Origin of the sequence: Pseudomonas sp. OE 28.3, from assembly GCF_014268205.2 — a bacterium.
GTDB lineage: Bacteria > Pseudomonadota > Gammaproteobacteria > Pseudomonadales > Pseudomonadaceae > Aquipseudomonas > Aquipseudomonas edaphica.
In genome coordinates, this window is sequence record NZ_CP077082.1 from 744406 (window position 1) to 1667151 (window position 922746).

General features: G+C 59.9%; 825 protein-coding genes, 11 tRNA genes, 3 rRNA genes, 1 other RNA gene, 4 pseudogenes and 2 riboswitches (1 of these 846 only partly in view). Of the genes and pseudogenes, 465 read left to right on the top strand and 379 right to left on the bottom strand.

Going from position 1 to position 922746, the window contains the following annotated elements; genetic code table 11:
- The first annotated feature begins 148 nt into the window (after positions 1-148).
- From glnE to HU759_RS03260, 8 genes are all read left to right on the top strand, one after another.
- Entirely contained in the window at positions 149-3088 is a 2940-nt protein-coding gene (glnE, locus tag HU759_RS03225) for a bifunctional [glutamate--ammonia ligase]-adenylyl-L-tyrosine phosphorylase/[glutamate--ammonia-ligase] adenylyltransferase (RefSeq protein WP_186617929.1), read from the top strand.
- Positions 3089-3317: 229 nt separating this feature from the next.
- Positions 3318-4352, top strand: coding sequence for a lipopolysaccharide heptosyltransferase II (gene waaF, locus HU759_RS03230; protein ID WP_017138516.1), 1035 nt, complete (start codon positions 3318-3320; stop codon positions 4350-4352).
- A 1-nt stretch (position 4353) separates the two neighbouring features.
- Entirely contained in the window at positions 4354-5415 is a 1062-nt protein-coding gene (gene waaC / locus HU759_RS03235; protein WP_170039089.1) for a lipopolysaccharide heptosyltransferase I, read from the top strand.
- Positions 5415-6539, top strand: a complete 1125-nt coding sequence (locus HU759_RS03240) for a glycosyltransferase family 4 protein (RefSeq protein ID WP_186617928.1) — start codon at positions 5415-5417, stop codon at positions 6537-6539. Before waaC ends, HU759_RS03240 begins: the two co-directional genes overlap by 1 nt.
- Positions 6536-7342, top strand: a complete 807-nt coding sequence (gene rfaP, locus HU759_RS03245; RefSeq protein ID WP_017138513.1) for a lipopolysaccharide core heptose(I) kinase RfaP — start codon at positions 6536-6538, stop codon at positions 7340-7342. The genes HU759_RS03240 and rfaP overlap by 4 nt, the downstream gene beginning before the upstream one ends.
- The gene (locus HU759_RS03250) at positions 7342-8076 is read left to right on the top strand and encodes a lipopolysaccharide kinase InaA family protein (RefSeq protein ID WP_186617927.1); all 735 of its coding nucleotides are present in this window, start codon (positions 7342-7344) and stop codon (positions 8074-8076) included. Before rfaP ends, HU759_RS03250 begins: the two co-directional genes overlap by 1 nt.
- Entirely contained in the window at positions 8073-8825 is a 753-nt protein-coding gene (locus HU759_RS03255) for a lipopolysaccharide kinase InaA family protein (protein WP_017138511.1), read from the top strand. Before HU759_RS03250 ends, HU759_RS03255 begins: the two co-directional genes overlap by 4 nt.
- Complete coding sequence (locus HU759_RS03260; RefSeq protein WP_017138510.1) at positions 8825-10267, top strand: lipopolysaccharide kinase InaA family protein; 1443 nt, start codon at positions 8825-8827, stop codon at positions 10265-10267. The genes HU759_RS03255 and HU759_RS03260 overlap by 1 nt, the downstream gene beginning before the upstream one ends.
- A 131-nt stretch (positions 10268-10398) precedes the next feature.
- On the opposite strand, the gene HU759_RS03265 is transcribed toward HU759_RS03260, so the two are convergent.
- Positions 10399-12477, bottom strand: coding sequence for a TonB-dependent receptor (locus HU759_RS03265; RefSeq protein ID WP_138450278.1), 2079 nt, complete (start codon positions 12475-12477; stop codon positions 10399-10401).
- A gap of 183 nt (positions 12478-12660) precedes the next feature.
- Between HU759_RS03265 and HU759_RS03270 the strand changes: the two genes are divergently transcribed.
- From HU759_RS03270 to HU759_RS03305, 8 genes are all read left to right on the top strand, one after another.
- Positions 12661-12996: a YceK/YidQ family lipoprotein gene (locus tag HU759_RS03270; RefSeq protein ID WP_099548079.1), complete on the top strand. Its 336-nt coding sequence runs from the start codon at positions 12661-12663 to the stop codon at positions 12994-12996.
- 133 nt (positions 12997-13129) lie between these two features.
- Positions 13130-14887: a carbamoyltransferase gene (locus HU759_RS03275; protein WP_017138507.1), complete on the top strand. Its 1758-nt coding sequence runs from the start codon at positions 13130-13132 to the stop codon at positions 14885-14887.
- Positions 14871-16001, top strand: a complete 1131-nt coding sequence (locus tag HU759_RS03280; protein ID WP_138453089.1) for a glycosyltransferase — start codon at positions 14871-14873, stop codon at positions 15999-16001. Before HU759_RS03275 ends, HU759_RS03280 begins: the two co-directional genes overlap by 17 nt.
- Positions 16001-16897 carry an antimicrobial resistance protein Mig-14 gene (locus HU759_RS03285; RefSeq protein WP_186617926.1) on the top strand — a complete coding sequence of 299 codons (897 nt, stop codon included), beginning with the start codon at positions 16001-16003 and terminating at the stop codon, positions 16895-16897. Before HU759_RS03280 ends, HU759_RS03285 begins: the two co-directional genes overlap by 1 nt.
- Positions 16894-18309 carry a PIG-L family deacetylase gene (locus HU759_RS03290; protein WP_017138504.1) on the top strand — a complete coding sequence of 472 codons (1416 nt, stop codon included), beginning with the start codon at positions 16894-16896 and terminating at the stop codon, positions 18307-18309. The genes HU759_RS03285 and HU759_RS03290 overlap by 4 nt, the downstream gene beginning before the upstream one ends.
- Positions 18310-18367: 58 nt before the next feature.
- The gene (locus HU759_RS03295; RefSeq protein ID WP_099548081.1) at positions 18368-19252 is read left to right on the top strand and encodes a DUF6625 family protein; all 885 of its coding nucleotides are present in this window, start codon (positions 18368-18370) and stop codon (positions 19250-19252) included.
- On the top strand, positions 19249-20403 hold the full coding sequence (locus HU759_RS03300) for a glycosyltransferase family 4 protein (protein WP_017138502.1): 1155 nt from the start codon (positions 19249-19251) through the stop codon (positions 20401-20403). The genes HU759_RS03295 and HU759_RS03300 overlap by 4 nt, the downstream gene beginning before the upstream one ends.
- Positions 20400-21284 carry a glycosyltransferase gene (locus HU759_RS03305; protein WP_186617925.1) on the top strand — a complete coding sequence of 295 codons (885 nt, stop codon included), beginning with the start codon at positions 20400-20402 and terminating at the stop codon, positions 21282-21284. Before HU759_RS03300 ends, HU759_RS03305 begins: the two co-directional genes overlap by 4 nt.
- Positions 21285-21839: 555 nt before the next feature.
- Here the strand turns inward: HU759_RS03305 and HU759_RS03310 are convergent.
- On the bottom strand, positions 21840-23702 hold the full coding sequence (locus HU759_RS03310; RefSeq protein ID WP_186617924.1) for a bifunctional O-antigen ligase/aminoglycoside phosphotransferase family protein: 1863 nt from the start codon (positions 23700-23702) through the stop codon (positions 21840-21842).
- A 159-nt stretch (positions 23703-23861) separates the two neighbouring features.
- Here HU759_RS03310 and msbA point away from each other — a divergent pair, with 159 nt between their 5' ends.
- The 3 genes from msbA to HU759_RS03325 all read left to right on the top strand — a co-directional run bounded on the left by msbA (position 23862) and on the right by HU759_RS03325 (position 28265).
- Positions 23862-25667 (top strand): lipid A export permease/ATP-binding protein MsbA, encoded by a 1806-nt coding sequence (gene msbA, locus HU759_RS03315; RefSeq protein WP_017138499.1) that lies wholly within the window; start codon positions 23862-23864, stop codon positions 25665-25667.
- A 245-nt stretch (positions 25668-25912) separates the two neighbouring features.
- Positions 25913-27337: a bifunctional D-glycero-beta-D-manno-heptose-7-phosphate kinase/D-glycero-beta-D-manno-heptose 1-phosphate adenylyltransferase HldE gene (hldE, locus tag HU759_RS03320; protein ID WP_017138498.1), complete on the top strand. Its 1425-nt coding sequence runs from the start codon at positions 25913-25915 to the stop codon at positions 27335-27337.
- Positions 27330-28265 carry an NAD-dependent epimerase/dehydratase family protein gene (locus HU759_RS03325; protein WP_017138497.1) on the top strand — a complete coding sequence of 312 codons (936 nt, stop codon included), beginning with the start codon at positions 27330-27332 and terminating at the stop codon, positions 28263-28265. Before hldE ends, HU759_RS03325 begins: the two co-directional genes overlap by 8 nt.
- A 141-nt stretch (positions 28266-28406) precedes the next feature.
- Here HU759_RS03325 and HU759_RS03330 read toward each other — a convergent pair whose 3' ends face one another.
- From HU759_RS03330 to HU759_RS03345, 4 genes are read right to left on the bottom strand one after another with little or no spacing between them, the layout of a single operon-like run.
- On the bottom strand, positions 28407-29366 hold the full coding sequence (locus tag HU759_RS03330) for a hypothetical protein (RefSeq protein ID WP_017138496.1): 960 nt from the start codon (positions 29364-29366) through the stop codon (positions 28407-28409).
- Positions 29367-29407: 41 nt separating this feature from the next.
- Positions 29408-30220, bottom strand: coding sequence for an aldo/keto reductase (locus HU759_RS03335; RefSeq protein WP_138450526.1), 813 nt, complete (start codon positions 30218-30220; stop codon positions 29408-29410).
- Complete coding sequence (locus HU759_RS03340) at positions 30217-31392, bottom strand: FAD-dependent oxidoreductase (protein WP_138450524.1); 1176 nt, start codon at positions 31390-31392, stop codon at positions 30217-30219. The genes HU759_RS03335 and HU759_RS03340 overlap by 4 nt, the downstream gene beginning before the upstream one ends.
- Before the next feature lie 55 nt (positions 31393-31447).
- Positions 31448-31783: a multidrug efflux SMR transporter gene (locus tag HU759_RS03345; protein ID WP_017138493.1), complete on the bottom strand. Its 336-nt coding sequence runs from the start codon at positions 31781-31783 to the stop codon at positions 31448-31450.
- A gap of 103 nt (positions 31784-31886) precedes the next feature.
- On the opposite strand from HU759_RS03345, the gene HU759_RS03350 reads away from it, so the two are divergent.
- Both HU759_RS03350 and waaA read left to right on the top strand, forming a co-directional pair.
- Positions 31887-32777: a LysR family transcriptional regulator gene (locus tag HU759_RS03350; RefSeq protein ID WP_186617923.1), complete on the top strand. Its 891-nt coding sequence runs from the start codon at positions 31887-31889 to the stop codon at positions 32775-32777.
- 23 nt (positions 32778-32800) lie between these two features.
- A complete protein-coding gene (gene waaA / locus HU759_RS03355) occupies positions 32801-34078 on the top strand; it encodes a lipid IV(A) 3-deoxy-D-manno-octulosonic acid transferase (RefSeq protein ID WP_186617921.1) in 1278 nt (425 codons plus the stop codon).
- A gap of 136 nt (positions 34079-34214) precedes the next feature.
- Here the strand turns inward: waaA and HU759_RS03360 are convergent, their stop codons facing one another.
- Complete coding sequence (locus HU759_RS03360; protein ID WP_026013800.1) at positions 34215-35654, bottom strand: TolC family outer membrane protein; 1440 nt, start codon at positions 35652-35654, stop codon at positions 34215-34217.
- A gap of 196 nt (positions 35655-35850) precedes the next feature.
- Positions 35851-35956: riboswitch (TPP riboswitch) on the top strand.
- A gap of 147 nt (positions 35957-36103) precedes the next feature.
- Here HU759_RS03360 and thiC point away from each other — a divergent pair.
- Together thiC and cytX are read left to right on the top strand one after the other, a co-directional pair.
- Entirely contained in the window at positions 36104-38008 is a 1905-nt protein-coding gene (thiC, locus tag HU759_RS03365) for a phosphomethylpyrimidine synthase ThiC (protein WP_138453474.1), read from the top strand.
- Positions 38009-38144: 136 nt separating this feature from the next.
- Complete coding sequence (cytX, locus tag HU759_RS03370; protein ID WP_186617919.1) at positions 38145-39434, top strand: putative hydroxymethylpyrimidine transporter CytX; 1290 nt, start codon at positions 38145-38147, stop codon at positions 39432-39434.
- Here the strand turns inward: cytX and HU759_RS03375 are convergent.
- A complete protein-coding gene (locus tag HU759_RS03375; protein WP_186617917.1) occupies positions 39403-40149 on the bottom strand; it encodes an RsiV family protein in 747 nt (248 codons plus the stop codon). The genes cytX and HU759_RS03375 overlap by 32 nt on opposite strands.
- A 194-nt stretch (positions 40150-40343) precedes the next feature.
- On the opposite strand from HU759_RS03375, the gene HU759_RS03380 reads away from it, so the two are divergent.
- The 9 genes from HU759_RS03380 (at position 40344) to HU759_RS03420 (ending at position 49712) form a co-directional block, all read left to right on the top strand.
- Complete coding sequence (locus HU759_RS03380) at positions 40344-40961, top strand: NUDIX domain-containing protein (protein WP_017138486.1); 618 nt, start codon at positions 40344-40346, stop codon at positions 40959-40961.
- Positions 40952-41401, top strand: a complete 450-nt coding sequence (locus tag HU759_RS03385; RefSeq protein WP_186617915.1) for a DUF1249 domain-containing protein — start codon at positions 40952-40954, stop codon at positions 41399-41401. Before HU759_RS03380 ends, HU759_RS03385 begins: the two co-directional genes overlap by 10 nt.
- A gap of 86 nt (positions 41402-41487) precedes the next feature.
- Positions 41488-42303: a 3',5'-cyclic-AMP phosphodiesterase gene (gene cpdA, locus HU759_RS03390; protein WP_186617913.1), complete on the top strand. Its 816-nt coding sequence runs from the start codon at positions 41488-41490 to the stop codon at positions 42301-42303.
- 179 nt (positions 42304-42482) lie between these two features.
- Positions 42483-43091 carry a YqiA/YcfP family alpha/beta fold hydrolase gene (locus tag HU759_RS03395; RefSeq protein ID WP_099548086.1) on the top strand — a complete coding sequence of 203 codons (609 nt, stop codon included), beginning with the start codon at positions 42483-42485 and terminating at the stop codon, positions 43089-43091.
- Between the two features lie 44 nt (positions 43092-43135).
- A complete protein-coding gene (gene parE, locus HU759_RS03400) occupies positions 43136-45040 on the top strand; it encodes a DNA topoisomerase IV subunit B (protein ID WP_099548087.1) in 1905 nt (634 codons plus the stop codon).
- The gene (locus HU759_RS03405; protein WP_170039105.1) at positions 45040-46035 is read left to right on the top strand and encodes an esterase-like activity of phytase family protein; all 996 of its coding nucleotides are present in this window, start codon (positions 45040-45042) and stop codon (positions 46033-46035) included. Before parE ends, HU759_RS03405 begins: the two co-directional genes overlap by 1 nt.
- Positions 46032-46553: a TIGR02281 family clan AA aspartic protease gene (locus tag HU759_RS03410; protein WP_017138480.1), complete on the top strand. Its 522-nt coding sequence runs from the start codon at positions 46032-46034 to the stop codon at positions 46551-46553. Before HU759_RS03405 ends, HU759_RS03410 begins: the two co-directional genes overlap by 4 nt.
- Before the next feature lie 10 nt (positions 46554-46563).
- Positions 46564-48828 carry a DNA topoisomerase IV subunit A gene (gene parC, locus HU759_RS03415; protein ID WP_017138479.1) on the top strand — a complete coding sequence of 755 codons (2265 nt, stop codon included), beginning with the start codon at positions 46564-46566 and terminating at the stop codon, positions 48826-48828.
- A 176-nt stretch (positions 48829-49004) separates the two neighbouring features.
- The gene (locus HU759_RS03420; protein WP_170039107.1) at positions 49005-49712 is read left to right on the top strand and encodes a PqiC family protein; all 708 of its coding nucleotides are present in this window, start codon (positions 49005-49007) and stop codon (positions 49710-49712) included.
- 172 nt (positions 49713-49884) lie between these two features.
- Here HU759_RS03420 and HU759_RS03425 read toward each other — a convergent pair whose 3' ends face one another.
- Entirely contained in the window at positions 49885-51417 is a 1533-nt protein-coding gene (locus HU759_RS03425; RefSeq protein ID WP_186617912.1) for an AhpA/YtjB family protein, read from the bottom strand.
- A gap of 133 nt (positions 51418-51550) precedes the next feature.
- Here HU759_RS03425 and serB point away from each other — a divergent pair, with 133 nt between their 5' ends.
- Complete coding sequence (gene serB, locus HU759_RS03430; RefSeq protein ID WP_017138476.1) at positions 51551-52765, top strand: phosphoserine phosphatase SerB; 1215 nt, start codon at positions 51551-51553, stop codon at positions 52763-52765.
- A gap of 141 nt (positions 52766-52906) precedes the next feature.
- Here serB and asd read toward each other — a convergent pair whose 3' ends face one another.
- Genes asd through HU759_RS03445 form a run of 3 tightly spaced genes read right to left on the bottom strand, consistent with a single transcriptional unit; the run spans position 52907 to position 56191 of the window.
- Positions 52907-53767 carry an archaetidylserine decarboxylase gene (asd, locus tag HU759_RS03435; protein WP_186617910.1) on the bottom strand — a complete coding sequence of 287 codons (861 nt, stop codon included), beginning with the start codon at positions 53765-53767 and terminating at the stop codon, positions 52907-52909.
- A gap of 15 nt (positions 53768-53782) precedes the next feature.
- Positions 53783-54598: a thiosulfate sulfurtransferase gene (rhdA, locus tag HU759_RS03440; RefSeq protein WP_138453340.1), complete on the bottom strand. Its 816-nt coding sequence runs from the start codon at positions 54596-54598 to the stop codon at positions 53783-53785.
- A gap of 57 nt (positions 54599-54655) precedes the next feature.
- Entirely contained in the window at positions 54656-56191 is a 1536-nt protein-coding gene (locus HU759_RS03445; protein WP_186617908.1) for an HDOD domain-containing protein, read from the bottom strand.
- A 166-nt stretch (positions 56192-56357) separates the two neighbouring features.
- Between HU759_RS03445 and motA the strand changes: the two genes are divergently transcribed.
- Together motA and motB are read left to right on the top strand one after the other, a co-directional pair.
- Positions 56358-57209 (top strand): flagellar motor stator protein MotA, encoded by an 852-nt coding sequence (motA, locus tag HU759_RS03450; protein WP_017138472.1) that lies wholly within the window; start codon positions 56358-56360, stop codon positions 57207-57209.
- Between the two features lie 3 nt (positions 57210-57212).
- Complete coding sequence (gene motB / locus HU759_RS03455; protein ID WP_017138471.1) at positions 57213-58238, top strand: flagellar motor protein MotB; 1026 nt, start codon at positions 57213-57215, stop codon at positions 58236-58238.
- Positions 58239-58693: 455 nt separating this feature from the next.
- On the opposite strand, the gene rsgA is transcribed toward motB, so the two are convergent.
- On the bottom strand, positions 58694-59725 hold the full coding sequence (gene rsgA, locus HU759_RS03460; RefSeq protein WP_003171340.1) for a small ribosomal subunit biogenesis GTPase RsgA: 1032 nt from the start codon (positions 59723-59725) through the stop codon (positions 58694-58696).
- Between the two features lie 107 nt (positions 59726-59832).
- On the opposite strand from rsgA, the gene orn reads away from it, so the two are divergent.
- Together orn and HU759_RS03470 are read left to right on the top strand one after the other, a co-directional pair.
- On the top strand, positions 59833-60375 hold the full coding sequence (gene orn, locus HU759_RS03465; RefSeq protein ID WP_056860533.1) for an oligoribonuclease: 543 nt from the start codon (positions 59833-59835) through the stop codon (positions 60373-60375).
- Between the two features lie 415 nt (positions 60376-60790).
- Positions 60791-61408 (top strand): trimeric intracellular cation channel family protein, encoded by a 618-nt coding sequence (locus HU759_RS03470; protein ID WP_170039141.1) that lies wholly within the window; start codon positions 60791-60793, stop codon positions 61406-61408.
- On the opposite strand, the gene queG is transcribed toward HU759_RS03470, so the two are convergent.
- On the bottom strand, positions 61405-62469 hold the full coding sequence (queG, locus tag HU759_RS03475) for a tRNA epoxyqueuosine(34) reductase QueG (protein ID WP_017138468.1): 1065 nt from the start codon (positions 62467-62469) through the stop codon (positions 61405-61407). The genes HU759_RS03470 and queG overlap by 4 nt on opposite strands.
- Positions 62470-62532: 63 nt before the next feature.
- Here queG and HU759_RS03480 point away from each other — a divergent pair, with 63 nt between their 5' ends.
- From HU759_RS03480 to HU759_RS03535, 12 genes are all read left to right on the top strand, one after another.
- Positions 62533-63393, top strand: coding sequence for an NAD(P)H-hydrate dehydratase (locus HU759_RS03480; protein WP_186617906.1), 861 nt, complete (start codon positions 62533-62535; stop codon positions 63391-63393).
- A complete protein-coding gene (gene tsaE, locus HU759_RS03485) occupies positions 63381-63851 on the top strand; it encodes a tRNA (adenosine(37)-N6)-threonylcarbamoyltransferase complex ATPase subunit type 1 TsaE (RefSeq protein WP_017138466.1) in 471 nt (156 codons plus the stop codon). The genes HU759_RS03480 and tsaE overlap by 13 nt, the downstream gene beginning before the upstream one ends.
- Positions 63852-63868: 17 nt before the next feature.
- Positions 63869-65290, top strand: a complete 1422-nt coding sequence (locus HU759_RS03490) for an N-acetylmuramoyl-L-alanine amidase (RefSeq protein WP_017138465.1) — start codon at positions 63869-63871, stop codon at positions 65288-65290.
- A 14-nt stretch (positions 65291-65304) separates the two neighbouring features.
- Positions 65305-67203 (top strand): DNA mismatch repair endonuclease MutL, encoded by a 1899-nt coding sequence (gene mutL, locus HU759_RS03495; RefSeq protein ID WP_170039143.1) that lies wholly within the window; start codon positions 65305-65307, stop codon positions 67201-67203.
- Positions 67203-68174 carry a tRNA (adenosine(37)-N6)-dimethylallyltransferase MiaA gene (miaA, locus tag HU759_RS03500; protein ID WP_169986533.1) on the top strand — a complete coding sequence of 324 codons (972 nt, stop codon included), beginning with the start codon at positions 67203-67205 and terminating at the stop codon, positions 68172-68174. Before mutL ends, miaA begins: the two co-directional genes overlap by 1 nt.
- Before the next feature lie 93 nt (positions 68175-68267).
- Positions 68268-68528 carry an RNA chaperone Hfq gene (gene hfq, locus HU759_RS03505; protein WP_003188059.1) on the top strand — a complete coding sequence of 87 codons (261 nt, stop codon included), beginning with the start codon at positions 68268-68270 and terminating at the stop codon, positions 68526-68528.
- Between the two features lie 12 nt (positions 68529-68540).
- The gene (hflX, locus tag HU759_RS03510) at positions 68541-69842 is read left to right on the top strand and encodes a ribosome rescue GTPase HflX (RefSeq protein ID WP_017138462.1); all 1302 of its coding nucleotides are present in this window, start codon (positions 68541-68543) and stop codon (positions 69840-69842) included.
- A gap of 96 nt (positions 69843-69938) precedes the next feature.
- Positions 69939-71117, top strand: coding sequence for an FtsH protease activity modulator HflK (gene hflK / locus HU759_RS03515; RefSeq protein ID WP_017138461.1), 1179 nt, complete (start codon positions 69939-69941; stop codon positions 71115-71117).
- Positions 71117-71983, top strand: a complete 867-nt coding sequence (gene hflC / locus HU759_RS03520; RefSeq protein WP_017138460.1) for a protease modulator HflC — start codon at positions 71117-71119, stop codon at positions 71981-71983. The genes hflK and hflC overlap by 1 nt, the downstream gene beginning before the upstream one ends.
- Before the next feature lie 292 nt (positions 71984-72275).
- Positions 72276-73463, top strand: coding sequence for an ATP phosphoribosyltransferase regulatory subunit (locus HU759_RS03525; protein WP_017138459.1), 1188 nt, complete (start codon positions 72276-72278; stop codon positions 73461-73463).
- Between the two features lie 54 nt (positions 73464-73517).
- Entirely contained in the window at positions 73518-74807 is a 1290-nt protein-coding gene (locus HU759_RS03530; RefSeq protein ID WP_017138458.1) for an adenylosuccinate synthase, read from the top strand.
- Positions 74808-74946: 139 nt separating this feature from the next.
- Complete coding sequence (locus HU759_RS03535; RefSeq protein WP_099548095.1) at positions 74947-76881, top strand: methyl-accepting chemotaxis protein; 1935 nt, start codon at positions 74947-74949, stop codon at positions 76879-76881.
- Positions 76882-76989: 108 nt separating this feature from the next.
- Here HU759_RS03535 and HU759_RS03540 read toward each other — a convergent pair whose 3' ends face one another.
- The 4 genes from HU759_RS03540 to HU759_RS03555 all read right to left on the bottom strand — a co-directional run bounded on the left by HU759_RS03540 (position 76990) and on the right by HU759_RS03555 (position 80039).
- Positions 76990-78543 carry an iron ABC transporter permease gene (locus HU759_RS03540; protein ID WP_170039131.1) on the bottom strand — a complete coding sequence of 518 codons (1554 nt, stop codon included), beginning with the start codon at positions 78541-78543 and terminating at the stop codon, positions 76990-76992.
- Positions 78543-79568, bottom strand: coding sequence for an extracellular solute-binding protein (locus HU759_RS03545; protein ID WP_138449479.1), 1026 nt, complete (start codon positions 79566-79568; stop codon positions 78543-78545). Before HU759_RS03545 ends, HU759_RS03540 begins: the two co-directional genes overlap by 1 nt.
- Positions 79569-79712: 144 nt before the next feature.
- Positions 79713-79799, bottom strand: a tRNA-Leu gene (locus HU759_RS03550).
- Between the two features lie 153 nt (positions 79800-79952).
- Positions 79953-80039 (bottom strand) — tRNA-Leu (locus HU759_RS03555).
- A gap of 224 nt (positions 80040-80263) precedes the next feature.
- On the opposite strand from HU759_RS03555, the gene rnr reads away from it, so the two are divergent.
- From rnr to HU759_RS03620, 13 genes are all read left to right on the top strand, one after another.
- Complete coding sequence (rnr, locus tag HU759_RS03560) at positions 80264-82900, top strand: ribonuclease R (protein WP_017138454.1); 2637 nt, start codon at positions 80264-80266, stop codon at positions 82898-82900.
- Complete coding sequence (gene rlmB / locus HU759_RS03565; RefSeq protein WP_017138453.1) at positions 82897-83652, top strand: 23S rRNA (guanosine(2251)-2'-O)-methyltransferase RlmB; 756 nt, start codon at positions 82897-82899, stop codon at positions 83650-83652. The genes rnr and rlmB overlap by 4 nt, the downstream gene beginning before the upstream one ends.
- A gap of 327 nt (positions 83653-83979) precedes the next feature.
- On the top strand, positions 83980-84402 hold the full coding sequence (rpsF, locus tag HU759_RS03570) for a 30S ribosomal protein S6 (protein WP_003217491.1): 423 nt from the start codon (positions 83980-83982) through the stop codon (positions 84400-84402).
- Between the two features lie 28 nt (positions 84403-84430).
- On the top strand, positions 84431-84661 hold the full coding sequence (gene rpsR / locus HU759_RS03575; RefSeq protein ID WP_002551829.1) for a 30S ribosomal protein S18: 231 nt from the start codon (positions 84431-84433) through the stop codon (positions 84659-84661).
- A 36-nt stretch (positions 84662-84697) separates the two neighbouring features.
- Positions 84698-85591 (top strand): hypothetical protein, encoded by an 894-nt coding sequence (locus HU759_RS03580; RefSeq protein ID WP_099548099.1) that lies wholly within the window; start codon positions 84698-84700, stop codon positions 85589-85591.
- Positions 85592-85609: 18 nt separating this feature from the next.
- The gene (rplI, locus tag HU759_RS03585; RefSeq protein ID WP_003171376.1) at positions 85610-86056 is read left to right on the top strand and encodes a 50S ribosomal protein L9; all 447 of its coding nucleotides are present in this window, start codon (positions 85610-85612) and stop codon (positions 86054-86056) included.
- A 110-nt stretch (positions 86057-86166) separates the two neighbouring features.
- Entirely contained in the window at positions 86167-87564 is a 1398-nt protein-coding gene (dnaB, locus tag HU759_RS03590) for a replicative DNA helicase (protein WP_017138451.1), read from the top strand.
- Between the two features lie 426 nt (positions 87565-87990).
- Entirely contained in the window at positions 87991-90294 is a 2304-nt protein-coding gene (locus HU759_RS03595) for a YgiQ family radical SAM protein (RefSeq protein WP_017138450.1), read from the top strand.
- 161 nt (positions 90295-90455) lie between these two features.
- Positions 90456-91388, top strand: a complete 933-nt coding sequence (locus tag HU759_RS03600) for an NAD synthetase (RefSeq protein WP_099548100.1) — start codon at positions 90456-90458, stop codon at positions 91386-91388.
- The gene (locus tag HU759_RS03605) at positions 91385-91834 is read left to right on the top strand and encodes a hypothetical protein (protein WP_170040298.1); all 450 of its coding nucleotides are present in this window, start codon (positions 91385-91387) and stop codon (positions 91832-91834) included. Before HU759_RS03600 ends, HU759_RS03605 begins: the two co-directional genes overlap by 4 nt.
- Positions 91835-92021: 187 nt before the next feature.
- Complete coding sequence (locus HU759_RS03610) at positions 92022-95312, top strand: transglutaminase family protein (RefSeq protein WP_186617991.1); 3291 nt, start codon at positions 92022-92024, stop codon at positions 95310-95312.
- A 159-nt stretch (positions 95313-95471) separates the two neighbouring features.
- Entirely contained in the window at positions 95472-97958 is a 2487-nt protein-coding gene (locus tag HU759_RS03615) for a circularly permuted type 2 ATP-grasp protein (RefSeq protein WP_017138446.1), read from the top strand.
- Positions 97958-98848: a transglutaminase family protein gene (locus tag HU759_RS03620; RefSeq protein ID WP_170040302.1), complete on the top strand. Its 891-nt coding sequence runs from the start codon at positions 97958-97960 to the stop codon at positions 98846-98848. Before HU759_RS03615 ends, HU759_RS03620 begins: the two co-directional genes overlap by 1 nt.
- Before the next feature lie 46 nt (positions 98849-98894).
- On the opposite strand, the gene HU759_RS03625 is transcribed toward HU759_RS03620, so the two are convergent.
- Positions 98895-99077: a hypothetical protein gene (locus HU759_RS03625; protein WP_017138444.1), complete on the bottom strand. Its 183-nt coding sequence runs from the start codon at positions 99075-99077 to the stop codon at positions 98895-98897.
- Between the two features lie 333 nt (positions 99078-99410).
- Here HU759_RS03625 and azu point away from each other — a divergent pair, with 333 nt between their 5' ends.
- Positions 99411-99857: an azurin gene (gene azu / locus HU759_RS03630; RefSeq protein WP_017138443.1), complete on the top strand. Its 447-nt coding sequence runs from the start codon at positions 99411-99413 to the stop codon at positions 99855-99857.
- Between the two features lie 124 nt (positions 99858-99981).
- Here the strand turns inward: azu and nadE are convergent, their stop codons facing one another.
- The 3 genes from nadE to HU759_RS03645 all read right to left on the bottom strand — a co-directional run bounded on the left by nadE (position 99982) and on the right by HU759_RS03645 (position 103129).
- On the bottom strand, positions 99982-100809 hold the full coding sequence (gene nadE / locus HU759_RS03635; RefSeq protein WP_065930662.1) for an ammonia-dependent NAD(+) synthetase: 828 nt from the start codon (positions 100807-100809) through the stop codon (positions 99982-99984).
- 3 nt (positions 100810-100812) lie between these two features.
- Positions 100813-102027, bottom strand: coding sequence for a nicotinate phosphoribosyltransferase (pncB, locus tag HU759_RS03640; protein WP_017138441.1), 1215 nt, complete (start codon positions 102025-102027; stop codon positions 100813-100815).
- A 214-nt stretch (positions 102028-102241) separates the two neighbouring features.
- Positions 102242-103129, bottom strand: coding sequence for a LysR family transcriptional regulator (locus tag HU759_RS03645; protein ID WP_017138440.1), 888 nt, complete (start codon positions 103127-103129; stop codon positions 102242-102244).
- 153 nt (positions 103130-103282) lie between these two features.
- On the opposite strand from HU759_RS03645, the gene HU759_RS03650 reads away from it, so the two are divergent.
- The 9 genes from HU759_RS03650 to HU759_RS03690 all read left to right on the top strand — a co-directional run bounded on the left by HU759_RS03650 (position 103283) and on the right by HU759_RS03690 (position 114440).
- Positions 103283-104773 carry an aldehyde dehydrogenase family protein gene (locus HU759_RS03650; RefSeq protein WP_017138439.1) on the top strand — a complete coding sequence of 497 codons (1491 nt, stop codon included), beginning with the start codon at positions 103283-103285 and terminating at the stop codon, positions 104771-104773.
- Positions 104774-104927: 154 nt separating this feature from the next.
- Positions 104928-106211 carry an FAD-binding oxidoreductase gene (locus HU759_RS03655; RefSeq protein ID WP_138453889.1) on the top strand — a complete coding sequence of 428 codons (1284 nt, stop codon included), beginning with the start codon at positions 104928-104930 and terminating at the stop codon, positions 106209-106211.
- 374 nt (positions 106212-106585) lie between these two features.
- Positions 106586-107722 carry a branched-chain amino acid ABC transporter substrate-binding protein gene (locus HU759_RS03660; RefSeq protein ID WP_099548106.1) on the top strand — a complete coding sequence of 379 codons (1137 nt, stop codon included), beginning with the start codon at positions 106586-106588 and terminating at the stop codon, positions 107720-107722.
- A gap of 249 nt (positions 107723-107971) precedes the next feature.
- Positions 107972-108886: a branched-chain amino acid ABC transporter permease gene (locus HU759_RS03665; protein ID WP_017136076.1), complete on the top strand. Its 915-nt coding sequence runs from the start codon at positions 107972-107974 to the stop codon at positions 108884-108886.
- A gap of 2 nt (positions 108887-108888) precedes the next feature.
- Positions 108889-110166 (top strand): high-affinity branched-chain amino acid ABC transporter permease LivM, encoded by a 1278-nt coding sequence (livM, locus tag HU759_RS03670; RefSeq protein ID WP_017136077.1) that lies wholly within the window; start codon positions 108889-108891, stop codon positions 110164-110166.
- Positions 110163-111038, top strand: a complete 876-nt coding sequence (locus HU759_RS03675) for an ATP-binding cassette domain-containing protein (protein WP_017136078.1) — start codon at positions 110163-110165, stop codon at positions 111036-111038. Before livM ends, HU759_RS03675 begins: the two co-directional genes overlap by 4 nt.
- A complete protein-coding gene (locus HU759_RS03680; RefSeq protein WP_186617993.1) occupies positions 111035-111751 on the top strand; it encodes an ABC transporter ATP-binding protein in 717 nt (238 codons plus the stop codon). The genes HU759_RS03675 and HU759_RS03680 overlap by 4 nt, the downstream gene beginning before the upstream one ends.
- Positions 111752-112572: 821 nt before the next feature.
- On the top strand, positions 112573-113337 hold the full coding sequence (locus tag HU759_RS03685; RefSeq protein ID WP_058422443.1) for an SDR family oxidoreductase: 765 nt from the start codon (positions 112573-112575) through the stop codon (positions 113335-113337).
- Between the two features lie 197 nt (positions 113338-113534).
- Positions 113535-114440 carry a cation diffusion facilitator family transporter gene (locus HU759_RS03690; RefSeq protein WP_138817088.1) on the top strand — a complete coding sequence of 302 codons (906 nt, stop codon included), beginning with the start codon at positions 113535-113537 and terminating at the stop codon, positions 114438-114440.
- Positions 114441-114542: 102 nt separating this feature from the next.
- Here HU759_RS03690 and HU759_RS03695 read toward each other — a convergent pair whose 3' ends face one another.
- The 5 genes from HU759_RS03695 to ureE all read right to left on the bottom strand — a co-directional run bounded on the left by HU759_RS03695 (position 114543) and on the right by ureE (position 118215).
- Positions 114543-115652 (bottom strand): AGE family epimerase/isomerase, encoded by a 1110-nt coding sequence (locus HU759_RS03695; RefSeq protein ID WP_017136798.1) that lies wholly within the window; start codon positions 115650-115652, stop codon positions 114543-114545.
- A 171-nt stretch (positions 115653-115823) separates the two neighbouring features.
- The gene (locus HU759_RS03700) at positions 115824-116396 is read right to left on the bottom strand and encodes a HupE/UreJ family protein (RefSeq protein ID WP_017136797.1); all 573 of its coding nucleotides are present in this window, start codon (positions 116394-116396) and stop codon (positions 115824-115826) included.
- A 23-nt stretch (positions 116397-116419) separates the two neighbouring features.
- Positions 116420-117034 carry an urease accessory protein UreG gene (ureG, locus tag HU759_RS03705; protein WP_017136796.1) on the bottom strand — a complete coding sequence of 205 codons (615 nt, stop codon included), beginning with the start codon at positions 117032-117034 and terminating at the stop codon, positions 116420-116422.
- Between the two features lie 9 nt (positions 117035-117043).
- Positions 117044-117718, bottom strand: coding sequence for an urease accessory protein UreF (locus HU759_RS03710; RefSeq protein ID WP_186617994.1), 675 nt, complete (start codon positions 117716-117718; stop codon positions 117044-117046).
- Complete coding sequence (gene ureE / locus HU759_RS03715) at positions 117715-118215, bottom strand: urease accessory protein UreE (protein ID WP_017136794.1); 501 nt, start codon at positions 118213-118215, stop codon at positions 117715-117717. Before ureE ends, HU759_RS03710 begins: the two co-directional genes overlap by 4 nt.
- 339 nt (positions 118216-118554) lie before the next feature.
- Between ureE and HU759_RS03720 the strand changes: the two genes are divergently transcribed.
- Complete coding sequence (locus HU759_RS03720) at positions 118555-119043, top strand: C40 family peptidase (RefSeq protein WP_017136793.1); 489 nt, start codon at positions 118555-118557, stop codon at positions 119041-119043.
- A gap of 6 nt (positions 119044-119049) precedes the next feature.
- Here the strand turns inward: HU759_RS03720 and HU759_RS03725 are convergent, their stop codons facing one another.
- Together HU759_RS03725 and HU759_RS03730 are read right to left on the bottom strand one after the other, a co-directional pair.
- Entirely contained in the window at positions 119050-119682 is a 633-nt protein-coding gene (locus HU759_RS03725) for a TetR family transcriptional regulator (RefSeq protein WP_186618034.1), read from the bottom strand.
- Positions 119683-119846: 164 nt separating this feature from the next.
- Entirely contained in the window at positions 119847-120257 is a 411-nt protein-coding gene (locus HU759_RS03730) for a hypothetical protein (RefSeq protein WP_099548110.1), read from the bottom strand.
- Between the two features lie 346 nt (positions 120258-120603).
- Here HU759_RS03730 and HU759_RS03735 point away from each other — a divergent pair, with 346 nt between their 5' ends.
- Positions 120604-122670 carry an AsmA family protein gene (locus tag HU759_RS03735; protein ID WP_170040316.1) on the top strand — a complete coding sequence of 689 codons (2067 nt, stop codon included), beginning with the start codon at positions 120604-120606 and terminating at the stop codon, positions 122668-122670.
- A gap of 203 nt (positions 122671-122873) precedes the next feature.
- On the opposite strand, the gene HU759_RS03740 is transcribed toward HU759_RS03735, so the two are convergent.
- Positions 122874-123404: a ferritin-like domain-containing protein gene (locus HU759_RS03740; protein ID WP_017136789.1), complete on the bottom strand. Its 531-nt coding sequence runs from the start codon at positions 123402-123404 to the stop codon at positions 122874-122876.
- A 201-nt stretch (positions 123405-123605) separates the two neighbouring features.
- Between HU759_RS03740 and HU759_RS03745 the strand changes: the two genes are divergently transcribed.
- A complete protein-coding gene (locus HU759_RS03745; protein WP_170040318.1) occupies positions 123606-124496 on the top strand; it encodes a triacylglycerol lipase in 891 nt (296 codons plus the stop codon).
- 113 nt (positions 124497-124609) lie between these two features.
- Here HU759_RS03745 and HU759_RS03750 read toward each other — a convergent pair whose 3' ends face one another.
- Positions 124610-125497, bottom strand: a complete 888-nt coding sequence (locus HU759_RS03750; protein WP_138449247.1) for a DMT family transporter — start codon at positions 125495-125497, stop codon at positions 124610-124612.
- Between the two features lie 98 nt (positions 125498-125595).
- Between HU759_RS03750 and HU759_RS03755 the strand changes: the two genes are divergently transcribed.
- The 3 genes from HU759_RS03755 (at position 125596) to HU759_RS03765 (ending at position 128007) form a co-directional block, all read left to right on the top strand.
- Positions 125596-126384 carry a helix-turn-helix transcriptional regulator gene (locus tag HU759_RS03755; RefSeq protein WP_017136786.1) on the top strand — a complete coding sequence of 263 codons (789 nt, stop codon included), beginning with the start codon at positions 125596-125598 and terminating at the stop codon, positions 126382-126384.
- A 72-nt stretch (positions 126385-126456) separates the two neighbouring features.
- Entirely contained in the window at positions 126457-126759 is a 303-nt protein-coding gene (locus HU759_RS03760) for a PsiF family protein (RefSeq protein WP_017136785.1), read from the top strand.
- Positions 126760-126993: 234 nt separating this feature from the next.
- Positions 126994-128007 carry an AI-2E family transporter gene (locus tag HU759_RS03765; protein WP_138449249.1) on the top strand — a complete coding sequence of 338 codons (1014 nt, stop codon included), beginning with the start codon at positions 126994-126996 and terminating at the stop codon, positions 128005-128007.
- 123 nt (positions 128008-128130) lie between these two features.
- On the opposite strand, the gene HU759_RS03770 is transcribed toward HU759_RS03765, so the two are convergent.
- A complete protein-coding gene (locus HU759_RS03770) occupies positions 128131-129405 on the bottom strand; it encodes an Hsp70 family protein (RefSeq protein WP_017136783.1) in 1275 nt (424 codons plus the stop codon).
- Between the two features lie 238 nt (positions 129406-129643).
- On the opposite strand from HU759_RS03770, the gene HU759_RS03775 reads away from it, so the two are divergent.
- Both HU759_RS03775 and HU759_RS03780 read left to right on the top strand, forming a co-directional pair.
- Positions 129644-130582 carry a DnaJ C-terminal domain-containing protein gene (locus HU759_RS03775; protein ID WP_170040320.1) on the top strand — a complete coding sequence of 313 codons (939 nt, stop codon included), beginning with the start codon at positions 129644-129646 and terminating at the stop codon, positions 130580-130582.
- A gap of 103 nt (positions 130583-130685) precedes the next feature.
- Positions 130686-136700 carry a DUF6543 domain-containing protein gene (locus HU759_RS03780; RefSeq protein WP_186617996.1) on the top strand — a complete coding sequence of 2005 codons (6015 nt, stop codon included), beginning with the start codon at positions 130686-130688 and terminating at the stop codon, positions 136698-136700.
- On the opposite strand, the gene ureC is transcribed toward HU759_RS03780, so the two are convergent.
- The 11 genes from ureC to urtA all read right to left on the bottom strand — a co-directional run bounded on the left by ureC (position 136697) and on the right by urtA (position 146838).
- Positions 136697-138397: an urease subunit alpha gene (gene ureC, locus HU759_RS03785; protein WP_169986499.1), complete on the bottom strand. Its 1701-nt coding sequence runs from the start codon at positions 138395-138397 to the stop codon at positions 136697-136699. The two genes, HU759_RS03780 and ureC, sit on opposite strands and share 4 nt — an antisense overlap.
- Positions 138398-138510: 113 nt before the next feature.
- Complete coding sequence (locus tag HU759_RS03790) at positions 138511-138816, bottom strand: urease subunit beta (protein WP_099548117.1); 306 nt, start codon at positions 138814-138816, stop codon at positions 138511-138513.
- A complete protein-coding gene (locus tag HU759_RS03795) occupies positions 138813-139346 on the bottom strand; it encodes a GNAT family N-acetyltransferase (RefSeq protein ID WP_099548118.1) in 534 nt (177 codons plus the stop codon). Before HU759_RS03795 ends, HU759_RS03790 begins: the two co-directional genes overlap by 4 nt.
- Before the next feature lie 5 nt (positions 139347-139351).
- The gene (locus HU759_RS03800) at positions 139352-139864 is read right to left on the bottom strand and encodes a GNAT family N-acetyltransferase (protein ID WP_017136778.1); all 513 of its coding nucleotides are present in this window, start codon (positions 139862-139864) and stop codon (positions 139352-139354) included.
- Between the two features lie 9 nt (positions 139865-139873).
- Positions 139874-140176 carry an urease subunit gamma gene (gene ureA, locus HU759_RS03805; protein ID WP_017136777.1) on the bottom strand — a complete coding sequence of 101 codons (303 nt, stop codon included), beginning with the start codon at positions 140174-140176 and terminating at the stop codon, positions 139874-139876.
- A 159-nt stretch (positions 140177-140335) separates the two neighbouring features.
- Positions 140336-141175 (bottom strand): urease accessory protein UreD, encoded by an 840-nt coding sequence (locus HU759_RS03810; protein WP_186617998.1) that lies wholly within the window; start codon positions 141173-141175, stop codon positions 140336-140338.
- Positions 141176-141205: 30 nt separating this feature from the next.
- Positions 141206-141904, bottom strand: coding sequence for an urea ABC transporter ATP-binding subunit UrtE (gene urtE / locus HU759_RS03815; protein WP_065930636.1), 699 nt, complete (start codon positions 141902-141904; stop codon positions 141206-141208).
- A 128-nt stretch (positions 141905-142032) separates the two neighbouring features.
- On the bottom strand, positions 142033-142866 hold the full coding sequence (gene urtD, locus HU759_RS03820) for an urea ABC transporter ATP-binding protein UrtD (RefSeq protein WP_170040326.1): 834 nt from the start codon (positions 142864-142866) through the stop codon (positions 142033-142035).
- Complete coding sequence (gene urtC, locus HU759_RS03825; protein WP_138450633.1) at positions 142863-143930, bottom strand: urea ABC transporter permease subunit UrtC; 1068 nt, start codon at positions 143928-143930, stop codon at positions 142863-142865. The genes urtD and urtC overlap by 4 nt, the downstream gene beginning before the upstream one ends.
- Positions 143930-145432, bottom strand: coding sequence for an urea ABC transporter permease subunit UrtB (gene urtB / locus HU759_RS03830; protein ID WP_099548121.1), 1503 nt, complete (start codon positions 145430-145432; stop codon positions 143930-143932). The genes urtC and urtB overlap by 1 nt, the downstream gene beginning before the upstream one ends.
- A gap of 140 nt (positions 145433-145572) precedes the next feature.
- Positions 145573-146838, bottom strand: coding sequence for an urea ABC transporter substrate-binding protein (gene urtA / locus HU759_RS03835; RefSeq protein WP_017136771.1), 1266 nt, complete (start codon positions 146836-146838; stop codon positions 145573-145575).
- 299 nt (positions 146839-147137) lie between these two features.
- Between urtA and HU759_RS03840 the strand changes: the two genes are divergently transcribed.
- The gene (locus HU759_RS03840) at positions 147138-153029 is read left to right on the top strand and encodes a DUF4329 domain-containing protein (RefSeq protein ID WP_186618001.1); all 5892 of its coding nucleotides are present in this window, start codon (positions 147138-147140) and stop codon (positions 153027-153029) included.
- 2 nt (positions 153030-153031) lie between these two features.
- On the opposite strand, the gene HU759_RS03845 is transcribed toward HU759_RS03840, so the two are convergent.
- The 9 genes from HU759_RS03845 to HU759_RS03885 all read right to left on the bottom strand — a co-directional run bounded on the left by HU759_RS03845 (position 153032) and on the right by HU759_RS03885 (position 163356).
- A complete protein-coding gene (locus HU759_RS03845) occupies positions 153032-154042 on the bottom strand; it encodes an iron ABC transporter permease (RefSeq protein WP_017136769.1) in 1011 nt (336 codons plus the stop codon).
- Positions 154039-154986 carry an ABC transporter substrate-binding protein gene (locus tag HU759_RS03850; RefSeq protein WP_017136768.1) on the bottom strand — a complete coding sequence of 316 codons (948 nt, stop codon included), beginning with the start codon at positions 154984-154986 and terminating at the stop codon, positions 154039-154041. The genes HU759_RS03845 and HU759_RS03850 overlap by 4 nt, the downstream gene beginning before the upstream one ends.
- On the bottom strand, positions 154983-155771 hold the full coding sequence (locus HU759_RS03855; protein WP_099548123.1) for an ABC transporter ATP-binding protein: 789 nt from the start codon (positions 155769-155771) through the stop codon (positions 154983-154985). Before HU759_RS03855 ends, HU759_RS03850 begins: the two co-directional genes overlap by 4 nt.
- A gap of 325 nt (positions 155772-156096) precedes the next feature.
- Positions 156097-158205: a TonB-dependent receptor gene (locus HU759_RS03860; RefSeq protein ID WP_186618003.1), complete on the bottom strand. Its 2109-nt coding sequence runs from the start codon at positions 158203-158205 to the stop codon at positions 156097-156099.
- Positions 158206-158357: 152 nt separating this feature from the next.
- On the bottom strand, positions 158358-159740 hold the full coding sequence (locus HU759_RS03865) for a PepSY domain-containing protein (protein WP_186618005.1): 1383 nt from the start codon (positions 159738-159740) through the stop codon (positions 158358-158360).
- 116 nt (positions 159741-159856) lie between these two features.
- A complete protein-coding gene (locus HU759_RS03870; protein WP_186618007.1) occupies positions 159857-161917 on the bottom strand; it encodes a TonB-dependent copper receptor in 2061 nt (686 codons plus the stop codon).
- A 93-nt stretch (positions 161918-162010) separates the two neighbouring features.
- Positions 162011-162421, bottom strand: coding sequence for a DUF2946 domain-containing protein (locus HU759_RS03875; protein WP_176991766.1), 411 nt, complete (start codon positions 162419-162421; stop codon positions 162011-162013).
- A 10-nt stretch (positions 162422-162431) separates the two neighbouring features.
- On the bottom strand, positions 162432-162914 hold the full coding sequence (locus HU759_RS03880; protein ID WP_186618009.1) for a copper chaperone PCu(A)C: 483 nt from the start codon (positions 162912-162914) through the stop codon (positions 162432-162434).
- Between the two features lie 46 nt (positions 162915-162960).
- A complete protein-coding gene (locus tag HU759_RS03885) occupies positions 162961-163356 on the bottom strand; it encodes a DUF2946 domain-containing protein (protein ID WP_186618011.1) in 396 nt (131 codons plus the stop codon).
- Positions 163357-164022: 666 nt separating this feature from the next.
- Here HU759_RS03885 and HU759_RS03890 point away from each other — a divergent pair.
- Entirely contained in the window at positions 164023-164274 is a 252-nt protein-coding gene (locus tag HU759_RS03890; RefSeq protein ID WP_122528293.1) for a DUF6124 family protein, read from the top strand.
- A 55-nt stretch (positions 164275-164329) separates the two neighbouring features.
- Here the strand turns inward: HU759_RS03890 and HU759_RS03895 are convergent, their stop codons facing one another.
- From HU759_RS03895 to cbiE, 4 genes are all read right to left on the bottom strand, one after another.
- A complete protein-coding gene (locus HU759_RS03895; protein WP_186618013.1) occupies positions 164330-164818 on the bottom strand; it encodes a PIN domain-containing protein in 489 nt (162 codons plus the stop codon).
- Positions 164815-165093 carry a hypothetical protein gene (locus tag HU759_RS03900; RefSeq protein WP_186618015.1) on the bottom strand — a complete coding sequence of 93 codons (279 nt, stop codon included), beginning with the start codon at positions 165091-165093 and terminating at the stop codon, positions 164815-164817. The genes HU759_RS03895 and HU759_RS03900 overlap by 4 nt, the downstream gene beginning before the upstream one ends.
- A gap of 126 nt (positions 165094-165219) precedes the next feature.
- Entirely contained in the window at positions 165220-165945 is a 726-nt protein-coding gene (locus HU759_RS03905; protein ID WP_186618017.1) for a cobalt-precorrin-6A reductase, read from the bottom strand.
- Positions 165942-167147, bottom strand: a complete 1206-nt coding sequence (gene cbiE, locus HU759_RS03910) for a precorrin-6y C5,15-methyltransferase (decarboxylating) subunit CbiE (protein ID WP_186618019.1) — start codon at positions 167145-167147, stop codon at positions 165942-165944. The genes HU759_RS03905 and cbiE overlap by 4 nt, the downstream gene beginning before the upstream one ends.
- Positions 167148-167185: 38 nt before the next feature.
- Between cbiE and cobG the strand changes: the two genes are divergently transcribed.
- The 5 genes from cobG (at position 167186) to HU759_RS03935 (ending at position 172534) form a co-directional block, all read left to right on the top strand.
- Entirely contained in the window at positions 167186-168532 is a 1347-nt protein-coding gene (gene cobG / locus HU759_RS03915) for a precorrin-3B synthase (protein ID WP_186618021.1), read from the top strand.
- The gene (locus tag HU759_RS03920) at positions 168525-169151 is read left to right on the top strand and encodes a precorrin-8X methylmutase (protein WP_017136756.1); all 627 of its coding nucleotides are present in this window, start codon (positions 168525-168527) and stop codon (positions 169149-169151) included. The genes cobG and HU759_RS03920 overlap by 8 nt, the downstream gene beginning before the upstream one ends.
- Positions 169151-169882, top strand: a complete 732-nt coding sequence (locus tag HU759_RS03925; protein ID WP_017136755.1) for a precorrin-2 C(20)-methyltransferase — start codon at positions 169151-169153, stop codon at positions 169880-169882. The genes HU759_RS03920 and HU759_RS03925 overlap by 1 nt, the downstream gene beginning before the upstream one ends.
- Positions 169882-171519 (top strand): precorrin-3B C(17)-methyltransferase, encoded by a 1638-nt coding sequence (gene cobJ, locus HU759_RS03930; protein WP_186618023.1) that lies wholly within the window; start codon positions 169882-169884, stop codon positions 171517-171519. Before HU759_RS03925 ends, cobJ begins: the two co-directional genes overlap by 1 nt.
- Before the next feature lie 238 nt (positions 171520-171757).
- Positions 171758-172534, top strand: coding sequence for a hypothetical protein (locus tag HU759_RS03935; RefSeq protein WP_017136753.1), 777 nt, complete (start codon positions 171758-171760; stop codon positions 172532-172534).
- Here the strand turns inward: HU759_RS03935 and HU759_RS03940 are convergent.
- The 13 genes from HU759_RS03940 to HU759_RS04000 form a co-directional block, all read right to left on the bottom strand.
- Positions 172531-173127, bottom strand: a complete 597-nt coding sequence (locus HU759_RS03940; RefSeq protein ID WP_017136752.1) for a MarC family protein — start codon at positions 173125-173127, stop codon at positions 172531-172533. The genes HU759_RS03935 and HU759_RS03940 overlap by 4 nt on opposite strands.
- Positions 173128-173290: 163 nt before the next feature.
- Positions 173291-176062, bottom strand: a complete 2772-nt coding sequence (locus HU759_RS03945; RefSeq protein ID WP_170040352.1) for a hybrid sensor histidine kinase/response regulator — start codon at positions 176060-176062, stop codon at positions 173291-173293.
- A 130-nt stretch (positions 176063-176192) separates the two neighbouring features.
- Entirely contained in the window at positions 176193-177485 is a 1293-nt protein-coding gene (gene purD, locus HU759_RS03950; protein ID WP_186618026.1) for a phosphoribosylamine--glycine ligase, read from the bottom strand.
- A gap of 125 nt (positions 177486-177610) precedes the next feature.
- A complete protein-coding gene (purH, locus tag HU759_RS03955; protein WP_017136749.1) occupies positions 177611-179218 on the bottom strand; it encodes a bifunctional phosphoribosylaminoimidazolecarboxamide formyltransferase/IMP cyclohydrolase in 1608 nt (535 codons plus the stop codon).
- A gap of 81 nt (positions 179219-179299) precedes the next feature.
- The gene (fis, locus tag HU759_RS03960; protein WP_003221275.1) at positions 179300-179620 is read right to left on the bottom strand and encodes a DNA-binding transcriptional regulator Fis; all 321 of its coding nucleotides are present in this window, start codon (positions 179618-179620) and stop codon (positions 179300-179302) included.
- On the bottom strand, positions 179617-180630 hold the full coding sequence (gene dusB, locus HU759_RS03965) for a tRNA dihydrouridine synthase DusB (RefSeq protein WP_099548135.1): 1014 nt from the start codon (positions 180628-180630) through the stop codon (positions 179617-179619). Before dusB ends, fis begins: the two co-directional genes overlap by 4 nt.
- 185 nt (positions 180631-180815) lie before the next feature.
- Positions 180816-182030, bottom strand: coding sequence for a DUF3426 domain-containing protein (locus HU759_RS03970; protein ID WP_186618027.1), 1215 nt, complete (start codon positions 182028-182030; stop codon positions 180816-180818).
- A gap of 30 nt (positions 182031-182060) precedes the next feature.
- Positions 182061-182939 (bottom strand): 50S ribosomal protein L11 methyltransferase, encoded by an 879-nt coding sequence (gene prmA / locus HU759_RS03975; RefSeq protein WP_186618028.1) that lies wholly within the window; start codon positions 182937-182939, stop codon positions 182061-182063.
- Between the two features lie 214 nt (positions 182940-183153).
- The gene (gene accC, locus HU759_RS03980; protein WP_017136745.1) at positions 183154-184515 is read right to left on the bottom strand and encodes an acetyl-CoA carboxylase biotin carboxylase subunit; all 1362 of its coding nucleotides are present in this window, start codon (positions 184513-184515) and stop codon (positions 183154-183156) included.
- Positions 184516-184532: 17 nt separating this feature from the next.
- Complete coding sequence (accB, locus tag HU759_RS03985) at positions 184533-184994, bottom strand: acetyl-CoA carboxylase biotin carboxyl carrier protein (RefSeq protein WP_017136744.1); 462 nt, start codon at positions 184992-184994, stop codon at positions 184533-184535.
- A 24-nt stretch (positions 184995-185018) separates the two neighbouring features.
- Positions 185019-185474, bottom strand: coding sequence for a type II 3-dehydroquinate dehydratase (gene aroQ, locus HU759_RS03990; protein WP_017136743.1), 456 nt, complete (start codon positions 185472-185474; stop codon positions 185019-185021).
- 272 nt (positions 185475-185746) lie between these two features.
- Positions 185747-187708, bottom strand: a complete 1962-nt coding sequence (locus tag HU759_RS03995; RefSeq protein ID WP_186618029.1) for a methyl-accepting chemotaxis protein — start codon at positions 187706-187708, stop codon at positions 185747-185749.
- 53 nt (positions 187709-187761) lie between these two features.
- Positions 187762-189432, bottom strand: coding sequence for a PleD family two-component system response regulator (locus tag HU759_RS04000; RefSeq protein ID WP_017136741.1), 1671 nt, complete (start codon positions 189430-189432; stop codon positions 187762-187764).
- A 299-nt stretch (positions 189433-189731) separates the two neighbouring features.
- Between HU759_RS04000 and HU759_RS04005 the strand changes: the two genes are divergently transcribed.
- The 5 genes from HU759_RS04005 (at position 189732) to HU759_RS04025 (ending at position 195069) form a co-directional block, all read left to right on the top strand.
- Positions 189732-190799, top strand: a complete 1068-nt coding sequence (locus tag HU759_RS04005; RefSeq protein WP_017136740.1) for a DUF2333 family protein — start codon at positions 189732-189734, stop codon at positions 190797-190799.
- A 2-nt stretch (positions 190800-190801) separates the two neighbouring features.
- Positions 190802-191338 (top strand): NUDIX hydrolase, encoded by a 537-nt coding sequence (locus tag HU759_RS04010; RefSeq protein ID WP_170040358.1) that lies wholly within the window; start codon positions 190802-190804, stop codon positions 191336-191338.
- A 194-nt stretch (positions 191339-191532) separates the two neighbouring features.
- The gene (locus HU759_RS04015) at positions 191533-191904 is read left to right on the top strand and encodes a translation initiation factor Sui1 (protein WP_012722004.1); all 372 of its coding nucleotides are present in this window, start codon (positions 191533-191535) and stop codon (positions 191902-191904) included.
- Between the two features lie 212 nt (positions 191905-192116).
- Positions 192117-194030: an arginine decarboxylase gene (gene speA / locus HU759_RS04020; RefSeq protein ID WP_017136738.1), complete on the top strand. Its 1914-nt coding sequence runs from the start codon at positions 192117-192119 to the stop codon at positions 194028-194030.
- 175 nt (positions 194031-194205) lie between these two features.
- Positions 194206-195069 (top strand): alpha/beta hydrolase, encoded by an 864-nt coding sequence (locus HU759_RS04025; RefSeq protein WP_170040360.1) that lies wholly within the window; start codon positions 194206-194208, stop codon positions 195067-195069.
- Between the two features lie 8 nt (positions 195070-195077).
- Here the strand turns inward: HU759_RS04025 and HU759_RS04030 are convergent, their stop codons facing one another.
- From HU759_RS04030 to HU759_RS04045, 4 genes are all read right to left on the bottom strand, one after another.
- A complete protein-coding gene (locus HU759_RS04030; protein WP_177033385.1) occupies positions 195078-195506 on the bottom strand; it encodes a hypothetical protein in 429 nt (142 codons plus the stop codon).
- A 130-nt stretch (positions 195507-195636) separates the two neighbouring features.
- Positions 195637-197169 (bottom strand): M91 family zinc metallopeptidase, encoded by a 1533-nt coding sequence (locus HU759_RS04035; RefSeq protein ID WP_186618030.1) that lies wholly within the window; start codon positions 197167-197169, stop codon positions 195637-195639.
- 124 nt (positions 197170-197293) lie between these two features.
- On the bottom strand, positions 197294-198643 hold the full coding sequence (locus HU759_RS04040; protein ID WP_017136734.1) for an MATE family efflux transporter: 1350 nt from the start codon (positions 198641-198643) through the stop codon (positions 197294-197296).
- A 3-nt stretch (positions 198644-198646) separates the two neighbouring features.
- Complete coding sequence (locus tag HU759_RS04045) at positions 198647-198940, bottom strand: hypothetical protein (protein ID WP_186618031.1); 294 nt, start codon at positions 198938-198940, stop codon at positions 198647-198649.
- A 154-nt stretch (positions 198941-199094) separates the two neighbouring features.
- Between HU759_RS04045 and HU759_RS04050 the strand changes: the two genes are divergently transcribed.
- The 5 genes from HU759_RS04050 to HU759_RS04070 all read left to right on the top strand — a co-directional run bounded on the left by HU759_RS04050 (position 199095) and on the right by HU759_RS04070 (position 203770).
- Positions 199095-199403: a MazG-like family protein gene (locus HU759_RS04050; RefSeq protein WP_017136732.1), complete on the top strand. Its 309-nt coding sequence runs from the start codon at positions 199095-199097 to the stop codon at positions 199401-199403.
- Positions 199396-200145, top strand: a complete 750-nt coding sequence (locus HU759_RS04055; protein ID WP_017136731.1) for a methyltransferase domain-containing protein — start codon at positions 199396-199398, stop codon at positions 200143-200145. Before HU759_RS04050 ends, HU759_RS04055 begins: the two co-directional genes overlap by 8 nt.
- A 24-nt stretch (positions 200146-200169) precedes the next feature.
- Positions 200170-200772, top strand: coding sequence for a DUF4136 domain-containing protein (locus tag HU759_RS04060; protein WP_017136730.1), 603 nt, complete (start codon positions 200170-200172; stop codon positions 200770-200772).
- 45 nt (positions 200773-200817) lie between these two features.
- A complete protein-coding gene (locus HU759_RS04065; RefSeq protein ID WP_099548144.1) occupies positions 200818-201375 on the top strand; it encodes a DUF4136 domain-containing protein in 558 nt (185 codons plus the stop codon).
- Positions 201376-201793: 418 nt separating this feature from the next.
- A complete protein-coding gene (locus HU759_RS04070) occupies positions 201794-203770 on the top strand; it encodes a pilus assembly protein TadG-related protein (protein WP_099548145.1) in 1977 nt (658 codons plus the stop codon).
- Here HU759_RS04070 and HU759_RS04075 read toward each other — a convergent pair.
- Complete coding sequence (locus tag HU759_RS04075) at positions 203767-206496, bottom strand: PAS domain-containing sensor histidine kinase (protein ID WP_099548146.1); 2730 nt, start codon at positions 206494-206496, stop codon at positions 203767-203769. The two genes, HU759_RS04070 and HU759_RS04075, sit on opposite strands and share 4 nt — an antisense overlap.
- A complete protein-coding gene (locus tag HU759_RS04080; RefSeq protein ID WP_017136727.1) occupies positions 206493-206933 on the bottom strand; it encodes a TadE family protein in 441 nt (146 codons plus the stop codon). Before HU759_RS04080 ends, HU759_RS04075 begins: the two co-directional genes overlap by 4 nt.
- Before the next feature lie 72 nt (positions 206934-207005).
- Here HU759_RS04080 and HU759_RS04085 point away from each other — a divergent pair, with 72 nt between their 5' ends.
- Both HU759_RS04085 and HU759_RS04090 read left to right on the top strand, forming a co-directional pair.
- Positions 207006-207479, top strand: a complete 474-nt coding sequence (locus tag HU759_RS04085) for a prepilin peptidase (RefSeq protein WP_017136726.1) — start codon at positions 207006-207008, stop codon at positions 207477-207479.
- Positions 207480-207605: 126 nt separating this feature from the next.
- Entirely contained in the window at positions 207606-208388 is a 783-nt protein-coding gene (locus HU759_RS04090; protein ID WP_017136725.1) for a response regulator transcription factor, read from the top strand.
- 188 nt (positions 208389-208576) lie between these two features.
- On the opposite strand, the gene HU759_RS04095 is transcribed toward HU759_RS04090, so the two are convergent.
- Genes HU759_RS04095 through cpaB form a run of 8 tightly spaced genes read right to left on the bottom strand, consistent with a single transcriptional unit; the run spans position 208577 to position 215989 of the window.
- The gene (locus HU759_RS04095) at positions 208577-208846 is read right to left on the bottom strand and encodes a DUF3613 domain-containing protein (RefSeq protein WP_017136724.1); all 270 of its coding nucleotides are present in this window, start codon (positions 208844-208846) and stop codon (positions 208577-208579) included.
- 2 nt (positions 208847-208848) lie between these two features.
- Positions 208849-209571 (bottom strand): tetratricopeptide repeat protein, encoded by a 723-nt coding sequence (locus HU759_RS04100; RefSeq protein ID WP_017136723.1) that lies wholly within the window; start codon positions 209569-209571, stop codon positions 208849-208851.
- 10 nt (positions 209572-209581) lie between these two features.
- Entirely contained in the window at positions 209582-210475 is an 894-nt protein-coding gene (locus HU759_RS04105; protein WP_186618032.1) for a type II secretion system F family protein, read from the bottom strand.
- A gap of 1 nt (position 210476) precedes the next feature.
- Positions 210477-211358 (bottom strand): type II secretion system F family protein, encoded by an 882-nt coding sequence (locus HU759_RS04110; protein ID WP_026013678.1) that lies wholly within the window; start codon positions 211356-211358, stop codon positions 210477-210479.
- 19 nt (positions 211359-211377) lie between these two features.
- The gene (locus tag HU759_RS04115; RefSeq protein WP_017136720.1) at positions 211378-212640 is read right to left on the bottom strand and encodes a CpaF family protein; all 1263 of its coding nucleotides are present in this window, start codon (positions 212638-212640) and stop codon (positions 211378-211380) included.
- Complete coding sequence (locus HU759_RS04120; protein WP_099548150.1) at positions 212637-213830, bottom strand: pilus assembly protein; 1194 nt, start codon at positions 213828-213830, stop codon at positions 212637-212639. Before HU759_RS04120 ends, HU759_RS04115 begins: the two co-directional genes overlap by 4 nt.
- Positions 213827-215047: a type II and III secretion system protein family protein gene (locus tag HU759_RS04125; protein WP_099548151.1), complete on the bottom strand. Its 1221-nt coding sequence runs from the start codon at positions 215045-215047 to the stop codon at positions 213827-213829. Before HU759_RS04125 ends, HU759_RS04120 begins: the two co-directional genes overlap by 4 nt.
- A gap of 15 nt (positions 215048-215062) precedes the next feature.
- Complete coding sequence (cpaB, locus tag HU759_RS04130) at positions 215063-215989, bottom strand: Flp pilus assembly protein CpaB (protein ID WP_099488030.1); 927 nt, start codon at positions 215987-215989, stop codon at positions 215063-215065.
- A gap of 331 nt (positions 215990-216320) precedes the next feature.
- Between cpaB and HU759_RS04135 the strand changes: the two genes are divergently transcribed.
- Complete coding sequence (locus HU759_RS04135; RefSeq protein ID WP_017136716.1) at positions 216321-216515, top strand: Flp family type IVb pilin; 195 nt, start codon at positions 216321-216323, stop codon at positions 216513-216515.
- A gap of 60 nt (positions 216516-216575) precedes the next feature.
- Positions 216576-216983, top strand: a complete 408-nt coding sequence (locus HU759_RS04140) for a response regulator (protein WP_017136715.1) — start codon at positions 216576-216578, stop codon at positions 216981-216983.
- Positions 216984-217929: 946 nt separating this feature from the next.
- Here the strand turns inward: HU759_RS04140 and HU759_RS04145 are convergent.
- The 4 genes from HU759_RS04145 to HU759_RS04165 form a co-directional block, all read right to left on the bottom strand.
- Positions 217930-219612 carry a ShlB/FhaC/HecB family hemolysin secretion/activation protein gene (locus HU759_RS04145; RefSeq protein ID WP_170040927.1) on the bottom strand — a complete coding sequence of 561 codons (1683 nt, stop codon included), beginning with the start codon at positions 219610-219612 and terminating at the stop codon, positions 217930-217932.
- A 183-nt stretch (positions 219613-219795) separates the two neighbouring features.
- The gene (locus HU759_RS04150; RefSeq protein WP_225933024.1) at positions 219796-221583 is read right to left on the bottom strand and encodes a collagen-like triple helix repeat-containing protein; all 1788 of its coding nucleotides are present in this window, start codon (positions 221581-221583) and stop codon (positions 219796-219798) included.
- A 302-nt stretch (positions 221584-221885) separates the two neighbouring features.
- Positions 221886-222734, bottom strand: coding sequence for a MaoC/PaaZ C-terminal domain-containing protein (locus tag HU759_RS04160; protein WP_186618416.1), 849 nt, complete (start codon positions 222732-222734; stop codon positions 221886-221888).
- A gap of 2 nt (positions 222735-222736) precedes the next feature.
- Positions 222737-224080 carry a 3-oxoacyl-ACP reductase gene (locus HU759_RS04165; RefSeq protein WP_186618417.1) on the bottom strand — a complete coding sequence of 448 codons (1344 nt, stop codon included), beginning with the start codon at positions 224078-224080 and terminating at the stop codon, positions 222737-222739.
- 114 nt (positions 224081-224194) lie between these two features.
- Between HU759_RS04165 and HU759_RS04170 the strand changes: the two genes are divergently transcribed.
- Positions 224195-225472, top strand: coding sequence for an acetyl-CoA C-acetyltransferase (locus HU759_RS04170; RefSeq protein ID WP_170040929.1), 1278 nt, complete (start codon positions 224195-224197; stop codon positions 225470-225472).
- 134 nt (positions 225473-225606) lie between these two features.
- Positions 225607-226503, top strand: a complete 897-nt coding sequence (locus HU759_RS04175) for a PA4780 family RIO1-like protein kinase (RefSeq protein WP_017134705.1) — start codon at positions 225607-225609, stop codon at positions 226501-226503.
- Between the two features lie 247 nt (positions 226504-226750).
- Here the strand turns inward: HU759_RS04175 and cueR are convergent, their stop codons facing one another.
- From cueR to HU759_RS04190, 3 genes are all read right to left on the bottom strand, one after another.
- The gene (gene cueR, locus HU759_RS04180) at positions 226751-227152 is read right to left on the bottom strand and encodes a Cu(I)-responsive transcriptional regulator (RefSeq protein WP_138451223.1); all 402 of its coding nucleotides are present in this window, start codon (positions 227150-227152) and stop codon (positions 226751-226753) included.
- A complete protein-coding gene (locus HU759_RS04185; RefSeq protein WP_170040930.1) occupies positions 227149-229365 on the bottom strand; it encodes a heavy metal translocating P-type ATPase in 2217 nt (738 codons plus the stop codon). The genes cueR and HU759_RS04185 overlap by 4 nt, the downstream gene beginning before the upstream one ends.
- 65 nt (positions 229366-229430) lie before the next feature.
- A complete protein-coding gene (locus HU759_RS04190) occupies positions 229431-229811 on the bottom strand; it encodes a hypothetical protein (protein ID WP_017134708.1) in 381 nt (126 codons plus the stop codon).
- A gap of 147 nt (positions 229812-229958) precedes the next feature.
- Here HU759_RS04190 and HU759_RS04195 point away from each other — a divergent pair, with 147 nt between their 5' ends.
- Positions 229959-230156, top strand: coding sequence for a cation transporter (locus tag HU759_RS04195; protein ID WP_017134709.1), 198 nt, complete (start codon positions 229959-229961; stop codon positions 230154-230156).
- Positions 230157-230243: 87 nt separating this feature from the next.
- Positions 230244-231437, top strand: a complete 1194-nt coding sequence (locus HU759_RS04200) for a multidrug effflux MFS transporter (protein ID WP_017134710.1) — start codon at positions 230244-230246, stop codon at positions 231435-231437.
- An 8-nt stretch (positions 231438-231445) separates the two neighbouring features.
- On the opposite strand, the gene HU759_RS04205 is transcribed toward HU759_RS04200, so the two are convergent.
- The 3 genes from HU759_RS04205 to HU759_RS04215 all read right to left on the bottom strand — a co-directional run bounded on the left by HU759_RS04205 (position 231446) and on the right by HU759_RS04215 (position 233239).
- Positions 231446-231628 (bottom strand): hypothetical protein, encoded by a 183-nt coding sequence (locus HU759_RS04205; RefSeq protein WP_017134711.1) that lies wholly within the window; start codon positions 231626-231628, stop codon positions 231446-231448.
- A gap of 145 nt (positions 231629-231773) precedes the next feature.
- Positions 231774-232787: a zinc-binding alcohol dehydrogenase family protein gene (locus HU759_RS04210; protein ID WP_017134712.1), complete on the bottom strand. Its 1014-nt coding sequence runs from the start codon at positions 232785-232787 to the stop codon at positions 231774-231776.
- Positions 232788-232945: 158 nt separating this feature from the next.
- Entirely contained in the window at positions 232946-233239 is a 294-nt protein-coding gene (locus HU759_RS04215; RefSeq protein WP_017134713.1) for a putative quinol monooxygenase, read from the bottom strand.
- A gap of 118 nt (positions 233240-233357) precedes the next feature.
- On the opposite strand from HU759_RS04215, the gene HU759_RS04220 reads away from it, so the two are divergent.
- The 3 genes from HU759_RS04220 (at position 233358) to HU759_RS04230 (ending at position 236587) form a co-directional block, all read left to right on the top strand.
- Positions 233358-234272 (top strand): LysR family transcriptional regulator, encoded by a 915-nt coding sequence (locus HU759_RS04220; protein ID WP_170040931.1) that lies wholly within the window; start codon positions 233358-233360, stop codon positions 234270-234272.
- Between the two features lie 148 nt (positions 234273-234420).
- A complete protein-coding gene (locus HU759_RS04225) occupies positions 234421-235107 on the top strand; it encodes a helix-turn-helix transcriptional regulator (RefSeq protein WP_099550554.1) in 687 nt (228 codons plus the stop codon).
- Between the two features lie 103 nt (positions 235108-235210).
- Positions 235211-236587, top strand: a complete 1377-nt coding sequence (locus HU759_RS04230) for an MFS transporter (protein ID WP_026013501.1) — start codon at positions 235211-235213, stop codon at positions 236585-236587.
- A 60-nt stretch (positions 236588-236647) separates the two neighbouring features.
- Here HU759_RS04230 and HU759_RS04235 read toward each other — a convergent pair whose 3' ends face one another.
- Positions 236648-237601: an adenosine deaminase gene (locus HU759_RS04235; RefSeq protein ID WP_017134717.1), complete on the bottom strand. Its 954-nt coding sequence runs from the start codon at positions 237599-237601 to the stop codon at positions 236648-236650.
- A 194-nt stretch (positions 237602-237795) separates the two neighbouring features.
- Here HU759_RS04235 and HU759_RS04240 point away from each other — a divergent pair, with 194 nt between their 5' ends.
- Positions 237796-238887 carry a calcium:proton antiporter gene (locus HU759_RS04240; protein ID WP_056860419.1) on the top strand — a complete coding sequence of 364 codons (1092 nt, stop codon included), beginning with the start codon at positions 237796-237798 and terminating at the stop codon, positions 238885-238887.
- 296 nt (positions 238888-239183) lie between these two features.
- Here HU759_RS04240 and HU759_RS04245 read toward each other — a convergent pair whose 3' ends face one another.
- From HU759_RS04245 to HU759_RS04255, 3 genes are all read right to left on the bottom strand, one after another.
- Positions 239184-240542: an 8-oxoguanine deaminase gene (locus tag HU759_RS04245; protein WP_170040932.1), complete on the bottom strand. Its 1359-nt coding sequence runs from the start codon at positions 240540-240542 to the stop codon at positions 239184-239186.
- Positions 240543-240729: 187 nt separating this feature from the next.
- On the bottom strand, positions 240730-241416 hold the full coding sequence (locus tag HU759_RS04250; protein WP_017134720.1) for an SDR family oxidoreductase: 687 nt from the start codon (positions 241414-241416) through the stop codon (positions 240730-240732).
- A 25-nt stretch (positions 241417-241441) separates the two neighbouring features.
- Complete coding sequence (locus HU759_RS04255; RefSeq protein ID WP_099550558.1) at positions 241442-241792, bottom strand: MerR family transcriptional regulator; 351 nt, start codon at positions 241790-241792, stop codon at positions 241442-241444.
- Between the two features lie 83 nt (positions 241793-241875).
- Between HU759_RS04255 and HU759_RS04260 the strand changes: the two genes are divergently transcribed.
- On the top strand, positions 241876-242292 hold the full coding sequence (locus tag HU759_RS04260; protein ID WP_099550559.1) for a hypothetical protein: 417 nt from the start codon (positions 241876-241878) through the stop codon (positions 242290-242292).
- Positions 242293-242358: 66 nt separating this feature from the next.
- Here the strand turns inward: HU759_RS04260 and HU759_RS04265 are convergent, their stop codons facing one another.
- From HU759_RS04265 to HU759_RS04280, 4 genes are all read right to left on the bottom strand, one after another.
- Positions 242359-242940: a YigZ family protein gene (locus HU759_RS04265; protein WP_065930576.1), complete on the bottom strand. Its 582-nt coding sequence runs from the start codon at positions 242938-242940 to the stop codon at positions 242359-242361.
- A gap of 12 nt (positions 242941-242952) precedes the next feature.
- Positions 242953-243612, bottom strand: a complete 660-nt coding sequence (locus HU759_RS04270) for a TetR/AcrR family transcriptional regulator (RefSeq protein WP_017134724.1) — start codon at positions 243610-243612, stop codon at positions 242953-242955.
- A gap of 87 nt (positions 243613-243699) precedes the next feature.
- Entirely contained in the window at positions 243700-245094 is a 1395-nt protein-coding gene (locus HU759_RS04275; RefSeq protein WP_170040933.1) for a nucleobase:cation symporter-2 family protein, read from the bottom strand.
- Positions 245095-245182: 88 nt separating this feature from the next.
- Entirely contained in the window at positions 245183-246103 is a 921-nt protein-coding gene (locus HU759_RS04280; protein WP_017134726.1) for a LysR family transcriptional regulator, read from the bottom strand.
- Between the two features lie 125 nt (positions 246104-246228).
- Here HU759_RS04280 and HU759_RS04285 point away from each other — a divergent pair, with 125 nt between their 5' ends.
- From HU759_RS04285 to HU759_RS04330, 10 genes are all read left to right on the top strand, one after another.
- Positions 246229-247578: an aspartate aminotransferase family protein gene (locus HU759_RS04285; RefSeq protein WP_017134727.1), complete on the top strand. Its 1350-nt coding sequence runs from the start codon at positions 246229-246231 to the stop codon at positions 247576-247578.
- A 39-nt stretch (positions 247579-247617) separates the two neighbouring features.
- Positions 247618-249111 (top strand): CoA-acylating methylmalonate-semialdehyde dehydrogenase, encoded by a 1494-nt coding sequence (locus HU759_RS04290; protein ID WP_017134728.1) that lies wholly within the window; start codon positions 247618-247620, stop codon positions 249109-249111.
- Positions 249112-249683: 572 nt separating this feature from the next.
- A 16S ribosomal RNA gene (locus HU759_RS04295) occupies positions 249684-251220 on the top strand.
- An 82-nt stretch (positions 251221-251302) separates the two neighbouring features.
- Positions 251303-251379, top strand: a tRNA-Ile gene (locus HU759_RS04300).
- Positions 251380-251409: 30 nt separating this feature from the next.
- Positions 251410-251485: transfer RNA gene (locus HU759_RS04305), tRNA-Ala, on the top strand.
- Positions 251486-251732: 247 nt separating this feature from the next.
- Positions 251733-254624, top strand: a 23S ribosomal RNA gene (locus tag HU759_RS04310).
- A 172-nt stretch (positions 254625-254796) separates the two neighbouring features.
- Positions 254797-254912: ribosomal RNA gene (gene rrf / locus HU759_RS04315) — 5S ribosomal RNA — on the top strand.
- Together the 16S, 23S and 5S rRNA genes with 2 tRNA genes alongside form the textbook arrangement of a ribosomal RNA operon.
- A 160-nt stretch (positions 254913-255072) precedes the next feature.
- The gene (locus HU759_RS04320; protein ID WP_065929716.1) at positions 255073-255732 is read left to right on the top strand and encodes a paraquat-inducible protein A; all 660 of its coding nucleotides are present in this window, start codon (positions 255073-255075) and stop codon (positions 255730-255732) included.
- Positions 255719-256342 carry a paraquat-inducible protein A gene (locus HU759_RS04325; protein WP_017134539.1) on the top strand — a complete coding sequence of 208 codons (624 nt, stop codon included), beginning with the start codon at positions 255719-255721 and terminating at the stop codon, positions 256340-256342. Before HU759_RS04320 ends, HU759_RS04325 begins: the two co-directional genes overlap by 14 nt.
- Positions 256335-258638, top strand: coding sequence for an MlaD family protein (locus HU759_RS04330; RefSeq protein WP_186618434.1), 2304 nt, complete (start codon positions 256335-256337; stop codon positions 258636-258638). Before HU759_RS04325 ends, HU759_RS04330 begins: the two co-directional genes overlap by 8 nt.
- A 170-nt stretch (positions 258639-258808) precedes the next feature.
- Here HU759_RS04330 and mksF read toward each other — a convergent pair whose 3' ends face one another.
- From mksF to mksB, 3 genes are read right to left on the bottom strand one after another with little or no spacing between them, the layout of a single operon-like run.
- The gene (gene mksF, locus HU759_RS04335; RefSeq protein ID WP_017134537.1) at positions 258809-261649 is read right to left on the bottom strand and encodes an Mks condensin complex protein MksF; all 2841 of its coding nucleotides are present in this window, start codon (positions 261647-261649) and stop codon (positions 258809-258811) included.
- Complete coding sequence (gene mksE, locus HU759_RS04340) at positions 261646-262353, bottom strand: Mks condensin complex protein MksE (RefSeq protein ID WP_017134536.1); 708 nt, start codon at positions 262351-262353, stop codon at positions 261646-261648. Before mksE ends, mksF begins: the two co-directional genes overlap by 4 nt.
- Entirely contained in the window at positions 262343-263620 is a 1278-nt protein-coding gene (mksB, locus tag HU759_RS04345) for an Mks condensin complex protein MksB (RefSeq protein ID WP_017134535.1), read from the bottom strand. Before mksB ends, mksE begins: the two co-directional genes overlap by 11 nt.
- A 187-nt stretch (positions 263621-263807) precedes the next feature.
- Here mksB and HU759_RS04350 point away from each other — a divergent pair, with 187 nt between their 5' ends.
- A complete protein-coding gene (locus tag HU759_RS04350) occupies positions 263808-264551 on the top strand; it encodes a hypothetical protein (protein WP_026013484.1) in 744 nt (247 codons plus the stop codon).
- Positions 264544-264996, top strand: a complete 453-nt coding sequence (rimI, locus tag HU759_RS04355; RefSeq protein ID WP_005784514.1) for a ribosomal protein S18-alanine N-acetyltransferase — start codon at positions 264544-264546, stop codon at positions 264994-264996. The genes HU759_RS04350 and rimI overlap by 8 nt, the downstream gene beginning before the upstream one ends.
- Positions 264997-265145: 149 nt before the next feature.
- Here the strand turns inward: rimI and HU759_RS04360 are convergent, their stop codons facing one another.
- On the bottom strand, positions 265146-265550 hold the full coding sequence (locus tag HU759_RS04360) for a serine kinase/phosphatase (protein ID WP_186618436.1): 405 nt from the start codon (positions 265548-265550) through the stop codon (positions 265146-265148).
- A gap of 139 nt (positions 265551-265689) precedes the next feature.
- On the opposite strand from HU759_RS04360, the gene can reads away from it, so the two are divergent.
- Complete coding sequence (gene can, locus HU759_RS04365; RefSeq protein ID WP_099549196.1) at positions 265690-266334, top strand: carbonate dehydratase; 645 nt, start codon at positions 265690-265692, stop codon at positions 266332-266334.
- On the opposite strand, the gene HU759_RS04370 is transcribed toward can, so the two are convergent.
- The 4 genes from HU759_RS04370 to HU759_RS04385 form a co-directional block, all read right to left on the bottom strand.
- Positions 266331-266855 carry an SET domain-containing protein-lysine N-methyltransferase gene (locus HU759_RS04370; RefSeq protein ID WP_017134531.1) on the bottom strand — a complete coding sequence of 175 codons (525 nt, stop codon included), beginning with the start codon at positions 266853-266855 and terminating at the stop codon, positions 266331-266333. The genes can and HU759_RS04370 overlap by 4 nt on opposite strands.
- Before the next feature lie 146 nt (positions 266856-267001).
- The gene (locus HU759_RS04375; protein WP_099549198.1) at positions 267002-268171 is read right to left on the bottom strand and encodes a hypothetical protein; all 1170 of its coding nucleotides are present in this window, start codon (positions 268169-268171) and stop codon (positions 267002-267004) included.
- A 122-nt stretch (positions 268172-268293) separates the two neighbouring features.
- Entirely contained in the window at positions 268294-269994 is a 1701-nt protein-coding gene (acpA, locus tag HU759_RS04380; RefSeq protein ID WP_170036115.1) for an acid phosphatase, read from the bottom strand.
- Positions 269995-270095: 101 nt separating this feature from the next.
- On the bottom strand, positions 270096-270416 hold the full coding sequence (locus HU759_RS04385) for a hypothetical protein (RefSeq protein ID WP_017134528.1): 321 nt from the start codon (positions 270414-270416) through the stop codon (positions 270096-270098).
- A gap of 231 nt (positions 270417-270647) precedes the next feature.
- Between HU759_RS04385 and HU759_RS04390 the strand changes: the two genes are divergently transcribed.
- Positions 270648-270938, top strand: coding sequence for a nucleotidyltransferase (locus HU759_RS04390; RefSeq protein ID WP_017134527.1), 291 nt, complete (start codon positions 270648-270650; stop codon positions 270936-270938).
- Complete coding sequence (locus HU759_RS04395) at positions 270935-271279, top strand: DUF86 domain-containing protein (RefSeq protein WP_138453168.1); 345 nt, start codon at positions 270935-270937, stop codon at positions 271277-271279. Before HU759_RS04390 ends, HU759_RS04395 begins: the two co-directional genes overlap by 4 nt.
- Before the next feature lie 33 nt (positions 271280-271312).
- Here HU759_RS04395 and HU759_RS04400 read toward each other — a convergent pair whose 3' ends face one another.
- A complete protein-coding gene (locus HU759_RS04400) occupies positions 271313-272731 on the bottom strand; it encodes a TIGR00366 family protein (protein ID WP_099549200.1) in 1419 nt (472 codons plus the stop codon).
- Between the two features lie 186 nt (positions 272732-272917).
- On the opposite strand from HU759_RS04400, the gene HU759_RS04405 reads away from it, so the two are divergent.
- On the top strand, positions 272918-274207 hold the full coding sequence (locus HU759_RS04405) for an MFS transporter (RefSeq protein ID WP_170036117.1): 1290 nt from the start codon (positions 272918-272920) through the stop codon (positions 274205-274207).
- A 3-nt stretch (positions 274208-274210) separates the two neighbouring features.
- Here HU759_RS04405 and HU759_RS04410 read toward each other — a convergent pair whose 3' ends face one another.
- The gene (locus HU759_RS04410; RefSeq protein ID WP_056859179.1) at positions 274211-275581 is read right to left on the bottom strand and encodes a gluconate:H+ symporter; all 1371 of its coding nucleotides are present in this window, start codon (positions 275579-275581) and stop codon (positions 274211-274213) included.
- Positions 275582-275797: 216 nt separating this feature from the next.
- Here HU759_RS04410 and HU759_RS04415 point away from each other — a divergent pair, with 216 nt between their 5' ends.
- The 4 genes from HU759_RS04415 to HU759_RS04430 all read left to right on the top strand — a co-directional run bounded on the left by HU759_RS04415 (position 275798) and on the right by HU759_RS04430 (position 282313).
- A complete protein-coding gene (locus HU759_RS04415) occupies positions 275798-276703 on the top strand; it encodes a cation diffusion facilitator family transporter (RefSeq protein ID WP_017134522.1) in 906 nt (301 codons plus the stop codon).
- Between the two features lie 111 nt (positions 276704-276814).
- On the top strand, positions 276815-278035 hold the full coding sequence (locus tag HU759_RS04420) for a TolC family protein (RefSeq protein WP_177033739.1): 1221 nt from the start codon (positions 276815-276817) through the stop codon (positions 278033-278035).
- Positions 278036-278053: 18 nt separating this feature from the next.
- The gene (locus tag HU759_RS04425; protein WP_186618438.1) at positions 278054-279160 is read left to right on the top strand and encodes an efflux RND transporter periplasmic adaptor subunit; all 1107 of its coding nucleotides are present in this window, start codon (positions 278054-278056) and stop codon (positions 279158-279160) included.
- 18 nt (positions 279161-279178) lie between these two features.
- A complete protein-coding gene (locus tag HU759_RS04430; RefSeq protein ID WP_017134519.1) occupies positions 279179-282313 on the top strand; it encodes a CusA/CzcA family heavy metal efflux RND transporter in 3135 nt (1044 codons plus the stop codon).
- Positions 282314-283722: 1409 nt separating this feature from the next.
- Here HU759_RS04430 and HU759_RS04435 read toward each other — a convergent pair.
- The 3 genes from HU759_RS04435 to HU759_RS04445 all read right to left on the bottom strand — a co-directional run bounded on the left by HU759_RS04435 (position 283723) and on the right by HU759_RS04445 (position 287450).
- Positions 283723-285117, bottom strand: coding sequence for a heavy metal sensor histidine kinase (locus HU759_RS04435; protein WP_170036127.1), 1395 nt, complete (start codon positions 285115-285117; stop codon positions 283723-283725).
- The gene (locus HU759_RS04440) at positions 285114-285788 is read right to left on the bottom strand and encodes a heavy metal response regulator transcription factor (protein WP_017137677.1); all 675 of its coding nucleotides are present in this window, start codon (positions 285786-285788) and stop codon (positions 285114-285116) included. The genes HU759_RS04435 and HU759_RS04440 overlap by 4 nt, the downstream gene beginning before the upstream one ends.
- Positions 285789-286130: 342 nt before the next feature.
- Positions 286131-287450, bottom strand: a complete 1320-nt coding sequence (locus HU759_RS04445; protein ID WP_170036129.1) for an OprD family porin — start codon at positions 287448-287450, stop codon at positions 286131-286133.
- A 226-nt stretch (positions 287451-287676) separates the two neighbouring features.
- Between HU759_RS04445 and HU759_RS04450 the strand changes: the two genes are divergently transcribed.
- The 3 genes from HU759_RS04450 (at position 287677) to HU759_RS04460 (ending at position 290068) form a co-directional block, all read left to right on the top strand.
- Entirely contained in the window at positions 287677-288009 is a 333-nt protein-coding gene (locus tag HU759_RS04450) for a DUF2790 domain-containing protein (RefSeq protein ID WP_170036131.1), read from the top strand.
- A 106-nt stretch (positions 288010-288115) separates the two neighbouring features.
- Positions 288116-289432, top strand: coding sequence for a PAS domain-containing methyl-accepting chemotaxis protein (locus HU759_RS04455; RefSeq protein WP_170036133.1), 1317 nt, complete (start codon positions 288116-288118; stop codon positions 289430-289432).
- 60 nt (positions 289433-289492) lie between these two features.
- Entirely contained in the window at positions 289493-290068 is a 576-nt protein-coding gene (locus HU759_RS04460) for a flavin reductase family protein (RefSeq protein WP_017137673.1), read from the top strand.
- Between the two features lie 172 nt (positions 290069-290240).
- Here the strand turns inward: HU759_RS04460 and HU759_RS04465 are convergent, their stop codons facing one another.
- Entirely contained in the window at positions 290241-291050 is an 810-nt protein-coding gene (locus HU759_RS04465) for an AraC family transcriptional regulator (RefSeq protein ID WP_017137672.1), read from the bottom strand.
- Positions 291051-291186: 136 nt separating this feature from the next.
- Here HU759_RS04465 and HU759_RS04470 point away from each other — a divergent pair, with 136 nt between their 5' ends.
- Complete coding sequence (locus HU759_RS04470; protein ID WP_170036135.1) at positions 291187-291825, top strand: LysE family transporter; 639 nt, start codon at positions 291187-291189, stop codon at positions 291823-291825.
- A 44-nt stretch (positions 291826-291869) separates the two neighbouring features.
- Positions 291870-292964 (top strand): D-alanine--D-alanine ligase, encoded by a 1095-nt coding sequence (gene ddlA / locus HU759_RS04475; RefSeq protein WP_017137670.1) that lies wholly within the window; start codon positions 291870-291872, stop codon positions 292962-292964.
- A 179-nt stretch (positions 292965-293143) separates the two neighbouring features.
- Here ddlA and pgeF (HU759_RS04480) read toward each other — a convergent pair whose 3' ends face one another.
- From pgeF (HU759_RS04480) to HU759_RS29960, 13 genes and pseudogenes are all read right to left on the bottom strand, one after another.
- Positions 293144-293866, bottom strand: a complete 723-nt coding sequence (gene pgeF / locus HU759_RS04480; RefSeq protein ID WP_170036137.1) for a peptidoglycan editing factor PgeF — start codon at positions 293864-293866, stop codon at positions 293144-293146.
- A gap of 25 nt (positions 293867-293891) precedes the next feature.
- Positions 293892-295721: a gamma-glutamyltransferase gene (gene ggt, locus HU759_RS04485; protein WP_170036139.1), complete on the bottom strand. Its 1830-nt coding sequence runs from the start codon at positions 295719-295721 to the stop codon at positions 293892-293894.
- A 35-nt stretch (positions 295722-295756) separates the two neighbouring features.
- The gene (locus tag HU759_RS04490; RefSeq protein ID WP_170036141.1) at positions 295757-296536 is read right to left on the bottom strand and encodes a PhzF family phenazine biosynthesis protein; all 780 of its coding nucleotides are present in this window, start codon (positions 296534-296536) and stop codon (positions 295757-295759) included.
- Between the two features lie 96 nt (positions 296537-296632).
- Positions 296633-297466: an EamA family transporter gene (locus HU759_RS04495; protein ID WP_170036143.1), complete on the bottom strand. Its 834-nt coding sequence runs from the start codon at positions 297464-297466 to the stop codon at positions 296633-296635.
- 285 nt (positions 297467-297751) lie between these two features.
- Positions 297752-298597 (bottom strand): annotated as a pseudogene (locus HU759_RS04500) (IS66 family transposase); the annotation flags it as partial.
- 522 nt (positions 298598-299119) lie between these two features.
- Positions 299120-300115 (bottom strand): nucleotidyltransferase domain-containing protein, encoded by a 996-nt coding sequence (locus HU759_RS04505; protein WP_170036145.1) that lies wholly within the window; start codon positions 300113-300115, stop codon positions 299120-299122.
- Positions 300105-300743, bottom strand: coding sequence for a deoxynucleoside kinase (locus HU759_RS04510; protein WP_170036147.1), 639 nt, complete (start codon positions 300741-300743; stop codon positions 300105-300107). The genes HU759_RS04505 and HU759_RS04510 overlap by 11 nt, the downstream gene beginning before the upstream one ends.
- Before the next feature lie 2 nt (positions 300744-300745).
- Entirely contained in the window at positions 300746-301573 is an 828-nt protein-coding gene (locus HU759_RS04515; RefSeq protein ID WP_170036149.1) for a hypothetical protein, read from the bottom strand.
- A complete protein-coding gene (locus tag HU759_RS04520) occupies positions 301570-302919 on the bottom strand; it encodes an NUDIX hydrolase (RefSeq protein ID WP_170036151.1) in 1350 nt (449 codons plus the stop codon). The genes HU759_RS04515 and HU759_RS04520 overlap by 4 nt, the downstream gene beginning before the upstream one ends.
- Before the next feature lie 1387 nt (positions 302920-304306).
- Entirely contained in the window at positions 304307-305431 is a 1125-nt protein-coding gene (locus tag HU759_RS04525) for a radical SAM protein (protein ID WP_170036153.1), read from the bottom strand.
- A 478-nt stretch (positions 305432-305909) separates the two neighbouring features.
- Entirely contained in the window at positions 305910-306683 is a 774-nt protein-coding gene (locus HU759_RS04530; protein ID WP_170036157.1) for a Fic family protein, read from the bottom strand.
- Entirely contained in the window at positions 306684-307730 is a 1047-nt protein-coding gene (locus HU759_RS04535; RefSeq protein ID WP_186618442.1) for a hypothetical protein, read from the bottom strand.
- Positions 307731-307780: 50 nt separating this feature from the next.
- Positions 307781-307915, bottom strand: a complete 135-nt coding sequence (locus HU759_RS29960; protein ID WP_262378146.1) for a hypothetical protein — start codon at positions 307913-307915, stop codon at positions 307781-307783.
- Between the two features lie 284 nt (positions 307916-308199).
- Here HU759_RS29960 and HU759_RS04540 point away from each other — a divergent pair, with 284 nt between their 5' ends.
- From HU759_RS04540 to HU759_RS29795, 7 genes are all read left to right on the top strand, one after another.
- A complete protein-coding gene (locus tag HU759_RS04540; protein ID WP_170036161.1) occupies positions 308200-309486 on the top strand; it encodes an HlyD family efflux transporter periplasmic adaptor subunit in 1287 nt (428 codons plus the stop codon).
- Positions 309487-309505: 19 nt separating this feature from the next.
- On the top strand, positions 309506-311572 hold the full coding sequence (locus tag HU759_RS04545; protein ID WP_170036163.1) for a peptidase domain-containing ABC transporter: 2067 nt from the start codon (positions 309506-309508) through the stop codon (positions 311570-311572).
- Between the two features lie 965 nt (positions 311573-312537).
- On the top strand, positions 312538-312915 hold the full coding sequence (locus tag HU759_RS04550) for a LasR-specific antiactivator QslA (protein WP_225933025.1): 378 nt from the start codon (positions 312538-312540) through the stop codon (positions 312913-312915).
- Between the two features lie 1062 nt (positions 312916-313977).
- Entirely contained in the window at positions 313978-315384 is a 1407-nt protein-coding gene (locus HU759_RS04555) for a YfjI family protein (protein ID WP_170036165.1), read from the top strand.
- Positions 315371-315724, top strand: a complete 354-nt coding sequence (locus tag HU759_RS04560; RefSeq protein WP_170036167.1) for a hypothetical protein — start codon at positions 315371-315373, stop codon at positions 315722-315724. The genes HU759_RS04555 and HU759_RS04560 overlap by 14 nt, the downstream gene beginning before the upstream one ends.
- Positions 315708-316688 (top strand): integrase domain-containing protein, encoded by a 981-nt coding sequence (locus HU759_RS04565; RefSeq protein WP_170036169.1) that lies wholly within the window; start codon positions 315708-315710, stop codon positions 316686-316688. Before HU759_RS04560 ends, HU759_RS04565 begins: the two co-directional genes overlap by 17 nt.
- Entirely contained in the window at positions 316685-316951 is a 267-nt protein-coding gene (locus HU759_RS29795) for a hypothetical protein (protein WP_225933026.1), read from the top strand. Before HU759_RS04565 ends, HU759_RS29795 begins: the two co-directional genes overlap by 4 nt.
- Positions 316952-317083: 132 nt before the next feature.
- On the opposite strand, the gene HU759_RS04570 is transcribed toward HU759_RS29795, so the two are convergent.
- From HU759_RS04570 to HU759_RS04580, 3 genes are all read right to left on the bottom strand, one after another.
- Positions 317084-318307, bottom strand: a complete 1224-nt coding sequence (locus HU759_RS04570) for a tyrosine-type recombinase/integrase (protein ID WP_170036171.1) — start codon at positions 318305-318307, stop codon at positions 317084-317086.
- Positions 318308-318472: 165 nt separating this feature from the next.
- A tRNA-Met gene (locus tag HU759_RS04575) sits at positions 318473-318549 on the bottom strand.
- A gap of 334 nt (positions 318550-318883) precedes the next feature.
- Positions 318884-319435, bottom strand: a complete 552-nt coding sequence (locus HU759_RS04580) for an RNA polymerase sigma factor (RefSeq protein WP_017137665.1) — start codon at positions 319433-319435, stop codon at positions 318884-318886.
- A gap of 263 nt (positions 319436-319698) precedes the next feature.
- Here HU759_RS04580 and HU759_RS04585 point away from each other — a divergent pair, with 263 nt between their 5' ends.
- The 11 genes from HU759_RS04585 to sctU are packed head-to-tail and all read left to right on the top strand — an operon-like array spanning position 319699 to position 329878.
- The gene (locus HU759_RS04585; protein WP_026013748.1) at positions 319699-320796 is read left to right on the top strand and encodes a TyeA family type III secretion system gatekeeper subunit; all 1098 of its coding nucleotides are present in this window, start codon (positions 319699-319701) and stop codon (positions 320794-320796) included.
- A complete protein-coding gene (sctV, locus tag HU759_RS04590) occupies positions 320793-322886 on the top strand; it encodes a type III secretion system export apparatus subunit SctV (protein WP_099549211.1) in 2094 nt (697 codons plus the stop codon). The genes HU759_RS04585 and sctV overlap by 4 nt, the downstream gene beginning before the upstream one ends.
- A gap of 37 nt (positions 322887-322923) precedes the next feature.
- Positions 322924-323835 carry an FHA domain-containing protein gene (locus tag HU759_RS04595; protein ID WP_186618178.1) on the top strand — a complete coding sequence of 304 codons (912 nt, stop codon included), beginning with the start codon at positions 322924-322926 and terminating at the stop codon, positions 323833-323835.
- The gene (locus HU759_RS04600) at positions 323832-325187 is read left to right on the top strand and encodes a FliI/YscN family ATPase (RefSeq protein WP_017137661.1); all 1356 of its coding nucleotides are present in this window, start codon (positions 323832-323834) and stop codon (positions 325185-325187) included. Before HU759_RS04595 ends, HU759_RS04600 begins: the two co-directional genes overlap by 4 nt.
- Complete coding sequence (locus HU759_RS04605) at positions 325174-325602, top strand: YscO family type III secretion system apparatus protein (protein WP_177033730.1); 429 nt, start codon at positions 325174-325176, stop codon at positions 325600-325602. Before HU759_RS04600 ends, HU759_RS04605 begins: the two co-directional genes overlap by 14 nt.
- On the top strand, positions 325599-326054 hold the full coding sequence (locus HU759_RS04610) for a type III secretion system HrpP C-terminal domain-containing protein (RefSeq protein ID WP_017137659.1): 456 nt from the start codon (positions 325599-325601) through the stop codon (positions 326052-326054). The genes HU759_RS04605 and HU759_RS04610 overlap by 4 nt, the downstream gene beginning before the upstream one ends.
- The gene (locus HU759_RS04615) at positions 326054-327064 is read left to right on the top strand and encodes a FliM/FliN family flagellar motor switch protein (protein ID WP_186618179.1); all 1011 of its coding nucleotides are present in this window, start codon (positions 326054-326056) and stop codon (positions 327062-327064) included. Before HU759_RS04610 ends, HU759_RS04615 begins: the two co-directional genes overlap by 1 nt.
- Positions 327061-327714, top strand: coding sequence for a type III secretion system export apparatus subunit SctR (gene sctR, locus HU759_RS04620; protein WP_017137657.1), 654 nt, complete (start codon positions 327061-327063; stop codon positions 327712-327714). The genes HU759_RS04615 and sctR overlap by 4 nt, the downstream gene beginning before the upstream one ends.
- A 7-nt stretch (positions 327715-327721) precedes the next feature.
- The gene (sctS, locus tag HU759_RS04625; RefSeq protein WP_099549214.1) at positions 327722-327985 is read left to right on the top strand and encodes a type III secretion system export apparatus subunit SctS; all 264 of its coding nucleotides are present in this window, start codon (positions 327722-327724) and stop codon (positions 327983-327985) included.
- 10 nt (positions 327986-327995) lie between these two features.
- Positions 327996-328784 (top strand): type III secretion system export apparatus subunit SctT, encoded by a 789-nt coding sequence (sctT, locus tag HU759_RS04630; protein WP_017137656.1) that lies wholly within the window; start codon positions 327996-327998, stop codon positions 328782-328784.
- A complete protein-coding gene (gene sctU, locus HU759_RS04635) occupies positions 328781-329878 on the top strand; it encodes a type III secretion system export apparatus subunit SctU (RefSeq protein ID WP_017137655.1) in 1098 nt (365 codons plus the stop codon). The genes sctT and sctU overlap by 4 nt, the downstream gene beginning before the upstream one ends.
- On the opposite strand, the gene HU759_RS04640 is transcribed toward sctU, so the two are convergent.
- The 19 genes from HU759_RS04640 to HU759_RS04730 all read right to left on the bottom strand — a co-directional run bounded on the left by HU759_RS04640 (position 329879) and on the right by HU759_RS04730 (position 344207).
- Entirely contained in the window at positions 329879-330250 is a 372-nt protein-coding gene (locus HU759_RS04640; protein WP_017137654.1) for a hypothetical protein, read from the bottom strand.
- The gene (hrpT, locus tag HU759_RS04645; RefSeq protein WP_017137653.1) at positions 330247-330450 is read right to left on the bottom strand and encodes an HrpT family type III secretion system protein; all 204 of its coding nucleotides are present in this window, start codon (positions 330448-330450) and stop codon (positions 330247-330249) included. The genes HU759_RS04640 and hrpT overlap by 4 nt, the downstream gene beginning before the upstream one ends.
- Entirely contained in the window at positions 330447-332588 is a 2142-nt protein-coding gene (gene sctC, locus HU759_RS04650; protein WP_099549217.1) for a type III secretion system outer membrane ring subunit SctC, read from the bottom strand. Before sctC ends, hrpT begins: the two co-directional genes overlap by 4 nt.
- 14 nt (positions 332589-332602) lie before the next feature.
- Complete coding sequence (locus HU759_RS04655; RefSeq protein WP_186618158.1) at positions 332603-333013, bottom strand: type III secretion protein; 411 nt, start codon at positions 333011-333013, stop codon at positions 332603-332605.
- Positions 333003-333236: a hypothetical protein gene (locus HU759_RS04660; RefSeq protein WP_099549219.1), complete on the bottom strand. Its 234-nt coding sequence runs from the start codon at positions 333234-333236 to the stop codon at positions 333003-333005. Before HU759_RS04660 ends, HU759_RS04655 begins: the two co-directional genes overlap by 11 nt.
- A 105-nt stretch (positions 333237-333341) precedes the next feature.
- On the bottom strand, positions 333342-333935 hold the full coding sequence (sctL, locus tag HU759_RS04665; protein ID WP_017137650.1) for a type III secretion system stator protein SctL: 594 nt from the start codon (positions 333933-333935) through the stop codon (positions 333342-333344).
- Positions 333913-334500, bottom strand: coding sequence for a type III secretion protein (locus HU759_RS04670; RefSeq protein WP_178131759.1), 588 nt, complete (start codon positions 334498-334500; stop codon positions 333913-333915). The genes sctL and HU759_RS04670 overlap by 23 nt, the downstream gene beginning before the upstream one ends.
- Positions 334490-335269 (bottom strand): type III secretion inner membrane ring lipoprotein SctJ, encoded by a 780-nt coding sequence (gene sctJ, locus HU759_RS04675; protein ID WP_017137647.1) that lies wholly within the window; start codon positions 335267-335269, stop codon positions 334490-334492. The genes HU759_RS04670 and sctJ overlap by 11 nt, the downstream gene beginning before the upstream one ends.
- Before the next feature lie 7 nt (positions 335270-335276).
- Positions 335277-335642 carry a hypothetical protein gene (locus HU759_RS04680; protein ID WP_099549220.1) on the bottom strand — a complete coding sequence of 122 codons (366 nt, stop codon included), beginning with the start codon at positions 335640-335642 and terminating at the stop codon, positions 335277-335279.
- A gap of 66 nt (positions 335643-335708) precedes the next feature.
- The gene (locus HU759_RS04685) at positions 335709-335921 is read right to left on the bottom strand and encodes a hypothetical protein (RefSeq protein WP_143521844.1); all 213 of its coding nucleotides are present in this window, start codon (positions 335919-335921) and stop codon (positions 335709-335711) included.
- A gap of 111 nt (positions 335922-336032) precedes the next feature.
- Positions 336033-336977: a sigma 54-interacting transcriptional regulator gene (locus HU759_RS04690; RefSeq protein ID WP_017137644.1), complete on the bottom strand. Its 945-nt coding sequence runs from the start codon at positions 336975-336977 to the stop codon at positions 336033-336035.
- A 316-nt stretch (positions 336978-337293) separates the two neighbouring features.
- Positions 337294-338394: a redox-regulated ATPase YchF gene (gene ychF, locus HU759_RS04695; protein WP_017137643.1), complete on the bottom strand. Its 1101-nt coding sequence runs from the start codon at positions 338392-338394 to the stop codon at positions 337294-337296.
- A gap of 21 nt (positions 338395-338415) precedes the next feature.
- Positions 338416-339000, bottom strand: a complete 585-nt coding sequence (gene pth, locus HU759_RS04700; RefSeq protein WP_010213318.1) for an aminoacyl-tRNA hydrolase — start codon at positions 338998-339000, stop codon at positions 338416-338418.
- 168 nt (positions 339001-339168) lie between these two features.
- Positions 339169-339768 (bottom strand): 50S ribosomal protein L25/general stress protein Ctc, encoded by a 600-nt coding sequence (locus tag HU759_RS04705; protein ID WP_017137642.1) that lies wholly within the window; start codon positions 339766-339768, stop codon positions 339169-339171.
- A gap of 139 nt (positions 339769-339907) precedes the next feature.
- The gene (locus tag HU759_RS04710) at positions 339908-340849 is read right to left on the bottom strand and encodes a ribose-phosphate pyrophosphokinase (RefSeq protein WP_003208392.1); all 942 of its coding nucleotides are present in this window, start codon (positions 340847-340849) and stop codon (positions 339908-339910) included.
- 46 nt (positions 340850-340895) lie between these two features.
- A tRNA-Gln gene (locus tag HU759_RS04715) sits at positions 340896-340970 on the bottom strand.
- A gap of 37 nt (positions 340971-341007) precedes the next feature.
- Entirely contained in the window at positions 341008-341811 is an 804-nt protein-coding gene (gene ispE, locus HU759_RS04720) for a 4-(cytidine 5'-diphospho)-2-C-methyl-D-erythritol kinase (protein WP_189660901.1), read from the bottom strand.
- Between the two features lie 49 nt (positions 341812-341860).
- On the bottom strand, positions 341861-342478 hold the full coding sequence (lolB, locus tag HU759_RS04725; RefSeq protein WP_017137640.1) for a lipoprotein insertase outer membrane protein LolB: 618 nt from the start codon (positions 342476-342478) through the stop codon (positions 341861-341863).
- Between the two features lie 4 nt (positions 342479-342482).
- Positions 342483-344207, bottom strand: a complete 1725-nt coding sequence (locus HU759_RS04730; protein WP_017137639.1) for a tetratricopeptide repeat protein — start codon at positions 344205-344207, stop codon at positions 342483-342485.
- Positions 344208-344389: 182 nt separating this feature from the next.
- On the opposite strand from HU759_RS04730, the gene hemA reads away from it, so the two are divergent.
- The 6 genes from hemA (at position 344390) to HU759_RS04760 (ending at position 349754) form a co-directional block, all read left to right on the top strand.
- Positions 344390-345679 carry a glutamyl-tRNA reductase gene (hemA, locus tag HU759_RS04735; RefSeq protein ID WP_186618162.1) on the top strand — a complete coding sequence of 430 codons (1290 nt, stop codon included), beginning with the start codon at positions 344390-344392 and terminating at the stop codon, positions 345677-345679.
- Positions 345676-346758, top strand: a complete 1083-nt coding sequence (gene prfA, locus HU759_RS04740; protein WP_099549221.1) for a peptide chain release factor 1 — start codon at positions 345676-345678, stop codon at positions 346756-346758. Before hemA ends, prfA begins: the two co-directional genes overlap by 4 nt.
- Positions 346759-347589, top strand: coding sequence for a peptide chain release factor N(5)-glutamine methyltransferase (gene prmC / locus HU759_RS04745; RefSeq protein WP_170036181.1), 831 nt, complete (start codon positions 346759-346761; stop codon positions 347587-347589).
- Positions 347583-348338, top strand: a complete 756-nt coding sequence (locus tag HU759_RS04750; protein ID WP_099549223.1) for a molybdopterin-synthase adenylyltransferase MoeB — start codon at positions 347583-347585, stop codon at positions 348336-348338. The genes prmC and HU759_RS04750 overlap by 7 nt, the downstream gene beginning before the upstream one ends.
- Positions 348331-349125: a glutamate racemase gene (gene murI / locus HU759_RS04755; protein WP_138454102.1), complete on the top strand. Its 795-nt coding sequence runs from the start codon at positions 348331-348333 to the stop codon at positions 349123-349125. Before HU759_RS04750 ends, murI begins: the two co-directional genes overlap by 8 nt.
- 110 nt (positions 349126-349235) lie before the next feature.
- Positions 349236-349754: an acyloxyacyl hydrolase gene (locus tag HU759_RS04760; protein WP_186618164.1), complete on the top strand. Its 519-nt coding sequence runs from the start codon at positions 349236-349238 to the stop codon at positions 349752-349754.
- A gap of 132 nt (positions 349755-349886) precedes the next feature.
- Here HU759_RS04760 and HU759_RS04765 read toward each other — a convergent pair whose 3' ends face one another.
- From HU759_RS04765 to HU759_RS04820, 12 genes are all read right to left on the bottom strand, one after another.
- Positions 349887-350192, bottom strand: coding sequence for a YkgJ family cysteine cluster protein (locus tag HU759_RS04765; RefSeq protein ID WP_017137632.1), 306 nt, complete (start codon positions 350190-350192; stop codon positions 349887-349889).
- Positions 350193-350246: 54 nt separating this feature from the next.
- Positions 350247-350738, bottom strand: coding sequence for a DUF2878 domain-containing protein (locus tag HU759_RS04770; RefSeq protein WP_099549225.1), 492 nt, complete (start codon positions 350736-350738; stop codon positions 350247-350249).
- Positions 350731-352002 carry a cyclopropane-fatty-acyl-phospholipid synthase family protein gene (locus HU759_RS04775; RefSeq protein WP_099549226.1) on the bottom strand — a complete coding sequence of 424 codons (1272 nt, stop codon included), beginning with the start codon at positions 352000-352002 and terminating at the stop codon, positions 350731-350733. The genes HU759_RS04770 and HU759_RS04775 overlap by 8 nt, the downstream gene beginning before the upstream one ends.
- Positions 351989-352798 carry a DUF1365 domain-containing protein gene (locus HU759_RS04780; protein WP_186618165.1) on the bottom strand — a complete coding sequence of 270 codons (810 nt, stop codon included), beginning with the start codon at positions 352796-352798 and terminating at the stop codon, positions 351989-351991. Before HU759_RS04780 ends, HU759_RS04775 begins: the two co-directional genes overlap by 14 nt.
- On the bottom strand, positions 352795-354042 hold the full coding sequence (locus tag HU759_RS04785) for an FAD-dependent oxidoreductase (protein ID WP_186618166.1): 1248 nt from the start codon (positions 354040-354042) through the stop codon (positions 352795-352797). Before HU759_RS04785 ends, HU759_RS04780 begins: the two co-directional genes overlap by 4 nt.
- The gene (locus tag HU759_RS04790; RefSeq protein WP_017137627.1) at positions 354039-354821 is read right to left on the bottom strand and encodes an SDR family NAD(P)-dependent oxidoreductase; all 783 of its coding nucleotides are present in this window, start codon (positions 354819-354821) and stop codon (positions 354039-354041) included. The genes HU759_RS04785 and HU759_RS04790 overlap by 4 nt, the downstream gene beginning before the upstream one ends.
- Complete coding sequence (locus tag HU759_RS04795; protein WP_186618167.1) at positions 354818-355240, bottom strand: nuclear transport factor 2 family protein; 423 nt, start codon at positions 355238-355240, stop codon at positions 354818-354820. Before HU759_RS04795 ends, HU759_RS04790 begins: the two co-directional genes overlap by 4 nt.
- Entirely contained in the window at positions 355233-356675 is a 1443-nt protein-coding gene (gene phrB / locus HU759_RS04800) for a deoxyribodipyrimidine photo-lyase (protein ID WP_186618168.1), read from the bottom strand. Before phrB ends, HU759_RS04795 begins: the two co-directional genes overlap by 8 nt.
- A complete protein-coding gene (locus tag HU759_RS04805) occupies positions 356676-357605 on the bottom strand; it encodes a MerR family transcriptional regulator (RefSeq protein WP_186618169.1) in 930 nt (309 codons plus the stop codon). It abuts the gene before it with no gap.
- A 3-nt stretch (positions 357606-357608) separates the two neighbouring features.
- A complete protein-coding gene (locus tag HU759_RS04810; RefSeq protein WP_186618170.1) occupies positions 357609-358568 on the bottom strand; it encodes a DUF523 and DUF1722 domain-containing protein in 960 nt (319 codons plus the stop codon).
- 113 nt (positions 358569-358681) lie between these two features.
- Positions 358682-358897 (bottom strand): TIGR02450 family Trp-rich protein, encoded by a 216-nt coding sequence (locus tag HU759_RS04815; protein ID WP_017137622.1) that lies wholly within the window; start codon positions 358895-358897, stop codon positions 358682-358684.
- Positions 358894-359880, bottom strand: coding sequence for an FAD-dependent oxidoreductase (locus HU759_RS04820; protein WP_186618171.1), 987 nt, complete (start codon positions 359878-359880; stop codon positions 358894-358896). The genes HU759_RS04815 and HU759_RS04820 overlap by 4 nt, the downstream gene beginning before the upstream one ends.
- Before the next feature lie 238 nt (positions 359881-360118).
- Here HU759_RS04820 and HU759_RS04825 point away from each other — a divergent pair, with 238 nt between their 5' ends.
- A complete protein-coding gene (locus HU759_RS04825; RefSeq protein ID WP_169986827.1) occupies positions 360119-361018 on the top strand; it encodes a TIGR01777 family oxidoreductase in 900 nt (299 codons plus the stop codon).
- A 14-nt stretch (positions 361019-361032) separates the two neighbouring features.
- A complete protein-coding gene (gene hemH / locus HU759_RS04830) occupies positions 361033-362058 on the top strand; it encodes a ferrochelatase (protein WP_186618172.1) in 1026 nt (341 codons plus the stop codon).
- A 133-nt stretch (positions 362059-362191) separates the two neighbouring features.
- Here the strand turns inward: hemH and HU759_RS04835 are convergent, their stop codons facing one another.
- The 3 genes from HU759_RS04835 to algW form a co-directional block, all read right to left on the bottom strand.
- Entirely contained in the window at positions 362192-362911 is a 720-nt protein-coding gene (locus HU759_RS04835) for a DUF4198 domain-containing protein (protein WP_017137618.1), read from the bottom strand.
- A gap of 11 nt (positions 362912-362922) precedes the next feature.
- Positions 362923-365022 (bottom strand): TonB-dependent siderophore receptor, encoded by a 2100-nt coding sequence (locus tag HU759_RS04840; RefSeq protein WP_186618173.1) that lies wholly within the window; start codon positions 365020-365022, stop codon positions 362923-362925.
- 108 nt (positions 365023-365130) lie between these two features.
- Positions 365131-366285, bottom strand: a complete 1155-nt coding sequence (algW, locus tag HU759_RS04845) for a Do family serine endopeptidase AlgW (RefSeq protein WP_017137616.1) — start codon at positions 366283-366285, stop codon at positions 365131-365133.
- Positions 366286-366387: 102 nt separating this feature from the next.
- Between algW and HU759_RS04850 the strand changes: the two genes are divergently transcribed.
- The 3 genes from HU759_RS04850 (at position 366388) to cysN (ending at position 370216) form a co-directional block, all read left to right on the top strand.
- Positions 366388-367146, top strand: a complete 759-nt coding sequence (locus tag HU759_RS04850; protein WP_169986831.1) for a Nif3-like dinuclear metal center hexameric protein — start codon at positions 366388-366390, stop codon at positions 367144-367146.
- Positions 367147-367386: 240 nt separating this feature from the next.
- A complete protein-coding gene (gene cysD / locus HU759_RS04855; RefSeq protein WP_017137614.1) occupies positions 367387-368304 on the top strand; it encodes a sulfate adenylyltransferase subunit CysD in 918 nt (305 codons plus the stop codon).
- A gap of 13 nt (positions 368305-368317) precedes the next feature.
- Positions 368318-370216, top strand: a complete 1899-nt coding sequence (gene cysN, locus HU759_RS04860; RefSeq protein WP_017137613.1) for a sulfate adenylyltransferase subunit CysN — start codon at positions 368318-368320, stop codon at positions 370214-370216.
- Between the two features lie 189 nt (positions 370217-370405).
- Here the strand turns inward: cysN and HU759_RS04865 are convergent, their stop codons facing one another.
- From HU759_RS04865 to HU759_RS04875, 3 genes are all read right to left on the bottom strand, one after another.
- The gene (locus tag HU759_RS04865; protein WP_170036198.1) at positions 370406-371305 is read right to left on the bottom strand and encodes an acyltransferase; all 900 of its coding nucleotides are present in this window, start codon (positions 371303-371305) and stop codon (positions 370406-370408) included.
- Positions 371306-373405 carry a phosphate acetyltransferase gene (gene pta / locus HU759_RS04870; RefSeq protein ID WP_056859109.1) on the bottom strand — a complete coding sequence of 700 codons (2100 nt, stop codon included), beginning with the start codon at positions 373403-373405 and terminating at the stop codon, positions 371306-371308.
- Between the two features lie 79 nt (positions 373406-373484).
- Positions 373485-373793: a DUF3565 domain-containing protein gene (locus HU759_RS04875; RefSeq protein ID WP_225933027.1), complete on the bottom strand. Its 309-nt coding sequence runs from the start codon at positions 373791-373793 to the stop codon at positions 373485-373487.
- Between HU759_RS04875 and HU759_RS04880 the strand changes: the two genes are divergently transcribed.
- The gene (locus tag HU759_RS04880; protein WP_003188398.1) at positions 373774-374259 is read left to right on the top strand and encodes a peptidylprolyl isomerase; all 486 of its coding nucleotides are present in this window, start codon (positions 373774-373776) and stop codon (positions 374257-374259) included. The two genes, HU759_RS04875 and HU759_RS04880, sit on opposite strands and share 20 nt — an antisense overlap.
- Positions 374260-374533: 274 nt before the next feature.
- Here HU759_RS04880 and rpsT (HU759_RS04885) read toward each other — a convergent pair.
- A pseudogene (gene rpsT / locus HU759_RS04885) lies at positions 374534-374653 on the bottom strand (30S ribosomal protein S20); the annotation flags it as partial.
- A 203-nt stretch (positions 374654-374856) separates the two neighbouring features.
- On the bottom strand, positions 374857-375135 hold the full coding sequence (gene rpsT, locus HU759_RS04890; protein WP_003171647.1) for a 30S ribosomal protein S20: 279 nt from the start codon (positions 375133-375135) through the stop codon (positions 374857-374859).
- Between the two features lie 253 nt (positions 375136-375388).
- Between rpsT (HU759_RS04890) and murJ the strand changes: the two genes are divergently transcribed.
- The 6 genes from murJ to ispH all read left to right on the top strand — a co-directional run bounded on the left by murJ (position 375389) and on the right by ispH (position 382912).
- Entirely contained in the window at positions 375389-376927 is a 1539-nt protein-coding gene (murJ, locus tag HU759_RS04895) for a murein biosynthesis integral membrane protein MurJ (protein ID WP_056859107.1), read from the top strand.
- Positions 376928-377046: 119 nt separating this feature from the next.
- Positions 377047-377985, top strand: coding sequence for a bifunctional riboflavin kinase/FAD synthetase (ribF, locus tag HU759_RS04900; RefSeq protein ID WP_016971190.1), 939 nt, complete (start codon positions 377047-377049; stop codon positions 377983-377985).
- A gap of 14 nt (positions 377986-377999) precedes the next feature.
- Positions 378000-380831: an isoleucine--tRNA ligase gene (ileS, locus tag HU759_RS04905; RefSeq protein WP_170036202.1), complete on the top strand. Its 2832-nt coding sequence runs from the start codon at positions 378000-378002 to the stop codon at positions 380829-380831.
- A complete protein-coding gene (lspA, locus tag HU759_RS04910; RefSeq protein WP_017137607.1) occupies positions 380824-381336 on the top strand; it encodes a signal peptidase II in 513 nt (170 codons plus the stop codon). The genes ileS and lspA overlap by 8 nt, the downstream gene beginning before the upstream one ends.
- Positions 381337-381343: 7 nt before the next feature.
- Positions 381344-381781, top strand: a complete 438-nt coding sequence (gene fkpB, locus HU759_RS04915; RefSeq protein ID WP_010213263.1) for an FKBP-type peptidyl-prolyl cis-trans isomerase — start codon at positions 381344-381346, stop codon at positions 381779-381781.
- Positions 381782-381964: 183 nt separating this feature from the next.
- Entirely contained in the window at positions 381965-382912 is a 948-nt protein-coding gene (gene ispH, locus HU759_RS04920) for a 4-hydroxy-3-methylbut-2-enyl diphosphate reductase (RefSeq protein WP_017137605.1), read from the top strand.
- On the opposite strand, the gene HU759_RS04925 is transcribed toward ispH, so the two are convergent.
- Positions 382866-383441 carry a GspH/FimT family protein gene (locus HU759_RS04925; RefSeq protein WP_186618174.1) on the bottom strand — a complete coding sequence of 192 codons (576 nt, stop codon included), beginning with the start codon at positions 383439-383441 and terminating at the stop codon, positions 382866-382868. The two genes, ispH and HU759_RS04925, sit on opposite strands and share 47 nt — an antisense overlap.
- Positions 383442-383644: 203 nt before the next feature.
- On the opposite strand from HU759_RS04925, the gene pilV reads away from it, so the two are divergent.
- The 5 genes from pilV to thiO all read left to right on the top strand — a co-directional run bounded on the left by pilV (position 383645) and on the right by thiO (position 386953).
- Positions 383645-384130, top strand: a complete 486-nt coding sequence (gene pilV, locus HU759_RS04930) for a type IV pilus modification protein PilV (RefSeq protein WP_170036204.1) — start codon at positions 383645-383647, stop codon at positions 384128-384130.
- Entirely contained in the window at positions 384127-384834 is a 708-nt protein-coding gene (locus HU759_RS04935; RefSeq protein WP_170036206.1) for a prepilin-type N-terminal cleavage/methylation domain-containing protein, read from the top strand. The genes pilV and HU759_RS04935 overlap by 4 nt, the downstream gene beginning before the upstream one ends.
- A 6-nt stretch (positions 384835-384840) precedes the next feature.
- Positions 384841-385365 (top strand): PilX N-terminal domain-containing pilus assembly protein, encoded by a 525-nt coding sequence (locus HU759_RS04940; protein WP_170036208.1) that lies wholly within the window; start codon positions 384841-384843, stop codon positions 385363-385365.
- Positions 385366-385379: 14 nt separating this feature from the next.
- Entirely contained in the window at positions 385380-385781 is a 402-nt protein-coding gene (locus HU759_RS04945) for a type IV pilin protein (protein WP_017137600.1), read from the top strand.
- Between the two features lie 62 nt (positions 385782-385843).
- Positions 385844-386953 (top strand): glycine oxidase ThiO, encoded by a 1110-nt coding sequence (thiO, locus tag HU759_RS04950; RefSeq protein ID WP_169986840.1) that lies wholly within the window; start codon positions 385844-385846, stop codon positions 386951-386953.
- On the opposite strand, the gene HU759_RS04955 is transcribed toward thiO, so the two are convergent.
- Together HU759_RS04955 and HU759_RS04960 are read right to left on the bottom strand one after the other, a co-directional pair.
- Positions 386940-387173, bottom strand: a complete 234-nt coding sequence (locus tag HU759_RS04955) for a PP0621 family protein (RefSeq protein ID WP_170036212.1) — start codon at positions 387171-387173, stop codon at positions 386940-386942. The genes thiO and HU759_RS04955 overlap by 14 nt on opposite strands.
- A 126-nt stretch (positions 387174-387299) precedes the next feature.
- Positions 387300-388325, bottom strand: a complete 1026-nt coding sequence (locus HU759_RS04960; RefSeq protein WP_017137597.1) for an outer membrane protein assembly factor BamD — start codon at positions 388323-388325, stop codon at positions 387300-387302.
- Positions 388326-388474: 149 nt separating this feature from the next.
- Here HU759_RS04960 and rluD point away from each other — a divergent pair, with 149 nt between their 5' ends.
- The 7 genes from rluD (at position 388475) to HU759_RS04995 (ending at position 393591) form a co-directional block, all read left to right on the top strand.
- Positions 388475-389437: a 23S rRNA pseudouridine(1911/1915/1917) synthase RluD gene (gene rluD / locus HU759_RS04965; protein ID WP_017137596.1), complete on the top strand. Its 963-nt coding sequence runs from the start codon at positions 388475-388477 to the stop codon at positions 389435-389437.
- The gene (pgeF, locus tag HU759_RS04970) at positions 389434-390159 is read left to right on the top strand and encodes a peptidoglycan editing factor PgeF (protein ID WP_169986842.1); all 726 of its coding nucleotides are present in this window, start codon (positions 389434-389436) and stop codon (positions 390157-390159) included. Before rluD ends, pgeF (HU759_RS04970) begins: the two co-directional genes overlap by 4 nt.
- 149 nt (positions 390160-390308) lie before the next feature.
- Positions 390309-392873: an ATP-dependent chaperone ClpB gene (gene clpB, locus HU759_RS04975; RefSeq protein ID WP_017137594.1), complete on the top strand. Its 2565-nt coding sequence runs from the start codon at positions 390309-390311 to the stop codon at positions 392871-392873.
- A 303-nt stretch (positions 392874-393176) separates the two neighbouring features.
- Positions 393177-393252, top strand: a tRNA-Asn gene (locus HU759_RS04980).
- A gap of 10 nt (positions 393253-393262) precedes the next feature.
- Positions 393263-393339: transfer RNA gene (locus HU759_RS04985), tRNA-Pro, on the top strand.
- A 5-nt stretch (positions 393340-393344) separates the two neighbouring features.
- A tRNA-Lys gene (locus HU759_RS04990) sits at positions 393345-393420 on the top strand.
- Positions 393421-393514: 94 nt separating this feature from the next.
- Positions 393515-393591: transfer RNA gene (locus tag HU759_RS04995), tRNA-Pro, on the top strand.
- A gap of 191 nt (positions 393592-393782) precedes the next feature.
- On the opposite strand, the gene HU759_RS05000 is transcribed toward HU759_RS04995, so the two are convergent.
- The 3 genes from HU759_RS05000 to HU759_RS05010 all read right to left on the bottom strand — a co-directional run bounded on the left by HU759_RS05000 (position 393783) and on the right by HU759_RS05010 (position 396034).
- On the bottom strand, positions 393783-395081 hold the full coding sequence (locus HU759_RS05000) for an NAD(P)/FAD-dependent oxidoreductase (RefSeq protein ID WP_170036214.1): 1299 nt from the start codon (positions 395079-395081) through the stop codon (positions 393783-393785).
- A 60-nt stretch (positions 395082-395141) separates the two neighbouring features.
- Positions 395142-395315 carry a DUF3094 family protein gene (locus tag HU759_RS05005; protein ID WP_017134503.1) on the bottom strand — a complete coding sequence of 58 codons (174 nt, stop codon included), beginning with the start codon at positions 395313-395315 and terminating at the stop codon, positions 395142-395144.
- Between the two features lie 89 nt (positions 395316-395404).
- Positions 395405-396034, bottom strand: coding sequence for a DUF1780 domain-containing protein (locus tag HU759_RS05010; RefSeq protein ID WP_017134504.1), 630 nt, complete (start codon positions 396032-396034; stop codon positions 395405-395407).
- A gap of 129 nt (positions 396035-396163) precedes the next feature.
- Between HU759_RS05010 and HU759_RS05015 the strand changes: the two genes are divergently transcribed.
- Both HU759_RS05015 and HU759_RS05020 read left to right on the top strand, forming a co-directional pair.
- The gene (locus HU759_RS05015; RefSeq protein ID WP_099550506.1) at positions 396164-396853 is read left to right on the top strand and encodes an energy-coupling factor ABC transporter permease; all 690 of its coding nucleotides are present in this window, start codon (positions 396164-396166) and stop codon (positions 396851-396853) included.
- 74 nt (positions 396854-396927) lie between these two features.
- Positions 396928-397143: a hypothetical protein gene (locus tag HU759_RS05020; protein ID WP_003171680.1), complete on the top strand. Its 216-nt coding sequence runs from the start codon at positions 396928-396930 to the stop codon at positions 397141-397143.
- Here HU759_RS05020 and yacG read toward each other — a convergent pair.
- The 4 genes from yacG to HU759_RS05040 are packed head-to-tail and all read right to left on the bottom strand — an operon-like array spanning position 397140 to position 400028.
- Positions 397140-397340 (bottom strand): DNA gyrase inhibitor YacG, encoded by a 201-nt coding sequence (gene yacG, locus HU759_RS05025; protein WP_017134507.1) that lies wholly within the window; start codon positions 397338-397340, stop codon positions 397140-397142. The genes HU759_RS05020 and yacG overlap by 4 nt on opposite strands.
- Positions 397337-397960 (bottom strand): dephospho-CoA kinase, encoded by a 624-nt coding sequence (coaE, locus tag HU759_RS05030; RefSeq protein WP_017134508.1) that lies wholly within the window; start codon positions 397958-397960, stop codon positions 397337-397339. Before coaE ends, yacG begins: the two co-directional genes overlap by 4 nt.
- A complete protein-coding gene (locus HU759_RS05035; RefSeq protein ID WP_275942351.1) occupies positions 397957-398823 on the bottom strand; it encodes an A24 family peptidase in 867 nt (288 codons plus the stop codon). Before HU759_RS05035 ends, coaE begins: the two co-directional genes overlap by 4 nt.
- The gene (locus tag HU759_RS05040; protein ID WP_169986846.1) at positions 398820-400028 is read right to left on the bottom strand and encodes a type II secretion system F family protein; all 1209 of its coding nucleotides are present in this window, start codon (positions 400026-400028) and stop codon (positions 398820-398822) included. The genes HU759_RS05035 and HU759_RS05040 overlap by 4 nt, the downstream gene beginning before the upstream one ends.
- 202 nt (positions 400029-400230) lie before the next feature.
- On the opposite strand from HU759_RS05040, the gene HU759_RS05045 reads away from it, so the two are divergent.
- The 3 genes from HU759_RS05045 (at position 400231) to HU759_RS05055 (ending at position 401253) form a co-directional block, all read left to right on the top strand.
- The gene (locus HU759_RS05045) at positions 400231-400644 is read left to right on the top strand and encodes a pilin (RefSeq protein WP_017134511.1); all 414 of its coding nucleotides are present in this window, start codon (positions 400231-400233) and stop codon (positions 400642-400644) included.
- Positions 400645-400708: 64 nt separating this feature from the next.
- Positions 400709-400781, top strand: a tRNA-Thr gene (locus HU759_RS05050).
- 166 nt (positions 400782-400947) lie between these two features.
- Positions 400948-401253, top strand: coding sequence for a DUF6388 family protein (locus HU759_RS05055; RefSeq protein ID WP_017134512.1), 306 nt, complete (start codon positions 400948-400950; stop codon positions 401251-401253).
- Positions 401254-401307: 54 nt separating this feature from the next.
- Here the strand turns inward: HU759_RS05055 and nadC are convergent, their stop codons facing one another.
- On the bottom strand, positions 401308-402156 hold the full coding sequence (nadC, locus tag HU759_RS05060) for a carboxylating nicotinate-nucleotide diphosphorylase (protein WP_186618175.1): 849 nt from the start codon (positions 402154-402156) through the stop codon (positions 401308-401310).
- Between the two features lie 244 nt (positions 402157-402400).
- Here nadC and HU759_RS05065 point away from each other — a divergent pair, with 244 nt between their 5' ends.
- From HU759_RS05065 to HU759_RS05085, 5 genes are all read left to right on the top strand, one after another.
- Positions 402401-404557, top strand: a complete 2157-nt coding sequence (locus tag HU759_RS05065) for a DUF1631 domain-containing protein (protein ID WP_186618176.1) — start codon at positions 402401-402403, stop codon at positions 404555-404557.
- A gap of 61 nt (positions 404558-404618) precedes the next feature.
- Entirely contained in the window at positions 404619-405182 is a 564-nt protein-coding gene (ampD, locus tag HU759_RS05070) for a 1,6-anhydro-N-acetylmuramyl-L-alanine amidase AmpD (protein ID WP_099550501.1), read from the top strand.
- Complete coding sequence (gene ampE, locus HU759_RS05075) at positions 405179-406015, top strand: regulatory signaling modulator protein AmpE (protein ID WP_099550500.1); 837 nt, start codon at positions 405179-405181, stop codon at positions 406013-406015. The genes ampD and ampE overlap by 4 nt, the downstream gene beginning before the upstream one ends.
- A 462-nt stretch (positions 406016-406477) precedes the next feature.
- Positions 406478-408508, top strand: coding sequence for a methyl-accepting chemotaxis protein (locus HU759_RS05080; protein ID WP_186616750.1), 2031 nt, complete (start codon positions 406478-406480; stop codon positions 408506-408508).
- Positions 408509-408634: 126 nt separating this feature from the next.
- Positions 408635-409063, top strand: a complete 429-nt coding sequence (locus HU759_RS05085) for a hypothetical protein (protein WP_017138307.1) — start codon at positions 408635-408637, stop codon at positions 409061-409063.
- Here HU759_RS05085 and HU759_RS05090 read toward each other — a convergent pair.
- Positions 409010-409786 (bottom strand): TatD family hydrolase, encoded by a 777-nt coding sequence (locus HU759_RS05090; RefSeq protein WP_017138306.1) that lies wholly within the window; start codon positions 409784-409786, stop codon positions 409010-409012. The genes HU759_RS05085 and HU759_RS05090 overlap by 54 nt on opposite strands.
- A 2-nt stretch (positions 409787-409788) precedes the next feature.
- On the bottom strand, positions 409789-410784 hold the full coding sequence (gene cra / locus HU759_RS05095) for a catabolite repressor/activator (RefSeq protein ID WP_017138305.1): 996 nt from the start codon (positions 410782-410784) through the stop codon (positions 409789-409791).
- Positions 410785-411078: 294 nt separating this feature from the next.
- On the opposite strand from cra, the gene ptsP reads away from it, so the two are divergent.
- The 4 genes from ptsP to HU759_RS05115 all read left to right on the top strand — a co-directional run bounded on the left by ptsP (position 411079) and on the right by HU759_RS05115 (position 418342).
- Positions 411079-413937: a phosphoenolpyruvate--protein phosphotransferase gene (ptsP, locus tag HU759_RS05100; RefSeq protein ID WP_186616751.1), complete on the top strand. Its 2859-nt coding sequence runs from the start codon at positions 411079-411081 to the stop codon at positions 413935-413937.
- The gene (gene pfkB, locus HU759_RS05105) at positions 413938-414879 is read left to right on the top strand and encodes a 1-phosphofructokinase (RefSeq protein WP_186616752.1); all 942 of its coding nucleotides are present in this window, start codon (positions 413938-413940) and stop codon (positions 414877-414879) included. It begins immediately after the preceding gene.
- Between the two features lie 11 nt (positions 414880-414890).
- The gene (locus tag HU759_RS05110; RefSeq protein WP_170036235.1) at positions 414891-416609 is read left to right on the top strand and encodes a PTS fructose-like transporter subunit IIB; all 1719 of its coding nucleotides are present in this window, start codon (positions 414891-414893) and stop codon (positions 416607-416609) included.
- Positions 416610-416800: 191 nt separating this feature from the next.
- Positions 416801-418342, top strand: a complete 1542-nt coding sequence (locus tag HU759_RS05115; protein ID WP_170036237.1) for an alkaline phosphatase D family protein — start codon at positions 416801-416803, stop codon at positions 418340-418342.
- Between the two features lie 131 nt (positions 418343-418473).
- Here the strand turns inward: HU759_RS05115 and HU759_RS05120 are convergent, their stop codons facing one another.
- Together HU759_RS05120 and HU759_RS05125 are read right to left on the bottom strand one after the other, a co-directional pair.
- A complete protein-coding gene (locus HU759_RS05120) occupies positions 418474-420999 on the bottom strand; it encodes a sulfite reductase flavoprotein subunit alpha (RefSeq protein WP_170036239.1) in 2526 nt (841 codons plus the stop codon).
- 136 nt (positions 421000-421135) lie between these two features.
- A complete protein-coding gene (locus HU759_RS05125; RefSeq protein ID WP_170036241.1) occupies positions 421136-423421 on the bottom strand; it encodes a TonB-dependent siderophore receptor in 2286 nt (761 codons plus the stop codon).
- Between the two features lie 206 nt (positions 423422-423627).
- On the opposite strand from HU759_RS05125, the gene HU759_RS05130 reads away from it, so the two are divergent.
- From HU759_RS05130 to HU759_RS05145, 4 genes are all read left to right on the top strand, one after another.
- Positions 423628-424308 carry a Fe2+-dependent dioxygenase gene (locus HU759_RS05130; RefSeq protein ID WP_170036244.1) on the top strand — a complete coding sequence of 227 codons (681 nt, stop codon included), beginning with the start codon at positions 423628-423630 and terminating at the stop codon, positions 424306-424308.
- A gap of 2 nt (positions 424309-424310) precedes the next feature.
- Entirely contained in the window at positions 424311-425096 is a 786-nt protein-coding gene (locus tag HU759_RS05135) for a tetratricopeptide repeat protein (RefSeq protein ID WP_170036246.1), read from the top strand.
- A 65-nt stretch (positions 425097-425161) separates the two neighbouring features.
- Entirely contained in the window at positions 425162-425428 is a 267-nt protein-coding gene (locus tag HU759_RS05140) for a ribbon-helix-helix domain-containing protein (RefSeq protein WP_017138296.1), read from the top strand.
- Positions 425428-425703, top strand: a complete 276-nt coding sequence (locus HU759_RS05145; protein ID WP_080593787.1) for a type II toxin-antitoxin system RelE/ParE family toxin — start codon at positions 425428-425430, stop codon at positions 425701-425703. The genes HU759_RS05140 and HU759_RS05145 overlap by 1 nt, the downstream gene beginning before the upstream one ends.
- Before the next feature lie 58 nt (positions 425704-425761).
- Here the strand turns inward: HU759_RS05145 and HU759_RS05150 are convergent, their stop codons facing one another.
- The 5 genes from HU759_RS05150 to HU759_RS05170 form a co-directional block, all read right to left on the bottom strand.
- The gene (locus HU759_RS05150; protein WP_017138295.1) at positions 425762-426925 is read right to left on the bottom strand and encodes a type III PLP-dependent enzyme; all 1164 of its coding nucleotides are present in this window, start codon (positions 426923-426925) and stop codon (positions 425762-425764) included.
- 494 nt (positions 426926-427419) lie between these two features.
- A complete protein-coding gene (locus tag HU759_RS05155; protein WP_017138294.1) occupies positions 427420-428577 on the bottom strand; it encodes an ABC transporter ATP-binding protein in 1158 nt (385 codons plus the stop codon).
- Complete coding sequence (locus HU759_RS05160) at positions 428574-429227, bottom strand: ABC transporter permease (protein WP_017138293.1); 654 nt, start codon at positions 429225-429227, stop codon at positions 428574-428576. Before HU759_RS05160 ends, HU759_RS05155 begins: the two co-directional genes overlap by 4 nt.
- Before the next feature lie 11 nt (positions 429228-429238).
- Positions 429239-430135 carry a glycine betaine ABC transporter substrate-binding protein gene (locus HU759_RS05165; RefSeq protein WP_017138292.1) on the bottom strand — a complete coding sequence of 299 codons (897 nt, stop codon included), beginning with the start codon at positions 430133-430135 and terminating at the stop codon, positions 429239-429241.
- Positions 430136-430155: 20 nt separating this feature from the next.
- Positions 430156-430872, bottom strand: coding sequence for an ABC transporter permease (locus HU759_RS05170; protein ID WP_017138291.1), 717 nt, complete (start codon positions 430870-430872; stop codon positions 430156-430158).
- A 332-nt stretch (positions 430873-431204) separates the two neighbouring features.
- Here HU759_RS05170 and HU759_RS05175 point away from each other — a divergent pair, with 332 nt between their 5' ends.
- Positions 431205-432788, top strand: coding sequence for a peptide chain release factor 3 (locus HU759_RS05175; RefSeq protein WP_017138290.1), 1584 nt, complete (start codon positions 431205-431207; stop codon positions 432786-432788).
- Between the two features lie 470 nt (positions 432789-433258).
- Complete coding sequence (locus HU759_RS05180; RefSeq protein ID WP_170036248.1) at positions 433259-433522, top strand: hypothetical protein; 264 nt, start codon at positions 433259-433261, stop codon at positions 433520-433522.
- A gap of 215 nt (positions 433523-433737) precedes the next feature.
- Here HU759_RS05180 and HU759_RS05185 read toward each other — a convergent pair whose 3' ends face one another.
- The 11 genes from HU759_RS05185 to HU759_RS05235 form a co-directional block, all read right to left on the bottom strand.
- Complete coding sequence (locus tag HU759_RS05185) at positions 433738-434709, bottom strand: peptide ABC transporter ATP-binding protein (RefSeq protein WP_017138288.1); 972 nt, start codon at positions 434707-434709, stop codon at positions 433738-433740.
- Positions 434709-435677 carry an ABC transporter ATP-binding protein gene (locus tag HU759_RS05190; protein WP_017138287.1) on the bottom strand — a complete coding sequence of 323 codons (969 nt, stop codon included), beginning with the start codon at positions 435675-435677 and terminating at the stop codon, positions 434709-434711. Before HU759_RS05190 ends, HU759_RS05185 begins: the two co-directional genes overlap by 1 nt.
- A 10-nt stretch (positions 435678-435687) precedes the next feature.
- Positions 435688-436599: an ABC transporter permease subunit gene (locus HU759_RS05195; RefSeq protein ID WP_017138286.1), complete on the bottom strand. Its 912-nt coding sequence runs from the start codon at positions 436597-436599 to the stop codon at positions 435688-435690.
- A gap of 10 nt (positions 436600-436609) precedes the next feature.
- Complete coding sequence (locus tag HU759_RS05200) at positions 436610-437620, bottom strand: ABC transporter permease subunit (protein ID WP_026013789.1); 1011 nt, start codon at positions 437618-437620, stop codon at positions 436610-436612.
- Positions 437621-437697: 77 nt separating this feature from the next.
- Positions 437698-439296 (bottom strand): ABC transporter substrate-binding protein, encoded by a 1599-nt coding sequence (locus HU759_RS05205; RefSeq protein ID WP_138449133.1) that lies wholly within the window; start codon positions 439294-439296, stop codon positions 437698-437700.
- An 80-nt stretch (positions 439297-439376) separates the two neighbouring features.
- A complete protein-coding gene (locus tag HU759_RS05210) occupies positions 439377-440771 on the bottom strand; it encodes an OprD family porin (protein WP_170036249.1) in 1395 nt (464 codons plus the stop codon).
- Positions 440772-440941: 170 nt separating this feature from the next.
- Positions 440942-442546: an ABC transporter substrate-binding protein gene (locus tag HU759_RS05215; protein WP_017138282.1), complete on the bottom strand. Its 1605-nt coding sequence runs from the start codon at positions 442544-442546 to the stop codon at positions 440942-440944.
- A 304-nt stretch (positions 442547-442850) separates the two neighbouring features.
- Entirely contained in the window at positions 442851-444479 is a 1629-nt protein-coding gene (locus HU759_RS05220) for an ABC transporter substrate-binding protein (protein WP_017138281.1), read from the bottom strand.
- Positions 444480-444737: 258 nt separating this feature from the next.
- Positions 444738-446339, bottom strand: a complete 1602-nt coding sequence (locus HU759_RS05225) for an ABC transporter substrate-binding protein (RefSeq protein ID WP_170036251.1) — start codon at positions 446337-446339, stop codon at positions 444738-444740.
- 142 nt (positions 446340-446481) lie between these two features.
- Positions 446482-448626, bottom strand: coding sequence for a hypothetical protein (locus HU759_RS05230; RefSeq protein WP_186616753.1), 2145 nt, complete (start codon positions 448624-448626; stop codon positions 446482-446484).
- A 765-nt stretch (positions 448627-449391) separates the two neighbouring features.
- Positions 449392-450105, bottom strand: coding sequence for an SIMPL domain-containing protein (locus HU759_RS05235; protein ID WP_017138278.1), 714 nt, complete (start codon positions 450103-450105; stop codon positions 449392-449394).
- 205 nt (positions 450106-450310) lie between these two features.
- Between HU759_RS05235 and HU759_RS05240 the strand changes: the two genes are divergently transcribed.
- From HU759_RS05240 to HU759_RS05250, 3 genes are all read left to right on the top strand, one after another.
- Complete coding sequence (locus HU759_RS05240; RefSeq protein ID WP_017138277.1) at positions 450311-451573, top strand: ATP-binding protein; 1263 nt, start codon at positions 450311-450313, stop codon at positions 451571-451573.
- Positions 451566-452126 (top strand): response regulator transcription factor, encoded by a 561-nt coding sequence (locus tag HU759_RS05245; RefSeq protein WP_003171731.1) that lies wholly within the window; start codon positions 451566-451568, stop codon positions 452124-452126. Before HU759_RS05240 ends, HU759_RS05245 begins: the two co-directional genes overlap by 8 nt.
- A gap of 99 nt (positions 452127-452225) precedes the next feature.
- Positions 452226-453950 carry an ABC transporter ATP-binding protein/permease gene (locus tag HU759_RS05250; RefSeq protein WP_177033683.1) on the top strand — a complete coding sequence of 575 codons (1725 nt, stop codon included), beginning with the start codon at positions 452226-452228 and terminating at the stop codon, positions 453948-453950.
- A 193-nt stretch (positions 453951-454143) separates the two neighbouring features.
- Here HU759_RS05250 and HU759_RS05255 read toward each other — a convergent pair whose 3' ends face one another.
- The gene (locus HU759_RS05255; protein ID WP_017138275.1) at positions 454144-454581 is read right to left on the bottom strand and encodes a DUF1043 family protein; all 438 of its coding nucleotides are present in this window, start codon (positions 454579-454581) and stop codon (positions 454144-454146) included.
- A 147-nt stretch (positions 454582-454728) separates the two neighbouring features.
- Between HU759_RS05255 and HU759_RS05260 the strand changes: the two genes are divergently transcribed.
- The 3 genes from HU759_RS05260 to zapE all read left to right on the top strand — a co-directional run bounded on the left by HU759_RS05260 (position 454729) and on the right by zapE (position 457915).
- Complete coding sequence (locus HU759_RS05260) at positions 454729-455358, top strand: alpha/beta fold hydrolase (RefSeq protein WP_099548364.1); 630 nt, start codon at positions 454729-454731, stop codon at positions 455356-455358.
- 24 nt (positions 455359-455382) lie between these two features.
- Positions 455383-456741 (top strand): tryptophan--tRNA ligase, encoded by a 1359-nt coding sequence (locus HU759_RS05265; RefSeq protein WP_186616754.1) that lies wholly within the window; start codon positions 455383-455385, stop codon positions 456739-456741.
- 79 nt (positions 456742-456820) lie between these two features.
- A complete protein-coding gene (gene zapE / locus HU759_RS05270) occupies positions 456821-457915 on the top strand; it encodes a cell division protein ZapE (RefSeq protein WP_176991556.1) in 1095 nt (364 codons plus the stop codon).
- Between the two features lie 538 nt (positions 457916-458453).
- Here zapE and HU759_RS05275 read toward each other — a convergent pair.
- Positions 458454-459374: a GlxA family transcriptional regulator gene (locus tag HU759_RS05275; protein ID WP_169986983.1), complete on the bottom strand. Its 921-nt coding sequence runs from the start codon at positions 459372-459374 to the stop codon at positions 458454-458456.
- A gap of 220 nt (positions 459375-459594) precedes the next feature.
- Between HU759_RS05275 and HU759_RS05280 the strand changes: the two genes are divergently transcribed.
- Positions 459595-460731: an acyl-CoA dehydrogenase family protein gene (locus HU759_RS05280; RefSeq protein WP_186616755.1), complete on the top strand. Its 1137-nt coding sequence runs from the start codon at positions 459595-459597 to the stop codon at positions 460729-460731.
- A 134-nt stretch (positions 460732-460865) separates the two neighbouring features.
- On the opposite strand, the gene HU759_RS05285 is transcribed toward HU759_RS05280, so the two are convergent.
- Positions 460866-461906: an NADP(H)-dependent aldo-keto reductase gene (locus tag HU759_RS05285; RefSeq protein WP_122720921.1), complete on the bottom strand. Its 1041-nt coding sequence runs from the start codon at positions 461904-461906 to the stop codon at positions 460866-460868.
- Between the two features lie 248 nt (positions 461907-462154).
- On the opposite strand from HU759_RS05285, the gene rplM reads away from it, so the two are divergent.
- The 10 genes and pseudogenes from rplM to HU759_RS05335 form a co-directional block, all read left to right on the top strand.
- The gene (gene rplM / locus HU759_RS05290; RefSeq protein WP_003171742.1) at positions 462155-462583 is read left to right on the top strand and encodes a 50S ribosomal protein L13; all 429 of its coding nucleotides are present in this window, start codon (positions 462155-462157) and stop codon (positions 462581-462583) included.
- A gap of 14 nt (positions 462584-462597) precedes the next feature.
- Positions 462598-462990: a 30S ribosomal protein S9 gene (rpsI, locus tag HU759_RS05295; RefSeq protein ID WP_003216038.1), complete on the top strand. Its 393-nt coding sequence runs from the start codon at positions 462598-462600 to the stop codon at positions 462988-462990.
- A gap of 265 nt (positions 462991-463255) precedes the next feature.
- On the top strand, positions 463256-463852 hold the full coding sequence (gene petA / locus HU759_RS05300) for a ubiquinol-cytochrome c reductase iron-sulfur subunit (protein ID WP_003216040.1): 597 nt from the start codon (positions 463256-463258) through the stop codon (positions 463850-463852).
- Complete coding sequence (locus tag HU759_RS05305) at positions 463852-465063, top strand: cytochrome bc complex cytochrome b subunit (protein ID WP_017138268.1); 1212 nt, start codon at positions 463852-463854, stop codon at positions 465061-465063. The genes petA and HU759_RS05305 overlap by 1 nt, the downstream gene beginning before the upstream one ends.
- On the top strand, positions 465063-465842 hold the full coding sequence (locus HU759_RS05310; RefSeq protein WP_017138267.1) for a cytochrome c1: 780 nt from the start codon (positions 465063-465065) through the stop codon (positions 465840-465842). The genes HU759_RS05305 and HU759_RS05310 overlap by 1 nt, the downstream gene beginning before the upstream one ends.
- 149 nt (positions 465843-465991) lie before the next feature.
- A complete protein-coding gene (locus HU759_RS05315) occupies positions 465992-466609 on the top strand; it encodes a glutathione S-transferase N-terminal domain-containing protein (RefSeq protein ID WP_017138266.1) in 618 nt (205 codons plus the stop codon).
- A gap of 17 nt (positions 466610-466626) precedes the next feature.
- Positions 466627-467046 carry a ClpXP protease specificity-enhancing factor gene (locus HU759_RS05320; protein WP_017138265.1) on the top strand — a complete coding sequence of 140 codons (420 nt, stop codon included), beginning with the start codon at positions 466627-466629 and terminating at the stop codon, positions 467044-467046.
- Between the two features lie 158 nt (positions 467047-467204).
- The gene (locus tag HU759_RS05325) at positions 467205-467954 is read left to right on the top strand and encodes a FadR/GntR family transcriptional regulator (protein WP_177033675.1); all 750 of its coding nucleotides are present in this window, start codon (positions 467205-467207) and stop codon (positions 467952-467954) included.
- 277 nt (positions 467955-468231) lie between these two features.
- Positions 468232-468336, top strand: a pseudogene (locus HU759_RS05330) (GntR family transcriptional regulator); the annotation flags it as partial.
- Between the two features lie 277 nt (positions 468337-468613).
- A pseudogene (locus HU759_RS05335) lies at positions 468614-468718 on the top strand (GntR family transcriptional regulator); the annotation flags it as partial.
- A gap of 293 nt (positions 468719-469011) precedes the next feature.
- Here HU759_RS05335 and HU759_RS05340 read toward each other — a convergent pair.
- Entirely contained in the window at positions 469012-470166 is a 1155-nt protein-coding gene (locus HU759_RS05340; protein WP_170036263.1) for a phospholipase, read from the bottom strand.
- A gap of 236 nt (positions 470167-470402) precedes the next feature.
- On the opposite strand from HU759_RS05340, the gene kdgD reads away from it, so the two are divergent.
- The 5 genes from kdgD to HU759_RS05365 all read left to right on the top strand — a co-directional run bounded on the left by kdgD (position 470403) and on the right by HU759_RS05365 (position 477045).
- Complete coding sequence (gene kdgD, locus HU759_RS05345) at positions 470403-471314, top strand: 5-dehydro-4-deoxyglucarate dehydratase (RefSeq protein WP_017138261.1); 912 nt, start codon at positions 470403-470405, stop codon at positions 471312-471314.
- A gap of 54 nt (positions 471315-471368) precedes the next feature.
- Positions 471369-472814 (top strand): aldehyde dehydrogenase family protein, encoded by a 1446-nt coding sequence (locus HU759_RS05350; RefSeq protein ID WP_017138260.1) that lies wholly within the window; start codon positions 471369-471371, stop codon positions 472812-472814.
- A gap of 173 nt (positions 472815-472987) precedes the next feature.
- Entirely contained in the window at positions 472988-474352 is a 1365-nt protein-coding gene (locus tag HU759_RS05355) for an MFS transporter (RefSeq protein WP_099548377.1), read from the top strand.
- 11 nt (positions 474353-474363) lie between these two features.
- The gene (garD, locus tag HU759_RS05360) at positions 474364-475917 is read left to right on the top strand and encodes a galactarate dehydratase (protein ID WP_170036265.1); all 1554 of its coding nucleotides are present in this window, start codon (positions 474364-474366) and stop codon (positions 475915-475917) included.
- 186 nt (positions 475918-476103) lie between these two features.
- Positions 476104-477045 carry an AEC family transporter gene (locus HU759_RS05365; RefSeq protein ID WP_170036267.1) on the top strand — a complete coding sequence of 314 codons (942 nt, stop codon included), beginning with the start codon at positions 476104-476106 and terminating at the stop codon, positions 477043-477045.
- 112 nt (positions 477046-477157) lie between these two features.
- On the opposite strand, the gene HU759_RS05370 is transcribed toward HU759_RS05365, so the two are convergent.
- From HU759_RS05370 to gatC, 6 genes are all read right to left on the bottom strand, one after another.
- On the bottom strand, positions 477158-477538 hold the full coding sequence (locus HU759_RS05370; protein WP_017138256.1) for a carboxymuconolactone decarboxylase family protein: 381 nt from the start codon (positions 477536-477538) through the stop codon (positions 477158-477160).
- A complete protein-coding gene (locus HU759_RS05375; RefSeq protein ID WP_032865800.1) occupies positions 477535-478581 on the bottom strand; it encodes a calcium/sodium antiporter in 1047 nt (348 codons plus the stop codon). The genes HU759_RS05370 and HU759_RS05375 overlap by 4 nt, the downstream gene beginning before the upstream one ends.
- Before the next feature lie 56 nt (positions 478582-478637).
- Entirely contained in the window at positions 478638-479009 is a 372-nt protein-coding gene (locus tag HU759_RS05380) for a septal ring lytic transglycosylase RlpA family protein (RefSeq protein ID WP_026013786.1), read from the bottom strand.
- Positions 479010-479140: 131 nt separating this feature from the next.
- Positions 479141-480586 carry an Asp-tRNA(Asn)/Glu-tRNA(Gln) amidotransferase subunit GatB gene (gene gatB / locus HU759_RS05385; protein WP_099548380.1) on the bottom strand — a complete coding sequence of 482 codons (1446 nt, stop codon included), beginning with the start codon at positions 480584-480586 and terminating at the stop codon, positions 479141-479143.
- Positions 480587-480596: 10 nt separating this feature from the next.
- Positions 480597-482048 (bottom strand): Asp-tRNA(Asn)/Glu-tRNA(Gln) amidotransferase subunit GatA, encoded by a 1452-nt coding sequence (gene gatA / locus HU759_RS05390; protein ID WP_065911562.1) that lies wholly within the window; start codon positions 482046-482048, stop codon positions 480597-480599.
- Between the two features lie 16 nt (positions 482049-482064).
- Complete coding sequence (gene gatC / locus HU759_RS05395) at positions 482065-482352, bottom strand: Asp-tRNA(Asn)/Glu-tRNA(Gln) amidotransferase subunit GatC (RefSeq protein WP_003188556.1); 288 nt, start codon at positions 482350-482352, stop codon at positions 482065-482067.
- 210 nt (positions 482353-482562) lie between these two features.
- Between gatC and mreB the strand changes: the two genes are divergently transcribed.
- The 8 genes from mreB (at position 482563) to tldD (ending at position 493764) form a co-directional block, all read left to right on the top strand.
- On the top strand, positions 482563-483600 hold the full coding sequence (mreB, locus tag HU759_RS05400; protein WP_002555108.1) for a rod shape-determining protein MreB: 1038 nt from the start codon (positions 482563-482565) through the stop codon (positions 483598-483600).
- A gap of 138 nt (positions 483601-483738) precedes the next feature.
- The gene (mreC, locus tag HU759_RS05405; RefSeq protein WP_080593785.1) at positions 483739-484851 is read left to right on the top strand and encodes a rod shape-determining protein MreC; all 1113 of its coding nucleotides are present in this window, start codon (positions 483739-483741) and stop codon (positions 484849-484851) included.
- Positions 484851-485339, top strand: coding sequence for a rod shape-determining protein MreD (mreD, locus tag HU759_RS05410; RefSeq protein ID WP_017138250.1), 489 nt, complete (start codon positions 484851-484853; stop codon positions 485337-485339). The genes mreC and mreD overlap by 1 nt, the downstream gene beginning before the upstream one ends.
- A gap of 51 nt (positions 485340-485390) precedes the next feature.
- Positions 485391-485987: a Maf family protein gene (locus tag HU759_RS05415; RefSeq protein WP_017138249.1), complete on the top strand. Its 597-nt coding sequence runs from the start codon at positions 485391-485393 to the stop codon at positions 485985-485987.
- A gap of 71 nt (positions 485988-486058) precedes the next feature.
- A complete protein-coding gene (rng, locus tag HU759_RS05420; RefSeq protein ID WP_010213134.1) occupies positions 486059-487516 on the top strand; it encodes a ribonuclease G in 1458 nt (485 codons plus the stop codon).
- A 76-nt stretch (positions 487517-487592) separates the two neighbouring features.
- Positions 487593-491408 (top strand): YhdP family protein, encoded by a 3816-nt coding sequence (locus tag HU759_RS05425; protein WP_186616756.1) that lies wholly within the window; start codon positions 487593-487595, stop codon positions 491406-491408.
- A 48-nt stretch (positions 491409-491456) separates the two neighbouring features.
- A complete protein-coding gene (locus HU759_RS05430) occupies positions 491457-492305 on the top strand; it encodes a carbon-nitrogen hydrolase family protein (RefSeq protein ID WP_017138248.1) in 849 nt (282 codons plus the stop codon).
- A 16-nt stretch (positions 492306-492321) separates the two neighbouring features.
- On the top strand, positions 492322-493764 hold the full coding sequence (tldD, locus tag HU759_RS05435; RefSeq protein WP_017138247.1) for a metalloprotease TldD: 1443 nt from the start codon (positions 492322-492324) through the stop codon (positions 493762-493764).
- 45 nt (positions 493765-493809) lie between these two features.
- On the opposite strand, the gene yjgA is transcribed toward tldD, so the two are convergent.
- Entirely contained in the window at positions 493810-494331 is a 522-nt protein-coding gene (gene yjgA, locus HU759_RS05440) for a ribosome biogenesis factor YjgA (RefSeq protein WP_017138246.1), read from the bottom strand.
- 108 nt (positions 494332-494439) lie between these two features.
- On the opposite strand from yjgA, the gene pmbA reads away from it, so the two are divergent.
- From pmbA to HU759_RS05470, 6 genes are all read left to right on the top strand, one after another.
- Positions 494440-495786 carry a metalloprotease PmbA gene (pmbA, locus tag HU759_RS05445; protein ID WP_138449094.1) on the top strand — a complete coding sequence of 449 codons (1347 nt, stop codon included), beginning with the start codon at positions 494440-494442 and terminating at the stop codon, positions 495784-495786.
- Positions 495787-495920: 134 nt separating this feature from the next.
- Positions 495921-496316: a FagA protein gene (locus HU759_RS05450; RefSeq protein ID WP_138449097.1), complete on the top strand. Its 396-nt coding sequence runs from the start codon at positions 495921-495923 to the stop codon at positions 496314-496316.
- Positions 496309-497685, top strand: a complete 1377-nt coding sequence (locus HU759_RS05455; protein ID WP_170036271.1) for a class II fumarate hydratase — start codon at positions 496309-496311, stop codon at positions 497683-497685. Before HU759_RS05450 ends, HU759_RS05455 begins: the two co-directional genes overlap by 8 nt.
- Before the next feature lie 27 nt (positions 497686-497712).
- Positions 497713-498141, top strand: a complete 429-nt coding sequence (locus tag HU759_RS05460) for a hypothetical protein (RefSeq protein ID WP_017138243.1) — start codon at positions 497713-497715, stop codon at positions 498139-498141.
- 1 nt (position 498142) lies between these two features.
- Positions 498143-498754 carry a superoxide dismutase gene (locus tag HU759_RS05465; protein WP_017138242.1) on the top strand — a complete coding sequence of 204 codons (612 nt, stop codon included), beginning with the start codon at positions 498143-498145 and terminating at the stop codon, positions 498752-498754.
- A 32-nt stretch (positions 498755-498786) separates the two neighbouring features.
- Positions 498787-499680: a ZIP family metal transporter gene (locus tag HU759_RS05470; protein WP_170036273.1), complete on the top strand. Its 894-nt coding sequence runs from the start codon at positions 498787-498789 to the stop codon at positions 499678-499680.
- A gap of 37 nt (positions 499681-499717) precedes the next feature.
- Here the strand turns inward: HU759_RS05470 and HU759_RS05475 are convergent, their stop codons facing one another.
- From HU759_RS05475 to HU759_RS05520, 10 genes are all read right to left on the bottom strand, one after another.
- The gene (locus tag HU759_RS05475) at positions 499718-499990 is read right to left on the bottom strand and encodes an HPr family phosphocarrier protein (protein WP_017138240.1); all 273 of its coding nucleotides are present in this window, start codon (positions 499988-499990) and stop codon (positions 499718-499720) included.
- A gap of 16 nt (positions 499991-500006) precedes the next feature.
- Positions 500007-500864, bottom strand: a complete 858-nt coding sequence (gene rapZ, locus HU759_RS05480; protein ID WP_017138239.1) for an RNase adapter RapZ — start codon at positions 500862-500864, stop codon at positions 500007-500009.
- Between the two features lie 2 nt (positions 500865-500866).
- Positions 500867-501331 (bottom strand): PTS IIA-like nitrogen regulatory protein PtsN, encoded by a 465-nt coding sequence (gene ptsN, locus HU759_RS05485; RefSeq protein WP_017138238.1) that lies wholly within the window; start codon positions 501329-501331, stop codon positions 500867-500869.
- A gap of 12 nt (positions 501332-501343) precedes the next feature.
- Positions 501344-501649 (bottom strand): ribosome-associated translation inhibitor RaiA, encoded by a 306-nt coding sequence (gene raiA / locus HU759_RS05490; RefSeq protein WP_017138237.1) that lies wholly within the window; start codon positions 501647-501649, stop codon positions 501344-501346.
- A 75-nt stretch (positions 501650-501724) separates the two neighbouring features.
- Positions 501725-503218, bottom strand: coding sequence for an RNA polymerase factor sigma-54 (locus HU759_RS05495; protein ID WP_017138236.1), 1494 nt, complete (start codon positions 503216-503218; stop codon positions 501725-501727).
- 184 nt (positions 503219-503402) lie between these two features.
- Positions 503403-504128, bottom strand: coding sequence for an LPS export ABC transporter ATP-binding protein (lptB, locus tag HU759_RS05500; protein WP_016974288.1), 726 nt, complete (start codon positions 504126-504128; stop codon positions 503403-503405).
- Positions 504128-504700 (bottom strand): lipopolysaccharide transport periplasmic protein LptA, encoded by a 573-nt coding sequence (gene lptA / locus HU759_RS05505; RefSeq protein ID WP_017138235.1) that lies wholly within the window; start codon positions 504698-504700, stop codon positions 504128-504130. Before lptA ends, lptB begins: the two co-directional genes overlap by 1 nt.
- On the bottom strand, positions 504687-505259 hold the full coding sequence (gene lptC, locus HU759_RS05510; protein WP_017138234.1) for an LPS export ABC transporter periplasmic protein LptC: 573 nt from the start codon (positions 505257-505259) through the stop codon (positions 504687-504689). Before lptC ends, lptA begins: the two co-directional genes overlap by 14 nt.
- Before the next feature lie 8 nt (positions 505260-505267).
- On the bottom strand, positions 505268-505792 hold the full coding sequence (locus tag HU759_RS05515) for an HAD family hydrolase (protein ID WP_017138233.1): 525 nt from the start codon (positions 505790-505792) through the stop codon (positions 505268-505270).
- Positions 505793-506767 (bottom strand): KpsF/GutQ family sugar-phosphate isomerase, encoded by a 975-nt coding sequence (locus HU759_RS05520; RefSeq protein WP_017138232.1) that lies wholly within the window; start codon positions 506765-506767, stop codon positions 505793-505795. It lies immediately after the preceding gene.
- Positions 506768-507054: 287 nt separating this feature from the next.
- Here HU759_RS05520 and HU759_RS05525 point away from each other — a divergent pair, with 287 nt between their 5' ends.
- The 10 genes from HU759_RS05525 to hisC all read left to right on the top strand — a co-directional run bounded on the left by HU759_RS05525 (position 507055) and on the right by hisC (position 515113).
- Positions 507055-507864, top strand: a complete 810-nt coding sequence (locus HU759_RS05525) for an ATP-binding cassette domain-containing protein (RefSeq protein ID WP_005784851.1) — start codon at positions 507055-507057, stop codon at positions 507862-507864.
- Entirely contained in the window at positions 507864-508661 is a 798-nt protein-coding gene (mlaE, locus tag HU759_RS05530) for a lipid asymmetry maintenance ABC transporter permease subunit MlaE (RefSeq protein WP_017138231.1), read from the top strand. Before HU759_RS05525 ends, mlaE begins: the two co-directional genes overlap by 1 nt.
- Complete coding sequence (gene mlaD, locus HU759_RS05535) at positions 508661-509128, top strand: outer membrane lipid asymmetry maintenance protein MlaD (RefSeq protein ID WP_010170575.1); 468 nt, start codon at positions 508661-508663, stop codon at positions 509126-509128. The genes mlaE and mlaD overlap by 1 nt, the downstream gene beginning before the upstream one ends.
- A gap of 11 nt (positions 509129-509139) precedes the next feature.
- Complete coding sequence (locus HU759_RS05540) at positions 509140-509793, top strand: ABC transporter substrate-binding protein (protein WP_017138230.1); 654 nt, start codon at positions 509140-509142, stop codon at positions 509791-509793.
- On the top strand, positions 509790-510095 hold the full coding sequence (locus tag HU759_RS05545; protein ID WP_138453435.1) for an STAS domain-containing protein: 306 nt from the start codon (positions 509790-509792) through the stop codon (positions 510093-510095). Before HU759_RS05540 ends, HU759_RS05545 begins: the two co-directional genes overlap by 4 nt.
- A 114-nt stretch (positions 510096-510209) precedes the next feature.
- Positions 510210-510449, top strand: coding sequence for a BolA family protein (locus HU759_RS05550; RefSeq protein WP_017138228.1), 240 nt, complete (start codon positions 510210-510212; stop codon positions 510447-510449).
- Between the two features lie 23 nt (positions 510450-510472).
- Positions 510473-511738, top strand: a complete 1266-nt coding sequence (gene murA, locus HU759_RS05555) for a UDP-N-acetylglucosamine 1-carboxyvinyltransferase (RefSeq protein ID WP_017138227.1) — start codon at positions 510473-510475, stop codon at positions 511736-511738.
- A 236-nt stretch (positions 511739-511974) separates the two neighbouring features.
- Positions 511975-512610 (top strand): ATP phosphoribosyltransferase, encoded by a 636-nt coding sequence (hisG, locus tag HU759_RS05560; protein WP_003188599.1) that lies wholly within the window; start codon positions 511975-511977, stop codon positions 512608-512610.
- Between the two features lie 127 nt (positions 512611-512737).
- Positions 512738-514057 carry a histidinol dehydrogenase gene (gene hisD / locus HU759_RS05565; protein WP_017138226.1) on the top strand — a complete coding sequence of 440 codons (1320 nt, stop codon included), beginning with the start codon at positions 512738-512740 and terminating at the stop codon, positions 514055-514057.
- A 3-nt stretch (positions 514058-514060) separates the two neighbouring features.
- Positions 514061-515113 carry a histidinol-phosphate transaminase gene (gene hisC, locus HU759_RS05570; RefSeq protein WP_170036275.1) on the top strand — a complete coding sequence of 351 codons (1053 nt, stop codon included), beginning with the start codon at positions 514061-514063 and terminating at the stop codon, positions 515111-515113.
- 67 nt (positions 515114-515180) lie between these two features.
- Here the strand turns inward: hisC and HU759_RS05575 are convergent, their stop codons facing one another.
- A complete protein-coding gene (locus HU759_RS05575; RefSeq protein ID WP_017138224.1) occupies positions 515181-516455 on the bottom strand; it encodes a uracil-xanthine permease family protein in 1275 nt (424 codons plus the stop codon).
- Positions 516456-516457: 2 nt separating this feature from the next.
- Positions 516458-517096, bottom strand: coding sequence for a uracil phosphoribosyltransferase (gene upp / locus HU759_RS05580; RefSeq protein ID WP_017138223.1), 639 nt, complete (start codon positions 517094-517096; stop codon positions 516458-516460).
- A 164-nt stretch (positions 517097-517260) separates the two neighbouring features.
- On the opposite strand from upp, the gene HU759_RS05585 reads away from it, so the two are divergent.
- The 4 genes from HU759_RS05585 to HU759_RS05600 all read left to right on the top strand — a co-directional run bounded on the left by HU759_RS05585 (position 517261) and on the right by HU759_RS05600 (position 519288).
- Complete coding sequence (locus tag HU759_RS05585) at positions 517261-517818, top strand: hypoxanthine-guanine phosphoribosyltransferase (RefSeq protein WP_003216150.1); 558 nt, start codon at positions 517261-517263, stop codon at positions 517816-517818.
- A 3-nt stretch (positions 517819-517821) separates the two neighbouring features.
- Positions 517822-518289: a WbuC family cupin fold metalloprotein gene (locus tag HU759_RS05590; RefSeq protein WP_170036277.1), complete on the top strand. Its 468-nt coding sequence runs from the start codon at positions 517822-517824 to the stop codon at positions 518287-518289.
- Between the two features lie 35 nt (positions 518290-518324).
- Positions 518325-518810, top strand: coding sequence for a hypothetical protein (locus tag HU759_RS05595; RefSeq protein WP_017138221.1), 486 nt, complete (start codon positions 518325-518327; stop codon positions 518808-518810).
- A gap of 190 nt (positions 518811-519000) precedes the next feature.
- Positions 519001-519288 carry a PA4642 family protein gene (locus tag HU759_RS05600; RefSeq protein ID WP_017138220.1) on the top strand — a complete coding sequence of 96 codons (288 nt, stop codon included), beginning with the start codon at positions 519001-519003 and terminating at the stop codon, positions 519286-519288.
- A 92-nt stretch (positions 519289-519380) separates the two neighbouring features.
- Here HU759_RS05600 and mqo read toward each other — a convergent pair whose 3' ends face one another.
- On the bottom strand, positions 519381-520889 hold the full coding sequence (gene mqo, locus HU759_RS05605; RefSeq protein ID WP_138451634.1) for a malate dehydrogenase (quinone): 1509 nt from the start codon (positions 520887-520889) through the stop codon (positions 519381-519383).
- A gap of 723 nt (positions 520890-521612) precedes the next feature.
- Positions 521613-521846 (bottom strand): hypothetical protein, encoded by a 234-nt coding sequence (locus HU759_RS05610; protein WP_017138218.1) that lies wholly within the window; start codon positions 521844-521846, stop codon positions 521613-521615.
- Positions 521847-522028: 182 nt separating this feature from the next.
- On the opposite strand from HU759_RS05610, the gene HU759_RS05615 reads away from it, so the two are divergent.
- Positions 522029-522613, top strand: a complete 585-nt coding sequence (locus HU759_RS05615; protein WP_017138217.1) for a YajG family lipoprotein — start codon at positions 522029-522031, stop codon at positions 522611-522613.
- A 72-nt stretch (positions 522614-522685) separates the two neighbouring features.
- Here HU759_RS05615 and HU759_RS05620 read toward each other — a convergent pair whose 3' ends face one another.
- Entirely contained in the window at positions 522686-522895 is a 210-nt protein-coding gene (locus HU759_RS05620) for a hypothetical protein (RefSeq protein ID WP_056859008.1), read from the bottom strand.
- Between the two features lie 183 nt (positions 522896-523078).
- Between HU759_RS05620 and HU759_RS05625 the strand changes: the two genes are divergently transcribed.
- Complete coding sequence (locus HU759_RS05625) at positions 523079-523336, top strand: hypothetical protein (RefSeq protein ID WP_017138215.1); 258 nt, start codon at positions 523079-523081, stop codon at positions 523334-523336.
- A gap of 120 nt (positions 523337-523456) precedes the next feature.
- Here HU759_RS05625 and HU759_RS05630 read toward each other — a convergent pair whose 3' ends face one another.
- The gene (locus HU759_RS05630) at positions 523457-524620 is read right to left on the bottom strand and encodes a 1-acyl-sn-glycerol-3-phosphate acyltransferase (protein WP_026013785.1); all 1164 of its coding nucleotides are present in this window, start codon (positions 524618-524620) and stop codon (positions 523457-523459) included.
- 131 nt (positions 524621-524751) lie between these two features.
- Here HU759_RS05630 and HU759_RS05635 point away from each other — a divergent pair, with 131 nt between their 5' ends.
- From HU759_RS05635 to HU759_RS05645, 3 genes are read left to right on the top strand one after another with little or no spacing between them, the layout of a single operon-like run.
- Positions 524752-524931, top strand: a complete 180-nt coding sequence (locus HU759_RS05635) for a CPXCG motif-containing cysteine-rich protein (protein ID WP_017138213.1) — start codon at positions 524752-524754, stop codon at positions 524929-524931.
- A 12-nt stretch (positions 524932-524943) separates the two neighbouring features.
- Complete coding sequence (locus tag HU759_RS05640) at positions 524944-525204, top strand: DUF2007 domain-containing protein (RefSeq protein ID WP_017138212.1); 261 nt, start codon at positions 524944-524946, stop codon at positions 525202-525204.
- A 37-nt stretch (positions 525205-525241) separates the two neighbouring features.
- A complete protein-coding gene (locus HU759_RS05645; RefSeq protein ID WP_056859005.1) occupies positions 525242-525862 on the top strand; it encodes an SOS response-associated peptidase in 621 nt (206 codons plus the stop codon).
- Positions 525863-525976: 114 nt separating this feature from the next.
- Here the strand turns inward: HU759_RS05645 and HU759_RS05650 are convergent, their stop codons facing one another.
- A complete protein-coding gene (locus HU759_RS05650; RefSeq protein WP_186616757.1) occupies positions 525977-528115 on the bottom strand; it encodes a methyl-accepting chemotaxis protein in 2139 nt (712 codons plus the stop codon).
- A 226-nt stretch (positions 528116-528341) separates the two neighbouring features.
- Here HU759_RS05650 and HU759_RS05655 point away from each other — a divergent pair, with 226 nt between their 5' ends.
- Positions 528342-529160 (top strand): M48 family metallopeptidase, encoded by an 819-nt coding sequence (locus HU759_RS05655; protein ID WP_017138210.1) that lies wholly within the window; start codon positions 528342-528344, stop codon positions 529158-529160.
- Positions 529161-529277: 117 nt separating this feature from the next.
- Here the strand turns inward: HU759_RS05655 and HU759_RS05660 are convergent, their stop codons facing one another.
- The 3 genes from HU759_RS05660 to HU759_RS05670 form a co-directional block, all read right to left on the bottom strand.
- Positions 529278-529862 (bottom strand): TMEM165/GDT1 family protein, encoded by a 585-nt coding sequence (locus HU759_RS05660; protein ID WP_016974259.1) that lies wholly within the window; start codon positions 529860-529862, stop codon positions 529278-529280.
- An 89-nt stretch (positions 529863-529951) separates the two neighbouring features.
- Positions 529952-530071: riboswitch (yybP-ykoY riboswitch) on the bottom strand.
- 51 nt (positions 530072-530122) lie between these two features.
- Positions 530123-531121, bottom strand: a complete 999-nt coding sequence (locus tag HU759_RS05665; RefSeq protein ID WP_186616758.1) for a class I SAM-dependent methyltransferase — start codon at positions 531119-531121, stop codon at positions 530123-530125.
- Positions 531122-531151: 30 nt separating this feature from the next.
- Complete coding sequence (locus HU759_RS05670; RefSeq protein WP_138449571.1) at positions 531152-532114, bottom strand: 2-hydroxyacid dehydrogenase; 963 nt, start codon at positions 532112-532114, stop codon at positions 531152-531154.
- Between the two features lie 87 nt (positions 532115-532201).
- On the opposite strand from HU759_RS05670, the gene HU759_RS05675 reads away from it, so the two are divergent.
- The 5 genes from HU759_RS05675 (at position 532202) to HU759_RS05695 (ending at position 541293) form a co-directional block, all read left to right on the top strand.
- A complete protein-coding gene (locus HU759_RS05675) occupies positions 532202-532834 on the top strand; it encodes a LysE family transporter (protein WP_056859000.1) in 633 nt (210 codons plus the stop codon).
- A 258-nt stretch (positions 532835-533092) separates the two neighbouring features.
- Positions 533093-534775: a fatty acid--CoA ligase gene (locus HU759_RS05680; protein WP_017138206.1), complete on the top strand. Its 1683-nt coding sequence runs from the start codon at positions 533093-533095 to the stop codon at positions 534773-534775.
- A gap of 333 nt (positions 534776-535108) precedes the next feature.
- Positions 535109-536968, top strand: coding sequence for a DUF1302 domain-containing protein (locus tag HU759_RS05685; protein WP_017138205.1), 1860 nt, complete (start codon positions 535109-535111; stop codon positions 536966-536968).
- A gap of 43 nt (positions 536969-537011) precedes the next feature.
- Positions 537012-538376, top strand: a complete 1365-nt coding sequence (locus HU759_RS05690; RefSeq protein WP_017138204.1) for a DUF1329 domain-containing protein — start codon at positions 537012-537014, stop codon at positions 538374-538376.
- A 187-nt stretch (positions 538377-538563) separates the two neighbouring features.
- Positions 538564-541293 carry a LuxR C-terminal-related transcriptional regulator gene (locus tag HU759_RS05695; RefSeq protein ID WP_176991348.1) on the top strand — a complete coding sequence of 910 codons (2730 nt, stop codon included), beginning with the start codon at positions 538564-538566 and terminating at the stop codon, positions 541291-541293.
- A gap of 153 nt (positions 541294-541446) precedes the next feature.
- Here the strand turns inward: HU759_RS05695 and HU759_RS05700 are convergent, their stop codons facing one another.
- The 4 genes from HU759_RS05700 to HU759_RS05715 are packed head-to-tail and all read right to left on the bottom strand — an operon-like array spanning position 541447 to position 544883.
- Positions 541447-542007 (bottom strand): PqiC family protein, encoded by a 561-nt coding sequence (locus HU759_RS05700; protein WP_170036283.1) that lies wholly within the window; start codon positions 542005-542007, stop codon positions 541447-541449.
- Positions 542008-542021: 14 nt separating this feature from the next.
- Positions 542022-543671 carry an MlaD family protein gene (locus HU759_RS05705; protein WP_017138201.1) on the bottom strand — a complete coding sequence of 550 codons (1650 nt, stop codon included), beginning with the start codon at positions 543669-543671 and terminating at the stop codon, positions 542022-542024.
- Positions 543652-544296, bottom strand: a complete 645-nt coding sequence (locus HU759_RS05710; protein ID WP_017138200.1) for a paraquat-inducible protein A — start codon at positions 544294-544296, stop codon at positions 543652-543654. The genes HU759_RS05705 and HU759_RS05710 overlap by 20 nt, the downstream gene beginning before the upstream one ends.
- Positions 544293-544883, bottom strand: coding sequence for a paraquat-inducible protein A (locus HU759_RS05715; protein WP_017138199.1), 591 nt, complete (start codon positions 544881-544883; stop codon positions 544293-544295). Before HU759_RS05715 ends, HU759_RS05710 begins: the two co-directional genes overlap by 4 nt.
- 136 nt (positions 544884-545019) lie before the next feature.
- On the opposite strand from HU759_RS05715, the gene HU759_RS05720 reads away from it, so the two are divergent.
- Both HU759_RS05720 and HU759_RS05725 read left to right on the top strand, forming a co-directional pair.
- Positions 545020-545682, top strand: coding sequence for an MBL fold metallo-hydrolase (locus HU759_RS05720; protein ID WP_186616759.1), 663 nt, complete (start codon positions 545020-545022; stop codon positions 545680-545682).
- Between the two features lie 225 nt (positions 545683-545907).
- Positions 545908-546687 (top strand): OmpA family protein, encoded by a 780-nt coding sequence (locus tag HU759_RS05725; protein ID WP_017138197.1) that lies wholly within the window; start codon positions 545908-545910, stop codon positions 546685-546687.
- 68 nt (positions 546688-546755) lie between these two features.
- Here HU759_RS05725 and HU759_RS05730 read toward each other — a convergent pair whose 3' ends face one another.
- The 4 genes from HU759_RS05730 to HU759_RS05745 all read right to left on the bottom strand — a co-directional run bounded on the left by HU759_RS05730 (position 546756) and on the right by HU759_RS05745 (position 550202).
- Complete coding sequence (locus HU759_RS05730; protein ID WP_017138196.1) at positions 546756-547337, bottom strand: BON domain-containing protein; 582 nt, start codon at positions 547335-547337, stop codon at positions 546756-546758.
- Entirely contained in the window at positions 547334-547927 is a 594-nt protein-coding gene (locus tag HU759_RS05735; RefSeq protein ID WP_007904374.1) for a phosphoheptose isomerase, read from the bottom strand. Before HU759_RS05735 ends, HU759_RS05730 begins: the two co-directional genes overlap by 4 nt.
- Positions 547928-548019: 92 nt before the next feature.
- Complete coding sequence (locus HU759_RS05740; RefSeq protein ID WP_017138195.1) at positions 548020-548391, bottom strand: YraN family protein; 372 nt, start codon at positions 548389-548391, stop codon at positions 548020-548022.
- A complete protein-coding gene (locus HU759_RS05745) occupies positions 548391-550202 on the bottom strand; it encodes a penicillin-binding protein activator (RefSeq protein WP_017138194.1) in 1812 nt (603 codons plus the stop codon). The genes HU759_RS05740 and HU759_RS05745 overlap by 1 nt, the downstream gene beginning before the upstream one ends.
- A 165-nt stretch (positions 550203-550367) precedes the next feature.
- Between HU759_RS05745 and rsmI the strand changes: the two genes are divergently transcribed.
- From rsmI to lpxC, 18 genes are all read left to right on the top strand, one after another.
- Positions 550368-551273 (top strand): 16S rRNA (cytidine(1402)-2'-O)-methyltransferase, encoded by a 906-nt coding sequence (gene rsmI, locus HU759_RS05750; protein ID WP_017138193.1) that lies wholly within the window; start codon positions 550368-550370, stop codon positions 551271-551273.
- A gap of 96 nt (positions 551274-551369) precedes the next feature.
- Positions 551370-551723, top strand: an RNA gene (rnpB, locus tag HU759_RS05755) — RNase P RNA component class A.
- A gap of 355 nt (positions 551724-552078) precedes the next feature.
- Positions 552079-552534: a division/cell wall cluster transcriptional repressor MraZ gene (mraZ, locus tag HU759_RS05760; protein ID WP_003171868.1), complete on the top strand. Its 456-nt coding sequence runs from the start codon at positions 552079-552081 to the stop codon at positions 552532-552534.
- 2 nt (positions 552535-552536) lie between these two features.
- Positions 552537-553478, top strand: a complete 942-nt coding sequence (gene rsmH / locus HU759_RS05765) for a 16S rRNA (cytosine(1402)-N(4))-methyltransferase RsmH (RefSeq protein WP_085985981.1) — start codon at positions 552537-552539, stop codon at positions 553476-553478.
- Positions 553475-553768 carry a cell division protein FtsL gene (ftsL, locus tag HU759_RS05770; protein ID WP_003216203.1) on the top strand — a complete coding sequence of 98 codons (294 nt, stop codon included), beginning with the start codon at positions 553475-553477 and terminating at the stop codon, positions 553766-553768. Before rsmH ends, ftsL begins: the two co-directional genes overlap by 4 nt.
- Positions 553768-555510: a penicillin-binding protein 2 gene (locus HU759_RS05775; protein ID WP_169986985.1), complete on the top strand. Its 1743-nt coding sequence runs from the start codon at positions 553768-553770 to the stop codon at positions 555508-555510. Before ftsL ends, HU759_RS05775 begins: the two co-directional genes overlap by 1 nt.
- Positions 555510-556973, top strand: coding sequence for a UDP-N-acetylmuramoyl-L-alanyl-D-glutamate--2,6-diaminopimelate ligase (locus tag HU759_RS05780; RefSeq protein WP_017138190.1), 1464 nt, complete (start codon positions 555510-555512; stop codon positions 556971-556973). The genes HU759_RS05775 and HU759_RS05780 overlap by 1 nt, the downstream gene beginning before the upstream one ends.
- A complete protein-coding gene (gene murF, locus HU759_RS05785; RefSeq protein ID WP_186616760.1) occupies positions 556966-558336 on the top strand; it encodes a UDP-N-acetylmuramoyl-tripeptide--D-alanyl-D-alanine ligase in 1371 nt (456 codons plus the stop codon). Before HU759_RS05780 ends, murF begins: the two co-directional genes overlap by 8 nt.
- On the top strand, positions 558336-559418 hold the full coding sequence (gene mraY, locus HU759_RS05790; protein ID WP_017138188.1) for a phospho-N-acetylmuramoyl-pentapeptide-transferase: 1083 nt from the start codon (positions 558336-558338) through the stop codon (positions 559416-559418). The genes murF and mraY overlap by 1 nt, the downstream gene beginning before the upstream one ends.
- 6 nt (positions 559419-559424) lie before the next feature.
- On the top strand, positions 559425-560771 hold the full coding sequence (gene murD, locus HU759_RS05795) for a UDP-N-acetylmuramoyl-L-alanine--D-glutamate ligase (RefSeq protein ID WP_017138187.1): 1347 nt from the start codon (positions 559425-559427) through the stop codon (positions 560769-560771).
- A complete protein-coding gene (ftsW, locus tag HU759_RS05800; RefSeq protein ID WP_020372698.1) occupies positions 560768-561985 on the top strand; it encodes a putative lipid II flippase FtsW in 1218 nt (405 codons plus the stop codon). Before murD ends, ftsW begins: the two co-directional genes overlap by 4 nt.
- Complete coding sequence (murG, locus tag HU759_RS05805; protein ID WP_017138185.1) at positions 561975-563045, top strand: undecaprenyldiphospho-muramoylpentapeptide beta-N-acetylglucosaminyltransferase; 1071 nt, start codon at positions 561975-561977, stop codon at positions 563043-563045. The genes ftsW and murG overlap by 11 nt, the downstream gene beginning before the upstream one ends.
- Entirely contained in the window at positions 563038-564483 is a 1446-nt protein-coding gene (gene murC, locus HU759_RS05810) for a UDP-N-acetylmuramate--L-alanine ligase (protein ID WP_017138184.1), read from the top strand. Before murG ends, murC begins: the two co-directional genes overlap by 8 nt.
- The gene (locus HU759_RS05815; RefSeq protein ID WP_017138183.1) at positions 564480-565436 is read left to right on the top strand and encodes a D-alanine--D-alanine ligase; all 957 of its coding nucleotides are present in this window, start codon (positions 564480-564482) and stop codon (positions 565434-565436) included. The genes murC and HU759_RS05815 overlap by 4 nt, the downstream gene beginning before the upstream one ends.
- 4 nt (positions 565437-565440) lie before the next feature.
- On the top strand, positions 565441-566310 hold the full coding sequence (locus tag HU759_RS05820; protein WP_017138182.1) for a cell division protein FtsQ/DivIB: 870 nt from the start codon (positions 565441-565443) through the stop codon (positions 566308-566310).
- Positions 566311-566325: 15 nt separating this feature from the next.
- Positions 566326-567591, top strand: coding sequence for a cell division protein FtsA (ftsA, locus tag HU759_RS05825; protein WP_017138181.1), 1266 nt, complete (start codon positions 566326-566328; stop codon positions 567589-567591).
- 66 nt (positions 567592-567657) lie between these two features.
- Positions 567658-568863, top strand: a complete 1206-nt coding sequence (gene ftsZ / locus HU759_RS05830) for a cell division protein FtsZ (protein WP_017138180.1) — start codon at positions 567658-567660, stop codon at positions 568861-568863.
- Between the two features lie 112 nt (positions 568864-568975).
- Entirely contained in the window at positions 568976-569887 is a 912-nt protein-coding gene (gene lpxC, locus HU759_RS05835; protein ID WP_003171886.1) for a UDP-3-O-acyl-N-acetylglucosamine deacetylase, read from the top strand.
- Positions 569888-570056: 169 nt separating this feature from the next.
- On the opposite strand, the gene HU759_RS05840 is transcribed toward lpxC, so the two are convergent.
- From HU759_RS05840 to HU759_RS05865, 6 genes are all read right to left on the bottom strand, one after another.
- Entirely contained in the window at positions 570057-571547 is a 1491-nt protein-coding gene (locus HU759_RS05840; protein WP_026013783.1) for a diguanylate cyclase, read from the bottom strand.
- Between the two features lie 187 nt (positions 571548-571734).
- Positions 571735-573057: an OprD family porin gene (locus HU759_RS05845; protein WP_186616761.1), complete on the bottom strand. Its 1323-nt coding sequence runs from the start codon at positions 573055-573057 to the stop codon at positions 571735-571737.
- Positions 573058-573406: 349 nt separating this feature from the next.
- Entirely contained in the window at positions 573407-574771 is a 1365-nt protein-coding gene (locus HU759_RS05850; RefSeq protein ID WP_186616762.1) for a heavy metal sensor histidine kinase, read from the bottom strand.
- Positions 574761-575438, bottom strand: coding sequence for a heavy metal response regulator transcription factor (locus HU759_RS05855; RefSeq protein WP_017138176.1), 678 nt, complete (start codon positions 575436-575438; stop codon positions 574761-574763). The genes HU759_RS05850 and HU759_RS05855 overlap by 11 nt, the downstream gene beginning before the upstream one ends.
- A 10-nt stretch (positions 575439-575448) precedes the next feature.
- Positions 575449-578544, bottom strand: coding sequence for a multidrug efflux RND transporter permease subunit (locus tag HU759_RS05860; RefSeq protein ID WP_186616763.1), 3096 nt, complete (start codon positions 578542-578544; stop codon positions 575449-575451).
- On the bottom strand, positions 578541-579707 hold the full coding sequence (locus tag HU759_RS05865; RefSeq protein ID WP_017138174.1) for an efflux RND transporter periplasmic adaptor subunit: 1167 nt from the start codon (positions 579705-579707) through the stop codon (positions 578541-578543). The genes HU759_RS05860 and HU759_RS05865 overlap by 4 nt, the downstream gene beginning before the upstream one ends.
- 215 nt (positions 579708-579922) lie before the next feature.
- Here HU759_RS05865 and HU759_RS05870 point away from each other — a divergent pair, with 215 nt between their 5' ends.
- The gene (locus HU759_RS05870) at positions 579923-580156 is read left to right on the top strand and encodes a hypothetical protein (RefSeq protein ID WP_017138173.1); all 234 of its coding nucleotides are present in this window, start codon (positions 579923-579925) and stop codon (positions 580154-580156) included.
- A gap of 167 nt (positions 580157-580323) precedes the next feature.
- Positions 580324-581106, top strand: coding sequence for a transporter substrate-binding domain-containing protein (locus HU759_RS05875; protein WP_026013782.1), 783 nt, complete (start codon positions 580324-580326; stop codon positions 581104-581106).
- Between the two features lie 185 nt (positions 581107-581291).
- Here HU759_RS05875 and HU759_RS05880 read toward each other — a convergent pair whose 3' ends face one another.
- The 5 genes from HU759_RS05880 to HU759_RS05900 form a co-directional block, all read right to left on the bottom strand.
- Positions 581292-582035, bottom strand: coding sequence for a YkgJ family cysteine cluster protein (locus tag HU759_RS05880; RefSeq protein WP_017138171.1), 744 nt, complete (start codon positions 582033-582035; stop codon positions 581292-581294).
- 108 nt (positions 582036-582143) lie between these two features.
- Positions 582144-582626, bottom strand: coding sequence for a GNAT family N-acetyltransferase (locus tag HU759_RS05885; RefSeq protein WP_017138170.1), 483 nt, complete (start codon positions 582624-582626; stop codon positions 582144-582146).
- Positions 582627-582629: 3 nt separating this feature from the next.
- A complete protein-coding gene (locus HU759_RS05890; protein ID WP_017138169.1) occupies positions 582630-583532 on the bottom strand; it encodes a chemotaxis protein in 903 nt (300 codons plus the stop codon).
- A gap of 208 nt (positions 583533-583740) precedes the next feature.
- Positions 583741-584715: a D-glycerate dehydrogenase gene (locus HU759_RS05895; RefSeq protein WP_186616764.1), complete on the bottom strand. Its 975-nt coding sequence runs from the start codon at positions 584713-584715 to the stop codon at positions 583741-583743.
- A 142-nt stretch (positions 584716-584857) separates the two neighbouring features.
- Entirely contained in the window at positions 584858-585826 is a 969-nt protein-coding gene (locus tag HU759_RS05900; RefSeq protein ID WP_017138167.1) for a LysR family transcriptional regulator, read from the bottom strand.
- A gap of 182 nt (positions 585827-586008) precedes the next feature.
- On the opposite strand from HU759_RS05900, the gene HU759_RS05905 reads away from it, so the two are divergent.
- The 4 genes from HU759_RS05905 to HU759_RS05920 are packed head-to-tail and all read left to right on the top strand — an operon-like array spanning position 586009 to position 590769.
- Positions 586009-587520, top strand: coding sequence for an efflux transporter outer membrane subunit (locus tag HU759_RS05905; RefSeq protein WP_186616765.1), 1512 nt, complete (start codon positions 586009-586011; stop codon positions 587518-587520).
- A 10-nt stretch (positions 587521-587530) separates the two neighbouring features.
- The gene (locus tag HU759_RS05910; RefSeq protein WP_017138165.1) at positions 587531-589708 is read left to right on the top strand and encodes an FUSC family protein; all 2178 of its coding nucleotides are present in this window, start codon (positions 587531-587533) and stop codon (positions 589706-589708) included.
- A complete protein-coding gene (locus HU759_RS05915) occupies positions 589698-589898 on the top strand; it encodes a DUF1656 domain-containing protein (protein ID WP_017138164.1) in 201 nt (66 codons plus the stop codon). The genes HU759_RS05910 and HU759_RS05915 overlap by 11 nt, the downstream gene beginning before the upstream one ends.
- Before the next feature lie 10 nt (positions 589899-589908).
- Positions 589909-590769, top strand: a complete 861-nt coding sequence (locus HU759_RS05920; protein ID WP_017138163.1) for an HlyD family secretion protein — start codon at positions 589909-589911, stop codon at positions 590767-590769.
- A gap of 103 nt (positions 590770-590872) precedes the next feature.
- On the opposite strand, the gene HU759_RS05925 is transcribed toward HU759_RS05920, so the two are convergent.
- Positions 590873-591274 carry a nuclear transport factor 2 family protein gene (locus HU759_RS05925; protein WP_017138162.1) on the bottom strand — a complete coding sequence of 134 codons (402 nt, stop codon included), beginning with the start codon at positions 591272-591274 and terminating at the stop codon, positions 590873-590875.
- Complete coding sequence (locus tag HU759_RS05930) at positions 591267-592460, bottom strand: MFS transporter (protein WP_017138161.1); 1194 nt, start codon at positions 592458-592460, stop codon at positions 591267-591269. The genes HU759_RS05925 and HU759_RS05930 overlap by 8 nt, the downstream gene beginning before the upstream one ends.
- 111 nt (positions 592461-592571) lie before the next feature.
- On the opposite strand from HU759_RS05930, the gene HU759_RS05935 reads away from it, so the two are divergent.
- On the top strand, positions 592572-593429 hold the full coding sequence (locus HU759_RS05935; RefSeq protein WP_186616766.1) for a LysR family transcriptional regulator: 858 nt from the start codon (positions 592572-592574) through the stop codon (positions 593427-593429).
- On the opposite strand, the gene HU759_RS05940 is transcribed toward HU759_RS05935, so the two are convergent.
- Positions 593426-594238: an SDR family oxidoreductase gene (locus tag HU759_RS05940; protein ID WP_017138159.1), complete on the bottom strand. Its 813-nt coding sequence runs from the start codon at positions 594236-594238 to the stop codon at positions 593426-593428. The two genes, HU759_RS05935 and HU759_RS05940, sit on opposite strands and share 4 nt — an antisense overlap.
- 14 nt (positions 594239-594252) lie before the next feature.
- Positions 594253-594717: a multidrug transporter gene (locus tag HU759_RS05945; RefSeq protein ID WP_069786112.1), complete on the bottom strand. Its 465-nt coding sequence runs from the start codon at positions 594715-594717 to the stop codon at positions 594253-594255.
- A 219-nt stretch (positions 594718-594936) separates the two neighbouring features.
- On the opposite strand from HU759_RS05945, the gene HU759_RS05950 reads away from it, so the two are divergent.
- On the top strand, positions 594937-598452 hold the full coding sequence (locus tag HU759_RS05950; protein WP_225933029.1) for a hypothetical protein: 3516 nt from the start codon (positions 594937-594939) through the stop codon (positions 598450-598452).
- Between the two features lie 85 nt (positions 598453-598537).
- Here the strand turns inward: HU759_RS05950 and HU759_RS05955 are convergent, their stop codons facing one another.
- From HU759_RS05955 to yaaA, 14 genes are all read right to left on the bottom strand, one after another.
- A complete protein-coding gene (locus tag HU759_RS05955; protein WP_017138156.1) occupies positions 598538-598813 on the bottom strand; it encodes a DUF3077 domain-containing protein in 276 nt (91 codons plus the stop codon).
- Positions 598814-599131: 318 nt separating this feature from the next.
- Positions 599132-600583 (bottom strand): mannose-1-phosphate guanylyltransferase/mannose-6-phosphate isomerase, encoded by a 1452-nt coding sequence (locus tag HU759_RS05960; protein ID WP_017138155.1) that lies wholly within the window; start codon positions 600581-600583, stop codon positions 599132-599134.
- 187 nt (positions 600584-600770) lie between these two features.
- Entirely contained in the window at positions 600771-601427 is a 657-nt protein-coding gene (locus HU759_RS05965) for an alginate O-acetyltransferase AlgF (RefSeq protein ID WP_056858954.1), read from the bottom strand.
- 16 nt (positions 601428-601443) lie between these two features.
- Positions 601444-602616 (bottom strand): alginate O-acetyltransferase, encoded by a 1173-nt coding sequence (locus HU759_RS05970; RefSeq protein ID WP_017135221.1) that lies wholly within the window; start codon positions 602614-602616, stop codon positions 601444-601446.
- A gap of 11 nt (positions 602617-602627) precedes the next feature.
- Positions 602628-604160, bottom strand: a complete 1533-nt coding sequence (locus tag HU759_RS05975) for an MBOAT family protein (RefSeq protein WP_170036295.1) — start codon at positions 604158-604160, stop codon at positions 602628-602630.
- 101 nt (positions 604161-604261) lie between these two features.
- Positions 604262-605371 (bottom strand): mannuronate-specific alginate lyase, encoded by a 1110-nt coding sequence (locus tag HU759_RS05980; protein ID WP_017135219.1) that lies wholly within the window; start codon positions 605369-605371, stop codon positions 604262-604264.
- A gap of 8 nt (positions 605372-605379) precedes the next feature.
- Positions 605380-606828: an alginate O-acetyltransferase gene (locus tag HU759_RS05985; RefSeq protein WP_170036520.1), complete on the bottom strand. Its 1449-nt coding sequence runs from the start codon at positions 606826-606828 to the stop codon at positions 605380-605382.
- Between the two features lie 11 nt (positions 606829-606839).
- On the bottom strand, positions 606840-608408 hold the full coding sequence (gene algG, locus HU759_RS05990) for a mannuronan 5-epimerase AlgG (protein ID WP_017135217.1): 1569 nt from the start codon (positions 608406-608408) through the stop codon (positions 606840-606842).
- Positions 608408-609895, bottom strand: coding sequence for an alginate export family protein (locus HU759_RS05995; protein ID WP_017135216.1), 1488 nt, complete (start codon positions 609893-609895; stop codon positions 608408-608410). Before HU759_RS05995 ends, algG begins: the two co-directional genes overlap by 1 nt.
- A complete protein-coding gene (algK, locus tag HU759_RS06000; protein ID WP_225933030.1) occupies positions 609892-611415 on the bottom strand; it encodes an alginate biosynthesis TPR repeat lipoprotein AlgK in 1524 nt (507 codons plus the stop codon). Before algK ends, HU759_RS05995 begins: the two co-directional genes overlap by 4 nt.
- 9 nt (positions 611416-611424) lie before the next feature.
- Positions 611425-612591 carry an alginate biosynthesis protein Alg44 gene (locus tag HU759_RS06005; protein ID WP_017135214.1) on the bottom strand — a complete coding sequence of 389 codons (1167 nt, stop codon included), beginning with the start codon at positions 612589-612591 and terminating at the stop codon, positions 611425-611427.
- Between the two features lie 36 nt (positions 612592-612627).
- On the bottom strand, positions 612628-614109 hold the full coding sequence (alg8, locus tag HU759_RS06010; RefSeq protein WP_032865428.1) for a mannuronan synthase: 1482 nt from the start codon (positions 614107-614109) through the stop codon (positions 612628-612630).
- 83 nt (positions 614110-614192) lie between these two features.
- On the bottom strand, positions 614193-615509 hold the full coding sequence (locus HU759_RS06015; protein WP_099548423.1) for a nucleotide sugar dehydrogenase: 1317 nt from the start codon (positions 615507-615509) through the stop codon (positions 614193-614195).
- 878 nt (positions 615510-616387) lie between these two features.
- Positions 616388-617167: a peroxide stress protein YaaA gene (gene yaaA / locus HU759_RS06020; RefSeq protein ID WP_099548424.1), complete on the bottom strand. Its 780-nt coding sequence runs from the start codon at positions 617165-617167 to the stop codon at positions 616388-616390.
- Positions 617168-617287: 120 nt separating this feature from the next.
- On the opposite strand from yaaA, the gene HU759_RS06025 reads away from it, so the two are divergent.
- The 6 genes from HU759_RS06025 (at position 617288) to moaE (ending at position 625562) form a co-directional block, all read left to right on the top strand.
- Positions 617288-618412 (top strand): polysaccharide deacetylase family protein, encoded by a 1125-nt coding sequence (locus HU759_RS06025; protein ID WP_186616767.1) that lies wholly within the window; start codon positions 617288-617290, stop codon positions 618410-618412.
- 339 nt (positions 618413-618751) lie between these two features.
- Positions 618752-620146 (top strand): PhoH family protein, encoded by a 1395-nt coding sequence (locus HU759_RS06030; RefSeq protein ID WP_012722339.1) that lies wholly within the window; start codon positions 618752-618754, stop codon positions 620144-620146.
- A 309-nt stretch (positions 620147-620455) separates the two neighbouring features.
- Positions 620456-624190, top strand: a complete 3735-nt coding sequence (locus HU759_RS06035; protein WP_186616768.1) for an autotransporter serine protease — start codon at positions 620456-620458, stop codon at positions 624188-624190.
- Positions 624191-624397: 207 nt separating this feature from the next.
- Positions 624398-624871 (top strand): cyclic pyranopterin monophosphate synthase MoaC, encoded by a 474-nt coding sequence (gene moaC / locus HU759_RS06040; RefSeq protein WP_056858942.1) that lies wholly within the window; start codon positions 624398-624400, stop codon positions 624869-624871.
- Positions 624868-625110, top strand: a complete 243-nt coding sequence (gene moaD / locus HU759_RS06045) for a molybdopterin converting factor subunit 1 (protein ID WP_017135206.1) — start codon at positions 624868-624870, stop codon at positions 625108-625110. The genes moaC and moaD overlap by 4 nt, the downstream gene beginning before the upstream one ends.
- Positions 625111-625112: 2 nt before the next feature.
- Complete coding sequence (moaE, locus tag HU759_RS06050) at positions 625113-625562, top strand: molybdopterin synthase catalytic subunit MoaE (RefSeq protein ID WP_186616769.1); 450 nt, start codon at positions 625113-625115, stop codon at positions 625560-625562.
- Positions 625563-625733: 171 nt separating this feature from the next.
- Here the strand turns inward: moaE and rhlB are convergent, their stop codons facing one another.
- Positions 625734-627203, bottom strand: a complete 1470-nt coding sequence (rhlB, locus tag HU759_RS06055; RefSeq protein ID WP_026013543.1) for an ATP-dependent RNA helicase RhlB — start codon at positions 627201-627203, stop codon at positions 625734-625736.
- 96 nt (positions 627204-627299) lie between these two features.
- Entirely contained in the window at positions 627300-627956 is a 657-nt protein-coding gene (locus HU759_RS06060; RefSeq protein ID WP_186616770.1) for an alpha/beta hydrolase, read from the bottom strand.
- A 345-nt stretch (positions 627957-628301) separates the two neighbouring features.
- On the opposite strand from HU759_RS06060, the gene HU759_RS06065 reads away from it, so the two are divergent.
- The 4 genes from HU759_RS06065 to HU759_RS06080 all read left to right on the top strand — a co-directional run bounded on the left by HU759_RS06065 (position 628302) and on the right by HU759_RS06080 (position 632471).
- Positions 628302-629333, top strand: a complete 1032-nt coding sequence (locus HU759_RS06065) for an amino acid ABC transporter substrate-binding protein (RefSeq protein ID WP_056858938.1) — start codon at positions 628302-628304, stop codon at positions 629331-629333.
- Between the two features lie 72 nt (positions 629334-629405).
- Complete coding sequence (locus tag HU759_RS06070; RefSeq protein WP_017135201.1) at positions 629406-630587, top strand: amino acid ABC transporter permease; 1182 nt, start codon at positions 629406-629408, stop codon at positions 630585-630587.
- A 10-nt stretch (positions 630588-630597) separates the two neighbouring features.
- Positions 630598-631695, top strand: a complete 1098-nt coding sequence (locus HU759_RS06075) for an amino acid ABC transporter permease (protein ID WP_017135200.1) — start codon at positions 630598-630600, stop codon at positions 631693-631695.
- Between the two features lie 11 nt (positions 631696-631706).
- The gene (locus HU759_RS06080; RefSeq protein ID WP_003171943.1) at positions 631707-632471 is read left to right on the top strand and encodes an amino acid ABC transporter ATP-binding protein; all 765 of its coding nucleotides are present in this window, start codon (positions 631707-631709) and stop codon (positions 632469-632471) included.
- A 219-nt stretch (positions 632472-632690) separates the two neighbouring features.
- On the opposite strand, the gene HU759_RS06085 is transcribed toward HU759_RS06080, so the two are convergent.
- On the bottom strand, positions 632691-633179 hold the full coding sequence (locus HU759_RS06085) for a type II toxin-antitoxin system MqsA family antitoxin (protein WP_186616771.1): 489 nt from the start codon (positions 633177-633179) through the stop codon (positions 632691-632693).
- Complete coding sequence (locus HU759_RS06090) at positions 633176-633487, bottom strand: type II toxin-antitoxin system MqsR family toxin (RefSeq protein ID WP_138449597.1); 312 nt, start codon at positions 633485-633487, stop codon at positions 633176-633178. Before HU759_RS06090 ends, HU759_RS06085 begins: the two co-directional genes overlap by 4 nt.
- A gap of 159 nt (positions 633488-633646) precedes the next feature.
- Between HU759_RS06090 and HU759_RS06095 the strand changes: the two genes are divergently transcribed.
- Entirely contained in the window at positions 633647-634306 is a 660-nt protein-coding gene (locus tag HU759_RS06095) for a FadR/GntR family transcriptional regulator (protein ID WP_017135197.1), read from the top strand.
- Entirely contained in the window at positions 634296-635561 is a 1266-nt protein-coding gene (locus tag HU759_RS06100; protein WP_186616772.1) for a CynX/NimT family MFS transporter, read from the top strand. The genes HU759_RS06095 and HU759_RS06100 overlap by 11 nt, the downstream gene beginning before the upstream one ends.
- On the opposite strand, the gene HU759_RS06105 is transcribed toward HU759_RS06100, so the two are convergent.
- The 11 genes from HU759_RS06105 to HU759_RS06155 all read right to left on the bottom strand — a co-directional run bounded on the left by HU759_RS06105 (position 635558) and on the right by HU759_RS06155 (position 645257).
- Positions 635558-636202 (bottom strand): DUF1120 domain-containing protein, encoded by a 645-nt coding sequence (locus tag HU759_RS06105; protein ID WP_186616824.1) that lies wholly within the window; start codon positions 636200-636202, stop codon positions 635558-635560. The genes HU759_RS06100 and HU759_RS06105 overlap by 4 nt on opposite strands.
- Positions 636203-636238: 36 nt before the next feature.
- On the bottom strand, positions 636239-637378 hold the full coding sequence (locus tag HU759_RS06110) for a DUF1120 domain-containing protein (protein ID WP_225933031.1): 1140 nt from the start codon (positions 637376-637378) through the stop codon (positions 636239-636241).
- Positions 637379-637389: 11 nt separating this feature from the next.
- Positions 637390-639843, bottom strand: a complete 2454-nt coding sequence (locus HU759_RS06115) for a fimbria/pilus outer membrane usher protein (protein WP_225933032.1) — start codon at positions 639841-639843, stop codon at positions 637390-637392.
- 128 nt (positions 639844-639971) lie between these two features.
- Positions 639972-640676 (bottom strand): fimbria/pilus chaperone family protein, encoded by a 705-nt coding sequence (locus tag HU759_RS06120; RefSeq protein WP_099548442.1) that lies wholly within the window; start codon positions 640674-640676, stop codon positions 639972-639974.
- Between the two features lie 33 nt (positions 640677-640709).
- Positions 640710-641396: a DUF1120 domain-containing protein gene (locus HU759_RS06125; protein ID WP_017135191.1), complete on the bottom strand. Its 687-nt coding sequence runs from the start codon at positions 641394-641396 to the stop codon at positions 640710-640712.
- Between the two features lie 3 nt (positions 641397-641399).
- Positions 641400-642017, bottom strand: a complete 618-nt coding sequence (locus tag HU759_RS06130) for a DUF1120 domain-containing protein (protein WP_017135190.1) — start codon at positions 642015-642017, stop codon at positions 641400-641402.
- Positions 642018-642028: 11 nt separating this feature from the next.
- Positions 642029-642649: a DUF1120 domain-containing protein gene (locus HU759_RS06135; protein WP_017135189.1), complete on the bottom strand. Its 621-nt coding sequence runs from the start codon at positions 642647-642649 to the stop codon at positions 642029-642031.
- A 33-nt stretch (positions 642650-642682) separates the two neighbouring features.
- Entirely contained in the window at positions 642683-643321 is a 639-nt protein-coding gene (locus HU759_RS06140) for a DUF1120 domain-containing protein (RefSeq protein ID WP_186616773.1), read from the bottom strand.
- A gap of 28 nt (positions 643322-643349) precedes the next feature.
- A complete protein-coding gene (locus tag HU759_RS06145; RefSeq protein WP_225933033.1) occupies positions 643350-643994 on the bottom strand; it encodes a DUF1120 domain-containing protein in 645 nt (214 codons plus the stop codon).
- A complete protein-coding gene (locus tag HU759_RS06150) occupies positions 643995-644618 on the bottom strand; it encodes a DUF1120 domain-containing protein (RefSeq protein WP_186616827.1) in 624 nt (207 codons plus the stop codon).
- Between the two features lie 15 nt (positions 644619-644633).
- Positions 644634-645257, bottom strand: coding sequence for a DUF1120 domain-containing protein (locus HU759_RS06155; RefSeq protein WP_186616774.1), 624 nt, complete (start codon positions 645255-645257; stop codon positions 644634-644636).
- 394 nt (positions 645258-645651) lie between these two features.
- Between HU759_RS06155 and HU759_RS06160 the strand changes: the two genes are divergently transcribed.
- From HU759_RS06160 to dacB, 7 genes are all read left to right on the top strand, one after another.
- Entirely contained in the window at positions 645652-646470 is an 819-nt protein-coding gene (locus HU759_RS06160) for a response regulator (protein ID WP_017135184.1), read from the top strand.
- A gap of 199 nt (positions 646471-646669) precedes the next feature.
- Positions 646670-647305, top strand: coding sequence for a response regulator transcription factor (locus HU759_RS06165; protein ID WP_017135183.1), 636 nt, complete (start codon positions 646670-646672; stop codon positions 647303-647305).
- Positions 647306-647395: 90 nt separating this feature from the next.
- Positions 647396-647866 carry a nuclear transport factor 2 family protein gene (locus tag HU759_RS06170; protein ID WP_010212931.1) on the top strand — a complete coding sequence of 157 codons (471 nt, stop codon included), beginning with the start codon at positions 647396-647398 and terminating at the stop codon, positions 647864-647866.
- 37 nt (positions 647867-647903) lie between these two features.
- Entirely contained in the window at positions 647904-648179 is a 276-nt protein-coding gene (locus HU759_RS06175) for a GIY-YIG nuclease family protein (RefSeq protein WP_017135182.1), read from the top strand.
- A gap of 75 nt (positions 648180-648254) precedes the next feature.
- Positions 648255-649190 (top strand): glutathione S-transferase family protein, encoded by a 936-nt coding sequence (locus tag HU759_RS06180; protein ID WP_017135181.1) that lies wholly within the window; start codon positions 648255-648257, stop codon positions 649188-649190.
- Between the two features lie 109 nt (positions 649191-649299).
- Entirely contained in the window at positions 649300-651714 is a 2415-nt protein-coding gene (locus tag HU759_RS06185; protein WP_176991334.1) for a TonB-dependent receptor, read from the top strand.
- A gap of 155 nt (positions 651715-651869) precedes the next feature.
- On the top strand, positions 651870-653327 hold the full coding sequence (gene dacB, locus HU759_RS06190) for a D-alanyl-D-alanine carboxypeptidase/D-alanyl-D-alanine-endopeptidase (RefSeq protein ID WP_186616775.1): 1458 nt from the start codon (positions 651870-651872) through the stop codon (positions 653325-653327).
- A gap of 1 nt (position 653328) precedes the next feature.
- Here dacB and HU759_RS06195 read toward each other — a convergent pair whose 3' ends face one another.
- On the bottom strand, positions 653329-654108 hold the full coding sequence (locus HU759_RS06195) for an IclR family transcriptional regulator (protein WP_017135179.1): 780 nt from the start codon (positions 654106-654108) through the stop codon (positions 653329-653331).
- 120 nt (positions 654109-654228) lie between these two features.
- Here HU759_RS06195 and hmgA point away from each other — a divergent pair, with 120 nt between their 5' ends.
- The 4 genes from hmgA (at position 654229) to HU759_RS06215 (ending at position 658958) form a co-directional block, all read left to right on the top strand.
- Positions 654229-655512, top strand: coding sequence for a homogentisate 1,2-dioxygenase (gene hmgA, locus HU759_RS06200; protein WP_017135178.1), 1284 nt, complete (start codon positions 654229-654231; stop codon positions 655510-655512).
- A gap of 3 nt (positions 655513-655515) precedes the next feature.
- Positions 655516-656802 carry a fumarylacetoacetase gene (gene fahA, locus HU759_RS06205; RefSeq protein ID WP_138451815.1) on the top strand — a complete coding sequence of 429 codons (1287 nt, stop codon included), beginning with the start codon at positions 655516-655518 and terminating at the stop codon, positions 656800-656802.
- Positions 656803-656814: 12 nt separating this feature from the next.
- Positions 656815-657450 (top strand): maleylacetoacetate isomerase, encoded by a 636-nt coding sequence (gene maiA, locus HU759_RS06210; RefSeq protein WP_186616776.1) that lies wholly within the window; start codon positions 656815-656817, stop codon positions 657448-657450.
- A gap of 137 nt (positions 657451-657587) precedes the next feature.
- On the top strand, positions 657588-658958 hold the full coding sequence (locus HU759_RS06215) for an aromatic acid/H+ symport family MFS transporter (RefSeq protein WP_017135175.1): 1371 nt from the start codon (positions 657588-657590) through the stop codon (positions 658956-658958).
- 196 nt (positions 658959-659154) lie between these two features.
- Here the strand turns inward: HU759_RS06215 and HU759_RS06220 are convergent, their stop codons facing one another.
- Positions 659155-659958, bottom strand: coding sequence for a transglutaminase family protein (locus HU759_RS06220; RefSeq protein ID WP_186616777.1), 804 nt, complete (start codon positions 659956-659958; stop codon positions 659155-659157).
- Positions 659959-660145: 187 nt separating this feature from the next.
- Here HU759_RS06220 and HU759_RS06225 point away from each other — a divergent pair, with 187 nt between their 5' ends.
- Positions 660146-661165: a Glu/Leu/Phe/Val dehydrogenase dimerization domain-containing protein gene (locus HU759_RS06225; RefSeq protein ID WP_017135173.1), complete on the top strand. Its 1020-nt coding sequence runs from the start codon at positions 660146-660148 to the stop codon at positions 661163-661165.
- A 55-nt stretch (positions 661166-661220) separates the two neighbouring features.
- On the opposite strand, the gene HU759_RS06230 is transcribed toward HU759_RS06225, so the two are convergent.
- On the bottom strand, positions 661221-661481 hold the full coding sequence (locus HU759_RS06230; RefSeq protein ID WP_003188807.1) for a YebG family protein: 261 nt from the start codon (positions 661479-661481) through the stop codon (positions 661221-661223).
- A 248-nt stretch (positions 661482-661729) separates the two neighbouring features.
- On the opposite strand from HU759_RS06230, the gene HU759_RS06235 reads away from it, so the two are divergent.
- Positions 661730-662218, top strand: a complete 489-nt coding sequence (locus tag HU759_RS06235; RefSeq protein ID WP_017135172.1) for a phosphate-starvation-inducible PsiE family protein — start codon at positions 661730-661732, stop codon at positions 662216-662218.
- Here HU759_RS06235 and HU759_RS06240 read toward each other — a convergent pair.
- The 3 genes from HU759_RS06240 to HU759_RS06250 all read right to left on the bottom strand — a co-directional run bounded on the left by HU759_RS06240 (position 662215) and on the right by HU759_RS06250 (position 665562).
- On the bottom strand, positions 662215-662532 hold the full coding sequence (locus HU759_RS06240) for a DUF3509 domain-containing protein (protein WP_099548463.1): 318 nt from the start codon (positions 662530-662532) through the stop codon (positions 662215-662217). The two genes, HU759_RS06235 and HU759_RS06240, sit on opposite strands and share 4 nt — an antisense overlap.
- Positions 662533-662818: 286 nt before the next feature.
- A complete protein-coding gene (locus HU759_RS06245) occupies positions 662819-664123 on the bottom strand; it encodes a serine/threonine transporter (RefSeq protein ID WP_017135170.1) in 1305 nt (434 codons plus the stop codon).
- 62 nt (positions 664124-664185) lie between these two features.
- Positions 664186-665562 (bottom strand): L-serine ammonia-lyase, encoded by a 1377-nt coding sequence (locus tag HU759_RS06250; protein ID WP_186616778.1) that lies wholly within the window; start codon positions 665560-665562, stop codon positions 664186-664188.
- Positions 665563-665699: 137 nt separating this feature from the next.
- Between HU759_RS06250 and HU759_RS06255 the strand changes: the two genes are divergently transcribed.
- Positions 665700-666647 (top strand): LysR substrate-binding domain-containing protein, encoded by a 948-nt coding sequence (locus HU759_RS06255; protein ID WP_017135169.1) that lies wholly within the window; start codon positions 665700-665702, stop codon positions 666645-666647.
- A 212-nt stretch (positions 666648-666859) separates the two neighbouring features.
- Positions 666860-667270: an HPF/RaiA family ribosome-associated protein gene (locus tag HU759_RS06260; protein WP_017135168.1), complete on the top strand. Its 411-nt coding sequence runs from the start codon at positions 666860-666862 to the stop codon at positions 667268-667270.
- Positions 667271-667328: 58 nt separating this feature from the next.
- On the opposite strand, the gene HU759_RS06265 is transcribed toward HU759_RS06260, so the two are convergent.
- Positions 667329-668840 (bottom strand): MFS transporter, encoded by a 1512-nt coding sequence (locus tag HU759_RS06265; protein WP_186616779.1) that lies wholly within the window; start codon positions 668838-668840, stop codon positions 667329-667331.
- A gap of 105 nt (positions 668841-668945) precedes the next feature.
- On the opposite strand from HU759_RS06265, the gene HU759_RS06270 reads away from it, so the two are divergent.
- Positions 668946-669818: a LysR family transcriptional regulator gene (locus HU759_RS06270; protein ID WP_017135165.1), complete on the top strand. Its 873-nt coding sequence runs from the start codon at positions 668946-668948 to the stop codon at positions 669816-669818.
- 324 nt (positions 669819-670142) lie between these two features.
- Here the strand turns inward: HU759_RS06270 and fecA are convergent, their stop codons facing one another.
- The 3 genes from fecA to HU759_RS06285 form a co-directional block, all read right to left on the bottom strand.
- Entirely contained in the window at positions 670143-672479 is a 2337-nt protein-coding gene (gene fecA / locus HU759_RS06275) for a TonB-dependent Fe(3+) dicitrate receptor FecA (RefSeq protein ID WP_170036326.1), read from the bottom strand.
- Positions 672480-672572: 93 nt separating this feature from the next.
- Positions 672573-673514, bottom strand: coding sequence for a FecR domain-containing protein (locus tag HU759_RS06280; protein WP_099548470.1), 942 nt, complete (start codon positions 673512-673514; stop codon positions 672573-672575).
- Positions 673511-673999 (bottom strand): sigma-70 family RNA polymerase sigma factor, encoded by a 489-nt coding sequence (locus tag HU759_RS06285; protein WP_099548693.1) that lies wholly within the window; start codon positions 673997-673999, stop codon positions 673511-673513. The genes HU759_RS06280 and HU759_RS06285 overlap by 4 nt, the downstream gene beginning before the upstream one ends.
- Positions 674000-674170: 171 nt before the next feature.
- Between HU759_RS06285 and HU759_RS06290 the strand changes: the two genes are divergently transcribed.
- The 6 genes from HU759_RS06290 (at position 674171) to HU759_RS06315 (ending at position 680441) form a co-directional block, all read left to right on the top strand.
- Positions 674171-674473 carry a DUF3649 domain-containing protein gene (locus HU759_RS06290; RefSeq protein ID WP_026013535.1) on the top strand — a complete coding sequence of 101 codons (303 nt, stop codon included), beginning with the start codon at positions 674171-674173 and terminating at the stop codon, positions 674471-674473.
- A complete protein-coding gene (locus HU759_RS06295) occupies positions 674470-676038 on the top strand; it encodes a PepSY-associated TM helix domain-containing protein (protein WP_186616780.1) in 1569 nt (522 codons plus the stop codon). Before HU759_RS06290 ends, HU759_RS06295 begins: the two co-directional genes overlap by 4 nt.
- Positions 676039-676365 carry a DUF3325 domain-containing protein gene (locus HU759_RS06300; RefSeq protein ID WP_017135159.1) on the top strand — a complete coding sequence of 109 codons (327 nt, stop codon included), beginning with the start codon at positions 676039-676041 and terminating at the stop codon, positions 676363-676365.
- 7 nt (positions 676366-676372) lie between these two features.
- Positions 676373-676951, top strand: coding sequence for an RNA polymerase sigma factor (locus tag HU759_RS06305; protein WP_017135158.1), 579 nt, complete (start codon positions 676373-676375; stop codon positions 676949-676951).
- On the top strand, positions 676948-677925 hold the full coding sequence (locus tag HU759_RS06310; protein ID WP_186616781.1) for a FecR family protein: 978 nt from the start codon (positions 676948-676950) through the stop codon (positions 677923-677925). The genes HU759_RS06305 and HU759_RS06310 overlap by 4 nt, the downstream gene beginning before the upstream one ends.
- A gap of 275 nt (positions 677926-678200) precedes the next feature.
- Positions 678201-680441, top strand: a complete 2241-nt coding sequence (locus HU759_RS06315; RefSeq protein ID WP_186616782.1) for a TonB-dependent receptor — start codon at positions 678201-678203, stop codon at positions 680439-680441.
- 195 nt (positions 680442-680636) lie between these two features.
- On the opposite strand, the gene HU759_RS06320 is transcribed toward HU759_RS06315, so the two are convergent.
- Positions 680637-680987: a glutaredoxin family protein gene (locus tag HU759_RS06320; RefSeq protein WP_186616783.1), complete on the bottom strand. Its 351-nt coding sequence runs from the start codon at positions 680985-680987 to the stop codon at positions 680637-680639.
- Positions 680987-681991, bottom strand: coding sequence for a nucleoid-associated protein YejK (gene yejK / locus HU759_RS06325; RefSeq protein WP_003171997.1), 1005 nt, complete (start codon positions 681989-681991; stop codon positions 680987-680989). The genes HU759_RS06320 and yejK overlap by 1 nt, the downstream gene beginning before the upstream one ends.
- A gap of 397 nt (positions 681992-682388) precedes the next feature.
- Between yejK and HU759_RS06330 the strand changes: the two genes are divergently transcribed.
- Complete coding sequence (locus HU759_RS06330; protein WP_003188840.1) at positions 682389-682670, top strand: HU family DNA-binding protein; 282 nt, start codon at positions 682389-682391, stop codon at positions 682668-682670.
- A gap of 111 nt (positions 682671-682781) precedes the next feature.
- Here HU759_RS06330 and rlmF read toward each other — a convergent pair whose 3' ends face one another.
- The 5 genes from rlmF to HU759_RS06355 all read right to left on the bottom strand — a co-directional run bounded on the left by rlmF (position 682782) and on the right by HU759_RS06355 (position 689428).
- Positions 682782-683801 carry a 23S rRNA (adenine(1618)-N(6))-methyltransferase RlmF gene (gene rlmF / locus HU759_RS06335; protein ID WP_069551850.1) on the bottom strand — a complete coding sequence of 340 codons (1020 nt, stop codon included), beginning with the start codon at positions 683799-683801 and terminating at the stop codon, positions 682782-682784.
- Positions 683802-684004: 203 nt separating this feature from the next.
- Positions 684005-686851 carry a valine--tRNA ligase gene (locus HU759_RS06340; RefSeq protein WP_017135153.1) on the bottom strand — a complete coding sequence of 949 codons (2847 nt, stop codon included), beginning with the start codon at positions 686849-686851 and terminating at the stop codon, positions 684005-684007.
- 212 nt (positions 686852-687063) lie between these two features.
- The gene (locus HU759_RS06345) at positions 687064-687450 is read right to left on the bottom strand and encodes a hypothetical protein (protein WP_017136289.1); all 387 of its coding nucleotides are present in this window, start codon (positions 687448-687450) and stop codon (positions 687064-687066) included.
- 7 nt (positions 687451-687457) lie between these two features.
- Complete coding sequence (locus HU759_RS06350) at positions 687458-687886, bottom strand: DNA polymerase III subunit chi (RefSeq protein ID WP_017136290.1); 429 nt, start codon at positions 687884-687886, stop codon at positions 687458-687460.
- Between the two features lie 51 nt (positions 687887-687937).
- Positions 687938-689428 carry a leucyl aminopeptidase gene (locus HU759_RS06355; RefSeq protein WP_017136291.1) on the bottom strand — a complete coding sequence of 497 codons (1491 nt, stop codon included), beginning with the start codon at positions 689426-689428 and terminating at the stop codon, positions 687938-687940.
- A gap of 284 nt (positions 689429-689712) precedes the next feature.
- Here HU759_RS06355 and lptF point away from each other — a divergent pair, with 284 nt between their 5' ends.
- The 10 genes from lptF to tadA all read left to right on the top strand — a co-directional run bounded on the left by lptF (position 689713) and on the right by tadA (position 700271).
- Positions 689713-690831, top strand: a complete 1119-nt coding sequence (gene lptF, locus HU759_RS06360) for an LPS export ABC transporter permease LptF (RefSeq protein ID WP_017136292.1) — start codon at positions 689713-689715, stop codon at positions 690829-690831.
- Positions 690824-691903 carry an LPS export ABC transporter permease LptG gene (lptG, locus tag HU759_RS06365; protein WP_017136293.1) on the top strand — a complete coding sequence of 360 codons (1080 nt, stop codon included), beginning with the start codon at positions 690824-690826 and terminating at the stop codon, positions 691901-691903. The genes lptF and lptG overlap by 8 nt, the downstream gene beginning before the upstream one ends.
- Before the next feature lie 151 nt (positions 691904-692054).
- Complete coding sequence (gene lepA / locus HU759_RS06370; RefSeq protein ID WP_003210439.1) at positions 692055-693854, top strand: translation elongation factor 4; 1800 nt, start codon at positions 692055-692057, stop codon at positions 693852-693854.
- Positions 693855-693859: 5 nt separating this feature from the next.
- The gene (lepB, locus tag HU759_RS06375) at positions 693860-694714 is read left to right on the top strand and encodes a signal peptidase I (RefSeq protein ID WP_017136294.1); all 855 of its coding nucleotides are present in this window, start codon (positions 693860-693862) and stop codon (positions 694712-694714) included.
- 152 nt (positions 694715-694866) lie between these two features.
- Positions 694867-695556, top strand: coding sequence for a ribonuclease III (gene rnc / locus HU759_RS06380; RefSeq protein WP_017136295.1), 690 nt, complete (start codon positions 694867-694869; stop codon positions 695554-695556).
- On the top strand, positions 695549-696451 hold the full coding sequence (gene era / locus HU759_RS06385) for a GTPase Era (protein ID WP_186616784.1): 903 nt from the start codon (positions 695549-695551) through the stop codon (positions 696449-696451). The genes rnc and era overlap by 8 nt, the downstream gene beginning before the upstream one ends.
- A gap of 194 nt (positions 696452-696645) precedes the next feature.
- Entirely contained in the window at positions 696646-697335 is a 690-nt protein-coding gene (gene recO, locus HU759_RS06390) for a DNA repair protein RecO (protein WP_017136296.1), read from the top strand.
- 51 nt (positions 697336-697386) lie between these two features.
- Positions 697387-698130: a pyridoxine 5'-phosphate synthase gene (pdxJ, locus tag HU759_RS06395; protein ID WP_017136297.1), complete on the top strand. Its 744-nt coding sequence runs from the start codon at positions 697387-697389 to the stop codon at positions 698128-698130.
- 267 nt (positions 698131-698397) lie between these two features.
- Positions 698398-699774 carry a multicopper oxidase family protein gene (locus HU759_RS06400; protein ID WP_170036334.1) on the top strand — a complete coding sequence of 459 codons (1377 nt, stop codon included), beginning with the start codon at positions 698398-698400 and terminating at the stop codon, positions 699772-699774.
- Positions 699774-700271: a tRNA adenosine(34) deaminase TadA gene (gene tadA, locus HU759_RS06405; protein WP_177032809.1), complete on the top strand. Its 498-nt coding sequence runs from the start codon at positions 699774-699776 to the stop codon at positions 700269-700271. The genes HU759_RS06400 and tadA overlap by 1 nt, the downstream gene beginning before the upstream one ends.
- 140 nt (positions 700272-700411) lie before the next feature.
- On the opposite strand, the gene cmoB is transcribed toward tadA, so the two are convergent.
- The 6 genes from cmoB to HU759_RS06435 form a co-directional block, all read right to left on the bottom strand.
- Positions 700412-701368: a tRNA 5-methoxyuridine(34)/uridine 5-oxyacetic acid(34) synthase CmoB gene (gene cmoB / locus HU759_RS06410; RefSeq protein WP_099548484.1), complete on the bottom strand. Its 957-nt coding sequence runs from the start codon at positions 701366-701368 to the stop codon at positions 700412-700414.
- A complete protein-coding gene (gene cmoA / locus HU759_RS06415; protein ID WP_017136302.1) occupies positions 701365-702108 on the bottom strand; it encodes a carboxy-S-adenosyl-L-methionine synthase CmoA in 744 nt (247 codons plus the stop codon). The genes cmoB and cmoA overlap by 4 nt, the downstream gene beginning before the upstream one ends.
- 36 nt (positions 702109-702144) lie before the next feature.
- Positions 702145-702801, bottom strand: a complete 657-nt coding sequence (locus HU759_RS06420; protein WP_099548485.1) for a lysoplasmalogenase — start codon at positions 702799-702801, stop codon at positions 702145-702147.
- A 1-nt stretch (position 702802) separates the two neighbouring features.
- Complete coding sequence (locus HU759_RS06425) at positions 702803-703192, bottom strand: protease inhibitor I42 family protein (RefSeq protein WP_017136304.1); 390 nt, start codon at positions 703190-703192, stop codon at positions 702803-702805.
- A gap of 128 nt (positions 703193-703320) precedes the next feature.
- Entirely contained in the window at positions 703321-705744 is a 2424-nt protein-coding gene (gene lon, locus HU759_RS06430) for an endopeptidase La (protein ID WP_017136305.1), read from the bottom strand.
- Between the two features lie 222 nt (positions 705745-705966).
- Complete coding sequence (locus tag HU759_RS06435; protein ID WP_017136306.1) at positions 705967-706956, bottom strand: GntR family transcriptional regulator; 990 nt, start codon at positions 706954-706956, stop codon at positions 705967-705969.
- 335 nt (positions 706957-707291) lie between these two features.
- Here HU759_RS06435 and HU759_RS06440 point away from each other — a divergent pair, with 335 nt between their 5' ends.
- The 9 genes from HU759_RS06440 (at position 707292) to HU759_RS06480 (ending at position 717570) form a co-directional block, all read left to right on the top strand.
- Positions 707292-708623, top strand: coding sequence for an amidase (locus tag HU759_RS06440; RefSeq protein ID WP_170036342.1), 1332 nt, complete (start codon positions 707292-707294; stop codon positions 708621-708623).
- Between the two features lie 11 nt (positions 708624-708634).
- Entirely contained in the window at positions 708635-709513 is an 879-nt protein-coding gene (locus HU759_RS06445) for a polysaccharide deacetylase (protein WP_003234086.1), read from the top strand.
- Positions 709514-709591: 78 nt separating this feature from the next.
- On the top strand, positions 709592-710932 hold the full coding sequence (locus tag HU759_RS06450; protein ID WP_065912690.1) for an MFS transporter: 1341 nt from the start codon (positions 709592-709594) through the stop codon (positions 710930-710932).
- Between the two features lie 10 nt (positions 710933-710942).
- Positions 710943-711704, top strand: coding sequence for an SDR family NAD(P)-dependent oxidoreductase (locus tag HU759_RS06455; protein WP_176991327.1), 762 nt, complete (start codon positions 710943-710945; stop codon positions 711702-711704).
- Between the two features lie 77 nt (positions 711705-711781).
- Positions 711782-712531 (top strand): SDR family NAD(P)-dependent oxidoreductase, encoded by a 750-nt coding sequence (locus HU759_RS06460; RefSeq protein ID WP_170036344.1) that lies wholly within the window; start codon positions 711782-711784, stop codon positions 712529-712531.
- 13 nt (positions 712532-712544) lie between these two features.
- Positions 712545-712841: a hypothetical protein gene (locus tag HU759_RS06465; RefSeq protein ID WP_186616785.1), complete on the top strand. Its 297-nt coding sequence runs from the start codon at positions 712545-712547 to the stop codon at positions 712839-712841.
- Positions 712838-713812, top strand: a complete 975-nt coding sequence (locus tag HU759_RS06470) for a GTP-binding protein (protein WP_186616786.1) — start codon at positions 712838-712840, stop codon at positions 713810-713812. Before HU759_RS06465 ends, HU759_RS06470 begins: the two co-directional genes overlap by 4 nt.
- Positions 713809-714984 (top strand): PotD/PotF family extracellular solute-binding protein, encoded by a 1176-nt coding sequence (locus tag HU759_RS06475; protein ID WP_099548491.1) that lies wholly within the window; start codon positions 713809-713811, stop codon positions 714982-714984. The genes HU759_RS06470 and HU759_RS06475 overlap by 4 nt, the downstream gene beginning before the upstream one ends.
- A 249-nt stretch (positions 714985-715233) precedes the next feature.
- Positions 715234-717570, top strand: coding sequence for a GGDEF domain-containing protein (locus HU759_RS06480; protein ID WP_099548492.1), 2337 nt, complete (start codon positions 715234-715236; stop codon positions 717568-717570).
- Positions 717571-717733: 163 nt separating this feature from the next.
- Here HU759_RS06480 and HU759_RS06485 read toward each other — a convergent pair whose 3' ends face one another.
- Complete coding sequence (locus HU759_RS06485; RefSeq protein ID WP_186616787.1) at positions 717734-720151, bottom strand: glucose/quinate/shikimate family membrane-bound PQQ-dependent dehydrogenase; 2418 nt, start codon at positions 720149-720151, stop codon at positions 717734-717736.
- A 615-nt stretch (positions 720152-720766) separates the two neighbouring features.
- Entirely contained in the window at positions 720767-722785 is a 2019-nt protein-coding gene (locus HU759_RS06490) for a TonB-dependent receptor (RefSeq protein ID WP_099548494.1), read from the bottom strand.
- Positions 722786-722989: 204 nt separating this feature from the next.
- Here HU759_RS06490 and HU759_RS06495 point away from each other — a divergent pair, with 204 nt between their 5' ends.
- Positions 722990-723223, top strand: coding sequence for a VF530 family protein (locus HU759_RS06495; protein ID WP_010212838.1), 234 nt, complete (start codon positions 722990-722992; stop codon positions 723221-723223).
- 4 nt (positions 723224-723227) lie between these two features.
- Positions 723228-723854, top strand: a complete 627-nt coding sequence (locus HU759_RS06500) for a Pr6Pr family membrane protein (protein ID WP_170036352.1) — start codon at positions 723228-723230, stop codon at positions 723852-723854.
- A gap of 105 nt (positions 723855-723959) precedes the next feature.
- Here HU759_RS06500 and HU759_RS06505 read toward each other — a convergent pair whose 3' ends face one another.
- Together HU759_RS06505 and HU759_RS06510 are read right to left on the bottom strand one after the other, a co-directional pair.
- Entirely contained in the window at positions 723960-724727 is a 768-nt protein-coding gene (locus tag HU759_RS06505) for a siderophore-interacting protein (RefSeq protein ID WP_169985302.1), read from the bottom strand.
- The gene (locus HU759_RS06510; protein WP_017136320.1) at positions 724724-725233 is read right to left on the bottom strand and encodes a PadR family transcriptional regulator; all 510 of its coding nucleotides are present in this window, start codon (positions 725231-725233) and stop codon (positions 724724-724726) included. Before HU759_RS06510 ends, HU759_RS06505 begins: the two co-directional genes overlap by 4 nt.
- 483 nt (positions 725234-725716) lie before the next feature.
- On the opposite strand from HU759_RS06510, the gene HU759_RS06515 reads away from it, so the two are divergent.
- The 5 genes from HU759_RS06515 to HU759_RS06535 all read left to right on the top strand — a co-directional run bounded on the left by HU759_RS06515 (position 725717) and on the right by HU759_RS06535 (position 731425).
- Positions 725717-726217, top strand: a complete 501-nt coding sequence (locus HU759_RS06515; protein WP_170036354.1) for a CS1 type fimbrial major subunit — start codon at positions 725717-725719, stop codon at positions 726215-726217.
- Between the two features lie 114 nt (positions 726218-726331).
- Positions 726332-728854, top strand: a complete 2523-nt coding sequence (locus tag HU759_RS06520) for a CS1-pili formation C-terminal domain-containing protein (protein WP_138451895.1) — start codon at positions 726332-726334, stop codon at positions 728852-728854.
- 19 nt (positions 728855-728873) lie between these two features.
- Positions 728874-730118: a hypothetical protein gene (locus HU759_RS06525; protein WP_186616788.1), complete on the top strand. Its 1245-nt coding sequence runs from the start codon at positions 728874-728876 to the stop codon at positions 730116-730118.
- A 60-nt stretch (positions 730119-730178) separates the two neighbouring features.
- Positions 730179-730937, top strand: a complete 759-nt coding sequence (locus tag HU759_RS06530; RefSeq protein WP_138451899.1) for a molecular chaperone — start codon at positions 730179-730181, stop codon at positions 730935-730937.
- 5 nt (positions 730938-730942) lie between these two features.
- Positions 730943-731425 carry a CS1 type fimbrial major subunit gene (locus HU759_RS06535; protein WP_186616789.1) on the top strand — a complete coding sequence of 161 codons (483 nt, stop codon included), beginning with the start codon at positions 730943-730945 and terminating at the stop codon, positions 731423-731425.
- A gap of 233 nt (positions 731426-731658) precedes the next feature.
- On the opposite strand, the gene HU759_RS06540 is transcribed toward HU759_RS06535, so the two are convergent.
- A complete protein-coding gene (locus HU759_RS06540; RefSeq protein ID WP_186616790.1) occupies positions 731659-734754 on the bottom strand; it encodes a transglycosylase domain-containing protein in 3096 nt (1031 codons plus the stop codon).
- 380 nt (positions 734755-735134) lie between these two features.
- Between HU759_RS06540 and HU759_RS06545 the strand changes: the two genes are divergently transcribed.
- A complete protein-coding gene (locus tag HU759_RS06545) occupies positions 735135-736547 on the top strand; it encodes an amino acid permease (protein ID WP_099548500.1) in 1413 nt (470 codons plus the stop codon).
- Positions 736548-736593: 46 nt separating this feature from the next.
- Here the strand turns inward: HU759_RS06545 and HU759_RS06550 are convergent, their stop codons facing one another.
- From HU759_RS06550 to HU759_RS06565, 4 genes are all read right to left on the bottom strand, one after another.
- The gene (locus HU759_RS06550) at positions 736594-737718 is read right to left on the bottom strand and encodes an OpgC domain-containing protein (RefSeq protein ID WP_186616791.1); all 1125 of its coding nucleotides are present in this window, start codon (positions 737716-737718) and stop codon (positions 736594-736596) included.
- Between the two features lie 132 nt (positions 737719-737850).
- Positions 737851-738147, bottom strand: a complete 297-nt coding sequence (locus HU759_RS06555; protein ID WP_099548502.1) for a cupin domain-containing protein — start codon at positions 738145-738147, stop codon at positions 737851-737853.
- A gap of 65 nt (positions 738148-738212) precedes the next feature.
- Positions 738213-739832, bottom strand: coding sequence for an FMN-binding glutamate synthase family protein (locus HU759_RS06560; protein ID WP_169985314.1), 1620 nt, complete (start codon positions 739830-739832; stop codon positions 738213-738215).
- A gap of 29 nt (positions 739833-739861) precedes the next feature.
- The gene (locus tag HU759_RS06565; protein WP_170036366.1) at positions 739862-740626 is read right to left on the bottom strand and encodes a LuxR C-terminal-related transcriptional regulator; all 765 of its coding nucleotides are present in this window, start codon (positions 740624-740626) and stop codon (positions 739862-739864) included.
- Positions 740627-740719: 93 nt separating this feature from the next.
- Here HU759_RS06565 and HU759_RS06570 point away from each other — a divergent pair, with 93 nt between their 5' ends.
- The 3 genes from HU759_RS06570 (at position 740720) to HU759_RS06580 (ending at position 743429) form a co-directional block, all read left to right on the top strand.
- The gene (locus HU759_RS06570) at positions 740720-741541 is read left to right on the top strand and encodes a carbon-nitrogen hydrolase family protein (protein ID WP_170036368.1); all 822 of its coding nucleotides are present in this window, start codon (positions 740720-740722) and stop codon (positions 741539-741541) included.
- A 189-nt stretch (positions 741542-741730) separates the two neighbouring features.
- Positions 741731-743056, top strand: coding sequence for an APC family permease (locus HU759_RS06575; protein WP_186616792.1), 1326 nt, complete (start codon positions 741731-741733; stop codon positions 743054-743056).
- Between the two features lie 100 nt (positions 743057-743156).
- A complete protein-coding gene (locus HU759_RS06580; protein ID WP_017135901.1) occupies positions 743157-743429 on the top strand; it encodes a type B 50S ribosomal protein L31 in 273 nt (90 codons plus the stop codon).
- A gap of 20 nt (positions 743430-743449) precedes the next feature.
- Here the strand turns inward: HU759_RS06580 and HU759_RS06585 are convergent, their stop codons facing one another.
- The 4 genes from HU759_RS06585 to HU759_RS06600 are packed head-to-tail and all read right to left on the bottom strand — an operon-like array spanning position 743450 to position 749507.
- Positions 743450-744829, bottom strand: a complete 1380-nt coding sequence (locus tag HU759_RS06585; RefSeq protein ID WP_138452482.1) for an ATP-binding protein — start codon at positions 744827-744829, stop codon at positions 743450-743452.
- The gene (locus HU759_RS06590) at positions 744826-746652 is read right to left on the bottom strand and encodes a DAHL domain-containing protein (protein ID WP_225933034.1); all 1827 of its coding nucleotides are present in this window, start codon (positions 746650-746652) and stop codon (positions 744826-744828) included. Before HU759_RS06590 ends, HU759_RS06585 begins: the two co-directional genes overlap by 4 nt.
- Complete coding sequence (locus HU759_RS06595) at positions 746649-747611, bottom strand: cytochrome c peroxidase (protein WP_099548508.1); 963 nt, start codon at positions 747609-747611, stop codon at positions 746649-746651. The genes HU759_RS06590 and HU759_RS06595 overlap by 4 nt, the downstream gene beginning before the upstream one ends.
- A gap of 21 nt (positions 747612-747632) precedes the next feature.
- Positions 747633-749507, bottom strand: coding sequence for a GGDEF and EAL domain-containing protein (locus HU759_RS06600; RefSeq protein ID WP_186616793.1), 1875 nt, complete (start codon positions 749505-749507; stop codon positions 747633-747635).
- Between the two features lie 227 nt (positions 749508-749734).
- Between HU759_RS06600 and HU759_RS06605 the strand changes: the two genes are divergently transcribed.
- From HU759_RS06605 to HU759_RS06615, 3 genes are read left to right on the top strand one after another with little or no spacing between them, the layout of a single operon-like run.
- The gene (locus HU759_RS06605) at positions 749735-751048 is read left to right on the top strand and encodes an HD domain-containing phosphohydrolase (RefSeq protein WP_017135906.1); all 1314 of its coding nucleotides are present in this window, start codon (positions 749735-749737) and stop codon (positions 751046-751048) included.
- Positions 751045-751458, top strand: coding sequence for an NUDIX domain-containing protein (locus tag HU759_RS06610; RefSeq protein ID WP_017135907.1), 414 nt, complete (start codon positions 751045-751047; stop codon positions 751456-751458). The genes HU759_RS06605 and HU759_RS06610 overlap by 4 nt, the downstream gene beginning before the upstream one ends.
- A complete protein-coding gene (locus HU759_RS06615) occupies positions 751452-751958 on the top strand; it encodes a GNAT family N-acetyltransferase (protein ID WP_186616794.1) in 507 nt (168 codons plus the stop codon). Before HU759_RS06610 ends, HU759_RS06615 begins: the two co-directional genes overlap by 7 nt.
- 177 nt (positions 751959-752135) lie before the next feature.
- On the opposite strand, the gene metR is transcribed toward HU759_RS06615, so the two are convergent.
- Positions 752136-753053, bottom strand: coding sequence for a transcriptional regulator MetR (metR, locus tag HU759_RS06620; protein ID WP_017137016.1), 918 nt, complete (start codon positions 753051-753053; stop codon positions 752136-752138).
- A 182-nt stretch (positions 753054-753235) separates the two neighbouring features.
- Between metR and HU759_RS06625 the strand changes: the two genes are divergently transcribed.
- Positions 753236-754255: an alpha/beta hydrolase gene (locus HU759_RS06625; protein WP_186616795.1), complete on the top strand. Its 1020-nt coding sequence runs from the start codon at positions 753236-753238 to the stop codon at positions 754253-754255.
- Positions 754256-754312: 57 nt separating this feature from the next.
- On the top strand, positions 754313-754966 hold the full coding sequence (locus HU759_RS06630; protein ID WP_017137018.1) for a DsbA family oxidoreductase: 654 nt from the start codon (positions 754313-754315) through the stop codon (positions 754964-754966).
- Between the two features lie 89 nt (positions 754967-755055).
- Here HU759_RS06630 and HU759_RS06635 read toward each other — a convergent pair whose 3' ends face one another.
- Positions 755056-755826 (bottom strand): MipA/OmpV family protein, encoded by a 771-nt coding sequence (locus HU759_RS06635; RefSeq protein WP_026013708.1) that lies wholly within the window; start codon positions 755824-755826, stop codon positions 755056-755058.
- Between the two features lie 225 nt (positions 755827-756051).
- Between HU759_RS06635 and HU759_RS06640 the strand changes: the two genes are divergently transcribed.
- From HU759_RS06640 to HU759_RS06665, 6 genes are read left to right on the top strand one after another with little or no spacing between them, the layout of a single operon-like run.
- A complete protein-coding gene (locus HU759_RS06640; RefSeq protein ID WP_017137020.1) occupies positions 756052-756762 on the top strand; it encodes an MtnX-like HAD-IB family phosphatase in 711 nt (236 codons plus the stop codon).
- Positions 756755-758149, top strand: coding sequence for an aminotransferase class III-fold pyridoxal phosphate-dependent enzyme (locus HU759_RS06645; RefSeq protein ID WP_017137021.1), 1395 nt, complete (start codon positions 756755-756757; stop codon positions 758147-758149). The genes HU759_RS06640 and HU759_RS06645 overlap by 8 nt, the downstream gene beginning before the upstream one ends.
- Positions 758146-759021, top strand: a complete 876-nt coding sequence (locus HU759_RS06650) for an alpha/beta fold hydrolase (RefSeq protein ID WP_017137022.1) — start codon at positions 758146-758148, stop codon at positions 759019-759021. The genes HU759_RS06645 and HU759_RS06650 overlap by 4 nt, the downstream gene beginning before the upstream one ends.
- A gap of 9 nt (positions 759022-759030) precedes the next feature.
- Positions 759031-760155 (top strand): GNAT family N-acetyltransferase, encoded by a 1125-nt coding sequence (locus HU759_RS06655; protein WP_099548512.1) that lies wholly within the window; start codon positions 759031-759033, stop codon positions 760153-760155.
- Positions 760155-761933 carry a HAMP domain-containing sensor histidine kinase gene (locus HU759_RS06660; protein ID WP_017137024.1) on the top strand — a complete coding sequence of 593 codons (1779 nt, stop codon included), beginning with the start codon at positions 760155-760157 and terminating at the stop codon, positions 761931-761933. Before HU759_RS06655 ends, HU759_RS06660 begins: the two co-directional genes overlap by 1 nt.
- Positions 761923-763320 (top strand): sigma-54 dependent transcriptional regulator, encoded by a 1398-nt coding sequence (locus HU759_RS06665; protein ID WP_017137025.1) that lies wholly within the window; start codon positions 761923-761925, stop codon positions 763318-763320. Before HU759_RS06660 ends, HU759_RS06665 begins: the two co-directional genes overlap by 11 nt.
- A gap of 132 nt (positions 763321-763452) precedes the next feature.
- On the opposite strand, the gene HU759_RS06670 is transcribed toward HU759_RS06665, so the two are convergent.
- From HU759_RS06670 to HU759_RS06720, 11 genes are all read right to left on the bottom strand, one after another.
- Positions 763453-763791: a GlpM family protein gene (locus HU759_RS06670; protein ID WP_017137026.1), complete on the bottom strand. Its 339-nt coding sequence runs from the start codon at positions 763789-763791 to the stop codon at positions 763453-763455.
- Positions 763791-765128: a sigma-54 dependent transcriptional regulator gene (locus HU759_RS06675; protein ID WP_017137027.1), complete on the bottom strand. Its 1338-nt coding sequence runs from the start codon at positions 765126-765128 to the stop codon at positions 763791-763793. Before HU759_RS06675 ends, HU759_RS06670 begins: the two co-directional genes overlap by 1 nt.
- Positions 765128-767029, bottom strand: a complete 1902-nt coding sequence (locus HU759_RS06680) for a sensor histidine kinase (RefSeq protein WP_169985332.1) — start codon at positions 767027-767029, stop codon at positions 765128-765130. Before HU759_RS06680 ends, HU759_RS06675 begins: the two co-directional genes overlap by 1 nt.
- Before the next feature lie 209 nt (positions 767030-767238).
- Positions 767239-767973, bottom strand: a complete 735-nt coding sequence (locus tag HU759_RS06685) for an amino acid ABC transporter ATP-binding protein (RefSeq protein ID WP_017137029.1) — start codon at positions 767971-767973, stop codon at positions 767239-767241.
- Positions 767970-768641, bottom strand: a complete 672-nt coding sequence (locus HU759_RS06690; RefSeq protein WP_017137030.1) for an ABC transporter permease subunit — start codon at positions 768639-768641, stop codon at positions 767970-767972. The genes HU759_RS06685 and HU759_RS06690 overlap by 4 nt, the downstream gene beginning before the upstream one ends.
- Positions 768641-769387 carry an amino acid ABC transporter permease gene (locus HU759_RS06695; RefSeq protein ID WP_099548514.1) on the bottom strand — a complete coding sequence of 249 codons (747 nt, stop codon included), beginning with the start codon at positions 769385-769387 and terminating at the stop codon, positions 768641-768643. The genes HU759_RS06690 and HU759_RS06695 overlap by 1 nt, the downstream gene beginning before the upstream one ends.
- Positions 769388-769581: 194 nt before the next feature.
- Positions 769582-770508, bottom strand: coding sequence for a glutamate/aspartate ABC transporter substrate-binding protein (locus tag HU759_RS06700; protein ID WP_058421600.1), 927 nt, complete (start codon positions 770506-770508; stop codon positions 769582-769584).
- 487 nt (positions 770509-770995) lie between these two features.
- Complete coding sequence (gene glpD, locus HU759_RS06705; RefSeq protein ID WP_186616796.1) at positions 770996-772534, bottom strand: glycerol-3-phosphate dehydrogenase; 1539 nt, start codon at positions 772532-772534, stop codon at positions 770996-770998.
- A gap of 286 nt (positions 772535-772820) precedes the next feature.
- A complete protein-coding gene (locus tag HU759_RS06710) occupies positions 772821-773576 on the bottom strand; it encodes a DeoR/GlpR family transcriptional regulator (protein ID WP_010212755.1) in 756 nt (251 codons plus the stop codon).
- Between the two features lie 95 nt (positions 773577-773671).
- Entirely contained in the window at positions 773672-775177 is a 1506-nt protein-coding gene (gene glpK, locus HU759_RS06715) for a glycerol kinase GlpK (protein ID WP_017137034.1), read from the bottom strand.
- A 77-nt stretch (positions 775178-775254) separates the two neighbouring features.
- Entirely contained in the window at positions 775255-776112 is an 858-nt protein-coding gene (locus HU759_RS06720; RefSeq protein WP_169985840.1) for an MIP/aquaporin family protein, read from the bottom strand.
- Positions 776113-776437: 325 nt separating this feature from the next.
- Here HU759_RS06720 and ybaK point away from each other — a divergent pair, with 325 nt between their 5' ends.
- A complete protein-coding gene (ybaK, locus tag HU759_RS06725; RefSeq protein WP_017137036.1) occupies positions 776438-776908 on the top strand; it encodes a Cys-tRNA(Pro) deacylase in 471 nt (156 codons plus the stop codon).
- Positions 776909-777050: 142 nt separating this feature from the next.
- Here ybaK and HU759_RS06730 read toward each other — a convergent pair whose 3' ends face one another.
- A complete protein-coding gene (locus HU759_RS06730) occupies positions 777051-778160 on the bottom strand; it encodes an ABC transporter ATP-binding protein (protein WP_176991310.1) in 1110 nt (369 codons plus the stop codon).
- Positions 778157-779077 (bottom strand): ornithine carbamoyltransferase, encoded by a 921-nt coding sequence (gene argF, locus HU759_RS06735; RefSeq protein WP_069786197.1) that lies wholly within the window; start codon positions 779075-779077, stop codon positions 778157-778159. Before argF ends, HU759_RS06730 begins: the two co-directional genes overlap by 4 nt.
- 422 nt (positions 779078-779499) lie before the next feature.
- On the opposite strand from argF, the gene HU759_RS06740 reads away from it, so the two are divergent.
- Entirely contained in the window at positions 779500-781608 is a 2109-nt protein-coding gene (locus HU759_RS06740) for a molybdopterin oxidoreductase family protein (RefSeq protein ID WP_186616797.1), read from the top strand.
- 84 nt (positions 781609-781692) lie between these two features.
- Positions 781693-782031 (top strand): Grx4 family monothiol glutaredoxin, encoded by a 339-nt coding sequence (gene grxD, locus HU759_RS06745; RefSeq protein WP_058421605.1) that lies wholly within the window; start codon positions 781693-781695, stop codon positions 782029-782031.
- Positions 782032-782163: 132 nt separating this feature from the next.
- Here grxD and bfr read toward each other — a convergent pair whose 3' ends face one another.
- Both bfr and HU759_RS06755 read right to left on the bottom strand, forming a co-directional pair.
- A complete protein-coding gene (bfr, locus tag HU759_RS06750; protein WP_017137040.1) occupies positions 782164-782634 on the bottom strand; it encodes a bacterioferritin in 471 nt (156 codons plus the stop codon).
- Between the two features lie 201 nt (positions 782635-782835).
- Positions 782836-783054 carry a bacterioferritin-associated ferredoxin gene (locus tag HU759_RS06755; RefSeq protein WP_010564137.1) on the bottom strand — a complete coding sequence of 73 codons (219 nt, stop codon included), beginning with the start codon at positions 783052-783054 and terminating at the stop codon, positions 782836-782838.
- Between the two features lie 243 nt (positions 783055-783297).
- Here HU759_RS06755 and HU759_RS06760 point away from each other — a divergent pair, with 243 nt between their 5' ends.
- A complete protein-coding gene (locus HU759_RS06760) occupies positions 783298-783900 on the top strand; it encodes a peroxiredoxin (RefSeq protein ID WP_003172097.1) in 603 nt (200 codons plus the stop codon).
- 216 nt (positions 783901-784116) lie between these two features.
- On the opposite strand, the gene rnt is transcribed toward HU759_RS06760, so the two are convergent.
- Together rnt and pyrC are read right to left on the bottom strand one after the other, a co-directional pair.
- Positions 784117-784788, bottom strand: a complete 672-nt coding sequence (rnt, locus tag HU759_RS06765) for a ribonuclease T (RefSeq protein WP_017137041.1) — start codon at positions 784786-784788, stop codon at positions 784117-784119.
- On the bottom strand, positions 784785-785831 hold the full coding sequence (gene pyrC, locus HU759_RS06770) for a dihydroorotase (protein WP_017137042.1): 1047 nt from the start codon (positions 785829-785831) through the stop codon (positions 784785-784787). Before pyrC ends, rnt begins: the two co-directional genes overlap by 4 nt.
- A gap of 156 nt (positions 785832-785987) precedes the next feature.
- On the opposite strand from pyrC, the gene HU759_RS06775 reads away from it, so the two are divergent.
- The 3 genes from HU759_RS06775 (at position 785988) to HU759_RS06785 (ending at position 789511) form a co-directional block, all read left to right on the top strand.
- Positions 785988-786896 carry an OmpA family protein gene (locus HU759_RS06775; RefSeq protein ID WP_099548518.1) on the top strand — a complete coding sequence of 303 codons (909 nt, stop codon included), beginning with the start codon at positions 785988-785990 and terminating at the stop codon, positions 786894-786896.
- A 129-nt stretch (positions 786897-787025) separates the two neighbouring features.
- Positions 787026-788243 carry an argininosuccinate synthase gene (locus HU759_RS06780; protein WP_003208700.1) on the top strand — a complete coding sequence of 406 codons (1218 nt, stop codon included), beginning with the start codon at positions 787026-787028 and terminating at the stop codon, positions 788241-788243.
- 635 nt (positions 788244-788878) lie between these two features.
- A complete protein-coding gene (locus HU759_RS06785; protein WP_017137044.1) occupies positions 788879-789511 on the top strand; it encodes a response regulator transcription factor in 633 nt (210 codons plus the stop codon).
- Between the two features lie 85 nt (positions 789512-789596).
- Here the strand turns inward: HU759_RS06785 and HU759_RS06790 are convergent, their stop codons facing one another.
- From HU759_RS06790 to metG, 4 genes are all read right to left on the bottom strand, one after another.
- Positions 789597-789779, bottom strand: a complete 183-nt coding sequence (locus tag HU759_RS06790; protein WP_017137045.1) for a hypothetical protein — start codon at positions 789777-789779, stop codon at positions 789597-789599.
- Between the two features lie 107 nt (positions 789780-789886).
- Entirely contained in the window at positions 789887-790525 is a 639-nt protein-coding gene (gene nth / locus HU759_RS06795) for an endonuclease III (RefSeq protein WP_017137046.1), read from the bottom strand.
- A gap of 69 nt (positions 790526-790594) precedes the next feature.
- Entirely contained in the window at positions 790595-791563 is a 969-nt protein-coding gene (gene rsxB, locus HU759_RS06800; RefSeq protein ID WP_186616798.1) for an electron transport complex subunit RsxB, read from the bottom strand.
- A 244-nt stretch (positions 791564-791807) separates the two neighbouring features.
- Positions 791808-793859, bottom strand: coding sequence for a methionine--tRNA ligase (metG, locus tag HU759_RS06805; protein WP_017137048.1), 2052 nt, complete (start codon positions 793857-793859; stop codon positions 791808-791810).
- A 172-nt stretch (positions 793860-794031) separates the two neighbouring features.
- On the opposite strand from metG, the gene apbC reads away from it, so the two are divergent.
- Positions 794032-795126 (top strand): iron-sulfur cluster carrier protein ApbC, encoded by a 1095-nt coding sequence (gene apbC, locus HU759_RS06810; RefSeq protein ID WP_017137049.1) that lies wholly within the window; start codon positions 794032-794034, stop codon positions 795124-795126.
- Positions 795127-795623: 497 nt separating this feature from the next.
- Here apbC and fdxA read toward each other — a convergent pair whose 3' ends face one another.
- Complete coding sequence (fdxA, locus tag HU759_RS06815; protein ID WP_003208688.1) at positions 795624-795947, bottom strand: ferredoxin FdxA; 324 nt, start codon at positions 795945-795947, stop codon at positions 795624-795626.
- A gap of 142 nt (positions 795948-796089) precedes the next feature.
- Entirely contained in the window at positions 796090-798681 is a 2592-nt protein-coding gene (gene mutS / locus HU759_RS06820) for a DNA mismatch repair protein MutS (RefSeq protein ID WP_099548520.1), read from the bottom strand.
- Between the two features lie 599 nt (positions 798682-799280).
- Here mutS and HU759_RS06825 point away from each other — a divergent pair.
- The gene (locus HU759_RS06825) at positions 799281-799451 is read left to right on the top strand and encodes a hypothetical protein (protein WP_177032534.1); all 171 of its coding nucleotides are present in this window, start codon (positions 799281-799283) and stop codon (positions 799449-799451) included.
- A gap of 185 nt (positions 799452-799636) precedes the next feature.
- Here the strand turns inward: HU759_RS06825 and HU759_RS06830 are convergent, their stop codons facing one another.
- The 3 genes from HU759_RS06830 to HU759_RS06840 form a co-directional block, all read right to left on the bottom strand.
- Positions 799637-799918, bottom strand: a complete 282-nt coding sequence (locus HU759_RS06830) for a DUF3077 domain-containing protein (protein ID WP_053254658.1) — start codon at positions 799916-799918, stop codon at positions 799637-799639.
- A gap of 966 nt (positions 799919-800884) precedes the next feature.
- A complete protein-coding gene (locus HU759_RS06835; protein ID WP_186616799.1) occupies positions 800885-802132 on the bottom strand; it encodes a hypothetical protein in 1248 nt (415 codons plus the stop codon).
- Positions 802133-802557: 425 nt separating this feature from the next.
- Positions 802558-803208 carry an SMI1/KNR4 family protein gene (locus tag HU759_RS06840; protein ID WP_177032763.1) on the bottom strand — a complete coding sequence of 217 codons (651 nt, stop codon included), beginning with the start codon at positions 803206-803208 and terminating at the stop codon, positions 802558-802560.
- 287 nt (positions 803209-803495) lie between these two features.
- Here HU759_RS06840 and HU759_RS06845 point away from each other — a divergent pair, with 287 nt between their 5' ends.
- The 28 genes from HU759_RS06845 (at position 803496) to recX (ending at position 822776) form a co-directional block, all read left to right on the top strand.
- Positions 803496-804239, top strand: a complete 744-nt coding sequence (locus tag HU759_RS06845) for an XRE family transcriptional regulator (RefSeq protein ID WP_169985843.1) — start codon at positions 803496-803498, stop codon at positions 804237-804239.
- Positions 804240-804388: 149 nt separating this feature from the next.
- Positions 804389-804547 (top strand): hypothetical protein, encoded by a 159-nt coding sequence (locus HU759_RS06850; protein WP_017137056.1) that lies wholly within the window; start codon positions 804389-804391, stop codon positions 804545-804547.
- 285 nt (positions 804548-804832) lie between these two features.
- Complete coding sequence (locus HU759_RS06855; protein WP_138451265.1) at positions 804833-805171, top strand: phage holin family protein; 339 nt, start codon at positions 804833-804835, stop codon at positions 805169-805171.
- A 23-nt stretch (positions 805172-805194) separates the two neighbouring features.
- Complete coding sequence (locus tag HU759_RS06860) at positions 805195-805710, top strand: hypothetical protein (protein ID WP_186616800.1); 516 nt, start codon at positions 805195-805197, stop codon at positions 805708-805710.
- A 3-nt stretch (positions 805711-805713) separates the two neighbouring features.
- Entirely contained in the window at positions 805714-806325 is a 612-nt protein-coding gene (locus tag HU759_RS06865) for a phage baseplate assembly protein V (RefSeq protein WP_017137059.1), read from the top strand.
- Positions 806326-806334: 9 nt separating this feature from the next.
- On the top strand, positions 806335-806667 hold the full coding sequence (locus tag HU759_RS06870; RefSeq protein ID WP_017137060.1) for a phage baseplate protein: 333 nt from the start codon (positions 806335-806337) through the stop codon (positions 806665-806667).
- Entirely contained in the window at positions 806664-807659 is a 996-nt protein-coding gene (locus HU759_RS06875; protein ID WP_170036401.1) for a baseplate J/gp47 family protein, read from the top strand. Before HU759_RS06870 ends, HU759_RS06875 begins: the two co-directional genes overlap by 4 nt.
- Complete coding sequence (locus HU759_RS06880) at positions 807656-808285, top strand: phage tail protein I (RefSeq protein WP_169985340.1); 630 nt, start codon at positions 807656-807658, stop codon at positions 808283-808285. The genes HU759_RS06875 and HU759_RS06880 overlap by 4 nt, the downstream gene beginning before the upstream one ends.
- Positions 808286-810226: a phage tail protein gene (locus tag HU759_RS29800; protein WP_225933035.1), complete on the top strand. Its 1941-nt coding sequence runs from the start codon at positions 808286-808288 to the stop codon at positions 810224-810226. It abuts the gene before it with no gap.
- A gap of 180 nt (positions 810227-810406) precedes the next feature.
- Positions 810407-810664: a phage tail assembly chaperone gene (locus HU759_RS30030; protein ID WP_346274606.1), complete on the top strand. Its 258-nt coding sequence runs from the start codon at positions 810407-810409 to the stop codon at positions 810662-810664.
- 79 nt (positions 810665-810743) lie between these two features.
- Positions 810744-810935 carry a hypothetical protein gene (locus tag HU759_RS06895; RefSeq protein WP_146233153.1) on the top strand — a complete coding sequence of 64 codons (192 nt, stop codon included), beginning with the start codon at positions 810744-810746 and terminating at the stop codon, positions 810933-810935.
- A gap of 2 nt (positions 810936-810937) precedes the next feature.
- Positions 810938-812104 (top strand): phage tail protein, encoded by a 1167-nt coding sequence (locus tag HU759_RS06900; RefSeq protein ID WP_170036405.1) that lies wholly within the window; start codon positions 810938-810940, stop codon positions 812102-812104.
- Positions 812104-812610, top strand: coding sequence for a phage major tail tube protein (locus HU759_RS06905; RefSeq protein ID WP_099548528.1), 507 nt, complete (start codon positions 812104-812106; stop codon positions 812608-812610). The genes HU759_RS06900 and HU759_RS06905 overlap by 1 nt, the downstream gene beginning before the upstream one ends.
- Before the next feature lie 153 nt (positions 812611-812763).
- A complete protein-coding gene (locus HU759_RS06910) occupies positions 812764-813336 on the top strand; it encodes a phage tail assembly protein (protein WP_170036407.1) in 573 nt (190 codons plus the stop codon).
- Between the two features lie 127 nt (positions 813337-813463).
- Positions 813464-815299, top strand: coding sequence for a phage tail tape measure protein (locus HU759_RS06915; RefSeq protein WP_170036409.1), 1836 nt, complete (start codon positions 813464-813466; stop codon positions 815297-815299).
- Positions 815299-815682, top strand: a complete 384-nt coding sequence (locus HU759_RS06920) for a phage tail protein (protein WP_017137070.1) — start codon at positions 815299-815301, stop codon at positions 815680-815682. Before HU759_RS06915 ends, HU759_RS06920 begins: the two co-directional genes overlap by 1 nt.
- Entirely contained in the window at positions 815675-815887 is a 213-nt protein-coding gene (locus HU759_RS06925; protein ID WP_017137071.1) for a tail protein X, read from the top strand. Before HU759_RS06920 ends, HU759_RS06925 begins: the two co-directional genes overlap by 8 nt.
- A gap of 9 nt (positions 815888-815896) precedes the next feature.
- Positions 815897-816907, top strand: coding sequence for a contractile injection system protein, VgrG/Pvc8 family (locus HU759_RS06930; protein ID WP_186616801.1), 1011 nt, complete (start codon positions 815897-815899; stop codon positions 816905-816907).
- A gap of 47 nt (positions 816908-816954) precedes the next feature.
- Complete coding sequence (locus HU759_RS06935; RefSeq protein WP_138451102.1) at positions 816955-817113, top strand: Com family DNA-binding transcriptional regulator; 159 nt, start codon at positions 816955-816957, stop codon at positions 817111-817113.
- A gap of 38 nt (positions 817114-817151) precedes the next feature.
- On the top strand, positions 817152-818114 hold the full coding sequence (locus tag HU759_RS06940) for a hypothetical protein (RefSeq protein WP_170036413.1): 963 nt from the start codon (positions 817152-817154) through the stop codon (positions 818112-818114).
- A 157-nt stretch (positions 818115-818271) separates the two neighbouring features.
- The gene (locus HU759_RS06945) at positions 818272-818448 is read left to right on the top strand and encodes a hypothetical protein (protein ID WP_186616802.1); all 177 of its coding nucleotides are present in this window, start codon (positions 818272-818274) and stop codon (positions 818446-818448) included.
- 128 nt (positions 818449-818576) lie between these two features.
- Positions 818577-818774, top strand: a complete 198-nt coding sequence (locus HU759_RS06950; protein ID WP_056857599.1) for a hypothetical protein — start codon at positions 818577-818579, stop codon at positions 818772-818774.
- A 77-nt stretch (positions 818775-818851) separates the two neighbouring features.
- Positions 818852-819043: a Com family DNA-binding transcriptional regulator gene (locus HU759_RS06955; RefSeq protein ID WP_186616803.1), complete on the top strand. Its 192-nt coding sequence runs from the start codon at positions 818852-818854 to the stop codon at positions 819041-819043.
- A gap of 132 nt (positions 819044-819175) precedes the next feature.
- A complete protein-coding gene (locus HU759_RS06960; RefSeq protein ID WP_170036530.1) occupies positions 819176-819937 on the top strand; it encodes an N-acetylmuramoyl-L-alanine amidase in 762 nt (253 codons plus the stop codon).
- Between the two features lie 54 nt (positions 819938-819991).
- Complete coding sequence (locus HU759_RS06965) at positions 819992-820549, top strand: glycoside hydrolase family 19 protein (RefSeq protein ID WP_138451097.1); 558 nt, start codon at positions 819992-819994, stop codon at positions 820547-820549.
- Between the two features lie 108 nt (positions 820550-820657).
- On the top strand, positions 820658-821158 hold the full coding sequence (locus tag HU759_RS06970; protein WP_138451094.1) for a CinA family protein: 501 nt from the start codon (positions 820658-820660) through the stop codon (positions 821156-821158).
- A gap of 83 nt (positions 821159-821241) precedes the next feature.
- Positions 821242-822300, top strand: a complete 1059-nt coding sequence (gene recA, locus HU759_RS06975) for a recombinase RecA (RefSeq protein WP_048720087.1) — start codon at positions 821242-821244, stop codon at positions 822298-822300.
- 8 nt (positions 822301-822308) lie between these two features.
- The gene (gene recX / locus HU759_RS06980) at positions 822309-822776 is read left to right on the top strand and encodes a recombination regulator RecX (RefSeq protein WP_034118389.1); all 468 of its coding nucleotides are present in this window, start codon (positions 822309-822311) and stop codon (positions 822774-822776) included.
- A 204-nt stretch (positions 822777-822980) separates the two neighbouring features.
- On the opposite strand, the gene HU759_RS06985 is transcribed toward recX, so the two are convergent.
- The gene (locus tag HU759_RS06985; protein ID WP_170036421.1) at positions 822981-824093 is read right to left on the bottom strand and encodes a TIGR00730 family Rossman fold protein; all 1113 of its coding nucleotides are present in this window, start codon (positions 824091-824093) and stop codon (positions 822981-822983) included.
- Between the two features lie 378 nt (positions 824094-824471).
- A complete protein-coding gene (locus HU759_RS06990; RefSeq protein WP_017137078.1) occupies positions 824472-824912 on the bottom strand; it encodes a PA3611 family quorum-sensing-regulated virulence factor in 441 nt (146 codons plus the stop codon).
- 179 nt (positions 824913-825091) lie between these two features.
- Here HU759_RS06990 and HU759_RS06995 point away from each other — a divergent pair, with 179 nt between their 5' ends.
- The 3 genes from HU759_RS06995 (at position 825092) to HU759_RS07005 (ending at position 827152) form a co-directional block, all read left to right on the top strand.
- Entirely contained in the window at positions 825092-825811 is a 720-nt protein-coding gene (locus HU759_RS06995) for a tRNA-uridine aminocarboxypropyltransferase (RefSeq protein ID WP_099548534.1), read from the top strand.
- 252 nt (positions 825812-826063) lie between these two features.
- On the top strand, positions 826064-826714 hold the full coding sequence (erdR, locus tag HU759_RS07000; protein WP_017137080.1) for a response regulator transcription factor ErdR: 651 nt from the start codon (positions 826064-826066) through the stop codon (positions 826712-826714).
- 75 nt (positions 826715-826789) lie between these two features.
- The gene (locus tag HU759_RS07005; protein ID WP_017137081.1) at positions 826790-827152 is read left to right on the top strand and encodes a diacylglycerol kinase; all 363 of its coding nucleotides are present in this window, start codon (positions 826790-826792) and stop codon (positions 827150-827152) included.
- A gap of 3 nt (positions 827153-827155) precedes the next feature.
- On the opposite strand, the gene HU759_RS07010 is transcribed toward HU759_RS07005, so the two are convergent.
- Positions 827156-828082 carry a LysR family transcriptional regulator gene (locus HU759_RS07010; RefSeq protein ID WP_026013711.1) on the bottom strand — a complete coding sequence of 309 codons (927 nt, stop codon included), beginning with the start codon at positions 828080-828082 and terminating at the stop codon, positions 827156-827158.
- A 124-nt stretch (positions 828083-828206) separates the two neighbouring features.
- Here HU759_RS07010 and fpr point away from each other — a divergent pair, with 124 nt between their 5' ends.
- Positions 828207-828986: a ferredoxin-NADP reductase gene (gene fpr, locus HU759_RS07015; protein WP_003189055.1), complete on the top strand. Its 780-nt coding sequence runs from the start codon at positions 828207-828209 to the stop codon at positions 828984-828986.
- Between the two features lie 148 nt (positions 828987-829134).
- On the opposite strand, the gene tsaA is transcribed toward fpr, so the two are convergent.
- The 5 genes from tsaA to rimO all read right to left on the bottom strand — a co-directional run bounded on the left by tsaA (position 829135) and on the right by rimO (position 833251).
- Complete coding sequence (gene tsaA, locus HU759_RS07020) at positions 829135-829830, bottom strand: tRNA (N6-threonylcarbamoyladenosine(37)-N6)-methyltransferase TrmO (protein ID WP_099548535.1); 696 nt, start codon at positions 829828-829830, stop codon at positions 829135-829137.
- Between the two features lie 3 nt (positions 829831-829833).
- Positions 829834-830295: a DUF1456 family protein gene (locus HU759_RS07025; protein ID WP_003189058.1), complete on the bottom strand. Its 462-nt coding sequence runs from the start codon at positions 830293-830295 to the stop codon at positions 829834-829836.
- 69 nt (positions 830296-830364) lie between these two features.
- Positions 830365-831075 carry an rRNA pseudouridine synthase gene (locus tag HU759_RS07030; protein ID WP_058421638.1) on the bottom strand — a complete coding sequence of 237 codons (711 nt, stop codon included), beginning with the start codon at positions 831073-831075 and terminating at the stop codon, positions 830365-830367.
- A 221-nt stretch (positions 831076-831296) separates the two neighbouring features.
- Positions 831297-831764: a GNAT family N-acetyltransferase gene (locus HU759_RS07035; RefSeq protein WP_017137085.1), complete on the bottom strand. Its 468-nt coding sequence runs from the start codon at positions 831762-831764 to the stop codon at positions 831297-831299.
- A 158-nt stretch (positions 831765-831922) separates the two neighbouring features.
- Entirely contained in the window at positions 831923-833251 is a 1329-nt protein-coding gene (gene rimO, locus HU759_RS07040; RefSeq protein WP_169985845.1) for a 30S ribosomal protein S12 methylthiotransferase RimO, read from the bottom strand.
- A gap of 301 nt (positions 833252-833552) precedes the next feature.
- Between rimO and HU759_RS07045 the strand changes: the two genes are divergently transcribed.
- From HU759_RS07045 to HU759_RS07055, 3 genes are all read left to right on the top strand, one after another.
- Positions 833553-835454 (top strand): potassium transporter Kup, encoded by a 1902-nt coding sequence (locus tag HU759_RS07045; RefSeq protein ID WP_099548536.1) that lies wholly within the window; start codon positions 833553-833555, stop codon positions 835452-835454.
- A 127-nt stretch (positions 835455-835581) separates the two neighbouring features.
- Positions 835582-836688, top strand: a complete 1107-nt coding sequence (locus HU759_RS07050; protein ID WP_170036423.1) for an NADH:flavin oxidoreductase/NADH oxidase — start codon at positions 835582-835584, stop codon at positions 836686-836688.
- 336 nt (positions 836689-837024) lie between these two features.
- Entirely contained in the window at positions 837025-837210 is a 186-nt protein-coding gene (locus HU759_RS07055) for a hypothetical protein (RefSeq protein WP_017137090.1), read from the top strand.
- Positions 837211-837364: 154 nt separating this feature from the next.
- Here the strand turns inward: HU759_RS07055 and HU759_RS07060 are convergent, their stop codons facing one another.
- Positions 837365-838990, bottom strand: a complete 1626-nt coding sequence (locus tag HU759_RS07060; protein ID WP_099548537.1) for a glucan biosynthesis protein D — start codon at positions 838988-838990, stop codon at positions 837365-837367.
- Between the two features lie 304 nt (positions 838991-839294).
- On the opposite strand from HU759_RS07060, the gene HU759_RS07065 reads away from it, so the two are divergent.
- From HU759_RS07065 to HU759_RS07140, 16 genes are all read left to right on the top strand, one after another.
- Positions 839295-840005: a tellurite resistance TerB family protein gene (locus HU759_RS07065; protein ID WP_170036425.1), complete on the top strand. Its 711-nt coding sequence runs from the start codon at positions 839295-839297 to the stop codon at positions 840003-840005.
- 171 nt (positions 840006-840176) lie between these two features.
- Positions 840177-841799 carry a methyl-accepting chemotaxis protein gene (locus tag HU759_RS07070; RefSeq protein ID WP_186616804.1) on the top strand — a complete coding sequence of 541 codons (1623 nt, stop codon included), beginning with the start codon at positions 840177-840179 and terminating at the stop codon, positions 841797-841799.
- A complete protein-coding gene (locus HU759_RS07075) occupies positions 841799-842311 on the top strand; it encodes a chemotaxis protein CheW (protein ID WP_017137094.1) in 513 nt (170 codons plus the stop codon). The genes HU759_RS07070 and HU759_RS07075 overlap by 1 nt, the downstream gene beginning before the upstream one ends.
- Entirely contained in the window at positions 842308-843561 is a 1254-nt protein-coding gene (locus HU759_RS07080) for a protein-glutamate O-methyltransferase CheR (RefSeq protein WP_186616805.1), read from the top strand. The genes HU759_RS07075 and HU759_RS07080 overlap by 4 nt, the downstream gene beginning before the upstream one ends.
- Complete coding sequence (locus tag HU759_RS07085) at positions 843558-844259, top strand: chemotaxis protein CheW (protein ID WP_170036430.1); 702 nt, start codon at positions 843558-843560, stop codon at positions 844257-844259. Before HU759_RS07080 ends, HU759_RS07085 begins: the two co-directional genes overlap by 4 nt.
- A complete protein-coding gene (locus HU759_RS07090) occupies positions 844256-846538 on the top strand; it encodes a hybrid sensor histidine kinase/response regulator (RefSeq protein WP_170036432.1) in 2283 nt (760 codons plus the stop codon). Before HU759_RS07085 ends, HU759_RS07090 begins: the two co-directional genes overlap by 4 nt.
- Positions 846535-847545 (top strand): chemotaxis response regulator protein-glutamate methylesterase, encoded by a 1011-nt coding sequence (locus HU759_RS07095; protein ID WP_017137098.1) that lies wholly within the window; start codon positions 846535-846537, stop codon positions 847543-847545. The genes HU759_RS07090 and HU759_RS07095 overlap by 4 nt, the downstream gene beginning before the upstream one ends.
- Positions 847546-847597: 52 nt before the next feature.
- Complete coding sequence (locus HU759_RS07100) at positions 847598-848599, top strand: PleD family two-component system response regulator (protein ID WP_017137099.1); 1002 nt, start codon at positions 847598-847600, stop codon at positions 848597-848599.
- Positions 848600-848832: 233 nt separating this feature from the next.
- A protein-coding gene (gene prfB / locus HU759_RS07105) for a peptide chain release factor 2 (protein WP_096236834.1) occupies positions 848833-849928 on the top strand; the annotation gives its coding sequence in 2 pieces (ribosomal slippage) (positions 848833-848904 and positions 848906-849928; 1095 coding nt in all).
- A gap of 71 nt (positions 849929-849999) precedes the next feature.
- The gene (lysS, locus tag HU759_RS07110; RefSeq protein ID WP_017137101.1) at positions 850000-851502 is read left to right on the top strand and encodes a lysine--tRNA ligase; all 1503 of its coding nucleotides are present in this window, start codon (positions 850000-850002) and stop codon (positions 851500-851502) included.
- Positions 851503-851664: 162 nt separating this feature from the next.
- Positions 851665-852381 (top strand): TetR family transcriptional regulator, encoded by a 717-nt coding sequence (locus tag HU759_RS07115; RefSeq protein WP_138453145.1) that lies wholly within the window; start codon positions 851665-851667, stop codon positions 852379-852381.
- 57 nt (positions 852382-852438) lie between these two features.
- A complete protein-coding gene (locus HU759_RS07120) occupies positions 852439-852999 on the top strand; it encodes a hypothetical protein (RefSeq protein WP_138453144.1) in 561 nt (186 codons plus the stop codon).
- A 21-nt stretch (positions 853000-853020) separates the two neighbouring features.
- The gene (locus HU759_RS07125) at positions 853021-854298 is read left to right on the top strand and encodes a flavohemoglobin expression-modulating QEGLA motif protein (protein WP_017137104.1); all 1278 of its coding nucleotides are present in this window, start codon (positions 853021-853023) and stop codon (positions 854296-854298) included.
- A 174-nt stretch (positions 854299-854472) separates the two neighbouring features.
- The gene (locus HU759_RS07130) at positions 854473-855378 is read left to right on the top strand and encodes an alpha/beta hydrolase (RefSeq protein ID WP_138451331.1); all 906 of its coding nucleotides are present in this window, start codon (positions 854473-854475) and stop codon (positions 855376-855378) included.
- Positions 855375-855701 (top strand): hypothetical protein, encoded by a 327-nt coding sequence (locus HU759_RS07135; RefSeq protein ID WP_017137106.1) that lies wholly within the window; start codon positions 855375-855377, stop codon positions 855699-855701. The genes HU759_RS07130 and HU759_RS07135 overlap by 4 nt, the downstream gene beginning before the upstream one ends.
- Before the next feature lie 118 nt (positions 855702-855819).
- The gene (locus tag HU759_RS07140; RefSeq protein ID WP_157786501.1) at positions 855820-855993 is read left to right on the top strand and encodes a hypothetical protein; all 174 of its coding nucleotides are present in this window, start codon (positions 855820-855822) and stop codon (positions 855991-855993) included.
- 50 nt (positions 855994-856043) lie between these two features.
- Here HU759_RS07140 and HU759_RS07145 read toward each other — a convergent pair whose 3' ends face one another.
- From HU759_RS07145 to HU759_RS07155, 3 genes are all read right to left on the bottom strand, one after another.
- Positions 856044-856829, bottom strand: coding sequence for an OmpA family protein (locus tag HU759_RS07145; RefSeq protein ID WP_017137108.1), 786 nt, complete (start codon positions 856827-856829; stop codon positions 856044-856046).
- Positions 856830-856884: 55 nt separating this feature from the next.
- Positions 856885-857310: a DUF4398 domain-containing protein gene (locus HU759_RS07150; protein ID WP_017137109.1), complete on the bottom strand. Its 426-nt coding sequence runs from the start codon at positions 857308-857310 to the stop codon at positions 856885-856887.
- 281 nt (positions 857311-857591) lie between these two features.
- Positions 857592-857936 carry a pilin assembly protein gene (locus HU759_RS07155; protein ID WP_099548541.1) on the bottom strand — a complete coding sequence of 115 codons (345 nt, stop codon included), beginning with the start codon at positions 857934-857936 and terminating at the stop codon, positions 857592-857594.
- Positions 857937-858120: 184 nt separating this feature from the next.
- On the opposite strand from HU759_RS07155, the gene ppc reads away from it, so the two are divergent.
- The 6 genes from ppc to HU759_RS07185 all read left to right on the top strand — a co-directional run bounded on the left by ppc (position 858121) and on the right by HU759_RS07185 (position 864631).
- Positions 858121-860748, top strand: coding sequence for a phosphoenolpyruvate carboxylase (gene ppc / locus HU759_RS07160; RefSeq protein ID WP_176991290.1), 2628 nt, complete (start codon positions 858121-858123; stop codon positions 860746-860748).
- 280 nt (positions 860749-861028) lie between these two features.
- The gene (gene adk / locus HU759_RS07165) at positions 861029-861676 is read left to right on the top strand and encodes an adenylate kinase (protein WP_186616806.1); all 648 of its coding nucleotides are present in this window, start codon (positions 861029-861031) and stop codon (positions 861674-861676) included.
- Between the two features lie 90 nt (positions 861677-861766).
- A complete protein-coding gene (tsaB, locus tag HU759_RS07170; RefSeq protein WP_186616807.1) occupies positions 861767-862453 on the top strand; it encodes a tRNA (adenosine(37)-N6)-threonylcarbamoyltransferase complex dimerization subunit type 1 TsaB in 687 nt (228 codons plus the stop codon).
- Positions 862454-862613: 160 nt separating this feature from the next.
- The gene (locus tag HU759_RS07175) at positions 862614-862916 is read left to right on the top strand and encodes a hypothetical protein (RefSeq protein WP_017137114.1); all 303 of its coding nucleotides are present in this window, start codon (positions 862614-862616) and stop codon (positions 862914-862916) included.
- Positions 862916-863776, top strand: a complete 861-nt coding sequence (locus HU759_RS07180; protein WP_099548543.1) for a DUF72 domain-containing protein — start codon at positions 862916-862918, stop codon at positions 863774-863776. The genes HU759_RS07175 and HU759_RS07180 overlap by 1 nt, the downstream gene beginning before the upstream one ends.
- A gap of 27 nt (positions 863777-863803) precedes the next feature.
- A complete protein-coding gene (locus HU759_RS07185; RefSeq protein WP_170036439.1) occupies positions 863804-864631 on the top strand; it encodes an isocitrate lyase/phosphoenolpyruvate mutase family protein in 828 nt (275 codons plus the stop codon).
- A 1-nt stretch (position 864632) separates the two neighbouring features.
- Here the strand turns inward: HU759_RS07185 and HU759_RS07190 are convergent, their stop codons facing one another.
- A complete protein-coding gene (locus tag HU759_RS07190) occupies positions 864633-865253 on the bottom strand; it encodes an energy transducer TonB (RefSeq protein WP_138451325.1) in 621 nt (206 codons plus the stop codon).
- 96 nt (positions 865254-865349) lie between these two features.
- On the opposite strand from HU759_RS07190, the gene HU759_RS07195 reads away from it, so the two are divergent.
- The gene (locus HU759_RS07195; RefSeq protein WP_017137118.1) at positions 865350-866132 is read left to right on the top strand and encodes a class I SAM-dependent methyltransferase; all 783 of its coding nucleotides are present in this window, start codon (positions 865350-865352) and stop codon (positions 866130-866132) included.
- 122 nt (positions 866133-866254) lie between these two features.
- Here HU759_RS07195 and HU759_RS07200 read toward each other — a convergent pair whose 3' ends face one another.
- Entirely contained in the window at positions 866255-866890 is a 636-nt protein-coding gene (locus tag HU759_RS07200; RefSeq protein WP_017137119.1) for a TetR/AcrR family transcriptional regulator, read from the bottom strand.
- A 93-nt stretch (positions 866891-866983) separates the two neighbouring features.
- On the opposite strand from HU759_RS07200, the gene HU759_RS07205 reads away from it, so the two are divergent.
- Entirely contained in the window at positions 866984-868084 is a 1101-nt protein-coding gene (locus HU759_RS07205; protein ID WP_169985364.1) for an efflux RND transporter periplasmic adaptor subunit, read from the top strand.
- Positions 868085-868090: 6 nt separating this feature from the next.
- Positions 868091-871156: an efflux RND transporter permease subunit gene (locus HU759_RS07210; RefSeq protein ID WP_138453031.1), complete on the top strand. Its 3066-nt coding sequence runs from the start codon at positions 868091-868093 to the stop codon at positions 871154-871156.
- Positions 871157-871261: 105 nt separating this feature from the next.
- Here HU759_RS07210 and HU759_RS07215 read toward each other — a convergent pair whose 3' ends face one another.
- Positions 871262-871852 (bottom strand): Lrp/AsnC family transcriptional regulator, encoded by a 591-nt coding sequence (locus HU759_RS07215; protein WP_225933036.1) that lies wholly within the window; start codon positions 871850-871852, stop codon positions 871262-871264.
- Between the two features lie 194 nt (positions 871853-872046).
- Between HU759_RS07215 and HU759_RS07220 the strand changes: the two genes are divergently transcribed.
- Positions 872047-872661 (top strand): LysE family translocator, encoded by a 615-nt coding sequence (locus tag HU759_RS07220; protein WP_186616808.1) that lies wholly within the window; start codon positions 872047-872049, stop codon positions 872659-872661.
- 513 nt (positions 872662-873174) lie between these two features.
- Here the strand turns inward: HU759_RS07220 and HU759_RS07225 are convergent.
- From HU759_RS07225 to plsB, 3 genes are read right to left on the bottom strand one after another with little or no spacing between them, the layout of a single operon-like run.
- Positions 873175-873864, bottom strand: a complete 690-nt coding sequence (locus tag HU759_RS07225; protein ID WP_017137124.1) for a DUF4197 domain-containing protein — start codon at positions 873862-873864, stop codon at positions 873175-873177.
- Positions 873865-873902: 38 nt separating this feature from the next.
- The gene (locus HU759_RS07230) at positions 873903-874304 is read right to left on the bottom strand and encodes a YbaY family lipoprotein (protein ID WP_017137125.1); all 402 of its coding nucleotides are present in this window, start codon (positions 874302-874304) and stop codon (positions 873903-873905) included.
- 51 nt (positions 874305-874355) lie between these two features.
- Positions 874356-876860, bottom strand: a complete 2505-nt coding sequence (gene plsB, locus HU759_RS07235) for a glycerol-3-phosphate 1-O-acyltransferase PlsB (RefSeq protein ID WP_186616809.1) — start codon at positions 876858-876860, stop codon at positions 874356-874358.
- A gap of 182 nt (positions 876861-877042) precedes the next feature.
- On the opposite strand from plsB, the gene HU759_RS07240 reads away from it, so the two are divergent.
- A complete protein-coding gene (locus HU759_RS07240) occupies positions 877043-877252 on the top strand; it encodes a cold-shock protein (RefSeq protein ID WP_003219353.1) in 210 nt (69 codons plus the stop codon).
- Positions 877253-877389: 137 nt separating this feature from the next.
- On the opposite strand, the gene HU759_RS07245 is transcribed toward HU759_RS07240, so the two are convergent.
- The 4 genes from HU759_RS07245 to HU759_RS07260 all read right to left on the bottom strand — a co-directional run bounded on the left by HU759_RS07245 (position 877390) and on the right by HU759_RS07260 (position 882556).
- Entirely contained in the window at positions 877390-877767 is a 378-nt protein-coding gene (locus HU759_RS07245; RefSeq protein WP_170036447.1) for a hypothetical protein, read from the bottom strand.
- Between the two features lie 54 nt (positions 877768-877821).
- Positions 877822-878631 (bottom strand): putative RNA methyltransferase, encoded by an 810-nt coding sequence (locus HU759_RS07250; RefSeq protein WP_170036449.1) that lies wholly within the window; start codon positions 878629-878631, stop codon positions 877822-877824.
- Positions 878631-879782: a succinyl-diaminopimelate desuccinylase gene (gene dapE, locus HU759_RS07255; protein ID WP_017137129.1), complete on the bottom strand. Its 1152-nt coding sequence runs from the start codon at positions 879780-879782 to the stop codon at positions 878631-878633. Before dapE ends, HU759_RS07250 begins: the two co-directional genes overlap by 1 nt.
- 182 nt (positions 879783-879964) lie before the next feature.
- Positions 879965-882556 carry a glycosyltransferase gene (locus HU759_RS07260; RefSeq protein ID WP_099548548.1) on the bottom strand — a complete coding sequence of 864 codons (2592 nt, stop codon included), beginning with the start codon at positions 882554-882556 and terminating at the stop codon, positions 879965-879967.
- A 211-nt stretch (positions 882557-882767) separates the two neighbouring features.
- Here HU759_RS07260 and tcdA point away from each other — a divergent pair, with 211 nt between their 5' ends.
- Positions 882768-883589, top strand: a complete 822-nt coding sequence (gene tcdA, locus HU759_RS07265) for a tRNA cyclic N6-threonylcarbamoyladenosine(37) synthase TcdA (RefSeq protein ID WP_026013713.1) — start codon at positions 882768-882770, stop codon at positions 883587-883589.
- 123 nt (positions 883590-883712) lie between these two features.
- On the opposite strand, the gene HU759_RS07270 is transcribed toward tcdA, so the two are convergent.
- The 4 genes from HU759_RS07270 to HU759_RS07285 form a co-directional block, all read right to left on the bottom strand.
- The gene (locus HU759_RS07270) at positions 883713-884126 is read right to left on the bottom strand and encodes a SufE family protein (RefSeq protein ID WP_017137132.1); all 414 of its coding nucleotides are present in this window, start codon (positions 884124-884126) and stop codon (positions 883713-883715) included.
- The gene (locus HU759_RS07275; protein ID WP_186616810.1) at positions 884123-885328 is read right to left on the bottom strand and encodes a cysteine desulfurase; all 1206 of its coding nucleotides are present in this window, start codon (positions 885326-885328) and stop codon (positions 884123-884125) included. Before HU759_RS07275 ends, HU759_RS07270 begins: the two co-directional genes overlap by 4 nt.
- Positions 885329-885391: 63 nt before the next feature.
- A complete protein-coding gene (dapD, locus tag HU759_RS07280) occupies positions 885392-886426 on the bottom strand; it encodes a 2,3,4,5-tetrahydropyridine-2,6-dicarboxylate N-succinyltransferase (RefSeq protein WP_017137134.1) in 1035 nt (344 codons plus the stop codon).
- Positions 886427-886457: 31 nt separating this feature from the next.
- Positions 886458-886766: an arsenate reductase gene (locus HU759_RS07285; RefSeq protein ID WP_231982825.1), complete on the bottom strand. Its 309-nt coding sequence runs from the start codon at positions 886764-886766 to the stop codon at positions 886458-886460.
- Positions 886767-887044: 278 nt separating this feature from the next.
- Here HU759_RS07285 and HU759_RS07290 point away from each other — a divergent pair, with 278 nt between their 5' ends.
- Positions 887045-888688, top strand: a complete 1644-nt coding sequence (locus HU759_RS07290) for a Na+/H+ antiporter (protein WP_186616811.1) — start codon at positions 887045-887047, stop codon at positions 888686-888688.
- A 19-nt stretch (positions 888689-888707) separates the two neighbouring features.
- Here the strand turns inward: HU759_RS07290 and HU759_RS07295 are convergent, their stop codons facing one another.
- The 4 genes from HU759_RS07295 to map all read right to left on the bottom strand — a co-directional run bounded on the left by HU759_RS07295 (position 888708) and on the right by map (position 894478).
- Positions 888708-889418 carry a M12 family metallopeptidase gene (locus HU759_RS07295; RefSeq protein WP_099548552.1) on the bottom strand — a complete coding sequence of 237 codons (711 nt, stop codon included), beginning with the start codon at positions 889416-889418 and terminating at the stop codon, positions 888708-888710.
- A 165-nt stretch (positions 889419-889583) separates the two neighbouring features.
- The gene (dapC, locus tag HU759_RS07300) at positions 889584-890780 is read right to left on the bottom strand and encodes a succinyldiaminopimelate transaminase (protein ID WP_169985376.1); all 1197 of its coding nucleotides are present in this window, start codon (positions 890778-890780) and stop codon (positions 889584-889586) included.
- 146 nt (positions 890781-890926) lie between these two features.
- On the bottom strand, positions 890927-893629 hold the full coding sequence (locus HU759_RS07305; protein WP_017137139.1) for a [protein-PII] uridylyltransferase: 2703 nt from the start codon (positions 893627-893629) through the stop codon (positions 890927-890929).
- A 66-nt stretch (positions 893630-893695) separates the two neighbouring features.
- Positions 893696-894478 carry a type I methionyl aminopeptidase gene (gene map, locus HU759_RS07310; RefSeq protein ID WP_017137140.1) on the bottom strand — a complete coding sequence of 261 codons (783 nt, stop codon included), beginning with the start codon at positions 894476-894478 and terminating at the stop codon, positions 893696-893698.
- A gap of 387 nt (positions 894479-894865) precedes the next feature.
- Between map and rpsB the strand changes: the two genes are divergently transcribed.
- The 23 genes from rpsB to ispD all read left to right on the top strand — a co-directional run bounded on the left by rpsB (position 894866) and on the right by ispD (position 921053).
- Positions 894866-895603 carry a 30S ribosomal protein S2 gene (rpsB, locus tag HU759_RS07315; protein ID WP_003189158.1) on the top strand — a complete coding sequence of 246 codons (738 nt, stop codon included), beginning with the start codon at positions 894866-894868 and terminating at the stop codon, positions 895601-895603.
- A gap of 191 nt (positions 895604-895794) precedes the next feature.
- Complete coding sequence (gene tsf, locus HU759_RS07320; protein ID WP_177032712.1) at positions 895795-896658, top strand: translation elongation factor Ts; 864 nt, start codon at positions 895795-895797, stop codon at positions 896656-896658.
- Positions 896659-896869: 211 nt separating this feature from the next.
- On the top strand, positions 896870-897613 hold the full coding sequence (pyrH, locus tag HU759_RS07325; RefSeq protein ID WP_003172271.1) for a UMP kinase: 744 nt from the start codon (positions 896870-896872) through the stop codon (positions 897611-897613).
- Positions 897610-898167, top strand: coding sequence for a ribosome recycling factor (gene frr, locus HU759_RS07330; RefSeq protein ID WP_017137142.1), 558 nt, complete (start codon positions 897610-897612; stop codon positions 898165-898167). Before pyrH ends, frr begins: the two co-directional genes overlap by 4 nt.
- A gap of 17 nt (positions 898168-898184) precedes the next feature.
- A complete protein-coding gene (gene uppS / locus HU759_RS07335; protein WP_017137143.1) occupies positions 898185-898940 on the top strand; it encodes a polyprenyl diphosphate synthase in 756 nt (251 codons plus the stop codon).
- Complete coding sequence (locus HU759_RS07340) at positions 898941-899750, top strand: phosphatidate cytidylyltransferase (RefSeq protein ID WP_170036455.1); 810 nt, start codon at positions 898941-898943, stop codon at positions 899748-899750.
- Positions 899747-900937, top strand: a complete 1191-nt coding sequence (gene ispC / locus HU759_RS07345) for a 1-deoxy-D-xylulose-5-phosphate reductoisomerase (RefSeq protein WP_170036457.1) — start codon at positions 899747-899749, stop codon at positions 900935-900937. Before HU759_RS07340 ends, ispC begins: the two co-directional genes overlap by 4 nt.
- A gap of 53 nt (positions 900938-900990) precedes the next feature.
- A complete protein-coding gene (gene rseP / locus HU759_RS07350) occupies positions 900991-902343 on the top strand; it encodes a sigma E protease regulator RseP (protein ID WP_170036460.1) in 1353 nt (450 codons plus the stop codon).
- 74 nt (positions 902344-902417) lie between these two features.
- On the top strand, positions 902418-904808 hold the full coding sequence (gene bamA / locus HU759_RS07355) for an outer membrane protein assembly factor BamA (protein WP_017137147.1): 2391 nt from the start codon (positions 902418-902420) through the stop codon (positions 904806-904808).
- Positions 904809-904853: 45 nt separating this feature from the next.
- On the top strand, positions 904854-905357 hold the full coding sequence (locus HU759_RS07360; protein WP_003189173.1) for an OmpH family outer membrane protein: 504 nt from the start codon (positions 904854-904856) through the stop codon (positions 905355-905357).
- Positions 905358-905360: 3 nt separating this feature from the next.
- Positions 905361-906416, top strand: coding sequence for a UDP-3-O-(3-hydroxymyristoyl)glucosamine N-acyltransferase (gene lpxD / locus HU759_RS07365; protein WP_099548556.1), 1056 nt, complete (start codon positions 905361-905363; stop codon positions 906414-906416).
- Between the two features lie 111 nt (positions 906417-906527).
- Positions 906528-906968, top strand: coding sequence for a 3-hydroxyacyl-ACP dehydratase FabZ (gene fabZ, locus HU759_RS07370; protein WP_003172281.1), 441 nt, complete (start codon positions 906528-906530; stop codon positions 906966-906968).
- Complete coding sequence (lpxA, locus tag HU759_RS07375; RefSeq protein ID WP_017137149.1) at positions 906965-907741, top strand: acyl-ACP--UDP-N-acetylglucosamine O-acyltransferase; 777 nt, start codon at positions 906965-906967, stop codon at positions 907739-907741. Before fabZ ends, lpxA begins: the two co-directional genes overlap by 4 nt.
- A 2-nt stretch (positions 907742-907743) precedes the next feature.
- Entirely contained in the window at positions 907744-908883 is a 1140-nt protein-coding gene (lpxB, locus tag HU759_RS07380) for a lipid-A-disaccharide synthase (RefSeq protein ID WP_099548557.1), read from the top strand.
- Positions 908880-909512, top strand: coding sequence for a ribonuclease HII (rnhB, locus tag HU759_RS07385; protein ID WP_017137151.1), 633 nt, complete (start codon positions 908880-908882; stop codon positions 909510-909512). Before lpxB ends, rnhB begins: the two co-directional genes overlap by 4 nt.
- Before the next feature lie 77 nt (positions 909513-909589).
- A complete protein-coding gene (gene dnaE / locus HU759_RS07390; protein WP_017137152.1) occupies positions 909590-913111 on the top strand; it encodes a DNA polymerase III subunit alpha in 3522 nt (1173 codons plus the stop codon).
- Positions 913112-913240: 129 nt separating this feature from the next.
- Complete coding sequence (locus tag HU759_RS07395; RefSeq protein WP_017137153.1) at positions 913241-914188, top strand: acetyl-CoA carboxylase carboxyltransferase subunit alpha; 948 nt, start codon at positions 913241-913243, stop codon at positions 914186-914188.
- A 189-nt stretch (positions 914189-914377) separates the two neighbouring features.
- The gene (tilS, locus tag HU759_RS07400) at positions 914378-915697 is read left to right on the top strand and encodes a tRNA lysidine(34) synthetase TilS (RefSeq protein WP_170036462.1); all 1320 of its coding nucleotides are present in this window, start codon (positions 914378-914380) and stop codon (positions 915695-915697) included.
- 273 nt (positions 915698-915970) lie between these two features.
- Positions 915971-917602: a CTP synthase gene (locus tag HU759_RS07405; RefSeq protein WP_078741105.1), complete on the top strand. Its 1632-nt coding sequence runs from the start codon at positions 915971-915973 to the stop codon at positions 917600-917602.
- Positions 917603-917607: 5 nt separating this feature from the next.
- Positions 917608-918453 (top strand): 3-deoxy-8-phosphooctulonate synthase, encoded by an 846-nt coding sequence (gene kdsA / locus HU759_RS07410; RefSeq protein WP_010212442.1) that lies wholly within the window; start codon positions 917608-917610, stop codon positions 918451-918453.
- Positions 918454-918610: 157 nt separating this feature from the next.
- A complete protein-coding gene (gene eno / locus HU759_RS07415; protein WP_017137156.1) occupies positions 918611-919900 on the top strand; it encodes a phosphopyruvate hydratase in 1290 nt (429 codons plus the stop codon).
- A gap of 170 nt (positions 919901-920070) precedes the next feature.
- Complete coding sequence (gene ftsB, locus HU759_RS07420; protein ID WP_017137157.1) at positions 920071-920349, top strand: cell division protein FtsB; 279 nt, start codon at positions 920071-920073, stop codon at positions 920347-920349.
- Complete coding sequence (gene ispD / locus HU759_RS07425) at positions 920346-921053, top strand: 2-C-methyl-D-erythritol 4-phosphate cytidylyltransferase (protein ID WP_170036464.1); 708 nt, start codon at positions 920346-920348, stop codon at positions 921051-921053. Before ftsB ends, ispD begins: the two co-directional genes overlap by 4 nt.
- Positions 921054-921165: 112 nt before the next feature.
- On the opposite strand, the gene HU759_RS07430 is transcribed toward ispD, so the two are convergent.
- Positions 921166-922062, bottom strand: a complete 897-nt coding sequence (locus HU759_RS07430) for a LysR substrate-binding domain-containing protein (RefSeq protein WP_017137159.1) — start codon at positions 922060-922062, stop codon at positions 921166-921168.
- Positions 922063-922171: 109 nt separating this feature from the next.
- Between HU759_RS07430 and HU759_RS07435 the strand changes: the two genes are divergently transcribed.
- Positions 922172-922746 carry the 5' portion of an S-(hydroxymethyl)glutathione dehydrogenase/class III alcohol dehydrogenase gene (locus HU759_RS07435; RefSeq protein ID WP_017137160.1) on the top strand. It continues 538 nt past the right edge of the window, so only the first 575 of its 1113 coding nucleotides appear in the window; it begins with the start codon at positions 922172-922174; its stop codon lies off the right edge, out of view.

Genomic DNA, 922746 nt, shown 5'->3' on the forward strand with positions numbered 1-922746 from the left:
TGCGAACAAGAAAAGGTGAAAGTTTGATGCTGGCTGCCAAGATGAAATTAATTTCAGCTATTTCTAACCTTTGTTCGACAGTCCTTCACCAAGCGTGGTTCTTGCCTTCACAACCACATGCCTTTCGCGCGCCGATCAAGGATAGACCATGAGCCTTCCAACGCTGGCCGAACTGCCGGCCATTCTCTTGCCTTTTGCCCAGCGGGCCGAGCAGTCATTTCGTGACGCAGTGGCCGCGCTGGACGCCGATCATGGACTTTCTGCGTGGACGCCGCAACGGTGGGCCGACTTTGCCCGGGTGTGCGCCGCCAGTGATTTCGTCATTGAACAGAGTGTTCGTGACCCTTTGATGTTGCTTGAACTGGTGGCCTGGGGCGAGCTGGACCGCGGCTTTGCGCCCGGTGAGCTGTGCAGTCAGATCGCCGGTGCCGTGCAACAGGCCGAAACAGAAGATGAGTTGGGCCGGGTGCTGCGCCGCCAACGCACGCGTCAGCAAGTGCGCATTATCTGGCGCGACCTGACCCGACAGGCGGACCTGGTGCAAACCTGTCGCGACCTTTCCGACATGGCCGACGCCAGCATCGACCAGGCTTACCAGTGGCTGTACCAGCGCCACTGCGTACAGTTCGGCACGCCCACTGGCCGGCGCAGCGGCGAAGCCCAGCACATGGTCATCCTCGGCATGGGCAAGCTCGGCGCGGTGGAGTTGAACCTGTCATCGGACATCGACCTGATCTTCGCTTACCCCGAAGGCGGCGAGACGGTGGGCGTGAAGCGCGCGCTGGACAACCAGGAGTTTTTCATTCGACTTGGTCAAAAACTGATCAAGGCGCTCGACCCCATGACGGTCGATGGTTTTGTGTTCCGTGTCGACATGCGCCTGCGGCCCTATGGTTCAGCCGGTGCGTTGGTGCTCAGCTTCAATGCGCTGGAGCAGTACTACCAGGATCAGGGCCGCGACTGGGAACGCTACGCCATGATCAAGGCGCGCGTGGTGGCCGGCGACCAGGTGGCCGGCGCGCAATTGCTGGATATGCTGCGCCCGTTCGTTTACCGCCGTTACCTGGATTTTTCTGCGATTGAAGCATTGCGCACCATGAAACAGCTGATCCAGCAGGAAGTGCGGCGCAAGGGCATGGCCGAGAATATCAAGCTGGGCTCGGGCGGCATCCGCGAGGTGGAGTTTATCGCCCAGGCGTTCCAGTTGATCCACGGTGGTCGCGACCTGAGCCTGCAACAGCGGCCGTTGCTCATGGTGCTCGGCACGCTGGAAGGCCAGGGCTACTTGCCGCCTGCAGTGATCGCCGAACTGCGCAATGGCTATGAATTCCTGCGCTATACCGAGCACGCGATCCAGGCGATTGCCGACCGTCAGACGCAAATGCTGCCGGACAGCCCCGAAGATCAGGCGCGCATTGCCTTTATGCTGGGCTTTGTCGACTGGGCCGCGTTCCATGAGCGCCTGATGTATTGGCGTGGCCGGGTGGACTGGCACTTCCGTCAGGTGATTGCTGATCCTGACGAAGAAGAAGGCGAAGAAAGCGAGCTGGTGGTGGGCGGGGAGTGGTTACCGTTGTGGGAAGAGACCCAGGACGAAGACGCCGCTTGTCGCCAACTGGCCGAGGGTGGTTTTACTGACGCGTCCAAAGCCCTCAAAGCCCTGGCTGGCCTGCGTGGCAGCCCGCAGTTGCGCGCCATGCAGCGCCTCGGTCGCGAGCGGCTCGACGCCTTTATCCCGCGCCTGCTGGCCCAGGCCGTCGAGCACGCCAACCCGGATCTGGTGCTCGAGCGCGTGCTGCCGCTGGTGGAGGCTGTGGCGCGACGTTCTGCTTACCTGGTGCTGCTGACCGAAAACCCCGACGCCCTGCGCCGCTTGTTGACGCTGTGCGCCGCCAGCCCGTGGATTGCCGAGCAAATCACGCGCTTCCCGCTGCTGCTCGATGAGTTGCTCAACGAAGGCCGCCTGTTCAAGCCACCTTTGGCGCCGGAGCTCGCCGCTGAGCTGCGTGAGCGCCTCACACGCATCCCCGAAGATGACCTTGAACAACAGATGGAGGCCTTGCGTCACTTCAAACTGGCCCACCGCCTGCGTGTAGCCGCTTCGGAAATCGCCGGCAGCCTGCCGTTGATGAAGGTCAGCGACTATTTGACCTGGCTCGCCGAAGCTATCCTCGAACAAGTGCTGGCCCTGGCCTGGCGCCAGACGGTCGCCCGTCATGGCTCACCGCAGCGCGTGGACGGCAGCCTGTGCGACCCGGGGTTCATCATTGTGGGTTACGGGAAAGTCGGCGGCATCGAGCTGGGGCATGGCTCGGACCTTGACCTGGTGTTCATCCACGACGGTGATCCCCAGGCCGAGACCGATGGCGCCAAACCCATCGACGGCGCGCAGTTCTTTACGCGTCTGGGCCAGCGGATCATTCACCTGCTCACCACCCAGACCAACTCCGGCCAATTGTATGAAGTGGACATGCGCCTGCGACCTTCCGGCGCCTCCGGTTTGCTGGTCAGCTCGTTGGGGGCGTTTGAGCGCTACCAGGAAAATGAAGCCTGGACTTGGGAACATCAGGCCCTGATCCGCGCGCGGGTACTGGTGGGCAGTCAGGATGTGGGCCATGCGTTCGAGCAGGTACGCGCTAACGTACTGGGGCGTGAACGTGACTTGGCGAAGCTGCGCCAGGAGGTCAGCGAGATGCGCGCCAAGATGCGCGATAACCTGGGCACCAAGGCGACGGCTGCCGGGACGGGGGCGAACGCCTTCGAGCCGACGACCGTGTTCGACCTCAAGCAAGACGCCGGTGGTATCGTCGATATTGAATTTATGGTGCAATACGCGGCTTTGGCGTGGTCTGCGCAACATCCATCGTTGCTGCGCTATACCGACAATATCCGCATTCTGGAAGGCCTGGAGCAGGTCGGGCTGATGCCTGCTGCCGATGCCCATCTGCTGCGGGAGGTGTATAAGGCCTACCGTTCCGCCGCGCACCGCCAGGCCTTGCAAAACGAGGCCGGCACGGTAGCCGGGGATCAGTTCGCCGACGAACGGCGCCAGGTGAAGCGAATCTGGAATGAACTGGGGTTAAGCTGAAACTCGATTAAATGTGGGATGCCAATCTAATGTGGACACACAGCTTTGTGTGGGAGCCGGGCTTGCCCGCGATGCAGACGCCTCGGTTTATCAGTGATACCGAGTTGATGCCTTCGCAGGCAAGCCAGCTCCCACATAAGCCAGCTCTGACACAAAGTGGCTACCGTGACCTACAGTAAATAACGATGCGGGGAGGCATAAGCCTCCCCGCATCGTTTGTGGAAACTACATGAATATTCTGATCGTTGGGCCTAGTTGGGTCGGTGACATGGTGATGGCGCAGACACTGTTCCAGTGCCTCAAGCAACGTCATCCCGACTGCCAAATCGACGTGCTCGCCCCTGAGTGGAGCCGGCCGATCCTCGAGCGCATGCCCGAAGTGCGCACGGCCTTGAGCTTCCCGCTCGGCCATGGCGCCCTTGAATTGGCGACGCGCCGACGCATCGGTAAATCCATGGTCGGCCAGTACGACCAGGCGATTTTGCTGCCCAACTCGCTCAAGTCGGCGTTGGTGCCGTACTTTGCCGGCATCCCCAAGCGTACCGGCTGGCGCGGCGAGTTTCGCTACGTGTTGCTTAATGACGTGCGCACCCTCGACAAGGCGCGCTACCCGCTGATGATCGAACGTTTCATGGCGCTGGCCTACGAGCCCGGCGCCGAGTTGCCCACGCCGTACCCGCGCCCGAGCCTGCAGATCGATCCGGTGAGCCGTGACGCGGCGCTGGCCAAGTTCGGCCTGGCGCTTGACCGTCCAGTGCTGGCGCTGTGCCCCGGCGCCGAGTTTGGCGAGTCCAAGCGCTGGCCGTCGGAGCATTACGCCAAAGTCGCCGAGATGAAGATTCGCGAAGGCTGGCAGGTGTGGCTGTTTGGTTCGAAGAAGGATCACCCGGTCGGCGAAGACATTCGCCAGCGCCTGATCCCCGGCCTGCGTGAAGAAGCGGTGAACCTCAGTGGCGACACGTCGCTGGCCGAGGCTATCGATTTACTCTCCTGCGCCGATTCGGTGGTGTCCAACGACTCCGGCCTGATGCACGTGGCGGCCGCGCTGAACCGCCCCTTGGTGGCGGTGTATGGCTCGACGTCGCCCGGTTTCACCCCGCCTTTGGCCGACAAGGTTGAGGTGGTGCGCCTGGGCCTGGATTGCAGCCCGTGTTTTGAGCGTACCTGCCGTTTTGGCCATTACAACTGCATGCGTCAGTTGTTGCCGCAGCCGGTGAATGAAGCCTTGCAGCGGTTGCAGGGTTCCGCGGTCGAGGTTCGCTAGTTTGCGCGTATTGGTAGTCAAGACCTCATCCCTGGGCGATGTGATCCACGCCTTGCCGGCACTGACCGACGCGGCGCGGGCGATCCCTGGCATCCGCTTTGACTGGGTGGTGGAAGAAGGCTTTGCCGAGATTCCCACCTGGCATCCAGCCGTGGACAAAGTGATCCCGGTGGCGATTCGTCGCTGGCGCAAGAACATCTGGCAAACCATCAAGAGCGGCGAATGGCGGCGCTTCAAGCAGAGCGTGCAGTCGACCAAATACGATTTGGTGATCGATGCCCAGGGGCTGCTCAAAAGCGCCTGGCTGACGCGCTATGTACGCGCGCCGGTGGCCGGTTTTGATAAGAATTCTGCCCGTGAACCGATGGCTGCGCGTTTCTACTCGCGCCGGCTGGCCGTGGCCCGTGGGCAGCATGCAGTAGAACGCTTGCGCCAGCTGTTCGCCGTGGCGTTGGGTTATGACTTGCCCAAAGGCCTGGGCGATTACGGCCTGAGCGTCGACAAGTTGCTCGGCCTGCCGCCGAAAAAACCCTTTGTACTGCTGCTGCATGGCACCACCTGGGACACCAAGCACTGGCCCGAAGCCTACTGGCGTGAGCTGGCCGAACGCATGGGCCGCCTGGGTGTGGACGTGAAATTGCCATGGGGCAATGCCGCCGAAAAGGCCCGCGCCGAGCGTCTGGCCCAAGGCCTGCAAAACGCCGAAGTGCTGCCCAAACTCAACCTGGCCGGCGTCGCCCGTGTGCTCGCCGGTGCCCGCGCCTGTGTGGCGGTGGACACGGGCCTGGGCCACTTGGCCGCCGCGCTGGACGTGCCGACCATCTCCCTGTTCGGCCCCACCAACCCGGGCCTGACCGGCGCCTACGGCAAAGGCCAGATTCACTTGGCCAGCGACTTCCCATGCGCACCGTGTCTGCAAAAAACCTGTACTTATCAACCGACGGCCGACGACCTGCGTCGGTTCGACATCAAGCGCGAGTCACCCCTGTGCTTCACGCGCTTGAACCCTGAGCGTGTGGCAAACCGACTGAGCACGTTGTTATTGGCTGAGGAGCTGCACTGATGCAACTGGCTTTTGTTTTGTACAAATATTTCCCCTTCGGTGGCCTGCAGCGCGACTTCATGCGCATCGCCCTGGAGTGCCAGCAGCGCGGCCATACGATTCGGGTCTACACGCTGATCTGGGAAGGCGAGATTCCGCCCGGCTTTGAAGTGCTGGTGGCGCCGGTCAAGGCGTTCTTCAACCATCGGCGCAACGAGAAACTGTTGGCCTGGATGGAAGCTGACCTGGCCAAGCGCCCGGTGGACCGTTTGATCGGCTTCAACAAAATGCCCGGCCTGGACGTTTACTATGCCGCCGACGGCTGCTTTGAAGACAAGGCGCAAAACCTGCGCCACTCGCTGTACAAGAGCTTTGGCCGTTACAAGCACTTTGCCGAGTACGAACGTGCGGTGTTCGCCAAAGACGCCAAGACCGAAGTGTTGATGATCTCCGAAGTGCAGCAACCGCTGTTCATCAAGCATTACGACACGCCGCTGGAGCGCTTCCACCTGCTGCCGCCGGGCATTGCCCAGGACCGCCGCGCGCCGCCAAATGCGGCCGAAATCCGCGAAGGTTTCCGCAAGGAGTTCAACCTGCGCGACGACGAGTTGCTGCTGGTACAAATCGGTTCCGGCTTCAAGACCAAGGGCGTCGACCGCAGCCTCAAGGCCGTGGCCGCGCTACCGACCGAGCTTAAAAAACGTACGCGCCTGTTTGTAATCGGCCAGGACGACCCCAAAGTATTCCAGTTGCAGAGCGCCACGTTGGGGCTGGGCGATAACGTGCAGTTCCTCAAGGGCCGCAGCGATATCCCGCGTTTCCTGCTGGGCGCCGACCTGTTGATTCACCCGGCGTACAACGAAAATACCGGTACCGTGTTGCTCGAAGCCCTGGTGGCCGGGTTGCCGGTGCTGGTCTCGGCGGTGTGTGGGTATGCCCACTACATTGGCGAAGCCGACAGCGGGCTGGTGCTGGATGAGCCGTTTGAACAAGCGCAGCTCAACCAGTACCTCACGCAGATGCTTACCGACACTGCACAGCGCGCGGCCTGGGGCCGCAATGGTTTGGCCTTCGCCGAGACGGCCGACCTCTACAGCATGCCGCAGCACGCGGCAGATGTGATTCTGGCGGAGCCGAAACGATGAAGTTGATTCTTGCCGAACCGTTCAAGACCTTATGGGCCGGGCGTGACGCCTTTGCCGAAGTCGAGAAACTGCAAGGCCAGGTATTTCGTGAACTGGCGGCGCGTCGCACCTTGCGTACCGAGGTGGAGGGCCGCCCGTATTTCGTGAAAATCCACCGTGGCATCGGTTGGGGCGAGATCTTCAAGAACCTGATCACCGCCAAGCTGCCGGTGCTGGGTGCCGGCCTGGAATGGTCGGCCATCCACCGCTTGCAGGAGCTGGGTGTGCCGACCATGACCGGCGTGGCCTTCGGTGAAAAAGGCAGCAACCCGGCCGACCAGCACTCGTTCATCATCACCGAAGAACTGGCCCCGACCATCAGCCTGGAAGACCTGACCGTCAACTGGGTGGCCGAGCCGCCGGCACCGGCATTGCGCCATGCGCTCACCGCTGAACTGGCGCGCATGGTCGGCGACATGCACCGTGGCGGCGTCAATCACCGCGACTGCTACCTGTGCCACTTCCTGCTGGATACGTCCCGGCCGATCGATGCGCGCACCATCAAGCTTTCAGTGATCGACCTGCACCGTGCCCAATTGCGTGCCCATCTGCCGCTGCGCTGGCGCGACAAGGACTTGTCCGCGCTGTACTACTCGGCGCTGGACATCGGCCTGACTCAGCGCGACAAGTTGCGCTTCCTCAAAGGCTACTTCCGCCAGCCGCTGCGCCAGATCCTGGCCGAGCAGTCGGCGTCCCTGAGCTTGTTGCAGCGCAAGGCCGACAAGCTGTATGCGCGCAAGCAACGCCTGGGGGATGCGATCTGATGGCGGGTTGGAACCTGGAACCTGCTTACGCCGCCCTGGCGGATGACTTTGGTAGCCTGGAGGCGGTGTTTGCCTTGCAGGGTGAGCGACTGACGCGCGACCCCTTGTCGGAAGTGATTCGGGTGGAGCGTGGCGGGGTCAATTACTACGTCAAACGCTACGTAGGCGCCGGCAAAGGCCTGCGCCGTTACCTGGGAAAACCTCGGGTAAAGTCCGAATGGCAGAACCTCAAGCGCTTCGCCAAGTGGGGGATTCCCACCGCCGACGTGGTGGCCTGGGGCCTTGAGCGCAAGGGTTTGGCCTATGCGCGCGGGGCGATGATTACCCGCGAGCTGCCCAAGACCGAAGACCTGTCGGTGCTGGCCGATCGTAACGATCCGTGCTTGAAAGACCCCCAGTGGGTCAACGTGATCAGCCGTCAGCTCGCCGAATACACGCGCACGATGCACGAACACCGCTTTACCCATAACGACTTGAAGTGGCGCAACCTGCTGGTTGACGATAACCGTACGCTGTACCTGATCGATTGCCCCAACGGCGATTTCTGGCGCGGTTTCTGGCTCAAGTACCGTATTACCAAGGACCTGGCCTGCCTGGATAAAGTCGCCAAGTATCACTTGTCGGCCACCCAGCGCCTGCGTTTCTACCTGCAATACCGCCAACGTAAGCACCTGACGGCTTCGGACAAACAGCGAATCCGTCACGTGGTGAAGTTTTTCGAGGGGCGCGAATGACTGATTTCCTGGCGGCCGATGATCGCGCATTGCTTGCGCGCCACGGCCTGGCTGACTTCGATGCGCTGTGGGCCAGGCAACTGGACGCGGTGGATGAACCCAATACCAGCGACGGCGGCTGGAGCAGCGTGTTTCGCCTGGAGCTTGATGGCCAGGGTTACTACCTCAAGCGCCAGAGCAACTACCTGACGCGCACGCTCAGCAAGCCGTTTGGCGAGCCGACGTTTGCCCGCGAGTTCCGTAATATCAGCCGCTACCGGAAGCTGGGCATTCCGGCGTTGCAGGCGGCGTTTTTCGGTGAGCGCAAGGTTGAAGGCGAGCGCCGCGCGATGTTGCTGACCCGAGCCCTGGATGGCTGGAATGACCTGGATTCACTGCTCGAACAATGGCCGCAGCTGAGTGACGACCAGCACCGTGCGATCTTGCTGGCCTGTGGTCAGCTGGCGCGCCACCTGCACAGCGTAGGGCAAGTGCATGGCTGTTTTTACCCCAAGCATATTTTCCTGCAACCGCTCGGAGACGGTTATGCCGCGCAGTTGATCGACCTGGAGAAAACCCGCCCGCTGCTGTTCGGCCGGCGTGATCGGATCAAGGACCTGGAGCCGTTGCTGCGCCGCGCGCCGCAGTGGTCGGATGCGCAAGTGCGGCAACTGCTGGCGGCGTATCTGGACCAGCCTGAAGACAGTGCGCTGGTGGGCGCCTGGTTCGAGCGCCTGACGGCCCGGCGCAGCCACAAGGAGAAGCGCTGATGCGCTTGTCCGAACTGAAAAAAGCCGGCCGCACGCCTGAGCTGCCGCTGACCCTCGAGTTGGCCGACGCCGCAGGCACCGGCCAGCTGCAACTGCTTAACCTGTTGCGCGTGTTGCCGGGCGAACGCTATGTGGGCGCCGCCGTCTGGCGCGGCCGTCCGGTGTTGGCCAAATTGCTGGTGGGCAGCAAGGCGGCGCGGCATTTTCAGCGTGAACTCAGCGGCGTGCGCCTGCTGGCCGAGCAGGGCCTGACCACGCCACAGTTGCTGGCCGATGGCTTGCAGGAAGGCGAGGGCGGCTGGCTGCTGTTTGAGTTTATCGAAGGCGCCGAAAGCCTTGCCGATGCCTGGCAGGCGGTCGAAGGGTTGCCGCCTTTGGCGGACGAGCAAACGGCTGTGCTCGCAGAGGCGTTGGGCGCAATTGCGCAGATGCACGCCAAAGGCCTGTGGCAAGAAGACCTGCACCTGGACAACCTGCTGCGCCAGGACGGCAAGCTGTACCTGATTGATGGCGCCGGGATTCGTGTTGAAGCGGCGGGCAAGCCGTTGTCGCGCAACCGGGTGCTGGAAAACCTTGGGGTGTTCTTCGCCCAGTTGCCGAAAAACCTCGAGCCGTTCACCGAAGAGTTGCTGGTGTACTACCTGCTGGGCAACGGCGAGCACGCCTTGCCGCTGGAAGCCCTGGAAAAACAGGTGCGTAAGGTCAGCGCCTGGCGCTTGAAAGACTTTTTGAACAAGGTCGGCCGTGAATGCACGCTGTTCAGCGTGGTGCGTGGCGCCTTTGCCTTGCGTGCGATTCGTCGTGAGGAAGAGGCGGCAATGCTGCCGGTGCTGGAGCAGGCCGACGCGCTGCTCGACCAAGGCCATTTGTACAAAACCGGTGGTGCGGCCACCGTCGCCAAGGTCGAAGCGGGCGGGCGGCCACTGGTGATCAAGCGCTATAACATCAAGGGGTTTGCCCATTGGCTCAAGCGCTTCTGGCGCCCCAGCCGGGCCTGGCATTCGTGGCGCGAGGGCAACCGCCTGGCGTTCCTTGGCATCGCCACGCCCAAGCCGCTGGCGGTGTTGGAAAAACGCTTTTTGTGGCTGCGCAGCCGGGCTTACCTGGTGACTGAATACCTGCCGGGGCCGGACATCATCGAGCGTTTTGCGCCGTATGTTGAGAAAGGCGATGCGCCCGAGAATGAACTGCTGGCCCTGGACCACTTGTTCGCCGAGCTGATCCGCGAGCGCATCAGCCATGGTGATTTCAAGGGCCATAACCTGTTCTGGGCCGAGGATCGCTGGGCGTTGATCGACCTGGACGCCATGTGTCAGCACAGCTCGGTCGCAAGCTTCGCGCCGGCGTTCGCCAAGGACCGCGCGCGGTTTATGCGTAACTGGCCTGAGAGCAGTGCGCTGTACCAGCTTATAGATCAGCGTTTGCCCAAACAGGTGCAATGATCGTTCCCACGCTCAGCGTGGGAATGCCGCCCCGGACGCTCTGCGTCCCGCTCCTCAAGCCCCGTGCAAGGTGACGCGGCGCGTCACGGGATGCATTCCCACGCGGAGCGTGGGAACGATCAGTCCGATACTCAGAACTGGTATTCAGCCCCGGCCCCCGCATACCACGACCTTCCCGGCGCCGCCTCGTAGTAACGGAAGTTGCCGTCCCCAACAATTACCGAACCGACATACTGGCGATCCAGCAAGTTATCCAGGCGCACCGTCTGGTGAAAGGTCCAGTGCTCCACCTTTTGTTCGAAGCGCGCCCGCCAGTTGAACACGCTGTAGCCCGGCGCGGCGCGTTGCTGGTTGGTGTCTTCGACGTAGACCTTGCTGCGGTACATGCCTTCGAGGGCGGTGCTGACCCAGTCGCGGGGTTTCCAGTTCAGCTCGGCGAAGAGCGTGGTTTGCGGTACGCCGGGCAGGTAGTTGCCTTTGTCCACAGGCTTGCCGCCGCCCATGAAATCGCTGTCATAGGTGGCTTGCAGGCGGGTATAGGCGAGGTTGGTGCTCCATTGTTCCGAGAGCTGGCTTTCGATGCCCAGTTCGAAGCCTCGGCGCAAGGTGCGGCCGGCGTTCTGGTAGGTAGTGCGGCCGTCCTTGGATGACAGCACCACCAGTTCGTCGTCAGTGGTGATTTGAAACAGGGCCGCGTTGACACGCGTGTCCTGGCCTATCTTTGCCTTCAAGCCGACTTCAAATTGTTTGCTGACTGACGGCTTCAAGGCGAAGTTGAAGCCATTTGAAGTGGTCGAATACGCCGACTCGGCCTGGGTCGGGGTTTCGAAGCCTTTGCCCGCGCTCACATAGCCATGCAGGTCCGGCGTGAAGGCGTACATCACGCTGACCGAAGGCGTGTTCTTCTGGTAGGTCTTGCTGCCACTGTCATTGCCGTCGCTTGTGAAGTGGTCGTCCACCTCCATTTTCATGCTGCTGTGGCGCAGGCCGGCTTGCAGGGTCCAGTCGCCCAGCAGCCAGTTGGCTTGCACGAACGGGTCGATGCTGGTGGCGGTGTCGAGTTCGTCACGGCCCAGGGCGCCTTTGACACCGTGCACGCCGTCCAGGGTGTTGGAATAACCTTGGCGGTCATCCTGGCTGCGGTCGTAATCGAGGCCGGTGATCAGGGTCAGCTCGCCGGGGGCGCTGGTGATCGGTTGCAGCCAATGCACCGAGCCGCCGTAGAATTTACGGTCGAAGTCCACCACGCCGCCGCGCTTGTCAGAGGCGGTGCCGCCTGGAATCGACAGGTACTGAATCACGCTCCTGCGGCCGGTGTACGCATTCACCTGCAGCGTGGCATCGCCGATGTAGCGTTCGTAATTCAGGCCCAGCTGCTGATGATCGATGCTTTTTCGCGTGTTGTACTGCAATGCAGCCGGCGCTACCGAGCGCGGATCGGCCTTGTAGGCTGCCCAGCTTTGCCCAAGCGGATCCTGTGTGCCGTTTTGCTCCAGGCTGCTATAGATCAGCGCCAACTTGCTGTCTTCGTCCGGCTGGAAGTTGAGCTTGGCGAAGGTCTGGTCACGACGGGCGCTGCTGTGGTCGCGGTAGCCATCGGTGTCCATGCGTGAAGCGTCGAGCACAAAACCTGCGCCGTTCGCCGCGCCTTCGGCGGTGAGGTGGTTTTTGCTCATGCCGTCGCTGCCCACCAGGGTTTCGGCGCCGATGCGCGGCGGGCCTTCGCCGTCGCGGGAAAACATCTGGATCACGCCGCCGGCATTGCTGCCATACAAGGTGGCGGCCGGGCCGCGCAGCACTTCAATGCGCTCGGCGGTGTCGAGGTTGAAGGTGGCCGCCTGGCCCTGGCCGTCCGGAGTGCTGGCCGGGATGCCGTCGGCGATCAACTTGAGGCCGCGTACGCCAAACGCCGAGCGCGCGCCGAAGCCGCGCGAGGAGATCTGCAGGTCCTGGGCATAGTTCTGGCGGTTTTGTACCACCAGGCCCGGTACGCGCGACAGCGCCTCGGAGGCGTTGATGCCGAGTTGGCCGTCGCTGATTTGCGCGTGGCTGATGCTGTCCACCGAGTACGGCAGGTCGAAAGTCGGGCTGGCGCTGCGCGAGCCGGTGACCACGCTGGGGTCGAGGACCAAAGTGGCATCGTCGGCCAGGACGGTGCTGCTCAAGCCGAGCAGCAGCAGGGCAAGGGGAACGGGTGGGGGTGTATTCATCGGGAAGCCGGATCAGTGGCGCGACGCAAGGGATAGACGTCGGCGCAAGAAAAGCGCGAGTTTAACGGCTCCCTCCTGCTTTTGCCGAAGAAGAAGACTCCTACGCCGTTTTGAGCTTCGAGTTATCTGTCAGTCGCCGGCCATAATGGTAGGTTCTCGCCTTTCCAACGATTAGAGGCAACCATGAAAGGCAAAAAAGCGAGCCTGTGGGTCTTGATAGGCGGGTTTCTGGTTCTGGGCGGCTGCGGCACCGTGACCACGGCGTTCCGTGAGGATGGCGACACGGTTCGAACGCTCAAGGCGAAAAAAACCTATTGTCAGTCTGTTCCGCGTATCTACAGCGGGGTGGTCTATGACCTCTGCGTACTGCATGGGCCGCCGAATTCCGCAAGCGGGATCGCGTTGAACGACGTGCCATGGGCTTTTATCGATGTGCCTCTCTCCGCTGTTCTGGATACGCTCATCTTGCCCTACACGATCTACCAGCAAAATGTCGATGGCAGCATTGAGCTTCGCTAGTCCCTCGCAGCTAACAGCTTCCTGGCTCTTTTACGCTATAATCCCGCCCTTTAGCTGTTTCTCGCTCAGGCGGGAGGCACACTTTTTTCAGGCGCAACCCGCCTGCATGCAGACTAAAAGAGGCTAGACCCCAGTGGCATTGACGATTCTTGGCCTGTCCGGCGCCCTTAGCCATGATCCTTCCGCAGCGCTGTATATCGACGGCAAGCTGATCGCGGCCGCCGAAGAAGAGCGCTTCGTACGCGACAAACATGCAAAGAACCGCATGCCCTACGAATCGGCGAAGTTCTGCCTGGAACAAGCCGGCATCAAGCCTTCCGACGTTGACGTGGTGGCGATCCCGTTCGCCCCGATCAGCCTGTTCGGCGAGGCGCGCTGGCACTACGCCAAGCGTTACTGGTACGCCCCGGACCGCGCCCTTGACGCGATCCTGATGGGCAACCGTCGCTACAAGCGCTATCGCAACAAGATCGTCTGGTGCCTGGAGCAGTTGGGCTTCGATCCGAAGAAAATCAAGATCGAACCGGTTGAACACCACCTGGCCCACGCTTCCAGCGCCTACCACTGCTCGGGTTTCCAGGAAAAAACCGCGATCCTGGGCATCGACGGTAAAGGTGAGTACGCCACCACGTTCTTTGGCTATGGCGAAAACGGCAAGATCCACAAGATCAAGGAATTCTACGACCCGGACTCCCTGGGCGGCCTGTATGGCGCGATCACCGAGTTCCTCGGTTTCGAGATGCTTGACGGCGAGTTCAAGGTCATGGGCATGGCGCCGTATGGCGACGCCAGCAAATACGATTTCTCGCGCCTGGCCTCATTTGAAAACGGCGAGTTGGTGATCAACACTGACTACGCCAACGTCATCGGCCTGCGTCGTTATAAAGAGAAGGGCAAGGGTTTCTACTTCTCGCCAAAACTGATCGAGTGGCTGGGTCCAAAGCGCGAAGGCGACATCGCCGACGAGCCGTACATCCACTACGCAGCCAGCATGCAGGCGCTGTTCGAGAAGCTGGCCTTGCAGATGATCGACCACTACCTGGGCGACATCCTCAAGGACACCGGCAAGCTGGCGTTCGCCGGTGGTTGCGCGCTGAACGTCAAGTTGAACCAGAAGATCATTGCCCGCGATGACGTTAAAGAGCTGTTCGTGCAGCCGGCGTCCGGCGATGCCGGCACCGCGGTTGGCGCGGCGGCCTATGTGTCCCACGCCCGTGGCGTGCCGGTGGAGAAGATGGAACACGTCTATCTCGGCCCGTCCTACAGCAATGAAGACGTGATTGCCGCGTGCGCCAAACACGAAAGCAAGCCGGTGTGGCGCAAGATCGAAAACATGCCCAAGCGCATCGCCAAGATCATGGTCGACGGCAACCCGGTGGCCTGGTTCCAGGGCCGCATGGAGTTCGGCCCGCGTGCGTTGGGCGGTCGTTCGATCATCGGTTGCCCAAGCGCGACCGGCGTGGCCGACCGCATCAACCACCAGATCAAGTTCCGCGAGCGCTGGAGGCCTTTCTGCCCGTCGATGCTCGACACCGTGGCCCCACAGATGATCAAGGTCGATCACCCGGCGCCGTTCATGACCTTCACCTTTGAAGTGTCCGAAGAGTGGAAAACCCGCGTACCGGAAGTGGTCCATGAAGATGGCACCTCCCGCGCCCAGGTGCTCAAGCGCGAATACAACCCGCGTTACTACGACATGATGAAAGAGCTGGAAGTATTGACCGGCAACGGCGTGTCGCTGAACACCTCGCTCAACCGCCGTGGCGAAGCGATGATCTGCTCGCCAACCGACGCGCTGAACATGTTCTTCGGCTCCGACCTGCAGTACCTGATCATGGAAGACATCCTGGTCGTCAAAGACGGCGTGGACCCTTATGACTCGGTCGGCTGAGCGCCACGTCCTGCAGTTCTGCCACGGCTATGACGGGCCGTTTCTGGACTGCGCGCGGCAGTACGCCAGCCTCTTCGCAGGCACAGGCTACAAGGTGACCACGGTGTTTCTCACCGGGGTCGCCGACCCCGATGTGGCCGCCGGTTGCGCCTCTGATGAAGTGCTGTTCATGGAGTTCAGCTCCAAGGCCATTCGTGGCCTCAAGCTGGGCGCCATCCGTGAATTGCGCAAAATCGCCGCGTCGCGCAACTTCAGTTTCTGTATTGCCCACCGCTTCAAGCCGATCTACATCGCCTTGCTCGGTACGCGCCTGCCAGTGATCGGCGTACATCACGCTTTTGGTGATTATCAGCGCAGCAGCCGCAAGCTGTTTGCCTCGATTTTCAGCAAGCGCCTGAGCCTGCTCGGTGTATCTGACGCGGTGCGTGATGATATGCGCCGCTGCCTGCCGGCCTGGCCGGCGGCACGTATCCAGACCTTGTATAACCGCATCGATGTCCAGGCCATGCAAGCGTTGCAGGTGTCGGCCGATGAGGCGCGCGATGCCTTGGGGCTGTCGCCGGATGAGTGGGTGGTCGGCAACGTCGGCCGCCTGCACCCGGACAAGGACCAAGCCACCTTGCTCAAAGGCTTTGCCTTGGCCTTGCCGCATTTGCCGGCGCAGAGCCGGTTGGCGATCCTCGGCACCGGCCGCCTGGAGCAAGACCTTAAGTCTCTGGCGCGCGAACTGGGCATTGCCGAGCAGGTGCTGTTCCTCGGCCAGGTGCCGGATGCGCGCCGGTATTTCCGTGCATTCGACGTCTTTGCCCTGAGCTCCGACCATGAGCCGTTCGGCATGGTGCTGCTGGAGGCCATGGCCGCTGGCGTGCCGCTGCTCGCCACGTCTTGCGGCGGCGCCAAGGAAGTGGTTGAAGGCGTGGGCATCCTGTTTCCGTTCGGCGATGCCGAGCACTTGGGGCAGGGCCTTCGGCACTTGGCCGCGATGGGTCGTCAGCAGCACCAGCAGTGCGCCGAGATGATGCTTGAGCGCCTGCACCAACGGTTTTCGGATCAGGCCGTGCGCGATACCTTCTGGCAGTTGCCTGCTGTCACCGAACTGACCGCGAGGGCTTGATGCTCAATCGATTCCAAGGCTTTCGCGAGCGCGGTTGGTCGGTCGTTGACGCGCCGACCTACAGCGACGCCTGGCAGCGTTTTGGCGGCAGTGTCGCCACCCATCCGCAGGTGGTCGAGCGTCTGGCCGGGCTGGCCGAAATTCCGGTGCGCTATTTGGCCTGGGAGCAAAGCGGCGAGCTTAAAGCGTGTATTGCGACCTGGGGGCGCGACCTGGCGTTGTCCAAAGACGTGCTCAAGCGCAATGGCAAAAAAGGCTTGTTCGACCTCGGCAACGCCGAGTTGATCCTGCCCGCCGCTGCCGATGCCCAGGCGCCGCTGCGCCATCGCGCGCGTTACCTGTCGGCCCTGAATGAAGGCCGCTTTGCCGGCATCAAACTCCAGGCCGAACAGTTGGCCATGGCGCGCACGCCTGAAGAACTGTCAAAAAAGTTTCGCTATAACCAGCGCCGTGAATTGCGCCTGCTGGAAGAGGCGGGCGGTGTGGTGCGGCCGGTGCAGGACTTCTCCAGCGCCGAGCTGGCGGCGATCTACTGCGACCTGTTCCAGCGCCGCTGGGGCTTCGCGGCCACCGGTGCCGCGCATATGACGCAGGTGATCGAGCTGTTGCGTGAGTGGCTGATCGGTTCGGTGATTTTCCTCAACGATGCGCCGATTGCTGTGCAATTGGTGTATCGCGTTGAAGCGCCGCAGTGGGTCAGCGTCGAATACATCAATGGCGGCGTAGACCCCGAAACCCGCGCGTTCAGCCCCGGCAGCGTGCTGAGCTTCCTCAATACGCAAAGTGCCTGGGAACAGGCGCGGGAAGTCGGCAAGCCGTTGCGCTTTTCGTTCGGCCGTGCGGACCGCGAGTACAAGGACCGTTGGTGCAACCCCGTGCCGGTGTTCACCGTATGAGTACTTCGACCAGCCGCAAGCAGGCGTTGCTCAAGCGCCATCGCCGCAATAAGCGCATCGGGCTGCTGGTCAGCCTGCTGGTGCTGATTGCGGTGGGTGTGCTGGTGGCCTGGTGGTTGCCGCTGCTGTTGGCGGTGCTGGCCTGGGTGGCCCATGAAGCCTGGTTTGCCGACCATCTGTTTTACTCGCCCAAGGACGACTATCAGTATCAATTTGCCGCCGATACCGAACAGCCCAAGGTGACGTTGGACAAGGGCCGGCTGGTGCTGGGCCAGACGCTGGAGCTGGCGGGCGATGAGACCTTGATCCTCGCACTGCGGCTCAAGAGCAACCTGCTGGGGCGGTTTATCGATCCCTATGTTGCGTTGCCGGGCGGCGACCGCCAAGTGTTCGAACGCGGCGTCAACGGCCTGCGCTACCTCAATCTCACGGGTCAGGCGCAAGCCTTGCTGGCTGGGCAGTTGCTGTTGCGTGGCCGGTTTTGCCGGGTACAGGGTGAGCCTGTGCTGTCGGTGTTCCGCCAGCCGGATGTGCGTCAGCAGCGGGTGATGGTGATTGCGCCGCATGCCGACGATGCCGAACTGGCCGCCTTTGGCCTGTACAGCCAGGCAGCACAGCCCTGGATCGTGACACTGACCGCCGGGGAGATCGAAGCCGAGCATTATCAGCACATGGGCCTGGGCAAGCCTGAAGCGGCGCGCCTCAAGGGCCGGCTGCGGGCCTGGGACAGTATCGCCGTGCCGCGCTGGGCGGGCGTGGCACAAGAGCACTGCGTTCAGCTCGGGTATTTTTGCCTGCAGTTGGCGGCGATGAAGGCCGAGCCTGCGCGTGCCATTGCGTCGCGGGAAGCCGAGTTGAGCGATATCCGCCTGTTTCGCCAGTTCAACCCGTTCCCGCTGCCCGCCGACGCCGATGGCCAGCCGACCTGGAACAACCTGCTGGCGGACCTGCGTGCCGTGCTGTTGATGGCACGTCCTGAGGTCATTGTGCTGCCGCATCCGGTGATCGATCCGCACCCTGACCATATCTGCGCTCAGCAAGCTGTATTGGAAGCCTTGCAGGGCCTGGAATGGCAGCCGACGACCTTGCTCGGTTACGCCAACCATCTGCATGACAACGACCGCTGGCCGATGGGGGATTCGGGCAATAGTGTCGCTTTGCCGCCATGCTTCGACTCCACTTACATTTTGCAACCATATTGCATGCCAGTATCGGAGGAGCGGCAGTGTGAAAAGGCCATGTCGCTGGGCATGATGCATGACTTGCAACCGCAGATGCCGTTCAAACGGCGGGTGCGGCGAGTCATACAGCGTCTGCTGGCGGGGAGGGCCGTCTCACCGTGGGGTGAGAACGAGTTTTTCCGCAAGGCCATTCGGCGTCATGAACTCTTTTGGTTCATCAAGCACAAGTAACGTTAAGCAACGTGGTGGCGCGCAGCGCGCCTCAGTACCAAATGACAGTGAGTCCCCCTTGAGCAATTCGTGCCCCCGCATCCTTTTCATTATTCCTTACTTTGGCCGCTGGCCATTCTGGATGCCGTTTTTTCTCGAAAGCTGCCGCCAAAACGCGGACGTCGACTGGTTGCTGTTCAGCGACTGCCCGATGCCGGCCAATGTGCCGGACAATGTCCGCATCGAAAGCATCACCTTTGCCGATTACTGCGCGCTGGTTTCCCAGCGGCTGTACATCAATTTTGCACCCCTGGCGCCGTACAAGCTGTGCGACATCAAGCCGGCGTTGGGGCATATCCACGCTGACCGCCTCACCGGTTACGATTTCTGGGCGTTTGGCGATCTGGACCTGATCTACGGCAACCTGCGCGAGTATTTCACCGCAGAGCGGTTGGCCAGCCATGACTTGTTTTCAACCCATGAACGACGAGTCGCCGGCCATTTGTGCCTGATGCGTAACACGCCCAGGAAGCGGCATGCGTTCATGCACATCAAGGATTGGGAAGCGCGTTTTACCGATCAGGCGCATCATGCGCTGGATGAAGGCGCATTCAGTCGAATTTTCCTGTGGCGCAAGAACTTCCCGAAGCCGTTGTTTGAGCTGGTCGGCAAGTTCAACCCATGGCGTCGGCGCAGTGAGTTTACCGAGGCGTTCAGTACGCCCGGTGGTGTGATCAAATGGCACGACGGCAGTGATCGCTTCCCGCATCAGTGGTTCTGGAACAAGGGCCGCCTGACTAACGACAGGGATGGTGAGCGGGAATTTCCGTATTTCCATTTTGTCTGCTGGAAGCGTAATCAGTGGCCGTTGCTACCGGAGCCTGACGCCGAATACGTCGAGACGCTGGCGGCTGAAACAACCTGGGTCGTTGATGCCACAGGTTTCCATCGAGGAGAGTTATGAGTCGGCGTTTCAAGGTCCTGCAACTGCAGCCTGACTACAATGTTAAATCCCATGACTTTGCCGACCTGGCCGAGCAGATCGTCAAGGCATTGCCCGCCGAGCGTTATGAGGTCACCGCCGCGTTCCTGCGTGGCAAGCCGGCGCCTGGGGAACCGGTCAGCCGGGCTGCCAAGTCGGTCTACTTCGAGTTTTCCGACAAGTCACTCAAAGGCTTGCGACTGCGCGCCATGTGGCAGTTGTATAAGTTCTGCCGCCGCGAACAGTTCGACGTGGTGGTGTGCAACCGCTTCAAGCCGGTCAACATGATGTTGCAGCTCAACCGTTGGTTGAAGATCCCGTTGTGCATCGGCATCTCCCACGGTTTTGGCGAGTATGACCGTCTCTACCGCCGCAAGCAGGCGCAGCGCTGGATCGACGCGCACTGGCGCTTTGTCGGCGTGTCACCGGCGGTCAAGCAGTACCTGCTCGATTGCCAGTGCGGGTTTACCGACCAGAATACCTACGCCATTACCAACGCCATCGACATCGAGCAGGCCGAAGGCTTGCAGCATTCACGCACTCACGCGCGCGAGTTGCTGGGCATCGACCCTTCGGTGCGCTTGATCGGCGCCTTGGGCCGGCTGGTGCCGGTCAAGGGCCACACCTATTTGTTGCAGGCGTTTGCGGCGCTGAAAGATAAATACCCCACCGCGCAACTGGCCATCATTGGCGCCGGGCGCGAAGAGGCCAACCTGGCCGCGCAAATCCAGAACCTTGGCCTGGATGGACGCGTGCACCTGTTGGGCTTCAAGGAAAATGCCCTGCAATACGTGCGTGCCTTTGACATCTGGGCAATGCCTTCGCTCGCAGAAGGCCTGGGCCTGGCACTGCTGGAAGGCATGAGCGGTCGCCTGCCGGTGATTGCCTCCAGCGTACCGGCCATGCTGCCGTTGATCGAAGGCGCCGGTGGCCTGGCGGTTGAGCCGGCCAATGTGCCCCAGCTGACCGAGGCGCTGGACACTTACCTGGCGCTGTCCGACGAGGCACTCGCACAAAAAGGCGAGCAGGCCTACCAGTACCTTCAGGCGCAACACGACATTGAGGTATTCCGTCAGGAATACCTGGAGCTGATTGATTCAGGGTTGGCTCAAGCACGCGGGAAGAATGTATGAGCCAGAGTCAGCCTTTGGTCACGGTGATCATTGCGTCGTATAACCATGCGCCCTACATTGAGGAAAGTATCCTCAGTGTGTTGAACCAGACCTATCCCAACATCGAACTGCTGGTGGTGGACGATGGCTCGACAGACGACAGTGTCGAGCGCATCCGTCGCCTGCAGGAGCAACACAGGTTCGACTTTCGTGTGCAGCAGAACCAGGGGCTGACCAACACCCTCAATGGTGCGATTGCCCGGTCTCAGGGGCCGCTGATCGTGCCGTTCGGTTCGGACGACATCATGATGCCCGAGCGCATTGCGACCCAGGTGGCCTATATGGATGGCAAGCCTGAGGTGGGGATCTGTGCGGGCAATATCGAGCTGATCGACTCCCAGGGCGAGCTGTTCCCGGAGAAGCGCCAGCGCCGTGACGTACCGTTTCGACGCCTGGATTTCGACGATATGTTCCTGGAGCGCAAACCTTACCCGCCAGCGCCTACGCTGATGATCCGGCGTGAAGCGCTGGAAAAGGTCGGTGGGTTTGACCCGCAGATTCGTCTGGAAGATTTGCTGATCGAACTGAAGATTACCCACGCCGGGTACTTTATTGATGGCTTGAACGTGGTGATGGCGCGCTACCGCAAGCACGCGACCAATTCGTACAAGAATCATCGATTCATGATCGATAACATCCTGCGCACCTACGCGTTGTTCAGTGATCACCCGCTGTACAACGAGGTGCGTTACAAGTTCCTCAGCTCCATGTTCCTCAAAACCTCCAACCGCAACCGTGCGTTGGCGCGAGAGCTGCTGGCGCAGATCCCGTTTCTGGCCTGGAACAAGAAGACGTGGCGCGGCTTGGGCCGCCTGTATTTTTCCCCGCTGGAAAAAGACTGATACCAAGATCAGAGCAGCACACCTTCACTGGGTGTGCCGCAATCTAAATGTGGGAGCTGGCTTGCCTGCGATGGGGGGTTGTTGGTGTACATATCCGTTGCTGCGGTAACGGCTTCAATTGGTTCCGCTCTTACAGCGGGTCACTTTTGTAAAGACCGGAATGCCGGCCCAGACAAAAGTAACCAAAAAGTCTTCGCCCCAACACTCGGTGCCTCGCTATGGCTCGGCATGCCCGCAATCCGCCAGTGATTTGGGGGGTCGCCGCGATGGGCCATCCTTGGCCCAGCGCGGCTAAACCGGCATCCCTGCCGGTTTACCCCCCAAATCACTGTCGAATTGCGGCCATCGTGTTTGACGGGGCGATTTCAGATCAAGATCACGATCAAAAGCGCAGATCAAAAGACCGCTGACTTCGTCATCGAAAAGGATGTAAGGGCCAGAGCAACAGCAGAGCCATACTCGGTCAAAGGTGGGAGCTGGCTTGCCTGCGATAGCATCACCTCGGTGCATCAGAAGTACCGAGGTGTCTGCATCGCAGGCAAGCCAGCTCCCACATCAGGCCGCCGGGCGGGCGAGTGTCAGTACCTGCTCGCGGATTTTCTGCGTGGCGTGCGGCGAAGCCACCGAGGCATAGCCCTTGGCCAATTGCTCGAAGTGAGCTTCGAACAACCAATTGCGATCCTGCGAATAGCGTTGCATATGCTTGAGGTTGCGCTGGCGCAGCGTGTTGCGCAGCGCTGACGGATAGACGCGCATATCCGCCACGTCGATCAGGCCGAACTCTCCGTCTTCCAACAGCAGCACATTACCCAGGTGCAGGGAGCGGAAGTAGACACCGCGTTCGTGCAGTTGGGCCATAAACCGCCCAAACCGTTCGATCAGCGATTCGCGCAGGCTGCTGTCCAGGCTTTGCAAGGCCTGGCGCAACGTCAGGCCCGGCAGTGGCTGGTAACGCACGGCGGTGCTGCCGTCGCGCAGGCTGTACAGGTCGAGGATCGGCGGTGCTGTAATGCCCAGTGCCTGGAGCTGTTCGCTGTTGCAGGCAAACCGTTCCGAGTACGGGTTGAATGTGCCCGAGGTGTACCAGCGTCGAGCCCTGAACAGCTTGAGGAAGCTGCCATTGCCCAGGCGCAGGACTTTAGGCCCCAGGCCATCTTCCTCGACGATATGCGCGCCTTCGCACAGGGCTTTGAACACCTGTGGCTTGGGCGTGCTCACCGCAATGCGCAGTAGGCTATGGCGACGCTTGGCGATGCTCAGGCCGGCGATCAGTGCGAGGGGGATCCACAGCAGGAACCAGTGCTCCTTGGGTCGCGACAGGATGCCACCGCCTTCGGTAAGCCCCGCGCCGATGCCGTAGGCCAGCAGCGAGGAAGTCAGGATAAACAGCGGCTGCGCGCGCTCCTTGAGCCCTGCGTACATCCCGCGGCCAAGCATGAAGATCCACGGGATAAAGCCGATGATGCCGACGTAATAAAGCACGCCCAAGGCAAAGCTGTGGGGCTCGCGCAGTGGTTCAAAATCGTAGTTGGCAGGTTTCACATACAGTTCGGAGTCGTAGCTGTGGCCAAGCCATGGATGATCGGCGATGCGGTCGAGGATGATTTGCCAGATTTCGAAGCGGAATGAGCTGCCGCGCTCGGTGATCTGTTGCGGGTAAAACAGCAGCAAGCCGGCGGCCGCCAGCACCAGGGCGGCAACCATCAGCGCCGAGCGCCGATTGCGGCTGAGCAGGCCCATCCATAGGACTGCTATCACCAGTGCAACCAATGGCGTCCTGGAACCGGTGGCTAGAATTGCCAGGGTCATGACCGCCAGGGCGGGTGCGCTGAGCCACAGTACCCGTAGCCGTTTGGTGGTGACGCAGAGGTACAGCCAATACACGCAGAAAAAGCCGAACAGGTGGGAACTGAGCAGCGGGTTGTCCAAGGCGCCAAGGCCGCCAATCATGCGCATGCTCGGCTCGAAGCCTTTGACGAATGCCACCAGGTTTAACAGCGTCACCACCAGCGCAATCACGGCGGCGCTGAAGAAGATCGGCTTGAACAGGTCATTGCGGTAATGCAGCAGCAGCCCGCAGCCGGCAAACAACATGAACGTCTGCAACGGGATCTTGAACAGGTTGGAGTCGCCGGTGGGTTCCGGGCTCCAGAGCACCGTGATCATTGCCCATGCGCAAAATGCTGTGAAGGCAAGCACCAGCGGCTCGCGTAGTAACTCTTTGAGTTCACGTGGGCGCAGGCACAGCAGGAGCAAGGCCGGCAGGGCAAAGAAAATATAGAAGCCGCGGTGCATGACATTGCGATTGTTGACGAAAAACAGCGAACTCAGAAGCAACAATAAGCCAATGGGCAAAATCCAGAGGACCAGGAAGTCGAAAACGCGATTTGTGCCATAGGTAAGGCGCTTGGAGTGCATACAGTAAAGCCGTTCCAGAATAGAGAAAGCCGACCATGTTAAGACAGTGGCTATATAATGTCGCCCGTTGGATCCAGCCGGGCCGCGGGTCACGCCGGGTGCAAGTACAACAGAGAAGCTGTGCTAAAGTCAGCCTCCTTTTTCAAAACGCCGCGTGATATGACCGACTCCAGTCCGAGCGCAAGCCCTTCGAGCTTGAAAATATACTTCCGCCTGCTCATGTACGTTAAGCCTTACGCCGGCTTGTTCGCGTTGAGTATTGTCGGATTTCTGATTTTCGCGTCGACCCAGCCTATGCTGGGGTACATCCTCAAGTACTTTGTCGACGGCCTATCCAATCCTGACGCCGTGCTGTTCCCCAGCGTCCCATTCCTGCGTGACATGAAATTGTTGCAAGCCGTGCCGTTGCTGATCATTTTGATCGCCGCCTGGCAGGGCCTGGGTTCGTTCCTGGGCAACTACTTGCTGGCCAAGGTTTCCCTGGGCCTGGTTCACGACTTGCGTGTGCAGCTGTTCAACAACCTGCTGACGCTGCCCAACCGTTATTTCGACAACCACAACTCCGGGCACCTGATTTCGCGCATCACCTTCAACGTGACCATGGTTACGGGGGCGGCCACCGATGCCATCAAGGTGGTGATTCGCGAAGGCATGACGGTAATCTTCCTGTTTGCCTCGCTGCTGTTCATGAACTGGCGCCTGACGCTGGTGATGATCGCCATCCTGCCGTTGATTGCAGTGATGGTCAGCACGGCCAGCAAGAAATTCCGCAAGCAGAGCAAGAAGATCCAGGTGGCCATGGGCGATGTGACCCACGTGGCTTCGGAAACCATCCAGGGCTATCGCGTGGTGCGCAGCTTCGGCGGTGAAGTCTACGAAGAGAAACGCTTCTTCAAGGCCAGCCAGGGCAACACCGACAAGCAACTGCGCATGACCCGCACCGGGGCCATCTACACCCCGTTGCTGCAGTTGGTGATCTATACCGCCATGGCGGTGCTGATGTTCCTGGTGCTCTACCTTCGCGGTGATGCGTCGGCCGGTGACATGGTGGCTTACATCACGTTGGCCGGGCTGTTGCCCAAGCCGATCCGCCAGCTGTCGGAAGTCAGCTCGACCATCCAGAAAGGCGTGGCCGGTGCTGAAAGCATTTTCGAACAGTTGGACGAAGAACAGGAAGTCGATCGCGGCAGCGTCGAGCGCGACAAGGTCAGTGGCCGCCTGGAAGTGCGCAACCTGAACTTCACCTACCCAGGCACCGAGCGCCATGTGCTCAAGGACATCACCTTCACCGCAGAGCCCGGGCAGATGATCGCCCTGGTCGGCCGTTCCGGCAGCGGCAAGTCCACACTGGCCAGCCTGATCCCGCGTTTCTACCACCACGAAAGCGGCGAAATCCTGCTCGACGGCGTAGAGGTCGAAGACTACAAGCTGCTTAACCTGCGCAAGCATATTGCCCAGGTGACCCAGCATGTCACGCTGTTCAGCGACACCGTGACCAACAACATCGCCTACGGCGACCTGGCCGGCGCGCCACGGGCCGACGTTGAAGCGGCGGCGGCGGATGCTTACGCCAAGGATTTCATCGACCAGTTGCCGAAAGGCTTCGATACCCAGGTGGGCGAGAACGGCGTGCTGCTGTCCGGCGGCCAACGCCAGCGCCTGGCCATTGCCCGGGCCCTGCTGAAGAACGCGCCACTGCTGATTCTCGACGAGGCCACCTCGGCGCTCGACACCGAATCCGAGCGCCACATTCAGGCGGCCCTGGACAAGGTCATGCAGGGTCGCACGACCCTGGTAATTGCCCACCGCCTGTCCACCATCGAGAAGGCCGACCTGATCCTGGTGATGGACGACGGTCGGATCGTCGAGCGCGGCAGCCACGCCGAGCTGCTGGCCCAGAACGGCTACTACGCCCGCCTGCATGCCATGGGCCTGGATGCCCCGGTGCCGGCCGACATCACCTAAACCTTGTGGGAGCGGGCTCTTGTGGCGAGGGAGCTTGCTCCCGCTGGGCGACGTAGTCGCCCCAGAACAACACTGTGTTTCTCTGTTAAAACGCGGTGCCGCATTCAGGAGTGCTTCGCACTCCAGCGGGAGCAAGCTCCCTCGCCACAAAGGTTCCCCGGGATCTTCTGTGCACACCCTCCACAAGCCTCCCATAACCCTGTGCTAATATCGCGCCCCTGTTCATTTTGTATGTGGGTTGCTCCATGAAGTTGTCCATGCCGCGATTCGATCAAGCCCCTGTCTTGGTGGTCGGCGATGTCATGCTCGACCGTTACTGGCATGGCGGTACCTCACGGATTTCCCCTGAGGCACCGGTACCGGTAGTCAAGGTCGAGCAAATCGAAGACCGTCCAGGTGGCGCTGCCAACGTTGCCCTCAATATTGCCGCCCTCGGCGCCCCGGCCTCCCTGGTGGGTGTGACCGGCGACGACGAAGCCGCCGACAGCCTGGCCAACAGCCTGCGCGGTGCCGGTGTGCGCGCGCTGTTCCAGCGCATTGCCCATCAGCCGACCATCGTCAAGCTGCGGGTCATGAGCCGTCACCAGCAATTGCTGCGTATCGATTTCGAAGAACCCTTCGCCACCGACGCCCTGGCCCTCAGCGGCCAGGTCGACGCGCTGCTCGAAGGTATCAAGGTGCTGGTGTTGTCCGACTACGGCAAAGGCGCCTTGAAAAACCACCAGATGCTGATCCAGGCCGCCAAGGCCCGCGGCATTCCGGTATTGGCCGATCCCAAGGGCAAGGACTTTTCGATTTATCGGGGCGCCAGCCTGATCACGCCAAACCTCAGTGAGTTCGAAGCCATTGTCGGCGGTTGCGCCGATGAGCATGAGCTGGTGACCAAAGGCGCGGCGCTGATGGCCGACCTCGACCTGGGCGCCTTGCTGGTCACCCGTGGCGAGCACGGCATGACCCTGCTGCGCCCGGACCACCCGGCGATGCACCTGCCGGCCCGTGCCCGTGAAGTGTTCGACGTCACCGGTGCCGGTGACACCGTCATCTCCACCCTGGCCGCCTCGATTGCGGCGGGTGAAGAACTGCCCCACGCCGTGGCCCTGGCCAACCTGGCGGCGGGTATTGTGGTGGGCAAACTGGGTACCGCGGCTATCAGCGCACCCGAGCTGCGCCGGGCGATCCAGCGTTCCGAAGGCTCGGAGCGCGGCGTGCTGGGTATCGAGCAATTGCTGCTGGCCATTGACGACGCCCGTGCCCACAAAGAAAGCATCGTGTTCACCAACGGCTGCTTCGACATCCTGCATGCTGGCCACGTGACTTATCTGGAACAGGCGCGCGCCCAAGGCGACCGCCTGATCGTCGCGGTCAACGACGATGCCTCCGTCAGCCGCTTGAAGGGGCCTGGCCGTCCGATCAACAGTGTTGACCGGCGTATGGCCGTATTGGCAGGTCTCGGCGCAGTCGACTGGGTGATCAGCTTCTCTGAAGGCACCCCGGAAAACCTGCTGGCCCAGGTCAAGCCGGACGTGTTGGTCAAGGGTGGCGACTACTCCGTCGATCAAGTCGTAGGCGCCGATATCGTCAGCGCTTACGGTGGTACGGTCAAAGTGCTGGGGTTGGTTGAAAACAGCTCGACCACGGCCATTGTCGAGAAGATCCGCAACAATGAGTAATGCTGAAAAGTGGGTGTTGATCACCGGAGGTGCCGGCTTTATCGGCTCGCACCTGGTCGATGCGCTACTTGCCAAAGGCTATGCCGTGCGGGTGCTGGATGACTTGTCCACCGGCAAACGCAGCAATTTGCCGCTGGATAATCCGCGCGTACAACTGATTGAAGGCAATGTCGCCAATGCCGAGTTGGTGGCGCAAGCCGCCGTCGGCGCCACCGCCGTCGTGCACCTGGCTGCTGTGGCTTCAGTGCAGGCCTCGGTGGATGATCCGGTGAGCACGCACCAGAGCAATTTCGTCGGCACCCTGAATGTCTGCGAAGCCATGCGCAAGGCTGGCGTGAAACGCGTGGTGTTTGCCTCCAGCGCGGCGGTGTATGGCAACAACGGCGAGGGTGCTTCGATTGACGAAGACACCACCAAGGCGCCGCTGACGCCTTACGCGTCGGACAAGTTGGCGGGCGAGCACTACTTTGATTTCTATCGCCGCCAGCATGGCCTGGAACCGGTGATTTTCCGTTTCTTCAACATTTTCGGGCCACGCCAGGACCCGTCATCGCCGTATTCCGGCGTGATCAGTATCTTCAGCGAGCGTGTGCAGCAGGGTGTGCCGATCAGCGTGTTTGGCGACGGCGAGCAAACCCGGGATTTCATGTACGTGGAAGACCTGGTGGATGTGCTGGTCCAGGCCATCGAAGCGCCCGAAGCGCCACTGGGTGCGATCAACGTGGGATGGAACCGCACGACCACGCTCAAGCAGGTGCTTCAGGCGTTGGAAGAGGTGGTGGGGCAGTTGCCGGTGATCACTTACGGGCCGGCGCGCTCGGGTGATATCCGCCATTCGCGGGCGAATAACCAGCGCCTGTTGGCGAGCTTTACGCTGCCGGAGCCGACGCCGCTGAAGGTCGGCCTGGAGCGCTTGCTTAACGGCTGACCTCGGTCATCTGTGGGAGCTGGCTTGTGTGGGAGCTGGCTTGCCTGCGATGGCATCAACTGGGTTTGCCTGATGTACCGAGTTGCCTGCATCGCAGGCAAGCCAGCTCCCACACAAGCCAGCTCCCACATTGGATTTGCGTCAGCCTTTGGCCTTTTTCTTCGGCACGATCTTGCGCAGCACCCGTTGCGCCAATCGCTTCAACTTCGACTCCTTCTCAGGCTCCGCCAGGCCTTGTTGGCGCAGCCAATCCTTCCAGCGAATGCGCTCATCGCGCACCAGCCAGCCTTCCTGCTGAGCGAAGCTTTCCGCCAGGTACAAGCCGCGTGTGCTGGCCGGGTATAGCTGGTCTTTCTTGACGGTGTACAACTCTGCCAGCGGCTGGCCGTCCTTCAACGGCATCAGGTACAGGTCGGGCCGCTGACGGTCCAGGCGTGCCACCAACTGGTCGCCTTCGAGGCGCTCATCCACATGGAACAGGCTCAAGGACTTGGCTTCCTTGGGGACTTCAAGGCGCAAGTCATAAATCAATTGCAGCGACGCCGTCGGCAGATGCACATACGCCCGTGGGCGCTCGATCAGTTGCATGGTGGCGCAGCGCACCGGGCGAGCGGCGCCGGACAGCGGGCTCAAGCGAAACGGCAGGGCTTCACGGTAATGCAGCGCGGCGGAGTAGGGCGCGGGCAGCCAGGTGTCATTGAAGCGCCCGCCCAGCCAGCCTTCGGGCGTCTCCAGCAGGCATTCTTCGGCAATTTCCTGGATAGCGGTGTGCAGTGGCAGGTTCAGTTCGTGGGCGGGTACGTAGCCGGAGATCAGCTTGAGCACCACGTCGCCACGGTCCTGGCGGCGCTGGCGCACCAGTACCCAGTAATCCTTGTTCTGCCAATGCAGGGTCAGGCGCACCGACACGCCGAGGTTGGCCAGTTCCAGGGCGAAACGTTCAGGGTTTGCCACCTCCACCGGCTTGCGCCGTTGCAGGGTCTGGGCGAAGTTGAGCGGCATGCCCACGCTCTGGTAACTCAGGCCTTCGGGGGTGGCTTCGACGTGCAGCGGCAGTGTCTTGAAGTTACTGGGGTTTTTTCTAATCAGCGTTCGCGGCATGTCGGCTCCTTCTTGCGACGGGGTCGGCCGCGTGGGCGGCATCAGAGTTGACGAATGACCTGGGCAGCGGTCGCCACGTTGTGGGCCAGGTGCAGCGGATTAATGGTCCCGACAATAGCACTGGCGACGCCCGTTTGCGCAAACAACAGCATGAAACTGGCATGAATTGGATCCATTCCTGGCTCAAGGCACACGTGGCCGCTGGCCAGAGCTTTTTTCACCAGGATGCCTTTGCCGTGGGCGGCGGCGTAATCGATCACGGCTTTCTCGGCCTGTTCATTCAGATTGTAGGTGACCATCGCGCAATCACCTTGTTCCAGAGCCTTCACGCCACCTTCGACGGTTTTGCCGGAGAAGCCGAAACCACGGATCTTGCCCTCTTTTTTCAGCTGCGCCAGGGTCTCGTACACCTCGCAATCATTGAGGATATGCAGGTCATTGCCGTCAGAATGCACCAGCACCAGATCGATGAAATCCGTTTCAAGTCGTTTCAAGCTGCGCTCAATGGACATGCGCGTATGCGCGGCACTGAAATCGTGATGGGACACGCCGTCGGCAAACTCTTCGCCGACCTTGCTGACAATCACCCAGTCGTTGCGCTGGCCGCGTAGCAGTGGCCCCAGGCGCTCCTCACTGCGCCCGTAAGCCGGCGCGGTGTCGATCAGGTTGATGCCCAATTGCTGGGCCTGGCGCAATAACATCCGTGCTTCGTCGTCATTGGGAATCTGGAAGCCGTTGGGGTATTTCACCCCTTGATCACGGCCCAGCTTGACGGTGCCCAGGCCCAGCGGCGAGACCAGCAGGCCGGTGCTGCCCAGTGGTCGATGCAGGTCGTGCAGGGTTGGCAGGCTCATGGCAACAGTTGCTCCCAGGCAGGTTGGCCGAGGGTCGGTTTTGGCAGCTCGGGCAGCGCGTCGCTGGCGCTTGGACGAATGCCGTCGCGTTCCAGGGCGTTGAGTACACGATCGGCGAAGTCCGGCGCCAGCGCCAGTTTGGTCGGCCAGCCCACCAGCAAGCGGCCTTGTTCGGCGAGGAAGGCATTGTCGGGGCGGCTCAGGCCCGATTGCAGCGGCTCGGCACGCTCGACACGCAGGGTGGCCCATTGGGTCTGGCTCATGTCGATCCACGGCAGTAACTGCGCCAGCTCTTTTTGCGCAGTGGCGATCTGTTCTTGTGGTGTGCGGGCCACGCCATCCGCCTCGGCGATATCGCCGCCCATGTACCACACCCAGTTGCCGTCGGCAGCCGGGTGAGTGGTGATGGTAAGGCGCGGCTTGGTGCCGCCGCCCAGGCAGTGCGCATACAGCGGCTTCAGGCCCGGGCCTTTGGCGATGATCATATGCAATGGGCGGGTTTGCATGGCGGGCTGGCTGAGGCCCAGGGCCGTCAGTAACTCAGCGGTGCCGCCACCGGCACTCAGCACGATGCGCTGGGCGCGGATCTCGCGGCCATCGACCTTCAGGCCCACCAAGGTATCGCCTTCAAGCAGCGGTTCGATGTGTTGTCCGGCGAGCAAGCCGTCGCCGGCCAATTGCGCCAGGCGTTCGATCAGGCTGGGCACATCGATGACCAGTTCGGCCAGGCGATAGACTTTGCCCTTGAAGCGACGGTCCTGCAGGGCTGGCGGCAATTCGTCGCCCTTGACCTGATCGACGCGGCCACGCACGGCTTTACTGGCAAAGAAGCTGGTGAGGTTGCCGGCGATCGTGCCGGGCGACCACAGGTAATGGGCTTCGGAGAGCAAGCGCACGCCGGTCAGGTCCAGCTCGCCGTTACCCGCCAGGGCTTCGCGCCAGCGGCGCGGCATGTCGGCAATGGCTTCGGACGCGCCGGTGAGCGCGCCATGCAGGGCGTATTTCGCGCCGCCGTGAATGATTCCTTGGGACTTCACGCTTTGCCCGCCGCCCAAGGTGGCGCTTTCCACCACTACCGTGGAAAACCCCTGGCGGCGCAGGCGTGCGTTAAGCCAGAGGCCGGCAACCCCGGCGCCGACAATCAGAACGTCGGTGGAAATAACGGATGGCATCGGCGACCTCAGTGTTCAAGACAAGAGGCGCAGTATACAGGCTGTTACGTGGCGGTCAGTGCCCGGCGGTTTTCGAGAACAGCTGAATCACCACCACACCCAGCACAATCAGGCCCATGCCCAGCATTGCCGGTACATCCAGCTTCTGCCCGTAGATAAACAGCGCGGCGATACTGACCATTACAATGCCCAGTCCGGCCCAGACCGCATAGGCGATACCCACCGGCACCGTGCGCACCACCAGCGTGAGCATCCAGAAGGCCACGCCATACCCCACAATCATCAGCAACAGCGGAATCGGCGTGCTCAAGCCCTTGACGGCTTTCATGGAAACGGTCGCGATCACTTCCGAGCAAATGGCAATGGCCAGGTAAACGTAGGCAACATTCATGGGGGAATCCTCGGTGTGATACGTGCTTGATTAGGTCCGCATTTTAACCCTTCGCGAGATGAGATAAAGTCATTACCTATCCGATTTAAAGATGGGTTGAGACATGAGTGTGCAATGGAACCTGGAACAGATGCGCCTGTTTGTCAGCGTCGCCGAGCAGCGCTCGTTTTCGGCGGTGGCGCGTGGGCAGCGCAAGGCGCAATCGGCGGTGAGTAACGCAATTGCCCTGCTGGAAGCGGACCTTGGGCTTAGCCTGTTCGAGCGCAGCAGCGGCCGTCAGCCCCGCCTGACTGAAGCCGGCAGTGTGTTGCTGGAAGAAGCGCGTGAGGTGCTGCGCCAATGTGAACGGCTCAATGGTCGGGCGTTGTCGCTGACCCGTGGTGAAGAAGCCTGCCTGCGCCTGGCCCAGGACGAAGCCATGTTATTTCAGCCGGTGCTCGACAGCCTTGAAGCGTTGGCCCGGCAATACCCGCTGCTGGAAGTACAACTGTCCAGCGCCGCGCAAGGCGATGTGGCGCGCAAGCTGGTGGAGCGCAAGGCCGACCTGGGTTTGCTGTTCTATCACGACCAGATCCCCGAAGCGCTTGAGCGGCGGGTGGTGGGCAGCGTGGAAATGGTCACGGTGTGCGGCGTGAATCATCCGCTGGCCCAGGACAAATACGTGACTTGCCAGCGCCTGGCGCAGTTCCGGCAACTGCTGATGTCGACCCAGACCAGCGTGTACCCCGGCAGTGAAGCCGCGAGCCCCCTGGTGTGGCGTGCCGACAGCTTCTACGTATTGGCCGAATGGTTGATGAGTGGCCTGGGCTGGGCTTGGCTGCCTCGGCACATCGTGCAGTACCCGGCCTATCAACGGCAGATGGTCGAGCTGGACAGCGAATGGACGCCGCCGGCGCTGGTGGTGGAGCTGGTCTGGCGCCGCGACGAGCACCTGGGCCCGGCCGCACGCTTCCTGACCGAGCGATTTGCCGAGTGCTTGCAGGCGATCGACTGAAAAAGCCGATAAACTCCGCCGCCATGAATAGAACTCTCTACAGCTGTCTGTTTTACCTGGCGCTGCCGTTGGTGGCTTTACGTCTGTGGCTGCGCGCGCGCAAGGCGCCGGCGTATGCAAAACGTATCGGCGAGCGGTTTTCCTATGGCCTGCCGGTGATGCAGCCGGGCGGGATCTGGGTGCATGCGGTGTCGGTGGGCGAAAGTATCGCGGCCGCGCCGATGATTCGCGGGTTGATGGAGCGCCACCCGACGCTGCCGATCACCATCACTTGCATGACGCCCACCGGTTCGGAGCGTATCCAGGCGCTGTTCGCCAATGAACCGCGCATTCAGCACTGCTACTTGCCCTATGACTTGCCTTGCGCCGCCAAGCGCTTTCTTGATCGTGTGCAGCCCAGGCTCGCCGTGATCATGGAAACCGAGCTGTGGCCCAACCACATCCACGCCTGCGCTCAGCGTGGTATTCCGGTAGCGCTGGCCAATGCGCGGCTGTCGGCACGCTCGGCCAAAGGTTATGCACGCTTTGCCAAGCTGACCGCGCCGATGCTGGCCGAGATGAGCCTGTTTGCGGTGCAGACAAAAACCGAAGCCCAGCGTTTTTTGAGCCTGGGCGCACGACCACAAACCGTTGAAGTCACCGGCTCGATCAAGTTCGACCTGACCATCGATCCGCAACTGCCGGTGCGTGCCGCCGCCTTGCGCGAGCAATGGGGCGCCACCGAGCGCCCGGTGTGGATCGCCGCCAGCACCCACGAAGGCGAGGATGAAGTGGTGCTGGCCGCCCATCGCCAACTGCTCGAAAGTTACCCCAACGCGCTGCTGATTCTGGTGCCGCGTCATCAGGAGCGCTTCGGGCCGATGTTCGAGTTGTGCGAGCAACAAGGCTTTGCCACGGTGCGCCGCTCCAGCACTGAACCGGTGACGGCGCAGACCTCCGTGCTGCTCGGTGACACCATGGGCGAGCTGCTATTCCTTTACGCCCTGGCCGACAGCGCCTTCGTCGGCGGTAGCCTGGTGCCTACCGGCGGCCACAACCCGCTGGAACCGGCTGCGCTGGCCAAGCCTGTGATCATGGGGCCACACCTGTTCAACTTCCTCGAAATCAGCGCGATGATGCGTGAGGCCGGGGCGTTGCGTGAGGTGGATGATGCGCAAGGCTTGGCAGAAGCCGTGCGGCAGTTGTTCGAACTGCCGCAGGATGCGCGCAAGATGGCAGAGGCGGGATTGAAGGTGATGCAGGCCAACCAGGGTGCGCTGAAACGCTTACTGGATGGTTTGGACAAACTGCTCAATCACTGAACCAACGCGGACCAAAATGTGGGAGCTGGCTTGCCTGCGATAGCATCAACTGGGCATGTCTGATGTACCGAGTTGCCTGCATCGCAGGCAAGCCAGCTCCCACACAAGCCAGCTCCCACATTGGTTTGTGGTGTGTTTAGTAGCCCGGGCGGGCTTTGAGCTGCTCGGCGGCGGCCTTGGCCAGATCCGGCGGCAGGAAATCCTTGTCCGGGTTGTAGTCAGCCTTGAGGTAACGCGTCAGGTCCTGCAAATCCCCAGGGCTGAGCGTGCCCGCCGCCTGCTTCAAGCGCAGGTTGTCGAGGATGTAGTCGTAGCGGCTGTTGTTGTAGTTGCGCACCGACGAGTACAGCTGGCGTTGTGAATCCAGCACATCGACGATATTGCGCGTACCCACTTGATAGCCGATTTCCGTGGCTTCCACCGCGCTCTGGTTGGAGATGATCGACTGGCGGCGCGCCTGCACCTGTTCCACATCGGTGTTCACCGCGCGGTGCAGATTACGGGTGTTTTCCACCACCTGGCGGCGCAGGCCTTCGCGTTGCTGTTCCGTCTGGTCGAGGCGTGAATAGGATTCGCGCACTTGCGAGCTGGTCAAACCGCCGCTGTAGATCGGGATATTCAGGCGCAGGCCGATGGTGCGCTGAGACACATCACCACCGTACGGCACGGGCAATTGGTTCGGGTTGCTGAAACCCAGCGCGTCGTTGTCGCCTTTTTCGTATTGCGCCACGGCGTCGAGGGTTGGCAGGTGGCCGGCCTTGCGCTGGCGCAGGGTTTCTTCGGCAGCGGTCACGGCGTAGTTGCTGGCCAGCAAGTTCAGGTTTTGGCGGCCGGCGGTTTCGACCCAGGATTTGGCGTCATTCGGCGCCGGTGGCAGCACCGGCAGCGTGTGCACAATGCCCTGGATCGCGTTGTATTGGCGGTTGGTCAGCGTGATCAGCGCCTCAAAGGCGTCGTCCACCTGGCGTTGGGCGACGATGCGGTTGGCGCGGGCGGTGTCGTAGCTGGCCTGGGATTGCAGCACGTCGGTCTTGTCCGACAGGCCTACATCAAAGCGTTCGTTGGACTGGTCGAGCTGGCGCTTGAAGGCGTTTTCTTCGGCCTTGGTCGACGCCAGGTTGTCCTGGGCGCGCAGCACGGCGAAGTAGCTTTCGGCGCTTTGCAGGATCAGGTTCTGTTCAGTCGCCGAGAGTTGCAGCGAAGCTTGTTCGTTGACGGCTTCGGCGGCTTGCAGCTGGAACCAGCGATCAGCGCGGAACAGCGGCTGGCTCAAGGTTGCACGCCAGGAGTGCGCGTCACGGTTGACGGTGGCTGCCGGTTGGTCGATCTGGGTGCGCACGTTATTGCTGTCGGCGCCGGCCGACAGGTTCGGCAGCAAACCGGCGCGAGCCTGGGGCACCACTTCTTTTTGCGCGCCATATTGAGCGCGGGCGGCGGCCAGGTCGGCGTTGTTGTTCACCGCTTCCTGGTAGACGCTGACCAAGTCGGTTTTGGCGGACAAGGGCGCTTCAGCTGCCCAGACCATTCCATTGGTCGCACAAGACACGGCAAGAGCCAGTGAGAGTTTGCGCAGCATGAGGCGATCCCTAGTGTGAATATTACGACTGTAATTAAGCGCCCAAGGCTAAGGCTGGCCATTCCTGGCGTCAAGCATTGTGACGACGCCCGAGTGTAGTGGCGCTGACCCCGCGCAACAATCCCGCAATCACGCCATTCATCACGCTGAATACACCGCTATTGGCAATTTGCCCACACCATGGTCTAGACTGGCCGCGTTCTTGTCGGGGTGCCTTGTTGGAAGGCTGAGATCGGTAAATACCGGATCCCGTTGAACCTGATCAGGTTAACGCCTGCGTAGGGAACAAGATTTCTCGTCACCCGGCGAGTCCTCTTGTGCTTCGTCCGGGATGTTGTTCGACAATCGAACAGCCCTCGTGCCTTGCACAGCACTGGTTTCAGTGCGTCCATCCGTCACAGGTTCGCTCCGACAAAAATCCACCGCCTGGATAAGTTGGAGAGCCCGTGATGAGCACTGAATTAAAAAGCCAAAAATTAAAAAATACCGTGCACCTGAGTGAATCGGCCAAAGTCGACTCCGGCTCCGTGCAGCCGTTTACCCGCTCGCAAAAAATCTACGTGCAAGGCACTCGCCCGGACATTCGTGTGCCTATGCGTGAAATCAGCCTGGACGTGACGCCCACCGATTTCGGCGGTGAAATCAACGCACCGGTGGTGGTGTACGACACCTCCGGCCCGTACACCGACCCCAACGTCATCATTGACGTGCGCAAAGGCCTGGGTGATGTGCGTTCGCCGTGGATCGAAGTGCGTGGCGACACCGAGCGCCTGTCCGGCCTGAGTTCGCACTTTGGCCAACAGCGCCTCAGCGATGCTGAGCTCACCGCACTGCGCTTTGCCCACGTGAAGAACCCGCGCCGCGCCAAGGCAGGTGCCAACGTCACGCAGATGCACTACGCGCGCAAAGGCATCATTACCGCCGAGATGGAATACGTCGCCATCCGCGAAAACATGAAGCTTGAAGAAGCCCGTGCCAGTGGCCTGCTCGACCAGCAGCACGCCGGTCACAGCTTCGGCGCCAGCGTGCCGAAAATCATCACGCCTGAGTTTGTGCGCGAAGAAATCGCCCGTGGCCGCGCGATTATCCCGGCCAACATCAACCACACCGAACTGGAGCCAATGATCATCGGCCGTAACTTCCTGGTGAAGATCAACGGCAATATCGGCAACAGTGCGTTGGGTTCGTCCATTGAAGAAGAAGTGGCGAAATTGACCTGGGGCATTCGCTGGGGTTCGGACACGGTGATGGACCTGTCCACTGGCAAGCACATCCACGAAACCCGCGAGTGGATCATCCGCAACTCGCCGGTGCCGATTGGCACCGTTCCGATCTATCAAGCCTTGGAAAAAGTCGGCGGCGCCGCTGAAGACCTGACGTGGGAGCTGTTCCGCGACACCCTGATCGAACAGGCCGAGCAGGGCGTCGACTACTTCACCATCCACGCAGGCGTGCTGCTGCGCTATGTGCCGCTGACTGCCAAACGCGTGACCGGCATCGTGTCCCGTGGCGGTTCGATCATGGCCAAGTGGTGCCTGGCGCACCACAAAGAGAACTTTACCTACACGCATTTCGACGAAATCTGCGAAATCATGAAGGCCTATGACGTCAGCTTCTCCCTTGGCGACGGCTTGCGCCCAGGCTCGATTGCCGACGCCAACGATGCTGCGCAATTCGGCGAACTGGAAACCCTCGGCGAGCTGACCAAAATCGCCTGGAAGCACGACGTGCAAACCATGATCGAAGGCCCGGGCCACGTGCCGATGCAGTTGATCAAGGAGAACATGGACAAGCAGCTCGAATGCTGCGACGAGGCGCCGTTCTACACCCTCGGCCCGCTGACCACCGACATCGCACCGGGCTACGACCACATCACCTCGGGTATCGGTGCGGCGATGATCGGCTGGTTCGGTTGCGCCATGCTCTGCTATGTCACGCCCAAGGAACACTTGGGTTTGCCGAACAAGGATGACGTGAAGACCGGGATCATCACCTACAAGATCGCCGCGCACGCTGCGGACTTGGCCAAGGGGCATCCGGGCGCGCAGATTCGTGACAACGCCTTGAGCAAGGCGCGCTTCGAGTTCCGCTGGGAAGACCAGTTCAACCTCGGCCTGGACCCTGACACCGCGCGTTCGTATCACGATGAAACCTTGCCGAAGGACTCGGCCAAGGTCGCGCACTTCTGTTCGATGTGCGGGCCGAAATTCTGCTCGATGAAAATTACCCAGGAAGTACGCGAGTACGCCGCCAACCAGCGCATTGAAGCGGTGGACGTGGACGTGGCCAAGGGCTTGGCCGAGCAGGCGGAACGGTTCAAGCAGGAAGGCAGTCAGCTGTACAAGAAGGTCTGACATCCACGATCGTTCCCACGCTCAGCGTGGGAATGCATCCCGTGACGCTCTGCGTCACAAAGGCGGACGCAGAGCGTCCTTAGCGGCATTCCCACGCAGAGCGTGGGAACGATCATGTCCCTCAGAGATAACACCCTTGAGCATTCAACCGAGTACTTACTCTCCTGAAATCGCGGTGCCGGCTGACAAACGCGTGTTCGGCGCCCGCGACCTGTTCTCCCTGTGGTTCTCCCTTGGCATCGGCCTGATGGTCCTGCAAACCGGCGCCTTGCTCGCGCCGGGCCTGGGCTTGTCCGGCTCGTTGCTGGCGATTTTTCTCGGCACGCTGGTCGGTGTGTTGCTGCTGGCCGCCGTCGGTGTGATCGGCAGCGACACCGGCCTGTCCGCCATGGCCGCGCTCAAGCTCAGCCTCGGCGCCAAGGGCGCGAGCCTGCCGGCACTGCTGAACCTTTTACAACTGGTCGGCTGGGGCTCGTTCGAGATCATCGTGATGCGCGACGCCGCCAGCTTGCTGGGCACTCGCGCGTTCAGCGAGGGCAGCCTGCTCGCCAGCCCATTGCTGTGGACCCTGTTTTTCGGTGGCTTGGCGACGTTGCTGGCGGTCAGCGGGCCGCTGACATTCGTGCGCCAGATCCTGCGTAAATGGGGCATCTGGCTGCTGCTCGCCGCCTGCCTGTGGCTGACCTGGAACCTGTTCGCCAAGGCTGACCTCACGGCGTTGTGGGCCAAGTCCGGTGACGGCTCGATGCCGTTTGCGGTGGGCTTTGATATTGCCATCGCCATGCCGCTGTCGTGGTTGCCACTGATCGCCGACTACTCACGCTTCGGCCAGCGCGCCAAAAGCGTGTTCGGCGGTACGGCGTTGGGCTTCTTTATCGGTAACTTCTGGCTGATGAGCCTGGGCGTGGCCTATACCCTGGCATTTGCGCCCAGTGGTGAAGTGAATGCGCTGTTGCTGGCGCTGGCCGGTGCTGGCTTGGGCATTCCGTTGCTGCTGATCCTGTTGGACGAGTCGGAAAACGCCTTTGCCGATATTCACTCGGCGGCAGTGTCCAGCGGGATTCTGTTGCGCTTGAAGGTCGAGCACCTGGCCTTGGCCATCGGTGTGATCTGCACCTTGATCGCCTGCCTGGCGCCGCTGGCGCAGTATCAGAACTTCCTGCTGCTGATCGGCTCGGTGTTTGCGCCGCTGTTTGGCGTGGTGCTGGTGGATCACTTTATCCTGCGCCGGCGTGGCCAGGGCACGGTTGCCAACCTGCATTGGCCGGCGCTGGTGGCCTGGCTGGGTGGCATCGCCACCTATCACGTGCTGGCCAACCTGTATCCGAATATCGGTGCAACCCTGCCGGCACTGGTGCTGGCAGGGCTGTTACAGCTGATCCTTGGGCGTGCGGTCAGTGGCGCGCAGGCATCAGCTCAGGCTTGAGCACGCCGGTGAGGCGCGCGTAGGGGATGGTCATTTCGATCAGCCCCAATGCGTAAGGGGCGATGGTGCTCACGTTGTACTTGAGCACCACACCGGCGCTGGTCAGGGCCACGTTCGGGGTTTTCTGGAACGGCCAGCTCTTCACGAACTCCGGGTCGCGGTCCATCTGCGAATTGATCAGCCAGCTGTTGTGGGCGACTTTCGCGGTGTTCCAGAACGCCTGTTCCTGGCCCGGCAGCAACATGTCGGCCAGGCTCAGTTCTTTGTGCAGCAGGCGTGAATAGTTGATGAAACCGCGGCCGGGCTCGCCGTGGGCGGTGCCGGTATCCAGATAACTGGACACTTCAACGATCACCAGTCCGTCATGCTGCTCACGTACCTTGGCTTGCAAGTACATGCTGTTGCGGTTGGGCGACTCACGCAGGAACTTGTCGCGGTAGGCATTCAGGGTCGGCGGCACGCTGGCGCCGGGCGTGGTGCGGGTCATTTGCAGCAGGCGTTGCTCAACAATGCTGTCCAACTGCGGCTCGCTGGGGAAGTGCACGGTGTCGATGTTCACCAGTGGGCATTCCGGGCTGTTGCAGCCGGGTTTGATTTGTTCGGAAGTGTCCGGCTTGGTGTCCAGGGGCTTGAGGTAGCTGGGCTGGAACAGGCTCTGGCAAGCGCCCAGAGTCAAGGCAATACAGGCCACGGAGGCGATTTTTAAAAGCGACATGTGCGTCCTTCGGAAATCGATGGAAAGCGAAAAAGAGTAGCGCTTCGACTGCGAACAAAGCCGTCAGTTCGCCACTAAGCTGATTAGAGTGAGTGTGACGTCCGCCGTCTATCCCGGCAACCGGAAAGGGGCTGCATCAAGGGCCATGGGCGCGTTAGGATGGCGCGAATTGCACCTGCGTAACGAGGAAGGATATGACGGACATTGCCAAATCGACGCCGAACACCATCGAGATCGTTCAGCGCGACAATGCCTATAAGGGCTTTTACCAGCTTGATCGCGTGCAACTGCGCCACGAGAAGTTCGATGGCGGCATGAGCCGGGTGATCAATCGTGAAGTCTTTGTGCGTCATGACGCGGTGTGCGTGCTGCCCTACGACCCGCAGCGCGATGAAGTGGTGTTGATCGAGCAGTTCCGTATCGGCGCCATGGGCCGTACCGGCAACCCGTGGCTGGTGGAAATGGTCGCGGGGCTGATTGATAAGGACGAACAACCGGAGGAGGTTGCACACCGCGAAGCCGAGGAGGAAGCTGGCCTTACGTTCTCTGCGCTGTGGCCGATCACCAAATATTTCCCGTCGCCCGGTGGCAGTACCGAATTCGTGCACTTGTACCTCGGTCGTTGCGACAGCTCAGGTGCAGGTGGCGTCCATGGACTGGAAGAAGAAGCAGAAGATATCCGCGTCACCCCCTGGGCCTTTGAAGATGCCCTGCAAGCGGTGCGTGACGGCAAAATTTCCAACGCAGCCAGCATTATCGCCCTGCAATGGCTTGCGCTTAATCGCGCGGAAGTGAGGGGGTTATGGCAGTAAAGGCACGGGAACGATACCGGGTTGACCTGATCGGGCTGCAAGCCGCCTGCGAGGCCAATTATGCGCGGCTGATGCGCCTGCTCCCCGACATGCGTCACGCCCCCGAGGCGCGGCGTATTGCCGTGACCCATGGCGACCAGATGCTGGGCGTGCTGACCCTTGAGGTCATCGTCAACTGCCCGTACACCACCACCCTGCGGGTGCGCCAGGAGCACAGCCTGCCCTGGCTGTCGGTGCCGCAGCTGGAGGTTCAGGTGTATCACGATGCGCGCATGGCCGAAGTCATCAGCGCAGAACACGCGCGACGCTTTCGCAGCATCTATCCTTATCCGAATGTGTTCATGCACCAGCCCGATGAGAAAGCACAACTCAATGTGTTCCTCGGCGAATGGTTGAGTCACTGCCTGGCCCTGGGCCATGAATTCGAAGTCGTGCGCTAGATGTGAACTGCGTCTTTCCTCTTTGTGTCCTGCCCCAGCATAATCGCGCTACCTATCCATTCCTGTGATTGCCTTGGGAGAGCGCCTTGCCGAGCGTATCCGCTGTGAACCCTGATGCGTCGGTGCTGCTGGTGCAGTTGTCCGACAGCCACCTGTTTGCCGAGGCCGACGGTTCGCTGCTGGGCATGAACACCCGCGACAGCCTGCAGCGGGTGATTGGTTTGGTGCGCGAGCAACAGCCGCAGATCGATTTGGTGCTGGCCACGGGAGACTTGTCCCAGGACGGCACGCTTGAGTCTTACCAGCTATTTCGCGACCTGACTCGGCAGATCGACGCGCCGGCGCGCTGGATTCCTGGCAACCACGACGAGCCGCAGATCATGGCCCACGCGGCGGTGCACAGCGATTTGCTCGAGCCGGTGGTCGATATCGGCAATTGGCGCGTCACCCTGCTGGATTCGGCGGTTCCGGGCTCGGTCCCCGGTTATTTGCAGGATTCGCAATTGCAATTGCTCGCCCAAGCCCTGAGTGAGGCGCCAAACCGTCATCATCTGGTGTGTTTTCACCATCATCCGGTGTCCATCGGTTGTGCGTGGATGGAGCCCATCGGCCTGCGCAACCCTGAAGCCCTGTTTGCCGTACTCGACCGTTTCCCACAGGTGAAGGCGGTGCTGTGGGGCCATGTGCACCAGGAAATCGACCGCGAGCGCAACGACCTGCGCCTGCTGGCGTCGCCGTCCACCTGTATCCAGTTCGCGCCGGGCAGCGAGGACTTCAAGGTCAGCGAGCAGGCGCCGGGGTATCGCTGGCTGCGATTGCATGCCGACGGACGGTTGGAGACGGGCGTGGAGCGGGTAAAAGGATTCGAATTTACCGTCGATTACGGCAGCAACGGCTACTAATACGTTGCAAACACTTATCAACATGTGGGAGCTGGCTTGCCTGCGATAGCGGTGTGCCAGTTAATCAATAGCTAACTGATCCGCCGCCATCGCAGGCAAGCCAGCTCCCACATTCGATCCGCTTCTGCCTGTATTCCCTGTAAACTGCGCCTCTTTGGCTGATGCACGGAGAGCCCGGCATGTCCGCGTCGATTCTATATATCCACGGTTTCAACAGCGCGCCTGCGTCCAACAAGGCCACCCAGTTGAGCACCGTGATGGACAGCCTCGGTTTGAGCGACCAATTGCGTGTGCCGGCCCTGCATCACCACCCGCGTCAGGCGATTCCTCAATTGGAAGAGGCCATTGCGGAACTGGGGCGGCCGCTGCTGGTGGGAAGCTCACTCGGCGGCTACTATGCAACCCATCTTGCCGAACGCCATGGCCTCAAGGCGCTGCTGGTGAACCCGGCGGTCAGCCCGCATCGGATGTTTGACGGTTACCTGGGCACCCAGAAGAACCTCTACACCGATGAAACCTGGGAGCTGACCCACGACCACGTCACGGCCCTGGCCGAACTGGAAGTGCCGGCGCCCCAGGATGCCGCGCGTTATCAAGTGTGGTTGCAGACCGGGGATGAAACCCTGGATTATCGCCTCGCCCAGCAGTATTACCGGGCCTGTGCCTTGCGCATCCAGGCCGGTGGCGACCATGGTTACCAGGGGTTCGCCCAGCAATTGCCGGCCATGTTGAGTTTTGCCGGCATTGGCGCAGATCAGTATCAATCCTTCGACTTTGCAGCACTGTAAAGTCCAGGGGCACTTTTTAATCGAACGACTCACGACGAGACCCCATGGCCACTCCCAGCGCTAGCTCTTATAACGCCGACGCCATCGAAGTCCTCTCGGGCCTCGACCCGGTGCGCAAACGCCCCGGCATGTACACCGACACCAGTCGGCCGAACCACCTTGCCCAGGAAGTCATCGACAACAGCGTCGACGAAGCCTTGGCCGGGCATGCCAAGTCGGTACAAGTCATCCTCCACGCCGACCATTCCCTGGAAGTGTCCGACGATGGTCGCGGCATGCCGGTGGACATTCACCCGGAAGAGGGTGTGTCGGGCGTCGAGCTGATCCTTACCAAGCTCCATGCGGGCGGCAAGTTTTCCAACAAGAACTACCAGTTCTCCGGTGGCTTGCACGGTGTGGGTATTTCCGTGGTCAACGCCCTGTCGACCCTGGTGCGGGTCAAGGTCAAGCGCGACGGCAACGAGTATCAGATGACCTTTGCCGATGGCTACAAAGCCACCGACCTGGAGGTCGTCGGTACCGTTGGCAAGCGCAACACCGGCACCAGCGTGTACTTCGCGCCGGACCCGAAATACTTCGATTCGCCAAAATTCTCCATCAGCCGCCTCAAGCATGTACTCAAGGCCAAGGCGGTATTGTGCCCGGGCCTGCTGGTCAGCTTTGAAGACAAAGGCACCGGCGAAAAGGTCGAATGGCACTACGAAGATGGCCTGCGCTCCTACCTGGAAGACTCGGTCAGCGACTTTGAACGCCTGCCTAACGAGCCGTTCTGCGGCAGCCTGGCGGGGAATAAGGAAGCCGTCGACTGGGCGCTGCTGTGGTTGCCCGAAGGTGGCGACAGCGTGCAGGAAAGCTACGTCAACCTGATCCCCACCGCCCAGGGCGGCACCCACGTCAACGGTTTGCGCCAGGGTTTGCTGGACGCCATGCGCGAGTTCTGCGAATACCGCAGCCTGTTGCCGCGCGGTGTGAAGCTGGCGCCGGAAGACGTGTGGGAGCGTATCGCGTTCGTGCTGTCGATGAAGATGCAGGAGCCGCAGTTCTCCGGCCAGACCAAAGAGCGTTTGTCGTCCCGCGAGGCGGCGGCGTTTGTCTCCGGTGTGGTCAAGGACGCGTTCAGCCTATGGCTCAACGAGCACCCGGAACTGGGCCTGGCCCTGGCGGAGCTGGCGATCAACAACGCCGGTCGTCGCCTGAAGGCCAGCAAGAAAGTCGAGCGCAAGCGCATCACCCAAGGCCCGGCACTCCCAGGCAAATTGGCCGATTGCGCCGGGCAAGACCCGATGCGCTCCGAGCTGTTCCTGGTCGAAGGTGACTCCGCCGGCGGTTCCGCCAAGCAAGCGCGAGACAAGGAATTCCAGGCGATCCTGCCGTTGCGCGGCAAGATCCTCAACACCTGGGAAGTCGACGGCAGCGAAGTCCTGGCCAGCCAGGAAGTGCACAACATCGCCGTTGCGATTGGTGTAGACCCGGGCGCGGCGGACATGAGCCAGCTGCGCTACGGCAAGATCTGCATCCTTGCCGACGCCGACTCCGACGGTTTGCACATCGCCACCTTGCTGTGTGCGCTGTTTGTGCAGCACTTCCGCCCGTTGGTGGATGCCGGCCACGTCTACGTCGCCATGCCGCCGTTGTACCGTATCGACCTGGGCAAAGAGATTTTCTACGCCCTGGACGAAGCTGAGCGCGATGGCATCCTCGACCGCCTGGTGGCCGAGAAGAAACGCGGCAAGCCACAGGTCACGCGATTTAAAGGCCTGGGTGAGATGAACCCGCCGCAGCTGCGCGAAACCACCATGGACCCGAACACTCGCCGCCTGGTGCAGTTGACCCTGGAAGACTTCGCCGGCACGTCGGAAATGATGGACATGCTGCTGGCGAAGAAGCGTGCGCCGGACCGCAAAGCCTGGCTGGAGTCCAAGGGTAACCTGGCCGAGGTACTGGGCTGATGCGCACAGGCTTCGCCCTGGCGATCCTGATGTTGAGCGGGTTGGCGGCCACCCAAGCGGTGGCCGCGCCCGTGGCTGAGCTTAAATTAGTCTCCGAACACCCGGTGGACGGCATGCGCGGTGGCAACCTGTCGGGCCTGGCGCTGTGTGGCCAGGACCTGTGGACGGTTTCCGACCGCGATGACGACCAGATTTACCGCCTCGATATCAGCGCGCCGACCTGGAAGGCCGAAACCGTGAAGATCGAGGTGCCACCGGTGCCCGAGTCCGGCCTGCCTTGGGGTTTGCGTTCGCGCACCAAGGCTGCGTCGTTCATTCGTGGCGGCGACCTGGATTTTGAAGGCATCACCTGTGACGCCGCCGGCAACCGCTACATTGTCAGTGAAGCCCATGCGGCGGTGCTGCAAGTGCCGGTGAACGGTGCGCCGCAATGGTTGAAGATTGCTCCGGGCATGGTCCGCGAAGCGCGGGCCAGTGGGATGTTGCTGCACTTCAATGCCTTGTTCGAAGGTTTGGCGATCAACCCCGAAGGCAATCAGATCTGGCTGGCCGCCGAGCGAGAGCGACGAGGGTTGATCTCGATCAAGCGTGGCCAGAGCGTGTGGGATTGCGATGGGCCCTGTGTGTTGCTGAGCGAGGCCGGCCAGGAAGTGCAACCGGCACAGTTCACCAACGCCAAGGCGGTGTCCAAGGACTTTGCCGACCTGGCGCTGTTCAACGGCAAGCTGTTTACCCTGGAGCGCAATGCGTTCCAGATTTGCCGGCGCGATGCGGTCACGGCCAAAGTCGAGCTGTGCTGGTCGTTTGCCGACGAAACCCTGACACCGAACCGGCGTTATGCCCAGCCTTATGGCTTGGCCGAAGCCCTGGTGGTGGATGCCGAAGGTGTGTGGTTGGGTATCGACAATAATTTTGGCCCGCGTGCCGACGGTGAAAAACGCCCGGTGGTCTATCGTTTTGCCGCGCCGGCCGGTGGCTGGGGCGCCCAACCATGACGGCAGCGCCGCCCGGCAAACGTGCCGGACGTGTACTGATGTTCGTGGCATGGGGCGCCGGGCTGTTTTTGGCCACGCGTTTTTTTGGGCAGTGGGAAGCGCGTCAGGAAAACCCCAATGCGGTGGTGACCTCAGAGCAGCATGAGGGTTACATCGAAGTAAAATTGCTGGGCAACGGCCAAGGGCATTTTGTCGCCAGCGGCCAGATCAACGGATCGCCGGTGGAGTTTATGCTCGACACCGGCGCGACCGATGTGGCGGTGCCGGCCGAATTGGCCGACCGCCTCGGGCTCAAGCGCGGCCTGCCCGTGACCTTGAGCACCGCCAATGGGCGTAGCCAGGGCTACCGCACCAGCCTTGATCGCCTGAAGCTGGGCGATATTGTCCTGCAGGACGTCCGCGCGCTGGTAGCGCCGGGCTTGGGCGGTGAGCAGGTACTGTTGGGCATGAGTGCATTGAAACAACTTGAATTTACCCAGCGCAGCGGCACCATGCTGCTGCGCCAGACCAAACAATGATGAGGCCCGCATGAGTGACATCCTCGCAGACAGCTTAGATGGCGTAGAACGCCGATCGCTGGCTGACTTCACCGAAAATGCCTACCTCAACTACTCCATGTACGTGATCATGGACCGTGCCTTGCCGCATATCGGCGACGGCCTTAAGCCCGTACAGCGGCGCATTATCTACGCCATGAGTGAGTTGGGCCTGGACGCAGATTCCAAGCACAAGAAATCGGCGCGTACCGTCGGTGACGTGCTCGGTAAGTTCCACCCCCACGGCGACTCGGCCTGCTACGAAGCCATGGTGCTGATGGCCCAGCCGTTCAGCTACCGCTACACCTTGGTGGACGGCCAGGGTAACTGGGGTGCGCCGGATGATCCCAAGTCCTTCGCCGCCATGCGGTACACCGAGGCGCGTCTGTCGCGTTACTCGGAAGTGCTGCTGAGCGAGTTGGGCCAGGGCACCGCGAACTGGGGGCCTAACTTCGACGGCACCCTGGACGAACCGCTGGTGTTGCCGGCGCGTTTGCCGAATATCCTGCTCAATGGCACCACCGGCATCGCGGTCGGCATGGCCACTGATGTGCCGCCGCACAACCTGCGCGAAGTCGCGACTGCCTGCGTGCGTTTGCTTGATGAGCCAAAAGCTACGGTCGAGCAGCTCTGCGAGCATATTCAAGGCCCGGATTACCCGACCGAAGCGGAAATCATCACGCCGCGTGCCGACCTGCTGAAGATGTACGAGACCGGCAAGGGCTCGGTGCGCATGCGCGCGGTTTACCACATTGAAGACGGCGACATTATTGTCACCGCACTGCCGCACCAGGTGTCCGGTGCCAAGGTGCTGGAGCAGATTGCCGCGCTGATGCAGGCCAAACCGTCGAAATTGCCGCAAGTGGCTGACTTGCGTGACGAGTCCGACCACGAAAACCCCTGCCGCATCGTGATCATCCCGACCAACAGCCGGGTCGACCACGAAGTGCTGATGCAGCATCTGTTCGCCAGCACCGACCTTGAGTCCAGCTACCGGGTCAACGTCAACATCATCGGCCTGGACGGCAAGCCACAGCTGAAAAACCTGCGCAACCTGCTGGTGGAATGGCTGGAGTTCCGCGTACAGACCGTGCGCCGCCGCCTGCAATTTCGTCTCGACAAGGTTGAGCGCCGCCTGCACCTGTTGGATGGTTTGCTGATCGCTTACCTCAACCTGGATGAAGTGATCCACATCATCCGCACCGCCGAGCACCCGAAAGCCGAGCTGATCGCGCGTTTCGAACTGAGCGAGATCCAGGCCGACTACATCCTCGACACCCGCTTGCGTCAGTTGGCGCGGCTCGAAGAGATGAAGTTGCGCGACGAGCAAGACGCGCTGCTCAAGGAGCAAGCCAAGCTGCAAGCCCTGTTGGGTAGCGAAACCAAGCTCAAGAAGCTGGTGCGCAGCGAACTGATCAAAGACGCCGAAACCTATGGCGATGATCGCCGCTCGCCAATCGTCGAGCGCGCAGAAGCGAAGGCCCTGACAGAAACCGAACTGTTGCCTAACGAGAAAATTACCGTCGTTCTGTCGGAAAAGGGTTGGGTTCGTTCCGCCAAAGGGCATGATATTGACGCCACCGGCCTCTCGTACAAGGCTGGCGATGGTTTCAAGACCGCTGCGGCCGGGCGTTCCAACCAGTTTGCGGTGTTTATCGACTCCACCGGGCGCAGCTATTCGGTGCCCGCGCACACCTTGCCATCGGCACGTGGGCAGGGCGAGCCGCTGACCGGGCGCCTGACGCCGCCACCGGGGGCGAATTTCGAGTGCGTGCTGCTGCCGGACGACGATTCACTGTATGTGATCGCCTCCGACGCGGGTTACGGTTTTGTGGTCAAGGGTGAAGACCTGCAGGCCAAGAACAAGGCGGGCAAAGCGTTGTTGAGCTTGCCGAACAACGCCAAGGTGATCCTGCCGCGTACCGTGGAAGACCGCGAGAGCAATTGGCTGGCATCGGTGACCACCGAAGGGCGTTTGCTGGTGTTCAAGATCAGCGATTTGCCGCAGTTGGGTAAAGGCAAGGGCAACAAGATTATCGGGATTCCCGGGGAGCGCGTGGCCAGTCGCGAAGAGTACGTGACCGACATCGCCGTGATCCCGGAAGGCTCTACCCTGGTGCTCCAGGCTGGCAAGCGCACGCTGTCACTGCGCCCCGACGACCTTGAACACTACAAGGGTGAGCGTGGCCGACGGGGTAATAAACTGCCGCGTGGCTTCCAGCGCGTGGATGCTTTGCTGGTGGAAACGCCTGTTTAAGGCGGATTAGAGGGCTCGATCTACGATTTAACGCGTAGATCGGCGCTTTCGCGCTGGAGTCAGGGCGCATATTCACGGATGATATGGCCTTTCCAGCGCCGGCGTGGCCGAGCGTGTTTAGGTTATTTTTAGTATTACATTGTGGTTCGCCTTGTGGCAGCCACCTGGATGGGATGATGACTGCTCCACGCCTTCCTTTATTTTTGATGCTCGCTGGCCTTTTGGGGCTGGCGGGTTGCAGCACACACCAACCGGTGTCGCTGTACCAGCTGGACAGCGGAAGTCCGGCTCAGCCTGCGCAAACCGCAGGCATGGCCGTTTTGCTTGGCCCGGTCGTTGTTGCTGATTACCTGCAACGCGAAACCCTGCTTCAACGTCAGAACGACGGCAGCCTGCAAGGTTCCACCGATGGTCGTTGGGCGGGTAGTTTGTCGTCCGATATCAACCAGCTGATGTTGCGTCAGGTGGCTGGCCATCTCGACAGTCAGCGTGTGGTGCTTGCGCCTGGGCCGGCGGGTTTTACCCCGGACGTGCAGGTATTGCTAACCATCACGCGGCTTGACTCGGGTGCTTCGCAGCCGGCGATTCTTGACGCCCAATGGCGCTTGATCGACCGCCGTGGCCAGGTGCGCGATAACCGCATCGTGCACCTGCAGGAAGAACATACCGGCACCACCGCGTCCCAGGTCCAGGCCCAGGGCGTGTTGTTGCAGCATCTGGCGCAACAGTTGTCGGTGGCGCTCAAGCCATTGGCCAACCAGCCGCCAGTGGCCGAGGCGCCGCGCAAGCAAGCGCCGTCCCAGGCCAAACCGTCAGCTCCGCAGAAGCCTAAGATGCCGATGGCCACGCCGATTCGCACGGATATGGAAGTGTTCAGGTTCTGATCTGAATCGCGCCCAAACAAAAGGCCCGCTTACTCAGCGGGCCTTTTTGTTGTTGATCGTTCCCACGCTCCGCGTGGGAATGCCTCTTGGGACGCTCCGCGTCCCGTTGCGCAGCAGTGACGCAGAGCGTCACGGAATGCATTCCCACGCGGAGCGTGGGAACGATCAGCCATCAGGGCTTTGTACGGGTCTCATGCATGCGCGCCAGCTGGCGTTCCAGCATCGACGGGTACGGCTCCATCAGCCGCTCCACACAGCTTGCGCCTTCAGGGCTGGCAATCGGGCGGATACGTGCGCGCTGGCGGATCAGCGCATCTTCACTGATCTTGCGCTCCACCAGCAGCAGGTTGCGGCTGTGTTGGGACAAGGCCAGCGCATCCTGGGCGATCTCGGTAAGCAGCAGGTCGATCTGGCTCATGCCGAACAGATCGTCTCCGACGGTCAGGCCAAGTTGCAGCTGCAAGGTAATGCCGCTGTCGGCCACTTCAATCTGCAAGGCATGGCCGAGGGCGCGCAGCAGCTCGCCGCAGCAGATGGCATTGGTCAGGTAGTCTTCGCCGCTGTCTTCGCTGTGGAACAGCATCAACGTGCTGCCGTCGTTCAGGGTGTGCAGCTCGCTCTGATAGAGCGACGCAGCCTGGTCGAGGCAGTCGCGGTAGCGCTCCAGCAATTCGGTGAGGCGCGCACGGGGCAGGCGACGCAGTTGGTCCTGGGCACCCAGTTGCACAGCCAGTACGGCGCTGTGCTGCGGCTCGGTATTTTTTACCGGCGCAGGTTGCGAGGCCACAACGGGTGCGGCGGCCGAGGTGTCGCGCAGGTCGGCGAACGGGTCTTCATCGTCCAGTTCGTCCTCTTCGGCCTTGATCACCTGGCGTGGCGCAGGCTTGAGGGCGGCCACCGGCGCGCTTTCGTCAAAGCCTGGGTCACGCAGGTTGTGCACTTCAAACTCGGGCTCGTCGTCGTAGTCGGTGTCGTCGTACTCAGGCTCGGGTTCAACCTCAGGCACCACCGGCTCGGGAGCGAAGCTGGCGTGAAGCTGGCGGGCGAGGTCGCCGATTTCGTCCTGGCGGTCGGTGGCCGGGGTGTGTTCGTCGATATCGCGCAGCCAGATGCGCAGTTGCATCAGCGGCGTGGAGATATGCCGACCCAGGCGCAAGCTCAGGGCCAGGGCCAGTGCCAGCAGGATCGCGCTGAGGATGCCCATGCTTTGCAGGCTGATGGTCATCGGCTGCTGGAATTGCTGCATGTCGAGGCTGATGCGCAGTTGCCCGGCCTTCACATCCTGAAACGTAATATTGCTCGAATACAGACCTTCGGCTTCACCCAGCAGGCCGTTTTTCGGGCGCTGCCCGGCTTCGGCCATGATCCGGTTGTCCACGCTGTAGATGGCGGCGTGGGCCACCAGCGGGTTCTTGGTCAGGTTATTGAGCAGCACGTTGAGGCTGAGGATGTCGTTGGACACCAGCAACTCAGTCGCCGAAGTGGCGGTCTGGGTCGTCAGGCTCTCGCCCAGGGCGTCGGCTTGCTCGTGCATGGCCTGCTTGAACTGCAAACCCATCACGCAGGCGTAGATCACCAAGGCCAGAGCGACCAGGATCACGTTATGGCTGGCGATGCGTAATGCGATCGGTACACGGCGGTGGCGCAGTGCCCGGAAGATCAGCAGGAAGAAGTTATCGGTTTTTACTGGCGTGGGCCGGTTCACTTGCGCTCGGCTCTTGGTCCGTGAAGTTGACGCGCAGTATAGCGACAGGCCTAGAACCGGCAAAGCGCTCGCTGTGCCCGATGGTCACTGAAAGTGGGTAGAATGCGGTTTTTTTCCAGCCTGGGGGTGCGCTTTGCGCGAAATTGTCCTGATAAACATCACCGGCGAAGACCGCCCGGGTCTCACCGCAGCCATTACCGGTGTTCTGGCCCAGGGTGGTGTGAACATTCTCGACATCGGCCAAGCGGTGATCCACGACACGCTGTCGTTCGGCATCCTGGTGGAAATCCCCAGCACCGAGCAGGCCTCGTCGGTGCTCAAAGACATCCTGTTTACGGCGTATAAGCTTGATCAGCAGGTGCGTTTCACCCCGGTTTCCGAAGCCGATTACCAGCATTGGGTCGAAGGCCAGGGTAAAAAGCGCCACATCGTGACCCTGCTGACCCGCAAAGTAACCGCCGAACAATTGCAGCGGGTCAGCTCGATCACCGCTCAATATGGTTTGAATATCGACCACATCGACCGTCTGTCGGGTCGTATGCCATTGGACACGCCGGCGGACAAAGGCAAGGGCTGCATCGAGTTCTCCGTGCGCGGCGAGCCGGCCGACCCGCAAGCCCTGCGCGCCGAGTTCCTCAGCGTGGCCCAGGAACTGAATGTCGACATCGCCTTCCAGGAAGATTCGCTGTTCCGCCGTAACCGCCGCCTGGCGGTGTTCGATATGGATTCCACGCTGATCGAAGCCGAAGTCATCGACGAGCTGGCCAAGGCCGCCGGTGTGGGCGAGCAGGTGTCCGAAATCACCGAGCGCGCCATGGCCGGTGAGCTGGATTTTCGCGCCAGCTTCAAGGAGCGCCTGGCACTGCTCAAGGGCTTGGACGTAAGCGTGTTGGATTCGATCGGTGCTTCGCTGCGCCTGACCGAAGGCGCCGAAACCTTGTTTGCCGAACTCAAGCGCCTGGGCTACAAGACTGCAATTCTCTCGGGCGGTTTCACCTACTTCGCCAAGCAATTGCAGGCCAAGCTGGGCATTGACTATGTATTTGCCAACGAGCTGGAAGTGGTGGATGGCAAAGTGACCGGCGTGGCGGTCGAGCCGATTGTCGACGCACAGCGCAAGGCGGACTTGCTGAAGGAATTGGCCCACAAGGAAGGTTTGCGTCTGGAGCAGACCATTGCGGTCGGCGACGGCGCCAATGACTTGCCGATGCTGGCGATTGCCGGGTTGGGTGTGGCGTTCCGTGCCAAGCCGCTGGTCAAGCAATCGGCCAAGCAGGCGATTTCGACGCTGGGGCTGGATGGTGTGTTGTATCTGTTGGGCTTTCGCGATCGCGACGGGCAGCTGTAACCCGATCTAACTGCAAGATTGCAGTAACTGTGGGAGCCGGGCTTGCCCGCGATAGCGGTAGTTCAGTCATTGAAGTATTGACTGATACGCCGCTATCGCGGGCAAGCCCGGCTCCCACATTTGATTTGCATCAGCTTCAAATCAGGCTTTCGGCAGTGCGATACCCTGGCCCATCTGCACCGGCGTACCCGCCACCAACCCCTCTGCCCACTTCACCTGATCCGGCCCGAACAGCACGATGGCGGTCGAACCCAGCTTGAAGCGGCCCAGTTCAGCACCTTTCTCCAAGTGAATCGGCGCGCGTGCGGCTTCGTCGTAGCGGAAGGTTTTCAGCTCGCGTTTCGGCGGCGTGACCAGCCCGGCCCATACGGTTTCAATCGACGCCACAATCATCGCGCCCACCAACACCACAGCCATCGGGCCGCGTTCGGTGTCGAACAGGCAGACAACACGCTCGTTGCGCGCAAACAGTTCCGGCACGTTTTCGGCGGTGGTCTGGTTGACCGAGAAAATCCGGCCCGGCACGTAGACCATCTCACGCAGCGTACCGGCCAAAGGCATGTGTACGCGGTGGTAATCCTTCGGTGACAGGTAAATAGTGGCGAAATCACCGCCCATGAACGGTGCAGCCAACGCCGCATCACCACCGAGCAATTCCAGCACGCTAAAGCTATGGCCTTTGGCCTGGAACACACGACCGTGTTCAATCGGGCCAAGCTGGCTGACCGCGCCGTCGGCTGGGCTCAGCACCGCGCCTGGAGTTTCATCCAGCGGGCGGGCGCCGTCTTTCAGGGCGCGGGTAAAGAAGGCATTGAAGTGCTCGTAGGCGGTGAGGTCTTCGACCAGCGCCTGGGACATGTCCACTTGATAGCGCTTGGCGAACCACGCCGTGAAGGCATTCTTGAACCAGCGCACGCGGCACTCGGCAATGCAGCCGGCCAGGCGCGACAGCAAGTGGTGCGGCAGCAAGTACTGGCTGAGGATAAACAACTGCTTTTTCATAACTGTCCTTAAACCTTAAATCTCGACGGGGGTGTCGGGGTGGTTGCCCCATTCGCCCCAGGAACCGGCATAACCTTTGACTCGCGGATAACCGAGCGCCTTGGCCACCAGGTAGGTGAAGCCAGAGCGGTGGTGAGTCTGGCAGTGGGTGATGATTTCTTTGTCGCGGGTCAGCCCGAGGTCTTCGAGGATCTGCGGCATGTCGCGGCGGATACGCAGGTTGCGCGCCTTGTCCATGCCGGCAGTCCATTCGAAGTTGACGGCGCCGGGGATGTGACCACCCTTGGCGGCGAGCACTTTCTCGCCGGAATATTCCAGCGGGCCGCGTGCGTCCCAGATGCCCAGGTCGGCGGCGCCGAGACGGCTTTGCAGGTATTCGCGGGTGGCGGTGGGGCCGTCGTGCAGCGTAAGGCTGACCGGGCCGCCAACCGGGGCGGGCACTTCGGTGGATACCGGGTGTTTTTCGTCCAGCCAGGCCAGCAGGCCGCCATCCAGGTAGTGGTACTTCTGGTGGCCGATCACGTCGAGCATCCAGATAAACCGCCCGGCCCAGCCGCCACCTTCGTCGTCATAGACGACGTAAGTGGCGTCCGGGGTGTGGCCCAGTTCGCCGAACAGCTTTTCCAGGTCGGCCTTGTGCGGCAGCAAGCCGGGTGCTGGCGGCTGGCCCAGTTGGGTGCGCTTGGGGTCAACGAAATGCGCGCCGGGGATATGCCCTTCGGCGTAGCGGGCGGCACTGGTGAGGTCCACCAGAATCAAGTGTTCGGCATCCAGGCGACCAAGCAGGTCGCTGGACTCGATCACCAGCGGCAAGCCAGAGAAGTCAGGCATGTGAGGTCTCCTGGGCACAAATGTTGGTGATAAAAGAGGGCGATTGTAGCGCAAGCATCAGGCGCTGCGGTTGGTAAAGCTGTGCAGCGCTTTCTCGATGCATTGAGCGGTTTTGCCAAAAGCCTGCACGGTGGTTTCCGAGAACGGCCCGCCGCCCTGGTCGGCGACCATCAGCATCACCACGCGGCCATTGCAGCTCAGAGATCGTAGCAACAGGTGTTCACCGGTAAACCAGCGGCGCAGGATCGGCGGCAGCAGCGCAGAAAATTGCGCGTGATTGTCTGGCGTGAGGCGCACCTGGGCGGACTTTTCCAGCAAGCGTTGCAGCAGTGTGCTGTTGACGACGTCGAGGCTCAGGTTGGCAGCGTCCTTGGGCAAGCCATCGGCCTGATGCACACGCAAGGTACTCAGGGCGCGGTCGGCCATAAAGAGCAGCACCCGCTGCATGCCACTGGCGACCAAGGCTTCCTTGGCGCAGGTGGTCAAGTGCATGGCGTTGGCAAAGCGGCTCGGTTCGACCAGCAACTCGGTGCAGCGCTTGCGCCACACGGCCAGTGCTTCGGCAGTGGGCGGCGGTGCGGGCAGCAGGCCGCGATGGACCTTCTGCACATGCCACGGCCAGATCAGCGACAGCGCCGGGTGCCAGAGGTCCGGCATCAAGGTGGTGCGCGCGCTGGTGACCGCTTGTTGGTGAACCTGCTGCTGCACGTCACACAGCGGCGCTTGCAGGTACAGCGCGGTAAGGTATTGCCAGCGCTCGGTGTGCGGGCAGGTCCAGGATTCCTGGGCCGACATCGCCAGGCCGTTGGCCAGCAGCATGGTGTTGGCGGGTTGGTTCAACCAGCGCCGCAGGTTGGGTTCGGCATCGAGCAGTTGCTGCTGGCGCAGCGCGTCATCTTCGCGGGCGATGTGCAGCGCCTTGACCAGCAAGCGCTGCTCGGTCAGCAGCAGGTTGTAGCCCTGGGACACCCAGATCGGCAGGTGCCAGGCTTCGGTCAGGCCAAGGCACAAGTCGAGCAGGCGTACACCGAACAGTTCCTGCTCGACCTTGTGCGCCGACTGGCCTTTGTGGATGACCCGCAGTTCCCATTCTTCCAGGAGTTTTGGGTAGGCCACGGCCAGCGGCCACAGCGGCGACAGAAACAGCAGGCTGCCCCAATGGATGTCTTGCCACAGCCGCGCCAGGCGGCTGGCGAACAAACCGTTGGCTTGCTGTGAGGCGTGCTGGCTTATCAGCAGCAGTTGGCGCAAAGCCACCGGGATGTCTTTTTCCGGCACCGAGGGCAGGCGCGCGAGCAATTCTTCGGCGCGTTTGAGACCCAGGCGGTTCAGCGCCACTTCGAGGTTTTCCGCCGGCCCCGACAGGCTGCCGTGCGCCTGGCTGTTGGCCTCGCGCATCACACTGAGCACCAGTGCCGGGCTGTTTTGCATCAGATCGGCAATATCTCGCAATGAACTGCGGCTGTCGCGGATGGCCTTGCACACGCGTTCGTGACTAGCCTGAGGAACAGGCAGCAGCACATCGTCCAGGCGCTTGATCCAAGCGGCGAGGGTGGTGGGTTTTGTATTTGGAACTGTCGTTTCGTTTGCCATGATTGGGGCGCGATCATCACTTGCGTTCTACACGCCCGGAACGGGCCGAATTGGCTTTTCGCCTTAACGGGCTATAGTCTGGCGCAGTTTTGCCGATAAGTAGAACAAGAGTTTTCTGCAGCACCCACTATGTCCATGAACCCGACGGCGCAAGTACCAATCTCCTATGGCTAAAATTATCGGCATCATCGTCGTCATCGCAAGTGTGCTCGGTGGGTACGTCCTGTCCCACGGTAAAATTGCCGCGCTGATCCAGCCCTTCGAAGTGCTGATCATCGGCGGCGCCGCGTTTGGTGCTTTCCTGCAGGCCAACCCCGGCTACATGACCATGCACGTGATCAAAAAGTCGCTGGGCATGTTCAGCTCACGCTTCTCTCACACGTTCTATCTTGAAGTGCTGGGGCTGATCTACGAGATCCTCAACAAGAGCCGCCGCGAAGGCATGATGGCCATCGAAGGCGACATCGAAGACGCTGCCGCCAGCCCGATTTTCGCCAAGTACCCGGCCGTGCTCAAAGATGAGCGCATGACCGCCTACATCTGTGACTACCTGCGCATCATGTCCTCCGGCAACATGGCCCCGCACGAGCTCGAAGGGCTGTTCGACATGGAGCTGTTCAGCCTGAAGGAAGAGCTGGAACATCCTTCCCACGCCGTGACCGGCGTCGCCGACGGCATGCCCGGTTTTGGTATCGTTGCGGCGGTACTCGGCATTGTGGTGACCATGGCATCCCTGGGTGAGGGCGACCAGAAGGCTATCGGCATGCACGTGGGCGCGGCCCTCGTCGGTACCTTCTTCGGTATCCTCGCGGCCTACGGTTTCTTCGGCCCACTGGCCACGTCCCTGGCCCACGATGCCAAGGAAGAAGTGAATTTGTACGAAGCGATCAAGGCCTGCCTGGTGGCTTCGGCGTCCGGCATGCCGCCATCGCTGGCGGTGGAGTTCGGGCGCAAGGTGCTGTACCCGAAACATCGCCCAAGTTTTGCCGAGCTGGAACAAGCGGTTCGCGGTCGCTAAGTCATGGAAAACAACCAGCCGATAATCATCAAGCGCGTCAAGCGCTTCGCTGCGGGGCACCATGGCGGCGCCTGGAAAATCGCCTTCGCCGACTTTGCCACGGCGATGATGGCGTTCTTCCTGGTGCTGTGGCTGATGTCGACCGCCACGCCCGAGCAGAAGATCGCCATTGCCGGTTACTTCAAAGACCCGATTGGTTTTTCGGAAAGCGGCACGCCCTTCGTGATCGACCTGGGCGGCTCACCGCAACTGGCGCCTGAGCGCACCATCAACCCCGAGGTCAAGACCGAGTCGCCGCAGGAAAACATCCCGATCGAGCGCGACACCGTCGAGAGCATGGCCGAGCAGGTCGAGAAAGAGCGCCTGGAGTTGTTGCTGCAGGAACTGCAGACCAAGGTCGAAGAAAACCCGCAGCTGCTGAAGTTCAAGGATCAGATTTCCTTCGAGATCACCCCCGAAGGCTTGCGCATCCAGATCACCGATGCGGCCAATCGGCCGATGTTCGACTCCGGCAGTGCGCGCTTGAAGCCGTACTTCGAAGATATCCTGCTGGCCATGGCCGACACCATCAAGGCGGTGCCGAACAAGATCAGCATCAGCGGTCATACCGACGCCAAGCCCTATGCGGGCCAAGGCGACTTCGGCAACTGGGAGCTTTCGGCCAACCGCGCCAATGCCGCCCGTCGTGCGCTGGTGGCGGGCAGCTATCCCGACCCGCAAGTGGCGCGCGTGGTGGGGTTTGCGTCCTCGCAGTTGTTTGACCCTAAAGACCCGTTCAACCCGATCAACCGCCGTATCGATATCGTGGTGCTGACTAAAAAAGCCCAGCGTGCGATTGAAGGTGATCAGCCGCCACCTGCGGCGCCGACCCAGGGCGAAGGCGCTCCGGGTGAAGTGCCGGCAGATCCGAATGCTATTCCGCCAGGGCAGGAGCCGCTGCCGGCCCATGAGCTGCGGCAGAAGCTGAACCTGTTTGATGACGGCGGGGTGAAAGACCCTACGGCGCCTGCGCCAACGCCGGGTTCGTAAGCGGTCTTTGTTGGTTGTAAATGAAAACGCCCCGACTATGTCGGGGCGTTTTCATTTGTGTTCAGAGAGGAAGGTAGGCTTTGACGCCGCTGATGACACCTCGCATGTCCTCCACGCACAGGCGCGGCACGAAGTACTCCCGGCCCTTGGAGCGAGTCTTTCTGTGCAGTTGTTAATGCCCCACAAAAAGCAAAGCCGCCCGAAGGCGGCTTCATTCGACGCGCAGTGGAGCTTGCTTCGCCCCTTCTGCGCCGCTGGATCAACCCCGAAAAGGATCCAGACTCCTGCCAGCTTTCGCTGGTGACGGAGCAATTATGCGCATCGAGAAATCCGAATACAAGCTGGCTTGTGCGTATGAGCCACCCAGTTGGTCCGGATTCTTGATGCCTGCTCCTATTAAATCAATGGACTAGGGGCTTCAGTACACTGGTTTATGTGTATCAAGAAGTGGATCGTTAGTAGCTGCTCTCCGGCAAGCTCGCAATAATCGACCGATAGCTGTTCATTCGCTGCTGCTGCACGCGCCCATCTTCCAGGGCCTTGAGCAACGCACAGCCCGGCTCGCGGTCGTGTTTGCAGTCGCGGAAGCGGCAGGTGCCGATCAGGTCGTTGAACTCGATGAAGCCCGCTTCCACATCGCTGCGGCTGACGTGGCCGAGGCCGAATTCACGGATGCCTGGGGAGTCGATCAACTCACCGCCGCCGGGGAAGTGGAACAACCGCGCGGTGGTGGTGGTGTGGGTACCCTGGCCGGACAGTTCCGACAGCGGGCCGACACGGGTGTCGACTTCCGGCAGCAGGCTGTTGACCAGCGATGACTTGCCCACGCCAGACTGGCCGACGAACACACTGATGCGCCCGTCCAACTGCTGTTGCAGTTGTTCCATGCCATTGCCGTGATGCGCCGACACTTCCAGCACCGGGTAACCCAGGGTGCGGTAGACCGCCAGCAACGCATTGAGCGCCGGGGCGTTCTGTTCGTCGATCAGGTCGAATTTGTTCAGCAGCAGCAGCGGGCGAATGCCGGCGTGCTCGGCTGCGACCAGGTAGCGGTCGATCAAATTGGCATGCGGCTCGGGCAGCGGTGCGAACACGATCACGATCATGTCGACGTTGGCCGCCACCGGCTTGAGCTGGCCACGGCTGTCGGGGCGGCGCAGTTCGGTGGTGCGCGGCAACTGGGCGACGATCACGCCGATGCCCTGGTTGCCGGCACGCCACACGACCTTGTCGCCGGTGACCAGCGCAGGCAGGTTGGCGCGCAAGTGGCAGCGCGACACCGAACCTGCGAGTTCGCCTTCGAGCGCCTCGACTTCGACCTGCACGCCGAAGTGCGCGATCACCAGGCCCGTTTGTTCAGGGCCCAGGTCGCCGCCCTCGAGCGCTTCCACGGCGGAGGATTCACGTTTGGCGGCGCGAGCGGCGCGTTCGCCTTGAATCTTTTCGATGCGCCAGTTTTGGCGGCGATTGAGCTGGCGTTTGGCCATTGGTGTTCCGTGTCGATAATGCAAAGGTTGGGTAAAACGGTCGCGAGTCTAGCACGCCCCCGCCTGCTAAACTGCGCAGCTAAGCCAAGGGCCAAGAGAATCAAGCCATGCAAAACCCACAGAACCTGATTTGGATCGATCTGGAAATGACCGGTCTGAACCCCGACACCGACGTCATCATCGAGATGGCGACCATTGTCACCGACAGCAACCTCAACACCTTGGCCGAAGGTCCGGTGATCGCTATCCACCACAGCGACGCCGTACTGGCCACCATGGACGAGTGGAACACCCGCACCCACGGCAACTCCGGCCTGACCCAGCGCGTGCGCGACAGCCGCATCAGCATGCGCGACGCCGAAGCTGAAACCATCGCTTTCCTGGAGAAGTGGGTGCCCAAGGGCAAGTCGCCGATCTGCGGCAACAGCATCTGCCAGGATCGTCGCTTCCTTTATACGCACATGAAGGGGCTGGAAAGCTACTTCCACTATCGCAACCTGGACGTGTCCACGCTCAAAGAGCTGGCGGCGCGCTGGGCGCCGGAGGTCAAGGACAGCTTCCATAAGGGCAGCACGCATTTGGCGCTGGATGACATTCGCGAGTCGATCGCCGAGCTGCAGCATTACCGCAAGCATTTCATCAAGGCTTGAATCTGTGGCGCCTGCTCTGGCCCCATTGCAGCATTGGTGTCTACGCAGCCGGTTGAAACAAAGTCTGTGGTAAGTGGGCTGTTGTGGCGAGCAGGCTTGCCCTGCGTTGGGCTGCGAAGCAGCCCCAAATCCAGACGCTGAGTTCTTTCAGGAAAATTGCAGTGTCTTTACTGGGGCCGCTTCGCAGGACAACGCAGGGCAAGCCTGCTCGCCACAGGGAAATCTGGATGCCTTCAAGTTGTGTAGATACCAGGCCCCATCGCAGGCAAGCCAGCTCCCACTCTTTGACTTGTGAACACATTCAAATGTGGGAGCTGGCTTGCCTGCGATGCTGTCGACACGGTCTTTCGCCATGCGCCCCCTTTTGGTGCCATCACCCAATGATTAGAATGCGCGCCTATTCGCAAGGATCGCCATCATGCTGTTGATGCTCTACCTCGTCGCCATCACCGCCGAAGCCATGACCGGCGCGCTGTCTGCCGGGCGCCGTGGCATGGACTGGTTTGGCGTGGTGCTGATCGCCTGCGTCACCGCGCTGGGCGGCGGTTCGGTGCGCGATGTACTGTTGGGGCATTACCCGCTGACGTGGGTCAAACACCCGGAATACCTGGTGCTGACCTCGATCGCCGCGCTGGTGACGATCTTTATTGCACCGCTGATGCGCCGTCTGCGCTCGCTGTTCCTGGCGCTGGACGCCTTGGGCCTGGTGGCGTTTACCCTGATCGGCTGCATGACTGCTTTGGAAATGGGTCACGGCATGCTGGTGGCTTCAGTCAGCGGCGTGATCACGGGCGTATTCGGCGGCATCCTGCGCGATATCTTCTGTAACGACATCCCGCTGATCTTTCGCCGTGAGCTGTACGCCAGCGTGTCGTTTCTCGCCGCCTGGTTCTACATGCTGTGCCTGTATCTGCAACTGCCCAGCGAGCAGGCGATTCTGCTGACTTTGTTCAGCGGCTTTTTATTGCGGCTGCTGGCGATACGTTTTCACTGGGAAATGCCCAAGTTCGTCTACAACGACGACGTGCACTAGCGCGTAGCGTGCTGGTTCAGCGCCCATTCCACATGTTCGCGCACCAGTTCGGACGGATAATCGCGACGTGCTTTCAAGGCTTCGAGTACCGGAATGCTTGACGGCGCGTTGCCCAGGCCCACTGCCAGGTTGCGCAGCCAGCGCTCATACCCGGCACGACGCAGGGGCGAGCCTTCTGTGTTGCTGAGGAATTTATCCTCGTCCCACATAAACAATTCGGCCAGTTCTGCGTTATCCAGATTGTGCCGTGGCTTGAAATCGCTTTCGGCCGTGGATCGGGCGAAACGATTCCACGGGCAAACGATCTGACAGTCATCGCAGCCGAACACTCGATTGCCGATCAGTGGGCGCAGGTCCTCGGGGATCGCACTCTTGAGCTCGATGGTCAGGTAGGAAATGCAGCGCCGCGCGTCGAGCACATAAGGGCCGACGAAGGCATTGGTGGGGCAGATATCCAGGCATGCGGTGCAGCGGCCGCAATGCTCGGTGACGTGAGGCGCGTCCACGGGCAACGGCAAATCGACAAACAGTTCGCTTAAAAAGAAATAGCTGCCGGCCTTGCGATTGAGTACCAGGGTGTTTTTGCCGATCCAGCCGAGGCCAGCTTGTTCGGCAATGGCTTTTTCCAAAACGGGCGCGCTGTCGACAAAGGCGCGAAAGCCGAACGGGCCGATCTGTGCCTGGATACGGTCGGCCAGTTGTTGCACGCGCTTGCGGATCAGCTTGTGGTAATCGCGGCCCAAGGCGTAACGGGAGATGTAGGCTTTTTCTGGCTTGGCCAGCAACTGCGCCATTTGCGTGTCGCCTGGCAGATAATCCATGCGCAGCGAAACTACACGCAGCGTGCCCGGCACCAGTTCATCGGGGTGCGAGCGTTTGCTGCCATGGGCGCCCATGTATTCCATCTCGCCGTGGTAGCCCGCGTCGAGCCAGCGTTGCAGGTGCTGCTCATGCTCGGCCAGGTCCAGGCCGCTGATGCCGACTTGTTGAAAGCCCAGCTCGCGGCCCCAGTCTTTGATCGATTGGGCGAGGGCGGGCAGATCGGAAGTAATTGCAGGCATGAGACACGGGAAACCACAGGTTAGATGCGTATAATTCTGCCAGACATCGGAGCTTGAAGACGCATGCCGCAGACAAAACACACAATTACCGACGTACAGCCGCTGTTGCACGGCCATTTGCCGCAACTGGCTGCACGTTCCCCGGACGCCCATAAAGGCCAGTTCGGTCACCTGCTGGTCATCGGCGGCGACCATGGCTTTGGCGGTGCCGGGCTGCTCAGCGCCGAAAGCGCCTTGCGCAGTGGCGCAGGCATGGTTTCGTTGGCGACTCGCCCGGAACACGTGCCAGCCGCACTCACACGCTTGCCGGAGGTGATGACCGTCGGCGTCAGTTCGGCCAATCAGTTGATGGGGCTGCTGGAAAAAATCTCGGTGATTGTTATCGGCCCCGGCCTGGGCGCAGCGTCCTGGGGCAAAAGCCTGTTGTCGGTTGCCGCCAACGCCCAGCAGCCGCAAGTTTGGGATGCTGACGCCTTGAACCAGTTGGCCGCAGGCGGTGTAAGCCTGCCGGCCAGCAGCGTGATCACGCCGCATCCCGGCGAGGCGGCGCGGTTGATGGGCATCACGACAGCCGCGGTTCAGGCCGATCGCCTTAACGTGGCGCGCGCGTTAAGCCAGAAATTCAATGCAGTGGCTATCCTCAAGGGTGCTGGCAGTTTGATTGCCAGCCCGGACGGCCGTGTTTCGCGCTGTGACCAAGGTCACCCGGCGATGGCGACGGCCGGTTTGGGTGATGTGCTGAGCGGCTTGGTGGGTGCATTGCTGGCCCAGGGCATGCCCGCCTATGAGGCAAGTTGCCTGGCTGTGTGGTTGCACGCCACGGCGGGGGATCGCCAAGGCACTTATGGTCGCGGCCTGGCCGCCAGCGACCTGATACCTGCCATTCGTCAATTGCTGGAGGAGCAGTCGCCGTGCCTGAAGTAAGCCTTTTTCTGGCTGATGAAGACGCCATGGTTGCGTTGGGTCAGCGTATTGCACAGGTTACGGCCGGCGCAGGACTGATATTCCTTGAAGGGGACCTGGGCGCGGGCAAAACCACGCTGTCGCGAGGGATAATTCGTGGGTTGGGCCACACGGGCGCGGTAAAAAGCCCGACGTTCACCTTGGTCGAACCCTACGAGATCGGTGCAGTTCGCGCCTTCCATTTCGACCTGTATCGGCTGGTCGACCCTGAAGAACTGGAGTACATGGGTATCCGTGATTACTTCGATGAAGACGCACTGTGCTTGATCGAGTGGCCAGATAAAGGCACAGGCTTTTTGCCAAAGCCGGACCTGACCATTACCATTACGCCGCATGAGCATGGACGTCAGCTGAAGTTGTTGCCCCAGAGTGCGCGCGGCCAGTCTTGGTGCGCGGCCCTGGCATTGGAATTCAAATAAAATTGGTGGGGTTAGGTATGCGCTTTCGCGCGATGGTTGCTGTCGTAGGGGTGTTGCTTGCGGCAATGACTTTCAATGCTCTGGCTGCTTCACAGGTGAAAAGTGTTCGCCTGTGGCGAGCGCCGGATAACACGCGACTGGTGTTCGACCTGTCTGGCCCGGTCCAGCACAGCGTCTTTACCCTGACGGCGCCCGATCGCCTGGTGATCGACATCAACGGCGCCACCCTCGGCGCGCCGCTGAAAGTCTCAACCGCCAATACCCCGATCACCGCGATGCGCTCGGCCCAGCGCACGCCGACGGACCTGCGTGTGGTCATCGACCTGAAAAAGGCCGTGACCCCGAAAAGCTTTGTGCTGGCGCCTAATGCCCAATACGGCAATCGGTTGGTGGTCGACCTGTTCGACAACGCCGCCGACGCTGCACCGCCGCCTGCGCCAACCCCAAGCGTTGCGACTGTTCCGGCCGTGCCGGTCAACCCGTCGCAGCCGCAGGTCAAGTTGCCGCCGCCACCACCTGCGCCTGCGGGCAAGCGCGACATTATTGTGGTGATCGACGCCGGCCACGGCGGGGAAGACCCGGGCGCCTCCGGCTCGCGCGGCCAGCATGAAAAAGATGTGGTACTGGCCATCGCCCGTGAACTGCAGCGCCAGGTTAATGGCATGAAAGGCTATCGCGCCGAGCTGACCCGTACCGGCGACTACTTCATCCCGCTGCGTGGCCGTACCGAAATCGCCCGCAAGAAGGGTGCAGACCTGTTTGTGTCGATCCATGCCGACGCCGCGCCATCAACCGCTGCCTTCGGTGCCTCGGTATTTGCCTTGTCGGATCGTGGCGCCACGTCCGAGACCGCACGCTGGCTGGCCGACAGTGAAAACCGTTCCGACCTGATCGGCGGGGCCGGCAACGTGTCCCTCGACGACAAGGACAAAATGCTCGCCGGTGTACTGCTCGACCTGTCGATGACCGCTTCGCTGACGTCCAGCTTGAACGTCGGCCAAAAAGTCCTCAGCAATATTGGCCGCGTGACGTCCCTGCACAAACAGCGCGTGGAGCAGGCTGGGTTTATGGTGTTGAAGTCGCCGGATATCCCGTCGATCCTGGTGGAAACCGGGTTTATCTCCAACTCCAACGAAGCCTCGAAGCTGGCCAGCGCCAATCACCAGCAGGCGCTGGCGCGTTCGATCAGCGCGGGTATTCGCCAGTTCTTCCAGCAGAACCCGCCGCCGGGTACCTACATTGCCTGGCTGCGTGATTCCGGCAAAATCGCCCAAGGCCCGCGTGACCATCGCGTGCAACCCGGCGACACGCTGGCCATGCTGGCCGTGCGTTTCCAGGTATCTGCCGCGACCTTGCGCAGCGCCAACAACCTGAAGACCGATGAATTGAAAGTCGGTCAGGTGTTGACCATCCCTGGCACTGAATTGGCGGCGCAGTAATGAGCGACTCCTTATTGAACAGTGGCTCGCGCATTGAACTGCTCAGCCCGCGCCTCGCCAACCAGATTGCTGCGGGTGAGGTGGTTGAGCGCCCGGCGTCGGTGATCAAGGAATTGCTGGAAAACAGTATCGACTCCGGTGCCAAGCGCATTGATGTCGATGTGGAGCAGGGCGGCGTCAAGCTGCTGCGGGTTCGCGACGACGGCAGCGGGATTTCCTCGGATGACCTGCCGCTGGCCCTGGCTCGTCACGCCACCAGCAAGATTCGCGACCTTGAAGACCTTGAGCGGGTAATGAGCCTGGGTTTTCGCGGTGAGGCATTGGCCTCTATCAGCTCCGTAGCACGCCTGACCCTGACTTCGCGCACCCGCAGCGCCGAGCAAGCCTGGCAGGTGGAAACCGAAGGCCGTGACATGGCGCCTCGTGTGCAGCCGGCCGCGCACCCGGTGGGGACGTCGGTTGAAGTTCGCGACCTGTTTTTCAACACGCCCGCGCGACGCAAGTTCCTCAAGGCTGAAAAAACCGAATTCGATCACCTGCAAGAAGTCATCAAGCGCCTGGCGTTGGCGCGTTTTGATGTGGCGTTCCATTTACGCCACAACGGCAAAACCATCCTCAGCCTGCACGAAGCCCATGACGACGCCGCGCGCGCTCGGCGGGTCTCGGCGATCTGCGGCGCAGGCTTCCTTGAGCAGGCGCTGCCGATTGAAATCGAGCGCAATGGCTTGCGCCTGTGGGGCTGGGTCGGTTTGCCGACCTTCTCCCGCAGCCAGGCGGATTTGCAGTATTTCTTTGTGAATGGCCGTGCGGTACGCGACAAACTGGTGGCCCACGCGGTGCGCCAGGCGTATCGCGATGTGCTGTTCAACGGGCGGCACCCGACGTTTGTGCTGTTCTTTGAAGTCGACCCGTCGGTGGTCGACGTCAACGTGCACCCGACCAAGCACGAAGTGCGCTTCCGTGACGGGCGCATGGTGCATGACTTCCTCTACGGCACGTTGCACCGCGCCTTGGGCGATGTGCGCCCGGATGATCAGTTGTCAGCGCCGATTGTGACGGCGGCGGTAAGGCCGAGCGGTCCGGAGGCTGGCGAGTTCGGGCCTCAGGGCGAAATGAGCCTGGCGGCCAACCTGCTGCAATCGCCGCAGCCGCAGCCTTCCTACACCGCGCCAGGGTCCGGTGCGGGCGCGGGTTATCAGTACCAATACACGCCACGCCCGCAGTCGACTGTGCCGGTAGCCGAGGCCCAGGCGGCCTATCGCGAATTTTTTGCACCGCTGCCGGGGGCCGAGCCGGGCGCTGTGGCATTGCCTGAGGGCGGCGGTGATATTCCGCCTTTGGGTTATGCGCTGGCGCAGCTCAAGGGCATTTATATCCTGTCCGAAAACGCCCACGGCCTGGTACTGGTGGACATGCATGCCGCCCACGAACGGATCATGTACGAGCGCTTGAAGATCGCCATGGCCAGTGAAGGTCTGAGCGGCCAGCCGTTGTTGGTGCCGGAATCCCTGGCGGTGAGCCAGCGTGAAGCCGATTGCGCCGAGGAGCACCACGGCGTGTTCCAGAAGCTGGGCTTCGAACTGCAACGCCTGGGTCCGGAAACCCTGGCTATTCGCCAGATTCCCGCCTTGCTCAAGCAAGCCGAAGCCAACCGCCTGGTCGCCGACGTGCTGGCCGACCTGATGGAATACGGCACCAGCGATCGCATCCAGGCACATATCAACGAACTGCTCGGTACCATGGCCTGCCACGGTGCAATCCGCGCCAACCGCCGCCTGGCGTTGCCGGAAATGAACGGTTTGCTGCGCGACATGGAAAACACCGAGCGCAGCGGGCAATGCAACCATGGCCGACCGACCTGGACCCAAATGGGCCTGGACGACTTGGACAAACTGTTCTTGCGCGGCCGTTGATGAGTGCCTTGCCCCCCGCCATCTTCCTGATGGGCCCTACGGCCGCCGGCAAGACCGACCTGGCCATCGAGCTGACCAAAGTGCTGCCTTGCGAGCTGATCAGCGTCGACTCTGCCCTGGTTTACCGGGACATGGACATCGGCACGGCCAAGCCTTCAAAAGAACTGTTGGCACAGTATCCGCACCGGTTGATTGACATCATCGACCCGGCCGAGAGCTATTCCGCCGCCGATTTCCGTGCCGATGCCCTGGCCGCCATGGCCGAGATCACCGCGCGGGGCAATATTCCGCTGCTGGTGGGCGGTACGATGCTCTATTACAAGGCTTTGCAGGAAGGCTTGGCGGATATGCCTGCGGCCGACGCCCAGGTGCGTGGCGAAATTGAAGAAGAGGCTGCACGCCTTGGCTGGCAAGCCCTGCACGACCAGTTGGCGGCAGTCGACCCGGTTTCCGCTGCGCGCATTCACCCCAATGACCCCCAGCGCCTCAGTCGCGCCCTGGAAGTCTGGCGGGTGAGCGGCCAGACCATGACTGAACACAGGCTGAAACAAACTGCGCAAAGTGCTGATGCAGGCGCATCTGGACGGTCACAATTGCCCTATACTGTGGCGAATCTGGCCATTGCTCCGGCAAATCGCCAGGTGTTGCATGAACGAATTGCACAAAGATTCACAATTATGTTGGAACAGGGGTTTGTGGACGAGGTCGTAGCACTGCGTTCCAGAGGTGACCTGCATGCCGGGTTGCCTTCGATACGTGCTGTAGGCTACCGCCAAGTCTGGGAACACCTGGATGGCAAGCTGACGTCAGCCGAAATGCAGGAGCGCGGCATCATTGCCACGCGCCAATTGGCGAAGCGCCAGTTCACCTGGCTGCGCAGCTGGAGCGAGTTGCACTGGTTGGACAGCCTGGACAGCGACAATCTGTCACGCGCCTTGAAATACTTGGGATCGGTCTCCATATTGAGCTGAGTCCTTGCAATTGCCGTCTATCCTTGGGGGTGTGACGGCCATAAGCTATCTATTTTCCGAATTTTATTATTGATCCTTAAAGGAGTGCGGCACATGTCAAAAGGGCATTCGCTACAAGACCCTTACTTGAATACTTTACGTAAAGAGAAAGTTGGGGTTTCCATCTACCTGGTTAACGGTATCAAGCTGCAAGGCACGATCGAGTCGTTCGACCAGTTCGTGATCCTGCTGAAAAACACCGTCAGCCAGATGGTTTACAAGCACGCTATCTCGACAGTCGTTCCAGTTCGTCCAATCCGTCTGCCTAGCGCAGCAGGTGATGAACAGGGTGACGCTGAGCCAGGTAACGCCTGATAGGAGTCTCCTTTGTTCTTTGAGCGCCACGGTGGTGGTGAGCGAGTAATCCTCGTTCACTTGGATGGACAGGACCCTGAGGCGCGCGAAGATCCGCAGGAGTTTCAGGAGTTGGCAAATTCGGCCGGCGCCGAGACCGTTGCGTTTTTTAACGTACCGCGTCATCGGCCAACCGCCAAATACCTGATAGGCAGCGGCAAGGTCGAGGAGCTGCGCGACCTGGTTCACGCCGAAGAAGCCGATCTGGTGATCTTCAATCACACCCTCACGCCCAGTCAGGAACGTAACCTCGAACGTGTTTTCGAGTGTCGCGTGATCGACCGCACCGGTCTGATTCTCGATATTTTCGCCCAGCGCGCCCGTACCCATGAAGGCAAGCTCCAGGTAGAACTGGCCCAGCTTGACCACATGAGCACCCGGTTGGTACGCGGCTGGACTCACCTTGAACGCCAGGGTGGTGGCATCGGCATGCGCGGCCCGGGTGAAACCCAGCTGGAAACCGACCGCCGTCTGCTGCGGGTGCGCCTGCGCCAGATCAAGGGCCGCCTGGAAAAAGTACGCAGCCAGCGCGAACAATCACGCCGTGGCCGCTCGCGTGCGGATATCCCTACCGTGTCCCTGGTGGGCTATACCAACGCCGGCAAATCCACGCTGTTCAACAACGTGACGAAATCGGACGTTTACGCGGCCGACCAACTGTTCGCCACCCTTGACCCGACCTTGCGCCGTTTGGATATCGACGACCTGGGGCCGATTGTCCTGGCCGACACAGTAGGTTTCATTCGTCATTTGCCCCACAAGCTGGTCGAGGCATTTCGGTCTACGCTCGAAGAGTCGAGCAATTCCGACCTGCTGTTGCACGTGATCGATGCGGCCGAACCGGATCGCATGTTGCAGATCGAGCAAGTGATGGTGGTGCTGGGGGAGATTGGTGCACAAGACTTGCCGATCCTCGAGGTCTATAACAAACTCGATTTGCTTGAGGGCGTTGAGCCGCAAATCCAGCGCGATGAAGACGGCAAGCCCCAGCGGGTATGGCTGTCGGCGCGCGATGGCAGTGGTCTGGAGTTGCTTGAACAAGCGATTGCCGAACTGCTGGGCAGCGATTTGTTTGTCGGCACCTTGCGCTTGCCGCAACGTTTTGCTCGACTGCGTGCACAGTTTTTCGAACTGGGCGCCGTACAGAAAGAAGAATACGACGAAGAAGGTGTCAGCTTGCTGGCCGTTCGATTGCCGCGCTCGGAGCTGAATCGGCTGGTCAGCCGTGAAGGTGTGGTACCGACAGAGTTCATCGAACAACACACTTTGCAATAAAAGCCTCCGAAAGCGGTTGTGCCGCAGTAGCAGGCATTCTGTAGCATTGGTCGGCGCGCCGTGGGTGCGTCTTTGCTTTATCAGATGGAGAGCGCTATGGCTTGGAATGAGCCGGGTGGCAACTCGAATAATCAGGATCCTTGGGGTGGTAAACGCCGCAATAATGGCGACCGCAAGGGGCCACCAGATCTCGACGAGGCCTTCCGAAAGCTGCAGGAAAGCCTGAATGGGTTGTTCGGTGGTGGAAAAAAACGTGGTGGTGGTGACGACGGCGGTCGCACAAGCAAGGGCGGCGGCTATGGCCTGCTGGGCCTCGGGCTTGTCGTGCTCGCAGCCGTGTGGCTGTACAGCGCCGTGTACGTGGTGGACGAGCAGGAGCAGGCTGTTGTGCTGCGCTTCGGCAAGTACTACGAGACTGTCGGGCCAGGCCTGAACATCTATTTCCCGCCGATCGACAAGAAGTACATGGAGAACGTCACGCGTGAGCGTGCCTACACCAAGCAGGGCCAGATGCTGACCGAAGACGAGAACATCGTCGAAGTGCCACTGACCGTGCAGTACAAGATCAGCAACCTGCAGGACTTCGTGCTGAACGTTGATCAGCCGGAAATCAGCCTGCAACACGCAACCGAAAGTGCCCTGCGCCATGTGGTGGGTTCCACCGCCATGGACCAGGTGCTGACCGAAGGTCGTGAATTGATGGCCAGCGAGATCAAGGAGCGCCTGCAGCGGTTCCTCGATACCTACCGCACCGGCATCACCGTCACTCAGGTGAACGTACAGAGCGCAGCTGCACCGCGCGAAGTGCAGGAAGCCTTTGATGACGTGATCCGCGCCCGTGAAGACGAGCAGCGTTCGCGCAACCAGGCTGAAACCTACGCCAACGGTGTCGTACCGGAAGCCCGTGGTCAGGCCCAGCGTATCCTTGAAGATGCCAACGGTTACCGCGACGAAGTGGTCTCCCGCGCCAAGGGTGAGGCGGATCGCTTCACCAAACTGGTTGCCGAGTACCGCAAGGCTCCGGAAGTCACGCGTGAGCGTCTGTACCTGGACACCATGCAGGAAGTTTTCAGCAACACCAGCAAGGTTCTCGTGACCGGCAGCAAAGGTGGGCAGAACAACCTGCTGTACCTGCCGCTGGACAAGATGATCGAAGGTGGTCGTAGCGGCACCAGCGCACCGTCCAGCAGCTCGAATGCCGCTGCCAACGAAGCGAGCGCCCGTGCGGCCGCTGACTTGCTGCAACAGCAAACACGTACCAGGGAGAGTCGTTGATGAGCAATAAATCGCTGACCGCCCTGATTGTGGGCGTCGTCGTGGTCATCGCTGCCTGGAACTGCTTCTACATCGTGTCTCAGACCGAGCGCGCGGTGTTGCTGCAATTCGGTCGTGTGGTGCAGGCGGATGTCCAGCCGGGCCTGCATGTGAAAGTCCCCTACGTGAACCAGGTGCGCAAGTTCGACGGCCGCCTGATGACCCTGGATGCACCGACACAACGCTTCCTCACCCTGGAAAAGAAAGCCGTGATGGTTGACGCCTACGCCAAGTGGCGCGTCAAGGATGCCGAGCGCTTCTACACCGCGACCTCCGGCCTCAAGCAGATTGCCGACGAGCGTTTGTCGCGCCGTCTGGAATCGGGCCTGCGTGACCAGTTTGGTAAACGCACCCTGCACGAGGTGGTATCCGGTGAACGTGATGCGCTGATGGCTGACATCACCCGTTCGCTGAACACGATGGCAGAAAAAGAGTTGGGCATTGAAGTGGTTGATGTCCGGGTCAAGGCTATCGACCTGCCGAAGGAAGTGAACCGCAGCGTGTTCGAGCGTATGAGCACCGAGCGTGAGCGTGAAGCCCGTGAGCATCGCGCCAAAGGTAACGAGTTGGCTGAAGGTATCCGTGCGGATGCCGACCGTCAGCGCCGTGTACTGCTGGCAGAGGCTTATCGCGAGTCTGAAGAGGCTCGTGGTGACGGCGACGCTCAAGCTGCGGCGATCTACGCCAAGGCTTACGGCCAGGACCAGGAGTTCTACGCGTTCTACCGTAGCCTGCGTGCCTACCGTGAAAGCTTCGCGAACAAAACCGACGTCATGGTGCTGGACCCAAGCAGCGACTTCTTCCGCTACCTGGAAAAGTCCAAGTAACCAAGCCTGTGACCTTAGGGCGCACTCCGTCGGGCGGCTAAAATGCCTGGCGGGGTGATCCTTTCAGAAAACGGGTGTATGATGCGGCAGCCGGGAAATTCCCGGCTTTTTTGCGTCTGCATGTTTGATTCGGCAGGCGCCACAGGTTTTTCGAGGAAAGTGCCCGACGAGGCCGCTGGCAGGCCGTTCGTCACGTCGCTCTTGCGCGTGGATTATGCAAAGCGTGGGTATTTTCTGCTTCACTCAAGGCTCGGCCGAGGGCTGGCCGCCCGGATCATAGGGGAATGGCGTAATGGCAACGGTAGACCGCTGGCTGCTGCCAGATGGCATCGAAGAAGTACTGCCACCAGAAGCTGCGCGCATTGAAGTAGCGCGTCGCCAGGTGTTGGATCTGTTCCAGAGCTGGGGTTACGAGTTTGTCGTGACCCCCCATATCGAGTACCTGGAATCCCTGCTGACCGGCGCGGGCCAGGACCTGGATCTGCGCACCTTCAAGGTCATCGACCCGCAATCGGGCCGGCAAATGGGTTTCCGTGCCGACATCACGCCGCAGGTGGCGCGCATCGATGCGCACACCCTGCGCCGCGAAGGCCCGAGCCGCCTGTGCTACGCAGGCAGCGTGCTGCATGCTCAGCCGCGTGCATTGTCGTCTTCGCGCAGCCCGATCCAGTTGGGCGCCGAGTTGTACGGTGATGCCAGCCCGAGCAGCGACGTTGAAGTGATCAGCCTGATGCTGGCCATGCTGCAACTGGCCGATGTGCCGGATGTACACATGGACCTGGGCCACGTTGGTATCTACCGTGGTCTGGCCCGTGCGGCTGGTTTGTCCGGTGAAGTGGAGCAACAGTTGTTCGATGCCTTGCAGCGCAAGGCGATCGATGAAGTCATCGCCCTGACTGCAGGCGTGCCTGCGGACCTGGCCGACATGCTGCGCGCACTGGTGAACCTGTGCGGTGGCCGTGAAGTGCTGGTGGCTGCCCGTGAGCGCCTGGCCAATGCGCCGGCGCCGGTATTGGCTGCACTGGATGATGTGTTTGCGATTGCCGAGCAGTTGTCGGCGCGCTTCCCCGAGTTGCCGCTGTATTTCGACCTGGGTGAGTTGCGCGGCTATCACTACCACACCGGTGTGGTGTTTGCCGTTTTTGTGCCGGGTGTTGGCCAGGCCATCGCCCAGGGCGGTCGTTATGACGATATCGGCGCTGACTTCGGTCGCGCACGTCCGGCGACTGGCTTTTCTACCGATTTGAAAACCCTGGTGACCCTGGGGCGTGCTGAGGTCGAGCTGCCGTCTGGTGGCATCTGGATGCCCGACAGTACGGACGCAGCACTCTGGCAGCAGGTTTGCCAGTTGCGCAGTGAGGGTCAGCGTGTTGTCCAGGCTTTGCCTGGGCAGCCATTGGCCGCCGCCCGTGAAGCGGACTGCGACCGGCAATTGATTCTGCAGAACGGGCTTTGGCAAGTATCGCCACTGGCTTCTTGAGTTTTCCTGCCGGCCATCGCCGGCACCAAGTTTGCGCGAATGAGGACAAGTGTTATGGGTAAGAATGTCGTAGTCCTGGGCACCCAATGGGGTGATGAGGGCAAAGGCAAGATCGTTGATCTGCTGACCGAACATGCTGCCGCCGTAGTGCGCTACCAAGGTGGCCACAACGCTGGCCACACCCTGGTCATCGATGGCGAAAAAACCGTTTTGCACCTGATCCCGTCGGGCGTGCTGCGCGAAGGCGTGCAGTGCCTGATCGGCAACGGTGTTGTGGTTGCACCTGACGCCCTGCTGCGTGAGATCACCAAGCTGGAAGAGAAAGGCGTACCGGTGCGCGAGCGCCTGCGTATCAGCCCGTCCTGCCCGCTGATCCTGTCCTTCCACGTTGCGCTGGACCAGGCCCGTGAAAAGGCGCGTGGCGAGCTGAAGATCGGCACCACCGGTCGCGGCATTGGCCCGGCTTACGAAGACAAGGTTGCACGTCGTGGCCTGCGTGTGGGCGACCTGCTCAACATGCCGCGCTTTGAAGACAAGCTGCGTGAACTGGTGGATTACCACAACTTCATGCTGGTGGGTTACTACAAAGAGCCGGCCATCGAGTTCGAAAAGACTCTGGCTGAGTGCAAGGAATACGCTGAGCTGCTCAAGCCGCTGATGCTGGACGTGACCGCCGAGCTGCACGACCTGCGTCGCGCCGGCAAAGACATCATGTTCGAAGGCGCCCAGGGTTCGTTGCTGGACATCGATCACGGCACCTATCCGTACGTGACCAGCTCCAACACCACCGCGGGTGGCGTTGCGACCGGTTCGGGCGTTGGCCCGATGTTCCTGGACTACATCCTGGGCATCACCAAGGCTTACACCACGCGCGTGGGTTCGGGCCCGTTTCCGACTGAGCTGTTCGACGCAGTCGGCGCGCACCTGGCCAAGCAAGGTCACGAGTTCGGTGCTACCACTGGCCGCGCCCGTCGTTGCGGCTGGTTCGACGCCGTTATCCTGCGCCGCGCTATCGATGTGAACAGCATCTCGGGCATCTGCCTGACCAAGCTGGACGTTCTCGACGGCCTGGAAACCATCAACATCTGCATCGGCTACAAAGATGCCGAAGGCAAGGATGTTGCACCGACCGACGCTGACAGCTACGTAGGCCTGCAGCCTGTGTACGAAGAAGTGCCGGGCTGGACCGAATCGACCGTGGGCGCCAAAACCCTGGAAGAACTGCCGGCCAATGCTCGTGCCTACATCAAGCGTGTTGAAGAGCTGATCGGCGCGCCGATCGACATTATTTCGACAGGCCCGGACCGCAACGAGACCATCGTTCTGCGTCACCCGTTCGCTTAATAAGCTGTTGATGTAAAAAGCAAAGGGCTCCTTCGGGAGCCCTTTTTTGTGGCTGGCTGGCAATCGGCACGACCCTTGCTACGGTTCTTTCTTTCGCGGTGCTATCAAATTAATGGCACCCGTGGTGGAGGGATTTACCGTGTCTGCCGTTCTCTCATTGTTACAAAGCCGGCTGTTGCGGCCGGTGTTCGTTACCCTAGGTATCGCTCTTTTGGTGCAAGTGCTGGTGGCCGTTGCCCTGACGCGAAGCACCGTGACGGCGTTGGAAGCGGATTTAAGCAGCCGCCTGGGTGCCGACAGCCAGAAACTGTCTGGCGAGCTGGCGCAAGCCGGCAAGGAAGTCACCTCGAGCCTGGACAGCTTGTCTTCGAGCACGCGCCAGCGCCTGACCGCAGGGCTTTCCACGCGCCTGCAAGAGGAGCAGAAGCAACTGCGTGCGACCCTGGAAAAAGACCTGCAGGACTCGGCCAATGACATGGCCCAACTGCTGGCGTCGGTGGCGCCCCGCGCCATGTGGGACAGCGACGTGCCGACATTGTCGGAGTTCGCCCGGCGCGCCCAGCGTAATCCCAACGTGTTGTTCGTGGTGTATGACGACGCCGCTGGCGAGCACCTGACCCGTTACCTCAATCGCGAAAACCCGATCAACCAGGCACTGCTCGACAAGGGCAAGGGCGACCGAGCCTTGGATAAGGTCCTGGATGCGGCTAAAAACGACCCTTCGGTGTTCTACGTCGAGGCGTCCATCAGCCCCAACGGCACGGAGATCGGCAAAGTCCGCATGGGCGTCTCGACCAAAGCCGTAGAGGCCGACCTGGCGGCGCTGGACAAGCGTTTTGCCGCACTGATCGCGAGCAGTGATCAGTTGGTCGGTGACAGCCTCAAAGGCGCCGCCGCCGACAGCGCAGCGGCCATGGGCGCGCGCCTGCAATCGGCGCAAGCCACTGCCACCCAGATGACCGCCAACACCAGCGGCGCCGTACAGGACGCTGCGGGAGCGTTGCGCTGGCGCATCGGCCTGGGGCTCGCCATTGTCGGGTTTGGCGTATTACTGCTGATCGCCATCGTGCTGGGGCGCCGTGTGGTCAATCGGCTGAAGTTGTTGATTGCCGCTATGGACGACCTGGCGGCGGGCGAGGGCGACCTCACCAAGCGTGTGCAGATCAATAGCAAGGACGAAATCGGCGACATGGCCTCGGCGGTCAATCGCTTTGTGGATAAGTTGCAGCCAATCGTGCGTGAGGCCGGCGATGTGGCACAGCGCACCGGCGTCGAAATCGGCGCCATGACCTTGCGCAATGCCGGGGCTGACAAGGCGGCCGGTTTGCAGCGCGACGAAGTTGCCGAAAGCTTGCGCGCTCTGTCGCAAATGGCCGATGAGGCCCAGGCCGAAAGCCATGCAATGCAGGCAGCGTTGCAGCAGGTGGTGGGTATTCGCCAGGCCACGGACGAAAACTCACGGACCTCGGCTGAGGTCGGCAGCCTGATCGAAGCGCTGGCGGGGCAAGTGCAGGCCGGTTCCCAGGTGATCGAGCGGTTGGCGCAGCAAAGCGAGCAGATCGAAGTGGTGTTGACGGTGATTCACGGGATTGCCGAGCAGACCAACCTGCTGGCCCTGAATGCGGCGATTGAAGCGGCGCGTGCCGGTGAGACCGGGCGAGGTTTTGCGGTGGTGGCGGACGAAGTGCGGGCGCTGGCGAGTAAAACCCAAAGCTCCACTGGGGATATCCAGGCGCATATCGTGGCGTTGCAGCAGGGCGCACGGGAAGCGGTGGAAACCATCGGCAAGGCCGGGCGCCAGGCGAATGAAGGGTTGTTGGTGCTGCGCGACAGTGTGCGCTTGCAACAGTCGGTGCAGGCTTCGGTGGAGCAAGTGCATGCGGCGATTGGCCTGGCGACGCGTGCGGCCGAGCACCAGGCCCAGGGCGCGCATGCGGTGCGTGGCCGGGTCGAGGTGATCCACGCCCAGGCCGAGCGGGCCGCGCAGGCGGTGGTGGAGACGACGGCCAGTGGCAAGGTGCTGGATGGGTTGGCAGCGCAGTTGAAGGCGAGTTTGGGGCAGTTTCGGGCTTAGCGTCGTCTGCGCCGGCCTCATCGCAGGCAAGCCAGCTCCCACATTTGACCGAGTTCCAGCGTTGGAATGCAATCGAATGTGGGAGCTGGCTTGCCTGCGATAGCGGTCTCAGCGGCTCAAATACATCCGCGTCGTCAGCAGATACACCGGCAACCCCGACACCAGAATCAACAGCGCCGCATACGGCGCCGCCGCCGCAAACTCAACATTCGAGGTATGCGCCCACACGGCAGTCGCCAGGGTATTCAGCCCCGTTGGGCTGAGGAGCAAAGTCGCCGTCAGCTCCTTCATCGCATCCAGAAACACCAACGCGAACGCCGCCCCCAAGGCCGGGAAAATAATCGGCAAGGTCACCCGGCAAAACGCGCTGAACGACGAGGAGCCCAGCGTGCGTGCCGCCTCTTCCAATTGCGGCGCAGCTTTGTTCAGTGCGGTTCGAATCGGCGCCTGAGCGAGCGGCAAAAACAACAGCGCATAAGCAATCAGCAGCAGCGCCGAGGTCTGATACAGCGCCGGCACATAGTGCAGGGCGAAATACACCAGTGTCAGCGCAATCACCAACCCTGGCAGGGCATGCAGCAGATAAGGCAGGCGCTCAGCCCAAATCGCCAACTGGCCTTTGTAGCGCACCACCAGCAGCCCCACCGGTACAGCTAATACCAGGCAAAGTGCAGCGCCGCCCAACGACAGTGCCAGAGAGGACAGCAGCGCCTCACCAATTTCGGCCACCGGGAATGCCGCCGATGAGCCCACTGCCAGCCAGTAAGCGAGCATCCCCAGCGGAATGCCGCTGCCAATGATGGCCAGCGCCAGGCAGTACAGCTGGCCCACGGTCGACCATTTGCCCAGCTTGACCTGTTCAGCATGCCGCGCCGCGCCCTGGCCGATGCGCACATGCCGGCCTTTGCCGCGCACCCGCAGCTCCAGCCACAGCAGCGTCAGGCACATCACCAGCAGCACCGCCGAGAGCATCGCGGCATTGGCGTTGCTGAATTCCAGTTCGAACTGTTGGTAGATCGCGGTGGTAAAGGTTTGCAGGCCGATGATCGACAGCGCGCCGAATTCCACCAGCATATGCAGCGCGATCAGCAGGGCTCCGGCCAGCAGCGAGGGCCAGAGCAACGGCAGTGTAATTCGGAAAAAAACGCCCCAGCGATTCAGTCCCAGCGTGCGGGCCGACTCTTCAAGGGATGGATCAAGATTGCGCAATGTCGCCGCCACCGGCAGAAACACCAGTGGGTACTTGGACAGGGTCATCACCAGTATTGCCCCGCCAAGCCCTTCGAAGTTGGCGCTCAGCGAGACCCAGGTAAAGCTGCTGACAAAGGCCGGTACCGCAAACGGCAGGCACAGGATTACTCCCCAGATGCGTCGCCCCGGCAGGTTGCTGCGCTCCAGTAGCCACGCCAGTGACAGGCCGATCACGCCGCAAGCCACCGTCACCCCAACCATCAAAGCCAAGGTGTTGCGCAACAGCCCGAACACATACGGCCGCCACAGCAGGTGCACCGCCTCCGCCCAGCCGGCCTGCCAGGCCTTGGTCCCGACATATACCAGCGGCAGCAGGCTCAGGCCAACCAGAAACAGCACGGGTAACAACAGCCAGATCGGCGGGCGTTTGCGCCGGGGGGTGAATACCCCGGCGGGTAGCGATGGGTTCATCAGTTCAAGCCAACGTCACGTTCCAGGTCCAGGGCTTCTTCGGCGTTGCCAAGGTCTGCCGGGGTGACTTTCGGCGGTTGCAGCTCGCTGAACGGCTTGAGGCCGCGATTGGATTGCATGCCCTTGCGCAGCGGGTATTCGGCCGAGGTATTGGTGATGACGCGCTGGCCTTCTTCACTGGCCATGAATGCCAGGAGTTGCTGGGCTTCTTTGGGGTGCTTGCTGGATTTGAGCGCCGCCGCCGAGGACACGGTGATCAGGCCGCCCACATCGCCATCGGTGAAGTAATGCAGCTGAGAATCCAGGTTGGTTTTTTCTTTCTTCAGGGCGAACCAGTAGTAGTTGTTCACCAGCACGGTGGCCACTTCGCCGTTTTCCACGGCCTTGAGCGCGACCATATTGTTGCTGTACACCTTGCCGAAGGCGCGCAGGCCGGTCAGCCATTCTTCAGCAGCTTCGCGACCGTGCAGCTTGATAATCGCCACGGCCTGCTCCTGAAATGCGCCACTGGTGGGCACGAAGCCGACTTTGCCTTGCCACTCGGGGCCAGCGAAATCGAGTACCGATTTGGGCAGGTCTTTTTCGGCGATCAGTTTGGGGTTAAAGGCCACGACGCGGGTACGAGCGGTCACGCCCATCCAGTCACCGTTGCTGCCGACGTAATCCTTGGGCAATACGTCCAGCGTGCTCGCATCAATCTTGGCCAGCAGGCCTTGCTCGCCGAGTTTGTTCAGCGGCGGCGATTCTTCTGTGTAGATCACATCGGCAGGGGAGCGCTCGCCTTCTTCCACGACCTGGCTGGCGAGCTGGTTGCTGCTGCCTTTGCGCACGTTGACGTGAATGCCGGTCTTGGCTTCGAAGGCCTTGGCGAGTTCATCGCCGACTTCTTTGTGCTGGCCGTTGTACAGGGTCAGGGACACCTTGTCGGCGGAGTAGGCGGTGGGCGAGAGCAGCGTCAAGCCAAGCAGGGTGAGGGTCAGGCCACGCAGAAGGGATGTCTTGAGACGGTTATCGCGGATCATCATCCGAAGTGTTCCTCGCTTGTATGCAACAAATCATTGCAAGGATAAACGATAAAACTTCTCAAGTGCGGATGAGGGGAGAATCCTTGGGGAAGTTTTCAAACCCCGGAAACGAAAAAACCCGCTTTCGCGGGTTTGATCTGAATTTGGTGCCCAGGAGAAGACTCGAACTTCCACGACCTTGCGATCACCAGCACCTGAAGCTGGCGTGTCTACCAATTTCACCACCTGGGCATTATCAACAACGCTTGCGCTGTTGATGGAGCGAACTATACGGAGCGCTTTTTAATCTGTAAACCCCTGATATCAAAAATATAATTCAATATTCTTGTTAAAAATCAGAGGCCTGAAACGAAAAAACCCGCTTTCGCGGGTTTAATCTGAATTTGGTGCCCAGGAGAAGACTCGAACTTCCACGACCTTGCGATCACCAGCACCTGAAGCTGGCGTGTCTACCAATTTCACCACCTGGGCAGCATCAACAACGTTGCCGTCGTCGATGGCGCGCACTATACGGAGGCGATTTTGAGCTGTAAAGCCCTGCGATGAAAAAAGCCCGGAAAATTTCGCCAATGGTCATTCAAGGCGCTTTCCGAGGGCTGCAAAGGCCTTTTAAACGCTTGTTGACACCTGAAATTTCCCGTTTCAATACGCGTATGCCAAACTAACCCGCATATAGACAAGGTGAAAACTCTCTAATGGCCGATTGGCAGTCCCTCGATCCCGAGGCCGCTCGTGAAGCGGAAAAATATGAAAACCCTATTCCTAGCCGCGAACTGATCCTGGCGCATCTCGCCGATCGTGGTTCGCCTGCTAGCCGCGAGCAGTTGGTTGAAGAGTTCGGTCTGACCACCGAAGACCAGCTCGAAGCCCTGCGCCGCCGTTTGCGTGCCATGGAGCGCGATGCTCAACTGATCTACACCCGTCGTGGCACCTATGCGCCTGTGGATAAGCTCGACTTGATCCTGGGCCGCATCGCCGGCCATCGGGATGGCTTCGGCTTCCTGATCCCGGATGACGGCAGCGACGACCTGTTCATGAGCCCGGCGCAAATGCGCCTGGTATTCGACGGCGACCGTGCCCTGGCCCGCGTTTCCGGCCTGGACCGTCGTGGTCGCCGTGAAGGCGTGATCGTCGAAGTGGTGTCCCGTGCCCACGAGTCCATCGTTGGCCGTTACTTCGAAGAAGGCGGCATCGGCTTTGTAGTGCCGGATAACCCGAAGGTCCAGCAGGAAGTGCTGATCACCCCGGGTCGCAATGGCGCCGCCAAGGTCGGCCAGTTCGTCGAGGTGAAAATCACCCACTGGCCAACCGCGCGCTTCCAGCCACAGGGCGATATTGTTGAAGTGGTCGGCAACTACATGGCGCCGGGCATGGAAATCGACGTTGCGCTGCGCACCTACGATATTCCTCACGTCTGGCCCGAGGCTGTGCTCAAGGAAGCCGCCAAGCTCAAGCCGGAAGTGGAAGAGAAAGACAAGGAAAAACGCATCGACCTGCGCCATCTGCCGTTCGTCACCATCGACGGCGAAGATGCCCGCGACTTCGACGATGCGGTCTATTGCGAAGCCAAGCCTGGCAAGCTGCGCCTGTTCTCCGGCGGCTGGAAGTTGTTCGTCGCGATTGCCGACGTCTCCAGCTATGTGAAGATCGGTTCGGCCCTGGATAACGAAGCCCAGGTGCGCGGCAACTCCGTGTACTTCCCTGAGCGCGTGATCCCGATGCTGCCTGAGCAGCTGTCCAACGGCCTGTGCTCCCTGAACCCGAAAGTCGACCGTTTGGCCATGGTGTGCGAGATGACCATCTCCAAAACCGGCGAAATGACCGACTACCAGTTCTACGAAGCGGTGATCCACTCCCAGGCGCGCCTGACCTACAACAAGGTCAGCACCATCCTGGAAGCGCCGAAGACCAGCGAAGCCAAGGCCTTGCGTGGCGAATATGCCGACGTAGTGCCGCACCTCAAGCAGCTTTACGCGCTGTACAAGGTGTTGCTGGGCGCACGTCATGTGCGTGGCGCAATCGACTTTGAAACCCAGGAAACCCGGATTGTCTTCGGTTCCGAGCGCAAGATCGCGGCCATTACGCCGACCACGCGCAACGATGCGCACAAGCTGATTGAGGAGTGCATGCTGGCGGCCAACGTGGCCACCGCAGAGTTCCTCAAAAAGCACGAAATTCCTGCCCTGTACCGCGTGCACGACGGCCCGCCGCCGGAGCGTTTGGAAAAACTGCGCGCTTTCCTCGGTGAGCTTGGCCTGTCCCTGCACAAAGGCAAGGACGGCCCGACGCCGAAGGATTACCAGGCGCTGCTGGCCAGCATCAAGGACCGTCCGGATTACCACGTGATCCAGACCGTGATGCTGCGCTCTCTGAGCCAGGCGGTGTACAGCGCCGATAACCAGGGCCACTTCGGCCTGAATTACGAGGCGTACACCCACTTCACTTCGCCGATTCGTCGTTACCCGGACCTGCTCACGCACCGGGCGATCCGCAGCGTGATCCACTCCAAGCAGAACACCCCGCACGTCAAGCGCGCCGGTGCCATGACCATTCCGAAGGCACGGATCTATCCGTACGACGAAGCGGCTCTGGAACAGCTGGGCGAGCAGTGCTCCATGAGCGAGCGCCGCGCCGACGAAGCCACCCGCGACGTAGTGAACTGGCTCAAGTGCGAGTTCATGAAAGACCGCGTGGGCGAGTCGTTCCCTGGTGTGATCACTGCCGTGACGGGTTTTGGCCTGTTCGTCGAGCTGACCGACATTTACGTCGAAGGCTTGGTGCACGTCACTGCGCTGCCGGGCGATTACTACCACTTCGACCCTGTGCATCACCGCCTGGCGGGCGAGCGCACCGGTCGCAGCTTCCGTTTGGGCGACACCGTGGAAGTGCAGGTCATGCGCGTCGACCTCGACGAGCGCAAGATCGACTTCGGCATGCCCGACAAGCCGACCGAAACACCGACTGGCCGTAAAAAGCGTGGCAGCGAACCGACTGCGCCAGCCAGCAAAGGCAAGGGCGCGCCTGCGAAAGCAGCGGCTACCGAGCCTGCGCCAGCCAAGGCCGCTCGTCGTTCGTCCACCAAGGAGAAGGCCCCAGAGGCCTACCGCCCGAGCGATGCAGCGGCGAAAAACGCTGAAGTGCGCAAGAGCCGTGAGTTGAAGCAGCAGTTGCTCAACGAAGCCAAAAGCGGTGGTAAAGCGGCGTCTGGGGGAAAGTCCCACGGGGCGGAAAAGCCGTCGAGCAAACCGAGTAAACACCGTAAAGGCCCGCCTAAAGCGGGTTCGGCTCCCGCGAAAAGCGGCGGGTCGCGCAAACCTAAGGCCAAGTCATGAGTCTGGAAAAAATCTACGGCGTGCACGCCGTAGAAGCACTGCTGCGTCATCACCCTAAACGCGTCAAGCAGGTGTGGTTGGCCGAAGGCCGCAGCGAGCCGCGTGTACAAGCGCTGGTCGAGCTGGCTACGCAAAACAAGGTTGCCATCGGCCAGGCCGAGCGCCGTGAAATGGACGTGTGGGTCGAGGGCGTTCACCAAGGCGTGGTTGCGGACGTAAGCCCGAGCCAGGTCTGGGGCGAAGCGATGCTCGACGAGCTGCTCGACCGTACAGAAGGCGCACCGCTGTTGCTGGTGCTGGACGGCGTGACCGACCCGCACAACCTCGGCGCTTGCCTGCGTTCGGCCGATGCTGCCGGTGCGCTGGCGGTGATCGTGCCTAAGGACAAGTCGGCAACCCTGACGCCGGTCGTGCGTAAAGTCGCGTGCGGCGCGGCGGAAGTGATTCCACTGGTGGCCGTGACCAACCTGGCGCGTACCCTGGAGAAACTCCAGCAGCGCGGCCTTTGGATCGTGGGCACTGCAGGCGAGGCCGAGGTCAGCATTTATGACCAGGACCTCACCGGTCCGACCATCCTGATCATGGGTGCCGAAGGCAAAGGCATGCGTCGCCTGACCCGCGAGCACTGCGATTACCTGGTGAAATTGCCGATGGCCGGTAGCGTCAGCAGCCTCAACGTGTCGGTTGCCACCGGTGTGTGCCTGTTCGAAGCCCAGCGTCAGCGCGGTGCCAAGGCCAAGAGCAAGAAGTAACCCGATCAAAAATGTGCGGCCGGGCTTGTGTGGGAGCTGGCTTGCCTGCGATAGCATCACCTCTGTATCACTGATACACCGAGGTGCCTGCATCGCAGGCAAGCCAGCTCCCACAGAATTTCAGCTCCCGCAGTCGTTTCAGGGTGTTTGGAAGATTGTTCAAATAATCACCAATCACCTTGCGCCGTTTCTCCCCCTTCTCTACAATTGCGCCCCTTGCCTTCCTGGCAGGCACCTATGTGCCTCCCTGCGGCAAGATCCATAAGTGTCATTCACTCCTTGTCTGACCGTTTTTGAGCGGCAGGCTACAACCCGTAAGGAGCATTCATGCGTCATTACGAAATCATCTTTTTGGTCCACCCGGATCAAAGCGAGCAAGTCGGCGGCATGGTTGAGCGTTACACCAAGCTGATCGAAGAAGACGGCGGCAAAATCCACCGTCTGGAAGATTGGGGCCGTCGTCAACTGGCCTACGCAATCAACAATGTTCACAAGGCTCACTACGTGATGCTGAACGTTGAGTGCACTGGCAAGGCCCTGGCCGAGCTGGAAGACAACTTCCGCTACAACGATGCAGTGATCCGTAACCTGGTCATCCGTCGCGAAGAAGCCGTTACCGGCCAATCCGAGATGCTCAAGGCTGAAGAAAACCGCAGTGAGCGCCGTGAGCGTCGCGACCGTCCTGAGCACGAAGGCGCTGAAAGCGCTGATAGTGATGACAGCGACAACAGCGATAACGCTGACGAGTAATCCACGGACCTTTTAAGGAGCCTATCAAATGGCACGTTTCTTCCGTCGTCGTAAATTCTGCCGCTTCACCGCTGAAGACGTGAAAGAGATCGATTACAAAGATCTCAACACTCTGAAAGCCTACGTATCCGAGACCGGCAAAATCGTTCCAAGCCGTATCACCGGTACCAAAGCACGTTATCAGCGTCAGCTGGCCACCGCTATCAAGCGCGCCCGCTTCCTGGCCCTGCTGGCCTACACCGACAGCCACGGCCGCTGAGACCGGGCAGTCGACAAGTAGTAAGGGATTGAATGCATGCGCGCCTTAGCTGAGTTCATCATGCGCGGTCGCGTGCAGGCCACTCTGGTAGTGGCCGGATGTGCGGCATTGCCGCTGCTTTATTGGTTGGGTGCTGCTGCAGGTTGCCTTGTGCTCCTGCGGCGCGGTTTGAAGGACGCCCTTGGCGTTCTTGCCCTGGGATTGTTGCCGGCCTTGATCTGGTGGCTTCAATTCGGTGATCCACGGGTACTTCTGGTACTGCTGGGGTCATCGAGCCTTGCGTTGGTTTTACGCGCAAGTGAGTCCTGGGTCCGCACGCTGCTGGTCAGCGTGGCATTGGGGTTGGTGTACTCAGTGATGCTTGGCGCGGCTTTCCGCCCGCAAATCGAAGCGCTGTCGCAAGAGATCGTCAAGATCCTGCCGATGGCCCTCGGGGATCTCTACCAGCAATTGTCGGTAGATGAGCGAGCGCGGTTTGCGTCACTGATTGCCCCGGTCCTGACCGGCCTGATTGCGGCATTGTTGCAGGTCGTCAGCGTGCTGAGCCTGATTGTTGGGCGTTATTGGCAAGCGTTGTTGTACAACCCGGGTGGTTTTGGTCGCGAATTTCGCAGTATCAGAATCCCAGCGGGGCCGGCGATGTTGCTGCTGGCGTGCATGGTTGTCGGGCCGAACTTCGGCCCACAGATGGCCTTGCTGGCGCCGATTTGCAGTGTACCGCTGGTGTTTGCCGGGCTGGCCCTGATTCACGGGCTGGTTGCGCGAAAGCGCCTGGCCAAGTTCTGGCTGGTGGGGTTGTACGTCACGATGTTGCTGTTTATGCAGCTGATCTATCCGTTACTCGTGGTTTTGGCCATTGTCGACGGCCTGATTGATTTTCGCGGTCGTCTGGCGTCGAAAGACGCCGATAACGCGAACGGTGAAGGTTAAAAGTTAGAGGATTTTCACATGCAACTGATCCTTCTGGAAAAAGTCGCCAACCTGGGCAACCTGGGCGACAAAGTGAACGTTAAGGCCGGCTACGGTCGTAACTACCTGCTGCCATACGGCAAAGCCACCGCTGCAACCGCTGCCAACCTGGCTGCGTTTGAAGAGCGTCGTGCTGAGCTGGAAAAAGCCGCAGCAGACAAAAAAGCTTCGGCCGAAACTCGCGCTGCCCAACTGGCTGAGCTGGAAGTGACTATCACTGCCACCGCCGGTGACGAAGGCAAGCTGTTCGGTTCGATCGGCACCCACGACATCGCTGATGCACTGACCGCCTCCGGCGTTGAAGTGCAGAAGAGCGAAGTTCGTCTGCCGAACGGCACCATCCGCAACGTAGGCGAATTCGACGTAGCCGTGCACCTGCACGCTGAAGTTGAAGCCACCGTACGCGTTGTAGTGGTAGCAGCTTAAGCAACACCTAACTGACTGGCACCTCGCGTGCCAGGCGGTTAACATCGGGCACGATCCTGTTTACAGGTCGTGCCTTTTGTTTTTCTACACACCCCTAATTCCAAGTGGCCATGAACGATATTTCAGCTCCTGAGCAATACGATCTGCAAACCGCTGCCCTGAAGGTGCCGCCGCATTCCATCGAGGCCGAACAGGCCGTGCTCGGTGGCTTGATGCTGGATAACAACGCCTGGGAACGCGTGCTGGATCAAGTCTCGGACGGTGATTTCTATCGCCATGACCACCGCCTGATCTTCCGCGCCATTGCCAAGCTGGCCGACCAGAACTCGCCGATCGACGTGGTAACCCTGGCCGAACAGCTGGACAAGGAAGGCCAGACCTCCCAAGTCGGCGGTCTGGGCTACCTGGGTGAGCTGGCGAAAAACACGCCATCCGTCGCCAACATCAAGGCGTATGCGCAGATCGTTCGCGAGCGCGCCACCCTGCGCCAGTTGATCGGAATCAGCACCGAAATCGCCGACAGCGCCTTCAACCCCGAAGGCCGCACCGCCGCCGAGATCCTTGATGAGGCTGAACGCCAGATCTTCCAGATCGCCGAAGCGCGGCCGAAAACCGGTGGCCCAGTCAGCGTCAACGACCTGTTGACCAAGGCCATCGACCGCATCGACACCTTGTTCAACACCGACAACGCCATCACGGGTATTTCCACCGGCTACACCGACCTCGACGAGAAGACCAGCGGCCTGCAGCCGTCTGACTTGATCATCGTCGCCGGCCGTCCATCCATGGGTAAAACCACCTTTGCGATGAACCTGGTGGAAAACGCCGTGCTGCGCAGCGACAAAGCCGTACTGGTTTACTCGCTGGAGATGCCTGGTGAATCGCTGATCATGCGTATGCTTTCCTCGCTTGGCCGTATCGACCAGACCAAGGTGCGAGCCGGTCGCCTGGAAGACGACGATTGGCCGCGCCTGACGTCGGCGGTCAACTTGCTTAACGACCGCAAGCTGTTTATCGATGACACCGCCGGTATCAGCCCATCAGAGATGCGTGCACGTACTCGCCGGCTGGTGCGTGAGCACGGCGACATCGCCCTGATCATGATCGACTACCTGCAGCTGATGCAGATTCCAGGCTCCAGCGGTGACAACCGCACCAACGAGATTTCCGAAATCTCCCGGTCGCTCAAAGCCCTGGCCAAGGAATTCAACTGCCCGGTGGTGGCGCTGTCCCAGCTCAACCGTTCCCTTGAGCAACGCCCGAACAAGCGCCCGGTGAACTCCGACTTGCGGGAATCCGGAGCGATCGAGCAGGATGCTGACGTGATCATGTTCGTGTACCGCGACGAGGTGTATCACCCCGAGACGGAGCACAAAGGCATTGCCGAGATCATCATCGGCAAGCAGCGGAACGGGCCAATCGGCTTTATCCGCCTGGCGTTTATCGGTAAGTACACGCGCTTCGAGAACCTGGCGCCGGGCAGCTATAACTTCGACGATGACGAGTAAGTTTCAGCGCCTGTAAGGGCCTCATCGCAGCATAGGTATCTACACAACCGGTTAACACGAAGTCTGTGGCAGGTGGGCTGTTGTGGCGAGCAGGCTTGTCCTGCGTTGGGCTGCGAAGCGGCCCCAGTACAAGCACGGCAATTTTGCTGAAAGTACTCAGCGTCTGTTTTTGGGGCTGCTTCGCAGCCCAACGCAGGACAAGCCTGCTCGCCACAGGAGAAATAGGCTGCTTTTAAAAGTTGTGTAGATACCTATGCTCATCGCAGGCAAGCCAGCTCCCACATTTGAAGGTATTCACCGTTCGAGTGTGGGAGCTGGCTTGCCTTCGATTGCATCAGCACAATTCCGACCATTACCGTCGGAATTGGTCAAAATTTGTGCTATATTCCGCGCCCGCGATTTTTCATCTCAACACCGGTCACCGTCATGCAAACAGCCAAGCCGTTATTTGACTATCCCAAGTACTGGGCCGAATGTTTCGGTCCTGCGCCATTCCTGCCGATGAGCAGGGAGGAGATGGATCAGCTTGGCTGGGATTCCTGCGACATCATCATCGTCACCGGTGATGCGTATGTGGATCACCCGTCGTTTGGCATGGCGATCATCGGCCGGCTGCTGGAGTCCCAGGGCTTTCGCGTCGGGATCATTGCGCAGCCGAACTGGCAGTCCAAAGACGACTTCATGAAGCTCGGCGAGCCGAACCTGTTCTTCGGCGTCGCGGCCGGCAACATGGACTCGATGATCAACCGTTACACCGCTGACAAGAAAATCCGTTCCGACGACGCCTACACCCCAGGCGGCATGGCCGGCAAACGCCCGGACCGCGCCAGCCTGGTGTACAGCCAGCGTTGCAAGGAAGCCTACAAGAACGTGCCGATCGTACTTGGCGGCATCGAAGCGTCCCTGCGCCGCATCGCCCACTACGATTACTGGCAGGACCGTGTGCGCAACTCGATCCTGATCGATGCCTGCGCCGACATCCTGCTGTACGGCAACGCCGAGCGGGCCATCGTCGAAGTTGCCCAGCGCCTGTCGTGGGGCCACAAGATCGAAGACATCACCGACGTGCGCGGCACCGCGTTCATTCGCCGTGACACGCCTGAAGGCTGGTACGAGGTGGACTCCACGCGTATCGACCGTCCGGGCAAGATCGACAAGATCATCAACCCGTATGTGAATACGCAGGACACCCAGGCCTGCGCCATTGAGCAGGAAAAAGGCCCGGTTGAAGACCCGGAAGAAGCCAAGGTCGTACAAATTCTTGCCAGCCCGCGCATGACCCGTGACAAGACGGTCATTCGTCTGCCGTCCATGGAAAAAGTCCGTGGCGACTCGGTCCTGTACGCCCACGCCAACCGCGTGCTGCACCTGGAAACCAACCCAGGCAACGCCCGCGCTTTGGTGCAGAAGCATGGTGAAGTGGACGTGTGGTTCAACCCGCCGCCCATTCCGATGACTACCGAAGAAATGGACTACGTGTTCGGCATGCCTTACGCCCGCGTCCCGCACCCGGTGTACGGCAAGGAAAAGATCCCGGCCTACGACATGATCCGTTTCTCGGTGAACATCATGCGTGGCTGCTTCGGTGGCTGTACTTTCTGCTCGATCACCGAGCACGAAGGCCGCATCATCCAGAACCGTTCCGAAGAGTCGATCATTCGCGAAATCGAAGAGATCCGCGACAAAGTGCCAGGCTTCACCGGCGTGATCTCCGACCTCGGCGGCCCGACCGCGAACATGTACCGCATCGCCTGCAAGAGCCCGGAAATCGAATCCGCGTGCCGCAAGCCGTCATGCGTGTTCCCGGGCATCTGCCCGAACCTGAACACCGATCACTCTTCGTTGATTCAGCTGTATCGCAGCGCCCGTGCGTTGCCGGGTGTGAAGAAGATTCTGATTGCTTCCGGCCTGCGCTACGACCTCGCGGTCGAGTCGCCGGAATACGTCAAGGAACTGGTTACCCACCACGTCGGTGGCTACTTGAAGATCGCCCCGGAACACACCGAGGAAGGTCCGCTCAACCAGATGATGAAACCGGGCATTGGCAGCTATGACAAGTTCAAGCGCATGTTCGAGAAGTACACCAAGGAAGCGGGCAAGGAGCAGTACCTGATCCCGTACTTCATCGCCGCCCACCCGGGCACCACCGATGAAGACATGATGAACCTGGCCCTGTGGCTCAAGGGCAATGGCTTCCGCGCCGACCAGGTACAGGCGTTCTACCCGTCGCCGATGGCCACCGCCACCGCCATGTACCACTCGGGCAAGAACCCGCTGCGCAAGGTCACCTACAAGAGCGACGCGGTGACCATCGTCAAGAGCGAGGAACAGCGCCGTCTGCACAAGGCCTTCCTGCGCTACCACGACCCGAAAGGCTGGCCGATGCTGCGTGAAGCACTGACGCGCATGGGCCGCGCCGACCTGATCGGGCCGGGCAAGGATCAGTTGATCCCGCTGCACCAGCCGTCCACCGACAGCTACCAGAGCGCCCGTCGCAAGAACTCGACGCCGGCTGGCAGCCATAAGGTTGCGAAGGAGACCACCACCAGGATCCTCACCCAGCACACCGGCCTGCCACCGCGCGGCAGTGATGGCAGCAACCCGTGGGACAAGCGTGAGCAAGCCAAGGCGGCAGCTCAGGCGCGTAACAAGCAGGCGGCTAAAGAACGCAGTGATGCGGCGAAGGGCAAAGGCGGCAAGCCTGCGCGCAAGCCGGTCGTGCCGCGCTGATCGCAACCTGAATATGCAAAACGCCAGCCTCGTGCTGGCGTTTTGCTTTCTATTCGATGGCGTGCCTGTTTGTTAAGGTGTCGCCCATTAGATCGCCATCGCAGGCAAGCCAGCTCCCACAAAGCCGGCCCGGCCACCCTCATATTCAAGGAAGAATACCCATGAGCAACCCCCTGCTCTCCATCGGCATGGACTCCAACCGCTCCCAATTCATGGCGCGCCAGCGCATCGAAAGCCAGATCAACCTGCCACGGTTGTTCGCCGCCATCGATGCCGACCCCGGCATTGTCGGCGCCGGTGTGGTGTACATCGACGCCGACTTCAATGTCATCACCCTGCGCGAATTCAAGCCCCTCTGCAGCATCAAGCCCAAGCGCATCATTTTGCGCGAAGCACAGAAGTACATTTCGCCCGCGCAGTTTGTGGAGCAGGTCAAGACCGACCCACGGGAAGAACGCCTCAGAAAAGAGGCGTTTGATATGGGCTTGTCGTGCACCGCCGCGATTATCGGTTGGATCGTGGTGTTCAGCGGCAGCGTCGCCGTGCCTTTTACGGCGGGCGCCAGCGCGTTCGTGGTGGGCATTGGCGTGACGGCGGCGCTGGCCAGCAGTGCGCAATGCGGGTTTGGCGTGGCGCGTACCTACAACGAGATACTCGACCCTGACGCTAACGACCGGATGGATGACGCCGAATGGTTCGGCGCTGTTTCAACCATCCTTGATACGGCTTCCCTGGTGGGGATCGGCACCGGCGCGCTGACCACGGTGAAGCTGCTCAGGGCCAAAAAGGCTGCCGCTCTGGGCAAGAGTTGGTATGAATTGCTCAAGGGTTTGAATCGCCAGGAACGCAAGAAACTGACCAAGGAGCTGCTAAGCCTGCGCGACCCCAGCCTGACGCCCAAGTTGCTCAAGTTGCAGCAGCGTGCAGGCAAACTGACCAAGAGCTTCAGCTCCACGGAAATTCGGCATGCCACCCTGACCCAGATGAAAGACGCATTGGGCGGCATCCTCGGTATCGTGGGCAGCTACCGCAGCGGTAGCGTGGGCACTGCCACCACCCTTGCAATCGGCTTGTACGAGGACCTCACCGAATGAAAGGTTTCCCCGACATGGGCAGTTTTCTCGCGCGCTATTTCCCGGTGTTCATGGGCACAATCTTCATGGCGATCTTTTCCGGCGCGTCTGCTGTATCCCTCGCCGGCGTGACGTATTTGCGGGGTGTCGATCCGTCGCTTAAATCCGACTACTCAGGCCTGGCGATTTTGCTGCTGGTGACGGTGCTGGTCTTTGCCAACGTGATGGTTACGCGTGGCCGCCCATGGGCCACCGGCCTGGTGGCGGGTTATCTGGGTTGCTGCCTGCTGTTCGTGCTGCCGATGATCCAGTACCCCATTCCCAAACTGGTCTACGGCTCGGCTGTGCTCTTTCCGCTGTTGGGGTTGCTCCTGCTTAACAGCAAGCGCCACCGCGAAATGCGCCAAAAGCTGCTCGAAGTCCGCCACCTTCGCGAAGCCACGATCGCTCGCCACAAAACGCGCTGACTGGGTAGATTCACCACCCGGCCTCACACGCACGCCACAAATATGTGCAAGCCTTGCACCACGGCACCCACGTTGGCGCCGTTTTGGTGCTGTACTGCACCGGGTCTTACGATAAAGCGCAATGACGGCCGCTCTGGCATAAGTCTTGCGCGCTTTGTGTTCATGCCCTGGCTCGCAGGAGGCCGCCGTGTCGATTCATGTCGCGTTGCACCACGTTACGCATTACCGCTATGACCGCGCTGTCGAACTCGGCCCACAGATCGTGCGCTTGCGCCCGGCTGCCCATAGCCGCACGCGGATCTTGTCTTACGCGCTCAAAGTGCTGCCCGAGCAGCACTTCATCAATTGGCAGCAAGACCCGCAGGGCAATTACCTGGCGCGCCTGGTATTCCCGGAAAAGACTGATGAGTTGCGCATTGAGGTCGACCTCGTCGCCGAGATGGCGGTATTCAACCCGTTCGATTTTTTCCTCGAGCCCTACGCCGAAAAAATCCCCTTCAGCTACGCCGCCGATGAGCAGCGTGAGCTGGCGCCGTACCTGGAAACCTTGCCGCTGACGCCAAAGTTTGCCGCCTATCTGGCCGGCATCGACCGCACGCCGCTGCCGGCTGTGGATTTTCTGGTCGGGCTTAACCAGCGCCTGGCCGCCGATATCGGTTACCTGATCCGCATGGAGCCGGGCGTACAAACGCCGGAATTCACCTTGGGCGCCGCTTCCGGCTCCTGCCGCGATTCGGCGTGGCTGCTGGTGCAACTACTGCGCAACCTGGGGTTGGCGGCGCGGTTTGTGTCCGGTTATCTGATCCAGCTCACCGCCGACGTCAAAGCCCTCGATGGCCCGTCCGGCACCGAAGTCGACTTCACCGACCTGCACGCCTGGTGCGAGGTGTATTTGCCCGGCGCGGGCTGGATCGGCCTGGACGCCACCTCCGGGCTGTTCGCCGGTGAAGGGCATATCCCATTGGCCTGTAGCCCTGATCCTTCGTCCGCTGCGCCAATCAGCGGGCTGGTGGAACCCTGCGAGTGCGAATTTACCCACGAGATGTCGGTGGAGCGCATTTGGGAAGCGCCGCGCGTCACCAAGCCCTACACCGAAGAGCAATGGCTGGCGATCCAGGCGTTGGGCCGGCAGATCGACGCCGACCTGCTCAAGGATGACGTGCGCCTGACCATGGGCGGCGAACCGACCTTTGTCTCCATCGATGATCCCGACGGCGCCGAGTGGAACACCGCGGCGCTGGGGCCGGACAAGCGTCGCCTGTCCGCCGAGCTGTTCCAGCGCATGCGCACACACTACGCGCCCAAAGGCCTGGTGCATTTCGGCCAGGGCAAGTGGTACCCCGGCGAGCAACTGCCGCGCTGGTCGCTCAATTGCTACTGGCGCCGCGACGGCGTGCCGATCTGGCACAACAGCGCGCTGATCGCCGATGAACAACAGGACTACGGCGCCGATGGCGTGATGGCCGGGCGCTTCCTGGCCAGTGTCGCCGAGCGCCTTAAACTGCCGGCACGCTTTGTGTTCCCGGCTTTCGAAGACAACTTCTACTACCTGTGGCGCGAAGGTGCGCTGCCGCAAAACGTTACCGCCCAGGACCCGCGTTTAAGCGACGATCTTGAGCGCGAGCGCCTGCGCAAAGTGTTCAGCCAGGGCCTGGATAAAGTCATCGGCCAAGTGCTGCCGCTGGCGCGCACGGCGGCCAATGACCGCTGGCAGAGCGGGCGCTGGTACCTGCGTGATAACCACTGCCGACTGGTACCGGGTGACTCGCCGCTGGGCTACCGCCTGCCGTTGGCCTCGCAGCCATGGGTGACGGCGGCGGAATACCCATTTGTGCATCCCACCGACCCGAATCAGGATCAGCCGGAGCTGCCGACCACCGCCCAACTGCAAAGCCACGCCACGCCTGCGCCGAGCGACGAGCGCGAGCCGAAGGTCGACGAATCCGCCGACTGGCTGACCCGCACCGCCTTGTGTGCCGAAGCACGGGAAGGGCGTTTGTACCTGTTTATGCCGCCGCTGGAACGCGTCGAGGATTACCTGGAGTTGGTGGCCGCTATTGAAGCCACCGCCGAAGAACTGCATTGCCCGGTGTTGCTGGAAGGGTACGAGCCGCCGTTCGATACGCGCTTAAGCAACTTCCGGGTCACGCCGGACCCGGGTGTGATCGAGGTCAATGTGCAGCCGTCCGCCACTTGGGATGAGCTAGTGGAGCGCACCGAGTTCCTCTACGAAGAGGCGCGGCAAACCCGCCTGACCACCGAAAAGTTCATGATCGACGGGCGCCACACCGGCACCGGCGGTGGTAACCACTTTGTGCTGGGCGGCGCGACGCCGAAAGACTCACCGTTCCTGCGCCGCCCGGATTTGCTGCGCAGCCTGATCAGCTACTGGCATAACCATCCGTCCTTGTCGTACCTGTTTTCCGGGCTGTTTATCGGCCCGACCTCCCAGGCGCCACGGGTGGATGAAGCGCGTAACGACGCGCTGTATGAGCTGGAAATCGCCTTCGCACAAATGCCCGAGCCTGGCGAAGAATGCCCGCCATGGTTGGTCGACCGGCTGTTGCGCAACCTGCTGATCGACGTGACCGGCAACACCCACCGCGCCGAATTCTGCATCGACAAACTCTACTCGCCCGATGGCGCCACTGGCCGCCTGGGTCTGTTGGAACTGCGTGCGTTCGAAATGCCGCCCCATGCGCGCATGAGCCTCACCCAACAGTTGCTGTTGCGAGCCTTGGTCGCGCGCTTCTGGCGTGAGCCGTATGCGCCAGCAAAACTGGCGCGCTGGGGCACTGAGCTGCACGACCGTTTCTTGCTGCCACACTTTATCGAGCAGGATTTTGCCGACGTGATCGTCGAGCTGAATGCTGCTGGTTACCCGCTGCGCGCCGAATGGTTTGCCGCACACCTGGCGTTTCGTTTCCCCAAGGTCGGCGACTACGCCGTCGGCGGTATCGAACTGGAGTTGCGCCAGGCGTTGGAGCCTTGGCACGTGCTGGGCGAAGAAGGCGCCGTCGGTGGCACGGTGCGTTACGTGGACTCATCCCTGGAACGCTTGCAGGTGAAGTTGAGCGGCTTGGCGCCGCAACGCTACCTGCTGACCTGCAACGGCATCCCGGTGCCGTTGCAGCCGACCGGGCGTATCGGCGAGTTCGTCGCTGGCGTGCGTTATCGCGCCTGGCAACCGGCTAACTGTTTGCAACCGACCATCGCGGTGCATGCGCCGTTGGTGTTCGACTTGCTCGATACCTGGATGCAACGCTCGCTGGGCGGCTGCCAGTACCACGTCGCGCATCCGGGTGGGCGCAATTACGACAGCTTGCCGGTGAATGCCAATGAGGCGGAGAGCCGGCGTATGGCGCGGTTTTTCCGCATCGGCCACAGCCCAGGCAAATTGCCTGTGCCGCCCTTGGTGATTAACGATGAACTACCAATGACCCTGGATTTGCGGCGTTTCCCCAATAAAAATGACTAAATGAGATCTAAAATGTGGGAGCTGGCTTGCCTGCGATAGCGGTGTATCAGCCAGCCAATCAGGTGGTAGGAAAACCGCTATCGCAGGCAAGCCAGCTCCCACACAAGATCGCGTTGAATTTGATTTAAACTGACTTCCCTTGCCTCTGCCGAGCGTTCCATGCCCGACTTGCTCGACCGTTACCCGCTCACTGCGGGCACCTATCACGAACTGCTCGACGACAGTGGCGCGGTGCGTGCCCATTGGCAGCGCCTGCTCGATCACCTGCAACGCAGTACGCCCGTGCAACTGGCCCAGCGCCAGGCGTTGCTGACCCGGCAGATCCAGGAAAACGGCGTGACCTACAACGTCTACGCCGACCCCAAAGGCGCCGACCGCCCGTGGGAGCTGGATCTGCTGCCCCATGTGCTGGCCGCCGATGAGTGGCAGCACCTGTCGGCCGGTATCGCCCAGCGTGCGCGTTTGCTCAATGCCGTGCTCGCCGACCTGTACGGCCCGCAGCGCTTGATCAAAGAAGGCCTGTTGCCGGCGGAGCTGGTGTTTGGGCACAACAACTTCCTGTGGCCGTGCCAGGGCATTCAGCCACCGGACGGCGCGTTTCTGCACCTGTATGCCGTGGACCTGGCGCGCACCCCGGATGGCCGTTGGTGGGTCACCGCCGACCGTACCCAGGCGCCATCGGGCGCAGGTTACGCGCTGGAAAACCGCACCATCGTGTCCCGTGCATTCCCGGATCTGTACCGCGATTTGCAGGTTCAACACCTCACCGGTTTCTTCCGCACGCTCCAGGAAACCCTGGCCCGCCAGGCGCCCGGTGATGACCAGCCACCGTTGATCGTGCTGCTCACGCCGGGGCGTTTCAACGAAAGCTATTTCGAACACCTCTACCTGGCGCGCCAGCTCGGCTACCCGTTGGTGGAAGGCGGCGACCTCACGGTGCGCGACAGCACGGTGTTCCTCAAAACCCTCAGCGGCCTGCGCCGGGTGCACGCGATCATGCGGCGCCTGGACGACGATTTCTGCGACCCGCTGGAGCTGCGCACCGACTCGGCGCTGGGCGTGCCCGGCCTGCTGGATGCGGTGCGCCAGGGCAATGTGCTGGTGGCCAATGCCTTGGGCAGCGGCGTGCTGGAGTCGCCCGGTTTGCTCGGCTTTCTGCCGAAGATCAACGAGTTTTTGTTTGGTGAAGAACTGATCCTGCCGTCCATCGCCACCTGGTGGTGCGGCGAGGCGCCGGTGCTGGCCGAAGCCTTGGAAAAGCTGCCGGAATTGCTGATCAAACCAGCGTTTCCTTCGCAAAGCTTCGCGCCGGTATTCGGCCGCGATTTGAACGAAGAGCAACGCCTGGCCCTGGCCGAGCGCATGCGTGCGCGGCCTTACGCCTATGTGGCCCAGGAGCTGGCGCAATTGTCCCAGGCGCCGGTATGGCACACCGTCGACGACCATCTGCAACACCGTGCCATCGGCATGCGCGTGTACGCGGTGGCCAGCGCTGACGGCTACCGTGTACTGCCCGGCGGCCTGACTCGCGTGGCGGCTGAGGCGGATGCCGAAGTGGTGTCGATGCAGCGTGGTGGCGCGAGCAAAGACACGTGGGTGCTCGGCGATCGCGCTGTCGGCGGCGAGCATTGGCGCGCGCAACGGGCGATTGGCGTACATGATCTGGTGCGGCGCGACCCTTATCTGCCGTCGCGCGTAGTGGAAAACCTGTTCTGGTTTGGCCGTTACTGCGAACGCTGTGATGACAGCGCGCGCTGGCTGCGCATTGTGCTGGCGCGTTATGTCGATGGCGACGACCCGCAAGCCTTGCAGGCCGCTGTCGAGCTGGGCGAGACCCTGCGCTTGTTGCCGGAGGAGGGCGAACTGCCCGAGCGCCTGCTTGCCGCTTTGCTCGGCGATGACTGGCCGTCGAGCCTGCGCGCCAACCTGCAACGCTTGCAGTGGGCGGCGTCCCAGGTGCGTGGCAAGTTGTCCCGCGAGAACTGGCAAGCGCTAGTGGAGTTGCAGCGCGAAGCCCTGGAGTTGGAAAGCGAGGCCCCGGATTTTGGCGAGTTGCTGGACTTCCTCAACCGCCTGGTGATGTCCCTGGCGGCGCTGTCCGGGTTTGCCCTGGATGACATGACCCGTGATGAAGGCTGGCGCTTTTTGATGATGGGCCGGCGTATTGAGCGCCTGCAATTTCTCAGCAGCAGCCTCGCCGCGTTCCTGCGTGGCGTGGCGGTATTTGATCAGGCCGGGCTGGAATGGCTGCTGGAGCTGGGCAATAGCAGCATCACCTATCGCTCGCGTTACCTGGCCGTGCCGCAACTGATCCCGGTGCTCGACTTGTTGCTGCTCGATGAGCAGAACCCGCATGCGGTGCTGTTCCAGTTGAAGCTGGTCAGCCGCACCCTGCGGCGTCTCAATGATGACTTTGGCGTGCCACGGGAAACCGGCCTGGCGCCGTTGGTGGAGCGCCTGTCGCGTTTTGATCTGGGCTGCCTGGAGAACCCGCTGTTCGGCGAATCCAGCGTACGTGCCGCGTTGGACGGCCTGGCGGACCTGCTGCAAGCGGTCGCCGATGAGAGCGGGCAAGTGTCGGATCGCCTGGCGTTGCGCCACTTTGCCCATGTGGATGATGTCAGCCAGCAAACGGTGTCGGTGTGATGAGTGCGCGCTATCAGATCTTTCACGATACCCATTACCACTACGACAGCCCGGTGTCCCTGGCCCAGCAGTTGGCACACCTGTGGCCGCGCCCATGTGCGTGGCAGCGCTGCAGTTCCCAGCAATTGGATATCAGCCCGCAGCCGTCGTCGCGTCGTGATGAGCTGGACGTGTTCGGCAACCCGATCACCCGGCTGGCGTTCGAACGGCCCCATGATGAATTGCTGGTCAATGCCGGGCTGACCGTGGAAGTGCTGGCGCGGCCGGCGCTGGATTTCCAGCAGTCACCGCCTTGGGACCAGACGCGCGACAGCCTGACCTACAGCAGCCAGGTGCTGTCGCCGGAGATGCTCGAAGCCTGCCGTTATCGCTTCGAGTCGCCCTACGTGCACCTGAAGAGCACCTTCGTCGAGTTCTCCGAAAGCTGCTTCCCGCCAGGCGTGCCGTTGCTGCTGGGCGTGCAGGCCTTGATGCAGAAGATCTTCAGCGAATTCACCTTCGATGCCGAAGCCACCCAGGTCGCCACGCCCTTGGTGGAAGTGCTGGAGCGCCGACGCGGCGTGTGCCAGGACTTCGCTCACCTGATGCTCGCGTGCCTGCGCTCGCGGGGCCTGGCCGCGCGTTACATCAGCGGCTACCTGCTGACCCAGCCACCGCCCGGCCAGCCACGTCTGATCGGCGCCGATGCATCCCACGCCTGGGTCTCGGTGTTTTGCCCGGTGGCGGGCTGGGTGGATTTTGATCCGACGAATAACGTGCAGCCGGCACTGGAGCACATCACTCTGGCCTGGGGCCGTGATTTCTCGGATGTGTCGCCGTTGCGTGGGGTGATTCTGGGAGGAGGGAACCATGACCCGGAGGTTCGGGTGACGGTGATGCCGCTGGAGTAACAGTGGGTTGGGGTGAGCAGGGAGGGCCTGCTCACCTCAACAAAATTTATTCCGCCGGGTCTTTCGGTGTCTCGGTGTCATCAGCAGCCACTTCACCTTCAGCATCCGGGTTCAGTGCGCCTGCTTCTTCATCTGCAGCGGCTTTCTTGCGTTGCAGCTTTTCCTCTTTCTTCTGCTCCTTGGCCAAGTCTCTCTGACGTTTGGCGAAGGAGTAATTAGGTTTGGCCATGGGCGATCCTCTAGGGTCGAAGGTGAGGGTGGGCGGCGCGCAGCTGCCTTGGGTCGCTATGGTAGCAGCTTAGCAGCGCGATTGGCCTTCACTTACCGCAGGCATACGCGGCCAAGAGGCCGTTGAAGAACTGATTGAAGTGCATGGCAGACGCTCCGGTGGGTGATGGAGCGATCATAAGCGGGTGGCGGTTGTTTGGCTGGTAGATTGTGTTGATCAGTCTGATAGCCTAAAGTTGTATACAATCTGTTGATTCAGATCATAAGAATTTCAGCCTGCTTGGGGCACCCTAGTCGCAATACGCGTTTTTTAAACCCTGCCTTGGAGATTCACATGTTTGCCAAAATCGTTGCTGTTTCCCTGCTGACACTGGCGAGCGGCCAGTTGCTTGCTGCAGAGTGCGCGGTCACTGTTGATTCCACCGACCAGATGTCCTTCAACACCAAAGAAATCACCATCGACAAGAGCTGCAAGAAGTTCACCGTGAACCTTGAACACTCCGGCAGCTTGCCGAAAAACGTCATGGGCCATAACTGGGTGCTGAGTTCCGCCGCCGACATGCCGGGCGTTGCCAGCGACGGCATGGCCGCTGGTATCGACAAAAACTACCTCAAAGACGGCGACACTCGCATCATCGCTCACACCAAGATCATTGGTGCTGGTGAGAAAGATTCGGTGACGTTTGATGTGTCGAAACTGGCTGCCGGCACGGATTACGCGTTCTTCTGCTCGTTCCCGGGCCACATCTCGATGATGAAAGGCACTGTGGTAGTCAAGTAACACCGCGTTATCGTTCATCGCAGGCAAGCCAGCTCCCACATTTGACCGCGTTCCCCTGTTGGAACTCGGTCAAGTGTGGGAGCTGGCTTGTCGAATCGTCGCACCGCTGCGATTGCGGTCTACCTCACGGCGCAAATGGCATGACGCGCTTGTGCTCAGTCTTGCGATACGTGTCGCAGATAATCTTGAACGCTTCCTCACGCACCGGCTCGCCGTGCAGGAACGCATCGATCTCGGCGTAGGTCACGCCGTGTGACGCTTCGTCCGGTTTGCCCGGCGACAGGTCTTCAAGGTCGGCAGTCGGGATCTTCTCGACCAGCGACTCCGGCGCGCCAAAGTGCCGCGCAATCGCACGCACCTGGTTCTTCACCAGCCCGCTCAACGGCGCCAGGTCGCAGGCACCGTCACCGAACTTGGTGAAAAAGCCCATCACCGCTTCCGCTGCATGGTCGGTACCGATCACCAGGCCACCGGCCGCGCCGGCGATGGTGTACTGCGCCACCATGCGCATGCGCGCCTTGGTGTTGCCCAGCACGAAATCACGCGACACCGCCGCCTTGCCTTCAAACGCCGCCACTTCATTGGCCAGGGATTTAACCGCCGGGCCGATGTTCACGGTGTGGCGCTCGTCCGGGTCGATAAAGTCCACCGACGCCTGGGCGTCGTGTTCGTCGAACTGGGTTTCGTAGGGCAGGCGCACCGCGATAAAACGGTAGGCCTCATCACCTGTGCTGGCACGCAGTTCTTTCATTGCACGCTGGGCCAGCAGGCCGGCGGTCAGCGAGTCGACACCGCCGCTGATGCCCAGCACCAAGCTCTTGAGCCCGGAATTGCGCAGGCAGTCCTGGATAAACCCTACGCGGCGCGCCACTTCGGCCTCAAGGGCGGCCTGGTCGTTGAACGGTGCTTGGACCTTGAGCTGCTGCGCAATCTCACGCTGTACGGCTTGCATGATTCACTCCTTGCTGGAAAGGGCAGGTACTTTAAAAACGTGACGCAAATAGGCGACAAAATTGGGGTCGGTGCAGTGGGTCTTGCCTGCCTCATCGGAAATCTTCGCCACGGGCTGGCCATTACAGGCAGTCATTTTAAGCACGATGCTCATCGGTTCAACACCCGGAATGTCACAGGTCAGGTTGGTGCCGATACCGAAGCTGACATTAATGCGACCGCGCAATGCGCGGAAAATCTCCAGGGCCTTGGGCAGCGTCAGGCTGTCGGAGAACACCAGGGTCTTGCTCATCGGCTCGATACCGAGCTTGTGGTAGTGGGCGATGGCTTTTTCGGCCCATTGAATCGGGTCACCGGAGTCGTGGCGCAGGCCGTCGAAGAGCTTGGCGAAGTACAGGTCGAAATCGCCCAGGAACGCGTCGGTGGTGATGCAGTCGGTCAGCGCGATGCCGAGCAGGCCACGGTATTCGCGTACCCAGCAATCGAGGGCGGCGATCTGGCTGTCGATCAGGCGCGGGCCGAGTTGTTGGTGGGCCATGATCCATTCGTGGGCCATGGTGCCCAGCGGTTTCATGTCGAACTCGCGGGCCAGGTGCACGTTGCTGGTGCCGACAAAACGCCCGGGGAAGTCGTGCTTGAGCACGCTGACCACTTCTTCCTGCACGCGGTACGAGAAGCGCCGGCGGGTGCCGAAGTCGGCCACTTGCAGCTCCGACAGTTCTTCGCTGCTGGCATTGGCGGACAGCCAGTCGAACTTGCGGTACAGCTGTTCGCGGGCCTGTTCGAGGATGACGGTCTGGTAGCGGTAGCGGTTACGCACTTCGCTGACGATGGCCAGCATCGGCACTTCAAACAGGATCACATGCAGCCACGGCCCGCGCAGGCGGATAAACAGCTCGCCGTTTTCGATGCCGGTTTGCACGTAGCGCAGGTTGAAGCGAAACAACCCCAGAAAGCGCAGGAAGTCCGGCTTCATAAAGCTGATGCGTTCCAGGAAGCCCAACTGGTCGGGGCTCAGGCTCAACTCGGCGAGGCGTTCGATCTGGTAGCGGATTTCCGCCAGGTACGGGCGCAGGTCTTCACTGTTGCGGCAACGAAACTCCCATTCAACTTCCACGTTCGGGTAGTTGTGCAGCACCGCCTGCATCATGGTCAACTTGTAGAAGTCGGTGTCGAGCAAGTTCTGCACGATGCGATCGGCAAACACACTCTCGCTCATAACGGGAATCTCCAGACGGGTCGGCGATGGGCGCCGGCCTTTACGCACAATTAAGGAAGGGTGCTAGTGGCGCATAGACCTGTAGGGTTTTGCCAGTGATTTTTTCAGTGCGGCCACTGGCCTCATCGCAGGCAAGCCAGCTCCCACACTTGAAATGCATTCCAAAGGTGGGCGCTGGCTTGCCTGCGATAGCGGTGGTGCAGCCCAAAAAGAGCTAAACCTGCTCCATCATCCACTTCACAAACTCACGCACCTTGGGCACCTCCGCCGAATGCTCGGGATACGCCAGGTAATACGCATCCTGGCTGGGCATCGCATGCTGCCAGGGAATCACCAGCTTGCCCTCGGCCAGCTCTTCTTCCACCAGAAAGCGCGGCAACAAGGCCACGCCACAGCCGACCTGCGCCGCCCGAATGCACATATAAAAGGTATCAAAACGCGGCCCGTGGTAGCTGTGCTCGGTCTGGTAGCCCTGGCTGGCGAACCAGTCATGCCAGCCTTGCGGTCGCGAGGCGTTTTGCAGCAGCACCAGGTTGCTCAGTTGCGTGGGGTCGGTGAATGGCTGCGCAGGCAAGCTCTCTGGCGCACACACCGGCACCAACTCTTCGCTGAACAGTTTCAGGCTCTCGGTGCCCGGCCGTGAACGCTGGCCGAAGTAGAAAGCCATGTCGGCCTTGCCTTGCAACAGTTCGTCCGGCTCCTGCTCGTTGCACAGGTCCAGGTGGATCTGCGGGTGACGCAAACGCCAGCCCTTGAGGCGCGGCACCAGCCAGCGCGCGCCGAACGTGTAGGGCGTGGACACGCGCAGCACTTCGGTCTCGCCGCCGTAGGAGCGCAGGTAGTGGGTGGACATCTCCACTTGCGTGAGGATCTTGCGCACTTCCACCAGGTACAAATCCCCTGCCGGGGTCATCTGCAAGCGGCGGCGCACCCGGCGAAACAATAGGTGTTGGAGCAATTCTTCCAGCTGCGCGACCTGCTTGCTCACCGCGCTTTGCGTGAGGTTCAGTTCCTCGGCAGCGCGGGTGAAGCTCAGGTGGCGGGTGGCGGCTTCGAAACACTGCAGGGCGGTGATCGAGGGCAAATGTCTTTTATTCAGCACGGCACGCCTCTTTTTATTCTTTGCATGAGTAAACGGAATGATATCTCGCCTAATCGTCGTTTGTTGGCAAGTCTTGGGCCAGCTACAAATAAGGTCTGGATCGCCGTGTCTGTGGCGGCGCGAATTTTCTGTTTGAGTTTGAAGGAGTGACCCATGGTTGCCGCATTGCTTGACCGTCTCGGGGTAAACCCGGCGCTGTACCAGTCGGGTAAACAGCCCGTGCATTCGCCGATTGATGGCAGCCGTATCGGCAGTGTGCACTGGGAAGGTGCCGCTGAAGTGGAGCAGCAGGTCAGTCGCGCCGAGCATGCATTCGAGGCCTGGCGCAAGGTGCCGGCACCGCGTCGCGGCGAGCTGGTGCGCCAGTTCGGCGATGTATTGCGCGAATATAAAGCCGACCTGGGCGAGTTGGTGTCGTGGGAGGCCGGCAAGATCACCCAGGAAGGCTTGGGTGAAGTGCAGGAGATGATCGACATCTGCGACTTCGCCGTGGGCCTGTCCCGCCAGTTGTACGGCTTGACCATCGCCTCCGAGCGCCCAGGCCACCACATGCGTGAAACCTGGCACCCGCTGGGTGTGGTCGGCGTGATCAGCGCCTTCAACTTCCCGGTCGCCGTGTGGGCGTGGAACACCACGCTGGCGCTGGTGTGCGGCAACGCGGTGATCTGGAAACCCTCGGAAAAGACCCCGCTGACCGCCTTGGCCTGCCAGGCATTGTTCGAGCGCGTACTGAAGAAGTTCGACGGCGCCCCCGACTACCTCAGCCAAGTGATCATTGGCGGCCGTGACGCCGGTGCGGCGCTGGTGGATGACCCGCGCGTTGCGCTGATCAGCGCCACCGGCAGCACGCGCATGGGCCGCGAAGTGGCGCCGAAAGTCGCCGCACGTTTCGCCCGCAGCATCCTTGAGCTGGGCGGCAACAACGCGATGATCCTCGGCCCAAGCGCCGACCTCGACATGGCCGTGCGCGCCATTCTGTTCAGCGCCGTCGGCACTGCCGGCCAGCGTTGCACCACCTTGCGCCGTTTAATCGCCCATGAGTCGGTCAAGGAAGAAATCGTTACCCGTCTCAAAGCCGCCTATTCCAAAGTGCGCATCGGCCACCCGCTGGAAGGCAACCTGATCGGCCCGCTGATCGACAAGCACGGCTTCGAGAACATGCAGGACGCCCTGGAGCAAGCCTTGAGCGAAGGCGGCAAGGTGTTCGGCGGCAAGCGCCAGCTGGAAGACAAGTTCCCGAATGCCTACTACGTGTCGCCGGCCATTGTGGAGATGCCCGAGCAAAGTGACGTGGTGTGTACCGAAACCTTCGCGCCGATTCTGTATGTGGTTGGCTACAGCGACTTCACCGAAGCCTTGCGCCTGAATAACGCCGTGCCGCAAGGCCTGTCCTCGTGCATCTTCACCACCGACGTGCGTGAAGCCGAGCAGTTCATGTCGGCGGTGGGCAGTGACTGCGGCATCGCCAACGTCAACATCGGCCCGAGCGGCGCGGAGATTGGTGGCGCGTTTGGCGGTGAGAAAGAGACCGGTGGTGGGCGTGAGTCGGGTTCGGATGCATGGCGCGGGTATATGCGTCGCCAGACCAATACCGTGAACTACTCGTTGGAGCTGCCCTTGGCCCAAGGCATCACCTTCGACTGATCCCCCAAGTCGAAGTGGGATCAATGTGGGAGCTGGCTTGCCTGCGATAGCGGTGGTGACTGATACACCGCTATCGCGGGCAAGCCAGCTCCCACAGTTGATTGGGTTTGCAGTTCGGAAATAGTTGTTTGTTGGGTCTCATCGGAGTCTGGCAATGGCACTACGCGAAACATGTTTATGGGAACAACTCACCCCAGGCCGGCCCGATCGCGCCGCGCTCAAGGGCGAGGTCAAGGTTGATGTGTGCGTGATCGGTGCCGGTATCACCGGCTTGTCGGCCGCCATTCATTTGCTGGAACAAGGTAAAAGCGTCGCCGTGCTGGAGGCTCATCGCACCGGCCATGGCGGTTCGGGGCGTAACGTCGGGCTGGTCAACGCCGGTATGTGGATCCCGCCGGACGAGATCGAAGCCGGTTTTGGCGAGGCGGTGGGCATTCAGCTCAACCGCATGCTGGGCGCGGCACCGTCGCTGGTGTTCAGCCTGATCGACAAATACAAGATTGATTGCCAACTGCGCCGTGAGGGCACCTTGCACATGGCGCATAACGCCCGTGGCGAGGCGGATTTGCGCAGTCGCGAAGAGCAATGGAAACGCCGTGGCGCCCCCGTCGAGCTGCTCACGGGCCAGGCGTGTGAACAGGCCACCGGCACCAAAAAGATCGCCGCCGCCCTGCTGGACCGGCGCGCTGGCACCTTGAACCCAATGGCCTACACCAGTGGCCTGGCGAATGCCGCCGTGGGGCTTGGCGGGCAACTGTTCGATCATTCGCCAGTCACTCAGCTTGAACGCCAAGGTGCAGTCTGGTCGGTGCAGACCACCCAAGGTTCAGTGCAGGCGGCGCAAGTGGTGATCGCCTCCAACGCCTATACCGAAGGTGAATGGACTGAGCTGCGGCGCAACTTTTTCCCCGGCTATTACTACCAGGTCGCCTCGGCACCGCTGACGGACGACGCCGCCAAACAGATCCTCCCCGGCGGGCAGGGCTCGTGGGACACACGCCAGGTGTTAAGCAGCATCCGCCGCGACGCGGATGGCCGCTTGTTGCTCGGCAGCCTGGGCAATGGCAACCAGAAACCGACGTGGTTCCTCAAGGCGTGGGCCGATCGGGTGCAGCAGCATTACTTCCCGTACCTCAAATCGGTGCAGTGGGAATGCACTTGGACCGGCTGCATCGCCTTCACCCCGGACCACCTGATGCGCCTGTTCGAGCCGGCCCCCGGTCTGGTCGCCGTCACCGGTTATAACGGCCGCGGCGTGACCACGGGCAGTGTGGTGGGCAAAGCCTTTGCAGACTATTTGTGTCACCAGAACCCACAGGCGCTGCCGATCCCGTTTGCGCCGATGCAACCGCTGGCCGGGGTGGGCCTGCGCAGTTGCCTGTATGAAGCGGGGTTCTCGCTGTATCACGCCGGGCAATGCCTGCGGATCGTGGTCTGATCAGCGAAATACCTGTCAAAAGCCTGCATCTTCTTAGCAGGCTACTAATCTGTATTGGTGCAAGTCGTAGCAATCACGCACTGTAAATGTGCAGTTCCGTTACGCACATTGTTACAGCTGTAGGAACTGTCGTTTATGCATCCGGTTGCAGGTGCGACCTGCCAGGGTTGTACTTTTTGGATTCATTGGTTGCACCTTTCGATGCTAGACGGTTGCACGTACTGGCAAAGGGAGTCGAAACGCCTGTAATAACAATGACACCGTGTCTTTTTGAAGAATAAAAAAGTAATGGCACGCGCCTTGCTCTGGGCTTTCCTGTGAAAGTTTGACGCGAATTCGTAGTGCCAATAAACAAAAACCTCGGAGCACCACTCATGTCCCAGACGTTTTACAAGAAAGGTTTTCTGGCCCTCGCCGTTGCAGCGGCGTTGGGTGTTTCTGCGTTTGTTCAAGCTGATGTGAAGATTGGCGTGGCAGGCCCGATGACGGGCGCCAACGCAGCTTTCGGTGAGCAGTACATGAAGGGTGCCCAAGCGGCAGCCGATGTTATCAACAAGGCCGGTGGCATCAACGGCGAGCAGATCAAACTGGTTGCCGGTGATGACGCCTGTGAGCCCAAGCAAGCCGTGGCCGTGGCCAACCGCTTGGCCGACCAGGACAAAGTGATCGGCGTGGTCGGGCACTTCTGCTCGTCCAACACCATCCCGGCGTCTGAAGTGTATGCCGATGCGGGCATCATCATGATTACCCCGGGCTCCACCAACCCACAGGTAACCGAGCGTGGTCTGAGCGCCGTGTTCCGCATGTGCGGGCGTGACGACCAGCAAGGCATCGTGGCCGGCGACTACATCGTCGACGTGCTCAAAGGCAAAAAAGTAGCGGTCATCAACGACAAGGACACCTACGGCAAAGGCCTGGCCGACGCTACTGCTGCCCAGTTGACCAAGCGCGGCGTCAAGCCGGTGCTGGAAGAAGGCCTGACCCGTGGCGAGAAAGACTTCAGCGCGCTGGTCACCAAAATCCGCTCCACTGGTGCGGACGTCGTGTACTTCGGCGGCCTGCACCCGGAAGCCGGTCCGCTGGTTCGCCAGATTCGTGAAGCCGGCCTCAAGGACGTCAAGTTCATGTCCGATGATGGTGTCGTGACCGACGAACTGGTGGCCACCGCTGGCGGCAAGCAATACGTGGATGGTGTGTACATGACTTTCGGCGCCGACCCGCGCCTGCTGCCAGACAGCAAAACCGTGGTGGAAGAGTTCCGTAAAAACGGCACTGAGCCAGAAGGCTACACCCTGTACGCCTACGCCTCGATCCAGGCCCTGGCGGCTGGCTTCAACGGCGCCAAATCCAACAAAGGCGAAGACGCCGCCAAGTGGCTCAAGGCTCACCCGGTGAAAACCGTCATGGGCGAAAAAGCCTGGGATACCAAGGGCGACCTGAAAATCTCCGACTACGTGGTTTACCAGTGGGATAAAGACGGCAAATACCACCAGTTGGAAAAGCAGAAGTAAGAACAAGCACCACGGAACCCATGTAGGAGCGGGCTTGTTGTGGGAGCTGGCTTGCCTGCGATACAGGCACCTCGGTACTTCAGTAATACCCAGGTGATGCAATCGCAGGCAAGCCAGCTCCCACACAAGCCAGCTCCCACACAGGGCCCCGCTCCCACAGGGAGTGGTGTTGATATCGATATCTGTCTTTTCCTCCAGAAGCGCCGCGCACTCAACCGTGTGCAGGTGCTCACCGCGTGAGATTGCGTTATGGATGGTATTTTCCTGCAGCAACTGGTCAACGGCCTGACCCTCGGGTCGGTCTACGGCCTGATCGCCATCGGCTACACAATGGTCTATGGCATCATTGGCATGATCAACTTCGCCCACGGCGAGGTTTATATGATTTCCGCTTACCTCGCGGCGATCAGTCTGGCACTGCTGGCTTACTTCGGCATCGAATCCTTCCCGCTGCTCATTCTCGGCACTCTGATCTTCACCGTGGTCGTCACCGGCGTGTACGGTTGGGTCATCGAGCGTGTCGCCTACAAACCGCTGCGCAACTCCACCCGACTGGCACCGCTGATCAGCGCCATCGGTATCTCCCTGATCCTGCAAAACTATGCGCAGATCGCTCAGGGCGCGAAACAACAAGGCATTCCAACCCTGCTGGCCGGCGCCTGGCGCGTCGATATCGGCACGGGCTTCGTGCAGTTGACCTACACCAAGGTGTTTATCCTGGTGGCCGCGTTTCTCGGCATGGGCCTGCTGACCTACATCATCAAATACACCAAGCTCGGCCGCATGTGCCGCGCCACCCAGCAAGACCGCAAGATGGCCTCGATCCTGGGCATCAACACCGACCGCGTGATCTCCTACGTGTTCGTCATCGGTGCCGCCATGGCCGCCCTGGCCGGCGTGCTGATCACCCTCAACTACGGCACCTTCGACTTCTATGCCGGCTTCATCATCGGCATCAAGGCATTTACCGCAGCGGTACTCGGCGGCATCGGCTCCCTGCCTGGGGCGATGTTGGGCGGGATCATCCTGGGTATCTCCGAGTCGCTGTTCTCGGGGTTGATCAACTCTGACTACAAAGACGTGTTCAGCTTCTCCCTGCTGGTGGTGATTCTGATCTTCCGTCCTCAGGGCCTGCTTGGTCGCCCACTCGTGGCTAAGGTGTAAACATGTCTGCTGCCAAATCTATCGATATCAAGAAAAGTGTGGTCGATACGGTCCTTGCCGGGCTGATTTCGTTGATCGTGTTCGGTCCGATTGTCGGCGTGGTCCTCGACGGGTATAGCTTTAACCTCGAGCCTGCGCGGGTGGCCACGTTGGTCGCCATCGTGATGGCCGGGCGCTTTGCCTTGAGCCTGTTCCTGCAAACCCCCAAGGGCGTGAAGATCCTGCAGGGTTTCGAGAGCAGTGGCTCCGGCGTGCACGTGTTGCCGCCGGACTACAAATCGCGGCTGCGCTGGATCATCCCGGCACTGATCGTGATCGCGATCGTGTTCCCGATCTTCGCCAACAAGTACCTGCTGACCGTGGTGATTCTCGGGCTGATCTACGTGTTGCTCGGCCTTGGCCTGAACATCGTGGTGGGCCTGGCCGGTTTGCTCGACCTGGGTTACGTGGCGTTCTACGCCATCGGCGCCTACGGCCTGGCGCTCGGTTATCAATACCTGGGCCTGGGCTTCTGGAGTGTGTTGCCCCTGGCGGCCATCGCTGCCGCGCTGGCGGGCTGCATACTCGGGTTCCCGGTGTTGCGAATGCACGGTGACTACCTCGCCATCGTGACCCTGGGCTTTGGTGAAATCATCCGCCTGGTGCTCAACAACTGGCTGTCGTTCACCGGTGGCCCCAACGGTATGCCGGTGCCTTCGCCGACTTTTCTCGGCCTGGAGTTCGGGCGCAAGGCCAAGGATGGCGGGATTCCGTTCCACGAGTTCTTCGGCATCGATTACAACCCCAACATCAAGTTCATGTTCATCTACATCGTGCTGTTCCTGGTGGTGCTGGCCGTGCTGTACATCAAGCACCGCCTGACCCGCATGCCAGTGGGCCGCGCCTGGGAAGCCTTGCGCGAAGATGAAATCGCCTGCCGTTCCATGGGCCTGAACCATGTACTGGTCAAGCTTTCGGCGTTCACCATTGGGGCCTCGACTGCGGGGCTGGCCGGGGTGTTCTTTGCCAGCTATCAGGGCTTCGTCAACCCGTCGTCGTTTACCTTCTTCGAGTCTGCGCTGATCCTGGCCATCGTGGTGTTGGGCGGCATGGGCTCGACAGTCGGTGTGGTGATTGCGGCGTTCGTCTTGACCGTCGCGCCGGAGTTGCTGCGCAGCTTCTCCGAGTACCGTGTGCTGCTGTTTGGCGTGTTGATGGTGGTGATGATGATTTGGCGGCCACGCGGGCTGATCCGCATCAGCCGAACCGGTGTGACCCCACGTAAAGGAGTGGCGCCATGAGCAAAGAAGTCGTCCTCTCAGTGGAACACCTGATGATGCACTTCGGTGGCATCAAGGCCTTGAGCGATGTGAGCCTCAAGGTCAAACGCAACTCGATCTTCGCCCTGATCGGCCCCAACGGCGCGGGCAAGACCACGGTGTTCAACTGCCTCACCGGCTTCTACAAAGCCAGCGGCGGCAAGATCGAACTGAACATTCGTGGCAAGCAGACCAACGTGATCCAGTTGCTCGGCGAACGCTTCAAGGCCGTCGACTTTGTATCGCCAAAAAGCTTCTTCAGCCGCGTGTACTACAAGATGTTCGGCGGCACCCACCTGGTCAACCGCGCAGGGTTGGCGCGGACCTTCCAGAACATTCGCCTGTTCAAGGAAATGTCGGTGCTGGAAAACCTGCTGGTGGCCCAGCACATGTGGGTCAACCGCAACATGCTGGCGGGCATCCTCAACACCAAGGGCTACCGCAAGGCCGAAAGCGATGCCCTCGACCACGCCTTCTATTGGCTGGAAGTGGTGGACCTGGTCGACTGCGCCAACCGCCTGGCCGGTGAGCTTTCCTACGGCCAGCAACGCCGCCTGGAAATCGCCCGCGCCATGTGCACCCGGCCGCAGATCATCTGCCTGGACGAACCGGCAGCGGGCCTCAACCCGCAGGAAACCGAAGCCCTCAGCGCGATGATTCGCCTGCTGCGCGACGAACACGACCTGACAGTGGTGCTGATCGAACACGACATGGGCATGGTGATGAGTATTTCCGACCACATCGTGGTGCTCGACCACGGCAACGTGATCGCCGAAGGCGGCCCGGACGCGATCCGCAACGACCCGAAAGTGATTGCCGCCTACCTGGGCGCAGACGAAGAGGAGCTGGTATGAGTGCACCTATCCTCGAAATGAAGGACCTGGACGTGTTTTACGGCCCGATCCAGGCCCTGAAAAAAGTCTCGCTGCACATTAACGAAGGCGAAACCGTGAGCCTGATCGGCTCCAACGGCGCGGGTAAATCCACGCTGCTGATGTCGATTTTCGGCCAGCCGCGCGCCGAGTCCGGGCAAATTCTGTACAACGGCGTCGACATTACCCACAAGTCGTCCCACTACATCGCCTCCAACGGCATTGCGCAGTCGCCGGAAGGGCGGCGGGTGTTCCCCGACATGACCGTCGAGGAAAACCTGCTGATGGGCACCATCCCGATTGGCGACAAGTATGCGCAGGAAGACATGCATCGCATGTTCGAGCTGTTCCCGCGGCTCAAGGAGCGGCGCACCCAGCGCGCAATGACCATGTCCGGTGGTGAGCAGCAAATGCTCGCCATCGCCCGCGCGCTGATGAGCCGGCCCAAACTGCTGTTGCTGGACGAACCGAGCCTGGGCCTGGCGCCCATTGTGGTGAAGCAGATCTTTTCCACACTGCGCGAGCTGGCCGCCACCGGGATGACTATCTTCCTGGTGGAACAGAACGCCAACCACGCGCTGCGCCTGTCGGACCGGGCCTATGTGATGGTCAACGGCGAGATTCGCCTGACGGGCACCGGCAAGGAATTGCTGGTGAATGAGGAAGTGCGCAACGCCTACCTCGGCGGGCATTGATCTAAAGGCATGACGCAATAACCCCATGTGGGAACCGGCTCTCTGTGGGAGCTGGCTTGCCTGCGATGCAAGCACCTCGGTCTTTCAGGTAGACCGAGGAGATGCCATCGCAGGCAAGCCAGCTCCCACATGAAACGGTTCCCACAGGTATTTTTGGGGTGTTTTCAGTGCTCCCGCCAAATTGTGGAAAACAAATCCAGCCCACCTCCAAAGCGCGACATATAGCCGCCGCAAATCCCTGTTTTGTCACAGTTTTGACTTGTCCCCATCCGCTGTGGAACCGGCTGTGGGTAACGTGGGAGTAGCTGGCTGCAAGCCTTTAAAACCGTGGCTTGCAGCGTGGTGGTTGTTTATTGATCAGCCGGTTTTTGCTGGCCTGCCGAGGGCTTTGTCAACCTGTTTAAAGACACAGGTATATGACTGATTTATGTCGGAACAGCCTGTGGATAAGTCTGTGATTAAACTCTGGAAAGACGGCCGCAGAGGCCGGAATGACTGGCCTGGAGCCATCGTTCGGATTTTCCCTCTTGCCATTGGGCTACATACGCCTTGGCCAAGGTCAAGCAAAAAACTTTCTGAAATCGCCTGCAAGCCTTGTATAGAGCGGCTTGGCGCTTTTTACACTTGCCCCCAAAGACTGTGGGCGCAGTTGTGGATAACCTGCGTGCATATGGCTGCACGCCACGTTCTATAAGGCTTTGCCTGAAGTGATCAAAAAACAACCAGCCGTGTATGAAGTTATGCGCTTAGCGGTTGCTGCAATCGCGGCGTAAGGGCATTCTGCTGGCTGTTTTTTTTCCGATGCCCGCAAGGAGAACACCATGTCCGACACGCTGTTTATTACTGGCGCCACCTCTGGTTTTGGCGAAGCTTGCGCCCGTCGTTTTGCCGACGCTGGCTGGAAACTGGTGCTTACCGGCCGTCGTGCTGACCGTTTGAATGCCTTGGTCGAAGAGCTTTCCAAGCAGACCGAAGTGCATGGCCTGGTGGTGGACGTGCGTGACCGCAAGGGTATGGAGGAGGCCATCGCCAACCTGCCGCCGTCGTTCGCCAAGTTGCGCGGGCTGATCAACAACGCCGGCCTGGCCGTGGGCACCGACCCTGCGCCCAAGTGCAGCCTCGACGATTGGGAAACCATGGTCGACACCAACATCAAGGGCCTGCTGACCACCACCAACCTGCTGTTGCCGCGCCTGATCGCCCATGGCCGTGGCGCCGGCATCATCAACCTGGGGTCCATCGCCGGCAACTACCCGTACCCGGGCAGCCACGTGTATGGCGGCTCCAAGGCGTTCGTGAAGCAGTTCTCGCTGAACCTGCGTTGCGACCTGCAAGGCACCGGCGTGCGCGTGACCAACATCGAGCCAGGCCTGTGTGAGAGCGAGTTCTCGCTGGTGCGCTTTGGCGGTGACCAGGCGCGTTATGACGCGACCTATGCCGGTGCCGAGCCGATCCAGCCGCAGGACATTGCCGACACGATCTTCTGGGTGATGAATACCCCGGCGCACGTGAACATCAACCGGTTGGAGCTGATGCCGGTGAGCCAGACCTGGGCTGGGTTTGCGATTGAGCGTGGGGCCAAGTAAGGCTTAAGACCGCGTTGCGTCCTTCGCAGGCAAGCCAGCTCCCACACTTGACCGAGTTCCTGCATGAGAATGCGGCCGAATGTGGGAGCTGGCTTGCCTGCGATGGCGTCAAATCGGCCAAAACAGGACATAAGGTACACTCCACTCCTGAAAACCCCTCCGCACTGTGCGGTTTAAAGGTTTTGACGGGAGGAAATGTGAGTAACCGAGGTGAGCAGGCACTGCTCAAACAATCGACGATTCTGATGTTCGCGGTCGCGATCGCCGGGATTGTCACGGGTGTGATATCTGGCGCCCAATCCATTTTGTTCGACGGCTTTTTCTCGCTGATCGCCACCGCCATCAAGGTGTTGATGCTGATCACGGCCAAGCTGATCGCCAAAAAAAGCAACGAGCGCTTCCAGTTCGGCTACTGGCACCTGGAGCCGATGGTGCTGCTGATCGAAGGCAGCTTCCTGTTGTTGATCGCGATCTACGCGTTTCTCAACGGTGTGTTCGGCATCATCAATGGCGGGCGTGAGATTGAGTTGGGACTGGTGATCGTCTACGCGGCAGTGTTTACCGTGGTCGAGTTTGCCTACTTCTTCTACGTGCGCTATCGCAATCGCACGCTCAAATCTTCACTGATCCAGTTCGACAACATCAGTTGGCTGGTGGACGCGATGCTGTCGGTGGGCTTGCTGATCAGCTTCCTCGCTGCGCTGTTGCTCAAGTCCCAGGGCTATGGCGAGTGGGCGGTGTATGTCGACCCATTGATCCTGATTCTGCTGGCCCTGAGCATGCTGGCGCCGGCGTTCAAGATCCTGCGCCCGGCGTTGCGTGAGGTGCTGGGAATTGCCCCGGACCACTTGGATGACAAAGTGCGCGAAGTGATGGATGCCGCCCAGGCCAGGCACGGTTTTGATGATTACGTGTCTTACGTGCAAAAGCACGGGCGGGCGCGGTTTATCGAGATTCATGTGGTGTTGCCGGCCAATTACCCGGTAGATAACGTGGCGACGCTTGATGGGCTGCGCGAGGAGATATCCACAGGGTTGGGTACGCCGGATGCGGCGCGCTGGCTGACGATCAGTTTTACTGGGGATCGCAAGTGGATTGCATGACAGTCAGGTAGACCGCTATCGCAGGCAAGCCAGCTCCCACATTTGACTGTGTTCACACATCAAAATGTGGGAGCTGGCTTGCCTGCGATGAGGCACTAAAGCTCAACCCAGATGCTGGATCAGCCCCTGATAGCAAGTCGCCAAGTGATACGGCGTAGTCGACGGCATATCCCGCCGGCTCACCGCCCCCTTGGCATCCAGGCATTCATGCCAGCCTTTCTCATGCAAAAAGTTCTGCTGCAGCGCCAGCAATTGGCGTTGCAACACCGCTTCACTGCCCGGCCGCAAGGTCAGCGCCCGCAGGTATTCAGCCTGTGCCCAGATCCGTTGCGTGCCGTCGCGCACGCTGCCATCCAGCGCGAGCATGCCGCTGACCGCGCCACTTAACTTATCCACACCCTTAAGCTCTGCATAGGCAAATGCCCGCGTCAGCGAGGCATGCAAGGGTGTGCCGCGCAGTACCTCTGAAGAGTCGAGCAAAAAGAACCACTCGAACTGGTGTCCCGGCTCAAACCAGTTATCCACAGCGCCCAGCGGTTTTTCCATCATCACGCCGTGCTGGCGGTCGATGAAGCGCTTCTGCAGGGCGGTGGCGAGGTCCAGCAACGCATCCTGGGTGATCGCGTCTTCACGCACGGCCAGGGTGGCGAGGAAACCTTCGGCCAGGTGCATCAGTGGGTTTTGCAGTGGGCCGGACTTGAGCGATGACCAGTTGCGCTCCAATACGGCTTCGTACAGGCCGTCGCCGGTGGCGAAACGTTCGGCGACCACGGCCAGGGCCGCATCGAGTACCGACTCCACCAACGGCTCGCGGACTTTGGCCCAATAGTGGGCGCAGGCGAAGATGATGAAAGCGTGGGTGTAGAGGTCTTTGCGCTTGTCCAGCGGTTTGCCGTGGGCGTCGATGCTGTAAAACCAACCGCCGTGTTCGGCATCATGAAAATGCCGTTGCAGCGAACGAAACAGCGCCGCTGCACGCTCTTCGGCAAACGCTGCACCCGGCTCGCCGATCAGGCTGGCGAACAGGTACAACTGCCGGGCGCAGGCCATGGCGCGGTAGCGTTGCGGGGGCAATGGCTGGTGATTGGCGTCCACGGCCTCGTAGGGCAACGCCAAGTCGGCGTTCCAGCCCGGGCCTTGCCACAGCGGCACGATCAGGGTGTGGAAGTGCGTGAGCACGGCATTCAAGGAAGGTTGGGAAGCGATGGGCATCGGCTGGCGTCGTCACGGCAGAGGTGTAGGCGCGCATGGTAGCAGGCTTGAGTTCTGTGGTGTTTGTGCCACCGCCATCGCAGGCAAGCCAGCTCCCACCTTTGGATCTGTGAACACAGTCAAAGGTGGGAGCTGGCTTGCCTGCGATGGTGCCCTCAGCAGCGCCGCCAATCAGCCCGCCAGCAACCAAACCCCGGTTGCCGCCGAAGCTGCCCCGGCAACCCGTACCAGCGGCGCCGCAGCAGCCGGCAGGAAACGCACCACCGCATACCCGGCAGCATGCAGCGCCGCCGTCGCGGCCACAAAGCCGGCCGCATACGCCCACGGGCTGGACATGTCAGGCAGCTCCAGGCCGTGCGCCACACCGTGGAACAACGCAAACAACGCCGTCGCCGCCACCGCCACAAACAACGGCGGCCGCACTGCCAGCGCTACCGCCAAGCCCAGCGCCAGTACCGAGGCAGCAATCCCGCTTTCCAGCGCCGGCAGTTCCAGGCCTTCAAAGCCGAGCAGGCCGCCCACCAGCATGGTGCCGACAAACGCGCAAGGCAGTGCCCAGCGCGCTTTGCCTTGTTGCTGCGCGGCCCACAACCCGACTGCGACCATGGCCAGTAAATGATCAATACCGCCCAATGGGTGGCTGATACCGGCCACCAGGCCATTATCGCCATGCCCAGGGTGAGCGAAGGCAAGGGCCGGTGCCAGCAGCAGGGCGGCGGTTGCAAGAATTTTGTTGAGTCCCATACAGGCTCCTTTTGGGGGTGTGATCAGGCTGCAGTCAGCAAACCCTGACGTTCGATAAAGGCGACGATTTCATCCAGGCCGATGCCGGTTTTCTGGTTGCTGAACACAAAGGGCTTACCGTTGCGCATGCGTGTGGTGTCGCTGTTCATCAGTTCCAGCGAGGCGCCGACCAGGGGCGCCAGGTCGATCTTGTTGATGACCAGCAAGTCGGATTTGCAAATACCGGGCCCGCCCTTGCGCGGCAGCTTGTCACCGGCAGACACGTCGATCACGTAGATGGTCAGGTCTGACAGTTCCGGGCTGAACGTGGCCGACAAGTTGTCGCCGCCAGACTCCACCAGGATCAGGTCCAGGCCCGGAAAGCGGCGGTTGAGTTGGTCCACCGCTTCGAGGTTGATCGAGGCATCTTCACGAATCGCCGTGTGCGGGCAGCCGCCGGTTTCCACGCCGATGATGCGCTCGGGCGCCAGTGCCTGGTTGCGCACCAGAAAATCCGCGTCCTCGCGGGTGTAGATATCGTTGGTGACCACCGCCAGGTTGTAGCGGTCGCGCAGCGCCAGGCACAGCGCCAGGGTCAGGGCGGTCTTGCCGGAGCCCACTGGGCCGCCGATGCCGACACGCAAAGGTTGTGTGTTCATGTAGGTCTCCTAGGAACGGAACAGGCGGCTGTATTGGCGCTCATGGGCCATACACGCCAGGGACAGGCCGAACGCGGCGCTGCCGAAATGGGGAGGGTCGATGCGTGCCGCGTCCTGCTGGGCTTGTTGCAACAGGGGCAGCAATTGGCTGGTCAGGCGTTGGGCGGCTTGCTGGCCCAGCGGCAGGGTTTTCATCAGCACCGCCAATTGGTTTTCCAGCCAGCTCCACAGCCACGCGGCCAGGGCGTCATCGGGGTTGATGTGCCAGGCGCGGGCGGCCAAAGCCCAGCCCAGGGCCAGGTGGGGTTCATCACGTTGGGCCAGAAAGTGGCGCGCGGCGTCGTCCAGCTCCGGTAAACCGTTGAGCAGCTGTTGCAGGGAATAGCCCATTTGGCGACTTTCCTGATACAGCTCGCGGGTCTCGCGGCTGGCGCGGTGCTCTTCGCACAGATGCGCCAAATGCGGCCAATCCTGTTCGGCGGCGGCGCGGCAATGGGCGAGCAACAGCGGCGCTTCAAAACGGGCGAGGTTGAGCAGCAACTGGTCGCTGATCCAGCGCCGGGCGCTGGCTGCATCATTGACGCGGCCGTTATCCACCGCCATCTCCAGGCCTTGGGAATAGCTGTAGCCACCAATCGGCAATTGCGGACTGGCCAGACGCAACAGCGCCCAGGCTGGGTTCATAGACGCACGCCGAACTGGTGCAGTTTGGGCGGGTAATTGAAGTCTTCATCGCCATGACGCGAATGATGATGGCCACCGCCATAGGCACCGTGTTCCGGCTGGAACGGAGCCTCGAGGGTTTGCGTGGTGGCGCCGAGCTGTTCGAGCATGGCTTTGAGTACGTAGTCATCGAGCAGGCGCAGCCAGCCGTCGCCGACTTGCAAGGCCACATGGCGGTTGCCGAGGTGATACGCCGCGCGGGTCAGTTCAAAGGCGTTGCTGCAGGTCACGTGCAGCAGCTGTTCAGGGCGGGCGACCACGCGTACCACGCGCCCGTCTTCCGCTTGCAGGCATTCGCCATCGTGCAGCGGCGGCTGGCCACGCTCCAGAAACAGGCCGACGTCTTCGCCGTCGGCACTGAAACAGCGCAGGCGGCTTTTGCTGCGGGCTTCGAAGTTCAGCAGCAGTTCGGCGGCCCAGAGGGCTTGGGGGGCGATTCGGCGGTGGATCACCAGCATCAGGAGGCTTCCAGCTATGAGCGATAAATGAGCTAGAGCAAGGGGCTTGCCAACCGTGTGTATGGGCGGGAAATCCCTGTAGGCAAGCACGGACATGCCACCGAATAGGGCGTCAGCCAATGGCTGTCGCGCTTCAAATTGGTGCGCTATTGGATTTATAGCACTGGATAGGGGCGCTTTTCGTTGAGAACCGTTGCGTAAAGGATGAAATTTCCTTCATCTGTTTCGCACTGGATTTTTCTCGGATTTGTCCTACGTGATTGAAGGATTTGCCGTTCAAAAAGTTACGCGCTGTTTCATTACGATGTGCGCCGTGTTTAATCCACTGCGACGCCGATCATGTTCAAAGTATTTTTGGTTTCACTTATTCTCAGCTTGTCCTGCGCCGTCATACCGGCCTCGGCCAATTTAAAAGCGCCTGTGGCCTTCGAACCTTCCGCCACCATCGACAACGTGATCGATCGTGCCCATGAGTTGCTCGGCACGCCGTATAAAAGCGGCGGTACCAAGGTTAACCAGGGGTTTGATTGCAGCAGCTTCCTGGTCTACCTGTTCAAGACCGAAGCCAATATCCGCCTGCCGCGCACCACCACAGAAATGCATCGATCAAGCGCCGCGACTGTTCAGCGCGAGGCGCTCAAGCCCGGCGACGCGGTATTTTTCAAAGGCAATGGGCGCGGACAGGTCAGCCATGTCGGCCTTTATATCGGCAAGGGCAAATTCATCCACTCGCCCAGCACCGGCAAACGCGTGCGTATCGATTCATTGAGCAACAGCTACTGGAAAAAGCACTACACCACCGCCAAGCGCTTCCACACGGCGGGCTGACCGGGCTTATTCGGTGCTGCCCAGCCCTTGCCAATGCTTGAGGCCGATAAAGATAAAGCGCAGTTGCTGGGTGATTTTCGCCTGGGGCGTAAGGTGGGCAGGCAGGGCCTGGGCCGGTGGGTCGATGATGTCGGGCAGGGTGGCGAACACACTCTTGACGATCAGGTCGGCCATCACATGTAAGCCGTCGACATCCAGGTGCTGGAGCTTGGGCATCAACGTAAGGTCGGCAGCCAAGTCGCTGGTGATGTCTTCACGCAGCGCACCGATGGCTTGGCGCACGGCCAGGCAGCCACCGTATTGCTCGCGGGCCAGGAACAGGAATTGCGAACGGTTGGCCGAAACCACGTCCAGAAAGATCCGCACGGAGGCATCAATGATGCCGCCCATCACGAACTCGTTGTGACGGACCAGGCGAATGGTGGCGCGAAAGGTCTGGCCGACTTCACTGACCAGCACGAGCCCCAGCTGGTCCATATCCTCAAAGTGACGATAGAACCCGGTCGGTACAATCCCGGCGGTCTTGGCCACTTCGCGCAGGCTCAGGCTGCCGAACCCACGGCCACACTCCATCAGATGGCGGGCTGCGTCCATCAAGGCGAGGCGGGTCTGTTGCTTCTGTTCGGCGCGGGGCAGCATCGGCGGGCGGGCTTTGTCGGCAAGTACAGCGACGCACTCTAGCAAAACAGCTTCAGCTACGTCGAACTTGGCGGGGTGTTGGGGTGTGATGCAGTTCAGATAAGCGTCAGATAAAAGCAAAAGCCCGATCTTCAGATCGGGCTTTTTTCTCGGCCACCACGGGGTTAGCTCTGTGCTTGATGCAGTTCTTGCAGACGGTCAGCACCGCCTTCAACAACGCCTTCGGTGTAAGCGCGTTTGTGGGCTTGCTCAGCACCGCCTTCTACCAGGCCTTTTTGTTCCAGACGATCACGGCCACCTTCAGCAACGCCTTCGGTGTAAGCACGTTTGTTGGCTTGTTCAGCGCCACCTTCTACCAGGCCTTTCTCTTCCAGGCGGTTGCGACCGTTTTCAGCAACGGCGCCTTTGGCGTAGTCACGGTTTTCGTCTTCTTGCGAACCGCTGCGGGCCAGGGTCTGGCTCGACTGAACGGCTTGAGCTTTGTTCTGTGGGGTAGCTTGTTCAGCGGCTGGCAGGGCAAATGCGCTGGAAGCCAGGACCGACAGCAGAACAGTAGCGAGTATTTGGCGTTTCATGATGGGTTGCTCCTTGGGAGGGCGATAAAGTGGGTACAGGGCTAATGTTACTCTCGAGAAGTCGATATAAAAGTTCATAAACACAATGGTAATAATCAACAGAATTGATTGTTCCCCGCAGAGGCTCTAGAACGCGCCTCTCAAGCCCGCGCTTTTGCACCGTGGTGGGTATTTTCGACACGAACCTGGGTAACAATGGTGCGCTGTCGATGATGAAAACTGTCTGGTCGATCAGGAATGTGGCTTTTTGCGACTAAATCGCTGATCGGGTTAAACCCCCCGGCGGTTTGCCAGTCGTAGCCTTATAAGCTTTAGTTTTGCTATCTGTGTTGAGGAGTCCTGTGCAATGACGCGCACTCGTAAAATCGTGGTTTGGAGCTGCGCCAGCTTCGCTGTGTTAATCGCTATCGTGGTCTTGGTGCTGGTGTTCTTTGATTGGAACCGCATCAAGCCGCCGCTCAATGCCAAGGTCTCCGAAGAATTGCATCGCCCGTTTGCCATTAATGGCAACCTCGCCGTGGTGTGGGCGCGCGAGGCCGATGAAGGCGGTTGGCGTGCCTGGGTGCCGTGGCCGCACGTGATTGCCGAAGACCTGACCCTGGGCAACCCGGACTGGTCAAAAAAACCGCAGATGGTCACGCTCAAACGCGTTGAGCTGCGCATCTCGCCCCTGGCGCTGTTGGCTCAGCGCGTGGTGATCCCGCGTATCGACCTCACCGAGCCAAGCGCCGACTTGCAGCGCCTTGCCGACGGTCGCGCCAACTGGACCTTCAAGTTCGACCCCAAAGACCCCAACGCCGAGCCTTCCAGCTGGGTGGTGGACATCGGCTCCATCGGTTTCGACAAGGGCCACGTGACCCTCGACGACCAAACCCTCAAGACCCAGTTGGATGTGATCATCGACCTGCTTGGCAAGCCGATTCCCTTCGGTGAAATCGTCGGCGACGCGGATGCCAAGAAGGCCCTGGAAAAAGGCTCGGCGCCGCAGGACTACGCATTCGGCCTCAAGGTCAAAGGCCAGTACCACGGCCAGAAACTCGATGGCACCGGCAAGATAGGCGGGCTGTTGGCCTTGCAGGACGCGGCCAAGCCGTTCCCGCTGCAAGCGCAAGTGAAAATCGCCGACACCAGCATCGCACTGGCCGGCACCCTGACCGATCCGCTGAACCTTGGCGCCCTGGACCTGCGGTTGAAACTGTCCGGTAGTAGCCTGGGCAACCTTTACCCGCTGACCGGCGTGACGCTGCCCGATTCTCCGGCCTATTCCACCGACGGCCATCTGATCGCCAAGCTGCATGAGGCCAGCGGCGCGTCATTCACCTATGAAAACTTCAACGGCAAGATCGGCAACAGTGATATCCACGGCAACCTCAGCTACGTCGCCAGCCAGCCACGCCCCAAGCTCAGCGGTACGCTGGTGTCCAACCAACTGCTGATGACTGACCTTGCACCGTTGATCGGTGCCGACTCCAACGCCAAACAGAAGGCCCGTGGTGGCGAGAGCAAGCAACCGGCGACCAAAGTGCTGCCGGTGGAAGAGTTCCGCACCGAGCGCTGGCGCGACATGGACGCCGACGTGGAATTCACCGGCAAACGTATCGTGCACAGCGCCGACTTGCCGTTCACCGACCTCTACACCCACTTGGTTCTCAACGATGGCGAGCTGAGCCTGCAACCCCTGCGCTTTGGCGTGGCGGGTGGCAAGCTGGATGCGCAGATTCGCTTGAACGGGCGCATCACGCCAATGGAAGGCCGTGCCAGGTTGACTGCACGCAACTTCAAGCTCAAACAGTTGTTCCCGACGTTCGAACCGATGAAGACCAGCTTTGGTGAGCTCAACGGCGACGCTGATATTTCCGGGCGCGGCAACTCCGTGGCGGCCTTGTTGGGCACCTCCAACGGTGACCTGAAAATGCTGATCAATGACGGCGCCATCAGCCGCGGCCTGATGGAAATTGCCGGGCTCAACGTGGGCAACTACGTGGTGGGCCGCTTGTTTGGCGACAAGGAAGTGAAGATCAACTGCGCGGCGGCAGACTTTGGCATCAAGACGGGTTTGGCGACGACGCGGCTGTTTGTGTTCGATACCGAGAACGCGATTATCTATATCGATGGCACGGCGAACATGGCGACCGAGCAGTTGGACTTGACCATCACGCCAGAGTCCAAGGGCTTTCGCTTGTTCTCCCTGCGTTCACCGTTGTACGTCAATGGCCCGTTTATCAAGCCTAATGCGGGTGTAAAGGCCGTGCCGCTGATGTTGCGGGGTGCCGGCATGGTCGCGCTGGGCGTAATCGCCGGCCCGGCGGCCGGGTTGCTGGCGTTGGTCGCTCCGAGCGGTGACGAGCCCAACCAGTGCGCACCGTTGCTGCAACAGATGAAGGAAGGCAAGGCGCCGAAAACCGTTAAGTAAGGCGTCCGCTCCTAGAGGGGATGTGACGCAGAGCGTCACTGGATGCATTCCCACGCGGAGCGTGGGAACGATCAGGACCCGGCGCAAAAAATGTGGGAGCTGGCTTGCCTGCGATAGCGCTGTAACAGTCGATACAGGCACTGACTGTTAGATTGCTATCGCGGGCAAGCCCGCTCCCACATGGGGTTCAGCGGTGAAGCGCGTTACAGGTCCTGCAGAATATCCGCCATGTCATCGGCGTGTTCTTCTTCCTGGGCCAGGATATCTTCGAAGATTCGACGTGTAGTCGGGTCTTTATCACCGATGTACTGGATGATTTCGCGATAGCTGTCCACCGCGATCCGTTCGGCCACCAGGTCTTCGTAGACCATTTCCTTCAGGGTATTGCCGGCCACGTATTGGGCGTGGGAGTTCTTCGACAGCAGGTCGGGGTTGAACTCCGGCTCACCGCCCAACTGCACGATGCGTTCGGCCAGTTTGTCGGCGTGTTCGGCTTCCTGGGTGGCGTGCTCCAGGAACTCATCGGCCGCGACACTGGCTTTCAGGCCGCTGGCCATGAAGTAGTGACGCTTGTAGCGCAACACGCAGACCAGTTCAGTGGCCAGCGACTCGTTGAGCAGGCGAATAATTTCCTCACGGTCGGCGTCGTAGCCTTCGGTCACGGCACCGTTCTCGACGTGCTGGCGGGCGCGGCTGCGCAGGGTTGCAACGTCGGTCAAGTTTGCTTGGGTCATCTCAATCTCCTGGTGCTAATCCGGTTTTGCGCCACGCTCTGTCGGCGTGATCACTCCAAGTTGTGAGTCCCGGGCAGCGCAAAAAGTTTTATCGGATTTCACACCGCCTGACCGGACACTTCTAAACGGCACAGTCATGGGGCAGTCATGTCGGGTGGTCTAGGATGGCGTTATCGCTTCCCCTACCAGGATGTCCGCCCTATGCCCGATTCCCTCGCCACGCGTTACCCCCTGGTGCTGGTACCCGGCATGCTGGGCTTTGTGCGCGTAGGCTTTTTCCCTTACTGGTACGGGATTGTCCCGGCGCTGCGGGCGGGTGGGGCGCAGGTATTTGCCGTTCAGGTGGCGCCGCTGGATTCCAGCGAGGTGCGTGGCGAGCAGTTGCTGGTACACATTGCGCAGATTCGTCGCGAGACCGGCGCCGACAAGGTCAACCTGATCGGCCATAGCCAGGGCGCGCTCACCGCGCGTTATGCCGCCGCCAGGCGCCCGGAGTGGGTGGCGTCAGTGACGTCGGTGGCTGGCCCCAACCATGGCTCGGAGCTGGCGGACCATATCCACGCCCATTACCCGGCTGACAGCGTGAAAGGCAGGCTCATGAGCGCGGTGTTTCACCTGGTTGCCTGGGTGATGGGCCTGCTGGAAACCGGCTATCGCGGCCCGCGCTTCAAGGCCGATTTGCAGGCCTCGCACCAATCCCTGACCCGTGACGGTGTGGCCTTGTTTAACCGCCAGTATCCCCAAGGGCTGCCCGAAACATGGGGCGGGCAGGGCGCCGAGGTGGTCAATGGCGTGCGTTATTACTCGTGGTCCGGCACCTTGCAGCCGGGCAAGACCGATCGTGGGCGCAACCTGCTGGACGGCACGAATCGCAGTTGCCGGTTGTTCGCCCGCAGCTTTGTGCGCGAGAAGGGCCAGTGTGACGGCATGGTCGGGCGCTACAGCTCGCACCTGGGCACGGTCATCGGCGATGACTACGCCCTGGATCACTTCGATATCGTCAACCAATCCTTGGGGTTGGTGGGCAAGGGCGCCGAGCCGATCCGGTTGTTTGTCGAGCATGCGCGGCGGCTGAAGGCGGCTGGGGTTTAACCGGGAGACCGGGTTATCGTTCGTCGCAGGCAAGCCAGCTCCCACAGTTGGCCCCATTCCAAAGTTGGAACCCGGTCGAATGTGGGAGCTGGCTTGCCTGCGATAGCGATCTGTCAGGCGACGCCAACCTCACGGCGTACCGGCGTAATCCAACGCTCCGACAAAATCACCCCACCCAAGGTGAGCAAGCCGCCGACCAAGTGATACATCGCCAGTTTTTCCTTCAGCACCACCGCCGCAATCAATGCGGTAATCAACGGCAGCAAGTTGAAAAACAGTGTGGTGCGGCTTGGCCCCAGGTGTTTCACCGAGTGCATCCACGCCAGTGGCGCCAGCATCGACGCCAGCAGGCACGCGTACAGCACCAGTGGGATATTCGCCCAGCCCAAGCCGGCCTTGGCCGAGAACAGGAACAGCGGAAACAGCACCACCACCGCCACCAGTATCTGCAAATACAGCAACACCAGCGGCGGCAGGCGCAAATGCCATTTTTTCAGCAGGGTGCTGTAGACCGCGTAGGCCAGGGTGGCGAACAGCATCATGGCGTCACCCAGGTTGAGCCCGTGTTGCAGTAACGCGCCGAGGCTGCCGGCTGATACCACTACGACAACGCCTGCGAACGACAGCACTGCGCCGGTCAGCGCGCCGAAGGTGAGGCGTTGGCCGAGGCTGATGATGGCAGCGGTCAGCGACATCAACGGCATCAGCGACAGGATGATGCCCATGTTGGTGGCACTGGTCAGCGTCGCGGCGTAATAGGCCAGGCTTTGATACACCGCCATGCCCAGCACGCCGAGGATGAAGATCTTGCCCAGGTTCGGGCGGATCAGCGCCCAGTTGGCCAGCACCGGCTTGAGCATGAATGGGGTAAACAGCAATGCCGCCAGCAACCAGCGGTAAAAGCCGATTTCTGCGGGGAAGATCGAGCCCACGGCCAGTTTGTTGACCACGGTGTTGCCGGCCCAGATAAAGATGGCCAGCAGGGGGTACGCGTATTGCATCGAAAGAAACCAGGTGTGTTGATGAGCCGCGATTATCCCCCTGTCTGGATAGAAGCCTATACTGCGATCCAGACAACCGACCTTTGTATCCAGACAATATGGCCAGACACACCGTACGCCTCGCGGATTTTCGCAGCCTGCCGAGTCCGGTCTACTTCCGCTACTCCGAATTTGCGCCCGACACCGAGTGTACGCCGCACCGGCATGGCTGGGGCTCGCTGGACTATTCGGCCAATGGCGTGATGCGCATGGAGGTGGCCGGCAGCCGCTTTATGTCGCCTCCGCAGTACGCGGTGTGGATCCCACCCAATACCGAGCACAGCTCCTACAACGCCCAGGCGATTGTGTATCGCTCCGTGGGCCTGGCCCCGGCATTGTGCGCGCAACTCCCGCAGGCGCCGTGCACCTTGGCGATCAGTGACATTCTCAAGGCGATCCTCAGCGATTTTGCCCAGCGTGACGTCAATGTTCCTCAAAGTGAGGCCGATATACGCCTGGCCCAGGTGCTGGTGGACCAGCTCAAACAGGCACCGATGCATGATTGCTTTCTGCCTTACGCGCGCCACCCCGGGCTGCTCGGCGTGCTCGAAGGCATGCAGGCCGACCCTGGCGACAATCGCCCGCTGGCGCAGTGGGCGGAGCAGGTGCATGTGAGTGAGCGCACCTTGGCACGCCAATTTGTGCGCGAGCTGGGCATCAGCTTCGGCGAATGGCGCCAGCGCCTGCGCTATCTTGCCGCCATCGAAGCCCTGGACAGCGACCGCAGCGTGCAACATGTAGCCTTTGACTTGGGTTACAGCACGGCCTCGGCGTTTATCGCCATGTTCCAGCGTCACGCCGGCTGCACCCCGGAGCAGTACCGACGGTCGAATATTCGCGGACGCTGAAGATGTAACAGGTTTTGACTACACTGCTGCGTAGGCCGTGCCCCTTTGGTGCGGTAACAGGGAGAAAACTCCATGAAGATGCTGCGTATTCCGTTGTTGATGATGGGCCTGCTGCTGTGTTCCCAAGGCTTCGCTGCCACAGCCCAGCAAAATAAAATGACCACCTGCAATGCACAAGCGACCACCAAGACGCTCAAAGGTGATGACCGCAAGGCCTTTATGAAGACCTGCCTGTCGGCGCCAGCTGCCAACGATGCCAAGACCCTGACCCCACAGCAGCAGAAAATGAAAGATTGCAATGCCTCGGCGAAAACCAAGGCGTTGGCTGGCGATGCGCGTAAAACCTTTATGAGCACCTGCCTCAAAGGCAGCTAACAACATAGATCCCATGTGGGAGTCGGGCTTGCTGTGGCGAGCAAGCTTGCTTGCGCTGGGGTGCGAAGCGCCCCCAAAAAAGCGGGCTCCAGCTGCGCTGTCGAACGGGAGCCAGCTCCCTCGCCACTGCAAGCCAGCTCCCACACTGACGGTGTTCACAATTCAGACCTCTCGCTTGATTCCCTCAAGGCTGGCAGACTGCCCATCCTTTAACGCCGTTCGTTTTGAGGCTGTATGCCAACGTTTTCTCAGCGTCACGTGTTGTTGCTGGTCAGTTGCGTCATCATTTTCGGCGGGCTATTGCTGGTCCTGCCGCTCAAGCTGTTGCCGAGCTTGCTGGCCGGCCTGCTGGTTTATGAACTGGTCAACATGCTTACCCCGCAGTTGCAGCGACTGATTGAAGGCCGGCGTGCGCGTTGGCTGGCAGTAGCGTTGCTGGGCACCTTGATCGTCAGCGTGTTGACCCTGATCTTTGCCGGCGCCATCAGCTTTCTGCTCCACGAAGCGGAAAACCCCGGGGCTTCCCTGGACAAATTCATGGGCGTGGTCGACCGCGCGCGCGGGCAACTGCCGCCGTTCGTCGACGCCTACCTGCCCGCCAGTGCCGCCGAATTCCGCGTGGCCATCGGCGATTGGCTGAGCAAACACCTGAGCGAGCTGCAACTGGTCGGCAAAGACGCCGCCCACATGTTCGTCACCCTGCTGATCGGCATGGTGCTCGGCGCCATTATCGCCCTGCAGCGAGTGCCCGACCTGACCAAGCGCAAACCCCTGGCGGCCGCGCTGTTCGACCGCCTGCACCTGTTGGTCCAGGCCTTTCGCAATATCGTCTTCGCTCAAATCAAGATTGCTGCACTCAACACCGCGTTTACGGCCGTGTTCCTCGCCGTAGTACTGCCGCTCTGCGGCATTCACCTGCCTTTGACCAAAACCCTGATCGTGCTGACCTTCCTGGTCGGCCTGCTGCCGGTGATCGGCAACCTGATCTCCAACACCCTGATCACCATCGTCGCGCTGTCGCTGTCGATCTGGGTGGCGGTGGCGGCGTTGGGATATCTGATCGTGATCCACAAGGTCGAGTACTTCCTCAACGCGCGCATTGTCGGCGGGCAGATCAGTGCCAAATCGTGGGAATTGCTGTTGGCGATGCTGGTGTTTGAAGCCGCATTCGGCCTGCCGGGCGTGGTGGCGGGGCCGATTTATTATGCGTATCTGAAGAGTGAGTTGAAGCTGGCGGGGATGGTTTAACTGGCCCGTTAGCTCGTTCCCACGCTCTGCGTGGGAATGCTGCCCTGGACGCTCTGCGTCCGCTGTTGAAGTCGTGACGCGGAGCGTCACAGGATGCATTCCCACGCGGAGCGTGGGAACGATCTACTCCATTGCGCCGTAACGCTTGCTCGCCTCAATCGCCAGACCGCTGCCGATACTGCCGAAGATATTGCCTTCCACATGCCGTGCATTCGGCAGCATCGCCGAGATGCTGTGGCGCAGTGCCGGAATGCCGCTGGAGCCGCCGGTGAAGAACACCGTGTCCACCTGGGCCACGCTCACCGAGGCATCGTTAAGCAGTTGCGTGACGCTGTTGCGCACACGCTCCAGCAACGCGTCGATGGACGACTCGAACAATGCCCGGCTCAGGTCGACGCTCAGGCCTTTTTCGATGCGGTCCAGGGCCACGTGGCGGTTGTCTTCGTGGGTCAGCTGGATCTTGGTTTCTTCCACTTCCATGGCCAGCCAGTGCCCGGCACGCTGTTCGATCAGCTTGAACAAGCGGTCGATGCCGCCGGTGTCTTCGATGTCGTAGCGCATGCTGCCCAAGGCCAGCTGGGATTTTTGCGAGTACACCGAGTTGATGGTGTGCCAGGTGGCCAGGTTCATGTGGTGGCTGGTGGGCATGTAGGCGCCGCTTTTCATGCGGCTGCCATAGCCGAACAGCGGCATCATGCCTTGCAGGCTCAGCTGTTTGTCGAAGTCGGTACCGCCGATGTGCACGCCGCCGGTGGCGAGGATGTCGCTTTGGCGGTTGTCGTTGTGACGACGGTCCGGCGACAGGCGCACCAGCGAGAAGTCAGACGTACCGCCGCCGATGTCGACGATCAGCACCAGCTCTTCTTTCTCGATGGTGGACTCATAGTCAAACGCGGCCGCAATCGGCTCGTACTGGAACGAGATGTCCTTGAAGCCGATCTTGCGCGCCACATCCACCAGCGTGTTTTCGGCTTCCTGGTCGGCCATCGGGTCGTCATCGACGAAGAACACCGGGCGGCCCAGCACCACTTCTTCGAACTCGCGACCGGCGTTGGCTTCGGCGCGGCTCTTGAGCTGGCCGATAAACAGCGCCAGCAGGTCGGTGAACGGCATGGCCGTGCCGAGCACGCTGGTGTCGTGCTTGATCAGCTTGGAACCCAGCAGGCTCTTGAGCGAGCGCATCAGCCGGCCTTCGTAGTTTTCCAGGTATTCGTGCAGCGCCAGGCGACCGTACACCGGGCGGCGCTCCTCGAAGTTGAAGAACACCACCGACGGCAGGGTGATCTTGTCGTCCTCCAGCGCGATAAGCGTCTCCTCGCCGGGGCGGATCCAGCCGACGGTGGAGTTGGACGTGCCGAAGTCGATGCCGCAGGCACGGGCTGGGGATGTGTTGTTCATGTCTTCCAGGTTCCGGTTAAAAAACGGCCGCGCAGTGTATGTCACTCGCGCGCAGATGCGTAGGCCGACTATCCGCTAAATCGTGCTTGAAAGTTGGGTATTTGCCCCCACATCTGTTGCATACGGCTAGCGCCGATAACACTTTGACGCACCCCCAGGCCACACCACTCAACAGGTGCAAAGCAGCGCACGTTGTGCCCCGGGCTGTGCGATCTCGATTAAGGATGGTGAACCGCCGATGGATTTCAAAGACTATTACAAGATTCTGGGTGTCGAGCCGAGCGCCGATGACAAGGAAATCAAGGCCGCCTATCGCAAGCTCGCACGCAAGTATCACCCGGACGTGAGCAAGGAAAAGGACGCCGAAGAGAAATTCAAGGACGCGTCCGAAGCCTATGAGGCGCTCAAAAGCGCCGACAAACGCGCCGAGTACGATGAGCTGCGTAAATACGGCCAGCATGGCCAGCCGTTCCAGGGGCCACCGGGCTGGCAGAGCCGTGGTGGTTATGGCGGTGGCCAGGACACGGGCGACTTCTCGGACTTCTTCAGCTCGATCTTCGGCGCGCGCGGCGACGCCTTTGGCGGCGGCCAGCGCCGTCCTACCGGGCGCAAGGGCCAGGATGTGGAGATGCAACTGAGCGTTTCCCTTGAGGAAACGCTGTCCACCGAGTCCAAGCAGATCAGCTTCCAGGTGCCGCAATACGATGCGTCTGGCCGGCATGTCAGCAATACCGTCAAGAGCCTGAATGTGAAGATTCCGGCCGGTGTGGCCGATGGCGAGCGCATCCGCCTCAAGGGCCAGGGCGCACCGGGTGTGGGCGGTGGTGCCAATGGCGACCTGTACCTGATCATCAAGTTTGCGCCGCACGCCAAGTTCGAGGTGGATGGCGAAAACCTGATCATCAACCTGCCGCTGGCCCCGTGGGAGCTGGCGTTGGGCGCGGAAGTCGCAGTGCCGACCCTTACCGGCAAGATCAATCTCAAGGTGCCGGCCGGCAGCCAGAACGGCCAACGCATGCGCGCAAAGGGCCATGGCTTGTTGAACAAGGGCGGGCAACGCGGTTATCTGTTTATCCAGCTCAAGGCTGTGATGCCTAAGGCTGCAGACGATGAGGTCAAGGCATTGTGGCAGGCGCTGGCTGAAAAGGCCGCTTTCGACCCCCGTGAGCACTTCTGAACGAGCTGACCCGATGAGTTTTCGAGCTTGCTAAATAGTTAGCTCCAGCAAAAAAACGCACTGCATAGGATGACAATCTTTCTCACCACAAGGTTGTCATCCCATGCTCGAACTTCAGGTTATTGCCCCCTCCACGCTCCCGCCCGGTGAACAGGGACAACACTACGAATTAATCAAACAGGCGATCCCGTCCTGCCTGGTCAGCAGTTCACCTGAGCGGCGCCAGGCCCTCAAACAGACCCCCGCGAATATCCCCACTTGGTACGACGCCACGTCTCAATCGCAGAAGGATCAGCTCAAGACGCTGTTGGAGAGCCGTTGCCACTCCCTGAATGAGCTGGAGAAATCCCTAAGCAAAGTCCAGGCGCTGGAAGCATTCGCCCAGCCGTTATTGGAAGCGGCATTAAAGGCTGCCGGTTATGCGCTGGACGTCAATCAAACCTGGTTGCGCCTGTATGTTCCGGTTGAAGACGCCTTTGGCAAAAAAACCGGCGGTTCCAGGGTCAAGACGTTCTCCTTGCTCAAGGCTGCCCTGGGCAACTTTGAGGCGCGGGAGGCCGAGGACGGTTTTTACGATAGCGTTTCGGGATTTATCACCGAGCCGGATACTCGCGAGCACTTTGAACGCCACACCACGACCCTGAAAATTCATGAGTTCGCCCAGTTATGCCGTGATCTCGATTTGGGGAGTCAATACCAGGCTCACCTCAGGGCGCAGTTGATACCTGATGATGTACGGTCCCGTGCCGAGTTTCGGGATCGCTTCATCCGCCATCAGAAAGATGCCTTCAAGGCGGCGGCGTATCTGGCCTTGCTCAAGGGTGATATCGGTGCCACCGATTACACGTTGCTGATGCGTGTGACGGCTGGCGAAAAGCACATCGTGATCGGCAACCAGCCGGTCGGTTACTGCTGCTTGAGCCTGATGAACCTGCACCTGCATGACTGCCTGATCATCGCCCCATGCGCCAAGCAGCGTTATTCGAGCTGGGTTATCGTCTATATTCCTGACCACCTCGAGCACCCCATCAAGCGTTATGAAACGTTTAATGAGTTTCGCAACGAATTGACTGATCACCTGACCGCGAGCGTCAGCGAGGGTGCCGACCGCTCCAAGGGGGTACAAACCACGCAATACCAGCAGCTTTTTGCCCAGTTTGTAGCCTATAAGGATCGCGCTTACTACTACCGCAGGCTGACCGAACTCGTGGTGGATGCGCCACCGCAACCGTTCGGTTCACAGGCGCTGCGTTCGGAATGGGGGCGTTTACTGACGGCCCCATTCTTTTCCTCCGGCTCGTCGCTGGGGGAGCCGCAACCGACCGTACGCGTTCCGATAAAGGCCCCCGAATTCAATATTCAGGCCATCGAAATCGCTGGCCTCTGGCGGGCTGCGGACTTGTGGGTGTATCGCCATGCCAGTCTGCGCACGCGACTGTTTAACGATGCCCAACACCAGGCCGTGAGCACTGAGGCTGCTGACAAGGCATCGAGTTCAAGGCGTGCAGCCCATTACCTGAGTATCGGCATGTTCGGCCTGAACCTGGTGGGGATGGCCGTGCCACCCTTGGGCCTGGTGATGGCCGGGGTGATGGCCGGTCAGCTGCTTTACGAGGTCTTTGAGGGTGCGGTCGAACTCAGTGAAGGCGACCGCGAGGCAGGTTGGGCGCATGTTACCGACGTGGTGGAAAACCTGGCGACGCTGGCGGCGCAGGCGGTGGCGTTGCGCTTCACAGTGTCACCCTTCATTGAACGGCTCAAAGCCGTCACGTTGCCCGGCGGCAAGATCCGCCTGTGGAAGCCTGATCTTGCGCCCTACAAGGTGCCTGTCGAGCTGGCCACAGACGCCAGGCCAGACGCTTTGGGCCTTTACTCGCACGACGGCCAGTTGATTTTGCACCATGAGGGTGACCACTATCGAGTTGGGCAGGACCCCGTCACTGGGCAGTATCGCATCCAGCACCCCAGCCGCCCTGATGCGTATGAGCCGCAGTTGGAGCATAACCATGCTGGCGCCTGGAGCCATGAAATCGAGCAACCGCTGACCTGGGACAAACCGACCCTGATGAGGCGCCTGGGGCTGGAACAGCGTGGGCTTGACTCCGCGACGCTGGAACAAGCCCGTATGGCCAGCGGTGTCGAGGAAGACGTCTTGCGCCAGGCCTTTGTTGAGCATGACCCGGTGCCTTTGTTGTTGGATGACACGATCCAGCACTTCAAGGCTCATCAGGCACTGACGACGTTTGTCGAGCAATTGAGAAGCAGCGACTCGGCCGTCTATGCCCAGGCGGACCTCACGCTGCTGCTGCAAATCATGCGTCGACGAGGGATGTTGCCTGATGCGCCGCTGCGGGTCATGGACAGCCACAACAGGATTTTGTGGGAGGAGACCTTCGCAGCTGCCCCCAAACGCGTAGTGGTGGTCCGTGACAATCAGTTGGCGAGCGGTGAGTGGCTCAATGAGGTGCTGTTCAGCTTGCAAGGCGTGGACCCCACGCTCCGGGACATCCCTGGCAGTGCCGAAGAGTCGCTGGCGGTGCGGGCCGGCAAGCTGCGTGAACACATCGCCAATGTCGTCGATACCTTTAAGGGCTCGCTGGTCGAAGAGCGCTATCAAGCCTTGAATGCCACGAACGATCCTGATGTGCGCCTGCTCATGGCGACTTACCCCAGGCTGCCAGCGTCGATGGCTACTGAGTTGCTCAGAAGGCTGAGCGTTGAACAGTTGCACACCTTTCGAGATACCGGGTTTCTGCCCCAGGAACGTATTGAGCAGGCGAGGTGGCTTGAGCAGGAAACCCGGGTATCGCGTGCCTATGAAGGCCTGCACCTGGACACTCTGGCAAGCATCGACAGCCAGCGCCTCGCCTTGCGCACTTTGGAAACCTTGCCTGGATGGCAGCGTGGAACGCGGGTGGAGTTGCGTCACTACTCGGCCCAAGGCACGTTGCTGGATGCTATCGGTTCCCCGGATTCAACCACCACCAAGGCCCTGGTGCTCAAGGACAATGGTTTGTTCGAGGCGCCCATGCCCAGGGACTTCTTTGGGGCAACCTGGGACCTGTTGTCCACCGCCGAACGCCAGAGCCTCGGGTTCACCGATGCACAGCAGTTGAAGACAGCGATCCAGCAATCGCCTTTGCCTCGTGAGCCGCTGCGCACGGTGTTGCTGGAGCATCCGGTGCGCAAACCGACGATTGATTCGACGCTGAGATTACTCGGTGGTGGCGGCGGGTCCAGCCGACAGGCGGCCAGTGATGTCGATAGCGATGTCGATTTAGTACACGAGCAGGTCACCGATCTGTTCCCTTTGATGGACGAGGAGGCAGTCAATGCGTTTGTCCGCACTTTGGGCGACGACGTCGAGGGTGGGTTGAAACACTGGAAGGCTGAGTTCAAAACGTTTACGAGGGAGTTGGATGCCTGGGTTTACGCCAGTGGGCCGCCGCGTGCTGATGGTTGGGATGCCGATTTTCCCGGTGCGTCCGATATCGCGCGCGAGATCAAGAGTCACTGGCGGCTTATGAGTGAAGGCCCCCTGAAGCTGATGATGAGCGGCGATCTGGAACTACCACTGCTAAGCGTCGACTTCAGCCATGTTGAGGGGCTTGAGATCTACGGTAGCGGCTGGACCGGCAAGACTGATGCTTTCCTTACATCGTTCACCCACGTCAAGCATTTGGCCTTGATCGATTGCCGGCTTATCGAGTTACCCGGTGCTATCGGTGAAATGCGCTACCTGACTTCGTTGAACCTGACCGGTAATAATCTTGAGTTGACTCCACCAACCAGCCGTATGCTGAGCAACCTCAGCGCCCTTGTCACGCTTGATCTGCGCAGCAACCCGCTGGGTGCTGCCCCCGATGTCAGCGGTATGCCAAATCTGGTGGAGTTGAACCTCAGTAACACGCAGATTGAGCAGTGGCCCTCGGGATTAACCGCACTGACTGGATTGAGACGTGTCGATTTGTCCGAAAACCGCCTGCAGGAGGTTCCACCACAGCATTTGACACCACCGCCTGAGCAGCTTGAAGCGATCGTTCGGACAAACAACGTCGTCATGCTTGAGCACAATAAGTTTCCTGCCGACTATTGGCAGCAGTTCGATCGCTACTGGGAGACCTTGACGCGCACGCGACCCGAACTTTTGCAAGGCGCCCTTGATGGCGCCTTTGACAGTGGTAATCCAAGGCTCAGGGTCATGCAGGAACTCTATCCCGACAACAGCGTGCAAACTTCTCGGAAGATGATTTGGGCGCTGGGCGAGCGCGCCGATGCAGAGTTGGCCCAGCGTGAGCAGGAATTCAAAGCGTTCAAGCGTCAGTTAAAAGCCTGGAACCTCTCCAACGAGCGTCAGAGTAACGAGCGCGTCGGGCGAAATGAGCGTCTGCTGGAATTCAACGATCGTGATCGCGCCAGGCAACGCATCATGAGCTGCTGGAGGGCGGGTAATCCCCTCGTTTTGACCAACGACGCCACACTCATCGACGTCGAACTGGACCTCAGTGGGTTGCGCCTGTCGAGCCTGCCCGACCTTGGCGCGAATTTCATTCGCCCGACGTCACTGAAACTGAACAGCCTGAACCTGCGCACGTCACCAGAAAGTTTCCTGGCGCACTGCCGAGGTGTGCGCTCACTGGATATGTCGGATAACCACTTGTTCGAATTGCCGCCAGCCGTGGGGAATATGAACGAATTGACCCGTTTGTCCCTGCAAAACAATCGAATCCGCTTGACTGCCGAGTCGGTGGCTCTCCTGTCCTCGCGAGCGACACTCAGTGACGTGATGCTCAACAATAACCCCCTCGGCCTGACGCCGGATTTCAGCCAAATGACGGATTTGCGTACCTTGCAGATGAAAAATACAGGGATTGATACCTGGCCTGCGGGGTTGGTTGAACGAACGAACCTGCTATGGGTAGATCTGAGCCAAAACAGTATTACCACTATCCCGGACTCAGTCATTGCACCGTCGGATGAGCAGTTGGCGCAGACGGAACGCGTGACTCGTGTGACGGATATCGGCGAGAACCCTTTGACCGAGCAAACCCGGCAACAAGTCCGCGAACACAGCCGGCGCCTTGAGGAGGCTGGGCTGATGTCTGAGGTTCTTCCGAACATGCTCCGGTTGACGGCTGATATTGCCCCTAACCGTGTGGCCCCCACAGCTGGCGCGCAGGATCCATTTCTGCGTTGGGCCCAAGGCATGTCCACGCAAGAGGCGAGTAGCAAACGGCCCCTATGGGTGGCGTTGGAGCGCGCTCCGAGGGCTGCCCCGTTTTTCGACATCCTTGAGCGTCTGGAACCGGCGGGTGCCGGCCACGCCGACTTGCAGCGCCGTGTCTGGGAAGTGATCGAAAGCATCACCCAGGACACCGCCGAATCGGAAACCCTGCGCAAGGAACTCCTCGACCTGGCCGGTGAGCCAGGATGTTGCGACCTTGCAGCTTTCTCCTTCAGCAACCTGGAAGTGCGCACAATGGCCTACAAGGCTCGTTTGCAGGCCACGGATCAGACCCAGGGCGTGCAACTGGCAAGGTTATCCAGGGGCTTGTTCCGCCTGCACGAAGTGGACAAGATCGCGTCGGCGGATATCCAGCGCAGCGAAGCCATCGTCAATGACCCCCGCGTGTCGATAGCCGATAAGTTGCCCCATACCCAGCGCCTGGCCGAAGAGGTTGAAATTCGACTGGCGTATCGTTACGGCCTCAAGGATCGGCTCCAGCTACCGGGGCAGCCGCAGCAGGTCAGGTATATCAACTTGGGCGGCGTGACCGCATCGATGCTCGATACTGCCTTTGATACGATCAAAGCCCTGGATAACTCTGCGCAAGAGCTTCAGGCGCTGCTGTCCAGGGGCTTTTGGCAGGATTACCTGACCGGTAAATACGCCGTGCAATTTGACGCTCTGCGCCATCCCTTGCACGATCAGCTGGCGGACTTGCGGAGCAGGTTTGAATCCAACGCGATCACCGAGGCACTTTATAAGCATCGGTCCGGCGAACTTCAGTTGCAATTGCAGATTAAAGACGCCGCGCTGATCGAGACGCTGACCCGTCAGGAGTTGCTCGATCATCCGCTGGACATGGCTGAGGGTGTCGTCTCCCGTGCGACCTAAAACAAAAAGTAGCGCTGGGCCATGGGCAATACATCAGCCGGTTCGCACCACAACAACTGGCCGTCGGCCTTGACCTGATAAGTCTGCGGGTCAACCTCGATATCCGGCAGGTAATCGTTGTGGATCAGGTCGGTTTTCTGCACATCGCGGCAGCCCTTGACCACGGCAATCTGCTTCTTTAACCCCAGGGCCTCGGGCAACCCGGCGTCCTGGGCGGCCTGGCTGATGAAGGTCAGGCTGGTGGCGTGCAACGAGCTGCCGAAGCTGGCGAACATCGGGCGATAGTGCACCGGTTGCGGCGTGGGGATCGAGGCGTTGGCGTCACCCATCAGGCTTGAGGCAATCGCGCCGCCCTTGAGGATCAAGGTCGGCTTGATGCCGAAAAACGCCGGGCGCCACAGCACCAGGTCGGCCCACTTACCCACTTCGATCGAGCCGACGATATGGCTGACGCCGTGGGTGATCGCCGGGTTGATGGTGTACTTGGCGATATAGCGCTTGGCGCGGAAGTTGTCATTGCCCGGGCCGTCGCCGGGCAAAGGGCCGCGCTGCTTTTTCATTTTGTCAGCGGTCTGCCAGGTGCGCGTGATCACTTCGCCGACACGGCCCATGGCCTGGCTGTCGGAGCTGATCATCGAGAACGCGCCCAAATCGTGCAGGATATCTTCGGCGGCAATGGTCTCGCGGCGGATGCGGCTTTCGGCGAAGGCCACATCTTCGGCGATGCTCGGGTCCAGGTGATGGCAGACCATCAACATGTCCAGGTGCTCATCGATGGTGTTGCGCGTGAACGGCCGCGTCGGGTTGGTGGAACTGGGCAGCACGTTGGCGAAGCCGCAGGCCTTGATGATGTCCGGCGCGTGGCCGCCACCGGCACCTTCGGTGTGGTAGGTGTGGATGGTGCGACCCTTGAGCGCGGCCAGGGTGGTTTCGACGAAGCCGGATTCGTTAAGGGTGTCGCTGTGAATCGCGACCTGCACGTCGTATTCGTCCGCAACGCTCAGGCAGTTGTCGATGCTGGCGGGCGTGGTGCCCCAGTCTTCGTGCAGCTTCAAACCGATGGCCCCGGCCTTGACCTGCTCGATCAAGGGTTCCGGCAAGCTGGCATTGCCTTTGCCGGTAAAACCGATGTTCATCGGGAACGAATCGCTGGCTTGCAGCATGCGCGCCAGGTGCCACGGGCCGGAGGTGCAGGTGGTGGCGTTGGTGCCGGTCGCAGGGCCGGTGCCGCCGCCGATCATGGTGGTGACGCCGCTGGTCAGCGCTTCTTCGATCTGCTGCGGGCAAATGAAGTGCACGTGGCTGTCGATGCCGCCGGCGGTGAGGATCATGCCTTCACCGGCAATCACCTCGGTGCTGGCGCCGATGGCCATGGTCACGCCGGGCTGGATATCCGGGTTGCCGGCCTTGCCGATCGCATGAATGCGGCCGTTTTTCAGGCCGACGTCGGCCTTGACGATGCCCCAGTGGTCGATGATCAGCGCATTGGTGATCAAGGTGTCGACCACTTCATGGGCGAGCAGTTGGCTCTGGCCCTGGCCGTCGCGGATAACTTTGCCGCCGCCGAATTTGACTTCTTCACCGTAGACGGTGAAGTCCTGTTCGACTTCGACGAACAGGTCGGTGTCGGCCAGGCGGACCTTGTCACCGACGGTGGGGCCGTACATGTCGGCGTAGGCTTGGCGGCTGATCTTCATGTGTGTATGCCCTGAAAAATAGGTGTTGAATGTGATATCGCTATCGCAGGCAAGCCAGCTCCCACAGGGGAACGCATTCCAACTGTGGGAGCTGGCTTGCCTGCGATGAGGCCCTAAAGGTCGCCCATGATCCGTCCGGCAAACCCGAACACCCGCCGCCCCCCGCTCAAATCCACCAACTCGATCTCGCGACTTTGCCCTGGCTCAAACCGCACTGCCGTGCCCGCCGGAATATTCAAACGCATGCCACGGCTGGCGGCGCGATCAAAGGTCAGCGCATCGTTGGTCTCGAAAAAATGGTAGTGCGAGCCCACCTGAATCGGCCGGTCGCCGCTGTTGGCCACGCTGAGGGTGAGGGTGCGCCGGCCGACGTTGAGTTCGATGTCACCAGGCTGGATCTGATATTCACCAGGAATCATGCAGGTTGCCCCAGGGTCTTGAAATAGATGGCGGTCGGGGTGTAGCGCCCGTCCGGGCTTTGGCAGTAGTCGGGCAACTCACCTATCTTGGTGTAGCGCAGCGACTGGTAAAAGGCTTCGGCGCCGGAGCCGGCCTCGGTGTCCAGGTACAGCAGGCCGCGCTTGTGCTGGCGCGCGGCGAGTTCCAGGCTGTTCATCAGCTGTTGGCCCAGGCCATGGCGGCGGGCGCTGCTGTGTACCAGCAACTTTTGCACTTCGGCGCGGTTCAGGCCGTTGGCTTTCAGGCACAGCGCCAGTTGCACGCTGGCGATCACTTGCTCATCGCGTACCACCACCCACAGCAGCAGGCTGCCCTCTTCGATACTTGCCTGCACGCCGCTCAAATAGGTGCGGGCCTGGGCGTCATCGAAGTCAGCCATAAAGCCGATTGAAGCGCCGTGCTTTACCGCGTCCAGCAACAGCTCAATCAAACCCAGGCGGTAGTGGGCAAAACTTTCAGCATTGACTCGACGCAGTTGCGTAGCGCTCATCGATCTCACTCCTTGGGCGGTTCGGCGCCCGGATTCAATGTCAGTTGCATAAAGGTCAGGTCCAGCCAGCGGCCGAACTTGATGCCCACTTGCGGCATTTGCCCGGTGGTGATGAAACCCAGGCGCTCATGCAGGCGAATAGACGCCTGGTTGCCGCTTTCGATAGCCGCGACCATCACGTGCTTGCCGCAGGTTGCGGCGCGCTCGATCAGCGCTTGCATCAGCCGCGGGCCGAGGCCTTTGCCGCGTTGGTCATTGCGCACGTACACCGAGTGCTCAACGCTGTAGCGAAAACCTTCGAACGGGCGCCAATCGCCGAATGAGGCGTAGCCGGTGACTTCATCGTTTTCCACCGCCACCAGAATCGGATAGCCCTGGGTTTGACGCGCAGCGAACCAGGCCTGACGGTTGGCCAGGTCCACCGGTTGCTCGTTCCAGATGGCCGTGGTGTTGAGCACCGCATCGTTGTAGATGTCGCGGATCGCCGGCAGGTCTTGCTCGGTAGCATCACGAATCATGGCCGGGCCTCACGCGATTGGCTGGTGGACGGTCACCAGCTTGGTGCCATCGGGGAAGGTGGCTTCCACCTGGATATCCGGGATCATTTCCGGGATGCCTTCCATCACTTGCTCGCGGCTGAGCAGGGTGGTGCCGTAGTGCATCAACTCGGCCACGGTGCGGCCATCGCGGGCACCTTCCATCAGCGCGGCCGAGATATAGGCGATGGTTTCCGGGTAGTTGAGCTTCACACCCCGCGCCAAGCGGCGCTCGGCCACCAGGCCAGCAGTGAAGATCAGCAGTTTGTCTTTTTCCCGTGGGGTCAAATCCATGGTTCAAGGTCCTTCAAACAGCATTCATAAAAACACCGCAGATCCCCTGTGGAAACAGGCTTGTGTGGGAGCTGGCTTGCCTGCGATAGCGGTGTATCAGGCACACCGCCATCGCAGGCAAGCCAGCTCCCACATAAACTCAGTTCCACAGGTTGATCTTCATGTGCTCCAGATTCTGGGTGGAACCGCTTCTCGCCCAAGCACACTCGGACGTAACAATTTCCATAAATCAATCAGCCAACCCCGCGCCAGCAGCGCCTCACTGGCCAGGCAGCGGGCGACCAGCAAGCCGGGCAGTTGGGTCAGGTCGCCGCGAATCGCATGGGGCAGGGCGCGGCAGGTTTCCAATAATTGAGGGTCTATATCTCCGGTCAGCAACAGCGTGGCAAACACCGGTTGCCCGTCCAGTCCGATGGGCGAGTCGAGCAAACCGTCGGCGCCTACAATGCGCTGGCGCTCATGCCAGAGCAACTGGCCGTCGCGGCGAATATCCAGCTGCGATTGAAAGTGGCCCAGGTCAAAACGTTCACCACTGGCCGGGCGGCCAAGAGCGATCACGTCCCAGTAGAACAGCCGGGCATCGCCTTGCAGGTCGATGCGCGTGCTGAGTTCGGCCTGGGCAGCGCTGAACACGATGGTTTCCTGGGGCAGCCACTCCAGGGTCGCGCCAGCTTCCACGCTGAGGTCGAGTGTTTGATAGGCCGGGCCGCTGGCGCGATACCACTTGGCCGCACCGGGGCTGGTCAGTTGCGCCCATGCGCCTGCACCCACGTGTGCACTGATGTCCAGGCGGTCCCCGCCGGCTATCCCGCCGGGCGGGTGGACGATGATGTGCTGGCACACCTCGGGGCCTTCGGCGTACAAGTGCTTTTGCACCCGCAGCGGGCCGAGGTGGCGGCGCATTACCGGGCGCGTGGTGTCGCCGAAGCGCGCGTAGCCGAGTTCCAGCTCGGCATGCCAGCTGGGGGTGAACAGGGCAGGGGTAACGGGCAGGTTCATGTTTTTTACTTATCGTCAGGACACAACAGATTAAATCGTAACCAGCCCGCGCACACCCTCGCTTTCCATATTTTCACCTCGGCCCTGCTGCACGATTTCACCACGAGACATCACCAGGTACTGGTCGGCCAGTTCGGCGGCAAAGTCGTAGAACTGCTCCACCAAAAGGATCGCCATATCACCGCGCGCCGCGAGCTTTTTGATCACTGCACCGATCTCCTTGATGACTGACGGCTGGATGCCCTCGGTAGGCTCGTCGAGAATCAACAGGCGCGGGCGGCTGGCCAATGCGCGGCCAATTGCCAACTGCTGCTGTTGACCGCCGGACAGGTCGCCACCGCGCCGATGTTTCATCTGCAGCAATACGGGGAACAGTTCATAGATAAACGCCGGGACTTCCTTGGCTTCGGAGCCTGGGAAGCGCGAGAGCCCCATCAACAGGTTTTCTTCTACCGTCAGCCGTCCGAAAATCTCCCGGCCCTGGGGCACGTAGGCGATGCCCGCGTGTACGCGCTGGTGCGGTTTGAACCCGGTGATGGCCTTGCCTTCCCAATTCACCGCGCCGTCTTTGGCCGGCAGCAAACCCATCAGGCATTTAAGCAAGGTGGTCTTGCCCACGCCGTTACGGCCGAGCAGGCAGGTGACTTCGCCGATCTTCACGTCAAATGAGAGCCCGCGCAGGATGTGGCTACCACCGTAGTACTGGTGCAGCTTGTCGACTTGCAGCATGTTCAAAACCTCCTCAATTCCCCACTGAGGGAACTGGATCAAATGTGGGAGCTGGCTTGCCTGCGATGGCGGTGTATCAGGCTCACCGCTATCGCAGGCAAGCCAGCTCCCACATAAAGCGGTGCGCGTCAGCGACCGAGGTAAACCTCGATAACGCGCTCGTTTTCCTGCACCTGTGCAAGCGACCCTTCGGCCAGCACGCTGCCCTGGTGCAACACGGTCACGTGGTCGGCAATCGAACCGACAAACCCCATGTCGTGTTCCACCACCATCAGCGAATGCTTGCCCGCCAGGCGCTTGAACAGCTCGGCGGTGAACTCGGTTTCGGCGTCGGTCATGCCCGCCACCGGTTCATCCAGCAGCAACAGTTGCGGGTCTTGCATCAGCAGCATGCCGATTTCCAGGAACTGCTTCTGCCCGTGGGACAGCAACCCCGCCGGGCGCTGTGCCGAGGCGGTCAGGCGGATGGTATCGAGCACTTCCTCGATACGGTCTTTCTGCTCGCCGCTCAGGCGTGCGCGCAGGCTGGCCCATACCGACTTGTCAGTCTTTTGCGCCAGCTCCAGGTTTTCGAACACGCTCAGGGCTTCGAACACCGTGGGTTTCTGGAACTTGCGGCCAATGCCGGCCTGGGCGATCTGCACTTCGCTCATGCTGGTCAAGTCGAGAGTTTCGCCAAACCAGGCCTTGCCGTGGCTGGGGCGGGTCTTGCCGGTGATCACGTCCATCAGTGTGGTCTTGCCCGCGCCGTTGGGGCCGATGATGCAGCGCAGCTCGCCGACGCCGATATACAGGTTCAAGTCATTGAGCGCCTTGAAGCCATCGAAGCTGACGCTGATGTCTTCCAGGGTCAGGATGGTGCCGTGGCGTGTGTTCAGCCCCTTGCCGGCAGCCTGGCCGATACCGATGGCATCGCGGCCGCTGCCTGCATCGAAAATAGGTTCAAGCATGACGTTCCTCATTTCTTCAGCAGGCCGATGATGCCCTTGGGCAGGTACAGCGTGACGATGATGAACAGCGCCCCAAGGAAGAACAGCCAGTATTCCGGGAAAGCCACGGTGAACCAGCTCTTCATGCCATTGACCACACCGGCGCCCAGCAACGGCCCGATCAAGGTGCCGCGCCCGCCCAGGGCCACCCACACGGCGGCTTCGATGGAGTTGGTCGGCGACATTTCGCTGGGGTTGATGATGCCCACTTGCGGCACATACAACGCGCCTGCCAAACCACACAGCACTGCACTCAACACCCACACAAACAGCTTGAAGCCACGTGGGTCGTAGCCGCAGAACATCAGGCGGTTCTCGGCGTCACGCAATGCCGTCAGCACGCGGCCGAACTTGCTCTGCGCCAGGCGCCAGCCGGTGTACAAACTGGCGACCAGCAACAGTACGGTGGCCACAAACAGCACCGCCCGCGTGCCCGGCTCGGTGATGCCAAAGCCCAGAATGCTGCGAAAGTTTGTGAAGCCGTTATTGCCGCCAAACCCGGTTTCGTTGCGGAAAAACAGCAGCATCCCGGCAAAGGTCAACGCCTGGGTCATGATCGAGAAATACACGCCCTTGATCCGCGAACGAAAGGCGAAGAACCCGAATACCAACGCCAATAAACCGGGTGCCAATACCACCAGGCACATGGCCCAGAGGAAGTGCTCGGTGCCGACCCAATACCACGGCAATTCGGTCCACGACAAAAAGGTCATGAACGCCGGCAACTCATCGCCGGACGCCTGGCGCATCAGGTACATGCCCATCGCATAACCGCCGAGGGCAAAGAACAAACCGTGGCCGAGGGACAACATCCCCGCATAGCCCCACACCAGATCCAGCGCGAGGGCGACGATGGCGTAGCAGAGGATCTTGCCCACCAGCGTCAGGGTGTAGGCCGAGACGTAAAACGGATTTGCCGGCGACAGCAGCGAGCACAAAGGCAGCGCCAGCAGCAGGACCAAAATCACCGTACCCACCGCTATCGTGATCTTGGGGCCGGCCTTTTGCGCGGCGGTAAGCATCAATGGCTGGTTCATCAGTCGATCACCCGTCCTTTCAGTGCAAAGAGTCCTTGCGGGCGTTTCTGGATAAACAGAATGATCAGCGCGAGGATCAGGATCTTGCCGAGCACGGCGCCGATCTGCGGTTCAAGAATCTTGTTGGCGATGCCCAGCCCGAAGGCGGCCATCACGCTACCGGCCAACTGGCCGACGCCGCCGAGCACCACCACCAGGAACGAGTCGATGATGTAGCTCTGGCCCAGGTCCGGGCCGACGTTGCCGATCTGGCTCAGCGCCACACCACCCAGGCCCGCGATACCGGAGCCAAGGCCAAAGGCGAGCATGTCCACACGCCCGGTGGGCACGCCGCAGCAGGCGGCCATGTTGCGGTTCTGGGTGACGGCGCGCACGTTGAGGCCCAGGCGCGTCTTGTTCAGCAGCAGCCAGGTCAGCACTACCACGCACAGGGCAAAGGCGATGATCACGATGCGGTTGTACGGCAGCACCAGGTTGGGCAGCACTTGAATGCCGCCGGACAACCATTCGGGGTTGGCGACTTCGACGTTCTGCGCACCGAACACCAGGCGCACCAGCTGGATCAGCATCAGGCTGATGCCCCAGGTGGCCAGCAGGGTTTCCAGCGGCCGCCCGTAGAGGTGGCGAATCACCGTGCGCTCCAGCGCCATGCCAATCGCGGCAGTCACAAAGAAAGCCACCGGCAGCGCAATCAGCGGGTAGAACTCGATGGCCGACGGTACGTAGCGCTGCATCATCAACTGCACCACATACGTGGAGTAAGCGCCGAGCATCAGCATCTCGCCGTGGGCCATGTTGATCACGCCAAGCAGGCCGAAGGTGATCGCCAGGCCCAGGGCCGCGAGCAGCAGGATCGAACCCAAAGACATGCCACTGAAAGCCTGGCCGAGGATCTCGCCGAACATCAATTTGCGTTTGACCTGAGCCAGGCTGGTCTCGGCGGCGGTGTGCACGGCGGCATCGGTTTCGACACCGGGAGCCAGCAGCGCCTCAAGGCGTGTGCGCGCCAGCGGGTCACCGGTACTACCTAGCAGGCGCACGGCGGCGAGGCGAATGACCGGGTCGGGGTCGACCAGTTGCAGGTTGGCCAGGGCCAGGCTCAACGCGGTGTGCACGGCCTCGTTGGTCTCGGCGGCGACTTGCTGGTCAAGGAATTTGAGCTGCGCAGGTTGTGCGCTTTTTTGCAGGGTTTGCGCAGCAGCGAGGCGCACCTTGGGGTCGGCGGCGAGCAGTTGCTGGCTGGCTTGCACGTTGTCGATCAAGCCGCGCAGGCGGTTGTTCAGGCGCACGGTTTTGGTTTCGCCGTTGACGTTAAGTTGGCCTTGTTGCAGCGCGTCCACCAGCTCGATGCGCGCCGGGTCGGGCTGGGCGGCCCAGTCCTGGAGCAGCTTGGCTTGTTGCATCGGGTTGGCGTTGATGAAGTCTTCGGCGTCGCTGGCGTGTGCGGCAAAGGGCAGCAACAGCAGGGCGGCGAGGATGAGGCGGTAAAGGGCAGTGGGCATAGTCTTGGGCCTTGCTCGAACAAATGTGGGAGCTGGCTTGCCTGCGATGGCGGTGTATCAGATACACCCAGTTGTCTGCATCGCAGGCAAGCCAGCTCCCACAGGGTGTGTGTCAGCCTTAAGGGCCGACACCCCTCGGATCAGTTGCTCTTCACGGCATAGTCCGGCTTTTTGTCATTACCCGGAATGTACGGGCTCCACGGTTGGGCGCGGATCGGCTTCTCGGTCTGCCATACCACCGAGAACTGCCCGTCGGCCTGGATCTCGCCGATCATTACCGGCTTGTGCAGGTGGTGGTTGGTCTTGTCCATGGTCAGGGTGAAGCCCGACGGCGCGGCGAAGGTCTGGCCGGCCATGGCTTCACGGACTTTGTCGACATCGGTGGATTTGGCTTTCTCAACCGCCTGTGCCCACATATGGATGCCTACGTAGGTGGCTTCCATCGGGTCGTTGGTCACGGCTTTGTCCGCGCCTGGCAGGTTGTGGGCTTTGGCGTAGGCCTTCCAGTCCGCAACGAATTTCTTGTTCACCGGGTTCTCCACCGACTGGAAGTAGTTCCAGGCCGCGAGGTTGCCCACCAGTGGCTTGGTGTCGATGCCGCGCAGCTCTTCTTCACCCACCGAGAACGCCACCACCGGTACATCGGTAGCTTTCAAGCCCTGGTTGGCCAGCTCCTTGTAGAACGGCACGTTGGAGTCGCCATTCACGGTGGAGATCACTGCGGTCTTGCCGCCGGCCGAGAACTTCTTGATGTTGGCGACGATGGTCTGGTAATCGCTATGGCCGAACGGGGTGTAGACCTCTTCAATATCTTTATCCGCTACGCCTTTGGAATGCAGGAACGAACGCAGGATCTTGTTGGTGGTGCGTGGGTACACATAATCGGTGCCGAGCAGGAAGAAGCGCTTGGCGCCGCCACCTTCTTCGCTCATCAGGTATTCCACGGCCGGGATCGCCTGCTGGTTAGGCGCCGCACCGGTATAGAACACGTTCGGCGACATCTCTTCACCTTCGTATTGCACCGGGTAGAACAGCAGGCCGTTGAGTTCTTCGAACACCGGCAATACCGATTTACGTGACACCGAGGTCCAGCAGCCAAACACCACGGCAACCTTGTCCTGGGTCAGCAACTGCCGGCCTTTTTCGGCAAACAGCGGCCAGTTCGACGCCGGGTCCACCACCACCGGTTCCAGCATCTTGCCGTTCACACCGCCCTTGGCGTTGATCTCGTCGATGGTCATCAAGGCCATGTCTTTAAGCGAAGTTTCGGAGATTGCCATGGTGCCGGACAGCGAGTGCAGGATGCCGACCTTGATGGTCTCTGCGGCCTGGACGGTCCAGGTCAAACCCATGGCGGCAATGGATGCCGACAAAGTGAAAGCCTTGATCAAGCTACGACGCTTCATGGTGCGATCTCCGTAAACCGATAGTGTTGTGGGGCAGATACACAGGGCTTTGCAAAGGCTGTGCCTGCGCCGTGCAGTACCGGTTTCAGGGCGCTATGGCGCCAGTCGCTGTCGCATGGCGCACCAGTGTGGCGCCGCTAAAGCGGCCCCGTGCAGGGCAAGCCTCAAAACGGGGCATCGCGTGAGGGCGGACTTGTTGGGGTGCCTATTTGGCACCCCAGGTCGCCTGCCATTGCCGAAGATGGGCTTTATGGCCGCCAATCCTGGCGCCATGAAGCCTGTCATAGGAAGGTGATGCGATGGCACGAGTCAAACGTGGCTGGTTTGGGGCAGACCCCAAGCCAGAGGTGGAGTTGCCCCCGGTTGGGCCGGGGTTTGTCAGCATGGATGATGCGGCCCGGTATGCCCATCACCAGATGGGTGGCGCGCAGGACAAGGAGTATGGCGGGGTCATTATGCAAAGCCTGGCCGACGATCTGTTTTACGCGACCGACCCCATTGAGGGCGGCGAGAATTTTTTTGATGTGGGCACGGTTCTCAACGAGGACAGTAATAAGCGGCTCCTGCATCCCGAGGGCTATCGGTGCGTGGCGGAGTATCACTCGCACCCGGACTTTTTCACCCAGTACAAAAGCAACAACCCTGAGCTTTCAGCTCGTCAGATCAAGGCGCTGAACAGCTTTTATTCCGAGCCTGACTTGATCGGCAATATTCTGGATCCGGTATTTTTCAGCGCCTTCTATGTGTCCGGCCCTGATGGTTCGTTGTTCAAGCACGTCCCCACCCGTTCGGAGGCCGAGCGGCGTTTTGCCGTGTGGCTGCGGGACAAGGAACCGTTCGGCAGGCCCGAAGGCTATGACGGTGTGGTGGAGAATCTATTCAAGAAAGTCGCCAGCGTCAGCCAGCTGTCGATTGTCGTGTCCAACGCCGTGTGGGGCGGCTCTACGGGAGAGGTGCCCCACACATGGACGCCCTACCGGGCCTTCAAAACCAAAACCCAGGAGCTGCCGCCCTGTGGCCCCGTGCAGGCGAGCCTCACCGATGCGCTCAGCCACGCTCGGGCGCGTTTGGCCGCTATGCCAGGGGCGGCCCAGTATGTGTTCCTGCTCAAGCATGATACCCAGGACTTGTATGGGGTGACCGAGCCTTCTGGCACGGTCGACCGCCAGCCCTCGGTGCAAGAGGTTTTTCCCAAGGACATGGACGGCAAACATCGCCTGCCTGCGCATTTTCACTTGATCGGTGTTTGCCTGGGCAAGGCGGGCTATGCGGCATTGGCCCAGACCCGGCAACCATGGCTGTACCGCAATTTCTTTTCACCCCCGGAACTGGTCCGGCACCTTTACCAGGGGCGATTGGTGCCTGAACTGCTCAAGCAGTCCGGGCTGTCGATATTTCTTAACACCGAAGATGGCGCGGTGTTGCGCTACACCTGTTCATTCTCGGCTATCGAAGCGCAGCTTTATCGTGTTGAGCCTGACGGCGCGATTGTGGATAACCAAATCGATTCGACCTTGATCGCCGGCAGCCTCAAACCGAGTGAGTTCGTGCAGCGCCTGGCGGCGGCGGGACAATTGACGGTGCTCAAGGCCAGCGCTCCCGGCAAGGGCAGCCAACTCTGGGACAAAACCGGCACGGTCGAGGCGAACTGGCGACCCTTTTCTGGCATTCCCTTACCGGTGTTCAGTCCGGCCTTTATCACCGCCGATGATGCGGCGCGTTGGGCGCATGCGGTGATCGGCCAGCGTCGTGACATTGAGTATGGTGGTGTGGTCTTCAAGCGCGGCAATCGCTTCTACGCCACAGATCCCATCGCAGGAGAGCGCGTTCAATTTGATCACGGGCGCATGTTGGCCCGTGACAGTGAGGGCAAGTTCATCGCCCCTGATGATTACCAGGCCGAGGCCTTTTACCACTCTCATCCCGCCGATGCTGAGGGCATCAAGCGCGCACTTCCACACTTCACGGCGGACCAGGTGCAGGTGTTCAACAACTTCTATTCCGGTGCCGATCAACTCTTCAGCTTTGAAAAAAGAACGTTCGCCAAAGTCCACTATTTGTCCGGGCCAGATGATGTGCTGCTCAAGTATGTCAGCAGTGGCTCGATCGCTGAAAAAACGCTGGACCTGCAACTGCGCGGCGGGCCGGGTGAAACCAGCAGTGATTTCGAGCATCCCATCCGGTTGCTGGCTGCGGCGGGTGAGTTGTGGACAGTGATTGCCAACCCGGTATGGGGAGGCGTTCGCGGGCGTATAAGCAACACATGGCGGATCAGAACGCCGGCGACCCTTGCACCGCAACAACCGTTTTTTACTCAGGTGTTTTCACGGCCTGAGCTTGCGGTGTTGCGTGCACTTTCGCTGGCGGGGAGCGAGGGCGGCCGGTGTGGCTTTGTACTCAAGCACTCCCGTGATGACGCGTATGTTGCGACGTTGGCACTGCCCAAGGGTGATCCACTGTTTTCGCCAAACCTGGTGTTTCCAAAACGCCCAGACGGCAAGCTGCGCTTGCCTTCGCAATTTCGGCTGGAAGCCATTTACTTCAGCAGTTGGTATGAGACCGGCGAAATTGCCGCCCGGGAAACCTGGCTGGCCAGTACGTTTTTCACCCCGGCGCAGGTGGTGGCCGCCACCCGTCAAGCGCGCGCAAGCCAGGACATCCAGAACCCGGCGCGTGGGTTGTCGCTGTACATGCTGGCCTCGGATTCATCGCTGTTGAGCTTCAGGGTGCCCGCAGCCACGAACACCACCGATCTGGTGCGGGAAACCGACACGGGCGAGCTAAACGATAATGGTGCTCAGGCGGCCATGCTCACCGGTACGTTGAGCCCTCGGGCTTACGTGCGCAGGGTTATTGCGGCGACGGACCTTTCGGTGGTGCAGGCCGGAGGATTGTGGCGCAAGGTCGGGAGGGTAGATAACCGCTCGAACCTGATAGAGTCGTTTTACAAGGCAACCCTTAGCCGTTCGTTTCTCTCGGCGCGCGATGCCGCGGTGTATGCCCATGAGCAAATCAACAACTGGCGTGGCGGCTACTACGGCGGTTATATACTCAAGGGCGAAGATGGCCGTTTTGTTATCACTGAGCCAGTGTCCAGTGCGGCCAACCCATTTGCCTTCACTCTGTTTTTTCCACGCGACGGTAACGGGCCGTTGATCCCGCCGGAGCCTTATGTGTTGCATGCTCGCTACGGTTCCCATACCGCTCTGTCGATGGTGAGCCCGTCCTGGGTTGCGCGGCGCGGCTGGACGCATGAGGAGGCGCAGATCAACCTGCAAGTGTTCTCCGATGATGAAATGTACTCGATCATTCCGGCCGGTCGCGTGGCGTACCTGTCGGGGGCCAGTGATTGCTTGTTGGAGTACACCCCAAATCATTCGGCGCAGGAACAGTTGCTGCTGGCCAATATCGGCCCGCAGGCGGGCGACAACAGCCTCGGCAAGCGCCTAGACAACGGGCAGATCCGGCCGGCCGACTGGGTCCGGCGGCTGGCCGAGGCGGGGGACTTCAAGATCATCCTGGGCAACCCGTTATGGGGCCAGCGTTCGGTGGTCTACAACGACTGGACGCCTAACTATTCCTACGCACCAAGATCGGGCCCACCTGACTACACCACCTACGGTGCCGTATTTGCCAGTGCCGATGAGGCGGCCCGTAACCTGCACGGACGCGTGCATGCGCGCAACTTCGCGCAGGCGGCCTGTTTTGCTTTCATCCTCAAGCATAGGGACAAGGAGCAGTACATTGCCAGCGAGGTAGTGGGCGTTGTCAGTGAGAGCGAACTGTTCAATCTCAACAGCCTGTTTGAACTTAAGCCCGAGGGGGGTTACCAGCTACCCGATGGTTTTATATTGCACGGGCTGTTTCGCTCGCAGCAATGGTCACGTGCCGGGCAAAATACGTCGAACGCCTGGTTGACGCTGTTTTTTGTCACGCCAACAGTATTGTTCTCTGCTCTTTATGCCGCTATTCGGAGTGGCCCGAGCAACCTGTCGGTGTACTTTTCCACCCTTGATGGCGCGCTGTTGCGGTATGAGCCCCCGCGGCTTGACGTCAAAAGTGGCGGCCCGGCAGATACATTGTTGACGCAGGCGCAGCAAGCATTGGACTCCGGCGAGAAGACACCCCAGAGCTTCCTTAGTGAGTGGGCGCTGAAGGGAATGCTGCATGTGGTACGTACCAGCCAGTTCTGGGATAAAAAAGGTCAGGTCGCCCCTAGCTGGAGCAGTTACGCAACCCTGACACCGCGGCGTTTAAGCCCCTGCTTCGCGAGTGCCGACGATGCAGCCCGCTATGCAGCTGCCAGGGTGAACAACGGATACTATCGGCGTTTTGCCGGGGTGATACTCAGGCTGGGAAATGGTCTGTTTGTCTCGACTGAACCACTGGCGCTTCCACCTCAAGGGTTGGCATTACACTGGATATACCCGGATCGGGCTGCTGATTTAGCGCTTTACCCTCAGAACAGTACGATTGTTGCGCGCTATCGTTCTTTGATAGATCAAGAGGGGCCGTTGTTGTTATCCGTCGCCCAAAAAGCCATCTATAAAACCATGATACCGACTGCGGTATTGTCAAACCTGTTGCGTCGTGAGGCCCACCTTAACCGTGAATATGTGTTTGGCCCCAGTGGCTCGATCCTCAGTTACCACCTGTCGGGCTCTGCCGAGGAGGAGCGACTCAAGGATCGTCTCGCGCCACTTAACAAGGTCAAGGGTGATTACGGTGACAACAGTATTGAGCAGCAACTTCGCAGTGGCACGCTCTCGCCGCAGGACTTCATCACCGAGGTGGTGAAAGCCGGCAATCTGAGCGTGATAGAAGGCGATGGGGTATGGGGCCCGCCCAGGAAGTTGGTGGGGGATTTTGTGGCGAATATACCGCCAACCCATCCTGGGGATATTCGCGCTGTGTTCATGGACGCGCCCTGCAGCCCGATTTTCACCCGGGCGGTCGATGCCGTTCGTTACGCTCAACGCCTATGGAAGCCTCAAACCGAAGTGGCCTTCGGTTACGTACTCAAGTCGGCTAACAAACCGTTCTATAAGGCAACCCTGGCGCTTGTCAGAGACGACTTTGCTGATTTTAAACAGGTCTTTATCGACGGCCAATTGCCACAGGGCTATGTGTTTGATGGTTTGTATCTCTGTGCTTCGACCGTGGCCATCGCCGGTAGCAATGATGAAATGGCGCGCAGTTTTTTCCCGCCCCAGTACATCGCCAAGGCACTCAACGTTGTCACCTATGCACGTAACGGCAGTGCTCCGACGCTGTATCTGTTGTGCAGCGACGGTGCGCTGCTCACGTATGAGTTTCCCAAAACGGCGCCGTTGTACCCATGGACGAGCAAGGCACATATCGAACGCACACAATTGCTCGATGCCTCCCTTACGGTACGTGATTATGTGCGCCGCCTTGCGGGCGCGGGGAAGTTGTACATTCGGGTGACCAGTGAGGTCTGGGGTAAGAAAGAGAGGGTCACTGAGCATTGGGAGCCGAATAAAGCGCCTCATGCTTTCGCCGACGATCCGCATTTTCATTCGTTCTGCGGCCCGCTGTTTACTTACACCGATGATGCGGCCCGCTATGCACAAGGCTTGGTTGCACCGTTCAAGGGCAAGCAGTACCTGGGCGCTGTGCTGGTGCCGGGGCAAACGCCGGGGTACGTCGCGCTCGACCCGGTGGAAGATCAGGGTACGGGAAGTACCAGTACCCTGGAATTGTTGTTCTGGGCTGATCATGCCGGGTTTGATGTACCGCCTGAAAATACACTGAGTACCTACAAAATCGCCGCTGTGCAGGCGTTCTATAAAGCCATTGCGTCGACGTCCAGCTTTGAAGCGATAGATAAAGAACTCTTGGGTAACTTCGTTGCCAAGGACGATCTTCACGACTACGTGTCGGTAGCCAGGGCGAATGCCCCTGACGCCGAGAGTTGTTATCTGTCCTGCCGCAATGGTGCGCTGCTCAAGTACGTACCGGCGTTTACGGCATCTGAAGACCGATTGCTTGCCCCGGGTATGGCACCGGTGCCCCGTGTGTTCGTTGCGCGATTGCGAACCTTGGGCAAATTGTCAGTGCTGGTCACCGATGCCTTCTGGAGAGTTGCTGGGCCATTGGGTGAGGAGTGGAGCGAGGCAGAGCCGGAACCCGAAGAGTTCTGGTATGAACGGAATCGGGACGAACTCTGAGTTCAGCGCTTACGCATCAACCCGATAAAAAACAGCCCGCCAATCGCCGCCGTCGCCACGCCAATGGGCAAGTCTTCGGGGGCGATCAGGGTGCGGGCGGCGACATCAACCCACACCAGGAACAGGCTGCCCAGCAACGCGCACACCGGCAATAAACGCCGGTGCTCAGCGCCCACAAGACGCCGCGCAATATGCGGCACCATCAGCCCGACAAAGCCTATGGAGCCGCTGATGGACACCAGCACACCGGTCATCAACGACGCCACCAGGAACACCTTCAAACGCACAGAACGTGCGTTCATGCCCAGGGTCACGGCGGTCTGTTCGCCGGCCATCAATGCGTTCAGCGGCCGCGCCATGCCCACCAGTATCAACAGCCCCAGCAGCACAGTCGCAGTGGGGATCGCCAACAGTTCCCAGCGCGCCAGGCCCAGGCCGCCGAGCATCCAGAACATCACCGCCGAGGCGGCGCGATGGTCGCCCATGAACAGCAGCAGGTTGGCCACCGCCATCATCACGAATGACACGGCTACGCCGCACAACAGCAGGCGATCACTCTCCAGGCGGCCGTTACGACTGGCCACGGCCAGCACCACCAGCATGCTCAGCAGCGCACCGATGAAGGCGGCGATAGGTAAGGTCAGCAAGCCGACGACTTCCCCTACGTGCAACACCACGATCACCGCGCCGAGAGTGGCGCCGGAGGTCACGCCGAGCAGGTGCGGGTCGGCCAGCGGGTTGCGCGTCACCGCCTGCAACACGGCGCCGATCAACGCCAGCCCGGCCCCGACCAGTGCGCCAAGCAACATGCGCGGCACGCGGATCAACCAGACGATATGTTCCTGGCCGGTGCTCCAGTTGACGTCACCGAGGCCGAAGGCCTTGTTGAGCAGAATCCGCCACACCACGTCCGCCGGCACCCGCGCCGAGCCAAACCCCAGCGAGATCACGCAAGAGACCAGCAACAACGCGCCAAGCGCACTCAGCAGCAGAGCATAGCGGCGGCTGATCATTCGCCGTGGAACCCTTTGGCCAGGGTTTCCACCGCCAGCACGTTGTCGATGCCTGGCGTTGCCTGCACATACGGGATCACGATAAAGCGCTGATTCTTGATGGCGTCCACCGACTGCAACGCCGGGTTATCCAACAGGAATTGTTCTTTTTGCGCGGCGGTGATTTCGCTGTAGTCGACAATCACGATCACCTGCGGGTTGCGCTCCACCACGGTTTCCCAATTAACGCGGGTCCAGCTGGCGTCGATGTCATCGAGGATATTGCGCCCGCCTGCGGCGGTGATCAGCGCTTGCGGCATGCCCAGGCGGCCGGAGGTCATGGCGCGGTCTTCGCCGCTGTCATAGAGGAACACCCGAGGCTTGTCGGCGGGCAGGTGCTGTTGCACCTCGGCCACTTGCGCCTGCATCTGCGCGATCAAAGCCGTGGCGCGGTCCTGCACGTTGAAGATCTTGCCCAGGTTGCGCAGGTCGTTATAGGTGTCGTCCAGGGTCGCGGCCGGGCGCTTCATTACGAAGGCGCAGGACTCGGTCAGCTCGTAGACGTTGATGCCCAGTGGCTGCAAGGTTTGCGGCGTGAGATCGCCGCCCACGCGCATGCCGTAATCCCAGCCGGCGAAGAAGAAATCCACGTTGGCGTTGAGCAGGGTTTCCACCGACGGGTACTTGCTCGCCAGCTCCGGCAGGCCGACGAGAGTGTCGGCCATTTGCGGCGTGACCGACTTCCAGCCGGTGACGCCGCTGTAGCCGGCCATGTGATCCTTGAGGCCCAGGGCGAGCATCATTTGGGTCATGTTGATGTCGTGGCTGACCGCGTATTTCGGCGCTTCCTGAAAGGTCACGTCGCGGTTGCAGCTTTTGACGGTCACCGGGTAATGGGTGGCTTCGGCAAACGCTTGGGCAGTGCCGAACAACAACGCGAGAGACAACAGGGAGCGCAGGATCATGGTTGGGTTATCCAGGTGATTCGGGGGTAGCCGGCCAAAGGGTGAGCGTCGATCAAGGCTTCGACGCCGAAGACATCACGCAGCAACTCGGCGGTCAGCACTTGGTGAGGCGTGCCGCTGGCGACAATGCGCCCATGGTTGATCACGTATAAACGGTCACAGAAAGCCGCGGCCAGGTTCAGGTCATGAATGCTTGCAAGGGTGCCGATGTTCAAGCGCTTGACCAGCCGCAGCAGCTCCAACTGGTAGCGTGGGTCGAGGTGGTTGGTCGGCTCGTCGAGGATCAACAATTGCGGCTGCTGCGCCAAGGCGCGGGCGAGGATCACGCGCTGTTTTTCACCGCCCGAGAGCGTGGCGAACGCGTGGTCTTCAAAGCCGTGCATACCGACCGATTCCAGCGCCTGCCGGATGAGATGCTGGTCGTGCAGTGTGTCGCCATCGAACAAACCTTTGTGGGGCGTGCGGCCCATGCCGACCACTTCGTCGACGCGCAAGCCGAAGGTGTCCGGGAACTCCTGCAGCACCACCGCGATGCGTTGTGCGCACCATTTGGCGCTTTGTTTCCACACATTCTGGTGTTCGAGCAGCACGTCACCGCGTTCGGGTTTGCTGAAGCGATAAGCGCAGCGCAACAGGCTGGTCTTGCCGCTGCCGTTAGGGCCGATCAGCCCGACAAACTCCCCCGCACCGACCTGCAGGCTGGCATCTCGCAGCTGGAAGCGATGATTGCAGTGGTCGTGGCCCGGTGGGGTCCAACCAAGGTCGGTGAGGGTGAGTGAGGCCATCAATATTCTCAAGTTCAACACAGTAAATTGTGGGAGCTGGCTTGCCTGCGATAGCCATAGGTATCTACACAACTTTTAAAAGCAGCCTATTTCTCCTGTGGCGAGCAGGCTTGTACTGCGTTGGGCTGCGAAGCAGCCCCAAAAACAGACGCTGAGTACTTTCAGCAAAATTGCCGTGCCTGTACGGGGGCCGCTTCGCAGCCCAACGCAGGACAAGCCTGCTCGCCACAAAAGCCCACCTGCCACAGACTTCGTGTTAACCGGTTGTGTAGATACCTATGCTCATCGCAGGCAAGCCAGCTCCCACAGGGAGCGTGTGTATCAGTTAGAAGGTGTAGTCCGCCGTGACGAAGAACGAGCGCGGCTCACCCAGTATCCACTGTTGGCCATTGTTGTACTGGCTGACGGCGTAGGTGCGGTTGAACAGGTTGTTCAGCTCAAGGCCCAGGGTGGTATTGCGCATGGCCCTCCACGATACGCTGGCGTCGGCCACGGTGTAGCTCGGCACTTCGCTGCTGTTGGCGGTGTCGGCATAACGGGCGCTGACGTAACGCACACCGGCACCGGCGCGAATGTCATCGGTCACCGTCTTGCTCAACCACAGGTTGGCGGTGCGGTTGGGCACGTCCACCGGGCGGTTGCCGTCGCGGGAAACAGCCTGGCCGTTGACCACTTCGGAAAAGTCGTCGTACTGCGCCCGCACAATGGCCGCATTGGCTTGCAGCTGCCAGGCGTTGGGCAGTTGCAGGTCCAGGCTGGCTTCCAGGCCGTTGGAGGATTGCTGGCCGACTTGCTCCTTGAGGGTGGTGCCGGGGATGCTCACCAGCAGTTTCTTTTTGACGATGTGATAGGCCGCCAGGGTCCATTCACCACGCGAGTCCCAGAACGCCTGCTTGAAGCCGATTTCGGCCTGTTTGGCGGTGGACAAACCAAACTGCTGCTGGCTCGGGCTCAGGCTGATCAGGCTGCCGACACCGTCGGTGCTGGTGGCGTACTGGCCGTAGACCGAAGTGCTCGGTGTGATCGCGTAGACCAGGCCGGCTTTCCAGTTGTTGCCGGTCAGGGTCTTGTCGGAATCTGTGTTCGCAGCCGTCAGATCATTGCTATCGATGTGCAGGTAGTCGCGGCGCGCGCCAGTGATCAACGAGAGTTTATCGGTCAGCTGCAGGCGGTTTTCGGTAAAAGCAGCGAGCTGTTTGGTGGTGCTGACCGACTGCGCAATAAACGGGCTGTCGCTCACAAACGGCTGCGGCACCGGGTGCTGAATATCCACCGGCTGGCCGCCGCCTGGCACGTCGTTAAACGGCGCATTGCTGGCCAGGCGGAAGCGAATACGATTGTACTCAACGCCTGTCACCGTCTGGCTGTCGAGGCCGAACAGTGTGTGCTTGAAGGTGAACGTCTGGCGGTCACCGACCTGTTCCTGGTTGTGCTTGATGCCCAGGTAGTCCTGGCGCACCAAACCGCCATTCACAAAGTTGTAGCTCTCGGCGTTCTGCCAGCGGCGCTGGTTTTTCAGGTACGACAGCTCGTTGGTGGCGGTGACGTTGTCGTTGATCTGCCACTCGCTGGTCAGGCGCGTCCACTGGTCGTTGTAGTGCTGTTTGTCGTCGCTGACGTTGTAGTTCTTGTCGCGCAGGCCTTTGTGCAACTGGCCGTTGATCAGTGGCGTGCCGTAGTAGTTCTGCGGGCTCTGGTCGCCATAGTCGTGGGCCAGGGTGAAGCTCAGGGTGTCGGCCGGCTGCCAGCGCAGCGCGCCGCTGACGAAATCGCTGGCGGAGTCGCCGAGTGCGATGAAGCCGTTGCTGCGCAGGCGGTTGACGTTCAGGCGGTAGCTCAGTGTGTCAGTCAGTGAGCCGCCGCTGTCCAGCGCTTGCTGTTGGCGGTCATAGGAACCGTAGCCCAGGCGCACATGGTTTTCGATTTCGCCGGTGAACGGCTTCTTCGCAATCGTATTGATCACCGCGCCGGTGGCGCCCTGGCCGTACATCACCGAGGCCGGGCCGCGCAGCACATCCACGCGCTCAACCGACCAGGTGTCCACCGGGAAGGTGGAAGTGCCTGCGCCGTCGAACATGCGCTGCCCGTCGTACAGCTGCAGCACCGAACTCTGCCCGGTAAAACCACGGGCCTGCAACGACGTGCCGCCGTCGCCCGGCGAGCCGGTGCGGCTGATGCCGGTGGCGCGGGAGATGGCGTCCTGCACACTGGCGTCGCCGCGCTCGCGGATTTTTTCGCCGGTCTGGCTCTCGACACTGCCCGGGGTTTGCAAGGCCGTGAGGTTCAAGCGCGAACCGGCGGTGGTCGGCGTGTTCAGGTCAACGCGCTCGTCATCCACGGCGGGCGCGGTCACGGGGCTGGCGGGCAGAGTCAGGGCCTGGGCGCTGTTATGCAGGGCGAGCAGGCACAGGCCGGACGCGAGGTACTTGTTCATCGGTCGATCAATCGCTTCTTGAGAGGGGTGCTCACCGCAGGGCGCGGCGAGCAACGATAACGCAGAAAGTGTTATAAGTTAACACTTATTGGCTGCGCGACAAAAGTCGCGCAAGGCTACAGAAAGCCTCTGGCGTGGGCATCTCGCTTGCTTCATGCAGAACCTGAGGCAGATTCACGTTGGTTGAAAAGGCGCGCCAGCACCAGGCGATCCAGCGCCCACACCACGATCAGCGATGCACCCACCAACGGGAAAATGATCGCCAGCGCGAACATGATCACCATCGCGGTTTTCCACTTCGGCAGGTCATGGCGCAACGGCGGCACTCCCAACCCACCGTGTGGCCGACGCTTCCACCAGATCACCACGCCACTCACCGCGCTGAGCAAAATCATCAGGCAAATCACCAGCACGATCAGCTGATTGACCCAGCCGAACATCTTGCCTTCATGCAGCATTACACCGGTTTCGGTGGCGCGTGCGACGAGGTTGTAGTGTTCCCAACGTACATCGGCCAGCACTTTGCCGGTGTACTGATCCACATGCAGGGTCGCGTCATTGCGTGGGTCGTTGGCGAACACCGCGACGGTGAACACGCCTTCGGCGGTGGTGGGGAACGTGATGCTGTAGCCGGGTTCGACCTTGCGTGCGTTGGCCAGGTCGACCACTTGTTGCAGGCGTACCGTCGGCGCGGCGGGACCTGAATGCATCGCACCGTGGTTCATATGTTCGGCGTGGTCGCCGGACATGGGCATTGGCGTGTTCTCCATTGCCCATGGCACAGTCTGCTGGCTGGCCGTATTGAGACTGCGCGCTTGCTGGTCGGACTGCGGCACGTTGTTCCACATCGCGGCGGGAAACTTATTCCACAGCTCGGCGTATTGTTTGCCCCAGAAGCCGGTCCAGGTCATGCCGCTGAGCAGCATCACCAGCAAAAATGCCGCGCCCCAGAAACCGGCGACCGCATGCATATCGCGCCAGAACACTCGGCCACGTCTGTTGAGCCGTGGCCACAACACGCCCGCCGAAGACTTGCCGCGTGGCCACCACAGGTACACGCCGGATACCACCAGCATCACGCCCCAACCGGCGGCGAGTTCCACCAAACGGTCGCCGACGGTGCCGATCATCAGCTCGCCATGCAGTGCGCGGGCGATGGCTTGCAGGTTGTATTGGGCATCCTGTTCACCGAGGACGGTGCCGCGATACGGGTCGACGAATACCGTCACTTCGCGGCCATCGTTGTGCATCACGAATTGCGCGCTGCTGGTGGCGTCGGCGGGTGGCAGGTATTTGCTGATTTTGCCCTGGGGAAAAGCTGCCTGGGCGCGTTGCAGTTGTTCGTCGGCGCTCAGGGCGTGCTCGGCGCTTTGCACGTTGAGCAGGTTGCCGTACATCAGCGGGTCGAGCTGGGGTTTGAACAGGTAGATGATGCCGGTGAGGGCCAGCAGCACCATGAACGGGGCGACGAAGAGGCCGGCGTAGAAGTGCCAGCGCCAGGCCAGGTTGTAGAAGGAAATTTTTGGGGTGGTCATCATTAGGCTCCGCAAGGCTTTAGATATTTTTTGTCTGTCAGGCCGCTATCGCAGGCAAGCCAGCTCCCACATTTGGAATGCATTTCCCTGTGGGAGCGGGCTTGCCCGCGATGCTTTTAGAAGCTCATGTCGACTTTGGTCCAGAGCGTACGCCCCGGCTCCTTGATGGCTTGCGGGTCGTTGGCCGGGTAGCCGAAGCCTGCGTTACCCGCCAGGTTCAAATGCTCGGCATAGGCTTTGCCGAACAGGTTGTCGACGCCCGTGCTGACCTTGAAGTTTTTATTGATGCGGTACGCCGCGTTCAGCGAGAACACGCCAAAACCGCTGCTTTTGTCGAAGTCCTTGCCGACCACGTTGCCCTTGTTCTGGTCGATGCGGTTTTGCGCCGCGACCACACGCCACAAGGCGCCGGCGCTCCAGTCGTCCTGGCTGTAGGTGAGGCCCAAACGCGCGTCCAGCGGTGGCATCTGCGGCAGCGCCTTGCCGTCGCTGGTGTTCTTGCCCCAGGCGTAGGCGAGGCTGGCGTCGGCTTTCCAGTGCTGGGTCAGTTTGTACGCTGCGCCCAGTTCACCGCCCATGATGCGCGCGTCGACATTGCGTGCCTGGGACGTGGTACCCATCATGCCGGGCTTGTAGTCGAACAGGATAAAGTCCTGCACCCGGCCGATATAGCCCGAGGCCCAGGCTTCAAGGTCGGCGGTTTTGTACTGCGCACCGAAGTCGAGTTGGGTGGTTTTCTCCGGCTTCACGCCGTCGAAGGCATTTACCGAACCGACCGCGCCGGTGTTGGGCGAAAACAGCTCCCAGTAATCCGGGAAACGCTCCGAATGGCCGAGCCCTGCGTAGACGGTGGTGGGTGTGTCGGCCAGGTCGTGCTCATAACGCACAAAGCCCGATGGCAAGGTTTCAGCGCGAGTGTTGTCGGCGGTCGGGTTGGGGCGCGACATCATTCCCGAACCTGTGGTCTGGCGGAAATCCTTGGCCGAGGCGCGGTCCAGGCGGGCGCCGGTGATCAGCCGATCGCGGTCGGCGGCGTACCAGGTCAGCTCGCTGAACACGCCGTAGTTGTGGAAATTGGCATCCTTGACCCGTGGCAGTTCCTTGTAGGTGTCGATGCCCATGCTGCTGCGCTGGCGATGCTCGTTGGTCTGCGCATCCAGGCCGCTGATCAGTTGCACATCGGCCCAGCGCCAGGTCGCCTTGATGCGTGCACCGAGGGTGCGGCGGTCGACGTTGGAGGCCATCGGCCCGGCCATCATGCCGGTGCCCGACGGCGTACGCAGGCTGTAGTTGTCCATCACATGGTCGGCGTAGTTGTAGTAGACCTGCGCTTCGACCTTATCCAGTACCTCACCGATATTGGACTTTTCAAACCGCAGCCCCAGGCTTTCGCGCAGAAACTGCGAGCCATCCATGCCGCGCCCGGCGTAGCGCGCTTCGCCATCGCCACGGCCGGCAGTGAGCTCCAGCAGGGTGTCGGCATCGGGGGTGAAACCGACGGCCACGTCGCCATTCCACTTGTCGTAGCGCGAGGCGACGGTGTTGTTATTGCCGTCCTTGTAGTCATCGGCGTGGGCCTGATTGCCGATCACCCTCACATAGCCCAAAGGCCCACCGGCAGCGGCATCGACCACCTTGTCGAAGCGCCCGTTGGAGCCGGCCAGCACACTGGCATTGACCCGTGTGCCCAGCTCGCCGAATTGCTCGGGCTCACGCTCGAACAGGATGGTGCCGGCTGACGCGCCAGGCCCCCAGAGCACGGTTTGCGGGCCTTTGATCACGGTGAGCTTGTCGTAGGTTTCCGGCGAAATATACGAGGTGGGCGCGTCCATCCGCCCTGGGCAGGCGCCGAGCATCATGCCGCCATTGGTGAGGATATTCAGGCGTGAACCGAACATACCGCGCAGCACCGGGTCGCCATTGGTGCCACCGTTGCGCACCAGCGCGAAGCCGGGGATGGTCTTGAGGTAGTCGCCGCCATCGCTGGCGGGCACCGGTTGGCGTGGGTCTTTGGGGTTGGTGACAACGGTCAGCGGTGAGCTGGGGGCGATTGCGGTGATCACCGTGGGGCTCAACTCGTGATCTTCAGCCTGCGCGTGTGGTGCCAACAGCGCGCCACACAGAACGGCGAGAACGGGGGTACATCCCAATCGGGAGTCAGCAGAAAACCTGGACATGACAAATTCCATCAATCAATCGTAAACAACACGGCCAGCAGCCTGCGGCTGTCTGTCTAAAGTCGGCCGGTGTGAAGTGATGCTGTGAAGTGCTTACGAAGCGATAGGCGGGGCGCGGCTGCGGGCGCCAGGGAAGATGCTCTGCCGGGCGTGGCCCAGGCGGGTGGCGGGCGTCAGGGCATTCGCCGGTGGCGGGGTGCCGAGGCTGACATGGGAGATGCTGCCGGGCAGGGCCGGGCAACTGAAGAGCAGGTCGCAATAACCGCACTTTGCCCAGAGGGCGTGGTGTTCGCTGGGAGCTGGCGTGTGCTCGCTATGGCTGGTCGACGGCATGTCCATGGACATTTGCATCGACATACCGGCGTGATGATCCATCGGCATCGCTTGGGAAATCAGCGGACCGATAAAAATCATCAACATGGCGAACAGGCTGATCCAACTGCCGCGCGCCAGGCTCATGGGCCTGCGGCGGTGTGGCGACAACCTGGCGCGAGGGGCGCCCATTTACGTTGGCCTATTGGGCGTGCATATGCTCGTGGCCGGCCATCGGCGGCGCTTTTTGTACCGAGACCTCAACCTGCACCGGGCCGGCTTTTTCGAAGTTCAGGGTGAGTGGGAAGTGTTGGCCGTCGCGCAGTTGGCTGCGGTCTTTCAGGTCCAGCAGCATCACGTGGTAGGCCATCGGTGCGAAGGTCAGATCACCTTTGGCCGGTACGGCAACGGTTTCCACCTTTTGCATCTTCATCAAATCGCCCTGCATCACATGCTCATGCAGCTCGGCTTTGGCCGCCACAGGCGTGTCGACGCTAAGCAAACGATCAGCGCTTTCGCCCTGGTTATGAATCACAAAATAGGCAGCGACAGTCGGCGCATTCGGCGGCAATTCCTGGGACCAGGGATCGCTGACCAGCAGGCTGCCGGCCTTGTAGTCATCGGCATTGGCAGCACTGAACACCGGCAGCAACAATGCAGCCAGCAGCAGGGAAGATTTAAGCATGGCAGTTCTCCAGAACGGTTCTAAACGCAGTTCACTTGCGAAGAAATCAGACCGTTGGAGAGGCGCGGGGGTTAAGACTCGGCCATTGCTGGCGCGGGGTAGGGGCTTGCAGTGCGGGCGGCGACAGGCCCGGCACGGCATCAAAACGTGTGACATACAGCTGCGGCACATGCCCCGGTAACGCCACCAGCGGCGGTGAGCCCGAGCAACACCAGCAATGCTGCATGGCGGAATGATCTTCCTGGGGCGGCGTCGGGATGTCCAACTTGCCCAAGGCAATGGTCTTGAGGCTGGCGCCATTGGAGGAACAGAAACTGCCCCACAGCAATTGCTGCACGGGGTCTTGCGACTGTTGCATCGCGCTGGTCAGCGGCATGGCAAAGGCGTTGAACAGCACTGCAAAGCAGGCGATCCACACAGTTGCAAAGCGTTGACGGGCCATGGCGGACAATCCGTAGGGTTAAGCGATCAGGTGGGTATTTAGCCTGATCGGGGGGCATAAGTAAAAAGTGGCGGTGTGGTTTGGTGTCGCAGTGGTTGCCTTCATGATAGCCGGGAACCACGGATTGCCAATTTTACCGACGGGTTGCAATCTCCAGCGTGACGCTGAACCCTGTGGGAGCTGGCTTGCCTGCGATGCGGACAACTCGGTTTTCCTGCAGTACCGAGGCGATACTATCGCAGGCAAGCCAGCTCCCACAGTTTGGTGTGTGTTTGGCTATGGATGTTGAGCTTGCTGGTTGTACGAGCAATGTCCTGCTCATGTAGGCCGCTTCTAGTTGAGCCTGTACATAACCTAAATGTAGTGGTCGTCTACGGAAACGTCCGACAGGGATTTAAGGTTGTCCCTAGGAAGGTAGATCTCTAGTCTGCGTACACCGCTGCACACGCAGCGGTCGGGCGTCGCGGCCCGGATTGATTAAGCATTGCCTCCTTTCAGTTGACGCTTTTTTATCGTCTACTGTGCGGCGCTATGGTGGCTGTGCGCGGGATACCTTCGGGTATGCCGGTTTCCTTAATCTCCGGTCCGCGAACCTGCGCACAGCTGCCACCCTCCATCGCATCGCGGCGATCAGTGGCGGCTCCATTTAGATTAAGGAAATTCACAATGATCAAACCCACCCCAAATCCCCCCGTACGGCTATTCACCGTAGCCGACGGAATCAGCACCGAAGACCTGCTGGTCAACCTCAGCGAAACACTCGCCTCGGCCAATGCGCTGAGTTGCGACCTTGCGTTTGACCTGGATGGCCCGAAGCGAGAGGAATTGCTGGGCGTTGCGCAGTTGATTGAGCTGGCGCAGTTGCTGGCTGACCGGGTGCAGGAAGGTGCAAGGCGGCCGACAGTCGCGAGTAGTTAACAGTCCTATGACCGATCGTTCCTGCGCTCGTGCGTGGGAGTGATCGTCTATTGGTTTAGAACTCCCAACTTGCTTCCCGTATATGGTTGAAATTCACAACATCGACGCAATGTTGGTGAGCAAAGCCGGCGACTCTAAGGTCATCAGTCAAAACTAGATAGTTATCTTTAGCGAGTGCGATAATTCCGACATCAGTAAGGCCGTAGGGCGACAGCTCATAATCGCGACTTATGTCCAAGGCTGGGGAGTGAATTTCAATAATTGTTGAAAGTGAGTTTTTTAATGTCGCGTAAAAATCGTGCAACTTGCTCCCGTACAATCCATTTGTCAGGTTGCTGACTTCTGCAAGAATGTGAGGCGTGGAAACAAGTCTTTCGAACTGATCAATCATTGTGAGCAAAAGGCGGTAGTCTTCATTGGTATAGCCCCGAGTTCTCTTGAACTCTACAACGCTGGGCGTTCCACCTATCAGCGCCAGGAGTAGCAAGTTGGTGTCGACTATAATTCCCTTTCTACGGTACTGCTTGATAGAGGCATCTATCATGCTTCGCGGATCTTCATGGAGCGGAACTCACCTGTCTCCGCGTCGATGATGAATGTTTTGTATTTCCTGGTCTGCATTCGTCCGGCTAAGGACGCGCCTAACCTTTCATATTTATCAGGGGTTGGAACATTAAAGCCCAACGTGATTACCCATGTTTTACCGCTTGAATTTAGCTCGACTTCCTCAAGCATGAGGTCTTGCAATTCCGTTTCTTGCCCGAGGAAGTCGTTTGCTGCCGCCTTGGCGACTTGTACGGCCTCTTTAACTTCTATCATGTCAGCTCCTGAATATAATTGAGTCTGGCTTGAATTATTATTGGAGTGTAGCACTTCGTATTGTTGGTTCATCGCCGTCCCTTGAGGTAACAAATAGAATTGCCAGAGGCTGCGAACGATCCTGATCTATCGAAGAAAATCTGCCAATGAATCGATTGTTTCTGCGGGCGACAAAAGCTCTCGATCCACCCCGGCCAACACCGGCCGCTTCAACACCAACACTGGCACGCCACGCTCGCGTGCCACTTCCAGCTTCGGCTCGGTCGCCGCACTGCCGCTGTTCTTGCTGATCAACACATCAATTCCACGCCGCTCAAACAACGCGCGCTCGTCCTCAATCAGAAACGGCCCACGCGCGCCGATGACTTCACAGCGCTCATTGCCCGGGTACACATCCAGTGCGCGCAGCGTCCAGAATTGATCGGCGGGGATTTCGTCAAGGTGCTGCAACGGCTCACGCCCCAAGGTGAACAACGGACGCTTGAAGGGTTTGAGTGCTTCAATCAGCTGCGCCCAATCTCCCACCTCGCGCCAGTCGTCTCCCGCCTGCGGCTGCCACGCCGGACGCCGCAACGCCCAGCAGGGAATGCCGCACAACCGCGCCGCCTGGGCAGCGTTTTGGCTGATCTGCGCAGCATATGGGTGGGTCGCATCGAGGATCAGGCTAATCTGCTCATCGCGAACAAACTGCGCCAAACCTTCAAACCCACCATAGCCGCCGACGCGTACCTGGCAGGTGAGGTCTGTAGGCACGCGGCCCACGCCAGCCAAGCTATAGATATGCTCAGGTCCCAACGTGCGGGCGATGGCCAATGCTTCGGTCACGCCGCCCAATAACAGGATGCGTTTCATAGCGGCTTGATCACTTCCAGCAAGGTAATCGGCAGCGCCTGGCGCCAGGTGTCGAACTCACCCAGCGGCTGGGCCTGGGCCACATGGATGCGCGTCAGCTCGCCGCCATGTTGCGCGCGCCACGCCATCAAGGCCATTTCGCTTTGCAGGGTCACCGCATTGGCGACCAAACGCCCACCAGGGCGCAGGTGCTGCCAGCAGGTGTCGAGCACACCGTCGCGGGTGACGCCGCCGCCGATAAAGATCGCGTCCGGTGCTTCCAGGCCGAGTAACGCGTCCGGCGCCTTGCCCCGAACCAGTTGCAGGCCGGGCACGCCGAGGGCGTCGCGGTTATGTTCGATCAGCCCTTGGCGACCTGCGTCGGCTTCAATCGCCAGTGCGCGACAACTCGGGTGCGCGCGCATCCACTCGATGCCGATGGAGCCGCTGCCCGCGCCCACGTCCCAGAGCAATTCACCGGGCATTGGCGCGAGGCGGGCGAGGGTCATGGCGCGTACATCGCGCTTGGTCAGTTGGCCGTCATGTTTGAAGGCCGAATCCGGCAGCCCGGCGAGGCGTGACAGGCGCGGGGTGTGGGCGTCGGCCAGGCAGTCGATGGCGACGAGATTCAGATCCGCAACCGAAGCGTGTTGCCAATCAGCAGCCGGCCCGTCGATGCGCTGTTCATCTACGCCGCCCAAGTGTTCAAACACGCTCAACCGGCTGAGCCCGAAACCGGACTCGGCTAACAGCGCGGCAATCGCGGCAGGGCTGCGCCCATCATTACTCAGCACCAGCAACCGCACGCCAGTGGCCAGGTGCGTATTAATCGCCGCCAATGGCCGCGCCACCACGGATAAGGTCACCACCTCCTGCAACGGCCAGCCCAAACGCGCCGCGGCCAACGACACGGAGGACGGCGCCGGTAAAATCAGCAATTCCTCAGCGGCCACCTGTCGCGCCAGGCTGGCGCCTACGCCATAGAACATCGGGTCGCCGCTGGCCAGTACGCAGACCGGCTCGCCACGACTGGCCAGCACCGGCTCCAGGGAAAACGGGCTTGGCCATAGCTGGCGCTCGCCACGAATACACACCGGCAGCAGGTCCAACTGGCGCTGGCCGCCTATAATCCGGGTGGCGCGCAACAGGGCATGCCGGGCGTTTCTGCCCAGCCCCTTGAAGCCGTCTTCACCGATGCCTACAACCGTCAGCCAGGGCGACATAAGAATTCCTTGAACGACATCCGACGGGCAGGCTTTTCATGCCGCCGGACAAAGCAGGCATAATACCGCGCCTTTACCCGTCAACCGGTAGCCCCGTGAACCCAACGCCCGTTCTGAATACCTTGCGCCCCTCGGCTTGTCCGGGGTTGCTGCGTATCGTCCAGGCGCTGGATGGCGGGATATGCCGGATCAAATTGGCCGGTGGTTCTATCACTGCCGCTCAAGCGATTGCAGTGGCGGATGCGGCCCAGGCCTATGCGGGTGGGGTGATCGAGGCGACCAACCGCGCCAATTTGCAGATTCGCGGGATCGGTGCCGAGCAAGAGGCGTTGATCGCCGCGCTGCTGGCCGCGGGCCTTGGCCCAAACAACGCCGCTGGCGATGACGTGCGCAACCTGATGCTCAGCCCCAGCGCAGGTATCGACACCCAGATGCTGTTCGACACTCGCCCGCTGGCCGATCAGATCCTTGCCACCTTGCAAAACCATCCACGTTTCCATGAGCTGTCGGCCAAGTTCGCCGTTCAGTTGGATGGCGGTGAAGCCCTGGCGATGCTCGAACATCACCATGACTTGTGGCTGTCGGCGTTCGAGCGCGATGGCGAAACACTATTGGCCTTCGGCCTGGCCGGTTGTCCGGGGCTGGATGCACCCTTGGGCGCTGTGCCGCTCGAGCAAGGCTATGCCTTGGTCGTGGCCGTGCTGGAAGCGTTTCTCGACCTGGCGACACCGACGCAAACCCGCATGCGTCATCTGGCTGTGGATAACTTATTGGCCCGCCTGAACCTGCCGTTACTGTCGGTGGATGGGTTAAAACGCCAGCCCAGTGGGGACTTGTTGCACTTGGGCACTTATCCACAGCGACAAAAAGATCTGTTTTACGTTGCCGCCGTTGCGCCGCTGGGTCGTCTGGACTCAAGCATGCTCAAAGGCGCCGCACAGTTGGCCAGTGAGTTCGGCGACGGTACGTTGCGTTTTACGCCGTGGCAGGGCGTACTGCTGCCCAACCTTAAAAACCACGGCGCCGTGACTGAAGGCTTGGAGCAATTGGGCTTCCTTGGCTCAGTCGACCAACCCCTGGCACGCATGATCGCCTGCACCGGCTCAAGCGGCTGCGCCAAAGGCCTGGCCGACACCAAGGCCGATGCCCTGCAACTGGCCGCGCTGCAACCTGGCGCCGAGGTGCACCTGTCCGGCTGCCCACGCTCTTGCGCTGCCGCACACACCGCGCCGGTCACCTTGCTGGCGGTAAGCCCCGGCCACTACGACGTCTATTTTCGCGAGGCAGCCCACCCCGGTTTCGGCCGGCTGCACGCACGCACTCTTTCCATTGAAGCGGCGGGCGCCCTGTTACGCGGCCGCACACGGAGCAACACCGATGATTGATTACATCCGCGACGGTCAGGAGATCTATCGCAACTCCTTCGCCATTATTCGCGCGGAAGCCAAGTTGGAGCGCATCCCTGCCGACCTGGAAAAACTCGCGGTGCGGGTGATTCATGCCTGCGGCATGGTCGATGCCATCGACGGCCTGCAGTTCTCCGAAGGCGCAGGCAAGGCCGGGCGCGATGCGCTGGCCGCTGGCGCGCCGATTTTGTGTGATGCGCGCATGGTCTCCGAAGGCGTGACCCGCGCGCGCCTGCCGGCCAATAACCAGGTGATCTGCACCTTGCGCGACGACAGCGTGCCGGAGTTGGCGCGGGAGCTTGGCAACACCCGTTCAGCTGCCGCGCTGGAACTGTGGCGCCCGCACCTGGAAGGCAGCGTGGTGGTGATCGGCAACGCGCCGACGGCGCTGTTCTACCTGCTGGAAATGCTCGACGCCGGCGCGCCGAAACCGGCGTTGATCCTCGGCTTCCCGGTGGGCTTTGTTGGTGCCGCCGAATCCAAGGCGATGCTGGCGGCCGACAGCCGTGGCGTGCCGTTTGTGATCATGCAAGGCCGCCTGGGCGGCAGTGCGATGGCTGCCGCGGCGGTCAACGCCTTGGCCACGGAGGTCGAGTAATGCAGGCACGCGGACGTTTGATTGGCCTGGGCGTTGGCCCCGGTGACCCCGAACTGATCACCCTCAAGGCGCTGCGCCTGCTGCGCGAGTCGCCGGTGGTCGCGTATTTCGTGGCCAAAGGCAAAAAGGGCAACGCTTTTGGTATCATCGAAGACCATTTGGTCGCGCAGCAAACGCTGATGCCGCTGGTGTACCCGGTGACCACCGAAGTGCTGCCGGCGCCGATGTCTTACGAGCAGATCATCAGCGACTTTTACGACAACGCCAGCCTCGACGTGGCCGCGCACCTGGACGCTGGCCGCGATGTGGCGGTGATCTGCGAAGGCGATCCGTTCTTCTACGGCTCCTATATGTACCTGCACGACCGTTTGGCCGAGCGTTATGAAGCCCAGGTTATCCCCGGCGTCTGCTCAATGCTCGGCGGCGCTTCGGTGCTTGGCGCGCCGTTGGTGTACCGCAACCAGAGCCTGTCGGTGCTCTCCGGCGTGTTGCCCCACGACGACCTCAAGCGTCGGTTGGCGGATGCCGATGCCGCCGTGATCATGAAGCTGGGCCGTAACTTTCCAAAGGTGCGTCAGGTGCTGCAAGAGCTCGGTTTGGCCGAACGTGCGCTGTACGTGGAACGCGCGACCATGGCCAACCAGAAGATCGTGCCGCTGGATCAAGTCGACCCAGCGTCCTCGCCGTACTTCTCGCTGATCATCGTGCCGGGTGAAAGGTGGCAAGGTTGATGCGCCCGGCGATTGTCATTCTCGGCCAAGGCAGCCTGGCGACGGCGCGCAAGATCGCGCAGGTTTACCCTGGCGCGCTGATCCACGGCTTGGCCGGGCGAGTTGAAGGGGCGGACCAGACCTACAGTGAGTTCGGCGCGACCCTGCGCCAGCTTTACCAACAAGGCACGCCACTGATTGCCCTGTGTGCTGCCGGTATCGTGATCCGCACGCTGGCGCCGCTGCTGCTGGAAAAAGGCGAAGAGCCCGCCGTGCTGGCCGTGGCTGAAGATGGCAGCGCCGTGGTGCCGTTGCTCGGCGGCCTGGGCGGTGTGAACCGGATGGCGCGCGACATTGGCGCGGCACTCGGCGTCGCCGCGGCAATCACCACCAGCGGCGAGCTGCGTTTTGGCACCTGCCTGCTCAACCCGCCAGCGGGTTATGCGTTGGCGGACCTGGAACTGGGCAAGCGGTTTGTCTCGGACCTGTTGGCCGGCGAAAGCGTGCGCATCGAAGGTGTGGCGCCGTGGCTGGATCAGGCGAATTTGCCGCAGGATCAGCACGCACGGTTGGCGATTCACGTGGGCAGTGCCGAGCGCGTGCCGGCTGCCAATGAGTTGCTGATTTATCCGAAGACGGTGTGTGTCACCTGTAAGCCAGGTGTGGATTTAGCTCTGCGCGTGCGAACGGCTTTGCGTGACGCCGGTATCGCCGTGCAATCCCTGGCGTGCCTGCTGGCCAGCGACACGCAGATGGCCGAAGCCTCGTTGCAGCAAGCCGCAGTGGAATTAGGTGTGCCGTTGCGTTTTGCGCAAGTGGCGCAAGGCGCGGACATCGTGATCACAGTGGCAGAGCAACCGCTGGACCTGTCGCATGTCGGCCGTGCCCGTGGCCGCCTTGCCGTGATCGGCCTTGGCCCTGGCGCAGCCGAGTTGATGGTGCCGGCGGTGAAGGCCGAGCTGGCGCGTTGCACCGATGTGCTGGGCTACGAAACCTATGTGCGCATGGCCGGGCCGTTCCGCGACGACCAAGTGCAACACTGCACCGACAACCGCGAAGAAATGCAGCGTGCTCGCCATGCCTTCGAATTGGCCGCTCAAGGCCGTTCGGTGGTGGTGGTGTCGTCCGGTGACCCTGGCGTATTTGCCATGGCGGCGGCGGTGCTTGAGGCGTTGCACGAATCCAGTGACCCGGCCTGGCATCAGGTCGAGCTGGACATTCTGCCGGGCGTCTCAGCCTCGCTGGCTACTGCCGCCCAGGCGGGTGCGCCATTGGGGCATGACTTCTGCGTGATGTCGTTGTCGGACAACCTCAAGCCCTGGTCGATTATCGAAAAACGCCTGGACCTTGCATCCCAGGCCGACCTGGCGCTGGCGTTCTACAACCCGATCTCGCGTTCGCGGCCGTGGCAATTGGGGCGTGCCCTGGAAATCGTCGCGTTGCACCGCACGCCCGCAACACCGGTGGTGCTGGGTCGCGACATTGGCCGCCCTGGCCAGACTTTGCGCGTCACCACGTTGGGGCAGTTGACGCCTGAGCAAGTGGATATGCGCACCATGGTGCTGATCGGCTCGTCCACCACCTGCGTATTCCCCCGCGCCGGTGGCGGCGAATGGGTGTACACGCCACGCTGGTACGGCGAGAAACCCGCTTCCTGAAATCAGCCTGCGGCAGGTAAGAAGGCTCCGAGTAACGCTGGGTGAAAACCTGTTGTTACTCGGGGCTTTTTCTTTTTTTGCCGATGAAAAAAAGGAAGGTCTACCGGTATGCCTCGTTATTGCTGGTTGACGTTTTTTCGACGGGGGCGCCAAGCGATGTTTGTGGTCTGGAAAGCGCGCCAGCGGCTGGACTAGTGTGGAGACAAGCCCCATGTGGGGTGCTTGTGGAGAACTGAAAATGGAGCGACATCACAAAAGGATCATCAGTGCCAAAAGGCGCAAGTTGATTGCCGCCTACAAGCTGCCAGGGGCGCCGGGCGCCAAACGCTCGGTGTTCCTGGACGCGGAAGATGACAGCAATGCAGCCGTCGTGAACAACGGCGTGATTTCGTTTATCGAGGGCATGTCGGCGCTGAACCGTGAATACATTCGTAAAAGCTACCTGCTGGCCAGCAGTTATGTGAGTGATGTGTTGAAGGTCCAACGGGGGAGTGAGGCCTGGTATGACGAATTTATCAAGGTGATGGTCAGCCTGGGCTGGTTGCCGGTGCGCAGCGCTTTTGAGCGGGTCTCAAGCTCCGGCAAAGGGCTGACGGTGCAGGTGGCGGCGCTGAATATCATCGCCGCGCTGGCGGCGGCCTCGCTGGCAGGGCCGCTGCTGGCGGCGTTGCCGAAACTGGCGGCGGATGCGCTGCTGGCCTTGAAGCAACAGCCTGCCTCGTTTGAGCTGTTCAAGCGCAATAGCACGGTGCATCAGGGCGGTGATTTCGGCCTGGCGTCCTGTGCTGAAACGGCGGGAGAGGTGATGATGGTGCTGGTGACTTACAGCACCCACGGTGTGAGCAAACAGCTGGGCCTGCCGTTTCTGGAGTGGGACAGCTCTTCGGTCGAGGCTTTCAGCGGCCAGACTTGCCTGGTGCTCAATACCTCTGTGGTCAATGAAAAAACCATCCAGCTGATGCGCGAGAGTGCCGGCGACAAGGTGCAACTGGCAATCGCGAAGTACCGGATTTAAGGCACCAGATAACCGCGCACGCCGGTAAAGATGATCTGCGCGGCCAGCGCACACACGAACAACCCCATCAACCGACTGACAATCTGCAAGCCCTGGTCACCCAGAATGCGTTCGATACGGTTGGACAAATACAGCACCACACCGACCGTGAAGCTGGCCAGGGCAATGCTGACGATGGCCATGAACTTGTCATCCCAGTGGGGCTGGCTCACGCCCATCACCAACAGTGCACCGATGGTGCCGGGGCCGACCGTGAGCGGGATGGTCAGCGGTACGATGGTCACGTCCTGCTGCACATTGTCGGTCTGCACCGCCGACTTGCCTTGGGCCATGCCCAGGGCCGAGATAAACAGCACGCTGCCGGCGCCAATGCGAAAGGCATCCACGGTGATGCCGAACACACTGAAAATCACCCGGCCGAACAGGTAGAGCAACACGCTCGACACCAGCGTGGCCAACGCGACCTTCCAGGCCAGCCGGCGCCGTTCTTTGCTGGAGTAACCACGGGTCAGGCTGATAAAGCAGGACAGCACAAAGAACGGGCTGTAGAGCACCAGCATTTTCAGGTAGACGCTGAATAACACGTGGAGCATGGGCGCGGCTCGCGATAGGAGAGGTTTGCGGAGTCTATCAGGCGCAACCGGGCAAATGTGGGAGCTGGCTTGCCTGCGATAGCGGTGGAGCAGACAAAGGGTGTGTGATTGACACACCGCCATCGCAGGCAAGCCAGCTCCCACAGGAGGCTGCATTTCAAGGTCACGACGGGGCGTGTTCCGGCCGCTGCTGACGCTGCGCCACCCAAAACTCCACCAGTTCACGCAACTGCGACAATTCCACCGGCTTGGCCATGTGGCCATCCATGCCGGCCTGGCGTGCGCGTTCTTTATGTTCCGACAGGATATGCGCCGTCAGCGCCACCACCGGCGTGCGAATACGCTGGTGGCTGACTTCCCACGCGCGCAATTGCTGGGTGGCAGAGAATCCATCGAGGATCGGCATTTCGCAGTCCATTAACACCAGGTCGTAACGCTGGGCTTTCATCGCCTCCAGCGCTTCCTCGCCGTTGCTGGCGGTGTCCGGGTTGAGGTTGAGCTTGCCGAGCATGCCGCGAATCACTTTGGTGGAGATGCTGTTGTCTTCGGCCACCAGGATCTTGAAGTCACTGGGCACGGTGACTGCTGCCGGCGCGCTGAGAGCAGGGCGCGGCGCAATTGTGCCCTTGCTGCGCTGGGTCAGTTCGTCGGCCAGGGTGGTCTTGAGTGTGTAGCCGGCCACTGGCTTGGCGAGGATGCGTTTGATCCCGCTGTTGCGCGCGATGATCTTGCTCGGCGCATTGCTGATGCCGGTGAGCATGATCAGCAGAATGTCGTGGTTCAGGCTCGGGTCTTCCTTGATCTTCGCCGCCAGTTGCATGCCGGTCATGCCGGGCATGTTCTGGTCCAGCAGCACTACGTCGAAGTAGTCGCGCAGGTGCGCTTTGGTGCGCAGCAGCGCCAGGGCTTCTTTGCCGGACGGCACAGCGCTGACGTTCAAGCCCCAGGCGGTGCATTGCTGCACCAGCACTTTGCGGCAGGTGTCGTTGTCATCGACTACCAACACCCGCGCGCCTTTGAGCGGCCCGTCGAGGTCGGACGTCGGGTGCTCCAGGCGTTCCGGGTCCAGTGGCAGGGTCAGCCACAGCGTGCTGCCCTGGTGGCTGCCGCTCTTGATGCCGAACTCGCCGTTCATCAACAGGATCAACTGGCGGGCGATGACCAGGCCCAGGTGGCCGCTCAGGCGCGTAGCCGAGAGGAAGTTCTTGCTGTGCAGTTCGCTGTGCAGCAGCGCGTCGCGTTCGGCGGCATCCATCGGCAGGCCGCTGTCTTGTACGGCGATGCGCAGGCGTGGCTTGGTGCTGCGTTCGTCCAGGGCGACCACGATCAGCACTTCGCCTTCATCGGTTTTTTGCAGGGCGTTTTCCAGCAGGCTCAACAGCGCCTGGCGCAGGCGCGTGGGGTCGCCACTGATCACGCGGGGCACCTGCGGCTGGATAAAGCTGATCAGCTCGACGTTCTGCTGTTCGGCCTTGGCGCGGAAGATACTCAAGCAGTCATCGATCAGCGCGTTGAGGTCAAATTGCACGTCGTCCAGTTCGATCTGCCCGGATTCGAGCTTGGAGATGTCGAGGATCTCGTTGATCAGCGTCAGCAGTTCATTGCCGGCGCTGTGGATGGTCTGCACATAGTCACGCTGCTTCACCGACAGCGGCGTGCCGAGCAGCAACTCGGTCATGCCCAGTACGCCGTTCATGGGCGTGCGGATTTCGTGGCTGATCTTGGCCAGGAATTCGGCCTTGGCGGCGATCTCGGCATTGCTGGCCGCCAGGTCGCGGCTGAGGCTGAAGCGTGCTTCGACAATGGCGCGCTGGCGTTCGCCCAGGGCCAGGCTCATCAGCAGGCCGCTCAGGCAGATAAAGCTCAGCAGGGTCACGATCAAACCTTGCGGTGCCACCAGCGTCAGGCCCAGCAGGGCGGGCAGGATGATCAGGGTGCCGATGTTGAACACCACCATCGCCACCACAAACAAGCGCGCCGGCCGGTAGCCTTTCTGCCAATGGTAAGCCGAGATAAACAACATGCTCAAGCCTGCCAGGGCGACCAGCGCGTAGGTGATGATGTTCAGCGGCAAGGTGTTGACGAACAACAGCAGCAGGCCGCACAGCACGATCAGCAGGATGTCGGCCATCAACAGCTTGTTCAGTGGGTGCGGGCCCAAGGGCATGAAGAAGCGATAGGCAAACATCAGCCCGCACGGCGCAGTCAGCAGCAGCGCGAGGTAGGCGCCCGGGGTCTGCACCGCGTGCCAGTTCGGCAGCCACGGCCCCACCAGGTTGAGCAACAGCGCCAGGCTCAGCATCAACAGCACTTCGCAGGCCGCCAGCCACAGGCTGCTGCGCGAGCGGTGGTAGGCGAAGCGTGTGAGGTTGTGCAGGATCAGCATCAGCAGGCAGCCGAACAGCAGGCCGTAGATCAGCGTCTGGGTCTGGTCGGCGGCGGCGAGCACGGCCGGTTCCAGGGTGATGTAGGGGCGCAGTTCGTGTTCCGAGACCAGGCGCAGGTACACCTCAAGGGGCTTCTGGCTCTGGGGCATCGGCAGCATGAAATCGCTGCTGGGCAGCGGGCGTTCCGCCTGGGGCTGGCGGGTACCGGTGCTTTGCTGCTCCACCAGCATGTCGCCGTCGAGCACATACAGGTTCAGGTGCGAGAGGTCCGGGGCGAATACCCGCAGTACTTGTTCGTGCTTGCCGGGTTGCAGCTTGAAGCGTACCCACAACGCACCGTCCGGCTCCGCGGCGGTAATCCGGTCGAGTTCGATGGGGCTGAATTGATTGGTGTAGCGGGCGGAGCGGATGTCGCTCAGTTGCAGGTCGGCCTGTTCATCAAGCAATACTGCCCAACCACTGCCTTGCGCGGCGGCCTGGGCCGGGAACAAGCAGAGCAGGGTCAGAAAGCTGACTGTAAAACCTATGGCGATCCTGAGCCAGCGCACGGCGAAATCCCTTCGTAGGTTGATGCACGGGTTAACTATGCACGGGTTAACTATGCGCGGGGCGACATGGGTACGGCAAGGGCCAGAGGCCCTTACCTAGCCGAACGGATAGCTACGCAAGCGTAGCTGTTCAGTTGTTCTCGCCGCGTTCACGGGCAATGGCGCGATAGCCGATGTCTGTGCGGTAGAAGCAACCTTTCCAGTCGATTTTTGCCGCCAGTTTGTACGCCTGTTGCTGCGCGGCGTCGACACTGGCACCCATTGCGGTGGCGCACAATACACGGCCACCTGCGGTTACAACTTTGCCGTCCTTGAGCGCGGTGCCTGCATGGAACACCTTGCCTTCCAGCGTAGCAGCCGCATCCAGGCCTTCAATCACATCGCCCTTGGCGTAGTCGGCAGGGTAACCACCGGCCGCCAGTACGATGCCGACACTCGGGCGCGGGTCCCACTGTGCTTCAACCTTGTCCAGGGCCTGGGCCAATGCGGCTTCCACCAGCAGCACCAGGCTCGATTGCAGACGCAGCATCACCGGTTGGGTTTCCGGGTCGCCGAAGCGGCAGTTGAACTCGATGACTTTCGGGTTGCCGGCTTTGTCGATCATCAGGCCAGCGTAGAGGAAACCGGTGTACACATTGCCTTCGTCGGCCATGCCGCGCACGGTTGGCCAGATCACCAGGTCCATCACGCGTTTGTGCACGTCGGCGGTGACGACCGGGGCAGGGGAGTAGGCACCCATGCCACCGGTGTTCGGGCCGCTGTCGCCATCGCCAACACGTTTGTGGTCCTGGCTGGTGGCCATCGGCAACACATTTTTGCCATCGACCATCACGATGAAGCTGGCTTCTTCGCCGTCGAGGAACTCCTCGATCACCACACGCGAGCCTGCATCACCAAACGCGTTACCGGCGAGCATGTCGCGTACGGCGTCTTCGGCTTCCTGCAAGGTCATGGCGACGATCACGCCTTTACCGGCGGCCAGGCCATCGGCCTTGATCACGATCGGTGCGCCTTTTTCACGCAGGTAAGCCAGGGCCGGCTCAATCTCGGTGAAGTTCTGGTAGTCGGCCGTCGGGATCTTGTGGCGAGCCAGGAAATCCTTGGTAAAGGCTTTGGAGCCTTCCAGCTGCGCGGCACCGGCGGTTGGGCCGAAGCAATCCAGGCGACGGCTGCGGAACAGGTCCACAACGCCGGCAACCAGCGGTACTTCCGGGCCGACGATGGTCAGGGAAACATTTTTTTCGGCAAAATCAGCAAGCTGCTCAAGGGCCAGGACGTCGATGGCGACGTTTTCGCACTTGGCTTCAATGGCGGTGCCGGCGTTGCCGGGGGCGACGAAAACCTTCTGGACGCGTGGGTCCTGGGCAACTTTCCAGGCCAGGGCGTGTTCGCGGCCACCGCTGCCAATGATCAAAACATTCATTTCAAAACCCTCGTTAGGATGATCGTTCCCACGCTCTGCGTGGGAATGCCTCTACGGACGCTCTGCGTCCGAGGGACGCGGAGCGTCCCTGGCTGCGTTCCCACGCGGAGCGTGGGAACGATCAATCAGTGGCGGAAGTGGCGCATGCCGGTGAAGACCATCGCGATGCCAGCTTCATCAGCGGCCGCGATCACTTCAGCATCACGCATCGAGCCACCCGGTTGGATCACGGCGGTAACACCGGCTTTCGCGGCGTTGTCCAGGCCATCACGGAACGGGAAGAACGCGTCGGAAGCCATCACCGAACCCACGACCTGCAAGCCTGCGTGTTCTGCCTTGATCGCGGCGATACGCGCCGAGTTCACGCGGCTCATCTGGCCGGCGCCGACACCGATGGTCTGGCGGTTCTTGGCGTAGACGATGGCGTTGGACTTAACGTACTTGGCGACTTTCCAGGCGAAGATCAGGTCGTTGATCTCTTGCTCGGTCGGGGCGCGCTTGGTCACGACCTTCAAGTCTTGGCTGCCGATCATGCCGATGTCGCGGCTCTGTACCAGCAAGCCGCCATTGACGCGCTTGTAGTCCCAGGCAGCGGCGCGGTCTGCTGACCACTCGCCGCAGGCCAGCAGGCGCACGTTGGCTTTGGCGGCGACGATGGCGCGAGCTTCTTCACTGACGGATGGGGCAATGATCACTTCAACGAACTGGCGCTCGACGATCGCCTTGGCGGTCTCGGCGTCCAGCTCACGGTTGAAGGCAATGATGCCGCCAAACGCGGATTCAGTGTCAGTGGCGTAGGCCAGTTCGTAGGCCTGGCGAATGCCGCCTTCAGCGTCCGGGCTCACAGCCACGCCGCACGGATTGGCGTGCTTGACGATCACGCAGGCTGGCTTGACGAAGCTCTTCACACATTCCAGCGCGGCGTCGGTGTCGGCCACGTTGTTGTAGGACAGCTCCTTGCCTTGCAACTGGGTCGCGGTGGCGATGCCGACTTCGGCAGGCTTGGCCTCAACGTAGAACGCCGCGCTCTGGTGCGGGTTCTCGCCGTAGCGCATTTCCTGGGCCTTGATGAACTGGCTGTTGAAGGTGCGCGGGAACTGGCTGCGGCCTTCTGTGCTCAGGGTTTCAGCGGCCTGGTTCACGGTGCCCATGTAGTTGGCGATCATGCCGTCGTAGGCGGCGGTGTGTTCGAACGCCTTGAGCATCAGGTCGAAGCGCTGGGCGTAGGTCAGGCCGCCGGCTTTCAGGCTTTCCAATACTTGCGCGTAGTCGCTGGCGTTAACCACGATGGCCACGTCTTTGTGGTTCTTGGCAGCGGAGCGAACCATGGTCGGGCCGCCGATATCGATGTTCTCGATGGCGGTCGGCAGGTCGCAGCCTGGCTTGTTGATGGTGGCTTCGAACGGGTAAAGGTTAACGGCTACCAGGTCGATCGGCTTGATGCCGTGTTCGCTCATGATGGCGTCATCGATACCGCGACGACCGAGGATCCCGCCGTGGATTTTCGGGTGCAGGGTCTTGACCCGACCGTCCATCATTTCTGCGAAACCGGTGTAGTCCGCGACTTCTACTGCGGCCACGCCGTTGTCCTGCAGCAGTTTGAAGGTCCCGCCTGTGGAGAGGATTTCCACGCCAAGGGCTTCCAGCTCCCGGGCAAATTCGAGGATCCCGGTCTTGTCGGAGACACTGATCAAGGCGCGGCGGATCGGCAGGCGGGTGGTCTGGTCGGTCATTTCAATTTCCATCAAAAGCAAAGGAGTCAGCAAAAAAGGCGACCGTTTTTACGCGGGCGCCTTTCTGGTTTGATTGAATGCTTACAGCAAATCGTATTGTTTGAGCTTTTTGCGCAAGGTGCCACGGTTGAGGCCCAGCAGCTCACTGGCTTTGGTCTGGTTGCCCTTGACGTAGTTCATCACGCTTTCGAGCAACGGCGCCTCGACTTCGGAGAGCACCAGGTTGTACACGTCCGTGACGGAAGCGCCCTCAAGGTGGGCGAAATAATTGTGCAGCGCCTTCTCGACACTCCCACGAAGGGTCTGACCTTCTTCGCTCGGCGTGTTCAGGTGCTGTTTCAAATTGACGTTGTCGCTCACGGGTGCTGTTCCACTCACTAAAGTCTCGGTCATCATCGTCATGCGGCCACCCCCTCTCCATCCCCTGTTCCCAGGCTCTTGTCACGTTCGGCGAAGAACTCACGAACGGTGGCGACCTGTGCCTGCGTTTCATCCAAACGATTGAACTGAGCGCGGAATTCCTTGGCGCCCGGCAAGGTGGCGAGATACCAGCCGACATGCTTGCGAGCAATGCGTACTCCCATCACGTCTCCATAGAAGGCGTGCAGGGCGGCCAGATGCTCTAGCAGAATACGTTCCACCTCGATCAACTCCGGTGCCGGCAAGACTTCGCCGGTACGCAGAAAGTGTTCGATCTCACGAAAAATCCATGGCCGCCCTTGGGCGGCCCGGCCAATCAACAAGCCATCGGCGCCGGTTGCGTGCAGCACGCGCCGGGCTTTCTCGGCTGAGTCGATATCGCCATTGGCAAAGACCGGCATCGACACCGCCTGCTTGATCGCGGCAATGGTGTCGTACTCAGCTTCACCTGTGTAAAGGTCGGCGCGGGTGCGGCCATGCACCGCCAGCGCTGTAATCCCGGCCTGTTCAGCGATCTTCGCCACTGTCAGGCCATTTTTGTTGTCCCGGTCCCAGCCGGTACGAATCTTCAGGGTGACCGGCACATCCACTGCGGCGACAACGGCCTGCAGGATCTCGGCTACCAACTGCTCATCTTTCAACAATGCGGAACCGGCGGCCTTGTTGCAGACCTTCTTGGCCGGGCAGCCCATGTTGATGTCGATGATCTGTGCGCCCAACTCCACGTTGGCTCGGGCCGCATCTGCCAGCATTTGCGCATCACCCCCGGCGATCTGCACCGAGCGGGGCTCGGGATCACCTTCGTGGATCATGCGCATCCGCGATTTGCGGGTGTTCCACAAGCTCATGTCGCTGGTGACCATTTCAGAGACTACTAGACCCGCGCCCAAACGCTTGCACAGCTGACGAAAGGGCTGGTCGGTGACGCCCGCCATCGGGGCGAGGATCAAGCCGTTTTGCAATGTGTATGGGCCGATGCGTACCGCCGACATAGGACTTCCCTGTTGTGGGGCCGGATCATTAGAGTTCGAAAAAGGGTTGGCATGATACCCGCTCTCGATGACTGGATAAAGGCTGAATTGGATAAAATCTGAACAGTTATTTCTTTATCGCCGCCGGTTTGGTTGCGCAGCGCAAAGTCAATAATTTGCCGTCAAACCTCAGAACCTGCGCCGGTTCACTCGGGCGAGTGAAAACTCAGGCTGTAATTCACCGCTTTATTGCCTGGGTCAAGGATATCCAGGGAGATGTGGATCGGTGTCTGCGATGGCATTTCGCTGACGCCGGCCAATTCGCCGCTCAGGTATTCGCCGGGTTTGAAGCGACGACTGGCGATCAGATTGCCGTTCATGTCGGCGAAACGCAGTTCCAGCAACGGAAAGGGCTGGGAAAACGTCGCCCGGTTATAGATGATCGCATCCACCACCAGCGCCCCGGCAAACTCCGGGTTGCTGCGCACCACCAGGTTGCTGCTCTTGATATGGGCGATATCGACCCGCGATGGCACCGTGCAACCCAGTGACGGGCACAGCTGCTGAAACCATGGGCGGTAGGCATCCTGGCGGGCCAGGTCGTCGAATTGATACGCGATGTACTGGCCTGCAAGGCCTGCGGCGGCGATCAGCACCAGCAGCATCCAGATCAGGCGGCGGCCCCAACCGGACGGGCGCTTTTGGGCGTAAAGGTGCAGCGGGTCGTCTTCCAGGTCCTGGAGTACGTCATCGTGAACACTTGGCTCGGGGCGCGTGCGCTTGCGACGCGGTTGCGGGCGATCTTCGGGTTCCGGTTCGTCCAGGGCCTGGGTCAAGGGCGTGAACGGCGGGTCGATATCGTCATCTTCATCGTGGGGCGCCGAGCGCAGTGGCGGTTCATCGTCGATGTCGTCAAGGCGAAACGACATGGAGGGTTCGGTGCGCTGGCGTGTCGCAGTGGCCGGCTCTGGCTCTGGCTCATCCTCGGGCGCTGGGGTGCGCTCCTCGGGCGGTTCACTGAACAGGCTGGCGGCCCACTGTTCTTCTTCGGCCTTGGCAGTGCCGCGCGTAGCGCTCAGGGCATCTTCAGGCTGGCGACGGTCAGCCGGTGCCTGACGACGCTCCAGCTTGGCCAGTTCTTCGTCCAGGTCCAGGTTGTCCAGGTCCAGTTCTTCGGCGTTCCACTGCTTCTGGCTGATGGCCCGTGGGGCCTCGGCGGTCGGCTCAGTGGCCTTCTCGGCAACGGCCGGCTGCTCAGGCGCAGGCACCTGGCCGCGCTGCTCCAGCAACTGGCGAGCGGCGTTGAACACTTGCAGGCACGAGCCGCAGCGCACCACGCCGCGGGCCACACTCAGTTGTGCGTGGTTGACGCGAAAACGGGCTTGGCAGTGTGGGCACTGGGTGACGAAACTGTCGGTCATGCGGCCATCCGATTCAGGCAAGCGCTCATTCTAGCGCCGACGACCACTGATGCGTACCCAGCCATCACGGTTGGCGATCGGGTCCAGTTCGAAATCCTTGGCGTAGGCAGCGGCCACGTCTTCGCCTTGCTCGGCGAGGATGCCCGACAACGCCAGGCGCCCGCCCGGCTTGACCAGGCTCGACAGCTGCGGCGCCAACGACACCAGCGGGCCGGCGAGGATATTGGCCACCAGCACATCGGTCTGCACCTGGGGCAAGTCTTCCGGCAGGTAGAGTGGGAATTTGCCTTCAGCAATGTTATTGCGCCCGGCGTTATCACGGGAAGCTTCCAGGGCTTGCACGTCGATATCGGTGCCGACCGCTTCCTTGGCGCCCAGCAGCAGCGCGGCAATCGCCAGGATCCCTGAGCCGCAGCCGAAATCCAGCACGTTGCAGTCGCTCAGGTCCTGGCCGTCCAGCCATTCCAGGCACAGCGCGGTGGTAGGGTGGGTGCCGGTGCCGAACGCCAGGCCCGGGTCCAGCAGCAAGTTGACGGCATTCGGCTCAGGCGCGGCGTGCCAGCTTGGCACGATCCACAGGCGCTGGCCGAAACGCATCGGCTGGAAGTTGTCCATCCAGCTGCGTTCCCAATCCTGGTCTTCGATCACTTCGCTGTGGTGCTCGGGCAGCGGGCTGCCGGTGAGCAGTTCCATGTGGGCCAGCACGGCGGCGGCATCGGTGCCGTCTTCGAACAGGGCCAGCAGATGGGTGTGGGACCACAGCGGCGTGGTATTGAGTTCCGGTTCGAAGATCGGCTGGTCTTCGGCGTCCATGAAGGTCACCGACACGGCGCCGACTTCGAGGAAAGCGTCTTCGTAGGTTTCGGCTTGTTCTGGGCTGATGGCGAGACGGACTTGCAGCCAAGGCATGGCGGGCACCTTTGAAAAAATGAGTGTGCGACGGCTGGGTCGCGAAAGCGCGCAAGTTTACGCGAGCGGCGAGTTTGTGGCGAGCGGGCTTATGTGGGAGCCAGCTCCCACACAAGCCAGCTCCCACACAAGCCCGCACACATGGGGGCGGCGGTGTTCTTGCGGGCCCACAAACAACAAAGCCGCCCGAAGGCGGCTTTGTTGGGTGGAGCACTTACTGGTTGGCCAGCTTGTGTTCCAGGTAGTGAATGTTCACACCACCTTCGCAGAAGCCTTCATCGCGTACCAGATCCCGATGCAGCGGGATGTTGGTCTTGATGCCGTCTACCACGATTTCGTCCAGGGCATTGCGCATACGGGCCATGGCCTCGTCGCGGGTGGCGCCCCAGGTGATCAGCTTGCCGATCAGCGAGTCGTAGTTGGACGGAACCTTGTAGCCGCTGTACAGGTGCGAATCCACACGCACGCCGTTGCCGCCCGGCGCGTGGAAATGCTTGACCAGGCCAGGGCTTGGGATAAAGGTTTTCGGGTCTTCGGCGTTGATCCGGCACTCCAGGGAGTGGCCGTGGATCTTGACGTCGTCCTGGGTGAAGGACAGCACGTTGCCGGCGGCGATGCTCAGCATCTCCTTGACGATGTCGATACCGGTGACCATCTCCGAAACCGGATGCTCTACCTGCACACGAGTGTTCATCTCGATGAAGTAGAAGCGGCCGTTCTCGTAGAGGAACTCAAAGGTACCGGCGCCACGGTAGTTGATGTCGATGCACGCCTTGACGCAGCGAGCCAGTACTTCCTGGCGCGCGGTTTCGTCCAGGCCCGGTGCCGGTGCCTCTTCCAGTACCTTCTGGTGACGACGTTGCAGCGAGCAATCGCGGTCGCCCAGGTGGATGGCGTGGCCCTGGCCGTCGGACAGTACCTGCACTTCCACGTGACGTGGGTTGGTCAGGTACTTCTCCAGGTAGACCATCGGGTTGCCGAACCAGGCAGCCGCTTCGGAGCGGGTCTGCTTGGCAGCTTCGATCAGGTCTTCTTCTTTGTGCACCACACGCATGCCGCGACCACCACCGCCACCGGCGGCCTTGATGATCACCGGGTAACCGACTTCGCGACCAATGCGCAGGGCGGTTGCCTCGTCTTCCGGCAGTGGGCCGTCGGAACCTGGAACGGTTGGCACGCCGGCTGCGATCATGGCGTCCTTGGCCGAAACCTTGTCGCCCATCAGGCGGATGGTTTCGGCTTTAGGGCCGATGAAGGCGAAGCCGGATTTTTCCACCTGTTCGGCGAAATCGGCGTTTTCCGCGAGGAAGCCGTAGCCTGGGTGGATGCCATCAGCGCCGGTCACTTCAGCGGCCGCGATGATGTTCGAGACTTTCAGGTACGAGTTCGTGGCCAGTGGCGGGCCGATGCAAATGCTTTCGTCCGCCAGTTTCACGTGCATCAATTCGGTATCGGCCGTCGAGTAAACAGCGACGGTCTTGATGCCCTCTTCCTTACAGGCGCGCAGGATACGCAGCGCGATCTCGCCGCGGTTGGCGATCAGGACTTTTTGCAGTTTCTTCGCAGGTTTCAACATCGAAGGCGCTCCGCGGTTCAAACGATGGTGAACAGCGGCTGGTCGTACTCAACCGGCTGACCGTTTTCTACCAGGATGGATTCGATGACGCCGGCTTTTTCAGCGGTGATGTGGTTCATCATTTTCATCGCTTCAACGATGCAGATGGTGTCGCCCACTTTCACGGTTGCGCCGACTTCAACGAAGGCTGGCGAGGTCGGTGCCGGGGTGCGGTAGAAAGTACCGACCATTGGCGACTTGACCACGAAGCCGTTCAGCGCAGGCGCGGCTGGGGCGGCAGGTGCAGCGGCAGCAGCCGGGGCGGCGGCAGGTGCGGCAGCCGGAGCAGGTGCTTGCATCTGTGGCGCGTAGAACTGTTGAGCCGGGGTCTTGCTGTGGCGGCTGATCCGTACGGACTCTTCGCCTTCCTTGATTTCCAGCTCGTCGATACCGGATTCTTCCAGCAGTTCGATCAGTTTCTTAACTTTACGGATATCCATGAATCATCAACTCCCAAGGGTCGGTCAGGGGCGCTTGGCCGGTTGTTCAAGTTGTTCCAGGGCGGCCTCCAGGGCCAGTCGGTAACCGCTGGCGCCAAGGCCGCAGATCACACCTACCGCTACGTCGGAGAAGTAGGAGTGATGGCGGAAAGCTTCGCGTTTGTGCACGTTCGACAAATGCACTTCGATAAATGGGATGCTCACCGCCAGCAGCGCGTCACGTAATGCAACACTTGTATGCGTAAAAGCGGCGGGATTGATCAGGATAAAGTCCACGCCTTCGCCACGCGCGGCATGGATGCGATCAATCAATTCGTACTCGGCATTGCTTTGCAGGTACAGCAAATGGTGGCCGGCTTCACGCGCCCGGCGTTCCAGATCAAGGTTGATCTGTTCCAGGGTCACCGCCCCGTAGACACCCGGTTCACGGGTACCGAGCAGGTTCAGGTTGGGTCCGTGAAGAACCAGTAAGGTCGCCATCGGCTGTTCCTTGTTATTGATGTGGGTGCGTCAGAACCCGGCGACTATGCCGCAAAGCCTTTGTGACTGTCCAGTTCTATGCAGTAGGCGGCACGATTAGCGATGATTGCGCAAAATTTGTGACTGTGAGGCTGGATTTGGTCAGTGATTGATCGTTCCCACGCTCCGCGTGGGAATGCCGCCCCGGACGCTCCGCGTCCCGCTCTAAAGTCGTGACGCGGAGCGTCACAGGATGCATGACCACGCAGAGCGTGGGCACGATCTCGATCGCATTAAACGCGAAACGCCTGCACGGCAGTGTTCAGTTGCCCACCCAGTTCCAACAGATGCTCACCCTGGCTGCGGCCTTGGCCGATTCGCAGCAGATTATCCTCGCCCAGCTGGTGAATCCGCTCGCTGTTGTCACGAATCTCACTGACGGCGCCACTCTGCTGCGCGGTCACATCGGCGATGCGCACGGCAGTGTCGGAAATGGTCTGGATCGCCCCGACGATTTCATCCAGCGCGCCGTCGGCCGCCTGGGCCTGCTGGGCGGTGGCTTCGGCGTGTTCGACCTGCGCGCGCATGCCCTGCACCGACTGATGGGCGGCGCTTTGCAGGCCGGTGATCAAACCCTGGATTTCAGCGGTGGCGCCCGCCGTGCGCTGGGCCAGGGTGCGCACTTCGTCAGCCACCACGGCAAACCCACGCCCGGCTTCCCCGGCGCGCGCAGCCTCGATGGCGGCGTTGAGGGCCAGCAGGTTGGTCTGGTCGGCAATCGAGCGAATCACGGTGAGCACGCCGCCGATGGTGGCGGATTCTTCCGCGAGTTTTTCGATCATCTGCGCATTTTGCTGCACTTCACCCACCAGTGCGTGCAAGCCGGTGAGGCTCAGGCCGATCACCCGTTGGCCCTGTTCCACGGCCAGGCCTGCACTACGGCTGGCACCGGCGGCCTGGCTGGCATCGCCGGCCACTTGCTGAATGGTGGCTTCCAGCTCGCCCAGGGAATCGCGGATCTGCGCGGTATCGCCGGCCTGACGCTCGGCCCCGTCGTGCAGGCCGCTGCTCAGCTCGGCCAGGGCGCGGCTGCTGCCGGCGACTTGTTCGGCATTTGCGCGAATGGTGCCCACCAGGTCCACCAGGTAAGCGCGCAAGCGGTTCAGCGAGGCTTCAATATCGTGCAGTTCGCGGTTGGTCTTGCCCAGCGCAATCGGCTGGCTGAAATCACCTTCGGCCCAGGTCGACAGGGCGGGCGCGAGGTTGGTCAGCACCCGCGCCAGGCGCCGTTGCAGGGTGTCGATCAGCAGGGCAATCAGCAGGATCAGGCCGATCATCACGCCTTGTAACAGGCGAACTTCGCCCTGGATCCTGGCGTGTTGGGCGCGTACCACCGGCTCCAGGCCGGAGATGGCCTGTTGCACGGCGGCGATTTTTAAATGAGTGGCGGCGGCCAGTGCGGTGCGCTGCTGGATTTGCTCGCGGGTACGCTTGAGTTCGGCGGGGTAGCGGGTCAACAGGCTGTTGAGTTCGCGCTTGAGGTCGACCCCGATGTCCTGAACTTCGGCTTTCTCGCTGTTTTCAAGGCCCATCATGGCGGAAAAATCATCGGCGCTGGATTCACTGCTGGCCTTGACACCAAGCAATGGCAACCCCGCCAACACGTCGGCCTGAGTGCGGATACTGGCGACCTCGCGCTCCACGTCATCGGCCAACTCCGCGCGCCCGCTGCTGACCAGTTTGTCGCGGGCCAGGGACAGTTTGCCCAGGTGCTGGGACGCGGCCAGCAAGGGCGGCAGGTAGCGAGCGGCGTCTGGTGAGTTGACGCCCGTGGCGTATTGGCTCAGTTGCTCAAGGTTCGCGCCCAGCTCACGTTCGGCTTGCAGCAACAGGGCTTGCGGGTCGCCCGCCAGTTTGCCGGCGGCGAGCAGGTCGGTTTTGCTGAAGGTGTCCAGATCCACCAGGCTGGGGCGCAGGTTTTGCCCAAGTTCTGCCGGCAATTCGTCAAGGTGCTGCAACAGGTTTTCCAGGCTTTGACTGGCGCTGCTCAAACGCAGGGCATCGCCGCTGGAGAGGTAATCATCAATGTTGCGTGCGGCCTGGTTCTGAAAGGTCTGCGACAGGCCCAGGTAGCGTTCCATCAGCAGATAAGGCCGTTCCAGCGCACGTTGCGACCACCATAGCGTCGCTCCAAGGGCCAGGCACACGGCCACCAGCAGAAGGGTATTGAGATTGGTCAGCAGCTTCAGGCGCATGCGTGGTTTCAACCGACAGCAAAAGATAAGTGCCTGAAGTTATTGCGTTTCCATTACAAAGTTATGACGGATTCGGTGGATTCCGGTGAAAAGGTGGCACTTTGCTTTGATGTACGAGCGGCTTGCACGCGGTTGCGTCCTGCGTCCTTGGCGCGGTACAGCGCCTCGTCGGCCTGGGCAGCCATCATCAGGCTGTCGGAGCCGTCGCACAGCTCTACCAGCCCGGCGCTGAAGGTGCACCATAAATCCTGCGGCTGGGCCGGATAGTGAATTTCGGCAAAGCGCCCACGGATTTCGTCCAATACCTTGCAGGCCGACTCCAGGTCGGTGTCGGGCATCACGATGGCGAACTCTTCGCCGCCGTAGCGCCCGATGTAGTCGGTCTTGCGCAGGCGTTGCTTGAGAAACAGCGCCAGGCTCTTGATCACGCGGTCGCCCATGGGGTGGCCGTGGCTGTCGTTGACGCGCTTGAAGTGGTCGATGTCGAGCATCGCAAAGCTCAGTGGCTTGTTCTCGCGGCGGGCGCGGAAGCTGCAGTCTTCGAGCAATTGCAGGATATGGGTGTGGTTGTACAACCCGGTCAGGCTGTCGCGCACCATTCGCGCCTTGAGGTTACGGGCACGGGCGGCTCGGTTGCGCACGGTGGTGATCAGGTGGCGCGGCTTGATCGGCTTGGTGAGGAAGTCGTCGCCGCCTTCGCTCATGGCGTCCAGTTGTTTATCCAGGTCGTCTTCGGCCGACAGGTAGATGATCGGCACACTGACGTAACGGTCGTTGTGGCGAATCACCTTGGCCAGTTCGGTGCCGGTACAGGCAGGCATATACATGTCGAGGATGATCAGGTCCGGCTGGAAATCCGCCAGTTCGGCCATGGCCTGGATCGGTTCGATCAAGGTGCGCGTGACGATGCCGGCGCTGTTGAGCAGGCGCTCGGTGTGCAGCGCTTGTGCCCGCGAGTCATCGATGATCAGCACTTTATAAGGTTCGTACTGCGCGACGCAGGTCAGCACTTCAATCTTTTCCAAGAGGCTCGACGCTTCCAGGGTGCCGGTGAGGAACTCCTGGCCACCGGCGCGCACGGCGGCCAGGCGCGTTGGCGTGTCGGTTTCGTGCAAGCTGAAAAACAGCAGTGGCAGCTTTTGCTCGAGGCCTTCCTGGGCTTCGGCGGCCAACTTGAGGCCCAGGCCCGCCCCGCAGAAGTCCACATCCATCACAATCGCCGACGGCAGGCGCTCGGCGAGGGAGGCACGAAACGCCGGCACACTGTCCAGGGACTGGGCGCTCATGCCAAAGAATTCCAACTGCTTGGCCAGGCGTTCGGCGCGGTCGTGATCGGCCAGCATCACGTAGATGGGCTTGCGCATCGGCGGCAGTAAGGTTTGTTCCAGCTGATCACCCTGGCGCAGACCGGTGCGGGACAGGCGTTGCATCAGGCGGTTGAGTTCGGTGATGACCTGGCTGCTCAGCCGGCCGCGATTTTCGTCCACCACCTTGAGCGATTCGCCGATGTGTCGTGCCAGTTGGCCGTGTTCCGGCTGTTCGAAACGCTCGGCAAAGCGCAGCAGGCGCAGGTTGGCTTCGCTGAGTTCGGACAAATCGGTGTTCGACCATTCGCTGCGTTGCAGGCGTTGCCAGATCTCAAGAATTTGACGTGCCTGATGAATTACCCGCTGGGCAAAATGGTGCTTGAGACGCTCACGGCTGGGGTCTTCTGGCTCGGTCATATCCTGACTACTAGTGAGGGTGCATGCTGAGGTCGACTGATGGCTCTATGCTAGCACCTCTTTTCTGTTGCATGAGTGTCATACGTCAATTAAGTGCAAGTCTTGGGGATTCAGTTACCGACCCAATGGTCACGCTGCGTAAAAAGCGTGCATCCTTTATAGTCGAACGTCTCCCACCTGCCACTTTCGGTTAAAAGCCCCGCGCCGATGGGCACGATGGGGTAGGGTTGTGGTCGGAGTGTTTGACCGCACCCGGACAATTGACGTGCATGAACTCAAGTGATTGAAAGGATATCGCCATGCTGGACTGGAAAAACCGTGCAGGCAGTGCCAAAGGCCCCGCCCCTGAGCCAAAGTCGACCCAACGCGGCTACTTTCGCAACCTGCTGATGAGCAAAGCGCTGCTCAGCGTGCTGGCCTTGTACCTGTTGGTCACCGGCGGCCTGGGTTGGTACTGGAGCGAAGAGCCGGCGCTGTTCCCGGTCCAGCAAAACGCCCAGCTTGCCGCCGAGAAGGAAGGCAAGCAGATGGTGATTGGCTACACCACCGTCGAAACCCTCAAGACCGTGGTCGGCACCTTGCTGAACAAGCCTGGTGGCTACATTTCCAACGACCGTTTCCCGCCAGGCCTGTGGATGGATAACATGCCGAGCTGGGAATATGGCGTGCTGGTGCAGGTGCGTGACCTGACCCGCGCCTTGCGTAAAGACTTCGCCCGTTCACAGTCGCAGTCGGCTGAAGACGCGGACCTGGCCAAGGCTGAACCGCGCTTTAACTTCGACAACAAGAGCTGGGTGCTGCCGTCCAGCGAGTCGGAATACCAGGAAGGCATCAACTCCCTGAGCCGCTACGAGGCACGACTGTCCGACCCGAACCAGAAGGGCGCGCTGTTCTATGCCCGCGCCGACAACCTGAACAACTGGCTGGGTGATGTCGCCACGCGCCTGGGTTCGTTGTCGCAACGCCTGTCGGCCAGTGTGGGTCGGGTGAAGCTCAACACCGCACTGAAAACCGAAGCCCTGGCGCCGGGTGAAGTGCCGCAGGTCGATGAAGAAGTGGTGGAAACCCCATGGATGCAGATCGACAACGTGTTCTACGAAGCCCGTGGCCAGGCGTGGGCCTTGTCTCACCTGTTGCGCGCGATTGAAGTCGACTTCGCCGACGTGCTGGCCAAGAAAAACGCCACCGTCAGCGTGCGTCAGATCATTCGCGAGTTGGAAGCCTCGCAGGAGCCGGTGTGGAGCCCTATGATTCTTAACGGCAGTGGCTTTGGCATCCTCGCCAACCACTCGTTGGTCATGGCCAACTATATTTCCCGGGCAAACGCTGCAGTGATCGACTTGCGTCAGCTCCTCAACCAGGGGTAATGATGGACGCTTCTCAAAAGGAGGTCGCACACCGTGTGGCCTCTGATGCTGAACTGATCTGCTGGGTGGACGAGCAGGACAACCTGCTCGGCGACCTTGTCAGGTCCGACCTGCGCCAGCGCGGCCTGATCGGCCGTTGCACCTTTATCTTCCTGTTCAACTCCGCCGGTGAACTGTGTGTGCATCGACGCACCCTGAGCAAAGCCCTGTATCCCGGCTTTTGGGACACGGCGGCAGGTGGCATGGTGGCGGCGGGCGAGACCTACGCGGTTTCGGCTGCCCGTGAGCTGGAAGAGGAACTCGGCGTGGGCGGTGTGGAACTGGTCGAGCACGACCACTTCTACTTTGAGGAGGAGGGCAGCCGGCTGTGGTGCAAATCTTACTCGGCAGTCTGGGATGGCCCATTGCGCTTACAGCCCGAGGAGGTCATGGAAGCGCGGTTTCTGCCCATTGAAACGGTCCTGCAGGAAGCTCAACAAAAGCCTTACTGCCCGGATGCTCAAGAGGGCTTGCGGCGCTATCTGGCCTCACGTCGCTAAAGTTGCATAAATTGGCGCTATTTGGCTCTTAGCAAGGCGGCTTTTTGCCGTTACACTGCGCGCCTTTTCACCCGAACCGCCTTGGCGTTTCGGTAGCGCTGCCCCTGCCTGAGTGGGGCTTCGCGGTCGGTAAGCTGCCTTTTGTAACGAGAGCCGGGTTCCGATCAGTCTTTGTCCTCCCAAGAGGATTGCCGGTGGCCAAAAAAGCCGCATCCTTCGCCGCCCTTGGTGGCCTGGTATTTTCCACCGACGCAGGTCGACACTGCCCGGACTGTCGTCAGCCCGTGGATTCGTGTACCTGCAAACAGACCCTGATCCCTGAAGGCGACGGCATTGCCCGCGTACGACGCGAGAGCAAAGGCCGTGGCGGCAAGACGGTGACTACCATCACTGGCGTGCCTTTGGCTGAAGAAGCCCTGAAGGAACTGGCTACCACGCTGAAAAAGCGCTGTGGCACCGGTGGCGCGTTGAAAGACGGTGTCATCGAGATCCAGGGCGATCACGTCGAGTTGCTGTTGGCCGAGCTGATCAAGCTGGGTTACAAAGCGAAGAAATCCGGCGGCTAGCAGCCTCTGTGAAACCCACCCCGATGGCCCTTTGCTGAACGCAAACTGTCGTCTCCATGGTTTTCACAGAGCCTGTTCCTGACCGGTGTCTAAACTCTGTCCTGCGAGTGGGGTCTACCTTCCTTACAGGCAAATCGTCATTTTCATTCTTTAGACTTCGCCAGCCTTGCAAGAAGGGCGTGGTGATCTTCGACTTTATATAGGGGACTTCGATGTCCGTACGACGCACACGCAAAGACGATGGCAGCCAATGGACAGTTGCGGACAGCCGCAGTGTTTATGGGATTCGCCATTGGGGGGCCGGATATTTCGCGATCAATGATGCCGGTCGCGTTGAAGTCCGTCCGAACGGCCCGAACAGCACGCCGGTTGATCTCTACGAGCAAGTCGACGAGCTGCGCAAAAGCGGCCTGTCCTTGCCGCTGCTGGTGCGTTTCCCCGACATCCTGCAAGACCGTGTACGCCAACTGACCGGTGCGTTCGATTCGAACATCGAGCGCCTGGAATACCAGAGCAAGTACACCGCGCTGTACCCGATCAAGGTGAACCAGCAGGAAGCGGTGATCGAGAACATCATCGCCACCCAGAACGTGTCGATCGGCCTGGAAGCCGGCTCCAAGCCTGAGCTGTTGGCCGTGCTGGCCCTGGCGCCGAAGGGCGGCACCATCGTCTGCAACGGTTACAAGGACCGTGAGTTCATCCGCCTCGCGCTGATGGGCCAGAAGCTTGGTCACAATGTGTTTATCGTGATCGAGAAAGAATCCGAAGTCGGCCTGGTGATCGAAGAGGCTGCGAGCCTCAAGGTCAAGCCGCAGGTTGGCCTGCGTGTGCGTTTGTCGTCGCTGGCGTCGAGCAAATGGGCCGACACCGGTGGCGAGAAGTCCAAGTTCGGTTTGTCGGCGGCGCAATTGCTGTCGGTGGTCGAGCGCTTCCGCGCTGCCGGCCTGGACCAGGGCATCCGCCTGCTGCACTTCCACATGGGTTCGCAGATCGCCAACCTGGCCGACTACCAGCACGGGTTCAAGGAAGCCATTCGTTACTACGGCGAACTGCGCAACCTCGGCCTGCCGGTCGACCACATCGACGTGGGCGGTGGCCTGGGCGTGGACTACGACGGCACGCACTCGCGTAATGCCAGCTCGATCAACTACGACATGGACGATTACGCCGGTGTAGTGGTGGGCATGCTCAAGGAATTCTGCGACGCGCAGAGCCTGCCGCACCCGCACATCTTCTCCGAAAGCGGCCGCTCCCTGACCGCCCACCACGCCATGCTGGTGGTACAGGTCACCGACGTTGAAAAACACAACGACGACGTGCCGCAGATCGAGAACAAGGAAAGCCTGCCGGAAACCGTGCAGTGGCTGGTGGACCTGCTGGGCCCGACCGACATCGAAATGGTCACCGAGACGTATTGGCGCGCCACTCACTACATGAGCGACGTGGCCACCCAGTATGCCGACGGCAAGCTGACCCTGGCGGAAAAAGCCCTGGCCGAACAGTGCTACTTCGCCGTGTGCCGCCGCCTGCACAACTCGCTCAAAGCCCGCCAGCGCTCGCACCGCCAAGTGCTGGACGAGCTCAACGACAAGCTGGCCGACAAATACATCTGCAACTTCTCGGTGTTCCAGAGCCTGCCGGACACCTGGGCGATCGGCCAGGTGCTGCCGATTCTGCCGCTGCACCGTCTCGACGAAGAGCCGCTGCGCCGCGCCGTGCTGCAAGACCTGACCTGCGACTCCGACGGCAAGATCAAGCAATACGTCGACGAGCAGAGCATCGAGACCAGCCTGCCGGTACACGGTTTGAACGAAGGCGAAGATTACTTGCTGGGCATCTTCCTGGTGGGCGCTTACCAGGAAATTCTCGGTGACATGCACAACCTGTTCGGTGACACCGATTCGGTGAACATCTACCAGCGTGAAGACGGTTCGGTGTACAGCGCCGGGATCGAGACTCACGACACCATCGAAGACATGCTGCGCTACGTGCACTTGTCGCCGGAGGAGTTGATGACGCACTACCGCGACAAGTGCGCCAGCGCGAAGATCAGTGCCAGCGAGCGTACGCAGTTCCTGGATGCGTTGCGTCTGGGGCTGACGCGTTCGTCCTACCTGTCCTCGTAAGTACACTGCTCCCACCAAGATCTTCAAGTAACAGAGATCCAGTGTGGGAGCGGGCTTGCCCGCGATGGCGGTGTATCAGTCCGCACATTCAGGGCTGACACACCGCTATCGCAGGCAAGCCAGCTCCCACATTTGGATTTTCGTTTGGTCGTACCTTCTGTGTGAGGTCTGAACGATGTCGAGCAAATGGCTGCAAGCGTTAACCCTGGCAGTCGCCGCATTCCTCTCGGCCTGCTCGCCGATCAAAGTGCTCAACGCACTGACCCCTTCCAGCACGTTCACCAAAACCTCATCGATTGCCTACGGCCCCGACCCGCGCCAGAAACTCGATATTTACCGTCCCGTCACTGCCTTGCCCAATGCCCCTGTCGTGGTGTTTTTCTACGGTGGCAGCTGGAACAGCGGCTCCAAGGATGACTACGGTTTCGTCGGCGAAGCCCTGGCTTCACGCGGCATTGTGGTGGTCATCGCGGACTATCGGCTCTACCCGCAAGTGCGTTACCCCGCTTTTCTCCAGGACGGCGCCCAAGCGGTGGCCTGGACTCATCAGCACATCGCCGAATATGGCGCCGACCCCAAGCAGCTCTACCTGATGGGCCATAGCTCCGGCGCGTACAACGCCTCGATGCTGGCGCTGGATGCGCGTTGGCTCAAAGAAGTGAACCTGTCACCCTCGATGCTCAAGGGCTGGATCGGCCTGGCCGGGCCTTATGACTTCCTGCCGATTGAAAACCGCGATGTGCGCCCTGTGTTTTTCTTCCCGGACTCACCGCCCGATTCCCAGCCCATCAACCACGTCAGTTACGACGCTCCACCAAGCCTGTTGATCGCCTCGGTGAGCGACACGCTGGTCAACCCCACGCGCAATACGGGCGGGTTGGCTAACAAGCTGCGTGAAGCGGGTGTGCCAGTCGAGGCGTTTTATTTCACCAGAACCAGCCACGCGACATTAGTGGCGTCCATTGCCAAGCCATTGCGCTGGCTGGCGCCGGTGCTGGATCGGGTCACGGCGTTTATTCGCTCCACTCCAGGCCAGTGAGGCTGGCTTTACCGGATTATCAGTGTGTACTGCGCTGAGCTCTCGGGGCTGGTTTCCTCCAGCGCTACAGACTGCAGCGTGTTTTGCGCTGAAGGGCTGACTGTCAGACTAGCGCTATTGTCCATCAGTGTTCGACCCTGGGGTGGCAGCGTCGCTCTTATGCCTTGTTGTGTCACGAAGAAGTGGAAATCCGTTTGATTCCAAACCTCCACGCCTTTCTGGATGGCGGGCTGCGCTGGGAGTGTTGACGGAGCGTCGTCCAGTTTGAGTGTCCATTCGCCCGTGTCCGGAGTGACGGGGGGAACCTGAACGGACGGCTCGGCGACGGCTTCGGCAGGGGGCTTGGCTGGTTTCTTCTTGGACGAGCGAATAACAGCGGCGGCGATCAATGCGACCACTATCAACGCGCCGATAAGCAAGTAGGTGTTGTTACTCATGTGGGTTCTTCCTTGAGTGCAATAAGATCGCAGCCTTAAGCTGAAGGCTCTTCAGCGGCGATCTCCATTCAACGCCGGAAAGTCGGGTTTGTAACCTGTGAGAACTGACAGGTTGGCTCCCGTCTATTGATTAAACTGCGTGCGGCGCCTCATCCCATAGGTAGCGATCACGCAAGGGCACGCCCATTTCCTGGCGTAGCGCATTCTCGGTGAAGGGCGATGGATTGAGGGTGGTTGGCCGGGTGAGCGGGTTGTTGTCGTGATCGAACAGCTCCCCGTCCTCAATGGCGAGGCCGAGTGCTTGGTACTCGACGTTATTAACGAAAACCGGCTGACCGTAGCGCTCAATGGGGCTTCCATCGAGGCCAAAAGCCTGTTGGTTTCCGGGTTGGTAGGTGCCAGTGGCGCCATTGAAGGCATGGGCCAACTCGTGCTGGAGTGCAAGCATCGGTGTGGTCGACAGCTGTTGGCCGAAGTGGAAGGTTTGAAGCTCTATTTCGGCGTGAGTGGCGACTGCACCGGGCACCTCATTTTTGATGTAGCCCAATTCTGATTCGCTTTGAAACTGCGAAGATTGCCAAGCGGAAAGCGCGTCGCTGTAGGCGTTGCGGAAGTAGTAGTAACTGGCGTTCATGTCGGCAGACTCTCGCAGGGTGACGGGAGACCTTATGTCGTCCACGAAGTCGTCCATTTGCTCAAGCATCCGCTGGCCGACAGGCGAACCTCGAAGCTGGTCGAGAACGTCTTGCACGGCGTCGATGAACTCGGGTTTGCCTTCTATCTTCAGCCCTTTTCTCCCGACGTCCTTGACCTCCATAAACGTGACGTTTGAAGGCCCATTGTGATGAATCTTGTCGGACGCTTTGGCGTAAATGCGATCTTTTTTACTCGTGGAGTGAATCACGTCATGGCCTGCGCCTGCGTAAAACGTGGTCTTGCGGGCGCCCACCAGTTTATCGTCACCGCGGCCTCCATTTAAAACGTTGATGCCTGCGCCTGCATACAGCTGGTCATTGCCTTGGTCGCCGTTCAAATACACCAGTCGGTGATTGGCGCCCTTGCCTGCATGCAGCACGTCATTGCCTTTGCCACCGCTCAGCACGGCACTGCCCGTGCCTGCGCGCATCCGATCATCGCCGTCACCACCCAAGGCGATTCCGCCACCGCTACCCAGGTGAATGGAGTCGTTGCCGCTGCCGCCATTGACCCGTGCATAGCCGGCGCCGGTCTTGACCCGGTCATTGCCGTCGCCCGTGATGATCCGAACAGGTGCCTTAACGCCAGGGCCAATGACCACCGAGTCATTTCCGCCCTGGGTCTCAATATTTATCATGTGCAGGTCTGTGCTTTCGGGCATTGGGAAGGGGTAGGTTTTCCCATTGATGATGGCCGTCAATGTCCTGCTGTCATGGGCTGTGATCTTTATATTGTCTGCCTGATCGCCGGTGACGATGTGAGTCATGCTGGCTGAGTGATAGTTGCCGGCACTGTCTTGCCAGGTTTCCACTTCGCGTTTGATCAGTACATTGGCTTCGTTGAACAACGTATGTGTCTGTTGCCCAATGTCAGGCGTGGGTGCCGACGGGCTGGGCGTTTCAGGCTGGGGTGCCAATGTCGGAGCGTCGGATGCGCCGAGGGGAATGCGGGGAAGTACTGTGTTCACGCAGGCTCCTGTTTCCTTCTGGCTCGCGAGAGTGGGCCAGGCGGATCCTCTGTGGTTGTAGCCCTTGTAAAGGCTCCACGCGCAGTTGTGAGTTTTTCTTACGCTGCAAACCGGCCATTCTTTACTAACGGGCGCTGAGCCAGCGGTCCTGTTTGTTCAGGCGCCAGGCAATTGCCCACAGTGTCAGGCTGCGCAGGGCCATGAACAGCAGGAAGGTGACCCACAGCCCATGATTGCCCAAGCCCTGCAAGGCCCATGCGAATGGCAGCACAATCACCACCGTCAACAGCATGCCGTTACGCATTTCCCGCGCGCGGGTTGCACCGATAAACAGGCCGTCCAGTAAATAGCTCCACACCGCAATCAACGGCAGTACGGCCAGGTAAGGCAGGTAGATATCGGCGGTTTCGCGCACGCTGGGGATATCGGTTTGCATGGCGATAAACAAGTGCCCGGCGAAGGTGAACAGCAGGGCGAACCCTAGGCTGGCGATCAATGACCAGCCACAAGCGACCACCAGCGAGCGGCGCAATGCCTGGCGATCATGGGCGCCGATGGCGTGCCCGCACAGCGCTTCGACTGCGTGGGCCAGACCGTCGAGGGCGTGGGCCGTCAACAGCAGACCATTGAGCAGCAGCGCATTGGCCGCCACGGTGGCATCGCCCAGGCGTGCGCCTTGCACCGTGATCATGAAAAACACCGACTGCAGCGCCAGGCTACGGATAAAAATATCGCGGTTCACCGCCAACAGCGGCCGCCAGCTTTGCCACCGCTGCAAAGCGGCCCAGGCGATATGCCCGGGATACGCGCGCAGGGCTTTTTGCGTGAGGGCCAGGCCGAGCAGGGCGCCGGTCCATTCGGCGATAACGGAGGCGCGTGCTGAGCCGACCACACCCCAATCCAGACCGAGTACAAACCACAGGTTCAAGGCGATGTTGACCAGGTTGGTGGTCAGCAGGATAGCCAGTGGTGCGCGGGCATTTTGCGTGCCGAGGAACCAGCCGACCAAGGCATAGCTGGCCAGCGCGGCGGGCAGGCCGAACAAGCGGGTGTGGAAAAAATCGCGGGTCAGTTGGTTCAGCTCGGGCGAGGGCTGCATCCACTCCAGGGCCAGATGGCTCAGCGGAATGCCCACCGTGCCCAGCAGCATGGCCAGCCCCAGCGCCAGCAACAAACCTTGCAGCAGGATTTGCCTGAGCGCCGCGCCATCCCCGCGCCCGGCGGCTTGTGCGGCAAACCCGGTGGAACCCATGCGCAGAAAACCCATGGCCCAGGCCAGGAAGGTATACAGGCTGGCGCCCACGGCCACAGCACCGAGTTGATGGGCGTGGGGCAGGTGGCCGATGACCATGCTGTCCACCAGGGCCACCAGCGGCACCGAGATGTTCGACAAGATCATCGGCGCAGCCAATGCCCAGACGCGGCGATGGGTGCGGCGGTCGCGCCAATCTGTCAGCAGGGTGAGTGTTTTCAAGTATTAATGCACAACCCAGCTGAGCAACCACAAACCCAGCATCAACCAGATAATTCCCATAATGATCGAGGCGCGTATAAACGCACGCACCGCCGAGTACAGCAACATCAACCCGATGATGAGGGCGGCGATGCTGATGATCGAGGTGTCCATGCCCAATGTGCGCGACAGGCCTTCAATAAAGTTGCCGCCCGCGTGGGTCAAGGCGCCGAACAGCCCGCTGAGCCCGTCGACGATAAAGCGGATGACGGACCCCAGTGCCTGGCCCAACCATTCGAAAAAGCTTTCTACCTGCATGTGTGTGTCCTGATGAAGAGGTGGGCGTCGCTGAGCCTTTGGTCGTTATTACACCAAGCGAGTTCCCTTTTAGCATAGAGGTTTACGCGTTACAGGGATTCACTTGCCTTCGCCCGGCATCCGCCCGAAGCTATACACCTTCAGGAGCCCCCGCATGAACCTCGAACACCTCACCGAACGCTTGCACCGTATTCGCGATACCAACGACTGGAAGCGCTTCCACAGCCCTAAAAACCTGGCCATGGCCGCCAGTGTGGAAATGTCCGAGCTGGTGGAAATATTCCAGTGGCTGACCGAAGACCAGTCGCGCCAACTGCCGGCGGACAAACTCACCCACGCCGGGCAGGAAGTCGGCGATATCGTGCTGTACCTGCTGTTGCTGTGCAGTGAGCTGGGCCTGGACATGAACGAAGTGGTACGCGCCAAACTGGCCGACAGCGAACGGCGGTTTGCCCATGAGTGACCGTCACTTCGACCAGTTGGCCACGCGCTTTGCCGAAAAGATCTACGGTGGCGCCAAAGGCGCGATCCGCCTGGCGGTGTTGCAGGCCGACCTGACTGAAGCCTTGCCCGAGCGCCCTTTGCGCGTGCTGGATATCGGCGCGGGCCTGGGGCATATGTCGCTGTGGCTGGCCGAGCGTGGCCATCAAGTGACCCTGGCCGAGCCCGCCGAGCCGATGCTTGAAGGCGCCCGTCAACGCTTTGCCGACGCCGGGCAGACCGCGACTTTTATCCATGCGCCCTGGCAGCAATTGCTCGGCCAACTCACCGAGCCCTACGACCTGGTCCTGTGCCACGCCGTGCTCGAATGGCTGGCCGAACCCCACGCGATCCTGCCGGTGCTGCACCAGCTCACGGTGCCCGGCGGCTGGTTGTCGCTGGCGTTCTACAACCGTGATGCGCTGATTTACCGCAACCTGCTCAAAGGCCACTTCCGCAAAATGCGCAAGAACGACATGGCCGGCGAGAAGCAGAGCCTTACCCCGCAACAACCGCTCGACCCACGGGAACTGGCGGCGCAACTCGAGGGGCTTTGGCAGGTCGAAAGCCAAAGTGGCGTGCGGGTGTTCCACGACTATATGCCGATGGAATTCCAGGCTCGCGCCAATCTGCAGGACTTGTTGGAGATGGAACTCGCTCACCGTCGTCACCCAAGCTTTGCCGGACTTGGGCGTTATTTGCACTGGATCTGCCGTCCGGTTTAAGCGGCCCAGTCTGCGGAGGTCGAAATGCGTCGTCTCTGTTTGATCCTGTTATCCCTCGGCTTGGGCGCTTGCTCCACGCCCAACCCCTACGTGGCCGCCTCGGCCCCTATGCCGCCGGCTCCGGCCCAGGCGGCGAACACCTTTGATGCCAGCGCCTACCCGGCGCCGATGCGCGACTATGGCGCCTACCGCAGTTGGGGCTGGCTTAACGGCCAGTTGCCCGCGGGGACGGCCTGGGCGGATTCGGCGCAAATAGCCGAAGCGGTCAGCGGCGCTCTAGATCAGCGCGGCTTGCGCCCTTTGCATGACAGCCGCGCCCCCGACCTGCTGGTAACCGCCGACGTGCGTCTGGAAAAACGCCTGCGCCAGGTGCAGGACGACTATGGCTACGGCTACGGTGGCTATAACCGCTATGGCAATGGCTACGGCATGTACAACACGGTGCCGGTGGTACGCACCTATGAAGTGACAGTTGCGGTGGCCCGCGTGAGCCTGTTCGATGCCCGCACGCGCCAGCCGGTATGGAGCACCAGCGCCGAAACCACCAGCCAGGGTAGCCTGAGCGAACGCGCTGATGCGTTGCGCGAAGCGATGCAGAAGGCAATGAGCGCTTATCCACCCAGTTAGCAGCTATTCTCATCTCAGGCTTATTCCATTTTTTGGAGAACCCCCATGCTTCGTCGCCTTGCTGCACTCGCTGTAGTGGTCTTGTTGAGTGGCTGCCAGACCAGCCAGGTCAACCATGACTTTGATGCCAGCCGCGATTTTGGCGCGTACCGCAACTGGGCCTGGAAAGATCCTGCCCTGCAATACCGCCCGGATGATCCACGGATCAAGAGCGACCTCACCGAGCAACGCATTCGCCAGGCCGTGGGCGAGCAACTCGACCAGCGCGGCCTGCGCCCCGCAGCCGCAGGCACCAGGGCCGACCTGAATGTACAGGCCTACCTGATCGTCGAAGAGCGCCAGCAACAAGTCACCACCAACTACGGCGGCGCCTGGGGCGGCCCGTGGAATGGCTACTGGGGCGGGCCGATGTACAACGAAACGCGCAACATCACCTACAAAGTGGCGACCATCCAGATCGACCTGCTCGACGGCAAGGACGGCAAACTGGTATGGCGTGGCAGCGACGAGCAGATGATGGCCAGCACGCCGAACCCGCAGGATCGCAGTGATGCCATTCGCAGCACGGTGACCAGGATCCTCTCCAACTACCCTCCGCACTAAAGACCACCGCCAAACCCTGTGGGAGCGGGCTTGCCCGCGATAGCGGTCTGTCAGTCACCGATGCATTGACTGATCCGCCGCCATCGTGGCACAGGTATCTACACAACGTTTGAAGGCAGCCAATTTCTCCTGTGGCGAGCAGGCTTGTCCTGCGTTGGGCCGCGAAGCAGCCCCAAACCCGGACGCTGAGTTCTTTCAGGAAAACTGCAGTGCCTATACTGGGGCCGCTTCGCGACCCAACGCAGGACAAGCCTGCTCGCCACAACAGTCCACTTGCCACTAACCGGTTGTATAGATATCGATGGCCATCGCGGGCAAGCCCCACATTTTTGATCTTCACCACCTCCAGCCCTTGTCTACACTCAATTGCATCCCAGGAGAGTAAGCGCTCGGCAACTCGCCGGCACAGGAGTGCTCGATGTCTCCCCGACTTGGTTCCAGGCAAGGTGGCGCAATCGGCCTGATGGCCGCCGGCGTGTTGGCGGTGGCGCTGGCCTTTACATTGTTGATGATCGACAGCGGCCGCCTGTACCTGGAGAAGCGCAAGCTGCAAGGCGTGGCAGATACGGCGGCGCTGGAAGCGGTGAGCCGCAGCGGCACGTGCCTGAGCGGGTTGAGCGCGGCAGCGTTTGCCGGGCAGAGTGTGGCGCGCAATCATTTTGTGGTGGGCAGCGGCAATACCCTGGTGACCCAATGCGGCACCGTGACCACCGGCGCGTCGGGCCGACGCATGTTCAGTGCCAACCCTGCAGTGTCATCGGCGATTCAAGTGGTGGTGAGCAAAACCGTGACCACCAGCGTGGCCGCCGGGGTTTGGGCGTTGTTCTCCGGCAATCCGGTGAGCATCAATACCGTATTGACCGCGACCGCCGTAGCGGCGGTGCCCACGCCACCTTCGGCCCAACTGACCATCAACAGCACCCTGGCCAGCGTCAACACCGCAAGTGCGAGCCTGTTGAACCCGCTGTTCAGTGGCTTGCTCGGCGGTAACGTCAACCTGACGGTCGCCGGGTGGAATGGTTTGCTCAATACCAATATCAACCTGCTCAGTTACCTCAACCAACTGGCGGTCAACCTCAACGTGGCCGCCGGTAACTACACCCAGCTGCTCAACACCAACGTCACCGCCGCGCAGTTGATCCAGGCCGCGGTCACCGTACTGACCGCCAACGGCGCAACGGCGGACGTGATCACCGCCCTGGGCAGCTTGCAAGTCGCCGCGATCAACCAGGCACCGTTGACCGTCGGGCAGATTCTGCAATTGCAGACCGGCACCACCGCTGCGGCGCTGAATGCCAACTTGCAGGTGTTCCAACTGATCCAGGGCGTGGTGCAACTGTCCAACAGCAAAAGCGCGGCGGCGGCGACCTTGCCCGTGAGTGTGCTGGGGTTGGCCAATATCACCACTCAGGTCAAAGTGATCGAACCGCCACAGTTGTCAGCGATCGGCAACCCGGTGCTGGCGGCGGCCAACCCTACAGGGCCAAATAAAATTTACGTACGTACCGCCCAGGTGCGCACTGAAGTGACCGTGAGCTTGCCGGTATTAAGTGCGTTGTCGGGGCTGAACACGGCGGTAAACGACTTGTTGGGTCCACTGACGCCGGTGCTCGGCAGCCTGCTGAACCTGAACCTGGTGAGCACGATCAACTCGGCCTTGTGCTTGCTGGGCGCTGGTTGCCAGCAGGCGGATTTGCTGGTGCTACCCGGCAACCTGCCGATTAACATCGTACTGGATGCCGGGGCCGCGAGCAGTTACGTCACCGCCTACAGCTGCCCCACCGGCAACGCGGGCACCAAGAGCCTGACGGCGTACACCACCACCTCGCTGGCGTCGTTGAATGTGGGCAGTATTACCAATGCGTTTTCCACCACCTTGCCGATGACGGTAGCGCCGTTACCCCTGATCGATATTGGTACCAAGACCTGCCACAAGATACTCGGCATCGGCAGCTGTGACCCGCGCGTGCCGTTTGCCGGTGGTGGCATCGCGATCAAGGTGGTCAGTCCGATTGCGCAGAGCAATCAAACCCTGGTGTTCTCCAGTACCACGCCGTTTGCCACGCCGCCGAACGTGGGCCTTGCGCCGACCTATCAGGCTGCGGCACCCGCCACCAATGTGGTGAGCAGCCTTTCAACCACGCTCAATGGCGTGGGCATCACGGCTTACCAACCGTCCGGAGGAAGCCCGTTGGGCATTCTGGCGCCTACGGTCACAGCGCTGCTCAGTGCCGTCAGCGCGATTGTCACGCCGGTGGTGGATGGCTTGCTCGGCCCGCTGCTCAACCCGATCCTTAACAACCTGCTGAGTATGCTCGGCATCAGCCTGGTGAATGTGAACGTCGGCGCCAACCTCACCTGTGGCCAGACCGGCGAGGCTTACCTGGTGATTTAAACGTCGATGGCCCTGGGCAGTTCCACGCAGAACCGTGCGCCGTGTTCGCCGTTGCTGACGCTCAGGCGCCCGCCCATGTTCTCGACGATGCCGTAACTCACCGACAGGCCCAACCCGGTGCCCACGCCAATCGGCTTGGTGGTAAAAAACGGCTCGAAGATGCGTTCCAGCAAGCGCGGGTCGATGCCGCCGCCGTTGTCTTCGACCCAGATGCGCACGTGGCGGCTGTCGTGTTCGGTGTGCAGGGCAATCCACGGGCGCAGCTCGGGGTTCTTTTCGCGCTGGCTCAACAGCGCATCGCGGGCGTTGACCATCAGGTTGATCAGCACTTGCTCAAGCTGGTCGACGTAGCCTTTGACCTGCACCGGGATATCCGCCTGGGTCAGGCGCACTTCAACACCTTTGCCACGCAGGCCTTCACTGAGCAACGACAAGGTGCCCTCCAACGCCTGCGCCGGGTCAAAAGGTTGCTGCTCGACCTCCGAGCGGCGGCCGAACACACGCATATGGTCGACCACCCGCGCCGCACGCTGTACCTGGGCGTCGATGCGCTGGAGTTTTTCGGTCAGGTAGTCGATCTGCACGTCGCCATTGCTCAGGCGCTTGAGCACATTGACGATGGCCATGCGCATCACGTTCAGCGGCTGGTTGATCTCATGGGCCAGGCCCGTGGCCATTTCACCGAGGGTGGCCATTTTCGCGCTTTGCGTCAGTTGCTGCTGGGAGCGCCGCACTTCGGTGTTATCGCGGCCCACGGCCTGCACTTCCACAAGGGTGCCGTGCTCATCAAAGACGCCTCGGTCCGACCACACCCACCAGGCATGTTCGCGGCCGGGCAATTGCAGGCTGATTTCGGCTGTGCTCACCGGGAACTCCGGCGTCAACTGCTGTATGCGCTGCACAAACGCTTCGCGCTGTTCGGTCGACAGCCATTCACCCAGGTTGACCCCGCGCAACTGCGCAGGTAGGCACTCCAGGTAATTGGCCAGCGGCGTGTTGCCGAAGGTCAGGGTCAGGTCCGGGCGGTAGCGGCAGATCATTGCCGGGGAGTCTTCCACAAGGATGCGATAGCGCTCCTCACTGTCCTTGACCTGCTGGGCGGCCAAGGTTGCCTCGGTCACATCCAGCCACAGGCCGACCGCTTCTACCGGCACGCCCAAGTCGTCGCGCAGCAGCTTGGCTTCGTCGAGCAGCCAGTGGTAATCCCCGTGTGTGTCTTGCACGCGGTAACGGCTGCGCACGCTGCCTTCACGCAGCAATTGGCGGGTGCGCTGGAAGTACAGGTCGCGGTCGTCCGGGTGTACCCATTGCACCAGGCTGTCATGGGTGCATTCGGCCAGGGTGCGACCGAGCAAGGGCAGCAGACTGTGACTGAAAAACACCGGCTGCAGCGCGCCATTCACATAGCGCTGCACATAGATCACCGCCGGTGAGCTGGCAATCAGGTTATCCAGGCGGGCGCGGGCGGCATCGGCTTGCAGCTGCTGGTTCTGGATGTCGCTGATGTCGAGCATAAAACCGACCCAGCGCCGCTGTTCACCGGCGCCCAGCACCTGGCCCTGCACGCGATACCAGGTCGGCGCGACGCTGTCGCCACGGTTGAGGCGCGCGCTGGCGAGCAAGGGTTTGCCGAGGGTTTGCAGGTCGCGTAGACGGCTGTGCAGTTCCTGGCGGTCGGCGGGGTGAATGTGGTTCAGCCACGCTTCGAGGGGTTGCCGGGTTGGGCCGTCTTCCGGGTCGAGGTTGCGCATCAATTGGGGGGCGAGCTGGATCTCGCCGCTGGCGGGCAATAACTCAAACCAGCCCGTGCCCAGCAGGCCTTGCAACGCTTCCTGGCGCTCGAGTTGTTGATGGTGACGGTGTTCGCGCAGGCGGCTGAGCAGTGGGGCGGCGAGGGCGGCGGCGAGGTTCAGCCAGTCGCGGTCGTTGCTGTGCAGTTGGCCACTGTACGCGCCGCACAGCAGCCATGCGGCGATGCCTTGGCCATCGCGATAGGGCACAAGGAACCCATCGGCATTGCCGAAAATACTGTGCAAACGCGGGTGCTCGCCGCGCCCATAAGGCGCTTTCAGGCTCAGCGGCGTGGTGCCGTTGAGGCTGTCCAGGCAGGTTCCGAGGCGTTGCCCAGTGTGCCAGAACAACGGTGCATCATGGTTGGCGTACTGGCTGTAGACCCTCCAACCCTGGTCTTCCTGATCGAGCAGCGCCAGGGCCACGCAGGGGATACGCCAGCGCTGCGCCACGCTGCTTAACTGTTCGTTGAACACCTCGGGCAGGCGGCTGAGGCTGCACACGCGCAGTTGCTCACTGACGCGGCTGCTCAATTGGTGGTTCTGTTCGCGCTGCTCGGCCAATTGCCGGCCGCCGAGCAAATCACCAATGTCTACGGCATGCAGCAGCCAGCCATTGTCGTGGGGTTCAAGCGTGCCGCGGGTGTGCAGGGTTTGCCCGGCGATCCCGTGAAAATCCAGGTCGAGGCTGTGGCGCTGCCAGTCGGCGGGCACGCCTTCAACCGTTACGGCGCTATGGGCACTCAGCAGTTCTTGCAAACGCGGCGAGTTAACCAGTGGCGGCAACTGTGGGCGCAACGTGCCGCTGAGGTCGAGCACGCGGCCTTGGCTATCCAGTTGCACATGCAACCCGGCAGACGGCGGCGCGGGCGTGTCGATTTCCAGCGCGCCATTGCGACCGAGCAAGCGCCCGAAAAGTCTGTCCCCCGAAGTCAAAACTGCAGGCTCGACTGGGCCTGCAGAGTTGCCGGTAACTGCGGCACGGTGCCGATGCCCGGCAGGACAATAAAGGGCAGCACCGCCTGGAGGTTGGCCGACGGGTAGTTGATCTGCACCGACAACAGCCCGCTGGTGAAGGTGGTGGTGACTTGGGTGGAAGCGTCGAATTTGTAGGCGTTGGGAATCCACCCCAAACGGTTGGCGACCGCCGTTTTGGCAGTGGCCTGTACGGCGGCGGGGTAGCCTTGCATATTCGGGTCCAGCCCTACGCTCTGGCGCACGGCTTCGGCGGTGGCCTGGTTGAACGACTGCAACAGCAGCAGCGGCAGGCTATAGCTGACCGTGCCGTAGAACACGGCAAAAAAAATCACAAACACGGCAATGAACTCGATGGCTGCCGCGCCTTTTTGCTTTTCCGGGAGGCTTGTTTTCATCACCGCGTCTACCCTGACGGCTACTACTTGATATCAGCATAGAATCAATCGGCGAAAAGGGATGTTTTTTACGTGATCCATAGTGCAGTGGTGCTGTTGTGGTTGGGGCTGTGTGCCGTGCAGGACGTTCGCCAGCGCTTGCTTGCCAATCGCCTGACGCTGGGCGCGGCGTTGTTGGCGTTGATCTACCTCGTGTGGACGGGCAACACCTGGCTCGGCGCCTCCGTCGGGCAGGGGCTGTGGGCGTTTTTCCTGGCGCTGCTGCTGACCTTGCCCGGTTACGCCCTTGGCCGCCTTGGAGCGGGGGATGTAAAGCTGCTCTCGGCCTTGGCGCTGGCCTCCAATGCCGACTATTTGCTGGGTTCATTTGTGGGGGCCGCGATCGCCAATTTGCTGTGGCTATTGGCAGCGCCAAAGCTTTGGCCGCTTATGAGTCAAGGGGTTAAAAAGCATCTGGGTTATCTGGCGCCGGACCCGTCAAGAAAACTGCCGTTTGCGCCGTTTTTACTGGTGGGGTTCGCCGCCACCTGGTTTTGGATCCATTAATCGTCTGAGGGTATTAACGCTATGTACATAGTCGGAAAGTACGTCTACGTTTAATACGTAGATGTACGGGAATATTCGTGGTGAAGGATTAGTCAAACTTTTGGCTTGCAATGCATGGAGTAGCGCGTGAACAAGCTTACCTCTGCAGTAAAAGTGCTCGTGGTCGACGATCAACCGCTGATCGTGGAGGAGCTCTGTGAATTTCTTGAAAGCAGCGGTTTCCGCTGCGTCCCGTGTGAATCCAGCCAGCAGGCCTTGAAGCGTTTTACCGAAGACGCCGAGATTGGCCTGGTGCTGTGCGATCTGCATATGCCGGACATGGACGGCATCGAGTTGGTCCAGGCCCTGCAGAAGGTTGCGGGCAAGCAACGCGCCTTTGAGGCGATCATGTTGACCGGCCGTGCGGACAAGCAGGATGTGATCAAGGCGCTGCGCGCGGGGATCGCGGATTACTACCAGAAGCCAATCAACCTCGATGAGTTGCTCGAAGGCTTGCAGCGCCAGGAAGCGGCGTTGGAGGAGCGCAAGAAAGAGCTGCAACTGGGGCACTTGAACCAGAAGCTGCAATTTCTTTCCGAGTCCATCAACGACCTGTACCAGGACCTCGACAAAGCACGCCGCAGCCCGCCAGGGCATGAGAATGACGAGGCGTCGGCCGAGGAGGCCGGGCCGGTGGAGATTCCGGCGATCTTCAACCAACTGTCGCCACGTCAGCTGGATGTTGCGCGGCTGGTGGGCAAGGGGCAGACCAATTATCAGATTGCCTGTGAGCTGGGCATTACCGAGAACACCGTGAAGCTGTATGTGTCCCAGGTGCTGCGCCTGACGCACATGCATAACCGCACGCAGTTGGCGCTGGCGTTGTCGCCTAACAACTCGGCGATGCGCCAGCGAGTCACCGCCCACTGAGTGGGAGCGGGCTTGCTGTGGCGAGGGAGCTTGCTCCCGTTGACTGCGCAGCAGTCTCCGGCTTTTTTGGGGGCGCTTCGCACCCCAGCGCAAGCAAGCTTGCTCGCCACAGAAAGCCCGCTTGTGTCTGAATGATCGTTCCCACGCTCTGCGTGGGAATGCCGCCCAGGACGCTCCGCGTCCTGCTATCAACTACCGCCCTGGGCTGTCCCGCCCGCCTTCTGATCGAAGTACTCCGGAATCGGGTGCTTGTAGCTTTCCAGCAAGCGTTGCGCCGCCAGGTCACGCTCGGCGGCGGAGGCTTTTTGCTGGGTGCTTGAGGCCGCTTTCCCGCTGGACTGCAAGGTCAGCCAGCTTTCGGTCACCGCCTGCTGCGGCGATGACGGGCCGGGCTCAATGGCCATGACACTAAGGGGCAGTGCCAGCACGGCGAGGCTGGTGAGATATAGCATTTTCATGATCAATTCCTCGGGGTGCTTGCGGCATCACTCATGGTAGCCACCTGGTCTTTGACCTTGGCGACGGGAACGCTGGCGCCTTTGAGTTTCTCGGCGCGGGCCTGGGCGTCGGTAACTTGTTCCGGGCTCAGGTTCATTTGGCTGGCCACCTGCGCGGCCTGCTTCCAGTTGTCCTGATAGATCATCAGGGTCACCAGATTGATCGCCGCCAGCGGGTCGCTCTGCTTGAGCTCCATGGCAGTCATGAACTCGAAGCGTGCGTCTTCCAGGCGCAGTTGGTTGAGGTACACCACGCCCAGGTCATTGCGGATTTTTTCATCCGTCGGCGCCAACCGGGCCGCGCGTTGCAAGTGCGCCATGGCTTGGCCGTTGTCGCCCTTGGCCGAGGCCAACTGGCCCAGGCCGTGTTCGCCTTCAGCCGCCATGCAGGTGCCGATCAGGCTTTGATAAAGCGGCTGTGCCTCGCTACGCCCGAGCAGGCGATACGCCTTGGCCTGGCGCAGGCGCACCTGGGGCAGGTTGGCCGGCAGGCTCTGCAGGTTCGCCAGGCTGGCGTGCAGCTTGCCGTCGCCGGCCATTTCATCGGCCAGGTTCAGCGCCAGTTCCTGGTCCGACCCAGGTTTGGGGCAACTGCCGCCCGCTGTCAGGGCCGCCCACGGCGTTTGGCCGTTGGTGGCACACCCCCCGAGCAGCAACAGGCTCAAACCGGCTATCAAGGCTTTCATCGGGCGGTCCTCATAAGTTACTCAAGGCCCGGGAGATGCCGATGAACGCCGGCCCCCCGAGCACGATCAGCAGGGCGGGAAACAGGAACACCATCATCACTACCGACATCTTTGCCGACATCTTCGACACGAATTCCTGAATGCGCGTAAGGCGGCGGTCGTCGAGCAATTGTTTGAGCGCCAGCAGCGATTTCATTGCACCGCCGCCTTGCTGGACCAGTTGCTGGAGGATGGTGCAGGTGTCGGTGAATTCATCCACGGCCAGCATTCGCGCGGTCTTGCCCAGCTCTTCGCTCAGCTCCAGGCCGGAGTCGACACGCGTCAGGATCAGGCGCAGTTCATAAGTCAGGTCCGGCAGCAGGCGTTGCGCTTCAATGCTCAGCACGCGCAGCGCTTGTTCAACCGCCATGCCTGACTCGAACAGGATGCGCAGCAGCGGAATGAAGGTCGAGACCTCACGGGAAATGCGCTGCTGACGCGCCTTGGCGGCCCAGGCCAGGATGCGTTTGGGCAACAGGTAACCGATGCCCATACCGATTGCGGGCGCCAGCCACGGCGAGGCCGTGTGAGGAAACAGCAGCTCCTGGCCCAACAGCACCACGCCCAGCGCCACTAGCGGCGTGCCGACCTGCAGGGCGGCGAACATGGAACGTTGGCTGGCCTGGCGCCAGCCGACGCGGCTGAGCAACAGTTGGGTCTCGTTGTCCAGGCTCACCGAGCGTTGCGCGATAGGGCTGTTGCCCAATTGGCGCATCAACGTATTGAGCGTGCGCTCACGCCCCATCTGGCCCTGCAAGCGCTGGGCCACCAGGCGCTGGCCGCGCCGGTGTTTGAGCAGGTTGGCCAGCACCAGCGCCAGGGCGGCCAGGAGCAATACGGCGCTGATCAGCAGTGGGATAGCCATCTCATACGCTCCGCAGCATGCGCCACAAGGTGAAGCAGCCCAGCAGCTGCATGCCGAGTGCCACGAACAACAGCGTACGCCCGGTGCCGTCGTTCCACATGGTCATCAGGTATGCCGGGTTCACTACCAGGAAGTAGCCGATCATCGAGATGGGCAGGGCGCCGAGCACGTAGGCGGTCACGCGGGTTTCGCCGGTCAGGGCGCGCAACTGGCGGGCGGCCTGCTCGCGCTCGCGGATCATCTTGATCAGGTTTTCCAACAGTTCGCTGGCATTGCCGCCATAGCGATGGTTGATCTTCAAGCCCAGCGCAAACAGGCGAAACTCATCACGCTCGTAGAACTCGGCAAAGTCGTGGGTCGACTCCGGCAGGCTTACGCCCAACTGCACATTGCGCTGGATACGGCCCATGGCCTGTTGCAGCGGGTCTTCGGTGATCTCGATACCGCCCAGCACCGAGTCGGCCAGGGTGCGCCCGGCCTTGAGGCTGCGCACGGTGTGGTCGAGCAATTGCGGCAGCTGTTCGATCATGCGCTTGATGCGCCGCTGGTAGCGCCAGGCGATGTACAGGCGCAGCAGCACCGGCGGCAGCACCAGCATCACCAGCAGGCCGAGCCAGCCGGCCACCAGCAGCCCCAACGCCACGCCCAGGGCCCAGATCGCCAGCCACAGGCCCAGGCTGTCCGTGGGTTTGCCCAGGCCTGCGCGCAGGAACATCCGTTCCACGCCACTCCACTGGTTGGCTTCTTCGGTGAGCTGCGGCTGGCCCTCGGCGAGCCGGCTCAGTACCCGCTCGGTCTGGGCACGGCGCAGGCCGTTCTGAAAGGAGCGGATCGACAGGCCGATCAGGATCAAACAGATGAGTAGCAGGATGGCCCCGGTCATGGTCATGTCCCCTTCAAGGCTAAGCCGGTTCGCGGCGCAGTTTATCGCCGGCAGGGTTGACCGCCTCGCGCAAGAAGCCGAAGCCAGTGCGCCGGTCATGGCGGAACAGGGTATTGGTCACGTACACGTCTTCGCGGATACCCACCACCTCCACCACTTCGCTGACGCAACGACGCCCGTCCGGCAAACGGGTCAACTGGATCACCACATCGAGCGCCGCGCAGATCATTTGTCGCAGGGTTTTCTCCGCCACCACACGGCCGGTCAAGCCCACCAGGGTTTCCAGGCGCAGCAATGCATCGGCAGCGTTGTTGGCGTGCACGGTACTCATGGAACCGTCGTGGCCGGTGTTCATGGCGGTGAGTACATCAAGCACTTCCACGCCACGGATCTCACCAAGGATGATGCGGTCGGGGCGCATCCGCAGGGCGTTGCGAATCAGGTCGCTGGCCTTGACCTCGCCGTGGCCCTCGGCATTCGGCGGGCGGGTTTCCAGGCGCACCACGTGGGGGTGGCCCAATTGCAGCTCGGCCACGTCTTCGATGGTGACCAGGCGTTCATGGGGGTTGATCAGTTGGCTGAGAATATTCAGCAGCGTAGTTTTACCGGTGCCGGTACCGCCGCTGATCAGGATATTGCAGCGCTTGCCCACGGCTTCCTGGAAGAAGTCAAAGATGTTCTGGTCGATGGTCTGCATCGCCACCAGGTCGCTGCTTTTGAGCATGTCCTTGCGAAACTTACGAATCGACAGGCACGGCCCGTCCAGGGCAATCGGCGGGATGATTGCATTGACCCGGCTGCCATCCGGCAGGCGTGCGTCGACCATCGGCGACGATTCATCCAGGCGCCGACCCAGCGGTGCGAGGATGCGTTGCATCACGCGTTCAACGTGGTGCGAATCGATAAAGCGCAGGTCGCTTTGATGCAGCAAACCGTCACGTTCGATAAACACCCGGTGCGGGCCGTTGACCAGGATTTCGGTCACTGACGGGTCGCGCAGCAGCACTTCCAGCGGGCCGAAACCGGTCAGTTCATCGACGATCTCTTCGGCCAGGCGCTCCATCTCATAACGGGAAATCGCCAGGTGCATGCGATTGATGTATTCAGCCACTTTGTCGATGACAAACTGCGCCAACAGCGGGCGTGAACCCTCCAGCAAGTTTTTGCCTGACTCCTCGATGGCATCGATGATGTAGCGATGCAGCACCAGCTTGAGCCCGTCGTGGTCAGTGTTGCCACCGAGGCCGCGAGCGGGGGCGCCGAAGAGTTTTTCACCGTTCATTTGCCAGCCCTCAGCAGGCGTTCAAACCAGGTGTGCGAGGGTTGCTTCATGCCTTCGGAGCGCTTTGCCAGGCGCTCGCCCAAAGCTTTGAGGTTGTGGGTCAGGGTTTCGCGTGGGGCCAGGGCGAACAGGGTTTGCCCTTGGTTCTTGGCATTCAGGCGCACCTCCGGGCTCAGCGGCAGCACCGCGATCACCTCCAGCCCATAGCTTTTGCCCAGGGCTTCGGCGTCGGGCGCGCAACCTTTGATGTAACGGTCGACCAGCAGCTTGGCGTGTTCCAGCTTCATGCCTTTTTCGCGCCACTGGTTCAGCACGCCGAGGTTGCGACGGCAGTCCAGCACACTCTGGTCGGTACACCACAACAGCTTGTCGCAATGGCTGACAAAGGTGCGCAGCGCTTCGCTGTCGGGCTGGCCGGCGAGGTTCACCACGATGTGCTGGAAGTGTTGGCGCAAGGCACTGAGCAGCATGTACAGCTCGGCCGCGCTGGTCTGTGCCAGGGGCTCGTCGTTGGGGGCGTAGGCGAGGATGCGCAGGCCGTCTTCGGCGCAGGTAAACGCGCTGTTGATCAAGGTGCTGTCCAGGCGCCTGAGGTGGCGCAAGGCATCGCCGAAATTGAACGAGCTTTCCAGCCCCAGCAACGCCAGGCTGTCACCGCGCGGCAGGCCCAGGTCGAGCAACAGGGTTTGCTGTCCGCTCTTTTGAACCACCAGCGCCAAGTGGCTGGTCAGCAATGCGCCGTCGGCATTGCTCTGGGTGCCGTAGAGCACGGTCAGGCCACCCAGTTGGGTGTTGGTGGTCACCGGCGGCAGGCGTTTGCTCAGGCGACGTACCAGCCCGGCGACTTCGCTGGAGCGTGAGCCATAGGCGACAAAATCGCGGGCGCCGGCGCGCATGGCATTGAGTACAAGCTGGTTGTCCATGCCATCGCCGAGGGCGACGATGGCGAGCATCGGCTTGGCCTCCAACGCGCCTTCGATCAGCGCGCTTTGGGCCACCACGTGTTCGCGGTCGAGGCCGATAAACACCAGGTTGGCGAAGGTCACGTCCACCAGCGCGAGCAGCTCGTCGAGGGTGCCGCTGCCGGCGCTGACCACTTGGCCAAGCGGTGCCAGCGCGCCCTGCAGCCATTCCAGGTCGGTGCTGTTGCGGGTGATTGCCAGAAACGTCTGGCTCAGGCTATCGCTCATTGAGACAACCCATTGAGTCGGTCGAAATTGCCATTTTCCAGGAAGTACAGGCGGTACCAGTTCGGGTCGTAGTTGCGCAGCTTCTCGCCGGGCAAGGACGGCAGTTGGGCGTTGGCGGCCAGCGGCTGCACCAGGTGCGGGGTGACGATCATCAGCAGCTCTTTGTCCTGGCGGTTGACCGAGGAATCACGAAAGAACGCACCGAGAATCGGGATATCGCCCAGGCCTGGAAACTTGCTGATATTGGTGGTGTTGGTGCTGCTGATCAGGCCGCTGATCACAAAACTTTCGCCGTCGGCCAGTGACACGCTGGTGTCGGTGCGGCGGATGGTCAGGGCCGGCACCTGGATGTTTTGAATGACCACGGCATTGGTGTAGTCCAGCTCGCTGACTTCGGGGGCCACCTTGAGGGAGATGCGATTGTGGTCGATCACCGTTGGCGTGAGTGTCAGGCGAATGCCGAACTCTTTGTACTCGATCGAGATGTTGTTGCTGGCGCTGCTGGGCACCGGGATCGGTACTTCGCCGCCGGCCAGGAAAGTCGCACTTTGCCCACTCATGGCTACCAGGCTTGGACGCGCCAGGGTGTAGGCAAAACCACTGCTTTCCAGGGCATTGATCAGGGCAGAAACCCGCCCGCCGCCAAAGCCGATATTAAAGTTGGTGGTGCTCACCGGCAGCTTGAACGTGTCGACGGTAGGCGAGAGCAATTTGGGGCTGCCGAGGAAAAAGTTGCTGCCGATGCCGAGGATCTTGGTGCTGGCTTCCTTGAGTTTGGAGCGGCTGACTTCGACGAAGCGGATATCGGTCTGTACCTGGCTGGGCAGCGTCGGGTCTTCTGACGGCGACAGCGACAGGCTGGTCAATGCCGAGGTAGCCTTGCCTTTGACGAACACCATGCTCTGGCGCGGCGTGTTCGAACAGGCGGTCCAGACCATCAGGCTGGTGGTGCCGGAGGCCACGCCGGTGAGCAGGAAACCGCGATCGCCATTGAGGTGTACGTCGGCAATTTTCGGGTCGCCAATGGCCAGGCGTGTGATGGCGACAGGGGATTGCAGCTCCTGTTGCAGGCCCTCGCCCACCGACAGTGCTGCGGGTAATTGGCCCAGGCTGCCGCAGTTGCCCGGGGCGGCTGCAACGAGCCCCACAGACAAGTTCGACAGCATCAGGGCACAGGCGATTTTCAGCGTGAACACCGGTGCGAAACGTCGGTTCATGCACAGCATCCTTGTTCAGTCGGGTGTTTGTTGGGTTGCTTGATTACCGCGTATCACCTCAACACCGGTGCGGCGCGCGGGGCCACCCTGGGCGACTTTTTTGGGCGCCTGGACGAAGGCCAGTTGGGTGAATTGGTAGAGGTCGCGGTTAGCGCTTTGCAGCTTGCCCGGTGCATCGCTCTCACCGGCCCAGTAGTGGCTCAGCAAGCGTTCATCGGCGCTGCGCACCGCCAGGCGCAAGGTGCCGGCCTGGGTCGCCAGCATCAGTTGGCTCAGCAGTTGTTCGGGCACCGCCAGCACCACGGTGCGCGACGGCGCATGGCGTTGGGCTTTTTCTTCGGCGGTCATTGCTGGTGGTGAAGCGGGAACGCCGTCGTTGGTCAGGCCCATTTGATCGCCGACACTGAGCAGGCGCATGGCAGGGATCACCACTTGAGCGGATTGTTCGACGTTGGCGACGTCCTGGCGCAGGTACAGCAACACGTCCACATAGTCGCCTGGGCTCAGTTGGCCGGCAGCGCCAATCACTTCATCGACGGCAACCGCGAGGGCGCGTTCGTTGGGGCGGATCATGCGGGCCAGTGGGCCACCGGGGCTGAAGCTCTCATCGTTGAGCCAGGTGCCGGCCTGCAAGGCGCGCCATGGTGTGCGGCCGATGGCCTGGTCAACACTGGTCATACTGCCCGCTGGCGCTGTGCGCAGTTTTTCGATGCTCAGGTCTGCGGCGGTCAGGGCAATAAAGGGCGGTACATCGTGGGCCAGTACCACCACCGATTGGCGGGTCTGGTCCTCGACCACGGCGACGGCTTTTTCTACCGGTGCGGTGGGCGGCGGTGGCGGCGCCGGGGCAGGTTCGCGGCTGAGCACCAACCCCCAATAACCGGCAAACAGCGCACCGACCAAGAGCACACCGGCAAGTACCATGCTGAGACGCGTGTTCATGACGGCTCTCCTTTTCCTGTTGCACCAAAACCTGTCGATCCCAACAGGCTAATTCCGCAACTCGGCTGCTATGAACAGTAACTAACTATTTCGCTATTTGAAGGTAGTTCAGCTAGGACAAAATGCCATTACTGACAGAAATATTTCTTCGTGGCGCGCCTCGATAGCCTTGAAAACAAGGGATTCAGGCGCCAGCAAAACGACCACTACTTTGTGATTAATCAGTTCTTACAGTTGTGAGGGTGGGGTTTGTTGACAATGCTCAGGTGGCACATGGCAATTACTGTGCAGCACCGAGCTAGGGCGTCTGGTCGCCCATAGGAGTAGTACGATGATCCTCGAACTGTTGATTAAACTCCATGTTCAACTTCAGCTACTTTTTCATCGCAAAGAGGGCGCGACCGCGATTGAGTACCTCATTCTCGTGGCGATTGTAGCATTGGTGATACTGGCAGCCGGGACGACGCTGGGGCCTCAGATTACGGCCTTCTTTGCCAGAATTCAGGCGGCGATCACCGCGTTGTGAGTTTGGGACGGCCTGCTGTTGATTTCAGATGGTTTTGAGTGGTGACATCAGGTAGTGCCCATGAATGCTGCAGCTGTACCTTTCCGTCAACAAATCCTGTTGGTGGACGACGAAGAAGATGCCCTCGTAGAACTGGCGGAGTCGCTGGAGAACGAGGGCTTCGTTTGTTTTACCGCCAGCTCTGTGACTTACGCATTGCAGGAACTGACGCTGAATCCTGACATTGCCCTGGTTATCACTGACCTGCGTATGCCAGAGGAGAGTGGGATATCGTTGATCAAGCGCTTGCGTGAGCACACGGATCGTCAGCATTTGCCGGTGATTGTGATGTCTGGGCATGCGGAGATGGATGATGTGAGTGACATGCTGCGGTTGCAGGTGTTGGATTTGTTTCGCAAGCCCATTTATCTGGTGCGCTTGATTGATACGCTTAACAGTCTTTTTCCTTTGCGCAAGTCTCGGTTGTAGCGGGGGTTGTTGAGTACATATCCGTTGCTGCGGTAACGGCGGCCTATGGTTCCGCTCTTACAGCGGGTCACTTTTGGCAAACGCCCCAAAAGTAACCAAAAGGTCTGTGCCCCACCACTCGGCACCTCGCTTAGGCTCGGTGTGCCCTCACTCCGGCTTGAATCCGTGGGCCGCCGCGATGGGCCATCCTTGGCCCAGCGCGGCTAACCCGGCGTCCTGCCGGGTTACCCACGGATTCAAGCCTGCGTTCGGCCATCGTGGTTAACGGGGCGCCTCAGATCAAAAGCAAGATCAAAAGCAGAGCACGGCGGCCTGAAAGCCGACCTGAGTGGTTGAAGCAAAAGCCAGATCAAGTGCAAAGCCAAAGCCTATCTACTTGATACAACTCGGTCTGAATGTGGGAGCGCATGCAGTTTTGAATATGAGGTCGGCTGCGGATTTGCATACACTGAAGAGCTGCTTTTCTGTGGGAGCTGGCTTGCCTGCGATGCAGACACCTCGGTACATCAGGCACACCGAGTTGATGCCATCGCAGGCAAGCCAGCTCCCACATTAGACCGAGTATGGATTTGCTGTTGCTCCGGCTCTTACATCCTTTTCGCTGGCGAAGTCAGCGGTCTTTTGATCTGCGCTTTTGATCGTGATCTTGATCTGAAATCGCCCCGTCAAACACGATGGCCGGAATCTGACAGGGATTTGGGGGGTAAACCGGCAGGGATGCCGGTTTAGCCGCGCTGGGCCAAGGATGGCCCATCGCGGCGGCCCCCCAAATCACTGTCGGATTGCGGGCATGCCGAGCCTAAGCGAGGCACCGAGTGTTGGGGCGAAGACCTTTTGCTTACTTTTGGGTCTTTCCAAAAGTGAGCCGCTGTAAGAGCGGAACCATAAGCAGCCATCACCCAAATAACGGATATGTACTCCGCAGCCCCGCAGCCTCCCACAAACCTCACAACTGATAACTGAAACTCAAGGTATACCGCGGCCGCCGGTTAAAGCTGTCCAGGGCGATGTCCGACATCGGCTTGGCCGCTTCCAGGGCGATGTTGTAGTACTTGTTGTCGCCGAAGCGCAGGCCCACGGCCGCCGAGGACATGTCGTTGCCTTTGACCGGCAGTTCGTTGAACCAGGTCTTGGCGCGGTCAAGCACCACATACGGTTGCAGAATCTTCACCCAGTCGCCAGCGCGGTTGAAGCTGTAGTTGACCTCATACGCCACGCCCCAGCCCTTGTCGCCCGAAGCTTGATCATCGGGGTAGCCACGGCCGAAGTTCTGCCCGCCAAAGGTGGCGCGCTCGCTGTCGGGCAAGGTGGCGTCGCTCCAGTAGAACGCACCCGAAAGCACGCCTTGCCAGTTGTCGAAGAGCTTGTCGCTCTGCACACCGGAAAGGCGCAGGCGGAAGAAGTCCAGATCAGGTTTAGCCGTGCCCAGGTCGCTGTGGGCTCTGGCACCCAGGCCGTTGATGCCTTGGTACAGGCCGGCGCTGAGGATGCGCAACTGGCGGGTGTCGGACTTGCGCCAGTCACCCTCGAACGCAAGGGCGCGCAGGTCGCTTTCGATGTCGAAACGGTTGGGGTAGCCCACGAGTTGATAGCGCGTGGTCTGGTCTACCGCATACAGGCGTGTGGCCAGGGTCAGCGACTCATTGGGTGAGGCAATCAGCGGGTGGCTGAGGCCAATGGTGTAGCGGTCGATCGACTGGTGCGGCTTGAGCTCGAAGCCGCCGTCCAGCTGGATATTGCTTTTGGGGTCGGCGCGATAACGCTCGGCGCCCAGTATCAACTGGCTGCCCTCGGCATTGATGAATTGGCTGTAGCCCACGCGGTAGTAATGTTCTTTGTCGTCACCCGGCGGGAACAGGCCGCTGACGTAAAGCTGCTCGCCCATGGACGTCTGGGAATTGCTGGTGGCGGTGAGCAACGCTTGGGTGCCGTTACGGTTGTTATCGACCAGGCTCATGCTGGTGGTAAAGGGTTTGCGCGAGGCTTCGATCTTCATGTGCGTGGCGCCATCGGTGGTGCCCGGCGGCGGCACTTGCGCCTGCAGGGTCACGCCGGGAATACGCCCCATCAGCGTGGTATAGCGCTCGAACGTCTTGCGCGTGAGCGGGCGCTCGGCCAGCAGTTTGTTAGCCAGCTTGTCGACGTAGGCCGAGACTGAGCCGATGTCGCCGCTTTGCTCGTAATCCTTGATGTAACCCTCCACTAATACCACGCGCACCAGGCCGTTTTCGAAGCTCTGTTGCGGCAGGAACGCGTAGGACAACAGGTAGCCGTCCTGCTGGTAGCGACGCGTGATCGTGCGGGTGGCTTCGATCAGTTGCGCGAGGTTGGTCTCACGGCCAATCAGGGGCGCATAGGCCTTGGCTGTTTCGTCCAGCGGGTAGATCGTACCGCCCTCGATCTGCAGCTTGCGGATGGTGACTTTGGTGTCCATCAGCAACGGCTGGTTCTGGGTGGCAGGCGCTTGCGGCAACTGGGTCTGGGGTGTGGTCGGCCGATAAGCGTCGGCGGGCAGGTTGGGCACCGGCAAGTTGCGGATGGTGTCGTTGCTGTTGAGGAAGCTGGGAAGGGTCTCGGCCTGAACGTAAGCACTGAGGGTGAGCAATAACAACGGCGTCAACACGCGCATAGGACACTCCATGGTCAAACTGCAGCAGCGTTTCGGGCCCGCCGGGTTCTGGGACGCGGTTCGGGAGGGCCAGGTTTTTTAGATAAGACCGGCCCATAAAAAAGACGAGAGACTTATAAGGGTCTCTCGTCTCAACCAAGCGTAGGCGCTGTAGGGGAGGCCGTCTAATCGGCCAGGTGCAATTTATTTTTTGCCGGTAAGGCCGTTCAGCAAACCGCCCAGACCGCCGCTTGTACCCGTGGTTGTAGTGCCACTGCCCGATGTGCTGGCGCCGGTGCCGCCGGTGAGGCCGCCGAGCAAGCCGCCGCTACTGCCACTGGTGCCACCGGTGACCAAACCACCTACCGAGCCTACGGTGTTGCCGACTGCGGTGACGGTGGTACCTACCGCGTTGGTGACTGGGTTGGCATTGGCTGCGGTCAGGTTAGTGCCGATACCGCTCACTGCACCGCCGACTTGTGTCACCAGTCCGTTGACCGGAGCGCCGAGGCCGGTAGTGGTGCCGACGTTTTGGGTCAGGCTGGTTACACCGGACGTTACTGGGTTAAGCGCCGCGCCCACCTTAGTGGCCAGGCCTGCCACCGGCGCCGTGGCGGCGGTGTTGGCGACGCCCGTGCCACCGAGAACGGTGCCGAGCGAGGCGACCGTGTTGCCCAATGCGCCACCGGTGACACCTGCTGCACTCACAGTGCCGTTGGTGTTGCCGGCGTTCAGGCCGCTACCCACGTTGGCCACCAGGCCACCGACCAGTTCAGGCAGGCCGGGCGCTGCTGCGCCACTGGCTGGAGCGACATAGCCGCCGGATTTATCGAGTGTGCCGCCTACGCCCGTCAGAGCGCTGCCGACGATGGTGGTAACAGGGTTGCCGGTGCCGCCAGCACTGGCGACTTGGGTGCCCAGGCCGGTGACGGTGCTGCCGACTTTATCCAGCAGACCATTCACAGGGGTGCCCAGGCCGGTTGCCTTGCCGAGGTTGCCGGTAGTGTTTTCCACCAGCGACACCACAGGCACCAGTACTTTGCCGCCCACTGTGTTAGTTAACGAGCCCAATGGGCCAGTGGTGCTGGCAGTGCTGACGGTATCGCCGAGCATGGTGACGGCTTGACCGACTTTGTCCACTACACCACCTACCGCTCCACCGACGCCACCGGTCAAACCGCCCACTACGGGTACGCCGCCGAGGGTGGTCGAGAGCGATTTCCCAGTGGTCGACAGGCCGGTGCCCAGATCGGCAACGCCATTACCTACACCTGCGACCGTGATGCCCAGGGAGTTGCTGTTAGTGCCCAGCGAACCAAGACCGTTGGTGACGCCAGTGCCGATGCTGGTGACTGCAGTGCCGGTCGCCGTAACCAGGCCGCCTGCTGTTGTGCCGACGATAGGCACATTGTTCAAGGTCGAACCGAGGTCACCGACCGCTGCGCCTACGTTACCGACAGTGCCGCCCAGGGTGCCGGCAATCTGGCCGGTAACCAGAGGTGTAGTGGTTGAACCTGTGCCACCGCCGGTTCCGCCACCAGTGCCACCGCCAGTGCCGCCGCCTGTGCCGCCACCTGTGCCACCGCCGGTTCCGCCACCAGTGCCACCGCCAGTGCCACCACCAGTGCCACCGCCAGTGCCACCACCGGTGCCGCCACCTGTGCCACCGCCGGTTCCGCCACCAGTGCCGCCACCGGTTCCACCACCTGTGCCGCCGCCAGTGCCACCGCCGGTTCCGCCACCTGTGCCGCCGCCAGTGCCACCACCGGTACCGCCATCTGTACCGCCGCCAGTGCCACCACCGGTTCCGCCACCTGTACCACCGCCAGTACCACCACCAGCGCCGCTACCTGCACCTGCATCAGGAGAAGATGCCGCCACACTGCTGTGATGCCCGCCACCACCGCTGCTGCAGCCACCGAGGCTCATCGCCATGACCAGGGCCAGCGCGGTACTTGCTTTCCAAAGCACTACTTGAGTTTGAGTTTTCATGATTGAGTTTCCTTGCACCTGTACAACCTGGGTTGTTTTCAAACGCTCGCTATTTCTAGGGATAGCGATACGTTTGTCCGTGTTGTCATCACAGACCCGGGCACTCTTTCGCGCAACGCTCAACTTGGTATTAACGATTTATATACACCGGGCTGCAGTCGGCTTAATGACTAATACGAAGGGTGTAATCGAGGGATGTATCAAGATATTTATATTTTAAAAATCATGGGCTTGAATAAACAAACGGACGCCGAGGCGTCCGCTATAACTTAGGGTGTATATATACAATTAATGTGCTTTTTTCAGGCGATGGGTTGCCACTTGCCGAGCATATGTTGAATATCGCCGGCGCCGTTCAACTGTAACTCTCCGCTCGAGCCTGCGGCGCTGCTGAGCAAAACAACTTCACTGGGCAGGCGTACCGGTTTTTTGAACTCGACGTCTATTTCTACATTGGCGGCAGGCAAGTGCTCGTGTAGCGCGGCCAATGTACGGGCGGTATTCCACAGCCCATGAGCGATAGCCTGGGGAAAGCCGAACAGCTTGGCCGTCAGCGCGCTCAGGTGGATCGGGTTGTAGTCGCCGGATACCCGCGCATATTGGCGGCCGACATCAGCGGGCGCCTTCCACCGCGCCAGTTCGCTGACATTGCCGAAGACGGACAAGGGCTCCACTTGCGCCTCGCCGTCCAGCTTCACGCCTCGGCACAGCATGCGGCTGTCGGCTTCCCACAACAGTCCCAGCGCATCCTCGACCGTGGTCACAATGTCAAAGGTCGCACCTTTGGCGTGGGGCTGCAGATTGTGCGCGTATACACCGACCAGCAGGCTATTCACGCCGCCCAATGGCCGGTGGATACGAATGCGATTGCTCAGGTGAATCAGCCCCAGCAGTGGAAAGGGGAATTTTTTGTCGGTGAGTAATTGCATCTGCAAACCGAACGCCAGGATATGCGGGTAAGTGCCCGGCAGCACCGGGCTGTCGGCAAACCCGCAGACCTTGCGATAAGCCGCGACGTCGGCCGGGTTCACGCGCACATGGCAGCGCAACCCTTCATCCGGCAAGGTGCTGCCGCTGATCTTGCGCTTGAGCGCCGCCCGCCAATACAGCGGCAACAGAAACGGGGTGCTGTCCAATGTCTGCCACTGCATAGTCACGCTCCCAGCAGGCTTTGCCCACATACGCGCAGCGCCTGGCCGCTGACGGCCCCGGAACCCGGCTGCCCGAGCCAGGCGACGGCTTCGGCCACGTCTTGCGGCAAACCACCCTGGCCCAAGGAACTCATGCGCCGCCCGGCTTCACGCAGGGCGAAGGGAATGTGCGCGGTCATCTGGGTTTCGATAAAACCCGGCGCGACCGCGTTGATGCTGATGCCACGCTCGCCCAGCAGCGGCGCCCACGCCTGTGCCAGGCCAATCAGCCCGGCCTTGCTCGCGGCGTAGTTGGTTTGCCCGCGATTACCGGCAATCCCGCTGATCGACGCCAGCAGCACCACGCGGCCGTTGTCGTGCAGGGTGCCGCTATCAAGCAGGGCTTTGGTCAGCACTTGGGGCGCGTTGAGGTTGACCGCCAGTACGGCGTCCCAATATTCCGGCGTCATGTTGGCCAGGGTTTTATCGCGGGTGATGCCGGCGTTATGCACCACGATGTCGATGCCGTCGGGCAGGTGTTCGATCAACTGTGTGGCCGCGTCTTCGGCGCAGATATCCAGCACCACGGTGCGCGCACCCAAGCGAGCGGCGAGGGCTTCGAGGTCGGCCTTGGCCTGGGGCACATCCAGCACGATCACTTCGGCACCGTCGCGCGCCAGGGTTTCGGCAATGGAGGCGCCGATACCACGCGCAGCACCCGTGACCAGCGCCTTGCGCCCGGTCAGCGGGCGCGTCCAGTCTTCAACCGGGGTGGCGCAGGCTTGCAGGCGAATGACCTGGCCAGAGATATACGCACTTTTCGGTGACAGGAAGAAACGCAGCGCGCCTTCCAGCTGATCTTCAGCGCCGTCGCCCACATACAACAGTTGCAACACGCCGCCGCTGCGCAATTCCTTGGCCAGTGAACGGCTGAAACCCTCCAGGGCACGCTGTGCGCTGGCGGCAAACGGGTCGCTGAGGCTTTCCGGCGCGCGTCCCAGAATCACCAGATGTGCGCTGTGATCGAGATTTTTCAGCAAAGGCTGAAAGAATTCGCGCAGTTGCTTGAGCTGGTCGGTGTGCTGCAAGTCGCTGGCGTCAAACACCACGGCCTTGAGCTTGGGGCCGTGGCCTGGGATCCAGGTCGATGATTCGGCGCCGTAGGTGTAAATCGCGTCGGTCAGTTTGTGCGCAAATACCTGCACCTTGGCGGCCAGCGCGCCACCGCCCAGCAGCAGAGCACCTTCCACCGGGCGCAGGCGCCCAGCTTGCCAGCGTTCCAGGCGTACCGGTGACGGCAGGCCAATGGCGGCGACCAGGCGATGGCCGAGGCTTGAGTTGGCGAAGTCGATATAACGGTCAGACATGGAACGCTCTCCGAGTGCTGGGGTTCAAACGGTGGACCATCAATAGGTGAAAGTCGTTCGATTGAGCCTAGGCTAGGCTCAGAGATTCACCCCATAACCTTCAGGGAGCTTTCCATGACTCAATTGCGCCGTGTAGCGATCATTGGCGGTAACCGCATCCCCTTCGCCCGTTCCAATGGCCCATATGCCATGGCGAGTAACCAGGCGATGCTCACCGCTGCCCTCGAAGGCCTGATCGAGCGCTACAACCTGCACGGCCTGCGCATCGGCGAGGTGGCGGCCGGTGCGGTGCTCAAGCATTCGCGCGACTTCAACCTCACCCGCGAATGCGTGCTGGGCTCGCGCCTGTCGCCGCAAACCCCGGCCTATGACATTCAGCAGGCGTGCGGCACCGGGCTGGAAGCGGCGTTGCTGGTGGCCAACAAGATTGCCCTGGGGCAGATCGAATGCGGGATTGCCGGCGGCGTCGACACTACGTCCGATGCGCCGATTGGTGTGAATGAAGGCCTGCGCAAAATCTTGTTGCAAGCCAACCGCAGCAAGTCCATGGCGGATAAATTAAAAGTCCTGTTACAACTTCGTCCCCATCACCTTAAGCCGGAGCTGCCACGCAATGGCGAGCCGCGCACCGGCCTGTCCATGGGCCAGCATTGCGAGCTGATGGCGCAGACCTGGCAGATACCGCGTGCCGAGCAGGATCAACTGGCGTTGGAAAGCCATCAGAAAATGGCCGCGTCCTACGCTGAAGGCTGGCACAACGATTTGCTTACTCCGTTTCTCGGCCTGACCCGCGACAATAACCTGCGCCCCGACCTGACCCTGGAAAAACTCGCCAACCTTAAACCGGCGTTCGAGCGCAGTGAAAAGGGCACGCTCACCGCCGGTAACTCCACGCCACTGACCGACGGCGCCTCCTTGGTGCTGCTGGGCAGTGAAGCCTGGGCCAAGGAACGTGGCTTGCCGATTCTTGCTTACTTGCGCGATGGCGAAGCGGCGGCTGTGGATTTCGTCAACGGCGCCGAAGGCCTGCTCATGGCACCGGTGTACGCAGTGCCACGCTTGCTGGCGAGAAATGGCCTGACACTCCAGGATTTTGACTACTACGAGATTCACGAAGCCTTTGCTGCCCAAGTTTTGTGCACGCTCAAGGCCTGGGAAGACCCGGAGTATTGCAGGACGCGTCTGGGGCTCGACGCGCCGCTGGGCGCCATTGATCGCAGCCGGCTCAACGTCAAAGGCAGCTCATTGGCGGCCGGCCACCCGTTTGCCGCCACAGGCGGGCGCATCGTCGCCAACCTGGCCAAATTGCTCGACGCGGCGGGCAAGGGCAGAGGGCTGATTTCGATCTGCGCCGCTGGCGGCCAGGGCGTGACGGCGATTATCGAACGCTGAATGCCGACGAAATTGGCATATTGAGTGCATTCTTCAGCGGTCAGAGGTCGGTAGCCCCTCCCACCGGCGCGCCGATTGCCGTATAACGAGTGCCATACGCGTATTTGGTAATAAAGGACCCACAATAAAAGCTGATGAAGACTCCTAAACGCATTGAACCCCTGATCGAAGACGGTCTGGTCGACGAAGTGCTGCGCCCTCTCATGAGCGGTAAAGAAGCAGCTGTTTATGTGGTGCGCTGCGGCAATGAATTGCGTTGCGCCAAGGTTTACAAGGAGGCGAATAAACGAAGTTTTCGTCAGGCATCCGAATACCAGGAAGGCCGTAAGGTTCGTAACAGCCGCCAGGCCCGGGCCATGGCCAAAGGCTCCAAGTTCGGCAAGAAAGAAACCGAAGACGCTTGGCAAAACGCCGAAGTGGCGGCGTTGTTCCGCCTCGCCGGCGCGGGCGTTCGCGTGCCTCAGCCGTTCGACTTCCTGGAAGGCGTGCTGCTGATGGAACTGGTGGCCGACGAGTACGGCGATGCAGCGCCGCGTCTTAACGACGTAACGCTGGAGCCGGACCAGGCGCGCGAATATCACGCCTTCCTGATTTCCCAGATCGTGCTGATGCTGTGTACTGGCCTGGTGCACGGTGACCTGTCCGAGTTCAACGTACTGCTCACGCCGACCGGCCCGGTGATCATCGACCTGCCCCAGGCAGTGGATGCGGCGGGCAACAACCACGCATTCAGCATGCTGGAGCGGGATGTGGGCAACATGGCTTCCTACTTCGGGCGTTTTGCCCCGGAGTTGAAGAAGACCAAGTACGCCAAGGAAATGTGGGCACTGTACGAAGCCGGCACCTTGCACCCGGCCAGCGTGTTGACCGGCGAGTTTGATGAGCCGGAAGAGCTGGCGGATGTGGGCGGTGTGATCCGCGAAATCGAAGCGGCGCGGCTGGATGAAGAGCGCAAGCAAGCGGTTCGGGCGGCGGATGATGCGCCACCGAGCAAGACTGCGGAAGAACCGCCGCCGCCTTGGATGCAGTGATCTCCCGGCAATTGGAGATCTAAAAAGTGTGGGAGCTGGCTTGTTGTGGGAGCTGGCTTGTGTGGGAGCTGGCTTGCCTGCGATGCAGACACCTCGGTATGTCAGTTAAATCGCGGTGATGCAATCGCAGGCAAGCCAGCTCCCACATAAGCCAGCTCCCACATAAGCCAGCTCCCACATAAGGCAGCCGCCACATAAGGCAGCCGCCACATAAGCCTGTTCCCATATTTGTTTTGTGCAGAGCTGATCAGGCGCAACAGCTGCCCGACGCCAACTCCTTGAGTATCGGGCAATCCGGCCGATGGTCACCCTGGCAGTGTTCCACCAGGTCCTGCAACGTGTCGCGCAATTGCCCCAGCTCCAGAATCTTCTGGTTCAGCGCCTCGATGTGCTGGCGCGCCAGGGCTTTTACGTCGGCGCTGGCCCGCTGGCGGTCTTGCCACAGGGTCAGCAGCTTGCCGACTTCTTCCAACGAAAACCCCAGATCCCGCGAGCGTTTGATAAACGCCAACGTGTGCAAGTCATCGCTGCCATACACGCGGTAGCCGCTGTCGGTGCGGTGCGCGGCTTTGAGCAGGCCGATGGATTCGTAGTAGCGAATCATCTTGGCGCTCAGCCCGCTCTGGCGGGCGGCTTGGCCTATGTTCATGGGCGCTTGTCCTCCAATTGCTCCGGTTTCCAAATGCTCGGTTTCCAGGTTTTCAACAATAACGCATTGCTCACCACGCTGACGCTGGACAAGGCCATGGCCGCACCTGCGAGCACCGGGTTGAGCAGGCCAAAGGCAGCCAGCGGAATGCCGATCAAGTTATACACAAAGGCCCAGAACAGGTTCTGGCGGATTTTTGCGTAGGTCTTGCGGCTGATCTCCAGCGCGGCCGGCACCAGGCGCGGGTCGCCACGCATCAGCGTGATCCCGGCGGCGTGCATAGCCACATCGGTACCGCCGCCCATGGCGATGCCGATATCGGCGGCGGCCAGGGCCGGGGCGTCGTTGATGCCATCGCCGACCATGGCGACGACGCCGGTCTTTTTCAGCTCGGCCACCGTCGCGGCCTTGTCGGCTGGCAGCACTTCGGCGTGTACATCATCGATGCCCAGCGCCAGGGCGACCACGCGGGCACTGCCGCGATTATCGCCGGTGAGCAAGTGGCTGCTGATGTGCTGAGCCTTGAGTTGTTCCACGGCTTCCAATGCGCCGGGCTTGAGGGTGTCGCCAAACGCAAACAGCCCCAACACGCGTGGTTGTGCGCCTTGTTCAATCAACCACGACAAGGTGCGGCCTTCGGCTTCCCAGGCGTTGGCAGACTCGGCCAGCTCACCTGCGCTCAAGCCGTTCTCTTCGAGCATGCGGCGGTTGCCCAAGGCCAGTTCACGGCCATCCAAAGTGCCAGCAATGCCGCGTCCGGTCAGCGATTGGCTGGCGCTCACGTCCGCCACGATCAGCCCTTTTTCACCACACGCATCCAGCACGGCCTTGGCCAACGGGTGCTCGCTGCCGCGTTGCAAGGCGCCAGCCTGTTGCAGCAATAAATCTTCATTGCCATCCACCGCGGCCAGGTGCGCAATTTTTGGCGCGCCGGAGGTGAGTGTGCCGGTCTTGTCGAACACCACCGCGCTGACGGCATGGGCACGTTCCAGCGCTTCGGCGTCCTTGATCAGGATGCCATAGCGCGCCGCCACGCCGGTGCCGGCCATGATGGCGGTCGGTGTGGCCAGGCCCAGGGCGCATGGGCAAGCAATCACCAGCACCGCGACGGCATTGATGATCGCGGTTTCCAGTGAAGCGCCGTACAACCACCACCCCACCAGCGTAACCAAGGCCAGCACCAGCACGGTCGGCACAAAGACCTGGCTGACTTTATCCACCAGTTTCTGGATCGGTGCCTTGGCAGACTGGGCGTCTTCCACCAGACGGATGATTCGCGCCAGCACACTTTCTGCACCCAGCGCCTGGGTGCGTACCAGCAAGCGGCCTTCGCCATTAATGGCGCCGCCGGTGATCTTGTCGCCCGGCTGTTTCGGCACCGGCAGGCTCTCGCCGCTGATCAAGGCCTCGTCGGCATGGCTTTGGCCGTCCACCACTTCGCCGTCCACCGGGAAGCGCTCGCCGGGTTTGACCAGCACCAGGTCGTCGAGCTTCAGCGCAGTGATGGCGACGTCTTCTTCACGGCCTTCAAACACGCGAATCGCGCGTTCCGGGCGCAGGGCTTCGAGGACACGGATGGCGCTGGCGGTCTGGCGCTTGGCGCGGCTTTCGAGGTATTTGCCCAGCAACACCAGGGCGATCACCACGGCCGAGGCTTCGAAATACAGGTGCGGCATAGTGCCCACGGGCGCGGTGAGCCATTCATAAATGCTCAGGCCATAACCGGCGCTGGTGCCGATGGCCACCAGCAGGTCCATATTGCCAGCACCGGCGCGCACGGCTTTCCAGGCGGCTATATAGAAGCGTGCGCCAAAGATGAATTGCACGGGAGTGGCCAGCGCGAATTGCACCCAGGCCGGGAGCATCCAATGCAGGCCGAACGGCTCCACCAGCATCGGCAGCACCAATGGCAGCGCCAACGCGATGGCCAACAACAACGACCAGCGCTCGTGGTGCAGACGCTGGGCCTGTTTAGCGTCGGTGACGGTCTCGCTTTGCGGCAGGGTGGCGGTGTAGCCGGCCTTGTCGACGGCGGCGATCAGCACGCCGGGGTCCATCTGGCCGAGTACTTCGACGTGGGCACGTTCGTTGGCCAGGTTGACGCTGACGCTTTGCACCCCCGGCACCTTGCCCAGCGCGCGCTCGACACGCCCGGCACAGCTGGCGCAGGTCATGCCGCTGATGGGCAGGTCAAAGGTGGTGGATCCATTCATGGGGCAGTCCTCCAGAGAAGTTGCCCCTAGCATCAACCTTGACCTGCGGGGAAGGTCAAGCGCCTTTAATACTCCAGTGCGGCGGGTTTAAGGTACATACCGTCCGGGCCTTGGGCGATACGCAGTTTGCGTATGTCTCCGGCCTTCAACGTGATGTTCTGCGCAGGCGGTGCGAGCATGCCCGGCAGGCAACCTGGCGATTGACCCGGCAGCAGCTTGAGGCGCAGCGACACATTGCCCGCCGGCAAGTTGAACGAGGTGGCCTGTTCCTGGAACAGGCGCCCGGCCAACTGGTCCTGGATATACAGGCCGATTTCGCAATTGGTCGGCACTTCCAGGCGCTCGCGGGAAATGATCAACACCGCATAGTCCTGGTCCGCGTACGCCATGGGCGCAGCGGCGGACAAGCTCAACAGGCCGATAAGGCTAAAAAACGACCAGCGCATGGCGAATGCTCCGTGGTTCAAATCCAAGATGCATGAAGCTTGGCCGAGGCAACGCTGGAATACCAGCCCGGTCGCAATTTTGAGCGCTTGACCTTGCCATCGTGGCAAGGTCGAGACTGGCGCCAACCTCATCAAAGGAGTCATGTCATGCAAGTATTCAGTGTTGAAGGAATGACCTGCGGCCATTGTGTTCGGGCGGTCACTCAAGCAGTACACAGCCAGGACCCGGCGGCGAGCGTCAACGTCAACCTGGCCGCCAAGGAAGTCGGGGTTGAAAGCCGGCTGTCCGACGAGCAAGTCATCGCGCTGATCACCGAAGAAGGCTACAGCGCCAAGCTCGCGTAAAATTTCCGATAGTTAGCGAGCTATCGTAATGTTCATCACACCCAAGCGCGGCTAGACTGTCGGGCTGCCGACTCACTTGGGTGTCTGATGAACCTCCGCATAATCCTGATTCTGGGCGCCTTGAGCGCCTTCGCGCCGTTGGCGATCGATTTTTACCTGCCGGGCTTTCCGGCGATGGCCACCGCTTTTGCCACCGACGAAAAACACATCCAGCTGACCCTCGCCGTGTATTTCGGCGGCCTGGCCATCGGCCAATTGATCTACGGGCCGCTGGCGGATCGCTTTGGCCGGCGCGTGCCGCTGCTCAGTGGCGTGACCCTGTTTACCCTGGCGTCCTTCGCCTGCGCCTACGCGCCGTCCCTGGACTGGTTGATCGGCGCGCGTTTTGTGCAAGCCCTTGGCGGCTGCGCGGGCATGGTGATTTCGCGGGCGGTGGTCAGCGACAAATGTGATGCCGTGGGCTCGGCCAAAGTCTATTCGCAGCTGATGCTGGTGACCGGCCTGGCGCCGATCCTCGCGCCGTTGGCGGGTGGGGTGATGGTCGGCCTGTGGGGCTGGCAGTCGATTTTCCTCGCGTTGTCGATTTTCAGCGTGATGGCGGCCATCGCCGTGGCGGTCGGGTTGCCGGAAACCTTGCCGGCCGATAAGCCGCGTCAACCGCTGTCCGGCTCGCTGAGCCGCTATGTCAGCCTGTTGTCGGACCGGGTTTATCTGGGCTACGCCCTCACCGGTGGTATCTCGATTGCCGGGATGTTTGCCTACATCGCCGGTTCCCCGTTCGTCTTTATCAAACTCTATGGCGTGCCCGCCGAGCATTACGGCTGGGTATTTGGCTCCAATGCCGCCGGCTTTATCCTGGTAGCGCAGCTTAATGCGCGGTTGCTGGCCAAGCGTGGCCCGGCGTTTCTGCTGTCGCGCACCGTGTGGGTCTACGTGGCGGCGGCGTTGACGCTGTTGGCCATTGCCGCGCTGCGTACCGAGGCTTTATGGCCGTTACTGGTGCCGCTGTTTATCTGCATCGCCAGCCTGGGCTGCATTTTGCCCAACACCTCGGCGTGTGCCATGGCCGGGCAGGGCGCACGGGCCGGCAGCGCCTCGGCATTGCTCGGTTGCATTCAGTTTGGTGTGGCGGCAGGCGCGGCGTCCTTGGTCGGCGTGTTGCACGACGGCACGGCGATGCCGATGGCGATGGTCATCAGCTTGTGCGGTGTATTGGCGGTGACGATTGCGGTGTCGACCCAGCGCCTGCAACGGGCGAGGGCCGCGCAGGCGCAGGTCTGAGGTGCTAATCAGCCGGCGGCGGAGCGTTGCTGGCTGAGGGGAATGCGGTGGGGCGCCTGGATGCGGGCTTGCAGGGTGTCGGCAAAGGCGCGGGCCTCGGCCTCACTGCGGAAGGTGAAGGCGTCACCGTCGAGGCTGACCTGCCATTTGTTGCCTGGGGATTTTGCTAACGCTCTTATCAGGATCTTCATTGCTGACTTCCTCACGTAAAAGAATCGTGGCAAAGGCGGCCAATATAAACCTGAATGCGTTCGCAAATATGACAAAGATCAACTCTCTGACTAGCGGTGTCGTCCATTACTCACATGAATAATGGACGACTCTGACAGCTACTTGTTAGAACCCTTCCAATACGATCTTGCCCTTGGCCTTGCCGCTTTCCAGCAGCGCATGGGCGCGGCGCAGGTTGGCTGCGTTGATCACGCCGAAGTGCTCGCCCACCGTGGTTTTCAAGGTGCCGGCGTCGATCAGTTCGGCCACGCGGTTGAGCAGATTGTGCTGTTCGATCATGTCCGGCGTCTCGAACATCGAGCGTGTGTACATGAACTCCCAGTGCAGTGACAGGCTCTTGCGCTTGAGTTTGCTCACATCCAGCACCTTGGGGTCGTCGATCAACGCCAGCTTGCCTTGCGGCTGCAGGGCTTCGACCAGTTCGTCCAAGTGATGGTCGGTCTGGGTCAGGCTGGCGACGTGGGTTACCTGCGCCTGGCCGGCATTTTTCAACGCCTCGCTCAGTGGCTGGCTGTGATCGATCACCACATCGGCGCCGAGCGCCTTGGCCCATTCCTGGGTTTCCGGGCGTGAGGCGGTGCCGATAACGTTCAATGCGGTGAGCTGCTTGGCCAACTGGGTCAGGATCGAACCCACACCGCCGGCAGCGCCGACGATCAGCAGGCTCTGGCCTTCATCTTCTTTACCTTCACGCACTTGCAGGCGCTCGAACAGCAGCTCCCAGGCGGTGATGGCGGTGAGTGGCAGTGCGGCGGCTTCGGCAAAACCCAGGCTCTTGGGCATATGGCCGACGATGCGTTCATCCACGGTGTGCAGTTCGCTGTTGCCGCCTGGGCGCACCAGGGAACCGGCGTAGAACACCTTGTCGCCCGCCTTGAACAGCGTCACTTCGCTGCCGACCGCCTTGACCACACCGGCCACGTCCCAACCCAGTACCTTGGCCGCGCCGTTTTCCGGGGCGACGTTCTGGCGCACTTTGGTGTCCACCGGGTTGACCGAGATGGCTTTGACTTCCACCAGCAGGTCACGCGGGCCGGCGACCGGCTCCGGCAATTGGATGTCTTGCAGGGATTTTTCGTCGCTGATCGGCAGTGAGGCGTAGTAGGCAATGGCTTTCATATTGGCTCCGAGTAAAGAAGGTGGTCGAGAGTCAGGCTAAATGTGGCGAGGGAGCTTGCTCCCGCTGGGCTGCGAAGCAGCCCCAAAACCTGTCGGTAAGCGCTTCGCACTCCAGCGCAAGCAAGCGTACTCGCCACAAAAACTTGCTGATGGGGTGATCAGGCAAGAAATTGCAGGCGCTTGAGTTCGAAATGTTCGAGCACATCCGCAGCCTTGGCGCGGAAGCTTTGGATATGCGCGCTCTGGTCGTGATCGGCCAGCGCCGCGTCGTCGCTCCAGCGTTCGAGCATGTAGAAGGTTTCCGGGTGTTGCAGGTCCTGGTGCAGGTCGTACTGCTCGCAACCGGCTTCCAGGCGAGTCGGTTCCAACAGGCCGCGCAGCAGGGTTTCCAACTTGGCCTGCTGGCCGGGTTTGGCGATCAGCGTGGCGATGACGTTAAAGGCAGCGGACATATTCAACTCCAGACACGTGGTGAACGGGATGGACAGATGATTAGCTATTTTCAGCACAGATAAAAGCGGCTAAAACAGCAGTCTGTTTCAATAGAATTTTGATAATAGGCGAGGGTACATGCTGCGTTTTGATGATTTGCAGTTGTTTGTGCGGGCGGCGGACCTCGGCAGTTTGTCGGCCGCTGCACGCATCATGGACCTCTCGCCTGCCGTGGCGAGCGCGGCGCTCAAGCGTATCGAACAGCAACTGGGCACGCGCTTGCTGGCGCGCTCCACCCGCAGTTTGCGCCTGACTGCCGAAGGCGAGGGGTTTTTGGAATATGCCCGCGCCGCGTTGAGTTCGCTGGACGAAGGGCGGCGCTTATTGGCCAGCGGCCAGGACCATGTCAGCGGTGTGCTGCAACTGTCGGCGCCGTCGGATTTCGGGCGCAACCAGTTACTGCCGTGGCTGGATGAGTTTCAGCTTGAATACCCGCAATTGAACATCCGCCTGCGGCTGGGCGACCGCATTGCCGACCTGTTCCGCCAGCCGGTGGATATCGCCCTGCGCTACGGCGAGCCTGAAGATTCCAGCCTGGTCGCGCTGCCCATCGCCCCGGACAACATTCGCGTGCTGTGCGCCGCACCCAGCTACCTGGCACGGCATGGCGAGCCCCGGCATCTTGAGCAGTTGGCGCAGCACAATTGCCTGTTGTACATGCTGGGCAGCCGTGTCCACGACCACTGGGGTTTTTACGACGGCAAGCGCGAGGTCGGCCTGACGGTAAGCGGTGATCGCTTCAGTGACGACGCCGATGTGGTGCGCCGCTGGGCGGTGGCGGGTGTCGGCATTGCCTACAAGTCGTGGCTGGATGTGAGCACCGACGTGCTCGCGGGGCGTTTGCGCCTGGTGTTGCCGGAGCTACGCGGCGAGCGCACGCCGCTCAACCTGCTGTGCGCCCACCGTGCTCAGTTGAGTAAACCCATTAACCTGCTGCGGGAAATGCTCGTGTCCCGTTGTGCGGCTTTGACCGCGCAAAGGCCGGGGCGATAGAGCGTTAGGCAATAGCCTCCACCAAAGCCAGAAATTTCACTCAGAGCCTGTCCCCATTCGCGCTGTCGGACGCCGCGGAATGGGCGGTTTGCGCCCCTATACTTTGGTTCCAACCGCAGCAGACAAATGATTTACAAGGAGTGAATACATGGAAGAAGCACCTTGCATCAGTCAGATCGCCAGCTTGCTCGCTGAGCCCAAGCGCACCGCCATGCTCTGGTCACTGATGGACGGTTCGGCGAAAACCGCAGACGAACTGGCTATGCTCGCCGGGCTGTCCGCCGCGTCGGCCAATGCGCATCTTGCGCGCCTTATCGGCAGCGGTTTGCTGCGCAGCGAGGCCAAGCGCGGCAAGCGCCTGTTTCGCATGGCCGCCGTGGATGTCTGTGCGGCCGTCGACGCATTGGCCTGTACCACCTTGGCCTGTGCCGCACGCAACGCTCCGCAGGTTTCCCCGCGAGTATCCCTGGCGCCGCCGCCGTTGCGGCGCGCGCGTTTGTGCCAGGGGCATCTGGGCGGTGAACTGGCAGCGGGGCTTTATCAGCGCATGCTGGAGGCCGGCTGGATCGACCGCTACGAACAGCGTACCGACGTGACCGTCACCGGCGCGCAGCATTTCGCGACCCTGGGCATCTTTATCCAGGCACTGTCTGCGCCGTTGGCCTGCGACTGTTTTGACTGGAGCCAGCAGCAGCCGCACCTGGGGGGGGCATTGGGGGCCGGGTTGTTGCAGTTGTTTTTGCAGTGCGGCTGGATCAACGCGGTCAACGAGTCGCGTGCCTTGCTGGTGACCGACCTGGGGCTTGCGGAAATCAACCGTCTGGCCACGGCGTAGGTGCGTGCGTCGTTCAGAGTTTCAGTCAGGTCGTATCCAGCAATAATCGGGTAAAACGATGCCGCACACTCGCCTTGGGGATTTTTCACTCGGGGGGTATGGCATGGGTATGCAAGGCTATAGCGCAGCGGAACGGCTGGAACGGTTGCCCATCAGCGGTTACCACCGAATCATTTTCATCATCATCGCCTTGGCGTTTTTTTTCGACTCCATGGACCTGGCGATGATGACCTTCCTGTTGGGCTCGATAAAAACCGAGTTCGGCCTGAGCACGGCCCAGGCCGGGTTACTCGCCAGTTCGAGTTTTTTCGGCATGGTGGTCGGTGCGTCCTTGTCCGGCATGTTGGCTGACCGTTTCGGGCGCAAGCCGGTGTTTCAGTGGAGCATCGTGTTGTGGGGCGTCGCCAGTTACCTGTGCTCCACGGCGCAGACGGTGGAAACGCTGACGCTGTTTCGCATCCTGCTGGGGATCGGCATGGGTATGGAATTCCCGATTGCGCAGTCGATGCTCTCGGAGCTGATTCCCGCCAAGGGCCGTGGGCGATATATCGCCTTGATGGATGGCTTCTGGCCGCTGGGGTTTGTGGCGGCGGGTGTGCTGTCCTACTTTTTGCTGCCGGTGATTGGCTGGCGCGACATCTTCCTGGTGTTGGCGGTACCGGCGGTGTTTGTGCTGGCGATTCGTTTTTTTATCCCGGAATCGCCACGCTGGCTGGAACAGGCCGGGCGGCATGCAGCGGCGGACAAGGTGTTGCTCGGCATTGAGCAGAAGGTCCGCGACTCGCTGGGGCGTACGGACTTGCCGGAGCCGATTGCCTTGCCGCGGGTTGAGAGCGTGCCGGGCACGTTTTTCTCGGCGTTCCAGCAGTTGTGGTCGGCGCAGTATCGCCAACGCACGATGATGATCTGGAGCGTGTGGTTTTTTGCCTTGCTGGGTTTCTACGGGCTGACCTCCTGGCTGAGTGCGCTGTTGCAGCAGTCGGGTTTTGCCGTGACGCAATCGGTGTATTACACGGTGATCATTTCCCTGGGCGGGATACCGGGCTTCTTGATGGCGGCCTGGCTGGTGGAACGTTGGGGCCGTAAACCGGTGTGTGTGGTGACATTGCTGGGCGGCGGGGTGATGGCGTTTCTGTATGGGCAGAGCGCGGTGTTTGGCGGCAACGTGGGGCTGCTGATTACCTCGGGGTTGTTGATGCAGTTCTTTCTGTTTGGCATGTGGGCGGTGCTGTACACCTACACGCCGGAGCTGTATCCCACTTCGGCGCGGGCCACCGGTTCCGGGTTTGCCTCGGCGATTGGCCGGGTCGGGTCATTGCTGGGGCCGTTGGTAACCGGGCTGGTGTTTCCGATAACCGGGCAGGGTGGGGTGTTTGCCTTGGGGGCGCTGTGTTTTGCGGTGGCGGCGCTGGTGGTGTGGGTGTTTGGGATGGAGACCAAGGGCAAGACCCTGGAAGAACTGACCCAATCTCAAGGCTGATGAGGTCAATGTGGGAGCTGGCAAGCCAGCTCCCACATTATTTGAACTGCGTTTATGCAGTTATGGCTTCACGAGCCGCGCATCCAGGCTGTTCTGCGCCAGGCGTTTGGCCTGGTCCTGGGTCATGCCCAGGGAGGTGTACAGCGCGTGGAAGTTCTCGGTGACATAGCCGCCGAAGTACGCCGGGTCATCCGAGTTCACCGTCACCTTCACGCCACGCTCAAGCATGTCGAGGATGTTGTGCTGGGCCATGTCGTCGAACACACAGAGCTTGGTGTTGGACAGTGGGCACACGGTCAGCGGGATCTGCTCGTCGATGATGCGCTGCATCAAGCGTTCGTCTTCGATGGCGCGTACGCCATGGTCGATACGCTGGATTTTCAGCAGGTCGATGGCCTCCCAGATGTACTCGGGCGGGCCTTCTTCGCCGGCGTGGGCCACGGTAAGGAAGCCTTCATGGCGGGCACGGTCGAACACGCGCTGGAACTTGCTCGGTGGGTGACCCATTTCCGAGCTGTCCAGGCCGACGGCCACAAACGCGTCACGGAACGGCAGCGCCTGGTCGAGGGTTTTCTCGGCTTCGGCTTCGCTCAGGTGGCGCAGGAAGCTCAGGATCAAACCGCTGGTGATACCCAGTTGCTGCTCGCCATCTTTGAGCGCAGCGGCGATGCCGTTGAGCACCACTTCGAATGGCACGCCACGGTCGGTGTGGGTCTGCGGGTCGAAGAACGGTTCGGTGTGGATCACGTTCTGTTCTTTGCAGCGCAGCAGGTAGGCCCAGGTCAGGTCATAGAAATCCTGGGACGTGCGCAGCACATCGGCGCCTTTGTAATACAGGTCGAGAAACTCTTGCAGGTTGTTGAAGGCGTAGGCCTTGCGCAGGGTTTCGACGTCATTCCACGGCAGTGCAATCTTGTTGCGTTCGGCCAGGGCAAACAGCAACTCAGGCTCCAGCGAGCCTTCCAGGTGCAGGTGCAATTCAGCCTTGGGCAGGGCGTTGAGCCAATCGTACATGTTCTAAATTCTCATCAGGTGCAATGGCGGCATTCTACAGGCCATGGCTGAAATAGTCGGCAAAACCTGACCAGCAGGAGAGTATTGGTTTTATTCGCGCAAGGGCCATCTGAACTAAGGTGTAACGAAACGTTAGCGACGTGGTGCAGTCTGTACCCCATCAATGACTGATTTGCTGCACAAAAAGGCCCGGAATGCTCACATCCCTCAAGCAAGAAAAATTCATGTGGCTGGCGTTGATCGCCGCCATCGCCGCCTACCCGTTGGAGCACTGGATGCTGCACAGCGGGCAGATGATCGCCCTGCTGGGCGGCTTGGCGCTCATCGCTTTTATTGTCATGGCGTCGATGCGCGTCGCCCACCACGCCGAGCAACTGGCGGAAAAGGTCGGTGACCCTTACGGCACCATGATCCTCACCCTCGCCGCCGTGCTGGTGGAAGTGGTGATCCTGGCGATCATGATGAGCAACGAGCCCTCGCCGACTTTGGTACGTGACACGATCTATTCGGCGGTGATGCTCGATATCAACGGCATCCTTGGCCTGGCCGCGCTGATGGGCGGCATCAAGCATGGTGAACAGTCCTACAACGATGACTCGGCACGCAGTTACAGCGTGATGATCCTCACCGCCATGGGCGTATCGATGGTGGTGCCGGAGTTTATTCCCGAGGCTGACTGGAAAATTTACTCGGCCTTCACCATCGGCGCGATGGTGTTGCTCTACACCCTGTTCCTGCGCATGCAGGTCGGGCCACACAGTTACTTCTTCAGCTATAGCTACCCGGAAAAACGCCGAAAAAAGCAGCCGGAAGAACAGCAGGAGCCGCCGATCAACCTGGCGTTTTCCATCGGTACGTTGGTGTTTGGCGTGATTGTGATTGGCGCATTGGCCGAGGTGATGTCCAAGACCCTCGACCTGGGCCTGGAAGGTACGGGCGCACCGCCGGTGATTACCGCGATTGTGGTGGCGGCGATTTCGGCCGCGCCGGAAATTCTGACGGCATTGCGTGCAGCCTTGGCTAACCGCATGCAGTCGGTGGTCAACATCGCACTGGGTGCATCGTTGTCGACGGTGATTTTGACGGTGCCGGTGATGGAAGCCATGGCGCTCTACACCGGCCAGCCGTTCCAGATGGCGATGACCCCGGTGCAGACCGTGATGGTGTTGATCACACTGGTGGTGAGTGCGATCAACCTCAATGATGGCGAAACCAATGCCATCGAAGGGATGACGCACTTTGTGTTGTTTGCGACCTTTATCATGTTGTCGTTGCTTGGGGTGTAACCGGCCCTCAAGCACACCCTAAATCCCATGTGGGAGTCGGGCTTGCCCGCGATGGCATTAACTCGGTATGGCTGAAAGACCGAGGTGCCTGCATCGCAGGCAAGCCAGCTCCCACATGTGTTGTTTGCGACCTTTATCATGTTGTCGTTGCTTGGGGTGTAACCGGCCCTCAAGCACACCCTAAATCCCATGTGGGAGTCGGGCTTGCCCGCGATGGCATCCACTCGGTATGGCTAATAGACCGAGGTGTCTGCATCGCAGGCAAGCCAGCTCCCACAGTTGGCTTTGTGCAGGGCTCAGGTGCCGGCGATCAGTTGTTTCGCCGCCTGGCTGTGATCGGCAATCAAGCCTTTCAGGTCCAGCCCTTCAACCTGCCCATCGATCACCCGCCACTTGCCGCCGATCATCACCCGATCCGCGCGGTCGGCGCCGCACAGCAGCAGCGCCGAAATCGGGTCATGGCTGCCGGAAAAACGCAGCTCATCGAGTTTGAACAGCGCCAGGTCAGCCTGTTTGCCCACGGCCAACTCACCGATATCCGTGCGCCCCAGCAACTGCGCCGAGCCTTTGGTGGCCCAGCCCAGCACGCCTTCCGGGGTGATCTTTTCTGCGCCGTAACGCAGGCGCTGGATGTACAGGGCCTGGCGCGCTTCGAGGATCATGTTCGAGGCATCGTTGGAGGCCGAACCGTCGACGCCCAGGCCAATCGGCGCGCCGGCGGCGAGCAGGTCCAGGGTCGGGCAGATGCCGGAAGCCAGGCGCATATTCGAGCTTGGGCAATGGCAGATACCGGTGCCGGCGGCGCCCAGGCGGGCGATCTCGTCCGGGTTGAAGTGAATGCCGTGGGCCAGCCAGGTGCGTGGGCCGAGCCAGCCGACGCTGTCGAGGTAGTCCACCGTGCGCAGCCCGAAACGCTGCAGGCAGAAGTCTTCTTCGTCGAGGGTTTCGGCCAGGTGCGTGTGCAGGCGCACGTCGAGGCTGTTGGCCAGTTCGGCGCTGGCTTGCATGATTTCCGGGGTGACCGAAAACGGCGAGCAGGGCGCCAGGGCGATCTGGATTTGCGCGCCATCGCCGCGCTGGTGGTATTCGCGGATCAGGCGCTGGCTGTCTTCGAGGATCACCTGGCCTTGCTGCACGGTTTGCTGCGGCGGCAGGCCGCCATCCGCTTCGCCCAGGCTCATGGAGCCGCGAGTGAGCATGGCGCGCATGCCCAGTTCGCGCACGCTTTGCACCTGCACGTCGATGGCGTTTTCAAGGCCTTCGGGGAACAGGTAATGGTGATCTGCCGCGGTGGTGCAGCCAGACAGCAGCAATTCAGCCAAGGCGACTTTGGACGCCAGCGCGAGTTTTTCCGGGGTCAGGCGTGCCCAGACCGGGTACAGGGTTTTCAGCCACGGGAAGAGCGGCTGGTTGACCACCGGCGCCCAGGCGCGGGTCAGGGTTTGGTAGAAGTGATGGTGAGTGTTGATCAGCCCCGGCAGGATCACATGTTCGCGTGCATCGAATACTTGTCCGCACGGCACGGTGGGCTCTTTTCCCAAGCCCAGCACTTCGGTGATCACACCGTCTTGCAGCACCAGGCCACCACGGGCGTCGAGGCCATTGGCGGTGAAGATCGCGAGGGGGTTTTTTAACCAGATACGGGTCGCAGGCATTGGCCGGCTCCTCTGAATGATGGGTTCAGGTTTGCCAGCTCAGTGTTGCCCTGTCTGCTGATCCAGGGTCGCCGGTGAGGGCGAGGAGCAGAGTTTACGTGTAGTCCATGATCAGGTCTATCTGTAGGAGCGAGGTGCTCTTGAGACCATCGCGGGCAAGCCCGCTCCCACAGGTTGGACCGAGCTGTTACCAGGCGATGGTGTCGCCCTTGTAGTCCACGAAGTGATGGCCGCCTTTGCCGGTGTAGGCATTCACCTGATCCACCAGGCCGCGCACGCTGGTGTCGACATCGATGTGCGCGTTTTCGCCGCCCATGTCGGTTTTCACCCAGCCCGGATGCAGCGACAGCACGGTGAGCTTATGGTCGCCCAGTTGCGTGATAAAGCTGTTGGTCATGGAGTTGAGTGCAGCCTTGCTGGCCTTGTACAGCGCCAGGTCGGAGCCATCGGGAATAGTCACGCTGCCCAGCACCGAACTCATGAACGCCAGCACGCCGGTGTCTTTGCGGATCTGCCCGACAAAGCGCTGGGCCAGGTTGATCGGCGCCACGGCGTTGGTGAAAAACAGTTGGCCGACTTCCGCCAGGGTGGCGTGGCCCGGCTCCTGGTTGGCAGGGCCTTTGACGCCGGCGTTGACGAACAGCAGGTCGAAGGTGCGCTCCTTCAGGCGTTGGGCCAAGGCGATCACGGCTTGTTGATCGTCCATGTCCAGCTTCTCGATCTGCACCTGGCCCACGGCTTTGAGCGCATCGGCCTTGTTCGGGTCGCGCACGGTGGCGGTCACCTCCCAGCCGTCCTGCAGCAGTTGCTTGACCAGGCCAAGGCCCAGGCCGCGCGAGGCGCCGATGATCAGTGCGGTTTTTGGCGTAGACATGAAGGGCTTCCTTTGGAGTGGAGGTTCACGGATTCAGTGGACAACGTTGCCCGAGCCTTTGCTGCAACTCCTGGCGCAGATGGCCGAGTTCAGTGATGCGGGTTTCGATCAGGTTGAGCTTGTCTTGCAGCAATTGTGTGACGGCAGCGTCGGGATCGGGCGCCTGCCATAAGGCGGCGACGCTGGTGCCGATCTCGCCGAGGCTGAAACCCAGGCGCTGCGCAGTCTTGATATAGAGCACCAGTTGCAGCATGTCCGGCGGGTAGTCGCGGTAACCGTTGGCGCTGCGTTGCGCGGCGATCAACCCGCGCTGCTCATAGAAGCGCAAGGTGTCGCGGCTGACCTGGCTGGCCTGGGCTAATTCGCCGATACGCATGAGACGGGCTCGAGAGGGCTTGACCCTGGAGCATACTCCAGGCTTTAGCCTGCTGGCTTCTTGAATTGAAGGAGCTTGCTGCTATGTGGACACAAAAACGCTACCGGACATTGGTGCGGGCCAGTGCCTGGTATGACTTGATCATCACCGCCGCGTTTGTCACGCCGTGGAGTTTTGCATTAGTACACGGCCTGTTGCAGGGCTTGAACCTGCCGGGCGAGCTACCGCCGTTTCTGCCTGCGCATGTGCTGATGGCCAACCTGCTCGGCTCGATCGTGTGCGTGTGGGCAGTGCTGCGTATTCGCGACCCTCAACGCCAATTCGGGCTGTATGACGCGGCCGGCCGTGGTCTGTTTGCGACCTGGCAGCTGTACGCGCTGATGCAGGGCTCCACGTCGGTGCTGTGGATAATTCTGCTGTTGGAACTGCTGTGGGGCGTTGCGCAACTACTCCCGGTGAATACTGATCAAAAAATGACCGGCGCCCGTAAGCCCTTATGACAAAAGGGTTACAGACGGGTGTGCTCAGGTTATCCACAGGCAGGTGCACAGTAGATGTGGGCAGTTTCAGCGTTCGAGCAGGATGCGCCCACGGCTGAGGTCGGCGAGCTGGGTTTGCAGCGTGTCGATGTGCGCCTCGCCGAGTGCGAGCTGTAGCTCGACGCCGTTGGCGGTGAAGGTTTCTTCCACCACCAGCCCGCCCAGTTCGGCCACGCGCAGTTTCACCAGGTTCAATTCCGAGAAACTGCAGGCACAGCTCAGCGGCACGCGGCTGATCAGCTCGATGCGTTCGGCATTCTGCAGGCATTTGTTCGCGCCGCCGCCGTAGGCGCGAGCCAGGCCGCCGGTGCCCAGCTGGATGCCGCCGTACCAGCGAATCACCAGCACGGCGACCTGATCAAAGCCTTGGGCTTCAATGGCGGCCAGGATCGGTCGCCCGGCCGTGCCGCCGGGTTCGCCATCGTCGTTGCTGCGGTACTGGTCGGCGAGCTTCCAGGCCCAGCAGTTGTGCGTGGCGTTGAGGTCGCTGTGCTGCTCGAAAAACGCCTGGGCGTCTTGCGCGCTGGTGATCGGCGCGGCCAGGGTGATAAAGCGGCTTTTGCGTATTTCTTCACGAAATTCGCAAAGGCCGGTCAGCGTGAAAGGCATAAGTCGCTTCGTTTATAGGGCCGGCTTGATGCCGCAGCCTTTGAGGATGATATGGATCAGGTTGGTGCCGGCGTCTTCCATGTCCTGCTTGGTCAGCTTGGTGCGACCAGTGACGCGGCAGATCTGGGTGGCGAAGTCGGCGTAATGCTGGGTGCTGCCCCACAACAGGAAGATCAGGTGTACGGGGTCGATGGGGTCCATCTTGCCGGCTTCGATCCAGGCCTGGAACACCGCTGCGCGGCCACTGAACCAGGCGCGGTAGTCCTGGCTGAAATATTCGGTCAGGCATTCGCCGCCACTGATGATCTCCATGGCGAAGATCCGCGAGGCTTGGGGGTGGCGCCGGGAGAATTCCATCTTGGTGCGGATGTAGCGTGTCAGCGCGACGGCGGGGTCGTCCTCGGCGGTCAGCGCGTTGAAGGTGCTGTCCCACAGTTCGAGGATATTGCTCAGTACCGCGATGTACAGGCCGAGCTTGTTGGTGAAGTAATAATGCAGGTTGGCCTTGGGCAGCCCGGCACTCGAGGCAATGGTGTTCATGCTGGTGCCTTTGTAGCCATGACGCGCGAATTCGTCTTCAGCCGCCTGGAGAATCGCTTGTTCATTCTTTTGCCGAATACGGCTGGCAGGTTTACCGGCGTGGTTGCTGTGGGCAGGAACTTCGAGGCTCATGGAGGTTTCCGTGCTGATCGATAGAGACGACGTGTGCACAGATAACCCACCCTCAAGCCTCAGACAAGTCCCGATGCAATAAAACCGTCAAAGCGGTTCCAGTGTGTCGCTTTCCGGCGCGTGGTTTGCGCCTGCGGTATTCGCTTTGGCCTCGGGTAATAACAGGCACAACACGATGGCCGTCAGGCCGCCGCTGGTGATGGCCGAATCGAACAGGTTTTGCACCAGAGGCGGCATCAAGTGCAGCAACTCAGGTTGGGCGGCAATGCCCAGGCCAACGCCGAACGAGGTGGCGATGATCAACATGCTGCGTCGGTCCAGCGGCGCCTGGGCCAGAATGCGCACGCCGGCGGCGGCCACGCTGCCGAACATCACCAGGGTTGCGCCGCCCAATACCGGTTTGGGGATTTGCTGCAGCACCGCGCCGATCAGTGGAAACAGGCCGAGACAGAACAGCAGCACACCAATGTATAAGCCGACGTAACGGCTGGCCACGCCGGTGAGTTGGATCACGCCGTTGTTCTGCGCAAACGTGGTGTTGGGGAATGCGCTGAAGGTGGCGGCAATCATGCAACTGACGCCATCACCCAATACGCCGCCCTTGAGTCGACTTATATAAGAAGGGCCGCTGATCGGCTGGCGGGCGATCATGCAGTTGGCGGTCAGGTCGCCAACGGTTTCGATACTGCTGATCAGATAAATCAGCGCGATGGGCAGGAAGGCGCTCCAGTCGAAGTTGAAACCAAAGCGAAACGGCATCGGCACGCTGATCAATGGCAAGTCGGGCAAGGCTTGGGGCACCAGCTTGCCGCTGAACCACGCGGCCAGGCTGCCGAGGGCCAGGCCGATGATGATTGCCGAGAGGCGTATCCACGGCGTGTTCGAGCGGTTGAGCAAGATGATCGTCAACACGACGAACAACCCCAAGGCCAGGTTGGTCGGCGCGCCGAAGTCAGGCGCATTGAAACCGCCACCCAGGTCGGTGATGCCGACTTTGATCAGGCTGATGCCTATCAAGGTGATGACAATGCCGGTGACCAAGGGCGTGATCACACGGCGCAATTGGCCGATAAAACGGCTCAACACGATCTGCACCGCCGCGCCGAAAAAGCACACGCCAAAGACCATCGCCATGATGTCTTCCGGGCTGCCGCCGCGTTGCTTCACTAGAAAGCCTGCTGACAACACCGCGCCGAGAAACGCAAAGCTGGTGCCTTGCAGGCAGATCATGCCGGCGCCGATACCAAATGGCCTGCGTGCCTGGATGAAAGTGCCTACGCCGGACACCATCAACGCCATGCTGATCAGGTAGGGCAGGTGGGCGGTGAGCCCCAACGTAGAACCGATGATCAGTGGCGGGGTGATGATGCCGACAAAGGCGGCCAGCACATGTTGCAAGGCTGCCAGTAGGGCCGGCAGTGGTTTCGGTCGGTCGTTCAGGCCGTAGATCAGGTCGTTGGGGCTCAAGGTTTCTGGTGGCATGGCGGGCAAACTCAGGGCGGACGGTTCAAGGTCCTGGTTCCCTTGCAAAAAGCTGTCCAGTTGCTCAGCTTTTAGCGAGAGGCCCGAATTAGCGCGTTGCCGCCAGACTCTCCAGAAAGCTTTCCAGCACCAAATGAGGGCGGCGACCCTTGCGCGTGACCGATGCGAGGCTCAAATCGTAAAAACGTGTAGCCGGTTTCAGCGCGCGCAGTCGGCCTTGTTGTACCCACAGGCTGGCGTAGTGGTCGGGCAGGTAGCCGATATAGCGGCCGGTGAGAATCAGGAACGCCATGCCTTCGCGGTCCGAGGCGCTGGCGGTGCAATTGAGTGCCTGGTAATGGGCCTGGATTTCGGCGGGCAAGCGAAAGGTCGGGGCGATGGCGTCCTGGCTGTCGATACGTGGGTCGTCCAGTTGCTTGTCGTCCGCGTAAAACAACGGGTGGCCAACCGCGCAGTAGAGCAGTGAGCGTTCGCTGTATAGGGGTTGGTATTCCAGGCCGGACAGCGCGCTCGCCTGAGGTACTACGCCGACATGCAGGCGACCATCGAGTACACCTTGTTCCACCTCGTTCGGCGCGATCATGCGGATCTGGATTTGTACGTCGGGGCCGCGTTCCTTCAACTGCGCCAGGGCGTGGGTGATGCGCATGTGGGGCAGGGTGACCAGGTTGTCGGTGAGGCCGATGATCAGTTCGCCGCGCAAATGCTGATGCAGGCCGTTGACCTCGGTGCGAAAGCTTTCCAGCGCACTTAATAGCTGCAAGGCCGATTGGTAGACCTCGCGGCCTTCTTCGGTCAGGGAGAAGCCGGCACGCCCGCGCTGGCACAGGCGCAATCCAAGGCGTTGCTCCAGGTCGCTCATCTGCTGGCTGATGGCCGAGCGGCCGATGCCGAGCACGGTTTCGGCCGCCGAGAAGCCGCCGCACTCCACCACGCTGCGAAAGATGCGCAACAGGCGGATATCGAAGTCGCTGACTTGGGCCAGGGGATCGGGTCGACGGCTGCTCATAGTTTAGTGAAGGCCTGACTGAAGGTTAGAAGAGTTGGATTTCACCGACTTTATCGCCGTGGCAATTTAGCTGCAACAACGCTTTTCAATCCCGACGCTGCCTTTTGCCCTGCGAGGTTTTGCTGATGAACATGCCCGAAAACGCCCCATCGTCCCTGGCCAGCCAATTGAAGTTGGATGCGCACTGGATGCCTTACACCGCCAACCGCAACTTCCAGCGCGACCCGCGCCTGATCGTCGGCGCTGAAGGCAGCTGGTTGATAGATGACAAGGGCCGCAAGGTGTACGACTCGTTGTCGGGCCTGTGGACGTGTGGCGCCGGGCACACCCGTAAAGAGATTCAGGAAGCAGTCTCCAAGCAACTGGGCACCCTGGACTACTCCCCGGGCTTCCAATACGGTCATCCGTTGTCCTTCCAGCTGGCGGAAAAGATCACCGACCTGACCCCAGGCAACCTGAACCACGTGTTCTTCACCGATTCGGGCTCCGAGTGCGCCGATACAGCGGTGAAGATGGTGCGTGCGTACTGGCGCCTGAAAGGCCAGGCCACCAAGACCAAGATGATCGGCCGCGCCCGTGGCTATCACGGTGTGAACATTGCCGGAACCAGCCTGGGTGGCGTGAACGGCAACCGCAAGCTCTTCGGTCAGGGCCTGATGGACGTTGACCATCTGCCGCACACGTTGCTGGCGAGCAATGCCTTCTCCCGTGGCATGCCGGAGCTGGGCGGCATCGCCCTGGCCGATGAGCTGCTCAAGCTGATCGAACTGCACGACGCGTCGAACATCGCAGCGGTGTTTGTTGAACCGATGGCCGGTTCCGCTGGCGTGCTGGTGCCGCCACAGGGTTATCTCAAGCGACTGCGTGAGATCTGCGACCAACACAACATCCTGCTGGTGTTCGACGAAGTGATCACCGGTTTCGGCCGTACCGGCTCGATGTTCGGCGCCGACAGCTTTGGCGTGACCCCGGACCTGATGTGCATTGCCAAGCAAGTCACCAACGGCGCGATCCCGATGGGCGCAGTGATTGCCAGCAGCGAGATCTATCAGACCTTCATGAACCAGGCGACGCCGGAATACGCGGTGGAATTCCCCCACGGCTACACCTACTCGGCGCACCCGGTGGCTTGCGCGGCTGGCTTGGCGGCATTGGACCTGTTGCAGAAGGAAAACCTGGTGCAGAGCGTAGCCGAAGTCGCCCCGCACTTTGAGAATGCGTTGCACGGGTTGAAGGGCAGCAAGAATGTGATCGACATCCGTAACTACGGCCTGGCCGGCGCGATCCAGATTGCCCCGCGTGACGGTGATGCCATCGTGCGTCCATTTGAGGCCGGCATGGCCTTGTGGAAAGCGGGTTTCTACGTGCGCTTTGGCGGTGACACCCTGCAGTTCGGGCCAACCTTCAACAGCAAGCCGCAGGACCTGGATCGTTTGTTCGATGCGGTCGGCGAAGTGCTGAACAAGATCGACTGATTTCTCCTTTTATATAGAACAACTTTTCAGGAGCCCTGCATGAGCCTTATCCAGCATTTGATCAACGGTGAGTTGGTCAATGACAGCGGCCGTAGTGCCGACGTGTACAACCCGTCCACCGGCCAGGTGATTCACCAAGTGCCATTGGCCAGCCGTGAAACTATTCAACAGGCGATCGACTCGGCCAAGGCGGCGTTCCCTGCCTGGCGTAATACCCCACCGGCCAAGCGTGCCCAGGTGATGTTTCGTTTCAAGCAATTGCTGGAGCAGAACGAAGCGCGTATTTCGCAGTTGATCAGCGAGGAGCATGGCAAGACCCTGGAAGACGCCGCCGGTGAACTGAAACGCGGCATCGAGAACGTGGAATACGCCTGTTCGGCGCCGGAGATTCTCAAAGGCGAGTACAGCCGTAACGTGGGGCCGAACATTGATGCGTGGTCGGACTTCCAACCGTTGGGTGTGGTGGCGGGTATTACTCCGTTCAACTTCCCGGCGATGGTGCCGCTGTGGATGTACCCGCTGGCGATCGTGTGCGGTAACTGTTTCATCCTGAAACCATCGGAGCGTGATCCAAGCTCCACGCTGCTGATTGCGCAGCTGTTGCAGGAAGCCGGTCTGCCCAAAGGCGTGCTGAGCGTGGTGCACGGGGACAAGGGCGCAGTGGATGCGCTGATTGAAGCGCCGGAAGTCAAAGCCCTGAGTTTTGTGGGGTCGACGCCGATTGCCGAGTACATCTATTCCGAAGCAACCAAGCGCGGCAAGCGCGTGCAGGCGCTGGGCGGGGCGAAGAACCATGCGGTGCTGATGCCGGATGCGGACCTGGATAACGCGGTCAGCGCTTTGATGGGCGCAGCGTATGGTTCCTGCGGTGAGCGTTGCATGGCGATTTCGGTGGCCGTGTGCGTGGGTGACCAGGTGGCGGATGCGTTGATCGCCAAGTTGGTACCGCAGGTCAAGGCACTCAAGATTGGTGCGGGCACCTCTTGCGGCCTGGATATGGGGCCGTTGGTGACGGGGCAGGCGCGGGACAAGGTCAGTGGCTATATAGAAGACGGTGTGTCTTCTGGCGCTGAGCTGGTAGTCGACGGCCGCGGTTTGAGTGTTGCCGGGCATGAAGAGGGCTTCTTCCTGGGCGGCAGCTTGTTTGATCGCGTGACGCCTGAAATGCGCATCTATAAGGAAGAGATCTTCGGGCCGGTGCTGTGCGTGGTGCGGGTGGATAGCCTGGAAGCGGCGATGCAACTGATCAACGATCATGAGTATGGCAACGGTACCTGCATCTTTACCCGTGACGGTGAAGCGGCGCGGCTGTTCTGTGATGAGATCGAAGTGGGCATGGTCGGCGTAAACGTGCCGTTGCCCGTGCCGGTGGCGTACCACAGCTTTGGCGGCTGGAAACGTTCGCTGTTTGGCGACTTGCATGCCTATGGGCCGGATGGGGTGCGTTTCTATACCCGTCGCAAGGCGATTACCCAGCGTTGGCCGCAGCGGGCCAGCCATGAAGCGTCGCAGTTCGCCTTCCCGAGTCTGTAAGGCGTAGTAGGTGAAGGCCGGCCCCTTGGGGCCGGCTTTTGTGCTTTTGCGGCCTTTTTGACCTATATGACAGAAATGTGAAAGAAAGGGATTGACGGCGTTTTATATCTGTCTATAATTCGCCCCACTTCCGGCGCAGTCGAAACGGAAAACTCCTTGGTAAACAATGAGTTACGAAGTTTTCGGCAGCGAGTTGCTTCAGTTCATCGAAGCCAAAAGGAAGTTGAAAAAGAGGTGTTGACAGCAGCGTGTGACGCTGTAGAATTCGCCTCCCGCTAACGAGAGATCGTAAGCGCAAGTGGTTGAAGTTGTTGAAGAATTCTTCGAAAGCTTCTGAAAATAATCACTTGACAGCAAATGAGGCTGCTGTAGAATGCGCGCCTCGGTTGAGACGAAAGATCTTAACCAACCGCTCTTTAACAACTGAATCAAGCAATTCGTGTGGGTGCTTGTGGAGTCAGACTGGTAGTCAACAAGATTATCAGCATCACAAGTTACTCCGCGAGAAATCAAAGATGTAACCAACGATTGCTGAGCCAAGTTTAGGGTTTCTTAAAAACCCAAAGATGTTTGAACTGAAGAGTTTGATCATGGCTCAGATTGAACGCTGGCGGCAGGCCTAACACATGCAAGTCGAGCGGTAGAGAGAAGCTTGCTTCTCTTGAGAGCGGCGGACGGGTGAGTAATGCCTAGGAATCTGCCTGGTAGTGGGGGATAACGTTCGGAAACGGACGCTAATACCGCATACGTCCTACGGGAGAAAGCAGGGGACCTTCGGGCCTTGCGCTATCAGATGAGCCTAGGTCGGATTAGCTAGTTGGTGAGGTAATGGCTCACCAAGGCGACGATCCGTAACTGGTCTGAGAGGATGATCAGTCACACTGGAACTGAGACACGGTCCAGACTCCTACGGGAGGCAGCAGTGGGGAATATTGGACAATGGGCGAAAGCCTGATCCAGCCATGCCGCGTGTGTGAAGAAGGTCTTCGGATTGTAAAGCACTTTAAGTTGGGAGGAAGGGCAGTAAATTAATACTTTGCTGTTTTGACGTTACCGACAGAATAAGCACCGGCTAACTCTGTGCCAGCAGCCGCGGTAATACAGAGGGTGCAAGCGTTAATCGGAATTACTGGGCGTAAAGCGCGCGTAGGTGGTTTGTTAAGTTGGATGTGAAATCCCCGGGCTCAACCTGGGAACTGCATTCAAAACTGACTGACTAGAGTATGGTAGAGGGTGGTGGAATTTCCTGTGTAGCGGTGAAATGCGTAGATATAGGAAGGAACACCAGTGGCGAAGGCGACCACCTGGACTAATACTGACACTGAGGTGCGAAAGCGTGGGGAGCAAACAGGATTAGATACCCTGGTAGTCCACGCCGTAAACGATGTCAACTAGCCGTTGGAAGCCTTGAGCTTTTAGTGGCGCAGCTAACGCATTAAGTTGACCGCCTGGGGAGTACGGCCGCAAGGTTAAAACTCAAATGAATTGACGGGGGCCCGCACAAGCGGTGGAGCATGTGGTTTAATTCGAAGCAACGCGAAGAACCTTACCAGGCCTTGACATCCAATGAACTTTCTAGAGATAGATTGGTGCCTTCGGGAACATTGAGACAGGTGCTGCATGGCTGTCGTCAGCTCGTGTCGTGAGATGTTGGGTTAAGTCCCGTAACGAGCGCAACCCTTGTCCTTAGTTACCAGCACGTCATGGTGGGCACTCTAAGGAGACTGCCGGTGACAAACCGGAGGAAGGTGGGGATGACGTCAAGTCATCATGGCCCTTACGGCCTGGGCTACACACGTGCTACAATGGTCGGTACAGAGGGTTGCCAAGCCGCGAGGTGGAGCTAATCCCACAAAACCGATCGTAGTCCGGATCGCAGTCTGCAACTCGACTGCGTGAAGTCGGAATCGCTAGTAATCGCGAATCAGAATGTCGCGGTGAATACGTTCCCGGGCCTTGTACACACCGCCCGTCACACCATGGGAGTGGGTTGCACCAGAAGTAGCTAGTCTAACCTTCGGGAGGACGGTTACCACGGTGTGATTCATGACTGGGGTGAAGTCGTAACAAGGTAGCCGTAGGGGAACCTGCGGCTGGATCACCTCCTTAATCGACGACATCAGCTGCTCCATAAGTTCCCACACGAATTGCTTGATTCATTGAAGAAGACGATAAGAAGCAGCCCGAAATTGGGTCTGTAGCTCAGTTGGTTAGAGCGCACCCCTGATAAGGGTGAGGTCGGCAGTTCGAATCTGCCCAGACCCACCAATTTTGTGTGGGAAACGCCTGTAGAAATACGGGGCCATAGCTCAGCTGGGAGAGCGCCTGCCTTGCACGCAGGAGGTCAACGGTTCGATCCCGTTTGGCTCCACCACTACTGCTTCTACGTTAAGAAAGCTTAGAAATGAGCATTCCATCAGGTTGATGATGAATGTTGATTTCTAGTCTTTGATTAGATCGTTCTTTAAAAATTTGGGTATGTGATAGAAAGATAGACTGAACGTTACTTTCACTGGTAACGGATCAGGCTAAGGTAAAATTTGTGAGTTCTCTTAGTTGAGAAATTCGAATTTTCGGCGAATGTTGTCTTCACAGTATAACCAGATTGCTTGGGGTTATATGGTCAAGTGAAGAAGCGCATACGGTGGATGCCTTGGCAGTCAGAGGCGATGAAAGACGTGGTAGCCTGCGAAAAGCTTCGGGGAGTCGGCAAACAGACTTTGATCCGGAGATGTCTGAATGGGGGAACCCAGCCATCATAAGATGGTTATCTTACGCTGAATACATAGGCGTAAGAGGCGAACCAGGGGAACTGAAACATCTAAGTACCCTGAGGAAAAGAAATCAACCGAGATTCCCTTAGTAGTGGCGAGCGAACGGGGACTAGCCCTTAAGTGGCTTTGAGATTAGCGGAACGCTCTGGAAAGTGCGGCCATAGTGGGTGATAGCCCTGTACGCGAAAATCTCTTAGTCATGAAATCGAGTAGGACGGAGCACGAGAAACTTTGTCTGAATATGGGGGGACCATCCTCCAAGGCTAAATACTACTGACTGACCGATAGTGAACTAGTACCGTGAGGGAAAGGCGAAAAGAACCCCGGAGAGGGGAGTGAAATAGATCCTGAAACCGTATGCGTACAAGCAGTGGGAGCAGACTTTGTTCTGTGACTGCGTACCTTTTGTATAATGGGTCAGCGACTTATTTTCAGTGGCGAGCTTAACCGAATAGGGGAGGCGTAGCGAAAGCGAGTCTTAATAGGGCGTCTAGTCGCTGGGAATAGACCCGAAACCGGGCGATCTATCCATGGGCAGGTTGAAGGTTGGGTAACACTAACTGGAGGACCGAACCGACTACCGTTGAAAAGTTAGCGGATGACCTGTGGATCGGAGTGAAAGGCTAATCAAGCTCGGAGATAGCTGGTTCTCCTCGAAAGCTATTTAGGTAGCGCCTCATGTATCACTGTAGGGGGTAGAGCACTGTTTCGGCTAGGGGGTCATCCCGACTTACCAAACCGATGCAAACTCCGAATACCTACAAGTGCCGAGCATGGGAGACACACGGCGGGTGCTAACGTCCGTCGTGAAAAGGGAAACAACCCAGACCGTCAGCTAAGGTCCCAAAGTTATGGTTAAGTGGGAAACGATGTGGGAAGGCTTAGACAGCTAGGAGGTTGGCTTAGAAGCAGCCACCCTTTAAAGAAAGCGTAATAGCTCACTAGTCGAGTCGGCCTGCGCGGAAGATGTAACGGGGCTCAAACCATACACCGAAGCTACGGGTATCACGTAAGTGATGCGGTAGAGGAGCGTTCTGTAAGCCTGTGAAGGTGAGTTGAGAAGCTTGCTGGAGGTATCAGAAGTGCGAATGCTGACATGAGTAACGACAATGGGTGTGAAAAACACCCACGCCGAAAGACCAAGGTTTCCTGCGCAACGTTAATCGACGCAGGGTTAGTCGGTCCCTAAGGCGAGGCTGAAAAGCGTAGTCGATGGAAAACAGGTTAATATTCCTGTACTTCTGGTTATTGCGATGGAGGGACGGAGAAGGCTAGGCCAGCTTGGCGTTGGTTGTCCAAGTTTAAGGTGGTAGGCTGGAATCTTAGGTAAATCCGGGATTCTAAGGCCGAGAGCTGATGACGAGTTAACTTTTAGTTAACGAAGTGGTTGATGCCATGCTTCCAAGAAAAGCTTCTAAGCTTCAGGTAACCAGGAACCGTACCCCAAACCGACACAGGTGGTTGGGTAGAGAATACCAAGGCGCTTGAGAGAACTCGGGTGAAGGAACTAGGCAAAATGGCACCGTAACTTCGGGAGAAGGTGCGCCGGTGAGGGTGAAGGACTTGCTCCGTAAGCTCATGCCGGTCGAAGATACCAGGCCGCTGCGACTGTTTATTAAAAACACAGCACTCTGCAAACACGAAAGTGGACGTATAGGGTGTGACGCCTGCCCGGTGCCGGAAGGTTAATTGATGGGGTTAGCTAACGCGAAGCTCTTGATCGAAGCCCCGGTAAACGGCGGCCGTAACTATAACGGTCCTAAGGTAGCGAAATTCCTTGTCGGGTAAGTTCCGACCTGCACGAATGGCGTAACGATGGCGGCGCTGTCTCCACCCGAGACTCAGTGAAATTGAAATCGCTGTGAAGATGCAGTGTATCCGCGGCTAGACGGAAAGACCCCGTGAACCTTTACTATAGCTTTGCACTGGACTTTGAATTTGCTTGTGTAGGATAGGTGGGAGGCTTTGAAGCGTGGACGCCAGTCTGCGTGGAGCCAACCTTGAAATACCACCCTGGCAACTTTGAGGTTCTAACTCAGGTCCGTTATCCGGATCGAGGACAGTGTATGGTGGGTAGTTTGACTGGGGCGGTCTCCTCCTAAAGAGTAACGGAGGAGTACGAAGGTGCGCTCAGACCGGTCGGAAATCGGTCGTAGAGTATAAAGGCAAAAGCGCGCTTGACTGCGAGACAGACACGTCGAGCAGGTACGAAAGTAGGTCTTAGTGATCCGGTGGTTCTGTATGGAAGGGCCATCGCTCAACGGATAAAAGGTACTCCGGGGATAACAGGCTGATACCGCCCAAGAGTTCATATCGACGGCGGTGTTTGGCACCTCGATGTCGGCTCATCACATCCTGGGGCTGAAGCCGGTCCCAAGGGTATGGCTGTTCGCCATTTAAAGTGGTACGCGAGCTGGGTTTAGAACGTCGTGAGACAGTTCGGTCCCTATCTGCCGTGGACGTTTGAGATTTGAGAGGGGCTGCTCCTAGTACGAGAGGACCGGAGTGGACGAACCTCTGGTGTTCCGGTTGTCACGCCAGTGGCATTGCCGGGTAGCTATGTTCGGAATAGATAACCGCTGAAAGCATCTAAGCGGGAAACTAGCCTCAAGATGAGATCTCACTGGGACCTTGAGTCCCCTGAAGGGCCGTCGAAGACTACGACGTTGATAGGTTGGGTGTGTAAGCGCTGTGAGGCGTTGAGCTAACCAATACTAATTGCCCGTGAGGCTTGACCATATAACACCCAAGCAATTTGACTACTCCTGACTTGGAAACAAGTAGGAGCATCATATTGCGGTGTGTGAAGACGAGATGAACCGAAAGTTCGACGCTCACAAAACACCGAAAGCTGTCACATACCCAATTTGCTGAAGCGAAGCCATCTGGCTACGACTCAGTACCCGAATTTCTTGACGACCATAGAGCATTGGAACCACCTGATCCCATCCCGAACTCAGTAGTGAAACGATGCATCGCCGATGGTAGTGTGGGGTTTCCCCATGTGAGAGTAGGTCATCGTCAAGATTAAATTCCGAAACCCCTGATTGCTAACGCAATCAGGGGTTTTGTTTTGGGCGGTCGAAAACCCAAACCGGTCCAAAGCTGCCGACAAATTTGCACAGTTATTTCTGAACCAGACCATTAGAATAGGCACCTAACCTTTTTTAGAGTTCGAGCCCTATCTATGCCCGATCCGGTTGATACCGTCGAGGTGTCGCAGTTACCACTTGAGGATCTGGTGGCATGCCATGAGTGCGACTTGCTGATGCGCAAACCCGCACTCGCCCTCGGTGAAAAAGCCCAATGCCCACGTTGCGGTTACGAGCTTTACGCTCACCGCCACAACGTGGTTGAGCGAAGCCTCGCTTTGGTGCTGGCTGCACTGTTGCTGTACATCCCCGCGAACTTTTTACCCATCATGCAGCTCAATCTTCTCGGGCAGTCTTCGGAGGACACCGTATGGAGCGGCGTGGTAGGTCTGTTCGATACCGGCATGCAAGGTGTCGCAGCCGTGGTGTTCCTGTGCAGCATGGGCATTCCCCTGCTCAAGCTGCTCTGCCAATTGGCGGTGTTGCTCAGTATCCGTTGGAACATCGGCCGCAGTTATGGGCTGTTGCTTTACCGCATTTACCATCACCTGAAGGATTGGGGGATGTTGGAGGTTTACCTGATGGGCGTGCTGGTCGCGATCGTCAAACTCGCGGACATGGCCTCCATCACCATTGGCCTGGGGCTTGTCTGCTTCGTCAGCCTATTAGTGGTTCAAGTACTGCTGGAGGTGGTGATGTCGCCCCACCAGATCTGGCAAGCGCTTTCAGGAGAGGATGATCATGCGGGCGATTGATGCGGGCATTCTGATTTGTACCGAATGCCACGAGCTGAACAAGCAAGAGGCGGATACCGATGAGCAGCTGTGCACCCGTTGCGGTGCGCTGATCCATGCGCGTCGCCCCAACAGCCTTGTGCGTACCTGGGCGTTGCTGATCACTGCAGCGATCCTGTACATCCCGGCCAATCTTTTGCCAATCATGACCATCAACTCTCTCGGCCAGGGTGATCCCAGTACGATCATGGCGGGCGTGATTCAGCTGGTGCAGCACGGAATGTTCCCCATCGCTGCGGTGGTGTTTATCGCCAGTATTCTGGTGCCGACGTTCAAGCTGGTGGGCATTGGCTTATTGCTGTTCTCGGTGCAACGTCACCAACCGTTGTCCGCACAACAACGCATTATCATGTACCGCTTTATCGAATTCATTGGCCGCTGGTCCATGCTGGATATCTTCGTGATCGCCATCCTGGTGGCGGTTGTTAACTTTGGGCGACTTGCCAGTGTCGAGGCCAACCTTGGTGCTGCAGCGTTCGCCAGTGTGGTGATCTTGACGATGCTTGCCGCAGTAACTTTTGATCCCCGACTGATTTGGGATAACACGGAGTCGGACGACGACCATGAGTGATTTGCCTAAAGCTAAAACCCGCCCGGCCTCTAACTGGTCGGCCATTTGGGTGCTTCCCCTGATTGCGCTGATCATCGGCGGCTGGCTGGGATGGCGTGCCTATTCCCAACAGGGCATCGAGATCCAGGTGCGCTTTGAAAGTGGCGAGGGCATCCAGGTCAACAAAACCGAAGTGGTCTACAAAGGCATGACGGTGGGCAAGGTCAAAGCCTTGGCCCTGGATGACGAAGGCAGCAATCGCGGGGTGATCGCCACCATCGAGATGAACAAGGACGTCGAGCAATACCTCAAGACCAACACACGCTTCTGGCTGGTAAAGCCCAGCGTCAGCCTGGCCGGTATCACCGGCCTGGAAACCCTGGTCTCGGGTAACTACATTGCCGCCAGCCCTGGCGATGGCGAGCCCACGCGCAAATTCAAGGCGCTCTCCGAAGAGCCGCCGTTATCTGACGCCAAGCCTGGCCTGCACCTGACCCTTAAAGCCGATCGCCTCGGCTCACTGAACCGCGGCAGCCCGGTGTTCTACAAACAGATCCAGGTTGGCCAGGTCAAAAGCTACCTGCTGTCCGAGGACCAGAGCACCGTCGAGATCAAGGTTTATATCGAGCCGACTTACGCCAGCCTGGTGCGCAAACACACGCGTTTCTGGAACGCCAGCGGCATCAGCATCGACGCTAACCTGTCCGGCGTAAAAGTGCGTAGCGAATCGCTGTCCAGCATCGTCGCCGGCGGTATCGCGTTCGCCACCCCTGAAAATCGCAAGGACAGCCCGCCGACCGATCCGAGTCTGCCTTTCCGTCTTTATGAGGATTTCGACGCCGCCGCCGCCGGCATCAAGGTCAAGGTAAAGCTCACCGACTTCGAAGGCCTGCAGGCCGGGCGCACCCCGGTCATGTACAAGGGCATCCAGGTCGGCAGCCTGAAAACCCTGAAGATTGACCCGGACCTGTCCAGCGCCCATGCCGAGCTGACCCTCGACCCACTCGCCGAAGACTACCTGGTGCAAGACACGCAGTTCTGGGTGGTCAAGCCGTCCATCTCCCTGGCCGGCATCACCGGTCTGGAGGCGTTGGTAAAAGGTAACTACATTGCCATCCGCCCCGGCGACAAAGGCAGCGCACCGCAACGTGAGTACGTTGCCCGGGCCAAAGCGCCTCCACTGGACTTACGCTCCCCCGGCCTGCACATGGTGCTCTTCACCGACAACCTAGGCTCCCTGGATGTGGGCAGCCCGATCCTCTACAAACAGGTCAAGGTCGGTTCGGTGCAGAGCTACCAGTTCTCGCGCAAGAACAAGCAACTGGTGATCGGCGTCCACATCGAGAAGGAATACGAAAACCTGGTCAACGGTTCAACGCGTTTCTGGAACGCCAGCGGCGTCACCTTGACTGGCGGCCTTACCGGCGGCATCCAGGTGAAGAGTGAATCCCTGGCCAGTCTGATGGCTGGCGGTATCGCCTTCGAAACCCCGGAACAGAATGTACCGTTGAAAAAACGTATCCCGCGTTTCCGCCTGTTTGCCGATCGCGACGCGGCCAACCAGCACGGGACCCTGGTGACCATCAAGGTTGATCGCGCCGACGGCCTGCGCCCCGGCACGCCCGTACGCTTCAAAGGCCTCGACGTGGGCAAGATCGAGAACGTCGACCTCAGCGCCGACATGCAGTCGGTACTGCTCAGCGCCCGGATCACCCAAGTGGCTGATCGCATCGCGCGCAGCGGCAGCCAGTTCTGGCTGGTCAAGCCTGAGCTGGGCCTGATGAAAACCGCAAACCTGGAGACTCTGGTCACCGGCCAATACATCGAAGTGCAGCCCGCCGTGAAAAACGCCGGGCCGCAAAAGAGCTTCGTCGCGTTGGACAAGCCACCAGAGGCTGTTCACCAGCAAGAAGGCCTGAGCCTGGTCCTCAGCGCCGCACGCCGTGGTTCGTTGAAGGAAGGCGTGCCCGTCACTTACCGTGAAGTCACTGTAGGCAAAGTCACCGGCTACGAATTGGGCCAGACCGCCGACCGGGTGCTGATCCACATTTTGATCGAACCTAAATACGCACCACTGGTGCGCAGTGGCAGCCGCTTCTGGAATAGCAGTGGGTTTGGTTTGGACTTCGGCTTGTTCAAGGGGGCGACGGTGCGCACGGAATCTCTGGAGACGTTGGTGGCCGGTGGTATCGCCTTTGCCACGCCGGATGGCGAGCGCATGGGCAATGCGGCGCGACCGCAGCAGACGTTCCCGTTGTTTGATAAGTTTGAGGATGAGTGGCTGACCTGGGCGCCTAAGATTCCATTGGGCAAGTAGACCGCGGCGCGGCCATCGCGGGCAAGCCCGGCTCCCACATTGGAATGCATAACTCCTGTGGGAGCCGGGCTTGCCCGCGATGAGGCCCCCACCATGACTGCAAAACCCCAGCCCATAAAAAAGGCCGCGATCCAAACAGATCGCGGCCTTTTGCATTTCAGCGTCTCCGATTAAACCTCATCCAACTCCGGCTCATCCGCCTGCACATTCACCGTCGCCTTCACCACATCATGACGACGGATGTACTTCCAGTCCGCCTCATCAATGTAGATACCATTCGGCCCGCTGCCGCCTTCCAGGTCGATCGCCACTTGGGCGGACACCTGCGGCTTCACACTGGCCAAAATCGGCACAAAGCCCAGCTGCAAACTGGTTTCCAGCAACGCCGCCTGGTTCTTCTCATCGATGTCCGCTGCCTCATCGAGGTAGTACGGTAAACGCACGCGCCCGGCCTGGTCACGGTCCATCAAGTGCAGCAACAAGTACATGTTGGTCAACGCCTTGATGGTCATGGTGGTGCCGTTGGACGCCGCGCCGTCGATGTCGGTGTGAATCACCGGCTGGCCATGCACCTTGGTGATTTCAAATGCCAGCTCGAACAAGTCCTTGAGGCCCAACTGGTTATGGTTGGCGGCCACAAGACGGGCCAGGTATTCCTTGGCCTCTTCGTTCTTGTTGTCCTGCTCGGCGCTCTGGCTCAGGTCGAACACCGACAGGGTTTCGCCTTCTTCATACTGACCGGCACTGTGGATGATCTGGTCGATATGCTTGAGGGCTTCCTTGTTCGGCGCCAGCACGATGCGGAAGCTTTGCAGGTTGGACACCTGACGCTTGTTGATCTCGCGGTTGAACAAGGCCAACTGGTGCTCAAGGCTGTCGTAGTCGCTGCGGATATTGCGCAAGGTCCGCGCAATATCGGTGACGGCTGCACGGCGCGCCTTGCCGAGGGTCAGGGCTTCATCGGTGCGGTGCGCATAAGCGTTGATCAGCAATTGCAGACGACGCTCTACGTCATCCTCGCTGTCGAACTTGGCCACGCCCTTGAGGCGCACCTGTGCATACAGCGCCTCAATCTGGCCATCAGCGCGCAGCAAACCTTGCCAGCTGTCCTGATAGTCATTGAGCAATGGCAACAGGTTGTCCATCGAGTCGTCGACCGGGTCCATGAACGGTGTGCCGAACGGCAAGTCGGCCGGCAACAACTGACGGCGGCGCAGGGCGTCATCCAGCGTGCGTTGCTTGGCTTCCATATCGCCGATCTGACGGCCGACCAGTTGCAGCTTGGCCGACAACTGCTGGACACGCTCGGTGAAGGCATCACTGGAGCGCTTCAACTCATCTTGCGCGGCTTCCATCTGCGCCAGGTTTTCGAGCTTCTCGCCTTCTTCCGCGCTCAGGGTTTGCGCGCGACGGAAGTCTTCCAGCGCCTTCTGCGCATCCAGCACTTGCTGGTACAGGGCTTCGGTCTGGGTCTTGCTCGCCGCACGGTCAGAGGCTACGGCCTGCTGCGTCTTGAGCTGCTTGAGTTCTTTTTCCAGGCGCTCTTTCTGGTCGCGCAATGCCGCGCGATCGGCCAGCGCCTGCAATGCCGGTGGTTCGATATTGGAGATGTCGATCGACAGCCCCGGCACTTCAAATTTTTCACCCTTGAAGCCATCAAGGATCTGCTCCAGGGATTTAACCCACTGGCCATCCTCATCCAGCGTGATGCCATGCTCGCCCAGCGGCAAACTGAACAACGAACTGTTGAACAGGCGCATCAGACGCTCGACGTCCTGTTGTGAGAATTCTTCACGCAGTTTGGCGTAACTGTTGTTGTCGGCATGGTCGAGCTGTTGCTTGACCGACTTCAGGCGTTTCTCCAGGTCACGCAAGCGCTCATCCAGGTCCTCAGCGCTGAACTGACGGGATTGCGCCAGGGCGCCCGCCAATTCATCGTGGGCATCCTTGGCCGCCAACAGTTGCTGCTCCAGCACCTTGACGTCATCCACCAGCGCAAAGCGATGCTTAAGCACCGACAGCTCGCCCAACCAACGCTGGATGCCACTGATCTCGCGCTCCAGGCGCATCAGCTCCTGGGTACCGCCACGCTGATCGTTTTGCAGCGCGTCCTGCTCGTTACGGTAGTGCTCGGCCTGGATGGTCAGCTCTTCCTTGCGCGCACTGGCGTAGTCTGACCAGGTGCCGAGCAACGAATCCAGCAAGGGCGACAGGCGATGCAATTTGCCGCGCAATACATCGCGCAAGCGCACGCCATTGGCGAGCGCTTCAACCAACGGCCCGGCAGCCACCAGCGAGTTGTAGTCCTGCTCCATGCGCCTTACATCACGGAAGGCTTCTTCGCACGCAGCGATGTAGTCCACGCTGCCGGAACGCAGGCTGTGTTCGAACGCATCCAGGAACAATTGCTTGAGCTTGGCCGCGGTGATTTCGCGCATGTGCAGCAGATTGATAAACAGCGCGCGGAAGGTCTTCAGGCTCTGTTCGCTGGTGGAACGCAGCGGAATCAGGGTCAGGTCCAGTGGGATTGACGTGTGGCCACCGACCAGCAAACGGCGCAGTTCATCCGGTTTGAGTTCGTAGGCTTTAAGGCCTTCGCGCTCAAGGTTGGTGAACAGCTCTTTTTGACGCAGGCAGGTGTCGTTCTTCTGGTAGTGGGCCAAGTCCAGCTTGCCGGCATAGGCAAAGAACTGGTGACCGAAACCACCGCCCGGGCCGCGCCCGACCACGCCGATTACGTGCGGGCCGTGGGGCAGCGAGACTTCCACGAGGATGTAGCTGGTGTCGGTGGCAAAGTAGAAGCGCCGCGATTGTTCCAGGGTGTACTTGCCGAAACTCATGTCCGACATACGCGCCAGGATCGGGAACTGCAAGGCGTTGATCGACGCAGATTTACCCAGGTTATTCGCGCCGTACACCGACAACGGTTCCTCCAGCGGGAACAAGCCCAGGCTGTAACCCGCGGTGTTCAATAGGGCGAAGCGGCGGATGCCGTAACGTTCCTTACTCATGCGTCGGTCTCCTGTTCTTCGGCAATGGCGCGGGCCAGGGCGTCTTCTTCGCTTTCTTCTGCGAAGTCGCTGAGGTCCAGCGGGTCATCGGTTTTCAGCAGTTTTTCATCGCTGTCTTCATCGATGATTACCGGCGCCGGCAATGGCAACACACTGTGCACGCTGGCGGCCAGGTCACGGTCCTGCTGCACGGACAGGCACACATCAAGGAAGCGGTGCATCGGCGGCAGGAAGCGATAGATGCCGTTGTCTTCGCTGGCAAAACCCAGTTGGGTCATGCGGCGCATGATCTTTTCTTCGAGCTCTTCCTGGGTCTGCACTTCGGCCTGGATAAACAGGTCGCGGTACTTTTCCAGCAACGACGGCAACTCATCGCGGCCCAGGCTGCCGCCATCGAGCACGGCGACCGGGTCGCGGCCCTGGTCGGCCAAGTGCTCGACGATGATGAAGGTGAACAGCGCCAGACGTTGCGCGGTCTTGTTGACCTGCGCCGCAGCCACGGCAGTGTCCGGCACGAAGTAGTAGAAACCGCGTGTGTCACACACCAGCTCAAAGCCCAGGGCCTTGAACAGTGTGCGGTACTGGTCCTGGAAGTTCGACAGTTGTGCGTACAGCTCCGGGTCGCGGCGGCTGACGTGGTAACCCTTGAACAGCTCGCGAAAGATCGGTGCCAGCTGGGACAGTTCGGATAGATCAAGATGCATAAGGCGTGCTCGCAGAATTCTCGGTGGCATCGGTGCCAGCCGGGAGCAGGGCGAATGAGCGCAGGCTGACCTGGTGCTCGTGTGTGTGGTAGTCGCGGCGTTCCAGGCGTTCGCGCTTGAAGCGTTTTTCGCGCGAGAGCCGTGAGAACCAGTACAGCAATTCATCGGTGGCGCCGTCCGGTTCCTGCTCCAGCAGCCAGGTCATCAGGTCCGGCATCGGTAGCGCGTCTTCGCAGCGCTCGAGCATTTCCTTGACCGTGCGCGGCGCACGCTGGGCTTCGCCCTTGTGGGATTTGTGCGCCTTGGGGAAACGCGCCGGTTTCGGCTCGAAATTGGCCAGGGCATACACGTACGCTTCGACCTGGCTGGCACTGCCCAGGAAGGTACTTTGAGGCCGGGTAAACATCGGCATCGCCGCTTGCGGCACCGCGTCCAGGCCTTTACGGCGAATGGCCGACAAGGCCAGCGCCGCGCCACGGGTCACGGCGTTGTGGCGGCGCGCTTCTTCGCGCAGCGGCAGCAGCAGTTCGCGGGCATGGCGCAAGGTCAGCTGGGCGCTGGTTTGCATTTCGAGGATGCGCGCGTGAGTACGCAGCAGCATATCGTCGTCGACCAGATGGCCGAGGCGTTGCTGCTCGGTGAGCATGCGCAGCAGCACATTCTCGACCTTGCGCACGCCTTGCTCGAAGGCGCCGTCGGCGTTCACCAGTTGGATCATGGGTTCGACGTATTCGTCCCAGGTCGCCAGTACCTCGGCGTAACGCTGGCGCAACGGGATTTGCCGGTCGCTGGTCTTGGCGCGGTCGGCCACGGCCGCCAGGGCTTGTTCGTCGTTGGCGAGTTTTTTCAGCACGTCCCGCACACGCATATCCAGCAAGCGCAGTTGGCGGGCCAGGTCGTGGCCATCACGGATGTCAAAGGCGTCCTGGATGTAGCCGGCCAGACGCTCAAGGTGGCGCAGGTAGGCTTCGATTTCCAGGCACAGGCCAAGCCGGTGCTCCTTGCGAAGATAGGCGAGGAAGTCGTGGATCTGTGCATTGAGCTCGAAACGGTTCGGGCTCTTGGCGACAGGCACCAGGATATCCAGGCGAATCCACACGTCCAACAGGCTGGTGATGTCCTGTGGCGTGCTGTCCAGTTGTTGGGCCGCCAGTTGTGCGCGCAGCTCGCCCAGGCTCAAGGTGCCTTGGTCGAAGTGTTCGCACAGTGGCTCAAGCAAGGCCCAGTGTTCGGCGAGGGCGCGCAAGACGCGCTTGGGTTCGATCATCGGAATGGCCGGCTGGTTGGCGAATAAAAGTCGCGATTGTACTGCATCAGGCGCGGGATTTATCCACAGCCGGTCAGTGCGCAGTGGGCGATTGTTACCGAACAGCGGTAGAATCCCCGCTCTTTAGTTATCCACAAGTGGCCGAGCTGTGCTTATCGAGTCCCGACGTCGCGCTTACTTGACTGCCATGCAGGTGGTCAACTGGCTGCCCCGCACCGAACTGCCGTTTGCCGCCCCATCGCGGCCCGAGCTGCTGCAGGCGCTTGAGCCTTATGAGGCGTTCGAGGTGTCGGGCGAGGAGGCTGCTGCGCCGGTGGCGGTGGTCAAACCCACGCCAGAGGCTCGCCCCGCTGTCGAACGCGTGAAAGTTGAAGTGCCGCGCCCGTCACCCGTGGCCAAGCCCGTGGCGGCCGAAACGCCAGCGCCGGTGGCCAAGGCTGCAGTGGTGCCACCGCCACGTTTCGCCCTGCAATTACTGCGGGCCGGGCGTTGCCTGCTGTTGGTGGAACTGCCCACCGGCGAACGTTTTCAGACCCGCGACCCGGCCTACATGCTGCTAAAAGACATGCTGCGCGCCGCCGGCCTGCCCGACAGCCCGCAAATCGTCGGCGACCCCGTGCGCTGGCCGCTGCTGGTGCGCGGCAACATGGACCAGGGCCCGGACGCTGCACGGGATTTTGTCCAGGGTTTTGTCTCGGCGCGCCTGGAAGACGAACCCTGCGTGTGCCTGTGGCTGATCGGCCTGCCCGCCGTGCGTTTTGCCGGTGAGGCGAATGCCGAAGCCTGGTATCGCGAGCTGCAGGTCGAAGGCCTGGGCTCGGTATGGGCCTTGCCGGGCCTGGAATTATTAATGGAAGAGCCACAGCGTAAGGCTGATGTCTGGCAAGCCATGCGCCGGCTGATGGCGCGCTGGAAAAGTACCGATGAGTGAAGCTTTATCGTTCCGCCCGATGACCGAGGCGGACCTCGACGCCGTACTGAAGATTGAATACGCGGCGTTCAGCCATCCCTGGACCCGTGGGATTTTTCTTGATGGGCTGGGCAAATACCAGATCTGGCTGATGTTTGAAGGTGAGCAGCAGGTGGGCCACGGTGTGGTGCAGATCATCCTCGATGAAGCGCACTTGCTGAATATCACCGTCAAACCGGAAAACCAGGGCCGTGGCCTGGGGTTGGCGCTGCTGGAACACCTGATGTCGCGCGCTTATGCCGCCAGTGCGCGGGAGTGCTTCCTGGAAGTGCGCGACAGCAATACTGGCGCGTTTCGCTTGTATGAGCGCTACGGCTTCAACGAAATCGGCCGTCGCCGGGATTACTACCCGGCCGTGGGTGGGCGCGAGGATGCCGTCGTAATGGCTTGTACGCTGGTCGACTAAGACATAAACCCGATGTACAAGCCGGCCCCTGTGGGAGCTGGCTTGCCTGCGATAGCATCACCTCGGTCTGGCTGAAACACCGAGGCGCCTGCATCGCGGGCAAGCCCGGCTCCCACAGGGGAAGTATTCACAGGCTCAACTGCGTTGTGTCAGCGGTTACCGTCTATCGGGTCAATATCCGCCAGCTCGGCCTCATCCAGGCCATTGCCACCGCCAATCTGGTCCTCATCCACAATGCTCAGGTCCCAGTCGGCGGGTTCATCTTCTCCCGCCTCGCGAGCATCCCGGGCGCCATCCTCATGGATCAGCGTTTCCGGGCTCATGTCATCATCCGTGGGCTCATGATCATCGGTCGAAGCTCCAGTCATGCCGGCTTCACGTACCCGTTCGTCGGGCATCAGCTGTTCGCGCTCACGGCGCGCCAGCTCATCACCAATTTCTGCGGTCGGCTCTTGCTCGTCAAAATCCAGCTCGCGCATCTCACCCATGCGGTCTTCGTTGTCATCAATCGGTTCGGGCTGTGTAGCGCCGTAGGGACGTCGTGATTCAGTCATGGCCAATCCTCATACTGTGGGGCTTATAGTGTGTGGACAGGCACGGCGCCCCAAAGATTCAAGCTAATTGCGCCCGGGCGTGACCCGGACGAGCGGTTGTCTGTCACAAAGCTGCGCATCATTCCTGAGGCTTTCCCTGATGAACGAACTACAAGACCTGCTTGATAACAACGAACGCTGGGCGGATGCGATCAAACAGGAAGATCCCGAATTCTTCGCCAAGCTCGCCCGCCAGCAAACCCCGGAATACCTGTGGATCGGCTGCTCCGACGCCCGTGTACCGGCCAACGAAATCGTCGGCATGCTGCCCGGCGACCTGTTTGTGCACCGCAACGTGGCCAACGTGGTGCTGCACACCGACCTCAATTGCCTGTCGGTGATCCAGTACGCGGTGGACGTGCTCAAGGTCAAACACATCCTCGTCACCGGCCACTACGGCTGCGGCGGCGTGCGCGCTTCGATGCAGGACCGCCAGTTCGGCCTGATCGACGGCTGGCTGCGCACTATTCGCGACCTTTATTACGAAAACCGCGAGGTGCTGGCCCAACTGTCCACCGAGGAGGAGCGGGTGGACCGCATGTGCGAGCTGAACGTGATTCAGCAAGTCGCCAACGTCGGCCACACCAGCATTGTGCAAAACGCCTGGCACCGCGGGCAGAGCCTGTCGATTCACGGCTGCATCTACGGCATCAAGGATGGCCGCTGGAAGAGCTTGAACACCACCATCAGTGGATTCGAGCAACTGCCGCCGCAATATCGCCTGCGCCCACTGGGCGAAGCCTAAGGCCGTTTGCGCAGGCGCCAGTGGGTCATGAACGCCTGGCCTTCGGCGCTCAATGGCTCCTTGGCGCCGGTGATCCAGCCCCGGCAGTTCAGCTCGCCGCATTGGCAAGCGAACTGCCGGAACAGCGCATCTTCGGTGGTGGCGTAATCCATCGTCAGCAAGGTGCCGGGCGCAATGGGTTGCACGGTCCAGACTTCCAGGTACGTGGCATCGAAAAACACGTTCGGATTGCAGGAGTGCAACATCAGGCGACTGAACCACGGGTCATAGAGGTGGATGCGTGACGAGAGCTGCAAGGTGTGGGCACGTCGTTCGCTCAACGCATAGCCGGACACTCTGGCAATGCGCACGCGGCTGTCAAAGGCGACGCATGCTTTGAGCGCGGCGCCAATGCCATTGGCATCGTGTACGACCTGGAAGTGTTCACTCGAAGGGTAACCCTGTTCAACGAGCACCGTTTTGAAGGGGTAAAGGCAGTCACTCACAGCAGTTTTAGCCTTATCCATGGCTTGAGTTTTCATAACTCTCCTGGGCTAGGCTGCATCGACCTGCGATGGGGTCTGACTTCCAGTCTTGCAGCGGATGGGTGCCGTTCAAGACTCGCTGAAGTTGTAGGCGATTTCTACTGTCAGATCTGACAGTAGAAACCGGTTATATTTTGTACGATTTACAGTGCAGGGGCAGTAACAGCAGGGATTGGGGCGGCGTCTTTCAGCTGTTTCAACTGCGCCTTGATGGGCGGGGTGGCGCATTTGGCGTTGGCTTGCTCCGGGGTCAGGTTGCGCACCGAGGTATAGAACAGCTCACAGGTCTGCTCCTTGCGCGTGACTTGCCAGGTGTTCATGCACGCCTTGAGCAACACATTTGGGTCACTGGCGGGTTTCTGGCCCATGCCGGCTTGCCAGCAGGCGGCGCTCAAGTCTTGCCCCATCACTTTCAAACCGGCCTCATCGGCTTTTTGTTCATTGCCGTCATAGCTGGCCGGATCCGCCGCATACCAGATGTAGCTCGGGTGGTTGGAGCCCAGTACCGACACGGTTTTACCGGCAACCGGGCTGATCTGCGCCAGCCCCAGCACGGCGACGGTTTGGCCGTACTGTTGTTTGATCCAGTTACGCACCGGTGCGCCGAATGCCACCATCGGCAATGAGCCGTTGGCGTGCAGGCTCAGCTCCTTGACCATGCGCGTCTGGTAGTCGGCAAAGTAGCTGTAGACGTTTTCCAGGTCCTTGCCCGCATTGGACGGCGCGGCGATCGGCGCAATATCGATGATGGTCTGGTAGGCCGGTGTTTCCGTGGCCGGGATGCCATTGTCCGTGAGCAAAGTGGCCCAGCGGTCAGTGGTGGCCGATTCCAGGTAATCCTGGGCCTGGGTCAGCGAGTAGTCGGGCGGGAAGTGCAGCAGTTCGATGCTCTTGCGGTTTTCCAGGGCCATGCCCAGCGGCAGGAACAAGTACCAGTTGTAGGCCCACTTGCCGTCGCTGTTGAGTTTGCTGGCGCCCTGGTAGGCCAGGTCGGCGGTGTTGAGCAGCGTGGTCAGGGGCTGGCCGTAATGCTCGGGCACGCCGCTGAAGGTGGCTGAAACCTGGCCGTCGTGGGTTTTCACACTGACCTTGGCACGGCTGTACCCGTCGCGCTGCAAGCTCTGGTTCAAATAGTGCTCGGCGGTCTGCTCCAGCGTCCATGGCCGAAAGCAGATTACGTTGCAGTTATTGGGGAACGCGAACAGTTGGGTGACGCGTTGCGTACTGCCCAGTGGTACTTCGATGTCGGCCTGTACGACCGCACTGGCCAGCAGTGCGGCCAGTGTGAAGGACAGCCTGGTCGGTTTAAACATAGTTGGTTCCTTGTCAGCGAAAGCCCGTCTGCGCGGGGTGAAAGCCCACTTGCACACAGTAGCGGTTGACCAGGAAAACCGCGTGCTAAATCGCCAGGCATGTCGCTATTGGATAAGAAAACCTACCGGTTGAACTGCAAGGCGTTGCTCAAATCGCCCATGGGCTTCTGGCCGCGGGCGATCATCGCGTCATCGCGCTGCTTGAGGCCGTCCAGTGTCTCCAACTGGAACACGCGGGTGATCAAACGCAGGATCGACGCGGTGTCGTAAACCGTATGGTCCACCGTGCCTTTGCGTGCAAACGGCGACACCACCAACGCCGGAACCCGCGTGCCCGGGCCCCAGCGATCGCCTTTGGGCGGTGCCACGTGGTCCCACCAGCCGCCGTTTTCATCGACAGTGACCACCACCACCATGTTTTTCCACTGCGGGCTTTCTTGCAGCACTTTCAAGGCGCGGGCGATATGGCGGTCGCCCGAGGCCACATCGGCGTAGCCGGCGTGCATGTTCAGGTTGCCCTGGGGCTTGTAGAACGTCACGGCGGGCAGCTTGCCGGCCTGGGCATCGGCGAAGAACTTGTTGGTGCCGGAATCATCGCCCAAACCGCCGTCACGCAAGCGTTTGTCGCGCTCAGCACGGTTTTGCGGGCCTTGTTGCTTGAAGTAGTTGAACGGCTGGTGGTGGTACTGGAAGTTCGGAATCTTCGGGATGCCGCCCGAGTCCTTGAACTGGTCCAGGGTCGCCTGCCAGGCACCGGCGTACCAGGCCCAGTCAACGTTCTTTTTCGACAGTTTGTCGCCAATGTGTTCGTGGGTTTGCGGCACCAGCACGTTGGGCAGATCGGGTTTGGAGTAGTCCGGGTTTTGCGGGTCGCGGATCCAGGTCGGCCAGTATGGCGGTGCCAGGGTGTTCACGCCGTAACCGTCCGGCGTCAAGGCACTGGGGCCGAACTGCGGCGGGCCGGTCATGGCGCTGGCCGGGGACTTGTCCAGCGGCTTGAGGCGCGGGTCGGTGGGGTTATCGCTTTGCAGCGTGGCTATTTGCGCCTTGGCCACCGATTGTGCGGCATTCGGATAAAACGGCGCGGTGGCGCTGATCAGGTACTGGTGGTTGAGGAACGAGCCACCGAAAGCGCCCTGGAAGAAGTTGTCGCACAGCACAAACTCCTTGGCCACGTCCCACAAGCGCAGGGAATATCGACTCTGGGCGTAGTACCCCATCACCAGGCCACCGGAATCGGCCCAGGCGACAAAGTTGTCGTTCTTGCCGCCGTTGATCTGCATCTGGTTCTGGTAGAACACATGCCACAAATCACGAGTGACCAGGCTCAAAGGCAGGTCCTCGGCATTCGGGCCTTTGAGGGCGAATGGCGCGTTGGGCAGGTTTTCCTGGAATTGCACTTCGCTGGGGTAAGTCACCCCGTCCACACTTTGCGGGCCGACTTGCAACACGCCGCCCCAGGCCGGTGGCAGGGTGCTAAGCAGGCTGCCATCACGGTCACGTTGCTGCACGTCGGCTGCGGAGAGCGCCGACAGTGGTTTCTCCACGCCAGGGAAGTCTGCGAACAGGTTATTGAAACTGCGGTTCTCGGCGTAGATCACCACGACTGTCTTCACCTGCTCGTGCAAGGCCTTGTCCAGCTCTTGCGGTGTAAGCGGCCGCACCTCTGGCTTGCCCGCAGGCTCGCTGGTATTGCCGCAAGCACTCAAGGTCGCACCAACCCCCAGCACCGCCGCGCCCCCGAGGAAACGCCGACGGCTGGTGTCCACGGGCGGTTGGGTTACGGAATCGGGAGAAGGGCGGTCTTCGTGCTCGTCACTCATTGCTGGGCGTTCCTGCTGGCTGATTGTTGCAAGATATTTCGCAGGACGGTAGCAATGCAATGTGACGGAACGAAGACAGCGGTTAGAAAGCTAAAGGGTGGTCACAGCAAGTGCAGTGCCAGTTGGCTGCCTGCGCGCAAGTACTCCACTTGAGCCGTCAACGCATCCTTGACGATGGCCTCACCCGTGTCGGTCAGCTTGGCTTTTTTTGCATCGATGACCGTGGTTTGCAAAAGCTGCATGGCCACGTCCATCACTTTTTGGAAGGCTGTGACGTTATTGTGCAGGCCAAACTCATTGACGACGGCAGCCATACGCCGATCGGCATCGTCTCGCAGAGCCGTGTACTCGACGAACGACACGTGGTCGTCCTTGTAAATATCATTGATCAACTCTTCCAGTGATTTGGACAGGGGCGTCATCGGATTTTCCTTGGCGTTTGTGGGTGGTAATCCAAGGCAGGTTAATCAAAGGCGCGAGGGAGGGAAGTCAGAGGCTGTCACTGCAATAAGTGGGAAAGCCCGATACATCTGGCCAGGGAATTAGCAATGCAATGTGACGCAATGACGAGGTTGATGTAAGAAATCGGGCATGTATACACACACCCTGGCACTGCTAAACTGCGTCAATAATGGATGCCACCGAGGTGAACCGTGAAACCTTCAATCGCCCTTGATCTAAAACGGGCCGCCGTCAGAGAGGTGGTGGGGCGTTTCCGTATCTCAAATCCAAGGGTGTTTGGGTCTGTCTTGCTGGGTACCGATCAAGAAGGTAGCGACCTTGATCTGCTGGTAGATGCTCCGCCGGGGACCACGCTTTTTGATCTTGGTGGATTGCAGGTAGAGCTGGAGGATCTGCTCGGGGTCAATGTGGACCTGCTGACGCCTGGCGATTTACCACTGAAGTTTCGCGCAAAAGTGTTGGCTGAGGCACGCCCGGTATGACAGTAAATCGCCTCGGGGACTATTTGGATCACATAAGGCAAGCCACCGCTGATGCGATCACATTTGTTGACGGCTTGAACAAAGAAGAGTTTCTGGAAGACAGACGTACTCAACAAGCAGTTGTCATGAGTCTGATCATCATTGGTGAGGCATCAACAAAAATCATGGATCAGCATCCAGATTTCGCTGCGAGTCACCCGCAGATCCCTTGGCGTAGCATGCGCGGGATGCGCAACCGGATTGCCCACGGTTATTTCGATATCAACCTCGATGTGGTTTGGGACACGATCCAGGAGGCGTTGCCTGATCTATTGCATCGCCTTCCTGTGGTTCCAGCCTGACTGCGCCTGTGCAACAAGCGCAGTCAGGGTCGTTTAAGGCATCACCGGCGGCAAATACTTCAACGTCGTCCCCAGCGCCCACAACAGAAACAACACCAGCGGCGTGTGCACCAGCAACTGCACAAACGAAAACCCGATCAGATCCCGTGCCTTCAGCCCCAGCACGCCCAGCAGCGGCAGCATATAAAACGGGTTGATCAAGTTCGGCAGTGCCTCAGCCGCGTTATAGATCTGCACCGCCCAGCCCAGGTGGTATTGCAGGTCATTGGCCACTTGCATCACGTAAGGCGCTTCAATAATCCACTTGCCACCGCCCGACGGGATAAAGAAGCCCAGCACCGCCGAGTACACGCCCATTAACAGCGCGTAAGTGTCGTGGGAGGCGATGGAGGTGAAGAACAACGAGATATGGTGCGCCAGGGTCTGGCCGTCACCGCCTTTCACCACGGTCATCAACGCGGCGATCGAGCCATACAACGGAAACTGGATCAGCACGCCCGTGGTGGTCGGCACGGCACGCGCCACCGCATCCAGGAAGCTGCGCGGACGCCAGTGCAGCAGCGCACCGACCATGATGAACAGGAAGTTATAGGTGTTAAGCCCCGAAATCGCGCTGATCGCAGGTTTGGTCGAGAACTCATGGAACAACCAGCCAGCCGCCAGCAAGGCCAGCAGGATGGTCAGCAGCGGGCTGTGTTCCAGCCATTCGCCCGGACGCGTCGGCGGTTGTGGTTTGGGCATATTGAAGGCCGGGTCGACACCACAGGCCTTGGCATCACGCGCACTATTGGGGCCGGGTGCGGTGGCATAGGCGATGATCAGCGACACCACGATCAGCGCCAGTAACAACACGCCCGATTGCCACAGGAAGATGGTCTCGGTGAACGGGATCATCCCGGTGATCGACAGGATCGACGGCGGCAAACTGGCCGGGTTGGCCTGCAACTGCGCCGCCGACGACGACAGCCCCAATGCCCACACGGCGCCCAAACCCAAATAAGCCGCAGCCCCGGCGGCGCGGTAATCCATGCGCAAATCCGTGCGACGGGCCAGTGCGCGCACCAGCAAACCGCCGAACACCAGGGACAAGCCCCAGTTAAGCAAAGAGGCGACCATGGAAATCAACGCGACCCACGCCACGGCCGAGCGGCCATTCTTGGGGACACGTGCCAGACGGTCGATCAGCTTTACGGCGGGAGGCGAACTGGCCACCACATACCCGCCGATCACCACAAAGGCCATCTGCATGGTGAACGGGATCAGGCTCCAGAACCCGTCGCCAAAGGCCTTGGCGGCTTCGGTCGGCGCGGCACCCATGCCCAGGGTCGCCACGGCAACAATGATCACCGCCAGTGCGGCAAACACCCAGGAATCCGGAAACCAGCGTTCGGCGAAGTTGGAACAGCGCAGGGCAAATCGGGCATAGCGGCTTTCTTCGATAGCATCGGCCACGAGTCTTTCCTCTTGTATTTATTATGGGTGTTGGCAGTTTTACGGCATGTTCCGCTACGGGCATTGATATGGGAATGCAGTTATCTTCATCGATCCATGAGGAAAACAAATATATCTGTCGCGATTGCCATCACTGGGCGCAGCTCATAACCTGCACGCCATTTTGTTTGTCTGCCGAGCCTTTACATGACTGCCACCTTTTCCCCACGGGCGCAGCGTTTTTCCCCTTCCGACTACAAAACCCTGGGCCTGGCCGCCCTCGGCGGCGCGCTGGAAATCTACGACTTCATTATCTTCGTGTTCTTTGCGCTGACCCTCAGCCAATTGTTCTTCCCGCCGGAAATGCCCGAATGGCTGCGCCTGCTGCAAAGCTTCGGCATCTTCGTCACCGGTTACCTGGCGCGCCCGCTGGGCGGCATTCTGATGGCGCACTTCGCCGATCACCTGGGGCGCAAACGCGTGTTCAGCCTGAGCATCCTGATGATGGCCTTGCCGTGCCTGCTGATCGGGATCATGCCCACCTACGCGCAAATCGGTTATTTCGCCCCGCTGATTCTGTTGGCCCTGCGCGTGCTGCAAGGCGCCGCAGTGGGCGGCGAAGTGCCGAGTGCCTGGACCTTCGTCGCCGAACACGCACCGCGCCACCACCGAGGCTACGCGCTGGGCTTCCTGCAAGCGGGGCTGACCTTCGGCTACCTGCTCGGCGCACTCACGGCCACCTTGCTGGCGCAAATCTTCACCCCCGCTGAAATCCTCGACTACGCCTGGCGCTTCCCGTTCCTGCTCGGCGGCGTGTTCGGTGTGATCGGCGTGTGGCTGCGCCGCTGGCTCAGCGAAACCCCGGTGTTCCTCGAAATGCAGGCTCGCCGCCAGGCCGCCGCTGAAATGCCGTTGCGCACCGTCCTGCGCGACCATCGCGCTGTATTGCTGCCGGCAATGATCCTCACCTGTGTCCTGACCTCGGCAGTCGTGGTGTTGGTGGTCATCACGCCCACCATGATGCAAAAAACCTTTGGCATGAGCCCCAGCCACACCTTCGCCCTAAGTGCGCTGGGGATCGTCTTCCTCAATATCGGCTGCGTACTCGCCGGTTTGCTGGTCGACCGCATCGGCGCCTGGCGCGCAGTGCTGGTCTACAGCCTGTTGCTGCCGGTGGGCATTGCGGTGCTGTATGCCAGCCTGATCAGTGGCGGCGTGTGGCTGGGCGCGGCGTATGCCGTGGCGGGCTTGAGTTGCGGCGTGGTAGGCGCGGTGCCGTCGGTGATGGTCGGTCTGTTCCCGGCGCAGGTGCGGGTGTCGGGGATTTCGTTTACCTACAACATTGCCTATGCGTTGTGGGCGAGTACAACGCCACTGTTGCTGATCGCGTTGATGCCGACCAGCCCGTGGATTTGCGTGGGGTATTGCGTGGTGATGGGCGCGGTGGGCGTGGCGAGTGTGGCGCTGTTTGGCAAGCGCCACACCTTGGCCGCCTGAGAGTCAGGTCAAAAAGTGCCAGAGCAGCAGCGTACCGACCAGCCCGACCACCGAAACAATCGTCTGCAACACCGACCACACCCAAATCGTCTGTTTCAGTTGCAAACCAAAGTACTCACGCACCATCCAGAACCCGGCGTCGTTGACGTGGCAGAAGAACACCGAGCCCGCGCCAATCGCCAGTGCAACCAAGGAACTCTGGGTCGCGGCCAGCCCGGCCATCATCGGCGCGAGGATGCCCGCCGTAGTGGTGGTAGCAACTGTCGCCGAGCCGGTGGCCTGGCGCAGGGCCACGGCGATCAGCCAGGCCAGCAAGAGATACGGCATGTGCGCGCCTTCGGCGACCTTGCTGATGGTCTGGCTGACGCCGGCGTCGAGCAGGGTTTGCTTGAGGCCGCCGCCGGCGCCGATGGTCAGCAGTAATACGGCGATGGGCGCGAGGGCTTTGCGCAGGGTGTTGCCGACTTCGGCACGCGGCATGCCGGCGGCCCAGCCCAGGCAGATGACGGCAGCGATCACGGCCAGGCCGAGGGCAATCAGCGGTTCACCGAGGAACTTCAAGGTCAGGCCGACGGTGCTTTCGGCTGGCAACGCGACTTTGGCCAAGGTGCTGCCGAGCATTAAAATCACCGGCAACAAAATGATCAGCAGCGACACACCGAAGCTCGGCTGGCGTGGCGCCTTGGGCGGTGCGCTGAACAGCGCGCCGATGTCGGCCGGCTCATCCACGTGCAGGCGCTTGGACAGCCAGTTGCCATAGAGCGGGCCAGCGAGAATCACTGCCGGCACCGCCAGGCAGAAGCCCAGCAGCATGGTCAGGCCCAGGTCGGCGTGCAACGCGCCCACCGCAATCAACGGCCCCGGATGCGGTGGCATCAGGGCGTGCAGGGTGGTCATGCCCGCCAGCGCCGGGATGGCAATTTTCAGCAATGGCTGGTTCGAACGTTTAGCCATCACGAAGATAATCGGCACCATCATCACCAGGCCGACTTCGAAGAACAGCGGCAATCCAATCACCATGGCCACCAGCGCCATCACCCACGGCAGTGACTTGCCTTTGCCCAACCCGAGCAAAGTGGTGGCGATGCGGTCGGCCGCGCCGGATTCGGCCATCAGCGCGCCGAGCATCGAGCCCAGGGCGATGATGATCCCGGCTTCACCGAGGATCGCCCCGGCGCCTTTGCTGAAGGCTTTGGCGACTTCTTCCGGCGGCAGCCCGGCGCCCACACCGGCGATGAACGTACCGATCAGGATCGACAGGAACGGCGGCAGCTTGGTGGCGCTGATCAACACAATGATGCTGGCGATGGCCAGCAGAACACAAAACATGAGGCGGGTGTCGTGAACCATCCACGCGGCAGTCGATAACTCCAAAACGGGACTCCTTATCGAACAGGTTGGCTAATTTGTTTCTTTTTGTTTCCTGCTCGAAAAGCATACCTGATAGAAATGCCGCAGCGCATGCATGGGCGATTTTGGTGCGCTCAATCTAACGATGAGCTGGCGGGCGAGTGACAAGTTTGCAAGGTATGCGCGGGAATTTTGCCTATAGCTCTATGATCAACGGACTACACACCACGAGGACATGCCATGAGCGCAGGACACAGCCACGCCCAAGTACGCGCCGGGCACGAACGCAAGTTATGGATGGCCCTGGGGCTGACCGGCAGCTTCATGATTGCCGAGGTTATTGGCGCTTTTGTCACCGGCAGCCTGGCGTTGTTGTCCGACGCCGCGCACATGATGACCGACGCCCTGGCCCTGGCGATTTCCCTGGTGGCCATTCAGGTCGCCAAGCGTGCGGCCGACCGCAAGCGCACTTTTGGTTATGCGCGTTTCGAAATCCTGGCGGCGGCCTTTAATGCGCTGCTGCTGTTCGCCGTGGCGTTTTACATCCTTTACGAGGCTTATCAACGACTGCAGGCGCCAGCCGAAATCCAGTCCACCGGCATGCTGGTGATTGCGGTGCTGGGGCTGATCGTCAACCTGATCTCCATGCGCCTGCTCAGTGCTGCCAGCGGTGAAAGCCTGAATGTGAAGGGCGCTTATCTGGAAGTCTGGAGCGACATGCTCGGTTCTATCGGCGTGATCATCGCGGCGGTGGTCATCATGTTTACCGGCTGGGGCTGGGTCGACTCCGTGGTGGCGGCGGCGATTGGTTTCTGGGTGTTGCCACGCACCTGGACGCTGCTCAAGGAAAGCATGAACGTACTGCTGCAAGGCGTGCCGGACGGCATGGATATCGATCAGGTTGAGCAGGCCATTCGCAGCGTGCCTGGAGTCAAGGACGTACACGACCTGCATATCTGGGCGCTGACCAGCGGCAAGAATGTGCTCAGCACGCATTTGGTCGCGGATCCGTCCCAAGGCACTGAGCAACAAATCCTCACGCGGGTGACGGAGTTGCTGCACGAACAGTTCGATATTTCCCACGTCACCTTGCAGGTCGAAGGCGAAGGTTTTCATCACGACGACCCTGACGAGGTGCACGCTTGAGGCTGTGTCTTTCGGATTTGTAATCTTTGCTCCACCGCTCTGATAAGTCGCGAAAGCTACATTGCCCCCGCTGGTAAACCTCAGCGAATTCATGGGCGTGGAACTCTCGTTATGGCACTTTCGTTTAGAACATTTTTGGGGGGCGCAGCGTTGTGGGTAGCGGCGAACGCTGCCCAGGCGCAAACCCTGACTCTTGATTCAGCCCTGCAAACCGCCTTCGCCAACAACCCCGACCTGGCCGCCGCGCAATGGGAAATCGACATTGCCCAAGGCGGCCGCCAGCAGGCGGGCTTGATCCCCAACCCAGTGGCTTCCTGGGATGCCGAAGACACCCGCCGCAACTCGCGCACCACCACCATCAAACTCAGCCAGACCCTGGAACTGGGCGGCAAACGCGGTGCGCGCATTGATGTGGCAACACGCGCTCAGGATGCCGCCGCGTTGACCCTTGAGCAGCGGCGCAATGGCCTGCGCGCCGATGTGATCGACAGCTACTACGGCGCCCTGCGTGCCCAGGAGCGCCTCGACCTGGCGCAACGCTCAATGGCCTTGGCCGAGCGCGGCCTGATGGTCGCCAATGGCCGCGTCAAAGCCGGCAAATCGTCGCCGGTAGAAGCCACTCGCGCCCAGGTGCAGTTGTCGGAGATCCGCCTGGAACTCAACCGCGCACAGATCGGCCTCACGGATGCCTACCGCCGCCTCGCCGCCAGCACCGGCAGCGCCACCCCTGACTTCCAGGCGGTCGCCACGCAAAGCCAATCCGCACCACCGTTGCCGCCCTCCGCACCCTTGCTGGCGCGCCTGGAGCAAACCACCGAGTTGCGCCTGGCCGAACTGCACATCCAGCAAAGTGAGGCCAGCGTGGGCCTGGAAAAAGCCCAGCGGATTCCCGACCTCGATGTGTCGATTGGCAGCCAGTACGACGCCAGCGTGCGTGAACGTGTGAACGTGGTGGGTGTGTCCATGCCGATCCCGTTGTTCAACCGTAACCAGGGCAATGTGCTTGCCGCCAGCCGCCGCGCCGACCAGGCCCGCGACCTGCGTAACGCTGTCGAACTGCGCCTGCGCACCGAGACCCGCCAGGCCCTGGACCTGTGGCAAACCGCCGATACCGAAGTGCGCGCCTTCAACCAACAGATCCTGCCCGCCGCCCAAAGCGCGGTGGACAGCGCCACCCGTGGCTTCGAGATGGGCAAGTTCAACTTCCTCGACGTGCTCGACGCCCAGCGCACCTTGATCGCCGCACGCACCCAATACCTCACGGCGACCGCTCAGGCCACCGATGCCTGGGTGCGCATCGAACGAATTTACGGCGACCTCGCCCGGTTTTGATTTTTTCTGGAGTCCTCTATGAAACATAAACATGGCGTGGCGCTGGCCGTCGCCCTGGGCCTGATGCTGTCTGGCTTTGCCGTCGCCGATGAAGAAGAAGGCGCGCTTGAACTCACTGAACAGCAGATCCAGGCCGCCGGTATCCAACTCGCCCAGGCGCAACCGCGCTCGATCAGTACAGTGCTGACGCTGCCGGGGGAAGTGCGTTTCGACGAGGACCGTACCTCGCACATCGTCCCGCGTGCGGCCGGTGTGGTGGAGGCGGTGAAGGTCAACCTTGGCCAATCGGTGAAGAAAGGCGAGCTGTTGGCGGTCATCTCCAGTCAGCAGATTTCCGACCAGCGCAGCGAGCTGGCGGCCAGCGAGCGCCGGGTCGAATTGGCGCGCACTACGTTCCAACGCGAGCGCCAATTGTGGAAAGACGAAATCTCCGCCGAACAGGATTACCTGCTGGCGCGTCAGACCTTGCAAGAGGCCGAAATCGCCCTGAACAATGCGCGCCAGAAGATGACTGCCCTCAGCGGCAGCGCGGTCCTGGTCGGCGGCAATCGTTATGAACTGCGTGCGCCGTTCGCCGGCGTAGTGGTGGAAAAACACCTCGGCGTCGGCGAGGTGGTCGGCGAGACCAGCAACGCCTTCACGCTCTCGGACCTGTCCCAGGTGTGGATCACCTTCGGTGTGTTTCCCAAGGATTTGAACAAGGTGCGGGTCGGCAAACCGGTGAAGGTCACCTCCACGGAAATGGGCACGCAGGTGCAGGGCACCGTGGCCTATGTGGGCAACCTGCTTGGCGAGCAGACGCGTACTGCCACCGTGCGCGTGACCGTGCCCAACCCCGATGACGCCTGGCGCCCGGGCCTGTTTGTGACGGTGCAATTGGCCACCGATACCTACCAGGCCAAGGTCACCGTGCCAGAAACCGCGATCCAGACCGTCGAGGACAAACCCTCAGTGTTTGTGCGCACTGCGCAAGGCTTTATCACCCGTCACCTCGAACTCGGTGTGAGCGAAAACGGCTACGTCGAAGTGCGCCAGGGCCTTGAGGCCGGGGCGCAGGTGGCCACTGTCGGCAGCTTCATCCTCAAGTCCGAACTGGGTAAAGGCTCGGCCGAGCACGCCCATTGATCCTGCGAGTGATTCCCCATGTTTGAGCGCCTTATCCAATTCGCCATCGAGCAGCGCATCATTGTGCTGCTGGCGGTGCTGTTGATGGCCGGTGTCGGCATCGCCAGCTATCAGAAGTTGCCCATCGACGCGGTGCCTGACATTACCAACGTGCAAGTGCAGATTAACTCGGCGGCGGCCGGTTTTTCGCCGCTGGAAACCGAGCAGCGCATTACCTTTCCGATTGAAACCGCCATGGCCGGGCTGCCGGGTTTGCAGCAGACGCGTTCGCTGTCGCGTTCGGGGTTGTCCCAGGTGACGGTGATTTTCAAAGACGGCACCGACCTGTTTTTCGCCCGGCAATTGGTCAATGAGCGCCTGCAAGTGGCACGCGGGCAACTGCCGTTGGGCATCGAAACCGCGATGGGGCCGATCTCCACCGGCCTTGGCGAAATTTTCCTGTGGACCGTCGAGGCCGAAGACGGCGCGCGCAAGGATGACGGCACGCCCTACACGCCGACCGACCTGCGCGTGATCCAGGACTGGATCATCAAGCCGCAACTGCGCAATGTGCCGGGCGTGGCCGAGATCAACACCATCGGTGGTTTCGCCAAGGAATACCAGATAGCCCCGGACCCCAAGCGCCTGGCGGCCTACAACCTGACCTTGGGTGATCTGGTCACGGCGCTGGAGCGCAACAATGCCAACGTCGGTGCCGGTTACATCGAGCGCAGTGGCGAGCAATTGCTGATCCGTGCGCCGGGTCAGGTGGCGTCGATTGATGATATTGCCAACATTGTGATCACGACCTCGGACGGCACGCCGATCCGCGTGCGCAATGTGGCGCAAGTCGAAATCGGCCGCGAGTTGCGCACCGGCGCGGCCACCGAAAACGGCCGTGAAGTGGTGCTGGGCACGGTGTTCATGTTGATCGGCGAAAACAGCCGCACCGTGTCCCAGGCGGTGGCGAAGAAACTCGAGGAAATCAACCGTTCGCTGCCCGCCGGCGTGGTCGCCGTGACGGTCTACGACCGCACCAACCTGGTGGAAAAAGCCATCGCCACCGTGAAGAAAAACCTCTTCGAAGGCGCGCTGTTGGTGGTCGCGGTGTTGTTTCTGTTCCTGGGCAATATCCGCGCGGCGCTGATCACGGCGATGGTGATTCCGCTGGCAATGTTGTTCACCTTTACCGGCATGTTCACCAACAAAGTCAGCGCCAACCTGATGAGCCTCGGCGCGCTGGACTTCGGCATTATCGTCGACGGCGCGGTGGTGATCGTCGAAAACGCGATCCGCCGTCTGGCCCATGCGCAGCAGCGACATGGGCGGTTATTGACGCGCAGCGAGCGCCTGCATGAAGTGTTCGCGGCGGCCAAGGAAGCACGGCGTGCGCTGATCTTCGGGCAGTTGATCATCATGGTGGTTTACCTGCCGATTTTCGCCCTCACTGGCGTGGCCGGGAAGATGTTCCATCCCATGGCGTTTACCGTGGTGATTGCGCTGCTGGGCGCGATGATTCTGTCGGTGACGTTCGTGCCCGCCGCGATTGCGCTGTTCGTGACCGGCAAGGTCAAGGAAGAAGAAAACCTGGTGATGCGCACTGCGCGTCGGGTCTATGCGCCGGTGCTGGATTGGGTCATGACGCGCCGTTCATTGGTGTTCGGTTTGGCGGTGTTGACCATCGTCGCCTCGGGCGCGGTAGCGAGTCGCATGGGCAGCGAGTTTATCCCCAGCCTCAGTGAAGGCGACTTCGCCCAACAGGCTTTGCGCGTACCCGGCACCAGCCTGTCGCAATCGGTGCAGATGCAGCAGCAGCTGGAAAAAATACTGATCGCCCAAGTGCCGGAAATCGAGCGCGTGTTTGCGCGCACGGGCACGGCGGAAATCGCTTCCGACCCGATGCCGCCGAACATTTCCGACAGCTACGTGATGCTTAAACCGAAGGACCAATGGCCAGACCCGAAGAAGTCCCGCGAGGCGCTGATTGCCGATATCCAGCGCGCCAGTGCGATTGTGCCGGGCAGTGCGTATGAACTGTCGCAACCGATTCAGCTGCGGTTCAACGAGCTGATTTCCGGGGTGCGCAGCGATGTGGCGGTGAAAGTATTTGGCGATGACATGGCGGTGCTCAACAAGACCGCCGGGGAAATCGCCGAGACCTTGCAAAAGCTTGATGGTGCCTCGGAGGTGAAGGTGGAGCAGACCTCCGGCCTGCCGGTGCTGACGATCAATATCGACCGTGACAAGGCCGCACGTTTTGGCCTGAACGTGGGTGATGTGCAGGACACCATTGCCGTGGCCGTGGGTGGGCGCCAGGCCGGTACGTTGTACGAAGGCGACCGGCGTTTTGACATGGTGGTGCGGTTATCCGACGCGTTGCGCACCGATATCGAAGGCTTGTCGCGGCTGTTGATTCCGGTGCCGGCGTTGGCCGGCAGTGCGGCGGGGCAGTTGGGATTTATTGCGTTGTCTCAGGTCGCCAGCCTGGACCTGGTGCTCGGTCCGAACCAGATCAGCCGCGAGAATGGCAAGCGTCTGGTAATTGTCAGCGCCAACGTGCGCGGGCGTGATATCGGCTCGTTTGTCGAAGAGGCCGAGACGGCCATCAGCACCCAGGTGAAGGTGCCTGCCGGTTACTGGACCACCTGGGGTGGCCAGTTCGAACAGTTGAAGGAAGCCTCCGAACGTTTGCGCATCGTAGTGCCGGTGGCGTTGCTGCTGGTGTTCGGGTTGCTGTTTATGATGTTCAACAACCTCAAGGACGGCTTACTGGTGTTTACCGGGATTCCGTTCGCCTTGACCGGTGGCATCATGGCGCTGTGGCTGCGCGATATTCCGCTATCGATCTCGGCAGGCGTGGGCTTTATCGCGTTGTCCGGTGTGGCGGTGCTGAACGGCCTGGTGATGATTGCCTTTATCCGCAACCTGCGTGAAGAAGGCCGCTCGTTAGCGCTGGCGGTCAACGAAGGCGCGCTGACGCGCTTGCGCCCGGTGTTGATGACGGCGCTGGTAGCGTCACTTGGATTTATCCCCATGGCACTCGCCACCGGCACCGGCGCCGAAGTGCAGCGGCCGCTGGCGACGGTGGTGATCGGCGGAATTATTTCCTCTACGTTGCTGACCTTGCTGGTGCTGCCGGCGCTGTACCAGTGGGCGCACCGCAAGGAAGAATGACGCGTGTGAGCTGAGCGGGCTTGATACTGAAATCACCAACGCTCCCACAGTGGATCGGCTTTGTTGCTTAGGTCTTGGTCAGCAGGGCCATCGCGTCGAACGCAGATTTTGCCAGCGACAAAGCTCAAATGTGGGAGCTGTCGAGCCCCAGCGAGGCTGCGAAGGCGGCGGTACAGGCGAGATATAAGGTGCCTGACCCACCGCTTTCGCAGCCTCGCTAAAGCTCGACAGCTCCCACAGTGGATCGGCTTTGTTGCTTAGGTCTTGCTCAGCAGGGCCATCGCGTCGAACGCAGATTCTGCCAGCGACAAAGCTCAAATGTGGGAGCTGTCGAGCCCCAGCGAGGCTGCGAAGACGGCGGCACAGGCGAGATATAAGGTGCCTGACCCACCGCTTTCGCAGCCTCGCTAAAGCTCGACAGCTCCCACAGGGGATCGGCTTTGTTGCTTGGGTCTTGGTCAGCAGGGCCATCGCGTCGAACGCAGATTTTGCCAGCGACAAAGCTCAAATGTGGGAGCTGTCGAGCCCCAGCGAGGCTGCGAAGGCGGCGGTACAGGCGAGATATAAGGTGCCTGACCCACCGCTTTCGCAGCCTCGCTAAAGCTCGACAGCTCCCACAGGGGATCGGCTTTGTTGCTTAGGTCTTGGTCAGCAGGGCCATCGCGTCGAACGCAGATTCCACCAGCAACAAAGCTCAACTGTGGGAGCTGTCGAGCCCCAGCGAGGCTGCGAAGGCGGCGGCACAGGCGAGAATAAGGTGCCTGACCCACCGCTTTCGCAGCCTCGCTAAAGCTCGACAGCTCCCACAGGGGATCGGCTTTGTTGCTTAGGTCTTGGTCAGCAGGGCCATCGCGTCGAACGCAGATTCCACCAGCAACAAAGCTCAACTGTGGGAGCTGTCGAGCCCCAGCGAGGCTGCGAAGACGGCGGCATAGGCGACATATAAGTTGCCTGACCCACCGCTTTCGCAGCCTCCCTAAAGCTCGACAGCTCCCACAGGGGATCGGCTTTGTTGCTTAGGTCTTGGTCAGCAGGGCCATCGTGTCGAACGCAGATTCCACCAGCGACAAAGCTCAAATGTGGGAGCTGTCGAGCCCCAGCGAGGCTGCGAAGGCGGCGGCACAGGCGAGAATAAGGTGCCTGACCCACCGCTTTCGCAGCCTCGCTAAAGCTCGACAGCTCCCACAGGGGATCGGCTTTGTTGCTTAGGTCTTGGTCAGCAGGGCCATCGCGTCGAACGCAGATTCCACCAGCAACAAAGCTCAACTGTGGGAGCTGTCGAGCCCCAGCGAGGCTGCGAAGACGGCGGCATAGGCGACATATAAGTTGCCTGACCCACCGCTTTCGTAGCCTCGCTAAAGCTCGACAGCTCCCACAGGGGATCGGCTTTGGTTTGAAGTCCGCATTCCCTATTCAGGCAATACCCGAGGAAACACCAGGCGAAACAAGGTAAAGCCACCGGGCAGGCTGCGCACATCAGCCTGCCCCTGGTGCAGGGCCATGATTGATTGCACGATGGCCAGGCCCAGCCCGGTGCCGCCTTCGGTACGGGCGCGGCTGCTGTCCACGCGGTAGAAACGTTCGAACAGGTGCGGCAGGTGCTGCGCCTCAATCCCCGGGCCGGGGTTGCTGACCGACAGCGCAACCTGATTGCCATAGGCCTCCACCAGCATTGAAATATGCGACTGCGCCGGGCTGTGGCGAATGGCATTGGACAGCAGGTTGGACAGGGCTCGTTGAATCATCAGGCGATCGCCCTGTACCTGGGCATCGCCGCTGAGGGTCAGGGTCAGTTGTTTGTCTTCGGCACTCAAGGCGAATAAATCCATCACTCGATGGGCCTCTTCTGCCAGCGACACTTGGGTAAATGAGCCTCGCGCGGCCGGATGGCTGACCTGGGCCAGAAACAGCATGTCGGAGACGATGCGCGCCAGGCGTTCGAGCTCTTCGGTGTTGGACTCCAGCACTGCTTTGTATTCCTCCGGTGGCCGCTGGCGGGACAGCGTCACCTGAGCCTTGCCCATCAGGTTGGTCAGTGGCGCGCGCATTTCGTGGGCAAGGTCGTCGGAGAACTGCGACAGCTGTTGCACGCCCGCGTCCAGGCGGTCGAGCATCACGTTGAAGCCATGGGCCAGTTCGCCCAGTTCCTGGGGCAGGTTGTCGATGGATAAACGGTGGGTCAGGTCCTGGGTGGTGACCTTGGCCGCCACATGACTGAACTGCTTCAGTGGCGCGAGCCCGCGTTGCACCAGCCACCAGGCGCCCATGCCGATCAGGATCAGCAGCATCGGCAAGGCAATCAACGTGGCGCGCAGGTAGGCACTGAGCAACGCCTGATCGTCCATGCGGTCCAGCGACAGCAGTACGCGCACCCGTTCGCCATTGGCCAGACGCATCAGGCTGGAGGCGCTGAGCACCTGGTTGCCATTGCTGTCGGCCCAATTGAGGTAGCCGAGGGTTTCCCTGGGGGTGAAGTCCGTCAGCAAAGGCTCCTGGGGCTTGGCGCCGATGCTCAGCAAGACGCTTTCATCCGGTGCGGTGCCGACGATGGTCAGGTAGAAATTGTCGTGGCCGATCACCAGGTCCATCAATGAGTGCGGGCGGGCGCGGATGCGGTTGGCATCCAGGCCTTGGGCCAGGCTGTGCTGGATCTGCTCCATCTTGCTTTCCAGGTTCTTGCGCGCCAGCTTTTCCAACTCGTGGGTCAGGGCCACGTACGCCAGGGTCGCCAGCAACAGCACCAGGCCGGCGCCCATCAGGCTGACCGTCAAGCCGAGGCGCATCGACAAACTCCCGGTTCTCATCCACGTGCCTCCAGCACATAACCCACGCCGCGAATGGTGTGGATCAGTTTCACTTCGCTCTGGTCATCGACCTTGGCCCGCAGGCGGCTGATGGAGACTTCCACCACATTGGTGTCGCAGTCGAAATTCATGTCCCACACCAGCGAAATAATCTGCGTGCGGGTCAGTACTTCGCCGGTCTGGCGCATCAGCACCTGCAGCAGCGCAAACTCCTTGGTGGTCAGGTCGATACGCCGGGTGCCGCGATAGGCGCGATGGCGACGCGGGTCCAGTTCCAGGTCCAAAACGCGGAACACGTCCGGCTGGGGGATATGCTCACTGCGCCGCAACAGGGTACGCACCCGCGCCAGCAGCTCGGGAAACTCGAAGGGTTTGACCAGGTAATCATCGGCGCCCATGTCCAGGCCCTTGATCTTGTCGGCCAGGCGGCCACGGGCCGTCAGCATCATCACCCGTTGTGTGCCATTGCGGCGCAATTGCTCCAGCACTTCCCAGCCATCCTTGCCCGGCAGGTTGACGTCGAGGATGACCAGCTCATAGGCGTGCTGCCCGGCCAGGTGCAGGCCGTCGATGCCATTGGACGCGCAGTCCACCACATAGCCGCTTTCATTCAGGCCCTGTTGCAGGTAGTCGGCGGTTTTTTGCTCGTCCTCAACCACAAGGATACGCATGGGGGGTTACCTTTTACTGAGGGATAAGGGCTCCATTTCCTTATGGAATCAGGTGTTTTGGGAGTAGGAAAAGTCTGAACCGTGAAGTAGCTTCAGGGTCAACTGCGACCATTGGTCGCTGCTAAACCTGCCCGCAAAAAAAAACGCCCCGAGGGGCGTTAAAAATTCATCTCTTTCCAAAGGAGCTACAAAAAAGCTTCTAGAGACGAATGTTGCTCGGTGCAAATAAGTTGATGCGAGTATAGGAACTTCAACTTAACGGGAAGCTGAGCTCAATATTACAGTTTTGATACCTGGCTATTTGTGAACAGATGTTAGTTAACGGCAAACGAATGTAAGGGCTCACAGTGCAACCAGTGGATACTCGGCAATCAAGCGAACTTCCTCCAGGTCTGACTCGAACGTACTGGAGCGCACCGTGGCCTGGCGTAAACGCAAGGACAAATCCTTGAGGCTGCCACTTTGCACCACGTACTTGGCCTCGATATCCCGTTCCCATCGGCGTTGATCGGTCAGCGGGTTACCGGCTGCATCGCGGCGCATGTACACCGCGTTGGCATTGCTGTAGTCGGCGCCGGTGCCTTTGGCGTAGCGGGTCATGAATGAGAGGCCGGGAATGCCGAAGGCCTGCATGTCGAGGTCGTAGCGGGCCATCCATGAGCGCTCCTTGGGCGAGTTGAAATCGCTGTACTGGATCGAGTTGTTGAGGAAGATCGAGTCCGACTGGCGCAGGTAGTCGAAGTCGTCATTGCCATTGTTGCGCTGGTGCGAGAGGGCCAGGCTGTGGGCGCCGACCTTGACCCCGAGCCTGGCGCTCCAGATGTTGTTGTTGAATTCGCCCAGCAGTTTTTTGCCTTCGTCCACGGCCTTGTAATAGTTCACGTCACCGAACAAGGACACGTTTTCACTCAATGGGTAACTGGCGTTGGTGCCGACGTAGTACTGGTCCCAGGCGTCCTTCAGGCGGCTGCTGTACGCACTGACACTGAGGTGTTTGTTCACCGCGTATTCGCCGCCGAAATAGCCGATCCAGGGCGAGTCGACCTTACCTGCATAGAAGGTCGCAAAGCCCTTGTTCATGCCGCTTTCACTCGGCTGGCTCATGCCGCTCAAGCGCCCGCCTTGCAGGCTCAGGCCCTCAAAGCTGGTGTTGTGAGCGGTGACGCCGCGAAAGCTTTCCGGCAACAGGCGCGAATCGCCAGCGGCCACCACCGGCGTGGCGGGGAACACATCGCCAGCTTTTATCACCGTATCCAGCACCCGTAGTTTCGCCGCGCCGCCGAATTTGCTGTAGCTGCTTTCGGGGTGGTTGTCGCTGTCTACCGGCAGCACGCCGAACGACCCCTTGCCGCCGCTGCGACCGGTGCCCGAGTCGAGCTTGAGGCCGTACATGACGAACGCATCCAGGCCGAAGCCAACGGTGCCTTGGGTAAACCCGGATTCGAATTTGCCGATCAAGCCCTGCGCCAGGGCTTCAGAGTAACCGTTGCCGGTAGGGCTGGACTGGCCCTTGCGGTCATCGCGGTTGAAGTAAAACGTGCGCGCCAGCACGTTCACGCTGCTGCCTTCGATAAAACCGTCGGGCTTGTCCTCTAAGGCCACGGCCGCCAGGGGCAGTGCGGCGAGCAAGGAAAAGGGAAGGATATGGTTAGTAATGCGCATGGTTCGCTCCTGGGTAGTGGCAGTTTTCAGCTTCTTATAGAGGCGGGCGTTCTTATTGATCTGGCCCGGGCCGATAGTTGCAAACCGCGGATAACGAACTCATGGCGTGAACATTACAATTCTGGAAACTCACGGCCACCTAACAAATAAGTAATGTTTTGGTGAACATTGCGTCAGGGTTGGTTGATTAATCTCGTCACTGAACTTTTCTGACGAGGAACTAATGATGAACGCTTATAAAGTTGCCCTGGGTGTATTGGTCGCGGTCCTGTCTTTTGGCGCGTTGGCCGAAGGCGGCGGGGACCGCACCTTTGCCCTGATGATGGAGCGCAATGAAAAAGCCATGGCTGCTTACGCCGAAAAGAAGGGCAAGCCCGCACCCGAGGTGCAGGCCTACCGCTATGGCATGAAGCTGGACATTGAGAAGGTGGTGAACGTAACGCCGCCGATCCGCTCCTGCGAGGCGGTGCCCTCGCGCATGACCTATGAAGACTCCACCGGCAAGCTCAATACCCTGGAATACCAAGTGATGGGTGTGTGTCGAAACAACGGCGGTTAATGGATCCAAAAAAAGACAGCTGGCTGCGGCGAAAAAAACGCTTCAGAAAACGCCCGCAGCGCCGATGCAGGTCAGATACACCTCACCCAATGCCCATCGGTGCCCCATGTTCAATACCCGCCTGAAGCAAGAGCTGTCTGCTCTTCGCGAAGAATTGTCGAGCTTGCAGCAGGTCAAGGAGAGCCTGGAAAGTGAAATGCTGTGCCTGACGCTGGATGCCGACGGCCGGGTGGAGTGGGCCAATGCCAACTTCCTGCAAGAACTGGTTTACCAGGCCAGTAACATTGTGGGGCGTCACATTGATGAGCTGGTGCCGCCGCATGTGCGCCAGGACGAATTCCAGCTGCGCTTTAAAAATGCCCTGGTGCGCGGCGAACACTTCGCCGGCACCGTGCGCCTGATGCGTGGCAACGGCAAGGAAGCGTGGCTGCGCTCGATTGTGCAGCCGGTGCGCAACTCGGAGGGGCGCATCAAGCATTTTTCGATTTACTCAAGCGACCTCACCCGCACCATCGAGGCGTCGCGCGAGCATGAAAACCTGATTACCGCGCTGGTGCGTTCCACGGCGGTGATCGAGTTCGACCTCGACGGGCATGTACTCACGGCCAACGATCGCTTTCTCGGCGGCATGGGTTACAGCCTGGCGCAGATCCAGGGCAAACATCACCGCATGTTCTGCGAACCGCAGGAGTACAACAGTGCCCAATACCAACAGTTCTGGAAGCGCCTGAACGCCGGTGAATTTGTTGCGGCACGCTTCAAACGGGTCGACAGCCATGGCCGCACGGTTTGGCTGGAAGCCACGTACAACCCGGTGCTGGACGCCAATGACCGCCTGTACAAAGTGGTCAAGTTCGCCACGGTGATTACCGATCAGGTCAATCAGGAACAAGCCGTGGCCGAGGCTGCCAATATCGCCTACAGCACCTCGCTGCAAACCGACAACAGCGCCCAGCGCGGCACCACCGTGGTAACCCAGGCGGTGGATGTGATGCGTGATCTGGCCAAGCATATGCAACAGGCCGGTGACGGCATCGAGGCGCTGAATGCCCAATCCCAAGTGATCGGCACTATCGTCAAGACCATCAGCGGTATCGCCGAACAGACCAACCTGCTGGCGCTCAACGCAGCCATTGAAGCGGCACGTGCCGGTGAACAGGGCCGTGGCTTTGCGGTGGTGGCCGATGAGGTACGTCAGTTGGCCTCGCGTACCAGCAAAGCCACGGAAGAGATTGTCGGCGTAGTCCGCCAGAACCAGGACATGGCCCGCGATGCAGTGACCTTGATGAACGATGGCCGCCTGCAGGCCGAACAAGGCCTGGCCCTGGCGGCCGAGGCGGGCACGGTGATCGTGGAGATCCAGGACGGTGCGCAAAAAGTCGTCAGCGCGGTGGGCCAGTTCGCCAATCAGCTGTCGAGCTGACCCGTAGGGCGTGTGCTTGAGGTATCGTAGGTTTTTTCTTGCTTGAAGAGCCGACCCTCCATGAGCCCGACCCACCGTCGCCCCGTTCCGCTGTCCAAGGCCTACCGCTTGCTCAACCACGGCCCGACTGTGCTGGTCAGCGCAGCCCACGATGGCAAACGCAACATCATGGCCGCCGCCTGGGCGATGCCGCTGGATTTTGAACCGCCCAAAGTCGCCGTGGTGTTGGACAAGTCCACCTGGACTCGGCAACTGCTGGAAGGCGCCGGCACGTTTGTGTTGCAAGTACCCTGTGTGGCGCAGGCCGATCTGGTGCAGACGGTCGGCAATACCAGCGGTTCCGAGACCGACAAGTTCGCCGCCTACGGCCTGCACACCTTCAGTGGCGAGCACACCCAGGCGCCGCTTCTGGAAGGCTGCGTGGCCTGGCTGGAGTGCCGCTTGCTGCCCGAGCCGCACAACCAGCAGACCTACGACCTGTTTCTCGGCGAAGTGATCGGCGCCTATGCCGACGAGCGCGTGTTCAGCGACGGGCATTGGCACTTCGAAGGGCATGACGAATTGCGCACCTTGCACCATATCGCCGGCGGAAATTTCCTCAGCATCGGTGCACCGGTTGTCGGGCGCCAATTGTAAGCCACGGCTGCAGCGTTCTGCAGGCCGGGTGAGTGTTTTTGCCGGCGACCCCGCATTGTGGGAGCTGGCTTGCCTGCGATAGCGTGTGTCAGGCACCCAATATATTGACTGATGCACCGCCATCGCAGGCAAGCCAGCTCCCACAGGTTTAATCGCATTTCAGGTGGGCCAATCAGCGCCCTAGCATCTTCACCCATCGCGACGGCGGCATGCCGTAGGTGCTGCGAAATTGCCGGGTCATATGGCTCTGGTCGGTGAAACCTGCGGTCAGCGCCGCGTCCACCAGCGATTGGCCCTGGGCCAGCAAGCTGCGCACCAAGTCCAGCCGGCGCATGGTCAGGTAGCGGTAGGGGCTGGTGCCGAACAACAAACGAAAGTCTCGCGACAGCGCCCAGCGATCGCGCCCGCAGTGGTCGGCCATTTCATCCAGGGTGATGCTGCGGCCCAGGGCGCTGTGGATAAACTCGCGGGCGCGCTCGGCAGCCACATAATCGAACGACTTGCGGCTGATGATCGCGCCGGATGCCGCGTTCAGCGCGTGTGCCAGGTCGAACAGGGCGTCCTGTTCCTGCATCGGGTCAACCGGGCAGTCGAGGTTTTGCAGCAACACTTCGCTGGCGCGGAAAAGGCGTGGGTCAGTCGACAAACCGTTGTGGATAAACGGCAATGGCCGACCACCGAGAATCTGCTGGATCAGCGCCGGCTCCACATAAATCATCCGGTACTTGAACCCCTCCACGCTGCTGGCGCGGCCGTCATGGGATTCATCGGGGTGAATCACCATGGTCCTGCCCGGCAGGCTATGGGTCATGCAGCCACGGTAGTGGTAGCTTTGCACGCCAAACAAGGTGCGGCCGATGGCGTAGGTGTCGTGGCGATGCGGGTCAAACGCAAAGCCTGCAAAGTACGCCTCGATACGGTCCAGGCCGCTGGCGTGCGGGGCGCGGTGCAGCCAGTCGAGGGTGGAAGTGGGTTGGCCCATGATGACTTGTCACATGTAGAGGTGGAAACACGTTAACCGAGTCTGCATCGGTTGTCTGCCGAGGTCTTGTACGATTGTGCAGGCGTTGGGCTAGGCCTATGATCCGGGTTCGTGTACTGCGCTGACGGAGCTGCCCATGGACGTTATCAACCCTGCCTATGTGGCCCCGCTGGTCTCGCTGGCGCTGCTGTGGACAGTCGCTGTCGTAACGCCTGGGCCGAACTTTTTCAACACCGCGCAGTTGGCTGCCAACTGCTCCAGGCGCCATGGCGTTGTGGCGTCGGCGGGTGTAGCCAGCGGCACGATCATTTGGGGCTTGGCGGGCGGCTTGGGCATCAAGTCGCTGTTTACCGCCGCGCCGATGCTCTACCTGGCATTCAAGATCATCGGCGGTTGCTACCTGATCTACCTTGGGCTCAAGTTGTTCAAACGCTCGGCTCCGGCTGCGGGCCAGACGGTTCTGCCCGACGCACCGCGCCGCTCATTGTTCTCTGCCTGGCGGTTCGGGTTACTGGGCAACTTGTCCAACCCCAAGGCTGCGCTGTTCGTCGCGACGGCCTTTGCCTCGACCATGCCGCCATCTCCTTCGCCCGCGCTGCTTACCCTGGCCGTCATCACCATGGCCACCTTGTCGTTCAGTTGGTATTCCAGTGTTGCCCTGGTGTTTTCCAGCGAGCGCATGGCCAGCCTTTACGCGCGTTCACGCAAATGGCTCGACCGCTTTGCCGGTGGTTGCTACCTGCTGTTCGGCGCACATCTGGTAGCGAATCGCTGACCGCTCATGGTAAGAAGCCTTACTTTCAACAGTGAGGCCGGGTCATGAGCAAGGTGCGTGTAGGTATTATTTTTGGTGGCCGTTCGGCCGAGCACGAAGTCTCGTTGCAGTCGGCGCGCAATATCGTCGATGCGCTGGACCGTTCGCGCTTTGAGCCGGTCTTGATCGGCATCGACAAGGCCGGCCACTGGCACCTCAACGACACGTCGAACTTTCTGATCAACCAGGAAAACCCGGCGCTCATCGCTCTTAACCAATCCAACCGTGAACTTGCAGTGGTGCCGGGCAAGGCCAACCAGCAAGTGGTGGAAACCTCCGGTCAGGGCCTGCTGGAACATATCGACGTGATCTTCCCCATCGTCCACGGCACCCTCGGCGAAGACGGCTGCCTGCAAGGCCTGCTGCGCATGGCCGACCTGCCTTTCGTCGGCTCCGACGTGCTGGGTTCGGCGGTCTGCATGGACAAAGACATCAGCAAGCGTCTGCTGCGCGATGCCGGTATTGCTGTCACACCGTTTATCACCCTGACTCGCCGCAACGCGGCGCGTACCTCGTTTGAAGCGGCTGTGAACAAGCTCGGTTTGCCGATGTTCGTCAAACCCGCCAACCAGGGTTCTTCGGTGGGTGTGAGTAAGGTTGGCAACGAGGCCGAGTACCATGCTGCTGTTGAACTGGCCTTGGGCTTCGATGAAAAAGTGCTGGTGGAGTCCGCGGTCCAAGGCCGTGAAATCGAATGCGCCGTATTGGGCAACGACAACCCCATCGCCAGTGGCTGTGGCGAGATTGTGGTGAGCAATGGCTTTTACTCCTACGACAGCAAATACATCGACGGCCAGGCGGCCCAAGTGGTGGTGCCGGCCGATATCAGCGTCGAAGCCAGCGAGCGCATTCGCCACCTCGCCATTGAGGCGTTTGAAGTGCTGGGCTGCGCAGGCCTGGCGCGGGTTGATGTGTTCCTCACCGATGACGGTGAAGTGCTGATCAACGAGATCAACTCACTGCCAGGCTTCACACGTATCAGCATGTACCCGAAGCTGTGGCAGGCGGCGGGGATGAGTTACAGCGAGCTGGTGAGCCGGTTGATCGAGCTGGCGCTGGAGCGGCATGCCGGGCGTAAGGGGCTTAAGATCAGCCGATGAAATGACTCGAGTAACATGTGGCCTCTGTGGCGAGGGAGCTTGCTCCCGTTGGGGCGCGAAGCGGCCCCAACACCAGACAGCACGGTTCTACCTTGAAATAACGTAGTGGCTAAATTGGGGCTGCTGCGCAGCCCAACGCGGGGCAAGCCCGCTCGCCACAAAAGCGCCCTTGGCACTGATCAGGGGTTGCGAGCAATCCACGAATAGATCAACGTCTTCGCTTCTTCAGGGTGATGCGTGCGCCTGCGATAGCTGGCGAAAGTGGAGGATGTGCAATACGTACACACTTCACTGACTTCGATCTGCTCACGCTTAAGCCCTGCTGCTAACAGCAACATTACCCCGAAGCCGCTCAAATCAAACCAGGCACTTCCCGTTTGCCTGGCATAGGGCGGGGCAATTTCGGGGGGCAGCAATGGCGCCGGTTGTACGAAGCTCCACGGTGCCCGGTCGTCAGGCCACAGATGGCCTTGATCCGCCTGAAACTGCGCAATAAAGTCCTCGCTCACTTCATAGCAGCACGGTTTGATTGACGGCCCGATTGCCACCTGCAACTGCTCCACGGCGATGCCTTTGTCGGCAAATTGCTGCACGCCATTGGCGATGATCCCGCCTTGCAACCCCTTCCAACCGCCATGCACCGCTGCGACCGTCGCACCGTCTTCAGCCGCGATAAGAATGGGCAGGCAATCGGCTGTGATCACCGCAATCGGCTGATGCTCGCGCGTGAACACGCCATCCGCCGCCACGCTGTTGGTTGCCAACTGCGCCTGCCATTCAATCACCGTCGCGCTGTGTACCTGCTTGCAGATGAACACTGCATCCGGGCGCTGGGGGTCATTGATCGAGCAAAAACCATGGTCGACGCCGCCAAGGGCGCCGAGGTTATCGGCCTGTTGCACAGCACGCTCTCCGTTCGTAGAACATTCAGTCACCGACCGCTTCGCCTTCACGCCGAGGGTCGGCGCCGCCGCTCAGGGTTACCTTGCCTTGAGCATCGCGCGTGCGAACAATGGCCTGGATGCCGCTGGTCATATCGATTTCGCTCAACGCGTGGCCCTTGTCACGCAGCGCTTGTTTCAACGCAGGGCTGAACAGGCCGGCCTCCAACTCGGTCGCGCCGTTGCGGCTACCAAAGTTGGGCAGGCTGATGGCGGCTTGCGGGTCGAGGTTCCAGTCGAGCATTGCCACCAGGGATTTGCTCACGTATTCGATGATTTGCGAACCGCCCGGTGAACCCACCGTCGCCAGCAGCTCGCCGCTCTTGCGGTCGAACACCAGGGTAGGCGCCATGGCTGAGCGAGGGCGCTTGCCGGGTTCGACGCGGTTGGCCACGGGCTGGCCGTTTTCTTCAGGGAGAAACGAAAAGTCGGTCATCTGGTTGTTGAGCAAAAAGCCCTGAACCATCACGTGGGAGCCGAACGCCGCTTCTACCGTGGTGGTCATCGACACCGCGCCGCCCTGGTCATCCACTGCCACCACTTGCGAGGTGGAGATGCGCAGCGGCGAGCGGTCCGGCGCGTAGGCCACCTGGATGCCCGCTGGTGTGCCCGGCTTGGCAATGCCCATGCTGCGTTCGCCAATCAATGTGGCGCGCTGTGCCAGGTAGTTGGGGGAGACAAGGCCCGCGACCGGTACTGGGGTGAAGTCCGAGTCGGCCACATACAGCGCACGGTCGGCAAACGCCAGGCGGCCGGCTTCGGCGATCAGGTGTACGGCTTCGGGCACAGGCTCAAGGCCGGTAGGCGATGCACTCTTCACCGGTTTCATCGGCGCGATGGCCAGGCGCGGGTCACGGGCCTCCACTGCCTGCAAGGTGCCGAGGATCTGTGCGACGGCTATCCCGCCCGACGACGGCGGCGGCATGCCGCACACCCGGTATTGCTTGTAGTCGGTGCACAGCGGCGTGCGTTCCTTGGCGGTGTAACCCTTAAGGTCAGCCTGCGAGAGGCTGCCCGCATTGCGATTGCCCTGGACCTTGCGCGCGATTTCATCGGCAATCGGCCCGTGGTACAGCGCGTCTGGGCCTTCCTTGGCGATGCGCTTGAACACAGCAGCCAGTGCCGGGTTTTTCAACAGTGTGCCGGTGGCTTTAGGCGAGCCATCGGCGTTCAGAAAGTAAGCCGCCATTTCCGGCGACTGGGGAATGTAGCGGTCGGCCGCAATCAGTGCGTGCAAGCGTGGGGAAATCGCGAAGCCTTGCTCCGACAGCCTGATCGCCGGTTCAAACAACTTGGACCATTGCAGGTGCCCGGTCTTTTGATGCGCCATCTGCAGTGCCCGCAAGACGCCCGGCGTGCCGACCGAACGTCCGCCAATCTGCGCTTCGGGAAACGCCATCGGCGTGCCGTCGGCCTTCAGGAACAAGCGCTCAGTCGCGCCGGCGGGCGCCGTTTCACGGCCGTCATAGGCGTGTACGTTCTTGCCGTCCCACAGCATGATGAACGCGCCGCCGCCGATGCCGGAAGACTGCGGTTCCACCAGGGTCAGCACCGCCTGCATCGCTATCGCGGCGTCAATCGCCGAACCGCCCTGGCGCAACATCTCCCGCCCGGCTTCGGCCGCCAGCGGGTTGGCGGCGGCGGCCATATGGCGTTCGGCGTGGCGGGTGGTGAGGTCGGTGCGGTAACCCGAGCCCAGTTCCGGTGCCGGAGGCTGTTCGTTGACAGGTGTGTGGCAGCCGGCCAGCACCAGGGCTGCGGCAACCATCGACAGTTGACGGCGGAAAATCGTGAACACGCGCTGAACTCCGTTCATTTTGAGAATGATCTGTTGTCCTTGGGCAATCCCTTTTACAGGTAAATCGTGCCTTGCAGGTAGAGTGCTGCATGGCCTGAGATGATCACGCGGTCACCTTTGAGTTCACACCGCAGTTGCCCACGGCGCCTGCCGCCCTGTTCGGCGCTCAACTGCGACTTGCCCAGGCGCTCGGCCCAGAACGGTGCCAGCGAGGTGTGTGCCGAGCCGGTGACCGGGTCTTCATTGACGCCCACATTCGGGCCAAACCAACGGGAAACAAAATCAAAGCGCGTGCCTTTGGCCGTCACTGCTATCCCGCGTTTGGGCAGGCCCTTGAGGCGTGCAAAATCTGGCGTGAGTGCCGCGACCTGGGCTTCGTCATCAACGACAACGATATAGTCATCAGTGGCATACACCTCGGCGTGTTCGAGGCCCAGCGCGCTCAACATGCCGGCTGGCGGCTCGCAACGCTCGGGCTGTTTGGCCGGGAAGTCCATTGCCAGTTCGTCGCCATTGCGCGTCACGCGAAGCTCACCGCTGCGGGTGGCAAAACGCAAGATCTCAGGGGGATTCGGGAGTTTGTGAATCAGCACCCAGGCAGCGGCCAACGTCGCATGGCCACACAGGTCCACTTCGACTTCGGGGGTGAGCCAACGCAGCTCATACACCTCGCCACGAGGCACGAAAAATGCGGTTTCGGAAAGGTTGTTTTCGGCGGCGATGTGGTGAAGCTGCTCTGTGGGCAACCACTCGGTCAGCGGGCAGACGGCCGCCGGGTTACCACCGAAGACCTGTTGGCTGAACGCGTCGACTTGATAGATATCCAGTTTCATCACAGGTGCTCCATGTAGGGAGGCAGGACACTAGCAGTGGGTTACGTGGAGCGTCAAAGTACAGATCCTCAGTTTTTTTGCGCGCATGTGTCCTGGTCAGCCCAGGCGCAACACCATCGCCCCGACGGCAATGATGCAGGCGGCAATGATGCGAGCCCGCGTGAGATGCTCTTTGAGCACCCACGCCGAAATCACTACGCCAAACAGGATCGAGGTCTCACGCAAGGCCGAAACCGTCGCGATGGGCGCGTGTGTCATCGCCCACAACGCCAGGCCGTATGACGCCACAGTGCCTGCGCCCCCGACGGCGCCAAGCTGCCAGTTACGGGCGACGTAGCGACAGAACGCTGCACGCCGCGCGGCTAAGGCCCACGCGGCGAGCGGGATGCCGGTCAGCAAAAATATCCACAGCGTGTAAGCCGCGGGTGCGCCGGACTTGCGCACGCCAAGGCCATCAATCAGCGTATAGCCGGCTATCACCAAGGCGTTTATCAGCGCCAGCACCAGTCCTTTTTTATGACCGGTCGAGGGCGCTGCGGCCATGCTCAAGATACCCAGGCAGATCACGCCAATGCCAAGCCAGGCAAACGCCGAGAGTGGCTCGTGCAACACCAGCACACTCACCAACGCCACCAGCAGTGGCGCAGTGCCACGCATGATCGGATAGGTCTGGCTCATGTCGGCAATGCGGTAGGTCGAGGCCACCAGTACGAAATACAACACCTGCAAAACCACCGATGCGCCGATGAAGGGCCAGCTTTCTCTGGCCGGTAGCGCCAGAAACGGGATGGCCGCCAGCGCAATCAATGAAGCGGCGGATGCAATCATGCAGGTGGTCAGCAGCTTGTCGACGCCGCCTTTGACCACCGCATTCCACGTGGCGTGAAGGGCGGCGCCCAGCAGGATGATTGCGAATACGCTCAGGCTCATGGATGGCACTCAAAGCAGCATTTTGGGATGTTAATCGCAGAGAGTATGCCCGAGCACTTTTGTGCAGGCATAAAAAAACGGCCTACCTTTCGGTAAGCCGTTTTTAGTACTTGGTGGTACGCAGTCATTTGAACCAAACCCAAAGCTATCTGTATTTAATACATTTTATATACTACTCAATAAGTCAGGCATACACACAGGCATACATATTGCCGAGAACTGAGCGAATGCCCTTTTATCGTAACCGATCCACGAACTACACCTACCTAAACGCAAGGTGGTCGTTTATTGTGACATTCCTAGCAAGTAGTTCCATGGTAGTAAGGCTCCGTAGTCCCCAACCGATTGCGCTTGCGGCCGTCTTCCAGTACGTGGCGTAGCCACGTATGGGGCTCCTGGCCGTTGACCTTGGCGGCCTCGACCGAACTGTAAATCTGGGCACTGGCGGTGGCGCCTTTGGGCATGTCGCTGAACAGCAGGCCTTGCGTCCTATTACAAACGGCTTGATCGCTCTTTCGGCCGGATTGCCGTCGATCGATAAAAAAACCAGCTGCCACGTAGCGCCCCAGCTGGCTCAAGTTGTTGGCCAGATAATTCACCGCCTTGCCCAGCACACTTTGTGGTGCCACTTGAGATTGCGTTTTATCCAGCCCGCTTTTCAACTGGGCCAAGATCGGCAGACTTATTTTTTGACGACCGATAAATCGCTGCTCATTGCTGAGGTCCTTGAGGTTACGCTCGATGCCATACAGTTTATTGATCATCGCCAGCGCGATATCGGCACGGCTGGTCTTGCCCTTAGGTTGCACTTTCTGCGCATCGACAAACTTACGACGTGCGTGCAGCCAATCGCTCCACTCCAGACTGCAACGCCACCGCGTTATAATCGTGGGTCATTACGTAGCCGAGACAGTCGCCAAGCAGTCGCAACGGCACCTCCTGCGCTCGGCTGGTGGTGTAATCAAAAAGAATCACTGGCCGCTCTAGCGGGCAACTGGCTTGTACCCGCATCCGGGATTAGCTGGTCGGGTCTCGATCCGGCTCTTTGAGTACTTGGACGTGGGTTTCGTCACAATGGATCACACAACACGCCAGTGTCGGGCATGGAATATCGACGCCGTGTCGACTCAGTGAGATTGATGTTGACAACACAGCCGCCAAAAAATATCACAGCATCTGAATGTTTTTTTTCGCTTCGGCGCTAAGCGCAGCTAGTGCCAATCGTATTGGTACAAACTTCAGCTGCTTGGTTCTATTGGAGGCAGTGTCAAACATACTGGGGCAATCTGAACAGGCCTTATCTTCTATTGAATATGATAGATAGTATTCAGTTTGCATTTGGATTTTAATGCCTAATAGGAGTAGCACTCCGATTGTTTTCAGCTTGTATCCAATCTAAAAATTGTGCTTCGTATCCTCGATAAACAGTGATCTTTTTGCTGCAGTATGTCAACTGGTAGCTAAATCATATCGGTGTCCCCAGAAACATCCTGCCTGTCGCCCACTCAGCCGCCGAAATTAATGTGGATTATGTATACGTTTCGCCAGACTAAGAGACGTCTCGACGTTTATATCCTGCTTGCGGTCCTTTTCGGAGATGTTTCCGAAATCGTCACCAAACCCGTAAAGATCCACAGGGCTGAAGCTTACTCTTTACGCTTCGTGTTCTGGCTGTATTAACTTGCGATTAATTAATGCATCAATTCTTTCTTTTGCTTTTGCTTGGCCAATTCCTAAAGAAAAACAACATGCGTGTAAGGCTGTTTCGATATTACTAGGTTCGTTAAAAGCTGCTAAGATCTTCAGGGTCGTTAAGTCTATTGAGTACATGACTTGTTTGGACTTGACATAGTAACGATCTCCGTCCGCATAAAAAAATACCCAAGAGGAAATACAATACTGAGTTGAACCACTCAATAATATATCTTGATGTATGTTGTCTGGAATCGCTAGTATGGCTCTAAAAAAAATTCGTCTTACGGCATATAGAAAATCCTTGATTCTGACTTGTTCGGGACTTCCAAGTACTGACTTTCTAAAGATGATAGCAACGGGCTCCGATTGTGCATAAGTTCTATCGATTCTCCTTGGCCGCCACTTAGTTTTCAAATAAAAATCACCTCCAGCCACAAGGAATGCCTCTAATGCAAACTCGAAGAGACAACGCGCTTGATAGCTAGCCGTGATCTCTGATTCGTGCATATCACTACCTACGACATCGTCATACATAGGCTGAAGCATTGAGTAGAAGTAGCAAATAAGTCGTTCCATAAATAGGCAGCTTGAGTTTCTTATGATAAGTAATTGTTCCGGTATCGGGCCGTCGATCACAAAGCCACGAATGAGTTTGCTGATTTGTTCCAAGCGCCTTTGGCTTAGCCCAATATATGATTCTCTATTTAAATCGTCTAACACAAGATTTAACTCGTTTTCACCCCAAAACGTAAGCTCTATCTTTCGATCTTCAAATATTAAGTTTAAGAGTGGTGGCGTAATAGCCTGAGGGCCAAAATAAAATATATCGACGTCGGAGGTTGGTGATTCCAAACCTTCTGCGATTGAGCCAGTTAAAAGCATAGATGTGCCATGAATAAATTTCATATTTAGAAAGTCCCTTAGCTTTCCAATAAATTCATTATTATTTATCATTGTGGCGATCCATCGTGGTTTTTAATTTTTTAGCGATGTCAAAAGCAAGGCGCCGGAGGGTATCAATGTCTGTAATATTATCTACTACAACGACTTGGCAATTTATAGTTTTGTTAGATTCGATCAAAAGCTGATTATAGGCGCGCTGAATTAAATTAAGTTCAGCTGGACGCTCATAGTGTTGAGCTATCCGTCCGCGTTGAATAATTCGTTCGTATGCTAATTCGACTGGTGTGCGCAAATAAATAACAATAGATGGCAATATAACTCCGCATGCTTTCTGCGCAGCTATCGTATGCTCCATTGGTACCGAATATAGCGCATAATGATAAGCGATATCACTGTGCACCCACCTATCGGCGAGTACTATTCCTGAGGATAGCTTAGGGGCAATATTTTTAATCGTATGATGATATTTATCCTGAACATAGGATGAAGTGATTTCTGCGGTAGTTAATTTTATTCGCTGTTGACGTAATCCTACTATTTTATAAGTTTCGATTGGGGACAGCCAAGAATGTTGTCCTATTGTGTGGCAATTAACATTTAATTTGCCCAAAGCATTTTCTAAAAAAGACCTAAAAGTGGTCTTGCCGCTGCCATCGCAACCTTCAAGGCTTATAAACATATCTATGTATTCTCCTTTTCCTTAAAATCAGCGAGGCAAGTGAGATAATCATATGGAGAACCTGCAATAAGCGACCAGCGATCGGGTTGAGGAAGCCACAATGAGAAGATATGTTTAGTCAGCGGAAATCCTCTGAATTCAAGGTCGAGCGAAGCTGCGGTCCAGTCTCCTATTGCAGTCATTGAGTGTGGGATATTGGCCCTCGCAGCCCAGCACAGAGTAATGGCATCACAAAATTCCGTGCTGAAACGCTCAACAGAATCAGAGGATATGCCGTATATAAACTTCTCACTACGAATGAATGAACTTATGAAGTTTATGGCGGCACCCTTAATTAATAATTCTGCGAGAGATGATGAGTCTAGTTCGAGCAGTTGAGATGAACTAAGGTTGACGCTATAAAAGTTTTTCGAACATTCAATGTCGTGTATAACAATGTTGCCTATTGATAAATTCACCAGCCAAGCAAAGCTAGCCTGTTCTAATGATTTGATTGCTGCATAGAGCTTTTTGGTTGCTGCGCTATCCAGTGTTTTTCCGGGAGCGCTGTGTAAGTAAATCTCAATTCCTGAAACCTCAATTGTAATAAACGAATAACCGCTAAGAACAAGTTTTTCCTTCCGCGGAAGAAAAAAACCAATAGGGACATCACTATCTCCTTCCGTTGCTACGCAGTCTGGATGAATCTTACACAACACAGGGTGAAGAAGGAGAAAGAAGAAGTGCACGCACCGGCCATCGATCATATGATCATAGCTCTTATTTTCTAATAGCGAAGACTTGAAGTTAGGGAATAAACGCTCATACAAGAAATCATTTGAAAGTTTCATGATCTATACTTACCGTTGAAGGCGCGATTTATTTCTTCACAAATAATGGCTTTTGTTTTGCTTTCTGGAAAGATCGCCAATGCCTCTCCAAGGATCGCTTTAGAGTCTTCCAGTTTACGTTGCTCTACGGCTATCCGACTGTCTAAATAATCATGGTATTCATGGCCCTGTCGAGATTTTTTGAGGTAGAAGAAGAACTCTAATAACACTGAAAATACTAAGGCGGCATGAATTAGACCTACTACAGGGCGTAATTTCTTTCGCCAAGGTGAGAAAAATGTTTGATCATTTGGAACTTCTATCATTTCGGAGTTTATTGCCATGTTTAACCAGTTGTGTATGGATTCATGTAAGATCATTTCAGCCATGCGCACGGAGTGAGCTGAAAAGTCACAGAATACTGTGCCTGGTAAACATTCCAGAGTGTAGCTTTGGCTCGGTGCATCATTAGCTACGTTGTCAAGCAGGCAGATGATCTTTGAGAGGCTTATGAAGTGAAAATAGCCACATTCTTCAATCAGAGAAATAGCGGAATGCACATTAGATAAAATCTTCTTTGGTGCCAATCTAGTGTGTGCTGTAATTAAGTAACACGGCGATTCGTGTGTCGTTTCAATACGAAACATCTCAGTGTGCGAGGCTATAAATGGAGAGTCTGTTGAATACTTTTTTAGACTATCCATCACTGCTTTACCATGAGCAGCCAACTCAGCAGAATTTCGCTCAGCACTTAGCTGTATAAAATATGTGGCTTGGTGCATGGCCGTAAAGTCGGCGCCCTCACTATACTCTAACTCAGTTTGATCTTCAGTACGATTCCACGCGGCGGCAATATACTTGGTAGCGTCAGTTTTTCTTTTGTCAATTAGTGTAGATAGACAGTCATACTCAATGCGGGGGTGCAGTTTTGGCACTACAGATCTTGAAGAAACCGCTTCTATTAAGCGAGCCTGACCAACCGCCAAAAAACGGAAATCTACCATCTTCAACGGTATCCATTGAAATACAAATTCAGTAGTCGTATTGTCTGGATGAACCTCCATGTGAGTCCAATTTGAAGGGGCGCTATCTAAAGTCTTTGAGCGCAATACGAAAAAATACCTATGGTGTACTTCGTCGCGGAATGGCCACATATCGTGGCGGCCTTCACCAACACTCTTTAGGTCCTCAAGCTGAACAGTAAGTCCCGTCTCTTCGAAGAATTCACGACGTGCTGCAACTAGCGGAGATTCATCTGGTTCAATAGTGCCACTTGGTACTTGATATCCTACCTCAGGATATTTTTTATGAAAAAATACTAATAAGTGATCATGCCTAAAGGCATAAATTACTATCTTCTTTTTCATATGGAAGGCTTCCTAAAAACAAATAGTATATTACTTCTACATTCGGTTACATCTGTGTATAATATAGAGCTCAACTGGCGAGTGTCGACGTGCCGAAAACCAGCAAATCGAAAAGCCCTGTACACGTTTATTCGCCTTAAGCATTCAATTAAGTATGCATCTACTAATCTTAATTTAGACTCGTATAGAGACATATTGCATGCTCCCCTATACCTACGGGTGAGAATCGTTAGTTGATTAGTATTCTGACATTTTAGATCTGGGTACACAGATATGCCAGCCATGTTTCCCCAAGGACGAAACTCTCCAATTACAAATCCACCTGGCATAAGTGCTCGATGGGCCAAGCGTAAAACTTCTCTCAGATTATCCGCATGCAAAGAATTTAAGGTTTCGTATCCTAAGATAATGACGTTAAAACGCAGTTTTGTGGTTCGTAGCCAATACTTAAACACTGAGTTAATAACGTTATGTTTGGTTCGCAATGTGCGGTTGTTTTTTGCGTACTTACAAATTTTAGGATTAATTTCGATTGCTATATGTGATTTACAATCTATCCCGGTACGCATCGGTATGGGTATTGGTCCACAGTTAGCCTCGAGGACTGCGGCCGACCGATTCAGGAAATTGAACCTTTTATAATAACGTAAGATTTTTTTTTGAGATGTCCTCTTCCTGGTTCCTTGATCGGTTGTTGCGTCCAAATGCACAGCTAAAGCTTGATCAGCATAAGCAGAGTCTAAGAAATACCTAGCGGGGTGCATCTTAACGTGTTTGATAATACCCTCGATGGATAAGTAATCCATCTATTGACTCCAATTCTTGCGCATTATGTTAGCCAGGATATTACATGCGATTTTACATGCTAACTTATAATCATCGAAGTTTACTGCTAAGTCTAAGAAATATAAGTCATAGCATGGATAGTTTTGATTAGCCTGCGTGCAGTGTAAACTCCCTTCGTATACCACTAGCTCAGGCATAGAAACGTCACGAACCATTCTATAAGCTTCCGTCACTTTGAGGAGAAATTGCTTTAGGTCTCCGTTCCGATCAATCGTGCCTACGTGCCAGAGATCTCTTTGTCCGTTACTGTATTCATGGCCTTCACAACTGGTATAAGTAACAATACCGAGACTAACCGCAGTTAAAACAGCTTCAGCGACGACAGGCTCTAAGCTTGTGTCAAAGCCAGGATCCTTTGGAGTGAATGGCGTGGCATACTTACATGCGCTTTCGCCTAGCAGATTTAGATTTCCAAACTCACTCCTGAGAGGTTGAGAAATAGATAAGGCACTTTCTCTCGAGCTCCAGCGCCTTAAAAATAAATCTACTCCGTCGAATCTATTTATCGGTCTAATCGTTGATAAGCACAAAAAATTTCCTATCATTGGTTGAACCCCTCAAATAACTGAAATCGTGCATCACAATACTCTCGGCTTCGACCCGCTTTTAAAAAACGCTGGCGTGTCGCGATGCATCCGCCTCCACAAAGACTGAAGAGGGAGCAGGTTGAACATTGCTCCAGTAGGAGATTAACGTCTTTCCGATTTAGAAAATTTTCGAGAATGGTTTTCGTTTTTTGCATATCCGCTATTGTCAGAGGTAGCTTTTGACTTTCTCCTGAAGCCAATTCGTCACACGTTCCGACATGCCCGTCAGGATAAATGGTTATTACGTGCCCACATTTTTTAATACCATAGTCACAGTCGTTTACAATTAACCCCATCTGTTTTTTTAGAATAGACACACCTGGCTCAAGATTGAAGCTGCGGAACAGCCCTTTCTCTTTCCAATAACCATGCGCCGCGATAACAAAATCGGAAAAATCCTTTGGGTTTATTGACCAAGGCATCTGAGCTCCCTCACTCGAGGCTATCAGATTTTTCGTTATATTACGTCTTTTAGGACCTTCGCCTTGAGTAACGGAAACGTCAAAACATGGAACTAACTTCAATGCTTTGACATTAGAAAATGTTGAAACGTGCTGAACCAGTTGATCTGGATATTTTATATTTTTCGATGTTATAACTGATATGATTCCTATGGGGATATTTAGTTCGGTTGTATATCGTATAGATTGCTCTATCAGAGAAGTTGCGCTTTTACCCTCGTAGTCTATACGGAAAGTATCATCTAACCCATCGAAACTTATCCCAAGTTGGAGGCGCGGAAACCAACCAATTAACTTTGAGATCATTTCTTTATCTAGGAGTGTCGCATTTGTTTGAATTCTAACGCTATGAACCTTAGAGCCTAGCTGAATCAAAAGCTTGGAAAGTTTTTCGAACTCGGACTCAGGGTATAATAACGGCTCTCCTCCATGAAGCTCAATGGCGAGCTGTTTGTCTAAACCAGTGAGGAAATTAGATATCGAATCTACCCGTAGAACCCTAGAACCAGAGTATGGACGTCTCTTCTCATAGCAATATATACAATCTAAATTGCATGTCTCCCCTACCAGCTTTAGGATTACTGACAGGATATTCCCTTCCAATGCTGGCGCTATCATGCTTTACCTCACCTCGGCTACCAAAGGTGCGGGGGCATGCCACCGCACCAATTTATCATTCGGGCTGAGTGTCTGGAAGCTGAGCCATTGCCCAAGCATCTACCTCTACAGCCGAATGATGGCATGCCGCGTTATCTGTGTTGGTAAGAAGGCCATAAGCCTTTAAGTTCTCGAGAAAATCTGTGTAATCTAATAGTTTCGCGTTGGTATCATTATTCACGATATCAGCCTCGCATAGTGTGCCGGAGTGGCAATCTTATTGTGAGTGCAGTAGTTTGCGGAATAATTTAGATTTTATTACTAAAATATGAAGGTTGAGCGGTTAGCCGAGGTTGCATTATGTTGCGGGTTTTGTATTTGCAACAACATCTAAAACTATAATAAAATTAGGTTCAGATATTTATATAAGTCATCCTGACTGCAGGGTAGGATGAGGAGTGCCTCCACACCAATCCATGTTTATAGCAGATTCTGTTTTCTAGCGCACTCGATCCAGTTCTACTGCTAAAAACAGATGGCTATAATAATAAATTATTTCAGACCAGTTGTTTGAAAATGCTGCTATTCTGCAGCGAATACCATATCCGCCTCTAGATAGAACATTTAGCTCCGAAAATGGAATATATGTAGTTGGTGATCTCTCGAGAGTAAGATTCGTCAATATCCGCATAACACGGCCATTACCATCACTAAAAGGGTGTAGGGCAAGTAGGTAAGTAGCAATCACAGCGACCGCAGCTACGCTTTTTGTAGTCTTATATTGAAGAAAGGAGATAAGTTCATCAATACCGCTTCGTAGTAATTCTGCGGGAGGATAGATAACGCATACTCCATGCAAATCTTTACCAGTGCGAACGTTAGAGTTTCGAATTATGCTTTTAGAGTTTAGGACCGTGCTGCTAATATCTTCCAGAATGTCTATCAAGACTTGACTGTTATAATATAACTGCGCATATCTATATTTTTCATAAACGTACGCATAGATTCGTTTTTCATCCTCTATTCTTGATACGTGTGGCCAAGACTTCGCCCGCTTCAGGTGAAAGCTACTTAGTCTATGGTCAAACCTATATGCATCATAATGTTTCATGGCGTTCTTCGCTGAGTCCACATTGAGAGCTCTTTCGACAGACTCCTGGAGCATTAGCAACTCGTTGGCTGAACGCACCACTTTCATCTGGCTTATTTCTTCAAACTCTTTTATAGGAGTTTGGGGGCTTGGCATGTAGATTTCACGATTTTCAACAGTCACTTAATTTTCCTTTCTATAGTTAGTTGACCCGCCAAGATAAAGATCTAAATCGCGCTGAGTGTATACATGAGCCTTTTTGCTATTACCTATAATAAGTTCACATAGTTTTTTTTCGCAGATGTTTAGTTTATCCAATAAATCTGAATGTTGATGGGTGTCGCATTTTCCCATATCGATTATAGGTCCTGCCATTTTTGTTCTAAGTTCTAAGTTTTTAATCATTAGGGACGTCGTACCGATATGGTATGATCGCCTGATATGATGCTGTAATGGAAATGCGAATGTTGCGGGCACGTTTTCTAGAATCGTGCCATTGCTAATTAAAGTGTTAATTTTTAATATTTCATATCGACTTATAATGTATTCAATCTGAAGTTTTAATTGTGCAAAATATATTGCTTTGTCGATCTGTTCTACATATTGAGGCTGTCTATCATGCTTGTTCTGAGAGAAAATTTCCTCGACTAATAATTTGATCATTCTAGGGCTGGCTGCGCAAACCTCGCGCCGCCCGTTCAGTAACTTGTTATCGTATATGTAATTTACAACCTCACCGGCATCTGACCAATGTTCCCAGCCGGAATTAGGTGTATATAACGCGTGTAGAAATGCACTTAGCACGCCGTGGCTCAATTTTGAGACACTAGCCTCAGTGGTATTTATCTCTTTGCCAACTAAGTGTCGATAAAGAGGCAGCGTCCAGCCCACATAGCTCAAAAATGCCGACTTGATTACTGGATGAACTGGTGCTCCACATTTGGAGGAGGTTCTAATCTGGTCCGCCATGATGCCAATTAAGTTTCTTGCATTATTGTATATTGCAGATAGTTCTTTCAGCGCTCCTATATTCATGAGCTTTTCGCTGTTGTATCGGTAATCAGGATACCGGCATAGGGCATAATCTTCCGGTTTTATGAATGCAACACCAGATCTTCCCTCAAGCACGTTTCGACCTTTAACGTCGTTTCGCTCGATCGGATAGAAAATGTAGAGGGCGAGCCTTGATGAAAACCAACTAGCGGGTATGGCGCATGGTAATCTTTTCATACTTTTACCTTATAAGCATGAATGCCCTTAGGCATTCATGCCTTTCAAACTTAGGCTGATTTCGAACCGCCTCCGCCGCCATATCCGCCAGAAATATATGCGATTTCTTCTGGAGTAAGTTCAATCAACTCCATTTCAAACTCGTCTTCAATTTTTTCAGAGGTTGGTTGGTATTGTTGGCTCATGATCGGTATCTCCGTTGATTTTATCGGGATGCACATTGTGCGATTTCACTGTTAATAATCCTGGTTGAGTTAGTCAAGCAACACAATCAAATATTTTTACGTTGCCAGGTATTTATCGTTTTAATACTATGATTTATATGGGTTTATTGCTTTTTGAAATTTATGTTACGCCTTTTTTTTGACATAAAATTGAAATTCAAAATTAACATTTATCGTGGAGCATTGCCGCAATAGCACATTCTATGGTCCTAGCTGAAGTGTGCTTGAATTTGGAAATTATGGAAATGTTGAATACTGACGCTCCAGCGGTAGGTCATTCTGAAAGAAGCGAAGGCAAGAGTAATAACCGTAGTCGAAGTCTCTTTCGAACGAACGCTGCCCGTGCTGCCCGTGAGCGAACATTTTATGGAACTGTTAGTATAGCTACTCCAGTTCCTTATGTATTAGTAGCGATATTTTCTTTGTTACTCGTCATCAGCGGAGTTCTAGGCGTTTGTTATTTAAAATATGATCATAAGGTTATAGGTAATGGTGCTATAAGGGTCGCAAGTGGTGAGTATAATGCTTACTCGCCTATAGCCGGGAATGTTATAGAAGTTACATGCCAGCTTGGAGATCCAGTAAAGAAAGGTCAGGTGATAGCTAGAATAAAATCGAATAACTATATAAGCAGCACTCAGTCTTTAACTGAAACAGCATTGCGGCTTGTAGGCCAAAGGAAGGAGTACAATCGCTCTGCGTACGTAGCCGAATTGTCGCGACTTGAACAGCTGATAATTGTTCAGAAGCTGAATATTGATAAATGGACTTCTGTGCGTAACTCATTACTCAGCGATTCGCAAGAGTTGAAAGAACATGGTGTTTTACTCGCGAAGGTGCTTAAAGACTATTCGCTCTTGCATCGTGATCACACTATATCTATCAACGACTACTTAGCGAAGCTTACCCAAAATCTTTCTAATACGCTGCTAATTAATGAGACTCAGCGTCATTTGCATGAACAAGAAAACGAGATACACAAGGCTAAATCCCTTATAAGTGACTATGAGGAAAAAATAAAAATTGAACATGCTAATTTTCTTGAGCGACAAGCGCTACTAAAAAAAGAGCTCGCCATATTGTCCTCTGAAAATAGCATCGTTATTGTGAGTCAAGCGACGGGGTTTATATCCCAGTTAAATGTGCGGCAGGGTGATAGTGTTTCACCGAGCAGTAATATTGCAGTAGTTACTCCCGATGATTACAAGCTCGAGGGCTTGATAACTCTTTTTTCTAAAGACGTTGGACTGGTTGCTAAAGGTCAAACCGTTAATATAAAGGTTGATGCTTTTCCTTTTTTAAAATACGGCAGTCTATCTGGCGTAGTTTCGAATATAAGCTGGAAGCAGAATCACAGCGCGATCGAGGGTACGCAGCAAGATGAAAGTGCCTATAGTGTATCAGTGAATATCAATCCAAAGACGGATGAGGAATTTACAATTTATAAGAGGTTGCGTTCCGGCTTTACGTTCTCTGGAGAGATAGTACTTGATAATACCAGTCTGTTTTCATGGGTGTTTAAGGGAAACTAAATTTTAACATGGTGCCTAAATGAAGTACCTAAGACGCAACGTTGAATTTGTGAGACAGTCTGAGTCATCAGAGTGTGGTCTGGCTTGCATCAATATGATTGCTAAATATCACGGGTATCACATTACGTTATCTGAACTACGCAAAAATTTTCCTATAAGCTCTAGAGGAATGAATCTCAGTCGGTTAATTGAGATAAGTGATCTAATTAAAATGAGGGCTAGAGCGGTAAGACTTAGTCATAGTGAAATATCAAAGTTGAGCCTGCCATGCATTTTACACTGGGATTTCAATCACTTTGTTGTTCTTTCGGAGGTCCGTCGGGGCGGGGTGAAAATTCTGGATCCCGCTAGGGGTGAGTTACTAGTTTCGCATCGAGAACTCGATGATCGTTTCACTGGCGTCGCCGTAGAGTTTAGCCTTATCTCCGGGTTCGTTGCTCGTAAGGAAGAAAAAAAAGCTTCAGTGACGACATATTTCAAAGAGATTTTTGGGCTAAAAAAAGCAGCTGTTACGTTGGCTTCTATAGCTTTTGCATTGGAATTTATCACGCTTATTAATCCCTTATACGTACAAATTGTGTTGGACAGAATTATAGGTACTGGTGAAATCACGCTGTTGCTTCCATTGTCTATTGTGTTTTTTTTGATTTTGTTAATGCAGTTCGTTCTTGCTATATGTAGGTCTTGGTTAATTATAAATATGGGGTCCAAGATAAATGTTAGTTGGTTGGATGGTTTGTATAGTCATCTAATTCGGTTGCCATATAGTTGGTTTGAAGTCCATTCAAAAGCAGATGTGGTATCGCGCTTTAATTCAATTAGGAGCATCCAGTCTGGACTGGCGGCTACAATTCTAGCGTCTTTTTTTGATGGCCTTATCGGTTTGATAACTGTATTGATTCTGTTTCTATATAGCACGAGCCTTGCATTCTTGGTACTAGGTTTCTTTGTTGTGTATCTCGTTATAAAAATTGTATTTCTTCCAAAATTAAGAAGGGCCACTACGGAAGTCGTTTTGAATCAAACATGGCAGCAGCATGAACTGATAGAGTCGTTAGGCGCATTGCTTGCTATTAAAATAAATAACAAGCAGTTTTTTAGAGAGGCTAAGTTTAGGTGCGTTGTAGGCCATTCATCAAACGCAGAAATATCTATTCAGCGTTTGATAGCCTGTTCTACTGCGGCTAGTCAATGGACCATGGCAACTATGCGTATTTTTGCTATTGCAGGGGGGTCTTACTTGGTTTCCAGTCACAATATGAGTGCTGGCATGTTAATTTCTTTTTTGATTTATGCCGACTTGTTTGTTTCTCGTTCATTCAGTTTTATGGATAAGTTTTATGATATTAAGCTTCTTCAATTTCATTTTGATCGCATTCAGGAGGTTATGAGGACGGAAACAGAGAGACTTGATCATGAGACTAGCACATCGTTCTTCACGTTAGGTAGTTCTGATCTTGAATGCCGAGATCTATGGTTCAAGTATCCAGGAACTGAGGGGTGGATACTGAAAAATCTAAACTTTAAAGTTAGTGGGGGAGAAAGTGTTGTCATAGTTGGTCCATCAGGCTGTGGAAAAAGTACGCTGGCTAAATTGATTTTGGGCCTACTTTCTCCTAGTCAAGGAACTATATCTGTTGATGGTGTGTTGCCTAGCGCAATGGGTCTTGCTAACTTTCGTAACTTATTTGGAACGGTGATGCAAGAGGATCGTTTGTTGAGTGGTTCTATATTTGATAATATATCATTCTTCGATTCGCTTGCTAGTTTTGACTTGGTACAGTCCGCTGCTAAGTTGGCAGCGATCGATGGGGAAATCTTGCGCATGCCTATGGGTTATCACACAATAATAGGTGATATGGGCTCTTCATTGTCGGGTGGTCAGATTCAGCGCATATTGCTTGCAAGAGCGTTATACCGTGAGCCAAAAATACTTATCCTGGACGAGGCTACTAGTCATTTAAACGTTGAATTGGAGGAGGTAGTGAGTGCCAATATTAAAGGCTTGAATATAACTAGAGTTATTATTGCGCATCGGCCGGAAACTATTAATAGCGCGGATCGAGTAATTTCACTTGGTGATTAATATTTGGCGTGCATAATATTTGAATATATTCCTCCGTTTTATACATGTGCCACCGTTTTCTAGTTGTTACTTAACTTTTGATTTAAACAGTGTTCTTCCTAGGGCGTAGCTCCAACTGACGGGCTTCAGGGGGGCGCTTGGGGCCTTTATGGTAGATGAAAGCTGTGACGCGGTGGCATTGTTTCCATCCAAGTGCAGCCTATCAGCGTCTGGTTTTATCATACGAGCGCGCTGCGCCGTGAGGTAGCCGATAAGCGTGTTACGCCAATGCAATTACTCTTGGCTAAAATCTGCGATAGATGAGCGCCGCAAGGTTCTGATTTGCTCGTTGCGGCTTGAACTAGGTTTTCGGCGAGCTTATGCCCGTCGCTATCTTCGGCTGAGGGGGCTGGCTGTCAAAGCGGAATCAAGACTTTAGTTTGAAATTTAGTTAATCCAGTTGAGACAGAATTATCATAACCACTTTCACAAACCTGATTTTTCTGGAATTTCTTTGTAGTTCTTGTTCCGCATGCCGCAATCGGGGGGCGCAACCTGAATCGAACCAAGGCGCGGTATGCGCCTTATCGCACAGTCAGTACTTCAAGTGCTAGCTGCTGCTTTTCTATGACGCACCGTGCAGGCCAGGTTTCGTTCCTTGGTTTCCGGTTTGCGACCCCTGTACGTTGTGCCACCCACTCGTGTCGCAACGGTGGATGGCATTCCTTAATCAAACCAAGGAGATAAGGAAAATGGCATGTCTCCCTTTTAAGTCCGTGCGCCACCTTGGCCGTCTGCTTCGCACTGCAAACTATTTCGGAAAATTCCGCGATGTTTGATCTCTCGTTTCTCATTGGCCTCCCTAAATCCAACAGCATCGATACTTCATCGTTTACCAAGGTGCAGCGATTAGCCTGCGGCAGGCTGCCACTCTCCGGCTTAACGGATCCCAGAGTATTCTGCTTCATTTTCCGCAAGACATTGAGTTGGCAGTTGAGCTGTTGGATGACGCCGCCGTGTTGTACGACAAGGCATTCCGGAATCTAACTGGCATTCCGGCTCAAAGCGTTCATCAACAGATCCATGGGTATGTTTTTGTCCCGTCCGCTGAAGGGGCTCCCGCGATCCAAACACCGTGGGTTGATGAGTTCGCTCCGCTAACAAAGGAGGATGTTCGTTGCGCAGAGACTTGGCTTGGAGGCTCATCATTACTGTTATGGTGGGCGCTGTCTCAGAACCGAAAACGTCATCGTTTAGGTGATCCGCAAGAAGCATTTAAAGCAGGGTTTTTGCTGCGGTTGCAGCAGACGCTGATCATGCGGCGTGAGGCAGTGCCTTCCCAATCGACCAGCTTTGATGCCTGAGTCTGTATTGACGTTTGAGATTTGCTTTTCCCGCGAAACCCTCCGATCAAGCGATCTTTGATCGCGCCGATCGGAGGGTTCACTCGCTTTTCTTGAAGCCACCTCGTTCCACTTTCCCATTTTCAAATTTGATTAGCGTCACGCTTGCTTTCACACCTCAGTAATTCCCCGCGATTTCCATCGAGCGCAGCGCCATCCAGTGTGCGCAAATCTTTCGTTGGGCATGGATATAGGTGTGGCGACAGCGGCGACGCCGGCGACAGCCCACGTGGAACGTGGCTTGGAGCATGGCGACAAAATTGGCGACAGTCGCCACTTTCTGAGCACTTCGGCCGTGACGCTTGACCGCCTTTTCAAGGGGGTATAAAAATTGGCGCACGGATCGCTGTCGTTGACAGCACCCGCCCAGGTAGCCAGAACCTTTAAGGCTACGCCACTTGCCTGGTGGTTCTTCCCCAAGTGCGATTAGCGTCCGGCAGCTCGCACGGTCACTCCTCTAGAGTGATGGATGCCTACACGACTTATCTGCCCACTGCGGCAGACGATGGACCTTCCTCGCTGCACTGCAGCACCTCACCTCCCGGCACACTTCGCTGCGCCAATCCGCGCCCGTCTCTTTCTTCTGGAAAGAGACGGGCGCTCGTAGCACTGCTGCAAGCCTCGTCGTACAGGGCATTGCCGCAACTCTCCTCGTGACAATCGGCCTGACAAATCCGATTCGTCGCCATCCGCAACGACACAGGCACCGGTGCCGCAGCCAATGGAAAGGCTGCACCTGACTGACAGTCAGGCATGCCCCAGGTGTCGATGTTGTTGCCTTCTCCCACTCAGGATCTCCAGGTGCCGAACTCGTCAGTCGGCACAGCCTCCACCCGCCCGCATTTTCGGATGCGTCTAAGGAGGCCAGATTCATGGGTTTATGCCCTTGCTCCCGGTTGTAAGGAGCCGTTCGTTCCGCGTCAGTGAACACCTCACAGGCCGCAGGGGCCTTGATCCCTGATAACACTCAACAGCCGTGGCGGGACTACGTGAGGACACCAGCAATGAACGAGGAGAGGGCCCATGCAGCAGTTAGATCCGAAGCTTGAACTACCGCAACCACCTCGACCGCTGATTGAGTCGAATCCCGTGGCCCAGCCTTATCCGGTACTGGCACTGGGTGGGATTCTTGGGCCTGCGGTAGAGCGAATGGCCGAGGTCATCGGCGTGCCCCAGGCACTGGCCGCGCAATCAGTGTTGGCTGCCTCGGCGCTGGCCACTCAAGGTCATGCGGGCTTACAGCTCGACGGGAGAAATTATCCCCTGTCGCTGTACCTGATCACGGTGGCCGCGTCAGGTGATCGCAAGACCGCCGCAGACCGATGTGCATTGCTGCCGGCACGGCAATGGGAGCGTGAACAGTGGCAGCGCTATCGCGAACAACTTGCCCGGTACCGTGCCGCACAGCGACAGGCGCAGCGTATCAAGCCTGGCGATCCTGAGCCCGCAAACGGAATGTCGCTCGAAGCGGAGCCCTCAGCCCCTAGACTGATCACCACCGACCCGACTATCGAGGCCCTGATCAAGGGGCTCTGTCATGACCTGCCTAGCATGGGTCTGTTCTGTGATGAGGGTGGACAATTCCTCGGCAGCAGCACCATGAGTCGGGATAACCGTTTGAAAGCGGTCACAACCTTGTCGTCACTCTGGGATGGCAGCCCGATAGATCGCGCGCGTTCCATGGTTGGTGAAAGCTTGCGAGCCTATGACCGACGCTTGAGCCTGCACCTGATGCTGCAACCGTATTTGGCCATGCAGTTACTCAGTGATCCGTTGCTGCAGGGGCAAGGCATTCTAGGGCGCTGCTTGATGACCTGGCCCACCAGTCTAGCCGGGCGACGTAGCTACCAGGCTGTCGACTTGTCCAAAGACGCTGCCCTCAAGCGCTATCATCATCGCCTTTCGGCTCTGTTTTATCAGCCTTGGTCACTTTCCGCTGGCGGAGCCTTGCAACTGTCACCGCTGAGCCTCAGTCCGCTGGCGCGTCGTCGCTGGATTGATTTGCATGATGCTATCGAAGCTCAACTGGGTGAGTTTGGCGATCTGGCCAGCGTGCGCCCCAGCGGTTCGAAGGCCGCCGACAACCTTTTGCGCGTCGCCGGCATTTTGGCCGTTGTGGAGGAGAGCAGTGTCGTGGAGGCCGACCACATCCAACGGGCCTCCGCTTTAGTCGGCTACTACCTCACCGAGATCCAGCGCCTGACTGAGCAGGAGCCAGTGTGTCGAGTAAAAGAAGAGGCAGACCGGCTGCTGCGATGGCTACAGGTCAAAGATTGGAAGCGCTTCAGTATTCGAGATCTGAATCGCAACGGTCCCCGCTTTGCCCGCAAGAGCAGTCGTCATACCGCCAAGCTGTTGGTCGAATTGATTGATCATCAGTGGTTGATCTCCGACGGCCACACCTTCGAGGTGCGCCATGTTCAATCTTGATGAAGCGCTGCGCAACCATCTGGCTCAACGCCAAAAGGAGCCGAAAGTGCGATTTGTCGCCGGTACTGTCGCCACTTTGTCGCCACGCTCAAAGGCAGGCAAGGCAAGGGTTGTCGCCGGTGTCGCCGGTGTCGCCACCCTCCATAGAACCATCACCTCGACGACCTCCATTATCCAATGGTTGGAAGAGCAGGGCGCGCATCTTTACGTCACCGACAACACGCTGTGTTTTCGCCCGACTGATTGGGCTCAGTTCGCGATTGTAAGTGCGCACTGGCGAGCCCTTCTACATGAGCTCGCTGCAGTCGATCAGGAACAGAAAAATGGCTCGCGTCGGTAAGCGAGCGGGGCGCAATTTCGGCTTCGGTCGCCAGCTTAGTTATGCTGGACCGCAAGCACTGAAAGACCTGTTTGGCGACGGCCATTTTGCTTCCGTCAAAGCCCATAGTGATCGCTGGCAGGCATTCGTGAATTGGTGTCGATCCGAGGAAGGTCCGGGACTCAATGACGCGCGACAGATCGACCGTGACATCCTCATGCGGTACGCCACGTATGTGAGGGAGCAGGTTGATCAGGGCAACATCGGCATTGCCACCGCGCAGAACCGCCTGTCCAGTGTGAACCGAACGATGGCCGCGCTGCGCGGTGATCAGTACGTCAAAATCCCCAGTCCGAGCAAGGCGCTGGGCTTGCAGCGCTCAAGCGTGCGTAGTGAGGCCCCGAAAGGCCAAGACCGTGTGCAGGTCAGGCTGATTGCGCAAGCGCTGTCAGAGCGACAGCAACTGAGGGTGAGTGCCATCGTGCTCCTCGCTCGGGAGACCGGCATGCGCCTGCGTGAAGCGATCTTGGCGGACTTGCCCCGGCTGCAACGTGAGGCTCGGCAACTGGGCAAGATCAATATCCAGGACGGCACCAAAGGCGGTCGATCAGGAGCATCGGCACCGCGTTGGATTGCGGTCACGGATCAAGTTCGTGGCGCCCTCGACAGGGCCAGCGAGGCCTCACCCAAGGGCAGTCGGAATTTGTTAACACCTGATGAAAGCTACAAAGACTTCTTACAGACAATCGTACGACCGGCGCGGGACATCATGCATGAGCATGGATTGAAAGGCTTTCATGAATTGCGGGCGGCTTACGCCTGTGAGCGCTATGAACAACTGACCGGCTTCTCCGCGCCCATCAATGGCGGTCGTGGTCAACGAGAGGATCGAGCACTCGATCAGCGTGCACGTCAGCAGATCAGCCACGAGTTGGGGCATAACCGCATCGACGTGGTGAGTGCCTACATCGGAGGTCGGCGATGATGGCCGAGTTCGATATGACGTTGTTTCTGAGTCCTGTGCTCAAAGGTGCGCATGCCACGCGGCAGCGGCACATCAGGCAAGCGGAAATGATGCAAGAGGCGATTCGTGAGCGCTGGGGGTGCGCGACACCCTGGTCCTGGAGAGAGAAACACGTGAGATGGTTTCTGGAGCACTACCTGCGATGCTCAGCTCCAGCTACCGTCTACTATTACGAGTTAACAGCAGAATTAATTCGTAGACGGCGTGAAAGTATTAAAAGCTGACAGTCAGCTCAATTTGGTTAAGTGCTCACCAAGCTGTGGCATCCCACAACCTAAACGGTCGACGTCAAGCTAAGTCTATAGGGACGCTCTGCGGACGGTCTTCACTGGGCAAGAAGCTAAGAGGCTGTAGTTCTATTCGGCTCTGATATTTCCTGTTTCAAGCCCGTCAAGATGATCGGCGTACCACTGCATCATTGTTGTACGTTGCTCCAGATACTGCGCCTTGTTATAGATCCCGCGGACACCTGACGGCTTGTGACTGAGCTGGGCTTCAATGTGGTCCGCTGGAAAACCGTGCTCGTTGAGTACGGTGCTTGCAATATGACGGAAGCCATGTCCGGTCTGTCGTCCTTCGTAACCAAGGCGCCTTAGCGCCATCAGAAAAACGGTATCGCTGCGAGGCTTGGTTCGATCACTTCGACCAGGGAACAGCAATGGGTACGCTCCCGTGATTTTCCGTAGTTCAGTAAGAGCGCTTAGTGCCTGCTTGCAGAGTGGTACAAGGTGTTCACGCCCTTTTTTACGGCCTTTGCGTTCAACGGGGACGGTCCAAAGCCGTTTGTCAAAGTCGAACTCAGCCCAGTATGCCTCTCGAAGCTCGCTGGGGCGGACAGCCATGAGAGTAAGCAGTTGGAGGCCAAGCTGGACATCCCTGGCGTGTGGGTATGATCGTATTGCTCTGAGCAGTGCGGGAAGTTCTTCCAGGGAGACATGGGCGTAGTTCTCGGCCTTTCCCGATGACAGAAATTTATGAACCCCCTCTAAGGGGTTGTTCATCGCCCTGCCGGTTACGCGAGCCAGGTCGTAGATGTCTTTGCAGTAAGCTCTCACGCGACTCATCTGCTCGAGGATTCCCTGACGTTCGAGCCCTCTCAAAAGCTCCATCCATTCCATCGACATGATGGAGACATAAGGACGCTTTCCGACAAGAGGGAACACGTGGCGTTCCAAGGCTCCAAGGACTCTTTTTGCTGTGCCGACATCCCAGCCAGCCAAGCGAGACGTATGCCATTCACGAGCCAAGGCTTCAAAGGTTTCGTTTGTTGCTGCTATCTCCGCAGCTTTTCTAGCTTTCTTGGCGGCTATCGGATTTTTGCCTTCTGCTGCATCCGATCTCAATTCAGCAGCTTTTTGCCGAGCAAGGGCGCCGCTGACTTCTGGGTAACCGCCAAGCCCGAGCCACGACCATTTGCCGTCGGGCTTCTTATAGCGCAACTCCCACGATTTCTGCCCGTTAGGCTTGACTCTGAAATATAATCCCGAGCTGTCTAGCTCACGGTAGGCCCCCGCTTCAGGAGCGAGGTTGACTAGTGCGGTATCGGAGAGAGGACGGCGTTTAATATCGCTGCGCTTCATTTGTGTATGCCTCCGGTTCAATTTTTATTGAAGCATACATGGAGGCATACAGGATGTGAAGGATGTGGGTGGATCAGCTTGGATGTCCAGATACAAGAAAGCCCGCACGAGGCGGGCTTCTTGAGATGATTTATAGACATCCTTGGATCTCTATAAACCGGTACTTGGTGGCTACGCAGGGACTTGAACCCCGGACCCCAGCATTATGAATGCTATGCTCTAACCAACTGAGCTACGTAGCCAAGTGGCGCGCATTATTCGCGTAGAACGCATATGCGTCAAGCGTTTATTTTAAAAATTTATCTACGCTTTCAACTGTTTAAACAAAATCAGGCCAAACGGCGACGAGTGGTGTGGCGGATACGGGTATTTCAGCCACGAAGATCCCACATGGGTTTTGCGGTGTTCTGCTGATGGTATTCAACGCGTGATCGCACGGGTGTGGGCTGTAAACACTTTGACGATGATCCCCAAGGTGCCATTCGGCGCGGCTTGTGATCCTGTTCTGCGCACGGTAAAGCGTCATTCGGTTGGGCAGATATCCCTGCCGCCCAACGCTTGCCCCCCAGGGCTTGCTTACGGATGCTGCGGTGTGTGGGTGACGCGCTTCAGGTGTTCGCGCGCCCGTGACAGACGTGAGCGAACGGTACCGATGGGGATGTCCAGCACGTCGGCGGTGTCCTGGTAACTGCCATCGGTTTCTAGGGAGGCATATAACGTCTTGCGCATCTCAGCCGGCAAATGATCGATGGCGTTCAAGGTTTTTTCCAGCCGGCGGTTGACCTCGAATTCCCAATCCAGATTCTTGTTTTCTTCCTGGCCGTGCCACAGCGATTCATCGAACTCGCAATGCACCGGTTTGGCATACAGGCGCCGGAAATGGTTGCGGACCAGGTTCTGCGCAATGCCGCACATCCAGGTGCTGAGGGTAGCCTGGCCACTGAACCGCTCTCTGTTACGCCATGCCTCCAGGTAGGTCAGTTGCAGGATGTCGTCGGCGTCTTCGGGATTGAGTACGCGTTTATGAATAAAACGCCGGAGTTTTTTTTGCTGGTCGTCCGTCAGTTGGAGCATGAATTGAGGCGAGTCGCCAACGAGCTGCGCTAAAGCTTCAATAGGAATATTCACGATTTTTTCCTCAGGGTAGACGCTATCGAAATAATTTCGACGGGAACCCCTTTAGCACTGGCTGTGCCAAACAAAAAAATCTTATAACTTGCTGATTTATATATATAAATAAATTGAAATAGTGTGATTTTGCGCAGGTACTTGCAAAACGATTGGCGGCTTTGTGCAGGTATTTTCAAAGCGGGGAGTGTGGGTGGTTTTTATGGAACCGTATGGCACCGGGTTGCCACATAGAGACACAAACTCCCTGTCCTGGCATGCCCATGAAAGTCGAATTCAACCCCGATCTGCACAGAATCCAGCGCTTGGACCCATCCGTTTCAGAGAAGGTCGCCACGACCCCATCGCAGGATGCCGCGCCAGGTTTTGATGCGCTCGCGGGCATCTTCAGCCAGGAAGCTGCGGCCCATGGCACTGCGTTGACCCGACGTGCCATTGGGGGGCCTGTCACGCCGGTCGAGCAGCTCGCGCAGTTGTATGATCGACTGGGCCATCCCGCCCAGAAAAGCCTGGCAAAGATGGTCATCGTGGCCAGGCAGTATCTGGAGCGCCAGCTTAGTCTCGAAAAATTGGTGGACCTCACGGGTGGAGACCCTGCACGTACCTATGTCGTGCTTCGTCAGCTTACGGCGCAGGCCGAGGCGCAGGTGCGCCAGACACAATCCGCGTTGACGCGTGATGCGCAAGTCAAGAGCGAGGCAGCGCTGGCTCGGGCAGCGCTGGCGAGGCTGGAGATTCAGTACAAGAGGGAAATACAGGCGGGCCTTAATATTGCCCTGGCGTTGCAGTCAGGCAGTGACGATCCGGCGCAATGCCAGGCGATACGTACGCTCTACTACGCCAATGTGGTCGTGCGCCAATCCCTGGCCAGCATGATGCAGGCGCTTTTGAAAGAGTACGGTGGCGAGCAGTTTACGGTCGGGCTCAACCTCATGCGCCGGGCCCTGGCGGATGATATTGCGGCGTACGTCTCATCGATTCCCACCGCCAAATTGCGCACGCTTTTGTTGGGGTTACAGAGCTGCGGTCAATTGGGCGGGGTACTGTCCAATTGCCAGGACCTGGTTCAGCGTCTGAACGTTGAGCACGACGCCGTTGACCTGTTGCAGCGTCTGTTGGGTTATGCCGGCAATGGCATTGCCCCCTCCGAGGTTCAACTGCTGGCGGATGAATTGGCTGGGGATGCGGCGGCCCGCCAACTGGCCTCTCTCAATGCGCTCTATCCCGTGATCAAAGGTTTGCCTGCGGCCTTATGGCGCGACTCGCGGGGGCGCGAGGAGGCTTTGCATAACTTCCTGCTGGTGATGGATGAGTTCACGCGCCTGGAGAAGGGCCAGATTGAGCCGAGGGCGTTGATGTGACGGTGCTGGCGTTTATCAACCACTGGCTGCTCAAGGTTGCACAACGTGCGGAAGTCCTTGGTGCTGTGGTGGTACTGGCCATCGTCTTTATTTTCATCGTGCCGCTGCCGACCTGGCTGGTGGACATCCTCATTGCGCTCAATATCTGTATTGCCTGCTTGTTGATCGTGCTGGCGTTGTACTTGCCCGGGCCTTTGGCGTTTTCGTCATTCCCCTCGATTCTGCTGTTGACCACGATGTTTCGCCTGGCACTGTCTATCGCGACCACGCGTCTGATCCTGCTGGAGCAGGACGCCGGCGACATCGTCGAGGCGTTCGGCAACTTTGTGGTCGGTGGCAACCTGGCGGTAGGGTTGGTGATCTTCATGATCCTCACCCTGGTCAACTTCCTGGTCATCACCAAGGGTTCGGAGCGGGTTGCCGAAGTGGCCGCACGCTTCAGCCTGGACGCGATGCCCGGCAAGCAGATGTCCATCGACAGCGACTTGCGTGCGGGACTGATCGACGGCAATCAGGCGCGGGACAAGCGTGACCAGTTGTCCCGCGAGAGTCAGTTGTTCGGGGCCATGGACGGCGCCATGAAGTTCGTCAAGGGTGACGCTGTTGCAGGCCTTGTGATCGTGCTGATCAACCTGTTGGGCGGTTTTTCCACGGGTATGTTCCAGCATGGCATGAGCGCCAGCGAATCCATTGCGTTGTATTCGGTGCTGACCATCGGTGATGGTTTGATTGCGCAAATCCCTGCGCTGCTGATCTCGCTGACGGCGGGCATGATCATCACCCGCGCCGCACCGGATGGACGCCGGGGCGTGACTAACATGGGCGCAGAAATTGCCCGTCAGATGACCAGCGAACCCAAGAGCTGGATGATTGCGTCAGTAGGCATGCTCGCGTTTGCGGCGTTGCCCGGCATGCCGACCCTGGTATTTATTCTTATCTCACTGATGACCGGCTCCCTGGGCTATTACCTTGCGCGCCAACGTCAACGGCAAGAGGCGCCCGAGGCCGAGGCCACGCAGGCCGTGCGCCCGGAAGAAAACGGTGACGAGGACTTGCGCGGGTTTGACCCGTCGCGCCCCTATCTCTTGCAATTTTCTCCCGTCTTGCGCGGAACGCCTGAGGTGATCGAGCTGGTTCATGGCCTTCGTCAGACGCGTAATGCACTCGTTGCGAATATCGGGCTCACGCTGCCGCCGTTTGAAGTCGAACTCAACGACTCGTTGGCGGACGACGAAATGCGCTTCTGCGTACACGAGGTGCCGATGATCAAGGCCTCGGTTGTCACCAATGTGGCCGTAGAGCGTAAAGCCTTGGCACAGGTGCCTGAGCACGCAATACCAGGCCTGGCTGAACGCGATGAGCAAGATTGGGTGTGGTTGGCGCAGGATGATCCTTTGCTCGATGACCCCCTGCTGGAGCGCTTCAGCGCGACGAGCTTGATCGTCGAACGCATGAAGCAAGCGATGATGCTGTCCGGCCCCCAGTTTCTGGGAATCCAGGAGAGTAAGTCGATCCTCAGTTGGCTTGAACATAACCAGCCGGAATTGGTACAGGAGCTGCAGCGAATCATGCCGCTGTCGCGTTTCTCGGCAGTCCTGCAACGCCTGGCAGGCGAAGGCGTACCGCTGCGTGCTGTGAGGCTGATCGTCGAGTCGCTGATTGAATACGGCCAGCATGAGCGAGAGCCGGACGCGTTGGCGGACTACGCGCGCATTGCGCTTAAAGCGCAGATTTTTCACCAATACAGTGAGGCCGACGGCCTGCATGCCTGGTTGCTGTCTCCACAGACCGAAAACGTGCTGCGCGAATCGCTGCGCCAGACCCAGACCGGGGTGTTTTTCGCCCTTGATAATGACAGCAGTGCTTCACTGATCAACCTGCTCAACCAAGCCTTCGTGGCCCGGCCAAAAAGCAAAAGCGTGATGTTGGTTGCACAGGATTTACGCAGCCCTTTGCGCACTCTTTTGCTTGAAGAATTCAACCATGTACCTGTGATGTCTTTTGCCGAATTGGGGAGCACCTCAAAGGTAAAAGTTTTGGGGCGTTTTGACCTCGGTCAGACTGACCTGATGCGTGGTACTGCGGCATGAGAAGTGCGTCAGTTTCTGCACAGGAGAGCGCTCAATGATGTTTGAGCTGCGTGTTCTCGATGGCCTGCACCAAGGGGCTGCGCTGCCGCTGTTTGGTGAACAGTGGAGCATCGGTGCTCATGCAGAGGCTGACTTGGTGCTCAGCGATCCGGGGATCGCCGAGCAGCATGCGTTGTTGCGGCTGGTCGGATCCAGTTGGTCGGTGCAGGCCCAGGCAGGGCTGTTGCAGGATGCGAAAGAGCAGGTAGTGGCACAGATCACGAATCTGGCGCTGGGCGAACAGTTTGGCGTGGGCGCCATACGGTTGTATGTCGCCGTGGCGGATCAGCCCTGGCCCGAAGCACCCGCCCCGGCCACACCGGCCAAGGTTTCGGCCAAGGTGACGGCCAGGAAAACGTCCCCGCCGTTGACGTTGTCGTCGTTGGGATACTCGCAGCAAAAGCGCCTGATCAGTGTGGTGCTGGTGGTTGCCGTCATCCTCATGGTGGTGGGTATTGCCTCCACGGGTGAGCGTGATCCCCAGGCCTTGTTGATGCCGGCAGTGCCCCACAGAGTCGAGCTGGCCTCGCCATTCGAGGTGCGCCAACAGTTGCTGAATATGCTCAGTGAGCGTGATTTGAGCCAGCGGGTCAGTTTGCAGGTCATCAATGGCCAGGTTGCACTCAACGGCGATGTTTCCGAGGAGGATCTGGCGTTGGTGACGCGCATGCTCGACCGCTTTGGTGAGCAGTTCGACAGCGTTGTACCGGTGATCAGCCGGGTGCGTGCGCGTAACAATGAGTTGCCGTTCAAGATCGTTCAGATTATCGGAGGGGCGAACGGTCACGTTGTGCTGGAGGACGGAACCCGACTGTTTGTGGGGGACCAAGTGGACGACTTGCGCCTGGTGATGATTGACAACAGCAAGGTGGTTTTCGAAGGCGCGCAGCGTTATGAGGTGCGCTGGTGATTAAGGATTTGCAGGCGCGTCTCGACACTTGGCAGCGGCACCAGACCCAGACGTTGGCAGGTTTTGCTCCGGTGACAATGCGCGGGCGCGTGCAGCGTGTGAACGGCATGTTACTGCAATGTCGGCTGCCTCAGGCACGTATAGGCGACTTGTGCCAGGTGGAAAAACAAGGCGATTACATGCTCGCCGAAATTATTGGTTTCGACCAGCAGGATGCCGTGCTCAGTGCGCTGGGTAACCTGGAAGGTGTGCGTGTGGGGGCCAGCGTAGAGCGCCTGGGCATATCCCATCAGGTACAGGTCAGCGAGAAGCTGCTGGGCCAGGTACTGGATGGATTTGGGCGGCCAATTACCGGCGAAGGCGCCAGCGCTTTTGCACTGGTCGACTCACCGGATACCAGCGCTGTGTTGTGCGAAGCGCCTTTGCCCACCGATAGGCCGCGAATCAACCGCGCGCTGGCCACCGGCGTGCGTTCGATCGATGGGCTGTTGACGCTGGGGGAGGGGCAGCGTGTCGGCCTGTTTGCCGGGGCCGGCTGCGGCAAGACCACATTGCTGGCGGAGATAGCCCGCAACGTTGAGTGTGACGTGATTGTGTTCGGCCTGATCGGCGAGCGAGGCCGAGAGCTGCGCGAGTTTCTTGATCATGAACTCGATGATCAACTGCGCGCCAAAGCGGTGTTGGTGTGTGCCACCTCTGATCGTTCGAGCATGGAGCGGGCACGCGCAGCCTTCACGGCGACAGCCTTGGCCGAAGGCTTCCGAAGCAAGGGCAAGCGCGTGCTGCTTTTGATCGATTCCCTCACACGGTTCGCCAGGGCCCAGCGAGAAATTGGCCTCGCCGCCGGCGAGCCTCTGGGCCGTGGTGGCCTGCCACCTTCGGTATACAGCCTGCTGCCGCGGTTGGTCGAGCGTGCCGGGTTGACGCGCGAAGGCGTGATCACGGCGATCTACACGGTGCTGATCGAGCAGGACTCCATGAGCGACCCGGTGGCCGATGAAGTTCGCTCGCTGCTCGACGGCCATATCGTGCTGTCTCGCAAGCTGGCCGAGCGTGGGCACTATCCGGCGGTGGACGTATTGGCCAGCCTTTCGAGGATCTTGAGCAACGTCGCCGAGCCTGGGGATATCCAGGCTGGCACGGCGTTACGTCGGCTGTTGTCGGCGTACCAGCAGATCGAGCTGATGCTCAAGCTGGGCGAGTACCAGCCGGGTAGCGATGTATTGACCGACTTGGCGGTAGACAGTCGCAGCGCAGTGGACAGTTTTCTGCGCCAGGACTTGCGTGAACCCTCGCCAATGGCGGAAACACTGGAGCAACTCAAGGAGCTGACGGCCTATGTCCCATTCTGACGTGTCGATGGCTGAAATCGAGACCCTGCGGCGCCTGCGCCGTCATCGGGCCGATCGCGCTGAGCGTGCATTGCGTGAGGCCAAGCGAGCACGGCAAACCCTGCAGGCACATATCCAGGATGCCCAGCAAACCCTTGAGCAAACCCGCCAGGAGGAGGCTCGGCAAAGTGCGCAGTTGCTCAGCCAGCATCAGGGCCAGGTGCTGACGCTCAAAGCGCTGAAGTCCTGGGGGTTACAAGAACGCTCATTGTCTGCAAGCACCCTGCGGGACGAAGGCCAGGTGCAAGCACTGCGAGCGCAGCACACGGAAAAGGAAATTGAGGTTGGCAGTGCCCAGAAGTACGCCACGGAGTGTTTGCGCCAGGTGGAAAAACTTCAGGAACTGTCCAAATTGCTCGCTCAGGAATCGATATGAAACAGGTTTCAAATGCCGCTCCTGAGCAGCGACGCATGCGCGAACTCCGGGAGGAGCGCGAACCCTCCGTGGCGGCCTACGTTCCCGTGGAGCAAGGGCGACTGTTTGCTTATCTGCTTGCAGGCGGTGCTGCAGAGAAACGTTTCGGACATTCGCGCATGGACATCAAGGCCTCAGTCGAGGCGGCCAGGGCCGATATGTTGGTCGAACAATTGGTGGCGCCTATACAGGCCGGTGGGCAGTGGCCGCTGCAGTTTGTGCTGTGCATGCCGCGCCTGGGGCGGGTTAACGCACTTGTACACCGTGAGCAGAACACCTGGGCCATTGAGCTGGACGCAGAGGAAGAGGCAACCAACCGTTGGCTGCGTGGCGTGCGGCAGCAATGCCAGGAACGATGCACGCAAGCCTTGGGGCAGCCGGTCAAGTTCTACCTGCCAGGTACCCGTTCATGATGAAGGTGCCCTTTTTGACATTGCCTGTGGTCAAGCACAGCACGGTCGCTGCGCGCCGCAGGCTGGGGCGTGGGCTGCGCTTGCCGTTTAAGGTCGCCGGGCAAGAGGGTGAACTGCTCATTGAACCCGGGCGTGCCCCTGTTGGCGGCGAGGCGTTGTGCTTCGAAACCACCCTCGGTGTATTGGCGCTCGCTGAAGCGGGGCCGCTGTTGAGCCTGCTGGGCGAATGCCCTGTGCCATTGGCCAAGGCAGGAAACGATCCACATTCTTGGTTCTGGCCGCTGTTTGAGCAGCACCTCAGTCCCCAAGTCAAAGCGCTGTTTGGCTATATGCGATTGCTGGTGACTGCGCGTCCCGCAGGTTTCGGCTGCAGGTTGAGCGTGACGTTGGGGGCCTCTCGGGTCGTAGGTTATGTGTGGCTGGCTCACCAGAGCTTTCTAGCGTTGTGCGATGCCGCACCTTGGCGCTCTATCGCCGCGCCGATGCCGGCGTCGTTCAAGCTGGCCATTACCGTGCCCCTTGGGCGCGCGCAGTTACCGCTGGCACAAGTGCGCAACCTGCGGGCTGGCGATGTGTTGGTGCTTGAGCAGGCTTTTTTTCAACCCCAGGGCAATGGCTACGTGCAAGTTGGCAGGCAGCGCCTTCATGGCTGCATTGACGACGACACCGGGCCGCTGTGCCTGACCCTGACTTCTATAGAGGACACGAGTGTGGACGAGGACTTTTCAGCAGCCTATTACGCTGAGCCGGAAGACGAACCAGTGATGGAAGTGTTCGGGCATGAACCGTTCGATGAGCTGAGCATGTCGCTGAGCGTGCGTTGCGGTGTGCTGAACCTGACCCTGGGCGAACTGCGCAACCTGGTTGAGGGTTCAGTATTGGGTATTACCGGTTATGCGCCGGGAATGGCCGGCCTGTACTACGGTGATCGGCCGATCGGCCAGGGGCAGTTGGTGGAAGTGGATGGGCGCTTGGGCCTGCAAGTGACGCGAGTGGTTTTTTCTCGATGAGTATTCAGGGCATAGATCCCTTCGTACTTGCGCTGTTCCTGGGGGCATTGTCGCTGATGCCCATGCTGCTGATCGTGTGTACGGCGTTCTTGAAGATTGTCATTGTGCTGATGATCACCCGCAACGCTATCGGCGTGCAGCAAGTGCCTCCCAGCATGGCTATCAATGGCATCGCGCTGGCGGCGACGCTGTTTATCATGGCGCCTGTGGGTTACGAGATCGCCGAGAGCGTCAAGGTTTCGCCGCTGGATTTGAGCAGTGTGCAGATGGCTCTGCACACCGGCGGTGAGGCAATCAAACCCTTGCGTGCATTCATGCTGCGCAATATTGACCCGGATGTGTTGACGCACTTGCTGGAAAACACCGGGCGCCTGTGGCCGGCAGCCATGGCGCAGGAAGTCCAGCGAGAAGACTTGATTCTGTTGGTGCCTGCCTTTGTGCTGTCGCAATTGCAGGCGGGGTTCGAGATCGGCTTCCTCATCTACATTCCGTTCATTGTGATCGACCTGATTGTCTCCAATTTGCTACTGGCATTGGGCATGCAAATGGTCTCGCCGATGACCATTTCCTTGCCGCTCAAACTGTTGTTGTTCGTGATGGTTTCCGGGTGGTCACGGCTGCTCGACAGCCTCTTCTTTTCTTATCTCTGAGTGGCGTATGGAACCGATCGTGCTGTTCAAGCAGGGCATGCTGCTGGTCGTGGTGTTGTCGGCACCGCCGTTGATTGTGGCGGTGGTGGTCGGCGTATTGACCTCCCTTGTACAGGCGCTGATGCAGGTACAGGACCAGACCTTGCCGTTTGGCATAAAGCTGGTGGCAGTGGGTGTCACGCTGGTCATGACGGGGCGTTGGATCGGTGTGGAGTTGATTCAGCTGATCAATCTGACATTCGACATGATCTCTCGCTCTGCGCTGAACTGAGGTCTTGCCTGTGCTGCAGTATCTTGACTACCTGCCCAGCCTGTTGATTGGCATGGCGCGAATCTACCCTTGTGCCTTTCTGGTCGCGGCGTTTTGTTTTCAACATATCCGCGGGATGCCGCGCCACGCCATTGTGGCAGTACTGGCACTGCTGCCTGCACCGGGTATATATGCCACCTTCGCCGACCAGGAACTCTCTACGCTGATGCTCAGCGCGTTGGTGCTCAAGGAGGCGGCCCTGGGGACCTTGCTGGGCGTATTACTGTCGATGCCGTTCTGGATGTTCGAGGCGGTGGGGGCGCTGCTGGATAACCAGCGGGGAGCCTTGGCGGGTGGTCAGCTCAACCCTTCGCTTGGCCCGGATGCCACACCCATCGGGCATCTGTTCAAGGAGCTGGCGATTTTTTTGTTGATGGCCACCCTGGGGCTTGGAGCACTGACGCAGGTGATTTGGGACAGCTACTCGGTCTGGCCGCCTACCGTTTGGTTTCCACTTCCGCACGCCAATGGGTTTGGCGTGTTTCTCAACCTGCTCGGCGACACGTTCACCCACATGATGCTCTACGCCGCACCTTTTATCGCGGTGCTGCTGTTGTTGGAGTTTGGCGTTGCCCTGTTAGGACTTTATAGCCCGCAGCTGCAGGTGAGTACGCTGGCCCCACCGGTCAAGTGCCTGGCGGGTATTGGTATTTTGCTGTTGTATTTTGAACTGTTGCAGGACCTGATCGTCGGCCGCTTAAGCCTGCTGGGCGAGCTCAAGCACGCCCTGGGGCTGATGTTCAAGGTGGCGATGCCATGAGTGATTCCGGTGAGAAAAAACACCCGGCCAGTGCCAAGAAACTGCGTGATCAACGCAAGAAAGGCCAGGTTGCCCAAAGCCAGGATGTCGGCAAGCTTCTGGTGCTGACAGCCATCAGCGAGATCGCGCTATGGACCGCTGACCGCAGCCTGCAGCGGTTTCAGGAAATGATGCTGCTGCCGATATCCCGCATCAGCCGACCCTTTGTGTCAGCCTTGGAAGAGGTGCTGCTCGACGCCATGGTGGTGTTTTTTTCCTTTGCGTTGCTGATGGCTTCAGTGGCAATCGCCGTCAAGCTGCTCAGTAGCTGGATGCAGTTCGGCTTGCTGTTCGCGCCGGAAATCCTGAAGTTGGATTTCAAACGCCTCAACCCCCTTAGTCAGCTCAAACAGATGTTCTCCGCCCAGTCGCTGATGAACCTGTTGATGGGGGTCGCCAAGGCGGTGTTGTTAGGCGTGGTGTTGTACGCGGTGATCGGTCCTTCCCTTGGGGCCTTGATCAACTTGGCCAACAGCGACCTGTCCAGTTACATCCTGGCGCTGATTGATCTGTTTCGTTACCTGTTGCATGTGTGCCTGGGCCTGTTGCTGGTGTTGGCACTTCTCGACCTGACGCTGCAGAAACACTTCTTTGCCAAGCGCATGCGCATGACCCAGGTCGAGGTGGTCAAGGAATACAAGGACATGGAAGGCGACCCCCATGTGAAGGGCCAGCGACGGTCGCTGGCGCAGCAATTGGCTCAGGAGGAGCCAAAGGTCAAGTTGCCCAAGCTGGAAGAGTCCGACATGTTGGTCGTCAACCCGACGCACTTTGCCGTCGCGTTGTATTACCGCCCCGGCAAGACACCGCTGCCGTTGCTGGTGGACAAAGGCACGGATGCCGACGCGCGTGAACTGATCAAAAGGGCTAAAGCGGCTGACGTGCCGGTCATTCAGTGTGTATGGCTGGCCCGCACGCTCTACACCAATAAGCTCGGCGCCAGTATCCCTCGTGAAACCCTGCAGGCTGTCGCGCTGATCTACCGCACCTTGCGTGAGTTGGATGATGAAGCCAAGCGCGAAACCCTGGAGTTGCCTGAGCTGGAACAACGCTGATCAACGCGTGGCGCGGGCATCCAATGCATCAAGGTTGGCCAGTGAAAGCAAGCGGCTGACGGCACTATCAAGCGCGTTGTGGTGCGTAGGCAGCGAGCGCCAGATGACCAGGGTCCCTTGGGCGTCGAGATAGACAAAGCAACCGTCGTACCTCACTGCTTGTTCAAAACGTCGCTCCAGTGCCCGCTGCACCTGCCCGGCTTGCAGTGCTTCGCGCGCGATGTGCAAGGCTAACCCCGGGCGGGTGCCGGCTTGCAGCGTACACAGGTGGATACCTGGGAGGAGTTGCAGGTGGGCGGCAACGCCTCTGCGCACGTCGGCCAAAAAAACCTGACGATGCAATGCATCGTCAGGCTGTGTCGTGAGGCTCATCGTTCCAGGGAAATGGTCTGGTAGTCTGCCCGCTCCCCAGAGGGGCCGGAGTCTACGCGCATCTCTGGTGGCCACCAGACCACCATTTTGTCACTGCTCGATTGCGGGCGCGTGCAGGAGTCGCCCTTGCAGGTTGGCGTACAGCCGGCGGCGATCATTGCTGCGCCGATCAGGATAATACTCAAGAGTCCGTGCTTCATGGCGTGGTCTTCAAGGGGGCGGTGAGAAGGGAAGGGCGGGGTACGCCGATGTGTTCATCTTTCACAACGGGCCGCATGGCGATAAACACTTCAGCTTCTTCACCCGGTTTAAGCCAGGCGCGTGGCCAGACACTGACCGCCAGCGTTTGTGAGTTGCTGCATTCTTTTTCATCGATGCGCACGTTGCGTTTGATCTGGTTGCGCACGACCACCACCGCCACATTGAACTGCGCGCCGGTGTACCACTGGCTGCGCTCGCTGTTGAGCGCCAACAGATCGCGCGTGGCGCACAACGTGTCCAGTTGCAGGGGCATTGGCCCTGCCTTGAAACCGTCTGGGACTTCGCCGCTGACCAGGTGCGCCAGGGTGCTGGTGATATCGCTTCGGTTTATGGGCGGCTGATGGGCGGCTTGCCGGCGCGCCAGAGGCTTGAGGGCAGCCTGCAATTGGGCCTGGTCCTCCTGGGGCAAGTAACGCGAAGGGTCAGATTGGTCGCCGATGACCCGTGGGGTGAGGATGAACAGTCGCTCGCGTCGACTGTTCTGTCGTTCAGTCGAGGAGAACAATGCCTTGCCCAGCAAAGGAATATCGCCCAGGAGCGGCACCTTGCTTTGTTTGTCCTTGTTGTCTGTGACATGGAAACCACCAACCACCAATGAGCGCTTTTCCGCCATTACCGCCTGGGTGCTCACCTTGCCACGGCGAACATCGAGGTCATCGGGCTGTAGGTTGAGTTCGTCGAAGTTACCGTCTTCAATATCCACCACCAAATGGATCTGGTGGCCACCACGGCTGGTGATCACCCGTGGCACCACCTGAAAGCTGGTGCCGACGGTCACGGGTAAAATGGTTGCGTAGTCTCTGCCGGCCTTCAGGTATCGCGTGCGGTTGAAATCGATGACCGCCGGCTGGTTCTCCAGGGTGAGCACGGAAGGGTTGGAGACCAGGGTTGCCAGCCCTTGGGACTCCAGGGCACGTATGTGAGCGTAGAAGCGCCCGGGGTTGCCAATCGACAACTGAGAAGTCGTGCCCGGTGCCACGTTGACGCCGCCGCGCCAGCGGCTGTTTTGAAAGCCCCATTCAACCCCGAACTCTTGCAACTTTGTGCGTTCGATGTCGAGGATGATGGCGTCTATCTCCACCAGCTTGCGTGCAACGTCGAGTTGGGTGATCAACTCGCGGTACATCGTTTGGCGCTCAGGCAGGTCGTAGATCAGAATCGCGTTATTACGCACGTCGGCTTCGACCCGGATTCGGCTGGTTGCGCGTGGGGCGCGAGGGCCGAGTGAGGCGCCCGTCGACAGCCCTCCTGCATTCGTGGGGTTGGCGAGCATCTGCTCCAGCAGAGGGTTGTTCAACCGCGGGACGTTGGGCGTAATCAGGGCCGACGGTGAAGAAGCGCCGGAAGATTGGGTGGCATTGGCGACTGTGGAGGTGGAGCGCGGCTCCAGTAACCCACGCAGCACGCTGGCCACGCCCGCGATGGTCAGCTTCTCTCCGCGATAATCGATGATCCGGTCCGCCGCGTTGGCGTACTTGAGCGGGTAAGTCAGCACGCTCTGTTTTTCATCCGGAGATCTGCGTTGGCTGCTGAACTGTTTGATCTGCTCGATATAGCGTTTAGGACCGGAGACGAGTACAACCCCATCGTCCGGCAATTCACCCCAGCCAAATCGGCTGTCGAGCAGGCCGATATCGGTCAGGGCCTTTTTAAGGTCTGCGATCGTTTCCGACGAAACTTCCAGCCGCGCAGACTCTTGCTGATCCAGCGTGCTGATGTACAGGGTGTTGTTGTACAGGTACCACTGGAAGCGGTGTTCGACCCCCAGCCTGTCGAGCATGGACTGGGGAGTATTAGCGCGTATTTTGCCATTGACCACGCCCTCCAGCAGGCCCTCGATTTGCAGTTGGGTGCCGAAGGTCTGGGCGAAGTCTTCGAGCACTTCGCGTACAGGCTTGTACTGGGTTTCGTAGGCATACGCCGTGTTTTTCCATTCCAAGGGAATGGCGGCAAGGGGGCTTTGCAGAGGTATCAGCAGGCACATCAGAACTATTGGAATACGCCAGTCGGCGTGTTTAAAACGCGCACAGGGCGAGCTGATAGACAAGCGTAAACGCTTGTAAATGAGGGTGTTCATATAGGATTCTCTAGTTAATAAAACTGCGCACGCAGTGGAGTTGGCCCACATTTTTTGGGCGTTCTGGCCAGCCGCTTGGCCGTGGAACGCCAGGTGTCGCGCTGATTGAGAAGGGATTCGAGTTGGTTAAACAGAATGGCCTGATGGTCTTCCTGCGTGACGCATTGAAGTAGCCAGAGCTGCCCCGTGGAGGGCTCGACTGAAAGCGCTCCCTGAAAGTACGCCAGGCTTGCTCCACCCAGTTGTAGCCAGGTTTCCACTGTTGTTTGTGCGTGCTTTGGCTGATGGGTAAGTTGAGCGCTGAGCAAAAAACACTGCGGGTAACGACGCAGGGTTATGGCGTCGTCGCCCTCCAGCAGCGTGATTTCTTGCTCTGCCCCCGCCAGCCACTGAGTGAGCTGCGCGCTGAAACACTCAGGTCCCATTGAAAATGATTTTTCCCATCTCGGCTCGGTGGCCGAGAACCGCTCCGGCGGCAGTCGTCTGTAGCATCAAGTTTTGTTTCAGCCTGAAGTGTTCACCCAGCAGTGATGAAAACTCTTTCGAGGTTATTTCATCAGGGATGCCCTGACCGAGTTGTTCGAACTGCCGGTTGTTTTTGCTTAAATCCCTGAAGATTTGCCCGCCCTCGCGTGCGTCGAGTTTCATATGCTGATCTCCGTTGAACGTGTATTTTTTATGTGGTTTACCTTTGGGATCCGTTCCACGATTTTTTAAATATCTGGATAAAAAATGCAGCAGGCGGTTGAGAAGTTAATCCTCTGAAACAAAGTCTGTGTGAGACACCAACAGGGCATTGATCGAAGAGGCCCAGTCGATACGAAAGCTGCCTTCCTCTGCCTCCAGGATCAACATCTGTGGCTGAACAGACTCGTCACACAGCAGGCGCCAGGGCGCTTCGGTGTGTTGATCCAGCCAATGTTCCACATCCGCCTGATCCTGCGGGTTGCAGACCAACTTTGCGCGGATCGCCGGGGCCTGGGCTGCGAGCATTTGCTTGAGCATGGCAGACACCCGTTGAGTGGGCGTTGTGTCCTCGAGCAAGCTGCGAATGGCACTGTGGGTGACTGATGTGGCGATGCGTTCGATGTTGTCGAGGACCGCTTGCTGCTGCGTGTGCCACAGATGCAATTGGCGATTGGCGCGTTGCCAGAACTCATGTTGAGCCTGCAGCAGCAATTGGTCGCGTTGCACATAGGTCTGGCGCAGGATCTCATCTGCCTGAACCTGGGCACTGTTTAACAATTCGGTGTCGCGGGCGCAGTCCGCCAACGTTTCCAAGGGAATCAGCGAGCAGGTCCGTGAAGGAAGCGGCTTGCGTAGCTCAATCGTGCGTTTGCACAGCATCGTCCTGGGACTCCTCGGCGAAGGAAAACACCGGCTCGTTGTTTGACGCGCCGGTGCGCCATATTGCGGCCTTCCAAATAGTTTCAAGCTTGTCGTGGGCATCGATCAGTCGAGGGTTCTTCTCTAGGGCGAGCACCCGATGGCGGTCAAAGCTCAACCGCAGCCGCTGCCACACAGAGGGTTCTACCCAGGCGCGTAGATAGTGCAGGGGGTCTTCAGTGTGGGTTTGCAGGGTGTTGGGCAGCAGTGCCTTGGAAAGGCGTACGCACCAGAGTTGCAGGTCTTGGCTCAATGGCGTGCGGTTCTTGATCTGGTAAACACCGCCGACCAGCGTGAGGATGAGGTCTCTGCGTTGTTCAGGTTCAAGTACCAACTGCAACAGTGCTGGAGACGGTTCGACAGGCAGGCATGGATCAATTCCCAACGCCGTTGCCATTGCCGCGTGCTGGCTCTGGCAGAGTGTTCTCGAATAGGGCACTGAAGGGACGAAAGGCGGCCAGTCATGGGGCGAATCGAGCCATGGGCAGGCCCACCACTTGGCCCAACTGAGGCTGTCATGCGTCATTCGTGTTCGGCTCGGCTTGTTGGGCGCCGCGCGCCTTTTTCACCCAGAACCCCGCTGCAGCGCACCCCACTAACAGGGCGATAAAGAACAATGTCACCATGGTCTGCCAAAAAGCGAGGTCCCCGGGCTTAATCAGAAACGGCCCGAAGTAGGCGAGTTGCTGCTTTTCCTTGTAGGCGGTAGCCGGTACGAAGATCACGGTCAGTTTTTGCGGGTTTGCAACGGCTGTTGTCATGCCCGGTATGCTACTGGCGACCATCCGCCGAATGCGCGGCAGCAAGCTGTCGGGTTCCAGCCGTGGATCATGCTTGATGAAGACCGATGCCGAGGCCGGCTGTACTGGCTCTCCCGGTGCGACCCGCTCGGGCAGTACCACGTGTACCCTGGCGACAAGAACCCCATCGATATTGGACAAGGTCGCTTCCAGCTCCTGAGACAAGGCATAGATATAGCGCGCCCGTTCCTCAAGCGGTGTCGAGATGACACCTTCCTTGCGAAATACGTCGCCCAGCGTAGAGCGCGCAGTCTTTGGTAACCCGGCGGCGGCAAGCGTGTGGACCGCGGCAGCAATATCATCTGTGCGCACGCGAACGACCACGCCGTCTTTCTCCAGCTGTTTTTGTGCCCGAATGTGCTTGTCTGCCAATTCAGCGATTACCTCATTGGCTTCCTGCTCGGATAACTTGCGGTGCAGTTCGACGCTTTCACCGCATCCGCTCAGTACCGATAAGAGGGTCAGCCATAAGAGAATAAAGCGGCAGCGGCGCATGGTTCACCTATTGCAGGTTAGTGGTTTTCTCAACAAACGAAGTGCAGTGTTTTATTACCTTGACGCCGATGTTGAGGATTTCTTTTGATTCAATAATGGTCTGTGTGGCGTCCGCCATTTTCAGCTCGTTTTGGGTCTTGGTATATTCACGCAGGAGCTTGGGGATTTTTTCGTTGTTGGATTTCAACCGCTCTGATTGGCTCACCAGCGACCGACTGTTTCCTGGGGCGGAGGGGGCCGACGGATAGGGATTGTTCTGCTCCAGTGCTGCACTGAAGAAATGCGCGTCGTGGGCGCTATCACTGCTTTTTTCGACGGGAAACACAGGGGCACCTGAATAGGTTTCCCGCTCTTTTTCAAGCGTTGTGCGCATATAAACCTCCCTCAGGAAAATAGACAGGCTTTCTCTATTTAATACACTAGAGAAAGCCTGTGTTGCTTATTGTACTTTGTTAATTACCTGGCTCCACTTGCTGGCAATCGAAGCATCTTTATCCAGCTTTGCCATCTCGAGCGTTTCTTTGTTTTTTTCCTCAGTGAGCGTTTTCATTTGATCAAAAAGTTGTTTGCTGGTAATGCTGCCACCGCTGCCGACTGGAGATGTCATGATTTCACCTTTGGGTTGTCTATCGGATAGTTGAGTATTCGTCATGAGGCATTCGATTAATCGTGCTACATCGTTATTTGATAATCGATGCTCGTACACTGAGTGGCGATGCCTCTGGAAACAGTTCCATCGGCCTATTTCTACTTGTTTCAGCGTTTATTGCACTTCCTGAGCGTGCAAACACGCGTTGAGTGAAACACCCAGTTGCTTCATTCGGTAGTAGAGCGTGCGCTTGGCAACCCCCAGTTCCAACGCCACACAATCCACGCTGTAAGTGTGACGATGTAAAGACTCTTCAATGAGCGTTTTCTCAATACGCTGCAGACGGTCTTTCAGGCCCAGTTCCAGCGGTTCTGCATTCGATGCCGATAAAGGCGGCAGCCCAAGGACAAAACGCTTGGCCGTGGAGCGTAGTTCGCGGACATTGCCCGGCCACGTATGACACAACAACTGCTGGAGCAGTTCGGTTGGGGGGTGAGGGGCTGTGCAGTTGAAGTGCTCCGCCTCTTGTTTAATCATCTCCAGAAACAACGGTACGATACGCTCACGTCGGTCACGCAGCGGCTGCAGCTTGATGTTAATAACGTTCAGGCGAAAATACAGGTCCCGCCTGAAGCTGCCTTGCTCGACCATGTCATGCAGTGATTGTTGAGCGGACGCGATGACGCGCATGTCGACGGGGATGAAGCGTGTTGAGCCCAGCCGTTCAACCCCTCGTGATTCAAGCATACGCAATAGCTTGGCCTGCAGCGAAAGCGGCATGCTGTCGATTTCATCCAAATACAACGTACCCAGGTGAGCCGCCTCGATAAACCCTGCGCGTGATTGTACAGCCCCGGTATAAGCACCACTGTTGACACCGAATAATTGGCTTTCGGCGAGGCTCTCCGGAATGGCGGCGCAATTGACCGCAACAAAGTTACCTCGACGGCCGGACAGGCGATGTATTCGTTGTGCCAGGGTATCTTTGCCAGTGCCGGTTTCCCCCAGCAACAAGATGTCAACATTCAGTGTCGCGGTGCTATTGATCGTGTTCTCAATATCCGAGCCTTCAATGAATGGCGTATCGGTTTCGCTTTCTTTTTGATCGGCGGCCGACATCGGGTGGGTGCTCCACTAGCGTGATTGTTTACGATTAAAAGGCTGTAATTTAGACGGTGTTTGGGCAGAGCGTAAAGTATAAGATTTATCATCGAGTATGCAGGTAAGAGTAAGCCAGGCTTGCGTAGGAAAAGTCATTAACTTGTCGCTTAACGTCACTCGAGGTTGTTGGGCTGTTTTTGTTACGACAAATAGGAAACGTCTTAAGGTTTCAAATAGATAAGAGGATAGCTATTGTCGAAATACAAACAACCGCCCACAAAAAAGCCGATGCAGTGCATCGGCTTTTTTGTGGGCGGCAAAACCGCGATGGCGCTTAGACGTTGAAACGGAAGTGCATCACGTCGCCATCCTTGACGATGTACTCTTTGCCTTCCAGGCGCCATTTACCGGCTTCCTTGGTACCGGCTTCACCCTTGTACTGGATGAAGTCGTTGTAGGCGATGACTTCGGCGCGAATAAAGCCTTTTTCGAAGTCGGTGTGGATCACGCCGGCGGCCTGTGGTGCAGTGGCACCGACCTTGACGGTCCAGGCGCGGACTTCTTCAACACCGGCGGTGAAGTAGGTCTGCAGGTTGAGCATTTCGTAGCCGGCGCGGATCACGCGGTTCAGGCCAGGCTCTTCCAGGCCCAGGGCCTCGAGGAACATGTCTTTTTCTTCGCCGTCATCGAGCTCGGCGATTTCCGCTTCGATCTTGTTGCACACCGGCACCACGATAGCGCCTTCTTCGTCGGCGATGGCCTTGACCACATCCAGCAAAGGGTTGTTCTCGAAGCCGTCTTCGGCAACGTTGGCGATGTACATCACAGGCTTGGTGGTCAGCAGGTGGAAGCCTTTGATCACGGCTTTCTCGTCGACACCCATGTTCTTCATCAGGCTGCGTGCCGGCTTGCCTTCGGTGAAGTGTGCGATCAGTTGTTCCAGCAGGCCTTTCTGAACCACTGCGTCCTTGTCACCGCCCTTGGCGTTACGCGCGACTTTCTGCAGTTGCTTTTCGCAGCTGTCGAGGTCGGCGAAGATCAGTTCCAGGTCGATGATCTCGATGTCGCGTTTCGGGTCAACGCTGTTGGAGACGTGAATCACGTTCTCGTCTTCAAAGCAGCGGACCACGTGGGCGATGGCATCGGTTTCACGGATGTTGGCCAAAAACTTGTTGCCCAGGCCCTCACCTTTCGACGCGCCGGCTACCAGGCCCGCGATGTCGACGAACTCCATGGTGGTCGGCAGGATACGCTTGGGATTGACGATCGCCGCCAACGCGTCCAGGCGCGGGTCTGGCATCGGCACGATACCGCTGTTGGGTTCGATGGTGCAGAAGGGGAAGTTCTCCGCCGCAATACCGGACTTGGTCAGGGCGTTGAACAGGGTGGATTTGCCGACGTTGGGCAGGCCGACGATGCCGCAATTGAATCCCATGGTGTTTCCCCTCGGTAAGAGTCAGGCCTTCTGGCTGTGCAGGTTTTTCATCGCGCGGTTCCATTCACCGGCGAAGATATCCGGCAGCACGCCGAGGGCAAAGTCGATGCTGGCATCGAGTTTTTCCTGTTCGGCGCGTGGCGCACGACCCAGGACGAAATTTGAAACCATACTGGCAACGCCTGGGTGGCCAATGCCGAGCCGCAGACGGTAAAAATTATTCTGATTACCCAACTGCGCAATGATGTCGCGCAGGCCATTGTGGCCGCCATGCCCGCCGCCTAACTTGAGTTTGGCAACGCCGGGTGGCAGGTCCAGTTCGTCATGGGCCACCAGGATTTCTTCGGGTTTGATCCGGAAGAAGCCCGCAAGCGCCGCGACAGCCTGGCCGCTGCGGTTCATGTAGGTGGTAGGAATCAGCAGACGAACATCCTGACCCTGGTGCGAGAAGCGCCCGGTCAGGCCAAAATATTTGCGATCGGCCACAAGGTTCACACCTTGTGCGTGGGCGATACGCTCAACAAAAAGGGCCCCCGCGTTATGCCGGGTCTGTTCGTATTCGGCGCCTGGATTTCCCAGGCCAACGATCAGTTTAATGGCAGTCACGACAGGGGCCCTTCCTTTGGAGTTGTGGATAACATCGCCGCAACCTGTGTGCGGCGAAAGCGGTCAACAAAAGATCATTTACTCAAGAGTAAACGCCGCGTTATCGCCCGCTTTCTCGCTACGTTCCGGTCCGCGATGTTTCCTCAAGCTCCGACATTACAGAGTGAATTACTCTGCAGCGCCTTCTTCAGCTTCTGGTGCAACGCGTGGAGCGTGAACGTTTGCAACAGCTTTGTCATCACCGTGAGCCAGTGCAACAAACTCAACGCCTTTAGGGGCTTTGAGGTCGGACAGGTGAACGATGTCGCCGATTTCCAGAGCCGACAGGTCGACTTCGATGAACTCAGGCAGGTCTTTCGGCAGGCAGGTCACTTCGATCTCGGCAACAACGTGCGAAACTTCGCCGCCTTTCTTGACCGGAGCTTCTTCACCAACAAAGTGCACAGGCACGATAGCGGTCAGTTTCTGACCGGCTACTACGCGTACGAAGTCAGCGTGCAGCACGTGGCCTTTGGCTGGGTGACGTTGCAGGGCCTTGATGATGACGTTCTGCTTCTTGCCACCAACATTCAGCTCGATGATGTGGCTGTAGGCCGCATCGTTTTCGAGCAGTTTGGCGATTTCTTTGGCCAGCATGCTGATGGATTCAGGGGCTTTGTCGCCACCGTAAACTACAGCTGGAACCAGGCTTGCGAGACGACGCAGGCGGCGGCTCGCACCTTTCCCCAGGTCGGAACGCGCTTCAGCATTCAGAGTAAAATCGTTCATGTTGTATCTCCAAAATAACCACATTCGCCCCAGCGTTTGCGACCAGCGCTAAAGGCGATATGGGCAAAAAAGCCCCGCCCCAACAGAATGCTGGGGCGGGGCGCTTTTCGTCAGTGGGATGTTTCGTAAGGTTTGACCCTTATCGGAACATCGCGCTGATCGATTCTTCGTTGCTGATGCGGCGAACCGCTTCGGCAACTACCGGTGCGATATCCAGTTGACGGATACGCGAACAGGCTTGAGCTGCTGCGGACAACGGGATGGTGTTAGTCACCACCAGTTCGTCCAGCATGGAGTTCTCGATGTTCTCGATCGCTCGGCCCGACAGCACAGGGTGTGTGCAGTAGGCGAAGACTTTTGCTGCACCGTGCTCTTTCAAGGCTTTCGCCGCGTGGCACAGGGTGCCGGCGGTGTCTACCATGTCATCAACCAGAATACAGGTACGCCCTTCGACATCACCGATGATATGCATCACTTCAGAGTGATTGGCTTTCTCACGGCGTTTGTCGATGATCCCGAGGTCCACGCCCAGGGATTTGGCAACAGCCCGTGCACGCACGACGCCACCAATGTCCGGGGACACGATCATCAGGTTTTCAAAGCGCTGGTCTTCAATGTCATCCACCAATACTGGGGAGCCGTAGATGTTATCTACCGGAATATCGAAGAACCCCTGGATTTGGTCAGCGTGCAGGTCAACCGTGAGAACACGGTCGATGCCTACCACGGTCAGCATGTCAGCAACGACTTTCGCGCTGATAGCCACACGTGCGGAACGCGGACGGCGATCCTGACGGGCATAACCAAAGTAAGGGATTACAGCTGTGATTCGAGTCGCTGAGGAGCGGCGGAAGGCATCAGCCATCACGACGAGTTCCATCAGGTTATCGTTGGTCGGAGCGCAAGTCGGCTGAATAATGAAAACATCTTTACCGCGGACGTTTTCATTGATCTCGGCTGTAATTTCGCCGTCGGAGAATTTACCGACAGAGATGTCACCGAGAGGGATATGCAGCTGACGTACGACACGTCGAGCCAGATCGGGGTTGGCGTTCCCCGTAAAGACCATCATCTTGGACACGCGCAGTACCTAGAGGCTGAGGGTAACCTGGATGAGTATTAGAAAATGGCAGGGGCGGCTGGATTCGAACCAACGCATGGCAGGATCAAAACCTGCTGCCTTACCGCTTGGCGACGCCCCTGTATCTGTTGCAACGAGTACCCAGTACTCGGTTCCTTTTAGAGCAGACTTTGCAGCTTGCGATGCAACATCGAAACGTTGCTTCCCTTTGCTACAAACCCTGTAAGGGTCTCTGTAAGAAGGGCCGAGACTTTATCAGCTTCAGCTTTGCTTGGGAAGCCCCCAAACACACAACTTCCAGTTCCGGTTAATTTTGCTTCGGTAAATTTACCTAACAAATTCAAAGCGTTACGTACCTCTGGATAACGCCTTGCTACAACCGGTAAGCAGTCATTTCGACTGTTTCCCTTGGGAACGGGGCGCACTTTAATGGGAGGAGAGTTACGTGTCAACAGTGGATCTGAAAAAATTTCTGCTGTACTTACAGATACTTGCGGAACAAGCACGACATACCAAGGCTCTTCGGGGTATTCCGGGGTGAGTTTCTCCCCGACGCCTTCGGCAAAAGCCGCGTGCCCACGCACGAAAACCGGCACGTCGGCGCCCAGTGTCAGGCCCAGCGTGGCCAGGCGATCGTGGTCCCAGCCCAGTTGCCACAAGTGATTCAAACCGAGCAGCGTGGTCGCGGCATTTGAGCTGCCGCCACCGATGCCGCCGCCCATGGGCAAAATTTTATCGATCCAGATGTCGATGCCGAGTGAGCAACCGGATTGCGCCTGAAGTTTTTTCGCGGCCCTGACGATCAGATTGCTGTCGTGGGGCACGCCTTCGAATTCGGTGTGCAGCTGGATCACGCCATCGTCGCGCACGGCGAAGGTGATTTCATCGCCGTAATCGAGAAACTGAAACAGCGTCTGCAACTCGTGGTAGCCGTCTTCACGGCGACCCAGAATGTGCAGCATCAAATTGAGTTTGGCCGGGGAGGGCAGTGTCAAGGTGGTGGCGGTCACGTTATTGCCCCAGCTTGCGCGGTTGCCATTCCTTGATCACCAGCGTGACGTCAAGGTCGGTACCATGCAGTTTGATGCGCTCGGGCAGCCAGTAGGCGCCCTGTTGCACATAGCTGAGGTATTCAACCTGCCAGCCATCCTGCTCAAGCGTGGCCAGGCGGCTGTCGCCGTTGAGGCTCAGCCTGCTTTTGCTGTCCGGCGCAGGCAGGCCGCGTACCCACCACACAAGGTGCGAAACGGGGAGCTTCCAGCCAATCTGTTGTTCCAGCAGTTCTTCCGGCGTGGCTGCCTCATAGCGGCCTTGATTGGCCACTTCCAGGCTCACTTGCCCTGGCCGGCCGGTCAGGCGCGCAGCACCGCGGCCAAGTGGCCCGGACAAACGGATATCGTAATAGTCCTGGCGCTGCAGCCAGAACAACGTGCCGCTGCCGGAATCTTTCGGCGCGCGAACCCCGACCTTGCCGTCGATCTGCCAGCCGTCGATGCTGCTGAGCTGCTCTTTGTGCTGTTTCCATTGCGCCGGGTTGCCCTGGCCTTCAACGGATTCACGACTGCCGATGCCCGCGCAACCGGCGAGCAGGGCGATGAAACTGAAAACAATAACGTGGCGCAAAAACATAAGCTTAAAGGGTCTCGGATCCGGTCAGGCGCTTGATGGTGCCGCGCAGGATGGGGCTTTCGGGTTGTTCCTTGAGGAATTTTTCCCAGATTTGTCGCGCTTCGCGCTGTTTGCCATTGGCCCACAGCACTTCACCCAGGTGGGCTGCCACCTCTTGGTCAGGGAAACGTTCGAGTGCCTGGCGCAGCAGGCGTTCGGCTTCGTCCAGATTGCCCAGGCGGTAATTCACCCAACCCAGGCTGTCGAGCACGGCCGGGTCTTCCGGGTTGAGCTTGTGGGCTTGTTCGATCAGCACCTTGGCTTCGGCGTAACGCGTGGTGCGGTCCGACAGGGTGTAGCCCAGGGCATTGAGCGCCATGGCATTGTCCGGGTCGCGCTTGATGATCAGGCGCAGGTCTTTTTCCATCTGCGCCAGGTCATTGCGTTTTTCCGCCTGCATGGCGCGGGTGTACAGCAGGTTCAAGTCGTCGGGGTATTGCAGCAAGGCTTGTTGCAGCAATTTCCAGGCGCGTTCGCCCTGCTTGTTGGCCGACAGTGTTTCGGCCTGGATCAGGTACAGCTGGATCGCATAGTCCGGTTCGGCATCACGTGCCGCCGCCAGGCGTTTTTCCGCTTCGTCGGTGCGGCCGTTGCTCATCAGGATATCGGCCTGACGCAGCTGGGCCGGCAGGTAATCGTTGCCGGGGCCGACCTGGGCGTACTCAAGCAGCGCAGCCTGCGGGTCGTTGCGTTCTTCCGCGATGCGGCCGAGGTTCAGGTGCGCCGAATCCACATGGCTTTCGCGCTCGATCAGCTCCTCCAGATAACCCTTGGCCTCGTCCCAGGCCTTGGCTTCCAGGCAGACCAGTGCCAGGGAGTAACGCAGCTCGTCGTCGTCGGGGTATTGCTGGACCAGGTTGGCGAACTGCACTTTGGCGTCTTCCATGCGGTCTTGCTCCACCAGCATTCGCGCATAGGTCAGCAGCAAGCGCTTGTCGCCCGGGTATTTCTTGATGCTTTTTTCCAGCAGTGGAATCGCTTCCTTGCCGCGATTAAGGTTCTGCAGCAAGCGTGCGCGCAGCAGAATCGGGGCAATCTCGCCGTCTTCCGGCGGGTTCTGCTCCAGCAGCTTGAGGGCTGCATCGGCTTCATCATCCTGCTGCAGCAGCAAGGCTTTGCCGAAAATCAGTTGGCTGTTCTTCGGATGCTTTTGCAGCAGGCGGTCAAAACTCTTCATCAAGCCATTGCGCGTGTCCTGGTCAGTGTCGGCAGCCGACAGCGCGAGGAAGTCGAAATGCGTGTCGCCCTTGCCCTGCAGGACTTTCTCCATATACACCATGGAGTCGTCATAGCGCCCGGCGCGTGCCAGTTGCACGGCCGCCGCACGTTGCGCTTCCAGGTCTTGCGGAGCGTTTTTCGCCCAGATCAGCGAAGTATCCAGCGCGGCCTGGTCAGCGCCCAGGTATTCGGCGATGCGAAACGCACGCTCCGAAATGCCCGGGTCCTGGGTGTTGATGGCCTGGGTCACATAGTTATCCAGGGCAATATCAAAACGATTGCGCTGGCCGGCGAGTTCCGCGGTCAGCAGGCTGTAGATCGTTTCTTCATTGAACGAGGAGTAAACCTTGGGCTTTTCAGGGGCTGGGGCGCTGTCTTCGACCGGCGGCGTACCGTCCGGCGACACGGGTGCCAAGGCCTGGCAGCCGCTGAGGAAGACAAAAGCAAGGAGCAACGCGGAAGATCTATTCATATAGGAAGAGGACGACTAACCTGCGGTCGGATCATCATGACACAAGCCTTCGGCCAAACATAACCGAGTCTCAGTGGGCGCCTTTATAGGCACAAGCTACTAGGACAATAGACGACGGTGGTTGTTCTGGATCTATCGAAGTAGGACAATTGTCGGCTTCCCGACATCATCAGCGATATTGAATGGCCTTCCTCGCACTCGGTATTAACCACAAGACTGCAACCGTAGACGTGCGCGAGCGCGTGGCGTTTACGCCAGTGCAGTTGGTTGAGGCCTTGCAGCAGCTCTGCCGGCTCACCGACAGCCGCGAAGCTGCGATCCTTTCGACCTGCAATCGCAGCGAGCTTTATATAGAGCAGGAACATCTCTCAGCGGATGTGGTGCTGCGCTGGCTGGCCGATTATCACCATTTGGATCTCGAGGACCTGCGCGCCAGTGCATATGTGCACGAAGAGGATGCGGCAGTTCGTCACATGATGCGCGTCGCCGCAGGGCTCGACTCGCTGGTGTTGGGCGAGCCGCAGATCCTCGGCCAGATGAAATCCGCCTACGCCGTGGCCCGCGAGGCTGGCACCGTCGGCCCGTTGCTTGGCCGTTTGTTCCAGGCTACGTTCAATTCGGCCAAGCAGGTGCGCACCGACACCGCCATCGGTGAAAACCCGGTGTCCGTCGCGTTCGCCGCCGTGAGCCTGGCCAAACAGATTTTCAGTGACTTGCAGCGCAGCCAGGCGCTGTTGATCGGCGCCGGTGAAACCATCACCTTGGTCGCTCGCCACCTGCATGACCTGGGCGTCAAGCGTATCGTGGTCGCCAACCGCACCCTGGAGCGCGCGAGCATCCTGGCCGAGCAGTTTGGCGCCCACGCGGTGTTGCTCTCGGACATCCCGGCCGAGCTGGTGCGCAGCGATATCGTCATCAGCTCCACCGCCAGCCAGTTGCCGATCCTGGGCAAAGGCGCGGTCGAGAGCGCGCTGAAGCTGCGCAAGCACAAACCGATCTTCATGGTGGATATCGCTGTTCCCCGTGATATCGAGCCTGAAGTCGGCGAGTTGGACGACGTTTACCTCTATAGCGTCGATGATCTGCACGAAGTGGTCGCCGAAAACCTCAAGAGTCGCCAGGGCGCAGCCCAGGCTGCCGAGGAAATGGTCAGCACCGGCGCCGAAGACTTTATGGTGCGCCTGCGTGAGCTGGCGGCGGTCGACGTGCTTAAGGCGTATCGTCAGCAGGGTGAACGCCTGCGCGATGAAGAATTGATCAAGGCCCAGCGCTTGCTGGCCAACGGCAGCAGCGCCGAAGAAGTGCTGATGCAATTGGCACGTGGCCTGACCAACAAATTGCTCCACGCCCCCAGCGTTCAGTTGAAAAAGCTTACCGCCGAAGGCCGCCTCGATGCGCTGGCCATGGCCCAGGAACTCTTTGCCCTCGGTGAGGGCGCGTCAGATAGCTCTTCGGATAAAAAACCGCAATGAAAGCGTCACTGCTCAATAAACTGGACGTGCTCCAGGACCGTTTCGAAGAACTGACCGCCTTGCTCGGCGATGGCGAGGTCATCTCCGATCAGACCAAGTTCCGCGCCTATTCCAAGGAATACGCCGAAGTTGAGCCGATTGTGGCCACCTATAAAAGCCTGATGAAAGTGCAGGCCGACCTCGAAGGCGCCCAGGCGCTGCTCAAGGACAGCGACCCGGACATGCGTGAAATGGCCGTGGAAGAAGTCCGCGAAGCCAAAGAGAAGCTGGCCGAGTTGGAAGGCGACCTGCAACGCATGCTGCTGCCCAAAGACCCGAACGACGGGCGCAACGTGTTCCTCGAAATCCGCGCCGGCACCGGTGGCGACGAGGCGGCAATCTTCTCCGGCGACCTGTTCCGCATGTACTCGCGCTACGCCGAGCGACGTGGCTGGCGGGTCGAGATTTTGTCCGAGAATGAAGGTGAGCACGGCGGCTATAAAGAAGTCATCGCCCGGGTCGAAGGTGACAACGTCTACGGCAAGCTTAAATTCGAGTCCGGCGCGCACCGCGTGCAGCGGGTTCCGGCGACTGAATCCCAGGGCCGTATCCACACCTCGGCGTGCACCGTGGCCGTGTTGCCCGAGCCGGACGAGCAGGAAGCCATTGAGATCAACCCGGCGGACTTGCGTGTCGACACCTACCGTTCGTCGGGCGCCGGTGGTCAGCACGTGAACAAGACCGACTCGGCGATCCGGATCACCCACTTGCCGTCGGGCATCGTGGTCGAATGCCAGGAAGAGCGTTCCCAGCACAAAAACCGTGCGCGGGCCATGTCCTGGCTGTCGGCCAAGCTCAACGACCAACAGACCAGCGCCGCCGCCAACGCGATTGCCAGCGAGCGCAAGCTGCTGGTGGGCTCGGGCGACCGCTCCGAACGCATCCGCACCTACAACTTCGCCCAAGGCCGGGTCACCGACCACCGGGTCAACCTCACGCTTTACTCCCTCGACGAAATTCTCGCCGGCGGCGTTGATGCGGTGATCGAGCCTTTGCTGGCCGAATACCAGGCCGATCAATTGGCGGCGATAGGTGAATAAATGACCATTATTGCCAGCCTCCTGCGCGCCGCTGACCTGCCTGACTCGCCCACCGCGCGTCTGGATGTGGAACTGTTACTGGCCGCTGCCTTGGGCAAATCGCGCAGCTACTTGCACACCTGGCCGGAAAAAATCGTCAGCAGCGAAGATGCGCTGACCTTTACCGATTACCTGCAGCGTCGCCGCACGGGTGAGCCGGTGGCCTACATCCTCGGTCAGCAGGGTTTCTGGAAGCTCGACCTGGAGGTCGCGCCGCACACGCTGATCCCGCGCCCGGAAACCGAGCTGCTGGTGGAAGCCGCCCTTGAATTGTTGCCGGCCACGCCTGCCAAGGTCCTCGACCTGGGCACCGGCAGCGGCGCGATCGCCCTGGCCCTGGCCAGCGAACGCCCGGCCTGGCAGGTCACCGCCGTTGACCGTGTGCTCGAAGCCGTGGCCCTGGCCGAACGCAACCGCCAGCGCCTGCACCTGAAGAACGCCACGGTGTTGAACAGCCATTGGTTCAGCGCGCTGCAAGGCCAGCGCTTCGATTTGATCATCAGCAACCCCCCTTACATTGCCGATAATGATCCGCACCTGGTGGCAGGCGATGTGCGCTTTGAACCGGCCAGCGCCTTGGTGGCGGGCCATGATGGGCTGGACGATCTGCGGTTGATCATCGCCCAGGCCCCAGCCCACTTGAATACCGGTGGCTGGCTGCTGCTCGAACACGGTTACGACCAAGCTGCGGCGGTACGTGATTTGTTGTCGGGTGAGGGCTTTGAAGAGGTCCACAGCCGCATCGACCTCGGCGGCCACGAACGCATCACGTTGGGGCGCCGCCCGTGCTGACCGACCAGGAGCTGTTGCGCTATAGCCGACAGATTCTGTTGCAACATGTCGACATCGAAGGCCAGCTGCGTCTTAAAAACGGCCATGCGCTGATTGTCGGCCTCGGCGGCTTGGGTGCGCCAGTCGCGTTGTACCTGGCCGCTGCCGGCGTGGGCGAGTTGCACCTGGCAGACTTCGACACTGTCGACCTGACCAACCTGCAACGCCAGATCATCCACGACACCGACAGCGTCGGGCAGGCCAAGGTCGATTCGGCCATGCGTCGCCTGGCCGGCATCAACCCCGAAATTACGTTGGTCGCCCATCGCACTGCGCTGGATGCCGATTCACTCGCCGCCGCAGTGGCCGCGGTAGACGTGGTGCTCGATTGCAGCGACAACTTCGCCACCCGTGAAGCCGTCAACGCCGCTTGTGTTGCGGCTGGAAAACCATTGGTCAGCGGTGCGGCCATTCGCCTGGAAGGGCAATTGTCAGTGTTCGACCCGCGCCGCGACGAAAGCCCGTGCTACCACTGTTTATATGGGCACGGCAGCGACACCGAGCTGACCTGCAGCGAAGCCGGTGTGGTCGGTCCGTTGGTCGGGCTGGTCGGTAGCCTGCAAGCACTGGAAGCGCTGAAGTTGCTGGCAGGTTTTGGTGAACCCTTGGTGGGGCGCTTGCTACTGATCGACGCCTTGACCACGCGTTTTCGCGAACTGCGCGTCAAGCGCGACCCCGGCTGCAGCGTTTGCGGGACGGCCCATGGTTAAGGACGCGCCCATCGGTGTGTTCGATTCCGGCGTCGGCGGCCTGTCGGTGCTGGATGAAATCCAGCAGTTGTTGCCCCATGAGTCACTGCTGTACGTGGCTGATGGCGGGCATATCCCCTACGGTGAAAAATCCCCGGCGTTCATTCTTGAGCGTAGCCGTTTGGTCGCCGAGTTTTTTCGTGAACAAGGCGCCAAAGCCTTTGTGATTGCCTGCAACACCGCAACCGTCGCCGCCGTGGCTGATTTGCGCCAGGACTATCCCGACTGGCCTTTGGTGGGTATGGAGCCGGCGGTCAAGCCAGCCGCCGCTGCCACCCGCAGTGGCGTGGTCGGCGTGCTCGCCACCACCGGCACATTGCAAAGTGCCAAGTTCGCAGCATTACTCGACCGCTTTGCCACCGACGTGCGGGTGATTACCCAGCCGTGCCCGGGCCTGGTGGAGTTGATCGAAACCGGTGACCTCAATAGCACCGGGCTGCGCCAGCTGTTGCAGGGCTATGTCGACCCGCTGCTGAGCGCCGGTTGTGACACCATCATCCTCGGCTGTACCCATTACCCCTTCCTCAAGCCGCTTCTGGCACAGATGCTTCCCCCTAGCATCATCCTGATCGACACCGGCGCTGCCGTGGCGCGTCAGCTCAAGCGTCTGTTGGGCGAACGTAACCTGCTGTCGCCCGGCAAGCCTGAGCCAGCGCAGTTCTGGACCAGCGGCGACGTCGATCACCTAAGAAATATCCTACCGACACTCTGGAAATCTCCCGGTGTTGTGCGTAATTTTGGCTTGTGAAAAATTCGTGAAACATCGCGGTTAGAAGCTGAACTTCTGGCATCGCGCAAGCTTCTATAGCGTTAGCCTGTACAAAACCATACGACTTCGATCTCAAAGGATGTGCTCTTATGAAGCGCTTGTTCTGTTTGGCTGCGATTGCGGCCGCTGTGGTGGGACACTCAGTTTCGGCCCAGGCCGCCGGCCTGGAATTTGGGGTGGGGGGCACCAGCGATTCGACCATGACCTATCGATTGGGGCTGACGTCGGATTGGGATAAAAGCTGGTGGCAGAGTGATACGGGCCGACTGACCGGCTATTGGAGCGGCGCTTACACCTACTGGGATGGCGACAAACGCGCGAGTGTCAGCAGCCTGTCGTTCTCGCCGGTGTTTGTGTACGAGTTTGCCGGGCAGAAGGTCAAGCCCTATATAGAAGCCGGGATCGGTGTCGCGGTGTTTTCACGTACGCGGGTTGAAGACAACAACATCGGCCAGGCCTTCCAGTTCGAAGACCGACTGGGCTTTGGTTTGCGCTTTGCCGGTGGGCATGAAGTGGGCATTCGCGCCACGCACTATTCCAATGCGGGCATCAGCAGCAATAACGACGGGGTAGAAAGCTACTCGTTGCACTACACCTACCCGTTGTAACTCTCAAGCCTACGCAAAACCATGTGGGAGCTGGCTTGCCTGCGATGCAGGCACCTCGGTTTATCAGTTACACCGAAGTGATGCTATCGCAGGCAAGCCAGCTCCCACATTTTATATTCGCCACATGTTGGATCAGCGATACGCCGTCGCAATGCCCTGGCGCTCTTCCAGGCACTCCGGCGCACCCATCTCGAATTCCCGACAGATCAACGGCCGCCGCTCGTAGATCGTGCACATCATCGTGTCCCGATCCAGCGCCGCGCACCAGCCGTCATCCAGGCGCAGCATCACTTCACCGCCCCAGTCGTCGGTATCGATATAGCGTTGCGGCACACCCGTGTCGGTAATCAGCATGACTTCCAGCTGGCAGCAGCAGGCCGCGCACGTCGAGCAGGTGACGGCGGGTTCGGTGATTTGAGTGTGGGGGATGTTGGTCATAGGCGCGCAGTGTAAGGCAAGCGCGCTGGGTGCGCATGAATGCTCTGACGGACGTCAGTGGCCAAGCTGTCGCGCCACCCCGTGCATGACGGGGAACAGGATCGCCCAAAGCAGCGCCAGGCCGATCAGCGTTAGCGTTGTGTCGTAGCCGAAACGCACACCGGCCAATTGGCTGCCGGCGTAGTAAGACAACGGCCCGCCCACCGCACCCAGCAGGCTGGCGCGCCACCAGGGTTGTGCGCTCCAGGCCAGGCAATGGCGCAGCGTGGTGGCGAGCAGTGCCCATAGCATGATTAGCCAAAAGGGAATCAGCGGCCCTGGAAAACCGAAGTGAAACACGCCAAAGGTACGCAACGAGGTATCGACTACGGTACCCAAAAGGGTCACGGCCAGGAGCACTTGGCCGTCTTCAGACCATGAGCTTGTCCACAGCAGGTGGATGACCAGCACACCAGCGCCCACCCATAACCAACGGGTGTCACCGCCCAGCACACAGGCAAACCAACCGCACTGGAACAGCACGGCATTGGCCAGCGTTTTAAGCACTGAAACGCCCGAGCAACGGCGGGTTGATCGCCGCAGGCTTGGCCAGCAGCAACTGCGCGGTACCGATCGTTCGCTCCATAAACCCACCTTCGCAGTAGCACAAGTAGAATTCCCACAGACGCAGGAAGTATTCATCGTAGCCCAACTCGGCAAGGCGGCCATGGGCGCGACGGAAGTTCTCATGCCACAGGCGCAAGGTGCGCGCGTAGTGCAAGCCGAAGTCTTCCATGTGCAGCAGGTTCATGTCGGTGTCGCGGCTGACGATCTGCAACATGTTCTGCACGGAAGGCAGGGCGCCACCGGGGAAAATATAGCGCTGGATAAAGTCGACGCTGTTCTTGGCCTGCTCAAAACGCTGCTCACGAATGGTGATGGCTTGCAGCAGCATCAGGCCGTCGCTTTTGAGCAGGTGCGCGCATTGCTTGAAGTAGGTGGGCAGGAAGCGATGGCCGACCGCTTCGATCATCTCGATGGACACCAGCTTGTCGTACTGACCGGTCAGGTCGCGATAATCTTGCAGCAGCAGCTTCACCTGATCCTTGAGGCCCAAGGCCTCGATGCGTTTTTCGGTGTAGGCAAACTGTTCTTTGGACAAGGTCGTGGTGGTGACCTTGCAGCCATAGTGCTGCGCCGCATACAACGCCATGCTGCCCCAGCCGGTGCCGATTTCGAGCAAATGGTCAGTGGGTTTGAGCGCAAGCTTCTGGCAGATGCGTTCCAGCTTGTTCAACTGCGCCTGTTCCAGGCTGTCGTCGGGCGTCAGGAACTGCGCCGCCGAATACATCATGGTCGGGTCGAGGAATTCCTCGAACAGGTCGTTGCCCAGGTCATAGTGGGCGGCGATATTTTTCTGCGAGCCCTTGCGGGTGTTGCGGTTAAGCCAGTGCAGGCCTTGGGTGAACGGTCGCGCCAAGCGCGCCAGGCCGCCTTCCATTGCGTCAAGCACATCAAGGTTGCTGACCATCACACGCACCACGGCGGTGAGGTCCGGGCTGCTCCAGTAACCGTGGATAAACGCCTCGCCGGCGCCGATCGAACCATTGGCGGCCACCAAGCCCCAGACCGCCGAATCGTGGATCTGGATTTCGCCCAACAGATGCGCTTCGCGTGCGCCGAACACCTGGCGTTCACCCTCTTCAATCACTACCAACTGGCCGTGGCGCAGTTGGCTGAGCTGGCGCAGCACACCTTTGCGCAACAGCGCACTGGTCACGCCGTTGACGTTCAGGCGGTTGGTCTTGACCGATAAGCTAGGGGATTTCATGGCGGCGATCCTTGGTATACCCGACTGCGGTGCGAGAGGCGCCATCGGCGGCCTGATGGGAAAAAATCGGTGTGCGTTTGAGTAACAGGCGCATGGCTTGCCAGTAAATCGCCAGGCAGGTCTTGGCGGTCATCCACGGGAAACGCCACAGGTAACGGTGCAGGCTGGCGCGGGTCAGCGTTTCTTTTTGCAGGCTCAAGGTGGCGTCGAAGACTTTTTGCGTGCCCTGCCAATCGGCCATGTGCACACCAAGCCTGTCGGCCGGCGGGCTGAAACTCATGCGGTATTCCAGGTCGCGGGGTAAAAACGGCGACACATGGAACGCCTTGGCCACGGCGAAGTGCTGGTGTTCTTCGGCGCCTAACGCCTGGGCCGGCAGCACATAGTGGTAACGCTCGCGCCACGGGGTGTTGGTTACTTCACACAGGATCGCGGCCAGTTGCCCGTCGGCCTCGAAGCAGTAGAAGAAACTCACCGGGTTAAAAGCCAGGCCCCAACTGCGGGCCTGGGTCAGTAGGCAGATAACGCCCCGGGGCTCGCGCCCCAGTGCCTTGCCGACTTCCTGGCGCACGGCATCGCTCAAGCTCATGCCGTGACGCGTGAATTCACGCAGGTAGTCTTGCTGGCGAAAGCCGAAGGGCGCCAGGCGGCTGTTGCCGGCCAGGGGTGATAGGCCGAGCACTTTGTCTTGTTCGCTCAAGTCCAGGTACAGCAGGCCGATGCGGTAGCGAAAGGCGTGGGCCTTGGGCGCAAACCGGCGATGGGCGATCCAGCCGCTGTACAGGGCGCTGTTCATAGGGTTTCGCCAAAGGCCTGGGCCACGCGTAATGCGCTGCTCACGCCGTCTTCATGAAAACCGTTGGCCCAGTAGGCGCCGCAGTAAAAGGTGTGCCGCGCGCCGTGCAATTCTTCCCAGCGGTTTTGTGCGGCCACTGCCGCCAGGCTGTATTGCGGATGCGCATAGGTGTAGCGCGCGAGGATCTTCAGCGGGTTGATCATCGGTGTCTGGTTGAGGCTGACGCAAAAGGTGGTGTCGCTGTGGATGCCTTGCAGGATGTTCATGTCGTAAGTGACGGCCGCCTGGGTTTGCGCGCTGCCGCTCAGGCGATAATTCCAGCTGGCCCAGGCCAGTTTGCGATCGGGCAGCAGGCGCGTGTCGGTGTGCAGCACCACGTCATTGTCGGCGTAGGGCAGGGCACCAAGAATGTCCTGCTCAGCCTGGCTCGGGTCGGCCAGCAACGCCAGGGCCTGGTCGCTGTGACAGGCGAACACCACGCGGTCAAAGGTCTCGCTGCCGGCGAGGCTGTGGATAACCACGCCGTCGCCTGTGCGTTCGACTTTATCCACAGGGCAATTGAGGCGGATCTGCTCGCGAAAACTGCGGGTCAAAGGTTCGATATAACTGCTGGAACCACCTTCGATCACGCACCATTGCGGCCGATTGTTCACCGACAGCAACCCGTGGTTCTTGAAGAACCGCACAAAGAACTGCAACGGAAAACCGAGCATGTCCGCCAGCGACATCGACCAGATCGCCGCGCCCATCGGCACGATGTAATGGCGGATAAAGCGTGGGCTATAACCCCCAGCATCGAGGTAGTCGCCCAGGGTCATATCGGCACTGATGCGTTGCTCTTGCAGGTCCAGCGGTGCCTGGCGGTTAAAGCGCAGAATGTCGCGCAACATGCCCCAGAATCCCGGCGAGAGAATATTGCGGCGCTGGGCAAACAGGCTGTTGAGGTTATTACCGTTGTACTCGAAACCTGCGTTCTGGTCGCACACCGAAAAGCTCATTTCGGTGGGCTTGAAGGTCACGCCAATCTGCCCGAGCAGACGGATGAAATTAGGGTAGGTCCAGTCGTTGAACACGATAAAACCGGTGTCCACGGCATAGGGTTTACCTTTGACCGTGACGTTGACCGTGTGGGTGTGCCCGCCAATGCGCTCGCCCGCCTCAAACAGCGTGATGTCGTGGCGCCGACTGAGCAGGTAAGCGCTGGTCAGCCCGGCGATACCGCTGCCGATGATGGCGATCTTCACAGGTCGTCCTTCTTCGGTGGCGGGCTGCGCAGCATGCGTTTGCCGATAATCAGTTGCGCGCGGTTGGGCAGTTTCGACAATGGCCACAAGGTGGCGATAAACATCGCGGGGAAGGCGATTTCCAACGGGCGCTTTTCCAATTTGGCGAAGATATGCCGCGCAGCCTTTTCGGCGGACCAGCTCAGCGGCATCGGGAAATCATTGCGTTCGGTCAGCGGGGTGTCGACAAAGCCCGGGCTGATCACCGTGACGTCGATGTTCTCCGGCGACAGGCTGATGCGCAGCGATTCGAACAGGTAACGCAGCCCGGCCTTGGACGCGCCATAGGCTTCGGCGCGCGGCATTGGCAGGTAGGTCACGGCGCTGGCGACGCCCACCAGATGTGGGGTGAGCCCTTTGCGCAACAGCGGCAGCGCAGCTTCGATGCAATAGCTGCTGGCAAGCAGGTTGGTGCGCACCACGTGCTCGACGATGGAGGAATCGAATTGCCGGGCGTCGACATACTCACAGGTGCCGGCGTTGAGGATCACCGTATCCAATGAACCCCAGACCTCGCCGATGCGTTCGCCGATCTCGCGCACGGTCTGGCTGTTGGTCAGGTCGCCGGCTACCACCAGCACTTGGCCTGGATAACGCTGGGCGAACGCTTCCAGCGGGCCTTTGCTGCGCGAGCTGAGCGCCACATGCGCGCCACTGTTGAGCAGTTCGACGGCCAGAGCGGCGCCGATGCCACTGCTGGCACCGGTCAACCAATAACGGCGGGGCGGTACAAGGCTCATCCCATTCTCCTTTTTAGCCAACTGACCACACGGCCGACTACCGGTAAGTGTTCATAGAGCAACGCGCCCGCATCGAAATAATCGCGATGGCGGTAGACCTTGTCGCGCCACATCAGGTGCGAGCAACCTTCCACCCGGATTACCTTGCCATTGGCCAGGCGCGAGTGGCAAAAACTCATTTTCCAGCGCAGGTAGCCTTCGCCTTCGGCGACCTGGTCGAAGCCATGGAAGTCAAAACGCAACTGGCTGATGTTGCTGTACATCTCGGTGAAGTAACCGCGCAAAGCGGGCAGCCCATGCACTTCGTGCAGCGGATCGGTGAAGGCAATGTCCTGGCTGTACAAGCTGTCGAGCAGGTGCAGGTTGTGCTTGTCCAGCGTGGTAAAGGCTTGGGCGAACCGGTGCAGGAAGTCACTCATGTTCGGCGACCTCCTGGCGTGAAGGCAGGTTGCGGAAGGCGGTGAGGGCGCGCTCGCGGGATTTTTTCAGGTCGACAATCGAGCGTGGGTAATCCGCCACGCCGAACAGGCCACCGGCGGCTTCGGGGTTGTGCACTTCTTTTTTGTTCAACGCCGCCAACTCTGGCAGCCAGTGCTTGATGAATACCCCTTCGCTGTCGAACTTTTCCGACTGGCTCAACGGGCTGAAAATCCGGAAGTACGGTGCCGCGTCGGTGCCGGTGGACGAACTCCACTGCCAGCCGCCGTTATTGGCGGCCAGGTCGCCGTCGATCAAGTGGCGCATAAAGAAGCGCTCGCCTTCGCGCCAGTCGATCAGCAGGTTCTTGGTCAAAAACATCGCCACCACCATGCGCAGGCGATTGTGCATCCAACCGGTTTCCAGCAGTTGGCGCATGGCTGCGTCAATGATCGGCAGGCCGGTGCGCGCTTGCTGCCAGGCGGCCAAGTCCTTGGGCGCATCGCGCCAGGCCAGTGCCTCGGTTTCGGGGCGGAACGCACGGTGGCGTGAGACCCGTGGGTAACCGACCAGAATGTGTTTATAGAACTCGCGCCACAGCAACTCGTTGATCCAGGTGATGGCGCCGATATCGCCGCTTTCGAACTCGCCCTGGTTGGTTTGCAGGGCGGCGTGCAGGCACTGGCGCGGCGAAACCACACCGGCGGCGAGGTAGGCCGAGAGCTGGCTGGTGCCGGGTTTGGCCGGGAAGTCGCGTTCGTCTTTGTAGTAGCTGATCTGTTGGTCGGCGAAGGCGTCAAGGCGACGCCGGGCTTCTTCTTCACCGGCCGGCCAGAGGGCGCGCAAGGTCTCGCTGGGTGGCGCGAAACCGTCGACCTGATCCGGGATGGCGTCGCTGTGCACATCCTGCGGTGCCTGTTGTTGCGGCGTGGCCACCAGGCGCGGCAAGGCGCTGTGCAGGCGGTTGTAGCAGACCTTGCGGAACTGACTGAACACCTGAAAGTAAGTGCCGGTTTTGGTCAGCACGCTGCCGGGTTGGAAAAACAGTTGGTCGAGGTAGCTGTGGAACGTCACACCGTCAGCCTCCAGGGCGTTGGCCACGGCCACATCGCGACGGCTCTCGTGGATGCCGTATTCCTCGTTGACGTGCACCGACTCCACTGACAGTTCCCGGCACAGTTTGCCCAGCACGGCGGGCGCCTGGTCCCAGGTGTCGGCGGTGCGAATCAGCAAGGGAATGTTCAGTTCGCCAAGGGCCTGGCTCAGGTGCTTGAGGTTACGCAGCCAGAAATCGACTTTGCAGGGTGCATCATCATGGGCCAGCCATTGCTGCGGCGTGATCAGGTACACGGCGGCAACCGGGCCGCGCTGGCAGGCGGCGGCGAGGGCGGTGTTGTCGTGTAGGCGCAAGTCGGTGCGCAGCCAGATCAAATGCATTTAGACAATTCCACGCTGGATCAGTAACTGGTGGGCTGACAAGGGGTCTTCGGCCACGAACAATTCAGGAGTGTCACCGGTTAATACGGCTAACTCGTCCTGGTGGATGCATACCGTTGGTCCGGCAATCAAAATTGGGCAACTGATGCCGCCCAACAGTTTGCCGAGTGCCGACAAGTGGAGGGCTTTGCTTGAGTACAGCAGCACCGCACGCGGTTGCAGGTGTTCCACGGCCAGGGCCAGTTCGCCGGTCGGCAAAGGCCAATCAAAAACCTCCACGGGGCAGTCGGCGCTGCTGGCCAGCCAGGCGCTAAGCCACAGGTGTGGCTCCAGGGGCACGTCTGACTGGTTGACCAGCAGCAACGGCGCGCCCTGGAGCTGGCGGTTGTTGTGGTAAATGCGCGCGCCGAACTTGCTGCGCAGCCAGGACAGAAAAAACACTCGCTCCATTTGCGCGCCGAACTGGCCCTGCCAGCGTTGCTCCAGCGCGTTGAGCAGCGGCAGCATCAATTGCTCACACAAGGTGCGCGGCGGGTACAGCGCCATGGCCTGGTTAAACAGGTCGTCGACCCGGCGTTCGGCCAATTCGCTGATTGCGGTGAGCAGTTTATGACGCAGCACATGCCATTCATTTTCGACGCTGTCGGGGCTGGCCTGGGCGGAATCGATCAAGCCTTTGACCTGGCTGACCGGCACACCACGGTTGAGCCAGGTCAGAATGGTGTGGATGCGTTGTACATGTTCGGCGCTGAACAGCCGATGGCCCTTGGGCGTGCGCTGGGGCACGATCAGGCCATAACGGCGCTCCCAGGCGCGCAGGGTCACGGCGTTGACGCCGGTCTGGCGCGCCACTTCGCGAATCGGCAGCCAGCCGTCTTCGATGGCTTGGGCGATGTCTTCGACAGGGTCGTCTTGCAGGGCAGGTGTCATGGTCTAGATCGCATTACGCAGGCTGAGGTTTTCCGGGTGCGGCTGCAGGTACGCCTGCTGCGCGATGTAGCGGTCCGGGTGTTGGCGAAAGTGATGTTTGAGCAAGGTCAGCGGCACTACCAGCGGCACGATGCCGGTGCGGTATTGGCCGATGACGGTTTGCATTTCCTGCTTGTCATCGGCGCTGATGGCTTGTTTGAGGTAGCCGCTGATGTGTTGCAGCACATTGGTGTGGGTGCCGCGTGTGGCGCACTTTTTCAGGCCGGTCATCAACTCGCTGAAATAGCCGGCGGCCAGTTCATCCAGGTTGATGCTCTTGCCCATGCTGCCCAGCAGGTGGCCAAGGCTTTTGTAATGCACAGGGCTGTGGGCCATCAGCAGGTATTTGTAGCGCGCGTGGAACGCCAAAAGGCGGTGACGGGTGATGCCCTCAGCCAGCAATTCTTGCCAGCTGGCGTACACGAACACGCGGGTGAGGAAGTTCTCGCGCAGCACCGGGTCATTCAACCGGCCGTCTTCTTCTACCGGCAGGTTGGGGTGGCGTGCGCAAAACGCCTGGGCATAAATGCCGCGCCCGCCGCCATCAACGGGCGTGCCGTTGTCGCGGTAGACCTTGACTCGCTCTAGGCCGCACGACGGCGACTTCTGCATGAAGATGTAGCCGCACAGGTCTGTGTGTTCCACAGCCATCTGCTGGCCGTAATCATCCAATGGCTGCGTCACATTGAGGTCACGGTGCACGGTGCCGACAGCCTGCGGGTGGGCAGGGTCGCCCACCAGGCGAATCGGTTCGCGGGGGATGCCCAGGCCGATCGCCACTTCGGGGCACAACGGCACGAAGTCGAAATAGTCGGCGAGCGTTTGGCTGCACAGCAGGGATTGTTTGTGTCCGCCGTTAAAGCGCACGTTCTCGCCGAGCAGGCAGGCACTGATGGCGATCTTCGGTTTTGCGCTGCTGGACATGCTCAACCCTCTGCGAAATTCCTATACAGATTTATAATTCTGTACAACTAAATCTCATCATAGGTTTGATGCTGTACAAGTCAAATTATTTGTATAAGTATTTTCAGCGCCCGCTATTTCCAACCCATGCGCCAGTCTTCGGCATTTTGCAGGGTTTGCCACGGGAGGCGTTCGGCGCGGCGGGTCATGACCGCTTGCAGCTCGATTTCGAGCACGGTGCCTTCGTCATCACGGAACAGTTCGGTGACGAGGAAGTGTTTTTCCTTGTTGCGCGGGCGTGCTGCTGTCCACTTCGACAACAGCAATTTCGTCGGGTTGAGACGGTTCATTGCAGGTGTTCGATCAGGCGGCGTGCGGCCTCCTGGCCGCTGAGCCACGCGCCTTCGACCCGCCCGGACAGGCACCAGTCACCACACACATACAAGCCCAGGTCGGCGTCGGCCAGCACGCCAAATTCATGCCGCTCCGACGGCCTGGCGTAAAGCCAGCGATGGGCCAGGCTAAAGGACGGTGCGGGCATGGCGCTGTGCAGCAGTTCGGCGAAGGCGCCGTGCAGGTGTTCGATCACCGCCTCTTTGGGCAAGTCGAGATTGGCCTTGCTCCAGGCGCTGGTGGCGTGCAGCACCCAGGTGTCGAGGGTGGCGTCACGCCCAGGTTTGCTGCGGTTGCGCGCCAGCCAGTCGAGCGGGCTGTCTTGCACAAAGCAGCCTTGCATCGGCGTATCCAGCGGCGTGTCAAAGGCCAGCGCGACGGCCCAGGTGGGGTCCATCTTCACCCCGGCGGCCGCACTTGCAAGCTTGGGCGCGGCGGCCAGCAGGGCGGTGGCCTGGGGCGCCGGCGTGGCAATGACTACGTGGCTGAACGGGCCATGATTGCCGCCGTCGGCGTCCAGCAGGTTCCAGTGCTGCTTGCCTTGGAACACTTCGGTGATGCGGCAACCGAACTCAACCGGTAAGTCGTCAAGCATTGCGCGGGTAATGGCGCTCATGCGCGGCGTGCCGACCCAGCGGATCTGCTCGTCGGGGGAGGGCGTGAGCTGGCCGGACTTGAAGTTGTACAGCTGCGGTTTCCACTGTTCGGCCCAGCCGTTGCTTTGCCAGCGCTGTACTTCGTTGACGAAGCGCCGGTCGCGGGCCGTGAAGTATTGTGCGCCCATGTCCAACGCGCCGGCATCGCTGCGCTTGCTGGACATGCGGCCACCACTGCCACGGCTTTTATCGAAGAGTTGTACAACGTGCCCCGCGTCTCGTAACGCTCGGGCGGCGGAAAGACCGGCGATGCCGGTGCCGATGATCGCGATGGGAACAGTCATTGGGGGCCTCGTTTTACCTTTGGGTACAGACTACGCCGACACCCATAGCTGTACAATATTGTTTTTTGGTATAAGTTTTGGCGTACCTGTTCTAACGGCGTGACCTAAGGTTAAGGGTGAGGGGTTAAGAAGGAGGCCTGAACCGGCCTCTGAAACCAACGTAACGCCCACTTACAAAAGATCCATGCTTATAAAATAGACTAGCGATGGGCGGCAAACGTTACATGAGGAGAAACCCATGCATATTTTGCTGACCGGCGGTACGGGCTTGATCGGTCGCCAACTCTGTCTGCACTGGCTTGCCCAAGGGCATCGCCTGACCGTGTGGAGCCGCGAGCCGGATACCGTGGCCAAATGGTGCGGTGCCGAGGTGCTCGGTGTTGGCCGCTTGCAAGACGTGATCGGCACGGTGGATGCGGTGGTCAACCTGGCGGGCGCGCCGATTGCCGATCGCCCATGGACCAAAAAGCGCAAGGCATTGCTGTGGAGCAGCCGCATCGGCCACACCGAAACCTTGCTGGCTTGGATGCAAGGCCTGGCGCAAAAGCCGGCGGTGTTGATTTCCGGCTCTGCAGTGGGCTGGTATGGCGACGGCGGCGAGCGCGAACTGACCGAAGCCAGTGGCCCGGTGCAGGATGATTTCCCCAGCCAACTGTGCATCGCCTGGGAAGAAACCGCGTTGCGCGCCGAAGCCTTCGGCACCCGCGTGGTGCTGGTGCGCACTGGCCTGGTGTTGGCGGCCAAGGGCGGCTTTTTGTCGCGCCTGCTGCTGCCGTTCAAACTGGGGCTGGGCGGGCCGATCGGCAATGGTCGGCAGTGGATGCCGTGGGTCCATATCAAAGATCAAATCGCCCTGATTGATTTTCTTCTGCACAACGGCGACGCCAGCGGTCCTTATAATGCCTGCGCGCCACACCCGGTACGTAATCGCGAGTTTGCCAACACCCTGGGCCAGGTGCTGCACCGCCCAGCGTTCATGCCGATGCCGGCGTTTGCCTTGAAGGTCGGTCTGGGCGAGTTGTCCGGGTTGTTGCTGGGCGGGCAGAAGGCCGTCCCCGAACGGTTGCTGGCCGCCGGTTTCACTTTTCAGTTCACTGAGTTGCACGCGGCACTGGAAGACTTGTCCAGCCGCCTCTAGCCATAGGATGTTGCATGACGGATCACGCGTTGTTACTGGTCAACCTGGGTTCACCGGCGTCCACTTCGGTGGCCGATGTGCGCAGCTACCTTAATCAGTTCCTGATGGACCCTTATGTGATCGACCTGCCGTGGCCGGTGCGGCGCTTGCTGGTGTCGCTGATCCTGATCAAGCGCCCTGAGCAATCGGCGCATGCCTACGCCTCGATCTGGTGGGAAGAGGGGTCGCCGCTTGTGGTCCTGAGCCGTCGCTTGCAAGCGCAAATGACCCAGCAGTGGACCCACGGCCCGGTGGAGCTGGCGATGCGCTACGGCGAGCCGTCGCTTGAAACCACCCTCACGCGCTTTGCGGCTCAAGGCATTCAAAAAGTCACCCTGGCGCCGTTGTATCCGCAGTTCGCTGACAGCACCGTGACCACGGTGATCGAAGAAGCCAAGCGTGTGGTCCGCGACAAGAAGCTCAACGTGCAGTTTTCTATCTTGCAGCCGTTCTACGATCAGCCGGAATACCTCGACGCCTTGGTCGCCAGCGCCCGGCCGTACGTGGCACAGGAATTCGATCACTTGTTGCTGAGCTTCCATGGGTTGCCTGAGCGCCATCTGAAAAAACTCGACCCCACAGGCCAGCATTGCTTCAAGGATGCTGATTGCTGCAAGAACGCTTCGCCCGAGGTGCTTGCCACCTGCTACCGCGCCCAGTGCTTCAGCGTGGCGCGCGACTTTGCCGCGCGCATGGGCTTGCCGGAGGGCAAGTGGTCGGTGGCGTTCCAGTCACGGCTGGGCCGTGCCAAGTGGATCGAACCCTACACCGAGGCCCGCCTGGAGACCTTGGCCCAGCAAGGCGTGAAAAAGCTGCTGGTGATGTGCCCGGCGTTTGTAGCGGACTGCATTGAGACGCTGGAAGAAATTGGTGATCGCGGGCTGGAGCAGTTCCGCGAGGCAGGGGGCGAGGAGTTGGTGTTGGTGCCGTGCTTGAACGATGAGCCGCAGTGGGCGGTGGCGCTTAATACGCTGTGCGAGCGGGCGCCAGTAGCGCTGTAGTCCGAGTGTCGAAACGATAGAGATCAACTGTGGGAGCCGGGCTTGCCCGCGATGGCGGTTTGTCAGTCGACATATTGGGTGACTGATAGGCCGCCATCGCGGGCAAGCCCGCTCCCACAGTGTTTTTCAGGGTTTATTCGTGATGCGGTTCACCGAGGAAGGTCAACGAAGTAAACAGCCCGCGGGTGGCCACGTCGGCGTTGTCCTTGAGCGGAATCTCCACCTGCGCGGCAATCACATTCAACCCTTCATTACGCACCAGCACCTGGGCGCGGCCGTCCTTGTCGGTCTCAGTGCTCAAGGTGTTCGGCGCATTGCGATAATCGCCCACCAGCTTGATCCCCGCCGCCGGTTTGCCGTCCAGCAGCACCCGCACCGGCAGTGACTTGCCTGGCCCTACGGTCAGCGGGTCGACTTCCGGCAGGATCAGCAGCTTGATCTGATCCAGTTTGGGCAGCTTCGCCCCCGGCTGGTAAATCGCCAGGCTGTACTTGAAGGTCTGGGTCGACTCAATCGCGCCTGGCACTTGGCTACGGCCCTGGTTGATCCACTTCTTGTCCGGCGTCTGCGACCACATCCCGTTATCCAACGCCACGGCTAAAACGGCGGGCGATTTGAGTGGCTTGAGGCGTGCGTGGTCGGCCAGGCGCTCCACGGTGACCGGGATCATTTTGCCGCTGGCGTCATACGCCCAGGCGCCGCTGATTTTCTGCGCCTTGAAGGCATTGTCTTCGGCGCCGTGGCCGTAGATCACTTCGATATTGCCGCGTCGTTGTTCGGTCCACAGGCCGTGGGCCGAGACTTGGCTGGCAAACAGCAGGCCGATCACGGCCAGGGATTTGAAGGCTTGCATGGGGCATCCTTTTACAGGTTAAGGGTCAGGCTGACGGTGAAGTTGCGCGGCTCGCCGGGAGTGACCCAGTAATTGCTGTAGGAGCGCTCGTAGTACTTTTCGTCGAATAGGTTGTTGAGGTTCAGGCCCACCGTGACGCTATCGCTGGCTTTGTAATGCGCCAGCAGGTCGACGGTGTGGTAGGCGGGCAGTTCGAACTGGCTGCCGGCCTCGCCGGAGCGATCACCAACGTAGGTGAACGCCGCGCCCAGGTCCGAGCCGCGCAGCGCGCCATTCTGGAATTCATACACACCCAGCAGACTGCCGCTGCGCTTGGCTACGCCCAGAATCCGGCTGCCGGTGGGGATGGATTTGTCGCCCTTGGTCACTTCGGCGTCGATATAGGCAAAGGCGCCGATCACGCGTACCGCGTCCGTCACTTGCCCGCTCAGTTGCAGGTCAAAGCCCTGGCTGCGCGCCTTGCCTATGGCGCGGCTGTTGTTGAGGGTGGCCGGGTCCTGGGTCAGAACATTTTCTTTTTCGATATGGAAGGCGGCGAGCGTGGTGCTCAAACGGTCGTCGAACAGCTCGCTCTTGATCCCCACTTCATAGCCCACGCCTTCTTCGGGCTTGAAGGATTTGCCGCCGGCATCCACACCGTTGTTGGGTTTGAACGAGGTTGACGCGTTGGCGAACACCCCGACTTGCGGCGCTAGCTGATAGAGCAGACCGGCGCGTTGAGTCAGGGCGTCGTGGGTATGCCGGCTCTTGGCGTGGTTGCGGGTGAAGTCGTCGGTGCGTTGTTCGACATGCTCGAAGCGCGCACCGAGCATGCCGCGCAGGCGGTCGGTGAAGATGATCTGGTCTTGCAGGTTCAGCGCCTGGCTTTTCGTCTGTTCGAAGACGTCGGTGCCGGTGCGTGCGCCGTTGGGTTTGGTCTGGCCGTAGATCGGGTTATAGATGTCGATGGGGTAGAGGCTGCCGGCAACCGCCGACACGCGTTCCTTCTTACGGTAGTCCTCGTATTCGCCGCCGATCAACAGTTCGTGCTGCCAACTGCCGATGTCGAACTGGCCGCGCAGTTCCAGCTGGGTGATGCTGTCGTGCCAACCGGTGGAGCGTTCGCGCAGGCGGCGGTTAACGGTATGGCCGTTGGCATTCAGCGCACGACTTTCCGAGGCGTCACCCCACAGGCTGCCCTGTTTGTAGTGGCTGGCCAGGCGCAGTTTCCAGGCGTCATTAAGGTGATGTTCCAACGCGGCCTGGATGCGATTGTTGTGGTTGCGGATATTGCCGTCGTTGGGTTCGCCGAGGAAGGTCGAGCGGGACATGCCATGGTTGGCGACGATGCCCCGGTCGAAGGTGGAGCTGTGGCGCACGAACTCGCTTTCTACGAGAAGGCTGGTGTCGGGGTCCAACTGCCAACTGAATGATGGCGCGACGAACACGCGCTGGGCGTCGACGTGATCGCGGAAGCTGTGGTTGTCTTCCACGGCCAGGTTGACCCGCGACAGCACGCGGCCTTCGCTGTCCAGCGGCGTGTTCACATCCAGTGCGGTGCGATAGCGGTCCCAGCTGCCGGCACTGGTTTGCACGGTGGTAAAGGCTTCGGGCTGCGGCTTCTTGGTGACAATGTTCACGGTGCCGCCCGGATCGCCACGGCCGTACAGGCTGGCTGCGGGACCTTTGAGCACTTCAATGCGCTCGATGTTGGCCGCGTCCGGGGTGCTCGGGTAGCCACGGTTGGCGCTGAAACCGTCCTGGTAGAACTCCGACGTGGTGAAGCCGCGCACGCTGTACTCGTAAAGCGTCAGGCCGCCGAAGTTGTTTTGCTTGGACACGCCGCCGGCAAACTCCAGAGCACGTTCCACGCTGGTGCTGCCCAGGTCCTCGAGCACCGTGGCAGGAATCACGCTGATTGATTGTGGGATGTCGCGCAGATCGGTGTCAGTTTTGGTCGCGCTGGCGGAACGGGTGGCGCGGTAGCCTTTGACGGGGCCGGTGGCGGATTCATAGGCGTCGGAGGTGACGCTGATGGTGTCCAGTTCGACAGTGTTGTCATCGGCGTAGGCGGGGTCCAGCAGCAAACCCAAGGCCAGGCCAGCAACGGGGGCGAATCTTTGAGACGGCATGATAGAGCGTTCCAATAGCGATATTGAAACAATATAACATGACCATTGAGAATGGATTTCTTTTGAAATATTCGGTAACAGGAGCCCGCGAACGGGCTCCCGTAGCCGTTATTCCTCTTCTTTCACCGGGGCGGGTGGCGGGCGCAGGCCGATCTCTGCCGACAGCTTGATCTCTTTGCCGTTGCGCATTACCAGGATCGACACCTTATCGGTCGGCTTGATCCGCGCCACCTGGTTCATCGACTTGCGGCCATCACCGGCCGGTTCCCCGTCGATGCTCAGGATCACATCGCCCAACTGCAGGCCGGCTTTCTGCGCCGGGCCGTCGCGGAAGATCCCGGCCACCACGATGCCCGGGCGCCCGGTCAAGCCGAACGACTCGGCCAGTTCCTTGGTCAACGGCTGTACTTCGATGCCCAGCCAGCCACGGATTACCTGGCCGTGCTCGATGATCGACTTCATCACTTCCATTGCCAGCTTCACCGGGATCGCAAAGCCGATGCCCTGGGAACCGCCGGACTTGGAGAAAATCGCCGTGTTGATACCGGTCAGGTTGCCATTGGCATCCACCAATGCGCCGCCAGAGTTCCCCGGATTGATCGCCGCGTCAGTCTGGATAAAGTCTTCGTAGCTGTTGAGCCCCAACTGGTTACGCCCGGTGGCGCTGATGATGCCCATGGTCACGGTCTGGCCGACGCCGAACGGGTTGCCGATGGCCAGCGCGACATCACCGACGCGCAGCCCTTCGGAGCGGCCGATGGTGATCGAGGGCAGGCTCTTGAGGTCGATCTTCAGCACCGCAAGGTCGGTTTCCGGGTCGCTGCCGACCACGCGGGCCAGGGTTTCACGGCCGTCGCGCAGGGCCACCACAATCTGGTCGGCGCCGGTGGTCACGTGGTTGTTGGTGAGGATGTAACCTTCCGGGCTCATGATCACCCCGGAACCGAGGCTGGATTCCATCCGGCGCTGCTTGGGCCCGTTGTCGCCGAAATAGCGGCGAAACTGCGGGTCTTCAAACAACGGATGCGCCGGTTTATTGATGACCTTGGTGGTGTACAGGTTGACCACTGCAGGCGCGGCGATGACCACCGCGTCGGCGTAGGTGACCGGGCCTTGCACCACCGAGCTGCTTTGTGGGGCCTGTTGCAGGTTCACATCAAGGCTGGGTAAGCCCACCCATTGGGGATAACGCTGAATAATCAGCATCGCGATCAGCACGCCAGCCAACAATGGCCATCCAAAAAAACGCAGTGCCTTGAGCATCAAGTAAGTCCTGACAGGTTGCAGGGGGCGGGATAGCGCCCATAATGTCGCGCATTATACGAGGCTGCGAGCGCCTCGGAACGGGATATTTAGGAGTCTTTTATGGCTGTCCCCCTTAGCACCCTGGTCGAGGAAGCGGACCGCTACCTTGGCAGCGCAAAAATTGCCGATTATTGCCCCAATGGCTTGCAGGTCGAGGGGCGCCCGCAGGTGATGCGCATTGTCAGCGGCGTCACGGCCAGCCAAGCGTTGCTGGACGCCGCCGTCGAAGCCCAGGCCGACCTGGTGCTGGTGCACCATGGTTATTTCTGGAAGGGCGAAAACCCGTGCATCACCGGCATGAAGCAACGCCGCCTGAAAACCCTGCTCAAGCACGACATCAGCCTGCTGGCCTACCACCTGCCGCTGGACCTGCACCCGGAAGTGGGCAACAACGTGCAACTCGCCCGTCAGCTGGATATCACCGTCGAAGGCCCGCTGGACCCCAGCAACCCGAAAATCGTCGGCCTGGTCGGCTCCCTGGCCGAACCCTTGTCGCCGCGTGATTTTGCCCGGCGCGTGCAGGATGTAATGGGTCGCGAGCCACTGTTGATCGAAGGCAGCGAGATGATCCGCCGGGTGGGTTGGTGCACGGGCGGCGGTCAGGGCTACATTGATGATGCTATTGCCGCAGGCGTTGACTTGTATCTGAGCGGCGAAGCGTCCGAACAAACATTCCACAGCGCGCGGGAAAACGACGTCAGCTTTATTGCAGCGGGCCATCACGCTACTGAGCGTTATGGCGTGCAGGCACTGGGTGACTATCTGGCACGGCGTTTCGCGCTGGAACATCTGTTCATCGATTGCCCCAACCCAATCTAAAGAACACCAAGGCTCAAATGTGGGAGCTGGCTTGCCTGCGATTGCATCACCTCGGTTTGCCTGAATGACTGAGGTGCCTGTAGAGCAGACAAGCCAGCTACCACAAGCCAAACTGAGGGGCATATTCATATACCGTTTCGATCTAGCTGGCTCCCTGAATAGAAGAAGGTGCTGTGCTAGCATGCCCCGCTCGAACACGGCCCGCTGGCCGTCCATAAGATCGTTTTTCCGTGAGTAGCCATGGTCGACAAACTGACGCATCTGAAACAGCTGGAGGCGGAAAGCATCCACATCATCCGCGAGGTCGCCGCCGAGTTCGACAACCCGGTGATGCTCTACTCGATCGGTAAAGACTCCGCCGTGATGCTGCATCTGGCGCGCAAGGCCTTCTTCCCGGGCAAATTGCCGTTCCCGGTGATGCACGTCGACACCCGCTGGAAATTCCAGGAGATGTACAAGTTCCGCGACAAAATGGTCGAAGAACTGGGCCTGGACCTGATCACCCACGTCAACCCTGATGGTGTGGCGCAGGGCATCAACCCGTTCACCCACGGCAGCGCCAAGCACACCGACATCATGAAGACCGAAGGCCTCAAGCAGGCCTTGGACAAGCATGGTTTCGACGCAGCCTTCGGCGGTGCCCGTCGCGATGAAGAGAAGTCCCGCGCCAAAGAGCGTGTGTACTCGTTCCGTGACAGCAAACACCGCTGGGACCCGAAGAACCAGCGCCCGGAGCTGTGGAACGTCTACAACGGCAACGTCAACAAAGGCGAGTCGATCCGTGTGTTCCCGCTGTCCAACTGGACCGAGCTGGACATCTGGCAGTACATCTACCTCGAAGGCATCCCGATTGTGCCGCTGTACTTCGCCGCCGAGCGCGACGTGATCGAGAAGAACGGCACGTTGATCATGATCGACGACGACCGCATCCTCGAGCACTTGTCCGACGAAGACAAAGCCCGAATCGTCAAAAAGAAAGTACGTTTCCGTACCCTTGGCTGCTACCCGTTGACGGGCGCGGTGGAGTCCGAAGCCGAGACGCTGACGGACATCATTCAGGAAATGCTCCTGACGCGAACTTCCGAGCGCCAGGGCCGGGTCATCGATCACGATGGCGCAGGCTCGATGGAAGATAAAAAACGTCAGGGTTATTTCTAAGGGGCTGTCACCAATGTCGCATCAATCTGATTTGATCAGCGAGGACATCCTCGCCTACCTGGGCCAGCACGAGCGCAAAGAGATGTTGCGCTTCCTGACCTGCGGCAACGTCGACGACGGCAAGAGCACCCTGATCGGGCGCCTGCTGCACGACTCCAAGATGATCTACGAAGATCACCTGGAAGCCATTACCCGTGATTCGAAAAAATCCGGCACCACGGGCGATGATATCGACCTGGCCTTGCTGGTTGACGGCCTGCAGGCCGAGCGTGAACAGGGCATCACCATTGATGTTGCCTACCGCTACTTCTCCACCGCCAAGCGCAAATTCATCATCGCCGACACCCCCGGCCATGAGCAGTACACCCGCAACATGGCCACCGGTGCGTCCACCTGCGACCTGGCGATCATTCTGATCGACGCCCGCTACGGCGTGCAGACCCAGACCCGCCGCCACAGCTATATCGCCTCGTTACTGGGCATCAAGCACATCGTGATTGCCGTCAACAAGATGGACATCAATGGCTTTGACCAAAGCGTGTTCGAGTCGATCAAGGCCGATTACCTGAAGTTTGCCGAGGGCATTGCGTTCAAGCCGAGCACCATGGCGTTCGTACCGATGTCGGCGCTCAAGGGCGACAACGTGGTGAACAAGAGCGAGCGCTCGCCCTGGTACACCGGCCAGTCGCTGATGGAGATCCTCGAAACCGTCGAGATCGCCAACGACCGCAACTACACCGACCTGCGTTTCCCGGTGCAGTACGTCAACCGTCCGAACCTGAACTTCCGTGGTTTCGCCGGCACCCTCGCCAGCGGCATCGTGCACAAGGGCGATGAAGTCGTGGTGCTGCCGTCGGGCAAGAGCAGCCGCGTCAAATCCATCGTCACCTTCGAGGGCGAGCTGGAACACGCAGGCCCAGGCCAGGCCGTGACCCTGACCATGGAAGACGAGATCGACATCTCCCGTGGGGACCTGTTGGTGCATGCCGACAACGTGCCGCAAGTCACCGACGCTTTCGACGCCATGCTGGTCTGGATGGCCGAAGAGCCGATGCTGCCGGGCAAGAAATATGACATCAAGCGCGCCACCAGCTACGTGCCGGGTTCGATCACCAGCATCGTGCACCGCGTGGACGTGAACACCCTGGCCGAAGGCCCGGCAAGTTCGCTGCAACTGAACGAGATTGGCCGGGTCAAGGTCAGCCTCGACGCCGCCATTGCGTTGGATGGCTATGACAGCAACCGCACCACCGGTGCGTTTATCGTCATCGACCGTTTGACCAACGGTACTGTGGCTGCGGGCATGATTATTGCGCCGCCGGTGGGCCATGGTGGCGCTGCGCAACACGGCCGCCTTGCTCATGTAGCCACCGAAGAGCGCGCCCAACGCTTCGGCCAGCAACCGGCTACCGTGTTGTTCAGCGGCCTGTCCGGCGCCGGCAAAAGCACCTTGGCCTACGCGGTTGAGCGCAAGCTGTTTGACATGGGCCGTGCGGTATTCGTACTGGATGGCCAGAACCTGCGCCGCGACTTGAACAAGGGCTTGCCGCAGGACCGCGTCGGGCGTACCGAAAACTGGCGCCGTGCTGCTCACGTGGCGCGTCAGTTCAACGAAGCCGGCCTGCTGACCCTGGCCGCGTTTGTTGCCCCGGATGCCGAAGGCCGTGAACAGGCCAAGGCGTTAATCGGCAGCGACCGCTTGCTCACCGTCTACGTGCAGGCCTCGCCGCTGGTGTGCGCCGAGCGTGACCCGCAAGGCCTGTACGCGGCGGGCGGGGACAACATCCCAGGCGAGTCCTTCCCGTACGACGTGCCGCTGAATGCCGACTTGGTGATCGACACCCAGGCCACGTCGCTGGAAGACAGCGTCAAGCAAGTGCTGGAGCTGTTGCGCCAGCGCGGCGCGATCTAAACCTCGCCGCCACAAAAAAGCCCGCCACCGATCATTCGGTGGCGGGCTTTTTACTTTCTCAAGGTCTGGCGCGGTCACTGTGGGAGCTGGCTTGCCTGCGATAGCGGTGGGTCAGCAACATACCCATCAACTGACAGTCAGCTATCGCAGGCAAGCCAGCTCCCACGTTAGATTGCATTCACAGGTCGGTCAGTGGCGGCCTGGGTATTCCGTGTGAAGCTTATCCAGCAGCGCATCCTTGTCTTCCCACAACCGGTTGATCCACCCCTGGAACGCCAACCGATACTCCCCATCCTGCTCATAATTCTTGCCGATAAATCCGGCTGGAATCTGCACTTCCTCAAAGTGCACCACCACGTCTTTCACATTCCCGCACAACAAATCCCAATACCCTGGACGCCCGGCCGGGTAGTGGATGGTCACGTTCACCAATGACTTGAGCTGCTCGCCCATGGCATCCAGCACAAACGCAATGCCACCGGCCTTGGGCTTGAGCAGGTAACGGAACGGCGATTTCTGCTGTGCGTGCTTGCCCGGCGTAAACCGCGTGCCTTCGGCAAAGTTGAAAATACCCACCGGGTTGTCGCGAAACTTCGCGCAGGTCTTGCGCGTGGTTTCCAGGTCTTTGCCTTTCTTCTCCGGGTGCTTCTCCAAGTAAGCTTTGGTGTAGCGCTTCATAAACGGGAAGCCCAGCGCCCACCATGCCAGGCCAATCACCGGCACCCAGATCAGTTCCTGCTTGAGGAAAAACTTCAGCGGCCGAATCCGGCGATTGAGCACGTATTGCAGCACCATGATGTCGACCCAGCTCTGGTGGTTACTGGTCACCAGATACGAGTGCTGGTAGTCCAGGCCTTCAAGGCCAGTCAGGTGCCAGCGTGTGCGTCGCACCAGGTTCATCCAGCCCTTGTTGTTGGTCACCCAGGCTTCGTGGGTGTGGTTCATCAGCCATTCGCTGAAACGTTTGGCAAATGGCAGCGCCTTGAACAGCGCGACAACAAACAGGAACGAACACAGCAGGATCGTGTTCAGCGCCAACAACAAGGACGCGATTACCCCGCGTACGGCGGCAGGTAGAAAATCCAGCATTTAGATATCCATAGGTCGGTTGGCGGCTTGAATCGCCGTCAGGGCGATGGTGTACACGATGTCGTCCACTTGCGCACCGCGCGGCAGGTCGTTCACCGGTTTGCGCAAGCCTTGCAGCATGGGGCCCAGGCTTACGCAGTCGGCGCTGCGCTGCACGGCCTTGTGCGTGGTGTTGCCGGTGTTCAGGTCCGGGAACACAAACACCGTGGCTTTACCGGCGACCTGGCTGTTGGGCGCCAACTGCCTTGCCACGGTTTCATTGGCCGCGGCATCGTATTGCAATGGGCCGTCGATCAGCAGCGAGCTTTGCTGTTCGTGGGCGAGCAAGGTGGCTTCGCGGACTTTCTCCACTTCTTCGCCGCTGGCCGAATCACCGCTGGAATAGCTGATCATCGCCACCCGTGGCGTAATGCCGAAGGCAGCGGCGGAGTCGGCACTTTGCAGGGCGATTTCCGCCAGTTCCACGGCGCTTGGGTGCGGGTTCATCACGCAGTCGCCGTACACCAGCACCTGCTCGGGGAACAGCATAAAGAACACCGACGACACCAAGGTGCAGCCCGGCGCCGTTTTAATCAGCTGCAGGGCAGGGCGGATGGTGTTGGCGGTGGAGTGAATAACCCCGGAAACCAGGCCGTCCACTTCATCCAGCGCGAGCATCATGGTGGCGATCACCACCGTATCTTCCAATTGTTGCTCGGCCATCGGCGCGTTGAGGCTCTTGCTCTTGCGCAGTGCGACCATTGGCTCGACATAGCGCTGGCGAATCAGGTCCGGGTCGAGAATCTCCAGGCCTTCGGGCAATTCGATGCCGTGGGCGCGGGCGACGGCTTCCACGTCGGCAGGTTTGGCCAGCAGCACGCAGCGTGCAATGCCGCGGGCCTGGCAGATGGCGGCGGCCTGCACGGTCAACGGCTCGCTGCCCTCGGGCAACACGATGCGTTTGTTGGCGGCCTGGGCGCGCTGGATCAACTGATAGCGGAACACCGCGGGCGACAGGCGCATTTCCCGTGGCGTGCCGCAGCGTTGGTGCAGCCAGCGTGCATCGAGGTGGCTGGCGACGAAATCGGTGATGATCTCCGCGCGCTCGCGGTCATCAATCGGGATTTCTTTGTTCAGGCTGTTGAGCTGGTTGGCCGTGTCGTAGGAACCGGTGCTCACGGAAAGGACTGGCAGCCCGGCCTGGAAGGCGCCACGGCACAGGTCCATGATGCGCGGGTCGGGCAGGGTGTCGCTGGTCAGCAACAGGCCGGCCAAGGGGACGCCGTTGATCGCGGCGAGGCTGACGGCCAGGATGATGTCGTCACGGTCGCCCGGCGTTACCACCAGCACGCCCGGCTTTAGCAGCTCCACGGTGTTACGCATGGTGCGCGCGCAAATGATGATCTTGGTCATGCGCCGGGTTTCGTAGTCGCCGGCGTTGAGGATCTGTGCGCCCATCAGGTCGGCCACGTCGCGGGTGCGCGGGGCGTTGAGTTCGGGCTGGTAGGGGATGCACCCGAGCAGGCGGAAATCGCCGCTACGCAACAGGGGCGAGTGCTCCTTGAGGCGCGCCGAGAAGGCTTCCATGCTTTCGTCGGTGCGCACCTTGTTGAGGATCACGCCCAGCACTTTCGGGTCTTTGGGGCCGCCGAACAGTTGGGCCTGCAATTCCACGCGGCCCGATAGCTCGGTGAGCACTTCGTTTTCCGGCGCCGACACCAGGATCACTTCCGCGTCGAGGCTCTTGGCCAGGTGCAGGTTGACCCGCGCCGCATAGCTGGCGCTGCGGGTCGGCACCATGCCTTCGACGATCAGCACGTCTTTGCCCACGGCGGCTTGCTGGTACAGGGTGATGATTTCTTCGAGCAGCTCGTCGAGCTGGCCGTCGCCGAGCATGCGTTCCACATGGGCCAGGCCCAAGGGTTGTGGTGGCTTAAGGCCGTGGGTGCGCGCCACCAGTTCGGTGGAGCGCTCGGGGCCGGTGTCACCCGGATGTGGCTGGGCAATCGGTTTGAAGAAGCCGACTTTCAGCCCGGCCCGCTCAAGGGTGCGCACCAGCCCAAGGCTGATGGAGGTCAGACCCACACCAAAATCGGTGGGCGCGATAAAAAAAGTCTGCATGCGAATTCTCTGGAGGTGCATGGCTTCGGTGGCGTTCTATGGCTGAGCGCCTACCGGGAATCAGGCACCAAGGTTATCGTTATTCAGGCGCTTGCGCACACCAGCCGCACGTAAAGGGTTGGCCTATTTTTTCAAGACGTTGCGCGGTATCGAGTACCCAGGCGCGCGACTGCCATGGCGGCTGGTGGCGCAGGTGCTGGGTGTGGCCGCAAGACAGCTCGGCCACCCAATGGTTGTCCTCATCCTGATGGAAACCGATGATGAAGGATGCCGTTGATCGGTTCCGTCTGTCCGGGTTCTGTTCGCTTTCGGGCAAATCCTTGTTTAGACTTGTCCGTTCTTCATTCTTATGCAAAAGGTCTCGCCCCATGACGATCGCCGCTAACAAGGCTGTCTCCATCGACTATACCCTGACCAACGACGCTGGTGAGGTCATCGACAGCTCCGCCGGCGGCGCGCCGCTGGTCTACCTGCAAGGTGCAGGTAACATCATCCCGGGCCTGGAGAAGGCTCTGGAAGGCAAGAACGTCGGTGACGAACTGACTGTCGCCGTAGAACCTGAAGATGCTTACGGCGAATACTCCGCCGAACTGGTCAGCACCCTGAGCCGCAGCATGTTCGAAGGCGTTGATGAGCTGGAAGTGGGCATGCAGTTCCACGCATCCGCTCCGGACGGCCAGATGCAGATCGTCACCATCCGCGATCTGGACGGCGACGACGTGACTGTCGACGGCAACCACCCTCTGGCTGGTCAGCGCCTGAACTTCCAAGTGAAGATCGTTGCTATCCGCGACGCCTCCCAGGAAGAAGTGGCCCACGGCCACGTCCACGGTGAAGGCGGTCATCACCATTGATTGTGGTTTGATCAATAGGTAGCAAAAACGCCCCGACTGGTTCGGGGCGTTTTTTTTGCGCCCGAAAATACACTGCAGTTCAAGTGTGGGAGCGGGCTTGCCCGCGATGAGGGCGTGTCAGCCGCCTTATACATCACTGACCCACCGCAATCGCGGGCAAGCCCGCTCCCACATTTTTGATCTTATCGCGCACAAACAAAAATGCCCCGGACCTTTCGGTTCGGGGCATTTCTTAACTGTTACGCAACCTGAGTTACGTGGCAGTTGTTACCACTTAGGCTGCTGCAGCGACGTTCAGAGCCTTGATGTGGCCATTCAGGCGGCTCTTATGACGAGCGGCTTTGTTCTTGTGGATGATGCCTTTATCGGCCATACGGTCGATAACAGGCACAGCCATGTGGGAGCGGGCTTGCCCGCGATGGGGGCGTGTCAGCTGGCCTGTTCACCACGGACCCACCGCAATCGCGGGCAAGCCCGCTCCCACATTTTGATCCGTGCGCCCAAGTTATTGAGCACAAACAAAAATGCCCCGGACCTTTCGGTTCGGGGCATTTCTTAACTGTTACGCAACCTGAGTTACGTGGCAGTTGTTACCACTTAGGCTGCTGCAGCGACGTTCAGAGCCTTGATGTGGCCATTCAGGCGGCTCTTATGACGAGCGGCTTTGTTCTTGTGGATGATGCCTTTATCGGCCATACGGTCGATAACAGGCACAGCCAGAACGTAAGCAGCTTGAGCTTTTTCAGCGTCTTTGGTGTCGATGGCTTTAACTACATTCTTGATGTAGGTACGAACCATGGAACGCAGGCTGGCGTTGTGGCTGCGACGCTTCTCAGCCTGTTTTGCACGTTTTTTGGCGGAAGGTGTGTTGGCCACCGTCGAGCTCCTCGAAAGACTTTTTAGGAAATAGCAAACAAAATAGGCCGCGAATCATGCCGATGACTTGATGGGTTGTCAAGGGCGGCTGATGCGAACTGCTGAGTGGTCGATCTGAAGAGGCGGGTGATTTATTTCCGGCGCTTGACCTGTAAACTCGCGAGCTTTGGCTCTGTGCTGTTGCAGGCGCGCAGTATCGCATAAGTGGGCGCTTTGTTCGCCTGCTCTTTATCTAAAGGCGCAAACTCTTTCAATGAATCTGCTCAAATCGTTGGCTGCCGTCAGCTCTATCACGATGATCTCCCGGGTTTTAGGGTTTGTGCGTGACACCCTGCTGGCGCGCATTTTCGGCGCCAGCATGGCCACGGATGCGTTCTTTATTGCCTTTAAACTGCCCAACCTGTTGCGGCGGATCTTCGCCGAGGGCGCATTCTCCCAGGCTTTCGTGCCGATCCTGGCCGAATACAAAACCCAGCAGGGTGAAGAGGCGACCCGTACCTTTATTGCCTATGTCTCGGGCTTGCTGACCCTGGTACTGATGCTGGTAACCCTCGTCGGCATGCTTGCCGCGCCCTGGGTGATCTGGGCCACGGCCCCCGGTTTTGCCAATACCCCGGAAAAATTCGCGCTGACCACTGACCTGTTGCGGGTGACCTTTCCTTATATATTGCTGATTTCGCTGTCTTCCCTGGCCGGGGCGATCCTCAATACCTGGAACCGTTTCTCGGTACCGGCCTTCGTGCCGACATTGCTGAACGTCAGCATGATTATTTTCGCGCTGTTCCTGACGCCGTACTTCGACCCGCCGGTTATGGCCCTGGGCTGGGCGGTGCTGGCCGGCGGCCTGGCGCAGCTGCTGTACCAACTGCCGCACCTGAAAAAAATCGGCATGCTGGTGCTGCCGCGCCTGAACCTCAAGGACACCGGCGTATGGCGCGTGATGCGCAATATGCTGCCGGCGATCCTGGGCGTGTCGGTGAGCCAGATTTCCCTGATCATCAACACTGCGTTCGCATCCTTGCTGGTGTCCGGTTCGGTCTCCTGGATGTACTACGCCGATCGCTTGATGGAGTTGCCGTCCGGCGTACTGGGTGTAGCCTTGGGCACAATCTTGCTGCCGACGCTGTCGCGCACCTATGCCAGCAAGGACCGCCAGGAGTACTCGCGCATCCTCGACTGGGGCCTGCGCCTGTGCTTTATGCTGGTGTTGCCGTGTTCCCTGGCCCTGGGCATTCTGGCTGAGCCGTTGACCGTGTCGCTGTTCCAATACGGCCAGTTCAGCGCGTTTGACGCGTCAATGACCCAGCGCGCACTGGTCGCCTACTCCGTCGGTCTGCTCGGCATTATCGTGATCAAAGTGCTGGCGCCGGGCTTCTACGCCCAGCAAAACATCCGCACGCCGGTCAAGATCGCAATCTTCACACTGATCGTCACGCAACTGCTCAACCTGGTGTTTATCGGCCCGTTGGCCCATGCCGGCCTGGCCCTGGCCATCAGCGCGGGTGCCTGCATCAACGCGGGCCTGCTGTTTTATCAACTGCGCAAGCAGCAGATGTATCAGCCGCAGCCGGGCTGGGGCCTGTTTGCCCTCAAGCTGCTGGTGGCTGTGGCGATGATGTCGGCGGTGTTGTTGGGCCTGATGCACTTCATGCCCGCCTGGGATCAAGGCCATATGCTTGAACGCTTCATGCGCCTGGGTGTTCTGGTCGTGGCAGGTGTGGTGGTGTACTTCGGGATGTTGCTGTTGCAAGGCTTCCGTCTGCGTGATTTCAATCGAAAGTCGCTTGGCTAGAGACTTTGCCGTGATAAAACGGTTGTTTTATCGATTCGATCCATTTGGCCTGCGCTGTTGCCTGTCGTCCGGGGCCGGGTGTGGTTATAATCGACCACTTTATGAGCAAGAAGCGCGTTATGCAGCTGGTTCGAGGTCTCCACAACCTGCGCCCCGAGCATCGGGGCTGCGTCGCCACTATTGGCAACTTTGACGGTGTTCACCGTGGCCACCAGGCTATCCTGGGCCGGCTGCGTGAACGTGCGGTCGAGTTGGGCGTGCCCAGCTGCGTGGTGATTTTTGAGCCACAGCCGCGGGAATACTTTACCCCCGAGACGGCTCCGGCGCGCTTGGCCCGCCTGCGCGACAAGCTGCAACTGCTGGCTGAAGAGGGCGTGGACCGTGTGCTGTGCCTGGCCTTCAATCAGCGTTTGCAAAGCCTCAGCGCCGCCGAGTTCGTTGACCGTATCCTGGTAGATGGCCTGGGCGTGCAGCACCTGGAGGTCGGCGACGACTTCCGTTTCGGCTGCGACCGCGTCGGCGATTTCGACTTCCTGCAACACGCTGGTGTGAATCAAGGTTTCACCGTCGAAGCCGCGCAAACCGTCGAACTGGACGGCCTGCGCGTGAGCAGTACCCAGGTGCGTAACGCACTGGCGGCTGCCGACTTCGCCTTGGCCGAGCGTTTGCTCGGTCGCCCCTTCCGCATTGCCGGGCGGGTATTGCACGGTCAGAAGCTGGCGCGCCAACTGGGCACGCCAACCGCCAACGTGCAGCTCAAGCGTCGTCGTGTGCCACTCACCGGGGTTTACCTGGTGAGTGTCGACATCGACGGCCAATCGTGGCCGGGAGTCGCCAACATAGGCGTCAGGCCCACGGTTGCAGGTGATGGCAAGGCCCACCTGGAAGTTCACCTTTTGGATTTTGCCGGTGATTTGTATGACCGGCGTTTAACGGTGGTTTTCCACCAGAAGCTGCGTGAAGAGCAGCGTTTCGCCTCCCTTGAGGCGTTGAAAACGGCGATCAATGCGGATGTCGCCGCCGCCCGTGCACTAGCCGCACCTAGCGCCCATCGCTAACCGAAGAGCCTTAAATGACCGACTATAAAGCCACGCTAAACCTTCCGGACACCGCCTTCCCAATGAAGGCCGGCCTGCCACAGCGCGAACCGCAGATCCTGCAGCGCTGGGACAGTATTGGCCTGTACGGAAAGTTGCGCGAAATTGGCAAGGATCGTCCGAAGTTCGTCCTGCACGACGGCCCTCCTTATGCCAACGGCACGATTCACATCGGTCATGCGCTGAACAAAATTCTCAAGGACATGATCCTGCGTTCGAAAACCCTGTCGGGCTTCGACGCGCCTTATGTTCCGGGCTGGGACTGCCACGGCCTGCCGATCGAACACAAAGTCGAAGTGACCTACGGCAAGAACCTGGGCGCGGATAAAACCCGCGAACTGTGCCGTGCCTACGCCACCGAGCAGATCGAAGGGCAGAAGTCCGAATTCATCCGCCTGGGCGTGCTGGGCGAGTGGGACAACCCGTACAAGACCATGAACTTCAAGAACGAGGCCGGTGAAATCCGTGCCTTGGCTGAAATCGTCAAAGGCGGTTTCGTGTTCAAGGGCCTCAAGCCCGTGAACTGGTGCTTCGACTGCGGTTCGGCCCTGGCTGAAGCGGAAGTCGAGTACGAAGACAAGAAGTCCTCGACCATCGACGTGGCCTTCCCGATCGCCGACGACGACAAGCTGGCTCAAGCCTTTGGCCTGTCCAGCCTGCCAAAGCCTGCAGCCATCGTGATCTGGACCACCACCCCGTGGACCATCCCGGCCAACCAGGCGCTGAACGTGCACCCGGAATTCACCTACGCCCTGGTGGACGTCGGTGATCGCCTGCTGGTGCTGGCTGAAGAAATGGTCGAGGCCTGCCTGGCGCGCTACGAGCTGCAAGGTTCGGTCATCGCCACCACCACCGGCACTGCGCTGGAGCTGATCAATTTCCGTCACCCGTTCTATGACCGTCTGTCGCCGGTGTACCTGGCTGACTACGTGGAGCTGGGTTCGGGTACTGGTGTGGTTCACTCCGCGCCGGCCTACGGCGTTGATGACTTTGTGACCTGCAAAGCCTACGGCATGGTCAACGATGACATCCTCAACCCGGTGCAGAGCAATGGCGTGTACGCGCCGTCGCTGGAGTTCTTTGGCGGCCAGTTCATCTTCAAGGCCAACGAACCGATCATCGACAAACTGCGTGAAGTCGGTTCGCTGCTGCACACCGAAACCATCAAGCACAGCTACATGCACTGCTGGCGTCACAAGACCCCGCTGATCTACCGCGCTACCGCGCAGTGGTTTATCGGCATGGACAAAGAGCCGACCAGCGGCGACACCCTGCGTGTGCGCTCGCTCAAAGCGATCGAAGAGACCAAGTTTGTCCCGGCCTGGGGCCAGGCGCGCCTGCACTCGATGATCGCCAACCGCCCGGACTGGTGCATCTCCCGCCAGCGCAACTGGGGCGTGCCGATTCCGTTCTTCCTGAACAAGGAAAGCGGCGAGCTGCACCCACGTACCGTTGAACTGATGGAAGCAGTGGCGCTGCGCGTTGAGCAGGAAGGCATCGAAGCCTGGTTCAAGCTGGACGCCGCCGAACTGCTGGGCGACGAAGCGCCGCTGTACGACAAGATCAGCGACACCCTCGACGTGTGGTTCGACTCGGGTACCACCCACTGGCACGTGCTGCGCGGTTCGCACCCGATGGGTCACGCCACCGGCCCGCGTGCCGACCTGTACCTGGAAGGCTCGGACCAACACCGTGGCTGGTTCCACTCGTCGTTGCTGACCGGCTGCGCCATCGACAACCACGCGCCGTACCGCGAACTGCTGACCCACGGCTTCACCGTCGACGAGACGGGCCGCAAGATGTCCAAGTCGCTGAAAAACGTGATCGAGCCGAAAAAGATCAACGACACCTTGGGCGCCGACATCATGCGTCTGTGGGTAGCGTCGACCGATTACTCGGGCGAAATCGCCGTGTCGGACCAGATCCTGGCCCGTAGCGCCGATGCCTACCGCCGTATCCGTAATACCGCACGCTTCCTGCTGTCGAACCTGACCGGTTTCAACCCGGCCACCGACATCCTGCCGGCCGAGGACATGCTCGCTCTGGACCGTTGGGCCGTGGACCGTACCCTGTTGCTGCAGCGCGAGTTGCAGGAACACTACGGCGAATACCGCTTCTGGAACGTGTACTCCAAGATCCACAACTTCTGCGTGCAGGAGCTGGGTGGTTTCTACCTCGATATCATCAAGGACCGCCAGTACACCACCGGCGCCAACAGCAAGGCGCGCCGCTCGGCGCAGACCGCGCTGTACCACATCTCTGAAGCGCTGGTGCGCTGGATCGCACCGATCCTGGCCTTCACCGCCGACGAACTGTGGGAATACCTGCCGGGCGAGCGTAACGAATCGGTGATGCTCAACACCTGGTACGAAGGCCTGACCGAATTGCCGGCCAACTTCGAACTGGGCCGCGAGTACTGGGAAGGCGTGATGGCCGTCAAGGTTGCGGTGAACAAGGAGCTGGAAGTTCAGCGCGCGGCCAAGGCCGTCGGTGGCAACCTGCAAGCCGAAGTCACCCTGTTTGCCGAGGAAGGCCTGAGCGCCGACCTGGCCAAGCTGAGCAACGAACTGCGCTTCGTACTGATCACCTCGACCGCGAGCCTGGCACCGTTTGCCCAGGCACCTGCGGACGCAGTGGCCACCGAAGTGCCGGGCCTCAAGCTCAAAGTGGTCAAGTCGGCCTTTCCTAAGTGCGCCCGTTGCTGGCACTGCCGTGAAGACGTCGGCGTGAACCCGGAGCATCCGGAAATCTGCGGTCGTTGCGTCGACAACATCAGCGGTGCTGGCGAGGTTCGCCACTATGCCTAATGCTTCCAGTCGTTTCGGACGTCTGGGTTTGCTCGTGCTGAGCGTGCTGGTCCTGGTCATTGACCAGGTCAGCAAGGCTCATTTCGAAGGCTCCCTGCAGATGTTCCAGCAGATTGTGGTCATTCCTGACTACTTCAGCTGGACCCTGGCCTACAACACCGGTGCTGCCTTCAGCTTCCTGGCGGACAGCGGCGGCTGGCAGCGCTGGCTGTTTGCCTTGATCGCGGTGGTTGTCAGCGCTGTGCTGGTGGTCTGGCTCAAGCGTCTGGGCCGTGATGATACTTGGCTCGCCATTGCCCTGGCCTTGGTGCTGGGCGGCGCGCTGGGCAACCTGTACGACCGCATTGCCCTGGGCCATGTGATCGACTTTATTCTGGTGCATTGGCAGAACCGCTGGTACTTCCCTGCGTTCAACTTTGCCGACAGCGCCATCACCGTCGGTGCAATCATGCTGGCGTTGGACATGTTCAAAAGCAAGAAAACCGGAGAGACCGTCAATGACTGATCAGGTATTGGCTGAGCAACGCATCGGCCAGAACACGGAAGTCACTTTGCATTTCGCACTGCGCCTGGAGAATGGCGACACGGTCGACAGCACGTTCGACAAAGCCCCGGCGACCTTCAAAGTCGGTGATGGCAACCTGCTGCCGGGTTTTGAAGCGGCACTGTTCGGTTTCAAGGCCGGCGACAAGCGCACCTTGCAGATCCTGCCGGAAAACGCCTTTGGCCAGCCCAACCCGCAAAACGTGCAGATCATCCCGCGCTCGCAGTTCCAGGACATGGACCTGTCGGAAGGCCTGTTGGTGATCTTCAACGATGCGGCGAACACCGAGCTGCCCGGCGTGGTTAAAACCTTCGATGACGCGCAAGTGACCATCGACTTCAACCACCCGTTGGCCGGTAAAACCTTGACGTTTGACGTTGAAATCATCGACGTTAAAGCGCTCTGACTGACGAAACCGGCGCTTATGGGGCCGGCTTGTGTGGGAGCTGGCTTGCCTGCGATAGCATCACCTCGGTGTACCTGATACACCCGGTCGTTTGCATCGCGGGCAAGCCCGGTTCCCACAGGGGCTTACTCCTGTAGAGTTGAGTTGATCCAATTTCTTGCCCTGCAAGACACGAGGCACAGCATGCAAATCAAACTCGCCAACCCCCGTGGCTTCTGCGCCGGTGTGGACCGGGCGATCGAAATCGTCAATCGCGCCCTGGAAGTGTTCGGGCCGCCGATTTACGTGCGCCATGAAGTCGTCCACAACAAATTCGTGGTTGAAGACCTGCGCGCACGCGGGGCTATCTTTGTCGAAGAACTCGACCAGGTGCCGGACGACGTTATCGTCATCTTCAGCGCCCACGGCGTGTCCCAGGCAGTACGCACCGAAGCGGCGGGCCGTGGCCTCAAGGTGTTTGACGCCACCTGCCCGCTGGTGACCAAGGTGCATATCGAAGTCGCGCGCTATAGCCGCGACGGCCGTGAATGCATCCTGATCGGCCACGCCGGTCACCCGGAAGTCGAAGGCACCATGGGGCAGTACGACGCCAGTAATGGCGGCGCCATCTACTTGGTAGAAGACGAAAAAGACGTGGCCGAGTTGCAGGTTCAAAACCCTGATCGCCTGGCCTTCGTGACGCAAACCACCCTGTCGATGGACGACACCAGCCGTGTGATCGATGCCCTGCGCACGCGTTTCCCGGCAATTGGCGGCCCACGCAAGGATGACATCTGCTACGCCACGCAAAACCGCCAGGACGCCGTCAAGCAACTGGCCGACGAATGCGATGTGGTTCTGGTGGTCGGCAGCCCCAACAGCTCCAACTCCAACCGCTTGCGCGAACTGGCTGAACGCATGGCCACGCCGGCCTACCTGATCGATGGCGCTGAAGACATGCAGCGCAGTTGGTTCGACGGCGTTGAGCGTATTGGCATCACCGCAGGGGCTTCCGCTCCAGAAGTGCTGGTGCGCGGTGTGATTCAGCAACTGCAAGCCTGGGGCGCCACCGGCGCGGATGAATTGGCCGGTCGCGAAGAGAACATCACGTTCTCCATGCCCAAAGAGCTGCGGGTTCGTTCGCTGCTCTGAGTGCCACGGTGCCGGAGCCGCACAGCGCCTGCTCGGTGGCCTCACTGCGCAGGCTGATGCGCCCGCTGGGCGCCAGCACCACTTGATAGAGGCTCTGTACCGGGTCGGTGCCGCAGATGTGCACCGTACCGGCGCGGAAGCCACCTCCCGCAAACACCGGCTCACCCAGCCCGCTGAAGCGTACCTGGCTCTTGACTGGCCCATTGCCCGCCATCAGCACGCGCCCATTGCCCTGCCGTTCCAGCAGTATAGGGTTGTCGGTACCCGGCTCGCCGCGCCCGCTTGTATCCACGATGATTTGCCATCCTCGGCTCCAATCGTTCTCCAGCGCCTGAATGATCACTGCGCGATTGCGGGTGATTGCCTCAGTGCGCGCCAACCGCAGGCCTTCGGCAAGTGATTGTGCCGCGCTGCGTTGCTGCTGCGACGCAAGCAACCCCTTGAAGGCGGGCACTGCCACGGTCACCAGGATGCCGCCCAGTAACAGGCCGAACAGAAGTTCGATCAGGGTGAAACCGCGTTGTTGCATAGTCTGTCCCTCCATGGGCAAGGGTAAAAATGGGTTTGGAGACCTAGGTATAGCGCCCGGCGGCGGGGCTGAATGATGGCCTTTATGTCCAAAGTATTTCCCTTTGTTCCGATAGCAGCGCGAGCCAAAAACCGGCGCTAGTCTTGGGTCTCACAGCAGCATTGCGCTGCTTTTTTCAGCCTTCGACACGGATGACGACGGTAATGCTTGCCTGCCCGAACAGACTTTTTCCCTGCGTGCTGCCTCGACAGCAAACCGGCATGACCTTGATCGAAGTGCTGGTGGCGGTGCTGATTCTCGCCGTCGGGTTGCTGGGCGCCGCAGTGACCCAGCTCAATGCACTCAAGTACACCGACAGCTCAAGGATGACCAGCCAGGCCAGTTTCATTGCCTACGATATGCTCGACCGAATCCGCGCCAACTCAGGCGCCGACTATGCATGGGGGGTCGCGCAAACCGCCCCCGTCCTTAGCGCGACGGCCAGCGTGCGGGACCTGGACCTGCATGACTTCGAAGCCAATATCATCGGCTTCGCCGGCGAGGACGCCAAAGGCTCGGTGGTGATCAGCGGTGGCGAGGTAACCGTGAGCATCAGTTGGGATGATGCCCGTGGGGCGAATACGCCCGGGGCGCGGGAAACCTTCACCCTCACCAGCCGCATTACCAGCGACCCGCAGGTGCCTCAATGAGAAGCTTTGTCCGTGGCTTCAGCCTGGTGGAGTTGTTGCTCGCGCTGGCTGTCGGGTTGCTGCTGGTGCTGGGTGTCAGCCAGGTGACGATCAGCGCTCGCGCGACTCAAGCCAGCCAACAGGCCGCCATGCTGCTGCAGGATGACGCGCGGTTTGTGCTGGGCAAGATGATCCGGGATATCCGCCAGGCGGGCATGTTCGGCTGCCTGGCGACAGCCTCTATCGACAACGCACCGTCAGCCTTTGATCAACCTGTGGGTTGGCATTCTGCAGGCAGTTCCTGGTCGCTGACGCTGGTCACCGCCGATGTCGCAGGTGAGGGCGGCACGCCTGACTGGACGGTGCTCTCTGACTGCCTCGGCACGGCCCAGGCCTACGCGGGGAATTCACCGCCACCGATGCCAGGGCAGATCCGCTTTGCGCTGCGCCAACTCACCTACACCTATGAAACTGGGCAATTGAAGGTCAGTACGCCTGCGGCGCCGGCCAAGGCGGTGCTGTTGGATAACGTGCAGGCCTTCGACATCAGTTTCGGCGTGGCGGGCAAACCAGGTTCGCCTCAGGTAGCGCGCTATGACGCCAGCCCGGCGGATGAATCGCTGATCCGCAGCGTACGCCTGCGCATGACGCTGCAAGATCCGACCGGGCGTGTGAAAGATCAGGCCTACAGCGTCGTCGCAGCCCTGCGAAACCGGTTGGGGTAGGGCAGCATGTTCAATCATCAACGCTTTTATGCAGGGCAAGCCGGCATCGTTTTACTGATCAGCCTGGTGTTTCTGCTGGTGCTGTCACTGATCGGCCTGGCATCGATGCAAGGGGCGGTGTCCCAACAAAAGATTACCGGCAGCGTATGGCATCGAAACCAGTCATTCCAAAGCGCCGAAAGTGGCCTGCGGTTGGGTGAGTCGGTGATCCGGCGGGCAGGCGCGACACTGCCGGTGTGTCGGGCAATCAATTCCTGTGCGCCGCCGGTCGAGTCGTCGCAGGTGATAGAGGCTGGCACAAACCCCGTGTCAGCAGTTACTTGGGTTGCCCTGAAGGGCGGCCTGTATGGCGTGCAATCCCTGGGAGTGGGCGTGGGGATGGCGGGTTTGCCTGCCGAAACACCGGCCGCGTTGTACCGCGTGACGGCGGTTGGGAGCAGTGGCCAAGTGCGCACGGTGCTGGAGGCGGTCTATGCACAGGCAGAGGGCGGTCTGTGCATTCATCGGGTGCTATGGCGACAACTTCACTAGTAAGGAGCGTATCAATGGGCAAGGATTGCCAAGGTTTTACCCTGATCGAGTTACTGGGTGCGGTCGCGATCATCGCGTTTTTGGCCGGGATTGCTTACCCCGCGTATACCGGGCAGGTGAAAAAAGCCTACCGCGCGCAGATCGTTGCACTGTTGATTGAGCAGGCGCAGCACCTCGAACGTTTTTACACGCGCCACGGCACTTTTATTGATGCAAGCGGCGCCAGTGCCGGCAATGATCACTATAGAATCAGCACTGCATTGAGCCCCCAGTCATTCACACTGGTCGCCTCGCCTGCAGTCGGCGCCATCATGGCAAATGACCCATGCGGTGAGTTCAGCTTGTCCAGCACCGGCGTGCGCAGCAACCCGGGCGCGATACCTGAAATGTCGCGCCAGGCGTGTTGGGGGCAATGATGAGAGTACTGGATGAATGGGCGCCGGGTGCGCTTTTCCCTTTTTATCGGCTGGATCAAATGATGGCTAAGCAACAGCAAGTGGTGATTGTCGGTGGCGGTGTCATCGGCTTGTTGACCGCGTTTAACCTGGCCACGGAGGGGCAGGCCGTGGTGCTGCTGGAGCGGTCGGGGCTTGGGCAGGAGTCTTCCTGGGCGGGTGGCGGCATTGTTTCGCCGCTGTATCCATGGCGCTACAGCCCGGCGGTCACCGCACTGGCCCATTGGTCGCAGGATTTTTACCCGCAGTTGGCAGAGCGGCTGTTTGCGGCCACCGGGGTTGATCCAGAGGTTCACACCACAGGCCTTTACTGGTTGGACCTGGAAGATGAAGCCCAAGCGTTGGCTTGGGCTGCCCGAGAAGGTCGCCCGTTGAGCAAGGTAGATGTGTCGGCCGCCCATGATGCCGTGCCGGTGCTGGGCGGTGGATATTCCCAGGCGATCTACATGGCGAACGTGGCCAATGTGCGCAACCCGCGTCTGGTCAAATCCCTCAAGGCTGCGCTGTTGGCGTTGCCGGGCGTGACCCTTCATGAGCAGTGCGAAGTGGAGGGGTTTGTTATTGAAGATGGCAACGTCGTGGGTGTAAATACCGCTGCGGGGCCGATCCTGGGCGATCAGGTGGTGCTGGCTGCGGGCGCCTGGAGCGGCGAAATACTCGGCAAGCTGGGCCTGTCGCTGCCAGTGGAGCCGGTCAAAGGCCAAATGATTTTGTACAAATGTGCGTCGGATTTTTTGTCGAGCATGGTGCTGGCCAAAGGGCGTTATGCGATCCCGCGGCGTGACGGGCACATTCTGATCGGCAGCACGCTGGAGCATGAAGGGTTCGACAAGACCCCGACCGAGTCGGCCTTGGAAAGTCTCAAGGCGTCGGCGGTGGAGTTGATTCCCGCGCTGGCAGACGCGCAGGTCGTAGGTCACTGGGCCGGTTTGCGCCCCGGTTCACCGGAAGGTATCCCTTACATCGGTGAAGTGCCCGGTTTCAAAGGGCTTTGGCTCAACTGCGGGCATTATCGCAATGGGCTGGTGCTCGCGCCGGCATCCTGTCAACTGTTCGCTGACTTGCTGTTGGGGCGTCCCCCGATCATTGACCCGGCGCCGTATGCGCCCGCCGGTCGGATCAACGCTGAATAGACTTCGGCCCTTGTTCCAGGTGCGCCTGGGTGCAGTACCACTCCTGGCGTGAATTGAGTGCGCGATCCTGCGGCAGGTGCACGCCGCAGTGGGCGCAGCGCACCATCAGGGCCGCGCTCGGCTCGGCGGAGCGTTGCTGTTTAGCCGCCGGGCTTTTGAATTTGCGCCAGAACCATACCGCGGCAGCAATGACGGCAATCCAGAACAGTAGACGAAGCATGATGGGCAGTTTCTCGACAGGGAATGCGCCAGTTTAGCCAAGCGCGTGGCAAGCGCACAGCGCAATAACAAGACGCCCACAAAAAAGGAGCCTCGAGAGGCTCCTTCTTGATGACGCTGTGTGCAATCAGTCAAACACGCCGAAGGTCATGTAGCTGAACCACGAACGGTCTTCATTGTTGCCCAGGGCCTGGGGTGCTTCTTCTTCGATCACGTCGCCATTGGCGTCATGCGGCTTGAGCTCCGAAGGAATGGCTTCCTTGGCGTCCTGGAACTGCTTCATCACGTCCTGGTTGGCGCGGGTTTCGCCCGGCGGCAACGGTGGACGGGAACTGATCAGGCCCAGGGTGTATTTGCTCAACCAGGAACGGTTGTCTGCTTCAGCTACCCGAGGCACGAACTGGCCGTCTTTCAGACTTGGGGAGTCCGGGTAGTTGAGCTTCAGGGTTTCCAGGCTGGTGGTTGCCAATGCATCCAGGTGCAATGCCTGGTAAGCCTGGGTCATCACCGCCAGGCCATCACCCACGGATGGGGTCTCCTGGAAGTTCTCAACTACATAACGACCACGGTTGGCGGCAGCTACATACGCCTGACGGGTCAGGTAGTAGTCGGCCACGTGAATCTCGTAGGACGCCAGCAGGTTGCGCAGGTAGATCATGCGCTGCTTGGCGTCCGGCGAGTAGCGGCTGTTGGGGTAGCGGCTGGTGAGCTGGGCGAACTCGTTGAAGGAGTCGCGGGCAGCACCGGGGTCACGCTTGGTCATGTCCAGCGGCAGGAAGCGCGCCAGCAGGCCAACATCCTGGTCGAACGAGGTCAGGCCCTTCATGTAGTAGGCGTAGTCCACGTTCGGGTGCTGCGGGTGCAGGCGGATGAAACGCTCGGCGGCGGATTTTGCAGCTTCAGGCTCCGCGTTCTTGTAGTTGGCGTAGATCAGCTCGAGCTGTGCCTGGTCGGCATAGCGCCCGAACGGATAGCGCGACTCCAGGGCCTTCAGCTTGGCTGTGGCACTGGTGTAGCTATTATTGTCCAAGTCTTTTTGAGCTAATTGATACAGCTCGACTTCGCTCAGGTTTTCGTCGACGACTTCCTTTGTTGACGAGCAAGCAGCAGTCATGGCGAGGATGGCGATCAGCAGCAGGTGTTTCACTTGCATGGCGGCTTGCGTCCCTATGACGGCCGCTGTCTTGGGCGGGGCCGTCCTGTTATGATGAGCGCCCCGTTGAAAGCCTCGGGGCAAAAGACGCCGTATTTAACCACAAGCGCGCAGCCGAAACCAAAGGCTGTGCCACGCCTAGTCTGAGCATGTCCGATAAAATTGAACTTCGCGCAGAGGTGCCGTCCGAATTGGGCGGCCAACGCCTCGATCAAGTCGCCGCACAATTATTCGCTGAGCACTCGCGCTCGCGCCTTTCCGCCTGGATCAAAGACGGCCGCCTGACTGTGGATGGAGCGGTTATCCGCCCGCGAGACATAGTCCATGGCGGTGCGATTCTTGAGCTGACTGCCGAGCAGGAAGCCCAGGGAGAATGGGTCGCCCAAGACATCGAGCTGGATATCGTCTATGAAGACGATGACATCCTGGTCATCAACAAACCTGCAGGCCTGGTGGTTCACCCGGCGGTCGGGCACGCTGATGGCACTTTGCTCAATGCCTTGTTGCACCACGTGCCGGACATCGTCAACGTGCCGCGCTGCGGCATCGTGCACCGCCTGGACAAGGACACCACCGGCTTGATGGTGGTGGCCAAGACCATTCAGGCGCAGACGCAGTTGGTCACACAATTGCAGGCCCGCAGTGTCAGCCGGATCTACGAATGCATCGTGATCGGCGTGGTGGTGGCGGGTGGCAAGATCAACGCCCCGATCGGCCGCCACGGCCAGCAGCGCCAGCGTATGGCGGTGATGGAAGGCGGCAAGCCGGCCGTCAGCCACTACCGTGTGCTGGAGCGTTTCCGCTCCCACACGCATGTACGGGTGAAGCTGGAGACCGGCCGCACGCACCAGATTCGCGTGCATATGGCGCACATCAACTTCCCGTTGGTCGGAGATCCGGCCTACGGTGGTCGCTTCCGTATTCCGCCAGCGGCCAGCCAGACCATGGTTGAATCGCTGAAAACCTTCCCGCGCCAGGCACTGCATGCACGTTTCCTGGAGCTGGATCATCCGACGAGCGGTAAGCGGATGAGCTGGGAATCGCCTCTGCCGGACGATCTGGTCTGGTTGTTGTCGCTGCTCAAGCAGGATCGCGAGGCGTTTGTAGGATGAGTGACTGGCTGATTCCTGACTGGCCCGCGCCGTCGGGAGTCAAAGCCTGCGTCACCACCCGTGCGGGCGGCGTCAGTCTGGCGCCGTTCGACAGCCTTAATCTGGGCGATCATGTCGAGGACAGCCTTGAGGCCGTCCTTGAAAATCGTCGCCGTCTTACCGACGCTTTTACTATCCAGCCTGCCTGGTTACGCCAGGTTCACGGGATAACCGTGGTGGAGGCTGACCCTTCGCGTATCGCTGAAGCCGACGCCAGTTGGACCAGCACACCCGGCATTGCCTGCACCTCAATGACCGCCGATTGCCTGCCCGCGTTGTTCTGCAACCGCGCCGGCACACGTGTGGCGGCTGCCCATGCCGGTTGGCGCGGGCTGGCGGCCGGTGTATTGGAGGCTGCGTTTGAAAGCTTGAATGCCGAGCCCGATGAAGTACTGGTGTGGCTAGGCCCGGCCATTGGCCCGCAAGCGTTTGAGGTCGGCCCCGAAGTGCGTGAAGCCTTCATGCAGCAATTGCCGACCACGGCCGAGGCCTTTGTACCTAGCCGCAACCCCGGCAAGTACATGGCCGATATTTACCAGTTGGCGCGCCTGCGCCTGGCCGCGCGCGGTGTCACCGCTGTATATGGTGGCGGTTTATGCACCGTTACCGACCCACGCTTCTTTTCCTATCGTCGCAGCCCGCGCACCGGTCGGTTCGCCTCCCTTATCTGGCTTGAGCGCTAGACTCTCCTGACTTGGGTCAATGCTGATCCACATCAAGGATCAGTTGCTTGAATCTTCCAGAATCCACCCCATCTATAAGGGTATCTGGCAGGTTTCTTCATTCAGGATGTGTATTTCTAGCTCCGGCCTGCTCAAAAGGAAGGTGACTAATGCGTATTGATCGTTTAACCAGCAAATTGCAGTTGGCACTCTCGGATTCCCAATCCCTGGCGGTCGGCCTCGACCACCCGGCGATTGAGCCTGCGCACTTGATGCAGGCGCTCCTGGAACAGCAAGGTGGTTCTATTAAACCCTTGCTGATGCAGGTGGGCTTTGACGTCAACAGCTTGCGCAAGGAGTTGAGCAAAGAGCTCGACCAACTGCCGAAAATCCAAAACCCTACCGGCGACGTGAACATGTCGCAGGACTTGGCGCGCCTGCTTAACCAGGCCGATCGCCTGGCCCAGCAGAAAGGTGACCAGTTCATTTCCAGCGAACTGGTGCTGCTCGCCGCGATGGACGACAACAGCAAGCTTGGCAAATTGTTGCTGGGCCAGGGCGTGAGCAAAAAAGCTCTGGAAAACGCCATCAACAACCTGCGTGGCGGCGAGGCGGTGAATGACCCCAATCATGAGGAGTCGCGCCAGGCCCTGGACAAATACACCGTCGACCTGACCAAGCGCGCCGAAGAAGGCAAGCTGGACCCGGTGATCGGCCGTGACGACGAAATTCGTCGCACCATCCAGGTGTTGCAACGCCGCACCAAGAACAACCCTGTGCTGATCGGTGAGCCTGGCGTGGGTAAGACCGCGATTGCCGAAGGCCTGGCCCAGCGCATCATCAATGGTGAAGTGCCGGACGGCCTTAAAGGCAAGCGCTTGTTGTCGCTGGACATGGGTTCGCTGATCGCCGGTGCCAAGTTCCGTGGCGAGTTCGAAGAACGCCTGAAGTCCCTGCTTAATGAACTGTCGAAACAGGAAGGGCAGATCATTCTGTTTATCGATGAACTGCACACCATGGTCGGCGCCGGCAAGGGCGAAGGTTCGATGGACGCCGGCAACATGCTCAAGCCGGCGTTGGCGCGCGGTGAGTTGCATTGCGTTGGCGCGACCACGCTCAACGAATACCGCCAGTACATTGAAAAGGACGCGGCCCTTGAGCGCCGCTTCCAGAAAGTACTGGTGGAAGAACCGAGCGAAGAAGACACTATCGCCATCCTGCGTGGCCTCAAAGAGCGTTATGAGGTGCACCACAAGGTGGCGATCACTGACGGCGCGATCATTGCGGCGGCCAAACTGAGCCATCGCTATATCACCGACCGTCAGTTGCCGGACAAGGCCATCGACCTGATCGACGAAGCGGCCAGCCGCATTCGCATGGAGATCGATTCCAAGCCGGAAGTGCTCGACCGCCTGGATCGGCGCCTGATTCAGCTGAAAGTTGAATCCCAGGCACTTAAGAAAGAAGAGGACGACGCAGCGAAGAAACGCCTGGAAAAACTTCAGGAAGAAATCCTGCGTTTGGAGCGCGAGTATTCGGACCTCGAAGAAATCTGGACCTCGGAAAAAGCCGAAGTGCAGGGTTCTGCGCAGATCCAGCAAAAGATCGAGCAGTCCCGCCAGGAACTGGAAGCAGCGCGCCGTAAAGGCGACCTGAACCGCATGGCCGAGTTGCAGTACGGGGTGATCCCGGACCTGGAGCGCAGCCTGCAAATGGTTGACCAGCACGGCAAGCCCGAGAATCAGCTGCTGCGCAGCAAGGTGACCGAGGAGGAAATTGCCGAGGTGGTCTCCAAGTGGACCGGCATTCCTGTGTCAAAAATGCTTGAAGGCGAACGCGACAAGCTGCTGAAGATGGAAAGCCTGCTGCACCAGCGCGTCATCGGCCAGGAAGAGGCCGTGGTGGCAGTGTCCAATGCGGTACGGCGTTCGCGGGCCGGTTTGTCCGACCCGAATCGTCCGAGCGGCTCGTTTATGTTCCTCGGCCCAACCGGCGTGGGTAAGACCGAGCTGTGCAAGGCATTGGCCGAGTTCCTCTTTGATACTGAAGAGGCCATGGTGCGCATCGATATGTCCGAATTCATGGAGAAACACTCGGTGGCGCGCCTGATCGGTGCTCCACCAGGCTATGTGGGCTATGAAGAAGGCGGTTACCTGACCGAAGCCGTGCGGCGTAAGCCTTACTCGGTGATCCTGCTGGATGAGGTCGAGAAGGCCCACCCGGATGTGTTCAACATCTTGCTGCAGGTGCTGGAAGATGGCCGGTTGACGGACAGCCACGGGCGCACTGTGGACTTTCGCAATACGGTGATCGTGATGACCTCTAACCTGGGCTCGGCGCAGATCCAGGAGCTGGTCGGTGATCGTGAGGCCCAGCGCGCGGCGGTGATGGATGCGCTGACCTCGCACTTCCGCCCGGAGTTTATCAACCGGGTCGACGAAGTGGTGATCTTCGAGCCACTGGCGCGGGATCAGATCGCGGGTATTACCGAAATCCAGCTGGGCCGCCTGCGCAGCCGCCTGGCCGAGCGTGAGCTTGACCTGGAGCTGAGCAGCGAGGCGTTGGACAAGCTGATCGCGGTGGGTTACGACCCCGTGTACGGCGCACGGCCTCTGAAACGTGCGATACAGCGCTGGATCGAGAACCCGTTGGCGCAGTTGATCCTGTCGGGCAGCTTCATGCCGGGGACCAGCGTGGCGGCCACGGTGGAAAACGACGAAATCGTCTTCCACTAAGCCCAGACTGTAAGGCGATAAGAGGAGGCCCCGCATTGCGGGGCCTTTTTTTTCGATAGGGCGTTGAACTGTAAGGCAAAGGCTTGTAAAGTGCGCCCCGCAGCAACGTCAGCCCACGGGTTTCTTCTCCCCAAGAAGAAATCAGAAACAAGCGCAAATCATTGTCTTAAAAGCAATTTAAAGGGTTGACAGGGGTTTTTAAGATTGTAGAATAGCGCGCCTCAGAGACGTGAACGTAGCGATACGGACAAGCCGATGAGAAGGTTGTAAAGCAGTAGAAGTTGTAAATTTGAAATATGTAGTTCCGTGATAGCTCAGTCGGTAGAGCAAATGACTGTTAATCATTGGGTCCCAGGTTCGAGTCCTGGTCACGGAGCCAATTTCAAAACCGGGGTATAGCGCAGTCCGGTAGCGCGCCTGCTTTGGGAGCAGGATGTCAGGAGTTCGAATCCCCTTACCCCGACCATTTTTGGGTCGTTAGCTCAGTTGGTAGAGCAGTTGGCTTTTAACCAATTGGTCGTAGGTTCGAATCCCACACGACCCACCATTTTTGAGACCAGTTAACGCTGGAATCGAATCTTAAGATCAGAGGCCAAAAGCACTGATCGAAGAAGGCGACTGAGAGGTCGCCTTTTTTTTACCGGGGTATAGCGCAGTCCGGTAGCGCGCCTGCTTTGGGAGCAGGATGTCAGGAGTTCGAATCCCCTTACCCCGACCATATTAAAAATCCTCGTATCGAAAGATACGGGGATTTTTTTTGTGCGCGCAAATCTTAAATATTGCGCAAAAAAATGTGGGAGCTGGCTTGTCGAATCGTCGCACCGCTGCGATAGCGGTGTATCAGCCTGTGCATCTTGTGCTGATCGATCGCCATCGCGGGCAAGCCAGCTCCCACATTAGTTTGTGCTGTTAATGGAGCTTGAGCCGAGGCTCAGTCCCACGCCCAATCTTGCTGCCCAGCATCAGCATTGCCGTGCGGAAGAACCCGTACAGCGCCATCTGGTGCATGCGGTACAGCGACACGTAGAACATCCGCGCCAGCCAGCCTTCGAGCATCACGCTGCCCGTCAGATTGCCCATCAAGTTACCCACCGCCGAAAAACGCGACAGCGAGATCAGCGAACCGTAGTCGGTGTACTTGTAGGGCGGCAGGTCCTTGCCTTCGATCCGCAGTTTCAGCGACTTGGCCAGCAGTGAAGCCTGCTGGTGAGCGGCCTGGGCGCGTGGCGGCACATTGCGGTCGGTGCCCGGTTGCGGGCAGGCGGCGCAGTCGCCAAAGGCGAAGATGTTTTCATCACGGGTGGTTTGCAGCGTCGGCAATACCTGCAATTGATTGATGCGGTTGGTTTCCAGCCCGTCAATATCCTTGAGGAAGGCCGGTGCGCGGATACCCGCAGCCCAGACCTTGAGGCTCGCTGGAATGACCTGGCCGCTGCTGGTGATCAAGGCATCCGCGGTCACTTCGCTGACCGCCGAGTTGGTCAGTACCGTTACCCCAAGTTTCTCCAGGGTTTTGTGCACAGGCCCGCCGATCCGCTCCGGCAGCGCGGGCAATACCCGTGGGCCGGCTTCGATCAGGGTGATGTGCATGTTTTCCGGTTTAATGCGGTCCAGGCCATAGGCAGCCAGCTCATGGGCGGCGTTGTGCAGTTCAGCGGCCAATTCGACGCCCGTCGCACCAGCGCCGACGATAGCGACGCTGATGTTCTCTTCCACGTCGGTCTGGCCCGCATGGGCGCGCAGATAGTGGTTGAGCAATTGTTGATGGAAGCGCTCGGCCTGTTTGCGGGTGTCGAGGAACAGACAGTGTTGCGCCGCGCCCTCGGTGCCGAAATCGTTGGTGGTGCTGCCGACTGCGATCACCAGGCTGTCATAACCCAGCACGCGCGCAGGCACCAGCTCACGGCCTTCTTCATCGAGGGTCGCGGCCAGCTGGATTTTTTTCTGTTCACGGTCAAGCCCGCTCATGCGCCCCAGTTGGAACTCGAAGTGGTTCCATTTGGCCTGGGCGACGTAATTGAGCTCGTCTTCCGAAGAGTTCAGCGAACCGGCGGCCACTTCGTGCAGCAGCGGTTTCCAGATATGGGTGAGGTTGGCGTCCACCAGCGTGATGCTGGCGGTGCCGCGCTTGCCCAGAGTCTTACCCAGGCGGGTAGCCAACTCCAGGCCGCCGGCGCCGCCGCCGACGATAATAATACGATGGGTCATGGGGATATCTCGCAAGGCTAAAAGAAATCGGAGCAGTTACCCTCGCGAGCGCGATGCAGCTCATAGCGTCAGGTAACTCAAAAGGCGGCTCAGCAGGCCGAGCCCGATCACCACCAACAGCACCACACCCAGGAGCAGCCACGGCCGGAAAGGCTTGCGCTCGACTCGGTTTTGGGAGAGTTGCAGGTACTCTTCGACATGCTGTTGGTCATCGGGGTTCAGGCGGCTGGTCATAAAGGCCTCGTCAGGTAGACGTTGCAAAAGGGCGCCACGTTACAGCCAGAAGGTTGGCGGGCTCGCCACAAGCGTAGCCGGTGCCCGCGTCACAGGCTGATGCCCACATCGAATACTATGCTGCGCCCCAGGTTGTTGCGCAAGAAGTCCGGTGCGTCCGGGTGGGCAAACAGTACGCGCGCAAAGGTCGGGCCTACCAACGACAGCGAGCGCCAGCCTTGGCGCAGGTATTCGGTAGGCGGTGGGAAATGGCTGTTGAGGTCCAGCACTTCACGCTTGAGGCTGGTGAAGGCAATCAGGTCCAACTCGCCCAGGTCTATGCCGCGTTCTTTGTAGTTATGTGCCTTTTTGCGCAACGTCGGCGCCAGGCGCAGCAGGAATTCATGGGCCGGAATGCGCCGTGGCTTGGCTTCGCGTCGCACCAACTGGCTCAAGGAAAACGCACTGCGCCGCCGCAGCAACTCATCACGCCATTCGTCGTTCAGGCGCCGGCCTTCATCCAATACGAAAAAAACTTCGAAACTGGCGTCGCGAAACAACACGTCCGGCGGCTCTTGGCCGGCGGGGTGAAACTCTTCGGCACGGTAAGGCACGTTCAAGCCTTGCAGCAGGCGCTGGCAGACCCAACGCTCACGCTCCCATTTGCGGGCATTGGACAGGAACGCATTGGCTTGTTCGGCCGCTACGGTGAGCAGGCGCAAATAATCTGAGTCATCCATATTGGCAGCTTAGCGTCCAATTGATGACCGCAGGAAGTCTTGCTTTGAAACGCCGGTGTAGACTGCTCATTCAACAGCAACTGCATGGACGAGGTGTGTGGTGAGGTTTTCTGCAAAGGCATTACGCTCGTGATCAGCGCTGCAGTGTTGGCGCCGCAAACGCTCATCATTGGCTGGCTGTTTTACGCGCCATTGGTCATGTGGGCGATCCTGCGCGCACCGTGGGTCGAGTTGTTTGCCGACCGGCGGCGCCAGCATTTGCTGTTCGGCACCGTGTTTGCCCTGTTTATGCTCTGGCTGGTACGGCGGGATTTCGACACCGGTGTGTCTTACCACTTTATCGGCATGACCGCCGTGACCCTGCTGCTGGATTGGCCCCTGGCTATCGTCGGCGGGTTGGCCGCGCAATTGGGTTTGGTGCTGCTGGGGCGCCAGGACCTGGCGGCGGTCGGGGTCAATGGTTTGCTGCTGATTGGTTTGCCGGTGCTGGTCACCGAGACCTGCGCGCTGCTGGTGGAGCGGGCGCAACCGCGCAACCCCTTTGTGTATATCTTCTGTTCCGGCTTTTTCGCCGCAGCGCTGTCGGCACTGCTGTGCCTGCTGGCGGCGTTGGGGTTGTTGTGGTTTGACGGCCGTTTTGCCATGCCCGAGTGGCTGGAAGACTTCGTCGGTTACCTGTGGCTGATCATCTTCCCCGAGGCGTTTATCAACGGCATGGTCGTCAGTGCCCTGGTGGTGTTCTGCCCGGAATGGCTGGAGACCTTCAACCGTACGCGCTACCTGTCGGCGCCGTGGAAGGATGACGATTCGCGGCGTTGATCCAGATCAAATCCCAGGCGGCCGCGCAGGCCCATGCTCTGCGAAATTTTACTGAGCAGGGCGGGGCACAGACTATGAGTGTGTACGAATGGGCGCGGCAAGAGTTGCGCAGAAGCCAGGATGCGGCACAGGAAATCGGTTTTGACCCAGGCCTTACCCTGCGCGCCATGCTCAGTGCGGTGGTGCAGCAGAGCAAGGGTGTGCGCAGTTTTGAAGACCTGGCCGACGAGCTGCAATACCTTGCAGAAAACCTCGACGACCAGCAGGAATACGCCTTTATGCGGCCTTAGTGGCGCGGCGGCAGGTCTTCTGAGAACAGCTCGTCCTCGGCATCCGGGCTCACCGGAATCTTGTGTTCTTCCGCGGCCCAGGCGCCAAGGTCGATAAGCTTGCAGCGGTCCGAGCAGAACGGCCGGTTGAGGTTGTCGGGTTTCCATTCCACGGGTGCGCCGCAGGTTGGGCAGTCGACGGTCAAGGGTTGGCTCATGATCGGCCTCCACGCAAAGTAAGGTAAAAGTGGTGCAGTCGCTCGACCTCGCTGTGCAGCCAGGCGAGGTCCTTGTCGTTGACCAGCACGTCATCGGCATGGTTCAGACGGTCTTCACGGCTGGACTGAGCCTTGAGGATCGCCTGCACCTGCTGTTCGCTGATGCCGTCGCGCTGCAGGGTACGCTGAATCTGCAGCGATTGCGGCACGTCGATCACCAGGATGCGCTGGGTCATGCTGTACTGGCCGGACTCGATCAGCAGCGGTGAGACCAGGATCGCGTAAGGCGATTGCGCACGCGCCAGATGGCTGCGAATTTCTTCGCCAATCAACGGGTGCAGCAGGGCTTCCAGCCAGCGACGTTCTTCGGGAACTTCAAAGATCAGCTTGCGCAGGGCGGCGCGGTCCAACTGGCCGTCCGCCTGCAGCACACCTGCACCAAAATGCTCGGCAATGCGTGCGAGTGCTGGCCGGCCGGGTTCGACCACCCAGCGTGCGGCATGGTCGGCATCGACCAGGTCAATGCCCAGGTCGATAAAGTGCTGGGCGGCCGCGCTTTTACCGCTGCCGATGCCGCCGGTGAGGCCTAGAATCCAGGGTGTTGCGACACAAGTGGTCATCTGAAACCGACAGACTGCAAATAGAAGTCGGTTATTTGACCACCCCAGAGCAATGCAATCCAGCCGGCAATTGCCAGGCACGGGCCAAATGGCATCGGCACCGATGCCTGGGACTTGCGCAAACGCATCAGGACAAGGCCTGCGAACACGCCCAGCAGCGACGCTATCAGCAGCGTCATCGGCAGGATCTGCCAACCACCCCAGGCACCGAGCAGGGCCAATAGCTTGAAATCGCCATAACCCATGCCGTCCTTGCCGGTGACCACCTTGAACACCCAGAACACGCTCCACAGGCACACATAGCCTATGACTGCGCCCCACAGCGCATCGGGCAGCGTCGCCAACAAGCCGCCGCTATTGAGGACCAGCCCCAGCCACAGCAGTGGCAACACCAGCACATCCGGCAGCAGTTGATGATCGATGTCGATCAGGCTCATCGCCAGCAGGCCCCAACTCAGCAGCATCACTGCGCCAGCTTGCCAGCCGAAGCCAAAATGCCAGGCGACCATGGCCGAGAGCAGCGCACAGGCCAGTTCGGTAAAGGGGTAACGCGCGCTGATAGACTCGCGGCAGCGGGCGCAGCGCCCCTTGAGTAGCAGGTAGCTGAGTACCGGGATATTTTCCCAGGGGCGAATCGGCTGGCTGCAATGCGCACAGCACGAGTTGGGATGCATCAGGTTGTAGACAGGGCCGGCGGGGTCGGCCGGCAGGCCGAGTATTTCCTGGGCCTGGGCGCGCCATTCGCGCACGAGCATCTTCGGCAGGCGCCACACCAGCACGTTGAGAAAGCTGCCGACGATCAGGCCGAGCACCAACGCCATCCCGACAAAGACCCAGGGTTGTTCACCCAGCAGCAGGCTCAAAACGCCGACCCCAACTGGAACACCGGCAGATACATCGCAATCACCAACGCGCCGACAATGCCCCCCAACACCACCATGATCAGTGGCTCCATCAGGCTGGTGAGGTTATCGACCAGGTTCTCCACATCGGCTTCATAGTGGTTGGCGACTTTTTCCAGCATGAGGTCCAGGGTGCCCGACTCTTCACCGATGGCCGTCATCTGGATGGCCATGCTGGGGAACAGCCCGCTGTGGGCCATGGACTGGTTCAACGGCACACCTGTGGATACATCGTGCCGCATATGTTCGATCGCCTTTGTGAACAATCCATTGCCTGCCGCGCCTGCCACGGAGTCCAGAGCCTGCACCAATGGCACGCCCGCGGCAAAGGTGGTTGAAAGTGTACGGGCGTAGCGGGCGATGGCTGAGCGCCTCAGCAGTGTGCCAGCCAGGGGCGCGTTCAACAAAGCGGCATCCAGCCCGTCACGAAACCCCGGGTAAGCCCGATAGGCATGGCGCAGCGCAGTTATTGCCATACCCAGCCCCAAGGCAAGCATCCACCAGGCGTGCTGCAGGAAGTTGGACAGCGCAATCACCAGCAAGGTAAAGCCCGGCAGTTGGCCGTTTACCCCGGCGAAGATGTTCTGGAACTGCGGCACCACGTGAATAAGCAAAACTGCGCTGACCAGGCAGGCGACGACGATTACGGCGATAGGGTAGGTCATGGCTTTTTTGATTCGCGCCTTGAGCTGCTGGCTTTTTTCCAGGTGAATCGCCACCCGTTCGAGCAATGTTTCCAGGGCGCCTGCCTGTTCGCCTGCGGCAATCAGGTTGCAATACAAGTCATCAAAGTGACGCGGCTGTTTGCGCAGCGCTGCTGCCAGGCTACTACCGGCGGCAATCTCCTGCTTCAAGCCTTTTATCAACGCGCGCATCTGCCGGTTTTCGAAGCCTTCGCAGATGATGTCGAACGCCTGCAGCAGCGCAATGCCTGCCTTTAACAGGGTCGCCAATTGGCGCGTGAACAGCGCGATGTCGGCGGGTTTTATCGGCGCGGCAAAATATGGCCGGTGCGAAGCCTTTTTGCGCACGCGCCCGGGGTAAATCCCCTGCTGGCGCAGCTGTGCCTTGATCAGTGCCAGGTTATGCCCGGTGGCTTGCCCGGACACCCGGCGGCCTTTGCGGTTGGTGCCTTCCCAGGCGTAGATCGTTGAAGCGTCATTCATGGCACAGGTCCGCACACAGGTCGTCGTAGATTTATAGCTTAGTCAGATGACGGATTCGGACCGCTCGTGGGCGCACGATAAAATGTCAGAATGTGCGTCTTACCCACAATTGGGCGCTCACGGATGAGTACACTGGCGCCGCTGCACACTGCGGGGCGCAGGACGCGCCTTGATAAGGTTTTTATTCTGGAGAGTGAATGTGATGCGTCAGAAAGGCTTTACCTTGATCGAGTTGTTGATCGTCGTGGCAATCATCGGCATTTTGGCCACCATCGGTCTGCCCATGTACACCAAGCACCAGGCCAAGGCCAAGTTCACGGCGGGGCTGGCTGAAATTGCGGCGTTGAAGGCCGGTTTTGAAGACACCCTTAACCAGGGCACTGTGCCGACCTTGCCTTTGATTGGTGGCACCAGCCCGACTGCCAACTGCACGATCACCGTAACCGGCGATGTGGCCACGGGCGTCGGTTCCATTACCTGCGAAATCCTCGATGCACCTGCGCCGGTACTGGGCAAGACCATCACCTTGACGCGCAGCGCCACCCAGGGTTGGGCCTGTGCCACCACGGTCGAGGCGCAGTACGCCGCCAAGGGTTGCGGCGCCGACGGGGCGTAATGCCTGCCGGGCGGTCAGCGAGTTTGTTGCTGCCTGCCCAATGCGGTGCTAGCTTTAGCCCACCGCCCGTGTAGCTCAGTTGGTAGAGCAGCGCACTCGTAACGCGAAGGTCGCAGGTTCGACTCCTGTCTCGGGCACAAGGCAACACTGTTTCAACGGCGACACTGTTTCAAAGGCAACGTTTTCAGATGATCCCAGAATGGTTCTGAAGGCCAGACGAGGCGGCATTCGTGCCCACTTTTTTGTATCTGCGCAACCTTGATGACCCAGATGCATCCCCATTCCATGATCTAAGAGAACAACATGACCACACAAGAAATGACCCAGGAACAGCGGCACGAAGCAGCCCTCAAAAAATACGTCGCGGAATCGCCGGAACTGCTCGACGAGATCAAGGACCTGAGCGCCGATGATCAAAAGGACCAGATCCAGTGGGCCTTCGAGGATGAGGCCGAGGCCCAGGGCCTGCAGCCATGGGAACTGACCCTCAAGTACACCTCGACGCCGCAAGAGTTCGAAGCGGCGCGCCTGGCCTTGCACAAGGAGGCCGCCGAGGTACTGGGCGTTGACTGGAACGAGTATTGCGGGATGAATAATCTCGCGATCTGAGCGCGAAATTGAAGGAGCGAGCAACCTCGCTCCTTTTGCTCGGATGTTGCTTGCTCAGGTGCTCAGGCGCATCGACAAATCCACCGCCTTCACATCCTTGGTCATCGCACCGATGGAAATGTAATCCACCCCGGTCTGCGCGATAGGCAGCAAGGTGGTTTCATTGATCCCGCCGCTGGCTTCCAGCTTGGCCTTGCCGGCATTCAGGCGCACGGCCTCACGCATGTCATCCAGGCTCAATTCGTCGAGCATGATGATATCGGCGCCCGCCGCCAGTGCTTCACGCAGCTCCTCCAGGCTTTCCACTTCGATTTCCACTGGCTTGCCCGGCGCGATCTTGTGGGCGGCGGTAATCGCCTCGGCAATCCCGCCACAGGCGGCGATATGGTTTTCCTTGATCAGGAACGCGTCATACAACCCGATGCGATGGTTGTGGCAACCGCCGCAAGTCACGGCGTACTTCTGCGCCAGGCGCAGGCCCGGCAGGGTTTTGCGGGTGTCCAGCAACTTGACCTGAGTGCTGGCGACAAAGTCCGCCAAGTACTGCGCGCGCGTGGCGACGCCTGACAACATCTGCAGAAAATTCAGCGCACACCTTTCGCCGCTCAGCAGTGAGCGTGCCGGGCCTTCAAGGTGGAACAGCACTTGATTGGGGCTCACACGCTCGCCGTCGGCCACCTGCCAATGCACCGCAACCCGTGGGTCGAGCTGGCGGAACACCGCGTCCACCCAGGCGGTGCCGGCGATAACGGCTGCGTCGCGGGTAATGATGGTGGCCTTGGCCAGCCGTTCGGCCGGGATCAGTTGCGCAGTGATGTCGCCGCTGCCGATGTCTTCCAGCAGTGCGCGGCGCACGTTGGCTTCGATTTCGGCGGTGAGGTCGGCAAGACGGAGATTCGGCATAACAGGCTCCACAAACAAAGTGCCTCGATTATAGGGGCAGCGCGCCGCCGAACCCATACTCGCCACTCATTTACAGCGCATTGGCAGAGTTCACTGGCGCAACAGCCCCCATTTGCAAGATAATCTCGCGCCTTGCGATTGGCGTCATAGCTTTGACGTCCTTGGAGATAACCGGTGTTTGCAGCCCGATGGGGCCTGTAGCCGATTTTTCCCCAACTCATCACCGCCGTTTCAGGAGGCCAGGATGCACATTGACGGAAAGGTGGTGCCCATCAATCGGGCACAGGCCACGCCATCGCCGCTCGCGCGCCTGCCGGTGGTGTTGCTGCAGGTTCGCGACAAGGCTGCACAGCAGTTGCAGCAAGGTTTGCAGGAGCTGTTCGATAACGCTGACGACACCTTGTTTGAAATGGCCGACAAGGCCCGCAGCAACGTCGACCACCATATTTTCTTTGAAGCCATGCGTGACCTGCGCCTCAAGCGCAAGAATTTCGAGCGCGTGTTCATGGAGCAATTGTTCGCCGCATTTATCGACCTGGGCCAGGCCGAGCGCGGTGAGTTTCACCTGGTGCCGGTGGTGTCCTATGAGGCGGCGCCGGGTACGTCCAGTGATGAGCTGGAAAAAGCTGTCGCGCTGGAGGCCATGCTCGGCCGGGTGCGCCATCGCGATGGCCTGGCGCTGGGGCAATTGACCGCGCGCCTGGGCGCGTTGCTCGGCAACCCCCTGGATGAGCGCGACAACCCGCTGGGCCCAGCACTCTTGTGCGAGTTCTTCCTGCGTGCGGGGCGCAGCCTGGGTGTGGAGATTCGCGTCAAGCTGATCATGCTCAAGCTGTTCGAAAAGTATGTGCTCAGTGACGCCGACCAACTGTACGCCGAGGCCAACCAACTGCTGGTTGCCACTGGCGTTTTGCCGCAGCTCAAGGCTGTGCCGTCACGCCGCCCAGGTGGGCGTGAAGCTCGCGAGCAGCAGCGCGAAGGCAGTGTGCAGGCCGTTGATCAGCCCATGGATGAAAACGGCCAGCAAGCCTTCGCCGCGTTGCAGAAGTTGCTCGCTGCCGTGCGTGGCAGCGTCGCGCCCACCCTGGAAGCCAGCGCCGAACCCCAGCCCATCGCCACCCGCGATTTGCTGCGCCTGCTCTCCCACCTGCAGCAATATGTGCCGGAGCCCGAGGCCGAAGACGACTTCGACCTGCGTAACCAGCTTGAGCAGTTGCTGACTCGCGTGAGCGTCAAGAGCGGCAAGTCCCGTGTGGTGGAAGACGCCGATGAGGATGTGATCAACCTGGTCGCGCTGTTGTTCGAGTTCATCCTCACTGACCACTGCGTGCCTGACGTATTCAAGGCCTTGATCGCACGCTTGCAGATTCCGTTGTTGAAAGTGGCGGTGCTGGACAAGAGTTTTTTCAGCCGCGCCAGCCACCCGGCGCGACGTCTGCTCAATGAAATCGCCAGCGCCGCCATGACATGGAGCCCGCGCGATGATTATCAGCGTGACAGCCTGTACCTGCGCACTGAGCAGGTGGTGCAACGGCTGTTGAATGAGTTCGTTGAAGACCTGGCGATTTTCCCCCAGGTGCTGGCGCAGTTCAGTGCCTCTACTGCCGACGAGCGCCACCGCAGCGAGTTGCTCGAACAGCACACCTGTGAGGCCGAAGAAGGCCGGGTGCGCAAAGACGCCGCGCGTCAGCGGGTGGCCGAGGTGCTCAATCGACGGTTGGTGGGCCGAGTGTTGCCGCAGTCCGTGGTGCAGTTTATCCAGCAGGCCTGGAGCCAGGTGCTGTTGCTGGCCAGCCTCAAGCAGGGCGAGCAGTCAGTGCAATGGCAGGCGGCCGTGCGCACCATGGACGAATTGATCTGGAGCGTCAGCCTGCAAAAAGACACCGAGGCCGGCCGGCACTTGCTTGAGCAGCTGCCCGGCCTGCTCAAAGCCTTGCGTGATGGGTTGACCAGTGCTGCGTTCGACCCCTTCAGCACCCGCGAATTTTTTCTACGTTTGCAGGCCATGCACCTGCAGTCGTTCGAAGGCGAGCGCCTGGACACGCTGATCGAGGTGCGTGAGCCGTTTTCGCTCAGTAGCGAGGTGCCTGACGCCATCCCGAGTCTGCCCAGTGATGATCCGGAGTTGCTCAAGGTCCAGCAGTTGCACATTGGTCACTGGTTTGAGTTCCAGCAGGAGGACGGCAGCCGGCTGCGTTGCAAGCTGAAGGCCATCATGGCGCCGGCCAACCGCTATATTTTTGTCAGCCGCACCGGGCTCAAAGCCCTCGAGAAAAGTGCCGGCCAATTGGCCATGGCCCTCAAGCAGGGCGCGCTGCGCAGCCTTGATGAGGGGCTGCTGTTCGACCGCGCGCTGACGTCGGTGATTGGCACGCTGCGCCAACTCAATCGCGGCAAGTGATCGCAACCGCAGGGCTGAACGCGGCATACTGGTAACACCTCGTCTCATTCAAGGAACCCGTATGCAGTTGGACCCCACCAGCGGTTGGTGCCAGGGCATCCGTCATTGCCCGTCGCCCAACTTCAACGAGCGCCCCGCCGGCGAGATCTCACTGTTGGTGGTGCATAACATCAGCCTGCCACCGGGGCAGTTTGCTACTGGCAAAGTGCAGGAGTTTTTCCAGAATCGCCTGGACGTCACGGAGCATCCCTACTTTGAAAGCATTGCCAGCCTACGGGTGTCTGCGCATTTTCTGATTGAACGCGACGGCTTGGTGACACAATTTGTGTCGTGCCTGGAGCGTGCCTGGCATGCCGGGGTGTCCAGTTTCGAGGGGCGTGAAGTGTGCAATGACTTTTCCCTCGGGATCGAACTGGAAGGCACGGACGAGCTACCGTTCACCGATGCGCAATATGTGTCGCTGATCGACCTGGCCCGGCAACTGTTGTCGGCCTACCCAGGCATTACCCAGCAGCGTATTTGTGGTCACAGTGATATCGCACCGGGACGCAAGACCGATCCAGGCCCGGCTTTTGATTGGACGCGCTTTCGCAGCGCCCTGCAGGATGGAGGACACGCACGATGAGTTTCCTGGTGTTGGTGCTGGCGGTGTGGATCGAGAAGTTCTCGGCCCTGCGTCGGCGGTTGCAACGTGACGGCGGATGGCTGCGCGAGCTGGCCAAGCTGGAGTCGAGCCCGCGCATGGGCAAGCAGCCTTGGCTGATCCTGATACTGCTGGTGTTGTTGCCGGTGGCCGTGCTGGGGTTGTTGCTGTTGGTGCTGGAACCCGTGGCTTATGGCCTGTTGGCGCTGCCGGTGCATTTGCTGGTGGTGATCTACAGCCTGGGGCGCGGCGATCTGCTGGGCGAGCTTGGACCGTTTCGCGACGCCTGGCGGCGCGGCGACCTGCAAGCTGCCGAGCACGTCGCCGAGCGCGACCTGAAGGTGGCCGCCGACAGTGGCGAGCAACTGTTGGAGCGGGTTCAAGGCCATTTGCTGTGGCAGGCCTACCAAAGTTTTTTTGCGGTGATTTTCTGGTATTTCCTGCTTGGCCCGGTCGCGGCCCTGGCTTATCGCCTGTTGGCATTGGCCAGCGAGAACAGCCAGAACCCGCTGGTCGCCGAACGCGCCGGGCAATTGCGTCACGCATTTGATTGGCTGCCGGTGCGTCTGTTGGCGGCCAGCTTTGCCCTGGTGGGTAACTTTGTCGCGGTCAGCCGGGTGATGCTGCATGAGCTGTTGAGCTGGGACATCAGCGCTGCGCAACTGATGGAAAAAGTCGGCTTGGTGGCGGCCGAAATTCCACCACCGGTGGTGGGGGCCGATGGCATCAACAGCCTGGATCGTCTGTGGGAACTGCTGCTGCGGGCTGCGGTGCTGTGGTATGCGGGGTTTGCGATTTGGACGGTGTTGCCTTAGCTCCTCGCAACAGGATGGCTGCATGCGGTCAAAGTGTGGGAGCTGGCTTGCCTGCGATGGCCATAGGTATCTACACAACCGGTTAGGCTGTTGTGGCGAGCAGGCTTGCCCTGCGTTGGGCTGCGAAGCGGCCCCAAACCCAGACGCTGAGTTCTTTCAGGAAAATTGCAGTGCCTTTACTGGGGCTGCTTCGCAGCCCAACGCAGGGCAAGCCTGCTCGCCACAGGAGAAAGTGGCTGCCTTCAAAAGTTGTGTAGATACCTATGCTGCGATCGCATCAACTCGGTATGCCTGATACACCAAGGTGCCTGCATCCCCACATTGGGTCTGTGGTGAATTTCCAAGCCGTTAACCTTACGTTACAAAACTCCCTTTCAAATTGAGCTATACAGTCAGAGCGCCAAATAGTGGCTATCTGCCGCCGCCCTGCGCCTCAATAAAAATAAGAAAGGGAGCTCACCCGTGAAGCGCTTGCTCTATCCCGCTGTCGCCCTGATGAACCGCCTGAGTTTTGGCATGAAGTTCAGCCTGATCAGCGTGCTGTTCCTGCTGCCGATGCTGGCGACCAACTATTTTCTGGTGCGTGACTCCTGGTCGCAATTCCAGGGCACCCGCATTGAACTGCAAAGCCTCGATTTGCTCGGCAGCAGCCTGGCCCTGCGGCGCGATCTGGAGACCCTGAACAATCAGGTGCAGATCAACGCGGTGCTGGGGCAATCAGGTAAGGCCGGCGACCTCGAAGGCAAGATCAGTACCCTTGAGCAGAGCGTACTGAGCCGCCTGCAAAGCCTCAACGCCATGACCGCCGACGCTGAGCAAGCCAGCGCCTTTGACGGCAAACGCGACGAGTTAATCGCCGCCTTCAAGGCCCAGCAGCAGGAAACCTCGCTGCTGAGCAAAAGCGCGCTGATCGGCAAATTACTCAACAAGGCGCAGATGTTGAGCCAGATCATTGCCAGCCAGTCCGGCTTGAGCCGCGACCCTCAGAGTGATTTGCGCCAGCTCAGTGAGCTGCTCACCAGCGTCACCGCGCAAGTCACCCAAACCCTCGGCGAAGGGCGGGCCATGGGTGCGTACTCCCTCGGCCAGGGCTTTCTCAATTCATCCTCCAGCACGCGCTTTGACGAACTGTTGCAACAGTTGGAAAAACTCCAGGCTGAATACGCCTTGAAGCTGCAGGATGCCCTGGGCGCCAGTACCGCCGCGCACACGGCGCTCGACAGCTTGGCCCAGGCCAGCAGTGCCAGCCTCAAACAAGGCAGCGAGTTGTTTGAAGAGCAGGTCGTCATGGCGCAAACCCTCGACGCGCCGTGGCAGGGGTTCTACGAAGATGTCAGCCGACTGATGGCCCAGACCTACCAGCTCAATGACACCACCCTGAGGTTCCTTGAGCAGCAACTGCAGCAGCGCCTGGCGCAAAACCGCACGCACATGGTGGTGCTGGTGTGTGCCCTGGTGGCGGTGTTCTTGCTGATCTTCTATTTGTATGCAGGCTTCTATGCCTCCACGCGCACCACCTTGCGCCGACTGGGCGCGATGATGGACAAGGTGGCGGCCGGCGACATGACCGTCACGTTTGTGGCCCACAGTCGCGATGAACTGGGCGACCTGGGCCAAGTGTTCAACGGCACTGTGGCCAAGATCCACGACTTGATCGAACGCGTGGGGCACACCGTTAGCCAGGTCGAGCTGCAAGCCGGCCAGGTGCAGGCCGTGTCTTCGCAAAGCAATCAGGCGGTGTCCGGCCAGCGCAGCCAGATTGAACAGGTGGCGACGGCGATGAATCAGATGTCTTCCACCGCCCAGGAAGTGGCACGCAGCGCGGCCGCGGCGGTCAATAGCGCCCAAAGCGTCAACCACGAAACCGTCACCGGCCGTGGCCTGGTGCAATCCCAGCAGGGCAGCATTGCGCGCCTGGCGTCGGAGATTGATGAATCGGTGCGGGTGATCAATCAACTGGCCGCCGACAGCCAGTCCATCAGCAGCGTGCTGGAAGTGATCAAAAGCATCGCCGAGCAAACCAACCTGCTGGCGCTCAATGCGGCGATCGAGGCGGCGCGCGCCGGTGAGCAGGGGCGTGGTTTTGCGGTGGTGGCCGATGAGGTGCGCACCCTGGCCCGGCGCACGCAGCATTCCACCGAAGAAATCGAACAGATGATCAGCCGTTTGCACAGCGGTGTAGGCGCAGCGGTGAAGGCCATGGGCACCAGCCATACCATGGCCGATGGTACCGTGGCTCAGTCGGAAAAGGTCCAGCAGGCCCTGGAAAATATCCTTGGCGCCGTGGGCATGATCGTCGATCAGAACCAGCAGATCGCCGCCGCCGTCGAGCAGCAAACCGCAGTCGCGCAGGATATCGACCAAAACATCGTCGAAATCAATCGAGCCGGCGAACATGCGGCCCAGGGCGCGCAGCAGACCGAGGCCGCCAGCCGGCAGCTGTCGTTGCAGGTCATTGAACTGAAGCACTTGATCGGGGCGTTTCGTGTGTAAGACCTGCGCATAGGAATAGGCTTGATGGTTTGTGGTGCCTGTCCTTATTTTTCGGTGTGCCTGTTTTGATCATGTGATTGGGTGAGAATTTGTTTCACCCAATCCGGGTACTCGGGAGGCAACGCGATGACGGCGGTTATCGGCATCAAAGGGCACTGCGCCCATTGCGACATCACCTTCGAACTCAAGCCCTGGCAATTGAACGCCATTGCCATCCGTGAGCCGTTTGATTGCCCGTATTGTCAGCGGGTCCTGGAGTTGAACTGCCCCAGGCAACTGCGCCAGTTCAAATCCTTGGACCACTGGGCCATGGTGCACCCCAGCATGATGGTACTGACCAGCGCGGTGCTGATCGTGGCGATGGTGGCCGAGTGGCTCGGCCTGATCAGTATGGTCGGGCAGCTCAACGTTTCATTGATAGTGGTACTTATGCACTTTCTGACGCTGCGTTACGTGCGCCACCGGCAGCGACTGACCTTGGATTTGCAGGTGGTCAACGTGCTACCAGTTGAACAGCTCGCACGCGTTGCGTGTGCTCGTTTCGGCCAGCACTGAAGGGCTGATGCCCATGCGTTCGGCCAAGGCGTCGCAGATAGCCGGCAGGTGTTGCGGGCTGTTGCGCTGGCCGGGGTACATGGCCGGCGCCATGTCCGGCGAATCGGTTTCCAGCACCAGCGCCTCAAGCGGCAGCTGGGTCAGCACCTTGTGCATACGCAGCGCCTGGGGCCAAGTGGCCGCGCCGCCCAGGCCCAGTTTAAAGCCGAGTTTGATGTATTCGCGGGCCTCCTCAACGCTGCCGGCAAACGCATGAATGATGCCGCCGCGCGGCAGGCGGATGCGTTTGAGGGTGGCGATCACTGCCGCGTGGCTGCGGCGCACGTGCAGCAGGGCTGGAAGCTGGAAATCCACAGCCAGTTTCAGCTGCGCTTCAAACAGGCTTTGCTGACGTTCGCGGTCCAACTGTTCGAGGAAGTAATCCAGCCCGATCTCACCGACGGCGCACAGTTGCCGATGGCCCTGTAGACGGGTCAGCCAATCACCCAACTCGATCAGGTCGGCGGGGCGATGATCCTCCAGATACACCGGGTGCAGGCCGAAGGCGGCAAATAAACTTTCATCGTCCTGCACCAGATCCCACAGCCGTTGCCAGTTCTGCTGATACACACCCAGCACCACCATGCGCTGCACGCCGAGTTGGCGGCTGTGGGCGAGGACTGCCCGGCGATCCGTGTCGAAATCCGGGAAGTCCAGGTGGGTGTGGGTGTCGATCAGCTCCACGCTCAAGCCTCGTGAATGCGCTGCTTGAAGGTCCGGCCGATGGCATGCACGCCGGGCTCATACTGTTCTTCTTCGATGGCCGCCAGGGCCAGGCGCAGGGCGGTGTCGGCGATCAGTTGATGTTGCTGGGCCATGGCGTTGACCGGCAAGGGCAGGAAGTCGAGCAGTTGGGTGTCGCCGAACGTGCCCAGGCGCAACGGCCGGGACTTGAGCGGGAAGTCATGCAACGCGTCGAACACACCTTGCAGCAGCACGTAGGAAGTCGTCACCAGCGCGTCAGGCAAATGCCCCAGGCGTTGCAGGAGTTCTTCCATCAGTTGGCGGCCACAGTCACGGCTGAAGGCTTCACCCTGCTCGATTAGCACGTCGCCCTTGAAGTCTCTCAAGGCTTCACGGAAACCGGCAGCGCGTTCCTGGCTGATGCTCAGTTCGGGGTGTGCGCCGATCAGCGCGATCTGCTTGGGCAGCGGCTGCAACAGGCTGCTGGTGAGTTGCTGGCAGGCCTGGCGGTCGTCGCTGACCACCGAGCAGAACTGCCCGGGTTCCATCACCCGGTCGATGGCGATCACCGGCAGGCCCTTGGCTTGCAGCTCACGGTAGCTGTCATCGCTGGCCGGCAAACAACTGGCCACGAACAGTGCATCGCAGCGCCGCGCGCGGAACAGTTGCAGCAGTTGGCGTTCGCTGTCGGCTTCATCATCGGAGCTGGCGATCAGCAGTTGGTAGCCGCGCGCCCGCGCGCCTTGTTCCAACAGCTTGGCGATGCGTGCGTAGCTGGGGTTTTCCAGGTCGGGCAAGATAAAGCCCAAGGTGCGCGTGTGCCGACTGCGCAGCCCGGCGGCCTGAGGGTTGGGCGTAAAGCCATGGGCTTCGACCACAGCACGCACACGCTCGACGGTGGCGCTGCTGATGCGTTGCTGTTCGGCCTTGCCGTTGATGACATAGCTGGCGGTGGTAACGGACACACCGGCCAGACGTGCGATATCACTGAGTTTCAAACCGGGATTTCCTTGTTTTTTAGAGCTTGCCCCGACATTTTGTCCAATCGTAACCGATTCCTGCACACGACTATTGTCTGAGCTCAAGTGCCGAGTGGTCCTTCAAGCTTGCATAATTAGCGCATAATCTGCCATAAATTCTAGATTAAACGTTTCAGCAAGCGTATTTTTACGATGTTCGCCACTGAGTGACTACTGCCAATTGACCACTCAGTCAGTTATTTATGAACGCGCCTGCGCTGATTTATTCAAAACAATACCTAGTGCCCACAGTGCACTAACTAGGAGAACGGCATGCTTGAGCTCACTGTAGAGCAGATTTCCATGGGCCAGGTGGCTGTGGATAAATCTGCTGCCTTGCACCTGCTCGCGGAAAAACTGGTGGCCGATGGCCTGGTCGCCGAGGGTTATCTGAGCGGCTTGCAAGCCCGTGAAGCCCAAGGCTCGACTTTTCTCGGCCAAGGTATTGCCATCCCCCACGGTACGCCGGAAACCCGTGACCAAGTGTTTTCCACGGGCGTACGCCTGCTGCAATTTCCCGAAGGGGTGGATTGGGGCGACGGCCAGATCGTCTACCTGGCGATCGGCATCGCGGCCAAATCCGATGAACACCTGCGCCTGCTGCAACTGCTCACCCGCGCCCTCGGAGAAACCGACCTGGGCCAGGCGCTGCGCCGTGCCGGCTCCGCCGAAGCCTTGCTGAAACTGCTGCAAGGCGCACCACAGGAACTGGCGCTGGACGCGCAGATGATCAGCCTGGGCGTATCGGCCGACGATTTTGAAGAGCTGGTCTGGCGTGGCGCACGCCTGTTGCGTCAGGCCGATTGTGTCAGTAATGGTTTCGCCGCCGTGTTGCAGCAAGTCGACGCGCTGCCGTTGGGCGATGGCCTGTGGTGGCTGCACAGCGAGCAGACGGTGAAGCGCCCAGGCCTTGCGTTCGTGACGCCGGACAAACCGATGCGTTACCTCGGCCAGCCCCTGAACGGCCTGTTCTGCCTGGCCAGCCTGGGTGAGGCGCATCAAACCTTGCTCGAACGCCTGTGCGCCTTGTTGATTGAAGGTCGCGGCCAGGAATTGGGCCGCGCTACCAGCAGCCGGGCGGTGCTTGAAGTATTGGGCGGTGAACTGCCGCCGGACTGGCCGAATGCGCGCATCACCCTGGCCAATGCCCATGGTTTGCATGCGCGGCCGGCGAAGATCCTCGCGCAATTGGCGAAAAGTTTTGACGGCGATATCCGCGTGCGCATCGTTGATGGCCCGGTGGGTGCCGTCTCGGTGAAAAGCCTGAGTAAGTTGCTGAGCCTCGGCGCCCGTCGCGGCCAGGTGCTGGAGTTTGTCGCCGAGCCTGTGATTGCCGGTGATGCATTGCCCGCGCTGCTGGCAGCGGTGGAGCAAGGGCTCGGTGAGGAAGTCGAGCCGCTGCCGACCGTGAGTGCCCAACCTGCCATCCTTGATATTGAACCGGCGATCAGCGCGCCTGTGTCCGGCAGCCAGGTCCAGGCCATCGCCGCCGCGCCCGGCATTGCCATCGGCCCGGCGCATATCCAGACCCAGCAGGTCTTCGATTACCCGCTGCGTGGCGAGTCTGCGGCCATTGAGCGCCAGCGCCTGCACGCCGCGCTCACCGAGGTGCGCGCTGATATCCAGGGTTTGATCGAGCGCAGCCAATCCAAGGCGATCCGCGAGATTTTCATCACCCACCAGGAAATGCTCGACGACCCGGAGCTGACCGACGAAGTCGACACGCGCCTCAAGCAAGGCGAGAGCGCGCAAGCTGCCTGGATGAGCGTGATCGAAGCCGCCGCCAAGCAGCAGGAGTCGTTGCAGGATGCCTTGCTCGCCGAGCGCGCCGCCGACCTGCGTGATATTGGCCGCCGAGTGCTGGCGCAATTATGCGGTCTTGAAACCGCCCAGGAGCCGAGCGAACCTTACATTCTGGTGATGGATGAAGTCGGCCCCTCTGACGTTGCCCGCCTGGACCCAACCCGCGTCGCCGGCATCCTCACCGCCCGTGGCGGCGCCACGGCCCACAGTGCCATCGTTGCGCGTGCCTTGGGCATTCCTGCTTTGGTCGGCGCCGGCGCGGCGGTGTTGTTGCTGGCCGCTGGCACACAGCTATTGCTCGACGGCCAGCGCGGCCGCCTGCATGTCGACCCCGACGCGGCCACGCTGCAACGCGCCACGGTCGAGCGCGACACCCGCGAACAGCGCCTGCAAGCGGCCTCGGCCCAGCGTCATGAACCGGCACTGACTCGCGACGGCCATGCCGTGGAAGTGTTCGCCAATATCGGTGAAAGCGCAGGCGTTGCGGCGGCAGTGGAGCAGGGCGCCGAAGGCATTGGGCTGTTGCGCACCGAACTGATTTTTATGGCTCACCCGCAAGCACCGGATGAAGCCACCCAGGAAGCCGAATACCGCCGCGTGCTCGACGGCCTTGGCGGTCGCCCGCTTGTGGTGCGCACCCTGGATGTGGGCGGCGACAAACCGCTGCCGTATTGGCCGATTGCCGAAGAAGAAAACCCCTTCCTCGGTGTGCGCGGCATTCGCCTGACCTTGCAGCGCCCGCAGATCATGGAAGCGCAATTGCGTGCGCTGTTGCGCTCGGCGGACAACCGCCCGCTGCGCATCATGTTTCCCATGGTCGGCAGTGTCGATGAATGGCGAGCCGCCCGCGATATGACCGAGCGCCTGCGCCTGGAAATCCCGGTGGCCGACCTGCAACTGGGCATCATGATCGAAGTACCGTCTGCCGCTTTGCTCGCGCCGGTACTCGCCAAGGAAGTCGACTTTTTCAGCGTCGGCACCAACGACCTCACCCAGTACACCCTGGCCATCGACCGTGGCCACCCAACCCTGTCGGCCCAGGCCGATGGCCTGCACCCGGCCGTGTTGCAACTGATCGACATCACCGTGCGCGCCGCCCATGCCCATGGCAAATGGGTCGGCGTGTGTGGCGAACTGGCGGCGGACCCGCTGGCGGTGCCGGTGCTGGTGGGGCTGGGTGTGGATGAGTTGAGTGTGTCAGCCCGCAGCATTCCCGAAGTGAAGGCGCGGGTGCGTGAATTCAGTCTGAGCGAGGCCCAGGGCCTGGCGCAAAAAGCGCTTGCGGTGGGTTCGCCCGCGCAAGTGCGAGCCCTAGTGGAGACCGTGTAAATGGCGAAGATTCTGACCCTGACGCTGAACCCGGCGTTGGACCTTACGGTACGCCTGGCACACCTGGAACCCGGTGCAGTCAACCGCAGCGAAACCCTGTTGACCCATGCTGCCGGCAAGGGTGTGAATGTCGCCCAGGTGCTGGCGGACCTCGGGCATGAGGTGAGCGTGGGCGGTTTTCTCGGCGCCTCAAACCCTGAGGCTTTCGAGGCATTGATCGCCAGCCGCGGGTTTGGCGACGCGTTCATCCGCGTGCCGGGCGAAACACGTAGCAACATCAAGATTGCCGAGCAGGATGGTCGGGTCACCGACATCAATGCGCCGGGGCCGCTGGTGAGTGAGCAGGCGCAAAAACAACTGCTCAAAATGGTCGCGATCATCGGCCCTGAATTCGATGCGGTGGTGGTCGCCGGCAGTTTGCCGCGTGGCGTCAGCGCACAGTGGTTTCAGGAACTGATACACGCGTTGAAAGACCTTGGTTTGAAAGTCGTCCTCGACACCAGCGGCGAAGCCTTGCGCGCGGGCATCAAGGCCGGCCCGTGGTTGATCAAACCCAACACCGAAGAACTCGCCGAAGCCCTCGATTGCGCCACCGACTCCATCGCACAGCAGGCCCAGGCCGCCGAGCGTTTGCATGCTCAAGGCGTGGAGCATGTGGTGGTCTCCCACGGCGCCGAGGGCGTGAACTGGTTCAGCCCAGGCACCGCGCTGCATGCCACGCCGCCCAAGGTCAGCGTCGCCAGCACGGTGGGTGCGGGCGATTCGTTGCTGGCCGGGATGCTGCACGGTCTGCTCAGGTTTGATCTGCCGGAAACCACCTTGCGCCGGGCCACGGCGATTGCCGCCATGGCGGTCACGCAGATCGGTTTTGGTATCAGCGATGACGCGCAGTTGGCGCGCCTCGAAAGCGGCGTCCATGTGCGCGCGCTGACAGAACAATAAGAGGGTTTGTGATGAAGTTAGCCATTGTTACCGCCTGCCCGAACGGCATGGTCACCAGTGTGCTGTGCGCCCGCTTGTTGGACGCCGCCGCGCAGCGCCAGGGCTGGAGCACCAGCACCGAAGTCGTGGATGTGCAGCACCCGGAGCGGGCGTTGTCCCAAGCGACTATCGACGCGGCCGAGTGGGTGTTGCTGGTCAGCAGCACGCCGGTGGATATGCAGCGGTTTGTCGGCAAGCGTGTATTCCAGAGCACGCCGGCCCAGGCGCTGGCGGATGTCGACGCGGTGCTGCGCCGTGGTGCCGAAGAGGCCCAGGAATACGTCGCCAGCCAAGCGCCGGTGGCGGCGAAGAATGCCCCGCGTATCGTCGCGATCACGGCCTGCCCGACCGGCGTGGCCCACACCTTCATGGCCGCCGAAGCCTTGCAGCAAACGGCCAAGCGCCTGGGCTATGACTTGCAGGTCGAGACCCAGGGTTCGGTGGGCGCACGCACGCCGTTGAGCGCGCAGGCCATCGCCGATGCCGATGTGGTGTTGCTGGCGGCGGATATCGAAGTCGCCACTGAGCGTTTCGCCGGCAAGAAGATTTACCGCTGTGGTACCGGCATCGCCCTCAAGCAGTCCGAGGCCACGCTCAACAAGGCGCTGGCCGAAGGCGCGGTAGAAAACGCCGCCAGCGGTGCGGTCGGCAAAAAAGAAAAAACCGGCGTGTACAAGCACTTGCTCACCGGCGTGTCGTTCATGTTGCCGATGGTGGTGGCGGGCGGGCTGTTGATCGCCTTGTCGTTTGTGTTCGGCATCCATGCTTTTGAAGAAAAAGGCACCTTGGCTGCCGCCCTCAAAACCGTCGGCGACCAGGCCTTTATGCTGATGGTGCCGTTGCTGGCGGGCTACATCGCTTATTCGATTGCCGACCGTCCGGGCCTGGCGCCGGGCATGATCGGCGGCTTGCTGGCGGGCACCTTGGGCGCCGGGTTTATCGGCGGCATCCTCGCCGGTTTCCTTGCCGGTTACTGCGTCAAGCTGATCACCCGCGCGGTGCAATTGCCGCAAAGCCTGGAGGCGCTCAAGCCGATCCTGATCATCCCGCTGCTGGCAAGCCTGTTCACGGGCCTTGCGATGATCTATCTGGTCGGCCCGCCGGTGGCGCGGTTGCTCACGGGGCTGACGGATTTTCTCAGCACCATGGGCACCACCAATGCGGTGCTGCTGGGCATTTTGTTGGGCGGCATGATGTGTGTGGATTTGGGCGGGCCGATCAACAAGGCGGCGTATGCGTTTTCGGTCGGCCTGCTGGCCGCGTCCAGTGGTGCACCGATGGCGGCGACCATGGCCGCTGGGATGGTGCCGCCAATCGGCATGGGCATCGCCACCTTGCTGGCGCGGCGCAAGTTCGCCCAGACCGAGCGCGAGGCGGGCAAGGCCGCAATGATCCTGGGCCTGTGCTTTATCTCTGAAGGCGCGATTCCATTTGCCGCCAAAGACCCGCTGCGGGTGATCCCGGCCAGCATCGCCGGTGGCGCGTTGACCGGCGCGCTGTCGATGTATTTCGGCTGCAAACTCGCCGCACCCCATGGTGGTTTGTTTGTGTTGGTGATTCCGAATGCAATGAACCATGCGCTCCTGTATTTGCTGGCGATTGTGGCGGGCAGCTTGGTGACTGGGCTGGTGTATGCGCTGATCAAGCGTCCCGAGGCGGCGGAGCTGTCGATCACTTCAGCCAAGGCCTGACACTGTTCAAAATGTGGGAGCTGGCTTGCCTGCGATTGCTTTCTGTCAGTCACCCTTTCAGTGACTGATTCACCGCTATCGCAGGCAAGCCAGCTCCCACCTTTGATCTCCAGTGTTCTTACGGTCGGTGTCACATCCGCTTCATGCTCCCGTGTTTAAGTTGCCCTTTTGATACTCAAGAGGGCACCTGCATGAGCCACTTCGATCTCGGCCGTCGCCGCGTGATGCAAGCCGTTGGCGCCGGTTTGTTGCTGCCGGGCCTGGCGCCGGCAGTGATCGCCTCGGTCAAGGACCGCCCCCAACTCACCGACGGCGTGCAGTCCGGCGACTTGCTGGGCGATCGGGCGATGATCTGGAGCCGCAGCGACCGCCCGGCGAAGATGGTGGTGGAGTGGGACACCCGCAGTGTGTTCAGCAACCCGCGCAAATTTATCTCGCCCCTGGCCGACAGCCGCACCGACTTTACCGCCCGCGTCGAACTCACCGGGCTGCCGGTCGATCAGGCGATTTTCTACCGTGTGCACTTTGAAGACGCCCAGACCGGCGTGGCCAGCGAGCCGTGGTTCGGCCACTTGCGCAGCGTGCCGCAGCAGCGTCGTGATATCCGTTTTGTGTGGAGCGGCGACACTGTCGGCCAGGGCTTCGGCATCAACCCGGACATAGGCGGCATGCGCATTTACGAAGCCATGCGCCTGCGCCTGCCGGACTTTTTTATCCACAGCGGTGACACCATCTACGCCGACGGCCCAGTGCCGGCCCAGCTGACCGTTGAAGACGGGCGCATCTGGCGCAACATCACCACTGAAGCCAAGAGCAAAGTCGCCGAAACCCTCGACGAATATCGCGGCAATTATCGCTACAACCTGCTGGATGAAAACGTGCGCCGCTTCAATGCCGAAGTGCCGCAGATCTGGCAGTGGGACGACCACGAGGTGATCAACAACTGGTCGCCGAGCAAGATGCTCGATGAGCGTTACCAGACCAAGGACATCAACACCTTGGTCGGCCGCGCACGCCAGGCCTGGCTGGAGTATTCACCGATGCGCCGCCAGAGCGCCGATGGCGGTGGGCGCATCTATCGCAAGCTCAGCTACGGGCCGTTGCTGGATGTGTTCGTGCTGGACATGCGCAGTTATCGCGGGCCTAACGACGACAATCTGGGCGGCGAAAAGCCCTTTATGGGCCGTGAGCAACTGGACTGGCTCAAGCGCGAACTCAAGGCCTCCCAGGCGCAGTGGAAAGTCGTGGCCGCCGACATGCCTATCGGCCTCGGCGTGCCCGACGGTGAAGTCAGCCCCGGCGTGCCACGTTGGGAAGCCATCGCCAACGGCGACCCAGGCCCGGCCCAAGGTCGTGAGCTGGAGATTGCCGAACTGTTAGGGTTTTTGCGCGCGCAGCAGGTGCGCAACCATGTGTGGCTGACGGCGGATGTGCATTACTGCGCGGCGCATCATTACCACCCGGACCGCGCGGCGTTTCAGGATTTCGAGCCGTTCTGGGAGTTTGTGGCCGGGCCGCTGAATGCGGGGAGCTTCGGGCCTAATCAACTGGACAAAACCTTTGGACCGGAGGTGGTGTTCCAGAAGGCTCCGCCTGCGCAGAACACTTCGCCGTTTGCCGGTTTTCAGTTTTTTGGTGAAGTGCAGATTGACGGGCAGACGGCGGAGTTGACCGTGATCTTGCGTGACTTGGATGGGGTCTCGGTGTTCGAGCAAAAGCTGCAGCCCGCCTGACCTGCAATGCACGTAAAACTGTGGGAGCTGGCTTGCCTGCGATGGCATAACCCTGGTGTCACTTTTACACCGAGGTGCCTGCATCGCAGGCAAGCCAGCTCCCACAGTTGCTCCTCGGTGTTTATGAGGGCTTAGTACACATCCCGTCGATAGCGGCCCTGCTCAATCAAACGCTCCACCGCTTCGCTGCCCAGCACCTCGTGCAGCACTTGATCCACACCCGTGGCCATGCCCTGCAAGCTGCCGCACACATAAATCGCGGCGCCTTCGGCCAGCCATCTACGCAATACGTCTGCCGATTCGCGCAGGCGGTCCTGTACGTAGATTTTCTCTGCCTGGTCGCGGGAAAACGCCAGGTCCAGCAGGGCCAGGTCACCGCTGGCCAGCCAGCCTTGCAGCTCGTCCTGGCACAGGTAGTCGTGGGCAATATTGCGTTCGCCGAACAACAGCCAGTTGCGCTGCTGGCCATCGGCGATGCGCGCTTTAAGCAAACTGCGCAGGCCGGCCAGGCCGGTGCCGTTGCCCAGCAGGATCAGCGGCACCGGCGCTTCGGGCAAGTGGAAGCCACTGTTGCGGCGCAGACGCAGGCTGACGCCGGAGCCGATGGCGGCGTATTCGGTCAGCCAGCCCGAGCCCAGGCCCAGGCTGCCGTCGGGGTGGCGCTCCTGGCGCACGATCAGCTCCAGCACGCCGTCGCTGGCGATCGAGGCGATGGAGTATTCGCGCATGCCCAAGGGCACCAGCGCGTTGACCAGCGCTTGTGCGTGCAGGCCCACCAGATGCGCGCGGTTGTCCGGCAGTTGGCGGGTGGCCAAAGCCTGGTTGAGGGTTTGCGCCAGGCCGTCGATCAACACACCATCGCTGCCGACCAGGCCCAGGCCTGCGAGGAAATGCTCGATGGCCCACGGGCAATTGCGCGGCAGCACTTCCACCAGGTCACCGGCCAGCCAGCTTTGCGGCGCAGGCGGCGTGAGGCCCAGCAGGTAGATGTCTGAGCCAACGCTGTCGCGGTTAAGCAGGGTGCGATGGGTGAGGGTCCAGATTTCAAACTGAGGCGCCTGCCAGGCCGCTGCCGGTGCTTGGCCGGTGATTTGGCCCAGTTGTTGTTGCCACATCAGCAGCGCTTCGCTGTCGCCGCTGTCGACTTCCACCGGCGCGAATAACGGCGTGCCGCCCTGGTGGGTCAGCCAGAAGTGCAGGCGCCGGGCAAAACCGCAGAAGTGTTCATACTGGCGATCACCGAGGGCCAGCACCGAGTAGTTCAAGCCTTTGAGCGACAGATCCTGGCCGAGCACGCTGCGCTCAAACCCCCGGGCGCTGTCTGGGGCTTCGCCGTCGCCGAAGGTGCTGACCACGAACAGCGCATGCTGCGATTGGCTCAGGTCGTGCTGGCTGACGCTGCCCAGCGGCTGCACTTTCACCGGCAAGCCGGCGGCCTGCAATTGCCCGGCGGTTTGCCAGGCCAACTGCTCGGCAAAACCGCTCTGGCTGGCAAAGCCGATCAGCCAGGCCGGCGCATCGCTGTGGTTGGCGCCGAGGCCGTTGCGGGCGTCGCGCACCTGGCGCTTTTTGCGGCGACGGTCCAGGTACAGCAGCCAGCCGGTGATAAAGAACAACGGCATCATCAGCGAACTGAGGGTGAGGAGGATGCGCCCGGTCCAACCGAAGTAGCTGCCGGTGTGCAACGCATAAATGCTAGTGAGCAATTGGGACTTGAGCGTCTTGCTGGCGTACGGGGCGTGGGTTTTGACCTCGCCGGAGGACGGGTCCAGGTTGATCTGGTTCAGCGCGCGGTCGTGGGGCGATGTGTTGAGCAGGTAATACACGATGGCCGGCTGCCCGGCGACGGCCGGCATGCGAATGTTGTAGGCGATCAAACCGGGGCCGGCGTTGGCGTAGATGCTGCTCCATATGGCGTCGTAGTTGGCCACCGGCGCCGGGCCTTCGGGCGGCGGGCCGCGTTTGCGCAGGCGCTCGTTTTGCGGTGCGTCGGACAGCAGTTTGTTCAGGCCCTGACTGTACCAGTCGTAGGACCAATACAGGCCGGTGAGCGCCGAGAACAGATAGAACAGCAGGCACCAGGTGCCGAACACCGAGTGCAGGTCCCAGTTGAAGCTGCGGCCTTTCTTGCGCCAGTCCATCGTCAGCCAGGCGCGCCAGCTTGCCACTTGGCGCGGCCAGCGCAGGTACAGGCCCGAGAGGCAGAAGAACACCAGGATGAGGCTGCAGGCGCCGGTGATGTTACGCCCGGTTTCGCCCATGGCGAGGAAACGGTGCAACTGCAAGATAAAGCCGAGCACATCCTGGCCGACGGCGTCACCCATGTAGTCGCCGGTGTAGGGGTCGAAGTAGCGCATCTGGCCACGCCGTTCGCCCGGCGGGGCGGTGAAGAACACGCGCGCGGCGTTGCCGCTGTCGCTTTCCACCCACAACATCGATACGGTCTTGCCTTCGGTGGCCTCAAGCTTGCGCACCAGTTCGGCAGGCGGCAGCACACCGGCTTCGCGTTTTTCGACCTTCAAGACTGTGGGGTTGAGCGCCCGCAGGATTTCATCCTGAAACGAGACCGCAGCCCCGGTTATCCCCATCAACGCCAGCACCAGCCCGGCAGTGATGCCGAAGAACCAGTGCAATTGGAACAGGGTTTTTTTCAACACGTCGGACCGCCTCGCTCATCTGGATGTCGTTGTCACGGCGCGCATTATGCCGTGGGTTAACGAGAAAAATTCTGTTTTACACGCAAAAGCCCCACGCATCCGATGCGTGGGGCTTTTGGCTGAACGTTGACCGGGTTTAGAAGTGGAAACTGGTGGTCAACAGCGCCGTACGCCCGGCGGCCTGGTTGGCAAAGTGCGCCGCGTAGGCTTTGTCGTAGTAGGTCTTGTCGGTCAGGTTTTGCACGTTCAATTGCAGGTCGACGTTCTTGGTCAGCTTGTAGCTGGCCATCGCGTCGTAGCGGGTGTAAGCCGGCACGTACACGGTGTTGGCCGGGTCGCCGTACACCTGATCGACGTAGAACGCGCCGCCGCCGATGGTCAGTTTTGGCGTGATGTCGTAAGTGGTCCACAGGCTGAAGGTGTTCTTCGGCGTGTTGGGCATTTGGTTGCCTTTGTTGGAGCCGGCAGATACTACGTTTTGACGGTTGCCGATCTTGCCTGGGTCGACCAGTTCGCTTTTCAGGTAGCTGTAGCCGGCAAACACTTGCCATTGGTCAGTGAGCTTGCCGCTGGCCGACAGTTCCAGGCCATCGACACGGGATTCGCCGCCGTTTTCGAAGGTGTTGGAGTCCACCAGGATTCGCGTGTTTTTCTTCTCGGTACGGAACACTGCTGCCGTCAACGACAGGCGGTTGTGGAACAGGTCCCACTTGGTGCCCAGCTCGTAGTTGACGGTCTCTTCGGGTTTCAGGTCGCTGGTGTTGATGCCGGTGACGAAACCATTGGTTTCTTGCCCTTCACCCACCAGCCCGCCGACTGGCTGCGCCGAGGTGGCGTAGGAGGTGTAGATGCTGCCGTTTTCCAGCGGCTTCCAGACCAGACCCGCCTGCCAGTTGAAGAACTGGCTGTCGTCCTTGAGCTTGCTGCGCCCGGCTACGGCGTTGGTGTTGGCTTGGGTATCAAAGGTGTCGTAACGCACGCCGACGTTCAGCAGCCATTTCGGGTCCAGCTCGATGGTGTCGAACACATAGGCTGCGCGGCTGGTGGCCTTGGTGTTGGTGCCCATGTAGTTGCGTGCCACGCTGCCGGTCCAGGCGTCATCCGGTGTCGGGTTGCTCAGCGAGGTGCACTGGCCGCCCAGGCTGCCTTTGGCCACGGTGCAGGTCGGGTTGCTGTTCGGGCTGACGGTGTAGCTGCTGACGCGGGTTTCTTCACCGGTGAGTTCCAGGCCGGTGGAGTACGAGTGTTTCATGCCCGCCAGTTGGAAGTTGCCGAACAGATCAGTCTGGTTGGTGGTGGTGTCGGTGGTTGACACGCGGGTGTTGGCGCGGCGCCACACGGTGCCGAAACGGCTGACGTTGCGCTGGCTGTCATCCGGCTGAGTGAGTACGTAATCCTGGCCGGTGCTGCCATGGCGCAGGGTGTTTTTCAGCGTCATGTTGTCGTTCAGGTCGTGCTCGATGGAGAACGTGCTGATGTCGGCGCGGGTCTTGCGGAAATCGCGGTCTTTCAAGCCGTAGAAGTTATTTCTGTCGCCGCCATCGGTGGGTTTGTCATGCCCGTGGGCAGTGGCGGTCGGCGAGCTGTAGCCATACGGAATGCCCGAGTCCGGCAGGTCGTCGCTTTCCATGTGGTAGTAGCTGAAGTTGACGCGGGTCGGTGTGCCCAGGCCGAAAGTCAGCGACGGTGCCACGCCCCAGCGGTCGTAGTTGATGGTGTCGCGGCCGGCCACATTCTGCTCGTGGCTCATCAGGTTCAAACGGAACGCGGCGTTGTCGAGGAACTGACGGTTCACGTCGAGTACGTAGCGGCGGGTCTGGTCGGAGCCGTAAGTGAAACCGCCGTTGGTGAAGTCACGCGCCTGTGGCGTCTTGCTCACCAGGTTGATGCTGCCGCCGGCCGAGCCACGGCCGCCGAACGAGGAGTTGGGGCCTTTGCTGACTTCGATCGATTCGATGTCGAAGATCTCGCGGCTCTGGCCGCCGGTGTCGCGCACGCCATCCAGGTAGGTGTCGCCCTGGGCGTCAAAACCACGGATGAACGGGCGGTCGCCCTGGGGGTTGCCGCCTTCGCCGGCGCCAAAGGTGATGCCCGGCACGGTGCGCAAGGCATCCTGCAGCGACGTGGCGGCAGTGTCTTTCAACACTTGCTGCGGCACTACGGTGACCGAGCGCGGGGTGTCCACCAGCGGCGCGGTGTATTTTTGCGACGAGACTTTTTCGACCTGGTAGGAGGTGTTGTCCTGTTCCTGGCCGGTGATGCTGGTGGCGCCGAGGGAGATGCTGTTGCGCTCGCCTTTTTGTTCGGTGCTTTCGGCCGCTTGCGCCAGTTGGGCGGCAGAGCTGGCACTGAGTGCAACGCCGATGGCCGAAGCCAGCATGCGTGGTGAACTGGCAGGTGTTTTTAGCGTAGTGCGCGACATAACAAGTCCTTTCCCCAAGGAGGTGAGGTCGCGGAATATAGGGTCAACAAGACTTTCTATCAATTGCGATACATTACTATTCGCACTGAATTTACATTCTTTACACTTTTGCCTTACGGTTTTTACCCACTCATTCGTCCGCCGCGTTTTACAGGGCAGATAAGAATCAATACCATTAGCGCCTCTCTGTTTTCAGGTATTGCCCCATGTTGCTGCATATTCCCGGCCTGTTCTCTCGCGAGGAGGTGCTGCGCATTCGCCAAGCCCTGGAAAACACTGAGTGGGCCGACGGTAAAATCACCGCCGGGCACCAATCCGCCAAGGCCAAGTACAACCTGCAATTGCCCGAAGGCCACCCGCTGGCCAAGGAAATCGGCGCGGCGATGCTGGAGCGTTTGTGGAACAACCCGCTGTTTATGTCGGCGGCACTACCGCACAAAGTTTTCCCGCCGTTGCTCAACTGCTACACGGCCGGTGGCAGTTTCGATTTTCATATCGACAATGCCGTGCGCCAGGCGCGCGGCAGCTACGAGCGGGTGCGCACGGATCTGTCGTCCACGCTGTTTTTCAGCGACCCGGAGGAATACGACGGTGGCGAACTGGAAATTCAGGACACTTTTGGCCTACAACGGGTAAAACTGCCGGCGGGCGATATGGTGCTGTACCCCGGCTCCAGCCTGCACAAAGTCAACGCCGTGACCCGTGGCACGCGCTACGCCTCATTTTTTTGGACCCAAAGCCTGGTGCGCGAAGACAGCCAGCGAACGTTGCTGTTCGAAATGGACGGCGCTATCCAGCAACTGACCACGGACGTACCCGACCACCCGGCGCTGATCCAGCTTACCGGCACCTACCACAACCTGCTGCGCCGCTGGGTTGAGGTGTAAGCATGGGCTTTTTATTGCGCCGTGAAGAAGTGCTCAATGTCGAGCAACTGCAAAGCATGCTCGACGACTCCCCGGTGCGCGCCGCCCAGGCGATTTTGATGGCGGCCAAGGAAGGCGTGGTCGACGCTCAAGCGTTGCTCGGGCAAATCCTGCTGGAAGGGCGCGGCATTGCACGCGATGAAGCGCTGGCACTGCGCTGGTTCCAGATCGCGGCCCATGGCGGGCATTGGATGGCGCGCAATATGACCGGGCGTTGCCTGGAGCATGGTTGGGGTTGCGCCGTCGATGAAGCAGCGGCTGCGCGCAATTATCGTCTGGCGGCAGAAGCTGGATTGGATTGGGGGCAGTACAACTACGCCAACTTGCTGGCGACCGGCCGCGGTGTTGCGCAAGACCGAGCGCAAGCGTTGGCGTTTTACCGGCTGGCCGCAGAGCAGGGCCATGCCAAGTCGATGAACCTGCTGGGGCGTTATCTGGAAGACGGCCAGTATTGCCCTCAGGATCTGGATGCGGCCGTAGCGTGGTATCGCCGTTCAGCCGAAGGCGGGGATTTTCGCGGGCAGTTCAGTTATGCGGCGGTGCTGGCTGATAGGGGCCAGATCGAGGAGGCGCTGGGTTGGCTGCGCCAGGCACTGGCTGGAGGGAACCTCAAGTTTTTGCGCACCGCGCACAAGGCGCTGTTAAATGCAGCGCAGCCGGAAATCAGGTCTTTGGCTAAAGATTTCGAGCAGCGAGTGGCTCAATTAAACGATAAGCGGCATGGGTTAGCAGTTGCCGCACCGCTCTAAATCACTATGATTGAAGCTGATTCAGATTTAATCATATGTTTCGCAATGCTGCGAAGAGAGGATTTATGGGCGCCGACACTAAAGTACTGACCGCTCACGTCCCCACCGCCTTGGCGCAAAAAGTCGATCAGATGGCGGCACGGATGGATCGTTCGCGGGGCTGGATCGTTAAGCAAGCGCTCGCCGATTGGGTCGATATGGAGGAAGCACGCAGCCGGCTGACACGAGAGGCCATGGCCGATGTCGATGCCGGTCGGGTGATTGATCAGCAAGCGGTTCAAGCCTGGGCGGATAGTTTAAGCACTGATTCGCCGCTGCCGGTACCTCGCTGATGGAGTTGAAGTGGACCAGTAAGGCCTTATCGGATCTGGCTCGACTTTTCGACTTCCTGGCCGTCGTAAATCGCATGGCGGCGGCGCGTACGGTGCAGTCACTTTCCCAAGCACCTTTGAGCTTGTTAAGTAACCCGCGCATCGGTGAACGCGTTGAAGAATTTGAACCGCGGGACGTAAGACGACTGTTGGTTGGTCATTACGAAATGCGCTACGAAATTCAAGAATCAACACTCTATATTTTGCGTTTATGGCACGTGCGCGAAGATCGTTGAAACGTAGCCCCCATAAAAAAACCCATGACATGTCATGGGTTTTTTGTGTGCGCGGATCTTACACGTAGTAAGACTTCAGCGGCGGAAAGCCGTTGAATTCAACCGCGCTGTAGCTGGTGGTGTAGGCACCGGTCGACAACCAGTACAAACGATCACCAATCGCCAGGTTCAGCGGCAGGCCGTACTTGTAGTTTTCGTACATGATGTCGGCGCTGTCGCAGGTCGGGCCGGCGATGACCACTTCTTCCATCTCGCCTTTCTTCTCGGTCCAGATCGGGAACTTGATGGCTTCGTCCATGGTTTCGATCAGGCCGGAGAATTTGCCCACATCCGTGTACACCCAGCGCTCGACGGCGGTGCGCGATTTACGTGCAACCAGTACCACTTCGCTGACCAGGATACCGGCGTTGGCGATCAACGAACGGCCCGGTTCCAGGATGATTTCCGGCAGGTCGTCGCCGAAATCTTCCTTGAGGAAGCGGATGATTTCTTCGGCATAGGTTTCCAGGCTGTTGGTACGGGTGATGTAGTTGGCCGGGAAGCCGCCGCCCATGTTGATCAGCTTGAGGTGGATGCCGTCTTCTTCCTTCAGGCGTTCGAAGATCACTTTGACCTTGGCGATGGCGGCATCCCATACGCTGATGTCGCGCTGTTGCGAGCCGACGTGGAAGGAAATGCCGTAAGGCACCAGGCCCAGGTCGCGGGCGAGGATCAGCAGGTCCATGGCCATGTCGGTCTGGCAGCCGAATTTGCGCGACAAAGGCCAGTCAGCCGTGGTCGAGCCTTCGGTGAGGATACGCACATACACTTTGGAACCCGGCGCGGCCTTGGCGATGTTGCGCAGGTCGGCTTCGGAGTCGGTGGAGAACAGGCGCACGCCTTTATCAAAGAAGTAGCGGATGTCCTTGGATTTCTTGATGGTGTTGCCGTAGCTGATACGGTCCGGGCTGACGCCACGGTCCATCACTTTATCCAGCTCGTAGATCGAGGCGATGTCGAAGCTCGAACCCTTGTCTTTCAACAGGTCGATGATCTCGACGGCCGGGTTGGCCTTGACCGCGTAATAGACTTTGGCGAATTCGAAACCGGCGCGCAGGTCATCGTAGGCCTGGCTGATCATCGCGGTGTCGATCACCACGAACGGGGTTTCTTGCTTGTCGGCGAACGCCTTCATTTTGTCAAAAGTGGCGCGCGCGAAATAATCTTCGACGTTGATCGACATGCTGGGAACTCCTAAGGGCAAACTGTAGTAATCAATGGGTGCAACTGAACGTCCTCCGTATCCCCACTTTGGTTCGCCTACTTCCCAAGGCATGTCGCCGAAAGCAAAAAGGCCATGGGATAACCGCGTCCCTTGGCCTTGCTGTCTCGTCGTCAGTACTTGAGCCGGATGGATCGTTTCCAGCATGGACGTTCGGCGCGAACTTTAGGACGTGAGGGGCCATAGATCAACTAAAAATGTCGCGTTTTTGCACGCGTTCGTCGCGGGACCCGGTGCAGCTACTTATGTAACCGACAGGTGTGACGGATTGATGTTCCCCCGGGAGTGTTATTTGAGGGGAATTTGGAGCGCTTTGTGGCGAGGGAGCTTGCTCCCGCTGGGGCGCGAAGCGGCCCCAAAATCAGTCAACCCCGTTTACCTGAAACTATTGAGTCGTCTGTTCTGGGGCTGCTGCGCAGCCCAACGGGAGCAAGCTCCCTCGCCACAGAAGTTAATCAGGCCAGTGCTGTCTCGGCAGGCGACACGATACTGGTCTTGCCCCCACGCGACTTACCGGAACTCAGGTACTCGGCAATCGACTCTTGCGTCACTTCACCGAGGAACACCCGCTCGGCGTCCATCACCGGCAACCACGAACGGTTGAACTCATACATACGCGACAACAGGATGCGCAAATGCTCGTCGTACGCCGCCGTGGCGTTGAACTCGCGCAGGTACTGCCCGCAGGTACCGGTCTGACGGTGCAGGTCGCGACGTCGTACATACCCCAGTGCCTTGTTCTCGGCGCAGGTGACCACCACATAACGGCGGTCAGTTTCATCCATCAGCTCCAGCGCATCCGCCACCGGAGTTTCCGGGCTCACCGACGGGGCGTTGTCGGCTGCATCTTCGGCTTTCACCAAGAGCAGGCGCTTGAGGGTGCTGTCCTGACCGACAAAGTTACTCACGAACTCGTCAGCCGGGTGCGCTAGCAAGGTGTCCGGATGGTCGATCTGCAGCAGCTTGCCGGCGCGGAAGATCGCAATCTTGTCGCCCAGCTTGATGGCTTCATCGATGTCGTGGCTGACCATGATCACGGTCTTGTTCAGCGCCCGTTGCATCTCGAAAAACTCGTTCTGGATCATCTCGCGGTTGATCGGGTCGACCGCACCGAACGGTTCGTCCATCAGCAGCAGCGGGGCATCGGCGGCCAGCGCGCGGATCACGCCAATGCGCTGTTGCTGGCCACCCGACAGTTCACGCGGGTAGCGATGCAGGTACTGCTTGGGTTCGAGCTTGATCATGCTCATCAACTCGCGGGCGCGGTCATGGCATTTCTGTTTGTCCCAGCCGAGCAGCTTGGGCACGACCACGATGTTTTCCTCGATGGTCATGTTCGGGAACAGGCCGATCTGCTGGATCACATAGCCGATGTTGCGACGCAGGGTCACTTCGTCGAGGTCGGTGGTGTCTTCACCGTTGATCAGAATCTTGCCCGAGGTCGGCTTGATCAAGCGGTTGATCATTTTCAGCGTGGTGCTCTTGCCGCAGCCCGACGGGCCGAGGAATACGCAAATTTCGCCTTCGTTGACGGTCAGGCTTACGTCGTTCACGGCGGAGACAGTCTTGCCGTTGCTTTGAAAAGTCTTGGTCAGGTTTTGAAGTTCGATCATTTGAGCAGTCCTTTTGGAGTCAGCGAGCGTTGCAGCCATTGCAGAAGCAGGTCGGCGAAGATGGCCAGGAGACTGACCAGCACGGCGCCCACGATCAGCATCGACATGTCGCTGCGGCTGATGGAAGCCAGAATAAGTACACCCAGGCCACCGGCGCCGATGGTGGCGGCGATGGTCATTACACCAATGTTCATCACCACGGCGGTGCGCACACCGGCGAGGATCACCGGCACGGCAATCGGCAGTTCGACCATGCGCAGGCGCTGGCCGAAGGTCATGCCGATGCCTTTGGCGGCTTCGCGAATGCCAGGCTCGACGCCGGTCAGCGCCAGGTAGGTGTTACGCATGATCGGCAGCAGTGAGTAGAGGAACACCGCGGTAATCGCCGGCATCGGCCCCAGGCCCTGGCCGAACTTGGAGTAGAACGGCAGCAGCAGGCCGAACAGCGCGATGGACGGCACGGTCAGCAGCACCGTGGCGCTGGCTTGCAGCGGGCCGGCCAGGGTCGGGAAGCGGGTCATCAGCACGCCCAGCGGCACGCCCACGACAATCGCGAGAATGACCGCAATGCCGACCAGGGTGATGTGCTGCCAGGTCAGTTGCAGGACAAGTGCCCAATCAAGATGGGAAAAGGCGTTCAGGAATTCCATGTCTTCTCCTCTTATTGGCTGATGGGATGTTGGCGCAGAAAATCTGCGGCCACGGCGGATGGGCTTTCATGGTCGACGTCGACCCGTGCGTTCAACTGGCGCATGGTGGCGTCGTCAAACAGCGCAGCCAGCGGCTTCAGGTCGGCGGCCAATTGTGGGTGGGCGTCGAGATAAACCTGACGCACCACGGGCGCTGCGGTGTAGTCCGGGAAGTAGTGCTTGTCGTCTTCCAGCAGCTTCAATTTGAAGGCATTCAGGCGACCGTCGGTGGTGTAGACCAACCCGGCAAACACCTGGCCATTACGCAGCGCGGTATAGACCAGGCCGGCGTCCATCTGCCGAGTGTTTTTACGCGTGAGGTTCATGTCATACAGCTTGACCATGCCGGCCATGCCGTCGGAACGGTTGGCGAACTCGGTGTCCAGGGCTACCAGGCGGTTTTCCTTGGTTTTTTCCGCCAGGGCTTGGGTCAGGTCGCTGATGCTATTGACCTGCGGGAACTCCTTAGCCACGTTCTCCGGCAATGCCAGGGCGTAGGTGTTGCTGAATTTCGACGGCGACAGCCAGACCAGGCCTTTTTTCGCGTCGAGTTCTTTCACCCGAGCGTAAGACTGTTCGCTGTCGAGCTTCTCGTCGATATGGTTGTAAGCCACCAGCGACACGCCGGTGTACTCCCAAATTAAATCAAGCTGCCCGCTTTCCTGGGCACTGCGTGCCAGGTTACTGCCCAGGCCGCCGGTCACACGGGTGTCGTAGCCCTTAGTGCGCAGGTACTGGGAAGTGATTTCGGCGAGCAGGGTCTGTTCGGTGAACACCCGGGCGCCGATGCGAATCACCGGTTTTTCGGCGGCTTGCGCAATGCCTGCAAACAGCAGGACGCAGCTCAATATCAAAGTCAGTTTTTTCATGTGATTTCCTTTGCCAAGCCTTAAGACGCACGCACTCCGCGTTCCAGCCAGAGGCGGCTGGCCATGGTCACCAGACCGTCGAGCAGCAATGCCAGCAGCGCGGTGCACGCGGCGCCGAGCAGCAGTTGCGGCTGATTGTTCAGGGCGATGCCGGGGAAAATCAGGCTGCCCAGGCTGTTGGCGCCAATCAGGAACGCCAGCGGGGCGGTGCCGACGTTGATCGCCAGGGCCACGCGCACGCCGCCGATGATGATCGGCACGGCGTTAGGCAGCTCCACGCGAAACAGCACCTGGCGCGGCGTCATGCCGATGCCGGTGGCGGCTTCTTTGAGTGAGCCTTGAACGTTTTTGAGGCCTTCGTAGGTGTTGCGCACAATGGGCAGCAACGAGGCGAGGAACAACGCGAAGATGGCCGGGCCGCTGCCGATGCCGAGGACGCCGAGGGCGATGGCCAGTACGGCCAGGGGAGGGACGGTGTTGCCGATGTTGAAGATCTGCATGAAGCGTTCTGCGCGCCCGACCATGTTCGGTCGGCTGAGCAGGATGCCGGCGGGGATGCCCACAACGAGGGCGGCCAGCATGGAGACTAGAACGAGGATCAGGTGTGCTTGCAGGTAAAACAACAAATCGTCGCGGTACAGTTCGATCGTGTTGATGCCGATCCAGTGGACCAGCAGGGCCAGGAGTGCGACGACAACCGCACCTCCTATCAGCCCTTTGCCATAGCGAATAGCCACAGGCGGACTCCTTTTTTTCTTTTGTCGGCGAACACATTCTCCGGCGGCAATGCCATTGCTGGCTGCCTTCGAATGTGTTCGCGAAAAGCAGCTCGCCGATACCGGCAACGCGGTATGCGATCGAGCCATGAGCGCAGCCTCGTCAGGCTAACTTGCTGATTTTTCAGCCCCTGTTCCGAGTGCGGTAGCAGGGGAGTGGACGTCTCTACCTTTTAAAAGGTTCCATACTTGGCAGCATTTAGCCACCCCCAATCGGGTGAACGGTGGTCCGGCGCCTGGGGTTTGCGCTATACTCGCCGCCCTTTTTTGACTCACCTGCCAGGCGATTTCCCATGACCCACCAGGCCGCCGAAGTCGCGAAACGCCGCACTTTCGCCATTATTTCCCACCCCGATGCCGGTAAAACCACCATCACCGAGAAGCTGTTGCTGATGGGCAAGGCAATCGCTGTGGCCGGCACGGTGAAATCCCGCAAATCCGACCGCCATGCGACATCCGACTGGATGGAAATGGAAAAACAACGGGGTATCTCCATTACCACGTCGGTCATGCAGTTCCCGTATCGCGACCACATGGTCAACCTGCTCGACACCCCCGGCCACGAAGACTTCTCCGAAGACACCTACCGCACCCTCACCGCGGTGGACTCGGCCTTGATGGTTCTCGATGGCGGTAAGGGCGTTGAGCCACGGACCATCGCGCTGATGGACGTCTGCCGTCTGCGTGATACGCCCATTGTCAGCTTCATCAACAAACTCGACCGCGATATCCGCGACCCGATCGAGTTGCTGGATGAAATCGAAGCCGTCCTGAAGATAAAGGCCGCGCCGATCACCTGGCCGATCGGCTGCTACCGCGACTTCAAGGGTGTGTACCACCTGGCCGACGACTACATCATTGTCTACACCGCTGGCCACGGTCACGAACGCACCGAAACCAAGATCATCGAGAAGCTCGACTCGGACGAAGCCCGCGCCCACCTGGGTGACGAGTACGACCGTTTTGTCGATCAGCTGGAATTGGTGCAGGGCGCCTGCCACGAGTTCAACCAGCAGGAATTCCTCGACGGCCAGCTGACGCCGGTGTTCTTCGGTACTGCACTGGGCAACTTCGGTGTCGACCACGTGCTCGACGCCGTGGTGGATTGGGCGCCGAAACCCCTGGCCCGGGTTGCCAACGAGCGCACCGTGGAACCGGTCGAAGAGAAATTCACCGGCTTCGTGTTCAAGATCCAGGCGAACATGGACCCCAAACACCGCGACCGTATCGCCTTCATGCGCATCTGCTCCGGCAAATACGAAAAAGGCATGAAGATGCGCCACGTGCGCACCGGCAAGGACGTGCGCATCGGCGACGCCCTGACATTCTTCTCCTCCGAGCGTGAACAGCTGGAAGAGGCGTTTGCCGGCGACATTATCGGCCTGCACAACCACGGCACCATCCAGATCGGCGACACCTTCACCGAAGGCGAAGCCCTGGGCTTCACCGGCATCCCGCACTTCGCCCCGGAACTGTTCCGCCGCGTACGCCTGCGTGACCCGCTCAAATCCAAGCAACTGCGCCAAGGTTTGCAGCAGCTGGCGGAAGAGGGCGCCACCCAGGTGTTCTTCCCTGAGCGCAGCAACGACATCATCCTCGGCGCCGTCGGTGTGCTGCAGTTCGATGTGGTCGCCAGCCGCTTGAAGGAGGAATACAAGGTCGAATGCTCCTACGAGCCAATCACCGTGTACTCCGCGCGCTGGATCGATTGCAGCGATAAGAAGAAGCTGGAAGAGTTCTCCAACAAGGCCGTAGAAAACCTGGCGATCGACGGCGGTGGTCACCTGACCTACCTGGCACCGACGCGGGTCAACCTGGCGCTGATGGAAGAGCGCTGGCCGGATGTGAAATTCCGGGCGACGCGTGAGCATCACTAAGGTCTGTGCGGTACACCAAAGGGCGAAGCTGTCATGGCTTCGCCCTTTTTTGTGTGCGCGACGCTGGTCCATTGTGGGAGCTGGCTTGCCTGCGATGGCGGTCTGTCAGTAACCCTATCAGTGGCTGGCCCACCGCTATCGCAGGCAAGCCAGCTCCCACATTTTGATCTTCATCTGTCCGGGCCATTTGCGCGAACCCCGCATCCGGTCTAGCGTTTTCAAATACTTCACCCACTCACCGACGGATCCGGAGGCGACCTTGCGTATAACTCAACGTGCCGTCCAGCTGATGCTGCTGGCAGCCCCAGGCTCAGCCCGCGCCCAAGGAATATCAAGAAAACCCCTACAATGACGGTGAGGACAGGATACGTGAGGCCTGATTGGCATAAACCCGAGAACGGAACTAGCTTCATTCACAGCGCCGGTCGAACGCTGGCGCACGTGTTTCACTGACTGGACGGAAATCGACCATGACTATCTTTCAACGTTTGGTGCTGTTGCTGAAAGTGTTGGTGATGTTATCGCTGGGCGCTTCTTCGGCGTGGGCCAGTACGGCTGTGCAGAGCCAGGTCCCAGGCTATGTGGCGGCGAAGACGGCGCAGGTGGGTGGTTTGCAGTTGGCCAAGAGCGAGTCTGAGGCCGGTGATGAAGACCAGGGCGGCTCAAAGGATGATGATGACCAGCAAGCGCCGCCAGATGACGATGACAACTCTGAAGGTGACAGCGATACCTGAGTCGAGATGAAAAAAAGCCCCGCCTGCCGGACTGATGCGCAATCCGACGGGTGGGGCGGTAGAACTCCTCTAAGTCGATCGTTCCCACGCTCCGCGTGGGAATGCATCCTGTGACGCTCTGCGTCACGCCTTAATCGAGCGACGGGACGCAGAGCGTCCTGGGCGGCGTTCCCACGCAGAGCGTGGGAACGATCCACTGTCTCGCCCTACAAGGCTTAAGCCACAAACTGCTCCGCATAGTGGCAAGCCACCTGACGGTTATCCAACGCTCGCAACTGCGGCTCCTCACTGCTGCACCGCGCCGTGGCATACGGGCAACGTTTGTGGAAAGCGCAGCCAGGCGGCGGGTTTAGCGGGTTGGGCAGTTCGCCGACGATCTTGATCTTCGGCTTGTTCGGGTCCGGGTGGATGGTCGGGGTGGCCGACAGCAGCGCCTGGGTGTAGGGGTGCAGCGGGCGCGCGTAGATGTCTTCCTTGGGGCCGACTTCCACGGGGCGGCCGAGGTACATCACCATCACGTCGTCGGCGACGTGTTGCACCACCGCCAGGTTGTGGGAGATGAACACGTAGGCGGTGTTGAATTCCTGCTGCAGGTCCATGAACAGGTTGAGTACCTGGGCCTGGATCGACACGTCCAGCGCCGAGGTCGGCTCATCCGCCACCAGCACTTTAGGCTGCAACATCATGGCGCGAGCCAGGGCGATGCGCTGGCGCTGGCCACCGGAGAACATGTGCGGGTAGCGCTGATAATGCTCAGGGCGCAGGCCCACTTGCTTCATCATGGCCTGCACTTTCTCGCGGCGTTCGGCGGCGGACAGGTTGGTATTGATCAGCAGCGGTTCGCCGAGCTGGTCACCGACCTTCTGGCGCGGGTTCAACGAGGCGTACGGGCTCTGGAACACCATCTGCACGTCTTTGCGCAATTGCTTGCGCTGGGCCTTGTCGGCGCCGGCGACTTCCTGGCCGGCGATTTTCAAGGAGCCGGACGACGGCTCTTCAATCAGCGTGAGCGCACGGGCCAGGGTGGATTTGCCGCAACCCGACTCGCCTACCACGGCGAGGGTCTTGCCGGCTTCCAGTTCAAACGACACACCATTAAGCGCGCGCACCAGTGCATGGCCCTTGAACAGGCCACGGGACACTTCGTAGTGACGGGTGAGGTCGCGGGCGGTAAGAACGACGGCCATTACGCCACCTCCTGGTTCAAGGGGTAGAAGCAGCGCGCGAGGCTGTTGCTTTTCGGGTCAAGGCCGGGGCGCTGGGCACGGCAGGATTCCTGCACGTACGGGCAACGTGGCGACAGCAGGCAACCCTGCGGGCGGTCATAACGACCAGGCACGATACCCGGCAGCGTGGCCAGGCGCGTGGCGCCCAGGCTGTGCTCGGGAATGGCCTTGAGCAGTGCTTCGCTGTACGGGTGCGCCGGAATGTCGAACAGTTGCGGCACCTGGCCGACTTCCACGGCCTGGCCGGCGTACATCACGCACACGCGCTGGGCGGTTTCAGCCACGACCGCGAGGTCGTGAGTGATCAGCACCAGGCCCATGTTCTGCTCTTTTTGCAGGGCCAGCAGCAGTTCCATGATCTGCGCCTGGATGGTCACGTCCAATGCCGTGGTCGGCTCATCGGCGATCAGCAGCTTCGGCTCGCCGGCAATCGCCATGGCGATTGCCACGCGCTGGCTCATACCGCCGGACAGTTGGTGCGGGTAAGCATCCATACGGCTGGCGGCGCCTGGGATTTCTACCTTTTCGAGCAGTTCGATAGCGCGTTTGCGGGCTTGCTTGCCGGACATTTTCAGGTGCAGGCGCAGCACTTCTTCGATCTGGAAACCCACGGTGTAGCTGGGGTTCAGCGCGGTCATCGGGTCCTGGAACACCATCGCCAGGTCTTTGCCGACGATCTGGCGACGCTGGCGGTTGCTCAGCTTGAGCATGTCCTTGCCGTCAAAGTTCAGCGCGTCGGCAGTAACGATACCGGGGTGCTCGATCAGGCCCATCAGCGCCATCATGGTCACGGATTTACCCGAGCCCGACTCGCCAACGATCGCCAGTACTTCGCCTTTGTCGACGGAAATGTCGAGGCCATCGACCACCGGCACGGCGGTCTTGTCGCCGAAGCGCACGTTGAGATTCTTGATTTCTAACAGTGACATGGGAATCTCCTCAGGCGGCGTTCTTGAGTTTCGGGTCCAGCGCATCGCGCAGGCCGTCACCCATCAAGTTGATTGCCAGCACGCTGAGCAAAATGGTCAAACCAGGCAAGCTCACCACCCACCAGGCGCGTTCGATGTAGTCACGGGCCGAAGCCAGCATGGTGCCCCACTCAGGGGTTGGCGGTTGTACGCCCAGGCCCAGGAAGCCCAGGGCGGCAGCATCGAGGATCGCCGAGGAGAAGCTCAAGGTGGCCTGTACGATCAGCGGCGCCATGCAGTTGGGCAGCACGGTGATGAACATCAGGCGTGGCAGGCCGGCGCCGGCGAGGCGGGCGGCAGTCACGTAGTCGCGGTTCAGTTCGCCCATTACCGCAGCGCGGGTCAGACGGACATAAGACGGCAGCGACACGATAGCGATGGCGATGACGGTGTTGATCAGGCCAGGGCCGAGGATTGCGACGATGGCAACAGCCAGCAGCAGCGATGGCAGGGCCAGCATGATGTCCATCAAGCGCATGATGGTCGGGCCAAGCACGCGTGGGAAGAAACCGGCGAACAGGCCCAGCAGGATGCCCGGGATCAGCGACATCACCACCGACGACAAGCCGATCAGCAACGACAGGCGCGAACCCTGGATCAGCCGCGAGAGCAGGTCACGGCCCAGCTCGTCAGTACCCAACAGGAACTGTATTTGCCCACCTTCCAGCCAGGCCGGTGGGGTGAGCAGGAAGTCGCGGTATTGCTCGCTGGGGTTATGTGGCGCAACCCACGGGGCGAAAATCGCGCAGAACACGATCAGCAACATAAACAGCAGGCCGGCAACCGCGCCTTTGTTTTTGGAAAAGGCTTGCCAGAATTCTTTGTACGGGGACGGGTACAGCAGGCTTTGATCGACTGCTACCGCTTGAGTAGGTGTGCTCATGGTCATGATCTCAGCGCTGGTGACGGATGCGTGGGTTGGCGAAGCCGTAGAGGATATCCACCACGAAGTTCACCATGATCACCAGGCAGGCGATCAGCAAGATGCCGTTTTGCACCACCGGGTAGTCCCGCGCGCCAATGGCTTCGATCAGCCATTTGCCGATGCCGGGCCACGAGAAGATGGTTTCGGTCAGGACCGCACCGGCCAGCAGGGTGCCGACTTGCAGGCCGACCACGGTCAGTACCGGGATCAGCGCGTTACGCAGGCCGTGCACGAATACCACGCGCGCCGGCGACAGGCCTTTGGCCTTGGCGGTGCGGATGTAGTCTTCGCGCAGTACTTCGAGCATCGACGAACGGGTCATGCGCGCAATCACCGCCAGCGGGATGGTGCCGAGCACGATGGCCGGCAGGATCAGGTGGTGCAGGGCATCCCAGAACGCGTCCGGCTCGTCAGCCAGCAAGGTGTCGATCAGCATGAAGCCAGTGCGCGGCTCGATGTCGTAGAGCAGGTCGATACGCCCGGAAACCGGGGTCCAGCCCAGGCTCACCGAGAAGAACATGATCAGGATCAGGCCCCACCAGAAGATCGGCATCGAATATCCCGCGAGGGAGATGCCCATCACCCCATGGTCGAACAGGGATCCTCGTTTAAGGGCCGCGATCACCCCGGCCAACAGGCCCAGGATACCGGCGAACAACAGGGCGGCCATGGACAGTTCCAGGGTCGCAGGGAAGAGGGCGGTGAATTCGGTCCACACGCTGGTGCGCGTGCGCAGGGATTCGCCGAGGTCGCCGTGGGCGAGCTTGCCTACATAGTCAAAGTATTGCGCATAGAGTGGCTTGTTCAGGCCAAGGCGTTCCATTGCCTGTGCGTGCATCTCGGGGTCGACACGGCGTTCGCCCATCATGACTTCTACGGGGTCGCCGGGAATCATGCGAATCAACGCAAACGTCAGCAACGTGATGCCGAAAAACGTGGGGATCAATAACCCCAATCGGCGGGCAATAAAACTAAACATCTTGTTGTGTACCTCAATCAGCCGGTTAGGCAGGTTCGGCACCGTCAATGTCGACGGTGCCGAGCGTCTTCTCTTATTTACTTCACCTGGGTGGTGGCGAAGTTATTTGTACCCAGAGGGCTTTGGGTAAAGCCTTCTACGTTCTTGCGCATGGCGGTGAACAATTTCGGGTAAGCCATGGGCAGCCATGGTTGATCTTTTTCGAAAACGTCCTGTGCTTGTTCATAGAGCGCAGCGCGCTGGCCGGGTTCAGCGATCGCGCGCGCTTTGTCGATCAAGTCTTGAAACTCTTTGTTACACCAGCGGGCGTAGTTTTCGCCGTTTTTCGCTGCATCGCAACTCAGGTTTGGCGTGAGGAAGTTATCCGGGTCGCCGTTATCACCGACCCAGCCGGCCGAAACCATATCGTGCTCGCCGTTTTTGGCACGCTTGAGCATCTCGCCCCATTCCATGACTTTGATGTTTACTTTCAGGCCGATCTGCGCCAGATCCGCCTGCATGCGCTGGGCGCCGAGCATCGGGTTGGGGTTGGTCGGGCCGCCACCGTTACGGGTGAACAGGGTGAACTCGGTGCCTTCCGGCACGCCGGCTTCCTTGAGCAGGGCGCGGGCCTTGTCGAGGTCACGGGGTGGGTTTTTAAGCTTGTCACTGAAACCCAGCAAGGTTGGCGGGTAAGGGCCGGTGCCCACCACGGCATTGCCTTTGCCGAACAGGGCTTCGGTATAGCCGGCCTTGTCGAATGCGATGTTGATCGCGTGACGCACCCGTGCATCGCTCATGTACTTGTGGGTGGTGTTCAGTGCGGTGTAGCTGGTGGTCATCGCCGCCAGTTCATCGACTTTCAGGTTCGGGTCTTTCTTGATGCTTGGAATGTCATCCGGCTTGGGGAACAACGCGATCTGACATTCGTTGGCCTTGAGCTTCTGCAGGCGCACGTTGTTGTCGACGCTGATCGCCAGGATCAGCGGGTCGACTGCCGGTTTGCCGCGGAAGTAGTCGGGGTTGGCCTTGAACCGCGCCTGGGCGTCTTTCTGGTAACGGATGAAGACGAACGGGCCAGTGCCGATTGGCTTGGCGTTGAGGTCTTCGGTCTTGCCGGATTTGAGCAACTGGTCAGCGTATTCCTTCGAGTGGATTGAAGAGAACGCCATGCCCAGGTCGGCAAGGAAAGGTGCTTCAGGACGGGTCAGGGTAAAGACGACGGTGTGATCGTCGGTCTTCTCTACGCTCTTGAGCAGTTCCTTGAAGCCCATGCTTTCAAAGTACGGGTAGCCCACGAGGGACTTGTTGTGCCAAGGGTGATTCGGGTCCAGCTGGCGCTGAAAGCTCCAAAGCACGTCGTCGGCGTTCATGTTGCGCGTGGGTTTGAAGTAGTCGGTGGTGTGGAACTTTACATCGTCACGCAGGTGGAAGGTGTAGGTCAGGCCATCAGCGCTGATCTCGGGCAGGGCCTTGGCCAGTGCCGGTACAACTTCGGTGGTGCCGGGCTTGAAGTCCACCAGGCGGTTGAACATGGTTTCAGCGGCGGCGTCGGCGGTTACTGCGGTGGTGTACAGAACCGGGTCAAAACCTTCCGGGCTGGCTTCGGTGCAGACCACCAGCGGTTTGGCTGAAACGCCGATCGCAACGCTCAACAGCGCAGCGGCAATGGCAGCTTGTAGCGGGAGCATTTTCATTCAGAGCCCTCTGCAATCGATTGAACCAGACAAGCGTAGACGGCGGGCTCGTGATGAGCCCGCCGTCTACCTGGCGCTAATTAAAGAATGTTGAACGGGATGGTGGTGACCAGACGGAACTCACGGAGGTTGCCGTCAGCCTGGTTGGCGCTGGCGCGGTGAGTCACGTAGGTACCACGGATGGTGGTGGCCTTGAGTGGGCCGCTCTGCAGGGCGTAGGAAGTACCGATACCGTATTCCTGGTGTTTCTCGCCATCCTGGTTCTGGATGCCGTTGTAAGCGAAGCCTTTCACGCCGCCATCGCCGGTGTAGTGAGTGCCGTCGATGCCCCAGCCGCGAGCCGAGTAGATGTTGAACTTCAGGCCCGGCACGCCGTATTCGGCCATGTTGAGGCCGTAAGCGACCTGGAACGATTTCTCGTTCGGGCCGTTAAAGTCGGACGTCAGGGAGTTGGCCAGGTAGATGCCGTTGGTTTCGTGCAGGTAGTCGAAGTACTCGTTACCGTTAACTTCCTGGTACGAGAAGGTCAGGCTGTGAGCCTGGTGAGTCAGGCCCAGCGACAGCGAGTAGGTGTCGTTGTCGATCTTGCCCATCAACTTTTTGCCTTCGTCGACGGTCTTGTAGTAGTTCAGGCCGGTGGTCAGGGCCAGGGTCTGAGCATCACCCAGTTCGTGGGTGGCGCCGAAGTAGTACTGGTTCCAGAAGTCTTTGACTTGAGCGCCAAAGAAGCTGGTTTTCAGGCTCTTGAACGGCTGATAGTTCACACCGGCGGTGTAGACGTGATCCGCTTCCTGGCCATTGCCGTATTCACTGCGGAATTTCGACAGGCTCTGTTCGGTACGTGGCGACACGCGGTCGAAGTAAGCGCCCTGGAACGACAGGTTGCTGAATTCTTCGCTGTTCAGGGCGAAACCTTCGAAGCTCGATGGCAGCGCACGGTTGCCGATGGTGTCGACGATGCCGCTGCTGAAGTTCTGGCGACCGGCGGTCAAGGTGGTGTTCGACACACGGAACTTCACGTTGGCCAGGCCCAGTTTGCTCCACTGGTCGACTGCATCACCGTTGGAGTCGGCCAGGGTACGGTTGGAACCACCCTTGATGTCGCGCTTGCTACGGTCCAGAACCAGAGCGTTGTAGACCGCCACTTCGGTGCTCACGCCGACGGTGCCTTGGGTGAAGCCCGAGGTGGCGTTGAGGATGGTGCCTTGTACCCAGTTGGTACGGTACGCGTCAGTGCGGGTTTCGCCGTGCTTCTGGTAGCTGAATTTGCTGCCGCGGAAGCGTTGTTCGTTGGCGAACCAGTTACGGGTGGTACCGCCCAGGCTAAATCCATCGACAAAGCCTTTGGCCTCGCTTTGGGCGCTGGTGCCGGCCAATGTGGTTGGAACGAAGTCCTGGCTCTGGGTTTCAGCGAAGGCGGTTGCCGTGATGCTGCTGATGGCCAGGGCCAGAAGCGCTTTGCTGCTCAGTTTCATGGGTGGAGCTCCTTTGGTTCTCTTTTTAATGCCGGTCTTTTTAGGTGAACCGGCTATTGGGTGTGTAACTCGTTCAAGCTATTGCAAACGTTTGCCGTAGGATAAATCCCAACAAAAGGCTGCACGTTTGCTACGGAGCCGATTTGGCTCCGCACCATCCGGTTATTTTCTTATGGGTTGAAACTGACGCCCGAGAACACGTTGCGGCCGAAGGGGCTGACTTTGAAACCTTCGACTTTGGCGCTTAACGGCTGGTTGACCGTCGAGTGGGCGACTGGCGTGATTGGCACTTGCTGTTTAAGCAATTGCTGCGCCTGTTTGTACAGAACAGTCCTTTGTTCGCGGTCGGTCACGACCTTGGCTTGCTTGATCAGCTTGTCGTACGCCGGGTCACACCACATGGAGTAGTTGTTCCCGCCGATGGCGTCGCAGCTGTAGAGGGTGCCCAGCCAGTTGTCCGGGTCACCGTTGTCGCCGGTCCAGCCGATCAGGCTGATATCGTGCTCGCCGTTTTTGGTGCGCTTGATGTACTCGCCCCATTCGTAGCTGACGATCTTGACCTTGAGGCCGATCTTGGCCCAATCGCTTTGCAGCATTTCGGCCATCAGCTTGGCGTTGGGGTTGTACGGGCGCTGCACCGGCATGGCCCACAGGGTGATCTCGGTGCCTTCTTTAACGCCGGCGGCCTTGAGCAGTTGCTTGGCTTTTTCCGGGTTGTAGGCGGCGTCCTTGATGCTGTCGTCGTAGGACCACTGGGTCGGCGGCATGGCGTTGACCGCCAGTTGGCCCGCGCCCTGGTACACGGCATTGAGGATGCTTTGCTTGTTCACCGCCATGTCCAGCGCCTGGCGCACTTCGAGCTGGTCGAAAGGTTTGTGGCGCACGTTGTAGGCGATGTAGCCGAGGTTGAACCCCGGCTTGGTCAGCAGTTGCAGGTTCGGGTCGGCCTTGAGCGCGTCGACGTCAGCGGGGCGCGGGTGCAGGGTCACCTGGCACTCGCCAGCCTTGAGCTTCTGCACCCGCACCGAGGCGTCGGTGTTGATGGCGAAAATCAGTTGGTCCAGCTTGACGCGGCTCGGGTCCCAGTACTGCTTGTTGCCCACATAACGGATCTGCGAGTCTTTCTGGTAGCGCTGGAATACGAACGGGCCTGTGCCGATCGGCTTCTGATTGATGTCGCTGGGTTTACCTTGTTTAAGCAACTGTTCGGCGTACTCGGCCGACAGGATCGAGGCAAAGCTCATGGCGATGTTTTGCACAAACGCGGCATCAACCGTGTTCAGGGTCATCACCACGGTGTAAGGGCCGGTCTTCTCGACCTTGGCGATGTTCTTGTTCAGGCTCATCCCGTTGAAGTATGGAAACTCGGTGGGGTAGGCCTTGCGAAACGGGTATTCAGGGTCGAGCATGCGGTTGAAGGTGAACAGCACGTCGTCGGCGTTGAAGTCGCGCGTCGGCTTGAATTCCTTGTTGCTGTGGAACTTCACCCCTTCACGCAGGTGAAAGGTGTAAGTCAGGCCGTCTTCGGAAATATCCCACTTGGTTGCCAGCCCAGGCACCACGTCAGTCGCGCCTTTTTCGAATTCAACCAGGCGGTTGTACAAGGGCTCCGCCGCGTCGTTGTCGGTGGCGGTGGTGTACTGCGCGGTGTCGAACCCGGCCGGGCTGCCTTCAGAGCAGAACACCAGGCTCTTCTTTTCGGCGGCTTGGCCCATCGTGGCCACAGCCAGCAGGCTGGTGCCAAAAATTGCGGATAGAACAGTGGTATGGCGCATGACGATCCCGATCCTTGTTTGTTGTTGTCACCAGCGAACAATCACCCAGGCGTCAGGCCTGGGAGACATCACTGATCCCACATACAGCAAGTGCCTTTCCTAGGTTGGAGCCTCTGCTGTCCTACGACGGTATGGGTCGCGGAGCTTGCAGTAAATGCGCCAAAACGGATTGACCTTGTAGGCAACGGATGCACATGTCGCAGTTCATTGCTGTAGGACGGCAATGTTGCGGATGTGGTCTGTTTCCTACGGTCTGGGCGGATGCAATAACGGCGACGTTATGAAACGTCGCCGCTACTGAGCCTTACTTGCCGCTTACGCTAACGCCGTAGAAGGAGTTCAAGCCAAACGGGCTGATCTTGAAGTCCTGCACGGTGTTGCGCATGGGTTGATACACCGTCGAGTGCGCGATAGGTGTCATCGGGACTGCATCTTTGAGGATATGTTGCGCCTGCTTGTACAGCTCGGTGCGTTTGGCGACATCCGATGTGGCTTTGGCTTCTTTGACGATGCCGTCGAATTTCTTGTCGCACCATTTGGAGAAGTTGTTACCGGACAGCGAGTCGCAGCCGAACAGCACGTTCAGCCAGTTGTCAGGGTCACCATTGTCACCGCTCCAGCCAATGATCATGGCCTGGTTCTCGCCGCCTTTGGAACGCTTGATGTACTCGCCCCACTCGTAGCTGACAATGTTGACCTTCAGGCCGATCTGTTTCCAGTCGTTCTGCAGCATCTCGGCCATCAGCTTGGCGTTCGGGTTGTACGGACGTTGAACCGGCATGGCCCACAGGGTGATTTCGGTGCCTTCCTTGACGCCCGCTTCCTTGAGCAAAGCCTTGGCTTTGGTCACATCATGCGGGGCATCCTTGATGGTGGTGTCGTAGGACCACTGGGTCGGCGGCATGGCGTTGACGGCCAGTTGGCCTGCGCCCTGGTACACGGAGTCGATGATCTGCTGCTTGTTCACCGACATGTCCAGCGCTTCACGTACACGCAGGTCAGACAGTGGGTTGGCGGCGGTCTGGCCCTTGAGCACCGGCATAACGTTGTAAGCGATGTAACCCAGGTTGAAACCGGCCTGGTGCGGCAGTTTCAGGTCCTTGTCTTCACCCAGCGCCTTGAGGTCGGCTGGACGCGGGAACAGGGTCACCTGGCATTCGTTTTTCTTCAGCTTCTGGATACGCACCGACGGGTCAGTGGTGATGGCGAAGATCAGGTTGTCGATCTTCACGTCTTCAGGCTTCCAGTAATCCTTGTTGCCGGTGTAACGGATGTTGGAGTCTTTCTGGTAGCTCTTGAACACGAACGGGCCAGTGCCGATTGGCTTCTGGTTGATGTCCTGTGCCTTGCCTTCTTTCAACAGTTGGGCGGCGTATTCAGCCGACTGGATCGACGCGAAGCTCATTGCCAGGTTCTGGATGAAAGCGGCGTCCACAGTGCCAAGGGTGAACTTGACGGTGTGGTCATCGACTTTCTCGATGTTCTTGATGTTGGTGTCCATCCCCATGTCCGTGAAGTACGGGAACTCGGTGGGGTAGGCTTTGCGAAACGGGTCGTCCTTATTGATCATGCGGTTGAACGTGAACAGCACGTCATCAGCATTGAAGGTACGGGTCGGCTTGAAGTACGAGGTGGTGTGGAACTTCACGCCATCACGCAGGTGGAAGGTGTACGTCAGGCCATCCGGGGAAACGTCCCAGCTGGTGGCCAGCCCAGGAATCACAGCAGTGCCGCCGCGTTCGAACTGGGTCAGACGGTTGAACATGGTTTCGGCCGAGGCATCGAAGTCTGTTCCGGTGGTGTACTGGCCTGGGTCGAAACCGGCCGGGCTCCCTTCGGAGCAGAACACCAGGTTAGTCGCCGCTTGGGCGAATGGAGCTGCGGCCATAAGGCCAGCACTCACTAAAAGCGGAAGGACTGCGTGTTTAAGCATGTTGGCCTCATGATTTGTTGTCATTTTTGGTGGTGAGGGCGACCTCGTGAGTCGGCCTGCGGATACTTATGCAGGGGCCATACCCATTGCAAGATGCTGAACCGTTGCGAGAGGCAAACTGTGGTACGAACGTACAGGAATGTCGCATTTATGAAAGTTTGTACATAAATGCATATATATAGAGGGTTTTTTCGGTGCATTGTGCGCACCAAAAAGGCCCAGCCGAGGCGTCTGGCGCACTCGGTTGGGGCGATGATGTTACTTATCTAGACTGACGCCATAGAACGGCGTAAGCCCAAACGGGCTGATCTTGAAGTTTTGCACTTCCTTACGCAGTGGCTGGAAAACCGTCGAGTTCGCAATAGGCGTTATAGGTACTTGTTCCTTAAGTATTTTTTGCGCCTGTTGATACCACTTGATGCGTTGCTCGCGGTCGTTGCTGACCTTGGCCTGTTGCACCAGCTTGTCGTAGGCCGGGTTACACCATTTGGCGTAGTTACTGCCCTTGACGGCGGCACAACTGTAGAGCACGCCGAGCCAGTTATCCGGGTCGCCGTTGTCGCCGGTCCAGCCATAAATCATGGCGTCATGCTCGCCATTTTTGGCGCGCTTGATGTATTCGCCCCATTCGTAGCTGATTATGTTGGCCTTGATACCGACCTTCGCCCAATCCTGCTGGATCATTTGTGCCGACATGCGTGCGTTGGGGTTTGAAGCACGCTGTACCGTCATGGCCCACAAATTGATGGTGGTACCTGGTGCAACCCCTGCTTCTTTTAGTAGCGCCCGGGCCTTGGTCGGATCGTAGGGCGCGTCCTTGATAGTGGGGTCATAAGACCACTGCGCCGGTGGCAGTGCGTTCTGCGCCAATTGTCCGGCGCTCTGGTAAACGGCCTTGATGATCGCGGGCTTGTCGATGGCCATGTCCAGCGCCTGGCGCACTTTGAGCTGGTCCAGCGGCGGATGCGTCACGTTGTAGGCCAGGAAACCCAAGTTGAAACCGGCCTGTTGCAGCACGCGCAGGTTGGGGTCTTGTTTCATTATTTCAATGTCGGACGGACGCGGGTAACCGCTGACCTGGCATTCACCGGCCTTGAGTTTCTGCAGGCGCGCGGCGGCGTCCGGGGTGATGGCGAATACCAGATTGTCGAGCTTCACATCCTCGGGCTTCCAATACTGCTTATTGGCCACGTAGCGAATCTGCGAATCTTTCTGGTAGCGCTTGAACACAAACGGGCCCGTGCCCACCGGCTTCTGATTGATCTGCTCGGCTTTGCCTTCTTCTAACAGTTGGGCGGCGTATTCGGCTGATTGCACCGAAGCGAAGCTCATGGCCAGGTTCTGTACGAACGAGGCATCGACATTGTTCAGGTTGAACTGCACGGTGTGGTTGTCGAGTTTCTCGACGTTTTTGATCGTGGTGTTCAAACCCATGTCAGTGAAGTAAGGCGATTCTGACGGGTAAGCCTTGCGAAACGGGCTGTTGGCATCGAGCAAGCGATTGAACGTGAACAGCACATCATCCGCATTGAAGTCACGGGTAGGGGTGAAGTAGTCGGTGGTGTGGAATTTGACGCCATCGCGCAGGTGGAAGGTGTAGGTCAGGCCGTCTTTGGAGACCTCCCAGCTTGTTGCAAGGCCAGGCTCTACCTCGGTGCCACCGCGCTTGAACTGGGTCAGGCGGTTAAAGACGGTTTCGGCTGAGGCATCGAAATCGGTGCCGCTGGTGTACTGGCTGGGGTCGAAGCCGGCGGGGCTGGCTTCGGAGCAGTAGACCAGGGTAGTCGCCGCCTGAGCGGTCGGCATCAAGGCCAGGAGGCCGGCGGCAAGGAGCAACGGTTTTAAGGTGATTCTTTCCATGGAGACCCCTGAAGTGGTGGGCATATAAAAGCTGCCCAAACGGAAGCGACGGTCACCGAGGTTACCGCCGTTCAGGGTTATCAGGTAGAGACTCTGGTTCACTTAATGCAGTCAGATGATGCCCTTCGGCAGGTTCTCGCTGTTATGGTTGTGGGAAGGTCATTGGCTTATAAGTAAATGCCCACCATGAAAACGGATTCCAATAGGGATTTTTCTTTACGGGTTTGAAGTTTATGGTTTTCGCCAATTCTTTGGCGACGTATTTTTCAGCTTCGTCTCTGGCCAATGCCCTATCGGCATCAGTCAGCGGGGAGTTCTGAGTTTGTTTTAGGGCTTTCAAATATTCTTTTTCTACTTTTTCAATCGCGGCATTTATTTCTTCCGGCACGAGGTTGCCTGTGAGCGTGCCACGATAGCCTTTGACGGGGCGCTGTATGAGCCTCTGAAACTCAGCCGCGAAGGAGGCATCTCCACCACTTGCAGAGTCACATGTCAGCAGCCGTATATTGTCAAACGTCTCCGGGTGAATACCTGCGTCTTTAAGTGTCTGAAGTAGCTCTTCGGGCGTATGGAGTTTTCCGGCATATGAAACTTTCGCGATACCAGTAGCAGGGTCGACGCTCCCATGGACGAGTATGTTGAGTCGTTCTGCACTGCCTTTTTTGTTGAAATCGGTAAATGTGTAGAGTTTTTTGTCAAGGGCGTTTAGGTCATTGAGTTCTCCACTCAGAATTACGTTTTTTTCAGGCGTAGAAAAAAGAGCCTCGCCGGTCGGTAAGTCTTCAATGGACCTTAGAATCGAACGTTTACTGTTTTGCGCTTCGATTGTCGGGGGCACGCCTTCTGTCTCAATGGCCGGTGGCGTACTCGGTTCGTTTGGCGCGGCGTGGGTGGCGGGGTGTATATCGCTTTCGCTCGACACTTTTATGTTTCGCTCAAAATCAAAACTCTTGGTCTGCTCATTGTATTTCCAGCCGTAAACTTCGCTGCCCGCGGTAGTAGGTCCGATGGGGGCTTCACCCAACCCTGCATCCGTCCCAATTTGTGCAACTTCGTGCGCGAGTTGCAGGGCAGATATCACCGCGGCAGCAGTGCCGCCAACGCGATCGCTGGCTGTCATACCCGTGGCGGCGTCATGAATGCCAAACACGATATTGCCCGTATTGCCGACAACGGGGACGTAACCGAAGGTATTGCCCCACGCCTCTTTCGCGGCCTTCCACGATTGCTTCGAGGCACCAAACACCTGCGTCTGATCGTCCGATTTTGCATTTTTGGTGTTCATCTCCTGATAGGCGTGGGCAATACCGGAGTTAAGGCTTCCAAACTTTAAATAATAGTGTGAATTTCGCGACTGGGTATAATTAAAAGTCTCCTCCGCCGGTACAACTTTTTCGCTGGTTTTACCGGCACGCCCCGGGTAGGTGGCACCTTTACCGATAATCAAATTTTCGAGTACATCGCCCGCCGGGGGCCAATGAGTATTTTGGCCGCCCTGCCTGTCCTTGGAGTTGAAACTCCGTAGCAACTCATTACGGTTTTCTTTTGCCCAACTGGCAAATTCATCATCGCCGTCTATTTTACTGACCTTGCCGTTCTTCAAGTCAATCATCAGGCCTCTATTGGGCCGGTGATCATAATCGCCATGGTAGTTTTTGTAAGGGATAAACGCATACCCGGCGAGCGGATAGCCGTAGATATTTGGAATAACCACGTTGCCGTTTTTGTCTAGTGTTCGGTCGATGGCTTCTTGTGCCTCAGCCCCGAGCGCCTTATAACTTTCCTTGTCGTTGCGCAGACTGTGCAAGGTGCCCCGCACTACATAGGCATCGGCCAACCCTGAGCGCTTCGCCAGTGCGCCCGAATGATCCGCCATGGGCTTGATTATCTCGTTTTTCCAATGATGCTGAAGCTTGGCGCCCATCGACTCCAAGTCGTTAATTTTATTTCGGTCTTCTGGCCTGATTTGCATGCTTTGGGCATTAATCACGCCGCCTCCCGCGGGTCTATCGTGCTTAAGGGCTCCGGCTGCAATCTCCCATGCAAAGTAGGTGCGCTCGTCTTTGCTGGTCAGGTGAGAAGCACCATTAAGCTCCTTGGTGTAAGCGGTGAACGTCACCGTGATTGTTTCATGCGGGTCATACCCGGCTGCCAGCAAACCGCCACTGAAGTAACCTGCGGGTTCCATGTATTGACGGGCATCTTGGAATTTAATATTCCTTTCGCCTTCGCTACCGTGTTCCACAAGCTTTAACTTCCACCTTACGCGATCCGCATAGTCACCCATACGTGCCTCCCGTTCTTGCAGGGAGGCGTTCGCCGGGGGGGGAGTGACGCTCCACCCATAAATGACTCCCTGGATATTACCCGGTTTAAGATCGTCGAAGGGCGAGTGTCCATGAAACCCACCGCGATAAAACGGCTGGCCCCTCGGTAAACCTCTTGAATTTCTATCCGGAGGGGATAGATCGCGAGTGACGCGATTGCCCGTGTGTGCTTGTTCTGGATAGTTTGAATCCAAGGGAGTAGTTGGTGTAGCGCAAGCGTGCAGCGAAGAGGGTGCCATTGTTTGCATGGTCGGCTCGATTTACTGAGTGGGTTGTGAACTTAACTGTCGATCCTCACTGGGCAGCAGGCGGCCGCAAGTTTACGCTGCGGTGCAATAGCAGGCATCGCACAGAGAACGTCGAATAAACACGTTGCTTGTTAAGTTAAGGCAGCAGTGATGATCACTCAGTGGGGGGCTGGACGCGTCGAGTTCCACTTTACACCCTGGTTGAGCACGTAAAGTTGATGCTTAAACTTATTCCGACTGTGTAGAAGAAAAGTTTTACATGAAGGTACTGTCAACTGTTGCATGGCAGTTTGAGTGGGAAAGCTTTCCACTTGAAATTTTACGGTCGTCGTTAATGAAATGTTGCTGTATGGCGTTCGAGCGCGGCGATGTGAGTTGTGATTTTGCGCTGTCGGTGTGGGGCTGTTGGGCGACATAAGCGCGGTCAAAAAAAAGCGCAGCCTGTCAGGCTGCGCCGTTTCTAATATCGCAAAGGGTTTAGTGCAAGACCTCAATCACCCCATCAGCGCTCATGTTGACCTGACTGGTGCCGGCTTCTACTTCTGGCGTTGGCGCCGAATCCGCCATGGCCGCCTTCATCATCATCCCGCCATTGCGGGCGTAAGGCATCGGGTAACCATTGGTGTTGAAGTTCAGGTTGACGATCTTGTAGCCCTTGCCACCCAACGCGTCAGTTGCGAGCTGGGCACGGGCCTTGAACGCGGCGACCGCATCCTTGAGCAACGCATCTTCGCTGGCCTTGCGCGTGGTGTCGGCGATGGCGAAGTCCATGTTTTCCATTTTCAGGGTGTTCAACAGCTCGCCAGTGAGTTTGGACAGTGCCGGGAAGTCGGCGCTTTCCAGACGCAGTTCGGCGCGTTCGCGCCAACCGGTGATCTTCTGGTTCTTGCTGTCGTAGATCGGGTAGCTGTTGCGGCTGCCTTGGCGCAGGGTTACGGCTTTGACTTCACGTGCCTGGCCCAACGCCTTGTTCATGGTGTTGGTGATTTCGGCAGCAAGCTTGGCCGGGTCGGCATTTTGCGATTCGGTGTACAGCGTGACGATCATCTTGTCGCGGGCAACCTCCTGGCTGACCTCGGCGCGCAGGGAAATCTGGTTGTAGTTCAGCCCTTCGGCTGCCAAAGCGGGGAGGCTGGCAAGGGTGGCGACGCCCAGGGTGATAACAGCTGCACTGCGAGTGAAACGAGACATGGAAGCTCCTTAAGGTGTTCGTATCGGGTATGACTGTAGACGGTGGTATCGGGTTCTTCGGGTTTACACATTCGCTACAAGTTGTGATGGCGCCGACGAACGGTCGTTTGGCCGGCCTGCGTCAAAGAGCCACACGCGCCGTGCCAGCGGGTCTGCTTCGTTTATACTCGTGCCGATCCGCCTGCAGCGCTCACCGGGAGAGCTCATGCTCGCCGCCGTAAAACTGACTTCCGCCACACGCCAGAACCTCTGGCGCCTGACGTTCATCCGCACCCTGGTACTGGCCGCACAGGCCGGCTCCGTCGGGCTTGCCTATTGGTTCGACCTGCTGCCGCTGCCGTGGCTGCAACTGGGTGTGACCCTGGCGTTTTCCACTGTGCTGTGCGCGTTCACGGCCATCCGCCTGCGTACCACGTGGCCTGTGACCGAGTTGGAATACGCACTCCAGTTGGCCTGCGATCTGTTTATCCACAGTGTGTTGCTTTATTTCTCTGGTGGTTCCACCAACCCGTTTGTTTCTTACTACCTGGTGCCACTGACCATCGCCGCCGTGACCTTGCCATGGCGCTATTCGGTAGTGCTGTCGGGTATTGCGCTGACGCTCTATACCTTGCTGCTGGCGCAGTTCTATCCGTTGCAAACCTTTCCCATCGCCCGCGAAAACCTGCAGATCTACGGGATGTGGCTGAGCTTCGCGCTGTCTGCTGCAGTGATCACGTTCTTCGCTGCACGCATGGCCGAAGAACTGCGCCGTCAGGAAGAGCTGCGCGCCATTCGCCGCGAAGAAGGCCTGCGCGACCAGCAATTGCTGGCCGTCGCCACCCAGGCCGCGGGTGCCGCCCACGAGTTGGGCACACCACTGGCGACCATGAGCGTGCTGCTTAACGAAATGACCCAGGACCATCACGACCCGGTGTTGCAAGAAGATCTCGGCGTGCTGCGCGAACAGGTCAAGCAATGCAAGCAGACCTTGCAACAACTGGTGCGCGCCGCCGAAGCCAATCGCCGCCTGGCGGTGGAGATGCAGGACGTGACCCAGTGGCTCGACGAAGCCCTGAATCGCTGGCACCTGATGCGCCCCGAAGCCAGTTACCGTTTTCATCTATTAGGGCAGGGCAGTGTGCCGCGCATGGCGCCGCCGCCGGACCTGACCCAGGCCTTGCTCAACCTGCTGAACAACGCCGCCGACGCTTGCCCCGAAGGCTTGGGCGTGCAGCTGGACTGGGACGCGGAAAACGTCACCATCAGCATTCGTGACCACGGCGCGGGCGTGCCGCTGGCCATTGCCGAACAGATCGGCAAACCCTTCTTTACCACCAAGGGCAAAGGCTTCGGCCTCGGCCTGTTTTTGAGCAAGGCCAGCGTGACCCGCGCGGGCGGCTCAGTGAAGCTCTATAGTCATGAGGAAGGTGGCACGCTCACCGAGCTGCGCCTGCCCCGTGTCGCACGAGGAGATATCGATGAGTGACGAGATCCAAGTCGAAGGCGAAGAACTGCCGCACCTGTTGCTGGTAGATGACGACGCCACCTTTACCCGCGTGATGGCGCGCGCCATGAGCCGTCGTGGCTTTCGCGTGAGCACCGCAGGTTCGGCTGAAGAAGGCCTGACCATCGCCCAGGCCGACCTGCCGGACTACGCCGCGCTCGACCTGAAAATGGATGGCGACTCCGGCCTGGTGCTGCTGCCCAAGCTGCTGGAGCTCGACCCGGAAATGCGCGTGGTGATCCTCACCGGTTACTCCAGCATCGCCACCGCCGTCGAGGCCATCAAGCGCGGCGCCTGCAACTACCTGTGCAAGCCGGCGGATGCCGACGACGTGCTGGCTGCGTTGCTCTCAGAGCACGCCGACCTCGATACCCTGGTGCCGGAAAACCCGATGTCGGTGGACCGCCTGCAGTGGGAACACATCCAGCGCGTGCTCACCGAACACGAAGGCAATATCTCCGCCACTGCCCGTGCCCTGGGCATGCACCGTCGCACCCTGCAACGCAAGCTGCAGAAGCGTCCTGTACGGCGCTGAACAAAGTCTGAACAATCTGCTTCAGGCTGCACAGCGCGCTGAACCGATCGTCTATGATCGGTTCAAACGCCTGTCACATTTTCTTACAGAGCCTGAACGATGAATCAGAACGCTGAGTATTCCGCGGTCAACGACGCGGTGCGTGGGCAATTCTTGCGCCGAACCTGGGCGATGATCACACCGTATTGGCGTAGTGAAGAGAAGGGCAAGGCCTGGTTGTTGCTGGCTGTGGTGATTGGTCTGACGCTGTTCAGCGTGGCGATTTCCGTGTGGCTTAACCACTGGTACAAGGATTTCTACAACGCCCTGGAAAAAAAGGACACTGCGGCCTTCTGGCAACAGATCATCTATTTCTGCGGCATCGCTGCAGTGGCTATTCTCGGCGCGGTCTACCGCCTCTATCTGACCCAGATGTTGACCATTCGCTGGCGCGCGTGGCTCACCGAAAAGCACTTTGCACGCTGGCTTAACAACAAGAACTACTACCAGTTGGAGCAGGGCGGCTACACCGATAACCCGGACCAGCGGATTTCCGAAGACCTCAATAGCTTTACCTTGAACACATTAGCTCTGGGTTTGGGCCTGCTGCGCAATGTGGTCAGTCTGGTGTCGTTCTCGATTATCTTGTGGGGCGTGTCGGGCAGCATCGAAGTCTTCGGTATCACCATCCCCGGCTACATGTTCTGGTGCGCATTGCTGTATGCCGCCGTCGGCAGTTGGCTGACGCACCTGATCGGCCGTCGTTTGATCGGCCTTAGCAACCAGCAGCAACGGTTCGAAGCAGACTTGCGTTTCTCCATGGTGCGCGTGCGGGAAAATGCCGAAAGCATTGCTTTGTACAATGGCGAGTCAAACGAGAATCAACGTTTGAGTGCGCGGTTCGGCAAGGTCTGGCACAACTATTGGGACATCATGAAGGTGTCCAAGCGCCTGACATTCTTCACCGCAGGCTATGAGCAGATCGCGGTTGTCTTTGCATTTATCGTGGCGGCACCGCGCTATTTCGCCGGCAAGATCGAACTGGGCGAGCTGATGCAAATCAACTCGGCGTTCGGCAATGTGCAGGGCAACTTCAGCTGGTTTATCACCGCTTACTCCGACCTCGCCAGCTGGCGTGCCAGCAGTGACCGTCTGCTGAGTTTCCATGAGGCCATGAGCCACAACGAACAACGTGCTCCGGCCATCGATGTGCGCCCGCAAGGCGAGCAACTGGTGGTCAAAGACCTGGGCATGGACCTGGCCGACGGCCGCCACCTGCTCACCGACGCCGACATGACGGTAGAGCCTGGCCAGCGTGTGATGCTCAGTGGGCGTTCCGGTAGCGGTAAAAGTACATTGCTGCGCGCCATGGGCGACTTGTGGCCGGCGGGCCACGGCAGCATTTGCCTGCCGGCGGCGCGTTATCTGTTCCTGCCGCAAAAGCCTTACTTGCCGATTGGCAGCCTGAAGGCCGTGTTGAGTTATCCACAAGACGACAGCACCTACCCGGCCGAACGTTATGCACAGGTCCTGGAAACCTGCCGCTTGCCCCATCTGGTCAGCCGTCTGGATGAGGCCAACCATTGGCAACGCATGCTCTCGCCCGGTGAGCAGCAACGTCTGGCCTTTGCGCGTGCCTTATTGTTCGCGCCGCAGTGGCTGTACATGGACGAAGCCACCTCGGCGATGGATGAAGAGGATGAAGCGAACCTGTATCAAGCGCTGATCGATGAACTGCCGGGCGTGAGCATCGTCAGTGTCGGCCATCGCAGCAGCCTCAAGCGTTTTCATGGGCGGCATGTGCGGATTGAAGGCGGGCTGTTGCAGGAGCAACAACCGGCTTAAGGTCTTACGCGGTCAATGTGGGAGTCGGGCTTGCCCGCGATGGCGGTGTGTCAGGCAATGGAAGCTTTGCTGATACACCGCTATCGCAGGCAAGCCAGCTCCCACAGTTGACCGGTGTCGCCTGCTTGATTGAGGCCCACAAAAAAGCCCGGCTGATCATCGATCAGCCGGGCTTTTTAGTGTTTGAAAAAACTTACTTCTTCAAACCGTAATGCTCATCCAGCATGCCTGGGGCGTTCGGCGTTTTTGGCGCGTAGTCCCGTGGCGGCTCCTGGTTTTCCCGCGGTGGCGTCAGGCGCTCCCGTGGGGCTTGCGGTGCATCGGAATGCAACGCGGCCAGCAGGCGCTGGCGGGTGATGTCGTCGAGGGCGAGGCGGTTGGCGCCATCGGCGAGATGATCCTGTACTTCCTGGTAGCTCTGGGTGAGCTTCTTGACCAGGGTCGCGGTGCTGTTGAAGTGGGTAACAACCTCGTTCTGATAACTGTCAAAACGTTCCTGAATGTCATCCAGCTGACGCTGCGTGCGGTTAGGCGCGGCATTCGGCAGCAGGCGGGCAACCAGGAATCCAATGGCGACACCGGCAACCAGGGCAAGAGTCGGCAACAACCAAACTAAGAGCGAGTGTTCCACGAGTCCTTCCTCTATAAACGGCTTTGCTTTACGTTAACGGCTCAAACCTGCGCTGTATACCGCGATTAAGCTCGCAATGATGCCATGCACAGACTTTTAGCTAGACGAGTCGACCCTTTGAGAGGTCACGGAGTTCATTCCTTGCTCATGCGTGAAACCCCCGTTTTGATCGCTGGCCCGGTGGGCCAATTGGAAGCCTTGTACCTGGATCACCCCGAGCCACGTGGCCTGGCGCTGATCTGCCACCCTAACCCGGTGCAAGGCGGGACCATGCTCAATAAAGTCGTTTCGACCCTGCAACGCACTGCCCGCGATGCTGGTTTGATTACTTTACGTTTCAATTACCGTGGCGTCGGCGCGAGTGCCGGAACTCACGACATGGCTACCGGTGAAGTAGACGATGCCGAAGCGGCGGCCACCTGGCTGCGGGAAAAGCACCCCGACCTGCCGATCACCCTGCTCGGGTTTTCGTTCGGCGGTTATGTTGCAGCCAGCCTCGGTGGCCGCCTGGAAGCCAAGGGCGAAAAGCTTGCGCACCTGTTCATGGTTGCCGCTGCGGTGATGCGCCTGCGCGATAGCGACGTGCTGCCCCAAGGCTGCCCGTTAACCCTGATCCAGCCGGAAACCGACGAAGTGGTCGACCCACAGACCGTGTACGACTGGTCCGCCGCCCTGAAACGCCCCCATGAGCTGCTGAAAGTGGCAGAATGCGGACACTTTTTTCATGGCAAGCTCACCGACCTCAAGGATCTGGTGCTGCCGCGCCTCTCGAATTGATAGCAGTCTGATAAGCGATTACCCATGACGACTCGTACCCGTATTCTCACCGGCATCACTACCACCGGCACGCCGCACCTGGGCAACTACGCCGGTGCGATCCGCCCTGCGATCCTCGCCAGCCAGGACGCGAATGCCGATTCCTTCTACTTCTTGGCCGACTACCACGCCCTGATCAAGTGCGATGACCCGCAGCGCATCCAGCGCTCGCGCATGGAAATCGCCGCGACCTGGCTCGCCGGTGGCCTGGATGTGAACCGGGTGACCTTCTATCGCCAGTCCGACATCCCGGAAATCCCTGAACTGACCTGGCTGCTGACCTGTGTTGCCGCCAAGGGCCTGCTCAACCGCGCCCATGCCTACAAGGCCTCGGTGGACAAGAACGTTGAAGCCGGCGAAGACCCGGACGCGGGCATCAGCATGGGCCTGTACAGCTACCCGGTGCTGATGGCGGCGGACATCCTGATGTTCAACGCGCACAAGGTGCCGGTCGGCCGTGACCAGATCCAGCACGTGGAAATGGCCCGCGACATCGGCCAGCGTTTCAACCACCTGTTCGGCAACGGTAAAGAATTCTTCACCATGCCTGAGGCGTTGATCGAAGAAAGCGTCGCCACTTTGCCGGGCCTCGATGGCCGCAAGATGTCCAAGAGCTACGACAACACCATCCCGTTGTTCACCAGCGCCAAGGACATGAAAGACGCGATCTCGCGGATCGTCACCGACTCGCGTGCGCCCGGCGAAGCCAAGGACCCGGACAATTCGCATCTGTTCACCTTGTTCCAGGCGTTTGCCAGCAAGGCTCAGGAACAAGAGTTCCGCGCCGATCTGCTGCAAGGCCTGGGCTGGGGCGAGGCGAAGAGCCGCCTGTTCCAACTGCTCGACAGCCAACTGAGCGAGCCGCGTGAGCGTTACCATCAGTTGATGTCGCGCCCCTCGGACATGGAAGACCTGCTGCTGATCGGCGCCAAGAAAGCCCGCGCCGTGGCCGCGCCGTTCCTTGCCGAGCTGCGTGAAGCCGTGGGCCTGCGCTCGTTCGTCAACCAGGCCGCCGCGCCGGTGGTGGCCAAGAAGAAAGCCGCGAAGGCTGCGCGCTTCGTGAGCTTCCGTGAAGACGACGGCAGCTTCCGCTTCCGCCTGCTGTCGGCCGATGGCGAGCAATTGCTGTTGTCGCGCAACTTTGCCGACGGCAAGGCGGCGGGCGCCGTGACCAAGCAGTTGCAGTCGGGTCAAACTCTGGACATTCGCACCGAAAAGGATGGTTTCAATGTTTGGCTCGACGGCGAGCGTGTGGCTGAAAGTTCGGCGATCTACGCGGACGCTGCACAACGAGATGCAGGTATTGAAGCCTTGCGCGTTGCGTTGACCCCCATCGAGGATTAACCCGACCAAGGGTTGATTGCCATTATCCAGGGCCGTCGTTACAGTGACGGCCCGTTTTTGTTGCCTTGCTAACGAAATTATGACGCCCCTAGAACGATATCAAGCTGATCTGAAACGCCCTGAGTTCTTCCATGACGCGGCCCAGGAAAATGCGGTGCGTCATTTGCAGCGCCTGTATGACGACCTGGTCGCGGCCTCGCACAACAAGCCAGGGATGTTCAGCAAGCTGTTTGGCAAGAAAGACCACACGCCGGTCAAAGGCCTGTATTTCTGGGGTGGCGTGGGCCGCGGCAAGACTTATCTGGTCGACACCTTCTTCGAAGCGCTGCCGTTCAAGGAAAAGGTCCGTACGCACTTCCACCGCTTCATGAAGCGTGTGCACGAAGAGATGAAGACCCTGCCGGGCGAGAAAAACCCGCTGACCATTATCGCCAAGCGCTTCTCCGACGAAGCGCGGGTCATCTGCTTCGATGAGTTCTTTGTCTCCGACATCACCGACGCCATGATCCTCGGCACCTTGATGGAAGAGCTGTTCAAGAACGGCGTGACCCTGGTCGCCACCTCGAACATCGTTCCCGATGGCTTGTACAAGGACGGCCTGCAACGCGCACGTTTCCTGCCGGCCATCGCGCTGATCAAGCAGAACACCGAAATCGTCAACGTCGACAGCGGCGTCGACTACCGTTTGCGTCACCTTGAGCAGGCCGAGCTGTTCCACTTCCCGCTGAACGAAGCGGCGCATGAAAGCCTGAAAAAGAGCTTCCGCGCGCTGACGCCGGAATGCACCCAGGCGGTGGAAAACGACAAGCTGATAATCGAGAACCGCGAAATCATCGCCCTGCGTACCTGCGATGACGTGGCCTGGTTCGAGTTCCGCCAGCTGTGCGACGGCCCGCGTAGCCAGAACGACTACATCGAGTTGGGCAAGATCTTCCACGCGGTGATCTTGAGCGGCGTGGAGCAGATGAGCGTTACTACCGATGACATCGCGCGGCGGTTCATCAACATGGTCGATGAGTTCTACGACCGTAACGTGAAGCTGATCATCTCGGCGGAAGTCGAGCTCAAGGACCTCTACACGGGCGGTCGCTTGAACTTCGAATTCCAGCGCACCCTGAGCCGCTTGCTCGAAATGCAGTCCCACGAGTTCCTGTCGCGTGGGCACAAGCCGTAAGCGATGTGCATGAAATGACCAAGGCCTGCAGTGATGCAGGCTTTTTTTATGGATGTTCTCCAGAACAGTGGAGATCACCTGTGGGAGCCGGGCTTGCCCGCGATGGCGGTGGGTCAGGAACAAATGTACTCACTGATACACCGCTATCGCAGGCAAGCCAGCTCCCACATGGGTTTGTGGTTACCTTGGCTTACGCGGCCTGCAGCGATGCAGGCCTTTTTTATGGATGTTCTCCAGAACAATGGAGATCCCCTGTGGGAGCCGGGCTTGCCCGCGATGGCGGTGGGTCAGGAACAAATGTACTCACTGATCCACCGCCATCGCAGGCAAGCCAGCTCCCACATGGGTTTGTGGTTACCTTGGCTTACGCGGCCTGCAGTGATGCAGGCCTTTTTTATGGGTGTTCTCCATAACAATGGAGATCAAATGTGGGAGCCGGGCTTGCCCGCGATGGCGGTGGGTCAGGAACAAATGTACTCACTGATACACCGCTATCGCAGGCAAGCCAGCTCCCACATGGGTTTGTGTTTACTTTGGGTCAGGCGGCTTGCTGGAACTGCTGGCGATACTGGTTCGGCGACAGCTCGGTGTGCTGCCTGAACAGCCGCGCGAAGAAGCTCGCATCGTCGTAACCCACCTCGTAGCTGATGGTCTTGATGCTCTTGCGGCTGCCTGAAAGCAGGCCTTTGGCCGTCTCGATGCGCAGCCTTTGCAGGTAATGCAGCGGCTTGTCACCCGTGGCCGTCTGGAAGCGGCGCATGAAGTTGCGGATGCTCATGCCGTGTTCCCGGGCGACGTCTTCGAAGCGGAACTTGTCGGCAAAGTGCTCTTCCAGCCAGTGCTGGATCTGCAGGATGATCACGTCCTGGTGCAGCTTCTGCCCACCAAAACCGATGCGCCCTGGCGCGTAGCTGCGCTGCACTTCGTAAAGGATGTCGCGGGCCACGGCCTGGGCAATGTTGGCGCCGCAGAAGCGTTCGATCAGGTAGATGTAAAGGTCGCACGCCGAGGTGGTGCCACCGGCGCAGTACAGGTTGTCGGCGTCGGTGAGGTGCTTGTCCTGGTTGAGCTGTACCTTGGGGAAACGCTCGCTGAAGGCGTTGAAGAAGCGCCAGTAAGTGGTCGCCTCCTTGCCATCGAGCAGCCCGGCTTCGGCCAGCCAGAACACCCCGGTGGCTTCGCCGCACAGCACCGCGCCACGCGCATGTTGCTCGCGCAGCCAGGGCAGCACTTGCGGGTAACGGGTGCACAGCGCGTCGAAGTCGTCCCAGAAGGCCGGCAACACGATGATGTCGGCGTTTTCCAGGCCGCCGTCCACCGGCATGATCACATCGCTGAAGCTGCGTACCGATTGCCCGTCGGGGCTGACCAGGCGCGTTTCAAATGCCGGGGTCAGGCCCAGGCCTTGCTGCTTGCCGTAACGCAGGCTGGCGAGGTGGAAGAAATCCTTGGCTTGCATGAGGGTGGAAGCGAATACCCGATCAATGGCCAAAATGCTGACGCGCCGCAAGGGCGTGGAGATTTGGTTAGACATAATTTCATTTATTCTTATAGGGGAAAGTGGTCACCAGACGGCTGGATCGTCTTATTTTTTGTCGCATGTGTCCAGTGTCCTGTGACGCCTTCGCGGCATAGGCTCTGTGGGCTGGTCTTTGTCCGACAATCCACGCAGGTGACCCATGATCCCCAGAACCTTGTTCAGCTCGGAGCACGAACTCTTCCGCGAGAGCGTGCGTACCTTCCTCGAAAAACACGCTGCGCCGTTCCACGGACAGTGGGAAAAGCAGGGTTACATCGACCGTAACCTGTGGAGCAAGGCGGGGGAGGCGGGGATGCTGTGCTCCCATCTGCCGGAAGAATATGGCGGGCTGGGCGCGGACTTTTTGTACAGCGCGGTGGTGATCGAAGAGATCAGCCGCCTGGGCCTTACCGGCATTGGCTTTTCCCTGCATTCGGACATCGTCGCGCCGTACATCCTGCATTACGGCAGTGAGGCACTGAAGCAAAAGTACCTGCCCAAATTGATCTCCGGCGAGATGGTCACGGCCATTGCGATGACCGAACCGGGCGCCGGCTCTGACTTGCAGGGCGTCAAGACCACCGCCGTGTTGGACGGCGACGAGTATGTGATCAACGGCTCCAAAACCTTCATCACCAACGGCTACCTCGCCGAGCTGGTCATTGTCGTGGCCAAGACCGACCCCAAGGCCGGCGCGAAGGGCACCAGCCTGTTTCTGGTAGAAGCCGATACGCCGGGCTTCGACAAGGGCAAGCGCCTGGAGAAGGTCGGCATGAAGGCCCAGGACACCTCGGAACTGTTCTTTCAGGACGTGCGCGTGCCCAAGGGTAACCTGCTGGGCCAGGCAGGCATGGGCTTCGCCTACCTGATGCAGGAGCTGCCTCAGGAGCGCCTGACGGTAGCGATTGGCGCGCTGTCATCCGCCGAAGCCGCGCTGGCGTGGACCCTGGACTACACCCGCGAGCGTAAGGCGTTCGGCAAGGCGATTGCCGACTTTCAGAACACTCGATTCAAACTGGCGGAGATGGCCACCGAGATTCAGATCGGCCGCGTGTTTGTCGACAAATGCATGGCGCTGCACCTGGAAGGCAAGCTTGATGTGCCCACCGCCGCGATGGCCAAGTACTGGGCCACGGACCTGCAGTGCAAGGTACTCGACGAGTGCGTGCAATTGCACGGTGGCTACGGCTTTATGTGGGAATACCCGATTGCGCGGGCTTGGGCGGATGCGCGGGTGCAGCGCATTTATGCGGGGACCAATGAGATCATGAAGGAGATTATTGCGCGGGCGCTTTGACGCCCATCGGATCGTTCCCACGCTCTGCGTGGGAATGCATCCGGTGACGCTCTGCGTCATACCTTCAAGCGCGGACGCGGAGCGTCCAGGGCGGCATTCCCACGCAGAGCGTGGGAACGATCATTTCGGCTCAATCAAGGCGCTGGATTCGGATGATCCTTCTGAATCGCCTCAATCCCTTCCAGCACTTCCTTGGACAGCTTCAAATCAGCACTGGCAATGTTGCTGTCCAGCTGCTCCAGGCTCGTGGCCCCAATAATATTACTGGTCACAAACGGCTGTTGCGTCACAAATGCCAGCGCCATCTGCGCCGGGTCCAGGCCATGTTCCCGCGCCAGGGCCACATAACGGCTGCACGCGGCTTCCGACTGCGGGTTGAAGTAGCGGCTGAAACGGCTGTACTCGGTGAGGCGCGCCTTGGCCGGGCGTGCGCCATTTTCGTATTTGCCGCTGAGCATGCCGAATGCCAGCGGTGAATAGGCCAGCAAGCCGCATTGCTCGCGAATAGCCACTTCCGCCAAACCCACTTCAAAGCTGCGGTTGAGCAGGTTGTAGGGGTTCTGGATCGACACGGCGCGGGCCCAGCCACGGGCTTCGGCCAGGGCCAGGAACTTCATGGTGCCCCACGGGGTTTCGTTGGACAGGCCGATGTGGCGGATCTTGCCGGCTTTTACCTGCTCGTCCAGCGCTTCGAGGGTTTCTTCCAGCGGGGTCAGGTCGTCTTCGTCCTTGTGCTTGTAGCTCAATTGGCCAAAGAAGTTGGTGCTGCGCTCCGGCCAGTGCAACTGGTAGAGGTCGATCCAGTCGGTTTGCAGGCGCTTGAGGCTGGCATCCAGGGCGTCGACGATGTGCTTGCGGTTGTGGCGCAGGTGGCCGTCGCGGATGTAGTCGATGGTATTGCCGGGGCCGGCGATCTTGCTGGCGAGGATCCAGTCGGCACGGTCGCCGCGGCTCTTGAAGTAATTACCGATATAACGCTCGGTGGTGGCATAGGTGTCGGCCTTGGGCGGCACCGGGTACATTTCTGCGGTGTCGAGGAAGTTGATCCCTGCGGCCTTGGCCCGTTCGATCTGTGCGAAGGCCTCTGCCTCGCTGTTCTGCTCACCCCAAGTCATGGTGCCCAAGGCGATCGCGCTTACGTTCAGATCGGTGCGGCCCAGCTGTCGATAATCCATCGGGTACTCCTTCGGGGAAAACAATCATAAAAGCAGGTTGAATTTTTTTTCGCAATCTGCATAATTGCCCACCTCTTTCTGCAGTGGAAGTGATGCGCCGCCTGCCGAAGAATCTTGCCGTTGAACGGACGCGCCGACCCGAGCCCCCGATAGCGTCTGTATCCGGCTGCCTTTGACTTGTCAAAGTACGCACTATTCAGTAAGATCCGCCGTCTAATTTACAGGGCGGCCCCTGAGGCTATTAAAGAATGACAACTTTTACTGCAAAACCGGAAACAGTTCAGCGCGACTGGTTTGTCGTCGACGCCGCTGGTCAGACCCTGGGTCGTCTGGCCACTGAAGTCGCCAGCCGTCTGCGTGGCAAGCACAAGCCTGAGTACACCCCTCACGTTGACACCGGTGACTACATTGTCATCATCAACGCCGAGCAGGTACGTGTTACCGGCAACAAAGCGCAAGACAAAATGTACTACCGTCACTCCGGTTTCCCAGGCGGTATCAAGTCTTCGAACTTCGAAGGCCTGATCTCCAAGAAGCCTGAAGCCCCGATCGAAATCGCGGTCAAAGGTATGCTGCCTAAGGGCCCACTGGGTCGCGATATGTTTCGCAAGCTGAAAGTCTATGCGGGCGCTGTACACCCTCATGCTGCTCAGCAGCCCCAAGAACTGAAGTTTTAACGGAATAGTTCATTATGTCGGCGACTCAAAATTACGGCACTGGCCGTCGCAAAACCGCTACCGCTCGCGTTTTCCTGCGTCCGGGTACTGGTAACATCTCGATCAACAACCGCACTCTGGAAAACTTCTTCGGTCGCGAAACTGCCCGCATGGTAGTTCGTCAGCCGCTGGAACTGACCGAGACTGTTGAAAAGTTCGACATCTACGTCACCGTTATCGGTGGCGGTGTAAGTGGTCAAGCTGGCGCAATCCGCCACGGTATCACTCGCGCTCTGATGCAGTACGACGAAACCCTGCGTGGCGCTCTGCGCAAAGCTGGCTTCGTAACTCGCGATGCTCGTGAAGTTGAACGTAAGAAAGTCGGTCTGCGTAAAGCGCGTAAGCGTCCGCAGTACTCGAAGCGTTAATTCGCTTTACGTTCCACAAAAACGCCCAACTCCTCACGGAGCTGGGCGTTTTTTATTGCCTGCGATTTATGCATAAATTTCGCCGTGACAACTTGCCACATCCGTAGACGCCCTATACTACAAGGCCTGGAGGCTGAGCCCAGGGCAATTCCCTTGTCATACGTGGGGCTTTTCATTACCATCCGACAAAATTTTTATAAGTAAAGATTCAACACTTAGTAGACGCCTGATTTAACAGGCCAAAAAGCTGATGGGAGAGGACTGAATGAGCAATGACGGCGTGAATGCAGGCCGGCGTCGCTTCTTGGTAGCAGCCACATCCGTGGTGGGTGCTGCAGGAGCGGTGGGGGCTGCGGTCCCGTTCGTGGGGTCATGGTTTCCCAGTGCCAAGGCGAAAGCCGCAGGTGCACCGGTGAAGGTGAATGTCAGCAAGATCGACCCAGGCCAGCAGATGATTGCTGAGTGGCGCGGTCAGCCGGTCTTCATCGTTCGTCGTACTGAGGAGATCCTGGGGAATCTGAAGAAAATCGAAGGTCAACTGTCTGACCCCGACTCGAAGAACTCCGACCAGCCCGCCTACGTCGATAAGGAAATCCGTTCGATCAAGCCAGAGATCCTGCTGCTGATCGGTATCTGCACCCACTTGGGTTGCTCGCCTACCTTCCGCCCGGAAGTTGCTCCTGCCGACCTTGGCAAGGATTGGGTCGGTGGCTACTTCTGCCCTTGCCACGGCTCCCATTACGATCTCGCCGGTCGCGTCTACAAGTCACAACCCGCACCACTGAACCTGCCAGTGCCGCCACATCACTACGAGACTGACAGTGTCATTGTCATTGGCGTCGACGAGGGGGAGAAAGCCTGATGAGCAAGTTCATGGATTGGGTGGATGCGCGCTTCCCCGCCACTAAAATGTGGGAAGACCATCTCAGCAAATATTACGCGCCAAAAAACTTCAACTTCTTCTACTTCTTCGGCTCGCTGGCCTTGCTGGTGCTGGTCAACCAGATCGTCACCGGTGTGTGGCTGACGATGAGCTACACGCCGTCGGCGGAAGAGGCGTTCGCCTCCGTCGAGTACATCATGCGTGACGTCGAGTACGGCTCGATCCTGCGCCTGCTGCACTCCACCGGCGCATCGGCGTTCTTCATCGTCGTGTATATGCACATGTTCCGCGGCCTGCTCTACGGCTCGTACCAGAAGCCACGCGAACTGGTGTGGGTCTTCGGCATGCTGATCTACCTGGCGCTGATGGCCGAGGCCTTCATGGGTTACCTGCTGCCGTGGGGCCAGATGTCGTACTGGGGCGCCCAGGTGATCATCTCGCTGTTTGGTGCGATCCCGGTGATCGGCAACGACCTGACCCAGTGGATTCGCGGTGACTACCTGATCTCCGGCATCACCCTGAACCGCTTCTTTGCGTTGCATGTCGTTGCATTGCCTATCGTGATTCTGGGCCTGGTGGTGCTGCACATCCTGGCGCTGCACGAAGTGGGTTCGAACAACCCCGATGGTGTGGACATCAAAAAGCATAAAGATGAAAACGGCATTCCGCTGGATGGCATTCCGTTCCATCCGTATTACACCGTCAAAGACATTGTCGGTGTGGTGGTCTTCCTGTTCATCTTCTGCTCGATCGTGTTCTTTTTCCCGGAGATGGGTGGTTATTTCTTGGAGAAGCCTAACTTCGAACAGGCCAACGCCTTCAAGACGCCTGAGCACATTGCACCGGTCTGGTACTTCACGCCGTTCTACGCGATCTTGCGGGCGATCCCCGACAAGCTCATGGGCGTAATGGCCATGGGCGCGTCGATTGCGCTGCTGTTCGTACTGCCATGGCTCGACCGCAGCCCGGTCAAGTCGATGCGCTACAAAGGCTGGCTGAGCAAGATCTGGCTGTGGGTGTTCTGCATTGCATTCGTGATCCTGGGCGTGTTGGGCGTATTGGCGCCGACCCCTGAGCGCACGCTGCTGTCGCAGGTCTGCACCTTCCTGTACTTCGCTTACTTCATTCTGATGCCGTTCTACACCCGGCTCGAGAAGACCAAACCGGTTCCGGAAAGGGTGACTGGCTGATGAAAAAGTTATTCGTTGCTTTGATCCTTGCGGCGCTGCCGCTACTGTCCTTCGCTGCCGAGCACGGCGCGGAGCTGGAAAAAGTCGATATCGACGTGTCCGACAAGGCCGCCATGCAAGATGGCCTGCGCACGTTCACCAACTACTGCATGGGCTGCCACAGCGCCAAGTTCCAGCGTTACGAGCGTGTCGCCGATGACCTGGGCATTCCCCATGACGTGATGCTCAGCCACGCCGTGTTCACCGGCGCCAAGATCGGCGACCACATGAACATCGGCATGCAGCCTGCGGATGCCAAGGCCTGGTTCGGCGCTGCGCCGCCCGACCTGACCCTGGTGGCGCGCGTGCGCGGTACCGATTGGCTCTATGGCTACCTCAAATCCTTCTACGAAGACCCGGCGCGCCCTTACGGCGTGAACAACAAAGTCTTCCCGAACGTCGGTATGCCTAACGTTCTGGTCGGCCTGCAGGGTCGCCAAGTGGTAGGATGCAAGCAGGTTCAGGTCGTTGAAGACGGCAAGAAGCAATATGATCCGTTGACCGGCACGCCTTTGACACACGAAGCGTGCGATCAACTGACCATCGTGCCCAAGACCGGTACGCTGAACGAAGAGCAGTTCGACGAGAAGGTCAAGAATCTGGTGACCTTCCTGGCCTACTCGGCCAACCCGGTCAAATTGCAGCATCAGCGCATCGGTACGTATGTGTTGCTGTACCTGGCCTTCTTCTTCGTATTCGCTTATCTGCTTAAACGCGAATACTGGAAGGATGTGCATTGATCCAACCGTAAGCAATTGCTGTTAATCTTGCGCGCCCAGCGGCATCTCTGAATACGTAGCGGTCTGGTTGAACCAGGCACTACAGGGATGCTCTCTGGGCGCGCTCGTTTTTGAGCTTTCCATAATTTCAACAAGCGAGGAGGACCGCCATGGGCGTGACCAATCGGTTGGCCTGTTACTCCGACCCCGCCGACCACTATTCCCACCGAGTACGCATCGTGCTCGCAGAGAAGGGTGTCAGCGCCGAGATCATCAGTGTGGAGGCAGGTCGTCATCCGCCGAAACTGATCGAAGTGAACCCTTACGGCAGCTTGCCCACCCTGGTCGATCGTGACCTGGCGTTGTGGGAGTCAACCGTGGTGATGGAATACCTGGATGAGCGTTACCCGCATCCGCCTTTGCTGCCGGTGTATCCGGTGGCGCGTGCCAACAGCCGCCTGCTGATCCATCGGATCCAGCGTGACTGGTGCGGGCTGGTGGATGTGATCCTGGATACGCGCAGTAAAGAAGCCGTTCGTGTGCAAGCGCGCAAGGAATTGCGCGAGAGCCTGACCGGCGTTTCGCCGCTGTTCGCCGACAAGCCTTTTTTCCTCAGTGAGGAACAAAGCTTGGTGGATTGCTGCCTATTACCCATACTCTGGCGCTTGCCGATCCTGGGCATTGAACTGCCACGGCCGGCCAAGCCGTTGCTTGATTACATGGAGCGCCAGTTTGCGCGTGAGGCTTTCCAGGCGAGTCTGTCTGGTGTCGAACGCGACATGCGCTAAGGCTTAAGGAGCCGCTGATGAACTCCAGTCGACCCTATTTGGTCCGCGCGCTCTATGAGTGGATTGTGGACAACGATTGCACCCCGCACATGCTGGTCAACTCTGAATTTCCCAAGGTTGACGTGCCGCAGGGTTTTGCCAGTGACGGGCAGATCGTGCTGAACGTATCACCGAGTGCAGTGCGTCACTTGCACATGGACAATGAAGCCGTCAGCTTCGAAGGGCGTTTTGGCGGCGTGCCGCATACGCTGTTCGTGCCGATTGGTGCCATCCTCGGGATCTATGCCCGGGAAAATGGCCAGGGCATGGTGTTTGATCTGGAATCGCCTTTCGAGGACGACGAAACGATCGAAGGCGAGGACGGTGATGATGTACCGCCACCAGACTCCGAGCCGCCGCGTCCAAGCGGTCGGCCAAGCCTGAAAGTGGTGAAGTAAGCGGCGTTCACCCTTGGGTGAAGTCTAAAAATGCCTCGGCCTGTGCCGGGGCATTTTTTTGCGCAAAGGATATGGATGAAAGTCGTGACAGAACGGTGATCGTACAACCGCCATGGGCTATGATGCGGACTCAAGTTCGCCGAGAAAGATCATTCGTCATGGAAAACGCCAACATCGCCCCTCGTCTTCCCCGCAAGCGCCGCAGCCTTGCCCAGGAATTGGTCACGGTGTTGTCCGAGCAGATCCGCGACGGCCAGCTCAAGCGTGGCGACAAGTTGCCCACCGAGTCGGCCATCATGGAAGCCCATGGGGTCAGCCGCACGGTGGTGCGTGAGGCTATCTCACGTTTGCAGGCGGCGGGGCAGGTGGAAACCCGCCACGGTATCGGCACCTTTGTGTTGGACACGCCAAGCCCGAGCGGTTTCCGGATCGACCCGGCCACGGTGGTGACACTGCGGGATGTGCTGGCGATTCTTGAGTTGCGTATCAGCCTGGAAGTGGAATCGGCTGGCCTTGCCGCGTTGCGCCGCAGTGACGAACAGCTGGCAGCCATGCGCGCGGCCCTTGATGCGTTGAATGAAAGCGCGGCCCACGCAGGGGATGCGGTGGCGTCAGACTTTGCGTTCCATCTGGAAATTGCGCTGTCCACCGGCAACCGCTACTTCACCGACATCATGACCCACCTGGGCACCAGCATCATTCCGCGTACCCGGCTGAATTCGGCGCGCCTGGCCCATGATGACCAGCAGCACTACATGGGCCGCCTGGGCCGCGAACACGAAGAGATTTATGAGGCGATTGCCCGCCAGGATTCGGATGCGGCCCGCGCGGCCATGCGCCTGCATTTGACCAACAGCCGTGAGCGGCTGCGCCATGCCCATGAAGAGGCAGAGGCGCAGCGCGGTTAACCGCCAAACACGCTCTAGTGTGGGAGCTGGCTTGCCTGCGATGGCTGAGTGTCAGGCAACTGATACTGTGTGCACGCACCGCTATCGCAGGCAAGCCAGCTCCCACATTTTGATCTCCTTGGCCTGGAGTTGATCGTTCCCACGCTCTGCGCAGGAATGCCGCCCTGGACGCTCCGCGTCCCGATGTGCGCGAGTATCTCAAGCCCCGTGCAAGGTGACGCAGAGCGTCACAGGATGTATTCCCACGCAGAGCGTGGGAACAATCATTCCGCGTACCCGCCTGAATTCGGATGCGGCCCGCGCGGCCATGCGCCTGCATTTGACCAACAGCCGTGAGCGGCTGCGCCATGCCCATGAAGAGGCAGAGGCGCAGCGCGGTTAACCGCCAAACACGCTCTAGTGTGGGAGCTGGCTTGCCTGCGATGGCTGAGTTTCAGGCAACTGATACTGTGTGCACGCACCGCTATCGCAGGCAAGCCAGCTCCCACATTTTGATCTCCTTGGCCTGGAGTTGATCGTTCCCACGCTCTGCGTGGGAATGCCGCCCTGGACGCTCCGCGTCCCGATGTGCGCGAGTATCTCAAGCCCCGTGCAAGGTGACGCAGAGCGTTACAGGATGTATTCCCACGCAGAGCGTGGGAACAATCATTCCGCGTACCCGCCTGAATTCGGACGCGGCCCGCGCGGCCATGCGCCTGCATTTGACCAACAGCCGTGAGCGGCTGCGCCATGCCCATGAAGAGGCGCAAGCACAGCGCGGTTAACCGCCAAACCCGTTCTAGTGTGGGAGCTGGCTTGCCTGCGATGGCTGAGTGTCAGGCAACTGATACTGTGTGCACGCACCGCTATCGCAGGCAAGCCAGCTCCCACATTTTGATCTCCTTGGCCTGGAGTTGATCGTTCCCACGCTCTGCGTGGGAATGCCGCCCTGGACGCTCCGCGTCCCGATGTGCGCGAGTATCTCAAGCCCCGTGCAAGGTGACGCAGAGCGTCACAGGATGTATTCCCACGCAGAGCGTGGGAATGATCAGTGGCAGGTCGGTTGGTACGATCAGTGTCAGGCCGGCTGGTTGGGCTTGTAGTCCTTGAGCAGCAGGTAAGTGCTCCAGCCCCACCAATCATTGGTCCAGTGCTTGTCGTTCAGGTCATTCACGTCCTTGCGGCGCAGCACTTTGTCACCCTCCAACTTGAACAGCGGCGAAAAGTTGTTCGCCGGGTTCTGCGCAGCATTCAGGTCCGGCACATACAGCGGTGCCTTGAAGCTGGCCGGGGAGGGCGCGACACCGCTGATAAAGGTCTCGAAGATCTCATCGGCCGAGGCCTGCACTGCACGTTTAACCATGGCCCGATTGTCCGCGTCGATCGCATCGAAGTAGCGCTTGTCCCCATAGGCGTGCCATTGATCACCCTTGGCATTGCGTACCTTGAGCCCGAACTTGCTGTCTTCGTCGTGCATGAAGCGGCTGATCAGTGAGCCCAACTCTCCTGGCGTGACCACCGCCGCCAATTGCTTGCGCGGCACGCGCAGGTGGCCGGCAGAAAACAGATCGGTCAAAAAGTGATCGGCAAAGCTGTTCATTGCATACGCCAGTTCCAGCGCCTGGTCGGTGCCAGTCTGGTGCGCGATGACCGCCTGTTGCAGTGCCGCCGTATGGCCGGCCAGGTACGCCGACAGCGCCCATTCGCCAAAGTGGTCGGCGTTGTCTGCTGCCAGCTTCAAGTAACGCCCCAGTGGAATCAGCGCCGAAACCGCACTGCCGCCGCCGGTAATGCGGTTCCATTCTTCGGACAACGTATCACCCAGCGCGTCATAGGCTTCATGGGGTTGTTTGCCGTCGCGGATGGCCTGGTTGACCGCGTTGATCTCCTTTTGCATGACTGCGAGGATTTTCCCGGCTTCTTCACGCGAGGCCGGTAGCACCGCCAGTGAGTTGAAAGCGGCGGTAAAACGTTGCACACGGTCGGCCGGGGAGGCGCCATCGCTGATGGCCTGGCCGGGAATGCCATAGAAGTCACCGCCCAGGGCAATCACTTGGCCGTAGGTCAGCGCCAGACCGTTGGGCAGGTGCAATTCGACTTGCCGCGCAGGAATCGCCGGGGCGTCCTTGACGAAACGCAGCAGCGTGTCATCGCCGATGGCAGTGTGTTCACCGCCTTCAAAACGTAGGGTGGGCGGTGTTTTTTCGGGTGCTGCGAGTTCAAGACCTGACATGTTAGCTCCTTGCTATGTCGTAGGAATCTTCCGTAATAACTGTATATGCATACAGTCATTCAGAGCATAGAGGAATAATTTCCTACGTCAAGAAGCTGCGTTTAAACACGTGCCTGCGGATGAAGCCCGATGAATTGCAGTTGACGAATCATTTTATAGTTGTACGATGACGTACGACATCATCAAAACCAACAACAACCTTTCGACAGAAAGTCTTCATCCAGGGTGTTCGAATAATGAATCCACAAGAACTGAAGTCCATCCTCTCCCACGGTCTGCTGTCTTTTCCGGTAACCGATTTCAATGCCCAGGGTGACTTCCACCAGGCGGGCTACATCAAGCGTCTGGAATGGCTGGCCCCTTATGGCGCCACCGCCTTGTTCGCCGCCGGCGGCACCGGTGAGTTTTTCTCCCTGGCCGCCAGCGAATATTCCCAAGTGGTGAAGACCGCTGTTGATACCTGCGCCACCAGCGTGCCGATCCTCGCCGGTGTCGGCGGTTCGACCCGTCAGGCCATCGAATATGCGCAGGAAGCCGAGCGTCTTGGCGCCAAAGGCTTGCTGCTGTTGCCGCACTACCTGACCGAAGCCAGCCAGGACGGCGTCGCCGCCCACGTTGAGGCCGTGTGCAAGTCGGTCAAAATCGGCGTAGTGGTCTACAACCGCAATGTTTGCCGCCTGACTGCACCCTTGCTCGAACGCCTGGCCGAGCGCTGCCCGAACCTGATCGGCTACAAAGATGGCCTGGGTGATATCGAGCTGATGGTGTCGATCCGCCGCCGTCTCGGCGACCGTTTCAGCTACCTCGGCGGCCTGCCGACTGCCGAGGTTTACGCCGCTGCCTACAAGGCCCTGGGCGTGCCGGTGTACTCCTCGGCGGTGTTCAACTTCATCCCGAAAACCGCGATGGACTTCTACCACGCGATTGCCCAGGACGATCACGCCACTGTTGCCAAAATCATCGACAACTTCTTCCTGCCTTACCTCGATATCCGCAACCGTAAAGCCGGTTACGCGGTGAGCATCGTCAAGGCGGGCGCCAAAATTGCTGGTTACGACGCAGGCCCGGTGCGCACGCCGCTGACCGACCTGCTGCCGGAAGAATACGAAGCCCTGGCCGCGCTGATCGACAAGCAAGGTCCGCAGTAACTTATCAACAAGGCCGCTGAGTAATCAGCGGCCTTTTGCGTCAGGAGAAGATTTGTGTCCCAAGCCAAACGTTTTGAAAACTACATCAATGGCGAGTGGGTGGCCGGTGCCGACTACTGCAATAACATCAATCCGTCGGAGTTGTCCGATGTCATTGGCGAATACGCCAAGGCCGATGTAGCCCAAGTCAACGCGGCCATCGATGCCGCCCGCGCCGCGTTCCCGGCCTGGTCGACGTCCGGCATCCAGGCACGCCACGATGCACTGGATAAAGTCGGCAGCGAAATTCTCGCCCGCCGCGAAGAACTTGGCACCTTGCTGGCTCGGGAAGAGGGCAAGACCCTGCCCGAAGCCATCGGCGAAGTGACCCGCGCCGGTAACATCTTCAAATTCTTCGCGGGCGAATGCCTGCGCTTGTCTGGCGATTACGTGCCATCGGTACGCCCAGGCGTGAATGTTGAAGTCACTCGCGAAGCCCTCGGTGTGGTCGGCCTGATCACGCCGTGGAACTTCCCGATTGCCATCCCTGCGTGGAAAATCGCTCCGGCCCTGGCCTACGGCAACTGCGTGGTGATCAAACCGGCAGAACTGGTGCCGGGTTGCGCCTGGGCCTTGGCCGAAATCATCTCCCGCGCCGGTTTCCCGGCCGGTGTGTTCAACCTGGTGATGGGCAGCGGCCGTGTGGTCGGCGATGTGTTGGTCAACAGCCCGAAAGTCGACGGCATCAGTTTTACCGGTTCGGTTGGCGTCGGGCGTCAGATCGCGGTCAGCTGCGTGTCGCGCCAGGCCAAAGTACAGTTGGAGATGGGCGGTAAAAACCCGCAGATCATCCTCGATGACGCCGACCTCAAACAGGCCGTCGAGCTGTCGGTACAGAGCGCGTTCTACTCCACCGGCCAGCGTTGCACCGCCTCCAGCCGCTTGATCGTCACCGCCGGTATCCACGACCAGTTCGTCGCGGCCATGGCCGAGCGCATGAAGTCGATCAAAGTCGGCCACGCGCTCAAAAGCGGCACAGACATTGGCCCGGTGGTCTCCCAGGCCCAGTTGGACCAGGACATGAAGTACATCGACATCGGCCAAAGCGAAGGCGCGCGGCTGGTCAGCGGTGGCGGCCTGGTGACCTGTGACACCGAAGGCTACTACCTGGCGCCGACGCTGTTTGCCGACAGCGAAGCCGCCATGCGTATCAGCCGTGAAGAGATCTTCGGCCCGGTGGCCAATGTGGTGCGTGTTGCGGATTACGAGGCGGCGCTGGCCATGGCCAATGACACCGAGTTCGGCCTGTCGGCGGGCATCGCCACCACCTCGCTCAAGTACGCCAACCACTTCAAGCGCCACTCCCAGGCCGGGATGGTGATGGTCAACCTGCCGACCGCTGGCGTGGATTATCACGTGCCGTTCGGTGGCCGAAAGGGTTCGTCCTATGGTTCGCGTGAGCAAGGTCGCTATGCGCAAGAGTTCTACACAGTGGTGAAAACCAGCTACATCGGTTCGTAATACCTGCGAGCCCTGCTTGTGTGGGAGCTGGCTTGCCTGCGATAGCATCACTGCGGTGTACCTGACACACCGCGGTGCCTGTATCGCAGGCAAGCCAGCTCCCACACAAAGCCGGTCCCGCATACAACAAGACCATTACCCGCAAAAAAAATAATTAGTGGGAGTACATCTTCATGCAAGCGACCAAGCCGACTCACGTCCGCTATTTGATCCTGCTCATGCTGTTCCTGGTGACCACGATCAACTACGCCGACCGAGCCACTATCGCCATCGCCGGCTCCAGCCTGCAAAAAGACCTCGGCATCGACGCGGTCACCCTCGGTTATATCTTCTCTGCATTCGGTTGGGCCTACGTGGCCGGGCAAATCCCCGGTGGCTGGCTGCTGGACCGGTTCGGTTCAAAAAAAATCTACGCGCTGAGCATCTTCACCTGGTCGTTGTTCACCGTGCTGCAAGGCTATGTGGGTGAGTTCGGGGTTTCCACCGCGATTGTTGCGCTGTTTATGCTGCGCTTTTTGGTGGGCCTGGCTGAGGCGCCTTCGTTTCCCGGAAACGCCCGTATTGTGGCGGCGTGGTTTCCTACGGCCGAACGCGGCACTGCTTCGGCGATTTTCAACTCGGCGCAGTACTTCGCTACGGTACTGTTTGCACCGCTGATGGGCTGGATCGTCTACAGCTTCGGCTGGCAGCACGTGTTTATTGTGATGGGCGGCATCGGCATCCTGTTCTCGCTGATCTGGCTGAAACTTATCCACAGCCCGCGCCAGCATCCGATGATCAACGAAGCCGAGTTCAACCACATCGCGGCCAACGGTGCGATGGTCGACATGGACCAGGACAAGACCAAAGGCCAGAAAACCGACGGGCCGAAGTGGGATTACATCCGCCAACTGCTCACCAACCGCATGATGCTCGGCGTGTACCTGGGCCAGTACTGCATCAATGGCATCACCTATTTCTTCCTGACCTGGTTCCCGGTGTATCTGGTGCAGGAGCGTGGCATGACCATTCTCAAGGCGGGGTTCATTGCATCCTTGCCGGCCATCTGCGGCTTTATCGGTGGCGTACTCGGCGGCGTGATTTCCGACTACCTGCTGCGCAAAGGCCATTCGCTGACGTTCGCGCGCAAGGCGCCGATCATTGCCGGCTTGTTGGTCTCCAGCAGCATCATCGCGTGTAACTACGTTGACGTTGAATGGATGGTGGTGGGCTTCATGGCTTTGGCCTTCTTCGGCAAAGGCGTTGGCGCACTGGGTTGGGCGGTGGTGTCCGACACCTCGCCGAAACAAATCGCCGGGCTCAGTGGCGGCTTGTTCAATATGTTTGGCAACCTGGCGTCCATCAGCACGCCGATCGTGATTGGTTACATCATCGCCACCACCGGCTCGTTCAAGTGGGCGTTGGTGTTCGTCGGCGCCAACGCGCTGTTGGCGGTGTTCAGCTACTTGGTGATCGTCGGCCCGATCAAGCGCGTGGTGCTCAAAGAGCCGCCAAGCAAAGGACCGGAACTGACTAACCTTACCCAAGCGCACTCCTGAGGGGCGATGTAATGCAGTTGATTGAACATGCCGACTCGCCGCGCTCGATTCGTTTGCACGCGCGCGACAATGTGGTGATCGTGGTGAACGACCAGGGCGTGCCGGCCGGCACCGAGTTTCCGGACGGCCTGGTCACCGTGGATTTCATTCCACAGAGCCACAAGGTGACCCTGGAAGATATCCCCGAAGGCGGTGAGATTATTCGCTACGGCCAGACCATCGGCTATGCGCTGGCGCCGATTCCGCGTGGCAGTTGGGTGCAGGAAGACCAATTGCGCATGCCGACTGCGCCGCCGCTGGACAGCTTGCCGCTGTCGACCGAGGTGCCAGCAAGGCAGGCGCCGTTGGAAGGCTTCACGTTTGAGGGCTACCGCAACGCTGACGGCACCGTGGGCACGCGCAATATCCTCGGCATCACCACCACGGTGCAATGCGTCACTGGTGTGCTGGACCATGCGGTCAAGCGCATCAAGGACGAGTTGCTGCCCAAGTACCCGCACGTTGACGACGTGGTGGCGCTGACCCACAGCTACGGCTGTGGCGTGGCCATCACCGCGACCGATGCCTACATCCCGATCCGCACCGTGCGCAACCTGGCGCGCAACCCGAACCTGGGCGGCGAAGCGCTGGTGATCAGCCTGGGCTGCGAAAAGCTGCAGGCCGGGCAGGTGATGCACGACAACGACAGTTCTGTCGACCTCAGTGAGCCTTGGCTGTACCGCTTGCAGGACTCCAGCCACGGGTTTACCGAAATGATCGAGCAGATCATGGCACTGGCCGAAACCCGCTTGAAGAAACTCGACCAGCGTCGCCGGGAAACCGTGCCGGCGTCCGAGCTGATCCTGGGCATGCAATGCGGCGGCAGTGATGCGTTTTCCGGCATCACCGCCAACCCGGCGTTGGGTTATGCCTCGGATTTGCTGTTGCGAGCCGGGGCGACGGTGATGTTTTCCGAAGTCACCGAAGTGCGCGACGCCATCTACCTGCTGACGTCGCGCGCCGAGAGCAAGGAAGTTGCCCAGGAACTTGTCAGGGAAATGGACTGGTACGACCGTTACCTGGCCAAGGGTGAGGCGGATCGCAGCGCCAACACCACGCCGGGTAACAAGAAGGGCGGGTTGTCGAACATTGTCGAGAAGTCCCTGGGCTCCATCGTCAAATCCGGCAGCAGCGCGATCAATGGCGTGCTTGGCCCGGGTGAGCGGTTCAAGGGCAAGGGCCTGATCTTTTGCGCCACGCCGGCCAGCGACTTTGTCTGTGGCACCTTGCAACTGGCGGCCGGGATGAACCTGCATGTGTTCACCACCGGGCGTGGCACGCCTTACGGGCTGGCGATGGCGCCGGTGGTGAAGGTCTCAACGCGCACGGAACTGGCGCAGCGCTGGCCGGACTTGATCGATATCGACGCCGGGCGTATCGCCACCGGGCGTGCGACCATCGAGGAGCTGGGCTGGGAGCTGTTCCACTTCTACCTGGATGTGGCCAGCGGCAAGAAACAGACGTGGGCGGAGCGGCATAAGCTGCATAACGACATCACCCTGTTCAACCCCGCGCCCATCACCTGAGACCAGCACGGACTCTGTGGTAGCTGGCTTGCCTGCGATGGCGGTGTATCAGTAACGAATGCATCGACTGACACTGCGCCATCGCAGGCAAGCCAGCTCCCACATTTGCTCGGGGTTGCCCAGACGAACCGGGCTGCATGGCTTATCATTAGCCACCTGACGACACCCACCAAGGTTCTCCCCGGCATGCTGGCTATCTTCCTCACCACCCTGACCATCACCGCGCCGGTGTTTGCCATGCTGTTTTTGGGTGTGCTGCTCAAGCGCATCAACTGGATCAACGACAACTTCATCCACGTTGCATCGTCGCTGGTGTTCAACGTCACCATGCCGGCGCTGCTGTTTCTCGGCATCCTCCACGCCGACCTGCATTCGGCGCTCAAACCCGGTTTGTTGATCTACTTTGCCGTTGCCACGCTGCTGAGCTTTGCTGTGGCCTGGGGCTGGGCGATCTTTCGCTGCCCGCGTGAAGACCGTGGCATTTATGCCCAGGGCGCGTTTCGCGGCAATAACGGCGTGATCGGCCTGGCGCTGGCGGCCAGCATGTACGGCGACTACGGCATCTCCCTTGGCGCGATTCTCGCGGCGCTGGTGATCCTGTTCTACAACACGCTGTCGACCATTGTGCTGGCGGTGTACAGCCCGGTGATCAAGTCCGACCCGTGGAGCATTTTCAAAAGCGTGATAGCCAACCCGCTGATCATCAGTGTGATCGTCGCCGCGCCGTTCGCGATCTTCAAGATCGGCTTGCCGGGGTGGCTGGAGTCGTCCGGGCAGTATCTGGCGGACATGACCTTGCCGCTGGCGCTGATCTGCATCGGCGGCACCTTGTCATTGGCGGCCTTGCGCAAAAGCGGGAGCATGGCCTTGAGTGCCAGCCTGGTGAAGATGATCGGCCTGCCGCTATTCGCGACGTTGGGCGCGTGGCTGCTGGGCTTTCGTGGGCCGGAATTGGGGATTTTGTTTCTGTATTTCGGCGCGCCGACGGCGGCGGCGAGTTTTGTCATGGCCAGGGCGGCTGAGGGCAACCATGAGTTGGCGGCGGCGATTATTGTGATCACCACGTTGATGGCGGCGGTGACCACCAATATCGGGATTTTTGTGTTGCAGGCGGGTGGGTGGATCTAAGGTTTGTGGTGTGCTTGAGGGCCAATCGCAGGCAAGCCAGCTCCCACATTTTGAATGTATTCACAGTTCAAATGTGGGAGCTGGCTTGCCTGCGATGGCTATCTAACAGTCACTACTGGTCTGCCTGATACGCCTCAATCACTTCCTGCGCCGCCCGAAACGCATCAATCGCCGCCGGCACACCCGCGTACACCGCGCAATGCAGCAGCGCTTCGCGAATCTCTTCCACCGTGCAGCCATTGTTCAGTGCGCCGCGCACGTGGCCCTTGAGTTCTTGCGGGCACTTGAGTGCGGTCAGGGCTGCCAGGGTGATCAGGCTGCGAGTCTTCAAGGGCAAGCCTTCGCGATTCCACACGCTGCCCCAGGCATGTTCGTTGACAAAATCCTGCAGCGGCTGGGTGAACTCGGTGGCGTTGCCCAGGGCGCGATCGACGAACACGTCGCCCATCACCTGGCGACGCATCTCAACCCCGGGCTTTCTCTGATCGGTCATTGCGCTTCCCTCTTGTGTTGGCGGCGCCAGGCTCGCAGCGTGCTGAGTACCAGAAACGCCACCAGCGCCGGCAGGACGTAATACAGCATCAGTTTTTCAAGACGGGTAGCCAAGGGCATGCCGAACGTGAACGAGACCACATGCAATGCGTACACCAGGTACAGGCCCAGAAAGACCAGGCCTTCGGCGCGGGTGACTCGGTAACCGGTGTAGAACACCGGCAGGCACAGCGCCACCACGCCGAGCATTACCGGCAAGTCGAAATCGAGGGCGTTGGGCGATACCGACAGCGGTGACGGCGCTACCAACGCGGTAAACCCCAGCACACCGAGCAGGTTGAACAGGCTGCTGCCGATCACATTGCCCACGGCAATCTCGCGCTCGCCGCGCACGGCGGCAATCAGCGAAGTGGCCAGGCACGGCAACGAAGTGCCGACGCCGATCAAGGTCAGGCCGACGATGCGCTCCGACAGGCCCAGGTCGCTCGCCACGTCCACCGCCGCGCCCAGCAGCAAATGCCCGGCCAGCACCAGAATCAGCAGCCCGCCGAGCATCAGCAACACGCTGCTCAACCACGGCGCTCTGGCCACGGTGTCCAGCGTGCGCGGGCGCCGGGAATGGCGGGTCTGGTAATGCAGCACACCCAGGTAGGCCACCAGCGCTGCGAGCAGTACCAGCCCGTCAACGGGCGTCAACGTTTCATTGGCTGACAGGGTAAACACCAGCAGCGCGGCGCAAATCATCACCGGGATGTCCAGGCGCACCAGTTGTCGCGACACCCGCAGCGGGATGATCAGCGCAGACAGGCCCAGGGTGACGAGGATGTTGAATATGCTGCTGCCGATCACGCTGCCCACGGCGATATCGGTATTGCCGGCCAGGGTGGCTTGCAGGCTGACGGTCATTTGCGGCGCGCTGCTGCCGAAGGCAACGATGCTCAAGCCGATGATCAGCGGCCGCACCTTGAGGCTGGCCGCCAGGCGCACGGCGGCGCGCACCAGGATTTCGGCGCCGAGAATCAGCAGCAGCAGGCCGCTGACCAATTCGAGCAGGCTGAAGGGCGAGAGGGCGGTGAGTACGGAAATGGCCAAGGCTCCTGTCAGTTGCTCAGCGCTTGCACGCGAACCCGTGCGGTGCCGCTGCCCAGCATACCGAGTTGCTCAGCCGCTTTGCGGGAAACATCGATCAGACGGCCACGGGTGTGCGGGCCGCGATCATTGATGCGCAGCACGACGGATCTGTTGTTGTCGAGATTGGTCACCTTGACCCGCGTGCCGAAGGGCAGGCGCCGATGGGCGGCGGTCAGGGCATTCTGGTTGAAGGGTTCACCGCTGGCGGTTCTATTGCCATGGTGCTTGGCGCCGTAATAGGAGGCGGTGCCGGTTTCGTCGTAGCCGTTGGGGTCGATGAGGCCGCTGGCGCAACCGGCCAACAGAGAGAACAGGGCCAGGAGGCCGAGTAGACGCTTCATGTTCAACAAACCCCCAATTGATCGTTCCCACGCTCTGCGTGGGAATGCAGCCCGTGACGCTCCGCGTCACAAAAGCGGACGCGGAGCGTCCAGTGAGGCGTTCCCACGCAGAGCGTGGGAACGATCAAGTGTCAGCCTTCGAGCTTGCTTTTGAGCAGTTCGTTCACCTGTTGCGGGTTGGCTTTGCCTTTGGAGGCTTTCATCGCCTGGCCGACAAAGAAGCCGAACATCTTGCTGCGCTTGGCTTCGTCTGCCGCACGGTATTGTTCAACTTGCTCGGCATTGGCGGCGAGCATCTCATCGAGCACGGCCGAAATAGCGCCGCTGTCGGTGACTTGCTTGAGGCCACGCTTCTCGATGATGTCGTCGGCGCTGCCTTCGCCTGCGGCCATCGCTTCAAACACGGTCTTGGCGATTTTGCCGGAGATAGTGTTGTCTTTGATGCGCAGCAGCATGCCGCCCAACTGCTCGGCGGTCACCGGGGCTTCGTCGATCTCCAGGCCCTGTTTGTTCAACAGGCTGCCCAGCTCAACCATCACCCAGTTGGCCGCCAGCTTGGCGTCGCCGGCAATGCTCACGACTTTTTCGAAGTAGTTGGCTTGCTCACGGCTGGAGGCCAATACGCTGGCATCGTAGACCGACAGGCCGAACTGTTCCTGGAAACGCTCGCGTTTTTGCGGCGGCAGTTCCGGCAGGGTGGCACGCACGTCATTGAGGAACGAGTCCTCAATGATCACCGGCAACAGGTCCGGGTCGGGGAAGTAACGGTAGTCGTTGGCTTCCTCTTTGCTGCGCATGGCGCGGGTTTCGTCTTTGTTCGGGTCGTACAGGCGCGTTTGCTGGATCACCTTGCCGCCGTCTTCGATCAGCTCGATCTGGCGACGCACTTCGGTGTTGATCGCCTTCTCGATGAAGCGGAACGAGTTGACGTTCTTGATCTCGCAGCGTGTGCCGTACTCGGCCTGGCCTTTTGGCCGCACCGACACGTTGCAGTCGCAACGCAGCGAACCTTCGGCCATGTTGCCGTCGCAGATGCCCAAGTAGCGCACCAGCGCGTGGATGGTCTTGACGTAGGCCACGGCTTCCTTGGCGCTGCGCATGTCCGGCTCGGAAACGATCTCCAGCAGCGGCGTACCGGCGCGGTTCAGGTCGATACCGGTGGCGCCGTTGAATTCTTCATGCAGGCTCTTGCCGGCATCTTCTTCCAGGTGCGCACGGGTCACGCCGACACGCTTGATGGTGCCGTCTTCCAGCGGGATATCCAGGTAGCCCTTGCCGACGATCGGCAATTCCATCTGGCTGATCTGGTAGCCCTTGGGCAGGTCCGGGTAGAAGTAGTTCTTGCGCGCGAACACGTTGTGCTGGCCGATCTCGGCGTCAATCGCCAGGCCGAACATCACCGCCATGCGCACCGCTTCCTCGTTCAGCACTGGCAGTACGCCGGGCATGCCCAGGTCGACCAGGCTGGCCTGGGTGTTGGGTTCTGCGCCGAACGTGGTGGCGCTACCGGAGAAAATCTTCGATTGGGTGGCGAGCTGGGTATGAATCTCCAGCCCGATCACAACTTCCCATTGCATAGTGTTCTCCTCAGAAGCCGGTAGGGGTGCGAGTGTGCCAGTCGGTGTTCAACTGGTACTGGTGCGCCACATTGAGCAGGCGGCCTTCCTGGAAATACGGGGCGAGCAATTGCACGCCGACCGGCAGGCCATCGACGAAACCTGCGGGCATGGACAAGCCCGGCAAGCCCGCGAGGTTGGCGGTGATGGTGTAGAGGTCTTCCAGGTACTCGGCGATCGGGTCGCCGGTCTTGGCGCCGATCTTCCAGGCCGGGTTCGGCGTGGTCGGGCCGAGGATCACGTCGACTTCTTCAAAGGCGGCCATGAAGTCGTTCTTGATCAGGCGACGGATCTTTTGCGCCTTGAGGTAGTACGCGTCGTAGTAACCGGCGGAAAGCGCGTAGGCACCGACCATGATCCGGCGTTGTACTTCGGCACCGAAGCCTTCGCCACGGGAGCGTTTGTACAGGTCGGTAAGGTCTTTCGGGTTTTCGCAGCGGTAGCCGAAGCGCACGCCGTCGAAACGCGACAGGTTCGAGGAGGCTTCTGCCGGCGCGATCACGTAGTACGCAGGAATCGCGTGCTGGTTGTTCGGCAGGCTGATTTCCTTGATCACGGCACCGAGCTTTTCCAGCTCTTTAATGCTGTTGTGCACCAGTTCGGCGATACGCGGGTCGAGACCGGCGCTGAAATACTCTTTCGGCACGCCGATACGCAGGCCTTTAAGCGAGGTATTAAGGCTGGCGCTGTAGTCCGGCACCGGCTCATCGATGCTGGTGGAGTCCTGTTTATCGAACCCGGCCATACCTTGTAACAATATTGCGCAGTCTTCAGCCGTGCGTGCCAGCGGGCCGCCCTGATCGAGGCTGGAGGCATAGGCAATCATGCCCCAACGGGAAACGCGACCGTAGGTCGGCTTCAAACCAGTGAGGTTGGTGAAAGCGGCGGGCTGGCGGATCGAGCCGCCGGTGTCGGTGGCCGTGGCCGCCGGCAGGAAACGCGCGGCAACAGCAGCAGCCGAGCCGCCGGAGGAACCGCCGGGCACGTGCTCCAGGTTCCACGGGTTTTTTACCGCACCGTAGTAGCTCGACTCGTTGGCCGAACCCATGGCGAATTCGTCCATGTTGGTCTTGCCCAGGGTCACGGCCCCGGCGGCCGCCAGCTTGGACACTACGGTGGCATCGTAGGGTGCCTTGAAGTTGTCGAGCATCTTCGAGCCGCAGCTGGTGCGAATGCCCTGGGTGCAGAACAGGTCTTTGTGGGCGATGGGTGCGCCCAGCAGTGCGCCGTTTTCACCGTTGGCGCGACGTGCGTCGGCGGCCTTGGCCTGGCTCAGGGCCAGTTCCTCGGTGAGGCTGATAAAGCTGTTGACCTTGGGGTCCAGCGCGGCAATTCGCGCCAGCAGGGTCTGGGTCAGCTCTTCGGAAGAAAACTTTTTGTCGGCGAGACCGCGGGCGATCTCGGCCAGAGTCATGTGATGCATGAAAGGCTCTTTCCCTTTAGTCGATGACTTTCGGAACCAGGTACAGGCCGTTTTCGACCGCTGGCGCGATGGACTGGTAGGCCTCGCGATTATTTCGCTCGGTCACAACGTCTGCACGCAGGCGCTGGCTGGCTTCCAGCGGGTGAGCCAGGGGCTCGATGCCGTCGGTATTTACGGCCTGCATTTGGTCGACCAGCCCGAGAATGCTGTTCAGGGCTGCGGTGGTCTGTGGAAGATCGGCGTCATTAAGGCCAAGCGAGGCCAGATGCGCGATTTTTTCCACGTCGGAGCGTTCAAGCGCCATGGGTTTCTCCAGTGGAAAACAGAACGGAGGGCATCCGTGTGTTAGATTGTCGGAACACTACCGCATTTCTACGGTCATAAGGCCGCGATTGTGGGGGTTGGTGCACAGAAAGTCGGCCAATTTAGCACATTGGCGCCTTGCCCAAAATCCCTGTCGTTGTTAGAGTTTGCCGCACTTTTTTACCCACGCGTTGCCTAGGGTCCTTTCCCCATGTTCAAGAAACTGCGTGGCATGTTTTCCAGCGATCTTTCCATTGACCTGGGCACTGCCAACACCCTTATTTACGTGCGCGAGCGCGGTATCGTTCTGAATGAGCCATCGGTTGTGGCCATTCGGACCCATGGTAATCAGAAAAGTGTCGTTGCCGTAGGCACCGAGGCCAAGCGCATGCTCGGCCGTACACCAGGCAATATTGCTGCCATTCGTCCGATGAAAGACGGCGTGATCGCCGACTTCAGCGTCTGCGAAAAGATGCTGCAGTACTTCATCAACAAAGTTCACGAAAACAGTTTTCTGCAGCCCAGCCCTCGTGTGCTGATCTGCGTTCCGTGCAAGTCCACCCAGGTGGAGCGTCGTGCCATCCGTGAATCGGCCCTTGGTGCCGGTGCCCGTGAAGTGTTCCTGATCGAAGAGCCTATGGCTGCCGCAATCGGCGCCGGCCTGCCGGTTGAGGAAGCACGCGGTTCGATGGTGGTGGATATCGGTGGTGGTACTACCGAGATCGCCCTGATTTCCCTGAACGGTGTGGTGTATGCCGAATCCGTGCGTGTAGGCGGCGACCGTTTCGACGAAGCGATCATCACGTATGTACGCCGTAACTACGGCAGCCTGATCGGTGAGTCCACTGCTGAGCGCATCAAGCAGGAAATCGGCACCGCTTACCCGGGCGGCGAAGTTCGCGAAGTCGACGTTCGTGGTCGCAACCTGGCCGAAGGCGTTCCACGTGCCTTCACCCTGAACTCCAATGAAGTGCTGGAAGCTCTGCAAGAGTCCCTGGCCACCATCGTTCAGGCTGTGAAAAGCGCCCTGGAGCAATCGCCGCCGGAACTGGCTTCCGATATCGCCGAGCGTGGCCTGGTGCTGACCGGTGGTGGCGCCTTGCTGCGCGACCTCGACAAGCTGCTGGCCCAGGAAACCGGCCTGCCGGTGATCGTCGCCGAAGACCCGCTGACCTGCGTTGCCCGTGGCGGTGGTCGTGCACTGGAAATGATGGATAAACACACCATGGACCTGCTCTCCAGCGAATAAGATCGTTGGTTGCACCATGCTTCGCCCGCAGGCAGCACTTTGCAGTGCTGCCTGTTGGCGTTTATCTTCTTCAATCTGCATCCAGGCCGGTTTGATGCCGTATGAATAAAGAGAACATTTGCCTGGGAGGAGCGGCTTATTAAACCGCTTTTCGCCAAAGGCCCCTCATTGGGCGTGCGCTTATTGGTGCTGGTCGTGCTTTCGGTCGCGCTGATGGTGGTCGATGCCCGCTTTGCACTGCTCAAGCCCGTGCGCAGCCAGATGTCGCTGGTGTTGATGCAGACTTACTGGATCACCGACCTGCCGCAACGTCTCTACCAGGGCGTGGCCAGCCAATTCGGCAGCCGCACCGAGCTGGTCGCCGAGAACGAAAAACTCAAGACTGAAAACCTGCTGCTGCAGGGGCGCATGCAAAAGCTCGCGGCCCTCACCGAGCAGAACGTTCGGCTGCGCGAGTTGCTCAATTCTTCGGCATTGGTCAACGAGAAGGTCGAAGTGGCCGAGTTGATCGGCATGGACCCAAATCCCTTTACCCACCGCATCATCATCAACAAGGGTGAGCGCGACGGTGTAGTGCTGGGCCAGCCGGTGCTTGATGCCCGTGGCCTGATGGGCCAGGTGGTGGAGCTTATGCCCTACACCTCACGGGTATTGTTGCTGACGGACACCACCCACAGCATTCCGGTACAGGTCAACCGTAACGGCCTGCGGGCGATTGCCAGCGGCACCGGCAACCCGGAGCGTCTGGAGTTGCGTCACGTTGCCGACACCGCCGATATCAAGGAAGGCGACCTGCTGGTCAGCTCCGGTTTGGGTCAGCGCTTCCCGGCGGGTTACCCGGTGGCGACGGTCAAGGAAGTGATCCACGATTCCGGCCAGCCTTTCGCTATCGTGCGTGCCGTGCCAACCGCTGCCTTGAACCGCAGCCGCTATCTGTTGCTGGTATTCAGCGACAATCGCACTCCGGAAGAGCGCGCCAACGACGCCGCCCAAGCCCAGGAAGCGGAAGACAAGCAGAACGGTATAACGCCGATCGTTCCCGCAACGGTGCCCAAGCCCGCATTTGTTGGGCCGCCTGCACCGGTGGCAACTCCGGCAGCGCCGGTGGCGACGCCCGTTAAACCTGCCACCCACAACGCCCGCCCGGCGAAACCCGCCGCAACCAAACCGCCTGCGTCGACGCCTGCCGCCACACCAGCCGCTCGACCAGCGGCCGCTGCCCCGGCAACCACGCGGCAGAGGGAGGAATAATGGCCGGTACTCATTCACGCAATGGTTGGATCGTCTGGCTGACCTTCGCCATCGGCTTATTGCTCAGCGTCTCGCCGCTGCCGCAATTCATGGAGATCCTGCGACCGCTCTGGCTCGCGTTGTTGCTCGCGTTCTGGTCGCTGACCCTGCCGCATAAAGTCGGGATGGTCACGGCGATGTGCCTGGGCTTGGCGGAAGACGTGCTCTATGGCACTTTGCTGGGTCAGAACGCATTGATCCTCACGCTGATTACTTTCCTGGTGCTGTCGTTGCAGCAGCGTTTGCGCATGTTCCCGATGTGGCAACAGTGCCTGGTGATCCTGGTGATCTTCGGCCTGGCGCAGTTGGTGCAACTGTGGCTCAGTGCCTTGACCGGCAACCGCCAACCGACCTTGGCGCTGGTGTTGCCAGCGTTGGTCAGTGCGCTGCTGTGGCCTTGGGTCAGTTTCGGCCTGCGTGGGTTACGTCGTCGCTATAAAATCAATTGAATGGATTGCGAGGCTCTGCCTGGTTATCAAACTCTACAGGGAGAGTCTGCAATGAATTCGCTTTACCTGGCCTCGGGCTCACCGAGGCGGCGTGAACTGTTGACCCAGATCGGTGTGCCTTTCACCGTGGTCAGCGCCGCCATTGATGAAACCCCTCTTACTAATGAACCCGCCGTTGCCTACGTCGAGCGCCTTGCGCGCGGCAAGGCCGAGGCGGGTTTTGCTGCGCTTGAACAAAGTGTGCAGGCCTGTGTGCTGGGTGCGGACACGGCGGTGATCGTGGATGGCCAGATCCTTGGCAAGCCCGTGGACCAAGCCGATGCCTTGGCGATGCTGATGGCGCTTTCAGGTCGTGAACATGAAGTGCTCACTGCCATTGCCCTCACCGACGGCCATCGTTGCGAAACGCGTTGTGTAAGCAGTCGTGTACGTTTTCGCGCTATTTCTGTCCAGGAAGCTACATCCTACTGGCACAGTGGCGAACCTGCGGACAAGGCCGGCGGCTATGCTATCCAGGGGCTGGGTTCGGTGTTTGTCGCCGGGCTCAATGGCAGCTATTCCGCTGTGGTCGGCCTGCCGGTGTGCGAAACCGCGCAACTGCTCGGCCAATTCGGCATACCCTGTTGGCAAAACCTTACCGCGCGCTGAACGCCTTTATTTGCGCGCCAAGCCTTAAGCGATCGGTCACTATTGTGAAAACGCCTGAACGAGACCCAGCCATGAGTGAAGAGATTCTGATCAATATCACGCCGATGGAATCGCGCGTGGCGGTGGTAGAAAACGGTGTTCTGCAGGAAGTGCACGTCGAGCGCACCCAGAAGCGCGGTATTGTCGGCAATATCTATAAAGGCAAGGTGGTGCGCGTATTACCGGGCATGCAGGCGGCTTTCGTCGACATCGGCCTGGACCGTGCCGCGTTTATCCACGCCTCGGAAATTTCCCTGCGTGAAGGCCCGGCGGTAGAAAGCATCAGCGCCCTGGTGCACGAAGGGCAGAGCCTGGTGGTGCAAGTCACCAAGGATCCGATCGGTTCAAAAGGCGCGCGGCTGACGACGCAACTGTCGATCCCCTCGCGCTATCTGGTGTACATGCCGCGTACCGCGCATGTGGGTATTTCCCTCAAGATTGAAGACGAAGCCGAGCGCGAGCGCCTGAAAAAGGTGGTCAGCGACTGCGTAGCGGCCGAAGGCATCAAGGAAGCCGGCGGGTTTATCCTGCGCACCGCCGCTGAAGGCGCCGGTGCTGACGAAATCCTCATGGACATCCGCTACCTGCGCAGGCTGTGGGATCAGATCGGCGCACAGATCAAAACCATTGGTGCGCCGAGCGTCATCTATGAAGACCTCGGTCTAGCGTTGCGTACCTTGCGTGACCTGGTCAGCCCAAAGATCGAGAAAATTCGCATCGACTCGCGGGAAACCTTCCAGCGCACTACGCAATTCGTGGCCGAGCTGATGCCGGAAATTGCCGACCGCCTGGAGCATTATCCTGGCGAGCGGCCGATCTTCGACCTGTATGGCGTCGAAGATGAAATCCAGAAAGCCCTGGAGCGCAAAGTGCCGCTCAAGTCCGGCGGCTATCTGGTGGTCGATCCGGCGGAAGCCATGACCACCATCGACGTCAACACCGGCGCGTTCGTGGGCCATCGCAACCTCGAAGAAACCATCTTCAAGACCAACCTCGAAGCGGCCACCGCGATTGCCCGTCAGCTGCGCCTGCGCAACCTGGGCGGCATCATCATTATCGACTTCATCGACATGGAAGACGAAGAGCACCAGCGCCAAGTGCTGCGCACCCTGGAGAAGCAGCTGGAGCGTGACCACGCCAAGACCAACATTATCGGGATCACCGAGCTTGGTCTTGTGCAGATGACCCGCAAGCGCACCCGCGAAAGCCTTGAGCAAGTGCTGTGCGAGCCGTGCAGCAGTTGCCAGGGGCGTGGAAAGTTGAAGACCCCGGAAACGGTTTGCTACGAGATTTTCCGCGAAATCTTACGGGAGGCACGTGCCTACCAGGCGGAAGGCTATAGAGTGCTTGCCAACCAGAAAGTGGTCGACCGATTGCTGGATGAAGAGTCCGGTAACGTTGCTGAGCTTGAGGGTTTTATCGGGCGCACCATTCGTTTCCAGGTCGAAACCATGTATTCCCAGGAACAATACGACGTGGTGCTGCTCTGATCCCCAATCGCTTTCTTTATTCGAGACCGGCAGGCGTTGATCTGCCGTCCGCTAACTGCCTTGAGGGTCGCCTGACATGGAGCGTCTGACACGCTTTTTTGCCGCCTTGACCCGTTGGGGCCTGGGCCTGTGCGCCTTGCTGCTGGTACTGGCGGCGGTGTACGTGAGCCTGGGTCGTGAGTTGGTCCCACTGGTGGCGGAGTACCGCGCCGAAGTTGAAGCCAAGGCGCAGGCTGCGGTGGAGATGCCCCTGCACATCGGCAGCCTCGAAGGGCGCTGGAGTGGTTTCGCGCCGATATTGCTGGCCCACGACGTGATGGTCGGCGAAGGCAACAGCGCCTTGCGCCTGGATCAGGTTGAAGTGGTGCCGGATATCTGGGCCAGCCTGATGGCGCGCGAAGTGCGTATCGCCCACCTGGAAGTCAGCGGCCTGCAGTTGAGTGTCAAGGAAGACCAGGACGGCCACTGGGCGCTGCAAGGTTTGCCGGTGCAGGATGACCAGCCGTTGGACCCGCAGCAGTTGCTCACGCGCATGCAGATGGTCAAGCGCGTGTCGTTGCTCGACAGCCAGGTGACATTGCAGCCGTTCGAGCAAGCGCCGTTGACCCTGACCTATGTGGGCCTGAGCCTGCATACCGGCAACATCCGCCAACGCCTGGATGCACGCGTCACCCTGCCGGACGGCCAGCCTTTGGCGCTGAGCCTTCGTAGCCGTATTCGCGCAAGCGCATGGAAAGAGGGCGAAGTCGAAGCCTACCTGAGCCTGCCTCAAAGTGACTGGGCCAAATGGATTCCCGCCAGGCTGACCCAGCAATGGAAGCTCACTCAGTTCAAAGCCGGTGGCGAGTTCTGGCTCAATTGGGGCAAAGGCACCGTCCAAAGTGCCGTGGTGCGCCTCAACTCACCGCAAGTAAAGGGCAGTTACGCCGACCGCAAACCTGTGCATATCGAAAACCTCGCCCTGACCGCCTACCTGCAACGCAGTGACAGTGGCCTTAAGGTGTTGTTCGATTCACTGGCGATGAACATCGGCGATACCCGCTGGGAATCACACCTGCAACTGCAACAAAGCGTGGCGACCGACAAAGACCAGGAAACCTGGAAGCTTCAGGCTGACCGCCTTGACCTGACCCCTGTTACCCCGCTGTTGAATGCCTTGGCGCCATTGCCGGAAGGTTTTGCCAAAACCATCGAGCACCTCAAGGCCACGGGCGTGTTGCGCAATGTGTTGGTGGATTTCCGTCCGCAGGACGCCACCGATAAAAAACTCAGCTTCGCCGCCAACCTTGAACGCATCGGTTTTGACGCGTACTTCGGTGCGCCAGCCGCACGGAACGTATCCGGGAGTATCAGTGGCGATTTGGGCCAAGGTGAGTTGCGTATGGACAGCAAGGATTTTTCCCTGCACCTGTACCCGATCTTCGCCAAGCCCTGGCAGTACATCCAGGCCAACGCGCGCCTGACATGGAAGCTGGATAAAGAAGGCTTCACCCTGATTGCCCCTTACATCAAGGTGCTGGGCGAGGAGGGCAAAGTGGCTGCCGACTTCCTGATTCGCCTGCACTTCGACCATGCCCAGGAAGACTACATGGACCTGCGGGTCGGTATGGTCGATGGCGATGGTCGTTTCACGCCCAAGTATTTGCCGGCCGTGTTGAGCCCGTCCCTGGATGAATGGCTGCGCACCGCAATTCTTAAAGGCGCCGTGGACCAAGGGTTCTTCCAGTACCAAGGTTCGCTCAACCATGACGCGCTGCCCGCTGCGCGCAACATCAGCTTGTTCTTCAAGGTGCATGACGCCGAACTGGCCTTCCAGCCGGGTTGGCCGCATGTGAGCAAGGTCAATGGCGAAGTGTTTGTCGAGGAGAGCGGCGTGCGCATCCTGGCCAGCAAGGGCCAATTGCTCGACACCAAGGTCAAGGACGTGTACGTCAATATTCCCCACGCACCGGCCGGTAAAGACAGCCACCTGCTGATCACCGGTGGGTTTGCGGGCGGCCTGGGTGATGGTTTGAAGATCCTTCAGGACGCGCCGATAGGCACGGGTTCAACCTTTGCCGGCTGGAAGGGCGACGGCGACCTGCAAGGCAATCTGGACCTGGACATTCCGCTGGTCAAAGGCACCGAGCCGAAGATCGTGGTGGACTTCAAGACCGACAAAGCCCGTCTTCAATTGGCGGAGCCGACCTTGGACCTGACACAGCTCAAGGGCGATTTCCGCTTCGACAGCAGCAAGGGCTTGAGTGGCCAGAACATCTCGGCCCAGGCATTCGATCGACCGATCACCGCGCAAATTGTTGCCGATGGCAAGCCAGGCAACATCAGTACCCGCGTCACCGCCAAGGGCCAGGTCACGGTCAAGCGCCTGACCGATTGGTTAAAAATCAGCCAGCCGTTGCCAGTGTCCGGTGATATTCCGTACCAGCTGCAACTCACACTGGACGGCGCCGACAGCCAACTGATGGTCAGTTCCAATATGAAGGGTGTGGCGGTAGACCTGCCGGCGCCCTTCGGCATGCCTGCCAGCCAAGGCCGTGACAGTGTGTTCCGCATGACGTTGCAAGGTGCCGAGCGTCGTTACTGGTTCGACTACGGCGAATTGGCGAGCTTTACCTTTGCCTCGCCGCCGGACAAATTCAATGATGGGCGCGGGGAGTTGTTCCTTGGCGCCGGCAATGCTGTGTTGCCCGCAGCCAAAGGCTTGCGTATTCGCGGTGTGCTGTCGGAACTGGATATTGACCCATGGAAAAAACTCGCCAACCGCTACGCCGGTAACGACCCAGGCGGCAGCGCCAAACAGTTGCTCAGTGGTGCCGACTTCAAAGTGGGCAAACTGATCGGTTTTGGCACCCAGCTTGATCAGGCCAACCTTCAGCTGGACCGCAAGCCTGCCGCCTGGGGTTTGCAGCTCGACAGCCAGCAGGCCAAGGGCACGGTCAACCTGCCGGACGCCAAGGGCGCGCCGATTGCGATCAACCTGCAATACGTGAAGCTGCCGGCGGTGGACCCGACCGCGCAGGCCGACGAAAACGCACCGGACCCGTTGGCGGATATCGACCCCAAGGACATCCCCGCGCTGGATATCGCCATCAACCAGCTGTTCCAGGGCCCCGACCTGGTGGGCGCCTGGTCGCTGAAGATCCGCCCGACTGCCAAAGGCCTGGCCTTCAACAACCTCAACCTCGGCCTCAAGGGCATGCAGCTTAATGGTGCCGGCGGTTGGGAAGGCGCGCCCGGCGCCAGCAGCAGCTGGTACAAGGGCCGCCTGGACGGCAAGAACATTGCCGACGTGCTCAAGGGCTGGGGTTTTGCGCCGACCGTGACCAGCGAAGACTTCCACCTGGATGTGGATGGCCGTTGGCCGGGTTCGCCGGCCTGGGTTGGCCCCAAGCGTTTCTCCGGTAGCCTGGATGCGTCATTCCGTAAAGGCCAGTTTGTCGAAGTGGAAGGTGGCGCCCAGGCCTTGCGGGTGTTTGGTTTGCTCAACTTCAATTCGATCGGTCGCCGTTTGCGCCTGGACTTCTCGGACCTGCTCGGCAAGGGCTTGAGTTATGACCGGGTCAAAGGCTTGCTGGCCGCCAGTGATGGAGTGTTCGTCACCCGTGAACCCATCACCATGACCGGCCCGTCCACCAACCTCGAGCTCAATGGCACCCTGGACCTGGTGGCTGACCGTGTCGACGCCAAGCTGCTGGTCACGTTGCCGGTGACCAACAACCTGCCGATTGCCGCGCTGATTGTCGGCGCGCCCGCCATTGGCGGCGCGTTGTTCCTGATCGACAAGCTGATCGGTGACCGTGTTTCGCGCTTCGCCAGCGTGCAATACAAGGTTCAAGGCCCGTGGAAGGATCCAAAAATCACCTTCGACAAGCCATTTGAAAAGCCAAACTGAGAGCCTGTGGAGTAGCATGGCCGCATGCCTATTATGGAGTGTCGGCCCATGCCCTTTGCGGTAATTCAAATGGTCAGCCAGAGCGATGTGCTGGCCAACCTGGCCCAGGCCCGGCGCTTGCTGGAGCAGGCGGCAGCAGGCGGTGCGAAGCTTGCGGTACTGCCGGAGAACTTCGCTGCCATGGGTCGCCGCGACGTGGCCGATATCGGTCGCGCCGAAGCCTTGGGCGAAGGCCCGATCCTGCCCTGGTTGAAACAGACCGCCCGCGACCTCACCTTATGGATAGTGGCCGGCACTTTGCCGTTGCCGCCCAAGGACCAACCGCACGCCAAGTCCAACGCTTGCTCGCTATTGATCGATGATCAGGGCGAAATCGTCGCCCGGTACGACAAATTGCACCTGTTTGATGTCGATGTTGCAGATGCCAGGGGGCGTTATCGCGAATCTGACGACTATGCTTTCGGGAGCAATGTGGTGGTGGCGGACACGCCGGTGGGGCGCTTGGGCCTGACGGTGTGCTACGACTTGCGGTTTCCCGAGCTGTACAGCGAGCTGCGTGCGGCGGGGGCGGAGTTGATTACTGCGCCTTCGGCCTTTACGGCGGTGACCGGCGCGGCACATTGGGATGTACTGATTCGGGCGCGAGCCATCGAAACCCAGTGCTATTTATTGGCCGCCGCTCAAGGCGGTGCGCACCCGGGGCCACGGGAAACCTTTGGCCACGCAGCCATTGTCGACCCTTGGGGGCGTGTGCTGACACAACAGGATCAAGGCGAAGCGGTGTTGTTGGCCGAACGCGATAGCAGTGAACAAGCGTCGATACGGGCGCGCATGCCGGTGGTCAATCATCGGCGCTTTTTCTCGCAGGGCGCGCAGCGGCCTGCTTCAGAACGATGAATTTAAGGCCAAACCTATGAGCGAGTTGTTGTCCTCAGTCAGTGAACACCTCCTGGCACCCGGTGGCGTGACCATCGACAGTTTGCAAACCGTGCTCGGTGATCTGGCCGGGCCGGGCATCGACGCGGCCGACCTGTATTTCCAGGGCCAGATTTCCGAGTCGTGGGCCCTCGAAGACGGCATCGTCAAGGAAGGCAGTTTCAACCTTGACCAAGGCGTAGGCGTGCGCGCGCAATCCGGTGAAAAGACTGGTTTTGCCTACAGCAACGCCATCACCCTTGAAGCCCTCGGCCTGGCGGCGCGCGCGGCACGCTCGATTTCCCGCGCCGGCCAGAACGGCACTGTGCAGGCTTTCAGCACTCAGGACGTGGCCCAGCTGTACGCGCCGGATAACCCGCTGGAGGTGATCAGCCGCGCGGAAAAGGTCGATTTGCTCAAGCGTATCGATGCGGCCACTCGTGCGCTCGACCCGCGTATTCAGCAAGTAACGGTGAGCATGGCTGGCGTGTGGGAGCGCATTCTGGTGGCGTCCACGGACGGCGGGCTGGCGGCGGACGTGCGGCCGCTGGTGCGTTTCAACGTGAGTGTCATTGTTGAGCAGAACGGCCGCCGCGAGCGCGGTGGTCACGGCGGTGGCGGGCGTACCGACTACCGTTATTTCCTCGCTGAAGACCGCGCCATGGGTTACGCCCGTGAAGCGCTGCGTCAGGCGCTGGTCAACCTGGAAGCCATTCCGGCGCCGGCCGGTACCTTGCCGGTGGTGTTGGGCTCGGGCTGGTCTGGCGTGCTGCTGCACGAAGCCGTGGGCCACGGCCTGGAAGGCGACTTCAACCGCAAAGGCAGTTCGGCCTACAGCGGGCGCATGGGCGAGATGGTTGCATCCAAACTCTGCACCATTGTCGATGACGGCACCCTGGCCGGCCGGCGTGGCTCGTTGAGTGTCGACGACGAAGGCACGCCGACCGAATGCACCACGCTGATTGAAAACGGCGTGCTCAAGGGCTATATGCAGGACAAGCTCAACGCCCGCCTCATGGGTGTGGCGCGTACCGGTAACGGCCGTCGCGAGTCTTACGCGCACCTGCCGATGCCGCGCATGACCAACACCTACATGCTCGGTGGCGAAAGCGACCCCGCGGAAATCATCGCCTCGGTAAAACGCGGGATCTACTGCGCCAACCTCGGCGGCGGCCAGGTCGATATCACCAGCGGCAAGTTTGTGTTCTCCACCAGCGAAGCGTACCTGATCGAAGACGGCAAGATTACCGCGCCGGTCAAAGGGGCGACGTTGATTGGCAATGGGCCGGAAGCCATGAGCAAGGTGTCGATGGTCGGTAATGACCTGTCGCTGGACAGCGGCGTGGGCACCTGCGGTAAGGATGGGCAGTCGGTGCCAGTCGGCGTCGGTCAGCCAACCTTGAAAATCGATGCGATCACCGTGGGTGGCACGGGGTCGTAATGGCCGGAGCTTCGGGTGGCGAAGACCGCCACCCGGGGAAGAGGGTCAACGCAGGCCGCGTTGAGTCTCGTCCAGCTCACGGATGTATTTGAAGATTTTACGGCTGGTGGCCGGCGCCTTGTTATGCGCCTGCTCGTGCTGGGCCTGACGGATCAGGGAGCGCAGTTGCTGGCGGTCCGCGTCCGGGTAGTCCAGCACGAATTTCTCCAGCACCGCGTCATCGCCCGAGATCAGGCGGTCACGCCAGCGCTCCAGGTTATGGAAGCGTTCGTTGTACTGGCGAGTGGAGGCATCGGTTTGATCGAGCAAGGCCAGAATGGCATCAGTGTCCTGATCGCGCATCAGCTTGCCGATAAACATGATGTGCCGTTTACGCGCGATATTCGCGGTGTGCTTGGGAGCATCCGCAAGCGCCCGGCGCATTTCGTCGGTCAGTGGCAATTTGGCAATCAAGTCTTTCTTGAGCGTTGTAAGGCGCTCGCCGAGGTCAACCAGCGCATGCAGCTCGCGTTTGACCTGGGTTTTGCTTTTCTCCCCGTCGAGGGAGTCGTCGTAAGAATCAACCATGGTGGCAGTCCGCAAAGAAACGCCGCCATGATAACCAGTCGGGGGCCGCTTGTCCGGCCCGGTCGCTCGATGGCCTTAACCGAAAGCAGAATTTGAGTGGAGAAAACCATGAGTGCAGCCCAAAGCGTCGGTCCGCAAGCGTTACCGGCACTGCAGGAACAAGTCGAGCAGATCCTTGCCGAGGCCAAGCGCCAGGGGGCCAGCGCCTGTGAAGTAGCCGTGTCGCTGGAGCAGGGGCTGTCGACGTCGGTGCGCCAGCGTGAAGTGGAAACTGTTGAATTCAATCGCGACCAGGGTTTTGGTATCACGTTGTATGCCGGGCAGCGCAAAGGCTCGGCCAGTACTTCCGCCAGTGGGCCGGAAGCAATTCGTGAAACCGTGGCGGCGGCGCTGGCGATTGCCAAGCACACCTCCGAGGATGAAAGCTCGGGCCTGGCCGACAAAGCGCTGATGGCCAAGGACTTGAAGGATTTCGATCTGTTTCACGCCTGGGACATCACGCCCGAGCAAGCGATCGAAAAGGCACTGATCTGCGAAGCAGCGGCGTTTGATGCCGATGCCCGCATCAAGAACGCTGATGGCACCACGTTGAGCACTCATCAAGGCTGCCGTGTCTACGGTAACAGCCATGGTTTTATCGGTGGTTATGCCTCCACTCGCCATAGCTTGAGCTGCGTGATGATCGCCGAAGCCAATGGCCAGATGCAGCGCGATTACTGGTACGACGTGAGCCGCCAGGGCGAATTGCTCGCCGATCCAGTCAGCATCGGTCAGCGCGCGGCGCAACGTGCAGCGAGCCGCCTGGGCGCACGCCCGGTACCAACGTGTGAGGTGCCGGTGCTGTTCTCGGCTGAGCTGGCCGGTGGTTTGTTCGGCAGTTTCCTTGGCGCGATTTCCGGTGGCAACCTGTACCGAAAATCTTCGTTCCTTGAAGGCGCGATTGGCCAGAAACTGTTTCCTGAATGGCTGACGATTGATGAGCGCCCGCACCTGATGCGTGCCATGGGCAGTTCCTCATTCGATGGTGATGGCCTGGCCACCTATGCCAAACCGTTTGTCGAAAAGGGCGAGTTGGTGTCCTACGTGCTGGGCACTTACGCCGGTCGCAAGCTGGGCCTGCCAAGCACGGCGAACGCCGGTGGCGTGCACAACCTGTTCGTCACCCATGGCGATGAAGACCAGGCAGCGCTGTTGCGTCGTATGGGCCGAGGCCTGCTGGTCACCGAGCTGATGGGCAGTGGCCTGAACATGGTGACCGGTGATTATTCACGCGGTGCGGCGGGTTTCTGGGTAGAAAATGGCGAGATTCAATTCGCCGTCCAGGAAGTGACTATTGCCGGCAACATGCGCGATATGTTCAAGCAGATCGTCGCAGTGGGTAATGACCTGGAGCTGCGCAGCAACATTCGCACCGGTTCGGTGCTGATTGAGCGGATGACCGTCGCCGGCAGTTAACGGCGCGACGCTTCATCAAAAAGGCACGCCATCCTCAAGATGGCGTGCCTTTTTTAATGGCTGCAATTTGCTGCTCTTGTTTTGATTCTCAATATCATTTAATAATAAATATCATTACCGAATGAGCATGGATCATGAGTTCTGTCCTGCATGAGGATCCGTACCTGGAAAGTTGGCGTTGGATGAGTCGTCAGATTCGCTGCGGCCTTGATCCTAATGAACCGCGACTGATCGAACATTACCTCAACGAAGGGCGATACCTGGCGTGCTGCACCGCGACCCATCCGTGGACGATCGCCGAAACGTCATTCCGCCTTTTGATCGACACCGCGGGCGACATCGCCTTGCCCTGGCACTGGCGATCCATGTGCCTGGACCAGGCCTGGCGCCCACTTCGCGACCTGGAAAAACTTTCCCACTGTGCCTGCCGCCTCAAGCGCTGGCAGACCTTTGCCTGGCAATTGGCGACCTGCGAATTGCTGCCGTCTATTTCTCACTCCGACCTGGTGCAAGGATCAAACGATGAGTAACACCCGTATCGAACGCGACAGCATGGGCGAGCTGCAAGTGCCTGCCGAGGCTTTGTATGGCGCGCAGACCCAGCGCGCGGTGAACAATTTTCCGATCAGTCATCAACGCATGCCGACGCAATTCATTCGCGCCCTGATCCTGGCCAAGGCCGCCGCCGCGAAGGTCAATGTCGACCTCAAGCAAATCAGCGAAGGGCAGGGCAAGGCCATCGTTGACGCGGCCCAGGGCTTGCTCGAAGGCAACTTCATGCCGCACTTCCCGGTGGATATTTTCCAGACAGGCTCCGGCACCAGCTCGAACATGAATGCCAACGAAGTGATTGCGACCTTGGCCAGCCGTTTGCTGGGTGAAGCGGTTAACCCCAATGATCATGTGAACTGTGGCCAAAGCAGCAACGACATTATCCCAACCACCATCCACGTCAGCGCAGCCTTGGTGCTGCATGAGCAAACGCTGCCGGCCTTGCTGCACTTGGTGCAAGTCATCGAGCAAAAGGGCGAAGAGGTCCACCCGTTCATCAAGACCGGCCGAACGCACCTGATGGACGCCATGCCGGTGCGCATGAGCCAGGTGCTTAATGGTTGGGCGCAACAGCTCAAGGCCAATATCGGCCATTTGCAGGATTTGCTGCCGAGCTTGCAGGCGCTGGCACAGGGTGGCACGGCGGTTGGTACCGGGATCAATGCGCACCCCGAATTTGCTGCGCGTTTCAGTCAGCAACTGAGCATCCTTAGCGGGGTGAAATTCACCCCCGGCAAGAACCTGTTCGCGCTGATCGGCTCCCAGGACACCGCCGTTGCCGTTTCCGGCCAGTTGAAAGCCACTGCGGTATCGCTGATGAAAATCGCCAACGACCTGCGCTGGATGAACTCCGGCCCGCTCGCAGGCTTGGGTGAAATCGAATTGGAAGGCTTGCAGCCAGGCTCCTCGATCATGCCGGGCAAGGTCAATCCAGTGATTCCGGAGGCCACCGCCATGGTTGCCGCCCAGGTCATCGGCAATGACACGGTGATCACTGTGGCGGGTCAGTCCGGCAACTTCGAGCTGAACGTGATGCTGCCGATCATCGCCCAGAACCTGCTTAGCAGCCTCGAATTGCTGGCCAATGCCAGCCTCCTGCTGGCCGACAAAGCCATCGCCAGCTTCAAGGTCAACGAAGCCAAGCTTAAGGAAGCGCTGTCGCGCAACCCGATCCTGGTCACCGCACTCAACCCGATCATTGGTTACCAAAAGGCCGCTGAAATCGCCAAGAAGGCCTATCAGCAAGGCCGCCCGGTGATCGATGTCGCTCTTGAGCACACCGACTTGTCACGTAGCCAACTGGAGATCCTGCTGGACCCGGAAAAGCTCACGGCCGGCGGCGTGTAATCACCGACCCTGCTTTGGAGGCGCACCATGGAGCACTGGAAACGCACGATCGAACGGGCCAATCGCTGTTTTATGGCGGGCGAGCTGGTCGACGCTCGTGAGGCCTATTTGCAAGCCCTGGCCCTGGCGCAAGTGTTGTTCGAGCGTTGGGCGGATGCCGACGAAGCAGTGGCGGCTTGCGTCATTTCCCACCACAACCTGGCGGACCTGCACCTGCGCCTGAACCAGCCGGAGGAAAGCGCGGAATACCTGTGCGCCATTCACCAACGGCTGTTGCAGACCATGCAGGACCCGCGTCTGAACCCGCAATTGCGCGAGGCGGCGCTGCGCCAGAGCAGCAAGACCTACGTCGAACTGTTGAATTTCATCAGCGATCACGGCGAGTACCCGCGTACCCATCGCCTGCTGGGCGGTACTGCGGCGCAACCGATCACTCCACACTACGGAGCACATTGATATGACCTACACCTTGCCTGCCCTGCCTTACGCCTACGACGCCCTGGAGCCGCATATTGATGCGCAAACCATGGAGATTCACTACACCAAGCATCACCAAACCTACATCAACAACCTCAATGCAGCGGTCGAAGGCACGGAGTTTGCGGGTTGGCCGGTAGAGAAGTTGGTGTCCAGCGTGCAGCAACTGCCGGAAAAACTGCGTGCTGCCGTGATCAACCAAGGGGGTGGTCACGCCAACCACTCGTTGTTCTGGGCGGTGATGTCGCCGAAGGGCGGCGGTAAACCCGACGGCGCGCTGGGCAAAGCCATCGACGAGCATTTGGGCGGCTTCGACAGTTTCAAAGAGGCCTTCACCAAGGCCGCCTTGACCCGCTTCGGCAGCGGCTGGGCATGGCTGAGTGTCACCCCGCAGAAGACACTGGTGGTGGAAAGCAGTGGCAATCAGGACAGCCCGTTGATGAGCGGCAACACGCCAATACTGGGCCTGGACGTGTGGGAGCACGCCTATTACCTGCTGTATCAGAACCGTCGCCCGGAATACATCAACGCCTTTTATAGCGTGATCAACTGGCCGGAAGTCGCCGCACGCTACCAGGCCGCCCTGGCCTGATATTCAACCTATAACAAGATCTAAGGCCGACTATGGGCACTGAAACACTGGCGATCAGCAGCGGGCGAATGTTTCGTTATGCGTTTGGCTCGCTGTTGCTGTTGGCAGGGACTGCATTGCTGGTGGCCCATGGGCTGGCCTGGCTAAACCTTGAACCGCGTATCCTGCGCGCCTTGCAGGGCGGCGCTATCTGCGCGCTCGGCACGGCACTGGGCGCGGTGCCCGTGCTGGTCATACGCCGCATGCCGGTAGCGCTGAGCGATACCTTGCTGGGCTTTGGTGCCGGGGTAATGTTGGCGGCGACGGCTTTCTCGCTGATCGTGCCCGGTATTGCGGCCGCTGAAGGCCTGGGGCTCTCGCCTTGGGGTGCCAGTGGTTTGATCAGCTTCGGCATCATGCTGGGGGCGTGCGGGCTGTATCTGGTAGACCGCAAGGTTTCCGGCGCGAGCCCGGAGATGCTGGTGGTTACGGCGGGTAAACCCGTGATTGCGCCGCGTATCTGGTTGTTTGTGTTCGCCATCATTGCTCACAACATTCCGGAAGGTATGGCAGTGGGCGTTTCTGCCGGTGGTGGCATGCCGGACGCCGACAGCCTGGCCATGGGCATTGCCTTGCAGGATGTGCCGGAAGGTTTGGTGATTGCACTGGTGTTGGCAGGCGCGGGCATGTCGCGGGTCAAGGCGTTCTTGATCGGCGCCGCGTCAGGCTTGGTCGAGCCGGTGTTTGCCGTGCTGTGTGCGTGGTTGGTGAGCCTGGCTGAGGTTCTGTTGCCATTGGGGCTTGCGCTGGCGGCGGGGGCTATGTTGCTGGTGGTGACTCACGAAGTGATCCCGGAATCGCGCCGCAACGGTCACGAAAAGCTTGCCAGCCTGGGGTTGTGCGTCGGGTTTTGTTTGATGATGGTGATGGATACCGCATTAGGGTGAGGCCATTGCAGCCTCACACCTGTCTCAAAGGGTGGGTTTACTCACCCTCGTCAAAGTAGTTATTGATCAACTTAACCAGGGCGTCCATCGCTTCCTGCTCTTGTTCGCCTTCCGTCTTCAAGTGAATCTTGGTGCCCTTGCCCGCAGCCAGCATCATCATGGCCATGATGCTTTTGCCGTCGACCATCGATTCCGGCGTGCGCCCGGCGCGGATCTGGCAAGGGAACTGCCCGGCAACGCCGACAAATTTGGCCGAGGCGCGGGCGTGCAGGCCCAACTTGTTGATGATTTCAATTTCCAGAGCGGGCATCGCGGGGGTGTTCCTTTCAGCTAAGGTCGCGGTGGCGAACCTGGACGTTCTTGAGGGTTTGTTGCAGCACCTGGCCCAGGCGTTCGGTCAGGTAGACGGAACGGTGGTGGCCGCCGGTGCAGCCGATGGCAATGGTGACATAAGCCCGATTACTTGCAGCAAAGCGCGGTAACCATTTGAGCAGGTAGCTGGAGATATCCTGGAACATCTCCTCGACATCCGGTTGCGCAGCCAGGTACTCGGCTACTGGCTGGTCCAAACCAGACTGGTCACGCAGCTCCGGCTTCCAGTAGGGGTTGGGCAGGCAGCGCACGTCGAACACCAGGTCGGCATCCACCGGCATCCCGCGCTTGAACCCGAACGACTCAACCAGAAAGGCCGTGCCTGGCTCCGGCTGGTTCAGCAGGCGCAGCTTGATGGCATCGCGCAACTGATACAGGTTGAGGTCCGTGGTGTTGATCTTGAGATCCGCGAGGTCAATGATCGGCCCCAGCAGCGTGGTCTCATCCTCTATGGCTTCGGCCAGGGAGCGATGCGGGCTGCTGAGAGGGTGACGTCGACGGGTTTCGGAGAAACGCTTGAGCAGCGTCTCCTCGTCGGCATCCAGGTACAGCACATCGCAATGAATATGCTTGGCGCGTACTTCCTCGAGCAGTTGCGGGAAGCGCTCGAGGTGGCTGGGCAGGTTGCGGGCGTCAATCGAGACGGCCACCAGTGGCTGCGGCAGTTCAGTGTGGATCAGGGCGCGTTCGGCCAATTCCGGCAGCAGGCCCGCCGGCAGGTTGTCGATGCAGTAGAAACCGTTGTCCTCAAGGACGTTGAGGGCGGTGCTTTTACCCGAGCCGGAGCGGCCGCTGACGATGATCAAACGCATGGTTACTGCCCGCTTTGCTCATCGAGTACAACCTGATAAAGCGCCTCGTTGCTGCTGGCACTGCGCAGTCTGTCGCGTACTTCTTTGCGGTCGAGCATGCTGGCTATCTGCCGAAGCAGTTCCAGGTGCGCATCGGTGGCGGCTTGCGGGACCAGCAGAACGAACAGCAGGTCAACCGGGGCGCCGTCGATGGCGTCGAAATCGATGGGGGCTTCAAGGTGGAGCAAGGCGCTGACGGGTGTCTCGCAGCCTTTGAGGCGGCAATGAGGAATGGCGATGCCGTTGCCAAAACCGGTTGAACCGAGTTTTTCACGGGCGATCAGCGCGTCGAATACATCCTGCATCTCCAGATCCGGCACTTCGCGCGCGATCAGGTTGGCAATTTGTTCGAGGGCTTTCTTTTTGCTGCCGCCCGGCACGTTCACAAGGGAACGGCCGGGGGTCAGGATAGTTTCAAGTCGGATCATGGGTGGGGAGTGTTAGCGGCCTGTGCCTTGAAGAAGGCTCTGCTGCTTTTCCTTATGCTTTTTAAGTTGGCGGTCAAGCTTGTCAGTCAAGGCATCAATTGATGCATACATGTCTTCATGCTCGGCATTGGCGACTACTTCGCCACCGGGTATCTGGAGAGTCGCCTCAATTTTCTGCTGAAGCTTGTCGACCTTCATGATGACTTGCACATTGGTGATTTTGTCGAAATGACCCTCAAGCCGTTTCAGCTTCTGCTCGACGTATTCGCGCAATGGAGGGGTGACTTCTACATGGTGTCCACTGATGTTGACTTGCATACAGCTTCTCCTTCGTTGCCAGTGCATAAAGCGGTGGGTAGGAATACCCACCACTGGAACGCTATGGCCCGCCCGTCACATCAAACGCTTACGCTCGCTGGAAGGCGCGATCCCGAGGGACTCGCGGTACTTGGCGACGGTTCGACGGGCGACCTGAATGCCTTGTGCCTCCAGTAAACCAGCGATCTTACTGTCACTCAATGGCTTTTTCTGATTTTCCGCCGCAACCAGTTTTTTGATGATCGCGCGGATCGCCGTGGACGAGCATTCACCGCCTTCGGAGGTGCTGACGTGGCTGGAGAAAAAGTATTTCAGCTCATAAATACCCCGTGGGGTATGCATGAATTTCTGCGTGGTTACCCGTGAAATCGTCGATTCATGCATACCTACCGCTTCGGCAATGTCGTGCAGAACCAGTGGCTTCATCGCCTCATCGCCATATTCCAGGAAGCCGCGCTGGTGCTCGACGATCTGGGTGGCCACTTTCATCAGGGTTTCGTTACGGCTTTGCAGGCTCTTGATGAACCAGCGCGCTTCCTGCAACTGGTTGCGCATGAAGGTGTTGTCGGCACTGGTGTCGGCGCGGCGCACAAAGCCTGCGTATTGTGGGTTGACCCGCAGGCGAGGCACCGATTCCTGGTTCAACTCCACCAGCCAGCGTTCGTTGTCTTTGCGCACGATCACGTCAGGCACGACATATTCGGCTTCGCTGGACTCGATCTGCGAGCCGGGGCGCGGGTTGAGGCTCTGTACCAGCTCGATGACCTGGCGCAGGTCGTCTTCCTTGAGCTTCATGCGGCGCATCAACTGGCTGTAGTCGCGGCTGCCCAGCAGGTCGATGTAGTCGGTGACCAGGCGCTGTGCTTCGGCGAGCCACGGGGTCTTGGCCGGCAGTTGGCGCAGTTGCAGCAACAGGCATTCGCTTAAGGTGCGAGCGCCAATGCCGGCAGGCTCGAACTGTTGGATGCGATGCAGGACGGCTTCGATTTCGTCCAGTTCGATGTCCAGTTCCGGGTCGAAGGCTTCAAGAATCTCGTCGAGCGTTTCGTCCAGGTAGCCCTGATTGTTGATGCAGTCGATCAGGGTTACGGCGATCAGGCGATCGGTATCGGACATCGGCGCCAGGTTCAGTTGCCACAGCAAGTGGCTCTGCAGGCTCTCACCGGCGGACGTGCGAGTGGTGAAGTCCCACTCGTCGTCGTCATTGCTGGGCAGGCTGCTGGCGCTGGTCTGGTAGACGTCTTCCCAGGCGGTGTCCACGGGAAGCTCGTTGGGAATGCGTTCGTTCCATTCACCTTCCTCAAGGTTGTCCACCGTAGGGGCGGTTTCCTGATAGGACGGTTCCTGCACGTCGGGGTTGGGTTTTTGCTCGATGTTGTCGGCCAGCGGGTCTGCATTGTCGAAGTCGTCGCCTTCTTCCTGGCGTTCGAGCATCGGATTGGACTCCAGGGCCTCCTGGATTTCCTGTTGCAGGTCCAGGGTCGACAATTGGAGCAGGCGGATGGCCTGTTGCAGCTGCGGTGTCATCGTCAGCTGCTGGCCCATTCTCAGGACTAGCGATGGTTTCATGGCAGGGGCTTAACACCTTATTCGCCGGCGCAATGCGCCATCCACGACAGGGCGCGTGAGCGCCAAACATAAGCAAATTATATGCCTGATATCAGGGGCTTTGCCTAGAGCGCGGTAACAATAAAAAAACTGAGGTTTTTATTGACTTGCACGCGCCCCGGGCAATGGCCTGATACCACCGTGTTTACAGGCGGAACTCGTGACCCAGGTACACTTCCTTCACCAGTTCATTGGCCAGGATAGTGGCGGAGTCACCTTCTGCAATCAGTTGCCCATCGTTAACGATATAGGCGGTTTCGCAGATATCGAGGGTCTCACGCACGTTGTGGTCGGTGATCAGTACACCGATACCCTTGGCCTTGAGGTGATGGATGATCTGCTTGATATCGCCAACCGAGATCGGGTCGACACCGGCGAAAGGTTCGTCCAGCAGGATGAACTTCGGTGCGGTGGCCAGGGCACGTGCGATTTCCACACGGCGACGCTCGCCACCGGACAAGCTCATGCCGAGGTTGTCGCGGATGTGGTTGATATGGAACTCCTGCAACAGGCTTTCCAGCTCTTTGCGACGGCCGTCACGGTCGAGTTCCTTGCGGGTCTCGAGGATCGCCATGATGTTGTCGGACACTGACAGTTTGCGGAAGATCGACGCTTCCTGGGGAAGATAGCCGATGCCGGCGCGTGCACGACCGTGCATGGGCTGGTGGCTTACGTCCAGGTCGTCAATCAATACACGGCCCTGATCCGCCTGGACCAGGCCAACAATCATATAGAAGCAGGTGGTCTTGCCGGCGCCGTTGGGGCCGAGCAAGCCGACGATCTGGCCGCTGTCGATCGACAGGCTGACGTCGCGTACGACCTGACGGCTTTTATAAGCTTTGGCCAGATGCTGGGCTTTCAGGGTTGCCATCAGTTCGTCTTCTTCGCAGCGGGTTTTGGCGCAGGGGCGGCAGCGTCTTTCTGCTTCGGCTGGATAACCATGTCGATGCGCGGCTTCGGTGTGCCGATTTTTGTGCCATTGGCGCGACCGGCGGTAGCGATCTGCTTGACGGTGTCGTAGGTGATTTTTTCACCTTCGGTGGTATTGCCGTCAGTACTGACAACCCGTGCCTGGTCAATCAGGATAATGCGGTTCTGCTGGGCGTGATACTGGATGGTCCTGCCGTAGCCTTTCATCGGTGCCGGGTCGGCAGCCGCCTGCTTCTGTTCGAAGTAAGCCAGGTTGCCCACCGAAGTCACCACGTCGATGTCGCCAGCCGGGGTGCGAGTCAGCGTTACCGTGTTGCCGGTAATCTTCATCGAGCCCTGGGTGATGATCACGCCACCGGTGTAGGTCGCGACGCCTTGTTTATCATCCAACTGCGCATCGTCAGCCGAGATATGGATCGGTTGCTGGCTATCGTTCGGCAGAGCCCAGGCGCTCACGCTTCCCAGTGCTGCGCCCAGACCGAGCAAAATAGGGAGGGTTTTAACGAGCCTCATACTGTCCTCTTACGTTCGATAGCAGGTGTATCCTGCTTTCTTTCAAATACGCTTTCATTCCCTTGCCAGTCGATACACCGCCAGCGCCGTCAATTCTAACGTCTTGCTCGGTCTGCGCATATTGCTGTTGTGGGAAAACGGTCATGCGACTGCTGGTGATGATGGTGTCACGCTTGTGTTCATCGGTGCGCGCAACGCGTACCGAGTCGATCAACTCAACCTGGGTGCCGTCCGCATTGACCTCGCCACGTTTGCTGGTGACGTGCCACGGAAAGTCGGTGCCGCGGAACAGGTTCAGGTCCGGGTTGGTCAGCAAGCTGACGTCGGAGGCTTTGACGTGTTCCACCTTATCGGAGGTCATCTCGTATTGGACCTTGCCGTCAGGCATGAACTGCACCGTATAGGCATTGGTGGCGAAATTGTCGATCAGGCCCTCGTCAACCTGTGCTACAGGCTTGTCGAGAAAGCGCTCCGGGCTGATATTCCAGTAGCCCACCGCCAGGAACAGCGCGGCGATGACCCCGAATAACAGGAAGTTGCGAATCTTTTTGCTCAGCATAAAACGCTCTATAAGTAGGCGGCGTGGGCCGCTTCAAGACTGCCTTGGGCACGCAGGATCAATTCGCAGAACTCGCGGGCCGCGCCTTCACCGCCACGTGCGACAGTAATGCCATGGGCGTGTTCACGAACAAATGCCGCTGCATTGGCGACGGCCATGCCCAGGCCCACTCGGCGAATGACCGGCAGGTCAGGCAGGTCATCACCCAGGTACGCAACCTGCTCATAGCTTAGGTTGAGTTGGCCAAGAAGCTCGTCCAGAACCACCAGTTTATCCTCACGGCCTTGATACAGGTGAGGAATCCCCAGGTTTTGTGCGCGGCGTTCCACAACCGGTGTCTTTCGACCACTGATAATTGCCGTTTGCACACCGGCGGCCATCAACATTTTGATGCCCTGGCCGTCGAGGGTGTTAAAGGTCTTGAATTCGCTGCCATCTTCGAGAAAGTACAGGCGGCCGTCGGTCAGCACGCCGTCCACGTCGAAAATCGCCAGTTTGATGTGTTTGCCGCGTTGCATCAGGTCGCTGGTCATTTACATCACTCCCGCACGCAGCAAGTCGTGCATGTTCAGGGCGCCGATCGGGCGGTCGTCACTATTGACCACCACCAGCGCGCCAATCTTATGGTCTTCCATGATCTTCAGCGCTTCGGCTGCAAGCATCTCGGGGCGGGCGGTCTTGCCGTGGGGCGTCATCACCGCATCAATGGTCGCGGTGTGGATATCGATGGTGCGGTCCAGGGTGCGGCGCAGGTCGCCGTCGGTGAAGACTCCGGCCAGACGCCCGTCGGCTTCCAGGATTACGGTCATGCCCAGGCCCTTGCGGGTCATTTCCATCAGCGCGTCTTTGAGCAAGGTGCCACGTTGCACGTGGGGCAGCTCATCCCCCGAGTGCATGACGTTTTCCACTTTGAGCAGCAGGCGACGACCCAGCGCGCCGCCCGGGTGCGAAAACGCGAAGTCTTCAGCGGTAAAGCCACGAGCTTCCAGCAACGCCACGGCCAGGGCGTCGCCCATGACCAGGGCGGCGGTGGTGGAGGAGGTCGGTGCCAGGTTAAGCGGGCAGGCTTCGTGGGCCACGTGCACGTTCAAATTGACTTCGGCAGCCTTGGCCAGCGTGGACTCCGGGTTGCCGGTGAGGCTGATCATCTTGATGCCCAGGCGCTTGATCAAGGGCAGCAAGGTCACGATTTCGTTGGTGGTGCCCGAGTTCGACAGCGCCAGGATAATGTCATCCTTGGTGATCATGCCCATGTCACCGTGGCTGGCTTCGGCCGGGTGCACGAAAAACGCCGTGGTCCCGGTGCTGGCCAGGGTGGCGGCGATCTTGTTGCCGACGTGGCCGGATTTGCCCATGCCGACCACCACAACGCGGCCCGTGCTGGCCAGAATCATCTCGCAGGCGCGTACGAAATCTGCGTCGATATGGGCCAGTAAACCTTCTACGGCTTCAAGCTCGAGGCGGATGGTGCGTTGTGCGGATTGAATAAGGTCGCTGGATTGGCTCATGTCTGAAATCGTATAGCCTGACGAAAAGTCGGCGATTATAGCGGTAATGATCAAATCCCTCACGCTAGTTATTCTGCAGGTGCCTGGGATTTATGCTCAGCCACGTGTTTTCCCTGTCCCGAATCTGAACAAGCGCTGTTCCGGCCTTGGGGGCTCTGTACCAGCAGTGATATAGTTCGCCGCCAGTTCGGTCGGCCCACCCCATGCCGCTAACTTTTGTGCATCTGTTGCAAACGAAAGTCGCAAGCATGGTGTCTGAGTGAAAGGCTGCATCCCAAGGAGATTAGATGAGTGCCGATAACGCCTACGCGGTCGAGCTGAAGGGTCTTACCTTCAAGCGCGGTTCGCGCAGCATCTTCAATAACGTCGATATTCGCATTCCCCGCGGCAAAGTCACGGGCATCATGGGGCCTTCCGGTTGCGGCAAGACCACTTTGTTGCGCCTGATGGGCATGCAATTGCGGCCCAGCGCCGGCGAAGTGTGGGTCAACGGCCAGAACCTGCCGACCCTGTCGCGCAGCGATCTGTTCGATGCGCGCAAGCATATGGGCGTGCTGTTCCAGAGCGGTGCCCTGTTTACCGACCTCGACGTTTTCGAAAACGTAGCGTTTCCGCTGCGGGTGCATACCCAGCTGTCCGATGAAATGATTCGTGACATTGTGCTGCTCAAACTGCAAGCCGTGGGCTTGCGCGGTGCCATCGACCTGATGCCCGACGAGTTGTCCGGTGGCATGAAGCGTCGTGTTGCGCTGGCGCGGGCTATTGCTCTCGATCCGCAGATCCTTATGTATGACGAGCCGTTCGTAGGCCAGGACCCGATCGCCATGGGCGTGCTGGTGCGCCTGATCCGCCTGCTCAACGATGCGTTGGGGATCACCAGCATCGTGGTTTCCCACGACCTGGCCGAAACCGCGAGCATTGCTGACTACCTTTATGTGGTCGGCGATGGCCAGGTGCTGGGGCAGGGTACGCCTGAAGAGCTGATGAACGCTGATAACCCGCGCATTCGCCAATTCATGACCGGCGATCCCGATGGCCCGGTGCCTTTTCATTTTCCGGCAGCGGACTACCGCTCAGATCTTCTGGGGAAGCGCTGATGCGCAAGACATCTTTACTCGAGAAGGTTCGCCTTTTCGGCCGTTCCGGCATCGACTTGGTCGAGGTCCTGGGGCGTTCGACAATTTTTCTGTTTCACGCGCTGCTCGGGCGTGGCGGCATTGGCGGCGGTTTTGGCCTGTTGTTGAGACAGCTGCATTCGGTGGGCGTGATGTCCCTGGTCATCATCGTGGTGTCCGGGATATTCATCGGTATGGTGCTGGCGTTGCAGGGGTTCAATATCCTCTCCAGCTACGGTTCGGAGCAGGCAGTCGGGCAGATGGTTGCCCTGACGCTGCTGCGTGAGCTGGGGCCGGTGGTCACCGCTTTGCTGTTCGCTGGTCGTGCGGGTTCTGCATTGACCGCCGAAATCGGCAACATGAAGTCCACCGAGCAGTTGTCCAGCCTGGAAATGATCGGCGTGGACCCGCTCAAATATATTGTTGCCCCGCGCCTGTGGGCCGGCTTCATATCCCTGCCGCTGCTGGCGATGATTTTCAGCGTGGTGGGCATCTGGGGTGGTTCGTGGGTGGCGGTTGACTGGTTGGGCGTCTATGACGGCTCCTACTGGGGCAACATGCAAAACAGCGTGACCTTCAGCGGCGACGTGCTCAATGGCATCATCAAAAGCATCGTTTTCGCCTTTGTAGTGACCTGGATCGCCGTATTCCAAGGCTATGACTGTGAGCCCACTTCAGAAGGGATCAGTCGCGCCACCACCAAGACCGTTGTGTACGCCTCGCTGGCGGTACTGGGCCTTGACTTCATTTTGACCGCCTTGATGTTTGGAGATTTCTGATGCAAAACCGCACTGTGGAAATCGGTGTCGGCCTTTTCTTGCTGGCTGGCATCCTGGCTTTACTGTTGCTCGCCCTGCGAGTCAGCGGCCTTTCGGCCAGCCCCACCGCCGATACTTATAAGCTTTACGCGTACTTCGACAATATTGCTGGTTTGACGGTCAGAGCTAAAGTGACCATGGCCGGTGTAACCATCGGCAAGGTCACGGCAATCGATCTGGATCGCGACAGCTTCACTGGCCGGGTGACCATGCAAGTCGACAAGAAGGTAGATAATCTGCCGACTGACTCCACTGCATCTATCCTCACTGCTGGGCTGCTGGGCGAGAAGTACATCGGCATCAGCGTGGGTGGGGAAACAGCCCTGCTCAAGGATGGTTCGACAATCCACGACACACAGTCGTCGCTGGTGCTTGAAGACTTGATCGGTAAATTCCTGCTCAATACGGTCAATAAAGACGCCAAATGAGGAACCTGTTCATGATCTCTACCTTGCGACGTGGCCTGCTGGTGCTGCTGGCAGCGCTGCCGCTGATGGCTAATGCCGCTGCCGGCGGTTCTGCGCACGATCTGGTGCAGGACACCACCAACAAGATGTTGGCTGACCTGACTGCCAACAAAGAGCAGTACAAGCAAGACCCGACCAGGTTTTACGAAGCACTGAATACCATTGTGGGCCCGGTGGTCGATGCCGAAGGCATTTCCCGCAGCATCATGACGGTCAAGTATTCGCGCAAGGCTACCCCTGCGCAAATGCAAACATTCCAGGAAAACTTCAAGAAGGGCCTGTTCCAGTTCTACGGCAACGCCCTGCTGGAGTACAACAACCAAGGTATTACCGTCGCCCCAGCCGGGGATGAGTCGGGTGATCGCACCAGCGTTAACATGAGCGTCAAAGGCAATAACGGCGCCATCTACCCTGTGCAGTACACGCTGGAGAAGGTCAACGGCGAGTGGAAACTGCGCAACGTGATCATCAACGGCATCAACATCGGCAAGCTGTTCCGCGATCAGTTCGCTGATGCGATGCAGCGTAATGGCAATAACCTGGACAAAACCATCAATGGTTGGGCCGGTGAAGTCGCCAAAGCCAAGGAAGAAACCGACAAACAAGCCGGGAAGCCTGCGCAATGACCGAGTCGGCTGTTCGTCTGGGTGACGCCGGCGAGTTGTTCCTCAGTGGCGTGCTGGATTACCGCACCGGGCCTGACCTGCGCAAGCAGGGTCAGGCGCTGATCAACAGCAGTAACGCACCTGCGTTGGTGCTTGATTGCTCGGCGGTGACCAAGTCCAGCAGCGTCGGCTTGTCGTTGTTGCTGTGCTTCATGCGTGATGCGCAAGCCGCCAGGAAGCCGGTCAGCATCCGCTCAATGCCCGAAGACATGCGTGAAATCGCTCAGGTTTCCGGTATTACCGAACTGTTGGCGCATCCTTAATACACATTATTAAAGAAGCCCCCCGTCAGAGTCCTGCTATGCGGGGTTCGCAGGCGCGGGGCTTTTTTGTATGATGTGCGACCCGTGCGCACTGGGCGCCGATAGAGGTTGAGCATGCAGGCCCTAGAAGTTAAAAGCTTCCTTGAAGGAAAGCTGCCGGAAACGATCGTAGAAGTTGAAGGCGAAGGCTGCAATTTCCAGCTGAACGTGATTAGCGATGAACTGGCGAAATTGAGCCCGGTCAAGCGTCAACAGCAGATCTATGCCCATTTGAACCCGTGGATCACCGATGGCAGCATCCACGCGGTTACTATGAAATTTTTCAGCCGCGCGGCCTGGGCCGAGCGTACCTGAGCCCCCAAGGCGTCGAGATTCTTATGGATAAATTGATTATTACCGGTGGTGCCCGCCTCGATGGCGAGATCCGCATTTCCGGTGCAAAAAACTCCGCCTTGCCGATCCTGGCAGCGACCCTGCTGTGCGATGGCCCGGTAACTGTGGCCAACCTGCCGCACCTGCACGACATTACCACCATGATCGAGCTGTTCGGTCGCATGGGTATTGAGCCGGTGATCGACGAGAAGCTGTCTGTCGAAATCGACCCGCGCACCATCAAGACCCTGATCGCGCCGTACGAACTGGTGAAAACCATGCGTGCCTCGATCCTGGTGCTGGGCCCGATGGTTGCCCGTTTTGGCGAAGCTGAAGTAGCACTGCCTGGCGGTTGCGCGATTGGTTCGCGTCCTGTCGACCTGCACATCCGTGGCCTTGAAGCCATGGGCGCGGTCATCGACGTCGAAGGCGGCTACATCAAGGCCAAGGCGCCGGAAGGCGGTTTGCGCGGTGCCAACTTCTTCTTTGATACCGTCAGCGTTACCGGTACCGAGAACATCATGATGGCTGCCGCCCTGGCGAACGGTCGCAGTGTGCTGCAAAACGCAGCGCGCGAGCCTGAAGTAGTCGACCTGGCCAACTTCCTGATCGCCATGGGTGCCAACATCACCGGCGCCGGCACCGACACCATCACTATCGACGGTGTGAAGCGTCTGCACTCGGCCACCTACAAAGTGATGCCGGACCGTATCGAGACCGGCACCTACCTGGTTGCCGCTGCCGTTACCGGTGGCCGCGTCAAGGTCAAGGACACCGATCCGACCATCCTGGAAGCCGTGCTGGAAAAACTCAAGGAAGCCGGTGCTGAAATCACTACCGGTGAGGACTGGATCGAGCTGAACATGCACGGCAAGCGGCCAAAAGCCGTAAACGTGCGTACGGCTCCTTACCCGGCGTTCCCGACCGACATGCAGGCGCAGTTCATTTCCTTGAACGCGATTGCCGAAGGCACAGGCGCCGTGATCGAGACCATCTTCGAAAACCGCTTCATGCACGTGTATGAACTGCACCGCATGGGCGCCAAGATCCAGGTCGAAGGCAACACCGCCATCGTTACCGGCATCGACAAGCTCAAGGGCGCGCCAGTGATGGCGACCGACCTGCGTGCCTCGGCCAGCCTGGTGATTTCGGCGTTGTGCGCCGACGGCGACACCTTGATCGACCGCATCTACCACATCGACCGTGGTTACGAGTGCATCGAAGAAAAGCTGCAGATGCTCGGCGCTAAAATCCGCCGCGTACCGGGCTAGCTCCTGGAACTGTAAACACCGTCACCTGTGGCGAGGGAGCTTGCTCCCGCTGGACTGCGCAGCAGTCCCGTTCTTGGGGGCCGCTTCGCGACCCAACGGGAGCAAGCTCCCTCGCCACAGGTCTGTGTTTGCTGTTAGCTGAATTTGTTTCAAATCGAGGCTGTAATGGCCTCGATCTGTGTCTGGCGCCGTTTGCGACCGGGCAGCAATAGCCTGATGAAGGACTGACGTTTCCCATGTTGACCATCGCACTGTCCAAGGGCCGCATCCTTGACGACACTTTGCCGCTTCTGGCTGAAGCGGGCATCGTGCCAACCGAGAATCCGGACAAGAGCCGCAAGCTGATCATCCCCACGACCCAGGACGATGTGCGCCTGCTGATCGTGCGGGCTACCGACGTGCCGACCTACGTTGAGCATGGCGCCGCCGACCTCGGTGTTGCGGGTAAAGATGTGCTGATGGAATACGGTGGCCAGGGCCTTTACGAGCCGTTGGACCTGCGTATTGCGCTGTGCAAGCTGATGACCGCCGGCCGTGTCGGTGACGTTGAGCCTAAAGGCCGCCTGCGCGTGGCCACCAAGTTCGTCAACGTCGCCAAGCGCTACTACGCCGAGCAAGGCCGTCAGGTCGACATTATCAAGCTCTACGGCTCGATGGAGCTGGCGCCGCTGATCGGCCTGGCTGACAAGATCATCGACGTGGTCGACACCGGCAACACCCTGCGCGCCAACGGCCTCGAACCCCAGGACTTCATTGCCGACATCAGCTCCCGCCTGATCGTCAACAAAGCTTCGATGAAGATGCAACATGCCCGTATCCAGGCGTTGATCGACACCCTGCGCAAGGCAGTGGAGTCTCGACACCGCGGTTGACTCACCCGCGCGGCCTTAGGCCGCGCCCGTCTATCCGCCTCATAGCCAGAATTCTCAGGTGCCCAAGCGGAAATGACTGCTAGTTTAGGGCGCCTGAGTTTTTGCCAATTCTATTGAGGCCCTCGCTATGACCACGTCCACTGCAATTGCCCGACTCAACGCTGCCGACCCGGATTTCGCCCATCATCTGGATCATCTGCTGAGCTGGGAAAGCGTGTCTGACGACTCGGTCAACCAGCGAGTGCTCGACATCATCAAGGCCGTGCGCGAGCGCGGTGATGCGGCGCTGGTGGATTTCACCCGTCAGTTCGATGGCCTGGACGTGAAGTCCATGGCCGACCTGATCCTGCCCCGTGAACGCTTGGAGCTGGCGCTGACACGCATCACTGCACCCCAGCGCGAAGCCCTGGAAGTGGCGGCGGCGCGGGTGCGCAGCTACCACGAAAAACAGAAACAGGATTCCTGGAGCTACACCGAAGCCGACGGCACCGTGCTGGGCCAAAAAGTCACGCCGCTGGACCGCGCCGGTCTGTACGTGCCCGGCGGCAAGGCCTCGTATCCGTCATCGGTACTGATGAACGCGATTCCGGCCAAAGTGGCGGGCGTGACCGAAGTGGTCATGGTGGTGCCGACCCCGCGTGGTGAAATCAACGAGCTGGTGCTGGCCGCTGCCTGCATCGCCGGTGTCGACCGCGTGTTCACCATTGGTGGTGCGCAAGCTGTTGCAGCCCTGGCCTACGGCACCGAAAGCGTGCCGAAGGTCGACAAGGTGGTTGGCCCCGGCAACATCTATGTCGCCACCGCCAAGCGCCACGTGTTTGGCCAGGTCGGTATCGACATGATCGCCGGCCCTTCGGAAATTCTCGTGGTGTGTGATGGCCAGACCGACCCGGACTGGATCGCCATGGACCTGTTTTCCCAGGCCGAGCACGACGAAGACGCCCAGGCGATTCTGGTCAGCCCGGACGCCGAGTTCCTCGACAAAGTCGCCGCCAGCATCAACAAACTGCTGCCGACCATGGAGCGCGCCGAGATCATCGAGAAGTCGATCAATGGCCGTGGTGCGCTGATTCTGGTGCGTGACATGGAACAGGCCATCGAAGTGGCCAACCGCATTGCGCCAGAGCACTTGGAGTTGTCCGTAGCCGACCCACAGGCCTGGCTGCCGTTGATCCGCCACGCCGGTGCGATCTTCATGGGCCGTCACACCAGCGAAGCCCTGGGCGACTACTGCGCCGGCCCCAACCACGTGCTGCCGACGTCCGGCACCGCGCGGTTCTCGTCGCCGCTGGGGGTGTATGACTTCCAGAAGCGCTCGTCGATTATCTTCTGCTCGCCACAAGGCGCCTCCGAACTGGGCAAGACTGCCTCGGTGCTGGCCCGTGGTGAATCGCTGAGCGCTCACGCGCGTAGCGCCGAATATCGCATCCTTGAAGAGGGGAAATGAGGCATGAGCAAATTCTGGAGCCCCTTCGTCAAGGACCTCGTGCCTTACGTACCCGGCGAACAACCGAAGCTGACCAAACTGGTCAAGCTCAACACCAATGAAAACCCCTACGGCCCTTCGCCCAAGGCGCTGGCCGCGATGCAGGCCGAGTTGAACGACAATTTGCGCCTGTACCCGGACCCCAACAGCGACCTGCTCAAGCAGGCCGTGGCCAAGTATTACGCGGTCGACGCCAGCAAGGTGTTCCTCGGCAACGGTTCCGACGAAGTGCTGGCGCACATCTTCCACGGCCTGTTCCAGCACGACTTGCCGCTGCTGTTCCCGGACATCAGCTACAGCTTCTACCCGGTGTACTGCGGCCTGTATGGCATCAAGTCCGCCCCGGTGCCGCTGGACGAGCAATTCCAGATCCGCGTGGCCGACTACGCCAAGCCCAACGGCGGGATCATCTTCCCCAACCCGAACGCGCCGACTGGCTGCGTGCTGGCGCTGGATGCAGTGGAGCAGATCCTCAAGGCCAGCCCGGATTCGGTGGTGGTGGTCGATGAAGCCTATATCGACTTCGGCGGTGAAACCGCCATCAGCCTGGTGGATCGCTACCCGAACCTGCTGGTGACCCAGACCCTGTCCAAATCGCGCTCACTGGCCGGTTTGCGTGTAGGCCTGGCCGTGGGCCACCCGGACCTGATCGAGGCGCTGGAGCGGGTCAAAAACAGCTTCAACTCCTACCCGCTGGATCGCCTGGCGATTGTCGGCGCGGCGGCGGCGTTTGAAGACCGTGAGTACTTCGAGAAAACGTGCAAGCGGGTGATCGACAGCCGCAACACGGTGGTCGCGCAGTTGCAAGGCAAGGGTTTTGAAGTGTTGCCTTCAGCGGCCAACTTCATCTTTGCCCGTCACCCACGGCACGATGCCGCGGGTTTGGCCGCAAAGCTGCGTGAGCAAGGCGTGATCGTGCGGCACTTCAAGCAGGAGCGGATTGCCCAGTTCCTGCGGATCAGCATCGGTACGCCGGAGCAGAACCAGGCGCTGATCGATGGCCTCGGCGAGCTCTAAGCCACACTGAAGATAAAAAAAGTGGGAGCTGGCAAGCCAGCTCCCACTTTTTTTTGCGTTGAGCCAGTTAGATCAACGGCTCATCCGGCTTCTTGTTCTTCCAGCCATCATTGCCCGGCAGCAGCAGGTTCAAACCAATCGCTACCACCGCACACAGGGCGATGCCCTTGAGGCCGAAATCATCCGGGCCAGTGCCGGTGCCGACCAGCACACCGCCAATCCCGAACACCAAAGTCACCGACACAATCACCAGATTGCGCGCCTCACCCAGGTCGATCTTGTGGCGGATCAACGTGTTCATGCCAACCGCCGCAATCGAGCCGAACAGCAGGCACAGAATCCCGCCCATCACCGGTACCGGGATGCTTTGCAGCAACGCGCCGAACTTGCCGATAAACGCCAGGCTGATGGCAAACACTGCCGCCCAGGTCATGATTTTCGGGTTGTAGTTCTTGGTCAGCATCACTGCGCCCGTCACTTCGGCGTAAGTGGTGTTTGGCGGGCCGCCGAACAGGCCGGCAGCGGTGGTGGCAATCCCGTCACCCAGCAGGGTGCGGTGCAGGCCGGGCTTCTTCAGGTAATCGCGACCGGTCACGCTGCCCACCGCAATCACACCGCCGATATGTTCGATCGCCGGGGCCAGGGCCACCGGGACGATAAACAGGATGGCCTGCCAGTTGAACTCCGGCGCGGTGAAATGGGGCAGGGCGAACCACGGCGCGGCGGCGATTTTCGCGGTGTCGACCACACCAAAGTAGAACGACATGGCAAAGCCGACCAGCACGCCGGAGATAATCGGCACCAGGCGGAAAATGCCTTTGCCGAATACCGCGACGATCAAGGTGGTCAGCAGCGCCGGCATCGAAATCAGCATCGCCGTCTGGTAATGGATCAGCTCGCTGCCATCGCCGGCTTTGCCCATTGCCATATTGGCGGCAATCGGCGCCATGGCCAGACCGATGGAAATGATCACCGGGCCAATCACCACCGGCGGCAGCAGGCGGTCGATGAAGCCCGTGCCTTTGACCTTAACAGCCAGGCCCAGGAAGGTATAAACGAAACCGGCCGCCATCACCCCGCCCATGGTCGCCGCGAGGCCGAACTGGCCTTTGGCGAGAATGATCGGGGTGATAAACGCAAAGCTCGATGCCAGGAATACCGGCACCTGCCGCCCTGTCACCACCTGGAACAGCAGCGTGCCCAGGCCTGCGGTGAACAGTGCGACGTTTGGATCAAGACCTGTGATCAGTGGCATCAACACCAGCGCGCCAAATGCTACAAACAGCATTTGTGCGCCAGACAGGATCTGGCGCCAAAGCGGGTCGTTGAATTCATCCTGCATGCTCACGCGTCCTTCTGCTTGGTGCCGAAGATCTTGTCACCGGCATCGCCCAGGCCTGGGATGATGTAGCCGTGTTCGTTCAAGCGCTCGTCGATGGAGGCGGTGTAGATCTGCACGTCCGGGTGAGCCTTTTCGACGGCAGCGATGCCTTCAGGGGCAGCTACCAGCACCATGGCGCGGATGTCCTTGCAGCCAGCTTTTTTCAGCAGGTCGATGGTGGCAACCATGGAGCTGCCGGTGGCGAGCATCGGGTCGATGATCATTGCCAGGCGTTCGTTGATTTCCGGGACGAGTTTTTCCAGGTAGGTGTGCGCCTGCAAGGTTTCTTCATTACGAGCCACGCCCACGGCGCTGACTTTGGCGCCCGGGATCAGGCTGAGCACGCCTTCGAGCATGCCGATACCGGCGCGCAGGATAGGCACTACGGTGATTTTCTTACCGGCGATTTTCTCCACTTGTACGGGACCGGCCCAACCGGGGATCTCGTAGGTTTCCAGCGGCAAATCCTTGGTCGCTTCATAAGTCAGCAGCGCTCCGACTTCCTGAGCAAGCTCACGGAAATTCTTCGTGCTAATGTCGGCACGGCGCATAAGGCCGAGTTTGTGTCGGATCAGCGGGTGGCGGATCTCGCGAGTGGGCATGGGAAAGGCTCCGGCGGCGGGCAAAAAAACCGGCCTAGATTAATCTATCCGAGGGTGTTGTCCTATAGACATCTAGTACGTTAGTCCATTAAGGCTTGATCGTTGCGCCTCACATGCGTACCTTTGCCCGCTTTTCTTGCCACAGCACCCCCTTGGAGAGCGCCATGTCCGCTGATCTCGAGCATATCCGTCAAATCATGCGCGAGGCTGACTGCCTGTACACCGAAGCGCAAGTCGAAGAAGCGATCGCCAAGGTCGGCGCACACATCAGCCGCGAAATGGCCGACACCAACCCGGTGGTCTTCTGCGTGATGAACGGCGGCCTGATTTTCGCCGGCAAATTGCTGACTCATCTGCAATTCCCGCTGGAAGCCTCCTACCTGCACGCCACCCGTTATCGCAACGAGACCAGCGGCGGCGACCTGTTCTGGAAAGCCAAGCCGGAAGTGTCGTTCATCGACCGCGACGTGCTGATCATCGACGACATCCTCGATGAAGGTCACACCCTGGGCGCGATCATCGACTTCTGCAAACATGCCGGCGCGCGCAAAGTGCACACCGCCGTACTGATCGACAAAGACCACGACCGCAAAGCCCGTCCGGACCTCAAAGCCGATTACGTCGGCCTGCCGTGCATTGACCGCTACATCTTCGGCTACGGCATGGACTACAAAGGCTACTGGCGTAACGCCAATGGCATCTACGCGGTTAAAGGGATGTAAACCATGGTGCGCTTTCTTGATCAGACGCTGTTTGCTGAATTGGCCGAGAAAGCGGCCGCCAGCCCCCGTGGCCGGCACCATCACAACTTCCATCAGATGGAAGAACCTTGCCATCGCCTGGCCGTTGGCCTGCAACCCGACACCTATGTGCCGCCGCATCGGCACCTGCGTGCCGACAAGGCGGAAACCCTGTTGGTGCTCAAGGGCAGCCTCGGCTTACTGGTGTTCAGCGATACCGGCGAGGTGATTGCCAAGCGCATTCTGCAGGCGGGCGGTGAGTGTGCAGGCGTCGATCTGCCGCCAGGTGTGTTTCATGGCCTGGTGGTGCTGGAGCCTGACAGTGTGATGTTTGAATGCAAGGCCGGGCCGTATCGCCCGATAGGCGAGGGCGAGTCACCCGACTGGGCGCCCCGCGAAGGCGATGCCGGTGTGGCCGAGTATCAACGCTGGATGCTCGCCCAGTTCGATTGAGCTACAGTGCTCGGCCTTCTTCTACGGAGCGGCCCATGAGCCTGTTGACACGCACCTGCGCCGCCCTGGCGTTGACTCTCAGTTTGCCACTGGCTGCCGCGCCCGCGCCGATGCACAGCCAGTTCCTGCCGCCCGATGACCTGACCCTGCGTGCGCAAACGCCCGATCAGCAGCAACTGCTGCAAGTTACCGAATATGCGGTGGTGGTGGGTAACCAGCGGCAGTCGACGCAACAGCCAATTCCGGTGACCTCGCCGTTGATGATCCGCCTCAAGGGGAAATCCCTGAACAAGGGCGCGACGATCAGTCAGGTGGTGCTCAATTTTGATGCCGAAAGCAAAAGCCTGAAAAAGCCGATGTTCGATGACGCCAGCAAAACCCTGACCCTGTCTTACCCAATGGCGCAATATCGAGTGATTGTCGACCTGCTGCGCAATGACACGGTGTATGTGCAGTTCCTCAGTTATACCAATGGGCATATCTGGGCGGATCTGCACACAGGGGCCGTACGCGCAAAGTAATTAAGCCGAATGCAGTCAATGTGGGAGCTGGCTTGCCTGCGATGGCGGCGGGTCAGTTGGCCCAACTGTCACTGATGCACCGCTATCGCAGGCAAGCCGGCTCCCACATGAGTGTTTGGTTGTTTTCGAAGGTGGTGTCTGGCAGGTAGACTCCCAATCCCGTGTAAATGTCTGCAGGCTGGAGTCGGTAATGCGTAAAGATAAGAAACAGGTGATTGGTGACGAGATCGGCGACGACCAGATCAAGTTGTTCCTGGATTTTGAGCCAGTCGACGCGACTTCACCGTCCCTGCACAAGCTGATCAAGGCCTACCGTGGCCTGCGTATCGACGACTTCGAGCGCTTCCTGGGCTTTTTCAAGGAAGCTGGCCTGGACCTGGATGGTAAGGACGAGCACGGCAAGACCTTCGTCGAGCTGATCAAGGACCAGCGCAACGCGCCTGAGTACATCGAGCTGATCGAAAACGCTCGCGGCTGATTATCCCGGCCACAAAAAAACGCCCCGAAGGGCGTTTGATCGTTCCCACGCTCCGCGTGGGAATGCCTCCACTGACGCTCCGCGTCAAGACCTCAAGCGAAGCTTTCAGCCTCGTTGCTTTGCGCAACCAGCTCCAGGCTGATGTTGTTCTGCGCATTGATCTTGCGATACAGCTCAGCGTCCGTCTCCAGCACTTTTTCCCTCGCCGGGAAGATCTCGTGCAGCTTGGCCGCCCACTCACCAGCAGCCTTGGCCGGGAAGCAGCGCTCGATCAGTTCCAGCATGATCGAAACCGTCACCGAAGCGCCTGGGGACGCGCCCAGCAGGGCCGCCAGCGAGCCGTCTTTGGCCGCGACCAGCTCGGTGCCAAATTGCAGCACGCCGCCTTTTTTCGGGTCTTTCTTGATGATCTGCACCCGTTGTCCGGCCACTTCCAGGCGCCAGTCTTCGGCTTTGGCTTGCGGGTAGAAGCGACGCAGTGATTCCAGGCGCTGCTCCATGGACTGCATCACTTCGCTGACCAGGTATTTGGTCAGGTCCATGTTGTCGCGAGCGACCGCCAGCATCGGGCCGATATTGCCGGCGCGAACCGACAGCGGCAGGTCGAGGAACGAGCCGTGCTTGAGGAACTTGGTGGTGAAGCCGGCGTATGGCCCGAACAGCAGGGATTTCTGGCCATCGACCACGCGGGTGTCCAGGTGCGGCACGGACATCGGCGGCGAGCCCACGGCGGCCTGGCTGTAGACCTTGGCCTGGTGGTGCTTGACCACTTCCGGGTTGTCGCAACGCAGCCACTGGCCACTGACCGGGAAGCCGCCGAAGCCTTTGCTTTCTTCGATGCCCGAAGCTTGCAGCAGCGGCAGGGCCGCGCCACCGGCGCCGAGGAACACGAACTTGGCGTCGACTTCGCGGGTGTTGCCGCTGTTGACGTCCTTGATGCTCACGGTCCAGCCCGCGCCATTGCGCTTGAGGCCGGTAACGCGCTTGCTGTACTTGACCTGGGCATCCGGTGCGCTGGTCAGGTGCGACAGCAGTTGGTTGGTCAGGGCGCCGAAATTGACGTCGGTGCCGTTCATCACGCGGGTGGCCGCGATTTTTTCGTCGAGCGGGCGGCCCGGCATCATCAGCGGCATCCACTCGGCCATCTCATTGCGGTCTTCGGTGTAATGCATGTCCGAGAACGCATGGTGCTGGCTGAGGGTTTCAAAGCGTTTCTTGAGGAAAGACACGCCTTTGTCGCCTTGCACGAAGCTCAGGTGCGGCACCGGGCTGATAAAGGACTTGGACGAGCCAAAGGTGCCCTTTTTGGTCAGGTACGCCCAGAACTGCTTCGACACCTCGAACTGGGTGTTGATGTGCACGGCTTTCTTGATGTCGATGGAGCCGTCGCCAGCCTGCGGCGTGTAGTTCAGCTCACACAGCCCGGCGTGGCCGGTGCCGGCGTTGTTCCACGGGTTGGAACTCTCCGCGGCACCCGAATCCATCAGCTCAACGACTTCCAGCTTGAGGCCGGGGTCGAGCTCTTTGAGCAATACGGCCAGGGTGGCACTCATGATGCCGGCCCCTACCAGTACTACGTCGACTGCTTCGTTATGCGCCATTTAACGCGTCTCCAAAATCTGCAGCACCAAATTGACGGCATGGCTGCCAGGAGTGACGGGGCGGTTCACGTGTTGCCCCAGGTTACCCATGGCCAGGATCGCCATGTCCGTTTCGCAATTCTTTGCAACTTCAGCACACGCTTCCTGCCAGGCTAATCTGCCTATGAACGCATTCATGGGCGCCTGTGGCAATTCGACTTATGGTCAAAGCGTGCGATTTGTGCAATCAAACCGTAGCGGACAGGCTCAAGCTCCGGTGTTTGAGGAGTACTCGGTCCTGTGTGGTTGGGCTGTTCCAGACGCTGATGGTGCTTGTACAAACGCCAAACTATTCATTTGCTCGCCACACTCTTGTGAAGTTGTGAAAACCCGTTTTTTTCACGCTCTTTTGAAGACGTGAACCTCAAAAAAGGGCTGCCCCAGCCTGGCACCTGGCCCGTAAACCCCTGCCGACACGCGGCAAGACGGGCAAACAACTCAAGTGGCCGAGCGCAATGGCAGCTCTGGCAGATTCGGTAAAGAGGGGTGGTTTGCAAAGAAAACAGCAAGCGCGCCAGCTTCACTCGATCTGTGTGGGCGGCTCTCTGTGGGCGATTGGGGGGTTAATACCGAGGCATTAACGATGCTGCGAGGCCCGATCAGGAGACGTCCTTATAATCGGGGGGAGATTGTAGCGAAGAACGCCAGGGAAATGGGCGTGTTTTGTGACTTTTATTAGGGCGTTCAGGAAGCCAGTGCGTGCCGCGAGTGCGTGTGGGCAACCCGTGGGCTGATTCGGGCGTTCATTGGCAGTGGGCGGTGCATCCAGCCCAGATGTGTCTCCGTGACTTCCACCCAGCCCTCGCCCACGGGTGGCAGGCTGCACTGCTTGAACGCCACGCAATGGCCATTGGCATCGAGCCGTGCGTAGTGGCGATGGCGGGGGTGGGACATGAACAATGATTTAAGAAGGCGCATGGCTTTGTACCTGTTACGTTACATGCTTGAAGGTTGCCAGTGTGCCATGACAGTGGAGTGACGAAATTATGCGAAATTGTAATTTCAGCCCGCCTTCAGCTGCCGTTCAGGATGGCTGGTGAGTGGCCCACATGCGCCGTTATACTGGCGGCCTGTTTGCACCTAGTCCTGGAGAAATGAGTATGTTGCAACGCCTGTTGTTCGGTTTGATCACTGTGACCAGTTTGACCCTGGTTGGCTGCGCCAACAGCCCGCAACAACTCAGCCCGCAACCTAAAGTCACGGCGCAACTGGCGCCTGTCGGCCACGGCCAGCCGGTATCGGTGCGCGTGGTAGATGGTCGTCCTTCGCCAACCCTGGGTTCCCGTGGTGGTCTGTACCCTGAGACCGCGCTGATTTCTGTACAAGGCCAGGACGTGCTGCCCAAGCTGCAAGCCCAGGCTGAAGCCGCCGTGCGCCTGCTGGGCTTCACCCCGGCCAACTCGCCGGGCGCGCCGCAGTTGACCATCACCCTGGCTGAGCTGAAGTACCAGTCGCCCAAAGAAGGCCTGTATGTGACGGAAGCCTCCATCGGCGCGACCTTCAAGTCCGACGTCAGTGCCGGCACACGCCGCTACAGTGGCCGCTACGGCGCGTCCCTGAACCAGCGCTTCGGTATGTCGCCGAACCAGGAAACCAACACCAAGCTGGTCAGCGACGTGTTGAGTGATGCCCTGACGCGCTTGTTCAAAGACCCGAGCATCGGTTCGCTTCTCAACGCGCAGTAACCGTCAGGCGGGCGCGCAACGCCCCCATCGCCGGGCTCAGCAATGAGCCCGGTTTTTTTATGCCTGTAGCCTTCATGCAGCCGTTTCGACATAAAAGTCCAGCACACTCACGCCAGTGAGCAGGTCCAGCTCCGGCAGGTCGGCATGCTGGTGCCCGCCGAGCGCGCAATACACCAGCCAGTGGCGGTCCTGGACGTTGAATGCGAGGCCGCCGACCAGCGCTTCCTGTTCATCGTTCTGGGCCATCAGGTACAGCCGATCCTGGTTTTGTGCGTGCAGCATGACAAGCTCCCAAGCGTTCGAAGGGCAACAGAGTGGCTTGTTAAGGTGACGTTCAGGTGACGCTGTAAATTACTGGATACATTAACCGTACATGGGGGACGGAACGTTTCAGCGGCAGGAGGCCAATATCATTCAGGTTTGTATCTGAATTGATACCAAGACACTCGTCTACCGAGGTTTGCGATGGCGCTGCCCGCACTGCTGATCAATGCTGTGGCTTTATTGGTGGCCTGCCCGGGTGCAGCGCTGCTGTTCATTACCCGCCTGCGCGAGCAGCGAGCGCTGGCCGACCTGACCGCCCAAAGCGAAGACCGCGCGATCGACCAACCGATGTTGTTTCTGGATGTGCGTACCGAACGGTCGCATCGCCTGGCTTACCGCGTCGGGTTTGCCTGCCTCGGCCTGGCGCTGGCCGTGTCCTGGCTCAGCACCCACCTCTAAAACCACCGAAAGACCAATGTGGGAGCTGGCTTGCCCGCGATAGCAGTGTGCCAGTCGATAGATTCGGTTCTGACACGCCGCCATCGCGGGCAAGCCCGCTCCCACATTTTGGTTTGGTATTTACAGAGGAATCCCGGCCTTGACCCGGTATTGATTCCTCACCGGCGTCGCATACTGCGTCACCAAGTACGGCCGGTGTTCCACCGGGCATTCATTCAAGCGCCGTTCCCACTCCGCTTTGGCCTTGGCCAGCTCATCGGCCGGGAACACCTCGGCTGCCGCCGGCACCTGCAATTGCGGGTCGGCGTCGCTCCACTGCGCATACGCCAGGTAATGCACCGGGAACAGGCGATAACCGCCGAGAATCTGGCGGTCCATTTCTACGGCCAACAGTTTGGTGTCTTCAAAGCGTTCGGTGATCGGCGGTGCGAAGTTCACGTGCACGCGGCCCTTGTAGCCGGTAATGCCCAGCGCAATGCTCACATCGTCTTCACCTGGCGCCTTGCTGTAGGTGCCGGTGGTGGCGCGGATGTAAAGCTCGCGGGCCTTGGCGCTGTCGCATGGGTCGTATTCATAGCTGATCGACACCGGCGTCAGGTTCAGCGACTGGATCACCTCTGCAAACGGCTCGTCCTTGCGGCTGACGTGGAACATCTTGAGGATCGCCGACTCGGTGCGATCATCCCCGTCCTTGGCCCGCCCTTCGGCCTGGGCGATCCAGATCGACTGGCAGTCGTTGCGGATCGAATGGTTGATATAGGCCGACAGCAGGTTATACGCCGCCATCTTCTCCTTTCGCCCGGTGATCGAGCGGTGCACGATAAAGCTCTTGTTCAGGCGCATCAGGTCGCTGACAAACGGCTTTTGCAGCAGGTTGTCGCCGATGGCGATGCGTGGCGTCGGCAGGCCGGCGTGGTACACGGCATAGTTGACGAAGGCCGGGTCCATCACGATATCGCGGTGGTTGGCCAGAAACAGATAGGCGGTGCCGGACTTGAGCTGCTCGACGCCGGTATAAGTCACGCCGTCGGTCGCCCGATCTATGGTGTGATCGACGTAGTACTCGACTTTGTCCTGCAGCGTGGCCACGGTGGTGACGCCGGCAAATTCACGGCGCAGTTTGCGGGCGATCATCGGCTTGAGCAGCCAGCCCAGGGCGCCGGCAAAGCGCGGGAAGCGAAAGTGAGTCAGGATGTCCAGAAAGGCCTTGTCACTGAACAGGCGCGCCAGCACGGCCGGGACTTCGCTGTCGTTGTAAGGTCGGATGGTATCGAATTCGCCCATCATGCTCTCTTGTTAGAAACGGCTAGGGTAAGTAAAGGAAATATCAGGGTGCGGCCGCAATATTGGCTCTGCCGTGAATAGCCCTGTAAATAGACCGGCGATTATACGCACAAGTCACCTGGGAGACCGCGATGGAAGAGGAGTCGTACGAATGTCCTTATTGTGGAGAGGTGGTCACGGCGTTGCTGGACCTGTCGGGAGGCGATCAGCAATATATAGAGGATTGCCCGGTGTGCTGCCGGCCCATTACTTTCGAGCTACAGGTGCATGATGACGAATGGATGCTGAACGTGCGCAGCGAAAACGAGTAACAGGTACACCCCATGCAGCGAATCTACGAACCGGAAAACCTGATGGAGGGCGAGCTGCTGCAACAGATGCTTGCCAGTGAAGGCATCGAGGCGCACCTGGTGGGGCGCCATTTGCTCGGTGGGACCGGCGAGTTGCCGATCTTCGGCCTGTTGGGCCTGGAAGTCGACAACGACCAGGCCGCCTACGCCCGCGAATTGATTACGGCCTATAACGGCGCGCAACCCATGCCCGGCGATGAACCCGACAGCTTCCCCGACGTGTTGGTCTGTTAGGCTGTCGGTCGGTTTACCCCAAGAGTCGTGTTGCCCCATGTGTGGACGTTATGCCCTGTTTCGCTGGAACCCTTCCTTTGCTGCCTTGCCGGGCTTCCCGGCCGACCAGCAGGCCCAGTGGAACATCTCCCCGAATGATTCGGTGCTGATCCAGCGCCTGAGCGAAGGCCAGCGCACCCTGGCCCGTGCGCGCTGGGGCCTCACGCCACCGTGGCTCACCGACCTTTCGCGCACGCCGGCCCACGCGCGCGCCGAAACCCTGGCCGAACAACCGATGTTTCGCGAAGCCTTGCGCCAGCGCCGTTGCCTGCTGCCAGCCAACGGTTTTTACGAATGGCGCGGCACCCAGCGTAAACGCCCGTATTGGCTGACGCCGGGTGAAGGCTCGACACTGTTTTTTGCGGCGATCTGGGAGGCTTATCCGGTGCAGGAGCAGGTGTGGCTGAGTACGGCGGTGGTGACTCAGGCCGCGCAGAGTCAGCGGCGGCCGTTGATTCTGGATGCGGCAGGGCAAGAGGCATGGCTGAATCCTGAGACGCCGCTGCACGTGTTGCAGGGCTTGTTGGCCAGCGAGCCTGCGGCGTTGCGCGAGCGGGTGTTGGCCAATATGGTCAATGATCCGAAGTTGAATGGGCCGGAGTGTCTGACCCCAGGTTGAGGTTGGCTTTGCTGGCCTCATCGCAGGCAAGCCAGCTCCCACATGTTGAATGTATTCACAAATCAAAATGTGGGAGCTGGCTTGTCGGGTCGCCGCATCGCTGCGATAGCGGCCTCAGACCTTGAACTGATTGATCAACCGCCGCTGCTGCTCCGCCAACTTGGTCAAATCCGCACTCGCTGCGCTGGACTCATCCGCACCACCCGCCACCTCATTGGCCACCTGGCCGATATTGATCACATTGCGATTGATGTCCTCGGCCACGGCGCTCTGCTCTTCGGCCGCGCTGGCGATTTGCGTGTTCATGTCGTTGATCACCGACACCGCCTGGGTAATGGTCTCCAGCGCTTCGGCCGCCTTCGCCGCGTGCTGCACGCTTTCGTCGGTACGGTTCTGGCTGTCTTCCATCACCCGCACCACATCGCGCGTGCCTTGTTGCAGCTGTTGGATCATGGTCTGGATTTCTTCGGTGGCTTTTTGGGTTTTCTGCGCCAGGTTGCGCACCTCATCGGCCACCACCGCAAAGCCACGCCCTTGCTCACCGGCGCGGGCCGCTTCGATGGCGGCGTTGAGCGCCAGCAGGTTGGTCTGCTCGGCAATCCCGCGAATCGCCGTGAGGATCGCGTTGATATTTTCGCTGTCCTTGGCCAGGGTTTGCACCACACCGACCGCCTTGCCGATTTCTTCAGCCAGCGCGCCGATGGAAGTGGACGTGTCGCGCACAATACGCATGCCTTGGCTTGCGGCCTGGTCGGCATGGCTGGCGGCTTGCGCGGCCTGGGTGGCGTTGCGTGCCACGTCTTGCGCAGTGGCGGTCATTTCGTGCACAGCGGTGGCCACCTGGTCGATCTCGACCATCTGTTTATGCACGCCCTGGTTGGTGCGAATCGCGATGTCGGCGGTGTGTTCCGACGAGTCGCTGACCTTCTGCACCGAACTCACGACCTGAGTGATCATGCCCTGCAACTTGATCAGGAAGGTATTAAAGCCGTTGGCAATCGCGCCCAGCTCATCGGCGCGATCACTGGTGAGGCGGCGGGTAAGGTCGCCTTCGCCCTGGGCGATATCGTTGAGCATGGCCACCATTTGCTTGAGCGGGCGGGCGATGCCATGGCCCACCAGCCAGATCACCAGCAAACCGATACCGGCGATCAACAGGCCGACCATGGCCATACCGAAGGTGTCGGTCTTGCGCTGGGCTTGCAGGTCGCTTTGCAGCTTCTGCGAGTCGGCCATTACCGCACTCAGCGGCAGTTGCAGCATCAAGGTCCAGCGCGCTTCGGCCTGGCCGATGTTGAAGGGCAGGAACAGCTCGATATGCCCGTGCTCCTTGTCGATGTCGTAGCGCACTTCGCCGACTTTCAACTGGCCGAGGTTGGCCAGCTCGTTGCTGTCGAGCAGGTCGCTGGCTTTTTCGCCAAGCTTGCTGGCGTCCTTGGTATAGGCCACCAGGCGACCGTTGCTGGAGATCAGCGCCAGTTCGCCGGCGCCGTTGTACAGGTTCTGGTCGGCGCGGGTGAGCATGTCCTGGATGAAGTTCACCGACAGGTCGGCGCCGACGATGCCCTGGAACGTGCCGTCGACCATGATCGGTTCGATAAACGAGGCGAGCATCACCATCGCATTCCCGACTTTATAAGGCGCCGGGTCGATGGCGCAGGGCTTCTTGCTCTCTTTGGAGCACAGGTAGTACTCACTGGCGCGCACGCCGGTTGACAGGATCTTCTGATCGTTGACGTCAGCGAGCTTATCCAGGCCCAGGCTGCCATCGGCGTTGCGGTACCACCACGGCAGGAAACGGCCGTCGGTGCCCATGCCGACAATCGCGGTGTTCACGTAGGCAGCGTCGTTATGGTCGATGGCATTGGGCTCCCAGCCGATGTAGGCGCCGAGGATTTTCGGGTTGCGCACCACGGTTTCATGCAGCAGGTTGATCAATTGCTCGCGGCCGACCTGCAGCGCGGGTTCGCCCTTGGCGTCTTTCATCGCCAGCAGGGCATTGGCGGTGGCCAGGCCTTTGGCGGTCACCAGTGGTGCCTCCAGTTCGCGCTGAATCAGCGTGGCCTGGGTTTGCGCCAAAGCGGTGAGGCGCTGCTCGATGATCTGCTCAAATTGCGCCTGGGTGCGCTCCTGCACCAGCTCCTGGGTGCGGGCACCGGCAAACACTGCATAGAGCACCAGCACTGCGACCACACTCAGCACGATGGCCCCGGTCAATGCGGCGACAGAAAACTGAATCGACTTGAATTTCATGGAGGCTCCAGGCGCAGGGCAGGTGGGCTGCCTTTTTGTATCGGCCATGGGCACTGGAGGCTTAAGGCTTGGCGGGCGAAATAGTGCGAGATGTCGCAAACGGGCAGTTCGCCGCCGCTGTGGGTGTGTGGGATGTATCTGAAAGTTAGTGGTTACACGTCGTGTGTATCTGGCGCAGATACACATGACCGCCTAGGATACGCGCCAGGATTTCAGGGAGAGCGTCATGAAAAAGTCATTGGTGGTAAGTGTACTCAGTGCAGCGATGCTGCTGGCCGGTTGCCAGGTGGTCAACACCACCAGTGGCGGTGCCGTTGGCGTTGAGCGCAAGCAATATATGTACAGCCTGTTGTCGAGTCAGGAAGTCGACCAGATGTATGCCCAGTCCTATCAAAAGACCTTGGGCGAGGCGAGCAGCAAAGGTGTCGTCGACAAGACGAGTGCCAACGCCAAGCGCGTGCAGGCGATTGCCAAGCGTTTGATCGTGCAAGTACCGGCGTTCCGCCCGGACGCGGCGCAGTGGCAATGGGAAGTGAACCTGATCAAAAGCGACGAGATCAACGCTAACTGCGGGCCAGGCGGCAAGATATTCGTATACAGCGCGCTGATCGACGACCTCAAGTTGACCGATGACGAGTTGGCGGCGGTGATGGGGCATGAAATCGCCCACGCCTTGCGCGAGCACAGTCGTGAGGCCATGTCCAAAGCGTACGGTATCGAAATGGCCAAGCAGGGCGCCTCAGCCTTGTTGGGGTTGGGCCAAGACAGTATGGCGATTGGTGATGCTGCCGTTAAATACGGCCTGACGTTGCCCAACAGTCGCGGCAACGAGAATGAAGCCGACTTGATCGGCCTGGAGCTTTCGGCCCGCGCCGGCTACAACCCGAATGCAGCGATCACCTTGTGGAACAAGATGGCCAAGGCTTCCCAGGGCGGGACGCCCGAGTTCATGAGCACTCACCCGGCCTCCGACAGCCGAATCGCCTCGTTGCAGGCGGCTATTCCGAAGGTGATGCCGCTGTACCAGCAGGCCAAAAAGTCCTGAGTTAACGCGGTCCAGTGTGGGAGCCGGGCTTGCCCGCGATGCAGGCGACTCGGTTTGTAAGGTGTACCGAGGTGATGCCATCGCAGGCAAGCCAGCTCCCACAGGTTTACATCGAGTTTAGATCCAGCCGCTGCTTTGCATGGCCTTGTATACCGCCACCACCGCCAGGACGAAAAACGCCGTAGCCGCCAGTCGACGAATCAAGGTCAGCGGCAGTTTTTCCGCCGCAAAATTCCCCGCCAATACCACCGGCACGTTGGCAATCAGCATGCCCAGCGTGGTGCCGATAATCACCAGCCACAACTCCGGGTACTGCGCCGCCAGCATCACCGTGGCGATCTGGGTCTTGTCACCGATTTCGGCGAGGAAGAACGCAATCAGCGTGGTCAGGAACGGCCCGAACTTGCGCGTGGTACTGGCTTCGTCATCGTCGAGTTTGTCCGGCACCAAAGTCCACAGCGCGGTGGCACAGAAGCTCGCTGCGAGGATCCAGTGCAACACCGCATCCGAGAAGAAACTGCCGAACCAGGCCCCCACGGCACCGGCGGCCGCATGGTTGGCCAGGGTCGCGGCGACAATGCCGGCGATGATCGGCCAGGGTTTGCGAAAGCGTGCGGCAAGGATGAGCGCGAGCAGTTGCGTCTTGTCGCCGATTTCGGCCAAGGCAACGATTGCGGTAGGAACGAGTAATGAATCCAGCATCAGGTAGGTTTCCAGGGGCGGGCCGACACGGCTATGACACGTACAGCCTTCCCGCCCCGGGTAAGGTGTGCGTGTCATAGGTCTTGTCAAACCCCGGTCCGTCTGTGCGGACTCCTGGGTCGCATACGCCATGGTCTGTTGACCAAGTATGTTGACGTATGCCGGACGAGCATGGCGCTCGTGGGAGACTACTCCCCTAGGACGGAGCGGATTCTGCCTAGGCAAAACCCATTCGGCAAGCGTTCTTTTTCAAATCGCCCTCAGCCGCGTTTGGCACGGTAAATGCGAAAACCATTGCCCTCGGCCTTGATCGCACACACGCCCAAGTGCTCTTCGATCAGCGGTTGATACTTGAGGAAACTGTTGGCGACCAAGCGAAGTTCGCCACCTTTTGCCAGGTGTTTCGCCGCTTTTCGCAGCAGGTTTTCCGTAGCGAAATAATCCGTATGTACACCGACATGGAACGGCGGGTTGCTTAAAATCGCGTTCAAACCCATCGGCGCGGCGTCGATACCGTCACCGGTCAACACCTCGGCTTCCAGACCGTTGGCCGCCAGAGTCAGGCGGCTGCTGGCGGCGGCGAAGGCGTCCACATCGAGCATCGTCACGCTGTTATGCGGGTAACGGCGCTTGACCGCAGCCCCGAGCACGCCGGCGCCGCAACCAAAGTCGAGCAGATGCCCGCTCGGCAACTTATCCAGGTGCTCCAGCAGCAGCTCGGTGCCGCGATCCAGGCGACCATGGCTGAACACGCCGGGCAGGCTCACCACCTTCAGCGGCCCTTCGGCCAGCGGCACCTCGAAGACTTGCGCCAGGCTTTCCAGCTCGACCGCTTGCGGGGCGTTGGCCACGGTGACTTGCCAAAGTTGGCAATGCCGCGCGTTGTCGAGCTTGCGCGGCTTGCCGTACGGAATCATCTGCTTGGCGGCACTTTCGATGCCGCCCTTTTTCTCCCCGACCAAAAACAGCTCGGCGCCGGGCAAGCGTGCGGCCACGGCGTTGAGCAGGTAGTCGGTGAGGTCTTTGGATTTTGGAAGGAAAATCACTGCCGCATCAAACCCGCGTTCGGGCTCGTTCACGCCGAACTGGCTGCGCTCGGGAAAGCGCGCATCCAGTGCGGCCTGGTCGCCGGCATGCCAGCTCCAGCCGTGGGCATTGGGCAGTCGGCCGAGCAAGTCGTCAGCGGGCAAACCTACCAGCAGCAGGTTGCCTTGAAAAAGTTCGGCCTGACGAAGCAGTACTTCACTGCGCGGATCCATAGTCTGCTCCTTGAAAAGGGGCGCAGTTTATCAACTGACGACGCGCAGCGGGGCACCGCTGAAAAAGCCTCGGGCGTTTTCGGCCAGTTGGCCGACGATACGCTGGCGCGCTTCGCGACTGCCCCATGCGTTGTGCGGGGTGACGATCAAGCGGGGAATGTCGCCGGCCAGCAACGGGTTGCCATTCACGGGTGGTTCCACGCTCAGCACGTCGGTGGCCGCGCCGCCCAAATGGCCGCTGCGCAAGGCATCTGCCAGCGCCTGCTCGTTGATCAAACCACCACGCGCGGTGTTGACGATAAACGCGCCCGGCTTGAGCAGTGCCAGTTCACGGGTGCCGATAAAGTCGCGAGTGTGTTCATTGAGCGGGCAGTGCAAGGTCAGCGCGTCGACCTGTGCGAGCAACTCATCCAGCGGCACGCGGTCGGCGCGGGCAGGGCGCCCGGGAATGGCGCCGAGCACCACGCGCATGCCAAAAGCTTCGGCCAGGCGTGCCACCGCGCCGCCCAGTTCACCATGGCCGAGCAGGCCGAGGGTTTTGCCTTCCAGCTCGACAATCGGGTAGTCCAGCAGGCAGAACTGCTTGGCCTGTTGCCATTTGCCTGCCGTTACATCCTGTTGATAGTCCTTCAGACGCGTCGCCAGGTTGAGCAGCAGCATGATCGTGTGTTGCGCCACCGATGGCGTGCCGTAGCCGTGGCAATTACTCACGGTAATGCCGTGTGCGCGGGCGGCGTCGAGGTCGATGTTGTTGGTGCCGGTGGCCGACACCAGGATCAGCTTGAGCTCAGGGCAGGCCGCCAGGGTTTGCGCGTTGAGGGGGATCTTGTTACTGATCACCACCTGGGCGCCTTGCACGCGTTCAAGCACATTCTGTGGCGTGGTGTCGGTGAACAGCTGCAAATCACTGAAGCTGTTGCGCAGCTCGCTGAGGTCGAGGTCGCCCAGGTCCAGGGACGGGTGATCAAGGAAGACGGCGCGGCGATTGTTCATTCTCAACTGTACCTTTTGCGACGAGGTTCGAAGGCGTAATCTGCCGAGCCTATCAGATGAAATAATCAGTTACTTAATGGAGTGAGCATGTACGTCGCCGAGTTTTTGACCGTAGCCCTTATTCACTTGTTGGCAGTGGCCAGCCCCGGCCCGGATTTCGCCGTGGTGGTGCGTGAAAGTGTTACCCATGGCCGTCGCGCCGGCACCTGGACCGCATTGGGCGTGGGTTCGGCGATTTTCCTGCACGTGGGGTACTCGCTGCTCGGCATCGGCTTGATCGTGTCGCAGTCCATTGTGCTGTTCAACGCGCTGAAGTGGGCCGCCGCTGCGTACCTGCTGTACATCGGCTTCAAGGCTTTGCGCGCGCAGCCGGCCAAGCCGCCCGCCGAGGGCGAGTTGCACCGTGAAGTCGGCGAGCGCACCCCACGCGGGGCGTTTACCGCAGGGTTTGTCACCAATGGCTTGAACCCGAAGGCCACGCTGTTCTTCCTGTCGCTGTTCACGGTGGTGATCAACCCGCACACGCCACTGGCGATCCAGGCTGGTTACGGTGTGTACCTGGCAGTGGCGACGGCGTTGTGGTTCTGCCTGGTGGCCATGCTGTTCAGCCAGCAGCGCGTGCGCGCCGGGTTTGCGCGGATGGGGCATTGGTTCGATCGGACCATGGGCGCGGTGCTGATTGCCATTGGTGTGAAGTTGGCGTTTACCAGCATGAAATAAAGCCACACGGGTAACACACGGCCACTGTGGGAGCCGGGCTTGCCCGCGATGCAGGCGCCTCGGTGTATCAGTTGCACCGAGGCGACGCTATCGCAGGCAAGCCAGCTCCCACAGGGAATCGCTATAAGGCTCCAGTAGTGGCGCAAAGCTAGCATTCATTGGCCGCTGCAAATCATTCCTTTGGCTGATTTGGCTGAAACATTAGCGCTCTACAGTGCAGTTCTTAGCCAAGACCGTGCAGTCAGATAAGGGATTCGTATGTTGCAGACCCGTGTTATCCCGCCCGCCGAAGGCGCTTACCAATACCCGTTGTTGATCAAACGCCTGTTAATGTCCGGGGCGCGTTACGAGAAGACCCGGGAAATCATCTACCGCGACAAGCTGCGTTACACCTACCCAACCCTGATCGAGCGGGTCGCGCGCCTGGCCAATGTGCTGACCCAAGCCGGGGTCAAGGCCGGTGACACCGTGGCAGTGATGGACTGGGACAGCCACCGTTACCTGGAGTGCATGTTCGCCATCCCGATGATCGGCGCGGTGATCCACACCATCAACGTGCGCCTGTCGCCGGAACAGATTCTCTACACCATGAATCACGCCGAGGACCGCTTTGTGCTGGTCAACAGCGAGTTCGTGGGGCTCTACCAGGCGATTGCCGGGCACCTGACCACCGTCGACAAGACCTTGCTGCTCACCGACGCTGACGCCAAGACTGCCGAGTTGCCGAACCTGGTCGGCGAGTACGAAACCCTGCTGGCGGCCGCCAGCCCCAAGTACGACTTCCAGGACTTCGACGAAAATTCCGTCGCCACCACCTTCTACACCACCGGCACCACCGGCAACCCCAAGGGTGTGTACTTCACCCATCGCCAGTTGGTGCTGCACACCATGGGCGTGGCCACCATCATGGGCAGTGTCGACAGCGTGCGCCTGCTGGGCACCAACGACGTGTACATGCCGATCACACCGATGTTCCACGTCCACGCCTGGGGCTTGCCGTATGTGGCAACCATGCTCGGTTTGAAGCAGGTCTACCCCGGCCGTTACGACCCGGAATACCTAGTGGAGCTGTGGCGAAAAGAAAAGGTCACCTTCTCCCACTGTGTGCCGACCATCCTGCAAATGGTGCTCAACGCCAAGGCCGCCCAAAACGTGGATTTTGGCGGCTGGAAAATCGTCATCGGCGGCAGCGCGCTCAACCGCACGTTGTATGAAGCGTCCAAGGCGCGGGGCATTCAGCTGACGGCCGCGTATGGCATGTCCGAAACCGGGCCGCTGGTGTCCTGCGCCCATCTCAACGAAGAGTTGATGGCCGGCACCGAAGACGAGCGCACCACCTACCGCATCAAGGCCGGCGTGCCCGGGCCGTTGGTGGAAGCGGCAATTATCGACGGCGACGGCAACTTTTTGCCCGCCGACGGCGAGTCCCAGGGTGAACTGGTGCTGCGTGCGCCGTGGCTCAGTGAAGGTTATTTCAATGAGCCGCAAAAGGGCGCCGAACTGTGGGAAGGCGGCTGGATGCACACCGGTGACGTGGCCACCCTGGACGCGTTTGGCGTGATCGATATTCGCGACCGCATCAAGGACGTGATCAAGACCGGCGGCGAGTGGATTTCGTCATTGGCCCTCGAAGATCTGGTCAGCCGTCACCCGGCGGTACGCGAAGTAGCGGTGGTGGGCATCGCCGACCCGCAATGGGGCGAGCGCCCGTTTGCGTTGCTGGTGGTGCGTGACGGCCATGTGATAGGTGCCCGAGAGCTTAAGGAGCACCTCAAGCCGTTCGTGGAGTTGGGGCACTTGAGCAAGTGGGCGATTCCAAGCCAGATCGCCGTTGTTACTGAAATTCCCAAGACCAGTGTCGGCAAACTCGACAAAAAACGTATCCGCGTTGACATCATCGAGTGGCAGGCCAACAACAGCACGTTCCTGTCCACGCTCTGACCCCCTTCGCCGCGCCGGTTCGGGCGCGGCAATGCTCTAACTCGCGGCTTCACTTGTGATTTCAGAATTTTCAGCCATCCTTCCCGCGCCGGCCTTCGTCGGCGTGGCGAAAGGGTTGTGGCAGACAGGTTGGTGATGCAAATCACACTTTAGAGGGATCAAGCGCTACCCCCTGCTGGCTATAGTCCCATTCAGAGTTTTTCACGGATGTTGCGCTGCGGGCCATGGGGGCCCGGTTGCCGTTCGGCATTGGGATCGTTGTATTCCGGCCGTTACATGCATCCAGAAGAAAGAACTCACTGCCATAACAATAATGCACATGGAGTAGCGTCGATGACCTCAGTAAACCAGTTCTGGCGCCGGGCAAGACTGCCCCTGGCCGTCAGTCTCGCTTCTACGCTCGCCGGGCCCGCATTCGGCGTCAGTTTCAACATCGGTGAAATCGAAGGCAGCTTCGACTCATCCCTGTCGGTGGGGGCGAGCTGGTCGACTGCCGGTCGCAATAAAGACCTGATCGGTGCCAACAACGGTGGCAGAGGGCTGTCGCAGACCTCCGATGACGGCCACTTGAACTTCGACAAGGGCGATTCCTTCTCGAAGATCTTCAAGGGTATCCATGACCTTGAGTTGAAATATGGCGACACCGGCATCTTTGTGCGTGGCAAGTACTGGTATGACTTCGCGCTGCAAAACGAAGACCTGGACTTCAAGAACGTCAGCAACAACAACCGCAAAGAGGGCGCCAAGTCTTCCGGTGGGCAGATCCTCGATGCCTTCATCTACCACAACTACACCATCGCCGATCAGCCGGGTAACGTGCGGTTTGGCAAGCAGGTGGTGAGCTGGGGTGAAAGCACCTTCATTGGTGGCGGTATCAACTCCATCAACCCGATCGACGTGTCCGCGTTCCGTCGTCCGGGCGCCGAGATCAAGGAAGGCTTGATTCCGGTCAACATGTTCTACGTCTCGCAGACCCTGACCGATAACCTGTCCGCAGAAGCGTTTTATCAGCTGGAGTGGGACCAGACCGTCACCGATAACTGCGGCACATTCTTCTCCCAGCCGGACGTCATCTCGGATGGTTGCAGCAATAACCTGCGGGTGCTGAACAAGCGCTCCACCATCCCTGGCGCGGCCTTGCCCACCCTTAACGCCCTGGGCGTGGACGTGAACAACGAAGGTGTGCTGGTACGTCGCGGCGGTGACCGTGATGCACGCGACAGCGGCCAGTTCGGCGTGGCCATGCACTACAACTTCGAGCCGCTGGACACGGAGTTCGGTGCGTACTTCATGAACTATCACAGCCGTGCGCCGATCTTCAGCGCCACCGGCGCGCCAAACTCGGCCTACACCCGTCCGCTGGGGCCGCTGGCGGCTTTGCGTCCGTTGATCGTGGCAGGCAGCTCCCAGTACTTTGTTGAGTACCCGGAAGATATCCGCCTCTACGGCTTGAGCTTCTCCACCACGCTGCCTACCGGCACCGCCTGGAGTGGTGAATTGAGCTACCGGCCAAACGCGCCGGTGCAACTGAGCACCACCGATATCCTGTACGCGGGCGTCACGCCGATTCCGGGCTTTGGCAATGCATCGGTGCTCAAGGGCACACCGGGCCAGGACCTGCACGGCTACAACCGTAAGGAAGTGACCCAGTTCCAGACCACCTTCACGCACTTCTTCGACCAGGTCATGGGCGCTTCTCGCCTGACCACCGTGGGCGAAATCGGCGTGACCCATGTGGGCGGCCTGGAGAGCAAAAACCAGGCACGTTATGGCCGTGATCCGGTCTTCGGCCCTGGCACGCTACCCGGCGGCTTCTGCAATGCGCTTAACAATTCGACAGCCAACGGCGCAGGCCTGCCCAATGCGTCCGGCCTGAACACCAATTGCAACAACGACGGCTACACCACCGCCACGTCCTGGGGTTATCGCGCCCGGGCCATTTGGGAATACCCGGATGTGTTTGCCGGTGTGAACCTCAAGCCCAACGTGGCCTGGTCCCATGACGTCAAAGGTTATTCGCCTGGCCCTGGCGGCAACTTTGAAGAAGGTCGCAAGGCCGTCAGCCTGGGTGTGGATGCCGAGTACCAGAACACCTACACCGTCAGCCTCAACTACACCAACTTCTTTGGTGGCAAGTTCACCACCGTGGATGACCGTGACTTCATCGCGCTGAGCGCCGGCGTGAACTTCTAAGCACAACCTCTTTAAGCAGTCTGTTTTCAGGAAGAACCAGAACATGAAAATAACTAAAAGTCTGTTGCACGTGGGTGTGCTTGGGCTGTCGATCCTGGCGAGCAACGTCATGGCGGCAGTCTCGGCGGATGAAGCCGCCAAGTTGGGCACGACCCTGACGCCGATGGGCGCTGAAATGGCCGGTAACGCGGCCGGCACCATTCCTAAATGGTCGCCGCTGCCTACCAACGCCGGCGCCGTGGATGCCCGTGGCTTCCTGGCCAACCCGTATGCCAGCGAACAGCCGCAGTTCACCATCACCGCGCAGAACGTCGAGCAGTACAAAGACAAGTTGGCGCCGGGGCAGTACGCGATGTTCAAGCGCTACCCTGACACTTTCAAGATGCCGGTCTACCCGACCCATCGCGGCGCTACCGTGCCGGCCGATGTGTTTGCCTCGATCAAGAAGAACGCCACCAGCACCAACCTGGTGTCCGGCGGCAACGGCCTGGAAAACTTCGAAACCGCGATTCCGTTCCCGATTCCTAAGAGCGGCGTGGAGGTCATCTGGAACCACATCACCCGCTATCGCGGTGGCAGCGTGACCCGCCTGGTAACCCAGGCCACGCCGCAAACCAATGGCTCGTTCAGCCTGGTGTACTTCCGCGATCAGTTCGTGTTCCGCGACAAAATGAAGGACTACGACCCGAAAAACCCGGGCAACGTGCTGTTCTACTTCAAGCAGCAAGTGACTGCACCGGCGCGTCTGGCCGGTGGCGTGCTGCTGGTGCACGAAACCCTGGACCAGGTGAAAGAGCCGCGTTCGGCGTGGGTCTACAACGCCGGCCAGCGCCGTGTGCGCCGGGCGCCGCAAGTGTCCTATGACGGGCCAGGTACCGCCGCCGATGGCCTGCGTACCTCCGACAACCTCGACATGTACAACGGTGCCCCGGATCGCTACGACTGGAAGCTCGAAGGCAAGAAAGAAATCTACATTGCCTCCAACAGCTACAAGATCGACGATCCGAAGCTCAAGTACGCCGACATCATCAAGGCCGGCCACATCAACCAGGACCTGGCTCGCTATGAGCTGCGCCGAGTCTGGCACGTGGTTGCGACCTTGAAGGAAGGCCAGCGCCACATCTATGCCAAGCGTGATTTCTTCATCGACGAAGACACCTGGCAAGCGGCGGTCATCGACCACTATGACGGTCGTGGCCAACTGTGGCGCGTCGCCGAAGCCCATGCCGAGAACTACTACGACAAGCAAGTGCCGTGGTACGCCATCGAAACCCTCTACGACCTGCAGTCCGGCCGCTACCTGGCCCTGGGCATGAAGAACGAAGAGAAGCAGGCCTATGACTTCGGTTTCACCGCTTCCACCGCAGACTTCTCCCCGGCGGCCTTGCGCCAGGATGGGGTTCGCTAAGCTGCTTTAACTGAGGCCGCACCCTCAGCGTGAAGCCCCGACTGGTTCGGGGCTTTTTTATGTGGGGATATTTTTTGTCGCAGTTCTTTTTCAGGCAAATGCCGCAAAGATCTACAAACCCGCCGCTTTTACCGCTAGTCTGCGGACATCTGCAATGCCGACAACAGCCTTCTACAAGAGCCCGGCGATGACTGATCTGTCCCGAATCCAAGGGCCTGCGAGCGCGGTGATTCCGACCCTGGAAGCGCGTTTCTACAGGCCACCGCTGCCTGACGGCTACGTGCTGCGCCCTCGCCTGTGCGAACGCCTGAGTGCTGGCCTTGCGGGGCGACTGTTGCTGGTGAGCGCCCCGGCCGGGTTCGGCAAGAGTTCGTTGGCGGTGGAGTTTTGTCAGAGTCTGCCGGCGCATTGGCAAAGCCTGTGGCTGGGCCTGAGCCCACGGGATAACGACCCCGGCCGCTTCCTTGAGCGCTTGCTCGACGGCTTGCAGCAATACTTCCCGCAACTCGGCGCCCAATCCCTGGGCCTGCTGAAAATGCGTCAGCGTCACCAACCCTTTGCCTTTGAAGAATGGCTCGACGGCTTGCTCGACGAGCTGACGCTGCACCTGTCTACACATGCGCCCTTGCTGCTGGTGCTGGATGACTACCATCTGGCCCAAGGCCCGGTGCTGGATCGCTGCCTGCAATTTTTCCTCAATCATTTACCCGATGGGCTGCTGGTTTTGGTCACCAGCCGCCAGCGCCCGGACTGGCACCTGGCGCGGCTGCGACTCTCGCGCCACCTGCTGGAGCTGCACGAACAAGACCTGCGCCTGACCCACGACGAATCGCTGGCCGTACTCGATAGGCACAGCAGCTCGTTGCGCGGCGAAGCCCTGGACAACCTGATTCGTCGCAGCGAGGGCTGGGTGGCTGGCCTGCGCTTCTGGTTGCTGGCCCTTTCCGAAGCCGGCAATGAGGCCGCGTTGCCACAACATTTGCACGGTGGCGAAGGGCTGATCCGCGACTACTTGCTCGAAGAAGTCATTGATTGCCTGCCAGCAGAAGTTCAAGCCTTCCTCTACGACACTGCGCCTCAGGATCGTTTTTGCAGTGAGCTGTGCGACGCCGTGCGCGAAGCCCACGACAGCGCGCATATCCTCGGTTATTTACAGGCCCACCAAGTGTTTCTGGTGCCGCTCGATGAGCAGGGCCACTGGTATCGCTACCACCATCTGTTTTCCGACCTGCTGCGTACCCGTCGTGCGAGCAGTGCCACCGTGCCGATTGCCAGCCTGCACCTGCGTGCCTGCCGCTGGTTCAACACCCAGGGCTTGATCGATGAAGCGGTGGAACAGGCGTTGCGCGCCGGCCACCTGGATGTGGCGGCGAACCTGGTGCAGAACCTGTCGGAGGAGCAACTGCTGGCCGAACAGAACGTCGGCATGCTGCTGCGCTGGAAGATGGACTTGCCCGACAGCCTGCTGATCAGCACGCCGCGTTTGATCGTGCTCTACAGCTGGGCATTGGGGCTGGCCTGCCAACTGGATGCGGCCGAAGAACTGTCCGGCTACCTCAGCCGCTTCCTGCCGGCACCGTCGGCCACTGCGCAAAAGTCGATGCTGGCACAGTGGCTGGCGCTGAGCGGGATTATCGCTCGAGGCCGAGGCGATCGTGAGTTGACCCTGCGCTACTGCAGCGAGGCGTTGGAAAGCTTGCCGCAAAAACGTTACGGCCAGCGCCTGATGTGCCTGTCGACCCTCTCAAACCTGGCAATCGTCGATGCCGACCTGTGGCGTGCCCGTGGCCTGAATCGCGAATCCCTGGAGCTGGCGCAGCGCGTCGGTAACCCGCTGTTCGAGGCGTTGGCCCATTACGATCGCGCGCGGGTGTTGCAGGCGCGGGGCGAAATCCTGCGTTCCCTGGACGAAGTGCGCCAGGGGCTGCAACGTCTGCATGGCTTGGCGCCGCAGCGGCTGTACGCGGTGCGCGCGCGGTTGTCGCTGTACGAGGGCTATCTGCTGCTGGTGCGCTATCAGCCCGAGGCCGGCCTTGTCCGTTTACGCGCGGGTCTGAACGAAGCCCGCGCCTGCCGGGATATCAGCGTGCTGATCGGGCATTGTGTAATTGCCAGCTTTGAAGGGCGCCGTGGGGACTTTCCCACAGCGTTTGCCGAGCTTGCCGAAGCTGAGCGCTTGATGCACATCTGGGATGTGCCGCCGATCTACTACCTGGCGATGATCACCCTGATCAAATGCGAGCTGTGGCTGGCTCAAGGCCGCACTGACTTGGCAGATGCCTGGTTGACCCGGCTGGGGCAAACCTACAACGGTGAACACGCAGCAGCAGCGCCGGAATTTCACCCGCACTTGCCACAACATATCGAGCTGCAACAGGCTGCGCTGGACGCCACCCGTCATCAGCCGGCCGCCGCGTTGCAACGCCTCGAGGAGCTGGCTCAGCAAGCGCATAACAGTGGGCGGCAAATGATTGCCCTAATGGCCCTGACCCAGCAGGTGCAGTTGCTGCTGGAGTGTGGGCAGCAAGACCAGGCCCGGCAAGTATTGGCCCGCGCCCTTGAGGCGGGCGCCGGTGGGGCGTTGCAACCCTTTCAGCGGCTGCTGGAGAGTTATCCGGACTGGATGCGTGAGCAGCTTGGCCGGGAGGCTCATGGCTTGCTGAACCAGAGTTTGTTGGTGCTGTTACCGGTTGTAGCTGACGCCCAAGTACCGTCCGGCCAGGAAACCCTCAGCGTCCGCGAACTGGCGGTGCTGCAACTGATCGCCCAGGGGTGTTCGAACCAGGAAATCAGCAATCAGTTGTTTATCTCCCTGCACACGGTGAAAACCCACGCCAGCCATATCAACAGTAAGCTGGGTGTAGAGCGCCGGACTCAAGCGGTGGCCCGTGCCAAGTCGATGGGGCTGCTGGCCTGATAATGGGCCAGCTTTCCTGTAGGAGCTGGTGTGTGTGGGAACTGGCTTATGTGGGAGCTGGCTTGCCTGCGATGCAGGCACCTCGGTCTATCAGTCAAACTTAGGTGATGCTATCGCAGGCAAGCCAGCTCCCACACTGGTCTGACTGTCTCGCTACGGCGCAGTCGGGCACGCTTTCAGCGACGTGTCGGCGGTTTTGCTGACCAACGCGGCAAAACGCTTGAGGTTGTTCTGATGCGCCACCACCAAGTCATCAATGCTCGGGCCTGCGGGTGTCTGCAAGGTGGTGCGGCAAGTCAGCGGTGCGGCATCTCCCCCGCTTGTGGACCGCAGGCGCCAGCGCACATCGAGCAGCGCGTATTGGCCCGGCGCCGAGTCAAATCGCTGCACTTCAAGGCGCAACGACAGGGGCTGCCGGGCGTGACTGTTGGCCAGTTGATCCACCAGCGCGCTTTTCAGCTCATCGGCCAGGGTTGCGGCCCACCATTGGGTTTCAAGGATCGCCACGCCACTGTCGCCCTGGCGAATCACGATTTGTGCGCGGTCGACCTGGGGCGGCACGCTGATGCTTTCAATGCGGATATCGCTGGCCTGTGCCTGAGTGCTGTTATTCCAGTGCACCGGGGTGAGAGTGTGGAACGCAATCGGCTCACTGCGACAGGCCGCGAGCAGCACCAGCGCGGCGACCAGGGTAAGTTTCAAGGGAAAGGTCATGGCGGCTCCAATGGTCATTTGCGCGGCGGCCCTTGCAGGTCTGTTGGCGCGGCGTTGTCAGGGCGACCGCGGATCAGCGATTCCGGATGCCGGCCCAGGTAGTCCGACAGTTCGCGCAAGGAGCGCGACATGCGTGCCAGTTCATCCAGGGTCTGGGTCAGTTGTTCACGCTGCGGCGAGTCTTCGGCCAGGGTTGAGTTGGCCGACTGCAAGGTCTTGCTCACGTCACCCAGGGTGCTCTGCACGCCAGGCAGGGTCTTGGCGTTGAACTGGGCAAGGCTTTTGCGCAGCTCAACCAGGCTGCCGTCGAGGTTGCCGGCGATGCGCTCCATCGGCAGTTGGTTGACCTTGTTGACGATGCCTTCGAGTTTCTCCTGCAACTGTTCCAGATTGCCGGGGATGGTCGGAATGTTGACCGGGCGCAGGTTCGGGTCAAACGTGACTTTGTCGGCTTTCGGGAAAAAATCCAGGGCGATGTACAGCTGGCCGGTCAGCAGGTTGCCGCTGCGGGCCTGAGCGCGCAGGCCGTTTTCGATAAAGGTGCCGATCAGGCGCACGCCGCCTGCTTCATCGTTAGGGTCATGGTTGGTGGCCTTGAGCAGCTTGGTGTTGGCTTCGCCGAGCAATTGCGGGTAAATCACGATGCCGACGTTGATCGGGAAACTGCGTTTTTTGGCATCGAAGTCCAGGTTGATCGACACCACTTTGCCGAACTCGACCCCAAGAAATTCCACCGGCGCGCCGACCTTGAGCCCACGCAATGCCTGATCAAAACGCAGCGCCATGTATTGCCCTTGACCGTTGGGCGGGGCGAGGGCGCTTTGCTGGTCGTCGAACAGTTCATAGGTGTGATCTTCGCTGGCCGGTTTGTCGTTGGGGCTGTAGGGCGGTGCCTGGAATGCGATGCCGCCGGCCAACATCGATGACAAGGACTCGGTTTTCAGCGCAAAACCATTGGCGCCGACGCTCAGGTCAATGCCGCTGGCATTCCAGAATCGCGTGTTTTCGGTGACGTACACATCATTGGGCGCATGCACGAAAACCTCGATCTTCACGCCCTTGCCATCGTCATCCAGCTCGTAGGCCACCACCTGGCCCACCGGGATCTTGCGGTAGTACACCGGCGAGCCGATATCCAGCGAGCCCAGGCCCTGGGTATGCAACGTGAAGCGTTTGCCCGGCTCGCCATAGGTGATGGGCGGCGGGTTTTCCAGGCCCTTGAACTGTTTGGCGCGGGTATCGGATTGGCCGATATCGGCACCGATATAGTCACCGGACAGCAGGGTATCGATGCCCGACACGCCACCGGCACCGATGCGCGGGCGCACCACCCAGAACTTGGAGTCTTCACGGGTGAAGCTTTCCGCCTGCTTGGCCAACTTGATGGTGGCGTTGACGCTTTTCTGGTCATCGCTCAAGGCCACATCCGAGACTTGGCCGATCACCACGTTGCGGTATTTGACTTCGGTTTTATTGGCGACCAGGCCGTTGCCGGTCTTGAAGTTAAGGACGATGATAGGCCCCTGTTGCAGCACGCTGTGTACCACCAGCGAGATGCCCACCAGCACCGCCACGATCGGCACGATCCACACCAGCGAAACGCTGAAGCGCCGCGTCTTGATCGCCGGTGAGCCGGCGGGGGTGTCAGTGTTGCGTGAACTCATCCGAGATCTCCTCGTTGTGTGGGTTTTCCCAGATCAGGCGCGGGTCGAAACTCATCGCCGCGAGCATGGTGAACACCACCACCAGACCAAAAAACAAAATGCCCAGGCGCGGCTCGATGGTGCCCAGCGCCTGGAACTTGACCAGCGCGGCCACCAGCGCGACCACAATCACATCGAGCATGGACCAGTAGCCGATCAGCTCGACAAACCGAAACAGCTTCGAGCGCTCCTTGCGCGCCCACAGGCTGTTGCGCTGCACGGTGACCAGCAGCAGGGTCAGCGAGAGAAACTTGATACCCGGCACCGCAATGCTGGCAATGAAAATGATCAGGGCAATGTCCCAGGCACCATGCTGCCAGAACTCCAGCACGCCGCTCATGATGGTGCTGTCCGCGCCGGAACCAAGCAGGGTGGTGTTCATCACTGGCAATAAATTCGCCGGGATATAAAACGCCAGTGCCGTGAGCATGTAGGCCCAGGTGCGGGTCAGCGAGTGGAGTTTGCGCCGATGCAGCGGCGCGCCGCAGCGTTCACACTCGCTGGGTTCGTCGCGCATGTCGCACGGCTGGCCGCAGGTATGGCACAGGCACAGGTTGAGTTCACGGGCGGTCGGTGGTGAGTTCATACGGCGTCCCACAAGTCGCGTACGTCACGCCCGGCGATGCGAATCAGCAGCAAGGCGAGGGCGGCGAGGGCGAACAGGCCGGTGCCGGGGATCACGTCGAGCATGCCGGCCAGCTTGAACACCGCAACCATGGCGCCCAGCAGGCAGACTTCGAGCATGCTCCACGGCCTCAGCGCTTCCAGCCAGCGCATGCACAGTTTGAACGCTGGCGAGCGCTTGCCGGCCAGGGCGAAACTCAGCACCCACATCAGCAAGAGCAACTGAAACACCGGCGCGATGATGATCGAGATCGCCGCGACCAGCGCAATAAAAGTGATCGGCCCCAGGCTCAGCGCGACCACCGAGTCCCACAGGGTCGCGCTGTTTTTCAAGCCTTTGAGGCTGATGCTCATCACCGGATAGAAATTGGCAAAGGTCCACAGCACCGCTGCGGTAACGGTCAGCGCGAGGCGCTGTTGCACCGACAACCCGTTGTAGCGCTGCAACACGCCCGCGCAACGGGTGCACAGGGCCTTTTGATGTTTGGCGAGCGTGACCTTTTCGTACACGCAATCGCAGTGTTCGCAGATGATCCGAGGATTGGCCATACGTCTTGCTCCAAATGCGACGCTGCGGTGCGGGTTCCATGGCGCTGGAGTAGCTTAGCAGCTGATGCCCTTCGAATCCGCAGCAAGCTCCACCATACTGCGCCTGGAATGTGCCATAGAGCTTGCAGGAACGCCCATGAATATCGAAAAACCCGTGCTGATCCGCGAAACCTTCCCCGTCGGCCCTTTGCAGTGCAACTGCACCATCATTGGCGATCCGATCAGCAAAAAAGCCATAGTGGTCGACCCGGGCGGCAATCACGAGCTGATCCTTGCGCGCCTTGATGCGCTGGGCCTCAAGGTGGTGAGCATTATCCACACCCACGCCCACTTGGATCACTTCCTGGCGTCCGGCCAGTTGAAAGAGAAGACCGGCGCCACGCTGCATTTGCACAAAGAAGACCAATTTCTTTGGGATAACCTGGAAATGCAATGCCAGATGTTTCGTGTGCCCTACACGCCGGTGCCGTCGCCGGACCGCTGGCTGGAGGACGATGAGGAGTTGGCGTGTGGTTGTGGGGTGGCGCTGCATACGCCGGGGCACACACCGGGTTCGATGAGCTTCTGGTTTGCCGATGCCAAGCTGCTGATCGCCGGCGATACCTTGTTCAAGCGCGGCGTGGGGCGTACCGACCTGTGGGGTGGCGACCAGGCGACTATCGTGCGCTCGATCAAGCAGCGGTTGTACACCCTGGATGAGGGCGCGACCGTGGTGACAGGGCATGGGCCGGACACCTGTTTGGGTGATGAGATGCGCGAGAACCCGTTTGTGCGGGCTTGGGGGGACGCCTGGAAATAATTCCTGGGCGGGGGCTGTTCTCTCTCAACCACCGCAGTAGCAAAAAACGCAGGTCGCGTTCAGCCTGCGTCTGCTACGGTTTCCCTGGCGGTGATAGGGGCCAGTATTTTGTTCTGGCTCGGGACGTGGCCACGGAATTTTTACCGTTTGTCGCGTTCCAAACTCCGCACAGGTCGATTGCCAATGTCCTCTGCACCACAGAATGCAAAAGTAGGAGCTCCCTTCATGTTCACTCCGCGTCGTCTGCTTGTTGTCGCTACCGCCGTAGCCCTGTTGTCCGGCTGCGCTTCACCTAATCCTTATGGCGGCAGCCAGGGACAGGCCAGCAACGGTTCCGAAGGGGGTATCAGCAAAACCGCCAAATACGGCGGCCTGGGTGCTCTGGCCGGTGCGCTGGCGGGTGCTGCCATCGACCATAACAACCGTGGCAAGGGCGCACTGATCGGTGGTGCTATTGCAGGCCTGGGCGCCGCCGGTTATGGCTACTACGCCGACCAGCAGGAAAAGAAACTGCGCGAAAGCATGGCCAACACCGGTGTTGAAGTGCAGCGCCAGGGTGACCAGATCAAGTTGATCATGCCGGGTAACATTACCTTCGCGACCAACTCCGACGCCATCGCCAGCAGTTTTTACCAGCCGCTCAACAACCTGGCCAACTCCCTCAAGCAGTTCAACCAGAACACCATCCAGATTGTCGGCTACACCGACAGCACGGGCAGCCGCCAGTTGAACATGGACCTGTCCCAGCGTCGTGCCCAGAGCGTGGCCAACTACCTGACCTCTCAAGGCGTCAGCCCGACCAACCTGAGCGCCCGCGGTGCCGGCCCGGATAACCCGATTGCCAGCAACGCCGATGTGAATGGCCGTGCCCAGAACCGTCGTGTAGAAGTTAACCTCGGCCCGATCCCCGGCCAGCAATACGGCCAGCCTGGTCAACAGCAGCAACAACAGGCGCCGCAGCAGAACAACCAGTTCCAGGGCAACCCGTACCAGCAATACCAGTAAACCCTGGGCAATAAAAAGGGCGCCGTGCAGTCAATGCACGGCGCCCTTTTTTGTGGCTGGCGATTACATCAGTCGATGTATTCGAACACTTTCACGATCTTCTGCACGCCGGACACGCCCTGTACCAGGTTGGCGGCACGGGTGGCTTCTGCCTGGGTCAGCAGGCCCATCATGTAGACGATGCCATTATCGGTGACGATCTTGATGCGCGAGCCAGGTACACCGCTGTCGGTGAGCATCTGCGCCTTGATCTTGGTGGTCAGCAGCGCATCGTTGCTGATGGCCAGCAGGGTGATCGGGTCCATGACCTGCAGTTCGTTGTGGACCTTCTTGACCCGCTGGACCGTCGAGGCGGCTTGTTCGGCCTGGGCCTTGAGGTCGGCACGCGGCGTCTGCCCGGCCAGCAGTACCACGCCGTTGAAGCTGGTGACCACAATGCGCGAGGCGCCGTTGCCCAGGTCGGTAGCGGCCTTGGCGACGTTGACCTTGACCTTGGTTTCGATCAGCGAATCGTCGATGGTGCTGCCAAAAGTGCGTGTGCCCCGGTCATCCTGAATGGGTGTGTCACGTGTCGCAGTGATTGCCGTGCTGCACCCGCTGATGGCGAGGCACAGCGTAATGGCCAAAAGGCTGAGGCGGTTAACGGTCATTCTTCACTCCCGAACAGTTGGCTGTCGATCAGATCGCACAGGCAGTGGATCGCCAGCAGGTGGACTTCTTGAATGCGTGCAGTGACGTTGGCCGGGACACGGATCTCCACGTCCTCAGGCAATAACAGTGAGGCCATGCCGCCGCCGTCGCGCCCGGTCAAGGCTACGACAATCATTTCGCGGTCATGTGCGGCCTGGATCGCTTGAATAATGTTCGCCGAGTTGCCGCTGGTAGAAATAGCCAGCAACACATCGCCGGGTTGGCCCAGGGCGCGTATCTGCTTGGAGAAGATTTCGTTGTAGCTGTAGTCGTTGGCGATCGAAGTGATCGTCGATGAGTCGGTGGTCAGCGCGATGGCCGGCAGGCTCGGGCGCTCGCGCTCGAAGCGGTTGAGCAGCTCGGAGGAAAAGTGCTGGGCATCACCGGCCGAACCGCCGTTGCCGCACGAAAGCATTTTGCCCTCGTTGAGCAAGGCATTGACCATGACCTGACTGGCTTGCTCGATGTGCGGTGCAAGTACGTCCATCGCCTGTTGCTTGGTGTCGATGCTGGCCTGGAAAAGCTGGCGAATTCGGGATTGCATGTCCATCTGTGTGACCTTAAGTAGCGCGGCTGTTTGGCACAGAAATGTGCAGCCCGCAAAGCAAAGAGCAAAAGTGTGTGGTGAAGATATCCGGGCAATCAGCTGTCGAAGGCATTCTTGAGCCAGTTCAAATCAGCTGGGCCTGCCGGTGTGCTTTCCATGGCAACCACATCGAAACGGCAGGGGCTGTCAGCCCAGCGATGCTCTTTTTGCAGGAAAAACTGCGCGGCGAGTATCAGCTTCTGACGCTTGCGCCCATCGATACTGGCGAGCGCGCCACCCCATTGTGCGTGTTTTCTGTAGCGGACTTCGACGAATACTACTGTATCGCCGTCAAGCATGACCAGATCAAGCTCACCGCGTTTACATAACCAGTTCTGCGCCAGAAGGCGCAGACCCTGTTGTTGCAGATAGTTCAGAGCTTGCAGTTCGGCGTCCTTGCCGCTTTGAGCGCTGGACCGCTCGAGCATCAGCGCGGGGTGTCCGGCAGGCGTTGAATCTCGCCGCCGACGAACTTCGCCCATGGCATCTGGCGGTCAACACGCTGGTAGGCGCCGATACCCAGGTTGCCCGACAGGCCGTCAACGCGAGTGTCCGGCAGTGCCTTGAGTTGGCCCAGGCGCGGTGCCAGGCGGTAGGCGTCCACGCCCATCGCATACAGGCGGCCAAGGCTGCCATTGGCCTGTGGCCATTGCGCGGCAACCTGGTTGCGCAGCGGGTCGGTGGTGTTGAGCAGCCACGGGGTTTCGCAGAACATCACGTTGGTCATGTCCAGGTACTGGTTTTTGTCGCCGCTGGCGCTGAACACGTGGGACGTCGCATACACAGGTACATCACCGGCGTACTGGAAGTTAAGTGTCGGTTTGATCTGCTGGGCCAGTTGCGGCGTCACAGCCAGGAAGATGAACTCGATGTCCTGGCGGCGCGAAGGTTGCGCGGCGACGTCGGTGCCGACGGTGCTTTGCAGGCTCTTGGCGCGGCCTTCGCTTTTACGCAGCTGGAACAGGTCAGCAATCTGCTGGGCGAGGGCCACCGGCTGATCGACGTACTCAACGCCAACCACGGTGCCGCCGTTGGCTTCCCAGTCCTGACGGAAGGCTTTATAGACGCGCTCACCCCATTCGCCACGCGGCACCATGGCGGCGGCGCGGTGCAGGCCGTCGGCACGGGCGCGACGCGAGACTTCGCGGGCTTCGTCTTCAGCGGCCAGGCCGAACTGGAACAGTTGCGGCGGGTTTTCGTTAAGTTCGCTGTAGTTCAGGCCCAGGGTGGTGATCGGCAATTGCCCGCGGGAGGCGAGCTGCTTGACCAGTGGTTTCTCCAGCGGGCCGACTACCAGTTGCACGCCGGCAGCCTGGGCCTTGGCGTAGAAGTCGTCGAGGGAGGTCAGGCGCGAACTGTCATAGAACTCGATGACCGGCGGCTTCTGCCCGGCTTGTTCAGCCTGGAAGTGCGCCGCCATGAAGCCTTCACGCAGCGCCTTGCCGACCGCCGCCAAAGGGCCTTCCTGCGGCAGCAGCAACGCGATTTTGGTCAACGGCTGGCTGGCCAGCTCCTTGAGCTTGGTCAGCGGGGTCGGCAGGTTGACTGCCGCCGGGTGGCCTGGGTTCTGCGCGCGCCAGGTATCAATGGCAGCTTGCTGTTGTTCCAGGGTGCCGGCGCCTTTGATTGCCTGGGCCAGGGTGATCCAGCCGTCGAGGGTCGGGTTGCCGCTGGCTTGCAGTTGCTCTGCAGGCAGCGCGGCGACCAGCGCCCAGATGGCTTCGTGGTTGCTCTTGGCGGCATCACCCGTCAGCAACGGGGCCATGGCCACCCGCTCACGCGCGGCAGCCATAGTCTGGCCATCGGCTTCATAGGCGCGAGCATGCACGGTGCCGGTACGGATCTGCTGGTCAGTCGGCAGCTCCTTCAGGCTTTGCAGGCTGGGGTGGTTCAGGGCGGCCAGAGCCGCTTTGGGTTGGTTGCGCGCCATGGCCAGTTCCGCGGCCAGGGTGCTGGCAAAGACTTGTGCGGCCGGCTTCAGGACATCCAGGGGCACCTGCGCAAGAATCTGCGACGAGCGGCCAGGGTTGTTCTGGTGGTAGGCCAGGTCTGCCGCACTCAGGCGCAGCATCGCGGCCTTTTCTGGCGTACTGGCCTTGGTGGCCTGTTCGAGCAGTTGCTCGATACTGGCATCCGGGGTCCGGGGGAGGTCGCCAAGGCTGGACGAGGGCGAGCTGGCGCACGCGGCCAGTAAGGCAGCGAGGCAGAGGGCGGAGAGCAGCCGCAGGCAAGCGATCATGTAAGTGTTCCTGATACCGATCAAATTAGCGTGGAATTGTACCCAAGCACTGGCCCAGGCGCGATGTTACTGGCGTGAAACCATCGATTTAGGTCGTGTAAATGTTGCGAGCCGGCATCGATGGCCGACCTCGAGGGCATATTATCGGGGCGCCTACGCGCTACAATGCGACTTTTCCTTACCATCGAGGTGTGCGTTTTGACTGCTCCAGGTCCTTTGAATTCCACTGCAGGCTCGCTTTTTGTCGTGGCGACGCCCATTGGCAACCTGGACGACATCAGTGCTCGGGCGCTGAAAGTGTTGCGTGACGTAAAATTGATCGCGGCGGAAGACACGCGGCACTCCCAGCGTTTGATGCAGCATTTTGGCATCAGCACGCCATTAGCCGCGTGCCATGAGCATAACGAGCGCGAAGAAGGCAGCCGTTTTATCACGCGCTTGCTGGCGGGTGACGATGTGGCATTGATCTCGGATGCCGGCACTCCGTTGATTTCCGACCCTGGCTATCACCTGGTTCGCCAGGCGCGTGCCGCTGGTATCAATGTAGTGCCAGTTCCGGGAGCGTGCGCGCTGATTGCGGCATTATCGGCCGCCGGGTTGCCGTCGGACCGTTTTATCTTCGAAGGTTTCCTGCCAGCCAAGGCGGTTGGGCGCCGTGCGCGACTGCAAGCGTTAAAGGAAGAGCCGCGTACGTTGATCTTTTACGAGGCGCCGCACCGCATTCTCGAGTGCTTGCAGGACATGGAGCTGGTGTTCGGCGGCGAACGCCTGGCGCTGTTGGCTCGGGAGCTGACCAAAACCTTCGAGACCCTCAAAGGTTTGCCGTTGGAAGAGCTGCGTGCGTTCGTTGAGGGCGACAGCAACCAGCAGCGCGGTGAGTGCGTGGTGCTGGTGGCCGGCTGGACTGCACCGGAAAATGAAGACGCGGTGGGCAGCGAGGCTATGCGCATCCTGGATCTGCTGCTTAAGGAAATGCCCCTGAAGCGTGCGGCAGCCCTGGCGGCTGAGATTACCGGCTTGCGTAAGAACGTACTGTATCAAGTCGCGCTGGATAAGCAGAAAGCCGAATAGTTCCGGGGTTACGCCGGTATCCCGTCCGAACGTGATGGCATTGCTGCACTTTTAATACTTGTCCTCAAGCCGTCGTGCCGTTAACCTGCGCGGCGGAGAGTCGATTGGACAGTCGCTGCCCTCTATGAAAATTAGGGGGGGGAGGAAAGTCCGGGCTCCATAGGGCGAAGTGCCAGGTAATGCCTGGGAGGCGTGAGCCTACGGAAAGTGCCACAGAAAATAACCGCCTAAGCACTTCGGTGCCGGTAAGGGTGAAAAGGTGCGGTAAGAGCGCACCGCACGACTGGCAACAGTTCGTGGCTAGGTAAACCCCACTTGGAGCAAGACCAAATAGGGTCCCAAGGCGTGGCCCGCGCTGGGACCGGGTAGGTTGCTAAAGATGTCCAGTGATGGCCATCGTAGACGAATGACTGTTCAAGACAGAACCCGGCTTACAGATCGACTCTCCACCTTTTTTCCTTCTGCCCGAATCTCGGGCAGAAAACCGGTAGTAACGCAAGAATCCCTCCCTGCCAAATCATTGGCAGATGCATCTTCGTAATACCAAAAAAATCTTACTCTTAATAAATTACTTTAACTTTAAGCCGTAGCTCCATGAGCTATTTGCGGTTGCTGAGTCAAAAACATCGCCAAACTCGCGTTTCTCCTCCTTTTACGTTCCTAAATCTCCGTTCTGTAAGGCTTTTCCTTGAATCCGCGCCTTGACGGTGTGGTGGGCGCATTCCTATAGTGTGCGCAAGTGGCGGAAAGTGGCACAAAGTGGGTTTTTTGAACGTAAAACGCTAAAATTTGGAGAAACGCATCTGTGTTTCGCGGAGCTAACGCTATCAGTCTCGATGCAAAAGGCCGTCTCGCCATGCCGAGCCGGTATCGTGACGAGCTCATTTCGCGAAGTTCAGGCCAGTTAATCATCACGATTGACGCCGTTGACCCTTGTTTGTGTGTTTACCCCCTCGATGAGTGGGAGTTGATCGAAACCAAGTTGCGCGCTCTGCCTTCATTGCGTGAAGAAAACCGCCGCCTGCAGCGTCTGCTGATCGGTAATGCCGTCGACCTTGAACTCGATGGCAGTGGTCGTTTCCTGGTGCCGCCGCGCTTGCGCGAGTACGCCAAGCTGGATAAGCGCGCAATGCTGGTGGGCCAGCTGAACAAGTTCCAATTGTGGGACGAAGATGCCTGGGATGCTGTTTCTGCAGCAGACCTGGCTGCTATTCAACAACCGGGCGCTATGCCTGATGAACTGCGTGATTTGATCCTGTGACTATTGATAGCGGCTTTAACCACATCACCGTACTGCTTGACGAAGCCGTTGAGGCTCTCGCCGTACGCGCGGATGGCTGCTATGTGGATGGCACCTTCGGCAGGGGCGGGCACAGCCGGTTGATACTCAGCCAGCTCGGCTCCGACGGTAAACTCCTCGGGTTCGACAAAGACCCTCAAGCGATTGCCACCGGGCAAGCGCTAGCGGCCGAAGACGGCCGCTTTGTCGTTGTGCAGCGCAGCTTTGCCGAGCTGGGTGCCGAAGTCGCCGAGCGCGGCATGGCAGGTAAGGTGGCCGGGGTTTTGCTCGACTTGGGCGTATCCTCCCCACAGCTTGACGACCCCGAGCGCGGCTTCAGTTTCATGAACGACGGCCCGCTCGACATGCGCATGGACCCGACTCGTGGCATCAGCGCTGCGCAGTTCATCGCCACTGCGCCCCATGAAGAAATTACTCGCGTGTTCAAGGAATACGGTGAAGAACGCTTCGCCGGCCGCATGGCCCGTGCCGTGGTTGAGCGCCGTGAAATCCAGCCGTTCGAGCGCACCGCCGACCTGGCTGAAGTGCTCAAGGTCGCAAACCCTGCGTGGGAAAAGGGCAAGAACCCGGCAACCCGTGCGTTCCAGGGGCTGCGCATTCACGTCAATAACGAACTGGGCGATCTGGAAGCCGGCCTCGAAGCCGCACTGGACGCCTTGGAAGTGGGTGGTCGCCTGGTGGTGATCAGCTTCCACTCCCTGGAAGACCGCATCGTCAAACTGTTCATGCGTCGTCTGGTCAAGGGCGAGTCCGATAACCTGCCGCGCAACCTGCCGGTGCGTTTCGAAGCCTTTGTGCCGAAAATCAAAATCCATGGCAAAGCGCAGTTCGCCTCCGAAGCCGAACTCAAGGCCAACCCACGTTCCCGTAGCGCCGTTATGCGCGTCGCGGAGAAGCTGCGGTGAGCAAGCTTTTCGCCAAGCCCCTCCCGGGCGGCAGCTTCTTTATGTTGCTGTTGTTTGTCGGCGTGCTGGTGTCCGCAATTGCGGTGTCTTACAGCGCCCACTACAACCGTCAATTGCTTAACACCCTGTACGGGGAATTGAGCGTGCGTGACAAAGCGCAGGCGGAATGGGGCCGGTTGATCCTTGAGCAAAGCACCTGGACGGCCCATAGCCGTATTGAAGTGCTGGCCACCGAACAGCTGAAAATGCACATTCCTGGTGCGGCCGAAGTGCGGATGGTGGCGCCATGATGAAACTTGAAGGTGCACTTTACCCGTGGCGCTTTCGCCTGATGCTCGGCATCTTGGCTTTGATGGCTGGCGCGATTGCATGGCGGATTATCGATCTGCAAGTGATCGACCGCGACTTCCTGATCGGCGAGGGTAATGCCCGTAGCCTGCGGCATATCCCGATTCCTGCGCACCGCGGCCTGATCACCGACCGTAACGGCGAACCTCTGGCCGTGAGTACGCCGGTGACCACCCTGTGGGCCAATGCCAAGGAGCTGCAAACCGCCAAGGACAAATGGCCTGAGCTGGCTGCCGCGCTGGGCCAGGACCCTAAAGCCTTGAGCGAACGTCTGGAAGCCCAGGCCAACAAGGAATTCATCTATCTGGTGCGTGGGCTGACGCCTGAGCAGGGCCAGCAAGTGCTCGACCTTAAAGTCCCCGGTGTCTATGGCATCGAGGAGTTTCGTCGTTTCTACCCGGCGGGTGAAACCACCGCGCATATGGTTGGCTTTACCGACATTGATGACCACGGCCGTGAAGGTGTGGAGCTGGCCTACGACGAATGGCTGGCCGGCGTGCCCGGCAAACGGCAGGTCATCAAGGATCGACGCGGCAGACTGATTAAAGATGTCCAGGTGACCAAAAACGCCAAGGCCGGTAAGCCCTTGGCGTTGTCGATTGACCTGCGCCTGCAGTACCTGGCCAACCGCGAGCTGCGTAACGCGATCATCGAGAACGGCGCCAAGGCCGGTAGCTTGGTGATCATGGACGTCAAGACCGGCGAGATCCTCGCCATGGTCAACCAGCCGACCTACAACCCGAACAACCGTCGCAACCTGCAACCGGCGATGATGCGTAACCGCGCCATGATCGACGTGTTCGAGCCGGGTTCGACCATGAAAGCCATTTCCATGAGTGCCGCCCTGGAAACCGGGCGCTGGAAGCCGAGCGACAAGGTCGAGGTTTACCCAGGCACCTTGCAGCTGGGCAAATACACCATTCGTGACGTGTCCCGCAGCGAAGGGCCGGTGTTGGATTTGACAGGCATCCTGATCAACTCCAGTAACGTCGGCATGAGTAAGGTCGCCTTCGATATCGGCGGCGAAACCATCTATCACCTGGCGCAAAAAATCGGTTTGGGCCAACCCACCGGCCTGGATTTCCCAGGCGAACGCGTGGGCAACCTGCCGAACTACCGCGACTGGAAAAAAGCCGAGACTGCCACGCTCTCCTACGGCTACGGCCTGTCGGTAACCGCGATCCAGCTGGCCCATGCTTTCTCTGTATTGGCCAATAATGGCCGTATGGTTCCACTGAGCTTGATCCACGTCGACGAAGCGCCGAAAGCCACTCAGGTAATCCCGGAAAAAGTCGCCAAGACCATACAAGGCATGCTGCAACAAGTGATCGAAGCCCCGCGCGGTGTGTTCCGGGCACAGGTGCCGGCTTATCACGTGGCCGGCAAGTCCGGTACTGCACGTAAAACCTCGGTCGGCACCAAGGGCTACGCCGAAAACTCTTACCGCTCGCTGTTCGCCGGCTTCGGTCCGATGAGCGATCCGCGCTACGCCATCGTCGTAGTGATTGATGAACCGAGCAAGGCCGGCTACTTCGGTGGCCTGGTGTCGGCTCCGGTATTCAGCAAAGTGATGTCCGGCACCCTGCGCCTGATGAATATTACGCCGGACAACCTGCCGCCGACTCAACAAGCGAACGCAGGGCCACCGGCCGCAGCTGTCAAAGCCAATGGAGGGCGCGGCTGATGTCTCTTAGCCTGAACAAGATTTTTGCCCACGCCGGACGCGATCTGCTGATTCGTGAATTGAGCCTGGACAGCCGTAATGTACGCGCCGGTGATCTGTTCCTGGCGGTGCCCGGCGGCAAGCTCGATGGCCGTGCACATATCGCCGATGCCCTGCAACGAGGCGCGGCCGCCGTGGCTTATGAAGTGGAAGGCGCCACCGTGCTGCCGATCACCGACGTGCCCTTGATTCCGGTCAAGGGCCTGGCCGCGCAACTGTCGGACATCGCCGGGCGTTTTTATGGTGACCCGAGCCGTCAGTTGAACCTGATCGGTGTGACTGGCACCAACGGCAAGACCAGCGTGACCCAATTGGTTGCGCAGGCACTCGACCTGCTGGGCCAGCATTGCGGCATTGTCGGCACCCTGGGCACGGGTTTTTACGGTGCGCTGCAAAGCGGCCTGCACACCACGCCGAACCCGATCGCCGTGCAAGCGACCCTGGCCGACCTGAAAAAGGCCGGTGCCAAGGCGGTTGCCATGGAAGTGTCATCCCACGGTCTGGACCAGGGCCGTGTGACTGCCTTGGCGTTTGACGTGGCGGTGATGACCAACCTGTCTCGCGACCACCTCGACTACCACGGCACCATGGAGGCGTACGCCGCCGCCAAGGCCAAGCTGTTCGCCTGGAATGACCTGAAGTGCCGGGTGGTAAACCTGGATGACGCATTCGGCCGCCAACTGGCTGCCGAAGACAGCGAAGCACGCCTGATCACCTACAGCCTGGAAGATTCCAGCGCGTATCTGTATTGCCGTGAAGCCCAATTTAATGACGAAGGCGTGCTCGCCACGCTGGTCACGCCCCAGGGCGAACACCACTTGCGCAGCACCTTGCTCGGGCGTTTCAATCTGAGCAACGTGCTTGCGGCTGTTGGCGCATTGCTTGGCCTGGATTACGCCCTGGACGAAATCCTGCGCGTGCTGCCCAAACTCGAAGGCCCGGCCGGCCGTATGCAGCGTTTGGGTGGCGGCTCTCAGCCACTGGTGGTGGTCGATTACGCCCACACCCCGGACGCGCTGGAAAAAGTCCTCGAAGCCCTGCGCCCACACGCCAAGGGCAAATTGCTCTGCCTGTTCGGCTGCGGCGGTGACCGTGATCGCGGCAAGCGCCCGCTGATGGCTGAAATCGTCGAGCGCCTGGCCGATGGCGTGCTCGTGACCGACGACAACCCACGCAGCGAAGACCCGAACCAGATTTTCGACGACATCCGTGTCGGCTTTAAAGACGCCACCAAGGCCACCTTCGTTGCCGGTCGCGGCGCCGCCATTGCCCAGCTGATCGCCAGCGCCAGTGCTGAGGACGTGGTGGTACTGGCTGGTAAAGGTCACGAGGACTACCAGGAAATCAACGGCGAACGCCATGCCTTCTCCGATCTTGTCGAGGCTGATCATGCCCTGACTGCCTGGGAGGTCGCCCATGCTTAAAGCGATGAAGTTCAGCGAACTGACCCAGGCCTTGTCGGCCCGCGTAGTGTCGAGCGATTGCAGCTTCGACGGCGTCAGTATCGACAGTCGCAACATCAAGCCGGGGCAGCTGTTTGTTGCACTGGCCGGCCCGCGTTTCGATGGGCACGACTACCTGAACGAAGTAGCCGCCAAAGGTGCCGTGGGTGCCTTGGTGCAGCGTGAAGTCACGGACTCGACGCTGCCGCAATTGCTGGTCGCCGATACCCGCCTGGCCCTCGGGCTGTTGGGCGCGCTGAACCGCGCCGCATTTGATAAGCCCGTTGCCGCCATCACTGGCTCCAGCGGCAAAACCACGGTCAAGGAACTGCTTGCCGGCGTGCTGCGCACACGCGGGCCGGTGCTCGCCACCCGTGGCAACCTGAACAATGATTTCGGCGCTCCACTGACCCTGCTCGAACTGGCCCCGGAACACACGGCGGCGGTAATCGAGCTGGGCGCTTCGCGCGTCGGCGAAATCGCTTACACCGTGGCGCTGACCAAGCCTCACGTGGCGATTATCAACAATGCCGGCACCGCCCACGTGGGCGAGTTCGGTGGCCCGGAAAAAATCGTCGAAGCCAAGGGCGAAATCCTCGAAGGCCTCGATGCCTCGGGCACCGCAGTATTGAACCTCGACGACAAGGCCTTCGAGACCTGGCGTGTGCGCGCCGCCGGTCGCAAGGTGCTGACGTTTGCCGTACTCAACGCGGCGGCTGATTTCCACGCAGCCGACATCACCGTCGACGCCCGTGGTTGCCCGTCCTTCACCTTGCACACACCGCAAGGCAGCGAGCACGTGCAACTGAACCTGCTGGGCAACCATAACGTCGCCAATGCCTTGGCCGCCGCCGCTGCCGCCTCCGCACTGGGCGTATCGCTGTTCGGTATCGCCACCGGCCTGGGCGCGGTGCAGCCGGTCAAAGGCCGCACCGTGGCACAACTGGCGACCAATGGCATGCGTGTGATTGATGACACCTACAACGCCAACCAGTCCTCCGTCTGCGCCGCTATTGACCTGCTTAAAAGCTTCGCCGGGCGCAAGGTGCTGGTGCTGGGCGATATCGCCGAATTGGGCGACTGGGCTGAACAGTCCCACCGTGAAGTCGGCGCCTACGCGAGCGGTAAAGTCGACGCGCTTTACGCCGTTGGCCCGAACATGGCCCACGCCGTTGACGCCTTCGGCCTCGGTGCGCGGCATTTCGCTACCCAGGCCGAGCTGATCCAGGCACTGGTGGCGGCTGAACACGACAAACACACAACCATTTTGATCAAGGGATCGCGCAGCGCGGTGATGGAAAACGTCGTCGCGGCCTTGTGTGGCTCAAGTACGGAGAAACATTAATGCTGCTGCTGCTGGCTGAGTATCTGCAACAGTTCCACAAAGGCTTCGCGGTCTTTCAGTACCTGACCCTGCGCGGGATCCTGGGTGTGCTGACTGCGCTGTCTTTGTCGCTGTTCCTGGGGCCGTGGATGATCCGCACCCTGCAGAACCTGCAAATTGGTCAATCGGTTCGTAATGACGGCCCGCAGTCGCACCTGTCCAAATCCGGCACCCCGACCATGGGCGGTGCGCTGATCCTGTCTTCCATCGGTATCAGCACCTTGCTGTGGGCCGACCTGCATAACCGCTACGTGTGGACGGTGTTGCTGGTGACCCTGTTGTTCGGCGCGATCGGTTGGGTCGATGACTACCGCAAAGTGATCGAGAAAAACTCCAAGGGTTTGCCCAGCCGCTGGAAGTACTTCTGGCAGTCGGTGTTTGGCCTTGGCGCTGCGATCTTCCTGTACATGACCGCGCCAAGCGCCGTCGAAACCACCTTGATCATTCCGATGCTCAAGGACGCCAGCATTCCACTGGGCGTTGGCTTTGTGGTGCTGACCTACTTTGTGATCGTCGGCTCCAGCAACGCGGTGAACCTGACTGATGGCCTCGACGGTCTGGCAATCATGCCGACCGTGATGGTCGGCGGTGCGCTCGGTATCTTCTGCTACCTGTCGGGTAACGTGAAATTCGCTGAATACCTGCTGATCCCGTATGTGCCGGGCGCAGGTGAGTTGATCGTGTTCTGCGGCGCGCTGATCGGTGCCGGCCTGGGCTTCCTGTGGTTCAACACCTATCCCGCACAAGTCTTCATGGGCGACGTCGGCGCGCTGGCGCTGGGCGCAGCCTTGGGCACCATCGCGGTGATCGTCCGCCAGGAAATCGTGTTGTTCATCATGGGCGGTGTGTTCGTGATGGAAACCCTGTCGGTGGTCATCCAGGTGGCCTCCTTCAAATTGACCGGGCGCCGCGTGTTCCGCATGGCGCCGATTCATCACCACTTTGAACTCAAGGGCTGGCCCGAGCCGCGTGTGATTGTCCGTTTCTGGATCATCACCGTGATTCTGGTACTGGTCGGCCTTGCCACCCTGAAACTGAGGTAGAAACGAGTGTCCCTGATCGCTTCAGACCACTTCCGCATCGTTGTCGGCCTCGGCAAGAGCGGCATGTCCCTGGTTCGCTTCCTCGCGAACCGGGGCACGTCGTTTGCCGTGGCCGACACGCGGGAAAATCCACCGGAGCTGGTCACGCTGCGCCGTGACTACCCGCACGTGGAAGTGCGTTGTGGCGAGCTGGATGTCGAGTTTCTGTGCCGCGCCGATGAGCTCTACGTGAGCCCCGGCCTGGCCCTGGCGACACCGGCCCTGCAAGCGGCAGCGGCGCGTGGCGTGAAGCTGTCCGGCGACATCGACCTGTTTGCGCGCTATGCGAAGGCACCGATCGTGGCCATCAGCGGCTCCAACGCGAAAAGCACCGTGACCACCCTGGTCGGCGAGATGGCGGCTGCGGCCGGCAAGCGCGTGGCCGTGGGCGGTAACCTCGGCACGCCAGCGCTGGACCTGCTCAGCGACGACATCGAGTTGTACGTGATGGAACTGTCGAGCTTCCAGCTCGAAACCACCCACGATCTGGGGGCTGAAGTCGCCACCGTGTTGAACGTGAGTGAAGACCACATGGACCGCTACAGCGGCCTGCCGGCGTACCACCTGGCCAAGCACCGGATTTTCCGTGGTGCCAGGCAATTTGTGGTCAACCGCCAAGATGCCCTGAGCCGTCCGCTGATGGGCGAAGGCATGCCCTGCTGGACCTTTGGCCTGGGCAAACCGGATTTCAAAGCCTTCGGCATTCGCGAAGAGAACGGCGAGAAATACCTGGCTTTCGAATTCCAGAACCTGATGCCGGTACGTGAATTGAAAATCCGTGGCGCGCACAACCAATCCAATGCATTGGCGGCCCTGGCGTTGGGTCACGCCGTCGGCCTGCCATTTGATGCGATGCTGTCGAGCCTGCGCACCTTCGGCGGCCTCGAGCATCGCTGCCAGTGGGTACGCGACCTCAATGGCGTGAGCTACTACAACGATTCCAAGGCCACCAACGTGGGTGCCGCACTGGCTGCCATCGAAGGGCTCGGCGCTGATATCGACGGCAAGCTTGTGCTGATCGCCGGTGGCGACGGCAAGGGTGCCGACTTCAAAGACCTTAAAGGCCCGGTGGCTGCACATTGCCGCGCCGTGGTGCTGATCGGCCGTGACGCGGACTTGATCGCCGCCGCGTTGGGCGACGCGGTACCGCAGGTACGCGCCACCTCGCTGGACGATGCGATTGCCCAATGCAAAGCCCTGGCCCAGCCGGGGGATGCGGTGTTGCTGTCGCCGGCGTGCGCCAGTTTCGACATGTTCAAGAACTACGAAGAGCGCGGCCAGCTGTTCGCTCGCGCCGTGGAGGCCTTGGCATGAATTTCAGAAATATTATCAAGCCGTACCCGTCGCCGATCATCACAGGTCGCGGTATCGACCTCGACTTCCCAATGCTCGCCGGCTGCCTGGCGCTGCTGGGCCTGGGGTTGGTCATGATCACTTCGGCGTCCTCGGAAGTGGCCGCAGTGCAGTCGGGCAACACCCTGTACATGATGATCCGTCACCTGGTGTACCTGGTGATCGGTCTCGGCGCCTGCATCGTCACCATGATGATCCCTATCGCTACCTGGCAGCGCCTGGGTTGGCTGATGCTGATCGGCGCGTTTGGTTTGTTGATCATGGTGATCCTGCCCGGCATCGGCCGTGAGGTGAACGGTTCGATGCGCTGGATCGGCTTCGGCGCGTTTAACGTGCAGCCGTCGGAAATCGCCAAGGTGTTCGTGGTGATCTACCTCGCCGGTTACCTGGTCCGTCGCCAGAAAGAAGTACGCGAAAGCTGGATGGGCTTCTTCAAGCCGTTCATCGTGCTGCTGCCCATGGCTGGCCTGTTGCTGATGGAGCCCGACTTCGGTGCCACCGTCGTAATGATGGGCGCGGCGGCGGCGATGCTGTTTCTCGGCGGTGTGGGCTTGTTCCGGTTCGCCATGATGGTGGTGCTGGCGGTGGTCGCGGTTTACCTGCTGGTGGAAGCACAACCGTACCGTATGGCGCGCCTGATTACCTTTACCGACCCCTGGTCCGATCAGTTCGGCTCCGGCTACCAGTTGACCCAGGCGCTGATCGCCTTTGGTCGCGGCGGATGGCTGGGTGTTGGGCTGGGCAATAGCGTGCAGAAGCAGTTTTACCTGCCGGAAGCGCATACCGACTTCGTGTTCTCCGTGCTGGCCGAAGAACTCGGTGCCGTGGGTTCCCTGTGCACCGTTGCACTGTTCATGTTCGTCTGCGTACGGGCGCTTTACATCGGTCTTTGGGCCGAGAAAGCCAAGCAGTTTTTCGCAGCTTATGTCGCCTACGGCTTGGCGTTTTTGTGGATTGGTCAGGTGCTGATCAACATCGGGGTAAACATCGGTCGCTTGCCGACCAAGGGTTTGACCCTGCCGTTTCTCAGCTACGGCGGCAGCTCGTTGGTTATCTGCTGCGTGTGCCTGGGCTTGCTGCTGCGCATCGAGTGGGAGAGTCGCACCCACCTGGGCAGCGAAGAGATGGAATTCAGCGAGAGCGATTTTGCCGAGGAGCCGGACCATGGGCGCTAATGTGCTGATCATGGCAGGCGGCACCGGGGGCCATGTGTTCCCGGCCCTGGCTTGCGCGCGCGAATTCCAGAACCGTGGCTACACCGTGCATTGGCTCGGTACGCCACGTGGCATCGAAAACGAATTGGTCCCGAATGCCGGCTTGCCGCTGCACTTGATCAACGTCACCGGCTTGCGTGGCAAGGGCAAGTTGTCCCTGCTCAAGGCGCCGTTCGTGTTGCTCAAGGCGGTGTGGCAGGCGCGCAAAGTGATTCGTGAGTTGAAGCCGGTGTGCGTGCTGGGCTTTGGTGGTTATGTGACTGGCCCTGGTGGTGTTGCCGCCAAGCTCGCCGGCGTACCGGTGATCGTGCACGAACAGAACGCCGTTGCCGGCACTGCCAACCGCCTGTTGGTGCCTTTGGCCAGCCGAGTGTGCGAGGCGTTCCCGAAGACTTTTGGCGCCTCGGACAAGTTGCGTACCACCGGCAACCCGGTGCGCACCGAACTGTTCATGGCCATTGCCCGTCAGGCGCTGGAGGGCCGTAAGCCACACTTGCTGATCCTGGGCGGAAGCCTGGGCGCGGAGCCGTTGAACAAACTGCTGCCCGAAGCCTTGGCGCTGCTGCCCGTGGACCTGCGTCCCGAAGTGTTCCACCAGGCCGGTAAAAACCACGATGAAATCACCGCTGCCCGCTATCGCGAGGCCGGTGTCGAGGCGAACGTACAGCCTTTTATCAAAGACATGGCCCATGCCTATGGCTGGGCCGACCTGGTGGTTTGTCGCGCTGGTGCGCTGACCGTCAGTGAACTGGCCGCCGCCGGTCTGCCGTCCTTGCTGGTGCCTTTGCCCCACGCCATCGACGATCACCAGACCCGCAACGCCGAATATTTGGCCGGGGAGGGCGCTGCCTTCCTGCTGCCGCAAAGAACGACTGGCGCCGCCGATTTGGCCGCACGCCTGACCGAGGTTTTGATGCAACCGGAACGACTCAACAGCATGGCGAGCACCGCAAGCCGCCTGGCTAAACCTGACGCAACCCGCACCGTGGTCGATATCTGCCTGGAGGTGGCCCATGGTTGAGAATCAGAAAGCCATGCCGCAGCCCGAAATGCGCCGCATCCGTCGTATCCACTTCGTCGGCATCGGCGGCGTGGGCATGTGCGGGATTGCCGAAGTACTGCTGAACCTGGGTTATCAGGTATCCGGCTCGGACTTGAAAGAGTCGCCGGTGACCGATCGCCTGAAAACCTTCGGCGCACAGATCTTTATCGGCCACCGTGCCGAGAACGCCGCCGAGGCTGACGTGCTGGTAGTGTCCAGCGCCGTGAACACCTCCAACCCGGAAGTGGCCACCGCCCTTGAGCGCCGTATTCCAGTGGTGCCACGCGCCGAGATGCTGGCCGAGCTGATGCGCTATCGCCACGGTATCGCCGTGGCTGGTACGCACGGCAAAACCACCACCACCAGCCTGATCGCCTCGGTGTTCGCCGCCGGTGGCCTGGACCCGACCTTCGTGATTGGTGGCCGCCTGAATGCAGCCGGCACCAATGCCCAGCTCGGCACCAGTCGTTACCTGATCGCCGAAGCCGATGAAAGTGATGCGAGCTTCCTGCACCTGCAGCCGCTGGTCGCTGTGGTGACCAACATCGACGAAGACCACATGGCCACCTACGACGGTGACTTCAACAAGTTGAAGAAAACCTTCGTCGAGTTCCTGCACAACCTGCCGTTCTACGGTTTGGCCGTGGTGTGCCTGGACGATCCGGTGGTGCGTGAGATCCTGCCATCGGTCAAACGCCCAACCGTGACCTACGGCTTCAGCGAAGACGCCGACGTGCGCGCGATCAATGTGCGCCAGGAAGGCATGCAAACCTTCTTCACCGTGCTGCGCCCTGACCGCGAGCCGTTGGACGTATCGGTGAACATGCCGGGCAACCACAACGTATTGAACTCGCTGGCGACCATTTGCATTGCTTCCGATGAAGGCGTCAGCGATGAAGCCATCGTCGAAGGCCTGTCGCGCTTTGCCGGTGTCGGCCGGCGCTTCCAGGTCTACGGTCAACTGCCGGTAGAAGGCGGCGACGTGATGCTGGTGGACGACTACGGTCACCACCCAACTGAAGTTGCAGCCGTTATTAAAGCCGTGCGCGGTGGCTGGCCGGAGCGCCGTCTGGTGATGGTTTACCAGCCGCATCGCTACAGCCGCACCCGCGACCTGTACGACGACTTTGTGAATGTATTGGCCGATGCCAACGTGCTGCTGCTGATGGAAGTCTACCCGGCCGGTGAAGAGCCGATTCCGGGCGCCGACAGCCGCAAGCTGTGCAACAGCATTCGTCAGCGTGGCCAGTTGGACCCGATCTACATCGAGCGCGGTGTGGACCTGGCGCCGATCGTCAAGCCGCTGCTGCGTGCCGGTGACATCCTGCTGTGCCAGGGCGCCGGTGATATCGGTGGCCTTGCGCCCAAGCTGCTCGCCAGCCCGCTGTTTGCGGCTGCAAAGGGGAAGTCGAAATGATCACGCATTACGACACCCTGTTCTCGACCATCACGCCTGCCGACTTCGGCCGCGTAGCGGTATTGTTCGGCGGCAAGAGCGCTGAGCGCGAAGTCTCGCTCAAGTCCGGCAATGCCGTACTGGAAGCGCTGCAAAGCGCCGGCGTAAACGCATTCGGTATCGATGTGGGCGATGATTTCCTTGCCCGCTTGCAGGCCGAGAAGATCGACCGTGCCTTCATCATTCTGCACGGCCGTGGCGGTGAAGACGGCAGCATGCAAGGCTTGCTCGAGTGCGCTGGCATCCCTTACACCGGCAGCGGAATCCTCGCTTCGGCACTGGCCATGGACAAGTTGCGCACCAAGCAGGTGTGGCACAGCCTGGGTATTCCAACCCCACGTCACAGCGTGCTGTGCAGCGAAGACGATTGTATTTCTGCAGCCAAGGAACTGGGCCTGCCTTTGATCGTCAAACCTGCCCATGAAGGCTCCAGTATCGGCATGGCCAAAGTGAACTCGGCCGCCGAATTGATCGACGCATGGAAAGCGGCAAGTACCTATGATTCGCAAGTGTTGGTGGAACAGTGGATCCAGGGTCCCGAGTACACCATCGCCACCCTGCGTGGCCAGGTATTGCCACCTATCGCATTGGGCACGCCCCACACCTTTTACGACTACGACGCCAAGTACGTGGCTTCCGATACTCAGTACCGGATCCCGTGTGGCCTCGACGCAACCAAGGAACAGGAATTGATGGACCTCACGGCGAAAGCCTGTGAGGCACTGGGTATCGCCGGTTGGGCGCGGGCAGACGTGATGCAGGATGACCAAGGGAATTTCTGGTTCCTTGAAGTCAACACCGCTCCCGGCATGACCGATCACAGCCTGGTACCTATGGCAGCCCGTGCTGCCGGTCTGGACTTCCAGCAGTTAGTGCTGGCGATCCTGGCCGCAAGCATTGAGCCAAGAGGCTAACCCCATGAACGGCGCATCGCTTCGTCATCAGCAACCTCCAGTGCCCAGCCGCAAGCCGGTGCCTCGAGGTGCCAGCCGAATGGTGGCTAAAGAGCCGATGTCGGCGCGCCTGCCGAAAGCCAACTTTGGTTTTCTTAAAGCGCTGTTCTGGCCGGTGTTGCTGGTGGCGTTGGGCTTCGGTACTTACGAGGGCGCACAACGCCTGTTGCCGTATGCCGACCGGCCGATCACCAAGATCAGCGTGCAGGGCGACTTGAGCTACATCAGCCAGCAAGCGGTACAGCAGCGCATCGGCCCGTACCTGGCGGCGAGCTTCTTTACCATCGACCTGGCCGGTATGCGCGCAGAACTGGAACAGATGCCGTGGATCGCTCACGCCGAAGTCCGCCGTGTATGGCCGGACCAGGTGACGATCCGCCTGGAAGAACAACTGCCCGTGGCCCGTTGGGGCGATGGCGCACTGTTGAACAACCAGGGCCAGGCGTTCGCGCCGCGTGAGGTGGCCAACTATGAGCACCTGCCGCAGTTGTTCGGGCCACAGCGGGCGCAGCAGCAAGTGATGCAGCAGTACCAGGCGCTGAGCCAGATGCTGCGGCCACTGGGTTTCTCCATCGCACGCCTGGAATTGCGTGAGCGGGGCAGCTGGTTTTTGACCACCGGGGCAGGCAGTTCCGGCCCGGGCATCGAGTTGTTGCTGGGACGCGACCGCTTGGTGGAAAAGATGCGCCGCTTTATTGCCATCTACGACAAGACCTTGAAAGAACAGATTACGAACATTGCGAGCGTCGACCTGCGTTACGCCAACGGCCTGGCCGTCGGCTGGCGTGAACCAGCTGCGCCGACGACAGCCAAACCCGCTGTCGCGAAGAATTAAGAAGAGGCAGGACCCATGGCAAACGTGCAAAGCGGAAAAATGATCGTCGGTCTCGATATCGGCACCTCCAAGGTGGTGGCGCTGGTCGGCGAGGTCGGGGAAGACGGTGTGATCGAAATCGTCGGTATCGGCACGCATCCGTCCCGGGGCCTGAAGAAGGGCGTGGTGGTGAACATCGAGTCCACCGTGCAGTCGATCCAGCGCGCCATTGAAGAAGCGCAGCTGATGGCCGGTTGCCGGATTCACTCGGCGTTCGTCGGCGTGGCCGGCAACCATATCCGTAGCCTGAACTCCCACGGCATCGTGGCGATCCGTGATCGTGAAGTCAGCTCGGCCGACCTTGAACGCGTACTCGACGCCGCCCAGGCCGTGGCGATCCCGGCTGACCAGCGCGTGCTGCACACCTTGCCGCAGGACTACGTGATCGATAACCAGGAAGGCGTGCGTGAGCCGCTGGGCATGTCGGGCGTGCGCCTGGAAGCCAAGGTTCACGTGGTGACCTGTGCCGTCAACGCCGCACAGAACATTGAAAAATGCGTGCGCCGCTGCGGCCTGGAAATCGACGACATCATTCTTGAGCAGTTGGCCTCGGCCTACTCAGTACTCACCGACGACGAAAAAGAGCTGGGCGTGTGCCTGGTCGACATCGGCGGTGGCACCACCGACATCGCGATCTTCACCGAAGGTGCGATCCGTCACACCGCCGTGATCCCGATTGCGGGCGACCAGGTCACCAACGACATCGCCATGGCGCTGCGTACACCGACCCAGTACGCCGAAGAAATCAAGATCCGCTACGCCTGCGCCCTGGCCAAACTGGCCGGTGCCGGTGAAACCATCAAGGTGCCGAGCGTGGGCGACCGTCCACCGCGCGAACTGTCGCGCCAGGCCCTGGCCGAAGTGGTCGAACCACGCTACGACGAGCTGTTCACCCTGATCCAGGCTGAGCTGCGCCGCAGCGGCTACGAAGATTTGATCCCGGCCGGCATCGTGCTGACCGGTGGCACCTCGAAGATGGAAGGCGCGGTCGAACTGGCCGAGGAAATCTTCCATATGCCAGTGCGCCTGGGCGTGCCCCATGGCGTCAAAGGCCTGGGCGACGTGGTGCGCAACCCGATTTATTCCACCGGCGTGGGCTTGCTGTTGTACGGGCTGCAAAAGCAGACCGACGGCATTTCCCTGTCGGGCCCGAGCATCCGTGACAGCTACCGTGGCGGCGACGATGAAGCCAAAGCGCCGTTGTTCGAGCGGTTGCAGGCTTGGGTAAAAGGCAATTTCTAAAGATTTACCGCAACACCGCAGTAAGTAGTAGGCGAAAAAACTAGAGAAAACGAAAGGAGAGGGAACATGTTCGAACTCGTAGACAACATCCCCGCAAGCCCGGTTATCAAAGTAATCGGTGTTGGCGGTGGCGGCGGCAACGCTGTCAATCACATGGTCAAGAGCAACATTGAAGGCGTTGAATTCATCTGCGCCAACACTGATGCCCAGGCGCTGAAAAGCATCGGTGCGCGGACCATCCTGCAATTGGGCACAGCCGTGACCAAGGGCCTCGGCGCTGGCGCCAACCCGGAAGTCGGCCGTCAAGCCGCGCTGGAAGACCGCGAGCGTATTGCTGAAGTGCTGCAAGGCACCAACATGGTGTTCATCACCACCGGCATGGGCGGCGGTACCGGTACCGGTGCTGCTCCGATCATTGCCGAAGTGGCCAAGGAAATGGGGATTCTGACCGTTGCTGTCGTGACGCGTCCGTTCCCGTTCGAAGGTCGCAAGCGTATGCAGATCGCCGACGAAGGTATCCGTCTGCTGTCTGAAAGCGTCGACTCGTTGATCACCATCCCCAACGAGAAGCTGCTGACCATCCTGGGCAAGGACGCAAGCCTGCTGTCCGCATTCGCCAAGGCTGACGATGTACTGGCCGGTGCCGTTCGCGGTATCTCCGACATCATCAAGCGCCCAGGCATGATCAACGTCGACTTTGCCGACGTGCGTACCGTGATGAGCGAAATGGGCATGGCGATGATGGGCACTGGCTGCGCCAGCGGTCCGAACCGTGCACGCGAAGCCACTGAAGCGGCGATCCGCAACCCATTGCTCGAAGACGTGAACCTGCAAGGCGCACGCGGCATCCTGGTGAACATCACCGCCGGCCCTGACCTGTCCCTGGGTGAGTACTCCGACGTGGGTAGCATCATCGAAGCCTTCGCTTCCGAGCACGCGATGGTCAAAGTCGGTACCGTTATCGACCCGGACATGCGCGACGAACTGCACGTGACCGTGGTTGCCACCGGCCTGGGCGCAAAAATCGAGAAGCCTGTAAAGGTCATCGACAATACCGTTCACACCGGCCACAACAGCCACGCCAGCCAGCAAGCTGCCGCTCCAGCGCCTGCGCGCCAGGAACTGCCGTCTGTGAACTATCGTGACCTGGACCGTCCGACCGTGATGCGCAACCAGGCTCAGGCCGGTGCTGCGGCGTCCCGTAGCCCGAATCCGCAAGATGACCTGGACTACCTGGACATCCCGGCATTCTTGCGTCGTCAGGCCGATTAATGGAATGTATCAGGGCTATGAAGGTGATTGGTGTTCAGCAAAGGTCTGGTCTGTTATTATCGCCAGCCTTTGTTGATACCAGTTCGCAATTTGCGCTGAAGCGGTCCAAGCCATGATTAAACAACGCACCCTGAAGAATATTATCCGTGCCACAGGTGTAGGTCTGCACTCCGGGGAGAAGGTATACCTGACCCTCAAGCCCGCACCTGTCGACACCGGCATCGTGTTTGTTCGTGCCGACCTGGACCCTGTGGTGCAGATTCCTGCTCGCGCGGAAAATGTTGGCGAAACCACGATGTCGACCACGTTGGTCAACGGTGACGTCAAAGTGGACACGGTGGAGCACTTGCTCTCGGCCATGGCTGGCCTGGGCATCGATAACGCCTACGTCGAGCTCTCCGCGTCCGAAGTCCCCATCATGGATGGCAGCGCTGGACCCTTCGTATTCTTGATTCAATCTGCCGGCCTGGAAGAACAGGACGCAGCCAAGAAGTTCATTCGCATTCTGCGGGAAGTGACAGTAGAAGACGGCGACAAGCGCGCCACCTTCGTCCCGTTCGAAGGCTTTAAAGTGAGCTTTGAGATCGATTTCGATCACCCGGTATTCCGTGACCGCACCCAAAGTGCAAGCGTGGATTTTTCCAGCACTTCGTTCGTAAAAGAAGTCAGCCGCGCCCGTACCTTTGGTTTCATGAGTGACATCGAGTACCTGCGCAAGCACAACCTCGCACTCGGCGGCAGCGTTGAAAACGCCATTGTGGTCGACGCGGATGGTGTACTGAACGAAGACGGCCTTCGCTATGAAGACGAATTCGTGAAGCACAAGATCCTCGATGCAATCGGTGACCTCTACCTGCTGGGCAATAGCCTGATAGGCGAGTTCAAAGGCTTCAAGTCGGGCCACGCCCTTAACAACCAGCTGCTGCGCAAGTTGATTGAGCAGACAGACGCTTGGGAAGTCGTGACCTTCGAAGATGCCAGCACCGCACCGATCTCTTACATGCGTCCCGTTGCGGCGGTGTAAGTAACAACTCTCTTTCTTTAGTTTTGAAAGGCCACCTTCGGGTGGCCTTTTTTTTATGCCGATCGTTCCCACGCTCCGCGTGGGAATGCAGCCCTGGACGCTCCGCGTCCCGAAGCCTGACGCAGAGCGTCAGAAGAGGCATTCCCACGCGGAGCGTGGGAACGATCACCTAGCGGGCCGCAGCCTCCACAATGCGGTTGCGCCCGGTGTGCTTGGCCTCATACAGCGCTTGATCAGCATTGAGCAGCAAGTCCTCAAGTGCCATGCGGCTGCGCTTTTGCCAGGTGCTCATGCCGATACTCACTGTAATAGGCCCGTCGGCACCGGCCACCCGTGGCAAATGCTCGACGCTGCTGCGGATATGTTCGGCAATCAACCAGGCACCCTTGGCGTCGGTATGTGGCAGCACCACTGCAAACTCTTCGCCACCGTAGCGCGCTGCCAGGTCAGCCGGGCGGCGGATGTTGTCTTCGATCACTTGGGCAACCGCGCGCAATGCTTCATCGCCGCCGTGATGGCCATGCAGGTCGTTGAAGGCCTTGAAGTGATCCACGTCGATCATCAGCAGGCTCAGCGGCTCGGTTGAGCGTTGTGCGCGGTCCCATTCCAGGCGCAGGCGCTGGTCCAGGGTACGGCGGTTGGCAAGGCCGGTGAGGGCGTCGGTGGCTGCCAGTTCTGACAGCACTTGTTCGGCACGATGACGGCGACGCAGCTCCTTGCTCAGCATCCAGGTCAGCCACAGCAGGCCGATGCACAACACGCCCGTTGCTATGCTGACCAGCCACGCGGCACGCCGCCATGGGGCAAAGATTTCATCGCTGGACAACGCCACCGCGACAATTAAGGGCAAGCTGCCCACATTCGAGAAACTATAGAGCCGTGGCTGGTTGTCGACGCTGGAGACGCCCCGAAAGCTGCCGTCGCGTTCACGCAGCATACGCGCGACATTGGGCCGCTGGCTCAAGTCCTTGTCGATCATGTCCACTTCCAGCAGCGGTTGTTGCGCCAGCAGGATGCCTTGGTGGTTGATCAGGTTGATGGTGCCGTTGCTTCCGATGTTCAGGCCGCTGAACAACTGTTGGAAGTACGACAGGCGCATCGAGGCCACCGCCACGCCCAGGAAGCGCCCGTCCGGCGATGACACGCGGCGGCTGAATGCGATGCGCCACTGGTCATCACACACGCAACGGGCCAGGAATGGGCGGCTGATATACAGCCCCAGGTCGGGGTTTTTGCGGTGTGCCTGAAAATAATCGCGATCAGCGAAGTTGCCGGTCTTGGGTGTGAGCAGCGAGGAGTCGGCGATTACTTCACCACTGGGGTCCAGCAACAGAATGTCGCCCTTGAAGGGTGCAGCGGCAGAGCGATCGAACAGCACCAGATGGCGGATACTGGCGGACACACCCTGCAGGTCGCTGCGTTCGGTGGCGGCGATCAGGCCCTTGAGGGCCATGTCATAGAGTTCGACGTTACGCAGCACATCGGCGTCGATCAGTTGGGTGATGTTATTGGCGGTGCGCTTGGCGGTCTGCAAGGTGTTGGCATGTTCGCGAATCAGCAGCGCGGTGACGATCGCCACGATCACAAAGACCGTGAGGCAACTGCCCAGGATCAGCAAGCGTTCCGGGCGAGGGGTGGGTCGGTAGAGACTTGGGCTCATCGGGCGTACTTCTGCTTCGAGGATGCCAATAGCGTAGTAGGCAATCGCAGGTTTGGTGGGAGCTGGCTTGCCTGCGATGCAGACACCTCGGTACATCTATAACACCGCAGCGATGCTATCGCAGGCAAGCCAGCTCCCACACAATCCAGCTCCCACATCAGCTATTCATCGTCTGGCAGATTTATGCCTAAAACACGTTGATCGGGTAATCCACAATCACGCGGTATTCATCCACATCCCGGTCCACCGCCGAGTAGCCATTGCCACCGCGGTTGGTTGCCCATTGCAGGCGCACGGCCAGGTCCTTGGCTTTGCCGCCTTGCACCACGTACTTCACGTCGATGTCGCGTTCCCAGTGCTTGGCGTCTTTGCCGTCGGCGCTGTACCAGGCGCTGTAGCCGCGGCTGTTGGGGTCGACCTTGGTCAGGTCGGTCTTGCCGCTGATATACGACACGGCGGACGTCAGCCCGGGCATGCCGAGACCTGCAAAGTCGTAGGCGTACTTGAGCTTCCACGAGCGCTCGTTGGGGCCGTTGAAGTCCGAGTATTGCTGGGAATTGTCCAGGTACACGCTGTCGCCCTGGGTGATGTAGTCGAACGGCGTGTTGCCGTTGACCCGCTGGTACGCGGCAGTGACGCTGTGGTGACCAACACCTACGGTGAAATGCAGGCTGTAAGTGTTGTTGTCGATGCTGCCGAGCAACGACTGGCCGGTGTCCTGGGTGTGGTAGTAGTGCAGGCCTGGGTTGAGGCTGACAAGATCGTTCAGCGCGTAGGTGTAGTCCAGGTCGTAGTAGTACTGGTGCCATACATCCTTGAGTTCGGAGGCGTACAGGTTGCTGGTCAGGCCCGGGACGCCGCTGAAGGACACACCGGCCCAGTTCAGGTGTTGGCTGTCGGCGTTGGCGGGCAGGGTGCCGTAGCTGGTGCCGATGCGTCGGTGGCCGCTCTGGTTGTAGAGTTTGGTAAAGCTGGCCTGGCCGCCTTCGAACATCCAGCCGTCGAAGCTGTGGTTGGCCAGGCTCACACCCCGGAACGTCTGCGGCAACATGCGGGTCATGCCGCCGGCGATCACCGGGTTGTTGAGGAACAGGTCGCCGGCTTTGAGTTCGGTGTCGAAGGCACGCATTTTCAAAGTGCCGCCCGCGGTGGAGAACGAGCCAGGCGCTTTGCCGTTGCCGCTGCCGTAAGGGAGGATGCTGGAACCGTCAGTGCCACCGCCGCCGTCGAGCTTGAGGCCGAGCATGGCATTGAGGTCCAGGCCAAAGCCGACGGTGCCTTGGGTGTAGCCGGATTCGAATGTGCCGATGAAACCCTGGCCCCATTCTTTGCTGTCATCGGTGTGAGTGTCGCGGCGGTCGCGGTTCATGTAGTAGTTGCGGGTGTTGATCTTCAGGCTTGAGCCTTCGACGAAACCGTCAGCGGGGGTCGAGTCTGCCGCGTGGGCAAGGGGGACGATCGTTGCTGCAATCGCGAGGAATAACGGGGTGAACGTCAGCGAGTTCTTCACCGGTTTAGCTCCTTTGGTCAATCGAAAACGGCCAATGTCGTGGGGGTGTGCCTGGCCTTTTTTTACGGCAAAAAAAAGCCGCTGAAGTCAGCGGCTTTAAACAGATTCCCAGTGTAGAGCCCTGGAAATAAGTCGAGGGAAATTCGGGTGAGCGGGAAGCTGCCTTGCCGTCGCGCTCATCGGTGCGTCAAAGTAACGCAGGTGAGCGGTGCGATATAGAGTGTAACAAGATAATGACTGTTGCCCAAACCGCAACAGTCAGACCTTTGAGATCCAGTGGGGAAGCTGGCTTTGTGGGATCTGGCTTGTGTGGGAGCTGGCCCACACTGGATCGATGTGTTCTGGTGAGTCAGGCCGGCAAGGTAATGCCAAAAGTATTGCCACCGCCCTCACTGCGCACAAACACATCACCGCCGTGCATCAATGCAATCGCTTTGACGATCGCCAGCCCCAGCCCATGATTTGCGCCGCTGTTACTGCGCGACGCGTCCACCCGGTAGAAGCGTTCAAACAAGCGCGGCAAATGCTCACGGGCGATCTCATCGCCGGGGTTGGTCACCCCGATCGCCACCCACTGCTCCTGCACCTCAATGCTCACTTCGATAATCTGCCCCGGCGCAGTGTGCTGCACCGCATTGCTCAGCAGGTTGATCAGCGCGCGGCGCAGGTGGGCTTTTTCGATGTGCACCAAGGCATCTCCGTGTACGCGCACTTTGACTTGGGCGTCTTCGAGGATGAAGTCCAGGTAGTCGAGGGTGGTGGCGACTTCATCGGCCAGGGAGCTTTCGATCAGTTTGGTGGCCTTGCTGCCCTGGTCGGCGCTGGCCAGGAACAGCATGTCATTAATGATCGAACGCAGGCGTTCCAGCTCTTCGAGGTTCGATTGCAGCACCTCGAAGTAATGCTCGGCCGAACGACCACGGGTGAGCGCCACTTGGGTCTGGCCGATCAGGTTGGTCAGCGGCGAGCGCAGTTCGTGGGCCACATCGGCATTGAACGACTCCAGGCGCGAATACGCCTGTTCCACCCGATCCAGCGTGGAGTTGAACGAGTTGACGAACTGGCTCAGCTCCGGCGGCAAGGGCGACAACTGCAGGCGCCCGGAGAGTTTGGGCGGTGCGAGTTTTTGCGCTTCATCCGAAAGTTTGCCCAGCGGCTTGAGGCCGATACGCGAGACCCAAAAGCCCAACAGTGCCGCCAGCGCCACACCGACACAGGCCAGGCCGATCAAGGCCATCAACAGATGGTGCTGAGTGGCGCGGAAGTTCTCGGTGTCGATGGCGATCATAAAGCGCAGCGGCGGGCGTTGATCCTTGGCCGCGAACTGGCTGAGCAACACCTTGAACGGGTATTCATGCCCAGGCAGGCGCAAGTCGCGTTTGCCGGTCGGCCCTTGGGCGAATGCGCGGATCTGCGCGTCGGGGGTGCCGTATTCGTAGCTCGGGTCGCTGCTCACCACCCAGAAGCGAATGCGCGGGTCTTCTTCGCCGAGCAACTTCAACTTGGCGGTGATTTTTGCCCAGTGGTCCGGTGTGCCGAAGCGGTTCACCGAGGATTCCAGCACGCTGTAGCGCGCATCCAGTTCGGCGCCCGGCAACAAGCCCAGGCCGCGATCCACTTGCTGGTAGAGTGCGCCGCCGATCAACACGAAAATCAGCAGCGCCACCAGCGTGAACATGCCGCTCAGGCGCAGGGCGATGGAGTTAGCCGACACTTCTGCTCTCCAGCACATACCCCATGCCACGAATGGTGTGCAGCAACTTGTGTTCGAACGGCCCGTCGAGCTTGGCGCGCAGGCGCTTGATCGCCACTTCCACCACATTGGCGTCGCTGTCGAAATTGATGTCCCAGACCATTTCCGCAATCGCGGTCTTGGACAGGATTTCACCCTGGCGCCGTGCCAATACGCTGAGCAGCGAGAACTCTTTGGCGGTCAGGTCCAGGCGCAGGCCGTTGCGGCTGGCCTTGCGGCTGATCAGGTCGATCCACAGGTCGGCCACGGTGACTTGCACCGGCTCATGCCCGCCACTGCGGCGGGTCAGCGCTTGCAGGCGCGCCACCAGTTCGAGGAACGAAAACGGTTTGCCCAAATAATCATCGGCGCCTTCACGCAAGCCACGGATGCGGTCTTCCACACGCTCGCGAGCAGTGAGCATGATCACCGGCGTCTGCTTGCGTGCCCGCAGTGCGCGCAACACCCCAAAGCCGTCGAGGCCGGGCAGCATCACGTCAAGCACGATCACCGCGTAGTCGTTTTCCAGCGCCAGGTGCAAACCCTCGACGCCTTCGCGCGCCACATCCACGGTGTAGCCTTGTTCGGTCAGACCACGGTGCAAGTAGTCTGCGGTTTTTTCTTCATCTTCAATAATCAGGACGCGCATGACCCCGCCTTTAGTGTGTGGTCGCCAGCGCCGGCGCTGGTTTGGGCCTGTGGAAAAACTTCTCAAGGTACAAGTATATGATCGGTGTGGTGAACAGCGTCAGCGCCTGGCTCACCAACAGGCCGCCGACCACCGCGATCCCCAGCGGCTGGCGCAGTTCGGCGCCTGGCCCGGAGCCCAGCATCAACGGCACGGCGCCGAGCAGGGCGGCGAGGGTGGTCATGATGATCGGCCGGAACCGGGTGACGCAGGCTTCATAAATCGCCTCCTCAGGTGGCAGCCCGCGCACGCGCTGGGCCTCCAGGGCAAAGTCGATCATCAGGATGCCGTTTTTCTTGACGATACCGATCAGCAGCACCAGCCCGATCAAGGCCATGATCGAAAAGTCCTGGCCCAGCAACCACAGCATGATCAACGCGCCCAAGCCCGCCGAGGGCAAGGTGGAGATGATCGTCAGCGGGTGCACGAAGCTCTCATACAGCACGCCCAAAATAATATAGACCGCCACCAGCGCCGCCAGGATCAGCCACGGTTGGCTGGCCAAAGAGCTTTGGAACGCCTGGGCCGCACCCTGGAAGGTGCCGATCAGGGTGGTCGGCATGCCGATTTCGTTTTTGGCCTGGTTGAGCATGATCACCGCATCACCCAATGCCACGCCGGGTGCCAGGTTAAACGACAGGTTGGCGGCCGGGAACATGCCGTCATGGCTGATGGACAACGGCCCCACGCTGGGTGGGTCGACCTTGGCCAGTGCCGACAGCGGCACCATCTCGTTGGTCAACGGTGAGCGCAGGTAAAAGTAGTTCAGGCTTTCGGCCTTGCCGCGCTGTTGAGTGTCGAGTTCCAGCACCACCTGGTACTGGTTGATCTCGGTCTGGAACTCGTTGATCTGGCGCTGGCCGAACGCGTCATACAGCGCCTGGTCGACATCGGTAGCGGTGAGGCCAAAGCGCGCCGCCGCCTGGCGGTCGATGCTGATGTGAGTGATGCTGCCGCCCAGTTGCAAGTCGTTGGACAGGTCGCGAAAGGCCGGGTTGGCGCGCAGTTTTTCGGTCAGGCGTTGGGTCCAGGTATTGAGCGTCGCGCCGTCGTTGCTCTTGAGCACATATTGATACTGGGCGCGGCTTGGGCCGGAACTCAAGTTGATGTCCTGGCCGGCGCGCAGGTACAAGACGATGCCAGGCACCTTGGCCAGTTTGGGGCGGATGCGGTCAATGAACTGGCTGGCGGATACATCGCGATCACCGCGGTCCTTCAAGGCGATCCAGAAACGGCCGTTGGCGATGGTCTGGTTGCTGCCGGTCACGCCCACCGAGTGGGAAAACGCGGCCACTGCCGGGTCGTCCTTGACGATCTCGGCCAGCGCCTTGTGCTTGGCGACCATGTCCGGGTACGACACATCGGCCGCCGCTTCGCTGGTGCCGAGTACAAAGCCGGTGTCCTGCACCGGGAAGAAACCCTTGGGGATAAACACGTAGCCGACCACGGCCAACGCCAGGGTCAGCATAAAGATCGCTGCCATGCTGCGTTGATGCGCCAGCGCACGGCGCAGGTTGCGTGCGTAGCCGGCGAGCAGGCGCTCGCTGAAGCCCGGTTTGTCATGGGCATGATGAGTCGGCGCGCGCATGAACAGCGCGGCCAGGGTCGGCGCCAAAGTCAGCGAAACCACCACCGAAATCAGGATGGTCGAGGTGGCCGTCAGCGCAAATTCCTTGAACAGCCGCCCGACCACACCGCCCATGAACAGCAGCGGAATAAACGCCGCCACCAGCGAGAAGCTGATGGACACCACGGTAAAGCCGATCTCGCCCGAGCCCTTGATTGCCGCCTCGCGTTTATCCAGGCCCGCCTCCAGGTGACGGTGAATGTTCTCCACCACCACGATGGCATCGTCGACCACAAAGCCCACGGCGATCACGATCGCCACCAGCGTCAGGTTATTCAAGCTGAAGCCGAGCACATACATCAGCGCGAAACTGGCGATCAGCGACACGCCGAGTACGCTGGACACAATCAGCGTCGCCGACAATTGGCGCAGGAACAGCGCCATCACCGCCACCACCAGCAGGATGGCGATCAGCAGGGTCACTTCCACTTCATGCAAGGACGCGCGGATGGTCTTGGTGCGGTCGGTCAACACGCTGACCTGCACCGAGGCGGGCAGCATGCCTTCCAGGCGCGGCAGTTCGGCTTGAATGCGGTCCACGGTCTCGACAATGTTGGCGCCGGGCTGGCGCGAAATCACCAGGTTGACGCCGGGCGTGTCACCGGACCAGGCCTGTACGTAGGCGTTTTCCGAACCGTTGATGACTTTGGCGACATCACGCAGTTGCACCGGCGCGCCGTTCTTGTAGGAAACGATCAGTTGGCCGTATTCCTCGGGGTGAAACAGCTGGTCGTTGGTCGATATCGTCGACACGCTGTTCTTGCCGTAAATCGCACCTTTGGCCAGGTTCAGGCTGGACTGCTGGATGGCCAGGCGCACATCGGCGAGGGTCAGGCCGATGGCCGCGAGTTTGTCCGGTGAAGCCTGTACGCGAATCGCCGGGCGTTGCTGCCCGGTGATATTGATCTGGCCAACGCCGTCAATCTGGCTGATCTGCCGCGCCAGCAAGGTTTCTACATAGTCGCTCAGCTCGGTGCTGGGCATGCTGTCGGAGCTGACGCTGAGGATCAGCACCGGGCTGTCGGCCGGGTTGACCTTCTTCCAGGTCGGCAGGCTCGGCATGTCGCTGGGCAGCTTGCCGGAGGCGGTGTTGATCGCCGCCTGCACTTCCTGCGCGGCGGTGTCGATGCTTTTGTTCAGGGTGAATTGCAGGGTCAGCAGGCTTGAACCCAAGGCGCTGCTGGAGGTCATCTGGGTCATGCCGGGGATGGCGCTGAATTGCACCTCCAAGGGCGTGGCCACGGATGAGGCCATGGTGTCCGGGCTGGCGCCGGGCAAGGTGGCGGTGACCTGGATGGTCGGGAACTCCGCTTCCGGCAGCGGCGCCACAGCTAGGCGCGGGAAGGCAATCAGCCCCAGCAACACCAGCGCAAAGGTCAGCAACAGGGTGGCAACCGGATGGTCGACGCACCAGGCGGACGGGGAACGGCTGCCGCTCATGGTTGCACCTTGGTCTGGGCGGTCTGGATCACTTGTGGTGGCTCTTTGAGCACCTCGATTTGCGCACCGGCCTTGAGCCGCGACTGGCCGTCGCTGACCAGCACATCACCGGCTTGCACGCCCTTGATGATGGTCACGTCGCTGTCCTGATACGCCACCTGCACCGGCACAACCTCAACCTTGTCACCGTTGACGCGGTACACAAAATGCGCGTCGAGCCCACGTTGCACCACGGTCGGTGGCACCACCAGCGCGTTCTTGTCGAGGGCGGTCTGGATCTTGATAGTCACCAGTTGCCCCGGCCACAGACGCTGCGAAGCGTTGTTGAATTCAGCCTTGGCGCGCAGGGTGCCGGTGGTGGAGCTGATCTGGTTGTCGATCAGGCTCAAGTGGCCTTCGCCGAGCAGGTCGCCGGTCTGGCCGTCGGTGTCGGCGCCCATGTAGGCATCGACGCTGGCTTGGGTGGGCGCGGCGATCAAGCCTTGCAGGGTCGGCAACATTTGTTGCGGCAACGAGAACTCCACGGCGATCGGATCGATTTGCGTCACCGAGAACAAGCCTTGGGTATCACTCATGCGCAGGAAGTTGCCTTCATCCACGGTGCGAATGCCGACACGGCCAGTCACCGGCGAGCGAATCTGGGTGTAGGACAGCTGTACCAGGGCCGAATCAATGGCGGCCTGATTACCTTGCGCCGTGGCCTTGAGCTGGTTGACCAGGGCTTGCTGCTGGTCATAGGTCTGCTTGGATACGCCGTCGTCGACGCTCAGCTCTTTGTAGCGCTTGAGGTTTACCAACGCCACTTGCAACTGCGCCTGGCTTTCGCCCAACTGCGCCTTGGCCTGATCAAGGCTCGCGCGGATCGAGCGGTCATCGATGGTCGCCAGCAGGTCACCGGCCTTGACCAATTGGCCCTCCTTGACCAGCAGCTTGGTGAGGATGCCGTCGATTTGCGGGCGGATCACCACGCTGTGCAGCGACAGCACCGAGCCGATACCGCTGACAAATCGAGGAATGTCCTGCTGTGTGACGCTCACCACTCGCACCGGGATAGCGGTGGACACCGCCAGTTTGGTTTTCGCCGGTCGGTTGAAGGCCCAGGCTGCAACTGCCACGACCACCAGGGCAGCCACGATCAGGGCGGTTTTTCGTTGAATGTGCATGGGGTGGGGCGCCGGGGCAAAGGGTTGGGAGAGTGATCGTTCTTTATAGCCCGCCAACCCGGTCAGCACGGTGACTGCTAACTGACAGCGCTGTCAGTAAAGTCCGACCATTCGTACCGGCGGTGGTTAAAGATCCAAGGCGCGCAGGTATACTGCGCGCCAGCGTGGCCCGCAAGCCGGCCACCGCCTCATTTTCTGCACGCCCCGGAGCTTCCATGACTTCCCCGACACAACCCCCTGTTGACGCGGCCGACCTCGTCGATCCGGCCGACGCTCAAAGCGTTGAAAAAGCCGAGATCCCGGCGTTCAAGTTTCCGTTCAAGCCGGGTGAACTGGCTGGGGCCAAAAACGCCGCCCAGCCTTGGTACAAGAATGGCGCCAAGAACGGCCACACCAAGTCGCCAGGCATGGCGCCGCCGGGCACTCGCCGCTCGATGGGTAAACGCTGAGAATAGAACGACCAGCGTTTTATCAGGTGCGGACTACAACACCTGCTGACATTTCCGATTGAAGACCCGCGACCGTTTCTAGAAAGCTTGCACAGCCTTGATTCCATCCCGACCGTTCAGATCGGGCGGGTGGCCAAGGCTGGTCTTTCTGGAAAAGGATGTTTCCCGTGGCTCTGATACCCCTGTGTGCAGCACTTGCCCTTTTGCTGTCGATCGACGCCGTGGCCGACGATGATCAACCCCGGCGCGAAATCCGCTTCGCTGTTGCCGCGCAGTTTCCGCCCTTTCAGAGTCGTAGCCCGCAAGGTCAATTGGTGGGCTTGAACATCGACTTGGGCAACGCCTTGTGTACACAGTTGAATGTGCGCTGCACCTGGGTCGACCAGGTGTTTGTCGAAGACTTCCCGGCCCTCGAAGCCCGGCAGTTCGATGCGATCATGGGCATTGCCGCCACCTCGGGGCGGCGGCGGTGGGTGGGGTTCACCGATAATCTCTACCCTTTTACCACGCGTTTGGTGGCCCGTAAGGCGTCCGGCCTGTTACCCGACACACGCTCGCTCAAGGGTAAGCGTGTCGGTGTGCTGCTGGGCAGCAATCGCGAAGCCTTTGCGCGGTCGCAGTGGGCACCGGCGGGCGTCATCATCAAAAGTTTCTGGCTCAATGACGAACTGGCCCGCAGTCTGGTAGCCGGCAAGATTGATGCGACGCTGCAAGGCACTGTGGAAATTCGCAGTGCACTGCTCGACACCCCGGTTGGCCAGGATTTCGACTTCATGGGGCCGCCCTTGTCCGGTGAACTCTTAGGCAATGGCATTGCCATTGCTGTGCGCAAGTTTGACTCCACTTTGCGCAACGACCTCAATCACGCGCTTGAGCAACTGATGCACAACGGTGAATACCAGCGGATTCTGGCGCCTTATCACTTGGATGAGCCGCCCTCCACTCAATGATGGCCAATTAATTGCGGCACGTGAGCAGGCCCCGTGTTTTGCAAGCCATGGCCAACAGGCGGGCCTACCCGTTCAACTGTGGGAGCTGGCTTGCCTGCGATGGCATCACTTCGGTGTACCTGGTGTGCCGAGTTGCCCGCATCGCAGGCAAGCCAGCTCCCACATCCACACTGGCCGCATCGAGCCTAAGCCGCCCTCAACGAGATAAACGCATAGTTGGCCGGCACCTCAGTGGCAATCTGCGCCCCCGCATCCAGCACCTGTTCGGCGATGTCCATGCCGGAGACGTGAAACACCCACTCATTAGCCACCGATGGTTGCTCAATCGCCAACTCAATCGCCTGCGCAAAGGCAGCCATATCCGGCAAATACGCGGTAAACCCATCGCCCTTGAGCGCCGTGGTACGAATACCCAGCAAGGCGCACACGGCCTCCTTGGTCTGCACATCGTCACGGTCGGCCTGGCGTGAGCGGCGGATCAGCTCAGCCAGTTCTGCATCCATCAACTCACCGCCGACGATCAGCGCCGGCCCCTGTTCCCAGGATTCTGGCGGGCAATCCTTGGCGGCGGGGTTCAATGGGATATGCGGGTTGATTTCCATCGGGTAGATGCGACACACCAGTGGGCGACGCTCATAGATGCCACAACGGTTGTCTTCGTCAAGATTGCGGCAACGCCCGGCGTTGTAGGCGGCAAAGGTGATTGCCACAAACGCCTCGGTATTGCCGCTCGGCACTACCACTGAACGGCGTTCGGCATGCTCGCGTTGTTGCACCGGCAAGCCCAGGCCGGTGCCAAGAAAGCCCTCCACCAGCACGATGACGTTACCGCCGTCAGCCGCCCAACTGCGGGCTTCTTCGAGGGTCAGGGGAACGTGATGGTCGCTGCAGCATTTGCCGCAACCCACGCAGGAAAAGTGAGTATTCATGGAGGATCTGTCACCAGGCAAGGTCAGAGGGCACTCTTGAACGGTGACGGGTTTTTGCCTCTATTCACTGTTCAGGCTCAGTGGAAGCAAGTTATGCGCCAGTGCCGGTCAGTCCTCGGGTACCTGGTCGCGCAGCACAAACACCATGCCGGCACTTTCATACAACTGTCGGGCGCGTTGGTTGGTTTCCAGCACCTTCAGGTCCACACAGGGCTCGCCGCGTTGCTTGAACACGTGGAAGGTATGCAGCAACAAGGCACGCCCCAGCCCCTGGCCTTGGGCGCACGGATGGACCGAGAGGTTCTTGATAAACGCGCTGGTCCAGCACTGGGCCACGCCAAGAATGCCGTCTGCGTTACTGGCCACCAGGCATAGCGTGGGGTCGAACTCGGCGTCGGTGACGAACTGCCGGCGCCATTCTGCCAGGCTGGGGACACGGCCGCCGCCCTGTTCCTGGGTCATGCGCAATACGGCATGGATGGCCGGGGCCAGCTCATCGCGGTAATGATCCAGCCGGGTATTGGCCGGCCACTGCGGTGCTGGCAGGCTGGTAGTAAGGTCGCGGCGCAGCAGTTGGAAATACTCCGCCACCGCTTACAGGCCTTTTTGCGCCACAGTTTGCGCGGCAACCACCAGGCATTTGGTCAGCTCGGGCGACGAGAACTTGGTGAGCACCGCATCGGCACCGGCCAGGCGGGCCTTCTCGCTGTTCATCGCGCTGTCCAGGGAGGTGTGCAGCAGCACGTAAAGCTCCTGGAAGTCCGGGGTTTCGCGCAGGGTGCGGGTGAGGGCGTAACCGTCCATTTCGGACATCTCGATGTCCGACACCACCACGTTGATCTGCTCGACCGTGCCTTGCAGCTCCAGCAGCACATCAATGGCTTCCTTGGCACTGCGCGCGGTGTGGCACGTCAGGCCGAGGTTGCGCAGGGTGTGTACCGATTGCTGCAGAGCCACCTGGCTGTCGTCCACCACCAGGATTCGCGCGTTGCCGAGCACTTCGGCTTCTTCCATGGTCAAGTCGGTCGGCGCCGCTTCAACGGGGGCCGGGGCAATGCCGTGGATGACCTTTTCGATATCCAGCACCTGCACCAGGCCGCCTTCGACCTGAGTCACGCCGGTGATAAACGAGCGATTGCCGCCGGAGCCATAGGGCGGCGGGCGGATGTCGGTGGTCAGGCAATGCACAATCTTGCTCACCGCCTGCACATGCAGGCCCTGCTTGGAACGGCTGACATCGGTGACGATCAGGCAGCCGCCGTTCGGGTCTTGCAGCGGCATCTCACCGAGGGCGCGGCTCAGGTCGATCACCGACAGCGAGGCACCGCGCAGGGTGGCGATGCCTTTGACGTGCGGGTGCGACTCCGGCAGCTTGGTCAGCGGTGGGCAGGGGATGATTTCACTGACTTTGAGCAGGTTGATGGCCATCAGCTTGCCGCTGCGCAAGGTAAAGAGCAGAAGCGAGAGTGAATCTGCGCGGGCTTTGGTGGTGGACATAAAAACCTTCTGTGGATCAGGGATGACGATCTATGGAAGGTTATCGACTCGGGGGAGCCAGGCTTTAACCGGATTTTGTGTCGGGCTGGGCTTGTGTGGGAGCTGGCTTGCCTGCGATGCAGGCACCTCGGTCTACCAGTTGCACTGAGGTGATGCCATCGCAGGCAAGCCAGCTCCCACACAAAACCCATCCCATATGAGATCGGCGTCAGCCCTTCCAGACCTGCGGGTTGACCAGATCCTGCGGACGTTGCCCCAGCAAGGCGCTGCGCAGGTTGTCCAGGGCGCGATTGGCCATGGCTTCACGAGTTTCATGCGTAGCCGAGCCGATATGCGGCAGGGTCACCGCATTGCTCAGTTGGAACAGCGGCGATTCGGCCAGCGGCTCTTGCTCATACACATCCAGCCCGGCGCCACGGATTTTCTGGGTTTGCAGCGCCTCAATCAGCGCCGGTTCATCCACCACCGGCCCACGGGAAATATTGATCAGGATCGCACTGGACTTCATCAGCCCCAATTCGCGGGTGCTGATCAAGTGGCGGGTCTTGTCGCTCAACGGCACCACCAGGCAGACAAAATCCGCCTCGGCCAGCAACTGGTCCAGGCTGCGCAACTGCGCGCCCAGCTCCTGCTCCAGCTGGGTCTTGCGGCTGTTGCCGCTGTACAGAATCGGCATATTGAAGCCCAGGCGCCCACGCCGGGCCACGGCTGCGCCGATATTGCCCATGCCCACTATGCCGAGGGTCTTGCCGTGTACATCGCAGCCAAACAGCGGCGCGCCAACGCTGGCTTTCCACTGGCCGGCCTTGGTCCAGGCATCCAGTTCGGCCACGCGGCGCGCACTGCTCATCAGCAGGGCGAAGGCCAGGTCGGCGGTGCTTTCGGTGAGTACTTCCGGGGTGTTGGTGAGCATGATCCCGCGCTCGTTGAAGTACGGCACGTCGTAGTTGTCGTAACCCACCGACACGCTGGACACCACTTCCAGCTTGCTCGCGCCTTCCAGCTGCGCACGCCCCAGCTTGCGGCCTACGCCAATCAGGCCATGGGCGTGGGGCAGGGCTTCATTGAATTGAGCATTGATGTCACCCAGCTTGGGGTTCGGCGCGATCACCTCGAAGTCCTGTTGCAGGCGTTCGATCATTTGCGGGGTGACACGGCTGAAGGCGAGGACAGTCTTTTTCATTGCAGAACTCCGCTCAAAATGTGGGAGCTGGCTTGCCTGCGATGCTGGCGCCTCGGTGTATCAGCAGTACCGAGGCGATGCTATCGCAGGCAAGCCAGCTCCCACAGTAAATGGATGGTGTTTGTGGGGCCGTATTCCAAAATCAGTTCGCCAGGCGTGTGCCGCCCAGGCTGCCACTCAACTCATACGCCACCAACTCCGCCTGATGCGCCGCCAGAATCTCCGGCAACGACCCTCTCAGGTATTCCACCCAGGTCTTGATCTTCGCATCCAGGTACTGGCGCGAGGGGTAGATGGCATACAGGTTCAGCTCCTGCGAGCGGTAGTTGGGCATCACCCGCACCAGCGTGCCGTTACGCAAACCTTCAATAGCCGCATACACCGGCAGCAGGCCGACGCCCATGCCGCTGGTGATCGCGGTTTTCATTGCATCGGCCGAGTTGACCAGGAACGGCGAAGTGTTGATCGCCACGCTTTCCTGGCCTTCGGGGCCGTTGAAGGTCCATTTGTCCAGCTGGATCACCGGGCTGACCAGGCGCAGGCAGGCGTGGTTGAGCAAATCCTGGGGCCGCTGTGCGCAACCTTTGGCCTTGACGTAATCCGGCGAGGCACACGCGATGCTGTAGGTGATGCCCAGGCGCTGGGACACAAAACCCGAATCCGGCAGCTCGCTGGCCAGCACGATGGACACGTCGTAACCCTCGTCGAGCAGGTCCGGCACGCGGTTGGCCAGGGTCAGGTCGAAGGTCACGTCGGGGTGGGTGCGACGGTAACGGGCAATTGCGTCAATCACGAAATGCTGGCCGATGCCGGTCATGGTATGCACTTTCAGCTGCCCGGCGGGGCGTGCGTGGGCGTCGCTGGCTTCGGCCTCGGCTTCCTCGACATAAGCCAGGATCTGCTCACAACGCAGCAAATAGCGCTTACCGGCCTCGGTCAGCGCGATGCGGCGAGTGGTGCGGTTGAGCAAGCGGGTTTGCAGATGGGCCTCAAGGTTGGAGACCGCGCGCGAAACGTTGGCGGTGGTGGTGTCCAGTTGCACGGCGGCGGCGGTGAAGCTGCCGGCCTCGGCCACGCAACTGAAGGCGCGCATATTTTGCAAAGTGTCCATGGAGTGTTCTCAAGGGAGATAGCAAATTGTGACAGAAAGTTACGCCGTCCAGTGATCCCTACCAACGGATTATCGCCTGAACGGTAACAAAGATTCACAGGAATGCCAGCTTATCGTTCCCCATGGCGCCCCCTAGAATTGCGCCACCTTCCCCGCCTCACCACCTCAGGAATTCGTTCGCCGTGCCGCGTCGCATCAGCAGAGAGCTGAAGGCTCTCAGTGTTTTGGCCTTATCGTTAGCAATCAGCGGCTGCATCGGAACCGGAGGAATCGCCCCCCAAGGCCAAGCCTTCAACGCCAATACCCTGGCCACCGACGCCGCCATCCAGAGCGCCGCGCAGGACGCCCACTGGCCCACCACACAATGGTGGCAAGCCTATGGCGACATGCAACTCAACCGCTGGGTCGACCTCGCCACGCAAAACAGCCCGAACATGGCCATGGCCGCCGCGCGGGTGCGGGAAGCGCGGGCCATGGCCGGGATCGCCGAGTCGGCTGAGTCGTTGCAGATCAACAGTGACACCACGCTCAAACGCCACAATTGGCCGAAAGATCAGTTCTACGGGCCGGGCGAATTGAGCGGTGCCAATACCTGGGACAACACCGCGTCCCTGGGCTTGAGCTACGCCCTCGACCTGTGGGGCCGCGAAAGCAATGCCAGCGAACGCGCCGTCGACCTGGCGCATATGAGCGCTGCCGAAGCGCGTCAGGCCCAGCTCGAATTGCAGAACAATGTGGTGCGCGCCTATATCCAGCTGTCGTTGCATTTCGCCAACCGCGATATCGTCGCCGCCACCCTGGCCCAGCAACAGCAGATCCTCGACCTGGCCAATAAGCGCCTGAATGCCGGCATCGGCACGCATTTCGATGTGAGCCAGGCCGAAACGCCCTTGCCCGAAACCCATCGACAACTCGACGCACTCGACGAAGAAATCGCCCTGAGCCGCAACCAGCTCGCGGCATTGGCCGGTAAAGGCCCAGGCGCAGGCGCGCAACTGCAACGCCCGAGTTTGTCCTTGGCCGCGCCGCTGAAGCTGCCCTCAAGGCTGCCCGCGCAATTGCTCGGCCAACGCCCGGACGTGGTTGCCAGCCGCTGGCAGGTCGCCGCCCAGGCGCGCGGTATTGATGTGGCGCACGCCGGTTTCTACCCCAACGTCGATCTGGTCGGCAGCCTCGGCTATATGGCCACCGGCGGCACGATGCTGGGGTTTCTCAGCGGGCAGAAATTCAACTACACCGTCGGCCCGGCGATCAGCCTGCCGATCTTCGACGGCGGCCGTTTACGTGGGCAGTTGGGCGAAGCCAGCGCCGGTTATGACATCGCCGTGGCCAAGTACAACCAGACGCTGGTCAATGCGCTCAAGGGCATCAGTGACCAGTTGATCCGCCGCGAATCCATGGACAAGCAAGCCGACTTTGCCGCGCAGTCGGTGGCCTCGGCGCAGAAAACCTACGACATCGCCATGATCGCCTACCAGCGCGGCCTCACCGATTACCTCAATGTGCTCAACGCTCAGACCTTGTTGTTTCGCCAGCAACAGATCGAACAACAGGTGCAGGCCGCGCGTCTGAGTGCCCATGCCGAACTGGTCACGGCCCTGGGTGGCGGGCTCGGCGCCGGTAACGACGTACCACCGGACGCCAAGACACTGCCGAGCAAAACCCCGGCGGCGCTCGCCGTGTTTGATCACTGAGTAGACTGTAATGACTCCCTTGCCTGCCCCGCTGCGCTGGTTGCACTCCCTTGAGTGGCGCCGTGGTTTTTTCGACTGGGCACGCAGCGACGGCGTGACCTGGGTGTATATCTTCAAGGTGCTGATCGCTGCGTTCCTGACGTTGTGGCTGGCCATGCGCCTGGAGTTGCCGCAACCGCGCACGGCGATGATCACCGTATTTATCGTGATGCAACCGCAGAGCGGCCAGGTGTTTGCCAAGAGTTTCTATCGCTTCCTCGGCACCTTGGCGGGCTCGGCGGTGATGGTCTTGCTGATTGCCTTGTTTGCGCAGAACACCGAATTGTTCCTGGGCGCGTTGGCGATCTGGGTGGGCATCTGCACCGCTGGCGCCACGCGTAATCGCAACTTTCGCGCCTACGGGTTTGTACTGGCCGGCTATACGGCGGCGATGGTTGGTTTGCCGGCGCTGGCAAACCCCGACGGCGCGTTTATGGCGGCGGTATGGCGCGTGCTGGAAATTTCCCTGGGGATTTTATGCTCCACAGTGGTCAGCGCCGCGATCCTGCCGCAAACCTCCAGCGCGGCGATGCGCAACGCCTTGTATCAGCGCTTTGGCGTGTTCGCGCTGTTCGTCACCGACGGCCTGCGTGGGCGCAGCCAGCGCGAAGGTTTCGAGGCCAGCAACGTGCGTTTTATCGCCGAAGCCGTGGGCCTGGAAGGGCTGCGCAGCGTCACCGTGTTTGAAGACCCGCACATGCGTCGGCGCAATGGTCGACTCAGCCGCCTCAACAGCGAATTCATGAGCATCACCACGCGCTTCAACGCCCTGCACCAGTTGCTCGAACGGTTACGTGCGCACGCGGCTGATCATGTGGTGGCTGCGATCAAGCCCGGCCTGCAAGGCCTTGCCGAAGTGCTCGACGGCTTCTCCGGTCGGGCGCTCACCAGCCCCGACGCCGCACGGCTGGTCAACCAACTCAGCGCCTACAAAGACGAGCTTCCCGCCACGGTGCGTGCCCTGCGTGCAAGCTTTCAGGAAGCCAACCCAAGCGAAGCTGAACAGCTGGATTTTCATACCGCCTACGAGCTGCTTTATCGCTTTGTCGATGACTTGCACAACTACGCGCTGACCCACGCTTCCCTGGCCGACCACAGCCATGAGCGCGAGCAGTGGAACGAGACCTTTATCCCCAAGACCAACTGGCTGGCCTGCGCGGCTTCGGGTATTCGTGCGTCGTTCATCCTTATTGTGCTCGGCAGCTACTGGGTGGCCACCGCCTGGCCCAGCGGCGCAACCATGACGCTGATTGCCGCCGCCACCGTCGGCCTGTCCGCCGCCACGCCCAACCCCAAGCGCATGGCCTTTCAAATGGCCTGCGGCACCTTGATCGGCGCACTGGTTGGCTTTGTCGAAATGTTCTTCGTGTTCCCCTGGATCGACGGCTTCCCGCTGCTGTGCCTGATGCTCGCGCCGGTGATCATCTTCGGCTCGTTCCTGGCCTCACGCCCGCAATACGCCGGGGTAGGCGTGGGCCTGTTGATCTTTTTCAGCACCGGTTCGGTGCCGGACAACCTCACGGTCTACAACCCCTACACCTTTATCAACGACTACATCGCCATGATCATCGGCATGCTGGTGTGCGCGGCGGCGGGGGCGATCATTCTGCCGCCCAACAGCCGTTGGTTGTGGCGCCGTTTGGAGCAGGACCTGCGCGAGCAGGTGGTGTATGCGATCAGCGGCAAGCTCAAGGGCCTGGCCTCGAGTTTTGAAAGCCGCACCCGCGATTTGCTGCACCAAGCCTACGGCCTCGCCGTTGGCCAGCCGCAGGTGCAGCGTGATTTGTTGCGCTGGATGTTCGTGGTGCTGGAAGTCGGCCATGCGATCATCGAACTGCGCAAGGAACAGGCGATTTTGCCGGTGCACCCGGCGTATGCCCAATCCCAGCCGTGGCGCCAGGCGATCCGCGTGATGGGGCGCTCGCTGGTGCGGCTGTTTTTGCAACCGAGCGCGAACAATCTGGAGCGTGGACTGGTGGCTGTCGACCATGCGATCAGCCGTGTGCAGGCCACCGACGAACCCTTCGCCCCGCATTTTGATACCTCGGCGCTGCGCCGGGTGAAAAGCTACCTGCACTTTATCCGCACCTCGCTGCTAGACCCGCAATCGCCATTGGCTGCTCTCAAAGGAGCCCCGCATGCCCCGTGAAATCGCCTTCCATGGCCTGTACATGCCGACCATGACCCTGTTGTTTTTTATCGCCGCAGGGTTGGCCTGGGCGTTGGACCGCTTCCTGGCCGGGTTCGACCTCTACCGTTTTTTCTGGCACCCGGCGCTGCTGCGCCTGAGCCTGTTCGTTTGCTTGTTCGGCGCGCTCGCGCTGACCGTCTACCGTTGAGAATGCCCCGATGAAAAAGTTTTTCAGCCTGCTCGCGACCTTGCTGGTATTGGCATTGGCGATCTGGATTGGCCGCACGTTGTGGGTGCACTACATGCAAACGCCGTGGACCCGCGATGGCCGCGTGCGCGCCGACATCATCAATGTGGCGGCCGACGTTACGGGCGAAGTGGTGGATGTACCGGTGCGTGACAACCAGTTGGTGAAGAAGGGCGACCTGCTGATGCAGATCGACCCCGAGCACTACCGCATTGCCGTCAAACAGGCGCAGTCGCTGGTGGCTTCGCGCAAAGCCACTTGGGAGATGCGCAAGGTCAACGCCCACCGCCGTGCCGACCTCGACGCGCTGGTGATCTCCAGGGAAAACCGCGACGACGCCAGCAACATCGCCGACTCGGCGTTGGCCGATTACCAGCATGCGTTGGCGCAACTGGAAGCCGCTGAACTTAACTTGAAACGTACGCAGGTGGTGGCGGCAGTGGACGGTTATGTCACCAACCTCAATGTGCACCGTGGCGACTATGCGCGTATTGGCGAGGCCAAGATGGCCGTGGTCGATATGAACTCGTTCTGGGTCTACGGCTTCTTCGAAGAGACCAAGCTGCCCCATGTGAAGGTGGGCGACAAAGCCGATATGCAACTGATGAGCGGCGAGACGCTCAAGGGCCACGTGGAAAGCATCTCGCGGGGTATCTATGACCGCGACAACCCCGAGAGCCGTGAGCTGATCGCCGATGTGAACCCGACCTTCAACTGGGTGCGCCTGGCCCAGCGGGTGCCGGTGCGGATACACATTGATGAAGTGCCCGACGGCGTGCTGCTGGCGGCGGGGATCACCTGCACGGTGATCGTCAACCCAACGCAACATTAAACTGTGGGAGCTGGCTTGCCTGCGATAGCGCACTGTCAGTTGACCTGTTTTCAGCTGACCCACCGCCATCGCAGGCAAGCCAGCTCCCACAGTTTTGGCTGTGTTATGCCTTGATGAAGGTTTCATGCAGATGGCGCCACAGCAGCGCGCCGCTGGCCTGTTTTTCGAATACCACGGTGGCGCGGCGGTCAGTCTGGGTGCCGCTGTCATCAATCTGGTGTTCGCGGTAAGTCACCGTGGCACCGCGCGCGTGCCGGTCGATCCCGGCCATTTCGCTCAAGGTGATCTTCAACCCCGGGCGCATACCGCCCAGGCGCGTGAACAACGCTTTAACCCCGGCTGTATTCACTCTCGTGCCGGTGGCGGGTGCGACCATGCTGAAATCGGGTGAAAAGCGCGCAAGCAAGGTTTCCAGGGTGCCTTCAGGCGCAACCCCGGCAAACCATTGCTCGATCTCGACGTGGGTCTGGATCACTTCTTCAAAAAAATCGTTGTAATCAATCATGGCTGGGCTCGCTGGCAGGGTGAAGCAGCGTGCGGACTCTGGATGTATCCAGGCGCAACACGGCAAAAAGGGGCAGCAGTGTCAGGGCTGCGGCTATCGTGAAGGTTATGACGAAGGAATCCAAGGCCGACAACAACGCACTGAGGGCGGCAGCGCCGAGGCAGAAGCTGACTTGTCGATTGATGTTCCACAGCGCACTGGCGTGGCCCATGCGCTCGGCGGGTATGTCGAGAAACGCCAAGGTCTGCGCCGTGCTGCTGCACAGGCTGCCGCCCAGGCCCATCAACGCGTAGGCTAGAATAATTACGGCCGGTTCGGGTTTTGTCAGCAGCAGGATGCCGATGCATTGCAGGGCCATGCCCGCCAGCAGCAAGGGTTTTGGGCCGTAGCGGTTGAAGCGTTTTTTGCTCAGGAAAATCGCCAGTGCCGACGCCAGCGCCCACGGCAACATCAGCGCGCCGGTGTGTGTCGCGTCGTAGCCCAGGCCTCGCAGGTAGAGAATAGCGATCAGGCTGGTGCCGATAAATATGCCGGGGATGAACAGATAGACCAACATCGCCACGCGCAGCATCGGGCTGCGGATCTGTTTGAAAATACTGCCCACATCCAGGGCCGGGCGCACTGTTACAGGTGCATCAGGTTTTATCCACAGCAGTGCCAGCAGCAACGTGAGCAACGCCAGCGGCAGGTTGGCGTAGAAGATCCAGCGCCATGACACACTGTCGACGATCAGCCCGCCCAAAGCCGGCGACAATGCCGGTACCAGCAGCGCCACCGACATCACGCTGGCTGTCAATTGGCTGCGTTCTGCCGCTGGATAGTGCCGGTAAGCCATGGCTTGGCCCACGGGGATCAGCAAGCCACCGCCCAAACCTTGCAGCGCCCGCCAGCCAATCAGCGTTTCGATGGAACCCGCCTGGCCAACCATCACCGAGGCGCCCGCGAACAACAGCAGGCTCGCCGCGATCAGCGTTCGTTCGCCCATGATCGCCGCCAGCCACACACTCAACGGAATGATCACGGTCAGCCCGAGTACGTAGGCGTTGCTGATCCACGCCAATTGCGTGACCGAGGCGTGCAGTTCGCGGGCGATGTCCGGGTAGGCAACGGTGGCGACAAACATGTTCACCAGGTCCAGGGCAAAGCCGAGTAAAAAGATCCAGGCGACTTTCGAGCGGTAGGTCATAAACGCGATCCTGCGAGTGAAGCGGGCAGGGTAGGTCGCAAGCAGCGTTTGGGATACGGTGATTTGACTGTTAGTTTGTCAAAAATATTTTGACAAAGGAGCGCGAGGCCAATGGTCAGCCTGGACCGATTCGACACCTTCAAAGCCGTGGTCGAGGCCGGCTCGCTCACCGCCGCCGCCGATCGGCTGGGCCAGACCCGCGCCGTGGTCAGCTTCAACCTCAAGCGCCTTGAGGCAGAACTGGGCGTTACCTTGCTGACTCGCAGCACCCGCCAGTTGGCACTGACGGATGCCGGTGAGCGCTTTTACCTGCGTTGCACGCGCATGCTGGAAGAAGCCCGGTTGGCGGTGGAAGAAGCCCGCTCCGAACATGCCCAGCTCAAAGGCACCTTACGCATCACCACCACGGTGGAATACGCGTTGGCAGTCGTTGCTCCTGTGGTGGAGGCTTTTCGGCGCCTGCACCCGGACTTGAACATTCACTTATCCACATCCTCCACCCATGCCGATTTGATCTCCGAACGCTTTGACGTGGCGATTCGGTTGGGGCGACTGCTCGACTCCAATCACCGGGCGGTGCAGCTGTCGACCTTTGAGGTGTTTGCTGTCGCCGCGCCTGAGTTTGCCGAGGTGCAAAGCCTGGATGCGTTGGAGCGCGTGCCCAAGTTAGGCCATGGCCGTTTGACGGAGCTGAGCCTGACCGACCCGGCCGGCGGCGAGCATCAATACCGTTCCGGCCCTGCGGCACTGGTGGCCGACAGTGCGTCGGTTCTCCAGACCTTCGCCGTGCGTGGGCATGGTGTGGCGGTACTGCCGCAATGGTTGGTGCAGGGCGATCTGGACGCGGGGCGGTTGGTGCGCTTATTGACGGACCATCGCTTTGCCCCACAAGGGGTTTACGCGATGTACCCGGATACGCGGCATTTACCGCTGAAGGTGCGGGCGTTTATTGATTTTATGAAGGGCTAGAGTGAGCCAGAGAGTCCGAACCGCTTCTTCAGGACTTTCTCCAGCAATCCTTTTGGCAACAACGCCGCCATCAACGGCAACGCTCGGCTGCCATTGCCCGCACGCAACATCCGTGGCGGTGTTGGGTGTTGCACAGCCTTAAGCACTTGAGCTGCAAACTGCTCGGCCGAAGTCGGGTTGCCCTGCGAAGCCTGGGAGCGCGCACGAATACCTTCACGCAACGGCCACCAGGGCGATTGTTCGTTGATCAGCAGCTCAGCCTGGGCGCTGGCGTTTTTCGCGAAGCTTGTATTGATTGCTCCCGGCTGTACTTCCAGCACGCGCACGCCAAACGGCGCCAGTTCCATACGCAATGCATCGCTCAAGGCATGCACCGCCGCTTTCGAGGCGCAGTACGCACCGGCAAACGGCGTGACCAGCACACCCGAAACGCTGCCGATATTCACCACCAAACCTTTACTGCGCCGCAGCGCGGGAAACAGCGCCTGGGTGACGCCGACGATGGAAAACACATTGGTCTCGAACTGGCGCTGCATGGCTTTGGTGCCGCCGTCGAGCAGCGGCCCCATGGCGCCGTAGCCGGCATTGTTGATCAACACGTCCAGTTCGCCGAGCTGTTCGGCCAGGCGCTGCAAGGCCGCGCTGTCGTTGACGTCCAGTAGCACGGCATTGAAGCCGGCAGCAGCGAGGGCGGCGACGTCCGCTTCGCGGCGGGCGCTGGCCCACACGTCGAAGCCGGCGGATTTGAAGGCGTCAGCCAGGGCGCGGCCAATGCCACTGGAACAACCGGTGATGAGTACGTTGGGCATGGATCAATCCTTTGTCAGTCCGAGAAACTGCCTTGCAGGTGCTCGGCGCGAAATTCCAGGGTTTGCGGGCGGTAGCCGGGGCGCAGCGGCGGCGTGGGTAAACAGTCGTCCCAGGTGGCGCCGGCCTGTAATTCGCCGGGGCCGCGGTAGCGCGGCGCAGCATAAACGTTATCGGCCAGGTTCACCGTGTCCCCCGGTGCATACGCTGCGAGGCGCCAGCGCAATTCAGTGAGCGGCACGTCGTTGCCGTTGATCAGCACCAGTTTCAACGGTCGGTCGGCCGGGCATTCCTGCGGCGCGTAGCTGATGCGCAGTTCCAGGCGTGCCAGTTGCGAGGCTTCGCGGCTGTCCAGCCACACCACCCAGATGGCGACAAAACCCAGGCCGACGGCGGCGGCCAGCGATACCGGCAAGGCTTTGGCGGGGTAGCGCAGCAGCAGGATCAGCCAGGTGATGATCAGTAGAACGCCGAAGAACATGATGATGACCTCGCGAAGGGATAGACCATCGTACCTGTGGCTGGGCCGGGTTGACTATCTACGGGCAGAGACAGGGTCTGTGCGCTGCATTGAACACATGATCAAACAAGTTTTTTTAGCGGTTTTTATACGAATCGACACTCAGGAAGTACCGAAGCCTGTCGGAACAGAGCGCCTCGACAGGTCCTACTTCAAGTCCATTTATGTGAGAAAGAGTCGATGATTTACCGCCCCCTCAGTCCAGGCAATCAGCAACCGTTTTTGGCTATAACGCCATCCTCTTCATTGCCGGTTGAACCACCTCCTGCGGCGGTGGGCAATGAACCGTTGCAAGCGCCTTCGGCTCCCCAAACGCCCAGGGTGCCTCGGTTGCGCAGAGCCACACTGGAAAACGCTCCGGCCCGCGACACCTCTAAGCCTTCGGCGCTGACGCTCAGTCAGCGCCAAGAATTGGCAGGGAATATTCATACCAATTATTGCCTGACGGTGGCGTTGGAAGAGATCCAGGCGGCCATCACCGAGGATCCGAGTCTGGATGTTGCAGCGTTGCTCGAAGTGAAGAAATTTTCCGCTCATCACGTTTCTACTTTTGGGCGCGCCTATAAAATCGCGCCGGGCGAGGATGTGCCGCTGGCGTGGTTCCTGCGGGAAAATCAATGGCGGGTCCCCAAGGATCTCGGGCAACTGGCCAACCTCATCGCCGTGTGCAAGGAGCCGTTGCCTGAGCCGGTTGAGCACGGCAATTACTGGGGGCTGTTATCCCAGCCCGCCACATTGGACAGTGGTCAGCGCACCCGGCTAAGCGAAATGGCGGCCGCCGAAATGGCCACGCTGTCGCCTGGCAAAGGCATCTTCACTGCTTTTTTTGAGAAGCATGGGGCTTCGCTCCAAGGCATGAGCGCCGCGCAGCTGCTTGAAAGCATGCTGGGCAGTGCTCAGATCAGAAACTTGGGCCAAACGCTGGAAATGGCCCTCAACAGTGACGCGTCACTGACCAGCAAAGATGCAAGTTGGGCGTTGGCGGCAATGGTGCTGGAGCTGGATCCGCGGGCCGGCAGCAAGCGTGGCGTCGTGGCCGGGTATGACCTTTACCAGCCAGCCAATCGAGATGTCCATCCTTCGGTGGTCGTCTCGCGCCTGGAGAAACATCTGGTGGACCAGGGCAAGGTGCCTGTCGAGCTGGCACCGGCCGCCGCGCGCTTATTGCTTGCAGGCGCTGACCCTGCCTTCATTGCCGAAGATATGCCCAGCAACCTGGTGGTTAAGTCTGCGGCCTTTGCCAAGCTGTCGGCGGTTGTGCAGGCGCAAGAGTTTTGGACGCCGGGCATTGCGACATACACCGATTTTCAAACGTTCATGAGGCTGGCCAATCACAGTCCTGTCTCGGAGGCCGAGGGGGTTGTCGAGGCCAAGGCTCAGTCCAATGCGTTGATTCAGTGGGGCGTTGCCCAGGATGAAATGGCAGGTAAGGACGATGAAGACTATACGTCGCAAGACGTGGTCGGGTTACGCGACGCTTTCAATGAGGAACTCTCCTCATTGAAAAAAGCCCATGAGCAGATAAGCGCCGCCATGCCCACCCGCGAGAACATCGCAGTTGAAAACCTGAAAGAGGCCTATGGGGCCGATCACTCATTTGATGTGCGTAATATCAGCATTGCCAACATCGATGCCAGTGAAAGCCAGTACCACTCGTTACTGGATATCTACATGTCAGGAAAGATGGACCGTATCCCAAGAGGGCAGCGGTACGATTTTCAGTTAGGTAACCGTTTCACCCGGGTCAAGCCGCTTCCTGATGTCAACCAGGCATTCGACAGCCAGTTCGATAGCTACTTCAACAACTTGAAGGAGGGCGTGACAACCACCTCCAGACACCAACTATTGCAGCTGTCTGCGCAAGACAGACACACCATCGCGTCGGGTAAGGTCGAGTTTTTTTCTCTACGCAAAGCCGGTGTTGCGCAGGCTGAGGAGACGGAGAGCCCGGAACAGGCACAAGCGGCCAAGGCGCGTTACGGACTGTTGATGCGGGTGCTGACCAAAGTCGACAAAAACGGCAGTGACCGGGACGTTAAAAACCTGCGCCATGTGTACTACGAAGTGTTCCCCCTGCAAGGCGTCATCCGCCGTCGCGACGACCTGCCCCGGTATCTGCCTAACCCCCCTCCACGAGTGGCCAACGCTCAAACCTACGCCACGACTCAGGCTAAAGGGGTCAGTGTTCCGGTCGATTATGAGGCCTATGAAAACGGCACCCCGCCACAGGCCGGCAAGGTTTCGACGGGGCTGTTGACTCAGCAGCTCAACGCGCCTTATTTGCCTGAGCCCAGGCAAGGGCAGGACGCCAGTTCCGCGGTTTCCGTGAATGCTCGGTTCGACACGATCGCCAAGGTGATCGCCGACCACCTGTTACATGATCGCGATGCCATAAAGGCAGGCGCCAAAGGCGTGACCGAGGTGGAAAAGGAAGAGGCCGGCATCAAGGCCGCGCATGATTTTGTGACCGGATTGATTCCGTTTAAAAATGCCATCGAAAACGCAGTCAAGGGCAATACCGGCGCGGCCATCAAGGACTTTGCGCTGGATATCTTTGGTTTCATCCTGCCATTCGGCAAAGGGCTGGGGCAGGCGAGCAAAGCGTTGGGCAAGTTGAGTGAAAAGCTCGGAACACGGGCGTTCAAGGTGTCCGATACGGTTTTGCGCTCAGTTGCCAGTGGCTTGAACCCCACCGACGGTCTGGGAGACCTGGCAGTGGGGCTGGCAAGGGGCGGGAAGACAGTGTTGAAAAGTAGTTTCGGGGAGCTGAAGCAAATATTGCAGGAGCAGTCTGTCAATGTTGGCGTCTCTGGGAAGGTAGCGAACACGGTATCCGACATCGCCGGCACCGGTCGCCAACTGCCCGACTACAGTGCTCACTCACTGCCTGATAGCCTGCTTGAGGGCCGGAATATAAAAGGGGATGGCACTTACCAAGTCGGTGATCAGCACTATGTTCGTTTCACCGATGGCACAGCCACCAGCCGAGTATTTGAAATCAGCCGGAACTATAAAGTTGCGGGCGGCCAGGTTCGGGTTATTGATCCTGTCACCCAGAAAACGGTGATGTTCCTCCAGCCAACAGGCACCGGCGAATGGCGACTGAACAGCCTGCTGGGAGGCGTCAAGCCCGAAACACTGCAACGCATGAATGGGATCAGGCCTGCGCCGCAAAAACGTCCTGCCGGGCAAGGCAGCTCTGGTTCAGCCGCAGGCGTGGGGGGGGCCGGCAGTCAACCGGCCTTTAAACGACCCAAGTTGCCTGAAGTTTTCCAGGGTGAAAAGGCGCTGATGGATCCGCCCGTCAAAGGCGAGAACCGTTTCTACCATTACACCGGGGCAAAGTCTCATGCCGCAATCAACAGCGATTGGCATTTGCAGTCCTCGGTGCTTAACGTGGATGGCAAGCCGTTACCGCGTGGGAAAGGCAGGCATTACTTTACGGATCTGGCGCCTGATGATGCGGCAACCAAAGAGATCTCCACGACTATTTTTGGGCGCCGGCGACATGGCAACCAATTGGACAAGATGACGCATTACTACGAGGTCAATACCTCGGGGCTGGCGGTCATGAAAACCGATAACCCACATATTTTTTATGTGGAGACGACATACGCCCTGCCCTTGAAGTACAGCGTCGAAGGTGAGCCGGTGAGTCGAATCATTACCCACGGGCAAACGCCATTCACTGCGTAGCCTCTACGGCCCCTCCCGCATTTAACCGCGTCCCTGCTTTGAAATACGGCCAACGGCGGGAGGGGGCTTGCTCCCGATGAATTGCTTACTGAGCAGAAGAATCCGCCTGCAAGCCTTCGATGGAAGCCTCAACCAATGCCAAACCGGTTTCGGCTAATTGCAGGCTGGCCCAGTTCAGGTAGCTCTGGTGTTCGGTGCACAAGTCTTGAGCTGCCAAGGTGAGCACGCGCGCGGTGCCTAAAACATAGCTGGCATGTTCCAGTGCATGTTCGATGGGAATGCCGGGTTGTACGCAAAAAAGAGGTTCTTCACTGCGGTCGCTGGGGCCGAAGGGGGTGGGGCGGGTGGTTTGTTTGGACATGGTGGATCTCCTGATGAAAATGGGATCCTATGAGTTCGCGAGGCCGTCAAACCTCATCACGAATGAGTCGTGACAGGCGCGAGGATAGGCGGATGGGGGCAAGGGTCAATGCTGGCGGGATGCTTTCGGACGCCATCGCAGGCAAGCCAGCTCCCACATTCGACTGCATTCCAAGGGCATACCCGGTCCAACTGTGGGAGCTGGCTTGCCTGCGATGAGGTCCTTACGGTCACTGCAAAACCCAAGAAAAAGCCCCCACCCAGCCCACTGCGGATAGGGGACGCAACGGGCTGGATGAGGGCTTCTTGTACGACCGTGTTACTGCGCGATAGTTTTCACCGAAACGCCACGTTCAACCGGCGTCGAGCGACCGTAGATATCTTCAAAGCGCTCGATATCGTCTTCGCCCAGGTAGCTGCCCGATTGCACTTCGATGATCTCCAACGGGATCTTGCCCGGGTTACGCAGGCGGTGCACCGAGGCGATCGGGATGTAGGTGGACTGGTTCTCGCAGAGCAGGAACACGTTGTCGTCACAGGTGACTTCGGCCGTGCCGCTGACCACGATCCAGTGTTCGGCGCGGTGGTGGTGCATCTGCAGCGACAGGCACGCGCCCGGCTTGACCGAGATGTGCTTGACCTGGAAGCGCCCACCCATGTCCACCGAGTCGTAGGAACCCCACGGGCGGTAGACTTCGCAGTGGTTCTGGGTTTCGCTGCGGCCCTGGTCGTTGAGGGTGGAGACCATCTGCTTGACGCCCTGGACCTTGTCCTTGTGGGCAATCATCATCGCGTCCTTGGTTTCCACCACCACGATATTGTCCAGGCCGATCACCGACACCAGCTTGCCGTTGCCGTGGATCATGCAGTTGCGGCTGTCCTGGATCACCACGTCGCCTTTACTGACGTTGCCATTGACGTCTTTGTCATTGACCGCCCACAACGAGGCCCAGCAACCCACGTCGCTCCAGCCGGCACTCAACGGCACCACGCAGGCGCGTTGGGTTTTTTCCATCACGGCGTAGTCGATGGAGTTGTCCGGGCAGCAGGCGAAGGTAGATTCGTCGAAGGTCACGGTGTCGGCATCCTGCTCGCTGCGCTCCAGGGTCAGCACGCAGGTGTCGTAGATGTCCGGGTCGTGTTTTTTCAGTTCTTCAAGAAAACGGCTGGCGCGGAACAGGAACATGCCGCTGTTCCAGAAGTAGCCACCGCTTTTGACGAACTCGACGGCGCGTTTTTCATCGGGTTTTTCCACGAACTGTTGCACGCGGCTGACGCCTTCGGGCAGCAGCGAATCGTTGCTGGACTTGATGTAGCCGTAACCGGTTTCCGGGCGGGTTGCCGGCACGCCGAACAGCACCATCTCGCCACGCTCGGCCGCCACGGTGGCCAGGGCCAGGGCGCGTTGGAGGGCTTTCTGGTCGTCGATCACGTGGTCGGCGGGCAGCACCAGCATCAGCTCGTCACGGCCTTCGTTGACCAGCATCATCGCAGTCAGGGCCACGGCCGGCGCGGTGTTGCGGCCGAACGGCTCCATCAGGATGCGTTGGCATTCGAGCTTACGCGTGCTCAGTTGCTCGTTGACGATGAAGCGGTGGTCCTTGTTGCAGACCACGATCGGGGCGTCCATGCCTTCGAACACCAGGCGCTCCAGGGTTTGCTGGAACAGTGTGTGTTCGCCGGTCAAGGCCAGGAATTGCTTGGGGAACTGTTTGCGGGAAAGCGGCCAAAGACGTGAGCCGCTACCACCGGAAAGGATTACTGGGATCATGGGTGTTTCTCCTTGAATCGATTTGGGTCAGAGCTACGAAGGTTTGTCGTTTCACTCTTGTTTTTGTCTCGGTCCTGAGTCGAAACGCGCACAGTGTGGGAGCTGGCTTGCCTGCGATGGCGCCTTCAAGACCGCCATCGCAGGCAAGCCAGCTCCCACAAGGGGCCGTGTCAACTCAGGGAAATCATCAGCGGGTCGACACGGGGCGCTTGACCCACACTGGCGAAATGCTCGAGCCGGAACCGGTCACGTACAGCACCGCCGCTTCACCCCGTTCCAAAGCCACCGGCTTCACATCGCCGACTTTCTTGTCACCGTCGTACAACGCCAGGCTGACTTTCACCGGGTTGATTTCGCGCTCGCCACGGCCCTTGGCAGCCACCGACTTGACCACGTCGGTCTTGCCGTCGGCGGTTTTCAGGGTCAGGGCCTTGTCGCTGAGGTTCTGCACACGCACCAGGGATTTCTGCTTGTTCTTGAACGGCGGCTCTTCGATCAGCTGTGGCTGGCCGCTGCCGCTGTTAACCAGGGTGTAGTAGTGGTCAGCGGCAAGTTTGACCGGCACGGTCTGGCTGCCGACCTTGGCGCTGTAGTCGCCGCCGGGCATGAAGCTGAAGTCACTGCTGGCCAGCGGTGCCACATCGCTCAAATTGGTCGCGCCGACAGTAGCGCTGACTTCCTGGTTCGATGCGTTGTAGATCCGCACGAAGCTGGAGCCTTTTGGTGCCGTCGGGCCGTAGAGGGCGGCGTCGCCCCCGGCGAAGGCGGACATCGATACGAAGCTCATGCCGGCTGCGATAGCCAGGGTTTTAGCGAGACGACGAGGAGTAGTAGTGAAAGTCATGTGAGTTACCTCTCTTTCAGTTTTGCGCCCGGTCGGGCGTCTCGGATTTTTGAGTGTTCAAAGCCATGTTCTGTTGGCGCGAACCGGCTTGTTTAAGCTGCGCAACCCACTGCGGGTCGGCATCACCGATTTCGTTGTTGACGGGCAGATAACGTTCCGGAAACTCCCAGATCAGCACTTGGGGCGGGCTGTTCTTGAAGTCATCGCTTTTCAGGTAGCTGAGCATCGGCAGGATCGGGCCGTGGCCGTCTTCGGAGTAGTTGATGACGTCGCTGTGCAAGGCTTGCTTGAGCGCGCCGACGAAGTTCCAGTTGGGGTTGGCGCTGTAGCTGGTGCCCACCAGAGCCACTGGCGTTTCACTGTCGGCAAACAGGGCGTCGTCGCCTTTGTTCTCCGCCAGGTGCGTGACGCGTTTTTGCAGCGGCTCTTTAGGCGGCATCAGGTTTTCAAACAGTGGGTCCAGCGGCAGGAACAGGCGCAGGTCGCCTTTGTGCGGTTCGGTTTTTTCGGCTTCGGTGACAAAGCGCTGTGGCTCACCGCTCAACGGCGTCTTGTCGGCAATGGTCTTGGCCAATTGTTTGGCAGCGATTTCCGCACCGTCCGGGGTCCAGTGGGTATCGGTGCGCAGGAACACTTGCGTGCCGCCCAGCTTGGCCTGTTGCAGCGGGCCAAGCAGGTCAGGGGCGATGATATTGTCGGCCGCGACACGGGCGTGGAAGTCCTCGTACAGGTTGGCGTGGATGCTCGCCGGTTTCACTTTACCCAGGTGTTCCGGGTACAAGCGCACCTTGGCCGGCACGATCGCCATCACCAGTTGGATGCCCTGGGCCTTGAGTTTTTGGCGCACGCCTTCGACCAGCGCGTAGTTGCCTTGCAGGTTCTGGTCTTCGTTGACGATGGGGTTGAATTCCTCGTCGCTGTACAACCAGTGGTCGCGGCCCAGCACCACGCCGGGGCGGCCTTCATTGAACAGCTTGTAGTCCAGCGCCGCCCAGAGGTTGGTGCCCAGGCGCTTGATCGGGAACTCATCGTCGTAGTGGGTCTCGACGGCCTTGGTCCAGCGGCCGTTGAGCACGGTGGCGTCGGCGTTGGTGCTGAAGCCGAAGAAGCTGCGCAGCGACCAGGCGCCCAAGGCCAGCAGCACCAGCAGGAACAGCGTGATATAGAGGACGCGAAATGAACGGGTCATGGTCGGCTCCCTCAAAATTGGAAGTAAAGGAACGGCGAGAAACTCTGCGCCGACAGTTTCAGAATCGAGGCCACGAACAGCAGCAGCACGGTGGCGCGCATGGCGTAGCGTGGCCAGTCAGCGGTCCAGTAGGCCGGTTGCACGGCGGCGTCCTGGCCCACGCTGAAACCGGGCTGGTGGATGCTGCCTGGGTTGTCGCCCGGTACTGCCTTGATCAGGCTCGGGTCGGCGGGTTTGGCTTTTTCGGCAGGGCGATTGTTGTAGAAATCGCGCAGGCCAAAGAACGCCAGTGTTGCGTAGGCCACCACCAGGGTTGCCACTTGCAGGCCAGTGAGGCTGGCGCGGTTGAGTTCTGACAGCGACCACTCGCCAAAGCTGAACATCGCACCGTACATACGGCCTGCGACGTGCAGGTTTTCGGCGCGGAAGATCACCCAGCCCATCACCACCAGCAGGAAGGTAAAGGCCCATCGAACCACGTTGAAACTGCGTGGCGCGGTATTCAGGCCGATGGCTTTTTCAATCGCCAGCCACATGCCGTGCCACGCGCCCCACACGATGTAGGTGATGTTTGCGCCGTGCCACAGGCCACCGAGCAGCATGGTCAGGAACAGGTTGCGATAGGTGATCAGCGTGCCTTTACGGTTGCCGCCCAGGGTGATGTACAGGTAGTCACGCAGCCAGGTGGACAGGCTGATGTGCCAGCGCCGCCAGAACTCGGTGATCGACTGGCTGATGTACGGCTGCTTGAAGTTTTCCATGAAGCGGAAACCCATCATCAAACCCAGGCCGATGGCCATGTCGCTGTAGCCGGAGAAGTCGAAGTACAGCTGCGCGGTGTAAGCCAGCGCGCCGAGCCAGGCGTCGCCCGTGGTCGGGTTTTGCAGGGCGAAGCAATGGTCGGCCACCACCGCCAGGGTGTCGGCGATGAAGACCTTCTTGATGAACCCCTGCATGAACCGCGTGCAGCCCTCGGAGAACTTGTCGAGGGTGTGGGTGCGGTTGTTGAACTGGTCGGCCAGGTCACGGAAGCGCAACACGGGACCTGCAATCAGGTGCGGGAAGATCGCCACGAACGCCGCGAAGTCGATCAGGTTGCGGGTTGCCGGGGTATCGCCTCGGTACACGTCGATGATGTAGCTGATGGACTCGAAGATGTAGAACGAGATGCCAATCGGCAACAGCACGTGGGTGAGGATAAACGGCTCCAGGCCCGCCGACTTCATCATCACATTGATGCTGTCGACGCCGAAGTTGGCGTACTTGAAGTAGCCGAGGATGCACAGGTCGACAGCCACGCCGAGCAACAGCCAGCGCTGCGCTGGTTTGGTGCGCACGCCGGCGGCACCGACCTTGAGGCCGATCCAGTAATTCCACAGCGTCACGGCGGCGAACAGCGCCAGGAAGTCCACTCGCCACCAGGCGTAGAACACGTAGCTGGCAATCAGCAGCAGCAGATTGCGATAGCGTTGCCCGCTCAAGTAGTACAAGCCGAGAAAGATCGGCAAGAACAGAAACAGGAACACATTGGACGAGAAAACCATCCCGATCTCTCCATGTTTAACCAACAGTCAAGGGCCAACGGCCCCCCCAAACCCCCCACGAAATCTGGGAGGGTGTACGCGTTCAGTGTGGGAGCTGTGTATCAGCTGCCTTTGTTGCCTTTTTCGTGCGTCGGGTCGTAGACCTTGGTCAGGTCACCGCCGAGGCGGAAAGTCTTGAACGGCTGCATGCCGTGCTTGCGCTCGATCACCTCCGGCGCGCAGGTGTAGAGGGTGCAGAAGGGTTCAAGCCAGGCAAATTTCATGTCCTCCTTGAGGTCCTTCATGTCCTGCTCTTTGCCGTTCTTCTGCTCGAAGATGTCCGGGTCTTTAACCCCGGCCAGCACCTTGTCGCCCAGGCGTTTGAGCGCGCCGTTATTTTCCTGGCGCAGGTCCACACCGTTGACCAGCGCAAAGCTGGCGATCATCGACAGCGGCGGCAGCGCGTAGTTGTGGTACGCCAAGGCGCGTTGCTGGCGCTTCAGTTCGTTGGGCAAGAACCCTTGGGCGTCCACCTGATTGGCGCCGACCTTGTATTCTTTCACCGCCCAATCAAACAGGTCGCGACGGTTGGTGGCGATGGACGTGGCCATCACCGACCACGCGGCCCAGTAGGAGTGGTTGTTGGTTTTATCCAACGGCAGGTTGTCCCAGTCGCTGACGACTTGATCGGCGAGTTTGTTGAACCAGGCCTCGATCAATTGCGATTCCTGCTGATGGTTAGCCAGCGGGTGCGAGTCGGAGAACTTCAGGCGCACATAGGCCGACGCCATGCTGCCCAGCGCCCATTTGCGCATGGACTTGCCGGTGTGGTTGAAGTCCTTGGACATCAAGGCATCGGCCTTGGCCCAGCTCGTAAGCCAGTTGAGTGTGCATTCCAGCTGCTCCGGGCGGCCGTCGCGCATAAACTGCATCACGCGTTTGCTGGTGTCTTTTTCCAGCTTGGTGATGTCGGCAGTGCTGTCACGAAAGGCTTTTTCCGATTGCACATTCAGGGTGGCGCGGGCTTTGTCCGAGCCTTCGTACTTGCTGCGAAATTGCAGCGAGCCGGTGTACGGCGCCGGCATGGCGTCGCAGTCATTCTTGAAGTCGCCGGTCTTGAACGCTTCCACCGGGGCGAAATAGCCTTGAGGTGGACGCAGTGGCGCGGCGGCGTTGACTACACCTGCGAACATCGCCAGGCCCAGCAGCGTTGGAATCAATAATTTCTGCATAAGTAACCTCACTTCCCAAGCTGGGCGGTCTGTTGACCACCCGCCGAGAACACGTTGCGTGTGCAAATTTTCGCTTCGACTTTCTGCGCGGCAGTGCCCGCTTCGGGGCCTTGCACTTCCACGGCCAGCAAGTTCTGCGAGGCCCAGTCTTCATCGGTGCGCAGTTCAAAGGCGAAACGCCCGTCTGTATCGGATGTTTCGGGTTTCTCGATCTTGATGTCCTCGTGGCGCCCGTTCATGTACCAGAGGGTGGCTTGCAGGGTTTTCACCGACGGGTCGGCGAAGCGGATATCGACCTGATGGTTGGCATTGCGCAGGTCTTTGTTCGAGCTGTTGACCATCAACTCGTTCTTGCCGGGTTTGAGCGTGGTGCTGGCGCTCATTTGCGCAGGCTTGCCTTCGCAGCCGTTGTCGAGCAGCGCCATCATCTGGCGGTAGATGGTTTCCTGGTCGAGGCGGTACAACGGCGAGAATTCCCAGATAAGGATTTTCGGCGGGGTTTTCTGGAACTCGTCGCTGCCCAGGTACTGGATCATCGAGCCTTCCAGACCGCCGCCGGGGAAGGCGACGTTAAGGATGTCGGCACCGATTTCCTGCTCCAGGAAGCCGGCGAAGTTGTAGTTCTTGCCACTGTGGCTGGTGCCCACCAAGGTGATCTGCGGGTTGCCCGAATCGCCGAACAGGTCGCCGTCACCGGCTTCGCCTTTAGGCTCGGTGGTGAATTGGTCCATGTACTGGATTGCGTAGCTGGTGCCGCACAGTTGCCCGGCCATATTGTGCAGGGTGCCGGTCTTGCCCATGCGCCCTGAGCGTTTGGTTTCGAATTCGCGCTTGGGAATATCGGCAAACTCGGGCATGGCCCGTACTTTGGCGCCGACGATTTTTGCCGTGCGTTGGGCGCCATATGGCGTCCAGTGCTGGTCACCACGGAAGTAGAAATCGTGGGCCGGCAGTTCATCGGGCAACTGTTCGTTGGTCAGCGGCGACAGGTCCGGCACCACATAACCCATCTTGGCAAAGCGGCCGAGCATGGTTTTGTAATTGCCCAGCGCCTTGTCGAAATCGAACGCGGCTTTTTCCTCGGGGTTGAGCTTGTTGCGGTTCACCAGGCCTCGGGTCGGCTGATAGACCACCACCAGCTCCACGCCCTTGGCCTTGAACGCATCGTGCAGTTGCTGCATGCGTTTGTAGCCGGCGGGGCTGGTGTCGAATTCGGTGCGCAAATCTTCCTGGGTACGGAACAGCCAGTCGCCCTGGGCTTGCACCAGGGTGGTGAAGTTCTGCTGGTAGCGCGTGGTGTAGTTCTTCGCGTCATGGGCGGCCGGGCACAGGCTGCAGCACGGTTCGGCGGTAAAGGTCGGCGCCTTGATTTCGTCGGCGCGCACGCCCTGGCTGGCCGCCAGCAGGCCGAGGGTCAGACCCGAGAGGCTCAGCAGTTTGATCATGTGTGGGTGCATAAGGGTCATCCTCAGTCCTGCATTTGGGTCTGGCGTTCGACAGGGTCGATCAGCACGGCTTTCTGCTGGCGCACCAGCAGGTCGAGAATCTCTTCCTGGCGATCGCCCAGCACACCGGCAAAGCTGATGCCGCTGGATTTGGTCGGCGCCAGCATCGACACGCGGTACAGCTCGATGCTCAACGGCGAATCAATCGACAGCGGCCCGCTGCCGTTGCCGGCCAGCTCGCCGCCGACCACGATCAGCGAGACTTTCGCGTCAAACGGGTCGAGGGCGATGTCGCGGTCTGTGTCGGTCAAATCCTTGATGTGCCCGTACACGCCGGTCAGCCCGTTGGCCATGGCGGAGTTCTCGTACAGGCGAATGTTCACGCTGTTACGCACGCGGATGCCGTGGCGACGGTTGGCGATGACCTTGTTGCCCCACAACAGGTTGTCGCCGCTCTCATAGAGGGTGATGCCGTCGGTGTGGTTGCGGTAGATCTCGTTGTCGGCGATCAGGTTGTTGACGCTGTTACGGTCGATCACCAGGCCCGAGAGCTTGTTGTCGTAGCTGCGGTTGTTGAAGATGAAGCTGTCGTTGACCTCACGGGAAATGATGATCCCGTGCTTCTTCTTGGTGCCGTAGACGGTGTTGTCAGCAATGATCAGGCCGTGGGAACGGTCGTGCGGGTCGATGCCGTAGACGATGTTGTCTTTGTAGGTGTTGCCCTTGATCACAAAGCCGGTGGTCTCGTAGCAATAGAAGCCGTACCACATGTCGGAGAACTCGGAATCGATGATCCAGCCGGTCGGTTCCGCACGCTTGAGCACCTTGGCCATGTTCGGCGTGTACTGGGAAATACTCACGCCGTAAGACTTACTGTTGGCGTAGCCAAAGCTGGCCATCTTGGTCTTGGAGATGTAGGTTTCGGTGCCGCCCCAGGCCAGCAGGAACGGGCGGAACTCCTTGGGCGACTTGAACAGCGCCGGGCCGTTGGTCTTTTCGTCCCAGCCGGTGATTTTGGTGTCACGCACAAACAGCTGGCCGTCGTTGATCAGGAACGAACCGGCTTGCTGGGACAGGCGCAGCTCCTGGGTCTTCTTGTCGATGTCGAGGATGCCTTTGCGCCCGACCACAATCGGCAGCTTGGCCAGAAACACGCCCGGCGAGGTTTCACTGAGGTACTGCTTGGGCACTTTACCGAGCAGGTCCTTGAGGTTCAGGTAGCCGTCGTCGACAAAGATTGCCTGGGGAATGCCGTGCTGGCGTACCACCCATTCGGCCATCTTGTTATCGCCGCCGATAAAGTCCTTGAGCGCGTCTTCCTGCATCATGCGGCGGATGCTGACTTTGCCCGGTTTGCTGCGCACGATCTTCTTTTCCATCGCCGCTGCGGTGTAGCCAGTCAGGTCGGGCAGCGCAGGCTTGGGCAGTTCCAGCGGCGCGGTGGGCGGGCTGGAAATGGTGTAGGTCTTGGCCTGTTGCAGTTCCTTGGCGATGGTCGGCGCCTTGGCCGCCGTATCGGCAAACGCTGTGGCGCTGGCCATCAGCATTGCCGCGACGAGTAGGCTTTGAGCATTCATTGCGCAGGCTCCCATCAGAATTTCCAGATCACGTCGACAAACGCGCGGTGCATGTACGAGTCGACCTGGCTGCCATAGGCATCGCCCGGCTTGAACACGCCTGCACGAAAGCGCACCAGTGCCGACGGCTCGTCGATCGACTGGCTGAGGGCGGCCGGCAACAGGCCCTTTTTGAAGTACTTGGTGACCACCAGGTCCATCTCCTGACCCAGATCTTTTTTGCCGTCTTCCAGCGGTAACGAGGTGCTGGACAGGATCGCGCCGGTCACGTCGTCGGTGTTGTTCTGCACCGCATCGATGCCGTTGCTGCCCACCGGCTTGTTGCCGTCGACGCGCCAGAACTTGTGATAGACCAGGCTGGCGTCGTAGTCCTCGCGCAGCTGCCAGGAACCGAACAGGCTCATGGACTGCATGTTGTTCATCTCGCCGCGAAACGCTTCGCCAAAGCGATGCACGCGGGACTGGGTGCCGGTCCAGTTCGAACGGTTGCTTTGCAGGCCGTTCTGCTCGTACTCGGCGCTGGCACGGGAATAAGCCGCACCGACTTGCCACTGCGGGTCGAGGCGCAGGCGCACGCCGATGTCAGTGGCCCAGCCATTCACGTCGTCGCTGCGTTTGGCCTGGGTTGGGCGGGTGCCGTCGGCGTTGAGGGCATTGACCGTGTCGCGGTTGCCTTTCATGCCGGTGACGCTGGCCCAGTAGTTGACGGTGTTGGTGTTGCGCCAGTTGTAGGCGTCGCTGTTGGCTTCGATGCCGAGCCAGGTCAGGTCGCCGTTTTCGCGCTTGTCCAACGAGTCGGTCGCCACGCCCGGTTCCGGGTAGTCGAGCTTACCGTTGTCATGGGTGTGGTGGGCGCGCAAGCCGATCCACTGGCCTGGGGTCCACTGGTAGGCGGCGTCGGCGTAGAGGTGCTGGCGGTCCTTGTCCTTGGGCGACAGCTCCTTGAGGTCGGTGCGGTATTCGCTGAAGCGTTCGGCAACGCCGACATTGGCCTTGAGCAGGGTGGTATCGAAGGTCCAGTTCAGCGCTTCGATATTGGTGTCGCGCCATTGGCCGTCGTCATTGCGCAGGCGTTGGCGACCCAGCTTGAGCAGCTCGCCCGGGTAAGGCGTGAAACCGCTGTAGCCGACCCAGAACTCGCGCATGGCCAGGTAGTTTTTCTTGGACTTGCGGTCGTTGTTGGTGGTTTGCTGATTTTCGTCATCGGCCGATTGTTGCAGGGGGTCGGTCTCGATGATGTCACTCGACACGACCGCCTGGCCCATGGCGTAGGCGCTCCACGCGCCGCTTTCGCCGTAGACCCACGGGCGCAGGTCGAGGCCGATGCCGTTGACGTCGCCGCCTTTTTGCGTACCGAGGTCGCGGTCATCTTCGGATTGTGCGGTGGCTTTGACTTCCAGGCCGAAGTTCTTGGCTTCGGTCAGCGCGGCCAGGGTCGGGCACGACCACAGCAGGGCGAAGGTCAGGCCGATACCGGCCTTGACGAATGGGTTGAGCTTCATAGGGATTCCTCGCCGTCTTCTTCTTGCAGGGCGTGCAGTTGCAGCGTGCTCTGGGCCAGGGTGCCGCGCGTGGCCAGTTCCTGTTGCACCAGGCGTTGGCCTTCGGCGCGTTGCTCAGGCGTGAGCGGGGCTTCGAGCTGCGTGGCCAGGTCATTGGCCTCTGGCGTGTCCTGGGCTTTGGCCAATTGGCTGAAGACATAGGCGTTCAATGGGTCGGGCTTGGTGCCCTTGCCCTGGGAGAACAATTGCGCGATGGCGAAGTCGGCGCTGTTCTGGCCGTTGCGTGCAGCGGTCAGCAGGTGGTCGAGGGCTTTTTGCGAGTAGACCTTGCCCAGGTAGCCACGGCGGTAGATCTGGCCGAGGTAGTAATCGGCGGCGACTTCACGGCCCACGGCTTTCTCGAAATGCGCTTCGGCAGCCTTGGCGTCTGCCGGTACCCATTTGCCTTCGTAGTAGAGCTTGCCCAGCAACAGCTCGGCGCGCGGCTGGTCGGCGGCGCGGCCGTTGTCCAGGTACTTCATCATCTGGTCGACGTCGCCCAGTTCGGGGAAGTCGTAGAGCAGTTGCGCCAGGCTGACCCAGGAGGCCGGATAGCCAGGGGCGATTTTTTCCAGCAGCGCCTGGGCGGTTTTTTCATCCGGCTGGCCGAGTGTCGCATCACCCAATACGCGGGCTACGCTGTCGACGCGCTGGGCGGTGACGGTGCCACGGGCGTAGCCGGCTTCGAGCTGCTTGAGCAGTTCGGCCTGTTTTTCCGGCTCGGCTTTCTTCTGATAAACCGTGGCCAGCTCGACGTAGCAGATATCGGTGGTGTTCAGCGCCGCCTTGCAGATGCGCTCCACATCATCCAGGTGCTGGTCGTAGGTGCCCTGGGTGCGATACAGCAGCACCTGGGCCAAACCTGCTTCCGGGTAACCCGCCGCCTGCCATTTGCTGATTTGCTGTTGGGCGTTCACGTTGGGGAAGCTGTGCGGGTATTGCAGGTACAGCATCGCCAGCGGGATCAGGGTGTTGCCTTCGCCATTGGCAAAGGCTTTTTTCAGCAGGCCTTCGGCTTCGTGCTGTTCGGCTTCGGTAGCGCCGGGTTTGGCCACCAGCAGGCGGCCCAGACGTGCCTGGGCACGCGGCGACGTATCGGCGGCCGCGCGGTAAGTGGCCTCGGCCTGGCGGATTTGCTCGGGATCGCGGGTGGTGACCTGGATGTCAGCGAGGCCGACTTGGGCTTCGCTGTAGCCCAGGTCTGCCAACTGCTGGTAGTTCTGTTGGGCGGTGACCGTGTCGCCACGTTTGAGGGCTTCGTTGGCCAGGCGCTGGTCGGGCAGGCCGGCGCAACCGGCGAGGCTGACCGCCAGTGCCAATGTGCAGAATGCAGAGGCGAAGTGCGACCCGCTCTGTGTGGGAGCTGGCTTGCCTGCGATGCGGGCAACTCGGTCTTTCAGGTGCACCGAGTCGATCCCATCGCGGGCAAGCCCGACTCCCACAGTGCTCTGTGTTGTGCTTGAAATAGGGTTCACAGGCATGTCCTCCGCTTACAGACCGTGAGCCATGGCTTTATCGATCAGCCAGTTCAGCGAAGGGCCGCGGTCGCTGGTGACTTCCACTGGGCGCCCGGCATAGGTGCTGTCCAGCGGCGCGTCCGGCTTGATCTGCACGCGAATGTCGGAAGACAAGTCGGCGCTGTTCAGGCTGGTGCTGCTGACGATGGTGCCGGTACGGATCTGTTCTTCGTCGGCGACCTGGAAGTTCACCTGTGTACCTGGGCGCACGTCAGCGAACTGGCGATAGGTAAAGCGCGCTTCCACATTGGCCTGGCTGCCGCGTGGCACCAATTGGAAGATCACATCGCCCTTGCTGGCGTACTGGCCGTCGGCGACCAATTGCTGGGCGACCACGCAATCGCACGGCGAGGTCAGGGTGCCGGTCATTTGCTTGCCGAACAGCTCTTCAACCTTGGCCGGTTGCAGCTGGTCTTCGTCCAGATGGCCCTTGAGCACATCGAGCATGCTGGTGCTGAACGTTGCCAGTGGCGCACCTTTGGCTGCAACCGCGTCGCCTTTGAGCAGGCTCTGCACGGTGCCGTCGCGCGGCATGGTCACGTTCATGCCGGGCACGCTGACGAGGCCGGCCTGGGCGTGGCTGACGAAGTACATGCCGTACACCGACTTGAACACAAAACCGAACGCGGCGAGGCCGACAATGAAGATCCCGGCGCTGAACACCACCGCGCGCAGGCGGCCGAACGCGGTCATGCCGCTGCCGCCGTCCTTGACCTTGCGCGCCTTGGTGAAGTTGTCGCGTTGCAGGGTGGCCAGCACGTCGCCCATGGTCACGATGTCGCCGGACAGGTGCGAAGTGATCAGGTGGCGCAGGGTGGAAATATCCTGGGCGTCGAGGTTCTGGAACTGGCAACCGGTGCGGCCGCTCTGGCGGTCGTAGGAGCGAATCTGCAGCTCTACATCCATCGCCAAACCGAGGTTATCGATCACGAACTGCAGGCGGCCCTTGTGCACTTCACCGACGGTCAGCGGCTGGGTGGCGGTGAACGCCAGGCCACCGGCGGACAGGTCGATCACCCGTGCTTCGGTCTGGGTACGGTCGGTGTTGAAGAAGCGCAGCTTGGCCGGGATTTTGACCCGGGCATGTTGGCGCTGGGCTTCGGATTCGTGGACAACGTTGGCGTTTACTGGGCTGTTCATATGTTCGATTTCCTAGTTAATTCAGGCTTGGCTGGGTCAGACCATCATCAGCAACACGGCGACGAAAATGCTGCCGGCGGAGAAGGTCATGGTCCGAGACGACCAGGTGTTGAACCAACGTTGAAAGCTGGCCAAATCGCGGGTCAGTTTGGTGTCCTGGCGGGTCCAGGACTGTTGATCAAGGCGGAAGAACACGTAGATCTTCACCAGCGCGCCCATGATCTGGTTGTAATAGAGAATCACCGGGTAGGCCGGGCCGATCTTGTGGCCGGAGCACGACAGCAGCAGGGTCAGGATCAGGCGGGTGATACCGATCCACAGCAGGTACGCGAGGATGAACGCGCCGCCGTATTTGAAGGTGGCGATGATCGCCACGGTCAGGCCGAGCAGGGAGGTCCACATCGATACGCGCTGGTCGAACAACACGATGCTGGTGAACAGGCCCAACCGACGCATACCCAGGCCCAGAGCGCGGGAGTTCTGGCGCAGGTTGTTGCCGTACCAGCGGAACATCAGCTTGCGGCTGGCCTTGATAAAGCTCTTTTCCGGCGGGTGTTCCACGGTGTGGATCGCGGCGTCCGGCACGTAGAAGGTGTCGTAGCCCAGGCGCATCAGGCTGAACCAGCTCGACTTGTCGTCACCGGTCAAAAACTTGAAGCGGCCCAGGCGCCAGTGTTGCAACGAGTCGCTTTCCACGTCGGCGATAAAGCCGGGGTCGGTCACCACGTTGGCGCGGAACACCGACATACGACCGGTCATGGTCAGTACGCGCTTGGACAGGGCCATGGAGCACATGTTGATGTGGCGCTGGGCGAAGCGCAGCTTGTGCCATTCGCTCATGATGTAGCCGCCGCGTACTTCGCAGAATTCGTTGGTGGTCAGGCCACCGACATTGCCGAACAGCTGGAACCACGGCACGGTCTTGCGCACTACACCTTCGGCGAGCACGGTGTCGCCATCGATCACCGCCACCACGGCGCGGTCATCCGGCAGGTGGCGCGAGATAGCGCGGAAACCGAAGGCCAGGCCGTCGCGTTTGCCGGTGCCGGCGATGCGCACGAAGTCGAGCTTTACGCGCTCCGGCGGGTTCATGCGTTCCCACAGGCTTTTCACCAGCAGCTCATCGGACATCTCCACCAGCGAGCACACCACGGTGGTTGGGAAGCCGCACTCGATGGCTTCGCGAATCACCGAGCTGTAGACCTGCGCGGTGGTCAGCGCGTCGATACGGAAACTGGTGACCATCAGGAATACGTGGGACGGGTCGGCCGCCTTGCCCAGCTTGCGCACCTTGCGGCGCAAGTGCGGGTAGACCACGTACAGGAACAGCATGCCGCGAAAGAAATGCGTAGCACCCATCGAGTAGCGCCAGATGCCGACGGCGCCAATCAGGAAAATAAAATTCTTCGACTGCGAGTCGAACGTACTCGCCGGCAACAGCAGGGCGAGACCCATCAGCAGGCTGAGGAAGAACAACCAGCCGGCCGATTGCAGTAATACATGTTTTAACTTGGACATAAGCGTCATCCGGAAGGGAAGGAGGCTTCAGGCTGCACGCGCTGGGGATAAAGACACGTGCAACCCGAAACTTGCCGTCGCTGTTACCAGCAAATGCCTTCGGTACGGCCACTGACACTGGTGGCCTGGGACATGAAGCCCACCAAGTCGATCACCTGTTTGCCGTGAGGTGCGTTGTGCGCCAGGGCACGGAATTTCTCGTCACGGTTGCCGAGGATGATCACGTCGGAGTTGTTGATCACGTCGTCGAAGTCGGAATTGAGCAGGGACGACACATGCGGGATCTTGCCTTCGATGTAGTCCTTGTTCGCGCCGTGGACACGGGCGTACTCGACGTTGCTGTCGTAGATGCTCAGGTCAAAACCCTTGCCGATCAGCATTTCCGCCAGTTCCACCAGCGGGCTTTCGCGCAGGTCGTCGGTGCCGGCCTTGAAGCTCAGGCCCAGCAGGGCGACTTTGCGTTTGTCATGGCCGGCGACGATGTCGAAGGCGTTCTGTACCTGGGACTCGTTGCTGCGCATCAGCGAGTTGAGCAGCGGCGCTTCCACATCCAGCGAGCTGGCGCGGTAGGTGAGGGCGCGCACGTCTTTGGGCAGGCACGAGCCGCCGAACGCGAAGCCTGGGCGCATGTAGTACTGGGACAGGTTGAGCGTCTTGTCCTGGCACACCACTTCCATCACTTCGCGACCATCGACGCCGACGGCCTTGGCAATGTTGCCGATCTCGTTGGCGAACGTGACCTTGGTGGCGTGCCACACGTTGCAGGTGTACTTGATCATCTCGGCGACGGCGATGTCCTTGCGGATGATCGGTGCATCGAGTTCTTCGTACAGCGACTGCAGGACATCGCCGGAGGCTTTGTCGAATTCGCCGATGACGGTCATCGGTGGCAAGTCGTAGTCGGCGATGGCGGTGGATTCACGCAGGAACTCAGGGTTCACCGCCACGCCGAAGTCGACACCGGCTTTTTTGCCGGAGCAGTCTTCCAGAATCGGGATCACCACATTGGCTACGGTGCCTGGCAATACGGTGCTGCGCACCACGATGGTGTGACGGGTGGTTTTGTCACGCAGGACAAAACCGATCTCGCGGCATACCGCTTCGATGTAGTTGAGTTCCAGGTCGCCGTTTTTCTTGCTCGGCGTGCCCACGCAAATCATCGACAGGTCGGTATCGCGGATGGCGTCGGCGAAGTTGGTAGTGCCGCGCAGTCGACCGTTTGCGATGCCTTGGCTCAACAGTTCGCCCAGACCCGGTTCAACGATCGGCGATTTACCCGCGTTGATCAGGTCGATCTTATCCTTGGAGATGTCTACGCCGACCACTTCATGGCCACGGGCAGACAGGCAACCGGCACAGACTGCGCCAACGTAACCCAAACCAAATATGCTGATGCGCATCGCAATTACCTCTTTGTTTAATACAGGCCATTAGATGGCTGGAGTTCATGTTTGCAAGCGTCACTGATGCCGCGAAAGTTGGGCGAATAGACGCCGACTTACCGCGTGCAGGCATGTTTAATGACGAGTGACTAATAAGTGCACCCAAGGTGTGCGCAACGTGGCCTTGTTATTGGAGCTTGCCCTCAAATGCAGCCGGCCTTCCTGGGAGAAGGGCCTGGCGTCAGTGCCGCAGGGCCTTGATAGAGGCTGATAGCCTTTAAATATCAATGTCTTGGGTTGTATCACTGACCAATTAGGGGAAGCTTGGCCTTGGCCTTACAGTGCGTGGCAATTCATCCTTGTCGCCGCTATCAACTAATCAATTGGCAATATGACTCCTGAGTCAAAGTTGAAATATGACAACTTTGCTACTTCCGTGGGTTGGTCATGTAAGTCATCTCTTACAGCAACAGAGAATTTCGTTACCGGTGGTATGAGCGGTGCTTTAGGGTGAAGTTCCTGGCCGCTCATCCTGTTTCCGGAAATTTCTTGAAATATTAGAAAAGATGGCACTGGTACTATATTGATAGCACTTGCTATTTGGGCGAGTGGATATGGGGAGTTGAAGAGAGGGGATAGTTTTGTGCCACTAGTGTTTGAAAAAAGTGGTGCCACTACGAAAAAAAATGACGAATGTCGAGTGAAAGATTCGTTAGGAATCTGCTTGAGGTTTTTTTGACGTCAAACAAATGACTTTTTCGACGTGGAATGCAGACAAAAATGTGGGAGCTGGCTTGCCTGCGATAGCGGAGTGTCAGGTAAAGAAATACTGACTGACCCACAGCTATCGCAGGCAAGCCAGCTCCCACAGTTGAACTACAGCGTGAGAGCGGGCGCTATTCCGGTGCGTGATCGCGCAGGAACACCAAATTATCCGGCTTGGACTGCTCCGCATTGAAGCGATAACCCTGCACATCAAACTGCTTCAGTTTGGCAGGATCATTGATGCGTTCTTCAATCACAAAACGGCTCATCATGCCCCGCGCCTTTTTGGCGTAGAAGCTGATGATCTTGTACTGGCCGTTCTTCAGGTCCTTGAACTCGGTGTTGATGATCCGTGCGTTCAGAGCCGTGCGCTTGACCGCCGAGAAGTACTCGTTGGAGGCGAGGTTGAGCAGCACGTCGTCGCCTTGTTCGGCCAGCGCTTCATTGAGCCATTCGCTGATGCGCGTGCCCCAGAATGCGTAGAGGTCTTTGCCGCGGGCGTTGGGCAGTTTGGTGCCCATCTCCAGGCGGTACGGCATCATCAGGTCCAGCGGGCGCAGCAGGCCGTAGAGGCCCGAGAGCATGCGCAGGTGGTCCTGGGCGTAGCTGAAGTCGGCATCGCTGAAGGTTTCGGCATTCAGGCCGGTGTAGACGTCGCCCTTGAACGCCAGCAGCGCCTGCTTGGCATTGGCCGGTGTGAAGGCCGGGGTCCAGCTGCCGAAACGGGCGGCATTGAGGCCGCCGATTTTGTCGGAGACGTGCATCAACTCGCTGATTTGCGCCGGGCTCAGTTCGCGCAATTGTTCGATCAGCTCCTGAGAGTGGTCGAGGTATTGCGGTTGAGTGAAGCGTGGGGTTGCCGGCTTTGACTCGAAGTCGAGGGTTTTGGCGGGGGAAATCACCATCAGCATGAAGTTGGCTCCTGTAATCGTGGCAGGGATTCTAGGGGGTTGAGTGGTTTGACTCCACCTATGATGGCGATAGGCACGATCCGCTATGATGGGCGGTAACTCTGGAGAGGGAGACCCTGCGTGCGCCTAGCACTATTATTGTCAGCCTGCTTACTGTGCCTGAACGCCAGCGCCGCGCCGGTGGATGTCGCCAGCCTGGACCGTGGCATCTGGCCCGAAAAGCTCAGCAGCCCGGCGCTGTTCGATGTCGCTTCGCGCGCTGAAATCCTGATGTTCGCTCATAGCCTGCTGGCCAGCGAAAACCAGGATGAGGCCGCCCTCAAGCAGCGTCTTGGTCTGAAAAACATCAACCTCGCCGCCATCGACGACCTGCGTCGCCAGCTCTGGCAGCGCCTGCTGGAAAACTACACGGCGGCCCAGCAGAGCTGCGAAGAGGACGCCTCGTTCTGCTACCTGGTGGAAAACATGGACGATCTGCGCGAGCAGGCCGGCAAGTTCCAGGTCAGCGATAACTCCTTCTATATAGGCTGGGCCGGGCCCAGCCATAACTTCCATGAACGCTACCTGGAGGAGCTGTTGCGCAAAGCCGCGCTGTTCCCGCAGATCAGCAGCGAAGTGCTGCGTTTTGGTGACCACGAACGCAATGGCGACGAGTTCAACGACCGTCTGTTCCTGCTGACCTTCGACGGCGGCCCGGCGCCGGTCAGCGGCAATACCGACTGGCTCACCGACTACCTGCGCAAGCAGAAGATGAACGCCATGTTCTTTGCCCTTGGCAGCAGTTTGCAAACCCGTGTGGAGCGCAGTTCCGCCAGTGACGTGCAGGCGTTGTACCAGGGCCAGTGCGTAGGCACCCAGGGTTGGCAATACCGCTCCCACAGCCATTGGGTCGAGTGGCAAAGCTCGATTACGCGCAGCGCTGCGCTGGTGCAGAACCTGATGCCGGAAAACTACGTGCCGCTGTTTCGCCCGCCCTATGGCCAGCGCCGTGCCGACAGCCAGGGTTTCTTCCAATCCCAGGGTTTGCAGGTGGCGTTGTGGGACATCGATTCCCAGGACGAGCCGGGCAAGCTCAAGGCTGATGAGTCGGCGCAACGGGTGCTGACGTTGATGTTGCTGTGGCGCAAAGGCGTGATTGTGTTTCACGACACCCAGGACAAGGCGCGGGTGGCTTTGCCGATGTTATTGCAGTCAACGGCGCAAAGTGGCTTGGGTTGGCAGGACTGCCGGGAGGCATTTCGCTGAAGTGCCCGGCCCTGTTAGGGATGGGGGGATTCAGGGGTGATTTTGTGCGACATTTCGATGCAGGCGGACTTCCGACTTTAACGGGGTCACTGGCACTCGGCTAGTGCTATTCGTCATCCTGAAAAATAAACTTCAAAAAAGCGTCAAAGTGCTTTTTCCTGTCATGGGTTTTGCGGTATTACGAAGTCAGATCGCCGAACCCTGCAACACAGGTGGCGTCTTCCAAGACTCCTCATGTGGGCACTGCACTTGACGTCACTCAGGTGCAGTCGGTGGTCGAATCGAGGCGCAGCACCGCCCAGGTATTGCGTCGAATGGCTCCCACAAAGGTGACCGAGTATGGATGATCATGGACGTAACCCTTCTTCCGACCAGCCAATCCTTTATGTGCTTGATACCAACGTATTGATCCACGATCCAAACGCACTGCTTAACTTCGAAGAACACCACGTCGCCATCCCGATGATCGTGCTTGAGGAGCTCGACAAACTCAAAAGCGGGCACCACAGCGTGGCTGCCGAATGCCGCCAGGCGATCCGCCTGATCGACAAGACCCTGGGCGAAGCCTCACCCGAGGACGTTGAAGTCGGCGTGCCGATCCAGCGCGGCAAAAGCGGGCCTAAGGGCTTGCTGTCGATTCTGATGAGCAAGCGCAGCGAGCCCAACAGCCTGCTGCCGGAAAACCTCAACGACAACAAAATCATCAACCAATTGATCGACCTGCACGCGCGCGACAAGGACCTGCGCCTGGTGCTGGTGACCAAAGACATCAATATGCGCCTCAAGGCACGAGCGTGTGGGATCGCTGCCGAGGACTACAGTACCGACCAGCTCGTCGACGACGTGTCGATGCTGTCGCGGGGTTATCACACCGTGACCGGCTCTTTCTGGGATCTTGTCAGCAAGGTCGAAACCCGTCAGGACCATGGCCGTACCTGGCACCAGGTACAGCTGATCGACAACCTGCCGGCCGTGCACATCAATGAATTCATCATCGACGAACAGGGTTTTGTGGGCTGGATCAAAGAGATCCAGGTCGACAAGCTGCTGATCCTCGACCTGCATCAGGAACCCCTGTTGCACCAGGAAGCCTGGGGCCTGAAACCGCGTGACATCTACCAGAGCCTGGCGCTGTATGCGCTGCTCGACCCGGACATTCATCTGGTCAACCTGACCGGCGCTGCAGGCTCGGGGAAAACCATCCTCGCGCTGGCGGCCGCCATTGAGCAAACCATGGTGACCAAGCGTTATCGCCGCATCATCGCCACCCGCAGCGTGCAGGGCCTGGACCAGGAGATCGGCTTTCTGCCCGGCACCGAAGCGGAAAAAATGGAGCCGTGGCTGGGGGCGATCACCGACAACCTTGAAGCCTTGCACATGGATGATGAAAACACCCATGGCAGCGTCGACTACATCCTCAGCAAAGTGCCGTTGCAGTTCAAATCCCTCAATTACATCCGAGGTCGCAGCTTCCAGCAGAGCCTGATTTTGATCGATGAATGCCAGAACCTCACGCCGCACCAGATGAAAACCATCATCACCCGTGCTGGCGCCGGTTCCAAAGTGGTGTGCCTGGGCAACCTGGCACAGATCGACACCCCTTACCTGTCCGCGACCAGCTCCGGGCTGACCTACCTGACTGAACGCTTTAAAGACTTCCCGAACGGCGTGCATATCGCGCTGCAAGGGGTACCTCGTTCGATTCTGGCCGAGTACGCCGAATCCCATCTGTAATCGCCCATGCTGTAGTTAGTGGCTAAATGCCACAAAACACCCCGAATTTCTCGCGAAATTCGGGGTTTTTGTTATGGGCGACATTTGTCTTCGTTAATGCGTCCTGGGTGCTTGTAGGCTTTGTAATTATTTTGTTACATTTTTTATCGCCGAAAACTATAAGAAAACAGCGTAACCCCGTCGAAACGCGATCGCTTTGATTCGACGATTTATTCAAGACCCGGCGTTGGTCTTGCGCGTGATCCTGCCTATTACAAAAAGCCCGATACATCGCTCATTGACGAAGCACATATCCAAAGGGAAAGGAAAATGGACGCAGCAGGTAATGGCTTCACTTTGTCGCAAAAACGCAAGCGCGCTACAGGCTCCAAATCGATACCCCTTACACCCATCGCACTCGGCTTGGCCTTATGGCTGGGACAAGGCTCTATAGCCTGGGCCGATGACGCCAACCCCTACACGTCGCCAGTGCTGGAGTCGGCCTTCAGGAAAGCCGTTGCTTCATTTGGGCCCAACACCGACGTGTATAAAAACCTGCGGTTCGCCTACGCCGATATCGTCGACCTGGCCGCCAAGGACTTTGCCGCACAGTCCGGCAAGTTCGATTCGGCCCTCAAGCAAAACTACGAACTGCAACCGGAAAACCTCACCATCGGCGCCATGCTCGGCGATACCAAGCGGCCGCTGGACTACGCCTCGCGCCTGGATTACTACCGCAGCCGGCTGTTCAGCAACAGCGGGCGCTATACCACCAATATTCTCGACTTCTCCAAGGCCATTATCGCCAACCTGCCGGCGGCCAAGCCCTACACCTACGTAGAGCCTGGCGTGAGCAGCAACCTCAACGCGCAACTGAATGCCGGCCAATCCTGGGCGGGCGCCACCCGTGACTGGAGCGCCAACGCGCAAACCTGGAAAACCCCCGAAGCCCAGGTCAACTCCGGCCTGGACCGCACCAACGCGTATTACGCCTACGCCCTGGGCATGACCGGCAAGGGCGTGAACGTCGGCGTGCTCGACTCGGGCATCCTCACTGAACACTTTGAGTTCCAGGGCAAGAATGCCCAGGGCCAGGACCGAGTGCAGGCAGTGACCTCCACTGGCGAGTACTACGCCACCCACCCGCGTTACATTCATGACACGCCGGACGGCCAGTTCCAAAAAGGCGAGCACTTCAGTATTTCCGGCGAGTACGACCCGACCATCAATGACGGTCACGGCACCGAGATGTCCGGCGTACTGGGCGCCAGCCGCAACGGCACCGGCATGCATGGCATTGCGTTTGACGCGAATATTTTTGTCGCCAATACCGGCGGCACCGATGACAACCGTTTCCAGGGCTCCAATGACCTGGACTACAACGCGTTCATGGCCAGCTACAACGCGCTGGCGGCGAAGAACGTCTCGATCGTCAACCAGAGCTGGGGTCAGAATTCGCGCAATGATGTGGAAAACCACTTCGGCAACGTAGGCGACAGCGCGGCCGATAATTTGCGCGACATGACCGCTGCCTATCGCCCGTTCTGGGACAAGGCCCACGCCGGGCAAAAAACCTGGATGGACGCGATGGCTGACGCCGCGCGGCAAAACACCTTTATCCAGATTATCTCGGCGGGCAACGACAGCCACGGCGCCAACCCGGACACCAACGCCAACCTGCCGTTTTTCAAGCCGGATATCGAGAGCAAATTCCTCTCGATCACCGGCTACGACGAGACCAGCGCTCAGGTCTACAACCGCTGCGGCACGTCGAAGTGGTGGTGCGTGATGGGCGTTTCGGGTATTCCGTCCACCGGACCCGAAGGGGAAATTATCCCCAACGCCAACGGCACCTCTGCGGCTGCGCCGAGCGTCTCCGGGGCGCTTGCGCTGGTGATTCAACGCTTCCCTTACATGACCGCCAGCCAGGCGCGGGATGTGTTGCTGACCACCTCCAGCCTGCAAGCGCCGGACGGTCCCGATACGCCGGTGGGCGACCTGACCGGTGGCCGCACCTACGACAACCTGCAACCGGTACACGACGCCGCGCCAGGCACGCCGCAAGTGCCGGGCGTGGTCAGCGGTTGGGGCTTGCCCAACCTGCAAAAAGCCATGCAAGGGCCGGGGCAGTTCCTCGGCTCGGTGGCGGTGGCCTTGCCGGGTGGTACGCGCGATATATGGGCCAACCCGATTTCCGATGAGGCCATCCGCGCCCGCCGTGTAGAAGACACCGCCGAACAAGCCACCTGGGCCGCCACCAAGCAACAGAAGGGCTGGGTCAACGGCTTGCCCGCCAATGCCTCTGACGATGACCAGTTTGAATATGAAATCGGCCACGCCAGGGAACAGGCGACGCTGGCACGCGGCAAGGATTTGCTCACCGGCACGACCTACGTCGGCAGCCTGGCCAAGTCCGGCGACGGCGAACTGGTGCTCGAGGGCCAGAACACCTATTCGGGCAGCACCTGGGTACGCGGCGGCAAGCTGTCGGTAGACGGCTCGTTGACCTCCGCGGTGACCGTGGATGGCAGCGCGGTAGGCACCCGCAATGCGGATAACGGCGTGATGACCACGTTGGGCGGCACACTGGCCGGTAACGGCACGGTGGGTGCCTTGACCGTGAACACAGGCGGGCGCGTGGCGCCGGGCCATTCGATCGGCACGCTGCACACCGGCGACGTGACCTTCAACCCTGGTTCGGTATATGCCGTGGAGGTCGGCCCGAACGGGCAAAGTGATCAAATCCAAAGCAGCGGCGTCGCCACCCTTAACGGTGGTGTGGTGACCGTATCCCTGGAAAACAGCCCGAACCTGCTGTCTGCCACTGAGGCCCGTAGCCTGGTGGGCCAGCAGTTCAACATCCTGACGGCCAGCCAGGGCATCAACGGCCAGTTTGCAGCGATCACGCCCAACTACCTGTTTATCGGCACTCAGTTGAGCTATCAGCCGAACCAACTGAGCCTGGCGGTGGCGCGTAACCAGACGACGTTTGCCAGCATCGCGCAAACCCGCAATGAACGCGCCGTGGCGACGGCGGCCGAAGCCTTGGGCGCAGGCAGCCCGGTGTATGAAAGCCTGCTGGCTTCAGATTCGGCAGCCCAGGCACAGGCCGCATTCAAGCAGCTCTCGGGGCAACTGCACTCGGACGTGGCCGCAGCGCAAATGGCGGACAGCCGTTACATTCGTGAAGCGGTCAACGGCCGTCTGCAACAGGCTCAGGCGCTGGACTCCAGCGCGCAGATCGACACTCACGACAACGGCGGCTGGGTACAGCTGCTGGGCGGTCGCAATAACGTCAGCGGTGACAACAACGCCAGCGGCTACTCCTCGTCTACCAGTGGCGTGCTGCTGGGCCTGGACACGGAGGTCGGCGACGGCTGGCGTGTGGGCGCCGCCACCGGCTACACCCAAAGCCATCTCAATGGCGAGTCGGCATCGGCAGACAGCGACAACTATCACCTGTCGGTCTACGGCGGAAAACGCTTCGACACCATCGCCCTGCGCATGGGCGGTGCCACCACCTGGCATCGTATCGACAGCTCGCGCCGCGTGGCGTACGCCAACCAGTCGGACTACGACAAAGCTGACTACAACGCGCGCACCGACCAAGTGTTTGCCGAGATCGGTTACACCCAATGGAACCAGTTCGAACCCTTCGCCAACCTGACCTACCTGAACTACCAGAGCGATTCGTTCAAGGAAAAAGGCGGCGCCGCAGCCTTGCATGCCAGCAAGCAAAGCCAGGACGCCACGCTTTCCACCTTGGGCCTGCGCGCGCATACCCAACTGCCGGTCAGCTCGACCTCGGCGGTAACGTTGCGCGGTGAGCTGGGCTGGGAGCATCAGTTTGGCGACACCGATCGCGACGCCTCGCTGAAGTTTGCCGGCAGCGACAACGCCTTTGCGGTCAATAGTGTGCCGGTGGCCCGCGATGGCGCGGTGATCAAGGCCAGTGCGGAAATGGCCCTGACCAAGGACACGCTGGTGTCGTTGAACTACAGCGGTTTGCTGTCCAACCGGGGTAACAACAACGGGATCAACGCCGGGTTTACTTTCCGGTTCTAACGGCCGATACCCTGTGGCGAGGGAGCTTGCTCCCGTTGGACTGCGAAGCAGTCCCATGCTCTTGAAGCAAAGAGCAAGGGCCGCTTCGCAGCCCAGCGGGAGCAAGCTCCCTCGCCACGGTTGCGGTGTTCTTTTTAAAGGCCAAACAGCCCTGCGCAAAATTGACTCACAGGTTTACAATTGCCGCTCCTGATCAGGAGTATCCCTGTGCTGACTCATCTCGATTCCCAAGGTCGCGCCCACATGGTCGACGTCACTGACAAAGCCGTGACGTTCCGTGAAGCCGTGGCCGAAGCGCGGGTGCGCATGCTGCCCGACACCTTGAAAATGATTGTCGACGGCGCCCACCCCAAGGGCGACGTGTTTGCCGTGGCCCGCATCGCCGGGATCCAGGCGGCGAAAAAAACCAGCGACCTGATCCCGTTGTGCCATCCGCTGATGCTGACCGGCGTCAAGGTCGAACTGCGCGCCGACGGTGTGGACGCCGTGCATATCCTCGCGCGCTGCAAACTCAGCGGCCAGACCGGCGTGGAGATGGAAGCGCTCACCGCCGCCAGTGTCGCCGCGCTGACGATCTACGACATGTGCAAGGCGGTGGATCGCGGCATGACCATCGAAAGTATTCGCCTGCTGGAAAAGCTTGGCGGCAAAAGCGGGCATTTCAAGGCGGACCAGGCATGAGCATCAACGTATTGTTTTTTGCGCGTTACGCCGAAGCGACAGGCTTCGATTCGCTGGAGATGGAAGGCGAGTTCGCTACCGTCGATGCGGTGCGACTGGCGTTGGCGGCAGACCCTGAGTTTGCGGTGCTCAACGAGAGCAGCCTGATGTGTGCGCGCAACGAGGAGCTGTGCAGCCTCGACGAACCGGTGCAGGCCGGTGATGAAGTGGCATTTTTCCCGCCCGTGACCGGAGGCTGAGCATGGCCATTCGCGTACAGGCCGAGGCATTTGACCCCGGCGCAGAGGTCAACGCCATGCACGCCGCCAATGTGGGCGTGGGCGCGGTGGTGAGTTTTGTCGGTTATGTACGCGACTTCAATGACGGTCGCGATGTGTCCGGGATGTTCCTGGAGCACTACCCCGGCATGACCGAAAAAGCCCTGGCCAAGATCACCGTGGAAGCCGGGCAGCGCTGGCCGTTGCTCAAGTTGGAAGTGCTGCACCGGATCGGCGCGTTGGAGCCGGGCGAGCCGATTGTGTTTGTTGCGGCGGCCAGCGCGCATCGCCAGGCAGCGTTTGATGCCTGTGCGTTTGTGATGGATTACTTGAAGACGCGGGCGCCGTTCTGGAAGAAGGAAAACACGCCTGAAGGCCCGCGCTGGGTGGAAGGGCGGGGCAGTGATCACGCGGCGGCGGATCGCTGGAAGTGAGCATCTGCTGAAGATCGATGGAGATCCAAATGTGGGAGCTGGGCTTGTGTGGGAGCTGGCTTGCCTGCGATAGCATCTCCTCGGTGCAACGGAAAAGCCGAGGTGCCTGTATCGCAGGCAAGCCAGCTCCCACACAAGCCAGCCCCCACATCTCCTACTGCATTTCAGCTATTAAGGGCGTTTGCGCTCTACAGCCCGCAACAGGTGCGTCGGCGGCGTTTCACAACTGATCTTGCGACCCAGCAGCGTCTCAATCGACGGCAGCTGGTACGAGTCATCTTCCCCCGCAAAGCTGATCGAAACACCCGCCGCCCCGGCACGGCCAGTACGGCCAATGCGGTGCACGTAGTCGTCCGGCACTTCCGGCAGGGTGAAGTTGATCACGTGGCTGATGCCGTCGATGTGAATACCGCGCCCGGCCACGTCGGTGGCCACCAGCACGCGGATCTTGCCTTCGCGGAAACCTTCCAGGGTCTTGATACGCTTGTGCTGCGGCACATCGCCGGACAGTTGCGCGGCATTGACGCCATCACGCACCAGGCGTTCTTCGATGCGGCGTACTTCGTCCTTGCGGTTGGCGAACACCATCACGCGCTCCCAACCGTTGTCGTTGACCAGGTTGTAGAGCAGCTTGTACTTGTCGGCCCCGGCCACGGCATAGATGTGTTGCTCAACGTTTTCGCTGGCAACGTTCAGCGCTTCGATCTCGACGATGGACGGGTCAGTGGTCCACTGCTTGGCGAGGTTCATCACGTCTTCGGTGAAGGTCGCAGAGAACAGCAGGGTCTGACGCTCGTTTTTCGGCGGGGTCTGGCGAATGATCTGGCGCACTTGCGGGATAAAGCCCATGTCGAGCATGCGGTCGGCTTCGTCCAGCACCATCACTTCAACCATGTCCAAATGCACGTCGCCGCGCTGGTTGAAGTCGAGCAGGCGGCCTGGCGTGGCGACCAGGATGTCGCAGTGACGGGCTTCGAGGTGCTTGAGCTGCTTGTCGAAGTCCATGCCGCCCACGAACGTCATGACGTTGAGGCCGGTGTACTTGGTCAGGTCGGCGGCGTCCTTGGCGATCTGTACCACCAGCTCGCGGGTCGGGGCGATGATCAGTGCACGCGGCTCACCCATGTAGCGTTCTTTGGGCGGTGGCGTTTGCAGCAGCTGGGTGATGATCGAGATCAGGAACGCGGCGGTCTTGCCGGTGCCGGTCTGCGCGCGGCCGATGGCGTCTTTGCCGGCGAGGGTGAAGCCCAACACCTGCGCCTGGATCGGCGTGCAGTACGGGAAGCCCAGGTCCTGGATGGCATGCATCAGTTCCGGGGCCAGTTTGAAGTCATGGAAGCGGGTCTTGCCTTCCTGGGGTTCAACCACGAAGTCTTCGAGTTTCCACGGGGTCACGGGCGGCTTCGGTGCACGTTCACGACGGGGCGCTTTCGGCGCCGGCGCGGGGGCTGCCTCGACAGGTTGGGCCTGTTCGGGCGCGGTCACCTTTGGCTTCTGCGGCTGTGCGGCAGGTGCGGTCCGGCCGGGCTGTTGGCCGTCATTGCGGCTGCCGGAGGAGGGCACAGGAGCACTGGGAACTGGCGCGAGCGGCTCAGCCTCGCTTTTGCCGAACATCTTCTTAAGTGCTTTGAGCACGGTGATCTCATTAATTGGTTAAGGAATGTACGCCGGCCAGTGTAATGCAAGAAACGGGCGCGGCGTAGTGCGTCTGTCATACGGCTACATAAACTGTGGTTTTCAGCCCAGCCGGGCGGTCAACCAGGCACCGATATCGGCGATCTCTTGAGGTAACACTTCGTGACCCATTGGGTATTCCTGCCATGTCACGGTGACACCACGGCTGTTTAAATGCTCGTAGGCGCTGCGGCCCATGGCGTTCTGCACCACGTCGTCGTATTGGCCGTGCAGGCACAGCGTTGGAATGCGCTGCTGGCTGGCGGACAACTCCAGCTCATCCCCGAAGGTCGGTGCATAAGTCGAGAGGGCGATTACGCCACCCAACGGTCCCTGCCATTTAAGGAAGGCGGTGTGGAAAACCACGGCGCCGCCCTGGGAAAAACCGGCGAGGAAAATTCGCGAAGCGTCTATTCCGGTTCTCTTCTGGTCTTCGATCAAATCCGTGACCATTTTGGCCGAGGCTTCCAGCTCTTCCAGGCTGATCGAGCGAGCCGGGCTCATGGCCTTGATGTCGTACCAACTCGGCATCTCGTAACCGCCATTTATGGTTACCGGACGTGTCGGTGCCTGGGGCAAAACGAAGCGGGTGCTCAACAGGCTTTCCTGCAACGCTTCCGCCACCGGCAAAAAGTCGTAGCGATCAGCACCCAGGCCATGCAACCAGATAACGCAGGCGTCTGCGGGCTTGGCGGGCTGAAGAATCAAGGGTTCGGTCATATCTGCTCCATATATGTGCGTGCGCTCCGATTGGGTGCGTCGGAACGGTGCGCGACGGGTTGATCTGTTAAGAGAATGTCGCAACGTTGAATGTTTTTCTATTGACCAAGGGCTGAAACGACTCAGCCACCACTCTGGTACGCGCCTTGCTATGTGTAGGTCGATGTCAGAACTATCTTGGGACGGTAACACTATCAGTGACTGCCGCTTGTGGGATAGCAACTGGAATTACCGCGAAAACCTCATGCCGCTTGACCCCAAAAAAAGCCAACACGGGTCGATATCGCCTCATAAGGGTGCGCTGGGGTTTTAGCTCCGACACAACAAGAGCAACTGGAGGTTTGAATGAAGGTATTGAAATCCACCCTGGCCATCGTTTCCGCGGCTGCTGTACTGGGTGTCAGTGGTTTTGCCCAAGCTGGCGCCACCCTGGACGCCGTGCAGAAGAAAGGCTTTGTGCAATGTGGCGTGAGTGATGGCTTGCCGGGTTTCTCGGTGCCGGATGCCAGCGGCAAGATCCTCGGGATCGACGCTGACGTTTGCCGCGCTGTGGCCGCTGCCGTGTTCGGTGACGCAACCAAGGTCAAATTCAGCCAGTTGAACGCCAAGGAGCGTTTCACCGCGCTGCAGTCCGGCGAAGTCGACGTACTGTCGCGCAACACCACCATGACCAGTTCGCGCGATGCGGGTATGGGCCTGAAATTCCCAGGCTTCATCACCTACTACGACGGTGTTGGCTTCCTGGTGAACAACAAGCTGGGTGTTAAAAGCGCCAAGGAACTGGACGGTGCAACCATCTGCATCCAGGCCGGTACCACCACTGAGCTGAACGTTTCCGACTACTTCCGCGCCAACAACCTCAAATACACGCCGATCACCTTCGACACCTCCGATGAAAGCGCCAAGTCGCTGGAATCCGGTCGTTGCGACGTGCTGACCTCGGACAAATCCCAGCTCTACGCACAGCGCAGCAAGCTGGCTTCGCCGAAGGACTACGTGGTTCTGCCGGAAACCATCTCCAAAGAACCACTGGGCCCGGTCGTGCGTAACGGCGACGACGAGTGGCTGGCCATTGTGCGCTGGGTTGGCTACGCCATGCTCAACGCTGAAGAAGCTGGCATCACTTCGAAAAACGTTGAAGCTGAAGCCAAGTCCACCAAGAACCCGGACGTTGCGCGTCTGCTCGGTGCTGATGGCGAATACGGCAAAGACCTGAAAGTGAAAAAAGATTGGGTTGTACAGATCGTCAAGCAAGTCGGTAACTACGGTGAAGTGTTCGAGCGCAACCTGGGCAAGAGCACCCCACTGGAAATCGACCGTGGCCTGAACGCACTGTGGACCAACGGTGGCATTCAATACGCACCCCCTGTGCGCTGATCGCTGATGGTTCTATCACCCGGTGGGCCAACCACCGGGTGATGTTCTGTTCCATTCTTTGCGGGGCACTTCATGCAAAATCAAATCGGCGCACCCAAGCAGAAGCTCAGCTTCAGCGACCCTAAAGTGCGTGCGTGGCTCTTCCAGATCATCACGATTGTGGCGGTGGTCGCGCTGGGCTGGTACCTCTTCAACAATACGCAGACCAACCTTCAACACCGGGGTATCACCTCGGGTTTCGACTTTCTTGAGCGCAGTGCCGGCTTCGGTATCGCTCAGCATCTGATCGACTACACCGAATCGGACAGCTATGCCCGCGTCTTCGTGATCGGGCTGCTTAATACCTTGCTGGTGACTGTGATCGGTGTGGTTCTGGCGACTATCCTTGGCTTCATCATTGGCGTGGCGCGCTTGTCGCCCAACTGGATGATCAACAAGCTGGCGACGGTGTATGTGGAAGTGTTCCGCAACATTCCGCCGCTGCTGCAAATCCTGTTCTGGTACTTCGCGGTATTCCTGACCATGCCGGGGCCGCGCAACAGCCATAATTTCGGTGACACTTTCTTCGTCAGCAGCCGTGGCTTGAACATGCCGGCGGCGATTGCTGCCGATGGGTTCTGGCCGTTTGTGGCCAGTGTGGTGGTTGCCATTGTGGCAATCGTGCTGATGGCGCGCTGGGCCAACAAACGCTTTGAGGCCACCGGCGTACCGTTCCATAAGTTCTGGGCGGGCCTGGCGTTGTTTATTGTGATCCCGACATTGTGTGCCTTGGTCTTCGGGGCGCCGCTGCACTGGGAAATGCCAAAGCTTTCAGGTTTCAACTTCGTCGGCGGCTGGGTATTGATCCCTGAACTGCTGGCGTTGACCCTGGCGCTGACCGTGTACACGGCGGCGTTTATTGCCGAGATCGTGCGTTCGGGCATCAAGTCCGTCAGCCACGGCCAGACCGAAGCCGCGCGCTCCCTGGGCCTGCGCCCTGGGCCGACGTTGCGCAAGGTCATCATCCCGCAAGCCTTGCGGGTGATCATTCCGCCGCTGACCAGCCAATACCTGAACCTGGCGAAAAACTCCTCGCTGGCCGCCGGTATCGGTTACCCGGAAATGGTTTCGCTGTTTGCCGGCACGGTGCTCAACCAGACCGGCCAGGCCATCGAAGTCATTGCCATCACCATGAGCGTGTACCTGGCGATCAGCATCAGCATTTCCCTGCTGATGAACTGGTACAACAAGCGCATTGCGCTGATCGAGCGGTGAGGAAACGCACATGAGTTCGCATACTTTCAAACCCGATATGCCGCCGCCGAACAAAGTCTTCGGACCGATGGCCTGGATGCGCGCCAACCTGTTTTCCAGCTGGCTCAACACCTTGCTGACGCTGTTGGCGTTCTATCTGATTTACCTGATCGTGCCGCCCATCCTGCACTGGGCCATCCTGGATGCCAACTGGGTCGGGACCACGCGCGCCGATTGCACCAAAGAGGGCGCCTGCTGGGTGTTTATCCAACAGCGCTTCGGGCAGTTCATGTATGGCTACTACCCCGGCGACCTGCGCTGGCGCGTGGACCTGACCGTGTGGCTGGCTATCGTGGGCGTGGCGCCGTTGTTCATCTCGCGGTTTCAACGCAAGGCTGTGTATGGCCTGGGTTTCCTGGTGCTGTACCCGATCATCGCCTACTGCCTGCTGCACGGTGGGGTTCTGGGCCTGACCAACGTGGCCACCAGCCAATGGGGCGGCTTGATGCTGACCCTGGTGATCGCCACTGTCGGTATCGCTGGCGCCTTGCCGTTGGGCATTGTGCTGGCGCTGGGGCGACGCTCGAACATGCCGGCGATTCGGGTGGTCTGCGTGACCTTCATCGAGTTCTGGCGCGGCGTGCCGTTGATCACCGTGCTGTTCATGTCCTCGGTGATGCTGCCGCTGTTCCTGCCTGAAGGCATGGGCATCGACAAGCTGTTGCGAGCACTGATCGGCGTGATCCTGTTCCAGTCGGCCTACGTGGCCGAGGTGGTGCGTGGTGGCCTGCAGGCGATTCCCAAGGGTCAGTACGAAGCGGCTGCGGCGATGGGCCTGGGTTACTGGCGCAGCATGGGCCTGGTGATTCTGCCGCAAGCCCTGAAGCTGGTGATCCCTGGCATCGTCAACACGTTTATCGCGTTGTTCAAGGACACCAGCCTTGTGATCATCATCGGCCTGTTCGACCTGCTCAACAGCGTCAAGCAAGCCGCTGCCGACCCTAAATGGTTGGGCATGGCCACTGAAGGCTACGTGTTCGCCGCCCTGGTGTTCTGGATTTTCTGTTTTGGTATGTCGCGCTATTCCATTCATTTGGAACACAAGCTCGACACAGGCCACAAGCGTTAGGAGTTGTTGTTATGAGCGAAGCAATCAAACAGCCTGTGAGCCCTGAAGGCATTATCCAGATGCAGGGCGTCAACAAGTGGTACGGCCAGTTCCACGTGTTGAAAGACATCAACCTCAACGTCAAGCAGGGCGAGCGTATCGTGCTGTGCGGCCCGTCGGGTTCGGGCAAGTCCACCACCATCCGCTGCCTCAACCGCCTGGAAGAGCACCAGCAGGGCCGCATCGTGGTCGATGGCGTGGAACTGACCAACGACCTCAAGCAGATCGAAGCGATCCGCCGTGAAGTCGGCATGGTGTTCCAGCACTTCAACCTGTTCCCACACCTGACCATCCTGCAGAACTGCACGCTGGCGCCGATGTGGGTGCGCAAGATGCCCAAGCGCAAGGCCGAAGAAATTGCCATGCATTACCTTGAGCGCGTGCGCATTCCGGAGCAGGCGCACAAGTTTCCGGGGCAACTGTCCGGCGGCCAGCAACAGCGCGTGGCCATCGCCCGTGCCCTGTGCATGAAACCGAAAATCATGCTGTTCGACGAGCCGACTTCGGCACTCGACCCGGAAATGGTCAAGGAAGTGCTCGACACCATGATCGGCCTGGCCGAAGACGGCATGACCATGTTGTGCGTCACCCACGAAATGGGCTTTGCGCGCACCGTGGCCAACCGCGTGATCTTCATGGACAAGGGCGAGATCGTTGAACAGGCGGCGCCCAATGACTTCTTCGACAACCCGCAGAATGACCGGACCAAGTTGTTCTTGAGCCAGATTCTGCATTGATCGAAGCTTGAACCCATAAACCCAGCCTGCAGGCTGCATAACCTTTGGCGAACACAAACCAATGTGGGAGCTGGCTTGCCTGCGATAGCGGTACAGCAGTGCGTACATCTGCTGCTGACCCACCGCCATCGCGGGCAAGCCCGGCTCCCACATTTGATCGCCATTGCTCTGCAGAACACCCATAAAAAGCCTGCTGGTGCCGGGTTTATTTTTGCCTGTTCAAGACGCTTTGAGGGCTTCTTGTGTTTGGTTATGGGGCGTGCAAGTAAAGGCGTTGCGCAGGTCTGCGCCTTCGGCCAGCTCTTTGGCGTCGGCGAGCAAATGCGGGTAACGGTCCAGCAGGCGCATCAACACCATCAACGGTTTGGGCGGCGTTATTTCTCCGCGTTCGTAACGTGAGAATGCGTTGTGCCCGCCACCGGACAACAACTGCACGGTTTCTTTTTGCGTGAGGTGCAGTTTGCGGCGGATACGCTTGAGTTCGGCGCCCATCATCTGTCGCGCGGCGTGCAGCAGGTCATCACTTGCCTTGGCATGGCGTTCGCTGCTGTCGGGGTCATACATGCCGTCCTCGCACAGTTGGCACTCCCAGCCGGACAGGTCCTCAATGTGCTGTTCCATGCCTTTGATGCGCAGGGTTTCACTGCGGCCCTCAAAACGCACCATGGCGTCGGGGGCGCCGCATATGAAGCAATGTTGGGTGTTCATAGGTTCATCCCTTTGAAGGAGATCACCGGTGGGTTACCGCCGGAGCAGTAAGTGACCTTGATGTAAATCTCCAGACCGTGTGAATGGATGTGGTAGACGTCCTGCCAGACGCGGTGATCGGCATAGGTGGTCATCGACTTGTACAGCATCCTGTTTTGTAGTTTGAAAACGACTGCCTGCATCTCGCTGATGTCGAGGTCGAGTTGCTTTCCCGCCTCCTTGGCTGCACGGGTGAATGCCCTGGCACCCAGTCGCCTGACATCCGCCTTGATCACCGCCAGATCGTAGTGAGGTGTGTACTTTTCCATAAGACACCTGAGTCCAATAATTACCCTTAAAGGGTAATTTTACCAATCGAAAATACTGCTCCTTTTGCTGCCTATGAACCCTAGTGCGTTGCCTTTGTGGGTAAGTCTGAATAGGCTGTAGGAAAATTCATCCTATGATTGGACGAAAGTGCAAAACTCATGACAGACATCGCCCCCCTGATCAAACGCTCCCTGGTCGATCAAGCGTTGGAGCAACTGCGCTGGCGTATAACTGAAGGCAAATGGGCCATCGGTGAGCGCCTGCCCACCGAGCCGGAGTTGTCCGCCGAGCTGGGCATCAGCCGCAATACCGTGCGTGAGGCCATGCGTGTGTTGGCGTTCTCGGGTCTGATCGAAATCCGCCAGGGCGACGGCAGTTACTTGCGCTCGATGACCGACCCGTTGGGGACGATGCGCGCACTGTCCCACTGCACGTTGGCGCAGGCGCAGGAGACGCGGCAGATTCTCGAAGTGGAGGCCATCGGCCTGGCGGCGTTGCGTCGTACCGAGGACGATCTCGAAGGGTTGCGTGAAGCCCTTGAGCGCAGCGGCGAGTTGTACCACGGTGACTTGGAGGCCTATATCAGCGCCGACCTGGTGTTCCACAAGCGCCTGGTGGATGCAGCGCACAACCCGGCGCTGAGCGAGCTGTACCAGTATTTCTCCAGCATCGTCGGCGCCCAGTTGCGTCAGACCCTGAACATCTCACCACGTCGCCAGGCGGTATTCGACCTGCATATCGCCTTGCTCGACGCGGTGGAAAACCAAGACCCCGAACGTGCCAAATCCCTCTGCCGGCAGTTGATCAATGAACCTTGAAGCCAAACGTACGACTGAACTCGAAGAACTGTTGATTGACGCCGAAGCCGATGACGAAGTCGTCCAGCAGGCCCCTCCGTTGGTGGCTCGCCCGTGGCTCTTGCTGCTGGGCCTGGTGCTGGTGGCATTGAACCTGCGCCCGGCGCTGTCGAGCATGGCGCCATTGCTGGCAGAAGTGTCCAGCAGCCTGGGGTTGTCCGCTGCCAAGGCGGGCTTGCTGACTACCTTGCCGGTGTTGTGCCTGGGCCTGTTCGCGCCCACTGCGCCGATCCTGGCCAGGCGTTTTGGCGCTGAGCGCGTGGTGCTGGGGATTCTGCTCACCCTGGCTGGCGGCATCATCCTGCGCAGTTCGTTCGGTGAAGTGGGGTTGTTCGCGGGCAGCCTGATCGCTGGCGCGAGCATCGGCATCATCGGTGTATTGCTACCGGGTATCGTCAAGCGTGATTTTGCCAGGCAGGCGGGCGCCATGACTGGCGTCTACACCATGGCATTGTGTCTGGGCGCCGCGTTGGCAGCCGGGGCCACGGTGCCCCTGAGTCAGTACTTCGCAGACAGCTGGGCCGTCGGACTGGGGTTCTGGGTTATCCCGGCGTTGCTGGCGGCGTTGTTCTGGTTGCCGCAAGTCGGACCAAAGCACGGCGCCCATCAGGTGGCTTACCGGGTCAAGGGCTTGCTGCGTGACCCACTGGCTTGGCAGGTGACTTTGTACATGGGCCTGCAATCGTCCCTGGCTTACATTGTGTTTGGCTGGTTGCCGTCAATCCTCATTGGCCGGGGGCTCAGCGCCACCGAGGCAGGGTTGGCGTTGTCCGGTTCCATCATCGTGCAACTGCTCAGTTCCCTGGCCGCACCGTGGCTGGCCACCCGCGGCAAGGACCAGCGCCTGGCGATTGTGGTGGTGATGCTGCTGACCCTTGGCGGCCTGTTCGGTTGCCTGTATGCGCCGCTGGACGGCTTGTGGGGTTGGGCGATTCTGCTCGGCCTGGGGCAGGGCGGCACCTTCAGCCTGGCGCTGACCCTGATCGTGCTGCGCTCGCGTGATTCCCATGTCGCCGCCAACCTGTCGAGCATGGCCCAGGGTATTGGCTACACCCTGGCGTCGATGGGGCCGTTTGCGGTCGGCCTGGTGCATGACTGGACCGGCGGCTGGACGGCCATCGGCTGGATCTTCGCCGTGATCGGCCTCGGTGCGATTGTCGCGGGTCTCGGCGCCGGGCGGGCGCGTTATGTACAAGTGACCGCCGAGAAACTCTAGAGATACACCACCTCAAGCGTTGCCCAGCCATCCAGTGGAGTTTCCACGCTCAAGTCCAGGTTCTGCCGGGCATTGATCACGGTCTGCACTGTGACTGTACCCGTCAGCGTGCCGATGGCCGTAGGCCCGCTGACGCTGCCCTCCACCTCGGTAAAACCCAGGTAGCTCCTGGAGCCGATGTCGATGGGGTTGAGGTTGGACGTGCGCCACGCCACGCCGCCGGTGGTGGACTCGGTGCCGTAGATCTGCGCGGTGGTGTTGGCCTGGGTCTGGCGCGGGTCGAAGGTCATGGAGTAAACCCCCAGGCGATTACCGCTGATATCGAACCCCAACCCATAGTAAATCTCGCTGTTGACCATGGCCGAGCCCTCGCGGTTATCGCGCATGCGCAGGGCATAGCGGGTGGGACCGCTGCAGGCGATGGCGAAAAGCAGGGGCTTGGCCGGCAGGCGTGTCGCAGTGCCCAGGTTCAAGTCCTGTTGGGCGATTTTGCCGTAGTCGATCAGTGCCCCGCCGGGGAACTGCGGCAAGCAAGCGGCGGGAACGATCAGGCCTTTGACGGTCAGGTCCACCGCCGATGCGGCCAGCACCGAGGGCGCGCAGGCCAGTAACAGCAGGCTGGAAAAAATGCGGGTTTTCATAGGGCGTTTCATGGGACGGACTCCTTGCAGTGACGGTTACGGGTACACGATCTCGAGGGTGCCGGAACCATTGATCAGCACCACCTCACGCAGGTCCAGGCTTTGCATGGGTGCCAGGTAAGTCTTTATACGTACCGTGCCGGTCAGGGCCTGGATGGCGACAGGGCCTGTGGTGACGCCGGTTTTGTCGGTAAAGCCCAGCAGGCTGTTGGCGGCCATGGGGATTTGCCGGGCTGTGGAACTGCTCCACGCCACGCCGTTGCTGGTGGAGTCGGTGCGGTACAACGTGGGCCAGGTATCGGCGCTGAATTCCGCCGGGTCGACAGTCAGGTAAAAACGCCCGATTTTGTTGCGGCTGGCATCCAGGTCCAGGCCATAGGCGGTTTCATCGGTGCCACCGGTGGCCGACCCGTCGCGGTTATCAAACATGCGCAGGGCAAAGCGTGCCGGCGCGTCGCAGGTCACGCTCAGGCGCAGGGAGCGGGTCGGCAACGGTGTCTCGTTGGTGGCGCTCAAGTCCTTGGCGTACAAGGTGCCGTAGTCCACCACGCCGTGGTCGGACAGCGTCGGCAGGCAGGCGATGGGCGCAAAGTGCGCGCGCAGTGTCAGTTCCCGGTAACGCCCGTGCTTTGCGCCGTACAACGTCCCGGTGGTTTCCCAGGTGGTGGCATCGCGCACCTGCGTGGCGGCGAGGTCGGCCCAGGCGCGCAGGGTCAGTTGCAGCGACAGGGTTTTACCCGTGAGCACTGCACCCTGTTCGACCGGTGCTATGCCGTGGCCGGGGCGCCACTCCAGCACGTTGCCATTGGTAACGGGCGCCAGGCCGGCGGCGGGCAGCAAACCCAGTTCTACGCTGCGGCCGTCGAGCACGGCGTTGCCGACTTCGATGGCATAGCTGCCGTGCTCGGTAAATTGCAGGCGTTGCGGGTTGGCGGCCAGGGCGCGGTAGAACAGGCTGAGGTCTTCAGCCTGCGGGCAATTGACTGTCACGCTCAGGCGCCGTTCGCCGAGCAGGCGTTGCGCCGCGCTGTCGGCTTGCGCCAGGCGACTCATCAGGCCGAAATCCACCAGCGGTTCGCTCACATTGAGTTGGCATTCTTCCAAGGCCTGGGCAGTGCCGGCTACGCCGACCAGCAGCCACAGGCACAGTTGACGCATATAAGGTGTGATGGGCATGGCGGTCATCCTCAAGGCAGGTTGCAACGTGCGGGAGCGGTTTCGAAGTACACCGCCGGGTCGGCTTTTTCCGGCAGTTCGTAGCGCAACTCGCAACGCCCGCTTTGCGGCGTGGTGATCCACAACGTCGGCTGTTCCAGCACATTGGGCAGAAACACCTGGCTGCCGTCCTGCACCAAGGTGACGAATTCGCCACTGGCAGTGCTGACGGAGGCGCCCGCAGGCAGCGGCGCGCCCTGGTCGTTGCTGACGGTAAGCAGCACGCGACGGGTCAGGCCGACGCCAAATTCGACGCGGTCCACCGCGCCACGCCCGGCCGAGATCATCGCCAGGCCGTTATTGATATCGGCATTGCGCGGCAGTGAGCGTGTCTGCACTTCAACCGGGCTGCGCCCGTATGCGGCCACTTGCGGCACTACGGCCTGGCCCTGCCAGTCGGTCCACACCGGGCCGCTGGGGGTGCTGAGCTTAATGCCGCTCATGTCGCCGACCGACACCACGGCAAAGGTGTCGCGCACCGGGTAGGGCGAAAAGGTCACGCCGTCGCCGTGCAGCACCACACCGCCACGAGCGCCGCCCTGGTAGCTCGAACGCTCGGCGTCGGAGCGGCTGTAGCTGAAATCGAGCTGGCTGTAGCGCGGCAGTGCCGAGACGCCTACGGAGGTTTCCACCTGATGGTCACTGCTGTCGTGTTCGGCGCTGACGCGGTAGCTGAGTTGGTCGTCGATCTGTTCGGTCAGGCCCAGGCCGGTACGGTTTTCACCGCCGGAATTGCGCACCCAGCTGCGTAGCCTGCGGCTCTCGCCCAGCGGTACGCTGATGTTGAGATAGACGGCGTTGTCTCGCTGCTCGCGGCCGCCCATTTGCCACTCGGCACTGGCCGACAACGACACGGCGCCGATACTGGTACCCCAGGACGCCAGCGCGCGGCTGCTGCTGTCACCGGCAAAGTTGGATGAGCGCGAAACCCCGGCACTGAAGGCGCCCAGCAGCGGATGCGACCAACCCAGGTTGAGGCTTTGCTGGTCGCGATAGCGGGAGTTGCGACGGCTGTCATTACTCTCATGGCTGTGGTCGCGCTCATAGGTGCTTTCTTCGAGTTCGCGGTAGCCGATGCTGCGCCAGGAGTTGGCGGCGCTGACCGACCACTGTTCGCTCAAGCGCTGGGACCATGACAGGTCGGTCTGTACACCCGAGACTTTTTCCCAGCCCTGGGTGTTGGACAGTTGGGTTGACAGCTGGATCTGGCTATCAAGCCACGGCAACCAGCCCAGGCTGGCGCCTACCGAACGGTATTCGCTGGCGGCCAGCACGCCACTCCCCAGTGTCAGTTGCGGGTGCAAGGCGCCGGTCCAGCCGGCACTCACCACCCAAGGATCATCACCCCTGGCGTCACCCACATTGCGCACTCGGCCTGCGGCCACGGAGTAGCCCGGTGCCGGCAACCCGAGGCCAAGCATGGCGGCGGGCACGGTGAAACGTCGCTCACCGCCAACACTTTCCTTGACCGTGACTTCGACATCCGAGCGCGTGTTCAACCGACGTACATCGTTCAAGGTGAAAGGCCCGGCAGGCACCACGGTGGAGTGAATCAGTGCTCCGTTCTGACGTACTTCCACTTGCGCCGGGCTGTTGGCGATACCTTGGATCTGCGCGCCCTGACCCTGTTCTTGAAGTGCATGTTCGGTCAGCACCTGCACGCCGCTGATCTGCGCACCGGAGAGCACCGGGTTGTAGAGGTTGATCTGCCCGGCCTGCAGCACCGCCTGGTGGCTGGCGAAGGTGCGTTGCGCGTAGGCCTCCAGATGCGTACTGCGCGACAGGCCATCCTGCCAGGTCTGCACCTGGCGGCTGCGCACGATCCAGTCGCCGGCGTTGAACCCGACTTCGGTATTGGCCGAGCCAAAGCGGCTGGCGTCATCGCCGAAGCGGTTGTAAAAACCGCTGAGGTCATAGTTGAGCAGCCCGGCAAAACCGCCGGTTTCGTACCCCGAGATATCCTGCTGCACAGGGCGCAGGGCTTCGGTGGGCACCACCAGTGACACCGTCAGTGTCGCCGGGTCCGGCTCCACCAGGGTTTGTGGATACTGCGCGAGAAAATCCCGGCAGCCTGGCGTCTCGCTGGGCGTCACCAGGTCAGCGGCGTCCAGCAAGGCGCGGTCCAGGCACAGGTTGCCCTGTTGATCGAAGGTCAGATCCTGTCGGCCACGGCGTTGGCCGTTGACCCGCAGGTTAACGGTGTGCCGCCCGGCAGCGAAGCGCGGTGCTGCCAGCAACAGGCTGGCCAGCTGTGGGTCAATGCCACGCTGATGCAAGGTCTGGGCGTCGAAGCCAACCGGGCTGGAATCGTCGGCCCAAGCCTTGTCGGGCACGAGGGCACACAGTAACAACACCAGCGGCAAGGTCTGGCAGACGGGGGTATCGGACACGGCTTCGCCGTCACGGTAACTCAATACTGTTTTCACGCAAGGTACTCGAGTAGTGAGTGCACTGGCCCCCGTTGTGTCGGGGATTCCAGGCGCTCTGGTGACGGTCAATAAGCCGTCACTTCGTTATCCAGGTGCCGGTCTGTCACGACACCTGTGGTTGTCAGTCAGAGGGTGATAGGGGCGTCGTAGGCCTTGACCGCAAACCCATACACCGTGGCCGGCTGCAGACGCACCGTTCTGGCCTGGCCACCGCTGGCCGGTACGCTCAAAGCTTCGCCCGGCAGCACATAGGTACGCGGCAGCATTGCCCTGCCGTCACCGGGCAACAGCAACAGCTCCTGTGCAAGGCGCACCACATAAGGCGTGTCGTTGCGCACCTGTAATTGGCCGTCGCGCAGCGTCCAGGTCAGGTCGGTCCAAGGGGTGCGGTTCGGCGCAAGGCCCTTGGGGTGCACGATCACGGGCAGGTTCTGGCGCACGGTCACGCCCACACGGGCGTGACCGGCGGCGGTGGCGGCGCGACCTTGGGGCATGCCTTCGAACACTGCCCGTTTAAGCCGCTGGGTCAGCAACGGCTTCTGGTTTTGCAGAATGAAGCGCACCAGCTGGGTTTTGGACGCTTCTACCCGAGACAGCGGCGGTGTCACCACCAACAGCGGCTCGGTGTCTTCAGGAATGTCCTGCAAGGTCACATGCAGCAGCGCGAGCTGGCTGTCGGTATTGGTCACCGACACCGCCGCTTCGCCTTCGGCTTCATGCACGATCACCACGGAGGTGTCCGGGACCATGCCGTCGGCTTTGACTTGATTGCCAAGGATCAGCAGCAGGGCGACAAGGCCCACCACGGTGTTTGAGAATGACGTCGTCATGATGGGGTTTCCATTAGGCCAAAAGGGGGGCGGTCAGAGGTAGCGCAGGTCCAGGACAATGGCGCCGTCGAGCGGGACTTCCTGGTCCAGGGTCAGGTACTGCGAAAAATTGATGGCGGTGCTCACCTGAACCTGGACGGTCAACTGGCCGATGAAATCCGGTTGGCGGTCCCCGACTGGCGCAAAGGCCATATGCGCGCGTGGGTAAGCGTTGGGCTCCTGTGACCAGGTTTCGCCGTTGTCGTTGGACGCCAATACCTGCATGGGCTGCGCATCGCCCACTGCGTTGCGATAGGACAATGCCACGGATCCCAGGCGCTCCTCTGGGACGTGGATGTTCCTGCCCAGCCCGTAGAAATAATCGGGTGCCGACGAGGAGTCGGCGCGATTATCAATACCTACCAGCGCAAACAACATGGGCCTGGCGCACTGCACGCGCAGATCGAGCATCTGGATAGGCAGCACGGTGAATTCGTCGGCGTTGAGGCTATGGGAAGGAATCTTGCCGTGATCGACGGTGCCTTCATTAGTCAGCTCGACATGGCAGGCGTCCGGCGTTATCCGGCCGGTTACCGTGAGGTCGACGGTCGACGCCGCGTGGGCGTTGACTAAGGTGGCCAGGCAGAGGAGCAGCGCAGCCACGCAACGGCCAACGGTGTTCAGTACCGGCACAGGTAGGCGCAGCCCATGCCCGGCGGTAGTCAAGGGATGGGCGGCCATGGGTTACAGGTACTTCACTTCAACGGTGGCCGAGCCATCGATGGTTACCTCATTGCTGAGGTCCAAGCTGGCGGCGGCATTGATGATAGTGAGCACTTCCAGATCGACGCTCAGGTTTTGGATCGGCAGCGGCTGGGTGTCGTCGCTCATCGACGCTGCCGCCATGTACATGCTCGGCTCCCAGAATTTTTCGGAGTACCAGGTTTTGCCCTGGTCCATCGATGCGATGGGTTGAACGGTCACGCCGTCGGCAACCATGCCGCGCCAAGTGAGGGAGAAGTGGCCCAGCTTCTGGGTTTCGTTGATAAAGCCCAGGCCGAAGTCCGTGGTTAGACCTGAGGCTGCGCGGTTATCGATGGGGTGCAGAGCAAACTGGATCGGCGCGTCACAGTCGACGGTCATCGACAGGGTATGCACGCCAATCGCGGTGCCCCGGTCCGGGTTCAGGTCCTTGGCAGACACTTTGCCGTGGTCGATCATGCCACCGCCGGACAGGCTGGGCGTACAGGCGCTGGGCACAATCAGGCCTTTGACGGTCAGGTCGACGCTGCTGGCGGCAAAGGCATTGGCCGAACTGAGCAGCAGTGCGCTGACGGCCAGGGTGGTCAATCGAGTGTTCATCGGGAGGTTCCTTAGAGGTAATTGACTTGCACGGTGGCGTGACCGTCGATAGGCACATCGTCGGTCAGCGTCAGGCTGCTGGCGGGCGCAATGTGGGTGATCAGGCGTATCTCGGCGTCCAGTTCCTGGATCGCAATCGGCACCACGCCGTCGTTGTCGGCGACCGCCGTCAACACGGTATGGCTGAGCATCACTGAAGGCATCCAGGTGACGCCGCCATCCCGTGAGGTGATGGTGCGCACCGGTACGCCGTCGGCCACCGGCTGGTAGAGACCAAGCCCGGCATCGCCGAGTTTTTCATCGCTGGGGGTCAGGCCCAGGCCGTGCCAACTGAAGTGGCTGGCGGTGGTGCCGGCGCGGTTGTCGATGGTGTTCAAGGTAAAAAACGTCGGCCCTTCGCAGCGCACGCTCAAGAGCATGGTTTCTCTGGGCAGGTCGGTGTAGGTATCAGCGTTGAGGTCCTTGACCGACACCTTGCCGAAGTCGACATTGCCGCCGCCGGAAACCACTGGCGCGCAGGCGCTGGGCGTGATGATGCCCTTGACGGTAAGGTCCAGGCTGCTGGCGGCCAGCGTGAGAGACGAGGTGCCCAACAACAGGGCGGCCAGGGGCGCCGCTCTTAAGTAAGTCATCGTTTAAACCTTCCTTAGTAAGAGGATGAGGGGTTACAGGTACATCACTTCCAACGTGGCGGAGCCATCGACAGGTTGTTCCTGGGTCAATGTCAGGCCACTGGAAGGGGCGATAGTGGGGTGAACCACCAGGTTGCTGGTCAGTGCCTTGATCGCGATGGGCGCCCAGGTGCCACTTGCGTTGTTGCCGAAGGCGGCGAGCCTGCCGCGCATCCAGATGGCGTCCTCACTGTTTTCGCTCCAGGTGGCGCCGTTGTCGCTGGAGGCCAGCTTGCTGACCGGCAGGTTGTCGGCGAGGTAGTTGGTGATAATGATCACGTAGTCGCCGACCCGCTCTGTTTCGTTGATGAACCCCAGGCCATACGAGTAATCGTTGGGGCTATTGGCTGAGCCGGCGCGGTTATCCACACCATTGAGTGCAAACAGCGTGGCGGCCTCGCAGCTGAGGTTGAATGGCAAGGTAGTGGGCGGCAACGGAGTAGCCTGGTTTTCTTGCAGGTCCTTGGCGGCGATCTTTCCGTAGTCGGCAACACCGCCTTGGGCCAGTGCCGGGGTGCAGGCGCTGGGGGTAATCAGCCCCTTGACGGTCAGATCGATGCTGCTGGCGGCGAATGCTGGGCCGGCGCAGGTCAGCAACAATGTCGCGGCGATGGGAGTGCGGAGGCTAGCCATGGGTCACATCCTGTGATGTTAGAGGGGGTTACAGGTATTTCACTTCAATTGTGGCGGAGCCATAGATGGGGACCTCAGTGGTCAGGTCCATCCCGGCAGTTGGAGCGATAAGGGTTTGCACCTTGAGATCGGCCGTCACCAGCCGGACTGGGGTGGGCGCCCAACTGCCGGTCGAACGATCGCCAAACGAAGCGAGGTAGGCGGCTGGCCAAGTGTCACCTGGGATATTTTCCTGCCAGGTGAGGCCGTTATCGGAGGACTCAATCACGGAGATCGCTGCGTTGTCGGCTATAGGATTGCCGAAGGTCAGGGAGTACCCGCCCAATTTTTGGCCGCTGACCAGGCCCAGGCCATACCTGTTCATCGGGTCATGGGAGTCGCCTACATTATCGATGCCCTTGAGGGCCATCAGAGTTGGCGCCTCGCAGGTTATCGCCAGTTGCAGCGTGTGATTGCCGATGACCGTCCAATTGTCCGGCTTTAAATCCTTGGACGCGATTTTGCCGTGGTCGATGACCCCACCGCTTGAAAGGCTGGGGGCACAAGCGCTGGGTGTGATCAGCCCCTTGACGGTCAGGTCCACACTGCTGGCGGCGAACACTGACGAGGCGCTTGTGAGCAACAGCGCAGCGCTGAGCAGGGACAGCGAAGTCTTCATTTCAAAGGTCTCCATTTACAGGTACATGACTTCAAACGTTGTGGAGCCGTCCAGCGCCACTTCGTTGGCCAGGCTCAAGCCGTTGGCAGGCGCAACGGCGGTGTGCACGGTGATGTCCATGAGCGCGTCCTGCACGGGGTGCGGGGCCCAGCCGGAATCGCCACGGCTGCCCAGGGCCACCAACATATCGTCTTCTACGGGGTCCTCTGGATAGAGCGGCGCCCAGTCGCGCTGTTCGTACTGGTAGAGCAAGGTCGAAGGCGTTTCGGCGACGGGGTTGCTGAACATCAGTTGATACCCGCCGAGCTTTTCTGTGCCGTTGGCCAGGCCCAGGCCGTAGGAGCCTCGGCCAACGGTTGAGGAACCGGCTCGATTGTCGACGGGGTTGATGGCAAACAGCGTCGCCGCCTCGCAGTTCACGCTCAACTGCAATGTCTGGTCCTCAAGCCAGGTGTGGCTGTCGGGGTTCAGGTCTTTTGCTGCGATTTTTCCGTAGTCCACGGCGCCCGGCAGGTTGGGAGTGCAGGCGCTGGGGGTGATCAAACCCTTGACGGTCAGGTCCACGGAACTGGCGGCGAAGGCGGATGAGGTAATGGCGAGCAACAGCGCGCTGCTCAACAGGGGCAGGCTGGTCTTCATTTGGGAAATATCCATTTACAGGTACTTCATTTCAAAGGTTGCAGAGCCGTCGATTACCACTTCGTTGGTCAAGGTCAGGTTTCTTGCCGGTGCAATTGAGGTGTACAGCGTCATGTCCATGATCGCGTCTTTTATCGGGTGGGGTGCCCAACCGCTGTCGCCCCGGCTGCCCAGCGCCACCAGATCGTTGGGGGCGATGGCGTCATCTGTAAGGATCTCCGTCCATCGGCCCTCGGAGTTGAACATCGCAATCAGAGTGGAGGGCGTTTCGGCGGTGGGGTTGGTGAACGTCAGCTGATATACGCCGAGCTTCTGGTTTCCGTTGATCAAACCCAGGCCAAAGGCGGCGCCGTGAGCGGCGGAACCGGCTCGATTGTCGAGGGGGTGGATTGCAAACAGTGTCGCCGCGTCGCAATTGACGCTCAGTTGCAGGGTCTTTCTCTCAAGCGGCGTATAGCTGTCTAGGCTCAGGTCTTTTGCCGCGATTTTTCCAAAATCGACGTCACCTGGCAGGTTGGGTGTGCAGGCGCTGGGCGTGATGATGCCCTTGACGCTGAGGTCGACGCTGCTGGCGGCGAACACCGATGAGTTCATGGCGAGCAGCAGGGCACTGCTCAGCAGGGATACAGAGATCTTCATTTCATTTGTTCCATTACAGGCTGGCAGATTGAGGCGCGTGCGGGGCCACGCCCGACCCGGTATGAACGGGTGGTTGGCCAAGCGGCGGTCTCGGTGTTTATTGGCTGTTGCCTGGGAGTGGCAAGCCGACCCTCTTTGGGGTGGGCACAATTTAGCGAGGGGGGCGAGCAGGGGAAATACAACTAATACGACATTGGCAGGGCGGTGTGAAGGCGATGATTCAGGGGGGATTTTCGTAGTTGTTGTATGGGCTTTGGTTAACTCGAAAGGTTATTTGTTTTTGGCCGATAGCATTCAGAAGAATGCGTCGACCATTGCTGCATGATAGGCCTCAAGAGCTATTGCATCAGTGCTGCGGATTGCTGCTGGATCAATAGTTGCGATAGAGGTACTGATGGGTTCGCTGGTAGGTTCAACAGCAGGAGCGAGCCACAACCTGAAGCCGCCAACCCTTCCCCCGTTTCATTGGCGGCAGTTGAGTGTGCTGGTTGTGGATGATCATTCTGCCTACCGCCTGTTGTTGGGTGGTTTGTTGCAGAAACTGGGGCTGGGGCACGAGACGGCCGCCGACGGCTACCTCGGGCTGGTGGCCTTTACCACCCGACCGTTCGACCTGGTAATCAGCGATTGCCAGATGCCCTTCATGGACGGTTACAGCATGGCCCGCGCCATTCGCCAGCATGAGTGCGATACCGGGATGAGGCGAGTGCCGATCATTGCCTTGACCGCTAACCTGCAAAATGACAGTCCCAAGCGTTGCCGCGATGCCGGCATGGATGCCTGGTTGCTCAAACCCTTGACCCTTGAACAATTGCATGCGGTGTTGGTGCGCTGGTTGCCTGGCGTGGATGATCGGTATGTCGAACAGGCGGCCATTGTACCGCTCGCCGGCTGGCCAACGCGTGCCACGTTGGTCGCGACGTTTGGCAGCGAGCCTGTCGTCGATCAATTGTTGGAAACCCTGCTGTTCGAGGCGTGGGAGGACCATCGTTTGTTACGCCATGCCTGTGCGACGTTGAACGCATCATTGACAGCTGAACGCCTCCATCGCTTGGTGGGCAGCCTGGTGTTTTTGGGCGGCACCGGACTTGAACCCATGGCGGTGAGGCTGATTGAGCAGGTCCGGTCCCAGGGCGTTGCTGCGCACAAGGTGCAATTGGAGTTGTTCCTGGCTCGGTTGTACGTCTATCTCGAGTACCTGTCCGATGTCTGAGGAGTGGTGTTTTCACTGAGCGTTTGCAATCCGACGATCTAGTTTTGGCTGTAGGTTTTTTCCTGTTGTTATGTAGGCAAAAAAATGTGAACGAGTGAACATTGGGGTTGGCTGTAAGCGGCTGTTTGTTAGCGGTTGTTGATGAGCGCCGGCGGGGGTATTTTGCGCGGATTCAAGTTGCCATCATTCGTGGGAATTTATGCTTCGAGTAATTATTGCTGACGATCACCCCATTGTTCGTATCGGGCAGAAAGTCGTGATTGAGGCGCATGGCCGCTGCAAAGTGGTCGCGGAGGCCGATGGACCCGATCAATTGCTCGACGTGTTAAGTACGACGCCGTGCGACTTGCTCATCACCGACTTCGCCATGCCCGGCGGTCAGCAGGCCGATGGCTACGGGCTGTTGAGCCTGCTGCACCGCCAGTATCCGAAGTTGCCGGTGATTCTGGTGACCATGTTCGCCAGCGTCGCCACCCTGCGCGCTTCCTTCGCCCATGGTGCCAAGGCAGTGGTGGCTAAAAGTGCTTCGGCCAAGGAGCTGCCCCTGGCGATCAAGGCCGTGTGTGCCGGCCAGACGTTCGCCAGTGAATCCCTGCGGGTGCAAATGGTCGAGGCGGGCACGGGCGATCAGTCCCAGGAGCCGCAATTATCCGGCAAGGAGCGCGAGGTGGTGCGCATGCTGGCCAGCGGCATGACCGTCAGCGAGATCGCGGCACAGGTCAATCGCAGCATTTCCACGATCAGCAAGCAGAAAAGCACGGCCATGCAACGGCTGAGTATTTCCACCGATGTTGACCTGTTCGCCTATGCTCGCAGTGTTGGGATGGTGCCGTAGGCTCATCATTTGCGTGGCGAATGTCAGTAGCCAGCGCAGCGTGGGCAGCTTATCGTGCGGCTATTCTTTCGACGCCTGCGGAGCCTGCCCATGAGTGATGCCCATAACGCCCTGATCACCGAGTTCTACAGTGCTTTCCAGCGCCTGGACGCCGAAGCCATGGCCGCCTGCTACACCGACGACGTGGTGTTCAGCGACCCGGCCTTTGGTGAGTTGCGCGGGCGCGACGCCGGGGACATGTGGCGCATGCTCACCACGCGGGCCAAGGATTTCTCCCTGACCTTCGACCATGTGCGCAGTGATGACAGCACGGGCAGTGCGCATTGGGTGGCGACCTACCTGTTCAGCGCCACGGGCAATACGGTGGTCAACGATATCGGTGCGCGGTTTGTGTTTCGCGATGGCAAAATCTGCGAGCACCACGACCACTTCGACCTGTGGCGTTGGTCGCGCCAGGCGTTGGGCTTGAAGGGCTTGTTGCTGGGCTGGTCGCCGGCATTGAAGAACGCCGTGCGTGCCCAGGCGCTTAAAGGCTTGAAGGCATTTCAGGCCGGTCGTTGATAAGATTGGCGTTCTTTTGGTTTGCAGCAATCGTCCCGTGACTGAACTTCCTGAACCCAAACCCTGGTTCGTCTACCTGGTGCGTGCCGCCAATGGTTCGCTGTATTGCGGCATCAGCAATGACCCGGTGCGCCGCTTTGCCTCCCACCAGAGCGGCAAGGGCGCACGGTTTTTTCTGTCCAGCCCGGCCGTGGCGCTGGTGTACACCGAGCAGTGTGCTTCCAAGGGAGAGGCGCTGCGTCAGGAGCGGCTGATCAAAAAACTCAAGAAAAGCGCCAAGGAATGCCTGGCGGCGAGTGGCTCATTGATTTGATTGATAGGTTCTCATCGTCCCCACGCACGGTTTTGCAGGCTAAGCTGGCGGCTCACCTATCGAGCGGAGCCTGGCATGTCTGAGTTGATCCTGCACCATTACCCGCAATCGCCCTTTGCTGAAAAAGCCCGCCTGTTGCTGGGCTTCAAGGGCTTGTCCTGGCGCTCGGTGCGTATCGCGCCAGTGATGCCCAAACCTGACCTGATGCCGCTGACCGGTGGCTATCGCAAGACCCCGGTGCTGCAGGTCGGCGCCGATATATACTGTGACACGGCTTTGATCGCCCGCCGTTTGGAGCAGGAAAAGTCCGCGCCGGCACTGTTTCCCCAAGGCTTGGAACTGGTGACCCAAGGTTTCGCTGCCTGGGCGGATTCGGTGGTGTTCTCCCATGCCGTGGCGCTGGTGTTCCAGCCGGAATCCCTGGCGGTGAAATTTGCCAAGGTGCCGCCGGAAATGATCCAGGTGCTGGTGGCCGACCGCGCCAAATTGTTCAGTGGTGGCACGGCAGTTCGCGTGCAATTGGAGCAGGCAAAGCACCAATGGCCGGCGATTGTCAGCCGTATTGAGCAACAACTGCAGCACCAGGCCGGCGACTTCCTGTTCGGTGAAGCCTCGATCGCTGACTTTGCCCTGGCCCACCCGTTGTGGTTCCTCAAAGGTTCATCGGTGACGGCGCCGTTGGTCGATGCCTACCCGGCAGTGGCTGCCTGGCTGGACCGCGTATTGGGCTTTGGGCATGGCACTTTCAGCGAGATGAGTGCCGAGCAAGCCCTGGAAGTGGCGCGAAATACCGCGCCTGCGGCTTTGCCGAATGAGCTGTTCGAGGATTTGAACGGCTTCAAGCCCGGCCAGCAGGTGACCATTGCGGCCACTGACTACGGCACCGACCCGGTGGCGGGTGAACTGCTGTTCGCTGGCCGTGAAGAGCTGATCCTGCGCCGTACCGACGAGCGTGCTGGCACTGTGCATGTGCACTTCCCACGCATGGGCTTTCGCATTCAGGCGCAATAAATAAAAATAATTGCAAACAAAAGTGAGGTAAATCGCCCGCCCATCCGTGTAGTGTTTGAAACTGCGAGCTATTCGCATTAACAGCTTTTTCTACACGGGTTCTCACAGCATGAAGTCGACGGCGGGCGGTTGGGTAAAACAGTGGCTGGGAGCCTCGGTATTGGCGGCATCAGGCCTGGCGTTGCTGCCTCTGGCGATTGCGCAGGCGCAGGAGCAACAAAGCGCCCAGTTCAATTTTGCCCTGGCAGCCAAGCCGCTGCCCCAGGCGCTGAGCGATTTCAGCCGGGTCACCGGCATCAGCGTGATCTACACCGACGAAGCGCCCTATGGCCTTAGCGCCCCGGCTGTCAGCGGGCAGATGAGCGCCACCCAGGCCCTGCAACGGCTGCTCGGCAACTCAGGCTTTACTTTTCGCCAGATCGACGCCCGTACTCTGGCGCTTGAGCCTGTGCCTACCGACGGCGCAGTCAACCTGGGCGCCACCACTATCAGTGGCGCGAGCCAAGCCCAGGACACCACCAGTTATCAGCCCCCGCCCACCAGCTCGGTGATGCGCTCCCACGGCCTGCTGCTGGAAACCCCTCAAACCGTCAACGTCGTGCCGGCCCAAGTGCTGCGTGACCAACAGCCGCGCAACCTGGATGACGCCCTGGGCAATATCAGCGGCATCACCCAGGCCAACACCCTCGGCAGCACCCAGGACGCGGTGATGCTGCGCGGTTTTGGTGACAACCGTAACGGCTCGATCATGAAGGACGGTATGCCCGTGGTGCAGGGCCGGGCGCTGAACGCCACCGCCGAGCGCGTCGAAGTGCTCAAAGGCCCGTCGTCTTTGCTGTATGGCATCCAGGACCCGGGCGGCGTGGTCAATATCGTCAGCAAGAAGCCCGAGCTGGTGCAGTCCACCTCGTTGACCGCGCGCGGCTCGACCTTCGGTGACGGCAAGAACGGCAGCGGCGGCAACCTCGACACCACCGGCCCGATTGGTGACAGCGGCCTGGCCTATCGCCTGATCGTCGACCACGAAGACGAAGATTACTGGCGCAACTTCGGCACCCACCGCGAAACGTTGGTGGCGCCGTCGCTGGCCTGGTACGGCGACACCACCAAAGTGGTGTTCGCCTATGAGCACCGCGAATTCCTCTCGCCGTTCGACCGTGGCACCGCCATCGACCCCAAGACCAACCACCCGTTGAACATCCCCGCGACCCGTCGGCTGGATGAGCCGTTCAACAATATGCAAGGCCGCTCCGACCTGTATCGCCTGGAAGTCGACCACGACTTGAACGACGACTGGAAAGCGCACTTCGGCTACAGCTGGAACCGCGAGACCTACGACGCCAGCCAGGTGCGCGTAGTCAAGGTCAACACCAACGGCACCCTGACCCGCAGCATGGACGGCACCCAGGGTGCGCTGACCACCGACCGCTTCGCCACCACCAGCCTGGAAGGCAAGGTCAATGTCGGCGGCATGCAGCACGACCTGGTGTTCGGGCTCGACGACGAGTACCGCAAGATCTACCGCGCCGACCTGATTCGCCAGGCGCCGCGTGGTGTCTTCAACTATAACGATCCGGTGTACGGCAACGAAGTCGCGGGCACCAAAGTCAGCGCGCCGGACAGTAACCAGACCGACCTGCTGCGCAGCGATTCGCTATTCTTCCAGGACGCCATCCACCTCAATGACCAGTGGATTCTGGTCGGCGGTGCGCGCTACCAGATGTACGACCAATACGCCGGCAAAGGCGTGCCGTTCACCGCCAACACCGATGGCAACGGCCAGAAGTGGGTGCCGCGTGCCGGCCTGGTGTATCGCTACACCGATCAATTGTCGTTCTATGGCAGCTACACCGAGTCGTTCAAACCCAACTCCACCATCGCGCCGTTGGCGAACAAAAGCGTATTGGATGGCAGCCTGGAACCGGAGCAGTCCAAAGCCTGGGAGCTGGGCACCAAACTCGACATACCGGGGCGTATAACCGCCAGTGCGGCGCTGTTCAATATCGAAAAACGCAACGTGCTGGTGCAGGTCGGCGACGGTTTGGCAGCGGTCTACAGCGTGGCGGGCAAAGTGCGTTCCCGTGGCCTTGAGCTGGACGCCAGCGGCCAGTTGACCGACAACTGGAGCCTGATCGGCAGCTATGCCTACACCGATGCCGAGGTGACTGAAGACCCGACGCTTAAGGGCAATCGCCTGCAAAACGTGGCGAAAAACACCGCTTCGTTGTCGGCCGTGTACGACTTCGGCAGCATTCTCGGCGGCGATCAATTGCGTGTGGGCGCCGGTGCCCGTTACGTGGGCGAACGGGCCGGGGACGCGGCCAACAGCTTCGAGCTGCCGAGCTACACCGTGGCCGATGCGTTTGCCAGCTACGACACCAAAATCGATGGGCAGAAAGTCAAGTTCCAGCTCAACGTGAAGAACCTGTTTGATCGCACCTACTACACCTCGTCGGTGAACACGCAGTTCGTGTCCATCGGCGATGCGCGGCAGGTGTCGGTTTCCAGCACGCTGCAGTTTTAAGGCAAGCGACCTCTTGTGGCGAGGGAGCTTGTTGTGGCGAGCGGGGCAAGCCCGCTCGCCACAACGGCCCCGATCCCACAGCAGCCACGCTCGCCACAACGGCAATGAGCTGGTAGCGTTGCCGCCACTGAAGGCTTTGCGGGAAAACGGTACTGATGCAGTTGGGTCGATGGATACACACCAGCGCGATGCTGGTGGGCTTGAGTTTGTTACTGGGCGGTTGCGCCACGCCTTCCAAGACGGCCACCGGGCACAGCCTCGACCAGTTGCTGGCCGACCCGGCGCTGCACGGCGCCTCGGTCTCGCTGATGGTGCGGGACGCCAACAGTGGCGCCACGCTGTATCAGCACAACCCGCGCACGCGGCTGGTGCCGGCTTCCAACCTCAAACTGCTGACCACGGCCGCGGCCATGGATGTGCTTGGGCCGCAGTACCGTTTCGCCACGCAACTGCTGAGCAACGGCATTCGCCAGGGCGACCGCTTGACCGGCAACCTGTACCTGCGCGGCCTGGGTGACCCGACCATTCAGTTCGCCGATTACCAGGCGTTGGCGGCGCAGTTGGCCAGCCAGGGCGTGCGTCAGGTGCAGGGCGACCTGGTGTTTGACGACACCTGGTTTGACGCCGAGCGGCTGGGCGTCGACTGGTCCCATGACGATGAAACCACCTACTACGGCGCACAGATTTCGGCGCTGACCGTGTCGCCCAATACCGATTTCGATGCTGGCAGCGTGCTGGTCACCGCCAAGGCGCCAGCGCGGGCCGGGCAGCCTGTGAGTGTCGACATCTTCCCGCCAACCAACTACCTGCAACTGAGCAACCGCGCGGTCAGCGGGCCGGGCAACACCTACGGGATCAACCGTCGCCATGGCACCAACCTGCTGCAGCTCAGTGGGGCCGTGGCGCCGGGGCGACAGAGCGAGCAGTTGGTGAGTGTCTGGGAGCCAACGCAACTGGTGGCCAACCTGTTCGAGCAAGCGCTGGCGCAGCAAGGCATCACAGTGCTTGGCCGTCGAGTGATGGGCGGTGCCAGCCCGGTTGCGGTGACGGTACTGGCCGAGCAGAAGTCGGCGCCGTTGCAGGAATTGATTACGCCGCTGCTCAAACTTTCGAACAACAACATGTCCGAAGCCTTGCTCAAGGCGATGGGCCGCCAGACAGTCAACAGTGGCACGGCGGCGGCGGGTGCGGTGGCGGTGGCCGGGTTTCTCAAGCGCCAGGGGCTGGATACGGCGACATTGAGCCAGGTCGATGGTTCGGGGCTGTCGCGGCGTAACCTGGTGTCGTCGCAAAACCTCACCGACCTGCTGCTGGCCGCGAGTAAACAGCCGTGGTTCAACGCCTGGTACAACGCGCTGCCGATCGCCGGCAACACCGACCGCATGACCGGCGGCAGCCTGCGGTATCGCCTGCGCGGTACACCGGCCGAGAACAACCTGCATGCCAAGACCGGCTCCATGGGCGGCGTGTCGTCCTTGAGCGGTTACATCACCGATAGCAAGGGGCGCAAGCTGGTGTTCTCGATGCTGAGCAACAACTACGTGGTGGGTGGCGCGCAGGTCAAAGCCGTGGAAAACCGCGTGGCGCTGGCTTTGTCAGGCTGGGACGAGTGATTCAGGGCTGATAGCCCATGCGCCAACTCACGGCCCGAGTCGCCGCCAGCAAGTGCTGCGCCGCCGGGCCGTCTTCATCGGCATGGAACAGTGAGGTGGGGCCGACCACGGTCATCACCGCCGCGACGTGCCCAACCGCATTGAACACCGGCGCCGATAATGCATCCACGCCGGGCATCAGCAAACCATGCACAAAGTGCAGGCCACGGCTGCGGATCTGTTCGCAGGCGCTGGCGTAAGCCTCGTCGTCCGCCAGGGCATGGGCAGTCCCGGCCTGAATCTCGCGTTCGCGCAATTCCACGGTTTCCCGCGACGGTAAATAGGCGCTGAACACCAGCCCGGTGGACGAGCTGAGCAGCGGCAGCACCGAACCCAGCTGCGTCACCACGGTGACGGCGCGCACCGCCGGCTCGATCTGCACCACGGTCGCGCCCTGGTTGCCCCACACCGCCAAAAAGCAGGTTTCATTCAATTCATCGCGCAGCTCTGCCAGCGGCATCGCGCCGACTTTCAACACATCCATGCTGCCCAGCGCTGCCAAACCTACGCGCAAGGCCTCGCGACCCAAGCCGTAATGGTTGGTGGCGGCGTTCTGCTCGGCGAAGCCCGAGGCGATCAGTGCCTGCAAATAGCGGTGGACCTTGCTCGCCGGCATCTGCACATGGTCGGCCAGGCGCGACAGCGAAGTGGCCGGGGACAGCTCGGCCAGCGCCTTGAGGATATCGGTGCCCACTTCGGCCGAGCGGACTTTCTGTTTACCGGTGTCGCGGGGCTTTTCCATGGAAGGGCGAGAATCCGAGAGATGAATGGGCGTCTTTATAGCTTGACGGTCGATAGTGATCAAATTACGTTATGCGTAACTGGATTACGATAAAAACAACTTCCGCACAGAGGATGATCCATGAACCTCGAATACCTGTCGGGCTTCGGCAATGAATTCGCCAGCGAAGCCCTGCCCGGCGCGCTGCCCGTCGGCCAGAACTCCCCGCAAAAAGCCCCCTACGGCCTGTACACCGAATTGTTCTCCGGCACCGCCTTTACCATGGCGCGCAGCGAAGCCCGCCGCACTTGGCTGTACCGCATTCAGCCATCAGCCAACCACCCGGCGTTTATCAAGCTGGAACGGCAATTGGCCGGTGGGCCGTTGGGCGCGGTGACGCCGAATCGCTTGCGCTGGAACCCGCTGGATAGTCCAAGTGAGCCGACCGACTTTGTCGACGGCCTTGTAGGCATGGTCGCTAACTCCGGGTCGGAAAAACCCTCAGGCATCAGCATCTACAACTACCGCGCCAACCGTTCCATGGAGCGGGTGTTCTTCAACGCCGATGGCGAACTGTTGATCGTCCCCGAGCAGGGCCGTCTGCGTATCGCCACCGAATTGGGGGTGCTGAACGTCGAGCCACTGGAAATCGTGGTGCTGCCTCGTGGTTTGAAATTTCGCATCGAACTGCTGGATGCGCAGGCTCGTGGCTATGTCGCGGAAAACCATGGTGCGCCACTGCGCCTGCCAGACCTTGGGCCGATCGGCAGTAACGGCCTGGCTAACCCGCGTGACTTCCTCACGCCGGTTGCGCACTACGAAGACAGCAAAAAGCCGACCACGCTGGTGCAGAAATTCCTCGGCGAACTCTGGGCCTGCGAGCTGGACCATTCGCCGTTGAACGTAGTCGCCTGGCACGGCAATAACGTGCCGTACAAGTACGACCTGCGCCGCTTCAACACCCTCGGCACGGTGAGTTTCGATCACCCGGACCCGTCGATTTTCACCGTATTAACCTCGCCCACCAGTGTGCACGGCTTGGCCAACCTCGACTTCGTGATCTTCCCGCCGCGCTGGATGGTGGCCGAGAACACCTTCCGTCCGCCGTGGTTCCATCGCAACCTGATGAACGAATACATGGGCCTGATCCAGGGCGCCTACGACGCCAAGGCCGAGGGTTTCCTGCCGGGTGGCGCGTCGCTGCACAGCTGCATGAGCGCCCATGGCCCGGACGGCGAGACCTGCACCAAAGCCATCAACGTGGACCTGGCGCCGCACAAGATCGATAACACCATGGCCTTCATGTTTGAGACCAGCCAGGTGCTGCGCCCGACACAGTTCGCCCTTGAGTGCCCGCAACTGCAACCTTCCTACGATGCGTGCTGGGCCTCGCTGCCCGCCACCTTCAACCCGAACCGGAGATAACCGATGACTCAGCCAACCTTTACCCGCAGCTGGGTAGCCTCCGCCAACGGCCACCGCGATTTCCCCTTGCAGAACCTGCCGCTGGGCGTGTTCAGCATCAATGGCTCGGCGCCGCGCAGTGGCGTGGCGATTGGCGATTCGATTCTCGACCTGCACGCTGCGCTGGATGAGTTCGAAGGTGAAGCACGGCGTGCCGTTGAAGCCACTGCCGGTGGTCAACTGAACGCGTTTTTTGAACTCGGCCGTGGCCCGCGCGTAGCCTTGCGCGAGCGCCTGCTGGAGTTACTCGCCGAAGGCAGCAAGCTGCACACCCGTGAGGCGCAGGTGCTGCACCGCGCGGCTGATTGCCAGATGCATCTGCCGGCAAAAATCAGTGATTACACCGACTTTTATGTGGGCATCGAACACGCGCAAAACGTCGGCAAACTGTTCCGTCCCGACAACCCGTTGCTGCCCAACTACAAGTACGTGCCGATTGGCTATCACGGCCGCGCCTCGACCATTCGCCCCTCGGGCACGGACGTACGTCGGCCTAAAGGCCAGACGCTTCCGGCCGGCCACACCGAGCCCACCTTCGGCCCGTGCGCGCGCCTGGATTATGAGTTGGAACTGGGCATCTGGATCGGCCAGGGCAATGCCATGGGCGACTCGATTGCCATTGGCGACGCCGCCGAGCATATCGCCGGTTTCTGCCTGCTCAACGACTGGTCGGCGCGGGATATCCAGGCCTGGGAATACCAGCCGCTCGGCCCGTTCCTGTCGAAAAGCTTCATCACCAGCATTTCGCCGTGGGTGGTCACCGCCGAAGCCCTGGAGCCGTTTCGCAAAGCCCAGCCGGCGCGCCCCGAAGGTGACCCGCAGCCGCTGCCTTACCTGCTGGACACGCGTGACCAGGCCGCTGGCGGTTTCGACATCGAGCTGGAAGTGCTGCTGACCACCGCCGCGATGCGCGAGCAAAACTTGCCGGAACACCGCCTGACCCTGAGCAACACCCAGCACATGTACTGGACCGTAGCGCAAATGGTTGCTCACCACAGCGTCAATGGCTGCCAGTTGCAGGCCGGTGACCTGTTTGGTTCGGGCACTTTGTCCGGGCCGCAGCCGGGGCAATTCGGCAGCCTGCTGGAGATCACCGAAGGCGGTAAAAAGCCGATCGAACTGGCCTCCGGCGAGGTGCGCAAGTTCCTTGAAGATGGCGACGAAATCATCCTGCGCGCCCGTTGCAGCCGTGAGGGGTTTGCCTCCATCGGTTTCGGCGAATGCCGTGGCACTGTGATCGCAGCACGCTAAGAGGGCAGGGCGATGGAACTCTATACCTACTACCGTTCTACGGCGTCGTACCGGGTGCGTATCGCCCTGGCACTCAAGGGGCTGGACTTTACCGCCGTGCCGGTGAACCTGCTGGTCCCGCCGGGCGGTGCGAATCGCCAGCCGGCGTACCTGGCGATCAACCCGCAGGGCCGCGTGCCGGCGCTGCGTACCGATGAGGGTGAACTGTTGATTCAATCACCGGCAATCATTGAGTACCTGGAAGAGTGTTATCCACAGGCGCCGCTGCTTTCCAAGGACTTGGCGACCCGCGCCCATGAGCGTGCGGTGGCGTCGATTATTGGCTGCGATATCCATCCGCTGCACAACTCCAGCACGCAAAACCTGCTGCGTAAATGGGGGCATGACGAGGCGCAAGTGCTCGAGTGGATCTGGCATTGGATCAGCCAGGGCCTGGGCGCGGTGGAGCAGTTGATTGGGGATGAAGGCTTTTGTTTTGGTGACCAGCCGGGGATGGCGGATGCGTTTCTGATCCCGCAGTTGTACGCGGCTGAGCGTTTCAAGGTGCCGTTGGGCGCGTACCCACGCATTGGACGCGTGGCGGCGCTGGCGGCGCAGCATCCGGCATTTGTGCAAGCGCATCCGGCCAACCAACCCGACACCCCCTAAATCAATGTGGGAGCTGGCTTGCCTGCGATAGCGGTCTATCAGTTGATCATTCGCTGGCTGACACACCGTCATCGCAGGCAAGCCAGCTCCCACAGTTTGATCCGCGTCATCCTTATAAAAATAACAGGTACCTTGCGATGCACAATCAGATTGCCAGCTTTCGCGCGGCACTCGACGCCCGTCCGGTGTCGCGCTACCAGTGGTTGATTCTCCTGTTGCTGGCGTTGCTGCTGGTAACCGACGGCTATGACGCCCAGGTGCTGGGCTACGTAGTGCCGGCATTGGCCAAGGATTGGGGGCTGGAAAAAGCCGCGTTCGGCCCGGTATTCAGCGCCAACCTGTTGGGCCTGACCCTGGGTTCGTTATTGGTAACGCCGCTGGCCGACCGCTTTGGTGTGCGCCGTATCCTGCTCGCCTGCGTGCTGATCTACGCGAGCCTCACCGTGCTGATGGTGTTCGCCAACTCCCTGACCACACTGATGGCCGCGCGGTTTATCTGCGGCATTGGCATGGGCGGCGCGATGCCCAGCGCCATGGCGTTGATGTCGGAATATTCCCCGCCGCGCATGCGTACCTTGATGGTGACCCTGGCCGCCTGCGGCTTCTCGTTCGGTGGCGCGGCGGGTGGGTTTGTAGCCGCAGGTTTTATCGAAGGCTACGGCTGGCAGGCGGTGTTTCTGGCAGGCGGGGTGACGCCGTTGCTGCTGTTCCCCTTCCTGGTGTGGTTGCTGCCGGAATCCTTGCCGCGTTTGCTGCGGGATGCGCCGCCGTATGCGCGACTGCAAAAGGTTACGGCGCGCATGCTGCCCGACTGGCAGCCGCCGCTGGCGAGCGAGGCAGAGAATCTTCAGGAGCAGGGCAGCAAACTCACGGTGGTGGAGCTGTTTCGCAACGGCTACGCGCGTCCGACCATACTGATTTGGGCCACTTTTTTTGTCAGCCTGATCCTGCTGTATTTCATGATCAGCTGGCTGCCGACGCTGTTGCTGGAAAGCGGCCTGACGTTGAAGCAAGCAAACCTTGTGACCTCGATGTTCCTGTTTGCCGGCACTTTGGGCGCCATCGGCATGGCCTGGTTTGCCGACCGCCTGAAAAGCAAAGTGCGGCTGCTATCCGGCGTGCTGGCGGCGGCTGCTGTGTGCACGATTTTGCTCGGGCTGAACCACGACAACCCGCGTTATCTGGTGGCCTGTGTGTTCGCGGCGGGGTTCTGCATTATTGGTGGGCAACTGACCCTCAACGCCTTCGCCAGCAACTTCTATCCGGCGCATGTGCGTGCTACCGGCACCGGCTGGGCGTTGGGCGTGGGGCGCTTTGGTTCAATCCTGGGGCCGTTGTTTGGCAGCATGTTGCTGGCGATGCATATTCCGGTGGAGCAGATTTTCTTCTTCTGCGCGATTCCGGCGGTGATTGCGGCGCTGCTGATCATTCAAGTGCGCTCGCCTGGCTCCAACGCGCCGCAGGGTCCATTGCACAGCGATATTCTCAAGGCGCCGGCCAATCATTGATTCAACGCAGATCAAATGTGGGAGCTGGCTTGTTGTGGCGAGCGGGCTTGCCCCGCGTTGGGCTGCGAAGCGGCCCCAAAACCTGCCACTGCGGTGTGTCTGGAGAAATGCGGTGACTGTCTTGGGGCTGCTGCGCAGCCCAACGCGGGGCAAGCCCGCTCGCCACAATAAATCCTGATCGCCAAAAATAAGTAGTTCAATGCACCACGGTGTTGGGTGGCAAATGCCCCAGCCGCTCGGTCAGGCGCAGGCGCTGGATCGGGTCTTCGCTGAGCAGCAGTGCGTGCTCGAGGTCAAAGCGCTCGGCGCTCGGGCAGTCCAGGCGCTGGTAAAGGCTGGCCCGCGCCAGGTAATCCGCAGCGCTGGCGTTGCCCAACTCCAGCACGCGCTCGGCATCAATCAGGGCCGACAGCGGGTGGTCATTGGCCAGGTGCAGTTGGCGCAGGTTACGTGACAGCCGTTGCAGTATCGCGCGCGGTTCGGCGGTGAGCAGGTGCTCGGCCTGCAACTTGAGGTTTGGCCCGTACTGGCGGTGCAACAGCTCGCGGCAGTCGTTGGGGTACAGGCGCCGGCCGCCGCAGGGGTCCAAGAGGTGGTCGGCACCGGGCACTCGCAGCAGGAAATGGCCCGGGAAATTAACCCCCACCATGGGGATATCCAGGCGCCGCGCCAGCTCCAGCGCGATCAGGCCCATGGCCAAGGGCTGGCCGCGTTTGCGCTGCAGTACCTTGTCGAGCAGCGCGGCGGTGGGGCGCAGCGGTGTGGAGTCATCCTGGGCAAACCCCAAGTCATTCATGCGCCGCAGCAACGGCTGGCCGAGCTCATCCGCTGGCAGCATGGGCATACCGACGCTGACCTGTTGTTGCAGCAAGGTCAGGTCTTGCAGGATCAGCACGGGTTGCACGCTCGGATCGTGTTCAGCCGCCATCCACAACGCGGCTTCAAACAGCGAAGGCGGTGAGCGGTCCAGGCAGGCGAAAAAGGCTTTGCGGGGATTCATTGCATTCTCCGGCGGATGCCCACGTTTTAGCCTTGCTGTGAATTTTCGTCCAGTAACTTAAGAAATGTCCTGCGTGCTTATGTCGTGATGCCTACGAAACCTGGCGGCTTATTCCAGCGTGATTCAGCAGTTTTCTACCGCAAGCCTATACTGGGGCCTCTACCAGAAGTGATTCGGGAGCCTGACGATGTTTGCGCTTATGCACAGCACCCGCCTTGAATCGCTGCACCTGAGCATCGACCCGGTCACCGGGTTGAAGGCCGTCATCGCCATCCACAACAGCCGCCTCGGCCCTGCCTTGGGCGGTTGCCGTTATCTTGCTTACCCCGACGATGAAAGTGCCGTAGCCGATGCCGCGCGCCTGGCCCAAGGCATGAGCTACAAAGCCGCCCTGGCCGGCTTGCCGGTGGGCGGTGGCACGGCGGTGATTATCCGCCCCGTGCACGTGGAAAGCCGCGCCGCGCTGTTTGAAGCGTTTGGCCGTTGCATTGAAAAACTCGACGGCCGTTTTGTGACCTCGATCGACAGCGGCACCAGCGTTGCCGACATGGACTGCATCGCCCAACACACCCGTTTTGTCACCAGCACCACGGCCGCCGGCGACCCGGCACCGCATGCCGCCATGGGCGTGTTCACCGGCATCCGCACCACTGCCATGGCGCGCCTGGGCAGCGATAACCTCGAAGGTTTGCGCGTCGCGATCCAGGGCCTGGGCAATGTCGGTTATGCCCTGGCCGAACAGCTGCACGCGGCGGGCGCCGAACTGTTGGTCAGCGACATCGATCACGGCAAGGTGCAATTGGCCATGGAGCAGTTGGGCGCACACCCTATCGCCAACGATGCGTTGCTCAGCACACCCTGTGACATCCTGGCGCCGTGCGGTGTGGGCGCGGTGTTCAACCGCCACACGGTCGGCCAATTGCGCTGCGCTGCCGTGGCGGGCTCCGCCAGCGCGCAACTGAGCAACCTGGACATCGCCGACCAGTTAGAGGGGCGCGGCATCCTCTACGCCCCGGACTACGTGATCAACTCCGGCGGCCTGATCTACGTCGCCCTCAAACACGCCGGCACCGAGCTGCCAGGTATCACCGCGCACCTGTCAAATATCGGCACACGCCTCACCGAGATCTTTGCCCACGCCCAGGCCGAAAAACGCTCCCCTGCACGGGTGGCCGATGAACTGGCCGAGCGCCTGCTCTACAAATAATCCAGGCATTAAAAAGGCCCTGAATCAATGATTCAGGGCCTGTTCAATTCGGGCTTTACTCTGCCGCCGGGTTCAGCAACTCGGACAATGCGTCCGGCTGGCTCTTGAACGCCTTGGCAAACACATCGCGATTCTTCGCCATGTAGATCCCGGCTTCCTCCACCTGCTGCTCGCTCAGGGACGGCACGGCTTTTTGCAACACTTCTGCCAGCAACTCAGCGAGTTCAAGCATCTTGTCATGACGATCAGCTTCGGCTTTATCCATGAACAAACGCTCCAGATCTCGGCTGCTGCGGTATACCACTTCGACGGCCATTCACCACCTCACATGCCTTCACGATAGTTGTCTTATGCGACCACTGTATTCATATACAGTAAAAAGGGTAAGCCAAACCACGAGGTTTGGGTAGCAGTTTTTTAATGTAGCCGGTAAATAGGGGTTTGCAGTGCCTCATGTCACCCCGCCATCATCTTATACCTGCCGCTGGCCTTTTTTCTGCATGCAGAACAACCGTCACGTCTAACCCGCAATATCCGGTCGAATCGACCTAAGGAAGCTTCATCGTGAAAATTAACTGGGCCGAAAAGCTGCGTCAGCAAGTCCATGGGCTGGCCGAGTCGCTGGGCAATCTGTTTGTCGAGACGTTCCACTACCTGGCGTTGTTCGCCATTGGTGCGGTGACGGCCTGGGCGGCGGTGATGGAGTTTCTGGGGATGCTGGAGACGGGGCACATCAAGATCGATGATATCTTGCTGCTGTTCATCTACCTGGAATTGGGCGCAATGGTCGGGATTTATTTCAAGACCAACCACATGCCCGTGCGCTTCCTGATCTACGTGGCAATCACCGCGCTGACGCGCCTGCTGATCTCCAACGTGTCGCACCACAACCCGCCGGACATCGGCATCATCTACCTGTGTGGCGGCATTCTGTTGCTGGCGTTCTCGATTCTGGTGGTGCGCTATGCCTCGTCGGCGTTCCCGTCGGTGAAGGTCGAAGGCCCGCGTCGCAAGGGCGAGGCGAGCCTGGAAACCGAGAAAGGCGAGCTTTAAAGCCCGACGCTGAAGGGTAGGGTGCGGGCGGGCGGCGGCTGCAATAATTTGTGGCTGTCGCCATCCGTCATCACCGCCAGAATCTCCATGGCGCTGTGACCCTGCTCGATGGCGATGCCGAACTGAATGCTTTGTACCAGGCGCTTGAGTCGTTGCGGGTCGTTGCGTTGTTCGGCGCTGATCATGCGTTTGGCCACCACGCCCGTCTCGTCCGAGAGGGTGAGCATGATGCTGCCGTCGAGCCGTTGGATGCTCAGGTTGACGCGGTAGGTGGGCGTGAAGGTGTCAGTGATGATCTGAAAAGGATTGTCCATGGTGCGTTACCGCCTGATAAGAACATGCAGTCATTGACGACCGGTGCCTGGTTTAGTTCGCGTTGCCTGACCACCGGCCACTCCGTCGCTGAGGTTTCACAAGGTCCGTTTGCCTCGGTAGCTGTAGAGCAAGGGGCGTGCCGTATAGCGACTTGCCTGACTGCGCCTGACCCCTGTGGGAGCGGGCTTGCCCGCGATTGCGGTGTATCAGCTAAATAATTTCTGACTGACAGACCGTTATCGCGGGCAAGCCCGCTCCCACAGGGGGTGTGGGTTGTGTTCGATTTCAGGGCAAAACCGAAAAAACGATCGCAGACAGCGCAATCAACCCGATCAGCACCACAAACACATTCGACACCTGACCCGAATACTGGCGCAGAGATGGCACGCGGCGGATCGCGTACATTGGCATCAGGAACAACAGGCACGCGATGATCGGCCCGCCCAGGGTTTCGATCATGCCCAGGATGCTCGGGTTGAAGGTCGCCACGGCCCAGCAGGTCAGGACCATGAACAGTGCGGTGCAGCGTTCCAGCCCTTTGGACGACATCGAGCGGTTGCGCCCACGCAGGGATTTGACGATCAAACCCTGGAAGCCTTCGCTGGCGCCGATGTAGTGGCCGAGAAAGGACTTGGTGATGGCCACCAGCGCGATCAACGGCGCGGCGTAAGCAATCACTGGCGTCTGGAAGTGGTTGGCGAGGTACGACAGGATCGAAATGTTCTGCGCCTTGGCGGCCGCCAGGTCAGCCGGCGACAGGGCCAGTACGCAGCTGAAGCAGAAGAACATCACCGTCAGCACCATCATGCCGTGGGCGGTGGCGAGGATGCCGCTGCTTTTGCGTTCGGCTTGTGGGCCGTAGACGCGCTTCTGGTCAACGGCAAAGGCGGAAATGATCGGCGAATGGTTGAAGGAGAACACCATCACCGGGATCGCCAGCCACAGGGTCTTGAAGAACAGCGGCAACGGCATGCCTTCGCTGGCGGAAGCGAAGAACGCGCCGTTCCAGTTGGGGATCAGGCTCACGGCCAGCAACAGCAGGGCGGCGACGAAGGGGTAAACCAGCACGCTCATGGCTTTGACGATCACGCCCTGGCCGCAGCGCACAATGGCCATCAGGCCGAGGATCAACACCAGCGACAGAATCGCCCGAGGCGGCGGGGCCATGTGCAGTTGGTGTTCCATGAAGCTGCTGAGGGTGTTGGTCAGCGCCACGCTGTACACCAGCAGGATCGGGAAAATCGCGAAAAAGTACAGCAGCGTGATCAACTTGCCCGCGCCCACGCCGAAGTGTTCTTCGACCACTTCGGTGATATCACCGGATTTGCCCGACAGCACAAAGCGCGTCAGCCCACGGTGAGCGAAGAAGGTCATGGGGAAGGCAAGCAACGCCAGCACGATCAGCGGCCAGAAACCGCCAACGCCGGCGTTGATCGGCAGGAACAAGGTGCCCGCGCCAATGGCCGTGCCGTAGAGGCCGAGCATCCAGGTGGTGTCGTGTTTGGTCCAGCCGGTGGTTACGGTGTTATCTAAAACGTTATCTACAGCAACAGCAGGGTTTTCAGCGGCAGGTGTACGTACATCAGTCATCGATATTGCCTCGTTATTATTTTTGCGCGGGCTCACGTAGGGGGCGGGTAGAAGTGCTCCGATCAGCACTCCACCCAGCTGACCGCCAGGCCGCCCCGTGAAGTTTCTTTGTATTTGTCATGCATATCGGCGCCGGTATCGCGCATGGTGCGGATTACCCGGTCCAGGGAAATAAAGTGTTTGCCGTCACCGCGCAGGGCCATTTGCGTGGCGTTGATCGCCTTGACCGCCGCGATGGCGTTGCGCTCGATGCACGGCACTTGCACCAGGCCGCCGACCGGGTCGCAGGTCAGGCCGAGGTTGTGTTCCAGGCCGATTTCGGCAGCGTTTTCCAATTGCTCCGGTGTGGCGCCGAGGATGTCGGCCAAGCCGGCAGCGGCCATGGCGCAGGCCGAGCCGACTTCGCCCTGGCAGCCGACTTCGGCACCGGAGATCGAAGCGTTCTTCTTGCAGAGAATGCCCACGGCAGCGGCTGCCAGGAAGAAATTGACCACATCGTCATCCGACGCATCGGCGTTGAACTTCATGTAGTAATGCAGCACGGCCGGGATGATCCCTGCTGCGCCATTGGTCGGCGCGGTGACCATGCGCCCACCGGCGGCGTTTTCTTCGTTGACGGCGAGGGCGAACAGGTTGACCCATTCCATGGCCGACAAGGTGGAAGTGATCACGTTTGGTTTGCCGATTTCCAACAGGCTGCGGTGCAATTTCGCCGCCCGGCGCGGCACGTCCAGGCCGCCTGGCAAGATGCCTTCATCGCGCAGGCCTTGCTCCACGCACTCGCGCATCACCGACCAGATATGCAGCAGGCCACTGCGGATTTCTTCATCGCTGCGCCACGCGCGTTCATTGGCCATCATCAGCTCGGAAACCCGCAGGCCGTGCTTGTTGCACAAGGCCAGCAGTTCGACGGCGCTGGAAAAGTCGTAGGGCAATTCAACATCGCTGGTAGGCGCGATGCCCGAGGCTGCTTCAGCCGCTTCGATGATGAAACCGCCGCCTACCGAATAATAGGTTTGTTCGCTCAGCAGGCCGTTTTCGCCATAGGCGTGCAGGGACATGGCGTTGGGATGGTAGGGCAGGCTCTCGTCGAGCAGCAGGAGGTCGGTGTGCCAGTTGAAGGCAATGTCCTGCGAGCCTGCGAGCAGCAATCGGCCGGATTCGCGCAATTGCTGAATACGCGCATTAATCGAGGTGGGGTCGACCTTGTCTGGCCATTCGCCCATCAGCCCCATCACGGTGGCGCGGTCGGTGGCATGGCCCACGCCAGTGGCGGACAGCGAACCGTACAGGCGCACTTCGATACGTCGCGTTTCACTGAGCAAATGCTGGTCGGTCAGGGCTTGGGCGAAGGTCGCCGCTGCGCGCATCGGGCCGACGGTATGGGAGCTGGACGGGCCGATGCCCACTTTGAATAGATCGAAAACACTGATAGCCATGCTAAAGCCTTACAAGCAATGGAGTAGAAATCGCTGCCATGTTTTGTAGAGCAGGCGGAATTGGCGCGATACTGAGCCTCTGGATCGGCACTGACCAACGAATTATCCTAAGACACCCTTTAGCAGGACTAAACGCTATGACTCGCCCTCTCCATGGCCAGACCTATGTCTGGTTGCACGTGTTTTCTTGCGCCGCGCGGCATTTGTCGTTCACCCGCTGCGCCGAAGAACTGCACATCACGCCGGGGGCGGTGAGCCAGCAAATTCGCCAGTTGGAAGAGCGCCTGGGCTTTCGGCTGTTTCATCGGCGCGCCCGTGGCGTGGAGTTGAGTGCCGAAGGGCAGAGGCTGGCGGCGACGGTGGGCGAGGCTTACGGCAGCATCGATGCGGAGTTGCAGCGGCTGGATGCGGGGATGATCAGCGGTACGTTGCGATTGCGTTCAATCCCGTCGTTTCTCGGCAAATGGCTGACCCCACGTTTGCCGCGTCTGCAGCAGCGCTTCCCGGATATCCAACTGCGCATGGTCGCCGAAGACAGCAGCATCGCCCTGCACGAGGGCGACTTCGACCTGGCCATCGACTTGAACGACGGCAGCTACCCCGGCCTGTTATCCACAGCCCTGCTCGATGAACAGATCTTTCCGGTGTGCGCGCCGAGCCTGCTGCGCGGGAGGCCGCCGCTGCATGGCCCGGCGGACCTGGTGCATTTCCCGCTGTTGCACGACATCACCGCGTGGCGTGGGAGTTATGAATACGCCGAGTGGGAGTTTTACCTGAATGCTATCGGCTACCACGACGCCGACGTGCGGCGCGGCCACACCTTCAACCGCAACCACCTGACCATCGAGGCGGCTATCGCGGGTATGGGCGTGGCGATTGCGCGGCGTACCTTGCTCAACGATGAGCTGGAGCGCGGCACCTTGATCGTGCCCTTTGGCCTGGCCGTGCCCAACCACAAACGTTATGTGCTGCTGTATGCACCGGGCGCGTTGAGCCACCCGGGTGTGCGTGCGGTGCATGACTGGCTGGTAGAGGAAGCAGGGATTTTTCGCGGATTGCACCCGTTGGGAGAGGGGCAATTGTAAGGTTCGCTGAGCGTAAGAAGATGTAACCAACTCCCCACCCTAACAGCGTTTTTGCTCGTCGTCAGGGTTAATTTGTAATGTGGGATTTATCTTTGCAAAGGGGTTGAAATGTTCTTCTGACTGCTCAATTGTGTAATCAAGAGGTCATGGTTTCACCACCCCGGTGTCGCAGTTGTGACCTCTCGCGAGCTAGCTGAAATAAGGGAAGAACTATGCAAATCCAAGTCAATAGCGATAACCATATTGAAAGCAGCATCCGACTGGAGGAGTGGGTACGTACTACCATTGAGAGCACGCTCGAACGTTATGAGGAAGACCTGACCCGCGTTGAGGTCTATCTGAAAGATGAAAACGGCGATAAGCCCGGCCCCCACGATCTGAGTTGCCGTCTGGAAGCACGGCCAAAGGGCCATCAACCACTGTCGGTCCTGCATAAGGCCGATACGCTGGAACAGGCGATCGATGGCGCCGCCACCAAGCTTGAGCATGCGCTGGAACATCTGTACGGCAAACTGCGCGGCAAACCACGCGCCGCAGGGCAGAGCCTGCCTGATACCAAGGCTGACGAGGCCGAGCTGGAAGAGGAATTTCTGGAAAACGAACAGGCTGCGCTTAACAGCTGATAGCTGAGTGTTTTTTCAACCCCAATAAACGGGCCTGCATCTGCAGGCCCGTTTTCGTTTAGCGGCGCTGCTGGAAGAAGTACCGGCTCAAGCCTGCCAATCCGCAAGCACCGAGGCCGGCAAAGAGCATGGCCCAGCCGGCGCCATGGCGCAGCGCGGCCTGGGCTTGCGCAGGTTCCAGTCCTGCTATATCCAGCTTGCCTGCTGCAATGTTCTGGCTGATGGTGGGCCAATCCAACGCCGTGGTGGCAGGCAGCAGGCTGGAAAGGTGATGGCCGATGCCCAGCAACAGCACCAGCCCCATCAAGGCGATGTTCAGCGCCAGCGTGATCAGTCGCGCGCTGAGGTCGATACCCGAGGCCATGCCTGCGCGGTCGGCCGAGACGGCTCCGGTGGTGGTGTTGGTGGTAGGTGAGTTGGTCAGCGCCAGTCCCACGCCTGCTAACACACAGCTCAACAGCACTAAGACGATACTCGGTTGCTGCGCCGCATTGATTGCCGCCATGGCGATAAAACCTGCGCCCATCAAACCCAGGCCCAGCGGGATAATACGTTCGGCGCCGAAGCGCAGGGCCAGGCGTTCAGCCAGCGGCGGCACCAGCAAGGTCGGCAGCGTGTAGGCCAGCAAGGCCGCGCCGGTGGTCAGCGTGTCGTAGCCCAGGCCGGCCTGGAAGTAGAGCGGCAGGTAGATCATGAAGGGCCAGAAACTGAAATTCATGCCGATCGACCCCATCAGCGCGCCGTTGAAGCGCGGGATGCGGAACACCGAAAAATCGAACATCGGGTGCGCGCTGCGTCGCTCAACCACGATGAACAGCAGCAGCCCGACCAGCGACAAACCGGCCCAGCCAAGCATCGCCGGGCTGCCGAAGCCGTTTTCGCTGCCCTGAGTAATGAAATACACCAGGGCGAACACCGACAGCGTCAAGGTCAGCATGCCGGCGATATCCAGCCGATGGCCGGCCGGGTCGCGGGATTCCTGCACACTGATGCGCAGCAGCAGCAAGGTCAGCAGCGTGAGCGGCACATGCACCAGGAACACCCAGCGCCAATCCGCGACTGCCAGAATCAACGCGCCGACCATCGGCCCGAAGCCCAGGCCCACGCCCGCGATCACGCCCCATACCGCGAAGGCCCGCGCGCGTGCCGCCGGTTCGCGGAACTGGTGCGACAGAATGGCGAACTGGCAGATCATCATCGCCCCGGCGCCTATGCCTTGCACGAAACGCGCGGCGATCAGTGTGGAAGCCTCATTGGCCAGCCCGCAGGCCAGCGAAGCCAATCCAAACAGCCACAGGCACAACACCAGCATGCGCCGCCGTCCAAAGCGGTCGGCCAGGGTGCCGGCGGCCATCAAGACGCTGGTGCAGGCCAGGGTGTAGGCGTTCATGATCCATTGCGCATCCTGAAAACCGGTGCCCAACTGCTGTTCCAGGGTTGGCAGGATGACCGGCACGCTGGAGATCTCCAGGCCGAACATCAATGCCACAAGGCACACGGCGGTGAGTGCCAGGCCATCTCTGGCGGTGCGCGGGGCACTGACGGCGGATACGGCGGCGGCGGGCGGCATGGGATATTCCTTTTGCTTGGGGGAGAGCGCTATTCTCGCGGGAGCAGAATTCTTTATTCGTGATAAGTTTTCCTTTGATAAGGGAATTAAGGGCGACAATTAAGCATGGCCACTCCGCGTTTTGATGGTGTTGAGCTCTTTCTGCAAGTCGTCGAGAGCGGCAACCTGACCGAGGCTGCCGAACGACTGAACCTTACGCGTTCGGCCGTGGGTAAAGGCCTGGCGCGCCTCGAAGCGCGCTTGGGCACTCGCCTGTTGCAGCGCTCCACCCGCCGCCAGCGTCTGACTGAGGATGGGCAGGCGTACTACGAACATTGTTTGCGTGCGCTGGCAGAGCTGGAAGCTGCCGAATCGGTGTTGGAGAGCGGCCGGCAACAGCCACGCGGGCGTTTAAGGGCGAGCTTGCCTTTGGCTTTCGGTCATCATTACGCGGCGCCAGCGTTGTGGGGGTTGATGGATCGTTACCCGGCGTTGGAGATCGAGATTTCGTTTTCTGACCGGCTGATCGATCTCGCACAGGAAGGCTTCGACGTGGCCGTGCGCATTGGTCCGCTGCCGGACACTGACCGCCTGAGTGCGCGTCGCCTGGGCGAACAGTCTGTTGGGCTGGCAGCTTCACCGGCCTATTTGCAGCGGGTCGGGCCAATCAACGCTATCGACGACCTCGCCGCCCACCGAGGCATTGCCTACCGTTGCAATACCTCGCAGCGCCCCGGTGTGCCTTCGCTGTTGATGCTCGACGACCTCCAGGCCGTGGCCGATGCCGCGATTGCGGGCGTGGGCCTGGCCTGGTTGCCGAGCTGGTTGATTGCGCATTACGTGCTGCGCGGGCAACTGGAAGCGGTACTGCCAAGCCACCGCGACCAGCCTGCGCCAATCCACGTGATCTGGCCGACGGCCGCACACATGCCAGCCAAGACGCGCTGCGCCATCGACGCCTTGGTGGCCGGCACCCCGAGTTGCCTGGCAGGCAGTTAGAGTCGGCCAATGCAGATCTAAACGACAATGCCGATCCCCTGTGGGAGCTGTCGAGCTTTAGCGAGGCTGCGAAAGCGGTGGGGCAGGCAACTTATGTGTCGCCCGTGCCGCCGCCTTCGCAGCCTCGCCGGGGCTCGACAGCTCCCACATTTGAGCCTTGTCGCTGGCGGGATTTGTGTATGACGCGATGGCCCTACGAACTGAGATCTAACCAACACAGCCGATCCCCTGTGGGAGCTGTCGAGCTTTAGCGAGGCTGCGAAAGCGGTGGGTCAGGCAGCTTATGTTTCGCCAGTGCCGCCGCCTTCTCAGCCTCGCCGGTACCTAAAACGCGATGGAGGTCTGCACGTACACCGTGCGAGGCTCGCCTACATATTTGCCTTTGTTGTTGTCGTCGAACGAGCGCGTGAAGTACTGCTTGTTGAAGATGTTTTTCACTCCGACCGCCACGTTCAAGTCCGACAGTTGCGGGCCGAAGTCATACGCTGCGCGGCTGCTGAACAGCATGTAGCCGGGGATACGCCCGTTGGCGCCGTCGGCAGTTTCGGCCTGGGTGTTGGCGTTGTCGGCGAACTGGCTGCTCTGGTAGCTGCTGTCGACATTGAGCTTCCAGCGGCCTTCGGTGTAACCCACGCCCAGCGTGCCTTTGTGCTTGGACGAGAAGGGCACGCGGTTGCCTTTGTTCGGGCCGTCTTCGCGGATGGTCGCGTCCACATAGGCGTAGGTGGCGTACACGTCAAAGCCCGCGAGCGCCGGGCTCAAGCCGTCGAGGGCGTAGTTGATGCTCGACTCGATGCCCTGGTGGCGCGTTTCGCCACGGGCGATCACGGTGTCGTTGGTCTGGTTGCTGTCGTACTGGTTGTCGAAGTTGATCAGGAACGCGCCGATCTCCGCACGCAGGCTGCCGTTGTCGTAGCGCGTGCCGAGTTCCCAGGTGCGGGCTTTTTCCGGTTTTACTTCGCCGCTGCTCACGCGGTTGGGCATCTGGCTGTATTGCACGCTGCCGAACGAACCTTCGGTGTTGGCGTAGAGGTTCCAGTCTTCGGTGAGGTGATAGAGCACGTTCAACGCCGGCAGCGCGGTGTTGTAGTCGCCTTTGTATTTGACGTTGCTCAGGTTGTTGGTCTGCTGGGATTCGATCATCTCGTAGCGCACGCCCGGCGTGATGGTCCACTTGCCGATATCAATGCGGTCGTCGATGAAGAACGCGTTGGCTTCGGTGGCGCCACGGGTGTCGCGGTCGTTGCGGCTGTTGGTGTTGGGCAGTTGCTGGTTGGCGCTGATCGGCGTGCGGTAGCGCATCTCATGGCCGGCCTCGCTGATGTAGCGGTAGCCAACGCCCACTTCATGGCTGGTAGGGCCAAGATCGAAGCCTTGGGCGAAGCGCGTTTCCAGGCCACGTACCCAGTATTCGCGCGGGGACAACGAGAGGAAGTTGCCCTGGTCCAGGTAGCCATTACGCAACGTGGTGGTGAAGAAAGTGTTGGCAGTGAATTCGCGGCGGTCTTCCTGGTAACGGTAGCCAGCGTTGAACATCGTGCGGCGGCCCCAGAACTTGTCGTAAGGGCGGGTGGATTGGTACGGGTCAGCCTTGTAGTCCTTGACGTTCAAGCCGCCGGGCATATCGGCCTGGCCTTCGTAGTACTGCGCCATGGCGTTGAAGCTGTTGGCGTCGTCCAGCTGGTATTTGCCCTTGAGGATCAGGTCGTCGATGCGTGTGTTGCTGTTTTCGCGCCAGTCGCCGCCACGCGTGCCGGAGTACAGGATCGCACCACCCAAACCGTTATCGGCAGTGCCGCCAGCCAGCAGGTTACCGGTGGTCTTGAAGCCGTCATGGCTGGAGGACGGGCTGGTCTCGGTCTGCAAACCGCCTTTGACGGTCGGCGTATCCGGGATTGCACGGGTCACGAAGTTGACGATGCCGCCGACGTTCTGCGGGCCGTAGCGCACGGCACCGCCACCGCGAACCACGTCTACGGCGTCCATGTTGCCCATGCTGATCGGCGCGAAGGACAACTGCGGCTGGCCATAGGGCGCGAACGGCACCGGAATGCCGTCCATCAACACGGTGGAGCGCGAGGCCAGGCGCGGGTTGAGGCCACGAATGCCGAAGTTCAGCGCCATGTCATGGCTGCCGGTGCCGTTGTTTTCCGGGGCGTTGACGCCGGGGATGCGGTTGAGCACATCGCGGGCCTGGGTGGCGCCTTGGCGTTCGAATTCTTCACGGCGGATCACGTCACGGGCGCCGGGGTGCTCGAACACATTGGTTTGCGCGGCGTCACCCAGCCAGTCGCCGACCACGCTGGAGGTTTGCAGCTCCACGGTCGCAGGCGCACTGGCCGGTTGCAGGCTATAGGCCTTGTCGCCCTCGGCGCGGGCTTGCAGGCCGGTGCCTTCCAGCAGTTTTTGCAGGCCTTCGTCGGCGCTGTAATTGCCCGACAAACCACGGCTCTGCAGGCCGGCCGTGACTTGCGAACCGAACGAAATCAACACGCCAGCTTCGCGACCAAATTGATTCAGCGCGGCTTCCAGCGAGGCCGGTGCGATGTGATACGGCTTGGCCTCGGCCGCCACCACCTGAGGCAGTACGGTAAAACTGAGGCTGGCGCCCAGTAACAGTTGGCGCAAGGTGCGGGCGAGAGGGGTCGGCTGCTGGGGCATGACGTGCGGTCCTGAGAAGGAAGGATCAAGGGGGCTTTCCTTCTCTGTCACGCGAGGTGTGGAAAACGGCTCACTGTTCTTGAAAATAATTTTTCAGGCGCGGGCCTGAACGGTTACCCAGTAGCGCGTAAAGCGCCGCACCTTGACCGGCAGGCTGACTTCCAGCAGGTCGAGAATGCGTTCGCTGTCGGCCAATGGATAACTGCCGGACAACAGCAGGTTGGCCACTTGCGGGTCGCAGTTGAGCTGGCCCCGGCGATAACGGCCAAGCTCTGCGAGGAAATCGTCCAGGCGCATATGCGCCGCCACCAGCATGCCGTCGGCCCAGGCGCCGCTGTTGGCGTCGTTCGGGCGCGGCGTGTCCCAGCCTTTGCGGGTGAAATTGACCTGGCGCGCGGCCTCGACGGTCAACGGCAAACCGCTGTAGCTGTTGGGCATCACGTCGACATGGCCGTCAAACACCGCCAGTTGAGTATGGTCGTTGAACTGGCGCACATTCAGCCGGGCCGCCTGGCTGCTGAGCAAACCCTGGCCGGTGAGTACGCGCAGCGGCGTATCACCTGCGCGCGCCGTCAGCAATATCTCGCCTTCAAGCACGCGGATCAGGCGCTGCTGCCGATCAAAATGCACATCCACTGCACTGCCGGTATTGAGCTGCAACTGGCTGCCATCGGCCAGCTGCACCTTGCGACGCTCGCCGATAGGGCTGCGGTAGTCGGCGCTCAGCGGCGGCAAAATATGCTGCTGGCGCAAGCCCCAAGCGGCGGCTGAACCCGCGCCGAGAATCAGCAACAGCTTCAGGGCCTGGCGTCGGCTACTCGATTGCGGCGCGTTCAGCGCTGCGTGAGCGAGAGGCGAGGGCATGCCACGCAGGCGCTGGTTGACGCGTTGGATATGGTCCCATGCGCGCTGATGTTCACTGTGGGCATTCAGCCAGTGCTGCCACGCCGCTTGCTGGCGCGGGTTAAGCGCACCTTGCTGCATTTTCATCAGCCAGTGCACAGCCTGTTCCGCAACCTGGGTAGAAAAGTTCATAGGGCGAAGTAGCAGCGCATCGCTGCCTTATTCAGATGGCGTTTGACCGTGGCAATGGAGATGCCCAGTTCGGCGCCGATTTGCGCGTAGGTCAGGCCGTCGAGCTGGGCCAGCAGAAAGGCGCGCTTGACCTGCACGGGCAGGCCGTCGAGCAGTTGGTCCAGCTCCACCAGCGTTTGCAGGATGATGGCGCGGTCTTCTTCCGAGGGCGCCACGTGTTCGGGCATCTGCGCGAGGGCATCGAGGTAGGCGCGCTCCAGGTCCTGGCGGCGGTAGAAGTTGAACAGCACACGTTTGGCCACGGTGGTGAGGAAGGCGCGTGGCTCGATCAGCGTGGGGGCTTCGCGGGCCGTGAGCACGCGGATGAAGGTGTCTTGCGCCAGGTCCGCCGCGCTTTGCGGGCAGCCGAGTTTGCGTCGCAACCAGCCGGTAAGCCAGAGGTGATGGTCGTGGTACAGGACTTCGACGGTGTTGGACGGCTGCAACGCGTTCACTCCGAAAGTATCTATGCACTTTAGAGAACAAGAATTGTTCGCATTGTAATGGGCGTGATACGCGTTCGGCAATCCATGCGGGCAGGTGATTCATCCGTTCTCTTTTGCTTATGAGAATATTTATCATTAATATTGCGCGCTGATGAATCTGGCGTCTCCCCGATGAAAAGCAAACCCTCACTGGCCGTCTCTTACCGCCTCGCCGTCACCTCGCGTGCATTGGCCGCTGTGGTCGGCGGCTATCTGATGGCGTCGCTGGCGGCCGTGTGTATGGCGCTGTGGATGCCCACCTCGCGCGCCGACGCGGTGATCACCGGGATGATGAGTTCGTTTGTGTTCTATCTGCTGGCCGTCATCTGGTGCTTCGCCTGCCGCACAGCCTCGCGCGCCTGGTTTGGCGTGATGCTGCCGAGCGCGTTATTTGCCACCCTGGCGGGCGTGGGTTTTTGGATGGCACGCACATGAAAGAGGGCTTTCGCCAGGCGATGGCCTGGTTGCACACCTGGGCCGGCCTGATCTTCGGCTGGCTGCTGTTTGCGATTTTTCTGACCGGCACCCTGGCCTATTTCAAAGACGAAATTACCCACTGGATGCAGCCCGAAGTGCAGGCCCATCCGCTGGACGCGGCGCGCAGCCTCGCCGCCGCGCAAACCTATCTGCAGCAGCAGGCGCCCAACGCCGCGCGCTGGTTTATCACCCTGCCCAACAGCCGTGACCCTGGCCTGTCGGTGATGTGGCAAGACAAGATCGACCCCGGCAAACGCGGCAACTTCATCCAGAAAGTCCTCGACCCTGTCAGCGCTCAACCGGTCCAGGCTCGCGAAAGCATGGGCGGCGATTTCTTCTACCGCTTCCACTTCCAGCTGCAAATGCCTTACCCATGGGGCCGCTGGCTGTCGACGATCGCCGCGATGGTGATGTTCGTCGCGCTGATCACCGGGATCATCACCCACAAGAAAATCTTCAAGGACTTCTTCACCTTCCGCCCGCGCAAGGGCCAGCGTTCGTGGCTCGACGGGCATAACGCAGTGGGCGTGCTGGTGCTGCCGTTTCACTTGATGATCACCTACAGCAGCCTGGTGATCTTCATGAACATGGTGATGCCGGCGCCGATCCTGGCCTCGTATGGCAACGACAGCCGCGCGTTCTTTAACGAAGTGTTCCCCAATACCAACAATGCGCCGGCGCTCGGCCAACCGGGCAAGTTGCTGCCGTTATGGCCGATGTACGAGCAGGCGCGCACGCAATGGGCCGGTGGGCATGTGGGCCGTTTGGTGGTCAACAACCCTGGCGATGTGAACGCGTCGGTCAATGTGGTGCGGGCCGGCTCCGACCGTGTGGTGCATGATTTTGGCAGTAGCGTGTCATTCAACGGCAGCACCGGCGAGTTGCTGCGGGTCAGTGGCGAGCAATCGCTGCCGGCGGCGATTGGCGGCAGTTTCTATGGCCTGCACATGGGCCATTTCGCTGGCCCGGTGCTGCGCTGGCTGTACTTTATCTGTGGCCTGGCGGGCACGGCGATGATCGGCACCGGCCTGGTGATCTGGTTGGGCAAGCGCCAGCTCAGGCACGCTAAAACCGGGGCGATGCCGTTTGAACTGCGGCTGGTGGAAGTGCTCAACATCGCCAGCATGTCTGGCTTGATGATCGCCATCGCGGCGTTTTTCTGGGCCAACCGCCTGTTGCCGGTCAGCTTCGCCGAGCGTTCCGATTGGGAAATACAAACCTTCTTTATCGCCTGGGGCCTGAGCCTGCTGCACGCCGTATTGCGCCGTGGTCGCCAGGCTTGGGTCGAGCAACTGAGCTTCGCTGCGCTGCTGTTTGTGGCGATCCCTCTGCTCAACGCACTGACCACCTCGCAGCACTTGGGTACGTCATTGGCCAAGGGTGACTGGGCCATGGCCGGCTTCGACCTGACCTGCCTGGCCAGTGGCCTGTTCCTCACCTGGGCGGCGTGGAAGATGCAACACCGCACGCAACCCAAGGCCGAACGTGTGCGGGCAATGACGCTCAAGCAGGAGGCGCACTGAATGCTGCTCGCCCTGTTGATGTGCTACGCCGGGTTTACCGCGTTGTGCCTGGCCACCGACCGCCATCACGGCGAGTTGCTGCACAGCAAGCCGTCGCCCGCGCGGCGCTCAAGCCTGCGCATGGCCGGTTGGTTGTTGCTGGGCGTGTCGATCTGGCCCGCCGTTGCCGCTTCAGGTTGGGCCCAAGGGTTGGTGGAGTGGTGCGCGGTGTTGATGCTCAGCGCGCTGCTGCTGGTGTTGCTGTTGCCGTATCGACCAAGGCTGGTCCTGATCCTGGCGGGCGCCGGCCTGCTGGTCAGCCCTGTGGCGGCCTTCGCCTTATGCTGAGCCAGTGATGATGATCAGCACGCCACCCGAATCCCAGGACAGCCCGCACACCGATGCGGCCGGTGGACGTGCGCATTTTTTGCAGGTGTTTTTGTCCCAGCGTTCGCAAATGGAAGCCTTGGTCAGTCGCCGGGTGGGGTGCCGCGCCACGGCGGCTGATTTGGTACAGGATTTATTCCTGCGCTTCTGGCGCCGCCCGTTGGTGCAGGTCGAAGAACTCAGCACTTACTTGCTGCGCTGCGCCGGCAACATTGCCATCGACCATTTGCGCAGCGAAGGCGCCCGCGTACGCAGCAGCGAAGGCTGGCTGCCGGAGCAACAGGACAATCAGGGCTGCGAACCCCAGGCGGCACTCGAAGCGGGCAATGATCTGCGCCATGTCGAAGCCGCCTTGCGCAGCCTGCCGGAGCGCACGCGGCAGATTTTTTTGCTCAACCGCATTCATGGCCGCAAGTACGCCGAAATCGCCAAGGCCATGGGGTTGTCCCAAAGCGCTGTGGAAAAACATATGATGCGTGCCCTTGAAGCCTGCAAGGCCAGCCTTCGCGAACCATCGCCCCCACGCACGCCAGGGAAAGCACCGTGAACGTCACCCCCACGCCCGCCCAGGAGCAGGCCGCACTCGACTGGCTGAGCCTGTTACACGACCAGCCCAGCAGTGGCGACCAGGCCACCTTCAGCCGCTGGTTGCGGGCCGATCCTGCCCACGTCGAGGCTTATTCCCAGGCCCAGGTGCTGTGGGAGTTAAGCGAAGTACCGGCGCGCACACTGGCGGGCGAAGACGCCCTGGCCTTGCAGGGTTACCTCAACGCGATGAACACCTCGAAACGTTCGCGCGGCGTTCGCTGGTCCGGCGCCTTGGCCATGGCCGCGTGCCTGCTGGTGATGGTGTCGATGGGCGCCGGGTGGCAGCCGTCGCGTTGGGTTGATGACTTCGGCGCCGATTACGTGACCGCACCGGGGGAAGTGAAGACCGTGACCCTGGCCGACCAGTCCCAAGTGACCCTGGATGCCGACAGCGCCATCGCCGTGGATTTCAGCCACGGTGAGCGGCATATCCAGCTGCGTCGCGGTGCCGGTTTTTTTAGCGTGACCCACACCGGCCAGTCCTTTGTGGTCGAGGCCGGCAGCGGCGAAGCACGGGTGTTGGGCACACAGTTCGAAGTGCGCCTGCAACCGGCGGGCGCGCAAGTGACGGTGTTGTCCGGTCGGGTTGGCGTGACGCCATCCTGGCAAGGCCAACAGCAAATTCTGACCGCAGGCCAGCAAGTGGCTTACGCCGACGGTGTGGCCGAATCGATGCACGCGGTCGACAGTGAATCCCGCCTGGCCTGGCGTGACGGTTGGCTCAATTACTACAAAGCGCCGTTGGCTGACGTGGTCAAGGACCTGAGTCGTTACTATCCGGGGCGCATTCTGTTGCTGAACGACGAGATGGGCGCCAAGCGTGTCAGTGGCAGTTTTCCGAGCAAGGACCCAGTGGCGGTTTTAAATGCCCTGCAGGCGGTGCTGGGTTTTGAACAGCACACACTATTAGGCCGAATGATTGTGTTGCGTTAGACACGAACGGTTTGCTGGCCACCTTCTTTTACAACTGTTTCCCTCGCGATCATTTCCTGCCGGCAGTTACCGGCCAAGTATCACGCTGCCTGTAGATCCTTCACTTAACCTTCATCGCAATTGCCAAAACCTGTCACCAAACCGTTACACGCGCCAAGGATGATCCTCGGATTCCTGAGCAGATGGTCAGGAAGGCTGGCGTCGCCGTTCACCCGGTTCTGACAGCCAGTACCGCCCTCCATAACAACAGATAGATGCACGTAAGGGATCTACTTGTGAAGATCAACACACTCTCTGCCCTGCTGTTTGCATCGGGCCTAGGTAGCTTTGCGCCATTGGTTTTGGCAGACACCACGCAGGACGTTGGCTCGGTGGACATCGCTGGCAAACAGACCCTGGGCAACGGCCATATGATCCGCGAAGAAAGTGCCAAGGCGCGGTCGACGGTGACCAAGGAAGCCATGGACCAGATGTCGTCGACTGCCAACGCCATCGACAAGCTCAAATACACGCCGGGCATCAACGTTTCCAGTGATGACGCCAGTGGCACCAGCGGCACCAACTTCACCATGCGCGGCATGAACTCCGACCAGATCGGGGTTTCCGTCGACGGTGTGCCGATCAACGATTCGGGCAACTACAGCGTCTACTCCAACCAATTGGGCGACCCGGAAAACCTTGCGGAAGTATTCGCGACACAGGGATCTTCGGAAGCTGACGGCCCGCACATCGGTTCCAGCGGCGGCAACATCGGCATGATCACCATCCGTCCGACCAAAGAAGCCGGTTTGTTTGCCAAGCAGATCGTCGGTGCCAATGACTTGCGCAAGACCTTCGTGCGGGTCAATACCGGTGATTTCGGCGGCCTCAAGACCTGGGTGTCGGCGTCGCACCTGGAAGGCGACAAGTGGCGTGGCAAAGGCACCCTGCGCAGCGACAAGGTCGAGTGGAGCAGCCTGTTCGAAGACGGCAGCGGCAACTCCACACTGGCCACGATCAAGTACAACAACCAGGAAAACTACAACTACAACTCCTTGAGCAAGTCGCAGTTCGACACGGATGGGCGGCGCAAGGACTACTCGGAAACCCCGGTGTACAAATCCGGTTTGCTGTCGTCTTCCTACAAGCTCAATCGCAACCCCTTCGAAAGCGTCAACGCCACGCTCACCCAGCGCTGGCAGTTGCAGGACAACCTGGCGCTGACGGTCACGCCCTATTACTACTGGGCCAACGGTGGCAGTTTCAGCGGCCAGACCGCATCGAACCTGGGGCCGAAGTCCGACAAGGCTGGCAACTACGACCTGAGCAATCTCAAATCGCTCAACTACTACCGCCCTTCGTGGACCGAAACCTGGCGCCCAGGCGTTACCGCCAAAATGAAATGGGACATCAACGAAGAACACAGCCTGGACTACGGCTACTGGTATGAGCGCGCACGCCAGCGCCAGAGCCAGCCGTTTATCGGCATCAACGGCGAAGGCGCACCCGATGACGTGTGGGGCGACTACAACGGCGGCGGCCAAGTAGTCGACAAGAACGGTGCGACGGTACAAGGCCGTCATTACTACACCGTCACGCCGGCGCAGAAGCTCTGGGTGCAGGACAGCTGGCAAGCCACGCCAGACCTGAGTTTTGTCGGCGGCGTGGCCTATCAGTACGTCGAGCGTGACGGCAACAACCTGGGCAGCCTCTACGACAAACCGGAAAAGCGTAACACCCGTTACCACCAGTTCCTGCCGAACTTCAGCGCCAAGTACCAGATCGACGAGAGCAACCAGGCGTTCTACAACGTCACCCGCAACATGCGCACACCGCCGAACTACGTGCTGTACAACAAAGGCGATTCGGTAAGCCTCAAGCCTGAGTTGAGCTGGAACCAGGAACTGGGCTGGCGCTTCACCGAAGACGATGTGGCGCTGAGCGCGACGCTGTTCTACATCAGCTTCAAGGACCGCCAGTTGTCGACCACCGACCTCAACGGCGACTACGCCGTAATCAACGTCGGCAAAGTCGACAACAAAGGCCTGGAGCTGGAGTGGAGCGGGCTGTTGCCGCATCACTTCAACTACTACGCGTCCTACACCTACACCCAGTCTGAACAGAAAGACAATCTGCTCAGCAAGAACGTGTTGTTGCCCACCGCCGGCAAGCAGCTGGCCAACGTGCCGGAAAACATGTTCAACCTGGTGTTTGGCTACGACGACTCGCGCTTCTACGGCAACGTTGCCGGCAAATACGTCGGCAGTTTCTACGGCGATTTGACCAACGACGAAAAAATCTCCGGGCGTACCGTGGTCGACCTCAACGCGGGTATCTATTTGCCGGTGGACAAGAAAGTCATCAAATCCGCGACCCTGCGGCTGTCGATGCTTAACGTCTTCGACAAGGAATACCTGAGCTCGGCGCGTACCGTGTCGTTTAACTCGGCGCCGGTAAACGGCCTGGCGCCAAGTACGGCGTATTACAACGTCGGTGAAGAGCGCACGGCGATGGTGTCGCTGGAAGCCAACTTCTAAAGACGCTGCAGAACTGAATGTGGGAGCTCGCTTATGTGGGAGCTGGTTTTTTGTGGGAGCTGGCTTGCCTGCGATGCAGGCAACTCGGTCTGTCGGTTACTGCGCGCTGATGCTATCGCAGGCAAGCCAGCTCCCACAAAAGCCAGCTCTCCTACAAACCAGGTCCCACACAAGCGGGATGCTGCAACGGTGGGGTTACTTCAAGGCGGCCATGATCGCTTCCGGGTTGTAGTCGCGAATGAGCGTGCCATTCACCTCCACAAACGGAATCCCGCCGCCGCCCAGCGCCTCATACGCCTTGCGCGCCTGGGCATCCTTCTCGATATCGAACGCCTGGTACGGCACCCCTTTCTGGTCCAGAAAGCGCCGGATCTGCTTGCAGTAGCCGCACCACTCGGTGGCGTAGAGCACCACGCGCGCCGAGGCGCGTACCTGCTCCGAAACCACCTGTGAGGGGTTGAACAGCCGCTCGATCTTGCCCCAGTTCTGGATGACTACCACCACCAGCAACACCAACAGGACTTTCTTGAGCACCCCGCCGAACATCAGTTGCGGCGCTTGAGCTGGTCGGTCAGTTGGGTCGGCAGGCCCTTGATGATCAAGGTGCCGGCGGCTTCGTCGTATTCGATCTTGTCACCCAGCAGGTGCGCCTCAAAGCTGATGGACAAGCCTTCGGCGCGGCCGGTGAAGCGGCGGAACTGGTTGAGCGTGCGCTTGTCGGCCGGAATTTCCGGCGACAGGCCGTAGTCCTTGTTGCGGATATGGTCGTAGAACGCTTTTGGCCGATCTTCATCGATCAAGCCCGACAGCTCTTCCAGGCCCATCGGCTCGCCGAGCTTGGCCTGGCTGCTGGCGTAGTCCACCAGGGTTTTGGTCTTTTCGCGGGCGGATTCGTCCGGCAGGTCTTCGCTTTCAACAAAGTCGCTGAAGGCCTTGAGCAGGGTGCGGGTCTCGCCCGGGCCGTCGACGCCCTCCTGGCAGCCGATAAAGTCGCGGAAGTACTCCGAAACCTTTTTGCCGTTCTTGCCTTTGATAAACGAAATGTACTGTTTGGACTGCTTGTTGTTCTGCCACTCGGAGACGTTGATGCGCGCCGCCAGGTGCAGCTGGCCCAAGTCCAGGTGGCGCGACGGGGTCACGTCGAGCTCATCGGTCACCGCCACGCCTTCACTGTGGTGCAGCAGGGCGATGGCCAGGTAGTCGGTCATGCCTTGTTGATAGTGGGCAAACAGCACGTGGCCGCCGGTGGAGAGGTTGGACTCCTCCATCAGCTTTTGCAGGTGCTCGACCGCCGTGCGGCTGAAGGTGGTGAAATCCTGACCACCGTCGAAATATTCCTTCAACCAGCCGCTGAACGGGTGCGCGCCGGACTCGGCATGGAAGAAACCCCAGGCCTTGCCTTGTTTGGCGTTGTAGCTCTCGTTGAGGTCGGCCAGCATGTTCTCAATGGCGGCCGATTCGGACAGCTCCGAATCGCGGGCATGCAGAACTGCAGGTGTGCCGTCGGGTTTTTTGTCGATCAGGTGAACAATGCAATGACGGATCGGCATAGGCTTCTCGGCTGGTTGAAGGGGAGCGGTGGGCCTCCCCAAAAAGTCGCCCAGTGTACCGCACCCGTTGGCCAAGACGCGCCTGCAAGGCGGTTTTGGACAACCTCCGACGGCCCATATGCCTTTTTTTCACGGTTTAGAGCGATAAAGCTGACCAAATGGGTATGTTGAGGCGGATATTTCCCCGTCTCTGTGCTAGTTTTGCCCCGTCTTACGCCAAGTCTCGGCGTTAAGCGTGCATTCAGCATCTGTCAGGTCGAACCAATCCCCGTTTCAAGCATCTATAACCCCGATCTCCGTGGTTGTAGGCCTGGGGTGCCAGGCCATGACGGTCGGGCTCGACGGCTGACACTGCACTCTGCAATCCATATGAATTTGATAGGGAAGGAACACCACAATGGCTATTACTAAAGACCAACTGATCGCTGACCTGGCTGAAGCAGTAGACGCACCGAAAACCACCGTGCGCGCTCTGCTGGACCAACTGAGCCAAGTTGTTGCTGATCAGCTGGAAAACGGCGGCGAAATCACTCTGCCAGGCGTTGGCAAACTGAAAGTGACCGAGCGTCCAGCCCGTACTGGCCGTAACCCTTCGACTGGCGCTGCCATCGAAATCGCTGCCAAGAAAGTTATCAAGCTGGTTGTGGCCAAAGGCCTGACCGACGCTGTTAACAAGTAAGACGCAGCAAAAAAAACCGTGCCTCGGAGCGATCCGGGCACGGTTTTTTGTTGCCTGCGATTTGTGATGTGCTTTGTGTGGCGAGGGAGCTTGCTCCCTCGCCACAGTGATTCAGTCGCGAACCCAGCGCTGGCGCCAGATCTGCTGCTCGTTCTTGGTCTGGAAGGTCCAGGCCACAAAACGGCTTTGCTTCTGCCCCTGTGACATTTCCACCACCTGGCTTTCCAGCACGCCGGCTTTTTTCAGGGCTGTCTCGATCGCGGGCAAGTTCGACGCTTTTGACACCAGCGTGCTGAACCACAGCACCTTGTGGGCAAAATGCGCGCTCTCGGCGATCAGCTGCGTCACAAAACGCGCTTCGCCGCCTTCACACCACAGCTCCGCCGATTGACCGCCGAAGTTCAGCACCGGCAGCTTGCGCTTGGGATCGGCCTTGCCCAGGGCGCGCCATTTGCGCTCGCTGCCCTTGGTGGCTTCGTCCATGGACGCGTGGAAGGGCGGGTTGCACATGGTCAGGTCAAAGCGCTCACCCGGCTCCAGCAGGCCCAGCAGGATCTGCTTGGGGTTGGGTTGCTGGCGCAACTGGATGACCTTGCTCAGGTCATTGGACTGCACGATGGCCTTGGCGGCGGCCACAGCGATTGGGTCGACCTCGGAGCCGAGGAAATTCCAGCGGTACTCCATATAGCCGATCAGCGGGTAGACGCAGTTGGCGCCCATGCCGATGTCCAGCACCTTGACGATAGAGCCGCGCGGAATCTTGCCGTCGTTGACGCTGGCCAGCAGGTCGGCGAGGAAGTGCACGTAGTCGGCACGCCCCGGCACTGGCGGGCAGAGGTAATCCTGCGGGATATCCCAATGCTGGATGCCATAGAACGATTTAAGCAGTGCCCGGTTAAACACCCGCACCGCGTCCGGGCTGGCGAAGTCGATGCTCTCTTTGCCATACGGGTTAATGATCACGAATTTCGCCAGTTCCGGCGTGGTCTTGATCAGCGCCGGGAAGTCGTAACGGCCTGTGTGGCGGTTGCGCGGGTGCAAGGTAGCCTCTTTGCGCGGCGCGACGGGCTTGGCCGGGGCTGCGGTTTTAGGCTTCTTGCGCGGTGGTTTGGGTGTGCTGGGGGCGGTCATGTTGATTCTGGTGTTGGCTCAAAGTGGTGGGCATTGTCACACATCCTGAGGCCAACTCGTTCAAATGTGGGAGCTGGCTTGCCTGCGATGGCATCAGCTCGGTCTGGCGGTTACACCGAGTCGGCTGCACCGCAGGCAAGTCAGCTCCCACAAAGAGCAAAAAAAAGAGACCCGAAGGTCTCTTTTTTCACACAGTTTCCAGCTTACAGGCTGGAAATCCGCGCATGTTGCTCGGCCAGCTTGCCCAAAGCCTGTTCCGCTTCGGCCAACTTGGCGCGTTCTTTGTCGATGACCTCAGCCGGCGCCTTGTCGACGAACGCCGCGTTGGACAGCTTGCCGCCCACTCGCTGCACTTCACCCTGCAGGCGTGCGATCTCCTTATCAAGACGCGCCAGTTCCGCGCCTTTGTCGATCAAACCTGCCATCGGCACCAGCACTTCCATCTCGCCAACCAATGCGGTCGCAGACAGCGGCGCATCTTCGCCAGCCGCCAATACAGTGATCGACTCCAGCTTCGCCAGCTTCTTGAGCAGCGCATCGTTCTCGGTGAGGCGACGCTGATCTTCGCTGCTGGCGTTCTTCACAAACACCGCCAACGGCTTGCCCGGCCCGATGTTCATTTCGGCACGGATGTTACGCGTGCCCATCATCAGGGTCTTGAGCCATTCGATATCACTTTCGGCCGCTTCATCGATGCGCGCTTCATTGGCCACCGGCCAAGGTTGCAGCATGATGGTCTTGCCTTCGATACCGGCCAGCGGCGCGATGCGCTGCCAGATCTCTTCGGTGATGAACGGCATGAACGGGTGCGCCAGACGCAGCGCCACTTCGAGTACGCGCACCAGGGTGCGGCGGGTGCCGCGCTGGCGTTCGATCGGCGAGTTTTCGTCCCACAGTACCGGCTTGGACAGTTCCAGGTACCAGTCGCAATACTGGTTCCAGATGAACTCGTACAAGGCCTGGGCGGCGAGGTCGAAACGGAACTGGTCGAGCTGGCGAGTCACTTCGGCTTCGGTGCGCTGCAGCTGCGAGATGATCCAGCGATCAGCCAGGCTCAGTTCGACGGCTTCGCCGTTCTGGCCGCAGTCTTCGCCTTTATCCAGCACGTAACGTGCAGCGTTCCAGATCTTGTTGCAGAAGTTGCGATAGCCTTCGACGCGGCCCATGTCGAACTTGATGTCGCGACCGGTGGACGCCAGCGAGCAGAACGTGAAACGCAGGGCGTCGGTGCCGTAGCTGGCAATGCCGTCGGCGAACTCGTCGCGGGTCTGCTTCTCGATCTTTTTGGCCAGTTTTGGCTGCATCAGGCCCGAGGTGCGTTTCTGCACCAGGGTTTCCAGGTCGATGCCGTCGATGATGTCCAGCGGGTCCAGGACGTTGCCCTTGGACTTGGACATCTTCTGGCCCTGGCCATCACGCACCAGGCCGTGTACGTACACGGTCTTGAACGGCACCTGCGGCGTGCCGTCTTCGTTCTTTACCAAGTGCATGGTGAGCATGATCATCCGGGCAACCCAGAAGAAAATGATATCGAAGCCGGTAACCAGCACGTCGGTGGAGTGGAATTTCTTCAGGAACTCAGTCTGTTGCGGCCAGCCCAGGGTCGAGAAGGTCCACAGGCCCGAGCTGAACCAGGTGTCGAGTACGTCGTTGTCCTGTTGCAGGGCGATGTCCGCGCCGAGGTTGTGCTTGGCACGCACTTCGGCTTCGTCGCGGCCTACGTACACCTTGCCCGACTCGTCGTACCAGGCCGGAATGCGATGGCCCCACCACAGTTGACGGCTGATGCACCAATCCTGGATATCGCGCATCCACGAGAAGTACATGTTTTCGTACTGTTTAGGCACGAACTGGATGCGGCCGTCTTCCACGGCAGCAATCGCAGGCTCGGCCAGCGGTTTGGTGGACACGTACCACTGGTCGGTCAGCCACGGCTCGATGATGGTGCCGGAACGGTCGCCCTTCGGCACTTTGAGGCCGTGGTCGTCAACGCTTACCAGCAGACCGGCAGCGTCAAAGGCCGCCACGATCTGCTTGCGCGCTTCGAAACGGTCGAGGCCGGCGTATTCGGCCGGGATCTTGCCGTCGATGCTCTCGTTCAGCGTGCCGTCCAGGTTGAACACCTGGCAGGCCGGCAGTACGGCGGCGTTCTTGTCGAAGATGTTCAGCAACGGCAGGTTGTGGCGCTTGCCGACTTCATAGTCGTTGAAATCGTGGGCCGGGGTGATTTTCACGCAGCCGGTGCCGAATTCAGGGTCGCAGTAGTCGTCCGCGATGATCGGGATACGACGGCCAACCAATGGCAGCTCGACAAACTTGCCGATCAGCGCCTGGTAGCGTTCATCGTTCGGGTTAACCGCCACGGCGGCGTCGCCGAGCATGGTTTCCGGACGGGTAGTGGCGACGATCAGGTAGTCGTTGCCTTCAGCGGTCTTGGCGCCATCGGCCAGCGGGTACTTGAGGTTCCACAGGAAACCTTTCTCGTCGTGGTTTTCCACTTCGAGGTCGGAAATTGCCGTGTGCAACTTGGTGTCCCAGTTGACCAGGCGCTTGCCGCGGTAGATCAGGCCGTCTTCATGCAGGCGCACGAAGGCTTCTTTCACCGATTCCGACAGACCATCGTCCATGGTGAAGCGCTCGCGGCTCCAGTCCACAGACGAACCGAGGCGACGGATCTGACGGCTGATGTTGCCGCCGGACTGGTCTTTCCACTCCCAGATCTTCTCCAGGAATTTTTCGCGACCCAGGTCGTGACGGTTTTGGCCGGTGGCTTCGAGCTGGCGTTCCACCAGCATCTGTGTGGCGATACCGGCGTGGTCAGTACCCGGTTGCCACAGGGTATTACGGCCCTGCATGCGGCGGAAACGGATCAACGCATCCATGATCGCATTGTTGAAGCCATGGCCCATGTGCAGGCTGCCAGTGACGTTCGGTGGCGGAATCATGATGGTGTAGGACTCGCCGGCACCTTGTGGGGCGAAGTAATTCTCGGACTCCCAGGTGTTGTACCAGGAAGTTTCAATGGCGTGCGGCTGGTAGGTCTTATCCATGCGCGGCGGGACCCTAGTTGGCATTAATTCAGGAAAGCCGACAAGTATAACGGGGGATAAGGCGCAGGGCGAGGCGAAGACGGGCTAGAGATGTATGTTGAGCAAATGTGGGAGCTGGCTTGCCTGCGATGGCGGTGTGGCAGTCACCAAAGGGTTCGACTGAGAAACCGCCATCGCAGGCAAGCCAGCTCCCACAGGGATCTAAGTAAGGCTCAGGACTGGTATTGGCTGAGCAACCGCTCCATGCGCGCATCCATTCGCCGTTTGATCTCGGCTTCAATATGCGGCGCAAAATCGTCGATCACATCCTGCATGATCAGTTGCGCGGCGGCACGCAGTTCATTGTCCAGGTGCAGCAGCAACGCGTCGGGCGCTTTTTCGGCGGCAGGTGCCGGTTCTGCAGTGGGGGCTGGTGTGACAGGTTCAGGTGCGGCAGGTTTGCCACCGACCATGTCGAACAACAGCGGAATCTGTACCTCGCCCTCGACCGATTCGGTCAGCAGCGGCGGTTGCAACTCATCATCACCGAGCAATTGACGGATCGACTCCAGGTCGTCCAGCAAGTGGTCGTCTTTTTTTAGCGGGTTTGGAGTGTCCATCGTGTGCTCAAAGTCGTTGTAGCCGGTGATCTTGCAGAGGATAGCCCTGTTCGCGGTAGAAACGGAAACTCTCCCGCGCGGCCTGACGAATAGCCGGGTCTTCGACCACCACTTCCGCCACGCGGGCAAAAGCCTTGGCAAAGGCCGGTACTTTCAGGTCGAGGTTCACCAGCAGGTCTTGGTGATCGCCGCAGTTGTCGCCCAAACCCAGCACAATCAGGCCTTCGGGTTCGGACTCGGCGGGGCCGTGGGGCACGAAGCTTTCGCCCTTGAAGCGCCACAGGCGGGCGTCAAGGTCTTCACGCTGAGCGGCATCGCTGCAATGCAGGTAGATGCGGTGGCCCATGCGCCAGGCTTTTTCGGTAAGTTTGCAGGCAAAGTCCAGGCGCGCAGAGGGATCGGCGCTGGGCAATATATAGAAGTCGACTTGGGTCATTGCGGTTCCTGAGACCGGGGCGCCGTGAAGGCCGCCCCGGAATCTTCAGTTTCAGGCTTTGGCGCGATCCAGCAGGTACTGGGTCAACAGAGGAACCGGACGGCCACTGGCGCCCTTGTCCTTGCCGCCGCTGGTCCAGGCCGTGCCGGCGATGTCCAGGTGCGCCCAGTTGAAGTTCTTGGCGAAGCGCGACAGGAAGCAGGCGGCGGTGATGGTGCCAGCTTTAGGGCCGCCGATGTTGGCGATATCGGCGAACGGGCTGTCCAGTTGTTCCTGGTACTCGTCGAACAGCGGCAGTTGCCAGGCGCGGTCGTCGGCAGCCTTGCCGGCGCTGAGCAGTTGCTCGATCAACTCGTCGTTGTTACCCAGCAGGCCCGAGGTGTGAGCGCCCAGGGCGACCACGCAGGCACCGGTCAGGGTGGCAATGTCGATCACGGCCTGTGGCTTGAAGCGTTCGGCGTAGGTGAGGGCGTCGCACAGCACCAGACGGCCTTCGGCGTCGGTGTTGAGGATCTCGACAGTCTGGCCGCTCATGGTGGTGACGATGTCACCCGGGCGTGCAGCACCACCGCTCGGCATGTTCTCGGCGCAGGCCAGGATGCACACCAGGTTGATCGGCAGCTTGAGTTCCAGCACGGCACGCAGGGTGCCGAACACGCTGGCGGCACCGCCCATGTCGTATTTCATTTCGTCCATGCCGGCGCCCGGCTTGAGGCTGATGCCGCCGGTGTCGAAGGTGATGCCTTTGCCGACCAGCGCGTAAGGCTTCTCGGACTTCTTGCCGCCGTTGTATTGCATCACGATCAGGCGTGGCGGCTGGTCGCTGCCCTGGCCCACGGCATAGAACGAGCCCATGCCCAGTTCCTTGATCTTCTTCTCGTCCAGCACTTCAACCTTCAGGCCCTTGAACTCCTTGCCCAGCGCCTTGGCTTGTTCGCCGAGGTAGGTTGGGTGGCAGATGTTCGGCGGCAGGTTGCCCAGGTCACGGGTAAACGACATGCCGTTGGCGATGGCGGTGGCGTGGGTGACGGCGCGCTCGACTTCAGCCTGGGCGGCCTTGATGGTCAGCAGGGTGATTTTCTTGATGGCGCGCGGTTCGGCCTTCTGGCTCTTGAACTGGTCGAAGACGTAACCGCCGTCCACCAGGCTTTCGGCCAGCAGGCGGGTCTTGCCGTAGCTGTCGCGGCCTTTTACTACGATTTCATCGAGGGCCAGCGCCGCATCGGTGCCGCCCAGGCCTTTAAGAGTGGTGAGGATACCGCTGATGATCTTGCGGAACGGGCGGTCGCCCAGTTCGGCGTCCTTGCCCACGCCCACCAGCAATACACGGTCGGCTTTGAGGTTGGGCAGGCTTTGCAGCAGCAGGCTTTGGCCGACTTTGCCGGCCAGGTCGCCGCGCTTGAGGACCGCGCTGATGGCGCCGCCGCTCAGTTCGTCCAGTTGCTTGGCGGCGGCGCCGAGCTTGCGCCCTTCGCCGACGGCGACCACGAGGGTGGCGGTTTTCAACGTTTCGGGGCTAACGCTTTTTACAACCAATTCCATTTTCGGGTCCCTTATTTAAGGTCTGTGAGCCTGGCGTCTGTACGCAGGCTTTGATGCTTGGCAGCTTTGTAAACCGCCCGCGACAAAGGCCGCAGTTTGAACCTCGCCAGAGCAGCCTGACAACCCTTGCAGCACGCTTTGTGCGCGCGTATGAGCAAGCACCGTGACAGGCGCGGTCAATCACAGGATAATGCGCAATCTTTTTAGCCGGCCCGTGCATGTGGGTCGACTCGGTATGCTTGCTTGTTTGGCCGCCTTAGCCTGACAACCCTGGAGTGTCTGGTTTGATCGTCTTCCGTTATCTGTCCCGCGAAGTCCTGTTGACCCTGAGTGCCGTGAGTGCGGTATTGCTGGTCATCACCATGAGTGGTCGTTTCGTCAAATTCCTCGCCCAGGCGGCCTCGGGCGCCCTGGATCCGGGCTCGTTGTTCCTGATCATGGGCTTTCGCCTGCCGGGTTTTTTGCAGCTGATCCTGCCGCTTGGCCTGTTTCTCGGCATCCTGCTGGCCTATGGCCGGCTTTACCTTGAAAGTGAAATGACCGTGCTTTCGGCCACCGGCATGAGCCAGCAGCGTCTGCTGGCCATGACCATGGTGCCGGCCACCGGCGTTGCGCTGGTGGTGGCCTGGTTGAGCATGAGCCTGGCGCCCCAGGGCGCCATGCAGTTCCAACTGCTGCTGAACAAGCAGGACGCGATGACCGAGTTCGATACCCTGGAGCCCGGGCGCTTCCAGGCGCTCAACGACGGCACGCGGGTCACCTATACCGAAACCATGACCGACGACCGCTCTAACCTTGGCGGTGTGTTCATCTCGCAGAAAAACCTCGGCCTGAACCAGAAGGACCGCGGTATTTCGATTCTGGTAGCCAACAGCGGGCGCCAGGAAATACGCCCTGACGGTAACCGCTACCTGATCCTGGAAAATGGCTACCGCTACGACGGCAGCCCTGGGCTGGCGGAATACCGGGCGGTCAAATACGACACTTATGGCGTAATGCTGGCCAAGCCTGACATCAGTGAAGAGGTCACCGACCGCGATGCACTGCCGACGCTATCGCTGATCGGTAATCCCGAGCTGCGCTCCGTTGCCGAGCTGCAATGGCGACTCTCCCTGCCGCTGCTGGTGTTCATCGTGACGTTGATGGCGGTGCCGCTGTCGCGCGTCAACCCGCGCCAGGGCCGCTTCCTCAAGCTGTTGCCGGCGATCCTTTTGTACATGGCTTACCTGACCATCCTGATTTCCGCCCGTGGCTCCCTGGAGAAGGGCAAGCTGTCGCCAACCCTGGGCCTGTGGTGGGTGCACGGGATCTTCCTGGTGATCGGCCTGGGGCTGCTCTACTGGGAACCTATCCGTTTGAAAATGAAGAGCCGTCGTGGCCTGAAGGAGTTGGCTCGTGGCTAAGCTCGACCGCTACATTGGTAGCAGCGTACTGATCGCCATCCTGGCGGTATTGGGCATCATCCTTGGGCTGGCGTGCCTGTTTGCCTTTATTGATGAAGTGGGCAACGTCACCGACACCTATACCGTCACCCACGTATTGAGCTACGTGGCGCTGACCGCACCGCGTCGCCTCTACGACATGATGCCGATGGCGGCGCTGATCGGCTGCCTGATCGGCCTGGGCAGCCTGGCCAGCAGCAGCGAATTGACCATTATGCGAGCGGCGGGCGTTTCCATCGGCCGCATCGTCTGGGCCGTCATGAAACCCATGCTGTTGCTGATGGCGTGCAGTGTGCTGATCGGCGAGTACGTAGCACCACCGACCGAAGCCACGGCACAGGCCAATCGAGCCCTGGCCCAGGGTTCGGGGGATGCGCAGAGCGCCAAGCACGGCCTGTGGCACCGCCAGGGTGATGAGTTTATTCACATCAACGCCGTGCAACCGGGCGGTTTGCTGGTGGGTGTGACGCGTTATACGTTCGACAAAGAGCGGCATATGCTGACCTCCAGTTTCTCCAAGCGTGCGCAGTACGACGAGGGGAAATGGGAGCTGTACGATGTCACCACGACGTATTTCCGTAATGTGGGGCAGGGCATCAAGGCCTACACCGAAGTGATCAATGTGCCGTCTGAACAGTGGGACATTGCCCTGAAGCCGGAACTGCTCAATACCGTGGTCATGATCCCGGAAAGCCTGCCGATCTCCGGTTTGTGGAGTTACATCCACTACCTCAAGGATCAGGGCCTGAACAATGGCCGTTACTGGTTGGCATTTTGGGTCAAGGTGTTGCAGCCGCTGGTCACCGCCGCGTTGGTGCTGATGGCTATTTCGTTCATCTTCGGCCCGCTGCGTTCGGTAACGCTTGGCCAGCGTGTGTTTACCGGCGTGCTGGTGGGCTTTACCTTCCGCATCGCCCAGGACCTGCTTGGCCCATCGAGCCTGGTATTCGGTTTCTCGCCGCTGTTTGCGGTGCTGGTACCGACGGCGGTCTGCGCCGTGGCCGGGTTCTGGCTGTTGCGCCGGGCCGGTTGATACCGCGCTTATGCACAAAAAATGCCCCGCTCATATGACCGGGGCATTTTTGTTCTGGTCAGCAAAGATGACGCCCGGCCCGAGCATCAGGTACAATTCCCGGCTATTTTTCAGCGGGCAATCTGCCTGCAGCCTTTTTGAGTGTTGATCCGTGAGTGATTTGAGTCATATCCGCAATTTCTCCATCATCGCCCACATTGACCATGGTAAGTCGACGCTGGCCGATCGATTCATCCAGATGTGCGGCGGCCTTGCCGAGCGTGAAATGGAAGCCCAGGTCCTGGACTCCATGGACCTCGAGCGCGAGCGCGGCATCACCATCAAGGCCCACAGCGTTACCCTGTACTACACCGCAAAAGACGGTATCAAGTACCAGCTGAACTTCATTGACACCCCTGGCCACGTTGACTTCACCTACGAAGTCAGCCGTTCGCTGGCCGCCTGTGAAGGTGCCTTGCTGGTGGTCGATGCCGGCCAGGGTGTTGAAGCCCAGTCCGTGGCCAACTGCTACACCGCGATCGAGCAGGGCCTTGAGGTCATGCCGGTACTGAACAAGATCGACCTGCCCCAGGCCGATCCTGACCGCGTTAAAGAAGAAATCGAAAAAATCATCGGCATTGACGCCACCGACGCCGTCGAGTGCAGCGCCAAGACCGGCCTGGGCGTTGACGAAGTGCTCGAGCGCCTGGTCAAGACCATTCCTGCGCCTACCGGTAACTACGAAGATCCGCTGCAAGCGTTGATCATCGACTCCTGGTTCGACAACTACCTGGGCGTTGTTTCCCTGGTACGCGTGCGCCACGGCCGTGTGAAGAAGGGCGACAAGATCCTGGTCAAATCCACCGGCAAGATCCACCTGGTGGACAGCGTCGGTGTATTCAACCCGAAACACACCGCCACCACCGACCTCAAAGCCGGTGAAGTGGGCTTCATCATCGCCGGTATCAAGGACATTCACGGTGCGCCAGTGGGTGACACCCTGACCTTGAGCTCCACCCCTGACGTCGACGTGCTGCCGGGCTTCAAACGCATCCAGCCGCAGGTTTACGCCGGCCTGTTCCCGGTCAGCTCCGACGACTTCGAAGACTTCCGCGAAGCGCTGCAGAAGCTGACCCTCAACGACTCGTCGTTGCAGTACACCCCGGAAAGCTCCGATGCCCTGGGCTTCGGCTTCCGCTGCGGTTTCCTGGGCATGCTGCACATGGAGATCATCCAGGAGCGCCTCGAGCGCGAATACGACCTGGACCTGATCACCACGGCGCCGACGGTTATTTTTGAGCTGGCGCTGAAAACCGGTGAAACGATTTACGTCGACAACCCGTCCAAGCTTCCGGATCTGTCCTCCATCGAAGACATGCGCGAGCCGATCGTGCGGGCCAATATCCTGGTTCCGCAAGAGCACTTGGGCAACGTTATTACCCTGTGTATCGAAAAACGTGGCGTGCAGCACGACATGTTGTTCCTCGGTACCCAGGTGCAAGTGACCTACGATTTGCCGATGAACGAAGTGGTTCTGGACTTCTTCGACCGTCTCAAATCCACCAGTCGCGGCTATGCTTCGCTGGATTACCATTTCGACCGTTACCAATCGGCTAATCTGGTGAAACTGGATGTGCTGATCAACGGCGACAAGGTGGATGCACTGGCGCTGATCGTGCACAAGGACAACGCGCACTACAAAGGTCGCCAGTTGACCGAAAAGATGAAAGAACTGATTCCGCGCCAGATGTTCGATGTCGCGATCCAGGCCGCCATTGGCGGGCAGATCATTGCACGGACCTCCGTCAAGGCACTCAGAAAGAACGTACTGGCCAAATGCTACGGCGGTGACGTAAGCCGTAAGCGCAAGCTGCTTGAGAAGCAAAAGGCCGGTAAGAAACGCATGAAGCAAGTGGGCAACGTGGAAATTCCACAAGAAGCCTTCCTTGCAGTGCTCAGGTTGGATAGTTAGGTCCTATGTCACTAAATTTCCCGCTGTTGCTGGTCATCGCCGTTGCCGTTTGCGGTCTCCTGGCGTTGCTCGATCTGGTGTTCTTCGCCCCGCGTCGGCGGGCGGCGATCGCCTCGTATCAGGGCAGCGTCAGCCAGCCCGATGCGGTGGCAATCGAGAAACTGAACAAAGAGCCTTTGCTGGTTGAATACGGCAAGTCGTTCTTCCCGGTGTTGTTCATCGTGCTGGTGCTGCGTTCGTTCCTGGTGGAGCCGTTTCAGATCCCTTCGGGGTCGATGAAACCTACCCTGGACGTGGGCGACTTCATCCTGGTGAACAAGTTCTCCTACGGGATCCGCCTGCCGGTGCTCGACAAGAAAGTCATCCCGGTCGGTGACCCGCAGCGCGGCGATGTGATGGTGTTTCGCTACCCAAGCGACCCGAACGTCAACTACATCAAGCGTGTCGTGGGCCTGCCGGGCGACGTGATTCGCTACACCAGCGACAAGCGCCTGTTCGTCAATGGTGAGTCGGTAGCCGAGAAGTTGATCGGCACCGAGCCGAACACCCTGGGCAGCGCTGAGCTGTATCAGGAAAAACTCGGCGCAGTAGAGCACCAGATCCGCAAGGAAATGAGCCGCTACCGCTCGCCGCCCGACACCGAATGGAAAGTGCCTGCCGGGCACTACTTCATGATGGGCGACAACCGTGACAACTCCAACGACAGCCGGTATTGGGATGACCCTAATATCCCCAAGGACCTGCTGGGCATGGTTCCCGACGAGAACATTGTCGGCAAGGCCTTTGCGGTCTGGATGAGCTGGCCGGAACCCAAGCTCAGCCACCTGCCGAACTTCTCGCGGGTCGGGCTGATCAAGTAATACAGGCGGCGCTGTGAACACAGCGCCGAATGCTTTTCTGGGGTTGGGACAATTATTGGCCCAACTCCTTGCTGTACCAATCAGGATTTGAATTTGAACACTGCGTCAATCGTCGATGGCCGCCGGTGCCACCAAACAGAAATGGGTAAACCGTGAGCGTTTCTCTAAGCCGTCTCGAGCGCCAGCTCGGCTACACCTTCAAGGACCAGGAATTGATGGTCCTTGCCCTCACACACCGCAGCTTTGCAGGGCGCAATAACGAGCGCCTGGAATTCCTCGGTGATGCCATCCTCAACTTTGCCGCCGGTGAGGCGCTGTTCGAGCGTTTCCCGCAAGCGCGCGAGGGCCAGCTGTCACGCCTGCGTGCACGCCTGGTAAAAGGCGAGACCCTGGCCGTGCTGGCCCGTGGTTTCGGCCTGGGTGAGTACCTGCGCCTGGGGTCCGGCGAGCTGAAAAGCGGTGGCTTTCGCCGCGAGTCGATCCTGGCCGATGCCCTCGAAGCGTTGATCGGTGCGATCTACCTGGATGCAGGCATGGAGACCGCCAAGGAGCGCGTAGTCGCCTGGCTGGCGTCGGAGATCGAGAGCCTGACGCTGGTCGACACCAACAAAGATCCCAAGACCCGCCTGCAGGAATACCTGCAGTCGCGTGGTTGCGAACTGCCACGCTACGAAGTGGTGGATATCCAGGGTGAACCCCATTGCCGCGTGTTCTTCGTGGAATGTGAAATCACCTTATTGAATGAAAAAAGCCGAGGTCAGGGTGTGAGCCGTCGTATTGCCGAACAGGTAGCGGCCGCTGCAGCACTGATTGCCCTGGGCGTGGAGAATGGCCATGACTGATTCAACCGCAACACGCTGTGGCTATGTTGCCATCGTCGGCCGCCCGAACGTGGGCAAGTCCACGCTGCTGAACCACATCCTCGGCCAGAAGCTGGCGATCACCTCGCGCAAGCCGCAGACCACCCGCCACAACATGCTGGGCATCAAGACCGAAGGCAATGTGCAAGCGGTCTACGTCGACACCCCAGGCATGCACAAAGGTGGCGAGAAGGCGCTGAACCGCTACATGAACAAAACCGCTTCGGCGGCGTTGAAAGACGTCAACGTGGTGATCTTCGTGGTCGACCGCACCAAGTGGACCGACGAAGACCAAATGGTTCTGGAGCGCGTGCAGTACGTCACTGGCCCGTTGATCGTCGCGCTGAACAAGACCGACCGTATCGAAGACAAGGCTGAGCTGATGCCGCACCTCAGCTGGCTGCAGGAGCAACTGCCGAACGCCCAGATCATCCCGATCTCGGCCCAGCACGGCCACAACCTCGACGCTCTGGAACGTGTGATCGCCGAGCACCTGCCGGAGAACGAGCACTTCTTCCCGGAAGACCAGATCACCGACCGCAGCAGCCGTTTCCTGGCCGCCGAACTGGTACGCGAGAAAATCATGCGCCAGATGGGCGCCGAGCTGCCGTACCAGATCACCGTCGAAATCGAAGAGTTCAAGCAGCAGGGCAAAACCCTGCATATCCACGCGTTGATCCTCGTCGAACGCGACGGCCAGAAAAAAATCATCATTGGCGACAAGGGCGAGCGCATCAAACGCATCGGCACCGAAGCGCGCAAGGATATGGAATTGCTGTTTGATTCCAAGATCATGCTTAACCTGTGGGTGAAGGTTAAAGGTGGTTGGTCCGATGATGAGCGCGCGCTGCGTTCCCTGGGCTACGGCGACCTGTAACCCTCCGCCTGATGGCGGGTGGGCTTGTTGTGGCGAGGGAGCTTGCTCCCGCTGGGCCGCGAAGCGGCCCCAACAAGGTCGGCGCGTTTTACCTGACGTAACTCTATGGCTGGTATAGGGGCTGCTTCGCAGCCCAGCGGGAGCAAGCTCCCTCGCCACAAAAGCGCTCTCCTTCTTTAGAGATTCCCCGTCTCATGTCCCAAACCCCACCCCCCAGCCAACTCGCCTACGTCCTGCACAGCCGCGCCTACCGCGAGACCAGCGCTTTGGTGGATTTCCTCACGCCCCAAGGCCGCTTGCGCGCGGTGTTGCGCAGTGCGCGGGGCAAAGCGGGTACGTTGGCACGGCCGTTTGTGGCGCTGGACGTGGAGTTTCGTGGCAAGGGCGAGCTGAAAAACGTCGGCCGCCTGGAAAGCGTCGGCACCTCGGCCTGGCTCAATGGCGAAGCGCTGTTCAGCGGGCTTTACCTTAACGAGCTGCTGATTCGCCTGCTGCCCGCCGAAGACCCGCACCCCGCCGTCTTCGATCACTACGCTGCCACGCTGGTGGCCCTGGCCGAAGGTCGCCCGCTGGAGCCGCTGCTGCGCGCCTTCGAATGGCGCCTGCTCGATGACTTGGGCTACGGCTTCGAACTGAGCAACGACCTGCACGGCGACCCCATCGCCGCCGACGGTATGTACCGCCTGCAAGTCGACGCCGGCCTTGAGCGCGTATACCTGCTGCAACCGGGCCTGTTCCAGGGCACCGAGCTGTTGGCCATGAGCGAAGCGGACTGGACAGCCCCTGGTGCCTTGTCCGCCGCCAAGCGCCTGATGCGCCAGGCGCTGGCCGTGCATTTGGGCGGGCGCCCGCTGGTCAGTCGCGAGTTGTTTCGAAAGCCCTGACAAGCCCGTGTATGCTGTGCAGCGTTTCTTTCCCTTTTCAGGAGCGCTTCCGTGACCACCAGCAATCGCATTCTTCTTGGCGTCAACATCGACCACGTCGCCACCCTGCGCCAGGCCCGGGGCACCCGTTACCCCGACCCGGTCAAGGCCGCGCTGGACGCCGAAGAAGCGGGCGCCGACGGCATCACCGTGCACCTGCGCGAAGACCGCCGCCACATCCAGGAGCGCGATGTACTGGTGCTCAAGGACGTGCTGCAAACCCGCATGAACTTCGAGATGGGCGTCACCGAAGAAATGATGGCGTTCGCCGAGCGCATCCGCCCGGCGCATATCTGCCTGGTGCCGGAAACCCGCCAGGAACTCACCACCGAAGGCGGCCTCGACGTGGCCGGCCAGGAAGCACGGATCAAGGCGGCGGTGGAGCGCCTGTCGAAGATCGGCAGCGAAGTGTCACTGTTCATCGACGCCGACGAGCGCCAGATCGAAGCGTCGCGTCGCGTCGGCGCGCCGGCGATCGAACTGCACACCGGCCGTTACGCCGATGCCACCACGCCCACCGAAGTGGCTGAGGAACTGCAGCGCATCATCGACGGCGTCAAGTGCGGCCTCAACGAAGGCCTGATCGTCAACGCCGGCCATGGCTTGCACTACCACAACGTCGAAGCCGTGGCCGCAATCAAGGGCATCAACGAGCTGAACATCGGCCATGCGCTGGTGGCGCATGCGCTGTTCGTCGGTTTCAAAGGCGCGGTTGCCGAAATGAAAGCCCTGATTCTGGCGGCTGCCAAGCACTGATCAGACACTGGAAATCTCCTGTGGAGCGGGCTTGTGTGGGAGCTGGCTTGCCTGCGATAGCATCACCTCGGTAAAACTGAAAAACCGAGGCGCCTGTATCGCGGGCAAGCCCGGCTCCCACACAAGCCAGCTCCTACAGGAAATCTTCAGAGTCTTCATCGGCGTTTTCGCCATGCGGCAATGCGAAGCCTTACTGTTTAGCCGATGCAGGTGTATCGTATCTGCCCTTTGCGGGCCTCTGGCCTGCGGCAGATACGTGAGGTTGTTGTGTCCCGATCCTTTTCCCGTCGACAAATCCTGGGTGGCCTGGCAGGCCTGGCCGTCGTGGGCGTCGGTGCCGGTGGCGCCTATCGCTACTGGCTGGGGAAAGTCGCCGAGGCCAACGCGGGCCACGATTACGAGCTGATTGCCGCACCGTTGGACGTGGAACTGGTGCCCGGCCACAAGACCGAAGCCTGGGCGTTCGGCCCCTCGGCGCCAGGCACCGAGTTGCGTGTGCGCCAAGGCGAGTGGCTGCGGGTACGTTTTATCAACCACCTGCCGGTCGCCACCACCATTCACTGGCACGGCATCCGCCTGCCGCTGGAAATGGACGGCGTGCCCTACGTCTCGCAACTGCCGGTACTGCCCGGTGAATATTTCGACTACAAATTCCGCGTGCCCGATGCCGGCAGCTACTGGTATCACCCCCATGTGAACAGCAGCGAAGAACTCGGCCGTGGCCTGGTCGGCCCGCTGATTGTCGAAGAGCGCGAGCCCACCGGTTTCAAACACGAATGCACCTTGAGCCTGAAAAGCTGGCACGTGGACGAAGAGGGCGCTTTTGTCGCCTTCAGCGTGCCCCGTGAAGCGGCGCGTGGTGGCACGGCCGGGCGGTTGTCGACCATCAATGGCGTGCCCCAGGCGGTGATCGATCTGCCTGCCGGGCAGATCACCCGCGTGCGCTTGCTCAACCTCGACAACACCCTGACGTATCGCCTCAACATCCCCGACGTTGAAGCGCAGATCTACGCACTGGATGGCAACCCCATCGAGCCGCGCCCGTTGGGCAAAGAATACTGGCTGGGCCCGGGCATGCGCATTTGCCTGGCGATCAAGGCGCCACCGGCGGGTGAAGAGCTGTCGATCCGTAACGGCCCGGTGCGTCTCGGCACTTTCCGTTCAGTCGCCAATACCGACGCGCCGAGCGAATGGCCGCCAGCACTGCCCGCCAACCCGATTGCCGAGCCGGACCTGGCCAATGCCGAGAAACTCAACTTCAATTTCGAGTGGGTCGGCAGCGTGTCGGTGGATGACGGCAAACCGCCGAGCCTGTGGCAGATCAACGGCAAGGCCTGGGACATCACCGACAAGACCTGCGCCGACCGCCCGATTGCCAGGCTTGAGAAGGGCAAGAGCTACATTTTTGAATTGAAGAACATGACCCAGTACCAGCACCCGATTCACCTGCACGGCATGAGCTTCAAGGTGATCGCCTCGAACCGCCACAAGGTGATTCCGTATTTCACCGACACCTACCTGCTGGGCAAGAACGAGCGTGCGCGCGTGGCGTTGGTGGCCGATAACCCAGGCGTGTGGATGTTTCACTGCCACGTGATCGACCATATGGAAACCGGCCTGATGGCCGCCATCGAGGTGGCGTGATGCGCCAGATTCGCCCCGCAGCGATTATCGACCGCAGCCGCGACCAGCACTTCATGCGCGAAGCCCTGGCCCTTGCCGCCCAGGGCGCGGCACTTGGCGAAGTGCCCGTGGGCGCGGTGCTGGTGCAAGGCGGTGAAATCATCGGCCGTGGCTTTAACTGCCCGATCAGCGGCAACGACCCCAGCGCCCATGCCGAGATGGTCGCCATTCGCGCCGCTGCGCAGACGATCAGCAACTACCGGCTGGTGGGCAGCACGCTGTACGTGACGCTGGAGCCGTGCAGCATGTGCGCTGGTTTGATTGTGCATTCGCGTATCGCGCGGGTGGTGTACGGCGCGCTGGAGCCCAAGGCCGGGATTGTGCAAAGCCAGGGGCAGTTTTTTACCCAGGGCTTTCTCAACCATCGGGTGCTGTATGAAGGCGGGGTGTTGGCCGAGGAATGCGGCACGGTACTGAGTGAATTCTTCAAGGCCCGCAGAGCCAAGCCCACACTCTAAAGAACACCGAGGAGCCAATGTGGGAGCTGGCTTGCCTGCGATAGCGGTGCATCAGTCACTGATGAGTTGTCGGGCTGGCCGCCATCGCAGGCAAGCCAGCTCCCACATTTTGATCCCCATTTAGTCAGGGACATCAGTGTTTATTTCTTGGCGATAATCACCGCCCGCATCGGCGCCGGCAGCCCTTCGATGGTCTTGCTGTGATCATCCGGGTCCAGGAAATCACTCAGCGACTGATACTTCATCCACTCGGTGCCGCGTTGTTCTTCAACCGTGGTCACGCTCACATCCACACAACGCACTTCACTGAAACCCGCGCGGCGCAGCCACAGCATCAGTGCCGGCACCGACGGCAGGAACCACACGTTGCGCATCTGTGCGTAGCGGTCTTCCGGCACCAGCACTTGCTGCTGATCGCCGTCCACTACCAGGGTTTCCAGCACCAACTCGCCACCTTTGACCAGTGTGTCCTTGAGTGCCAGCAGATGCTCGATCGGCGAGCGGCGGTGATAGAACACGCCCATGGAAAACACCGTATCGAAGCCTTCCAGGTTCGACGGCAGGTCCTCAAACGGGAACGGCAAGTGCCAGGCCTTTGGCTCGGACAAGTAGCGCTGCACCGCCTGGAACTGGCAGAAAAACAGCCAGTTCGGGTCTACGCCAATCACGCTGTCGGCGCCCGCGCCGAGCATGCGCCACATGTAATACCCGTTGCCGCAGCCCACATCGAGGATGCGCTTGCCCTTCAAATCCAGGTGCGGCGCCACCCGCGACCATTTCCAGTCCGAACGCCATTCGGTGTCCACGTGCACGCCGAACAGGTTGAACGGGCCTTTGCGCCACGGGCTCAGGCCCATCAGGGCGGTGTGCATTTGTGCGCGGGTGGCGTCGTCGCAATCGGTATCAAGCGTCAGGCCATTGAGCAAATCGACTTCGCTGGGCTGGATCTGCGGCAGTGCGTCCAGCGCACTTTGCCAGCGCTCCAGGTCGCCGTGACCCTTTTCCATTTTGCTGTCGAGCTGCGCTTGCAGGCCCTGGGCCCATACGGCCAGAGGAGTACCGACCAAGTGGCGGGCGAGGGGGGACAAATCAATCATGGCAAGGCAATCAACGAGGCAAAGTTAAGACACTGGAACCACGGCACGACTTTCGAGAACCCGGCCGCCAGCAGGCGTTCGCGGTGTTCTTCGAGGCTGTCGGGCTTCATGACGTTTTCGATGGCGCTGCGCTTCTGGGCAATTTCCAGTTCGCTGTAGCCGTTGGCGCGTTTGAACGCGATATGCAGGTCGGTGAGCAGCGCGTGTTCTTCGGGATCGTTGAAACGCAGCTTTTCCGAAAGGATCAGCGCCCCGCCTGGCAGCAGCGACTGGCGGATACGCCCGAGTAACGCCAGGCGTTGGTCAGGCGCGATAAATTGCAGGGTGAAGTTCAACGCCACCACCGAAGCAGGCTTAAATTGCAGCGCGAGAATGTCGCCCTCAATCACCTCAACCGGCAGCAACTCCTGGAACATCGAGTCCTGACCGTTGAGGTATTCGCGGCAGCGCTCGACCATCGCGGCGGAGTTATCCACTGCAATCACCCGGCAGCCGTCGGTGCGCACGTGGCGACGCAAAGCTTGGGTCACAGCGCCTAGGGACGAACCGAGGTCGTAAAGCACGCTGCCCGGCTGGGCAAATTGCGCCGCAAGCACGCCGAGGTTCTCGACGATGGTCGGGTAACCCGGCACCGAGCGCTTGATCATGTCCGGGAACACCCGCACCACGTCCTCGTTAAAGGCGAAGTCCGGCACCTGGGGCAGGGGCTGGGCGAATAGGCGATCGGGTTCTTTGCTCACGGTTGTTCCGGCGACGAGGGGGGAAAGGCCGGCATTTTAGCCAAGTTGGCCCTCATGTGCGCGGGTTGTCTGATGGAAAGCCGAAGCGGTAATACCCCACTGACCCAGCCAATAGGTGGTGATCAGCAAATACGGTGCCGCATCGAAGGCCAACACAAACCGGTTGATGCCGATCAGCGTGTCGGAAAACACAAACGACACCGCCCCCGCTGCCGCAAGCCATGCCGAGCGTTTGGGCACTTCACTGCCCAGCCGTGCGAGCGCACGCCAGAGCATGGCGCTGATCACCAGGGCGTAAACCACCACTGGAATCAGCAAGTCGCCGAGGCCGTGGGAAATCAAAATACTCAGCAGGATTGCCCCCACACCCAGCGCCAATACCAATGGCAACACCGCCAGGCGGCGGCAATCGCTGAAATAGGCTTTCAGATACGCCAGGTGCGCAAACAGGAACGCGCCGAGGCCAAAGATAAACAGGTCGCCCGGCCAAGCGAGCAGCACATCACCGACCAGGGAAAAAATCAGCCCCAGGCTGATCCAGCGTCGATAGTCAGTGGGCGGCGCATCATGCAGCCAGCCCAGCAGTGCCAGCACCGGCAGTGGTTTGACCAGCAGGCACAACAAGGTGGCGTGGGTGGTCAGGCCGTAGATAAAGGTGCCGGCGCCCATCAACGCAAGGATCAGCCATGGCATATCAGTTCACCGTAATGGCGCAGTCGAAGGTTTCGGCCGGTTCGGCTTCCGGCTCCCAGGGTTGCTGGGATGTCAGGCGCAAACGGCCCTGGCCGGCCGCGAAGGCCTGGAAGCGCCAGGTGGAGTGGCCACCGCCGCCGATCACACCGGATTCCGCGCTGCTGTAGACCTCCGGGCTCAAGGCACGCAGCACACCGCCCGCGGAATCCTGGATGGCCCAGCGGTAGCCGGTGGTGGGGTTGCTCGGCAGGGTGAGGATCAGGTTTTGTCCGGTTTTAAGCTGCAGCGGGCAGGCGCTCTGGTTGTCCACTGTGACGTTTTGCTTGGGGGCACTGGCGCATCCGGCCAGCAGGGCAAGGCTCAAGGGGAGAAGCAGGCGGGCAGCGGTCATGGAGGCTCCGTTGTGTGGCGACGAAGGGCGAGCATAACCGAAGATGAGACAAGGTGTGACAAGCAGACAGTGACAGAAACCTTTGTGGCGAGGGAGCAAGCTCCCTTGCCACAGGGTTGGAGTGAAATTTAGAAGAGCACCTTCGCCACATCCGCAAAGCGCTTGGCAAAGTGTACCGTCATGCCTTCCTTCAGGTACTCCGGCAACTCCTCAAAGCTCCCGCGATTCGGCTCCGGCAAGATCAGCTCGTGAATCTTCTGGCGGCGCGCCGCAATCACCTTCTCGCGCACGCCGCCAATCGGCAGCACATGCCCGGTCAAGGTCAGCTCGCCGGTCATGGCCACGCCTTTTTTCGGCGGCTGGTTGCGTGCCAGCGACAGCAGCGCACTGGCCATGGTGACACCCGCGCTCGGGCCGTCTTTGGGTGTGGCGCCTTCCGGCACGTGCAGGTGTACAAAGGCTTCATCGAAGAACTTCGGATCGCCGCCAAACGACTTCAGGTTCGAGCTGATGTAGCTGTAGGCGATCTCGGCGGACTCTTTCATCACTTCACCCAACTGCCCGGTGAGTTTGAAGCCGCGATTGAGCGTGTGGATGCGCGTCGCCTCAATCGGCAAGGTCGCGCCGCCCATGCTGGTCCAGGCCAGGCCAGTGATCACACCAGTGCCCGACAGCACTTGCTCGTTGCGGAACACCGGCATGCCCAATGAGCTTTCCAGGTCCTTGTTGCCGATCTTGATCACCGAGTTCGGCTCATCCAGCAACTTGACCACCGCCTTGCGCACCAGTTTGCCCAGCTGTTTCTCCAACTGGCGCACCCCGGCTTCCCGCGCATAACCGTCGATCAACGCACGCAGGGCGCCGTCGCTGATGCTCAGGCTGGTTTTCGCCACGCCGGCTTTTTCCAGCTGCTTGGGCCACAGGTGACGCTTGGCGATGGCGACTTTTTCTTCGGTGATATAGCCCGACAGGCGAATCACTTCCATACGGTCCAGCAACGGGCCGGGGATCGAGTCCAGGGTGTTGGCGGTACACACGAACAGCACTTTGGACAGGTCCAGGCGCAGGTCCAGGTAGTGATCGAGGAATTCGACGTTCTGCTCAGGGTCGAGGGTTTCCAGCAGCGCAGACGCCGGGTCGCCCTGGAAGCTCTGGCCCATCTTGTCGATCTCGTCGAGCATGATCACCGGGTTCATCACTTCCACATCTTTAAGCGCCTGCACCAGCTTGCCCGGCAGGGCGCCGATGTAGGTGCGGCGATGGCCCTTGATCTCGGCCTCGTCGCGCATGCCGCCAACGCTGAACCGATAGAACGGCCGGCCCAGGGACTCGGCGATGGATTTACCCACACTGGTCTTGCCCACGCCCGGCGGGCCGACCAGCAGCACGATGGAACCGGCGACTTCGCCTTTGTAAGCACCGACCGCGAGGAATTCGAGGATGCGACTTTTGATGTCGTCCAGGCCTGCATGGTGTTTATCCAGCACTTTGCGCGCGTGTTTCAGGTCGAGCTTGTCCTCGCCATATACGCCCCACGGCACGGAAGTGGCCCAGTCCAGGTAGTTGCGTGTGACCGCGTATTCCGGCGAACCGGTTTCCAGGATCGACAGCTTGTTCATCTCTTCGCCGATGCGTTTTTGCGCCTGGGCCGGCAGCACTTTGCCCACCAGGCGTTGCTCGAACTGTTCGACGTCGGCGCTGCGGTCATCCTTGGTCAAGCCCAGCTCTTGCTGGATGACCTTGAGTTGTTCCTTGAGGAAGAACTCGCGCTGATGCTCACCGATCTTGCGGTTTACCTCGGCGGAGATTTCCTTCTGCAGGCGCGCGACTTCAACTTCCTTGCGCAGCATCGGCAATACTTTTTCCATGCGCTTGAGCATGGGGACGCAGTCCAGCACTTCCTGCAACTCGTTACCGGTTGCCGAGGTCAACGCGGCGGCGAAGTCGGTGAGCGGCGACGGGTCGTTGGGGCTGAAGCGGTTGAGGTAGTTCTTCAACTCTTCGCTGTACAGTGGGTTGAGCGGCAGCAGTTCCTTGATCGCGTTGATCAACGCCATGCCGTAGGCCTTGACCTCGTCGGTCGGCTGGGTGGGCTGGTGCGGGTATTCGACTTCCACCAGGTATGGCGGGCGATGGTGCTTGAGCCAGGTCTTGATGCGCACGCGGGTCAGGCCCTGGGCGACGAACTGCAGCTTGCCGTTCTCGCGGCTGGCGTGGTGCACCTTCACCAGCGTGCCGTACAGCGGCAGGCTGGAGGTGTCGAAGTGGCGCGGGTCTTCGGGTGGTGTGTCCATGAAAAACAGCGCAAGCGAGTGGTGGTCGGATTTGCTCACCAGCTCCAGGGTTTCGGCCCACGGATCTTCGTTGACGATGACCGGCAATACCTGCGCCGGGAAGAACGGCCGGTTGTGGATCGGGATGATATAGACCTTGTCCGGCAGGTTTTGCCCAGGCAGGGCCAGGCCGGTGTTGGACGAGGTTTCGTGCTCAGCGTTTTCGGGGTCGGCGTAATCGTTCAGGTCGATGTCCGGGAATTCTTGCTGGTCGCTCATGGGGCACCTGCATAAGGAAGTATGCAGGTTAGATGGGGCGGGGTAGCGGTGGTTTCAATGGTGGGCGTGAGATAGCAACATATTGCATGAAATTTCTAAAACGACGCTGAGTCCATGTGGGAGCTGGCTTGCCTGCGATAGCGGTGTGCCAGTTGATACATCGGGTGACTGATACACCGCCATCGCAGGCAAGCCAGCTCCCACATGTCAGACCGAGTGGCGTCAGCTGATTTTGTGCAGGTAAGCCGGCAGCGGCTGCTCCGGTAACACCGACAGCACCTTCAGGCGCTGCAACATCCGCTGCCGCGCCCGCTGCAAATGCTCGCGCAAATTCAGCGCCGCCGCATCAAATGCCCCATGCAGCAACAACTCCAGAATCAAGCGATGTTCGGCGAGCATGGCGGGATCTGCGCCGATTCCCAGTAAACGGTAAAAAATACGACTGATGATCATCGGGCTCTGGCCCTGGCGGATCAGCGCGGCGATCTTGCGGTTTTGCAGGCCGGCCAGGCAGCGTTGGTGCAAGTCCTCTTCGATCTGTTCGATGGTTTCCAGGCTGCAGTGTGGGCTTTGCTGGGCATCCAGCACGCGCTGCAACATCGCTTCGAGCATCTCGCGGTCCAGGTTCGGCGCACTCTGGCGCAGCGCTTCGGGTTCCAGGCAGGCGCGTAGTTCGTAGTCTTCGGTGACTTCCCGCGCGGTCAACGGCCCGGCCAGCCACTGGGAGTAGGGTTCTTTTTCCACCAGGCCACGGTCGCGCAGGCGCATCAGCGCTTCACGCACCACTGCGCGGCTGACGCTGTAGTGGTCAGCGGCGGCTTGCTCGTCCAGGCGGTAGTGGCCAAAAGCGATACATGTGGACAGCGCCGCGCCGATCTCCTCGACGATCCGCTCACCCAGCGGCCGCGTATCCACCAACTCAGCTTCGCCATCAAGGCCCAGATGCGCATGGCTCAGGGGCAAGCGCAGCGGCTCCATGACCAGGCCTTTGGGGTTGATCAAGTAACCTCGGCCATTGAAACGGCAGATCAAGCCCTCGTCATGCAGCAGGTCCAAAGCCTTGCGGACTGGAACGCGGCTGGTGCCGAACAGCTCGGCCAGCGGCGCTTCCAGCAACACCAGCCCGTGGCGCGCAGTGCCGTTAACGATCGCATCACGCAACAGTTGGTGAATCATCGCGTAACGGGAGGCCGAGGCGGACACTGCTTTCATCGTGTTCTCTTGGGCGTGTAGGAAATTGGTCGGGGATTCTCTCATAGATGCACCTGTCACTCTGCGCTACAGCGGTGGCACTTTTTTGGGGCCGCCAAGAGAGAAACGTTACTTTTTGCACCAAAATGTATTTATTAATAAAAGATACATTATTTCAATTTGGGCCAGGCCATGCACGTGTGCCGATATTTTTTGCAGCCTGCAAAACCTTCTATCCCGCTGGTGTTGACGTTATGGCTTAGGAACACCACAACACGTCCAAAGAGACTGGCACGAAATCTGCCTTTGTAAAACGTACATTTTATTAATATGTACGTTTTGTGAGGGTCATCTTGATGTCAGACGCCACCTCAATGGCCCAAGCGTTCGCCAGCGGTCGCAACGACCCGGTGCAGGCACTGGAGCAGGCACTCGTCCACGCGAGCATGGCGCCCAGTGTCTTTATCTCCCTGACCGCCGAGCGCGCACGCCGTGAGGCCGAGGCTGCCGCCGCGCGCTGGCGTGCCGGGCAGCCTTTGAGCGCATTCGATGGCGTGCCACTGGCCTGGAAAGATTTGTTCGACGTGGCCGGCAGCATCACCACCGCAGGCGCCGCCTATCGCCGCAAGGCTGCGCCGGCCTTGGTCGATGCGCCCAGTGTCGGGCTGTTGTGCCGCGCCGGAATGGTCAGCCTGGGCAAGACCAATCTCAGTGAACTGGCGTATTCCGGCCTGGGCCTGAACCCGCATTTCGGCACGCCCCATAACCCCAATGGCAGCGATCAACCGCGCATTCCCGGCGGCTCGTCGTCGGGCTCGGCGGTCGCTGTGGCGGCGGGGATCGTGCCCATCGCCATGGGCACCGACACCGCCGGCTCGATCCGCATCCCCGCAGCGCTCAATGGTGTGGTGGGCTACCGCAGCAGCTGTCGGCGCTACAGCCGCGACGGCGTATTCCCGCTGGCGCACACCCTCGACAGCCTCGGCCCGCTGACCCGCAGCGTGCGCGATGCGCTGGCCATCGACGACCTGCTCAACGGCCGCACGCAACAGCACGTCGCCCGCAGCCTCAAGGGCCAGCACTTCGTCCTTGAGCAGGGCACGTTGGAAGACATCGAACCCGCCGTACGCAATAACCTGCTGCGCGCGGTGGACCAGCTCAAGGCTGCCGGTGCGCTGATCGAGGTGCGCGCGTCAGCCACCTTCCAGGCCACCCTCAACCTGATCAAGCAGGACGGCTGGCTCGGCTCATTCGAAGCCTTCGCCCTGCACGAAAACTTGTTGGACAGTTGCGATGCCGAGCAACTCGACCCGCGTGTACGTCGCCGCCTGGAGGCCGCGCGTGAATTGCCTGCCAGCCAATTACTGCACCTGATCGACGCGCGTCGCCGCTTGCAACTCCAACTGGTCGATGAACTCGACGGTGCCGTTCTCATTACCCCGACGGTCGCCCATGTCGCCCCGGCCCTTGCACCGCTGCAAGCCGATGACGAGCTGTTCGTCAAAACCAACCTCGCCACCCTGCGCCTGACCATGCCCGGCAGTTTGCTCGACATGCCTGGCGTCAGCCTGCCCAGCGGCCGTGATGCCCTGGGTTTACCCACCGGCCTGCTGCTCAGCGCCCCAAGCGGCGAAGACGCACGTCTGCTCAGGGCCGCACTGTCGGTCGAAACCACCCTGAATTTTTAAGGAGACATACCATGGCTAAAGACATTCTCTGTGCATTTGGCGTCGACGTAGACGCCGTCGCCGGCTGGCTCGGCTCCTACGGCGGTGAAGACTCGCCGGACGACATCTCTCGCGGCTTGTTCGCAGGTGAAATTGGCGCGCCGCGCCTGCTCAAACTGTTCGAACGCTACGGCCTGCGCACCACCTGGTTTATTCCCGGTCACTCAATGGAAACCTTCCCCGAGCAGATGAAAGCGGTGGCCGACGCCGGCCACGAAATCGGCGTGCACGGCTACAGCCACGAAAACCCGATCGCGATGACCGCCGAGCAGGAAGAAATCGTCCTCGATAAGTCGATCGAGCTGATCACCCAGGTCACCGGCAAACGCCCGACCGGTTATGTCGCACCCTGGTGGGAATTCAGCAAGGTCACTAACGAGTTGCTGCTGAAAAAAGGCATCAAGTACGACCACAGCCTGATGCACAACGACTTCCATCCGTACTACGTGCGCAAGGGCGACAGCTGGACCAAGATCGATTACAGCCAGCACCCGGATACCTGGATGAAACCTTTGGTGCGTGGCGAAGAAACCGACTTGGTGGAAATCCCGGCCAACTGGTACCTCGACGACCTGCCGCCGATGATGTTCATCAAAAAAGCCCCCAACAGCCACGGCTTCGTCAACCCGCGCCACCTGGAAGAGATGTGGCGCGACCAGTTCGACTGGGTTTACCGCGAACACGAACACGCGGTGTTCACCATGACCATCCACCCCGACGTGTCCGGCCGCCCGCAAGTGCTATTGATGCTCGAGCGCCTGATCGAACACATCCAGAGCCATGCCGGCGTGCGCTTCGTCACCTTCGACGAAATCGCCGACGACTTTATCCGCCGCCAACCGCGTACCTGATCTGAGTCATCCGTTACCTGTGGTTCAGGTTCCACCTTGGCTAGTCGGCATTTGCCCCAACCCTGCGAGGCGCGATTTATGTCCATCTACAACAAGCTTGACCTGACTGGCTGGAAACCCCGGCAACTGACGTCGCAAGAGGTGCGCTTTGCCACCTGGATCGCGTTTTTCGCCTGGGTGTTTGCGGTGTATGACTTCATCCTCTTCGGCACCTTGCTGCCGGAGATCGGCCGGCATTTTGGCTGGGGTGAAGTGGAGCAAGCTGAAATCGCAACATGGGTGGCGGTGGGCACAGCGGTGGTCGCCTTTGCGATTGGCCCGGTAGTGGACAAGTTGGGCCGGCGCAAAGGCATTATTTTTACCGTGGCAGGTTCCGCGCTGTGCTCGGCACTTACCGCGATTGGCGGTGCGTGGGGCAAGTCACCGCTGATTCTGATTCGTTCGCTGGGCGGCCTGGGCTATGCCGAGGAAACCGTCAATGCCACGTACCTGAGCGAGCTGTATGGCGCCTCGGAAGACCCACGACTGACCAAGCGCCGCGGGTTTATCTACAGCCTGGTGCAGGGCGGCTGGCCGGTGGGCGCGTTGATCGCTGCCGGGTTGACCGCGCTGTTGCTGCCGATTATCGGCTGGCAGGGGTGTTTCATTTTTGCAGCGATCCCGGCCGTCGTGATCGCGATCATGGCGCGCAAGCTCAAGGAGAGCCCGCAGTTCCAGATCCATCAGCGCATCAGCGAACTGCGTAAAAGCGGCGCGGTAAAAGAAGCGCAAAACGTCGCTGTGACTTACGGCGTCGACTACGACGAACACAGCAAGGCTGGCCTTAAAGCTGCCTTCCGTGGTCCGGCCCGGCGCGCCACGCTGGTAATCGGCGCCGCGCTGTTGCTCAACTGGGCGGCCATCCAGGTGTTCAGCGTGCTCGGCACCTCGGTGATCGTCAGCGTGCACCATATTTCGTTCGAGAACTCGCTGATCATCCTCGTGCTGTCGAACCTGGTGGGTTACTGCGGCTACCTGACCCACGGCTGGATGGGCGACAAGATCGGCCGCCGCAACGTGATCGGCCTGGGCTGGATGCTCGGTGGCCTGGCATTTGCCGGGATGCTGTTTGGCCCAAGCAACATGCCGATGGTGGTCGGGCTGTACAGCCTGGGCTTGTTCTTCCTGATCGGGCCTTACTCGGCGGCACTGTTCTTTATCAGTGAGAGTTTCCCCACCAGCATCCGCGCCACCGGCGGCGCGATCATCCATGCCATGGGCCCGATTGGTGCAGTGGTTGCAGGGTTTGGCGCCACCCAGGTGTTGTCCGCCGGCAGTGACTGGCAGACCGCCGCGCTGTGGTTCGGCGCGCTGCCGTGCTTCTTGTCCGGTGCGCTGATGTTTGCCGCACGCCATGTGCGTCCGGAAACCGTTCAGTAAGGAGTGTTAGATGAGCCGTAAAGTTGCCTTGATTACCGGTGCCGCCAGCGGCATTGGCCAAGCCCTCGCCGTGGCGTATGCGCGCAGCGGCGTGGCGGTGGTCGGCGGGTATTTCCCGGCCGATCCCCATGACCCGCATACCACCGTGGCCCTGGTGAAAGAAGCCGGAGGCGAATGCCTGATGTTGCCGCTGGACGTGGGTAATAGTGCCTCGGTAAACGCCCTGGCCGAGGCCGCCGTGCAGCACTTCGGCCGCCTCGATTACGCCGTGGCCAACGCCGGTTTGCTGCGCCGCGCGCCGTTGCTGGAGATGACCGATGAGCTGTGGGACGAGATGCTCAATATCGACCTCACGGGGGTGATGCGCACCTTCCGCGCTGCAAGCCGGCATATGAAAGAGGGCGGCGCGCTGGTGGCGATTTCATCGATTGCCGGCGGTGTGTATGGCTGGCAGGAACACAGCCATTACGCGGCGGCAAAAGCCGGCGTGCCGGGGTTGTGCCGTTCGCTGGCGGTGGAGTTGGCGGCGTTGGGGATTCGTTGCAATGCGGTGATTCCGGGGTTGATCGAGACGCCGCAGTCGTTGGATGCGAAGAATTCTTTGGGGCCGGAAGGCTTGGCCAAGGCCGCCCGGGCAATTCCGTTGGGCCGGGTAGGGCGGGCGGATGAGGTAGCGTCGCTGGTACAGTTTTTGACCAGTGAGGCGTCGAGCTACCTCACAGGCCAAAGCATCGTCATCGACGGTGGTTTAACTGTGCGCTGGCCCGACTGACGGTACTCGATCTAAACATGTGGGAGCAGGCAAGCCAGCTCTCACAGGAGACCGTGTTTGCCTTAGGAGATTTGTGTATGTCTCAATTGAACAACCGCCGCGCCGTGATCACCGGCGCCGGCAGCGGCATCGGTGCCGCCATCGCCCGTGCCTACGCCGCTGAAGGCGCACGCCTGCTGCTGGCCGACCGCAACGCCGTCAGCCTCGCCGAAACCGCGATCACCTGCCGCAACCTCGGCGCCGAGGTGGTCGAGTGCCTGGCCGATGTCGGCAGCGTTGAAGGCGCCCAGGCCAGTGTCGACCGCTGCGTCGAGCACTTCGGCGGCATCGATATTCTGGTCAACAATGCCGGCATGCTCACCCAGGCACGCTGCGTCGACCTCTCCATCGAAATGTGGAACGACATGCTGCGCGTCGACCTCACCAGTGTATTTGTCGCCAGTCAGCGCGCCTTGCCGCACATGCTGGCGCAGCGTTGGGGCCGCATCATCAATGTGGCCTCGCAACTGGGTATCAAGGGCGGCGCCGAGTTGACCCACTACGCCGCGGCCAAGGCTGGGGTGATCGGCTTCACCAAATCCCTGGCGCTGGAAGTGGCCAAGGACAACGTGCTGGTCAATGCCATTGCACCCGGCCCGATCGAGACGCCGTTGGTGGGCGGCATCAGCGAAGACTGGAAACGCGCCAAAGCTGCCGAGTTGCCCCTGGGCCGCTTTGGCCTGGCCGATGAAGTGGCGCCGACCGCTGTACTGCTTGCCAGCGAGCCGGGAGGCAACCTGTTTGTCGGCCAGACACTCGGCCCGAATTCCGGCGATGTCATGCCATGAGTGAGGTGTAGGCATGTGCGGACTCTGCGGCTTGCTCGGCGAAGACTTGCACTGGAGCGACCCCTTGGGCGATGAACTGCCCAGGCGCCGTGAGCGTCTGCGCCGCATTGCGGCGATCAATCAAGTGCTGGCGCTGTTCCGACTCAAGGTCGAAGACTTCCAGGGTGCGTCCTACCTGTTGTTGGGCGCGACCGGCAAACAGGCATTGGCCAGTGGCCTGGATCAACTGTGGCAGGCGGCGGAGACCATGCTCGGGCGCCCGCTGGACCCGCTGGACCCGCGTTTGCTCGATCATCTGGAGTCGTCATGAGCATCGCCCTTAATGTCATCACCGGCTTTCTCGGCAGCGGTAAAACCACCTTGCTCAAGCGTTTGCTGCAAGGCGAAAGCCTCGGTGATACCGCCCTCTTGATCAATGAATTCGGTGATATCGGCATCGACCATCTGTTGGTGGAAGAGGTCGCGCCAGACACCGTGTTGCTGCCCAGCGGCTGTGTGTGCTGCTCGATTCGCGGCGAGTTGAAAGACGCGCTGCTTGGCCTGTTGCAACGCCGTGAGCGCGGTGAGATCCCGGCGTTCAAGCGCGTGATCCTGGAAACCACCGGTCTGGCCGACCCGGCGCCGATCCTCGCCACCCTGAATAACGATGTGCAACTGCGTGGGCGTTTTCATATTGGCCTGGTGATCACCTTGGTGGATGCCAGCCACGCCCAATTGCAAGAGCGCCTGCACCCGGAATGGCTGGCCCAGGTGGCGGCGGCGGATCGTTTGCTACTGAGCAAAACCGACCTGGCCGGCGATTGCACCGCGCTACGGGCGCACTTGCGGGCATTGAATGCCGGCACGCCAATCCTCGATACCCATGCGGTTCACAGCGGCGACCAACTGTTGCTCGGTGAGGGGTTGCGCAGCGCCGAGCCCGCGGTTGAAGTCAGCCGCTGGCAACTGCACCACACCACCACGGCGAGCCACGGCGCTGCCCAAGTCTGCTGCCTGACCTTTGAGCAGCCGCTGGATTGGGTGGGCTTCGGGGTGTGGTTGTCGATGCTGTTAAGATGCCACGGCGAACGAATCCTTCGCGTCAAAGGACTGCTTAACGTGAACGCAAGCTCGGCCCCCATTGTTATCCATGGCGTGCAGCATTGCCTGCATGCTCCGGTGCATTTGCCTGCATGGCCAGGCACCGACCGCCAGTCACGCCTGGTGTTTATCCTGCGCGGTCTCGACCCGGCGTTGTTGCAGCGCTCCTTTGACGTGTTCTCACGGCGGTTCGCGGCATGATCACATTGCGTGTCCTCGGTACTTCCGTGACCTTGCTGGAATGCCTGCGCGTGCGCGCCGAGCAAGAGCTGGGCATTCGCCTGGTGTACCAGGTACACGATGTGGAGCAGGCCCAGCGCATTGCGGTGATGCAACCCGAGAGTTACGACCTGTACGACCAGTGGTTTCACAACGTCGACTTCGTATGGCCGGCGCGGGCGATCCAGCCCATCGACACACGGCGTATTGCGTTGTGGCATGAGATCAATGACCTGCCCAAGCGCGGCCGGCTGTCGGCCAGCGACCGCCTGGGCAGCGGCAGCGTGCCCAGTGAGCGCCTGTTCGTGCAGCACGACGGCAGCCTCGGCAGCACGGTGACCGAGCGCATCAGCATGCTGCCGCTGACCCACAACGCCGATAGTTTTGCCTACCGCCCCGAGCGTTTGCCCGATGGCTTCAGCCACGGCAATGAAAGCTGGGGCTGGCTGCTCGACCCGGCCTGGCGCGCGCGTACCGCGTTGCAAAGTGACGCGGCGATTGGCGCGCTGGATGCCGCGCTGGCCGTGCAAGGCGCGGGGCTGGCGCAGTTCAAGGACATCGGCAACATGAGCATCGAAGAGATCGATGTGCTGGCCGACATCCTGGTGCGCAAGCAGAAGGAAGGGCACTTCGCCGCGTTCTGGTCCGATGATGAAGAAGCCGCGCAGTTGATGCTCAGCCCAAGCATCGATATCCAGAGCCTGTGGTCGCCGACCTTGATGCGCCTGCACCGTGCGGGGGTGAAGTACCGGTTGGCGGTGCCGCGTGAAGGCTATCGCGCCTGGTTTGGCGGCTTGTCGTTGTCACGCCATGCCCAAGGCCCGGTGTTGGATGCGGCGTATGCCTATCTCAATTGGTGGTTGTCCGGCTGGCCGGGCGCGGTGATGGCGCGCCAGGGTTACTACATCGGCAACCCGGCGCGCACCCGCGACCATTTGAGCAGCGCCGAGTGGGATTACTGGTACGCGGGCCTTCCTGCCCGCGAGGAGTTGCCGGGCAGCGATGGGTTGCCGTTGATCGACATCGGTGACGTGCGCGATGGCGGTTCCTACGAGCAACGCATGGGGCATATCGCGGTGTGGAACTCGGTGATGGATGAGCACAACTACCTGGTGCGCCGTTGGGGGGACTTTATGCGCGCGCGCAGCGTTTAAGCCGGATCTTTCCCACGCTCCGCGTGGGAGTGCCGCCCCAGACGCTACGCACGCCTTTACCGCCAATAAAATGACATTCAAGTCCCCGCTCCAATTGGGTGTACTTATCCCAAGTCCCAGCTAATCTGCTAAAACCAAATATTCAGTTTAAATGGATGTTTTTTTGACGCCAGATCAGCTTCGTCAGGGATGCGTATGACCAAGGAACCCAGTGGCACAGAGAGGCGAACGCGGCCGCAGGGTTCGGCCATGCAGTGGCGCCACACGTTCCAGACCCGTATCGCCGGGGTGCTGGCGCTGTTGTTGCTGGTGGTGGTGGCGGCCACTTACTTTGCGGTCAAGGCTGCTACCACTCGTGCCGTGGAGAACCAGGCCCAGGTTCAGCTCAGTACCGGCATCCAGGTCTTTGAGCGCCTGTTGGACCTGCGCGGGCGTCGCCTGCAATACGGCCTGGACTGGCTGACGGCGGACGGCCCTTTCAAACACGCAGTGATCGACGCCAAGGCTGATTCGATCCTGACTGCGCTGCGCCGGCATGGCACCGGTATCCACTCCACCGAGGTGTTTGTCCTCGACCTGGATGGCAAGGTGATGATCAGCACCTTGCCGGTGTTGGTACAGGGCGCGGTGTTTCCTTATGAGCAGGCCTTGCGCCATGCGCGGCGCAGTGGCCAGCAAATGTTCATCGTCGCCATGGACGGGCAGCCGTATTTGCTGGTGCAGGATGAAGTACTCGACCCGGAGCCCATTGCCCGCGTGGTCATGGGTTTCCCCATGGACAAGTTGTTCGCCAATGAATTGCGCTCCATGAGCAACCTTGAAGTGTCGTTCCTTGGTGAGCAGGACGGCCTTGTCGGCCAGTTGTTCAGCACCCAGCCTGAAGCCTATCAAGACACCGTCATCAGCCTGATGCGCGAAAGCCCTCCCAACCCTGAGGCGCAGATCAATGTGTTTCACGGGCAACGTGCACTGAGCCAGGTGCTGCCGCTGGCCAACACCGGCGATGGCGATCAAGTACGCGTGTTGCTGCAAAGCCCGCTGGACCATGCGCTGGAATCCTTTGCGCCGCTGGACCGGCAGTTCCTCGGGATTGCCCTGGCGGTGCTGCTGGTGTCATTGGCGGCGGCGTTGTTGCTGGCGCGCCGTGTGTCGCGCCCGCTCACTGCCTTGGTGGAGGCCGCTGAACGCATTGGCGCCGGTGACTACCGCACGCCAGTGCGGGTGCGCAGTCATGACGAATTCGGCTTGCTGGCCCGCGCCTTCAACGCCATGCAAAGCGGCATCGCTGTGCGCGAGCGGCAACTGGCGCATAACGCCTTGCATGATCCGCTCACCGGCTTACCCAACCGCGCCTTGGCCATGGAGCGCCTGGGCAGTGCGATCAGTGCGCGGCGGCCAGTTGTGTTGCTGTACGTGGGGATCGAAAACTACCGGGTGATCAACGAAGGGTTTGGCCCTCAGGGCGTCGAAGAAATGCTGCGTGAAGCCAGCCGGTGTTTGTCCATGAGCCTGTTGGCCAGCGACACCGCGGCGCGCATCGCCGGCAGTGAGTTCCTGCTGTTGCTGGAAAACACCGAGATCGACCGCGCCGTGGCCCGCGCCGATCGCCTTTACGGGCTGCTTACCGAACCCCAGCGTATCGGCAATGACGAAGTGCGCCATGAAGTCAGCATCGGCATCGCCGCGTACCCCACCGACGGCCAACAGGTCGAAGAGTTGATCAGCCGCGCGGCCATTGCCCGGCATGATGCGGCGAGCCTGCCTGGGCATTTGCAGATCTACCAGCAAGACCGCGACCTTGCACACCAGCGCCAGATCACCCTGATCCGCGACCTGCGCCGGGCGGTGGTCGAGGGCGAATTGTTCCTGTGTTACCAGCCCAAGCTCGACCTCAGGCACGGCCATGTGCGTCAGGCAGAAGCCTTGCTGCGCTGGCAGCATCCGACCCTTGGGCAGGTGTCGCCCACCGAATTCATTCCATTGGCCGAGCGCACCGGCAGCATGGGCAGCCTGACCTTGTGGGCAATCGAGGAAGCCATCCGCCAAATGGCCGAGTGGGCGCAACGGGGGTTGCACCTGCAACTCTCGGTCAATATCTCGGTGGATGATTTGGCTGATGATGACTTGGCCATACGCGTCACCGCCTTGTTGATGCAGTACAAGGTCTCGGCCGACCAACTGATTTTCGAGATCACCGAAAGCGCGATCATGCATAACCCGCAACAGGCCCTCAGTGTGCTGGAGCAACTGCGTGGCTGCGGCATCAGCCTGTCGGTGGATGACTTCGGCACAGGCTATTCATCGCTGGCGCAATTGCAGCGTTTGCCGGTGCAGGAATTGAAGATCGACCAGTCGTTTATCCGCAACCTCGACAGCGCCAGTGGCGACGGTGTGATCGTGCGTTCGACCATTGAAATGAGCCACAACCTGGGGCTCAAGGTGGTGGCAGAGGGCGTGGAGTTTGAGCCCAGCTTGAAGTTGCTCAGGCAGTGGAAGTGCGACACGGCGCAGGGGTACTTGATCAGTCGGCCGTTGAATGCCATGGCATTTGAGATGTGGATGCGGCGCGAGCGGATGGTGTTGTAAATCGTGATCTCCAGGCATTCCTGTGGGAGCTGGCTTGCCTGCGATGGCGGTTGGGCAGACGACCTGAGTGTTGAAGCCGTGCTCGGTCAAAATGGTTTCCAGCAGGGCATAAAAAAGGCGGCTACCCATCAGGTAGCCGCCTTTGTTTTACCGCCGGTTCAGCTTAATCCGGCAGTTTGAACGCCATCACATAGTCACCCTGTTTGGTGCCCAGCGAGCCGTGACCGCCGGCCATGACCAGCACGTACTGCTTGCCGTCCTTGCCGGTGTAAGTCATCGGTGTGGTCTGCGCGCCTGCAGGCAGGCGGCCTTCCCACAGTTGCTTGCCGTTTTTCACGTCATAGGCACGCAGGTACTGGTCGAGGGTGCCGCTGAGGAACGCGACGCCACCGGCGGTGGTGAACGTACCGCCCAGGCTAGGCACGCCCATGGTCAGCGGGATCGGAACCGGCGAGCTGTCGCGCACGGTGCCGTTCTTGTGCATCCAGATGGTCTGGTGGTTGGTCAGATCGACCGCCGCCACATAACCCCACGCTGGCGCCTGGCACGGCAGGCCCAAAGGCGACAGCAGTGCTTCGAGGATCACGCCATACGGCGCGCCTTTGTTCGGCTGCACACCTTCGGTTTCGCTGACGCGTGGGCCTTGCTTGGCAATGTCGGCCGCCGGGATCAGTTTCGATTTGAACGCCATGTAGCTCGGGTTCACGAAAGCGATCTGGCGAACCGGGTCAACCGAGATGCCGCCCCAGTCGAACACGCCGAAGTTACCCGGGTAAACGATCGAGCCTTGCAGCGATGGCGGGGTGAATGGGCCGTCGTAGCGCATGGATTTGAAATCGATACGGCACAGCATCTGGTCAAACGGGGTCACGCCCCACATGTCGCGTTCTTTCAACGGCGGCGGCATGAAGTTGAGGTCGGACTTCGGCTGGGTCGGCGAGGTGTGATCACCGGCCACTGCGCCTTGCGGTACAGGGATTTCGTTGATCGGCACCACCGGCTTGCCGTTGCTGCGGTCCAGCACGTAGATGCTGCCTTGCTTGGTCGAGGCCATGACTGCTGGCTTGACGCCGTCAGCGGTCTTGATGTCGATCAGCGAAGGCTGGCCGCCCACGTCCATGTCCCACAGGTCATGGTGAGTGAACTGGAAGGTCCACTTCACGTGGCCGCTGTCGATGTCCAGAGCGGTCAGGCCGGCGCTGTATTTTTCCGAGTCTTCGGTACGGTCGCCGCCGTATTGGTCAGGCATCTGGTTGCCCATCGGCAGGTAGAGCATGCCGAGTTTTTCATCGACGCTGAACATGGACCACATGTTCGGCGAGTTGCGGGTGTAAGTCTTGCCCTCGGCCAACGGCGTGGTGTCGTCCGGGTTGCCGCTGTCCCAGTTCCACACCAGTTTGCCGGTGTGTACGTCGAACGCGCGGATCACGCCGCTAGGCTCGTCGGTGGAGACGTTGTCGGTCACGTGACCGCCGATCACGACCAGGTTCTTGGTCACGGCCGGTGGCGAGGTGGAGTAGTAACCGCCTGGAGCGAAGCTGCCGATGTTGGCACGCAGGTCGACCTGGCCTTTGTCACCGAAGTCTTCGCACATCTTGCCGGTGTCGGCGTCGAGCGCGATCAGACGGGTGTCGGCAGTCGGCACGAAGATGCGTTTAGGGCAGACAGCGCTGACAGGTGCAGTGCTGGCGCTGCCGGTAGGGCTTTGCGCGGAAGCGTAGACGGCGTCATCGTGATACGACACGCCACGGCAGGTCATGTGCGCCCAACCTTTGAAGTTCGCGGCACCCTGGCTGCTGATCTTCGGGTCGAAACGCCAGATTTCCTTGCCGGTGTCCGGGTCCAGGGCAATCACCTGGCTGTGCGGCGTGCACACATAGAGCATGCCGTTGACTTTCAGCGGGGTGTTTTCTGCGGTGGTTTCACCGGGATCGCCTGGGCCAGGGATGTCACCGGTGCGATAGGTCCACGCCGGCACCAGCTTGTGGGCGTTTTCCGGGGTGATCTGCGCCAGAGGCGAGTAACGATCACCGAAGGCCGAGCGGCCATAGGAATTCCAGTCGCCATCAGCCTGGGCCGGTGCAGTGCTGGCCATGCCAGGCGCGGCGTCGCGGTCCAGTTGGCCGGTCTTGACCATCTCACCCGGGTTGGTGAATTGGCTGGCCAGGGCCGCAGCGCCCGCCAGCACCACGGCTACGCTCAGCGCGCCAGTGCCCAGCGGCGCAGGTTGGCCACGCAGCAACGGACGGCGAAACCACGGCAGCAGCAGGACGATGCCCAAGGCGAACAGCAGGGCCAGGCGCGGCACCAATTGCCACCAGTCCAGGCCGACTTCCCACAGTGCCCACACGGTACTGGCGAACAGCACCAGTGCGTACAGGCCCAGCGCTGCGCGGCGGGTGGCCAGCAGCAACACGCCGGTGAGGGCGATGCCGATACCGGCCAGCAGGTAGTACAGCGACCCGCCGAGCATGCTCAGCTTGACGCCGCCAGCCAGCAAGGCCAGCCCCATGATCAGCAGCAAGACGCCTAGCAGCCTGGGCAGCAGGCGGCTTGGGCTTGAAGCACCATCAGTGCTCATAGTGTGTTTCTCCGTGACGTTGGAATTATGTAACCCCGTGCTTCACTGTAGATGACGATTCGGCGCGGGCTTGGTTCAGCGTTAAATTGGGTTTTTCTGGGGATAAGTCGGTTATCCACAGGCGGGCGATTGAACCCCACGCGCGGGTCGGTTTAAGACAGCGCTGTCTTTAAGGCAGGGAATATTCGGCAAGATGGGATCGACCGCAGGCGTGAAACGTTTCAGTTTGTTGCGGCAAGGATAAAGCGCCTTCTCATTTTGAGAAAGCGTAATTAGAGAGATGCATCATTTCAGATCTGGTAACAGTGACAGAACGTCGCTGCAGGAATGCCTGTAAAGCCTGGCTTCTGTGGGAGCTGGCTTGCCTGCGATAGCAGTTGTGGCGAGCAGGCTTGTCCTGCGTTGGGGCGCGAAGCGGCCCCGGTAAAGGCACTGTAACTTTCCTGAAGGAACTCAGCGTCTGGGTCTGGGGGCTGCTTCGCAACCCAACGCAGGACAAGCCTGCTCGCCACAGGAGAAATTGGCAGCCTTAAAAAGTGTGTAGATACCTATGGCTATCGCGGGCAAGCCCGGCTCCCACAGAAGCCGGCTGCCACAGGGGATTTGTGCTGCTGTTTAGAAGGTGGTGCGCACGCCGAACTGTACGCTGCGCCCAGGCGCCGGGGCGATATCGCGCAGGATCGAACTGGCATAGCGCACGGTCTGGTTGGTGAGGTTTTCGCCATTGACGAACGCCAACCACTGGCTGCCACCCACATTGAAGTGATAACCGGCGCTGGCGCCCAAGGTGGTGTAGCCGTCGGTGCCGCTTTCGTTATCCGGCACACGCCCTTGGCCCGCTGCGTGTTCCACGTCGATCCGCGCCTGCCAGCGGTCCAGTTCCCACAGTAAGCCGCTGTTCAAGCGCAGAGGCGCAATACGCGGCAAGGCTTCGCCCGTGTCCAGGTTGGTGGCGCGGGTGTAATCGCCCGACAGCTCCAGGGCGAACTTGCCGTAGGCGCTTTCGCCCAACTTCCAGTGATCCTGGGCTTCGAAGCCGGCGAAACGTGCGCGCACACCGGAATATTTGTATTCCGGGATACCGCCCGCGTCTTCTTCGCCTTCATCGTTCAGCGTGCGCCCTGTGCCCAGCAAGCCGATGTAGTTGGAGAAGCGGCTGTAGAACACGCCGAAACTGCCTTTGTGCGTGCCGTTGTCAAAGCGCAGTGCCAGGTCGCTGGACACGGCTTTCTCTTTCTTCAGGTTGGCGTCACCCAACTCGTAAGTGCCGGTGGCGACGTGGGCGCCGTTGGCGTACAGCTCGTAGAAAGTCGGTGCGCGCTCGGTGTAGCCCAGTGTCGCGGCCAGCGACCAGACCGGCGTGAGGCTGTATACCGCGCCGGACGACAGGCTGCCGGCGGTAAAGTCATTGGATTTATCGGCACCGGCAAAGCGCGCATTACCCTTGGCATTCGGGTCGACATTGGTGTGTTCCACACGCCCGCCAAGGCTGAGCTTGAGACGCTCGGTGGCCTGCATCTCTTCGAGAATAAACAGCGCGCCGGCGTTGGTGTCGGTCTGCGGTACAAAGGCCTCTTCACCCAGTGCCGAGAACTCATTGCGCGTCACTTGGGCGCCGACCACACCCTCGAACGGGCCGAGCGGCTGGTGGCGCGCTTCAACGCGGGCTTCATAGCCCTTGTTCTTGAAAATGGTGCCGGTTTCGCCGCCTTCGATTTCACGGTGCTCGTAATCGGTGTAGCCCGCGTCAAGTTTCACCGAGCTAAACGGGCCTTGCAGGTTGCGGATCTCGGACGCAAAGGCGTAGTGATCCTGCTTCATGCGGATGCGCACATCTTGCTCGGCGGGTGAACCGTAGTTGCTGTCATAGTTGCTGTAGGACAGCCCGGCATAACCGTCGTCCCAAGTGTAGGAACCGCCGACCGCGCCGCCATCCTGACGCCCGTCGCTGTTGCCCAGTCGACCATTTTTGCCGGGGCCATCCTCGGTCTCCGGGGCATGGCGGCTGCGGGCCTGGCCTGGGATTTTGAGGTCGTTGAATTCCCGCGCGTTCGCGTCCAGGTGCAAGGCGAAGGTGCCGTTGCCGGCTTCCAGTTTACCGGCGCTGCTGCGGGTGGTGTCGGCGCCGCCGTAGCGCAGTTCACCGGCACCGTGGATGCCTTCGATGGCTTCTGTGGGAATGCGGTTGTCGAAGGTGTTGACCACACCACCGATGGCGCTGCCGCCGTAGAGCAAGGCTGCCGGGCCACGTACGATTTCGATGCGGTCGACGTTGATCGGGTCCAGGGGCACGGCGTGGTCATAGGACAGCGACGAGGCATCCAGTGCACCCACGCCGTTGCGCAGGATGCGAATGCGGTCGCCATCCTGGCCACGAATGATCGGGCGGCTGGCGCCTGGGCCAAAGTACGACGACGACACGCCTGGCTGCTTATTCAGGGTTTCGCCGAGGCTGCCTTTTTGTTGCAGGGTCAGGTCATCGCCTTCCAGCACCGTGGTGGGCGAGGCGAGTTGTTCGCTGCCCAAGGGGTTGCCGGTAATGACTTGGGGTTGCAGTTCCAGGGCGTGGGCTTCGGAGCCGATCAACAGGGCGGCGGCAAGCGGGGTCAAGCGCCACAGAGTAGAGAGGGACATCAAACATTCCTTGGTAAAAGGCACAGAAAAGAGAAGGCTTAAAACGGTATCGATCTTGATAAGTATCGTTACAATATAACATCACTTTTTTGCCTGAAAAGGGGAACTTTTTTCCAGGGGCTATATTCAATGCAGTGCTTCCACCTCTACGCCCCGTCGGCTAAGGTGCGCGGCTGTGTTTCCTCTTTTTGCAAAAGGCCTGGCATGACCGCGACAAGCAACGACCCACTTCACGGCGTGACCCTGCAGCACGTGCTCACCACTTTGGTGGAACACTACGAATGGAGCGGTCTGGCCGAACGCATTGATGTGCGCTGTTTCAAGAGCGACCCCAGCATCAAGTCGAGCCTGACCTTCCTGCGCAAAACGCCGTGGGCGCGGGAGAAAGTCGAAGGTTTGTACGTCAAGCTGATGCGTACCAAACGCCCGCTGGATTGAGGCCATGAAGCGGTATGTGGCCACGGCGGCGCTGGCTGGCTGGACAGGGCTGGCGATTCAGCAATACTTGATTTTCTATTCGCGCTGGGAGGCCGGCGCGAGCCTGTTGGGCGGGCTGATCAACTTTTTCAGTTTCTTCACGGTGCTGACCAACACCCTGGTGGTCGTGGTGTTGAGCTATGCGCTGGTCAATCGCGAGTCGGCGGCAAAACGTTTCTTCCTGGCGCCCGCTGTCAGTAGCGGTATTGCCGCGAGCATCGTGGTCGTGAGCCTGGCCTACAACCTGTTGCTCCGACATTTGTGGAGCCCCACCGGCTTTCAATTTATCGCCGACGAGTTGTTGCACGACGTGATGCCGCTGCTGTTCGTGATCTATTGGTGGCGGTGTGTGCCCAAGGGCACGTTGCACTTCAAGCACATTGGCGGGTGGGTGATTTACCCGCTGGTGTACTTCGGCTATGTGCTGCTGCGCGGGCATTTGCTGGGGCAGTATCAGTACCCGTTCATCGATGTGGACAGCCTCGGTTATCCACAGGTGTTTGTGAATGCCGGGGGGATTTTGGCGGGGTTTGTTGGGATTGCGTTGGCGGTGGTGGGGTTGGACAAAATCTTGAAGACACCGGCGAACTAATGTGGGAGCTGGCTTGCCTGCGATTCAGGCACCTCGGTACATCAGGTACACCGAGTTGCTGTCATCGCAGGCAAGCCAGCTCCCACAGTTGAATCGCGTCAGTTTTTATTCTTCTTCGCTGCCCTCGGCACGCCAGTAACCCACGGCCTTGAGGAACTCCTCATTGACCTGGTGCGTGTCCAGCAACACGCGGCGCAGCTGGCGCGACAGTTTGGTTTCCGTCGCGACAAAGCTGTACAGCGAACCGCCCGGCAGGGTCAGGTTGCGCACCGTCTCCAGCAGGTCGTCGTGGCCGCGCACCACCCAAATCACCTCTACATCGGCAGCGCTGTTCAGTGGCTGCTGTTCGGCGCTATTGGCGATTTCAATCACCGTCAACACCTTGCGCCCGGCCGGCAATTCTTCCAGGCGACGGGCGATGGCCGGGATCGCGGTTTCATCACCAATCAGCAAATAGCTGTCGAAGATGTCCGGCACGATCATCGAGCCGCGCGGCCCGCCGATGTACAGGTGCTGGCCAACCTGCACCTGTTCGGCCCAGGTAGAGGCTGGGCCATCGCCGTGCAGCACGAAGTCGATATCCAGCTCGCCGATGCTCAGGTCGAAGCGCCGTGGCGTGTAGTCGCGCATGGCCGGTTGCGGGCCGTCGCCCTTGATGTTGAAGGTCGGGCTTTCCAGCGCAGCCTGCTCGGCGGCGTTTTGCGGGAACAGCAGTTTGATGTGGTCGTCACTGCCCAGGCTGATAAAACCGGCCAGCTCCGGCCCGCCCAAGGTGACGCGGCGCATGCGTGGGGTGATGTCGACCACCCGCAGCACTTGCAGGCGGCGGCGTTTGATTTCGTGGGTAACGCGATGGATAGCTTGAGTATTCATTGGTTTTTCCCGTCGGCAATGGCTTGAGCGGTGCCGTTGAGCAGCGCCGCGACACGAACGATTTCTTCCGGGCTCCAGCGCCCGTGGTGCGAATGCAAGGCGTGGCGCAGGTTATGCACCGCCTCGTGAATCTCGGGTGGGCGGTCGTGGCCACGCAGCGAGCGCTTGCTGACATCAATGCGCATGCGCACGCCTTCCAGGGCAACGGCTTGCTCGCTTAAGAAGAGACGACCGGCGTCGGTGATTGTGTAGCGTTTTTTTCCATTCTCGGCGTCGCCGCTGATCAACTCGCTCTCTTCCAGAAAGGTCAGCGTGGGGTAGATCACTCCGGGGCTGGGGCTGTAGGCGCCGTCGAACAGGCTTTCGATCTGGCGGATCAGGTCATAGCCATGGCAGGGCTGCTCGGCGATCAAGGCCGGTAGCAGCAGTTTCAGGTCGCCAGGGGCAAATACCCGAGGGCCGCGGCCGCCGCGTTTTTCAAATTCACTGCGATGCTCGTGTCGCATGGTCTGTCCTCCGTCCTATTTAGATATAACTTAAGATATATCTTATGGTGACGGTAGCCCGAGACGACCAACGGTCGTGAGCAGCGTCAAGCCGCTCACGTTCGAGGGGCATGGACGATAAAAGTATTTAGAGTTATAACTTTAATTAGAGTTTGTGCTCGAACAGGCGCGTTAACAGGTTGCTCTTTATAGCAGCGCTTGTGCGTGTAGTATTGCTCTTACAGCCCCTTCCCGTTATGACACTTATGTTCAAGTAGGCTGATTCTTACGACTATTTTTAAAGTTTTGGCAAAGTGCCATACTTTTCGTTCGCCCCTTGTTTCTAAAGGCTACTAGGCCGTGGGAAGCGACCTGCATACCGGTTGTTGATTTGAATTGATCATTGCTTGGCGTTGTGCGGTTCAACTAACCGTCTGCGTTATTCGTTGTTGAGAAGTTGCTTGGCGACGAATCAATCAATGTTGATAACTACAGGTATTGATCATGTTCAAGAAGTTTGCTGTCGCTGTTCCCCTGGCTGTTCTGGCACTGTCTTCCTCGGTAACAGCTACTGCTGCCGGTGAAGCCCGCCACACCGTCAATGTCCAGGCAAACATCCCGACCACCGTGTTCCACGCACAACCGCGTGATCCGAACTGGGGTCGTGACGAAACCATGACCTACAACCTGGTCAGCGGTGAGCTTGCTTCGTTGAGGGCCACCTACGACGTCAAGAACACCAACGGTTCGGTTGCTGCCTACATCGAAGGTGGCCCGGCCGTACTGTTCAACGGTGATGCCGCGCAAAACATCCCGGTCACCACCACCTTCAATGGTGTGATCTTGAGCGGCAGCCCTCAGGAAGTGGTCAACGAAGCCGACTCCACCCCGGGTATAGGGGCGGAAATGCACATCGCCGCGGCCAAGCCTACGGCCACTCAGCGTGGCTCCTACACAACCACGATCCCGGTAGTGTTCGACGCGGTACTGCCAGTCACCCCATAAGGCCAATGCGTGCTCGTTAACCACGGGCATCTGCTTGCAGGTCGGCTGACTTCCCTCCTCGGTCCGCCGGCCTGATTTTCTCTCCAGTCTTCTGGCATTCAGAGTGTTCCGTTCATGTTTCCGATGACGCCTATCGCGGCTGCGCTAGCGCTGCTGATGTGTACGAGTGCCCTGGCTGCACCTGCTTCTTCCGGTGCTTCAACCCCCGGCAGTCTGATTACTCAGGCGCAAGGCTTGCCCGCTGGTTTTACTGATCATTTTTTCGAGGTGCCGTTGGCGGTACGTGTGGACCTTGACCAGCAACTGTTGGGCGAGGCGCTGATTGTTTTGTCCCGCGATGACCGTGTCACCTTGCTTGAATTTACCGACACCGCCGACAGCAAAGTCCCGGCCGCCACCCGCGACACCTGGCAAGCGCTGCTGGAGAAAGGCGTGTCATTGGGTGCTTGTACCCAGTCCTGCCCGCAGAAAATGCTCTCGGCCTTCTACAACCTGGAAAGCTCCCAGCTGTCGATCCTCACCCAAGACGTCGAACTGAGTGGCGACATCCCGCGTTTCCATGAGCAGCCCGAAGGTGGCAGCCTCGGCTTGATCATCAACAACCAGCTCAACCTTAATGGCAGCCAAGAGGACAGCCTCGGCGGACGCTATGGTTTGCAAGCCAGTTCCAGTCTGGGTAACTGGAGTCAGGTGTTCAACCTGCAGCTGGCGCGCCAGAGCGGCGATGACGAGCCCATGCGCCATGCGATCCATGAGCTGTATACCCAGCGAGAACTCGAAGGGCAGTTTTTCCGCCTGGGCCACTTCACCCCCAATTCCGATGGCCTGACCCGCCAACTGCGCAGCTTCGGCGCCAGCCCCGATACGGCGCTGGGCCTGATGTATGGCAGCTCCGACAGCCTGGCCATCAACAACGCCAAGCCCAGCGTGTACCCGATCTATGTCACCGCCAACCGCCAGGCGGCGGTGGAGATTTACCGTAATGGCCTGTTGATTAACACGCAGGCCGTTGCGGCCGGCCTGCAAACCCTGGACACCCGGCCCTTGCCCGGCGGCATCTATGAAGTGGAAGTGCGCCTTATCGAAGACGGCCTGACCACCAGCACCACCCAGGAGCTGGTCTACAAACCCAGCAACTGGCGCAACGCCGAAGACCGCTGGCGCTATAACCTTTTCGCCGGGCGCGAGACCAAGTTGTTCAGCAACTGGGAAGAACAAGCTTCCGGCGCGGTGACGGCCGGTGCGTCGCTCAACTATCTGGTACACCCGCGCGTGATCCTCGGCCTGTCGGCCCGTCAGGTGCGCGAGCAGTTGCAATACGGCGGCTCGGCGGACTGGACGGTGGCCAACAATACCAGCCTGTATGCCAACCTCTACCAGACCCAGGAACACGGCACCGGCATGGACCTGCAAGGGCTCTATACCCTGGGCGCGACCAACCTGGTGTTCAGCCATAACCGCAGTTGGCTCGACACCCGCGACACCTACGAGACTCTGCCCGATGGCACACGCCTGCGGCGCAACACCTTCGTCGGTGAAGCCAGCAACACGGCGTTGTCGGTCAACCACCGGCTGGATGCGAAAAACACCCTGAACATGCGCCTGTCCCACAGCGAAGGCAATGTGGAGGGGGCCGGCATCGACCTGGGTTGGAGCCGCCACGACAACCTGTTCGGCAGTGACGCCAACTGGCGCTTCTCAGTGTTCGACCGGCCCGGCAGCGCCGGCACCAACGACGCGCGCAACCGCGGCGTGGACGTGAGCGTCAGCGTCAACCTGGGCACCGAAGGCCGGCAGATTTCCGGCAGCATCGGCACCCGTACTGCCCGTGACGGTGGGCGCGACAACAACGCTTCGGTGACTTTGCGCCAGGACCTCACCGACCACTTGCTGCAAAGCGTCTCGGCCACGGCGATCACCGACACCTACGGCGTCGGCCTGTCGGGCATGGCCAGCTTCAATACGGACGCGGTCAGCGGTGACGGGTTTGTGCAACGCAGCTCGTTCAACGGCGACCTGAGCGGTGGCTTGAACCTCAACAGCACCTTCGTTGCCGGCGCCGGCCAGATGCTGCTGAGCAGCCAGTACCAGGGCAACGGTGCGGGCATGATCATCGACGTGGAAACCGACCTCGACGAAATCGCCCTGCGTGCCGACGACCTCGGCGGTGGCGGCGCGATCTTGCGGCCGGGGCGCAACTACGTGCCGGTCTCAGCCTACAAGAGCAGCAGCGTGAGCTTCGACTTTGAAGGTAATCACCCGCCTGCGGCGAATATCCAGCCGACCCGCGCCAGTTATCACCTGAACAAGGGCGGGGTCGACTACCGGAAAATCACCGTGATGAAAACCGTCACCGTGCTCGGCCGGTTGTTGGATGAGCGTGGTGCACCGCTCAAGGGCCATCACGTGATCAACCACGCCAGCCGTGGGGTCAGCGAAGTCGACGGGTTTTTCTCGATGGAAATGAGCGCCAGTTCACCGACCTTGCAAGTGCGCTACCAGAACCAATTGCTCTGTCAGTTCCGCCTGGACCCTGCCAATGCGCCGAGTGAGAGCGATGTGTTGATGATCGGCGATTTGCGCTGCACCAAGGACACCCTGGCAGAAGCAACCCACAACGCCGAAACCGCTGGTTGATGGCATGGACTGGATTTTTATGAACGTGAAAAACGTAACGAGAACCGGCTTGAAGCAGTGTGCGTTCGCGCTGGCGCTGGTCAGCATGAGCCTGCCTGCGCACGCGCTGGTGCAGAACATCACGGCGGTGTTTCGTCCTGACCCGTCGAACCCGATGGTGAATAAATTCGAAAACACCACGCCCCACAGTGGCGTCTGCGCGTGGCACGTACCGGCCAGGTGCGAGGCGTTGAATACCTTCAGTATCCGTGATGCGGCATTCAGGGCCGAGTCGGTAGAGCCGATCGAAGCCAACCATGAAGACCCTCGAAAAGGCGCCTATTTCAAAGTGCCTTCATCTTGGCGTGATGTACAGGTGGTCCATGTCGGGACGGGTGAGGTTGAAACCGTACAAATGCGCATTGCGGGTATTGGTACGCGTTGGGATGTGCCGCGTCCGCCTGGCGTCAGCGGGTGGGCTAACGGAGGAACCGGTTGGACCTACTATTGGAGTAACGGTGCGCCTCCTTGCCAGGGGGTTAACTATTTGGCGGCATCCGCCAGTTACGCACTGTTTTTCTGGATCGTCCCGGAGGGCGTGGGGGCTTGTACGGTAAACCCGGGCACCACTTTTGCGCGTTTGACCTACAGCCACTTGGAGTACGGCTACGAACTTAAAACCCCCAACCCGCTAGGCATGGCCAGCGGCGAATACCGCGGCTCCCTGACTTACAGCATCGGGCCGGGCGGGGATTTTGATTTCGGTGACGTGATGGCGTCCACCGAAAGCGCCCTGACGTTCAATTTTCAATTGGCTGTAGAGCATGAGCTCAAGGTCGATCTCCCACCGGGCGGCAACCGCATCGAGTTGCTACCCGAAGGCGGCTGGCAAGCCTGGCTTAACCGTGGGCGCCAACCGGCGCGGTTGTTCCGTGACCAGACCTTTGTCATTTCCGCCAGTGGGCGTTTCAAGATGCAGCTCGAATGCAGCCTTGCGGTGGGCAACACCTGTGGCTTGCGCAACGGCGCGGGGGATCAGGTGCCGTTGCAGGTTGCTGTCAGCCTGCCCTTTGGCTTGCAGAACCAGGCCGGGCACGCGGTCAACAAGCAGCCCTTGCGCCTGGATGGCGTGGGCACCGAGTTGTTCCAGCCTGCGTTTTACGTGAACAACCGTGCTGGAACGCTGCACTTCGAAGTCGAAAAAGACCAGGTCAAGGACATGCTCGAACAGCCGGGCAGCACCTATTCGGGTGTGGTCACGGTGATCTGGGATTCGGAAGTCTGAGCGGATATTTGCCGCACGCCGGCCGCTGGGCTGGGTTCAATCAATAAGGCGTAATCAAACATGAAACATGCAGTGTTATCAGTGGGGTTGTGGCTGGTGTCTTTGGCGGTTCATGCGGGACCTGCGATCAACGTCGGCGTGGTCTACGACTACCTGGAAGGCGACCGCAGTTCCTACCTCAAGCGTGTCTACAACGGCGGCACCAGTACCGCGTTTATCAAAGTCAATGTGCTGGAGATCGTCTACAACGACGACGGCACGTCCAGGGAAGTGCCCGTCGCGTCGATGACCGACGCCAAAGGCAGCACCACCAACCGCGACGGCCTGATGGCCAGCCCGGCTCGTCTGATCGTACCGGCCGGCGGGCGTCAGGGCACTCGGTTGCTGTACATGGGCCAGCGAGACAAGGAGCGCTATTTCCGTGTGCGTTTCATTCCGGTGGTACCGGAAAAGGAAGATGACTTTGCTGTCACCGATGCCGAACGCGCCGAATACAAGGACGCCCTGGCCGCCGGAGTCAACGTCATGGCCGGGTACGGCACGGTGTTCTTCGTGCGCCCGCAAGACACCCGTTTTGATACCCGGATCAGCGAAACCGCCAGCCAATACACCATGCGTAATGCCGGCAACAGCGTGGTGGTGCTCGATGAGTTCCGCGATTGTTCGGTGACGAAAAAGACCGAATGTGAGGCCACCACCAAGCACCACATCCTGCCTGGCCGCCAGTTGGTGCTGGAGAAAAAGCCGGAGCGTCAGTTCAACTTCCAGCTGATCGAAGGTCGCAACAAAAAAACGATGACGGTCAACAGTAACGGGTGATGACAATGTTCAAGCAACTGACGGTACTGGCTGTACTGATGGCGCCTGTGTTGGCGGGTGACCAGGCGCAGGCATTTCAGGAGCGCCACAGTTTTGATGTATCGGTGACCATCCCGATCGATGAGGCCTATGTGCTGCCTTCCGAGTCCGATTGGATGGGCCAGGACCAAGTGCTGCCCTGGGACCTTGCGACAGCCCGGCTGGGCCGTCTGCGCAAGAACTTTGATGTGAAAAACATCAACGGCGGCGTGGCGGCGCGCCTCGGTGACACGCCTTACCTGTTGAGTGGCCGCAACCGTATCGATTTGCAGGTGTTGTTCAACCGGGTGCCGCTGACCCTCGATTCAACCCTGGTGATCAGCGCCGATGAAGCCCGCTCGGGCCGTCGCGCTGAACTGGAAATCACCGCCGTTGAACCGGAAGACGGCTACAAGGGCGGCGAGTATTACGGCACGGTACACCTGCTGTTTGATTTTCCGGCGCCTTGAGACATGCACTTTGCCGTTCGCGAAATCGGCGGCACAGGCAAGTTATAAGTTGCCTCGCCCACCGCTTTCGCAGCCTCGCTAAAGCTCGACAGCTCCCACAGGGGATCAGTGTTGCCAGCGCTAAAAATTAAATGTGGGAGCTGGCTTGCCTGCGATAGCAATAGTGAATTCACCACCGCCATCGCAGGCAAGCCAGCTCCCGCACAAACCCCATTTCACCCCAGGCGCTTCGGTCATGCCCCGTGGCACAGCAGGGTGCCGCTGCCTTGCAAGTACGGGGTCAAAATCGGCGCCATGCCTTTGAGCACCTGCACCGGCAGTGCCGAAGTGAACTTGAAGTTTTGCGACGAACTGCCTGGCACAAAGGCGGTTAGGGTGCCGAAGTAGCGCTCGCCGATGTAGAACACGAACGTGGCGGTGCGGTTGATCGCTTTGGAGCTGATCACTCGGCCGCCGGCGCCCATCGCTTCGATGCGGTTGTCGCCGGTGCCGGTCTTGCCGCCCATGGCCATCGGCGTACCGTCGGCCTGCACGAAACTGCCGGAAACACGCTTGGCCGTGCCCGCGTCCACCACTTGCGATAACGCGCCGCGCAGCGCGGTAGCGACCTCGGACGGCATCACTCGTTTACCCGCATCGGGCGTGTTGACCACGCGGGTTTCGTACGGCGTATCGGCGGCAAAGTGGAGACTGTCGATGCGCAGCACTTTGCCGCGCACGCCGTCGTTGAGGATGATGCCCATCAGTTCGGCGAGCGCGGCGGGGCGATCGCCCGAGCTGCCAATCGCGGTGGCCAGCGACGGCACCAAATGGTCGAACGGGTAACCCACCGCCTGCCAGCGCTGGTGAATATCCAGGAACGCCTCGACCTCCAGTATGGTGCGAATACGACTGTCGCGCGCGCTTTGGTGACGGCTCTTGAACAGCCAGCTGTAGACCTCCTGGCGTTCAAATTGGCTGGCCTTGACCACTTCGCTGAAGGTCGCGTCGGGGTGGTTGAGCAGGTAACCGAGCAACCACAGGTCCAGTGGGTGGACCTTGGCGATGTAGCCCTGGTCGGGCAAATCATAGCGGCCCGGGCCGTAGTCGGTGTACAGGCGTTGCAGGCGTTCGTCGGTGAGTTTGTCGCTGGTTTTGGCATTCACCAGATGTGAACGCACGAAGCGATTAAAGGTGTCCTGGTCGGCCTCGGGGAACAGGTAGCGATGCACGGCCGCCATACGGATCGCCGTGGGGTGCAGCCCGTCAAGAAAGGTCTCAAGGCGCGCCTGGGTGTCTTTTTTCTGGTACTTCTTCCAGAACTTGAGCAGGAAGGTGGTGCCCTCACGGTCAGCGAATTGGGCCAGGTACTCCTGGCGCCGTGGGTCGTTATCATCCTTGAGCAATTGCGCACTGTTGTTGGGGCCTGCGTAAGTAACGTAGCGTTCCAGGTCACGCATCAGCCGGATAAATGGCAGGTTGATCGACTCGCGCAAGGCGTCTCGCAGCGACGGGCTGCGGCCATTGTCCTGGTTGCGGAAGTTGTGGAAGTGGTGCATGCCGCCGCCGGTAAAAAAGCCTTCGTTGGGGTTGGCCGAGTAAGTCCGGTCGAGGGCGGCATCGAGCATGTTGGCCAGGGACTTATCGGGATTCTGGATCAGGTAATCGACCGCCCACCGGCTGATGCGGTCCTGCTCGGCAATCTCGGTTTTTTTCAACGCGGCGGGTGTTTGCGCCGCGTAGCGATCATGCAGCTCGCTGATGATCTGCAGGTAAGTGGTGAGCACTCGCAGCTTGGCCGTGGAGCCCAGCTCCAGCTTGCTGCCCTCATTGATGTCGAAGGGCTGATCAGTGTTGTCGGTTTGCACGCGCACCCGCGAGCCGTCCGGGGTCAGTTCGAACAGGGTGAAGCTGTAGCGCACCTGGGGTGTGCTGGCGGGTGTGAGCAGGCGCTCGCCGAGCAGGCCCATTTTGCCGGCGAAGGTGGGGTCGGCCAGTTGCTTGAGGTAGTCGGTGGCCTGGCTTTGCAGCTCGGCTTGCAGGGTGCTGGTGGCCGACAGGTCCAGGCGGTCGAGGTCGTACAGCGGCCGGTTGAGCAGGGCGGCGAGACGGCTGCGGGCAACGCTGATGCCCTTGTTGGTGTCGATGGGCTGCACGGTCGGCTGTTGCTGCCAGTCGCGGTAAGTGACGTGGGATGCCAGGGCGGCCTTGAGCAACGGCGGGTCGATCACGGCGTTCTGCGCCAGCAGGCGCAGGTGGCTGTCGGTGAGTTGCGCCAGTTCATCGCGGCCGTTGGCCAGGTAATGAGACGGCCGGCGCTGAGCGATCATCAGCGACAGCACCTGGCGCAAAGCCAGGCCACGTTGCGCCACATGGACCGCATCATTTTCAGTGCCGTTAAGGGCCAGGTTCACCTGCTTGAAGTCAGCGCCGTACCACACGCGCAAACCCTCGGCCATGCCATGCACTTCGCCATGCCCCGGCACGGCGGACAGCGGCACGCTGTTGAGGTAGTCGCGCACGATATTCTGGCGTGCCACCTGGGTGTCAGGCCCAGGCTGGTAGGCGCGCACACCGGCGGACAGCATCTGGCGCAGTTTTTCACTGCCGGACAAGGTCAGGCCGTCGGGCGAATGCCGATATTTTTCCAGCTGAGTGGCCAGGGTACTGCCGCCTGCACTCTGACCGGGCAGGTGCAATATCTTCGCGACTTGCGACCAGGCCGCCATGGCAAAGCGCGGCCAGTCCACCGCCGGGTTGGCCTGGGGCTGGGCAGGGTCGAGCAGGTCACGGTTCTCGATGAACAACAGGCTGTTGACCACCAGCGGCGGGATGGCGGCAAAACTTGAGTACAGCTGCTGCGGGTACTCGAACTGGTACAGGGGCAAGGCGCGACAGTCGGTGATCGAAAGGCCGGCCTGGATTTTCTCCGGGTAAGGCACGAAGAGACCGTGGCCGGCGTAGCTCATTAGCGCTGGCGAAAACTGCACCTGGGACTGGATCACATAACCGCGCTTGAGCAGGCGCGGCAAAAAGGTGCCGAGGTCGCTGTAGCCCAAGCGGCGATCGAACGGGCCGGCGCCGGGGTAAACCATTGCCTGGCTGGGGCCGGGTTCCAGCCGGTAGGTGAGGTCGTGGGCCAGCCGGCTCAGTTGCCGGGCTTGCAGTGCGGATGTGCGTATCTCTTTGGCGGCGGTGAACCCCAGCGCAATCACCACCATCAACACAATCAGCCAGAACAGGCGACGTATGTAACGGGGCCTGGGTTTATTTTTGGGTAAAGGCGCTGGGTCCGAACTGCCTTGTAATTGCGCAGCCTTGGTCGATTCGGTTTGCCACAGTGCGCCCATAGTCGATTGATCCTGCACGCAGATTGATCGGACTTGCCTGAAGCTTAGTCGCTGGGCGACAGGAGTGAGGGAATTGTGGTTGGGTAGTCGGAATCTTCTTGGATGGCGTGTGAATGCAGGGTGGGTTGCGACGTTTTGTCGCTCAGTGCAGGTAATATGCTCCTGAAAAGTGGCTTTTTAGCCGGGTCTTTCACTGAATTGCATGGTTTTTATAGTGAAAGACCCTGGTCCCGGCTTTTTATACTGCACGTCCCGCTGATCTTGCCCGGCAAGAAGGGCCCGTCCATGAGGCGGCCCCGGTTTCAACAAGGGCACAGGCTTACCGGCCTGGCCCCGGAAACTCGACGGACAATCCAATAACAAAATGAGGTTGTTTCCCTATGCCTGTCGGCAAACCACTGCCCCCTGGCGAGACCGCTCAAGGCGGCCCGCTCAAACGTGAACTGGGTGAACGACACATCCGTTTGATGGCGCTCGGCGCCTGTATCGGTGTCGGCCTGTTCCTCGGTTCGGCCAAGGCCATCGAGATGGCCGGCCCGGCAATCATGCTCTCCTACATCATCGGCGGCCTGGCCATTCTGGTGATCATGCGCGCCCTTGGTGAGATGGCCGTGCACAACCCGGTAGCCGGCTCGTTCAGCCGTTATGCCCAGGATTACCTCGGCCCGTTGGCGGGCTTTCTCACAGGTTGGAACTATTGGTTCCTGTGGCTGGTGACCTGTGTCGCGGAAATCACCGCCGTGGCGGTGTACATGGGTGTCTGGTTCCCCGACACGCCGCGCTGGATCTGGGCCCTGGCGGCGCTGATCAGCATGGGCACGATCAACCTGATCGCCGTCAAAGCCTTTGGTGAGTTCGAGTTCTGGTTTGCGCTGATCAAGATCGTCACGATTATTGCCATGGTGATCGGCGGCGTCGGCATCATTGCATTCGGCTTCGGCAACGACGGCGTGGCCTTGGGTATTTCCAACCTGTGGGCTCACGGCGGCTTCATGCCCAACGGCGTGCAGGGCGTGTTGATGTCCTTGCAGATGGTGATGTTCGCCTACCTGGGCGTCGAGATGATCGGCCTGACCGCCGGTGAAGCACGCAACCCGCAGAAGACTATTCCTAGCGCCATCGGCTCGGTGTTCTGGCGCATTCTTTTGTTCTACGTCGGCGCGTTGTTTGTGATCCTGTCGATCTACCCGTGGAACGAAATCGGCACCCAGGGCAGCCCGTTCGTGATGACCTTTGAACGTTTGGGCATCAAGACCGCCGCAGGCATCATCAATTTCGTGGTGATCACCGCCGCGCTGTCGTCCTGCAACGGCGGCATCTTCAGCACCGGGCGCATGCTCTACAGCCTGGCGCAGAACGGCCAGGCGCCGGCGACTTTCGGCACCACCTCCAGCAATGGCGTACCGCGCAAGGCGCTGCTGCTGTCGATCTTTGCCTTGCTGCTGGGCGTGTTGCTCAACTACCTGGTACCTGACCAGGTGTTCGTATGGGTGACCTCCATCGCCACCTTCGGCGCGATCTGGACCTGGCTGATGATCCTGCTGGCCCAGCTCAAGTTCCGCAAAGGCCTGAGCCCGGCCGAAGCCGCAGGCCTCAAGTACCGCATGTGGCTGTACCCGGTCAGTTCCTATCTGGCGCTGGCGTTCCTGGTGCTGGTGGTGGGCCTGATGGCGTACTTCCCGGATACGCGGGTGGCGCTGTATGTGGGGCCTGCGTTCCTGGTGCTGCTGACCGTGCTGTATTACGTGTTCAAGTTGCAGCCGACCAATGCGGCGGCACGCTCCGTCGCCTGACGGCCTGGCGCACAACAAAAAGCCCCTTGATCGGGGCTTTTTGTTTTCAGGCGGCGGCCATGCGTGTCGATTGGTCCAGCCGTTTGTTGAACTCCAGCCAGGCGCCCAACATCGCCATCAAGCCAGCGCCCACAAGCGCGGTAAAAATTTGCATGGCAAAGGCATCGCCGGCCATGGCGTTGACCATGTCCGCCAACGGCGCCAACAACACGCCAAGGCAGAACACTTCCAGCGAAAAGCGGCCCATCCGGCAGGTCTGCTGTGCCAGCCAGTTTTGCGTCCAGGCACGCCCCGGCAACAGTTTGGCGGTGACATAGGCCAAGGCCAAAAAATGCAGCAGACGCACCGGCGACAGGTCGGTCTTGCTGATCGGGTACAACAGTTCGCTGAGCGCGTGCGGCATCAGTGCGTCATGCACCTCGGGCCAGCGCCAGCCGATCGTGATCACGCCGGCCATCAATGCATAGGTCGCGGCCATCATGAACAACGGCTGCCGCAGCAGTGGCCGATGCTCCTGCGCGCGGGGTTGTTGCCCATGAATCGCCGCCGCGCCGCCCAGCACGAACAGGAACTGCCAGGTAACCGGGTTGAAATACCACACCCCGTCGGCAATCGCTGCCAGGTTCCAACCCAGGTGTGGCGCCAGCAGGTACACCGCCATCGACCCCGCCACCACCCACCAGGTTTTGCGCAAGAGCAACGGCAACACCAGCGGCAGGCCGGCCAGCAGCACGATATACAAGGGCAACGGGTCCATCAGGTTGGGCTTGAAGCGCAGCAGCAATTCATCCACCAACGCTTGCTGTGGTTGGGTGACAAAGTGCGTCAGGCCCATCTCCTGCACCAGATCGCGGGTTTCCACATGGCTGTTGGCGAAGAACACGATGCCCATCAGCATCGCCAGCAAGAAAATATGCACCACGTAAAGCACCCAGGTGCGCCGCAGGATCTTCAGGCAGGCCATCCAGTAGCCTTCGCGTTGCAAGACCTTGCCATAGGCCAGCACTGAGGCATAACCGGCAAGAAATACAAACACTTCAGCGGCATCGCTGAAACCGATATTACGCAGGGTGATCTGGCCGAGTGGGTTGTGGGGGACGTGATCCCAGAAAATGAAGATCAACGCCAAGCCCCGAAAAAAATCGATGCGCGGGTCGCGTCCGTTCAGCATGGCAGCGGGCTCTTGAACAGGGGTTTAAGTCATGACAGGCGAATGCGCGTGTTGTCACACGCCGCACGTCGGGCGCGCGCAGGTTGGCGGTATTTGTAAGCAATTGCAAAGGCTGGGTATTACTGAATGTCTCTATACATCGATGATGACCAACGTGCCCCGGCTGCCGGGGCTTACAGCATGGGGAGTGCCGGCTTCTACGAGGTACATCTGGCCGGCAGCAACGCGTATTTGCTCGGTGCCAATGCTCAGGCACAACTGGCCGCTGACTACCAATAACCCCTCGTTGTAATCATGGGTTTCCTCTTTATAAGCTTGGTCATCCATACGCAACACCTTGATCCGCGCTGGGCCGACCTGGCCCAGGCGTGCGGATTTCCAGCTGTCGGGCAGTTGCGCCGCAATGGCGCTGAAGTCGAGTAACGGCATGTGAAGCTCCTTGTTTCAACGATGCCGTCGGTGGTCCGGTTCAGCGGTCAAGAGTATTCGGATATTTATGCGGCAGCCACTTCCTGCGGCTCAAAACTGTCCGCCCGTGCCATTTGCCACATGCGCGAATAGAACTCGCCGTTCACCTCGCCGGTGAGCAACTCGCCAGGCTTGAGGAACACATGCAGCTGCGAGAACAGTTTGATTTCGGTCGCCGACATGCGCCGCACCAAATGCTTGGCCGACAGTTGCGACGGATGATCCAGGCCGGCCGCAGCGAGCATTTCCGCCAAGGCGTGCAGCGTGTTGCGGTGGAAGTTGAACACGCGCTGGGCTTTGTCGGGCACCACCAGCGCACGCTGGCGCAGCGGGTCTTGGGTGGCGACGCCCGTCGGGCATTTGTTGGTGTGGCAGCTTTGCGACTGGATGCAACCGATGGCGAACATAAAGCCGCGCGCCGAGTTGGCCCAGTCGGCGCCGATGGCCAGCACGCTGGCGATATCGAAGGCGCTGACGATTTTGCCGCTGGCGCCCAGCTTGATCTTGTCGCGCAGGTTCAGGCCCACCAGGGTGTTGTGCACAAACAGCAGGCCTTCACGCAGCGGCACGCCGATATGGTCGGTGAACTCCACCGGCGCGGCGCCGGTGCCGCCTTCCTTGCCGTCGACCACGATAAAGTCCGGGAGGATGCCGGTCTCGAGCATGGCCTTGGCGATGCCCATGAACTCCCACGGGTGGCCGAGGCAGAACTTGAACCCCACCGGTTTGCCGCCGGACAGTTCACGCAGTTGCGCGATGAACTGCATCATCTCGATCGGGGTGGAAAACGCGCTGTGGCGCGATGGCGAGATGCAGTCTTCGCCCATCATGATGCCGCGCGTCTCAGCAATTTCCTGGGTGACTTTGTGCTTGGGCAGAATCCCGCCATGGCCGGGTTTGGCACCCTGGCTCATCTTGATTTCGATCATGCGCACTTGCGGGTTCTGTGCCTGTACGGCAAAGCGCTCCGGGTCGAAACGGCCGTCGCTGGTGCGGCAGCCGAAGTAACCGCTGCCCAGTTCCCAAGTCAGGTCGCCGCCGTTTTCACGGTGGTAGGGGCTGATGCTGCCTTCGCCGGTGTCATGGGCAAAGTTGCCGAGCTTGGCGCCTTGGTTCAACGCGCGAATCGCATTGGCGCTCAGCGAGCCGAAGCTCATCGCCGAGATGTTGAAGACCGAGGCCGAGTAAGGTTGCGTGCACTGCGGGCCGCCGACCATCACGCGAAAGGCGCTGGGGTCGCTGAGCGGCGCCGGACGCATGGAGTGGCCGATAAACTCGAAGCCCGACTGGTACACGTCGATCAGGGTACCGAACGGCTTGTCGGCGGTTTCGTTTTTGGCGCGCGAGTAAACCAGCGAGCGCTGAGCCCGGGAGAAGGGCAGGGCGTCGCTGTCGGATTCGAGCAGGTACTGGCGGATCTCCGGGCGAATGGCTTCCACCAGGTAACGGATATTACCCAGGATCGGGTAGTTGCGGCGCACCGCGTGGGGGCTTTGCAGCAGGTCGAAAACGCCGATCAGGCTGAGGATGCCGGTGACCACGGTGATAGGCCACAGCCACTCATGTTCGATAAACGGAAGGCTGGCGAGGGTGAAAATGACGCACACGGCAAAGAAGGCGTAACGGCTTAGCAACGACAGGCTCATACGGGTTTCCTTGGGTTCGGACTCATCGGTCAGGCGTTTTGCGCCTGAAGAAAGATCGAGAACAGCTCCGACTGGGATTTGATCCCCAGCTTGCTGTACATGTGTTTCTTATGGACTTTCACGGTTTCAACAGAGATTTCCAGCTTACGGGCGATCTCCTTGCTGGAGCAACCGCTGAGCATCAAACGGCCTACATCCAGCTCACGGGCGGTGAGTTGTGCGCCCCAGCCATCATTTTGAATCGGCGGTTGCGGCGCGCTCACCTGGTTCAGTTCATGGGGCAGGCGCTGGCGCAGCAGGCTCACCACCCACGGCTGGATCAGTGACAGCAGGGCAATTTGCTGTGGGTCAAAACGCTGTTTCGAACCCAGCGACAGGCACAGGGTGCGCCCGTCCGGCAGGTGGCAATTGAACTGGATTTCATCGGCCACCACGTTCAGGCGAAAGTAGCGCTGGTAGTACTCGGTCAGCTCGAAATGCTCCGGCGCCACGTCCGCCAGGCGCAACAGGCCGGTGCGCGCGTGTTCGCGGCTGGCGATGTAGAACGGGTCGAGCAGGTACAGGCCGTTGAGGTAGTCCTGGAACAGAGGGTCCGGCGTGCCATCGGCGCCCGGGGATTCGGCGAACACCAGCGGGCGGTGCTGACTGCTGAACAGCAAGGCCACCCAACTGTCGGACGGCACGTATTGGTCCAACAGCCGCACAAGCTGGGTCCAGAAATTGGGCTGGTCCAGGGCGTCTATCATTTGCCCCACCGAACGGTGCCAGGCGATGTCTTGCAGCGTCATGCTCATCAATCTACCCCTATCGGGTTACCTCGGCCGCGTAATTCCCTGGCCGGTGTTGGCTGCGCATACTGCGACACGGATAAAGAACAAGGAATACCCATGAAGGTCGAATTTGCCCAATTGGCAGGCCGCGATAACGGTACAGCTTACAACCTTGAGCGCGCCTTGGCGGCCATTGCTGCGTGCGCCGCCGACACGCAACTGATCGTCTTCCCGGAAACCCACCTGATGGGCTTCCCGTCGGCCGAGACCGTCGCCACTATCGCCGAGCCGGTAGACGGCCCCACCGTACAAGCGGTTATCCAGGCGGCCCGTACGCGCAATATCGCCGTGGTCATCGGCATGGCCGAACACGACGGTGGCCAGTTCTATAACACCACCTTGCTGATCACCCCCGAGGGCATCGCCCTGCGTTATCGCAAGACGCATCTGTGGGCTTCGGATCGCGGCGTGTTCACCGCTGGCGATCGTTACGCCACATGCCTGTGGAACGGCGTGCGCGTCGGCCTGCTGATTTGCTACGACATCGAGTTCCCGGAAACCGCCCGCGCCCTGGCGCAACTGGGTGCCGAGCTGCTGATCGTCACCAACGGCAACATGGACCCTTACGGCCCCACGCACCGCACCGCGATCATGGCCCGCGCCCAGGAAAACCAGGCGTTTGCGCTGATGGTCAACCGGGTCGGAGAAGGCGACGGCGACCTGTTGTTCGCCGGCGGCAGCGCGCTGGTGGACCCGATCGGCACCTTGCTGTTTGAAGCGGGGCGTGAGGAAGGGCAATTCACCGTCGAGCTGGATCTTGACCAATTGGTGGCGGCTCGCAAGGACTACCGCTACCTGGATGACCAGCGCTTGAAATTGCCCGGCGAGGTGATTGAGCGCAGCGATGGGACGCGCGAATTGCTGATCCCCCACGTTTAAGACTGGCCCCTAGTGGCGAGGGAGCTTGCTCCCGCTGGGCTGCGCAGCGGCCCCAAAATCTTAGGGCCGCTACGCGCCCCAGCGGGAGCAAGCTCCCTCGCCACAACAGCAGCATCAATCATAAAAATAGTTTGCGCTTCACCGACTTCAGTTCTGCCATAAATCTAATAAATCAGCGGAGAATCGCTCATGGCTCGTTTGCAACGCACCCTGTCGTTAGGGTCGGTGGTGCTGTTTGGCATCGCCTATATGACGCCGATCATTGTGCTCGGCACCTTCGGCATCCTCGCGCAATCCACCGGCGGTATGGTCCCGGCCGCGTACCTGGCGGCCCTGGTGGCGATGTTTTTTACCGCCATGAGCTACGGGCGCATGGCCTCGGCATTCCCGGTGGCCGGTTCCGCCTACAGCTATGTGCGCAAGGCCATCAGCCCCAAGCTGGGCTTTATCGCCGGTTGGGCGGTGTTGCTCGACTACCTGTTCCTGCCCATGGCCATCTGGCTGATCGGCGCTGCGTACCTGCATTCGGCGTTCCCGGCGGTGCCGCAGTGGGTGTGGGTGCTGGCCTTTATCGGTATCACCACGGCAATCAATATCATCGGGTTGAAGCTCGCCAACGGCATCAACGCGCTGCTGATGCTGGTGCAATTTCTGGTGCTGATCGCGTTTGTCGCGCTGTGCATCCACTACATCGGCGGTGACGCGAGCAAGCCGCTATGGACCATCGCCCCGTTCTTCAACGGCCAGATGCACATGCCGCTGATCATGAGCGGCGCGGCCATCGCCTGCTATTCGTTCCTGGGCTTTGATGCGGTCAGTACCCTCACCGAAGAAACCCGCGACCCGCGCCGTACCATCCCACGGGCAATCATGCTGATCACCTTGATCGGCGGCCTGATCTTCGTCGGCGTGTCGTACTTCGTGCAGATCGCCCACCCGTCGTTCGAATTCGCCGATGTGGATTCGGCGGCCTACGAGATTGCCCGCAACGTGGGCGGCGACCTGTTTGTGTCGATCTTCCTGATCGGCCTGATCGTCGGCCAGTTCGCCTCGGGGCTGTCGGCCCAGGCCAGCGGTTCGCGGCTGTTGTTTGCCATGGGCCGTGACGGTGTGTTGCCCAAGTCGTTCTTCGGCACCTTGCATGCGCGCTTCGGCACGCCGGTCAACAGCATCCTGTTGTGTGCGGTGGTGGCCTTGCTGGCGTTGAAGCTCGACGTGACCACCTCAACTTCGTTCATCAACTTCGGTGCGTTCCTGGCGTTCAGCCTGGTGAACCTGTCGGTGATCTTTCACTACTGGATCGGCGCCAAACAGCGCGGTGTGCGTGAGCTGATCCTGTTCCTGGTATTCCCGACCATCGGCTTGCTCGCGGACGTGTGGCTGATGGTCAGCCTCGATCACCTGGCGATTTACCTGGGCGCGGTGTGGTTGGTGATTGGCCTGGTGTACCTGGGCTTTCTCACACGCGGTTTCTCGAAACAACCCCCGGAAATGGACTTCCAGGAAGCGGCATAGAAGCAGTCGGCCTATTCTTATTGCAATCGGTTCTCGTTTGGGTGCATGATTTATGTTACTGTATAACACTTGAATTGCACCCAGACGCCCCGGAGGCCTTATGAAAGCTGGTATCCATCCCGACTACCGCACTGTGCTGTTCCACGACACCGCCGCCGACGTGTTCTTCCTGATCGGCTCCACCGCCGACAGCGACCGCACCCATACACACAGTGACGGCAACACTTACCCGTATATCCCGCTCGATGTGTCCAGCGCCTCGCACCCGATCTATACCGGCCAGCAGCGCAAGACCCAGGTCGAAGGCCGGATCGCCGGGTTCAACAAGCGTTTCGCTTCGTTTGGGTCCAGCCCAAAAAAGGCGGATGCATAACCCCGACTCGGCGGCGTGCCCTACGCCGCCGTTTGCCGAATCGGCAGCACCACCCGAAAGGTTGTGCCCTTGCCCAACTCACTGCTGACCGAGATTGAGCCCCGGTGTTTCTTGACGATGCCGTAGGAGAGTGACAACCCCAGGCCAGTGCCTTCGCCGACGGGTTTGGTGGTGAAGAAGGGGTCGAAAATCTTCTGCACGGTTTCCGGCGCAATGCCACAGCCGTCGTCCGCCACTTCCAGCCAGATGTTCTCACCTTCCACGCCGTTGCTGATGGTAATGGTGCCGCGTTCCGGGCCCATGGCTTGTGCGGCATTGATTACCAGATTCATCACCACTTGATTGAGCTGCGACGCCAGGCACTCTATGTCCGGCAGCGGCATGTAGTGCTTGACCACATCAGCCCTGTACTTCAGTTCGCTGGCGACGATGTTCAGCGTCGAATCAATGCCTTGTTGCAGATTGGTGAATTGCCAGGTCTGGTCGTTGTCCACCCGCGAAAAATTTTTCAGGTCTTTGACGATTTGCACCACGCGGCCAATGCCATCCTTCGATTCGCGGATCAGGATCGGGATGTCCTCCTTGAGAAAGTCCAGCTCCAACGTCGTGCGCAAGGCCTTTAGCTGGTCGCGCTGTGGTTGCGAAGCGATTATTTCCTCGCTGTGTCGATAAGCTTCAAGCATCTGTTGCAGCTGGTTGAAGTAGCCATCGAGGGTGCTGAGGTTGGACGAAATGAAGCCTACCGGGTTGTTGATCTCATGGGCGACACCGGCGGCAAGCTGACCCAGCGACGCTAGCTTTTCCGACTGCACCAGCTGGCTTTCCAAGTGCTTGCGCTCGTCGATTTCCAGTTGCAGCGCCTGGGTACGTTGTTCCACCAGCTGTTCCAGGTGGGAGGTTTGCAAGGCGGCGCGACGGGCCATGTCCCACTTGTTGGCCAAGGTGTTGGCCATTTGCTGGACCTCAATGTTGTCGAAGGGTTTTTTCAGGATCAGCAAGCGGTCATGGGCGTGCAGGCGAAAGAGCAGGTCCTCCCAGGAGTAATCCGAGTACGCGGTGCACACCACCACTTGCAGGTCGGGGTCGACCTTCCACAATGCCTCGATGGTCTTCGCGCCGTCCCAGCCCTGGGGCATGCGCATGTCCACAAAAGCCAGCGCATAGGGCCGTTGTTCTGCCATGGCCGTGGTCAGCAAGCCCAGGCCTTCTTCGCCGCCGTACGCCGAATGCAGGTCAAATACCTGAGCCTGAGGCGTGGCGGCGGCGCCGAACAGCGCTGACTCCAGGTCGTCCAGTGCAGGGTTGGCGGCCACGCTCGGCATCAGAATCTTGCGAAAGTCTTCATGAATTGACGGTGTGTCATCAATCAACAGAATGCGCCGGTTGGGAGTCTGGTTCATGGGGCAGTTCCGGCAAGGGTAAGAGGAATCGTCAAGGTAAACACTGCGCCAAGGCCTGGCCCATCGCTGTGGGCGCTGAGTTGGCCGTGCATTTCCACGGCGGCCAGGGCGCAGCTGTGCAGGCCGAAGCCGTGGCCTTCTTTGCGCGTGGTGAAGCCGTGGGTGAATATCCGGGTCATGTTCTCGGCGGGTATGCCCTCGCCATCGTCCCTTACACTGATTTTCAGCGTCTCTTCAGCCGCCGGTTGCACGGTCAGGGTCATTTGCCGTGGCCGGTCACTGAGGTTGGACATGGCGTACTTGGCGTTGCTGATCAGGTTGACCATGATCAGCAACAGCCGGTGTTTGTCGCCCAGAATCTCCGGTACTTGCGCGTACTCCTTGACCACCGTGACGTGATGACGGCTCAAAGCGCCGGCGTTCATGCGCAGGGCGTCTTCCATCAACGCGCTGATGTTGACGGGTTCGAGCAGTGTGGAGGCGCCGGCATAGGATTGCTGGGTCGAGACGATGTCCTTGATGTGGTCAACGCTTTTGCTCAGTTGCGTCAGTTCCTCGCTCATGTCTTGCTGTTCGACTGCAATCGCTTCGACCAATTGGTTCAGGTAGCCCGGCAGCAACTTGCCCTTTTCATCCTCGCTGAGGAAGGTGCCCAGGTCGCCCTGATGCGCGTTGATCAATTGCATGGCTTTGCCCAGGCCCTGGGCCTTGCTGTTGCGCAATTTACGCCCCACCAGGTCGGCGGAAATGTTCACACTGTTGAGCACGTTGCCGACGTTGTGCAGCACGTTCGTGGCGATTTCCGCCATGCCCGCCTGGCGGGCGCTGTCCATCAGCTCGCTCTGGGCGTCCTTGAGCTGTTGCGTGCGCCGCTCCACCCTTTGTTCCAGGGTTTCGTTGGCGGCCTGCAAGGCACGATTGATCCGGTTGATCTCGGCGAAACTGCGCAACAGGCGTACCGCCAGGTACAGCAGCAACACCACCAGCAAGGTTGAGAAAATCAACAGGTAGCGGTGGTATTGATGATCAATGAGGTCGGCCGCCTGCTGGTCCTGGTTGAGGTGGGTGGTCAAGTCATCCAGGCGCTCGGCCACGGGCACTGCGGCAATTCGTTCGAGGAGGCTGTTGACCACCGGTTGCTCGCGCAGGATCAGCGAAATGTGGTTGCTGAGGATCTCGACCGGGGCCTGGAACTCAATGGGCAGGCGTTCCTTGTTAATTTCCAGTTTGCCCAGGCCCACCAGAATATCGGCGGCGCGGTCGTCGCTGGTGACCTGGGCGAACTCCAGGCTGCTGAGCAGCAGGTCGTAGGTGTCGGTGGCCACGCTTTGCAGTTGCAGCCGCCCTCCATCGTCAACACGATTGAACTGGGCCTGGATATCGTCTTCAGCGGTCGGCAGAAACGCCAGCGAGTTGCGCAGCACCGCATTGTGGGATTTGAACCGGTCTACGAGCCGCGCCTTTTCCTGGATGGCGGTTTCATACGCTAGCTGGATGGTGCGCCAACGGGGCAGGTCGACGCTGTTGTGGTAGGTGCTGCGGCTGTTAAGTTCGGCCCATATACGCGTCATTTCGGTGAGTGGTGTCACCAGCGGATCGTAGTTGTGGGTAATCGCAATCCGGGCCTTGAGCACTTCGCTGTCCCATTGTGCGTTGAGTTGCTGGAGCTGGCGGATCAGGTCCCGTGACTGGGTGTAGCTGGCTGTTTGGTCGCGGGAGGACATGAGGTACAAAAAGACCAGGGTCGAGGCCAGCAGCAGGGTCATCAACCCCAGCAACAGCTGACTGATACGGCGGCGGGACAGGCTCGGCAGTCGGCTCATAACGGCTTGCCCGCCCATTGGCCAGTCAGGGTCTTGAGAAACAGGATGATCAGGTCCTTGTCTTCCTGGGTCGGAGTGCGCCCCAGCTGATACTTGAACATCACGTCCACAGCCTCTTCCAGGCTCTTGGCCGAAGCGTCGTGAAAGTAGGGCGCGGTGACCGCCACATTACGCAGGCTGGGCACCTTGAACACATAGCGGTCCTCTTCATCCTTGGTCAACAGGTAACGCCCCAGGTCCGACTCGACCGGGTTGCCGCGGTCCTTGAAGTAGTCAGCCATCACGCCGAATTTTTGAAACATGTTGCCGCCGATGTTCACACCCTGGTGGCAGGCGATACAGCCGTAATCTTTGAAACGCTGGTAGCCGTACTTTTCCTTGAGGGTCAGGATTTCCGTATTGCCCTTCAAGTATTGGTCAAACCGTGAGTCGGGCGTGAGCAGCGTGCGCTCATAGGTGGCCAGGGCGTTTTGCACATTGGCTGCGGTGACGCCATCGGGATAGGTTTGCTGGAATGCGCTCTGGTAGGCGGGCACGGCGGCGAGGTTCTGCACCACGGTTTTCCAGTCGCTGCCCATTTCTGCCGTGCTGGTGACCACGTGTTCGACCTGCGCTTCCAGCGTGTCGACACGACCATTCCAGAACTGTTTGAAGTTCAGGCTGGCGTTGAACACCGATGGGGTGTTGACCTCTACCGGTTTGCCGTCAAAACCGATCGAAAACGGCTTGTCGTCGGCGCCGCCGGACTCCAGGCGATGGCAACTGGCGCAGGACAGGGTGTTGTTGGCTGACAGGCGCGGCTCATTGAACAGTTGCCGGCCCAGTTCGACTTTGGCCGGGTCCAGCGTCGGCACGCCTGGCAAGGGTTTGAGTGCCTCGTCCAGCGGTGCGGCTGCCAGTGGCAGACTCGCGCCTAACCATAAGGTGAAAATGAGCCCTTGGGTTGATACTTCGCTCAAGCGAGCACTCCTTGCAATCGGCTATTGATCGGGCATCAGGGCAGGGTGACCGGCTTGCATCAACTGCGCAAAATCCTTTGGGGGTACGGCTTTGCTGAATAGAAAACCCTGGCCTTCTTCGCACCGCTGAGCTTGCAGGAAGTTCAGTTGTTCGATCGTCTCAACGCCTTCGGCAATGATGCTCATGTTCAGACTTTTGCCCATGCCGATGATAGCGCTGATCAGTTGCGCGTCCTGGCTATTTACGCTCATGCCGCGTACGAAAGATTGGTCGATTTTCAGCACGTCGATGGAAAAGCGCCGCAGGTAGCTGAGGCTGGAATAACCGGTGCCGAAGTCATCCAGGGCCAGACGCACGCCCATGGCCTTGATGGTGTTCAAGGTGGCGACGGTGTCGTCGACATTCTGCATCAACACGCTTTCGGTGATTTCCAACTCCAATTGGGCAGGCGGCAGGCCGGTCTGTGTGAGTATCTCGGCCAGGTTGTCGGTAAAGTCCCGCTGGCGAAAGTCGATGGCCGAGACGTTCACCGAGATGCACAACGGGCTCAAGCCCATGGCGCGCCAGGCTTGCCCTTGCTCGCAGGCCCGGCGCAGTACCCACTGGGTCAAGGGCACTATCAGCCCACTGTCTTCGGCCACCGGAATGAACTCAGACGGACTGACCCATCCGGCGCGCGGCGCAAACCAACGTATCAAGGCTTCGGCACCGACGATTTTGCCGGTTTTCAATTCCAGTTTCGGTTGGTAGTGCAGCACGAACTCGTCACGCTCCAGGGCCTGGCGGATCGCGCTTTCCAGGCCTTGCTGATGTTGCGCGCGCAGGTTCATGGTCTCGGTATAAAAGCTGAAATCACCCGGGCCGCGCTCCTTGCTGGTGTGCATGGCGGTTTCGGCATGTTTGATCAGTTCCACCGCCGTGCTGCTGTCATTGGGGTAAATACTGATGCCCAGGCTGGCGGTGACGCTCAGGTCGTGCCCGGCGACGTGGCGGGTTGTGCGCACGGCCGTGAGCAACTTTTGCGCAATATGCTGGGTTTGTTGCGGGTGCTGGATATCGTTGAGCAGAATCACAAACTCGTCGGCCCCGTAGCGAAACACTGAATCCGAGTCTCGCACCGTCGCCACCAGGCTCTGGCTGACCTGCTGGAGCACCTCGTCGCCCGCCGGATACCCCAAGGCATTGTTGATGCGCTTGAAGCGGTCGAGCCCGATAAATATCACCGCCAGTTGTGTGTCATGCCGTCGGCCCAAGGCGATGGCCTGGGTCAGGCGGTCACCCAGCAACGTGCTGTTGGGCAACTGCGTGAGCGCGTCGTATTGCAGCAGGTGCGACACTTTGAGCAGTTCCTGCACGCGTTCTTCAATGGTGCGCTCCAGGCCCAGTACCTTGAGGGCGACGTCTTGGGCGAGCTGCCATTTCCAGGTCAGGGCGCTGGCCATCTGGCGGATTTCCAGGTGGTCAAAGGGTTTTTTCAGGATCAGTAGCTGGTCGTTGTACTTCAATCGCGCTTCGATGGCCTCAAAGGAGTAATCGGAGTAGGCGGTGCACAGGGCAATCTGCAGGTTGGGGTCGACGTTCCACAACTGTTCGATGGTGTGCAGGCCATCCCAGCCGGGCGGCATGCGCATGTCGATAAACACCATGGCGTAGGGCGCACCGTCCGGCAGGGCTTTGTTCACCAGGGCAAGGGCCTCCTGGCCCTGATAGGCCGAATCCAGCAAAAACGCCTGGCGCACCGGCGCCGCGGTGCCGAACAGGGCTTCTTCCAGGCTGTCCAGTGAGGGGGCATCGTTGGGATTGGCGCACAGAATCTTGCGGAAATCTTCGTGGATAGAGGCGGTGTCATCCACGATCAGAATGCGTCGGTTGGCCCGCCCTGAATCCGGCTTCATGGCGCACTCTGCATTGGCAACAGGGTTGATGGCATAACACTTCCTTCCTTGGTTTGACATCCGGGAGGAGTACGTACCGGTTGAGACAGCATAGTTGAGTTCCCTTGAAATCGACGGCAAGTTGGCGTCAAATCAGCTGCGTGGCTGCGTGCATCAAGCGCAGAAACGCGGCGGGATACCAGGGTTCAATTTAGCTCTATTACGTTTATTTTTAAGGCGCAGTAACCATGGATGAACAGCTTGCGACCCCACCCACGATTCTGCTGGTTGATGATGAAGAATCGATCCTCAACAGCCTGCGCCGCCTGTTGCGCGGCCAACCCTTCAATGTCGTACTCGCCGGCAGCGGCGCCCAGGCCCTGGAGATCATGGCGGCCCAGCCCATCGACCTGGTGATGAGCGACGCGCGCATGCCCGGCATGGACGGCGCGCAGTTGCTGGCTGAAGTCCACCGGCTGTACCCGGCCACCAGCCGCATCCTGTTGACCGGCTATGCTGACCTTGCGACGATCATCAAGGCGATCAACGAAGGGCAGATTCACCGTTACATCAGCAAACCCTGGAATGACGAAGAACTGCCGCTGGTGTTGCGCCAGGCCCTGGAGCATCAGCGCCTGGAGCGCCTGGCCCATGAGCAGAATGATCAGCTCAAGGTGTTGAACGCCAACCTGGAAAAGCGCGTGGCAGCCCGTACCAGCGAGCTGCAACAGACCGCCGACATGCTCGATCTGGCCTACGACGAGCTCAAGCGCAGCTACGTGACCGGTACCGAAGTGTTTTCGCTGTTGGCCAACCTGCGCTTGCCCAAGGACAAACAGACCAACCGCGCCTTGATCGAACTGATCCGGGTCTACTGCGCGGCCCAGTCCATCGACGAAGCCAGCACCCGCGACCTGACCATGGCCGCTGCGCTGTACAACATTGGCAAGCTGAGCTGGAGCGACAGCATGATGGTTGCGCCGTCGGACAAGCTGCACAGCACCGACCGTGGCCTGTATCGCGAGTACCCGACCCAGAGCGAATCGCTGCTGATGACCCTGGAACCGATGAAGGATGCGGCGCGGATCATTCGCCACCACCAGGAGCGTTGGGACGGTACAGGGTTTCCCGATCACCTCAAGGGCGATGCGATCCCGCCCGGCTCGCGCCTGCTTAAACTGGCAGTGGACTTCATCGAACTGCAAAAAGGCTTGATCCTTGAACGGCATCTGAACAGCGACGAAGCGTTGCTGTATATCCGCAAGTACGCCGGTCGTCTTTACGATCCGGAGCTGGTGGAAGACTTCGTGCAGGCCTGCGCGGCCTTCCTCAGCGATGTGACCTTGGGCGACCCCAGCGTCAAGGTCCTCTCCACCCGAGAGCTGGAAGCCGGCATGGTGCTGGCCCGCAACCTCAATGCCGATAACGGCATGCTGTTGCTTAACGCCGGCAAGGTGTTGAATCTGCCGCTGGTGGACAAGCTGATTGCGTTCGAGGCGATGGAAGGCGCGAAATACAGCGTATTTATCAAACAACCTGAAGAGACACCGATTCTTTCATGAGCATTTCCACTATTCGAATTGCCGCCGCCCTGCTGATCGGCAGCGACGGTCAAACCCTGCTGGTACGCAAACGTGGCACCCAGGCGTTCATGCAGCCCGGCGGCAAGATCGACGCCGGTGAGCAACCCGCCGAGGCGCTGGCCCGTGAGCTGTACGAAGAACTGAACCTGTGTATCAAACCGAGTGATGCCGTGTACTTGGGCCACTTCTCGGCGCCTGCCGCCAACGAACCGGGTTTTACGGTGCACGCCGAGTTGTTCCAGGTGCACATTGATGTGCCGGTGACGCCCGCTGCCGAGATTGAAGAAGTGCGCTGGATCGACCCGGCCGGTGACGGCGGCTTGCACCTGGCGCCTTTAACGCGGGATTTGATCCTGCCGTTTTACCGAAAGTCGCTCACCGCATGCTGATTCGCCCACTGGGTGCCCACGACGCCGAGGCATATCGAGCGCTGATGCTTGAGGCCTACGGCGCCTATCCCCAAGCGTTTACCTCCAGCGTCGCCGAGCGCGCGCGGATGCCAATGAGTTGGTGGGAAAAGCGCCTGGACAATCCGTTGGACCGGGTACTCGGCGCGTTCGCGGCTGACACCTTGGCCGGGATTGTCGGCCTGGCCTTTGAACCCCGGGAAAAGGCGCGGCACAAAGTCACGCTGTTCGGCATGTTCGTGACCGAGGCTTATCAGCGCAAGGGCCTGGGCCGTGAGTTGCTGGAGGCGTCGCTCGATGCCGCGCGACGCCAGCCCGGCGTCAAACTGATCCAACTGACCGTCACCGCCGGCAACGACGCAGCCTTCGCGCTGTACCAGCGCTGCGGTTTTATTCAATACGGCCTGGAGCCGTTGGCGGTGCGGGTGGGGATCGAGTATTTCGACAAGGTCCACATGTGGCGTGAACTCAAAGGCGACTGAAATTCCATAGGGGAACCATAGTTCTGTGTGGGAGCTGGCTTGTCGAATCGTCGCACCGCTGCGATAGCATCAACTCTGTGTACCTGACACACCGAGGTGTCTGCATCGCAGCGGTGCGACGATTCGACAAGCCAGCTCCCACATTAGAGTCCTCATTGTGTTCACCTTTGTGCGTGATTAACGCACGGCGCTGACCCCATCCAAAGTTGAAAACGACGTGTCTTTCGCCGTCAGCAAGAAGTCGCGCATATACGGCGCATCCAGCATGTCCGCACGGATCCCCGCATACAACGTCGCGAACAAGCCTTTTTCGCCCAAACGCTTGGCCTTCACATACCCACGCGCGCTGTATTCATGCAGCGCCCAATGGGGCATGCCGCACACGCCACGGCCGCTGGCGACCAATTGCATCATCATCACCGTCAGCTCCGAGGTGCGCACCTGGGCCGGCTCCACGTCGGCCGGTTCCAGGAAGCGCGTGAAAATGTCCAGGCGGTCGCGCTCAACCGGGTAGGTGATCAGGGTTTCGCTGAGCAAGTCTTGCGGCACGATGTACGACTTGTTCGCCAGCGCATGCTGGTTGGCCACGGCCAACATGGCTTCGTAGGTAAACAAGGGTACATAGGTGATGCCCGGCAGTTCCAGCGGGTCGGAGGTCACCACCAGGTCCAGGTCGCCACGGGCCAGGGCCGGCAGCGGCGCGAAGGCAAAGCCTGAGGCCAGGTCCAGTTCGACTTCCGGCCAGGCATCGCGGAACTGGTCGATGGTCGGCATCAGCCACTGGAAGCAGCTGTGGCATTCGATCGCCATGTGCAAGCGCCCGGCGGTGCCACCGGCCAAACGCGCAATGTCACGCTCGGCGCCGCGCAACAAGGGCAGGGTGGCATCGGCCAGTTGCAGCAGGCGCAAGCCGGCGCTGGTAAAGCGCAGCGGTTTGGTTTTACGCACGAACAGCGGCATGCCCAGGCGCTCTTCCAGTTCTTTGAACTGGTGGGACAGCGCCGATTGCGTCAGGTGCAGGCGTTCGGCGGCTTCGACCAGGCTGTCGGCTTCGCGCAATGCGTGCAGGGTCTTGAGGTGGCGGATTTCGAGCACGGGCGCTCCATGAAGATAATTTGTGATGATTGGATATATCGTGAGTTTGTCTCATGTTACCAGTCATGTCGACCATGACCGTTGGGCGCACTTCATCAAACTGTCACGCAACTGTGGCAGCGCGCTTGTACAAACTTCATCAGACTCGCGCTCTACTGGGGTTCTGCGTTTCGGTGTTTTTCATGCGCGTGTTGTTTTTATTGGCCGTTCTAGTGTTCGGCCTGCCGTCTTTTGCGGCTTCTCGATGTGATGTCAATGTCCCGACCCAAACGGTCGACCTGGAAAAAGTCAGCATCGCCTATCAGAGCATCGGCCGAGCGTCGGACCCGGCGTTGCTGTTGGTCATGGGCCTGGGCGGGCAGTTGATCCACTGGCCGGATGAAGTGGTGGTGGCCTTGTGTGAACAGGGTTTTCGAGTGATCCGCTACGACAACCGTGACGTTGGTTTGTCCACCTGGCGCCAGGCTCCCGCCAGCGCCAACCTGACGTTCGAAGTGCTGCGCTACAAGCTCGGTTTACCGGTGGCGGCGCCGTACACGCTGACCGACATGGCCGACGATGCATTGGGCTTGATGGACGCGCTGCAGATTCAGCAATTCCACGTGCTGGGCGCGAGTATGGGCGGCATGATCGCCCAGCACCTGGCAGCCATGGCGCCGCAACGGGTCGAAAGCCTGACGCTGGTGATGACCAGTTCCGGCGCCGAAGGCTTGCCGGCGCCCAATGCGGCGTTGGTGCAGTTGCTGTCGCGGCGCAGCGCGCCGAACCGTGAAGTGGCGCTGGAGCAACAAGCCGATTTACTCGCAGCCCTGGGCAGCCCCAACGTGAAAGATGATCGCCAGGCGCTGCTGCACCAGGCCGCGCTGTCCTACGACCGCGCCTTCAACCCGGACGGCGTGAAGCGTCAGATCATGGCGATTTTGGCTGAGCCGAGCCGCGTGCCTTTGCTTAACCAATTGCGCGTGCCGACCCTGGTGGTGCACGGCACCGCCGACCCGTTGTTGCCGGTGATGCACGGCGTACACCTGGCCGCGCATATCCAGGGCAGCCAGCTGAAGCTCATACCGGGCATGGCCCACCGCTTCCAGGAAGCCTTCAAGGCACCGCTGCTGACGGCTGTGTTGCCGTATCTGAAAGCCCATCGCGAAGATGCCGCGCATTGGGCGCAGATTGATCTGGGCGAGCCTTCGAAGGTGCTGTGAAGTTGGTGTATGGTGCAACCTTTATGGCGCACATTAATGCCAGCGAGGTTGCCTACCATGAGTACTCCCCTGAAAATCGATTTCGTCAGCGACGTGTCTTGCCCCTGGTGCATCATCGGCCTGCGCGGCCTGACCGAAGCCCTCGACCAACTGGGTAGCGAGGTGCAGGCCGAGATTCATTTCCAGCCGTTTGAGCTGAACCCGAAGATGCCGGCCGAAGGGCAGAACATCGTCGAGCACATCACCGAAAAGTACGGCTCCACCGCCGAGCAATCCCAGGCCAACCGTGAGCGTATCCGCGACATGGGCGCGGCGCTGGGCTTTGCCTTTCGCACGGACGGGCACAGCCGTATCTACAACACCTTCGATGCGCACCGGCTGCTGCATTGGGCGGGGCTTGAAGGGTTGCAGTACAACCTCAAGGAAGCGCTGTTCAAGGCGTATTTCAGTGATGGGCAAGACCCGTCCGACCACGCGACGCTGGCGATCATCGCCGAAAGTGTTGGGTTGGATATCAAGCGCGCGGCTGAAATTCTGGCGTCTGACGAGTACGCTGCTGAAGTCCGTGAGCAGGAAGAATTGTGGATTACACGCGGTGTGACTTCAGTACCCACCATCGTGTTCAACGACCAGTACGCGGTCAGCGGTGGGCAGCCGGCTGAAGCCTTTGTCGGGGCTATTCGTCAGATCATCCAGGAAGCCAAGGCCTGATGATCGTTCCCTTGCTCTGCGTGGGAACGCCGCCCCGGACGCTCCGCGTCCTGCCCTTGAAGTTATGACGCAGAGCGTCACAGGATGCGTCAGTCGAACTTGTAGCTGATCGCCGTCTGGACCTGGCCCTGGTTTACCTTCCCGGTCTCTTTGACGATGGTGCTGTTCGCCGCCGACCCCACCAGGCGAGTCCAACTGGCGCTGGTCAACAGTGACCAGTGGCTGTCCAGTGGGAATTCGAAGCTCTCGGTCAGCGTCAGGTTCTGAAAGCCTGCGCTGGCGTTATAGGTGCGGATGCCAGACGCAACGGACTCTTTATCATCAACGCCAAAAAACGCCTGGGTCTGGCGCGCATCAGCAAAATGCGCCATCAAGCCAGTGCTGCCGATAATACCGCCGCCCAGCGGGTAGCCCAACTCGCCGCCCAGTTTGCCGAGCACGCCACTTTGGTCACGCGAGCCGCCGACGGCTTGGCCAACCTGGGCGTATACGCGCCAGAACTCGGCCGGTGAGTATTGGACGAACCCCCCGACTTCGGCCATGTCCGGCACATCCCGCAACCCACGCAGTGAACCGTTGGCCGTGCGGCCCGGCAGGTAATTGATATACGGGCCGGCGGTGAAACCGTTGGTATTGAGTGCGCTCCAGGTCAGGCCGTCGTCGGTGCCCAGGCTCACATTGCCCCAATCCAGATCGAAATAAGGAATCGGCCGGGTTTCGTAGCGGCTGCCTGTCGGGTCATGGGGCTCATAGCTGACGCCCGCGCCGACTTCGCCGGTAATACCTTCGGCCAATACCGAGCTGGAAAAGCTCCACAGCCCCAGCAAACCGGCGAATACAGCAGAAGTAACCTTGAACATGGAGCGTTTCCTTATCTGAACCTTCGCGCATTCACGCGCGAAGAGCCTCCCTGAGGCAAGCACTCATCTTGTTTGTAGCAAGCTACAAAAATTGTAGCTCCTGCGACACAAATCACCCTGTTTATCGACCAAAACCCCAGCCCCGCTGGGCTTTGGCCAGTTGGCACAGTCTCTGCAATACCCCTGGCACAAGCGCACAGAGCGCTCCTCTTCCAGGTAAACGCAATGATCCAGTGGCATATCGTGTGCGACTTCGACGGGACCATCACCCCCACCGACGTCATCGACAACGTCCTCCAGCGCTTCGCCGGCCCTGAGTGGGAAACCATCGAACAGGAATGGCTGGATGGGCATATCGGTTCCCGCGAATGCCTGAGCCGTCAACTGGCGCTGATCAAGGCCACCCCGGCTGAACTGCTGGCGTATTTCGACAGCGTTGAAATCGACCCGGACTTCCCGGACTTTGTCGATCACGTCATGGGCCTGGGCGCGACCATCGAAGTGGTCAGCGACGGCATAGAGCAAGGCATCGCGCGCATTCTGTCGCGCAACTACGTGACCTTGCTGCCGATCCTCGCCAACCGCCTGCGCCAGGTCGACCAGAACAGCTGGCGCATCGACTTCCCGTATTCCAGCGATGCCTGCCGCGCCGCCTCCGGCAACTGCAAGTGCAAATCCACGCCGCGCAACAAGCGCGTGCTGGTGATCGGCGACGGCAAGTCCGACATGTGCGTGGCTTCAACCGCCGACTTCGTCTTCGCCAAAGGCAGCCTCGCCAAGTACTGCGAAGCCAACAACATTCCCCATGCGCGCTTCGACACCTTTGCCGAATTGCCCGCACTGCTGACCGCTTTGCCACAAGGCATCGCCGCTAACTCCGGCACCTTTGCCGCCGACCTCTCTGTTGAAAATCAGGAACTCTTCCACCATGTCTGATATTCGTATCGCTACCGCCGAAGACCAGATTCTTCTGGATAAAGAAGCCAAATACTGCTCCTACGGCGACACCGTTCACTACATCGAGCCGCCGCGTATTTTCAGCCGTTGCGAAGGCTCCTACGTGTGGGACACCGAAGACCAGGCCTACCTCGACCTGCAAATGTGGTACTCGGCCGTTAACTTCGGCTACGCCAACCCGCGCTTGAATAACGCGCTGAAACAGCAGATCGACACCCTGCCGCAAATCGCCAGCCAGTACCTGCACAAAGGCAAGATCGAGCTGTCGGAAATGATCGCGGTCGATGCCAAGAACAAATTCGGCCTCGACGGTCGCGTGCACTTCAACGTCGGCGGTTCGCAGTCGATCGAAGACTCGCTGAAAGTGGTGCGTAACGCCTCCAACGGCAAGAGCCTGATGTTCGCCTTCGAAGGCGGCTACCACGGTCGTACCCTCGGCGCTTCGTCGATCACCTCGAGCTTCCGCTACCGTCGCCGCTATGGCCATTTTGGCGAGCGCGCCAACTTCATCCCGTTCCCGTACCACTTCCGCGGCCCTAAGGGCATGACCAAAGAAGAATACGGCAGCCACTGCGTGCAGCAATTCGCGCGGCTGTTCGAGACCGAATACAACGGCGTCTGGGACCCGAAAACCAACCAGTGCGAATACGCAGCGTTCTACGTCGAGCCGATCCAGGGCACCGGCGGCTACGTGATCCCGCCGATGAACTTCTACCGCGAATTGAAGCAAGTGCTGGATCAGCACGGCATCCTGATGGTGTCCGACGAAATCCAGATGGGCTTCTACCGTACCGGCAAACTGTGGTCGATCGAACACTTCGACGTACAGCCGGACGTGATCGTCTTCGGTAAGGCGCTGACCAACGGCCTCAACCCGCTGGGCGGCATCTGGGCGCGTGAAGAACTGATCAACCCGAAGGTCTTCCCGCCAGGTTCGACCCACTCCACCTTCGCCTCCAACCCACTGGGTACGGCGGTAGGCCTGGAAATGTTCAAGATGACCAGCGAAGTCGACTACGGCGCAATGGTCATGGCCAAGGGCAAATACTTCCTGGAAGGCCTGCAAGACCTGCAGAAACGTTTCCCGATCATCGGCGACGTCGATGGCCTGGGCCTGGCCCTGCGTTGCGAAATCTGCGGCCCGGATGGCTTCACGCCGGATAAGGCGACCCTGGACTACATGGTCGAAGAAGGCATGAAGGGCGACATGATCGTCGATGGCCAGAAACTCGGCCTGATCCTCGACGTGGGCGGCTACTACAAAAACGTGATCACCCTGGCACCGTCCCTGGAAATCAGCTACCCGGAAATCGACCTGGGCCTGAAGCTGCTCGAGCAATTGCTGGTGCGAGCGACTAAACGGTGAACAGCGTTGGGATCGACCTCGGCGAGGGTGATGCCGGCTTCGTTCTCGGTGAAGGTCCGGTCGGGATCCTGTTGATCCACGGCCTGACCGGCACCCCGACGGAATTGCGCCAGGTCGCCAAAGGCCTGGCCAAGGCGGGTAACTGCACGGTGTATGTGCCCACACTCGCTGGGCACTGCGGCGATAACAGCGACCTGCAGGCCACCGGCTGGCTGGACTGGTACGAAGGCGTGCGCAAGACCTTTGCGCAGGTCAAGCAGCGCCATGAGCAGGTGTTTGTCGGTGGCTTGTCCATGGGCGCGGTGATGTCGATGTACGTGGCCGCCGAGCACCCTGGGCAAGTGGCCGGGCTGCTGATGTATTCGACCACCTTGAAGTACGACGGCTGGAGCATTAACAAGCTGGCGTTTTTGACGCCGTTGCTGATGAAGATCCCGTTCGGCGTGCACATCTGTCGCTTCGAAGAGAAGCCGCCTTACGGCATCAAGAACGAGCGCCTGCGGGCGATCGTCGAGCGTCAGATGAAGGAAGGCGAAAGCAGTGAGGCCGGTTTACTGACCATGGAAGGCATCACGGTGCGCGAGTTGCACCGCATGAACGCGGTGGTCAAAAAGCGCATGCCCGAGGTCAAGGTGCCGGCGCTGGTGCTGCACTCCATCGAGGACGACATCACCAGCCGCTGGAACGCCGATTATGTCGAGCGCCACCTGGGCGGCCCGGTGACCAAGATCCTGCTGGATAACTGCTACCACATGATCACCGTCGACCTGCAATACCGCCGAGTGATCGAGTTGAGCGCAGAGTTTGTCGAGCAACACGCCGCCCCGGCTGTGCAGGCGCCCGTGGATTATCGACAGCGGGCCTCAGCCTAAGGACTAGACGTGATCACCGCCCAAGCCTTCTCGACTATCCGGGCCATCCCGCGTTGCGCCTGGAATGACTGCTTTCCCGCAGCCCTGGAGGATTGGGATTTTTACGTTGCCGTGGAAAACGCCGCGATCGATGATTTCAAGTGGCGTTACCTGGCCGTCTACGACGATGAAACGCTGGTGGCCGTTGCCGCCGCGTTCATCACTTATTATCGCCTCGACACCACGGTGTCGGGCGCCGGCAAGCGCTTTACCGAGCGCCTGGAGCGACTGTGGCCGGGTGTTTTGCGCTTGCAGTTGTATGCCATTGGCTCGCCGGTGGCCGAGCGTTGCGATGCGGGCATCGCCAGTCACGTGCCCCAGGGGCAGCGCCGACTGTTGATCAAGCATTTGCTGGAGGCGGCACGCGAGGATGCCACTACCTTCGGGATTGGCCTGGTGGCGGTCAAAGACGTGCCGACCAGTGACCTGGACTGGGCAGAAAATTGCCGCCAGGCAGGCTTTCAGAGTATGCCAAGCTTACCCAGGGGTTGGTTGACGGTGCCTTACGGCTCGGTGGAGGCCTACCTGGGCTCGCTGTGCAAGGCGACCCGCAAAGACTTGCGCCGCAAGTTGCGCGCGCCAGGCCCACGGGTCGAGTGGCGGCACACTATTGATGATGTGTTGCCCGACGTGATGCGCCTGTACGAAGACACGCTCAGCCGCGCCGATTTGCAGTTCGAACGCCTGCCGGCGCGTTATTTCACCGGTATTCTTGAACAGCTGCAAGGGCGTGCGGTCTGTGCTCTTTACTGGGTGGATGAGCGTCTGGTGGCGTTCAACCTGGTGCTGTTGGACCAGCATCGGCTGATCGACAAGTTTTTCGGGCATGACCGTGAGTTCAGCCGTGCGTACAGTTTGTACTTTCGCTACTGGTTGACCAATGTCGACTACTGTATTGCACACAAGATCCCGGTGTACGAGTGCGGTCAGGAGGGCTATGCCAGTAAGCTGCGCCTGGGGTGCGAGTTCCAGGGCAACAGCATGTTCTTCCGTCACCGTAACCGGCTGGTCAACGGCCTGCTCAAACTCGTGAAAATGTACATAAGACCGGACCGTTCCGACCCTGCCATGGCTGCTGCGATAAGCGAAACCTGATGATCACCAAGACCCGCCCAAAAGCCCGCCCCTTTGCCATTTCGCGTTGGAGCGTCCAGCGCAAGCTGGTGCTGGCGTTCTGGCTGGTCAGCGTTATCCCGACCATGATCGCGGCCGAACTGGCGGCGACCACGTTGTCGCAGATTTTTGACAGCAACGTGCGCATCTGGCTGCAAGAGTCGACCAAGATCGTCAAGGACGAAATCGGCGACATCCTGCATGACAACGCGCGCATGGCCAAGCTGTTCCTGCGCTACACGGCTCCGCCGTTGAACAAACAAGCCGCCAAGCATGACCGGCTCACCGCCGATATTGCCGAGGCCACCGATATCGACGTGGTCTCGCTGATTCGTGTCAGTGACCACAAGATTGTGTTCAGCACGGCCCCTGACGATGTCGTCAAGCAGATCAACCTGACCAGCAACGCAGTGTTGCAAACCATCCAGGTGGCCGGCGTGACGACGGGCCTGGTGGTCTCAACGTTCGAAACCACCCAAGAGGGCGTCGACTACGTGCTGTTGGTGGCCACGTACCTGGACAGCAGCTTCCTCACCAGCGTGGCCGATGTGCATTCCCTCGACCTGCGCCTGTACCTGGCCAACCCTACGGGGTTTTCCGAGATATTCTCGACCCAGCGCTTTGAGAATCATCCGTCACGCATTCCCACGAATGTTGAAACGGCGATGCGCGCCACCAAGCAACCGAGCGAGCAGTTCACCAATAACTACAGCGGTTTGTACTGGCCGATCTTCAATGATGGCGGCGAACTGCAAGGCGTGATTTTCAGCGGCCTGTTGCGCCATACCAGCCTGGTGGGGCTGGTGAACCAGAGCAACCTGTTCGTGCTGATCTTCTTGCTGAGTTCGGCGTTGTCGCTGGGCGCCGGTGTCTTGGTGTCACGCCGCCTGACCAAACCGTTGCGCGATTTATCCCAGGGCGTGGACGCAGTGATCTCGGGCAATTACGAGCATCGCGTGCTGGTCAGCGGCGGCGATGAGCTGGCGCAACTGAGCAGCACCTTCAACCACATGACCGAACGCCTGGGCGAGTTGCACCACCTCGAGGCCCAGCTGCGCCGCCGCGACCGGCTGCATGCTTTGGGCGAAGTCGCCATGGGCCTGGCACACGAGATTCGCAACCCGCTGGGCATCATCAAGACCGCCACTCAACTGCTGCACCGTCGCGTCGACCTGCCGGACACCGACAAGCGCCACCTCGAATACGTTATCAGCGAAGTCAGCCGCATCAACGACCTGATCACCGAGTTTCTGGATTTCGCCAAGCCCAATCCGCCCCTGCGTGTGTTGCAGGCGGCGCGCCCGGTGGTGGAAGAGATCCTCGGCTTTTGCAGCCCGGAGCTGGCCACCCATAACATCGATGCGCACATCGATGACCAGGCGCCCGGCGCGACGATTTATGCCGATGCCAAGCAACTCAAGCAGGCATGCCTGAACCTGATCCTCAATGCCATTGATGCGATGCCCGAAGGCGGGCGCCTGACCTTGGGCATTCGCAGTGTGGACGGCAATACGGTGATCAGCATTGCTGACACCGGCCAAGGCATTCCGGCCGATATGATCGAGCGGATCTTCACGCCATTCGTCACCACCAAGGCCTCGGGCACGGGCCTGGGGCTGGCTAAAGTCTATTCGATCATGGAAAGTCATGACGGCAGCATCGAATGTGCCAGTGAGAAAGATGCCGGCGCCACCTTCAGCCTGTACATTCCGGCCCATGGTGAAGACGACGGTGACGATGAGGAAGTTCATGACGCATAACGTATTGGTAGTCGACGACGAGCCCAAGCTCTGCGACTTGCTGTCATCGGCCTTGAGCCAGAACGGCATCCAGGTATTTACCGCCGGCAATGGCCTGCACGCGCTCAAGGTGCTGGAGCAGGAAGACATCGACCTGGTGATCAGCGACTGGCGCATGCCAGGCATGGACGGGCCGGCGCTGTTGGCGGAGATAAAAGTGCGCTTCCCGGAGTTGCCGGTGATCGTGATGACCGCCTACAGCACGGTAAAAAACGCCGTGCAGTCGATGCGTAATGGCGCCTATGACTACATTGCCAAGCCGTTCGATATCGACGAGCTGGACATCACCGTGGCCAAGGCCCTGCAGTTTCGCGACATCATGCGCGACAACGCACGCCTGCGCGCCGAGCTGGATCACCATGCGCAGTTCGACAGTCTGGTGGGCGACAGCCCGGCGTTTCGCCAGGTGCTGCACGCGGTCGATTCGGTACGCGACAGCAACGCCACTATCCTGCTGACCGGCGAGAGCGGCACCGGCAAGGAAATGGTCGCCCGCGCGATTCACAAACATGGCAGCCGCGCCGACAAGCCGTTCGTGGCGGTCAACTGCGCGGCCATCCCCGAAGGCTTGCTGGAAAGCGAGATGTTTGGCCATCGCAAAGGCGCCTTTACCGGTGCCGTGGCCGATCGGGTAGGGCGCTTTATGCAGGCTGACCAAGGCACTTTGTTTCTGGATGAAGTGGGCGACATGCCGTTGGCGTTGCAGGCCAAGATCCTGCGGGCCTTGCAGGAGCGGGTGATCGAGCCGGTGGGCGACTCGCGCGAGCGCAAGGTGGATGTGCGCGTGATCGCCGCCACGAACAAGAACCTGCTGGATGCGGTGGCCAATAAAGAATTTCGCGAAGACCTGTATTACCGCCTCAATGTATTCCCGATCCCGTTGCCGGCCTTGCGCGAGCGCGCCGAAGACATCGTGCCCCTGGCCCGGCACTTCGCCCAGACCCTGAGCGCTACCGCGGGCAAACGCATCACCGGCTTCAGCCCCGAGGCATTGCAGGCGATGGCGGCTTACCACTGGCCGGGCAATATTCGTGAGCTGCAGAACTGCGTGGAGCGGGCGACCATCGTGGCGGCTTCGCCGGTGATTGAAGACATTGACTTGCCGGCTTATCTGTTTGCGTCCAAACCTGCCGAGGACGGCGTTACGGCGCTGCTCGGTGACACACCGGGCGTGCCTGCCGACCTGGATGCGGCGCTGGCTGAGGTCGAGAAAACCTACATCATGGCGGCGTTGAACGAGAGCAACGGCGTGCAGGCTGCAGCGGCGGCGAAGATCGGGATTTCCGAGAGGAGTTTTTGGTATCGGCTGAAGAAGCTGGGGATTCAGGTCGAGAAGATCATCCGCTGATCTATCAGGCTCACCATGAACCCCAATGTGGGAGCTGGCTTGCCTGCGATAGCGGTATGTCTGTGCCAGATAAGTTGGCTGATACACCGCCATCGCAGGCAAGCCAGCTCCCACAGGTTTAACCGCGGTGTGTCAGGCGTGGACGCGTACCCACACTGTCACCAACACCGTCGCCGCCATCAACCATGCCACTGCCGCCACGGCGAGTGACGCCTCCAGGCGCATGCGGTCGACCATCACATACAGCGTCGCCAAATACACAAAATACGGAATGATCGACCACATCCCAAACAGGATGGTGGTCTTCAAGTCGTCCACCGAACGGCCTTTGCCGACGATGTAATGCGCGATCAGTGCGAAAGTCGGAAACAGCGGCACCAGCCCTGCGATATAGTAATTTCTGGTCTTGGCCAGCGCCGCCAGGATCAGCACCACCGCCGCGCCCAGGGCGGCTTTCAAGAGTAAGTCCATCAGTGGCTCAACCCGTATTTCTTGACCTTGTCGAACAGCGTGGTCTTGGCCATTCCGAGTTCCAGGCTCGCCTGGGTGAGGTTGCCGCCGCTGCGTTGCAGGGCGTCGTTAAGCAGGTTGCGCTCGAAGGCTTCCACCGCTTCGGTAAAGGCCAGGCCGTGGTTGCTGCTGCTGGCGCCGCTTTTCTTGAAGGCTGGCAAGCCCAGCGCAAAGCGCTCGGCGACGTTGCGCAGTTCACGCACGTTGCCTGGCCAGTCGTGGCTCATCAGGGTCGATACGGTCTGGTTGTCCAGCTCAGGCACACTGCGGTCAAAACGCAGTGACGATTGCTGCAGGAAGTGTTCGAACAGCTGCAGGATGTCTTCACGGCGCTCGCGTAACGGTGGCAATTCCAGGGTCACGACGTTGAGGCGGTAGTAAAGGTCGCTACGGAATTGGTTGGCGCGGCTCAGTTCGTCCAGGTCGGATTTGGTCGCGGCAATGACTCGGCAATCCACCGCCACACTCTGGTTCGAGCCCAGGCGTTCCAAGGTGCGTTCCTGCAACACACGCAGCAGTTTGATCTGCAGGTTGATCGGCATGCTTTCCACTTCGTCGAGGAACAGCGTGCCCTCATGGGCGTGTTCGATCTTGCCGATGCGCCGCTTGCCCGCGCCGGTAAAGGCGTTGGCTTCGTGGCCGAATATTTCGCTTTCGAACAGGTTCTCCGGCAGGCCGCCGCAGTTCAGGGCAACGAACTGATGGTCGTGGCGTCGGCTGAAATCGTGCAAGCAACGCGCAACCAGTTCCTTGCCGGTGCCGGTTTCGCCTTCGATCAGCACGTTGGCCGAGGTATCAGCGACGTTGGCGATCAGTTCGCGCAGGTTTTGCATGGCGGGCGAGCGGCCGATGATGCGGCCTTCCAGCGAGTCGCGCTCGGCCAGTTGGCGGCGCAGCGACCAGACTTCCCGCGCCAGCCCACGTTGCTCAAGCGCGCGGCGCGCCACATCGACCAGGCGCTCGGGGGAGAAGGGTTTTTCCATGAAGTCGTAGGCGCCGTTACGCATGGCACCGACTGCCATCGAAATATCCCCGTGGCCGGTGATCAGCACCACCGGCAGGCTTTTATCCAGGGCCTTGAGGCGGGTGAGCAGCTCCAGGCCATCGATGCCTGGCAGGCGAATATCGCTGATGACGATGCCGGCAAAGTTCTCACCGATGCGCTTGAGCGCTTCCTCGGCACTGCCCACACCCACGCTGTGAATGTCTTCCAGCGCCAAGGCTTGCTGGCAGCCGAGCAGCACATGGGGGTCGTCTTCGACGATCAGAACGGTGAGGTCTTTAGGATCGGTACTCATCATGTCGACTCAGCTTTTTGGGTGCCCACCAACGGCAGGCACAAGACGAAGGCAGTACCACCACTGGCCGGGTGTTCCACGGCGAGGTTGCCGCCGGTGGCCGCCGCCAGGCTGGCCGAAAGTGTCAGGCCCAGGCCCAGGCCTTGTTCGCCGGGTTTGGTGGTGAAGAACGGTTCGAATAAATGTTTGCGCGCTTCGGGGTCGATGCCGTGGCCATTGTCGCGCACTTGCAGGCGGTACTTGCCCTCGCTGCTGTGGCCGTCCAGCCATAGTTCGGGGGCCGGTTGTGCCTGCATGGCGTCGAGGGCGTTGCCGATCAGGTTGACCAAGATCTGTTCCAGGCGGGTCTGGTCGATCTGCAATTGCGCGCTGACAAAGTCACGGTGCACGGTCAACGGCAAGCCGTCCAGGCGCGCGCCCAGAACCTGGAAGGCGGCGTCCACGGCTTTGCCCAGGTTGGCCTCGCCCTGATCATCGCCGCGCCGGGCAAACGAGCGCAGGCTGGCGGTGATGCGGCCCATGCGGTCGATCAACTCGTTGATGGTCTTGAGGTTGGCGCTGGCGGTGTCGAGGGCGCCACGCTCCAGGAAGCGCACGGTGTTACCCGACAGCGTGCGCAATGCCGCCAGCGGCTGGTTGAGTTCATGGGCAATGCTGGTGGACATCTGGCCGATGGCCGCCAGCTTGCCGGCCTGCACCAGTTCATCCTGGGCGCGGCGCAGGGTTTCTTCGGCCTGGCGGCGTTCGCGGATCTGGCCCTTGAGCCGTTCGTTACTGGCGCGCAGGTCGGCGGTGCGTTCGGCAATTCGCCGTTCCAGCTGGCTGTTGGCTTCCTGCAAGGCTTCGCGCGCAGCGAGGCGGGTGGCGATGACTTTGCGCCGCTCGTTCCAGGCAATCAGCAGGAACGCGACCAGGCCAAATGCGACCGCCACCAGAATGCCCTGATTGATCGCGGCGCGACGCAGGTCGTTAAGTGGAGTCAGCAGGGTGAAGTTCCACGGCGTGTCGCTGAGCGGGCGGGTCTGGGCCAGGTAGCTGACTTCGCGCTCGTCGTTGACCACTTCGCTGTTGGCCGGAAAGGTGAGTTTCTCGGTGCCTTCGTTGAGACGCTCGCGGGCCAACGGCTCCAGCTCGTTCAATGTCGCCCAGTAATATTGCAGGCTGTGGGCCAGGCGTTCCTTGGTGTCATCGCTCAGCGGGCGCACGGCCTTGAGACGCCGGGCCGGGTCGCTGGAGAGGATGATGATGCCGTTCTCATCGCTCACAAAGGCTTCGAGACGCGCGCGCTGCCAGCGTTCTTCGAGTGCTTCAAGGCGCACTTTGACCACGGCCACGCCGATGATCTTGCCGTGCTCTTCGAGGCCGTGCGCCAGGTAGTAACCGGGTTCGCCGTTGGTGCTGCCAATGCCATAGAAACGGCCGGGTTGGCCGCGCACGGCGTTTTGGAAATAGGCACGGAAGGACAGGTCTTCACCCTGGTAACTGTCGGCATCGCGCCAGTTACTGGTGGCCAGCACGCGGCCGGTGGTGTCCATCACGTAGATGGCCCGGCTGCGACTGCGTCGGTTCAGGCCTTCGAGGTAATCGTTGACCGTTTGCCGGGTTTCCTGGCTGGGGTCGGCCAGCAGCCTGGAGACGCTGGATTCCAGCTCCAACAGGCTGGGCAGGTAGGTGTATTTGCTCAGTTCGCTTTCGACGGTACGGGCATGCAGCTCCAACTGGCGTTCGCCGTTGTCGCTGAGGGTGCGGATGCCATAGTACTCACTGACCCAGAAGCCGATGTAACCCAAGCCGATCATCAGGGCGATGATCAACGGCGGCAGGAACAGTTGGCGAATCAGACGAGGTTTCACGGCAAGTGATGGCGGTGCGGCGCGAAATTGGTTGGGGTCGCATTTCATCACAGATGCCTTGGGTCAACCAGCGCTGTCAGCCCTGTTGCGAACCCGGTTGTGTGGGCAATTTGATTATGTGGGAGCCGGGCTTGCCCGCGATGCAGGCGCCTCGGTGTATCAGTTGCACCGAGGTGATGCTATCGCAGGCAAGCCAGCGCCCACACAAGCCGTCTTCCACACAAGCCCGGTTCCCACAGGGAGAACAGTGCTGCTTTTTAGTGCTGCAGGATTTTCTCAAGGAAGTGCTGCGCGCGTTCGGAGCGGGCGCTGATATCGCCGAAGAACTCCTCTTTCGGGCAGTCTTCGATGATCTTGCCGGCGTCCATGAAGATCACGCGGTCGGCCACTTTGCGCGCGAAGCCCATTTCGTGGGTCACGCACATCATGGTCATGCCTTCGTGGGCCAGTTGCACCATCACGTCGAGCACTTCGTTAACCATCTCCGGGTCGAGCGCGGAGGTCGGTTCGTCGAACAGCATGACGATCGGGTCCATGGCCAGGGCGCGGGCAATGGCCACACGTTGTTGCTGGCCGCCGGAGAGCTGGCCCGGGTGCTTGTGGGCGTGCGCCGACAGGCCCACACGGTCAAGCAGCTGCAGGCCCTTCTTGGTGGCTTCTTCCTTGCTGCGGCCCAGCACTTTGATCTGTGCGATGGTCAGGTTTTCGGTGATGGTCAGGTGCGGGAACAGCTCGAAGTGCTGGAACACCATGCCCACGCGCGAGCGCAGTTTGGGCAGGTTGGTCTTCGGGTCGGCAATGGAGGTGCCGTCGACCACGATGTCGCCCTTCTGGAACGGTTCCAGCGCGTTGACGCACTTGATCAGGGTGGATTTGCCCGAACCCGATGGGCCGCACACCACGATCACTTCGCCTTTTTTGACATCAGTGCTGCAATCGGTCAGCACCTGGAAGTCGCCATACCACTTGTTGATGTTCTTGATAGAGATCATACGGCAAACCTTTTTTGCAGACGCTTGACCAGCAGCGAGGCGGAAAAGCTGATGATGAAGTAGACGACACCGGCGAAGATCAGGAACTCATTGGAGCGGCCGATGATGTCGCCGTTGGAGCGGGCGGAGTTGAGGAAGTCCACCAGGCCCACGGTGTAGACCAGCGAGGTGTCCTGGAACAGGATGATCGACTGTTGCAGCAGCAACGGGGTCATCTTGCGGAAAGCCTGGGGCAGGATGATCAGACGCATGGTCTGGCCATAGGTCATGCCCATTGCCTGGGCTGCGCCCATCTGGCCCTTGGGGATCGACTGCACGCCGGCCCGCACGATTTCACAGAAGTACGCAGCTTCGAACATCATGAAGGCCACGACGCAGGAAGTGAACGCGCCGATCGGGGTGTCTTCGCCGGTGATCCAGCGCAGCACGAACGGCACCGCCAGGTAGAACCAGGTGATCACCAGCAGCAGCGGGATCGAGCGGAAGTAGTTCACGTAGGCGCCGGCCAGGCGCGACAGCAGTTTGCTGGACGACAGGCGCATCAGCGCCAGGACCGTACCCAGTGCGATGCCGCCGACCACGCCCATGACCATCAACTGCAAGGTCATGACCATGCCGTTCCACAGGCCCGGAATGGCGGGGATGATACCGCTGAAATCGAAGTCCATTATTTACCCCCCACGGAGATCAGGCCGGGCACCGCGACTTTCTTCTCGATCACGCGCATCAGCAACATCAGGCTCATGTTCAAGGTGAAGTAGATCAACGTGGCCAGGGTGAAGGCTTCAAACAGGTTGGCCGAAAACTCGGCGGTCTGTTTGGTTTGCGCCAGCAGTTCCATCAAGCCGATCAAGGACGCCACGGAGGAGTTCTTGAACACGTTGAGGAATTCGGAGGTAAGCGGCGGAATGATGATGCGGTAGGCCTGGGGCAGCAGCACGTTCCAGTAGATCTGTGGCAGCTTGAAGCCCATGGCACGCGCCGCAGCTTCCTGGCCACGTGGCAGCGCCTGGATGCCGGTACGCACTTGTTCGCACACACGGGCGGCGGTGAACAGGCCCAGGCACACGACAACGCTCAGGTAGGCCGAGGTGGTCGGGTTGAGGTCCTGTTTGTACCAGTCCTGCAGGTTCTGCGGCAGCATATCGGGCACCAGGAAGTACCAGATAAACAGCTGCACCAGCAGCGGCACGTTACGAAACAGCTCCACGTAGCAGGTCGCGATGCCCGCTACGATGCGGTTTGGCACGGTGCGCATGACCCCCAGAATGGAGCCAAGCAACAAGGCGATAATCCATGCCACGACAGCGATGGCGATGGTCCAGCCCAAGCCGGCGATGTACCAGTCGAGATAAGTCTCGCTGCCAACGCCAGTGGACTTGAAGAACACGCCCCAGTCCCAGTTGTAATTCATTAGGGTCTCCCCTCGAGATCGATCGATGTACAAGCACCCGCTTGGGGAAGATCCTTTCCCGCCTGACGGTGAACGCCAGGCACACGCGATCGGCTCGAAAACCGCCAGGTCGAGTGTTCCACATTAATGCCAGCAGGTAGTAACAGACGCCTGAGGGAGGGTTGGCTCCCTCAGGACATAAGCTTAGTCAGGTATCAGATTTTTACGTCAGGGGCTGGCTTGTCGCTTGGGTTAGCGATCAGCTCCTTAACCTTTTCGCTCATCGGGAAGTTCAGGTTCAGGCCTTTTGGTGGGATCGGGCTCTCGAACCACTTGCTGTAGATCTTGTTGATCTCGCCGGACTTGTACAGGGCGACGATGGCGTCATCCACGGCTTTCTTGAAGGCCGGGTCGTCTTTACGCACCATGCACGCGTAGGCTTCGAAGGACTGTGGAGTACCGGTGATGACCCAGTCGTCCGGCTTCTTGGCCTTGGCTTCTTCGCCGGCCAGCAGGGCGTCGTCCATCATGAACGCAACGGCACGGCCGCTTTCGAGCATCTGGAAGGATTCGCCGTGGTCTTTGGCCGAGATAACGTTCATGCCCATCTGCTTGTCGGCGTTCATCGCTTTGATGATGCGCTCGGACGTGGTGCCAGCGGTGGTCACGACGTTTTTGCCTTTCAGGTCGGCAAAGTCAGCGTAGGACGGCTTGCCATCCTTGTCCTTCTTGACCAGCAGACGGGTGCCGATTTCGAAGATGTTGACGGTGAAATCAACTTGCTGGGCGCGTTCGGCGTTGTTGGTGGTGGAGCCGCACTCAAGGTCCGCAGTGCCGTTCTGGATCAGCGGGATACGAGTCTGCGAAGTCACCAGGTTGTATTTGGCCTTCAGGTCGGGCTTGTTCAGGTCTTTTTTCAGGGCTTCAACCACAGCCAACTGAACGTCGTGGGAGTAGCCCACGGGTTTGCCGGAGCCATCCGCGATGTAGGAAAACGGAATGGAGCTGTCGCGGTGAGCGAGGGTGATGGTGCCGGAGTCGTTGATTTTCTTCAGTGTGCCGGTGAGTTCGGCGGCGAAAACTGGAGTGCTGATCAGAGCAGCAGCGATAGCTGCGCCCAGGATATGGGGAACGATGCGCATCAATACTTCCTCGACATTTGTTTTTTTTATGAAGCCGGCTAAGCGACTCTCTTTGTACTGCGAATGCCCATGACGGCTCCTAAGGCGCCTCAGGCAATCGTCAGGGAGTGTAGAGCATGAGTCGTGCCATACCAGAAATAAAAGGTTATTTGATTGATTTATAAGGAGATTAAGTTTGTGTTACGAGGGATTTGTAACGGTTTGGTCCGGCAAACCGAATGGGGTGGGGTGTGGCGTTCGGAAAACCGAATGGTCAGCAAGGTATTCCGAGCCAGGCTTTTTGTGGGAGCTGGCTTGCCCGCGATGCCTGCACCTCGGTCTTTGATTGAACCGAGGTGATGCAATCGCAGGCACCGGCGGCCTATCCGGTGCTGCTGGGCTCGGCCTTCAGCGTGATTCGCGAAATGGGCCTGCGCTATGCCAGGACACACCCTATAAAAAAGCCCCTGGACCTTGCGGTACAGGGGCTTCTCGTCACTGCCTGCGATCAGGCTGCTTCAATCTTCGCGCGGTTTTGCTCGACCTTGGACAGGTAGCGCTGCACGTTTTCCTGCTCTTGCGGTGTGGTGAACAAGCCCAGCTTGGTCCGGCGCCACAGCACGTCCTGCGGTTGCGTTACCCATTCTTCGGCGCACAGGTAATCGATTTCGCGGGTGTACAGGCCGCCACCCAGGTGTTCGCCCAAGTCAGCAAGCGATTGCACGCCTTCGAGCAAGCGCCAGGTACGGCTGCCGTACGTGGTGGACCAACGGCGTGCGATCTCGCTTGGCACCCAGTCAAACTTGGCGCGAATCGCTTCGGCCAAGGCTTCTGGCGTAGTCATGTTCTCGCCGCCCGGCAGGCTCGCCGTGGCGGTCCAGCTTGGGCGCATCTGCGTGAAAAACGGCGCCAGTTGCGCCATCGCCGATTCGGCCAGCTTGCGGTAGGTGGTCAACTTGCCACCGAACACCGACAGGATCGGCGCTTCACCGTTACCGCCAGACAGCGACAGGGTGTAGTCGCGGGTGATGGCCGACGGGTTGTCCGATTCGTCGTTGCACAACGGGCGCACGCCGGAGTAGGTGTGCACGATGTCGTCGCGGCTCAACTGCTTCTTGAAGTGCGCGTTGACCACTTTGAGCATGTAGTCGGTTTCACCTTCGGTAATCGCAACCTTCGCTGGGTCACCGGTGTACTCACGGTCGGTGGTGCCGATGATGGTCAGGTGGTTCAGGTACGGAATCGTGAAGACAATGCGCTGATCTTCGTTCTGCAGGATGTGCGCGTGCGCACCTTCGTAGAGTTTCGGCACGATCAAGTGGCTGCCCTGGATCAGGCGGATGCCGTAAGGCGAGTCCAGCTTCAGGTCTTCCTTGATGAACTTGGCGACCCACGGGCCGGCGGCGTTCACCAAGGCGCGAGCGCGGATCGAGAACAGGCTGCCATCGGCGCGTTCCATGTTCATTTCCCACATGCCGTTGCTGCGATGTGCGCTGATGCAACGGGTCTGGGTGTGGATATGCGCGCCTTTTTCACGGGCGGCCATGGCATTGAGTACCACCAGGCGGGCGTCATCAACCCAGCAGTCGGAGTATTCGAAGCCTTTGGTGATTTCACTTTTCAACGGGCTGTCGGGGCCGAACTTAAGGCTCTTGGAACCGGCGAGTTTCTCGCGCTTGCCCAAGTGGTCGTACAGGAACAGGCCCGCGCGAATCATCCACGCCGGGCGCAGGTGCGGGCGGTGCGGCAATACAAAGCGCATCTGCTTGACGATGTGCGGGGCCTTGGCTAGCAGCACTTCACGTTCGGCCAGCGCCTCGCGCACCAGGCGGAATTCGTAATGTTCGAGGTAGCGCAGGCCGCCGTGGATAAGCTTGCTGCTGGCGGAAGATGTGTGGCTGGCCAAGTCGTCCTTTTCGCAAAGGAATACCGACAAACCGCGCCCGGCTGCGTCTGCTGCAATGCCGACGCCATTGATTCCGCCGCCAATTACGGCAACGTCATAGACTTCGGCAAGCGGTGGAGCAGGCAAGGTGGAAGGGTTCATCGGCTGGCCTCGCGATCTTTTTGTCTTGGAATTCGAACATTAATGTTCATTTGCGAAAATGGTAGCTGATAAACGCGCGCACAGCCACCCGACTTCGATTGAAAAAACTCATCGAAGGGCTGAAAAAGGAAGAATTGTGAACATGAGCCAAGGAAAGGCTCGAGAGAGGGGGGTTGGATATATCGCCATCGCGGGCAAGCCCGGCTCCCACAGTTGACCGAGTGCCTGCATGAGAATGCGGTCAACTGTGGGAGCGGGCTTGCCCGCGATGGCGGTGTTACAGACTCTAAACCACTTCCAGCCGAACCTTATGCTGGTTCAACAACTGCACCAACGCCGGCACCGGCTGCTGGTCGGTCACCAGACAGTCCACCAGACTGATCGGCCCCAAGCGAATCATGGCATTGCGCCCGAATTTACTTGAGTCGGCCGCCAGGATCACCTGGCGTGCATTGGCGATGATCGCCTGGGAAACCCTGACTTCCTGATAGTCAAAGTCCAGCAGGCTGCCGTCTTCATCAATGCCACTGATGCCGACCAACGCAAAGTCGACCTTGAACTGGTTGATAAAGTCGACACTCGCCTGGCCCACCACACCGCCGTCACGGCGCACGTTGCCGCCGGTCAACAGCACATCGAAGTCGTCCTTGGCACTGAGCATGGTGGCAACGTTGAGGTTGTTGGTGATGATTTTCAGGTGGTTGTGATTGAGCAGCGCACGCGCGATGGATTCGGTGGTGGTGCCGATATTGATGAACAGCGAGGCGTGATCAGGGATTTGCGCGGCAATGGCTTCGCCGATGCGTTGTTTCTCATCGCGCATCTGGTCGGCACGCATGGCGTACGCGGTGTTCTCGACACTGGAGTCATAGGCCGCGCCGCCGTGGTAGCGGCGCAGCAGGTTGGCGTCCGCCAGTTGGTTGATATCGCGGCGGATGGTTTGCGGGGTGACAACGAATAGCTGCGCCATCTCCTCGATACTGACGTAGCCGCGTTCGCGCACCAGTTCGAGAATTTGTTGTTGGCGGGGAGGCAGATTCATGGGGCGTCCTTTGGGCTGCCATACAAAAGTGGCCCATGATGCCGCAGCAATCGACTCCCCGCCAGTTACAACCCGATATGGGTCCGGCGGTTGGCTTATTCAGCGCCTTCGTGCGGTTCCCAGTCGCGGGTGCGGCTGACTGCTTTTTGCCAGCCGGCGTAGAGCTTCTCTTTGGCGGCTTCATCAAGCTGTGGTTCGAATTCGCGCTCGATGACTGCCTTGCCACGCAGTTCGTCCAGGCTGCCCCAGAAACCGCAGGCCAGGCCTGCCAGGTACGCGGCGCCGAGTGCCGTGGTTTCGCGCATTTGCGGGCGCTCGACCTGGGTGCCGAGGATATCGGCCTGGAACTGCATCAGGAAGTTGTTGGCCACCGCGCCGCCGTCCACACGCAGGGCTTTGAGGCGTTCGCCAGAGTCCTGTTGCATGGCGTCCAGCACGTCGCGGGTCTGGTAGGCAATCGACTCCAGGGCGGCACGGATAATGTGATCCACGCGCACGCCACGGGTCAGGCCGAACAGCGCGCCACGGGCATACGGGTCCCAGTACGGGGCGCCCAGGCCGGTGAAGGCGGGCACCAGGTACACGCCGTTGCTGTCCTTGACCTTGCCGGCGAAGTATTCGGTGTCGGTGGCGTCGGCGATGATTTTCAGCTCGTCACGCAGCCATTGCACGGTGGAGCCACCGTTGAAGACCGCGCCTTCGAGGGCGTAAGCCACTTCGCCACGTGGGCCGCAAGCGATGGTGGTGAGCATGCCGTGCTTGGATTTCACCGCCTTGTCGCCGGTGTTCATCAGCAGGAAGCAACCGGTGCCATAGGTGTTCTTGGCCTGGCCGGCTTCTACGCACATCTGGCCGAACAGCGCCGCTTGCTGGTCACCGGCAATACCGCCGATGGCGATGCCGCTTTTGGTGCGGCCGTAGATTTCCGAGGAGGACTTGACTTCCGGCAGCATTTCGCGCGGCACGTCGAGAATCTCCAGCATCTTCGCATCCCACTCCAGGGTGTGGATGTTGAAGAGCATGGTGCGCGAGGCGTTGGTGTAGTCGGTGACGTGGGTCTTGCCGCCGGTAAATTTCCAGATCAGCCAGCTGTCGACGGTGCCGAACAGCAGTTCGCCATTGCGCGCACGCTCGCGGCTGCCTTCGACGTTGTCGAGGATCCACTTGAGCTTGGTGCCGGAGAAGTACGGGTCGGTGACCAGGCCGGTGGTGTCACTGATGTATTGCTCGTGGCCATCGCGCTTGAGCTGCTGGCAGATCTCGGTGCTGCGGCGGCACTGCCACACGATCGCGTTGTAGATCGGGCGGCCGGTGATCTTGTCCCAGACCACGGTGGTTTCACGCTGGTTGGTGATACCGATGGCAGCAACCTGGTCATGGTGCAGGCCGGCTTGTGCCAGGGCCTCGACCATTACCGCGCTCTGGGTGGCGAAGATTTCCATCGGGTCATGTTCGACCCAGCCGGCTTGCGGGTAATGCTGAGCGAATTCACGCTGGGCGGTGCAGACCACGTTGGCGTCACGATCGAAGATGATCGCCCGTGAACTGGTGGTGCCCTGATCAAGGGCAATGATGTAGTTCTTATTCTGAATGTCGGTCATGTCAATTGCCTTGGACGAAATAAGGAAGTCAGAAATCAGCCTGGTCCGCGAAGGGCAGGGGCACCAGGCCGGCGCTTTCAGGAAATACGAGTCTTGCCGTTGACAGCCGTGTCAGGTGTTTCTTCAGCTATAGCAGGTGCGGCGCTCGGCAGGTGGCGGGCAATCAGCCCGCGATAAGCCGCTGCGCCGAGGCAGGCGCCGACAATCGGCGCGAAAATCGGTACCAGGAAGTAAGGAATATCGCGGCCGCCAGTAAAGGCCATTTCACCCCAGCCGGCGAAAAAGGTCATCAGCTTGGGGCCGAAATCACGCGCCGGGTTCATCGCAAAGCCGGTCAGCGGGCCCATGGCACTGCCGATAACTGCAATCAGCAGGCCGATTAACAGCGGGGCCAACGGGCCGCGGGGCAGGCCATTGTTATCGTCGGTCAGGGCCATGATCACGCCCATCAGGATGGCGGTGATGACCATTTCCACCAGGAATGCCTGGGCCGTGCTCAGCAGCGCGTGCGGGTAGGTGGAGAACACCGACGCCAATTCCAGGCTGGCCTGAGAGCCGCGAATCATATGGTGAGTTTGTTCGTAATCGAAAAAGAGGTTGCTGTACAGCGTGTAAACCAACGCCGCCGAGCAGAAGGCGCCAGCGATTTGCGCGAGGATATAGAAGGGCAGTTTGCGTTTTTCGAAATCGGCAAAAATGCACAGCGCGATACTTACCGCCGGGTTGAGGTGCGCCCCGGAAATACCGGCGCTCAGGTAGATCGCCATGCTCACGCCGACCCCCCAGATAATACTGATTTCCCACAGCCCGAAGCTGGCACCCGCGACCTTGAGCGCAGCGACGCATCCTGTACCGAAGAAGATCAGAAGCGCAGTCCCCAGGAATTCGGCCATGCATTGGCTCGAAAGTGAAGGCTGTTGAAGAGCAGTAGTCATGGCAAACCTCGATTGTTGTTCTTGTTGGCGCACAGCCTCAACGGGCCGTTGCGCGATTTTCACCGTAATCAGGATCCCCATCCTGACTGCAGCTTCCCGCTGGAACACTGGAGCACTATTCCTACAGTATTCGGAAACGAAAAAATATAGACAAGAATGACCGCTGTCAAAGGTCGAAAGTGAACCATTGGTCATTTTCGAACTATTGGTCTGGTGAATGATCACGGGTGAGGCTGCAAGCGCGCATGGCGGGAGGGCCGCACTAGAGCGTTTTGCGCGGGCTTGGCCTAGAATTGGCGATCTTTCTGCCGCGCCCGGAGTAGTCATGACACCCGCACTGGACCTGTTGAAAAAAGTTCGCGCCGAACATCGCATCCACAGTTACGAGCACGACCCCAAGGCAGCGTCCTATGGCCTGGAGGCCGCGGAAAAATTGGGGCTCGACCCGGCGCAGGTGTTCAAGACCTTACTGGCCAGCAGTGAGAAAGGTGAATTGCTGGTGGCGGTGGTGCCGGTCGTCGGAAGTCTGGACCTGAAGGCGCTGGCCCATGCGGCCGGCGTTAAAAAAGCCGAGATGGCCGATCCGGTAGCGGCGCAGCGCTCTACCGGTTACCTGTTGGGCGGCATCAGCCCGTTGGGGCAGAAGAAGCGTTTGCGCACATTTATTGATGAGACCGCGCAGCAGTTTGCGACGATTCATGTGAGCGCAGGCAGGAGGGGGTTAGAAGTGGAACTGGCCGCAGCGGTGCTGGCCGAGCATACCCAGGCCAAATTTGCGCCGATTGGGCGGGGCTGAAACTCAATTCTGAATGCGCTGAAAATCTAATGTGGGAGCTGGCTTGCCTGCGATGCAGACACCTCGGTCTGTCAGTTGAACCGAGGTGATGCCATCGCAGGCAAGCCAGCTCCCACATTTTTTACCCGGTTTCGTCAGTTGGTCAGTGAGCCGGACTGTAACGTCGCACGCCGGATTCAACTTGAGGAATCTGCGCCGCCGTGCTGCCCGATGCCTGAAACAACACCAGATGCTCCGCCGCCACCCGAATCCCCACCTGCGCACCCACCTGATGGTCGGCATGGCTGGGGAAAATCGACTCCAGCTGTGCGCCGGTCGGCAGCTGCAAGCGGTACAAGGTCGAAGCGCCGAGGAAAGTCTTGCCGACAATCCGCGCTTTTAACGCGCTGTCGGGTGCGTAAACGATGTCATCCGGACGTAGCAACACATCCACCGCGCCACCCGTTGGCCAGGTGTAGGCACGGTTGCCACGCAAGTCACCCAGTTCGGTACTCACCGATTCCGGCGAACTCAATTGCCCGCGAATGAAGTAACCCTGGCCGATAAAGCTGGCGACATAAGGGGTTTGCGGTTCGTGGTAGAGGTTGTAAGGCGTGTCCCACTGCTCAAGACGGCCCTCTTTGAATACGCCCACGTGATCACTCACGGCGAAGGCTTCTTCCTGATCATGGGTGACCAGAATCGCGCTGGTGCCGCGCGCCTTGAGAATGTCGCGTACTTCATGGCTGAGCTTGCGCCGCAGTTCACCGTCGAGGTTGGAGAAAGGTTCATCGAGCAGCAACAGTTGCGGTTCCGGCGCCAAGGCGCGGGCGAGGGCGACGCGTTGTTGCTGGCCGCCGGAAAGTTCGTGGGGGAAACGCTTGCCGAGGTTTTTCAGGTTGACCAGTTCCAGCAGTTCGCCAACCACGCGGTCTTTTTGCGGGTGCTTGCGAATGCCGAAGGCGATGTTGTCGGCCACGCTCAAATGCGGAAACAGCGCGTAGTCCTGAAACACCATGCCAATGCGACGTTTCTCCGGCGCCAGGGTGAACCCGGCACTGGAGATTACTTCACCGGCCAGGCTGATCTCACCTTCATGCACCGGCTCAAACCCGGCGATCGCGCGCAAAGTGGTGGTTTTTCCGCAACCCGAGGAGCCCAGCAGGCAGCCGATGTCACCGGCGTTGAGGTGCAGGTTGAGGTGCTGCACCACGCGTTGATCTTGATAGCCGCATGCCAGATTGCGCAGGTTCAGCAGTAATGGCTGGCTCATGCGTGGTGGTACGACGGCGGGACGAGGAACTCGAGCAGCGCCTTTTGCGCATGCAGGCGGTTCTCAGCCTGGTCCCACGCCACCGAACGCTCATCGTCGAGCAGGTCGAGGCTGATTTCTTCGCCCCGGTGCGCGGGCAGGCAGTGCATGAACAGCACGTCTGGCGCGGCCAGGTCGAGCAGGGCACGGGTCACCTGGAACGGCGCGAACAGCGCCAGGCGCTTGGCGGTTTCTTCTTCCTGGCCCATGGAGGTCCACACGTCGGTGCTCACCAGATGCGCGCCGATGACCGCGTCACGCGGGTCACGCACCACGGTCACGCGATCGCCGGCCTGGGCCAGGAAACGTGCATCCGGCTCGTAGCCTTCGGGGCAGGCAACGCGCAGTTGGAAGTCGAACTGGATCGCCGCTTCTATATAGCTGTTGCACATGTTGTTGCCGTCGCCGATCCAGGCCACGGTCTTGCCCTGGATCGAACCACGGTGTTCAAGGAAGGTTTGCATGTCGGCCAGCAACTGGCACGGGTGCAGGTCATCGGACAGGCCGTTGATCACCGGTACGCGCGAGTTGGCGGAAAATTCGGTCACGGTGCTGTGGGCAAAGGTGCGGATCATCACCGCATCGAGCATGCGCGACATCACGCGGGCAGCGTCGGCGATCGGTTCGCCGCGGCCCAGTTGGGTGTCACGCGAGGACAGGAAGATGGCTTGGCCACCCAGCTGGATCATGCCGGCTTCGAACGACACGCGGGTGCGGGTCGACGACTTCTCGAAAATCATCCCGAGCACACGGTTTTTCAAAGGCTCGAACAGTACGCCGCGGTTACGCAGGTCTTTAAGCTCAATGCCTCGACGGATCACGCTGACCAGCTCTTCGGGCGTGCAATCCATCAGGGAGAGAAAGTGCCTTGCGCTCATCATTAACTACCTTTTTGCAACAGACCGCAGATACTCAAAGCCTTGTTTATTGTGACAACGGGCGAGACCTGCGGCGAAAGCCGCACTGGGCGACGAAATAGGGGAAGGCGCGATCTTATAATTAAATGTCGCGTCTTACCAATAGGGCTACAGTTTTTAAGGGTGTTCAAGAGGGGCGCCGAAGCGCTTTTGAAGACTGATTCCTGACAGCAGCGACCCATTTGTACACTGGCGCCAAGACCTTTTGCAATGTGTGGGGCGGGCCTGGAGCGGGTTGTGTCGGTTTCGGAGCGCCTATGCAAAGATTTGAAACACTTGCCCATGGCCTGGCCTGATGCCCCTCGATTCACAGAACGAACGTTGCTGGTGCGCGTTCAGGTGTCGAGCCATAGTTGGGCCAAAGCCCAATAAAGAGACTGGCCATGACCAAGACTCTCCACCACCGTGCCTGCCATCTGTGTGAAGCCATCTGCGGCCTGACCCTGGAAACCACCCAGGCGGACGACGGCAGCCTGGCGATCACCTCTATCAAGGGCGACCCGCTGGACGCGTTCAGCCGCGGACACATTTGCCCAAAAGCCGTGGCGCTGCAGGATATTCAGAACGACCCCGACCGCCTGCACCAGCCCATGCTGCGAGTGGGCAGCGACTGGCAGCCGATCCCGTGGGACGAGGCCTTTGCACTGGTAGCCGAACGCCTCGCAGGCATCCAGGCCCGGCATGGGCAGAACGCGGTGGCGGTGTATCAGGGCAACCCCAGCGTGCATAACTACGGGTTGATGACCCACAGCAACTACTTCCTTGGCCTGCTGAAGACGCGCAATCGGTTTTCCGCCACCTCGGTAGACCAGTTGCCCCATCACCTCACCAGCCACCTGATGTACGGCCATGGCTTGTTGCTGCCGATTCCGGATATCGACCACACCGATTTCATGCTGATCCTGGGCGGCAACCCGCTGGCGTCCAACGGCAGCATCATGACCGTGCCCGATGTGGAGAAACGCCTCAAGGCCATCCAGGCCCGCGGCGGCAAAGTGGTGGTGGTTGACCCCCGGCGCAGCGAGACGGCGGCGATTGCCGATCAGCATGTGTTCGTACGGCCCGGTGGCGACGCGGCGCTGCTGTTCGGGCTGCTCAACACCTTGCTCAGCGAAAACCTGACTCGCGACAGCCATTTGCCGATTGCTGGCCTGGAGGATGTGCGCCAGGCGATCGCCGGGTTTACCGCCGAAGCCATGAGCCGCCAGTGTGCGGTGCCTGCCGAACAGATCCGCCAGTTGGCGCGGGACTTTGCGGCGGCGGACAAGGCCGTGTGCTACGGGCGCATGGGCGTATCGACCCAGGCCTTCGGCACGCTGTGCCATTGGCTGGTGCAGTTGATCAATCTGGTCACGGGCAACCTCGACCGTGTCGGCGGCGCCTTGTGCACCACGCCGGCGGTGGATCTGGTGGCCTCCACTGGCGGCGGGCACTTCAATCGCTGGCAAAGCCGGGTGTCCGGGCGGCCGGAGTACGGTGGCGAGTTACCCGTATCGGCCCTGGCCGAAGAAATGCTCACTGAAGGCGAAGGGCAGATCCGCGCCCTGGTGACGGTGGCCGGAAACCCGGTGCTGTCCACGCCTAACGGTCGCCAACTGGAGAAGGCCCTGGACGGTTTGGAGTTCATGGTCAGCGTCGACCTGTATATCAACGAAACCACGCGCTATGCCGACCTGATCTTGCCGTCCACCTCAGCGTTGGAAAACGATCACTACGACACCACGTTCAATATGTTCGCAGTGCGTAACGTCACCCGCTTCAATCGCGCGATCCTGCCCAAGCCTGCCGGCGCGTTGCATGATTGGGAGATCTTTGTCGGCTTGGCCAAGGCCTTCGCTGCGCACACTGGCGTCGTGCTCAAGCCGACCATGGCGCCGGCACAGATGATCGACTTTGGCTTGCGTGCCGGGGTCTATGGCGATGCGTCCGAGCACAAACTGTCGGTGGCCATGCTCGCCGATCATCCCCATGGCGTGGACCTGGGGCCGCTCAAACCCAACTTGGCCGCACGCTTGAAAACCGCCGACGGCCACGTGCAGGCAGCGCCTGCGGTGATCCTGGCAGACCTGGCGCGCTTTGCGGCCCAGCCGGTGCCAATGGTCAATGAGCTGTTACTGATCGGCCGTCGGCATGTACGCAGCAACAATTCCTGGATGCATAACTATCACCGCCTGGTGAAGGGCAAGCCGCGCCATCAACTGCATATGCATCCCGACGACCTTGCCAGCCGACAATTGAGTGATGGGCAGTGGGTGCGCGTCAGCTCACGCGTTGGCGAGATCGAAGTGGAAGTGGTGGCCAGCCTGGACATGATGCCTGGCGTGGTCAGCCTGCCACACGGCTGGGGCCACGGTCGTCCAGGCGTGCGCATGACCATCGCCAGTGGGCAGCCTGGGGCCAGTGCCAATGACCTGACCGACGAGCGGCAATTGGATGAATTGTCTGGAAACGCCGCGCTCAATGGCGTGCCGGTGCAGGTGGCCGCCGCATAAGGCCCGAGCACTGCGCTGGAATTTTGCGTTACAATGCGCCACCGTGCCGACCTGTGAGTCGCAAAGTTCCAGCCGAGGTGTTCCATGGATATCATCGAAACGATCAAAGAGCAGATTGCCAATAACACCATTCTGCTTTACATGAAGGGCGCCCCGAACGCTCCTCAGTGCGGTTTCTCCGCGAAGGCTTCCCAGGCCATCATGGCGTGCGGCGAGAAATTCGCTTACGTGGATATCCTGCAAAACCCGGAAATCCGCGCCAACCTGCCGAAGTACGCCAACTGGCCAACTTTCCCCCAACTGTGGGTAGCCGGTGAGCTGGTCGGCGGTAGCGATATCATCACTGAGATGGCTGCTGACGGTTCGCTGCAAGCGCTGATCAAAGAAGCAGCGGTAAACGCGGCGGCCAAGACTGACGCTTGACCCGAATGCAATAAAAAGCCCCGCTTCTCGAAAGAGAGCGGGGCTTTTTTGTGATCGTTCCCACGCTCCGTGTGGGAATGCATCCTGTGACGCTCTGCGTCACCATGCTCAAGTGGGAACGATCTTCAGCGCTTATTCACCCATCTGCGATTGCAGGTAGTTTTCCAGGCTGACTTTAACGATCAAGCCCAGCTGGGTTTCCAGCCAGTCGATATGTTCTTCCTGATCTTCCAGGATATCTTCCAGCAGCTCACGGCTGCCGAAGTCGCCTTTGGTTTCGCAGTGAGCGATGGCGGCCTTGAGGTCGCTGTGGCTCTTCTGCTCGAACTTCAGGTCGCTGCTGATCATCTCCTGGGTGTGCTCGCCGATGTTCAGCTTGCCCAGGTCCTGTACGTTCGGCAGCCCTTCCAGGAACAGGATGCGCTTGATCAGCGCGTCTGCGTCCTTCATGGCCTTGATCGATTCTTTGTATTCACGCTTGCCGAGCTTTTCCAGGCCCCAATCGTCATACATGCGCGCATGCAGAAAGTACTGATTGATCGCGACCAGTTCATTGGCAAGGATTTTGTTGAGTTGCTGGATGACTGAGATGTCGCCTTTCATGACTGGGGTCCTGCCCTGTAATAGCTGTGTATAGGGCGGAGTTTGAGCGGCGAAATCCCTAGTGTCAAACCTAAGTTATTGAATAATAAATGAAAATTAATCGGAATAAGAATGTTTGTGTTCCGCGTCTTGACGCTAACTAATTGAATTACGGGCATAAAAAAACCGGACATTAAGTCCGGTTCTTCAAAACACGCCTATTTAAGCGTGTGTAAATTCTGCTGAGTAGGGGAGTGCGGCCTGGGCTGTTTGCAGCTGCGTCAGGGTTTCCCGTACCACTTGCTTGGCGAGGCAAGCACATTTGCCGCACTGGCTGGCAACGCCGGTGGTTTCACGTACTTCCTTGTAGCTGCAGCAACCTTCATAGATTGCTTCGCGGATTTGTCCGTCGGTGACGCCAGTGCAGAGGCAGACATACATAAGGGAGAACCATCGCGGGTTTAAGGCTTAAGTGCGATGGATCTTAATGTTAACGAGAATGATTGTCAAAGTAGATTCACAGGGTATTGCCAGGTACCTGCGGCGCGCTGACGAACGGTTTTTTCAGTGTATGATGGTCGGTCTTCACGAAGCGTGACCGCGTCACAGGCCTGTCGCTTAACTGCGCCAGACTTGGGCTGGTCCTTTTACTTCAATCGTCACCCTTACATCAGGAGATACCCAATGAGCGTACTCGTCGGCAAACAAGCCCCGGATTTCGACGTACCTGCCGTCCTCGGCAATGGCGAAATCGTAGACAGCTTCAAACTGTCTGAAGCCATCAAAGGCAAATACGGCCTGGTGTTCTTCTACCCGCTGGACTTCACCTTCGTGTGCCCGTCGGAGCTGATCGCTCTGGACCACCGCATGGACGATTTCAAGGCGCGCAATGTTGAAGTGGTAGCCGTTTCCATCGACTCCCATTTCACCCACAACGCCTGGCGCAACACCGCCATCAATGATGGCGGCATCGGCAAAGTCAAATACACCATGGCTGCCGACATGAAGCACGACATTGCCAAGGCCTACGACGTTGAGTCCGAAGGCGGCGTGGCGTTCCGTGGCGCGTTCCTGATCGACGACAAGGGCGTTGTACGCTCGCAGATCATCAACGACCTGCCGCTGGGCCGTAACATGGAAGAGCTGATCCGTCTGGTCGATGCCCTGCAATTCCACGAAGAGCACGGCGAAGTCTGCCCTGCCAACTGGAAAAAAGGCGACAAAGGCATGAACGCTTCGCCAGAAGGCGTTGCGGCTTACCTGACCGAGAACGCTGGCAAGCTGTAAGCCAGGTTCGCGGCACAAAAAAACCGGCCTGAAAAGGCCGGTTTTTTTGTGCGCTGCATTTGGTTCTGTGGCGAGGGAGCTTGCTCCCGCTGGGCTGCGAAGCAGCCCCATAACCTGACACCGCGGTTTAACAGGTTAACCGCGGCGGTCTTATTGGGGCCGCTGCGCAACCCAGCGGGAGCAAGCTCCCTCGCCACAACCACAGAGGCGTCAGCCTCAGTCGTTGAAGTCTTCCCAGCCGCCCATTTGCTTCCACCGATTGACGATGCCGCAGAACAGCTCGGCAGTCTTCTCGGTGTCGTAGCGGGCCGAGTGGGCCTCACGACCGTCAAAGTCGATACCGGCCGCCTGGCAGGCCTTTGCCAGCACGGTCTGGCCGTAAGCCAGGCCCGCAAGCGTGGCGGTGTCAAAGCTGGAGAACGGGTGAAACGGGTTGCGCTTCATGTCCAACCGCGTCACGGCAGCATTCAGGAAGCCCAGGTCGAAGCTGCTGTTATGGCCCACCAGGATCGCGCGTTTGCAGCCATTGGCCTTCAACGCTTTACGCACACCACGGAAGATATCGGTCAGCGCCGCTTCTTCACTCACGGCCATGCGCAGTGGGTGATCGAGCTTGATGCCGGTGAACTCCAGGGCTGCAGCTTCGATATTCGCGCCTTCAAACGGCTCAACACGGAAGAAGTGGGTGTGTTCCGGGAACACAAAACCCTGTTCATCCATGCCGATAGTGGTCGCGGCGATTTCCAGCAATGCGTCGGTGGCGCAGTTGAAACCACCGGTTTCTACGTCGATGACAACCGGCAGATAACCGCGAAACCGCTCGGCCATCGGGTGGCGGGAGCCGCCACCACTGTGCTCGTGTTCGTCGTCGTAATGGTCTTCACTCACTTGCTTTCCTCCAGCAGGCGCCAGCGCAGTGTTTCACCGGCGCGCAGCGGGATAACAGTCAGCTCGCCAAACGGCAGGCTGGCAGGGGCGGTCCAGTCTTCACGAACCAGGGTAATGCGGTCGGTATTCGCCGGCAGGCCGTAGAAGCGCGGGCCGTTGAGGCTGGCGAAGGCTTCGAGCTTGTCCAGGGCGTTGCGCTGTTCAAACGCTTCGGCATACAACTCGATGGCGGCATACGCGGTGTAGCAACCGGCACAGCCGCACGCAGCTTCTTTGGCGTGCTGGGCGTGGGGCGCCGAGTCGGTGCCGAGGAAGAACTTCGGGCTGCCGCTGGTAGCGGCGTCCAGCAGGGCCACCTGGTGGGTGTTGCGCTTGAGGATCGGCAGGCAATAGAAGTGCGGCCGAATCCCGCCCACCAGCATGTGGTTGCGGTTGTAGAGCAGGTGATGCGCGGTGATGGTCGCGCCGACGTTGGCCGAAGCCTCGTTGACGAACTGCACGGCGTCGGCGGTGGTGATGTGTTCGAACACGACCTTGAGGGTCGGGAACAGCTCGACCACGCGGCGCATATGCTCGTCGATGAAGATCTTTTCACGATCAAACACATCCACATCGCCACGGGTGACTTCACCGTGGATCAGCAGCGGCATGCCGACTTCAGCCATGGCTTCGATCGCCGGCAGGATCTTGTCGATACTGGTCACGCCGGAGTCGGAGTTGGTGGTCGCGCCCGCCGGGTACAACTTGGCGGCGTACACAAAACCGCTGGCCTTGGCCTCGCGGATTTCGGCAGGCTGGGTACGGTCGGTGAGGTAGAGCACCATCAACGGTTCGAAGCGGCTGCCGGCCGGGCGCGCAGCGAGGATACGCTGGCGATAGGCATCGGCTTGCTCGGCATTACGCACCGGAGGTACCAGGTTAGGCATGATAATCGCGCGGCCAAACGTGCGCGCTACATCGGCCACGGTTTGGGGTAACGCAGCACCATCGCGAAGATGAATATGCCAGTCGTCGGGACGCAGCAGGGTCAGGCGGTCGGACATTGGGGATTCCAGGCGGGTCAATCTGGTGGGAATGCTACCGGAAAAGACTCTTGCAGGCACTCGCTATCAAGTTTTGCCGCACGTGTCCGATATCCCTGGGTATGCCTTAACGACGTATGACGCTTTGAAGTGTTGTAGAAACCAGTGGAGCCTCCCGTGCGCCAGCATTATCTAGCCCTGCTCAGTGTGTTCGCCAGCCTGCCTGCGATGGCACTCACATTCCAGACACGTCTGGAGAATATTGAGTGGAAGGTGGAAGGCGACCAATTCGAGTGCCGCCTGGCCCAGCCGATCACCGATTTCGGTTCGGGTGAGTTTGTGCGCCGGGCCGGCGAGCAGGCGACATTTCGCCTGAAAGCCTATAGCGGCGCGCTCGGAGCGGGCTCGGCGACCTTGCTGGCTGCGGCGGCACCCTGGCAACCGGGCCGTGGTGATATCAACTTGGGCGCCGTGCGTGTTGGCAGTGGCGACGTGCTGTTCAACAGCTCCCAGGCCCAGGCCGGGCGTTTGTTTACGGGTTTGCTGGAGGGGCGTAGCCCTACGGTGCGGCATTACGGGCGTGAGGGCGGCTACTCGGAGGTCCGCCTGTTGCCGGTGAAATTCAACAAGGCCTTCAACGACTATCAACTGTGCACCACCAAGCTGTTGCCGATGAATTACGATCAGGTCAAACAGACTGAAGTCGGCTTCCCCGGCGGCGGTATCGAGCTGGACGCCGCTGCCAAGAAGAAGCTGGACGTGATTCTCGCGTTCATGAAAGCCGACCCGACGGTTAATCACGTCGAGCTCAATGGTCATTCCGACAACAGCGGTAACCGCCTGACCAACCGTGACGTCTCGCGCCGTCGTGCCCTGGCGGTGATGGACTACTTCAAGGCCAATGGCATTCAGGAATCGCAGATCACCCTGCGTTTTCACGGTGAAAGTTACCCACTGGCGCCCAATACCAATGCCGCCAACCGCGCCCGTAATCGTCGCGTGAATATTCAGCTCGAACGCGTGGCTGCCCCCGAGAAACCGGCACCCCAGGCCACTGGCCCGAGCAGCGCGGCACACACGTCATAAGGTGCGACCATCGGTCGCCCGCTCGACATAATCTGTCGCTTTATCTTCATTTGCTGTCGCGCCTCTGTAAATTCACGGTTTTGGTCGGTAGAATCGACGGCTTTCCGTACAACCCCGTGGAGTGATGGCATGGCCGACGTAAACAAGGTCGTTCTCGCGTATTCCGGCGGCCTGGACACTTCGGTGATCCTCAAGTGGCTGCAGGATACTTATAACTGTGAAGTGGTGACCTTCACCGCTGACCTGGGTCAGGGCGAAGAGGTCGAACCTGCACGTGCCAAGGCGCAAGCCATGGGCGTGAAAGAGATCTACATTGACGACCTGCGCGAAGAATTCGTCCGCGATTTCGTCTTCCCGATGTTTCGCGCCAACACCGTCTACGAAGGCGAGTACCTGCTGGGTACTTCCATCGCACGCCCGCTGATCGCCAAACGCCTGATCGAAATCGCCAACGAAACCGGCGCCGACGCCATTTCCCATGGCGCTACCGGCAAGGGCAACGACCAGGTGCGTTTCGAACTGGGCGCCTACGCGCTCAAGCCAGGCGTGAAAGTGATTGCTCCTTGGCGTGAATGGGACCTGCTGTCCCGTGAAAAACTGATGGATTACGCTGAAAAGCATGCAATCCCGATCGAGCGTCACGGCAAGAAGAAGTCCCCGTACTCGATGGACGCCAACTTGCTGCACATCTCCTATGAAGGCGGCGTGCTGGAAGACACCTGGACCGAGCACGAAGAAGACATGTGGAAATGGACCGTCTCCCCGGAGAACGCTCCAGACAAGGCCCAGTACCTGGAACTGACCTACCGCAACGGCGACATCGTTGCACTGGACGGCGTCGAAATGACCCCGGCCACCGTGCTGGCGACCCTGAACCGTATCGGTGGCGAACACGGTATCGGCCGTCTCGACATCGTCGAGAACCGCTACGTGGGCATGAAGTCCCGTGGTTGCTACGAAACCCCAGGCGGCACCATCATGCTGCGCGCTCACCGCGCCATTGAGTCGATCACCCTGGACCGTGAAGTGGCTCACCTCAAAGACGAGCTGATGCCCAAGTACGCCAGCTTGATCTACACCGGTTACTGGTGGAGCCCGGAGCGTCTGATGCTGCAACAGATGATCGACGCCTCCCAGGTCCACGTGAACGGCGTTGTGCGCCTGAAGCTGTACAAGGGCAACGTGATCGTTACCGGTCGCAAGTCTGATGAGTCGCTGTTCGACGCCAACATCGCCACCTTCGAAGAAGACGGCGGCGCCTACAACCAGGCGGACGCGGCAGGCTTCATCAAGCTGAACGCGTTGCGTATGCGCATCGCCGCCAACAAGGGTCGCAAGCTGTTCTGAGTGCGACCCTCGTTGTAAAAATGGCCCCTAGTCCAAGGGGCCATTTTTTTTGCCTGCATATAAAGACGGGCGCATTTAAAAGCAAGCTGATGTTTAAACGCGGTCTGACTGTTTAAGGTTTGTTGAATGTTGAAGTTGAATTCGGCCGTTTCAGCGATGGCGTGTTTATTTCTGTACGGTTGAATGAATTTTTTACACCTGCACAGGAACTATGTCTTACGGAAAATTCACTACCTAAGTACAGCGAGTATGTAGGGCGCTGAAACTTCTGTAGGAAATAGGGATGTAAACAGGTATGTTGAATGGAACTAAATCAGTTGATTTCTTTTCAGCTGCTCACTGGCCTAGCTGCCATAAGCAAGGGGTATTTCCTGAAAGTCATGTGCGGTACATTTACCTCGTACCCATTCTGCGGCGTATATTTCACTCGAAATATGTATGGCCCCGGAAAGTTCTGAAGGGTTGCATAAAATTCCCTGCACCTGAGTTTGTGTTTTTTTGTAGGTTAATTCCTATATCGTTGTGGGTTGGGTCTCTGCTTGCTGTTGCTTGGGGGGGAGCGCTATGCCAACTAGGAAACGACTAGGCTATTGTGCTTGCTCTAAATAATTCGAACAGCGAAATTGGACTTTCTCATGAATAAAGTGCTGATCGTGGATGATCATCCCGTCATTCGACTTGCTGTGCGCATGCTAATGGAACGTCATGGTTATGAAGTCGTTGCCGAGACTGATAACGGCGTCGATGCGCTGCAACTTGCACGGGAACATATGCCGGACATTGTCATACTGGATATCGGGATACCCAAGCTCGATGGCCTGGAAGTTATCTGTCGGCTGGCGTCTACCAAGCAGGCTACACCCGTCAAGGTGCTGGTGCTGACGTCTCAGGCACCCGGCCATTTCTCCATGCGCTGCATGCAGGCGGGGGCGGCGGGCTACGTATGCAAGCAGCAGGACCTGACCGAGCTGCTGAGCGCCATCAAGGCTGTACTTTCCGGCTACAGCTATTTCCCCAACCAGGCGCTCAACTCGGTACGCTCGACCATGGGCAATGCCAGCGAGGCGGACATGGTTGAACGCTTGTCGGGTCGCGAGATGATGGTGTTGCAGCAACTGGCCCGAGGCAAAACCAACAAGGAAATTGCCGATGGCATGTTCCTGAGCAACAAAACCGTCAGCACCTACAAGACCCGCCTGTTACTCAAGCTCAATGCACGCTCCCTTGTGGACCTGATCGAGCTGGCCCAGCGCAACGGCCTCGTGTAGACGCGGTGCGGTTTTGCACCAAAAACCGAAAACCCGGCAAAAAAAAAGCCTCCGTCAGGGAGGCTTCCGGCCGTCAGCGCATCGATCAGAGGTCGAAGTCGTAATCGGCCAGTTGTTTTTGCAAGCGTCGCTCTTCCAACAGGTTGTCGATAGTGCGGCGTTTGCTCAAATTGGTCTTGGCCACCTCTGCCACAGGGGCGTCCCCTTCGTCTTCCGCCACATCAACGAGATCGTCTTCTACATCCAGTTGTTCTTTGCCAGTGCTCATAAGGTTAACTCCAGGCTAAGACTGCCGTTGGCGCTCCTTATAACGATAATCCACGAACGGGTAAAAAAGATTTTTTCAATCGACTGATCGAGAAAACCAATGAACCCTCAATCGTCCGAGGTTTTGTCCTTGTACTCGCACAGGTCTTCGATGCGGCAACTCCCGCAGCGAGGCTTGCGGGCCTGGCACACATAGCGCCCGTGAAGGATCAGCCAGTGGTGGGAGTCGAGCAGATAGGGCTTGGGCACAAACTTCATCAACTGCTTTTCTACCTCGACCACATTCTTGCCACGCGCGATGCCGGTTCGGTTGCTGACGCGGAAAATATGCGTGTCCACTGCCATGGTCAGTTGCCGGAACGCGGTATTGAGTACCACGTTCGCAGTTTTGCGGCCTACGCCGGGAAGGGCTTCCAGGGCTTCGCGGGTTTGTGGCACTTCACTGCCGTGCAGCTCAACCAACAAGCGGCAGGTCTCAATGACATTCTTGGCCTTGCTGTTGTACAGGCCGATCGTCTTGATGTACTCCGACAAACCCTCCACACCCAAGGCATAAATGGCCGCTGGCGTATTGGCCACTGGGTACAGCTTGGCCGTAGCCTTGTTGACGCCCACGTCCGTGGATTGTGCTGACAGGATCACCGCAATCAGCAACTCGAACGGCGACGAGTAGGCCAGCTCGGTCTTGGGTTCCGGATTGTCTTCATGAAACCTGCGGAAAATTTCCAGGCGTTTTGCGGCGTTCATGGGGCAGGTGGTTCCTTGCAGGCGATCAGCGCGATTGTAGTAATACACACAGCAGGGTTTAGCGCGGGTTTAAACGCTGTCATGAGTATCCACTTGGCGTTGTGCGTCATCGACTTTGCTTTGCGCCTCGGCCAGTTGCTGTGGAGTGGCGTTTAGATCCTGGGCTTTCTTCAATGCTGCGCGGTGCATGGCCAGCTGGATTTTAGCGCGCTTGAGATCGGCGCTGTTACTCGGTGCCGTTGCTGGCGTCGGTGTGCTCTGTACTTCCAGTGCGGCCAGCGCCTGCTCCGCTGCTTCGAACTGCTGTTGCAGCACGATCAACTGCGACTGCTGCTCAAAGGTCGGTGGATGTCCAAATGCCTTGAGTGATTTATGCAGTTGGGCGCGACTCATGGCAACGGTGATCTTGGCCTTCTTGACCGCTGTATCCCGGGCCGCCTGAGCGTCATCGGCTTGCACAGGGGCAACCGGCGGGGCCAAACGTTTAGCCCGCGCCAGGCGCTCGGCGAGTTTATGCGCTTCCTCGCGTTGCAGCCGCGTATTGCGTTGCTCAAAGCGCCGCCGCGCGCGGTCGCGCTTGAGGCCGCGCTCATGGCGTTGCCCATCATCGGCCGCCAGGCCGCCGACAATCGCCAGCACAGTGGTCGCTGGACGCATTTCAATGCAATCCACAGGGCAGGGCGCAACACACAGGTCGCAGCCGGTGCATTCATCCATGATCACGGTGTGCATCAACTTGGCGGCGCCGACAATCGCATCCACCGGGCACGCCTGGATGCACTTGGTGCAGCCGATGCATTCGGCTTCGCGGATGTAGGCGACCTGGGCCGGGGCTTCGCCACGACTGGTGTCCAGTTCCAACACCGGCACACGCAACAGCTGGGCCAGGCCGGCAATGGTTTCTTGCCCTCCGGGCGGGCACTTGTTGATTGCCTCACCCAACGCGATGCCCTCGGCGTAAGGCTTGCAACCCGGATGCCCGCATTTGCCGCATTGGGTCTGCGGCAGCAGCGCGTCGATACGTTGAATCAAGTTCATGGGGTGATCATTGGTATGCCGGTTGAACAAACAGTGCCTGTAGTGGCGAGCGCGCGTTCTGTGGCGAGCGGGCTTGCCCCGCGTTGCGGCGCGGAGCGGCCCTTGGTACAGGCACTCGGTTTAACAGGCCAAATGCGGCGACTTTATTGGGGCTGCTGCGCAGCCCAACGCGGGGCAAGCCCGCTCGCCACAGGCAGCCCGTTTGCCACGGGAGGCCCGCTTGCCGCAGACGGGCTTTGCGGGCTTACTTGATACGCTGACCCGGCTTGGCACCGCTGTCAGGGCTCAACAGGTAGATCTCTTCGCCGCCTGGGCCGGCTGCCATCACCATGCCTTCGGAGATACCGAACTTCATTTTGCGTGGCTTGAGGTTGGCGATCATCATGGTCAAGCGACCGTCGAGCTTGGAAGGATCCGGGTAGGCGCTCTTGATGCCGGAGAACACGTTACGTTGCTCGCCACCCAGGTCCAGGGTCAGGCGCAGCAGCTTGTCGGCGCCCTCCACGGCCTCGGCCTTGACGATCAGCGCAACGCGCAGGTCTACAGCGGCAAAGGCGTCGAAGTCGATTTCTGCCGAGATCGGATCCTTGGCCAGCTCACCGTTACCGGCGGGCGCAGCCGAACCGGTGTCGGTCTGGCTGGCGACCAGGTCTTCTTTCGAAGCGTCGGTCATGGCCTGGACTTTCACCGGATCAATACGCGTCATCAACGGCTTGAACTCGTTCAACTGATGGTTGCTGAGCAAGGTGGCGTGGTCGTTCCAGGTCAGCGGCGCGACGTTGAGGAACGCCTCGGCATCAGCGGCCAGCAATGGCAGCACCGGCTTGAGGAAGATTACCAATTGGCGGAACAGGTTGACGCCCGTGGCACAGATAGCCTGGACTTCAGCTTGCTTGCCTTCCTGCTTGTTCAGCGACCACGGTGCCTTGTCGGCGATCCAGGCGTTGGCGCGGTCGGCCAGGCCCATGATCTCGCGCATGGCGCGGGCAAAGTCACGGGCTTCATAGGCGTCGGCGATACTTGGCGCGGCGGCCAGGAAGGCTTCGGTCAGTTCCGGTGCGGCGTTTTCAGCCACCAGTAAACCGGCATTGCCCTTGTGGATAAAACCGGCGCAACGGCTGGCGATGTTGACCACTTTGCCGACCAGGTCCGAGTTGACCTTCTGCACGAAGTCTTCCAGGTTCAGGTCGAGGTCGTCGACACCACGGCCCAGCTTGGCGGCGTAGTAGTAGCGCAGGTATTCCGGCGACAGGTGGTCCAGGTAGGTGCGCGCCTTGATAAAGGTGCCACGGGACTTGGACATTTTCTGGCCATTGACCGTCAGGTAGCCGTGCACGGCGATACCGGTCGGCTTGCGATAGCCCGAACCTTCGAGCATGGCCGGCCAGAACAGCGCGTGGAAGTTGACGATGTCCTTGCCGATGAAGTGGTACAGCTCGGCGGTGGAATCCTTTGCCCAGAACGCGTCGAAGTCCAGCTCAGGCGTGCGGTCGCAGAGGTTTTTGAAGCTGGCCATGTAGCCAATCGGCGCGTCCAGCCACACATAAAAGTACTTGCCCGGCTCGCCCGGGATCTCGAAGCCGAAGTACGGCGCATCGCGGGAGATGTCCCACTGCTGCAGGCCGCTGTCGAGCCATTCGGAGAGTTTGTTGGCCACGGCGTCCTGCAAGGTGCCGCTGCGGGTCCAGGTTTGCAGCATTTGCTGGAAATCCGGGAGCTTGAAGAAGAAGTGCTGGGAATCCTTGAGCACCGGGGTGGCGCCGGAGATTGCCGACTTCGGGTTCTTCAAGTCCGTCGGTGCATAGGTTGCGCCACATTTTTCGCAGTTGTCGCCGTACTGGTCTTCGGTGCCGCATTTAGGGCAGGTGCCCTTGATGAAGCGGTCGGCCAGGAACATTTTCTTTTCCGGGTCGAAATACTGGGTCACCGAACGCTGGTCGATGTGCCCGGCTTCCTTCAAGCGCAGGTAGATCTGGCTCGACAGCTCGCGGTTTTCTTCGGAGTGGGTCGAGTGGAAGTTGTCGAAATCGACCAGGAACTCGGCAAAGTCGGCGCTGTGTTCAGCCTGCACATTGGCGATCAGTTGTTCCGGGGTGATGCCTTCCTTCTCGGCGCGCAACATGATGGCCGAACCGTGGGCGTCGTCCGCGCAGACATAAATGCATTGGTTGCCGCGATGCTTCTGGAAGCGCACCCACATATCGGTCTGGATGTACTCAAGCATATGGCCAAGATGGATGGAACCATTGGCATAGGGCAGGGCGCTGGTGACGAGGATCTTGCGTGGCTCGGACATGGGGCTCGGCTACTTGATGAAACGGAGGTCGGCCACTATAAAGCGCCGGGAAATATATTTCACCCCGTGGTGCTGTTTCTGAATCTTCCCAGGTCTCGAAAGCATGCCGCTGGGCGGCTGGAACGGTTAGGATAGCCGCCTGTTTCAGTCAGTCTTTTTTCGGGAGTAGCCCATGAGCGCCGTCAATCGCGCAGCGGTGGAAGCCGTTCTTCGCCAGTACACCGACCCCTATTTGAACCAGGACCCGGTCAGCGCCGGCTGTGTACGTGCCATCGAGGTCCAGGGCGACCAGGTGTCGGTCCAGTTGGAACTGGGCTATGCCGCCGGTTTGTTCAAGAGTGGCTGGGCACAGATGTTGCAAATGGCCATCGAAGGCTTGGAGGGCGTGCGCTCGGCCAAGGTCGACATCCAGTGCGTGATTGCCGCGCACAAGGCCCAGGCGCAGATTCCGGGCCTGGCCAACGTCAAGAATGTCATCGCCGTGGCCTCCGGCAAGGGCGGCGTGGGTAAATCCACCACCGCCGCCAACCTGGCGCTTGCGCTGGCCCGCGAAGGTGCGCGCGTGGGCATCCTCGACGCCGATATCTACGGCCCAAGCCAGGGCGTAATGTTCGGCATCGCCGAAGGTACGCGGCCCAAGGTCAAGGACCAGAAGTGGTTTGTGCCGATTGAGTCGCTGGGCGTGGAGGTCATGTCCATGGCCTTCCTCACCGACGACAACACGCCGATGGTGTGGCGCGGGCCGATGGTCTCCGGCGCCTTGCTGCAACTGGTCACCCAGACCGCCTGGGGCGACCTGGATTACCTGGTGATCGACATGCCACCAGGTACTGGCGATATCCAACTGACCCTGGCGCAAAAGGTGCCGGTGGCCGGTTCGGTGATCGTGACCACACCCCAGGACCTGGCGCTGCTGGATGCCAGAAAAGGCGTGGAGATGTTCCGCAAGGTCAACATCCCGGTGCTGGGCGTTGTTGAAAACATGGCGGTACACATCTGCTCCAACTGCGGCCACGCCGAGCATTTGTTTGGCGAAGGCGGCGGTGAGAAGTTGGCGACCCAATACGGGGTTGAGTTGCTGGCGTCGTTGCCGCTGGCGATGGAAATTCGTGAGCAGGCCGACGGCGGCAAGCCCACCGTGGCCGCGGAGCCTGATGGACCGATCGCTATGGTGTACCAGGAACTGGCCCGTCACGTGGGCGCGCGGATCGTCCTGCAGGAAGCCGCAGCACCGGCAATGCCGACCATCACCGTCAGCGACGACTGAACCTGCTGAAGGAAAACAGCCTCGGCGTTGTCGGGGCTTTTTTATGCCTGCCGATCAGTCAATGGTTCCGAATCATGCGTTTGCGCAATTGCGCGTGTAAGCATTTGCTTACTTTTTCGTAAGTGTTTGGTTTTTTTACCGGGCATGTCCATCTCGAAACGGTGAACGAATTTTCTATCCATCTGAAAAATAACAATTATTTATACTTGAATGAGCGTTCAAGTCTGTCAGCCGATCACTTGGATCCCGTTGAACTTCCCCCGGAACTCTCTAAGATCAGCCCTGTGTCCACGGATTGGCACAGCCATCAAGGAACGATGGTTGAAGGAACGTCGCAGGATGCGATTCATCAGGATGATGAAAAGGAATACAGGGACTAGGGAAAAAATGTGGGCGGGTCATACCGCCCCTTTTTTTTGCCTGCTGAAAAGTGAAAACGACCACTCAGAAACGCAAAAAGGCCCGCAAGGGGCCTTTTTTATTGGGCGGCGGCGCTTTTAGCGCTCGAGGTCTGCAATCTTACCTTTCTTGCCATCCCACTCCGCTGCGTCAGGCATCGGATCTTTACGTTCAGTGATGTTCGGCCAGATTTCCGCCAACTCGACGTTCAACTGAATGAATTCCTGCATCTCTGCCGGGACTTCGTCCTCGGAGAAAATAGCGACGGCCGGGCATTCTGGTTCACACAGGGCGCAGTCAATGCACTCATCCGGGTGGATAACCAGGAAGTTCGGGCCTTCGTAGAAGCAGTCCACCGGACACACTTCGACGCAGTCGGTGTACTTGCACTTGATGCAGTTGTCGGTAACGACGAAGGTCATTTCTAATTCTCTCCTCAGGCGGCGGCAGCGAAACCCTTTGTGGCAGGGCTCGCGAGGTTCGGGAGCGATAGTCTGCAGGCCAGGCTAATAACCCGCAGCATCCCAAACCGCGCGAGAGTCTACCAGCTTGCAAGCCTGTGCGTTATATCCGAACTTGCAGTGCATATAACATTTCGAGCGCTTTACGCGGCGTCAAGCCGTCCAGGTCAAGCTTTGCCAGCTCATCCAGCACTGGATGGGGCAGGCTGGCGAACATATCACTCTGGTGCGGCGCGCTGGGTTTTGCGCTGGTTTTGGCCGGGCTTGCCACAGGAATCTCGTGGGGCAGGGCGGTTTCTTCCAGGCGGCTCAAGTGTTCGCGGGCACGGGTGATGACTTGCGCAGGAACCCCCGCCAACTGCGCCACGGCCAAACCGTAACTCTGGCTCGCCGGCCCCGGCAGCACGTGGTGCAGGAACACGATGCGCTCGTTGTGCTCAGTGGCATTGAGATGCACGTTGGCCACCAGCGGCTCGCTTTCCGGCAACACCGTCAGCTCGAAATAGTGCGTGGCGAACAGCGTATAGGCGCGCAAATGCGCCAAACGCTCGGCTGCCGCCCACGCCAGCGACAGACCATCGAAGGTGCTGGTGCCGCGCCCCACTTCGTCCATCAGCACCAAACTGCGTTCGGTGGCGTTGTGCAGGATGTTGGCGGTTTCGCTCATTTCCACCATAAAGGTCGAACGCCCACCAGCCAGGTCATCACTGGAACCGATCCGGGTGAAAATGCGGTCTACCAGCGACAACTCGCAACTGGCTGCCGGCACAAAGCTGCCGATGTGCGCCAGCAACACGATCAATGCGGTCTGGCGCATGTAGGTGGATTTACCACCCATGTTGGGACCGGTGATCACCAGCATGCGCGTGTCGTCATCCAGCGACAGGTCGTTGGCCACAAACGGCGTGGTCAACACCTGCTCCACCACCGGGTGGCGGCCCTGCACGATACGCATGCACGGCTCACTGACAAAACGCGGGCAGTTCAGGTCAAGGTTCAGCGCACGTTCGGCCAGGTTGCTCAGCACATCCAGTTCCGCCAGGGCGGCGGCGGTGTCTTGCAGCGGCGCCAAGCGGCTGATCAAGTCCTCAAGCAACGCTTCATACAGCATCTTTTCGCGCGCCAGGGCACGGCTTTTGGCCGACAGTGCCTTGTCTTCGAACTCTTTGAGCTCCGGCGTAATGAAACGCTCGGCGCCCTTAAGGGTTTGGCGGCGCTGATAATCAATCGGCGCCGACTCGGCCTGCTTGCTCGGCAACTCGATAAAGTAGCCGTGGACGCGGTTGTAGCCGACCTTCAAGTTGGCCAGGCCGGTGCGGGCTTTTTCGCGGGCTTCCAGGTCGATCAGGAACTGCCCGGCGTTTTCGCTCAGCGATTGCAGCTCGTCCAGCTCGCTGTCGTAACCGGTTTTAAGCACGCCGCCGTCACGGATAATCGCCGGCGGGTTGTCGATAATGGCTTTTTCCAGCAGCGCCGCGAGGTCCGGGTAAGTGCCGGCCGTTACGGCGAGTTGTTGCAGGTGCGGCGTGTCCAACTCAGTCATCGCCACTTGCAGCTGCGGCAGCGCGCTCAAGGCATCGCGCAGGCGCGCCAGGTCACGTGGCCGCGCATTGCGCAGGCCAATTCGCGCCAGGATGCGCTCGATATCGCCGATTTCCTTGAGCTGCGGCTGCAGGTTTTCAAAACGATAGCGATCCAGCAGGCAAGTAATCGATGTCTGGCGCGCTTGCAGCACGGTCAGGTCGCGCAGCGGACGGTTCAACCAGCGGGTCAGCAAGCGGCTGCCCATGGCCGTCTGGCAACGGTCGACCACTGATTGCAGCGTATTATCGCGACCACCGGCCAGGTTGGTGTCCAGCTCGAGGTTGCGACGGCTGGCGCCATCGAGCACCACGGTGTCATCCAGGCGCTCATGGCGCAGGCTGCGCAAATGCGGCAGGGCGGTGCGCTGGGTTTCCTTCGCGTAGCTGAGCAAGCAACCGGCAGCGCCGATGGCCAGGGTCAAGGTCTCGCAGCCGAAGCCTTTAAGGTCCTGCACCGAGAACTGCTGGCACAGGCTTTTCAGCGCCGTATCGCGCTCAAAATCCCACGGCGCACGCCGCTTGGTCCCACGGCGTTTTTCCGCCGGCAGATCCTTTGGCCAATCATCCGGAATCAACAACTCCACCGGATTGATACGCTCCAGCTCCGCCAGCAGGTTCTCCCAGCCCTTGATCTCCAGCACGCTGAAGTTGCCGCTGGTGATATCCAGCACCGACAGGCCAAACAAACGCTCATCGCCCAACACCGCCGCGATCAGATTGTCACGACGCTCATCCAGCAACGCCTCATCACTCACCGTGCCCGGCGTGATAATGCGCACCACCTGACGTTCCACCGGCCCTTTGCTGGTCGCCGGGTCGCCGATCTGCTCACAGATCACTACCGACTCGCCCAGCTTCACCAGCTTGACCAGATAACCTTCCAACGAATGGTAAGGAATCCCACACATCGGAATCGACTGCCCCGCCGACTGCCCGCGCGCGGTCAGGGTGATGTCCAGCAGCTTGGCGGCCTTCTTCGCGTCTTCGTAGAAGATCTCGTAGAAATCGCCCATGCGATAGAACATCAACTGATCAGGGTGCTGGTTTTTGAGGCGCCAGTACTGCTGCATCATTGGAGTGTGGGAGGACAGATCGGAGGTGTTTTTACTCATCAGATAGTTAGCAAATTCGTTAAAAGGAGTGGGGCAAAGATGGGGCGCTTGGCCCTGCTAATTTTGCGATGGCGGCAAGGTTAACACGCGAGGTCGAGGGTTCGCAGGTCACAAACAGCCAGGTAAAACCCAAAAATGGCGCAGCGCCCAATGGCCCCACTATTAAGAATGAACACCCAATAAGGAACACCGAACCACAGGTTAGTGGTGCTTGTGCTATCTCTTAAGTGATCGGAATCAGGCGCCGCACCGGTTTTTCATTCGCCTATAGAAAGGACTCGCACCGCCGCAAGCGTTAAAAGCCGCTACCACGAATGAAAAAATGGCCAGGAAGCTTGGTCCACCAAGAGGGTGGCGGGGTGTAGCAGCCGGGCTGATTGGCTGGGGTTGCATTGCAACTGATCTGAAGTCCGCCAGCCTTAACGTCAGGGCCGTCTTGTCCGCCTTTGTACGTTTCACAGCCGCCAAGCGTAAAGACGGTTAAGAGAAGTATTCCGTATTTCATGGGGTCCATTCCTGTTCGCTCCGATAATTCACCGCAGTATATCGAACGTGTATCGCCCGCCAAGTCGCGGGCTTTTTATCGCTTGGAGAAAAGCATGCCGATCACCGAGCAGCAGTTGCTGCAGATCCTGCCGAACGCCGGCCGTCAAGCCGGGAACAAAAAGGGGACAGATCTATTTAATTATTCGGAAAATAAATCAGTCCCCTTTGTTGAGGTAAAACCCAAAAATGGCGCAGCGCCCAATGGCCGTCACTCTCAAGAATGAACACCGAACCCGTGGCGAGGGAGCTTGCTCCCGTTGGACTGCGTAGCAGTCCCATGCTCTTGAAGCAAAGAGCAGGGCCGCTTCGCAGCCCAGCGGGAGCAAGCTCCCTCGCCACGGGTTAGCGGTGCCTGTGCTATCTCTTGAGTGATCGGCATCAGGCGCCGCATCGGTTTTTCATTCGCCCCTTACTGAAGGTTACCGGGCGAATCCAACACCTTCACCACGTCATCAACCACCGCCTTGACCATCTCCTGCAAGTAATGCGACGCCCAGGCGTAACGGTCCGTTTCCTTGGTCATCGCCGCATCTTCGGCGAGTTGCTTGGCGACGTGGAGGAGGTCGGAGGCGTGGTGCAAGGCTTCGTGCAGGGAGACACCGCTGTTGACGCGAAATAGCGGTTGGTCGGAGTGGAAGGAGAAGGGGGTGACGCCGAGGGTGGTTAACGCAGACGGATCTGTAGCGGTCATCGGTAAAACTCCCATATCAATTGAGAGCTACCACATTCGTTATCAGGCGAATTGGGTGGCAGCTGTGCGCAGGCTGATAAACCGGAGATACAGGAACCCGGCAGACCCGAAGGTCTCCCACGCACAGCCGCCATTGCACGAAATGGTGGGCGAAAAAAAAAACGCCAGCAAATCGGGTTTTGGGGGCGCTAGGTGCGCCTGCATCTTGCCGGGTTATCAGGCCCGGTCGCTGAATTGGCAGCGACGGAGGGGAGAGTAGCGTGGTGGTGGGGTGGGTGCAACTGGGAAAAAGGGGGCATCTCTTGGCTTTACTTTGCTTCGCCAGTTGCCAGCGGACCCATGCGGGGGGTACGCCCCGGAAATTATCACCTAAAGATGTGAGGGCAGGCTTGATCGCTTGGTCAATGGCTTAAGGTGAAGGCCGCTTTCGGCCAGAAGCGGACTCTCATAAACCAGTGATGCTGGACGCTGGGAATGGGCATTGCCATGCCAAAACAGCAGGATGATGGATTCGTAAAATGAGTAAAGTCGATGGTACACCCGGCTATGAAAAGGAGTGCTTCAATTGCCCGCTGTGGTGCATTCGCTGGTATGAAATGGAGCGACGTACTCTTGAATAGCAATGAGTACGCATCTGTATCATTCTCGATCTGTTCCCCCTGCAAAGATCCAGTATCTGGATCACTTATGAAGGTGGCGGCAGGCATAATCACGCCTGGAATTCCGATGGAAGGGTATCTAGGACACAGGTTGACTTGATATTCCCTTCGGAGTGCATCGCACCTAGGGCGCAGAGGAAATGCAGGTGGCATCAGTAAACTAAAGAGTGAAACAAAGGGGCGGATCTATTTCTGAAAAATAAATCAGCCCCTTTGTTCAGATAGAAAAAGTTTTGCGCAACATTGGCTAAATCGTACGTGTTTCCAGGGTCGTTATCTTTAACTTGAAATATATTTTATCTTAGGCTCACTTACCCTTCACCTTTTCGATGATTTTTGCCAATCCGTCCAGACCGTCAAAAGTCGAGGGTAACTCATTTTCACCAGCTACCAATCCGCTGAAAATTACTTGTTCAAATCGATCTAAAGTCAGCTCCTTAGAAGAGATTTCACCATTGGATTTGGATACTATCTTTCTAGCGTCGCCTGAAAATTTCACATAGCTTTGAATGAACTGAAGTAGTGCTATACGAAGGTCAAGTTGAAGTATCTGCGCTTTCACGCCTCTAAAGTTGTGAAGCGCCACGCGAAAAAAGTATACGAACACCAATTCCAAAGCAGCAATCGATACGGCTGTATAGACATCAATCTCCGGGATTTTTAGCTCAGCATAATAGACATATATTTTCAGTGCTGCTGGGGAGATCATCATCGCTGCCAAAAGCAGTAAACACGCAAAATTGAAATGCTTTTCGATTGCCTTGCGAGTTCTCATTTTTGAAAACCCTGATGCCAGCTCTACAAAATCCGAACCAATTTTAAGCTTTTTTAGACCTTCCGCCAGGTGTGCTACTTTTTGCTGCCCTTCGTTGAGGGTGCGCTCACTGTCAGCATTAATTCTCACCGCGCGTTCAATAGTTCCTGGAAGTTTTTTTATAGCAACAATATCCTCATGATGAAGATACTTTTTCAAAACTCCAATCAGCATTGAGTGCTGACCGTACTTTATTTCACTTGCTGCGCGGTGATCTAGGTTTAGGTCCGGCATCACCCTAAGTCCATATCTCAACTCGTCAGAAATATCGTTGGGGTTCGATACGTCATACTCCTGCACAAAGCGAAATATATAAGCAGCCAACAGTTCAGAATCTTTGGAGTTTTGAGGATCTATAGTCTCCAATTTTTCTTTAAAAACACGACCGATCATTTCAATGTTAAATAGGCAGTCGCGTTCGAAAGCAATATAATTATTTCGCATCGCGGCTAGTGATCTAATTATAAAAAAATTGATATCACTAGCGTCCATCCCGTCAGTATTTATTGCGCTTTTGTACCGACTCTCAGTCTCGTGAAGGAGACGATGCATCTCGTCATCCTTAAAATACCCCTTAGAAGACTCAGTGTCTGTTACTTCCGTTTGTTGAGACATGTCCATTCCAAAATTCATCAGTGGCCAATCACGATGCCGGCCATAAGCCACCATCCTATCATCTGTGAAGCTCCACCGCGAAATGACGACCGAAAGGGACTGAAAAGGGACAAATTTATTTGTCATCGCCCGTTTCCGACTGAAGGCGGTCTTCCTGCGGTAGCTATTTCTGGCCGAAAACAGTCCTTGGTGGTTCGAGGGAGCGCGTAAACGTTGAAAGTGAGTTAAGACATATTCAGGGCAAATCAGAGGCGGCCATAGACCGCAGAGAACCAAAATGCCGAGTGTAAATGCCCGTACTCTAAGGCCTGAAGCGGTCTGAAACCATCTTAAAAAGGGTTCGAATTCCTATCCAGTACGATTGATCGCTGAAATGAACCTATTGCTGTCGTTTGCGAAAGGGAGCGACCGGCCAAAAGCAGTCATTCGTCCAGAACGGCGATGGCACCGAGAAGAAAGAGGATAGGGACAAAAAAGGGGGGATTTCTGGAAAATACATTCGCCCCCTTTAGCTCTCTACTTGCGTAAACCCAATTGGCGATCTTGCCGGTTCACCTGACAGATTGTGCCCCAAACAGAATGGGAACCGCGTCCAGAAAATGGAGCATTTCAGGCTCCTTGGTGTTCAAGCTTCGCCAACCGTCATCCTCCTCCCTGATTGCGAAGTTACCACTTTCGAGTTGATCGACCAGCCACTCCATAAACTCATCAACGGACCTGCCCACAACGTATTTATCTTCTTCGTCACTGCCAAAATTAATGACTTGTCCCAAGGTTCCGCGCTCCCCTGGATCCAAATCAACCCCGAGATGATTGCCACCGTAGTCGAAGGCGAAGGGTATCCAGTATCTGTTGGCGTATAGAGCCTGGATAGCGCCGGAGTTTCCCGAAGTGCAGAATGCACTCGCCTCGGTCATTTCTTCGGGCGACCACTCATCGATGATATCTTTCCAAGACTCCCAATGTGTCTTGGCCGCTGCCAGCGACAGAAAACTAAGTCCATAAAAGGGCCCTGAATTCGCAGCACCGTGTTGCCCGTCGTGCAACCTGTAGAGCTGCTTCAAGCTTTCTGGAAAAGGTCGGCCAACAAGGCTTTCGAACTCTTCGATTGCAGCATCCGAACAGCCCGGGGCCAGATCCCGACGTACTTCAGGAAGATGGGCCTCTAACCATTTTTCCAGCCGTTCAATCACTGTCTTCATTAAGCGTTTCCAATCATGTAAAAGTGCACGCTAACTTAGATTGAGGTTTTGTGAAAGGCAGGCTGGAGCCTGCGCTAATGCAATCTGACCTTCACCGTGAACTCTGGTTGCCATGCCTTGAGAATGGCTCAAACCGACGGTCCGCTCCTGGCCGATAGCAGCCTCTCGGACTTTGAAATTGACGAATGCCCAGGCCCCTATTGCTTACTGACGCGTCGACTAACATTTTCTGATAATGCATAAAATATGCAATTTAGCATTTGCCAACCCCCAAAACTCCCGGCACTATCGCCGTTATGCAAAAACGCAACGTTTCAACCGTCTTACGAGAGCTGCTGGACCGCGACCGGATCTCCCCCACGGAGCTTCACCGGCGTACCGGCGTGCCTCAATCCACACTCTCGCGGATCCTCAGCGGCAAGATCGTTGATCCGTCGGACAAGCACATCTCGCGCATCGCCGAGTACTTCCGCGTCAGCACCGACCACCTGCGCGGGCGCGCGGCGATGGGTGCTGGGCGCGATGATGGGCGCGACCCGATGCATTCGGAACTCAAGGACATAAGCCTGTGGGACGACGACACGCCCGTTAATGATGACGAGGTGTCGATCCCCTTTTTGCGCGAGGTTGAATTGGCTGCTGGATCAGGAAGATTCGTCATCGAGGAAAGCGAGAAGGCCAGCCTGCGGTTCGGCAAGCGCAGCCTTCGCCACAACGGTGTGCAGTTCGACCAGGCCAAATGCGTGACAGTGCGTGGCAACAGTATGTTGCCGGTGCTGCGCGACGGCGCGACGGTTGGGGTGAATGCGGGCAAGAGCGGCATTGGCGACATCGTCGATGGCGACTTGTATGCCATCAATCACAATGGCCAATTGCGGGTGAAACAGCTCTACCGCCTGCCTTCCGGGATTCGCCTGCGCAGTTTCAATCGCGATGAGCACCCGGACGAGGACTACAGCTTCCAGGATATCCAGGATGAGCAAATCAGCATCCTCGGCCATGTGTTCTGGTGGGGCATGTACGCCCGTTAACCTCCTTGCGTAAGACAAAGCCCGCCCATGTGCGGGCTTTTTTTCGACCGTAGAAAACCGGTAAACCCCTGGCCCATAAGGTTCGAAATGCGCTGGTGCATTCCGATAGCAAAAATAAATGCATTTGTGCATTGACTGTATATGCATACATGCATATTCTCCATCTCAAGCCAGCCAACAAGGTGGTGGAGGCGGCAAGGATGCTGCCAAGGAAAGTGACAAGGAAGGCACGCAACATCGGCAAGGACGCCATCGAAGCGATGGCAGGGATGCCAGGCAACACCGGCAAGGATGCCGACGCTCTTTAGTTACACCGCTTTAAAAAAACAGGCAGCGATGAACCGGCCTTAACGGTTCAGAGGGTTGGCAACTGACCCGGGTGTGCAGCGTAAAGCACCAGAAGCAGTTATCCGGCAGACAGGGATCGTGGTCGGAAAAACATTGAGGAAAGAACCGTACCGCGCCAGTAGCGCCGAACGTTCGAGGACATCATTACTGAAAAGCCCGGGCAACCGGGCTTTTTGGAATGCCGACCTATCGAAGCATGTGTAAATGAAAAATGGACTATTGAGTGCTCAGCCAGGAGGCGTGACATGACAAATGAACAGCAAGCGTTAGCGGAAATGCCTATCTGGCTGGTCATCGTATTGGCAGTGATCGGCGGGGTGTCCGGTGAAATGTGGCGCGCCGACAAGGAGGGCGCACGTGGTTGGTCGCTGATGCGCCGCCTGGCCCTGCGCTCCGGCGCGTGCATGGTCTGCGGCGTTTCAGCCTTGATGCTGTGCTATGCCGCCGGCATGTCGATTTGGACCGCCGGCGCCATTGGCTGCCTCACCGCCATGGCCGGTGCCGATGTCGCCATCGGCCTTTATGAACGCTGGGCGGCCAAGCGCATCGGGGTCAACCAAGGCTCCGGTCAAGACCCGCAGTAACCGTTGCAAGGACGCTATTTAATATGACCCTTATCGAAAAACCCTCCCAACTGCCCCTTGCCATTAGCGCGGCGCTGCATGCGGCCTTCCCGGCCTTGAAGGTCGGCAATCACCAGGATTTTCAGGACGCCTTGGATAAAACCGGTGTTTTGATCACGATCGAAGGCAATGGGCCGGGCATTCGCTCTCGTGAAGGGCGCAAGGCTCACGCCCTGACGATTTCGCTCCGGGCCATGGTGGCGCCGGGTGCGCTGCCATTTGATGCCTGCGACCTGGCCAGCCAGCTTATGGACCAGGTGCTGGATAACCGTTGGGGCCTGCCATTGGCCCAGTGTGATTTGCCGATAAATATCGTCGCCGCTCCGGTTGCTGCAACAACAGCAGAAACGGACTACGACACTTGGACTGTCTCCTTCACCCAGACCGTCTACATCGGGCCGGTATTACTCACAGATCCTACCGGCCAGCCGCTGTTTGCCCGCACCTGGGAAGTGTCGAACATCGACGATCCCGACCAATACAAACCACTGGCGGAGTAGCCCATGTTCGACGCGCTGTTACGCATGCAACTGGGGCCGATTGTCGAACGCCTGGCAGAGATGGAAACCCAACTTGAAGACCTGTATCGACGCGCCGAGAGTTTTTGCCGGATCGGCACGTGTCAGTCGGTCGACGCCGCCAGCAATACCTGCAAGGTCAGCCACGGTGATTTGCTCACGCCGGCCATCCGCTTTTTCAACCCCAGCGCAGGCGCACAAACCGAAACGCGCATCCCGTCGGTGGGCGAGCAATGCCTGTTGCTCAACTACGGCGGCGGCGAAGGCGGTGGTCAGTCGGTGGCCTTGTTCGGCCTTAACAGTAGTCAATTTCCGCCAGTCTCCAGCGTTGCGACATTGACCCGACGACGCCACCAGGACGGCACCCAAAGCGACTATGACGATGCCAGCCACATTTTCAATTGGGTCAACGGCCCCACCACGTTCAGCGGTTCGCGCGAACAGGTAGACGTCAAAGTCGGCGCCGCCAGCTTGGTCATGAGCGCCCATAACATCACCCTGCAAATCGGCGGCACCAGCCTGGTACTGGACGCTGGCGGCGCGCACTTCAGCGGCCCGCTGGTGGACCATCAAGGCCGCGTCATCAGCCCTCGATAAGGACATCCCATGCTCGGCATCGATCGAAACACCGGGGCAGCCGTCGATGACTGGCTGCAGTTCGTGCAGCGCGCCACCCGAGCGCTGACCACCCCCGTGGGCACTCGGCAGAAACGCCCGCTATATGGCTCGCTGATCCCGCAACTGCTCGGCCAGAACCTCGGCGACGACCTGCTGATACTCGCCCAAAGCCACGCCGCGCAGGCGTTCTACAACAGCCACAACGGCATCGGCGATTTTCAACCCCTGGTCATCGTCGCCACCCGCCAAGGCGCCGGCCTGCTGTTGCGCTTCGCCGGCACCTGGAAAAACCGCCAACAAACCTTCGAGGTCGTGACATGAGCATGCTGATCCCCGGCCAGAACCAACTGGCAGAACCGGCCATCATTGCGGTGGATGAGTTCGAGCCGCTGCTGGCCGAATTCAAGGCGTTTGTGGTCGATTACGTCGCCACCCGAGCACCGCAAAGCGCGGCCAAACTCAAGGTCAGCCTCGACAACGAAAGCGAGTTGCTGACCCTGGCCCTGGAAGCCTTCTGTGTAAGGCTGCAAACCCACGAACGCAAATACAATGCCCGTATCAAGCAGATGCTGGCGTGGTGGGCCACCGGCAGCAACCTGGATGCGCGCCTGGCGGACATGGGCCTGGAACGCCAAGTGCTCGATCCAGGCGACCCGGCGGCGTTTCCGCCGGTGCCGCCGACGTTGGAGAGTGACGACGACGCTCGCTTGCGTTATTACCTGGCGCCGCATGCACCGGCAGCCGGCTCGCGGATGCAGTATCGGCGAGAGGTTTTTACCCTGGGTGAACGGCCGTCGGTGAAGGTGCAAAGCGCGACGCCGGGCGTGGTGACGGTCAGCTACACCTTTGATCCCGACGGTTATGCCGCGCAGGTCAAGGACGGTAACGCTCGTCGAACAGCGCCCGGTGAAGTGATGGTCACGGTGCTTGCTCGTGAGAGCGACGGCACGCCGTCCGCCGATTTGCTTGACGGGGTTCGTCGCCATTTCGCACGGCCGGATGTGCGTCCGGAGACCGATCTGGTTAGCGTGCAAGGTGCGCAGATCCTGCCTTATAAAATCCGTGTGGTTGCGAAGATCAATGCCGGCCCGGATTCGGGGCTCACGCAAGTTGCCGCGCAGAAACTGCTACAGGACTATGCAGAGTCTTGTCATCGGCTGGAGGGGCGGGTGGATCCGAGTTGGATTGACTATGCGATTCACAGCGCCGGGGCGGCGCAGTTACAGATCCTTGAACCCTTGGCACCGATTATTGCGACGGCCTTTCAGGCGCCTTATTGCACCGGGGTTGAAGTACAGGTACGCACGCTATGAGTGAGCGCATACCGAGCCTGCTCCCCGCCAACAGTTCGCCCTTGGAAAAAGCGTTGGACCAAGGCTTCGGTCAGTTACTCGAGCGAGTAACCCCACCGTTCCCCGCGTTGATGGACCCCTCGCAAACGCCTACGGATTTTTTACCTTATCTCGCAGCGGATCGTGGCGTGAACGAATGGAGTTCTACTGCCGCCGGGGCTGAAAAGCGTGCGACGGTAAAACTCGCCTGGCCAACCGCTCGACAGGCCGGTACCCGTACAGCACTCGAAAATGCTGCCAAAGGCCTGCAACTGATCCCTGAGGTAAGGGCCTGGTATGAGCAGTCGCCGCGAGGTAATCCTTTCAGTTTTTCCATCAGGGCTTACTCCGAACTGCCGTACAGCGAAGAAATCGACGCGAGGCTGGATCTGCGTCTAGCAGAGGCCAAAAGCGAGCGTGACATTTTCACCGTCACGGTCGGGTTGAGCGCGTTTGGTAGCCATTCAGTCGGCGCTGCGACTGTCTGCGGTGAGCTGACCACTATCTATCCGATTGTTATCGAGGGGCTTGAAGCGTCCGGCATGGCCTTTTTGGCAGCCGGCTTCTACAGCGTCGAAACCGTCACTATCTATCCACAGGGGTCCTAAATGGCCGACTTTTATACCTTGCTGACCAACGCAGGGATTGCTTATGAAACTGCCTGCAAGGCTGCGGGCGTGCCGATCAAACTCGCGCAAATTTCGGTGGGCGATGGCAATGGCTCTGTCTACAACCCCGACGCCACTGCAAAAGCGCTGAAACGTGAAGTGTGGCGCGGGCCGCTGAATGCGCTGTTTCAGGATGAGAAGAATCCAAGCTGGTTGCTGGCCGAGGTAACGATTCCGCCTGAGGTCGGTGGTTGGTATGTGCGTGAGGCCGGGCTTTGGACGGACACCGGGGTGCTTTACGCAATCGTTAAGTACCCGGAGTCTTTCAAGCCGGTTCTGGCAACTTCTGGTTCGGGGAAAGAGTTTTATATTCGGTCGATTTTCGAGACGAGTAATGCATCGCTGGTGACGTTGTTGATTGATGACACGGTGGTCAAGGCGACGCGGGCTTGGGTGATCGGTTATGTGGCTGATGAGTTGGCGAAACTTGATGCTAAACAGTCGGCGCGTGTGGCTACTACGGCAAATATCGCACTGAGCTCAGCGCAAATTATTGATGGGGTGGCGGTTGTTGCGGGTGACCGGGTTCTGGTTAAGAACCAGACAACCCCTAAAGATAACGGGCTTTATGTAGTGACTAACACCGCATGGGTTCGCACTAAAGATGCTGACGCCAATGCTAAGGTGACATCATCGTTGACGGTGTCTGTCGAACAGGGACTAACGCTTGCTGACACGATCTGGCAGTTAGTGACAGATGGAACAATTGTTCTGGGAACGACGCCTTTGGCGTTTCAGAATGTGACACAAGGGTTCGCGCCGCTCAACTCACCAGCATTTAAAGGCTTGGCAACGGCGGAGTCAGCGCCACGGTTCGATAACTCCTCCTTGCTGGCGACAACTGAATGGGTGCGGCGCCAAGGCAAGTACTATTCGGGAGGTACTGCTTTTAACGGTAACGGATCGATTCTTGCATCTGCGGTAGGTCAGGTCTCCATGTTGTTTGGTGACGCAGCGAACACTATTAATCTTCCCTATTCGGCGGACCTGCCCAATGGGGCGACTGTCACGATAATCTGTTACAACACCGTGTCTGCTGCCATTACTCGGGTTGGGACTGACCTTATATACGGTGCAGATCCGGGGCAGTCCGTAAGTGTAAAGAGCATATCTATGCTCTACGGGGATATTCTAGAGCTAACATTGCTGGGTAACAACGCGGGTGCGGGTGCATGGTATGTCAGTGGTGGCAATATGTTCACCAGTGTGCTGGTCTCGCAGTTTGATAACAGCCAGCGACCCGCGTCTACTCAGTTTGTGCAACGAGCCCTCGGTAACTACAGCAACGTGTCAGTGCTTTCAGTTAATGCAAAACTAACATCGCAGTACTTTGGGCGGGTATTGTTGTTGAACTCAGGTGTTGAATTTACTGTTACGTTACCGCCGTCAAACTCTGGGCCTACAGGAAGTGTTATTTCCGTCAGGAATGTTGGCTCGGTTAATGCGACATTGGTGCCTTCTGGTAATGATACTTTCGCGACTATAGCAACGAGGCCCCAATCGGGAATAATTGTTCCTCCCGGATCTTTTGTTGATCTTGTGTTGCAGGGGAGTAGTTACTTCTTGTCGGGCACGGCCGCGCTGAAGTTAAGTGCTGAGTTTGCAAGTAATCGTGCAGCCAATGGATGGAAATGTGATCCATCTGGGTTGATAGAGCAGTGGGGTGTCATTCCCGCGATTCCAGCTGGTGGTTCGGCTTTAGTTTCATTTCCAACTGCGTTTAGTGCGGGGGCGATTGGCTATGCCTTGGCATCTGGCGGCTCCGGGGCAGGAGTACCAGGTGTAAACGTTAACAATGTGTCAGAAACTCAAGTTCGTTTCTGGAATCAATCGAACACCGCATCTACACAAGCAGGCGGTTATCGCGTTATCGGTTACTAAGGGGGAATTTTTATGTTTGCTGCAAAGTCTACGTGCGGTTTTTACGACCCTTCTTTTCAACAATGTATACCGGATGACGCGGTTGAAATTACCGCTGATGAGCACATGGTACTACTGGAGGGACAAGGAAAAGGTAAGTTGATTAGTTGGGGGGACGATGGTTATCCCTTCCTGACAGAAATGCCAGCGCCTTCCCCTGAACAGCTTGCAACAGTTGAGCGCGCGTGGCGTGACTCTAGGCTTTCGGCAACGGACAGCGTGGTGGCACGCCACCGTGATGAGCAGGAGGAGGCACTGGGAACCACACTCACTTCCGAGCAGTACGTGGAGCTACAGACCTACCGCCGCACATTGCGCAACTGGCCTGAGGCTGGTGGGTTTCCGTTGAGCGAACACCGGCCCCCGGCCCCGACTTGGCTCTCAACGTTGCCTCAATAGATGTCTCGCTATGACGAGGCGTTTCTTTTTTGGCGCTCACATCTTGATAACCCACTAAAACCGCCCTGCGGTTTTTTTTATGCCCGGAGATCCACCTATGGCCAACCGCCAAACCTACACCGTCCTCATCCCATTCCCCACCGGAGGTGGCCACTGGTCCACCGCCGGCGAGGAGCTTGAACTGCTGGACGTCGAAGCATCCGCCCTGCGCACCGCCGGCCGCCTGGAACTGACCAGCGTCCTTAACTCCACCCCCAAGAAGGCTGACTAATCATGGCTGAGGTTTTGAACTTCGAGCACAACGGCATCACCGTGAATGCCACCGAATCCCCCGAGGCCATGGGTGGCCTGGGCGACAACGTTATCGGCCTGGTCGGCACCGCGCCGAATGCCCACGCGTCGATCCCGAAAAACGCGCCGTTTCGCATCAACAGCTTCACCACCCAGGCGCTGCTGGACCCGACCGGCGCCGAGTCGGGCACGCTGTTTCAGGCGGTGTACCAGATCCTCAAAGTGGTGAAAGTGCCGGTTTATGTGGTGATCGTGGAGGAGGGCGCAACCCCGGCCGACACCGTCAATAACGTGATCGGCGGCAACGAGCCAGCCACCGGCCGCAAGCTGGGCCTGGCGGCTCTGAGCAGCGTCCCGGAAGACCTGACCATCATCGGCGCCCCAGGCTTCACCGGCACCAAGGCCGTGGCCGGTGAGTTCGCTGCCTTTGGCAAGCGCATCAAGGCCCGTGTGGTGCTGGACGGCAAGGACGCGTCCGTCGCTGACCAAGTGACCTACAGCGGCGAGCTGGGCGGTGCCGATCTCGGCTTCGACCGCTGCCTGCTGGTGCACAATATGCCGTCGGTGTATTCCAAGGCGGCGAAGAAAAACGTGTTCCTGTCGCCATCCTCGCTGGCCATCGCCGCACTGGCCAAGGTCAAGCAATGGGAAAGCCCAGGTAACCAGGTGACCTTCGCCGAGGACGTTTCCCGTGTGGTCGAGTACAACATCCTCGACACTTCCACCGAAGGCGACCTGCTCAACCGTTACGGCGTGAGCTACTACGCGCGCACTGTCCTTGGCGGCTTTTCGCTGCTGGGTAACCGCTCCATCACCGGCAAGTTCATCAGCTATGTCGGCCTGGAAGATGCCATCAGCCGCAAGCTGGTCAAGGCCGGCCAGAAAGCCATGGCCAAGAACCTCACCAAGTCGTTTATGGACCAGGAGGTCAAGCGCATCAACGACTGGCTGCAAACCCTGGTGGCCGATGAAACCATCCCCGGCGGCAGCGTGTACCTGCACCCGGAGCTGAACAGTGTCGAGAAGTACAAGAACGGCACCTGGTTCATCGTCATCGACTACGGCCGCTACGCGCCGAACGAACACATGATTTATCAACTCAATGCCCGCGATGAAATCATCGAGCAGTTCCTGGAGGACGTTCTCTAATGTTTACCAACCGTGTAAGACAGGCCATTGCGGCCACCCTTCAAGGCCTGCCGTTGTCCGCGACAGTAGAGGAGTTCACCCCGCCGAAGATCGAGTTCGACATGGAATCCATGTCCGGTGGGCGCTTCATCGCCGAAGAAATGGCCAAGAGCGGCAAGGTGCTCAATGCCAAGTTGGTTCTGCAAGGTGCCGGGCCGGAAATCATGCTGGCCCTGGGCGTGCGCTTGGGTGACGACATTCTGCTGAACGTGCGAGAAGCCGGTCAGGATCAGGATGGCAAAACCTACTTCACCTACCACACGGTCGGCGGCAAACTCAAATCCCTGGAGGAGGCGAAGCTGAAGATGGGCGACAAGGTCACCACCACTTTGGAACTGTCCTGCCGTACCTACAACCGTCTGGAAAACGGCATTTCGGTGATCGACATCGACGTGCGCACCCAGAAGTTCGTGCTCAACGGCGTCGACATTCTCGGCGATGCACGCCGCGCGGTGCTGATGCCTTAAAGGCGAAGCGGGCACGGACAATGTGGGAGCTGGCTTGCCTGCGATGGCATCACCTCGGTGCACCAGACATACCGAGTCGCCTGCATCGCGGGCAAGCCCGGCTCCCACATTGACTGTGTTTAACCTCAAAAATGCTTAACAAGGAATTGCCCCATGGCCTGGATGCCACCGCTGCACATTCTGCTGTCCCCGATCACCGCCGACACTGGCGCGGCGATCCAGCAGATTCAACTCAAGCCGTTGTTTTACGCCGCGCAAAAAGACGCGCTGGCTCGGGCCGGTGATGACGAGGACGACCAGTTTTTTGAACTGGCGAAACTCGCCACCGGCCTGTCGGAAAAAGAACTCGACCAGCTCAAGCGCCCGGACTACGTGAGCATCGCTCAGTACGTACATGACATGTCGACACGCCCTACGTCGTTCTTCCTGGATCAGCCTGAAGAAGCGAACCACGATCAGCCTGTCCAGCTGTTGCTGGCCCTTGACGCGGCCGGTCGCAGCCTGACCGAACTACCCCTGGAAATGCCCGCCCTGCGCGCCACCAAGGTGATGAAAAAACTCGCCACCAACAAAGAACGCGCCGAGTTCATCACCGCTCATTGCACCGGTTTGATGATCCCCGATCTCGCTGGCCTGACCGTACCCGACTGGACGGAACTGCAGGAGCGCATCGACGATTTTTTAAATCAACCGGCGGACTTCTTTCGCAGCGCGACATCGAAGTAATCCTCGATGTGGTGCCGCTGATTTACTCGGTCAATGAGGCAGAGATCCTCGACTGGGACGCCGGCAAAGCATTGCGCCGCTACGACATCGCGATCACTCGCCTTGGCGTTAAACAGGAGTAAGCGGGATGCAAAACAAGTATTCGCTCGCGTATGCCATGGCCAAGGATGGCCAAGGTATTTTTAGCAACGCAGACAACGCAAAGGGGGGCGAGATTGTCAGCCCAGGCCCTTTGGTCTCTGGTGCTCTCGCAGAAGCGCCGTCGTTTTCCTCGATGAGTCTGGCGCTGACCAATGCAGGCTTGCAACTCAATGGCCTCTCGCTGTCCCTGGGGTTAGTGCGCAACAGCGTGGACGCGCTGGAAGACGCCTTGTCGCGGCTGAAGGCGGTGGACGTTGAACCGTCTAAAATCGATCAGCGTAGTGAGCAGAAGACGACCACCGAGGTTAAGTCGAGCGCATCGCAAGATCGGAGCTTGGTCCGTGACGCCATGACGTTGCGCGATGTAAAGAGCCTCGATCCGGTCGCAGCCTTCCAGCAATCGTTTGCTGCACCCGCCGTTGCGGAAAAAACTACCACTCAATTGCGAGAGGAGTCGTCAAAGAGTGAGGAGCGGCTCTCCACCACGCTGAAGCTCGCGCCGGTGCTCGGGGAGGACTGGTGGCTGCAAGCCAAGACCCATGTGATGGACCGCGCCAACACCATAGCGGGTGAGTCGCCCACAGCTGTCACCGCTGTAAAAATGGCTGAGGTGGTCGTTTTGCCGGTTATTTCACCCGTCATTACTGGCTTTTTTTCGGGCTTGGGAGAGACGATCAAAACCCGGGTAACGGGTAACTTGGTTGATGTAACGCTTGGCAAGTTGCCTGGAGTCGCCGGCAAGCTATTCAAGAGTGATGGCTTTAAAAAGGATAAGTCCTGCTGCTGTGCTGCTGCTGTTCAAGCCTCACCCAGTAGCCGCCGCGTCAGCCGTAGAAGTTCTTCTGCCAGGAAGAAGAATACCCAACCGCCAAAATCGCAGAATAAGAAGACGCAGCGCGCGCAGAACAAGCAAGGTTCGCAGAAGAAACAGGCTTCCGTGGCCAAGCCAGCTGCTACCAGGCTTGCATCCACAAAAAGCGGCGGCGTGATGGCGACGCTGCGCGGTGTGTCCGAGCGCTTTGCCAAGTCCTTTTTCCCTGCGCAGTCGAATGGTTTTCACGCCGGTGGCCCTACTCAGGGGATGCAACTGCGCGAGGTCCAGGCAAATAGTCGAAAGCAGGGCGCTGATTACCGTCAACCGGCTGCTGGCAGAGGGCCGGGGCTGATGGAGGCCTTGGAGCGAGGGCTTGTCCCCCTGCCTTCTGATGGGCGTATGACTGCTCTGCCAAACACACAGACCTTCAGCCATGAGCGCTCAACTGAGGCGCTGCCTCACGCGCCGAAGCTGCCGGCCTCCGGCCTGTCAGGCGCGGTGAGCAAGCTGGAGTCCTCCGCCGCCCGCCGCCTCGGCCCGATGAGGTATGTCGACACTGCCATGGATGTGGCCGAGGGTATCCGCAACGGCGACGCCAAAGCCGTCGGTGCAGGCCTCACCACTGCAGGTGGCGCCTGGGCAGGAGCCTCCGCCGGCGCGGCCATTGGCACGCTGATTTTTCCCGGTGTCGGCACCGCGGTCGGCGGCGCCATTGGGGGTTTGCTTGGCAGTGAAGCGGGCACCTGGCTGGGTGACAAATTGTTCGGCTCAACCGACCGACTGCCTGCACCCGGTGCAGTGAGCAAAGAGCTCAACGCCGCGCGTACCGACAATGTGCAAGTCACCCTCGCGCCGAGCATTCAGATTACCGGCGTGAACCCCGCCGATGCCCAGCAAGTCGTCAACCAGGTGATCCAGGCCCTGCAATTTCAGTGCATGCCGATGGTCACCGACACCCTTGGCATTCGGCGCAACGCGGCGCTGGCCGATCCACCAGGAGGTGATTGATGCAACAACAAATGGTCCTCGGCGACTTTATTTTTGGCCTGTCCCGTGGCTTTGCTTATTCCGGGCTGGTGCGTACCACTGATGGCGGCTGGAGTGACCTGGCGATTATTGCCAGCAAACCCCAGTCGCGGCAAAGCGGGCAGAAGCTGGAGAAGCTCACGTTCACCGGCACAGCGATGTATGCCATCGGCATGCAGCGCCTGGACGAGTTGCGCGCCCTGCAAAATGCGCGTGCGCCCTTACCGCTGGTCGATGGCATCGGCCGTAACTGGGGCCTGTGGCGGATCAATTCGGTGATGGAAACCCAGAGCAACGTGATCGATGACGGCACTGCCATGGTCATGGCCTGGACTATGGAACTGGAGGAATTCGTCAATGCGTAGAGTGCGAAGTATTGCCGGTGATTCGGTCAACCTGTTGCTCTACCGCGAATTGGGCCGTTGCGATGACGCGGCGGAAGAAACCCTTTGGCGTCTGAACCCCGAGCTTGCCGAGTACGGGCCGGTACTGCCCGCTGGTGTGTGGGTCATCGTGCCGGAAATGCAAGCGCGGCCGGCTGCTGTGCGGCCTGTTCTGGCGTGGGATTAAGGAGGCAACATGGCACAGGGATTTACGCCAATCGTGGAGTTTTATGGCGCCAATGCCGCGCTGCTCAATCAACGCCTGATGCGTTGGAGCCATACCGACGCCGCGGGTATCGAGTCTGACCGACTGGAGTTGACCCTCAATATCGAGGGGCTGGAAGGTTTGCCCAGCCTGAGCGGCAAGATCGGTTTGCGCGTGGGTTATCAGGAGTCGGCGCTGGTGGAAAAAGGCGAGTTTGTGATCACGCAGCGCACGCCCGTGCTGTTTCCCATGCGCTTGATGATCGTGGCGACAGCCGCACCTTTCAGCATGCTCGACGCCAGCGGTTATCGCCAGCGACGGTCGGCCAGTTACGGACCAACCACGCTGGGCGCACTGTTTCGCCAACTGGTCAGTCGTCACGGTTTTTCACCGCGTGTTGCACCTGCGCTGGAAGGCATTGTGATTGCCCATATCGATCAGTCCAACGAAAGCGACATGGCGTTTATCACCCGCCTTGCCAAACGCTACAGCGCGGTCACCAAACCGATCAACGAGTTGTATGTGCTGGCCGAGGCGGGGCAGGTTAAATCGCTGTCCGGGCAATTATTGCCGCAGGTGAAGCTGTCCGTGACCCAGGACAATCGCCCCGGCGATCAGGCCTTCATCACCGCCAAACTCGACGAAACGTCCCGCTCCAAATACATGGGCAGCCGCGTGACCTGGTGGGATGCCGCAGGTGGCAAACAACAGGTAGTCGAAGTTGGGGTGGCCCCGTTCAAAACCTTGCGCCAGCGCTGCCAGAACCAAGCCGAGGCGCGTGCCGTGGCTGAAGGCGAACTGCGACGTGTGGGACGCGAAGGCTTGAAACTGGTGATCGATTGCCCTGGCAACCCGCTGCTGGCCGCTGAGGGCTTGCTGGTGCTAGATGAAACCTGGCCTTCGTATATGCAGGGCCAGTGGTCGATGAAACAGGTGGTGCATGTTGGCGATCCGGCGACGGGGTATCGCAGTTCGATCACGGCAAATGGGTTGTCGGCGTGAACAGGTAAGTCATTCGCAGCAGCAGTTCACTGATGTTGGAGGAACTTATGTTGAAAGAGCTTCGATGCGGAAACTGCAAAAAACTCCTTGCTCGAATTGGCGAGGTTACAGAACTCCAGATCAAATGTTCCCGATGCGGGGCATTGAACCATGTGAAGGCCACGCGCCTCGAGCAATCGCCCATGAGCGCCATACGCCCAATATAGAGGCCTGAACTTAAATCAGCTCAGTAACGGAGTTTAAAATGGAAAACGCAAACTCAGCGTCTCAAACCTTGCAAGATCTTTGGACTCAAGTACAACCGGTGGATAACACCGGCATGCTTAGGCGCGTGGTTTTTGCGCAAGGCAAGTTTTATGCGGTTGGTGGCAACGGTCTTACCACAACCACTCAGGTTGTCAGCGGAGGCGCAACTGGTACAGCGTGGACCAAGCTTAAGGGCGCCCTCACCTCTGATAGCGGAAAGGTCCTCAACGAGCTGTACTGGAACGGTATTGGGTCATCGCTTCAAGCCCTTTCTCAATCCGGCAATCTGATCTTCGGCAGCGCAGACCACCCTGAAAGGGCTTGGACAGACCTTACGGCAACTGTTCGCGCGTCCGGAGACTTGCAAGGCATTGTGTTTTATTGGCCAATTTACGGCGAGAACTACACCTGGATACTGGTTGGGTCTAACGGTAAAGTCTTTTCCCGTTATGGCGATTGGTCAGGCCAGGTGGAGCGCACTACGACCTTCACTTCTAGCGAGACTGTGTACTGCGTCAACGTCATTGGCAGTTTTGTGTTGATTGCGGGATCGAATGGGAAGCTGCTTAGCGCTGTGAAGATGGCGACGGATAATCCGCAAACATTCACGACCAGAACCAGCACCTTCGGCTATAGCACCATCCTTTCCATGAAGCTTTGCAACGGGAAAATGTTTATCGTTGGTGCGGATGGCAAGATGGCATATTCATCCGATGGGCTTAGCTGGACTGCTGTTGAAGATACCAGTTTCGGTGGAACCATCATCCGCGACATTGCTTACGGTAATGGCAAGTATGTAGCTGTTGGCGACGGCGGCAAGACAGCCGTTTCCGAGGATGGGATCGGCTGGGTTCAGCAAGCCAACACTTTCGCAGGAACCGATATCCGGAGCGTTGCCTACGGCAACGGCAATTTTACAGCTGTTGGTGCAGGCGGCAAGATTGCTTACTGGACTCCATGATCTTCTATCTCCTTGCGTAATAGAGCCCAGCCGTCGCGCTGGGCTTTTTATTGCCTAATTTTCCCCAAGCCCTCAAAGCCTCTGACTTGTCACGCTGATGAGGGACCTATTCAGGGCCTCAGCATTCGCTGGGGCTTTTCGTGTCTGGAGGTTCAGCATGCTGCTCAGAAGTCTCGAAGATGCGAAGCTATTTGTGGTGGTCGACGGCATCGCATGCGCCTACTACGCGCAGATCGGTGCAACCGAAATCGAAAATGCAAAACAGGCCGACTCGATTACACCAGAGCAGCGCTGGTTCCTGAAAGGGCTCACCTTCGGACCTATCAATCGTTAATTCCAGGCCTCGCCATTGAACGGGGACGTTTGCCTTAAGCCGTTCGTCCATTGATTGGCACTGACCATGACCTGCCAGCCTCCCATGTTCAAGCGCGGATATCCCGAGCATAAAAACGGAGAGTCAGCATGGACATCGATAAGAATGCGCCAGGCAATATTTCTCAGCAGGAAGTCACACGCGGCACTGATAACGAGACAGGGCATGACCCAAGGCGTGATGAGGACAAGATCCCGCTGCCGCCTGACGACGATGCACCTCTCGAAGAGGATATGTCGGATGTGGACGCCGCTGATTCAGTAGCGAGCGAGCATCCTGACAACTGAGTAAAATCAGCTAACAAACCCGGCGATTGTGTCGGGTTTTTTATTGCCCACGGAAAGGGTAATTCAGCAAAAGGAATTTGCAGATGTTGAAAGAATTCAGATGCAGTAACTGCAAAAGACTTTTCGCCTGCACAGGTGGGTTTACAGAGCTCCAGATCAAATGTTCCCGATGTGGGATGCTGAATCATGTGAAGCCCCCGAGCCTCGAGCAATCGCCTTTGAGCAACATGAAAGTGGAATCTTCCGCGACAAGTCATTCGACTCGATAGGTGAATACACATGAACACTATATTGAACTTCATCGTCTCTGAGAGCGCCAGGTGGCAGCATTCGCGTGCGGTTAATTCAAGGCGCGTGTGCTGCGTAATAGCTAAAGGATGGATAGGAAAAAGGGAGGCTCTATGTTTACGATTGACTACAACACTTATCGCACGCTTAAACCTTACGGCAAACGTGTACGTTTCCTGGTGTTGCACTACACCGCGTTGGACTTTTCTGGCTCGGTCAAATCGCTGACCACCGGGGCTGCAAGTGCGCATTATCTGATCCCGGATCCAACCGATCCGAGCTACATTGCGGCGGGCTTCAAGGGGCAGAAGATTTTCAGTCTGGTGGCGGAAGAGGACCGTGCGTGGCACGCAGGTGTCAGCCAGTGGGCCGGTCGTTCAGGGTTGAACGACACCTCTATCGGTATCGAGATTGTTAACCAGGCCACGGATGTCGACGGCGTTTTCACGTTCCCTGACTACCAGGCTTCGCAAATCAGAGCCCTCAAGCAATTGGCGAGGAACATCCTGCAACGTTACCCGGACATGTCGCCGAAAAACGTGGTAGGCCATTCCGATATTGCGGTCGGTCGCAAATCAGACCCGGGCCCCAAGCTTCCCTGGAAAGACCTTGCGCAGGCAGGTATCGGCGCCTGGTACGAGGATTCAGTCAAAGACAAATACCTCCAGCAATTCAGTGGCGAAATGCCTGAGCGTGAGCAAGTGGTTCAGGCATTTTCCCGCTATGGCTATGGCATTGAAACGCCCACTTCTGATGGTTTTTTCAGTGCGCTGGTACGGGCTTTTCAACTGCACTTTCGGCCTGAAAACCATGATGGCGTGCTGGATTGCGAAACCTGCGCGATCTTGTATGCACTGAATGAAAAATACGCCTGAGTTCGTGCGGCACTCAAAGCTCGATCTTCATTTCGAAGCGCCGAGGAGGGCAACATGGTCCTGTCCGAGCAACAGTTAGTTAAAGTCTTACCACGCTCACAGCTTAAAGCTGGCGTTTTCATTTCTGCGTTAAACGCGGCCATGTCACACCACCAAATCATCACACCTGAGCGCATGGCCGCATTTCTTGCCCAAATCGGCCACGAATCCGGCCAGTTGCTCTATGTGCGAGAACTGGGCAGCGATCAATACCTGAGCAAATACGACACCGGCACCCTGGCCGCGCGTTTGGGCAACACCCCCGAGGCCGACGGCGATGGCCAGAAGTACCGGGGCAGGGGGCTTATTCAGATCACCGGGCGGCGCAATTACCTGGCCTGCAGCCAAGCGTTGTTCGGCGACGAGCGCCTGTTGCAGCAACCGCAACTGCTGGAGCAGCCGCAATGGGCGTGTGAGTCCGCCGCATGGTTCTGGCAAAGCAATGGTTTGAACGAACTCGCCGACAAAGACCAGTTCACCACCATAACCCGACGCATCAATGGCGGGCTGAACGGGCTGGATGAGCGTTTGCAACTGTGGGCGCGGGCGAAGGCGGTGTTGGGCGTTTCCTGAGGTGGCGTGCGCGTCGTCGGCCGTTAGCGTCTTGATGCACTCTCTAACTTGCATGGCCGATAGGCTCCTGTAGGGTAGGCAAACCCCCGCCCACTCCTGGAGACGACTGTGAAGGAAATCACTCAACTGGCTGCTGAACTGGGTCGCCGTTTGCAGGTACTCAATGCCCACGTCACCACTGCCGAGTCCTGCACCGGTGGCGGTATCGCCGAAGCCATCACGCGCATACCGGGCAGTTCGGCGTGGTTTGAGGCCGGTTATGTCACTTACTCCAATCGGCAGAAAACCCGGCAGCTGGGCGTGCCGGAGGCGTTGTTCCCCAAGGTCGGCGCCGTCAGCCAGGAAGTGGTGGAGGCGATGGCGCGCGGTGCGCAGGAAAAAAGCCTGTCGCGCTTTGCCGTGGCGGTCAGCGGCGTGGCGGGGCCGGATGGTGGTTCGCCGGATAAACCGGTAGGCACTGTATGGCTGGCGTTCGGCGTGGGTGATGAGGTGACGGCCGAGTTGGCGCACTTCCCCGGCAACCGCGACGAGGTCCGTCGACAAACGGTAAAGGCCGCGCTGGAGGGCTTGTTGCGACGAGCTGCAGCAGAAATCGAAAATCAGGGGTAGGCGATCCCGGATCTTTGTGGAACAATACTGTCTACTTATACAGGTGTTGGCCGTCAGGCCTTATTGATTACGTGAGGACTTTAATGGACGACAACAAGAAGAAAGCCTTGGCTGCGGCCCTGGGTCAGATCGAACGTCAATTCGGCAAGGGTGCCGTAATGCGTATGGGCGATCACGACCGTCAGGCGATCCCGGCTATTTCCACTGGCTCTCTGGGTCTGGACATCGCACTCGGCATTGGCGGCCTGCCAAAAGGCCGTATCGTTGAAATCTACGGTCCTGAATCTTCCGGTAAAACCACCCTGACCCTGTCGGTGATTGCCCAGGCGCAAAAAATGGGCGCCACCTGTGCGTTCGTCGACGCCGAGCACGCCCTGGACCCGGAATACGCCGGTAAGCTGGGCGTCAACGTTGACGACCTGCTGGTTTCCCAGCCGGACACCGGTGAGCAAGCCCTGGAAATCACCGACATGCTGGTGCGCTCCAACGCCATCGACGTGATCGTGGTCGACTCCGTGGCTGCCCTGGTACCGAAAGCTGAAATCGAAGGCGAAATGGGCGACATGCACGTGGGCCTGCAAGCCCGCCTGATGTCCCAGGCGCTGCGTAAAATTACCGGTAACATCAAGAACGCCAACTGCCTGGTGATCTTCATCAACCAGATCCGTATGAAGATCGGCGTAATGTTCGGCAGCCCGGAAACCACTACCGGTGGTAACGCGCTGAAGTTCTACGCTTCGGTCCGTCTGGACATCCGCCGTACCGGCGCGGTGAAGGAAGGTGACGAAGTTGTTGGTAGCGAAACTCGCGTTAAAGTCGTGAAGAACAAGGTCGCTCCGCCTTTCCGTCAGGCAGAGTTCCAGATTCTCTACGGCAAGGGTATCTACCTGAACGGCGAGATGATTGACCTGGGCGTACTGCACGGTTTCGTCGAGAAGTCCGGTGCCTGGTATGCCTACAACGGCAGCAAGATCGGTCAGGGCAAGGCCAACTCGGCCAAGTTCCTGGCAGACAACCCGGATATCGCTGCCACGCTTGAGAAGCAGATTCGCGACAAGCTGCTGACCCCAGCGCCAGACGTGAAAGCTGCCGCCAACCGCGAGCCGGTTGAAGAAGTGGAAGAAGCTGACACTGATATCTGAAGCAAACGATGACTGTGGTACTGGATACACTCGTCGCCGTTCGGCGCACCGCGATGGACCTGCTCGCTCGCCGCGAGCATGGTCGAGTCGAGCTGACGCGTAAACTGCGTCAGCGCGGTGCAGAGCCCGAGATGATCGAAACAGCCCTCGACCGTTTGACGGAAGAGGGGCTGCTTTCCGAAGCCCGCTATCTTGAAAGCTTTGTTTCCTACCGCGCGCGCTCCGGCTACGGCCCGGCGCGAATTCGTGAAGAACTGAGCCAACGCGGCCTGCAACGTGCCGATATCGACCTCGCCCTGCGTGAGTGCGGTATCAGTTGGCAGTCGCAGTTGGAAGATACCTGGCGTCGCAAGTTTGCCGGCCATCTGCCGATTGATGCCCGGGAGCGTGCAAAGCAAGGCCGCTTCTTGAGCTATCGCGGGTTTTCGATGGATATGATCAGTCGGCTGCTCAGCGGTCGAGACATGGACGATTAAGTCTTCAGGCTGGTAAAAATCTAAATGTGGGAGCTGGCTTGCCTGCGATGGCAGTGGGTCAGCTACCTATAAGCTAGCTGGCAAACCGCAATCGCAGGCAAGCCAGCTCCCACATTGGAATGTGTTGGTTGCCGGGATGCCAAATCCCGATAAAACAAAAGGCCCACTACGACAGTAGTGGGCCTTTTTTTTTTGCCTTAAAAATCACGCCGGCTCCGGCGCCACCCGCTGCTGTGTCTTGCCCTGAGCCTGAGCCCAGTTCTCCGGCAAATTGATGTAGTCCACCAATTCCCGCAGGCGGCCCTGATCACGACCGTTGAAGTTGAACACCAGCCGCGTCAAATGGCTGAACCTTGGTTCATCATGTTCCTCGCCTGTGTAAGCAAGCTGCTGGAACTCTCCACTTAGCCGCAAGCTGGCAAACTCGCTCTGCAAGTGGGTCAGTGCACGATCACTGAGCGGATGATTCATGCGCACCACAAACTCACGCTTCAACCAACGCGTGGAGTGGAAGTTGGCATAGAACTGGTTGATCTCCGCCACCGCCTCTTCAGCGCTGTAGACCAGGCGGATCAGCTTGAGGTCGGTGGGCAGGATATAGCGATTGGCTTCCAACTGACTGCGAATGAAGTCCAGTGCGCCTTGCCAGAAACCACCGCCTGGGGCATCCAGCAGCACCACCGGCACCAGCGGGCTCTTGCCAGTCTGGATCAGGGTCAGCACTTCCAGCGCTTCATCCAGCGTGCCAAAACCGCCCGGGCACAGCACCAACGCGTCGGCTTCCTTGACGAAGAACAGCTTGCGGGTAAAGAAGAAGTGGAAAGACAGCAGGTTCTCGGTGCCATCAATGGTCGGGTTGGCGTGCTGTTCAAACGGCAGGTTGATGTTGAACCCCAGGCTGTGTTCCAGACCTGCGCCCTCGTGGGCAGCGGCCATGATGCCGCCGCCACCGCCGGTGATCACCATCAGGTCGGATTGCGCCAGCAGCGTGCCGACTTCCCTTGCCAAGGCGTACAGCGGGCTTTCGACCGGCGTGCGCGCCGAGCCAAACACCGTGACCTTGCGGCGGCCCTTGAACTGTTCCAGCACGCGGAAGGCGTTATCCAGCTCGCGGATCGCCTGCAGCGTGATTTTTGCATTCCAACGGTTGCGGTCATCCTTGGCCATGCGCAGCACGGTGAGGATCATATCGCGATAAAGGGGGATGTTCGGGCTGTTGGGAGCGACCAGCTGGAGTTGTGCGTCGACCTGCTGGGTGAGGTCAGCGCCGTTTGCTTCAAAATGACGGAGCAGGCGGTCATTCGGTTCGTAAGGCATTCAACTTCTCCTTCTTCACAGAACCTGGGCCATCGGCGAGAGATTCGTCCGCGGCCACGACACTGCGTGTGTCGCTGCACGCCTTAAGCGTTGCACGGTGTTCGCCAGGCGGCGAAACGGGCTCTGTATGTTCCTTGTGATTTGGAAACCTTTGCACTGCAAGTCGCAGGAGGGCAACCCTCTTTTGCCCTGAAAATGTTACAGAACGGCGTGAAAAACGCAGTAGATGGGCTGCCGAGATGGCTTGATCATGAGCCGAAAAACCCTTGGCTGGCAACCGCTTATTGGTCACTCATCAAGCAGTTTAGTTGGCGGCTGGCCAATGAGGCGAGGGAGGTGCGCGCCACCGGACAGCAGCGCGCGATGATCGAGCAACAGTTACTTTTTCTTCTTCGCCGCAGCGGGGGCCGGGCAATCGGCTTCCACGAACTTGACCGACGCTACCGGGCGGTTGGTCTTGTTTTCGGTGATCTCATAACGCATCACGGCGCCCTTGGCCATCAGCTCGCGATAGCCTTTGTTCAGGCATACGCTTTGACCCAGCTGGAAATACACAGCTTTGGGGTTTGCGCGCATCTGTTCGGCACGGTCAGGTAGCACACTGAGGTGATCAATCAGTTGCATGCCTTCAACGGTGTAGGCCACTTCCAGGGTCTTTGCATCGATTTCCCGGGGCAGGTCCTTGTTGCTCTCGGCCGCGACGCTCTGCAGTTTCCTGTTCATTTGGGCCTCCAGCAGCGACGCCGCGTGGGCGCCCATGGGCAGAACCAGCGCAAGGGCGACGGATGGGGCAACAAGGCGCAGCATGGAACGCAGCATGAAACTCTCCTGATTCGGTTACTGGTGCATAGACCAGCCACTGCGCTGTGCGTTCAGTGGCGCGCAATTATAGGGGACCGCTTGCCACTACAGCCAGGCGTATCGCTGGTAAACTGCGGCCACTTAAGCCTGATTCGAGTTTTGCCTGTGTCGATTGACCTCTGCTCGCGGTGCGCCCGATGAGCCACGCCGTCTCCCGCTTGCGTACCCAGCGCCTGGCGCGCGCCGTCCGGCCGTTTCTAAACCGTGGTTCGCGCGCCGAACGTTGCCCCGGTTGCCGGGTGATTCCCGAGTACTGCCTGTGCGCCTGGCGCCCAACAGTGCAGGCCCGCTCGGCCATGTGCCTGTTGATGCATGACGTGGAACCGATGAAACCCAGCAATACCGGCTGGCTGATCGCCGATGTGATCGATGACACCACCGCGTTCGCCTGGTCGCGCACAGAAGTGGACCCTGAGTTGCTGACCCTGTTAGCCGACCCGCAATGGCAACCGTATATCGTGTTTCCGGGCGAATTCGTTGCGCCTGAGCGAGTGTGCAGTGAGGTGAGGGTGCAAGACGGCAAGCGCCCGTTATTCATCCTGCTGGACGGCACCTGGAGCGAGGCGCGCAAGATGTTCCGCAAAAGCCCTTACCTTGCGCACTTGCCGGTGTTGAGCCTGGCGCCCGAACAGCTGTCACGCTACAAGCTGCGCCGGTCCAAGCGCGATGATCATTTCTGTACCGCCGAGGTTGCGGCGCTGTGCCTGGAGCTGGCCGACGACCCAGCAGCCAGCGAAGTGCTGGATGCCTACCTCGATGTGTTCAGCACGCATTACCTGGCCGCTAAATTTCAATTGCCGCTGGACCCGGCGGACAGCGTGCACATGCGGCTCGCGCCCCATATCCCTACGGTATAACCAGACGACGTTTGCATGATGGCACCGTAAACCCGCAACCGGCTAAAATGCCCACGGGCGTAGTGCTTGACCCCCCAGGCTGCGCTGGGCATGCTGGGCGCCGATTGGGGCGTAACCGTGACTTTTCAGTGTCGTTTCAGGTGTTTTTGATGCTGAGTGTGCCCTGTGGCGATGGCTGCCTGGCTATTGCCTTGTGTACTGGCGAACCCTGAACCCATCAGGGCTCCCATAAAAAACAGGATCATTTAATCAATGGCCACATACGAAATCCTGATAGCCGATGACCATCCGCTGTTTCGCAGTGCGCTGCATCAGGCCGTTACCTTGGGCCTTGGCCCTGACGTGAGCCTGGTCGAAGTGGCCAGCATTGCCGAACTGGAAGCCCGCCTCAACGAAAAATCCGACTGGGACCTGGTGCTGCTCGACCTGAACATGCCGGGTGCCTATGGCTTCTCGGGATTGGTGCTCTTACGCGGGCAATACCCGCAGATCCCGGTAGTAATGGTTTCAGCCCAGGAAGAAGCCGACGTGGTGGTGCGCTCCAAGGAGTTTGGTGCCAGCGGTTTCATTCCCAAGTCCAGCTCTATGGAAGCGATCCAGAAAGCCGTGCGCACCGTGCTGGATGGCGACGTGTCATGGCCGCCGCAAGCGTTTGAAGAAATCAACGTGTCCGACGAAGCCAAAGCCGCCCGTGATGGCCTTGCCAGCCTGACGCCCCAGCAATTTCGGGTGCTGACCATGGTTTGTGAAGGTTTGTTGAACAAGCAGATTGCGTATGAGTTGAGTGTGTCGGAAGCGACCATCAAGGCCCACGTGACGGCGATCTTTCGCAAGCTCGGCGTGCGTACCCGCACTCAGGCGGCGCTGCTCTTGCAACAACTTGAGTCAATTTCGCAGCATTAAGCTGTACCCGATTCACGCTTTTTTGACTTTGCGTGATCTAGTTTCCCCACTTCTTTGGTTCAGTTGCCTACATCTATGTCGCCTTTCAAGGGTCAAACCGGTATCAAACGTATCTTCAACGCAGGGGGCTATTCCCTGGATGGCCTGCGCGCAGCTTTCACCGGCGAGGCGGCATTCCGTCAGTTGGTGTTGCTGAACGTGATCCTGATCCCGCTGAGCTTCTTCCTGCACGTCAGTCGGGTCGAGCGCGCCTTGCTCATCGCGGTCTGCCTCCTGGCCTTGATCGTTGAGTTGCTCAACTCGGCAGTGGAAGCGGCTATCGACCGGATTTCCCTCGACCGCCACCCGCTGTCGAAAAACGCCAAGGACATGGGCAGCGCCGCGCAATTCGTAGCGCTGACCATGATTACCCTGGTGTGGGCCGTGATCCTGATCTAAGCCTCAGGCAATGTTAGGCAGCACGATCTCGTCGCTGCGCTGAACCCCGGCGGTGAAGGCGCGGCACAGTTCCAGGAACTCGCGCATCGCCGAGGTCTGGTACTTCTGTTTATGCCAGATGAAGTAAAACTGCCGGGCCAGGTCCAGGTCCGGGGTTTCCACCGGCACCAAACTGCCACGGCGGAACGCATCGCGCAGGGCCAGTCGGGAAATACAGCCAATCCCCAACCCTGACTCCACTGCACGCTTGATCGCCTCGGTGTGTTCAAGCTCGAGGCGGATATTCAGCGCGCTACGGTGATGGCGCATGGCCTGGTCAAAGGTCAAGCGCGTGCCCGAGCCCTGTTCGCGCAGGATCCATGCTTCATGGGTCAGCTCTTCCATCGTCGCCACACCGCGCTTGGCCAAGTGATGCTGAGGCGCACAGAACACCACCAACTCATCCTCGACCCAGGTTTGTACCTCGATGTCCGGGTGGCTGCAGTCGCCTTCGATTAGACCCAGGTCAATTTCGTAATGCGCCACTTGGTGCACGATATTGGCAGTATTCTGCACATGCAGTTTCACCTGGCTCTCGGGGTGCTGCTGCATGAAACTGCCGATCAGCAGGGTCGCCAGGTAATTGCCGATGGTCAGGGTGGCGCCGACCGCCAGGGAACCAAAGCCGGACTTGCCGTTGAGCAAGTCTTCGATCTCCTTGGCCTGGTCCAGCAGCGCAACGGCCTGCGGTAATAACTGATGGCCAAGAGCGTTGAGGCTCAGGCGCTTGCCTGCGCGGTCGAATAATTGGCAGCTGGATTGACGCTCCAGCTCGGTGATTGAGGTGCTGGCGGCGGATTGAGATAAGGCCAGAAGGCCAGCAGCGCGTGAGACGCTTTCCTGCTGGGCGACGGCGACGAAGACTTGCAGTTGACGTAGAGTAAATCGCATATCGATATAACCGATAACCCTTATCTTAATAATCCAGTTAACAGATATTGTCGCCGCCATTAGAATGCTGTGCAATTGCGCATCTCATCTTTGGCGCAGACCCATTTCCAGGAGTTCCCCGTACATGAGCAACATGAACCACGAACGTGTCCTCAGTGTTCATCACTGGAACGACACGCTGTTCAGCTTCAAGTGCACCCGCGATCCGGGCTTGCGCTTTGAGAATGGTCAGTTCGTGATGATCGGCCTGCAACAGCCCAACGGCCGCCCACTCATGCGCGCGTACTCCATTGCCAGCCCAAACTGGGAAGAGCATCTGGAGTTCTTCAGCATCAAGGTGCCCGATGGTCCGCTGACTTCGCAATTGCAGCACTTGAAGGAAGGCGACGAGATCATCATCAGCAAAAAACCGACAGGCACCCTGGTGCTTGACGATTTGAAGCCGGGCAAACATCTGTACCTGCTCAGCACGGGTACCGGTCTGGCGCCGTTCATGAGCGTGATCCAGGACCCGGAAACCTACGAGCGCTTCGAAAAAGTGATCCTGTGCCACGGCGTGCGTTACGTCAATGAAGTCGCCTACCGCGAATTCATCACCGAGCACCTGCCGCAGAACGAATTCTTCGGCGAGGCGTTGCGTGACAAGTTGATCTACTACCCAACGGTGACCCGCGAGCCGTTCGAAAACGAAGGCCGCCTGACCGACCTGATGCGCAGCGGCAAGCTGTTCAGCGACATCGGCCTGCCGCCGATCAACCCCGAGGACGACCGCGCCATGCTGTGCGGCAGCCCGAGCATGTTGGACGAGACCAGCGAAGTGCTGAACAGCTTCGGCCTGAAAGTTTCGCCACGTATGCGTGAGCCGGGTGATTACCTGATCGAGCGCGCGTTCGTCGAGAAGTAAACACTGCTCAAAAAAAATGTGGGAGCTGGCTTGTGTGGGAGCTGGCTTGCCTGCGATGCAGACACCTCGGTCGTTCAGTTGAACTGAGGTGATGCTATCGCATGCAAGCCAGCTCCCACATGAGCGGCTCCCCCAGTTGTTTCGGCGTTTACTTGGCCGGTACCACTTCCAGCACACAGATGACACCCGCCTCTGGATAGTGCCAACGCACATCCACATCCCAGAACTGCGCGCCGTACTCACGCTCAGGCCCTGGCGTCTGATACGCCGGCCGTGGGTCCTGGGCCAGACACTGCTCGATCAATGCCACCAGCGGCTCATCAAGGCGCTGCGCATGGCCTTGTGCCTGGTGCAGGGCCGTCTTCAGCCACTGCACGGGAATCAGCTGCGGCGCACTGCTGGCAATATCATTGGTGGCGGTGTCAATGATGTCCGCGTACGGCACGTACGGCTTGATATCCAGCACCGGCGTGCCGTCGAGCAAATCGATCCCGGAAACCCACAAGCGGCCCGGCTCGACCTTATCCAGCTTCACCACCGACTGGCCAATGCCATTGGGCCGGTGTGTCGCGCGGGTGGCAAACACGCCCATGGAGGTGTTGCCGCCCAGGCGTGGCGGCCGCACCTTGAGGCGCGGCTTGTCTTCCAGGGCCTGGTGGAACAGAAACAGCAGCCACACATGGCTGACCTGCTCCAGGCCCTGCACCGCCTCGCCCTGATCGAACGGCGCCACCAGCTCCAGCACGCCGCGTGCGGCCGGGGCCAGCTGCGGCTGGCGCGGGATGGCGAACTTCTCCTTGAAGCAGGAGCGCACGAAGCCGACGGGCGAGACCGAGTAGCTCATGGCTTACGCACGAACCCGCAGGGTCAGGCCCTTAAGGAAATTGCGCAGCAACTGGTCGCCACAGGTGCGGTAGTTGGTGTGGCCGAACTTGCGGAACAGTGCGCTCAACTCAGGCTTGGACACCGGGAACTCAGCGGCCTTGAGGATGGCGTGCATGTCGTCTTCCTTCAGTTCGAAGGCCACGCGCAGCTTCTTGAGGATGATGTTGTTGGTCACCGGGGTTTCGATCGGCTGCGGCGGACGGCTTTCGTCCTTGCCACGCTTGAAGATCACCAGGCCATCGAGGAAGTGCGCCATGACATCGTCCGGGCAGAACACAAAACCTTCTTCCTCATCTTTCTTGAGGTAGGTCAGCAGGTCTTCCTTGGTGACGTCCATGCCGCCGAGCTTGATGATCTCGACCATCTTGTTGTCGCTGATGTCGAGCATGTAGCGCACGCTGCGCAATACGTCGTTGTGAATCATGGTGGGCAATCCTGGTATTCAACTGAGGGCACCGCGCAGAGTTGCCGGTGCCGGGAAAAGGGGAGCGGCTTAGAATTTCTCTTTGCCGGACAGGTAACGCCATTGGCCGACCGGCACCTTGCCGATGGACACGCCGCCAATGCGGATGCGGCGGATGGCGATGACTTTCAGGCCGACCGCTTCGCAAAACAGGGCAATTACACCCGGCTGCGGGTTTTTCAGCGCAAACCGCAGGCGGTTTTCGTTCTGCCAGCTGGCTTTGACGGCCGGCAGCTCTTTGCCTTTGTAGGTCAAACCGTGGTTCAGGCGGTTGAGGCCATGGGCAACCATGTCACCCTCGACCTCAACCACGTATTCCTGCTCGATCTTGGCGGCATCGGCGGTCAACTTGCGCAAAATCTTCCAGTCCTGGGTGAACACCAGCAGGCCGCTGGCCTTGGCCTGCAGATCGGCGCTGGCGGTCAGGCGCAGGAAGTGGCCCTTGAGCGGGCGCTTGCTGAAACGGTGCTCTTCGGACAGCGTCTCGGCGCTGATCGAGGCCATTGCTGTTTCCACATCCACGCCCACCGGGGCGTGCAGCAGAATGGTCACCGGTTCCGGCACAGTGGCTTTAGCCTCTGGGTCCAGCTCGACCTTCTGGGTGGTGACCTTGAATTGCGGCTCGTCGATCACTTCACCGTCCACCGAGACCCAGCCGCCTTCGATAAACAGCTCAGCCTCCCGACGGGAGCAACCGACCAGTTCGATAAGGCGTTTGGAAAGGCGTATGGGGTCAGTCATGACAAGGGCCGTAGCAAAAGGGGGCGGCTATTGTACCTGTGTGGGCGCGGTTAATCCCGGACCCATTTCAGCGTAGTGGCTTTTTGTGGGCGCTGGCCTGTGTGGGAGTCGGGCTTGCCCGCGATGCAGACACCTCGGTCGTGCATTTGGAATCGAGGTGATGCCATCGCAGGCAAGCCAGCTCCCACACAAGCACGCTCCCACATTGGCGCTGTGTTGTGTCAGCCACTGCGCCGTTGCTGTTGGCGCAAGCGCATATGCAGCAGCGGGTACGGCTGGCCAAGGCCATCATGCTCGGCACGTCCGACCACCTCGAAACCCTGCTTGAAGTAGAACCCCAGGGCCTGCGGGTTTTGCTCGTTGACGTCCAGCGCATCGGCATTCAGGTGCTCGATCGCATAACTCAGCAATTGCTGGCCCAAGCCCTGGCCACGGTGTTGCGGGTCGATAAACAGCATCTCGACCTTGCCCGCCGCTACCCCGGCAAACCCGGTGATGCGCTGGCGCGCGTCCTTGGTGCAGATCAGCATCACCGCGTCCAGGTAGCGCGTCAGCACCAGCTCCTTGAGCAGTACGATGTAGCTGTCCGGCAAAAAGTCATGGGTCGCTCGCACGGAGTCTTCCCAGATCTGCGCCAATTGCTGGTAGTCGCTGGTTTTAGGTGTGTGGATAACCGAATGCTGACGCATGCCCGCTGCCCCTTGCCGATGATCGGCGCTGATGGGCAAACGATAGACCTAAAAAAGCCCCGCATCTTGCTCAGACACGAGGCTTTTTCAATTTTTCACGCCGATCGTTCCCACGCTCTGCGTGGGAATGCCTCGCCGGACGCTTTGCGTGCGCAGAGCTAGTCGCGCTTTTCAGCCCACAGGTCGTACTCGTCGGCATCCGTCACGGTGCACCAGACCTTGTCGCCCGGCTTCAAGCCGCTGGCATCGTCGATAAACACGTTACCGTCGATTTCCGGCGCATCGAAGAAGCAACGGCCCACTGCGCCTTGCTCGTCGACTTCGTCGATCAGTACTTCGATTTCCTTGCCGATGCGCAGTTGCAGGCGTGCGGAGCTGATGGCCTGCTGATGCGCCATGAAGCGCTCCCAGCGGTCCTGCTTGACGTCGTCCGGCACGATGGCCGCATCCAGCAGGTTGGCCGGGGCACCTTCGACCGGCGAGTACTGGAAGCAACCGACGCGATCCAGCTGCGCTTCGGTCAGCCAGTCCAGCAGGTACTGGAAGTCTTCTTCGGTTTCGCCAGGGAAGCCGACGATGAAGGTCGAACGGATGATCAGCTCCGGGCAGATCTCGCGCCAGTTCTTGATGCGCGCCAGGGTCTTGTCTTCGAAGGCCGGGCGTTTCATGGCCTTGAGGATTTTCGGGCTGGCGTGCTGGAACGGAATGTCCAGGTACGGCAGGATCTTGCCGGCGGCCATCAACGGGATCAGCTCGTCCACGTGCGGGTACGGGTAAACGTAGTGCAGGCGCACCCACACGCCCAGGCTGCTCAAGGCTTCGCACAGTTCGGTCATGCGGGTTTTCACCGGCGCGCCGTTCCAGAAGCCGGTGCGGTATTTCACGTCGACGCCGTAGGCGCTGGTGTCCTGGGAGATCACCAACAGCTCTTTCACGCCGGATTTGACCAGGCGCTGGGCTTCGTCCAATACATCACCCACTGGGCGGCTGACCAGCTTGCCGCGCATCGACGGGATGATGCAGAAGCTGCAGCTGTGGTTGCAGCCTTCGGAAATCTTCAGGTACGCGTAGTGGCGCGGCGTCAGCTTGATGCCTTGCGGCGGCACCAGGTCGATCAGCGGGTTGTGGTCCTGACGCGGCGGCACCACGTCGTGCACGGCGTTGACCACCTGCTCGTACTGCTGCGGGCCGGTTACCGCCAGCACGCTTGGGTGCACGTTGCGGATATTGCCTTCTTCCACGCCCATGCAGCCGGTGACGATGACCTTGCCGTTTTCCTTGATGGCTTCGCCGATCACTTCCAGCGATTCAGCCTTGGCCGAGTCGATGAAGCCGCAGGTGTTGACCACCACCACGTCGGCGTCCTGATAAGTGGACACGACGTCATAGCCTTCCATACGCAGTTGCGTGAGGATGCGCTCGGAGTCAACGAGAGCCTTCGGGCAACCCAGGGATACAAAGCCGACCTTTGGGTTGGCTTTTGCGATGGTGGTGGACATGTCTAACCTCGGTATTGAATGACGCCGCCAGTCGGGCACGACATGGCGGTAGACGGGCGCTTGGTGCGCCTCTGATCAAAAAGTGCGCAATTCTATCGACGGGCAGCGCGCTTGACCAGCTTTATACGGGGAAATGCGACGAGTGCTGCGCTATGCTTCGCGCCGTTGCGCACGGGTGAAACCCCGGGGTCAATAAAACGTCTGTTACGAGAAGTAAAACAGCGCATGCTAGGGTCAGCTTAGGCGCGTTGTTTATAAAAGACCTCAGGTCAAAGGGCAGGAGTGGTTGATGGGTCAGGCAAATAGTCAGGCAGCAGGTGCCGAGCATTCCAATGCAAAGCCGATTGGCATGCTGGTGGCGGCGGTCGGGGTGGTTTACGGCGATATCGGTACCAGCCCGCTCTATACCCTTAAAGAAGTGTTTACCGGTGGTTATGGGGTTCAAGTCAATCACGACGGGGTCTTTGGCATTCTGGCGCTGATTTTCTGGTCGCTGGTGTGGGTCGTGTCGATCAAGTACGTGCTGTTTATCCTGCGCGCGGACAACCAGGGCGAAGGCGGCATCATGGCCCTGACGGCGCTGGCGCGACGGGCGGCGTCGCCGTACCCCAAGTTGCGTTCGGTGCTGGTGATCCTCGGCTTGATCGGTGCGGCGCTGTTCTACGGCGACAGCATGATTACCCCGGCGATCTCGGTATTGTCGGCGGTTGAAGGCCTGGAACTGGCCTTTGACGGGATTGAACGTTGGGTGGTGCCGCTGTCGCTGGTGGTGCTGGTGGGGCTGTTCCTGATCCAGAAACACGGCACTGACCGCATCGGCAAGCTGTTCGGGCCGGTGATGGTGGTGTGGTTCCTGGTGCTGGGCGGTCTTGGCGTGCACGGCATCCTGCAACATCCCGAGGTGCTCAATGCGCTGAACCCCGTGTGGGGCGTGCGTTTCTTTGTGTCCCATCCGGGCATGGGCGTCGCGATTCTTGGCGCCGTGGTGCTGGCCTTGACCGGTGCCGAAGCGCTGTACGCCGACATGGGCCACTTCGGCCGCAAGCCGATCGCCCGTGCCTGGTTCGCCCTGGTGCTGCCGGCGCTGGTGCTCAACTACTTCGGCCAGGGCGCGTTGCTGCTGGAAAACCCCGAAGCGGCGCGCAACCCGTTCTACTTGCTCGCGCCGGAATGGGCCTTGGTGCCATTGGTCGCGCTGTCGACCCTGGCCACCGTGATTGCATCCCAGGCGGTGATTTCCGGCGCGTTCTCGCTGACGCGTCAGGCGATCCAGTTGGGTTACATCCCGCGCATGCATATCCAGCACACCTCCAGCGCCGAGCAAGGCCAGATCTACATCGGCGCGGTGAACTGGTCGCTGATGGTCGGCGTGATCCTGCTGGTGCTCGGCTTCGAATCCTCCAATGCCCTGGCCTCCGCCTACGGCGTGGCAGTCACCGGCACCATGTTGATTACCAGCATCCTGGTGTCGGCGGTGATGCTGCTGCTCTGGAAGTGGCCGCCGGTGCTGGCGATTCCGGTGCTGATCGGCTTCCTGTTGGTGGACGGCCTGTTCTTCGCCGCCAACGTGCCAAAGATCGTGCAGGGCGGTGCCTTCCCGGTGTTGGCGGGGATTGTGCTGTTTGTGCTGATGACCACTTGGAAGCGCGGCAAGGAACTGTTGATGGACCGCCTCGACGAAGGCGGGCTGCCGTTGCCGATCTTTATCAGCAGTATCCGCGTGCAACCGCCTCATCGCGTGCAGGGCACTGCGGTGTTCCTCACCGCGCGGCCCGATGCCGTGCCCCACGCGCTGTTGCACAACCTGCTGCATAACCAGGTGTTGCATGAGCAAGTGGTGATGCTCACGGTGGTCTACGAAGACATTCCGCGTGTGCCTGCCTCGCGGCGCTTTGAGGTGGACGCCTACGGCGAAGGCTTCTTCCGGGTGATCCTGCATTTTGGCTTTACCGATGAGCCGGACGTGCCCGAAGCGCTGAAGCTGTGCCACCTGGACGATCTGGATTTCAGCCCGATGCGCACCACCTACTTCCTCAGCCGTGAAACGGTGATCGCCTCGCGCATCAAGGGCATGGCCCGTTGGCGTGAGAGCTTGTTTGCGTTCATGTTGAAAAACGCAAACGGCAACCTGCGCTTCTTCAAACTCCCGGTAAACCGGGTGATCGAGCTGGGCACCCAGGTCGAGATGTAATCTTTTGCAACACGGGAGCCGGCATTCGGCTCCCGCTTTCCTTTCTGAACCCTGTGCAATCCACCGTTGTCGACTAGGCTCTAAGCACTGTTTGAATAGTGCCCACAGAACCCAGAAGAGGTGCGCCATGAGTCAGCTGCTCGAACCCTACACCCTCCGTCAATTGACCTTGCTCAACCGCATCGCCGTCTCGCCGATGTGCCAATACTCGTCCGACGATGGCCTGGCCAATGACTGGCACCTGGTGCACCTGGGCAGCCGCGCCGTCGGTGGTGCCGGGCTGATTTTTACTGAAGCCACCGCCGTCACCGCCGATGGCCGCATCACCGCCCAGGACCTGGGCCTGTGGAACGACGCGCAGATCGAACCGCTGCAGCGCATCACCCGCTTTATTGCTGCTCAAGGCGCGGTGGCGGGCATCCAGCTGGCACATGCCGGGCGCAAGGCCAGCACCCATCGGCCGTGGATCGGCAAGCACGGCAGCGTCAAGCCGGAGGAGGGCGGCTGGGTGCCGGTGGGCCCTTCGCCGATTGCCTTTGACCCGAACCACACGCAACCCAGGCCACTGGATGAAGGGCAGATTCAGCAGGTAATTGCCGACTTTGTCGCCTCCGCCAAACGCGCGCTGACCGCCGGTTTCGAAGTGGTGGAGATCCACGCTGCCCACGGTTACCTGTTGCATCAATTCCTCTCGCCGATCAGCAACCAGCGCCAGGACCACTACGGCGGCTCGTTTGAAAACCGTATCCGCCTGGTGCTCGAAGTGACCACCGCCGTGCGCGCCGTCTGGCCCCAGGAGCTGCCGTTGTTTGTGCGGGTGTCGGCCACCGATTGGGTCGAAGACGGCTGGAACCCCGATGAAACCGTAGAGCTGGCGCGCCGCCTCAAAGAACTCGGCGTGGACCTGATCGACGTGTCCTCCGGTGGCACCGCCGCCAACGCCGAGATTCCCACCGGCCCGGGCTACCAGACGCGGTTTGCCGAGCGCGTGCGCAAAGAGTCGGGTATCGCCACCGGCACGGTGGGTATGATTACCGAACCGGCCCAGGCTGAACACATACTGCGCACCTGCCAGGCCGACATCATCTTCCTCGCCCGTGAGCTGTTGCGTGACCCTTACTGGCCGCTGCATGCCGACGATGACCTGGGTGGGCGCAAAGCCATCTGGCCCGCGCAGTACCAGCGGGCGACTCACCGTGATCAGCCGATTCACGAGTCTGACCTGAGGGATTGAACCCGCGTCTGCCTGCAATAAACCCACCCGACTCGGTGGGTTTTTTGTTGCCCGCGTTTAGCGCCTGCCTGATCCGCAGCTGTATGCGCAAGAGCTTCCCGATATCCACCTTTACCGGTCGCTGCGTGAGAAAGGGTTGTAGGTATTTGTTACCGAAGTAATTTTTTAAGTGAATACTCTAAAAAAATCCCACACGTGACGAGATTGTTTCTACGCTTAGGGTAAGTGTGATTTCTGGCCCAGGGAGTCAGGCTGTTTGTCCTTGAAGCCATTGCGCTTCATGAGCGTAGGGAATGGGCACCAGGAGTAATTGACTGATATCAGGAGTAACGGTCCATGACCAAGTCTTATGGCGTAGCGGGTGCGGTGGCGTCTTTTTGGAGTCGCCGGATGTCCTTGCGGGGGCGAAGGTTGAGTTCGGATGAGGTGGAGTTGCTGGCGCAGTATCGCGCCCTGACCGAAAACGATCAGGTGGCGATGCGCTACTTGATTGGCGCAATGAAGAGCGTGTCGCGGTTTTAACCCATGCAGTAGCGGGTTAATTGTGGCGAGCAAGCTTGCTTGCGTTGGGGGGGGGCGAAGCACCCCCCAAAAAAGAGCCGGCTCCAGCTGCGCTGTCGAACGGGACGATTCGACAAGCTCCCTCGCCACAGCAAGCCCGCTCCCTTATGTGTTATCAGCTGTACTTACGCTGGTCCGGTGCCGGCGGGAAGTACTGATACAGCCAGGTTTCACTCAAGGTGCGGTCCTGGGTGCGGATAAACAGCCGCAGTTCAACCGGTTCCACACTGTCGCTGGTCGGGTACCAATCGAACAGAATGCGATAGCCCTTGATGTTGTCCAGCACCAGCACACTGAAGTCTTTGACTTCACCGTGGGAGCAGGTTACCACCGGCTCGATCCCGGTGCCGGCCGGCAGGCGATCCAGGCCACCGCCCTTGAAATCCACGGCAAAGCGGCGCGCCCACACTTCGGGGTAATGCTCGCCCGGTGCCCAGCCTTCGGTAAAACCGCCCATGCCGGAACGGGTGGCATCCACTTGCGCCAGCGGTGTGCTCACCGGCGGCAGCGCGCTCCAGTACAGCTTGTAGCCATAGTTGAGTGATTCGCCTGCGGCCACGGGCTTTTTTGGGGTCCAGAAGGCCACGATGTTGTCCAGGGTTTCGCCGGTGGTGGGGATTTCCAGCAGATCGATCGAGCCTTCGCCCCAGGCGGTGGTGGGTTCCACCCACAGGCTAGGGCGCTTGCTGTACCAGTCCACAGTGTCCTGGTAGCTGGCGAACTCATGGTCGGTCTGTACCAGGCCGAAACCTTTCGGGTCGGTGTCGGCAAAAGCGTTGAACTGCAGCTTGGCCGGGTTGTTCAGTGGACGGCAGATCCACTCGCCGTTGCCACGCCACATGGCCAAACGGTCCGAGTCGTGGATTTGCGGGTGGATGGTGTCGCACATCCGGCGTTCATGGGTACCGCAGCTGAACATGCTGGTCATCGGCGCGATGCCCAGTTGCTCGATGGCGGTGCGCGCATTGATGTGCGCGTCGATGGCCATGACCACCTGGCTGGCCTGGCAGTCGATGTCAAAGCGATAGGCGCCGGTGGCGCTTGGCGAGTCGAGCAGGGCGTAGACCACAAAACGCGTGGCGTCCTTGCTCGGGGTTTCGAACCAGAATTGCGTGAAGTCGGGGAATTCCTCGCGTTTTTTCGCGTAGGTATCAATCGCCAGGCCGCGTGCGGAGAGGCCGTACTGGCCGGTTGCGTCCACCGCACGGAAGTAACTGGCGCCGAGAAACGACAGCACGTCATGGCGATCCAGTTCCGGCGCCTTGAACAGCTTGAAACCGGAGAAACCCAGGTCGCCGGTCAGCTGCTTGGTGTCCACCGTGGTCTTGGCATAGTTGAACAGCGACGGGCGGAAATGCACCTCGCGGGCTTCGCGGGTCTTGGGGTCGACGCTGTGCATGCGTACTGGCGTCTTGAAGCCCATGCCGACGTGGAAGAATTGCACGTCGAGCTGGCCGTTGAGCTCCTTCCACAGCGAATGGTTGCCGTCGTAGCCGATGGCATTGAAGTTCTGCGGGGTCATGGTTGCCAGGGTCGGCGGCAGCACCTGTTTGGTGTCTTTATACGCGGTGGCGGCGAGCTGCCTGGCCTGGGCCTTGAGCGATTCGAAGTCAAACGCTACAGCCTTGCCATCGGCGGCACGGTTTCCCGCCCAAGCCTGCGCGGCCAACAGGCCACTGGCCGACAAGCCGGTGTAAGCCGCAATGGCCATGGACGCTTTGAGCAAATTCCTGCGGTGCATAGAGACAACCTGTCGTGAGCAAATCCCGCGCCGTTCCTGGCACGTAACGGATCATAAATAACGGTTCGGACATGCCTTCGACCAAACGCAACGGACAATAAACAGACGCCGGATAGCTTAAGCGGTTCGATGCAGAAGGAAAATTGATTGATGGCGGGGTGATGGCGTTGCATGTGAAACAAGACGTTTCAAATACGCGCTGCCGGCGTTACATCTGGAAGCACTCTAGATCGCGGCTTTTTGGCACTTAGTTTTACGCTGGGAGCCTATTGGTCCTACGAACCCAAGTGTCTGGAGGCTACGCATGAATACCCGTGGATTGCTCGATCAGTTGCTCAAATCCGGCCAGGACATGTTGCAAAACAAGGCGGGCGGGCAACGCAAATCGGACGACAAAAGTGCCCTCGGTGGCTTGCTCGGCGGCGGTGGGCTTGGCAGTTTGCTCGGCGGTGCGGGTGGCGGTGCCCTGGCGGCGGGCGCGATGGGGCTGCTGCTGGGTAACAAGAAGGCGCGCAAGTTCGGTGGCAAGGCGCTCACCTATGGCGGGCTGGCAGCACTCGGAGTGATCGCCTACAAGGCTTACGGCAACTGGCAGGCGCAGCAGGCCGGCGAACCCCAAGGCGAGCCGCAAACCATCGACCGCCTGCCGTCGGCCCAGGTCGAACAACACAGTCAGGGCATTCTCAAGGCGCTGGTCGCCGCCGCCAAAGCCGACGGGCATGTAGACGAGCGAGAGCGCGCTTTGATTGAAGGCGAATTCACCAAGCTGGATAACGACCGTGAACTGCAAAGCTGGCTGCACGCCGAGCTGAACAAGCCTCTGGATCCCGCTGATGTGGCGCGCGCAGCGAGCACTCCGGAAATGGCTGCCGAGATGTACATCGCCAGTGTGATGCTGGTGGACGAAGAGAACTTCATGGAAAAAGCTTACCTGGACGAGCTGGCGCGCCAGCTCAAACTTGAGCCCGGCTTAAAGGCCGAGCTGGAAAAACAGGTACGCCAAGCCACGCCCTGACCTCCTGAATGATCGCTCCCACGCTCTGCGTGGGAGCGCAGCCCGTGACGCTCTGCGTCACCTGCACAGTGTTTTTGCGTTCTGTGAGCGCGACATCAAAACCTGTTGATAAATGCGGGCACCCGCTCAGCTATACTCCTCGGCATTTGATCGGCCCTTCGAGGAATTACTGTGAAGAACTGGACCTTGCGCCAAAGGATTTTGGCGAGCTTTGCGGTAATTATCGCGATCATGCTGTTGATGGTCGTGGTCTCGTATTCGCGCCTGCTGAAGATTGAAGTCAGCGAAAACTCGGTCCGGGATGACGCCGTACCCGGGGTATTTTTCAGTTCGATGATCCGCAGCGCCTGGGTCGACAGCTACCTGCAAACCCAGGAATTGGTCGGTGCCCACCGAAGTCAGGGCATCTCGGAAGCTGACAAACAGGACTACAAGTCGTTTGAGGCACGTTTGGAACAGCACATGGCCAGTTACGCGAGCACGATCAATATTGATCAGGATCGCACTGAGTTCGACGCCTTCGAAAAGCTCCACCAGAACTACAACAAGATTCTTGCCCTGGTACTGGACGCCCATCAGGCTAACAACGGCGTTGAGGCGCAAAAGCTGTTCGACGAGCAACTCACGCCCGCCTGGACCGCAGGCCGCATGAAGCTCAATGACATTATCAATGAAAACAAACAGGTCGCCGATAACGCCACCGCCGCCATCGATGAAGCGGTGGCCGCCGCCAAAGTCAGCATGTTCGTGTCGTTGGCCGTGGCCATTCTCGCAGCGGGCCTGTGCGGCCTGCTGCTGATGCGCGCGATCATGGCGCCGATGAATCGCATCGTCGAAATCCTCGAAACCATGCGCACGGGCGACCTGAGCAAGCGCTTGAACCTTGAGCGCAAGGACGAGTTCGGCGCTGTCGAAACCGGCTTCAACGACATGATGACCGAGCTGACCGCCCTGGTTTCCCAGGCCCAGCGTTCGTCGGTGCAGGTGACTACCTCGGTGACCGAGATTGCCGCCACCTCCAAGCAACAACAGGCCACGGCCACCGAAACGGCCGCCACCACCACCGAGATCGGCGCGACATCGCGGGAAATTGCCGCCACGTCCAAGGACTTGGTGCGCACCATGACCGAAGTGTCCACCGCCGCCGACCAGGCGTCGGTCGCTGCCGGCTCCGGCCAGCAAGGCCTGGCGCGTATGGAAGAAACCATGCACTCGGTGATGGGCGCCGCTGACCTTGTGAACGCCAAGCTGGCGATCCTCAATGAGAAGGCCGGCAACATCAACCAAGTGGTGGTGACCATCGTCAAGGTGGCCGACCAGACCAACCTGCTGTCGCTCAACGCCGCCATTGAAGCCGAGAAGGCTGGCGAGTACGGACGCGGGTTTGCCGTGGTGGCCACCGAAGTGCGCCGTCTGGCCGACCAGACCGCCGTGGCCACCTACGACATCGAGCAGATGGTGCGCGAGATCCAGTCGGCAGTGTCAGCGGGCGTGATGGGCATGGACAAGTTCTCCGAAGAAGTGCGTCGCGGCATGTTCGAAGTGCAGCAAGTGGGCGAACAGCTGTCGCAGATCATCCATCAGGTACAGGCCTTGGCGCCGCGGGTATTGATGGTCAACGAAGGCATGCAGGCCCAGGCCACCGGCGCCGAACAGATCAACCATGCGCTGGTGCAACTGGGCGATGCCAGCAGCCAGACCGTGGAATCCCTGCGCCAGGCCAGTTTTGCCATTGATGAACTGAGCCAGGTTGCGGTCGGTCTGCGCAGCGGCGTGTCGCGTTTCAAAGTCTGATGAGCGACCTTGCGGCTAAACGCGGCGTCGTCCCGGCAGCGAAAAAGGCGTTGTTTCTGGTGTTCCACATCGGCGGCGAACGTTATGCCCTCAAGGCCACGGAGGTGGCCGAGGTGCTGCCGCGCCTGCCACTCAAACCCATCGCCCATGCACCGCTGTGGGTGGCGGGGATCTTTGCCCATCGTGGCGCGCTGGTGCCGGTTGTCGACCTGTGTGCGTTGACCTTCGGCAAACCGGCCCAGGCCCGCACCAGCACACGGCTGGTGCTGGTCAATTACCAGCCGCAACCTTGGATCGAGCCACGCTGGCTGGGGTTGGTCCTGGAGCAGGCCACCGACACCCTGCGTTGCGACCCGGCCGAGTTCCAGCCTTATGGCCTGGATAACCGCGAGGCGCCGTACCTGGGGCCGGTACGTGAAGATGCGTTGGGCTTGATGCAGTGGATCGGCGTGGCCGACTTGCTCACCGACGACGTGCGCGCCTTGCTGTTTGCCAGCGAGCTAAGCTTATGAGCAACGACCCACGCTTTTTTGCCTTCTTGAAGGACCGCATTGGTTTGGACGTCGCCTCGGTGGGCGAAGCGATCATCGAGCGTGCGGTGCGCCAGCGCAGCCAGGCCGTGCAGGCGCAGACCGTGCAGGATTACTGGCAGCATTTGCAGAGTTCGCAGGATGAGCAGCAGGCGCTGATCGAAGCGGTGATCGTTCCCGAGACCTGGTTTTTCCGCTATCCCGAGTCCTTTGCCACCTTGGCGCGTTTGGCCAGGGAGCGCCTGGCGGCGATCAAGCAGATGCGCGCCCTGCGCATTCTCAGCCTACCGTGTTCCACGGGCGAGGAGCCTTATTCGATTGCCATGGCCTTGCTCGATGCCGGGCTGGCGCCGCACCAGTTCAAAGTATTGGGGCTGGACGTCAGCCCATTGTCGGTGGAGCGCGCCAAGCGTGGGGTGTATGGCAAGAACTCCTTTCGCGGCGGCGATATCGAGTTTCGCGAGCGTCACTTCAGCGAACAGCCCGATGGTTACCACATTGCCGAGCGGGTGCGCGAACAAGTGCGTCTGCAAGTCGGCAATTTGCTCGACCCGGCGTTGCTGGCCAATGAGCCCACCTACGATTTTGTGTTCTGCCGCAACCTGCTGATCTACTTCGACCAGCCCACCCAGAAGCAAGTGTTCGATGTGCTCAAGAGCCTGACCCATGAGGACGGCGTGCTGTTTATCGGCCCCGCCGAGGGCAGCCTGCTGGGGCGCCATGGCATGCGCTCGATTGGCGTGCCGCAATCCTTTGCATTCAGTCGGCATACCGAGCCGGTCAAGCCTGAACCGGTATTTGTGCCCCAGCCCATCCCCCAGCGCAGCGCGGCACCCATTCCTGCCAAGCCGCGCCCGTTCAGCACCGCGAGCGCCCAAGTGGTGCCGATCAAGGCGCCGCACAGCGATGCGGGCGATTTGCTCAGCCGCATCGCTACGCTGGCTAACGAAGGCAAAAGTGCTGAGGCCCGTGCCGCGTGCGAACAGTATTTGAGTAACCACCCGCCGGCAGCCCAGGTGTTTTGCTGGCTGGGGCTGCTCAGCGACGTGGCCGGCAGCGCCCTGGAAGCCCAGGGTTATTACCGCAAAGCCTTGTACCTGGAACCGCAGCACCCGCAGGCCTTGATGCACCTGGCCGCATTGCTCGAGTCCCAGGGTGACAGTGCGGGCGCGCGTCGCTTGCAGGCGCGCGCCGCGCGTAGCGAGCGTGCAGACAGTGAGTCCAAACGATGAATAACCTTGATGCGCTCGACACCGCAGGTCTGGACCTGACCCTGGCCGACACCCAAGCCATCGACGACTGCTGGAACCGCATCGGCATCCATGGCGACAAGTCCTGCCCGTTGCTCGCCGAACATATCCACTGCCGCAACTGCTCGGTGTATTCCGCCGCCGCCACGCGCCTGCTTGACCGTTATGCGTTGCAGCAGGACGACCGACAGGCGTATGCAGCCGCGGAAGTTGACGAAGAGATCATCACCCGTTCGATCCTGATGTTTCGTCTGGGTGAAGAGTGGCTGGGCATTGCCACGCGATGCCTGGTGGAGGTGGCGCCACTGCAGCCGATTCACTCGTTGCCGCACCAACGTTCCCGCGCATTACTGGGCGTTGCGAATGTGCGCGGTGCGCTGGTGGCGTGCCTGTCACTCGTGGAACTGCTGGGGCTGGACCCGGCCAGCACAGGCGCTACCGGCGCGCGAGTGATGCCGCGCATGTTGATTATTGCTGCCCAGGACGGCCCGGTGGTGGTACCGGTGGATGAAGTCGACGGCATCCATGCCATCGATGAGCGCACCTTGAAGGCCGCGTCGGCTTCCGGCACCCAGGCCAGCGCGCGCTTTACCCAAGGCGTGTTGCAGTGGAAAGGCCGCAGCCTGCGTTGGCTGGACGAGGCGCAATTGTTGTCTGCCGTGACCCGGAGCCTCACATGACCCCCGACCAGATGCGCGATGCATCGCTGCTGGAGCTGTTCAGCCTGGAAGCCGATGCGCAGACCCAGGTATTGAGCGCGGGCCTGCTGGCCCTGGAACGCAACCCCACCCAGGCTGACCAGCTTGAGGCATGCATGCGCGCCGCGCACTCGCTCAAGGGCGCGGCGCGGATTGTCGGCGTGGACGCCGGGGTCAGCGTGGCTCATGTGATGGAGGACTGCCTGGTCAGCGCCCAGGAAAACCGCCTTTACCTGCAACCTGAGCATATCGACGCCTTGCTGCAGGGCACCGACCTGCTGATGCGCATCGCCACGCCGGGCAATAATGTCGGGCCAGCGGACATTCAAGGCTATGTAGCGCTGATGGAACGCCTGCTGGATCCGTCGCAGCCGATTGTCAACGCCACGCCAGCCCCCGCCGCTCCCGAACCTGCGCCGGTGATTGAAGCGTTGCCGCCGGAGCCTGAGCCAGAGCCTGTGCCGCCGGTCAGCACTGACCTGCCGCGCCCGAACAAACGCCTGACCGAAGGCGGGGAGCGCGTGCTGCGTGTCACCGCCGAGCGCTTGAACAGCCTGCTCGACCTGTCGAGTAAATCTTTGGTGGAGACCCAGCGGCTCAAGCCTTACCTGGTGAGCCTGCAGCGCCTCAAGCGCATTCAAAGCAACAGCGCGCGCGCCTTGGACACGCTCGATGGCCAACTCAAGGCCATGAACTTGAGCCTGGAAGCCCAGGAAGCCCTGGCCGACACGCGCCGCCTGTTGAGTGAAGCCCAGGCGTTGCTGGCGGATAAAACCGCCGAGCTGGATGAGTTCGGCTGGCAGGCCGGGCAGCGTGCCCAGGTGCTTTATGACACCGCGCTGGCCTGCCGCATGCGACCGTTTGCCGATGTGCTCGCCGGCCAGGTGCGCATGGTGCGTGACCTTGGCCGCAGCCTTGGCAAGCAGGTGCGCCTGGAGATCGAGGGTGAAAAGACCCAGGTCGACCGCGACGTACTGGAAAAACTCGAAGCGCCGCTCACGCATTTATTGCGCAATGCCGTCGACCATGGCATCGAAATGCCCGAGCAGCGGGTGTTGGCGGGCAAAACCGCCGAAGGCTTGATCCGCCTGCGCGCCTCCCATCAAGCCGGTTTGCTGGTGCTGGAGTTAAGCGACGACGGCAATGGCGTCGACCTGGAGCGCCTGCGCGGCACCATCGTCGACCGGCACCTGTCACCGCTGGAAACCGCGCTGCGCTTGAGCGAAGAAGAGCTGCTGACTTTCCTGTTCCTGCCGGGCTTCAGCCTGCGCGACAAGGTCACCGAAGTGTCCGGGCGCGGCGTCGGCCTGGATGCGGTGCAGCACATGGTCCGCCAACTGCGTGGCGCGGTGGTGCTGGAGCAGACGGCGGGGCAGGGCAGCCGCTTCCACCTGGAAGTGCCGTTGACCCTGTCGGTGGTGCGCAGCCTGGTGGTGGAGGTCGGCGAGGAAGCCTATGCCTTCCCGCTGGCGCACATCGAACGCATGTGCGACCTGGCGCCGAATGACATTGTGCAACTGGAAGGGCGCCAGCATTTCTGGCACGAAGGCCGGCATGTCGGTCTGGTGGCCGCCAGCCAATTGCTGCAGCGCCCGCCGGGGCAGAGCAATGACGAAACCTTGAAGGTGGTGGTCATCCGCGAGCGCGATGCGGTGTATGGCATTGCGGTGGAGCGTTTTATCGGTGAGCGCACCCTGGTGGTATTGCCGCTGGATGACCGCCTGGGCAAGGTCCAGGATATTTCCGCCGGTGCTTTGCTGGACGACGGCTCGGTGGTGTTGATCGTCGACGTCGAAGACATGCTGCGTTCGGTGGATAAATTGCTCAACACCGGGCGCCTGGAACGTATCGCACGGCGCAGCCAGCAGGCGACCGAAGCGCCGCGCAAACGCGTGCTGGTGGTGGACGATTCGCTCACCGTGCGTGAGCTGCAACGCAAATTGTTGCTTAATCGTGGTTATGAAGTGGCGGTCGCGGTCGATGGCATGGATGGCTGGAACGCGCTGCGCTCCGAAGACTTCGACCTGCTGATCACTGACATTGATATGCCTCGTATGGACGGGATCGAATTGGTCACACTCTTGCGCCGTGATAGTCGCCTGCAATCGTTGCCGGTGATGGTGGTGTCGTACAAGGATCGCGAAGAAGACCGGCGCCGTGGACTGGACGCCGGCGCCGACTATTATCTAGCTAAGGCCAGTTTCCATGACGATGCGTTGCTGGATGCCGTGATGGAGCTGATTGGAGGCGCCCGGGCATGAGGATTGCGATCGTCAATGACATGCCCCTGGCGGTAGAGGCCTTGCGCCGCGCGTTGAGTTTAGAGCCGGCCCACGAGGTTGTGTGGGTGGCCAGCAATGGCCTGGAAGCTGTGCAGCGCTGCGCCGAATTGACCCCGGACCTGATCCTGATGGACTTGATCATGCCGGTGATGGACGGCGTGGAGGCCACGCGGCAGATCATGGCCGAGACCCCGTGCGCTATTCTGCTGGTGACCGTCGACCGCCAGGCGAATATGAGTCGCGTGTTTGAAGCCATGGGCCATGGCGCCCTGGATGTGGTGGACACCCCGGCGCTGGGCGTGGGCAACCCCAAGGATGCGGCGGCGCCGTTGCTGCGCAAAATCCTCAATATTGGCTGGCTGATCGGCCAGCGTGGCAGTCGTGTACGCGCCGAAACCGCGCCGGCGCGCACCACTGGCAAACGTCAGAGGCTGGTGGCGATTGGTTCCTCTGCGGGCGGCCCGGCCGCGCTGGAAATCCTGCTCAAGGGTTTGCCCCGCGACTTTCCCGCCGCCATTGTGCTGGTGCAGCATGTGGACCAGGTGTTTGCCGCCGGCATGGCCGAATGGCTGAGCAGCGCCTCCGGCCTGCCGGTGCGCCTGGCACGCGAGGGCGAACCGCCTCAAAACGGCGTGGTGCTGCTGGCTGGCACCAACCACCACATTCGCCTGTTGAAAAATGGCACGCTAGCCTATACCGCGGAGCCTGTGAACGAGATTTACCGGCCTTCCATCGACGTGTTCTTCGAAAGCGTCGCCAGCCACTGGAATGGTGATGCCGTCGGCGTACTGCTGACCGGCATGGGGCGCGACGGGGCTCAGGGCCTCAAGATACTGCGTGAACAAGGATATTTGACCATCGCCCAGGATCAGCAGAGCTGTGCGGTGTATGGCATGCCAAAAGCGGCGGCGGCGATTGATGCTGCTGTTGAAATCCGCCCACTGGACAGAATTGCGCCCCGATTGCTGGAGGTATTTGCAAAATGATCAAGACCTCTCGCAGTGCCGGCTTGCAGGAAAGTAATTCAGGTGACTGCACATGAATGATTTACAGATCGACGACATCAAGACCGACGAAAACGCTGCCATGGTGTTGCTGGTCGACGACCAGGCCATGATCGGCGAAGCTGTGCGGCGCGGCCTGGCTCACGAAGAAAACATCGACTTTCACTTTTGCGCCGACCCGCATCAGGCGATTGCCCAGGCGATCCGCATCAAACCGACGGTGATCCTGCAAGACCTGGTGATGCCCGGTCTTGATGGCCTGACACTGGTGCGCGAATACCGCAACCACCCGGCCACGGCGAATATCCCGATCATCGTGCTTTCGACCAAGGAAGACCCGCTGATCAAGAGCGCGGCGTTTTCGGCCGGAGCCAATGATTACCTGGTCAAGCTGCCGGATAACATCGAGCTGGTGGCGCGCATTCGCTATCACTCGCGCTCGTATATGACGCTGTTGCAGCGCGATGCGGCGTACCGCGCGCTGCGTGTGAGCCAGCAGCAATTGCTGGACACCAACCTGGTGCTGCAGCGGCTGATGAACTCCGATGGCCTCACCGGGCTGTCCAACCGCCGCCACTTTGACGAATACCTGGAGCTGGAATGGCGCCGTGCCATGCGTGACCAGACCCAGCTGTCGTTGTTGATGATCGATGTGGACTTCTTCAAGACCTACAACGACAGCTTTGGCCACGTCGAAGGTGATGAAGCCCTGCGCAAAGTCGCCGCGAGCATCCGTGAAGCCAGCAGCCGACCTTCGGACTTGCCGGCGCGGTACGGCGGTGAAGAGTTTGCGTTGGTGCTGCCCAATACCTCGCCGGGCGGTGCGCGCCTGGTGGCCGAGAAGCTGCGCATGGCGGTTGCGGGGCTGAAGATCCCGCACATTGCCCCGGCAGAAGGGGCGAGCCTGACCATCAGTATTGGCCTGTCGACCATGACGCCGTTGCAGGGTACGGATTGTCGGCAGTTGATCATGGCGGCGGACAAGGGGTTGTACACGGCCAAGCATAACGGGCGCAATCAGGTCGGTATCGAGTAAGCAGAACACCGCCGAACCCTTGTGGGAGCTGGCTTGCCTGCGATAGCGGCCTGTCAGTTACCACATCTGTACCTGATACACCGCTATCGCAGGCAAGCCAGCTCCCACATTTGATCTCAATCGTTCTGGAGATCGTCAACAACCCCGCCTTTTCGCCAAGCGGGCTGCCGTTAGCGCCGGTTTGTCGTTATACTCGTCGGCTTTCAAAAGTTCGCCAACGAGTGCTGCCCGCCATGGAAATCAACCCGATCCTTAACACCATCAAGGACCTGTCCGAGCGCTCCGAAACTATTCGGGGGTATCTTTGACTACGATCAAAAGCATGAGCGTCTGACCGAAGTCAATCGCGAGCTTGAAGATCCGGCTGTCTGGAACAAACCTGAATACGCCCAGGAACTGGGCCGCGAGCGTGCTGCGCTGGCGCAGATCGTCGACACCCTCGACGAGTTGAACACCGGTCTGGGCGATTGCCGCGACCTGCTGGACATGGCTGTCGAAGAAAACGACGAAGGCGCAGTGGGCGATGTCGTCGCCGAGCTGGCCCGTCTCGAGGAAAACCTCGCCAAGCTTGAATTCCGCCGCATGTTCAGCCACGAAATGGACCCGAACAACGCCTACCTGGACATCCAGGCCGGTTCCGGCGGCACCGAGGCCCAGGACTGGGCCAACATCCTGCTGCGCATGTACCTGCGCTGGGCGGATAAACGCGGTTTCGACGCTACCATCATGGAACTGTCGGCCGGTGAAGTCGCCGGTATCAAAGGCGCGACCGTGCACATCAAGGGCGAATACGCCTTTGGCTGGTTGCGGACCGAGATCGGCGTACACCGCCTGGTGCGCAAGAGCCCGTTCGACTCCGGCAACCGTCGCCATACCTCGTTCTCCGCCGTTTTCGTCTCGCCAGAGATCGACGACAAGGTGGAAATCGAGATCAACCCGGCCGACCTGCGGATCGACACCTACCGTTCCTCCGGTGCCGGTGGCCAGCACGTAAACACCACCGACTCGGCGGTGCGTATTACCCACGTACCGACCAACACCGTGGTCAGCTGCCAGAACGAACGTTCCCAGCACGCCAACAAGGACACCGCCATGAAAATGCTGCGGGCCAAGTTGTACGAGCAGGAAATGCAGAAGCGCAACGCCGCTTCCCAGGCGCTGGAAGACACCAAGTCGGATATCGGCTGGGGCCACCAGATCCGTTCGTATGTGCTTGATGCATCGCGGATCAAGGATCTGCGCACTAACATCGAACGCAGCGATTGCGACAAGGTGCTCGACGGTGATATCGACGAATACCTGGAAGCCAGCTTGAAATCGGGGCTGTAAACCGTCAGCCAAGACCTTAAGTCCCCTGCCACCGGTGGGGGCAACGAACCTGTGATGGAATTTCAAAAGACATGAGCGACCAACAACTCGACCCGCAAGCCCTGCAACAGGAAGAAAACTCCCTGATCGCCCTGCGCAAGGAAAAGCTTGCTGCCGAGCGCGCCAAGGGTAATGCCTTCCCGAACGACTTCCGCCGTGACAACTACTGCGATGCCTTGCAGAAACAGTACGCGGACAAGACCAAGGAAGAGCTGGCAGAGGCTGCAATCCCGGTCAAGGTGGCGGGTCGCATCATGCTTAACCGTGGCTCGTTCATGGTGATCCAGGACATGACCGGTCGCATTCAGGTGTACGTCAACCGTAAAACCCTGCCTGAAGAAACCCTGGCCTCGGTGAAAACCTGGGACATGGGCGACATCATTGCCGCCGAAGGCACCCTGGCGCGTTCCGGCAAGGGCGACCTTTACGTTGAAATGACCAGCGTGCGCCTGCTGACCAAGTCGCTGCGCCCGCTGCCGGACAAGCACCACGGCCTGACCGACACCGAGCAGCGCTATCGCCAGCGCTACGTCGACCTGATCGTCAACGAAGACGTGCGCCAGACCTTCCGCGTGCGTTCGCAAGTGATTGCGCACATCCGCAGCTTCCTGATGGCGCGTGACTTCCTTGAAGTGGAAACGCCGATGCTGCAAACCATCCCCGGTGGTGCCGCAGCCAAACCGTTCGAAACTCACCACAACGCGCTGGACCTGGAAATGTTCCTGCGTATCGCGCCGGAGCTGTACCTCAAGCGCCTGGTGGTTGGCGGCTTCGAGAAAGTGTTCGAGATCAACCGCAACTTCCGTAACGAAGGCGTCTCGACCCGTCACAACCCTGAATTCACCATGTTGGAGTTCTACCAGGCCTACGCCGACTACGAAGACAACATGGACCTCACCGAAGAGCTCTTCCGCGAGCTGGCGCAGCTGGTACTGGGCAGCACTGACGTGCCGTACGGCGACAAGGTGTTCCACTTCGGCGAGCCGTTCGTGCGTCTGTCGGTGTTCGACTCGATCCTCAAGTACAACCCTGAGCTGACCGCTGACGACCTGACCGACATCGACAAGGCCCGCGCCATCGCCAAGAAAGCTGGCGCCAAGGTGCTGGGCTTCGAAGGCCTGGGCAAACTGCAGGTGATGATTTTCGAAGAGCTGGTGGAGCACAAGCTGGAACAGCCGCACTTCATTACCCAGTACCCGTTCGAAGTGTCGCCGCTGGCACGTCGCAACGATGACAACCCGAACGTCACCGACCGTTTCGAGCTGTTCATTGGCGGCCGCGAAATCGCCAACGCCTACTCCGAGCTTAATGATGCAGAAGACCAGGCCGAACGCTTCATGGCCCAGGTGGCCGACAAGGACGCCGGTGACGACGAGGCGATGCACTACGACGCCGACTTCGTTCGCGCCCTGGAATACGGCATGCCGCCGACCGCCGGTGAAGGTATCGGTATCGACCGGTTGGTGATGTTGTTGACCAACTCGCCGTCGATCCGCGATGTGATCTTGTTCCCGCACATGCGGCCACAAGCGTAACCGTAGCGAAATCCGAAGCCGCCTTTTATAAGGCGGCTTTTTTGTGTGACGAATTCAGCCGTCAGCAGAACGGCGCCAAGAGGCACGCGCTGAGCGTTCCCACGCTCTGCACAGGAATGCAGCCCGTGACGCTCCGCATAACTCATTAAAGGAAGATCTGTCGTGAACCGCGTAATGGCTCAAGAAGGCGCCGCCGGCATTGCTGCTGCCGTGGCTGATAGTGTCCAGTACCAGGGCCGCAAGGCCAGCCGTCGAGGCAGCGAGCAACGCCGGCAAGACATTCTCGATGCGGCCATGCGCATCGTCGTGCGTGATGGGGTACGCGGTGTGCGCCATCGCGCGGTGGCAGCAGAGGCCGGCGTGCCGTTGTCGGCCACCACCTATTACTTCAAGGACATTGATGACCTGCTCACCGATACCTTCGCCCAATACGTGGAGCGCAGCGCTGCCTTCATGGGCAAGCTGTGGGTGCGCAATGAAGGCCTGCTGCGCGAGATGGTCGCCTATGGCGATGGCAGCTCGCAGTCACGCTCACAACTGGCCGATGACATTGCACGGCTGACCGCCGACTACGTGATGCGCCAACTGACCAATCGCCGCGAACACTTGATGGCCGAACAGGCCTTTCGCCAGGAAGCCTTGCTTAACCCGCGCCTGGCTGAGCTGGTGCGCTCGCACCAGCAGATTCTGTTGCAGGGCACCGGGCAGTTTTTCCAGGTATTGGGTTCCCGCGAGCCGCAACAGGATGCCAGAGTGTTGACGGCGATAATCGGTCGGATGGAATATCAGGGCCTGCTCGGCGGCCCTGAGCCTCTGACGGGTGAAGAGATGCTTGAGATTCTCAAGCGTTACATGCATTTGGTGTTGGCCTCGGTCTAGCCCCGTGCGCAATCTGCTTTATGTGGGAGCCAGCTCCCACACTTGATGGGGTGCCCAATGAAAGCCTGGCGTGTCATTGCAATCGCCTTGTCCTTCCTGCTGCTCAGCGGTTGCCTGGTCACCTTCAAGGATCCACTGGCGGCCCGTGAAGCCGCGCCCGACGCCTTGCTCGGCCACTGGTCAAGTAAAAACGCCTGGGGCGAACCGCTGAATCTGCAGATCACCCGTGTCGATCAGCAGCATTACAAGGCCGTGAGCTACCCTAAAGCCAAGCCGGGCCAGCGTGATGAGTACCTGTTTACGGTGTCGCGCCATGGCAACCGCTGGTACCTTTCTGCGCCGTTGCCGGCGGCCTTGGGTGGCAATTACTTCCTGGCCGGTTTTGACTTTGAAGGTAAGGGCGACAAAACGCGTGAATTGGTGGTCTACAACCTCGACCTTGAGCAGATCCATCAAGCCATAGGCCAAAATGCCTTGCGCGGCAGCACCGTGGAAACCGTCGAAGGTGACGGCGTGCGGGTCGACAGCCCCATGGACCAGGTATTTGCCTATCTGGATGACCCGGCCAATGCCGATGTGTTCGTTGAAGCCGTGCGCTACCGGCGCGCGGGCAAATAACGTTTAAAGAGGAAGCACCGGGTGGACGATTACCAGCAGACGATACGCACCTTGTCCGATCGCATTGTGCTGGCACAAACACCGATTCGCGTCCTCGACGCCGTGAAGTGGGACGAGAACATTCGCCAGGGGTTTCTCAAGGCCAAGGGCAAGGCCATGCCGGCCGTGGACCGCGATTACTACCTGGGCCGGCCGCTGTCGTTTGACTCCAGCGCGGTGAAGCTGGAGTTCCAGAACATCGAGCGCGACATCACCCGCCGCCTCGGCCAGTTCAGCCCGGTGGGGCAGATCATGCGCCGCATGTGCCGCGAGTACCGCATGGTGGTGCGCATGCTCGAAGCGCGGGGCACCGAGGACTTCGGCCTGATTTCCCAGGAACTCTACGGCGCCGCCTCGGACGCGTTCCACGCCGGTGACCCGACGCTGGCCGACCTGGGCCTGATGATGTCTGACTACCTCAACCAGATCGACGGCCGTGGCGACCTCAAGGACGAAGCCAAGACGCTCACGGCCAAGCATGCCGTGGCCTTGCTGCAAACCCGTTTGAATAAGGTGTTCGGTGAGGCCGAAGAGACCATCCGCGTCTTCGAGTCCGACGGTATCGTCGCCGATGCGGCGGCGGGCGCCGACTACATCAAGATCCGCGCCGACGCGATGTTCAACGAGCGTGATGTGCGCGCGCTGGAAGTGCACGAAGGCCTGGTGCACGTCGGCACCACGCTCAATGGCCAGAACCAGCCGATCTGCACCTTTCTGTCCAAAGGGCCGCCCTCGTCAACGGTGACCCAGGAAGGCCTGGCGATTCTGATGGAGATCATCACCTTTGCCTCCTACCCCAGCCGCCTGCGCAAACTGACCAACCGCACCCGCGCCATCCATATGGTCGAAGAGGGCGCCGACTTCCTGCAGGTATTCGAGTTCTTCCGCGAGCAAGGCTTTGAGATGGCCGAAAGCTATGGCAATGCCAGCCGAGTGTTCCGTGGTTCGACGCCGACCGGTCTGCCGTTTACCAAGGATTTGTCCTACCTCAAGGGCTTTATCATGGTTTACAACTACATCCAGTTGGCCGTGCGCAAAGGCAAGTTGGAACAAGTGCCGCTGCTGTTCTGCGGCAAGACCACCCTGGAAGACATGCGCACCTTGCGCCAACTGGTCGACGAAGGCCTGGTGGTGCCACCCAAGTACCTGCCCGAGCAGTTTCGCGACATGAACGCCCTGGCGGCGTGGATGTGCTTCTCCAACTTCCTCAACCACCTGAGCCTGGACCGGATCGAGGCGGATTACTCGAATATCCTGTAGAGATTTCCCTGACACAACCGAATCAAAAAGGTGGGAGCTGGCTTGCCTGCGATAGCGGTGTATCAGTCACCGCTGTTTTAACTGAAAGACCGCTATCGCAGGCAAGCCAGCTCCCACATTTGATCTCATTGGTTCTTGAGAAATGAGTACAACCTATCAGCGAGGCTTCAACGGATGAGAATCCTCGGCATTCTTTGCCTGCTACTCACTTTAAACGGCTGCAGCTCACTGCTGTTCTACCCCGAACCCGGCCTGCCGTTCACGCCGGAAAAAGCCCACCTGGCCTATCGCGACGTCACCCTCACCACCGCCGACGGCGTAAAGCTGCATGCCTGGTGGCTGCCGGCCAAACCCGGTGTGCCGCTCAAAGGCACGGTGCTGCACCTGCACGGCAATGGCGGCAACCTGGCCTGGCATCTGGGTGGCAGCTGGTGGTTGCCGGAGCAGGGCTATCAAGTGCTGTTGCTGGACTATCGCGGTTATGGCCTGTCTGAAGGCAAGCCGTCCTTGCCGGCGGTGTATCAGGACATCGATGCCGCATTCGGCTGGATCGACAAGGCCCCTGAAACCCAAGGCCAGCCGCTGATCGTGTTGGGCCAGAGCCTGGGCGGTGCGCTGGCGGTGCATTACCTGGCGGCACACCCGCAGCGCCAAGCCCAGCTCAAGGCCCTGGTCCTGGACGGCGTGCCCGCCAGTTATCGTGATGTAGGACAATTCGCCCTCAGCACCTCCTGGTTAACATGGCCGTTTCAGGTGCCGCTGTCGTGGCTGGTGCCCGACGCCGACAGTGCGATCAATGCCATGCCCCAGCTTACCGGCGTGCCCAAGCTGCTGTTCCATAGCCTGGATGACCCGATTGTGCCGGTGGCCAACGGCATTCGCCTGTATCAGGCCGCGCCGCCGCCGAGGGTGTTGCAGTTGACCCGTGGCGGCCATGTGCAGACCTTCGCCGACAAGACCTGGCAAACCGTGATGCTGCGCTATCTGGACGACCCGCAGCACTTCAATGGCCTGCGCCGCCTGGGCGAGATACCGAATTACCCTATTCCTAAAGTTGATTCATCAGAGAGCCCGCAATGAGCGAAGAACGCAACATGATCCCGCTGATCCTCACCGGCATCGGCACCATCATCGGCACCGTCGGCTGCCTGTGGTTTTACGGCTACTTGCACTTCGCCAAGCCGGAAGATGCCTTGTTGCTCAGCGACTTCACCATGCTCAAGACCGTGCCGGGCGAGGACTACAAGGTCTCGCTGACTCCGGCTGCGCAGGTGGCGCAATGCATTGATGGCGTATTGGTGATGTTTGATACCGAACAGAAAGGCTTGAGCGGCGTACTGGTCAATAACAAGAAACAAGCCGTGCGTTGCATGGGCCAGGAAACCCCGCAACTTCAAGAGTAAAGCGCTTCAATGCAGCGATACTGAAATATCTGGAACCGTATTCCGTAGGATGCCACTTAAGGGCTTGTCAGCGCTGCTGATGGATAACTTATGAATGGCCAGCCAAGGGAGAGTTACGGTGAATATTGCTGCGATAGACAGGATGTTGGATATGGCCCGGGCGCAGCAAAGTTTGGATGAGTTCAGCGAGTGGGACGCAGAGCTTTCCCAAAAGGAGCAGGACGAAACCAGGCGGCGCACGGAGTTCGAGCTGGCGGGCGGCGACGACAGCAACCGTCAGATCCAATTCTGAAGCAAAAAAAACCACCGTTTCCGGTGGTTTTTTCATCCTGCGTCAATCAATCAGTTAGCAACGGAAGAGCGTGGCTTGACTGGCTGGTTGTCGTTGGAGATGGTCACTTCAACGCGGCGGTTCATGGCACGGCCCGAAACGCTGCCGTTGTCGGCAACCGGGTATTCCTTGCCGTAACCCTGGGTCACGATGCGCGAGATATCCACGCCTTGTTGAGCCAGTGCACGTTGTACCGAAGCGGCACGACGCTCGGACAGGCTCTGGTTGTACGAGTCCGAACCGGTGCTGTCGGTGTAGCCTTCGACGATCACTTTACGGTCCGGGTTGTCGCGCAGGAACTGAGCCAGTTTGGTGATGTTCACCAGGCCACTGGATTTCAGGTCGGACTTATTGGTGGCGAACAGCACGTCACCGAAGGTCACCAGAGTGCCGCGATCAGTCTGCTTGGCGTTCAAGCTGTCTTGCAGTTGCTTGATCTGTGCATCACGGGCTTGCAGCAGGGCGCGAGCACGTTCGTCGCCGGCGTTTTTCAGCTTGGCTTCGGATTCACGCAGCGAGATGGTGTCTTTGGCCACTTCCACCCGCTGGTTGGTCAGGTAGGCCAGTTGGTCGACCTTCTTCTCGTCTTCCTTGTCGCGGTAGGCCTTGTCAGCCTTGTCCAGCCAATCCTGCGCGTCCTTGGTTTCCAGCGCCGCTACCTTGGTGGCTTGCGGGTTGGATTGCAGGGCCGAGAAGTTGGTCCGTGCGTTTTCCAGGTTCTGGTTCGGCGGGGTGGAGCACGCCGCCAGAGCAACGCTCATCGCCAGCAGGGCAGGGATCATCAATTGTTTACGCATAGTCGTGTCGTCCTTTCAATTCGATATCGGGTGCAGTGCAATCAGTGGCGGCGGCTTATTGCTGTTTGATAACAGCCGGGCGCATGCCTTCCTGACGCAGTTCCTGCACAGCTTTCTGGGAATCCTTCACAGCCTGGTCAGCCTTGGCAGCCTGGGCCTTGCGCTCTGCGACTCGGGCATCCCACTCGGCTTGCTCAGCCAGTTGACGCGCTTTGTCGTAGTTTTTGTCATGCATGGCCAGTTCGGCAGCTTTGAGCTTGTCCTGGGCCGACTTCATTTCTACCGCTGCGTACTCGGTGCCGCCGGCGCTGACTGCGCTGTTTACGGCGGACTGGGTCACGGCGTATTGCTCGGTCGGCGGGTTGCCGGCGCAGCCCGCCAGAACGAAGCTGGTGCCGATTGCCAGCGCGGCCAATTTCAGCCCGCGCAGATGGTTAAACGAGGATTTGGCAGTGCTGGTCTTCATCGTCTTCAACTCCATTGGATAACTCCTGAAAAAATCAAAATCCACTTCATTGGTTGGCGGTTGCAGGCTCGGCGGTAAAGCACCAAGTGCCCTTTCAAACGGCCGTTCCAAGTGATGGCTTACTGGCTGTGACCGGAGCGTTTTTTCAAAAGTTCAGCGGAGATGGCGATTTGCCTAAAAAAATATCTGACTGTTTGGTCAGCGTTTAAAAGTTTGAACTTTCGCGTTGCGCAGAGGTACTCCGAGCCTCTGTGAGGCCCGGAATACAGGGGTTAAACGGGGGTGTCGAAGGTTTGTCAGTGTTGCTGTTTATCGGCGGTGGCTGATAAATCATGCAGATAGCGGCGTGACAGAGTCAGAAAGCGCGGCGTCGGGCCGACGTCCTCGTACAGTGGGTCACCCTCTTCATCGGTGGCGATCACATGCTGGCCCTTGATGTAGGGGAAGCTCGCTTCCAGCTCTTCAAGGGCCGCGCCGATCAGTTCGCCGAGCAATTCTTCGGTGCTGCGCTTGGGGTACATCTCGGCGATAGCGGCCAGGCGCGCAGCGGACTCGACGTCCAAGTGGATCGCGTACTCGGTTTTGGTCAGGCGACCCTTGGCGTTCTCTTCCCAATGTTGGGCCAGTTCTCGAATTTTCATGGCAACCTCAATAAGCCCGCGATGGCAGGCGGTGATGGGTGTCCAGTCGCCTGCGTGGGTAACACGACGACTCACTGTTGAGACTAGCTGCAAGTCGCAAGGTTTAAAGTGTCTTGTCAGAAACTGACGCGGGCGGCACTCTGGAAGGCCTGCGCGTCCCGGATTTCTGGCTGGAGATTGGCTGATGAGTGATATCGATGCACGCTTGCGTGAGGATGTTCACCTGCTGGGTGAGCTGCTGGGCAACACCATTCGAGAGCAGTACGGCGATGCTTTTCTCGACAAGATCGAGCAGATCCGCAAAGGCGCCAAGGCTGACAGACGAGGTGCTGGCGATGAGCTGAGCACCCGCCTCAATCAGTTACAGGAAGATGAATTGCTGCCCGTGGCCCGGGCCTTCAACCAGTTTCTCAACCTGGCCAATATCGCCGAGCAGTACCAACTGATCCATCGGCGCGATGAATCGCAACCAGCGCCCTTCGAGTCTCGCGTATTACCGGAGTTGCTGGCGCGCCTGCAAAGCGAAGGTCACAGCAATGAGTCCCTGGCCCGTCAGTTGGCGCGCCTGGAGATTGAACTGGTGCTCACCGCCCACCCGACCGAAGTGGCGCGCCGCACCTTGATCCAGAAATACGATGCGATTGCCGCACAGCTGGCGTTGCAGGATCACCGCGACCTCACCAGCGCCGAGCGCGAGCAGATTCGCCAGCGCTTGCAGCGGCTGATCGCCGAAGCCTGGCACACTGAAGAGATCCGCCGCATCCGGCCCACGCCGGTAGACGAAGCCAAGTGGGGCTTTGCGGTGATCGAGCATTCGCTGTGGCATGCCATTCCCAATTATTTGCGCAAGGCCGACCAGGCCTTGCACGCCGCCACGGGCCTGCGCCTGCCACTTGAGGCGGCGCCGATCCGCTTTGCTTCGTGGATGGGTGGCGACCGTGACGGCAACCCGAATGTCACCGCGCCGGTCACCCGCGAAGTGTTGCTGCTGGCGCGCTGGATGGCGGCGGATCTGTACCTGCGAGATGTCGATCATCTGGCGTCCGAGCTGTCGATGCAGCAGGCCAGCCCTGCATTGCAGGCCAAGGTCGGTGATAGCGTCGAACCTTACCGTGCCTTGCTCAAGCAACTGCGCGAACGCCTGCGCGCCACGCGTCAATGGGCGCATACCTCACTGACCGCCAGCACGCCTGCGCCTGCCGATGTGTTGCAAAACAACCGCGACCTGCTCGACCCGTTGGAGCTGTGCTACCAGTCGCTGCATGAGTGCGGCATGGGCGTGATCGCTGATGGCCCGTTGCTCGACTGCCTGCGCCGTGCCGTGACCTTCGGCTTGTTCCTGGTGCGCCTGGACGTGCGTCAGGATTCCAGTCGTCACTCGGCGGCCATGACCGAAATCACTGATTACCTGGGCTTGGGCCGTTATGAAGACTGGGACGAAGAAGCGCGCATCAGCTTCCTGAGCAAAGAGCTGACCAATCGCCGACCGCTGCTGCCGGGTTATTTCAAACCGTCGGCAGACACCGCCGAAGTGTTGAACACCTGCAAGGAAGTCGCCGCCGCACCGGCTGCATCACTCGGTTCTTATGTCATTTCCATGGCGGGTGCCGCGTCGGATGTGCTGGCCGTGCAACTGTTGCTTAAAGAGTCGGGCGTGCAACGGCCGATGCGCGTGGTGCCGCTGTTTGAAACCCTGGCCGACCTGGATAACGCCGGGCCGGTGATGGAGCGTCTGCTGCAATTGCCGGGTTATCGCGCGCGCTTGCAAGGCCCACAGGAAGTGATGATCGGCTATTCGGACTCGGCCAAGGACGCCGGCACCACCGCCGCTGCCTGGGCACAGTACCGGGCGCAGGAACGGCTGGTGGATATCTGCCGCGAGCAACAGGTGGAGTTGCTGTTGTTCCATGGTCGCGGCGGCACCGTTGGCCGTGGCGGCGGCCCGGCGCATGCGGCGATCCTGTCGCAGCCGCCAGGCTCGGTGGCGGGGCGTTTCCGTACGACCGAACAAGGCGAGATGATTCGCTTCAAGTTCGGCCTGCCGGACATTGCCGAGCAGAACCTCAACCTTTATCTGGCTGCCGTGCTCGAAGCCACGCTGCTGCCACCGCCGCCACCTGAGCCGGCCTGGCGGCATCTGATGGATGAATTGGCAGCAGACGGTGTCAGTGCTTACCGCGCCGTGGTGCGGGAAAATCCGCAGTTCGTCGAGTACTTCCGCCAGTCCACACCCGAGCAGGAGCTGGGCCGCTTGCCATTGGGCAGTCGCCCGGCCAAGCGCCGTGCGGGCGGTATCGAGAGCCTGCGCGCGATTCCGTGGATCTTCGGCTGGACCCAAACCCGCCTGATGCTGCCCGCCTGGCTTGGTTGGGAAGCGGCATTAAGCAAGGCGCTGGAGCGTGGCGAAGGTGAGTTGCTCGGCCAGATGCGCGAGCAATGGCCGTTCTTTCGCACCCGCATCGATATGCTCGAGATGGTACTGGCCAAGGCAGATGCCGATATTGCGCGGCTGTATGACGAGCGTTTGGTGCAGCCGGACCTGCTGCCATTGGGTGCGCACTTACGCGACCTATTGTCGCAGGCGTGCGACGTGGTACTTGGCCTGACCGGCCAGTCGCAACTGCTGGCCCATAGCCCGGACACGCTTGAGTTCATTCGCCTGCGCAACACCTACCTCGACCCGCTGCACCTGTTGCAGGCCGAATTACTGGCACGCTCGCGCCAGCAGGAGGCGGCGCAGGACAGCCCTCTGGAACAGGCGCTGCTGGTGTCTGTAGCCGGTATTGCCGCCGGTTTGCGCAACACTGGCTGAGGTTTTCTGCGTGTTCTCAATGGCTTGCAGATAAACAACGACGGCCGCCCGGAAACGGGCGGTCGGCGTTTAGGAGGCGGGGTTGCACTCAGGCACACCCTACCTATGACTGCATGGCGGGCGCGGTTCTTGCGACTTTTGGCGGCTTGTATGGATAGAGCCCGCTGTGTATCTTGATCAGCCTTTGGCCGTTTGATCGGCCAGGACCCACATTTTTACGAGATTGGCCCCACGCGGCGAATCCGAGCGTCATCTCTATAAAAAATTGAGGAGCACATCGATGCGCGTCATTCTGCTGGGAGCTCCCGGGGCCGGTAAAGGTACTCAGGCAAAGTTCATCACTGAAAAATTCGGCATTCCACAAATCTCCACCGGTGACATGCTGCGTGCCGCCGTCAAGGCTGGCACCGAACTGGGCCTGATCGCCAAGAGCGTAATGGACTGCGGCGGCCTGGTCTCCGATGACCTGATCATCAACCTGGTCAAGGAACGCATCAGCCAGGAAGACTGCAAGAACGGTTTCCTGTTCGACGGTTTCCCACGCACTATTCCCCAGGCGGAAGCCTTGGTGAAAGCCGGCGTTGAGCTGGACGCTGTGGTTGAAATCGCAGTTGAAGACGAAGAAATCGTTCAGCGTATTGCGGGCCGTCGCGTTCACGAAGGCTCGGGCCGCGTGTACCACATCGTCTACAATCCGCCAAAGGTTGAAGGTAAAGACGATGTGACCGGTGAAGACCTGGTACAGCGTAAGGACGACACCGAAGAAACCGTGCGCCATCGCCTGTCGGTCTACCATTCGCAGACCAAGCCGCTGGTGGATTTCTACCAGAAGCTTTCGGCTGCCCAAGGCAAGCCGAAGTACAGCCACATCCCTGGCGTGGGTTCGGTAGAATCCATCACTGCCAAGGTGCTTGAAGCACTGAGCTGATCCTTCGATCGGCTTTGCGTACAACGGCCCGCTTGCGGGCCGTTGTTGTTTATACTGGCGCACTTTTTTTCGACTTGGACACCTACACCGATGAGCACCCTGCTGGCCCTGGACACCGCGACTGAAGCTTGCTCCGTCGCCTTGCTGCATGATGGCAAGGTAACGAGCCACTACGAGGTGATCCCGCGTCTGCATGCGCAGAAGCTGTTGCCGATGATCAAGCAACTGCTGGAAGAGGCGGGCACCACGCTGTCTGCCGTGGACGCGATTGCTTTCGGGCGTGGCCCGGGCGCCTTTACCGGCGTGCGTATTGCCATTGGGGTGGTGCAAGGCCTGGCCTTTGCGCTGGAGCGCCCGGTGTTGCCGGTGTCCAACCTTGCGGTATTGGCCCAGCGTGCATTGCGTGAACACGGCGCCTCGCAGGTGGCGGCGGCGATTGATGCGCGCATGGATGAAGTGTATTGGGGCTGCTACCGCGAAACCGCTGGCGAAATGCGTCTGGTGGACGTGGAAGCCGTACAGCCTCCGGAATCGTCGGTGTTGCCTGCTGACGCCAGCGGCGATTGGTTTGGTGCCGGTACTGGCTGGGGTTATGGCGAGCGCATCCCTGTGCAATTGGCGGGGCAGGACGCTGCCATGTTGCCCCACGCCGAAGACTTGCTGACCCTGGCACGTTTCGCTTTCGAGCGCGGCGAAGCGATTTCGGCCGACCAGGCTGCACCGGTTTATCTGCGCGATAAAGTTGCGCAAACCAAGGCTGAACGCGGGATTATTTGACGTCAAAAATGCTGGCAATTTGGAGCAAAAATCCCCAATCGTCAGAATTTGCCCCGGTTTGTAAACCTTTTACAAATTATGTGTTCTAGTTATCACCAGAGCATTTGCGCACCACGGAAAGTGCCGCTAAATTGCCATCATTGATACCGAGTCTGCATGTATGCGTATAGACGGCTTTTCCTCACAGTCCTACCCACTCAAGCGTAAGCCGCGCAAGGCGAACGTCACGGTAGACGAGTCCGTCGAAGATTCGCCGGACTTCATCGAGGTTCAGTCAGAGTCGCAACCCAGTGCCCAAGGTTCTGGCGCTGCACGCATCAGTGGCCTTCCTGCCCGTCAGCAAGACATGGTCTTCCCCCGTTCCATGAGCAAAAGCGTCGCCACCGCGCTGGCCAGCTACCTGACCACCGCCGGCTTTGTCGAATGGGATATGGAAGTGCTGGGTCTCGACATCCACATCTGATGCGCCTGCCTTACTACATCGGCTGCCCGTCCTGGAGTGAAAACGCCTGGCGCGAGTACCTGTACCCGGCCGATGCCCGTTCCAGCGACTACCTTGCCCTGTATTCCCAGGTCTTTAACGCCGTTGAAGGCAACACCACCTTTTATGCCCGCCCCTCGGCCGCCACGGTGCAGCGCTGGGCTGAAATCATGCCTGAGGGTTTTCGCTTCACCGCCAAATTCCCCGGAGACATCAGCCACGGCGGCGACTTGCGCGAGCAATTGCCGGCAGCGGAAAGTTTTGTCGGCTTGATGAGCCCTTTGGGCGAGCGGGTTTCGCCGCTGTGGTTGCAATTGTCGGCGAGCTTTTCGCCGCAACGCCTGGGCGAACTGGCGGGTTTCATTGACGGCCTGGAACGCCCGCTGGCCGTGGAAGTGCGTCACCCTGAGTTCTTCGCCAAGGGCGATGCCGAGCGCAGGCTCAACCGGCTGTTGCGCGACCGTGGCGTGGAGCGTATTTGCCTCGATCCACGTGCGCTGTTCAGTTGCACTTCAACGTCGGCGGCCGTGCTGCACGCCCAATCGAAAAAGCCCAAGGTACCAACACGGCCGGCGGCGTTGACTCAATTTCCCCAGGTGCGCTTCATCGGCCATCCGGAACTGGAGGCCAATGACCCGTTCCTGGTCCCGTGGGTAGAAAAAATTGCTGGCTGGATCGAAGAGGGGCGCACGCCTTATGTGTTCCTGCACACCTCGGATAACCGCCTCGCCGCGCAACTGGCGCTGCGCTTTCACCAACAGTTGATGCTGCGTTTGCCGGGGTTGCCAGCGCTGCCAACCTTGCATCGGGAACCCGCAGCGGAGCAACTGGGGTTACTCTAGGGCTCCTTTTTCCGACAGGAGTCAGCCATGGATGCCCAAACCCTTCGCGCCGAAACCTTCAAGGCCTTGCATGAGCGTGACCGCGCATTCGTGATGCCCAACCCGTGGGACGCCGGCTCCGCCATCATGCTCGCCAGCCTGGGTTTTGAGGCGTTGGCCACGACCAGTGCGGGCTATGCGTTCAGCCTCGGGCGACCGGATGCGGAAGGCGCATTATCCCTTGAAGACACCTTGGCCAATGCGTCATCGATCGTGCGGGCCACTGCGCTGCCGGTGGCGGCTGACCTGGAGAACGGCTTCAGCGACACCCCCGAAGGCTGCGCCCAGACCATCCTGCGCGCCGCGGCCAGCGGTATTGTGGGTGGCTCTATCGAAGACGCCACAGGCATTGCGGTCGACCCGATCTATCCGTTTGACCTGTCGGTGGAGCGCGTGGAAGCCGCCGTCGCCGCTGCCCGCAGCTTGCCATTTGCCTTTACGCTCACCGCCCGTGCAGAAAACCTCCTGCATGGTCGCCTGGATTTGCCTGACACTATTCGCCGCCTGCAAGCCTACGCCGAAGCCGGGGCGGACGTGCTCTACGCTCCCGCCTTGCGCAGTGCCGAAGAAGTGCTCGCGGTGGTCAAGGCGGTGGCGCCCAAACCGGTAAATGTGCTGATGTCCGGTGGTTTGAACCTGAGCGTGGCGCAGTTGAGCGAAATGGGCGTGCGCCGCATCAGTGTCGGCTCAGCCATGGCGCTGGCGGCGTATGGCGAGTTCTATCGGGCGGCGCAGGAGGTGTATGAGCTGGGCACTTTTACCTTCACTGAACGCAAGATGCCGTTCAGCCAGGCCAACGGTTTTTTCAAAGGCTGAATCAGGCCGCCAGGCGCAGGTTGTTGAGGACCAGCGGGCGCGCCCAGTGATAATCGAAGTCCAGCGCCTTCTGTTGCGCCACCAGCTCCTCGGCCGGGTAAGGCGTGGCAGGCGGTGGCAGCAGGTCCAGTTCGAATTCGGCAATCGGCAGGTGCAGCGGCTGGGGCTGCGGCGCCGGGCCAGGCTCAGGCGGCGGGTTGCCGGCATTGAGCACAATCGGGCGGACCCAGCCGCTTTCGAAGTTTTGCTGGCGCTGCTGGGCGATGATTTCTTCTGCCGGGAACGGCGTGGCAGGCGGCGGCAGCAGCTCGGTTTCAAATTCGGCGATGGGCAGGAACAACGGCTCCGGCGGGGCGACCTCGGTGTCGTGTACGTCGCATTCACGCTGGGTGAGGATCTGTGACAACAGGTCGGCGCCTTCGCTGGGTTCTACCGCCGGGTCCCTCGGCGCCGGGGCTTTGGCCGCCAGCGCACCCGGCGTATCGCCAAGCTGCTCGGCCAACGCACGGGCGAAGAAGTCCTGCCACACATGGCTCACCCCAGCCAGCGCTTGAGTATTGCGCAGGCCGTAGTGGTTGTGGGTCGGCAGTACACCGATGGTTAGGGGAAGAATGTCTGACATTTTTCTCGGTCGACGCTCAGCTCTGGCAAAATACCTGACTGTTGTTTTTATCGGCCGTTGTTTGCCGATCCTTAATATTTTTGAGCGTAGCGATTGATGAGCGAACAACCAGCGGCCAGCCGCATTCGGGTCGAGGCTTTGGCCGACGGTTTCAAGGCCCGCGCCGAGCACTGGGCCGCGCAGCTTGGCCTGCCTTTACAGCTGGAGGAGGCGGACTTTTCCCTGCAAGTCGGGGAACACGGCCTGCAACTGCAACAGCTCGGGCCTGACGCGCCGGGGCCGGTGCGCGTGGACTTCGTCGAAGGCGGCGCGGCGCATCGGCGTCTCTACGGCGGTGGCAGCGGGCAGATGATCGCCAAGGCGGTCGGTGTTGCCCAAGGGGTGCGCCCACGGGTGCTGGACGCTACGGCGGGCTTGGGCAAGGACGCGTTCGTACTCGCCAGCCTGGGCTGCGAGATGAGCCTGATCGAGCGTCAGCCGTTGATCGGCGCCTTGCTCGAAGACGGCCTGGCCCGTGGTGCGGACGACTTTGAAGTGGCGCCGATTGTGGCGCGCATGCAGTTGCTCAAGGGCAACTCGATCGAGGTGATGCGCAACTGGGAGGGCGAGCCGCCGCAGGTGATCTACCTGGACCCGATGTTCCCGCACCGTGAGAAAACGGCGCTGGTGAAGAAGGAAATGCGCCTGTTTCGCCCCTTAGTGGGCGATGATCCGGACGCACCGGCCTTACTCGCTGCCGCCTTGGCGTTGGCCAGCCACCGCGTGGTGGTCAAGCGCCCGCGCAAGGCGCCGTGCATTGACGGGCCGAAACCGAGCCATGCGTTGGATGGCAAGTCCAGCCGGTATGACATCTATCCAAAGAAAGCGCTCAAGTCCTGAATCATTGTTGTTCTTTCGGGCCTCATCGCAGGCAAGCCAGCTCCCACGTTTTGATTTGCAAACACAGTCAAAGGTGGGAGCTGGCTTGCCTGCGATAGTGCCCGATCAGGCAGCTCAAACCCTCAAGGCCGATACGCCCGCATAAACAACCCCACCACCTCCTGCACATGCGCTTCGGCAGCTTCTTCACTCAACTGCCCGCCACACCCATACAACAAGCAAAAATTTGCCGTGCCCTTGAGCAGGCAAAAGAAGTGCTCAGCCGCCGTAAATGGTTTGTCGATGCTCAAGGCGCCGCTCTGGTCAATGCGGCTGAGCAGGCGCTCCATGCCTTGCAGCATGCGCATAGGCCCGGCTTCAAAGAAGATCTGCGAGAGTTTCACGTCCTGGTTGCCGGTGGTCATCATCAGGCGGTGCAGGTTCACCGATTCTTCGCTGTTGATCAGCCGATGAAAGCCGCGCGCGATGTTCAGCAGCACGGTGTGCACCGGCATGCCCTCGGGCAACTCGAAATACATCACCGGCAACTGCTCCTCGCACTTGGCCACGACGGCGGCGGTGAACAAGGTCTCTTTATCCGTGAAGTGGCTGTAGACCGTCAGTTTTGACACGCCGGCCTCAAGGGCCACGGCATCCATGCTGGTGCTGGCGTAGCCATTGCTCAAAAACAGGATTTTGGCTGCTTCGAGGATTGCCTGGCGTTTTGCCATGTCCTTGGGACGCCCGGGGCTATTGGTGTTTACAGGATTGTCGGACATTTTCACCTTTAATACTGGACTGGTGAGTTTGGTATTAATAACATACCGGCCAGTATAATTATTCCTAGCTCCATTTGCGAAAGGTCCTTCAGCATGCGCAGTACTTTCCTGCCCCTTGCGTTGCCTGTCAGCCTGATCTTCCTGTTGACCGCCTGCGGTCATGAAGAAGCGGCCCAAACCACCATCCGCCCGGCCATGGTGGTGCAACCGCAGCCGTCGGCGCTGGCGATGGACAGTTTTCCGGGGGAAGTACGCGCCCGTTATGAGCCGGACCTGGCCTTTCGCATCGGCGGCAAAGTCAGTAAGCGCTTGGTGGAGGAGGGCGAGCGGGTCAAGGCCAACCAACCATTGGCAGAGCTCGACCCACAGGACGTGCGCCTGCAACTGGAAGCCACCCGCGCTCAGGTTGCCGCCGCCGAAGCCAACCTGAGCCTGGTGCGCGCCGAACGCGACCGCTACAAGACCCTGATGGACCGTCAGATGGTCAGCCGCTCGCAGTACGACAATTCCGAAAACCTCTACCGATCCGGTGAAGCACGCCTTAAGCAGATCAAGGCCGAGTTCGACGTATCGAGCAACCAGGCCGGCTATGCCGTGCTGCGTGCGCCCCAGGACGGTGTAGTGGCCAAGCGTGCGGTGGAAGTCGGCCAAGTGGTGTCCGCCGGCCAAACGGTGTTTACCCTGGCCACCGATGGCGAGCGCGAAGTGTTGATCAGCCTGCCCGAGCAAGGCTTTGGCCGCTTCAAGATCGGCCAACCGGTATCGGTGGAGTTGTGGAGCCAGCCCGACCAACGTTTTGCCGGGCGCATTCGTGAGCTCTCACCGGCAGCCGACCCAAAATCCCGCACCTTCGCTGCGCGCGTTGCCTTCACCGGCGGCAAAGTCCCCGCCGAGTTGGGCCAGAGCGCCCGCGTCTTCATCCAGGCTGATGGCATCGTCCCACTGTCCGTGCCGCTGTCGGCCCTGAGCGCGGAGAACGGTGCGTCCTACGTCTGGCGGGTACAGCCGGACAACACGCTCAAACGAACGCCGGTGCGCATCGGTGCTTTCGGTGAAAAAACCGTGCCGGTGCTTGAAGGCTTGGCCCCCACCGATTGGGTGATCGCGGCGGGTGTGCATGTGCTCCATGAGGGCCAGCAAGTGCGCCCGGTGGATCGCTCCAACCGAGTAGTGAATCTGGCGGCCAAGGAGTAGTCCCCGATGGGTTTCAATCTTTCCGAATGGGCGTTGCGTAATCGCCAGATCGTACTGTTCCTGATGATCCTGCTGGCAGTGGTCGGCACGTTGTCCTACACCAAGCTGGGGCAAAGTGAAGACCCGCCGTTTACCTTCAAGGCCATGGTCATCAAGACCAACTGGCCGGGCGCCACGGCCCAGGAAGTTTCGCGCCAAGTCACCGAACGTATCGAGAAGAAGCTGATGGAGACGGGCGAGTACGAGCGCATTGTCTCGTTCTCCCGGCCCGGTGAGTCCCAGGTCACCTTCATGGCCCGCGATTCGATGCACTCGGCACAAATCCCGGAGCTGTGGTACCAGGTGCGCAAGAAGATCAGCGATATTCGCCAGACCTTGCCGCCGGATATCCAGGGGCCGTTTTTCAACGATGAATTCGGCACCACCTTCGGCAATATCTACGCCCTGACCGGTGACGGTTTTGACTACGCGGTGCTCAAGGACTACGCCGACCGCATCCAGATTCAACTGCAACGCGTGCCGGATGTGGGCAAGGTCGAGTTACTGGGCCTGCAGGACGAGAAGATCTGGATCGAACTGTCCAACCTCAAGCTCGCCACCCTCGGCCTGCCATTGGCTGCAGTGCAGCAGGCACTGCAGGAGCAGAACGCCGTCTCCACCGCCGGTTTCTTTGAAACCCCGACGGAACGCGTGCAACTGCGCGTCTCGGGTAACTTCAAAACGGTCGATGAGATCCGTAACTTCCCGATTCGCGTAGGTGACCGCACCTTCCGCATCGGTGATGTGGCGCAAATCCATCGCGGCTTCAACGACCCACCGGCGCCGCGCATGCGCTATATGGGCGCGGACGCCATCGGCCTGGCCGTGGCGATGCGTGACGGCGGCGACATTCTGGTACTGGGCAAGGCCCTTGAAGGCGAATTCGCACGCCTGCAGAAGAACCTTCCGGCAGGCATGGAACTGCGCAAGGTCTCGGACCAACCGGCGGCGGTGAAAACCAGCGTCGGTGAATTCGTCCAGGTACTCGCTGAAGCCTTGGCCATCGTGCTGCTGGTGAGCTTCTTCTCCCTTGGTGTACGCACCGGCATGGTGGTCGCCCTGGCGATTCCGCTAGTACTGGCGATGACCTTTGCGACCATGTATTACCTGGGCATCGGCCTGCACAAAATCTCCCTCGGTGCCTTGGTGTTGGCCCTGGGCTTGTTGGTGGACGATGCGATCATCGCCGTGGAAATGATGGCGATCAAAATGGAGCAGGGCTACGACCGGCTCAAGGCCGCGAGTTTTGCCTGGACCAGCACCGCGTTCCCGATGCTCACCGGCACATTGATCACCGCCGCAGGTTTCCTGCCGATTGCCACCGCGCAATCGAGTACCGGTGAATACACCCGTTCGATTTTCCAAGTGGTGACCATTGCCCTGCTGGCCTCGTGGGTTGCGGCGGTGGTGTTTGTGCCGTACCTGGGGGAAAAGCTCCTGCCGGACCTGGCGAAGATTCATGCGGCCAAACACGGCACCGATGGGCCTGATCCCTACGGCACGCCGTTCTATCAACGTGTAAGACGCTTGGTCGAATGGTGTGTGCGTCGGCGCAAAACCGTGATCGTGTTGACCTTGTTGTTGTTTATCGGCTCGGTGGCGCTGTTCCGTTTTGTGCCACAGCAGTTCTTCCCGGCCTCCGGCCGACTGGAGTTGATGGTCGACCTGAAACTGGCTGAAGGTGCCTCGCTGAGCAACACCGCCGACCAGGTCAAGCGCCTGGAAGCCTTGCTCAAGGAACATGCTGGCATCGACAACTATGTGGCCTATGTGGGCACCGGTTCGCCGCGCTTCTACCTGCCGCTGGACCAACAACTGCCGGCCGCCAGCTTTGCGCAGTTTGTGGTACTGGCCAAAACCATCGAGGAACGCGAAAGCCTGCGCACCTGGCTGATCGAGACCCTTAACGAACAATTCCCCGACCTGCGTTCACGCGTCACGCGCCTGGAAAACGGCCCGCCCGTGGGCTACCCGGTGCAGTTTCGCGTGACCGGCGAGCACATCGAAGAAGTCCGTGCCCTGGCGCGCAAGGTCGCGGCCAAGGTTCGCGAAAATACCCACGTGGTCAACGTGCACCTGGACTGGGAGGAACCGAGCAAGATCGTCTACCTGAATATCGACCAGGACCGTGCCCGTGCGCTGGGCGTCAGCACTGCCAACCTGTCGAAGTTCCTGCAAAGTTCCTTGACCGGCTCCAGCGTCAGCCAGTACCGCGAGGACAACGAGTTGATCGAGATCCTGCTACGCGGCACCGTGCATGAACGTACCGAGTTGTCGCTGCTGCCGAGCCTGGCGGTGCCGACCGACAACGGCAAAAGCGTAGCGCTGTCGCAGATTGCGACCCTCGAATATGGCTTTGAAGAAGGCATCATCTGGCACCGCAATCGCCTGCCGACGGTGACCGTGCGTGCCGATATCTACGGCAAGGAACAACCGGCAACCTTGGTCCAGCAGATCCTGCCGACCCTGGAAGGCGTGCGTGCCGAACTGCCGGACGGCTACCTGCTCGAAGTGGGCGGCACCGTCGAGGATTCGGCCCGTGGCCAGAACTCGGTCAAGGCCGGCGTGCCGCTGTTTATCGTGGTAGTGCTGACCTTGCTGATGCTGCAACTGCGCAGTTTCTCACGCACTGCAATGGTGTTTCTGACGGCGCCGCTGGGCTTGATCGGCGTGACCTTGTTCCTGCTGGTGTTCCGCCAGCCCTTCGGCTTTGTCGCCATGCTCGGCACCATCGCGCTGTCGGGCATGATCATGCGTAACTCGGTGATCCTGGTGGACCAGATTGAACAAGACATCAAGGCGGGACTGGCGCCCTGGCAGGCGATCATCGAAGCCACCGTCCGACGCTTTCGCCCGATTGTGCTGACGGCGCTTGCGGCGGTATTGGCAATGATTCCGCTGTCGCGCAGCGTGTTCTTCGGGCCGATGGCGGTGGCAATCATGGGCGGGTTGATTGTGGCGACCGCGTTGACGTTATTGTTCTTGCCAGCCCTGTATGCGGCATGGTTTCGCATTAAGAAGGAGGCGCACTAGTTCATAACGGGAGGCGTGAAGGCGTATCGATAGTATTGACGGGTGTGGGAAAAGCCTGAAATTCGATAACTGCTGTTTAAGCCTGAATGTCTCCCACTTGTTTATTTAGAACAGGGGCAGTTTCTTCTCGACGGTTTTTATAATAGAGGTGTTGGTGTCGGCCAACGGCGTTATTTTTTGCAAGGTTTGATCAAGGTGGTTAACGGAATGTGTGTACAGATGGCAGACGAAACTGTCTTCCCCGGTGATCTTGTAACAGACAATACATTCAGGCATGTCTGACAGTAGCTGCTCCACTGTTTGAAAATTTCCCGTCAGCGGTTTTACCCGCACCAGTGCCTGCAGCGCAAACCCCAGTGCCTGCGCGTCCAACGCTACGCTGAACCCACTTATAACCCCTGCCACTTCCAGGCGTTTGAGACGCTCACTGCAACCAGGAGCGGACAATCCCACCTGCCGGCTGAGCGCGCGGATAGAGGCACGGGCATTCTGATGCAGGGCGACCAGCAGCGCGCGATCAATTGCATCGAGTGTCTGATCGTTTTTTGTAAGCCTTTTCATTAGATGGACCTTACGAACATTGATGAAATAGCGTGAAAATCTTACATACCACAGATCCCTGACAAAAGAATGGATTTTTAAAAGGTTTCCATCTATTTTTTTATTCTTGAATGTGCGAATTACAGCTGCGTTCAAAAGTTACCGCCGGCTAAACGATGCGGCTGTGTTTGAGTGAGTGTTTTTAACTTGCTATAAATTTTATTGAATGGGTGTATGAATGTGCAAAGCGGTCCAGTGCGTGGTGGTTGTGAGGGGTGCTAACGTCGAGTTACAACTACAAGGCGGTGCGGTTTCATTAAGTTTTGAATAAGGCTACCGAGGCGCTTCACATGTTTGATGTCACGCTAAGTGTTTACCAGGCGATATTCACCTTTACTCTCGCAGCTATCGCCTTACTGGCCAGCCCCGGCCCCGCGACTCTGGCGCTGGCTGCCAGCGGCGCGGCGTATGGCATGCAACGCTCGTTTCAGTTTTTTGTCGGGATCACCCTGGGTTTAGTGATTGCCATGGCGTTGGTTGTTTCTGGGCTGTATGTGGTCTTGCACAGCTTTCCCGGGTTGGCGGTGGCACTGACGATCATCTCCATTGTTTATATTTTTTGGTTGGCTTACCGCATTGGTACGGCACCGCCCATTCAGGATCAGCAAGCCGTGGTCACGCCGGGCTGGGGTGCCGGTTTTGTGCTGGGGGTTGCAAATATCAAGGCGTATGCCGCGTTTGCAGCGTTACTGGGCAGTTTCACCTTGGGCACGACGCCGGGCTGGGAGCAGGGCACAAAAGCGCTTATTTGTTTATTGGTTTGCGTGGTATTCGATTTTTTGTGGCTTTTTGCAGGCAGCCGGATGCGCAAGTTGTTCATCCACCCCGTTTGGAGTCGACGACTTAACATAAGCTTCGCGATTTTGATGGTAGTGACGGTCGCCTGGTCATTCACGCTGACGTAGTAGCACTGACTCACATCCTGATGCAAACAGGCGTCTGCGCCTTTGGAACGTTTGCCTTTTTTACTCCACTCAGAATTGCCTGATGGACAGGCGCAGGTTTGGACTTCCCTGAGTTGGCAGTCCGACCTATTCAATGAGTTTATGGAGAGTTACATGGCTTTTTTTGATGCTGTAATTGCTTTCAAAAGTGCGCTGCTCGGAGCCCTGTTGGGCAATAATGCACCGCGCAACAATTTTGGAAATGGGTATAGGTCGGGGCACGCAACAAACAATCACCACTATCCCCAACATCGTCCTCATACAGTCCGGCCGAACGTGGGCCACACCTATCCAACCCAGACCAACCATGGCAGGCCGTATCCACAGCAGCACACGGTCTACGAGCAACCTTCACCCTACAGGCCTAGCTATCCGCTTTTTACGCTGAATCGTTAAGGGGCTTGGCCTGAAACAACTGCGCCAAGGCCCGTGGTAAGCGGCCTTGGCGCAGTGGGACCAGTGTGTTTGAGAAGCTTATAGTGCCCCAAACACCTTCTTGGCCAGACTGGTGGCCGCGGCCGCCGGGTTTTTGCGAATGGTTTCTTCCTGCTGCGCGATCATCTTGAACAAGCCGTCCAGCGCCTGTTCGGTCACGTAGTTTTCAACGTTGGCACTTTTGGCATCCACTGCGCCAAATGCTGCCGCCTTGCCAGCCAGGGCGTTGTACTGTTGCGCAACCCCAACCTTGTCGGTAGCGGCCTTGACGATCGGCAGGAACTTGGCGCGAATCTGCTCACGGCTGCTTTTGTTCAAGTACTGCGTCGCCGAGTCCTGGCCGCCGCTGAGAATGCCCTTGGCGTCAGTCACGCTCATGTTTTTGACGGCATTGACCAGAATCGGTTGCGCCTGGGTCACGGCCGTTTCGGCGGCCTTGTTCATGCTGGTTTCCAGCTGCGTGACCTGGTCACCCATGCCGAACATCTTCAGCTTGTCGGCGACTTTGCCGAGTTTGCCTGGCAAGCCGATCTTCACTTCGGGGTTGTTGCTGAAGCCACCGGGCACGCCCAGTTGTTTCACGGCGATCTGGGCGCCTTGGGTCAGGGCGTCTTTGAGGCCGCCGCTGGCGTCGCCCTGGGACAGGCTGCCAAGGTCCAGGGCCATGGCGTTGGCACCTAGCAGCAAGCCGGCACACAGGGCAGTGAGGCGAAGAGAGTGACGGAGCATGAGCGCTTCCTTATGTTCGGGCTTATGGTCTGGAAAGGTCAGTGTGCGACAGCATCAACGCGCAGACGCAGTGGCTGTTCGTCCTTGCCGTCGAGCTGCACCGCGTGGCGTTCGGTGGTAATAAACAGTAGCTTGCCGTCCAGCTCGATGCGAGCACTCACCGAATAAGTGTGGCCTGGCTTGATTTGGGCCGGGTCGTAGCTCAGGTGAAACGGCAGCGGCACCTGGCCTTTGACCGGGCCTTTCTGTTCGGCCAGGGTCACCGCCGGCGCGTCCATCAGCGACACGTCCTGCAGACTGACGCTCAGGGTGGCCGCGGGCGGCAAGGCGATGCGTTGCAGGTAGAACACTTCGCCGTCGAGGCTGGCCTTGGGGGCTGGGGTCATGGATTGGCAGGCTCCGAGCAGGGCGGTAAGGCCCAGGAGGATGATCTTTTTCATGGTACAGCTCCTTTTCAACGGCGCCGGAAACAGCCCGGCGCCTCAGTCAATCTAGCGGCTTTCTGCCGGTTCCACAGGCGCTTCAACTGCGCCGTCGACGCGATGCAAGGCCACCTGGCGAATCGACAGACGAATCTCGGCAGGCAGCACGCGTTTGGCCGCGCCTTCCGCCAGCTCACCCAGCAGGTCGTGGTAACTCAATTTCCCGGCCTCGTCGCGGCGCAGCACATCTTGCTCCAGCAATGTCTGGATAAAATGTCGGAAAAGACTCTTGTCGAAGAACTCCGGCGCGTTCAGGCCATGCAGGATCGACAGGCGCTGGGCCATGATCGTACACAGGTCTTCCAGCTCTTCGGCGCTGATGCTGTTCTGGCCGCTGTTAAGCAGCAGCGAGATCGCCATGTAGAAGCGTTGCAGGGTCTGGGCGATGCTCTTGGACAACAGCGTCAGCAGCACAAAGTGCCGCGAACTCGGGGCCGGGCGCAGGTACACGTTGTTTTCAAACCGCAGCAGGCCTTGCTCGACAAAGGCTTCCAGCCATTGGTCGACGACGGCGTCCAACTCTTCCAGCGACCAGCGGATAAACAACTCCGATTGCAGGTAAGGGTAGAGCGCGCGAGTGAAGCGCAGGATCTGCTCGCGGCTCATGCGCGAGCTGCTCTGGAAGAAGCTCGCCAGCAGCGCCGGCAGGGCAAAAATATGCAGCACGTTGTTGCGGTAATAGGTCATCAGGACGGCGTTCTGCTCATCCAGATACACAATTTTGCCCAGGGCGTCACTCTGCTCCGAGAGCAGGTTCATGTCCTTGACGTGCTTGATCAGCGCCAGCCCATCGCCTTCCGGCAAGGTGGTGTGCGGCGAGTAGGGCACACGGCGTAGCAGTGCCAGGTACAGGTCCAACTGGCGGGCCATGGCCTGTTCATCCAGGGCCAGGCGTGTGGTCGAAAGCAGCGCCAGGGCCACCAGGTTTACCGGGTTGACCGCTGCGGCTTCGTTGAGGTGGCGTGCCACCTGTTCGCCGAGGCGGTTGGTGGTTTCATTGAGCCACGCCGGTTTGTAGTTCGGGCCCAGCTCTTGGGCACGCCAGTCCGGCTGCTCGGCGTCGAGGAACTCGGCCAGCTTGATCGGCTCGCCGAAGTTGACCGCGACCTGACCAAAGCGCTGCTTGAGCGCGCCGACCACTTTGAAAATATCGAAGATCGATTCTTTCTTCTTGCTCGCCCCGCGCAACTCGCCCAGGTAGGTACGGCCTTCGAGTACGCGTTCATAGCCGATATACACCGGCACGAACACGATCGGCATGCGTGAGGAACGCAAAAAGCTGCGCAGGGTGATCGCCAGCATGCCGGTTTTCGGTTGCAGCATACGCCCGGTGCGCGAGCGTCCGCCTTCGACGAAGTACTCCACCGGGAAGCCCTTGGTGAACAGGGTGTGCAGGTACTCGTTGAACACCGAGGTGTACAGCGGGTTGCCCTTGAAGGTGCGGCGCATGAAAAATGCACCGCCACGGCGCAACAGGCTGCCGATCACCGGCATGTTCAGGTTGATGCCGGCGGCAATGTGCGGCGGGGTCAGGCCGTTTTTGAACAGCAGGTACGAAAGCAGCAGGTAGTCGATATGGCTGCGGTGGCAAGGCACGTAGATCACCTCGTAACCCTGGGCAACCTTTTGCACACCTTCGATATTGTTGACCTTGATGCCGTCGTAGATCTTGTTCCAGAACCAGCTCAATACCACTTCCAGAAAGCGAATCGCGGTGTAGGTGTAGTCCGAAGCGATCTCGTTGCCGTAGCGCAGGGCCTGGGCCTTGGCTTTTTCCGGGGTGATTTTCTCGCGCTCGGCTTCATCGGCGATGGCCTGGCGCACCAGCGGCATGTTGACCAGGCCTTTGACCAGGTTACGGCGGTGAGACAGGTCGGGGCCGATGACCGCAGTCTTCAGGTTACGAAAGTGCACACGCAGGATGCGCTGGGCCATGCGCACGGTACGTTCGTGGCCTTTATTGTGCTCGATCAATTCACGCAGGTTGATAGGCGCGGAGAATTGCACACGGGTCTTGCGGCCCAGGATCAGGATGCTCAGCAACCGGCGCAGGCGGCCGGTGACGGCCCAGCTGTCGGCAAACAGCAGTTTCCACGGGCTGGACTCGCTTTCGGGCGACTGCCCCCAGAACACGCTGACCGGAATGATTTGTGCATTCTCTTCGGCGTGCTCGGTCAGGGTGTTGACCAGGCGGGTCAGGGTTGGCGGCGCGCCGCGCTTGTCCTGGCGGCCGAGCCAGTCGGGTTCGGGCGTGAGGTAGAAGAACGCGGCGGGTTCGATCAACGAACCCACCGACACCGGCAGCACCGGGCGCGGCAGGCCGGCCTTGGTGCATTCCTTGTCGACCACCGCCAATTCGGTGAGAGAGGGCGATTGCAGGACGTAAAACACCGGCCGGCTGCGGTCCAGGTTAAGGGTTAGGGACGACTGATTGATCGTCTCCGAGCGAACCCAGAGGTACAACAGTCGGCGCAAGGTGCCAAACACCAGACGGCGGAACGGGGAGCGGGTCATAGGCGTGCTGCTTCAAGTGGAAAAAACCGAGCAGGTGCTCGGGCGGGTAGTGTGCCGTATTCGCCGAAAATCGGCAAAAAAGCAGCGATGTAAACTTGAGTTGATCGTTTTTGAGCCTGTCTTATACTCGGCAGTTCAATGCGAGCGACTCAACAATAAAAATGCATGTGGGAGTAAGACAGATGGCAACGCGTGAAACCGGCAATGTGAAGTGGTTCAACGATGCAAAGGGCTATGGCTTTATCCAGCGTGAAGACGGCAAGGATGTGTTTGTGCACTACCGCGCCATTCGCGGTGAGGGCCACCGCTCATTGGCCGAGGGCCAGCAGGTGGAATACGCCGTGGTGACCGGCGAGAAGGGCTTGCAGGCTGAGGATGTGGTGGGTCTGTAACACCCTTGTCCCGCCAACCCAATCAACTGTGGGAGCTGGCTTGCCTGCGATGCAGACACCTCGGTCTATCAGTCGGACCGCGGTGATGCTATCGCAGGCAAGCCAGCTCCCACATTGATTGGGTTTTCCGGTTTGGATCAGGCAGTTTTCCAGGTGATCTGCTCTTCACCGTCGGCACTGATGCGAATCCAGGTATCAGCGCTTTCCTCACCTTCCTCCTCAACCCAGGTACCCGGCGCGCAGCGCACTTCGACGTTCAGCGCGGCAAAGGCGGCGCGGGCGCAGGCGATGTCGTCATCCCACGGCGTCTGGTCGCTTTCCAGGTACAGGCTGTTCCACTTGCCCACGGCTTTTGGCAGCCAGGTAACCGGCACATTGCCGGCCTTGCACTTGTAGGTCTGGCCTTTCTGGACCCAGTCGGTGCACGGGCCCAGGGCGGCACCCAGCCAGGCGGCGATGGCCTTGTAGTCGACCTCGGCGTCTTTCAGGTAAATCTCGATATCAGGTTGGCGCATGGATGTTCCTCGTTGCGGGATTCGAAAATCCATTCGCGGATACTTAAAAGTCGGTTATTGAAGCACGAAATAATCGTAGCGCATCGATACGGTGACCAGCAGCGGCTCGGCGGCCTCGATCACTTCAGCACGGCGCTCGGCACTCGCGCGCCAGCCATGGGGCGTCATCGCCAGCAGGTTGGCGCGGTCCTGGGGTTCGATCAGGCTCAGGGTGAATTCCAGCGTTTCACTGTGCGCCAGGCGCATGCCTTGTGGCACCAAAGCCAAATGCTTGTCGTCGGTGTATTCACGCACTTCGTCGTACAGGCGTTCGCGCAATTCCATCAGGTGGCCGGCAGTCGGGCCAACCTTCATCAAACCGCCGCCGGGGCTGAGCAGGCGCTTGGCCTCTTCCCAGTCCAAAGGGCTGAACACGCTGGCGAGAAACTGGCAACTGCCCGACGCCAACGGCACGCGGGCCATGCTGGCGATCAACCAGGTCAGCGCCGGGTTGCGTTTGCATGCGCGTTTCACCGCTTCCTTGGAGATATCCAGCGCATAACCGTCAGCGTGGGGCAGGGCGTCGGCGATTTGCGCGGTGTAGTAACCCTCGCCACACCCGATGTCCACCCAGCGCTGCGGCGCGCGCTCGGCGGCCAGTTCGGCCAGGCGCCTGGCCACTGGCGCATAGTGCCCGGCATTGAGAAAGTCGCGGCGTGCCTCGACCATGGCGAGGTTGTCGCCTGGGTCGCGGCTGTTCTTGTGCTGCACCGGCAACAGGTTCAGGTAACCCTGGCGCGCACGGTCGAAACGGTGCCCAGCGGGGCACGCCACGCCATTATCCACCGCGTTGAGCGGTGCGCTGCAAAGGGGGCACGCGAGCATCAGGCGAGCAACTTGATCAGGGTTTGGTAGTAGATTTCGGTCAGCACATCGAGGTCGCTGGCCAGAATGCGTTCGTTGACCTGATGAATCGTCGCGTTGACCGGGCCCAGCTCCACCACTTGAGTGCCGAGGGTGGCAATGAAGCGCCCGTCGGACGTGCCGCCGCTGGTGGACGCTTTGGTCTCGCGGCCGGTAATCGCCTTGATGCTGGCCGAGACAGCATCCAGCAACGCGCCCGGCTCGGTGAGGAATGGCAGGCCAGACAAGGCCCAATCAACGTGCCAGTCCAGGCCGTGTTTATCCAGAATCGCCGCAACCCGCTGTTGCAGGCCTTCGACGGTGGATTCGGTGGAGAAACGGAAGTTGAACACTGCTGTCAGGTCACCCGGAATCACGTTGGTGGCGCCGGTGCCGGAATTGAGGTTGGAGATTTGAAAGCTGGTCGGTGGGAAGAAGGTGTTGCCATCGTCCCAATGCTCGGCAGCCAGTTCCGCCAGCGCCGGTGCCGCCAGGTGGATCGGGTTTTTCGCCAGGTGCGGGTATGCCACGTGGCCCTGCACGCCGCGCACGGTCAAGGTGGCGCCGAGGGAGCCGCGACGGCCGTTCTTCACCACATCGCCCACCAGCGTGGTGCTCGACGGTTCGCCGACGATGCACCAGTCCAGACGCTCCTTGCGTGCCGCCAGACGCTCAATCACCGCTTTGGTGCCGTGGTGCGCCGGGCCTTCTTCATCACTGGTGATCAGAAAAGCCACCGAGCCCTTGTGGTCCGGGTAGTCGGTGACAAAACGCTCCGAAGCCACCAGCATTGCCGCCAGGCTGCCTTTCATGTCCGCTGCGCCACGCCCGCAGAGCATGCCGTGCTCGTCGATCAACGCATCGAACGGGTCGTTCTGCCAGGCCTGCACCGGGCCGGTTGGCACCACGTCGGTGTGGCCGGCAAAGCACAGCACCGGGCCTTCGTGCTTGCCATGGGTGGCCCAGAAGTTGTCCACATCTTCGATACGCATCGGCTCAAGTGCAAAACCTGCGTCGCCCAGGCGCTGCATCATCAGCTTCTGGCAGTCGGCATCAATCGGCGTCACTGAGGGGCGACGGATCAAGTCGATGGCAAGTTGAAGGGTCGGCGAAAGGTCGGCATGGGCCGTCATGGGAAAACTCCGGGAAGCGTGTAATGGGCGCGCAGGACGAATGTGGATAAAACAGGGTTCGATGTGGGAGCAGGCAAGCCAGCTCCCACAGAAAGCAGGGCCTGGCCAAGTCTCGTAAAACGGCCGTTATCTTATAGCAAAACGGCGGCCAGAGGCCGCCGTTTAGTGCATTGCGCAAGTTTTTACTCAGCGGTTGCCGGCTCAACCTTAGGTGCAGGTTTTGGCAGCGACGACAGGAACGCCATGATCAGCGCCGCCACATACGGCAGCGATTGCACCAGCAGCATCACCACCCAGAAGCGTATGTCATTGCTCGGCAGGCCCTGCACCAGGTAAATCCCGAGTGCGGCGCCCCACAACAGCAACATGATGAACATCTCTTCGCGGGCTTCGGAAATGGCTACCCAGAAGCCGTGGTTATCGGCGTTTTTCGGTGTGCGAAAGAACGGAATACTGGTGGTGAAGAAGCCATACAGCACCGCCTTGGCGATGGTGTGTGACAACGCCAGCCCGGCCAGCGCCGCGCAGAATGCGTCCTTCAAGTTCACACCCACCGCACGGCGGTAGAGGAAGATGATCTTGCCGACCTTGAACACAAACAACGCCAACGGCGGGATCGCGAAAATCAGCAGCGGCGGGTCAACACGGGTCGGCACGATGATCATCGCCGCCGACCACAACAGGGCGCCGACGGTGAAGAAGATGTTCATGCCATCCGCCACCCACGGCAACCAGCCCGCGAGGAAGTGGTAGCGCTGGCCACGGGTCAGCTCGGTGCCCTTGCCGCGCAACAGGCTGGCGGTGTGGCGCTTGATGATCTGGATCGCGCCGTAGGCCCAGCGGAAACGCTGCTTCTTGAAGTCGATAAAGGTATCCGGCATCAAGCCCTTGCCGTAGCTGTCGTGGTAATACGCGGCCGACAGGCCTTTCTCGAACACGCGCAGGCCGAGTTCGGCGTCTTCACAGATGCACCAGTCGGCCCAGCCCAGCTCCTCGAGTACCGAGCGACGGGTCATGGTCATGGTGCCGTGCTGGATGATCGCGTCACGGTCGTTGCGGGTGACCATGCCGATATGGAAGAAGCCTTTGTATTCGGCGTAGCAGAGCTTCTTGAAAGTGCTCTCGTTCTGGTCGCGGTAGTCCTGCGGCGACTGCACCACGGCGATTTTCGGGTCGGCGAAGTGCGGCACCATGTGCTTGAGCCAGTTGGGCGACACGCAGTAGTCCGAGTCGATCACCGCGATCACTTCGGCATCCTTGGCGGTATGCGGGATCAGGTAGTTCAGCGCGCCGCCCTTGAAACCGGCGAGGGGCGAGACGTGGAAGAACTTGAAGCGCGGGCCGAGGGTTTCGCAGTAGTCGCGCACCGGCTCCCAGACGGCTGGGTCCTTGGTGTTGTTGTCGATGATCAGGACTTCGAAGTCCGGGTAATCGAGGGCGGCCAGGGCGTCGAGGGTCTGTTTGACCATCTCTGGCGGCTCGTTGTAGCACGGCACATGGATCGAGACTTTCGGGCGGTAGTCCGAATCGCCTTCCACCGGCAGGAATTCACGCCGGCGCTTGTGGGTCCACACCGCTTCCGCCAGTTCGTGGGCTTCGGTGAGCAATACGATAAACACGCCCAACGCGCCGAGGGCCAGCAAAATGCCGACGGTGACGCTGAACCAGGTGCTGTATTGCTGGCTGTAGTCGTAACCGATCCAGACCAATACCGAACCACAGAGGAACGCGATAAAGGTCAGGAAGGTGCGGCCACGCTGGCGCAGGGCCGAGCCGTCGATCATCAGCAGGGTCAGCGACAGCAGCGCCAGCACCACCGAGCCGATGGCCAGCACGCGCCATTGCGGGATCGCGACGACCGGTCCTTCAAAGTTGAATTTCTGCTGGCGTGCGGCGTTGTACACGCCCCAATAAGCGCCCGCCGAGCCTTCGTCGCTGACTTTCCACGGCTGGTCGAAGGCCTCGATCACGAAGTAGTTGTAACCCTGGCGGTTCAGTTTGTTCACCAGCGTACGCAGGTAAATCGCCTGGTCTGCCGGCGAGCTTTCATTGCCACCGCGCATACGGCCGTTGCTCGGCCAGCCCACTTCCGAGAGCAGCAGCGGTTTTTTCGGGAACAGCTTTTTCAGATCCCGTGCACGGTCCAGTACGTACTGGCCGGCCTTGTCCATCGGGATGAATTCCCAGAACGGCAGGATGTGCGCGGCGATCAGGTCGACGTGCTTGGCCAGTTGCGGGTTCTTTTCCCAGATGTGCCATTGCTCGGAGGTGGTCACCGGCACTTTCACGGCGGCGCGCACCCGGTCCAGCAGCACGATCAGCGCCTCCGGGGTGATTTCTTCGCGGAACAATGCCTCGTTACCGACCACCACGCGCACAACGCTGCGCGAGTTGTTGGCGATCTCGATGGCGCGCTGGATTTCACGCTCGTTGCGTTCCAGGTCCGGGCTGATCCAGATCCCCAGGGTCACGCGCAGGCCGAACTCTTCGGCCAGTTTGGGGATATCGCCCAAGGTGCCGTCGACTGAGTAAGTACGGATGTTGTCCGTCAGCTTGCTCATGATCGCCAGGTCCTGGCGCATCTGGTCGTCGGTGGGGTACTGGTCTTTCTGCGGGAACTGGCCTTGTTGGAACGGCGAGTAGGAGAACCCGGAGATCTGTTCAGGCCAGTTAGGGGTGGTGACCGGGCGGTTTATCAGCGCCCAGAAGCCGGTAAACAGCGCGGCAATTGCCAGCACTACCACCAGGTTGAGTCCAAATTTACGCGATGACATGGCTATTTCGGGTTCCAAAGGGTGTGGAACGAAAAGAGGTGTCGGCCTACGCCGAACGGCGCGCATCCTACACCGGCCTTTAACTGAGCGTACAGCAGACAGAGAAAAGCCGGACGTTAGTCAGCGAAAGACCCTCTAAGTTCTTTACTTGTAGCTGGAAGCTTCGAACTTGTCGCTGTGTAGTCCATAATGCGCGCCGGTTTTTGGGGTAATGGTCATGAGCACAGAAGATCCGCGGTTTGCAGGCGTTGCCCGCTTGTATGGCATTGAAGGCCTGGAACGCTTGAAAGCGGCCCATGTGGCGATCGTCGGCGTCGGCGGCGTGGGCTCTTGGGCGGCGGAAGCCATGGCCCGTTGCGGCGTGGGCGAGATTTCGCTGTTTGACCTGGATGATGTCTGCGTCAGCAACAGCAACCGCCAGTTGCACGCCCTGGACAGCACCGTGGGCAAGCCCAAGGTCGAGGTAATGGCCGAACGCCTGCGCGGCATCAACCCGGACTGCACGGTGCATGCGGTGGCGGACTTCGTAACCCGTGACACCATGGCTGAGTACATCACGCCGAATATCGATTGCGTGATCGACTGCATCGACGCCGTGAACGCCAAGGCCGCGCTGATCGCCTGGTGCAAGCGCCGCAAGATCCAGATCATCACCACCGGCGGCGCCGGCGGGCAAATCGACCCGACGCTGATCCAGGTCTGCGACTTGAACCGCACCTTCAACGACCCGCTGGCCTCGAAAGTGCGCTCCACGCTACGCCGCGACTACGGGTTTTCGCGCACCGTGACCCGCCATTACAGCGTGCCGTGTGTGTTCTCTACCGAGCAGCTGCGCTATCCCAAGCCGGACGGCAGCATTTGTTTGCAGAAAAGTTTTGTCGGTGACGGCGTGAAGCTGGACTGTGCGGGCGGGTTTGGCGCGGTGATGATGGTCACGGCCACGTTTGGCATGGTGGCGGCGACCAAGGCGGTGGACAAAATTGTGGCCGGGGTGCGCAGACCGTCGGAGCGGGTTAAACCTACCCAGATCTAGCTGTCCTGCACAAAACAAAATGTGGGAGCTGGCTTGCCTGCGATAGCTTCACCGTAGTCTGACTGATAGACCGAGGTGCCTGCATCGCAGGCAAGCCAGCTCCCACACAAGCCAGCTCCCACATTAGTTTTGCGTACAGGTCAGCTCTTGCATGCGCTGCAGTACAGCATTAAGCCCATTGCTGCGCGACGGCGACAGCTGGCGCGAAAGCCCCAGTTGATTGAACCAGTCCGGCAGGTCAACCGCCTGCAACTCACTTGCCGACAACCCATTGACCCGTGCCAGCAGCAACGCCACCAACCCCCGGATCATTCGCGCATCGCTGCTCGCGGCAAACTGCCAATGGCCGTCCTGTAAACGGCCGACCAACCACACCAGGCTTTCACAGCCCTGCACGAGGTTGGCCTCGACCTTTTCGTCAGCCGCCAACGCCGGCAGCCGCTCGCCCCACTGCATCAGCATGCGGGCGCGTTGTTCCCAACTGCCTACTGCCTGAAACGACTCAAGCGCGCTGATGGCATCCGCAGGCAAGCTCATCGCAACATATCCAGCGCCTGATCCAGCGCTTCAAAGAAGCGCTCCAGGTCATCGGAGTCGTTATACAGCGCCAGGGACACACGGATCGCTCCGGACAAGTGCATGGCCTTGAGCAACGGCATGGCGCAATGATGGCCAGCTCGCACGGCAATGCCTTGTTCGGTCAACAGATGAGCCAGGTCGGCGTTATGCACGCCCTCCACCACGAAACTGGCGAGTGCCACCTGGGGCGAGCCCAGTACGCGCACGCCATTGCGTGCTTTCAGGCCGCGCAGCAGGTAGTCATGCAGGGCTGCTTCATGGGCGACCACGGCCGGCTGGTCCAGTGAGTTCAGGTAGTCCAGCGTGGCACCCAGGCCGATCACACTTGCAATCGGCGGCGTGCCCGCTTCGAAACCCAGCGGGGCAGGGCGAAAGCTCGCACTTTGATACTCGGCCTGCTGCACCATCTCGCCGCCAAACTGCCAGTGGCGCAGGTGATGCAGCGCTTCGTTGCGGCCATACAGCACGCCGACGCCGTCCGGGCCGTAGAGCTTATGACTGGAAAACACGTAGAAGTCGCAACCCAGCGCCTGTACGTCGTGGCGACCATGGACAATGCCTTGGGCGCCATCGGCCACGGTCAAGGCACCGTGGGCCTTGGCCATTGGCAGCAAGACCTCCAAAGGTTGCCAGGCGCCGAGTACGTTGGACAGCTGGCTCACTGCCAGCAAGCGCGTGCGCGGGCTGATCAATTCGGCGGCGGCTTGCAGGTCAATCACGCCATCATCGCCAAGGGGCAAGACCACCAGCGTCAGCGCGCGACGTTTGGCCAGTTGCTGCCAGGGCAGCAGGTTGGCGTGGTGTTCCAGGGCGCTGATGACAATTTCATCACCCGCATTGAATAAGTGCTCAAGGCCATAGGCCAGGAGGTTCAGCGCAGACGTCGCGCCGTGCGTAAACACGATCTGCCCGCTGTCACCTGCATTCAACCACTGCGCGACCTTGCTGCGACTGTCTTCAAACGCCTGGGTCGCGTGGGCACCCGGCAAATGCTGGGCACGGTGCACATTGGCTGCGCCATTGGCGTAGTAATGGCTGATGGCATCCAACAGGGCTTGGGGTTTTTGCGTGGTGGCGGCGTTGTCCAGGTAGGTCTGGTCTTGCCGTTGCAGGGTGGCGATGGCCGGAAAATCGGCGCGCCAGGGGGAGGGCACAAGCATGGTCTTAAGACTCGTATAAGCGAGCCCCAGGTGTGGGGCCCGCTAGTGGCATCGAGTGGCTGCTTAGTTGTGAGCGTGCAGCGCTTCGTTCAGTTCGATCGCCGATTTGTGGGTTTTGCACTCCACGGCACCGGTCTGGGAATTGCGGCGGAACAGCAGGTCCGGCTGGCCGGCCAGTTCGCGCGCCTTGACCACTTTGACCAGTTGGTTGTGCTCGTCTAGCAGAGCAACCTTGGTACCGGCAGTCACGTACAGGCCCGACTCCACGGTATTGCGGTCGCCCAACGGGATACCGATACCGGCGTTGGCGCCGATCAGGCAGCCTTCGCCCACCTTGATCACGATGTTGCCGCCGCCCGACAGGGTGCCCATGGTGGAGCAACCGCCGCCCAGGTCCGAACCCTTGCCGACGAATACACCTGCCGATACACGGCCTTCGATCATGCCCGGGCCTTCGGTGCCACCGTTGAAGTTGACGAAACCTTCGTGCATCACGGTGGTGCCTTCGCCCACGTAGGCGCCCAGGCGGATGCGCGCGGCATCAGCAATACGCACGCCAGCCGGCACTACGTAGTCAGTCATTTTCGGGAACTTGTCCACCGAGAACACTTCCAGCAGCTCGCCACGCAGGCGTGCTTCCAGCTGGCGCTCGGCCAGCTCGTTGATGTCGATTGCGCCCTGGCTGGTCCACGCCACGTTCGGCAACTGCGGGAACACACCGGCCAGGCTCAGGCCGTGGGGCTTGACCAGGCGGTGGGACAGCAGGTGCAGCTTGAGGTAGGCCTCAGGCGTGGAGGTCAGTGCGGCGTCTTCGGCCAACAGGGTGGCGACCAACGGGGTGTGGCTTTCAGCCAGGCGGCTGAGCAGCGCGGCCTGGGCCGTGTCGACACCTTTGAGCGCGTCAGCCAGTTGCAGCGCCTGGCTCACGGTGAAAGTAATGGCCTGGTTGCCTTCGGTATAACCGAGGATCGGCGCGATGGCGGCAACGATCTCGGCCGACGGGTTGAGCAGCGGTTGTGCGTAAAACACTTCCAGCCAAGCACCTTGGCGGTTCTGAGTGCCGACGCCGAAGCCCAGGCTGAACAGGGAATTGGACATGCTGTTACCTCTACAAAAATGGAAGGCTGGCCTACTTGAGGGCCGCCGAATAACTATCTGGCTTGAAGCCAATCAGGGTTCTGTCACCGAGATCGAGCACCGGGCGCTTGATCATCGAGGGTTGTGCGAGCATCAATTCAATGGCTTTCGACTGATCGAGATCGGCTTTGCGTTCGTCTTCGAGTTTGCGAAAGGTGGTGCCCGCACGGTTCAAAACCACCTGCCAACCGTGCTCGTTGCACCATTGGGTCAAGTGTTCGCGGTCGATACCGGCTGTTTTGTAGTCGTGGAACTCATAGCTCACAGCGTGCTCATCGAGCCAGGTGCGCGCCTTTTTCATGGTGTCGCAGGCTTTGATGCCGAAAAGGTGCAAGGTTGTGCTTGAAGCGGTCAAGGAATTGCCCCCCTTTGGACGTATGAAAGTTAAAGGTCACGGATTATGCCACGACCAGCGGGTTTGGGTGCCGCTCGTCATACTTGCCGATGATTCAGTGCGACTTATGTGCAAAAGCCGTTGCGCAGCCAAGCGGGTAACATAGCCGGTTAATATGGCACTTCAACGGCCAGTTGTTGCCAGATCGGTGTCATAGCAAGTCGATTGTCCGGGAAACCCGCGTTATGCAAACCGCCTATACCGTTCTTATCCTGCTGATGCTGGTCAGCGTTTCGCGCCTTGTCGGGCGCATTATTCCCCTGCCGTTGCCCTTGGTGCAGATCGCCGCCGGCGCCTTGCTGGCCTGGCCTACGCTGGGGTTGCACGTGGCGCTGGACCCGGAGCTGTTCCTGTTTTTGTTCCTGCCGCCGTTGCTGTTCTCCGATGGCTGGCGCATGCCCAAGCGCGAATTGTGGCGGCTCAGAGGCCTGATCCTGACGTTGGCGGTGGGGCTGGTGTTGTTTACCGTGGTCGGTGCCGGTTACTTCATCCATTGGATATTGCCTACGATCCCGTTGCCGGTGGCCTTCGCCTTGGCGGCCGTATTGTCCCCGACTGACGCCGTGGCGGTGTCGGCCATTTCCCAAAATCGCCTGCCAAAACCTTTGATGCATATGCTTCAAGGCGAGGCATTGATGAATGATGCCTCGGGCCTGGTGACCTTCAAGTTCGCCCTGGCGGCGGCGTTGACCGGCGTGTTTTCCCTGGCCGATGCCAGCCTGACTTTTGTGCTGGTGGCGGTGGGCGGCCTCGCGGTAGGCGTGGCGCTGAGCTGGTTGGTCGGCCGTTTACGCGCCTGGATGATTGCCCGTGGTTGGGACGACCCGGCCACCCACGTGGTGTTTATGTTGCTGCTGCCGTTCGCAGCCTACGTGCTGGCCGAGCGCCTGGGTGCATCCGGCATCCTGTCGGCGGTGGCGGCGGGCATGATGCAAAGCTGGCTCGACTTGCTGCCACGCCAGACCAGCACGCGTTTGCTTAACCGCAGTGTGTGGTCGCTGCTGGAGTTTGCGTTTAATGGCCTGATCTTCCTGCTACTGGGCCTGCAACTGCCGGACATCATCAAGGCCGTGGTCAGTCACGAACCGACACTGTGGCCAACGCTGTTGTATCGCTGCCTGGATGTGGTTGCGATCTTCCTGGTGCTGGTGGTGCTGCGCTTTATCTGGGTGCAAAGCATCTGGCGTTTGTCGGGCCTGTTACGGCGGCTGCGTGGGAAAAGCGAGCTGACACTCGTGCCTACGGCCCGGTCCTGCTGGCTATTGACCGTGGGTGGCGTGCGCGGTGCGGTCACTTTGGCGGGTGTGATGTCGGTGCCTTTATTGCTGGCGCCTGGCCAGGATTTTCCCGAGCGCGACCTGCTGATCTTTATCGCCGCCGGCGTGATCCTACTGTCGCTGGTGGCGGCCTGCATTGCGTTGCCGCTGCTATTGCGTGGCATCGAGCAGAGCCCCGATGAAAAGCGCCATAACGAAGTGCGTGAGGCGTGGAAAAAAACCGCCGTAGCCGCCATCCACGCGCTGGAAGCGGACGAGCCTGCCGAAACCGAAACCCCAGACGCCGCCCAGGCAGCACTCGCGACCGAGCTAAAGGCGCGGCTGATGTCGGAATACCGTCATCAGTTGGAAGTATTCAACGATTCAGCCGAAGCCCAGGCACTGGCGCATCAGATGGACCTGCTTGAACGCAAATTGCGCCTCAAGGCCTTGCGCGCGCAGCGCTTGGAGTTGTACAGCCTGAGCCGTCATCACCAGATTGGTGATGACGTGTTGCGCGAGGTCCTGGCGGATCTGGATATGAGTGAGGCGAATCTGGGTGTGATGAAGTAGTTGTCCACACCGCGGTGCCTTAAGGTTTGGGGTACTGCTCGGCTATGAAAGACTTATCCAGTTCTGTCAATCGGGTGGGCCAAGGGATTGCCGGCTGCTTCCATAGTTCGTCTCTGGTGAAGCCGTAATGCATGATTGAGTTTCTATCGTATTTGGAGGCAGCGACGTTTTTTCCAGTGAGGCGCTGGAGAATGTCTTTATGGATGGCTTCATTCGATCCATGGCCTTTAAAGTGCCTGTAGATGGTTGGCGTATTAAAATCAATCGTTCTATTGGGGTGTTTATGTTCGTGATGCAACCCTAGGGCATGCCCGAACTCATGGGCTGCAATGGCTTCGAATCTTGGGTTGTCGTAAGGGTTTGGCAACACCATGGTCGGTAGGTAGAGGGGCACTTTTTGCGCGTCGGTTCCAAGTGCAGAGCTGCCTGATTGAGTCTCCCCATAGTCCAGCGCGATGCGTATATCTCCCTCTTCCCCTGAAACAAATTCAAAGGTCAGGTTGATATGCGACAGCCAAAGATTCGCAGCCTTTTTTATGTGCTCCAGTGCTTCTTCGTCGGCATCATAGACAGCAATCTTCAGCGTGGAATTTTGCGGCCAGTATTTGTCGGGTGCTGAAACAGCGCGGGTTTTTCTTGAGTGGGATTTATCCGGGGGCGCTTGATATATATCAATGTCGTGAGTGCGTGTGGAGGTGAAACCGAGAGTTGCTGTGCTCAGGTTTGTCATCGTGCCATGTCTACATTGTTCAAGACGTTAATGAACATTGAGTGGCACTTGTCGTTGATAGGATTCCACCGATTATCGTTTTTAAGCAAATGGCTACTTATGCAGCGCAGTGTCGATCGTGTGGCGCTGCCCGCACTTTATTACAGTGCGGGCATTGTGGGGTGTTCAGCGACGGTTTATGAAGTCCCGAATCCGTTCCGCCGCTTCCACACACTCCGACAACGGCGCAACCAGAGCCAGGCGTACGCGACCGGCGCCAGGGTTGAAGCCGTCGACTTCGCGCGACAGGTACGAACCCGGCACTACGGTCACGTGTTCTTCCACGAACAAGTCACGGCAGAACGCGGCATCGTCGCCCTTCACATTCGGCCACAGATAGAAGCCGCCGTCTGGGGCTTGTACATCCAGCACCGGCTTGAGAATCGCCAGCACGGCGTCGAATTTCTCCCGATACATGTCACGGTTGGCCAATACGTGGGGCTCATCCTGCCAGGCAGCAATGCTGGCCAGCTGGGTTTGCACCGGCATCGCGCAGCCGTGATAGGTGCGGTACAGCAGGAAGGCCTTGAGGATATCGGCATCGCCGGCCACGAAACCCGAGCGCAGGCCCGGCAGGTTGGAGCGCTTGGACAGGCTGTGGAACACCACGCAACGCTTGAAGTCCTGGCGGCCCAGTTCCACACAGGCGCTGAGCAGGCCTGGCGGCGGGGTTTGTTCGTCGAAGTACAGCTCGCTGTAGCACTCGTCGGCGGCGATCACGAAGTCATATTCGTCGGCCAGGGCGATGAGCTTTTTCAGGGTCTCGACCGGGATCAGCGCGCCGGTCGGGTTGCCGGGTGAGCACAGGAACAGGATCTGGCAGCGTTTCCAGATGTCTGGCGAAACGGCGTCGAAGTCCGGGTTGAAACCATTGCTGTCCAGGCATGGCAGGTAATGCGGCTTGGCCCCGGCCAGGAACGCAGCGCCTTCATAGATCTGATAGAACGGGTTGGGGCTGACCACCAGTGCATCGTCAGCGCGGTTGACCACGGTTTGGGTGAAGGCAAACAGCGCCTCGCGGGTGCCGTTGACCGGCAAAATGTTGCGCGCCGGGTCGAGCCAACCTTTGGGCACGTTGAAGCGCCGTTCGCACCAGGCGCCGATGGCCTCGCGCAGGGCCGGGATGCCCAGCGTGGTCGGGTACACCGCCATCTGGTCGAGGTTATCCGCCAGGGCCTTGGCTACGAAGGCCGGGGATTTGTGTTTCGGCTCGCCGATGGACAGCGCGATCGGGCGCTTATCCGGGTTCGGTGTAACGCTGCCGAGCAGGGCGCGCAGTTTTTCGAACGGGTAGGGCTGGAGCTGGTTCAGGGCGTTGTTCATGTAAGCCTCGATCAAGATGAGTGCGGCCTTTTGTGGGAGCTGGCTTGCCTGCGATCACATCGCTGCGGTGTACCAGATGCACCGCGGCGCCCGCATCGCAGGCAAGCCAGCTCCCACAGGGACCGTGCCCACTGGGAAGTTAAAAATCAAATGGTCAGTCTGGTCAGCTCGACACCCGGTTCCTGGCTCACGCTCAATTGCTGCACGATGGCTTCCTGCAAGCGCAGGCACAGCTGCGGGTCGGACAGCGGCTGGTTGTCGGCGTCGGTAATGAAGAACACGTCTTCCACGCGTTCCCCCAGGGTCGCAATCTTGGCGTTTTGCAGCGACAGGTCGAACTCCAGGAAGATCCCGCCGATGCGCGCCAGCAAGCCTGGGCGGTCCGGTGCGCTGAGTTCCAGCACGGTCACTGGGCGCTGGGCGTCGTTGGAAATGGTCACCTGGGGCGCAAACGCAAAGTGCTTGAGCTGGCGCGGCACCCGGCGCTGGATGATGGTCGGGTAGTCATCAGGGTTGCGCAGGGCCTCGGTAAGGCCTTCGCGGATCTTTTTCACGCGCACCGGGTTGTCGCCGATCGAGTCACCGTCGGTGTCGAGCACAATGTAGGTGTCGAGGGTGAACTGGCTGCTGGAGGTGATAACCCGCGCATCATGGATGTTCAGGTTGAGCTGGTCCATGGCGGCCACGGTCACGGCGAAGAAGTCGTGCTGGTCCGGCGCGTAGATGAAGATCTGCGTGCCGCCCTCGAATTCGCGCTGGGTGGTTTCCTTGATCAGCACCAGTGGGCCGCCGTCGGCCGGCTGTTGCAGGATCGCGTCACTGTGCCAGGCCACGTCGCCGGCGGTGTGGCGCAGGAAGTAATCATCGCCCAGTTGCGACCATAGCTGCTCGACGTCATCCGGGTCGTTGCCGCCGCGCACGAGGATATCCAGGGCCGCGCTTTGGGTGCGGCGGATCTGCTCCTCGCGGTCCACCGGGTTTTCCAGGCCACGGCGCAGCGCGCGCTTGGTCTCGGTGTAGAGCTGGCGCAACAGGCTGGCGCGCCAGGAATTCCACAGTGTCGGGTTGGTGGCGTTGATGTCGGAGACGGTCAGCACGTAAAGATAGTCGAGGCGGGTTTCATCACCGACGATCCCGGCAAAGTCGTGGATCACCTGCGGGTCGGAGAGGTCCTTGCGCTGCGCGGTCGTCGACATCACCAGGTGGTTCTGCACCAGCCACACGATCAGGCGGCTGTCCCACTGCGGCAATTGGTGGCGCTGGCAGAAGGCTTCGGCATCGACCGCGCCGACTTCAGAGTGGTCGCCATGCCGGCCTTTGCCGATGTCGTGGTACAGGCCGGCCAGATAGATCAGTTCGGGTTTGGGTAGCTTGGCCATGAGTTTACTGGCCAGCGGGAATTTTTCTGACACCTGGGTGTACTGCAACTTGCGCAGGTGTTTGATCAAATTGAGGGTGTGGGCGTCGACGGTATAGATGTGGAACAGGTCGTGCTGCATCTGCCCGACGATAAAGCCGAACTCCGGCAGGTAGCGGCCGAGGATGCCGTAACGGTTCATGCGCCGCAGGTTGCGGTGAATGCCGATCTTGCACTTGAACAGTTCGATAAACAGGCTGGTGTTACGGATGTCGTTGCGAAAATCATCGTCGATCAGGTGACGGTTTTCCCGCAGCAGGCGGATGGTATCGGCGCGCACGCCTTTGATTTCCGGCTGCTGGGCCATCAGCACAAAGATTTCCAGCATGGCGAACGGCGTGCGACGGAACACATTGTCGTTGCGCGCCTCGATATAGCCGTCGTGCAGTTGGAAGCGCGAGTTGATCGGCTGCGGCGGGGCTTCGTCTTCCGGCGCCAGGATCACCTCTTCGAAGTGCTGGATGATCAGGTCGCTGAGCTGGGCAATGCTCATGACCACGCGGTAATACTGCTGCATGAAGCTTTCGATGCTGGTTTTCGCGTCCTCGCCTTCAAACCCCAGCAGGGTGGCGATGGAGCGCTGGTGGTCGAACAGCAGGCGGTCTTCGGAGCGCCCGGCGAGCATGTGCAGGGCGTAACGCACCTTCCACAGGAACTCCTGGGACGAGGCCAGCAGCGCATTTTCGCTCTCGACCAGAAAGCCTTCACCGGCCAAGGCGCGCAGGTTGAGGGTGCCGTACTGGCGGCGGGCCACCCATAAGATGGTCTGGATGTCGCGCAGCCCGCCCGGCGAGCCTTTGACGTTGGGTTCCAGGTTGTATTCGGTGTCGTTGTATTTGTGGTGCCGGGCTTTTTGCTCGGCACGCTTGGCCAGGAAAAACTCCTTGCTTGGCCACATATGCGCGGTGCTGGTGACCTCCAGCATGCGCTGGCGCAGGCGTTCTGGCCCGGCAATGGTGCGGCTTTCCATCAGGTTAGTGATGACGGTGAGGTCGGCGCGTGCCTCTTCGGCGCATTCGTCCACCGAGCGCACGCTCTGGCCGACCTCCAGGCCGATGTCCCACAACAGCGTCAGAAAACGCTCGATGGAATCGCGAAAGATCTCATGATCGGCACTGTCCAGCAGGATCAGCAGGTCGATGTCGGAGTAGGGGTGCAACTCACCTCGACCGTAGCCGCCGACCGCTACCAGGGCGATGTCGGCGTCTTCACTCCAACTGAACTGCTCCCAGGCCTTTTGCAGGATATTGTCGACGAACCAGGCGCGGTCCTCGATCAGCCGACGAATGTCCCGGCCGCTGCGAAAGCGCTCATCGAGCACCTCGCGGGCCTGGCGGATAGCCTTCTTGAAGGCGGCGATGGGGCTTGCCTTCAGGGCCAGTTCGGCCTGGAACTGGCCACGGTCGAAGAGTTCGGGGTCCACCTGGGGCATCGATCGGCTTTCCTATCTGTCTATTGAGTCAGTCACAACGGTGTAGCTGGAAAACCGAGGCAACCATCACGCCGAAACGCGAGGGATCGTGTCGTCTGCGCGCAGGGTGAAGATCTCGTAGCCGGTTTCGGTGACCAGCAGGGTATGTTCCCACTGGGCCGAGAGCTTGCGGTCCTTGGTGATGGCGGTCCAACCGTCGCCCAGCACCTTGGTGTCGGCTTTGCCCTGGTTGATCATTGGCTCGATGGTGAAGGTCATGCCTGCCTTGAGCTCCATGCCGGTGCCGGCGCGGCCGTAGTGCAGGATCTGTGGTTCTTCATGGAATACGGTGCCGATACCGTGGCCGCAGAATTCGCGCACCACCGAAAAGCCGTTCTTTTCTGCGTGCTTCTGGATCACTTCACCGATATCGCCCAGGCGGCAGCCAGGTTTTACGATCTCGATGGCCTTGTACATGCATTCCTGGGTGACCTGGGACAGGCGCTCAGCCCAGACCGGCACGTTGCCGACGTGGAACATACGGCTGGTATCGCCGAAATAGCGGTCCTTGATCACGGTGACGTCGATGTTCAGGGTGTCGCCGTCCTTCAACGGCTTGTCGCCTGGAATCCCGTGGCAGACCACGTGGTTGACCGAGGTGCAGATCGATTTGGGGAAGCCCTTATAGTTCAGTGGGGCAGGGATGGCCTTTTGCACGTTGACTATATAGTCGTGGCAGATCTGGTTCAGAGTGTCGGTGGTGACGCCTGGCTTGACATGCTCGGCAATCATTTCCAGCACGTCGGCAGCCAGTTTGCCGGCAATGCGCATGCCGGCGATGTCTTCGGCGGTTTTCAAACTAACGGTCATACAGGCTCTCTCTAGCGCGACGCGCTGAAATCAATACGGTTTACGGGCGTGCGACAAATGGTTACGAAATTCGCACAAGCCTCAAAAAACGCGATTCTAACAGACGATGGCGTCAAATCATGATCCTCTGATAATCGCATCTCTCTATAGAGTAGGGGTATGTCGGCTCTATTCAAGGGGTTACACGAACACGGTTGCTGGCAAATGTGATTGCGGGTTTCGTTTTCGTCCTTCGTGTGGTATAAAATGCGCCGCTTTCCGGGGATACCCCGCAAAGCTTAAATCCACACACGTGTCGACACGATGACCTGGGTGCCGGAGGCCTTGATGCCGCTGGTTGGTCATTGGGATACGTGGAGGCCAAACCCGACTTATTAAGGAACTATCATGTCCCAAGTCAACATGCGCGATATGCTGAAGGCCGGTGTGCACTTCGGTCACCAGACCCGTTACTGGAACCCGAAAATGGGTAAATACATTTTCGGCGCGCGTAACAAGATCCACATTATCAACCTTGAAAAAACCCTGCCAATGTTCAACGAAGCTCTGACTTTCGTAGAGCGTCTGGCCCAGGGCAAAAACAAGATCCTGTTCGTCGGCACCAAGCGTTCCGCTGGCAAGATCGTTGCTGAAGAAGCAGCACGTTGCGGTTCGCCGTACGTCGATCACCGCTGGTTGGGCGGCATGCTGACCAACTTCAAAACCATCCGTGCTTCCATCAAGCGTCTGCGTGACCTTGAAGTGCAAGCCGAAGACGGTACTTTCGCCAAGCTGACCAAGAAAGAAGCGCTGATGCGCTCCCGTGACCTGGAAAAGCTCGATCGTTCCCTGGGTGGTATCAAGGACATGGGCGGTCTGCCTGACGCACTGTTCGTTATCGACGTTGATCACGAGCGCATCGCGATCACCGAAGCCAACAAGCTGGGCATCCCGGTTATCGGCGTAGTCGATACCAACAGCAGCCCGGAAGGCGTTGACTACATCATCCCAGGCAACGATGACGCAATCCGCGCTATCCAGCTGTACATGGGTTCGATGGCTGACGCTGTAATCCGTGGTCGCAACCACGTTGCTGGTGGTACCGAGCAGTTCGTTGAAGAAGCTCCGGTAGCTGCCGCTGAGTAATTAGCGCCCTGGCGTTGACTCAGTAAGCAAAAAGGGGGCTTGGCCCCCTTTTTGCCACCTCGAAAACCATTTGTCGGCAGCGCAGCTACAACTTCTGTAACGTGCAGCGGCCTACAAGGGTGATTCGGGAAGAATTGATCGCCCGTTTGATCGGGTGGAATGGTTGAAAACCTATCCAAGAGGATTTTGAAATGGCAGAGATTACTGCAGCGTTGGTTAAAGAACTGCGTGAGCGTACCGGCGAAGGCATGATGGATTGCAAAAAGGCCTTGACCAAGGCTGGCGGCGACATCGAAAAAGCCATTGATGACATGCGTGCTTCCGGCGCCATCAAGGCTGCCAAGAAAGCAGGCAACGTTGCTGCTGAAGGCGCTATCGCTCTGGTTGAAGACGGCAAGGCTGCCGTTCTGCTGGAAGTGAACTCCCAGACCGACTTCCTGGCTCTGCAGGACGACTTCAAGGCATTCGTTGCTGCCAGCGTCAAGAAAGCATTCGACGACAAGCTCACTACCGTTGAGCCGTTGATCGAAGCTCAAGAAGCTGATCGCCTGGTACTGGTCGGCAAGGTTGGCGAAAACGTCAACATCCGTCGCCTGACTCGCGTTGAAGGCGATGTGGTTGGTGGTTACCTGCACGGTAACAAAATCGGCGTCGTGGTTGCCCTGAAAGGCGGCGACGTTGAGCTGGCAAAAGACATCGCTATGCACGTAGCGGCCAGCAACCCGGAATTCCTGCTGCCATCGGAAGTGTCCGCTGACGCAATTGAGCGCGAAAAAGCCGTGTTCCTGAGCCTCAACGCTGACAAGATCGCCGGCAAGCCGGAAAACATCGTTGAAAACATGATCAAGGGCCGTATCAGCAAGTTCCTGGCTGAAGCGAGCCTGGTTGAGCAGGCGTTCGTCAAGAACCCTGAAATCAAGGTTGGCGAACTGGCCAAGAAAGCCGGTGCTGAAATCGTTTCCTTCACCTACTACAAAGTAGGCGAGGGCATCGAGAAGCCGGTCGACAACTTCGCTGAAGAAGTTGCTGCCCAGCTGGCTGCCGCCAAGCAGTAAGACAGTTTTCAACTGTCGCCGAAAGAGGCTGCCCGCTCACGCGCGCAGCCTCTTTTCAAATGGGAAGGCCAATTTTTATTTGGCTTCCTTTCGGAACTGGCTTACAAAGCCGTGTTCCGATGGCGCTGTAATAGCGTCCAGCTAGAGTGAATGCAAGCCGTAAACGGCTCGCCAAGAATTTTTAAAAAATACGCCGCAGGAGAGATTCGCAATGGCTCAGCAGGGCAGTGGTTATCAGGCTCGCTATAAACGCATTCTACTCAAGCTCAGCGGCGAGGCCCTGATGGGCTCGGAAGAGTTCGGGATCGATCCCAAGGTGCTCGACCGCATGGCGCTCGAAGTCGGCCAACTGGTCGGCATCGGCGTTCAAGTCGGCCTGGTGATTGGCGGCGGTAACCTGTTCCGTGGCGCGGCACTGAGTGCTGCCGGTATGGACCGGGTCACTGGCGACCACATGGGCATGCTGGCCACTGTGATGAACGCCCTGGCCATGCGCGACGCCCTGGAGCGCGCCAATATCTCGGCCATCGTGATGTCGGCTATTTCCATGGTTGGCGTGACTGATCATTATGATCGTCGCAAAGCCATGCGCCACCTGAACGCCAAGGAAGTCGTGATCTTTGCCGCAGGCACGGGTAACCCGTTCTTCACGACCGATTCGGCTGCCTGCCTGCGTGCCATCGAAATCGATGCTGACGTGGTGCTCAAGGCCACCAAGGTAGACGGCGTCTATACTGCCGACCCATTCAAAGACCCGCATGCCGAGAAGTTCGATCATCTGACCTACGATGAAGTGCTGGATCGCAAGCTGGGTGTGATGGACCTGACGGCTATTTGCCTGTGCCGCGACCACAAGATGCCGCTGCGCGTATTTAACATGAACAAGCCCGGCGCCCTGCTGAATATCGTACACGGCGGCGCGGAAGGGACTCTGATCGAGGAAGGCCAACAATGATCAACGAAATCAAGAAAGACGCTCAAGAGCGTATGCAGAAATCCCTGGAGTCTCTGGCCCATGCATTTGGCCAGATTCGTACCGGCAAGGCTCACCCAAGCATCCTGGGTAGTGTGATGGTGCCGTACTACGGCGCAGATACCTCCATCACCCAGGTGGCCAACATCACCGTAAAAGACTCGCGCACCCTGCAAGTCGTGGCTTTTGAGCGCAACATGCTCGGCGCTGTCGACAAGGCCATCCAGAGCGCTGGCTTGAACCTCAACCCGACCAACCTGGGCGAGTTGCTGTTGATCTCCATGCCGGCCCTGACCGAAGAAACCCGTAAGGGCTTCACCAAGCAGGCGAGCGCTGCGGCTGAGGATGCACGGGTTGCCATGCGAAACATTCGCCGTGATGCCATGGGTGAGCTGAAGAAGCTGGTCAAGGATAAAGAAATAAGTGAAGACGAAGAGCGTCGTGCTGCTGCTGATATCGACAAGCTGATCAAGGATTTCGAAGGCAAGATCACCAAGGCCTTCGAGGAGAAAGAAAAGGACCTGATGGCCGTATAAGGGGTCAGGACACCTTCATGGAAAAGACCAAGCAGACTGTGCCCTCTGTGGTGCCGCGCCATGTCGCGATTATCATGGATGGGAATAATCGCTGGGCGAAAAAACGCTTTATGCCGGGTGTCGCCGGGCATAAAGCGGGTGTCGATGCAGTGCGCGCGGTGATTGAGGTATGTGCCGAGGCCAAGGTCGAAGTGTTGACCCTGTTTGCCTTCTCCAGTGAGAACTGGCAACGGCCGGCCGAAGAAGTCAGCGCCTTGATGGACCTGTTCTTCAAGGCTTTGCGTCGTGAGGCCAAGCGCCTCAACGACAACAACATCAGCCTGCGTATCATCGGTGACCGTTCGCGGTTTCATCCGGAGCTGCAGGCGGCCATGCGCGAAGCTGAAGCCATCACCGCTGGCAGCAACCGTTTTGTACTGCAGATCGCGGCCAACTATGGCGGCCAGTGGGATATCGCCCAGGCCGCGCAGCGCCTGGCTCGCGAGGTACAGGCCGGGCACCTGCGGCCCGACGACATCACGCCCGAATTGTTGCAAACCTGCCTGGTGACCGGTGACCTGCCGTTGCCGGACCTGTGTATCCGCACCGGTGGCGAGCACCGCATCAGCAACTTCCTGTTGTGGCAGTTGGCCTACACCGAGCTGTACTTCTCCGACCTGTTCTGGCCGGACTTCAAACACGATGCCATGCGTAATGCACTGGCCGATTTCGCTTCCCGTCAGCGCCGCTTCGGTAAAACGAGCGAGCAGATCGAAGCTGGAGCCCGGGTTTAAATGCTTAAACAACGAATCATCACCGCACTGATCCTGCTGCCGATCGCCTTGTGTGGGTTTTTCCTGCTCGATGGTTCCGGCTTTGCGCTGTTTATCGGCGTGGTCGTGACCCTGGGTGCCTGGGAGTGGGCGCGTCTGGCGGGCTTTAATGCGCAATTGCCACGCGTGGTCTACGCCGCTGTTGTAGCGCTGTTGCTGTTTCTGATGCATACCCTGTCGAGCATCGTGGTGCCTTGGGTATTGGGCGCTGCGGTGCTGTGGTGGGCGCTCGCGACCTTCCTGGTGCTGACCTTTCCGCGCACCAGTGGCCAGTGGTCCAGTGTTGCCAGCAAATTGGTGATTGGCTTGTTGATTTTGCTGCCGGCCTGGCAAGGCCTGGTGGAAATCAAGAATGCACCGATGGGCAACTGGCTGATCATGGCGGTGATGGTATTGGTGTGGGGCGCCGATATTGGCGCCTACTTCTCTGGTCGCGCCTTCGGCAAGCGCAAGCTGGCCCCGGCTGTCAGTCCTGGCAAGAGCTGGGAAGGCGTCTACGGCGGCTTGGCGTTGACCTTGCTGATCACGCTCGTAGTGGGTGTTGTGCGCGACTGGTCGGTGAAGGAAATACTCCTGGCCCTGCTGGGTACGGCGGTCGTGGTGTTCATCTCGGTGGTGGGCGACCTGACTGAAAGCATGTTCAAGCGCCAGGCCGGGATCAAGGACAGCAGCAACCTGCTGCCGGGCCATGGCGGCGTGCTGGATCGTATCGATAGCCTTACCGCTGCTATCCCGATCTTTGCAGTGCTGTTGTGGATGACGGCTTCGTGAGCCGCCTGCAACAGGTGACCGTGTTGGGTGCAACCGGCTCGGTGGGGTTGAGCACCCTGGATGTGATCGCTCGCCATCCTGACCGTTATCAGGTGTTTGCCTTGACCGGGTTCACCCGTTTGGCCGAGCTGCTGGCCCTGTGCGTGCGTCATACGCCGCGCTTTGCCGTAGTGCCTGAAGTGGCGGCAGCACGTGGCTTGCAGCAACAGTTGCAGGCTGCCGGGCTGGCTACGCAGGTGCTGGTGGGTGAGGAAGGGCTGTGCCAGGTGTCGGCCGATGCCGAGGTGGACACCGTGGTGGCGGCCATCGTCGGCGCAGCGGGTTTGCGCCCGACGCTGGCAGCGGTGGGTGCCGGCAAGAAGATCCTGCTGGCCAATAAAGAAGCGCTGGTGATGTCCGGCACGCTCTTTATGCAGGCAGTACGCAAGAGCGGCGCAGTGTTGCTGCCCCTCGACAGCGAACACAACGCAATCTTCCAGTGCATGCCCGGTGATTTTGCCCGCGGCTTGAGCCAGGTGGGTGTACGACGGATTCTTCTTACGGCATCCGGTGGCCCGTTCCGGCAAACTCCACTGGCTGATCTGGAGCACGTGTCGCCTGATCAGGCCTGTGCACACCCGAACTGGTCCATGGGGCGCAAGATTTCCGTGGACTCGGCGAGCATGATGAACAAAGGCCTGGAGTTGATCGAGGCGTGCTGGTTGTTCGACGCTCGGCCGGATCAGGTTGAAGTGGTGATCCATCCGCAAAGTGTGATTCATTCCCTGGTCGACTATGTGGACGGCTCGGTGCTGGCGCAGTTGGGTAACCCGGACATGCGCACGCCGATCGCCAATGCCCTGGCCTGGCCGGAGCGGATTGACTCGGGGGTCGCGCCGTTGGACCTGTTCGCCATTGCGCGCCTGGACTTCGAGGCGCCGGACGAACAACGCTTCCCGTGCCTGCGTTTGGCGCGGCAAGCAGCAGAGGCGGGCAACAGTGCGCCGGCGATGCTTAATGCGGCTAACGAGGTGGCTGTGGCGGCGTTTCTGGACGGGCGTATTCGCTTCCCGCAGATCCCGAGTATCATCGAGGAAGTTTTGAGCCTTGAGCCCGTTGTGGCAGTGGAAGATTTGGGTGCAGTGTTCGAGGCCGATGCAAAGGCCCGTGCCCTGGCCGAGCAATGGTTGAACCGCAACGCGCGTTAGCCTGTGGGCAGGTTTGAGCCTTCAGGCACTGGATTGGAATGCGGAGAAATTAGATGAGTGCGCTCTACATGATTGTCGGCACCCTGGTTGCTCTGGGTGTGCTGGTCACCTTCCACGAATTCGGCCACTTTTGGGTGGCGCGTCGTTGCGGCGTCAAGGTACTGCGTTTTTCCGTCGGTTTCGGCATGCCGTTGCTGCGTTGGCACGATCGTCGTGGCACCGAATTCGTAATTGCGGCCATTCCGCTGGGTGGCTACGTCAAAATGCTCGATGAGCGTGAAGGCGAAGTGCCGGCTGATCAATTGGACCAGTCCTTCAATCGCAAGACCGTTCGTCAGCGTATCGCGATTGTGGCTGCCGGTCCGATCGCCAACTTCCTCTTGGCGATAGTGTTCTTCTGGGTCTTGGCCATGATGGGCAGCCAGCAGGTGCGCCCGGTCATCGGCGCGGTCGAAGCGGACAGCATGGCGGCCAAGGCAGGCCTGGTCGCAGGGCAGGAAATTGTTTCCATTGATGGCGAACCGACCACAGGGTGGGGCGCGGTCAATTTACAGCTGGTGCGCCGCATGGGTGAAAGCGGCACCATTAATGTGGTGGTGCGCGAACAGGATTCCACCGCCGAGACGCCTCGCGCCCTGGCCCTGGATCACTGGCTCAAGGGCGCAGATGAGCCTGATCCGATCAAGTCGCTGGGGATTCGGCCTTGGCGCCCGGCCTTGCCGCCGGTACTGGCCGAGTTGGATTCGAAAGGCCCGGCGCAAGCCGCAGGTCTGAAAACCGGCGATCGTTTGTTGGCCCTTGATGGCCAGGCGCTGGGCGACTGGCAGCAAGTGGTTGATCTGGTGCGTGTACGCCCTGATACCAAAATTGTGCTGAAAGTTGAGCGCGATGGTGCTCAAATCGACGTCCCTGTGACCCTGGCGGTACGCGGGGAAGCCAAGGCCGCTGGGGGCTACCTGGGTGCCGGGGTGAAAGGTGTCGACTGGCCACCCTCGATGGTGCGGGAGGTCAGCTTCGGGCCGTTGGCGGCGATTGGCGAGGGTGCAAAACGCACTTGGACCATGAGTGTGCTGACCCTCGAATCGCTCAAGAAAATGTTGTTCGGCGAGCTCTCGGTAAAAAACTTGAGTGGACCGATAACCATTGCTAAAGTGGCGGGCGCTTCTGCCCAGTCGGGTGTCGCGGATTTCCTGAATTTCCTGGCTTATCTGAGTATTAGCCTTGGAGTTCTGAATTTGCTGCCCATTCCAGTATTGGATGGGGGGCATCTGTTGTTTTATCTGGTCGAGTGGGTGCGTGGTCGCCCCTTGTCGGATCGGGTGCAGGGTTGGGGGATACAGATCGGTATCAGTTTGGTGGTTGGAGTGATGTTGTTAGCTCTGGTCAACGATCTGGGACGACTGTAACGCTTCGCTGAATTGCGAATCTGCCGCATTTTGCGGCAGTTTGTTTATTGCCAGTTGGAATAAGAAAGGACTTCATGAAACGTCTGCTGCTAACTGCGGTTCTCACCGTATTGATGATCGCCGAAGTTCACGCCGAGTCCTTCACTATCTCCGATATTCGCGTCAACGGCCTCCAGCGGGTTTCCGCCGGTAGCGTCTTTGGTGCCTTGCCGTTGAACGTCGGGGAACAGGCGGATGATCGTCGCCTGGTGGAATCCACTCGTGCGCTGTTCAAAACCGGGTTCTTTCAAGATATCCAACTGGGTCGCGAAGGTAACGTCCTGGTCATCACTGTCGTTGAGCGACCTTCCGTCGCCAGTATCGAGATCGAGGGTAACAAGGCGATCTCCACTGAAGACTTGATGAAGGGTCTCAAGCAATCCGGCCTGGCCGAAGGCGAGATCTTCCAGCGCGCCACCCTCGAGGGTGTGCGTAACGAACTGCAACGTCAGTACGTCGCCCAGGGTCGCTATTCCGCGTCCGTGGAAACCGAAGTGATTCCGCAGCCTCGTAACCGTGTTGGCCTCAAGGTCAAGATCAATGAAGGCACCGTGGCGGCGATCCAGCACATCAACGTGGTGGGGAACACCAAGTTTGCTGATGACGACCTGATCGACCTGTTCGAACTCAAGACCACCAACTGGCTGTCGTTCTTCAAGAACGATGACAAGTACGCCCGTGAAAAACTCTCCGGTGACCTGGAACGTCTGCGTTCCTACTACCTGGACCGTGGCTATATCAACATGGATATCGCTTCGACCCAGGTGTCCATCACCCCGGACAAGAAACACGTCTACATCACCGTCAACGTCAACGAAGGTGAGAAATACACCGTGCGTGACGTCAAGCTCAGCGGCGACCTGAAAGTCCCTGAAGACCAGGTGAAGTCGCTGTTGCTGGTGCAGAAAGACCAGGTGTTCTCGCGCAAGCTGATGACCACCACGTCCGAACTGATCACCCGTCGCCTGGGTAACGAAGGCTATACCTTCGCCAACGTCAACGGCGTGCCGACCCCGCACGACGAAGACCACACCGTGGACATCACCTTCGTTGTCGACCCAGGCAAGCGTGCCTACGTGAACCGCATCAACTTCCGTGGCAACACCAAGTCTGCGGACGAAGTGCTGCGTCGTGAGATGCGTCAGATGGAAGGTGGCTGGGCGTCGACTTACCTGATCGACCAGTCCAAGACCCGTCTTGAGCGCCTGGGCTTCTTTAAGGAAGTCAACGTCGAAACCCCGGCCGTACCGGGTGTGGATGACCAGGTTGACGTGAACTACGCCGTTGAAGAACAGGCCTCGGGTTCGATCACTGCCAGCGTCGGTTTTGCACAGAGTGCCGGTCTGATCCTCGGTGGTTCGATCACCCAGAACAACTTCCTCGGTACCGGTAACAAGGTCTCCATCGGCCTGACCCGAAGCGAATACCAGAGCCGCTATAACTTCGGTTATGTCGACCCCTACTGGACAGCTGACGGTGTGAGCCTGGGCTACAACGCCTTCTACCGCACCACCGACTACAAAGACCTGAACGTTGACGTTGCCAGCTACGCGATCGACAGCCTCGGCGCCGGTGTCAACATCGGTTACCCGATCAGCGAGACTTCGCGTCTGACCTTCGGTTTTACTGCGCAACAGGACAAAATCAAGACCGGTGTGTACACCACGGATGAGATTTTCGACTTCGTGCGCCGTGAAGGTGACCAGTTCCTGAACTTCAAGGCGTCGGTTGGCTGGTCGGAATCGACCCTGAACAAAGGTGTGCTGGCGACACGTGGCCATTCCCAAAGCCTGACTGCTGAAGCCACCACGCCGGGCAGCGACCTGTCGTTCTTCAAGCTCGACTACCGTGGCCAGTTGTTCCAGCCGCTGAGCGACAACTACACCGTGCGCCTGCACACCGAATTGGGTTATGGCGACGGTTATGGTTCGACCAGTGGTCTGCCGTTCTATGAGAACTACTATGCAGGCGGTTTCAACTCGGTTCGTGGCTTCAAGGACAGTACCTTGGGCCCGCGTGGTACGCCGAGTCGTGGTCAAGCGGTAACCGGTAACCAAGGCACGCTCCCTGACTCCAACAATGACGCTCTGGCATTCGGTGGTAACGTACTGATCCAGGGTGGTGCCGAGCTTCTGTTCCCGCTGCCATTCGTCAAGGATCAGCGTTCGCTGCGTACTTCGGTCTTCTGGGACGTGGGTAACGTGTTTGACTCCAAGTGCCAACAGGTCAACAACCCGACTCCTGGTTCTGTGTCCAACACCCAGTGCAATGACGTCAGTCTGACCAACCTCGCCAGTTCCGTAGGTGTAGGTGTGACGTGGGTGACTGCACTTGGCCCATTGAGCTTTGCTCTGGCCATGCCGATCAAGAAACCGGATAACGCTGAAACCCAGATTTTCCAATTCTCCCTCGGCCAGACGTTCTAAGCGTCTGACCCAAGATAACGACAACGGATTCTGTAGGAGTACATCGTGCGTAAGTTGACTCAATTGGTTCTGCTGGCCACCGTGCTGGTAACCACCCCGGCCTTCGCCGAAATGAAAATCGCCGTCCTGAACTATCAGATGGCCCTGCTGGAATCCGACGCGGCCAAGCGTTACGCCGTGGATGCCGAGAAGAAGTTCGGTCCGCAACTGACCAAGCTCAAGACTCTGGAAAGCAGTGCCAAGGGTATCCAGGATCGTCTGGTAGCCGGTGGCGACAAAATGCAGCAAGGCGAGCGTGAGCGTCTGGAGCTTGAATTCAAGCAAAAGGCCCGCGACTACCAGTTCCAGTCCAAGGAGCTGAACGAAGCCAAAGCCGTTGCTGACCGTGAAATGCTCAAGCAGCTCAAGCCTAAGCTCGACAGCGCCGTGGAAGAAGTCATCAAGAAAGGTGCCTTTGACCTGGTGTTCGAGCGCGGCGCCGTGATTGACGTCAAGCCTCAATACGACATCACCCGCCAGGTGATCGAGCGCATGAACCAGCTGAAGTAAGCCATGACCGCGACTATCAAGCTCGGCGAGTTGGCCGAGTTCCTGGGGGCCACCTTGCGTGGCTCCAAGGAGAAAGAAATTACTGGGCTAGCCACCTTGCAGGAGGCTGGCCCAGCTCAGTTGAGCTTCCTCGCAAATCCCCAATACCGTAAATACCTGGTCGACAGCCAAGCCGCAGCCGTGTTGCTGAAGGCCGCTGACGCCGAAGGGTTTACCGGGGATGCGCTGGTGGTTGCCGACCCTTACCTGGCGTATGCCCGGGCGTCGCACCTGTTCGATCCGAAACCCAGGGCGGCGGCTGGTATTCACCCGTCGGCCGTGATTGCCGATGATGCCCAGGTTGACCCTGCGGCCAGCATTGGCGCGTTTGCCGTGATCGAGAGTGGTGCGCGCATTGCTGCCGGTGTCACGGTGGGGGCTCATTGCTTTATCGGTGCGCGCTGCGAAATCGGCGCCGATGGTTGGCTGGCGCCTCGCGTCACCCTTTACCACGACGTGCGTATTGGTGAGCGGGTTGTCATTCAGTCAGGCGCAGTGATCGGTGGCGAAGGTTTCGGTTTTGCCAACGCCAAAGGCATCTGGCACAAAATTGCCCAGGTCGGCGGCGTATTGATCGGCGACGACGTGGAAATCGGTGTCAACACCGCTGTGGATCGCGGGGCCTTGGCCGATACCGTACTCGGTAACGGCGTGAAGCTCGACAACCAGATCCAGATCGCCCACAACGTGCAGATTGGCGATCACACCGCCATGGCGGCGTGCGTGGGTATCTCCGGCAGTACCAAGATCGGCAAGCATTGCATGCTCGCCGGTGGCGTTGGGCTGGTGGGGCATATTGAAGTTTGCGACAACGTCTTCATCACCGGCATGACCATGGTGACCCACTCGATTACCGAGCCGGGTGCCTACTCTTCCGGTACGGCCATGCAGCCTGCGGCTGAATGGCGAAAAAGTGCGGCACGTTTGCGCAAGATCGACGACATGGCCCGACGCCTCAAGCAGGTCGAAAAGCGTGTCGAGGACGTGACCCCTGGCGGTAATGCTTCATCAGAAGGCTGATACCATTTCCATATCAAGTGTGCACAGCCGCTAGACTGCCTCCTTGATTTGCTAGCGGGGCGTGCGTTTAGTTCGCCCGCCCCCAATCTTTATTACAGGCTTCCCCCCGAAATGATGGACATCAACGAGATTCGCGAATACCTGCCTCACCGTTACCCGTTCCTGCTGGTGGACCGTGTAGTGGACCTCAATGTCGAGGAAAAGCGCATTCGTGCCTACAAGAATGTCAGCATCAACGAACCGTTCTTCAATGGTCACTTCCCCGCGCATCCGATCATGCCGGGCGTGCTGATTATCGAAGCGATGGCCCAGGCTGCCGGTATCCTTGGTTTCAAAATGCTCGACCTCAAGCCTGCCGACGGCACGCTTTACTATTTCGTGGGCTCCGACAAACTGCGCTTTCGCAACCCGGTCACCCCGGGTGACCAGTTGATCCTGGAAGCCAAGTTCATCAGCTGCAAGCGCCAGATCTGGAAGTTCGAATGCCAGGCCTCGGTGGACGGCAAGCCGGTGTGTTCCGCTGAGATCATCTGTGCGGAACGCAAACTATGAGTTTGATTGACCCTCGCGCAATCATCGATCCGTCGGCCGTTCTGGCCGCCGACGTTGAGGTCGGCCCTTGGTCGATCATCGGCGCAGGTGTTGAAATCGGCGAGGGGACTGTCATCGGGCCACACGTGATCCTCAAAGGTCCGACCCGCATTGGCAAACACAATCGTATCTACCAGTTTTCCTCGGTAGGCGAAGACACCCCGGACATGAAGTACAAGGGTGAAGAAACACGCCTGGTAATCGGTGATCACAACATCATCCGTGAAGGTGTGACCATTCACCGTGGCACTGTGCAGGATCGTGCCGAAACCACGTTGGGTGATCACAATCTGATCATGGCCTATGCGCATATCGGCCATGACAGTGTGATCGGCAACCATTGCATCCTGGTCAACAACACGGCGCTGGCCGGCCATGTGCACGTTGACGATTGGGCGATCCTGTCCGGCTTCACCCTGGTCCACCAGTACTGCCATATCGGCGCCCACAGCTTTTCCGGCATGGGCACAGCGATTGGCAAGGATGTTCCGGCATTTGTCACGGTGTTCGGCAACCCTGCCGAAGCCCGCAGCATGAACTTCGAAGGCATGCGCCGTCGCGGTTTCAGTGAAGACGCGATTCACGCTCTGCGCCGCGCCTATAAGACGGTTTACCGTCAGGGGCTGACGGTTGAGCAGGCACTGACTGAACTGACCGAGCCAGCAGCGTTGTTCCCGGAAGTCGCGGTGTTCCGCGACTCTATCCAGGCATCGACGCGCGGCATCACCCGCTGATCATGGCTACTCTGCGTATTGCGCTGGTGGCCGGTGAAGCTTCCGGCGATATCCTGGGCGCTGGGCTGATGCGGGCGCTCAAGGCCCAGCATCCAGCGGTGGAGTTTATTGGCGTGGGCGGCCCGCTCATGCAGGCCGAAGGTCTGACATCCTACTTTCCCATGGAGCGCCTGTCGGTCATGGGGCTGGTGGAGGTGCTGGGCCGCCTGCGTGAGTTGCTGGCACGCCGCAAGCTGCTGATTCAAACCCTGATCGAAGAAAAGCCCGACGTCTTTATTGGCATCGATGCGCCGGACTTCACCCTCAATATCGAACTCAAGTTGCGTCAGGCCGGCATCAAGACCGTGCATTACGTCAGCCCGTCCGTATGGGCGTGGCGGCAGAAGCGTGTGCTGAAGATCCGCGAAGGCTGCGACTTGATGCTGACCTTGCTGCCGTTCGAAGCCAGGTTCTACGAAGAGAAGGGCGTACCGGTGCGGTTTGTCGGGCATACCTTGGCCGACACCATCCCGCTACAAGCTGACCGCGCCGCCGCGCGCGCCCAGCTGGGCTTGCCTGACGGTCCGCTGGTGGCATTGATGCCAGGCAGTCGTGGCGGCGAAGTCGGGCGTCTGGCCAGTGTGTTTTTCGAGGCTGCCGAACGCCTTCAAGCCTTGAAGCCAGGCGTGCGTTTCGTATTACCTTGCGCCAGCCCGCAACGGCGTGCGCAAATCGAGACGTTGCTCGAAGGCCGCAATCTGCCGTTGACCTTGCTCGACGGCCAGTCGCACCTGGCTCTAGCCGCCTGTGATGCGGTATTGATTGCCTCGGGCACCGCGACCCTGGAGGCGCTGCTGTACAAACGCCCGATGGTCGTGGCTTATCGCCTGGCGCCGCTGACGTTCTGGATTCTCAAGCGCATGGTCAAGAGCCCTTACATCTCCTTGCCTAACCTGCTGGCCCAACGCCTGCTGGTACCGGAGTTGTTGCAGGACGATGCAACGCCCGAAGCCTTGGCACAAACCCTACTACCCTTGATCGACGGCGGCGAAGAGCAGACCCGTGGTTTTGACGACATCCACCGCACCCTGCGGCGTGATGCATCGAACCAGGCAGCCGATGCCGTACTGACCTTGATCGGGCAAAAACAGGACGCTTTATGACCACGCAAATGGGCCTGGATTTCAGTCTGGTCGCACACGCCGACGCACTGGTCGCCGGTGTGGATGAAGTGGGGCGTGGCCCGTTGTGTGGCGCGGTGGTGACGGCGGCGGTGATCCTCGACCCAAATCGCCCGATCCTCGGTCTCAATGACTCGAAAAAACTCACCGAAGCGCGCCGTGAAAAGCTCTACGACGAGATCTGCGAAAAAGCGTTGAGCTGGCACATCGCCCGGGCCGAAGTCGAAGAGATCGATGAGCTGAACATCCTTCACGCCACCATGCTGGCCATGCAGCGCGCCGTCGAAGGGCTGCACATCACACCGAAAATGGCGATGATCGACGGCAACCGCTGCCCCAAACTGGCGATGCCTTCAGAAGCCGTGGTCAAGGGGGATAGCAAGGTCCCGGCGATTGCCGCCGCCTCGATCCTGGCCAAAGTCAGCCGCGACCGCGAAATGGCGGCGTTTGAATTGATCTATCCGGGCTACGGCATCGGTGGTCATAAAGGTTACCCGACGCCCGTTCATCTGGAAGCCTTGGCTCGCCTGGGCCCGACGCCGATCCACCGTCGTTCGTTCGCCCCGGTCCGTCAGGCTTACGAGGCGCGTGAGAGTCTCAGCGAGGTTTAGTCGCGAGGCTGATGTTTTGCTCAAGGCCCGGTACAATCCCGGGCCTTGTTGTTTCTAAGTTTTTAGACAGGATCACTATGCCGGCTTCATTCGTTCACCTGCGCCTGCACACTGAATACTCCCTGGTCGACGGCCTGGTACGGATCAAACCGCTGGTCAAAACCCTGGTGGGCATGAACATGCCTGCGGTGGCGGTTACCGACCAGAACAACATGTGTTCCCTGGTCAAGTTTTACAAGAACGCCATGGGCGCCGGCATCAAGCCGATTTGCGGCGCCGACCTGTGGCTGTCGAACAAAGACCCGGATAACCCCCTGAGCCGCATCAGCCTGCTGGCGATGAATGGCGTGGGTTATCGCAACCTCACCGAATTGATCTCGCGCGGTTTTATCGACGGCCAGCGCAACGGCTCGATCATCATTGAGCGTGAGTGGGTGGCTGAGGCGAGTGAGGGCGTGATCATGCTCTCGGCCGCCAAAGAGGGCGAGATCGGTATCGCGCTGCTGGGCGGCAACCCCCAGGAAGCCGAAGTGTTGGCCCGCGAGTGGATGGACGTGTTTCCCGACCGCTTCTATCTGGAAGTCCAGCGCACCAATCGCCCCAATGACGAAGAACACCTGCACGCCGCCGTGGCCCTGGCCGACAAGCTGGGCGCGCCGCTGGTTGCGACCAACGATGTGCGCTTTATCAAGAAAGAAGATTTCGAGGCCCACGAAACCCGCGTGTGCATTGGCGAAGGCCGGGCACTGGATGACCCGCGCCGCTCCAAGAACTACAGCGAAGAGCAGTACCTCAAAAGCGCCGATGAAATGGCCGAGCTGTTCAGCGACCTGCCTGAGGCGCTGGAAAACTCGGTCGAAATCGCCAAACGCTGCAATATCGAAGTGAAGCTGGGCAAGCACTTTCTGCCCAACTTCCCGATTCCCGATGGCATGACCATCGATGAGTATTTCCGCAAGGTGTCGTTCGACGGTCTGGAAGAGCGATTGAGCGTTCTGCTGCCCAAGGACACCACCGAAGACTACGACGCCAAGCGCCAGGTCTACGTCGACCGGCTGAATTTCGAGCTGGATATCATTATCCAGATGGGGTTCCCCGGTTACTTCCTGATCGTAATGGACTTTATCCAGTGGGCCAAGAGCAACGGCGTGCCGGTAGGCCCAGGGCGGGGTTCGGGTGCCGGGTCGCTGGTGGCCTATGTGCAGAAGATCACCGACCTTGACCCGCTGGAATACGACCTGCTGTTCGAACGGTTCCTGAACCCGGAACGGGTTTCCATGCCCGACTTCGACGTCGACTTCTGCATGGACGGTCGCGACCGTGTGATCGAGTACGTGGCCGAGAAATACGGCCGCAATGCTGTGAGCCAGATCATCACCTTCGGTTCCATGGCGGCCAAGGCCGTAATCCGTGACGTGGCGCGGGTGCAAGGCAAGTCCTACGGTCTGGCGGACCGTCTATCGAAGATGATTCCGTTTGAAGTCGGCATGACGCTTGAGAAGGCTTACGAGCAGGAAGAAATCCTGCGCGACTTCATCAAGATCGATGAAGAAGCCGCCGAAATCTGGGACATGGCACGCAAACTCGAAGGCGTGGTGCGTAACGTCGGCAAACACGCCGGTGGTGTGGTGATTGCGCCAACCAAGCTCACCGACTTTTCGCCGATTTATTGCGATGAAGAAGGCGATGGCCTGGTCACCCAGTTCGATAAGGATGACGTGGAGGCAGCCGGCCTGGTGAAGTTCGACTTCCTCGGCCTGCGAACCCTGACGATCATCGACTGGGCGCTCAAGACCATTAACCGCGAGCGCGCCAAGGTCGACGAAGAACCGCTGGATATCGCGTTTATCCCGCTGGATGACAAACCTACCTACCAGCTGCTGCAAAAAGCCGAAACCACCGCGGTGTTCCAGCTTGAGTCGCGCGGCATGAAAGAGCTGATCAAAAAGCTCAAGCCCGACTGCCTGGAAGACTTGATCGCACTGGTGGCCTTGTTCCGCCCAGGCCCGCTGCAGTCGGGCATGGTGGATGACTTTATCAACCGTAAGCACGGCCGCGCCGAACTGGCGTACCCGCACTCCGATTACCAGTATGAAGGCCTAAAACCGGTACTGGCGCCGACCTACGGCATCATCCTGTATCAAGAACAGGTGATGCAGATTGCCCAGGTCATGGCCGGTTACACCCTTGGCGGTGCGGACATGCTGCGTCGCGCCATGGGTAAGAAAAAGCCCGAGGAAATGGCCAAGCAGCGCGGCGGTTTCATTGAGGGTTGCGCCACCAACAATATCGACGCGGACCTGGCCGGTAACATTTTCGACCTGGTAGAGAAGTTCGCCGGTTACGGCTTCAACAAATCCCACTCCGCCGCCTACGGCCTGGTGTCGTACCAGACCGCCTGGCTGAAAGCCCACTACCCGGCGCCGTTCATGGCGGCGGTACTCTCGGCGGATATGCACAACACCGACAAGGTCGTGACCTTGATCGAGGAAGTGCGCACCATGAAGCTGCGCCTCGACGCGCCGGACGTGAACGCCTCGGAGTTCAAGTTCACGGTGAACGACGAAGGCCGCATCATCTATGGCCTGGGCGCCATCAAGGGCGTGGGCGAAGGGCCGGTTGAAGCAATCACCGAAGCGCGTCAGCATGGGCCGTTCGAGGATTTGTTCGACTTCTGCGCACGGGTTGACCTCAAGCGCATCAACAAGCGCACCCTCGATGGTTTGATCCGCAGTGGCGCGCTCGATCGTCTCGGCCCGTATTTCCATGATGAACCGAAGGCTTACCAGGCGAACATCGACCGCAACCGGGCGGTGCTGCTCACAGCCATGGAAGAAGCGATCAAGGCCGCCGAACAGACCGCCCGCACCCATGACAGTGGCCACGCCGACCTGTTTGGCGGGCTGTTTGTCGAGGAAGATGCCGACGTTTATGCCAACCATCGCAAGGCCAAGGAGCTGACCCTCAAGGAGCGTCTCAAAGGTGAGAAAGACACCCTGGGCCTGTACCTGACCGGTCACCCGATCGACGAGTACGAAGGTGAAATACGCCGTTTCGCCCGTCAGCGCATCATCGACCTGAAGCCAGCGCGCGATACCCAGACCGTCGCCGGCATGATCATCGCCCTGCGCGTGATGAAAAATAAGAAGGGCGACAAGATGGGCTTTATCACCCTCGATGACCGCTCGGGCCGCATCGAGGCGTCGCTGTTTGCCGATGCGTTTCACTCCGCGCAGTCACTGCTGCAGACCGATGCCATGGTGGTGGTGGAAGGCGAGGTCAGCAACGATGACTTCTCCGGCGGCCTGCGCCTGCGGATCAAGCGGGTGATGAGCATGGAAGATGCGCGCACCAACCTGGCCGAAAGCCTGCGCTTGAAGGTCAAGACCGAAGCCCTTAAAGGCGATCAGCTACGCTGGTTGGGTGACTTGCTCAAACGTCACCGTGGCGCGTGCCCGGTGACCATGGAATACACCGGCAATGACGCCAAGGCGATGTTGCAGTTTGGTGAGACGTGGCGAATTGATCCCGCTGATGGCTTGATTCAAGCTTTGCGTGACCAGTTCGGGCGAGACAACGTCTTCCTCCAATACCGCTGACGGTCAGATACGTCTGATCTCGGCTGAACATTTAATCTCGACCTAAACGCGCCTCTCCCTTAAGGTAGGGCGCGAATAGACAACCGGCTGGCCAGGCACTCCTTGGCCGTCGACCCAAGACGGACGCTTATGAACCCGAATTTTCTTGATTTCGAACAGCCGATCGCTGACCTGCAAGCCAAGATTGAAGAACTGCGCCTGGTCGGCAATGACAATTCGCTGAATATCGGCGATGAGATCGCTCGCCTGCAAGACAAGAGCAGCACGCTCACCGAAGACATTTTCGGCAAGCTGACCAGCTGGCAGATCGCGCGCCTGGCCCGCCACCCGCGCCGTCCGTACACCCTGGATTACATTCAGCACATTTTCACCGAATTCGACGAGTTGCATGGCGATCGCCACTTTTCCGACGACGCGGCCATCGTGGGCGGTATTGCCCGCCTGGACGACCAGCCAGTGATGGTGATCGGTCACCAGAAAGGCCGTGAAGTGCGTGAAAAGGTTCGCCGTAACTTCGGCATGCCGCGCCCGGAAGGCTACCGCAAGGCGTGCCGTCTGATGGAAATGGCCGAGCGCTTCAAGATGCCGATCCTGACCTTCATCGACACCCCGGGTGCTTACCCCGGTATCGATGCCGAAGAGCGCAACCAGAGCGAAGCGATCGCGTGGAACCTGCGCGTCATGTCCCGTCTGAAAACCCCGATCATCGCCACCGTGATTGGTGAGGGTGGTTCCGGCGGTGCACTGGCCATTGGCGTCTGCGACCAACTGAACATGCTGCAATATTCGACCTACGCGGTGATTTCGCCGGAAGGTTGCGCCTCGATCCTGTGGAAAACCGCCGAAAAAGCGCCGGACGCTGCCGAAGCCATGGGCATCACCGCCGATCGCCTGAAAGGCCTGGGCATCGTTGATAAGGTTATCGCCGAGCCATTGGGCGGCGCCCACCGCGATCCGGCTGCCGCTGCTGCGACTATCCGTGCCGAGCTGGGTTCGCAACTGGCGATGCTCAAGAAGCTGGACAACGAAGCGCTGCTCAAGCGTCGTTATGAGCGCCTGATGAGCTACGGCCTCTAAGTCCCGCAGTACCCAATGTGGGAGCTGGCTTATGTGGGAGCTGGCTTGCCTGCGATAGCATCAACTCGGTGTAACAGATGAACCGAGTTGTCTGCATCGCGGGCAAGCCCGGCTCGCACACAAGCCCGCTCCCACATTTGCTTTGTGTATGCTTGGCTGTCGTATTCCAGTTCTGCGCCGGTATTTTTGATGAGCCCTACTTTACCCGCCAAACTTCTGCGAAACCTCGCCCCTTGGCGCAACGCCCCCGCCTGGCATATCGCCTTCTCTGGCGGCCTTGATTCCACCGTCCTGCTGCACCTCCTGGCCTCCCTGGCAAACACCGAAACCCTGCCGCCCCTCAGCGCAATCCATGTCCATCATGGTCTGCAAGCTGCCGCCGATGCCTGGCCAAGTCATTGCCAGGGCGTATGTGACGAGCTGGGCGTGCCCTTGCAGGTGGTGCTTGTGCAAATCCAGTCGGGTGCCAGCGTTGAGCGCGCAGCGCGGGAGGCGCGCTACCGGGCGTTTACCGAAGTGACCGGGGCAGGGCAGGTGATGCTCACCGGCCAGCATCGTGACGATCAAGCCGAAACCCTGTTGTTTCGCCTGTTGCGTGGCGCGGGGGTGCGAGGCTTGGCGGCCATGCCGGTGCATCGCCCATTGGGGGGAGGGCACTTGCTGCGGCCCTTGCTGGATGTCTCACGCGTCGAGCTGCAAGCCTATGCGCACCAGCACCAGTTGCAGTGGATCGAAGACCCATCCAACGCCGATTCCCGATTTTCGCGCAATTACCTGCGCAATCGTGTGTTCCCGCTGCTGAGCGAGCGTTGGCCCCAAGCGGTCGCCAGCCTGGCCCGCACTGCCGAGCACTTGAGCGAAGCCCAGGGCTTGCTCGACGAATTGGCCGTCATTGACCTGCAAACCGCCGACCAGCCTTCGCCGTTTCCCTGGCTGGCCTTGCCGTCATTGGCCCTCGCTCCCTTGCGCGAATTTTCCGATGCCCGCCAACGCAATGCCCTGCGCCACTGGCTGACGCCGCTGACGCGCTTGCCCGACAGCGACCACTGGGCCGGTTGGTATTCCTTGCGGGATGCCAAGGGTGATGCGCAACCGCTGTGGCGCCTGGCCGATGGTCAATTGCACCGCTGCGGCGAGCGTGTGTGGTGGCTGCCTTCCACCTATTCAGCGTTTTCCGACACGCCGGTGAGCTGGCCCCATCCGCAAAACCCACTAGAGTTACCGGGTAATGGTCAGCTTGAACTTATCGGAGAGGCACCTGCAGGCCCGTTGGTGATTCGTTATCGCCAGGGCGGCGAAATCATCGATGTGCCTGGTCGGGGCCGGCGGGACTTGAAGCGCCTGCTGAATGAAAGTAGCTTGCCGGGCTTCATCCGTGGCAGATTGCCGCTGCTCTATCAGGGCGAGCAATTGCTGGCTGTCCCAACCCTTGCGGGGCTATGCGCCTGCTCGACTGGCAAGTGGCAATTACATTGGATGCCACAGAGGTGCGATCAAGGTTTGAGCTGATAGAGGCTTTCCGGTAGACTACGCTCCCTTCTTGATACAACTTCTGTGGATTCAACTGAATCGCAGCAGTTGCCGATTACCAAGCAGTCTTTGCTGGGCGATTCCAAAAAATGTGTAGCGATCAACGTACCGGTGTTTCATTGCTGGTCTGTCACCACGCGGCGGTTTTTTTGAAAGGTGCACTGTGATTAATGCAGGTGATCGGGGGCTTCGGCCTTCCTTCGCTTTCCCCGGCGGCTCGGACCGCTTTAACGCAGACTTCTAGGGTTTTTCATGACGCGCTACATATTCGTCACGGGCGGTGTTGTTTCTTCATTGGGGAAAGGCATTGCCTCCGCTTCATTGGCGGCCATCCTGGAGGCGCGGGGACTTAAGGTCACCATGCTCAAGCTGGACCCGTACATCAACGTTGACCCGGGCACCATGAGCCCGTTCCAGCACGGTGAAGTGTTCGTCACCCACGACGGCGCCGAAACCGACCTGGACCTGGGCCACTACGAGCGGTTCATCCGCACGACCATGACCCAGAACAACAACTTCACCACCGGTCGTGTCTACGAGCACGTGCTGCGCAAAGAGCGCCGTGGTGACTACCTGGGTGCAACCATCCAGGTGATTCCGCACATTACCGACGAAATCAAACGCCGCATCATCAAGGGTGCAGGCGATGCCGACGTGGCAATGGTCGAGATCGGTGGCACCGTGGGTGACATCGAATCCCAACCGTTCCTCGAAGCCATCCGCCAGTTGCGTTTCGAAGTCGGCGCCAAGCGCGCGATGCTGATGCACCTCACGTTGGTGCCGTACATCGCCACCGCCGGCGAGACCAAGACCAAGCCAACCCAGCACTCGGTAAAAGAGCTGCGTTCGATTGGCCTGCAGCCGGACGTGCTGGTGTGCCGCTCCGATCACCCGATCGACATTTCCTCGCGTCGCAAGATCGCGCAATTCACCAACGTTGAAGAACGTGCGGTCATCGCGCTGGAAGACGCCGACACCATCTACAAGATCCCGGGCATCCTGCACTCGCAAGGCCTGGACGATTTTGTGGTCGAGCGTTTCGGCCTGCAGTGCAATGGTGCAGACCTGTCCGAGTGGGAAGCCGTGGTTGACGCCAAGCTCAACCCTGAGCACGAAGTCACCATCGCCATGGTCGGCAAGTACATGGAACTGCTGGATGCGTACAAGTCGCTGATCGAAGCGATGAGCCACGCGGGAATCAGCAACCGTACCAAGGTCAACCTGCGCTACATTGATTCCGAAGACATCGAGAACCAGGGCACTGCACTGCTCGAAGGTGTTGACGCGATCCTCGTACCCGGCGGTTTCGGCCTGCGTGGCGTGGAAGGCAAGATCACCGCGGTTCAATACGCTCGTGAAAACAAAGTGCCGTACCTGGGTATCTGCCTGGGCATGCAAGTGGCCGTTATCGAGTTCGCCCGTAACGTGCTGGGCTGGAAAGACGCCAACTCCACCGAGTTCGATCACACCAGCGGCCACCCGGTCGTGGGCCTGATCACCGAGTGGGAAGACGCCACCGGCGCCGTTGAAACCCGTACCGAAACCTCCGACCTGGGCGGCACCATGCGCCTTGGCGCACAGGACTGCCTGCTGGAGCCGGGCTCGCTGGTTCACGACTGCTACGGCAAGGACGTGATCGTCGAGCGTCACCGTCACCGCTACGAAGTGAACAACAACCTGCTGCCGCAGATCAAAGAAGCCGGCCTGAAAATCTCTGGTCGCTCCGGTGATGGCAAGCTGGTTGAAGTGGTCGAGGCGCCGGATCATCCGTGGTTCGTGGCCTGCCAGTTCCACCCTGAGTTCACCTCGACGCCGCGCGATGGTCACCCGTTGTTCAGCGGTTTCGTTAAAGCAGCACTGACGCAACATCAGAAGAAGGCGTAAACCTGATGGCCCAGAAGATCATTCGCGTAGGCGACATCGAGATTGCCAACGACAAGCCCATGGTGCTGTTCGGCGGCATGAACGTGCTGGAAAGCCGCGACATGGCGATGCAGGTCTGTGAAGAGTACGTAAAAGTGACCGAGAAACTCGGTATCCCTTACGTGTTCAAGGCCAGCTTCGACAAGGCCAACCGTTCGTCCGTGACCTCCTATCGTGGCCCCGGCCTTGAAGAAGGCATGCGGATCTTCCAGGACATCAAGCAAGCCTTTGGCGTGCCGATCATCACCGACGTCCACGAGCCTGAACAGGCTGCCGTGGTCGCCGAGGTGTGCGACATCATCCAGTTGCCGGCCTTCCTGTCGCGCCAGACCGATCTGGTCGTTGCGATGGCCAAGACCGGCGCTGTGATCAATATCAAAAAAGCCCAGTTCCTCGCGCCTCAGGAAATGAAACACATCCTGAACAAGTGCGTGGAAGCGGGTAACGACCAGTTGATCCTCTGCGAGCGTGGTTCGAGCTTCGGCTACAACAACCTCGTGGTGGACATGCTCGGTTTCGGCATCATGAAACAGTTCGAATACCCGGTATTCTTCGACGTGACCCACGCGCTGCAAATGCCCGGTGGTCGCGCCGATTCTGCTGGCGGGCGACGTGCCCAGGTGCTGGACCTGGCCAAGGCGGGCATCAGCCAGTCGCTGGCGGGCCTGTTCCTGGAAGCTCACCCGGACCCGGACAACGCCAAGTGCGACGGCCCTTGCGCCCTGCGCCTGGACAAGCTGGAGCCGTTTTTGGCCCAGTTGAAGCAGTTGGACGAACTGGTCAAGAGTTTTCCGACGGTAGAGACCGCGTAAGCCGCGTTTCTCCGGTAAAGTATCCCACGCTAAACGCTCAGGCCTGCGGGCCTGAGCCTTGTCGCCTGCAAGTCTGCCCTGTTGTTCCACCCTTGCGGTCGGTCAAAAGATTTCCTACAGCTGCGTCGTTTTCGTCAACTTTGGAGTGTTTACAACAATGGCAAAAATCGTCGACATCAAAGGTCGTGAAGTTCTCGACTCCCGTGGCAACCCCACCGTCGAAGCCGACGTGCTTCTCGATAACGGCATCATCGGCAGCGCTTGCGCGCCGTCCGGTGCGTCTACCGGTTCGCGCGAAGCGCTGGAACTGCGTGATGGCGACAAGAGCCGTTACCTGGGCAAAGGTGTACTCAAAGCTGTAGCCAACATCAACGGCCCGATCCGTGACCTGTTGCTGGGCAAAGACCCGCTGGACCAGAAAGCCCTGGACCACGCGATGATCAAGCTCGACGGCACCGACAACAAAGGCAGCCTGGGCGCCAACGCCATCCTCGCCGTGTCCCTGGCCGCTGCCAAGGCGGCTGCGCAGGACCAGGACCTGCCGCTGTACGCACACATCGCCAACCTGAACGGTACCCCGGGTGTTTACTCGATGCCGGTGCCGATGATGAACATCATCAACGGTGGCGAGCACGCCGATAACAACGTCGACATCCAGGAATTCATGGTGCAGCCGGTTGGCGCCAAGACCTTCTCCGAAGGCCTGCGCATGGGCACCGAGATTTTCCATCATCTCAAGGCTGTGCTGAAGGCCCGTGGCCTGAGCACTGCGGTGGGTGACGAAGGTGGCTTTGCACCGAACCTGGCGTCCAACGAAGATGCACTTAAAGTCATCTCCGAAGCTGTGGCCAACGCTGGCTACAAGCTGGGCACCGACGTGACCCTGGCCCTGGACTGCGCGGCCAGCGAATTCTACGAAGACGGCAAGTACAACCTGTCCGGCGAAGGCCACGTGTTTACGTCGGAAGGTTTTGCTGATTACCTCAAAGGCCTCACCGAGCGCTACCCGATCATCTCGATCGAAGACGGCCTGGACGAGTCCGACTGGGATGGCTGGAAAGTCCTCACCGACAAGATCGGCGAGAAAATCCAGCTGGTGGGTGACGACCTGTTCGTCACCAACACCAAGATCCTGAAAGAAGGCATCGATAAAAAGATCGCCAACTCGATCCTGATCAAGTTCAACCAGATCGGCACCCTGACCGAAACCCTGGAAGCCATCCAGATGGCCAAGGCTGCGGGCTACACTGCCGTGATCTCGCACCGCTCCGGCGAAACCGAAGATTCGACCATTGCCGACCTGGCTGTGGGCACCTCGGCGGGCCAGATCAAGACCGGCTCCCTGTGCCGTTCCGATCGCGTGTCCAAGTACAACCAATTGCTGCGTATCGAAGAGCAACTGGCAGGTAAAGCCAAGTACAACGGTCGTAGCGAGTTTCGCGGCTGATTGTTAAGTGGTAAAAGTCTAAGGATTGTGTCGGAAAGTTCACGACAGTGTGTATTTCGGCGCTAATCTGATGGCTATCAAGCACAAGCCTGGGTCTTCCAGGCTTCGTGCTATCAGTTGCTGTAGAAGTTTTGCATGGCTGTCTTTTTTTACTGGATACCCGGATTTCGATGCGCAGTCCCAATTGGTTGTTCCTCGTCTTGCTCTTGTTGCTGGCTGGCCTGCAATACCGCCTATGGGTGGGTAATGGCAGCTTTGCGCAGGTAAAAGAGTTGACCCAGCAGATTGCCGACCAGCATGCCGAAAACGAACGTCTGCTGGAGCGTAACCGCGTCCTCGATGCCGAAGTGCTTGAGCTGAAAAAAGGTACGGAGACCGTTGAAGAGCGGGCTCGCCATGAGTTGGGCATGGTCAAGGAGGGTGAAACCCTCTACCAGTTGGCCCAATGAGTAACGATTTACCGGCCTTCTGGGCCGTGATTCCTGCCGCGGGCGTCGGTGCCCGTATGGCTGCGGACCGTCCCAAGCAGTATCTGCAACTGGGCGGGCGCACTATTCTGGAACACAGCCTTGGCTGTTTTCTCGACCATCCAGGCCTCAAGGGGCTGGTGGTCAGCCTTGCTGTCGATGATCCCTATTGGCCAAACCTGTCGTGTGCCAACGACCCTCGCATCGTGCGTGCGGACGGCGGCGACGAGCGCTCGGGCTCGGTGCTCAATGCGCTGTTGCAACTCAATGCCCTGGGCGCCAGTGATGATGATTGGGTGCTGGTGCACGATGCCGCACGGCCAAACCTGAGCCGGGATGACCTCGACACACTCCTGGCTGAACTGGCGGATGATCCGATCGGCGGCCTGCTGGCGGTGCCGGCGCGCGACACCCTCAAGCGCGTCGACAAACATGGACGTGTGGTTGAAACCGTCGACCGCAGCCTGATCTGGCAGGCGTATACGCCGCAGATGTTTCGTCTGGGTGCGTTGCATCGTGCCTTGGCCGATAGCCTGGTGGCCGATGCGGTGATCACTGATGAAGCCTCGGCCATTGAATGGTCCGGTCAAGCGCCGCGCTTGATCGAGGGGCGAGCGGACAACATCAAGGTGACCCGGCCAGAGGATCTTGAATGGCTCAGGTTACGGTGGGCTAACCGCAGGTAGTCAGTTAAACCGTGTCGACTTCATCGCAGGCAAGCCAGCTCCCACCTTTGAAATGCATTCCCCTGTGGGAGCCGGGCTTGCCCGCGATGAGGCCGGTACAGGCGCCGAATAATCAGCCACAGTACTCCGGCCTTTCAGCCAACCCAGCCTTCAAAAAGTCCACCAGCTTCCTGACCTTCGGCGACAAATGCCGCTGCTGCGGATACAACGCCCACACCGCCGTATTCGGCGGCTGATGCGCCTCCAGCAACGACACCAGCGCGCCAGTGTGCAAATGTTCCAGCACGTAATAATCCGGCAGTTGGCACAACCCAACCCCTTGCAGCGCCGCATCCAGTACCGCCTGCCCACTGTTACAGCGCCAGTTTCCCTGCACTCGCTGGGAAAATTCCCGTCCATCCTGAGCCAGTTGCCAGATATCCGAGCTGCCGATCAGACAGTTATGCCGACTCAATTCCGACAAACTATGTGGCCGACCATACCGCGCTAAGTAGGACGGCGATGCGCACAGGTACATGCGCCGAGGTGCCAGGCGGCTGGCGACCATGCGTGAGTCTTGCAAGCGCCCCAGGCGAATCGCCAGGTCCAGCCCCTCGTGCACCAGGTCCAACTGACGATTACTCAATTCGATATCCACGCGCAACTGCGGGTACAGCCCCATGAACCGCGTGACCAACGGCACGATGAAGCGCTCGCCGTAAGCCACCGCGCAGGTCATGCGCAACATGCCCTTGGGTTCGCTGGTGAGGTCGCCCACCGCGCGCAACGCTTCTTCACGACCATCTTGCAAGCGCTGGCAATGTTGCAGAAAGGTCTGGCCAGCTTCGGTGAGCGTCACCTTGCGCGTACTGCGATACAGCAAGCGCGTTTGCAGCCGTTCTTCCAGGCGCGCCACCTGCCGGCTGATATGCGATGAAGACACGCCAAGCCGCTCGGCCGCCGCGGTGAACTGGCTGCATTCAGCCACGGCGACGAACTCATCGATGCCTTCCCAGCGGTTTTCCAGCATGTTGATTGTCCCTGTGCAGCAATAATGTTTTGCTTTTGCCTGGATTATTCATCAGTGAGCCATGTTTTACACTCACTGCCTCAGTTTTTAACTCCCTGGAGAAACCCGGATGATCAAGTCCCGCGCCGCCGTAGCCTTTGAAGCTAAAAAGCCCCTTGAGATCGTTGAAGTGGATGTCGCCATGCCCAAGGCCGGCGAGGTGCTGTTGCGTGTGGTTGCGTCCGGCGTGTGCCATACCGACGCCTACACCTTGTCGGGCGCCGACCCGGAAGGCATCTTCCCGTCGATCCTCGGCCACGAAGGCGGTGCGGTGGTTGAAGCGATCGGCGAAGGCGTTACCTCGGTAGCGGTTGGCGACCACGTGATCCCGCTGTACACCCCGGAATGCGGCAAGTGCAAATTCTGCCTGTCGGGCAAGACCAACCTGTGCCAGGCCATTCGCTCCACCCAGGGCAAAGGCCTGATGCCCGACGGCACCACGCGTTTCTCCTACAAGGGCCAGCCGATTTTCCACTACATGGGCACCTCGACCTTCTCCGAGTACACCGTGTTGCCGGAAATCTCCGTGGCCAAGATCCCTAAAGAAGCGCCGCTGGAAAAAGTCTGCCTGCTGGGCTGCGGTGTCACCACCGGCATTGGTGCAGTGATCAACACTGCCAAGGTCAAGCCGGGCGACACCGTGGC

What these genes read in the sequence shown, in the direction of transcription:
- glnE (WP_186617929.1), top strand. Translation starts at nt 149, where the DNA reads ATGAGCCTTCCAACGCTGGCCGAACTGCCGGCCATTCTCTTGCCTTTT.
- waaF (WP_017138516.1), top strand. Translation starts at nt 3,318, where the DNA reads ATGAATATTCTGATCGTTGGGCCTAGTTGGGTCGGTGACATGGTGATG.
- HU759_RS03240 (WP_186617928.1), top strand. Translation starts at nt 5,415, where the DNA reads ATGCAACTGGCTTTTGTTTTGTACAAATATTTCCCCTTCGGTGGCCTG.
- rfaP (WP_017138513.1), top strand. Translation starts at nt 6,536, where the DNA reads ATGAAGTTGATTCTTGCCGAACCGTTCAAGACCTTATGGGCCGGGCGT.
- HU759_RS03250 (WP_186617927.1), top strand. Translation starts at nt 7,342, where the DNA reads ATGGCGGGTTGGAACCTGGAACCTGCTTACGCCGCCCTGGCGGATGAC.
- HU759_RS03255 (WP_017138511.1), top strand. Translation starts at nt 8,073, where the DNA reads ATGACTGATTTCCTGGCGGCCGATGATCGCGCATTGCTTGCGCGCCAC.
- HU759_RS03260 (WP_017138510.1), top strand. Translation starts at nt 8,825, where the DNA reads ATGCGCTTGTCCGAACTGAAAAAAGCCGGCCGCACGCCTGAGCTGCCG.
- HU759_RS03265 (WP_138450278.1), bottom strand. Translation starts at nt 12,477, where the DNA reads ATGAATACACCCCCACCCGTTCCCCTTGCCCTGCTGCTGCTCGGCTTG.
- HU759_RS03270 (WP_099548079.1), top strand. Translation starts at nt 12,661, where the DNA reads ATGAAAGGCAAAAAAGCGAGCCTGTGGGTCTTGATAGGCGGGTTTCTG.
- HU759_RS03280 (WP_138453089.1), top strand. Translation starts at nt 14,871, where the DNA reads ATGACTCGGTCGGCTGAGCGCCACGTCCTGCAGTTCTGCCACGGCTAT.
- HU759_RS03285 (WP_186617926.1), top strand. Translation starts at nt 16,001, where the DNA reads ATGCTCAATCGATTCCAAGGCTTTCGCGAGCGCGGTTGGTCGGTCGTT.
- HU759_RS03290 (WP_017138504.1), top strand. Translation starts at nt 16,894, where the DNA reads ATGAGTACTTCGACCAGCCGCAAGCAGGCGTTGCTCAAGCGCCATCGC.
- HU759_RS03300 (WP_017138502.1), top strand. Translation starts at nt 19,249, where the DNA reads ATGAGTCGGCGTTTCAAGGTCCTGCAACTGCAGCCTGACTACAATGTT.
- HU759_RS03305 (WP_186617925.1), top strand. Translation starts at nt 20,400, where the DNA reads ATGAGCCAGAGTCAGCCTTTGGTCACGGTGATCATTGCGTCGTATAAC.
- HU759_RS03310 (WP_186617924.1), bottom strand. Translation starts at nt 23,702, where the DNA reads ATGCACTCCAAGCGCCTTACCTATGGCACAAATCGCGTTTTCGACTTC.
- msbA (WP_017138499.1), top strand. Translation starts at nt 23,862, where the DNA reads ATGACCGACTCCAGTCCGAGCGCAAGCCCTTCGAGCTTGAAAATATAC.
- hldE (WP_017138498.1), top strand. Translation starts at nt 25,913, where the DNA reads ATGAAGTTGTCCATGCCGCGATTCGATCAAGCCCCTGTCTTGGTGGTC.
- HU759_RS03325 (WP_017138497.1), top strand. Translation starts at nt 27,330, where the DNA reads ATGAGTAATGCTGAAAAGTGGGTGTTGATCACCGGAGGTGCCGGCTTT.
- HU759_RS03330 (WP_017138496.1), bottom strand. Translation starts at nt 29,366, where the DNA reads ATGCCGCGAACGCTGATTAGAAAAAACCCCAGTAACTTCAAGACACTG.
- HU759_RS03335 (WP_138450526.1), bottom strand. Translation starts at nt 30,220, where the DNA reads ATGAGCCTGCCAACCCTGCACGACCTGCATCGACCACTGGGCAGCACC.
- HU759_RS03340 (WP_138450524.1), bottom strand. Translation starts at nt 31,392, where the DNA reads ATGCCATCCGTTATTTCCACCGACGTTCTGATTGTCGGCGCCGGGGTT.
- HU759_RS03345 (WP_017138493.1), bottom strand. Translation starts at nt 31,783, where the DNA reads ATGAATGTTGCCTACGTTTACCTGGCCATTGCCATTTGCTCGGAAGTG.
- HU759_RS03350 (WP_186617923.1), top strand. Translation starts at nt 31,887, where the DNA reads ATGAGTGTGCAATGGAACCTGGAACAGATGCGCCTGTTTGTCAGCGTC.
- waaA (WP_186617921.1), top strand. Translation starts at nt 32,801, where the DNA reads ATGAATAGAACTCTCTACAGCTGTCTGTTTTACCTGGCGCTGCCGTTG.
- HU759_RS03360 (WP_026013800.1), bottom strand. Translation starts at nt 35,654, where the DNA reads ATGCTGCGCAAACTCTCACTGGCTCTTGCCGTGTCTTGTGCGACCAAT.
- thiC (WP_138453474.1), top strand. Translation starts at nt 36,104, where the DNA reads ATGAGCACTGAATTAAAAAGCCAAAAATTAAAAAATACCGTGCACCTG.
- HU759_RS03375 (WP_186617917.1), bottom strand. Translation starts at nt 40,149, where the DNA reads ATGTCGCTTTTAAAAATCGCCTCCGTGGCCTGTATTGCCTTGACTCTG.
- HU759_RS03380 (WP_017138486.1), top strand. Translation starts at nt 40,344, where the DNA reads ATGACGGACATTGCCAAATCGACGCCGAACACCATCGAGATCGTTCAG.
- HU759_RS03385 (WP_186617915.1), top strand. Translation starts at nt 40,952, where the DNA reads ATGGCAGTAAAGGCACGGGAACGATACCGGGTTGACCTGATCGGGCTG.
- HU759_RS03395 (WP_099548086.1), top strand. Translation starts at nt 42,483, where the DNA reads ATGTCCGCGTCGATTCTATATATCCACGGTTTCAACAGCGCGCCTGCG.
- parE (WP_099548087.1), top strand. Translation starts at nt 43,136, where the DNA reads ATGGCCACTCCCAGCGCTAGCTCTTATAACGCCGACGCCATCGAAGTC.
- HU759_RS03405 (WP_170039105.1), top strand. Translation starts at nt 45,040, where the DNA reads ATGCGCACAGGCTTCGCCCTGGCGATCCTGATGTTGAGCGGGTTGGCG.
- HU759_RS03410 (WP_017138480.1), top strand. Translation starts at nt 46,032, where the DNA reads ATGACGGCAGCGCCGCCCGGCAAACGTGCCGGACGTGTACTGATGTTC.
- parC (WP_017138479.1), top strand. Translation starts at nt 46,564, where the DNA reads ATGAGTGACATCCTCGCAGACAGCTTAGATGGCGTAGAACGCCGATCG.
- HU759_RS03420 (WP_170039107.1), top strand. Translation starts at nt 49,005, where the DNA reads ATGACTGCTCCACGCCTTCCTTTATTTTTGATGCTCGCTGGCCTTTTG.
- asd (WP_186617910.1), bottom strand. Translation starts at nt 53,767, where the DNA reads ATGAAAAAGCAGTTGTTTATCCTCAGCCAGTACTTGCTGCCGCACCAC.
- rhdA (WP_138453340.1), bottom strand. Translation starts at nt 54,598, where the DNA reads ATGCCTGACTTCTCTGGCTTGCCGCTGGTGATCGAGTCCAGCGACCTG.
- HU759_RS03445 (WP_186617908.1), bottom strand. Translation starts at nt 56,191, where the DNA reads ATGGCAAACGAAACGACAGTTCCAAATACAAAACCCACCACCCTCGCC.
- motA (WP_017138472.1), top strand. Translation starts at nt 56,358, where the DNA reads ATGGCTAAAATTATCGGCATCATCGTCGTCATCGCAAGTGTGCTCGGT.
- motB (WP_017138471.1), top strand. Translation starts at nt 57,213, where the DNA reads ATGGAAAACAACCAGCCGATAATCATCAAGCGCGTCAAGCGCTTCGCT.
- rsgA (WP_003171340.1), bottom strand. Translation starts at nt 59,725, where the DNA reads ATGGCCAAACGCCAGCTCAATCGCCGCCAAAACTGGCGCATCGAAAAG.
- orn (WP_056860533.1), top strand. Translation starts at nt 59,833, where the DNA reads ATGCAAAACCCACAGAACCTGATTTGGATCGATCTGGAAATGACCGGT.
- queG (WP_017138468.1), bottom strand. Translation starts at nt 62,469, where the DNA reads ATGCCTGCAATTACTTCCGATCTGCCCGCCCTCGCCCAATCGATCAAA.
- HU759_RS03480 (WP_186617906.1), top strand. Translation starts at nt 62,533, where the DNA reads ATGCCGCAGACAAAACACACAATTACCGACGTACAGCCGCTGTTGCAC.
- HU759_RS03490 (WP_017138465.1), top strand. Translation starts at nt 63,869, where the DNA reads ATGCGCTTTCGCGCGATGGTTGCTGTCGTAGGGGTGTTGCTTGCGGCA.
- miaA (WP_169986533.1), top strand. Translation starts at nt 67,203, where the DNA reads ATGAGTGCCTTGCCCCCCGCCATCTTCCTGATGGGCCCTACGGCCGCC.
- hfq (WP_003188059.1), top strand. Translation starts at nt 68,268, where the DNA reads ATGTCAAAAGGGCATTCGCTACAAGACCCTTACTTGAATACTTTACGT.
- hflK (WP_017138461.1), top strand. Translation starts at nt 69,939, where the DNA reads ATGGCTTGGAATGAGCCGGGTGGCAACTCGAATAATCAGGATCCTTGG.
- hflC (WP_017138460.1), top strand. Translation starts at nt 71,117, where the DNA reads ATGAGCAATAAATCGCTGACCGCCCTGATTGTGGGCGTCGTCGTGGTC.
- HU759_RS03525 (WP_017138459.1), top strand. Translation starts at nt 72,276, where the DNA reads ATGGCAACGGTAGACCGCTGGCTGCTGCCAGATGGCATCGAAGAAGTA.
- HU759_RS03530 (WP_017138458.1), top strand. Translation starts at nt 73,518, where the DNA reads ATGGGTAAGAATGTCGTAGTCCTGGGCACCCAATGGGGTGATGAGGGC.
- HU759_RS03540 (WP_170039131.1), bottom strand. Translation starts at nt 78,543, where the DNA reads ATGAACCCATCGCTACCCGCCGGGGTATTCACCCCCCGGCGCAAACGC.
- HU759_RS03545 (WP_138449479.1), bottom strand. Translation starts at nt 79,568, where the DNA reads ATGATGATCCGCGATAACCGTCTCAAGACATCCCTTCTGCGTGGCCTG.
- rnr (WP_017138454.1), top strand. Translation starts at nt 80,264, where the DNA reads ATGGCCGATTGGCAGTCCCTCGATCCCGAGGCCGCTCGTGAAGCGGAA.
- rlmB (WP_017138453.1), top strand. Translation starts at nt 82,897, where the DNA reads ATGAGTCTGGAAAAAATCTACGGCGTGCACGCCGTAGAAGCACTGCTG.
- rpsF (WP_003217491.1), top strand. Translation starts at nt 83,980, where the DNA reads ATGCGTCATTACGAAATCATCTTTTTGGTCCACCCGGATCAAAGCGAG.
- rpsR (WP_002551829.1), top strand. Translation starts at nt 84,431, where the DNA reads ATGGCACGTTTCTTCCGTCGTCGTAAATTCTGCCGCTTCACCGCTGAA.
- HU759_RS03580 (WP_099548099.1), top strand. Translation starts at nt 84,698, where the DNA reads ATGCGCGCCTTAGCTGAGTTCATCATGCGCGGTCGCGTGCAGGCCACT.
- rplI (WP_003171376.1), top strand. Translation starts at nt 85,610, where the DNA reads ATGCAACTGATCCTTCTGGAAAAAGTCGCCAACCTGGGCAACCTGGGC.
- dnaB (WP_017138451.1), top strand. Translation starts at nt 86,167, where the DNA reads ATGAACGATATTTCAGCTCCTGAGCAATACGATCTGCAAACCGCTGCC.
- HU759_RS03595 (WP_017138450.1), top strand. Translation starts at nt 87,991, where the DNA reads ATGCAAACAGCCAAGCCGTTATTTGACTATCCCAAGTACTGGGCCGAA.
- HU759_RS03600 (WP_099548100.1), top strand. Translation starts at nt 90,456, where the DNA reads ATGAGCAACCCCCTGCTCTCCATCGGCATGGACTCCAACCGCTCCCAA.
- HU759_RS03605 (WP_170040298.1), top strand. Translation starts at nt 91,385, where the DNA reads ATGAAAGGTTTCCCCGACATGGGCAGTTTTCTCGCGCGCTATTTCCCG.
- HU759_RS03615 (WP_017138446.1), top strand. Translation starts at nt 95,472, where the DNA reads ATGCCCGACTTGCTCGACCGTTACCCGCTCACTGCGGGCACCTATCAC.
- HU759_RS03620 (WP_170040302.1), top strand. Translation starts at nt 97,958, where the DNA reads ATGAGTGCGCGCTATCAGATCTTTCACGATACCCATTACCACTACGAC.
- HU759_RS03625 (WP_017138444.1), bottom strand. Translation starts at nt 99,077, where the DNA reads ATGGCCAAACCTAATTACTCCTTCGCCAAACGTCAGAGAGACTTGGCC.
- azu (WP_017138443.1), top strand. Translation starts at nt 99,411, where the DNA reads ATGTTTGCCAAAATCGTTGCTGTTTCCCTGCTGACACTGGCGAGCGGC.
- nadE (WP_065930662.1), bottom strand. Translation starts at nt 100,809, where the DNA reads ATGCAAGCCGTACAGCGTGAGATTGCGCAGCAGCTCAAGGTCCAAGCA.
- pncB (WP_017138441.1), bottom strand. Translation starts at nt 102,027, where the DNA reads ATGAGCGAGAGTGTGTTTGCCGATCGCATCGTGCAGAACTTGCTCGAC.
- HU759_RS03650 (WP_017138439.1), top strand. Translation starts at nt 103,283, where the DNA reads ATGGTTGCCGCATTGCTTGACCGTCTCGGGGTAAACCCGGCGCTGTAC.
- HU759_RS03655 (WP_138453889.1), top strand. Translation starts at nt 104,928, where the DNA reads ATGGCACTACGCGAAACATGTTTATGGGAACAACTCACCCCAGGCCGG.
- HU759_RS03660 (WP_099548106.1), top strand. Translation starts at nt 106,586, where the DNA reads ATGTCCCAGACGTTTTACAAGAAAGGTTTTCTGGCCCTCGCCGTTGCA.
- HU759_RS03665 (WP_017136076.1), top strand. Translation starts at nt 107,972, where the DNA reads ATGGATGGTATTTTCCTGCAGCAACTGGTCAACGGCCTGACCCTCGGG.
- livM (WP_017136077.1), top strand. Translation starts at nt 108,889, where the DNA reads ATGTCTGCTGCCAAATCTATCGATATCAAGAAAAGTGTGGTCGATACG.
- HU759_RS03675 (WP_017136078.1), top strand. Translation starts at nt 110,163, where the DNA reads ATGAGCAAAGAAGTCGTCCTCTCAGTGGAACACCTGATGATGCACTTC.
- HU759_RS03680 (WP_186617993.1), top strand. Translation starts at nt 111,035, where the DNA reads ATGAGTGCACCTATCCTCGAAATGAAGGACCTGGACGTGTTTTACGGC.
- HU759_RS03685 (WP_058422443.1), top strand. Translation starts at nt 112,573, where the DNA reads ATGTCCGACACGCTGTTTATTACTGGCGCCACCTCTGGTTTTGGCGAA.
- HU759_RS03695 (WP_017136798.1), bottom strand. Translation starts at nt 115,652, where the DNA reads ATGCCCATCGCTTCCCAACCTTCCTTGAATGCCGTGCTCACGCACTTC.
- HU759_RS03700 (WP_017136797.1), bottom strand. Translation starts at nt 116,396, where the DNA reads ATGGGACTCAACAAAATTCTTGCAACCGCCGCCCTGCTGCTGGCACCG.
- ureG (WP_017136796.1), bottom strand. Translation starts at nt 117,034, where the DNA reads ATGAACACACAACCTTTGCGTGTCGGCATCGGCGGCCCAGTGGGCTCC.
- HU759_RS03710 (WP_186617994.1), bottom strand. Translation starts at nt 117,718, where the DNA reads ATGAACCCAGCCTGGGCGCTGTTGCGTCTGGCCAGTCCGCAATTGCCG.
- ureE (WP_017136794.1), bottom strand. Translation starts at nt 118,215, where the DNA reads ATGCTGGTGATCCACCGCCGAATCGCCCCCCAAGCCCTCTGGGCCGCC.
- HU759_RS03720 (WP_017136793.1), top strand. Translation starts at nt 118,555, where the DNA reads ATGTTCAAAGTATTTTTGGTTTCACTTATTCTCAGCTTGTCCTGCGCC.
- HU759_RS03725 (WP_186618034.1), bottom strand. Translation starts at nt 119,682, where the DNA reads ATGCTGCCCCGCGCCGAACAGAAGCAACAGACCCGCCTCGCCTTGATG.
- HU759_RS03730 (WP_099548110.1), bottom strand. Translation starts at nt 120,257, where the DNA reads ATGAAACGCCAAATACTCGCTACTGTTCTGCTGTCGGTCCTGGCTTCC.
- HU759_RS03735 (WP_170040316.1), top strand. Translation starts at nt 120,604, where the DNA reads ATGACGCGCACTCGTAAAATCGTGGTTTGGAGCTGCGCCAGCTTCGCT.
- HU759_RS03740 (WP_017136789.1), bottom strand. Translation starts at nt 123,404, where the DNA reads ATGACCCAAGCAAACTTGACCGACGTTGCAACCCTGCGCAGCCGCGCC.
- HU759_RS03745 (WP_170040318.1), top strand. Translation starts at nt 123,606, where the DNA reads ATGCCCGATTCCCTCGCCACGCGTTACCCCCTGGTGCTGGTACCCGGC.
- HU759_RS03750 (WP_138449247.1), bottom strand. Translation starts at nt 125,497, where the DNA reads ATGCAATACGCGTACCCCCTGCTGGCCATCTTTATCTGGGCCGGCAAC.
- HU759_RS03755 (WP_017136786.1), top strand. Translation starts at nt 125,596, where the DNA reads ATGGCCAGACACACCGTACGCCTCGCGGATTTTCGCAGCCTGCCGAGT.
- HU759_RS03760 (WP_017136785.1), top strand. Translation starts at nt 126,457, where the DNA reads ATGAAGATGCTGCGTATTCCGTTGTTGATGATGGGCCTGCTGCTGTGT.
- HU759_RS03765 (WP_138449249.1), top strand. Translation starts at nt 126,994, where the DNA reads ATGCCAACGTTTTCTCAGCGTCACGTGTTGTTGCTGGTCAGTTGCGTC.
- HU759_RS03770 (WP_017136783.1), bottom strand. Translation starts at nt 129,405, where the DNA reads ATGAACAACACATCCCCAGCCCGTGCCTGCGGCATCGACTTCGGCACG.
- HU759_RS03775 (WP_170040320.1), top strand. Translation starts at nt 129,644, where the DNA reads ATGGATTTCAAAGACTATTACAAGATTCTGGGTGTCGAGCCGAGCGCC.
- HU759_RS03780 (WP_186617996.1), top strand. Translation starts at nt 130,686, where the DNA reads ATGCTCGAACTTCAGGTTATTGCCCCCTCCACGCTCCCGCCCGGTGAA.
- ureC (WP_169986499.1), bottom strand. Translation starts at nt 138,397, where the DNA reads ATGAAGATCAGCCGCCAAGCCTACGCCGACATGTACGGCCCCACCGTC.
- HU759_RS03790 (WP_099548117.1), bottom strand. Translation starts at nt 138,816, where the DNA reads ATGATTCCTGGTGAATATCAGATCCAGCCTGGTGACATCGAACTCAAC.
- HU759_RS03795 (WP_099548118.1), bottom strand. Translation starts at nt 139,346, where the DNA reads ATGAGCGCTACGCAACTGCGTCGAGTCAATGCTGAAAGTTTTGCCCAC.
- HU759_RS03800 (WP_017136778.1), bottom strand. Translation starts at nt 139,864, where the DNA reads ATGATTCGTGATGCTACCGAGCAAGACCTGCCGGCGATCCGCGACATC.
- ureA (WP_017136777.1), bottom strand. Translation starts at nt 140,176, where the DNA reads ATGGATTTGACCCCACGGGAAAAAGACAAACTGCTGATCTTCACTGCT.
- HU759_RS03810 (WP_186617998.1), bottom strand. Translation starts at nt 141,175, where the DNA reads ATGAACCTGCCCGTTACCCCTGCCCTGTTCACCCCCAGCTGGCATGCC.
- urtE (WP_065930636.1), bottom strand. Translation starts at nt 141,904, where the DNA reads ATGCTGCAAGTCGACAAGCTGCACCAGTACTACGGTGGTAGCCACATC.
- urtD (WP_170040326.1), bottom strand. Translation starts at nt 142,866, where the DNA reads ATGAGGAACGTCATGCTTGAACCTATTTTCGATGCAGGCAGCGGCCGC.
- urtC (WP_138450633.1), bottom strand. Translation starts at nt 143,930, where the DNA reads ATGAACCAGCCATTGATGCTTACCGCCGCGCAAAAGGCCGGCCCCAAG.
- urtB (WP_099548121.1), bottom strand. Translation starts at nt 145,432, where the DNA reads ATGCCCACTGCCCTTTACCGCCTCATCCTCGCCGCCCTGCTGTTGCTG.
- urtA (WP_017136771.1), bottom strand. Translation starts at nt 146,838, where the DNA reads ATGAAGCGTCGTAGCTTGATCAAGGCTTTCACTTTGTCGGCATCCATT.
- HU759_RS03840 (WP_186618001.1), top strand. Translation starts at nt 147,138, where the DNA reads ATGGCACGAGTCAAACGTGGCTGGTTTGGGGCAGACCCCAAGCCAGAG.
- HU759_RS03845 (WP_017136769.1), bottom strand. Translation starts at nt 154,042, where the DNA reads ATGATCAGCCGCCGCTATGCTCTGCTGCTGAGTGCGCTTGGCGCGTTG.
- HU759_RS03850 (WP_017136768.1), bottom strand. Translation starts at nt 154,986, where the DNA reads ATGATCCTGCGCTCCCTGTTGTCTCTCGCGTTGTTGTTCGGCACTGCC.
- HU759_RS03855 (WP_099548123.1), bottom strand. Translation starts at nt 155,771, where the DNA reads ATGGCCTCACTCACCCTCACCGACCTTGGTTGGACCCCACCGGGCCAC.
- HU759_RS03860 (WP_186618003.1), bottom strand. Translation starts at nt 158,205, where the DNA reads ATGAACAAGTACCTCGCGTCCGGCCTGTGCCTGCTCGCCCTGCATAAC.
- HU759_RS03865 (WP_186618005.1), bottom strand. Translation starts at nt 159,740, where the DNA reads ATGACCACCCCAAAAATTTCCTTCTACAACCTGGCCTGGCGCTGGCAC.
- HU759_RS03870 (WP_186618007.1), bottom strand. Translation starts at nt 161,917, where the DNA reads ATGTCCAGGTTTTCTGCTGACTCCCGATTGGGATGTACCCCCGTTCTC.
- HU759_RS03875 (WP_176991766.1), bottom strand. Translation starts at nt 162,421, where the DNA reads ATGGGCGCCCCTCGCGCCAGGTTGTCGCCACACCGCCGCAGGCCCATG.
- HU759_RS03880 (WP_186618009.1), bottom strand. Translation starts at nt 162,914, where the DNA reads ATGCTTAAATCTTCCCTGCTGCTGGCTGCATTGTTGCTGCCGGTGTTC.
- HU759_RS03885 (WP_186618011.1), bottom strand. Translation starts at nt 163,356, where the DNA reads ATGGCCCGTCAACGCTTTGCAACTGTGTGGATCGCCTGCTTTGCAGTG.
- HU759_RS03890 (WP_122528293.1), top strand. Translation starts at nt 164,023, where the DNA reads ATGATCAAACCCACCCCAAATCCCCCCGTACGGCTATTCACCGTAGCC.
- HU759_RS03895 (WP_186618013.1), bottom strand. Translation starts at nt 164,818, where the DNA reads ATGATAGATGCCTCTATCAAGCAGTACCGTAGAAAGGGAATTATAGTC.
- HU759_RS03900 (WP_186618015.1), bottom strand. Translation starts at nt 165,093, where the DNA reads ATGATAGAAGTTAAAGAGGCCGTACAAGTCGCCAAGGCGGCAGCAAAC.
- HU759_RS03905 (WP_186618017.1), bottom strand. Translation starts at nt 165,945, where the DNA reads ATGAAACGCATCCTGTTATTGGGCGGCGTGACCGAAGCATTGGCCATC.
- cbiE (WP_186618019.1), bottom strand. Translation starts at nt 167,147, where the DNA reads ATGTCGCCCTGGCTGACGGTTGTAGGCATCGGTGAAGACGGCTTCAAG.
- cobG (WP_186618021.1), top strand. Translation starts at nt 167,186, where the DNA reads ATGCCGCCGGACAAAGCAGGCATAATACCGCGCCTTTACCCGTCAACC.
- HU759_RS03920 (WP_017136756.1), top strand. Translation starts at nt 168,525, where the DNA reads ATGATTGATTACATCCGCGACGGTCAGGAGATCTATCGCAACTCCTTC.
- HU759_RS03925 (WP_017136755.1), top strand. Translation starts at nt 169,151, where the DNA reads ATGCAGGCACGCGGACGTTTGATTGGCCTGGGCGTTGGCCCCGGTGAC.
- cobJ (WP_186618023.1), top strand. Translation starts at nt 169,882, where the DNA reads ATGCGCCCGGCGATTGTCATTCTCGGCCAAGGCAGCCTGGCGACGGCG.
- HU759_RS03935 (WP_017136753.1), top strand. Translation starts at nt 171,758, where the DNA reads ATGGAGCGACATCACAAAAGGATCATCAGTGCCAAAAGGCGCAAGTTG.
- HU759_RS03940 (WP_017136752.1), bottom strand. Translation starts at nt 173,127, where the DNA reads ATGCTCCACGTGTTATTCAGCGTCTACCTGAAAATGCTGGTGCTCTAC.
- purD (WP_186618026.1), bottom strand. Translation starts at nt 177,485, where the DNA reads ATGAATGTTTTGATCATTGGCAGCGGTGGCCGCGAACACGCCCTGGCC.
- purH (WP_017136749.1), bottom strand. Translation starts at nt 179,218, where the DNA reads ATGACCGACCAGACCACCCGCCTGCCGATCCGCCGCGCCTTGATCAGT.
- fis (WP_003221275.1), bottom strand. Translation starts at nt 179,620, where the DNA reads ATGACGATGATGACCGAGACTTTAGTGAGTGGAACAGCACCCGTGAGC.
- dusB (WP_099548135.1), bottom strand. Translation starts at nt 180,630, where the DNA reads ATGTCGGCGGTACGCATCGGCCCATACACATTGCAAAACGGCTTGATC.
- HU759_RS03970 (WP_186618027.1), bottom strand. Translation starts at nt 182,030, where the DNA reads ATGACCGACAGTTTCGTCACCCAGTGCCCACACTGCCAAGCCCGTTTT.
- prmA (WP_186618028.1), bottom strand. Translation starts at nt 182,939, where the DNA reads ATGCCTTGGCTGCAAGTCCGTCTCGCCATCAGCCCAGAACAAGCCGAA.
- accC (WP_017136745.1), bottom strand. Translation starts at nt 184,515, where the DNA reads ATGTTGAAACCTGCGAAGAAACTGCAAAAAGTCCTGATCGCCAACCGC.
- accB (WP_017136744.1), bottom strand. Translation starts at nt 184,994, where the DNA reads ATGGATATCCGTAAAGTTAAGAAACTGATCGAACTGCTGGAAGAATCC.
- aroQ (WP_017136743.1), bottom strand. Translation starts at nt 185,474, where the DNA reads ATGGCGACCTTACTGGTTCTTCACGGACCCAACCTGAACCTGCTCGGT.
- HU759_RS03995 (WP_186618029.1), bottom strand. Translation starts at nt 187,708, where the DNA reads ATGCGCCTGAAGCTGCTGACCAATCTCAATACCCTTCTGCTGGTGGCC.
- HU759_RS04000 (WP_017136741.1), bottom strand. Translation starts at nt 189,432, where the DNA reads ATGACCGAGCCAGAAGACCCCAGCCGTGAGCGTCTCAAGCACCATTTT.
- HU759_RS04005 (WP_017136740.1), top strand. Translation starts at nt 189,732, where the DNA reads ATGCTGGACTGGAAAAACCGTGCAGGCAGTGCCAAAGGCCCCGCCCCT.
- HU759_RS04010 (WP_170040358.1), top strand. Translation starts at nt 190,802, where the DNA reads ATGGACGCTTCTCAAAAGGAGGTCGCACACCGTGTGGCCTCTGATGCT.
- speA (WP_017136738.1), top strand. Translation starts at nt 192,117, where the DNA reads ATGTCCGTACGACGCACACGCAAAGACGATGGCAGCCAATGGACAGTT.
- HU759_RS04025 (WP_170040360.1), top strand. Translation starts at nt 194,206, where the DNA reads ATGTCGAGCAAATGGCTGCAAGCGTTAACCCTGGCAGTCGCCGCATTC.
- HU759_RS04030 (WP_177033385.1), bottom strand. Translation starts at nt 195,506, where the DNA reads ATGAGTAACAACACCTACTTGCTTATCGGCGCGTTGATAGTGGTCGCA.
- HU759_RS04045 (WP_186618031.1), bottom strand. Translation starts at nt 198,940, where the DNA reads ATGCAGGTAGAAAGCTTTTTCGAATGGTTGGGCCAGGCACTGGGGTCC.
- HU759_RS04050 (WP_017136732.1), top strand. Translation starts at nt 199,095, where the DNA reads ATGAACCTCGAACACCTCACCGAACGCTTGCACCGTATTCGCGATACC.
- HU759_RS04055 (WP_017136731.1), top strand. Translation starts at nt 199,396, where the DNA reads ATGAGTGACCGTCACTTCGACCAGTTGGCCACGCGCTTTGCCGAAAAG.
- HU759_RS04060 (WP_017136730.1), top strand. Translation starts at nt 200,170, where the DNA reads ATGCGTCGTCTCTGTTTGATCCTGTTATCCCTCGGCTTGGGCGCTTGC.
- HU759_RS04065 (WP_099548144.1), top strand. Translation starts at nt 200,818, where the DNA reads ATGCTTCGTCGCCTTGCTGCACTCGCTGTAGTGGTCTTGTTGAGTGGC.
- HU759_RS04070 (WP_099548145.1), top strand. Translation starts at nt 201,794, where the DNA reads ATGTCTCCCCGACTTGGTTCCAGGCAAGGTGGCGCAATCGGCCTGATG.
- HU759_RS04080 (WP_017136727.1), bottom strand. Translation starts at nt 206,933, where the DNA reads ATGAAAACAAGCCTCCCGGAAAAGCAAAAAGGCGCGGCAGCCATCGAG.
- HU759_RS04095 (WP_017136724.1), bottom strand. Translation starts at nt 208,846, where the DNA reads ATGAAAATGCTATATCTCACCAGCCTCGCCGTGCTGGCACTGCCCCTT.
- HU759_RS04100 (WP_017136723.1), bottom strand. Translation starts at nt 209,571, where the DNA reads ATGAAAGCCTTGATAGCCGGTTTGAGCCTGTTGCTGCTCGGGGGGTGT.
- HU759_RS04105 (WP_186618032.1), bottom strand. Translation starts at nt 210,475, where the DNA reads ATGGCTATCCCACTGCTGATCAGCGCCGTATTGCTCCTGGCCGCCCTG.
- HU759_RS04110 (WP_026013678.1), bottom strand. Translation starts at nt 211,358, where the DNA reads ATGACCGGGGCCATCCTGCTACTCATCTGTTTGATCCTGATCGGCCTG.
- HU759_RS04115 (WP_017136720.1), bottom strand. Translation starts at nt 212,640, where the DNA reads ATGAACGGTGAAAAACTCTTCGGCGCCCCCGCTCGCGGCCTCGGTGGC.
- HU759_RS04120 (WP_099548150.1), bottom strand. Translation starts at nt 213,830, where the DNA reads ATGAGCGATAGCCTGAGCCAGACGTTTCTGGCAATCACCCGCAACAGC.
- HU759_RS04125 (WP_099548151.1), bottom strand. Translation starts at nt 215,047, where the DNA reads ATGAACCGACGTTTCGCACCGGTGTTCACGCTGAAAATCGCCTGTGCC.
- cpaB (WP_099488030.1), bottom strand. Translation starts at nt 215,989, where the DNA reads ATGAACACGCGTCTCAGCATGGTACTTGCCGGTGTGCTCTTGGTCGGT.
- HU759_RS04135 (WP_017136716.1), top strand. Translation starts at nt 216,321, where the DNA reads ATGATCCTCGAACTGTTGATTAAACTCCATGTTCAACTTCAGCTACTT.
- HU759_RS04140 (WP_017136715.1), top strand. Translation starts at nt 216,576, where the DNA reads ATGAATGCTGCAGCTGTACCTTTCCGTCAACAAATCCTGTTGGTGGAC.
- HU759_RS04145 (WP_170040927.1), bottom strand. Translation starts at nt 219,612, where the DNA reads ATGCGCGTGTTGACGCCGTTGTTATTGCTCACCCTCAGTGCTTACGTT.
- HU759_RS04150 (WP_225933024.1), bottom strand. Translation starts at nt 221,583, where the DNA reads ATGAAAACTCAAACTCAAGTAGTGCTTTGGAAAGCAAGTACCGCGCTG.
- HU759_RS04160 (WP_186618416.1), bottom strand. Translation starts at nt 222,734, where the DNA reads ATGCAGTGGCAGACATTGGACAGCACCCCGTTTCTGTTGCCGCTGTAT.
- HU759_RS04165 (WP_186618417.1), bottom strand. Translation starts at nt 224,080, where the DNA reads ATGTCTGACCGTTATATCGACTTCGCCAACTCAAGCCTCGGCCATCGC.
- HU759_RS04170 (WP_170040929.1), top strand. Translation starts at nt 224,195, where the DNA reads ATGACTCAATTGCGCCGTGTAGCGATCATTGGCGGTAACCGCATCCCC.
- HU759_RS04175 (WP_017134705.1), top strand. Translation starts at nt 225,607, where the DNA reads ATGAAGACTCCTAAACGCATTGAACCCCTGATCGAAGACGGTCTGGTC.
- cueR (WP_138451223.1), bottom strand. Translation starts at nt 227,152, where the DNA reads ATGAACATAGGCCAAGCCGCCCGCCAGAGCGGGCTGAGCGCCAAGATG.
- HU759_RS04185 (WP_170040930.1), bottom strand. Translation starts at nt 229,365, where the DNA reads ATGAATGGATCCACCACCTTTGACCTGCCCATCAGCGGCATGACCTGC.
- HU759_RS04190 (WP_017134708.1), bottom strand. Translation starts at nt 229,811, where the DNA reads ATGCGCTGGTCGTTTTTTAGCCTTATCGGCCTGTTGAGCTTGTCCGCC.
- HU759_RS04195 (WP_017134709.1), top strand. Translation starts at nt 229,959, where the DNA reads ATGCAAGTATTCAGTGTTGAAGGAATGACCTGCGGCCATTGTGTTCGG.
- HU759_RS04200 (WP_017134710.1), top strand. Translation starts at nt 230,244, where the DNA reads ATGAACCTCCGCATAATCCTGATTCTGGGCGCCTTGAGCGCCTTCGCG.
- HU759_RS04205 (WP_017134711.1), bottom strand. Translation starts at nt 231,628, where the DNA reads ATGAAGATCCTGATAAGAGCGTTAGCAAAATCCCCAGGCAACAAATGG.
- HU759_RS04210 (WP_017134712.1), bottom strand. Translation starts at nt 232,787, where the DNA reads ATGAAAGCCATTGCCTACTACGCCTCACTGCCGATCAGCGACGAAAAA.
- HU759_RS04215 (WP_017134713.1), bottom strand. Translation starts at nt 233,239, where the DNA reads ATGTCCGCTGCCTTTAACGTCATCGCCACGCTGATCGCCAAACCCGGC.
- HU759_RS04220 (WP_170040931.1), top strand. Translation starts at nt 233,358, where the DNA reads ATGCTGCGTTTTGATGATTTGCAGTTGTTTGTGCGGGCGGCGGACCTC.
- HU759_RS04225 (WP_099550554.1), top strand. Translation starts at nt 234,421, where the DNA reads ATGGAAGAAGCACCTTGCATCAGTCAGATCGCCAGCTTGCTCGCTGAG.
- HU759_RS04230 (WP_026013501.1), top strand. Translation starts at nt 235,211, where the DNA reads ATGGGTATGCAAGGCTATAGCGCAGCGGAACGGCTGGAACGGTTGCCC.
- HU759_RS04235 (WP_017134717.1), bottom strand. Translation starts at nt 237,601, where the DNA reads ATGTACGATTGGCTCAACGCCCTGCCCAAGGCTGAATTGCACCTGCAC.
- HU759_RS04240 (WP_056860419.1), top strand. Translation starts at nt 237,796, where the DNA reads ATGCTCACATCCCTCAAGCAAGAAAAATTCATGTGGCTGGCGTTGATC.
- HU759_RS04245 (WP_170040932.1), bottom strand. Translation starts at nt 240,542, where the DNA reads ATGCCTGCGACCCGTATCTGGTTAAAAAACCCCCTCGCGATCTTCACC.
- HU759_RS04250 (WP_017134720.1), bottom strand. Translation starts at nt 241,416, where the DNA reads ATGTCTACGCCAAAAACCGCACTGATCATCGGCGCCTCGCGCGGCCTG.
- HU759_RS04255 (WP_099550558.1), bottom strand. Translation starts at nt 241,792, where the DNA reads ATGCGTATCGGCGAATTAGCCCAGGCCAGCCAGGTCAGCCGCGACACC.
- HU759_RS04260 (WP_099550559.1), top strand. Translation starts at nt 241,876, where the DNA reads ATGTGGACACAAAAACGCTACCGGACATTGGTGCGGGCCAGTGCCTGG.
- HU759_RS04265 (WP_065930576.1), bottom strand. Translation starts at nt 242,940, where the DNA reads ATGCCTTTCACGCTGACCGGCCTTTGCGAATTTCGTGAAGAAATACGC.
- HU759_RS04270 (WP_017134724.1), bottom strand. Translation starts at nt 243,612, where the DNA reads ATGAGCCTCGAAGTTCCTGCCCACAGCAACCACGCCGGTAAACCTGCC.
- HU759_RS04275 (WP_170040933.1), bottom strand. Translation starts at nt 245,094, where the DNA reads ATGCCACCAGAAACCTTGAGCCCCAACGACCTGATCTACGGCCTGAAC.
- HU759_RS04280 (WP_017134726.1), bottom strand. Translation starts at nt 246,103, where the DNA reads ATGAGCAGCCGTCGACCCGATCCCCTGGCCCAAGTCAGCGACTTCGAT.
- HU759_RS04285 (WP_017134727.1), top strand. Translation starts at nt 246,229, where the DNA reads ATGAACATGCCCGAAAACGCCCCATCGTCCCTGGCCAGCCAATTGAAG.
- HU759_RS04290 (WP_017134728.1), top strand. Translation starts at nt 247,618, where the DNA reads ATGAGCCTTATCCAGCATTTGATCAACGGTGAGTTGGTCAATGACAGC.
- HU759_RS04320 (WP_065929716.1), top strand. Translation starts at nt 255,073, where the DNA reads ATGCCCGATCCGGTTGATACCGTCGAGGTGTCGCAGTTACCACTTGAG.
- HU759_RS04325 (WP_017134539.1), top strand. Translation starts at nt 255,719, where the DNA reads ATGCGGGCGATTGATGCGGGCATTCTGATTTGTACCGAATGCCACGAG.
- HU759_RS04330 (WP_186618434.1), top strand. Translation starts at nt 256,335, where the DNA reads ATGAGTGATTTGCCTAAAGCTAAAACCCGCCCGGCCTCTAACTGGTCG.
- mksF (WP_017134537.1), bottom strand. Translation starts at nt 261,649, where the DNA reads ATGAGTAAGGAACGTTACGGCATCCGCCGCTTCGCCCTATTGAACACC.
- mksE (WP_017134536.1), bottom strand. Translation starts at nt 262,353, where the DNA reads ATGCATCTTGATCTATCCGAACTGTCCCAGCTGGCACCGATCTTTCGC.
- mksB (WP_017134535.1), bottom strand. Translation starts at nt 263,620, where the DNA reads ATGATCGAACCCAAGCGCGTCTTGCGCGCCCTCGCCGAACACTGGGCC.
- HU759_RS04350 (WP_026013484.1), top strand. Translation starts at nt 263,808, where the DNA reads ATGCAGGTGGTCAACTGGCTGCCCCGCACCGAACTGCCGTTTGCCGCC.
- rimI (WP_005784514.1), top strand. Translation starts at nt 264,544, where the DNA reads ATGAGTGAAGCTTTATCGTTCCGCCCGATGACCGAGGCGGACCTCGAC.
- HU759_RS04360 (WP_186618436.1), bottom strand. Translation starts at nt 265,550, where the DNA reads ATGACTGAATCACGACGTCCCTACGGCGCTACACAGCCCGAACCGATT.
- can (WP_099549196.1), top strand. Translation starts at nt 265,690, where the DNA reads ATGAACGAACTACAAGACCTGCTTGATAACAACGAACGCTGGGCGGAT.
- HU759_RS04370 (WP_017134531.1), bottom strand. Translation starts at nt 266,855, where the DNA reads ATGAAAACTCAAGCCATGGATAAGGCTAAAACTGCTGTGAGTGACTGC.
- HU759_RS04375 (WP_099549198.1), bottom strand. Translation starts at nt 268,171, where the DNA reads ATGTTTAAACCGACCAGGCTGTCCTTCACACTGGCCGCACTGCTGGCC.
- acpA (WP_170036115.1), bottom strand. Translation starts at nt 269,994, where the DNA reads ATGAGTGACGAGCACGAAGACCGCCCTTCTCCCGATTCCGTAACCCAA.
- HU759_RS04385 (WP_017134528.1), bottom strand. Translation starts at nt 270,416, where the DNA reads ATGACGCCCCTGTCCAAATCACTGGAAGAGTTGATCAATGATATTTAC.
- HU759_RS04395 (WP_138453168.1), top strand. Translation starts at nt 270,935, where the DNA reads ATGACAGTAAATCGCCTCGGGGACTATTTGGATCACATAAGGCAAGCC.
- HU759_RS04405 (WP_170036117.1), top strand. Translation starts at nt 272,918, where the DNA reads ATGACTGCCACCTTTTCCCCACGGGCGCAGCGTTTTTCCCCTTCCGAC.
- HU759_RS04415 (WP_017134522.1), top strand. Translation starts at nt 275,798, where the DNA reads ATGAGCGCAGGACACAGCCACGCCCAAGTACGCGCCGGGCACGAACGC.
- HU759_RS04420 (WP_177033739.1), top strand. Translation starts at nt 276,815, where the DNA reads ATGGCACTTTCGTTTAGAACATTTTTGGGGGGCGCAGCGTTGTGGGTA.
- HU759_RS04425 (WP_186618438.1), top strand. Translation starts at nt 278,054, where the DNA reads ATGAAACATAAACATGGCGTGGCGCTGGCCGTCGCCCTGGGCCTGATG.
- HU759_RS04430 (WP_017134519.1), top strand. Translation starts at nt 279,179, where the DNA reads ATGTTTGAGCGCCTTATCCAATTCGCCATCGAGCAGCGCATCATTGTG.
- HU759_RS04435 (WP_170036127.1), bottom strand. Translation starts at nt 285,117, where the DNA reads ATGAGAACCGGGAGTTTGTCGATGCGCCTCGGCTTGACGGTCAGCCTG.
- HU759_RS04440 (WP_017137677.1), bottom strand. Translation starts at nt 285,788, where the DNA reads ATGCGTATCCTTGTGGTTGAGGACGAGCAAAAAACCGCCGACTACCTG.
- HU759_RS04445 (WP_170036129.1), bottom strand. Translation starts at nt 287,450, where the DNA reads ATGCGCATTACTAACCATATCCTTCCCTTTTCCTTGCTCGCCGCACTG.
- HU759_RS04450 (WP_170036131.1), top strand. Translation starts at nt 287,677, where the DNA reads ATGAACGCTTATAAAGTTGCCCTGGGTGTATTGGTCGCGGTCCTGTCT.
- HU759_RS04455 (WP_170036133.1), top strand. Translation starts at nt 288,116, where the DNA reads ATGTTCAATACCCGCCTGAAGCAAGAGCTGTCTGCTCTTCGCGAAGAA.
- HU759_RS04460 (WP_017137673.1), top strand. Translation starts at nt 289,493, where the DNA reads ATGAGCCCGACCCACCGTCGCCCCGTTCCGCTGTCCAAGGCCTACCGC.
- HU759_RS04465 (WP_017137672.1), bottom strand. Translation starts at nt 291,050, where the DNA reads ATGGGCCAACCCACTTCCACCCTCGACTGGCTGCACCGCGCCCCGCAC.
- HU759_RS04470 (WP_170036135.1), top strand. Translation starts at nt 291,187, where the DNA reads ATGGACGTTATCAACCCTGCCTATGTGGCCCCGCTGGTCTCGCTGGCG.
- ddlA (WP_017137670.1), top strand. Translation starts at nt 291,870, where the DNA reads ATGAGCAAGGTGCGTGTAGGTATTATTTTTGGTGGCCGTTCGGCCGAG.
- ggt (WP_170036139.1), bottom strand. Translation starts at nt 295,721, where the DNA reads ATGAACGGAGTTCAGCGCGTGTTCACGATTTTCCGCCGTCAACTGTCG.
- HU759_RS04490 (WP_170036141.1), bottom strand. Translation starts at nt 296,536, where the DNA reads ATGAAACTGGATATCTATCAAGTCGACGCGTTCAGCCAACAGGTCTTC.
- HU759_RS04495 (WP_170036143.1), bottom strand. Translation starts at nt 297,466, where the DNA reads ATGAGCCTGAGCGTATTCGCAATCATCCTGCTGGGCGCCGCCCTTCAC.
- HU759_RS04505 (WP_170036145.1), bottom strand. Translation starts at nt 300,115, where the DNA reads ATGATAAATAATAATGAATTTATTGGAAAGCTAAGGGACTTTCTAAAT.
- HU759_RS04510 (WP_170036147.1), bottom strand. Translation starts at nt 300,743, where the DNA reads ATGTTTATAAGCCTTGAAGGTTGCGATGGCAGCGGCAAGACCACTTTT.
- HU759_RS04515 (WP_170036149.1), bottom strand. Translation starts at nt 301,573, where the DNA reads ATGAAACTTTCAAATGATTTCTTGTATGAGCGTTTATTCCCTAACTTC.
- HU759_RS04520 (WP_170036151.1), bottom strand. Translation starts at nt 302,919, where the DNA reads ATGAAAAAGAAGATAGTAATTTATGCCTTTAGGCATGATCACTTATTA.
- HU759_RS04525 (WP_170036153.1), bottom strand. Translation starts at nt 305,431, where the DNA reads ATGATAGCGCCAGCATTGGAAGGGAATATCCTGTCAGTAATCCTAAAG.
- HU759_RS04535 (WP_186618442.1), bottom strand. Translation starts at nt 307,730, where the DNA reads ATGAAAAGATTACCATGCGCCATACCCGCTAGTTGGTTTTCATCAAGG.
- HU759_RS29960 (WP_262378146.1), bottom strand. Translation starts at nt 307,915, where the DNA reads ATGAGCCAACAATACCAACCAACCTCTGAAAAAATTGAAGACGAGTTT.
- HU759_RS04540 (WP_170036161.1), top strand. Translation starts at nt 308,200, where the DNA reads ATGTTGAATACTGACGCTCCAGCGGTAGGTCATTCTGAAAGAAGCGAA.
- HU759_RS04545 (WP_170036163.1), top strand. Translation starts at nt 309,506, where the DNA reads ATGAAGTACCTAAGACGCAACGTTGAATTTGTGAGACAGTCTGAGTCA.
- HU759_RS04555 (WP_170036165.1), top strand. Translation starts at nt 313,978, where the DNA reads ATGCAGCAGTTAGATCCGAAGCTTGAACTACCGCAACCACCTCGACCG.
- HU759_RS04560 (WP_170036167.1), top strand. Translation starts at nt 315,371, where the DNA reads ATGTTCAATCTTGATGAAGCGCTGCGCAACCATCTGGCTCAACGCCAA.
- HU759_RS04565 (WP_170036169.1), top strand. Translation starts at nt 315,708, where the DNA reads ATGGCTCGCGTCGGTAAGCGAGCGGGGCGCAATTTCGGCTTCGGTCGC.
- HU759_RS29795 (WP_225933026.1), top strand. Translation starts at nt 316,685, where the DNA reads ATGATGGCCGAGTTCGATATGACGTTGTTTCTGAGTCCTGTGCTCAAA.
- HU759_RS04570 (WP_170036171.1), bottom strand. Translation starts at nt 318,307, where the DNA reads ATGAAGCGCAGCGATATTAAACGCCGTCCTCTCTCCGATACCGCACTA.
- HU759_RS04585 (WP_026013748.1), top strand. Translation starts at nt 319,699, where the DNA reads ATGAAAGTCGAATTCAACCCCGATCTGCACAGAATCCAGCGCTTGGAC.
- HU759_RS04595 (WP_186618178.1), top strand. Translation starts at nt 322,924, where the DNA reads ATGTTTGAGCTGCGTGTTCTCGATGGCCTGCACCAAGGGGCTGCGCTG.
- HU759_RS04605 (WP_177033730.1), top strand. Translation starts at nt 325,174, where the DNA reads ATGTCCCATTCTGACGTGTCGATGGCTGAAATCGAGACCCTGCGGCGC.
- HU759_RS04610 (WP_017137659.1), top strand. Translation starts at nt 325,599, where the DNA reads ATGAAACAGGTTTCAAATGCCGCTCCTGAGCAGCGACGCATGCGCGAA.
- HU759_RS04615 (WP_186618179.1), top strand. Translation starts at nt 326,054, where the DNA reads ATGAAGGTGCCCTTTTTGACATTGCCTGTGGTCAAGCACAGCACGGTC.
- sctR (WP_017137657.1), top strand. Translation starts at nt 327,061, where the DNA reads ATGAGTATTCAGGGCATAGATCCCTTCGTACTTGCGCTGTTCCTGGGG.
- sctS (WP_099549214.1), top strand. Translation starts at nt 327,722, where the DNA reads ATGGAACCGATCGTGCTGTTCAAGCAGGGCATGCTGCTGGTCGTGGTG.
- sctU (WP_017137655.1), top strand. Translation starts at nt 328,781, where the DNA reads ATGAGTGATTCCGGTGAGAAAAAACACCCGGCCAGTGCCAAGAAACTG.
- HU759_RS04640 (WP_017137654.1), bottom strand. Translation starts at nt 330,250, where the DNA reads ATGAGCCTCACGACACAGCCTGACGATGCATTGCATCGTCAGGTTTTT.
- hrpT (WP_017137653.1), bottom strand. Translation starts at nt 330,450, where the DNA reads ATGAAGCACGGACTCTTGAGTATTATCCTGATCGGCGCAGCAATGATC.
- sctC (WP_099549217.1), bottom strand. Translation starts at nt 332,588, where the DNA reads ATGAACACCCTCATTTACAAGCGTTTACGCTTGTCTATCAGCTCGCCC.
- HU759_RS04655 (WP_186618158.1), bottom strand. Translation starts at nt 333,013, where the DNA reads ATGGGACCTGAGTGTTTCAGCGCGCAGCTCACTCAGTGGCTGGCGGGG.
- HU759_RS04660 (WP_099549219.1), bottom strand. Translation starts at nt 333,236, where the DNA reads ATGAAACTCGACGCACGCGAGGGCGGGCAAATCTTCAGGGATTTAAGC.
- sctL (WP_017137650.1), bottom strand. Translation starts at nt 333,935, where the DNA reads ATGCTGTGCAAACGCACGATTGAGCTACGCAAGCCGCTTCCTTCACGG.
- HU759_RS04670 (WP_178131759.1), bottom strand. Translation starts at nt 334,500, where the DNA reads ATGACGCATGACAGCCTCAGTTGGGCCAAGTGGTGGGCCTGCCCATGG.
- sctJ (WP_017137647.1), bottom strand. Translation starts at nt 335,269, where the DNA reads ATGCGCCGCTGCCGCTTTATTCTCTTATGGCTGACCCTCTTATCGGTA.
- HU759_RS04680 (WP_099549220.1), bottom strand. Translation starts at nt 335,642, where the DNA reads ATGCGCACAACGCTTGAAAAAGAGCGGGAAACCTATTCAGGTGCCCCT.
- HU759_RS04685 (WP_143521844.1), bottom strand. Translation starts at nt 335,921, where the DNA reads ATGACGAATACTCAACTATCCGATAGACAACCCAAAGGTGAAATCATG.
- HU759_RS04690 (WP_017137644.1), bottom strand. Translation starts at nt 336,977, where the DNA reads ATGTCGGCCGCCGATCAAAAAGAAAGCGAAACCGATACGCCATTCATT.
- ychF (WP_017137643.1), bottom strand. Translation starts at nt 338,394, where the DNA reads ATGGGATTCAATTGCGGCATCGTCGGCCTGCCCAACGTCGGCAAATCC.
- HU759_RS04705 (WP_017137642.1), bottom strand. Translation starts at nt 339,768, where the DNA reads ATGAACGATTTTACTCTGAATGCTGAAGCGCGTTCCGACCTGGGGAAA.
- ispE (WP_189660901.1), bottom strand. Translation starts at nt 341,811, where the DNA reads ATGCTGCACATTCTGGGTCGCCGTGAAGACGGCTACCACGAGTTGCAG.
- lolB (WP_017137640.1), bottom strand. Translation starts at nt 342,478, where the DNA reads ATGTTTTTGCGCCACGTTATTGTTTTCAGTTTCATCGCCCTGCTCGCC.
- HU759_RS04730 (WP_017137639.1), bottom strand. Translation starts at nt 344,207, where the DNA reads ATGAATAGATCTTCCGCGTTGCTCCTTGCTTTTGTCTTCCTCAGCGGC.
- hemA (WP_186618162.1), top strand. Translation starts at nt 344,390, where the DNA reads ATGGCCTTCCTCGCACTCGGTATTAACCACAAGACTGCAACCGTAGAC.
- prfA (WP_099549221.1), top strand. Translation starts at nt 345,676, where the DNA reads ATGAAAGCGTCACTGCTCAATAAACTGGACGTGCTCCAGGACCGTTTC.
- prmC (WP_170036181.1), top strand. Translation starts at nt 346,759, where the DNA reads ATGACCATTATTGCCAGCCTCCTGCGCGCCGCTGACCTGCCTGACTCG.
- murI (WP_138454102.1), top strand. Translation starts at nt 348,331, where the DNA reads ATGGTTAAGGACGCGCCCATCGGTGTGTTCGATTCCGGCGTCGGCGGC.
- HU759_RS04760 (WP_186618164.1), top strand. Translation starts at nt 349,236, where the DNA reads ATGAAGCGCTTGTTCTGTTTGGCTGCGATTGCGGCCGCTGTGGTGGGA.
- HU759_RS04765 (WP_017137632.1), bottom strand. Translation starts at nt 350,192, where the DNA reads ATGACCAACATCCCCCACACTCAAATCACCGAACCCGCCGTCACCTGC.
- HU759_RS04775 (WP_099549226.1), bottom strand. Translation starts at nt 352,002, where the DNA reads ATGAAATCCCCTAGCTTATCGGTCAAGACCAACCGCCTGAACGTCAAC.
- HU759_RS04780 (WP_186618165.1), bottom strand. Translation starts at nt 352,798, where the DNA reads ATGAACAGCGCCCTGTACAGCGGCTGGATCGCCCATCGCCGGTTTGCG.
- HU759_RS04790 (WP_017137627.1), bottom strand. Translation starts at nt 354,821, where the DNA reads ATGAGCCTTGTACCGCCCCGCCGTTATTGGTTGACCGGTGCCAGCAGT.
- HU759_RS04795 (WP_186618167.1), bottom strand. Translation starts at nt 355,240, where the DNA reads ATGAGTGACTTCCTGCACCGGTTCGCCCAAGCCTTTACCACGCTGGAC.
- phrB (WP_186618168.1), bottom strand. Translation starts at nt 356,675, where the DNA reads ATGCATTTGATCTGGCTGCGCACCGACTTGCGCCTACACGACAACACC.
- HU759_RS04805 (WP_186618169.1), bottom strand. Translation starts at nt 357,605, where the DNA reads ATGACACCTGCCCTGCAAGACGACCCTGTCGAAGACATCGCCCAAGCC.
- HU759_RS04810 (WP_186618170.1), bottom strand. Translation starts at nt 358,568, where the DNA reads ATGTCCAGCAGCGCAAAACCGAAGATCGCCATCAGTGCCTGCCTGCTC.
- HU759_RS04815 (WP_017137622.1), bottom strand. Translation starts at nt 358,897, where the DNA reads ATGAACCGTCTCAACCCGACGAAATTGCTGTTGTCGAAGTGGACAGCA.
- HU759_RS04820 (WP_186618171.1), bottom strand. Translation starts at nt 359,880, where the DNA reads ATGACTGTTCCCATCGCGATCATCGGCACCGGCATCGCCGGTCTTTCC.
- HU759_RS04825 (WP_169986827.1), top strand. Translation starts at nt 360,119, where the DNA reads ATGCATATTTTGCTGACCGGCGGTACGGGCTTGATCGGTCGCCAACTC.
- hemH (WP_186618172.1), top strand. Translation starts at nt 361,033, where the DNA reads ATGACGGATCACGCGTTGTTACTGGTCAACCTGGGTTCACCGGCGTCC.
- HU759_RS04835 (WP_017137618.1), bottom strand. Translation starts at nt 362,911, where the DNA reads ATGCAAGCCTTCAAATCCCTGGCCGTGATCGGCCTGCTGTTTGCCAGC.
- HU759_RS04840 (WP_186618173.1), bottom strand. Translation starts at nt 365,022, where the DNA reads ATGCCGTCTCAAAGATTCGCCCCCGTTGCTGGCCTGGCCTTGGGTTTG.
- algW (WP_017137616.1), bottom strand. Translation starts at nt 366,285, where the DNA reads ATGCTCAAGGCACTGCGTTTTTTTGGATGGCCATTGTTGGCTGGCGTG.
- HU759_RS04850 (WP_169986831.1), top strand. Translation starts at nt 366,388, where the DNA reads ATGGCTGTCCCCCTTAGCACCCTGGTCGAGGAAGCGGACCGCTACCTT.
- cysD (WP_017137614.1), top strand. Translation starts at nt 367,387, where the DNA reads ATGGTCGACAAACTGACGCATCTGAAACAGCTGGAGGCGGAAAGCATC.
- cysN (WP_017137613.1), top strand. Translation starts at nt 368,318, where the DNA reads ATGTCGCATCAATCTGATTTGATCAGCGAGGACATCCTCGCCTACCTG.
- HU759_RS04865 (WP_170036198.1), bottom strand. Translation starts at nt 371,305, where the DNA reads ATGCTGGATTTTCTACCTGCCGCCGTACGCGGGGTAATCGCGTCCTTG.
- pta (WP_056859109.1), bottom strand. Translation starts at nt 373,405, where the DNA reads ATGCAGACTTTTTTTATCGCGCCCACCGATTTTGGTGTGGGTCTGACC.
- HU759_RS04880 (WP_003188398.1), top strand. Translation starts at nt 373,774, where the DNA reads ATGACGATCGCCGCTAACAAGGCTGTCTCCATCGACTATACCCTGACC.
- murJ (WP_056859107.1), top strand. Translation starts at nt 375,389, where the DNA reads ATGAATCTGCTCAAATCGTTGGCTGCCGTCAGCTCTATCACGATGATC.
- ribF (WP_016971190.1), top strand. Translation starts at nt 377,047, where the DNA reads ATGCAGCTGGTTCGAGGTCTCCACAACCTGCGCCCCGAGCATCGGGGC.
- ileS (WP_170036202.1), top strand. Translation starts at nt 378,000, where the DNA reads ATGACCGACTATAAAGCCACGCTAAACCTTCCGGACACCGCCTTCCCA.
- lspA (WP_017137607.1), top strand. Translation starts at nt 380,824, where the DNA reads ATGCCTAATGCTTCCAGTCGTTTCGGACGTCTGGGTTTGCTCGTGCTG.
- ispH (WP_017137605.1), top strand. Translation starts at nt 381,965, where the DNA reads ATGCAAATCAAACTCGCCAACCCCCGTGGCTTCTGCGCCGGTGTGGAC.
- HU759_RS04925 (WP_186618174.1), bottom strand. Translation starts at nt 383,441, where the DNA reads ATGCAACAACGCGGTTTCACCCTGATCGAACTTCTGTTCGGCCTGTTA.
- pilV (WP_170036204.1), top strand. Translation starts at nt 383,645, where the DNA reads ATGCTTGCCTGCCCGAACAGACTTTTTCCCTGCGTGCTGCCTCGACAG.
- HU759_RS04935 (WP_170036206.1), top strand. Translation starts at nt 384,127, where the DNA reads ATGAGAAGCTTTGTCCGTGGCTTCAGCCTGGTGGAGTTGTTGCTCGCG.
- HU759_RS04940 (WP_170036208.1), top strand. Translation starts at nt 384,841, where the DNA reads ATGTTCAATCATCAACGCTTTTATGCAGGGCAAGCCGGCATCGTTTTA.
- HU759_RS04945 (WP_017137600.1), top strand. Translation starts at nt 385,380, where the DNA reads ATGGGCAAGGATTGCCAAGGTTTTACCCTGATCGAGTTACTGGGTGCG.
- thiO (WP_169986840.1), top strand. Translation starts at nt 385,844, where the DNA reads ATGGCTAAGCAACAGCAAGTGGTGATTGTCGGTGGCGGTGTCATCGGC.
- HU759_RS04955 (WP_170036212.1), bottom strand. Translation starts at nt 387,173, where the DNA reads ATGCTTCGTCTACTGTTCTGGATTGCCGTCATTGCTGCCGCGGTATGG.
- HU759_RS04960 (WP_017137597.1), bottom strand. Translation starts at nt 388,325, where the DNA reads ATGCAAGTGAAACACCTGCTGCTGATCGCCATCCTCGCCATGACTGCT.
- rluD (WP_017137596.1), top strand. Translation starts at nt 388,475, where the DNA reads ATGTCCGATAAAATTGAACTTCGCGCAGAGGTGCCGTCCGAATTGGGC.
- pgeF (WP_169986842.1), top strand. Translation starts at nt 389,434, where the DNA reads ATGAGTGACTGGCTGATTCCTGACTGGCCCGCGCCGTCGGGAGTCAAA.
- clpB (WP_017137594.1), top strand. Translation starts at nt 390,309, where the DNA reads ATGCGTATTGATCGTTTAACCAGCAAATTGCAGTTGGCACTCTCGGAT.
- HU759_RS05000 (WP_170036214.1), bottom strand. Translation starts at nt 395,081, where the DNA reads ATGACCCATCGTATTATTATCGTCGGCGGCGGCGCCGGCGGCCTGGAG.
- HU759_RS05005 (WP_017134503.1), bottom strand. Translation starts at nt 395,315, where the DNA reads ATGACCAGCCGCCTGAACCCCGATGACCAACAGCATGTCGAAGAGTAC.
- HU759_RS05010 (WP_017134504.1), bottom strand. Translation starts at nt 396,034, where the DNA reads ATGGATGACTCAGATTATTTGCGCCTGCTCACCGTAGCGGCCGAACAA.
- HU759_RS05020 (WP_003171680.1), top strand. Translation starts at nt 396,928, where the DNA reads ATGAGTGTGTACGAATGGGCGCGGCAAGAGTTGCGCAGAAGCCAGGAT.
- yacG (WP_017134507.1), bottom strand. Translation starts at nt 397,340, where the DNA reads ATGAGCCAACCCTTGACCGTCGACTGCCCAACCTGCGGCGCACCCGTG.
- coaE (WP_017134508.1), bottom strand. Translation starts at nt 397,960, where the DNA reads ATGACCACTTGTGTCGCAACACCCTGGATTCTAGGCCTCACCGGCGGC.
- HU759_RS05040 (WP_169986846.1), bottom strand. Translation starts at nt 400,028, where the DNA reads ATGAATGACGCTTCAACGATCTACGCCTGGGAAGGCACCAACCGCAAA.
- HU759_RS05045 (WP_017134511.1), top strand. Translation starts at nt 400,231, where the DNA reads ATGCGTCAGAAAGGCTTTACCTTGATCGAGTTGTTGATCGTCGTGGCA.
- HU759_RS05055 (WP_017134512.1), top strand. Translation starts at nt 400,948, where the DNA reads ATGACCACACAAGAAATGACCCAGGAACAGCGGCACGAAGCAGCCCTC.
- nadC (WP_186618175.1), bottom strand. Translation starts at nt 402,156, where the DNA reads ATGCCGAATCTCCGTCTTGCCGACCTCACCGCCGAAATCGAAGCCAAC.
- HU759_RS05065 (WP_186618176.1), top strand. Translation starts at nt 402,401, where the DNA reads ATGCACATTGACGGAAAGGTGGTGCCCATCAATCGGGCACAGGCCACG.
- ampD (WP_099550501.1), top strand. Translation starts at nt 404,619, where the DNA reads ATGCAGTTGGACCCCACCAGCGGTTGGTGCCAGGGCATCCGTCATTGC.
- ampE (WP_099550500.1), top strand. Translation starts at nt 405,179, where the DNA reads ATGAGTTTCCTGGTGTTGGTGCTGGCGGTGTGGATCGAGAAGTTCTCG.
- HU759_RS05085 (WP_017138307.1), top strand. Translation starts at nt 408,635, where the DNA reads ATGACGGCGGTTATCGGCATCAAAGGGCACTGCGCCCATTGCGACATC.
- ptsP (WP_186616751.1), top strand. Translation starts at nt 411,079, where the DNA reads ATGCTTGAGCTCACTGTAGAGCAGATTTCCATGGGCCAGGTGGCTGTG.
- pfkB (WP_186616752.1), top strand. Translation starts at nt 413,938, where the DNA reads ATGGCGAAGATTCTGACCCTGACGCTGAACCCGGCGTTGGACCTTACG.
- HU759_RS05110 (WP_170036235.1), top strand. Translation starts at nt 414,891, where the DNA reads ATGAAGTTAGCCATTGTTACCGCCTGCCCGAACGGCATGGTCACCAGT.
- HU759_RS05115 (WP_170036237.1), top strand. Translation starts at nt 416,801, where the DNA reads ATGAGCCACTTCGATCTCGGCCGTCGCCGCGTGATGCAAGCCGTTGGC.
- HU759_RS05125 (WP_170036241.1), bottom strand. Translation starts at nt 423,421, where the DNA reads ATGTCGCGCACTACGCTAAAAACACCTGCCAGTTCACCACGCATGCTG.
- HU759_RS05130 (WP_170036244.1), top strand. Translation starts at nt 423,628, where the DNA reads ATGTTGCTGCATATTCCCGGCCTGTTCTCTCGCGAGGAGGTGCTGCGC.
- HU759_RS05135 (WP_170036246.1), top strand. Translation starts at nt 424,311, where the DNA reads ATGGGCTTTTTATTGCGCCGTGAAGAAGTGCTCAATGTCGAGCAACTG.
- HU759_RS05140 (WP_017138296.1), top strand. Translation starts at nt 425,162, where the DNA reads ATGGGCGCCGACACTAAAGTACTGACCGCTCACGTCCCCACCGCCTTG.
- HU759_RS05145 (WP_080593787.1), top strand. Translation starts at nt 425,428, where the DNA reads ATGGAGTTGAAGTGGACCAGTAAGGCCTTATCGGATCTGGCTCGACTT.
- HU759_RS05150 (WP_017138295.1), bottom strand. Translation starts at nt 426,925, where the DNA reads ATGTCGATCAACGTCGAAGATTATTTCGCGCGCGCCACTTTTGACAAA.
- HU759_RS05155 (WP_017138294.1), bottom strand. Translation starts at nt 428,577, where the DNA reads ATGATCGAACTTCAAAACCTGACCAAGACTTTTCAAAGCAACGGCAAG.
- HU759_RS05160 (WP_017138293.1), bottom strand. Translation starts at nt 429,227, where the DNA reads ATGGAATTCCTGAACGCCTTTTCCCATCTTGATTGGGCACTTGTCCTG.
- HU759_RS05165 (WP_017138292.1), bottom strand. Translation starts at nt 430,135, where the DNA reads ATGAAAAAACTGACTTTGATATTGAGCTGCGTCCTGCTGTTTGCAGGC.
- HU759_RS05175 (WP_017138290.1), top strand. Translation starts at nt 431,205, where the DNA reads ATGACCCACCAGGCCGCCGAAGTCGCGAAACGCCGCACTTTCGCCATT.
- HU759_RS05180 (WP_170036248.1), top strand. Translation starts at nt 433,259, where the DNA reads ATGACTATCTTTCAACGTTTGGTGCTGTTGCTGAAAGTGTTGGTGATG.
- HU759_RS05185 (WP_017138288.1), bottom strand. Translation starts at nt 434,709, where the DNA reads ATGGCCGTCGTTCTTACCGCCCGCGACCTCACCCGTCACTACGAAGTG.
- HU759_RS05190 (WP_017138287.1), bottom strand. Translation starts at nt 435,677, where the DNA reads ATGTCACTGTTAGAAATCAAGAATCTCAACGTGCGCTTCGGCGACAAG.
- HU759_RS05195 (WP_017138286.1), bottom strand. Translation starts at nt 436,599, where the DNA reads ATGAGCACACCTACTCAAGCGGTAGCAGTCGATCAAAGCCTGCTGTAC.
- HU759_RS05200 (WP_026013789.1), bottom strand. Translation starts at nt 437,620, where the DNA reads ATGTTTAGTTTTATTGCCCGCCGATTGGGGTTATTGATCCCCACGTTT.
- HU759_RS05205 (WP_138449133.1), bottom strand. Translation starts at nt 439,296, where the DNA reads ATGAAAATGCTCCCGCTACAAGCTGCCATTGCCGCTGCGCTGTTGAGC.
- HU759_RS05210 (WP_170036249.1), bottom strand. Translation starts at nt 440,771, where the DNA reads ATGAAACTGAGCAGCAAAGCGCTTCTGGCCCTGGCCATCAGCAGCATC.
- HU759_RS05215 (WP_017138282.1), bottom strand. Translation starts at nt 442,546, where the DNA reads ATGCGCCATACCACTGTTCTATCCGCAATTTTTGGCACCAGCCTGCTG.
- HU759_RS05220 (WP_017138281.1), bottom strand. Translation starts at nt 444,479, where the DNA reads ATGCTTAAACACGCAGTCCTTCCGCTTTTAGTGAGTGCTGGCCTTATG.
- HU759_RS05225 (WP_170036251.1), bottom strand. Translation starts at nt 446,339, where the DNA reads ATGGAAAGAATCACCTTAAAACCGTTGCTCCTTGCCGCCGGCCTCCTG.
- HU759_RS05230 (WP_186616753.1), bottom strand. Translation starts at nt 448,626, where the DNA reads ATGGGTGACTATGCGGATCGCGTAAGGTGGAAGTTAAAGCTTGTGGAA.
- HU759_RS05235 (WP_017138278.1), bottom strand. Translation starts at nt 450,105, where the DNA reads ATGTCTCGTTTCACTCGCAGTGCAGCTGTTATCACCCTGGGCGTCGCC.
- HU759_RS05240 (WP_017138277.1), top strand. Translation starts at nt 450,311, where the DNA reads ATGCTCGCCGCCGTAAAACTGACTTCCGCCACACGCCAGAACCTCTGG.
- HU759_RS05245 (WP_003171731.1), top strand. Translation starts at nt 451,566, where the DNA reads ATGAGTGACGAGATCCAAGTCGAAGGCGAAGAACTGCCGCACCTGTTG.
- HU759_RS05250 (WP_177033683.1), top strand. Translation starts at nt 452,226, where the DNA reads ATGAATCAGAACGCTGAGTATTCCGCGGTCAACGACGCGGTGCGTGGG.
- HU759_RS05260 (WP_099548364.1), top strand. Translation starts at nt 454,729, where the DNA reads ATGCGTGAAACCCCCGTTTTGATCGCTGGCCCGGTGGGCCAATTGGAA.
- HU759_RS05265 (WP_186616754.1), top strand. Translation starts at nt 455,383, where the DNA reads ATGACGACTCGTACCCGTATTCTCACCGGCATCACTACCACCGGCACG.
- zapE (WP_176991556.1), top strand. Translation starts at nt 456,821, where the DNA reads ATGACGCCCCTAGAACGATATCAAGCTGATCTGAAACGCCCTGAGTTC.
- HU759_RS05275 (WP_169986983.1), bottom strand. Translation starts at nt 459,374, where the DNA reads ATGCAAGCCAAGGATTTCTTCCACCTCGCCAGCCTGCGTTACGGCAAG.
- HU759_RS05280 (WP_186616755.1), top strand. Translation starts at nt 459,595, where the DNA reads ATGATCCCCAGAACCTTGTTCAGCTCGGAGCACGAACTCTTCCGCGAG.
- HU759_RS05285 (WP_122720921.1), bottom strand. Translation starts at nt 461,906, where the DNA reads ATGGATTATCGACAGCTGGGCCGCACCGATCTGAACGTAAGCGCGATC.
- rplM (WP_003171742.1), top strand. Translation starts at nt 462,155, where the DNA reads ATGACAACTTTTACTGCAAAACCGGAAACAGTTCAGCGCGACTGGTTT.
- rpsI (WP_003216038.1), top strand. Translation starts at nt 462,598, where the DNA reads ATGTCGGCGACTCAAAATTACGGCACTGGCCGTCGCAAAACCGCTACC.
- petA (WP_003216040.1), top strand. Translation starts at nt 463,256, where the DNA reads ATGAGCAATGACGGCGTGAATGCAGGCCGGCGTCGCTTCTTGGTAGCA.
- HU759_RS05305 (WP_017138268.1), top strand. Translation starts at nt 463,852, where the DNA reads ATGAGCAAGTTCATGGATTGGGTGGATGCGCGCTTCCCCGCCACTAAA.
- HU759_RS05310 (WP_017138267.1), top strand. Translation starts at nt 465,063, where the DNA reads ATGAAAAAGTTATTCGTTGCTTTGATCCTTGCGGCGCTGCCGCTACTG.
- HU759_RS05315 (WP_017138266.1), top strand. Translation starts at nt 465,992, where the DNA reads ATGGGCGTGACCAATCGGTTGGCCTGTTACTCCGACCCCGCCGACCAC.
- HU759_RS05320 (WP_017138265.1), top strand. Translation starts at nt 466,627, where the DNA reads ATGAACTCCAGTCGACCCTATTTGGTCCGCGCGCTCTATGAGTGGATT.
- HU759_RS05325 (WP_177033675.1), top strand. Translation starts at nt 467,205, where the DNA reads ATGGAAAACGCCAACATCGCCCCTCGTCTTCCCCGCAAGCGCCGCAGC.
- HU759_RS05340 (WP_170036263.1), bottom strand. Translation starts at nt 470,166, where the DNA reads ATGTCAGGTCTTGAACTCGCAGCACCCGAAAAAACACCGCCCACCCTA.
- kdgD (WP_017138261.1), top strand. Translation starts at nt 470,403, where the DNA reads ATGAATCCACAAGAACTGAAGTCCATCCTCTCCCACGGTCTGCTGTCT.
- HU759_RS05355 (WP_099548377.1), top strand. Translation starts at nt 472,988, where the DNA reads ATGCAAGCGACCAAGCCGACTCACGTCCGCTATTTGATCCTGCTCATG.
- garD (WP_170036265.1), top strand. Translation starts at nt 474,364, where the DNA reads ATGCAGTTGATTGAACATGCCGACTCGCCGCGCTCGATTCGTTTGCAC.
- HU759_RS05365 (WP_170036267.1), top strand. Translation starts at nt 476,104, where the DNA reads ATGCTGGCTATCTTCCTCACCACCCTGACCATCACCGCGCCGGTGTTT.
- HU759_RS05370 (WP_017138256.1), bottom strand. Translation starts at nt 477,538, where the DNA reads ATGACCGATCAGAGAAAGCCCGGGGTTGAGATGCGTCGCCAGGTGATG.
- HU759_RS05380 (WP_026013786.1), bottom strand. Translation starts at nt 479,009, where the DNA reads ATGAAGCGTCTACTCGGCCTCCTGGCCCTGTTCTCTCTGTTGGCCGGT.
- gatB (WP_099548380.1), bottom strand. Translation starts at nt 480,586, where the DNA reads ATGCAATGGGAAGTTGTGATCGGGCTGGAGATTCATACCCAGCTCGCC.
- gatA (WP_065911562.1), bottom strand. Translation starts at nt 482,048, where the DNA reads ATGCATCACATGACTCTGGCCGAGATCGCCCGCGGTCTCGCCGACAAA.
- gatC (WP_003188556.1), bottom strand. Translation starts at nt 482,352, where the DNA reads ATGGCGCTTGAACGCTCCGACGTGGAAAAAATCGCGCATCTGGCCTCG.
- mreB (WP_002555108.1), top strand. Translation starts at nt 482,563, where the DNA reads ATGTTCAAGAAACTGCGTGGCATGTTTTCCAGCGATCTTTCCATTGAC.
- mreD (WP_017138250.1), top strand. Translation starts at nt 484,851, where the DNA reads ATGGCCGGTACTCATTCACGCAATGGTTGGATCGTCTGGCTGACCTTC.
- HU759_RS05415 (WP_017138249.1), top strand. Translation starts at nt 485,391, where the DNA reads ATGAATTCGCTTTACCTGGCCTCGGGCTCACCGAGGCGGCGTGAACTG.
- rng (WP_010213134.1), top strand. Translation starts at nt 486,059, where the DNA reads ATGAGTGAAGAGATTCTGATCAATATCACGCCGATGGAATCGCGCGTG.
- HU759_RS05425 (WP_186616756.1), top strand. Translation starts at nt 487,593, where the DNA reads ATGGAGCGTCTGACACGCTTTTTTGCCGCCTTGACCCGTTGGGGCCTG.
- HU759_RS05430 (WP_017138248.1), top strand. Translation starts at nt 491,457, where the DNA reads ATGCCCTTTGCGGTAATTCAAATGGTCAGCCAGAGCGATGTGCTGGCC.
- tldD (WP_017138247.1), top strand. Translation starts at nt 492,322, where the DNA reads ATGAGCGAGTTGTTGTCCTCAGTCAGTGAACACCTCCTGGCACCCGGT.
- yjgA (WP_017138246.1), bottom strand. Translation starts at nt 494,331, where the DNA reads ATGGTTGATTCTTACGACGACTCCCTCGACGGGGAGAAAAGCAAAACC.
- pmbA (WP_138449094.1), top strand. Translation starts at nt 494,440, where the DNA reads ATGAGTGCAGCCCAAAGCGTCGGTCCGCAAGCGTTACCGGCACTGCAG.
- HU759_RS05450 (WP_138449097.1), top strand. Translation starts at nt 495,921, where the DNA reads ATGAGTTCTGTCCTGCATGAGGATCCGTACCTGGAAAGTTGGCGTTGG.
- HU759_RS05455 (WP_170036271.1), top strand. Translation starts at nt 496,309, where the DNA reads ATGAGTAACACCCGTATCGAACGCGACAGCATGGGCGAGCTGCAAGTG.
- HU759_RS05460 (WP_017138243.1), top strand. Translation starts at nt 497,713, where the DNA reads ATGGAGCACTGGAAACGCACGATCGAACGGGCCAATCGCTGTTTTATG.
- HU759_RS05465 (WP_017138242.1), top strand. Translation starts at nt 498,143, where the DNA reads ATGACCTACACCTTGCCTGCCCTGCCTTACGCCTACGACGCCCTGGAG.
- HU759_RS05470 (WP_170036273.1), top strand. Translation starts at nt 498,787, where the DNA reads ATGGGCACTGAAACACTGGCGATCAGCAGCGGGCGAATGTTTCGTTAT.
- HU759_RS05475 (WP_017138240.1), bottom strand. Translation starts at nt 499,990, where the DNA reads ATGCCCGCTCTGGAAATTGAAATCATCAACAAGTTGGGCCTGCACGCC.
- rapZ (WP_017138239.1), bottom strand. Translation starts at nt 500,864, where the DNA reads ATGCGTTTGATCATCGTCAGCGGCCGCTCCGGCTCGGGTAAAAGCACC.
- ptsN (WP_017138238.1), bottom strand. Translation starts at nt 501,331, where the DNA reads ATGATCCGACTTGAAACTATCCTGACCCCCGGCCGTTCCCTTGTGAAC.
- raiA (WP_017138237.1), bottom strand. Translation starts at nt 501,649, where the DNA reads ATGCAAGTCAACATCAGTGGACACCATGTAGAAGTCACCCCTCCATTG.
- HU759_RS05495 (WP_017138236.1), bottom strand. Translation starts at nt 503,218, where the DNA reads ATGAAACCATCGCTAGTCCTGAGAATGGGCCAGCAGCTGACGATGACA.
- lptB (WP_016974288.1), bottom strand. Translation starts at nt 504,128, where the DNA reads ATGGCAACCCTGAAAGCCCAGCATCTGGCCAAAGCTTATAAAAGCCGT.
- lptA (WP_017138235.1), bottom strand. Translation starts at nt 504,700, where the DNA reads ATGAGGCTCGTTAAAACCCTCCCTATTTTGCTCGGTCTGGGCGCAGCA.
- lptC (WP_017138234.1), bottom strand. Translation starts at nt 505,259, where the DNA reads ATGCTGAGCAAAAAGATTCGCAACTTCCTGTTATTCGGGGTCATCGCC.
- HU759_RS05515 (WP_017138233.1), bottom strand. Translation starts at nt 505,792, where the DNA reads ATGACCAGCGACCTGATGCAACGCGGCAAACACATCAAACTGGCGATT.
- HU759_RS05520 (WP_017138232.1), bottom strand. Translation starts at nt 506,767, where the DNA reads ATGAGCCAATCCAGCGACCTTATTCAATCCGCACAACGCACCATCCGC.
- HU759_RS05525 (WP_005784851.1), top strand. Translation starts at nt 507,055, where the DNA reads ATGAGTGCCGATAACGCCTACGCGGTCGAGCTGAAGGGTCTTACCTTC.
- mlaE (WP_017138231.1), top strand. Translation starts at nt 507,864, where the DNA reads ATGCGCAAGACATCTTTACTCGAGAAGGTTCGCCTTTTCGGCCGTTCC.
- mlaD (WP_010170575.1), top strand. Translation starts at nt 508,661, where the DNA reads ATGCAAAACCGCACTGTGGAAATCGGTGTCGGCCTTTTCTTGCTGGCT.
- HU759_RS05540 (WP_017138230.1), top strand. Translation starts at nt 509,140, where the DNA reads ATGATCTCTACCTTGCGACGTGGCCTGCTGGTGCTGCTGGCAGCGCTG.
- HU759_RS05545 (WP_138453435.1), top strand. Translation starts at nt 509,790, where the DNA reads ATGACCGAGTCGGCTGTTCGTCTGGGTGACGCCGGCGAGTTGTTCCTC.
- HU759_RS05550 (WP_017138228.1), top strand. Translation starts at nt 510,210, where the DNA reads ATGCAGGCCCTAGAAGTTAAAAGCTTCCTTGAAGGAAAGCTGCCGGAA.
- murA (WP_017138227.1), top strand. Translation starts at nt 510,473, where the DNA reads ATGGATAAATTGATTATTACCGGTGGTGCCCGCCTCGATGGCGAGATC.
- hisG (WP_003188599.1), top strand. Translation starts at nt 511,975, where the DNA reads ATGTTGACCATCGCACTGTCCAAGGGCCGCATCCTTGACGACACTTTG.
- hisD (WP_017138226.1), top strand. Translation starts at nt 512,738, where the DNA reads ATGACCACGTCCACTGCAATTGCCCGACTCAACGCTGCCGACCCGGAT.
- hisC (WP_170036275.1), top strand. Translation starts at nt 514,061, where the DNA reads ATGAGCAAATTCTGGAGCCCCTTCGTCAAGGACCTCGTGCCTTACGTA.
- HU759_RS05575 (WP_017138224.1), bottom strand. Translation starts at nt 516,455, where the DNA reads ATGCAGGATGAATTCAACGACCCGCTTTGGCGCCAGATCCTGTCTGGC.
- upp (WP_017138223.1), bottom strand. Translation starts at nt 517,096, where the DNA reads ATGCCCACTCGCGAGATCCGCCACCCGCTGATCCGACACAAACTCGGC.
- HU759_RS05585 (WP_003216150.1), top strand. Translation starts at nt 517,261, where the DNA reads ATGTCCGCTGATCTCGAGCATATCCGTCAAATCATGCGCGAGGCTGAC.
- HU759_RS05590 (WP_170036277.1), top strand. Translation starts at nt 517,822, where the DNA reads ATGGTGCGCTTTCTTGATCAGACGCTGTTTGCTGAATTGGCCGAGAAA.
- HU759_RS05595 (WP_017138221.1), top strand. Translation starts at nt 518,325, where the DNA reads ATGAGCCTGTTGACACGCACCTGCGCCGCCCTGGCGTTGACTCTCAGT.
- HU759_RS05600 (WP_017138220.1), top strand. Translation starts at nt 519,001, where the DNA reads ATGCGTAAAGATAAGAAACAGGTGATTGGTGACGAGATCGGCGACGAC.
- mqo (WP_138451634.1), bottom strand. Translation starts at nt 520,889, where the DNA reads ATGGCGCATAACGAAGCAGTCGACGTAGTACTGGTAGGGGCCGGCATC.
- HU759_RS05610 (WP_017138218.1), bottom strand. Translation starts at nt 521,846, where the DNA reads ATGCGCCTTCTTAAATCATTGTTCATGTCCCACCCCCGCCATCGCCAC.
- HU759_RS05615 (WP_017138217.1), top strand. Translation starts at nt 522,029, where the DNA reads ATGTTGCAACGCCTGTTGTTCGGTTTGATCACTGTGACCAGTTTGACC.
- HU759_RS05620 (WP_056859008.1), bottom strand. Translation starts at nt 522,895, where the DNA reads ATGCTGCACGCACAAAACCAGGATCGGCTGTACCTGATGGCCCAGAAC.
- HU759_RS05625 (WP_017138215.1), top strand. Translation starts at nt 523,079, where the DNA reads ATGGCGCTGCCCGCACTGCTGATCAATGCTGTGGCTTTATTGGTGGCC.
- HU759_RS05630 (WP_026013785.1), bottom strand. Translation starts at nt 524,620, where the DNA reads ATGGGCGAATTCGATACCATCCGACCTTACAACGACAGCGAAGTCCCG.
- HU759_RS05635 (WP_017138213.1), top strand. Translation starts at nt 524,752, where the DNA reads ATGGAAGAGGAGTCGTACGAATGTCCTTATTGTGGAGAGGTGGTCACG.
- HU759_RS05640 (WP_017138212.1), top strand. Translation starts at nt 524,944, where the DNA reads ATGCAGCGAATCTACGAACCGGAAAACCTGATGGAGGGCGAGCTGCTG.
- HU759_RS05645 (WP_056859005.1), top strand. Translation starts at nt 525,242, where the DNA reads ATGTGTGGACGTTATGCCCTGTTTCGCTGGAACCCTTCCTTTGCTGCC.
- HU759_RS05650 (WP_186616757.1), bottom strand. Translation starts at nt 528,115, where the DNA reads ATGAAATTCAAGTCGATTCAGTTTTCTGTCGCCGCATTGACCGGGGCC.
- HU759_RS05655 (WP_017138210.1), top strand. Translation starts at nt 528,342, where the DNA reads ATGAAAAAGTCATTGGTGGTAAGTGTACTCAGTGCAGCGATGCTGCTG.
- HU759_RS05660 (WP_016974259.1), bottom strand. Translation starts at nt 529,862, where the DNA reads ATGCTGGATTCATTACTCGTTCCTACCGCAATCGTTGCCTTGGCCGAA.
- HU759_RS05665 (WP_186616758.1), bottom strand. Translation starts at nt 531,121, where the DNA reads ATGGATCCGCGCAGTGAAGTACTGCTTCGTCAGGCCGAACTTTTTCAA.
- HU759_RS05670 (WP_138449571.1), bottom strand. Translation starts at nt 532,114, where the DNA reads ATGAACAATCGCCGCGCCGTCTTCCTTGATCACCCGTCCCTGGACCTG.
- HU759_RS05675 (WP_056859000.1), top strand. Translation starts at nt 532,202, where the DNA reads ATGTACGTCGCCGAGTTTTTGACCGTAGCCCTTATTCACTTGTTGGCA.
- HU759_RS05680 (WP_017138206.1), top strand. Translation starts at nt 533,093, where the DNA reads ATGTTGCAGACCCGTGTTATCCCGCCCGCCGAAGGCGCTTACCAATAC.
- HU759_RS05685 (WP_017138205.1), top strand. Translation starts at nt 535,109, where the DNA reads ATGACCTCAGTAAACCAGTTCTGGCGCCGGGCAAGACTGCCCCTGGCC.
- HU759_RS05690 (WP_017138204.1), top strand. Translation starts at nt 537,012, where the DNA reads ATGAAAATAACTAAAAGTCTGTTGCACGTGGGTGTGCTTGGGCTGTCG.
- HU759_RS05695 (WP_176991348.1), top strand. Translation starts at nt 538,564, where the DNA reads ATGACTGATCTGTCCCGAATCCAAGGGCCTGCGAGCGCGGTGATTCCG.
- HU759_RS05700 (WP_170036283.1), bottom strand. Translation starts at nt 542,007, where the DNA reads ATGACCTTTCCCTTGAAACTTACCCTGGTCGCCGCGCTGGTGCTGCTC.
- HU759_RS05705 (WP_017138201.1), bottom strand. Translation starts at nt 543,671, where the DNA reads ATGAGTTCACGCAACACTGACACCCCCGCCGGCTCACCGGCGATCAAG.
- HU759_RS05710 (WP_017138200.1), bottom strand. Translation starts at nt 544,296, where the DNA reads ATGAACTCACCACCGACCGCCCGTGAACTCAACCTGTGCCTGTGCCAT.
- HU759_RS05715 (WP_017138199.1), bottom strand. Translation starts at nt 544,883, where the DNA reads ATGGCCAATCCTCGGATCATCTGCGAACACTGCGATTGCGTGTACGAA.
- HU759_RS05720 (WP_186616759.1), top strand. Translation starts at nt 545,020, where the DNA reads ATGAATATCGAAAAACCCGTGCTGATCCGCGAAACCTTCCCCGTCGGC.
- HU759_RS05725 (WP_017138197.1), top strand. Translation starts at nt 545,908, where the DNA reads ATGTTCACTCCGCGTCGTCTGCTTGTTGTCGCTACCGCCGTAGCCCTG.
- HU759_RS05730 (WP_017138196.1), bottom strand. Translation starts at nt 547,337, where the DNA reads ATGACCGTTAACCGCCTCAGCCTTTTGGCCATTACGCTGTGCCTCGCC.
- HU759_RS05735 (WP_007904374.1), bottom strand. Translation starts at nt 547,927, where the DNA reads ATGGACATGCAATCCCGAATTCGCCAGCTTTTCCAGGCCAGCATCGAC.
- HU759_RS05740 (WP_017138195.1), bottom strand. Translation starts at nt 548,391, where the DNA reads ATGCTCGAGCGGTCCAGCGCTCAAAGCGGCAAGGACGCCGAACTGCAA.
- HU759_RS05745 (WP_017138194.1), bottom strand. Translation starts at nt 550,202, where the DNA reads ATGATCGCTTGCCTGCGGCTGCTCTCCGCCCTCTGCCTCGCTGCCTTA.
- rsmI (WP_017138193.1), top strand. Translation starts at nt 550,368, where the DNA reads ATGCGACTTTTCCTTACCATCGAGGTGTGCGTTTTGACTGCTCCAGGT.
- HU759_RS05775 (WP_169986985.1), top strand. Translation starts at nt 553,768, where the DNA reads ATGAAACTTGAAGGTGCACTTTACCCGTGGCGCTTTCGCCTGATGCTC.
- HU759_RS05780 (WP_017138190.1), top strand. Translation starts at nt 555,510, where the DNA reads ATGTCTCTTAGCCTGAACAAGATTTTTGCCCACGCCGGACGCGATCTG.
- murF (WP_186616760.1), top strand. Translation starts at nt 556,966, where the DNA reads ATGCTTAAAGCGATGAAGTTCAGCGAACTGACCCAGGCCTTGTCGGCC.
- mraY (WP_017138188.1), top strand. Translation starts at nt 558,336, where the DNA reads ATGCTGCTGCTGCTGGCTGAGTATCTGCAACAGTTCCACAAAGGCTTC.
- ftsW (WP_020372698.1), top strand. Translation starts at nt 560,768, where the DNA reads ATGAATTTCAGAAATATTATCAAGCCGTACCCGTCGCCGATCATCACA.
- murG (WP_017138185.1), top strand. Translation starts at nt 561,975, where the DNA reads ATGGGCGCTAATGTGCTGATCATGGCAGGCGGCACCGGGGGCCATGTG.
- murC (WP_017138184.1), top strand. Translation starts at nt 563,038, where the DNA reads ATGGTTGAGAATCAGAAAGCCATGCCGCAGCCCGAAATGCGCCGCATC.
- HU759_RS05815 (WP_017138183.1), top strand. Translation starts at nt 564,480, where the DNA reads ATGATCACGCATTACGACACCCTGTTCTCGACCATCACGCCTGCCGAC.
- HU759_RS05820 (WP_017138182.1), top strand. Translation starts at nt 565,441, where the DNA reads ATGAACGGCGCATCGCTTCGTCATCAGCAACCTCCAGTGCCCAGCCGC.
- ftsA (WP_017138181.1), top strand. Translation starts at nt 566,326, where the DNA reads ATGGCAAACGTGCAAAGCGGAAAAATGATCGTCGGTCTCGATATCGGC.
- ftsZ (WP_017138180.1), top strand. Translation starts at nt 567,658, where the DNA reads ATGTTCGAACTCGTAGACAACATCCCCGCAAGCCCGGTTATCAAAGTA.
- lpxC (WP_003171886.1), top strand. Translation starts at nt 568,976, where the DNA reads ATGATTAAACAACGCACCCTGAAGAATATTATCCGTGCCACAGGTGTA.
- HU759_RS05840 (WP_026013783.1), bottom strand. Translation starts at nt 571,547, where the DNA reads ATGAGCCCAAGTCTCTACCGACCCACCCCTCGCCCGGAACGCTTGCTG.
- HU759_RS05855 (WP_017138176.1), bottom strand. Translation starts at nt 575,438, where the DNA reads ATGCGCGTCCTGATTATTGAAGATGAAGAAAAAACCGCAGACTACTTG.
- HU759_RS05860 (WP_186616763.1), bottom strand. Translation starts at nt 578,544, where the DNA reads ATGAGCGGCAGCCGTTCCCCGTCCGCCTGGTGCGTCGACCATCCGGTT.
- HU759_RS05865 (WP_017138174.1), bottom strand. Translation starts at nt 579,707, where the DNA reads ATGCACATTCAACGAAAAACCGCCCTGATCGTGGCTGCCCTGGTGGTC.
- HU759_RS05870 (WP_017138173.1), top strand. Translation starts at nt 579,923, where the DNA reads ATGACTTCCCCGACACAACCCCCTGTTGACGCGGCCGACCTCGTCGAT.
- HU759_RS05880 (WP_017138171.1), bottom strand. Translation starts at nt 582,035, where the DNA reads ATGAATACTCACTTTTCCTGCGTGGGTTGCGGCAAATGCTGCAGCGAC.
- HU759_RS05890 (WP_017138169.1), bottom strand. Translation starts at nt 583,532, where the DNA reads ATGTCCACCACCAAAGCCCGCGCAGATTCACTCTCGCTTCTGCTCTTT.
- HU759_RS05895 (WP_186616764.1), bottom strand. Translation starts at nt 584,715, where the DNA reads ATGAAAAAGACTGTCCTCGCCTTCAGCCGTGTCACCCCGCAAATGATC.
- HU759_RS05900 (WP_017138167.1), bottom strand. Translation starts at nt 585,826, where the DNA reads ATGGACACTTTGCAAAATATGCGCGCCTTCAGTTGCGTGGCCGAGGCC.
- HU759_RS05910 (WP_017138165.1), top strand. Translation starts at nt 587,531, where the DNA reads ATGACTCCCTTGCCTGCCCCGCTGCGCTGGTTGCACTCCCTTGAGTGG.
- HU759_RS05915 (WP_017138164.1), top strand. Translation starts at nt 589,698, where the DNA reads ATGCCCCGTGAAATCGCCTTCCATGGCCTGTACATGCCGACCATGACC.
- HU759_RS05920 (WP_017138163.1), top strand. Translation starts at nt 589,909, where the DNA reads ATGAAAAAGTTTTTCAGCCTGCTCGCGACCTTGCTGGTATTGGCATTG.
- HU759_RS05925 (WP_017138162.1), bottom strand. Translation starts at nt 591,274, where the DNA reads ATGATTGATTACAACGATTTTTTTGAAGAAGTGATCCAGACCCACGTC.
- HU759_RS05930 (WP_017138161.1), bottom strand. Translation starts at nt 592,460, where the DNA reads ATGACCTACCGCTCGAAAGTCGCCTGGATCTTTTTACTCGGCTTTGCC.
- HU759_RS05935 (WP_186616766.1), top strand. Translation starts at nt 592,572, where the DNA reads ATGGTCAGCCTGGACCGATTCGACACCTTCAAAGCCGTGGTCGAGGCC.
- HU759_RS05940 (WP_017138159.1), bottom strand. Translation starts at nt 594,238, where the DNA reads ATGCCCAACGTACTCATCACCGGTTGTTCCAGTGGCATTGGCCGCGCC.
- HU759_RS05945 (WP_069786112.1), bottom strand. Translation starts at nt 594,717, where the DNA reads ATGTTCTTCGGCGTTCTACTGATCATCACCTGGCTGATCCTGCTGCTG.
- HU759_RS05950 (WP_225933029.1), top strand. Translation starts at nt 594,937, where the DNA reads ATGATTTACCGCCCCCTCAGTCCAGGCAATCAGCAACCGTTTTTGGCT.
- HU759_RS05955 (WP_017138156.1), bottom strand. Translation starts at nt 598,813, where the DNA reads ATGTCCAAACAAACCACCCGCCCCACCCCCTTCGGCCCCAGCGACCGC.
- HU759_RS05960 (WP_017138155.1), bottom strand. Translation starts at nt 600,583, where the DNA reads ATGATCCCAGTAATCCTTTCCGGTGGTAGCGGCTCACGTCTTTGGCCG.
- HU759_RS05965 (WP_056858954.1), bottom strand. Translation starts at nt 601,427, where the DNA reads ATGACTTTCACTACTACTCCTCGTCGTCTCGCTAAAACCCTGGCTATC.
- HU759_RS05970 (WP_017135221.1), bottom strand. Translation starts at nt 602,616, where the DNA reads ATGACCCGTTCATTTCGCGTCCTCTATATCACGCTGTTCCTGCTGGTG.
- HU759_RS05975 (WP_170036295.1), bottom strand. Translation starts at nt 604,160, where the DNA reads ATGGTTTTCTCGTCCAATGTGTTCCTGTTTCTGTTCTTGCCGATCTTT.
- HU759_RS05980 (WP_017135219.1), bottom strand. Translation starts at nt 605,371, where the DNA reads ATGCAGAAATTATTGATTCCAACGCTGCTGGGCCTGGCGATGTTCGCA.
- HU759_RS05985 (WP_170036520.1), bottom strand. Translation starts at nt 606,828, where the DNA reads ATGCACCCACACATGATCAAACTGCTGAGCCTCTCGGGTCTGACCCTC.
- algG (WP_017135217.1), bottom strand. Translation starts at nt 608,408, where the DNA reads ATGGGAGCCTGCGCAATGAATGCTCAAAGCCTACTCGTCGCGGCAATG.
- HU759_RS05995 (WP_017135216.1), bottom strand. Translation starts at nt 609,895, where the DNA reads ATGAAGCTCAACCCATTCGTCAAGGCCGGTATCGGCCTGACCTTCGCC.
- algK (WP_225933030.1), bottom strand. Translation starts at nt 611,415, where the DNA reads ATGCCTGTGAACCCTATTTCAAGCACAACACAGAGCACTGTGGGAGTC.
- HU759_RS06005 (WP_017135214.1), bottom strand. Translation starts at nt 612,591, where the DNA reads ATGAACAGCCCAGTAAACGCCAACGTTGTCCACGAATCCGAAGCCCAG.
- alg8 (WP_032865428.1), bottom strand. Translation starts at nt 614,109, where the DNA reads ATGTCCAAGTTAAAACATGTATTACTGCAATCGGCCGGCTGGTTGTTC.
- HU759_RS06015 (WP_099548423.1), bottom strand. Translation starts at nt 615,509, where the DNA reads ATGCGCATCAGCATATTTGGTTTGGGTTACGTTGGCGCAGTCTGTGCC.
- yaaA (WP_099548424.1), bottom strand. Translation starts at nt 617,167, where the DNA reads ATGCTGATGGTGATTTCCCCCGCCAAAACCCTCGACTTCGAGTCAAAG.
- HU759_RS06030 (WP_012722339.1), top strand. Translation starts at nt 618,752, where the DNA reads ATGGATGATCATGGACGTAACCCTTCTTCCGACCAGCCAATCCTTTAT.
- HU759_RS06035 (WP_186616768.1), top strand. Translation starts at nt 620,456, where the DNA reads ATGGACGCAGCAGGTAATGGCTTCACTTTGTCGCAAAAACGCAAGCGC.
- moaD (WP_017135206.1), top strand. Translation starts at nt 624,868, where the DNA reads ATGAGCATCAACGTATTGTTTTTTGCGCGTTACGCCGAAGCGACAGGC.
- moaE (WP_186616769.1), top strand. Translation starts at nt 625,113, where the DNA reads ATGGCCATTCGCGTACAGGCCGAGGCATTTGACCCCGGCGCAGAGGTC.
- HU759_RS06060 (WP_186616770.1), bottom strand. Translation starts at nt 627,956, where the DNA reads ATGACCGAACCCTTGATTCTTCAGCCCGCCAAGCCCGCAGACGCCTGC.
- HU759_RS06065 (WP_056858938.1), top strand. Translation starts at nt 628,302, where the DNA reads ATGAAGGTATTGAAATCCACCCTGGCCATCGTTTCCGCGGCTGCTGTA.
- HU759_RS06070 (WP_017135201.1), top strand. Translation starts at nt 629,406, where the DNA reads ATGCAAAATCAAATCGGCGCACCCAAGCAGAAGCTCAGCTTCAGCGAC.
- HU759_RS06075 (WP_017135200.1), top strand. Translation starts at nt 630,598, where the DNA reads ATGAGTTCGCATACTTTCAAACCCGATATGCCGCCGCCGAACAAAGTC.
- HU759_RS06080 (WP_003171943.1), top strand. Translation starts at nt 631,707, where the DNA reads ATGAGCGAAGCAATCAAACAGCCTGTGAGCCCTGAAGGCATTATCCAG.
- HU759_RS06085 (WP_186616771.1), bottom strand. Translation starts at nt 633,179, where the DNA reads ATGAACACCCAACATTGCTTCATATGCGGCGCCCCCGACGCCATGGTG.
- HU759_RS06090 (WP_138449597.1), bottom strand. Translation starts at nt 633,487, where the DNA reads ATGGAAAAGTACACACCTCACTACGATCTGGCGGTGATCAAGGCGGAT.
- HU759_RS06095 (WP_017135197.1), top strand. Translation starts at nt 633,647, where the DNA reads ATGACAGACATCGCCCCCCTGATCAAACGCTCCCTGGTCGATCAAGCG.
- HU759_RS06100 (WP_186616772.1), top strand. Translation starts at nt 634,296, where the DNA reads ATGAACCTTGAAGCCAAACGTACGACTGAACTCGAAGAACTGTTGATT.
- HU759_RS06105 (WP_186616824.1), bottom strand. Translation starts at nt 636,202, where the DNA reads ATGAAAACCCGCATTTTTTCCAGCCTGCTGTTACTGGCCTGCGCGCCC.
- HU759_RS06110 (WP_225933031.1), bottom strand. Translation starts at nt 637,378, where the DNA reads ATGCCCATCACACCTTATATGCGTCAACTGTGCCTGTGGCTGCTGGTC.
- HU759_RS06120 (WP_099548442.1), bottom strand. Translation starts at nt 640,676, where the DNA reads ATGACGACGTCATTCTCAAACACCGTGGTGGGCCTTGTCGCCCTGCTG.
- HU759_RS06125 (WP_017135191.1), bottom strand. Translation starts at nt 641,396, where the DNA reads ATGGCCGCCCATCCCTTGACTACCGCCGGGCATGGGCTGCGCCTACCT.
- HU759_RS06130 (WP_017135190.1), bottom strand. Translation starts at nt 642,017, where the DNA reads ATGAACACTCGATTGACCACCCTGGCCGTCAGCGCACTGCTGCTCAGT.
- HU759_RS06135 (WP_017135189.1), bottom strand. Translation starts at nt 642,649, where the DNA reads ATGACTTACTTAAGAGCGGCGCCCCTGGCCGCCCTGTTGTTGGGCACC.
- HU759_RS06140 (WP_186616773.1), bottom strand. Translation starts at nt 643,321, where the DNA reads ATGGCTAGCCTCCGCACTCCCATCGCCGCGACATTGTTGCTGACCTGC.
- HU759_RS06145 (WP_225933033.1), bottom strand. Translation starts at nt 643,994, where the DNA reads ATGGAGACCTTTGAAATGAAGACTTCGCTGTCCCTGCTCAGCGCTGCG.
- HU759_RS06150 (WP_186616827.1), bottom strand. Translation starts at nt 644,618, where the DNA reads ATGAAGACCAGCCTGCCCCTGTTGAGCAGCGCGCTGTTGCTCGCCATT.
- HU759_RS06155 (WP_186616774.1), bottom strand. Translation starts at nt 645,257, where the DNA reads ATGAAGATCTCTGTATCCCTGCTGAGCAGTGCCCTGCTGCTCGCCATG.
- HU759_RS06160 (WP_017135184.1), top strand. Translation starts at nt 645,652, where the DNA reads ATGGGTTCGCTGGTAGGTTCAACAGCAGGAGCGAGCCACAACCTGAAG.
- HU759_RS06165 (WP_017135183.1), top strand. Translation starts at nt 646,670, where the DNA reads ATGCTTCGAGTAATTATTGCTGACGATCACCCCATTGTTCGTATCGGG.
- HU759_RS06170 (WP_010212931.1), top strand. Translation starts at nt 647,396, where the DNA reads ATGAGTGATGCCCATAACGCCCTGATCACCGAGTTCTACAGTGCTTTC.
- HU759_RS06180 (WP_017135181.1), top strand. Translation starts at nt 648,255, where the DNA reads ATGTCTGAGTTGATCCTGCACCATTACCCGCAATCGCCCTTTGCTGAA.
- HU759_RS06185 (WP_176991334.1), top strand. Translation starts at nt 649,300, where the DNA reads ATGAAGTCGACGGCGGGCGGTTGGGTAAAACAGTGGCTGGGAGCCTCG.
- dacB (WP_186616775.1), top strand. Translation starts at nt 651,870, where the DNA reads ATGCAGTTGGGTCGATGGATACACACCAGCGCGATGCTGGTGGGCTTG.
- HU759_RS06195 (WP_017135179.1), bottom strand. Translation starts at nt 654,108, where the DNA reads ATGGAAAAGCCCCGCGACACCGGTAAACAGAAAGTCCGCTCGGCCGAA.
- hmgA (WP_017135178.1), top strand. Translation starts at nt 654,229, where the DNA reads ATGAACCTCGAATACCTGTCGGGCTTCGGCAATGAATTCGCCAGCGAA.
- fahA (WP_138451815.1), top strand. Translation starts at nt 655,516, where the DNA reads ATGACTCAGCCAACCTTTACCCGCAGCTGGGTAGCCTCCGCCAACGGC.
- maiA (WP_186616776.1), top strand. Translation starts at nt 656,815, where the DNA reads ATGGAACTCTATACCTACTACCGTTCTACGGCGTCGTACCGGGTGCGT.
- HU759_RS06215 (WP_017135175.1), top strand. Translation starts at nt 657,588, where the DNA reads ATGCACAATCAGATTGCCAGCTTTCGCGCGGCACTCGACGCCCGTCCG.
- HU759_RS06220 (WP_186616777.1), bottom strand. Translation starts at nt 659,958, where the DNA reads ATGAATCCCCGCAAAGCCTTTTTCGCCTGCCTGGACCGCTCACCGCCT.
- HU759_RS06225 (WP_017135173.1), top strand. Translation starts at nt 660,146, where the DNA reads ATGTTTGCGCTTATGCACAGCACCCGCCTTGAATCGCTGCACCTGAGC.
- HU759_RS06230 (WP_003188807.1), bottom strand. Translation starts at nt 661,481, where the DNA reads ATGGCCGTCGAAGTGGTATACCGCAGCAGCCGAGATCTGGAGCGTTTG.
- HU759_RS06240 (WP_099548463.1), bottom strand. Translation starts at nt 662,532, where the DNA reads ATGGACAATCCTTTTCAGATCATCACTGACACCTTCACGCCCACCTAC.
- HU759_RS06245 (WP_017135170.1), bottom strand. Translation starts at nt 664,123, where the DNA reads ATGACTGATGTACGTACACCTGCCGCTGAAAACCCTGCTGTTGCTGTA.
- HU759_RS06250 (WP_186616778.1), bottom strand. Translation starts at nt 665,562, where the DNA reads ATGGCTATCAGTGTTTTCGATCTATTCAAAGTGGGCATCGGCCCGTCC.
- HU759_RS06255 (WP_017135169.1), top strand. Translation starts at nt 665,700, where the DNA reads ATGACTCGCCCTCTCCATGGCCAGACCTATGTCTGGTTGCACGTGTTT.
- HU759_RS06260 (WP_017135168.1), top strand. Translation starts at nt 666,860, where the DNA reads ATGCAAATCCAAGTCAATAGCGATAACCATATTGAAAGCAGCATCCGA.
- HU759_RS06265 (WP_186616779.1), bottom strand. Translation starts at nt 668,840, where the DNA reads ATGCCGCCCGCCGCCGCCGTATCCGCCGTCAGTGCCCCGCGCACCGCC.
- HU759_RS06270 (WP_017135165.1), top strand. Translation starts at nt 668,946, where the DNA reads ATGGCCACTCCGCGTTTTGATGGTGTTGAGCTCTTTCTGCAAGTCGTC.
- fecA (WP_170036326.1), bottom strand. Translation starts at nt 672,479, where the DNA reads ATGCCCCAGCAGCCGACCCCTCTCGCCCGCACCTTGCGCCAACTGTTA.
- HU759_RS06280 (WP_099548470.1), bottom strand. Translation starts at nt 673,514, where the DNA reads ATGAACTTTTCTACCCAGGTTGCGGAACAGGCTGTGCACTGGCTGATG.
- HU759_RS06290 (WP_026013535.1), top strand. Translation starts at nt 674,171, where the DNA reads ATGAAAAGCAAACCCTCACTGGCCGTCTCTTACCGCCTCGCCGTCACC.
- HU759_RS06295 (WP_186616780.1), top strand. Translation starts at nt 674,470, where the DNA reads ATGAAAGAGGGCTTTCGCCAGGCGATGGCCTGGTTGCACACCTGGGCC.
- HU759_RS06300 (WP_017135159.1), top strand. Translation starts at nt 676,039, where the DNA reads ATGCTGCTCGCCCTGTTGATGTGCTACGCCGGGTTTACCGCGTTGTGC.
- HU759_RS06305 (WP_017135158.1), top strand. Translation starts at nt 676,373, where the DNA reads ATGATGATCAGCACGCCACCCGAATCCCAGGACAGCCCGCACACCGAT.
- HU759_RS06320 (WP_186616783.1), bottom strand. Translation starts at nt 680,987, where the DNA reads ATGTTCGGCGGGGTGCTCAAGAAAGTCCTGTTGGTGTTGCTGGTGGTG.
- yejK (WP_003171997.1), bottom strand. Translation starts at nt 681,991, where the DNA reads ATGCCGATCCGTCATTGCATTGTTCACCTGATCGACAAAAAACCCGAC.
- HU759_RS06330 (WP_003188840.1), top strand. Translation starts at nt 682,389, where the DNA reads ATGGCTATTACTAAAGACCAACTGATCGCTGACCTGGCTGAAGCAGTA.
- rlmF (WP_069551850.1), bottom strand. Translation starts at nt 683,801, where the DNA reads ATGACCGCCCCCAGCACACCCAAACCACCGCGCAAGAAGCCTAAAACC.
- HU759_RS06340 (WP_017135153.1), bottom strand. Translation starts at nt 686,851, where the DNA reads ATGGATAAGACCTACCAGCCGCACGCCATTGAAACTTCCTGGTACAAC.
- HU759_RS06345 (WP_017136289.1), bottom strand. Translation starts at nt 687,450, where the DNA reads ATGGACACTCCAAACCCGCTAAAAAAAGACGACCACTTGCTGGACGAC.
- HU759_RS06350 (WP_017136290.1), bottom strand. Translation starts at nt 687,886, where the DNA reads ATGACCCAAGTCGACTTCTATATATTGCCCAGCGCCGATCCCTCTGCG.
- HU759_RS06355 (WP_017136291.1), bottom strand. Translation starts at nt 689,428, where the DNA reads ATGGAATTGGTTGTAAAAAGCGTTAGCCCCGAAACGTTGAAAACCGCC.
- lepB (WP_017136294.1), top strand. Translation starts at nt 693,860, where the DNA reads ATGTCACTAAATTTCCCGCTGTTGCTGGTCATCGCCGTTGCCGTTTGC.
- era (WP_186616784.1), top strand. Translation starts at nt 695,549, where the DNA reads ATGACTGATTCAACCGCAACACGCTGTGGCTATGTTGCCATCGTCGGC.
- recO (WP_017136296.1), top strand. Translation starts at nt 696,646, where the DNA reads ATGTCCCAAACCCCACCCCCCAGCCAACTCGCCTACGTCCTGCACAGC.
- tadA (WP_177032809.1), top strand. Translation starts at nt 699,774, where the DNA reads ATGCGCCAGATTCGCCCCGCAGCGATTATCGACCGCAGCCGCGACCAG.
- cmoB (WP_099548484.1), bottom strand. Translation starts at nt 701,368, where the DNA reads ATGATTGATTTGTCCCCCCTCGCCCGCCACTTGGTCGGTACTCCTCTG.
- HU759_RS06420 (WP_099548485.1), bottom strand. Translation starts at nt 702,801, where the DNA reads ATGCCATGGCTGATCCTTGCGTTGATGGGCGCCGGCACCTTTATCTAC.
- HU759_RS06425 (WP_017136304.1), bottom strand. Translation starts at nt 703,192, where the DNA reads ATGACCGCTGCCCGCCTGCTTCTCCCCTTGAGCCTTGCCCTGCTGGCC.
- lon (WP_017136305.1), bottom strand. Translation starts at nt 705,744, where the DNA reads ATGAGCGACCAGCAAGAATTCCCGGACATCGACCTGAACGATTACGCC.
- HU759_RS06435 (WP_017136306.1), bottom strand. Translation starts at nt 706,956, where the DNA reads ATGAAAGCAGTGTCCGCCTCGGCCTCCCGTTACGCGATGATTCACCAA.
- HU759_RS06440 (WP_170036342.1), top strand. Translation starts at nt 707,292, where the DNA reads ATGTCAGACGCCACCTCAATGGCCCAAGCGTTCGCCAGCGGTCGCAAC.
- HU759_RS06445 (WP_003234086.1), top strand. Translation starts at nt 708,635, where the DNA reads ATGGCTAAAGACATTCTCTGTGCATTTGGCGTCGACGTAGACGCCGTC.
- HU759_RS06450 (WP_065912690.1), top strand. Translation starts at nt 709,592, where the DNA reads ATGTCCATCTACAACAAGCTTGACCTGACTGGCTGGAAACCCCGGCAA.
- HU759_RS06455 (WP_176991327.1), top strand. Translation starts at nt 710,943, where the DNA reads ATGAGCCGTAAAGTTGCCTTGATTACCGGTGCCGCCAGCGGCATTGGC.
- HU759_RS06460 (WP_170036344.1), top strand. Translation starts at nt 711,782, where the DNA reads ATGTCTCAATTGAACAACCGCCGCGCCGTGATCACCGGCGCCGGCAGC.
- HU759_RS06465 (WP_186616785.1), top strand. Translation starts at nt 712,545, where the DNA reads ATGTGCGGACTCTGCGGCTTGCTCGGCGAAGACTTGCACTGGAGCGAC.
- HU759_RS06470 (WP_186616786.1), top strand. Translation starts at nt 712,838, where the DNA reads ATGAGCATCGCCCTTAATGTCATCACCGGCTTTCTCGGCAGCGGTAAA.
- HU759_RS06475 (WP_099548491.1), top strand. Translation starts at nt 713,809, where the DNA reads ATGATCACATTGCGTGTCCTCGGTACTTCCGTGACCTTGCTGGAATGC.
- HU759_RS06480 (WP_099548492.1), top strand. Translation starts at nt 715,234, where the DNA reads ATGCAGTGGCGCCACACGTTCCAGACCCGTATCGCCGGGGTGCTGGCG.
- HU759_RS06485 (WP_186616787.1), bottom strand. Translation starts at nt 720,151, where the DNA reads ATGAGCACTGATGGTGCTTCAAGCCCAAGCCGCCTGCTGCCCAGGCTG.
- HU759_RS06490 (WP_099548494.1), bottom strand. Translation starts at nt 722,785, where the DNA reads ATGTCCCTCTCTACTCTGTGGCGCTTGACCCCGCTTGCCGCCGCCCTG.
- HU759_RS06495 (WP_010212838.1), top strand. Translation starts at nt 722,990, where the DNA reads ATGACCGCGACAAGCAACGACCCACTTCACGGCGTGACCCTGCAGCAC.
- HU759_RS06500 (WP_170036352.1), top strand. Translation starts at nt 723,228, where the DNA reads ATGAAGCGGTATGTGGCCACGGCGGCGCTGGCTGGCTGGACAGGGCTG.
- HU759_RS06505 (WP_169985302.1), bottom strand. Translation starts at nt 724,727, where the DNA reads ATGAATACTCAAGCTATCCATCGCGTTACCCACGAAATCAAACGCCGC.
- HU759_RS06510 (WP_017136320.1), bottom strand. Translation starts at nt 725,233, where the DNA reads ATGCGACACGAGCATCGCAGTGAATTTGAAAAACGCGGCGGCCGCGGC.
- HU759_RS06515 (WP_170036354.1), top strand. Translation starts at nt 725,717, where the DNA reads ATGTTCAAGAAGTTTGCTGTCGCTGTTCCCCTGGCTGTTCTGGCACTG.
- HU759_RS06520 (WP_138451895.1), top strand. Translation starts at nt 726,332, where the DNA reads ATGTTTCCGATGACGCCTATCGCGGCTGCGCTAGCGCTGCTGATGTGT.
- HU759_RS06525 (WP_186616788.1), top strand. Translation starts at nt 728,874, where the DNA reads ATGAACGTGAAAAACGTAACGAGAACCGGCTTGAAGCAGTGTGCGTTC.
- HU759_RS06530 (WP_138451899.1), top strand. Translation starts at nt 730,179, where the DNA reads ATGAAACATGCAGTGTTATCAGTGGGGTTGTGGCTGGTGTCTTTGGCG.
- HU759_RS06535 (WP_186616789.1), top strand. Translation starts at nt 730,943, where the DNA reads ATGTTCAAGCAACTGACGGTACTGGCTGTACTGATGGCGCCTGTGTTG.
- HU759_RS06540 (WP_186616790.1), bottom strand. Translation starts at nt 734,754, where the DNA reads ATGGGCGCACTGTGGCAAACCGAATCGACCAAGGCTGCGCAATTACAA.
- HU759_RS06545 (WP_099548500.1), top strand. Translation starts at nt 735,135, where the DNA reads ATGCCTGTCGGCAAACCACTGCCCCCTGGCGAGACCGCTCAAGGCGGC.
- HU759_RS06550 (WP_186616791.1), bottom strand. Translation starts at nt 737,718, where the DNA reads ATGCTGAACGGACGCGACCCGCGCATCGATTTTTTTCGGGGCTTGGCG.
- HU759_RS06555 (WP_099548502.1), bottom strand. Translation starts at nt 738,147, where the DNA reads ATGCCGTTACTCGACTTCAGCGCCATTGCGGCGCAACTGCCCGACAGC.
- HU759_RS06560 (WP_169985314.1), bottom strand. Translation starts at nt 739,832, where the DNA reads ATGAGCCTGTCGTTGCTAAGCCGTTACGCCTTCTTTGCCGTGTGCGTC.
- HU759_RS06565 (WP_170036366.1), bottom strand. Translation starts at nt 740,626, where the DNA reads ATGAGCATGACGCTGCAAGACATCGCCTGGCACCGTTCGGTGGGGCAA.
- HU759_RS06570 (WP_170036368.1), top strand. Translation starts at nt 740,720, where the DNA reads ATGAAGGTCGAATTTGCCCAATTGGCAGGCCGCGATAACGGTACAGCT.
- HU759_RS06575 (WP_186616792.1), top strand. Translation starts at nt 741,731, where the DNA reads ATGGCTCGTTTGCAACGCACCCTGTCGTTAGGGTCGGTGGTGCTGTTT.
- HU759_RS06580 (WP_017135901.1), top strand. Translation starts at nt 743,157, where the DNA reads ATGAAAGCTGGTATCCATCCCGACTACCGCACTGTGCTGTTCCACGAC.
- HU759_RS06585 (WP_138452482.1), bottom strand. Translation starts at nt 744,829, where the DNA reads ATGAACCAGACTCCCAACCGGCGCATTCTGTTGATTGATGACACACCG.
- HU759_RS06590 (WP_225933034.1), bottom strand. Translation starts at nt 746,652, where the DNA reads ATGAGCCGACTGCCGAGCCTGTCCCGCCGCCGTATCAGTCAGCTGTTG.
- HU759_RS06600 (WP_186616793.1), bottom strand. Translation starts at nt 749,507, where the DNA reads ATGAAGCCGGATTCAGGGCGGGCCAACCGACGCATTCTGATCGTGGAT.
- HU759_RS06605 (WP_017135906.1), top strand. Translation starts at nt 749,735, where the DNA reads ATGGATGAACAGCTTGCGACCCCACCCACGATTCTGCTGGTTGATGAT.
- HU759_RS06610 (WP_017135907.1), top strand. Translation starts at nt 751,045, where the DNA reads ATGAGCATTTCCACTATTCGAATTGCCGCCGCCCTGCTGATCGGCAGC.
- HU759_RS06615 (WP_186616794.1), top strand. Translation starts at nt 751,452, where the DNA reads ATGCTGATTCGCCCACTGGGTGCCCACGACGCCGAGGCATATCGAGCG.
- HU759_RS06625 (WP_186616795.1), top strand. Translation starts at nt 753,236, where the DNA reads ATGCGCGTGTTGTTTTTATTGGCCGTTCTAGTGTTCGGCCTGCCGTCT.
- HU759_RS06630 (WP_017137018.1), top strand. Translation starts at nt 754,313, where the DNA reads ATGAGTACTCCCCTGAAAATCGATTTCGTCAGCGACGTGTCTTGCCCC.
- HU759_RS06635 (WP_026013708.1), bottom strand. Translation starts at nt 755,826, where the DNA reads ATGTTCAAGGTTACTTCTGCTGTATTCGCCGGTTTGCTGGGGCTGTGG.
- HU759_RS06640 (WP_017137020.1), top strand. Translation starts at nt 756,052, where the DNA reads ATGATCCAGTGGCATATCGTGTGCGACTTCGACGGGACCATCACCCCC.
- HU759_RS06645 (WP_017137021.1), top strand. Translation starts at nt 756,755, where the DNA reads ATGTCTGATATTCGTATCGCTACCGCCGAAGACCAGATTCTTCTGGAT.
- HU759_RS06660 (WP_017137024.1), top strand. Translation starts at nt 760,155, where the DNA reads ATGATCACCAAGACCCGCCCAAAAGCCCGCCCCTTTGCCATTTCGCGT.
- HU759_RS06665 (WP_017137025.1), top strand. Translation starts at nt 761,923, where the DNA reads ATGACGCATAACGTATTGGTAGTCGACGACGAGCCCAAGCTCTGCGAC.
- HU759_RS06670 (WP_017137026.1), bottom strand. Translation starts at nt 763,791, where the DNA reads ATGGACTTACTCTTGAAAGCCGCCCTGGGCGCGGCGGTGGTGCTGATC.
- HU759_RS06675 (WP_017137027.1), bottom strand. Translation starts at nt 765,128, where the DNA reads ATGAGTACCGATCCTAAAGACCTCACCGTTCTGATCGTCGAAGACGAC.
- HU759_RS06680 (WP_169985332.1), bottom strand. Translation starts at nt 767,029, where the DNA reads ATGAAATGCGACCCCAACCAATTTCGCGCCGCACCGCCATCACTTGCC.
- HU759_RS06685 (WP_017137029.1), bottom strand. Translation starts at nt 767,973, where the DNA reads ATGATCTCTATCAAGAACATCAACAAGTGGTATGGCGACTTCCAGGTG.
- HU759_RS06690 (WP_017137030.1), bottom strand. Translation starts at nt 768,641, where the DNA reads ATGGACTTCGATTTCAGCGGTATCATCCCCGCCATTCCGGGCCTGTGG.
- HU759_RS06695 (WP_099548514.1), bottom strand. Translation starts at nt 769,387, where the DNA reads ATGAATTACAACTGGGACTGGGGCGTGTTCTTCAAGTCCACTGGCGTT.
- HU759_RS06700 (WP_058421600.1), bottom strand. Translation starts at nt 770,508, where the DNA reads ATGCGCATCGTTCCCCATATCCTGGGCGCAGCTATCGCTGCTGCTCTG.
- glpD (WP_186616796.1), bottom strand. Translation starts at nt 772,534, where the DNA reads ATGAACCCTTCCACCTTGCCTGCTCCACCGCTTGCCGAAGTCTATGAC.
- HU759_RS06710 (WP_010212755.1), bottom strand. Translation starts at nt 773,576, where the DNA reads ATGAATCTGCCTCCCCGCCAACAACAAATTCTCGAACTGGTGCGCGAA.
- glpK (WP_017137034.1), bottom strand. Translation starts at nt 775,177, where the DNA reads ATGACCGACATTCAGAATAAGAACTACATCATTGCCCTTGATCAGGGC.
- HU759_RS06720 (WP_169985840.1), bottom strand. Translation starts at nt 776,112, where the DNA reads ATGACTACTGCTCTTCAACAGCCTTCACTTTCGAGCCAATGCATGGCC.
- ybaK (WP_017137036.1), top strand. Translation starts at nt 776,438, where the DNA reads ATGACACCCGCACTGGACCTGTTGAAAAAAGTTCGCGCCGAACATCGC.
- HU759_RS06730 (WP_176991310.1), bottom strand. Translation starts at nt 778,160, where the DNA reads ATGAGCCAGCCATTACTGCTGAACCTGCGCAATCTGGCATGCGGCTAT.
- argF (WP_069786197.1), bottom strand. Translation starts at nt 779,077, where the DNA reads ATGAGCGCAAGGCACTTTCTCTCCCTGATGGATTGCACGCCCGAAGAG.
- HU759_RS06740 (WP_186616797.1), top strand. Translation starts at nt 779,500, where the DNA reads ATGACCAAGACTCTCCACCACCGTGCCTGCCATCTGTGTGAAGCCATC.
- grxD (WP_058421605.1), top strand. Translation starts at nt 781,693, where the DNA reads ATGGATATCATCGAAACGATCAAAGAGCAGATTGCCAATAACACCATT.
- bfr (WP_017137040.1), bottom strand. Translation starts at nt 782,634, where the DNA reads ATGAAAGGCGACATCTCAGTCATCCAGCAACTCAACAAAATCCTTGCC.
- HU759_RS06755 (WP_010564137.1), bottom strand. Translation starts at nt 783,054, where the DNA reads ATGTATGTCTGCCTCTGCACTGGCGTCACCGACGGACAAATCCGCGAA.
- HU759_RS06760 (WP_003172097.1), top strand. Translation starts at nt 783,298, where the DNA reads ATGAGCGTACTCGTCGGCAAACAAGCCCCGGATTTCGACGTACCTGCC.
- pyrC (WP_017137042.1), bottom strand. Translation starts at nt 785,831, where the DNA reads ATGTCCGACCGCCTGACCCTGCTGCGTCCCGACGACTGGCATATTCAT.
- HU759_RS06780 (WP_003208700.1), top strand. Translation starts at nt 787,026, where the DNA reads ATGGCCGACGTAAACAAGGTCGTTCTCGCGTATTCCGGCGGCCTGGAC.
- HU759_RS06785 (WP_017137044.1), top strand. Translation starts at nt 788,879, where the DNA reads ATGAATAAAGTGCTGATCGTGGATGATCATCCCGTCATTCGACTTGCT.
- HU759_RS06790 (WP_017137045.1), bottom strand. Translation starts at nt 789,779, where the DNA reads ATGAGCACTGGCAAAGAACAACTGGATGTAGAAGACGATCTCGTTGAT.
- nth (WP_017137046.1), bottom strand. Translation starts at nt 790,525, where the DNA reads ATGAACGCCGCAAAACGCCTGGAAATTTTCCGCAGGTTTCATGAAGAC.
- rsxB (WP_186616798.1), bottom strand. Translation starts at nt 791,563, where the DNA reads ATGAACTTGATTCAACGTATCGACGCGCTGCTGCCGCAGACCCAATGC.
- metG (WP_017137048.1), bottom strand. Translation starts at nt 793,859, where the DNA reads ATGTCCGAGCCACGCAAGATCCTCGTCACCAGCGCCCTGCCCTATGCC.
- apbC (WP_017137049.1), top strand. Translation starts at nt 794,032, where the DNA reads ATGAGCGCCGTCAATCGCGCAGCGGTGGAAGCCGTTCTTCGCCAGTAC.
- fdxA (WP_003208688.1), bottom strand. Translation starts at nt 795,947, where the DNA reads ATGACCTTCGTCGTTACCGACAACTGCATCAAGTGCAAGTACACCGAC.
- mutS (WP_099548520.1), bottom strand. Translation starts at nt 798,681, where the DNA reads ATGAGTAAAAACACCTCCGATCTGTCCTCCCACACTCCAATGATGCAG.
- HU759_RS06825 (WP_177032534.1), top strand. Translation starts at nt 799,281, where the DNA reads ATGCCGATCACCGAGCAGCAGTTGCTGCAGATCCTGCCGAACGCCGGC.
- HU759_RS06830 (WP_053254658.1), bottom strand. Translation starts at nt 799,918, where the DNA reads ATGACCGCTACAGATCCGTCTGCGTTAACCACCCTCGGCGTCACCCCC.
- HU759_RS06835 (WP_186616799.1), bottom strand. Translation starts at nt 802,132, where the DNA reads ATGACAAATAAATTTGTCCCTTTTCAGTCCCTTTCGGTCGTCATTTCG.
- HU759_RS06840 (WP_177032763.1), bottom strand. Translation starts at nt 803,208, where the DNA reads ATGAAGACAGTGATTGAACGGCTGGAAAAATGGTTAGAGGCCCATCTT.
- HU759_RS06850 (WP_017137056.1), top strand. Translation starts at nt 804,389, where the DNA reads ATGCATATTCTCCATCTCAAGCCAGCCAACAAGGTGGTGGAGGCGGCA.
- HU759_RS06855 (WP_138451265.1), top strand. Translation starts at nt 804,833, where the DNA reads ATGACAAATGAACAGCAAGCGTTAGCGGAAATGCCTATCTGGCTGGTC.
- HU759_RS06860 (WP_186616800.1), top strand. Translation starts at nt 805,195, where the DNA reads ATGACCCTTATCGAAAAACCCTCCCAACTGCCCCTTGCCATTAGCGCG.
- HU759_RS06865 (WP_017137059.1), top strand. Translation starts at nt 805,714, where the DNA reads ATGTTCGACGCGCTGTTACGCATGCAACTGGGGCCGATTGTCGAACGC.
- HU759_RS06870 (WP_017137060.1), top strand. Translation starts at nt 806,335, where the DNA reads ATGCTCGGCATCGATCGAAACACCGGGGCAGCCGTCGATGACTGGCTG.
- HU759_RS06875 (WP_170036401.1), top strand. Translation starts at nt 806,664, where the DNA reads ATGAGCATGCTGATCCCCGGCCAGAACCAACTGGCAGAACCGGCCATC.
- HU759_RS06880 (WP_169985340.1), top strand. Translation starts at nt 807,656, where the DNA reads ATGAGTGAGCGCATACCGAGCCTGCTCCCCGCCAACAGTTCGCCCTTG.
- HU759_RS29800 (WP_225933035.1), top strand. Translation starts at nt 808,286, where the DNA reads ATGGCCGACTTTTATACCTTGCTGACCAACGCAGGGATTGCTTATGAA.
- HU759_RS30030 (WP_346274606.1), top strand. Translation starts at nt 810,407, where the DNA reads ATGCCAGCGCCTTCCCCTGAACAGCTTGCAACAGTTGAGCGCGCGTGG.
- HU759_RS06895 (WP_146233153.1), top strand. Translation starts at nt 810,744, where the DNA reads ATGCCCGGAGATCCACCTATGGCCAACCGCCAAACCTACACCGTCCTC.
- HU759_RS06900 (WP_170036405.1), top strand. Translation starts at nt 810,938, where the DNA reads ATGGCTGAGGTTTTGAACTTCGAGCACAACGGCATCACCGTGAATGCC.
- HU759_RS06905 (WP_099548528.1), top strand. Translation starts at nt 812,104, where the DNA reads ATGTTTACCAACCGTGTAAGACAGGCCATTGCGGCCACCCTTCAAGGC.
- HU759_RS06910 (WP_170036407.1), top strand. Translation starts at nt 812,764, where the DNA reads ATGGCCTGGATGCCACCGCTGCACATTCTGCTGTCCCCGATCACCGCC.
- HU759_RS06915 (WP_170036409.1), top strand. Translation starts at nt 813,464, where the DNA reads ATGCAAAACAAGTATTCGCTCGCGTATGCCATGGCCAAGGATGGCCAA.
- HU759_RS06920 (WP_017137070.1), top strand. Translation starts at nt 815,299, where the DNA reads ATGCAACAACAAATGGTCCTCGGCGACTTTATTTTTGGCCTGTCCCGT.
- HU759_RS06925 (WP_017137071.1), top strand. Translation starts at nt 815,675, where the DNA reads ATGCGTAGAGTGCGAAGTATTGCCGGTGATTCGGTCAACCTGTTGCTC.
- HU759_RS06930 (WP_186616801.1), top strand. Translation starts at nt 815,897, where the DNA reads ATGGCACAGGGATTTACGCCAATCGTGGAGTTTTATGGCGCCAATGCC.
- HU759_RS06935 (WP_138451102.1), top strand. Translation starts at nt 816,955, where the DNA reads ATGTTGAAAGAGCTTCGATGCGGAAACTGCAAAAAACTCCTTGCTCGA.
- HU759_RS06940 (WP_170036413.1), top strand. Translation starts at nt 817,152, where the DNA reads ATGGAAAACGCAAACTCAGCGTCTCAAACCTTGCAAGATCTTTGGACT.
- HU759_RS06945 (WP_186616802.1), top strand. Translation starts at nt 818,272, where the DNA reads ATGCTGCTCAGAAGTCTCGAAGATGCGAAGCTATTTGTGGTGGTCGAC.
- HU759_RS06950 (WP_056857599.1), top strand. Translation starts at nt 818,577, where the DNA reads ATGGACATCGATAAGAATGCGCCAGGCAATATTTCTCAGCAGGAAGTC.
- HU759_RS06960 (WP_170036530.1), top strand. Translation starts at nt 819,176, where the DNA reads ATGTTTACGATTGACTACAACACTTATCGCACGCTTAAACCTTACGGC.
- HU759_RS06965 (WP_138451097.1), top strand. Translation starts at nt 819,992, where the DNA reads ATGGTCCTGTCCGAGCAACAGTTAGTTAAAGTCTTACCACGCTCACAG.
- recA (WP_048720087.1), top strand. Translation starts at nt 821,242, where the DNA reads ATGGACGACAACAAGAAGAAAGCCTTGGCTGCGGCCCTGGGTCAGATC.
- recX (WP_034118389.1), top strand. Translation starts at nt 822,309, where the DNA reads ATGACTGTGGTACTGGATACACTCGTCGCCGTTCGGCGCACCGCGATG.
- HU759_RS06985 (WP_170036421.1), bottom strand. Translation starts at nt 824,093, where the DNA reads ATGCCTTACGAACCGAATGACCGCCTGCTCCGTCATTTTGAAGCAAAC.
- HU759_RS06990 (WP_017137078.1), bottom strand. Translation starts at nt 824,912, where the DNA reads ATGCTGCGTTCCATGCTGCGCCTTGTTGCCCCATCCGTCGCCCTTGCG.
- HU759_RS06995 (WP_099548534.1), top strand. Translation starts at nt 825,092, where the DNA reads ATGAGCCACGCCGTCTCCCGCTTGCGTACCCAGCGCCTGGCGCGCGCC.
- erdR (WP_017137080.1), top strand. Translation starts at nt 826,064, where the DNA reads ATGGCCACATACGAAATCCTGATAGCCGATGACCATCCGCTGTTTCGC.
- HU759_RS07005 (WP_017137081.1), top strand. Translation starts at nt 826,790, where the DNA reads ATGTCGCCTTTCAAGGGTCAAACCGGTATCAAACGTATCTTCAACGCA.
- HU759_RS07010 (WP_026013711.1), bottom strand. Translation starts at nt 828,082, where the DNA reads ATGCGATTTACTCTACGTCAACTGCAAGTCTTCGTCGCCGTCGCCCAG.
- fpr (WP_003189055.1), top strand. Translation starts at nt 828,207, where the DNA reads ATGAGCAACATGAACCACGAACGTGTCCTCAGTGTTCATCACTGGAAC.
- tsaA (WP_099548535.1), bottom strand. Translation starts at nt 829,830, where the DNA reads ATGAGCTACTCGGTCTCGCCCGTCGGCTTCGTGCGCTCCTGCTTCAAG.
- HU759_RS07025 (WP_003189058.1), bottom strand. Translation starts at nt 830,295, where the DNA reads ATGATTCACAACGACGTATTGCGCAGCGTGCGCTACATGCTCGACATC.
- HU759_RS07030 (WP_058421638.1), bottom strand. Translation starts at nt 831,075, where the DNA reads ATGACTGACCCCATACGCCTTTCCAAACGCCTTATCGAACTGGTCGGT.
- HU759_RS07035 (WP_017137085.1), bottom strand. Translation starts at nt 831,764, where the DNA reads ATGCGTCAGCATTCGGTTATCCACACACCTAAAACCAGCGACTACCAG.
- HU759_RS07045 (WP_099548536.1), top strand. Translation starts at nt 833,553, where the DNA reads ATGGGTCAGGCAAATAGTCAGGCAGCAGGTGCCGAGCATTCCAATGCA.
- HU759_RS07050 (WP_170036423.1), top strand. Translation starts at nt 835,582, where the DNA reads ATGAGTCAGCTGCTCGAACCCTACACCCTCCGTCAATTGACCTTGCTC.
- HU759_RS07055 (WP_017137090.1), top strand. Translation starts at nt 837,025, where the DNA reads ATGACCAAGTCTTATGGCGTAGCGGGTGCGGTGGCGTCTTTTTGGAGT.
- HU759_RS07060 (WP_099548537.1), bottom strand. Translation starts at nt 838,990, where the DNA reads ATGCACCGCAGGAATTTGCTCAAAGCGTCCATGGCCATTGCGGCTTAC.
- HU759_RS07065 (WP_170036425.1), top strand. Translation starts at nt 839,295, where the DNA reads ATGAATACCCGTGGATTGCTCGATCAGTTGCTCAAATCCGGCCAGGAC.
- HU759_RS07075 (WP_017137094.1), top strand. Translation starts at nt 841,799, where the DNA reads ATGAGCGACCTTGCGGCTAAACGCGGCGTCGTCCCGGCAGCGAAAAAG.
- HU759_RS07080 (WP_186616805.1), top strand. Translation starts at nt 842,308, where the DNA reads ATGAGCAACGACCCACGCTTTTTTGCCTTCTTGAAGGACCGCATTGGT.
- HU759_RS07085 (WP_170036430.1), top strand. Translation starts at nt 843,558, where the DNA reads ATGAATAACCTTGATGCGCTCGACACCGCAGGTCTGGACCTGACCCTG.
- HU759_RS07090 (WP_170036432.1), top strand. Translation starts at nt 844,256, where the DNA reads ATGACCCCCGACCAGATGCGCGATGCATCGCTGCTGGAGCTGTTCAGC.
- HU759_RS07095 (WP_017137098.1), top strand. Translation starts at nt 846,535, where the DNA reads ATGAGGATTGCGATCGTCAATGACATGCCCCTGGCGGTAGAGGCCTTG.
- HU759_RS07100 (WP_017137099.1), top strand. Translation starts at nt 847,598, where the DNA reads ATGAATGATTTACAGATCGACGACATCAAGACCGACGAAAACGCTGCC.
- lysS (WP_017137101.1), top strand. Translation starts at nt 850,000, where the DNA reads ATGAGCGACCAACAACTCGACCCGCAAGCCCTGCAACAGGAAGAAAAC.
- HU759_RS07120 (WP_138453144.1), top strand. Translation starts at nt 852,439, where the DNA reads ATGAAAGCCTGGCGTGTCATTGCAATCGCCTTGTCCTTCCTGCTGCTC.
- HU759_RS07130 (WP_138451331.1), top strand. Translation starts at nt 854,473, where the DNA reads ATGAGAATCCTCGGCATTCTTTGCCTGCTACTCACTTTAAACGGCTGC.
- HU759_RS07135 (WP_017137106.1), top strand. Translation starts at nt 855,375, where the DNA reads ATGAGCGAAGAACGCAACATGATCCCGCTGATCCTCACCGGCATCGGC.
- HU759_RS07145 (WP_017137108.1), bottom strand. Translation starts at nt 856,829, where the DNA reads ATGCGTAAACAATTGATGATCCCTGCCCTGCTGGCGATGAGCGTTGCT.
- HU759_RS07150 (WP_017137109.1), bottom strand. Translation starts at nt 857,310, where the DNA reads ATGGAGTTGAAGACGATGAAGACCAGCACTGCCAAATCCTCGTTTAAC.
- HU759_RS07155 (WP_099548541.1), bottom strand. Translation starts at nt 857,936, where the DNA reads ATGAAAATTCGAGAACTGGCCCAACATTGGGAAGAGAACGCCAAGGGT.
- ppc (WP_176991290.1), top strand. Translation starts at nt 858,121, where the DNA reads ATGAGTGATATCGATGCACGCTTGCGTGAGGATGTTCACCTGCTGGGT.
- adk (WP_186616806.1), top strand. Translation starts at nt 861,029, where the DNA reads ATGCGCGTCATTCTGCTGGGAGCTCCCGGGGCCGGTAAAGGTACTCAG.
- tsaB (WP_186616807.1), top strand. Translation starts at nt 861,767, where the DNA reads ATGAGCACCCTGCTGGCCCTGGACACCGCGACTGAAGCTTGCTCCGTC.
- HU759_RS07175 (WP_017137114.1), top strand. Translation starts at nt 862,614, where the DNA reads ATGCGTATAGACGGCTTTTCCTCACAGTCCTACCCACTCAAGCGTAAG.
- HU759_RS07180 (WP_099548543.1), top strand. Translation starts at nt 862,916, where the DNA reads ATGCGCCTGCCTTACTACATCGGCTGCCCGTCCTGGAGTGAAAACGCC.
- HU759_RS07185 (WP_170036439.1), top strand. Translation starts at nt 863,804, where the DNA reads ATGGATGCCCAAACCCTTCGCGCCGAAACCTTCAAGGCCTTGCATGAG.
- HU759_RS07190 (WP_138451325.1), bottom strand. Translation starts at nt 865,253, where the DNA reads ATGTCAGACATTCTTCCCCTAACCATCGGTGTACTGCCGACCCACAAC.
- HU759_RS07195 (WP_017137118.1), top strand. Translation starts at nt 865,350, where the DNA reads ATGAGCGAACAACCAGCGGCCAGCCGCATTCGGGTCGAGGCTTTGGCC.
- HU759_RS07200 (WP_017137119.1), bottom strand. Translation starts at nt 866,890, where the DNA reads ATGTCCGACAATCCTGTAAACACCAATAGCCCCGGGCGTCCCAAGGAC.
- HU759_RS07205 (WP_169985364.1), top strand. Translation starts at nt 866,984, where the DNA reads ATGCGCAGTACTTTCCTGCCCCTTGCGTTGCCTGTCAGCCTGATCTTC.
- HU759_RS07210 (WP_138453031.1), top strand. Translation starts at nt 868,091, where the DNA reads ATGGGTTTCAATCTTTCCGAATGGGCGTTGCGTAATCGCCAGATCGTA.
- HU759_RS07220 (WP_186616808.1), top strand. Translation starts at nt 872,047, where the DNA reads ATGTTTGATGTCACGCTAAGTGTTTACCAGGCGATATTCACCTTTACT.
- HU759_RS07225 (WP_017137124.1), bottom strand. Translation starts at nt 873,864, where the DNA reads ATGCTCCGTCACTCTCTTCGCCTCACTGCCCTGTGTGCCGGCTTGCTG.
- HU759_RS07230 (WP_017137125.1), bottom strand. Translation starts at nt 874,304, where the DNA reads ATGAAAAAGATCATCCTCCTGGGCCTTACCGCCCTGCTCGGAGCCTGC.
- plsB (WP_186616809.1), bottom strand. Translation starts at nt 876,860, where the DNA reads ATGACCCGCTCCCCGTTCCGCCGTCTGGTGTTTGGCACCTTGCGCCGA.
- HU759_RS07240 (WP_003219353.1), top strand. Translation starts at nt 877,043, where the DNA reads ATGGCAACGCGTGAAACCGGCAATGTGAAGTGGTTCAACGATGCAAAG.
- HU759_RS07245 (WP_170036447.1), bottom strand. Translation starts at nt 877,767, where the DNA reads ATGCGCCAACCTGATATCGAGATTTACCTGAAAGACGCCGAGGTCGAC.
- HU759_RS07250 (WP_170036449.1), bottom strand. Translation starts at nt 878,631, where the DNA reads ATGCTCGCGTGCCCCCTTTGCAGCGCACCGCTCAACGCGGTGGATAAT.
- dapE (WP_017137129.1), bottom strand. Translation starts at nt 879,782, where the DNA reads ATGACGGCCCATGCCGACCTTTCGCCGACCCTTCAACTTGCCATCGAC.
- HU759_RS07260 (WP_099548548.1), bottom strand. Translation starts at nt 882,556, where the DNA reads ATGTCATCGCGTAAATTTGGACTCAACCTGGTGGTAGTGCTGGCAATT.
- tcdA (WP_026013713.1), top strand. Translation starts at nt 882,768, where the DNA reads ATGGTCATGAGCACAGAAGATCCGCGGTTTGCAGGCGTTGCCCGCTTG.
- HU759_RS07270 (WP_017137132.1), bottom strand. Translation starts at nt 884,126, where the DNA reads ATGAGCTTGCCTGCGGATGCCATCAGCGCGCTTGAGTCGTTTCAGGCA.
- HU759_RS07275 (WP_186616810.1), bottom strand. Translation starts at nt 885,328, where the DNA reads ATGCTTGTGCCCTCCCCCTGGCGCGCCGATTTTCCGGCCATCGCCACC.
- dapD (WP_017137134.1), bottom strand. Translation starts at nt 886,426, where the DNA reads ATGTCCAATTCCCTGTTCAGCCTGGGCTTCGGCGTCGGCACTCAGAAC.
- HU759_RS07285 (WP_231982825.1), bottom strand. Translation starts at nt 886,766, where the DNA reads ATGAAAAAGGCGCGCACCTGGCTCGATGAGCACGCTGTGAGCTATGAG.
- HU759_RS07290 (WP_186616811.1), top strand. Translation starts at nt 887,045, where the DNA reads ATGCAAACCGCCTATACCGTTCTTATCCTGCTGATGCTGGTCAGCGTT.
- HU759_RS07295 (WP_099548552.1), bottom strand. Translation starts at nt 889,418, where the DNA reads ATGACAAACCTGAGCACAGCAACTCTCGGTTTCACCTCCACACGCACT.
- dapC (WP_169985376.1), bottom strand. Translation starts at nt 890,780, where the DNA reads ATGAACAACGCCCTGAACCAGCTCCAGCCCTACCCGTTCGAAAAACTG.
- HU759_RS07305 (WP_017137139.1), bottom strand. Translation starts at nt 893,629, where the DNA reads ATGCCCCAGGTGGACCCCGAACTCTTCGACCGTGGCCAGTTCCAGGCC.
- map (WP_017137140.1), bottom strand. Translation starts at nt 894,478, where the DNA reads ATGACCGTTAGTTTGAAAACCGCCGAAGACATCGCCGGCATGCGCATT.
- rpsB (WP_003189158.1), top strand. Translation starts at nt 894,866, where the DNA reads ATGTCCCAAGTCAACATGCGCGATATGCTGAAGGCCGGTGTGCACTTC.
- tsf (WP_177032712.1), top strand. Translation starts at nt 895,795, where the DNA reads ATGGCAGAGATTACTGCAGCGTTGGTTAAAGAACTGCGTGAGCGTACC.
- pyrH (WP_003172271.1), top strand. Translation starts at nt 896,870, where the DNA reads ATGGCTCAGCAGGGCAGTGGTTATCAGGCTCGCTATAAACGCATTCTA.
- frr (WP_017137142.1), top strand. Translation starts at nt 897,610, where the DNA reads ATGATCAACGAAATCAAGAAAGACGCTCAAGAGCGTATGCAGAAATCC.
- uppS (WP_017137143.1), top strand. Translation starts at nt 898,185, where the DNA reads ATGGAAAAGACCAAGCAGACTGTGCCCTCTGTGGTGCCGCGCCATGTC.
- HU759_RS07340 (WP_170036455.1), top strand. Translation starts at nt 898,941, where the DNA reads ATGCTTAAACAACGAATCATCACCGCACTGATCCTGCTGCCGATCGCC.
- rseP (WP_170036460.1), top strand. Translation starts at nt 900,991, where the DNA reads ATGAGTGCGCTCTACATGATTGTCGGCACCCTGGTTGCTCTGGGTGTG.
- bamA (WP_017137147.1), top strand. Translation starts at nt 902,418, where the DNA reads ATGAAACGTCTGCTGCTAACTGCGGTTCTCACCGTATTGATGATCGCC.
- lpxD (WP_099548556.1), top strand. Translation starts at nt 905,361, where the DNA reads ATGACCGCGACTATCAAGCTCGGCGAGTTGGCCGAGTTCCTGGGGGCC.
- fabZ (WP_003172281.1), top strand. Translation starts at nt 906,528, where the DNA reads ATGATGGACATCAACGAGATTCGCGAATACCTGCCTCACCGTTACCCG.
- lpxA (WP_017137149.1), top strand. Translation starts at nt 906,965, where the DNA reads ATGAGTTTGATTGACCCTCGCGCAATCATCGATCCGTCGGCCGTTCTG.
- lpxB (WP_099548557.1), top strand. Translation starts at nt 907,744, where the DNA reads ATGGCTACTCTGCGTATTGCGCTGGTGGCCGGTGAAGCTTCCGGCGAT.
- rnhB (WP_017137151.1), top strand. Translation starts at nt 908,880, where the DNA reads ATGACCACGCAAATGGGCCTGGATTTCAGTCTGGTCGCACACGCCGAC.
- dnaE (WP_017137152.1), top strand. Translation starts at nt 909,590, where the DNA reads ATGCCGGCTTCATTCGTTCACCTGCGCCTGCACACTGAATACTCCCTG.
- HU759_RS07395 (WP_017137153.1), top strand. Translation starts at nt 913,241, where the DNA reads ATGAACCCGAATTTTCTTGATTTCGAACAGCCGATCGCTGACCTGCAA.
- tilS (WP_170036462.1), top strand. Translation starts at nt 914,378, where the DNA reads ATGAGCCCTACTTTACCCGCCAAACTTCTGCGAAACCTCGCCCCTTGG.
- HU759_RS07405 (WP_078741105.1), top strand. Translation starts at nt 915,971, where the DNA reads ATGACGCGCTACATATTCGTCACGGGCGGTGTTGTTTCTTCATTGGGG.
- kdsA (WP_010212442.1), top strand. Translation starts at nt 917,608, where the DNA reads ATGGCCCAGAAGATCATTCGCGTAGGCGACATCGAGATTGCCAACGAC.
- eno (WP_017137156.1), top strand. Translation starts at nt 918,611, where the DNA reads ATGGCAAAAATCGTCGACATCAAAGGTCGTGAAGTTCTCGACTCCCGT.
- ftsB (WP_017137157.1), top strand. Translation starts at nt 920,071, where the DNA reads ATGCGCAGTCCCAATTGGTTGTTCCTCGTCTTGCTCTTGTTGCTGGCT.
- ispD (WP_170036464.1), top strand. Translation starts at nt 920,346, where the DNA reads ATGAGTAACGATTTACCGGCCTTCTGGGCCGTGATTCCTGCCGCGGGC.
- HU759_RS07430 (WP_017137159.1), bottom strand. Translation starts at nt 922,062, where the DNA reads ATGCTGGAAAACCGCTGGGAAGGCATCGATGAGTTCGTCGCCGTGGCT.